The following is a 922746-nucleotide window of genomic DNA, read 5'->3' on the forward strand; positions in this document are numbered from 1 at the left end:
TCGATCAGCAACGGATCCTTGCCGATCAGGTAGTCCGAAAGCTCGTTGACGGCGGCTTCCACGGTCAGGGCGCGGCCTTCGACGACCGGCTCACCCCAGCCGACAATGCCCTCGTCGGTTTCGATCTTCAGAAACAGCCAGCGCGGCGGAACGATGTAGGTGGTGAGCTTGGTGATCTTCATGGTGCGATATCCGCTGGGTCAAACAAGGCGACGACATCGGCCGCCGGGAAGGGGTTTCAGCGCGCCGACGGGGCGGGCCGGTGACGTTCTACGGCAAGCTTGAGGTCGCGGGCGGCAAGATCCAGCATGCGCGTGGAACAGTCGCGCGCCCTCGCCTTGTCGCGCAGGCGCAGTGCCTCGACCAGTTCGCCATGGATGTCGATTGCTTCGTCACGACGTTCGGCAACTTCATTGGAGGCATACAGCGAGAACTTCAGCGCCGCCTGGATGATGCCGACGAGTTGCAGGAAGACCTGGTTGTGGCTGGCCTTGAGCAGGCAGGTATGAAAGGCGACGTCGGCATCGGTGAAGCCGACGACATCGCGCTCGCCGTCACGCATCGCCTGCCAGGCGCGCTCGAGGTCGGCAATTTCCTGGACGGTCGCGCGTTCGGCGGCAAACTCAGCGGCCGCCGGCTCGATCGCACGGCGCGCCTCCAGAACGCAGTTCAAAAGGTCGAATTCAAAGATGCGCTCGCCGATCCATTCGAGCACCTGGGAATCGAGGATGTTCCACTCATCCTTGTTGCAGACGATCGTGCCCACCCGGGAACGGCCGCGGACCATGCCCTTCGATTCCAGCACCTTCAAGGTTTCGCGAATGACTGTCCGGCTGACGCCATAACGTTCGCACAGGTCGTTTTCACGCGGCAGGAAAGAGCCGACCGGAAAGACGTCGGCGCAGATGTCCGAGGCGATGGCGCGCGTCACATTCTTCTGAACGCGAGGGCGACGCTGGCCGCGCTCCTCCGCGCCGTTGCTATAATCCTGCTCTTCCACCGCCACTTTCCTCCCGCTCCCGTCTCCCTGTCGCTCCATAGCGCAGACGCCTGAAGGCGACAACGCAGCGAAGCACGTTATCGTTATACATCACTATCGTATTCATCATACAAAGGCAATTGACGAATATGATGATTCATCATACACAAATGCTCACTGCAGGAGGCAGTTCACCAGGGAGAGACATCATGCGCTTTATCAAGGCAGCCATTCTGGCTGGCACCGTCGCCGTGTTTGCGGCAACCTCGGCGTTTGCTGCCGACGTCAAGATCGGCTTCATCGTCAAGCAGCCGGAAGAGCCGTGGTTCCAGGATGAATGGAAGTTCGCCGACGTCGCCGCCAAGGAAAAGGGCTTCACGCTCGTCAAGATCGGCGCGGAAGACGGCGAGAAGGTCCAGTCGGCGATCGACAACCTCGGCGCCCAGGGCGCCCAGGGCTTCATCGTTTGCACGCCCGACGTCAAGCTCGGACCCGGCATCGTCGCCAAGGCTGCCGCCAACGACCTCAAGCTGATGACCGTCGACGATCGGCTGGTCAACGCCGACGGCAGCCCGATCGAAGACGTTCCCCACATGGGCATTTCGGCGACGAAGATCGGCGAGGCCGTCGGCCAGGCCCTCGTCGACGAAATCAAGAAGCGCGGCTGGGACATGAAGGACGTCGGCGCGATCCGCGTTTCCTACGACCAGCTCCCGACCGCGGTCGACCGCGTCGAGGGCGCACTTTCGGTTCTCAAGGCCAACGGCTTCCCGGAAGCCAACATCTTCGATGCGCCGCAGGCCAAGACCGACACGGAGGCAGCGCTCAACGCCTCGACGATCGTGCTCAACAAGAACGCCGGCATCAAGAAGTGGGTCGCGATCGGCCTCAATGACGAAGCGGTACTCGGCGCGGTACGCGCGACCGAGACGGTGGGCATTGCTCCCGACAGCATGATCGGCGTCGGCATCGGCGGCGCGGATTCGGCGATCAACGAGTTCAAGAAGCCTGCAGCCACCGGCTTCTTCGGCACGGTCATCATCTCGCCGAAGCGTCACGGCTACGAGACCGCGCTCAACATGTACGAGTGGATCGCCAACGGCAAGGAGCCGGAAAAGCTGACGCTCACCGCCGGCCAGCTGGCACTGCGCGATAACTACGAAGCCGTGCGCAAGGACCTCGGCATCGAGTAATCGCGTTCCGCGACACCATCGGCCCGGCGGCTCGACCGCCGGGCAATCTGCTTCGGAGCCGCGCATGCAAGATTTTCTCGAATTCCGGTCCATCTCCAAGGGCTATCCCGGCGTCCAGGCGCTGTCGGACGTCTCGTTCTCCGTCCGGAAAGGCGCCGTCCACGGGCTCATGGGCGAAAACGGGGCGGGCAAGTCGACGCTCATTCGTCTGCTCTCCGGCGACCAGACAGCCGATGAGGGCGAGATCCGTATCGAAGGTGAGGCGCAAGGCTATCGCTCCGTGCGCGATGCCTTCCGCGCCGGCGTCATCGTCATCCACCAGGAACTGCAACTCGTTCCTGAACTGACGGTCGCCGAAAATCTCTGGCTCGGCCACTTCCCGGGTAAGGGCGGCGTCATCGATCGTCGCCAGCTGATCCGCGTCGTCGGCGAGAAACTGGCGGAGATCGGCATCGATGTCGATCCCTCGGCCAAGATCGCCTCGCTGTCGATCGGCGCACGGCAGATGGTCGAAATCGCCAAGGCGGTCATGCTCGATGCGCGCGTCATTGCGCTCGACGAGCCGACCTCGTCGCTGTCGTCCCGCGAAAGCGAAATCCTCTTTGCCCTTATCGATCGTCTGCGCTCGAACGGCACCGTGATCCTCTATGTGTCCCACCGGCTCGACGAGATCTTCCGGCTTTGCGACAGCCTGACGGTGCTGCGCGACGGCAAGCTTGCCGCCCATCATCCTGACATTTCCGAGGTCACGCGCGACCAGATCATCGCCGAAATGGTCGGGCGCGAAATCTCCAACATCTGGGGTTGGCGGGGCCGCGATCTCAGCGTTGAACGTCTGCGCGTCGAAGCGATCTGCGGGCCGAAACTGAAAACACCCTTGAGTTTCTCAGTCCGGCGCGGCGAAATCCTCGGCTTCTTCGGCCTGATCGGCGCCGGCCGCAGCGAGATGACCCGGCTGGTCTATGGTGCAGACAAGCGTCACCAGGGAACCGTGACGATCGACGGCACGATCGTGCCGGCCGACAACCCGCCGCAATCGATCCGCGCCGGTATGGTCCTGTGTCCCGAGGACCGCAAGTTCGACGGCATCGTCCAGGGGCGCAGCATCGAAGAAAACATGGCGATCTCGTCGCGTCGGCACTTTTCCCCCTTCGGCATCCTCGACCTCAAGAAGGAAGCGGAGCTTGCCGATCGTTTCATCGCCAAGCTTCGGGTGCGCACGCCGTCCCGCAGGCAGGACATCATCAATCTTTCCGGCGGCAACCAGCAGAAGGTCATCCTGGGCCGCTGGCTTTCCGAACAGGGTGTGAAAGTCCTGATCATCGACGAACCGACGCGCGGCATCGATGTCGGCGCCAAGTCGGAGATTTACGAAATCCTCTACGAACTCGCCGGTCAGGGCATGGCGATCGTCGTCATCTCCAGCGAATTGCCGGAGGTAATGGGCATCACCGATCGCATCCTCGTCATGTGCCAGGGCCGGATCGCCGCCGACATCGCGCGCGCCGATTTCGACGAGCGCCGCATCCTTGCCGCCGCCCTTCCCGATGTTCCAACCGAGCAGGTTCAGCCGTCATGACTTCCTTGAAAAAACTTCTTCTCGGCGAACAGGGTCTCGTCGTCATCTTCGCCGTCGCCTTCGCCATCGTGGCACTGACGGTTCCGAACTTCCTGACTGAGCGCAATATGCTCGGGCTGCTGCAGTCCGTCGTCACTATCGGCATCGTCGCCTGCACGATGATGTTCTGCCTCGCCTCGCGCGACTTCGATCTTTCCGTCGGCTCGACGGTCGCATTTTCCGGCATGGTCGCCGTCATGGCTTCGAACGCCTCCGGATCGATCCTGATCGGGCTTGCGGCAGCACTTCTGTGCGGCGGCTTCGTCGGGCTCGTCAATGGCGTGGTCATCGCCCATTTCCGCATCAACGCGCTGATCACGACGCTTGCCACCATGCAGATCGTCCGCGGCTTCGCACTGATTGCCTCGGATGGCCGCGCCGTCGGCATCAACGATCCGAGCTTCTACCAACTCGCGCTGTCGAAATTCCTGGGGATCCCGACACCGATCTGGGTCATGGGTTTCTTCTTCCTCGTCTTCGGCTTCGTCTTGAACCGCACGGTCTTCGGCAAGAACACGCTGGCGATCGGCGGCAATCCGGAGGCTTCGCGGCTTGCCGGTGTCAACGTCTCCAACATGCGCATCTGGATCTTTGCGCTGCAGGGCCTCGTCTGTGCCGTTGCCGGCGTGCTTCTCGCCTCACGCATCACATCCGGCCAGCCGAATGCGGCGACCGGGCTTGAACTCTCCGTCATCTCGGCCTGCGTGCTCGGCGGCGTCTCGCTTGCCGGCGGCCGCGCAGCGATGACCGGCGTGATCGTCGGTGTTCTTATCATGGGCATTGCCGAGAACGTCATGAACCTGCTCAACATCCAGGCCTTCTACCAGTATGTCGTGCGCGGCCTGATCCTTCTGCTCGCGGTGCTGCTCGACAATCTGCGCTCGGCTGCCGCCGGTCGTCGCAGTTAGGGCATGACGAAAGACATCGCCCTCCTCGAAAACGAAGAAGGGCTCACCGTGGAGGTGAGCCCGCTAGGCGGGGCGATCCTGTCGGCCCGCTGGTGCGGCGTTCCTGTGTTCGCACCGACGCCGGCACCGGGGCTTGCCTCGCAAGTGTTCGGCGCCGAGGCCTGCTTTCCGTTGGTGCCCTTCGGCAACCGCATCGAGGCCAATGGCTTCCAATTCGACGGTCGCGACTACAGGCTGGCGGCCAACACCAGCGATCCGCTCGTTTTACACGGAGACGGCTGGCTTGGGCGTTGGTCGATCCTGCAGCGCGACCGGCAATCGCTCACCCTTCGCTTTGACCAAGAGGCAAGCTTCGCCACACCTTTTGCCTATGAAGCGGTCGAGACGATCGCCATCGACGGAGCACGCCTGATCCTCTCGCTCTCCATTACCAACCGCGCCGACCAGGCCCTGCCCTACGGACTGGGCTTCCATCCATACTTTCCGCGCACGCCTGAAACGCGCCTCGTCGCCCGTGCCGACCGATGTTGGAGCGAACGGGAAGGTCATCTGCCAGACCGCCCCGTCCCCATTTTTCAGAACATGAACTTTGCCTCCGGCTCCCCCTTGCCGCCGGATTGGCTGAACAATGCCTTCGACGGCTGGGATGGACGAGCCCGCATCGAATGGCCGGAAACGGGGCTCGCCGCTTCGCTGGAAGCCGATGGGCATTTTCGGTTCTTCGTTCTCTACTCGCCGTCGGCGACAAGCAGCTTCTTTTGCTTCGAGCCGATGAGCCACCGGCCGAACGCGCATCGCGATCAACACGATGGCGGTCTGGTAACGGTGGAACCTCACCAGTCCCTGACTGGGACGATCGCGCTGCGCATCGAGGAACTGGCAGCGACATCGATGTTATCTCCGTTCGTGCAAAACATAAGCACATAGGTGTCGCCTGGGGGGATGCTGCTCATGTCGCTCGCTTTGCGAAGGCCTCGGGCTCCAAATCCCTCGAATCGCTTAAACGCAGTGCCAACCATGTGGCAGTCGAACTGGAACGGGAGCAGGGTTTCGTTGCAGTTGCGTAGCGGATGACCCGACCCTCGCGCAAGGACTTGCGCCAAGGTCGCCCTGGTAGTGCCGATTTGGCTTGCAGCCGGAAGTTCCGCGCTGCTGAATGGTTTGGGCTGCAGCACTGGCGCGTGGCGTCGTGAGCCAGACGCTGCCGCTAGAGTCCAGCGATCCTGACGCGGTCGTCGGCTGGGAGTCATCATCGCTCGCCTTGATAGAAATCGAACGGCAGACCCGTAAGTTTTCTCGTCGGCAATGCGAAGACTACTCCAAAGAAGTGTCGTGGCCTGACGCTGCGTTGGTTAGCAAATTCAGGACCGTCGGCAGGATGCCACCAGCTCTAAGTATCCGGATTTCCGCACGCGTCTCGATGGCTGCGGTCGCTTCGAAAGTGAAACTGGTTCCGTCCTCCTTTCGAACTGACACCGGCACGGAACAACGAGGCGCGAGAGCGTCTTCCTCGGCATTCACGCTAATGACATCCCCTGGCTCAAGCCCCAACCGATCGAGGTCGAATCCCGACGGGAGCCGCAAAGGTAAGATTCCCATGCCAATCAGATTGGTGCGGTGGATACGCTCAAAGCTCAACGCCAGCACAGCCCGCGCTCCAAGGAGCGAAACGCCCTTGGCCGCCCAGTCGCGCGACGAGCCCATGCCATAGCGTTCACCCGCGACAATGACGACCGAGTGGCTATCCTTGCGATAGCGAAGAGCGGCGTCCCAGAGGGGTAACACCTCACCAGAGGGAACATGAACGGTCGAGCCCGCCGGAATGTCGGCGCCCCCGAACTGGTTGCGCACCGTCTTGTTTGTGAACAGCCCGCGCACCATCGCCTCCCAGTTGCCGCGCCGGGATGCGAACACGTTGAGATCCGTGGCGCTTTCCCCTCGTTCGACAAGGTACTTCCCCGCAGTCCCACCAACCGGGATGGCACCGGCCGGCGAGATGTGGTCCGTTGTGATGTCATCGCCGAGCACAAGGAGCGGGTGCGCCTGGTAGTGACCGAGCGAGTTACCTTTGCTGAACCCTGCGAAAGGCGGCCTACGGATGTAGGTCGAATGTTCGTCCCACGGGAAGACTACGCTCGTCGGTGCGTCCAGCTTTGCCCATACGACGTTGGCCTCGGCATCATCATAGGCTGGTTTGAAGTCGTCGGCGCTCGATCCTCTTGCCAGGGTCTCGTCAATCTCGGCGCTAGTGGGCCATAACATTGAAAGCGTTATTTCCTTGCCGTCGGCGGTGGTCGCGATCGGGTCGTGGAGGATATCGATCAATACAGTTCCCGCGAGCGCGAACGCGACGACCAGGGGCGGCGATGCAAGGAAACCAGCTTCGAGCCGAGGATGGACACGTCCCGGGAAGTTTCGATTGCCTGACAATACCGCCACCGGAACGATCCCACGCTCGTCCATCGCGCCGGAGACCGGCTCCGTCAGCGGGCCCGAATTGCCAATGCAGGTCGTACAGCCATAGCCGACGATGCCAAATCCAACTGCTTCCAGATCGTCGAGCAGGCCGGCACGACGCAGGTAACGCTCTGCGGTGGGCGATCCTGGTGCCAGTGAGGTCTTGACCCAGTGCGCCGGTTTCAGCCCGAATGCCCGGGCCTTGCGAGCCAGGAGGCCCGCTGCGACGACCAGGCGGGGATCGGACGTATTGGTACAGCTGGTGATCGCCGCAATCGCAACCACCCCGTGCTCGGGCCGATCCGCGCGCGGGATGCCGCCAGTCACACCGATGAGCGGCTCCATCGCTTGACGCGTTGCACCGGCCGAGAGTCGATCCTGTGGGCGCATCGGCCCGGCGAGGCTCGCCTCGACCGTGAAAAGATCAAGTTCGACGACGTCGGTGTAGCGCGGATTGGAATTCGGGTCGAACCATAGACCCGTGCGTTTGGCATAGGCTTCCACCAACGCACGCTGCTCGGTCGATCGCCCCGTCATTTCGAGATAGCGGATCGTCTGATCGTCGATCGGGAAGTAGCCGCTGTTTCCTCCGAACTCGGGCGTCATGTTGGCGACGACGGCCCGGTCCCCCGCTGTCAGCGACGAAACGCCCTCGCCGAAGAATTCCACATAGCGATCCTGCAGATCGATCTTCCGGAGCTGTTCGGTGACAGTGAGCGCAAGGTCGGTCGCGAGTACGCCGCTCTTCAGCTTGCCTGTCAGCTTCACGCCGATAACGTCAGGCACCTTGAGCGTGACCGGCATGCCGAAAATCACGCTCTCCGCCTCGAGGCCGCCTACCCCCCAGGCGAGCACGCCGATACCATTGATCATTGGCGTGTGGCTGTCAGTGCCGATCAGCGTATCCGGCATCACCCAATCGACGCCGTCCACCCGCTTGCCCGTCACGACGGTGGCAAGCCTCTCAAGATTGAGCGTATGCATGATGCCGGTGCCGGGGGGATGCACCGTGAAGTCGTTCAGCGTGTTCATTGCCCACTTCATGAAGCGATAGCGCTCAGCATTACGCTGGAACTCCCGCTCCATGTTCTGCTCCAAAGAACCCGCCTGGCCGAAGAAGTCGACGCCCACCGAATGATCGGTCGAGACATCAACCGGCACAACCGGGTTGAGGAGTGCGGGATCGCCACCGGCCTCAGCTAACGCGGAGCGCAGGGCCGCGATGTCGACAAGCGCCGGACCGCAGGTGGTGTCGTGCATCAGGACGCGATTGGGCAGAAACGGAATCTCGGCCTCGCTCGTCCCGGTCTTGAGCCAATCAAGGATCGCGGCCTTTGCCCTCGCTGCATCTCCGCCGCCGGTGCGCAAAACGTTTTCCAGCAGGACGCGATGAACATAGGGAAGCTGCTTCAGCGCCTCACCCGCCTCCTCGGGCAAGTCGACGATCGTATAGCCAACACCATTGACGTTGAGATCTGCAAGCGTTGCCAATGGACGTCCTTCCCCCGAAATCGATACGCGGATGCTGTAAGCAAATTACATATTGTGATTATAAAATGCAATCATTGTGGAACGTAAAAAGATGTCAGAGCCAGGATGGCGGCAGGATACCAGCTACTAGACCTGCGGGGCCTTAATCCGGCTAGCGCCCATGATGTGGGTGTAGAGGAATGCTGCCGCCTCGGTTCTGCGGCCCGCTTCAAGCAGATCGAGAATGTGGAGATGCTCGGCTGACTGCCTGGGCAAACGGCTGCGGTCAATCGTGATGCGATACTCGATCAACCGGCGCAGGCGGTTGATCCTCTTGATCGAGTCCAGAAAGAACTCGTTCTGCGAACACGCAACGAGCATCTCGTGGAAATCGTTGTTCGCTTTGAAGATTTCGGCGCGAGACCAGGTTTCATACCCGCCCTCCCCAAGTGCTGTTTGAACGGCGCGAGCCTTTTCAAAGGCAGCTTCATCGGCCACGAATGATGGCAGCAGCATCGCCTGCTGCTCGATCACCGCACGAAAGACGTAGCCTTCCTCGTAGCTTCGCCGCGACGTCAGCGTCTCCCGGAATGACCAGCCATTGCCCGGCAGTCGCTCCACCCAGCCCTCTTCGGCAATTCGGTGCAGCGTCTTCAGCAGCCTGGTTCTTGCGACATCGTAGAGACGAATCAGCTCGTTTTCGCTGACCCGCTCTTGCAGTTTTCCGGCCAAGCGATCCTCGGCAATGCGGAAGTAAAGCGGGTCCTCGTCCTCGCCCTGCGGGGGCGCTTCCTGCTTCGCCGTGTCAACGTTCGCCGCATCGACCTTCAGAAAATATCCCCGGTTGGGTTCGCCACGCACGATCCCCATCTGCTCGAGCTTCTTCAGAGCCGTGTTCACCGGCGCCCGGGAAACCCGAAAGGTGTCGGCGAGCATCTGACACGGCAGATGATCGCCAGCGCGCATCTGGTTCGTCTTTACGAACTCAAGGATGTTCGCGGTGATTTGAGGGGATACGCTTTGTCTTGCCATGTTTCGTCGTGTGATCTCGGGTCGAGACGGAAGTCGATTTATGCACGAGACGGTGCGATTGCAAACCTCCAGGAGCCTCAATCCTCATCCTGGCGGAATTTTGCCAGTCCCTTGAACAGGAAGGGAAGGACAAGGGCGATCGCAGCAATTGCGATCATGATCGCCGAGCTTGGATGCTTCAGGAAGACCGTCGGGTCGCCAAGGCTCATCTGCAGCGAACGGCGCAGCGCGTTGTCAGCAAGGGGGCCAAGGATGAGTCCCACAACAGCTGGAGCGACTGGATAGTCGTAGCGGCGCATCAGGAACCCGACGACACCAAAACCGACAAGCAGCAGCAGTTCGACCACGGACGGGTTCGCCGCGATTGTACCCATGGCCGCAAACACCAGGATGCCGCCATAGAGCCAAGGCAACGGTATCGCGAGGAGCCTGACCCAAAGACCGACAAGCGGAAGATTGAGGACGAGAAGCATGACGTTGGCGATGAAGAGGCTGGCAACGAGCCCCCAAACGAGATCGGCGTGCTGCGCGAAAAGCAACGGGCCCGGCTGGATATTGTACTGCTGGAAACCGGCAAGCATGACGGCGGCGGTGGCCGAGGTCGGCAGGCCAAGAGTGAGCAGCGGAACCAGCGTACCTGCCGCAGAGGCATTGTTGGCGGCTTCCGGCCCAGCGACACCTTCGATGGCACCAGAACCGAATTCCTCCGGCTTGCGGCTGAGCTTGCGCTCCATCGTATAGCTCAAGAACGTCGGGATTTCTGCGCCGCCGGCAGGCAACGCCCCGATCGGAAAACCGACGGCAGTGCCCCGCAGCCAGGGTTTCCATGACCGCGACCAGTCTTCTTTCGTCATCCAGATCGAACCTTTGACCGGGATGGGCTTTTCGGGCTTGAACAGATGACGGCCGGCAACATAGAGGGCTTCGCCAATCGCGAAGAGACCAACTGCGAGTGTCGTTACTTCGACCCCGTCGAGTAGCTGCGGCACACCGAATGTCAGTCGTGCCTGGCCCGTCAGCTGGTCCAGCCCCATCAGTCCGAGCCAGAGCCCGAAAGCAAGGCTGGTCAGACCTCGCAGCGGCGAGGACCCGAAGGTTGCCGAGACCGTGACAAAGGCAATCAGCATCAGCCCGAAGTAATCCCAGGGCGCGAATTTTACAGCGACCTTGACGAGAAACGGAGCCACAAAGGCCAGGCCAACGGTCGCGATCAGCGCTGCAACGAAGGATCCGATGGCGGCGGTTGCCAGGGCCGGACCACCGCGCCCTGCCCGCGCCATCTTGTTGCCTTCGAGCGCTGTGACGACGGCCGCGCTCTCACCGGGCGTGTTCAGCAATATCGCGGTCGTCGAGCCACCATACATACCGCCGTAGTAAATCCCGGCGAACATGATCAGCGACCCGCCCGGATCGAGCTTGAAGGTGACGGGCAACAGCAGCGCGACGGTCAAGGCAGGGCCGATGCCGGGCAGCACGCCGACGGCAGTGCCGATGAACACGCCGATCGCCGCGAAGATCAGGTTGGAGGGCTGAATTGCCAGGGCAAAGCCGTGAATGAGGAAATTGATCGCGTCCACTGGGGCCTCCTAGAATAGCGCCCGCTCCAGGGGACCTTGCGGCAAAGCAAGGCTCAGGAGTTTGTTGAAGAGAAGGAAGATGACCAGCCCCATGAGAGCGCCGATCACCAGGTCGACCAAGAGTGCCCTTCGACCGAAAGCGCGTGCCGTGAAGGCGAAGAGCAGCGTCGACCCGAGAACGAATCCAGCTCCCAGCCAGATCGAGCCGATCAGTCCTGCCAGCGCCAGTGCCACCCAGCCGATCGCCTTCATGTCGATGTCTTCGACTTCGATCGAGGCAGCCTGGAACGCGCTGACGACGTGTCCCAACCCCAGCACTACGAAGAAAAGACAGACGAAATATGAGGCGGCGCTGGCGTTCATCCCATAGGTCGCACGTGCGGCCATGCGGCTGGCGTCCCAGTAGGTGACCGCTGCCATGGCGAACAGAGCCAAGGCGATGACGAGCGCCGGACGGTTCGGCGCCTTCATGATTTTCTCAAACATGGGAATTCTCTCGGCAGGCGTGGGAGGGCTGAGCCTCCCACCCGGCAGTCACTATTTGGCGAGACCGATCGACGTCAGGATCGTGCGAACGCGGTCGGTTTCAGACGCGATGAAGCCCTTGAACTCATCGGCCGGAGCATAATAGTCCGACCATCCGCGAGCCTTGATCAGATCCTTCCACTGCTGCGACTTGACCGTGTTGTCGACGGCGGCTTTCAGCGCTTCCAGATCTTTGCCCTCGACATTGGGACCTGCAAAAATGCCGCGCCAGTTCACCAGTTCGATATCCAGCCCCTGAACCTTCAGCGGCTTTGCCTCGATGCCATCGATCGGCTCCGGATAGGAGATCGCAAGTGCCCGCAGATCGCCGGACTTGATCTGCCCTTCCCATTCGCCATAGCCGGAGACCCCGGCCGTCGCCTGGCCACCAAGCATAGCGGCAAGTGCCTCACCGCCCCCCGAATACGCAACGTAGTTGATCTTGCTCGGGTCAGCGCCTGCTGCCTTGGTCACGAGCGCCGCGAGAATATGGTCAGCACCGCCGGCCGATCCGCCAACCCAGATGGTGGTCGCAACGTCCTTCTTGACGGCAGCAAGCAGCTCTTCGATCGACTTTATCGGCGAGTCCTTCGGCACAACGATCACCAGCGGGTCGCCGGTCAGGCGAGCAATGGGCGTCACCTGGGTCAGGTCGACAGGCGAGGCATTCGAGATGCTGGCGCCAACCAGCGTGATGCCGGCGACAAGCAATTGGTCGGAAGAACCTTGAGCACTACCGACAAACTGGGCAAGGCCGACCGTGCCGCCAGCACCGGGCACGTTGACGACCTGGACGCTTCTCGCTTCGCCTGTCGCCATCATGACCTCCTGAAGCGATCGTGCTGCCGAGTCCCAGCCACCGCCGGCGCCCGCCGGAGCCGTGATCGTGAGTTCGAGATCACCGGCGGTCGAAGCGCCTGCCTGAAGGGCCGCACCCGTCAATGCCGCCAAGCCGATCGCGATTTTCAGAAAGTTTCGCATGTGGACAGTTCCTCCCAACAAATTGGAACGGCATCCCTCCGGCGCCGCTGGAAGAAATCTGCATTAAATAATTATAAAAAGCAATCCTGCTTTATGAAGAAGAAATCAGGCGGGCAAAGATACCGTCTCTTCCACGACAATCGAACTGATCGCGATCCGGCAGAATTAGGTCCTACCACCGGATCCTTTGAGGGCCGGCAGGGAGCCGAAGCCCAAAAGCTCGCCGAGCGCCGAACGCTTGCCCACGAGATCGGCGAGCGTGTATTTGTCGAAAACCGCGACAAAGGCGGCTGTGGCTTCCGAAAGCACGCTCGGCAAGGCGCAGGCGGGCGCGATACGGCAGCCGTGGCAATCTATCAGATCCGTCAGGCCTTCAGTATGCCGAAGCAGAGCGCCGAGATTGATCTCGTTCGTCGGCCTCGCGAGGCGTATGCCGCCATTGCGACCGCGCACGGACTCCAGAAACTCAGCGTTCGCAAGGTCTTGAACAACCTTCATCATATGGTTTTGCGAGACAGAGAACGTGTCCGATATCTCCCGGATCGAGCTAAGCCCCGATGGCCGTGATCCCAAATAGATCATCAATCGCATTGCGTAGTCGGTATATTTGGTGAGCTTCATCGGGGTCTGCGTCAAAAAGTCCGATCCAAAAACATGCATTTGATTAGCATCTTTGCTCTCGAATAAATAGATGCATCTGAGATACATGTTTAAGGGCCAATTTGCGATGAGCTCGCAAGCTATAACCGAAACAGACATCCGAACGATCGTTGAACGGTTCTACGTCGAAGTGCGATCCGACCAGGTCTTGAACGCTGCCTTCGCGGCCATAACGGATTGGGACGACCATCTCGAGCGCATGACGGCATTCTGGGGGTCGATGATGATGTCGACCGGCCGTTACAAGGGCAATCCGGTGGCAATGCACTTGATCCACCTTGAACGCATCCACCCGGGCATGTTCGAGCGCTGGTTGACACTTTGGAGGAAGGTCACTTCAGACGCTCTGTCGCCCGAGGTTGCCGCCGAGATCCAGTCACGGGCCGTCAGAATTGCTTCGCGTTTGTCGTCCGCCCTGTTTGGATCGGACCACCCGGTCCCGCCGGCCAGACCGCTTGAGCTTGCCTCACGGCCCTATAGGAGCACACCGGTTTTCAATGAAGACACGGTCCCCAAACCGCTCCTGCAGTTTCACAGGCTGCGGCCGCAGACCTGGGCGAAGCTCACCGTCCTTGAGGGAAGCCTCCACTACCACCTTCATTCTCAGCCGGTGATCGAAGCGGACACCCACTCGCCGGTCATCATCCCCCCGGATGTGCCCCACCACCTCCAGATCGTAGGTCCGGTGAAACTTCAATTGCACTTCTACGATCACCAACCTGCCCCCCACTGATGCACCGCATCGAAAGGAAAGATCATGCCAAAACCACTCTCACCCGAGACCGTTCAGATCGTAAAGGCAAGCATCCCGGCGCTCGCGGCACACGGAGCGGACATCACGAAGAGCATGTATGCCCACCTGTTCCGTGACGATCATATCCGCGAGCTGTTCAACCATGCCAATCAGGGCGAAGGCGGCTCACAGGTTAACGCGCTTGCCGCCGCCATTGTGGCCTACGCGCAAAACATCGATAACCTTGCCGTGCTCGGCCCCGTGGTCGAGCGAATCGCGCACAAGCACATCGGCTATCATATTCTGCCCGAGCACTATCCCTTTGTGGCCGCGGCCCTTCTCGCCGCCATCGAGGATGTGCTCGCAAGTGCAGCGACACCTGAGCTCTTGAATGCATGGGGCGAGGCTTACTGGTTCCTGGCCGATATTCTCAAGGAGCGCGAAGCCGAGATCCGCGGCGAACTGCTGAAGCGCTCGGGCGGCTGGGATGGCTGGAGAGACTTCGTCATCGACGCGAAGCTTCGCGAAAGCGATGTCGTCACCTCGTTTGTCTTGAAGCCCAAGGATGGCGGTCGCGTTGCGCGCCACAAGCCCGGCCAATATCTGACGCTTCGCTTCCAACTGGAGAACGGCCTGGAGATCAAGCGCAACTACTCGATCTCCAGCGGTCCCAGCGATGGTTTCTACCGCATCTCGGTCAAGCGGGAAGCGCAGGGACAGGGTGGATCGCGATACCTCCACGATCAGGCGAGCGTCGGCATGGTGTTGAGTGCGACCCCGCCGGCCGGCGACTTCTTTCTGCCTGAAGCGCCACAGGCACCGGTCGTGCTGCTTTCGGGCGGCGTTGGCCTCACGCCGATGGTCAGCATGCTGGAGACGATCGCCGAGGAGCATCCGAACCTCGAAGCGCATTTCGTCCACGGCGCGCTGAACAGCGGGACGCATGCCATGGATCAGCACGTTCGCCAGCTCGCCGACGCGCATGGCAAGATCAAGATCAGCAGCTTCTACAGCGCACCAACAGCCGAGGACGCAGTCGGACTGTCTCACGATTTCGACGGCTTCATCACCGCAGAGTGGCTTCGCAAGAATACACCCATTGAAGATGCCGAATTCTATCTCTGTGGACCGAAGCCGTTCCTTCGCGCCCTCGTTCCCGCGCTGGCCAGGGAAGGCGTTTCAAGAGAGCGGGTTCACTTCGAGTTCTTTGGCCCGTCCGACGAACTGATTGCCGCCTGAGGCGGCGAACAACGAAACGTGGCATCGCCACTCCGATCCTGCGGCCGGCGCTTTCGGTGCCGGCCGCAGTACAGTGCCTACACGCTTTTCAGACCAGCGCTCGAATATCAGACGCCACCTCACCTTCCCGGCCGCGCCTGCGACCGGGCAATCTTCAGATCGACGCGCCTCTCCGACCGGAGCTCGAAGTTGCGGCCCGGCAGATCCCTCGTCCATTCCGGCACAAACCCAATGCCCGCCATCAGGCGATGCAAGCTTCATGAAGGTGAGCGATCAAATCCGGCGGTCCACGGAGAATGTCGATCCCTGCCCGCAGTTGTATCGGCGCGTTGACGAACTCGGCATTCGCCGCCAAGCCCACAACAGGAAACGGCAGCCTGTCCACGGCCGACGTTTCGTGAGAAAATGGAGAAAGCTAGAAGGACCCGCTCAACGGGTAAGCTGGGTCGGGCCCAGTCACGTTTCTGCCTGTCGAATAGGTGGCCGCGGATCATGGAACTTCTCGTCGCCCTTGGCCTTATCGCCATCAAGGTCGCATTGCTGATCGCAATGCTTTTACTCTTGCCGTTGCCGCTGACCTGGCTGGAACGCAAGATAGCCGGCCACATGCAGCAGCGCATGGGTCCGATGCGCGTGGGGTGGCACGGCCTGCTGCAGCCGGTGGCGGATGGTATCAAGCTCCTGACGAAAGAGGATCATATCCCTGCAGAGGCAGATCGCTTCCTTTTCAAGCTGGCGCCAATCCTGGCGCTCGCTCCGCCCTTTGTGGTGTTTGTCGCGATCCCCTTCGGCGAGACCGTCTCAGTGCTCAATGCAGAGATCACGCTCTACGTTTCCAACCTAAATGTGGCTCTGCTTTTCGTCTTCGCGGTGATCGGTCTGGAGGTCTATGGCGTCATCTTCGGCGGCTGGGCCGCCAACAGCAAATACGCCGTTCTCGGCAGTCTCAGGACCTGCGCGCAGATGATCAGCTACGAAATCCCCATGGGCTTCGCAGTCATCGGCGTCGTCATGCTGGCACAGTCGATGAGCCTCGTGGACATCGTGCGCGCCCAGAGTGATCTCTGGAACATCGTCTATCAGCCGATCGGGTTCTTCGTCTTCTTCGTTGCCGGATTGGCCGAAGCGCAGCGCATTCCCTTCGACCTGGCCGAAGCGGAAGGGGATCTCGGCGCAGGGTTCCATACCGAGTACAGCGGTATCCGTTTCGCGTTCTTCATGGTCAGCGAATACGTCATCGTGCTCCTGGTATCGGTCCTCTCCGTCATCCTGTTTTTCGGCGGCTGGAACGGTATTCTCATTCCGCTGCCGCCGCTTCTCTGGTTTGCGCTCAAAGTGGCATTCTTCATTTATGTGTTTATGTGGTTCCGTTTCACTTTGCCCCGCTATCGTTATGACCAACTGATGGCCATCGGATGGAAAGTCTTGCTTCCTCTGTCAATGGCGAACATAATTATCACTGGTATTGCTTTCACTTAGGAGCCAGGGCGGCTTCTCCACGCGCCTTCTAGGTTCGGTGTCGATCTGACGAAGATGCGTGCAGCAATCGAAGGGACTACAGCGACCCTCCCGCGTCGGAATAGACGCACGCCGCTGTAGAACGGCGCGACGATGTCACGCGTAGTCGACAGAGCTGGAACATGGATCGGCTGGGCGCTTTTTGCGGATCTGGCGAGCGCCTTTACGCTGACCTTTGGCTATATGTTCTCCAAGCCGGTGACCATGCAGTATCCGGACAAGGAGAAGTGGCTCCCCTATTCGCGCTATCGCGGCCATCACTTCCTCAAACGCGACGAAGAGGGCGAGATCAAGTGTGTCGCGTGCGAGCTTTGCGCTCGCATCTGCCCCTGCGACTGCATCGAGGTCGTTCCCTACGAGGACGAAAACGGCAACCGACACCCGGCAAAATTCGAGATCGACACGGCCAGGTGCCTTTTCTGCGGCCTGTGTGAGGACGCCTGCCCTGCGGACGCCATCGCACTTGGCCAGCAGTATGAATTCTCGAGTTTTTCGTCACGTGATCTGGTGATCGGGCGCGACGATCTGCTCGACAAACCTGGAAAGGCAATGACCGGCGGTGGTGTCGTCGCCGCACGCCTGAATACCGATGAGGACGTGCTGGTCGAAACGAGCGAACCGCATGGATACAACTGGTGGCGCAATATCCGGCGAACGTGAGGAGCAGCAAACCGGAGCGCGCAGATAGGAGGCTCAAATGCTTGTCGGTGAAATCGTGAAGGATAAGGGTGCTGGGGTGATCGCAGTCGCTCCCGACCAGACGATGGTGGAGATCCTGCGGCTCTTTCGTGACAACAATATCGGCTTCGTGGTCGTCAGCCACGCGCCCGGAAGGTATCTGGGCTCGCTATCGGAGCGGGATTGCTGCAACGCGCTTGCGGAATACGGGCCTGAGGCAGCGCTGATGCCGGTCGCCGACATCATGAACCGCAACGTGGCGATTTGCGCAGCTGTCGATGGGCTGCCCCTGGTGATGTCGATCATGACCCAGAGACGGACACGTCATGTGCTGGTCATTGAGGAGGAGGCCATTGTCGGCGTCGTCAGCATCGGCGACGTGGTCAAGCACCGGCTCGACGAGGCGCAGCGCACGGAGCGGCACCTGCACGAATACATTGCCGGGGCAGGCTACCACTGAGAGTGGCTTCGCGCCCACTGGTGAGGACACGGGCCTTGCAGGCGCCTCTGGCGCAAATCCTCATGCTCCACGCCAGACCCGGTTCGTGCCCTCGATTGCGTGCGCTGTTTCTGCCTTGTGAACCTCGACCGGACACGGGTATTCACCTCGCATCATCAAGCTGTTGAGGCGAAGAGACCGATAGTTTTCGGGAACAAAGACGAGACCCTTGGGAAACGGCTTTTCGACCTTGAGCTGCGCCGACAGCGCGCCGCGGGTTGATTGAACGACCACCTGTTCGCCGTCCGAAAGGCCAAGCTGGGCCGCATCCTCAGCGCTCATCGCCACATAGGGATCGTTGGCGACCGTGTTCAGGATCTCCGAACGCTCCGTAAAATAGCCATTGTGGAACAGACAGTTGCCGGTGACGAGCATGAGCCCGTCGTGCGTCTTTGAAACGGTCGGCGGTGCATGGAAGGCGCCCGCCGGTGGCGTCGGGCCTTCTTTCGTGAAGGCACCGTCGGCACCAAGTCCGGCCCAGGTGAGCGCCTGATAGGCCGGTATCAGCCGGGCGATCTCATCGAAAAGCTCGACGTGCGTCGAAGGCTGCAATACTTGGCCGCGCTGTGCCGCGACAAAATCGAAGATAGCGAGATTGTCCCGCGCCTCGAAGACAGGTTCCCGGAACTTGCGGACCTGCTGGATGCGGCCCTCGTTGTTGGTAAAGCTGCCGGGCTCTTCACCGTAGCCCGCCGCTGGCAAGACGACCTCGGCCAGTGCGGCCGTCTCGGTAAGGAAACTGTCCTGCACGATCAACAGACCTGCGGCGCCAAGGGCCCGCGCCATGAACTCCCTGTCCGGATAGGCGATCAGGGGGTCGGTTCCGACAAGGTAGAGCGCGCCCATTTGCCCAGCCACGCAGAGATCCAGCATCCCGTCGAGATCAGCACCCGGCTCATGGGGGATATTGGCGCCCCAGTTCCGGGTAAGAGCGCCGCGCGCATTATCGTCGGCGACCGCCTGCAACCCTGGCAACGCGCCCGCCAAGGCACCCATTTCCCAGGCGCCCATCTGGTTGGCGCGGTCGAAGAGCATCTGCAATGCTGGGGTCTTGCCGAGGAGGCGAAGCAGTTGCAGCAGGTTGTTGAGCTGGTGCAATGCCGCCCGCGCTTCGGACGATCTCAGGAGATCGACACTGACAAGCACGGTCACAGTGCCTCCATCGTAGAGAGCTGCGGCCAGACGATCCGGTCCGTCGCTGCCATTGCGAGCCACCAGGCCTCCGATCTCGGCAAGAGCGTCATCCGACAGTTTCTCGCCGGCGGCCGCCACAAGCCTGGCAACCACGGCCGCAAGGCTCGCGGCCTCTCCGCCGGGCGGTACACGGACCACAGCCATAGCGTCGGCGTCGAGACGGGACGGTCGCGTCGCGAGCATGAGCAATTGGGTGCCGCGCCGCCGAGCGGCATCCCTGAGAAGATATTCGGTGACCGGGTTTTCCTCGGTCACGTTGCCACCGATGACAAGCACGCGATCGGCCCCGATCACCTCCTTCAAAGGTGCACGACTGTAGCTCGCCATGAGCGGGGCAAGCGCGTCGAAGGGTGTGGACCAGCGCGACGAGCAGTCGATGTTGTTGGTCCGAAAGACCGTGCGCATGAGTTTCTGGAACTGATAGAGCACCTCGTTGGGCAGGCGCGACGAGACAACTCCGCCAGCAACCTTGCTTTCGACCGCCGCTAGCCGCCGGCGCAGATAGTCTCCGACTTCGTCCCAGGAAACCGCAACCAGGGCGCCATCGCGGCGGATCATCGGTCGCTTGATCCGGTCGTGCCCTTCGATGAAGTCGAGACCGAAGCGGCCGCGCGCGCAGAGCGTCTCGCGGTTGACGCCGTGTTCCTCCTTGGACCGGACACGCATGAATTCGCCCTTGCGCGCGCCGACGGTCAACTGACATCCCGTACCGCAATGCGGGCAGACCGTGTCGGTCTCGGCGAGATCCCAGGGTCTCGCCTTGTAGCGATAGGGGAAGCTCATCAGCGCGCCGACCGGGCAGACTTCGATGCAGTTGCCGCACTGGTCGCAACTGGCAAGACTGCCCTCGAAGCCGGTGACGGCCGTGTCCATGCCTTTCTCGACGGTGCCAAGGGCGACCGCGCCGACGACTTCCTCGCACATGCGCACGCAGCGCTGGCACTGAATACAGCGGTTGACGTTCATGATGACGACGGGGCTGAGGCGAATGTCGCGGGAATGGAAAACCCGCTTGGGATCGTGAAAGCGGCTTCTCCCCGGACCATAGGCCATCACCATGTCCTGGAGTTCACACTCGCCGCCCTTGTCGCAGATTGGGCAATCGAGCGGGTGGTTGGCAAGCAGCATGTCCAGCATGGACGAACGTGTTTCATCAATCAGCGACGTGTTGGTCCGCACCACCATGCCCTCAGTGACCGCAGTGGCGCAGGACGGCTGCAACCGCCGCAGCCCCTCGATTTCGACAAGACACATGCGGCAGGAGGCAAGCGGCGGCAGGCGCTTCAGGTAGCAGAAAGTCGGAACATCAATCCCCAATCGCTGCGCCGCCTGCAACACAGTCGAGCCTGCCTCGACCTCCAGAATTTGCCCATTGATCGTAACGCTCACCATGACCTACTCGCCCGCGCCTGGATGCTCCCTAGTGGAACGGACACCTCCGCTCCTCGATATGGGCGACGAACTCCTCGCGGAAATGCGCCAGCGAAGCGCGCAGTCCCATCGCCGCGCCGTCGCCCAAAGCACAAAACGTGTTGCCGAAAATGCCCTTGCAGAGCATGTCCAGCTGCTCCATGTCGCCGGGCGCGCCCTCACCCGCCTCGATCCTGCGCAGCACCTTCACCACCCAGTTCAACCCCTCGCGGCAAGGCGTGCACTTGCCACAGGACTCGTGGTGAAAGAACTCGATGATGCGGGTGGCGACCTTGACCATGCAGGTCGTGTCGTCGACGACGATCACCCCGGCCGAGCCCAGCATCGTGCCGGCAGCAGCAAGTGAGTCAAAGTCCATCCCGACGTCCAGGCCCGGCTCAGGGATCACCGGCGCGGAAACACCACCTGGGATTACCGCCTTGATCTTGCGACCGGCCGGCGGCCCGCCGGCATGGTCCTCGACGAGTTCGCGAAGTGGGATCCCCATTGGAAGCTCGTAGAGCCCTGGTTTGCGCACCTGCCCGCTGACGCAATAGAGCTTCGGGCCGGGACTCTTTTCAGGTCCGATACCGCGAAACCAATCGGCGCCTCGCGCCACGATCTGCGGGACGCAGACCAGCGTCTCGACATTGTTGATGACGGTCGGGCTGGCATAGAGCCCCGCAACTGCGGGGAAAGGCGGTTTCAGGCGCGGCTGCGCCCTCTTGCCCTCGAGCGAGTCGAGCATCGCGGTCTCCTCGCCACAGATATAGGCACCTGCGCCGCAGTGGACGTGCACGACGAAATTGAAATCAGAGCCCAGTATGCGCGTTCCCAGATACCCTTTGGCCTTGGCCTCGGCGATCGCCTGCTCCAGCCGTCGGATCGCAAGCACGTACTCTCCGCGAATGTAGACATAGGCGACCTCGGCCCCGATTGCATAGGCACTGATCGCCATGCCTTCGATCAGTTGGTGCGGGTCACGCTCCATGACGATACGGTCCTTGAAGGTGCCAGGCTCTCCTTCGTCGGCGTTGCAGCAGAGATACTTCGTCTTGCCGGCCAGTTTCGGCACGAAACTCCACTTCATGCCGGTCGGAAACCCGGCCCCGCCGCGGCCGCGCAGATTCGACCGCTTGACGAGGTCGACGATCTCGTCGGGCGTGAATTCCTTGAGGGCTTTGGCAAGCCCTCGGTAGCCGCCGCCAGCCTCATAGGTGGAGAGGAGATGCCCATCCGGCACGTACACGTTCTTCAGAAGTACCGGTTCGTACATGGCGCTATTCCCCCGGTGGTTCCGCAGCCGCGAGATCGGCGCCGGTCGTCTCGGGCACCGTCGCGCGCAGCCGGCCGAGCAGCGCGTCGATCCGTTCTATGTCGAGATTGCCGTGATAGTCGTCGCCGACCTGCATGACCGGTGCCATTTCACAGGCGCCGAGGCATTCGACGGTCGAGAGCGTGAACAGCCCATCGGGGGTCGTGCCGCCCTTCTTGATCCGCAGGGCCTTCTCCAGATGCGTCAGCAGATCCTCGGAACGCCGCAGCATGCAGGAGACATTGTCGCAGAGCTGCAGGTGGAACTTGCCCACCGGCTCGGTGTGGAAGAGGGTGTAGAAGGTTGCGAGTTCGTAGACCCAGATCCGCTCGACGCCAAGGATTTCAGCGACCTCTTCCAGCACCGGCCCGGGCAGATGGCCATGTTCGCGCTGCGCGATCAGAAGCGCGGGCATGATCGCCGAGCGCTGGTCGGGATACCGCGCTGCCGCCTGTTCGATCTTTTCGCGCATCGTCATCACGTTCAAATCCCTGCTACTTGTCCACCTCCGCCATCACAGGATCGAGGCTGCCGAGTACAGCGATCATGTCCGCCAGGTAGCGGGCGTTCGTCACTCCGAAGACCGCCTGGAGGTTCACGAACGAGGGTGCCCTGACCTTCATGCGGAACGGTTTCGGCGATCCGTCGCTGATGATGTAGAAACCCAGCTCGCCCTTGGGTGCCTCGATTGCCGAATAGACCTCGCCCTTCGGCACGCTGAAGCCGTAGGCCGACAGGTCGAAATGCTGGATCAATGCCTCCATCGAGCAATGCACGCGCTCCTTGTCGACGGGGAAGGCGATCGTCGGCATGTCGACCTGGAACGGCCCCTCGGGCATCTGCTCAATGCATTGTTCGATGATCCGCATGCTTTCGCGCATCTCATCGACCCGGCACCGCCAGCGCGCATAACAATCGCCTTCGTTGCGCGTGATGACATTGAAATCGAGCCGGTCGTAGATCTCGTAAGGCTCGTCACGACGGATGTCCCAGTCGACGCCGGAAGCACGCAGGTTCGGACCGCTCAGGCCGAGATCGATGGCGTCTTCGGCTGAGAGTACCCCAATCCCTTGAGTGCGTTTGAGGAACACCCTGTTGTCTTCGAGCAGTCGCTCATAGTCCCGGATGCGGTTTGGGAAGATGTCGCAGAACTCCCTGATCTTTGGGAAGAACCCATCAGGCAGGTCCTCGCGAATGCCGCCTACCCGGCAGAAGGAGGTGTGCATACGCGCACCGGTGACCATTTCGAGGAGATCCATGATCATTTCGCGCTCGCGCATGACATAAAGCAGCGCGGTCATGGCACCGAGGTCCATCGGCAACGCGCCGGTGATCAAAAGATGGCCGGAGATGCGCGCGAGTTCCGCCATCATCACGCGGATGTATTGCGCCCGGATCGGGGCCTCGATGCCAAGCAGCTTCTCCACCGCGATCGCGAAGGCCAGGTTGTTCGACGGCGGGCAGAGATAGTCGAGCCGATCGGTCAGCGGGAAGATCTGCGTATAGGTGAAGCTTTCCGCCAGTTTTTCGGTGCCGCGATGCAGGTAGCCGATATGGGGATCCACGCGCTCGACATATTCGCCGTCCAGTTGGAGGACGAGCCGGAGGACCCCATGGGTGCTGGGGTGCTGCGGCCCGAGGTTGAGAAGCACTTCCTTGCTGTTGAGAGCTTCTCCTTCCGGCCTCGTGAGCTCAGTGACTTCGGTCATCTCAACTTTCCGGTGTCGATCGGCCTCCGTTGTTCATGTGATTTCGGATCGGTCACAAAGGAAACTGCCCGCACCTCCTCCCTCCCTCCCTACGGAATGTCCCGCGTGGCGAGGTCGGGCTGTGTCGGCGGCGGCCCTTCCGCGCCAAACGGGTTCAGCTTGTCCTTGTACCCCTTAAGCGGAAAATCCTTGCGCTGGGGAAAGCCCTCGAAGCCCTCCCACATATAGATCCGGCGCAAGTCAGGATGCCCCGTGAACCGGATGCCATACATGTCCCAGGCCTCGCGCTCGTGCCAGTTGGCCGTGCGCCAGACCCCGGTGACCGAGGGAACCTCGGGCGGATCGCCAAGTCGACACTTGATGCGGACACGGCAGCGGTTGGGCAGCGAATAGAGATGGTACACCGCCTCGAAGCGCGGCGTTCCGGGATAATGGTCGACCCCGCAGATGTCGGAAAGGAAGTTGAACCTGAACTCGGGCTGGTCCTTCAGGAACCGGCAGAACTCGACGATCTTTTCGGGCGGAACCACAAAGACATCGATGCCATGCGCAGTACCGAGATCCTCGATGGTTTCCCCGAAACGCTCCAGGATCAAAGCGCGATTGAGAAACGGTTCTACACTCATGATGCCGCCACCCGATCGAGAGGCGTTCCGGCCAGCGCGCGGGACTTCTTGATCTTCTCTTGCAATAGCAGGAAGCCATGCATCAGCGCCTCGGGCCGTGGCGGACAGCCGGGCACATGCACATCGACCGGCACAAAGGTTTCAGACCCCTGCACCACCGCATAGGTGTTGTAGACGCCCCCTGAAATGGCGCAGGTACCCATGGCGATCACCCAGCGCGGCTCCGGCATCTGGTCATAGAGCCGGCGCACGACGGGCGCGAACTTCCGGGTCACCGTGCCGGCGATGATCATCACGTCGGACTGCCGCGGCGAAGGGCGGAACACCACGCCGAACCGGTCGAGGTCGTAGCGCGCGCACCCCGCCGAGATCATTTCGATGGCACAGCAGGCGATGCCGAAGGTCTCGGGCCACAAGGCCGACCTTCGGCTCCAATTGATGACGCTCTCGGCCGTTGTGAACAACACGCTGTCCTGGATCGTGTTTCCTACTCCTCCCATTCCAGCGCTCCCTTCAACCAGGCATAGGCGAAACCCACGAGAAGCAGCACGATAAAGACGAACATCTCAAGGTAGCCAACGAGACCGATCTCTTTGAGGACGACTGCCCAGGGGAAGAGAAACATCGCCTCGACATCGAAGACGACCAGCAGGATCGCAAGGATGAAGAACTGCACCCTAAAGCGTCCCCCTGCTGCCTCGCCCGCCGGGTCCATGCCGCACTCATAGGGCATGTTCTTTTCGGGATAAGGATTGGACGGCCGCAACAGCGAGGAAACAAAAAGCGTCGCCCCCACCACCAGAACAATTCCGGCGATCATGAAAAGAACCGGCAGGAATTCCGCTGCAGACATAGTGCGCAGCCCGGTCACCCATCAGGGGGCGTTGCTCAAGCCGCGATCGGCTCCTTCGGGCCGGTAACGCGGTCGCCCCAGGGAAGCGACTAAGGGCATTCCTTTCCTAAACCGCTAGTTTATTCCGTCGTATAGGCCAATGCAAATGCGATCGCTCAGCCGCCGAAGGCCGACTGTTGAGCGAGCCTTAGAAACCACGCGGGAAACAGACCGATGCCAACCGTGCCGGCGGCGGTGACGGCAAGAGTAATGCCAACGAGAGGCGTCAGCGCCGGCTCGAACGCCCGCTCCGGTTCGCGCATGAACATCACCATGACGATGCGGATGTAGAAATAGGCGGCGACGGCACTCAAGAGCACTGCGATCACGGCCAAAACGACGAAACCGCGCTCGACGAGCGCGACCAGCACGTAGAACTTGGCGAAGAAGCCTGCCGTCGGCGGAATGCCCGCCAGCGAGAACAAGTAGAGCAACATCAACAGCGCCAGCCCCGGATGCATCTTGGCAAAACCGGCATAGTCCTCGATAACCTCGCCCGAGAAATTGCCGTTACGCATCATGATGACGGCGCCGAAGATCCCCAGATTCATGAAGGTGTAGATCAAGAGGTAGAGCATCACGCTGGCGACCCCGTCGGCACCGCCGGCCACGATGCCAAAAATGGCAAAGCCGGCATGGGCGATGCTGGAATAGGCCAGCAGACGCTTGAAGTTATCCTGCACCAGCGCCACGAAACTACCGAGCGCCATCGTTACCACCGCAATCACGGCAACTATGATCCAGACGTTCGAGCCCGCGACCAAAGGGTTGAGGAACACCCTGAGGATCACAGCAAAGCCTGCCGCCTTGGGTCCGACAGACATGAAGGCGGTAATCGTCGTCGGGGCACCCTCGTAGACATCCGGCACCCACATGTGGAACGGCACCGCGCCAATCTTGAAGACGAGACCTGCGACGATGAAGACCACCGCCAGAAGCAATGCCGGATCGGGCGGACCACCGGTGACTGCCGTAGCCATCCGATCGAGCTGAGTTGTCCCGGTGAGACCGTAGACCAGCGAGACGCCATAAAGGAATATCCCGGTCGAGACCGCGCCGAGGATCACATATTTCAGCGCCGCCTCGTTCGACCGTTGTTCACGCCGCAGGAAGCCGGTCAGCACGTAGGTGCAAAGCACCATCAGCTCGAGGCCGACATAGATCGACAGAAGATCGGTCGCAGACGCCATGATCATCATGCCGGAAAGCGCAAGGAGCAAAAGGACGTAGTATTCGCTGCCGCCGATCCCTTCGATATCGGCATATTTGCGCGAGAGCAGGAACGTCAGGACGATCGCCAGGTAGAACAGGGACTTGAAGAAGACAGAGAACGGGTCGGCGACGAACATGCCCGCAAAGGCCGGTTGCGCCCCACTCGACACCGTGAATGTTGCCAGGGCGGCCAGCAGCACAATTGCGACCGAGGCCCAAACAAGGACAGCGTCCTGTCCCTTCGGCACGAACTGTCCGGCGATCAGCAGGATGCAGGCTCCCGTAACCACGATGATTTCGGGCAGGCTCGCAAGGATCGACGGAAGGAGCGCTGCAGCGGTCATCGGCCGCTCCCCTTGTCGTGCACCTGCTGCAAGAGATGCGTGACCGAACTATCGATGATGGCGAGAAAAGGCTTGGGGTAGAGCCCGACCCAAAACACAAAGACGGCGAGTGGCAGGATCGCGGCCATCTCACGGCCGTTGACATCACGGACCTTGAACCGTGCGCCGACGCTCGCCGGGCCGAGCGCGACCTTGCGGTACATGCCGAGGAGATAGGCTGCGCCCAGCAAAGCGCCCAAAACCGCAACCGCGCCAAGGGCAAAGTTGGCCGCAAACCCGCCGGACAGCACGAGCAACTCACCCACGAACGCGTTCGTTCCCGGTAGTGCCATCGAGGACAGCACGAACAGTGCCAGAAACCCGGTGTAAACGGGCGCCACCTTCATCAAGCCGCCATAATCGGCGATGCTGCGGGTGTGGGTGCGCTCGTAGATCAGGCCGACGAACAGGAAGAGCGCGCCGGTCGTCACGCCATGATTAAACATCTGCAGGATGCTGCCCTGGAGCCCGAGCGGGTTGAGGGCGAAAATCCCGAGGGTCACGAAACCCATATGGCTGATGCTGGAATAGGCCACCAGCTTCTTCAGGTCGTCCTGCGCCAAGGCTAGCAGGCCGCCATAAACGATCGCGAGCACTGACAACGCCATCATCAGGGTCGAATAGTGGACCGAGGCCTCCGGCAGCATCGGCAGCGAGAACCTCAGGAACCCGTAGGCGCCCATCTTCAGGAGCACACCGGCAAGGATGATGCTGCCTGCCGTTGGAGCCTGCACATGGGCGTCCGGCAGCCAGGTATGGAGCGGAACCATCGGCACCTTGACCGCGAATGCGACGAGGAAGGCAAAAAACAGCCAGGACTGGACGTCGAACGGCAGGTCGAGCGCCATCAAGGTGAGGATGTCGAACGTCTTGCCGCCCTGGAGATACAGCACGATGATGCCGATCAGGAACAGGAGGCTTCCCGCCAGGGTGTAGAGGAAGAACTTGAACGCCGCATAGACCCGGCCGTCGCCGCCCCAGACACCGATGATCAGATACATCGGTATCAGCATCGCCTCCCAGCAGACATAGAACAGGAACAGGTCGAGCGCCGAAAACACACCCAACATCAGGGCCTGCATGGCGAGCAGACTGACCATGAACTGCTTCACCTTGCGATCGATGGCGATCCATGAGGCGAGCACCGAGACCGCGCCCAACAGCGCGGTGAGGAACACAAAGAGCGCGCTGATCCCGTCGACGCCGAGCGCAAAGGTTATGCCGAGCGCCGGCACCCACGGGTGCTTCTCGACGAACTGCATCTCCGAGGTCCCGGTATCGAAGCCGGCAAGCATCACGATTGCGAACGCCAGGTCGAGAACCGTGACGCCGAGCGCCACCCACCGCACTGCATCATCGCTGCGCAGAAGCATCACGACCGCTGCCCCTGCGGCAGGAAGGAAGACGATCAGGCTAAGCAGCGGGAACGCCATCACACTCCCCTACTGCCACACAACGGCAAAAACAGCGATCGCCGCGATCACGCCGGCGATCATCGCCAGCGCATAGTGAGTGACGACGCCGGTCTGCAGGCGCCGCAGAGCGCCGCCGCCATCACGGATGGCGCGGGCGAGGCCATTCACGGCACCATCGACGCCGTTGAGATCGACCCGTAGTCCGGCGCGCGCTGCGCCGTGCAGGAGCGGCAGCGCCACCGAGTCAGACACATCGCTCACCGCCTTTTCGCAGCGTGCCAGCGGCTTCTCGGAGAGCCACAGGAACGCTCGCGCGCCCTTCCGATAGAACCAGTCCGTGTCGATGCTGATCGTGTTTTCCGGATCGAGCGCTTTCAGGAACAGGATGAAGCCCAGCGCGGTAAACATCAGCAAACCGAGGCTCTCGGTGACATGCGCACCCGTATAGGGCTCGAAGGCGACCGGATAGGGAAGGAGCGCATAAAGCGGTCCCGGGACTACACCGATCGCGATGCACAGCGCCGCCGCCATACCCATGGCAACCAGCATGTTGCGGGGCGGCTCGCGGGCTTCCAGTTTTCGATCGTGCCCGAAAAACATGTAGTACGGCAGCTTGAGGCCGGTGTGCAGGAACGTCCCTGACGATGCCATGGTGAGTGCCAGAACCACGAGCGCCCTGTGATCCTGTCCGGCGGCGGCAATCACCATCGACTTGGTGACGAACCCCGAGAAGAACGGAAAGGCCGAGATCGCGAAGGCGCCGACCATATAGAGGGCAACGGTCAGCGGCATGGTCTTGTAGAGCCCACCGAGCTCGGTGAGCTTGCGCCGCCCGGTCACCTCGATCACCGCCCCCGCTCCCATGAAGAGAAGCGCCTTGTAGAGAATGTGGGCGAAGGCGTGGCTGGTCGCTCCGTTCACGGCCATTTCGGTGCCGATCCCGATACCAGCCACCATGTAACCCACCTGGCTGACGATGTGGTAGGCAAGCAGTCGCCGACAGTCGTTCTCAAGGACCGCGTAGATGACGCCGTAGAGCGCCATCGCCGCGCCGAGCCAGACCAGGAGCTCGGTTCCAGGAAATGCGCGCGCCAGCACGTAGACGGCCGTCTTGGTGGTGAAGGCGCTCATGAACACCGCCCCCGTGACGGTCGCTTCAGGATAGGCGTCGGTCAGCCACGCGTTGAGCGGCGGCACGGCAGCATTGAGGAGGAAGCCTGTGAGGATCAGGTAGCCGCCGGCGTCCATTGTTCCCGCGACAGCCCCGCCCGCGATCGGGCCGAAGAGCAGCGAGCCGGCCGCAAGCCCGTGGAGCACGATACCGCCGAGCAGAGCGACGCCACCTGTCACATGCACCATCAGATAGCGGAACGCGGCACGGATTGCCCGTTCGCTCTCCTGCGCGAAGACCAGATAGGCCGAGGCAAACGCCATGCCCTCCCAGAAGAGGTAGAGGGTCAAGTAATCGCCGGCAAACACCACGCCCAACGCGCTGCCAACATAAACGAATGCCGCCACATGCTGGCCGGCCCGCGGCAGGTGCAGCGCGTAGACCATGCCGATCAGCGCCATGATGGTGAAAACGGTGGCAAAGACGATGCTGAGCTTGTCGACCTTCGCAAACAGGACTTCCTGTCCGATGAAGCGCGCAGCGCCATAGCTTCCCGGTTCCATCGTGACGACTGCGACGATCGCCAGGGCAGGAATCAGCACCAGATAAACCTTGCGGATCGATCCCGTCAGGAACGGGATCGGCACGGCGCCGAGAATGAACAACAGGGCGGGATGGACAAAATCAATCATAATAGTCCTCGCGCCGCATGAGCCCGCCCTGATGGCCGAGGAACTTGGAAACGAAAATGATGAGCACGCAGGAGCCGAAGCCGTAGACGGCAGACCATCCAGGCAAGCGGTCCCAGAGATGTTCAGCGTGTTCGCGCGGAACCACGAAATCGGCGACGACGATGACAACCAGCACGAGATAGAACAACCGGCGGCGCTGTCTCGCATAGCCCGCGTCGCCAAAGAAATCGACGATACGCCTGATCATCTAACCACTCCTTCCGCCAAAGCGAGGAAATAGCCGGGAAAGATGCCCATCAGCACGGACAAGGCGGCGGTCGCGACCAGCGGGATCGTGACCAGCGGTATTTCGCGGACAGGTTCTGCCCCTCCCGGCGCCTCTGCCCCGAAGAAGGCGATATAGCTCACCGGCAGGAAGTAGGCGGCGTTGAGGACCGAGCTTGCCAAGAGGACGACAAGGAACGCCATCTCGCCTGCCTCGACTGAGCCGAGCGTCAGATACCACTTGCTGACGAAGCCCGCAGTGGGCGGCACGCCGATCATGCTGAGCGACGCGACGAAAAATGCCCCCATCGTCCAGGGCAGCCGCCGACCGATGCCGGCCATGTCGCTGATGTTTCGTTTTCCCGAGGCGCAGTAGATCGATCCGGCGCAGAAGAAGAGCGTGATCTTGGAAAAGGCGTGCACGGCGATATGAATGATGCCGCCGATCATCGCGACCGGTGAAAGAAGTACGGCGCCCAGCACCACGTAGGAGAGCTGGCTTACCGTCGAATAGGCGAGCCGAGCCTTAAGGTCGTCCCGGGTCAGGGCATAGATCGACGCCATAAGGATGGTGAAGGAGACGAGATAGGCTGTGGCTACACCGAGCCCCAGCCTGCCGACCAGGTCCACGCCGAAGACATGGAACACCACCCGCAGCACACAGAACACACCCATCTTCACCACGGCAACTGCATGCAGGAGGGCACTGACCGGCGTCGGCGCAACCATTGCGGCTGGCAGCCAGGCATGCATGGGCATTACGGCCGCCTTGGCGAAGCCGAAGAGGTAGCAGAAATAGACAACCGTCAGCAGTGGGGCCGAAGCATCGACCTTCGCCAGCAGGCCACCGGGTACAAAATCGAGCGATCCGGCAATCTGGTAGGTCAGCGCCAGCGCGGCCAGAAGTACGCTTTTCGAAGCGCCCATCAAGTAGATGAGGTACTTGCGGCTACCCGCCCATGCCGCTTCGTCCTCGTGGTGATAGACAAGCGGATAAGTCACGAGGCTCAGCACCTCATAGAAGATCACCAGCGTGAACAGATTGGCGGCGAAAGCCCCTCCGACGGCGGCGGCGAGACTGGTGGCGAAACAGGCGAAGAAGCGCGTCTGCGCGTGCTCGTTCAAGTGCCGCATGTAGCCGATGGAATAGACCGCCGCGACGATCCAAAGGAGCGAGGAAACGGTCGCAAACACCATACCGAGCGCATCGACCCGGAACGCGAAGTCGATCCCCGGCAGGATCTCGAACAGGCGCAGTTCGATGGTACCGCCCGCAAGCACGGTAGGCGCCATCGAGATGACGATCGCGAACATGACGACCGCGGCCAGCGGCGACACGGCATCCCGGATTTTCTCGCGCTCGTTCAAAAGGAGAACTGCGAGTGCCGCCAGTCCTGCGACGGCGACGGCAAGTAGCGGCCGGATTGATAACACCGGTTCCAAGCCGCTATCCTTTCATCGTCGTCACGTCGTCGATCTTGAGGGTGGATTTGTTCCTCACGAGGGCGACCAGAATGCCGAGGGCGACGGCAACCTCCGCCGCGGTGATGGCGATGACGAAGATCGCGAAAATCTGTCCGCGAAAGTCGTCGTAGTAACGTCCGAAAGCGATGAAATTGATGTTGACCGAGTTGAGGAGCAGCTCCAGAGACATCAGCACGACCAGGATATTGCGCCTGAGCAGCACACCCGCGGCTCCGATTACGAAGAGGACCACTGCGAGCGAAATGTACCACCAGAGCGGAACCATCACCCGGACTCCTTGCGAGCCAGTACGATGGCGCCGACAAGTGCCGCGAGAAGGATGATCGAGGCGACCTCGAACGGCAGGAGATAATCGGCGAAAAGCGTCGTGCTCAGCTGCCTGACCTGGTCGCCTTCCCGCGACGTGGTCGGCGCAACCGCGGAGAAGCGGCCGCTCCAGAGCACAAGCGCAAGCATCTCGAGCCCCAGCAGGACGAGCAGCGTCAATGCAGGCAGATTTTGCCCGGGCAGAAACCGTTGCAACACCGCTTCACGCACGTCGATCATCATGATCACGAACAGGAAGAGGACCATGATGGCGCCGACGTAGACGAAGATCTGCACGACCGCGAGCAGCGGCGCCTCGAGCAGGACAAAGATTGCCGAGATTTGCAGGAAACATGCCATGAGCGCCAATGCGCTATGAACAGGGTTCCGTGCCAGGACGACTGTCAGGGCGGTAACGACGGCCCCCGCAGCAAACAGAAGGAAGAACCCCTGGCCCATGACGCAGCCTCTCCCGCGCGAACTGTTCCGCGGCGCGTGACGGCCGGATGTCAGGGAGCGCCGCACTTCAGTTGCGTTTATAAATTGTGCCCCAAGGAACGATTTTTCACAAGAATATTGTCGGCAACTCATTGAATGAGTCCGGTGGGCGCCCAAGCCATGGCCCTCTGGCCCCGTTCTTGGTCACCTGGCGGGGCACGAGCGAAGAGGGAGGAGATGAACGAAGCCTGGCTCGAATGGCTCGACGGCGACGATCGACGTTCTTCATGCTCTTGAGCAGTTAGCTGGGATCAAGCGATCCGCCAGGCTGTTGATGAATGGCGAAATCGATACACATCATGAATTTCCGCTGATCAGCTTGTCTTGCGAAGCCGCGGGTCACCACAAGCTTCATCATTTCCAAAAAAGGCGGGTGCGCCCCCTCCGAGCAGGTCGACATCCAAGCCGGCGAGCTCCCTCCAAGCGTGTTCGAGCCTCGAGCTTGCGGACTGCCAGGGTGGCATGGCTTTCCTTGCAGTTACTCGCGCCAGGACGACGCCACCTGCCCTTTCAACCGTTACGACCACGCTACGATATCTGTCGTCTGCCGCGATCTCGTCGGCGACCGACCTTCCGTGGGCGACCGCCCGGCTGTCGGTGGCATGAAAGGCTCCAGTGCGATCGCGACTGATGCTCCCAAGAAGATGGATATGAAAGAGGTATCGGCGCATCTTGCAACTCGAACAACGGGACGGGCTTCTACTTTTTAGCAGTTCTCGCCGCGCATTGCGCGTGACAGTTGCGTGACGCGCCCTGTCACTTCCCCCAACAGACATAGGACGCGGCAATTCTAACGAACGCCGTGGCGTGCACCTGGCATGGGTTCCTCTCGGAACATTGCGCCCCCAGAGCAGCAAATGAGAACTTCTCAACGCCACCTTTGGGAGTCGATGGGGCAAAATAACGCCCCATCGAGTTTGATTTTCAGGCCAACGCGGGCAACAACTGATCGATGCTCTTCTTTGCGTCGCCATAGAACATGCGCGTGTTGTCCTTGTAGAACAGCGGGTTCTCGATGCCCGAGTAACCAGTGCCCTGGCCACGCTTGGAGACGAACACCTGTTTGGCCTTCCAGACTTCGAGCACGGGCATGCCCGCGATCGGCGAATTCGGATCCTCTTGGGCCGCCGGATTGACGATGTCGTTGGAGCCGATGACGATAACGACATCGGTTTCGTGGAAGTCTTCGTTGATCTCGTCCATCTCCAGCACGATGTCGTAGGGCACCTTCGCCTCAGCCAAAAGCACGTTCATGTGGCCCGGCAGACGCCCGGCGACCGGATGAATGGCGAAGCGCACGTTCTTGCCCGCGGCCCGCAGCTTGCGGGTCAGTTCCGAGACCGATTGCTGTGCCTGCGCCACCGCCATGCCGTAGCCCGGCACGATGATGACGCTGTCGGCGTCGTTGAGGGCGGCGGCCACGCCATCGGCATCGATGGCGATCTGCTCGCCGGTGATTTCCATCTGTGGGCCGGTGGTCGCGCCGAAGCCGCCGAGGATGACCGACAGGAAGGAGCGGTTCATCGCCTTGCACATGATGTAGGAGAGGATCGCACCCGAGGAGCCGACCAGCGCGCCGGTGACGATCAACAGGTCGTTGCCGAGCGTGAAGCCGATGGCGGCTGCCGCCCAGCCGGAATAGGAGTTCAGCATCGACACGACCACCGGCATGTCGGCACCGCCGATGCCCATGATCAGGTGATAGCCGATGAAGAAGGCCGCGAGTGTCATCGCGAGCAGCGTCCAGGTGCCGGCGCCGTTGACGTAGAGCACCAGGAGCACGAGCGAAAGAAGGGCCGCACCGGCATTCAGCAGATGGCCGCCCGGCAGCTTCTTCGCCTTGCCGTCGACCTTGCCTGCGAGCTTGCCGAAGGCGATGATGGAGCCGGTGAAGGTGACGGCGCCGATGAAGACGCCGAGGAAGACCTCGACCTTCATGATCGACAGTTCCACCGGTTCCTTGTGGGCGAGGATCGCGGCAAAACCGGTCAGCGTCGAGCGGGCCGCCGCGTCGAGTCCGGCGACGTCAACCGCTTCGATATGGGCGTTGAAGCCGATGAACACGGCGGCAAGACCGACGAAGGAATGGAGTGCAGCAACAAGCTGCGGCATCTCGGTCATCTGGACGCGGGAGGCGACAAAGTGGCCGAGCACGGCGCCGCCCGCAATCATCAGGACGATGACAAGCCAGTTGCCGACCTCAGGTCCGAAGACCGTGGCGACAATGGCAAGGGCCATGCCTGTGATGCCATACCAGACCGCGCGCTTGGCGCTTTCCTGGCCCGAAAGCCCGCCGAGCGAGAGGATGAAGAGAACGGCTGCCGCGATGTAGGCGGCCGATACGATACCGATCATCATGATATTTACCCCTGCCCGATCAGGATTTCTGGAACATGGCGAGCATGCGCCGTGTGACGAGGAAGCCGCCGACGATATTGATCGTGGCGATCAGCACCGAGAGCGCTGCAAGCAGCACCACCAGCCAGTTGCCCGACCCGATCTGCAGCAGCGCGCCGAGAATGACGATGCCGGAGACCGCGTTGGTGACGGCCATCAGCGGCGTGTGCAGCGAATGCGAGACGTTCCAGATGACCTGGAAACCGACGAAGCAGGCAAGCACGAAGACGACGAAGTGGCTCATGAAGGCCGGCGGCGCAAACGCGCCGACGAGAAGCAGCAGCGCCGTGCCGACGGCCAGAAGCGTCAGCTGGTTCTTCGTCTGGGTCTTGAAGGCTGCGGCTTCGGTGGCGCGCTTTTCCTCCGGCGTCGGCTCCTTCACCTTCTCCTTTGGCTTCTGCGCCGCGATCGCCGCGATTTTCGGTGGTGGCGGCGGATAGGTGATGGCGCCCTTGAAGGCGACGGTCGCGCCGCGAATGACGTCGTCCTCCATGTTGTGGACGAGCTTGCCATCCTTGCCCGGCGTCAGGTCGGTCAGCATATGGCGAATGTTGGTGGCATAGAGCGTGGAGGCCTGTGCGGCCATGCGGCTCGGGAAATCGGTATAGCCGATGACGATGACGCCGTTGTCGGAGACGACGCGTTGATCGGTAACGGTCAGGTCGCAGTTGCCGCCGCGCTCAGCGGCAAGGTCGACCACCACCGATCCCGGCTTCATCGCGGCCACCATGTCGGCGAGCCAGAGCTTCGGCGCATCTCGGCCGGGGATCAGCGCCGTGGTGATGACGATGTCGATCTGAGGTGCGAGCTCCCGGAACTTGGCCAGTTGCTTCTCGCGAAACTCCGGCGAGGAAGGAGCCGCATAGCCCCCGGTTGCCGCCCCGTCCTGCTGAGCGCCCCCCTCACCATCGGCAAAGTCGAGATAGACGAACTCGGCGCCCATGCTTTCGATCTGCTCGGCGACCTCAGGGCGAACGTCGAAGGCATAGGTCTGGGCGCCAAGCGAAGTGGCAACGCCGATCGCCGCAAGACCGGCGACGCCCGCACCGATCACCAGGACCTTGGCCGGCGGCACCTTGCCGGCGGCCGTCACCTGGCCGGTAAAGAACCGTCCGAAATTGTTGCCTGCTTCGATCACCGCACGATAGCCGGCGATATTGGCCATCGACGACAGCGCATCCATCTTCTGCGCGCGGCTGATGCGCGGCACCATGTCCATGGCGATGACGTTGGCGCCCTTCGCCTGGGCAAGCTCCAGCAATTCGGCATTCTGGCCTGGATAGAAGAACGAGATCAGCGTCTTTTCCTCAGACAAATGCGCGATCTCGGCATGCTGCGGTGGCCGCACCTTGACGATCACATCGGCAGAAGCCCACAGCGCCTCTGCCGACGGGGCCACTTCAACACCCACGGCCCGATAGGCATCATCGGAAAAACCGGCGGAAACGCCAGCGCCCGTCTCGATGATGCTACTGTAGCCAAGCTTAGAAAGCTGCACGGCGCTGTCAGGTGTCAGCGCGACCCGCGCCTCACCTGCCGCTAATTCCCGCGGAGCCCCAATTTTGATCGCCATGTTCGTCTCTCCTCTCCCGCCGACTACGCAACGCTTATGTCCCTCAACAAATGCAACCGCAGAACATGCAGACCTGGAGAGTACTGTCCAGTACGGCTTGCCGCGAATCCGTCCATTTCTGTCGCTTTTTAGTTTTCCCTAAACGATTTTATTCGGCGGGCGTGCCCGGGAAGTCAGCGGCAGGCCTAGACAACGGCGCGACACGACGGCGACATCCGCCTCGTGCCGCGCCCTGTGAGGAGGGTCTAGTTGCGGCTTTCGTAGCTGCTCAAGTTTGCGGGAGTGACGAGCTCGAACGGGATCCAGACATTCTGTTCGACGGGCTCCTTGGCACAGAGCGCGATCTTGAGGTAGGCGCGCTGTCGCGACCGGAGGCCTCTTAACCGGATGTCGTGTCCAACCAGATCGTTACAGGACCGTCGTTGGCCAATTCCACCCGCATGTCCGCGCCGAAGACGCCATTGGCAACGGCAACGCCCAAGGCCGAGACATTGGCGGAGAAATCCTCATACAGGCGTTTACCCTCCTCCGGTGGTGCCGCCGTAGAAAAGCCCGGGCGGTTTCCCTTCGTCTCGGCGGCCAACGTGAACTGGCTGACGATAAGAGCTGAGCCGCCCACATCCAGAAGCGAACGGTTCATGCGATCCGCATGGTCCCTAAAGACGCGCAGGTTGACGATCTTGCGCGCCAGCCATTCGCTTTCCTTCTCAGTGTCCCCTTTCATCGCACACACGAAGACCACCAAGCCATTGCCGACCTCCCCCGTCACCACATCATTGACGGTGACGCGCGCAGATGAAACGCGCTGGACAAGTGCTCTCATGGCAACAATTCTCCCTATGGCCTCCCGCTCTTATCGGCTCCGAGGCGGTCGCGAGCAAGCTCTGCCCAGAACCGCGCGCCGCAGGCCAGGAAATTGTCGTGGAAATCGTAATCGAAGGCATGAAGGGCAACCGTGCGTGACGCGTCTCTGCCCCGACAGCACCCGTTCCGGACGATAACATTATGCGATCCTAAACGCACAAAGCGGGAACATCAAATGAACAAGCCCTTCGTTGAAGGGGCAGCTGCCGCGGCTTAACGTCTTCTTCGCAGTTTAGGCGCTGACCGCACTGGACTTAAGCGTTCGATCGATCATGAACTCCGGTGGCCTCGGTGAACGTCGAGTGCTCGCGGCCTAGACGCCCGGTCAGGGCCGCTTGCCAAACGCAGGCCTACTCGCGATCCGGAAAACGATATCGGCGAAACGAGCCAAAGCTTCTCGTATACGCCTCCCGTTCGGCATCGGCAGCGGTCTTGCCGATATCCCGCAGAAGATGTTCGCTCTGCCGGTGCCATGGGACAACCGGATTGTTGACAGCAATCCATAGGTCGTGCAGGCGCGTCCACCACCAGGGCCTCTCGGCTGCCGTGCCCATATCCTCTTCGCCTTTACGGATGAAACTCATTGCACTACCCTCCAACCTCGGCGTGCGGCATCGTCCGCAACGATCCTCCGTCCCCGTCAAAAGGGTGTGAGGCCGCGTGTGATGGATTCGTAAAAAGATGGCTTGGCGAATTCGATGAGACGCCCCTTTCTCACCCTGCTGGGCGGTTTCGACTGCGCGGGCCTTGTTGCGGGGTCTCCAGCCTCGACGCGCAAGGCGCGTGCCTTGATGGCCTATCTGGCGCTCCAGGCCGGACACTCCCAATCACGCGAGAAACTTGCCGCCTTGCTATGGGGCGGGTTGAGCGAAGAGCAGGCCCGCACGAACCTGCGGCAAACATTGTCAGTGCTGCGGCGAACGCTGGAGGCGACAGGACGGGAATGGCTCGTGATCAAGGGGGACCGGGTGACACTCGACCTTCGCGATGCCGATCTTGACGTCTGGCAGTTTGAGGCCCTGGCTGCCGGCTCTGCGACGGACGACCTCGAACAGGCAATCGCCCTCTATCCCGGAGAACTCCTCGAAGGCTTCAACCTTGCGGAAGAACCGTTCGAAGACTGGCTTCGCACCGAACGGGAAAGGTTGCGACTGCTTGCCATTGCCGTTCTGGAGAAACTCATCACCCGCCGCATCGCGGGAAACGACTCGGGTGCCTCCGTCCCCGCGGCAACACGCCTGCTCAGCCTCGAGCCGCTACGGGAGGACATACACCGCACGTTAATGCGCGCCTATGCGACGAAGGGGCAATTCAACCTCGCCCTCGCACAATACCAACGCTGCGCCGACACGCTGCGCAAGCAGCTCGGCGTCCAGCCCGAACCAGAAACACAGGCTCTCTACCAGGATCTGCGGGCGCGGCGCACCGCACCGATTGCCGGGCGGCCGCCAGAAGAAGAGGTGCCGTTTGAAGGCCGCCCTCAAACTCTCTACGTGAAATCGGACGGGGTCAGCATCGCCTACCAGGTGACAGGCAACGGCCCCTTCGACCTCGTCTATGTGCAGGGCTGGGTTTCCAATTTGGACTATGCTTGGGAGTCGCCGAGACTGTCACGCGTTTTGCACCGTCTCGGTTCCTTCTGCCGCCTGATCCGCATCGACAAACGCGGCACGGGCCTTTCCGATCGTGGCACCGGCTTTCCGACACTTGAACAGCGCATGCAGGATGTTCGTGCCGTCCTGGACGCGGTCGGATCACAGAAGACGTTCCTGTTCGGGAGTTCGGAAGGCGGCCTCATGTGCATGTTGTTCGCCGCAAGTTATCCTGAACGCACGAGCGCCCTTATCTTGCACGGCGCCTATGCGCGAGGTCTGTGGTCAACGGACTATCCCTGGGGGCGCACTCGGGAGGAACTCGAAGAGGACCTGCTCGCCATCGAACGGGAATGGGGCCGCCCTGCGGACTTCAGCCGGGCGGCCCCGAGCCTCGTCGACAATATGGTGGAACGCGAATGGTTTGCGGCTTACCTGCGAAATTCGGCATCCCCCGCCGATGCGGTCTCCTTGTGGCGGTGGAGCGTCGAAATCGATGCGCGCGAGATCCTTCCGGCGATTCGCGTTCCAACCCTGGTCACCCAGCGAACCGGCGACCGCTGGGTTAAGCCAGAAGAAGGGCGTTATCTGGCAAGCCGCATTCCCGGCGCGACCTATGTGGAGCTGCCCGGTGACGACCATATCATCTGGGGCGCCGATGCCGAACGGCTGATCGACGAAATCCGGCAGTTCCTGGCATCTGCCCAGCCTGTTCCGACCGAAAGCACCTTGCTGACGGTCTTGCACCTGAACATTCAAGCCCTATCCCCGCCCGAGAACAGCTCATCCTCCGGTCGGATGAAAGATTGGCAGGATGACGCCTCTCGACAGCTTCGTGCCGCCGACGGTGAGGCGATCGATCTCCGGGAGTCCAGGCTTGTCGCCGGGTTCCGGCAGCCCAGCCAGGCGATCGCCTGTGCATTCGATCTCCGGGGTCGCCTGAATCATATCGGCCTGAATGTGCGAGCAGCCATTCACATCGGCGAGTGCGAAAAGCACCACGGCCGCTATGCCGGACCGGTCTTGCGGCTTGCCGCGGGACTTGCAGGCTGCGCGGGACCGGGCGATATCATCGCGTCCCGCACCGTGCGGGATCTCGTCATCGGTGCAAACCTCTCGTTTGATCCGCGCGGGCAGTTCGACCTGCCCGGGATCCCCGGCCCATGGCCGTACTTTTCCGTTGGGCCGCTTTCCTAGATCCATGAATTCAGAATGACCTTTCCTTTCCTCTCCTCTGCTCAAGACAAATGGGCGCCTTGAAGGGAATCGAACTACCAATTCCTTGAAAACCGCAACAAAAAGTAATACCTTGGATAAATCATTCCTTACACGGGTCCGGCCATGACGACGACAGTTACATCCAAGGGGCAAATTACAATTCCCAAGCCGGTGCGCGATCTCTTGGGTATCGTGCCTGGAAGTAAGATAGACTTCCGACGCACTTCAGATGGAAGCGTCGTCCTCGTCCATGCTGCGAAAAAGCAGCCACCTAGCCGCTTCGCGAAACTACGAGGGCATGCGGGCAAGGGCCTCGATACCGAGGCGATCATGGCGCTTACGCGTGGCGAACCGTGATACTCGTAGACACGAATGTCCTTCTCGACGTCGTTACCGATGATCCAACTTGGGCCGATTGGTCGATCGGGCAGCTCGAAGCCGCAAGCCTTGCAGGAGCGCTCTGGATTAACGATATCGTCTACGCCGAACTCGCCGTCCGCTACGATCGGATCGAGGATGTCGAGGGCTTCCTTGATCAAGCCGGATTGGAACTGGCGCCGGTACCACGGGAGGCCCTCTTTCTGGCAAGCAAGGTTTTCACACGATATCGCAAAGCAGGGGGAACGCGGACGGGGGTGCTCCCTGATTTCTTCATCGGTGCGCACGCGGCGATCAGCGGATATCCGCTGCTCACACGCGATGTCGGCCGTTATCGCACCTATTTCCCAACGTTGACGCTGATTGCGCCAGACTTGCCAACCTGATGAAGCCGTTCATGGGAGGCGCAGTTCCGGTGGATAACATTATGCGATCCCACGCGAACGAACGTCGAACTGCAGGGATCCCATGGTGCCGCAATTACATAGCGCCCGAGAAACTGCAACTGCCGTGCCCACCGCAGCCTTTCAAGGCGATCCGCACTGTTCCTCCCACATAGCCTGTTGAACTGATCTGCCAGCGGTTCGACGAGGTAGGAAATGAGCGGGCGCGCGCCAGTCTGAATGAATGCTTCTGCTTGCAGCAACCAAATTCCCAGCCGACCAAGTTCTTGCCTGCGAAATTGTTGGATCGTCCTCGGGCCGGGCCTCGACCGGGCGGATGAAGCCGAGATCGATCTGGGCATTCTCAAGCCCGCGACTGCCGTCGTTAGCCGAACCACTTACATTGACGCAGCCTCCAGGCGGGCATCCTTAAGATGCCCGTTCATCGCAAGGATCGATTCTACATCCGGCATCAAGCATGCGGCTGTCGCCAGTGCGTCGGCTATGGCGGCGGATGGTGCCGAGATCGACACAGAGCGCCAGTTTGCTGGCGCGGGCATTCCGGTCACGGGGTCGAGAATATGTCCGTCTCTGGCTCCCTGATCGAAGGTTGTGCCCAGAGGGGCGGAGGTAGCCACCGCGCGCTGGCGCAACGGCAGGCGCTCGCCCGATTCCAATCGCACCGGCCATCCTCCGCCGCCCGGCTGTCCACCGAGCGCACGGAACTCGCCTGTGTCGATCAGAATGTCCGTCAGGCCCTCAGCATCGAGCAATACGGCTACCCGGTCGGCGACATAGCCTTGGCCGATGCCGTTCAACGTCAGCGCCATGCCCGGACGCAGTGTGATCGCCGCTGCTTCAAGCTTGACCTTGCCCCAGCCCACATTGCCGCGCACTCGCGCAACGTCTGCCGGGCCGGGTCGCGTGCCGTTTGCGGCCGATTGAGCCCAGAGCGTCCAGAGCGGCTGGACCGTCGGATCGAAGCGCCCGCCGCTTGCTCGATGGACTGCGTCGGCCAGTGACAGACATTCCAAAAGCTCGAACGGCGGATCTTGAAGATGACCATCGCGGTTCAACCGCGAAAGCGCGCTGTGCGGGCGGTAGAGGCTGAGGACGTTTTCCAGGCGGTCGATCTCGGCCATGACCCGGGCGACGATGGCGTCGGCCCCGGGATGTTCAATCCGGATCGAGGCGCGCGCGCCTAGGGCCTGACCTGTCCAGAAACGGGTTGTCGCGTTGGCGCGGGCGATGGCGGGCGCTGTTGCCAGAACTGCAGATATTGCGATCAGGCGGCGTCGGGTCAGCAGCATGGGGTCAACCTCCGGCTGGATGGGGCAGTGCACGCAGACGGCCGAGATAATCGTCGTCCGCTCCCTGTTCCGAGCCGGTCTCCACCGGGCTCAGAACCATGGCATCGGTAATATCGGCAAGCGCGAGCACCTTACCGCCCTCGGCAAGGACGAAGGCCGCAGCCTCATCGCGAGTTGAAAACGGCACGGCTTCGGGCGCACCCATACCACCCCGCCGGGCAGAGCCGACGACATAGAACGCCTTGTCGGCGACAATCCAGTTGCCGTCACCGGGCTGGTCCCAGGTCGCCCCCGTAGCCCCCATGTCATTGACATAGATAACGAGGATCGGCGCAATCTGCTCCGGCCCGCGAGCATAGGCGATCGCGTCGCGCACCTGACTGAAGAAAAGCGGCGCCGGGCTTCCTTCAAGAAAGATCTGGGCCTTCGGGCCGGGGTGCTCCAGAAGGTTCATCTGGCAATAATGACCGAGGGTCTCGGGCGTCATGTCCTGCGGCACTATGCTTTGGGCTACGTCCTCCTTGCAGGCGGAAAGCAGCGCCAAGCCCGTAACGAGCAGCGCGGAGCGAAGTCGGTTCCTCATGGGGTCACCTTTCGGAAGGCTGCGGCGGCAAGCGCGATGGCAGCGAGTGGCCAGAGGAGAAGGGAGGCCGCCGATTGCCAGAGCGGGATCGTGCCCGCGGCACCACCCAGTCCGCCGGCGGCCGAAACGGCTTGAGCGGCCGAGAGGTTGAAGACGCGAAAGGCGTCGGCCGGGTTGGCGAGCAGCGCGACGGGCAATGCCTGTGTTGTGAAGGCGCCGCCTCCATCCGTCACGATTAGCGCCAACAAAGCGAGGTCGTAGAGCACGACCGCCGCCAGCCAGAGGGCGATCGCCAAGCCCGCCGCCCCCGACGGCCGTCGCGCCAAAGCCGAAAGCGCATAGCCGGTGCCAAGAAAGGTCGCACCCAGCAGCACCGAGGACCAGATCAACCGCCACAACGCACCGAGCCCCTCGGTCGCTCCAGGATCGAACCAGACGGCTGCGAGCGCCGCCGCGCCGTAGCCAAGCGTCACGGCAAGACCGAGGATTGCGAGATGCGCCAGCAGTTTGCCGAGCAGGATCTGCAGGCGCGAGACGGGATAGGTGAGAAGCAGTGGCAACGTGCCGCGTTCCACCTCGCCTGCAACCGCATCGAAACTCATCAGCAATGCCAAAAGCGGAACCAGATAGACAGCAAGCGAAGTGAGCGAGGCGACCGTTACGGAGAGCCGGTCGACGCCGACATCGCCCGTCGGGGCAGATCCGGCGGCGGCCAGCACCAGGGCGAACAGCACCATCATGCCGGTGGCGATCGAGACCCAACGATTGCGGAAAGCAATACGGAATTCGCTGACGGCGGTGGCAAGGATGCGGTTCATTGCCCGTCCCTCCGGCTGAAGTGGCTGTAGATGTCCTCGAGGCTGGGCGGGATGACATCGAGATCGGCAACGGCGCTCCCAAGCGCCGCAATGCGGGCAAGGAGCGGCAGTTTTTCCGACTGCGAACCGCGAAGGCGCAAGAGACCGTCCTCCCCTTGCACACCCTCGGGAAAGGTCGCTGCCAGCGCCGGCGCATGGCCGGGCGCCGGGCGAACGGAAAAGGCGACCGGAAGTGCCGCACGGGTGCGAAGATCGGCAAGCGTACCTTCTGCCACCAGTTCCCCACCGGAAAGGATGAGGATGCGGTCCGTGCGGGCCTCCACCTCGGTCAACACGTGGGAGGAGAGCAGGATGGCGGTTCCTTCTGCGGCCAGCCCGTCGAGCAGGTCATAGAAGTCCCGTCGCGACACCGGGTCGAGGCCCGAGGTCGGTTCGTCCAGCACTAGCAGACGCGGGCGGCCGATCAGCGTCTGCGCCAGGCCTACCCGCTGGCGCATGCCCTTGGAATAGGTACCGATCCGCCGCCGCGCCGCGTGACCAAGCCCGACCCGCGCAAGAAGTTCTATGGCCAGCTTCGGGCTTTCGCCACGCAGTGCAAGATAGTGGCGAAGCTGCTCCTCTCCCGTCAAGGCCGGGTGAAAGGCGACATTCTCCGGCAGATACGCCACCTGCGTCCGCGCGGCGGACGAACCGGGCGCCATGCCGCAGACCGAAACGTCACCACTGTCGAAGGGGATGAGACCAAGCACGATCTTCATCATCGTCGACTTGCCCGCACCGTTATGGCCGAGCAGTGCCGCGCGCCGTCCCGGCTCCAGCGCCAGGGAAACGGACTTCAGCGCTTCCACGGATTGGAAGCGCTTAGTGAGCCTGGAGATTGTCAGCGTCGGTGTCATCGTAATTTCCTTCAGTCCAGCGCCCTTCGGCCTCCGCCTCATAGGCAAGGATTTCGAGCGGGACAGGGATGGTCAGGGGCCGCATCAGCGGCGCGCTGTCGCGCACGCCTCCAGGCAGCGTGGCGGGAAAATCCCGCTGGCTCCAGCGAACGATCTGCACGGCGGGCGAGCCGGTGAGCAGGCTTGCCGCCGGCTGCGACCAGAGGATCTGGTCCATCAGATCGTTGGGGCGGTAGAAACTGTCGGCAATGCCGTCGCCGTTGAGGTCGAAGGCCGGATGATCGGACCAGAAATTCCCCCGGCCTTCATGGCTCCATTCCATATTGCGGGTGCCGACGTATTTGACCTGCTCGCGGTTGGCGATGAAGGCGTTGCCTGTCAGCACATTCTTTTCCGAACCGGCGGTGAAATGTATGCCAATGCCGCAGCTCTCGAAGCGATTTCCCCAGACCAGGTTCTTGTGGGCATTGTAGATGAAGAGGCATTTCTTCGTGCCCCCGCGCACCAGATTGCCTGAGACGTCGGCATTGTTGGCATAGTTCAGCATCAGCCCATGCTCGCGGTCGCCGAGGCTGAGATTGTTCAGGATCTTCGCGCGATTGGAAAACATGATCGCGAAGCCGAGATGGTTCCCGATCGAGATGTTGTCGGAAACCTCGGTGTTGCGGGTGTACATGAAGTGCACGGCAAAGCGCAGGTCGCGCATGATGTTGCGGCGATAGATGCTGTCGGCGCTGGCGTTCGAAAAGATGCCGTCGCGACCGTAGTGGATAATATTGTCTTGAAGCAGCGTACCGGGGCTGTTCCAGACATAGATGCCGTTGCCGCGCTCGTTCATGCGGGCGCTGCGCGTGCCGATGATCTCGTTTCCGGAGACAATCGTGTCGCGGCCGCCATGGACGTCGATGCCGTGCATATTGTCGGTGACGAGCAGTTTTTCGACGCGGGCGCGATCGGCGCCTTGAACGATCTTGACCCCGGCGTCGAGATCCTGGTTGATGCGGCCCGAACCGGTAACGGTGAACCCCGTCAAGGTGACATCCGACGCGGCAATCGTCACCACGCTACCCTGCTTAAGCCCATTCACCACCGCTCCACGCGGACCGGTGACCGTCAGTGGCCGGTCGATGGTGACGGGGCCGTCATAGGCCCCGTCGGTCAACACCAGCACATCGCCGGGTTGAGCCCCGGCGATGGCTGCGGCAAGACTGCCCGCACCCGGCACGACTGCGCGCTCCGCCGCTAAGAGCGGAGAGGCGAGAAGAAAGCCGATCAGGAGAACGGACAGCCGCATCGATCAGGCGCCCTTCGGTTCCACGAACATGCGACCGCGCATTTCCATGTGCAGGGCATGGCAGAACCACTGGCAATAGTACCAGTAGACGCCAGGATTGGCCGCGACGAAGGTGACGGAACTCGTCTGTTGTGGCCCGACCTCCATCGCCACGCCGTGATTGCCCATGGTGAAGCCATGGGTAAGGTCATCGATCTCGTCGAGATTGGTGACGATGACCGTGACTTCGTCGCCCTCCTTCACCGTAAAGCTCGGCTGGCTGAAGCTGGGCGCGACCGAGGTCATGTAGACACGAACTTTGTTGCCGTCGCGGATCACGGCCTCGGTCCATTCGTCGATGTCGACCTCATCGGCCTCAGCCTGCTTGCGCGTTTCGGCCCATAGCGGATCCTTGCGATCCCAGACCGAGCGGATGTTCGGCAGGATCGAGGGGGAGACGGCGATTGCGTCATGCGGCTCGGCGAAGGTCGGGCCGTCATGGACCAGCACCATCTTGTCACCGGAAATGTCGATCAACTGATCGTTTTCCGGCTTCAGCGGCCCGACATTCAGGAACCGGTCCTTCGAGAATTTGCACAGGCAAACGAGCCAGTCGTTGGCGGCATCCAGCGTCTCGCCCATCACCGTCTTCAAGTGGCCGGGCTGATACTGAACGTCGAGTTTGTCCTTGATCGGATTGATCTTTTCACCGGCGTAGGCGCGGATCGCCTCATCGATGTTCCACTTCACTACCTGGCTGTCGAGGAACAGCGAAGTATAGGCGTTGCCGCGTCCGTCGAAGGCCGTGTGCAACGGGCCGAGGCCCAGTTCAGGCTCCGCCACTACCGCGCTGCGCGGCTCGGCATTGTCGTAGAACAGGGCATCGAACTTCGTCACGTCCAGCACGGTGACGGTGGGCGAGAGCTTGCCGGCAACGCACAGATGCTTCCTGTCCGGCGCCATGTTGCATCCGTGCGGATTGTTGGCGATCGGAATGTAGCGCGTGAAAAGCGACTTGGCCTCCTTGCGCCCGTCCACCACCTTGACGCCGTTGATCTCCTCATATTGCCCGGCTGCAATCGCCTTCTCGATCTCGGCGAGATTGAAGACGACGACATGGTCCATCTCGGACTTGGTCATCTCCTCCAGCGTCATGCCCATTTCCGAATTGTAGCTGGTGGAGAACGCCCACTTGCCCTCGTAGTCGGCATCGCAATTGTCGAGGTTGCCCGAGACCTTCACCTGCCAGGCCACATCCCACTTGTCGGCATCAACAGCGGTGAAAATGTTCACGTAAGTCGCCACGTCCGTCATCGTCGAGCCGTCGTTGGCGAGCGGCGCCTCGTCCTCGCCGTTGCAGAACACATAGTTCGAACGCGGCCATTTCTGCGGACGCATGCCGTGGATACCCTTTGCGTTGGGAATCTCCAGGATGGCGTCGGTCTTCATCACGTCGCAGCGCACGCGCGCCACGCGCGTATTGGCCTTGTCGTTCATGAACAGGTAGCGGCCGTCATATTTGCCGTCGGTGAAGGACATATGGACGTGGTGCAGGTCGCCGTTGTCGTGAATTTTCTTGCCGTTGGCGGCAAGCTGCTTCTTCGTCTTCTCCGACATCGTGCGCTGATGGATCCGGATCGATTCATCGGTCTGCCCCCAACCGGTGGCCGAGCAACGGTTGAATACCGGTACGCGCATCAGTTCGCGCATCGAGGGAATGCCGAGAATGCGCATTTCGCCGGTCTGACCGGAGGACCAGAAGCCGTAGTAATCATCCAGCTTGCCCGGTGCGACCGAGCCATCGGCGCCTGTCGCCGCACGGGCCGGTGTCGCCAATCCTGCAGCGCCGAGGCTGAGTGCGGCCGGCCCTACAGTGCCCGCCAGAATGGCGCTGCCTGCAGTCGCGCTGAAAAGTGCTCGCCGGCTTAGTCCCTTGTGTTCCTTTGATTCCATGATCTGGTTCCTTTTTGCTTGAACCTTGGCTTCGATTAAACTTTGGCTGCGGGTTGATGGGTCGGCATGCCGCCGGGGCTTGCCGCAAGCTTCGCCCGCGACTTCATCTTCTTGATCACGACGGGGCAGACGGTTTCGGACTGGTAGAGCACCTGGCAGTGCAGGCAGTTGATGCACTCGTTCGGATTGATCTCGCCGGTCCGGTGGATCGCCTGCACCGGACATTGGTGGGCGCAGGTCTGGCAGGGGTTGCCGCATTCATGGTAGCGCTTGAGCCAGTCGAACATGCGTATGCGCGCAGGGATCGCAAGCGCCGCACCGAGCGGGCAGAGGTAGCGGCAATAGAACCTCTCGACGAAGAGCCCGGCGACGAGAAGTGCTGTGGCATAGGCCACGAATGGCCAGGCGCGGATGAACTTCAGGATGATCGCTGTCTTGAATGGCTCGATCTCGGCCAGATGCTCTGCCTGCTCGACGCTCATCAGAGAGACCCCGAAAAGGCCGAGGAAGATCATGTATTTGATCGGCCAGAGCCGCTCGTGCAGGCCCCATGGCAATGTCCATTGCGGGATACGCAGCTTGCGTGCGATCTGGTTGGTCAGCTCCTGCAGTGCGCCGAAGGGGCAGAGCCATCCGCAATAGGCTCCTCGTCCCCAGAACAGGAGTGCCGCGGCAACGGCAAACCATAGGATGAAGGTGAGCGGATCGAGCAGGAAAGCCTGCCAGCTGAACCCGTTGACGAGACTGCCGAAGAGCGCCATCAGATTGACGACAGAAAGCTGCGCGTTGGCATACCAGCCAAGAAAGACCAGCGTTACCGTCAGGAAGATGATGCGAAAGATGTAGAACGCTCGCGCGTTCCTGACCGCATATGTCTGGAAGAAGAACACGCCCGTCAGCACGACCAACATGGCGCCGAGCACGACGATCTTCAGCTTCGAGTCGTCCCAGATGCGTTTCCACAGGTCGGACTGTGCAGTCCCCTCGTCACGATCAGCAACGGCTGCAACGTCCTTCACCGGTGGTGGCGCGACAGCACGCAGATACTTCTGCGGAAGCTGGTAACCCAGATCGAAGGTATGAAAGACTTTATCGACCGGTCCAACCTCACGTTGGGCCAGGAGCTGTATGCGGAAAGGTTTTGTCGGGTCGAAGCCGAGGCCTGCCTTAATGCGGAACAGGTCCATCTCGTTGTATTCCGGCGCACCGGCAAGCGAGATTGCGCCCAGGCGACGGTGGTCGCGATCACGAAAGCGAACGGAAACATCGTCCTGGATCAGCACGATGCGATCAAAGATGCCGCCGCGCACATAGCCTGATCCCTTGAAGGAATAGAGCCCGCGTCCGACCACGGCGATCGCTTGTTCGCCTTCGCCAAGCCAAGCCTGAAGGTTTTTCTCTTCGGCTGCCCCGAGAAAGGCCTTGCCGATGGAAGGGACCGAGACCAGTGCCGCCTGCATCTCGATGAATGTCGTTTCCGGCGCTTGCGCAATCGAGCGCTCGCGGGCGCGCTCATCGGGATGGCCGGCGAAAGCAGCATTGACCTGCGCAACGTCGAGCGACAGGCGGCGCAGCGTGCCGTCACCTTCTGCCTCGACCCAGTCGGCCGGCGCGGTAGCCGCGGGATCGATTTCGAAGCGCGGGCCGGCATTGTCCGCTTCCGGTGTCAATCCGCCAAGCCCGAGCGCGCGCGCAACCTTTAGCCCGGACCGGACGATCGAATCGTCGATGACCATGACGGTCACCGTCGCGCCCGAGATGATATCCACCTCATGGGTCGTGCCGCCGGATTTCGCTTCCGCGACGAGGTCGAGGCCGGCGTAGCCGGCGACCAGCGCCTTTACCTTGGCGTCGGGAATGCCGATGAGGACGATGGGTTCCGAATGTTTCACCAGCCGGACGCCGACGATCTTCGCATCCTTGTCCACCGCCACGAGGGTATGGATCGGCTTGCCGGAATAGCCGGTCGTTCCGACGAAATCCGAGGTCACGAAAACCCACGCCACCGTCTGGCCGCCCTTCAGCACCGGGGCCGCCGCCACATCATCACGCACAGTGCCAAAACCGTCCGCTCCTGGCACAAGATCCGAGGCTGTGGTGGCCGGCAAAAACTCTTGCAGCACCGATGCAGCGCTAGCGGATACGGCGCCGCACAGGCTGAGGCAGAGCAGAAGGACAAGACGGAAGAGTTTCATTCCAGAGCGTTTTCCCGCAAATCGTTGCCGGAGCATTGGAACGTTGGCGCGGGACATTCGTTGATCTAGCTCAAACAAGGACAGCTTCGTTGATCGCAATCTTTGCGCGGCACAACGCGTGCACGCAGTGATTTGCAGGAGGCGCTGAGGAGCGTCATGCCGTTAGCCGGCGCGAGAACGAAGCCTTCGAAGTCGGATGGGCCGGTCTATGGCATACCTCACCACGAAACCGAGCAGTGGATAGCTAGCGACGACCACGGCACCTGAGCGAGTGCGATCAATTTCAAACCATGCTCGGCTCGTGCTGGGGGATCACCGTCATGCCTGGTGAGGTCACGACGGCGCCACCTTCGAACAGTGAAAGAGTGTCCAGCGGCGAGCCCAGGGTTGCGTGTGCAAACATGTCTGAAGCTCCGCTTCCTCCGGTTGGGCAAAGCGATATCGGACAGATCTGTCGGGGCCTCACCCCACCGAACGCGCTGTTGATGGCACGGCGGCGCCATCGAATGCATCAATGCCGGAGAAACGCGGAAACAGAACGCTGTTTTCCAGATGCATATGCGTGACGAGATCATCGCAGAATTTTTGGACACCGACATAGAGCGCCGTCCAGGACCTGCAGGCCCCTTCCGGAAGCGCAAATCCATGCGTCAAATGCTCGATCACGGCGAGGCTCCGGCTTTCGCACGCATGATCGTCTCGCATGCCGGCAATCAAATGTTCGATATCCGGATCGGGTTCATGGCGCATCATCGGAAAGAGCGCGAGCTCTTCCCGCGCCATGTGGGGAAGAAGGTGATCCTTGAGGTCGACCAGGGCGTCTGCAAGGCCCAGTGGCGCAGAGCGATGCGCGCCGTGGACGTGCTCCACCTTCTGCGCAAGCGGGATCAACCATTCCAGGTCGGTGCGGTGCGTCTGGTGATAACGCTCCAGAATATGAGCGATAAGCTCGCCCGTACCGTCCGGGGCGTCGCGCCTTGCGGCAAGCTCCAGCGCCTGGAGCCGTGCAAGCAGATCAGCGGCCTCCATGCCGACATCCGCAGCCGCTTCCGCAAGCGGTACGTCGCCGCCACAGCAAAATCCGATACCGTGCTGCCTGAAGAGTTCTGCAGCACCAGGAAGCTCGCACGCAATCACTCCGACGGCGGTGTCCAGTTTGTACTCGGTCAATGTGCTCTCCTTGATGCCTGAAAGGTCATGATCGGCAATCGATTTTGAAGCGAGGCCGGTTCTGGCCCGTTGATCAGGGGAGACGCTGGGGCAGTTTTTCCGATCGTTCTTTGTCGCAACGCAACTTCAATGTGGAGAAATCGCACGTTGACGATCTGGGGACCCTCAAGGGCATAGCCGGTATTGCGGGCCGCTCCAGACGGTCACGCGATGCCTCGAGACGAACGGCAAGAAGATCGAGCAGAGATCCGCCATCCGCGCCGCCGGCCGGCATACCGGCAAAGAGTTCGGCAACCTCAATCGTGCAATCGCATAACGTTGGATCTCTCTCTTCCATCTCGATCATTACGCTGGGCCCCCGCTGTGCTCGATCGTCCCGCAGACGGACGCTCTTGGCGAAACCTGTCTGATCCTTGCTAGACGGGCGGGGGCAGGCTCTCGTTGCGCTGCCGCAAGCTTTCGACGTTTGCCTCGCCATCGCTCGGCATCACACCATGCAGCATAGAGACAATTAGCAGCGTCATTCCGTGATCTACGGACTGCCTAATCGGAAGACATCGATGGAAACATCTTGGGTGCGACGCCACTCCGCATCGACGGGCGTGACACACCGATCCACCGCGTGTTGCTTGCAATGAAAAAGCAGGACTAGGCGAAAAGCGTGATGACCGTCAGCTTCCCGCAGCCTCTCGCCCGGTCCCTTCCTTCAGCCAGTCGACGAATGCGCGCACCGGTTCGCGCCCGACGGCGCGAGGCAGCGTGACGGCGTAGTAGGCAAAGGCAGTCGGCCAGGGCAAATCCAATGCAAGAGCCAGACGACCGGCCGCGATGTCGTCGACGGCGTAGACGTCACGAACCAGCGCCAGGCCCTGCCCCGCAATCGCCGCTCGCACCAGCAAGAAGTCGTCCTCGAACGACACGCCCCTGTCGGCTCTGGGGTCGTCGGCCACACCCATTGCGCGAAACCACAATTGCCAATCGGCCCCGTCGGAGTCCTGGAGCAGCGGGTAATGCCGACTTGAACCCGTGACGATCAGCGGAACACGTCCCGTCGGCGGTTTCGGTAGGAAGTCGACGTCAGCCATCGTGCCCAGACTTGAGTAAATGGCCGGGCGTTCAGGGGCGAGCAATTGCCGGAAGTAGCCTACGGCTTCTGCAAACCGTGCGCCGCGTTCGTCCATGTCCAGGCCATAGGCCGGAAATTCGACAGGTCTGCCTCCCGATGCCACCCCATGTACGAGCCGGCCATGCCCTTCAGACACGGCAACAACGCGCCGGCAGGTGCGAAGAGGACAAACCTGTCTGCAGGAAACACCGAACAGGACATGCCTTGCGCGGTTTTGCGTTGACGGATGTTCGTCGCGGTTGCGCGAAAGGACAAATAGCGCGCACAGAGTTGTAGCCTTATATTCATAAGTAGAAATATAGTGCTTGTCCAAGTCCAGTGAAAAGAAGGACGAGAACGTGCACAATCGCAGCGTCGAACATGCCGCAGAGGGCAATTCCCGGGCCGAACTCCAAGACCTTGCGCAAAAGCTTGCGGCTCTGGCCAAACAGATCAAGACGATCGCAGCGACCCCGATCGGCGAGACGGTCTGCCTCGACGAAAATATCGAAGCGCCTCGGCAGATATCGGTCGATTAGTCCCCGCCGCAACGGAAGCTCAACACCCAAGCTCAAGTCACTGTTCTCCCTGTCAGAAGCTGACTTCAGCTTGACCGAGCCGCCGGTGCGATTGCTGTTGGCGGAAAGCTCGCTGTCGGGGTTGAGGCCAAGTGAAAGGCGTTCGGACTCGCGACGACCCCGGCGCTGACGAGCGCGCTCTTGCCGCCGGTTTCGGCTCCCGTCGCTGTGAAACTCGCACCGGGCAGGCCGCTCGAACATAGCCGGTTACTGGGACGCCGCCGAGAACGCTGTCGGCATCGACCTGCACGCCGAGCTCGCTGCGCCTGTCGAGGGCGAGTGCCCCGGCCCCACTCGCCTCGATCACCGCCGGACTGCGTGCCTGCGTCGCCTGGACCGCCGCCAGCGGCGAAAGCGTAACGCCGTTCCAGTCGAGCAACGCAGCACTCGCCTTGTTTCTGATCATGACCTGAAGGGCCGTGAATGACCGGTGCGGTTCGGCGATAGCGGCAGGACGACGCTGCGCTAACCCTGGCTCGGTACCGTCTTCCCTGCTCCGAGAGGCCAGCCGGACCTGAACGGGTTCTCGATGAAGCGATAGGTCAGATGCGAGAAGGCCAGCACGCCGACCAGGGCTACGAGCGTGACGAGCGTCCCGAAGCCTTGCTCAAGCGTCAGCATCGTCGCCCCATCCGGAGCGGTATGCGTTGGAAATTTCAGGCCGAAGCGAAGGAACTGGGTGACACCCCAGCCGACGATCGAGTGGGTCAGATACACACTGTAACTGATGGTTCCCAACCAGACGAAGGAGGGCCATTCGAGGAAACGTCGAAGCGACGCATCTTCGCGCAGGCTGGCAACGGCCACAACCGTCACTGTGAAAAGAGGCGGAAGGAGGATTTCCGCACGGCTTCCACCGAGGCCCCAAATTGCAAGAACGACGAGCACGAGGCTGCAGGCCGCCCAGGGCCCGGTTCTCTTTGCCGAAGGATCGAGCTGGAACGAAGCGGCGAAAACGCCGAGGAAGAAAGAGTATATGCAGCGGACGATGGCAAATATCGGATCAGTTTCGAGCCGCCCACCCTCGAGAGCGAGCAGGCCCGCCGCGGCCACGCCGGCGAGAAGGAGGCAGGACCGCATGCGTAGCCGCAAAACACCCAAGGTCAGCGCGAAGATCAGATAGGTCCAGAACTCGACCGAGATGGACCAGCTTGGGATGTTGAACGTGGGCTGGTTCATAACCACGCCTTGCAGCAGCAGCAGGTTGGCGAGGAACGCGATCGCCCCGGACACTTCAAAGGCCGGACTGTTGGAGACGATGCCGGTCTTCTGTTCAAACCCATATTTGAGGCATTCTATGCCGAGGAAGATCAACAGAGTGAACAGATGCAGGGGATAGAGGCGCCAGAACCGCCGGCGCTGGAAATTTGTAAGATCCCCAGGGCTCGATAGTCTGCCGGCGTAGTTGAGCGCAATCACGAAGCCGCTCAGCACGAAGAAGAAGTCCACCATGAGGTAGCTGTGTCGGATGAAAGCATTTCCGCTGAGCGGGCTGCCATAGCTGAAATGATGGAGGGCAACCGCAAGGGCTGCGAAACCCCGCAAGGATTCGAGCGCCAGGAGTTTCTGTTTCTTGGCCATCGCGGAAGACGTTCCATCCCTGGCAGCGCCGCTACCATTTCATCACGCTACGTCCGACGTTTGGATTCCTGCGTCGAAGGATGCAGGTCTCGCGAGGGCAGCTCCAGCGCAGTTTCACCCGAGAAGGCTTAATATCCGGTATAGGGGCGGATCGAGAACCGCGCCTGGCAATGGGGTTCATCGATCGATTTGCGACCGCGTTCGCCTGTGCCTGGCCCTTGCCGTGTTGCGCGCGAAGGTTGACTATTGTGCTGGAGAGCTAGTGTCCACGCGTCCGGGATTGTCCCACTCCCGCCGACCAGCTCACTCGACATTGGTTCTCCCCGATTTGTGCCTATCGTGACTAACCGGGGGAAATGCCCAAGGGTCGAAGCTGCGCATCAGTGGCGCCAGCATGTCGTCACCGATGCCCATCGCAATCGGGCTGCTTACGGCTAGGTTGCGTCGGCGGCCTCGGGCGTGACCTCCGGCATCGCCGGTAGCAGAAGCAACAACGCCACCGACAGGAAGTGAATTGCGCATACCACGAGCGCGAGGGCTGCGAGCCCGCCAGTGATGATCGGTGCGGCAACCACGGTTCCGAGCGTGGTGATCATGAAGATGAAGAAGACGATCAGCGCGGATCCGCGCGCATTGTTGGCGCCGGACGCAAGGATGCCGCGATAGAAGCCGATGGGGCCGCGCAGGCCCAGGCCGATCGCCATGGGCGTAAACAAGAGGGGCAACATGAGCGTGTTCGTATGGCCCGAAACCCATAGGCCAACAGCGCAAGCGCGCTGACGGCAGCCATGACGGTGCCGAGCAGGATGATGTTTTCGGCGCCGAAGCGTTCGGCAATCCGGGCGGTGAGATTTGCCGCGACGATGAACCCGGAAATGTTGATGACCTGCATGATTATGAAGTCGTTGAGGGAGCCCCCCATCGATGCGACGATGACCGTCGGCGCGCCGAAGACGAAGGTGAGAAGCCCGCCGAGCGTCATGGCTTGGCTCAACGCATAGCGCATGAAGACGCGATCGGTGAGCAATTGACCATAGCTGCCGCGCATGTCGGAGGACTTCTCTTCCTGCGGCAGGCCAAGCACGAGGATGAGGACCGCGGCAAGCGACGTCAGCACGCCGAGCAGCTCGAACGATGATTGCCATCCGAAATGCGAAAGCAACAGCACGCCGAAGATGGGCGCCAGCGCCGGTACCAGCGATTCCACGCTGCCAAGGAACCCGATGGCGCGGACGGCCGCCCTGTCGCTGAACAGCTGCCGGATCAGGCCCGGGCCAAAGACCGGAGCCGCGGCAGATGCCACGCCCTGGACGAACCGCAGCGCGACGAGCACGGCGATGTTGGGCGAAAAGGCGCAAGCGACCGAGGCGGCCGCGAATGCGGCAAGTGAGGACACGAGCAGCATCTTGCGCGAAAAGTGATCAGCGAGGCGTCCATAGAGAAGCAGGCCGAGACCGCCGCCGCCGACATAGGCGGCAAGCACCAGCTGCGCGGTGGCCCTGTCGGTGCCAAAGATTTCGGGCAATTGCGGAACCGCCGGCAAGACAAGGTCTGTCCCCGCCAGCGACAGGGTCGCGCACAGGATGAGAAGGGAAAACGTAATGGCACGACGCGAAGTTGTCATGGTCAGGAGTGCTCTTGGCTGGTGTGTCGAGCCCGAGGGCATGGCGTGGAGATGCCCTGCCAGCCGGGATTTCCGGTGCAGCGCCTTCGGTCAATTGGAGATCACGCCATGCTAGCAAGAGCAGGACAGCCCGGACAACGAATGAAATATTCGCGTCTCACATGAGATCGACGCTGGACACCAGGCGGCCGCCGCGTCCGTCGGAAATCCCGATCCGCTCCCACCTTATGACGCTCGGGGGGATCGGCATCTCGGGATCGTCGCTACCGCCGGTCGGGAACTGGACGGCTCCCGACCACGCCTCTTCGAACCAGCCAAGTTCCGGCAGCGCAAGCTCGCTCTCAATGATTTCCGCTGTCGCATACCGCCACAACGAGACGCCGAAGAAGGAAGAGGCGGAGATCCGCCACTGCGCTTGCCTTGCCGGCGAGGCGCTCAAAAGCGCGTGGGTATCGTCGCAGACAAGGTGGACCGGGAACGGCGCCGCTTCGATAAGACGCCGCAAGGTGCCGTCTATGCCGACATTTTCGTGCCGCTCCAGCAACGTCTCGACGCGGCTCCGGGCTTTCGCCGATGGTTCGTGCAGGCCTGCTTCCCATCGCGACAGCAGACCCTGCGATACGCCGAGATCCGCCGCCAGCGTTTCCTGCTTGATCTGCCGCAGTCTGCGAAAGCGGCGCAGCCGGCATCCGAGCGGCAGAGCGCGATATTTCAGATCGAACACCATAGCCTCCTCGCGACGATAGCCCCTGCCCGCCTTGGATAGCAGACGCGCGCCGGCCTCTGTCAACAGAGCTTGCAATCTCCGGGCAACGGGTTTTCAGCTCAAGGCCGCCCGGACGGTCACTTGCGTCTCACGTCGAGACCCAGGGCCTCGGCGATGATGATGGTCTGGTCGATGGTGATGATCGCGTCCTTGAGGCGGACGTTTTCGGGATCGATGGCAGTGAGGTCGCTGCCCCTCAGATCGCAGGCGGTGAAGTCCGCCCCATGCAGCCAGGCGCCGGAAAGATCGACGTCTCGCAACGAGCCGCCCTTGCAGGAGGCGCCGGTCAGATCCGCTTCCCGCAGACGTGTCTCCTTGAAGGATGCGCGGCCGAGAGCAGCACCTGGCAAGCCGGTAAAGGACCAGTCGCCGCCCGTCACCTGCATCTGGTCGAACTCGCAAGCGTCGAACATGCTGCCGACGAACTTGCACTCGGTGAAGCGGCTGTCGAAGAACTTTGAGGAAACGAACGTGCAATTCACGAAGGCGCTCGCCTGGTGCGACGAGGCGTTGAACCGGGCCCGCCGGAAGGTGCACTCGTGAAAGACCACCCCGATGGTCTGCGCGTCGGTCAGGTCGAGATCGACGAACAGCGTATTGTCGTGCCGCTCGCGCTCGATCTGCCGGCCGTACCAGTCGGCGCCAGCAATCGTCGTGTCGGTCTTCGGCGGCGCTTCGCCATATCGTCGCTCAGCCATCGCTATCCATCTGCAGCGTCCGGAACGAAACGCCTTCTGTTGTCTCCGGGGTTCAGCATTTCCATCTTCGCGATGATTGGCAATGCAAAAAAGGACGGGAGCCATCCTCCCGTGGCTGGCCCTCTTCCCGACCCATCAACCGCGCTATTCGACCAGCCGCACGCCGCCTCCCCCGCCGAAGCCGTTGGGAACGAAATCTTCGCCGCCTGCCGCGGGTTTCTTGAAGAACGCCGTTCCGGACACGTAGAGGTTCAGAACCTTGGCGATCAGTGCCGTAAACTTCGATTCCGAGTTGAGGCTTCCGCTGACGTTCCAGTCGATCACCGCATAGGGCAGGTAGATCGCACCATTGTAGAAGCTTCCCGCTGATGTGTTGATGCGAAACTGGACACTGCTGTCCTTCGCCTTGCGACCCTGGAACATGAGGATGCCGGCATGGGGGCCGGTGGTGGGGGCCGATACCTGCAGGATGGCCGCCCCGTTCAGCATCAGCGGCGACTGTGCGTCCTCGAAATAGAACATTACGTTCTTGCCGCTCACCTTGGCCGAAGTGTTCAAGGTCAAGGCGCCGCCGCGAAACGCATAGATTCCGGGTTTCAGTGTTAGCTCGTCCGTGGCGTTCACGGTCAGCCCGCCGCAATAGACGCCCGGCTCGAGGGATGTCTTGCCCTGGCTGTTTATCGTCTTCAGGCTGTTGGAGGTACAGGCTGCGTTTCGCGCCACAGGTTCGGCCATGGCGGCCAGAGGATCGGGAACAACGGGAGACCCGTCGACGGGCGGCGGCGAAATCACTCGACCGGAAAGCTTCGACTGGCCGTTGACGGCAATCTGCGGTGCGAAAAACTTGCCCTGGTTCTCGGCATAGAATGCACGCTGCGCATGGGACGAGTTCACCTGGAAGCCACATTCGCTGGTGACCGAGTTCGAGTTGATGATCTTCAGCGCGTCGGCCCTGCTCGGATCAAGGATCAGGATACAGGCGGAGCTGCCGGCCCCCCTGGCGGCCTTCGCCAGGACCGAAATCGGAACCGTCCTGAACCCGAACATATGCATGATGGCGGTTTCGTAATCCTCGTCGACAGCGACCGCTACCGTATCACGGTCGACGGTGACCCGATGGTTCCAACCGGGCGGCTCTTTCGGGGCTTTCGGGTCATTTCTGCCAAGATGCGCGCCAAGAAACCCCACGGCTATCTTCTGTTCCGCTCCGACGCCTGCCGCCGCCCCCGCCAAGGCCGCGGCATCGGCGGCGCCTTGCATCACGGCCTTGCGGTTGAGCGCGGCTGCAAAATCGATCGCAACGCCAATGGCGGCGATAAGGGGGATGGCGACAAGCGCTGCCAACAGGCCGAAGTTGCCGGATCTGCATTTCAGCAGGGCCGCGGCGCAACATTTGATCGGTGGCAGGTTCAGTATGTTCATGGCAGTTTCTTTACAACTAGGTGGAGAGTAACTGCCTCTTCCCCCAGGGGGCCTTGCCAACCCTTTAATTTCGAACCGAGTTAACGGTATGCAGTCTCTTGAGCCTCCCGCAGATCCTGACGGAGGAGGCGAACCGAGGCCTTTTTGGCGAATTTTGCGCTCTTGGCGCTTCTCGCGCAGCCATAAACGGCCGACTGCCGCCCCCCTCGATACGGCGCGATACGGCTGCCGCCAACACGCGGAAGCCTGCCTGTTTTCACTCACAGGTTGTTCGTCACGGTGTGAACGCGAAACACTAACCCGTTTGCGCTTTTGCCTAATCCTTGACTGGGCCGTGCGCTGTGAGACGCTTGAGACTTCATGGTTGTAGTGCGTAAGGGGCGGACGATGAAATTTTCCAAGGCGAAGAGGAAACATCCCGGTAAAGCATTCAAAATGAGCGGGGCCGACAGAAGCGCCTATGACGGGTTCGTCGGGGCGGCGCGCGCAGCACCCGGCTTCTCCTATCGGGGGCGATGGACCAGCGAAGGGTGCCCCGGCACCTTCGAAACGTGGCTCGCAAACAAGGGCGTCATGCCCAAACAATTCAGTTCCTGAACCACGATCCGCCGGCGTCAGCGATGACGCCGGCAGCACGGCTCGAAACGGTCTGCCCGCCGAAGCGATTTCGCCTTGGCTCGGGCTTTCAAACCCTGACCGCATGCGCAAAAGGGCTGACTTGCCACGGGCGCTGGCGCGGAGATGTTGGCATCCTTGACGGCAGGGAAGGCGCCAAGCCGTTTGACGCGGTCATTTTTGCCGGGCCGATCGTCCGATCGATATCACGTTCCCCGGTCAGACCTTCCCGGTTTCAATCGCACGTGCCCATGCCGCGGCTTGCCGAGCCGAAGCCGCCAGGACCGGCTTGGGTGCCTTGCACCATTCGTCCTCAGGAATCTCGCGTTTCTCGCGGACGAAGGCGATTGCGCTCTCCAATGTCGGGAACTGGTCAGGCAGCGTCAGGTGCAGGAACAGCGACACGACGACAACCGAGCGCGAGCGGCCGCCGCGACAGTTGACGAGCACGCCGCCGCGCTCGCGCCTGGGATAAGACGGTTTCTCCGGCAGAATCTGCTCCAGCGCAGCGCGCAGGATGTAATGCGCGGCCAGCATCTGCGTGTCCGGATTGCCTTCTCCGTCGATGAGGCCGATCTTGTAGTAGCGGATTTCGCCCGGCCCATGAACGCTGTTGCGGTGATCCGAGACGAGCTTTGGCTGGTCGACGAAATTGAAATCAAGATTGACCGCGCAATTGACGACCGTGGTGATCCCCTTGCTGCGCAGGAGTTCGAGATCGCTCGCCCCTTCCTTTCCGGCAATGAAGATGTCGACGCCATAAGTCGGGTGGCTGGCATAGACGAGGCTGAGCCGCGGCAACTCGCTACTGGCCTTGCCGGAGACGGGTGGGTTGCCGAGACTGTCGGGCATGCTTTCCTCATGTGCGTTCATGGCGCCGGCGCCTGGGCAATGCGGCCAGCCGAGATTGCGGCGGCGACACGGTTCAAGGTTGGATAGTCGCCGCCGCGGCCATAGGCCAGATAGCCGGGGCACAGATAATCGGCGGCGCCTTCCGGAACCTTGCCAAGCGACAACGGCTGGTAGCGGCCACCCGCGTTCTTCAGGATGAGGGTGGCTGCCGCCACGTCCCAGGCATTGACGCCGAAGCCGGCGGCGGCATCGACGAAACCTGCCGCAACATGGGCAATGCTCAAGGCGGCGCTGCCGGGGCGGCGTACCGTCGAGAAGGTCTCGACCAGATCGCCGAAGCGGGCAAGAGCGACAACCCGGCCGTCGAGGCGAAAGTCCCGCGAAACGGGATAGCCGGTGATCAGGGTCGCGCGGGCCTCGTCGGCCACCGCCCTGGAGGCAATGACCTCGCCGTTCAGATAGGAGCGCGCGATGTCAGCCGAAAAAAGCAGATCTGCCACCGGGTCGTATACAACCCCGGCCATGACGGCCCCATCTTCGACCGCAGCGATCGATATGCACCAGAAGGCGAGCCCGCGGGCGAAGTTCGCGGTTCCGTCGATCGGATCGACATACCATTGGATCTCGCCGTCGCCGACCTGACCGCCCTCCTCGCCAAGCATGGCCGAATTCGGTTCGTGCGTGAAGATGTAGTCGCGGATGAGTGCCTCGGCTTGCCGGTCGTGGATGGTCACGACGTCATGGAGATCGCGCTTGTAGTCGACGGCAACTTCCAAGCGGAAGGCGGCAAACAAGGGTGCACCTGCCGCGCGGGCGGCGCCCTCGGCGACTTTCATCAGCCGGCGCGAGCGGTCGAGCGCGCTGTCCCTGTCTGGATGATCTCGGCTCGCAGCCGTATTGGCATCGGTCATGCTCACGTCCTGTTGATGCTGGAACGGCCGGCGCGGCCAGTCCTCGTCATGTCGCGCCGGCCGGGGTTTACTTGCTGTAGTTCACGCGCCAGAAATCCTGCCACTCCTCGCGCCGGTCGAAATCCTCAAGACCGGTGGCGGCGTTGTAGGGGAACAGGCGGTCCGCCACTTCCATGATCCCCGACGGCTCGTCCGCCGGCATCTTGATGTCGGTGTTGGTCGGAAGCTTGCCGTCCTTCATCTGGGGCCCGATGCCCTCCTCCGTCAGCACGTAGTGGATGAAGAGTTTTGCTGAATTCGGGCTTGCCGACTTCGAGGCGATGAGACCGAGCTTGGTGTAGGTCCAGCCGACCCAAGGGGTAAGCTCGGTGCACAGACCGAGCTTGTAGCCCTTGCCTTCGTTGTCGCGGAACTTGGCCGAGCTCAAGAGCCCGAAGAACGGTTCCTTCTGGCCAGCCGCGCCGACCGCCTCGGCGACGGGATCGTCGCCGTCGGTCACGAGCGGCCCGTTTTGTGCCAGAGCCTTGATCCAGGCTGCCGCCGCACTCTTCTCAGCGGTTTCAAGATCCTTGCCGAAGTGGGTCTTGTAGGCCTCGGCCACCTTGGCATCGGCGTGTTTTTCCAACTGATTGAACCAGTCGGTGTAGGTGCTCTTGGTCAGGGGATCGACGAGCGCGATCTTGCCTTTCCATTTCGCTTCCGTCAGTTCCCAGATGTTTGTCACCGGGCACTTGTCGTAGGCCTCGGTGTTATAGGCCCAGACGTTGGCGTTGGTCGAAATCGCCAGGGGTTCCTGGAAGGCGGCCGGTATCTTCTCCTTCATATCGCCAGGCAGGTAGCTTTCGACGAAGCCCTGCGGCAGGAGCTGCGCGAGTGCCGCGGGCGCGTCGGTGATCAGGGCGACGTCCCCCTGGACGTTGCCGGCCTGCGCCTCCCGGATGATCATCTCCAGTTGGCTGTTGGCTGAGACTTTGACGCCCGTCGCCTTGACTCCGTATTTGGTGGTGAAGGCCTCCGCCATTTCGACGATCTTGCCGGTGCTGTCGTAGACGTTGATCGGCTTTTCTTTCTTTGCCGCTTCCACCAGCGCATCGAGATCAAACGTCTCTTCAGCGCGCGCTTCGATGGCTGTTGCGGCCGCAAGGGCGGCGAACGCCGCCCCGATGACCGTAAACCTGTTCTTACCTTTGCTCATGGTTTCCCCTCCCAAGGAGACCGTTTCACAACGTTCGATTACTTCTGGTAGTTGATCCGCCAGAGATCCTGCCAGGTCTCACGTGCATCCCAGTCTTCAAGGCTGGTCGACATCTGATAGGGCAGGACCTGATCGAGCACGGCACCGATGCCCGACGGTTCGTCGGCCGGCAGCGAGACATCGCTGTTGGTCGAGATCTTCCCGTCCTCGGCCTGCGGCGCGATGCCCTCGGCCGTCATCACGTAGTGGATGAAAAGCTTCGAGGCGTTGGGACTGTTGGTGCCCTTGGTGATCAGGCCAACGCCCGGATACATCCAGCCGAGCCAGGGCTTCAAATCCTTGCACAGGCCAAGCTTCATGCCCTTTTCCGCATTGTCGCGGAACTTCGCGGAACTCATCAATCCCATGAACGGCTGCGATTGTCCCGGTGCGCCGACCGCGTCGGCCGCAGCCGCATCGGCGTCGGTCAGGAGCGGCGCGTTGGCGGCGAGCGCCTTTACCCAGGCTGCCGTCGCGCTGCCGTCGTCGGTTTCCAGCGCCTTGCCGTAGAGCTCCTTGTAGGCGGCCGACACCTTGTCGTCGCCGTGTTTGGCCATCTGGTTGAACCAGTCGACATAGGACGGCTTGCCGAGCGGGTCCTGCATCGCGACCTTGCCCTTCCACTCCGGTCCGGTCAGCTGCCAGATGTTGGTGACCGGGCACTTGTCGAAGAGTTCGGTGTTGTAGGCCCAGACATTGGCGCTGGTGACCACCGTCAGCGGATCCTGATACTCCGCCGGAATCTTGGCGGCGAGGTCCGGCGGCAGCCAGCTCTCGGCAAAACCCTGTGGAATGAGCTGCGCCATGGCGGCCGGTGCATCGCTGATGATCGAGACGTCGCCCTGGATGTTGTTGGCGCGGGCCTCGCGAATGATCATTTCGAGCTGGGCGGTCGCCTTGACCTTGGAGCCCTCGGCCGCGACGCCGTACTTTTCGGCAAAGGCCTTGGCCATTTCGACGATCTTGCCAGTGCTGTCATAGACCGTGATCGGCGGCTCCTTGCGCGCTGCCTCGATCAGCGCGTTCAGGTCGAACGCATCCTCGGCCACCGCCGGTCCGGCGATCGCCATGATGGCCGTCGCCAGCAAGGCGCGCCTGATTGCACGTTGCCTCCTGTCAGTCTTCCGAAAATGCATCGTCTGTTCCTCCCTCAGAGCGTGTTTCGTATGTCTTCGGCGACGAAGCGCCTCAGTTCAGCGTGTTCTTGCGCAAAAGTGCGTCCGCCTCGGTGAGGCGCTGGCCGCCCTTGTCGAAGACGTGAAGCGCCTCGGGCGGCGCGAAGAACGAAACTTTGGAGCCGGTCTCGACGCGCGGCAGGGCGTTGGTCGTCAAGAACAGCGTGTCGCTGTCGTTCCTGAGTTCCAGGATCCAGCTGCCGCCGGTCGGCAGCACACCCGTCACGGTCATTTCGCCGGAAAAGCCACCCGCCGGCACGTCCTCACACTTGACCGAGTAACCGATTGCCTCCGGTCGGATGCCGACCGAGCCGATGCCGCGCAGCGACGGATGGCGCGCGCCGAGATAGGCTTCGGCGGCGAGTGAAAGCTGTGAGGCTGCCGACGAGCCAAAGGTCAGGATGTTGATCGGCGGGCTGCCGACGAATTCCGCAACGAAGCGATTGGCGGGGCGATCATAGATGTCGTTGGGCGTGCCCATCTGCTGCAGCGTGCCCTCGTTCATGACGGCAATCGTGGTTGCCAGCGTCATCGCCTCCCATTGATCATGGGTCACGAAGACGATCGTCGTTTTGAACTCCTTGTGGATGCGCTTCAGTTCGGCGCGCATTTCCAGCCGCAGCCGCGCGTCGAGGTTCGACAGCGGCTCGTCGAGCAGAAGCACACCCGGATTGACAGCCAGCATGCGGGCGAGCGCCACGCGCTGCTGCTGGCCGCCGGAGAGCTGCGACGGATAACGGTCGCGATACTTGGCGATGTCGAGGGCCTGCATCACCTTTTCGACCCGTGCCTCGCGCTCGGCCTTCGGCAGCTTGCGCAGCCTGAGGCCGAAATCGGTGTTGCGCTCGATCGTCAGGTGCGGCCAGAGCGCGTAGCTCTGGAAGACGAGGCCCATTTCGCGCTTTTCCGGTGGGATGAACACGCCAGACCGCACCGAATCCACCAGCCGCTCGCCGATGCGGATTTCGCCATCCGACAGGTTTTCGAGCCCGGCGATCATGCGCAGCGTCGTGGTCTTGCCGCAGCCGGAGGGACCGAGAAGACACATGAACTCGCCGTCGCGGATTTCGAGATCGAGGTTGGAAACAGCATTGGCGGAATTGACGCCGTAGTTCTTCTGGGCGCCGCTGAGATTGATGGATGGCATCAGCTTCCGAGTCCTTCTGCGAGATTGGTCTTGGTCAGCTTCTGGGCTGCCAGGGTTCCAAGGTAGGCGATGGCCGCGATGATCAGCACGACGGCGTTGGCTGCCTGTGTGTAGTGGTAATCGACGAGCCGGAGCGAATAGGTGGTCAGAACGTCGGTGCTCGGCACGGCGAGGATGACGAACAGGCTCAAGCCCTTGATCCCCGAAATGAAGGGCAAGAGTACACCGGTGACGAGCGACCCCTTCTGGATGGGAATGACGATCAGGAACATCCGGCGGAACCAGCCGGCGCCGGAGATCTGAGCTGCCTCTTCCGGATCCTTGCCGAGCTGGGTCATGGCGGAGATGCCGGCGCGCGAGGCATAGGGCATCTGATCGGCAATCAGCGCCAGGACGAGGATGGTGACGGTGCCGTAAAGGGCGGGCATCGGGCCGCGCGGCACGGCGAAAAGCGAGAGATAGGCGGCGGCAAAGGCGATGCCCGGCACCAGATAGGGCAGGAAGGTGACCTGCCGCAGATAGACCGACAGCGCCTTGACCGGTGTGCGGATGACCACGTAGCCGACGAGCAATCCGAGAATGCCCGAGGTTAGAGACGCGAGACCGACGATCATGAGGGTGTTTTTCGCGGCCGCCCAGAGATCAGGGCTTAAAAGCACGCCGGTCTGCAGCGCCACCGTGTGCAGGTCACGGCCGATCCAGTAGTCCAGCGTGAAGTTGTCGAGCGTGAACTGGGCCGGCAGCTTCATGATGGTGGACAGGAACAGGGTCAGAAGCGGCAGGCCGACGCTCAAGAGGAAGATGAGTGCGGCGAAGCCGGTCGCCGGCAGGCGATATTTGCCAAGCCGGCTCTGGCGGTTCATCGAGCCCTTGGAGCCGACGGTGACGAAGCGGCGGGCTTCGCGCACCAGCCGCGCGTCGATCATCAGGGTGATGATGCCGATCAGCATGATCGAGGCCGCAACCACGCCGGCAACGCCGGTCTGGCGGGATGCGATGCTGCGAAAGAGCGAGGTGGAAAGCACTTCGAACTTGACCGGCAGGCCGAGCACGTAGGGCACGCCAAACTCGCCGAGGCACTTGGCGAAGATCAACACCATGGAAGACAGCAGCGCCGGCCGCATCAGCGGCAGGATGATCTGCAGCGCCACCTGGTAGCGCTTGGCGCCAAGGATGCGGGCGGAATCTTCGAGCTGGGAATCGAAGCGGCGCAGCGCGGAGCCGAACAGCAGAATGACGAAGGGCGTGTAGTGTAGCGCCAAGATGATGATGATCGGGAAGCGCCCATAGGCGACCCAGTCCGGCGGCGTCAGCCCCATGGCCTCGAACCAGCCCGGCTGTCCGCCGACCGTCCTGTTCTTGAAGAGCGTCGTCCAGGCAAGCGCGAAGGTCCAGGCGGGCAGCATGTAGGGTACGATGAGCGCGGTCGCGAACCATCGCCGTCCGAACATGTCTGTCCGGCTGATCAGCCACGCCAGAACCGTGCCTATGACCAGCGACAGGCTGATCGCTCCGAGCGCGACCGACAACGTGTTGAGAAGCGGCCGCCAGAAAAGGTCGACCGAGACCGGCGACAGAAAGGCACGATCGAGGTAGTAGAGCGTGAGCTCGCCGAAATCCTTGCCGAGCCGCCTCTCGTGACCGAATTGCACCCGCACGGAATCGAGCACGATCGAGATGATCGGCACGACGATGAGATAGGTAAAGAGAAGCGCCGTCAGCACGCCGATCAGCGTCGTCGGCTCCCGGGACGCCACCTTCGCTCGATAACGCCACCGCTGCCATGCCGTCGGCGTCGTTGCCACATCCGGCAATGTCGCCGCCTTGGCTGTTTCACTCAATAAGGCCATGCTCTTCCCCTTGGACCTCAACATGCGCAGCCTGCCGCGGCGATCGATGCCGGACGGACTTTCAGGTGTCGACGGGGAAACAGAGCTCACGCGCGACGGCATGACGCTGCGATACGCAAGAAGCCGCATTTCGACGCGAAATGTCGCGGCTATAGGGTACTCGATCCTCCCCGTTCGCGGGACAGGCAAAAGCACCTGCCCAACGTCGGCGCCAGCTCCTCAACCGCGCCGCCATCACCACGAACATAGACAGAACAAACATTCCAATTTGGCGCCGTCTATGGAACATATGATCCAATGGCAGGGGGCTGTTGTCAACAAAAAAATGCACACGTGCTCAATGCTTTAAGCTGTTGTTTTTTATATACATTTATTGACTCCATGGCGGCATGTTTCGAACACGTGATCATAAGGTCGCGGCTTATGCTCGCGGCGGGGTGAAACAGCCGCTATGGATGGGCCACTCGCGGTCGTTCGCCGGCCTCATTGGTTGGTTTTCAGAGTGTATGCGCTCGAACTTTTTCGTTGGAATGGGGCCGCTTTTGTGGCCCTGATTAGAAGCGTCTGATTCTGCAGGAGAAAGGCATGGCAAGGGGCTTTGTGACGGCCGAAGAGGTTGCAAAACGCGCGGGCGTCTCGCGTTCGGCGGTCTCGCGAACCTTTACGCCTGGAGCCAGCGTATCCCAGGCTGTGCGGCGCAAGGTTTTGAAGGCTGCCCGGGAGCTTGGCTACCGGGTCAACCGGCTGGCGCAGGGGCTGAACAACGACCGCTCAAACCTCATCGGCGTCGTCGGCGCCAATCTCAGTACGCCCTTCCATGCAAAGCAGCTCGATCTCTTGAGCATCGGCCTGTTGCGGCGCGGTTTGCAGTGCCTGTTGCTCAATGCCGCGGACGCACGCAAGGATATCGCGCCACTGATCGAACTTCTCTTCGAATTCCGGGCGCAGGCGATCATCGTGCTGTCCGGAGATCCGCCGGAATCGATCGTCGACCAATGCATCGCCAACGGGGTGCGACTGATCCTGATCAATCAGAAGATCGATCGCACCGACACCAGCATGGTGTTGAGCGACGATTCCCGCGGTGCGGATCTCGCAGCGCTGCGCCTGATCGAGGCGCGTTGCAAGAAGGTCGCGGTGATTTCAAGCGGCAGCCAGACGCCCGCCCAGGTTCGCCGCACTACCGCGTTCAAACAGAAGATGGCGACCGCCGGCGTCGAGGTCGTCGCCTGGTCGGGTGGAACGACGAGCTATGAGAGCGGCTATCAGGCCGGCTGCGAACTGCTCGTCGACGAAGCGATCGACGGCGCCTTCTGCGTTACCGATCTCCTGGCGCTCGGGTTTCTCGATGCGGCCCGCACCGAAATGCACCGCCGCGTCCCGGCTGATCTTTCCGTCGTCGGCTTCGACGATATACCGCAGGCCGGGTGGAAGAGTTACGAACTCACCACGGTCGCGCAGTCCTTCTCCGCCCTGACGGAGCGGGTTCTCGAAGCGCTCGAAGCCGACGAAATGGAAACCCGGCTTCAGGTCGTCCCGGTGGCGATGGTCGAGCGCAAGACGGCCCGCCGCTAGACCTGATTGTTCATGAGGCCGCGTGCCGAATGCGGCTGTCGATCAGCAATCCGCAGCCCGATGCCGACGAGCGCGCCGCCCGCGCCCTTGCGGGCGCTCGAGCTGCCGCGCCCGACAATGACACCGGAAAGCAGCAGAAGCGGAGAAAGCCAGCCAAGCCCCAGGGCCACGATCCATGCCGTCATCGCCGTGCCGACATTCGCCCCGAGCAGTACGACCTGCGCCATGCGCGGCAGGATGAGATCACGCTCGACGAAGGAGGCGACCATGAGCGCGGTCGCAGTGGAGCTTTGAAGAGCGATGGTCGCGACGAGACCGGCGAAAAACGAGCGAACGCCATCATGCGTTCCGGCCGCGAGCCCGGTTTTCAGACGCGCGCCGAAAGCCTGTTGCACGCCGTCGCGGATCTGACCGAGGCCGAACAGGGCCACGGCGCCGAAGAGGTTGATGCTGACGATCGCCGATTCCATGGCCCCTCCCTCCCCGGTGCGATCTATTGCCGACCGCGCAGCAACTCCGCTCGAAAGAGCTGCTGAAAGGATGCATAGGTCTCGAACCCGAGGTCACTGACGAGACGCATGACCGTCGTCGTCGACACGCCGCTGCGCTCCGCAACCTCACGTGCGCTGGCGAAGGCGACGTCATAGGGATGGGCAAGCACGAACTTTGCCACCTCCAGACGGCCGCCTTTCAGCTGGCGTGCACCGATGCGCCAGGATTCGCGCAACTCGATGAAGGTTCGAGGTGGAACGGCGAAAGGGGCTGCGGAGATCGACGGATTCATGGTCAGGCAGCCTCCTCTTTGGCGGATGTGTTGCCGATATCGATTTGAAGGCTGCCCGCCTCTGCACGATCGAGGAAGGCATCGAAGGCGCCGAGGAAGATTGCGAGAAAGCCCGATGTCGACCCGTCCCATCCGCTCTCGGGCGGGCGACCGAGATGCTGCGCCAGCTTGCGGTAGAGCGCGCGGCGCGGTGCAGGAATCTTGTCGAGTGCCAGCATGCCGGCCTGACGCAGGCAATACCAGTCTGCAATCAGCTCGATCATATCGAGGCTAGCAAGGCGCGCCGAGTCCTGTGGAAGCTCGCCCGGGCTTCCCCCGAGAATCTTCGCGGTCACGCCGGCATCGGCCACTAAGTTGCAGGCGGCGCCGATCGTAAGCCCCGATATTTCGTCCACGACATTCCCGGGCCATTCCTTCGGAAAGTAGCGGTGCTCGACCAAGGCGCGCTTGTGCGCCTTCAGGAAGGATCCGTAGTCTGTGGCGGCAAAGGCGAGGTCCGGCCCCTCGCCCGCGCGCTTCGCTTCGCGTCGATAGGCGCGCTGCACACGTTGGTCGACGGCCATAGCCGCCAGTTCGACGGTTTCGATGGACGAACCGGACGCAGACGGCTCGATGATCTTGAAGGCGGGCGGAAAGGCGACCAGCGACGGTACGGCGATATTGATCAGCGAACGCTCGCCGCGGTCGCGGCGCGTGACGCCCTCGACGTGCAGGTGCCCGCTGAAATGCACGCCCATTCCAGCGGTCATCAGTGCGTCCGCGACGGCCTCTTTCGGTGTCCGGCGGCCAATGTTGGTGTCGCCGAAGAGAACGCCTTCTGCTCCTGTTGCGCCATCGAAGGGGTCGAGCACAGGATAGTGCGAGAAGGCAAGCAACGTTTTTCCGAGCTTCGTCGCGCGCGCAGACACATCGGCAATCCAGTCGACGATGAACGGCTTCAGCCTGAGAAGCGCGTTCCAGCCAGCCCCGGTACTGTCGACGAAGGCCGCTTCCTCGCCTTCTTCGAACAGGCCGTCGCGCGGCTCGAACACGTTGGCGTCGATCATCATCAGCCAGAGCCCCGGCTCCGGCTCGACCAGATAGGAGGCGTCCATAAGACGGTAGCGGTTCCGGCCGTCCGGTGACGAGACCTCATAGAGGCGATCTTCGGTGAGGTCGGAGACGCCAAAAGGGGTTTCCCAATGGACGTAGTCCGGCCTTCGGAAGTACCCGCAGGCAGCCATGGGGGCGAGGCCTTTTGGATACCCCTCGCAATACATGCGGGGCGTGGCGTAGCTGCCGGGGCCGGCCCTGGTCGCGTCGCTGGTCACGAAGACCCTGGCGTCGGCCCCGTCGAGAAATTGTTTGGTGTGGTTGCGGCCCTCGGGACCGAAGATGTCGTGGTTGCCCGGAAGCGCATAAAAGCGCGTGCCGCAGGCGCTCTCGTGCCGCTCAAGGATGGTGCGCAAGCGCTCCGTCGTCTGCCTTTGGCCGTCATCCGTGTAATCGCCGAGGAGTACGACGTGGCGGATACCGCGGCGGGAGACCTCCGCCAGGGCCTCGTCCAGCGCTCTGGCGCTTTCGTTGAAGACGCGCGTGGATTCGCGCGTGTCGGTCCAGCTTCTGACGGCCAGTTTCTCGCCGTCGATCTCTATCCTCGGGAACTCGAAGTCACCCTCAAGATCATGGAAATGGGCGTCGGCAATGACGGCGATCCGCGGCAACTCAGACATCGGCTCTCGCCTCCGCGCGTGCGGCTTCGACGAGATCGATCCAGGCTGAGGCGCGCCGCGCCGCTTCATAGAGCATGGGCTTCGGCGTCTCGAACCATTCGTCCGGCCGCAGCTCGCGATGCTCGCGGATATGGGCGACGGCCGCGTCGAGCGTCGGAAACAGATGTGGCTGCTGCTTGTGCAGGAACAGCGCCACCAGCGACACCGAGCGGCTGCGTCCGCCGCGGCAATTGACGAGGATGTTGCCGCCATCGGCAAAGGGATAGGTAACGCGCTTCGGCATCGTCTGGCGCAGTGCCCCGTCGAGAATGTAGTAGGCGCCGAGCATCATCGTATCGGGGCTGCCGTCGCCGTCGATCATGCCGAGCTTGTAGTAGCGGATGTCGGCATAACCGCTGGCGCACAGGTCGTCGTTGACGGCGACTTCCTCCTCCCGCACGAGATTGATGTCCAGGTTGATCGCGCAATTGACGACGATGGTGATCCCGTGCCGCTTGAGCAGGTCCAGGTCCCGCGCGCCGTCGCTGCCGCCGATATAGAGGTCGGCGCCGTGAGGTCCGAGCCCCCTTGCGATCAGACTGATAGCGGGCCGCGGATAAACCGGTGCATCCATGGAATTTCCTCTTCGTATCGAAGCGATGCGCATGGTTACACCATCGCCATTTCGGGCCAACTGGAGCTCGGCGGCCTGTTCCTTGCCCCGGATCGGAATGCCGGAGGCCACGCTCACGCCGGCAGCGATTGCCGGGGTGGATGCGAGGACCGGTCCCCCGCCGAGCAGGCTGCCGATTTCCAGGAACGGGCAGACAATGCCGCCGGCTTCGGCAACGAGCAACAGACCGGCAAGGCAATCCCAGGAGTTCATGTGCAGCTCGACATACGCGTCCGAGCGGCCATCGGCGACATAGGCGAGCGCAAGCGCTCCCGATGCGCCGCGGCGCACATTGGCGCCCTTTTCCAGCATCTGTCGCATCGTCTCCAGATAGGTCTCGTCCGGCACCCGTCGTGACCAGCCCATCTCTACCGAAGCGGCATCGAAGGTTGCCGTCGAAGAAACCGTGATGGCCTTGTCGTTCAGCGTTGCCCCACCTCCCCGGCGGCAGAAATAGAGCTCGTCGAGGGCCGGATTGTAGATCGCTCCGATCTCTGCGCGCTCGTGTTCGACATAGGTTATGGAGATGCAGAAGTGCGGGATTCCGCGCGCGAAGTTCGCCGTGCCGTCGACCGGGTCGACCACCCAGACGCGATCGGCGACCGTGCCGCCACCTTCCTCGCCCAGGAATCCATCGTCTGGGAACTGCGCGGCGATCGCCTCACGGATATGGGCTTCGGAGGCCGCGTCGGTTTCCGTCAGAAAATCCTGCGGACCCTTCAGCGAAAATCCGCGCTCTGCGCTTGCCTTGAAACCGCTCAAGACCAGTGCGCCGGCGGAGCGGATGACCTCCCGACACAGCAAGGCCCGGCCAGACAGGTCGTTCGAATAGCGCGGCTTGTATTCGTCCATCGGCGAAGCTCCATTGCACACGCGTGCATAATTGCACGCGTGTGCACGACGTGCAAGTCGAAATCGCCAGCCAATGCCAAGTGGCCTGCAAGATCGCAACCGATGATCGCGGCTACACGGAGCCCGGCATCTGCGGCATTTCTGCAATATCCAAGCTGGCTCGGCCGACGTAGTGTCCACGCGTCGAATCGCAAGGCGGGCCCAATGACCACGATCACGATACAGGAAGCGCTCGACCGGGCGGGCACAGGTCCTTATCAGCGCCGCCTGATGGGCATATTCGGTCTGGTCTGGACCGCCGACGCCATGCAGGTGCTCGCTGTCGGGTTCACCGCCGCCTCCATTGCCGCAACATTCGGTCTGACGGTTCCGCAGGCGCTGCAGACGGGCACGCTGTTTTTCCTCGGCATGCTGATCGGTGCCGTCGCGTTCGGCAGGCTTGCAGATCGCATCGGCCGGCGGCGGGTCCTGATCGCCACCGTCGCCTGCGACGCGGTCTTTGGCATCCTCTCGATATTCGCTCCCAGTTTCGCGGTCCTGCTTTTCCTGCGCTTCCTCACGGGCGCTGCGGTCGGCGGCACGCTTCCCGTCGATTATGCGATGATGTCGGAGTTCCTGCCGGCCCGCAGTCGCGGGCGATGGCTGGTCATGCTCGAAGGGTTCTGGGCCGTGGGCACCTTGATCGTGGCTCTGGCGGCATGGCTCATCGCCCTCGCCGGTCTTGCCGACGGATGGCGCTACATCTTCGCCGTCACGGCCATTCCGGCCGTCCTCGGCGTCGGACTTCGCTTCCTCGTGCCGGAATCGCCGCTTTACCTGTTGCGCTCGGGAAAGGCGGAGGCGGCCAGGGCCATTGTCGACCGGATGCTGACGGCCAACGGCCGGCCTCAGCTCGAGCCGACAGTGTCGATCGCCCTGCCCGCACCTTTGCCAGGCATCGGCATCTTCTCGAAGGACCTGCGCCGCCGCAGCCTTCTGATCCTGTCGGTCTGGTTCCTCGTGTCGGTCTCCTATTACGGCGTCTTCACCTGGATGCCGCCGCGGCTTGCGGGCGAAGGGTTCGGCTTCGTGCGTGGCTACGGGTTCCTCGTTCTCATCGCTCTGGCGCAGATTCCGGGCTACGCGCTTGCCGCCTACGGTGTCGAGAAGTGGGGACGGCGCCCGACGCTGGTCGGTTTTTGTGCGCTTTCGGCTCTCAGTTGCCTGTTGTTCGTCGTGGCGGATGGGGCACCGGTCGTTGCCGCCGCACTGCTGATCATGAGTTTCGCGCTGCTCGGCACATGGGGCGCACTCTATGCCTATACGCCCGAACTCTATCCGACCGCCTCGCGCGCGACCGGAATGGGGGCGGCCGGAGGCATGGCCCGGCTCGGTGGCCTGCTTGCCCCCTCGCTCATCGGATTGCTGGTGGCGGAGGGTTTCGGGCTGGCGATCGGCACCTTTGCCGGCCTGCTGCTTGTGGCAGCGATCGCCGCCGCGATGGTCGATGCGGAAACCCGCGAGATATCGCTGGCCTGAGGCGGTGCACGCTTTTCAGGGCCTGTAAGTCACAGTTTGGAAAATCCGGTTCCGCTTCAAACGGTTGGTGCTTCCTTAGCCTGTGAACAACCTGTGGACCGGCTGCGGATAACCGAGGAAGTCCGGTCGCGGCCTGTTCGATCGCAAAGGCGGTCGTAAAATGGTTGTGCGGTCAAGCTCACGACCGTTAGTGTAGCAACTATCTCATCGGGGCCGGTGCTTGCCACCGGTCCCGATCGTCCGTCGGGATCGATGTTCTCGACGACCCCCTTCCCCATAGAGCCGTTCGTCGCGGCATAACACGGATAATCCGGGCGGTAACCGCGCGCATGCCCGGCGATTATGCATAGCTGCATTGCACAATAATTGTTTTCCAGCTGGTCAAAAATCAGGCATAAAGCACCCAGCTGATGCACATGGCGGGTCTCCTCCCAGTCCGCCGCAGCAGCTGTTCCCCTCTGGAGGTTTTTGACCTTCACACCTTATGGGCCGCGGTCTTCCGTCGGCCCTTTTTTCTTGCCCGAACGACGCCTCTTGCGCTCCGCCTCAAAGTGCTGCCGCTTCGTGCTGCACCCGACGCAATTGCATTTCGGCAAAAACCTGCTCTGTAATAAAGCCGATCGTCATATGGCTGGAGGCTAGGGCTGGTGGAACCGACACATTTGTTCGAGTTGGTGATCGGCATGTTCGTGGCGATCATTGCGCTGCATTACGTCGCCGACCGGCTGGCTTTGCCGCCCTCGGTGGCACTCCTGACCGGAGGCGCTCTGCTTGCCTTTGTCCCGGGACTGCCGACAATCGAGGTCGATCCAGAGCTCGTGCTCGTGATCTTCCTGCCGCCCTTGCTCATGGACGGCGCCTGGACGATCGCTCTCGGCCGCCTACGGCGTCATTCGATCGGCATCGTTTCGCTGGCGGTTGGGGCCGTGTTTTTCACCTGCGCCGTCGTGGCAATGACGACGCATCTGCTCTTCCCCGCGCTACCGCTCGCCGCCTGCGCCGCACTCGGTGCGATCGTCGCGCCACCGGATGCCGTATCGGCTCGTGCTGTCCTTCAACGCGTGCGGCTGCCGCGGCGGCTACAAATCCTGCTTGAAGGCGAAAGCTTGCTCAACGACGCAAGCGGCCTCGTGCTCTTTCGCTTCGCCGTTGCCGCCGGTGTCACCGGGGCGTTCAGCGCGGGCGAGGCCGTGGGCAACTTCTTCCTGCTGGCGATCGGTGGTGCCCTCGTCGGAATCGTGATCGGTATGGGCTGGGTCCAGCTTGCACGTCGGCTTGGCGACGAATACCTGATCATCGCCGCGACCGTCCTGCTTTCCTGGACCTCCTATCTGGTCGGCGAATTCCTGCACGTCTCCGGCGTCATCGCGACCGTGGCCACGGGCCTCATCGCCAGCTGGCATCAGCACACGGTGCTGTCCGCCGCGACCCGCATGCGCGGAACATCATTCTGGACGGTGATCGTCTTTCTGATGGAAGCCGCCGTCTTCATCCTGATCGGCCTGTCGCTTCGCGGCGTCGTCGAGCGCGGCGGCGGTTTCGAGACCGTTGCGGCAACCCTGGCATGGCCCATCGCCGTCATCCTCCTCGCGCTCACCCTCGCACGCTTCGTCTGGGTGTTCGGGTCGGATCTCGTGATCCGGCTTGGCAATGCGCTCGGGGTCAAGCGCTACGCGCCCGTCGGCGCGCGCGGCGCGACCGTGCTTTCCTGGGCCGGCGTTCGTGGCGTGGTGACGCTCGCGCTTGCGCTGAGCGTGCCAGAGGGCTTTCCGGGCCGGGACTTCATCCTGGTGACGTCCTTTGCCGTGATACTCGGAACGGTGCTGATCCAGGGGACCATACTCGGTCGGGTGATTGCCTGGGCGCAACTCGTCGAGCCTTCGTCGGAAAAGGCGCCCCTCACGCTCAGCCAGGCCGAGGCAGCCATGGCCCAGGCACAACTCGTCACCATTCAGAGCCGGGCCTATGACACCGACGGCAATCTCGTCCATCCGCAATTGCTGGAGCGCTACCAACGCCGGGCAGTGTCGATCGTCGATTACGCTGCGCGCACGGAGCACTACATGCCGATCCTGCACGCCCATTTCGACGTCGTCCTGGAGGCGGTCGCAACCGGGCGGCGCGAACTCATCCGGCTTCATCGTGCCGGCGAAATCGACGACGAAACGCTGCATGAACTGGAGCGGGATCTCGACCTTGAGGAGTTGAGCGCAATTTCTGCCAAGGCATGACCCTCTCGCCCGAACATTTCTTTCTATTTTCTCCTTTGACCTGAGGGTCGGATGTCCTAGATGTCCGGCAGTTGGCGCCAACAGTCGAGGAGCTGAGAGCGATCAAAAAGTCAAAGGCGCCGAAATCACCAAAACCAATGACGCTGTTGCAGAAGCTTGCCGCCTCGCCCGAGAAGCTGTTTTCGGGTTCGTTTCGACAGCAATGCGCAGCACTTTGCTATCGGTATGCGCCTGACGGCGCGATCGAGATCCTTGTGGTGACGTCGCGCGACAGCGGCCGATGGCTCATTCCGAAGGGCTGGCCGATGAAACAGAAGGAGCCGCATGAGGCGGCCGCCATCGAGGCGCTTCAGGAAGCCGGTGTTCGCGGCAAGGTCCGCAAGAAGCCGGTCGGCAGCTACACCTATCTGAAGATGCTCGACGACGGTGACGTCGTCCCTTGTGTCGTCGACGTGTTCCAGATCGAAATCACCAAGCAGGTGGAAAAGTACAAGGAGAAGGGCGAGCGCCTGCTTGCCTGGGTCAGCCCCGATGAGGCTGCGCGGCGGGTTCGCGAGATCGAGCTCAAATCGCTGCTCGTCGACTTCAAGCCACGGTGACGCCGGCTATTCGGTCGAAAGCTGATCGTGACGATCTGATCACCGGAAGGGGCCGCCGCCCAATCGCACCGGGTTCGGTCGGGGAAGGCCCGGATCACCAGCAGAAGGTCGACCTTCTGCCGCCGTCACATCAGCCGTTCGCCGTTTGCGCCGAAAACATGGAGCGCGTCTGCCTTCGCCCCAACCTTCACGGTGTCGCCGATTTCGTAGCGGGCCCTGCCCGATACGCGAAAGATCAGGTCTGCGCCGTTTTCCAGCCTCCCATGGATCAGGCTTTCCGCCCCGACCAGTTCGATCCCGTCGACCCGTACTGTTGCCTCGAACGGCGACGTGGCGTCGTCGGCCGCTAGCGGAGATAGATCCTCCGGTCGCACGCCGAGGGTAAACTCGCCGTTCGGCCTGGAAACGGACGGCGAGAGAGACCATCCGGCAGAAGCGTCCGCACCTTTCAGGAGATTCATGGACGGCGAACCGATAAACGTGGCGACGAAGGTCGTGGCGGGCCGTTCGTAAAGCTCGATCGGGGTGCCAACCTGCTCGATGCGGCCCGCATTGACGACGACCAGTCGGTCGGCAAGGGTCATCGCTTCCATCTGGTCGTGCGTGACATAAACGCTTGTGGTTCCAAGTGAGCGTTGGAGCCGTTTGATTTCAATGCGCATCTGCCCACGCAGCTTCGCGTCGAGATTGGAAAGCGGCTCGTCGAAAAGGAAGGCGGCCGGCTGCCGCACGATCGCCCGACCCATGGCGACACGCTGACGCTGGCCGCCCGAAAGCTGGCGCGGCTTGCGATCGAGATAGGTATCGATCTCCAGCGTTCGGGCAGCAGTGGTGATGCGCCGATCGATCTCGTCAGCCGGCGTGTTCCGGTTCTTCAAGCCATAGGCGAGGTTCTGGCGCACGGTCATGTGCGGGTAGAGCGCGTAGTTCTGGAAAACCATGGCAATATCGCGTTCGGCCGGCTCGACATCGTTAACCCGCCGTCCGCCAATATGAATGTCGCCGCCGGTGATGCCCTCGAGCCCTGCGATCATGCGCAAGAGCGTGGACTTGCCGCAGCCGGACGGACCGACCAGAACGACGAACTCTCCGTCGGCGATGTCAAGCGAGACACCCTTGATCGCGTCGACGGTGCCGTAGGTCTTGCGGATGTCTTTGAGCGTAATCTCAGCCATTACTTTTCTGTCTCCACAAGACCTTTGACGAACCAGCGCTGCATCAGCACCACGACGAGGATGGGCGGAATGATCGCGAGGATCGCGGTCACCATGACGTAGTTCCAGGGGGTCGAGGCGTCGGTGAAGTCGATCATTCGCCTGAGCCCGATGATAATCGTGTTCATCTTGGCGTCGTTGGTGACGAGCAGCGGCCAGAGATACTGGGTCCAGCCATAGATGAAAAGAATGACGAAGAGCGCCGCGATGTTGGTTGCCGACAGCGGCAAGAGGATGTCCCTCATGAAGCGGAACGGACCCGCATTGTCGATACGCGCGGCCTCCACCAGTTCTCCCGGTATCGTCAGGAAAAACTGCCGGAAAAGGAAGGTCGCGGTCGCCGAAGCCATCAGCGGCAATGTCAGGCCGGCATAGGTATCGATCAGGCCGAGATCAACGATCACCTTGTAGGTCGGCAGGATGCGCACCTCGACCGGAAGCATCAGGGTGATGAAGATCATCCAGAAGAACAGCATCTTCAGCGGAAAGCGAAAGAACACGATCGCAAAGGCCGACAGGAAGGAGATGACGATCTTGCCGACGGCGATCGCAAGGGCGACGACCGTGGAATTGAAGAGCAGCCGCTCGAGGCTGACGCCGACAACGCGCTCGACACCGCCACCGACGGCCTCACTATAGTTTTCGACAAGATGATTGCCGACCGTGAGCGACATCGGCGGCCGCACGATTTCGATCGAGCTATGGGTCGAGGCGATGAAGGTGTAGTAGATCGGCAGCGCGACGATGACGATGCCGATCACCAGCACCAGGTGGCTGATCAGGGTTGAAATGGGACGGTTCTCGATCATCGGCCGCTCACGAATAGTGGACCCGCTTCTCGACGAAGCGGAACTGGAAAGCCGTCAGGGCAACGACAATTGCCATCAGGATGACGGATTGGGCGGCCGAACTGCCAAGGTCGAGATTGACGAAGCCGTCGTTGTAGACCTTGTAGACCAGCGTTTCGGTGGCTTTTGCCGGACCACCTCCGGTCACCGCATGAATGATGCCGAACGTGTCGAAAAACGCATAGACGGTGTTGACGACGAGCAGGAAGAACGTCGTCGGCGCAAGCAGCGGGAAGACGATGGTCCAGAAGCGTTTGGTGCCGCGGGCGCCATCAATCGCGGCGGCCTCGATCAGCGATTTCGGGATCGCCTGCAGGCCGGCGACGAAAAAGAGGAAATTGTAGCTGATCTGTTTCCAGGCGGCGGCCACGACAACCAGAAACATCGCCTGGTCGCCGTTCAAGAGCGGATCCCAGGTGAAGCCATTGCGACGCAGGATGTAGGCGAAGGTTCCCATTGCCGGGTTGAACATGAACAGCCACAGCATGCCCGCCACGGCCGGAGCAACCGCATAGGGCCAGATTAGCAGCGTGCGATAGACGTTTCGCCCGCGCACGACCCGGTCGACCGAGGTCGCGAGCAGCAGGGCGAGAGCCATCGACAGAAGTGCGGTTGCAAGGCTGAAGACGACCGTGACCTGCAGCGAATGCAGGTAGTCCGGATTGGCCAGGATGGCGCGGAAATTGGCAAGGCCGACGAAGCCGGATTTCAGGCCAAAGGGATCCTCGCGCAAGACCGACTGGTAGAGCGCCTGGCTTGCCGGCCAGAAGAAAAACACCACGGTAAGCACGATCTGCGGCGCCAGCAGAAGATACGGCAACACCTTGTTGGGAAAGACGACGGACTGCATGGCGTGCCCCTTCCGTGAAAGACGGGGCCCGCGCTTAAGTGGCACGGGCCCCTTGGTTGGGGATTAGTTGCCGACCGCGGCGGCAATTGCCGCATTGGCCTTTTCGACACCTTCGGTCAGGGCAGCCTTTGCGTCCTTCTGCCCGGCAAGCATGGCCTCGAACTGTTCGTTGAGGATGTCGCGAACCTGGGGAAGATTGACGAGCCGAACGCCCTTGGAATTTTCCGTCGGCGCCTTGCCCATCATCTGCCTGATCGGCGTTTCACGACCGGGGTTCTTTTCATAGAAGCCGGACTTCTTGGTTTCTTCATAGGCTGCAAGCGTCACCGGCAGATAGCCCGAGACCTGATGAAGCTTTGCCTGGGTTTCCGTTTTCGACAGGAAATGGAAGAACTCCGCAACGCCCTTGTATTCGGCATCTTCCTTGCCGGCAAAGACCCAGAGACTTGCGCCGCCGGGAATGGTGTTCTGAGGACCGTGGCCTTCATAATAGGGAAGCTGGCCGACGCCGTAGTTGATGCCGGATTTCACGATGTCGCCGAGGCCGCCGGAAGACTCCGTCAGGATGGCGCATTCGCCCGACATGAAGAGCTGCTTTGCTTCCGATGTACGGCCGCCGTAACGGAACGTGCCGTCCTTGGCGAGATCCGCAATCGACTGGAAGTGCTCGACGAAGAGCGGGGCATCGATCTTCAGCTCCACGTCCAGGCCGGCAAGCCCGTTTTCATTGGTGCCATAGGGCACGTTGTTCCAGGCAGAGAAATTCTCGGTCTGGATCCAGGTCAGCCAGGTCGAGGTGAAACCGCAATTCGCCGCGCCACTTGCCTTGATCTTCTTGGCGGCCTCGAAGACTTCGGGCCAGGTTGCCGGTGGCTTCTCGGCATCGAGACCAGCCTTCGAGAAGGCATCCTTGTTGTAGTAGAGGATCGGCGAGGACGAATTGAACGGGAAGGACAGCATCGTGCCGTCGGGCTTGGAGTAATATGCGACGATGCCCGGCAGGTACTGGTCCTTGTTGAATTCGTAGCCACCCTTCTTGAGGACGTCTACAACCGGGACCACGGCGCCTTCGGCACCCAGCATCACGCCGCTGCCGGCGTCAAAGACCTGCAGAATGGCGGGAGCCTGCTTGGAGCGGAAAGCGGCGATGCCCGCGTTCAGCGTCTCGCCATAAGTGCCCTTGAACACAGGGACAATTTTGTACTCCGACTGGCTTTCATTGAACTCCTTGGCAAGCCTTTCGACCGTTTCGTTGTTGGCGCCGGTCATCGCGTGCCACCAGGAAAGCTCCGTTGCTGCCAGAGCGTCCGAGGCGGCAACGATCGAAAGCGCGGATGTGGCCGCAAGGGCCCACTTGGATACTCGCATGAAGGTTCCTCCCATCATTAAGACGAAAATATTTGTCCCCGGGCGCGTCAGCTCTCCTCAATCAGACGCGTCTGGCTTTCGTGGCGAAAGCGCACTGATTAAAAACGAACGAGAACGAACCTGCAAGAGAAAATGGAACGAGAAAATCGAAGATTTTGTGGATCGGAATATTCATTCTGTTTCATATGCGCGGACGCTAAATCAGATAACGGCAACGGGATCGTCATCGCGGCTGATCTACAGCCACCGGTTTGAGGCTTTGAGAGTGCGAGCAAGGGGTCTGAGAGCAGGCGCCCGGCTGCCGCAGTAGCCGGCCTGAACGGCCGATAAATCTGGCGCGGCTACCGCCGCGTTCCGACGATCGGGAGGGCCGCCTCAAGTCGAGGCGAGATCGAGGGATTATTGCAAACACAATGAGCACGCGGGCGGTATCCGCGCCTTCGCTTGCTCCTCAGAACATCGAGAAACAGCGTGACTGCTTCCATTTCGTCGTCAAAGTGATGGGCCATCGATTGTCCTGACGTGCCGATCCGGCCCCAGCGGCGCGTCAGACACGCAGTTCCAAACAGAGTCTGCTCAATCGACATGGCGTAGAAGCGAGCCATGTTTGCGCTCGCATCCGTTCTCTCGACGTAGAGGTGATAGGGGTGGTTAAGCATGGGACGACGATGGGCTAAGGAGGTGCCGCGCGTCCAACGAGAGTTTTGAATCGATCGCAGCCGATCGATTCAAAACATTGATGTGTGCCTGACCGCGCTATTGCACCGCGGTCGTTCCATAGACGAGGTTCGGCAGCCACAGCGACAGTTGCGGGAACATGCTGAGCATCACCAGCAGCACCATCATCATCGCCAGGTAAGGCAGCACCTCGCGTGCATAGGCCATCATCGGCACCTTCAGCACCATCGACGAGATATACATAAGGCCGCCGACCGGCGGTGTAATGCCGGCGATCGTCAGGTTGGTGATGAAGACGACGCCGAAATGCACGCGGTCGATGCCGACACCGTCGATGATCGGGATCAGCATCGGGGTGAGGATGATGAGCGCCGCCGACCCCTCGATTGCCGTGCCGATGACGATCAACAGCACGTTGATGAGAAGCAGCATGAGCAGCGGGTTGTCGGTGGCACCGCCGAGCCAGCCGGACATCGCCTGCGGCACCTGCTCCCAGGCGAGATAGAAGCCAAAAGCGGCGGCGGCACAGATCATGATCATCACCACGGCGGAATCGCGCACCGCCTCGGCCAGCACCTCGGGGATCTGGCGGAAGGTGAATTCGCGATAGCCGAAGACGGCGACGAAGAGCACATAGACGACGACAACCGCGCCCGCCTCTGTGGTGGTGAAGATGCCGTAGCGCGTGCCGGCGAAAATCACGACCGGGATCGACAGCGCCCAGAGGCCGTCGATCAGCGCCCGGCTGGCCTCCGCCCTGCTGGCGCGTTCCTTGCGCAGCGGCTTGTAGCCGCGTTTGCGGGCGATGAAATAGGTGGTGAGCATCAGCCCGGCTGCAAGCACCAGACCGGGAACGACGCCGGCGGCGAACAGCCGGCCGATCGAGGTTTCCGCCAGAAAGCCATAGACGATGAGGCCGATCGAGGGCGGGATCAGGCTGGTGATGATGGAGGCCGACGAGGTGATGACCGCCGCGAAGGCGCGGCTGTAGCCTCGTTCCGTCATCTCGACGCCAAGGGTCTTGGCGAGCATCGCAGCATCGGCGTTGGCCGACGCCGTCAAACCGCCAAGCAAGGTCCCGAGTACCGTACACATCTGCGCCAGAGCGCCGGTCATGTGACCAACCATGACATCGGCCAGCGCCAGCAGGCGGCGCGTGATACCCGATGCGTTCATGATGCAGCCGGCAAGCACGAACAGCGGCAGCGCCAGCAGCGACACGGACTGGCTGCCTTCGGCCATCTCCTGCGCGAAATTGGCAAGCGGAATCATGTCCATGTTGATGAAGAAGAAGGCGAGCGCCCCGATCGCCATCGCCCAGGTGATCGGCATCGACAACAGGAAGAGGATGACGACGAGAAGCGAGGGGCCGGCAAGATGAAAGAAGGTCATATCAGCGATTCCACATTGCGGTGCAGGCGGACGGTCCAGGGTCTTTCGACGATCAGGTGCTGGAGGAACATGCCGGCCGACGCCAGCGCCAGCGGCCCGTAGGAAAGGCTGCGCGACAGGTCCATCGCGATCGTGTGCACGTGCCGCGACGTCCAGGCCTGCCAGCCGAAGAGAACGGTCATGGCGATGAAGAACAGCGCCAACAGCAGGTAGTTGAACCAGGCGATCGCCCGCTGCCAGCTGTCGGGCAAGGCAGCAACAAGGACATCGATCGCCGCGTGGGTGCCGAGACGCACGCCAGCGACCGCACCGAAGAAGACGAGATAGGCGAAAGCCATGATCGCCAGCTCGTAGGTCCAGGCAGCCGGCTGCGGGAAGATATAGCGGCTGACGACACCCCAGAGGATCGAGAAGACAATGACGAGAAGTGCTGCGACGCCGACAGCTTCATCGGCGCGCCGCAGGCTGAAGAGAGGAGCGGTCTCTTCAGGTGAAGGTGAGGTTTCCATGACGGCCTCAATCATTTTGAAAGGCGGAACAGAGCCGGCGCGAAGGCAGGCCGATGGGCTTCCGTCGCGAGCATGGCTTGGGTGAGCGGCCCCCGACGCGATCGCGACGCGGCGTCTTTATGGCCGCGTCGCGCCGTCGTTTGCTTTACTGTGCCATCGCCTTCTGCACCTGGTCGTACATGCCTGGCGTGATGTTCGGCACTTTCTCGTAGGCCGCGCGCGAGGCTTCGATGAAGGCCGGGATATCGATGTCGGTGACGATCTCGACGCCCGAGGCCGAAAGCTGCTTTGCGTAGGCGTCATCCGTTTCGAGCGTCATCGCAGTCAGCTCCTTGGCAATGGTCTGGCCTTCTTCGAGGAGAATTTTCTGCAGATCTTCCGGCAGTCCGTTGAAGAACTGGCTGGAGGCCACCCAGGCCGTGAACATGATCTGATGGCCGGTCTTGGAGATGACATTGCGGGTCTCGTTGAGCTTTGCGCCGGCGATCGAACCGAAGGGGCCTTCGGCCGCATCGACGACACCGGTCTGAAGCGCGTTGTAGACGTCGCCCCAGGGGAGTTCCGTCGGCCGTGCGCCGTAGTTGCCGAAGGTCGCCATCATGATCGGCGACGAAGGCACGCGGATGGTAACGCCGGCGAGATCCGCCGGCGAACGCACCGGCTTGTTGGCGATGATGTGACGGTAGCCGAAGAGACCGTTCGGCATGATGATCTTGATGCCCTGCGCTTCCAGCTTGCCGGACAGCTCCTTGTAGAGGTCCGATGCGAAGAGACGGTCGGTCGCGGCCAGATCGGGGTAGACATAGGGACCGGCCAAAATGGAGAGGTCCGGTACGAACTGGCCGAGCTGACCATAGTCCGTGGCGCTGAGCAGGCTTGCGCCGCTCATGACCATCTCGTTGACCTTCTTCTGCGCGCCCAGCTGATCGCCCGTCATGACCGTGATGGCGATGCGGCCGCCGGAGCGTTCACCGACGCGCTCCGCATAAGTCTTCATGGCTTTGACGATCGGCTCGTTGGGATTCACCTGCGAGGTCGAGAACCGCAGGCTGTATTCCTGCGCCTGAGCGATGCCGCAAAAGGACAGGGCGGCCATGGCAGCAGCCAGAACAAAGGTCTTCATCTTTCCTCCTCCTTCCGGACTCCCCTCCGGATTTCCACAATGAATAAATAGATCATTCATAAATGAACGCAAGCCGTCAAGAGGCGGAATACCGACTTGGGCCAGAGACTGGCTAAAAACGACGAAGCCGGAGCGTTTGTCGCCGCTCCGGCTTCGAATTCTTGAAGATTATATTCTTATATGAAATCTTGATGCGCTACCCGCCGAAGGTGTAATCGGCGATCGATTGCAGCTTCATCTCGATAGAAAACCCCGGTCGCTGCGGCGGCATGTAGGCGGCATTCTCGATGACGCAGGGGTCGAGGAAGTGTTCGTGCAGATGATCGACATATTCGATGACGCGGTCGTCCTTGGTGCCGGAGACGGCCACATAGTCGATCATCGACAGGTGCTGGACGTATTCGCAAAGCCCGACGCCGCCGGCGTGCGGCCAGACCGGCAGTCCGTATTTGGCAGCAACCAGCAACACCGCCAGCACCTCGTTCAGGCCGCCCATACGGCAACTATCGATCTGGACGATGTCGATCGCACCCTCGGCGATGAACTGCTTGAACATGATGCGGTTCTGGCACATCTCGCCGGTCGCCACCTTCACCGGTCCGATCGCCTCGCGGATCTTGCGATGACCGGCGACATCATCGGGACTGGTCGGTTCCTCGATGAAGAACGGCTTGGCAAAAGCGAGCTGCTTGACCCAGTCGATCGCCTCGCCGACCTCCCAGACCTGATTGGCGTCGATCATGAGATAGCGGTCAGGCCCGATCACCTCGCGCGCGATCGTCAGCCGCCTTATGTCGTCGGCAAGGTCGCGGCCGACCTTCATCTTGATGTGGTTGAAACCCTCGTCGATCGCCTCCTGGGCAAGGCGCCTGAGCTTGTCGTCGTCATAACCGAGCCAGCCGGCCGAGGTCGTGTAGCAGGCGTAGCCTTCCTTTTCGAGTGTCGCGATGCGCTGAGCCTTGCCGGGCTCGGCCTTGCGGAGGATCGCAATCGCTTCGTCACGGGTGAGCACGTCGGTCATGTAGCGATAATCGACGATATCGGCGATCTCTTCCGGCGACATGTCGGCAACAAGCCGCCAGACCGGTTTGCCGGCTTCCTTGGCCAGTAGATCCCAGACGGCGTTGACCACGGCACCAGTGGCGAGGTGCATCGCCCCCTTCTCCGGACCGATCCAGCGCAGCTGGCTGTCGCTCGTCAGATGCCGCCAGAACCGGCCGGGGTGAGCAAGGATGTCTGAAGTATCCTGGCCGACGATCAGGTGCCGCATGGCCTTGATCGCCATGCAGCAGATATCGTTGCCCCGGCCGATGGTGAAGGTGAGACCATGGCCCGCAACACCCTCCCTGTCGGTGTCGAGGATGACGTAGGCCGCGGAGTAATCCGGGTCCGGGTTCATCGCATCGGAACCGTCGAGGCTCTGCGAGGTCGGAAAGCGCAGGTCGAAGACGCGCAGGTCAGTGATGCGGGTCATGGTCACTCCAGTCTTTTGATCAATCGTCCGCGCGGACGGACTGCTTCTGGCTGCCGAGGCCCTCGATGCCGAGTTCGACGACATCACCGGCCTTGAGGTAACGCGGCGGCTTCATGCCCATGCCGACGCCGGGCGGCGTGCCGGTGGAGATGATGTCGCCCGGCTGCAGCGACATGAACTGCGACAGGTACGAAACGAGATAGGCGACGCCGTAGACCATGGTCTTCGACGAGCCGTTCTGCATCGTCTCGCCATTGACCTTCAGCCACATCGGCAGGTTCTGCGGATCCGGCACCTCGTCCTTGGTTACGAGCCACGGGCCTGTCGGGCCGAAAGTGTCGCAGGACTTGCCCTTGGTCCACTGGCCCTGTCGCTCGATCTGGAAGGCGCGTTCGGAGACGTCGTGCACGGTGCAATAGCCGGCGACGTAATCGAGGGCTTCCGCTTCCGTGACGTACTTCGCCTTGCGGCCGATGACGACGCCGAGTTCCACTTCCCAGTCGGTCTTCTCCGAGCCGCGCGGGATGATCAGGTCGTCGTTCGGGCCGACGATCGCCGACGTCGCCTTCATGAAGATGATCGGTTCCGATGGAACCGTGGCGCCGGTCTCGGCGGCGTGGTCGGAATAGTTGAGGCCGATGCAGATGAACTTGCCGGTGCCGGCGACGCAGGGGCCTACGCGCTGGTTGCCGTCGACAGCCGGCAGGCCGGCGAGATCGAGCGCCTTGAGCTCGGCGAGCTTGTCAGGGTCGAGCGCCGCGCCGGAGAAATCGGCGACGTGGCCGGAAAGATCGCGCAAGGTGCCGCTCGCATCGAGGATACCCGGCTTTTCCTGACCCGGGAGGCCGTAACGAAGAAGTTTCATGTCTCTGCTTCCTGCTTCTGTGTTTTCAGATGGTCCAGCCGCCATCGATGGCATAGGCCTGGCCGGTCGTATAGGTGGCGCCCGCGAGGTGGACGGCAAGGTCGGCGATCTCTTCCGGGGTGCCGAGGCGTCCCATTGGCTGGCGGGCGATGAAGGCGGCGCGCGCCGTGTCGTAGTCGCCCTGGGCGCGCATGCGGTCCTGAAGGGACGGGCTTTCGACCGTGCCGGGGCATATGGCGTTGCAGCGAATACCCTCCGAGACATAGTCGGCGGCGACGGCCTTCGTGAGACCGATGACGGCCGCCTTGGTGACGCCATAGGCAAACCGGTTCGGCACGCCCTTGATGCTGGAGGCGACCGAAGCCATGTTGATGATGGCGCCATCCTTGCGCTCAAGCATCGCCGGCAGCACGGCCCGGATGGTACGGATCATTGCCTTGACGTTGAGGTCGAGAGCGAATTCGAGATCGCTATCCTTCATCTCCAGGATCGAGCCGGCATGCACGAAGCCGGCGCAGTTGAAGAGGACATCGACCGCTCCAATCTTCGCAACAAGCGCTTCGACTGCTTGTGTATCGAGGACGTCAAGCCGGTGCGTCTCGACATCGGCCTCCTTGGCGAGTGCCGCAAGCGCATCGGTGTTGATATCGGTCGCGTGTACCTTTGCGCCGGCCTTTGCAAAGGCCAAAGCCGAAGCGCGGCCGATGCCTTGAGCGGCAGCCGTAATCAGGACGACCTTGCCTTTAAGATCCGCTGTCATTCTCGATCCCTCATGCTTTGCGTTCGACGACCAGGATATGGTCGGCGGCGAGAACGACCTCGCCACGCTGGTTGATAACTTCTAACCGTTCCACGACGCGCCCCGATGTCGGCCGCTTCAGATCGTCCTCCTTGGCGGCGATCGTCACGCGCGTGCGGATCGTATCGCCGATATGAACCGGACGCACGAACCGCAGACGATCATAGCCATATGAAAAGGCAACCGGGTTGATCAGCGACGCGGTAAGCCCCACGCCGATCGAAAAGATCATGGTGCCGTGGGCGATGCGCTGGCCGCCCGGCAGGGTTTTGGCGAACTCCGCATCCATATGGTGCGGAAAGAAATCGCCGGTGTGGCCGGCATGGACGACAAAGTCGGTCTCGGTAATCGTCCGGCCCGTGGTCAGACGCTGATGCCCGAGTTCATAGTCTTCAAAATGGATGATCTGTTCTGACATGTCAGCGTCCCGGAAGTGGCGCGATCGCCGTTGCCGGCGCGGCACTCGATTGATAGGCGGCCTCGACCAGGGCCATCGTCTGCCAGGCGTCCTCCACGGAGCCGATCAGTTCGTGGTCTTCACCCGCGGCAAAGCGCTGCAGATGGGCCATGCGGTTGACGAAGGCGTCGGGGAACCAGGCGCCTTCGAGCGGAACCGAAACCCACTCGCTGCCACCGGCCGGCCGGATCCAGAGTTCGTCCGGCTCCCCCTTGGGATAGTCGAGATTGACGCCGAGCTTGACGTAGGCCGCACCAGAGGTCCCGGAAATGCGGAACTCGCAGGCCTGGAACTTGCGGCCGAAATCGTGGTCGTGATTGACCGAGAGCACGCAGCGCACCCGATCGCCATAGTCGAGGATCGCCGCCGTGCGCGTCTGGGCGACCTCATGGTTCGGATGGCCGATCGTCTTTGCATGCGCGCCCAAGGGATTGCCGAGCAGGCCGCGCACCAGATCCAGGTAGTGGATCGAGTGCATGGCGATCTCGATGCGCGGCAGCCCCTTGAGGAACGGCCATAGCCCCCACGGGGTCGCGAGTGCCAGCCAGGCGTCGAAGTCCACCACCTCGCCGAGGTACCCCTTGGCGATGGCATCCTTCAGCGCCAGCATCATCGGCGCGAAGCGGAGCTGGAAGTTGACGGCAGCCTTGAGCTTTCGGGTCCGGCAGATATCGAGAATAGCGGTCGCGGCCGCGAGATCTGAACCCATCGGCTTCTGGATGAGGGCAGCCGCGCCGACCGGCAACCGGCCAAGGATGGCGGCATGGGCGGCGGGCGGTGTGGCGAGATCGAAGATGGCGTCCGGCACCGAAAGCGCGTCCACCTCGTTTTCGAAGGCGCGGAGAGCCCATTTGTCTGCAAGGGCGGCCGCCTTGGAATGGTCAGGGTCATAGATCCCGGCAACCGGAAAGCCAGCCTTGCGATAGGCCGGCAGATGCGCGTCACCGACAATGCTGCCAGCGCCAAAGATCACGATCGGGCGTGGATTGCTCGGCTTCGGCCACCATTGCCTGAGCGCGCCGGGATCGAAGCTCTCAGTCATGATGGAACACCTCTTCCATCATGGCCCACCACTCACCGTCCTTGCGTGTCTCAAGGGGCTTCTGGCACGGCATGCAGACCGACCACCATTCCTGGTTCTTCGGGTGCGCAGCCATCTTGGCCATGTCGGCCTCGAAATCGGAGCCGACATATTCCCAGTAGCCGAACAGCAGGTTCTCCGGCTCCTTGAGGAAGATCGAGTAGTTGGTGACGTTGCATTCGGAAATCAGCGCGAGGATCTCCGGCCAGACGGCCGCATGCAACGCCTTGTATTCCGCGATCTTCGATGCGTCGAGGCCGATTACCATTCCCATCCGCTGCATCTTGCTTGTCTCCTAGCCACGAAACTCGCGGGTGAATTCGCCGATCGAGCGGGCACGCACGGCATCCCAGTCCCAGGCAATGCCGATGCCCGGTTCGGACGGCGCTATGGCGCGGCCGTTCCGGATCTCCATGCCCTTGGTCGTGAGATCATCGAGCTGTGGAATGTACTCGACATATTTGCCGTTCGGCACGGCGCAGACGAGGCTGACATGCAGCTCCATCAGAAAGTGCGGGCAAACCGGAATGTCGAAGGCTTCGGCCGCATGCGCGACTTTCAGCCACGGCGTGATGCCGCCGATGCGGGCAACGTCGACCTGGACGATCGAGCAGGCGCCCTTCTGCATATATTCGCGGAAATGGCGGATCGAATACATCGATTCACCGACCGCAATCGGCGTGGGCGTCGAGCGCGTCAGCCGGATATGGCCATCGAGATCGTCGGCCGGCAGCGGCTCCTCGATCCAGGCAAGGTCGAGCTCCTTCAGCCGTGACGCCCGGCGGATCGCCTCGTCGACGGTGAAACCCTGGTTGCAATCGGTCATGATCTCGAAGCCGTCGCCGAGCGCCTTGCGCATGGCCGACAGGCGATCGTAGTCCTCCGACCCGTGCGGCTTGCCGATCTTCACCTTCGAGCCGGAAAAGCCCTTGGCCTTGGCGGCAAGCGCGTCCTCGACCAGCGCTTCCTTTTCGATGTGCAGCCAGCCGCCCTCGGTGGTGTAGAGCGGGCAGCTTTCCTTGGCGCCGCCGGCGAGCTTCCAGAGCGGGAGCTTCTGTTTCCTGGCGCGCAGGTCCCAAAGGGCGGTGTCGACGGCGGCCAGCGCCAACGCGGTGATCGCGCCAATGGTGGTGGCGTGGGTGGCGAACTCCATCTTGTGCCAGATCGCCTCGATGCAATCGGCATCCTCGCCAATCAGGATCGGCACGAGGTGATCGGCGAGAAGCCGCATTACCGAGGAGCCGCCGGTGCCGATCGTGTAGCTGTAGCCCATGCCGGTCGCGCCATCGCTATCGGTGATAGTGACGATGGGTGTTTCCTGGCTGACGAAGCTCTGGATCGCGTCGGTCCGCTTCACCTTCGGCGGCAGGTCGACCATGCGCAGTTCAATTTTCTCGATTCTTGCCATGTCAGCCTTCCAGAGCCTTGCCGGTATCGATGTCGAAGAGATGGGCGCGCGACAAATCGAAGCTCATGCGCACCTTCTCGCCCGAGGCGAGTGGGCGCGGGTTGAGCATGCGCGAGACCCAGTCGCGGCCGTTGAATTGGATGAAGACCAGCGTTTCGTTGCCGAGCGGCTCGGTGATCGACACCGGCAGTTCGATTTCATGCACGGCTGCCGGATCGCCGGCATGCAAGCCATGGCCGCTCGGATAGATGTCGTCGGGCCTCAGGCCGAAGGTGACCTTCTGTCCGGGGCGCAGCGACTTTGCGAAGCGCGGCGGGATCGGCAGCCGTATACCGCTCGCAAAGACCAGCGCGCCGTTCTCGACGATCACCTCGTCCATGTTCATCGGCGGCGAGCCGATGAAGCCGGCAACGAACTTGGTGGCCGGGCGCTGGAACACCTCTTCCGGTGTGCCGACCTGTTCGATGTATCCGTCGCGCATGATGACGATGCGGTCGGACAGCGTCATCGCCTCGACCTGGTCGTGGGTGACGTAGATCATCGTCGCCTGCATGCGGGCGTGCAGCTTCTTGATCTCCGTTCGCACCTGCGTGCGCAGCTTCGCATCGAGGTTCGACAAGGGTTCGTCGAACAGGAAGACGTCTGGCTGGCGCACGATCGCCCGGCCCATGGCCACACGCTGGCGCTGGCCGCCGGAAAGCTGCGACGGCCGGCGCTCCAGGAGATGGCCGAGGTCGAGGATCGCCGCCGCTTCGTCGACACGCGCTTTGATCTCGTCCGGCTTGCGGCCGGCGATCTTCAGCGAAAAGCCCATGTTCTCGGCAACCGTCATGTGCGGATAGAGCGCATAGGACTGGAACACCATGGAGATGTTGCGCGCCCGGGGCGGCAGGTCGTTGACCTTGTGTCCGCCGATCTCGATGGCGCCGTCGCTGACGTCCTCGAGGCCGGCGATCATGCGCAGCGTCGTCGATTTGCCGCAGCCGGACGGGCCGACGAGCGCGATGAACTCACGGTCCTTCACTTCGAGGTCGATGCCGTGGACGACCTCGAGCGCGCCGTAGCGCTTGACCAGTTTCCTGAGGGTGACAGGAGCCATGAACGATTATCCTTTCACCGCGCCGAAGGTGAGGCCCGAGACGAGGTGCTTCTGAATGATGAAGGTAAGGGTCAGCGCCGGAACGATCATGACGACGGCAAGCGCGCACATGCCGCGCCAGTCGATGGTGAATTCGGCGGTATAGTCGAGAAGGCCAACCGGCAGGGTCTTGGAGTTGACCGAGCGGGTGATCTGCGAGGCGAGCGCATATTCGTTCCAGGAGGTGAGGAACGCAAAGATGCCGGCGGACGCAATGCCGGGGCCGGCGAGCGGAAACTCTACCTGCCAGAAGGCCTGCCAGGGCGTGCAACCGTCGATCTGCGCGGCTTCGGCGAGATCCTTCGGCACCTGACGGAAAAAGCCGTCGATCAGCCAGATGGTGAAGGGCACGTTGAGCGCGACATAGGTCAGGATCAGTGAGAAATGCGTGTCGATGATGCCGGTGCGGGCGTAGAGCATGAAGAGCGGCAGCGAGAGCGCGATGCCGGGCACGGCCCGCGTCAGCATGAAGCCGAGAAAGATCGCCGACTTCGCCTTGAAGCGATAACGCGCAAAGGCGTAGCCGCCGGCCATGCCGATCGCGAGCGCAATCACCGTCGAGGTTACCGAGATGATCAGCGAGTTGCGGAAATAGTCCCAGACGGGAACGCCGCCCTGCCCCGCGCCCGAAAACATGGCGCGATAGGCATCGAGCGAAATGCTCTCCGGTATCCAGACCGGGGGCTTTGCCATGATCTCGACGGTCGGGCGCAGCGACGAAAGCACGATCCAGAGGCCGGGCAGGCAGATCACCGCCATTGCGAGAAACAGGCCGACCAGATGCGCGACTTTGAGGACGCGGCGCCGCAGGCGGTGCGAAGCGTTGATATCCATTACCACTCGGCTCCGATCTGCTGGCGCGCCGCGGCGAGCTTGCGGAAGAAATAGACGGTGAAGACGATCGACAAGAGGATCGCCACATAGGCCATAGCGTTGGCGAGCCCCATGCGGGCGTCGGCGTAAGCCGTGCGGCCGACGAGCGTCCAAAGCAGCTCCGTGCGCTTGGCCGGCCCGCCGTCGGTCATGATTTTGACGATGTCATAGGCCCGCGCCACGTCGAGCGAACGGATCGTCATGGCGATGAAGGCGAAGGGCATCAGATAGGGCCAGGTGACGTAGCGGAACGTCTGCCAGGGCGTGCAGCCGTCGACATGGGCGGCCTCGACCGGATCCTTCGGCATCGCAAGCAGACCGGCGAGGATCAGGATGGCAAAGACCGCAGTCGACGACCAGACCTCGGCGATGATGATCGAGAGCAGCGCGAGATTGCCGTCGATCAGCCAGGGGATCGCCTGGTCGGTCAGCCCCAGCGACTGCAGCGCATTGTTGACGAAGCCGATATTGTCGTTGAACAGGAACTTGAACTGGAAGCCGACCAGTACCGGCGAGAACATCATCGGAAACATCATCGCGGTGCGCAGCAGCCGCTGGCCATGGGTCGCCTTGTTGACGAGCAGCGCCAGGCCGAGGCCGAGCAGCATCTCGGCGTTCAGCGCCACCGTCAGCAACAGCACCGTGCGGCCGAAGGCCACCCAGAATTCGGCGTTGCTAAGGACGGTTACGTAATTGCGCAGGCCGACAAAGACCCACAACGTCTCCGGCTTCGTCAGGCGAAAGGGCGTGAAGCTCGAATAGAAGGAAAAGAGGAGCGGCAATACGATCACCGCCGCGAGCACGACAAAGGCCGGAAGCAGAAGCAGGGCCGGTGCTGACAATTTCTTGAGCTTCATCGGGCAGTCCTGAGGATTGCATGAAATGGCTGAGGCGGCGCCGGCGCCGCCTCTTTGGTCACGATCAGAGCTTGCCCGCGTCTTCCAGGATACCGGTCGCCTTTTCGGCGGCGGTATCGAGTGCTTCCTTCGACGTCTTGTCGCCGAGGATGGCGGCCTGGAGTTCCGGATAGACGGCGTTGGAGATTTCGATCCATTCGGCCGTCTTCGGAACCGGGAAGGCATGCTTGGCGGCTTCCTGGAAAGCCTGAAGCACTTCGGTCTTGTAGGCGTCGCCTGCAGCTCCCTTGATGTTGTATTCCCAGACGGCGGTGCGGGTTGGCAGCGGGCCGGCTGCCGATTCCAGCTTCTGGCTGTCTTCGTTGGTCAGCCACCAGACGAGCGAGGCAGCGGCCTCCTTGTTGGCGCAATCCTCGGTCACCGAGAAGCCGTGATGGCCCGACCAGCCAGTGCGCTTGCCGGAGGAGCCGGCCGGCTGCACCTTCACGCCGACATTGCCGGCGACCTTGGAGGACTTCGGGTCGTTGAAGAAGCTCGCCCAGCCAGGCCAGTCGAGATTGAGGGCGATCGAGCCCGAGGCAAAGCCTTGGCCAAGGTCGTCCCAGAGATAGTTGGTCGTGCCCGGCGGCACCGCTTTATCCTTGTAGAGCTTGACGAACCAGTCGAGCGCACGGACACCGGCTTCCGAGTTGAAGGCGGGGCGCCCGTCCTTGTCGAGATATTCGCCGCCTTCGGCGACCAGCATTTCATAGAAGCGGCCGTTGATCGCCTCTTCCTTGCCAGCGAACTGCGTGCCGTAGAAATTCGGCGGTGCTGCGAAGAACTCGGCCTGGTCGCTGACCTGGGCCCAAGTGTCCGGCGGCGCGAGGTCGTAGCCGTACTTGGCCTTGAAGGCGGTCTTCTTGGCTTCGTCCTGATAGAGGCTTTTCTGGTAGTAAAGCGCCGACACGTCGAACTGGGCGCGCGGCAGCATCACCAGCTTGCCGTCGAGGGTCGACGCGTCGATCAGCGCCGGCACGAACTTGGCGATCTCTTCCGGCGGCAGCAACGCGAGCAGGTCGGTGTAGATGTCGGGATACTGCGGCGCAAAGGAGGAATGGTTGGAGCCGACGCACCAGCTGACGCCGCCCGTCGCGATATCCGACTTGATCTCCTTGTCGAGTTCGAAGTGATTCTTCTTCGAAAGGATGTTGACCTTGGCGCCGGTCGCCTTCTCCCATTCGCCGATCCGCTCATAGAGCTTCTCGTACTGCTGACCGCCGATCAGCTTGGCATCGATCGTAACGCCTTCGAACTTGCCGGGCAGGTCCGCGGCACCGGCCGCCCCCACCGCGCAGGCAAGCATAAGGACGCCGGCAGAGACACCGGCAAGCAGCCTTTCCATTTCCACTCCCTCCCTGGTTCACGCCCTCTTCCCGGCGCGACTTTCTCATTTGTGAGAAACTAATTTATATACAAACAACAATTTTATGAGGCGTCAAGGGAGAACTTTCCTTTGTCGGCGGCTTCGTCTGCGTATATGGATATGAATATTCACCAAGGAGGCTTCATGGACACCGAAGAGTCAGATCGCTATCGCGCACCGGCCCTTGATAAGGGGCTCGATATTCTCGAGCTGCTCGCCAGCGTCGACGGCGGACTGACGCAGGCGGAGATTTCCAAGCGCTTGAACCGGAGCCCGAACGAGTTCTATCGGATGCTCGACCGGCTGGTGCGGCGCGGCTATGTCACCCGCATCGACGGGGATCGCTATTCGCTGACGCTGAAGCTGTTCGGGCTTTCGCAGCTGCACGCGCCGGTGCGCCGGCTTGCCTCCTATGCGACGCCGCTGATGCGCGATCTGGCGCAGCGCTCGAAGCAGGCAAACCACCTTGCCGTGTTCGACCGCGGCTCGGCCGTCGTCATCGCCCAGCAGGAAGCGCCTGATTATTGGGGCATATCGATCCGGGTGGGATCGCATATCAGCCTGTTCGATACCGGTTCCGGCCACATCCTGCTCGCCTTCCGTTCGGTCGAAGAGCGCGAGATGATGATCGCCGAACATGCCAGGAGCAAAGACGACGTCCCGCGCGGACCGGAGTTCTACGCCCGCCTCGACCAGATCCGCGAACGCGGCTACGAGATGATGGCAAGCGCCCAGACGGCCGGTGTCTATAACCTCTCGGCGCCGATCCTCGGGCCCGATGGCCGGGGTATTGCCGCGCTGACCGTGCCCTATATCGCGCTCGTCAACGCGCCGTCGGCTCCGGATATCACCGAAACCATCGCCCTGCTCTTAAAAACCGCCGAGCAATTGTCGACGCTTGCGGGTTCGGACGTGGTGCCGGCAACCGATTGACGTCGGTCCGCAACGACCGTACTTCTTATCTGAATAGCTCATTCTTATGTGGGCTGCCATTCGGAGGAGAAGCCCTTGATCATCGACACTCATCTTCACCTCATCGACAGGTCGAAGCTCAGCTATCCGTGGCTCGCCGGCGTACCGGCGCTCGACCACGACTTCCTCTACGCGACCTACGCGCGCGAGGCCCGCCGGCTCGGCATCGAAGCGGCGCTGCACATGGAAGTCGATGTCGACCCGTCGGAGATCGAAAAGGAGACAGCCGAAATCGCGCAGCTCGCAGGCCAGGCGGGCAGCCTGCTCAAGGGCGCCATCGCCGCCTGCCGGCCTGAAGATGAAGGCTTTGCGGCCTATCTCGAGCGCCAGGAGGCAAACGGCTTCGTCAAGGGTTTTCGCCGGGTGCTGCATGTCATGCCCGACGACCTCTCCCAGCAACAGATCTTCCGCGACAACATCCGCAAGCTCGGCGGACGCCGCTTCACCTTCGACCTCTGCGTCCTGCCGCATCAGATCGAAAAGGCGATCGCGCTTGCGGACCTTGCGCCCGACCTTCAGTTCATCCTCGACCATTGCGGCGTTCCCGACATTCGCGCCGGCACTGAACATCCCTGGCGCGAGCACATGAGCGAGATTGCCCGCCGTCCGAACGTGACGGCGAAGATCTCAGGCGTCGTCGCCTATGCCGACGAGACCTGGCAGGTCGAAACGCTGCGTCCCTACGTCGAACACACGATCGGCGTCTTCGGCTGGGACCGGGTGGTCTGGGGAAGCGACTGGCCGGTCTGCACGCTTGGCGGCAATCTTTCGACCTGGGTGGGCGCTACCCATGCGCTTCTCGAAGGCTGCAGCACGGATGAAAAGCGCAAGCTGCTTTCCGGCAATGCGCGGCGGATCTGGAAGCTCGCCTAGCGAAACCGCTGACTATAGGTCCGGGACGCTGAGCGTCCCGGAGAGCAGGCATCATGCGGCGACAAAACTCTCCGCAAACAGGTGGTTGAGATCGTCGACAACCTTTCGCGCCACATCCTTGCGGAGCAGGCCTTCATTGATGCGATCGGAAGCGGCCTGCTGGAAGCCCATGTAGCCATCGTGCCGGGGGCGAACCCAGGCTCCCTCGAGCGTCTTGCGCGTGGCGCGATAAAAGTCCGAGGTTGCGGCATTGACGACAGCGGCGTCCCAGGCGGCCGCGTGGCCGGGCTGTCCGCCTCCTTCGGCGTAGGGGCCGCGCTGAACCTCGCCGCTCGCGATGAAATAGGCGAAATCGATCGCCGCGTCACGCGCTTGCGAGAAGGCGGAGACGGCAATGCCTGTTCCGCCCAGGGCCGAGCCGACGGGACCATTTTTTCCTGCGACCGGGATATCGCCGAACCTGACGAGAGATGGCCGGAATCCAGGCATCGCATAGCTGACATAGCCATAGATCAATGGTGCGCAAACGGCCTTTGAAGCCGGATCGCTCATCGCTTCCAGCACAGCGATCGGGTCCATCGAGAAACAGGTCGGGTCGATGAGATCCGTCAGTTCGCGCAGATGCCCGAAAGCGTCGACCCCCGCGTCCGTATCGATCAGTTGCCCCACCCCGTCGCTGCGGCAGGCATGGCCGAGATTGGCGGCAAGCGTGTAGAAGCACATCAGCGAGTGCGGTGGGCGCATCGGCAGCGCGACCTTGCCCTGGCGCGCGAGCGCCAGCATCTCAGACCAGCTATCGGCGCGCTCCGTCCGATCCGGCCGCCACGCCTGCACCTGGGTCGCCGCATCGATCGGAAAGGCCCATTGCCGGCCCTGCCAGGTATAGCTCGGGTAGGAACGTCCCACACTCGCATCCGCAAGCGCTTTGCGCTCCGCCTCGCGACCTTCGATATCGAGTGGCGCCAGACACTTTTCCTGGGTGATCTGGCCGACATGCGGATGGTCTATGACGATCAGGTCATAGGCGCGCGCCAGCTCTTCCACCGGATAGGTCTCGAAATCCTGCAGCGAGCGCTTGTCCCATTCGACCGTGACACCCGTCCGCTCCAGCCAGAGCCGCGAACAGGCGATCATCGGATCGTAGCCGCGCGGGTGGCTCCAGGTCATGCCCTTCAAGGTGATACTCACAGGCCGAACTCCTCTCGGATCGAAGCGCTGTGCTCGCCGATACGTGGCGCGGCGCGATCCACCTGCGCGCGCTTGCCGTTGACCCTCAGCGGCGATCGCGTCGTCAGGATCGAGACGTCGTCCTCGCGCACCACCGTCTGCAGCATGTCGAGCACCCGGAAGCCTTCGCTTTCGAGCAGTTCGTTCCAGTTGAGAACGCGGGCGCACCAGATGTCTGCCGGCTCAAGCAATGAGAGCCAATGGTCGATGGAGTTCTCGGCGATCCGCTTGGCGATCAGCGCCTTGATCTTGTCCCGCTCGGAAAACCAGGAGGCCGGGTCATCGCGATAGGCGTCGAGCTCGGGCATTTCCAGGAGGTCGGCAAGTTTCGGGATCGGCGTCATGGCGATGGCGAGATAACCGTCCTTGGCCGGATAGACCCCATAGGGCGCCGAGAGATAGGCGTGCGCACTGCGGAAGCCGGACCGGGCCGGCAGCCGCCGGCCGTCGTTCAGGTGCGTGGTCAGCACTTCGAACTGGAAGTCGACGAGCGCCTCGAGCAGGCTGGTCTCGATCAGGCTGCCCTTTCCGGAAATGCCGCGCCGGACGAGCGCCGCGAGGATGCCTTGCGCTGCCGCAGCACCCGCAAGCATGTCGCCGATCGCGAGGCCAAAGGGTACCGGCCCCTGGCCTTCATCGCCGTTCAGCCACATGACGCCCGAGCGCGATTGCGCGAGCAGATCCTGACCCGGCCGCTTCACCCAAGGGCCTTCCTCGCCGTAGCCGCTGATCGAGGCGTAGACGATCTTCGGGTTGATCACCTTCACCGCCTCATAGTCGAGTCCCAAGCGCTGAATGACGCCAGGGCGGAAGTTCTGGATGACGACGTCGGCTTTCGCGAGCAGCGTCTTCAGGGCTGCAAGATCGGCCTCGTTCTTGAGGTCGATCGCCAGGCTCTCCTTGGCGCGGTTGATGGCATGGAAGATCGTCGAATCGCCGCCGATCTCGGTGTCGCTGAGATAGAGCCGCCGCGACAGGTCGCCGCCGTCGGGGCGCTCGATCTTGATGACGCGCGCACCGAGATCCATGAGGCGCAACGAGCAATAGGGGCCGGAGAGGAACTGGCTCATGTCGACGACGACAAGGCCAGAGAGCGGCAGTTCATTTTCTACGGTCATTGCTATCTTACTTCTCGGTCTTGCCTACGAAATCGGCGGGATTCTTGTACTTCACGGTCTGCAGGTGCTCGCAGTAGAGCACCAGCTCCCCCTCGCCCTTGAAGACCTGGTAGCTGGCGCGGATCAGCCCGAGCTCCTTGTAGCGGGGTGTTTTGTCCAGGTTGGTGCGGATTGCGTAGATGGTATCGCCGATGAAGACGGGCTTGATGAAGCGCAGCTTGTCATAGCCGTAGGAAAAGGCGTTGACGCAGTTGGTGGCGACCAGTCCGAGACCGGCGGAAAAAACGAAAGCGCCGGCAACCAGGCGCCTGCCGAAGATACCCTCCCGCTCCGCGAACATCTGATCCTGCACATAAGGGTGGATGTCGACGACCAGCGTGTTGAACAGGTGGCTGTCGCTCTCGGCGATCGTGCGACGCAAGGACCTTATGCGCTGCCCCACGGGCCAATCCTCGTAGAACCAGTTCTCCGCATTCCAGACCGGCAGGTCGGCGTGGTCTTGCGGCATGTCGGTTGGGCGAGTCGAGGACACCCCGACGGTGGGCGTGAAGTCATCCATTGGTCAGTCCCTCATGCAAAAGTCGGCAATCGCGGTCCGCCTGCCGGTTCTCGATGGCGCCGCCACGCGATCACGGTTCGGATCCTTATATGAATAGTATGTTCACATATGGATGACGTTTGCAACCCGCTGTCGGTTGATAAGCGCCCCCTGCGGCGAGCGGCGCTGCAGTGACTGTCGTTTGGGAAGGCGGATGCCGCTGTCGCGCGGATAAGGCGCGACATTCGTCAACGTCGTTGACTTTTGTCAGTACAAATGGAATATGTCAGAACCAATCCGCGAAAGACCAGCCAATGCCCATCAGAGCCACAGACCAGATCATTCACAAGGCCGCCTGGCTCTACTATACGCATGGCCTGCGCCAGGACGAAGTGGCCCAGCGGCTTGAGATTTCCCGCGCATCGATCGCCATGTATCTGCGCAAGGCCCGCGAGATGGGCATCGTCACGATTACCACGTCGACGGAGCTGTTTTCGCAGGACGTTCTTGCCCGCGAGCTGGAGGACGCCACCGGGCTTACGACCGCCTGGCTCGTGCCGGAAGACCGGCAGGCCATGGACCCGGCCGCCGAAATGCCTGTCGTCGCGGCTTCGGTCTTTCTCGAACTAATCAACAAGGGCGACCGGATCGGCGTTGCCTGGGGCCGCACGGTCTATCATATCGCTGACGTCATGCCTTTCGCCGATCTGCGCGGCGTCACCGTCGTGCAGCTTTGCGGCAATCTTGGCGCGCCCTATTCCTATCGCCCCGATCAATGCACGACCGAAATTGCCCGCCGCCTCAATGCCGAGGGCATCAACTTCTATGCGCCCCTCGTCCTTTCGTCCGAGCGGCTTGCCGAGGAACTGCGCGGCGAGCCCGTGATCAAGGAGCAGCTCGCGACCATCTCCGACTGCGGTCTGGCGCTCTATTCGGTCGGCGGCATTGAGGATGACAGCCACCTGGTCAAGTGCGGCGCGCTGTCGGCAAAGGACATGCATGAAATGGGCGAAAAGGGCGCGGCCGGCGTTATCGCCGGACAACTCATCGACCGCGACGGCCAATGGATGGACTGCGCGCACAATCGCCGCTGCATCTCCGCCGATCTCGATTCCATTCGCACGATCAAGAAGCGCATGCTGGTCGTTCAAGAGGACAGCAAGTTCGAACCGCTGATGGCGGCCTTGAAGGGCGGCTTCGCCTCGCATCTCGTCATCACCGAGTCGATGGCACGCAAAGTCCTCGATCGCTGGAACCGCGAAGGGCTTGGCAGAAGCGGCTCAGGCGCCCCCTGAGCCTCGAATTTGGGTCCGCCGATACCGGCCGGGCCGGTTTATCGGGAGGCTAACTTATGGAAAATCTCTGGCGCGACGACCAGGCGGAGAAGGTCGTTGCGGGCTATCTGGCAAAGGGCATCGGTCGCGATCTGGCGCTGCGGACCTATACGACGCGGCTGCTCGGTGGCGAGCCGCGTCTCGTGCTGCATGGCGGCGGCAATACCTCGGTGAAGACGGAGATAACCGATCTCGTCGGCGACACCCATGCGGTGCTTTGCGTCAAGGGCAGCGGCTGGGATATGGGTACGATCGAGCCCGCTGGGCTTCCGGCCGTCAAGATCGCCCCTTTGCTCAAGAGCCGCAAGCTCGAAAGGCTCTCGGACGAGGACATGGTGACGCTATTGCGGGCCAACCTCATCGACCCGGCCTCGCCGAACCCGTCGGTGGAGGCGCTGCTGCACGCCTTCCTGCCGCACAAGTTCGTCGACCACACCCATTCGACGGCCATTCTTGCCATCGCCGACCAGGCCAAGAGCCGGGAGATGTGCGCCGAGCTCTTTGGCAAGAAGATGGGCTTCGTGCCCTACATCATGCCGGGCTTCGCGCTCGCCAAGGCGGCCGCCGAAGTGTTCGACCAGGATCCGACCGTCGAGGGTCTGATCCTCGACAAGCACGGGATCTTTACCTTCGGGGCGACCGCCAAGGAAGCCTACGACCGCATGATCCACTACGTCACACTTGCCGAGGAGCATGTGAAGGCGAAGGGGCGGCATCCGTTCACGCCCGCCACCCTGCCCGCGAAGCTCGCCAGCCCTGCCGATATCGCCCCGATGCTGCGTGGGGCCGTTGCCGTCGACAAGGGCGAGGGTCGCTATAAGCGCATGGTCAGCGTCTTCCGTTCCTCGCCCGAAATCCTCGACTTCGTCAACGCGACGCAGGTCCAGGAGATGGCGGCCAGGGGCGTTTCGACGCCCGACCTTTCCATCCGCATCAAGACAGGTCCGATGGTGCTTTCGGCGCCGGCCAAGGACGATCTTGCTGGTTACCGGGCCGTGATCGACGAGCGCGTTGCCGCCTTTGCCGCCGACTACACCGAGTACTTCCGCAGCAACGATGCCCGCGACGACGTCAAGCGCATCATGCTCGATCCCATGCCGCGGCTGACACTGGTACCGGGGCTTGGCATGTTCGGCCATGGCCGGACCTACAAGGATGCGACGATCGCCGTCGACGTCGGCGAGATGTGGATCGAGGCGGCGCGCGATGCAGAATCCGTTGGCCGCTTCGAGCCGGTAAGCCGGCCGGATCTCTTCGATCTCGAATACTGGTCGCTGGAGCAGGCAAAACTCGCCGGCGCCAAGCCAAAGCCGTTTACCGGCCAGGTCGCGCTCGTCACCGGCGGAGCCGGCGCTATCGGCGCTGCTATCGTCAGGGCGTTCGTCGCCGAGGGCGCCCATGCCGTCGTGCTCGACCTCGACGGCGAAAAAGCGAGCGCGGTGGCGAAAGCCGCCGGCAACAATTCGATCGGCATCGCCTGCGATATCACCGATCCCGCCTCGGTCCGCGCGGCGTTTGACCAGGTGGTCGCGACCTTCGGCGGCGTCGATATCGTCGTCTCCAATGCGGGTGCTGCCTGGGAAAGCCCGATCGCGATGATGGACGACGCGCTGCTGCGCAAGAGCTTCGAGCTCAATTTCTTTGCGCATCAGACCGTTGCCCAGAATGCCGTGCGCATCATGAAAGAGCAGAAGACCGGCGGCGTGCTGCTCTTCAACGCCTCCAAGCAGGCAGTCAACCCGGGCGCCAAGTTCGGCGCCTACGGATTGCCGAAGGCGGCGACGCTGTTCCTGTCGCGGCAATATGCGCTCGAACACGGCGCCGACCATATCCGCGTCAATGCCGTCAACGCCGACCGCATCCGCTCGGGCCTGCTCAACGACGAGATGATCGCCAATCGTGCAGCCGCCCGCGGCCTGTCGGTCAAGGACTACATGGGCGGAAACCTGCTCGGTCTCGAAGTGACGGCCGAGGACGTGGCGCGCGCCTTCGTGCACCACGCGCTCGCGGAACGAACCACCGCGGATGTGACGACTGTCGATGGCGGCAATATCGCGGCCGCCATGCGCTGATGGCCTTCCGTCCAAGCATCAAAGCGTGCCATCATGCATCCTCCCGCTAGAGTTGTTCGGACGGAGATGACATGGCTGATCCCTGGCCCTCGGATGCCGCGTTTCAAATGGGTGACTATGCCGCGAAGAAAGGCCGCGCCTCGTGGCGCGGCAAGATCGTGGGCTGGTACCGAACAGACCTGACCAAGCTCGGCTATGCGATCGAGAGCCACTTCGAGCCTGGCTCCGTGCAGATCTACCCTGAGACGGCGATCGTAGCCTGGGTGCCGCCAACGGCGGAAAGCGAACAAGGGTAATCAGGACAAAAAAGGGGGCGGTCCGATGAACCGCCCCCTTTCGTTTCGTCTTGGGAGATTAAGGCTTCGGCATCCATGCCGGCATGGCGACATCCGCATGGGCGAACTGCGGGAGCTTCACGCCGAGCTCTTCCATGTTCTTGATGTCCTGATCGTTCAGGTCCTTCTGGGTGATCAGCGTCGGCGGCACGACGACCTGGCGGCCCGGGTCCTCGCCGGCAAGCAGCATGGCGAGCGAGCGGACCGAGACCTGGCCGACGACGGCCGGGTTGGTGGCGGCCGTGGCCGTCCAGGCCGAGCCCGTTTCGCGCATGGCGGCGATATCGGACGTCGAAATGTCGGCCGAGTAGATCTTGACGCTGGAAGACAGGCCCGCTTCGTCAACGGCGATCTTCACGCCCTTGGCGAACTCGTCATAGGGCGCGAACATCACGGTAATGTCGGGCTTGGCCGAAATCACCGCGCGGGCCTGGTTGGCGACCGAGTTGGCGATCGGGTTATCCATGGTTCCGAATTGCGCGGCTTCCTCGATACCGGAATACTTCGCCTTGAATTCCTTCCAGGTCTCGTCACGGCGGTCGAGCGGCGCAATGCCGGCGACATAGACATAGCCGGCCTTGAAGCTTTCGCCATTGTCCTTGACGGCCTGCTCGAGCGCGAGGCGGGCGAGGTCGCGGTCGGACTGCTCGATCTGCGGGATCTTCTCGTTTTCGACGTTGACGTCGAAGGCAACGACCTTGATGCCGGCATCGACCGCGCGCTGGGCCGCTTCCTTCATCGATTCCGTCAGGCCGTGCTGGATGATGATGCCCTGCACGCCAAGCGCGATCGCCTGGTCGACCATGTCGGCCTGGAGCGCTGCATCCTGGCGGCTGTCGAAGACCTGCAGCTGCACGCCGAGGGCCTTGGACTGGGCCTCGACGCCGGCGAGATAGGACTGGAAGAAGTCGCCGGTCGAAAGATAGCGCACGAGCGCGATCTTGACGTCGCCGGCCTTGTCGAACGGCTTCGGCATGTCGGCGGCAAAGGAGGGCACGCCGAAGGCGGCTGCCCCCATCAACCCGAGCGTCAAGCGGCCCAGGCTTCTGCGAGTCATGTTCATGTCAGTCTCCTCCACTGGTGAACTTTTGTTTTCCGCTGAAGGACCCCTTCAGCGTTTGCCTCTTTTCGAGAGCGCAAAGGTGAAGATCAGGGCAGCCACGAGCACGGCGCCCTTGATGAAATCCTGGGTGTAATAGGGCGCGTTCATCATTGTCAGGCCCTGCAGCAGAATGCCGACGAAGAGCGCGCCGATCGCCGTGCCGAAAGCGTTCGGCTTGGCGGCGCCGAGCACGGCAAAACCGATGAGCGCGGCGGCAACGGCATCGAGCAGCAGGTTGTTGCCCGACGCGATGTCGCCGCGGCCAAGACGGGCGGCAAGCAGGATGCCGCCGATCGAGGCGAAGACGCCGGAGATGATGTAGGCCGAAATCTTGTAGGCATTGACCGGCGCACCGGCGAGGCCGGCTGCCCGCTCGTTGGAGCCGACGGCATACATCATGCGGCCGAAGCGGGTGTATTCGAGGAAGAACCAGATCACGATCGCGAGCACGATCAGCACCACCACCGACACCGGCACGAGGTTGGGCAGGATGAAATCGAAGCGGTGGCGGCCGAGTGCCAGGAAGGCCGGGCTGAAAGTGCCGCCGGCGACCGAGCCGTCGGGAAGCGTCATGCCTGTGGCAATCGACCGACCCTCCGTCGGGATGCGCTGGAGGCCGAGCAAGAGGAACATCATGCCGAGTGTCGCGAGCAGATCAGGCACGCGCATATAGACGATGATGACGCCGTTGACGAAACCGACCAGCACGCCGATGGCAAGGCACACGAGCGTCGCCGTCAGCGCGTCGCCGCCCATCACCACCATCACATAGGACGATGCCATCATCGCCGTCGTCGCGACCGAGCCGATCGAAAGATCGAAGCCGCCGACAACAAGCGTGGCCGTGACGCCCAGCGCCAGGATGCCGGTGATCGAGACCGATTGCAGGATGAAGACCGCGCTCTGCGGTGAGGCGAAGCCGCCGGTCACGACCGAGAAATAGAGGATCATGCCGGCGAGAAGCACGAGGAAGCCGTATTTGATCGCCGCCTCGCGAATTCCCGATGCGCTCGAAGGGACCGCGACCGGTGCTGCGGAATTGCTCTGTTCACTGCTCATGACGCATGGACCTGTTGATAGAATTGACCGGCGATTTCCGACAGGAGCCGCTCGACATCGATGTCGGCATTGCGGTGCTCGCCGACGATGGTCTGTTCCGACATTACGAGGATGCGGTCGGCGACTTCGAAGGCTTCGTCGAGTTCGGTCAGGAAGAGGATCGTGGCGCGGCCCGCGGCCGAGGCGCGCAGCTTCTCGCCGATGTCGCGGCGTGCGGCGATGTCGACGCCCTGGAACGGTTCGTCGAGGATGAGCAGGCGCGACGGCTCTGAAAGCCAGCGCCCGACCATCACCTTCTGCTGGTTCCCACCCGAAAGCGTCTGCAACTCATCGCGCTCGCTTCGGCAGACGACACCGAGGGCGGCGATCTGCTGGCGTGCCTTGTTCTTTTCCGCCCGCCGGCTCGATATGCCGAAGCGCGAGAGCCGGCTAAGGAACGGCAGGCTGATGTTTTCGTAGATGTTGAAGTCGGGAACGATGCCGCTTTCGGCACGGTCCTTGGCGACGAGGAAGACGCCGCGGGCGATAGCCCTTCCGGTGCTTGCCGGCGCGTAGCGCGCGCCGTCGAGCGTCATCTCACCGGCAAACGGAGTGCGCGCGCCGAAAAGCGTCTCGGCAAGCGCGGTCTTGCCGACGCCGACGAGCCCGGTGACGGCGACGATTTCCCCGTCACGGAGCGTGAAATCGAAGGGACGCGCCTGTTCCGATAGCTTCAGGCCGCGGACTGCAAAGACCGGAGCGCCGCCGTCGCGAAGGTCAACGGCCCCTGCCGAGACCTTGCGGCCGAGCATGGCGTTGACGGCGCCCTCGTAGTCCAGTTCAGGCCCCTCGAAGCGGCCACTGATGCGGCCATCGCGAAGCGCCACGATGCTGTCTGCCAGGCGGCGGATGTCCGACATGCGGTGCGAGATATAGAGAATGGCGACGCCGCGCGCCTTCAGCCGATCGACGAGATCGAAAAGCCGGTCGGCCTCCGCGCTCGACAGCGACGATGTCGGTTCGTCGAGGATCAGGACCTTAGGTTCGTGCGCCATGGCACGGGCGATCGCCACCATCTGGCGGTCGGCAAGCGTCAGGTCGTTGATGTTGGCGCCAAGGTCGATCGCAAGCCCCATGCGCGAGGCGACCGCGGCGGCCTCTCGGCGCACCCGGCGCGGGTTGAAGAACAGCCGCGCACCGCGCCCGTTCAAGCGATCGAGCGTCAGATTGGTGGCGACGTCGAGATCGGCGACCACTCCGTCATTGATGTTCTGATGCACGGTGACGACGCCGGCGCGGATCGCCTCGGCCGGTGTCGTCGGCTCGAAGGGCATGCCGGCGAGCGTGATCGTGCCGGCGTCGCGCGTGTAAACGCCGCTCAGGATCCGCACGAGCGTGGATTTGCCGGCGCCATTGGCGCCCATCAGAACGGTAACCGCCCCAGCCTTGAGATCGAGATCCACCCCTCGAAGAACCGGTACCGGCCCGAAGGATTTGCGCACGCCCTCAATGCGAAACACTGCCTGTTCGCTCATTCTCTCCTCCCGATGAAGGCAGGTTAGGATAGGCTTCCGTCAAATGTCAAGGCCATTGACATTTGCTAGAATGCCGCCTTAGTTGTGACCACACACGGCATGGCTGCGGGCGGCTGAGGCCCACGCCATGCGCTGGAGGAGAAGGATATGGACAAGCAGGTGTTCGAGGCGCTCAGCGCTGCGACGTTGCCGGAAAAACTCGGTGGCAACGCCGTCCTGAGAGAAAAGATCGGGGCGGACTTTTCGCGCTGGAGCGTCAAGGAAGTTGGCGACGGCAATTTGAACCTGGTCTTCATCGTCACCGGCGACAGGGGCGGGGCAATCGTCAAGCAGGCGTTGCCCTATGTGCGCCTTGTCGGCGAAAGCTGGCCGCTGCCGCTGAAGCGCTCCTATTTCGAATATCATGCCCTGAAGCGCCAGGCAGCGCGCGACCCGGGACTCGTGCCGGAGATCTATTTCTTCGACGAGGCCCAGGCGCTCATCGTCATGGAATTCCTGACGCCGCACGTCATTTTGAGGCGCGCTCTGATCGACGGACGGCAACTGCCGAAGATAGGCCGTGATCTCGGCCTCTTCGTCGCCCGCACGCTCTTTCGCGGCTCCGACCTCTCCATGGCCACGCGCGAGAAGAAGGCGGACCTTGCGCTTTTCGCCGACAATATCGAGCTCTGCGACATCACCGAGAACCTGGTGTTTTCCGACCCCTATTTCGAGGCCGAGCTCAATCGTCACACCACGCCCCAGCTCGACCCTGTTGTCGCCGAGCTTCGCGCCGACCGCGACCTCAAGGTCGAAGCACAGCGGCTGAAACATCTGTTCTCGGCAAAAGCCGAAACGCTCTGCCATGGCGATCTGCATACCGGTTCTGTTATGGTGACCGACGACGAGACCCGCGTCATCGACCCGGAGTTCGCGTTCTACGGACCGATCAGCTTCGACGTCGGCATGCTGCTTGCCAATTTCTGGATGAGCTATTTTTCGCAGAGCGGACACGAAAACGCTCCCAGTGCCCGAGATGGCATGCGCACCTATCTGCTCGATACGGTCGAAGTCATCTGGGAAACCTTCCGCACCGAATTCGCCCATCTCTGGCGCACGGAGCGTAACGGCATTCTCTACCAGGCAAGCCTCTTTGAGGCGCGCAACGATCCCTTCGGCGCCGAACAGGCGCTCGACATCGTCATCGACGAGATCTGGCGCGAGATGCTGGGCTTTGCCGGCGTCGAGATGCATCGCCGCATCCTGGGCCTCGCCCACAATGCCGACTTCGAAACCATCGCCGACGCCGATCGCCGTGCCGCCTGCGAAACCAGGGCGCTGAAGCTCGGGCGTCACCTTGCCGTCAACCGGCATCATATCCACAGCCTCAAGGACATCCGCGCACTCGCGGAGCGCCTTCAGAAGGAGACATCAGCGTGAAAGTCGGAGAACGCCACTACCATACGATCTGGCTCAACGAGGACGGACGCTCCGTCGACATCATCGACCAACGCTGGCTGCCGCATGAGTTCCGCGTCGTGACACTGAAGACGGTCGCGGATGTGGCCGTTGCCATCCGCGACATGTGGGTGCGTGGCGCGCCGCTGATCGGCGTCACGGCCGCCTATGGCGTTGCCATTGCCATGGCCAAGGACCCGTCGAACGCCCATCTCGACGCCGTCTGGGAGGAACTCAACGAAACACGCCCGACCGCCATCAACCTGCGTTGGGCGCTGAATGCCATGCGCGATCACCTGCGCCCCTTGCCGGAAGGCGAGCGCGCCAAGGCGGCCTATCAGCGTGCCGCGGAGATTGCCGCGGAAGACGTCGAACTCAATCGCGCCATCGGCGCAAACGGCCTGAAGGTCATCCGCGAGATTGCCGCGAAGAAGGGCCCTGGCGAGCCTGTGCGCATCCTTACCCATTGCAACGCCGGCTGGCTTGCGACCGTCGACTATGGCACTGCGACTGCACCCATCTACATGGCTGTCGAGGAAGGCATTCCGGTGCATGTCTATGTCGACGAGACGCGCCCGCGCAATCAGGGCGCCTATCTCACCGCCTGGGAAATGAACGGCCACGGCGTGCCGCACACGCTGATCGTCGACAATGCCGGCGGGCACCTGATGCAGCACGGCGATGTCGATATGGTCATCGTCGGCACGGACCGGACGACGGCCAACGGCGATGTCTGCAACAAGATCGGCACCTATCTGAAGGCGCTTGCCGCGCGCGACAACGGTGTGCCCTTCTACGTCGCCCTCCCCTCGCCGACGATCGACTGGACGGTCCGCGACGGGGTCAAGGAAATCCCGATCGAAGAGCGCACGGCCGACGAGGTGAGCTTCGTCCAGGGGCGCACGAGCGACGGCACGATTGCCAGTGTGCGCATTTCGCCGGAAGGCAGCCCCGCCGCCAATCCGGCCTTCGACGTCACGCCCGCGCGCCTCATCACCGGCCTGATCACCGAGCGCGGCATCGCAATGCCGTCGCCGGAGGGCCTCAAGGCGCTTTTCCCAGAACGGAGCTGAGACGATGACACTCACGAACCGGGTTTCAACCGAAGAGATCGCGCTCGGCATCCGCCGGCGCGTGTTCTTCCACACGATGAAGAACAACGGCGGCTATCTGAGCCAGGCCTGCTCGGCGGCCGAGAGCCTCGCGCTGCTCTATAACGAGCTCCTGACGCTGGGCGAGCCGACGTTGCCGAAGGTGCCGCTGCCGTTCCGCGGCGTTCCTTCGGCGCACAATCCCGACGCCTTCACCGGCGCCGGGTATCACGGACCGGTCGGGCCGGCGTTCGACCGCTTCTTCATTTCGCCGGCTCACTATGCGCTCGTCATCTATTCGGCGCTGATCGAGATGGGCCGCATGGACGAACATGCGCTCGATCATTTCAACAAGGACGGCGGCTCGGTCGAGATGATCGGGGCCGAACACAGCCCCGGCATGGAAGTGACGACCGGCTCGCTGGCGCAGGGGCTTTCCATGGCATCGGGCGTTGCCTGGGCCCGGCTGCAGAAAAACGAGCCGGGCAAGGTCTGGGTCTACATGTCGGACGGCGAGTTCCAGGAAGGGCAGACCTGGGAGTGCCTTGCGGCGATGAGCTATCACGGCATCGACAACATCCGCGTCGTCGTCGACGTGAACCGCCAGCAATGCGACGGCGCCATGTCGTCGGTGCTCGATCTCGGCGATCTCGCGGCCCGCGTCAGCGCCTTTGGCGTCACCTGCCGGTCGGTGGATGGCCACGATCTGGACGCGCTGAGAAGCGCGGCCGGCAGCGCCGAACCGGGCAAGCCGCTGGTGATCCTCGCCAACACCTCGCCCTACCAGGGCATGGAGTTCCTCAAGAAACGTTTCCCGCGACTTCACTACGTTCGCTTCAAGAGCGCGGAAGAACGGCTTGAAATGCAGGCCGCACTGGCTGCCGAACTCGGCGTCGACGTCGAAGCAATGAAAGGGGCCTGAACATGGTCGAGATCGTCAACCGTCCCTACGCCAAGGCATTCGAAACCTTCGCCACCGCGCGGCCCGAAGTCCTTTGCCTTTCCGCCGATCTGACCTCGTCCTGCGAGGTCGACGGCTTTCGCGACCGGCATCCGAAGCAGTTCCTCTCGCTCGGCATGGCCGAGCAGAACATGTTGTCCTTCGCCGGTGGGCTGGCAATGCAGGGCTACCGACCGTTCATTCACACCTTCTCGGTCTTCCTCTATCGCCGCCCCTACGACCAGTTGATCAACTCCATCGCCTATTCCAATCGCAAGGTGCGGCTGATGGGTTTCCTGCCGGGTATCACCACGCCCGGCGGCATCACCCATCAGGCGATCGAGGACATTGCCGTTCTGCGCGCCGTGCCGAACATGACGATTCTCGAGACCGGTGATGCGACCGAGGTCGAAACCGTGCTAGAAGTGGCCGACAGCATCGACGGGCCTGTCTATGTGCGCGTGCTTCGCGGCGAGGTTCCGCGTCTCTTTTCGACGCCTTTTGCATTCAACAAGCTGCGGATCCTGTCCGAAGGCGACGACATTCTTGTCGTGTCCTCGGGCGTCTGCACCGAAGAAGCGCTGCGCGCCACCCAACCGCTTCAGGCACGCGGCATCGGCATCACCCATCTGCACGCCTCGACCCTGAAACCCTTCGATCGCGAAGGCCTCTTGAAGGCCGCACGGGGCAAGAAGGGGGTCGTCACGCTGGAAAACCACACCATCGTCGGCGGTCTCGGCTCGCTCGTCGCGGAGATCCTGGCCGAAGAAGGCCTCGGCATCCGCCTGAAGCGGCTGGGCCTCAACGACACCTTCGCCCATGGCGCGTCCAAGCCCTACCTCATGAAGAAGTATGGCCTCGACGCCGGCGCGCTCGTTGGCGCCATCAGCGAATTGGTCGGCAAGCCGCTGGAGATTGGCGAGGACGAATTGACGGAGGTCCGCATCGACCACGTGCATTCGGCGCAGAAGGCGGAGGCGCTCTAGTGGCTCCGCGTTTCACCGTCACCTACTACGTGCGTGCCGCTGACGCCGACGAGGCTAAGGCGCGTGCGCTGGATATCGCTCTGGAGCAGACCGTCGAAATTCCGCGCAGCGCCGTTCCCAAGGGCTACGTCGAGGATGAAATCCTCGGCAAGCTGGAGGCCCTGGAGCGTGACCCGGCCGGTCGGCCGGGTTTTCTCGCCTCGATCTCCTATTCCGACGACGATGTCGGCGGCGACTTTCTGCAGCTCTTGAACGTCATCTTCGGCAACAGCTCCATCAAGCCCGGCCTGAAGGTCGAGGATATCGGTCTTTCGCCGGGTATCCTTGCGCTTTGCACAGGACCCCGCCACGGCATCGCCGGCCTTCGCGCCCGCGCCGGCGTGGGCGAAAGCCCTCTTTTGATGTCGGCGATCAAGCCCGTCGGGCTTTCGACATCCGAACTTGCGAGCCGCGCCCACGATTTCGCGCTTGGCGGCATGCACTTCGTCAAGGACGACCATGGTCTCGTCGATCAGGTGACGTCGCCTTTTAATGAACGCCTAAAGGCCTGCATCGAGGCCGTCGGCGAAGCCAATGCAAAAACGGGCGGCAGGACGAGCTTCGTGCCGAATGTCACCGGGCCGGCAGGCGCTGTCATCGAACGGGCGAAGGAGGCGCAGGCCGCCGGTGCCGGCGCCGTGATGCTGGCTCCAGCATTGACCGGCTACGACGTGGTGCGCACGCTTGCGGCCGACCCGGATTTCACCTTGCCGATCGTTTCGCATCCGGCCTTCTCCGGCGCAAATGTGGTTTCTGCCGATTGCGGCTTCTCGCACCGGTCCTTCTTCGGCACGCTGCATCGCCTGATGGGCGCTGATGCCGTGATCTATCCGAACTTCGGTGGCCGCTTCGGTTTCACGCGAGAAGAATGCTTGTCGATTGCTCGGGCCTGCGCGGCCGACATGAGCGGGCCGAAGGCGATCGTCGCTGCACCCGGTGGCGGCATGACCTTCGAACGGGTTCCCGAGATGCGTGAGGCCTACGGCAATGACGTCATGTATCTGATCGGTGGTGCCCTGCTTCAGCAGCCGAACCTAGTCGATGCATGCCGCCGCCTGGTCGCGGCGGTCTATAGCTGAAGATGTCGCGCGAGGGGTGCGCAGCGGCCTTGTGACATCGACGCGCTTTGGGCGCAGGCGCGTCGCTGTCGTGTCATCTCTTGCCGGCGCCGACCAGGATCTCGCGGGCTCTGCCAGCGGGCGATGGCTCGCTGAGCGAGCAACGGTAGCCCGATTTGAGTAAGCGTGTAATCATCGCTCGTCGACGTAGGCCGTGTTGCTATCTGCTTTCAACGAGAGCGCTGCCATGTTTGACGATGAAATCGATGTCCCATGCCCCGAGTGCGGCCACGAAAACGGTACACCGGCCGCTTTGGTGAAGGCCAACGCCGAACTCCCATGTGAAAGATGCGGAACCGCTATCGCCCTAGAAGAGCAGAAGCACATGCTCATTATCGAGCACGTTACAGGTAACATTACGAAACTGAGGCGCTCCCTCGCCAAGTTCCGGAACTACGGTCACGGTGCACGCCGAGGGACTCGAGGTAAAAAGTAACGGGCTTGGACCCGCGGCCACGAACGCCACTCCCCGCTGCGCATGGCTTTGACTTGCTCCGACGCGCCGTCGTAGCTCGATGCGCTCAAAGCATCCAGCGGCTCGTTGTCGCCAGCTTCGATCCGGCGGCGGCGATGCGGTCGCGGTGGCTCCTCATGAAGCGGTCAGCGTTCGCGTGAGCGGATGTCCGGCGTCGGCAAGGCCGTCGATGACGTTGAAGTGATGCTTGTCCGGTTCGACAACGGCCGCGGTGGTTGCCCCAAGCCCGGTCCAGATATTGGCAAGCAGGGCATTCTGGCGCAGGAATTCCGCGCGCTCGCCGCCACCGACCCAGCACGTGACGCGGGCATTTGGCATCGGCCGAAGCAGCGCCGGGCTCTGTGCCATCGCCTCCGCCTCGTCAATCGCAAGCTTCTCGTTCATCGTGGTCGACATGATCGGGCGCAGGTCATGAACGCCCGAGATCGAAACGACGTTGCGGATTCGCGCCTGCACGTCGGGCGCAAGCGGCGTTGTCGCCGTGATCATGCGACTGACCAGATGGCCGCCGGCCGAATGACCGGTCAGCATCAGTGACCCTTCCACCAGTTTCGATGCCTCGCCGATGGCGGCGGCGACTTCTTCGACGATGCCCCCGATACGGATCTGCGGGCAGAGCGTGTAGGACGGCATGGCAACGGCATAGCCGTGGGCGACGGCGCCGGCGGCGAGATGCGACCAGAAGCTCTTGTCGAGCTGCAACCAAAAGCCGCCATGCACGAAGACGACGAGACCCTTGGGCGTGCCATCGGGGAAGAACAGGTCCATGCGGTTTCTGGGCCGCTCTCCGTAGGCGACATCAAGTTTCGCCAGCCCCGATGCCGAAAGCGCGTTGCGGAATGCCTCCGACGGCCCGACCCATGCCTCCGGCCACCGATCGCCGCGCGCAATGTTCACGCCGTTGGCATAGGCGTCGTTCCAGTCGGAAACACGGTGTTCCAGCATCGATGCAATCCTCTCTCTGATGTCTCCCCGAGCATAGAAATCACCTGCTCCTGTAAGAAACGCAATGCCATCTTCCGAAAAAACTTTAGGCTTGAAATAATTTTGGACTGGTGCGATGCTGCCCCATGTTCAGCTGAGAAGTGGAGGTCTCGCTGTGCCAATCATGATCTCTGGGACCGTCAGCTCGACGGCGCGCCCCATCGGCAGCGATGCGGCGATGGCCGCGATCTGTGTGAACGCCAGGGTTCGTCATCACAGCAAGACTTCTATCCGGCTTTGAAAAATGCCTGGGCAACAGGCAGGAACTGAACAAGGGAACAGCCGCCACATGCTTGGACCGACTTCGCACGTCGATACGTTCGCCCGCGATCATCTGCCGCCTCCGGAAGAATGGCCGGAGTTCCTTCTCGAAGGCTTCGACTATCCCGACCACCTCAACGCAGCCGTCGAGCTGACGGACGCTATGGTGGCCAAGGGTTTCGGCGACCACACCGCGTTGATCGGCAATGGACGCCGCCGGACCTACAAGGAACTCTCTGACTGGACCAACCGGCTCGCCCATGCGCTGGTCGAGAACTATGGCGTCAAACCGGGGCATCGGGTGCTGATCCGCTCGGCCAACAATCCGGCCATGGTCGCCTGCTGGCTTGCTGCTACCAAAGCTGGCGCGGTCGTTATCAATACCATGCCGATGCTGAGATCCGGGGAGCTCGCCAAGATCGTCGACAAGGCCGAAATCAGCCTGGCGCTCTGCGACACCCGTCTGATGGATGAGATGATCGCCTGCGCCAAGGACAGCCGTTACCTGAAGCAGGTGGTGAGCTTTGACGGGACGGCCAACCATGACGCCGAGCTCGACCGGATAGCACTCGACAAATCAGTGGTGTTCGAGGCAGTTCATACCGGTCGCGACGACGTGGCACTGCTCGGCTTCACCTCGGGCACGACGGGCATCCCGAAGGCGACGATGCACTTTCACCGCGATCTCCTTGCGATCGCCGACGGCTATGCCCGTGAAGTGCTCGGCGTCACGCCCGACGACATCTTCGTCGGCTCGCCGCCGCTCGCCTTCACCTTCGGCCTCGGCGGGCTTGCGATCTTCCCCTTGCGCTTCGGCGCGGCGGCAACGCTGCTCGAGCATGCGACGCCGGCCAACATGGTGGAGATCATCGAGAAGTACAAAGCGACGATCTCGTTTACCGCCCCCACCGCCTATCGGGCAATGATGAAGGCGATGGATAACGGCGCCGATCTTTCATCACTGCGCGTCGCGATCTCGGCGGGCGAGACCCTGCCCGGTCCGGTCTTCGAGGAGTGGACGGCCAAGACCGGCAAGCCGATCCTCGACGGCATCGGCGCGACCGAGATGCTGCATATCTTCATTTCCAACCGCTTCGAGGACCGCAAGGCCGCCTCGACCGGCAAGCCGGTCCGTGGTTACGAAGCCCGGATCGTCGATAACGACATGCAGGAAGTGCCGCGCGGCACGATCGGCAAGCTTGCGGTGCGCGGCCCGACCGGCTGCCGCTATATGTCGGACGCCCGCCAGCGCGACTACGTCCGCGACGGCTGGAACCTGACCGGCGACGCCTTCTATGAGGACAAGGACGGCTTCTTCCATTTCGCCGCCCGCTCGGACGACATGATCATTACCGCCGGGTACAACATCGCCGGCCCCGAGGTCGAAGCGGCCCTTATCTCCCATCCGGAAGTCGCCGAATGCGCCGTCGTCGGCGCGCCCGATGCGGAACGCGGCCAGATTGTCGAAGCCTATGTCGTTCTGGTATCCGGCGTGTCGGCGGACGACGCAACGATCAAGCGGCTGCAGGATCATGTGAAGGCGACGATCGCACCTTACAAGTATCCGCGATCGGTAAAGTTCCTGGACAGCCTGCCGAAGACAGCCACGGGCAAGATCCAGCGGTTCCGATTGCGGTCGGAGACCTGAAAACATGAGCAAATCATACGACCCTTCGAAAGAAGGCGCCCAAATGTCGTTCAAGGGACGCATGTCCTACAGCGACTACCTGATGCTGGAAAAGGTGTTGGACGCGCAGGAGCCGCTTTCCAAAGCCCATGACGAGATGCTGTTTATCATCCAGCATCAGACGTCGGAGCTCTGGATGAAGCTCGCGCTGCACGAGATCAACGCCGCGGTGCGTTCGATCCGCGACGACCGGCTGGAGCCCGCCTTCAAGATGCTGACCCGCGTGGCCCGCATCTTCGAGCAGCTGAACAGCGCCTGGGACGTGCTGCGCACGATGACCCCCAGCGAATACACCACGTTCCGCGAATCGCTCGGCCAATCCTCCGGCTTCCAGTCGTGGCAATACCGGGCGATCGAGTTCCTGGCCGGCAACCGTAACGTCGCGATGCTCGGGCCGCATGCGCATCGCGCCGACATCATGGAAAAGCTGGAAGCAATCCTCGCGGCGCCGTCGCTCTACGACGAAGCGATCCGGCTTCTTTCGCGCAACGGCTTCGATGTCGGCGAGGAGGCCGAGCGGACCGACTGGCGCGAAACACGCGTCGAAAGCGACAAGGTCTTTGCCGCCTGGCAGACCGTCTACCGTGACCCCGAGCGCTACTGGATGCTTTACGAACTCGCCGAGAAGCTGGTCGATTTCGAGGATTACTTCCGCCGCTGGCGCTTCAACCATGTCACGACCGTCGAGCGCATCATCGGCATGAAACGCGGAACCGGGGGCACATCCGGCGCGTCCTATCTGAAAAAGATGCTCGAAGTGGAACTTTTCCCCGAGCTCTGGCACGTGCGCACGGGTCTCTGATAGAACACAACCCAAAAGGGAACCAACAAAGAGGAGAACAGCATGAACCGCATTCTGGCCGCGAGCCTTCTTGGCCTTTCGCTTGCGACGTCGAGCCTTGCCCATGCCGAGCCGGTGAAGATCGGCGTCATCACCACGCTTTCGGGCGGCGGCGCCGGCCTCGGCATCGATATGCGCGACGCCTTCACGCTGGCGATCAAGCAGTCGGGCAACAAGGACGTGGAACTGGTGATCGAGGACGATGCCCAGAAGCCGGAACTTGCGGTGCAGATCGCCGAGAAGATGATCCAGGGCGACAAGGTCGACCTGATGACGGGCATCATCTGGTCGAACCTTGCGATGGCCGTCGTGCCGAACACGGTGGCGCAGGACGTGATCTATCTGTCGCCGAACGCCGGTCCCTCGGCACTTGCCGGTGCGAACTGCAATGCGAACTATTTCAACGTCGCCTACCAGAACGACAATTTCCATGAGGCGATGGGCCAATACGCCAACAAGGATTATAAGAACGCCTTCATCCTGGCGCCCAACTATCCGGCCGGCAAGGACGCGCTGACCGGCTTCAAGCGCTATTACAAGGGCGCGCTTGCCGGCGAGATCTACACGCAGGTCGGGCAGACGGACTACGCTGCCGAAATCGCCCAGATCCGCGCCTCGGGTGCCGACACCGTCTACTTCTTCCTGCCCGGCGGCATGGGCATCGCCTTCATGAAGCAATATGCCCAGTCGGGCGTGAACATCCCGGTCATGGGCCCGGGCTTCTCCTTTAGCCAGGACGTCCTGCCGGCGATCGGCGACGCGGCGCTTGGCGTCAAGAATTCCGCGACCTGGTCGAAGGACCTCGACAACGAGGCCAACAAGAAGTTCGTCGAAGCCTTCAAAGCCGAGTACAAGCGCCTGCCCTCGATCTACGCGGCGCAGAGCTGGGATACGGCAAACCTGATCCTCGCCGCCCTTTCCAAGGCCAGCGTCAAGGACAAGGACGCCTTCCGCGCAGCACTCAAGGCGGCTGATTTCCAGTCGGTGCGTGGCAAGTTCGTCTTCAACAACAATAACCACCCGATCCAGAACATCTACGTTCGCGAGGTGGTGAAGGAAGCCGACGGCGTGCTCACCAACAAGATTATCGCCACCGCCTTCGAAGACCACAAGGACGCCTACGCCGAGAAGTGCAGCATGTAGTGCCCTGCACCTGTCGTTGCCCGGGTGCGCGGCCTTGATGCCGCCATCCGGTCGATGATCCATGTCCTCCTGACATCAAGCTTGGACCGGTCTCTTGTTCACCGCACTTCTGATCGAACAACTGCTCAACGGGCTCCAGCTCGGTGTGATGCTGTTTCTGATGGCCGCCGGCCTGACCCTGATTTTCGGGGTCATGGGCCTCATCAACCTGGCGCACGGCTCACTGTATATGATCGGCGCGTTTGCCTGCGCCACGGTCGCAGCCGCCACCGGCTCCTTCTGGATCGGCCTCATAGCCAGCCTTGCAGCTGCAGCTGGTGTCGGCGCGATCATCGAGGTCGCCGTCATCCGCAGGCTCTACGACCGCGATCATCTCGATCAGGTCCTTGCGACCTTCGCCCTGATCCTGATCCTGTCGGAAGGCGCCCGCTGGCTCTTCGGCTCCTTCCCGCTCTATCTCGACATTCCCCCCTTGCTCCAGGGTGCCGTACCCCTGCCGGGCGGCGGCCAGTACCAGCTCTACCGCCTGGCGATCATCGGCGTCGGCATCGCCGTGGCCGTCGGCCTCTATCTCTTGATCTCCCGTACCCGTCTCGGCATGCGCATCCGCGCCGGCGAGTCTGACCGCGAGATGATCGGCGCACTCGGCGTCGATATCGGCACGCTCTATACGGTGGTCTTTGCGCTCGGTGCGGCCCTTGCGGGCCTAGCCGGTGCGCTCGTCGGCGCGCTGCAATCGGTGCAGGTCGGCATGGGCGAACCGGTCCTCATCCTCGCCTTCGTCGTCATCGTCATCGGCGGTATCGGCTCGATCAAGGGCGCGCTCGTCGGCGCTGTTATCGTCGGTGTCGTCGACACGATGGGTCGCTTCCTGCTTCCCTCCCTGCTTGCCCTCACCATGCCCGCATCGCAGGCGACCACGATCGGCGCAGCACTTGCTTCGATGCTGATCTACGTCGTCATGGCGCTCATCCTCGCCTTCAGGCCGAGCGGCCTGTTCTCGGCACAGTCGTGAGGCCATCGATGACCCGCGAAACGACAATCAACCTGCTGCTTGCCCTTCTGCTTCTTGGCGCGCCGATCCTTGCCGCAAGTTTGGGCGAACCGTTCTATGTGACGCTCGCGACGCGTATCGCCGTCCTTGCGCTTGCCGCCGTCGGCCTCAACCTGGCGCTCGGGCTTGGTGGACTGCTCTCCTTCGGGCATGCGGCCTTCTTCGGCCTCGGCGGCTATGTCGCGGGCATTATGGCAACGCACGCTTTCAATGCGGAGCCGCTGTTTGCCAACATCGAGGCAACGACCTCGATGCCGCTCATCTGGATCACCGCCATCGCGGTCGCGGGTCTCGTCGCAATGCCGATCGGTGCGATCAGCCTGCGCACCTCAGGCGTCTACTTCATCATGATCACGCTCGCCTTCGCGCAGATGATCTACTACTTCGCGATCTCCTGGCCGGCCTATGGCGGCGAGGACGGCCTGTCGATGTCGATGCGCAACGCCTTTCCCGGCGTCAACACCGCCAAGCCCCTGCCCTACTTCCTGATCTGCTACGCGGCACTGATGGCGGCGCTGCTTCTCTTTCGCGTGGTCGAGGGTTCACGCTTCGGCAGCGCGCTTCAGGCGGCGAGACAGAACGGGACCCGCGTTGCCGCCGTCGGCATCGCGCCCTTCAACATCCGGCTCGTCGCCTTCGCCCTCTCGGCGATGATCACCGGGTTTGCCGGCGCGCTCTATGCCGACCTCAACCGCTTCGTCGGCCCGTCGATGCTCTCCTGGCACATGTCGGGCGAACTGATCGTGCTGATCATCCTCGGCGGCAAGGGGCGGCTCTTCGGTCCGGTCGCCGGCGCGATGATCTTCGTCTTCTTCGAATACGTGCTCGGCGGCATCACCGAGCGCTGGCAATTCTTGCTCGGCCTCATCCTGCTCGGCATCGTGCTGTTTGCCCGCGGCGGTCTGCTGGGGCTCCTCTCCGGAAAGCCGCGCCATGTCTGAGCCCGTTCTCGAAATCCGCGATCTCCGCAAATCCTTCGGCGCCCTCAAGGCGACCGACGGGGTCAGTCTCGATCTTCGACCCGGACAGATCCATGCTCTGATCGGCCCGAACGGCGCCGGAAAGAGCACGTTGATCCACCAGATCGCCGGTTCGCTCAAGGCCGACAGTGGCACGATCCGTTTTCTCGGCCAGGATATCGGCGGCCTCGACATGGCCGCCCGCGCAAGGCTCGGCCTTGCCCGTAGCTTCCAGATCTCGTCGCTCGCGCAGGAGTTTTCGGCCCTCCGCAACGTCATGCTGGCAGTGCAGGCACGCCAGGGCAACAGCTTCCGTTTCTTCCGCCAGGTGACCAGCGACAACGAGCTGACCGAGCCGGCGATGGCGATGCTGGAGCGCGTTGACCTCGCCGCGCGCGCCCATGTGCCGGCGGCCGAACTCTCGCATGGCGAGCGCCGGCAACTCGAAATCGCCATCGCGCTGGCGCTCTCACCAAAGGCCTTCCTCTTCGACGAGCCAATGGCGGGCATGGGACCGGAGGGGTCGAAGCGGCTGACATCGTTCCTCGACGGCCTGCGCCACGAAGCGCCAATGCTCCTGGTCGAGCACGACATGGATGCGGTCTTTGCTTTGGCGGACCGGATATCTGTGCTCGTCTACGGCCGCATCATCGCGTCAGGCACGGTCGATGAAATCCGCAGCGATCCGGACGTTCGCCGCGCCTATCTGGGAGAAGCCGCATGAGCCTCCTCGAGATCAAGGGCCTTGAAACCTTCTACGGCGCCTCGCAGGCACTCTTCGGAGTCGACCTCGACGTGCGCGAGGGCGAGGTGGTCGCGCTCATGGGCCGCAACGGCATGGGCAAGACGACGACGATCAACTCGATCCTCGGCCTCGTGCGTCCGCGCTCGGGCGCTATCAGTTTCTCCGGCAAGGCGATTTCCGGTTTGCGACCACACCGGATCGCTCGGCTCGGCCTTGGCCTCGTGCCCGAGGGGCGGCGCTGTTTTCCCAATCTCACGGTCATGGAAAATCTCGTCGCCACGGCCCGCGGCAGCGCATGGACGTTCGAGAAAGTGACCGCGCTCTTTCCTCGCCTCGGCGAGCGGCGCGATCAATATGCCAACACGCTATCGGGCGGCGAGCAGCAGATGCTTGCGATCGGCCGGGCGTTGATGACCAATCCCAGCCTGCTCATTCTCGACGAGGCAACGGAAGGGCTGGCGCCGGTCATTCGCCAGGATATCTGGTCGGCGATCCGCACTCTGAAGGCGGCAGGGCAGTCGATCCTCGTCGTCGACAAGACGCTTTCGGAACTGTTGCCCGTGGCCGACCGCTGCTTCGTGTTGGAAAAGGGCGCGACCGTGTTCGAGGGAGCGCCGCTTGCGCTGACGCCAGAACTCCAGGATCGCTATCTCGGCGTCTGAGCGCGCCGGTCAGGCTGCCGGAATGCCGCCGCCGAGAACCACGGAATAGGCAGCCGCGTCGATGTTGCCGCCCGAGACGACGCAGACGATGTTACCCTTGAGATCCGGTCGCGCGATTGCGGCGGCAAGCGAGGCAGCACCCGCGCCCTCGGCAACGATCTTCGCCTTCTTGAAGAGAAGCCGCATCGCTTCGGTCACCTGCCCCGGGCTGACCGCAATCGCCCCATCGATCAGGTCTCCAACCACCGGCCAGATCTGAGGCACCAGCGATGGCGCGCCGATGCTCTTGATAAAGGAGGGGCGGGTTTCGATCGTCACGATTTGGCCAGCGGCCAAGGCCGCCGAAACAGGGGCGGCGCTGTCATCTTCAACCGCAAAGACACGGCAGCGGGCGGAAGCGGCCTTGATAGCGCTGGCCACCCCGGTGGTCATGCTGCCGCCGCCAAAGGGGGTGAGCACGACGTCGACATCGGGCAGATCCTCGATGATCTCCATACCGATGGAGCCGTTGCCGGCCAGCACCGCCTGATCGGTCACCGGATTGATCAGCAGTTCCGGCGCATCCGGAAGATCGACGCCGGTGATGTAGTCCCACCAGGTCTCGGCACTGACGAACCGTACTTCTCCGCCGAGCGCACGCACACCGTCGATCTTGGTCTGGGGTGCGCCGCGATACATGTAGGCAACCATCGGCGCACCGATGAGGCGTGCCGCCCGGGCCATGCCATAGGCCATATTGCCGGAACTGGTGACTGCGACGCCGCTTTCGAATTCGGCCGGATCGCGCGACAACACGGCGTTCAAGGCGGGACGGAGCTTGAACGCGCCAATTGGCGATAGCGTCTCCAGTTTTAGGAAGATCTGACGGTCCGGAAACCCAAGATCGAGCCTGACCAGCGGCGTGCGCGCGAAATGCGGCGCGATGCGTTGACGAGCATCGGCGATTTCGTCCGGGGTCGGGCGGTGTGGCGCGATCATTGCTTAAATCCCCCGTTAGCCGTCCTCTCGCCTCCAGGCACAGTGGCTCTGAACGAATCCGCTGCGGGGCGGCAACCTCGGTATGTGTCTGAACAAGAGGCAGCGGGCGAAATACCGCCCGCTGCTCTTGGTGCCATCAATCAGGTCACGGCCGCACGGACCGCGAAGCGCGCATCCTGCCATGCGCCGGTGCTGAGGATGTCTTCCAGGATTTCGACCGCCTGCCAGACGTCGTCATAGCCCACATAGAGCGGCGTGAAGCCGAAGCGCATCGTTGTCGGCGCGCGGAAATCACCGATAACGCCACGGGCAATCAGCGCCTGCATGATTTCGTAAGCGTGCGGGTGGTTGAACGACACCTGGCTTCCGCGCTTGGTTCCGTCGCGCGGGCTTTCGAGCGCCAGACCGTGGGCACCGCATTTCGCCTCAACGAGCGCGATGAAGAGATCCGTGAGCTGGATGCTCTTTTCGCGCAGCGCTTTCATGTCGACCTCGTCCCAGACGTCGAGCGCGCCCTTTAGCGCCCGCAGCGACAGGATCGGCTGCGTGCCGCAGAGGAAACGGCGGATGCCCTCGCCGGCGGCGTACTGCTTTTCGAAGGCGAAGGGACGGGCGTGGCCCCACCAGCCGGTGAGCGGCTGGCGGATATCGCCGTGATGGCGGGTGGCGGCGTAGATGAAGGCGGGAGCTCCGGGGCCACCGTTCAGGTACTTGTAGGTGCAGCCAACGGCGAAATCGACATTGGCGCCATCGAGATCGACAGGTAGCGCGCCGGCCGTGTGGCAGAGGTCCCAGATAACAAGCGCACCATGTTCGTGCGCCTTGCGCGTCAACGCCGCCATGTCGCGCAGTTCGCCGGACTTGTAGTTGACGTGGTTGACGAGAACGACGGCGACGCTGCCATCGATCAGATCCTCGATCTCGGGCGCATCGACCCCTTCAAGGCGCAGCGAGGCACCGGGGCGCGTCGAGACCACGCCTTCGGCCATATAGAGATCGGTCGGGAAACTGCCGCCTTCGCTGACGATCACCGACCGATCGGGCCGCAAGGCCATGGCCGCATGCAGGGCTTTGTAGATATTGATCGACGTGGTGTCGCAGACGACGGTCTGGCCGGCGGCCGCCCCGATCAGCCGCCCGACCCGGTCGCCGAGGGTCAGCGGCATCTCGAACCAGCCGGCGGTATTCCAGCTGCGGATGAGGTCCTGGCCCCATTCCTCGGTCGCAGCCTTGCGAAGCTCGTCGAAGGCAGCGTTCGAGGCGACGCCAAGCGAGTTGCCGTCGAGATAGATGAGGCCTGGCGGCAGGATGAATCGCTCGCGCATTAGGCCGAGCACGTCGGCCGCATCCATGGCCTTTATCGCTGCGAGATCAGGAACTGCATTCATGAAAGGGGTCCTTGTCTATTCGCGAACGGTTTCGCGGGCGGGCGCCGGCCCGCGGCTTCGCTTGAGGCTTGGAAGAGCCAGCATGGCGAGAACGAAGAGGCCGGTCGCCAGTTTCAGGTCCGGCGGCGGCATGCCGGCGGCCAGGCAGAAGGAAACGAGCTGGTAGTAGACGATTGCGCCGACGAAGGGGGCGGCGAGCTGGCGCGCCACGCTCTGCTTGCCGACGATCGCTTCGCCTATCATCAGCGCCGCAAGGCCATTGATCAGGATGCCGAGCCCCATATTGACGTCGGCAAAACCCTGTGACTGCACCATCAGCGCGCCGCCTGCCGCCGAGAACGCCCCGGCAAGCCCGACGCCGCCGATGGTCGCCAGCCACACATTGATCCCTTGCGCTTCAGCCATGTCGGGATTGGCGCCGACGGCGCGAACGGCCGTACCCTTCTCCGTGCGGAAGAAGTGGTAGAGCAGGAAGAAGACGATGAGCGCGATCAGCCCGGCAACGACGATCTTGCTTGCCGGGAAGCCCGGCTGCAGCCCCGGCGCCCAGTCGAACACCGTCGGCGCACCGAAGACCGAGAGGTTCGAGCGACCCATGATCCTGAGGTTGATCGAATAGAGCATCGTCATCATCAGGATGCCGGCCAGCAGCGTGTGGATGCGGAACCTCAGATGAATGAAGGCCGTGCAGCAGCCGGCAAGGAATCCGGCAACAAGAGCGATGGCGATCGCTGCGAGCGGCGACATGCCGGCCGCCATCAGCACGCCGCAGACGCAGCCGCCGAGCGGAAACGCGCCCTCACTGGTCAGATCCGGGAAGCTCAACATGCGGAACGGGATCATGATCCCCAGCACGACGAAGGCGAGAATCAGGCTCTGCGCGAGCGTGACGGGAACGAGCGAGACGAAGCTCGCGAAGGTATTTTGAAGAATATCCATGATCGTCAGCTCGCCAGGAACATGCGGTCGGTTTTGACGGAGAAGTGGCCGATCAGATCCGGCACGGTCGTCTGCGCCTTCTCCTTGCCGTCGATTTCGAGACGGACGCGCCCGGCATCGAGCATGATGACCTTGTGGCCGAAATCCACGGCGTGCTGCATGTTGTGCGTCACCATCAGCGTCGTCAGCTTCAGCGCTTCGACCGCGCGGATCGTCGCCTGCATGACGATATCGGCCGTGCGCGGATCAAGCGCTGCGGTATGCTCGTCCAGCAGCAGCAGCTCCGGCTCGCCGCCGACCGCCATGATCAGGGACAACGATTGCCGTTGTCCGCCGGAAAGCAGCTCCACCCGCGTGTCGAGGCGGTTTTCGAGACCGAGCCCGAGCAGCGACAAGCGCTCCCTGTAAGTGGCAAGCCGCCTGGAGTTCAGCCCGCGACGCAAGGTCCGCTTGTTGCTGCGCAATTCGGCAAGCAGCATGTTTTCGGCCACCGTCATGCTGGCCGCGGTGCCGCGCATCGGGTCCTGGAACACGCGAGCAAGCCGCATGGCGCGCTTGTGGACGGGCGTTGCGGTCACGTCGTCACCGTTGATGACGATCTGGCCGCTATCGAGGACGAGCGCACCGGAGATGGCGTTGAGCATGCTGCTCTTGCCGGCGCCGTTGGAGCCGATGACGACACCGAATTCGCCCGTGGCGAGGCTGAGATTGAGGCCGTCGAGCGCGACCTTTTCGTCCGCCTGCCCCTTGTAGAAGACTTTGCGGGCCGATCTGATTTCCAGCATTGGCTCCCCCTTAACTTATGAAATGACGGCGCTCGGGGCGCCGTCACTGAAGAGACAAGACGGAGATCAATCGACCACGCAGTTGCATTCGGTCGCAAGCGCTGCCGGCACTTCGATGCCGAAGGCAGCGGCAGCCTTCTTCGAGATCAGCGGCGCGTGATCCTCATAAGCCGGGCGCGACGGCGCGATCGTCTTCGGGTCCGCGCCCTTGAGGATCTGAGCAGCGATCTTGCCGGCATTGACGCCGACCTGCTCATAGTTGACCGCAAAGCTTGCCGGTACGACGCCGTCACGCACTGCACCGTCGTCGGAGTTGACGATCGGGATCTGTGCCTGGCGCGCGGCTGCCGACACAGCACCGATCGCCGGCTGCAGCAGGTTCGATGCGGGCGTATAGATCACGTCGGCCTTGCCGGCGAAGGAGGCGATGCGCTGCTGGATGTCGTTGACATTGTCGACACCGACCTCCACGACCTCGAAGCCTGCGTCAGGCGCTGCTTCCTTGATCTTGTCGAGCAGGGCCTGGTCGTTCGCCTCACCCGGATTATAGGGCACGCCAAAGCGCTTCGCGTTCGGCAGCAGCTTGTGCGTGAAGGCCATGACGGCGGCCACGTCCTGAAGGTCGGTCGCACCGGTCATGCCGTCGTCACCGGCCTCCCAGGACGGAACGAGCTTGGCGGCCACCGGATCGGTAACGGCGGAGAAGACGACCGGGATGCCGGAACCGGCAAGCGCCTTCTTAGCGATCTGCGAAACGGGCGTGGTGATCGTATAGACCAGCTTCGGCTGCTCGGCCTGAAGCTTGGCGATCATCTGCGGCACCAGCGAGGCGTCGAAGTTGGTGTGGCTCTCGGTGAAGACCACATCCTTGCCTTCGACGAAGCCGTTTTCGGCCAGCGCCTTCTTGAATCCGGCGATCGACGCGCTCAACTGCGGATGTTCACCGAAATTGGCGATGCCGATGCGGATCGGATCGGCGGCAGCAGTTCCCAGTCCCCATGCCATTGCGCCGGCAACGACCAATCCCGAAAGCCAAGTGCTCTTGCTCATACATCCCTCCCAGAATTTCACGAGCGTTACCGCCCTCCTCGGCGGCCTGCGGGAATGATGGCGAGGGTCGCAGTTCTTGTCAAACAAATATATATATTTTCATCTCCCGCGAGTAACTATATATATTTGTGTCGATCCGATGCGGGCGTTAAGGGAACTTGATGCAGGACAACGAGCAGTCGACCAAAACAGAATCGGCCTACAGGCTGTTGCGGCGCGATATCCTCGCAACGCGCCTGAAGCCCGCTGCGCCGATGAAGCTGAGCGCGCTGCGCGAAAGCTATGGCATTGGCTGGACGCCGCTGCGCGAAGCGTTGTCGCGGCTGGAAGCAGAGGGTCTCGTCACGGCAATCAGCAACCGCGGCTTTGCCGTCGCCCCTGTTTCACGCGAGGAACTGGACGACCTCACCCGTGCGCGCCTTGCCGTGGAAATGCCGCTTCTGATCGAATCGATCGAAAACGGCGACAGCGCGTGGGAATCTGCCGTCGTTACGGCGCACTATCGGCTGTCGCGCTGCAAGGTCTCCGTCGAGCACTTCTCCGAAAACGAAGTCGACGAATGGGATGAAAAGCACGCAGCTTTTCATGCGGCGCTGATCAGCGCCGCTCGATCCAATTGGCTCTTGCGGTTCCAGGCAACGATCTCCGACCAGCTCCGCCGCCACCATCGTTTTCTGAGCCTGGCCCCGACGATGCGGGCCGCCGCAGGCATGAGTGAGGGGTATGAGGAAGCCGTCGCCGCTTTGGAAGACGCCATGGCAATCGAGCATCATACCGAACTGATGGAGGCGGCACTCGATCGCGACATCGACCGCGCGAAGGCGCTGATGGCCGACCACATCGGGTTTACTGTCAACGTCTATGTTCAATCCGAGGACGGCGGGCGCGCCTTCCCTTCCACACGCCAGACGACGCCCGGGCTTGCGTCCAAATGACGACCCATGCCAGCCTGTCCAAGAGCCGCAAAGGCCTTTAAAAGCAAAAGCAGGAAAGAGCCTGCTGATTTGCGGCACAGGACTAGAGGCGGACGTTTGCAATTATGGGTGAAGACAAGTTCGACACCTCGCCGGAATGGGTCGATGGCGAGACCAAGGCGCTCGAGGCTCCGGGCGATCACCGTGCAGAGCTCAGGCTATGGCTGCGTCTCTTGACCTGTTCGACACTTGTCGAAAGCGAAATCCGTCGGCGGTTGCGGGAAGAATTCGATTCGACCTTGCCGCGTTTCGACCTGATGGCCCAGCTCGAGCGTGCGCCTGACGGCATGGTGCTTGGCGAAGTCTCCAAGCGCATGATGGTCTCCCCCGGCAACATCACTGTGCTGGTGGAACGCCTGACCGAGAGCGGCCATCTCAACCGTACGACGCTTCCGACTGACCGGCGCGTGCAGATTATTGCGCTCACCCCGTTCGGCCGCGCCGAATTCGAGAAGATGGCGGCAAGACATGCCGATTGGATCTCCGACCTGTTCGCCGGCCTTTCGGCGAAGGAGGGCGGCGTGCTGATGGACGAACTGGCCAAGCTCAAGCGTTCCGTCATCGCTTCCCTGGCGCGCAACGCCTGAGGCCTCAGGCAGCACTTTCCGGCTTTCCGATGAGGATGCCCACGCCCGCGATGTCGGGCACGTCCCTTCGTGGGCGCTTTCGGGCAACGCCCTCGCCAAAACAATTTTAAGCTTGAAATTTCTCGGAATCGAGTCCACCCTGCGTTCAGCAGTCCAGGATGGCGGCCAACGGCATCAGGGCGGCGACACGCGCAGCCGGAGCTCGGGAGGAGAACCATATGCGGATCGTCTGTATCGGTGGCGGGCCGGCAGGCCTCTATTTTGCGCTGCTGATGAAGCGCCAGCACCCGGAACACCACGTCACCGTCGTCGAGCGGAACCGCGCCTTCGACACCTTTGGCTGGGGCGTCGTCTTCTCCGACGCGACCATGCAGTCGATGCGGCAGTGGGACCCGGAAACCGCCGAGGCGATCGAGGTCTCGTTCAACCATTGGGACGACATCGAGCTGGTGTTCAAGGGCCGCAAGATCCGCACGACTGGCCACGGTTTCGTCGGCATCGGCCGCAAGAAGATGCTCAACATCCTCCAGGAGCGCTGCCTCGAACTCGGCGTCGAACTCGTGTTCGAGCAGGACGTGGAGAGCGACGAGCAGTTTGCCGATGCAGACCTGATCATTGCCTCCGACGGCGTCAATTCGCGCATCCGCAACAGGTACGCCGACGTCTTCCGGCCTGACATGGTCGTCCGGCCGAACCGCTATGTCTGGCTCGGCACGGACAAGAAGTTCGACGCCTTCACCTTCGATTTCCAGCGCACCGAACATGGCTGGTTCCAGGCGCATATCTATCGCTTCGACGAGAACACCTCGACCTTCATCGTGGAGACCACCGACGACGTATTCCGCGCCCATGGCCTCGACCAGATGGACCAGGACCAGTCGATCGCATTTTGTGAGAAGCTCTTCGCCGGGACGCTCGATGGTCACAAGCTGATGACCAATGCGCGCCACCTGCGCGGTTCCGCCTGGCTGAACTTCGGCCGGCTGATTTGCGAGAAATGGAGCCATTTCAACGGGCGCAGCCATGTCGTGCTGATGGGCGACAGCGCCCACACCGCCCATTTCGCCATCGGCTCAGGCACCAAGCTGGCGATCGACGACGCGATCGAGCTCACCCGCCAGTTCGACATTCTGGGCCACGACAAGGCCAACATCCCCGCTGTGCTCTCGGCTTACGAGGAGGTGCGCCGGGTCGATGTCGCCCGCATCCAGAATGCGGCACGCAATGCCATGGAGTGGTTCGAGGTGGTCGGTACGCGTTATGCCGATACGCTGGAGCCCGAGCAGTTCATGTATTCAATGCTGACCCGCTCGCAGCGCATCAGCCACGAGAACCTCCGCCTGCGCGACAAGGACTGGCTCGAGGGTTTCGAGCGCTGGTTTGCTGAGCGCGCCGGCGTCGCGCCGGCGGCAAACGGCACGGTCCCTCCGCCGATGTTCACACCGTTCAAGCTGCGCGGCCTGACGCTGAAGAACCGCATCGTGGTCTCGCCGATGGCGATGTATTCGGCGACCGACGGCGTGCCAAACGACTTTCATCTGGTGCATCTGGGCGCCCGCGCCATGGGCGGCGCCGCGCTCGTGTTCCCGGAAATGACCTGTGTGTCCGCCGATGCCCGGATCACGCCCGGGTGCCTCGGGCTCTGGAACGACGAGCAGGCGCAGGCCTTCAAGCGCATCGTCGATTTCGTGCATCAGCAGACACCCGCCAAAATCGGCATCCAGCTTGGTCATGCCGGCCGCAAGGGCGCGACGAAGATCGCCTGGGAAGGGATCGACCAGCCCCTGGAGGAAGGCGGCTGGCAGCTCATTTCTGCGTCATCCCTGCCTTATCTCAAGCATTCGGACGTGCCGCGCGAAATGACGCGGGCGGATATGGACCGTGTCGTCGCCGATTTCGTGCAGGCGACCGAACGCGCCCGAGATCTGGGCTTCGACATTCTCGAACTGCACGTCGCGCACGGTTACCTGCTGTCGAGCTTCCTGTCGCCGCTTACCAACCTGCGCACCGACGATTATGGCGGCGACCATGCTGCCCGCGCCCGTTTCCCGCTCGAAGTCTTCCACGCCATTCGCAAGGTCTGGCCCGAGGACAGACCGATGTCGGTGCGCCTCTCCACCCACGACTGGCACGAAGGCGGCAACACGCCTGAGGACGCAGCGATTTTCGCCCGCCTGTTCAAGGAGGCCGAAGCCGACATGATCGACTGCTCCTCCGGCCAGGTGGTCAAGGAAGAAAAGCCGGTTTATGGTCGGCTGTTCCAGACGCCGTTCTCCGACAAGATCCGCAACGAGATCCAGGTTCCGACGATTGCCGTCGGCGCGATCTCGGAGGCCGACCACGCCAATTCCATCATCGCCGCCGGTCGTGCCGACCTCTGCGCGATCGCCCGACCGCATCTCGCCGATCCGTCCTTCGTCATACATGAGGCGGCGAAGATCGGCTATGACGGTGAGCCCTGGCCGAAACAGTACCACTCCGCCCGGGCGCAATACGTGAACAACCTGGCGCGCGCCGCAACGACGGCGGGCAAGCCATGAGCAAGAGACACGCCCTCGTCACCGGCGCCGGCAGCGGTATCGGCAGGGCGATCGCAATCGCGCTCGCTGCCGACGGCCATATCGTCAGTCTCGCGGGCCGCCGCGCAGCACCGCTCGAAGCCGTGCGCGACGAAATCGTTGCTTCCGGCGGACAGGCCCTTGTCCGTGACGGCTTCGACGTGACCGATCCCGAGGCAGTCAATCGCGGCATTTCGGGCGCGATCGCTGAAGCCGGTGAGATCGCCGTTCTCGTCAACTGCGCCGGGGAGGCGCCTTCGGCACCGTTCGAAAAGACCGACTTTGCGCTCTGGCAGCGGGTGCTCTCCATCAATCTGACGGGCGTCTATCTGGTGACGCAGGCAGCGCTTGCCTCGGTGCGCCGCGCCGGCAACGGCCGGGTCGTCAATGTCGCGAGCACCGCCGGCCTGACCGGCTATGCCTATGTTTCCGCCTATTGCGCCTCCAAGCACGGCGTCGTCGGCCTGACGCGGGCGCTGGCGCTCGAGCTTGCCCGCACCGACGTCACCGTCAACGCCGTCTGCCCCGGCTTCACCGACACGCCGCTGATCGACGGCGCGCTCGATACGATCAGCGAAAAGACCGGCCGCTCGCGCGAGGAAGCGCGCGCCAGCCTTGCACGCTCCAATCCGCAAGGGCGCCTGGTGACGCCCGACGAGGTTGCCCACACGGTCTGCTGGCTGGTGTCGGAAAGAGCGACCGCGATCACCGGTCAGGCCGTTGCCGTCGCCGGCGGCGAAGTTCTCGGAGGATAGAGATGACGAACCCGATGCAGGCCAAGAAGCGTCCCTTCAAAGACCATAAGGCCAAGCACTTTCTGTTCGAAACGGACGCCGACGGCCGGGTCGCCACGATCACGCTCAATCGTCCGGAAAAGAAGAACCCGCTGACCTTCGAGAGCTACGAGGAGCTTTGCGATCTTTTCCGGTCGCTTGCCCGCGCCAGCGACGTGCGTGTCGTGGTGCTGACCGGCGCCAACGACAACTTTTCCTCCGGCGGCGACGTCTTCGAGATCATCGAGCCGCTGACGCGCATGTCGATGCCGGACCTCCTGGATTTCACCCGCATGACCGGTGAACTGGTGCGCCAGATCCGCGCCTGCCCGCAGCCCGTCATCGCATCGGTCGACGGCATCTGCGCTGGCGCCGGCGCGATCCTGGCGATGGCCTCGGACTTCCGCGTGGCGACGCCGGAGGCAAAGACCGCCTTTCTCTTCACCCGCGTCGGGCTGGCGGGTGCCGACATGGGCGCCTGCGGTATCCTTCCCCGCATCATCGGCCAGGGCCGCGCCGCCGAACTGCTCTTCACCGGCCGCGTCATGACCGCGACGGAGGGCCATGCCTGGGGCTTCTATAACGCCCTGCACGAGCGTGCGTCGCTGCTTGCCGAAGCACAGACGTTCGCACGCTCGATTGCCGACGGACCTTGGTTCGCCCATGCGATGACGAAGAAGATGCTGGACCAGGAATGGGCGATGGGCATCGATCAGTTGATCGAGTCGGAAGCCCAGGCCCAGGCGATCTGCATGGCGACCGGCGACTTCCGTCGCGCCTTCGAGGCGTTTGCCGCCAAGGCAAAGCCGGAATTCAAAGGGAACTGAGCAATGAGTTCCCACAACCAGGCTTCCGGCTCACCGACCCGCGACCATCTCGACTGGCCGTTTTTCGGCGACAGCCACCGTGCACTCGCCGTGGAGCTGGACGCATTCGTCGCCCGTGGTGGCCTCGGAGACATCGATCACGCTGATGTCGACGCCGCGTGCAGAGAGCTGGTCGCAGCGCTCGGCGCCGCAGGCGTGCTTCGCCATTGCGTGCCGAAGACCTTCGGCGGTGCAAACGAAGAGATCGACAGCCGCGCACTCTGCCTCATCCGCGAGACCCTCGCCTATACCGACGGCCTTGCCGACTTCGCCTTCGCGATGCAGGGGCTCGGCACCGGCGCGATCAGCCTTTCCGGTTCCGAGGCGTTAAAGCAGGCCATCTTGCCCAAAGTCGCCCGTGGCGAATGGATCTCCGCCTTTGCCCTTTCCGAACCGGAAGCGGGCTCGGATGTCGCGGCGATGGCCTGTGCCGCCCGGCGCGACGGCGATCACTTCGTTCTCGATGGCGAGAAGACCTGGATCTCGAACGGCGGTATTGCGGATGTCTACACCGTCTTTGCCCGCACCGGCGAGGCACCAGGCACCCGCGGCATCTCCGCCTTCGTCGTCTTTGCCGATACGCCGGGCTTCACGATTGCCGAGCGCATCGAGACAATCGCGCCGCATCCGCTTGCCCGGCTTGCCTTCGACAATTGCCGCATCCCGGCGTCGCAGCTTCTTGGGTCTCCCGGCGAAGGCTTCAAGATCGCCATGCGCACGCTCGACATCTTCCGCCCGTCCGTGGCGGCCGCCGCGATCGGCTTTGCCCGGCGCGCTCTGGATGAAGCGGTCTCTCATGCAAAGAATCGCAGGATGTTCGGTGCGACCCTTTCGGACCTGCCGACGGCACAAAGCACGCTCGGCGAAATGGCGACCGCGATCGACGCCGCCGCACTCCTGACCTGCCGCACGGCGTGGCAGCGCGATGTGCAGAAGCGGCCGACGACGCGGGAAGCGGCAATGGCCAAGATGACGGCGACCGAGAATGCGCAATGGGTGATCGACCAGGCGCTGCAGCTCTTTGGTGGCCGCGGCGTACGCGTCGGCGAAATCACCGAGCGGCTCTATCGCGAAATCCGGGCCCTCAGGATCTACGAGGGCGCGACCGAGGTTCAAAAACTCATCATCGGCCGCGAGCTGATGAAGGGCACGGGACGATAACGAGGGGTATGTCGAACATGCATGGTTCGAAGGCGTCATTCGACTGGCAGGATCCGTTCAACCTGGATGGGCAGTTGAGCGAAGAAGAACGCATGGTGCGGCGCACTGCGCAAAGCTATGCCGAAGACCGGCTGGCGCCTCGCGTGCAGGAGGCCTTCCGTCACGAAAAGACCGATCCGTCGATCTTCGCCGAGATGGGCGAACTTGGCCTGCTCGGTCCGATGGTGTCGGAGGAATACGGGGGCGCCGGCCTCAACTACGTTTCCTACGGCCTGATCGCCCGCGAGGTCGAACGCATCGACAGCGGCTACCGCTCGATGATGAGCGTGCAGTCTTCGCTCGTCATCGTGCCGATCTATACCTTCGGCAGTGAAGCGCAGAAGCGCAAATACCTGCCAGGACTGATTGCCGGCACCAAGATCGGCTGCTTTGGCCTGACCGAGCCAGACCATGGTTCCGATCCCGGATCGATGATCACCAAGGCCGCCAAGGTCGATGGCGGCTATCTGCTTTCCGGCTCCAAGACCTGGATCTCCAATGCGCCGATCGCCGACGTCTTCGTCGTCTGGGCAAAGACATCGGACGGTCTGATCCGCGGCTTTATCCTCGAGAAGGGCTGGAAGGGGCTCAGCGCCCCGGCAATCCACGGCAAGGTGGGCTTGAGGGCCTCGATCACCGGCCAGATCGTCATGGACGAGGTCTTCGTTCCGGACGAAAACATGCTGCCTGAGGTCACCGGACTGAAGGGTCCCTTCACCTGCCTCAACTCGGCGCGCTTCGGTATCGCCTGGGGCGCGCTCGGTGCAGCCGAGTCCTGCTACGAGACCGCGCGGCAATACGTCATCGACCGCAAGCAGTTCGGCCGGCCGCTTGCCGCCAACCAGCTGATCCAGAAGAAGCTGGCGGACATGGCGACGGAAATCGCGCTTGGTCTCCAGGGGTGCTTGCGCCTCGGGCGCATGAAGGACGAAGGCAACCCGCCGGTCGAGCTGACCTCGATCCTCAAGCGCAATTCCTGCGGCAAGGCGCTGGAAATCGCGAGAACCGCCCGCGACATGCTCGGCGGCAATGGGATTTCAGACGAGTTCCCGGTCGCCCGTCATCTCGTCAACCTCGAGGTCGTCAACACCTATGAGGGCACGCACGACATCCATGCGCTGATCCTCGGCCGTGCCATCACCGGCATCGCCGCCTTCGCGAACTGAGGTCCGGCACCGATGTTCAGGACCAGAAGGCCGCTGCGTTTCGGGGACTGCGACCCCTCGGGGATCGCCTATTTCCCCTCCTACCTCAACATCCTCGTCGGGGTGACGGAGGACTTCTTCGCCTCGCTCGGCTTTCCCTGGAAGACCATGAACGACGAGCGGCGGATCGGCGTGCCGACGGTGCGCCTCGATCTCACCTTCTCTCGTCCGGGCTTTCAGGGCGACGAACTCGATTTCGCGCTCAAGGTCGTGGGCATCGGCCGCTCATCGCTCGACATGGAGCATACGGTCTCGGCCAGAGGCACAGTGCTCTGGACCGCGAAACAAAGGGTCGTTGCCACCTCGCTTGACACGCACGCTTCTTCTGCCTGGCCGGACGATATCCGCCTCGCGCTGACACAACATCTGGAGACCACCGATGCACACCATCCTGCAACCTGAAGGCTGGGCGAAGCCCATCGGCTACGCCAACGGCGTCTCGGCCAAGGGCCGCACCGTTTACGTCGGTGGCCAGATCGGCTGGAATGCACAGTCAGAATTCGAGACCGACGATTTCGTCGAGCAGGTGCGCCAGACCCTGAAGAACGTCGTCGCAGTGCTTGCGGCCGGCGGTGCTGCGCCGCAGCACATCACCACGATGACCTGGTATTTCACCGACAAGCAGGAATATGTCGGCAATCTGCGCGGCATCGGCCAGGCCTACCGTGAGATCATCGGCAGGCACTTTCCGGCGATGGCGGCCATGCAGGTGGTCTCGCTTGTCGAAGACCGCGCCAAGATCGAAATCCAGGCCACCGCCGTCATCCCCGATTGAGGCTTGCCGACATGGCCGAGATCCGATTTTCCGAGAGCGTTTTCGCCCGGCTTCAGGGTGGTGTTCTGGTCGTCACCATCGACAATCCGCCCGTCAACGCCCTCTCCGCGCACGTCCGCTCCGGTTTGATGATGGCGCTCGACCATGCTGGGGAGCATCCGGAAATAGCCGGCCTCGTGATTACAGGCGCCGGCAACACCTTCATCGGCGGAGCGGATATCAGGGAATTTGGCAAACCAGCGGTCGAACCGATGCTTCCTGAGGTGATCGAGCGCATCGAGACCTTCAACAAGCCCGTCATCTCCGCCGTCAACGGCGCCGCCCTCGGCGGCGGCTGCGAGCTGTCGCTTGCCTGCCACGGCCGCATCGCCGGCGAAAAGGCGTCGTTCGGATTGCCCGAGGTGAAGCTCGGTCTCGTGCCCGGGGCCGGCGGAACACAGCGCCTGCCGCGCCTCATCGGCATAGTCGCGGCCATCGACCTCATCGGCACCGGCCGTGCCGTCAAGGCCGGCGAGGCGGTGACGCTTGGCCTTGCCGACGCCATTGCGGCCGATGCCGTTGCTGTCGCCACAACGCTCGCGCACGAAAGCGCCGGAAAGCCGCTCCGCCGCACTGGCGCGATGGCGGTTCCGCCGGCGGACGGCTCCGAGATGAACGCGGCGGAGGCACGGGTTCTTGCGAAAGCCCGTGGCCAAACCGCGCCCGCCGAGGCCGTTCGCCTCGTCAAGGCAGCAGGGCAACTCGACCTGAAACAGGGGCTGGCGGAGGAACGCTCCACCTTCCTGCGGCTGCGCGGTTCCACCGAATCAGCCGCCCTCAGGCATGTCTTCTTCGCCGAGCGCGCCGCCGGCAAGGTCGACGGGATCGACCGGGTTTCACCACGGCCGATCGACACCATCGGGGTGGTCGGGGCCGGGCTGATGGGATCCGGCATCGCCGTCTCCGCCCTCGTCAACGGCTACCGCGTCATCGCGCTGGAGCAGACGGAGGAAGCGGCCGCGAGCGGCAGGGCGCGCATAACCGAAACGCTCGACAAGACCGTTCGCGCCGGACGCCTCAGCGCTGAGGCAAGAGACGATTGCCTCGCCCGTTTGCTGACGACGGCGCAAGCCACCGACCTCTCCGCTGCCGATCTCGTGATCGAAGCTGTGTTCGACGACATCAAGGTCAAGTCGGAACTGTTTCAGCGTCTCGACGGGATCGTCGCTCCCGGCGCTATTCTCGCGACCAACACGAGCTATCTCGATCCCGATGCGATTGCTGCGGCGACGGTCGATCCAACTAGGGTGATCGGCCTGCACTTCTTCTCGCCCGCCAATGTCATGCGGCTCGTCGAAGTCGTCGATTGCGCCAGGACGGCGCCCGACGTGCTGGCGACCGCACTCGCCTTCGTCAAACGGCTCGGCAAGCTGCCTGTCGTGTCAGGCGTCACCGAAGGGTTCATCGGCAACCGCATCTTCTCGGCCTATCGCCGCGAGGCGGAGTTCATGCTGGAGGATGGGGCACTGCCGCACGAGATCGATGCCGCCCTCGAAGCCTATGGCTTCCCGATGGGGATCTTTGCCGTCAACGACATGGCCGGGCTCGAGATCGCCTGGGCGCGGCGCAAGCGACAGGCGGCGACCCGTGACCCCGCGGCTCGATATGTCGGGATCGCCGACAGGCTCTGCGAGGCGGGCCGGCTCGGCCGCAAGAGCGGGCGCGGCTGGTACGCGTACCCCAATGGCGAGCGCACCGTCGATCCGGATGTGACGACGCTGATAGAAATAGCGCGTGCTGCCAAAAGCATTACGCCGCGCACCTTCCCTGCCGCGGAAATCATGAGCCGGCTTCTGAACGCCATGCGCGACGAGGGCAACGCGCTGCTGGCCGAGGGCATTGCCGCACGCGCCAGTGACATCGATCTGGTGATGATCAACGGCTACGGCTTCCCGGCCCACAAGGGCGGGCCGATGTTTGCCTCCGAACAAACCGAGGACCAATCCCATGGATGAAGCCTATATCGTCGGCGGCCTTCGCACGCCCATCGGTCGCTACGGCGGTGCGCTTTCCAGCGCGCGTGCGGATGACCTCGCCGCCCATGTGATCCGCGAGGCGCTGGCGCGCGTCGCCTCCATCCCGGCCGAAGCGGTCGACGAGGTTGTGCTCGGTTGCGCCAACCAGGCGGGCGAGGACAACCGCAATGTCGCCCGCATGGCCGCCCTGCTTGCCGGACTGCCGGAGACCGTTGCCGGAACGACGATCAACCGCCTTTGCGGCTCCGGGCTCGACGCTGTCGGCTATGCCGCCCGCGCGATCCGGCTGGGGGAAGCCGACATCATCGTCGCCGGCGGCGTCGAAAGCATGTCGCGCGCACCTTTCGTCATGCCGAAAGCCGAAGGCCCGTTCCAGCGCGGTACCGAGATCCACGACACGACGATCGGCTGGCGCTTCGTCAACCCGGTGATGAAAGACCTCTACGGCATCGACTCCATGCCGGAGACGGCCGAAAACGTCGCCGCCGGATTTTCCGTCGCGCGCGCCGACCAGGATGCTTTTGCGCTGCGCAGCCAGGCGCGCGCGGCGGCGGCACAGAAAAACGGCCGCCTCACCCGCGAGATCGCCCCCTACCCTGTCAAGGGACGAAAGGGCGAGACGACATGGGTCGAACAGGACGAGCACCCGCGCGAGACGACGATCGAAAAGCTTGCCAGCCTGCCGACGCCGTTTCGCGTCAACGGCACGGTGACGGCCGGCAACAGCTCGGGTGTCAACGATGGCGCAGCTGCCCTGATCCTGGCGTCCCGCCGGGCGGTTGACCGCTACCGCCTAAATCCGCTGGCGCGGGTAGAGGGAATGGCAACGGCGGGTGTCGCGCCACGCATCATGGGGATCGGCCCGGTCTTCTCCACGCAAAAAATCCTGAACCGCCTTGGTCTCGCCATCGGCGACATCGACCTGATCGAACTGAACGAGGCCTTCGCAGCACAGGCGCTCGCCTGCCTGCGACAGCTAGGGCTTGCCGACGATGCGCCGCACGTCAATCCCCACGGCGGCGCCATCGCACTCGGGCATCCGCTTGGCATGTCGGGCGCAAGGCTGGCGCTGACGGCGGCAATGGAGCTTGAGGCCCGGAGCGCCAAGCGCGCGATCGCGACCATGTGCATTGGTGTCGGACAGGGCATCTCAATGCTGCTGACCCGACCGTAGTCGCCACTCGATCTTCAGGTCGCCGCCGACGTCGGCCGTTACCGATTTGCCGGTCACGGTCGCGCCCTTGAGGCTGGTGTCGTTGCCGGATTTCAGCGTGACGTCGCCGGTGCCCGTCACATGGCTGGTGACATGCGCGGTGGCGTTGTCGTTGGACGAGCCTTTGCTGCCGCCCGCAAAGGCCATCAAACCCAAATTGTCGCTGACCCCGGACGGACCGATGCCGATACTTCCGCCGATGCCGACGCCGGCGCTGACGCCCGAGTTCTTCTGAGACGAACTGCTGGTTGCGACCGCGCTCTCAAGGTTGATGTCCTTGCCCGCCTTGAGGGTGATGTCGCCAGCCGTCTCGCTGCCGGACAGATTTGGCAGCCCAAGCGCGTCGCGCCCGGCAACAATCTGCGCCCCGGTGCCGTTGATGTTGCCCGACACTGCATCGATGACGACAGACTGCCCTGCCCGCACCGCGGAGACGACCGGAACAGAACTCTCGGCCTTGCTCGAATTCTTCGAGTAACTGAAGCCGGCGGTCAGGGACGCGGAGAGCCCAACCTCGCCGGTCTTCGATATCTCCGACAGATCCTTCAAGGCCTGCAGCCCTGCAAAGGCGGCGTTGGCGACCGAATAGGTGCCACTGCCCGAAGCCACCTGCTCCGCGGCTTCGCCGATGCTCTGCCCGGCACTGACGAGGCTGCTCGACAGCGTCACGCCGGCAAAGAACTACCGTTAACCCGTGCTTAGCTTGTAGATCGAAAGGAGACCCTCTCCGCCGGTGCAGGTCGCGGTGCCTTCAGGTCAGATCTAGAGTGCTATCGGCTTATATGAGAACGCCTTTTCAACTATTTCTTCAGGTGTGAGCTCCGGTCCTTCGGGATAGAAAACGTATTCGGAAATAGCCGGGTCGGGGCTGATCTCTGACAATCTTAAGAAAATCGCATCAACTTGCGATTTGGTCAAAGACTCCGAGTTCGAATAGAACTCCGTCAGCAATCGCAATGCCTCTTGCCTTGGCGTTTCTGTCTCCATCTTTGACTTGTCCGTCGATGCCCCTGACATTGCCGGCCTTGCCCGATGCCCGAATTCGTTAGTATCCTCTCAAGGAGACGAATACTCATCCGCTAATGGCGGTCGAGTTTGCTTTTTCAAACGTTCCTCATGTCGATGTGTTCGCCAGTCCCGCTCACCCAATCCAGGAATGCGCAACAACTCGGGCGAAGACAGGGGGCCATGTCACGATAAAATCTAGCTAGGCGGCCGGACAGCGAAGATCCTGGGCTCAAGAACAACCGAGGCCGCTATGAACCCCTATATGCACCATTTTCATCTCGCCAAATAATACCGGGGATTTCAAAAAATACGTCACCAAGGCAAGATCATCTTTATCCGTCGCTTCCCTTGGCCATTTTTCTTCTAGGTATTCGATTATCTCTTCAATCGAAGCATCCCACTGTGCTTCCGCGTCATTGACGGACCATCGAGGCGTACGATTTTCGGGATTGATGTAAACGTCCGCGCCGGGCGCAAGGAACTTAATGCGCCCATCCTCCAGGAGCCTTTTTAGAATAACAAAGAACGCTCGTCGTTGCTGGTTGAAGTTGAGGCCAGGATAAGCATCGACAATTGAATTGAATAAAGCATTGATCCAGCCAAACTCTGCGCCAGGTACGACGTTATCAATTAGCTCTAAAAATTCACCGGCATCGCTCATGGATCAAACTTCATTCGGTCGCGTCTATAATTTCTCCCAAATCAACCATGATACGATTCATTTCATCAAGGCTCGCACCAATTCTTGTTTCGAACTCAAAAATATCTATCCCATTGCAAATCTCATTTAGTGCAGCATGCAGTATATAGAGTTCCTTTAAACGTGCCCATACTAATATACCGTCTTCATCGACTATTGACGTACGCTTCATTTTTTTACCTCAGGTTATCGAAGTAGGCTCTGCCGTTCTTTGGTTGAAACACCGTACCGGCATCTGCCGCTCGGGGATTGTGAACAACTACGGCTTGGTACTGGTCGTTCCAATAGGCGGTCCTACCTCCGCCGAGGGATTTGACCGCCGCCGGATTCGCCATCGTGTCGTTGATAAATTCTGCAAACTGAGCTCTTGTTCGAAAGCCCATTCCTGCAAACTCGCCTTGTTTAAGGACATGTTTTTCTCAAGGTTGATGTCCTTGCCCGCCTTGAGGGTAATGTCGCCGGCCGTCTCGCCGCCGGATAGGTTCGGCAGCCCAAGCGCGTCGCCACCCGGCGGCGATCTGGGCACCTGTGGCCGTACACGTCAATGAAATGTCATTGCCGCTCGACTACATCTGAATGACACAGCGATGATCTTTCAAATGGCCCGCTTGAATCAAAAACTCCTTTGCCGCGTGAAAATCCGCGCTACCGCGCAAGCCAATAACACCAAACCCCATATCGTCATGCGGATAAAATGCTAAGCCGAGTCTCTCAAGAACCAAAAAGCAGTGTCCGTACACACCGTCGACTCGCATCTTAGCGACGAGAACGTTTTCCAGGCTGGAAAGGTCGAAGGCATCAGCAAAGAAGACCTCGAAATTTGACCATTCTGCTTTCAGCTGCGCTTCGTATTCCTTCGAGCTGTAGTCGCATCCGAACCGCGCATGATAGTTTATCTCTCTGATCAGTCCGGTCTGGACAAGAGTTCTTAAGAGCCGCAAGTCGCCTTTTTCCATGAAATTGGGCGCCTCTATTTCTTTGGCGTCAACGCTCATTGAAGAAACTAAAGCAATATCGTCCAGCGATCTCCCAAAATAGTCCAGAAAGAATCTGGCCGCCGCCTCCGCCAAACCTTTTCTGTATTTTCCGCTCTTCTCGAAATATCCAACGAACCAGCGCGAAGAACCATAGCCCTGCAGATTGATAGTATTCGCAACAAGTTTACTTATGTCCGCCATGAATTCTCCTAAAATTTCAAAATTGTTCCGTCACTCCCGACGGTAATTTTATCCGTCTTCTTGGGAACCTTGCCTGGTCTAGAGCCAACCTTCCACTCACCGTTCTTGTCAGTGTGAGTAGTGTGGCTCTCCTCCCAGATCTCGCCAGTTTTCGTATTTTTGTACTTCGTCTTCTCGATCTTGGTAAAATCTTCCGGATGCGTCTCCGGAGTTCTCACTTTATCCCCAACCTGCGAGGTACTTGCCTTCTTATTTCGTTTTGGCTCTTCCGCTCCGGCTTTGTCATTGTAAACGACCTGCGCTCCGCTCGTCGTCAGTTGCTTGGCGATAGCGCCCAGCATGGGCTCCGACATTGGGCCGCCGAGGACCGTACCGGACAGCAGTTCAAGGCCGCCATCCTCTGTGGTGGACAGGATTAACGTGACCTTTTGACCGTCAGGCAGGGTGACGAGAACGTTGCGGTTTCGCTCCGACTGTTGCCCGGTCATATGGAGTGTCGTGCCGTCTTTGAGCTTAGCGGTTTCGTCAACCTTGCCGCCAGCCGGGGTCGCCGACGCCAGCAGGAACAGCCCGGCAATGCCTGCGGTCATGGCGGCCGTGGCAGCGGAGGCTTGAGAAACGGCAAGACCAGTCTCCGTTGTGAACAACTGAATGCAGGTCATCGCTCCTTGCGGCGAGATGGTGAACGTCCGTCCGCCTGCGGATATGACACAACTTGCCGGGCTCGCGTGCGCGGGCGTGATGAGCCAGTCGAATACATCAAACCGTGTTTCACCGCGTTGTTGGCCGCATTCACCCAACTGCGCCAGCACCTTCGGATCATTGCGGTAGGCCGACAGCTCCGCTGCTGCCCGATGATCGTCTGGCGTCAACTTACCATCGGACGCCATGTGATTCAGGGCGTCACCGATGGCTTGAGAGACGGTTTGCCCAGCCTCGACGGCAGCCTTCAGACTATTGGTCGACAGATACACCTCGACATCGACATGCTTGTCCTTGGTGATCTGGTAGGCCTGGTCGGGATCGCGGTTGATTTCGTCGAGCGGCAACGTCGATGTGCCATCCTGTTCGAGGGCTGCCTGCTTCTCCTCGTTGCGGACCTCGATTTGGCCCGGACCGACCGTTGCGTTGACCTCCTGCCGGGTGTCGTCGAGCTTGTAGTTGCCTTCGAGCGTCGAGTTGCCGATCGGGTTGGCGGATGTGCCCTTGCCGCCGGTCAGATCGATGCCGAGATTGGCGTTGAAGCCTTCATATTGCTTGGCGCCATCGAAGTTCTCATGCGTCAGCGTGTCGGTAGAGAGCTTGAGGTCGCCACTTTCCGAAATGATCTTGCCGGCACCGAGATGGGTGTTGCCGCCAACGGTCACGTCCATCTTGCCGTCGGAGACGAGGCCCGATTGTTCCGAGATCCAGTTGGTCGAACCAGAGCCCTTGCCGCCGCCGACCTGGACACCGGATACCGATGGCGACGAGCCGAGTGCGCCGCCAAACCGAAAGCCGCCGGAGGCGGAGCTGTTCTGGTCTTGGGCGCGGGGACAATGCGAGTTCGCCGCCGGTGACACGGGTGTTGACCGCCGTCGCAGTGTCATACTACGCGTTCAGATGTTTGATTTAGGTTTGTTTGACGGCATCCAAAAAGAAGGTGCCAAAGCTCTCAGCTACGATTGGACCCCGCTGACCGTCAATCGACAATTGAACAATCGGCTCTCCTGAGCTTCGTCAATGGTCCGCTTGTCGATTGCAATGTAACTCCCGTCCCCGCTATCAGCGATAATTATTAGCTTTGGGTCGAGCTTTATGTTCTTCCGCTCCGACAAAGTAAGCCATATTCCATTGGGAATGGACGATGTTTCGAAATTATCGTCAATTAGGCCAAAAATCTCCAGCCCGTTGACGTCACCGCATCCTAACTCGCCTAAAAACTTTCGATAGGAAGGAGGAAAGGACAAGCCTAGCGCGTGCTCAGCCTTGTCAACTAATGTCTCGGGCTTGCTCCCCTCAAAATCACAGGGCAGACTGCGCAGCAAGTTGAGGGCATGCTCAATGTCTTCCGATACGCACAGATTGACCCCTTTCATTTTGTATACGACTGCGAAATAAGCTCCATAGTATTCACATCAAATATTGACGTAAAGCCATCCCAATGCTGAGCAAAAATACCGCCTTCTTCGAGCCATATTGCCGTAACGGCGCTCGTGTTGGGCTCTTGCATGTTTTCCTGATTCTTTACGACGATACGCGTATTCTTTATTGCATCGACGTCAATTCCAAAGATACGCTCATCGCGAGCTCGAATTATAACGTTCATTAGGCCGAGTTGGGTCAGTCTATCTTCCGACGCCCCCAGATAAAGCTCGACAAGCCCAGAAGCCAGCTGAACAGAGGCCCGACAATCTGCCAGATTAACTTGCCTCGCAATTTCATCGCAGCGGCGTAACATCAGCCCATCCATCATTAATCCTATCCAGGAGCTGAAACTGCGTTCCACCACCAGGGCGGCCAAAGTTCTCGTTGACCTTGCCTGTCCGAATTCGGGTTCCAGCTGGTGGTGTAATCGAAGTAATACCAGTCGGCACCTCTGGCAAAGCGAATTTGTCGGCGATCTGACGCGGATCCAGTCCTTCTATATCAGATTTCTTCATGATCCACTGCCCGGCAGGAGTTTGGTCCTGAGACGACACGAACAAAGGTCTGCCGGCCATCCGCCACGTACTCAACCACTTGGGTGGCAGGAGTGTAAGAATAGCCGTTTGGGAACGTGGCGTTAACCTCATCGGCAGTGCGGCGAGTTCCTTTCGAGATGATGTCGTCAAGGCCATTGGAGAGCTGTGTACCTGCAGCCACCTCTTCGAGCGTATTAACGACCTGCTTCGTCGCTGCTCCCCCGCCAACGGCAAGAGTACCACCGCCCAAAGCCTCGCCAGCCAACATTTCACCAACGGCGATGGCCGCCTCGTTGCGGCAGACCAGGTTGGCCATGCAAGCGGCAACCGCAGGCGAGAGTTCGGCAATCGGTCCTGCCGCAAGCGCGAGAGCTGTTGTGATCCGCGCCCGCTCGACCGCACTACCAACGTCCTTGGCATGCATTTCTGCGTAGACGTTCAAGGAATTGATCAGTGCGATGCGGTCATCGAGGCTGAGGATGGCGCTTGCGAGCGTAATTGCTGCCTTAGTGCCATTGGCATTACCGCCACCGATGCCGTTGATACCGGTCATTCCCGTCTGGAACAGCGCCTTCGCCAAGTTGCCTCAGCACTTTCGATGGTTTGCGTTCGCTGTGCTGCCCGGCAATCCTTATTGCTGGCCCAAGATCCAATCTGCCCACAAGGACGCTCTGGGTGTCGACGCTAAATAAGATCCTCACCGTATTCGAGGAATGCATCGTATTTCTCCAAATCAACGGCAACCCCAAATCGTTCAAATATCTTCTTATTTTTCGCTTTATCTATTTTGTAAACGCCATATAGCAGTGGATCCTTGGCCGGTCGACCAAGAATTTCCCGGAAAAATTCAAGATCATCATGCAGAATATCAAACCGGTTCACTAAATTCTCGCCATGCTTTTCATATAGAGCAATCATTCGTGGCATGAACTGCATCCTTATTTGGGAGTGGTCCGGCCCGGCTTGGGCGGTTTAGTCTGCTTGCCCGTCTTTGGGTCATACTCGCCTAGATGCTTCTTTCCATTTTTGTTGTATTTTTCTAATGCACCATGCTGGTAGTCCCATTCATAGATGTTCCCGTCTTTATCCTTCCAACGCTTCCTGTCGGTAGGCGACTTCACCTGAATCAGGCCGGGAATACCAGTAATCTGTTCCGGTTTGGATGGGGCGGGAAAATACTTTTGGTCGGAATCCTTGCCTCCCTGTTTCTCGTTGTACGCAATCTGTACACCGCCGGCCGAAAGCTGGCTGGCCATGTCGCCTAGCATCGATGCGGGCATAGGGGCGTCCGCAATTGTCCCGGACATCAACTCGTAGGAACCGGTTTCCGTGGTGACAAGGACCAGCGCCACATTCTGACCGCCGGGCAAGGTCACAACGACGTTGCGCATGCGTTCGTCCTGCTGGCCGGTCATGCGGATTGTGGTGCCGTCGGCAAGCGTCTGCGTACGGTTGATGGCCGCGCCCGCGGTCGTCGGATCGAGCAGGTAGAAGATCGCACCGGCAATCGTTGGGGCGGCGGCCCGCTTGGCGATCGTCGTGGCGGCCGAAACCATATTGTCGAACGTCGCAAGGCAGGTCAACGCCCCCTCTGGCGTCATGGGGATCGGTCCGTCCGCAGTAGGAATCAAGCATGTGATCGCCGCATGGGCTGGCGTGATCAGCCAATCGAACAAACGGAATTCGGTTTCGCTTCTCTGCTGACCACAACTTGCCAGCGCCGCCCGCACTTTGGGATCGTCCTGATAGGCAAGCAGCTTTTTGCCACCCTCGGAATCGGCAAGCGACATCTTTCCGTCATCTACCATCCGATCGAAGGCCTTGCCCACCGCCTCGGTGAGCGTTTGGCCAGCTTCCATGGCAGCCTTCAGGCTGTTGGTCGACAGATACACCTCAACGTCGACATGCTTGTCCTTGGTGATCTGGTAGGCCTGATCGGGATCGCGGTTGAGCTCGTCGAGCGGCAGGGTCGAGGTGCCGTCCGTTTCGAGGGCCGCCTGCCTTTCCTCGTTGCGAACCTCGATCTCTCCCGGGCCGACGGTCGCGTTGACCTCCTGTCGGGTGTCGTCGAGCTTGTAATTGCCTTCGAGCGTCGAGTTGCCGACCGGATTGGCCGACGTGCCTTCACCACCCGTCAGATCGATGCCGAGATTGGCGTTGAAGCCTTCGTATTGCTTGGCGCCGTCGAAGTTTTCATGGGTGAGCGTATCGGTGGAGAGCTTGAGGTCGCCGCTTTCCGAGACGATCTTGCCGGCGCCGAGGTGGGTGTTGCCGCCAACGGTGACGTCCATCTTGCCGTCGGAGACCAGGCCCGACTGCTCCGAGATCCAGTTGGTCGAACCAGAGCCCTTGCCGCCGCCGATTTGGACACCCGATACCGATGGCGACGAGCCGAGGGCACCGCCGAGGCTGAAGCCGCCGGAGGCGGAGCTGTTCTTGCTCTTGCCGGTGTCAGGTGTGGAGACGATTGCGAGATCGCCGCCGACATCGGCCTTCACCGTGTCGCCGGAAGCCACGGCGCCCTTCAGCGTCGTGTCGTTGCCGGACTTGAGCGTGACATCGCCGCTGCCGGTGACATGTGTGTTGACCGCCGTCGTGCCGTCGGATTTCGACTTGCCGGTCGACGCTCCGACATTGCCGGTCAGGCCAATGCCGGGCACTCCATTGAGACCGATGCCGCCGCCGATGCCGATGCCGGCATTGGCCGACTTGCTGCTCGACGAGGAGTTGTTCGACGCTTCGGCGTTTTCGAGCTTGATGTCCTTGCCGGCGGAAAGCGCGATGTCGCCGGCCTTGTCGTTGTCACTCACAACGGGCAGGCCGTCGGCGTCGTAACCGGCGGCGATCTGGGTGCCACGGCCGGTCAGATCGCCAGACACCGCGTCGATCGTAACCGACTGGCCGGCGCGGATATCGGTGGTGACCGGAACGGAGGCTTCGTTTGCGAACTTGTCCTTGGAATAGTTGAAGCCGACCGTCAGCGATCCCGAGACGACATTGCCCTTGACGATGTTTTCCAGCGCGTCATAGGCCTTCAGCGAGGCAAAGGCGGCATTGAAAGCCGAATAGCCGTCGGAGATGTTGCCGATTTTGTTGGCGGCGTTGCCGACGCTTTCGGCGGCACTGACAAGCCCCGTCGAGACCGACAGGGTCACGCCGGCGAAGAGTTGCTCATGCACTTCCTCATAATTGGAGCCGTCCTGGGCGGACAGTAGGTTGACGTCGCGCTGGGCGGTGATTGCCACATCGCGTTCGGCCTCGACCTTGGCTGCCTGCAGGTTGGCGTCGCGGCCGGCGCTGATGGTGATGTCGCGGCCCGCAGAAAGGTGCGAGCTCGAATTGGTCTCGGCGCTCCGGCGGACTTCGTCCTTCTTCGAGCCATAGCCGATACCGATCGAGGCACCGCCATTGCCGGAGGAATAGGCGATGCCGAAGCCGGAACGCTTTTCCTTTTCCTCGGATGAGGAGCTTTCAGCACCCGGCGTGATGGTGACGTCGCGGGCGGCCTCCAGCCGGATGTCGCGCTCGGCCTCGATGGCCGAGCCGATGACGGCCACGTCGCCTTCGCGCGCCTTGACGGTGACGTCCTCGCCGGCGGTGATCGAAGAGCCGACATTTTCGGTCGAGGTTTTCCGGCTGTCCTTCTGCTCCTTGCCCCAGAGCGAGATGAAGCCATCGCCCGAACCGGCAAAGAGGCCGGACTTCTTCTTCTGTTCGGCGTCGGCGTGTTTTTCCTCCGCGCCGAGGATCGCGACATTGTCGCCCTCGATCGTCACGGACTGACCGGCATCGATGTTCGAGCCGGCGATTGCGACATCGTCGCCGGCGTTCAGCGTGACATTGCCGGATGCGCCGAGCTCAGAGGCGACTGTCGTTTCGTGCTGGCGGTCTTCCGAGGCGCTGGTCTTCGAGAGAAAACCCTTGCGCTCCGACTGCGCGTGTTTTTCGTAAGTGTCCTTGCCTGACGTGACGACCAGATCGCCTCCGGCCGATACGGAGAGATCCGCCTTTTGGTCTTTGGTGCCGGCTTCGAGCGCCGAAGCAGAGACCAGCGTGTCGCCGCCGGAGCGGGTGGACACCCCTCCTCCGCCGGAAACCGACGAACCGACCGAGGTTTGCGCGGCTTCATGCCTCTTCGTCTTGTCGCCGCCGCCGTCCCAGACGTAATTTCCGGTCTCGCTGTTGCGCGCTTCAGCGATCGTCAGGTCGCCTTCGGCCTTGAGGGTGACGCGCTCCTTCGCCTCCAGCTTGCTGCCGACGATGTTGAGATCGTGATCGCCGGTTCCCTCACCGGCATTGGCCGTGATCGAACCCGCCGCCTTGATTTCCGACGACTGGTGCCGTTCGGTCGAAACATGGCTCTTGCCAAAGCGTTCCGACGTCGTCTCCTGGGCTGCGGTGATGTTGATGTCATCGGCCGCCTTGAGGGTGACGTCGGCACCGCTGCGGATCGACGAGCCGGAGATGAGGATGTCGTCGCCGGCCTTGACGGTCGTCGAGCCGCCGGAGACGAGCTGCCCGTCCTGCTGGCGTTTCGCGATCACCGTCTTGTAGCCGTCATCGGTCTTGCCGGTGACGTCTGTACTGACGACGTTGACCGACCCTTGCGAGGTGATCGTGAGGTCCTTGCCGGCTTTCGTGCCACTGCCGATGATCGAGACGTCGGCATTGCCGGCGATCGTCAGGTTGCCGCCGGCCTTGATTGCGCTGCCGGTCGCATTTTGCGAGCCGGCATTGTCGACCTTCAGGGCATCGAGCGTGATGGTATTCGCCGAAAGTCCGACATTGCCGGCAACATCGACCGTGGCCCCCTGCAGTTTCAGTCCATCATTGGCAAGAAGCGTCGCATTTCCACCGGCAACGACTGCCGCATTCGGATTGACAACATTCATGCCGCCGATATCGAGCGATTGCGCGGTAAAGGTGAGGTCGCCTGTCGAGGCCAGCTGAACGTTGCCGCCGGCTTTGATGCTGCCGCCATCGACCTTGATGTCCGTTGCCTTGATCGTGAGATCGGTCTTGGCTGCAATCGCGCCGGAATTGGCGAGCTTGCCGATATCCATGTTCACCGAGTTGCCGGCAATCAGCGCGCCGGCCGCCGTCAGCTTCTCCTTGTCGGCATTGGCGAGATAGACGACCGGGGCGAGAACCTCGACGCCCTGAACGACCTGCTTCTCGTAGAGCACGAACGACTGGGTGAGCCGCGCGATCTGTTCGGGCGAAAGCCGCTCGCCGATCGAAAGCTTGTTCTCCTTGACGTAGGCGATGCCGTTGTCGAGCAACAGCTTCATTTCCTCGATCGCATCCTTGCCGGGATCGAAGGTGCCGCCGAGACCATGACCCGTCTGCTGCCGGATCTGCCGATCGATCAACTGGTTTTCGAAATAGGCGTCGCCGAGGAACGGCACGCGGGTGTCGGGCTGATAGCCGACGCGGTCGAGATAATAGCCCGAGCCGTAGAACTTGCCGACGTCAAGGAACGCTGCCCGCGTTTCGAAAAGGAAGACCTGGCCGGGGATCGTTCCGCCGAAGCCTCCGGACTCCGGTTTGGCAAGGCTTGCGAGCCGGTCGACATCGACCTGCGGCGCCTCCTTGAGGTTGCCGGAAAGGGCGCCCGCGACGGGAACCGTCGCACCGGGCGTGTTGGACTGAACTGCGGCGACAACCGTGGTGCCGGCGGTGGCGGCCGGAGCGCCCCCGGAAACGTTGCCGCCGGCAACTGTAGTGGCCGGCCCGTTGGCAATGCCACCGCCGGTCACGCTTGGCGCAGCCCCCGCACTGACGCGGCCGCCATCTGCCGACAATCCGGAGGTGGCGGAGACTGAACTTCCACTGGCCGAAAGCGCCGGCCCTGTGGTAACCGTCGTGCGTTCTCCCGCAAGCGTCGTGGACGGGGCTACGAGCCCGCTGCCGGCGGTGAGTGTCGTCGTCGTTGCCGAGGGGCCAGCGGCCGCGGTGACGGTCGCGATTGCGGCCGACGGCCCACTGCCTGCTGTCAGCCCGGCGCCTTGCGCGACGCCGAGCAGCGCGGCGTTCGGCGTGAAGAGCGCACCGCCAGCCGTCAGACCGGCAAGAGCGGCAAGCGGATCGCCTGATTTCGTTGTCGGCGCCAGTTTCGCCGAGCCGGCGACAGAGCGGTCGGCAGCGGTGTTGCTAAACGTGGCAAAGCCGCTGATGTCGAGATGCCCGCCTGCCTTTACCGTTCCCGCTTCGACACCGGTCGTCTCCACTTTTGAGATGATAGAGGTGCCGGCGGCGATGTCACGGGACGGGTCGCGATTTCCCTGGGCGTCATAGGCCTCGCAGGCGCCACGCGCGTTGCATGTCGTCTGCACAGTCCGATTGAGTGCCAGCCCCTCGTTGCTGAAGGCCGTGCCCTTGAGTGTCGCATTGCCGTCCGCTTCGATCGCGCTGTAGGAATTCGTCAGATTTGTTGCCGTGACATCGAGGTTACGACCTGCCCGGATCATTGCTTGTGGGCTGCCGGCATCAACGATGCGATCCTCATGGATCGTCTGGCTGATGTTGGCGTCAAAGTCCCAGCTATAGGTCGTGCTGCTGTCGGCGCCGGGGTTGACATATTGCACGATGAAGTGTCGCGACGGGTTGTCCGAACCGTAGATCGGCGCACCGTTCGCATCCCTGGGAACGCGGTCGCGAATCCAGCGGCTGATCTCTCCCACCCATTTCGGTCCATTTCCGGATATCCAGGTCCAGGCCCGATAGGATCCGCCATCGGCCGTCTTGGCCTGGCTCCACAACTGCGGTTCGTAATCCGCCCAGAACTGAGGCCCGATACCGGGATAGAGCTCACGGCCATCGGAGCTGCGCCCGAAGAGGAACGCGTAGGGTTTGCCAGCGACATCGGGATTGAGCTCGAAGCCGGTCTTGACGTCCGATGCGACCGCGACGTCGCGGGTAAAGGTCGGATTGGCGATACGTCTGTTGACGAGACGGTCGGTCCTGATCGAGACGTCGGAGCCGGCCTGGATCAGGCCGGAAATGTTGGTGAGGCTCGCACCGTTGCGGTCTGCCGCAGCACCGGCAATCGTGAGATCGCCGCCGGCCATGATCGCGCCGCGGTCATTGAGGGTATCGCCGCCGACAAGAAGATTGATGTCGTTGCCGGCGTAGATAAGACCGGTCGGCCCGTTGCTCACATTGCCGGCCGAGACCGAAAGATCGCGTCCCGCTGCGATTTGCCCGGCATTGTCCAGCCGGGCAAGCGTCAACGCGATGTCGCGCTCGGCGAGCAGGATCGTCGCTACATTCTGGTCGACGCCCGAGGCCGCGATCTTCATGTCGCCGGAACCACCCGACCGGCGGACCGCGTTGATCGAGGCGCTAGAGAAATCTGCCCTGCCGACCAGCCTGAGGTCGAGGCCGCCGAACGTATAGGAACTGCCGGCAAAGCTGGCATTGTCCGCGGTGATGACAAGCGTGCCCCCGGTCGCGATGCGTCCGCGGTTGCCGCTGAGATCGACGCTGCGGGCAACAAGCGTCATGTCGCCGGCGGATCGGGTCGTCCGGTCCAAGCTGATCGAGCCATTGGCACTTGCCAGGCGCGCGGAGCTGAAACTCTGAAGGCTGCCGTAGGAAACGTTCCGGTTTGCCGAAACGTCCATCTGTCCGGCGCTGACGAGGCTCGAAGCCGTCACTTCGGCGGAGGAAGCCGCAAGCGTCAGCTTACCTTGCCCCTTCAGCGCAAGCGTCCCGTTCGAAGACGCCTCGGTGGCGGCGAAATCGACGCCCGAGACCAGCGTATCGACGGTGACGGCATCGGCCCGTAGCGTAATATCGGAACCGGCAAGTGTCTGGCCGGTCAACCGGATGCTGCCGTTGGCGTCGACCGTAAGGTTGCGGCGGCTTGTCGCCTGTGCCGAAACGTTGTTTGCGGCTGCGACGGTCAAATCGCCGGCCGACAGCAAGGTTCCCGCCGTCACATTGCCCGTGGTCGCCCCAAGCGTCAGCGCGCCATCGGCGCCAAGCACGATATTGCCTGACGGAGAACGCTTCGTGGCCGCAAAGTCGACGCCGGAGACGATTGCGCCGGCGCTGATGCTACCGCCGCGAATGCTCACGGTATTTCGACCGAGAAGCGAACCGTCGATGACGGTGGATCCGTCGATCGATACGGCACCGTGGGCCGTGACGCTGTTGGCTGCAAAGGTGGCGGAACTGCTGGTAAAGTTACCGGCCGTCAGGATCGAGCCGGTTTCGACCGGCCCCGCGATCGCATTGATCGTCAGGTTGCCCCAATTGGAAAGTGCGATCGCGCCGTTGCCGGTTTCGGTTGCCGCAAAATCGACGCCGGCGGCAATGGCGGTTGTCTTCACCCGGTTGCCGGTAATCGCAACATCCCGGCCGCCGAGAATCTGGTTGCTCTCGAGCTCGCCGGTAAGGCGGATGTCATTGCGACCGGTGATGCTTGCGACAGCCACCTTCGATGCGGTCGCGACAAGGTCACCGGCCGACAACAGCGAGCCGGACGTCACATTGCCGGAGGTCGCAACAAGTGTCAGTGCACCGCCGGCGCCAAGGACGATGTTGCCCGAGGCGGAGAGTTTCGTTGCGTCGAAATCGACGCCGGATACGATCGCGCCGGCGCTGATGCTACCGCCACGAACCGTGATGCCGTTTCGAGCAAGCAGCGAACCGTCGATGGCGGTCGATCCTTCGATCGATACGGCGCCATGTGTCGTCACGCTCTTGGCGGCAAAGGTGCCAGAATTGCTCGTAAAGTTGCCAGCCGTCAGGATCGAACCCGTTTCGACCGGCCCAGCGAGCGCGTTGATCGTCAGGTTGCCCCGGTCCGAAAGCGCGATGGCGCCTCTGCCGGCTTCGGTTGCCGCAAAGTCGACGCCGGCGGCGATCGATGTCGCCTTCACCCGGTTGCCGGTTATCGCGATATCGCGTTCCCCGAGGATCTGGCTCGCTTCGGTCTCGCCGGTCAGACGAATGTCCTTGCGCCCGGTGATGTTCGTGACCGCGATCCTTGATGCGGTCGAGGTGAGATCACCGGCCGACAGCAGCGAACCGGATGTCACATTGCCGGAGGTCGCAACGAGGGTCAGCGCACCGTCGGCGCCGAGCACGATGTTGCCGGAAGCCGAACGCCTGGTCGCGGCAAAGTCGACACCCGAGACGATCGCACCGGCACGGATGCTGCCGCCCCGGATCGTCACGTTGCCCTGGCTGAGCAAGGAGCCGTCAATCGCAGCGGAGCCTTCGATCGACACGGGGCCGTTCGCGGTCACGCTCCGGGCGGCAAAGCTACCGGATTTGCTGTCAAGCGAACCGGCCGTCAGCACCGTGCCGGCGTCGACGCTTCCCGAGGGCGCCTGGATCGTCAGGTTGCCGCGCCCGGCAAGCGCGATCGCGCCCGTTCCGGTCGCTGCGAAGTCGATCCCGACTGCGATCGAGCCTGCCTTGACCTTCGAACCGGCAATCGTGATGTCTCGGCCGCCGAGGATCTGGCTGGCCTCGGTCTCGCCGGTCAGGCGGATGTCCTTGCGCCCGGTGATGTTGCTGGCCCCGATTTTAGATGCCGAAACGTCGAGGTCGCCGGCCGACAGCAACATGCCCGTGGTCAGCTCCCCCGAGAGGGCCGTCAGCGTTAGCGCACCATCGTTGGCAAGGACGATATTGCCCGAGCCTGAACGCTTGATCGCTGCGAAGTCGACACCGGAGACGATCGCGCCAGCGCTAATGCTGTCGCCGCGGATCGCGACGTTGCCCTGGCCAAGCAGCGAACCGTCGATGGCCGTCGTCCCGTCGATCGAGACCGCGCCGTGGGCGGTCACGCTCTTGGCGGCGAAACTGCCGGACTTGGCATTGAATGAACCCGCGGCCAGCACCGTGCCGGCCTCGACCCTTGCCGAACCGGCATCGATGGTCAGGTTTCCGCCACTGGAAAGCGCGATCGAGCCGTTTCCGGCTTCGGTGGCGGCAAAGTCGACACCCGAAGCAATCGAGCTTGCCTTGAGCCTGCCGCCGGAAATCGCGATGTTGCCGCCACCGAGGATCTGATTGGTTTCCACCTCGCCGGTGAGCCCTATCGCCTTGCGGCCGGTTATGTTGGCGACGACGATCTTGCCGGCCGCCGCCGTGAGGTCGCCGGCCGACAGCAGGGTCCCTGCCGTTACGTTGCCGGAGGTCGCCGTCAATGTCAGTGCCCCCTTGGACCCAAGCACGATGTTGCCGGAGGCCGACTGTTTCGTTGCCGCAAAATCAACGCCGGAGCCGATTGCGCCGGCCGCGATGGCGCCACCGCGGATCGTCACGTCCCCCTCACCGAGCAGCGAACCGTCAATCGCGGTTGCGCCGTCGATGGATACCGCGCCATTCGCTGTCACGCTCCTGGCGGCGAAACTGGTGGATTTGCTGTCGAGTGCGCCCGCGGTCAGAACAGTACCGGCGTTGACGGTGCCGGACGCCGCATCGATCGTCAGGTTGCCGCGATCAGACAGTACGATCGAGCCGCCTCCGGCTTCGGTCGCTGCAAAGTCGACGCCGGAGGCGATCGACGTTGTCTTCAACTTCGTGCCTGCAATCGCGATGTCGCGGCCACCGAGAACCTGGTTGGCCTCCGTCTCGCCGGTCAGGCGGATGTCCTTGCGGCCAGTGATGTTCGACGCCGCAATCTTCGTTGCCGTCAACGACATGTCGCCGGTCGAAAGCAGCGTTCCTGCCGTGACGTTGCCGGACGTGGCCGTCACCGTCAGTGCACCATCTCCGCCGAGCACAATATTGCCGGCGGCCGACCGCTTCGTCGCCTCGAAATCGACGCCGGCCGCAAATGCGCCGGCAGTGACATTGGCACCCCGGACCGTAACGCCGGCCTTGCCAAGCAGCGAACCGTCGATGGTCGTCGTACCGTCGATCGAGACCGCACCGTGTGCGGTAACGCTTCTGGCGGCAAAGGTTTTCGACCGGTTGTCGAACGCGCCGGCGGTTAGCACAGTGCCGGCATCGACATTGCCGGAAGCCGTGTCGATCGTCAGATTGCCGCGGTCGGAAAGCACAATCGATCCGTTTCCAGCCTCGGTCGCGGCAAAGTCGACGCCCGAAGCGATCGACGTTGCCTTCAAGCCGCCGCCGATCACGATGTCGCGGCCGCCAAGGATTTGCCTGGTCTCGGTCTCGCCAGTCAGGCGGATGTCCTTGCGGCCGGTGACGTTCGAGGCAACGATCTTCCCCGCCGTTGCTGAGAGGTCGCCGGCCGACAACAGAGTTCCGGCTGTTACCTGACCGGAGCTCGCATCAAACGTCAGCGTTCCCTCGGGTCCGAGCACGATGTTGCCCGAAGCGGATTGTTTCGTGGCAGTGAAGTCGACGCCGGAGGCGATCGCCCCGGCACGGATGCTATCACCACGGATTGACACATTGCCCTGACCGAGAAGCGAACCGTCGATCGCGGTGGAGCCGTTAATCGTGACGGCACCGTGGGCGGTGATGCTTGTGGCTGCGAGCGTGCCGGAACGGCTGGCAAAGTCACCCGCGGTCAGGACTGCGCCGGCCTCGACGCTGCCCGAGGCCGCATCGATCGTCAGGCTGCCGCGATCCGAGAGGGTGATCGCTCCACGGCCGGCGTCGGTCGCCGTGAAATCGACACCGGATGCGATCGAGCCGGCCTTTACGCGATTTCCTCCGATCGTGATGTCGCGTCCGGCCAGAAGCTGATTCGTTTCGACCTCGCCGACCAGGCGGATGTCCCTGCGGCCGGTGATCTCACCGGCGTTGATCTTTGCTGCCGTCGCCGAGAGGTCGCCTGCCGACAGCAGCGCTCCGGCCGTGATCGACCCGGATGTCGCTGTCACCGTGAGGACACCGTCCGTGCCGAGGACGACATTGCCGGAAGGCGCGAGCCTCGTTGCGACAAAATCGACGCCCGAGACGATCGCCGCGGCCCTGACGCTGTCGCCGCGGATGGCCACGTTCCCCTTGGCAAGGACCGAGCCGTCGATCACCGCAGATCCGTCGATCGAGACCGCACCATGGGCACTCACACGCCTGGCCGTCAACGCATTGGAGCCGCTTGTGAAATTGCCTGCCGACAGGATCGCGCCGGCCTCGATCTTTCCGGAGGTCGCATCGATCGTCAGGTTGCCGCGGTCGGAAAGCGCGATTGCGCCCGAGCTGGAATTTTCCGTGGCAACAAAGTCCACGCCTGAGGCGATTGTCCCCACCTTGACGTTGCGGCCAGAAATCCGAACGTCGCCGGCGCCGAGAATCTGGTCGGACTCCACGTCACCCGCGAGGTTGACGTTCTTGTGGCCGGTGACCTTCGAGACAGCAACTTTCGCCGCGCTCACGACGAGATCGCCGGCCGAAAGCAGCGTGCCGGCGGCGACATTGCCCGCGGTTGCGATGATCGTGATCATGCCTTGCGGCCCGAGCACGACCTCTCCGTTGCCCGCCCGCGTCCTTGCCAGATCGACGCCGGAGACCAGCGTGCCGGCCGTCAGATAGTCGCCGATAGCATCAATGTTGCCGGCGGCAAGCAGGCGCTCGCGGACCACGGCGTTTCCATGGATCCGGACATCGCCTTGCCCTGTCATCGCGCGTGCGTCGAGGCGAGACGTATCGATTTGAATGCGGCCGGCGCCAAGGACGGTGTCGGCCGAAACATTGTCGCGGGCCGACAGTGTCAGATCTCCGGTCCTGTGGAGAGAAAGAACGCCACCGGCGGCATCCGTCGCGGCGAAATCCACACCGGATGCGACGGTCCCCGCCTTGATCGAGTTGCCGGAAACGGCAACGTTGCCCGACGCCAGCATCTCCCTGGAGACGTCGGCGTTGCCAGACACTTCAATGTTGCCATGGACCTTCACGGTTCCGGCGACGAGCCCGCCGACGGTTGCGGAGAGGTCTGCTGCCGACAGCAGCGTGGTGGCTCTGACCGTGCCCGAAGCGGCGTTGATGGCGATCCCGCCGTCACCGGCAAGCATTGCCTTGCCACCGGCAGCATCAGTGCGATCAAAATCAAGGCCCGCGATCAAGGTCTCGATCGTGAAGTTTCCGCCTGAGATCCCGAGATTTTTGCCGGCGAACAACTGCCCGACCGTTCCGTTGCCGCTCATGACATCGACATTGCTGCGCCCTGCAATGGTGCGAGCCTCAAGCTGCGCCGCATCGACCGTCAACTTGCCGGTGCTTTCGAGCACGTCGGCCTTGATGGATCCGTCGCGCGCGACGAGAGAAAGGTCCGCGGTCTTCGAGGCACTGCCCGCCGCAATGGACGTGGCCGCAATCGAACGGCCATCGATATGCACGTTGCCGGTGCCGGAGATCCTGCCGCTGACGGCCACGTCGCCGCTGAGATCAATATTGCCGCGGCTGCTCAGGTCCTTTGCGGCAATCTGGCCGGCCGTCGCCTTGAGTGTGCCGGCAGCGAGCATGGTCCCGCCACGGATCTCGCCAGACGCCGCGTTGATCGTGATGCTGCCCCGATCTGTCAGTGCGATGCTTCCGCCAGCCGTGGTGCCGGCGAAGTCCACGCCGGACACCAGTGTGTCAACCGCGATACGCTTCCCGGAGACGACGATGTCGCCTCCTCCGAGTATCTGGCCGCCAACGGTCACGTTGCCCTTGATGTCGATTGCGCCTCGTGCGGAGATGCCTTGCGAGGAAAGCTCTCCGGCTGTGACAATCAGCTGCCCTGCGCTCGTAAGGGCGCGAACGTTGACGTTTCCAGTGTCCGCAAGAAGACTGAGAATGCCGCTGGCACTATGAGATATTCCGGCACCGGGCTGCGTGCTGGCCGCGAAATTGACGCCGGAGGCAATCGTGTCGGCGACGATCGTGCGCCCGTCGATCAGGACATCGCCGGCTCCGAGGATTTGGCCGCGAGCATCGACGTCTCCCGCGATCGTGACGGCGCCATGTCCCCGGACCTCGCCGAGCTTGAGGGAATTGGCCGTGGCGTCGAGGTGGCCGGCTGCGAGAAGACTGGCAGACTCGATCGTCTCATTCGCCGAAAATGTCAGGTTGCCCGTGCCGCCGAGAAAGGTTTTGCTGGTTCTGCTGGCGTTCAGGTCGATGCCGCTGACAACGGTGCTGGATCGGATGTTACGCGCCGCTGCGCTGATGTTGCCCTGGGCAAGCAACTCGCCGCTGATGCCGATATCGAGACCGGCGTGCAGCGTAAGATTGCGGAAGCTGACGAGCGATCCTGCCGAAAGGGCGCCCGATGCTGCCGACACGGTGATGTCACCCCCGGCCTTGGCCGAGCCGCGCACCTTGACGTCGCCGGCGTCGCTGCGAACAGACAACGTATCCCGGACATCGAGGTTATCGATCGAAACACCGCCCGACGAATTCAGCACGATGGAGCCGAGCGTGCTTGCGTCGCCCGCGATGCTGAGGAGGCCGAGGCCGCTTGCAAGCTCGATATCGCTGTCGGCCGCGACCGACTGCAGCGTGATCCCGCGATCTGCCTTGGCGACGACACGCTTCTTCGAGGTAACTTTGCCGGCCTCGATCTTCGCTTTGGAATTGAGCTTAACGCCATCGGCGCCCGACGCGTTGCCGATCGAAATCTTGCCATCCGCGGAAAGCGACAACTCGCCGACATTGGCGGCCATGTTGCCGCGCATGCGGACCCCTGCCCCCTTTTCGGTAACGACGATCTTGATCCGGTCCGCCTGCATGGCACCGAGCGCCGAACCATCGATGGCAAATTCGGGCGTGCCCGTCGTTGCCTCCAGCGGGGTTATGTCGCCCGAGGCATAACCGACCTTGTTGCGCCCGGCCGTAAGCCTGAGATCCTTGGCATGAACCGGGCCGTCGATCCTGATGGATCGCGAGACGATGTCGAAGAGATCGACCGCGCCCTGGCCCGCGGCGAAGTTGCCGCCCTTTGCTCCGATGGTAACGTCGCCGTCCCGCACCGTAACGCCGTTCAACCGCCCGTCAGCGCCGATATCGGGCGTTCCCGTCGTCAAGGTCGTCCGGGGCGTGTTGATGAAACCGCAGCCATCGCAGGTAATTCCGTTCGGATTTGCGATGATGACGTCGGCCCTTCCGCCAAAGACCTCGGTCGGACCAAGCAACTGGCTGCGGCTGCCGCTTGTCACCTCATTGAGGATAACGGTGGCCGGACCGCTGTGCCTGAGATTGGCGTTTCCCGGCGTCACGCCACCGAGCAGCGACGTGCCAACCTCGCCATTGTGGTTGTTGAGGATGAGGCCGGGTTCGCCGACATTGAAGCGATCGTATTTGTTGTGCGAGAGCCCCTGGGCGTTGGGCGTCACGATGTCGACCAGTGGCACGCCGTTTGGCGCAGCTCCGATGCCGGGCTGATTGGAGCCCGGTGCCGTCGCGCTCGCAGACACCGACTGGGCGTTGACGAGTACCGGCTGCATGAACAGGACGGCACTGAGCAGGATCGAGATGCAGCGCTTCAAGAACGAGCCTGCCCACGGACGCCGTTGGGGACCGATCTCAATATGCGCAATCATCTTGTCCATTGTGCACCTGCTCATGAAACGTACCGGATCTCGACTGACGCCCGCTACGCGGCCGGCGTCAGCAAGCTTCTGCCGGCTTGCGCCGGGAAGAATGACTGACCTATTTCTGGGTCAGCCATGCCTTGACTTCTTTTGTGAAAGACGTGGCGAGCCGTGATGCCAGGGCATCCTTTTGACCGGAGATGGTCGCCGCATTGACCGCGACGGCGACGATCACGCCCAATCCGCCTCCCTTGACGCCGTTGTCCTGTGCGCGGACCCTGGGTTCCACCGCGATCAACGCGCCCGTGGCAGCGTTCTCCAGGCGCACCGTCCCCTCAATCGAACTGTCACCACCGACGAGGATGCGCTCGCCCTCGCTGCTGACATCAACGAGGTTCAAGGTGACGACCAGACGGCCGCGGACAGGCCCTCCGGGAAGGCCGACGAGTTCCTGACCCAGCTTGCTCTTCAATGCGCTAACGACCGCAGACAGTTGCGGATCGGGCTTCCCCGACTTGAAGAGATTGCTTCTGCGCACATCGGGAGCCGTTTCGACGCGGATCTCGGAGACGGATGTGTCCTTCAGCGCCTCGACCAGGCGTTTGTCCGTGGTCGTGCACGACGCCAGGACAAACGCCATCACGCCGAGGACGCCAGCGCGCAGGACCAGCCGCCGCGCAAGCCCACCCGGCCTCGAAAAAGACCCTCGGGAAACGTCAGGTATCATTGATCACCACCGTACAGATGTGCTGACGAAGAACAGGCCTGCGTCAGCTTTGTTGTCTCCACCCACTTGCGCGTGGGAGTAGCCCATATCGAGATTCATGCGCCCGCCCACGAGGCGGGCGCCGACTGTCCAGCCAAGCATGTCACCGCCCTCGATCCGGTGGCGTGCCTGCTTGAAGATCCGGCCGTAGTCGAGGCCAAGATACGGCCTCAATTCGCCAAGCAATTCAGCAACACCGCGGCTCTCCTGCCAAGGCATGGTGCGCCAGGTGATTTCGTTGCGGATGAAGAAGCCATTGTTGCCGAAGAGCACTCCGTCCCTGGTTCCGCGCACGTTGGAGTAGCCGCCAAGCGACATCTGCTCGGCGCCGAACAGGTTGTCGGGCGAGTACTGGCCATTGACGAGGGAGCTCAATTCGAACTGCTGTCCCTCAAGCTCGACCGGCAGGCTTGCGGTGACCGTAGCGGAGAACTTGGTAAAGCCCGGATCGGCATCGCCGGCGCCAGGTGCACCGGGCTCCACGGCGCCGAAGAGGTCGAGGCCCTGGTCCGCCACGACATCGAACGTCCAGAGCCCGCCGAGCATCCGCTGCGAATGGGATAGCCCGAGAGAGCCGACGGTATAGCGACGGCTTCCGACCTCGATGTGATTGCCGAGGAGGAAGTTGTCCGTCTCCTTGTAGGTCAGCCCGCCATGAAGCTGGGTGAGCGACTCCTTGCCACGATGAATGACGCGCTCGACGGTGGTGCCAAACTGGCCCGATGTGCCCGACGTGTTGACGTTGGAGAAATTGCCGGGAACCGAGCTTTCATATTGGTACCAGGAGCCGTTGGTCGTAAACGTCCAATAGCCGTAGGGAACACTGAAGGATCCGGAGAAGCTGTCGCTCTTGCCCCAGCCATCATCATCGCCCGGATAATCCGGGCCCGTCCGCTCGTAGGTGAACGACGTCAGATCGTTGAGTTCGAACAGATTGTCATTGCGCAGGGAAAAGGCGCTCTTCGAGGTCCCGGTCTGCTTCTGGCCAAGATTGTTGTTGCTCAAGGAAATATGCCAAGGCTGGCCGCTTTCGATGCCGACGTTGAGGATCGAAGCCCCCTCGTCCGCCCCAGGCAGCATTTCCGTCTTGGCCTTGTTCGATGGCAGCCGGTTGATCTGGTCGAGCCCCTGTTCGATGTCGCGAATGTTTGCAGGCCTGCCGAGAACGCCGGGGAAGGCCGATTTCACGATGCGGGAGTCCCGAGCAGGCTTGCCGTTGAGATAGATGTCGGAGAGTGCACCTTCGACCACGACGAGCCGAAGCGTGCGTGTTGCTGCGATATCCTGTTCGGGCACGTAAGCTCTCGACGCAATGAAGCCGCGATCGAGATAAAGGTGCGTGATCTTGCGCAGAAGATCGTTGATTTGCGCAATGCCGACACACTGACCGGCATATTGGCCGGTCAAGGTGGCGATCTTGTCGGAGGGGATGATGCTCGCCCCCTCGACGGCAACACGCTCGACGACGAAGCAGGGTCCTGTCGAACCGGGTATGGGAGGGGCCGGAGCAGCCTCGGCCTTGTCCGCCCCAGGCGTTTGAGCGCCGAGGGCATTGAGCCGTTCCAGCCGGTCCTCCTGAGCCTGCGTGCGCGAGAAGTCATCGGCAGGCGTTTGGGCATAGGCGGTGGATGCGCCAAGCGACAGCGCAGAGCCGATCGAAACCGCGAAGATAATCAGCCCCCTCACGCCGGCGCCTGATCAGTTCGATGCGGTCGGTTCTTTGAGCTTGTTCAAGGCTGCCGTCAGCCCCTTGAGCGAAAAGCGGATCGTGACATTTTGACCGTTCATCAGCCGAAGCCGCGCTGCGCCCGTCTGGCCTTTCTGCAAGGCCGCCAATGTGGTGGGCTCCAGCCGCTGCTGCACCCAGCAACCCGCCTGATTGCAGTTGCGGTAGGCGGTGTCGGTGATAGCCTTGCCGTCGACATCAAGTCCGAAGCCGGCGGGCAGGAAGATGTTGAGTGGAACGAGGGCCGTCAGCAACAGAGCAGCGTCTTGTTGTTTCTTCCCTTTCGTCTCCGCTTCCGGGGCGGTCTTGGCGATCGCAAGGGTCAACAGGCTGACGTCCTCCTCCCCTTGCTTGACCCGTGCAACTTGAACAACCTCGCATTGAGAGACGGATTTCCCATCCTCAAGAGCAACCTCGCCGCAGCGATAGCTCCAATCATCAAATCTTTGGGTGGAAATAGCGGAAGCTGCGTCTGCCGGCTGGGTTGGTGTTTCTTGTGCACCGGCAGCATTTGCCAGCAAAAGAGAAAGCGAAAGAACACCTGCAGACGCGAATTTCATGCCCATCCCTGACTAAGCCATTCCGTGCCGGCCGTGGCCGTACACACCAATTGATTGCGCAATTGTTGCCGCTAATTTCTCCGGGCACCAAAGTCAACGCACTTATGAATGGTTGCAGGGATCATCCTTGGTTAAGTTTCCATGGACTTTACCAAGCCCATAAAAATCAAGTGGATTTGAAGTGATTACCTCGCACCTTCTCTAACCTTGCCATATATATCCGCAGAGCCGACGCCGACTTGTCTCGATCGGACGTTGCGCAGGAACGGGTACGTGGCGCGTCTCAAAACGCGCCCCTGCCCTTTCGAACGCCCCCTGCACTCACCGTCGATCGCCCGTGTCACCGGATTGGGAAAATGCGACCGGTCAATGCCTGCGAAAATACGATCCGGCCATCGACGAGCCGTCATTCAAAGGGATGATCGCGTGTCGATAAGGGCCGCTCCGTGGCAACCTGATTCGAGCATTGGGAGTGCAATGCAAGGGTGATCGCCCTGCGAACGACGGCGTTCATATGAACAAAAGTGTGCGCAACTTCATCTCTTGGCCTATGTGAGGTTCGGCAAAAAGCGATGCGATTCCAACGACTAGCGCCGGTTCAGGTACGAAAGCCTCGCAATCGGCGTTAAAGCTTTGTTAACCCTATAATTCTGGACGGTTCAGGAGAATCGTGTTCTATCTCTTGGCGGATAATGGCCGTCAAACCGGTCTTAGGCCGCCAAGAGGGAAAAATGGCGATAGCTCAACGCGCAGAAAATGACGTTCAACTCAAGGAAGACGCCGCCGCAAAGATCTTGCGGCACGCCGGTCTTTTGTCGAACCAGCTGCAGCAGCTGCGAACACGGATGTACCCGCCGAGGTCGGAGAAGGCCTTGCGGTCGTTTCTCACGAACGAAGTCTCGAAGCTGACATCCATACCGGATTCGACCCTGAAGCTGATGTCATCCGAAGGCCGCGGGCCGACGCCGAGCCGCCTTGAGAACAATCACCGGGTCTACACGCTCGCACAGATCAACGAGCTTCGAGAGCTGTTTGCGAAGCAGAAGCCTGCGGAAGCGCTTCGCTTCCTGCCCCGCCGCCGCCCGGGCGAGCACCTTCAGGTCCTTGCGATTGCGAACTTCAAGGGCGGCAGTGCCAAGACCACGACGTGTGTCCATCTTGCGCACTATCTCGCTCTCCAAGGCTATCGCGTTCTCGCACTCGATCTCGATCCTCAGGCATCGCTGTCTGCAATGTTCGGTGCGCAGCCTGAACTCGATGTCGGCGCCAACGAAACCATCTACGCAGCCCTTCGCTACGATGATGCCGAGCGCCGTCCGATCAGGGACATCATCCGCAAGACCTATTTCGATGGCGTCGATATCGTTCCTGGCAACCTCGAAGTCATGGAATACGAGCACGAAACGCCTCGGGTCCTGGCGAACAAGTCGAGCTCCGGCGCAATCTTCTTCGAGCGTCTGAAGCTTGCATTGGCAGAAGTCGAACAGGACTACGACATCGTCATTCTGGACACCCCACCCTCCCTCGGCTTCCTGACCTTGAGCGCGATCTATGCGGCGACAAGCATGGTCATCACGGTACATCCCGCCATGCTGGATGTGGCCTCCATGAGCCAGTTCCTGCTGATGATGGGCGACCTGATCAGCGTCTTGAATGAAAGTGGTGCCCAGCTCGACCAGGATTTCATCCGTTATCTCGTAACGCGGCATGACCCGAACGATGCGCCGCAGTCGCAGGTCGTTGCGATGTTGCGACATATGTTCGGCACGGACGTTCTCTTGCCGACGGCCATCGAAAGCACGGCCGTGGAAGCCGCTGGCCTGGCAAAGCGCTCGATATACGAGCTCGAGATGGGCCAGATCGGACGCGATACCCATAAGCGCGCCCGGGAAGCCGTCGACGCGGTCAATGAGGCGGTTGTCCGCCTTATCAACGATAGCTGGGGACGGACATGAGCAAGTCTTCTCGCAAGTCGATTGTCGCGAGCTTCGGTCTGTTGTCTCAAGAACTGGAGAACAAGCTCGCAGACGATCCTCAGCCGGCCTCCCCTGCCCCGTCGCCGCGTGTTGGCGCGGGCGTTGTCGGCGCAGCACATCGCGCTATCGATGATATCAGGGCCGAGCGCGACCGTTTGAAGGCGATCGTCGAGGCGGGCGGCGGAGCGATCCTCGATCTCAACCCCGCCCTTATCGATCCCTCCCCCTACCCCGACCGGTTGGGGGATGATGACACCGGCGATTTCGAGACGTTCAAGCGTTCGATCGAGGCAGAAGGGCAGAAGGTGCCGATCCAGGTCCGGCGCCACCCGTCGTCGGCAGGGCGTTATCAGATTGTCTATGGACACCGGCGCTGGCGCGCTGCCAAGGAACTTGGGCGGAACGTTCGCGCGCTCGAGGTCGACATCTCGGACCTCGATCTCGTCGTCGCACAAGGCATCGAGAACGCGAGCCGGCAGGATCTGACCTGGATTGAGCGCACGTTGTTTGCATCGCGAATGGATGATGCCGGCATCAAGGCGCGCAACATCTATGCGGCGCTGTCGATCGCGGATGCAGAGCTCGCTCGAATGCGCGGCGTTTATCGAACGATCCCGGCCGACGTGATCGAAGCGATCGGACGAGCACCCAAAGTCGGTCGTCCGCGCTGGATAGAGTTCGCAAAAACGATAGCAAGCGATCCAGACTCTCTTGCCCTGGTGCGTCAGGTCCTCTCGCAAGGAACCAACGGCGCCTCGGTGTCGGATCAACGCTTCCAGCGGGCATTTGAGGCGATAAGGCCATCGAACCCGCCACGGGAGAACGGCAGTGATCTTTTTGACCCTAAAGGAACGAAACTCGGCGCCTGGAAGATTTCGACCAGGGAGCTTCGGATTTCTGCAGACGGCCCGCTCGGTCAGGATTTCGTGAAGTTCGTCGGCAAGGAATTGCCGGCCCTCATCGAACGTTTCTCTCTCGAGCGCGAAAGTTAGAAATCGCTGACAAGCTGTCAGTTGGTCTCATCGATAAGGAAATACGGAAAGGAATACCGCAAAAGAAAAAGGCCCCCTAAACGTTGCCGTCGTGGAAGCCTCTCTCATATCTGGACAATCTGAGAATCGCATTTCCACGAATCCCCGTCAAGAGTTTTCGGCACCGAATTGGGTGAGCGGACGTCTTTTGCCTTCTGAAAGGTGAAAGAAGATGCAGAGTGGAAGTGTGACGACGCCTTTTGGGCGGCGGCCGATGACGCTTGCGCTGATAAAACGGCAAGTGGCGTCGACAGAGATCAGGCCGAACAAATCAGTCGACAAGTGGAAAGTGTTCCGGGACGCCTGTGAAGCAAGAGCGCGACTTGGGCTACAGGATCGTGCACTTGCGGTTCTGAACGCGCTTTTGAGCTTCTATCCTGAGACCTATCTCCGGCAAGGAGATGCTCTCATCGTTTTTCCGTCGAATGTTCAACTATCAATCCGCGCGCACGGTATTGCCGGCGCTACGTTGCGACGGCACCTGGCAACGCTCGTTAATGCTGGCCTGATCATTCGCAAGGATAGCGCAAATGGGAAGCGCTACGTGCGCAAGGACAGGGTCGGCGTCGTCGAGGATGCGTTCGGCTTCGATCTTTCGCCACTGCTCGTGCGAGCGGAGGAGCTTGCGCAAATGGCCCAGCAGATGGCTGCCGAGCACGCCTTGCTTCGACGGACCAAGGAAGCGCTCACAATCCGCAGGCGCGATGCCCGCAAACTCATCACTGCGGCTATTGAAGAGGGCGCAAGCGGCGACTGGGGCAAGATCCAGGACATCTATCAGGCAATCGTCGCCCGGATACCCCGGTCTCCAACGATCCATGACCTGGCGCCGATCCTTGAAGAGATGGAGCTGCTATGCTCGGAGATCGTCAATCAATTGGATCTTTTGGATATTTCCGAAAATGTGAGCAGCAATGATGTCCAATTTGAGCGCCACATACAGAATTCATATACCGAATCCTTAAATGAAATTGAACCGAGCTCTGGAAACGAGCTGGGAGCGAAAATCGAGCCAGAGATACGCCCCGTGACGGAGCCGCTTAAGGCATTCCCTTTGAGTATGGTGATGCGCGCCTGCCCCGAGATCAGCATGTACGCTCCTGGTGGATTGATATCGAGCTGGCGTGATCTGATGGCCACCTCCATCGTGGTGCGTTCGATGTTGGGCGTGAGCCCGAACGCCTATCAGGATGCTTGCGAGGTGATGGGACCTGAAAATGCCGCGGTGGCGGTCGCCTGCATCCTGGAGCGGGCAGGACACATCAACTCGGCCGGAGGTTACCTGCGCGATTTGACGTCAAAGGCGCGGCGCGGCGAATTTACTCTTGGTCCAATGCTGATGGCCCTGTTGAGAGCGAATGGAAGCTCGGATCGACGGGTTGGGTAAGCTTTCCGGCGGGCTCGCTCTATCACCGTGTTAGATCGAACTCGACCCGGCCATGTGGAGCAAGGAGCCTGATCCGTTCTTAAGCCGAGAGCCTTTCGGCACGGGTCGAGTGGTCCATTGGCATGCGAGAACGAAGCGGGAAGGCATCGCAAGTTGATGCGACCAGTGCCTGGCGCCGGATCGGTCTTCCGGCCGACGGACACAGCGCGCTACTCGTTCGACGACGATTTTGATGTTGGTCCGTAAAGGAGGCGCGTGGCTCACCCTCCCCTCTCCGTTGGAGAGGCGGTCGCTCTTCTGCATTCGGTGCCCCGGCACTTACAGGCAAGGTACCTCGAGCAGGCGTTCCATTCGCCTTCGTGAGATAGGATGGCGATCCGATGGGTACAACGAGTTCGGTACGCAACGCAAAAGTGCGAACTCTTGGTGGCGAGTGACGAGCGGAGTTGGTGAATGAGCAAGCTTTGGTTGAGCAGCAGAACTTGCGTTGCCCGCTAAGAAACCCTGACAGCTGTCAGGGTTTTTAGTCCGAGTGGTCCTCTATCGCAGGAGGGATAGAGGCTGCAAATCGCACCAAACGGCAACTGGAAGCTACCCACGTAGATTCCATCCCTCCCCCGGTCGCTGGCGATCGGCTCCCAGAAAACCCTGACAGCTGTCAGGGTTTCGCCTTCGGCGCTCATGGAAATATTGCTGCAGCAAAAGCGCGCTGATATCCCAATCGTCGGTCCGGCAACCGTCGAACTCAAAATGCCGCCGGCCTGCCCTGGCTTTTCTCCCCGACGGTCGAAGTTCATACGTTCCGGTGCAGCCAAGACCCGACGTCCTACGCCTTTCGGCAGGTTGTGAGGTCGTACCCTGACTCGCCTTCTTCCCGGTCGTCGCCTGCGCGCGCGACCCGAGCTTCTCTCCTCCGTCGAGCTTCGATTTAACCAGCTCAGCCAAGGCAGCGTCATGGCGGAGATCGAACGTGGCTATCCGAGGTTTGTTCCGATGACGCCGGGCGATCGTCGCTTGACGGTCGTAACGACGGTGGCTGCGACTGCAGAAGCCATCGATGGTGATCAGCCCGTAAACTCCCCCGAGCTTTTCAGGACATCTAGCCTTTTGGCTGCGGATCCCATTCGGCAAGGAGATGGGCATCGACCTCGCATATGACGCCTTGAGGATCATAGGCGATATTGACCGTGCCGTTCAGTTCGGCAGCCAATAAGCTTTCAATCAGCCGGGACCCAAATCCTCTGCGGGTAGGTTGCTTCACCAGGGGGCCACCGGTTTCCTCCCACCGCAGGATCAGTCTGGCGGGAGACCCGGCTTCCAGTGTCCAGGTGATCGCGACGCGGCCCTTGTCGACCGAAAGCGCGCCGTACTTGGCTGCATTCGTGGCAAGTTCATGAAGCGCCAGGCAGATGGAAACGACCGCCCTTGGAGGGACCTGGATCGATGGGCCGGAGACCTCAAAGCGGTCCGGTGAATAGGGTGAAATCGACTGTGCGACGATCGCCCGCAATTCGGCCTTCTCCCAGGTCCCGTGGATCAGAAGATCATGGGCGCGCGCCATCGAGGAGATCCGCGCTTCAAACGAGCGCACGTCTGCGGCGTCCAGTTGACCGTGGCCGAGCGTCTGGCGGGAGATGGCAAGCACGGTCGCAAACAGGTTCTTGACCCGATGGTTCAGTTCGCCAACGAGGACACTCTGGAGACGTTCTGCGTCTTTGCGCGCCGTGATGTCGTGTGCGAGCTTCGATGCCCCGACGATTGCGCCGTAGGCGTCATAGATGGGCGAGACGCTAAGAAGGACATCGACGCTTCTACCGTCCTTGTTGCGCCTTACCGTTTCATAGGGTTCGACCTTCAAGCCAGCGCTCACCTGGCGCAAGATGACGGGCTCCTCGCCCTGGCGATCTTCCGGAACCAGTGCCAGGACGGATCGGCCCACCATCTCGTCGGCCGTGTATCCGTAGAGCCGTTCGGCTCCGGCGTTCCAACTCGTGATCTTCATGCCGAGGTCGATGCCAAGAATGGCATCGTTGGACGAAGCGATGATCGCAGCCAGGCGACGCTCGACGTCTTGTGCACGCTTGCGCTCGGTGATGTCGACAATGATCGCTGTGGCTTGCTGTTGACTGCCATGCTTGTTGCGAAGCGCCGAGACTGAGCTTGCCACCCAGACCAACGTGCCATCCTTTCGCAGACACCGGTTTTCCAGTTCGAAACCCTGGCCGCTTTCAGCCATCATTTTGAACAGCCGGTCGCTCTCGGCGACGTCCTGGGGAAGGCAGATATCGCGTATTCGCATCGTCAGGAGCTCGCGCTCGCTATAGCCGACGATTTCGCAAAAGCGATTGTTGACGAGGAGAAAGCGGCCCGTGAGGTCGGTCTGAACGATGCCTGCAGCCGACTGCGAAAAAATCGCCCGCAGTCGCTCTTCGCTCGCCTGCAAAGCAGTCTCGAACTTCACACGGTCCGTCGTTTCGTTGACGATGCAAAGCACGCCCCGAACGCGGCGCTCCTCGTCGCGCACGGGTGAGTAGGAGATGTCGAAGTGGACCGTTTCCGGATACCCGTGGCGTTCGATATAGAAGGGGCGATCTTTCGCGAAGACCGTCTCTCCGTGATCCAGAACGCTTCGAAGCAGGGGTTCCAGATCGCTCCACAGTTCACCCCAGTTTTCTCTGGCGGGACGTCCCAATGCGCGAGGGTGTTTGTCGCCGATCGTGGGGGCGTAGGCTTCGTTGTAGAGGGCGACGAATTCTTCGCCCCAGAACATCACGATCTGGGCGCGCGCAGGCAGCAGAATGTCCAATGCGGCATTGAGACAGTGTGGCCAGCGCGCTCTGGGGCCGAGAGGGCTGTCGTCCCAGTTATAGGCTTCGATCAGGCGCTCGATTGCCCCAGCTTCTGTGAAATCGTTGCTGCTCTTCAGGGCCAGACTCCTCACCGGTGTGCCTGTGCACTTCAGCTTTTTCAGATGGTTGGGTCAACACGCAAAGTGAAAGAGGGTCCTTGGCATTCTGCTTGAGCCGCCTGGGGAGATTTGCACTCGCAACGGCGCAGCAACACGCCGCGCTCCGGGGAAGGAGGGGGCGCATCTATGGCTTCAGGCCGTCCTCCAAAAGCCGGGTTTGAAGCGATACGGCGACGCCAGATGATCAACCGCGCTGCGTTGCTCGCGTTTCTAGACGGTTGTCGCAGCGAGCCGCCTGTGTGACGAACGTACGGTGAGTGCTGCATGGCCTCATCGCGCGTTCTTTTCTTGGCGCGGCCAAGGCGGATCGACAGGCAGGGAGGAGAGGGGGGGAGGGGAGGAAGCTCCGGTAGGTCGGAGTCGGTATGGGTTCCTGATCAATAAGATCGCCGTCTCGCGGGGCGTCCATTTCCGATGTCAGGCGGCTGCGGAGGCAATGCAGGTCAGGAACAATGCCCGATCGCACGTCAGCCAGGCGCTCGCCGCCGCAGCCTCCAGGCGGGAGAATGGCGGCTATGGCGCCTGGTAGATGTGCCTCAGCGGCGGATGAGGCCAAACCGGTGGGCTTCGTCCAGCAGGTCTCGGACGGAGGAGGGCTGCCATTTTCTGCCGCCCCCTTTCGGCGGCTCTCCCATCAGGTCCAGTTCAGTGGCGATATCACGGAGCGACAGATCGGGATCGGCAATGGCGATCGCCGCCACCAGTTGCATCAAATGGTCCTCCGGGGGGCGTCGCGGGGACCGGGCCAGAAGGTCTTTCTCCGCGCGCTTTTCGCGGACCAGGCGATGAACGGCGCGACGAAGGCGCTCGACGGTCCAGTCCTGGCCTCGGCGATTAAGAACCCGCACGACATTCTGCCAGCTGTGCTTGGGCCGGAGTTGCTGCACCAAGGGCAGCCACGTCCGCGACGAGGAGAGAATTTGATCGAGATAGAGTTTCTCGCGCGCCTTTGAAACCGCCGCAATCGCCTCCGGCCGGCGTTCCCGCAGGCCCGGGTTCCCAGGAAGCTTGCCGCGCGCCTTCGCCGCCTTGATGCCGGCCTTGGTGCGCTCGATGATAAGCGAACGCTCAAGCTGGGCGACCGCGCCCAAGACCTCAAGGGAAAACACGCCTTGCGGGGTTGAGGTATCGATCGGATCGCGGATCGATCGGAAATGCACACCGCGGTCGTGGAGATCCTGGATCACTTGCAGCAGGTGGCTCACGGATCTCGCCAGCCGATCGAGGCGGACGACGACGAGGACGTCTCCGGCGGTGAGCTCTCCCAGCAATTTGGTCAGGACCGGGCGAGCGTGCGCGGCCCCGGAACCGTGCTCCTGATAGATGCGATCGCAGCCGGCCGCCCGCAGCTCGTCCAGCTGGGTATCGTGGACGTGATCATCCGTTGATATGCGAGCATAGCCCATCAGCCGCTGCAGAGGTTGGTCGTTAACTGTTTGTCGCTTCGCCATCGCTCTTTGGAATGCCCTGCTCGGAGATGATTTGGTGTTGGATTAAAAGTGCGTGAGAAATAGATCAATTGCAAACATGTTTTATGATGTGAACGGAAGCTCGCCAGGCGCAAAACGGCATCAGGGGTGACCCACGGGCCATATACGGCAAAGAAGGCGCTTTAGCGGGCTTCTGTGACCAAAACTGTGCGAAATCGGCCGACATGAGGGGCAACAAACGCCCGCTTTTCCAGGAAGCCAGAGATTGGAGAAACCTACCGGACGTATGGCCCTCGGGGTGGACCCAAGGATCGGGCCAGGCCATTCTATGAAGCAAGTGATTCTCCCGCGGCGATCCGTGGGATCGAAGTTTTACCCGCCCGGGTCCCATGACAAACGTTACTGATACCTATCGATAGTGATGGGACGTCGGAAGTGGAGTCCGAATGGCGGAAATATGAGCGTTGTTAGCTTCCGTATACAAAATTATTGACGTTAATTCACATGGTTAATGGATGATGAATTCACCATTTGGCGTGCTGCGAACAGTTTTAGACGCCGGTATCGCCCTGGCGCGACTCGACGAGCGAATTGTCCGCTGCCGGTCGGCGATCTGGATCGAGCGATCCCATATTGCCGATGCCTGCGCGTCGCGAGGGGGACGAGCCCAACGGTCGGGATAGTGTTGGGCGCAGTGAGCCAAATGGGCAAGGCTCATCCGTCTCTTGCAGACGTCTACGCGGCCAGTGCTGGAATAGTCTGGCCACGGAGGCCAAGGCAATTACCGACAGGCGAAGAGCGCCCGCCACCCAATTTGCACCGATTGCCCGCTGCGACCACGTTCGACACTGCGGCGTCGATAGCGCGTAGCAGAGGCGGCTTCCAGGACAGCGAAAAGCGCATCCTGGGGCGTGATGAGAGCAACAGCTTTTCTCGTTTCGGGCAGTCAAAGAGAACGTCATTCCTATAATATATAAAAATTATGTATTTAATGTATTTATGTCATCAATCGTGGTGGAACCGCAAACCATGCCCTATCTGCTCAGCCTTCTCGACAAGAGTCCGGTCGATCCAGGAGGCACGCCGACACAGGCGCTGCATGCAACGGCCAACCTTGCTTCCAAGGCTGAAGAATGGGGCTACCATCGCTTCTGGGTCGCGGAGCACCACAACATTGCCGGCCTTGCGAGCTCTGCGCCGGAAATCCTGATCGCCTATCTCCTCGCCAAGACGTCGAAAATCCGCATCGGGTCCGGTGGCGTCATGCTGCAGCACTACAGTGCCTACAAGGTCGCCGAGACCTTCAACCTGCTTGCCAGTCTCGCGCCGTCCCGGGTCGATCTCGGTGTCGGCAAGGCACCCGGTGGTTTTCCGTTCTCGACCAGGGCGTTGCAGGTCGGAGTCGATCCGGCTTTGCGGCCGAGCTTTCCCGAGCAACTAGCCGACCTCAACCGCTATTTGCTGGCAGAAGGCGGCTCGGCTTCGGAGCTGTTGGCGACGCCGCTGCCGCCGGTCGCGCCGGACCGTTTCTTGCTGGGCGCAAGCGTCGACAGCGCATTGCTCGCTGCCGAAAAGGGCTGGAAGCTTGTCTTTGCCGGTCATCTCAACGGCGACCCGGACAATCTGCAACGAACCTTCGACGCCTATGACCGCGCAACGAACGGCGAGCGGCCGCTCCTTGCTCTCGCAGCTTTCGCGGCCGAAAGCGAACAGTGGGCGCGCGAACGCGTGGCAGACCTGAAAATTTTCAAGGTGCTGCTTGCAAATGGCCAGAGCGTCAATGTCGGCAGCGAGGAGCAAGCTGCCGAATTCGCCCACCAGGCCGGAATCGCCGACTACCGCGTCGAGGAGAAGACTCCGAGCGTGCTCACCGGTACTGCGCGGCAGGTTCGCCAGGAACTCGACGATCTGCACCGACGCTACGGCATCAAGGAATTCGTCATCGACACCCCCGCCGTCAGCGCCAGTGAGCGCCTCGCTTCGATCGAACTCCTCGCGCGCGAACGAGTTTCTCTCGCCGCCTGAATTTTCCGGGAAGGATTTGCCATGACCAAGAAGAACGTAACTTTCGGTATCATGCTGCAAGGGCCGGGCGGGCACATGAACGCCTGGAAGCATCCAAGCGGCCCGGCGGACGCAAGCGTCAACTTCGACTTCTTCGTCGAAACGGCGCGAAAGGCGGAGGCCGCCGGCATCGCCTTTGCCTTCGTTGCCGATGGCCTCTACATTAACGAGCAGTCGATCCCGCATTTCCTTAACCGCTTCGAGCCGCTGACCATCCTGTCGGCGCTCGCCGCTTCGACGTCTAAGATCGGCCTGGTCGGCACCGTTTCGACCTCCTACAGCGACCCGTTCACCATCGCCCGCCAGTTTGCCTCGCTCGACCTCATCAGCGGTGGCCGCGCCGGTTGGAATGCGGTGACATCGCCGCTCGAAGGCTCCGGCCGCAACTACGGACGCGAACATCCGGAACATGAGCTGCGCTACGAGATCGCCGACGAGTATCTCGATGCGATCAAGGGGCTGTGGGACAGTTGGGACGACGACGCCTTCGCACGTGACCGGGCAACCGGCGTTTACGCCGACAAGACGAAGCTGCGTCGGCTCAATCACAAGGGACGGTTCTTCCGGATCGAAGGGCCGCTCAACATCGAGCGCTCCAGGCAGGGACAGCCGGTGGTGTTTCAGGCAGGCGCCTCCGATTCCGGCGTCCGGCTTGCGGGCAAGCATGCGGATGCCGTCTTCACCAATGGCGGCCCGATCGAGGACGCCAAGACATTCTACAAGCAGGTCAAGCAAAGTGCTGTGGCGCAGGGACGCAGCGCTGCCGGGATCGGCATCTTCCCGGGCATCGGCCCGATCGTTGGGGCTACGGCCGAGGAGGCGGAGGCGAAGTACCGCGCAATCCGCGATCTCGTGACGATCGAGGAGGCGTTGCTCTATCTCGGTCGCTTCTTCGATCATCACGACTTCAGCGCCTATCCGCTGGATGCGCCGTTTCCGGATATCGGGGATATCGGCAAGAACAGTTTTCGGGCGACGACCGACCGCATCAAGAAGACGGCGCGCGAAGCCGGAGCGACCCTGCGCGAGATCGCGCTCGATGTTGCAACGCCGAGAACGGCCTTCATCGGCACGGCCGAACATATCGCTAAGGAAATCATCCGCTGGATCGACGAGGATGCAGCCGACGGCTTCATCCTCGGCTTCCCGGTGATTGCCGAAGGTCTCGCCGATTTTGCCGCATATGTGCTGCCGATCCTGGAACGTCGTGGCTATTTCAAGCCGAGGCTCGAGGGCGAAACACTGCGCGATCATCTGGGGCTTCCTTATCGCGAGAGCCGCTACGCCGCCCCGGCAGCGGACGCGCGCGGAAGGGCCGTCGGGGCCTGACGGCGTCGGCGGAGACGGGCCCATGAACCTCATCCTCACCGATATCCAGAGATCTGCCGCGGTCGAACGTGGCCTTGCCACCTTCATCGACGAGATCGTCGCGATAAGGCGCGACCTGCACCAGCACCCGGAACTCGCTTTTCAGGAAAAGCGCACCAGCAGCGTGGTCGGCGATCTGCTCGCCTCCTGGGGGTATGAGGTCAGCCGCGGTATCGCCGGAACCGGTATCGTCGCCACGCTCCGGAGCGGACAAGGCGAGAAGGCGATCGGCCTGCGCGCGGACATGGACGCGCTGCCGATCGAGGAAGCGACCGGGCTAGCCTATGCCAGCCGCCACAAGGGGGTCATGCACGCCTGCGGCCATGATGGGCATACGGCGATCCTGCTCGCCGCTGCCCGGTTTCTCGCGACCGAGGGGCGTTTCGACGGCACGTTGAGGCTGATCTTCCAGCCGGCCGAGGAAATCGGCGCGGGCGCCCGCAAGATGCTGTCGGAGGGCCTGTTCGAACGCTTCCCCGTGGACGCGGTTTTCGGCCTGCACAACTGGCCGGGGGTGACGGCCGGCCGTTTCGGCTTCGTCTCCGGGCCGGCCATGGCCTCTGTCGATCAGGCAAACATTACCATCGTCGGCAAGGGGGGACATGGGGCCGAGCCGCATCTGACCGTCGATCCGGTGCTGGCGACGGCATCGCTGATCACTGCGTTGCAAAGCCTGGTGTCGCGCAATGTTGATCCGCAGGACATGGCCGTCGCCACGGTCGGCTCCATTCACGGTGGCCAGGCATCGAACGTCATTCCCGAGAGCGTTTCGCTGAAGCTCACTCTACGCGCCTTCAACGGCGATGTCCGGCGCCTGCTCGGGGAGCGTGTCCAGGCACTGGCGCGGGCACAGGCCGAGAGCTTCGGTGCGAAGGCTGAGGTCGACTACAAGCTGGGCTTTCCGGCGCTGGTCAACCACCCGGACGAAACCGCCTTCGCCCGCAACGTGGCGCTCCAGGCTCTTGGCCCCGAGGCGGTCGTCGCCGACTTCAGGCCGCGCACCGCCAGCGAAGACTTCGCATTCTTCCTGGAGGAGAAGGCCGGCAACTACGCCTTCGTCGGCAACGGCGACAGCGCGTCCCTCCACAGCGCTCAATACGACTTCAACGACGCGATCATCGCACCGGCGGCCCGCTACTGGGTTCGGCTGGTGGAAACCTTCCTCGCATGACGACCATGGGATGGCGAAAGACATGAGCGACACGTTTCTCTACACCACACCCCTCGATCCGCGCGCCAAGCCGCTGATCGACGAACTTATCTTTGAGTATGACAGCCGCTACGGCACCTACTTCAGCGAAGAAGGGGCGGCCGCCGAGATGAACCGCTATCCGCCGGAAGCTTTTGCGCCACCGCACGGCAACTTCGTGCTGTTGATCCGCGACGGGCAAGCGATCGGTGGCGGCGCCTTCAAGCACTACGACGACCGCACCGCCGAGTTCAAGCGCATCTGGACGCGGTCAGATTTGCGCCGCCAGGGCCTGGCGCGAAAGGTGCTGCTCGAGCTCGAAGCGCAGGCGGCGCGCCAAGGCTATTCACGCATCTATCTGACGACCGGATTTCGCCAGCCCGAAGCCGTCGGCCTCTACCTTGCAAACGGTTACACCGCGCTCTTTGACGTCGAGGCCGAGCCCGAGGTCTACAAGACGCTGCCGTTCGAGAAGGACATCACGCATCTCCTCGTGTCGCTCGAGCTCATCGGCGACACGCCGCCGTCAAAGCCCCAAGCCGTGAACCACATCTAGCACCAACGGCCGCCTCAACAGATTTCAGGAGAGGAATCCATCATGGCAGTTCTGACCGATCTCGCCGGCGTGCCCGGCACCAGGCGGAGCAGCGAGCCGAACCCCGGCTACGCCCACTACCGCATCGTGCCGGCGCGCCACCCGGGGCGTGCGCTCGGGACGCTCTTTGCGGCTCTCGTCATTGCCGGCGTGCTTTATTCGGTCTTGACCAATCCGCGCTGGGGATGGCCGGTCTTCGCGCAGTGGTTTTTTGCCGAACCGGTCCTGGCAGGCCTCGGCCGCACCCTGCTTCTGACGGCGCTTGCGACCGTCTCCGGCTCGCTGCTCGGAACGGCGCTGGCGCTCGCCCGCGTATCGCGGTCGCCGCTGCTGTCGGGTCTTTCCTTCGGCTACATCTGGCTTCTTCGTTCCATCCCGCTGATCGTGCTGCTGCTGGTGCTCAACAATCTCGGCTATCTCTACGAGACGATCAGCATCGGCGTGCCATTTACCGACGCCGTGTGGTTCAACTACCCGACGACGCAGCTTCTCACCCCCTTTGCCGCGGCTTTCCTGGGGCTGACCCTTAACCAGGCTGCCTTCTTCGCCGAGATCGTGCGCGGCGGCATACTGGCCGTCGACCAGGGACAGCATGAGGCGGCAGCAGCTCTCGGCCTGCCTCGCCACCGCCAGGCCTTTCGCATCGTGCTCCCGCAGGCCATGCGCTCGATCCTGCCCACGGGCTTCAACGAGATCATCGGTCTGGCGAAGAGTACGTCGATGGTCTACGTCCTGGCGTTGCCCGAGCTCTTCTATACGGTCCAGGTCATCTACCGCCGCAATCTCGAAGTCATTCCGCTGCTGATGGTCGCGACCGTCTGGTACCTGGTTATCATGACCGGGCTGTCGATTGCCCAGCACTACATCGAGCGCTATTTTTCAAAGGGGGCTGTCCGCAATCCGGTGCCCCTGCCGTTCCAGGCGCTGATCGCACGTTTCCGCCGACCGTTGCCGGATGTCGCTCCCCAGACCACTGCCGTGGTCAAGACCGGCTTTCGCGACGCGCAGGCCTTTCGCTCCGGCGGTGCCGTGCATGTGCATGGCATCTCCAAGAGTTTCGGATCTCTCAAGGTTCTGGATGACGTCGAGCTGAACCTTAGGGCAGGCAGCGTCACCGCCATTCTCGGTCCCTCTGGTTCGGGCAAGTCCACGCTGCTTCGAACGATCAATCATCTCGAACGCGTCGACGACGGCTTCATCTCGATCGACGATGAACTCGTCGGCTACAACCAGAAGGGCGACACGCTCTACGAGCTCAAGGAAAAGGACATCCTGAAGCGTCGCGCCGATATCGGCATGGTGTTCCAGAATTTCAATCTTTTCCCCCACTTGACCGTTCTCGAAAACCTGATTGAGGCGCCGCTCTACGTGCGCGGCCTTGGGCGAGACGAGGCGGTACGCATTGCCCAGGAACTGCTCGCTCGCATCGGCTTGAGCGACAAGATCAATGCCTATCCGCGACAGCTCTCGGGCGGGCAGCAACAGCGCGTCGCGATCGCCCGTGCCTTGGCCCTCAAACCGAAGGTGCTGCTCTTCGACGAGCCGACCTCCGCACTTGATCCGGAACTCGTCGGCGAAGTGCTGGATGTGATCAAGGAACTGTCGCGAACCGGCACGACGCTGGTGATTGTCACCCATGAAGTTGGCTTTGCCCGGGAGGTTGCCGACACCGTGGTCTTCATGGAGGCGGGCCGGGTGCTGGAAGCAGGTCCGCCGGCCGAGATCTTCACGCATGCGAAACATCAGCGCACCCGCGAGTTCCTAGCGCGCGTCCTCTGAGGACCCTGGCTGCCTGTCCCATAGGCGAGGTGTGCCGAAATAATCAACCAAGGATTGAAAAGGAGCAGAAAATGAGAATGCTTGACACTGCAAAGTTGCTGCTTGCTGGCGTCGTCACCGCTGCGACGCTCGGTATCGCCACGGCCTATGCCGAGGAAAAGTTCGACCTCAGCCCCGATACCTCCAACCGCATTCGTACCGAAAAGAACGAGGCGGCGGTCAAGGCGATCGCTCCCGACTTCAAGTTCGTGAACCCTGGCAAGTTCACCGTTGCCGTCAACCCGTGGGATCCGCCGATTGCGACCTATGCCTCCGACTCCAAGACCGTGGTCGGTGCCGATCCGGATATCGCTTCGCTTCTCGCCGACTCGTTCGGGCTTGAGCTGGAGCTTGTTCCCGTCGCCTGGGCGGACTGGCCGCTCGGCGTCAGCTCAGGCAAGTACGATGCTGTCATCAGCAACGTCACGGTGACGGAGGAACGCAAGGAGAAGTTCGATTTCTCCACCTACCGCAAGGACGTGCTCGGTTTCTTCGTCAAGTCTGACAGCAAGATCAACGAGATCAAGGAACCGAAGGACGTTGCCGGGCTCAAGGTGATCACCGGTGCCGGTACCAACCAGGAGAAGATCATCCTGGAGTGGGACCGGCAGAACGTCGCCGCCGGGCTGAAGCCGATCGAGGTGCAGTACTACGACGACCGCGCCGCCGGCGACCTGGCGCTTCAATCCGGGCGTGCCGATGTCGAGTTCAATCCCAACGCGACGAGAGCCTATGCCGCTTCGATCAAGAACGACACCAAGGTGGTGGGCATCGCCAGCGGTGGCTGGCCGCTGACAGCCGAAATCGCCGTCACGACGCGAAAAGGGGCGGGCCTTGCCGATGCCGTCACCATCGCGCTCAACGATCTCATCAAGAGCGGCAAATACGGCGAAGTGCTGAAGCGCTGGAGCCTCGGCGCCGAGGCCGTCGACGCGGCTCAGACCAACCCGCCCGGCTTGCCGAAGAGCGGTTCCTGATCCGACCTCAGCGGACCGGTGGCGTCGCCGCCGGTCCGGCTTCTGCACTTCATCCGGAGACCTACAGCATGAACGGCACGTCCCGCCTTCGCACTCTTCTTGCCGCCGCTGCGGCAGCTCTTCTTCATGTCGGCTCGGCGCAGGCCGATGCCGGCTTTGATCTCAGCCCCGAACAGCCCGGTCAAGTCCATGCCGTTCGCAATGAAACCGCGGTCGCGGCCATCCCCGCGGACTTCAAGTTCGTCACGCCAGGCAAGTTCACGGTCGCCGTCAGTCCGGGCGGGCCGCCGCTTGCCACCTATGCGACCGACGCACGCACGGTGATTGGCGCCGATCCGGAATATGCCGGTGCGGTCGCCAACAGCCTGGGCCTCGAGCTTGAGCTTGTCCCCGTCGCCTGGATCGACTGGCCGCTTGGATTGACCTCAGGCAAATACGACGCAGTTATCTCCAATGTCGGCGTCACCGAGCAGCGCAAGGAGAAGTTCGACTTTTCGACCTATCGCCAGGGCCTGCATGGCTTCTTCGTCAGATCCGATAGCGGCATCACTTCGATCAAGGAGCCGAAGGATGCCGCGGGTCTCAGGATCATCGTCGGCGCCGGCACCAACCAGGAGCGCATCCTGCTCAAATGGAGCGACGAGAACGTTGCGGCCGGTCTGAAGCCGCTGGAGTTGCAATACTACGACGACGAGGCGACGAGCCTCGTGGCGCTTGCCTCAGGTCGCGCCGACGTCATCGTTCAGCCGCATGCGCAGCTCGTCTTCATTGCCGCCCGAGACAACAACATCAAGCGTGTCGGGACCTTGAGCGCTGGTTGGCCGGAGCGTTCGGACGTGGCGATCACAACGCGCAAGGGCAGTGGGCTCGCCAGCGCTCTGACGATCGCCACGAACGGTCTGATTGCGGATGGCACCTACGGCAAGATTCTGGAGCGCTGGCACCTCCAGGAGGAAGCTTTGCCGAAATCCGAGACCAATCCACCCGGCCTTCCGAAATTCTAGGGAGCCTTGGCGTGACGCGAAACAAGATATCGATCAGTCATATCGGCTTCCTGAGCCCGGGCAACTACCCGGCGGACGACCCGTTGGATGGGCTGGAGAAGACCTTGGCGCTGCTGCAATATGGCGAGGCGCTCGGTTTTGCCAGCGCCTGGGTGCGCCAGCGACACCTGGAGCCCGGCATATCGTCGGCCGCCGCTTTTCTCGCGGCTGCGACTCAGAGGACCAGCCGCATCGAGCTTGGCACTGCGGTTATTCCGATCGGTTATGAGAGCCCGTACCGGCTGGCAGAGGATCTCTCGACCGTCGATGTGCTCTCTCGCGGTCGTCTGAACATCGGTCTCAGTGCCGGCCGCCCCTTGCATGTCGATCTGATCGGCCGCCTCGTCTTCGACGATGGCTGGGAGAATTTCGACTTTACGCACGGGCGGGTTTTGCGCTTTGTCGATAATCTGCGCAGCCGACCGATCGGCGACGAAGACACCTTCATCAAGACGCCGTTCGGCCTGCAGCGCCCGCGGCTCCAGCCCCACGCCAAGGGACTGACGGACCGGATCTGGTATGGCGGCGGATCGCTGAAGTCTGCCGGATGGGCAGGGCGCCATGATCTCAACCTCCTGATCGGCAATGTCACGACCGGGGAAGGGACCGACGATTTCTTCCTCGCGCAGCGGCGTCAGCTTGAGACCTATCGCGCGGCGGGCGCTACAGAGAGAAGGGTCGCGCTTGGCCGGGTCATTGTTCCTTTGGATGGTGCGGACGAAAAAACGCGCAAGCGCTATCTCGACTACGCGGCCGCGCGCACCGAACGAACGCTGACGCCGCAGGGCGAGCGGCGGACGCTCTATGCCCGCGACCTTGTGGGCACGTCCGACGAGATCCTCGAACGGTTGTTTGCAGACCCGGTCCTGCCGCATGTCCGCGAACTCAGGCTCGAACTTCCCTACGAATTCGAGGACGAGGATTACCGCCAGATCGTCCATGACTTTGTTGCCCGCATCGCTCCGGAGCTCGGATGGTCGCCGGCCGACCAGAAAGCGGCCTAGAAACGGTGGCCTCCGATGCGAGGCCTCGCAAAACAGGAACACATGAGTGCCAAAGACGATCGACTACTTCTTCTCCATTGGCTCGCCCTGGTCCTATATCGGATTCGACACCTTCGTTGGCCTCGCGAGCCGCAATGGCGCAGAGATCAGGCCGTACTTGACCACTGTCGTCGAAGAGAACGGGGGAATTTTCTCGCGAAATCGACCGGATGTCCGCCGCGCCTATGGGACGCGCGACCTCAAACGGTGGGCCCGTGTGCGCGGCAAGCCGTTGCAGCTTGAAGGTCGAGGCGGACTTTCCGACCCGACGCCTTCATCGCTGATCGTGATTTCGGCCTTTCTCGACGGGAACGACTGGATCGGCCTCACAAGCGCGCTGCAGCATGCCTTCTGGGCCGAGGCCAGGGACATCGGCAGTCCGGATGTACGCGAAGAGATTGCGCAGGCCGCGGGCCTTGACGGCGCGGCCCTCGCACGGCGCGAGGCGGATGACGATGTCAAGGCAAAGTGGGCTGAGGATCGTAATCACGCTGTTGCAAGCGGCGTGTTCGGGTTCCCGACCTATCGCTATGATGATGAGCTTTACTGGGGACAGGACAACCTGTCCTTCCTCGAGCGCCATCTGGCCGGGGATCGGCCATAGTATCCAAATCGAGCCTCCTTCCTTCAAAGGCATGCGATCATGAATGACAGAGCAAACGCCGGCGTTAAGCCAGGTCCGCAAACCCAGTTGATCAAGGCCGGATATGACCCGGCCAGCCAGCGCGGCTTTATCAATCCACCTGTCGTCCACGGGTCAACGGTGCTTTTTCCGGACGCACTGACGATGGAAACGCACGGGCAGAAATACACCTATGGCACACGCGGCACGCCGACCACGGACGCGCTGTGCGATGCGATCAACGAACTGGAGGGGGCCGCTGGCACGATCCTCGTGCCATCAGGTCTTGCCGCTGTCACGGTGCCGCTGCTTGCCTATCTCTCTCCCGGCGATCATGCGCTGATCGTCGATTCCGTCTATGGCAATGTCCGCCAGTTCTGCGACGTCATGCTGGCACGCCTGAACATCGAAGTGGATTACTACGACCCCTCGTTAGGAGCGGACATCGAGCCCCTTTTCAAGCCGAACACGCGTCTCGTGCACACTGAGGCGCCGGGCTCCAACACGTTCGAGATCCAGGACATTCCCGCCATCGTCGCCGTGGCCCACCGTCGCGGCGCGCTCGTCACGATGGATAACACCTGGGCGACACCGCTCTATTTCAGGCCGCTCGACTTCGGGGTCGATGTTTCCATCCAGGCCTCCACCAAATATCCGGCTGGCCACGCAGACATCCTGTTCGGAACGGTGTCGGCGAATGCCGAACACTGGCCGCGCTTGAAGGAAGTAAACGGGTTGCTTGGTCTTTGTGCCGCACCCGATGACGCCTACCAGGTGCTTCGAGGCCTGCGGACACTGGGAATCCGACTGCAGCGACACCAGACGAGCGCCTTTGAGATCGCCAACTGGCTTGAAGGTCGCAACGACGTCGCACGCGTACTGCATCCCGGCCTTCCGAGTTTTCCGGGGCACGAGATCTGGAAGCGTGATTTCAAGGGCGCGAGTGGTGTCTTTTCGTTTGTCCTTCGCGCAGAGCATGAAGACAGGTTTAAAGCGAAAGCCCAGGCGGTTTTGGATGCCTTATCGATATTCGGCTTGGGGTATTCCTGGGGCGGATTTGCTTCCCTCGCGCTTCAAGTCAATCTTGACGAGCGCAAAGTGACGCCCGTGCCGACCGACGGGCCGGTCCTGCGCCTTCAAATCGGACTGGAAGATGTCGACGACCTCAAGGCGGATCTGGAGCAGGCACTCGCGGCTGCTCGAACAGCCTAGCTGGAGTGTTTTCATCCGAAATCTGAATCGCCTCCGTTTTTGGTGCGTTCAAAGTCGCACAATGTATCGACCTCGACTTGAACCGCTTCCGCGCGAGCCGGATAGCTCTCCATTTGAACAATTGGGTGACCGCGCTGTTTTGTTATGAGTTTAGTAGAATGGTGGGCCCGGCAGGACACGAACCAGCTCCGTGGCAACGACAGCCGCTTCAACTGCCGTAGAGGTGTTCAGAGGAAAGGTTCAGCCGGTACTCGAAAATCCGATCGCAAGGGTTGTTCTCGGGCCGTTTGCGCCTGTCGCTGTTGCGGTGCTCCGGGCATCGTCAGATCAATTGAGCGGCTTGGCCGGATAGTCGTCCACCGATTTCCGGGCCTCAAGTGATCTAAATTCCCATTCCGCAAAGATCGCCGTGAAGTTATCGATGACTTGGGGGAATGGATGACCCTGACCTCGACATTAAGCCCGGTGAGAACCCGGACTTTGCAGATAGAATCTCCGAAGCCATCTTGCACGCAAAGCCGACCACTTTGTCGCTCCAAGGGCGGGTTACGCTTTCTCGTGTTCCCCAAAGCCGCGAATGTCCGTATTGCGCTCAAATACGACTTCACCTGCGAGGAGTGTCATATCGCAACGCGTGTCTTTCAGAATGTCTTCCGGGGTTGCGATCAACATATTGCGTGAAAACACCGCGATATCCGCAGCTTGCCCGGGGACCAGCTTGCCCTTGACGTTTTCGAGCTTCTGCGAGAACGCGCCGTATTCCGTATACACCTGCAGCGCTTCCTCGATAGTCACACGCTCGCTGGCGTCCATCAGAGTTCCTTCGCAAGTCTTGCGTGTCACCATCGCGTAAATATTCGGATAGGGATTGGGATCGCAAACGGGAGAATCGCTTCCGGTGGCGGGTTTGAAGCCAAGGTTCTTCCACGTTTTCAACGGATAGCTCGACAGAGCCCGGTCCGGGCCGAGAACCGATATGTAGGCATCCCCAAAGTCGTAAATGAACACTTGCTGAGGGCAGGGGTAAATCCCAGCCTTTCTCATCCGCTCGTGCTGTTCAGGCGTGGAGAAACCACAATGCTCGATGCGGTGTCTTCGATCCGGATCAGGATGTGCCGCGAGCGCCTTTTCATAGGCTGTGATCAGTTGGCCAATAGCGGCGTCGCCGATCGCGTGACAGGCAAGTTGATACCCCTTGCTGTGCGCATCCATCACCAACGCCTCCAGTTCGGCATCTGGCAATATCTGGACCCCGACATTGTCATCGTCGCCGAGATACGGCCTGCTCATCCAGGCCGTGCGTCCCCCAGCGGAACCATCGAGGAAGATCTTCACCGCGCCGATCGTGAGCATGTCATCGCCGATGCCCGACACCAATCCGGCCTCGTAGCATTTTTGTACCATTGATTGTCCGTCCTGGAGCAGCACGAGCCAGGTCCGTACCGGAAGGCGCTTTTCCAGTTTGGCAAGTGTATACGCCCGAATTTCCTCAAAGCCCGCAACTTGCCCGACCGCCGCGTCCATGACGCTGGTGATGCCATAGGAAAGCAGTAGTTTGCCCGCGGCCTCGATGGCGGTAATCATCTCTCCCGTCGAGGGCCTTGGGATGGTCTTAAGAACCATTTGCTGGGCATTTTCGGCTACCATGCCAGTCAATTCGCCATTTCTTTGCTCGATCAAGCCACCATCTGGCACCGGCGTTTTTTCATCCACGCCCGCCAGTTCGAAAGCCTTCGAATTGAAGACGGACACGTGACCGCATGCGCGTTCAAGAAGGACAGGATTGTTGGGAGCCGCGGCGTCGAGCTCCGCCTTATGCGGATGACGTCCGACATCAAGCTTGGTCTGGTCGTAGCCCCGGGCTTTGATCCATGCGCCCGGAGGAACGGACGCCGCCTTGTCGCGAATGATATTTAGTAGACGGTCCAATGTTGGAGCGGTCTGTGGCGTCGCATCAAGCCAATCCAGCGTCAAGCCAACCAAAAGCAGATGGAGATGAGCGTCGTTCAGTCCGGGCGTGGCGAAGCGCCCCTGTAGATTGATCAGATGTGTTTCATCTCCCTTCAGAGACCATATTTGTTCCCGCGTGCCAGTCGCCAATACCTTGCCTTGCCATATGGCCAAGGCCTCTACCGTTCCCTCCTCGTACCCGCACCAGATCCGTCCATTGTAGATGATCGTATCGGCACGCACCTGTGGGTTCGCTGTCATAGAGCGGTCTCCAGTCTTGAATTCGCCGTTGCGGATACACGAGGGCGCACGTTGGTTCGTGATGCGCCCTCGGAAAGTTGAGATTTTTCAGGGAGCCGTGTTCGGAACCGCCCGGTAGACTGCTGTTTGATCCGATGAAATTTCTTCCGTCACCGCGAAGGTGGATCCCGCCTTGACGGTGAACTTCCAACTCTTGGATGCCTTTGAGGCGTTGGCGTTGAAAGAGGCTTCGGGAACCGAGTCGAAGTTGTTGTATCGGTACAACGTGTAGGGCACACCCGGCCTCAGGTCAGACACATTGACCGTCAGAATTAACGTCTGCGGTTTGGGACGGGTGTTCGAACCCTCGCGCATGGCGGGTTTTTCGTAGTTTACGTTCGTTGACAAGCGGATTGGCAGCGTCTTGCCATCGCGATCGATAATCCCGGTTACGGCGATCCCGTAATTTCCACCGTTGCGTCGCAAGGAATAGACTGGGCGTGACTTTGAATTTGCTTCCTTGCGACTGGCCTGGAACGAGCCAAACGCATAGCGGTAAAGGTAAGCCGGTTGACCGTCGCCAGAATAGAGGCCGTTGTCGCTGAACGTGATGACGTCGTCGCTGTAGTAGCGTGAGGGCTTTGTGAAAGGTCGGCTTGAAGAAACTCCGATCACGGGGACGATGTGATCGTACTCTTCCTCCCCGGCATCCTCATCGTCGGAGTCCTCGAAGAGATAATGGTTCATGTAGACACCGACTATGACTGGATAGCCGGATGCGACGTTCTCCTTAACCCAGGCCAGAAAATCATCCCCGCTGGGTTTGGCGTCGGTATTCCACTGAACTGCCTTTAGGCGCATGCGCTTAGCGGCATAGGTGTCGTTGACGCCGAGCAGAAGCTGGCTCTCCTGCCTCGATTGGTCGATATTTTTGCTGGCGATCGCCCTGGCGTCGTACTGAGATACATATTGCCCATAATAAAGTCCGGCGCTTATCAGCGCCACCTCACCGCAATATCCGTAGTTCGCCTCCCATTGAAGGCGGGGCGGGATGCCGTTTTCCACGCTAAGGTTTTTCACTTCCGTCGCGGCGACTACATGCTGATCGGCGTTCGCGAGGGCGTTTCGGGGATCAGCGCACAGAGACAAGGCCACGGACAGTGTCACACCAGCAATGCAGGCGTGACGGCGGAGAACCTTGCCATGTCGGAAACTCGAAGGGGCGTTCATCAATTGCCTCAATAGTTGCTTCTATCTCATTGTTAGGTGAGGTTGATGCGATAAGGAAATTTATTTTGTTGCGCTTTGAGATAGAAGAAATTGATCATGGGTAGTCTAGATAAGCGATCCCTGGTCACGCTCCTATGATCGAAGCGGCTTGGCCGGGATTGACGTCCCCTCTCCTCAAATGTCTAGCGCGACTAAGCCATACCCAGTGCTTGGAAGAGCCCTCGGGGTCCGCGAGCTGCGATCCCGGCTCCATGAAAACATGCTCCTTTGATCGCAGCATCTGATGATGCGCGGGCACGGACCGCGTGTGCTCGCGAGGCTCAATTCACACGGAACATGGACGAAGTTTTAAGATAAATGTTTTCTATCATAAATAGCGTTAAAATAAATTTCCCATCGTTCGCAAGTGGCCGTACTGATTTGCCTCATCGACCGACACATTCACCCGGTGAGAATCTGGTCGGTGGGTTGGCGGAGAGCAGGTAAGCGCCGTGCGGGCTGAGGAAGGTCCCGATCGCCCTAGAATTCTGATGCCAGCTTGAATGGGGCGCCCAGGACGACGCGGACCGTGTCGAAACGACACGAGAGGGAGAACGGCATGCTGAAAAGACTGACACTGGCCGTAATGCTCGGCCTCGGGGTTTCTACCGAGGCGCTGGCCGCGGGCGAACGCCATGGCGGGACGCTCGTCTTCACCGCCCCTTACGGTTCGAGCTTCGCCACGCTCGACGTTCAAGCGAGCCCGAACACGCAGGAAGAATTCATCACACAGGCGATCCACCGCGCGCTCTACGACTGGGATTCAATCCAGAACAAGCCGGTGCTGGAGTTGGCAAGCTCCGAAGACGTTTCCGACGACGGCACGGTGCACACCTATCACCTGCGCGACAATGCCGTCTTCCATAGCGGCAAGCCGCTGACGGCCGACGACATCATCTATAGCTACAAGCGCATCGCCAACCCGAAGAACGCCTTCCCGGGCGCGAGCTACATCGCCGTCATCAAGGGTGCGGATGAGTTCATCGCCGGCAAGGCTGAGGAGATTTCCGGTCTCAAGAAGATCGACGACCACACCCTGGAAGTCACGTTTGTTGGCCCGATCAACCCTGGCTTCTCGCTGATGCAGAACACGACGGTCATCTATCCGTCTGATGTGAAGGATGAAGCGAGCTTTGCCAAGACCCCCGTCGGCCTCGGCGCCTTCGTCTTCAAGGAGCACATACCGGGTTCGCAGGTCGTCGTCGAAAAGTTCGACAAGTACTACGAAGAGGGCAAGCCCTATCTCGACCGCATCGACATCACTCTGATGGCAGAGGACGCCGCGCGAGACATCGCTTTCCGCAACAAGGAAATCGACGTCTCTATTCTCGGGCCGACCCAATATCAAGCCTATCAGGGTGAGGACGCCCTGAAGGACCACCTGCTCGAAGTCGCCGAGGTCTATACCCGCACCATCGGCTTCAACCCGACCTTCGAACCCTTCAAGGACAAGCGGGTCCGTCAGGCGATCAATTACGCGATCAACACGCCATTGATCGTCGAACGCCTGGTCAAGAACAAGGCTTATCCGGCCTCCGGGTGGCTGCCGCTGTCCTCGCCGGCCTTCGACAAGGACAAAGCGCCCTATGCTTTCGATCCCGAAAAGGCGAAGGCCCTTCTGGCCGAAGCCGGCTATGCCGATGGCTTCGAATTCGAAGTGACGGCAAGCCCGAACGAAAGCTGGGGCGTGCCGATCGTCGAAGCTATCCTGCCGATGCTGAAGAAGGTGGGCATCACCATGAAGCCGAAGCCGGTCGAAAGCTCGGCGCTTGGCGATGCCGTAACATCAGGCAACTTCAGTGCCTATATCTGGTCTATTCCATCTGGTCCCGACCCCCTCAATGCGTTGCGCTGCTTTCTCTCGACAACGCCTCCGTCCGCTTGCAACTACTCGAGCTATGCGAACCCTGAGTTCGACAAGCTATTTAGGGCTGCAGAACAAGAACGCGACCCGACCAAGCAGAGCAATCTGCTGCGCCAGGCCAATAACCTCGTGCAGGACGATGCCCCGGTCTGGTTCTTCAACTACAACAAGGCGGTCATGGCCTACCAGCCGTGGATCCACGGCCTTGTTCCAAACGCGACGGAACTGGCGGTCCAGCCCTACGACGAAATCTGGATCGACGAAACGGCGCCGGATTCGCGTCGCTAATCTTGAGGCCGCTAGCTACCCCCTATCGCGAGCAATCTGTCGTGCCCGAAAGGGTGTCCAACTCGGAACCGTTTATGCTTCGTTTTACCCTGCGCCGCATTCTGCAGGTTGCCCCGACAGTCGTTGTGGTGGCGCTGCTGATCTTCGTCATCTTCTCCGTCGTTCCCGGCACATTCGCGGTTAGCCTCTTTGCGGATGGTAAGCGTGCCGCAGATCCACAATTGATCGCTCGCCTCAATGAGGAGTTCGGTCTGAACAAGCCGCTGATGGAGCGTTTCGCGACCTATGTCACGGATCTCGCGAGGTTCGATCTTGGCACCAGCTTTCGCACCCGCCAACCGGTCGTCGACCTCATCAACGACCGCATGGGCGCCTCGCTTCAGCTCTCAGTCGCGGCGATGGTTTTTGCGATTGTTGTTGGGGTGCCGTTCGGCTTTCTCGCCGCGTTGCGTCCTGGTTCGATGCTCGATACGACGACAATGATCGGTGCGATTTCAGGACTGTCGTTACCAGATTTCTGGTTCGGCTTGCTCTTGATGTATCTCTTCGCCCTGCAACTGAACTGGTTGCCCAGTTTTGGCTATGGCGACGGCTCGTTGCAAAACCTCATATTGCCTGCCGTGACGCTCGGCGTCACGCCGCTGGCACTGCTGGCGCGTACCACGCGGGCTGGCGTGCTCGACGTGTTGAACGCCGATTTCATCCGCACCGCCCACTCCAAGGGCATGAGCGAGGCCAAGGTGGTTCGCTGGCATGTGGCGCGCAATGCGCTGGTGCTGATCGTCACCACCGTCGGCCTGCAGTTCGGCTCACTGATCGGCCAGGCGGTCGTCATCGAAAAGCTCTTTGCCTGGCCGGGCATCGGCTCGCTGCTCGTCGATAGCGTGGCGATCCGCGACATTCCCGTGGTGCAGGGCACGATCCTCGTCATCGTGCTGTGGTTCCTGATCATCAACACCGCCGTCGATCTGGTCTATGCCGCGATCGACCCGCGCATCAAGCAGGAGTGACGCCCGTGCGCCTCGGCTTCAACTTCTGGCTCGGTGCGACGCTGACTGCGCTCGTCATCTTCGCCGGTGTCCTTGCCCATTGGATCGCGCCCTTCGACCCCGTGCTCGATGCGGACTTGATGAACTCCGAACTGCCCCCGGACGCCACCTTCTGGTTCGGCACGGACGGGCAGGGACGGGACGTCTATACCCGCATTCTTTACGGCGCGCAGATCTCGCTGACCGTCGGCATCGTGTCGCAGGTGATCAATTCGATCATCGGCGTCACGCTCGGCATGACGGCCGGCTATTGGGGCGGCTGGTGGGACGATCTGGTCAACGGCCTGACCAATGTCATGCTCGCCATCCCCTCGTTGATCTTCGCGCTTGCCGTGATGGCGGTAATCGGCCCCGGCCTGCCGTCGCTCTTGATCGCGCTTGGCCTCACCAACTGGAGCTGGACCTGCCGCATCGCCCGGTCTTCGACGCTTTCGCTGAAATCGCAGGGCTACGTGCAGGCGGCGCAGACGCTGGGCTATGGCGACCTGCGCATCATGTTCACGCAGATTCTGCCCAATATGATGGGGCCGATTCTCGTCATGGCGACGCTCGGCATGGGGTCGGCGGTGCTGTCAGAGGCGGCGCTCTCCTTCCTCGGCCTCGGCATCCAGCCGCCATTCCCGAGTTGGGGCTCGATGTTGACCGATGCTCGCCAGCTCATCCAGCTCGCCCCCTGGGCGGCGCTCTTCCCTGGCCTTGCCATCTTTCTTTCGGTGCTCGGCTTCAACCTTCTCGGCGACGGACTGCGTGACAGCCTCGATCCGCATATGAGGACGCGCAAGCCATGACCATGCCGCTACTCGACATCAGGGATTTGCGCCTAAGCGTTCCGCTCGGTCGTTTCGCCCTCCATCCGTTGCTGAAGGGCGTCTCCTTCCAAATCATGCCAGGCGAGGCCTACGGTCTCGTCGGCGAATCCGGTTCCGGAAAGTCGGTCACCTCGCTTGCCGTGATGGGGCTTTTGAAAAAGCCGCTCGCCGTTACCGGCGGACAGATACTGTTCAAGGGTCAGAACCTGTTGGCGCTGCCGATGCGCGAGATGCGGCGCCTGCGCGGCAACCGCATCGCAATGATCTTCCAGGAACCGATGACCGCGCTGAACCCGCTTTCGACGGTCGGCCGGCAGATCGCCGAAATGTTCGTGCTGCATCAGGGAAAGAGCTGGGGGGAAGCTGAAAAGCTTGCCGTCGAGTCGCTCGGGAATGTGCGCGTGCCCAACCCTGATCGTCGCGCCAAGAACTACCCCCATCAGATGTCCGGCGGGCTGCGCCAACGGGTGATGATCGCCATGGCGCTTGCCTGCGGCCCAGATCTCCTCATCGCCGACGAGCCGACGACCGCGCTTGACGTCACCGTGCAGGCCGAAGTGCTGCGCCTCATCAAGGAACTCTGCGCAGCGCGCGGCACGGCCGTCCTTTTCATCAGCCACGACCTTGGCGTCATCGCCAGTATCTGCCAGCGCGTCGGCGTGATGTATTCGGGCTGCCTCGTTGAGGAGAACGAGACGCGGGCGCTCTTTGACAGCCCTCGGCACGAATATACCCGCGGACTGCTCGGCGCCCTGCCGCGCCTTGGCAGTCGCAGCGAACAGGGGCGGCAGCGGCTCGTCGATATCGACAGTATCATTGCCGATCGCTCGAAGCTTACCGAGAGCCGCTTCATCACGCCGCGCGAATTGGAAGGGAGCCAGCCATGACCGCTCCGCTGTTGCAGGTGGACGATCTTCACGTGCGTTTCCCCGTTGCCGGCGGTGGCCTGCTCGGCAAAGGACGGCGTACGCTTCACGCCGTCAACGGCATCAGCTTCGAGCTTGCCAAGGGCGAGTGCCTTTCGATCGTCGGTGAATCCGGCTGCGGGAAATCGACGACGGCGCTTTCCATTCTCGGCCTTCAGGAACCGACCGAGGGCATGATCCGTTATCGCGGAAAGCCCCTGACCGGGGCCGGCGCGCCGAACCGGATCGACAGGGCGAAAGCGGTGCAAATGGTCTTCCAGGATCCTTATGCTTCGCTCAACCCACGCCAGTCGGTGCGCACCTCGCTTGCCGCACCGTTGCGCCTGCACGGCATTTCCAACGGTTCGGAAGTCGAGGGTCGCATCGAGGCGATGCTGAAGAATGTCGGCCTGACGCCCGAACAGGCCCGACGCTACCCCCACGAATTTTCAGGCGGTCAGCGCCAGCGCATCGGCATTGCCCGCGCGCTGATCCTCGAGCCCGAGATCGTCGTGCTCGACGAGCCGGTCTCCGCCCTCGACGTGTCGGTCCGGGCGCAGATCATCAACCTGCTGCTCGATCTTCAGGAGAAGCTCGGTCTCTCCTATCTTATGATCAGCCACGATCTGAGTGTGGTTGAGCATATGAGCGACCGTGTGCTGGTCATGTATTTCGGCGAGATCGTGGAAGAGGGGAGGTGGCAACACATTTTTCAGACGCCGACACATCCGTATACGCGCCGCCTGATCGCTGCAATCCCCGATCCCGATGCCCGTCAGCCTTTGGGGGGATGCCAGGAAAACTCTGCGAACGCCGCGGTGTCCGCAGGTGGCCAGGTCCAGGATGTCTTTTCTCCGCCGACGCGCTCGGAACTCGTTGAAATCGCACCGCAGCACTGGATGAGGTTTGCTGCTGCCGCTCAATGATCCGCGGCAAAGCTTCTGACTGCCGGAATTCGGTCGTGACGGTGGGCACCCAAGGCCGTCCGTCCTCTCAGATGCGCTGACACGGATGCCGGCACATCGAACGATCCCGCCAAGTTATCTCGTAAATCGGCCAACCGGTTTGCGGAGGCAGCGAATTCGCGCGACGTCCCACCGCGTGCTTGCTGCCGCGTGGCATGGCCGGGGGCGGCCCAAACGGCCTCGATAGGTTCCCGATACGAGTTGGCTGGCCAGCTTGAGCGGGTCCCCGGAATCGAGTTTATACAGCCTTTCCTGCGGCAACGCTTTCTTCGCTTCGATCCTGAGAAATCGGTGCCTAGCATGGACATCGAACGGGGGACGCGGCTCATATCGGTACGTGTTGACGCACTGGCCGCAGCGCCTCTCGAACCGATCCGCTTACCGATGTCGAACGACGAGAAAAGGGTAGCCATCGCGATTGGCAACGGATGACTCATGTCGAACGGCTTGCACGCCACGCTCCCAAGCCGCGCGAAACCAGCCAGACGATTTGGTTCATTCAATTGGAATTCTGAAAAAGGCCGACTTGATAAGGCGACAGATTTATTATCGGGTGTAATTCGATCGATAATTTCTATGGTGGCCCATGCTTAAGTACGCTGAAAGTTTCTGTGTCCTAGTTGAGGAATTGCACTTCAGTCGTGCGGCGGCGCGGCTGCACCTAACGCAACCCGCGCTCTCACATCAGATTAAGAAGTTGGAGCAGCAGATCGGATGCGCGTTGCTGCGACGCTCCCCGCAAAGAGTGATTCTCACCGAGGCCGGAAGTATTTTGGCTCGGGAACTGGGGGTTGCCCTAAGTCACGTCAAACGAGCAGTTCAGCAAGCCCAAGATGCTGCGCGGGGCGATGCCGGGGCTCTGGCCATCGGCTATTGCGAACTACCGCAGGCCGGGGGGATGACGGCGATCATTCGCCGATACACCGAGTTGTATCCGGGCGTCGATGTCACTTTGCGAAATCTGCCAACGGTCGAACAGGTGGCCGCACTTGCCGCCGGTTCAATCGACGTGGGTTTTCTGCATCCGCCCTTGAACACGACGCAACTGCTGCTGCGGATGGCAGGAACAGAGCCAGTCGTCGCCGCACTGCCGGCGGACCATCCGTTGGTCGCCAAACCCATTCTGAGATTGGCAGACCTAAGTTCGGAACGCTTGATTGTTTGCGCGGAATCCGTGGGGCCGTTTATGTATCATTCAATACTCGCGGCCTGCGGTCGAGCCGGATTTCAACCTAGATTGCGCGAGGAGAAGGATCGCTGGCACGCGATGCTCGACCAAGCCGCTTCGGGCCTGGGTGTTGCGATCGTGCCGGAAACCTTGACCAAAACGCAGGAGAACTTGGTGTTCCGGCATATTGAAGGCCTCGATGTCACATTGCAGACCGCGATAGCGACAGCCGGTGAACCGACGCGCCCAGCTGTGCTCCGGTTTTTAGCGACGGCTAGTGCGCATCTGGATCCTCCTCGTTCCAAATGAGGACTTCCTACGTTCGAGAGCCGCAGATTCCTCCGCCATGGACAATATCGTACTCTGAAATGAAGAGGGGCGGCCCTGTCCGTCGCCATCGGGCTACGATGATGGCGGCATGCGATCCAGTTCTCGAACATTTTCATCCTATTCACATGTCATCTTTCTCGCTGGTGTCACTCGTCTCAGCCGTCCTCGGCATCCGGTTTTGCTCCGGAATGGACGAAGGATTTGCCGAACGTCGGTTTCGAACTCAAGCGCGGTTCGCGGCGTTGATCTCAAGATCGGGCCTGGTATCGCCTGGAACAAGGAAGATACGGCCGTCCGCGCGGCGGTCCGACGGCTTCGCGCGCGTGCACCTGTGGAGGAAAGGACATTGCTTCAACGAGCAACCCCGAACTCTCCGCTGAAACTGACCAAATGTTGGTGAAGCCGGTCGATGACGGCTGCCCGAGGACTGGCCCGTCGCTCTATAAGGCCGATCTGGCGAAAGATTGGCGGATCGCCAAAGGGCACCGCGACCACCTCGCCAGCAATTTCCCTCAAAGCGCTCCAGGGCGCGATTGAAACTCCGAGCCCATTGACCACGCAGGCGACGACCGCTGTTATCGTGTCAATCTCGGCAATAACGTTCGTGACGATCCCGCTTCTCGCGACTTCCGTCTCAATAATGTTAGCAAGGCGAAACCGGCTGATGAACTTCACATAGGGAAGTTCCGTAAGCATCTCCGCTGCAGGCCTGATACGCGTCCCCTTTGGAGCGATCACAAAGAGGGGCTCCTGGATGAACGGGCTCCACCGCAACGTCGATGGGACGCCGGAATATTCGGCCACCATCGCTGAATCGAGGCGTCCGGTAACGACGTCATTGAGCAGCTCATCGGTGTTGGCAACGTGGAGCTTGATCTTCAAACCGGGGAAGTCGTTCTTGAGTGCTATGATCGCCTTCGGCAGAAGAGAAAGGGCGCTTGAGCGCACCGAGCCGATAGTAAACGTGCCGCTGACCGATTTTCCGGAAATGACGTCAACGATATCATCGGCAGAACGCACGAGACCTTGTGCTGCCTCTAGCATCTGAAGTCCCTGGCTGTTCAGCGTGATCGGCCGCGTCGAGCGGTCGAACAGCTCTGCCCGCACTTCCAATTCCAGTGCCTGGATTTGTTGACTCACAGCAGATGGCGTGAGCCCGACTGCGTCGGCCGCCTTCGCGAACGTGCCGTATTCTGCAATCGCGATGAAGGTTTTCAGCTGACGGATGTCCAAGATTTTCCTCTCAAATTAAGATTTGCTGTTTATCTTTGTCAGAATTATTCGCTTTTTTCAAGAAATGCTTATGTTAACGTCGCGATTAGGAGGTGCCCACGGGAGGTCGGGCACGAGGAGGATCTGGTAGAAAGCACCCTGGTGCTCAGCGTCCTCGCCATTGCCAATCGAGGTATGCATGCCAAGCCAAAACATTCTCGTCACCGGCCCAGCGATCAATGAGCGGGCAGTCAAGCTCGCCGAAGAACGCGGCTACAGCCTGGTCTACGTACCGCCGTACACGAGCGAAGAAGATCTCGTTGGCATCGTGGCGAACGCCGATCCGGTTGGCGTCATTGTTCGCATGGGCCGCTTTGGCGCTTCAGCAATTGATGCAGCCCCCTCACTTCGCGTGATTTCCAAGCATGGGGTAGGCGTCGACAACATCGACCTCGATGCTGCCTCCCGTCGCGAAATCCCTGTCGTCGTTGCAACCGGTGCGAACGCTCAATCTGTCGCCGAACACGCGATTGCTCTTCTACTCACAACCGTGAAGCGCGTCTTGCCGCTCGACGCCGGGCTTCGAGCGGGAAAGTGGGAAAAGCCGGGCTTCTCGGGCAAGGAACTGTCGGGCATGACCCTGGGACTTATCGGCTTCGGCGCAATCGCACGTCATACGGCAGCGCTCGCAAAAGCCTTCGGCATCCACGTCAGCGCCTACGACCCGTTCACGAATGATGCCACGTTCGAAGAGGCCGGCGTCGCCCGGCTGAACACAGTCGAGGACATACTCACTGGTTCGGATGTTGTCAGCCTGCACTGCCCGCTGACGCCCGAGACACGAAACCTCCTCGACGGCAAGCGCCTCGCTCAGATGAAGCCCGGCTCCTACGTGATCAACACCGCGCGCGGCGGCCTCATCGACGAGGACGCCCTGCTGCGTGCGATAGCCAGCGGTCACATCGCGGGCGCCGGACTCGATACCTTCCAGACCGAGCCGCCTGCGCCCGACCACCCGTTCTGGCAGGAGCCGAAGGTTGTCGTCACACCCCACATCGGCGGTGTCACGAAGGAGGCGAATGTCCGTGTCGGTGTCGACGCGATCGAGGGAGTGCTTGCGATCGTCGAAGGGCGTGCTCTTGGCCGCGAGAGGATCGTGAACTTCCGGGCCCCCGCGGCCTCAGCCTGACGATCGAGCCAATTCAACATCATCAATCGCACTTTCAGGAGAGTATCTTGACCATAGGATTCAGAGTTCGCAGCCGGCCTCGGGCCGTCGAGCAAGCGTGGGTCGAGAAGTTTCGGGAACTGCCGGTTGCCAATGTGAGCGACAGCATGCACCGCATGCATGCGGCTGGTGCGCAACTTCGGCCTATGCATCGGTCTGGCAAACTTGCCGGCCGCGCCATCACGGTTAAGGCGCCGCCCGGTGACAACCTCATGCTGCACAAGGCAATCGACATGGCCGTCGAAGGCGATGTCATCGTCATCGATGCGGGCGGCGACGTCACGAATGCCTTAATGGGCGAGATGATGCTTGCGCATGCCCGCGGTCGTGGCGTGGCCGGTTTCGTGCTGAACGGAGCTATTCGTGACGCTGACGCGTTTCTTGAGATCAACGTTCCGTCGTTTGCCGTTGGTGTGACACATCGAGGCCCCTATAAGAACGGCCCTGGCGAAATCAATTGTCCGATTGCCATCGGCGGCATGGTGGTCATGCCGGGCGATCTGGTCCTTGGCGATGCGGATGGGGTGGTCGTGATCCCGATCGATGACGTGGCTGAGGTCTACGAGCGGACCGCTGCCAAGCACGCCGCCGAAAACAAGCAGATGGAAAACATCAGGGCCGGGACACATAAGCCGACCTGGTTCAACGACGCGCTCACGAAGGGTGGCTGCGAACTGCCGCCTGAGCCTTGATCGCGTGAGCGACCGAATTTTGCCGTCACTTCACGGAGGAGTTGAAGCTAACCGGCCAAAGCAAAGATCCTGGCTCGTCACAGCAATTCCGTGTCGGGCCGAATGAAACCTCGAAGCGCGATGTGCGCTCGATAACAGACATCACTGGGAGGATACCATGAAGCATTTGATCCGAAACACCGCGCTGGCGACGACCCTGCTCTTGGGCGCGGGCGCTGCGCATGCCGAATGGCCGACGGATCGGCCGATCGAGTTCATCGTCGCTTTCGCTCCAGGCGGGGGCACGGATGTTATGAACAGAACCCTGGCGCCATACGTCGAGAAGGAACTCGGCGCCAACATCACGGTTCTGAACCGGCCGGGTGCTTCGGGCGAAATCGCCTACACGGCAATGACGGAAGCCCGTCCGGACGGCTATACGGCTTCTTCTCTCAATACGCCCGGCTATCTGACCATGCAAATGGACCGAAAGGTCCGTTTCGACCCCAAGAAGATCTGCCTTGTCGCTCGCATCGTTGAGGATCCGGGTTCGTTCATCGTCCAGGCCAACTCCGAGTTCAATTCGCTCAAGGACCTTGTGGCCTATGCCAAGGCCAATCCCGGCGCAGTGACGGTCGGTACGACGGGTCTCGGCACGGACGAACACCTCGCCATGCTGCAGCTCGAGAAGTCGGCCGGCATCGACTTGACCGCGGTGACGTTCAACGGTGCGAACGAGGCGCGCACGGCGCTCCTTGGCGGCCATGTCATGACGATTGGCATCAATGTCGGCGAATTCGTTGGCAGCGATCATTCAGCCTTCAAGAATCTGGGCCAGTTCGCAGAAGTGCGTGCTGTGATCGCCCCCGATCTGGCGACGGCAAAGGAGCAGGGCTTTGAAGTTCTGGTGAGTTCGGAACGGGGCATTGCGATGGGCTGTGACGTACCGGAAGATATCCGGGTCAAGTTCTCCGACGCTATCCGAAAGGCCCTCGATAATCCTGAATTCCAGGCGAAAGCCAAACAACAGTCGCTTGCCCTTTCCTACCTCTCCTCTGAAGACTGGGGCAAGGAATTGCCGGTTCGGGCAGAGCGGCTGGGCGCCATCTGGAAGCTCGCAAAGGAACAGCAGTAATGTCGGCGCCGCGCAAAGCTGGCGGGGCGGGCGATCGTCCGGACCTCCTGACCGCCGTGCTTTTCGTGGGTTTTGGCGCGCTCGGCCTTTGGGCCGGGCGCGACCTGACCCTTGGGACGGCGTCTGCCATGGGGCCAGGCTATCTTCCCACGATCGTCTGTTGGCTTCTCATCATCGTTGGCGTGACAGTCGGCGGAATTGGTGCCTTTCGTGATCGTCAGGAGATCGCCACACCGAAGCTTTGGCCGGTGGCCATCATTCTCGCTTCGGTCGTCGGCTTTGCCTTCATTGCCGAATACTTCGGGTTCGTCGCAGCGGCCGTGTGGTTGCTGCTCGTCGGCAGCATTGCCGATCGTGACTCGAAACTGCGCGAAGTGATCCTGCTTACGGCAGGACTGACGGCCTTTGGCGCATTGGTCTTCATTGTCGGCTTGGGCGTTCAGATGCCCATCTGGCCATTCTGAGGAGGGACTTATGAACTTTATCGACCTCCTTATGCTGGGATTCAGCGAGGCGCTGACGCCCACAAATCTCGGCTTCTGCCTTTTGGGCGCACTGCTCGGCACCCTGATCGGCGTGCTACCCGGCATTGGTCCCACTGCCACGATCGCCGTCCTGCTGCCGATCACATTCTATCTGCCGCCGCTCGCCGGCCTCATCATGTTGGCCGGCATCTACTACGGTGCTCAGTACGGTGGCTCGACAACGGCCATTCTGGTCAACCTGCCAGGAGAAGCCTCCTCTGTGGTGACGGCGATTGACGGTTATAAAATGGCCCAGAAGGGACAAGCGGGATCGGCGCTCGCTGTCGCGGCTCTCGGTTCCTTCTTTGCCGGTACGGTCGCGACTTTTGGCATCGCCATTGCCGGTCCGACGCTCTCCTCTTTTGCTCTGTCGTTCGGGCCGACCGAATACGTCTCGCTCATGCTGTTCGGCCTGCTCGCGGCAACGGTGCTTGCTCGCGGACCGGTTCTGAAAGCCATTGGCATGATCCTGCTCGGCCTGCTCCTCGGGATGGTGGGCATTGATGCCAGTTCAGGCGAGGAGCGCCTGACATTCAGCGCGGTGGAGTTGTTCGACGGCATCGATTTCGTCGTCATAGCCATTGGTCTCTTTGGCTTTGCAGAGATTATCGAGAACCTCGAAAATCATGAGGCGCGCGCCGTGCTCGTGAGCAAGCTAAGCCGGCTGTGGCCGACGCGTGAGGACTTCCGCCGCGCCTGGCCTGCCGTTCTTCGCGGGACGGGCGTCGGTACATTCCTTGGTGTCCTGCCCGGCGGCGGGGCGACCCTTGCGTCTTTCTGTGCCTATTCGGTGGAGAAGAAGATCTCCAGGAATCCATCCGAATTTGGCGAGGGCGCAGTCGAGGGCGTCGCAGGCCCGGAAGCTGCCAACAATGCCGGCGCGCAGTCGTCGTTTATCCCGTTGCTGACGCTCGGCATCCCGTCCAACAACATGATGGCAATGATGCTGAGCGCCTTCATCATTCACGGCATCACGCCTGGGCCGACCGTGCTCGCGACGCAGCCGGAGATATTCTGGGGTCTCGTTGCCAGCATGTGGATCGGCAATCTTATGCTGGTCGTGATCAACCTGCCGCTGATCGGTGTATGGGTGAAGCTGCTGACGGTGCCCTATCGCCTGCTTTATCCGGCCATCCTGCTGTTTTGTTGCGTTGGCGTCTACAGCATCAACAACCGCATTTTCGATGTCGTCCTCGCTGCAGGGTTCGGTTTGTTGGGATACGCGTTCCGCAAGGCAAAGTGTGAAGCCGGCCCTCTGTTACTCGGTTTCGTTCTCGGCCCACTGCTCGAAACGAACATCCGTCGTGCGATGACCATCTCCCATGGCGATCCGAGCGTCTTCTACGAGCGCCCGATCAGTCTGGTCTTGCTCATCGCAACGGTTGGGATGCTCGTGCTGATGGTGCTGCCGTCCTTCCGTCGGACGCGCGAGGTAGCGTTTCAGGACGAAGAAGGCTGACCACCTGTCGATATCGACACTCCATGACGGCCGCTCCGCGCGGCCGTTTTTTCGCAAGATGATGTAAGGCGTCATTGCCCCGGCAACCTGATCATTGGAAGCTGCGGCCAGCGACCTTGGTGGACAAGCAATGGGCGATCCCCTTCAAAAGTATCTCTGCTTGAATGATTTTGAAACTGCGGCCAGGCGTCGCCTTCCGCGCCCACTGTTCGGCTACATCGCGGGTGCGAGCGAAACCAATGCGTCTCTGCGCTACAATGCAGAGGACTTCGACGCGTATGCGTTTCGGCCGCGTGTGCTTCGAGACGTCTCCGGGCGGAGCACCCAAACGACACTGCTCGGCGAAACATATGACGCGCCGTTTGGGATCGCGCCTATGGGTATCAGTGCGCTGATGGCCTACCGTGGCGACGTCGTGCTGGCAGAGGCGGCCAGAAAGCGTCGAATTCCCATGATCATGAGCGGATCGTCGCTAACACGGCTCGAGGAAGTCGCTGGCGCCGCCCCGGGCTCGTGGTTCCAGGCATATCTTCCAGGAGAGCCCGATCGTATTGACGCACTCGTCGACCGCGTGCAACGCGCCGGTTTTCAGACGCTGGTCCTCACGGTCGACACGGCGACCCTGGCAAATCGCGAGAACAATATTCGCGCCGGCTTCTCGACTCCTCTGCGCCCGAGCCTGCGGTTGGCGTGGCAAGGCATTACCCATCCGCGATGGACGATCGGAACCTTTTTACGAACACTCGCAGTGCATGGTGTTCCGCATTTTGAGAACTCCTATGCGACCCGTGGCGCACCGATCATTTCGTCGAACATCATGCGCGATTTCGGGCGAAGAGATCACCTCAATTGGGTCCATCTTGAGCGCATTCGCGCGCACTGGCCGGGAAAACTCGTCGTCAAAGGTGTTCTGCACCCGGATGACGCTTTGCGGGCTCATGAGGTTGGCGCGGATGGGTTGATCGTGTCGAACCACGGCGGGCGTCAACTCGACGGGACCATGTCGCCCTTAAGTGCGCTTCCTGAGATCGTTGCGCGAGTCGGCAACAAAACCGCCGTCATGGTCGATGGCGGCTTCCGGCGAGGCACCGATGTAATTAAGGCGCTCGCCCTTGGTGCACGCTTCGTTTTTGTCGGGCGGCCCTTCCTCTACGCTGCGGTCGCCGCCGGCGGTTCAGGAATCCTCAAAGCTATCGACATCCTAAAATCCGAAATCCATCAGGACATGGCGCTCCTTGGAGCCGTGGCGCTAGACGATATTGACGACTGTTTCGTCGTTCGCCGTGATCACCGCTAAGCGGAGGAGGATCGTGAGTCGAGGGTTGGGCTGACTCGTTGACAGGGTTTGCGGTTCGATTCCCTTCAAGGCGCTAGGGTTGTCCACGGGCGGTCCGCTGTTGGAATTCTCTCAAGGCGAACCTTGATGCACCAGAGCGGTTCACTGATAATCAAGGTGAACCAAGGAAAGTCAGGTCCTATGACAGCTGCATTTACCGTGCGTGTGAAAGATGAAACCGCGAGCAAGCTGGATCAGCTAGCTGAGAAGCTGGATCGGTCCCGCTCTTATATGGCTGCCGAAGCCATCGAAGCTTTCGTTGAGCAACAGGAATGGCAGCTTGCCGAGATTGAAGCGGGGTTGGCCGAGGCGGACCGGGGGTGAGTTCGCCAGCGATGAAGATGTGGCGAAAGTAGTCGGGAAGTACGTCAAGTCTGCCCGCCAATCATGAGTGGGAAGCGTGTTCGCTGGACACTGCGGGCGTTGCGGCGACTTGGTGAGATCGGCGCGTATATCGAGAAAGACGATCCGGATGCGGCCGCTCGCGTCGTGGCGCGGATTGTCACTGCCGTGGATGCGTTAGCGGAGTTCCCTGCCAGTGGGCGGCCCGGCCGTATCAAGAGCACGCGCGAGCTCGTATTAGCCGACATTCCCTACCGCGTAAGTCGCGACGTCGAGATCCTCACCGTCATGCACGCCCACCAGAAATGGCCGCGGGTTCGCTAGCCGACCAACAAAACGTGTCGGCGCGGATGAGCGATGATCGCATCAGCCTGCCCGCTATAGCAACGTGACGCGTTCCCGGCTCCGTCGTTTGACGGGAAGTGCAGGTTGTCGATAGAGGTCAAAACCAAAGCCGTCAGCCCAATCGTGGTTTTCAGTTGCGAAGGGGTCGCATGACGATTGTGTCTCGTTTGTTCCCGTTCTGTGCGTTGAGGATCGCATATGTATCGTCCGGAACTGCACATTGGCACGGGTTGCTGTGGCGATATCCCTTAGTTGGAGCGACTACTCCAGTGCTCCGCCTGCTGAAGAGAGTCTTGAAACTGTTCGCCGGGAAGATACGAGCCGCCATCCTGCAAAGGACGTGCGTGGCTTTCGCCTTTATTGTCGCGAAGGCTTTGCTCATCGTGGAACTTTCTGCCCTCCGTGTGACCGACGAGAAACAGTGGTTCAAAAAGAGCCGCCGCGGCGGACGGCTCCAACGTTGCTGTGCTGTCTATGCCGTCTGAACCAACCTGAGCAGTTCATCACCAGCGACGGTGAAGATGCCGGCGAGCATTGCCCGCATCACTGTCGCCACAAAGGCTGATATGCGGGCGACGGCCTTGCCATCGCGAATGCCGAGTTCTTCGACGAGACAGCCTCGGGCGTGACCTCGAAAGCCAGGTGCTCGCTCGTGCCATCCACGCCCACATCCACGGACGCGATGCGAATGTCGGTCAAGGCTTAGAGGCTGGTCAACTGGGGTTAAGGCATCGTCGATTGCGGCGTCTCTCAAGGCATTAGAAACGCTGATGTAAAGCTCTCCTTGGCAATTCAAGCCGAGACGATAGACACAATTCCCATGTGATCAGGAGCCCGTCGGAAGGCAACACGGAGCCTGCCTTTTCGCTATTAATTTGTAATTGGCTACCTAAAAACATTGACATTTCAATGCGTCGTGTAGTTATTAAGATAACAACAAATTTTCGGACTTCATCATGTTGGCCATTATCGCTGATGATCTGACGGGAGCGCTCGATGCCGCCGCGCCGTTTGCTGCGCGAGGCATGCATGTCGAGGTCGCTTTGGTGAGCGAGGCGATTGACGGTGCGCTCCGGCAAAAACCTGACGTCCTTTCGATCAACCTCGGCTCACGCGAGTTAAGCGGCGAAGTTGCAAGGCAGCGGGCGGCTGCAGCCCTTTCAAGGCTGCCTTTGGAAACACGCCTCTTCAAAAAGGTAGACTCGCGCCTGAAGGGCCATATCGTTGCCGAACTCGATGTCATGTCCTTTCATTCTGCCTTGGTGGCACCAGCCATTCCGGCGTTTGGCCGATATGTGACGGGTGGGCGCGTTCTTGGATTTGGCGTGGAGACGCCAATTTCGGTTCGTGAAAGGCTCGGTCGTCACGCGGACCGGTCCACGATCCCGGATGTATCCACCGCGATTGAGATGCGCGCCTCGCTCGAGCAGGCGGAGCAGAATGGCGTCGACCTGTTGATAGGGGCGCGTGGCCTTGCAGAAGCACTGGCCGAACGCATGACCGGCAAACCGGCCGCGCAGGCCGCCGAGGTCACTGCCGGTCCGGCCCTGTTCGTCATCGGATCTCGCGACCCCATTACCCTTGCCCAAATCGACGTTCTGCGGGGCTCGATCGCTGGGCGTTATCTTGCGGCACCCAATGGGCGCCTCGTCGATCCGAAAGGCGAAGGGAGCGCGGTCACCCTGGTCCAGGCTGTCCCGGGCGAAGGAGAGATTTCGTCTGAAGAGGTTTCGCAGGCACTTGCCGAAAGCGTCTGTCCTGACCTCGTGCGGTCGGCCCGAACCATGCTTCTTTCCGGCGGCGCCACCGCGGAGGCCGTGTTGAAAAGGATGGATATCCAGCGTTTCCGCCTGCTCGGCGAGTGTCTGCCCGGCTTGGGCTTGGCTGAAGTCGACGGACGTTGCATCATCGCCAAATCCGGTGGATTCGGTTCGCCGGACACGCTGAAGCAGATCGCGGAGGCAGTCCTCCGCAAGATGGGACAATGAATGGGACTGGAGAACGGAACAGCGCGCAGGAGCCTTGGCGATCTCGTCTTCGAGCGCATGCACCGCGCCATCAAGTCCGGCGCCTACAAGCCGGACGAGCGCTTGCCGACCGAGCATGAACTGGCGATCGAATTCGAGGTGTCCCGCCCGATCGTCCGTGAAGCTCTGCGGCGATTGCGCGAACAGGGTTTCATCTATTCGCGCCGCGGCGCCGGCAGCTTTGTACGCGCCTTAGGCATGCGTGAACCACTCGGTTTCGGGCAATTGGAGAATGTTGCCGATCTCCTGAATTGCTACGAGTTCCGGCTGACTGTCGAGCCCGCGGCGGCGGCTGCTGCAGCGGAGCGCCATGACGCCGCGACCCTTTCGGCCATTCGTCAGGCGCTTGAACTCATGCGCGACGCGACAAACAGGCAATCGCACCGCGAGGACGCGGACTTCCAGTTCCATCTCGCTATCTCCCGTGCCGCGCAGAACAGCTATTTCTTTACGGCAATGGAAGCGCTGAAGGACCATATTGCCGTCGGCATGCGGTTCCACGGCGCCTCGGTCAAGCGCGAGACGACGGGTCTGACGCGGGTCTTCGCTGAGCACGAGGCGATCGCCGAGGCCATTGCCGCACGGCAAGCCGAAAAGGCGCGGGAGCTAATGCACCAGCATCTTTCGGGCTCGCGCGAACGCCTGTTCCAGGCGACCAAATAGCCTTCGAAATGCAATAACCCCGGCAGGCGCCGGGGTTTTCTGAAGCGGGCGGTTGGTTAGAGGGCAGCCCTGTAGACGGCGAGCACATCTTCAACGCTCATGTCGATCGGATTGTTGTCCATCAGACGGCGATTGGCATGGGCCTCGCTTGCATAGAGCCGCAGGTCGTCGGCCTTTGCTCCGTGGGCGGCAAGCGACATTTCGATGCCGAGGTTGCGGCAAAAGCCGCAGGCAGCGGCGAGCAGTTCGCGCGTTGGCAGGCTATCGCCAAGGCCGAGCGCCTGAGCGACTTCTGCAGTCTTGTCCGATGCAACGGTCTGGTTGAACGCGAGCACGTGGGGGAAGATGATGGCGTTTGCCAGGCCATGCGGCAGGCGAAGCCTTGTTCCGAGCGGGTAGGCGATGGCATGGCCGGCTGCCGTATTGACCGGCCCAAGGCAGATGCCGCCGTAATAGGACGCGAGCATCATCCCCTCTCGTGCCTCGGTATCGGTGCCGTCCTTGACGGCGCGCGCCAGATACTTGCCAACCAGCCTGAAGCCCATGCGGGCAAAGCCGTCGATCATCGGATGCGCGCGGCGGTTGGTGAAGGCCTCGACGCAGTGCGCCATGGCGTCCACACCCGTCGCTGCCGTTACCGCCGGCGGGACGGAGTAGGTGAGCTCCGGATCCAGGATGGCGACGTCGGCGATCATGTGCGGGCTTTCGACCGCGATCTTGTTGCCCTTTTCCGGATCGGTGATCAGCGAACGGATCCCCGCTTCCGAGCCCGTGCCGGCGGTGGTGGCGACCTGCACGAGGCGCGTGCTGCGACCGGCGACCCTGTTTGGACCGGCGACCTCGGCAAGTGTCTGCTCTGAATTCCAAAGCACGGCAATCAGTTTGGCGACGTCGAGGACCGAGCCGCCACCCAGACCAACGATCAGATCCGGCTTTCGTTGGCGCGCAACCTCAAGCGCGGCATTCAACGTCCCGATGTCGGGTTCGCCGGGAATGGCATCAAACACAGCGATATGCCCCTTAAGCTTCAGTCGATCGATGAAGCCGGCGGTAATCGGCGTCGCGATAACGAGAACCGATGTCGCATCGGCGGCCCAGGTGCCAACCTCTGCGATCGTGCCGGCGCCGACGACGAGGCGGCGAGGCTGGTGAAGGGTGATCGGAGCGATGGTCATGGTGTCATCCTCGCTTGGCGGCGCCAGACACCAACTTGCGGGCGTAGGCGATGGCGGAATTCATGTTGCCGTGATTGGCGATGCCCTTGCCGGCGATGTCGAAGGCGGTGCCGTGGTCGACGGACGTGCGGTCGATCGGAAGATCTACCGATACGTTCACGGCCGTATCGAAAGCGACGAGCTTTACCGGGATATGCCCCTGGTCGTGATACTGGGCGACGACGAGGTCGAAGCCCCCCGAATAGGCGCGATGGAACACGGTGTCGGCGGAGATCGGCCCATAGGCATCGATGCCTTCCGCCCGTGCGGCGGCCACGGCCGGCGCGATCTGGTCGTCGTCCTCCGTGCCGAACAGGCCATTCTCGCCGCAATGCGGGTTGACGCCGGCGACCGCAATTTTCGGCGCCGCGTAGCCGATACGCTTCAGATGCGCATCTCCGGCCCGGATGGTGGCGAGCACCCGCTCGGTCGTCGAGCGCCGGATTGCTTCCTGAAGAGAAACGTGCGTCGAGACGTGGATGACCTTGAGGCGTTCGGACGCCAAAAGCATATAGGCGGCTTTCGAGCCCGTCAGGCTGCGGAGCATTCCGGTGTGTCCGTCATAGTGATGGCCGGCGAGGTTGAGCGCTTCCTTGTTGATCGGTGCGGTAACGATGCAGCCGATGACACCGGCTTCGGCATCCCGCACCGCCTTTTCGATGAAGCGGAATGCGGCATCGCCGGCAACCGGGCTGAGCTTGCCCCAGGGAAGCGGTGCGCCTTCAACCGGCAGGTCCACGACAAAGGGTTTTAGGTCGACGGCAAGGTCCAGCGCCGTACGGGCGGCTTCAAGCGTCGCGAGGTTGCCGTAGATGCGGGTCGTCTCGCGGTCCTGCGGCGACATTTCCGCAAGCGCGCGGACTGAAATCTCCGGTCCGACGCCGCACGGGTCGCCCATGGTGATGCCGATGATGTTGCTCATGAAACTCTCCGTGCGTCGGCGCGGTCCCAGCCAGCGGCCAGGCGGACATATTTGATCGCGCGCCGGTGATAGGTGTAGGCGAGGTGTATGGTCCCGTCCGGGCCCTCAAGCAGCCAGGGATAGGACATTTCCTTGTTGCGGCCGTCGGTCGAGTCGTTGGAAAGGCAGGTTCCGGGACCGTCCTCGATCAGCAGGCGGGCGGGGAAGGTTTTGCCGCCATCCTGCGAAAGGCAGAGGGCGACGGGCGCGCGTGGTACGCCCCAGACCGGCACGCAGCCGCCTTCGGGGTCCGCGTCCGGACGGACGTCCTCCTCGCCGAGTTCGTCGTATAGCGAGGCGCGCCGCTCCGTGAATTCTGCGGCACTGACGGGATTGCAAATCATCGCCATCCGGCCGTCGCTGAGGCGGATGGCAGCGATCGAGGAATTGTTGTTCGGTACGTCGCTCGCCTCCGGCGCCGACCAGGTGCGGCCGCCGTCAAGGCTCTCCGTTCTGTAGACCCAGTCGGCTTGCCGTCTGCGAAAGAGTGCTGCGAGACGTCCTTGGCCAAGGGAAACAGGCGACATGTGCACGCAGCCGATCGACTGGGCGAGATCTTCCAAGCGCCACGTTTCCCCCTGATCGAGTGAAATGCCGACGGCCGCAGTGTCGTGGCTGCCGTTCCATTTCTGGCCCGGGCGCTGGATGCACCGGAAGATCGGTAACAGCCACGCGCCGTCCTCGCGCACTACCAGAGGCGCGCGGACGAAGCAGCCGCGCGGCAGGTCAAGATAGCGACCCTCGCCAGCGATAAGCGTCAATGGGTCGGACGGGTCGCGTCGGACTTCAGCCATCCGGATCCGGCACTCATCCTGATTGCCGGAAGGCTGAGAGGTGTGAAAGAGCCAAAGCTTGCCGTTCGGAGCGGTGAAGAGCACCGGGTTCTGCTCGGAATGAGCAGCGTCGAAACTCAGCCGTTGCGGCGGTCCCCAGCCGGCCGCATCCTTCGGCAGAACCGAGGCGAAGATCGAGATGTCGGACTTGCCTTCGAGTGTGCCGCCAAACCAGGCACATGCCAGCGCACCGTCGGCAAGCAGATGCAGGAACGCAGCGTGGTTCTGGATCATGGGTGAAGGCAGCAAGGCTTCCTGTCGTCCAAGGGATATGGATCGAAGCGCGCCATTCATGCTGCTGGCAATTTCCTCTGGGGTCATCGGCTCCTCCTGCTTGCTCTCGAAAATCGCCGAAATAACAAAGTTGTCAAGTTCTATTATGTAATCTTCTTTCAGATGGGTAACCGATGATAATCATATCTATTTGAAAATGAACAATAAAATGATACGAAAAAACGACATTGGATTTTACATGACAAAACAGTTTGACAAATTTACCTGAAAAAGAGATTGTCATGGTATTCCGGCAGGAGGATGCCGGGGAGGAGGTTCTTATGCCGCAAGCCGGCAGCCCCGAGCGGGCTAAGATGGCTGTGATCTTTGCTGTGGGCGCCGCGGTCCTTGCGGCAGCCGACGCGGTGATCGTGCGGGCGTTGAACGGCGCCGTGCACCCCTTCGTTATCGGCTTCTTTCGTGCCTTCTTCGGCGCTGCCATTCTATTGCCTTGGGTGATGCTGCGCCCGTCCATCCTGCGTTCAAGTCATCCGTTGCGCCAACATGCGGTGCGCGCCGGCTTTAAGCTCCTTGCCATGGTCGCCTTCTTTGCCGCTTTCAGCTGGGGGCCGCTGGCCGATGTGACGGCGATCGCCTTTACGTCGCCGATCTTCGTGCTTTTGGGTGCAGCGTTGACGCTGGGCGAGCGACCGGGCCCCTTGGTGATCGGCGCCGTGGCGCTCGGTTTTGCCGGTGCGATGCTGATCGTCGGGCCGTCCGGAGCCGGTTTCAGCCTGGCCATCTTGCTCGCCCTTGTCGGCGCGGTGCTCCAGTCCGCCATCCAGCTGATCCTCAAGTCGATGTCGAGGGGAGATGCGACTGCGACGCTCGTTGTCTGGAACCTTCTGCTGACCGTTCCGATCGCGCTTCTATTTGCTCTTCCGTTCTGGGCTACGCCCGGGGCGAGGGAGTTGTGGCTCCTGGCGCTCCAAGGTGTCGTGGGCACCGCCTGCATGGGCATGATGACACATGCTTTCTCGCTGGCTCCCGCCACGATCGTCGCACCGGTCGATTTCCTGCGGTTGCCATTGGTGGCGCTCGGGGGCTTTGCGCTCTTTGGCGAACACATCGCCCTCACAACGCTGTGCGGCGGCGGGCTCATCGGCTTTGCGGCGCTGATCGCCGCGCGGTCCGGAAAACCAACATTTCGCTGAACGAATTTCACCAGGGAGGAAATGCCGTGAAGAAACTGTTTGTCTTGAGTGCGCTCATGTTGAGCTCCGCTCTTTCGCCGGCCTTCGCCGGGTCGGGTCCGATCAAGATCGTGCTTGCCGAGGAGGCCGACCTGCTCGAGCCATGCATGGCGACCCGCTCGAATATCGGCCGTGTCATCATGCAGAACGTCAGCGAAACGCTGACCGAACTCGATGTCCGAGGCGACAAGGGCGTCATGCCGCGGCTCGCCGAAAAATGGGAACAGAACGAAGACGGCAGCTGGCGCTTTCACCTGCGTCAGGGCGTCAAGTTTTCGGATGGCACGACCTTCGATGCCAAGGACGTCAAGCACAGTTTCGACCGCATCATGAGTGACAAGAACACCTGCGAGTCGCGCCGCTACTTCGGTGGCATCACGGTCACCCCGACCGTTGTCGACGACTACACGATCGACTTCAGCGCCAATCCTGTTCAGCCGATCCTGCCGCTCTTGATGTCTCTCGTCACGATCGTGCCTGAAGAAACACCGCTCGAATTCATCCGCGAGCCGGTCGGTACCGGCCCCTATAAGCTCACCAACTGGACGCCGGGCCAGCAGATCGTGCTGACGAGCCGCGACGACTATTGGGGGACGAAGCCCGAGGTGACGGAAGCGACCTATCTCTTCCGAGCCGATCCGTCCGTGCGCGCCGCCATGGTGCAGACCGGCGAGGCCGATCTTTCGCCGTCCATCTCGCAGCTCGACGCCACCAATCCGGCAACCGACTTCTCCTATCTCGACAGCGAGACTGTCTATCTGCGCATCGATCACAATATTGCGCCGCTGAACGACGTGCGCGTCCGCCGTGCACTGAATATCGCCATCGACCGCCAGGCCTTCCTCGGTACGCTCGTTCCCGACAGTGCGCTGCTCGCAACCGCGATCGTGCCGCCGCCAACGCTCGGCTGGAACCCGGACGTGAAGGTCTTCCCGTATGATCCGGAGGGCGCAAAGAAACTGCTCGAGGAGGCCAAGGCCGACGGCGTCAAGGTCGAGACACCGATCACCATCGTCGCCCGTTCGGCAAATTTCCCGAATGTCACCGAAATCATGGAGGCCATTCAGGCACAGCTTCAGGAAGTCGGCTTCAAGGTCGAGCTGAAGTTCGTCGAGGTCGCCGAGCACGAACAGTATTACTCGAAGCCCTTCAAGGAAGGCCGCGGTCCGCAGATCGTCGCTGCCATGCACGACAACTCCAAGGGTGACCCGTCGTTCTCGATGTTCTTCAAGTACGCGACCGACGGTACGCAGTCCGGCTTCTCTGATCCGAAGGTCGACGATCTGATCAAGCGGGCGTCGGCTGCGGTGGGCGAAGAACGTGCCAAGCTCTGGTCCGAACTGATCGCCTATGTGCACGACGACGTCGTTGCCGACGTGCTGCTGTTCCATATGGTCGGCTTCTCCCGCGTTTCCGAACGGCTGGATTTCAAGCCGACCATGGCGACGAACGGCACGCTGCAGCTGTCGGAGATCAAGATCAAGTAAACTGGCTCTGGCAAGTAAACTGGTCTGGCGAACGAGGTTCGCCAGACCAACAGCTATCAAGGCGGTGGGATGATCCCACCGTCGGATTTCGAGGGCGCCATGCTGAAATTCGTTCGAACACGCGCCGTGGCCAGTCTGATCTCGCTCGTCGGGCTGCTTGTCATGGTCTTCTTCCTGTCGCGGTTGACGGGTGATCCGGCGGCTCTGTTCCTGCCGGTCGAGGCCTCCGCCGAAATGAAGGAGCAGTTCCGCGAACTGCACGGGCTGAACGATCCGCTGCTGGTGCAGTTCAGCCGCTATGTCGGCGACGTCGTCACCGGTGATTTCGGTGAGTCCCTGCGCAAGGCCCGCCCGGCGCTGGACGTGGTGCTGGAGGCTTTCACCTGGACGCTTTGGCTCGCCGTCATCACCATGACGCTGGTTGCGGGTGCTGCCATCGTCGTCGGCTCCCTTGCCGCCTTCCGCGCCGGCGGCTTCTTCGACCGGCTCGCTTCCGTCGTTTCGCTGATCGGCGCCTCGGTTCCCGATTTCTGGATCGCCATCGTTGCGATCGTCGTCTTCTCGGTCAACCTCGCCTGGCTGCCGACGTCGGGAACGGGATCATTGCTCCACTGGATCCTGCCGATCGCCGTCCTGTTCATCCGGCCCTTCGGCATCATCGTTCAGGTTGTGCGCGGCTCGATGATCGGTGCGCTCTCGTCAGCCTACGTCAAGACGGCCCGCGCCAAGGGCGTCAGATCCGGCCCGATCATCTTCGTGCACGCCTTGCGCAACGCCATGCTGCCGGTCGTCACGGTGCTCGGCGACCAGGCGGCAAGCCTGTTGAATGGCGCGGTCATCGTCGAAACGATCTTCGGCTTTCCCGGCGTTGGCAAGCTGATGATCGATTCCATCCTGCAGCGCGATTTCAATGTCGTTCTCGCCGCCATTCTTGTGACGGCGCTGGCGATCTTCGCCATGAACCTGTTGATCGACCTTGCCTATGCGCTGCTCGATCCACGCATCCGGCATTGAGGAGGCATCCCATGACCCTCGTGACCAACGACAGAGTCATCCTTGAAGAGCCGTCCTTCGCCAGGCGGATGTGGCGCATGCTGCTTGCCGACAAATTTGCCCTTTGCGCGGTTATCTTTCTCATCTTCATCCTGGTGCTTGCCATCATCGGACCGACTTGGCTTGGCGATCTCGCAACCAAGCAGAACCTGCGCGGACGCAACGCCGCGCCCTTCGACTGGGAGCGGGGATGGGTCTGGTGGATGGGGGCGGATGCGCTCGGCCGGCCACTGCTTGCCCGCATCATCGTCGCCACGCAGAACACGCTGATGGTCGCGGCCGGTGCGGTCGCTCTTTCTGCCGTAACCGGCACGTTCCTCGGCCTGATCGCCGGCTTTTCCTCGCCGCGGGTCAACCAGGTGATCATGCGGCTTGCCGATGTCATCATGTCGTTCCCGTCGCTGCTGATCGCGGTGATCGTGCTCTACATTCTCGGCTCCTCGATCCTCAACCTGATGCTGGTTCTGGCGATCACCCGCGTCCCTGTTTATCTCAGGACGACGCGGGCGGAGGTTCTGGAAATCCGCGAGCGCATGTTCGTCCAGGCCGCACGCGTGATGGGCGCATCGAAGAACCGCATCCTCTTTCGTCATATCCTGCCGGTGGTGCTGCCGACCTTGACGACGCTTGCCACGCTCGATTTCGCCTATGTCATGCTCGCCGAAAGCGCGCTGTCCTTCCTCGGCATCGGCATCCAGCCGCCGGAGATCACCTGGGGCCTGATGATCTCGCAAGGGCGACAATACCTCACCAACGCGTGGTGGCTGTCCTTCTGGCCGGGCCTTGCGATCATTCTCACCACCATGTCGCTCAACCTGCTCTCCAACTGGCTGCGCATCGCGCTCGATCCGGTGCAACGTTGGCGTCTTGAAATGAAGGGTCACAAGTATGGCTGACCATCTGCTGGAAGTCCGCAACCTGTCGGTCGAGTTCCACACCGCCGTCGGCGTGGTCAAGGCGGTCCGCAACATCTCCTATCACCTCGATCGCGGCGAGACGCTTGCGATCCTTGGCGAAAGCGGGTCTGGAAAATCGGTCTCCTCGTCGGCGATCATGAACCTGATCGACATGCCGCCAGGGCGCATCAGCTCGGGAGAAATCCTGCTCGATGGCGTCGACCTGCTGACGATGTCGGCGCACGAACGGCGCCGGATCAATGGACGCCGCGTCGCGATGATCTTTCAGGATCCGCTGAGCCATCTCAATCCGGTCTACACGGTCGGCTGGCAAATCCGCGAGGCGCTCACGACCCACGGGACCGATGCCGCAAAGGCTGCCTCGGAGGCGCTTCGCCTTCTGACGCGGGTTGGCATTCCCGACCCCGAAAACGCGCTGAACAAGTATCCGCACGAATTCTCCGGCGGTCAGCGTCAGCGCGTGATGATCGCCATGGCGCTTGCGCTTCGCCCGGATCTGCTGATCGCCGATGAGCCGACGACGGCGCTCGATGTCACCGTGCAGGCCGAGGTCCTGGCGCTTCTCGAGGAACTGCAGCAAGAGACCGGGATGGCGATCCTCATCATCACCCATGATCTCGGCGTCGTCGCCGAGGTCGCCGACCGCGTCGTGGTGATGGAAAAGGGCGTGCTGGTCGAGACCGGTACCGTGCGCGAGGTCTACAAGAACCCACAACATCCCTATACGAAAAAGCTGATTTCTGCCGCACCGGGCAAGGGTGACATGCACGCGCCAGCCGCCCGGGTAGAGCCGGTTCTGTCGGTCCACGACGTGCGCAAGCGTTATGGTTCCTTCGAGGCACTGAAGGGCATTTCCTTTGACCTCATGCCGGGAGAAACGATGGCTGTCGTCGGCGAGAGCGGCTCCGGAAAGTCGACGCTTGCCCGCATCCTGCTGCGTCTCGACGAACCGGATAGTGGCAGAGCCTTGTGGAAGGGTCGCGATCTCTTCACCATGTCTCCTGCCGAACTCTACAAGCTGCGGCGCGACCTGCAGATGGTGTTCCAGGATCCGACGCAGTCGCTCAATCCGCGCATGACCGTCTATCAGCTGATTTCCGAGGCCTGGGTCATCCATCCGGACATCCTTCCCAGGGCCAAGTGGCGCGAGCGCGTGGCCGAGCTTCTGGTGCAGGTGGGCCTTGGCCCGGAACACATGGGGCGCTATCCGCACCAGTTCTCCGGCGGCCAGCGCCAGCGCATCGCAATCGCTCGCGCACTTGCGCTCGAACCGCAACTGATCATCTGCGACGAGGCCGTTTCGGCGCTCGATGTTTCCGTGCAGGCACAGGTGATCGCACTGCTCGACGCGTTGCGCAAGGAAATGGGCATCGCGTTCATCTTCATTGCCCACGACCTGCCGGTGGTCCGCGATTTCGCCGATCACGTGATGGTCATGCAGAAAGGCGATGTCGTCGAACTCGGAACGGTACGCGACGTGTTCGAGACGCCGCGGCAAGACTATACGCGCGCGCTGCTGGCTGCCGGCCTCGACCCAGACCCCGACGTTCAGGCCGCGCACCGTGCCGCCCGTCTCCGGCGCGCCTCCTGAGACACGAGATTATTCAAAGGACGATCGAATGACCAAGCAAGCCTATGTCGCCCTCGTGACCTGCTTCAACGACGACGAAACGATCAACTACAAGGCAACGCGCGCCCAGGTCCGTCGCCAGGTGGAAGCCGGCAACAATATCATGTGCGCCGGCACCAATGGCGACTTCTCCGCACTCACGTTTGAGGAGAAGGTGCGGCTTACCGAGGAAGTTGTCGACGAGGTCGGCGGCCGCGTGAAGGTGATCGTCAATGCCGGCATGCCGGCAACTTTCGAGACTTTGAAGCTCGCGCGCGAATTCGACCGCATCGGCGTCAACGGCATCGCGGTGATTACGCCCTTCTTCATCGCCTGCACGCAGGAGGGCCTCATCCGCCATTTCTCGACAGTCGCCGATTCCGTGAAAACGCCGGTCTACCTCTACGACATTCCTGCCCGCACCCAGAACCACATCGAGCCGGAGACCGCGCGCAAGCTCGCCGGGCACGGCAATATCGCCGGCATCAAAGATTCGGGCGGCGCAAAGGAGACGCTGGAGGCCTATCTGAAGGTCGCCAAAGACGTTGACGGGTTCGAGGTCTATTCCGGTCCCGACCATCTGGTGCTCTGGGCGCTTGAGAACGGAGCCGCCGGCTGTATCTCTGGCCTCGGTAACGCCATGCCGCACGTTCTCGCAGGTATTCTCAAGGCCGTTAACGCCGGCGACCTTGCCGAGGCGGAGAAGCAACAGGCAACGTTTGCCGCCTTTCGCACCGACCTCTATGCGCTGGGATTTGCCCCTGCCATGGTCAAGCGAGCGCTCTACTTGCAGGACGCTTCCGTCGGTGCAAGCCGCCAGCCTGCGCTGCTTCCGAACGAGGAGCAGGACGATCAGATCGCCGAGATCCTTCGACGCTACCGCCTTCTGTAGACGGTCCACCGATGCTCAATCGCTTTCGCCAGGCACAAGCCCCATGGGCCAGAGCAGTCGCGCAGATCGCTCCTCGTAAATGTCGGCAAAAGCCGGCATCGTCGCGAGCAAGGACTCGGCGAGCGCAATCCCGAGATCACGCAGCGACAGGCTGAAGGAGGTCAGGCGGGGGGACAGAAACTGCGAATGCGGACTTTGGCGGCCGATGATCGCCATGTCCCGTCCAGGTCTTACTCCGGCTTCTTCCAGCCCGCGATAGAGGCCGACGGTGATCGCTTCGTTGATGAGAACGATCGCCGTCGGCCGGTTCTCAAGCGCGGTCAGTTCGCGGGCGATCTGATAGCCGCCGGCTTCGTTTGGGGTTGAACGAAAGACGTGCCGATCATCGAGGCGAAGCCCATGACGGGCAAGGGTTGCCCGGCACTGGTCCTCAAACACATAGCCGAGATTCATGTCGTCGTGCGGCCGGGTGACTGCAATGTGCTTGTGACCCCGGGAGACGAGCCGATCGATGGACGCCTCGGCCATGCCCTCGAAATCCAGGTCGAGCCAGGGCTGACCGACATCCGTCAGGCTTCGTCCAAGCGTGATGAAAGGGATCTTGCGCTTGGCCAGCAGTTCGAAGCGGGCGTCGTGGCGCCGGGTTGCCGAAAGAATGATGCCGTCGGCAAAGCCACGCGCAACGACCCGCTTCAGATAGTCGTTCGGATCCTCCTCGGAGGAGCAGAGCAGGGCGACAAGATCGAGCTTGTGACGGGCAAAGACGGTCTGAACTCCATCGAAGACGCTCATGAAGAAGGTATCGCCCTGACCGGTGATCTCGGAGCCGGTCTGCATCATGAAGCCGATGACGCCGGTCGCGCCCTTCCTGAGGGCACGGCCCGATTGATTGGCGACATAGCCAAGGGATTCGGCTGCTTCGAGAACCCTTCTTCTGGTTTCCTCGTTGACGTCGGGCTTGCCGTTCAGCGCGCGCGATACTGTACCGATCGAAATATCCAGGTGTTCGGCAAGTTCGCGAATCCCCTTCATTTTTCCGCGTTCCTCCCCAGACCCGCGACTGGTCATTTTCTCACCTCTTGACATAAAAACCCGTTGCCGCATAGTATCGTAAACGTTTACGGAAGCCAATTGAGGAGTTGCCGCTTCCGTTTCTTGGAGGAAATCACGTGAGACACAGGGCCGTTTTGTGCGGGTGCGGAGCTATGGCCAAAGGCTGGCTGAGGGCGCTGACTGAGGTCAGTGTTCTGGGCGAGAAAGTGGAGATCGTCGGCCTTGTCGATCTTGACCAGGCGACCGCGGAAGCGCTCGCCACCGAGTTCAACCTTGGCAACATCCTGATCGGCACGGACCTGCCAGAGGTTCTGCGCGGAAGCCGGGCCGACCTGCTCTTCGACATCGTCGTTCCTGCGGCGCGACGCGCGGTGGTGGCCGCCGGTCTAGCGCATGGCTGCCACGTTTTGAGCGAGAAGCCGATGGCCGCCACGCTCGATGAGGCGCGCGAATTGCGCCGGCTTGCAACCGCGGCGTCGCGCGTTCATGCCATCGTGCAGAACCGCCGCTTCATCGGCGGTGTCCGTCGTATCCGTCGCCTCATCCAGTCCGGCGCTTTGGGCGACTTGACGGCGTTGCATTGCGACTTCTTCCTCGGTCCGCATTTCGGAGGATTTCGCGAGCAAATGGACAACGTCCTGCTACTGGACATGGCCATCCACACCTTCGACGCAGCGCGCTTCATGTCCGGCAAGGAACCACTCGCGGTCTATTGCCACGAATACAACCCTCAGGGTTCCTGGTATCGCCATGGCGCCGCCGCCAACGCGATCTTCGAGTTTTCCGACAACGTCGCCTTCACCTACCGTGGTTCCTGGTGTGCTGAAGGCGCCAACACCAGCTGGGAAAGCGCGTGGCGCATCACAGGGTCGAAGGGCACGTTGCTTTGGGATGGCGGCGAGCGCTTCGAGGCCAATGTCGTCACCGGTCAGGAAGGTTTCCTGCGGGCCGTCGGGCCGATAGCCGTCCCGGAGGTCAGCGACGATGCCGACACAAATGGTCACGCGAGTGTGATCGAACATTTCATCCGCGCGATCGACGCGGGAACAGTGCCGGAAACCGACGGCAGCGACAACATCAAGAGCCTTGCCATGGTCTTCGGCGCGATCGACAGCGCGCGAGACGGCAGGCGCGTCACCATTGCAGCCTAGGGAGCCAGTCTTGAAGAACCCCAGCAAATCCATCCGCATCGGCACGATGATCTCGGCCACCAAGGGCGGTGCAGACAAACGGATCACCCAGATCGCCGACATGGGCTTTGAGAGTTTCGAGCCCTTCTTCTGGCAGACGACCAACGGTCAGGATCTCGCCGAACTCGGCAAGCGCTGCGTGGCGGCGATCGGCGACCGCGACATCACCATCTCGACCCTTGGCATGTTCGGCAATCCGCTGGAGACGACGGAGATTGACGAACAGACCTTGCAGGGCTGGCGAGACTGCATCGACAACGCCCACCACTTCGGCGCTACCTGCGTCGCCGGTTTCACTGGCCGCCTTCGCGGCAAGCCGCTGACCGACAGTCTGCCGCGCTATCGGAAAATCTGGTCAGAGCTATCAAAGCGCGCAGCCGACAGGGGTGTGAAGATCGCCTTTGAAAACTGCGCCATGGACGGCAACTGGCAGAGCGGTGACTGGAACATCGCACACAATCCGGACGCCTGGGAGCTGATCTTCAATGAGACGCCGGACGATCATATCGGGCTCGAATGGGAACCATGCCATCAGATGGTCTACCTGATCGATCCGCTGCCGCAGATCCGCAAATGGGCAAGCAAGATCTTTCACGTGCACGGCAAGGACGCGACCATCCGTTGGGACGTCATCCGCGAACACGGGATCTTCGGCAAGGAGAAATTCGTCTTCATGCGCACGCCGGGCTTCGGCGACACCAACTGGACCGACGTGATTTCCGAACTTCGGCTGGCCGGCTGGTCCGGTTCGATTGATATCGAAGGCTGGCACGACCCGGTCTATCGCGACGATCTGGAGATGACCGGCCAGGTCCATGGCCTGAATTACCTCAAGACTTGCCGGGGCGGCGACTTCGTCATCGACCCGACCTGAGACGTGCATGTCGGCCGGCATGGAGGATGCCGGCATCGGGATAACCAAAGGAGGAGAAAATGGCTATCCGCGGATCCGCAATCCTGGGCGCTCTCGCCCTTGCAGGTGTCTCTCTGTTTGGACTTTCAGCCAAGGCGGAAGATGTCACGATCAACGTCTGGTCGCTCGATCGCGACATCCAGCCCGCACCGAACCTGATAGCCGACTTCAACAAGCTGAACACCGGCATCAAGGTCGAGTATCGCCAGATCCAGTTCGACGATGTCGTCAGTGAGGCGATGCGCGCCTATTCGACCGGGCAGGCGCCCGATATCATCGCCATCGACAACCCGGAACATGCGCTCTTTTCGTCACGCGGCGCCTTCCTCGACCTGACCGAAATGATCGCAAAGTCGACCGTGGTGAAGACGTCAAACTATTTTCCGGGACCTCTCGCCTCCACCATGTGGGACGGCAAGAACTATGGCCTTCCCAAGGCGACGAACACGATTGCGCTCTACTACAACAAGGACATGTTCAAGGCGAAGGGTCTCGATCCGAACAAGCCGCCGCAGACCTGGGATGAACTGGTCGATGCGGCCCGCAAGCTGACCGATCCTTCGGCGAACGTCTACGGGCTCGCCTTCTCGGCCAAGGCCAATGAAGAGGGCACATTCCAGTTCCTGCCCTGGGTCCAGATGGCCGGCGGCAGCTACGAGCACATCAATTCGGAAGGTGCCGTCAAGGCGCTCGATATCTGGAAAACCATCATAGCCGAGAAACTGGCCTCGCCGGACACGTTGACCCGCGGGCAGTGGGATTCGACCGGCACGTTCAATTCCGGCAATGCCGCCATGGCGATCTCCGGTCCATGGGAACTCGACCGCATGGTGAGTGAGGCGAAGTTCGACTGGGGCGCCGCGCTGCTGCCGGTGCCGGAGGTCGGTGCCGAGCGCTCGTCGGCCATGGGCGATTTCAACTGGGCGATCTTTTCCAACACGCAGCATCCTGCCGAAGCGTTCAAGGTGCTGGAGTATTTCGCCTCCCAGGACGATCGCATGTTCAAGGATTTCGGACAGCTGCCGGCTCGATCCGACATTGCGATCCCTGAGACGGGTGTGCCGTTGAAGGATGCGGCCCTCAAGGTCTTCATCGAGCAGCTCAAATTCGCAAAGCCGCGTGGACCCCATCCGGAATGGCCGAAGATTTCCAAGGCCATCCAGGACGCAATCCAGGCGGCCCTGACCGGACAGATGACGTCGAAGGAAGCCCTCGACCAGGCGGCTGAAAAGATAAAGGCGGTCCTTGGCTAAAGCCTCTGGCAAGGCGGCCTGCAGGCTTCCGGATCGACCGGAACGGCAGGCCGCCTTCCACAAGCGCTAATCCCATTGAGGCGCTCGGGCGGAAAAACCGCAAAACCATGCCGGCGAGGCCGGCGTGCTTCTGGTCGTTCTAGTTTGCAGGCCGGGTTGTGCGAGCGGTGTATGCTGGCGCCTTGGCGGCGGAGGAGCTCATGAAACGCTTTCTATCCAGCATCATCGACGGCCGCGGCTTCGACATCGGCCTTGTCAGTCTGCCGCTTGCCTTCTTGCTCACGCTCTCCGGTCTGCCGCTGCTCTACAACATCGTCATGAGCTTTCAGGAGGTCGACATGTTCAGCCTCGGCAGCTTCTGGCGTCCCTTCGTCGGCTTCAAGAACTACCGTGATCTGTTCGCTCAGCCGGAAACGTGGCCGATACTGGCCAACACCGCGACTTTTGTCGTCGCCTCGATCGTTGGCCAGTTTCTCGTCGGTTTCGGCCTGGCATTGTTCTTCTGGACGAATTTTCCGGGTGCCTCATGGCTACGGGGACTTTTCCTGGTGTCTTGGGTGATGCCCGGGCTTGTAGTCGGTGCGATCTGGAACTGGATCCTCTCGGGCGACTTCGGCGTGCTCAACTTTATCCTGCGCGAAACGGGCCTCATCGACGGCAATATCTTCTGGCGTTCGGACCCCGGCTTTTCGCTCTGGGCCGTCATCATCGCAAATATCTGGCTCGGCACGTCCTTCAACATGATCCTTCTGTCCGTCGGCCTGTCGGCCATCCCACGGGATCTCTACGAGGCATCCGAACTGGACGGCGCCAATGTCTGGCAGCGCTTCTGGACGATCACCCTGCCGATGATGCGCTCGTCCATCGGGGCGATTATCGCACTCGGACTGATTTTCACGCTGCAGCAATTCGATCTTTTCGCCGCCATCACCTCGGGAGGACCGAACAATGCTTCGAACGTCACGCAATACTGGGCCTGGGATTTGTCGTTCCGACAGTACGATTTCGCCAAGGGCGCGACGATTTCCGTGATCATGATCGTCTTCGTGATGATTGCATCGGTCGTCTACGTGCGCTCCACACGGCATGAGGTGCGCGGATGAGCCATCAAACCCGCGACCGTCTGCTGCTCGCAATCGCGATCATTCTCGCCGGCATTTACCTGTTTCCGCTCTACTGGATGTACATCACCACGATCAAATCAGGATCGGAGATGTTTGCGACACCGCCGACCTTCTGGCCGACCGATCCCCAATGGCAGATCTTCGGCAACGTCTGGCAAAGCCGCAACATGGGCCGGTACGTCTGGAATTCTCTGGTCATCGCCTGCGGAGCGGTCAGTGTCATAACCGTTCTCGGTGTCGGCTGCGCCTATGTGCTTGCGCGTTATCGCAACATCTGGGTCGACATCGGGCTCTTCCTCATTCTCATGCTCCAGGTGCTTCCGGCCTCACTGATGGTCACGCCGATCTTCGTCGGTTTCTCTCAGATCGGGCTGCTCAATTATCCGCGCCTTGCGGTGATCCTTGCGATCGCGGCGAAAAGCATGCCGTTCTTCGTCGTTCTGGTGCGCGCGACCTTCATGAGCGTGCCGCAGGAATTGGAGGAGGCAGCCCTTGTCGACGGCAACTCGAGGGTTGGCGCCTTCTTCAACATCGTCCTGCCGCTGGCACGAAACGGTATCCTCGTCAGCGCCATCCTGATTTTCATGCAGGCCTTCGGAGAGTTCGTTTATTCGAAATCGATGATCCAGGCCGTCGAACTGCAACCGGCAAGCGTCGGATTGAATTCCTTCATGGGGCCGAACACCAACGAGTGGAACAATATCATGGCCTATGCGGCGATCTACGTGACTCCCATCCTCGCCATCTTCGTCCTCCTGCAACGCCGCATCGTCTCAGGCCTTACCTCGGGAGCGCTCAAATGACCGCCCAGATCGAACTGACCAACGTCAACAAGTATTATGGCGCCTACCATGCGCTGAAGGACATCGAGCTTTCGATCCGCAAAGGCAGCTTCACCGCCCTTGTCGGCCCTTCCGGCTGCGGGAAGTCGACGCTGCTGCGGTCGCTGGCCGGCCTGGAGAGCATTTCGTCCGGCACGCTGAAAATCGCCAGCGAGGTCATGAACGCGGTGCCCCCGCGCAAGCGCGACGTGGCGATGGTTTTCCAATCCTATGCGCTCTACCCGCACATGACGGTCGAGGAAAACCTGACCTACAGCCTGCGCATCAAGGGCGTTGCCAAGGCTGAACGCAAGAAGGCGGCAAATGAGGTCGCTGCGGTGACCGGGCTTACGCACCTGCTCGGACGCTATCCGCGTGAGCTTTCCGGCGGCCAGCGTCAGCGCGTGGCGATGAGCCGGGCGATCATCCGCCATCCCAAGGCGTTTTTGTTCGACGAGCCGCTTTCCAATCTCGATGCAGCCCTCCGCGTCCACATGCGCAAGGAAATCCGCGCGTTGCACGACCGCTTGGGGGCGACATCGGTCTATGTCACCCACGACCAGGTCGAAGCGATGACGATGGCGGACCATGTCGTCATCATGCGCGATGGCGTCATCGAGCAACAGGGCAGCCCCCTTCAGCTCTACGACCGGCCTGCCAACAAGTTCGTGGCCGGGTTTATCGGCTCCCCGGCCATGAATTTCCTGCCGGCCGTCGGCGGGCAAGATGGGCGATCGATCATTCTCGATCTCGGAATCAAACAGACGATCGCCCTAGATCGGGCCGTGCAGCCAGGGCGGCCCCTGATTGTCGGCCTGCGTCCGGAGCACATCGAACTTGCTGAGGCGGGTGAGGGCGTTCTCTCGGCGCCAGTGGCACTGGTCGAATCGACCGGAGCGACATGTTTTCTGACGATGCAAACGACACCTGAGCTTTCAGTGGTGTTCAACGGGCGATCGGAGGCACGCGCCGGCGACAGGGTCGGGCTGAACTTTGCATCCGCCAGCATTCATCTTTTCGACGCGGACACGGAACGGCGCTTGCCTGACTGAGGGCAGGTGCCAATCAGCGGCAGCGCCTGCGTGCTTCACTCTGCCGTTTCCGGCTCGCGCATGACCGGATTTGGAGCCAGCGCCGCGCTTCATAAGATGCACGTCGGTACTGGCCGAACCTGATCGTCGGGCTATGCGTGAGGATAGTTGCTGTAGATCAAGGAACGGCATAGCTCTTCCCTGTAGCTACCGATTGTCCTAACGGACATTCTGAAATCCCAAGGGGAGAGTGATTGTGGTGAGGATACGCAACGGTTTGGGATTGGCGTTCGTCGCTGCCTGCCTGTTCGTCCTGCAATCGTTCGTCGGCGCATTTGCTGCAAGCGCAATGCAAGCCTCCCCACAAAGCGACGCCTTCGGCAATCCCCTCTGCCTAACTGTAGACCATGCAAACACCGGCGATTCCGACGGCGGCCACGCTATTCTCGCCGATTGCTGCCTGCTTGGATGCGGTCCTTCGGCTCAATTGCTAGCCGCCACGCCAAATCCGGACGGGTATGTTCCAATCCTGGTCTACTCTGGCTCGCTGAAGCTGCCGCTGGCGAGGGATCCAGTTCCTGCTCGCCAGCATCTTCCGGGCTATCCTCGGGCTCCCCCAGCACTGATCGCCTGATCGTTTCCGCCTCAGTACCTTGTCTAATCTTCTCGGGCGCCGGGCAATGTCCCCGTCCGTCTGCATTGCCGGCCTCGATCGGAACGCTCTGGGCGCATCCGCGGGGCGACCCGTGAATGACTGAGTCCGTTCCGGGCAAGAGCGATGTCGAAGAACAGAGAGAGTTCTTGCGCAACGATCACCGTCCGCGATAGCCGCGCCGGTACTTTTCCCGCTCACTGCATCCAACACCCGAGGCGCGGTGCCAGACATTCCCTCGGACCTTGCTGAAACATTCAAACAGGCAACAAGATACCCAACCCTAAGGAGAAAACCAAATGTTGCGGAAATTGATAGCGACTGCTGCTCTCATTGGAATGAGCGCTACGGCAGCCTTTGCCCACTCAACGCTCGAAGTAACAGAGGCGCATGTTGGGGCGTCCTACAAGGCCGTTATCCGCGTCCCGCATGGCTGCGAAGGCAAGCCGACGATTGCCGTGCGCGTTCAGGTTCCGGAGGGGATGATTGCGGCCAAGCCGATGCCAAAGCCGGGTTGGACCGTGGAGAAGATCAAGGGCGCCTACGAGAAGTCCTATGACTACTTTGGCACCCCGATGAAAGACGGCGTGAAGGAGATCGTCTGGAAGGGCGGCAGCCTTGCCGACGACGAGTACGACGAGTTTGTATTCCGTGCGTTTGTGACCGACAGCCTTCCTGTCGGCAACAGCATCTACGTGCCGATCGTGCAGGAATGCACAGACGGTGCGACTGAACGCTGGATTGAGATCCCGGCTGCAGGCAAGTCGAGTGACGACCTGGAATTCCCAGCGCCCGGGATCAAGCTCCTTGAAAAGAAGAGCGGTCACTGATCGAGAGTGGCTCAGACAAAAGGCTAGCCGGAGAGCACGCATGGCGTTTCTGCCACCTAACTTGTCTCGCCTTGCGAGGCTGCTGGCACTTACGCTGTGCGGGCTTCTCCTGCAGATCGCCCTGGCCTATGCGCATGCGTCGCTCAACTCGAGCGACCCCGAAGACGGCGCGGTCCTCACTGCTGCGCCGTCTGAGTTTCTGCTGACATTCAGCGAACCAGTGTCGCGGCTCTCGCTCAAACTTGTTCGGCCCGACGGCACGACGCTCACGCTTGGTCGCCACGAAGTGAAGGACCAGGCCGTCGAGATCGAGGCGCCGACCTCTCTCGGCCGTGGCACGCATGTGCTCAGTTGGCGTGTGACGTCCGCGGACGGGCATCCGATCGGCGGATCCGTCGTGTTTTCGATCGGCGTCACGAGCGCTGCGCCGCCGCCAGTCGCAGAGGAGATCGACTGGGCGGTTCGAATTGGCGTCCTTGCATCAAGGTTTGCGCTCTACGCTGGCCTTTTTATCGGCGTGGGCGGAGTGTTTTCGTTGTGTTGGCTTCTCAGCGGCAATCGAGCTGGACGCCACCTCGTTGCCGCCGCGCTCGCAATTGGCCTCCTCGGCGCCATTGTTGGTGTCGGTTTCCAGGGGCTCGATGCACTGGGCGTTTCCGCGACACAAATTGTCGATCCCGTTGTGTGGTCCACGGCGATGGCGACGACGTTCGGGCCTACGGCAATCGTCGCGTTGATCGCCTTCCTTGCCGCTGCGGTCGCCCTTCTCGACAAAGGCCCGTTTGCCCGCTCGTTGTCGCTCGCTGCCCTGATCCTTTCACCTGCCGCCTTGGCGCTCAGCGGCCATGCCGCCGCGGCCACGCCGCAATGGCTCATGCGTCCCGCGGTCTTCCTGCATGCCATCACAATCAGTTTCTGGGCGGGGGCGCTGGCTCCGCTTGGCCTCGCGCTCCGACGAGGTGATCCGGCAGCTATTGCTGCACTGCGCCGTTTCTCGGCGTCCATCCCTCCCGTGCTCGTTGTGCTGATAGTGGCGGGAGTCGTCTTGGCCGTTGTGCAGGTCGAGAAGCCTCTAGCCCTCGTCGATACGGCCTATGGCCAGGTGTTCCTCGTCAAACTGGTTCTTCTCGCGGGCTTGTTCGTGGTGGCGGCCGTCAATCGTTGGCGCTTGACCGTGCCGGCAGCCGCCAGCGATGGCAGGGCAACCAGCCGGCTGGTTCGTTCGATCGCTGCAGAAACCCTGATCATGCTCTTGATTTTCGCGACGGCCGCTTGCTGGCGTGTCACCCCACCGCCACGGGCCTTAGCTGCCCTGGCCGCTTCGCCCGCGATCGCTCACATTCACGCTGACAGGGCGATGGCCTATGTTCAATTGACACCTGGACGCGCCGGAGACGTTGAGGTTTCAATCGAAATCCTGACTGGCGAGTTCGAAAAGCTCGACGCGAAAGAGGTGACGCTTATTCTTTCCAAACCCGATTCCGGCATCGAGCCGTTCAAGCGAGGAGCGGTGCGACGCGGAGCAACGGAATGGCGCATTGAGCATGTGACCATCCCATTAGCGGGCACCTGGCAGGTGCGTGTCGATATCCTGATCAGTGATTTCGAGAAGGTAAGTCTCGAGGATCAGATCAATCTGGGGCCGTGATCTCAGCTTAAGTCCCGTGGATGGGTACTATGCCCGTAGACGTGGCCGGGCAGTGTGGCGGGCGGCTTCTTCCAGCACCTCTTCTGCCCGCTGGTTGAGACTCTTTCCCGAAAGCTCAGCAGCAACAGCTGCTTGGCGATGGACTTCGAGATCGACACGAAAACATCATCTTCGCGGAACAGGGTCTTTGCGGTTCCTTGCCTATTTTCGTACAGGCTTCGAGGTAGTCATCGACGGCCTCTTGGAAAGCCTTCTTAAGCTCAGCGACGTTGTCGCCGGGAAAGTCGAAAAACACTTCGTCTTCCTCGCCGCCTGCACGGGCACTGTGGTTGCGCAGGCCGAGAGGGACACGCGGATTACGTGGCCCTATGCGCCGAAAAAGCCGGGTAGATCGGGTTTGGCGGCCATCAACGCTATTATCAGAGCGAAAAGCGAAATCGACGCCAGGCGGCCGCCCAAAGCGCGCTTGTTTCCCAGAAGCGTGCGAACTGCCAATTTGTCGATTGTGCCTTGAAGGGCTGGATGCACCTGTGCCTCCCATGGCCGCACGAACCTGCTTTCGACAGCCATCAAGGCGGCGATCAGGGTGAATGACACCAATAACCAAGGTGTCGATAGCGACCATCCACCCAAAACGATGAGCCCGATTCCTCCAGCAATCCCTATGCCAGTGAGTACGCCTGCAATCCTGTTGGCGATCAGGGCCAACTTCGCGGCTCCGATTTGCCCTCGCCAGGCGAAAATGAAAAGGAGCTCCCTTGCTGCAAACAGCAGAAATGCCGTGCCCATGGCTGCGGCATGAATCATCACGACGTTTGCATACATCTTTGTTACCTTGGTCCGGGGCTTCGAGAAGCGGCAGCTTAACCGCTCGTGCGGCAGTTTGATTTCGACGCGAGGCTGGTTCTGGTTGTCAGAATTGCTGCGCTTAGACCCCAATTGTGAGCTATCACTCGCAAAAATCTACTCGCGTTCGAGAAGCCGTCGATGCGACCGCTGCCCTTCAGATTTCGCCCGGTAATTCGCGCCGTTAGCCGCCCTACATTCACGGGGCGAGGTCAAGTCACGAAGGGCCCTGCTCGCATCTTTGATGTCTGCCGCCCGAAGAACGCTACTTCAGGTAGCGCGTGATCAGCGTTGCCACTTCGTTGACGAAGGCCTGAACGTTCCCATCGTTCAGTCTCTCGGGACTATCGATCACGGCTCCGTGCGTCAGCGCTTCCGTGGAACTGACGCAAATGTAGGCGGCCAGGTCCAGATCCATCGGCCGCAGTTCGGCTTTGCGCAATTCGAGGTAAGCCCTGATCAGCGTGTAGAACTCTCTGTCAAAGCCATCGATCGTGCCGATTCGTCCTGCGCGTGGCGTTTCCTCCACCAAAACCCGGTGAAGGTCCGGGTTCACACGATGCGCATCGATCATCGTCTTGACCAGCTCGCGCACCGCACTGTCGATCGGCAGCGCCGCTACCTTGGCGAGGGTACCCCGCAAGACATCCACCATCTCGCTCTTGTGTCGTTCTATGACGGCAATGACGAGCGCTTCCTTGCTCGGAAAATATTGATAAAGAGAGCCGATGCTGACGCCTGCCTCGTCGGCAATCCGATTTGTGTTGGCTCGATCAAATCCTTCTTTGATCAAGACACGAGCCGTCGCCTCGACCAGGACCTCGATCATCGCGCGCGAGCGTTGCTGCGAAGCGGTTTTTCGTGGCGTCAGGAGAGCTTTCTTGTCCATTCGGCACTGATCCGGTCGCGGCGGCCCACCTTCAATTGGCGATCGATAGCGACTGACGTGGCGTTTCCATTGGCGAGAAGCCGAAGCGTTTCTTATAGCAGGTGGCAAAATACTGGCTCGATGAGAAGCCGCAATCAAAGGCGATGTTGGTGACGGATTGTGCGCTGCTTTCGAGAAGTTTTCGTGCGGCATTGAGCCGGAGCGTTTGAAGGTAGCGGACCGGCGTCATGTTGGTCAGCACCTGGCAATGCTGCGAAAATTGCGTTCGGGAAAGATTGCATTCCGCGGCCATGTTCTCCAGCGTCCAGTCCTCGTCGAGCGCATGGCGTAGCCGCTTCAGGAAGATCTCGACCGTGCGCTTGGAACTTGCGAGAGCAAGATCAAGGACCGGCGCCTGGCTTTCCAGCATCTGGCGGAATTGCAGCAGCATCATCGAAATCAAGAGGCGCAGATGCGCTTCCCCGCCCTCGATATCGCCGCCTGCCACCACGTCGTGGATATCGAGGAAGGTGCGGGCGACCTCGCGTGAGGCGTTGTAGGAAATCTGTTCGTTCTTCGACAGAAGTTCGCTTAGCCGTTTTCTGTCGCGCTCCGGCCAGCCGATCCACTCGGGCCAGAGCCAGGTTTCGTGCGGGCGCCGTACGCCCATATCCATGAGCACCCAGATGATGTGGCTGGCGCCGACATTGGGATCGCCGAGTGCGTGCAGCTGCCAGGGCCGCACGACGAACATCTGGCCTTCGTTGATGGTCGTCCTGCGGCCATCCATGGTTATCGTCAGTGAGCCGCGTGCCAGATAGGCGATCTTGACCCCCTCGTTGCAATGTTCGCGCAGCCCCCAGTCCTGTGGGGTCGTCGCATCCCATCCACCGACGGAACAGACCTGCGGCAGCGCCGCGCCGAGGTCGATGCCAGGATAGCCGCGTCGCGTCCAGGCGTTGAGCGACACCTGGCCGGCAAGCGAGGCCTTCATCAGGTCCTGGCAATTGCCCGCATAGAGCAGGGCGCCCGGCTCGCGGAAGACCGCGGGCCGATTGACCGCCCGTTCGTTGCTGCTCCTCGTCATGCTGCTCCCCCGCAGATGTATAAAATTTACCAGTCGTCTATTTCGAACGCAGGCAGCGATTTATTGCGCAATGCTTGGACATCATCAAGCGGCATTTTGGAGACGCTGGTGATTTGCCGTTGAAACTCAATGGCATGGGGGAGAATTGGGAGGATTTTGCCGGTGCGGATAGGCTTCCACACGGACGCGTTCAACTCGGCCTACTGGTCGTTTGAAAAATGCTTGCAATGGGCAAGCGACAACGATTTGCACTTCATCGAGTGTGGTCTGATCGACGGCGTGAGCTGGATCCACGGACCGGGCTACCAACCGCATGTCGCGCTCTATGAGGATCCTGTCCTGTTGCGCCGCAAGATGGACCGCTACGGCGTGCGTTTTTCGCAGGTCGATGCGGCCTATCCGCTGTCTGGCGAGGACGGGCCGCTCAGGGGTGTGCCCTATGTGCTGAAGTCGATTGCCTGGGCCGCGCAGGCCGGCAGTCCCTGCGTCGACACCACCGACGGGCTTCATATGCCGCCTGGCCTTACCGAAGAAGAGTCGATGGCGCTGATGCAGCGCAGTTACGAGAAGATCGTCGAAGTGGCCGAAGCGCACGAGATCGTCGTCAACATCGAGCCCCATGGCCATTTCACGACGCGTCCTGAATTCATGGAGCGCATGCTCGCCTTTGCAGATAGCAAGTGGCTGCGCATGAACATGGACACCGGCAACACCTTCATCGCCGGCCAGGAGCCGACGCAGTTTCTGAAGCGGTTCATCGACAGGGTATCCCATGTCCATCTGAAGGACGTTTCGCTGTCGCTGGCAGCGGCTGCCCGCGGCGGGCAAACCGGGATCGCGGTCAGCCATTGCGCGCTCGGCGATGGCGTCAATGCCGAGAACATCAAGGCTTGCCTCGCCATGCTTCGCGACCATGGCTATGACGGCGTACTCAGCCTCGAATGCGAAGGCGCCGCTGGCCCGATGATCGAAACGTCACTGGCCTGGATCCGCGCGACGTGTCGCGATCTCGGCATTTCGCTGAAGTGAGCGCGTCATGAAGCTTGGTATTAATCTCCTTTGCCTGACCGATTTCGTCGAGGAGAGGCATCTCGACAATATCGGCCGGTTGCGCGATCTCGGCTATGATGGCGTCGAAGTGCCGGTTCTCTCGGGCGAGGTCGGTCACTATGAACGCCTGGGCCGCGAACTGGACGGGCTCGGCCTTGGCCGGTCCACCACATCGATCGTCCCGACGCCCGAGGCAAACCCCATCAGTTGCGATGCCGAAGTGCGGGCGCGCGGGCTCGCCCATCTCGATTGGGCGCTGGACTGCGCAATAGCGCTTGGTGCTGAAAGCATGGGTGGGCCGTTTCATGCACCGATCGGCTTCTTTACCGGCAGGGGGGCCAGCGAAGACGAGTTGAAGTATGGGGCAGACGCCCATCATGCGCTCGCAGAGCGCGCCGCGGCCAACGGCATGCATTTGAGCCTCGAGCCGCTCAATCGCTTCGAGACCTATTATCTCAACACAATGGAGCAGGCGCGTGCCTATGTGGATCGCGTGGCGCATCCTGCCTTCAAGATCATGTACGACACGTTCCATGCCAATGTGGAGGAGCGTCGGCCGGAGGCGGCGATCCGCCTGATTGGCCAGGATATCGGCGTCTTCCATGTCTCCGAGAACGATCGTGGCATACCCGGGCGGGGGCATATCGACTTTGGCGCGATGTTCACGGTGTTGAAGGAGATCGGCTATGACGGTTGGCTGACGCTTGAGGCATTCGGCGCCGGGCTGCCGGCGATCGCGACGGCGACCCGCGTCTGGCGGCCGTTGTTTCCCGACTTCGATACGCTCTTTTCCGAGAGCGCGACATTCATCCGCAAGACATGGGCTGCTGCATGAACACGAAACACCCCGCTATCGAGATGCGCGGCATCACCAAGAGTTTTCCCGGCGTCAAGGCGCTGAAAAACGTCAGCTTCTCCGCGCATTGCGGCGAGGTTCATGCGCTGGCTGGCGAGAACGGCGCGGGCAAATCGACGCTGATGAAGATCCTCTCCGGCATCTATCGGCCGGACGGAGGCTCAGTCGTTGTGAACGGCGAAGAGCGGCATTTCACGCATCCGCTTGCGGCGATCCGCGCGGGCATTGCCGTCATCTACCAGGAATTCTCCCTGCTGCCCGAGCGAACCGTCGCACAGAACATCTTCCTCGGCCGCGAGCCGACGCGTCGCGGTCTGATCGACCACAAGGCGATGAACGACGAAGCGCGGCGCGCACTTGCGCTCTTCGGCTCGGCGCACCGGATCGAGCCGAGCACTGTTGTTGCCGACCTCGACGTCGCCAGCCAGCAACTCGTCGAGATCGCCAAGGCGGTGTCGCTCGAGGCAAAGGTGATCGTGATGGACGAGCCGACGGCAGCGCTGAACGAGGCCGAATGCGAGGTGCTCTTCGGTCTCGTCGACACCTTGAAGAAGAGCGGTGTGGCGATCGTCTACATCACCCACCGCATGCCCGAAATCACGCGGCTGGCCAATCGTGTTACCGTGCTTAAGGATGGCGAGGTGGCGGTGCGCTTTGACCATGTGCCTGAGCCCGAGGCGATCGTACGAGCCATGGTGGGCCGCGACCTTGGCGATTTCTATGCGGAACCGGCAGCACCGCAGGAGATCGGCGACGTCGTGCTCTCAGTCCACAATGCCGGCAACGAACGGCTGAAAAATGTGTCCTTCGAACTGCGCGCAGGCGAGATCGTCGGTTTCTCCGGCTTGCAAGGGGCAGGGCGCGTCGCGCTCGCGCAAGCGATATTCGGCCTTTCTCCCTTCACCGAGGGTGAGATTACCCTTTCCGGCAAGCCGGCGCGGTTCACCAGTCCGCGCGAGGCGATCCGCGCCGGGGTCGGGTTGCTTCCGGGCGATCGCAAGGCCGAAGCGCTGGTGTTGATGCAATCGGTCGTCGACAACGGCATGCTTACGTCTCGCGCACTCTCGGGCCTTTCCGGCAATGCCAATGCGACGCCTTTCGTTTCGGCGGAAGCGATGGAAAAGCTGCTGCGCGAACTCGACGTGCGCGCCGGCAGCTTTGCCCAGGACATCAAGGCGCTGTCGGGCGGCAACCAGCAGAAAGCCATCGTTGCGCGCTGGCTGGCGCTGGCGCCTCGGCTGTTGATCTTCATCGAGCCGACCCGCGGCATCGACGTCAATGCCAAGGCCGGGATCTACCACCTGATGCGCGATCTCGCGCGCAAGGGCACGGCCATCATGATGGTCTCGTCCGATCTCCCGGAGGTTCTCGGCGTATCCGACCGCGTCCTTGTGATGCGGAACGGCGAACTCGTCGCGGCGTTTTCGCGCGGGGCCTCTGAAGCCGATGTGATGTTGGCGGCAACTGGCGAGGAGGCGGTGGCAGCATGAACAAGGCAACTCTCCTCCGCCGTCCGGCGTGGCGCATGGAACAGTGCGCTCCGGCGCTGCTGCTCGGCCTGGCCGTCCTCATCTATGTCGCGATTGCGCTCAGCCTCGGCCTGACACGCTTCCTGACACCGGAGGCAACCGTCTCCATCCTGAACCGGTCCGTCGCGCTCGGCATTACCGCCGTCGGGCAGACCTTCACCATCCTCGTCGGCTCGATCGACTTGTCGGTGGCCCATCTCATCTCGGCCTCGGCCGTGGTTTCCTCCGCGATCATGAACGGCGATCCGGCGATGATGGTGCCGGCCGTTGTTGCGGTGCTCGTGATGGGGGCCGTGGTCGGAACGCTCAACGGGCTTCTCATCACCCGCCTCGACGTCAACCCGCTGATCGCGACGCTCGGTATGGCGCTCATTATCCAGGGCTGTCTTGCCTCCTTTTACGGCCGGTTCGACGGCTCGGTGCCGGATGCGTTCCAGTATTTCGCCTATGGCGAGGTGCTCGGGCTGCCGGTCAGCCTGATCGTTCTGGCGCTGCTGGTTCTTGGCGCATGGATCGTGCTGCGCTTCACGCGCTTCGGCTCCAACATCTATTCGGTTGGTGGCAACCGCGACACGGCGCGCGCGGCCGGCATCAACACGACGCGGGTCGTCATGGCGAGCCATATCATCTGCAGCCTTTGCGCGGCGCTCGCCGGCCTCTATCTGGCCAGCCGCCTGAAATCCGGCTCGCCGTGGATCGGTACGGAGGGCGCCTATGATCTGGAATCGATTGCCGTCGTCGTCATCGGCGGGACGATCCTCTCCGGCGGCAAGGGCGGGATCTGGGGCACGGTTGCCGGCGTGATCATTTTCTCGCTGATCGATTCCATCTTCAATCTCGCCGGCATCGACGCCTTCGCCAAGCAGGTGATGCGCGGCATCATCATCGTCGCCGCCGTCGCCTTCTACGCAGTCCGTTCAAAGAGGATAGTGGCATGATCCAGGAAACCGTCGGCTCCGCAAAGACGCGCGGCGTGGCAAGCATTGGGCGGCTGCCGAAGATCAATCCCGTCTTCTTCGTGCTGGCAGCCCTTCTCGTTGCCATCACGTTTTCGAACCCGAACTTCATCGAGCCCACCGGCTACATGAATTTCCTGAAGCGAGCCGCTCCTCTTGCCATCCTCGCGGCCGGCCAAATCTACGTCATCGTCTCCGGCGGTTTTGACCTTTCCGCAGGCTCGCTCATCACGCTGACGGTCGTCGGCTCGTCGATGCTGCTCGACAACAGTGCCGATGCGACCTGGTGGGTGATTGCGGTCATGTATGCGGTGGGGCTTGCCGTCGGCGTGGTGAACGGCCTGGTCGTTTCCTACCTCCGGGTGCCGTCATTGATCGCCACGCTCGGCATGATGATCACGCTCAATGGTGCAGCCTTCATGTGGTCGAGCGGATCACCGCGCGGCTACCTGCCGGAGACGTTCCGCTTCTTTGGGCGCGCCAGCATTCAGGGCATTCCATTGATCCAGTTCCTGCCGGTGGCATTGCTGGTGCTGTTGGTCGTCGGCTTCATCCTGTTCTGGCTCATGCATCGCACCAATCTCGGGCGCATGCTGCATGCGCTCGGCGACAATCCGCGCGCGGCGCAAATGTCGGGTGTGCCGATCGAGAGGGTGCGCATCATCGCCTTTGTCGCCTCGTCGCTGAGCGCGGTGACGGCCGGCATCCTGCTCGGCGGATTTGCGGGCGTATCAACCGACGTCGGCGTCGGCTACGAGCTGCAGGCGATCACTGCCTGCGTGATCGGCGGAGCGCAGCTTCTCGGCGGCCGCGGCTCCGTGCCGGCCTCGATTGCAGGCGCGCTGACGCTGACCGCCATCTTCACGCTGCTCAATTTCATCGGACTGCCGAAGCCGACGCGCGATGTCGTCCAGGGCCTGATCCTGATCGCGGCAGTCGTGCTTGCCACCTACCGGCGCAATCGCGCCGGCGGGACCTGATTTCGAGGGTCAGAGCGGATGCGGGCGCTTTCCGCATTCCGCTCCAGGCCATCGGGAGGAACTGAAAAATCATGATCAATGGGAGTGAGACATGAAAAGATTGCTGACCGCCGCACTTTCGGCGGCACTCGTCGCCGGCACGGCGCATAGCCAACAGCTGAACTTCGACGATACTGCCGAGTTCGACAGACAGCGGACGCTGCTGACGGCCAAGGCCAATGGTCCGGAAGGGGAGCCTTGGGAGCAGTACTACGGCGACCAGATGGCCGACACCGCAAAGTACAAGAAGCCAGGTCCCTACACGATCTGCTTCTCGAACGCCGGCGTGAACAATGCCTGGCGGGTGACCGGCTGGACGAACATGCAGGCCGAAGTGAAGCTCCATCCGGAAATCAAGGAGCTCATTCACGTCGATGCCGAAGGGTCCGACGACAAACAAATCGCCGACATCGACGACCTCATCAATGGCGGCAAATGCTCGGCTCTGATCGTCTCGCCGAATACGACGGCAGCCCTGACGCCGGCAGTCGAAAAGGCCTGCGCCAAGCTGCCGGTGATCGTCTTCGACCGTGGCGTCAACACCAAATGCCCGGTCACCTTCATCCATCCGGTCGGCGGCTATGGCTTCGGTATCCAGGCAGGCGAGTTCGTGGCGGCCACTGCACCCGCGGGCGCCGACGTCCTGATGCTGCGCATCGTACCGGGTGTCGATGTGCTCGAGACCCGCGCGTCCGCAGCCAAGCGCATTTTCAAGGAGACAGGGCTGAACGTCATCGGCGAGGAATTCACCGAGGGCGACAATGCCAAGACCAAGTCGATCGTCGAAGACTACCTGCAACGCGGCAAAATCGATGCCATCTGGATGGACGCTGGTGCCACAGCGGTTGCAGCCCTCGAAGCCTTCGAGGATGCGGGCCTGCCGCCTCCGATCATTACCGGGGAAGACCAGCAGGACTTCCTGGTCAAGTGGAAGGCGGAAGGCTTCAAGGCGATAGCCCCGACCTATCCGACCTACCAATGGCGCACGCCGATCATCGCGGCGGTGAAGGTGCTGCAGGGCGAGGCGGTGCCGGGTCCGGAATGGGTAATGCCGCAGCCGGCGATCACGGCAGAAACGCTCGATCAATATGTCGATGCCAAGATGCCACCCCTGCATCACGCCATGTGCGGCTGCGAGAAGCTGCCGGACTATCCCGCCGCCTGGGGTGGAAAGTAAGCTTGGAGACCGAGCCGCTTGCGGCTCGGTCTCCATTCAGCAGAGCAGTACCAGTTTCCAAGCCAAGATCTTGGACGGGTGCGGGTCTGCCTTGGCCGGAATGGACGAAGGATCTGCCGAATCGCAACTTCGAGCTTTGACCCGTGCGCGGCGTCGATCTCAAGATCGGGCTTGGGGTCGCCTGGAACAAGGAGGACCCAACGGCATCGCGCGACGACATCGTCGACATTGCCCGGTCGCTCGCGCGGCCGGGCAGGTGAGGGAATGCGATGAAGCGAATTCCCGAGGTGTAGGATACTACGCTCAGGCTGTCCGGACGTTTTCGGCCTTCGATTTTCCTGTCTTGCGGTCCTGGCCAAGTTCGTAGCTGACCTTTTGACCATCACGCAGTGAGGCTGCGCCTTCAAGCGCCGACACATGGACAAAGACGTCCGGTCCGCCGTTGTCGGGCGTGATGAAACCAAAACCCTTGTCCTGGTTGAAGAATTTAACAGTACCGGTTGCCATAGTCGTCCTCGTCAGTTGAGTGTTCTTTCGTATTGCCGCAGGACCTTATCCAGCGCCGGCCTTGGCGGCAACCGCGCATGCACGCGCGTCGCGGTTTTCGCGCTGATATCTATCACCTGTAGTTGGCGAATAACCGGGTAGCGCGGCTTGAAGCCGCAAGAATTCTCTCGAAGGGGAGGGGCCGGGGGGCGCTCCGCCCCTTCAAGCGCCTGCCGCCCGACTTCCGCCACTTCACTGCCGTTCCGTTGCGTGCAGCCGATTCCCCCGCGCAGGCGCTTTACCATCGCCTTGCGCAGATCCGAAACGCTGATGTGCGGTTTGCGGAGAGGGTGGATCTCATTCTAGCGAGCGCAAAATGTCGGATGGGATCGCCGAGCTTGGCCGGAAGAATGGCAATCGGCTGAATGAGAAGGGCGGTGATCGCCGTGGTCTTGGCGACTTCCCGTTCTCGAGCTCAGCACCAGGCTTGAGCTCGGTCCGCTCTTTTCGGGGTGGGGCGGAACGAGTTGAGAGGCACCATTCTTCATGCGGCCAAATCGTCCGTTGTGGCAGTCGACTTGGCGAGGTAAACGCGGTGGCCCGCTTGTCATGCTCACCAAGTGATGGGTGCGGCTACCGCCGTAGAGGCGGTCCGATTTTGAATCCCTGGGCCTTCAAAGTTCAAGACAAGGCCGTTCCAGCAACAGAAGGAGAAGCAACATTAAGAAGTCGGTTCAGGTTGTTATTGTCGTTTTCATTGCAATAACGGTGATGTTTAGCGGACGCTGGTACATGTACGTGGCCTTGGGCGAAAGCCCTTATGATGAAGTAGGGATCGCGCTGAACGGTTACATGCCGGCTTCATTGCGGAGTTGGGGTTGCCACAAGATGCAATTAAGGTTTGAAGGGCAGCTTCCGCCTTACGGATGCAGTGGGCCTGATGGACGTAGCTGGCTCTGAATTGCAGTTTGCAAGCCTAAGCTGCCGCGGTGCGATCCATAGCGTCGCGCCGCATCTCTCTTAGTCGGGCTCAGAAGATCGACGCCCTTTCTGACGATCCCGCCGGCACATCGGACGCCCGACAAAAGCGTTTGCCACGATCGCATCTGGATTTGTGCCCGCGGTAGTCATGTGACTGGTCTCGACGCCAGACATGCTGCCGCTATCAACTCGTCTTCTTCATCGACCGTGTGCGCTTCGTAGGTCTTGAAAAGAACAGCAGTGTCTATACCTCCATCGTCCGGCCTACCCGTCCATCAGCGCCTTGAGAGACTGGAGCGCTTTCCGTTCCCATAGGGTGGCGCCTTGCCGGCAAGCAAAGGCGATGGCGGATCGAATGTACCGCTCCGCCTCATTTGTTCGGCCACATCGAAATTCGACCTCTCCGCGCAGTCGGAGAAGCTCTGCGGTGAAGTAGTTCTCGCCGGTGTGCTCAACGAGTGCGAGGGCTTCATCCAAGGTATCGGCGGCCCGTTTGACGTCACCCGCTTGCAGGTAGCTTTCGCCAAGCAGTCCCAAATAACAGGATTTGTCGATTTCCTGCTCACCCAGGTTGGCGCGAGTTTGCTCCATCCCCACAATGCCAAGCGAATCGTTTCCGCGCGCCATGATCCAACCCTGAAAGAAGGAGGCGACGTTCGTCCACATGCGAAAGCCGTTGGCCTTCGCAAGCGTGTACAATTCATCCAGTTTGTACTGGAGCGGTCGGAATTCGCCGCGAAGCGCATAGAGGATGCAGCAATTGCCCAGACAGGCCGCCAATTGGTAGGAGGACCGGTGGCGTGCGTCGGCCTCCGCCGCGGCATAGAGTTCGATTGCGCTTTCCTCGTGACCGGTCACCTGCAATGTCCATGACAGATAAAGCATGGCCATGCTCGGAAAGTCGCTGCCGATCTCATCGGCACGGTCCACATGAAGCAGGGCCTGCTCCAGACAATCGCGGGCCTGTTCGAAATGCCCTTGTGAAAAAAAGCACATGCCCTTGAATTGCAGCCCGAGGACGAACGCCTTCAGATTGTCGTGGGTTTTGCCGATCGCCAACAATTCGTCGCCGGCCCATTCGGCATCTGCGAAACGCCCCGAGTTGAGCGCAGTACCGAAAAGCCCGTCGAGCGCACGGATCGGTGCTGCTGCATCGCCAAGCTTTTCGCTGAGCCGGATGACATTGCGATAGGCCGCACTGCCCTCGCCAGTAACATAGCCGAACGTGGCATAGAGGACATCGCCCCGCTCCAGTTCGAGCGCAAGCTCCATCCGGTCGCGTTCCACCGAAGGCGGGCATCTGGCGAGGCAGGCGAGACCGTTGGCAAACATATTGGCCGCTTCGACCTTGGTCCAGGTCCTGCCGGTGTTGCGGCCTGCGGCCAGCCACCTGCCGGCCGCCTCTTCGAAAAGCGCCGCCTCGGCCAAATGTTGTGCCAACACCTCAGGGTGTTCCTCCGCAAGCTTCGGATTGATGCTGTCGATGGTTCGAGCAACCTGAGCGTGAAGCTCGCGGCGCCGTTCCTTGAGGAGGCTTTCACGGGCCGCCTCCTGCAAAAGCGCATGGGTGAATGCATAGCGTGGTTCACCGGCCGATGTCTGGCGCATGACCAGCCCTGCCTCCACCAGCCGCCGCAGCGTCGTCTCCACGATATCCGGCGGCTGACCGCACACCTCGGCAACGACAGACAGGTCGAATTCGCGCCCGACGACGGCGGCAATCTGGGCGATCACCTTGCCCGGACCGATCTTGTCGAGACGCGACAAGAGAGACGACTGGATGGAGCTTGGAACGCCGACGGCAAGAGGATGCGAATTTTTCCCCCGCTCTTCAACACAAGGGCCGCTTTCCAGAACGGCCCTTGCCAGTTCCTCGACATATAGCGGCACGCCTTCGCTCTTTTCCAGCAGCTGCGTGGTGATCTCATCTCCGATATCATGCCCCGCCACGAGACTGTGCAGGAGCGTGCGCGCGTCCTCATTTGGCAGGCGATCCAGTACAACGGTGCGAAGATCAGTTCCTGTCGCCGTTCGGCGCCGGGCGTCTCGGGAGGTAATCAGGATCAGGATTGGAAATGGCCCTGCCTCCGAAACAAGCGCCTCAAGCACATCGCTCGATGAGGGGTCGATCCATTGTTCATCCTCGATCGATAGGAGCACCGGTCCGATTTGTGAGAGGTGATGCAGCCAATCGATCAGTATCCTGTGGGCCAGGTCGCGTTGCCGCGCGGAAGGATGCCCGACCACGTGACGGTCGATGGCCAGAAGCTCGACAAAGACCGGCAGAGATCCGGAGACCGGAACGGTGCTCAAGGCGAGGACCGTTTCAAGCTTCGCCGTCGCGATTTCCGGCGGGTCGCCGCCATCGATGCCGGCATAGCGCTTGAGCAACGCCAGAAACGGAAAAAGGGCGCTGTTGGAATAGGTACTGGAGCATTGCAGGGTGAGGTAGGTGCCGCGGAGGATACGCCGCTGGATCTCGAACAGCAGCCGCGATTTTCCAATGCCGGGTTCGCCGACAATCATGGCCGCCTGGCCGCGCTTTCGCTCGATCACCTCCTGCCACAATGCGAGCAGGCCCTCGATTTCCGCTTGCCGTCCAACAAGCTTGGTCAGTTCCCTTCGTTTTGCAAAGCGGTTCTCCAGTATTTTCGGCCTGTCGGCCCGCCAGACATGGACTTCGGCCGGGAAACCTTTCAGCGTTCGCGACCCGCAGTCGGAGAACTCGAAAGCGCCGGCAGCGGCGGCGTAGGTCCGCTGATCCGTCATGATGGTTTGGGGTTCTGCGATGGTTTGCAGGCGTTGGGCCAGATTGGGGATCGATCCCAGAGCGACCGTTGAGACGCCTGCGGGCGCGCCGACAAAGTCTCCGACAACGACAAGGCCGCTGGCAATGCCGATGCGGACACGCAACGGTGGCACCCCGGCCACCTCGATCCTGGGAACCAACTGGAGGATATCGAAGGCAAGTTCAAGCGCGCGCTCGGCGTCGTCTTCCTCAGCGATCGGGTAGCCGAACAAGGCCTGCAATGCATCGCCGGCATAGTTGGCAGTGATCCCGTTGTGGTTGCGCACTGCGGCGGTACATTCCGCAAGATAGGCTTTCGTCAGCCCTGTGAAGTCTTCCGGATCGAGACGCGTCGCATATCCGGTCGAATCGACCAGGTCGCAAAACAGTATTGTCAGTTGCCGCCTTTCAGCCGAGGTCGCAAATGATTTGGCAACCTGATCGGCATTCAGCAGTTTTATCGCGGCTGCAATTTTCTTGCGCGGCCCGACGGGTATCTCCATCTCTCGCAAATCGTCCTCCGACAACATGCGAAGACTGTCGCCGTCGACCTGCGATTGCGTGAATATGTCGGCGAAGTGTGCAAGCCCCAACCCCTCCAGCCATTTCCTCACGTCGTCCATGGAAACCCCCAGTAACCGGTGACGCCCTCGCTCGCTCCCTGGGTTATTCAGGCCCTGCGAAGGATAGCACCTCTCCGCTTGGCCCAGAAGCATTCTTCATCGAAACACGCGCCGGATCAGTCTTCGCGCGTCAGGCTCGGCGCGAGGTTTCGCCCTTGAGGACGGCTTTGCGGCTGCGAGCCGTGCGGCGTGTCAGTGGCATGCCACATCAGCGAAAACGAGTTGTCCGTGCCGCGCATAACGCACATCACTTTGGTCGAAACAGAAGCGTTTCGGCAGGATGCGTACAAGATATCGTCTGTTACACGTGGCCGGCAGATCTACCCTGAATTGACGGGGGGCCGTGGACGGCGTGGGGTCGGTAAATCGCTCGTGGCCGAAATAGGATAGGTTGTCGATGACCATCGCTGCGCCGGAGATACCGACATTCGAGGCGATCATGTCGATATTGCGGCCCTGGGCTTCGCCGACGCTCGGGTAATCGCTGTCCAGCGGCATTTCCCCTAGAGGCGGAATTGCAGTCGATTTAACGGCGATGTTGAACCGGACATCATCCCGCTGGGGAACCTGTCCGTAATCGTTGATGTAGTGCCAGTTCAAACGAAGAACGCGATCTACCCCCAATTGGCGAGTAGGGGCCGGAAGTATCGCGAACGACAGGTCTATCGGCTGTGAGCCGTCGCCACCCGATGGCGTGCCGGGAGCCGGACAGGCCGTGAAGAGCGGTTGATATCCACACTCCTCGCCTCCCGCCTTCCAAAGGCAGTCGCTCAATCGCCGCCAATCGTCTTCGCCGATCTGCGCACTCGTTGCATCCACTTTGCTTCCATCGCGCGGCACCATCCACGGGTGGATCCTGCCCTGCCTGGTCTGGCGAGCCCATTCTGTCCGGTGTGCATCGATGTCGGCGAGCTTCAGCAGCTCCGCCCGGACGCTGACGACCTGTGCCCAGGTCGGGTTCGTGACCACCGGATCTCGCCCCGCAGCATCGGCCGCGATGCGTTGCCCGGTAACCTGCGTCGTCAGCGTATGGCACTCCGTGCAATTTCCTGACGGATCCCGGATCGTCTTTGCGCGAGCAAGATCAGTGGCGTAAATGGACGTGTAGGCGGAGCCGATGACACGAAACGGCAGGCGTTCGTCGCGTATCGTCCTCGGGATGTAGTCGCCGAGGCTGAAAGCCAGGGCTTTCTCGCTTTTCGCTCCGCCAGGATATCCGATCCGCGCTTGGCTGATATGCGGAGTGATGACATATGGACCCTTATTGTCATGGCACGCTGAACATTGAATCTGGAATGTCGGGTCGTACAGCGTGGCCGCTGCCGCGCGTCCCTTGACGTCTCGATAGGATCGGCCGCCGGGAGGGGTGAACGGCCTTGTCCAGTCAAAGTGCGCGTGGTTCTTGCCGCCGTCAAAGAAGACGATTTCCCCGCTCAGCCGATTGTAACCGACAATGCCCAGCCGGGCGAATGTGGGATTGTCCTTCTGCCAGTAGGGTTCGGGATCGATCTCAAGATGCGGGGTGGATTTCCGGCAGAGTGCGACCCATTCAACATTGCCCACCACCTTGCGGCTTATTCGTGAATTCATTCCGCAGTAGGTGACGTTGCCTGCGAGCGAAGGCTTGTCGCATCTCGCGATCTGAGTGCCCCACTTGACGATATTGCCCGCGGTATCGCGATGCTCGAATTGCAGTGGATTTCCCGGAATGCCGGGGTTGGGCTTCAGGTCGACAATGTTGCCGTCGATTTCCAAAGGTATGATCTTCGCATCGGCGCCGCCGCAATCGATGTAGGGGATCGGCCCAAAGACAGATCGCGCCTCATCGCCGAATCTCGTGACGACGTCGGTGCTCGCCGAGGCCGGCTTCCACAGGAAAGCGCCGTTCCAGCGATCGGTAATCTCGGCGAAGGAAAGTGTCTCGGCATCGACACGGGAGCCCGGCGGATGGTCTTGGCGTGCGGCAACCTCCGCTGACGACGCGGTGCCAGCAAACACGAGGGCCACCGCGAAGCAGGCAAGCAGCGATGAAACACCGGTCAGCATGACAGGCGCCGAGCGTTGAGGGCGAGACACCATTTTCAGCGCGCGCGCAGAATAACCTTCGGTCCATCGGGAAGCAGAACGATCATTGCGAACTTCCAGACGCCCGCATCCCTCTTGAACTTCGTCACCATCGTCGCCGTGTAATCGAGCACCGGCGTCTCGATGCCTGTGAATTGTATCGTGACGACGACGGTAGATTTGCCTTCGACCGTATCCGCATCAATAGCGTTGAGCAGAGTGTTGCTTTCGATATGACGCCTCCGGCTCTTGTCTCCCATCTCCCCATTTATGGCGTCCAGATATTCTACGAGCTGCACTTTGCCTGTCTTTTTCTGGAGTTGGATCGTTCCGGCATCGCATAACTCGTAGGACACGTCATCCGTCAGCATGGCCTCCATGCCCTGGTTGTTTGCGTCATCCAGCGCCCAATTATAGCGATGCAAGAGGTCCATGATCTCCTGCCGGTCGGACGGCGGAGGATTTGTAACGGTTCGAAGGTAATCGAAGCTATATGTATAGGTGCATGTCGGGGTTTGCGCTTCTGCCGGACCTACGACAGCAAGTCCGGCGCTGAAGCCGAGCGCCAATGCCAGTTGCCAGCGAGTTGCAGATCTTTCCTTTACGGATGCCATTCTGACCCCCACTCGTGAAAAACGGATGTGTATGAATGTTGCGCGGCGAGATTGGATAGCCGTGAATCTGACTGTGTTTGCCCGCGTTGCGCCAAAATAAATGCAATCGACTACGGCAAATCCTGCAGTTGATGAGGCGCCCCCGAACTTCAGAGTTGGCCCCGCATCCTCATTGCCGTGCAGTACTTTATATTAGAGTACGCTAATTGCGCGATCGTGACAATTTAAAGTTTGCAGGACTCAGGCAACCAGAGCACAACTCTCGCGCGTACGCGCGCCACGGTGAAGCCGTTCAAACAATCAGGGCGGGCAGAATGTTGCGACGGTCAAAGACAGTCTGGAATACTGCCGGGTAGCCGCCGTGATACTTGCCGCTTGCCTCCAGCATTGCTGCAGCGACGCTGGCATAAAACCGGGCATCGACCGACGCTCCCTTAGCGCCGTCCACTAGAATATCGCGCATTTCCCGGCTGATTTGCTGCAAATCTTCGGGTCGAGCTTCGTTGTTGCCGACAACGACGGATAACATGCCGGCGAGCGCTTCAAAGAAGGCGCCGGTAAACACCCTGGAAAACGAGTGGGGGTTGGCCGCGATCGTGTCCGGCGGACCGGAACCGTCTAATCCCACAGGGTCGACATAGAGATGTTCATTCCACGCATTGCGCAAGCAATCGACGTCAGCGTCGTTCGGGTCCTCCATGCGCACTGCCGCACCGAACTGCGCGGCTACTCGCGAAAGGCTCGAACTGCTCCAGAAGTTTCCGCCGGCGGTCTCTTCGAGCAAGGCCGAGCAATAAGAGGGGATTTGCATTGCGCATAATATCGCACTCATGTCGCCGAAAGCTTCGATGAAGGCGTCGGTCTCCAGAAGGCCCCTGTTGGTAAAATCAGGGCGAATGGCATCCAGGATCGCATGACCGAGTTCGTGGCACAGCAAGTCGGGACTTTCGCCGGAATAGACGACGATGGCCGGATGCCCGGCAGGAGAGCCATGGTAAAAACTCAGCGACTGTCCATCGTATGCGGATTGCAGGGCTTTTCCCCTGTCGACGTAAACATCGAGAACCTGCCCGTGGCGCCAGCGGTCCGGCGGCTGGCTGCAGGCTGCCCAGAAGTCCGCCGCTCTCCTCACAGTCGCCGCAGCGGTCCAGTATCGGAATTCCGCGGTTGTCGGATCATCGTTGTGGGGTAAGGCGGCAGGTATGAAGCGGAACCCCAGCGGCAGCTTTGCCACATCGGGCACCGGAACCGTCGTGAGCCGGCCGGCCAGTGCAGGATCTTTTTCCCAGACGGTGATTGTGTCAGGCATCGATGCCTCCCCCCTCAGACCGTACTTAAGGAACGACTTTTATAATGACAGCTTTTCAACCAAGCAGTCAATTGGCGAAAACCGCTTGGTGCAGGCCGGAATATATTCGATTGTCCACCTCCAATGCGCCCAATTCCGGCGCTCCAAGGCAACGAATGTTTGAGAGGGCGATCACAGCGAGCCGCATTCCATTGAGCTATGGCAACGATGACGACGGAATTGCATGAACAACAGGCCCACGAGGCCGCGAAACTCCTGCAAGCCGCGGCGCTTCAAGGACTGGCACCCAGCTTGAGCGTCGGCGGTTTCTAGGACATGTGGACTTGTATGGCGTGCCGCCACCTGCTCTGGCTTGCGACCGCCCTGATTACGGAAGAAGGCTTGAAGGCGAGGTGCGGTGCACCCGCATCGGGGCAGCGTCGATCTCAGTCGCCGCATCGAGCAACCAACGAGTTGTGTCCCCGTCCTCGCTTGCAATCTGCTTGAAGCCCAGCTTCGAATAGTGGTCGCGCACCATGCCGTTGCGGTCCGTTGGTCGATAGATGCCAATGAGCGTGCGAATTCCTGCCTCGCAGGCTTGCCGCAGGATCTCGCGTAGCACCATTTGCTCGGCCCGTCTCCCCAGCACCCGGCAGCTCATCAGCCACGTATCGATCAACCAAGACGCCTCCGGCAGCGTTCGGCAAATGACCACGCTGATCATGCCGTTGTCACCAAACCGGTCGGCAAGGCGGACTTGCAACGTCGTGCATGCCGGATCGCTCTCGAGTGCCGCCACCTCGGCCTCGGTATAGCGCCGGGTGGTTAGATTAAACTGGTTGGACTTGTTGATCAGTTGCGCGATCCGTGATCTGCCAATGCGATCGAATGGGCTGAACGTGATCTCCATGTCGAGCGAGGCGAGATAGGAATCAATGTCGCCCGCCCGCTCCTGCAATTCCACCCGCCGGGCATTGCCCTCGTAGTAGGCGGCGCGCCGCCGATCTTCGTCCGAAAATGTCGTCGCTTCGAAATACCCCGCGGCCGCCAGCGTGCGCGCATAGAGAGCCGGATCATCAGGTAGCTCAGGCACCGCTACTTGCGGCAGGATCTGCCGTACCAGCCCCCGCTCGACAGGATTGTCATCCAGCAACACCATAGATTCCAGCCCAAGCGACAGGGCATCGGCGATCGCCTTGATGTTCGTCGCCTTGTCCTCCCAGTTCGCCTGGAAGACGGCAATCTGATCTTCGCGGATCAGCATTTCGGGGTGCTCGCGAAAGACGCGCCTCGCCACCTCTTCGGTGTTCTTCGACGATACAGCCAGCACGATGCCACGTTCGCGCAAAGCGAGTGCCAAGGCTTGCACGCTCCGATACGCCTCGCCCACGGCGTCGCCCTCGGCAAGCACGATCCCTTGCAGACCGTCGTCGCCAATGACGCCACCCCAAAGCGTGTTGTCGAGATCGAGAATGAGGCATCGCCGGGCCTTGCCCCGCATCGCTGCCAGGAGCCGTGCGACATGGTCGGCATAGAGCGGAATGCAGTTGTCGGCGAACGGCAATTTCGCAAGGTTCCATTGATCCGGCGAATGCCAGTTGGCAAGGCCGACTGTTTCGGCAATGGCGGCGACGTCAAGCAGTAGGTCCGTCGTGCTTTGGAGGTCCGCCGCAAGGCGTCGGTTGAACGCGTCGACAGAGTGGCGCAGCGTGCCTGGCAAGGCGCGATCCAGGCTGCCGAACAACGCCTCGACGGGCGGCGCCAACGTCTGCAAGATGCAGACCGCCCCACTGGCAGAGACACCCGCGCGAATCCGCATCAGCAAGCTGATTGCTTCTTCTACGTTTGCGGTCGCGGCATGTGTGCCTCCAGGCGAGCGACCAAAGGGAAACGCGCGGTAGTCGAGGGCAAGGAGCACGACGTCGCACCGCGCCACATTCATGCTGGAAGCGGGATCAAGCGCTTCTTGGATGAACGTCCCGTAGTCAGCCGTGACGCAGTCAAGAAGGATTCCGTGCCGGGCAGCGGCGACGGCGAGAGCGTTTATCGCCAGATCGATGGTCCCGTTCGCCAGGACGCCGAGCTTTACAGGGATCAAGGGTGACAGCGGACAGTTCTGCTCCTGCCTGGCGCGCATCAAACGGGTCAGGCGCGCCGCATGGCTTGCGTCGAGAGCAAACGAAGCGAGGTGTTGGATCTCGGCACCAGACGCGCCGTCCAAGAGACGCCGGCACATGTCTTTGAACTCGGTGGGTGGCCTGGGCAGCCAAGCAAGGTCTAGGAACAGGTCACAGTTCACCGTCAGATCCTCAAGGCGGTTTTCAGGACATGCGATTGATCAGCGCGGCAAGATCGCCGACCTTGCCAAGGGAGGCGATTTGGCTGGCCGAGAAGTGCACGTTAAAGGCGCGTTCGATACTCAGCATAAGCTGCACGTTCATCATGCTGTCCCAGCCTTCGACATCCCTCGCAGTGAGCTCCGAGGTAACGAGCAGACTGTCGTCGTCGAATACGTCCCGGAAGATCGTCTCCAGCCGCTCATAGATCTCTTCCATAATCTCGACACTCCCTAGAACTGAAAATAGAGGAACTCGGTGGGCGCAGCCGACAGCGCGCGTGTGACCGCCAGAAATCCGATCAGGCCGGTAACAACGGCGAACCCCGGCGTCGGTTGCCAGGCGAAAATCCGGTCACCCAGGCGCTGCTTGTGATCAAGCGACGTCGCCAGCCGCACCTGACCGAGACCTGTCTCGTAACGGCGTAACCATTCCTGAACGTTTGGAAGGAGCCACACGATCGCCAGGAGCAAAAGTTGAACCTGCACGGCGTCCCAATCCAGAAGCTCCGAAGATCGCAGGCCAAGGCCGTGGTGGCCGGACATGCAAAGCAAGAGGTGGAGCGCCGTCGCAAGGTCTGCAGACCGGAAGAACACGAGCCCGACCATGACGCATCCCATAGTCAACAGGACGGAGGGGATGAGGTAGATCGGCCGATCGCTGTCGAGGCGCCACCCCCACCGCATCTTGAGCATCCGCCAGCCGTGATTGATCGTGAGAAACAGCCCGTGCACCAAACCGAAAGCCGCAAACTGCCAGCCGGCACCGTGCCACACGCCGATGATGACCATCGCTAGAATGGTTGGCGAGGCGAGAAGGACGAGGAAGGACGCAAGGCTGGTCTTGCCGCGCCGAAGGCCCGGCCTGCCGCTCGCGACCCAGCGCCGCGTCAGGTACAGGCTCATGGGATTGTAGATATATGCGGTGACGAACCGCGTCAGGGTCATGTGCCAACGCGACCAGAAGTCAATTATGTTGCGCGCCTTGAGCGGTGAATCGAAATTGAAAGGCAAACGAATGCCGAACAGCATGCCGAGGCCGATCGCCATGTCCGAGTAGCCGGAAAAGTCGAAGTAAATCTGCAGCGTATAGGCGAGCGCTCCACTCCACGCCTCGAGCATCTGCAATGGGTCACCGTTGGCGGCGGCCGCGAAGACCGGATTTGCCCACAAGGCCACGGTGTCGGCGATGAACACTTTCTTGAAAAGGCCAACGACAAAGATCGTGCCGCCGAGTGCCAGCATGCGCGATTGTGGCTTGAAAATTCGCGCGTCGTCAAACTGCGGCATCATCTCCTTGTGATGGGTGATAGGACCGGCGATCAGTTGCGGAAAGAAAGTGATGAACAGGCAATAATTGGAGAAGCTCTGCTCCTCCGCAACGCCCTCATAGGCATCGCAAAGAAATGCGATTTGCTGAAACGTGTAGAACGAAATCGCCAAAGGGAGAAGAATCGCTGGGATAGGCAGACCCAGATCGAGCATGCTGTCGATCGTAACTACAAGAAAACCTGCATACTTGTAGTAGCCGAGCAAAAGCAGGTTCAGTGTGACGCCGGCGATCAGGAGCCCTCTCACCTTTCGTCGAGCGAGCACGGCGCCAATCGCGTAGTTGCAAACGATCGACGCCAACAGCAGCGGCACATAGGCCACGTTCCACCAGCCATAAAAGACGAGCGAAACGAGCGAGAGCCAAATGAGCGCGAGCTTGGACAGACCCATGCGGCCAAGAGCAAAAAAGCCGACGAGCGCAATCGGTAGCAGGCCGAGAAGGAATATGGCGGAGTTAAACAGCATCCCCGTTACCCCGCGCTCATTTCACAGCTCCGAAGCCCGTCGCCTCGACGAGTTGGCTCGTGAAGCGCCTGGCACCGGTCCACCGCAGATGAACTGAATCTACGAAGTCACTCGCGACCACCTGAGCCGAGCGCTCGCCGTCCCAGAAGATCGCATTTGTCCCGCTGATGGCGGTCTTAATCTCTCGCACCATGTGGTCGTGGATCGCGGCGATCAGGTCGGACCTCACGGTTTCGGGCTGCAGCAGCGGGAGTGACGCCACGGTCAGCTGCCGTCCACTGGCGGCGATCTCCCGCACCAGCCGCCGCAGCGACGATACGCAGACCGGGTCGATGGTATCGAAGCGGTGCCTGTCGAGCGTGCGACTCATATCCGTGGTCTGCGGACCGTCGCCGTAGGCGGTGAAAACCAGCGGATAGAACGGAAGCGTGTTTTCGCGGGCGGCTTTGACAAAGCTTGCGTTGCGGACGAGTGAGACAGGATCGAAGTACGTGAAGTAATAGGTCCACGTCAGACCGTCACCCGACAAGTAATCATCGACATGCGTGCCGTCGAACACCCGCGCGCTGATGCCAGAGCACGCGGTCATGTCGAACTGAGTGAGCAACAACAAAACGTGTTGTACGCTCGGGTATCGCCTCAACAGATAATCTGCGACGAACGCAGTCTCGTCGACCTGCAAGCCACAAAAGCTGCCGTTGAGTGGTATGGCGGCTGGATGTCGGCGGGCGATCTCCTCGCTCGCGATACCCCGCCAGGCCGCCGATGATCCAAGGATGAGCGCGGTTGGTGCCTGAGGAGGGTTATCCCGAAAAAAGGCCAGCTTCTCGTCTGCGCAAAGGCTGTTCGTGAACGCAGGCGGTGGTAACCGTCCAACGCTGTCGAGGGTCACAAGGGCGAGAAAGTAGAACGCCGCGGCGAGCAGGGCCGTCACCACTGAACCCGCTATGTAGCGTGTCCAATGTCCAAGCCTGCGCCTTTTGAAGGCCGGCCACCGCAGTATCGAAAGCTTTTCCATCACACGTAAAGCCCCGGGGTCGGTTCAATACGGCGCGAAAAGTTGGCTCGGCATTTGGATTTCGACCCCACTGCTCCTATGCCGACGAACCCTGAACCTACTGTCGTCTCGCCTTGGGCAGTGTTTCGACGCATGACGTGAGGAAGGTGAAACAGCTACGCTGAACCGCACGATTTCGATCCTCGATCGATCTCGCCTCAAACGAACTATGCAACGGGCATTTATCCGTTCTGTCCCACGTTCAATTTAGAAAACGACCATCCCGTAAACACGATCTCGCAAACAATGCACGGACAGGCCGTCCGCATACCTCATCGCTTGCTGTGTTCAAGAAGTCGTCGTCACGTCGCAAGGCCGCTGATACGCATTTCGAAAGCGAATTTCGGCCATGCACCCAACCTTCGTCCGTTTCGGCAACCCAAGATGGCTACCCCGGACGAATCCAATACAAAACTAAAGCAAGTACATAGCTTCAAGACCGTAATTCAGCCCTTCCCACGCGAGATTTCGAGCGGGACGGAACCAGAATTTTTTCGTGCTGATGCAGGTATTCTTACAATCATCGCTATTAATTGTTTCTAACGGTACCAATATAGATCGATCATCGGAAATGGGTCAAGTAATACCAAATTAGTACAAGAGCGTGCACCGCCCGCTAATCAAAACGTTCCTCCCGCGGTGCCTAAAAAGATCCGTCTCCGTTTTTCAGATAACTGATCACGGCATCGGCGATCATCGTCCGATGCCTGCCAATCGTCTCTGGCTCAGAGAGGTCGCGGCGGAAGATCGTTCCGAAAGTGTAGCGGTTCGAAACCCGGAAAAAGCAGAAGGCGCTGATCAGCATGTGCACGTCGATCGGGTCGGCCTTTCGCTTGAAGACGCCTGCGGCGATACCGCGCTCAAGGATTTCGGCGATCGTCTCGATGACCGACACATTCAGATCGCGGATCGCTTCCGAACGTAGCATGTGTGCGGCATGATGGATGTTTTCGATGCTGACCAGTCGCACGAAATCGGGGTTGGCCTCGTCGTGGTCGAAAGTACTGGAAATGAGGGTACGCAACGCCTCTTCCGGCGCCAGGCTTGCGAGCTTCAGATCTTCCTCGAGCGTGCGGATCTTGCGATAGGCGCGCTCCAGCACGGAGAGATAAAGTCCCTCCTTGCCTCCGAAGTAGTAGTAGATCATGCGCTTGGAGGTTCGGGTCCGTTCTGCGATCGCGTCAACGCGCCCGCCGGCGAGGCCGTGCGTCGAGAACTCCTCCGTGGCGACGACAAGGATGTCTTCCTTGGTTCGTTCCGGATCGTTCTTCCGACTTGCCTCAGCGCGCCCTGCCATTCTTTCGTCGTCACTCCCCGACACCGGCCGGAATTTTTCCAATGAAACCAAATTGAAACGGGCGAACCGCGAGGCACGCCGCGTGGCCTCCCATGAAACTCATATTGAGGTTAGAGAGCTCTTTCAAGAGAGTCCGCTTGACATACGTACTAGTTCGTACATTTTGTAATGAGCGAAGACGGCTGGAGGAGGTCGCGTTCGCACAGTGCCCCTGACGCCGCCCTCGTCGCCAATGCGACGCTCGGGCGCCAAGACGGCACTCCGCTTTGGGAGGAGCGCATGACCCGCATCATCGATTTCTATTTCTTCGCGCTGAAGGTGGCGATTGCCCTGCTGCTCGCCGGCATGGTTGTGCTCGTTTTCGGCAATGTCGTTCTGCGTTATGCGTTCAACCAAGGCATCACGGTATCGGAGGAGCTGTCGCGCATCTTCTTCGTCTGGCTTACCTTCCTCGGCGCCGTGGTCGCCATGCGCGAGCACGGGCATCTCGGCGTTGATACAGTCATCAAACGACTGCCGCCCCTTGCAGCAAGGATCGCTGTGCTTTCGGGCCATGCGTTGATGCTTTTCGCGACCTGGCTGATGATCAGCGGCAGTTGGGCACAAACGCTGATCAATCTGCACGTCGGTGCGCCAGCAACCGGGCTCTCGATGGGCTTCTTCTACGGCGCCGGTCTCGCCTTCGGTGTTCCTGCGTTCCTAATCATTCTTGCCGACGCCATCGCGATCGCAACGGGCCGTATCGATGTGACAACGGCCGAACTGGTGCGCGACAGCGAGGACGAGATGGCGCTCGAGGATCTTCCCGAGCCGGTTCTCGACCCCGTATCCGCCAAGCGCTGAGGATGTTGCGATGACCGTTACGATCTTCCTCGGCGCCCTTCTTGGCCCCATGGCGCTCGGCGTGCCGATTGCCTTCGCTCTCGTTATCAGCGGCGTCGCCCTGATGCTCTACCTCGGTCTCTTCGACGCGCAGATTGTCGCACAGAACGTCTTGAACGGTGCCGACAGTTTTCCGCTGATGGCCGTGCCCTTCTTCCTGCTCGCCGGCGAAGTCATGAATACCGGAGGACTGTCCCGGCGCATCGTCGCGCTGGCCATGGCGATGGTCGGCCATATTCGCGGCGGTCTCGGTTTCGTCGCGATCTTCGCCGCCTGTATTCTGTCCAGTCTCTCGGGGTCGGCCGTCGCGGACGCTGCGGCGCTTGGGGCGCTGCTTCTGCCAATGATGCTGAAAAGCGGCCACGACGCTGCGCGCGCCGGCGGGCTGCTAGCCTCCGCCTCGGTGATCGGACCGATCATCCCGCCGTCGATCGGCTTTATTCTCTACGGCGTCGTTGGCGGCGTCTCTATCACCAAGCTCTTTCTCGCCGGCATCTTCCCGGGGCTGATGATAGCCGCGGCCCTTTGCATCACCTGGCTAATCGTTGCCCGCAAGGAGCAGTTCGAGTTGCCGCCAAGGCAGAGCGGGGCCGTGCGGCTGAAGGCGCTCGTTGACAGCATCTGGGCCCTCATGCTGCCCATAATCATCATCGTTGGCCTGAAGTTCGGGGTCTTCACGCCAACCGAAGCAGGCGTGGTTGCTGCCGTCTACTCGCTTTTCGTCGCCATGGTCGTCTATCGCGAACTGCCGCCAGCACAGCTCTTTCACGTCTTCGTGTCGGCGGCAAAGATCACCTCGGTCGTCATGTTCCTGGTCGCCTGTGCCGCGGTATCCGCCTGGCTGATCACCGTTGCCGACGTTCCGGGCGCGCTTGCCTCGCTCATCGAACCGCTGATGGACAACCAGACGCTTCTCTTGCTTGCGATCATGGTCCTGATCGTGCTCGTCGGCACGGCGATGGATATGACGCCGACCATCCTCGTGATGACGCCGGTGCTGATGCCCATCATCAAGCAGGCAGGCATTGACCCGGTCTACTTCGGCGTCCTGTTCATCATCAACAATTCGATCGGCCTCATCACCCCGCCGGTCGGCACGGTGCTGAACGTTATCTGCGGCGTCTCCAAACTGTCGATGGAAGACCTGATGAAGGGCGTGCTGCCCTTCCTGATCGCCGAATTGATCGTCCTGTTCCTGCTCGTCCTGTTCCCCGCCCTGGTGACCGTTCCGGTTACCTGGTTCGGGCACTGAGGAAACTTCACGCTTCAACACGGCCGGCGGAAATACCGGCCCAATCTGGGAGGAGAACATGTTGAAACTCACGAAACTGGCCCTGGGGCTTGCTCTGCCGCTCGTCTTGCTGACGGCAGGCCCGACGCTCGCGGAAATACGCGACCAGACGATCAAGTTCGCATCGGCCAACAACAAGGGTCACCCACAGGTGACAGGCATGGAGAAGTTTGCCGAACTCGTGAAGGACAAGAGCGGCGGCAAGATCGAGGTCAAGCTCTTCCCCGGCGGCACGCTCGGCGGCGATGTCCAGACCGTCTCTGCGCTGCAGGGCGGAGTCATCGAAATGACGGTGCTGAACGCCGGCATCCTTGCCAACAACGTCAAGCAGTTCGGCGCCGTCGACCTTCCCTTCCTCTTCGACAGCGGTGCCGAGGCGGACAAGGTGATGGACGGCGCCTTCGGTGACAGCCTCCTCAAGCTGTTGCCTGATACCGGCCTTGTCGGCCTCGGCTACTGGGAGCTCGGCTTCCGTAATCTCACCAACAACCGCCATCCGGTGACGAAGCTTGAGGACATCAAGGGCCTGAAGATCCGCACGATCCAGTCCCCGATCCCGATCGAGCTCTTCAACACGCTCGGCGCGAACGCCGTGCCGCTGCCCTATACCGAACTCTATACGGCGCTCGAGACCGGAACGGTCGACGGCCAGGAAAACCCCGCCGCGAACATCCTGAACGCCAAGTTCTACGAAGTGCAGAAGTACATGACGCTGACCCGCCACCAGTACAATCCGCAGATCGTGCTCGTCAGCAAGAAGTTCTGGGATGGCCTGAACGACGAGGAGAAGACCGTGCTGCAGACGGCGGCGACCGAAGCGCGTGACTATCAGCGCAAGGTTTCGCGCGAAGCGGACGCGGCAGCCCTTGAGGAAATCCGCAAGACCGGCATGGAAGTCAGCGAATTCAGCCCCGAGGAGACACAGAAGCTGCGTGATGCCGTCAAGCCGGTGATCGAGAAGTTCAGCGCCGAGATCGGCACGGAGACGGTGCAGGCGCTGTTTAAGGAGATCGGCGCCGCCCGCGGCCAGTAACAGCGCGAAGACTCGGCCCGCCCGCAAGGCACGGCGGGCCGAAGGCGGCCGCCCGTTGCGGGCTTTGAGGATGGAAACCCAAACCATGACCGAAACGCTTGTAAGACCCTTGAAGGCCGGTCTGATCGGCGCGGGCATTCAGGCGTCGCTGACCCCGGCGATGCACATGACCGAAGGCGCAGCTCAGGGGCTTCGCTATGCGTACGACCTGATCGACCTTCGCGAAATCGACGCGACGGAAAACGACCTGCCGCGCCTGCTTGCCGATGCTGAACGGCAGGGGTTTGCAGGCGTCAACATCACCCATCCGTGCAAGCAGGCAGTCATTGCACATCTCGATGAACTGGCACCTGACGCGCAGCGGCTTGGCGCCGTTAACACTGTCGTGTTCAGGGGAGGGCGGCGCCATGGCCACAACACCGACTGGTGGGGTTTTGCCGAAGGTTTCAGGCTAGGGCTGCCGGATGCCGACCTTTCCTTTGCCGTGCAGCTTGGGGCAGGCGGCGCGGGCGTCGCGACGGCTTATGCAGCACTTTCGCTTGGGCTGAAGCGCCTTGCTGTTTTCGACCGCGAGCCGGAGCGGGCGCAGGCGCTCGCCGAAATGCTGACCGCCCTGTTTCCGAAGGCGGATATCTCGGCCGGCACGGACCTCCCCGATGCAATGCGATCGGCGTCGGGGCTCATCCACGCGACGCCGACCGGTATGGCGAATTATCCGGGGCTGCCGCTTAGCGCCGACCTTCTCGATCCGCGCCACTGGGTCGCCGAGATCGTCTACTTCCCGCTCGAAACGGCCCTGCTTGCGGAAGCGAGGCGACGCGGGTGCCGCACGCTCGACGGTGGAGGAATGGCGGTCTTCCAGGCGGTCGGCGCCTTTCGCTTGTTCACCGGGCTCGAGCCGGATGCGGCGCGGATGCTCGACCATTTCAAGGCGATGACCGGCTGACGCCGAAAACTCCAGCGAGGAACGAACGATGAAGACCTCGATAGCAACGGTTTCTCTCAGCGGCGATCTCAAGGACAAACTGCGTGCCATCGCCAAGGCGGGCTTTGCCGGTGTCGAAATCTTCGAGAACGATTTCCTCGCCTTTGACGAGAGCCCGCGCGAAGTCGGACGGATGGTGCGCGACTTCGGCCTGGAGATCAGTCTCTTCCAACCGTTCCGTGATTTCGAGGGCATGCCGGAGCCGCTGAGAGCCCGGACGTTCGACCGCGCCGAGCGCAAGTTCGACCTGATGCAAGAGCTTGGCACCGACCTGGTCCTTGTCTGCTCCAATGTCTCGCCGGCTGCCGTCGGTGGCATCGACAGGGCGGCCGCCGACTTTCGCGAACTCGGAGAACGGGCCGCGAAGCGGAATTTACGCGTCGGTTACGAGGCGCTCGCCTGGGGGCGTCATATCAGCGATCATCGTGATGCCTGGGAAATCGTCCGGCGTGCCGATCATCCGAACATCGGGCTGATCCTCGACAGCTTTCATACGCTGTCGCGCAAGATCGAGATCAATTCGATCCGCTCGATCCCGAAGGAGAAGATCTTCATCGTGCAGCTGGCCGACGCCCCGCTGATCGATATGGATCTGCTCTACTGGAGCCGGCACTTCCGCAACATGCCGGGCGAGGGTGACCTGCCGGTGACCGACTTTACCCGCGCGGTGGCGGCAACCGGCTATGACGGCTATCTGTCGCTCGAAATCTTCAACGACCAGTTTCGTGGCGGCAATGCCAATGCGATTGCCGTCGACGGATATCGTTCGTTGATCTATCTCGGGGACCAGGTCAAACGCGCCGAACCGGAGATCCGTTTGCCGGTTCCCATGATGCCCCCACGCGTGGACGTGAAGGGGGTAGCGTTCGTGGAGTTCAGTGCCTCGGACGAAGAAGCAGGCGAGCTCGAAGCGCTACTCGTTTCGATCGGGTTCAAAAAGGCCGCGCAGCACCGGACGAAGCAGGTGGTGGTTTACCGCCAGGGTGCAATCAATCTGGTGGTCAACACCGAGCGGGAGGGCTTCGCCAGCGCTTCCTATCTGGTACACGGCACCTCCGCCTATGCCTTCGGCCTCATGGTGGATGATGCGGCCGCGACTGTGGAGAGGGCGCGGGCGCTTGGCGCCGAACCTTTCGAGCAGCCGGTCGGCCCAGGGGAACTCCTGGTTCCGGCGATCCACGGTGTAGGTGGGGGGCTCATCTATTTCCTGGATGAAAAATCCGAACTCTCCAGGATCTGGGAGATCGAATTCGATCCGGTGCGAGACGAAGGTTCGTCCGTGCCGGCTGGATTGTCCGCCATCGATCACATCGCTCAGACCGTCAAATACGAGGAGATGCTGACATGGCTGCTCTTTTACTCATCGCTTCTGGATGTGCATAAAACGCCGATGGTGGACATCATCGATCCAGCCGGCATCGTTCGCAGCCAGGTCGTGGAAAACGACGCGGGTACGCTGCGGCTGACGCTGAACGGGGCGGAGAACCGCAATACGCTGGCCGGCCGCTTCATCACCGAAACCTTCGGCTCCGGCGTACAACATCTGGCTTTTACCACTGAAGATATCTTCGCGACGGCGCAGGCCTTGCGGAAAAACGGCTTCAACGCACTGCCGATCTCACCGAACTACTACGACGACGTCGAAGCGCGCTTCGGTCTCGATGCGGAAGTTCTCGAGCGACTGAAGTCCGAAAATATTCTCTATGACTGCGATGATGGCGGCGAGTATTTCCAGCTCTACAGTCCAACCTTTGGCGAAGGTTTCTTCTTCGAGATCGTCGAAAGACGTGGCTATCGCGGCTATGGAGCCGCCAACGCCATCTTTCGCATCGCTGCGCTGAGAAAGCATTTGAGGCCAGACGGGCTGCCGAAGAGCTAGTCGCCTAGCCGATCGCTTCCACGCCGCGGCTGCTCACGAAATAGGTGCGATGGGCCTCACCCGCACGCCCGCATTTCATCGCACGGGATCGCACGTGTCGTCGATCGGGCGGATCGGAACCATTCGCTCGAGGCCGCATTCTAGAAAGGTATCACAGATGGAGCGGACCAAGCACGCCCCCAGATTGCGCCTAGTGTCGACCAGCACTTAGCTGCTGTGCCGCCTGTCTCGCGTATCCACTTCGCATTGCGGTCGCGTCGCCAGTTGCCGTCGATGGTGGATGGGATGGGAGATGAAGTAGGTGCGACCGTCAAAGTCATGCGCTGGTTGGCGATCGGGATGTTCTGTACGTGCGGCGGCGCCTGCACCACCACATCAACGCCCGACATGAACAGGATGAAGGCGTACTCTCCCGCCACGCTGCATCGCGTCGATGCCAGCGTGAGAGTTGCTTCCGGCAAAAAAGCATCAAGGCGTGCCGGCCAGTATGTCGTCGGTAAGCCCTATGTGGTCAAAGGCAAGCGTTACTATCCGAAGGAGGAGCCGAGCTACGATCGAAGCGGCGTTGCCTCCTGGTACGGTCGGGTGTTTCAAGGGCGTCGGACCGCAAATGGCGAGACTTACGATGCGGGTCGCCTTTCCGCCGCGCATCCGACGCTGCCCTTGCCCAGCTATGTGCGGGTGACCAATCTCGAAAACGGATCGTCGCTCATCTTGCGTGTCAATGATCGTGGCCCTTACCACAAAGGGCGTACGATCGATGTTTCCAGCAAGGCAGCAGACATGCTGGATCTGAAGCGCCGCGGTACAGCTTCCGTCCGTGTGCAATATGTAGGGCGCGCAGCCCTGGGCGGAGATGACATGGCGTTTCTCATGTCCTCACTTCTGCGGAAGGACCAGGGTCTCCCCGGCACCAAGCGGCCAATCGGCGTGCAAGTCGCCGGCAACCCCGCGGACGGCAACTCTGTCGAACGCAACGCCCCGTTCGTCGAGGCGAAGATGACAAATGTGCCCCGGGCTTTCGGGCCACGCGCGTTCGAGTTCGCTGGCACGGCAAGTCTTCCTGGCGGAGTGGCGATTTATCCCGAATGCTGCTTGAACAGGGAGCGCGCCCTGGATGGATATGTCCAGCAGGCGTTTCTCCCGGCAGCTTTCGATCGCAAGAGCCGGATCACCGGGATGACGGGCGGACGCCGCCCTCGGCAAGGCGGCAAGCGGCCGGGAGGCCTTGCTTAAGACGCCTTTTGCCGAAGACGAAAATGGCAACAGCTTTGGATCGATTGTCGCCTACCAGCGCGCGCGAAGGCCACCCGTTGCAGAAAGACCCAAATACAGGCCGATGCAAAATCCGATGAGCCCGGCGGTACTGACGATTGTCGTTGCTGTTCCGGGATTTTCCCGTGCGGCCACTATGGCGCCTTGTCCCTGCTGTCGGACAGTCTGGACTGCGCTCCTGGCAAATTGAGATGCGTCTTCGGCCGCAGAATTGACCTGCGCACCCACAGCTTGCTTCACTTCCGCGATCTGCGATCGCAATTCGGCGATTTGATCTTCAATCGATTGCTGGCTAACGCTGATCATCTTGCACCTATTGGGTTTGTGAACGCAAAACCGCTTCACTGCGAGAATGTTCCTGCAACTGGGATCGCTGCCTGTCCCTGAATTGCTGAAGTGCGGCAAGCACGGTATTGGTCTCGCGTTTGCGCAACGCCTGTTCCCGGGCAGGGGTCACGAAGAGCGAGTGTTGAGAGCGAAGGTGGACACGAGGAGTACGCCCAGAGTTAACCCGTCCTCAATTTCCGGCGGGCAGGAACGCGTCCTGTTATAGCCAGCCAGACCTCTTGAAACGCCAGTAGAGTATCGAGCAAAGCGTCGCAATCACGCCGAGGACGGCGAAATAGCCATAGCGCGTCGCAAGCTCCGGCATGTTTTCGAAGTTCATGCCATAGATACCGGCAATGGCAGTCGGTACCGCGAGAATTGCTGCCCAGGCGGCTAGCTGCCGTGTAATTGTGCCTTGTCGCTGCTGTTCCAGCAGATTGGAGGCTTCAAATACCGACGTCATGATCTCGCGAAGCCCGCCGACCAGACCTTCCACGCGCCTGACGTGGTCGTAAACGTCCTTGAAGAACGGTTTGGCATTATCGTCGATACAGGGGAGTTCAAGGTGGGTGAGTTTTCCCGCCACTTCCCCCATCGGTCCGAGCACGCGCTGGAAGCGGATCACGTGACGACGCATGCGGAAGATGCGTCTGATCTGCTCAGGCTGCAGGAACGACACGAGGACGTGTTTCTCGAGGTCCAGAACCTTGTCCTCGAGCGTTTCGACCACCGGCAGGTAACCGTCGACGACGAAGTCGATAATGCCGTGGAGAACATAATCAGGACCGTGTTCAAGAAGCTTCGGGGATTGTTCGAGCTGCAGGCGCAGTTCCTTGTGCGAGCGGGCAGATCCATGGCGGACGGAAATCAGGTGGTGCTTTCCCACGAATATGCAGGTTTCACCGTATGTAATCTTGTCGCCCTCGAGGTGGGCCGTCTTGACGATGACAAACAACTGGTCGCCGTAAATGTCTACTTTCGGCACCTGATTGCCGTTGAGAGCGTCCTCAACCGCGAGGGAATGCAGGCCGAACATCGCCTGGAGACTAGCCATCTCGTCAGCGGTGGGGTCAGTCAAGCCGATCCACGCGAACTCATCGCCGGAAGCCTCGAACGGCTTGGCAGTGAGCGGTACTTCTTCTGCGCGCTTGCCAGAACGATAGAGATAGGAGGCGACGACTGGCATTATCTGTTTTTCCAAGGTTGCGTTGGCTGCGGGCGAAGCGCGTGAACGGCTCTTAGATCGCGACTTTCTGGCCGAACTCGACGACCCGATTAGCAGGCAGCTTGAAGGAGGACAATGCGTCGATGCCGAGGCGAGGAAACTATATGACGTATCACGGAAAGTCAGGCAGAAGGCACTGGCGAGTATTCCGCGTGATGCGCTTCCACAGCCCCGCCTGGGCGCGTAAGGAAACCTGAGCAACCCATGGAGAGGGGCAATGGGTTGGGAGGTGGCGGCGGCTGTCAACGGCGACCAAAGCCAGAACAGATGCGAGGGTAAGATGATTGTGCGGACACCCTCACACGGCAATGATTTGTCGGCCTCTATGTTATCCACCCCGTGTAGATTAGCTCTACTCATCTAAACGGAGCGATCTGGTCATGACGAAGCTTGAGAAGGTACGCGACCTCGACATTGTTGCGAACTCATCTTTCCGTTCCTCGCATTTGAGCGCCGCAAGTGGGCTCGTATGCCTTGATGCGGCGCTGTATGTGATCGCGGATGATGAGCTGCATCTAGGAGTGTTCCCGGTTCGCGGCTCAGGGCCGGGTCACTTGATCCGCTTGTTCGACGGCGAATTGCCGCAGACGAAAAGCGATCGAAAGAAGCGCAAGCCTGATTTGGAAGCGCTGACCTTTATCCCGTCATGCACCGCTTTTTCATTTGGCGCCCTGTTGGCAATTGGCTCAGGATCACGGCCTACGCGCAAGCGAGGCGTCTTGCTCCGTCTCGATGCGCAAGGCGCGGTCGTCGCGCCTTCGAAAAGCGTCGATCTTTCATTCATTCTCGATCCGCTCGCGAAGGAATTCGGTGAACTCAACATCGAGGGCGCGGCGATTGTCGGTCAAGAACTGCGGTTGCTGCAGCGTGGCAACAAACGTCCTCATGACAACGCCATCGTTTCCTATCCGCTGTCTGCGGTGTTGGACGCGCTTGAAAACAATCGAGGTGATCCACTGGCACCCAGCGCGGTCGATCGATTCGATTTGGGCGCCATTGGCGGAACTCCGTTCGGCTTTACCGATGCCGCATCCCTTCCCAGTGGCGAGATGATTTTCAGTGCTGTCGCCGAGAATACCGAAAATGCCTACCTCGACGGTCCGTGTCTCGGTGCTGGCATTGGCATCATCGGCGAGCGGGGAGAACTCCTTGCCTTTGATCATCTCGAGTACCCGCACAAGATAGAAGGCATACATGCCAGACAGGAAGGCGACGTCGTGAAGCTTCTGCTTGTGACCGATGCCGACAACCCCGATATCCCTGCGGGCTTGTTTTCAGGACATGTCGTCCGGTAGATCGCTGACGGTATTTGGGCGGGCTTCAGGCCGTCAGAGTTCGTGAAAACTCGAACATACAAGGTGATTGGCCCAGCGGCTGCATGACCTGGCGCAACTCCGGCGTTGAGAACCGCATGCTTGCCGGCTGTCTTGACGGAACAACCTGTAGACTGAGGCCAAGCCGGAGATTTTGCATGGCCGTTTTCAGCTTGATCGGCGGTGTCCTCAGGACGCCTGACCATGCCTCCTCTGGGAAAGGTGCGAGGTTCCCGTCGCCGAGATCGAACGGAGCCAACGCCTGTGAAACGAGACCCTCCGGCGCACCGTCTTCCAGAACGAGGGAAATGTCCCTCCAGCTGTCATGTGCGTCGACCTCCAACTCGACACTCGCCTGCACCCAGGCGCCCGCCGGCAACGGATTGACGAAGCCGTCGGCTAGGATATCGACGAAACAGTCTCCGCCGGCCACACGGATTTCCTGCCAGTTCGCCGCTCGATCGGGCCGGGAGATGATCCGGCTTGCAACCGCCAATCCCTGAGGAACGGCCGATCCAGCGGCAAGCGTCCTGTGATCGGCAAGAAGCGGATCGGGCAGGATGTTGCCGAGCGGGTTGTTGACGGCATCGAAACGGTCGTCCTGCGCCCAGGTGCGAAGAGCGGATGGAGCAAGGAAGCCACGTAGGTAAGCTGCCAATGCCTTGCCGACCGCATAGCCGCCGGGCACCGAAAAGTGGGTGCCGTCGTCGGAAAAGCCATCGTAAGGCGCCCCATCGACAGAACGCGGATCCGCCCAGACGGAATTCCAGTCGAAGACGTGGCAGTGCGGTCTTGTGGCTGCGAAGGCGAGGCTCTTCTGGTTGATCCAGTGCGCCTTTGCCCGTACCGATCCGCCGGCGACCCATTTCTGCGTGCCACGCGCCAGGATCGGCAGCAGGATCACAGTCTTTCCGGCCTCAATCAGTCGATCAACGATAGCTTCGCGGATCGACTGGATAACTTCCTTTGTCTCCACCATCATGTCGTTCGTGCCGGCATCGACGACGATCAGGTCAAAATCGAGCTTCAAGACCTCTTCGAGGCGCTCTGCGATGTCCCGGGCCTTCTGGCCCGAGACGCCCGCGTTCAGTCCGCCGAAACCACGGGTGACGCCGAGCCTGCCGCTCGGCTCCCATCCGGGATATACGCGCGGATCGTGAAACACGGTGATGTCGAGCTGGCCGGCGGAGAGAACTTCCGCCCATGTCGCCCAGCCTCGGGCGCAGGAGTGGATGTGCCTGTCGCCTGCATGGTGATTCTGCTGGACAAGCGACGTGCCGATGAGAGCGACGCGCTTGCCATGGATCGGAAATCGCACTGTCATGACCATATCAGGAAAACAGCGTGCCGCCGTTTACATCGTAGCAGGCGCCGGTGATAAACGACGCCTCATCGGAGATCAGGAAGGCGACCAAGTTGGCGACCTCGTCCGCTCGACCTTCGCGCTTGACCGGTGTCGCCGCAGCAACACGTTCCCGCACCTCCGGCTTGGTGAATGTGTCATGGAACGTCGTGGAGATCATGCCAGGGCAAACGGAATTGACGCGGATCCTTGGTCCGAGTTCCTTTGCAAGACCACGCGTGAAGGTCATGACCGCCCCCTTCGAGGTGGCATAGGCCAACGCGCCCGGGCCGCCGCCATCGCGGCCGGCCTGTGAGGCAAAGGTGACGATCGCGCCACCGTCGGCCATCGCCGGAACGGCCGCCTTGGACGCATTGAAGAGCGAAGTGAGATTGACGTCGATTACCTGCCGGAAGAACGCCTCGTCCATGTCCTGCAAGGTCTTGCGCGCCAAAAGCCCGCCGGCGACATGCACCAGCCCATCGAGCCGACCGAACTCCGCCACCGCCCTGTCGACGGCCGCTTGCGCATTGGCGGCCACGGTCATGTCGGCCTTGATGGCGATCGCCTTGCCACCGGAAGCCGCTATCGCCTTCACGCACTCTTCGGCGCCTGCCGCCGAGCCAAAGTAGGTGATTGCGACCTTTGCGCCGTCGCTGGCAAGCCTCTCGGCGCAGGCCTTGCCGATGTCGCGGCCGCCGCCGGTTACCAGGATGACCTTGTCCTTCAGTTCGTTCATGACATTTCCTTTCCAATCAGAAGTTCTTGGGGATGACGATGCGAAGCTGGTTGTCGTCGACATCGGTGAAATAGAGGTCGGCGCTGAAGCCCTGGTCGTCGACGAAGTGAAAGACCCGCCGGGGTTCGGTTAGGGCATAGGGAACGAGAAGCGTCACCAGGGTCTGCTTGGTGGAGGCCGGAAGCGTCGCCTCGATGTGATATTGGGTGGCCAGGCCTTCGATTTCGGCCGGATCGACGCCTTCGAAACCTTCGATCATGCGTATCTGCGGCGGTCCTGCGGTTGAAAAGACGAACTGCCCGTAGAGTCCTGCCCGTTCGCCGGTCAGACGAAAACTGTTGCCGCCCACGTCCAGCGGATGGGCGGAGTGGAACAGCCATTTGAGGGGCTGTGGTTCGGCGCATTCGACGCGATCGACGATGACGAGAAAGTCGCTGCTGGTGAAATGGATGTCTCGCTCGACCCTCAGGACCAGCGGATTGTTCGCCCGATAGGCCGCCGTGGCATCGCCGCTGATGAAGACATGCGTCGGCTCCTCGCGCACCGCCGTGATCCGACCTCCCGCCTTCTTGCCGATCGCCTTGTCGCCTTCGGCGTATTGCCCGCTGGCGCCTATGAGGATGGCGTTCTTGGAAATGGTCTGCCGCCGCCAGCGGCGATGCATGGTCGAGTTGAAGGCGACATAGTAGCCGCTCTGGATCGCCAGATCCTCGCCGAAGGCATAGAGCAGGAATGCGTTCTGGTCGCCGTGACTGTGGCTCAAGGAACCAAAGGGGCTGCTCTTGAACAGGAACTGGATGTGGCGGTCGGGATCGTCCATGTGTTTCTGGATCGCAACCCAGCCGATCTCCCGGAACCACTTGACCGGCGGCAGGTCGGCAGGCGCCTTTGCCTCGACTTGCGGGTAATCGTGCCGGTAGACCAGGTCGTCGAAATTGAGGTCCCACCAGCCGTAGTTATAGAATTCCATGGCGGTACCGGCGGCATCCGCCTTCAGCCGCTCGAAATACCATTGGTAATGGGCGTTGCCGGTGACGCCGGCGAACTGGCGGACGTTGTAGCCAACCTTGAGACCGGGCGGATCGCCGAGTGTGGAGTCGTCTCCGAAGCAGGCTCGCTTCGTACCCGGCGCTTTCGTGTAGAGCGGAAAATCACCTGTCTTCTGGAAGAACGGGCGCCGATAGAGATCGACCTTGAGGAAGTTTCGGATGAGATTGGCGGCTTCCGTCAGATAGGCGATGCCGGTCATCCAGTAGTGTGGACCCTCCGCCCACCCGCCGTCGCTGTCGCCCCAGGGCGAATAGAGGGTGAAAAGAAATTCGACCGTATAGTCCAGCCAGCCCTCGGCTTCCTTTTCCTCACCGGCCAGCGCGATACAAGCCGCCGTGAGGGCCGCCGAAAGCGAGCGCACCGCGTGACTGTCATAGGGGAAAACATGGATGCGCGCACGCCAGATCACGTGGTCTGCGACTTCGCGTGTCCGCGCAAGGAGCACACGACGCACGCGCTCTCGCTCACCGTCATCGAGATGGTCGTATAGCCAATCATAGCCCCAGGCGAGCGCGGTCACGACGCGGAAAGCCGCCTCGTCATTGTAGGAGCGGGCCGTTGCCCCCTGGGGGTCCCATGCCGCGACCGACATCAGCCAGTCCTTGGCCCGCGCAATCATGTCTGCGTCATCCAGGATAACGCCGGCAATCGCCAGGTGCCGGACGGCATAAATCGCTTCCTGGCAGTCGATATACATCTGCCGCCAGAGCTTGGCGGTGCGCACATTATCCGGGTAACGTTGCGGTTCGGCGATCGGGCCCCGCGAGAGCCACGGCTCCACCGAGTTCACGTAGAAGGTCTTCCAGCCGCAGCAATCAGGATCCTCCTGCAACCGGCCGCGGAAGTTGGTGATGCCATCCGGATTGAGCCACAGGCGGGGATGGCGAAGATCCATGGTGTCGCGCCGCGCTGTGACGCGCGGCAGAGCCGTCTCGGGAAGGCCCGGCTTGAGCGTGAATTCACGCACGCTGCTCCAATCGGAGGCGAGACGCTTTGCGGTGTCGTCCCAGAGAGCAAACGACCAGCAGTAGGAACCGGGTTCGAGCACTGTATCCGGGGTGAAGAAGTTCCAGGCGATGTTGTCGAAGACCAGCGTCCGCTCGGGCGCAAAGCCCGCATCGCTGGAGATCCGCACCACGTAGCGCGCATCGTCGTTCAGGGCCGGCAGCCAGCTGAAACGGGGCGGGTTTTCGACAGAGCTTTCGCCGGCCGGCTGATAGCCGATCGTCAGGGTCCCCGGTTTTGGCTCATCGAGATATTGCAGGCGGGGTGCTTCAGCGGTTTTGGGCATCGAAATGACGTCCTTTGAATACGTGATAGAGGCGGGCGCGACCCGGTCGCGCCCGATAATCGGGTCAGTTCTTTCCGTATTGGCGGTCATAGGCCGCCTGCATCACCTCGGTGACCTTGGCGTAGCCGAGTTGGTCGAGGCGGGCGACGTAGCCGTCCCAGGAGGCATCGACATCCTGGGCTCCGAGGACCCAGGTCTGCTGCATTTCCATCATGTAGGTGAGAAGGCTCGGCCAGTACTTGTCGTAAACGGCGCGCTCGTCGCTGTTCATCGAGACGCCGGTAAACTCAGGCTGAAGAAGGTCTGGTTCCTTCTCGTACATGGCGATCCCGTCGAGAGCCATCTTGTTCGTCCATTGCTCCTCGGAGGCATAGGCGGCCCAATAGCCACGCGGCACGCCGGCGCCGATTTCCCACATCTGGGCGTTCACCGGCTTGGAGTTGTGAAGGACGGTCTGCGTGTAGACGGGCTTGCCGTCGACCATGTCGTAGGTCTCGCCCTCGATGCCCCAGTTCGACAGGATCCGGCCCTTTTCGGAGAACCAGAAGTCGAAGTACTTGATCGTCTCGACCGGGTGCTGGTTCGAATAGGAGATCGCCCAGCCTGCCGGCTGAACGGTCGCACGCCGGCTGTCCTCGAAGCGCTTCCCGGACACGGTCTTCGGCGGCAGCATCGGCGCGAAGTCGATGCCTGGAACGCTGTCCTTCAGGGCGTCGGTGTAGTTGGACGTGCTTGCGAACCAGTCGTGCGTCATGCCCCCGATATTGTTGCCGAGCATGTATTCACGTACGCGCGCGCCGCGGGTGAACACCTCCGTGTCGATCAGGCCTTCCTTGAACCATTGCGCAACTTTGGAAATGCCGGTCCGGTAGTTCGGTGTCGTCCAGGGATGTACCACATTGCCGTCTTCGATCATGAAGTCGCCGTAGCGTTCCGAGCCTGACACGCGGGCATCCCACATGTTGATCAGGCGGACTGCTTCGATCGGCTCGCGCGCGAAGTAGGGAACTTCATCCTTCTTGCCGTTCCCGTTCGGGTCCTTCTCGCGGAAAGCCTTGAGAACGGTGTAGAGCTCGTCGACGTTTTCCGGAACCTTCAGGCCCAGCTTGTCGAGCCAGTCCCGGCGGATGAACCAGGCGCGCGAGAATTCGCCCTCGGGCACATAGGGGATGAAGTAGATGTGACCGTCAGGTGCGCTGATTGCCTGGCGCACGATCGGATGCTCGTCAAAGAACTTCCTGAGGTTGGGGGCGTTCTGCTCGATCAGGTCATCCAGCGGCATGAAGGCGCCCTCCATGCCATAGCGAATGAAGTCGTCCTTCAGCCCGCCGGTGACGTCGCCGCCAACGATGTCCGGCAGGTTGCCCGAGGCCATCAGCAAGTTGAACGCATCCCGGCTGCTGCTGGTCGCAAGCGAGGCGACATTCTTCACGTGGATCCCGGTCCATTCGGCCGCCTTCTTCTCGACGGGCCAGTCTTCCGTGTAGACGTATTTGTCACGGAAATGGAAATGGATCGTCAGCTCGAGCGGGTCGTCCGTAATCTTCGTCGAAGCGTCTTGCGCATAGACAGGGCCCGATTGCAGCAACGCACAGGTGGCAAGCAGCGCCAACGTGTCTCGAATATATCTCATTCCATTCTCCTCCTTAAACAGAACTTACTGAGACGGCCGTTATTCCTTCACTCCGCCAAGGGTGATGCCCTTGTTGAAGTATTTCTGGATGCTTGGATAAATGAGCAGCACCGGAATGATCGAAGCGATCATGATCGCCGCAGTGACGGTCTCGAACGAGTAACGAGATGTCAAAAGGCTGCTTGCGAACTCGTCGTTGGCGGTAAGATCGACGATGATCCGCTTGAGGTAGAGCTGAAGCGGGATCTTCTCCTCGCCGCGCAACAGCACCATGGCCCAGAAGTAGCTGTTCCACCTCGAAACGATGCAGAACAGCGCGACCGTGATGATCGCCGGTTTGGACAAGGGAATGAAAACCTTCCAAAGCAGCTGGAACTCGCTGGCGCCATCCATCTTGGCGGCTTCCTCGAAGGACTTTGGTACGGCCTCGAAGAAGTTGCGCAGCAGGATGACGTTGAAGGCATTGCAGGCGAAACCGATGATGATGCCCAACCGCGAGTCGAGCAGCCCGAGATCTCGCATGTTGAGGAAGAACGGGATCATCCCGGCGTTGAACCACAGGGTGAACGCGACCATCATGTTGAGGATCTTGCGCCCCCTTAGCCGGGCACGCGACAAGGCATAGGCGCCGGGGATCATGATCGCGAGGCTGACTGCCGTGCCGCCGAAGGTGTAGATGAAGGTATTGCCGTAGGCGATCCAGAAGAGCCGATCCGAAAGAACGAACTCGTAGGCCGCAAGTGTCAGGTCCTTCGGCAACAGCACGACCTGACCCGAGGTGACCGCAGCACCCGAAGAGATCGATACCGACAGGATGTAGATGAACGGGTAGAGCGTCGAGAGGACGAAGAGCCCGATCAGGGTTGCGTTCGCATATCCGAAGATCCGGTCGCCGCGGGAATAGAGATTGAAGCTGGCCATGACGATCACCAGAGCGAGGTTGTCGAAACCTTCCGGCTGATCCGGTTGGCTGCGAAGACGAGAGCGAAGGCGATGACCGCATTGAAGAGGCCGGCGGCGGTGGCAAGGTCGTACTGCGTACCCTGGAGACCCGTCCGGTAGACGTAGGTCGAGACCACGTCGGCGGTGCGGTAGGTTGCCGGCTGGTAGAGCAGGATGATGTATTCGAACCCGACCTCGACGAGGTTGCCGATGCGGATGATCAGCATGATGATGATTGTCGGAAGGATGCATGGAAGCGTGATGCGCCACATCATCTGCCAGCGCGATGCGCCATCGACCCGGGCCGATTCATAGAGCGTCGGGCTGATGCCGGCGATCGCCGCGAGATAGACGATCGATTCGAAGCCTGCTTCCTTCCAGATGTTCGATCCGATGAAAACGGTGCGGAACCATTCCGGCTGGGTGAGGAAGTAGACCCGCTCGAGGCCGAGGCTCGACAGGATGAGGTTGACCACGCCTGTCGTGGGAGACAGCAGGTTGATCACGATGCCCGCGACGATCACCACCGAGATGAAGTGGGGCAGATAGACGATCGTCTGGGAGAACCTGCGCCCCAATTCGCTCTGAAGCTCGTTGAACATGATGGCGAGTACGATCGGCACCGGGAAGGCGAAGATCAGCCCGAGGCCGCTGATGGTGATCGTATTGAGGAATGCGCGGATGAAGATCTGGTCGCCAAGCAGGGTGCGAAAATTCTCAAGACCCACCCAAGGGCTTCCGGCGATACCGCGGAACGGGCTGAAATCCTTGAACGCAATCTGCAGCCCTTCCATGGGCTTGTAGAGGAAGAGCATAAACCAAAGGAGCATCGGAAGGATAAGCAGGTAAAGCTGCCAGTCTTTCCGGAGGTCCTCGCCAAGACGCTTGAAATATCCAGCGATCATCGATGTCATCCTCGCCTCACGCATGACCGTTGACGGCTTTGCCGCTCTCGGCATCGAAGACATGAAGACGGCCCACCGGTATCTGCAGCCTGCCGATCTGCGAGAGCGCCTCGACATCGGCCGGCGTTTCGATCTTGGCGACGATCGGCTGGCCGGAAATCCTGGTATGCAGCAGAGCCTCCGACCCAAGCGGCTCGACGAGGTCGACCGTCGCGGCGATTTCCTGGACATCCCCGCTCGCTTCCTTGCTGACCGCGACGTGCTCGGGCCGGAGGCCGACTAGGATACGTTGATCGGCGCGCAGGGATGTGCCGATTGCCTTCGGTAATCTGAGGAGGGCGGCTTCCGCGTCGGCAGCGTCTATGCGCGCCTTCGGTTCACCGTCCACGGAGACGACTGTTGCGCGCAGCAGGTTCATGGGTGGTGAACCGAGGAAGCTCGCAACGAAGGCATTGGCCGGCTTGAGGAAAAGCTCCATCGGTGTGCCGACCTGTTCGACGCGGCCGCCGTTCATGACGACGATGCGGTCTGCCAGCGTCATCGCCTCGATCTGGTCGTGGGTGACGTAGATGCTGGTGACGCCCATGCGTTTGTGAAGCCGCTTGATCTCCGCGCGCATCTGGGTGCGAAGCTTGGCATCGAGGTTCGACAAAGGTTCGTCGAACAGAAAGACTTGCGGCTTGCGGACGATCGCCCGTCCCATGGCGACACGCTGCCGCTGGCCACCTGACAAGTCCGCGGGCTTGCGTGCAAGGTAGGGGGTGAGGTCGAGGATAGCCGCCGCTTCCTTGACGGCCGCCTCGATCACGTCCTTCTTCTCTCGCCGCACCCGCAGGCCGAACGCGATGTTTTCAGCGACATTGAGGTGGGGATAGAGTGCATAGTTCTGGAACACCATCGCTACGTCGCGGTCCTTTGGCGCGACCCGGTTGACGAGCCGCCCGCCGATCGAGACCGTTCCGCCGGAAATCTCCTCGAGGCCCGCCACCATCCGCAAGGTCGTTGACTTGCCGCATCCCGACGGCCCGACGAGGACGACGAACTCCCCGCGTTCGACATTCAGGTTTACAGAGTGCACGACTTCGAGTGCGCCGTAGCGTTTCACTACGTCGTTCAATTCCACTGCAGACATTTCAGTTTTCCTCCCGACGGCGCCTTCCTCAGGTCAGGCTGCGCCGTGGTTTCCGTTTTTCTGTTGTGGTTGCATTGATCGATTCGATGTAGCTCCACAGCTTCGGATCGCGTGAAAGCTCTGTGATCTTGGCCTCGAGGGAGCCAAGGTGCCGGGTCATCGCAGCCACCGCTTCATCCGGAGATGCGGCTCTTATCGCATCGATGATGTCGCGGTGTTCGTGGATGACCTCGCCGGTCCTGCGCACGCCGAACACCATCTTCAGATGGCGCATCCGGTCAATCTCGCCCTTGGCCTGATTGACGAAGGCCCAGACGCCGCTGAGCCGTGCCGTCGAAAAGATCGCGCGGTGGAAATCTTCGTCCAGCTCAAAGAAGCGCGTGTAGTCCTCGTTTGCGACAGCCTCGACCTGCTGGTTGAGAGAGAGTTCCAACCGCCCAAGATCTTCCAGCGTATGCCGCTTGGCGGCCTCTGCCGCTGCGCCGGACTCGAGGCGAAAACGAATGAAGCAGGCCTCGATGTAGCGCTGCACCTCGATCGTCGCGACAAAGGTGCCGCCCTGCGGAACGACCTTGACCAAACCCTCCTCGGATAGCCGGATGATCGCTTCACGCACCGGGGTCTTGGAGACGTTGAGGATCGCGGCCACTTCCTTTTCCGGCAACGCCCGTCCGGGTAGAAGCCTGACTTCGACGATCAATTGTCGAAGCAGCCGATAGACCTTGGCCGTGGTGTTGCCCGGCCCCTCCTTCGGAAACGAGCGAAGCAATTCTTCCAGGGGCAAGGCGGGAATTTCGATAGTATGAGACATATCTCTTCACAAACTGATATCTTAGTTGAGAGAGTGATGTCTCATCCCCCGCTTGTCAAGGCGAAATCTGAGTTCAAGATTTTGGCCCGGCTCTTGCGCAATCAGAATTGGCTAGCAGCGCGCTCCTTCAATCGCCTTGCGCGAGTGTGTCTATGTGCGCGATTCAGAGGGAAACGTGCTCGGGCTTGAACAAACACGTCACGGCCGCTGTTGGCGCGGAATTCGCCAGGGTTCTTCGTCCCACCGCAGCCGCTGTCCAACAATCGCTGATGCTTTTCCCGAACAAGGCGCAGGGATAACAATAGTCATTCCAGGCGCTCAAGGCCGCACATCAAGCCAAGTTCGGCCGCCTGGGCGGCTTTCGTCAGTTTGATAGGTGTCGAGGCTTAGCCGGAGAACCAAACGGCTACGCATCACCGGTGGCTTCCAACCGGATCAGCCAATCAAATCCGACCTGGTAGCGCCGTAGAACTGCAGCGGGGTCCTCGGCATCGAGACGAGAGCAAATCCGGTAAACCTCGAGCGTCTCTGCGGTCATCAGGCCCTGCTGGTAGAAGAACACGGCCGCGGCGTAGCGGGCGCGGCCGGACCACTCTGCACCGGCCGGCAGCCTGATCATCTCCCAGTGCCGCTTCGTCTCGTCATCCATGCCGTTTGCCTCAGAAACGGCCCGGCGGGTTGGCCGAGCGGCGATCGAGCTTGACGAAGGGTCGGGCGACGATGCGCGCCCGCTTCATCAGCTTCTGATACTGCAGTTCCCGCAGCGCGTATATCTCGACCCAGAGATCATCGACAATGCGGCTGCCGTAAGGACGCGAAAGGGTGGCGATGGCGATATTCCGCTTGGCAAGCGGCGACCAGATCGCAGCGGTGACGAGCCCGACCTCCTTCTTGCCGCGATGGTAGACGATGGCTCCCTCCGCGGGGATGTTGCCTTCGATCTCGAGGCCGATGAGGATGTGCTTCAAGCTGTTCTTCTCACGGGCGCGGAAGATCGCGTCGCGGCCGTTGAAATAGGGCTTTTCCGCATCCACCAGCCAGTCGAGGCCGATCTCGTCCGGCAAACGCTCGCGGTCTGCCCGAAGGGCCGCCTCCGCCGTGATGAAATCGGCATTGGCGACGATGAAGCCCGCTTCGATCCTGGCGCGGTTGAGCGCGTCGTAGCCGATCGCCTTCAGGCCGAAGCCGGTGCCGGCCGCCCACAGCCGGTCCCAGAGGCTCAGCGCGTGCTTGGCATCGACGAAGAGTTCGTAGCCGAGATCGCCGGTAAAGCCGGTGCGCGAGATGGTAACCGTGCCGTCGAGATGCGGGAAAGCGGAGAGCTGGAAGGGTTTCAAAGCCTCGACGCCGGCAAAGCCTGCGGCTTCGAGAACGGCAAAGGACGTTGGGCCCTGCAAGGCGACCGCTGCGATCTCATCGGTCTCTTCTGCGATCTCGACGGCAAAGCCCGCGGCGCTGTCGACAAGCCACGGCAGGTGCCGCTCCTGGCAGCAGAGGCGAAAGTCGTTTAGCCCCAGTCGAAAGAGCGTGCCGTCATCGAGCACATGGCCGTGGTCGTCGCACCAGGCGGTGTAGTGCACGCGGCCAAGGCCGAGCTTGGCGACATTGCGCAGCGTCAGCCGGTTGAGGTAGCGCTCGGCATCCGCTCCGCGGATACGGTATTTCACCATAGGCGAGATGTCGAAGAGGGCCGCCGTCGAGCGGATCGCGAAATATTCGAGTTCGGTGTCGAAGATCGAGTGCGGCGCCTTGTAGCCGGCCCAACTGTACCAGTCGTTGGTCTCGCTCAGAGCGGCAAGCCGCGCGTGAAAGGGCGTCTCCAGCCGCGGCGTCTGGATATGGCCTTGGGCTGCGCGGCGAAGGGCGGTCAGATGCATCATCATGCGCGTTTCTCCGAAATGACCTTGCGTGCTGCAAGCAGGCCGGGCAGGCCCGAGATGCCACCCCCCGGATGCGAGCCGGCGCTCGCGAGATAAAGGCCGCGGAGTGGCGTCGCGTAGCCGGACGCCGCGTTGACGGGGCGGTTGACGAGAAGCTGGTCCGCCTGGAGTTCGCCGTGATGCCAGTGTCCGCCCGGCAGGTTGTAGCGCTCCTCGATATCGGCGGGTGTCAGCAGGCTGACGGCGACGATGCTGTCGCCAAGACCCGGCGCGTAGCGTTCCAGCGTCTCAAGCACGATTTTCTGGAAGGCCGGTTTGCCTTTCTCCCAACCGTCGGCCAGCGCATAGGGGGCAAACTCGACGAGGGCCGAGAGGGTACAGCCGCCGGAAGGTGCAAGCGATGGATCGCTCAGGCTCGGCAGCGTGATCTCCATCACGGGGTCGTTGGAGAACTGGCCGTATTTCGCCGGATTGAAGGCCTCTTCGACGTGGTCGACCGACCGGGCGATCACCAGACGGCCGCTGAGATCGGCGGCAGCCGCGCCGGGAAACTCCGGCACGCGCTCGAGCGCCAGGTCGAGCTTCGCGACGTTGCCTCTCGAGCGGATGTTGCCGATGGCACGGCGGAAACCCGTGCCGATCTCGGCCGGATCAGTAAGGCTCAGGAAAGTCGACTTCGGATGGATTGCCGAGACGACCGCGCCCGCCTCAAGCGTTTCGCCCGAGGAAAGCACGATGCCGGTTGCGCGACCGCGATCGGCGATGATGCGTGCGACCGGTGTACCGGTCCTGATCGTGACACCCGCGTGGATCGCTGCAGCCTCGAAGGCGGCAGCCGCCGATCGCCCGCCACTGTTGGCGACGACTTGCGCACCGGTGACGCCCCGCATTTCGCCCGTCAGGCGATAGTAGAGGCCGAGCAAAGAGGTCGGCGAACGGGGCCCGAGATGGATGCCGAGCGTGGCGTCGAAGGCAAGCAGCGCCTTCAGCCGGTCGTCGGTCAGATATTCGTCGGCGGTATCGGCGACATTCATCAGGAGCATGCGCAGGAAGTCTCGGCTCTCTTCACGCCCCTTGCGCAGGAGCCCGAGTCCGGCGCCGGCCAGCGTCGCGAAGTCGGCAAGCGCCATCTCGCCGATTTCCGGCGGGCGCCGCCTGAGGAAGCGCTTCAGGATCGTCGCCTGGAAAACCAGCTTGCCGCGCAGCTCTTTGAAACGTTTTGCTTCCTCTTGCGAGACGCCGTCGATCACTTCGCCGTAGCCGCCGCGCAGCACTGCATGGCGACCTGTCGGCGAGAGCACGACGGTCGGCGCCGGCTCGCTGCGCCTGTCATCGAGTGAAAGGGCCGCGGCCACTTCCGGGTCGAGCCGGTTGACGATGTGGGCAAGGCCGGGGCTGGAAAAGCCCGGGTGGAAGTCATAGCCGCGCGCCACGCCGCCGAGCGCGTCGTTCGCTTCGACGAGCAGGACCTTGCGGCCGGAGCGAGCCAGGAAGGTGGCGGCGGTCAGGCCATTGTGGCCGCCGCCGATGACGATGGCATCAAATGACGTCATGGGCGAGGCTCATCTTGTTTGAGGGCGTGTGGCGCAGGTCGCGCAGGATTTCGGCGGCGGCATTGCGGCCGGGTGCTCCCATGACGCCGCCGCCCGGATGAGTCGATGAGCCGCAGATATAAAGTCCGCGCACGGGGCTGCGATACTGCGCGTAGCCGGGAACCGGACGGTTGAAGAGCAACTGGTCGAAGGTGAGTTCGCCCTGGAAGATGTTGCCTTCCGTCAGCCCCACCTCCTGTTCGATCTCGCGCGGCGTGCGCACCTCCATGTGCAGGATGCGCTCGCGGAAGCCCGGCGAATAGTCGCTGATCTGTTTGATCACCGTCTCGGCGAAGGCGTCACGATCGGCGTCGGTCCAGTCCCGGCCCTCCACTTTCGGCGGACAGTACTGCACGAAGCAGGACACGAAGTGTTTGCCGGGCGGTGCCATCGTCGGATCGAGTGTCGTCGGGATCATCATGTCGACGAAGGGGTCGGCCGACCAGCGCCCGGCCTTCCAGTCGTCATAGGCGCGTTCCATCCGTTCGACGCTGTCGGTGAAATGCAGGTCGCCGCGGATGCAGGCAGAACCCGCCGGCAGCGCCGGGAATTCCGGCAGGCTGTCGAGCGCGATGTTGAGCTTGCCGGAGGAGCCGCGCATCTTGAAGTGGCGAACACGGTGGACGAAGCGCTCGGGCAGGGCATCCTCGTCGACGAGCTTCAGGAAGGTGCGTTTGACGTCGGCGTTGGAGACGACGAGATTGCCGAGCACTTCCTCGCCATCGGCAAGCACAGCACCCTGGGCGCGGTCGCCACGGGTCAACACCTTGCTGACATCGGCGCCGGTGCGGATCGTGCCGCCTGAGGCCTGAAACGAGGAGGCGAGCGCCTTGGTGACCGCACCCATGCCGCCGCGGGCATAACCCCAGGCGCCGACCGAGCCGTCGACTTCGCCCATATAGTGATGCAGAAGCACATAGGCCGTGCCCGGCGACATCGGCCCGAGCGCCGTACCGATGATGCCAGAAAGAGCCAGATAGGCCTTGATCACGTCGGTCTCGAAATATTCGTCGAGGAAATTGGCGATCGACATCGTCCAAAAGCGCAGGGTCGCCGCCATCTCGGCGGCCGAGAATTCGCCGAACTTCTTCGCGAGATAGATCAATTCGGAAATGTCACGCGGCTTGAAGCTGAACGGATCAGGCGCGGTGCGCATCAGAAGCGGCTGGATGAACCGGCACTGGCGGGTGACGCCGCGGGCGTAGCGCTCATAGGCCTCGGCATCGCGCTTGGAATAACGCGCGAATTCGCGGCGGTGGGAATCGTGATCGCGATAGGAGGCGAGATAATCGCCGTCGCGGGTAAAGACCGCGCCGCCTTCGTAGGAGATGACCTGCAGTCCGTGTTTGGGCAGTTCGAGATCACGCATGATCTCCGGGCGAAAGAGTGAACAGACGTAGGAACAGTTCGAATAGAGGAAGCCGGGAGTGAGCTCGCGGCTGGTCGCAGCACCCCCAACCCAATCATTCTTTTCAAGCACGACGACATTCAGCCCGGCGCGCTGCAGATAGCAGGCGGCGACCAGGCCGTTATGTCCTCCTCCGATCATCACCACGTCGTATTTTTTCATGTGGCTCCCCTTGTCGTTGATCAAAAAATGACACGGAAAGCAGAATGTTGTCCATCCATTTTGAATGAGCGTTCAGCAAATATGTTGCAATCCTCTGATAATGCGATAGGATTTTTAGCAAGGGTTGATATGGCCAGGAGTTTGGATGTCGTCGGTCGATCAAGAAACGGGACACGCCGTCGAATACGACGATACGGCCATCCGTTTTCTCGAGGTGCTGTGGGGTGAGGGGTACCTCTCGCCGGGCGGTCCCGAAGAGGTCGACCGTGTACTTCTCGGGCTCGATCTTTCGGGCAAGCGCATCCTTGACTTCGGCTGCGGCGCCGGCGGCGTGACATTGCATATCGCCAAAACCTATCGTCCGGCGGCGATCACCGGTTTCGACGTTGAGGCGCCGGTCATCGCACATGCGCGGGAGGCGGCGGAGCGCGCAGGGGCCGTGGGCGTCTCTTTCATCCAGTCGCCACCGGGACCGCTGCCCTTCATGGACGGCAGCTTCGACGTCGTTTTTTCCAAGGACGCGCTCGTTCATGTGCCCGACAAGAGGGCGCTGTTTCGCGAGATCTTTCGCGTGCTTTCGCCCGGCGGCATCTTTGCCGCTTCCGACTGGTTGATTGCGCATGACGACGAGCCCTCGGACGACATGAAGGCCTATCTTGCGGCCGAGGGCCTGAGCTTCGGTATGGCTTCGGCGGCAACCTATCTCGCCGCGATGACGGCGGCCGGCTTCACCGCGACGCACGCGGAAAACCGCAATGCGTGGTATCGCGACGTGGCGCGGGAGGAGTTTTCACGCCTTAAGGGAGCCTTGCATTCAGCCGCCGTGGCAGCGGTCGGAGAAGCCTATGTGGCCAAGAATATCCGGACTTGGACGGCCATGCAGAAGGTGCTTGACAGCGGAGAGCATTGTCCCACTCATCTGCGTGGCATCAAGCCGATGCGGCGTGGGGCATGACATGCATCTGCGCCTGAAGAAGAACGAGACGGCGGTACGGATGAAACTCACCCCTGAAGTGCAGGAAGCGGCGGAAGGCGAAAAGCGCGGCCGCAAGGCCTCGAAGGAAACCCGGCGGCAACAGTTGATCGAAGCGACGATCGATTCGCTGGCAAAACGCGGTTATTCGGAAACGACGCTCGCCGACGTTGCCGATGGCGCCAGCCTGTCGCGTGGCATCGTCAACTTCCATTTCGAGAGCAAGGAAAAGCTCTTGATCGCCACGCTGCAATACATGGCCGACGAATATGCCGCCAATTGGGGGGCAGCGCTCGAAAAGGCCGGCGACAAGGCTGCGGCGCAGCTCTGGGCCCTCGTTGCCTGCGATTTCGATCGCAAGATCTGCACCAAGCGCAAACTTGCGGCCTGGTGTGCCTTCTGGGGCGAGGCGAAGTCGCGGCCGACCTACCAGGCGCTCTGCGGCGCGCGCGACGTGAAGTACCAGGAGATCTTCCTGGCGCTTTGCCACACGCTCAAGGACGAGGGCGGTTACGCCTATGAACCCGAGGGTATGACGCTGGCACTCTGCGCATCGATGGAAGGGCTGTGGCTGCGGCTGATGATGGGCGATGGCCTGACGCGCGAAAAGGCGCACGCGGCAGCTGTCGAATATTTGCTCGTCGCCTTTCCCAGGCATTTCACCCGGGAAGGGCCGAAATAGGGAACGATAACGCCGGAATGGCCGAATGGAGGAGGTTGGCATGACATTGGTGAACGCGTGCAGGCAAATCTTGGGAGGCGCCTTCATCGCCTCGCTCGTCTCAACCACCGCCCTGCCGGCGCTTGCCGCCGAAAATCTCACGATCTTCGATTGGTCCGGCTATGAGGACCCGGCATTCCACCCGTCCTACACCGCCAAGCACGGCGACGAGCCCGACTTCAGCTTCTTTGGCGATGAGGAAGAAGCCTTTCAGAAACTCCGTTCCGGCTTCAAGGCCGACCTTGCCCATCCTTGTTCGCAGAGTGTCGCGAAGTGGCGCGAGGCAGGGCTGATCGAGCCGCTCGATACCTCGAAGCTCACCTTCTGGAACGATATCGACCCGGGTATCGCGGCGATGAAGGGGCTGATGACGACGCCGGATGGCAAGGCCTGGCTGCTTCCCTTCGAGTGGGGCAACACGGTTCTGACCTATCGCACCGACACTGTGAAAGAAGACGAGGTCAAATCGCTCAAGGCCTTTGCCGATCCGAAGTTCAAGGACCGGGTTTCGATCGGCGACAATGTCGATGACGCCTACGCGCTGGCGAGCCTTGCCATCGGCGTCAAGGACTGGACGACGATGACGGACGAGCAGTTCAAGCAGGCCTCTGACTTCCTGCGCGAGGTGCACAAAAACGTGCGTCTCTACTGGACCGACAACACCGACCTGAGCCAGGCGATCGCCAGCGGCGAGGTCGATCTCGCCTGGGCCTGGAACGAGACGGCGACGACGCTTCAGGCCGATGGTGTTCCGGCCGCGATCAAGAAGGATACATCAGAGGGGCTTTCGACCTGGGTCTGCGGCTATGTCCGGCTCAAGGGCGGGCGGGCGCCGGTCGAGGAACAATATGACTACCTGAATTCAATCACCGATCCGGCGATCACGTCCTACATGGTCGAGTCCTGGGGCTACGGTCATGCGAACGCCCGCGGCATGGCGCAGGTCGATCCGAAGATCCTTGCCGACAAGGGTTATGCCGACGTCTCGAAATTCCTCGCCAACACGCTGTTCCAGTCACCGATGCCGATCGAGCTGCGCCAGCGCATGATCGCCGAATTCGAGAAGATCAAGTCGGGCTATTGAGCAGGGAATGGGGCGGGTCGTGGTTCACGGCTCGCCTAAACCTTTGTCAGTCGGCAACGGCGACCAGCGCGTCCGGATCGTAAGCAAGCCGCACCGTATCGCCGACCGGAATGTCGTCGGCGCCGAAATTGTTGGTTTCCGAAACCGAGAGCGGCTGCTCGAGGCCGGGAATGTCGACGATCAAGTGGGTGATTTCTCCGAAATAGTGGCGGTCGACGACCTTGCCGGCGACCTCGAAGTCGGAGTGGGCATCGTCCCAGAGAACGCGCAGCCGCTCCGGCCGGATGCCGATCGTCGCCGCGCCGTTGCGCGCGACGAAGCCGAGCGGCTTGTCGACCGTGACGCCGCCGAAACGCGGGGTCTCGACGGAGATACGGGTCGCCGTCTCGTTGGTGACGCGGGCCTTCATGAAATTCATGCCGCCGAGGAAATCCGCGACCTGCCGCGTGTTCGGGCGCTGGTAGATTTCCTTGGGTGTCGCCACTTGCGCGATCTGGCCGCCGAACATCACGGCGATGCGGTCGGAAAGCGCCAACGCCTCATATTGATCGTGAGTGACGAGGATAAAGGTAATGCCGACGGCGCGCTGCAGCGTGCGCAGCTCCACCTGCATTTCCTCGCGCAGCTTCTTGTCGAGCGCCGACAGCGGCTCATCGAGCAGCAGAACCTTCGGGCGCATCACCAGCGCGCGCGCCAGGGCAACGCGCTGGCGCTGGCCGCCTGAAAGCTCATGCGCCCGGCGCTTGCCGAGATGGCCAAGCCGGACCTGTTCGAGGGCAGCGGCGACGCGCCGGCGCTCCTCGGCGGCATCGAGCTTCAGCCGCTTCAGGCCATAGGCGACATTCTCCTCGACATTAAGATGCGGGAAGATCGCATAGTTCTGGAAGACCATATTGGTCGGCCGGCGGTTCGGCGGCACGCCGATCACCGATTGCCCGTCGATGCGGATGTCGCCTTCGGTTGGCGTGTCGAAGCCGGCGATCGAGCGCAGGAGCGTGGTCTTGCCGCAGCCGGAAGGGCCGAGCAGCGAGAAGAATTCGCCGGCGGCGATGTCGAGCGAGACATTATCGAGCGCCTTGTAGATGCCGTAGAACTTGTTGACGCCTTCAATCGCGATCATCGGTTTATCAGGCATGCTGCGCTCCCTGTGCCCTGAGCCTGTGTTCGGCGCGGCGGCGTATGATTTCCGAAAGTGTAAGAAGCAGGATCGAGATCAGGAGCATCAAGCTGCCGAGTGCGAGCACGCCCGGTAGTTTGGCGGCAAAGCGCAACTGGCCCCAGATGTAGACCGGCAGTGTCGGTTCGGTACCCGACAGGAAGAAGGCGAGGATGAATTCGTCGAGCGACACCGTGAAGGAGACGAGCAGGCTCGAGACGATTGCCGGTGCGACGACCGGCAGCGTCACCCGGCGAAAGGTGCCGATCGCCGTTTCTCCGAGATCGAGCGAGGCTTCCTCCAGCGACCGGTCGAAACCGTCGAAGCCGGATATCAATACCGACATCGCATAGGGCAGGCAGAAGATCACCTGGCCGAGGATGACGGTGACGAGCGAGAGCTCAAGCCCGAGCTGCAAGAGCACCATCAGCAGCGAGACTGCCACGATGATTTCAGGCAGAAACAGCGGCGCCATGATGAGACCCGTGGCCGGCTTCTTGCCGCGGAAGCGATAGCGGGTCAGTGCGCGGGCAGCGCAGATGCCGAGGATCGTGCTGAGAAGTGCTACGGAAATGCCGACGATCAGGCTGTTGCGTGCCGCTTCCAGCATCGCCGAATTGCCCCAGAGCGAGGCGTACCATTTGGTGGTGAAGCCTGCGAGCGGGAAGGTTGTGGTCGAGGCGTTGTTGAACGAGAAGATCGGCAAAAGCAGGATCGGGAAATAGAGGAACAGCAGGTAGAGGCCGACATAGGCGGGCAACCAGCGCGATTTCGGAATACCGTGACGTCCGCTCATTTGGTCACCTTCACCAGCAGCTGGAGTGCCAGAACGACAAGCCCTGCCATCGCCGAGACGACGACCATGGTCGTGACCGAAAGGGCGGCGCCGAGCGGCCAGTTGGCCCCCTTGCCGAACTGCGCCTGGATGGCGGTCGCGATCATCACCCCGTCCTTGCCGCCGACGAGTTTTGGCGTGACGTAGTCGCCGACCGTGGGGATCATGACAATGAGAAAGGCGGAGATGACGCCCGGCAGCGACAGGGGCAGGGTGACGCGCAAGAAGCTCATCAGCTTGTTGTCACCGAGATCGTGCGCCGCCTCGATCAGCGAGCGATCGACCTTTTCCAGCGACACGTAGATCGGCAGGATCGCGAACGCCGCCCAGCTGTGAACCAGCGTGATAACGACGGCGTTGGAGTTATAGAGCAACGTCGTCAACGGCTTGTCGATGAGGCCGATCGACAGCAGTCCCGTATTCATTACACCGCCATAGCCGAGGATGACTTTCCACGACATCACACGCAGCAGGTAGCTTGTCCAGCAGGGCACGGTGATCAGGAATAGCCAGAGGTTCTTGTGCACCCCGCCATGGAAGGAGATGAACCAGGCGATCGGATAGGAGACGGTGACGGTCACCACGCTCACGACCAGCGAGATGACCAGCGAGCGGAGGAGCAGGTCCTGGTAGATCGGCTCGCCAAGCGCAGTGCGGTAATTCTGAAGGGTAAAGGTGCGGTCGATCGTCAGATAATCCTGGGTCCAGAAGCTGTAGGCGATGACGATCAGGACGGGCAGGAAGAGCAGTGCAAGCGCGTAAAGCAATGTCGGTGAGATCAGGGCGAGGCCGCTTGCCTCTTCGCTGGCGATCCAGCGTGTTCGGCTTTTCGGTGGATCTGCGGGCCGATGCTCCACCCCCGTGCCCGACAGAACCGCCATCAGCATGTCCTCGCGCAACGTGTTGAGCGTGGACACTGGAAATGCAGCGATCGCTTCATTCTATCCATCCCGTGGCGGTTTCCGCCTTTTCGTGTTCCCTCAAATTAGCAAAACGCAAATCGGGATTGAACGCAAGCGGAATTTCTGCAATATTGATTGAACAGCCATTCAATAAAATAGTTCTTTGTCAATCTTTATCAATTGGTTGAGTGGCGAAATGGATCGGATTTATGGGAGATTCCGTGATGGCCGCGAAGCTCGATTCAGCAGTTGTGCCCAACCGCGACGCGGATGAAAACGCCAAGCTTGCAGCGCGTCATCTCGTCCAGCCCTGGCCGGTCGCCGGCAGCATCGGCGCCGAATCGCGCGGGGCGATCGAAAGCGGCGACGGGATCTACGTGACCGATGGCGAGGGACGCCGCCTGATCGATGGCCCCGCCGGCATGTGGTGCGTCAATGTCGGGCATCGCCGGGCGGAACTGGCTCAGGTGCTGCATGACCAGGCGCTGGCGCTGTCCTACAATTCTCCCTGGTACACGACGAGCACGCCTTCGGTGCAGCTTGCCGGACGGCTGGCGGCGCATGCGCCCGGCGATCTCGGCCATGTGTTCTACACGACCGGCGGGTCGTCGGCGGTGGAGACGGCGCTGCGCTTCATGCAGTTCATGAACAATGTGCGCGGCCGATCGGAGAAGAAACTGATCGTCTCGCGTCAGGGCGGCTATCACGGTTCCACCTATCTCTCGGCTTCGCTCAACGGACGGCCGCGCGACCACGACTGGATGGACAGCGCTTCGGACCAGGTGATCAAGCTCACCTGTCCCAATCCCTTCCGCCGTCCTGCGGGCCAGAGCGAAGCCGAGTTCTGCGATTTCCTCGTGGCAGAGTTCCGCGCGGTGATCACGGAGCGCGGCGCGGAGAAAATCGGGGCCTTCATTGCCGAGCCGGTCATGGCGTCGGGCGGGGTTATCGTGCCGCCGGCAGGCTATCTCCAGCGCATGCGCACCCTATGCGCTGAGAGCGACATTCTCTTCATCGCCGATGAGGTGGTGACGGCCTTCGGCCGGCTCGGCGAGGTCTTCGCTTCGAAGGCGGTGTTCGGCATCGAGCCCGACATGATCACCTTCGCCAAAGGGGTGACGTCAGGCTATTTCCCGCTCGGCGGCGTGATGATCTCGTCGCGGCTTCTGGAAACATTGCGCCAGTCCAATCATTCCGACGCCATGTTTGCCCACGGCCTCACCTATTCGAGCCACCCGATCGGCTGCGCGGTGGCGCTCAGAAATCTCGACATTCTGGAAGATGGGCTGCTCGATCATGCGCGCGCCATCTCCGGTCATTTCCAGAGCGCGCTGAAGCGGCTCGAGGCGCTGCCGCTCGTCGGCGAGGCCCGCGGCCTGGGGCTGATGGCCTGCGTCGAGTGTGTGGCCGATCGGGTCAGCAACAATCCGCTGATGCTTGATCTCGAAGTGGGCAAGCGCATCGACCGGCACTGCCAGGAACTTGGCCTGCTCGTGCGACCGCTGATCAACATGTGCGTGATGTCGCCGCCACTGACGATCACGACCGGCCAGATCGACGACATGGCCGAGATCCTTGATGTCAGCATTCGCCGGACGATGGACGAACTGGTGCGTGAGGGGCTCTGGAAGGGGTAGGAGCCCCAACATGTTAGAGCGGGATGCGAGCGGAAAACCGCGCACACTTTTCCTCCTCCCGCTCTTAAAAATGCCTCGGCCCCGCCAGCATTCCCCGGCGGGGGCGATTTCAGGGCCGGATGATCTCCGGCCCTTCTTTTTGTCTCTGTTCAGCGCGCCGCCAATGTCGCGTTGACCGTCGCCATTTCTTCCTCGCGCGGCGCCTGCTCAAGCGTCATGACCGGCAGCACAGCGCGCAAGTGATCATGGTGGGTGCGTACGCCATATTCGAGATCCGACAGATAGAACCCACCGAAGGCTTTCGAGGTCATGGATTCATTTGACCAGATCGTCAGTTGCACATCCTCGGCCTGGGTGTCTCGGTCGATGCGGAAGGCGAGGTAGCGGGCGAGCCGCTGCTGGCGCGTTTCATCGGGATAGCGGTAGATCGCGCCGCGCAGTAGCGTCTTGCCGGTCGAAAGCGGGAATTCCTGATAGAACTGTACGCTTTCGGGCGTCACCGCGATGACCGCGTTCGGAAACAGGCCGAAATAGATCCAGGCCTTGCGCAGTCGTTCCGGCAGATGCGTCGCTTCTGGTGCGATCTGTACGTATTGCCTTACGCTCCAGCGCCGCCCGGCATGCGGATTGTAGGTCGCAAAGGAGCGGCAGAGCCCCTTGACGAAGGGTTCGTCGTAATAGGTCGAGCCATAGAGATCCTGCAGCGCCGGGTGGGCCATGGCGACGTGATAACCTTCGTTGTCAACGTCGCGCACGGACTTCCAGTTGACCGGGCTGTCCTGCGTCCAGATGCCATAGGTCGGTACCATGGTCTCGGTCCCGTACTGCCCGAGTTCATCGGCAAAAGGCTGCATGAGCTCGGCGACCGCGGGCTGCGGACCGGGACGAAAGCGGATGAAGACAAATCCCATCCACACCTCGAGCTCCAGCGGGATCAGCCCGAAGGCCTGTTTGTCGAGCGGCGGGAAGGAGCGCGGCCGCGCAGCACCGCGCAGCGTTCCGTCGAGATTGTAGACCCAGCCGTGGAACGGACAGACGAGCGCATTGCGGCAGGTTCCTTTGTCGTCGGCAACGACCCGCGAGCCGCGATGGCGGCAGATGTTGTGAAAGCCGCGGAGCGTACCGTCCTGGCCGCGCAGGATCAGTGCGCGTTCGCCAACGACATCCATGGCGATGTAGTTGCCGGGTTCCGGCACATCGGAGACATGGCAGGCGATCTGCCAATGCTGTCGGAAGACGTGTTCCTTCTCCAGCTCCAGCAGGGCGTCGCTGTGGTAGCACCACCCGGGCAGCCCACGGCGATCCCAGTTGTTTGGAATGGAAATGTCGCGGACCAACTCGTTCATCACGGTCTCCATTTTTGCTGAACGTTCATTCAATATATCCAGCTATTGCGATGAAGGGAAGACCTAAGGGCCTCTTCACCGTCGTCGAAGGAAGACCTGGGAAAGGCCGATGAGATAGAGCACGGTTCCGTTCCATCGATCGAGGGTGAGTAACCAGAACCGGCAGGAATGGAACAAGCGATGGAACCGCAGGATCGGCAAGCGTTGCGGGAATGCTCACTTGTGCGCCTGGCGGTGCGACATGAGGCGGCGATCTTCGTATCTGCCCATGCAGCCGAAGCCCGCCATGCGGGCTTGTCTCACAACATCGTACTTTCGCGGACCTGCAGCTCGAAGCCCAGGTCGACGATCGGCGATGCGATTGGCCGACCGGCAAGTCGATCCAGCACCATTTGCACCGAGTGTCGGCCGATCTCATAGCGCGGTGTGCGCACACTGGTGAGCGACGGATAGGCGACGCGCATCATGTCGAGATCGTTGAAGCCGCAGATTGCCATGCGGTGCGGCACGGCGATACCCGCCCGCTGGCATTCGAAAAGCACGCCCATGGCAAGGTCGTCATTGTTGCAGAAGACCGCGTCAAGATCGGCGACCTTTGCCAGCGCATCGGCAAGCAGCTGCCCACCGAGCGACACGCGCGACGGTGTCAGCGTCGTGGTTACCAGCTTGGGATCAAAGAGCTGTGCGGCTTCCAGAGCCGAGCGGTAACCGGCGAGGCGACGCTGCGAGCGCGGATCCATGCGCGCGCCAATGAAGCCTATCCGCCGATACCCAGCCTCGATCAGATGGCTGGTCGCTACCTTGCCGCCATCGAAGTGAGAAAAGCCAACCAGCATATCGACCGGATCGTCGCCATATTCCATGATCTGCACGATGGGGCAATCCGCGCTCTCGAGCAGTTGGCGGGTCGCCTCGGTCTGGTCGATGCCGGACACGATCAGCGCCGATGGCCGCTGGCTCAAAAACATCCGGATCAACCGTTCCTCTTCCCTCGGCGAATAGTGGGTATTGCCCATCTGTATCTGCAGCGGACCGTCGCCGAGCCCGTCATAGATGCCTCGTAAGGTGTCGGCAAAAACGATGTTCGTCAGCGACGGCACGAGAACGCCGATCACGTCGGCCCGCGCGGACGCGAGCGCGCGCGCATTGGGGTCGGGCGCATAGCCGAGTTGGGCCACCGCCGTATCGATCTCTGCGCGCAGTTCGGCCGAAACCTGCGACGGATAGCGCAGCGCGCGGGAGACAGTGATCGCAGCGACGCCGGCCAGCTTTGCGACGTCGGCGATTGTCGGCCTGCCACTGCCGCGCCGGCTTGCCTTTCGGCCCTGGTCCCTGGAAGTGATATCGTCGGTCACGTCGGCTCCTGCTGGCTGCGTGAGCGAAGAGTTTCGACATCGGTGTTGCCGACATACCAGTTCCTGGCCTCCACCTCATCGAAGACGACGGAGATGTCGCACTCAGGCAATCCTGTTGCCTCGGCAATCGCCGCCACGACCTTGCTGCTGATTTCCGCCTTCTTGGCCGCAGGATCATCGGCGAGGGTCTCGCGCACGATGGCGATCCGCACGAACGGCATGGCTGGCCTCCTGCCTCAGTAGAGTTTTGCGCCGTTGACCATCAGCCGAACCGCATAAAGCGAGCTGGTGGCACAGATGTAGAGGATGTTCCGCTTCGCGCCGCCGAACACGCAGTTGGCGGTATTCTCCGGCACTCTGACCTTGCCGAGCAGAGTGCCGTCCGGGTGGTAGCAATGGATGCCGTCCCGGGCGCTCGTCCAGATCCGCCCCTCGTCGTCCAGGCGGAACCCGTCAAAGAGGCCCGCGGTGCAATCGGCAAAGACCCGCCCGCCCGATACCGCGCCCGCCTCGTTCACATCGAAGACGCGCATCTGCGCCGGGAGGTCGGGTCCGTGCGTCCGGCCGGTGTCGACGACGTAGAGCTTTTTTTCGTCAAGCGAGAATGCGAGCCCATTCGGGCGCACCATGTCGGTGATGACCGCGGCAACCGTGCCCGTAGCCGGGTCGACACGGTAGACGTGGCAGGCGCCGATTTCGCTTTCGGCCCTGTGTCCCTCGTAATCGCTTTCGATGCCGTAGGCCGGATCGGTAAACCAGATCGATCCGTCCGACTGTACGACGACGTCGTTCGGCGAGTTGAGGCGCTTGCCGTTCCAGCGGTCCGCGACAGTGACGATGCTCCCGTCATGTTCGGTGCGGCTGACACGGCGGCCGCCGTGCTCACAGGTCACCAGACGACCATCCCGGTCGGTGGTATTGCCGTTTGCGAAGTTCGACGGTTGGCGAAAGATGCTCACATGCCCGTCGGTCTCGTCATAACGCAGCATCCTGTCATTGGGGATATCCGACCAGACCAGATAGCGCCCGGCTGCGAAATAGGCGGGCCCCTCAGCCCAGCGACACCCCGTATAGAGCTGCTCCACTCGGGCGCTCTGGTTGACCAGGCGGGCAAAGCGCTGGTCCACGATCTCGAAATCCTCGGTCATGGGTATCCTCATGCGGCAACGATCGCACTCTGAACGGGCTCGTATGATAGCGCTATCATAACGGAAGGGAATAGGCTTCCTGCTTCGATGTCGAACCTTTGCCGAATTTCACTTGAAAACCGGGAGATTCGGTTCTCGGTAATCCGCAAATGTTACTTTACAATTATTTGTGGTAGCGCTACCTAATTAAGAGACAACGGTGTTTTCGGGAGGAGACCAGAGCGCCTCGTCAATGGTGAAAGCAGGCATCCAGCGTGCCGGTGCCAGAGAAGTTCGTGCCGTTCCAGAGGGAAGAAGTTCACTCTCGAACCGGAGAACAAAATCAGTGGCGCGCCAATGGGAGGAATGTCGATGGTGAAGTCACTCGCTGGCGGCATCGTTGCTGCCACTGCCTTTTTCATGTTGGGATCGGCCGGCTACGCAGATCCGGAAGTGGTTTCAGGACCTGCGGCGGAACCGGAATGTTTTGCGCCTTGGTCGGCGGACACCAAATTCTTCAAGTTTCCGAAAAAGGACGGCCCATACCGCATCGCTCTTGCGAACGGCTACATCGCCAACACCTGGCGTATCCAGATGGTTCAGACGGCCAAGGCCTATGCCGCTCAGCCCGATGTCGCAGCCAAGCTGAAGGAGTTCAAGGTCGTATCGACAGGTGAGGATGTGCCCGCCCAGATCTCGGCGATCAACAACTTCATCGATTCCGGCTATGACGCCATCGTCGTCAACGCTCAGAACCCGACGGCATTCGCGCCCGTCATCAAGCGGGCGAAGGAGGCGGGCGTGGTGCTCGTTGCCTTCGACAACATCCTCGACACCGAGGACGCGATCAACGTCAACGTCGACCAGAAGGGGCTCGGGCAACTGTGGGGCGACTGGCTCGTCAAACATCTGCCTGATGGCGGCAAGGTACTCGAGGTGCGCGGCGTGGCCGGTACTTCTGTTGACACCGACCGGCACGACGGCATCCATGAGAAACTCAAGGCGTCGGGCAAGAAGTTCGAGGTCGTCGAGGTCATGGGCAAATGGGACGACGGCGTTGCCCAGAAGGTGACCGCGGATGCGATCGCGACCAGCGGTCCGTTCGACGGCGTTACCGGACAGGGCGGCGATACGGGCATCGTCCAGGCGATGATCGACGCCAAGCATCCCTTCGTGCCGTTCGGCGGCGAAACCGAAAACGGGTTTCGCAAGTTCTGCGCAGCACATGCTGCCGACGGCCTGAAATGCTCGTCGGCCGGAACCGGACCGGCCCAGGTGGCCGTTGCCATCAAGACGGCGATCGCCGCGCTCGAGGGACAGGTGGTGCCGCAGTCGGTCAAGTTGCCGTTGGCCATTGTCGAAGATCCGAATTTCAAGGAGGGCCAGGACTACTTCCAGTCCGAATCCGACAATTTCTTCGTCGGCAATTCCTTCCCGACCTGCGGCATCAATTTCTCCGCCCAGGAGATCATGAAGCAGAGCAAGGAAAACCAATAGGTCGATAAGGAACGGGCACCGCAGGCAGCTAGGCGTGCGGTGCCCGTCGTCCGTAACGGTTTCCCGGAGTGCGCAATGGAAAATGGCGGACCGCTCTTTCGCATGGAGGGAATATCGAAGCGCTATGGTGGGGTTCGCGCGCTTGAAAATGCCGGACTGTCGGTCAGGGCAGGGGCCATCCACGCAGTACTCGGCGAGAATGGCGCCGGAAAGTCGACGCTCATCAAGATCATGGCCGGCGTCGTGGCTGCGGACGACGGCCAGATGACGCTCGGCGGGCAGCCGGTGAAATTCGCTTCGCCGGCTGCCGCCAACGCCGCGGGGATTGCCTGCGTCTTCCAGGAGTTGTCCTTGATCCCGGAACTCAGCGTTGCCGACAATATCGTCATCTCCAATCCGCCGACGCGGTTCGGCATGATCGACCGCAAGGCCCAGAGGCGCCTGGCAGAGGAGGCGCTGGCGCGCGCCGGTGCCGCCGACATCCATCCTCTGGCGCTGGTCAAGGATCTGCCGCTGTCGCGCAAGCAGATCGTCGAGATTGCCAAGGCGCTGGCCCGCAAGCCGCGCATCCTCATCCTCGACGAGGCGACATCGGCGCTGACTGCGGCCGATGTTTCGAAGGTTTTTGCAGTGCTGAAGCGATTGCGTGCGGAAGGGCTTGCGCTTGTCTACATCTCGCATCGGATGAACGAGATCGCGGAACTTGCGGACGACTGCACGGTGTTTCGCAACGGCAGCAAGGTCGCGAGCTACGCGGCGGGCTCCAAGAGTGATGGCGAAGTCATCGAGATGATGATCGGCCGTGAATATCACAGCGTCTACCCTGCGAAGCCGAGCCGGCTTGCACAAACCGCGCCAGTGCTTGAAACACGAAATCTGTCCTGGGCGGACCGGCTCCACGACATCTCGTTTTCGCTCCGCTCGGGCGAAATCGTCGGTCTTGGCGGGTTGGACGGGCAGGGGCAGCGGGATCTGCTTCTGGCGCTATTCGGCGTCTTGCGCGGGCTGCGGGGCACGATTCTTATCGACGGCAGCCCTATCAGCATCAGCAGCCCCGCGCAGGCGCGCCGGCGCGGCGTCGGCATGGCGCTCATCCCCGAGGACCGTAAGACCGAGGGGCTGATGCTGCCGATGACGGTGCGCGACAATCTCTCGCTTGCGTCGCTCGACCGGCTGACGCGCGGCGGGATCATCGACAGCGCGAAAGAGGAGAGCGCGGTCAATCAGATGATGACGCTGCTCGCCATCAAGGCGGGGAATATCGATGCGCCCGTCGGTGCGCTCTCCGGCGGCAACCAGCAGAAGGTCGTCATCGCGAAATGGCTGATGCGGCAGCCACGCATCGTCCTCCTTAACGATCCTACACGCGGCATCGACGTGGGAACCAAGCAGGAGATCTATCTGCTCTTGCGGCGCCTGGCTGACGCGGGCGCGGCCATCCTGTTCTATTCGACCGACTACGCCGAGTTGATCGGCTGCTGCGATCGGGTTCTCGTGCTTTATGACGGGGCGGTGAAACGGGAACTGGTGGGAGCTGAGATAACGGAGCGCGCCCTGATCGCGAGCGCGCTAAACATCCCGTCCGCGGAACCAACCCATCAGGAGCCCGCGCAATGAACGACTGGCAGTACCGACTGGCCGAGCACCGGGGTGCGCTGACTGCGGTTGCGGTCTTCGTGGTGATGTTCATCATCTACACGGCAAACCATCCGGCTGGCTTAACAGCCAACGTCATCCAGACGGCCGCCAACAAGGGGGTGCTGCTCGCCTTTGTCGCGATGGCCCAAACCATGGTGGTGATAACCGCGGGCATCGACCTTTCCGTCGGCATGATCTTCCTTCTCACCAACTGCCTGGCCTCATGGCTGGTCGTGGGCTCGCCGCTCGAAACGACCTTCGGCATCGTTGTCGTCCTCGCCGTCGGGGCGCTCTGCGGCGCAATCAATGGAGCCATCGTCATATACGGGCGGCTGCAGCCGATCGTGGCGACGATTGCGACCGGGGCGATCTATTTCGGCTTGGCCCTGCTGCTGCGACCTTTTCCGGGTGGGTCCGTGAACGAGGGCCTGGCGGACGCCCTGACAGGACGTATATTCGGGATCGTCCCGGCGAGCCTTGTGGCACTCGCGGCGGTGGTTGTCTTGATATGGGTGCCCTTCAGCCGGTCGGTCTATGGCCGGGCGGCCTATGCCGCCGGTTCTTCCGAAACTGCGGCTTACATGTCTGGCATGCCGATCCGGCGCGGCAAGCTGCTTGCCTATACGCTCTCGGGCCTGGTCGCCGCCCTCGGCGGGCTGTTCCTCACTTTTTTTACGTATACTGGTGACGCGGCTTTTGCCAGCGGCAACGCCTACACGCTGTTCTCGATCGCCGCCGTGGTGCTGGGAGGCGTTTCACTGTTCGGCGGCAAAGGCAGCGCCATCGGTGCCGTCTTTGGCGCGCTGGCGTTCCGCACGATCGGCGACCTTTTGTTCGTTTTCGATCTCGACCCGCTCTGGCAACCGCTGTTCCAAGGGCTGATCCTGCTTGCGGCCATCAGCCTCGGCGCTCTGGCCCTTTTCCGCGTGCGCAATAGATTGGAGTGGTTCCTGTGAGCGAGACGGCGATGACGCGCGCAAATGGACGCAAGCCGAACTTCCTGCGCAAACTCGATCCGGCGGTGGTCACCGCGTTCGGCTGCATCCTGCTGCTGCTTGTCCTTGGCAGCTTCTATTCGCGCAGCTTCCTGTCACCGGAGTATCTGCTGCAGCAATTGAAGGTGGCATCCTTCCTCGGCATCATCGCCACTGGCATGATGCTTGTGATCCTGCTCGGGCAGATCGACCTTTCCGTGCCGTGGGCCGTTGCAACAGGCGCGATGATGGCCTGCGCGGCCGCCGCCTACGGCCCGGTAGGCACTGCACTTGCGATCCCTTTCGGCATCCTTTGCGGCATCGGTATCGGGCTCGTCAACGGTGTCGGGGTGGCATATCTGCGCATACCCTCGATGATCGTGACGCTGGCGACGAATGCCGTCGCTCAAGGGGTGATGGTGGTCTACACAGGCGGCTTCTCGCCGCAGGATTCGGCCACCGCGGCCATGCGCTACCTCTCCACCGGCGCCTTGATCCCCGGTATCCCAAATGTCGTCTTCATCTGGGCTCTGGTCGGCACGGTGATGGTCTTCCTGCTGCGCCGGACGGGCTTCGGTCGGGCCGTCTACGGCATCGGCAATCGCGAACGGGCGGCCTATCTTTCAGGGATCAATACCCGCCGCATCGTGATGATCGCCTTCGCCGCATCGGGCGGGCTCTCGGCCTTCGGCGGCGTCCTGCTGGCAGGCTATGCCTCCAAGGCCTCGCAATCCATGGGCGATGCCTACCTTCTTCCTGCCATAGCGGCCGTGGTGCTCGGCGGCACCTCGATCCTCGGCGGGCGGGGATCCTATCTCGGCACGGTTGCCGGGGTCATCCTCATCACGCTGCTGCAATCGATCCTTTCCGTCACGCAGATGCCCGAGGCCGGGCGCCAGATCATCTACGGCGTGGTGATCATACTCATGCTCCTGCTCTATGGTCGCGCACCAGCCAGCCGTTAAGCTTGCGGAGAACAGGGACATGCGATGCGGCGAGAGCCCGGCAAGCGCCTTGCCCGGACAATCGGCACGCAGAACCGCACATCTTCCTCGGCCGTTCGCGGGATATCCGGCAGAGCGTGGAAGTTTTGGGTATGGTGACGGTCTCCAGTTTTTAAGACAGTCCGTGAGAGGTGATCCATGCTGTGAAGCTGACGATTCACGCCGCCGCTTTGGCTAGCCTGCGCGCGATGTCGAAGAAGGCGCTGACGAGCTTGCCGTTGCTACGCTCGCGCAGACAGATCAGCGCTTCGTCCATCAGCATTTCCGGTGCATCGATCCGGATGGGAACGAGACGATTGTCCTGGCCGAATTCGGCGGAGGAGACGAAGCCGACCCCGCCGCCGGCCGCCACGATCTCGCGCACGGCCTCGCGGCCTTCGGCTTCGATGAGAGGCGTGAGCGGCACGCCGCATTGTTCGGCCATCGCTTCCAGCTTCTGCCGGGTCTTGGAGCCCTGCTCGCGCATGACGAGCGGGTGCCCTGCGAGCTCGGAGAAAGTAACCGTTTTCCGGCTCGCGAGCGGATAGTCGCGGCTGGCAAAGGCGATGATCGGCGTGGAGTTGAGCTTCAGGACGTCGAAATCGCTTGATTGCGGGATTTCGCCGAGAACGCCGATATCCGCCTCGTAGGCGTGCAGGCTGGTAATGACGGTCTCGGTGTTGCCGGAATCGATCGAGACCTGCACCGTCGGGTAGGTGCGCCGGAACGCGGCCAGGATATGCAGCAGATGGTGTGCGGCGTCCGCCACGATCCGTAGCTTGCCGGCCCGGAGCGCGCGCGATTCCGAAAGAAGGTCCAGCGCCTGCTGTTCGACGTCGAACATCCGGCGGGTCACTTCCAAGAGCTGCTGGCCCGCCTGGGTCAGCGTGACCTGCTTCTTGTTCCGGTTGAAGAGCAGGACGTCATATTCCTCCTCGAGCTTGCGCACCTGATCGGAGACCGCAGGCTGGGTGAGGAACAGTGCTTCCGCGGCGCGTGAAAAACCGCCGTGGATGGCCACGTTGTGGAAGGCGCGAAGCTGGACATAGCGCATCCGTACGACGCCTCCTGATAATAGATTTGATCTATGGTTTTATTAAAACGAACGATTTGATTTATGTAAAGCGGCATCGGATAGTTTTCGGATTCCATCCTTTTTACGGAGTGCGCGCATGAACCTCCCGGCTGTCGCCCTCGAACTTGCCGCTGCCACCGTGCTTCTGCTCTACGCCGTCAGTCTCGTGAAAAAGGGCGTCGAAGCGGCGGCGGGCGACATCGTCGCGCGAACGGTTGGTGGCGCCGGCGGCAGGCCGCGCGCCGCCGCCTGCGGCTGCGCCGTGGCGATTGCCCTGCAGAGTTCGACGGCCGTCGCCATGCTCGCCGCCGGCTTCGCCGTCAGTGGCGCATTGGCGCTCGACATCGGTCTCGCGGTGCTTCTGGGAGCCGATCTTGGTTCGGCCCTCGTCGTCAAGATCCTGTCGTTCGATCTGCACTGGCTGGCGCCGCTGCTGATAGCGGCAGGTGGTCTCGCGCATCTGAAGGCATCGAGCCGCAAGACGGTCGAAGGCGGGCGCGCCGTGCTTGGCATCGGTCTATTGCTTCTGTCGCTGCAGATGATTGGCCATGCAACGCAGCCGCTGGCGCAAAGCCCGCTTTTGCCGTCTGTCGTCGCCTTCATCGGCCAGGACGCGCTGACGGTGATGATCCTCGCGGCGCTCTTCACCTGGGCGCTGCATTCCAGCGTGGCGGCGATCCTCTTGATCTTGACCTTTGCCGCGAAGGGCATTGTGCCTGTCGACGTCGGCATTCCCCTGGTTCTCGGCGTCAATGTCGGCGGCGGGTTGATCGCGTTGTGGCTGACGCGCGGTCTGCCGGTCGAAGGCCGCCGCCTGCCGCTTGGCAATCTTCTCTTTCGAGCCCTGTTCGGCGCAACGATCTTCGGCCTCTTCTCGGTGCATGCCCCGTTTGACTGGCTTCCCGGCGAGACGGTGGCCGCGGAACTTGTCAACCTGCATGTGCTCTTCAATACTGCGCTTGTCGTCGTCGGGACGGTTTTCTGCGGCGCGATGGCGCGCCTCCTTCGCTTGCTTGCGCCCGATGCCGCCGGCGCGGGCGATCACTCGATACATTTCAGCGCTCTTGACCCTGCGCTAATCGACAAGCCTGCGCAGGCGCTCGCGGCGGCAGCGCGCGAAGTGTTGCACATGGGCAATCTCATCGCCCGCATGCTCGAGCCCATCATGGCGGTCATCCAGTCGCCGACCCCACAGGCGGTAAAGACGCTGCGCGGCATCGACGGCGATATCCATCGGGCACATAGCGAGATCAAGCTCTACATCGCCGCCGTCAACCGCGGCATTCTCACCGACGATCAGTCGCGGCGCGGCATCGAGCTTACCGAGGCTGCGATCCACCTGGAGTATGCCGGAGACGTCGTCGCGAAGAGCCTCCTGCAGATGGCGGAGGAAAGACTGGAAGGAGCCGGTGCGTTCTCGCAGGAGGGCTGGCGCGAGCTTACCCTTTTGCATGAGTCGGTGTCTTCCAACGTCCGGCTTGCGGCCAATCTCCTCGTCTCACCCGATCCGGTGATCGCCCGCGAAATGGTGCGGCAGAAGGAACATGTGCGTCGGCTCGTGGAGGAGAGCAGCAAGAGCCATCTGGAGCGGCTTCGCCAAGGGGTGGCCGCCAGCATCCTATCGAGCGACATGCACCTGGAGATCGTGCGGGCGCTGAAGGAGGTCAATTCGCTGGTGACGACGATGGCCTATCCGCGCCTGCGCGAGAGCGGGGACCTCTTGGAAAGCCGGCTGGTGCCGGCCGCCTAGAAGCATAAGTAGAAACGATAGATTGATACAAAAGAACGATTTTACAGATATATGTTTCCGCCCCATTGTCGTTCTCGAACACGCCAACCGCGAGGACGGACAATGCCAAACACCGCTTCTGACAGAACCATCGCGCCCCTGGAAACGCCGAGGCTCGGCGAGCCCTATCTGCTCACGCCCGGCCCGCTGACGACGGCCTACGTGGTCAAGGAAGCCATGCTCAGGGACTGGGGTTCCTGGGATGGCGACTTCCGGGCGATGACGGCCAAGCTCCGAAGCGAACTGCTCGACATCGCCGGTGACACCAAGGGCGAGTTCGATTGCGTGCCGATGCAGGGCAGTGGCTCGTTCTCGGTGGAGGCGATGCTTGGCAGCTTCGTTCCGAAGGACGGCAAGGTACTGGTGCTGATGAACGGCGCCTATGGCAAGCGCATCGCCCAGTCGCTCACCTATCTCGGCCGCGACCACGTGACCATCGACAAGGGCGATTACATGCCGCCGCGCGGACCGGAAGTCGCCGCCGCTCTCGATGCAGACCCGGCCATAAGCCATGTCGTCGTCGTTCATTGCGAGACCAGTTCCGGCATTCTCAATCCGCTGAAGGAAATCTCTGACACCGTCTATTCCCGTGGCCGCAAGTTGCTCGTCGATTCCATGAGCGCGTTTGGGGCCGTGCCCGCCGGCGTCAATGACTTCCGCTACGAGGCGATCGTCTCCTCGGCCAACAAATGCATCGAGGGTGTTCCCGGCTTCGGCTTCGTCATCGCCCGCAAGAGCGAGCTTGAGGCCGCCAAGGGGCGCAGCCATTCGCTCAGCCTCGATGTGCACGCCCAGTGGGACTACATGAACAAGACCGGCCAGTGGCGCTTCACGCCGCCGACCCACGTGGTCGCGGCCTTCCTGGAGGCCTTGCGTCTGCACCGGGAGGAGGGCGGAGTTGCCGGCCGCGGAGCCCGCTATGCCCGCAACCGCGACGTTATGGTGGCCGGCATGCGCGAGGCAGGCTTCGAGACGCTGCTTGCCGACCAATGGCTGTCGCCGATCATCGTCACCTTCTTCAGTCCGGCCCATCCGGCCTTCGCCTTCGATCGCTTCTACGACCTGATGAAGGAGAAGGGATTCATCATCTATCCGGGCAAGCTGACCGTGGTCGACAGTTTCCGCGTCGGCTGCATTGGCCGCATGGACGAGCATGTCATGCGCCGCGTGGTCGAGGCCGCCCGCAGTTCCCTGACTGAAATGGGTGTCGACAGCGCCGCTCCCCCGGCCGTCGCCCTTGAAGAACGCCGCCGTCTCGCTGCCTGAACAAAGGAAATTCCAATGAACCAGATGTCCAAGATCACCGTCACCGCCAACCGCCGCACCTATCCCTGGCCGAAGGTTCCGGCCATCGCCATCTGCCTCGACGGCTGCGAGCCCGCCTATCTCGATGAAGCAATCAAGGCCGGGCTGATGCCGACGCTCGAGCGCATCCGCAAGACCGGGACGGAGCGCACGGCGCTCAGCGTCATCCCGAGCTTCACCAATCCGAACAACCTTTCGATCGCTACCGGCCGGCCGCCGGCGATCCACGGCATCTGCGGCAACTATCTCTACGAACCGCAGACAGGCAACGAAGTGATGATGAACGACCCGCGCTTCCTGCGCGCGCCGACGATCTTCAAGGCATTCTACGATGCCGGCGCGAAGGTGGCCGTGGTTACGGCAAAGGACAAGCTGCGGGCGCTGCTCGGCCACGGCCTCAAGTTCGACGAGGGCAGGGCGGTCTGCTTCTCCTCGGAAAAGTCCGACAAGACGACCAAGGCGGAAAACGGTCTCGACAATGCTTCGGCCTGGCTTGGCCGCCCCGTGCCGGAAGTCTATTCGGCCGATCTCTCCGAGTTCGTCTTTGCCGCCGGCGTCAAACTGCTCAAGGAATTCCGGCCCGATGTCATGTACCTGACGACGACGGATTACGTGCAGCACAAATATGCGCCCGGCGTGCCGCAGGCGAATTCCTTCTATGAGATGTTCGACAAGTATTTGACCGAACTTGACGGACTTGGCGCGGCGATCATCGTTACCGCCGACCACGGCATGAAGCCGAAGCACAAGACGGATGGTTCGCCTGACGTCGTTTACGTCCAGGACCTGCTCGACGAATGGCTCGGCAAGGACGCCGCGCGCGTCATCCTGCCGATCACCGACCCCTATGTCGTGCATCATGGCGCGCTCGGTTCCTTTGCCACCGCCTATCTGCCTGAGGGCGCCGACAAGGAGGAGATCATCGAGCGGCTGCAGGCGATCGAAGGCATCGACGTCGTGCTCTCCCGCCCGGAAGCCTGCGTGCGCTTCGAACTGCCGGACGACCGCATCGGCGACCTCGTGCTGATCTCGACCGAAAACAAGACGCTCGGCACCAGCGAGCATCGCCACGATCTGGCAGCACTCAACGAGCCGCTGCGCTCGCATGGGGGCCTGACGGAACAGGCGGTGCCGTTCATCGCCAATCGCAAGCTTCCCGAACTCCTGACGGCCAGCACACTGCGCAATTTCGACGCGTTCTTCTACGCGCTTGTCGCAGCGGCGCAAGTTGCGCATTGAGGAGGACGCGATGACCAAGGTGGAAACGGCATTTGCAATTCGCCACGAGCCGATGCGGATCGCCGGCAAGGCGGTCGATACCGAGGGGCGCATCGAGGTGCGCTATCCCTTCAACGATGCGGTCATCGGCACGGTGCCTGCGGGCAGCGCCGAGCATGCCCGCAAGGCCTTCGAGATCGCGGCGGCTTATCAGCCGAAGCTGACGCGTTACGAGCGCCAGCGCATCCTGCTGAAGGCCGCGGACCTGCTCGTTGCCCGCAAGGAGGAGATCTCCGATCTGATCACGTTGGAGCTCGGGATCTCCAAGCAGGATTCTCTCTACGAGGTCGGTCGCGCCTTCGACGTGCTGACGCTGTCGGGGCAGATGTGCATCCATGACGATGGCGAGATCTTCTCCTGCGACCTCACTCCACACGGCAAGGCGCGCAAGATCTTCACCATGCGCGAACCGCTCAACGCCATTTCGGCGATCACACCGTTCAACCATCCGCTCAACATGGTGGCGCACAAGGTGGCGCCGGCGGTTGCGACGAACAATTGCGTCGTCCTGAAGCCGACCGAGTTGACGCCGATGACGGCGCTTGTCTTCGCCGACATTCTCTATGAGGCCGGCCTTCCGCCGGAGATGCTCTCCGTCGTCACCGGCTGGCCCGCCGATATCGGCATGGAGATGATCACCAATCCGAACTTCGACCTCATTACCTTTACCGGCAGCGTGCCGGTCGGAAAGCTGATCGCCGCGCATGCTCACTACAAGAGACAGATCCTGGAACTGGGCGGCAATGACCCGCTGATCATCCTCAACGATCTCTCGGACGCCGATCTCGCCAGGGCAGCAGATCTCGCCGTTGCCGGTGCGACGAAGAATTCCGGCCAGCGCTGCACGGCGGTGAAGCGCATCCTTTGCCAGGAGAGCGTCGCCGACCGTTTCGTGCCGCTGGTGCTGGAGCGGGCGAAGAAGCTGAAGTTCGGCGACCCCATGGATCGCGCTACCGAACTCGGTACCGTCGTTCACGCCCGTGCGGCGGAAATCTTCGAGGGTCGTGTGCACAAGGCGGCGGAAGAAGGGGCGGAAATCCTCTACGATCCCGGCCGTAAGGGCGCCCTGTTGCCGCCGATCGTGATCGACCGGGTTGCCCATTCGAGCGAACTGGTGATGGAAGAAACCTTCGCGCCGATCATACCGATCGTGCGCGCCCCCGATGACGATGACGCGCTGATCGCGCTGTCGAATTCGACCGCCTTCGGGCTTTCGTCCGGGGTCTGCACCAACGACTTCCGGCGGATGCAGAAATACATCGCCGGGCTCAAGGTCGGCACCGTCAACATCTGGGAAGTGCCGGGCTACCGCATCGAGATGAGCCCCTTCGGTGGCATCAAGGATTCCGGCAACGGCTACAAGGAAGGCGTCATCGAGGCGATGAAGAGCTTTACCAATGTCAAGACTTTCTCCTTGCCATGGTGATTTGAAGCGTTTCCCCCGCTGATTCACCTCCCTAGGAGCCGCTGTGTCGGCTCCCTTTTTTTGTTGGCGGATGCCAGATCTCCTGGATCCGTCCGCTCGACGGTGAGCCCTTTGCCTTCACACGCGGCAGGTCAATTCCTGTTCGACCAAAAGCGCCGATGCTTTAGCCATGAGACTGCGGATTTGCCCGGTTTTGCGGCAATTGATCCATAGTTTTTATCTTCTGAACGATAAGAATAATAAATTTTACTTACTGGAAACCGCTGCGCAGAATGTTTCCCGAAGCCGATCACAAAAGGGAAACGACAAGATTTTCCGCCGCGCTTCCCCGGTTTTACCAGGTCTTCAGAGGAGAACTTGAACATGAACAGTCGCATGCTCCTTATGCTTGCCGGCGCCGCTTCCGCGTTGTTTCCCGCGATCGCTACCGCTGAAACCCAGCTCACCGTCTACACCGCCGTCGAAGCCGTCGACCTCGACCGCTACAAGGCGACCTTCGAGAAGGCCCATCCGGACATCAAGATCAACTGGGTGCGCGATTCCACCGGCGTCATGACCGCCAAGCTCCTTGCCGAGAAGGACAATCCGCAGGCCGACGTCGTCTGGGGGCTCGCCGCCACCTCGCTGCTTCTGCTCAAGACCGAAGGCATGCTGGAGCCCTACCAGCCGAAGGGCGTCGAGGCGCTCGACCCGAAATTCGTCGACCAGGACACGCCGCCAAGCTGGGTCGGCATGGACGCCTATGTTGCCGCCCTTTGCTACAACACGGTCGAGGGCGAAAAGCTCGGCCTCAAGCCGCCGACGAGCTGGAAAGACCTGACGAACCCCGAATACAAGGGCCACGTGGTGATGCCGAACCCGGCATCCTCGGGCACCGGTTTCCTCGACGTCTCCGGCTGGATGCAGATGTGGGGTGACGAGAAGGCCTGGGACTTCATGGACAAGCTCCACCAGAACATCTCTGCCTACACGCATTCCGGCTCCAAGCCGTGCAAGATGGCGGGCGCCGGCGAAGCCGTCATCGGCGTGTCCTTCGAGTTTCCGGGCGCCAAGGCCAAGAGTGCCGGCGCACCGATCGACATCATCTTCCCCGCGGAAGGCTCGGGCTGGGAGGCTGAAGCCACGGCGATCATCGCCGGCACGGCAAACCTCGAAGCCGCAAAGACGCTCGTCGACTGGTCGGTCACCAAGGAAGCGAACGAAATGTACAATGCCGGCTATGCCGTCGTTGCCTATCCGGGCGTCGCCAAGCAGGTCGAGCACCTGCCCGACGACATCGCCTCCAGGATGATCGTCAACGACTTCGAGTGGGCCGCAAACAACCGCTCTGACATCCTCAAGGAATGGCAGAAGCGTTACGACGCCAAGTCTGAACCGAAGAGCTGAGCCTGATCGGCCGGGCGTAGCGCCTTCGCGCTGCGCCCGATCGCATTTCTCGGAAAGAAAATCCCTCAAGCCAGCGGAGCTTGCAGATGAGGCATGCCCTGTCGATCGAACCGACGCCCACCAGCCGTCAGCACTTCGCCGATGATCCGGCCGCGGAGCCGGCTCCCTATTTGCAGATCTCGGATCTCTGGAAAACCTATGGCGATTTCGTCGCGCTGCGCGACATTTCGCTGTCGATTGCGCGGGGCGAGTTCGTCTGTTTTCTGGGCCCGTCGGGATGCGGCAAGACAACGCTGCTGAGAGCAATCGCTGGCCTCGATCTGCAGACGCAGGGCACCATCCTGCAGGACGGTCGCAACATCTCGACGCTGCCCGCTTCCAGCCGCGACTATGGCATCGTCTTCCAGTCCTACGCGCTCTTTCCCAATCTGACGATCGAGCAGAACATCGCCTTTGGCTTGGAAAACACCGGTCGGTCGAAGGCGGGGGTAGCCTCCCGTGTCGCCGAGCTGCTGGAAATGGTCGGCCTGTCGGCGCATGGCAAGAAGTATCCTGCCCAGCTTTCCGGCGGCCAGCAGCAACGTATCGCGCTTGCACGCGCCATCGCCATCTCCCCGGGGCTGCTGCTGCTCGACGAGCCGCTTTCCGCGCTCGACGCCAAAGTCCGTGTGCATCTCCGCCATGAGATCAAGGCGCTGCAAAGAAAGCTCGGCGTTACCACCATCATGGTGACGCACGACCAGGAGGAGGCGCTCGCCATGGCCGATCGTATTGTCGTCATGAACCACGGCGTCATCGAGCAGGTCGGATCGCCCACCGAAATCTACCGCCATCCAGAAACACTGTTCGTCGCCGACTTCATCGGCGAGACCAACCAATTTCCGGCGCGCGTGCTTGGGGATGGTGAGGTCGAGATCGGCCATTCGGCCTTCTGTTGTTCGACCGAGGAATTTTCCGCCGGGCATGCCGCAACGGCTGTTGTCCGCCCGGTCGACATTATCCCGCACGGCGCCGATGCCCATGCCGCCAACGCCATCGATCGGCCGGCGACGCCGCAGAACCTGATCGACGCCGAAGTGCAGGAGATGGAATTCCTCGGCATGTTCTGGCGCACGCGCCTGACGGCGCCACGCCTTGGCGAGCGCACGCTTGTCGCCGATTTCTCGGTCAACGCCGTCAGGCGTCTCAGGATCGAAACGGGCGGCGCCATCCAGGTGGAAATCCCACGGGATCGTCTTCTGCTCTATCCAAGGGGTGCGTGACGATGAACATGGTCCTCGAAGCGCCGCATCTTCCCCCGATCGGCAAGCGTCTGCGCCAGGAAGCCTCGCGGGACGACCGCATCAAGCTCGGCTTCATGGCGGTCATCGGGCTCTATCTGGTCGTCGCCCTCGGCGCGCCGCTCTTCGTCATGCTGTCGAAGTCGCTTTCGACCTATAGGTTCGAGCTTTCGGCCTTCGAGTTCCAGGTGAGCGACGAAGCGGGGGCGAACTGGGGGGCGATCGTCAATGCCGCGGATCTCAACCGGCAGCTCGAGGCGCTGACGGAAGCCGAGCTTCCGAGCAGTTCCGACGGACGCCTCGCGGTGACCAAGTTCTTTCCGGACTTCAAATTCCGCAGTCCCGTCCACTACCGCATTCGTGGAACGACGGACGACGCGGCCTTCCTGGTCGGCTCCGCCCTGGAAAAGGGGACGGAGTGGCGTGAATACGATTCCGGCACCTTCCGGCGCGTCGTGCTGCGGCCCGCGCGCACTTTGGGCGTTGAGAACTTCACGACTTATTTTGCGACACCGGCCCTGGCGCAGTCGATCTACAATTCCGTGCTGATGGCGGTGATCAGCACGGCGTTCACCATCTCGATCGCCTTTGCGCTCGCCTATGGTCTGACGCGCAGCTGCATGCCGCTCAAGGCTCTGTTCCGCGGCATTCTGGCGATCCCGATCCTTGTGCCGTCGCTGCTGCCGGGCATTGCGCTCGTCTATCTCTTCGGCAACCAGGGCATCTTCAGGGATTGGCTGCTTGGCTATTCGATCTACGGTCCGATCGGCATCGTCATCGGCTCGATCTTCTTCACGCTGCCGCATGCCTTTCTGATCATCCTGACGGCGCTCTCCGTTGCCGACGCGAGGCATTACGAGGCGGCCGCCTCGCTCAAGGCCAGTAAGTGGCGGACTTTCACGACCGTTACGGTGCCCGGCGCGCGCTTTGGCATCGTCTCGGCTGCCTTCGTCGTCTTCACGCTCGTCATCACCGACTTCGGCCTGCCCAAGGTGATCGGCGGGCAATACGGCATGCTGGCCGTCGATATCTACAAGCAGGTGATCGGCCAGCAGAACTTCGAGATGGGCGCGGTCGTTTCCGTCATTCTGCTGGTGCCGGCGGTGCTTGCCTTTTACGTCGACCGGCACATGCAGAAGCGGCAGGTGGCGTTGCTCTCAGCGCGCGCCGTGCCCTATCAGCCGAAGCCCAATGCCCGTATGGACGGGTTGTGCTTCGCCTTCGCCTGCCTCGTCAGTCTCTTCATCCTCGGCATGATCGCGATGTGCCAGATCGCGGCGGTGGTGAAGTTCTGGCCCTACGACCTGACGCTGACGGCCAAGAACTTCGCCTTTGACCTGATGGACGGCGGCGGCTGGGCGGCTTACGGCAATTCGATCCGGCTCGCGCTTCTGACAGCGCTCTTCGGTTCGATAGTCGTCTTCGCCGGCGCTTACATGGTCGAGAAGGCCGACGGCTTTCGCCTCGGTCGCGGCGTCTTCCACTTCCTGGCGATGATGCCGATGGCCGTGCCCGGCATGGTGCTCGGACTTGCCTATATCTTCTTCTTCAACAACCCGGCCAATCCGCTACACCCGATCTACGGCACGATGACGATCCTCGTCGTCTCGACGGTGACGCACTTCTATACCGTCGCGCATCTGACGGCGCTGACGGCACTGAAGCAGATGGACCCGGAATTCGAATCGGTGGCCGCCTCGCTCAAGCAGCCGTTCCACCGGCTGTTCTTCCGGGTCACGGTGCCGGTCTGCCTTCCGGCGATCCTCAACATCGCGATCTATCTCTTCGTCAACGCGATGACGACGGTCTCGGCGGTGGTCTTCCTCTACTCGACGGATACGAAGCTTGCCTCGGTCGCGGTGCTCAACATGGACGATGCGGGTGACATTGCGCCGGCTGCGGCCATGGGCATGATGATCTTCTACACCAATGTCGCGGCGAAGCTCGTCCATGCGCTGATCGCGCGCGGCCTGCTCGCCCGGACCCAGGCCTGGCGCTAACCCGTTTCCAGATGGGCAAATTGTTTCGCCTCCCTTCGCCGCCGAAGGGAGGCGCCGCTTGCTCGACGGCAATCCTAAGCTACCCGAGGCTCTTCCATCGTCGCCCTGCGATCGTTTCCGGCGCGCTGGCGTTCCATCTCGGCAAGACGCGTGCGTTGCGGCGTAAGCCCATAGCGCTCGCGGTAGGTGCGGGAAAAATGCGACGCGGTGGAAAAGCCGCAGGCGACCGCGATCTCGATGACCTGAAGGGATGAGGTGATGAGCAGCAGATGGGCGCGCTCCAGCCTGAGGTCGAGATAATAGCGTGCCGGCGTGCGGCCCATTTCCTTGCGAAACAGGCGCTCGATCTGGCGCCGCGACAGGCCGGTCGAAGGCGACATGTCGGCAAGCTTCACCGGCTCGGTGAGATTGGCCTCCATCTGCTTGATGATCCGGATCAGCAAAGGGTTGTCGATGCCAAGGCGTGCCTGCAGCGGCAGGCGCTGGCGCTCGCCTGTCTCGCGAAGCCGCTCGCAGAGCGCCGCCTCGCAGATGCGGTTGACAACATCAGGGCCGAGGTCCGCTTCGATGATGCGCAGGAACATGTCGAAGGGCGCATTGCCGCCGGCACAGGTGTAAAGGTTGCCGTCGATCTCGAAGGCGGTCTGGCGCGCCCCGGCAATGAAGAACCTTTCGGAGAAATCCGGAAAATGCTCCCAGTGGACCGCGCAGCGACGCTCGTCGAGCAGGCCTGCGCGCGCCAGACAGTAGACGCCGCCAGCAAGCCCTGCGAGGCGCAGCTGATTGCGGGCGCATAACCGAAGCCAGGCCTCCAGAGCCCGGTCGGCGGGCGGTTTCGTGCGGCTGCCGCAGACGACGACGAACCCTGGCTGTTCGCCCCGGTGGTACCGGCCGCGCTCATCCGAAAGAGATCCGGCCGCAGCAAGGCGTGTGCCGCAGGATGAGACGGCGGATGAGGCATTCGCCGTTACAACGTGCCAGTGATAGACCCGGCGCCCGGCCACGTCATTGGCAAGGCGCAGCGCTTCGGTCGCTGCGGAAAAGCCATGCAGCGCAAAACCATCGAGCAGATAGAAGGTGAAGTGGCGGACCCGCGCGGTTGCCTGCTGCATTATCTCTTCCTGATCATGAAAGGTCGTGACGTGTTGCGAGATTGATGGAATAGTTACATTATGCAACATAATGAACCGTTGCCAAGCCGATTTCAGCGGCTGCGGAGGAAAATTCTCTGTATTCTCGCGTGAAATGCCGGTTATTACCAACCGGGCGAGTGGCGAACCTGTGGCGCGGCTTGTCAAATGGACAAAAATGAACACAGTTGGTTCCATGTCTGACTCTCAAAGCACAAGAGCGCTCGCCCCGCGCCGACATGGCGAAATCCTCAGGCGTCTCGCGGCCGACGGCACCGTGGGCATCACCGAGCTTGCGGACTTCTTCGACGTGTCGCGCCAGACGATAAGGCGCGACCTGAAGCTGCTTGCCGATCGCGGCCAGCTTGATCTTGTCCATGGCGGCGCCACCCTGTTCGAGCCGACCGAGGCGGCCTTTGTCGAGCGGCGCGAGGAAAATGCCGCGCCGAAGGCGGCGATCGGGCGGGCGGCGGCCGGCCTGGTGCGCGACGGGATGGTGATTTTCCTGGATTCCGGTACCACGACGCTGGCTGTCGCCCACGCGTTATCAGGGCGGAGAAACCTAACGATTTGTACAACTTCGCTGTCGATCGCTCTGTTAATGTGCCGGCAGCCGCTGGTGCGGGTGCACATGCTCGGCGGCGAGATCGATCCGGACGAGGAGGCGGCTGTCGGCATCGATGCGCTTGAAGCCATCAATCACTTCCGTGTCGATGTCGCGTTCCTCGGCGGCGGCGGCCTGTCGCCGGATGGCGAGGTGACCGATTTTACCCGCAGCGGCGCCGAACAGCGCTCGCGCATGGTGACGACGGCGGCCAAAGCCTATTTCGTGCTCGACAGCTCCAAGTTCGGGCGGCTGACGCCGCTGCGCATCCCGCGCTTCGAAGTGGCCGCCGGGGTGATCGTCGATCGGCATCCGCCCGAGGCAATCCGCGAGGCGCTGGAGCGCAAAGGGCCGGTTCTGATCGTCGCCGAGCATGAAATGTAATATTTTGTAACTTTTTGTCTTGTTCTTTGTCGATGTTTTGGTACCGTGTGGCCTTCCATGGTTTCGGGAGGTCGTTTCATGGCGCAGGAATTTCCAACGCAGGCACAGGTCGTCATCGTCGGTGGCGGCATCATCGGTTGTTCGGTCGCCTATCATCTGACCAAGCTCGGCTGGACCGATGTCGTTCTCCTGGAGCAGGGGCAGCTCAGCGGCGGCACCACCTGGCACGCCGCCGGTCTCGTCGGCCAGTTGCGCAGCCACGCCAACATGACGGGTCTCATCAAGTACTCGACCAAGCTCTACAGCGAGTTGGAGTCTGAGACCGGTCTTGCCACCGGCTGGAAGAATTGCGGTTCGCTTTCGGTTGCGCGCACCGAGGACCGCATGACCGTGCTGAAACGCACGGCGGCCTCGGCCCGCGCTCAAGGTGTCGAGATCGAGGTGATCTCGCCGAAGCAAGCCCAGGATCTCTGGCCGGTGATGGCCATCGACGACCTTGTCGGCGCCGTCTGGCTGCCGGGCGACGGCAAGGCCAATCCGACGGACCTGACGCAATCGCTCGCAAAGGGTGCGCGCAACCGCGGCGCCCGTGTCATCGAACGCGTCCGGGTCACCGGCATTTCGACGAAGAACGGCGCCGTCACCGGGGTGGAAACCGACCGCGGGGTGATTGCCGCCGAGATCGTCGTCAACTGCGCCGGGCAATGGGCACGCAAGGTCGGCCAGATGTGCGGCGTCACCGTGCCGCTGCACTCGGCCGAGCATATGTATATCGTCACCGGCCGGATCGAAGGCGTGCATCCCGACCTGCCGGTCATGCGCGATCCCGACGGCTACATCTATTTCAAGGAGGAAGTCGGCGGTCTGGTCATGGGCGGCTTCGAGCCGGAGGCGAAGCCCTGGGGCATGGCCGGCATTCCCGATGATTTCGAATTCGCCCTGTTGCCTGATGATTGGGACCAGTTCGAGATCCTGATGCACAATGCGCTGCAGCGCGTGCCGCAGCTTGCGACGTCAGAAGTGAAGAAGTTCTACAACGGCCCGGAAAGTTTTACCCCCGACAACAATTTCATTCTCGGCGAGGCGCCTGAACTGAAGAACTTCTTTGTCGGCGCCGGCTTCAATTCCATGGGCATCGCGAGCGCCGGCGGGGCAGGGCGGGCACTGGCCGAGTGGATCGTCAACCGCGCGCCGACCATGGATCTCTGGCCCGTCGATATCCGTCGCTTTGCCGGCTTCAACAACAATCCGCGCTGGCTGCACGACCGCGTCAAGGAAACGCTCGGGCTGCACTATGCCATGCCCTGGCCAAACCGGGAGCTCGACACGGCACGGCCTTTCCGCCGTTCGCCCCTCTACGATCGCCTTGCCGCAAAGGGTGCGTGCTTCGGCTCCAAAATGGGATGGGAGCGCGCCAACTGGTTTGCCGCGGAAGGCCAGAGCCCGGTGACGGAGTACGCCTTCGGCCGGCAGAACTGGTACGACGCGGTCAAGCGCGAGATGAAGGCGACGCGCGAGGCTGCCGGCATCTTCGACCAGACCTCGTTTGCCAAGCTGCTCGTCCAGGGACGGGATGCCGCAGCGGCGCTCAATCGCATCTGCGCTGCGCAGATCGACGTGGCGGTCGGTCGTTCCGTCTATACCGGCCTGCTGAACGAACGGGGCGGCTATGAGACCGATCTGACAGTCATGCGTCTTGCTGCCGACCGTTTCCTGCTCATTACCGGATCGGCGCAGGCCGTGCACGACGCCGATTGGATCCGCAAGAACATTGCAGCCGACACCCATGTGACGCTGACCGACGTAACCTCGGCCTACTCGGTCCTGGCTCTGATGGGGCCACGGTCGCGCGACATTCTCTCCGGGCTCACCTCGGCCGACATATCGAATGACGGGTTTCCCTTCGGGACGATCCGGGAGATCGACGTTGGTTATGCCACAACCTTCGCCAACCGCATGACCTATGTTGGGGAACTCGGCTGGGAACTGATCGTACCGACCGAATTCGCAGTCGGCGTCTACGAAGCGCTGCACGAGGCCGGCCGGGAATTCGGACTGACGGACTGCGGATATTATGCGCTCGAGGCCCTCAGGCTCGAGAAAGGCTACCGTGCCTGGAGCCGTGAGCTGACCCCTGATGTTACGCCCTACGAGGCCGGTCTCGCCTTCGCAGTCGCTCTCGACAAACCTGGCGGCTTCATCGGCCGCCGCGCGCTTGACGAGGCGAAGGCAAAGGGAACGCCGTCGCGCCGCATCGTGCAGTTCACGGTGGACGATCCGGACCCGATGCTCTGGGGCGGCGAGTTGATCCTTCGCGATGGGAAACCTGTCGGAGAAGTACGCTCGGCCGCCTATGGTCATACACTCGGGTGCTCGGTCGCGCTGGCGCTCATCGAACATCCGCCTGGAGTCGACAAGGCCTTCGTGGAGACCGGCCGCTTCGAGGTTGAACTTGCGGGCAAGCGCTTCGCGGTTACTGCACAGTTGAAGGCGGCCTATGATCCGAAGGGCCTGAGGACGAAGGCGTAGCTGAACATTCCGGCGTCGGCGATCCAGTCCCGGCGACGCACGGAATGCCGCCGCAGTTTTACGGCCGATTAGCTCGGTACCATTCTGCCGCTACGCGGGAACGACGGCGATCCAGACAGAACGTTATCGCCGATGTTGTGCTGAACCCACGCGCACCGATGAACAAGTCAGGAAGAACGCCGGTCCGCGTTCTTCCTGCTTTGCGCCGCCATGCGTTCGATGCGGGTGCGAGAAACACTGAGCTTTTTCGCCAGCGCGCCGGCGCTCATCTTCAGAGGGAGTAGATACTCCTCTCGGCGCATTTCGCCCGGATGGACGGGCGGAAGGATGGGTGTCATCTCAAGCTCCCTGTCTGCGGCGAACCCCATCCTGTTCCTGCGCGGGCTTTCGCACCTGCACGCTCATGGAAAAGGCTGGTCGTCACCAGAGAGGAGCCGGCCTACCCATATCGCCGGCTGCCGTTTACGTCTTTGCCGATGATCTCCCGGATGATGGTCAAGGTTTCCTTCGCCGCCTCCTTGGGCGCAAGCGCGGTATCGGCGACGTTGCTGACCAGTTTCGTCATGTCGTGATCGATGTCCTTCTCAGCCCAACGCTTGCCCTTGGCAACAGTAATATAGACCGAGTAGGCGTGATGCATTGTTCCAGGCCGTTCGCCGATGATGTGGAGAATTCCCCGGAAACTGTTGGGATCGGCGTCCCCAAAAAGCATCTCGCCGATCCTGTAGCCGGCCCGCACCCTGCCGCTCGTCACAAGAATATTCTTGTCGCTCATAGTGACGCCGGCGTCGCCGAGCAGACTGCGCATTGCCTCCAGATACGGATGAAGATGGCCTTCGTCCATGATCGCCTTGGCGTTCAGACCGTCTGAAATGACGATCTGGCCCTTGGGCATGGCGCCTTTCCAGGATGCCCTTATCCGCTCGATTTCCTTGACCGAATCGGGGCTCAGCGTTTCGCCGGTGGTAGGGTGGGCGATGTAGTCGTTTCGGTCCTTGGAGAGGGTGCGGACCGGGACGACGCCTGGCACAGTGGCGACAAACTCCGGTGTGAGTTCGGCCCATAGAGACTGCTTGGCGTCGTCATACAGACCCCGCACTTTCGTCGCGAGCGCAGGGTTGAGATCCCAGATCTTCTCTCCGTGGCCCGTCGCCAGGTCGACGCCTCTCGCTTCGACCGCCTTCATCATCTGCCTGCCTTCGGCGTAAACAGCTTCCTTGGCTCGCTTGTCACCTTTGGCGAGGCGGTATTGGTAGTACACCCAGAGGGGATCTCCGTAATTCGATGTATAACTGTTGTCGTTGCCGACGATGCCGATGCGCTTGTAAAACTCCCACATTGCGTCGTTGACCTTGAAGCCAAATTTCTCCCTGATGCGCACGTGGTCCTGAAATGCGGTCGTCAGATAGCTCAACATCGGGTCATTCTTGGTGGGCAAAGCGATCAGATAAGCAGGATTGGCCGGCATGATCTGGTCCTGGCACCAATCGAGATCGTCCAGGCTGACCGTCATGTGCAGAGTTGTGCAGATATCAAGGCCGATGGTCAGCCCATGAAGCTTGCCCATGACCATGTCTTCGAGGCAGCATCGGACGAGCTGTTCGCGGCTCTTGAAGACCTCCGGTCCGATGAAGCCGGCAACGTCGTTGACATGGAGCCATGCTCCCTTGGGCTGCACCTTTGCAAGCTCGATCCCGGTCGCCCTACTGAACCCATATTTTCGAGACTCGAGCACCATCATGTCGACGCCATTGGCCACGCCGTTGGTGAATTCCGAGCCCTGCCCGGTCTCGAAGTAGAGGCCATACCTTTCCCCTGCTTTCGCGCTTGCATACTTCAGGATCTTCTCGTTGGTGATGTCGAAGATCTTGTTGCAGTCATCGGTTCCGGCGAGGCTCTGGAACACGGTCGCAACCGTTCCCGGGAAACGTTCGCTCACCTCGCCCTGGACATCGATATGGGCAAGCACACACCAGGGAATGACGTCGACCAGCTTGAAGGTATCCACGATGTCCTTGAGCGCTCGCTCCACCGTGACGACGCTGTTGACCGTGCTGTCCACCGGGTTGGTACCGATGACGATGTCACCGGTTGCATAGGAAAACGCATCGAAGACCTGCCACATGATGTCCTCGGGGTGATCCGTTGGCGAATTCGGCTGGATGCGTGCGCCCATGTATCCTTTGGCTCCCAGCTTGGTGCCAGGCATGACGTTGAAGATTTTCTGGCTGACGGCGATCAGCTCGTCGTTGCTCATCAGTTTTGGCACACAGCCGATGGTATCGCTCGTCAGGCCGTACATGACGCCTTTGATCTCTTCTTCCGATCGGGTGAGAAGAAATTCCTTCAGCTGACCCATTGTCCAATCTTTCAGCTTTTCTTGCTGCGCCTGGTCGGTCGTCTGCCAGATCAATCGCTGCAGATCGTCCTCAAACAGCGGGTGCCGATCCAGGTCTGCGATCTTTGTGTTCGCCAGAAGTGCCCTCGCATTGCGCCGCGTCGTGTCGTCGTGCGCACCCACTCCGATGGCCTGATCCCCCTCCTTGAAGTCGTTTGCCGCTCCAAGAACCTGCTGATAGGTTTTCTGGTCAAAGCCGCCCTTGACCCTGCTCAGATACGCAAACACGTCTTCCCTTGGCCCGATTTCCTCTATTGTTAGGGCTGCTTCGCCAACCGCCGCTTTCGCCGTTTGACCATAGCTTGCAAGCGCTGCAGTCCCTGCGATTACCAGGAGATCTCGTCTGTAAAGTCCGGCATGCTGGTTGGAGAAGAAGCCTTCACTCATGGCTGAATCCTTTCTCAGAATGTCGATAACGGGCTCCACGCGGGCATGGCTGCGTCATCACCGGCCGCCGAGCCATTCATCTCGAAAAGCCCCCGGCGGTGAACAGCTGCGCGCTATGGGTCCGCAGCAAGCCAGTCGGGCCGTTCTCGATCACGACGAGACGGACGTCATGACCTTGTCCGTCGTCAACGAGCGAAACGCTCCGTTGAGCAATCCTCCTGCCGGCAGGTCTAGGCGAAGAGTAGGTCGTGCACGGGTGAATTAGTGAAATCGCATGACGATACGACCGTCGATCTTTCCCTCAGCCACTCGGCGGAAGATGTCGTACGACGGCCGCATTCATTGACTTTACCATTTCCATGCCCCTTCAATTTGTATGATCGTGAAGAATGCATTTGGTGAATGTTCGACCACGCTTCCAGGATCCAGTCGCGGTCCCTTATGAGACCAACCAACACCCGTCCGTCGTCAACGACAGCAAGGCCGCTGACGCGGTTTGCCGCGCGCTACGTGAGTTGGGATGGACACCGTAGCCGGGCGAAAGCCTTACGATTTTTTCCGTCACTACATCCATGACGCGCATATCGATCCAACTCCCAATGGAGCTCGGTACGGTCATCAGCGACGATAAATTAAACCCGTTGCAACCGTTCGACAATCTTTTCGTTCAATTGAATCTCAGATGAAATGAGCAGTGGCCATGTCGGTTTGCAGCTTCTAGCTGAATACCGATTTCCTCCGTACGGGAGACAGGCACTGACTTGACGCTGACCCCATGGGTCGTGGTTGGTTCAACAGGTTGACGTCAACTCGGATCAGCGTGGATTAAGCACACATTCAACGATGGCGCGCGCCAGCGTCTCAGCGGCGCGCGACGGCTTGTTGCGCGGATGGGCGATGTGGAACAGGTCCTCGAAGGTCATGCGGTCGGGCGCTAGTAGCCGCAGTCGGCCGTTGCGTACCCACTCGTCTGCATAGTGGTCGGGCAGGAAGCCAATGTAAGCGCCGGAGAGCAGAAGCAGTAAGGTGCCTTCCATGTGCGGCGTTGCCGCAGCCCAGTTAAAGGTCACGCCGCAGATCGTCTCGGTGAGCATGTAGGTGCGGCCGGCAAAGGATTGCGCTCCTAGCAGTTCGTCGGTGAGGGATTCGTCGGGCATGTCGAACAGCGGATGACCTTTGGCGCAATAGAGTTTCTGCACCTCGGAAAACACCGGCTGTGTGCGGAAATGCGGGGTGGCGCCGCCGACTGACGGCATCAGAACGATCTGGTAGCCGCCGTTCAACAGACCCTGGTGCAACACCTGCGGCGCGGCGACGTCAATCTCAAGATGGACACGCGGCGCCTGCCGGTGGAACGTGGCAAGCGCGCCCTGCAGATCGAGATCGCGATTGGTGATCATCGCATCCACAGTGCCGAAAGTCAGGCTGCCGGTCAGTTCCCCTTGCGCCTCGCCGACACGGCTCTGGAACTTTTCCAGCGAGCCGAAAAGATCCAGCGTCGCCTCATAAACGAGGCGCCCCTCGTCGGTCAGAAGGAAACCGCTTCGCCCGCGGCTGCAGAGGCGTAAGCCCAGCCGCTCCTCAAGGTGGCGCATATGGGTGGAGATGGTCGCCTGCGTCATCCCGAGTGATGATTGCGCGGCGGAAAACCCCCCATGCTGCACGACGGAGGCAAAGACACGCAACAATCTCAACTCTGCATCGCCGAGCGACAGATTGAGGATGCGATGGCGAACCTTGTTGATCATGCATTGATTAAGTCACAACTAAACATCCAATCATAGATATTTTTAAGCGTATCGACCTTCCACACACTTCCTTCATCCTGAGGAGGAGAGACATGGCGGGTAATTCCTATGAAACCGGGCGGCTGAACCTGCCGTTCGTCGGCATCTGCACCTTCGGCAAATATCCCTACCAGCCGGACTGGGATGCGATCGATGCGGATGTGGCGATTCTCGGCGCGCCGTTTGACTGCGGCACGCAATGGCGCGCCGGCACCCGCTTCGGGCCGCGGGCGATCCGCGAGGCATCGACGCTGTTTTCCTTCGGTCATGGGGGCGCCTACGATCACGAGGACGACGTCACCTACCTGCCGAGCGACAAGGTTTCGATCGTCGATATCGGCGATGCCGACATCATCCACACCGACACGATGAAGAGCCACGCCAACATCGAATTCGGCGTGCGCAAGATCCTGGCCGCCGGTGCACTGCCGGTGGTTCTCGGTGGCGATCACTCCGTCAACATTCCCTGCATCAACGCGTTCGACGAGGACTGCGCCAGGAATGGCCCGATCCATATCGTCCAGATCGACGCGCATCTCGACTTCGTCGACGAGCGGCACGGGGTTCGCTACGGCCACGGCAATCCCATGCGCCGGGCCGCCGAGAAGCCCTATGTCTCCGGGCTCTCGCAATTCGGCATCCGCAACGTTTCCTCGACTGCCAAGGAAGGCTACGAGGATGCGCGGTCAATGGGCTCGGATATCCTGTCCGTGCGCCAGATCCGCGCGCTCGGCACGGAGGCGGTCGCCGCCCGCGTGCCGGCCGGAGCCCGCTACTACGTCACGATCGACATCGACGGCTTCGATCCCTCGATTGCGCCGGGTACCGGCACGCCGTCCCATGGCGGCTTCATCTATTACGAGGTGCTGGAGATCCTCTCGATACTCGCCAGGCGCGGCACCATCGTCGGCATCGACCTGGTCGAGGTTGCGCCGGACTACGACCACTCAGGCTCGACCTCGATCCTCGCCGCCCAGGTGCTGATGAACCTCATCGGCCGCGTCATGCACGCCAAGAGAGGCTGAGACCATGGGTAGTATCGCTTACGATTTTTCCGGCGAACACGTGCTGGTGACGGGCGCCAGCCGCGGCATCGGCCGCGCGGTCGCGGAGGGTTTCGCCGCCGCCGGGGCAGAGGTCACCATTCTTTCCTCCGGCCGTGGAATTCACGAGGCCGCCCGCGAGATGTCTGAACGCTTCGGCCGCAGGATCGCGGCGCTCGAATGCGATATCACCGACAGTGCTGCCGTTAAGGCGACACTCGCGCCGCTTGGTCGCATCGATGTGCTCGTCAACAATGCCGGGCTCGAGCGCATTACGCCGGTGACCGACGAAGACGACAGCGTCGAAGACACGTTCCGACGCATCACCGACATCAACACCAACGGCACCTTCTATGTGACCCGCCATGCGTTGCCGCATATGCGCGCGGGCGCCCGCATCGTCGTCACCGCATCAATCTGGAGCCGGGTCGCCGTGCCCGAGTTCTCCGCCTATATCGCCTCCAAGCACGCCAATCTCGGTTTTACCCGCGTGATGGCCAAGGAACTCGGGGCGAAGGGCATCCGTGTCAACGCCGTCTGCCCCGGTTGGGTGCGCACCGAGGCGGCAATGCTGTCACTCAAGAACATGTCGCTGCGCACCGGCCGCCGCGAACAGGACCTGCTGGACGAGATCGTGGGAGCCCAGGTTCTGCCGGGCCTCTTGGAACCGGAAGACCTCGCTGCACCCTATCTCTTCCTCGCCTCCGATGGTGCCAAGGACATGACGGGACAGGCGCTGATGCTCGACCGCGGCGAGGTGATGGCATGAGCGCGCGCGTTCTTGTCACCGGCGCCTATCGCGGCATCGGCGCGGCCTGCGCACTGGCGTTTGCAGCGACGGGGGCTCGGGTTGCGCTTGCCGATATCCGCCGACCGGACGAGACCGCCGATGCCGCGACACGGGCAGGGGCCGCCGAAACCCTGACGCTTGCCTGCGATGTCTCGGACGAAGGTGCCGTTGCCGCGGTCGGCGAGGCGGTGCGGCAGCGGTTCGGCGGGCTCGACGTCGTGGTCCACTGCGCTGGTGTCATCCATGAAGCGCCGCTGCTGGAAACCCCCGTCGCCGATTTCGACCGGGTGATTGCCATCAATCTGCGCGGCAGCTTCCTTGTCGGCAAGATGGCGCTGGGTTTGATGGAGGGAACGGCCGAGCAGCCGGCGCGGCTGATCATGATCGCCTCCGACATGGCCCATTACGGCCGTGAGACCTTCTCGCCCTATGTCGCCTCCAAGCATGGCGTGCTCGGGCTTGTCCGCTCCTGGGCAAAGGAATTTGCGCCGCGCGTGCTGGTCAATGCGATCTGCCCCGGTCCGATCGATACCGAGATGCTTGGGGCGGCGAACATGAGCGCGGAATGGCGTGCCAGGGAACTGGCGATCCCGCTTGCGCGCTTCGGCAAGCCCGAGGAGATCGGCGAACTCGCACGGTTTCTCGCCGGCTCCGGCGGGCGCTACTTCACCGGCCAGGGGATCGGCAGCAACGGCGGGAGCATCATGCCATGATCGCAAACCTCATTCCCTGGCCAAACGGTGCGAAATGTGCCGCCTCCATCACCTTCGACATGGATGCCGACAGCCTCGTCCATATCGCCCATCCTCAAGACGGTCACAGCCGGGTCTCGGCAATCTCGATGCTGCAATACGGGCCAAAAGTGGCGATCCCCCGCATTGTCGAGAGCTACCGGCAACTCGGCATCAAGCAGACCTTCTTCGTGCCCGCCTGGTGCATCGAGCAATACCCGCAGGCGATCGAAGCAATCCTTGAAGGTGGTCACGAGCTGGCCCATCACGGCTTCCTGCATGAGCACCCGCGCGAACTCTCGGACGAGGACGAGGCGCATTGGCTCGACCGCGGCATCGAGGTGATCATGCGGGCAAGTGGAAAGCGGCCGCGCGGCTGGCGGGCGCCGCTCTACAATTTTTCCCATCGATCCGCGGATCTGCTCGTGTCGCGCGGGTTCGACTACGACGCTTCGCTGATGGGCGACGACATTCCCTATCTGCTCGAATGCGATGCCGGGCGCCTCGTCGAACTGCCCTCGCACTGGGGCCTCGACGACTGGCCGCAATATGTCCAGTCGATGGACCTCGATTACATGATGCCGATCCGCGCGCCGGAACAGGGCTTCGCCGCTTTCGCGCAGGAATTCGAGGCGGCCTATCGCCATGGCGGGCTCTGGGTGCCGGTCGTTCACCCCTTCGCCACCGGCCGGTTGGCGCGCTGGGAGGTGGTGCACCGCTTTCTCGAACAGGTTCTTTCGCGTGGTGACGTCTGGTTCGCGCCGATGGAGGAGATCGCCGCCCATGTGCGGCGCGTTGTCGAAAACGGCAGCTGGTCGCCGAGGATAGACCGGCTGCCCTTCTATTCCGAGCCCGTCACGGTTCGGTAGCCGGCAGCGGGTTTGCCCGCTTCCGAAGATCGGCGGCTGATGGAGCCGCAATGGACTTCGCGGAAAGACGCCAGAAGGCGCGACGCGAAAAGGGGAACGACGATGGAAAACAACGATATCGCCTGGCAACAGGAACTGGCGCGGCGCGCGCGCATCTATGAGGACGTCGAGGCGGGAGACCGTTTCGAGGGCACGATGAGCACGCTCGACTATTGCGGCATGACCGTACTGACGCTGGTGCTCGTCGTCGGCTTCTGGCTCTGGGGGGCTTGAGATGACCGATCATGTCGCACACGAACATCTCTCCACGTTGAAGACCGAGCAGGAAGAGGCCGCCCGCAATCGCGCGGCCGCCGAGCGCGGTGACGCGCCATTGCTGCCTTCAGAAAGGCTGTGGGGTTTCTGGGAATTCACCTATGCCAATTCGGCGCTGGCGATCGCCACCTGGGCCTTTCTGATCGGTGGCTCCGTCGGCCTCTTCGTCGGGCCGAAGGAGGGCATCGCCGCGATCGTCATCGGCAATATCGTCGGCGTGGTGCTGACGGCCCTTGCCACCACCACCATGTCCGGCCGCTACGGGGTCGAGCAGTTCGTCGCGCTGCGCAGCCAGTTCGGCTACAACGGCAGCCGGGTCGTGTATGTGCTCGCCGTGGTCATCCTGACCATGGGCTGGCTTGCAGTCCTTGCGATGATGTTCGGCCGCTCGATCGACGGGCTGATGGCGTTGAGCGCCGGCGAGGCGGCCAATCCGACTGGTGCCAAGATGATCATCGCGGCCATCGGCGCGATCCTGCTCACCTGGTTCATCGTCGCCAAGGGGCCGACCTCGATCAAGTTCTTCAACATGGTCGTGTCGCCGGCGCTGGTGCTCTTGATGGTGGCGATGCTTTACCTCATCCTCAGCCATCACTCGATCGGCGAACTCCTCGCGCTGCCGGCCCTTGCCCCGCCGTTTGAGGACAAGACGCTGAACTTCATCGTCGCGGTCGAGGTCAATCTCGCCGCCGGCTTCTCCTGGTGGCCCTATATCGGCAACCTCGCGCGGCTGACCAAGAACGAGCGCACCGCCTTCTGGCCGAATATCCTCGGCATCTTCGGGGCGGCGGCCCTCGGCGAGATCGTCGGCTTGCTGGCCGCCGTCGCGCTCGGCGAAAGCGATCCGACGATCTGGATGACGAAGATCGCCGGTCCGATGATCGGCATCGTCGCGCTGCTTTTCGTCGCCTTCGCCAACATGACCTCGATGGCAAACATCCTCTACACCTCGATCGTCGGCCTCAGGCAGGTCGGAACCGCATCGGTTCGCGCCATTTCCTGGGGCGCGATCCTGTTCCTCTTCTGCCTCATCCCGTTCGGGCTCGTGGTCTTCTACCCGCAGATGTATGACGGTTTCTTCATCTTTCTCGTCTGGACTTCGGCGCTGAATTCCGCGCTCGCCGGCATCGGCATCGCCGACTACTTCTTCCTGCGTGGCCAGAAGCTCGACATGCGCAGCCTGCACGGGCCGCAGGAAAACGGACCCTATCGGTTCTGGGCGGGCTTCAACCCCATCGGGCTCTTTGCCCTCGCGGTCGGCTTCATCGTCTATGTCGCCGTCTTCAACCCGCAGACGCTCGCAAGCCTGCCGGCTTTCAAATACCTGACCGCCTCCGTGCCGTCCTGCCTTGCTGCAGGCGCCGTCCACTACGTGCTCACGCGGCTTTTTGCCCGTGGCCGTGGCTGGGGCCAATACCCGTAACGCCTGGAGAAGACCGCCATGAGCGATACCTACGACTACATCATCATCGGCGCAGGATCAGCCGGCTGCGTGCTCGCCAACCGCCTGTCCGAGGACCCGTCCATCAGGGTGCTGGTTCTTGAATTCGGCGGCAGCGACAAGTCGATCTTCATCCAGATGCCGACGGCGCTTTCGATCCCGATGAACGGAACGAAGTACAATTGGAAATACATGACCCTGCCGGAGCCCGGTCTCGACGGCCGGCGCGTGCATTGCCCGCGCGGCAAGGTCATCGGCGGCTCGTCCTCGATCAACGGGCTCGTCTACATGCGCGGCCACGCCAGCGATTTCGACGAGTGGGAGGAACTAGGCGCGCGCGGCTGGCGCTACGCCAATTGCCTACCCTATTTCCAGCGCGCCGAAAGCTGGCAGGACGGAGGCGACAGCTATCGCGGCGCCTCAGGTCCGCTTGCGACCAATGCCGGCAACGGGATGAAAAACCCGCTCTACGGTGCTTTTGTCGAAGCCGGCCGCGAGGCGGGCTACATCACCACAGACGACCCGAACGGGCACATGCAGGAGGGCTTCGGGCCGATGCACATGACCGTCAAGGACGGCGTGCGCTGGTCGACGGCCAACGCCTATCTGAAGCCGGCGATGGGGAGGCCGAACCTCACGGTCATCACCCATGCGATGACGCGGCGCGTGCTTGTCGAAGGCAAGCGCGCCGTCGGCGTCGAATACGAACTCGGCGGCGAGCGTCATGTCGCACGCGCCAACCGCGAGGTGCTGATTTCCTCCGGACCGATCGGATCACCGCACCTGTTGCAGCGCTCCGGTATCGGGCCAGCCGCCGTGCTGCAGAATGCCGGTGTTCCCGTGCTGCACGATCTGCCAGGGGTTGGCGAGAACCTGCAGGATCATTCCGAGGTCTACATCCAGTATGCCTGCAAAGAGCCGATCACGCTCAACGGCAAGATGGGGCTCTTCAGCAAGGCTTTGATAGGGGCCGAATGGCTCTTGTTCAAGAAGGGGCTTTCGGTCTCCAATCACTTTGAAAGCGGCGGCTTCATTCGCTCCGACGCTTCGCTCCAATGGCCGGATATCCAGTTCCACTTCCTGCCGGCCGCCATGCGCTACGACGGCAAGAAGCCGCTCGACGGCCACGGTTTCATGGTGCTGACCGGACCGAACAAGCCGAAGAGCCGCGGCTATGTCCGGCTTCGCTCTCCGGAGGCCCATGAACAGCCCGATATCCTTTTCAATTATCTCGACCGCGAGGAGGACCGCGAGGGCTTCCGCCGCTGCCTGCGGCTGACGCGCGAAATCATCGCCCAGCCGGCCTTCGACCGCTTTCGCGGCGAGGAAATGGCGCCGGGCAAGGATGTTCGAAGCAACGACGAGATCGACGCCTGGGTGCGCGAGACAATGGAGAGCACTTACCACCCTTGCGGCTCCTGCCGCATGGGTGAGGACGGAATGGCGGTCGTCGACAGCGAGCTCAAGGTCCACGGCATCAACGGGCTGAGGGTGATCGACAGTTCCGTCTTTCCGTCGGAGCCGAACGCCAACCTCAATGCCCCCACGATCATGCTGGCGGAACGTGCCTCCGACATGGTGCGCGGCAAGCCACTGCTCGCGGCTTCCAACGCCGCAGTCGGCGTCGCTCCCGGCGTCGGCGCAACGCAGCGCAGTGGAAAGCCGCTTCGCGCCGTCCGGCAATGATGAGCCTGGAGAGGGTGGTGCGTCATGTTGCGCGGTATCGGTTACGTGGCCGCCCGGCGGCTTCGCGGCGATGACGAGGACCCGGAGGATTGGGCCATGGCGGTCGAAAGGCTCCTCAACCGCCTGATCGCCCAATGCGGCCTTGCGATCGGGCGATCGCATCGGCCAGCCGGAAAAGAAGAGGCCTCATTCGATCCGCCGGAACGCCGGCATAGCCCAGAATGAGCGCATCCGGCTGAGGCGTGGCGATCGTGTAGTCGGACAGGGGATAGCATTGCAGTCCTGCATCGAGCACGGCACGGTGCGAGGCCTGGTCTTCCCGGCCGCCGTCCAGCCAGGCGAGTGCGTTAAGTCCGCTTTCTGAGCAGTCGATGCGGGCAAGTCCGGCAAGCGCATCCCGCCCGGCTAACATGAAAGCCTCGCGGCGCTCGGCGTAAAGGCCGCGCATCCGGCGCAGATGGCTGGCAAAGTGACCGCCGCCGATGAACTCGGCGAGCGCGAGCTGGGTTTCCACCGGAACGCTGCGGTGGATCAGCCCCGAGAGCGTGCGAAATGTCCCGACGAGTTGAGGTGGCAGGACGAGAAAGCCGACGCGGATGCCCGGATAGAGCGCCTTGCTGAAACTGCCCGCGTAGATCACCCGGTCGTCGCTGTCGATGGAGCGCATCGAAGGCAAAGGCGCGCCGTCGTAGCGGAATTCGCTGTCGTAGTCGTCCTCGATGATCCAGGCGTCGCTCGCCCTCGCCCATTCGAGCAGGGCGAGCCGGCGCGGCAGCGATAGGGTGATGCCGAGCGGGTGGTGACGCGACGGCATGACGAAGGCGAGCCGCGCGTCGGGATAGCGAGCCATCGCGCCGTCGACATCCATGCCGTCGGCATCGGTATTGGCCGGACACAGCCGCAGCCCGAGCGTGCGAAACAGGTTGCTGGTGGTCACGGGTCCCGGATCCTCGAACCATATCCCGTCGCCAGGATCGGCAAGCGCCAAAGCCGAAAGCGTGAAGGCGGCATGGCCTCCGGGCGTGATGACGATCTGATCGGGATCGCACGGATCTCGCCGGTGCAGGGCCAGATATTCGGCGATCCTCTGGCGAAGCACCAGTTCGCCCGCGACGTCGCCATAGCCCATGGCCACGGCCTTGCCGCCGCGCGTCACGGCGTTCCAGCATTTCCTCCAGACAGCGAAGGGAAACCGGTCGAGCGCCGGACGGTTGGGGAGGAAAGGCCTGTCTTCCATTTGGCCGATATCGGCCGACATCCGGCATGACAGGTCGCCAATTCGCGATAGCCGCGGCGGGGCGCGGTCGGCGACATCGTGGCGGGTGGGCATCGACAGCGGCTTTGCCGGTTGGCGCGGCAAGGCGGCCGAGACGAAAGTGCCGGCCCCCTGTCTTGCCTCCAGATAGCCCTCCGCCTTCAAGTTATCGAGCACCCGCACCAGCGTCTGGCGCGACAGCCCCAGTTCCTCGGCAAGGATGCGGCTTGCGGGGAGCCTTGTTCCGGCGCGCAGGTGCCCTTTCAGGATCGCCATGCGCAATTGGTCCTGCACCTGGCGGAATTTCGGCAGGGCGACTGTCGCATCGAGGCGAAGGAAAGGCAGGATTGGCCCTTCAAGCTGTTTGACCACCGGTGCGCCTCCAAAAATTGGTACAGTAGAATGCACCATAATGGACGTTTCTTCGTCGTCCAATTGTTACATCCTGTCCCTACACGAAAACGCACCGATGCAGCCCTTCGCAGGACGCGGACAAGGTGCGGGGGAACCGGGACAGGCGGCGGTGCCGACGACCGGATGCAAGTACAAAAAGCAGCCATCGCCCACGATCCGTCGTCGACGGTCAACAGGAGGAATTCATGAACAAGCTTCTATCGCGCGCAACCAGCCGCGCCTTCGTCTTCACACTCGCCCTGGCGACGGCCCTGCCGGGTCTTGCCCACGCTGAGGCATCGCAAGAGCTGGTCGCTGCCGCAACGAAGGAAGGCATGTTGACCGTCATTGCGCTTCCGCACGACTGGTGCAACTACGGCGAGGTCATCGCCGGCTTCAAGGCGAAGTATCCGGGCATCGAGGTCAACGAGCTGAACCCTGACGCCGGTACCGCCGACGAGTTGGAAGCCATCCGGGCAAACAAGGGCAACACGGGTTCGCAGGCGCCTGACGTCGTCGATCTTGGCCTGGCTTTTGCGCCGGCTGCCGCCAAGGAGGGCCTCCTTCAACCCTACAAGGTGGCGACCTGGGACGAAATTCCTGAAAACATCAAGGACGAGCAAGGCTATTGGTACGGCGACTACTACGGCGTCATGGCCTTCGGTGTGAACAAGGATCTGCTTGAGACCGTACCGGCCGACTGGTCGGATCTGTCGAAGTCGGAGTACGCCGGGGCCGTCGCACTCACCGGCGATCCACGGTCTTCCGCACAGGCGATCCTGGCGCTGATGTCGGCATGCATCTCGCGAGGCGCCAAGCCCGGAGCGGAATCGGGCGGCAAGGGCCTGGAGCTCTTTGCGGAACTGAACAAATCCGGCAATTTCGTGCCTGTGCTCGGCAAGGCCGGCACGATCGCGCAGGGGCAGACGCCGATCGTCGCCGCCTGGGACTACAATCTGCTCGCCTGGCGTGACGCGTTGAAAGGCAACCCGCCGATGGACGTCGTCGTACCGGCAAGCGGTGTCGTCGCCGGGGTCTATGTTCAGGCAATCTCGGCTTACGCGCCGCATCCGAACGCCGCCAAGCTCTGGATGGAGTATCTCTATTCCGACGAAGGCCAGACCGGCTGGCTCAAGGGCTACTGCCATCCGGCGCGCTTCAATGCCATGTTGAAGGCCGGCAAGTTCCCGCAGGAGCTGCTCGACAAGCTGCCGCCTGCCGAAGCCTATGAAAAGGCGATCTTCCCGACGGTCGACGAGCTTTCCGCCAACAAGACGGCGATCGTCGAGGGCTGGGACAAGGTGGTCGGCGCCAACGTGAAGTAATCCTCCGCTTGAGAGAGAGGCTTCACTGGTCGTGACGCCTCTCGCCCCCTTTGGCGCAATTTTCCCAGGGACAAATCCGATGACGACAAGCGTCGCATCCCTGCCGGCCGTCTTCCGGCCACGACAGGTTCTCAGCTGGTTCGGAGTCGCCCCCTTCTTCGTCTTCGCCACGCTGTTCCTCATCCTGCCCACGCTCAACATCGTGCTCGGCGCGTTCCGCAACGCCGAGGGACAGGTGACGCTCGAAAACCTCGGCAAGCTTCTTACGCCCTCGATACGATCGGCCTTCTGGATCTCGATCGAGCTCAGCCTGCTGACAGCGGCGCTCGGGTGTCTGTTCGGCTTCCTCATTGCCGCCGCCATCACGCTCGGAGGCCTTCCGCGACCCCTTCGCAATGCCATCCTGACCTTCTCAGGCGTCGCTTCGAATTTCGCCGGCGTGCCGCTCGCCTTCGCCTTCATCGCAACGCTCGGACGCCTCGGTTTCGTGACGATGCTGCTGCGCCACTGGTTCGGCATCAATCTCTACGGCTCCGGTTTCAACATCGTCTCCTTCCTCGGCCTTGCACTCACCTATCTCTATTTCCAGATCCCGCTGATGGTGTTGATCATCACGCCGGCGCTGGAGGGGTTGCGTCGCGAATGGCGAGAGGCGGCCGAAAGCCTTGGCGCCAACGGCTTTCAATATTGGCGACTGGTGGCGTTGCCAGTGCTCTGGCCCTCGCTTCTCGGCACGCTGGCTTTGCTTTTCGCCAATGCCTTTGGAGCGGTTGCGACCGCCATTGCGCTGACCGGCTCATCGCTCTCGATCGCGCCGATCGTCCTGTTCGCCCAGATCCGCGGTGACGTGCTCAATGATCCGCATCTGGGTTATGCGATCGCCTTTGCCATGATCCTTCTCACCGCCATTGCCAACGCAATCTATATCCTCCTGCGCATGCGCGCGGAAAGGTGGGTCAAATGAGGGAAAGGCGTCTCTGGTCCTGGCTCGCCGTCGCTTTGGGCGGGCTCTATTTCCTCCTTCCGCTCGTCGGCATGTTTGACTTCTCCATGCGCATGCAGCGCGATGGCTACAGCTTCGAAGCTTACCGCGTCGTTCTGGCCGATCCGCAGTTCCAGCAAACCTTCGGCTACTCCGTCGTTCTGGCCTTGCTCACGATCGTTCTTGGAATCCTGCTCATCGTGCCGACGGCCTATTTTGTCCGGCTGCGGTTTCCCGGGTTGCGCCCGGTCGTCGAGTTCCTGACGCTGCTGCCACTGGTCATTCCGCCGATCGTCATCGTCTTCGGCTACATCCGCATCTACAATACATCCTCGGTCCTGCCGCTCACAGGAAGCTGGTGGGGTACCAATCTCCTCATTCTGTTCGGCTATGCGACACTGTCGCTGCCCTACATGTATCGCTCCGTCGACACGGGCCTGCGCACCATCGATGTCGGCAGCCTGACGGAGGCGGCCCAGAGCCTGGGGTCCGGCTGGACGCGGATCCTTACCGTCGTCATCCTGCCAAACGTCTTCGTCTCGGTGCTATCCGGCGCCTTCCTGACCTTCGCGATCGTCATCGGCGAATATGTCTTTGCCGCCTTGCTCAATGTCGGCTCGTTCGGCCCTTACATGGTCTGGATGGGGGGAAACCGCGCCTACGAACCCTCGGCGCTTGCCGTTGTCGCCTTCGCCATCACCTGGGCCTGTATGGCGCTGATCCAGCTTGTCACCCGTTTCTCCAAATTCTCCAGCGTGAGGCGTTGACCATGGCTTTCCTAGATATCCAGCACCTGGAAAAATCCTTTGGCCCGACCCGTGTCGTCAAGGATTTCAACCTCGACATCGAGAAAGGGGAGTTCGTCTCCTTCCTCGGCCCGTCCGGCTGCGGCAAGACCACGGTTTTGCGCATGGTCGCCGGCTTCGCGGCACCGACATCAGGCGCGATCCGCATCGACGGACGGGAGGTGACGGGGCTTCCGGCCAACCGGCGCAATATCGGCATGGTGTTCCAGTCCTATGCACTTTTCCCAAATTTGACGGTGGCGGAAAACATAGGCTTCGGCCTCAAGGTTGCGGGCGAGGGCAAGGCGGCCATTGCACGGCGCGTCGGTGAAATGCTGGATCTGATTGGCCTGCCTCAACTCGGGGGGCGCTATCCCTTCCAGCTCTCCGGCGGCCAGCAGCAGCGCGTGGCGCTTGCGCGCGCACTGGCGCCGCGCCCGCAAGTGCTGCTGCTCGATGAGCCGCTGTCGGCCCTCGATGCGAAGGTTCGCATTAGCCTGCGTGACGAGATCCGTCGGATCCAGCGCGATCTCGGCATCACCGCCATTTTCGTGACGCATGACCAGGAGGAGGCACTGTCCATTTCGGATCGCGTCGTGGTCATGCACCAGGGCATCGCTGATCAGGTCGGAACGCCGTTCGAGATCTACAATCGGCCGGCGACGCGCTTCGTTGCGCAATTCGTCGGTACGCTCAATCTTCTCGACGCCGACGTCTTGGATGCGACCACCGGCAAGGTGCGGCTTGGTGGTGTACCGGTGGCGCTGGATCAGCCGCTTCATGGTCGGCCCGGCGAGCGCATCAGCCTGGCGATGCGCCCGGAATCGGTCGAACTGGGGCGCGGCGACAGCGATCGCGTCGTCCTATCCGGCGAAATTGCCGCAGTGCATTTTCTCGGTTCAGTGATCCGCATCAGAGTGGCGGTCGCGGGCCAGTTCGTTTCGCTCGATACGTTCAACCAGCCCGACAGGCCGCCGCCCTCGGTTGGCACCACCGTAGAGGTCAGCCTGCCGCATCGCGATCTTCTGGTGCTTGCCGCCTGATGTTCCCTCAGCTCTGAAGTCGCCTGTGAAGGAGCCGGCTCTTTGACCGAAACGATGTATGACGATCTGTCGTCGCCGGACTGGCGCGCGAAAATAGCCACCCTTTCCGGCTCGGCCCGCGCCCGGCTGGCGGAGCGGGCGCGCAACGCGCCGCTGTTCGCGCACGCCTATGCTTTTCATCTCAGCATGCGTTTCGGCGGAGTGACACCGCTGCAGCTTGCCGAATTCGCCTATGAGCAGCGGCTCGTCGGCCTCAAGGTCCATGTCGAGGATGGCGAGGCGGCCAGTCTCGCCCGTATGTCAGACGCAGCGCTTTCTGATTATGGCGTGGCGGTAGCACGGTACGGACTGGAACTGCATGTGGAGACCAGCACGACGGAGGCGGCGGGCCTCTCGGATGCGGTGCGTATTGCGCTTGCCACCGGCGCGACGTCGCTGCGTTGCTATCCGCGCTACGAGGGACGCGTCTCGGAAATTGTCTCACAAACGATTGCTGATCTGCGGCGACTGGAGAGCTTCGACCCCGAAGGCCGGCTGCGCTTTACGCTCGAACAGCACGAGGACCTGAAGTCGGAGGAACTGATCGGCATCGTGAAGGCGGTCGCCAATCCGCGCCTCGGCCTGCTGTTCGACTTCGGCAACATGATCAATGCCTATGAGCTGCCGTTGCCGGCGCTTGCCGCACAGGCACCCTATGTGACCGAAGTGCATGTCAAAGACTGCCTCGTCCAGCAAGATCGCGACGGCTGGGCGCACCTCGCCTGCCAAACAGGTACCGGCCATCTGCCGCTGCATGCGATGCTTGTGGACCTGCTTCTGCTCGGCCGGGACCGGCCGCAGGTCTTAAGCTTCGGGCTGGAGGAAGAGGAGGGCTATTTCGCGCCCGCCCTGCGCTTCCCCTCGGAGGGGAGCGACCCGTTCATCGCTGCCCGCTCGGCGAGTTTCACGGACATCGGGACCAGCGACCTTGGCGCGCGGCTGCGCCAAGAGGCCATTGCCGCTCATCGGCAGCTCGAAACTGTAAGAACCATGCTCAATCAGATTGCTGCCGAAGCTGAGAGGATCGAACGATGACCCATGAGCCTGACTGCTCGCCGTCCTTCCTGGCTCTTGCGCACGCCATGGCCGATGCCGCAGCGAGTGTGATCCGTCCGCACTTTCGCAAGCGCGTTATGGTCGACACCAAGGCCGACGCCAGCCCCGTCACCATTGCCGACCGCGACGCCGAGGCCACGATGCGGCGGATGATCGAAGCGCAGTTTCCCGATCACGGGATCAGGGGCGAAGAATTCGGCGCATGCCGAACGGACGCCGAATGGGTCTGGGTGCTGGACCCGATCGACGGCACGAAGTCCTTCATCTCCGGCTCGCTCGCCTTCGGCACGCAGATCGCATTGCTCCATCGCGGCAAACCTGTCCTCGGCATGATCAATCAGCCGATCACGGGCGAACGGTGGCTCGGGATGGGCCCTTCGGCGACCCTCAACGAGGAGCCGATCCGCACCAGCGAAAAGACAGCACTCGGTGAGGCGATCCTTTACACCTCAGCCCTTGAGCAGTTCGACCGGGCAGGCCACGAGCGCTTCGACGCGTTGACTGCCAAAGTGCGTTTCACCCGCATTTCTCACGATTGCTACGCGGCCGGGCTGCTGGCGCTGGGCGGTATCGATCTGCTCATCGAAAGCAACGTTTTCGACTACGACATCCTCCCACAGATGCCCATCATCCTGGCTGCAGGCGGCGTCGTTTCCGACTGGGATGGACAACCTCTTACGGATGCGACGCGGTACGAAACCGTTTTGATGGCTGCAAACGGCGAGCTCCATCGGGCCGCCGTAGAGATCCTTTGCCGACTATGAAGAACAGGCGAACGGACCGCTGTATCAATTCCTGATCGGGCGCATCCGACTGCAGTTGCCGGCCACCGCGCAAGCCATACTGTCCGCCAGCAAACAATACTCGCGTGGGCACGAGCGGCGGTCGGCTCGCAGAACTTCTGGGTGACTTCCTGAGCTTGACGGTCTCGATGTCGTTGAGGACCAGAAGGACAGCTGGCGGCTTCAATCTGCGAGCAGTTCTTTGCAATGATATCGGGCGTGAGCGAAGCTTGCGCATTATAAATTGCATGCCGATGCTTGTCTGGTCCTCGCCGGGAGGAGCCGCGGTTCTATCTGATGATGCGAGGTGAAGTGATCTACTGTGGTGCCGGTGGTTCGACGTGGCCGAAGGACCACCACTGATCATTTCAGATCGACTCGACGGTTCCTGAGCATGGAGGTGCCATTGCCTTTGTTTATTGTGAACCATCAGCATTCGGCGGAAACCTGTCCCGCGGGCGATCCGGCCAGGGGTGTGATGCTGTTGAACCATTTGAGCCTGTCGAGCGCTGCTCGCCACGGGGTGCTGATCAAGGGGGAGGCCGTCGCACAGGGTTCAAATTCACTGTTCTTGATTGTCGAGGCAGCGGATGAGGCTGTCCTTCAGGCTTTTCTGGCGCCTCTCCGACAAATCGGCAACGTCGAAGTGACGGCAGCGATGACCTGCGCTGCGATGGTTTCGAGCGGCGGCGATGGGCGTCCCGTGGACGCTTCTCCAGAGTTTCTCGACCCAGCAGATGCCTGCCAGGATGCCATTGAGGCTGGCATTCTCATCCACAGCGTCAATCCGTTGAACGGCGAGACCTCGGTGCCGGGCCTTGCAGGCGGTGCCGTAATGCCGAACGGTCGGTTTTACCTGCGGAACCACTTCGATATTCCGAAGGTCGGCAGCGACAGCTACCGGCTTTCGATCGGCGGGCTGGTCGAAAGGCCGCTGAACCTGAGCATGAGGGAGCTTCACAATCTTCATGCGGAGAGCCAGGTGGTGACACTGGAATGCGCTGGCAACGGTCGCAGCCTGTTCGATCCGGCCGTGCCCGGAGAACCCTGGGGGCTGGGCGCCGTCAGCACCGCCGAGTGGACCGGTGTTCGCCTGACGGAAGTGCTTGAGCGCGCGGGCCTTAGACCCGGGGCGTCGGAACTCACCTTCCGCGGTGCCGACAGCGGTGTCGTCGGCGGGCACGGCACGCCAGTTCGTTTCGAGCGCGGCCTCAGCCTGGACCAGGTTCGCGAGACGGATGCGCTTCTTGCCTACGAGATGAACGGCGAGCCGCTATCGCGACCTCATGGCTATCCATTGCGGCTGATCGTACCCGGTTGGTATGCGGTGGCATCCGTCAAGTGGCTGACGGAGATCGTCGTTACCGACAAGCCCTGCGGGGCGTACTATCAGGCGGAGAAGTACTGGTACCATTGGGTGCGAAACGGGCAAGCTGAGCGCGCGCCGGTGAAGCTGATGAACGTGCGAGCGCTGATATCTTCGCCTGACGAGGGCGAGAAACTGCCGCGCGGCGAGATTGCGATCCGCGGTGTCGCATGGTCTGGCGCAGGCAGCATATCGAGGGTCGACGTCAGCCTGAACGGCGGCCCGTGGCGGGCGGCGCGCCTCGTTGGCGAACGGCGGCGAGCTGCCTGGCAGTGGTGGGAGCTGATCACGCGACTTGAGCAGACGGGGCCACTCACCGTGCGGGCGCGCGCCACCGACACAGCGGGCCGGACCCAGCCCGAGCACGCTGAGTGGAACCGTCTGGGCTACGGCAACAACTCGATCCACTCGGTCACAGCGCAAGTCATCTGAAGCCGCTGCCGGGGGTATCGAAAGCCACGTCCAGTTTAGGTTGGAATGTTGTCGTCCAAAATCGGGAACGAGGATTCGATTGCTGCGCCAATGAAGGCTTTTCGCGAGAGGCCACGGTCGTCGCCGCGCTCCAGAGCCTCGCGGCAGCGATTTCTAGCCCGTTCAAAGAACCAGCCGCCTTGGGGCACTTCGCTCAGATACTGCAAGGCATCCTGTGGCCCGTTGATGCAGCGCTCGCCGCTCACGCCGAGTCTGACGGGGTGATCCCAGATGATGGTCTGCATTTGCGTCGCCTCCGATTCGGCGAGGAACGTCCAGGCTCAAGGTTTGTTCCAATCACCTTGGGCGCGTTCAGGTAGGATCGCCGAAGGGCGACGAGGCTGGGGTGTCCACGGCAGCGGTTGGCATCCTTTTCGGCGCGGCGCTTGGAGCCACACCATAAGGAGAGGCCGCGCGCTACGCCTTGGCCTTCGTCTCTGGCATGAGCTACAACGCTGCTGCCGCGTTAATCGTCGCGATCCTGCTGGCGCGACTGGCGATCAATGGAAGTCGGACGAATTGACCCGCTGGTCTAACGATGCGGCGGTGGCGTCCGGTACCGAGGCCTTGCCATCGATCGGCATTCCCCGCACATCACCCGAGATGTCGGCTGCTCTGAGCCATGCCAGAAGCGTCGGCCAGCTGCGCCTTCTCCAAATTCAGTATCCAATTCCGGAAAACTGCAATCTTTGGATTGTTCTGGGCGTGCTCGGGACACACCAGGTAATAGGCAAACTCGTCTATGAGAGCCGCATCCAAGAGCTGAACCAATTCTCCGCCGGCGAGTTCGGCTGCGATCATTGCAGCGGGCAACAGCCCTGCGCCCTGACCCGACAGGATAGCCTTCAAAATTAGACTGCTGTCGTCAAATGACGGGCCGCGGGGAGAGCGGAACTCCTCCACGCCGTTTGCCTGGAACCAAAGGCTCCATCCCTTGCGGTCAGCATCATGGACATGTGGCCAGCGGACGAGATCAGCCGCGCATCGAGGGGCGCCGAGGCGATCGACGAGAGCGGGTGCTGCCACGGCAACCATCTCAACGGTCACGACATGGTCACTGCGCAAGCCCGGATAGCGGCCGACACCATGGCGGACGGCGACATCGACGCTGCCGCGGGAGAAATCGGCAAGGGCGCTGCTTGCAACGATTTGGAGATCGATTTCGGGGTTGATTTCCTGAAAGGATTTCATGCGTGGCACAAGCCAGGCCGATGCAAAGAAAGGCGTGACGCTGACGGTCAGCATGCCGTTGTCGTTGGATGCCGTGATGCGTCGCGAGGCTTCGGCAATCTGGCGAAAGGCATTGCGGACGGCAGGCAGGTAGTCCCGGCCCGCATCCGTCAGATAGATGCCGCGTGTCACCCGTTCGAACAGTTTCACCCCGAGATGTGTCTCTAGCGACTTGAGCATCTGGCTGACGGCGCCCGGAGTGACGCAAAGCTCGTCAGCCGCCATCTTGACCGAGAGATGGCGCGCGGCTGCCTCAAATGCCTTCAGTGCATTGAGTGGGGGGAGGTGACGGCTCATGATTTAGATTTTCTAAGTTATGAGGCTGATTAAATCTGGTTTGTGTGGCCCGATTATAGTGTGTTTTATCACGTCACGGTATCGTTATCTTGGTGAGATTTGGGCAAGGGAACGACCGGATAAAGACAGATTTTCTAATGTATTTGCGGTATCCGCAGTCAGGAAAAGATTGAATGGCGATGGTTTCGGGTGATCTCACTTTGCTTAGCCTCACGGACGTCGGAGACAGGATCAGGAGAGGGGACGTTTCCTCGTTTGCGGTCACCGAAGCTCAACTTTCGCGCATTGCGCGCCTGGAGCCGGGTCTCCATGCCTATGCGCAGGTTATGGACGCCAGCGCGCTGGAACAGGCGAAAGTGGCAGATGAGGAAATCGCGGCAGGACGCCATCGTGGCCCGCTGCACGGTGTTCCCATTGCCGTCAAAGACCTGTGCTGGGTCGAAGGCGTGCCAAGCCGGGCCGGGACACTCGTCCATCGCGATTTCATACCGGACGAAGACGCCACCGTCGTCAGGCGTCTCAGGCAAGCAGGCGCAATCATTATTGGCAAGACGCAAATGACCGAGGGCGCCTATTCGGACTACCATCCGGCAATAACCCCTTCTGTCAATCCGTGGAACGCGGACTACTGGACCGGGATTTCCTCGAGCGGTTCAGCTGTCGCTGCGGCGGCGGGCCTTTGTTTCGGTGCGATTGCGTCGGACACCGGCGGATCGATCCGCTGGCCCTCGGCCGCAAACGGCGTCACGGGCCTCAAGCCAACATGGGGACGGGTCAGTCGCCACGGCGTCTTCGATCTCGCACCTTCTCTCGACCACATCGGCACGATTGCGCGAAGCGCCATGGATGCGGGGATCATGCTTGCCGCCATTGCAGGAAGTGATCCGAGGGACCCGACCGCGGCCGCCCAGTCAGTACCGGATCTCGCTTCGGCTTCGCGCGGCGGGATCGGCGGTCTGCGGGTAGGATTTGATCCACGTTGGAACAGCGAGGATGTGGAGCCCCAGACGCAGGCCGCTCTCGCTGCTGCCGCCGCCGTTTTTTTCGATCTCGGCGCGCTCATGGTCGAGATAAGGTTCCCGGACGTGAGCCAGGCCGTTTCCGATTGGGTGCCGAACTGCGCTGTGGAGGCGGCAGCTGTTCACGAGCGAGACTTTGCAGAAAACAGGGAGTTATACGGGCCCATTCTTGCAGGCGTCATCGAAATGGGGAGAGCTGTCTCAGAGGCGGAGTATCAGCAGATCCTCCTGCGACGCGCGATTTTCCGTCATGAAGTCGAAGCTCTGTTTGCGACGGTCGATCTGATCCTGACCCCAGTTCAGCCGTTCGCTCCGCTGACGCTCGCCGCCATCGCAACACTTGGCGAGCAGCCGGATCTGATCGCCAGGCTGCAACGCTACACCTGTCCTCTCGATATGAGCGGCCATCCGGCGCTGACTTTGCCTGCAGGCGTGGCAAAGGACGGAATGCCGATCGGGCTCCAACTCTTGGCGGGGCAGTTCCAGGAACTGAAGCTGGTACGCGCCGGAGCTGCATTCCAGAAGCACACGACTTGGCACCACAGACACCCCGGGCATGGCTGAGGAAAAGGAAACACCATGAACGCTTTCCATCAACGCCAGGGGCTTTTCTACGGATGGGTCGTCGTTGCCGCGACATTTGCAGTGACATTCGTGGGCTTTGGTAGCGCCTATACCTTCAGTGCATTCATTGACGTGTTGCAGCAGGATCTCGGGGCATCGCGTGGCTCCGTTTCGCTTGTTTTTTCGTTGGCAGGTTTCTTGTACTTCTGCCTGGGCGTGATTTCTGGTCCTCTTGCGGATCGGTTCGGAGCAAGATCACTCTGTGTTGTCGGCATGGCGCTTGTCGGTCTCGGCCTTGCCTTGGTCGGCCAGGCGCGCACCCTTGCAGAGGCCTATGCCGCCTACGGGCTCGGCATAGGTCTGGGAGTGGGATGCGCCTATGTGCCTGCCCTTGGGGCAGTGCAGCGCTGGTTTGTCGCCCGCCGTGGCCTGGCATCAGGTCTTGCTGTCAGCGGTATCGGGCTCGGGACGCTTGTCATGCCGCCGCTGGCGACATGGTTGATCACCACATTCGGCTGGAGAGGCGCCTATCTCGTGCTGGGTGGGGCTGCCGCTATAGTTGGCATCAGCGCCTCGCTTCTGCTCGACGATGATCCGGGGCGACGCGGACTGCGGCCGGACGGTGCCACGGTCGAACCAGTCACCGTGAGCTCGGCGGCAAAGGAGGGGGTTTCGGTGCGGGAGGCGGTAAGGACGCCGCAATTTGCCGGCATGTATGTGGCTTGCCTGTTGAGCGCGATCGGCGTGTTCGTTCCGTTTGTTCATCTCGTCCCATTTGCAATCGACCACCAGATTGCTCCCCCAGTCGCCGTCCTCCTCCTGAGCGCGATCGGCGTTGGGAGCACGGCGGGACGTTTCTGCCTCGGGGGCCTTGCCGATCGTCTGGGTCGGGACACCTTTCTGGTCGTGATGTATGCGGGCATCGCGGTTTCGCTTGGGGTCTGGGCTGCCGCAGACGGCCCGTGGGCACTTGCTGGCTTCGCCCTGCTATTCGGGTTGTTCTATGGCGGCTGGGTTGCGGTGCTGCCGGCCGTGGTTGCCGATCATTTCGGTCGCCGCAATGTCGGCGGGATAATTGGCCTTCTTTATACGAGCGTCGCAATCGGCACGCTGATCGGCCCAAGCCTTGCTGGCTTTATCTACGACGCCAGCAACAGTTACTCCCTGGCCATTGCGATCAGTGGCGGTGCCAACGCGGTGGCCGCGCTTGTGGCAATCGTGACGAACGGACTCCAACCCAGGACGTGTTCCGGATGATAGCCAGGCGTTTGGTGTGCATGCCTTTGGGACAGGAAGGTCTTGAAACTTCCGGGGAGCCTCTTCAGGACGAAGGCAAGGCCGCGTCACGGGCCGATATCGTCGGCATTGCCCGGTCGCTGGCGCGGCCGGGCAGGTAAGGGAGGCGTTCTCACACGGTCTTGATAAGTCCCGTCCTTCGGGTTTCCCAGGCTTAGCCGAGGACAGACGCGATCGCGTCCGCGGCCGCCTTGACGACGATATCGGCCTCTTCCTTCGTGAGGCAGAGCGGCGGCGCGAAGCCAAGGATGTCGCCCTGCGGCATGGCGCGACCGATGACGCCGCGTTCGAGCAGGGCAGCGGCGATCTGCGGGCCGACCTTTCTTGCCGGGTCGAAGAAGGCCCGGTCGTCCCTGTCTTCGACGAACTCGATTGCGGCCATCAGCCCGTCGCCGCGAACCTCGCCCACGTGCTTATGGCCGCCAAGGGCTTTCGCAAGTTCGGAACGGAAATAGGCGCCGGTGCTGCCGGCGTTCTCAACCAGGCCCAATTCGTCGATCAGTTCGAGGTTGGCGACACCGGCAGCCGCGCATATCGGATGGGCGGAATAGGTCCAGCCGTGGCCGATGGCGCCCAGTTCGTCGGAGCCTTGAACGAGAACCTGCCAGATCTTGTCCGAGACGATCGTGCCGGAAAGCGGCGCATAGGCCGAAGTGAGGCCCTTTGCAATCGTGATGAGGTCGGGTTTCATTCCGTAGTGGTCAGAGCCGAACATCGTGCCGAGACGGCCGAACCCTGTTACCACTTCGTCGGCGACGAGCAGGATGTCGTATTTTTCAAGTACGCCCTGGATCCTCCGCCAGTAGCCCTTTGGCGGCGGTACGATGCCACCTGTGCCGAGGATCGGCTCGCCGATGAAGGCAGCAATGGTCTCCGGGCCTTCGGCCAGGATCATTTCCTCAAGTTTGTCGGCGCAATATTGCGAGAACTGCTCTTCGTCCATCGAGCGGTCCGGGCGGCGGAAGAAGTAGGGCGCTTCCGTGTGCAGGATCGGCGCACGCGGCAGGTCGAAGGCATTGTGGAAGAGATGCAGACCGGTCAGCGAACCGGTCATGACTCCGGAGCCGTGATAGCCGCGCCAGCGCGAGATGATCTTCTTCTTCTCTGGCCGGCCGAGGATGTTGTTGTAGTACCAGATCAGCTTGATGTTGGTCTCGTTGGCATCCGAGCCTGAAAGACCGAAATAGACGCGGCTCATGCCCTCGGGCGCGCGGTCGATGATCATCTTCGAAAGCGTGATCGACGCTTCCGTGCCATGGCCGACATAGGAATGGTAGTAAGCGAGGTTCTTCGCCTGCTCGGCGATCGCATCGGCGATCTTCTGCCGGCCGTAGCCGACATTGACGCAATAGAGGCCGGCAAAGGCGTCGAGGCTGGTCCTGCCGCTCGTATCGGCGATGTAGACCCCTTCGCCGCCACCGATGACACGGGTCGGCGTCTCGCCGCGGGCATGCATGCCCATATTCGTGGACGGGTGAAAGAAGTGGTCACGGTCCCAGGCGGTCAGTTCGTTGCTTCTGTCGAGCATGGTCTTTCCTTTCACGTATGGATCTGGCGCCTGGGCTCAGGCCGCCGTGTCGATGCAGAGATATTTGAGGTCGGTGAAAGCCTCGATCCCGTGGCGCGAACCTTCCCGGCCGAGACCCGACTGTTTCCACCCGCCGAAGGGGATCGGGCCGCCGGTGATCTTCACGCGATTGATCGCAACCATCCCGTATTCGAGGGCGCGGCCAAGGCGCATCTGGCGCGCGCCATTCTCGGTCACGACATAGGCGACGAGGCCGTAATCGGTGTTGTTGGCCCGCGCGATCACTTCGTCCTCGCTGTCGAAGACGGTGACGGCGGCAACCGGACCGAACGTTTCTTCGCGCATGATAAGCGCATCGTCGGGCACATCCGTCAAAAGGGTCGGCTCGAAGAATAGAGCACCTGCCTTGTGGCGCTTGCCACCGGTCAGGAGCTTTGCCCCGCGCTCCAGCGCATCGGCGACCTGTCCTTCCACCTTGGCGATCGCGCGCTCGTGCATCAGCGGGCCGATCTCGGCGCCCGGTTCAAGGCCAGAGGCAACCTTCAGCGCTTCGATGCGTGCCTGGAAGGCCCGCGTGAAGTCGGCGAGTGCGGAACGCTCGACATAGATCCGGTTCGCCGCGAGGCAATCCTGCCCGGATGTGGCGAATTTCGCCGCCATTGCGATGTCGGCAGCCTTCTCGATGTCGGCATCGGCAAAGACGATCAGTGGCGCATGGCCGCCGAGCTCCATGACCAGCCGCTTCATGGTTTGAGCGCACTGGCCGGCGATCAGCTTGCCGATGTCCGTCGATCCAGTGAAGCTCATGGCGCGCACGCGCGGATCGGCGTTCATGCGGCCGACGATTGTGGCAGCATTCCCGGTCACGATATTGAAGACGCCGGCCGGAATGCCGGCACGTTCGCCGAGTTCGGCAAGGGCGAGTGCTGAAAGCGGGGTTTCGCTGGATGGATGCGCAACCACGGTGCAGCCGGCGGCGAGGGCTGCTGCGGCCTTTCGGGTGATCATGGCGGAGGGGAAATTCCACGGGGTCACGATGCCGACGACACCGAGCGCCTCCCGGCGCACGATCATCTCGGCTCCCTGAAGGTGGCAGGTGACGCCTTCGGCGTTGAGACGTTTCCCTTCCTCCGCGTACCATTCGACGAAGGATGCCGCATAGTCGATCTCGCCGCGGGATTCGGCGAGCGGCTTGCCCTGTTCCAGCGTCATCAAGAGCGCCAGATCCTCGCGCGCCTCCAGCATCAGGTCATGCCACGTGCGGAGGATCTTGGCGCGCTGTTGCGGCAAGAGGCTGCGCCAACCCGGCAGCGCGTCGCTCGCAGCCGAGATGGCCTCTCCGGTCTGCTCGGCGTCAAGGGCCGCGACCCAGGCGAGCGTCGCCGACGAGGCGGGATCGGTCACCTTGAAGCTTGCACCGTCACGGCCGGAGACCCAGCGTCCGCCGACGTAGGCGAGTTCCCGTAGGAGCTGCGGATCTGCAAGGCGGGCAAGCGCGTCGTGAAAGGTCGTGCGGGCAAAAACGGCGGTCATGGCGGCCTCCTCTTGTTGTCTGGAGGAAGTCTGCCAGAGGGTGGGCAACAGATTGTCTATTGCCGAGGGCGGCGCCAGAGACTTTGGCCAAAGGCAGGGCTGACCGTAGACAATCTCTCTATTCGGAGGCGGGAAGCAACGTCTCGAGCGGTAGCACGGTCTCCTCCTTCACCGTCTTGGTGACGATGTAGGTGAAGTAGCGGTCGATCCCGAGCTCGCGGTCGAGCAGGCTGTCGACAAGGCGCTGGTAGGCGTCGATATCGCGCGCCATGATCTTCAGGATGTAATCGACGCCGCCGCCGACCGACCAGCAGGCGACGATTTCAGGCGTTGCGGCAACCGCCCGTTCGAAGCGTTCGAAATCCGCTTGCCGATGGTTGGCGAGCGTCACCTCCATCATCACGCTGGCGACGGGTGCTACGCGTCGCACGGCAACACGCGCATGATATCCCGCGACGATGCCCGCCTTCTCAAGCTTGCGCAGGCGCAGCCAGCAGGGCGTTGGTGAGAGACCCGCCCGTTCCGCCAGCGCCAGCTTGGTGATGCGCCCGTTCTCCTGGATCGCCTCCAGAATGCGCAGGTCGATGGCGTCGAGTTTCATGAGGGCCGCCCTCCGGGCGAGGATCGTGTCAAAGCGGAGGAAAAGACAATGGGAAACCATTTTGGCGTTGTCAATTGAACTGATTTTCAGCACTGTTGAAATCATGACAAATTGGCGACCCGACATATCCCAATTGCGCCGGCCGGCCTATCTCTCCCTCGCCGAGCAGATCGCCCGCGCCATCCAGGAAGGTCATCTGCCGAACGGGACGCGGCTTTTGCCGCATCGCAAGCTCGCCGACGACCTGAAGCTGTCGGTGCAGACCGTCAGCCGCGCCTATGACGAACTGATCCGTCGCGGACTGATTTCCGGAGAGATCGGTCGCGGCTCCTTCGTGCAGACACGGCCGAAGGAGCCTGAACCGCCCTATTTGCCCGAACGTCTTGGCGAGCTGGTCGATCTCTCGATTCTGAAGCCCGTCTGCGAGCAGCTTCATCTGGAGCGCATGCGCGAGGCCTTCGGGTGGCTGGCGGAAAACCTGCCGTCGAGTTCGGCGCTTTCCTTCCGGCCGAACATGGTTTTCCCGCGCCATCGCACTGTCGCGGCCGAGTGGCTGTCGCGGTGCGGTCTCGATGTGTCTCCGCTCAATATCAGCCTGACGAATGGCGCTACCTCGGGCATGACGGTGGCCCTGATGAGCGTCGCTCCGCCCGGTTCCACCATTGCGACGGAGGCGATCAGCCACCACACGCTCGTGCCGCTTTCCAGCTATCTCGGCCTTCATCTCGAGGGTTTGCCGATCGATCGCGAAGGCATGATCCCCGAGGCGCTCGATGAGGCGTGCCGCACCGGCGTTATCCGCGCTGTCTTCCTCCAGCCGTCGGTGATCAACCCGACCGCCGCATTGATGGGGCCTGAGCGCCGGCAGGCGCTGGCCGAGGTCGCACGGCGCCACGATATCGCGATCATCGAGAACGACATTCTGGGGCCGCTGGTGGAAGGTAGGGCGCCGCCGATCGCAGTCTATGCGCCGGAGCGCACCCTCTACGTCACCAGTTTCACCAAGATCACGGTGCCGGGCCTGCGCATCGGCTACCTGGCCGCGCCGGATCGCTATGTCGCGGCTGTTGCCAATCGCCATCTCGTTTCAAACTGGATGGCGACGCCCTCGATCGCGGAGATCGCGACGCTCTGGGTCAGCGACGGCACGGCGATGGAACTCGTCAACTGGCAGCGCCGGGCACTTGGCGTTCGCCACGCCATCGCGCAGGAGGCGCTTGCAGGTTTGCCCTACTGCGCGCATCCGCAGAGTCTGCATGTGTGGCTGCCGCTGCCGGAAGGGCATACGGAAGAAGGCTTCGTTTCTCAGGCGCGTCTGCGCGGGGTTGCGATCGCGCCAGGCTCGTCCTTCCGCACCGCAGATCAGGGCTGGCAGCCGGCTGTGCGCATTTCCTTGGGCTCGACGACCGAGCAGGAATTGCGCACAGGCCTCGGCATCCTCGCCTCGCTGGCCAGCGGAAATCCGGAAGCGCTGCTGCTCGCGATTTGAGTGAAATGCTCGCCAATTGGGCAGCGCAGCAATAATTGTACTGATATTATTATTCGGATTGACATGATTTTGATAGCCGCGCATCGTTGCGCCATCACTTGTCTCAATAGGGAGAGACATGCATGGCAGCGCCGATCATCCGCATCGACAACATCACCAAGCGCTACGGTCCTCTGACCGTACTCGACGGTCTGTCGATGGACGTGCTGCCTGGCGAAAAGCTGGCGCTCATCGGCCCCTCCGGCTCAGGCAAGACGACGATCCTGCGCATTCTCATGACGCTCGAGACGATCAGCGGCGGCCATATCGAGGTCGACGGCGATCAGCTCTACCACATGCCGAAGAATGGCAGCCTCGCGCCCGCCGACGACCGCCATCTGCACAAGATGCGCGAAAAGATCGGCATGGTCTTCCAGCACTTCAACCTCTTCCCGCACAAATGCGTGCTCGACAATGTCACGTTGGCGCCGATGCTGACAAAGGGCGTGGCGAAGGCGACGGCGGAGAAGCGGGCGATGGAGCTTCTCGACATGGTGGGCATGGCCGATAAGGCGAAGAGCATGCCTGCGCAATTGTCCGGCGGACAGAAGCAGCGCGTTGCGATCGCCCGGGCGCTCGCTCTCTCGCCAAAGATCATGCTGTTTGACGAGGTGACTTCGGCACTCGACCCGGAACTGGTCGAAGAAGTGCTGAACGTCATGCGCAAGCTCGCGGTCGAGACCGACATGACCATGCTGCTCGTCACGCATGAGATGGGCTTCGCCCATGATTTTGCCGACCGGGTCCTCTTTTTCGACCGCGGCAAGATCGTCGAGGAAGGCGGGCCGGACGATATTTTCCGCGCGCCCAAGCAGGAGCGCACGCAGACCTTTCTACGCAAGATCATCGCGGCAGGGCACCGCGTCTGAGCGGCCTTGCCGCACGGAAACAAGGCTCCAAACAAAAACCAGGGACAGCCAGAGGAGTTCGGAACAATGAGCATGAGGACCTTTTTGACCATGACCGCCAGTGCAGGCGCCCTGACGGCTATCGTTGCCGCAGCACCAGCATGGGCCGACGGCAAACTTGAGGAACTGAAGGAACAGGGTTTCGCGCGTGTCGCCATCGCCAACGAGCCGCCGTTTACGGCGGTTGCCGCCGACGGCAAGGTTTCCGGTGCCGCACCGGATGTGGCGCGCGAGGTCTTCAAGCGCCTCGGCGTCGAAGACATCGTCGCCTCGATCTCGGAATATGGTGCGATGATCCCGGGTCTTCAGGCCGGTCGGCACGATGTCATCACCGCCGGCCTTTTCATGAAGCCGGAACGTTGCAACGCCGTTGCCTATTCGGAGCCGATCCTTTGTGACGCGGAAGCCTTCGCACTGAAGAAGGGCAACCCGCTCAAGCTCAAGAGCTACAAGGATATCGCCGACAATCCGGACGCCAAGATCGGCGCGCCAGGTGGCGGCACGGAAGAGAAGCTCGCGCTTGAAGCCGGCGTCCCGCGCGATCGGGTCATTGTCGTACCGGATGGCCAGAGCGGCCTGAAGATGCTGCAGGACGGCCGTATCGACGTCTATTCGCTGCCGGTGTTGTCGATCAACGATCTTGTCGCCAAGGCGAACGATCCGAGCGTTGAAGTCGTGGCGCCGGTTGAAGGCGCTCCGGTCTATTGCGACGGCGCGGCCTTCAAGAAGGGTGAGGAAGCCTTACGCGATGCCTTCGACGTGGAACTGGCAAAGCTCAAGCAATCGGGCGAGTTTGCCAAGATCATCGAGCCCTATGGCTTCTCGGCCGCCGCCGCCATGTCGACGACCCGCGAAAAGCTCTGCGCCGCCAAGTAAGCGCCATTGCAATTCAGCCTCTTCCCAAATCGGGGAGAGGCAGTCCGCTCCCTCGTATATGGAAGAACGATGACCGACTGGTCCGGTTACATAGGGCTGATCCTTCAAGGCGCGCTCGTGACGATTGAGCTTACCGTGCTTGGCTCGTTGCTTGCGTTCGTCATGGCGTTCGCCGCGGGTCTTGGACGCGTCAGCCGCTTCCTGGCGGTTCGTGCGCTCGCCACCACCTATATCGAGTTTTTTCGCGGCACGTCGATCTTCGTCCAGCTCTTCTGGGTCTATTTCGTGCTGCCGTTTGCCGGCGTCACGCTGTCGCCGCTTCAGGCCGGCGTGCTGGCGCTGGGGCTGAACGTCGGAGCCTATGGGGCGGAGGTTGTGCGCGGCGCCGTCAAGGCCATCGGCCGCGAGCAGCGCGAGGCCTGCATAGCGCTCAATCTCTCGCGCTACCAGTCGATGCGTCATGTCATCCTGCCCCAGGCCCTGCCGCTCATGCTGCCGACCTTCTGCAACAATGCAATCGAGCTCTTGAAGGCCACAGCCGTCGTATCGCTGATCTCGCTCACCGATATGACGTTCCAGGCGCAAGTGGTTCGCGCGCAGACGGGCAGTACGCTTGTTCCTTTCGCGACGATCCTCGTGCTCTACTTCCTGATGGCGCTTGCCATCTCCAGCGGCATGCGCTGGCTGGAGCGCCGGGTGACCCGCGGCCTTGATGGCGTGAGGACCTGACGATGGAATGGGACTGGAATTTCGTCTGGGAAATCATGCCGACGCTTCTCGAGGGCCTGAAGATCACCATTCTCGCGACGGTGTTCGGCGCGGCACTTGCCGCCGTCATCGGCCTTGTCTTTGCCATTCTGCGCATGACCGCGCCTAAGCCGATTGCGAAGGCCACCAGCTTCATCGTGGAGTTCATCCGCGGCACGCCGCTGCTGGTCCAGCTCTATTTTATCTTCTTCGTGTTGCCGGATATTGGCATCCGTCTGCCGGCGATGCTCGCCGGCATCATCGGGCTTGGGTTGCACTATGGGACCTATGCGGCCGAGGTCTATCGCGCCGGCATCGAGAACGTGCCGCGCGGCCAATGGGAGGCGGCGAAGGCGACGAATCTTACCGGCCGCCAGACCTGGATCCACGTCATCCTGCCGCAGGCGATCCCGCCCATGATCCCGGCGCTCGCCAACTACCTGATCGCCATGTTCAAGGAGACGCCTCTGCTCTCCGCCATCACCGTGCTTGAGCTGATGAACCAGGCGAAAAGCGTGGCCAACAGCAGCTATCGCTATATCGAGCCGATGACGCTGGTCGGGATCTTCTTCCTGATCATGAGCCTGATCTCCGTCGTCTTCCTGCGCTGGCTGGAAGAACGATATGCCCAAGTGGAGGAACGCTGATGCGAGCACTCGATCTTACACTTGCCTCGCGCACGCCGAAGCTGGATGAGCGTCCGCTGGAAAAACGCGTCGGCCTGATTATTCTTGCGACCGACCACACCACGGAAGTGGACTTCCATCGCATGGTGGCAAGCGAGCGGATCGGCGTCTACACGACCCGCATTCCCTACGCCAATCCGGTGACGCCAGAGAACCTGCGCGCCATGCAGCCCTCGCTGACATCGGCGGCCGCGCTGATCCTGCCGGACGAGCCTCTCGACGTCGTCATGTATTCGTGCACCTCTGCCTCGGTCGTCATAGGCGACGCCGAAGTGAAGGCTGCCGTGCGCGTCGCCAAGCCAAGCGCCGCCGTCGTTACGCCGACTGCGGCGGCTGCCTCAGGCCTGAGGGCGTTTGGGGCCAAGCGGATTTCGGTGCTGACGCCCTACACGATCGAGACCAGCGAGCCGATGGCTGACTATTTCCTGTCGCTCGGCTTCGACATCGCCCGCTTCACTTGCCTTGGTCTTAATGACGACCGGGAGATGGCGCGCATTTCTCCGGACGAAATCGTTGCCTTTGCGAAGCAAGCGACGGCGCCAGACAGCGACGCGCTTTTCATCTCGTGCACGGCGGTGCGGGCGGCCGGCGTGGCGGCAGAGATCGAGGCCGCCATCGGCAAGCCCGTCGTCACCAGCAACCTTGCCACCGCCTGGGCCTGCCTGCGCCTCTGCGGCGACGAGAGGGCGCGGCCGGAACTCGGCCGTCTCATGACGCTTGCCTATTCGGATCAGTAGCCCATGTCGAACCTTGCCGTGACCTTGGCAGATATCGAACAGGCGGCTCGGCGCATCGAGGGCCGGGTGCTGCATACGTCTTTCGTGCATTCCGCTGCGCTTTCTGAACACTGTGGCGTGCCCGTCGGCCTCAAGCTCGAACACCACCAGATGACCGGAAGCTTCAAGCTGCGCGGCGCGACGAACGCCGTGCTCTCGCTGACACCGGAAGAGCGGGCGAGGGGGTTCGTCGCCGCCTCGACCGGCAATCACGGCCGGGCGCTTGCTCATGCCGCCAAGGCCGAAGGCTCGGTCGCGACGATCTGCATGTCGAGCCTCGTGCCGGACAACAAGGTGTCGGAAATCCGCCGGCTTGGCGCCAATGTCCGTATCGTCGGCAAGTCGCAGGATGAGGCGCAGGTCGAGGTGGATCGGCTGGTGGCCAAAAACGGGCTCGTGATGGTGCCGCCCTTCGACAATCGAGCGGTTGTCGCCGGGCAGGGCACGCTCGGTCTGGAGATCGTTGAGGCAATGCCTGAAGTGGCGACGGTGCTTGTGCCGCTTTCTGGCGGCGGGCTTGCGGCCGGTGTCGCGGCAGCCGTGAAAGGGCGGTCACCGAAGACCCGTGTCATTGGGCTCACCATGGATCGAGGTGCTGCAATGAAGGCCAGCCTTGACGCAGGGCGGCCGGTGCAAGTCGAGGAGGTGGCGAGCCTTGCCGATTCCCTTGGCGGCGGCATCGGCCTCGACAATGCCGTGACCTTCGAGATGTGCCGGGCGCTGCTCGACGACGTGATCCTGCTTTCCGAAGCCGAGATCGCCGCCGGCATGCGGCACGCCTATGCCGAGGAGCGCGAGGTGATCGAAGGGGCAGGGGCCGTCGGCATCGCGGCCCTGCTTTCCGGCCGCCTTGGCCGGCTGGAGGGGTCCGTGGCGGTGATCCTCTCCGGCCGCAATGTCGACATGGGCCTGCATCGACGGGTCATCAATGGCGGGGTGGATCCGCTTGCGGAGGCAGCGGCATGACGACAATGAGAATCCTGACCGAGGCGGAACTCAGGCACATCGTGCCGCTCGATCTCGACGCCATTGCCTGCGTCGAGAAGGCATTCCACGCGCTTGCCACCAAGGCGGTGGCGATGCCGCCGATCCTCAGGCTCGACATTCCCGAAGCGCGCGGCGAGGTCGATGTGAAGACGGCTTACGTGCCAGGCCTCGACGGTTTCGCCATCAAGATCAGCCCGGGCTTCTTCGACAATCCGAAGATCGGGCTGCCGAGCACCAACGGCCTGATGGTGCTGCTTTCGGCGAAGACCGGCCTGGTCGAGGCCGTGCTGCTCGACAACGGTTACCTGACGGATGTGCGCACGGCGGCCGCCGGCGCCGTTGCCGCTCGACATCTTTCACGGCCGGATGCCGCGGTCGCCGCCATCTTCGGCGCCGGCATGCAGGCAAGGTTGCAGCTTGAGGCCTTAAGCCTGGTGCGGCCGATCCGCGAGGCGCGCATCTGGGCAAGGGATGCCGCAAAGGCTAAGGCCGCGGCAGCGGAGCTGACGGCAAGGCTAGGCTTTCCGGTCCGCGGCGAAGCCGATGGCCGGGCGGCAGTCGACGGCGCCGATATCATCGTCACCACCACTCCCTCCGAGACACCGGTGCTTCGCGCCGAATGGCTCCAGCCCGGCCAGCATGTCACGGCCATGGGTTCGGATGCCGAGCACAAAAATGAGATCGAGCCCGGCGTGATTACCGGCGCCAGCCTCTATGTCGCCGACAGCCTCAAGCAGACGCGCAGGCTCGGCGAACTGCACCATGCCATCGAAGCGGGCCTCGTCGCGGAGGGCACGATCTTCCCCGAACTCGGCGAGATCATCGCCGGGCGAAAACCGGGCCGCAGCGGCCCCGAAGAGATAACCGTGGCGGATCTGACCGGCACGGGCATTCAGGACACGGCCATCGCCACGCTTGCTGCCGCCCGCGCGGCGTCGGCGGGCACCGGCACGATCTTCGAGAGTTGAGACCGGCTTTACGCCGGGCATAGAGGAAAAACCGATGAAACAAGCGAACCTGAAGTTCTCACTTCCGGAGTATGAAACGCGTCTTCAAAAAACGCGAAAAGCGATGGAAGCCAAGGGCATCGACGTGCTGATCGTCAGCGATCCGTCGAACATGAACTGGCTGACCGGCTATGACGGCTGGTCTTTCTACGTGCACCAATGCGTCGTCGTGCCGCCGGCGGGAGAACCGATCTGGTATGGACGCGGCCAGGATGCCAACGGCGCCAAATTCACCGCCTACCTCAAACACGAGAACATCATCGGCTATCCGGACCACTATGTGCAGTCCACCGAGCGGCACCCGATGGATTACCTCTCGGCCAAGCTTGCCGAACGCGGCCTCGACAAGCTGACGATCGGGGTGGAGATGGACAATTACTGGTTCTCCGCGGCCGCCTTCGCCTCGCTCGTGAAGCACCTGCCTAATGCCCGTTTCGTCGATGCGACCGCCCTCGTCAACTGGCAGCGCGCCGTCAAGAGCGAGGCGGAAATCGGCTACATGCGCAAGGCCGCGAGGATCGTCGAAAAGATGCATGAGCGTATCTTCGACAAGATCGAGGTCGGCATGCGCAAATGCGATCTGGTTGCGGAAATCTACGATGCCGGCACCCGTGGCGTCGACGGCATCGGCGGCGACTATCCGGCGATCGTGCCGCTGTTGCCCTCGGGCGTGGAGGCTTCCGCGCCGCACCTGACGTGGGACGACCGGCCGATGAAATCAGGCGAAGGCACGTTCTTCGAGATTGCCGGCTGCTACCACCGCTACCATGTGCCGCTCTCGCGCACTGTCTTCCTCGGCAAGCCGACACAGGCTTTCCTCGATGCCGAGAAGGCGACGCTGGAAGGCATGGAGGCAGGGCTCGAAAAAGCACGTCCCGGCAATACCTGCCAGGACATCGCCAACGCCTTCTTCGCCGTGCTCAAGAAATACGGCATCGTGAAGGACAACCGCACGGGCTACGGCATCGGCGTTTCCTATCCGCCGGACTGGGGCGAACGCACGATGAGCCTGCGTCCCGGTGACCGCAGTGAGCTCAAACCCGGCATGACTTTCCACTTCATGACGGGGCTCTGGCTCGAAGACATGGGTTTTGAGACGACCGAAAGCATCTTGATCACCGGGACCGGCGTCGAGTGCCTTGCCAATGTGCCGCGCAAGCTGCTCGTGAAGGATTGAGCCATGCGGGAGCTCAACCTTCGTCCTTCGCCGATCAGTTCTACGGTCGATTTTTCGACAGATGGCGTTCAGCACGGTTTCCTGCGTCTGCCCTACAGCCGCGACGATTCGGCCTGGGGCTCGGTAATGATTCCGATGACGGTGGTGAAGAACGGGGAGGGCCCGACGGCCCTTCTCACCGGCGGCAACCACGGCGACGAATATGAGGGACCGATCGCGCTCTTCGATCTCGCCAGCACGCTGAAGGCAGAGGACGTGGCCGGCCGTGTCATCATCGTGCCGGCGATGAACTATCCGGCCTTTTTGGCCGGCAGCCGCACCTCGCCGATCGACAAGGGCAACATGAACCGCAGCTTTCCGGGGGCTCCGGACGGCACGGTCACTGAGAAGATCGCCGACTATTTCCGGCGTACGCTGCTGCCGCTCGCCGATTTCGTGCTCGATTTCCATTCGGGCGGAAAGACGCTCGATTTCCTACCCTTCTGCGCGGCACACATTCTGCCCGACAAGGTGCAGGAGGGCAGAGCCTTCGAGCTCGTCAGCGCGTTCGGCGCCCCGTGGTCGATGAAGATGCTGGAGATCGATGCGGTTGGGATGTACGACACGGCCGCCGAAGAGATGGGGAAGATATTCATTACCACCGAGCTCGGGGGTGGCGGTACCGCGACCGCGAAAAGCGCTGCCATTGCCAAGAGTGGCGTTAAGAACGTGCTGCGGGCGGCCGGAATCCTCAGAGGTGCCGTCGAAAACGCGAGAACCACCTGGCTCGACATGCCCGATGGCAACTGCTTCTCCTTCGCCGAAGACGCCGGCCTGATCGAACCGCTTTTCGACCTCGGCGACGAGGTGAAGAACGGAGAAGCAGTCGCCCGGATCTATCCCACTGGCCGCACCGGCGTTCGACCGCTGGATGTCAATGCGAAAATGGACGGCATCCTCACGGCCCGGCATTTCCCCGGCCTCGTGAAGGCCGGTGACTGCGTCAGCGTGCTGGCAAAAATTGTCGGATGATGAGCGCCGGGACGCCGATCAAAGATCGGCGTCCCTTCAAAAAAACCGCTCCGTCGCCCTGCAGCTCCGAAGCCGGGAACCCGCCTATGGTCACCCGCGTGCTGCGGTTCCTCCGCTGCGCAGAGCGGTAATCAGCGCTGTCACGCTGGCACCGGCAAAGCTAACCTTGCTGCAGTTTGACGGGCGTCTGCTTCTCTAAATGATAGCAGTCGGTGCGAGCCCTCGTCCCAAAGGACGAGCTTCACCAAGCCCAGGCTCTGCCTGATGGTGATGCGGCCCAAATCTCCCAGTTCAGGATAATCGCGCAGAACCTCAGGAAGTCTATAGAAGGGAACGCGGCTCGATAGGTGGTGCACATGGTGCATGCCGATATTGCCGGTGATCCAGCGTAGCGGGCGCGGCAGATCGTAGTGCGAGGCGCCATGCAGGGCTGCGTACTGGAATGTCCATTCCGGAGGCCTCGACCAGTGAGTGTCTTCGAACTGGTGCTGAACATAGAACAACCAAACACCTGCCGCCCCAGCAAGAAGCACAATCGGCAAATGGATCAGCAGGAACGGCCCGGCACCAACTGCCCAAACAAGAAGACCGGCGAGTGCGGCAATGGCGGCATTCGTTGCCATGGTGGAGATCCATGGCAGGGCGCCGGAGCGCATCATTCCGAACGGCAACCGCTGCTTGAACAGAAAGAGCCAGGCGGGACCGATGCCGAACATAACGAGAGGGTGCCGGTACAGGCGGTATACGAGCCGCCCTCTGCGCGTGAGCGCTTCGTATTCGGCAACAGTAAGTGTCCTAATGTCACCAACGCCCCGCTCGTCGAGGTTGCCTGCCGAGGCGTGGTGTTCGGCGTGAGCGCGGCGCCAGTAGTCATAGGGTGTCAGTGTCAGCACGCCGATCACCCGGCCGGTCCAGTCATCCAGGCGGCGCCGGCCGAAGAAGGAGCCATGGCCGCAGTCATGTTGCAGCATGAACAAGCGCAGGAGAAAGCCCGCCGCAGGGACGACAAGGACCATGCCGAGCCAGTAACCGAAGTGCAAGGAGGCCCACGCCGCCGCCCACAGCAGGACAAATGGCACAATGGTCACCGCCAGTTCGAACGTGCTGCGGCCAGGATGCGGCTGTCGATAGGCGGATAGGATCTTCAGCCAGGCTTTTTCACGATCGGTGGTTGCTGCCGCGCGGGGGTCGGAGAGCTGGCTGACTCTGGTATTCTTCAAGGCATCTTCCTGGTTGATGGTGTGACATGATCACCTTGGGCCATTGCTACACAGCCCGAGAATTTTGAGCCGACATCCCGCTCAATTTCGAAGCCATCTTTCTGCCTTCGAAGAAATCGCTCCTGTCGGCGCGGTCGCCGGCAGAAATAGGGCAGACGCGTCGGCGCCGCCCTTGTCAGGTTGCCAAGCCCTTATCGGAGGCATTTAACGGTGCCGGTGATCATGACGAGCCCTTCCCGAACAATATTGAGAGCGCCCGCGCGAGACGAAGAGCCCGATAGCGATTTTGAAAGGAAGGTTCGTTCAGAGCGCGGCGCCAATCGCGCAATAACCAAAGCTAGCGAGCAAATTCGATGGATCGTTCTATCGGCATCTTCACCTCGGCGTCAATCGGCCTTCGTCCTGGAAAACGACGCCGGCGTTCGTGCGTCAGCCGCGGGCCTTGGCTATGGCGTTCTTCAGTCCTTCTTCATCCAGAACGCCTGGAACGATCGCCGAACCGATGACAAAAGCCGGCGTCCCGGCGAAATTGAAGGCGAGTGCCTGACTGTAATTGCGGTCGAGCAGTCCGGAAATCTTGGCATTGTGGGTGTTCACGGCTGCGGTCAACTCTTTCATCGAAAGACCCGCCCCGGCCAGTGCTTTCTCGATGTCGTCGTGCGAGAGCCTCGCCTTGGTTTTCATCAGCGCCTCCATCGCCGGCTGATACTTGCCGATCTGGGCGGCTCCGAGCACCGCCTGCGCGGCGAAGACGGAGGCATCGCCCAGGATCGGCCAGTCCTTCAGCACGAGCCGCACATTGCCGTCGGCCTTGACCACCTTCTCGACTGTGGGATGCACTTTCTTGCAGTAGGGGCACTGATAGTCGAAGAATTCGACGACAGTGACATCGCCCTTGGGATTGCCGAGAACGGGCGCGTCCTTGTCGAAGAACACCTCCTCCTTGGTCAACTGCTGGGCGAAGGATGGTCGTCCTCCGACAAGCACTGCGGCAGCGGTGGCGACCGTCGTCGTCAGAACGGTTCTACGGGTGAGCATCAGATTTCTCCTTGTGCGGATGGATTGGGGCCGAAGACTTGGGCATGCGAGCCGATAATGCGGACGGCAGGGATCATGTTGCGCAGGCAAGCGGCGCAAGCCGAAAGGACCGGAGCTGTCATTCCGTCCGTTTCCTGTCCTCGGATGAAAAGTCGGCGAGTCGCTCGGCGATCGTCTCTCGGGAGATTTCGCCGAGATGGGTGGCGGCGAGCGTGCCGTCCGGGTTGATGAAAAGCGTGGCGGGCAGGCCGATTGCGCCGTAGTGGCGGGACAGGTCCGAAAAGGGGTCGAGAAGGATGGTTTCCAGGTCGATGCCGGTTTGGCTGAGATAGGCGGTTATCACCTCGCGGCTTTCGCCCTGGTTGGCGAAGAAAAAGTCGACCTCTGGATTGCTTCCGGCCATCTCCGCCATCATCGGCATTTCCCGACGGCAGGGCGGACACCAGCTCGCCCAGAGATTGAGAACTGCCGGGCGGCCCCTGCGGTTTGCGATGGCAAGGGTCTCGTCCGTTGAGAGAACGGCATAGGAGGTTTCCGGGGCGCGGGGTGCAGCGCCACTATCGGTGAGAGTGGTAACGACGACCCAGACGAAGAGACCGACCGCGAGCGGCAAGATCGCCCAGGGGGCGGCTTTCGGAGCGTTTCGCCAGAGCATAACGGCGGCGAAGAAAACGCCGATGAGGCCGCCCGTCGGGGAAAAGCCGCCCTGCCAGATGGCGAGGACACGCAACGGCTCCTGCAGGAAGCTCTCGGCATGGGCAATCACATGCCCGGCCCGCGCGCCGGCAACGCCGAGAAGCGTCGCGGCCGTCGTGAAGGTGCCAAGCCGGTTGTCGATGCGGGCGGCAAGGAGGGAGCCGACCATCATGAAGACGATCAGGCCGGCGATCACCGAAAAGCGATCGGCAGAAAAGGCGAAGGGACCTATGGCGACCGCATTCATCGCGCGTCGCCTTTCACGAGCGTTGCCGCGTCCGCAAGCGAGGCGGGCGTGATTTCGCCGACGAGGCGCGTGCCGGGCGCCTCGTCCGTGCTGCGATCGAAGAAGATCATGGTCGGCGGGCCGACGACGGCAAGCGAACGCATCAGTGCTCCATTCTCCGCATCGAGGGTGCTGACGTCGAGGCTTGCGAGCCGGACCCCGTCGAGGCCGGCAGCGACATCGGGCGCCGTCAGAACGGATCGCTCGATCGTGCGGCAGGTGACGCACCAGTCCGCGGTGACATAGACGAGGGTGGGTTGGTTGTCGGCAGCTGCGGTGTCGAGGAAGCTGGAGAGTGCGACGATCGAGCTGACCTTGGTGAAATCCGACTTCTGGATGGCGGCTGTCCGGCCAACGCCCACCGCCCCCTTGAGCGGGCCGAGCGGGGTGAGCGGATCGTTGGCGCCCAGGCCGAAGCCCACCAACAGGAGACTGCCCCAAAGCAGGGAGACGACGGCGGTCACGCGCGCCAGCACGCCATAACCGCGTGTGGGCCGCAGCCCGTCGAAAGCACCCGCGTAGACGCCGAAGGCGAGGGTCAGCACGGCCCAGGGCAGGAGGAGGAACCGCTCCGGCACCAGCGGCGTCGCAAGCCACACCGCGGTTCCCAGGAAGGCGAAACCGAAGACGTGCCGAACACGTTCCATCCACTCGCCGGCGCGCGGCAGCGCCTTGCCGCCGATCGTCGCCATGATGATCAGCGGGATGCCCTTGCCAAGGCCAAGGGCGAAGAGGGCGAGTGCGCCGACTGCAATGTCACCGGTCCGGGCAATGTAGAGGAGGGCACCCGCAAGCGGTGCAGTTACGCAGGGGCCGATGAGGAAGGCGGAGGATAGGCCGAGCACGGCGGCGGCGCCGACCGAGCCGCCTTGCTGCCTGCCGCACTTCAGGCGGTTGCCGATCGCTGCCGGAAGCTGAATGTGGAAAAGTCCGAAGCTGGAGAGCGCCAGCAGGACGAAGAGTGCGGCGACCGCGCCGATCGCGACGGGCGATTGCAGCACAATCTGCAGATTCTGCCCCGACCACGCGGCCGCGATGCCAAGGAGCCCGAAGGCGGATGCGAGCGCCAGCACGTAGGCGGATGCGAGCACGAAACCGCGTCCGGCCGTCAGCGCCTCTCCCTCGCGCGTGAGCATGGCCGCGACGATCGGATACATCGGGAAGACGCAGGGCGTGAAGGCGAGCAGCAGGCCGAAGCCGAGGAAGCCGGCAAAAAGCAGCGCATGGCCGCCCCCGCTCATGAGCCGGTCGACTGCCGTTTCGCCGTTGTCAGCCGCGATCGAAAACCCTGTGTCCGGCCTTTCCACCGGGCGTGCGTCCTTGGCCGGCGCAAACGCAAAACCGCTGTCTGGCTTGCTGATGGTCATTGCAATGGTATCGATCGTCCGCGTCGTCGGCGGATAGCACAGCCCGCCATCCTGGCAACCCTGATAGGTAAGGCGGATGGTCTGGGGCGCGTTGGCGATCCAGGCCGAAGCCTTCTGGTAATAGACCTCGGTTGTGCCGAAGCCCGGGTCGTCCTTGACCGTGCCCGGCTTGCTTTGCAGGGTGACCGGTCGGTTGCCGTCATCTTCCGCTGCCAGGAAGTCTCTGTAGAGATAGTAGCCGTCGGCGATCGACCATGTGATCGTCAGCCGGCCGTCGTCTTGCCTGGCGATTGCAGGCACGAAGGCCTCATCCATCGGCAGGGGTGCTTCGAGCGCCCGGGCCGGCAGGATTGCCGCAATCAAAACCCAAACCAGTGCCAGCAGGCTTGCTTTCCGCATCGTTCTTGCGTCCTCGTCTTGCATCGTCGTTCGTTCGATCCGGTCGCCACCTTAAGGCAGCCTTAAAGTGACGGCCCGAGATCGACACGGTGCTGCGCTACGGGCGAAGGTCGGCCGTGGCTTCGCCGGGAATCGATTTCAGCTTTGGGAACTAAGGCGTCGGCGCGGCTCGACGCGGGAGCGATTGCTCTCAGTTACACGTGTCCGGGCGCTTTCGTCCGCTCACGGTTTGAGTTGCAACGACACTGAATGTCACTTCCTATTATCTGCGGATCAAGGCAGTGGTTTATCTCACAGTATTTTACGGTTGCCATGCGACCCAGCTTCGAGAGAACCGGCAACATGAAAAGTCCGATCGCTTTGACGCAGTTCCCACGGACAAACGTCTTCCGCAAAGGTGACGTCTTCGTTCTGTTCGGCGAGCTTTTTGATCGCGGTTACGCCACGCATCTCGTCGATCAGGCCAGGAACGCCGGAATGGAGATTGTGGGGATCACCGTCGGCCGGCGAGACGAAAACAACACACTGCGGCCGCTCAATGATGAGGAACTCGCCGCGGCGGAGGCCCGGATCGGCGGCAAGATCATCAACGTGCCGCTGATGGCCGGCTTCGACCTTGACGCACCGGCGGGTACACCCACGCCAACCGATCTTCTCGCGAAAATGACGCTCGAAAGCTGGGAAGACGACAAGCTTGATTGGGCACACATCGAAAGATGCCGGGAAGTCGGCGTCGAGCGGTTCAGGACGTCCCTGTCTAAGGTCATGCGCATCCTCGATGGCATGATCTCGGATGGCAGGAACGTCTACTTTGCCCACACCATGGCCGGTGGCATCCCCAAGGCCAAGGTGTTCATGGTCATTGCCAATCGCATCTACAAGGGCCGTGGCGCCCGCCACATGTCGTCCCAGACGCTGCTCGACAGTGATTTGGGCAAGCTCATCCTCCAGAACTTCGACGAAGTTTCGGCCAATACGTTTCGTCATCTGATTGATCTGAGCGCCGGGATTCGCGCGCGCGTCGAGGCGTCCGGCGGTCAGGTTCGCTATTCGGCCTTCGGATACCACGGGACAGGCATCCTCGTCTCGGGTGAGTATCGGTGGCAGACCTATACGAACTACACGCAAGGCTACGCCAAGATGCGTCTCGAGCGGGTTGCGCAGGAAGCCTGGGCCTCGGGCATCAAGGCGACGGTTTACAACTGCCCCGAAATCCGCACCAATTCATCCGACGTCTTTGCCGGCATCGAGCTGCCGCTCATTCCGCTGCTGCTCGCCCTGAAGAAAGAGGGCGGCGGTGACTGGGTCGAAGGACAGTGGCAGGCGTGCCGGGATCTTCTGGCGGAGGAATATACGGTCGAAGACGTCCTTCAGAAGATTGCCGATATGCAGACCAGCGACGTGATGCGGCCCTTCTACGACTTTTCGGCCTGGCCGATGCCCAACAGTCCTGGCCAATCCGACCTGGCGATCGGCACGTCCGGCGAGATCACCGCGATGCATAAGGACGGCAAGGCGCTGATCTCCGATCTCTTGAGCCGGCTGGTCGTAGAGGCCGTCGGGCAGCTGATCTTCGGTGAGAGTTCGGAGCCGTCAGGTCCTGTACTTTGGCTCAACCACGACATCGTCGCTCGGACGCTGGTCCGCACGAAGGGCGCGTCGCGTGAGTCGCTCGCGGCCGCGTGAGGCGAAGCGTAGACCAGCTGAAATAGGTCCACTGCCGCTGGAGAACATCGATCGGGCCAGCGAATACGCCAGCCCCGTCGCCTATGCGCAATTGATGGGCCTCCCGCTCGGTTGAAGGTAGTTGCGACCGCACCTTCTCGGCCGTATCGCTGGTATCTGCGGGCCTCGGCGGCGACTTTGGACCGGATGGACAAGGGGCTTACCCAACCGCGGTTTCGAGCTCAAGTCCGTGCGCGGCGTCGACCTGAAACTCGGGCTTGGCGTCGCCTAAAGCCTCAACCCGTCGCGGGACGATAACATCGACACTACCCGGTCTCCGACATGGCCGGGCAGGGGCCTGTCGTATAAGCGCGCGGAGCGCATGCCGCTCCCTCTGCCGATGACCGCGATCCCTCGGTTGCTTTGATGTCACCTTCGGCTGTTCCACCGCTCGTTCCTTTCGGGGCCGACGAGGCGGCGCCGTTCGGCGAGCCATAAAGCTGCCGTTCAATGGTCAGCAAATTGCCCCGGTTGCGCCGCACCGAGCCCTTTCCGGCGTTTCATCGTCACCCCAGCGTTCGGCATCCGGCCGACGTGAGGGGCGATTGAAAGGCAGCGCCGCTGTCGATCACGTCATGCACACCATCGAGGAATGAATATGATCACTCGTCACACACCCGTTGCATCGCTTACGGCGGCTCTTTTCAGTTTCATGTTCTTCAGCCCGGCATCTGCCCTTGAAGTTGCCCAGGCGCAAAATGCACAGCCATCGCAGGGGCAGGTCGACAACAACGGCGCTATGCCCGCCATCAGCGATCAAAAGATCGAGGCCTTTGCTGTTGCCTACCTTCAGGTCGATAAGGTGAGGCAGGAATACTCCACAAAGATAGAAGCAACGTCGGACGCCGCGGCCAAGAAGGAACTGGAGACCGAAGGCAGCAAGAAAATGGTCGAGGCCGTCGAAGCTTCGCCGTCTATGTCGGTCGAAGAGTATTCGGCCATCCTGACGGCGGCACAGAGCGATCCGACCATTGCCAAGAAGGTTCAAGCAGAACTTCAAAAGACCGCTCCGGCACAGCAGTAGCCGGCCTTTACACCAACTCATGTCGGACAATCGCCTGACAACCAGTGCGTGTTGTTGTGTGTGTCTTTTAGTTGCGGTGCCTCGCGAAATTATGAGGCAAACGAACAGACTGAGTTTCGACGGGATTTTCGACGCATCAGTGCGTCGGATCTCGTCGCCCCGCTGCCGGCCAGAGCGCGACAATGGACGTGCAGCAGCCCTCACGCCGGCGCAAGCATACGCACAAACGCTGAAAGCGGGCCTGGCGGCCGGTGTGGATACCAACTCGGACAATCAGCCCGGTCAAATTCTGAGTTTTTGGCGGTGTTTGCGATATCCGCACGAGCTACCCTATTTCGAATATCGAGATTGCCAAGAAGGCCGGTGCGCGTATAGTTGCCATCTCTCCCGGCGGTTCCGTCGTCGCCTCACGCGCCGATGAAAACACCAACCTCAACGCCTACCGCGCCTCGACCCATCCGCTCATCGTGCCGACCGGCCGCGCCCCGATGTATGTGATGCTCGACGTACTTTTTGCACTGCATGCACGTAAGTGCGAGGCAGGGGCCCAATAGACCGGATGCAAGGACGATGGAAATGGAAACGACTTTTTCTCCAGTGTTGACCGTTTGCGGGATCGACGAACTACCGGGCCAAAGCAGCCGGAACGTGACCCATGTCCTGTCGATCGTCGACCCGGAGCTACCGGAACTGGAGGCCTTCGGCACCTATGCTGAGCATTACCGCACGACCTTGCGCTTCCATGACATCATCGCGATGGCACCGAACCGGGTGATGCCCCACCCGGACCATGTCGAGGCGATCTTGCGATTCGGAACCGACTTCCTGGCACGAGAGGACAAGCAGGCGTCGAGCCACGTTCTGGTGCATTGCCATATGGGCGTGTCGCGTTCGACCGCCGCTATGCTGACTTTGATGGCGCAGGCGAACCCGAACGAAACGGGCGAGAGCCTCTTTACCCGTCTTGCGGCCATCCGGCCGCAGGCCTGGCCGAACTCCCAGATGATCGGTTTTGCCGACGAGCAGCTCGGCCGCGGCGGCGACCTTACCGTCGCGCTCCGCCGCCACTATGGTCGCCAGATCAAGAGCCGTCCGGAGTTCACCGAGTGGATGACCTCCCTCGGCCGTCAGGCAGAGTTGAAGATGGCCGTGTTGGATTGACGCCGGCGGCTGAGGCTGGGTCAGTTGGGGGAGGGGCGGTGCCGACACCCGGCGCCAGGCTGTCGATGGCAAAACCGGCGGCAGCGAGTGCTGCCACCTCGCCCATGAAATAGACTTTCACAAGACTGGTTTCGTCGGCCGCGGCCACGGGCGTTCATCGCGGGCGGTTACAAGGTTCATCCCTACGATCCGCCCGCCCGTTCTGGCGCGGGTTAATCCTCAGGCAACCCGGCAGCGATCATCAGGGCCACGAGGCGTTCGGTGGCGTCGAGATAAACCGGACTGGTATTCTTGGTGGGCGGTGGCAGATTGCGCGCTGTCGAACCCGGCCTCAGCTTCATGGCCTGTGCCAGGGCCGCCCTGGCTTCGTCGGTTCGGCCCAACTGCTGATAGGCCGCTGCCAGCAGGAAATGCGTGCGTCCGCTGGCCGGCGTGATCGCGATCGATCGCTTAAGCCAGGGCAGCGCGTCTTCGGCCCGGCCCATCAACATGTGCACCCAGCCTGCTCCGATCGCCCATGTCCAGCGGCCGACCTGGGGCGTATCGAACCGGTCGGCTTGCTCGAACGTCGCGAGGCCCTCGTCAAAACGCCCCAGGAAGACCTGGGAAAGCCCGATGAGATAGAGCACGGTTCCGTTCCATGGATCGAGGGTGAGTGCCTTGCCACCGGCCACCAGGCTTTCGACGAAGCGGTTGGTCGCCGACAGATACCGGCAGTGCATTTCGAGCACCGGGATGTAATTCGGCTGCGCGCGCAAGGCGCGCTCAAGAATCTCGCCGACGCGGTTCTCGACCGTTTCGCGCTCCGCGAAGGGAAACCAGGCCATCTGAATCCCGCGCAGCTGAAATGCCGCGAGCGCCACTTGCAGGTCGATGTTTTCCGGATCGTCAGCGAGCGCTTGTTCGAGCATCGCCTGCGCGGCGCGAAAGCGCTCTGGCGTCGTCTGGTTGATCGAGGCCGTTGCCTGCTCGATGGCCGCCTTGGTGCTGCCCGCCGGCAAGCCGTCGGCCGAGCGCTCCCCAGCGTTCAAGAGCACGTTGATACGTAGCGCCAGTGCGTGGCCCATGCCGGCCGTAAGGCGCGTTTTCTGGAGTTGCTCGTCAGTGCCGGTCAGGTCGATCGACACCGATCCGGTCCACTTGACCGCGCCGGTCGCCGGTTCGGTCATGCGCGCGCGTAGTTTCCACGCTGTTTCGGTTCTCTCCAGTTCGCTGCTCACGACAAGATCGGCCGCCCCCGCAGCGCCGCCAGGCGGAACGACCACCCGGATCGTCTCGATCTTCGCCAGGCCGTCGGTCAGGTCGCGGTTGACGCTTGCCGCCATCCGCAGAGCCAGCGGATCGTTGCCTGCAGCCGTCATGGGGATCACGGCGACAGTTGGAAGCGAACCCGTGACGAAACGGGGAAGCCGCGTCGCAGCGGCCGCCAAGGCCGACAGACCGAGCCCGGTCACAGCCAAAAGTGTGGCGCGGCGGCGCATCTTGACGTCGAACCAGCGTCCTGCCGACCCAGTTCGCGCTTCAGAAACGATCTGCTGCAGAGACTTTTCCGGAACGACCGCGTCCGGTGCTGTCGACACCTCGGCCTCGAACAGATAGCCGCGGCCCGAGACCGCTCTGATCAATTGCCGACTGTCATCGCCGAGGGCTGCGCGAACTTCCCGAACGCACTGGAACAGGCTGTCTTCGCCGACATGGACGTTCGGCCAAACCGCCGCCATCAGCTCGTGCTTGCCGATGACCCTGCCTGGGTTGGCGGCAAGCAGCTGCAGCAAATCGAAAGCCTTGGGCCTGAGCTTGATTGTCTCGCCGCCGGGCCCGCGCAGTTCGGACCGCTGCGGATCGAGTTCATATCCAACAAATCTGAGCACCGGGCCTCCGCCTCCCGCGATGATATCCCCGGAACTCCGGCGTTCTGCCAAAAACAAGAAGATTGATAATTAAGCCATTCGTTTTCCTGCGGGAAAGGCGAAATTCAACAAAATTTCAGAATTTCCCCGACGCCCTTTCAGGACTTTCCCCGGCCCGCGCTGACATACGACGCAAGAACATAGCGAACACGATCGTGGGGAAGCGGAGCATATTCGTGAACACTGCCAGAAATGATGAGGCGCGCGCCAACCGGTCCGCGCTGCGTGTCCCCGCATTGGGCGTCGTCGCCTCGTTGGCCGCGACCCTCGCTAACTCCGTAGCACCACTGGCGCTGATCGTCGCGTCGGGGCCTGCGCTGGCAGACAGCATCGGCCAGAACGGTGCTGCCGGCGGAAACGCACCGAATTACTCGACTGCGGCCGGCGGTGGTGGGGCAGGCGCTGCCGGCGATGGCTCGGCGACCGGCACGGGCGGAGGTGGAGGCTCTACAGGCGGCTCGGGCAATCGCGGCGGATCGGGCGGCGCTTCGGACAGTGGCGGCGGCGGCGGTGGCGGCTACGGACTTGGCGCCGGTGGCGGCGGCGGCGGCGCAGGTGGCGCAGGCATGACGCTGACTACCGGCCTGGTCAATAATGCGACAATCAAGGGAGGCAATGGAGGCAACGGAGGCTACGGGAACGCCAATTGGGCGCAGACCTGGAACTATGCCGGCGGCGGCGGAGGAGGTGGCGGCGGGTCAGGCATTATCGTCACGACGGGAACCAGCCTTACCAATTCAGGCGTGATATCGGGCGGCAATGGCGGCGGCGGCGCGGACGTCAGCGGGCCGGGCATCCCCAACTCATTCGCCAACCCCTCGGGCAACGGCGTGGGGGGCAATGGCGGTAACGGCATCACTGCCACCGCCTCCAGCGGACTGACAATCAGCAATTCTGGTACGATCCAGGGCGGCGGCGGCGGAACAGACTACCACAACGTCCAGCCCTATCGGCCGCAGGCGGGCGGCTACGGCATCATCGGCCAAAACCTGACCATCACGAACAGCGGAACGATAGCCGGCGGTGCGCGCGGCGGGGCGGGCGTCTCGCCCGGTAGTCGCTCATCCGCCATCGTCATCACCGGCGGTACCAACAGCATCACGGCTCTTACCGCCAGCAGTATCGGCGCGATTGAGCTCAATGGCGGTGCAACGACGCTTGCCGGCGCGTTCAACGACACAGTCCAGGTGAGCGGCGGCGCCACTCTCGCCTTGGGCGTAGCCGGCGACGCGACCGGCTTCACGAGCCTCAGCAATGCCGGCGGCACGATCACTATCGGCGACGGCAACACGCTGTCGGCCGGGACAATCGCCAATTTCTCGGGAGGGAGGATCACCCTAGGCGTTGGTTCGGTCCTCTTTGGCACGGGCAACACGTTGAACAACGATGCCACCATCGATGTCGGCACCGACGGTGTCGTCATGGACAATGGCGATATCAACAACAATGCCGCCGGCATCATCAATTTCAATGGCCCGGGCGGTACAGCGCAACTTTCGCCTGGAACCAATAACGTCAACAACAGCGGACAGATCAATGTTGTCGGCGGTGACGTCGATGTGCGGATGAGCAACATCAACAACCAAGGCACTGGCCTGGTGTCGCTCGTCGGCGGCGACATGTTCGGCGTGTCTACACTCACGAACTCCGGCACGGCGACGCTGAACATTACCGCGGGCCGAAAGCTCAGCCTCCAGACGCTCGCCTTCAATGGCGGCACCATTTCCGGCACCGGCACGATCGAGGCTGCGAATGGTTTCAACCTCTGGGGCAACGGTACGGTCGGCGCGACACTCGCAGGTGCGGCAAATCTGACGAGAGGCGGTCCCGGGACGACGATCCTTACGGGCAACCACACCTATACCGGCGGTACCACGGTCACTGCCGGCGAACTGCAGCTCGGCACTGCCGGCACCGCGGGCTCGATCCGGGGCCAGGTCAACGTGCTCGGTGCCGGTACATTTACGCTCACCAACGCCGACGCCACGGGCATTTCCAGTATCACGAATGCCGGAAAGACCTATCTTTACAATGCCTCGAGCGCAGCCAGTGCCACCATCGCCAATACCGGCGAACTCTATTTCTACGATACCAGCAGTGCGGGCAGTGCTATCGTAACCAACAACAACGTGCTCGAATTCCACGACACGAGCACCGCTGGCAACAGCAACATCACCAACAACAGCAACCTTCTCTTCCATGCCAACAGCCGCGCTGGAACTGCCACCATTGGCAACAACAGCGGCAGTGTTCTGAATTTCCACAACACCAGTTCCGCAGACAACGCCCGCATCACCAACGACGCCGTGCTATCATTCTACGATAGCAGCACGGCCGGCAGCGCGGACATAACCAACAATCGCGAGCTTACCTTTTATGATGCGAGCGGGGCGGGCAGCGCCAGGATGACGAACAACGACACCCTGACGTTCCGCTCGACCACCACGGCCGGCAGCGCCAGGATCGCCAACAACGCCAGCCTGGCATTCCTCCACAACAGCAATGCCGGCAATGCCGAGATCGCCAATGGCGCGGCTGGCATTGTCGATTTCTCGGGATCGACGGGTTCCGCCGGCAACAAAAGGCTCACCGCCGGCTCGATCGCCGGCGGTGGCTCCTATCTGCTTGGCGACAACGAGTTGACTGTCGGTTCGAACGGCCTGTCGACCGAAGTCAGCGGGACAATCAGCGGCAACGGCGGCTCGCTGGTCAAGGCTGGTACCGGTACGCTGACCCTCACCGGAGAGAACACCTATAGTGGCGGGACGACGGTCGCGGGCGGGACGCTCCGGATCGGCAATGGCGGCGCGACCGGCTCGATCCTGGGCGATGTGGTCAACGACGGCGCGCTCGCCTTCAACCGCAGCGATGCGTTCACGTTCTCGGGCGCCATCTCGGGCAGCGGCTCTGTCCGGCAGATCGGTTCCGGCACCACCATCCTGACGGGCAACAACAGCTATGGTGGCGGCACGACGATTTCGGGCGGGGTCTTACAACTCGGTAACGGTGGTGTGACCGGCTCGATCACCGGCGATGTCGTCAACGACGGCGTGCTCGCCTTCAACCGCAGCAATGCTGTCACGTTCTCCGGCGCCATCTCGGGCAGCGGCTCTGTCCGGCAGATCGGTTCCGGCACCACTATCCTGACGGGCACCAATACCTACACCGGCGGCACGACGATCTCAGGTGGTGCGCTGCAACTCGGCAATGGCGGCGCGACCGGCTCGATCCTGGGCGACGTCGTCAACGACGGCGTGCTCGCCTTCAACCGCAGCGACGCGGTCACGTTCTCCGGCGCTGTCTCGGGCAACGGCTCTGTCCGGCAGATCGGTTCCGGCACCACCATCCTGACGGGCACCAACACCTATACCGGCGGCACGACGATTTCCGGCGGCACGCTGCAACTCGGCAGTGGCGGCGCGACCGGCTCGATCACCGGCAATGTCGTCAACGACGGCGTGCTCGCCTTCAAACGCAGCGACGCGGTCACGTTCTCCGGCGGGATTTCGGGCAGCGGCGCTGTCCGGCAGATCGGTTCAGGCACCACCATCCTGACTGGCAGCAATAGCTATACCGGCGACACCACGGTCTCCGGCGGCCGGTTGCAGTTCGGCAGCGGCAGCAACACGCTCGGCGGCAATCTGATCGTGACCGGCGGCACGCTGGCGATCCAGGCGCCGGCGGCCGTGAACGTCGCGCAGGCCGTGACCTTTGGCGACAATACTGCGCTATCTATCGTCGCCGGGACGAGCAGCCCCCCGCTATCGGCCGATCGTCTCACGATCGGCAACGGCGTCGGATTCAACATCGGCGGCATCAATGATGCAAGCCAGCTCGACAAGGTGCTGATCGACACCCGATCCGGCATCAGCGGCGACTTCGCCAGTGTCAGTGTGGGCGGCTTCAGCGGCGCGGTGGACTATCTCACCATGTCCACGCGCAAATCGGCCGACAATCTGCAATATCTCGCCAGCTATGGCCTGACCTGGACCGCTGGCAACAATCTCGCCCATGGCACTTTCACGCTGAGCAATGCCACCGACAGCTTCACGGTCGGCGCAGCACTTGCCGACCAGGTGGCGAACCCCGCGACGGGCTGGAACGGCACGTCACTGACCAAGGCCGGCGCGGGTACGCTGACACTGACCGGCGACAATACCTATAGTGGCGGGACGACGATTTCGGGCGGCGTCTTGCAGCTCGGTAACGGCGGTACGAGCGGCTCGATCCTGGGCGATGTCGTCAACGACGGCGTGCTCGCCTTCATCCGCAGCGATGCGCTTACTTTCTCCGGCGCCGTCTCGGGCAACGGCGCGGTGCGGCAGATCGGTCTGGGCACCACGATCCTGACGGGCAGCAACAGCTATACCGGCGGAACGACAGTCGCGGGCGGCACGCTGCAGGTCGGCAATGGCGGCGCGACCGGATCGATCTTGGGTAATGTCATCAACGACGGCGTGCTCGCCTTCAACCGCGCTGACACGCTCACCTTCTCCGGCGCCATCTCGGGCAGCGGTTCAGTACGGCAGATCGGTTCCGGTACGACGGTCCTGACCGGCAACAACAGCTACACCGGCGGCACCACGGCCGCGGGCGGCACGTTGCAACTCGGCAATGGCGGCGCGACCGGATCGATCACCGGCAATGTCGTCAACGACAGCATGCTCGCCTTCAACCGCAGCGATGCGCTCACTTTCTCCGGCGCCGTCTCGGGCAGCGGCGCGGTGCGGCAGATCGGTACGGGCACGACGGCCCTGACCGGCAACAACAGCTATACCGGCGGCACGACGATTTCCGGCGGCACACTGCAACTCGGCAATGGCGGCGCGACCGGATCGGTCACCGGCAATGTCGTCAACAACGGTGTACTTGCCTTCAACCGCTCCGACACGTTCACTTTCGCGGGCGCCGTCTCGGGCAGCGGCGCGGTGCGGCAGATCGGATCCGGTACGACGATCCTGACCGGCAGCAATGCCTATATGGGCGACACCACCGTCTCCGGTGGGCGCTTGCAGTTCGGCGACGGCAGCGCGGGTGTCAGCAACAGTCTGGGCGGAAACCTGACCGTGACCGGCGGCGCGCTGGCGATCCAGACGCCAGCGACGCTGACCGTCGAACGGGCAGTCACTCTCGGCGACAACACCGCGCTCTCCGTCGTCGCCGGCACGACTAGCCCCACGCTGACTGCGAATCGTGTCACGATCGGCAATGGCGTCGCCCTTAGCATCGGCGGCATCAACGATGCGAGCCAACTCGACAAGGTGCTGATCGACACCCGATCTGGAATTGTCGGCGACTTCGCCAGCGTCACTGTCGGCGGCTTCAGCGGCACGGTCGACTATCTCACCGTGTCGGCCCGCAAATCGGCCGACAGCCTGCAGTACCTCGCAAGCTATGGCCTGAGCTGGACCGCGGGCAACAATCTCGCCCATGGCAGCTTTACCCTGACCGATGCCACCGACAGCTTCACGGTAGGAGCAGCACTTGCCGACCAGGTGGCGAACCCGGCGACCGGCTGGAACGGCACGTCACTGACCAAGGCCGGCGCGGGCACGCTCACCCTGACGGGAAGCAACAGCTACACGGGCGGCACCACGATCGTGGGTGGCGTGCTGTCGGTGTCGCGTGACGCCAATCTCGGCGCAGCGACGGGTGGCCTGACCTTGAACGGCGGCACGCTTGCGACCACCGCGAGCTTCGACACCGCCCGGTCGATTGCGCTGATGCAGCCGGGACGCTTCGACATCGCTGCCGCAACCGAAGTCGGCCTGACGGGCACGGCGTCGGGCAGCGGAGATCTGATCAAACAAGGCGCAGGCACGCTGCGGCTCGACAACGGCGCCAACGCCTACGGCAATACGCTGGTTGCGGCCGGCACGCTGATCGGCAATGCCAGCTCGATCTCGGGCAATATCGGTAATGCCGGCATGGTCGTCTTTGATCAGGCGGGCGACGCCGCTTTTGCCGGTGATATAGGAGCGCTCAACGGCTCGGGCGGCCGGATGAACAAGCGCGGCGCAGGTATTCTCAGCCTGACCGGCCTGTCGTCGCTCGATTGGACGGTCGAGGCCGGCAGGCTCGTCGGTGCAGCCGAGCGCTTCGGCGGCAATACTCACCTTTCTTCGGGCGGCTCCCTGACGTTCGATCAAGCCCTCAATGCCAGCTATGGCGGCGTGATTTCGGGCAGCGGCAGCTTCGCCAAGGCTGGCGCAGGACGTCTCACTCTGACCGGCAATTCCTCCGCCTTCTCCGGAACGACCACGGTCGAAAGCGGCACGCTCGCAGTCAATGGCTCACTTGGCGGCACCGTCGACGTGCTGGCCGGCGGTCGTCTGCAAGGCGCCGGCTCGGTGAGCAACGCGAAGGTTTCGGGCGCGATCGCGCCGGGCAACTCGATCGGCACGTTGAACATTGGCGGAAACGTCACCCTTGCGGCAGGCTCCCTCTACGAGGTCGAGGTGAACGCGACCGGCCAGTCGGACAAGATCGTTGCTACTGGCACGGCCACGATTGCCGGCGGCTCGGTCAATGTGCTGGCAGCAACGGGCAGCTATGCGCCGCAAACACAGTACACGATCCTGACGGCCAAGGGCGGTCGCAGCGGCACCTTCAGCGGCGTGAATTCGAACTTCGCCTTCCTCGATCCCTCGCTCAGCTACGACGCCAACAACGTCTATCTGAAGCTCACCCGCAACAACATCGACTTCTCCAGCATCGGTCTGACGCCGAACCAGATCGCCACCGGCGACGGAGTCGAAAGCCTTGGGAGAGGCAATCCGGTCTACAACGCCGTCACGAATCTGTCGGCACCGCAGGCGCGAAATGCCTTCGACCAGCTCTCGGGCGAGATCCACGCATCGGCGAAGTCGGCGCTCACAGAAGACAGTCGCTTCATCCGCAATGCCATGAACGACCGCATCCGTGCCGCTTTCGAAAGTACCGGCGCTTCGAAGGGCCCTGTCACGACCTATGTCGACGGCGAGCCGGTCGCGGTCGACGCGACAACGGATCGTCTGGCTTTCTGGAGCCACGGCTTCGGCTCCTGGGCCCACACCGATGGCGACGGCAATGCCGCGCGCCTCGATCGATCGACGGGTGGATTCTTCGCTGGCGCGGACGTCCCGGCGTTCGACAACTGGCGCTTCGGCGCAATCGCGGGCTACAGCCACACCAGCTTTGACGTGAAGGACCGTTTCTCTTCCGGCTCGAGTGAAAACTATCACGCCGGCCTCTATGGCGGCACCAACTGGGGCGATCTCGCCTTCCGGACCGGTGCCGCCTACACCTGGCACGACGTCTCGACTTCGCGAACCGTGATGTTCCCCGGCTTCAACGACAATCTGAAGGGGGACTACGACGCCGGTACCGCGCAGGTCTTCGGCGAGCTCGGCTACGGCTTCGCCATGGGCGCGGCCCGGTTCGAGCCTTTCGCCAACCTCGCTCATGTGAGTGTTCATACCGATGCCTTCACCGAGAAGGGCGGGGCGGCCGCACTGAACCTTAAAGACGACACGACGGATTCAACCTTGGCGACCCTGGGTCTGCGCGCCTCGACCGCCTTCGACCTCAACGGCGCGGCCGTGACGGTCAAGGGCCTGGCTGGCTGGCGCCACGCCTTCGGCGATGTGCTGCCGCTTTCGACGATGCGCTTTGCCGGCGGCGGCGACGCCTTCTCGATCGCGGGGGTTCCGATCGCGCGCGATGTGGCGGTGGTTGAAGCCGGCCTTGACTACGCCCTCTCGCCAAATGCGACGCTCGGTGTGACCTATGCGGGCCAGTTCGGCTCGGACGTTTCCGATCAGTCCGCCCGCATCAACCTCAACGTTTCATTCTAAAGGCGTTTGCATGACGAGCAGCAATATCCGGTTCCTTGGGTTCTCTTCCGCAGTGGGCGCGGTCGCGGTGGGCGTGGCGCTTTACCTTGTCCCGGAATTCGCGTCTTCGACCCCGACTGAGGCCACACCGGTCACCGACACCCGCGATGATCCTGCGCCGCAGCGTTTCCAGGTGGCTGAGGCGCAGGCTGGCGGCCAAGCGACCGCCGCCGCAACGGCATCGTCCTTGCCGGGCGGCGCATCGTCGCTGAACGAGACCTATAAGGACTGGCGCGTCGCCTGCGAGCAGGATGGCAGCGCTAAACGCTGCGCGCTGTCGCAGGCCCAGACACAGCAGAACGGACAGCGCGTGCTCGCAATCGAGCTGAACGCGCCCTCCGGAAACGCTGTGTCGGGCACGCTGGTTCTGCCGTTCGGTCTGGCGCTCGAGCCCGGCGTCACCTTCCAGATCGACGACAAGCCGGCGATGCAGCCGGTACACTTCCGCACTTGCGTCCCGGTCGGGTGTCTCGTTTCAGTGACCTTCGACGCCCCAACGTTGGGCGCACTGCGCGCCGGCGCGGCGCTCAAGGTCAATGCCGTCGCTGATGGCGGGACAGTGGCTCCGTTCTCGATCTCCTTGCAGGGATTCGGCACAGCGCTTGATCGAGTGGCGACGCTGGCACGTTAGCCTTGGCCGAACCCGCAGTCAGTGATTTCTCGGAAAATCGGTGGCCTCGGGTTTCGAGCCCCATCAAGGCGGCAGTTGGTCCCAAAGCGATCATAGCTTCGGGCAAATCTGATCCAGAGCGACAGATCAGCGTCACGCCAAACCGTACTTACGAATTTTGTCGTGCAGGGTCGCCTTTGGCATCTGCAAATCCTCGCTGGCCCGAGCCAGGCTGTTGCCGTTGCGGCTGAGAGCGTCAGCAATCAGGGCCCGCTCGAAAGCCTCGACGGTTTGCGCCAACGGCCGACGGGCACTGTCCATCGACCCGCCGAAGGGCGGGAAGCCGGCTGCGATGCCAAGCACACAGCGCTCGGCGACATTGCGCAACTCGCGCACGTTGCCTGGCCAATGATAGGCGATGAGCTGCCGCGTTCGCTCGGCATCCGGCGCGAGCACGGGCCGCTCGTGACGTGACGCCGCCTGCAGCGCGAAATGCTCAAAAAGAAGGCTGATGTCCTCGCGCCGTTCGCGCAACGGCGGCAAGGGCAGTGTCGCAACGTTCAGTCGGTAATAGAGGTCGGCGCGAAACTCTCCCTTTTCAGCAAGCGCTGCAAGATCGACCTTGGTGGCGGCGACGACGCGGCAGTCGACGGGGATCGCCGCGTTGGAGCCAAGGCGTTCGAGCGTGCGCTCCTGCAGAACCCGAAGCAGCTTGACCTGCATGGCCATCGGCATGCTTTCGATCTCGTCGAGAAACAGCGTGCCGCCGTTGGCGTGCTCGATCTTGCCGATCCGGCGCTTGCTGGCACCGGTAAAGGCGCCAGGCTCATGTCCGAAGATTTCGCTGTCGAACAGGTTCTCGGGAACGCCGCCACAATTGATGGCGACAAAATTACCGCTCCGCCTGGGGCTCGCATCATGCAGGCAGCGTGCCACGAGCTCCTTGCCGGTCCCCGTCTCGCCCTGGATCAAGACGTCGGCCGCGCTGTTGCCGAGTTCACCGATCAGGTAGCGTACACGCTCGATGGGCGAGGATTGTCCAATGATCCGGCTGGCCGTTGCTTGTCTGTTTTCAAGCTGAGCGCGCAGTTCGCGCACCTCCAATGTGAGCTTGCGCTTCTCAAGCGCCCGGCGGACGACCTCGACGAAATAATCGGGCGAGAACGGTTTTTCGATGAAATCGTGGGCGCCGTCCTTCATCGCCTGAACTGCAAGTGAGACGTCGCCGTGCCCGGTCATCAGCACGACAGGCAGGTCACGGTCTTGCCTTAGGAGATCGTGCATAAGGGCCATGCCGTCATCGCCCGGCAGGCGGATGTCGGTGACGACGACGCCTGGAAAATCCGCGGGAACGAGCCTACGGGCCTTCTCGGCGCTATCGACCGCCTCGACGTCCATACCTTCGAGCTCGAGCGTCTGCTGGCACCCCAAGCGGACATTCGGTTCGTCCTCAACGATCAGGACCTTGAGGGTGTCGCCCATTGCGTTTCTCCGATACCGGCTGCAGGAAGAGTGACGACGAACATCGCGCCGCCGTCGGAGCGGTTCGTACCCGCCAATGTCCCACCGAAATGGTGCACGATTTCCGACGAAATGGCCAAGCCAAGTCCCAGGCCTCTGTTGCTTTCCTTCGTCGAAAAGAAGGGCTCGAAGAGGTGCTCGCGCACATGCTCCGGCAGACCTGGTCCGTTGTCATGAACCTCGATGACGATCCGCGTGTCCTCACGCCGGCCGCACAGGCGCAGCGCGGGCGATGGTACGCCGTCGATCGCATCCAACGCATTGGCAATGAGGTTGACCAAGACCTGCTCCAGGCGGTTGGCATCGCACAGAGCTGTTGCCTGACCTGCCTCGACGGCGATGGACACGGCAACCTTCGCATGGCGCAAACGCTGGTCCAGAAGGAACAACGCATTGTCGAACGCGCGTCGGACATCGACCGGGCCTGCCGTGCCAGGGGATTTTCGGGCGAATGTCTTGAGCTGGTTGGTAAGCGTGCCGAGGCCGTCGACGATACTGCCGATACGATCGAGATTGCCTTCGGCCGTCGCGACATCGCCCCGCCGGAGGAACTTGACTGCATTACCGGAAAGTGTGCGCAGTGCCGCCAGAGGCTGATTGATTTCATGAGCTAGGCCGGCGGAAATTTGGCCGATCGTTGCCAGCTTGGCGGCATGGACGAGCTCATCTTGTGCTGCACGCAACGTTCGTGTCCGCTCTTCGACCTTGCGCTCCAAGTCGTCGTGGGCGCGTTGCAACGCCTCGCGCGCCCGCAACCGGTCATTCAAATGCTGTCGCCGCTGGTTGAGCAGCATCAGCAGGATCCCGATGAATGCGCTGGCAACCGCTGCAAGGGCGGCGCGTGTCCAGGCAATCGCACTGATCTCACTGACTGGGGACAGCACCGTCAGCGACCAGCCGGTGTCTCCCATCGGGGCCGTCTGCGCCAGGAAATTGCCTGACAGCCTGTCGCTGCCACCGGCGCCCGAAGGCGGTGAGAGCCGAACGCGAGCGGCATTGGCGCCGAAAGCCTCCTCGCGCGTCAAGCCGAGCGAGGGAAGCGGACGGGCGTTGTATTGAAGGCTGCGCTCCAGCCGTCGGCGCTCCGCGTCAGGCAACGGACGCAGCGTCGTGAACTTCCAGGACGGCACGGACGCAAGAATGACGACGCCATTCTGGTCGGTAACGATGACGGGCACTTCGACGGTCGCCCAGGACTGCTCCAATTGTTCGAGGCTGACCTTGACCACGGCAACGCCTGCAACCTCGCCGTTTGCAAGCAAGGGCGACGAGAGATAGTAGCCCGGCTCGCCACGGGTGATGCCGATGCCGAAGAGCCGGCCGGGCCGGCCCCGCATGCCATCTGTGAAGTAGGAGCGATAGGAGAGATCCTCTCCGATAAAGCTGTCAGGCCGGTTCCAATTGCTGGCGGCGGTCACTTGTCCGCGACGGTCCAGCAAGTAGATCGACAGCGTGCCGGCTCGCTGGTTGAGCTGCTCGAGGTAGCGGTTGACCGTGCCGGTGATCGGCTTTCCATGGGCAACCAGATCGATCACATCCCTCTCCAAGCCAAGTGTGGCGGGGAAATAGGCATATTTGTCGATCTGCCTGTTCAGGCTGGCCGCGTAGAGTTCGAGACGCTGGGTGCCCGTTCTTTGCAACTCTGCAAGTCCGAGATTCTCGCTGATACGGAAGACGAAGACCCCGACGGTAAGCGCGACCGCGAGGAGGCCGGGCAGCAGCAAACCATATTTGCGAACGAGCGATGCGATAGACATAGGAGCAATGGGTGGCGGACGCCCATGTCCGCGACGGCGTTGTTGATCCGGCTCCCTACCACATCGAGAAAAGACGGGCGAGCATGCGGTTGGTCCGCCCGCCTCCCCAAGGGGAAAGCGGGCGGCCGATCCTGGATGTCCTATTCGGCCGCAACCAGCCGTTCGCGTAGGCGCTTTTCCGCTTCGTCCTCGTCCGGGACTTCAAGTGCATTTTCCCACTTGGCGACGACCGTGGTGGCAATCGCATTGCCGAGCACGTTGGTGGCGGTCCGCCCCATGTCGAGGAAATGGTCGATACCCATGATCAGCAGCACACCTGCCTCAGGCAGGTTGAACATCGGCAGCACGGCGGCAACGACGACCAAGGCGGAACGCGGAACGCCGGCGATACCCTTGCTCGAAACCATGAGGACCAGCAGCATGACGATCTGCTGTTCCATGGTGAGCGGCAAGCCATAGGCCTGGGAGATGAACAGGGCGGCAAAGGCCGTATAGATCATCGAACCGTCGAGGTTGAATGAGTAGCCGAGCGGCAGGACGAAGCCGATGACACGCTCCTTGACGCCAAAGTCTTCCAGCTTCTCCATGACACGCGGATAGGCCGCTTCGCTGGAGGCGGTAGAAAAGCCCACGAGCATCGGCTGGCGCACCTCCCTGACGAGCCGAAACACGGTCGAGCCCAGAACGAGAAAACCGGCACCGATCAGTACGGCCCAGAGCACGACGAGCGTCGCGTAGAAGCTGCCGACGAACTTGCCGTAGACCATCAGGATCCCAAGCCCCTGGACCGTGACGACGTTGGCAACGGCGGCAAAGACGCCGACCGGCGCAAAGCGCATCACATAGTCCGTCACCTTGAGCATCACCGGGACGCCGCTTTCGATAACCTCGATGAGCGCCCGCGCCTTCGTGTCCTTCAGGCTGCCGAGAGCGAGGCCGAAGAATACCGAGAAGACGAGGATCTGGAGGATCTCGTTGTTCGCCATCGCCTCGAAGATATTGCGCGGGAAGACGTGGGTGATGAATTCCTTAAGATTGAGCGACGACGTCTTCAGGTCGGCGATGGCCGAGGTCTCAGGCAACGGCACGCCGACATTGGCGCCGGGTTGGAAAAGGTTCGCAAAGACGAGGCCGATCGCCAGCGAGGCGAGCGACGCCATCAGGAACCAGCCAAGCGCCTTGCCGCCGATGCGCCCGACGGTGCGGGCGTCGCCCATGCCGGCCATGCCGGCAACGAGCGTGGTGAAAATCAGCGGCGCGATGATCATCTTGATCAGCCGCAGGAAAATGTCCGTCACCATCGCAAAATAGGCGGCGATGTCCTTGGCCGCGGCCGGGCTGCCAGACCAAAGGTTGCAGCCATAGCCGACGACGACCCCTAGGATCATTGCGATGACGATCCAGGTCGTCTGCTTGTTTATCTTCATGATAATCTCCTTCCTCCCTCCGCCCGGCTGATCCGGGCGGATTTTCAGTCAATCGTTGCGTGGTTCAGGTGTGCGCTGTGATCGGGCGCGGTTTTGTCAGCGCCTCGGGCCGCAAGGCTTCGACAAGCGCTTCAGCCGTCATCAGACCGCGCGCTTCGACGAGCTCAGCGACACCTTTTCCGGTCCGGTGCGCTTCAGCTGCGACCTCGGTGGCACTGGCATAGCCGATGATCGGGTTGAGCGCCGTGACGATGCCGATCGAACCCAACACGCTTGCTTCCAGGCGCTCGCGGTTAGCGGTGATGCCATCGACGCACTTGTCGGCGAGGATCAGGCACCCCTGGCTGAGATGGCCGATGCTCTTGAAGAGGCTGTGGGCGATGATCGGTTCGAAGGCATTGAGCTGCAGTTGCCCCGCCTCTGCGGCGAATGTCACCGTCAGGTCGTTTCCGATCACCTCGAAGGCGATCTGGTTGACGAGTTCCGGTATAACCGGATTGACCTTGCCCGGCATGATCGAGGAGCCGGCCTGGCGCGGCGGCAGATTGATCTCGCCGAAGCCTGCGCGCGGGCCGCTGGAGAGCAGGCGCAGGTCGTTGCACACCTTGGAGAGCTTGACCGCCACTCGTTTCAGGACGCCTGAAAGCTGGACAAAGCTACCGCAATCCTGCGTGGCTTCGATGAGATTTGGCGCGGTGACCACCGGCACGCCGCTGATCTCCGACAGGAGGCGGCAAACCAGGGAGGCGTAGTCGGGATGGGCTGTGATGCCCGTACCGATGGCGGTGGCGCCAAGGTTGATCTCGCGGATAAGCAGGGCCGCCTCGCGCAACCGCTGCTCGTCCTCGCCGAGCATGACCGCATAGGTCGAAAACTCCTGACCCAGCGTCATCGGCACCGCGTCCTGCAGCTGGGTACGCCCCATCTTGAGGATGTCGTGGAACTCGTCGGCCTTGCGCTCGAACGCCGACCGAAGATGCGCCATGGCATCGATCAACCCAGAAACGCCGTTATAGGTCGCAAGCTTCAGCGCCGTCGGATAGACATCGTTGGTCGACTGGCCGAGGTTGACGTGCTCGTTCGGGTGCAGGCGCCGATAGTCGCCGCGCACGTGGCCCAAAACCTCGAGCGCCCGGTTGGCGATTACCTCATTGGCGTTCATGTTGGTGGAGGTGCCGGCCCCGCCCTGGATGACATCCACGACGAACTGATCGTTGAGCGCACCGACCGCGATTTCCCGACACGCGGCAACAATCGCCTCGGCCCGCTCGGTATCCAGTTGCCTCAGCTGCAAATTGGCTTGCGCGGCGGCCATCTTGATCTGCGCGAGCGCGCGGATCAGGTCCGGATAGTGCGAAATCGGAATGCCGGTCACCGCGAAGTTTTCGACGGCACGCAGGGTGTGAACGCCATAGTAGGCGTCCGCGGGAACCTCGCGGTCGCCAAGTAAGTCATGCTCTATACGGCTCAAGGCTACGGTCATTGGACGTTTTGCTCCTCTCCATCCACCCGCGCCCGAGCGGGTGTAATCTGAAGAGAGCAACGCGCGTGCCAATTCGAACAGGCGCGCTCAGCGCCGTTAACCCATTGAAATCAAACTCCGTTGTTTTCGGCAGTGTTCGATTGCGTTCGGATTTCCGGACGGAGGCCGGCTCGGGCGTCCGGCATTCCGAATGACCCAGACCGTCCGCTGTTGAGCGGGTTCGAACCGGAGTTCGAACTGCCCCCAGTTAAATAAGCAGCGACGCTTGGCAGTACTCGGCCCCACCGAACAGGGGGTGCCCGCAACTGTGGCGGGCTGCGTTGCCATCGGTATTCGCTGCCGAGACCCGCTCGATCAAGCCCACCGAGCATGCATGAGGGATCCGAATGTCCCGTATCCTATTCGGCGACGACGTAGGTATGGAGCCGTATGCGGCCCGATGCATCGGTCTCACGGTAGAGCCCCTGGATCTCGACGTCAAAGCCGGGAAACCTGTTGAAGCAGGCCTCGAACATCTTGAGATAGTCGATCATCGGCTGCGCTCGCTCCGTCAGCCGCTCGCCCGGCACGATGGTGGCGATCCCCGGCGGATAGACGACGAAAGGCGTCGTTGCGATCCGCCCCGCGATGGCGTCGATCGGCAGGTAATCCACATCGTTTCGCACCAGGCAGCGCGCCGCGTCGTGGGGCGAAAGGGCGATTTCCGGCAGGTGCGCCTCGGAAAACTGCTTGGCCTGCAGCGCGCTCACGTTCGCGTCGCGGAAGAAGCGGTGCATGTCGGCGCACAGGTCGCGCAACCGCACGCCGGCGTAGCGGCCGGCACGCCGACGATAGAATTCCGGGATCGCCTCTTCCAGAGGCGCGTTGTCGTCGTGCAGCTTCTTGAAGGCGACGAGGCCGCTGATCAACGTGCCCGCCTTGCTGGCCTCGACGCCGGGCGTGAGCAGGAACAGCAGTGAATTCAGGTCGTTCTTTTCCGCGACGATCCGGTTCTCGCGCAGGTATTGCGCGACGACCGGCGCCGGTATGCCGTGCTCGGCATATTCGCCGGTCGCTCTGTCAAACCCGGGGGTGAGCAGCGTGAGCTTGTTGGGATCGGTCATGGCGAAACCCGGCGCCATATTCGAAAACCCGTGCCACGCGGCGTCCGGGGCGAGATGCCAAAATGCCGGGTTGGTGGCGAGCTGATCGGTAGCGACGCTCTCCCAGGCCACGTCGTGCACCGCTCCAGGGCTTGCCACATCCGGCATCGCTACCCGGTCCGGCACGAAAGGTTCGAAGAACCAGCGGCGTTCGGGCCGGCGCTCCTTCTCCTCGAACTCCCGGCGCACCGCCCGTATCTTCTTGCGCAGTTCGATGCCGAGACGGATCGTATCGTCCCACAGGACTTCGCCAGAGCGGCCTTTCATCATCTGCGCGCCGACGTCGAGGGATGCGAAGAGGGGATAGAAGGGCGAGGTCGAAGCGTGCTGCATGAAACTCTCATTGAAGCGCCGGTGCTCGACCCGGCGCTTCTGGCCGGTTATGTGACGATCCTTCATGTGGATCTGCGAGGCCTGTGAAAAGCTCGCCAGCTGCTTGTGCGTGGATTGCGTGGCGATGATGCCCGGCGCCTCGGGCCCGAGTTCGGCAAGGCCCATGGCGAAGCGGCCGGCATAGAGCGGATGAAACTTCATGAAGCCCGCCCAGGCCTCGTCGAACAGAATGTAGTCGCACAGATGTCCGATCGTCTTCAGGATCATCTCGGCATTGTGGATCGTGCCGTCATAGGTGCACTGCTCGACCACCGCCACCCGAAACGGACGCGGCTTCTGCCAGGCATCGGGGTCCTTGACCAGCGGATGGGTGCGAATGCGGTTGCGCAGCGTCTCCTCGTTCAAGGTGCCAAAATCCATGGGACCGATCAGACCATGCGCGTTTCGGGCCGTCGGCACATAGACCGGGATACCGCCCGAGATCATTAGGGCGCCGTGATGTGCGGCCTTGTGATTGTTGCGGTCGAACAGCACCAGGTCACCATCGGTGACGAGGGCGGAGAGAGCGACCTTGTTGGACGTCGAGGTGCCGTTGAGGACGAAATAGGTCTTCTCTGCGCCAAAAATCTTGGCTGCTTCCTTCTGGGCAGCGAGTGCTGGACCTTCATGGGTCAAGAGATCGCCGAGATCGAGCACGGAATTGTCGAGATCGTCGCGGAAAACCGCTTCGCCCAGGTGCTCCATGAACACGCGGCCGACCGGGCTGCGGCTATAGAACACGCCGCCGTTATGACCGGGGCATGTCCAAAGTTGGTTGCCTTCCTCGGCGTAATCCACCAGTGCACCAAAGAAAGGTGTCTTCATCGTCTCGGCATATTGCTTGAGGCGGCTGATGAGGTTTTTTGCGATGAAGGCAGGGGTTTCCTCGGAGAGGAAGACATAGCCGTCGATAAAGTCGAGCACCTCCACCGGCACGTCTTCGAAGCGCTTGCGCCGGATCAGGAGAATGATCGGGAACTCGAGGCCGCGGCGGCGCATCAGGTTGATGAGGGAGGCCGTCTTGCCCTCCATGCCTTTCTTGCCCCAGTCGACCATCATGCAGCCGATGGCCGCGTCCGTCTGTACGGCGATTTCGGCGTCTTCGAGATTGCGTGCACGCACTACCTCGAAACCGGACCGCTCGATCTCCTCGACGATCTGCTTATAGCGGGCCCCCTCCAGATCCTCGTTGTCGAAGGCGGGTGTCGCGAACAGGAAGGTGAAACGCCTGAAGTAATCCATCTGAGCCTCCGCCATGAACCCGTTGCGAGTTGTTCGTGTGTTTCATGACGATGTTGTGACGGACGGCCCGACTTTACGGGATTTGTGCGCACCGGGGATGGCCACATTGCGGGAAGGTTCGCGCCTGGTGAAGATCGATGCTCGCACAGGCCCGTTCGCCGAGCTCATTAAGACCTTTGCCGCCCGCCATCAGACTGAGGTCCTATGGCGGAACCTCTAGCGCGAACTAAGTTGATCGGCGGGATTCGATCTGTTGATGATCGGCAGCAGAGCCTTTTCGGGCTTGATTGGCATGCACTGGGATGTTTGATGACTGAGAAACTTATGAAAAGAATGGGTGCAGTACTCGTGGCCGCCGGTACGGCGCTGTCGGCGGTCTCGGCCCAGGCCGTGCCCATGTCTCCTGTTTCGGTGGGGCAGTTGGCTTACCAGCCGGTCGAGTTGATCCATCATAAGCCAGGTCATTACGGCGGTCCGCCGCACAAGCGCGGGTATGACGGCTACCGTTACGGCGGCAACCGATACAATGCAGGTCCACGATACGGCTATTACAATGGCTATGAGGGATACCGTTACCGCCGCGACGGGTACCGTCGTCACAGTGATGGATGGTGGTATCCCCTCGCCGCATTCGGGGCAGGAGTGGTCATCGGTGGCGCGATCGCGCAGCCACCCCGCCGGGTTTATTCCGACGCACCGTCAGCGCATGTCGAATGGTGCTATGACCGCTATCGTTCGTACCGAACCTACGACAACAGTTTCCAGCCCTATTATGGGCCGCGCCAGCAATGCGTGTCGCCGTATTACTGACCAGCAGGCCCGGCTCGCTTCCGAGAAGTGGCGGATCCCTTTCAATGCTCTCCGATACACTCGCAAAGCCGAGGACGCGTTGCACGCAACCGAGGTCGGGGTTCCCGGCTGAGCCGGAGCCATCGTCCTCTCCGCATGGACCTTCGCCGGCCGCGATTTCGGGATCCCGTGTCTTGCTTGCATCGATACAGTCGGCGCGCTTCCGAAACGCGGAAGGTCGTCGTCTTCGATCTTTACGCGATCCTTGTTTGCGAACAGATAGGCAAACATCCAGAACTCGCCCGATACCGATGGAGACGTCGCTCAGCAATCGTTTCTTGCGTGTCCCAGGACTGCAGGAAGCCGAACTGCAAGGCGCCCTGCCTTCTCAAAGGGTGAGTGCCTGTGAACGCATCCTCAGACCTTCTGCGCGGCACGCAGGGCGGAGGTCGGATAGCGTAGGGTCGGGTCGAAGGGATTGAGCTTGCGGCTGATCGCCTGCGCCTCCGCCTTCAAGAGGTCGGTGATCGTGCCGCTTCGCGTTTCCGTCAGGCGCGATGCCAGCGTGCCGATGCTCAAGGAGGCGACGGCGATGCCGTTGCGGTCAAGAACCGGCACACCGAGACCCGCCATGCCCTCGATCATCTCGAAATTCATCTGCGCGGCACCGATCCGCCTGACCTCCTCGACCTTGATGCGCAGGTCCACCTCGTCGATCGGCGCTCGGTCCATGATGCGCGGCATATTGAACTTGATGATCGCCTCGCGTTCCTCCTCGGGCAGGTGGGCGAGGATGGCGATGCTGCCCTGGCCGATGCCGAGCGGCACTTTGCCACCGATGTCGCCGGTAAAGGAGCGGATCGGGAAGGGCCCCTCGACGCGGTCGAGGCAGATTGCGTCAAAATTGCTGCGCACCAGCAGAAAGACCGTGTCGTTGAAGGTGGCGGACAGCCTCAAGAGCGACGGCCGGGCGATGTCGAGGATGCCTTCTCGCCGGCGCGCCTGCGAGGCGATCGAGAAGAACTCCAGCGACAGGCGGTAGGATTTCCCCTCTGGCATTTGCTCCACGAGGCCTTCGGCGATCAGGGTCTTCAATAGCCGATGCGCCGATGGCTGGCTGAGATTCAGCCTCCGCGCGAGATCGATGACCCGCACACCCTCGCTCGCGTTATCTGCGAGGTCTTTCAGGATGTGGATCGCCTTGGTGAGGCTGGAGCTTCCGGCGTTCTCTGATTCCGACATTTGCGAAAATCTTTCAAAATCTGCGTGGCATAATTCCGTATATCGGATTTTTCTAACAAAAAATTCCGAAATAGAAAATTGCATTTGTGTTTTTCGTCAATTTCCTGGAGTTAATTCACACAAGCCTTCTTCAAGGGGTGGATGTGCCAGACGTGAATAGCCGAGAGGCTATTCCGAGCGCGAAACCGTGCCTTTATGGGTGCACTCGCGCACGGCGGAGATCTCAACGTCTGAAGGAAGGTTCGATGGTTGACGACGTGTCGCAGCCGCCGGGATCGCCGACAAGAAAAATGGGGCAGGCGATCTCAGGGGTAGCGACCCACGGGAGAATGAGCATGAGTTTCCTGAACCTTGAGAAGGTCTCCAAGTTCTATGGGTCGGTCGCGGCCGTTCATGATTTCGATCTTGCGGTCGAAAAGGGCGAGTTCATCTCGCTGCTCGGGCCCTCGGGCTGCGGCAAGACGACGACCCTGCAGATGATCACCGGGCTCGTGCGGCCCTCCTCAGGCACGATCATCATGGGCGGGCGCGACATCACCCACCTGCCGCCGCCGCAACGCGAACTGGGCGTCGTCTTCCAGAGCTATGCGCTCTTCCCCCATATGACCGTGGCGCAGAATGTTTCCTTCGGCCTCGAAATGCGCAAGGTGGCGAAGACGGAGCGCGACAAACGGATCAAGGAGATCCTGTCGCTGGTCCATCTCTCGGCGCTTGCCGATCGCTACCCGCGCGAGATGTCGGGCGGCCAGCGCCAGCGCGTGGCAATTGCCCGGGCGCTTGTCATCAACCCGCCCGTACTCTTGCTCGACGAGCCGCTGTCGAACCTCGATGCGCAGCTTCGCGAGGAAATGCAGTTCGAATTGCGCCGCATCCAGCAGACCGTCGGCATCACGACGATCATGGTGACCCATGATCAGGCTGAAGCGCTGTCGATCAGCGATCGCGTCGTCGTCATGGAGAAAGGGCGCATCACCCAGGTCGATACGCCTTATGAGCTCTACGAGCATCCGCGCAACGACTTCATCTCGTCCTTCGTCGGCAAGTCCAACTTCCTGCGTGCGACCTCGGCCTTCAACGGCAAGGGCGCGTCGATCAGCATCGACAACACGCCGATCCGTTTCAACACCGACCGCCGCGAGCCGGATGGCAAAGTCTCGATCTTCATCCGCCCGGAAAAGCTGCGGTTGACCGAGCCGGGCGAGGGCCAGATCCAGGGCAAAGTGACGACACGCTATTTCATGGGCAGCCAATGGTTGGTCAGCGCCGAGACGCCGGCGGGCGTTCTTGCCGTTGCTGTTCCCAATCTCGGTGCGCCGCCGCCGCTGGAAGGCGAAACCGTCGGGCTCGCCTGGCAGAATGCCGATTGTCGTGTGCTGGCGGGGGCGGCCAAGTCATGAGCGCCGCTATCTCCGCCATCAAGCCGCGACGGCTCGCACCCTTGGCCCTTTCCGGGCCGACGACCCTGTTCTTCATCGGCCTCGTGCTCTTGCCGCTGCTATTGACGGTCATCCTCTCCTTCAACAGCTATGACTATACCGCCGGTATCCAGAGCGACTTCACCTTTGCCAACTACCTGACGGTGTTGCAGGACGAATATTATCTCTCGACCTTCTGGCGGACATTGCGGCTGGCGCTTCTGACGACGGTCATCACGGTGGCGATCGGTGTGCCGGAGGCCTACGTGCTCTCGAACATGCGCAAGCCCTGGCGGTCGATCTTCCTCCTGGTGATCATCGGCCCATTGCTCGTCTCCGTGGTCGTGCGAACCTTCGGCTGGAGCATGCTGCTCGGTAAGAACGGCTTCGTGAACAGCGCACTTGCCATCGTCGGCCTTGACCCGGTCCAGCTTCTCTACACGGAGACGGCGATCGTCATCGGCCTCGTGCACATCATGCTGCCGTTCATGGTGATCCCCGTCTGGACCGTGCTGCAGAAACTCGACCCCACCGTCGAGGCGGCAGCGCTCACTCTCGGCGCCTCGCGCTTCACGGCCCTTCGTCGCGTCGTCTTTCCGCAGGCGGCTCTCGGCATCCTCTCCGGCAGCCTCATCGTCTTTGCGCTGTCGGCGAGCTCGTTTGCCATCCCCGGCCTGCTTGGCGGCCGGCGGCTGAAAATGGCGGCAACACTTGTCTACGACGAGTTCCTGATCGAGCTGAACTGGCCGCTCGGTGCGACCATCGCGATCATCGTGCTTGTCGCCAATCTCGTGATCATGCTCGCCTATAACCGCCTCATCGAGCGGCAGGCGAAGCGCAAGCTGGGTTGAAGCCATGCAGAGAAACGGACCCATCGCTCTCGCATTCCATAGCCTCGTCGTCGTCTTCATGTTGGCGCCGATGGTGGTCGTCTGCCTCGTCGCCTTCACGCCGGAAAACACCCTGGCGATGCCCTGGAACGGGTTGTCGCTTCGCTGGTTCGAGGCAGTCTTCCATCACGCCGATTTCATGTCGTCTTTCGGAAACAGCGTCCGGCTCGCACTGCTTTCGGCCACCATCTCGACGGTCTTGGCGGTTCCGGCGGCTTTGGCGATTACCCGCTACGAGTTTCGCGGCCGCGAGGCGCTGAATGCGCTGTTCCTGTCGCCGCTGATCATCCCGCACCTGGTTCTCGGCGTCGCCTTCCTGCGTCTCTTCTCGCTGATGGGCATGGGCGGTTCCTTCGGCTGGCTGGTCGCCACCCATGCAATCGTCGTTACCCCCTATACGCTGCGGCTGATCCTGGCGTCGCTGACGAGCATGGATCGCAATGCGGAAAATGCGGCGCGCACGCTGGGTGCTGCGGAGTGGACGGTGTTTCGCCGGATCACCATGCCGCTCATGCTGCCGGGCATCAGCGGCGGCTGGCTGCTCGCCTTCATCAACAGCTTCGACGAACTGACCATGTCGATCTTCGTGACCTCGCCATCGACCGTCACGCTGCCTGTGCGCATGTACATGTATGCGAGCGAATCCATCGACCCGATGATGGCGGCCGTTTCGACGCTGATGATCGTGCTCGCCACCATCACGATGATCATTCTCGATCGCCTGTTCGGTCTCGACCGGCTGCTGGTGGGCAAGGGCTGAGATCCGATGTCGATGAACCCGTTGCTCCGGCGGCGCTACCGCCTGGACGAGACACCCGTGCCATTCGTGCTGAACGGCGTAGCCGAAACCGGTCGCCGCGGCGACACGGTTCTCACGGCGATCCTCTCGGTCAGCGGCAGCCTCCGGCAGAGCGAATTCACCGGTGAGAAACGCGCCGGCTTCTGCCTGATCGGCGCCTGCCAGGACTGCTACGTGATGATGGCCGACGGCCGACGGGTCAGAGCCTGCAGCACGGCCTTGCTTCCGGGCATGGCCTTTATCACCGACGTCGGCGCGATGGCGGAGATCGGCCATGAGTGAGCCGCTGTCGCCCGTTGTCGTCGGTGCAGGACCTGCCGGTATTCGTGCTGCCGAACGCCTGGTTCGCGCCGGTCTCAGGCCGATCGTGCTTGACGAAGGTCAGCGCGCCGGCGGACAGATCTATCGCCGCCCCCTGGTCGAGGACGGCCGGTCCTACCGGGGCCGTTATGGCTCGGAAGCCGGCAAGGCGCAAAGGCTGCATCAAGCCTTTGAGGCATTGCTGCCGCAGATCGACTACCGGCCCGAGACGCTGGTCTGGAACATCTCTCACTCCGAGCGCGGCAATCAGCTCGATATCCTTTCCGCCGGCGTTCACCGCCAGGTCGACTTCTCGCATCTGATCCTGTGCACCGGTGCGACCGATCGCGTGCTGCCGTTTCCGGGATGGACAGTGCCTGGCGCCTACACGCTTGGTGCCTCGCAGACGGCGCTCAAGGCCCAGGGCTGCACGGTCGGTGACCGCGTCGTCTTCATGGGCTCTGGCCCGCTGCTCTACCTGGTCGCCTGGCAATACATGAGAGCCGGCGCCCGCGTGCAGGCGGTCCTCGACACAGCGCCCCTCGCATCGAAGCGGCATTTGCTGGCCCTTGCCGTTCATGCACCCCGGATCGTCGCGCTTGGCGTCTTCTATGGGCTCCAGCTTCAGCTTGCCGGCGTGAAGATCCGCTACGGCGTCAGACCTGAGGCGGTCCTGGGCACGTCACAGGTCGAAGGTCTTCGCTACCGTCGACGCACACCTGCGGGCGAAGTTGTCGAGTCGATCGCCTGCGATGCGCTCGCCTATGGATTTGCCCTTCGTGCGGAAACCCAGCTTGCCGATCTTGCCGGTTGCCGGTTCCATTTCGACGAGCGCGATCGGGTCTGGCTGCCTGAGCGCGATGTCCTGGGCCGCACGAGCCGACCGGATGTCTATATCGCCGGCGACGGCAGCGGTATTGCCGGCGCTGACGCAGCCGAGATTTCGGGCGAGCTTGCAGCCATGGCCCTTCTTGAGGATGCGGGGCGAGCGTCGGCGGATGTCGCGCGCCTTGTAGCGGCACGCAACAGGATCCTGCGCCAGCGCGACATTCTCGAACAGGCATTTCCTTTCCCGGCCGACTGGTTCGAGACTGTTCCGGCCGAAACGACACTTTGCCGTTGCGAAGAAATCACCGTCGCTGAGGTAAGGCGCACCATCGCGTCGGGCTCGATCACCGAGATCAACCGCCTCAAGGCGCTAAGCCGCGTCGGCATGGGCCGCTGTCAGGGGCGTATGTGCTCGGCGGGAGCCGCCGAACTCCTGAGTGGCGCCTGCGGCGTCACTGCCGACAAAGTCGGACGGCTGCGCGCCCAGGCACCGGTCAAGCCCATTCCACTCAATTTTGGCGGCGGAAAACCGGAGGCATGGTCATGACCCGGCGTCTCTCGGTCGACGTCGCGATCATCGGCGGCGGGCTGGTCGGCAGCTCCGCAGCACTTGCCATGCGCAAGGCGGGGCTTTCGGTCGCCCTCATCGACAAAGGGTACTGCGGCGCTCAGGCGAGCGGGGTCAACTATGGCGGCGTGCGCCGGCAGGGTCGGCCTCCTGAACAGTTGCCGTTGTCGCAACGGGCGCATCGAATCTGGTCGCAACTGGGAGCGATGATCGGCATGGAGGCAGAGTATGTCCGTTCCGGCCACCTGAAGCTTGCCCGCACCGAGAAGGATTTCGCCAAGCTCGAAGCCTATGCCGAGACTGTGAGGAACTATGGTCTCGGGCTCGAACTCGTTGCCGGATCGGCCTTGAGCAAGCGGTTTCCCTGGCTTTCGGCCCAGGCGGTCGGCGCCTCTCTCTGCCCTGAAGACGGTCATGCCAATCCGCGGCTGGTGGCGCCCGCGTTTGCCCGGACCGCCGAGCGGGCCGGCGCGACGGTGCTGGAGCTGACGCCGGTACGCGCGGTTGCGGCAACCGGCAGCGGCTTCGCCATCCTGGCCGGCGACGATATCGAGATCCGCTGCCGGCAACTGGTCAACAGCGCCGGCGCCTGGTCCGATCATTTCGCCGCCCAGTTCGGAGAGCCGGCGCCGCTCACACGGATCTATCCGTCGATGGTGGTCACCGAACCGTTGCCGCTGCGCCTGCCAATGAGCATGGGCGAACAGGGCGGCAGCTTCTATGGCCGGCAGGTGGCGCGGGGCAACTATGTGATGGGTGGTGGCCGCGGCCTGCCGCTCGCCGACCCGGACTTTTCACGCCCGTCGGTCAAAGCGGCGTCCTCCGTCATGCAGCGCGCCATCGCCCTCTTTCCGCACCTGGCGGACGCCCAGGTCATCCGCTTCTGGTCTGGAACCGAGGCCGAAATGCCCGATGGCAATCCCGTAATCGGCCCGAGCGAAACGACATCCGGCCTTTTCCATGCCTTCGGCTTCTGCGGCGCCGGGTTTCAGACAGCGCCCGCCGTCGGTGAAGTGCTCGCAGAGCTCGTCACCCTCGGGCGGACGACAACGCCCATCCAAGCCTTTTCCATTGGCCGCTTCCGCAAGGTGGCGGTCGAAACTGCAGCCTCGTTGTAAACAGAAAGGGGAATACCATGATTGACCAACGGCTTACCAAAACCACGGCGCTGGCGCTTCTGGCCTTTGTCCTGCAGCAAAATGCTGCGTCGGCGGAAACCAAGACGCTCTATATCGGCATGAACGGCGGCAACTTCGAGCGCGCCTACACCGAGCACGTGCTGCCGCCGTTCGAGAAGGCGAACGACGTCAAGGTCGTCGTCGTGCCCGGCACCTCCGCCGATATTCTCGCCAAGGCAACCGCTGCCAAGGACAACCCGCAGATGCATGTCATGCTGCTTGACGATGGCGTGATGGTGCGCGCGATCGGCGGCGGTCTCTGCCAGAGGATTGCCGCTGATCCGGTGCTCGACCAGATCCAGCCTGCTGCCCGCCTGAAGGACGACATGGCCATCGGCGTCGACATGGGCATGACCGGTCTTGCCTACAACAAGAAGCTCTTCGACCAGAAGGGCTGGCCGGCGCCGACCTCGTGGATGGACATGGCCGATCCCAAGTTCGAAAACGCCGTCGTCTTCCAGTCGGCTTCCGCATCGAGCTTCGGCCTGCACGCCTTCCTGATGTTCAACCGTATTCAGGGTGGCAGTGAGACCAATGTCGAGCCCGGTTTCGAGAAGTTCTCCGATACGATCGGTAAGAACGTCATCGAGTTCATCCCGAGCTCGGCCAAGATCTCCGAGATGGTGCAGACCGGCGAGGCCGCGATCTTCCCGCTGACCCCGACGGCCGTCAACAATCTCAAGGACAAGGGGATTCCGGTCGAATACGCCCAGCCCAAGGAAGGCTCGGTCGTGCTCGCCGTCACCGAATGCGTGATCGCCAACAACAGCGAACCGGAACTCAGCCAGAAGCTCGCCCACTACCTGCTTTCGGCCGAGGCACAGAGCCTGGCGCTCGACCATGGCAACATCATCCCATCGAACGTCGATGCCAAGGCCGGTACCGACACGGCGAACGCGAAGCTCTCGACCTTTAAGGCCAACATGGAGACCGCCAAGGTGCTCGATTGGGATGCGATCAACCAGAACCGGCAGGAATGGAACAAGCGCTGGAACCGCATGATCGAACGGTAAGCGTCGCGGGTACGCTCATCTGTCCGCCAGGCGCACAGGCGTGCGCCTGGCGGTGCGACATCATCGACGGCATCGTGGGCGCCACCAGCCAGTCGCTAAGCGTGCGGAGAACAGAGCACATGCGATGCCGGATCGCATCGTGCGTTCCGTCGCCTTTGCGGGCTCATTTGGTGGGTGCGTGAAGATATAGGCGGGAGAATCCGGGCTGCCCTGTCATGTGAGCCGTTGCGGCTGGTCAGTCCCCGGCCGTAGCGCCGCTTTAGCGCGGGGCAACCGCGCCCGCATAAAACCCGCCGTCGCCGCCGTAGTAATCCGTTCTGACACTACTCGCGCCGCCGGTGGTCTGAGAACATCCCGCGAGCGCGGCGAGTACGAGCAACAATGTGACAATACGCATTGAGTTTGATCCTTCGTTGGCTGCCGCACACATAGTCATCGGTAAGGGCCCCGACAACCAGGCGACAGCTCGACTTTCGACCTAACCTTGTATTCGAGCGAGTATGTCACTGGCGCGGTGGATGCGCTCGAAGCTGCGTGCGACCACGGCGCGCACGCGCGAGGTGCCCGCACGACAACGTTCGACGGCGACCAGGATGGCCGATCGGATTTCCTGCTGGTCTCGGAAATTCGCGACGGATTGAGGTCGCTGCGCTGAGCGCCGCCGACGACCGGGCGACTGCAGGCGCGCCAACATCACGCGCCTGCAGAGCGCGGGTTAACTGGCGAGCGCTGCTTGCGGCGTATTGCGGAAGCTGATCGCCATGCGGTTGTAAGCGTTCATCAGGCTGATCGCGATCGTGAGGTCCGTGAGTTCGCGCTCGTTGAACTCGGCGCGTGCGGCCTCGTAGGCTTCGTCCGGCACACCCGTCTCGGCGACGCGTGTGACGGTTTCGGCCCAGGCGAGGGCCGCCCGTTCGCGCTCGTCAAAGAGATGACCGGCTTCCCTCCATGCCTGGACCAAGGCGATCTTTTCAATCTGTTGGCCCTTCTTCAGAAGATCGCGCGTGTGCATGTCGAGACAGTAGGCGCAATTGTTGATCTGCGAGATTCTGAGGTAGACCAGTTCAACCAGCACTGGCGGCAGGCCACTTTGCAGGATGTAGCCGTAGACACCGCCAAGGGCCTTGGCGCCAGCCGGTGCGATCTGGTTGTAGTCGAGACGCTTGCTCATTTGTTCGGTTCCTTAAGTCGGGTTACTTGATGGGTGTTGTCAGCGTTTTTTCGTCGCTATCAAGGACGAAGACAGCAAGGAGCCTTGCGGGCTTGGTCTTGCTCGCGTTGCGGCTGACGAGGTGCCTGGAGGCCGGCGGTTCGTACCAGCTCTCGCCGGCGCGGTAGGTTTGTGTCGGGCCGTCATTGACCTTCGATTCGATTTCTCCGGAGAGAACGTGGGCGAAGATGAACGACGAGTCCGCGTGACTGTGCGGGACGGAGGCGCCGCCCGGCGGGTAGTCGACGATGACCACTTTCATCGTCTTGCCCGGAATGTTGGGTATCGCCTTTTCGAAATGCGGCGTGACCGTTTCGGTGGGGCCATGGGCGGCGGCCGGCAGGCCGGTGGCTATGGTGATGGCTAGGGCGGTGGCGGTGTAGCCTGCGCCTACGATGAACCGTGCATTCATGACGACATTTCTCCTTTCATGACGTCGTGTGGGACGGCGCGCCCGCAGCCTTCCAGAGAGGACGAAGGAGCGGGCTCGCTTGTGGCAGCCAACGCGATCAGTGCACTGGTCGCCTGGTTGCCGTTGTCGCAGTTGGGCCTATCGGCCCCTTCCATGATCAGGCAACGACGATACGGAGCGGGTCGGCAGCTTCCAGGGCTGCTGCGCGATCGGCACTCGGCGGATAGATCCAGGTGGTGTTGATCTTCGTCTTGAGCTGCTTTGCCTCGGCGCCGGTCAGCTTTACCTGACGGTCCCACCCTTCGGTGTAGACCGCGCCCCACGGGCCAAGATCGAGACAGGTGACGTACTTCTCCTGGCTGTAGGGGATCGCGTTCACGCCGATGAGATCGGCGGCAACGTTGTGCCCGGCGGAACGCCCGAGGTTCTGGGCGTGCTGGCAACTCATCATCGTCCGGTTGCCGCGATCGTCCGTTGCCGCGCATGCGACGTCGCCGGTCGCAAAGACGTTCGCGTGGCCGATGACCTTGAGGTTCCGGTCGACGTGGAGACGGCCGAACGAGTCCTTGTCCGCGTCGATCTCCCTGGTGATCGGATTGGCGCGGGCGCCCGCCGTCCAGATCACGGTGGCCGCTTCGATGCGCTCTCCGGATGAAAGCGTCACGCCGTTATGGTCGATGGCGATGATCGGGGCGCGCAGACGTGTCTCGACGCCCAGTTCCGACAGCGCCTGCTCGATGACGGGGCGTGGGCCGGGGCCGAGGTCCGGCCCGATCGCATTGCCGCGCTCGACGATCACGACGCGAACGTCTGCGTTTTCTCCAAGTGCTGCGCGAAGGCGATGCGGCAATTCGGCGGCGGTTTCGATGCCGGTAAAGCCGCCACCGGCGACAACAACGGTGTTGCGCGCCGGGGTTTCCGGAAGACGACCCAATTGGGCGATGTGCTCTTCCAGTTCCGCCGCATCGGCAAGCTGGTCGACATTGAAGGCATGGGCGAGCCCCGGGATATCAGGACGGAACAGGACGCTGCCGGTCGCAAGAACAAGCTTGGTGTAGCCGATCGTCTTTTCGTCGCCGTCGTCATCCGCATAGGTAACGGCGTTGTCCGCCGTCGAGATCGACGTCGCATAGCCTTTGATGAAACGCACGCCGGCATTGGCGAAGATCTCGGAGAGGGGCGCCTTCATCTTCGCCGCATGCTTTTCGTAAAGACGGGGGCGAATGTGCAGTTCGGGCTGCGGCGCAATCACGGCCACCTCGACGGAACCGTCGGCCTTTCCTTGCTGGTCCAGTAGTCGCATGGCGCCGAGTGCCGACCACATTCCGGCAAAGCCAGCGCCGATAATCAGAATTCGTTCACGCATTTCTTTTCCTCAGACAAGGCTTCGCCATTGGCTGAGCGAAGGCCAGCCATCGGGCGATTGCCGTTTCGGTAGATGTCTCCGGAGCGGAGACGGTTTTCGCGATGATCCAATATCGTCGCTTAACTACGACTAACTCAGTCGGAGTAAAACGGCAACGCCAAATCCGGCCGATTTCAGAAACGCATTGTCAACGCGGCGAAGACACTCATGGACTTGCGCAGGCGGGGCTTCGATGTTATCTCCGACTGCATTTGTCGGTGTTTTGGTGGTTCCGTGGCTCACATAAGCGCAGGCGTCGAATACGCTCTCCACTGTCTCCTGTTCCTCATAGAGGCGGAGGAGATAGATCAGCCGGCAAGCGCTCGCGATCTCGCCGAATTGCAGAAGATTTCCCCCGAATTCGTAGCCAAGCTTTTCACCAAGCTTCAGAAGGCCGGCATCGTCGTCGCCCGGGAGGGGATCGGTGGCGGTTTCGCGCTTGCCCGCCCCGCCACCGACATTACAGCGCTCGATGTTATCGAGGCCATCGACGGACGCAAGCCGCTGTTCGAATGCAAGGAAATCCGGGGACAGTGCGCGCTGTTCGGTGATCGGACGCCCGCCTGGGCAGAAGACGGTGTCTGTTCCATTCACGCGGTTATGATCGAGGCTGAAAAGCGGGCGAGAGAAGTGATGGCCGGCCATACGCTGGCGAGCATCGCCGGACGCGCAGCCGCTAAGGCACCCAAGGAACACGCGGGCAACATAAAGGATTGGCTCGCCGCCCGGACGCCGCAGCGCCGTCGTCGCGGTTCAGTAGCGAAGGCCAGGTGACACTCAGCGCTGCATACGGCGGATTTTTTCAACGCCGTATGCTCCGATTTCTCCTGTTTGCACACAAATGACCCTGAACCGCCGTGTGATCGGCGCCGTCACGAAATGGCGGCCGTCCCTGATGGCGCCTCAGGTTAAGGCGACGTCGGGCAAGCTGGCGTGCTTGCCCGACGTCTTTCCGGCATAGCCGTCCGCGATCGGCTATTCAGCGGCGGACCGCCGCGGAAGCACCCAGTTCTGGCGCGGGAAGTGGCAGGTGTAACCGTTGGGGTAACGCTCCAGGTAATCCTGGTGCTCGGGCTCCGCCTGCCAGAAATCTCCCACGGGCTCCACTTCGGTCACGACCTTGCCGGGCCACAGGCCTGACGCGTTGACGTCGGCGATGGTGTCCTCGGCGACCCGCTTCTGCCCGTCGTCGACGTAGTAGATTGCCGAGCGATAGGACATGCCGATATCGTTGCCCTGTCGGTTCCTGGTGGTGGGGTCGTGGATCTGGAAGAAGACCTCCAGGATCTGCCTGTAGCTGATGGTCCCTGGATCGAAGGCGATCTCGATGCCCTCGGCATGGGTCCCATGGTTGCGGTAGGTGGCATTGGGTACATCGCCACCGGTATAGCCGACCCTTGTTGCGATGACGCCCGGGAGCCTGCGGATCAAATCCTGCATCCCCCAGAAGCAGCCACCGGCCAAAACGGCTCTTTCAGCTCGATCGGTCATTCAGATATCCTCCACCTGGTTGATGAACGCTCCGTAACCCTCCGCATCCATCTCCTCACGCGGAACGAAGCGCAGGGAGGCGGAATTGATGCAGTAACGCAGGCCGCCACGATCCCGAGGGCCGTCGGGAAAGACATGGCCAAGGTGACTGTCACCATGCTTTGAGCGCACCTCGGTGCGGATCATACCATGGGAACGGTCCTGCAGTTCTTCGACATTGGCGGGCGCGATCGGCTTGGTGAAGCTCGGCCAGCCGCAGCCGGAATCGAATTTGTCGGAAGACGCAAACAGCGGCTCGCCGGATACGATATCGACATAGATTCCAGTCCGCTTGTTGTCATTATACTCGCCCGTGAAGGGACGCTCGGTCCCGCTCTGTTGTGTTACGCGAAACTGCTCGGGCGTCAGTTTGCGGATCGCTTCATCGGTCTTTCTGTAGGTCATTTCCTTGTCTCCAATAGGCGGCGGCTTGCCCGCACCACATCCGCGGCGCGGGGCCGGGCCCAGTCCCGGCCACGACGTTGGCCGATGCACTCTTGCGCAATACCTCGTTGCACCGGCCCCGAGTCATGGCTTCGTCACAGGTTGAACTGCCGGCGTGCGATATCGTCGATTTCAAAGCGATGGATGCCGATGTCGTCCAGTTGCTGATCGCTGTAGCGCCCAAGTTCCAGAGCGGTCTGGCGGTAGCGCTGGTGCGCGCGGATCCTTGATAGAACATAGTGCATGATCATGAGACGTTCCTTTGTTCAGCCGGCCAGATCGCCGGAGATGGTGTCGTGGTAGATTGCCGTGGAGGAGGCGGATCGTTCTTCGTTGATCAGGTCCGTGCCGCACGGAGCGCCGCAAGCGAGTCCACGGCGATCCAAAGGGAGAGGGCGAAGAGCCCGACATCTTTGAGCAGGAACTGCCCGGGGGCGACCGAGATCGCCGGAAAGCCGAGCTCAGGCACGAACACACCGGGTGTCGTCACCATGAAGCTGATGGTCGTTGCGAAGAGCCCGGCCGAAAGCAATCCACCGACGAGCGAATAGATCGGCTTGATGAGCCGGGCCACGACGAGGGCGGCGATGCTCAACTCGAGGATGCCGAGAAGGTTTGAGAAGCCTTCCACGCTGAAGAGCGAATAGGTCCAACTCAGCAAGGGATTGTTGCTGACCAGGCCGACCAGGCCCTCCGCTTCATAGCGGGTGAACTTCATGCCGCCGAACCAGCCGTAAACCACAGCGAGCGAGCCATAGAGGCCAGCTGCAGCGACGGCCTGGCCGTGGCTATCGATCAGCTCGAGCGCGGAGGCGGCGGAACGGGCGTGGACACGCGGACGCGCCGCGCTTTGGTGTGCGAGATCACGAGGCATAGTCTTCTCCTGGTTGGTGGCGTCGGGCCATTCTCCCGATTGGCTATAAACGATACAGGTCTGTATCGATGTGTGCTTAAATATACCGATCTGTATCGTTTGGCAATCCCGCACACGGGAATGTGTAGCCGCGTTACTATGCGCCGTCGCTCGGAAGGTGACCGGCCTGTTGAGCGCGAAGCCTTGGCAGCTGGGCGCCATGGCTTGTATTTCGTGCGCAACGCGATAGAATGATACAAATCTGTTTTGTTTTGAGGAGTGAATATGCGCCGCTCAGAGATCCGCGGACATCTGCTCGATACCGCCCTGCGCCTGTTCAACCTTCACGGCTACCACGCGACCGGGATCGACCTGCTCATCGCCGAAGCCGGGGTGGCCAAGACGACGCTCTATCGACATTTCGAAACCAAAGAGGATCTTATCCTGGCTGCGCTGGAGCGGCGCGACGAACAATCCCGGGCCGAGATGCGCATCTTTGTCGACCAGCGTGCGAGCGAACCCTATGAGCGGCTTCTGGCGACCTTCGACTTCCTGGAAGCCTCGGTCCGCGACAAGCAGTTCCGCGGCTGCATTTTCATGAGCGCGGCGGGGGAACACAAGGAAGCCGTCGATCCGGTGTTCCGCGCTGCCTCGATGCACAAGCGCCTGGTCCTTGCCTATTTCGAGGAGCTCGCTCATGCGGCTCGGTTCTGCGAACCAAAGCGGATCGCCGACACGATCAACCTCCTGCACGAGGGGGCGACCGCGATTGCGCAAATGACGAGAACGGCCGATCCGGTTCGGCAGAGCAAACGCATGGCGGCAAGCCTGCTGGCCGAGGAGGCGCGCGCTGCTAAGGAACCGTCGGCAAGGAGCGAAGGCGCAGAACTGCAGGCAAAGGCTGTGAACGCAGGCGGAGCATAGGACCACAATTTCGTAAGCAACGTCGGAGCGCCCGGGGGATACGATGGATCGCCTTGAAGCCATGAAAATGCTGCTGGCAGTCGTTGATGCCGGCAGCATCTCTGCAGGGAGCAGGAAGCTGAACGCTCCACTGCCCAGCGTCAGCCGCAAGGTCGCCGAACTCGAACGGCACCTGGGCGCGAGCCTGGTCGTGCGTACCAGCCGCAATCTCCAGCTCACCGATGCCGGCCGGGAATATGTCGAGGCGGCCCGCAAGATCATGGCGGACCTCGAGGAGGCGGAACGTCGGGCGTCCGGCGAATACCAGATGCCGCGCGGCATCCTGACGATCACCATGCCGGTCGAATTCGGCGCCCGCTATGTGATGCCGATCGCGCTCAGCTACATGGAGACGTATCCGGAGGTGTCGCTGAACCTGCTCTCGCTCGACAGGACGGTGCATCTCGTGGACGAGCAGGTCGACATCGCCATCCGCCTGGGCGACCTCGCCGATAGCTCTCTCTACGCGGTCAAGGCCGGAGAGTTCCGCCTGCTGACCTGCGCCAGCCCGGCCTATTTGCAGCGCCGCGGTATGCCGGAGCACCCGTGCGAGCTCGTAGACCACGACGGAATACTCTTCAACAAGCGGACTTTCTTCTGGACCTTCGATGTCGACGGCAACCCGGTGGAGGCGGTTCCGCGCACCCGCCTTGAGGTCAACACCGCCGCCAATTGCGTGGCAGCAGCGGTCGGCGGCGCCGGGATCGCCCGCCTGTTCGATTATCAAGTCCCGGACGAGTTGGCTTCAGGCGCTCTCGTGCCGGTTTTGGAGGCTTTCGACCAGGCGCCCCGACCGATCCACATTGTCTATTCCGGACAGGGTCAACTGACGCTGAAGGTTCGGTCCTTCGTCGATTGGGCGCTGCCTCGCCTTCGCGCTGCCTGCAAACGGGGCGAGGCTTCGCAAGCCTAGAGCATCCTGCCTTCAAGTGGAATCACTTGCGGGCGGAAAGATGCTCTAGAATCAAAGTGCTAGAGCGTCCTTTGTGCGTTCGTATGAACGCACAAAGGACGCTCTAGTCTGCGAAGGCGGCCCGCACTTCTTCAACAGTCCGGGCCGGATCCTGCAGGTGGGGGAAGTGGCCGATACCTGTCAGAAGCTCGAACTCCGAACCGGTGCGCTCGGCAAACTCCTTCCCCATCTCCGGCTTGATGTAGATATCGCGGTCGCCCCAGATCACTTTCACTGGCGTCTTGAGCTTGTGAAGATTGGCTTCGAGATAGTCCTCGTCGCGGGTGAAATGGGAATAATAGAAGGCGAAGGCGTCGGCGCTGGTTACCCCGTCGCGCGCCCAGGTCTCCTTCATGTCCGCTTGCGCCTCGGGCGGCAGTTCATACTGGGCCTCCGGCGCAAGGCCGCGGCGATGCACGTTTTGCAGGATCTCGTCGCTGGTCTTGTTCATGTAGGCTCGCGTCGGCGTCGCCGTCGGCTCTGCCTTCAGGTTTTGCAGGCTCTCATACATGAACTGCGGCCGATTGAACGGGGCGAAGTCGCCGACGATGATCTTCCTTGCCACGCTTGGTTCGTCGAGGGCGAGCAGCAGTGCGGGAAGGCCGCCGATATCCGAGGCGTAGATGACCAGGTTCGATCGGTCGACGCCCGCCTTCTCGATATAGGCCTTGAGAACCGTGGCGTAGTCCATCGGCGAATAGGAGAACTGTGGCGTCGAGGGGCGCGAAGACTGGCCGTAACCGGGCCAGTCGAACGCATGCACCTCGTAGTCCCTGCCCAGTGTTTCCGCAATCTGCTTCCAGACGGTCAATGTTTCCGGAAAGCCGTGCAGGAAGAGAACCGTGCCCTTCGGGGAGGCCGGGCCGGTAACCATGCGCCGCAGCGTGATGGTCTCGTCGATCTTGACGAAGTCGATCTTCGGCCCCGCCACGGTGACGACGCCAGCATGTGCTGGTGCCGCCGAAGCCATTGCCATGGAAGCGGTTGCGACGAAGTTCTTGAGCGATGGCATAACCATGTCAGGCGTCCTTGTGGTCGATCTGATCCTGTCCGTGAGGATCAGCTATCCGATGGGCCGCCGGCAGATGGTGTTTCTGAGAGGAAGCCTCTTGAACCGAGCAGAGCCCGTGCGGCGGCAAGTTGCTTGGTCCACTGCCCGTTCTTGTGGTGCCGTGATCTGGCCTTGCTCCCGGCCGTCCCGACCGAGCCAAGCGTCCCGCGTGAGAGGATGGCTCTCAATTCCGCGGGGTGCTGGCCATCGGGCCTCGTTCTTAGATTTCCGGTCATTCGCGGATCGTCGTTTCGACAGCGATCCCAAGCGAAACAGCGAGACGAAATCGCTCGCCTCAAAAGGAAGATCAGAATGAACGATACGACATCCTCTTCGTTAAAAGCGATCCCGGAAAAAGCCAGAGCACTGCCCGGCCACTCGACCGTCGGCACGAACGATCTCGATGCTGCCGCTGCCTATTACGACAAACTCCTCGCCGTCTTCGGTATCGGCCGCGTACTGGTTCAGCCGGGACGGGCCGTCTACTACGGGTACCGTGCGCTCGAGTTCGGCGTGCTGAGGCCGTTCAATGGCGAGACGGCCATTGCCGGCAATGGTACGATGATCGCCTTCGAGGCCCGCTCGCGGGCGCAGGTGGATCTGGCACATGCGACGGCGCTGGAAGCGGGCGGTTCGGACGAGGGCGCGCCTGGTCCGAGAGGACCTGACGGCGGCGACCCTTACTGTGCCTATTTTCGCGATCCGGAAGGAAACAAGTTCCTGATCTACCGCAAAGGTCCCGACGAGGCCTGACAATCAGCTTAGCCCGGAACCTCGCCGCCAGCGGCGAGGCTCCGGCACGACGTCCAACCCCGTTGACGATTGTGCGTGTTTGCAAAGGAAACCCTCAAATGGACTTGGAAAATAGGGCTGGGAAGGTCACGCGGCGCTCGTTTCTGCTTTCGGGCGCTGCGATCGGTGCAGCGGCGGCGGTGCTGCCTTCAACCGGCACTGCCGCCAACGTCACGAATTCGCCGATCAGCAGCGAGAACATCCGTCCTTTTAAGCCCGACATTCCCGAGAGTGCTCTCGTGGATCTGAGGCGGCGTCTCGCGGCGACGCGCTGGCCGGACAGTGCAACCGTCAAGGATCGCTCCCAGGGCGTCGATCAACAGACGCTTCAGGACCTCGTGGCCTATTGGCAGTCCGCCTATGACTGGCGCAGAGCGGAACGAAAGCTCAACGCGTTCCCGCAATACCTGACTGATATCGACGGGCTCGATGTGCATTTCATCCACGTGCGCTCGCGCCACGAGAACGCACTTCCGCTGATCATGACGCATGGCTGGCCCGGCTCGGTCTTTGAGCTGCTGGATGTCATTGCCCCGCTGACCGATCCGACCGCCCATGGGGGCAAGGCGGAAGACGCATTCCATCTCGTCGTTCCTTCAATCCCCGGCTTCGGCTTTTCGCAGAAACCGACCTCGACCGGTTGGGATGCGCAGCGGATCGCCATGGCCTGGGACATGCTGATGAAGCGGCTCGGCTACAGCCACTATGTTTCGCAAGGTGGTGATTGGGGCGCGATCGTCAGCGACGCGCTCGCGCGTCAGGCGCCGGAGGGGCTTCTCGGTATCCACGTCAACCGCATCGAGCGCGGGTCGACGTTTCCTGCCGACGCCGCCCAGGCGCTGAAGAGCGGAGGACCGGCTCCCGACAGCCTGTCGGCCGAAGAAAGGAAGGTCTTCGACGAGGCGCGCGACTTCCTCAACAACGGTTTTGGCTACGCTTCGATCCTCAGCACGCGTCCGGAAACGGTCGGATACGGGCTTGCGGATTCTCCGGTGGGCCTTGCGGCCTGGCTCTACGACAAGATCGCGGATTGGGTCTTTACGCGAGGCAAGCCGGAAGAGGCTCTGAGCCGCGACGATATTCTGGACAACATCACCTTGTATTGGCTGACGAACACCGGCCCGTCGAGCGGACGCATCTACTGGGAGAACCTGAAGGCTGGAGCGAAGCTCACCGCTGCCAAGGTTCCTGTCGCCGTCACGGTGTTTCCGGGGGAAGTCTATCGGCCGCCCAGGAAATGGCTGTCAAAAGCCTATCCCAAGCTCGTCTACTACAATCAGGCTTCGAAGGGCGGGCACTTTGCCGCCTGGGAGGAACCGGAACTCTTTGTCGAAGAGATCAGGGCTGGTTTCAGGGCTATGGGAATTCGGAATTGAGCGCTGTTCGAACTTGGGAACCAACTCGCCGATTGAGGCGGGGCTCGCCCTTGCGGCTTGATGGGAGGAGCCCCCAAGACGGGAAGGCTTTCGGACCGGCACTGCGATCAGCCGCCGCAGCAAGGTTCCGTCGCCGGACGACGGACGGGCTAGGGCTCGGCTTGATAGATTGAGCCTCCACAGGGGCTGGAGGCTCAATCAGGTGCTCGTTCGAAAATTGAGGAAATTGCGCGGCAACAAAGCCGGCATGAAGCTCATTTTCAACGTCTTCTTCGCGGATGGGCGGCGGCCCGAGACAAATGCTTTGGCCTGTTGCCTCGGCACCACGGGGAGGTTCCCCCGTCACAGCGGCCGTCCCAAGCGTTCGTGAAGCTATCTGCTCTTTTTCGGCTTCGACGGGAGCAGGCCTTCGCGCTGCATTTGCTTGCGCGCATTCTTGCGCTGGCGGCTCACCGCTTCGGCTTTCTCGCGCGCGCGCTTAACCGAGGGCTTTTCAAAAGCCTCGCGCATCCGCATTTCACGAAAAATGCCCTCGCGCTGGAGCTTCTTCTTCAGGACGCGGAGCGCCTGATCAACATTGTTATCGCGTACTAGAACCTGCATTGACCGCTCGTAGGTTGGAAAAGGTCGCTCAACTTACAAGTTTTCGAGCCGATTCCAAGTTCACAATGCGCAGAAATTCGATCTTTCAAGAATGTAAAGCGAGGCGACGCTGAAACCGGGACGGCTGCGAAACTCTGATCCTCGAACCATACCTCGAACAGAAGGCTTTCACGCGACCACAATCGGGACTTTGGTCGGCGACGCCTTGACCCGGTTGTAGAGGTCGATGACGTCCTGATTGATCATGCGCACGCAGCCGGAAGAAGCTTGCGTGCCAATGGTCCACCATTCCGGTGAACCGTGCACGCGATAGCCAGTGTCGTGGCCGTCCTTGTAGATATAGTGCGCGCGGGCACCGAGCGGGTTGTCGAGCCCACCCGGCTGACCGCCCGACCATTTCACCAGCTCCGGCTTGCGTGCGATCATCTCCTTGGGCGGCGTCCAGGTCGGCCACTGCTTTGTGTACTGGATCTCGGCTCGGCCGTTCCATTCGAAGCCGGCCTTGCCGATGCCGACGCCGTAACGGACCGCTTCGCCGCCTTCCTGCACCCAATAAAGATGCCGCTCGTTAAGCCGTACCACAATCGTGCCCGGCGCCTCGCCGGTCGGATCGATAACGATCTGACGCCGGAATTCCGGCCTGACCTTCTGGAATGGGATTGCCGGGATCACGAAACCACTATCGACCATCGAAGCATACATCGTGCTGTTGTCGGTGATGTTGCTGTCGACGCTGATCGGTGGGATCGGGCGAATGGACCCGGTCGGCATGCGGTCAACGCCCACAGGCGGCATACCACCAGACGGTTCGATGGGCTCCAGCGACGGGAAATCGAGGGCCTGCGAACAGCCGGAGGCGCCGAGCAGGCTCATAACACCGAGGCCCGAAAGCACGGCGCGGCGGGAGACGGTGTACCTGGTCTCCGGCATGGGGGCGCCGGCGGGCAGCTTCTGATCTTGCGGCTTACGCATGCACTTTTTATCCCAAAGGAACGGTGGGCATCATACCCACCGGATGGGCACATCTTCACAATTCATGGTTAACAAGGCGTGAAACCGGCCTGCCGGCTGGTTTCCGCTCGCAAGTGCAGGGTGGCGACGACATGACGGGCATAACCTAGCCGCCCGTCGGAAGGGCTGCATTTCTGGTCCCGGGCAACGGTATCCGGACAAAGGAAGCATTCCTTCCTCGCCGGCGCGGATAACTACAGGAATCGTCCCGGCAGGGTCGGCCGCCGCATCCCAAGCGTGATTGCCACAGCCAGCAACGTTACGATACCCAGTACGAGGAAGGCATCGGAGTAGCTGAGGACGAATGCCTCACGCTGGAGGCTGCGTCCGATCAGGGTTGTTGCCTGCGCCAGCCCATCCTGCGCGCTTGCACCCTGCAATCGAAACCCAGTGGCGATCGTCTGCAAACGCTGGTCCACCTCTGCGGCGCCGCTTTGCACATGCAAGCCCAGGAGGTTCGAATGGAGCTGTTCTCTGATGCGCACGAGGGTCGTTACGAGCGCCATGCCCACGGCGCTGCCGAGCGTGCGGACAATGTGGACAAGCGAGGCGATCCAGGGGATCTCCTGAAAGGTGATGTCCTCGGTGATCACCACCATCGTCGGGATTGCAATCAGCGGCGCCCCGAGAGCCTGCAGCAAGACCACCACGAGAAAGTCGTCCGCGATCCAGACATTGCTGACATTGACGGCGAACAGGATTCCCGCACCCGTCAGCAGGGCGCCGGCAACCAGCAGGTTCCTGGGGTCGATCCGGTAGCACAGCCACGCGACGAAGGGCGCAAGCAGGAACTGCGGCGCGATCGTCGCCAGGAAAAGCGGTCCGCTTTCCAGCGCGCGATATCCCTGAACCCGCATCAGATATTGCGGGATGACAAAGGCCGAGCTCATGATCGCGATCCGGCTTACGAACATGACGGCAAGCCCGAGGCCGACGTTGCGGCGCAGGAGAAGCTTCGGACCGACGACGGGATCGGGATGAAGCACGGCATGAACGAGAAAGGCCCCGATCAGGAAGATACCGGCTAAGAGAAGCCCGACGATCAGCCCGGAGTTCAACCAGTCCAGGCGGTTCCCCTGGTCGAGTACGGCCACCAGGGCAGCAAGACCGAGAGACAGCGAGAGCAATCCAAACCCGTCGAACCGGCGAAAGCGCAAATATTTCACGGGATCCCTGACGAGGCCGTAGGCGGCCGCCAGAAACGTTGCTGCCCCTGGAAGCGCACTGAGCCAAAAGAGATACTGCCAGGACAGATGGTCGAGGACCCATGCTTCCAGCGACACCGAGAGGCTCGGCGTCGCCACGGATACGAGCGCGTAGAGCGACAGCCCGTAAAGACGCTGGTTTTGCGGCAGGTGCCGCATGATCACGGAATAGGCCATCGGGATCAGGATCCCGGCGCTCAGGCCTCGCAGGGCCTGCAGCGAAAGCAGGAAGAAAAGGTTGGAGCTGAGGGGTGCTGCAAGCGAGAACGCCGTGAACAGCGCCGCACCGATCATGACGCCCCGTGCAGGCGACAGGATTCCGCGCAGCCAGACCGCAGCAGGAATCGCCGCAACCTCTGCCACAACATAGGCGGTCGTGATCCACGACGCCTCGTCGAAGCCGAGGCCGAGCGCGCCCCTGATATCCGCAAGGCCGATCTCGGTCATGCGGGAATTGAGAATGGAGGTGAAGGTGCCGAGCAGAACCGCGGCGATAGCGATCACCGTCGCCAGGGTGGGCAGGTCTGATCGGCCTTGCCGCGCGAACGAAACATTGATCACAGCCAGATCCTCCCGATCAGCGACCAGTAGCGTCAGCCAGCTGGTCGGTGTGGATCGTCGACAGAACGGACATGCCCGGCCGCAACAGATCCTTCAGCCCGTCGGGAATGTCGATAAGCGTGATCCTGACGGCGATGCGTTGGGCCACCTTGGTGAAGTTGCCGGTTGCGTTGTCCGGCGGCAGCAGGGCAAACTCCGAACCGCTTGCCGGCGAGATCTGCTCGACGCGGCCGCGAAGGGTCTCGCCGGGAAACATGTCGACGGCAATGGAGACCGATTGTCCGACCCGGACATTGCCGAGTTGGGTTTCCTTGTAGTTGGCGACGACATAGACGTTCGGAAGCGGGACAACGGAAATGACCCGCATGCCCGGCGAAACATACTGACCCGTGCGAACGCTGCTTGAATTGACGACGCCATCGGACGGAGCGGCGATCCTGGTGTGGGCGAGTTCGATCTCGGCAAGCGCCAACTCCGCCTTGCGGCTCGAAAGGTCCGCTTCCGCCTGTTCGCGTTGGGTCCCGAGGACGCTCACCTCTTCGCGGGTCGCAGCAGCGTCCGCTCGTTTCTCGGTCAGTTGCGCTTCGAAGCGTTTGATCGCCGCGAGCGCCTCCTCGAGCCTTTGATTGGTCGACCAACCGTCGCGCGTCAGCGCCGCCTGCCGGGCGTGTTCGGCCTGCGCACGGTCACGATCCGCTTCGATCGCCGAAATACCGGCCTCCGCCTGTGCGATCAGGCACTGCTGCAATCGAAGCCGACTGTCGACGTTGCGGATGGCCGCTTCACCGGCGGCGACGGCCGCCGAGGCGCGGGTCACTTTCGCCTGATACTCCGACGGATCGATCTCGGCCAGCAGGTCTCCTATGCGCACGCGCTGGAAATCGTGCACGGCGACCCTGCGGATGGTGCCAGCGACTTGTGCGCTGATCGGAGCGATGTCGGCGCGCAGATAGGCATTGTCAGTCGACTGGTTGGTGAAGCCGGCGACCCACTGGCCCCAGCCCAGCGGAACAACCACGGCAAGACCGATCCCGCCGACGATGACTGCGGTTCGGACCAGCGCGAGATAGCTCCTGCGCCGGAATTTTCGGGTGTCTGCGGTGGGTGCCTTGCTGTCGTTGTTCGACCCGCGTGCCGTCACTTCGCGCGGGCTCTTCGGGGGCAATTCGGTAACGATTGCGTTCATTGTCGTCGTCTCTTTCGCCGGAGCGGCAGGATCAAGATTTCAACAATATGGCCCTCAAGTCCTCATGAATGAAATGAACAATCCTCACTTGGTGCATGAACGTGGCTCATGGCTCTTAAGCGAGGATCTGATGCCGGTCGGCAGCATAGCTCCGTGAACTTGCGATGAGCTCCTCGCGAAGCCAGCGCACGGACGGGTGTGCGCCCATCGTGCGGTGGGACAACATGGATACTTCGAGCGGAGGCGTCTCGTAGGGAGGCTCGCGCCAGACAAGATCAAAAGCCCGCGCCGCCCGCTCGGCGAGGCGCAAGGGTGTGAAGGCGATCATGTCGGTCGTCGCCACGAGCGCAGGAACGACGAGAATATGCGAAACGGTGGCGCCGACCCTTCGCACTAGGCCTTGTGCCGCGAGCAGGCCTTCGATGTGGCGTGGATTGCTGGTGATGTGCGCCCGCTCAAGGCCACCCTCATCGATCGTGCCGCCGCCATGCGCCTCGGAACGATCGGAAATCAGGATGTCGACATGCGGCGACATCGACAGTTGCTGCAGATCAAAGTCACCGGTCGCCGCCGGATGGTCCTTGTGCATCAACCAGACGCTGCGATCGGAAAAGAACGGCTCCCTGACAAACCGGGCGGGTGTCTTGCCGAAGACGCCGATCGCCACGTGAATGGAGCCGCGATCGAGTTCTTCTGCGATGTTCGTTTCGCTCAGCGATCGAACACGGCAGCGCGCGTTCGGCGCGCGCTCGCGCAAGCGTGCCATGAAGTCGGCAATCGTCGTGGCGGTTATGTAGTCCGACGTCGCAACGGAGAATTCGATGTCGGAGGAAACGGCGTGAAAAACCGGCTCGCAGATCGCAGTTTCGATCTGCCGCAACGCCGGCTTGAACGCCTGGGACAATTCCATCGCCCGCGGGGTGGGATGCATGCCGTCCGGGCCGCGAATGAAGAGTTCGTCGCCGATGACCTCGCGCAAGCGTGCAAGAGCGTGGCTGATTGCGGACTGCGTCAGATGCAAACGGTCTGCCGCCTTGGTGACACCGCGCTCATCCAGCACGGCGTTGAATATCCGGATCAGGTTCAGATCGAGACTATGAATATCGCGCATGCTTAGGATGCCACCCTTTCATTTGATCCCGGCCGGTTTGTCCACCATATCCGGGCCTGCCCAGCTTATCCTTTAGCCCGGCGCGACAGCCACCCCTCGGGAAGAACGAAATGAACGACAACGAACACGGGTCGACAAGCGCTTTCGCCGCGCACCGCCTGCGCGATCGATTTGCGGCGGATGGACTTGCCTATCTCCTCGCCTTGATGCCCGTGGCTCTCCTGCTCCACTAGAACCGAAGTATCGAGCGGCGCTTCATTGCGTTCGAATGCGGCACGCTTTGTCAGAGGTCGAGAACGAGGCGAACCAGCAATCCACGTTTGTGAAGACCACATGGATCTTGCTCGTCAATGCTCAACGAGAACGGCCGATAGCGTGATCCGGGCCTCTTTTTCCGCCAATGACCTCGCATCAGGTGCCGGTGTCGGCAGATGCTGCCTGGCAGCGGAGTCTGCAAACATGGTCACCTGGCTTCGGCAGGGGTGACGGCTCGCAAAATGCGGGCGGGATCAAACGGCAACGTTGCCGCCGCGCTCGAAAGCACTTCTAATTGCACGCTCGACCGCCGCAATCTCCGAGCCTGTGGTCGAGCTCCAGATCGTGATGACTGATGGCGGCGAAGTGTTCGACTTTCGCTAATTCAAGCGGTTGCCGCTCGTCGGATCGAACAAATGCGCCTTTTGCGCATCGTACCTGAGCAGAATTGGCTGACCCGGAGAGACCGCGACCCGGTCTCTCACCGCGGCGACGATCGATTGCTGACCAGCCTGCAATTGCAGGTGCGTATCGGAGCCAGTCGGCTCAATGATGATGACTTGGGATTGAACCCCTTCCTCGCCGATGACGATGTGTTCCGGACGGACACCCAGCCTTATGGATCGTCCGACATATGACCGAGCCTTTTCGGGCAGCGGCCAACGCGGACCGCGGGCCACATCGAGTTCCAGAGCTCCGCGGTCGTCGACAACAATTCCGTCGATGAAGTTCATGGAGGGCGACCCGATGAAGCCGGCGACGAAGCTGTTGGCGGGCGCATCATAGACTTCGAGCGGCGAACCGATTTGTTCGATATGGCCGCCGCGCATGACGACGATGCGGTCGGCCATGGTCATGGCCTCCATCTGGTCATGGGTGACATAGACCATGGTGGTCCCGAGGCGCTGGTGCAGCGTCTTGATTTCCGTGCGCATCTGCATGCGCAGTTTTGCATCGAGATTGGAAAGCGGCTCGTCGAAGAGGAAAACTGCCGGGTTGCGGACGATAGCGCGTCCCATCGCCACGCGCTGGCGCTGGCCGCCGGACAATTGCCGGGGATAACGATCGAGGAGGGCGGCGAGATCGAGGATGGCGGCGGCATCGTTCACTTTTCGCTCTATCTCCTGCTTGCTTCGGCGGGCAAGCTTCAACGAAAAGGCCATGTTGTCGCGCACGGTCATGTGCGGATAGAGCGCATAGGACTGAAACACCATGGCGATGTCGCGCTCATTGGGCTCGAGATCGTTGACGATCCGCTCGCCGATTTCGATCTCGCCGTCGCTGATGCTTTCCAGCCCGGCGATCATGCGCAGCAAGGTGGATTTGCCGCAGCCTGAAGGTCCCACAAGCACCACGAACTCGCCGTCCTGCGCGGCGACGGAAATGCCATGCAGCACTTCGAGCGCACCATAGCGTTTGACGGCGTTGCGAATGGTCAGTTTCGCCATGGATCTCTCCCGAAATGTCGGCCGGCGCTTCAGCGCCCGCCCATGCCCGCATTGAGGGCGATGCTGTTGTAGATGAGCTTCTGCAGGATGATTGCGAGGAAGATGCCTGGAAGCATGGAAAGGGTGGCGCCCGCCATCAGATAGTTCCACTGCGTGCCCTGTTGCGTCTGGAACAGGGTGAGGCCGACGGGCAGGGTGGCGTTGTCGGCTCCGGTCATGACGATCAGCGGCCAGAGAAAATTGTTCCACTGCCCGATAAAGGTGAAGAGCGACAGCAACCCGATCGCCGGCATCGACAGGGGTACGATAATGCTGACGAGAATGCGCAGGCGGGAAGCGCCGTCGATCCTTGCCGCTTCCTCGAGTTCTATGGGAATGGAGAGAAAGAACTGCCGCATCAGGAAGGCGCCGAAAGTGCCGAAGGAGATCGGCAGGATCACGCCGGGGAAGGTGTTGACGAGGTTCAGCTTGTTGACGATCAGAAACAGCGGAATGATGAGCATCAGCGGCGGCACCATCAGCGTTCCGATGTAGCCGAGCAACAGCGTTTCGCGCCCCCGGAATTTCAGGCGCGCGAAGGCATAGCCGGAGAGGCAGGAGACGACGACGGTGATCACTGTCACGCAGACGGCGATGATGGCGCTGTTGAGGAAGAAGCGACCGAAGGGCAGTTGGGTCCAGGCGGCGGCAAGATTACCCCATTCGAAGACGTTGGGCAGGATGCGCGCAGGTATTGCCGTCACTTCGGCATTCGAACGCACCGCGTTCGAAACCATCCAGAAGAAGGGAAACAGGAAGGCGATCGCGACGAGCCCAAGGGCTGCGTGATTGATGATGTCGAGCACCAGCTTCCGGCGTGCTCTGCTTTCGAATCTAGGCGTCATAGTGCACCCATTTGCGCTGGAACCAGAATTGCAGGGCCGTCAGTGCCATGATCAGCGCGAACATCACCCAGGCGATGGCAGAGGCGTAGCCCATCTGGAAGTTTTGAAAGCCGCGTTGGTAGATGGCGTAGCCGAGCGTCGCGGTCGACGATCCCGGCCCGCCCTTCGTCATGACGTAGATCTGGTCGAAAACCTGCAGCGACGTGATCGCCGTCATGACCGTGCCGAAGAACAGTGTCGGCGAGATCAGCGGCAAGCGGATTTTCCAGAAGCGGTCCCAGGCTGTTGCGCCATCGATCCGCGCCGCTTCCAGGTAGGTGGACGGCACCATGTCGAGAGCGGCGTTGAAGAGAACCGTGTTGTAGCCGACGCCGGCCCAGATCGAGGTAAGCACGACGGCCTGCATGGCGAGCGTGCGATCGTTGAGCACGCCAGCCAATGGCACCGACAGCGAGGCCATCAGGCTGTCGAAAAGCCCGCCGCTCGTAAAGATCAGCATCCAGACCATGGCAACCGCGATCAGCGGGGTAAACGTCGGAAGGAAAAAGATCACCCGGAACCAGCGCTGCCCGAACTTGAGGCTCGAAATCCAGGTTGCCAGCCCGAGCGAGATGATGATGTTCAACACGAGATATTCGACCGTGAAGAAGAGCGTGTTGCGCAAGACCGTCCAGAATTGCGGGTCGGTCGTGAACAGCCGCACATAGTTGGAAATGCCGACGAAACGCGGCGAGCCGAGCAGCTGCCAGTTGGTGAAGCTGAGCACGATCGAAGCCAGGATCGGCAGCACAAGGAACAGGACGATGCCGATCAGGCCCGGCAGCAGGAAGAACAGGGCCGTCCATCCCTCGCCTCTGAACCATTTGTGCGAGCGTGGCCTTGGTCTTGCGATCAGGTCGGTGTGTTTGCCCAGCATCATGGGGCCTCTCCTTTCCTGCGATGGCGCTGCGGTCGGGCGGACGAGCCCGGCCGCAGGCCGACGAGGTGCCCGGGTTACGGTAGCTGGCTCTGAATATCGCTCAACACGACGTCTGGTTTCGTGTCTCCGGTCAGTGCGAGCGGCACATATTGCATCACCAGATTCTCGAACTGGTTCCATTTGTCATTGATGCGGAACGGCGTGGTGTGGGCGAACATGTATTCCAGCGTATCGCGGGTGCCGGCTACATTCTTGGCAGCGCCGTCATACCAGGCTGTTTGCTGCGCAAGCCGCGCCGGCAGCGCGCGCCCGGCGGAGCCGAGGATTTCGGCGGCTTTCGGACCGGTCAGCACTTGCAGCGCCTTGAAGGCGGCATCCTTGTGCTGGCTCGTGGCAGAAATGCCCCAACCAGAACCGGCGGTGATGAAGCGCGACGGACCGCTGCCGCGCGGCAACGGTGCAATGCCGATCTTGAAATTGACGTTGGCCTGCCCGGTAATCAGCGACCACGGACCGTCGATATACATGGCGACATTGCCCGAAGCGAAGCGGCCGCTTGCGGCTGACGCATCGGCTGCGGAGGCAAAGACGGGCGAGAGTTTATCCTGGGCGGTGAGGTCGGCATACTTGCTGAAAGCGCCGACAAAGCCGGCATTGGTGAGGTCGAATTCACTGTCGTCGTTGAAATAGTCCGCGCCGAGCGCGACGGGGCCAGCGATGAAATCGAAGGCCTGGGTGCCGTAACCATAGGTTCCGTCCTTCGTCAGTGCCTTGGCGTTGGCCTTGAAATCGTCGAACGTCCAGTCCTTGGCGGGCTCCTTCAGACCGGCCGCGGCGAACTTGTCGCGATTGTAGAAGACCATCCACGGACCGACATCATAAGGCAGCGCATAGAGGCTGCCGTCTTGTGAAAGGCCGGACATGATCGATGTCTCGAAGTCCGCCACCTTCACGTCACCGCCTTTCACATAATCGTCGAGCGGCGCGAGGATCGAATAGAAGTTCGGCAGTCGCATCGACTGCATCGAGATGATGTCGGCGATCTCTCCCGATGCCGCCAGAACCGGCAGTCGCGTCCAGTAGTCCGCCCATCCCGAAAGCTGCAGCTTGACCCTGATGTCGGGATATTGCTCGGTGACGAGATCAGCCAGTTGCTGCCAGAGCTCCGCATCGTTCGGCTGGCCCCACATCTGCCAGGTCAGGGTGACAGGAGCATCCTGCGCCCTGGCGTCGATGCCGGCGAGTGCGCTTGCCGCAAGCGCGGCGGCAAAGATCAATGAACGCTTCATGATTGTTCCTCCTCCTCGATGACTTTCGATGCAGTTCACTATCCGGACGCTCCCCTCCGGCTTGGTCTGGCGGTACGTTCAAGCCGCAATCAAGGTCTCCAGGTCGGCGATCAGGCCGATCAGTTCGGTTCGCTGGCGCTGCCATGTGTCCGGGCCCTGTCCCGGTTCTAAAAGGGCGGTCATCCGCTGGACGAAATCAGGCGGCAGTTGCTCGAGTTCGGCCACCATGGGCAGGTTCCAGCCGTCGCCCGGGAAATAGACCCGGTTGAACGCGAAGACGGTCTGCAGGATGGCGTTTGCCAGCTTGCCCGTCAGCCCGACGAGGAAGACGAGATCGCGGCGAACGACCTTGCTCTCGTAGTGATAATCCTTGGCCCAATAGCGCAGTACTTCCATGTATTGGCTGAGGACGGAGGCCCTCAGTGCTTCCGGATAATCCGCCAGCTGCCGCTTCCAGCTGAGAAGCAGACCCTGCGGATCGGCGATGATCTGCTGGCTGGCAAGGTCGGTCGGCAGATGATAGCCCCAGATCGTCCATTCGAAGCTTTTGGGCACGATGATGCCGGCGAGCCAGGATTCCAGGTCACGCTGCACGCCGGAGTACCGCCGCATCCAGATGCCATCCATGCGAATGCCCTCGGCTTGCCAGCCCCGCAGCGCAGCATCGAAACGCCGCCACGCTGCGGTTTTCCGCACCTCCGGCCCGCGATAGGCATCGGCATAGACGCGGAAGTCGAAATCCGATTGCGCATCGGATCTGCCCTTGCCGCGCGATCCGGCAAGCGCGACAGCACCATTGCCGTCTTCGGCCAGATCGGCGATCAAGGGTGCCATCACGGCGATGAGTTCGGTTTCTCGGCTCATGGCGGCACCGGGCGGCTGGTCTTGGCTCCCTCCTTAATCCTTGAGGATCAGCTCGATGACCGGCGTCACGACATCCGGCTTCAGAACAGGCAGTTCCAGGGTCAGGATACCTTCACCGACGGCCACACCGATGTTGGAATCGACCTCGGCATCCGGGTCGAGCCAATGAAGTTCGCTGGCGTCGTGCAGGAACTGTGCATATTTGACCTTGCGTCCCAGTCCTTCGATGTGGATGTGGCGGAACGGCCAGGTCTGGATGTGCAGATAGAGCCGGTTTCCTTTCTGAGTGAAGCGGCAACCGCTCGGCGCCTTGTAAGCCGAAGGGCCGGCGCCATAGATCGCGCGGCCGTTCAACCGCATCCATTCGCCGTAGGTGTCGAGCGCCTTGATAGCGCGGGCGTCGAAGGTGCCGCGACCGGTCGGGCCGACATTCATCAAAAGGTTGCCACCGAGCGAGACTGTGTCGACCAGGATGTTGATGAGCTGGCCGGCGTCCTTCCAGCTCGTCTCGTCGCGATAATAGCCCCAGGAGCCGCTGAAGGTGTGGCAGGCTTCCCAGCGCACCGGCAATCCAGCAACCGTTGGAGCGACGCGGGGCGTGTATTGTTCCGGTGTGACGAGATCGGGCATGTGATCGGCATCGCGCGGCAGGTCGAGACGGTCGCCGACGATGATGTCGGGCTGCAACTGGCGCACCAGTTTGATGAGGTCGTCGCTCTCCCATTCGGCGCGGCCCTTGCCGGGCAGGCCTTTGTAGACGCGGCGGGGATAGCTGAAGTCGAACCAGATCACGTCGATCCTGCCGAAGTTCGTGAGAAGCTCGGTCACCTGGTCGCGCATGTATTTGGCATAACGCTTGACGTCGCGGCCCTCGTTGAGCCTGGCGGCATCGGGATGATTGCGCTGCGGATGATGTGCGTCGATCGGGAAATCCGGATGATGCCAGTCAAGCAGCGAATAATAGAAACCGACCTTCAGCCCCTCGGCGCGAAGCGCTTCGACATAAGGCCCGATCAGGTCCTTGCCGTAGGGCGTGTTGGTGACCTTGTAGTCGGTCACCTTGCTGTCCCAAAGGCAGAAGCCTTCGTGATGTTTGGCGGTGAGGACGACGTATTTCATCCCGGCTTCTCGGGCACGGCGCGCCCACTCGCGGGCGTCGTAGAGGTCGGGATCGAAGTTGTCGAAATACTTCTGATAGGCTTCGGTGGTGAATTCCTCCCGGTTCTTCAGCCACTCATGGCGCGCGCCGAGGGCGTAAAGCCCGAAGTGGATGAACATGCCGAAGCGGTCTTGTCCAAACCATGCCTTGCCGTCGGCCACATTCTGACCGCTACTGATCGCTGCGTCGCCCATACTATCCTCCCAGATATCGCGGCTCTATCGAACCGGTTCGATTTGATCATTGAATCTCGTGGCCGATATGTCAAGCACACTGTTGAAATCTCTTTCCGCATATTGCTTCGTGGCCGACAAATGCTAGGGTTGTGGCGGAAACTTATCAAAAAAGCACTTTCGATCGGAAGGTTGAAGGAAATAGAAGCGGTTCGAGAAAGTCATGGCCACGATACGCGACGTCGCCAAGCTTGCTGACGTGTCCGTCTCGACGGTATCGCTGGCCTTAAGCAATCCGGCGCGTGTCAGTCAGAAGACGCTGGAGAAGATCCGTAAGGCGATCGCTGCGGTCGGCTTCGTTGCCGATCCGCTTGCGCAGAGCCTCGCGCGCGGGCGCAGCCGCATGATCGGCTTCGTCGTTGGCAATGTCGGCAATCCGTTCTTCGGGGATATCCGGCGGGAGCTGGAAAACTACGCTCTCGACCACGAGCACTTCGTCGTCGTTACCGATTCTTCCGGAAAGACGGATCGCGAGAGGGCGATGGTCGAGCACTTGATCGGTCTGAAGACCGCCGGCCTGGCGCTTGCGCCATCAGGCTATGATCAGGACTATATCGAATTCATCGCCGGCCTGAACGTGCCGATCGTCTGCTTCGACCAGAAGGTAGCTGGAATCGAACGCGATTTCGTCGGCTCCGACAATTACCTTGCCGGCGCGATGTTGACGGAACATCTTCTGCAGCTCGGCCACAGGCGCATCGCCTTCATCACCGGCCCGAGCCATATGCATACGGCAACCGAGCGTTATCGCGGCTTTGCCGAAACCATGATCAACGCCGGCGTCGATGTAAATCCGAATTTCATCGTCGATGGGCAGTTCACGCGCACCGCCGGGTACGAGGCGGCGATGCGGCTGCTCATCCAGCACGAGCGCCCAACCGCGATCCTCGGCGCCAACAACACCGTGGCGCTCTCGGCACTGCAGGCCATGCAGGAACTGGGCTTCCGCTGTCCAGAGGACATCTCGCTCGCCATGATCGACAATGTGCAATGGAGTTCGGTCATCACGCCGCGCATTACCATGGTGGTTCAGGATACCTTGGCCCTCGGCAGCATCATAGCGCGCCGCCTGATGCACCGCATCCGCAGTCCTCAGGGCGCCGTCGAGCCGCCGGAGGACTTTGTGCTGGCCCCGAAATTCGTCCCTGGCAACTCATGCCGAAGGGTCTAGCCGAGTACAGCCATGAGCGTACAACGCTTTTTGCGGCCCTTCGACGGACCCTTCAACGTTGCAAGAGAAAGCGTCAGAGCGCACGCCGCTTCGCGAGCGGTTCGCCGTTCACTCGAAACTCGCGTACTGTATCGGCCGGTACCGGCCTATTGCGCAGGAGATGGCACGGCGGTGCCGCGGCGCGTTTTGCGGCCGCCAAACCCTCTCCGGAGGGCGTTCTGTCACGAATGCCATCCGGTTGAGTTGCAGAACCCGAAATACAACAACGTTTGCGATGCAAACCTTGCGCAAATACTAAGACCGGGCGCGCGTCAATGTCACGTCCAGAAGCACGTTCGTGCCGGCGGTCACATCAGCGGGCGTCGCGTATTCATTGGGATTGTGGCTGATGCCTCCTCGGCACGGGACGAAAATCATCGTGGTCGGCACGCGCCTTGCGAGATTGAAGGCATCGTGGCCGGCACCCGAGACGATGTCGCGACTGGTCAGGTCACGATCCCCGGCGCTTGCCCTCACGGCCTCGATCAACGCGTCGTCGAAGGCCACCACGGGCGAGTGCCAGCTCAGACGGCACTCGATGTCGATTCCCTCATGGCTTTTCAGGAGGGTGTTCAGCCCGCTCAGGAGCCGCCGGTGCATTCCCTCAAGAACTGTTTCATCCGGATGCCTGAGGTCGACCGTCAGCTCCACCCGGCCAGGAACGACGTTGATCGAATTCGGAGAGAGCTCGATGCAACCGATCGTGCAGCGCGCCAGGTCGTCTGTCCGGCCGATTTCCTGAACCAGGCCAATCACCCGCATGAGGACGGGCACGGGATCCTTGCGCATCGCCATCGGCACCGGCCCGGCATGGGTTTCCTCGCCGACCAGCGAGATCTCGTACCACCGGATGCCCTGGCCGCCGGTGACGACGCCGATGGTTTTGCCCTCCGCCTCGAGGATCGGACCCTGCTCGATATGCAGCTCCAAATAGCAATCAGCATCGGCTAGCTGGGGCAGCGCTTCACGACCGTAGCCGAGCCGGATGAGATCATCGTCGACCGTGACCCCCGCGCTGTCGCGAACAGATAGAACCGTTTCAAGTTCGAGCACGCCGCAGGCGACGCCTGAGCCCATCATCGCCGGTTGGAAACGGCACCCTTCCTCATTGGTCCAGACGCAGAGCTCGATCGGCCTGATGGTTTCCACCGACCTGTCATCCAGTGTCTCCAGAACTTCCAGTCCCGCGAGCACACCCAGCACACCGTCGAAGCGACCGCCGGTCGGCTGGGTATCGAGATGGCTGCCGATCAGAACCGCCGGTGCAGCGGGATCGCGGCCCTCGCGGCGAATGAAGAGGTTGCCGATCCGGTCCCTTCGGATCCGGTAGCCGCGCTGTGCGCACCAGCCAAGAAGCAGCGCACGGCCCGCCTCATCCGCATCCGACAGCGTCTGCCGGCACGAGCCACCTTCCGGCGTGGCGCCAACTTCCGCCATCGCCATCAGCCGTTTCCATAACCTCTCCCCATTGATCGCGTGCTGCATCTCCATCCTCCCTGCGCCTTCTCTTGCCCACTCAACCTTGTTGGCCATGCGCTGCAACGCCAGTCACCCTTGTGGGGGACTGTGATGGGGGCCGTCCTGCTCGCTAAGAAATCCGGATACAGATCAACGTGGAGGCAGGTCATGGACACGACGGCAGACAGACGATGGCACAGCATCGCAGAAGCGGTTCGACCCGAAACGCGCCTGCTGATCGACGGACAGTTCCGTGCAGCCGCAAATGGGCAAACGCTGGCGTCGGTCAATCCGGCAACCGGCGCCCTTGTCGCCAATATCGCCTGCGGTGATGCAGGCGATATCGACGCGGCTTGCGATGTCGCTGCGAAACGGTTCCGGCAGGGCGTCTGGTCGCGCATGCGCCTGCGGCAGCGTGTCGACATTCTCATCCGTTTCTCCGAACTGATCGCCGAGAGCAGCGACATTCTGGCGGTGCTCGACACGCTGGAGATGGGCAAGCCGATCGCGGAAATGTGCGCGATCGACGTGCCCGGTGCGGTTCTGACCATGCGCTTCATGGCCGAAAGCATCGACAAGATCGCAGGCTCCGCTCCGCTCACCAATCCGGATGCACTGCACTACATCCTGCGCCAGCCGCTCGGCGTCGTCGGCTGCATCACGCCGTGGAACTACCCGCTCATGATGGCCGTCTGGAAGATCGCGCCGGCGCTTGCTGCCGGCAACAGCGTCGTACTCAAGCCGGCTGAGGATACATCACTGAGCGCGCTGCTCCTGGGGCGTCTGTTTCTGGAGGCGGGCGGTCCCGATGGCGTCTTCAACGTCGTGCCCGGACGTGGCGCCGTCGCCGGCCAGGCGCTGGCGCGTTCGATGCACGTCGAAAAGATCGCCTTCACCGGCTCGACGGCGATCGGCCGGCAGATGTATCGCTACGCCGCGGATACGAACCTCAAGGCGGTTTCGGCCGAACTCGGCGGCAAGTCGCCGCAGATCGTGCTTGCCGATGTCGAGGATCTCTCGTCGGTCGCAGAGAAGATTGCCGACGGGCTGTTCGGCAATCAGGGCGAGGTCTGCTCGGCAGGATCGCGCATTCTGGTCGACCGGAGCGTTCACGACGACTTCTGCGACCTCGTCGCCGGCCATGCCGCACGCAAGTACCGGCCGGGCGATCCGCTCGATCCAGAGACGACGATGGGGCCGCTGGTCAACAAGATGCATCAGGGTCGCGTGCTCGACTACATCGAGGGCGCGCGGCAGGATGGGGCGACACCGGTGATCGGTGGCGGCGCGATCGACCGGAATGCGGGCGGGGCATGCTTTGTGGAACCGACGCTCTTTGCCGGCGTCGACAACCGCATGAAGATCGCCCAGGAGGAAGTCTTCGGCCCGGTGGGCGCGATCATTCCGCACGCCGGCGTTGAAGATGCCGTAAGGATCGCCAACGATAGCCCCTACGGTCTAGCCGCCGGCGTCTGGACCTGCAACCTCGGTAAGGCGCACCGCGTTGCCCGCGATCTCGAATGCGGCATGGTCTGGATCAACGGCTACATGAACGGCGACATGAGCCAGCCCTGGGGCGGCTGGAAGCTCTCCGGTCACGGCCGTGACAAATGTCTGCAGGCCTTGATCGACAACACCCAGTCTAAGTCGGTCTGGGTCACGCTCGATTGACGGCAAGCGACACTGACAGCCAACAGCATCGCTGTCAGCAACAAGCGCCCGCCATGTTAACGGGAGTAACCTGTATTGATGTCGCGGGCGTGGTAGTGAGAAAGTCCGACAGAAAAGGTACGACTCCATGTCCCGAAACACAAAACCGACGCTGCGATCGCTGACCGGCCTTCTGCTGGCCGCCTCGGCGCTTTGCAGCGCGAGTGCTGCGGCCGCCGAGACGCTTGTCATCACCGATGCCAAGGTGCGCACGATGAACCCGGCCGCTCCGCTCGCGGAGGCCGTCGCGATCGATGAGGATGGCGTGATCCTTGCCGTCGGCGACGAAGGAACGGTCCTGAAGAAGGCAGGCGCAGACGCGCATGTCGTCAAGCTCGGCGGCAAGCTGGTCCTGCCGGGCTTCCAGGATGCGCACGTGCATCTGATCGAAGCAGGCGTCAACGCAAGTCTCTGCGAATTCGAAGCCCTCGCCTCGCTCGAAGAGACAAAAGCCACGGTGCGCGATTGCGTGAAGGAGAGCGAAGGCGATTGGGTTGTCGGCTCGGGCGTCAGCATGACCAACCTGCTCGACGAAACCGACGATCCCGTTGGCGTGCTCGACAAGATTTCCAGCGATCGGCCGATCCTGATCCTCGACGACATTGGCCACGGCGCCTGGGCCAACAGCGTCGCGCTTGAGGCTGCCGGCTACGACAAGATTAAGGGCAACCCGCCCGGCGGCATCATCCTGCGCGATGAAAAGACCGGTGCGCCGAATGGCATCGTCCTTGAGAACGCCCAGCAGAAGCTGCGCAACCTCGCCTTTCCGGACACGCCCGAAAACGTCAAGTTCGCCTATGAAAACATGCTGCCGACGCTGAAGACGATGGCAGAAAACGGCATCACCACCGTCAGCGACGCCGGCGGATTCTGGCCTCAGGGGCACCTGAAGGCCTGGCAAATGGCCGAGAAGAACGACACGCTGACACTCCGGGCGGCCAACGCGCTCTATGTCTATCCCGACCTGCCGTTCGACGAGCAGGTGGAGACACTCTCGAACTTCTACAGCAACGATCCGAACCGGCTTTTGAAGTTCAACCAGGTGAAAATCTATGTCGACGGAATCCTCGAGCAGCGCACCGGCGCCCTGCTTGCGCCCTACAGACAAGGCCCGGGCATCGATCACGGGTTCGACAGCGGCTTCCTCTATTTCGACGAGGCGACGCTCGACCGCTATTCCAAGGTGCTCTCCGAAAAGGGCTTCAAGCTGCACTATCACGTGACCGGCGACCGCGGCGCGCGCCTCGCGCTCGACGCCATCGCGCAATCCGACCCGGAGCCAGGCCCGCATCGGCTCACGCATATCTACCTGCTCGACAAGGCCGATTATGGCCGCTTCAAGGACGAAGGCGTCGTTGCCGACTTCCAGTTGGCCCCGAGTTCGCTCAGCCGCGAGTACGATACCTTCATCCGCAAGTTCATCGGCGAACGCGCCGACACCATGATGCCGGCCGGCAGCATCGAGAAGACGGGCGCAACCATGGTCATGAGCAGCGACTTCGATGCGGACGAGCTGTCCCCGCTGATCAAGATTCAGACCGCACTCCAGCGCAAGAAGGACGGTGCGCCAGACGTGGAAACGGCGGTCAAATGGATGACGGTCAATCCAGCGAAGCTCCTGAACCAGGACGACAAGACGGGCACGATCGAGCCCGGCAAGTTCGCCGACCTCGTCGTCATTGACAAGGATATCTTCGAGATCCCCGTGAAGGAAATCGGCAAGGCCACTGTGGAGGCGACCTTGTTGCAGGGTGATCCGGTCTTTGATGCGGAAGGCCTGTTCTCCGGCAACTGATTGCTACGCGCTAGCGCCTCCGAGCAGGAGCGAGAACAACTCGCCCTGCGAGGAGATCTTGAGCTTGGAATAGATGCGCTTGCGGTGAACCTTCACCGTTTCGGGGCTGTTGCCGAGAATGCGCGCGATGCTCTTGGTCGAGTGCCCTTTGAGCATCAGCCGGATGATTTCCCCCTCGCGCGTGCTCACCTTCAACTGCGACAGGGTGGCAAACACCATGTCGGCCGCGGGCTCGCTTGCGGCCGATCCTGAGACCGGTTGCGGCCAGTGCTTGCGGCAAAGCTCGGAGACCACGGGCAACAGGCCGTCGAGATGGGCGCGGGCCTGCGGTCCGGGACGGCAGTCCGCCGTGCGCTGGCCGAGCGAAAGCGCGATCGCGGTGCCCGCAGCACTGGCGACAAGCATCACGATTTCGTCGTAGAGCCCGGTTTCGGCATAGAACATCCGGTAGTATTCGCTCTCGCGAAAATCGTCCGGCGCACAGTCGTCGAGGCTCACCACCCGGTCGCCGGGGTCAGCCAAATAGAGGCTGTAAAAGGGATCGAGCAGGTAGGCGAAGCTCAGATAAGGCCCGATCGTGCGCCTGGTCGCCTCTGGATCGAGGTCGCTATAAAGCTGCAGCGGCGGCTGGTCGGCGGAAAACACCGAGACGAACAGGCTGTCGAAGCCGTAGACGTCAAGGCAGAGCTGCCTTAGTGCATCCGGAAAGGCCGGGCTGCCAATTGCAGCCACGGCCTTGCCGATCAATGTCATCTGTTCGAACGGAAATCCCGTCATTCCCCGCCTTGTCGTCAAGAATCCTTCGACGATCAAAGCGGTTCCTGCTGGGTAATGCAATGGATGCCGCCGCCGCCGATGGCAATGGCGTCGATCCGGACCTCGCGCACGCGCCGATCGGGGAACAGCGAACGGAACATCTGCCGCACGACCGTGTCGGACTCGATGCCATAGCACGGCATGATCACGCCGCCATTGACGAGGTAGGAGTTGACGTAGGAACGGCAGAATTTCGGATGGTCCGACGGCGCGTCGACCGCTTCCGGAACGGTGACGATCCGGATCGGCCGCCCCTTGGCATCGGTCTGGCCCCGCATCGCCTCCAGGTTCAGGCGAATGTAGTGGTTCCACTCGTCATCCTCCTTGCTGCCCCCCTCGCTCGGGCTCTCCATCAGCACGACGCCGGGCGCAACGAAAACGGCGATGCCGTCCACATGGCCATCGGTCTCTTCCTCTATCGGATTGCCGGGCAGCCAGATCACCTTTTCGCCGCCCAGCATGTCGAGCAGCTCGCGCTCGATGTCGTCGCGGCTCCAGCCGGGATTGCGGTTGCTGTTCGGGAAGCAGGTCTCGGTGGTGATGATCGTGCCTTCGCCATCGACGCTGACGCCACCGCCCTCGGCAATCAGGTTAGACACGAAGCCTGCGACGCCCGCCTTCTCCAGCACCAGCCCGGAAAAGGCAGCATCGCCGTTGAACGGGTGATACTTGCCGCCCCAGGCGTTGAACCTGAAGCGCGCGCCGGCACGCCGGCCGTCAGCCGCTGTCAGGAAGCAGGGGCCGGCATCGCGCGCCCAGCTGTCGTCGATCTCGGCTTCGACGAGATCGATCGACGGGTCGAGGATGGCGCGCGCCTCCTCCATGTCCTCAGGGCGCACAGCCATCGTCACCGCCTCGAACTCGCGGATCGCGTGGGCGACAGCCGCGTAGTCGCGACGGGTCGCGGCGATATCGTCCCAGACCTCGTGGCGGCATGGCCACATCATCCAGGTGCGCCGATGCGGCGCCCATTCGGCCGGCATGCGAAACCCGGCTTCGCGGGGTGTCTGGTTCTTCATGGTACAATTCCTTCCTGCCTGGTCTCGACGCCCGCGATATAGCCGACGCGCCGGGATGCCGGCCTCACTGCAATGTTGCTCGTTCAAGAAAATCCGGTCAGACGATCGCCGTCTGGCCATCAAGGGTGCGGATTGCGACGTAGAGATCGGGCCTGCGGTCCCGGTAGATCCCCCAGCTGCGCCGGAAGACGCGGACCGCGTCGAGATCAAAGCGCGCCGTCAGATAGGTCTCGTCGGTCCGGTTCGCTTCGGCCACGATCGCACCCGTCTGGTCGGCAATGAAGGAGGTGCCATAAAACAGCGCCTCGTTGCCGCCGGCCACTTCACTTCCCACCCGGTTGGAGGCGATGACCGGCACCATGTTGGCGGCCGCATGGCCCTGCATCGTGCGACGCCAGTGGCCGGAACTGTCGATCTCGGCTTTCTGCTCGCTGCCGATCGCCGTCGGGAAGAACAGCAGGTCAGCCCCCTGCAAGGCAAGTGCCCGGGCGGTTTCGGGAAACCACTGGTCCCAGCAGATGCCGCAGCCGATCCGCGCATATTTCGTATCGACCGCCCGAATGCCGGTGTCGCCCGGGCTGAAATAGAACTTCTCCTCGTATCCCGGCGCCTGCGGGATGTGGGACTTGCGATAGTTCCAGAGGATCTCGCCGTCGGCATCGATGATCGCGAGCGAGTTGTACTGCGCCGGCCCGGCCTTCTCGTAGTAGGAAATTGGCAGCACGACGCCGAGCTCCTTCGCGACCGCCCGAAAATGCCTGACAGCACGATCCTCGCCAAGGCTCGCCGCCAGATCGAGGTGATCGATCGTCTGCTCCAGGCAGAAGTAGGGCGTCTGGAATAGCTCCTGCAACAGGATGATCTGAGCGCCATCCTCATGGGCAAGCCGCACCAGCTCCTCGGCCTTTTCGATGTTCTCGTCGATGTTCCAGCTGCAGGCCATCTGCGTCGCTGCGACCGTGACTTCGCTCATCTCAAATGCTCCTCAAGCGCGGGATGCCATGAAGGCGGCGATCGATTCCGAAAGGGCGGAAACGATCGTGTCGCATTCGGCCTCCGTGACGATCAAAGGTGGCGATACGATGAGCCGATTGCCGACCGGACGGACGATAACGCCGCGGGCGACGCAGCCCTGGAAGATCGTTTCGCTCGCCTTCTCGTGCGCTGGCAACGGCTGCTTCGTGACCTTGTCGGCGACGAGATCGATGCCGAGCATCAGGCCGGCCCCGCGCACGTCGCCGACGATATCGTGGGCGAGAAGGGCCTTCGCCCGGCTCTGCAGATGCGCCCCGGTGCGGGCCGCATGCGGCAGCAGCCGCTCCCGCTCCATGATCTCGATGTTGGTGAGCGCCGCGGCACAGGAGACGGGGTGGCCGAAATAGGTGAGCCCCATTGAGAACACGCCGCCTTCGCATTGCGGACGACTGATGACGTCATAGATCTCATCGGAGATCAGCGTCGCGCCGAGCGGGATGTAGCCCGACGTTATACCCTTGGCCGACACGAGGATATCGGGCTGCGTCTGGTAGATCGCGTCGGACGCGAACCACTCTCCGAGGCGGCCGAAGCCGGTCACCACCTCATCGGCGATGTAGAGGATGTCGCTGCGGCGGCAGACCGCCTGCATGCGCTTGTGATAGCCCTTCGGCGCCACCAGCACGCCGCCTGCGCCCATGATCGGCTCGGCGATGAAGGCGGCGACATTCTGAGGACCGAGTTGCTCGACGCGCATTTCGAACTCGCGCACCAGCAGGTCGCAATAGGCCTCCTCGGACATTCCATCCGGGCGTGCGTAACAATCGGCGGCCGAGACGTGGTGGATGAAGTCCTCGCCGACCTGGGCAAAGCCGTATTTGGTGCCGTGGATACCGGTCAGCGCCGCCGCCACATAGGTCGCGCCGTGGTAGGCGTTGTTGCGCGAGATGATCTTGCGCTTGCCCGGCTTGCCGCGCATGGCGAAGTAGTAGTGCACGATGCGGATGGCCGCATCGTTCGCGGTCGAGCCACCGCAGGTGTAATAGACATGGTTGAGGCTGCCGGGCGAAAGTTCCGCAAGCCGCGCGCCGAGTTCGGATGCAGGCACGTTCCCCGATGCACCGAAGGGATTGTAGTAGTCCATGTCCATGACCTGGGCGGCGATGGCGTCGGCCATCTCGCGGCGGCCGTGGCCGATATTGACGCACCAGAGCCCGGCGATGCCGTCGAGCAGGCGCCGTCCGGCGTTGTCGACGACATAGGCGCCCTCGGCCTTCTCGATGATCTGGCTGCCGGTCGCAGCGAAGGTCGAGAAATCGGTATAGGGGTGCAGGACGTGATCGCGGTCCTTCTCGAAGGCGGAACGGTTGTTCGGCCGGTCAGCGGGAACAACGGATTGAACGATGGTCATTTTCTTCTCCAGAATGGCATGAGGCATGGTTTCCGCGGGGTCAGCGCAGAAGCTTGGTCCAGACGCGGTCATAAAGTTTGGTGACGGCGGGCGTGCAGGCGGTCAGGAACTCCGGCGCCGGCGCGCTCTCGGGCGGGCTCAGCTCCGGGGCACCGGCCAGCGCCTTGTCGACAAAGGCTTCGGAGCCCTTGATGCCGTTGGCGTAGCGGGCGTAGTTGGTGATCATCGCCGCGTTTTCCGGATCCATGACGAAGTTGATCCAGAGCTTGGCGTTCTCGATGTCGGGGGCGCCCTTCGGCACCGCGACATTGTCCATCCAGCCGGTGTAGCCTTCATTCGGATAGATGTATTCGATCGATGGCCGCTCATCGCGAGCACGCATGGCGTAGCCGTTCCAGCTCATGGAAACGGCCGCTTCGCCCGAAACCAAGAGCTCCTTGGTCTCGGAGTTGTAGCTCTTGACGAATTGCTTCTGCGTCGACAGCAGGTCGAGCACCGCCTTCAGGTCCTCGGGGTTGTCGTTGCAGCGCGGCTTGCCGAGATAGCGCAGCGCCATGTTGATGACGTCGTTGACGTCGCGCAGCATGTTGATCTTGCCCTTCACCGCGTCATCCGGTTCGAACAGGATCTTCAGCGAGGTGTCATCGCCCTTGACGATATCGCGATCGACGGCAAGGCCGGTCGAACCCCAGGCCCAGGGTGCCGAATAGAGGCGACCCTTGTCCCAGAAAACATCCCGCCACATCTCGTCGACGTGCTGATAGTTGGGCATTGCCGCGACATTGATCGGCTCGAGCAGCTTCTCGCCGATCAGGATCGTCATCGTGTCATGGCCGGGCACGATGATGTCGTAGCCGCCGGCCCCCGATTTCAGCTTGGCAAGCATGGTCTCCATGGAATCGTAGGTGTCGATATGGACCTTGACCCCGTAGGTCTTCTCGAACTTCTCGACCATTTCCGGCGGCGTGTATTCGCCCCAGGTGTAGATGAAGAGGTCGCCCGCCGCGGAGGCAGGGGTGCTCACGGTCGAGGCAAGCAGGGCAGTCACAACGGCAGGCTTTTTCATCTGATGTTCCCTTTCTCTTTTTTGATTTTCGTGTGTTTTCGCCGGCGTCAGTGCTTGCGGCCTGCCTGTCCCAAGAGGCCCGAAATGAGGACCAGCACGGTCGAGGCGGCGAGCATCAGCGTCGAGATCGCATTGACCTCGGGCGTCATGCCGAGCCTGAGCATCCCGTAGATGTGCAGCGGCAGGGTCGTGGCGCCGGGGCCGGCGACGAGCGCGGTGATGATGAAATCGTCGAGCGAGATGATGAAGGCGAGCAGCCAGCCGGAGACGAGGCCGGGCACCAGGAGCGGCAAGGTGATGCGCAGGAAGCCCTTTGCCGGAGAGGCATAGAGGTCGGCGGCGGCCGACGGCAGCGTCGCGTCCATGCTCTCCAGCCGTGCCTTGATCGGCAGATAGGCAAAGGGGATGCAGAAGACGATATGGGCAATGAGGATGGTGGCAAAGCCGAGGCTGATGCCAACCGCGACGAAGAAGACCAGTGAGGCGACGGCAGTGACGATTTCCGGCACCATCAGTGGAAAGGTGAGCACGACGTAGGCGCCTTCGCCGCCGCCCTTCTTGCCGTTGACCGTCGCAATCGCGGCCCCCAGCGCAAAGACCGTGGCGACGGACGCCGCGATGACGGCGATCACCACCGAGTTCATGGCGGCCGTCTGGATGTTCTGGTTGGCAAAGACGGTCTGGTACCAGCGCAACGAAAACCCTGCCCAACGGGTGACTGAGCGGCCATCGTTGAAGGAATAGATCGCGAGCACGACGATCGGCGCATAAAGGAAGACGACGCAGCCGACGGAGAGAAGGCCGAAGCCTGGAAAGACGCGAAGGTCGCGCAAACGAGCGGTGGACATGGCGAATCTTTCTTTAGTTCGATCGCTGCTGCTGGGCCGCGCGCCGGGCAAGCCAGAGAAGGACGATCAAGGTGATGGTGAGCAGGATCATCGAGAGCGCAGCACCGAACGGCCAATTGCGTGCTGCCTGGAACTGCGTGCCAATGAGGTTGCCGATCATCAGCGTCTTGCCGCCGCCGAGAATGTCGGGTGCAAGGTAGGAGCCGACGGAGGGAATGAAGACGAGCAGGCTGCCCGCGATCAGCCCCGGACGCATGACCGGCAGCACGATGCGGAAGAAGGCCACCCTGCGGCTGGCATAGAGGTCGTAGGCCGCCTCCAGAAGCCGGAAATCGAAACGCTCGAAGGCCGAGTAGAGTGGCAGCACCATGAAGGGCAGGAAGGAATAGATCAGCCCGAGCGAAATGGCGAAGCCGTTATAGCTCAGCGCCAGGGGCTGGCCGATCACGCCGACGTCGAGGAGCGCGCTATTGATCGGGCCGTCGTCGCGCAGCACGAAGAGCAGCGCGATGGTGCGGATCAACAGGTTCACCCAGTATGGAATGGTGATCAGGAACAGCCAGATGTTCTTCACCCGGTCGGACCGGGTGGCGATGTAATAGGCGGTTGGCACACTGATCACGAGGCAGAGGAGTGTCGCGACCGTCGCCTGTATGAGCGAGCGGGCGACGATGATCAGATAGTCGGGCGTAAAGGTCAGGCTGTCGTCGAGGAAGTCACGCTCGAACAGGATCTGTTCGTAGGCCGCCGTGGAAAACGTCCACTCGACGCCGCCATAGGCGCCTGGAACGAGGAAGGAATAGGTGAGCATGATCGCGATCGGCGCCACCATGAACACCAGGATGACGCCAAGCGACGGCCACAGCAGGCCGGCATGCGCAAACCCCTGCGGGATGCGCGAGGACAGAGCGAGAGGCCGGGCGCTCATGACAGAAGCACCTTGATGGATCCGGGCTCGAAGCCGAGGCTGACGGCATCCCCCGGCGCGAAATCCTGCCGGCCGCGCAACCCGCCGCGCGGCGAGCGGGCGGTGAGCGCGTGTTTGCCGGCACGCAGGTGATATTCGACTGCATTGCCGAGATAGGTGCGATCGGTGACGGTTGCCTGCGGTCCTTCGCGATGAACGGCGCCGAGCACCAGCCGCTCCGGGCGGATCGAAAGCCAGACCTGCTGCCCGACTTCCACGCGCTGACCGATCGGCGCTTGGACCTGGCCGAACCCCTCGATATCGAAGGCCGCCTCGGAGCCGGCGCTGTCCGCGACCTTTGCCTCGATCAGGTTCGATTCACCGATGAAATCGGCAACGAAGCGGCTCTGGGGCTGCTCGTAGATATCCTCGGGCGTGCCCACCTGCTGCAGGTGGCCATTGCTGATGACGGCAACACGATCGCTCATCGCCAGCGCTTCTTCCTGGTCGTGGGTGACGAAGATGAAGGTGATCCCGGTTTCGCGCTGCAGCGACTTGAGCTCCAACCGCATCTTCTGTCTGAGCTTCAGGTCGAGCGCCGACAGCGGCTCGTCGAGCAGCAGAAGCTTGGGCTGCGGCGCCAGCGCACGGGCAAGTGCCACGCGCTGGCGCTGGCCACCCGACATCGTGTCCGGCCGGCGATCGGCGTATTCGCGCATGTGCACCAGATCAAGCATGCGCTCGACGGTGCGCTCGACCTCCGCTTTCGGCTTGCCGAGCATTTCAAGGCCGAAGGCAATGTTGCGGCGAACCGTCATGTGCGGGAACAGCGCATATTGCTGGAAGACGGTATTGACCGGCCGCGCTTCCGGCGGCAGGCGGCTGACGTCCTCGCCGAAGATCCGGCAGGTGCCCGACGTCAGCATTTCGAAACCGCCGAGGATGCGCAGCAAGGTGGTCTTGCCGCAGCCTGAGGGGCCGAGCAGCGTAAAGAACTCGTTGGCGCGGATGGACAGATTGACGTCCTTCAGCGCTTCGTGGGCCTGCGGCGAGCCGACATTGTAGATCTTGCGCAGGTTTCGAACCTCAGCGGCGACGCTGTTTGGATGCTGCAGAAGGGAACCTGGCTTGCTCGGCGACGCTGCCTTGCTGTCGGCGGGCGGTGTCGGATTGGGTTCTATGATGGCGCGCTGCATGGTTCTCCTCCACTTAAGCCGACGGGAGCGAACTGATACCGTTCGGCATGGAAGGACTATGCGTGGCGCTGGCAGGGGGCGTTAGTCCCCCAGAGGGGGTACCGCCGATGCCCGGTTTCCGACCGCTCTCGACGCGAAAAAGGCGGCCAGTGGGCCGCCTTCGAAGATGCGCGCCGACCGGTGCGAGCAGCCCGCATCGTCAGCATACAGGTCATTGGTTCTGCTATTCGATCGGCAGTCGTCTGCTTCCGGTCTTCATGTTTCGGACTTCCGCAAGAGGATGACTAGCGTCGTCGCCACGATCATGATCACCGAGATGGCGGCAACAGCCGGGTCAAGGTCCAGGCGCAGGTTGTCCCATATGCGCTTCGGCAGCGTGATGACGTTGACGCCGCTCACAAACAGGGTGACCGAGCTTTCCTCCCAGGACATGACGAGGCTGACGAACCAGGCCGCGAAGAGACCGAAGCGGATGTTCGGCAGGATGACCCGGAAGATCGATTGCAGCTGGCTCGCCCCGAGATTTCGGGCAGCGAGTTCCAGGTTCCGGTCCAGCCGGCTCAGCGCGCCGAGGATGGCGATGACCGAAAACGGCACGATCATCACCACATGGGAAAGCACCAGCCCCGGGATCGTGTCGAGTAAGCCGATCTGCGCCAGCAGAAAGTAGAGCGCGACGGCGGATGTGACCGGCGGAACGATGATCGGCAACAGGACGAGGCCGATCAGGAAGCGTCCGCTTGCCGGCCGGCGCAGCCAGATGCCGATGCTGAAGGCCGCGGCAAGCGCGGTTGCGATGACGCTCGAAAGAATAGCGACGAGGGTGCTCGTGCCGATGCTTGCCAGCCATGTGTCCGGATCGAAGATCGCCAGGTAATGCCGCAGCGAATACTCACCGTCGGGCATCGACAGGAAACGCTTGGGCGTAAAGGAAAACGGGATGACGGCGACGAGCGGCAGGAGCAGGAAGAGCCCGGCCAAACCTGCAAAGAATCCGCCAAGACGTGATCTGCCAAACATGAGCACCTACCGCGACATGAGTTGTTCGATGCGCATCACGCGCTGCGACAGCCAGAGGATCGCAAAGACGACGACGAGCAACACGACGCCGAGTGCTGCACCCAGCCCCCAGTTGGCCGTCTGGAACATCTGCACGAACACCGATTCCGCCGTCAGCACCACCCGCCCGCCGCCGAGGATCATCGGCGTGACGAAGAAGCCGAGCGAGAAGATGAAGGTCATCGCCAGCGCCGAAAAGACACCCGGCAACGACATCGGCAGATAGACCCGCCAGAACACGCCGAGCGGCCGGCAACCGAGGCCGAGCGCCGCGAGAAGCACGCGACTGTCGATCTTGCGCATGACGGAGGCCATCGGCAGGATCGCAAAGGGCACCATGAAGTGCACCATGCCGGTAATCACCGACCACACGTTTCGGCCGGTCGAAAGTCCATTCAGGCCGAAGGCCGCCGCAACGTCGCTGGCAAGCCCGTTGTTGCGCAGGATGACCACCCAACCAAAGGCGCGCACGAGCACCGAGATCCAGAACGGAATGAAGATGCAGATCTCGATCAACCGGCTGCGGCGCGCGCTGCCCATCACCCAGTAATAGGCCAAGAGATAGGCGATCGGGATGGTGATCGCCGTGCTCAGCAGACACACCCAAGCAGTCCTTACAAAGATCGCCTGGAAGTCCGCACCGGTGACGATGCGGACATAGTTTTCGAAGCCAGGCTCGGGCCGGGTGACGCTCCAGAGCGTCACGCCGGCAAAGGGCAGCACATAGGCAAGCAGCAGGATCACCGGCAATGCCCAGAGCATTAGGAGCGATCCGCTCGCGCCGAGAGGCCAGCGCAACTGGAAACGCCTCTCGATCATGACGCGGTCATCGCGAGATATTTTTCGAGCGCCTGGTCGCCACGGGCCGAATACCAGTCCATGTCCATCAGCACCTGCTGGGACATGTTTTCGGCCGAACTGCAATCCAGCCGCTTGAGGTCCGCAGGCACGAGATCGTGGGCAAGCGGATTGGTCGGCCCGCAGCCGAGCGTCCGCAGCAGATCGACCTGGCGCGCCGGATCCTGGCAATAGCGGATGAAGTCCATCGCCCGGGCAGATCCGGCCGGATTGCCCTTGATCACGGCCCAGCCCGAGGGCGCCAGAATACCCTCGGCATAGGTCCAGCTGACGGCGCCGCCGGTATCCTTTTCCACGAGGTTGGCACGGGTGTGCCACATCAGCGCCATCGAGGCTTCGCCGTCGCGCATCAGTTGCTGGCTCTCGGCACCGGAATCCCAGAAGCTGACGATGTGCGGCTTGATCTCGTTGAGCTTGCGGATCGCGCGTTCCTCGTCGAGCGGATAGAGCTTGTCGATCGGCACGCCATCGGCCAGAAGCGCTGCCTCCATGCAGCCCGACATCCATTTGTAAAGCGACCGCTTGCCCGGATATTTCTCGACATTCCAGAAATCCGCCCAGGACTTCGGCGGGTTGTCGCCGAACTGCTTGGCGTCATAGGCGATGACATAGCTCAGGAAATAATTGGCGACACTGTACTCGTAGGCAAAGCCCGCCTGAACCTTCTCGCGGTCGACCACCTTGTAGTCGATCGGCTCGATCATGCCGGCTTCGCCGAGCGACTTCGTCGCGCCCGGATCGGCGTCACAGACGTCCCAGGAGACTGCACCGCTTTCGAACTGCGCCTTCATCGCGCCCTTGGTCGGGCCGGAGCCGTCGATCTTGACGGCGATATCCTGCTGCTCGGCATAGCTGCCGGTCAGCGCCGCTTCGAAGGCGCCGACGGCGTCGCCGCCCCAGTTGGTGACGACAAGCTGGCCGTCGGCGGCGCGCGCCGATCGGCTGCCAATATGTGGCGCGACGCCGAGCAGCACGAGGCCCGTCAGAAACGTCCGTCGGTCGATGCGGCCGGCAAGATGGCCGTCTTTCAAGAGTTCAAGGCATTCCGCTTTCAGATCGTTATTCACAGCATTTCCCCTTTTTGTTGTTTGGTTCCCATGCATTCGAAGCGCCGTCAGCCGGAGAGCACTCGCCCGTCCAGGTGGCCCCAGTGCACCCAGAGCTGTTCGCCGCGCGCCGGGGGCAAGCCGAGCGCATCGCGGGCCGTCGTCAGCGTCAGGCTCGTGCCCTCCGGCGCGCTGCCTTTGACGATGGTCGTTCCGCCCTGGAAGATGACGCCATCGATGGTCATCGGCAAAAGGTTGTAGTCGGTATTCGGCCGGTCGCGGCAAAGGGCCAGTTTTTCCGGGCGGATGGCGAGCACGGCGGGTTTGCCCGCCAACTGTTCGGCGTCGGGTAGGATTGCCCGCACGCCGAACTCGCCAACGTGCCCATGAAGTTCCCCGCCGACCGCCCGTTGGCGCGTCATCGGTAGTGAGTTCATGGTGCCGAGAAATTCCGCGACGAAACGGGAGTTGGGCTCGTCGTAGAGCACGTTCGGCCGGTCGAGCTGGACGATCCGGCCGCGGTCGAAGATGGCGATCCGGTCGGACATGGCCATCGCTTCCATCTGGTCGTGGGTGACGAACAGAAAAGTCGTGCCCGTCTTGCGATGGATCGCCACCAGTTCGTCCTGCAGCTGTTCACGCAGATTCTTGTCCAGCGCCGACAGCGGTTCGTCGAGAAGCAAAAGCTCGGGCTCGAACACCAGCGCGCGCGCAAGTGCGACGCGCTGCTGCTGTCCGCCCGATAGCGCCGAGGGACGTTTGTGCTCGTGTCCCCTGAGACCGACGAGGTCGACCATGCGCGCCACCCGCTGCTCCACTTCCGCGCGCGCGACTTTCCGCACGCGCAGGGAAAAGGCGATATTTTCCGCCACGGTCAGGTGCGGGAACAGCGCATAGCCCTGGAACACCATGCCGAAATTGCGCCTGTCAGCCGGCGTCGCACTGATGTCCTCACCGTTCCTTAGGATCGCGCCGGACGACAATGGTTCGAAACCGGCGATCGCGTTCAGAAGCGTGGACTTGCCCGATCCGGACGGGCCGAGAAAGGTGAGGAACTCCCCCTTCTCGATATCGAGCGAGACGTTTCTCAGAGCCTCGAAGGTCCCGAAGGACTTGCAAGCTTTGCGAATGGAAATGTGGGCTGGCATGGCTGCCTCCGATCAATCGACGCTGTCGCGGATTAGCGGACTCGTCGAGCAATGGATACCGCCGCCGTTAAGTTGCACCTTGTCGTAGTCGATCTCGAGCACGGTCACGTTGTTGCGCGCGAGCGCCTCGCGTGTGCGGTCCGAAAGGCCGCGCGGCATGATCACCCGGCCGGGCGCGATGGCCAGGCCATTGACGATCCAGGGGTTGTCATCCTCGTTCATCTCGATGGTGCGGATGCCGAGTTGGCGCAGCTTTTCCAGGAAAACGAAGGAGAGGCCTCGCGGCCAGATCAGCGCGAGATCTACGTCGACCATCAGGAAATGCCCGTCGATATGGATGTCGTAACCGCAGAGGTCGACCACCAGCAATTCGACGCCCTGATAGCGCAGGACATCGGCGATCTGGCTGATGCCATCGTCGTTGATGCGGATGCCGCGGCCGATGACGGCGGTGCGGCTGTTGAGCCAGGCAAAACTTCCGCCTTCGGCCATGGCGGTTCCGTGCAGGGTGCGCAGCACCGGCATGCCGTGCTTTGCCAGCGTCCGCGTCACCGGCAGTTCTTCACCGTGGCGCATGCGCGGCGCCAGCCGCGGGACGATCGCGCCGCCTTTGACGGCGATGCAGGAGTCACGGGTATAGACGGACTTGAACCGGCCGCGATCGACGCCTTCGACATAGATGACCTCGACGCCCTCGGCGCGCAACAGGTCCGCAAGGCCGTCATGCTGGGCCTGCAGTTCTTCGAGTGTGGGAATGCTGTCGCTCTGCCAATACCAGCCAGCCTCGAGATCGCCATAGGTGCCGATCTCCTCGATGCGCTTGCTGCGGTCGATAACGGAAAACTCGTCACCGGGACGATGCATCAGCACGCTGCGCAGCGTCCCGACATCGTTGTCGCAGCCCCAATTGCGGCCCCAAAGGCGGGCGAGTCGCTCCGGTGCTTCGAAGGCCGGCTCGGGAACGGAACCGAAATATTTGATCGTCGCGGAATAGAGATCCTTTTTCTTGGGCGGTGCGGCGTTCACGTCTGGTCCCCTTCTATGCGGGCCGGCAGCGGTGATCGGCCCCGGTCTTGTTTCGATAAAGAAGATGCTAACGTATCGTTTTTTTCCCTCATAACGAATTGATTTCCTCCAATACTTGAGGTTTTCTCAATAACGAGCTCGATCGGGAGGACCAGATGTCGAGATTGCCGCCGCTCAATGCCCTGCGCGCATTTGAGGCCAGCGCCCGCAACAGAAGCCTGACGAAGGCTGCGAACGAACTGCATGTGACACCCGGCGCGGTCAGCAAGCAGTTTCGGCAGTTGGAAGAACATTTCGGCTTCGCGCTGGCGGCGAAATCGCGCGACAGCTTCGTGCTCACGCCGCAGGGCCAGGAACTCTTTTCCAAGCTCACCCAATCTTTCGAAACGCTCAACGACGCGGTGCTCGGGCTGCAGCGAAACCCGATCGCAGGACGGCTTGCCGTGCGCTGCATGCCGGCCTTCGCAACCCGGTGGCTCGTGCCGCGGCTCGGCAAGTTCTATGAGCGCTACGAGGGCGTCGAACTGCAGATTCTGTCCATGCCGGAATGGGGTGAGCCCTTTCCCGACGGCCAGGCGGATCTCGCCATCATGTTCGGCGATCCGCGCATCGCAAAGGGCGAGACGACGCCCCTCAAGCAGATGGAGTTCTTCCCCGTCTGCAGCCCGATCCTCCTCAACCGCGACGGCGACATCAAGCGCACAAGGGACCTGACGCGCCACGTGCTTCTTGACGGTGTCGGCTCCACGCACTGGAACGACTGGTTTAGCCATCACGGCCAGGAGATCCCGGCAACGGTGCGGCGCCTGAGCTTCGAGGATTTCAACCAGAACCTGGCGGCCGCGCGCTGCGGCATCGGAATTGCCATGGGCGACAACATTACGGCGGGCGAAGAACTCGCCCAGGGCGCACTGGTGCGCCCCCTCAAAGGCGGCATCAAGTCGGGGACCAAGGGCTACTACGTCATAACGCAGAGAAACCGCGAACGTTCACCGCTCGCCAAAGTGTTCATCGACTGGGTGGTCAACGAGGCAAAGGCAACCGTCGAATTCGTTTGAGGCAGCGCCGGCGTCAACCGCTTTCCAGCCTGGCTGATCGATGCGCATCTGACGCAGTATGTTCCGCCCGGCGGCCGGCGGTCCGCATCGAAATCATTTCACCACGGATAGGGACCAGATACTCTACCTCAAAATTCTGATCGTCGGGCGCCGAAGGTCAAGTCTTTGCGCTGTGGTCACCAACCCGCGAACTGCGCGATGGCTGTATCGGGAACCGTCAGGACTTCGGCAAAGGCTTGCTCCAGAACGTCCAGTGCCTGGTGGATTTCGGCGTCCGGGATGGTCAAGGGCGGGGTCATTTCCAGGACGTTTGCGTTCATCCCGACATAGTAGAGGACGAGGCCGAGCTCATAGGCTCGATAGATGAGTTTCGCCGCCTCCGCGCGTGCCGGAGCCCGTGTCTGCCGATCGAGGACGAGCTCGACGCCGCAGGCAAGGCCTCGGCCACGGATATCGCCAATAAGTTGATATCGTTCGGCAAGCACTGCCAGACCGTCGCGCAGAAGTTTTCCCTTGCGATCCGCCTCCCGCGCCAGTTCCTCGCGCTCGATCGTTTCGAGAACGGTAAGGCCGGCGGCGGCAGAGATCGGGTTGCCGTGCAACGTCTGCATGGCAAAGGCGCTGGCGCAATCCAGTATGCGCGCCGGACCGATCGCGGCGGAGAGCGGCAGGCCGCCGCCGAGCCCTTTGCCAATCGTCAGGATGTCGGGGACGAAATCCTCGTGCTCGAAACAATGCTGCCGGCCGCTGCGGCCAAGCCCGACCTTCACTTCGTCGCAGACGACGAGCACGCCGTACTCACGGCAGATCTCGGCGAAGGCCTTGAAGAAGCCGGCGGGCGGGACGATTACGCCGCCGTCGGACTGGATAGGCTCGATGAAGGCGGCGGCGAACTGTTCCGGCGCCGCTTCGAGGCGCTGGCGCAGTTCGGCGAGGATCGCGCCGCCGGTCGGGTCCTCGCGGTAGGGCCGGTAGGGATCGGGGTAGGGGAGCAGCAGCAGACCATCGGCCTTGGCAGCACCCGCCTGGACGCTGTGGCCGGAAAAGGCCATGGAGCCGGTGGTGCAGCCGTGATAGGCACCGACGAAGGCGATGACGCCGCTGCGACCCGTCGCCTTGGTGACGGCGCGGAAGACGGCCTCGTTGGCGTCGGAACCGGAATGACCGAACCAGACCTTGTTGTCGCCCGCCCCCGGAAAGGCAGCGAGCAGCTTTTCGGCAAGTTCGGTCGCCGGCCGGTTCGCGGCCGATAGAACGCTCGCACCGGCCGGATTGGCGGCGGCGCGCGAAATCGCCTCAACCAAGGCCGGGTGGCCATAGCCGAGGCTGGCGGCACCCCAGGCACCGGAGAGGTCGACCAGTTCACGGCCGTTTTCCTCTGTGAGCCTCGCGCCACGGCCGCCGGTCACGGCGAGCGGGAAGAAGCGCAGCTTCTGCAGGTTGGCGATCGCCGCCTGGTCTCTCTCGTAGAGCTTGGTCACAGGCCTTCCCCAATGCTCGCTTTTAGACAGCGGGTAAGACGCTCACCCCAGGCAGCGACGCCCGCATCCGTGTCGATCAGATCGTGCCGCACCTCGACCAGTACGCCCGGAAGCCCGCGCGCGTCGGCATGAACAGGCACGGTGTAATCCTCGTCGGGGTGGATGTTGTAGGGCTCGTTGTCGCCGATCGTCAGCTGGCTTTCGCTCGAGAGCTCGCGGATCAACGAACCAGCAAAATCGACCGCGTCGCGATAGAGGATGCCCGCCTGCCACGGGCGTGGCTTGCCGAAATAGACGGGCGTGAAGCTGTGGATGCCGACCACGAAGGTCCGCTTGCCTTCGCTTTGGAGCCGGTCGAGCCGGCGGCTGACAGCCTCGGCGAAGGGCGAAAACAGCGTGTCGATCCGCTGCTGCCGCTCGGCGTCGCTCAAGTTTTGGTTGGCGGGGATCTCCGTCGTCTCGCTGATTTCGGGGATCATCGAGGAGGCCGCCAGCGGCCGGTTGCAGTCGATCACCAGCCGCGAATAGTTGGTGAAGAACAGTGGCGCGTCGAGGCTGAGGCTTAAGCGCTGGGCCAGCGCCATGGCGCCGATGTCCCAGGCGATATGGCGCTGGCGCTCGTGAGGCGGCAACCCCATGTCCCCGAGCGCGCGTGGCATCCGGTTCGACGCGTGCTCGCACAGAAGCAGGATCGGCGAGGCGCCATCCGGATTGAACACCGCATAGGGCGGCAGTTCGTCGATCGCAAGCAGCGGCGCGCTCGGGTCGTGTCGCGCGCCGGGCTCTAGGCTCTTGATGGCCGTTGTCGAGGTCATGGGCTGCCCATCCGTCAATCAGTAGACCGCCGCATAGCGGGCGCAGAGTTCGTCCGGCGAGAGGCCCTCGACGATCTCGATCTCCTTGCGTTTCATCGCCATGTAGCAGTCGAGAAAGTCCTTGGAGAACCAGCCGGTAACAACCGGATCGGCGGCGAGTGTATCCAGCGCTTCCGGCAGGCTCGCGGGCAGGCGGCGGATGCCGAGCTTCTCCTGGTCTCCGTCAGAGAAATCGGAGGGATCGGAATTGATCAGGGGCGGCTGTTCGAGCCCGGCCTTGATGCCTTCGAGGCCGGCTTTGAGTAGGACGGCCAGGGACAGATGCGGGCTGGCGCAGGCGTCGGCGGCGCGATACTCCATGTTGAACTGCCTCGCCGGATTGCTCCCGGGCAGGTCCAGCGTCGGGCAGATCCTGAGCGTCGCCTCGCGGTTCTTTTCACCGAGGCAGGTATAGGCGGCACTCCAATGGTGCGGCACGAGCCGCATGTAGGAGAGCACGGACGGTGCGGTGAAGGCGGTCAGCGCCGGCAGATGCTTGATGACACCGGCGGCAAAGGAACCGGCAACCTTGGAGAGCCTGCCGGGACGCTGTATGTCGAAGGTCACCGGATTGCCGTCGAGGTCGGTGAAGCTCACATGCAGGTGAACGCCGTTGCCGACACCGTTCGGAACCGTCTTCGGGGCAAAGCTCGCATTCCAGCCGAAGAGGGCAGCCACTTCCTTGGTGATCGCGCGGATGGTGGCGCCGCGGTCGGCCGCCGTCAGCGCGTCGGCCGGACGGCAGGTGATCTCGAACTGGTCCTTGCCATATTCCGGCAGGAACATTTCCGGCTCGGCGCCCGCTTCCTTGAGCGCGGTCATCAGCAGCGAGCCGAAGGGCTCGGCGCGACGCTGGGCGCGAAGGCCGAAGGAGGGGGCGTCCGGCCAATCGACGCCGAGAAGCTGGAATTCCTGCTCGACGGCCGAGATCACCTTGAGGCCGATCTCTTCGTATTCCTTCAGCGTCTGTTTGAGGAAGCTGCGCACGCAGCAATCCCAGGCATTGCCCTGAAGATCGGTGATATCGGAATGGTAGAAATGCAGCGGCGTTTCGTCGGGCAGGCAGGTGACGCGCGCCTTGCTGTTCGGGTCCGCCATCAGCCTGAGGTCGCCGGCCGAACCCCAGGGATTGTTCTCCGCAATCAGGTCGAAAGGCGTCAGCGCCAGGTTGGCCGGCACCCAGCCGACGCCCTTGCGCAGGTAGCTGTCGATCTCGGTCGCAGCGAAGCTGCGGCCACGGGTAATACCGGCGATATCAGTCGTGACGAAGGTGGCAAGTTCGGTCAGTTCAGCGGCCGCCTTGCCGTTGTTCGTTTCGGTCATGGATTCCCCTCCAGTTTTGTTCTTTTCAGACGGTCTAGGCCTGGCGCAGGCCGTTCAGGCGGCTGACGACAGTGTCGGTGTCGGTCGTCCAGCAATAGCCCGCGTAGGCGCGAAGGGCCGCGTCATGGCGCTCCTGGCTGTAGGTGGCGCAGGCGTCGTTGACGACAGTGACGAGGTAGCCGCGGTCGGCGGCATCGCGCACGGCCATGTCGACGCACTGGTCGGTGATGACGCCGGCAATGATCAGGTAGCGGGTGTTGAGGTTGCGCAGGATGTAGTCGATGTTGGTCGAGTTGAAGACCCCCGACGAGGTCTTCGGCAGCACGATCTCGTTGTCGATGGGGGCGAGTTCCGGAATGACCTGCCCCTCGGGCGAGCCCTTCGGCACATGCATGTCGGAGAGCTTGTGGTCGAGCGAGCGGTCCCGGCCGTCGAGCGTCAGGCTTTCGATGATCGTGTGCAGCACCTCGCATCCGGCCTTTCGCGCCGCCTCCAGAATGCGCACCTGGTTGGGGATGACCGTCTGGCGCAGGCGCCTGTGATAGTAGCTGCCCGCATCTTGCGGGTGGGTCGGGTCGAGGTTCGGCTCGCACCAGATGCGCTGCATGTCGACGAACAGCAGCGTGGTGCGGCCCGCCTCATAGGCGCTGTCGCGCCTCAAGAGATCGTCGCCAACCTTCACTGTGACTGCACTCATTCGAATTCTCCTCGGTTTGTCTGGTTCGCCGTGACGGCGGAAAAGCTCAGCGGTCGTCCTCGACCTGCGGATTGAAGGCGTCCTCGGTGATCGCGTAGCCGCGGCGCAGTTCCTCCATGCGCTCGATGCGGCCGCGCGACTGGGTGGCGAGGCGGGCGGTCAGCGCCCCGATCAGCGCTTCGGTCTGGGCGATCGCCGGCACCATCGTGTCGTAGGGCGAGACCGTGTCGACCGGCGCCATCAGCGTGACGGTGGCGAACTCGGCGATCGGCGAAACCCAGCGGTCGGTGAACAGCACGATGCGCGCGCCTTGCGCGGCCGCCTGCCGGGCGAAGCGGATCGTGTCGTTCTGGTAGCGGCGGTAATCGTAGACGAAGAGCACGTCGCGCTTGCCGAGATCGACGAGCTGGTCGACCTGGTCGGCCTGGCTTCCGTTGATCCAGCGCGTGTCGCCGCGCAATTGCTTCATATGCGACCAGAGCAGGCCCGCGAGAAAGCCGCTGAAGCGGCCGCCGAGGCAATGGATGCGAGCGCCCATGTCGGCGGCGGCATCGACGGCCGCCTCGAAATCCTCCGAAGGCAGCATCTGCATCGAGGATTCCAGCGCATGAATGCTGGCGCGCAAGAAGTACTGGTAGAAGTTTTCCTGCTCCAGCGACGGCCGTCGCTCGTCAAGCATCGACAGAGGCGAGCTCATGCGCTCCTGCACTTCGCTGAGCAGCGCCTTCTGGAACTCCGGATAACCCTCGAAGCCCAGTGTGTTGGCAAAGCGCACGACGGTCGGATTGCTGACGCCAGCAGCGGCGGCGAGATGCGCGACCGTGTTCAGCCCTGCTGCCGGATAATTCGACAAGAGCTGCCTGACGATCTTCAGTTCAGAGCGCGTGAAAGTAATGGCGCCGTCTGTCAGTCGGTCCCGGATTGCCACGATTTCTGCCTCCCAAAAACGATGGCGTGAACCCCAATTTCTACTTTTTGTTACATAATTGCTAGCAGAGAATGTTTTTTGAAACAAGATTGACATTTGGTCGATCTGCGTTAACGTTCATCTCGGGAACGGGCCCGAGCTAAAAACATGAGGCGGGCCAAAAATCTGGGGGAATGCGGATGGTTCGCGTCAGGCGAGAAACCGTCGTTGGTATCCTTGTGACGTCTCTGCCGCTTCTGGCAGCCGCTGCCGTCGCCTCGCTGTTCTTTCCAGGCAGCGGCGAGCGCCTGGTGACGCTCTACATGATCAACGTGATCGCTGTGCTCGGCATCGGCATCTATGCCGGCAATTCCGGCATCGTTTCCTTCGGTCATGTCGGCTTCATGGCGATCGGCGCCTATGCGTCCGGCCTGCTGACACTCAACCCGATCATCCAGAAGACGGCGCTGCCGCACCTGCCGGAATGGCTGGCGGGTATCGGCATGCCCTTCCTTCCGGCGCTTGCCATCGCCCTTGTCGTCGTGGCTCTCGTGGCCGTGGTTATCGGCATTCCGGTCGCGCGGCTTGGTGGCTCGTCGGCCTCGATCGCGACACTCGGTTTCCTCGTGATCGTGCACGTCGTGCTCGTCGCCTCGACCGACTTCACCCGCGGCAGCCAGACGTTCTTCGGCATCCCGCGCGCCGTCAATCTCTGGGTGGCACTGCCCTTTGCCATCGCAGCGGTGGCGGTCGCGCGCCTCTACCGGGATTCGAGCGCCGGCCTCAAGCTCCGCGCCTCGCGCGAGGACGAGATCGCGTCCACTGCCGTCGGCGTCAATGTCAGGCTGCACCGCTTCTTCGGTTGGGTTCTCGGCGCCGTGCTCGCCGGGGCCGCAGGTGCGCTGCTTGCGCATTTCCTCGGTGCCTTCTCGCCCAAGGATTTCTATTTCAACCTGACCTTCATGCTGCTTGCCATGCTGATTCTCGGCGGCATCACCACGGTCTCGGGCGCGGTCGGCGGTGCAGCCGTTATCATGCTGATCGTCGAACTCCTGCGGAAGCTCGAAGGCGGCGTCGATCTCGGTTTCCTGAAACTGCCGACCGTCTTCGGGCTTACCGATATCGGTATCGGCGTGGCGATCCTCGTTGTCATGTACCGCCTGCAGGACGGCCTCTTCGGGGTGCGCGAACTCGACGAGCGTTTCGGCTGGTTCAAGCGCTTCGCTTCAAAGAGCGCTTCCACCAGCCCAGCGCCGGCGGCCATTGCCGCTGCATCTTCGTCTGGTCAGGGCACGCTTCGGGTCGAAAATCTCGGAAAGAAATTTGCCGGCCTCGTTGCGCTCGAAAATGCCAACTTCGAGATCAAGCCCGGCCTTGTCACCGGCCTCATCGGCCCGAACGGGGCAGGCAAGTCGACGCTGATCAACAGCGTGTCCGGCGTTGTGCCGCCATCGACGGGCCGTGTGCTGATTGATGGCCAGGATGTCGCCGATCTGCCCGTTTACGCTGTTCCGGTTGCGGGGCTTGCCCGCACCTTCCAGAACATTCGCCTGTTCAAGAACCTGACCGTTCTCGAAAACGTCACGGTCGCGGCAAGCGCCTTGAAGGCGGGCGGCGAAGATCCGGCGGCCCGTGCACTGACCGTGTTGGCGGAAGTCGGGCTTGCCGAATTCGCCGACCGGCTGGCCGGCACGCTTTCCTATGGCGCGCAGCGTCGGCTCGAAATCGCTCGCGCGCTGGCGTTGAGGCCGCGCTACCTGCTGCTCGACGAACCGGCCGCCGGGATGAACCCGGCCGAGACCGAGGAACTCATGCGCGTGCTGGACCGCATCCGCGTGAAGTACCGGCTTGGCCTGCTCGTGGTCGAGCATGACCTGAAGCTGATCATGCGGCTCTGCGACGTCGTCGTCGTACTCAACAAGGGCCAGCAGATCGCCATCGGCACGCCGGCAGAGATCCAGGCCAATCCGGATGTCATCGAGGCCTATATCGGCCGACGGCGGTCAACGGCGCAGGCGCGGACTGAAACCGCTACGAGTTCCGATTTTCCGTCCGGTGCGCCGGGCCTTCACAAACCTGCATAATCAAAAGAGGGAGCTTTCCGGATGAACAAGAACGTCAGGGCCCTGTGCCTCACCACCATTTTCTCTGGCATCGCGCTGTCGCCGCTGCCCGCATTTGCCGAAGACCTCGTCATCGGCCTTGCGACCGCGCAGACCGGCGGGCTTGCGCCCTATGACCAGCCGTCGCTGAAGGGCTTGGAAATGGCCGTGGAGGAGATCAACGCGGCCGGCGGTGCGGCCGGCAAGTTCCCGATCAAGCTCGTGGCCAAGGACACCCGCTCGGATGCGGCCCAGACGGCGCTGGTCGCACAGGAGCTGGTCGACGAGGGCGTCAAGATCGTCATCACCCCCTGCGACGCCGATCCGTCGATCGCCGCGGGACAGGTGACCCAGGCAGCGCAGATCCCGGCCTTCTCCTTCTGCGCAACGACGCCGACCATGCCGCTCGCCGTCGGCGATTACATGTTCGGCAACTATCCGGCCGACAACGTCCAGGCTTCGGTGCTTGCCACCTATGCCACCGAGAAGGGTTACAAGAAGGCCTATATCCTGAAGTCGCCGGATAGCGCCTACACGCTGAAGCTCCCTGAATACTTCGCCACGGCCTTCAAGGCCAAGGGCGGCGAACTGCTGGGTGAGGGCACCTACAGCATGGGCCAGCAGGATTTCGGTGCCGAGGTCACCAAGATCAAGGCGATGAACCCGGCACCCGACGTGATCATGACAGCGGCCTACGAGCCGGACTTCCCGGCCTTCATCCGCCAGCTGCGCGGCGCCGGCGTCACCATCCCGATCTTGGGCAGCGACGGCATCGACTCGCCGACGACCTTCGGTCTCGGCGCGACGGTCGACGGCGTCGTCTTCACCACCGCGGGCTTTGCCAGCGAAGGCAGCCCGCTCGCGGACTTCAACGTGAAGTACAAGGAGAAATTCGGGCAAGTGCCGGACACGGTCTACATCGCCAACGGTTATGACCTCGGCAAGGTCATCGATGCGGCGGTGACGGAAGCCAACAGCATCGATCCGGTCGCCATCCGCAACGCCATCGCCTCGCTCGAAAACGTCAAGGGCGTCACCGGCCCGATCACCTATGCCGGCACGCAAGGCATGCCGATGCGCTCGGTTTCGCTGGTGCAGATCGAAGGCGGCAACCGCCAGCTGATCAGCCAGGGCGTTCCGGCCGCCGCCGACATTCCGGCGCCCTGATCGACGTCGTATGGCGGTCCTCGGCTTTGCCCGGGGATCGCTTCTGCGGCCGCTCATTTGCAATCCACGGCAAGGACTTTGCCCCGATGACGATGCGTGAAATTCCCGTTCCGAAACCGCTTCTGGAAGTGAGCGGCCTCAAGGTCGCCTATGGCGCGGTCGAGGCGCTGAAGGGCGTCGATCTCACCGTCGGCAAGGGGCAGATCGTGACCCTGCTCGGCGCCAACGGTGCCGGCAAGAGCTCGACCCTGAATTCGCTTGTCGGTCTTGCGGCGAAGAAGGCGGGACGGGTCGCGTTCAACGGCCAGGATATTTCGGGGCTCGCACCCGAACAGATCGTCCGGCTCGGCATGACCCTGACGCCGGAAGGGCGGCGTATCTTTCCGAGCCTCACCGTAGACGAACACCTGCTGCTCGGCGGCGCGATGCATAAAGCCCGCGGCGCAATCTCCGAGGTGCGCGAAGACATGCTGTCGCGCTTCCCAATCCTGAAGGAGCGGCTGACACAGAAGGCCGGATCGCTCTCCGGCGGCGAACAGCAGATGCTCGCGATTGCCCGCTCGATGATGTCGTCGCCGGACCTGCTGTTGCTGGACGAACCTTCGCTTGGCCTTGCGCCGCAGATCGTCGATCTGATCTTCGACCTGATCGCAGGCCTCAGGCAAAAGGGGCTGACGATCCTGCTCGTCGAGCAGAACGTGTCGCTGTCGCTCGAGATCGCCGATGCCGGCTACGTCATGGCCAATGGCCGGATCGTGCTCTCTGGCACGGCTGCCGAATTGCGCAATTCAACTGAAATCCAGGGCGCTTATCTCGGTGCTTGAGGCCGGGGCGTAGAGGTCAAAACGATGGACATGTTCCTGCAGCAGCTCGTCAACGCGCTCAGCCTCGGCGGCACCTATGCGCTTCTGGCGCTCGGCCTCGCGGTCGTCTTCTCGATCATGGGGCTCATCAACTTCGCCCATGGCGAGCTGATGACGGCGGCCGGTTATGGCCTTTGCTTCGCACTTCTCCTCGGGCTACCGTTTCCGCTCGCCGTCTGTGCCGCGCTGATGATCGCGATCGTGCTCGCCATGCTGATGGAACGCATCGCCTTCCGGCCGGTGCGCGGTGCCAGCGGCACGACGCTGCTTCTGACGAGTTTTGCCGTCAGCGCCATCCTGCGCGTCATCTTCCAGAACTTCATTTCGGCAAGGCCCAAGCCGGTTCCAATGCCCGAGAGTTTCTCCGGCACGATCGAGATCGGCGGTCTGCATCTCGGCCTCATCCAGGGAACCTCGATCCTTGTCACGATCATCATGCTCGTCGGCCTCAACCTCTTCCTGCGCACCACGGTGCTCGGTCGCGCCATGCGTGCGGCCTCGGAAGATTTCGCCATCGTTCGGCTGATGGGCATCCGCGCCAATGCGGTGGTTGCCACAGCCTTCGCGATCTCCGGTCTGCTTGCCGGTGTCGCCGGTATCCTCTGGGTGGCGCAGCGCGGCAGCGTCGATCCGCTGATGGGCTTCTTGCCCGTACTCAAGGCCTTCATCGCCGCGATCATCGGCGGTCTCGGCAGCCTGTCGGGCGCGGTCGCCGGCGGCTTCCTGCTCGGCTTCATCGAGGTGTTCCTGCAGGCCTATCTGCCGGAAAGCCTGCTCAGCTATCGCGACGCCTTCACTATCCTGCTCGTCATCGGCGTGCTGCTGTTTGCGCCGCAGGGCCTGCTTGCAAAGAAGACCGTCATCAAGCTTTGAGAGCGGCGAAGAGCACTGGATGTCGGGACGATTTGCTGTCTTGTCGACTTGGCGGATCATCTCGTCAGATTGACTAATGTGCTACTGAGTAGCAAATTGGGCTCAAAGGAGTTAAACCGATGAGTGTCAAATCCTCGATCTCGCTGACCGACCAGCAGGATGCGTTTGCCCGTTCGCTGGTGGAGAGCGGTCGGTACTCCAGCATGAGTTCCGTTCTCCAGCAGGGCCTGGAACTGCTTCGTCAGAAGACGGAAACTGAGGACGTCGAAACGGCAGCGCTTCGCGAATTGGTTCAGCGGCGATTGAACGGACCGACAATTTCTGCAACCGAGATGGAAAGCCGCGTTGCGGCAATGATTGAGCGGAAGCGACGGGGGGTTCGTGTGGACCCTTGAATACTCTGAGGATGCCGCGCGCGATATCGAGCTGATCTTCGATCATCTGTTCGGCGTCTATGTCGAACTTGGGGACACGCCCGACGAGGCTGTGGAGCGTACCGCCGAGCGGATCCGCAAACTGCATGCCGAAATCGATCGTCTCGTCGATACGCCCTATATCGGGACCCTGCGTCCCGATGTTCACCCCGGAATCCGGTTTCTTCGGCGGGACAAGGCGGCTATCTGGTTTCTGTCGATAGAACATACCCGCACGATCATTGTCGCGGCAATTTTCTACGGCGCGCAGGACCACATCAGAAACATGCTCGCACGGATGCTGGCGGGGTAAGATCTACAGCCCCGGGGCCTTCGTCCCCAGCTTGCGCCTTCGCCTGTACCAGAACCCTGAAACGGACGGGCGGGCACACGAGTTCGCCGACAGCATGGCAGACGGCGCAGTTGACGGTGCTGAGACAGCCTGAAGATGTTGTTGGTTGCCGCCCTCGCAAACCGTCCAGGAACCGGCTGTCGTTCCGGCTCCTGGACCAAGGGGTTAATCCGCGAAATGCGTGAGCCAGTGGCGCGGCTTGTTGTCCGCCAGCTGCGCGACTTTGTCGATCTTGTTGGTCATCACCCAGGCCATGGGCTGCTGGTGCAATGGCAGCATGATCATTTCGTCCTTGACCATCTGGAGCGCCTTGGTCTGCAGCTCTAGCCGCTTCGCGCGATCCATTTCGGTCGATGCCTGGGTGATCAGCTTGTCAATGTCCGGATAGCTCCAGCCACCCCAGTTGAAGACGCCTGCCTTGTCGCTCCGCGTCGCGATCATCTGGAGCAGGATCGAGTAGCTGTCGAGCATGGGCTCGTTGGCCCAGCCGATGATGTAGACGTCAGACAGGCCACCGGTGCGCTTGGGCGCCTGCGCGGCCGTCGGGCCGATGTCGAGCTGCGGCTTGAAACCGGCGCGGCTCAGCATGTTGACGATGCTCTGGCAAAGCTCCTCCTCGTTGACATAGGCCTCGTTCGTGCAGACGAGGGTGAACGGAAGATCGCTTGCGCCGGCTTCGGCGAGCAGCTTCTTCGAGAGTTCGGGATCGAACGGAACCACCGTGTCCAGCGCCTCGACATAGCCCGGAATCTCCGGCGCAATGATCGCGCCCGCCATCCGCGACTTGCCGCGCATGACCCGCTTCTGGATGAGGTCCTTGTCGAGCGCGTGGGCGACCGCCTGGCGGACACGCAGGTCGTTGAACTTGTTGTCGACGCCGTCGGCCAGCTTCGGTTTGCGGTTGAAGCCCATCATGATGGTGCGCAGGTCGGTACGCTCCATGACCTTCAGGTCCGGCTGCGCAAGAAGGCGCGGGAGATCCTGAGCGGGCGCATTCTCGGTGAAGTCGATCTCGCCCGACAACAGGGCGGCCACGCGCGTCGCGGCCGAGACGATCGGCGTGAACTCGATGCGGTCTATGTTGGACTGCGCTTTGTCCCACCACTGGGCGTTCTTGACGAGAATGGTCTTGCTGTCGGGCGTGCGGCTCTCCAGCTTGAACGGGCCCGTGCCGTTGGTGTGGTAGGTCGCGTATCCTTCGATCTTCTTGCCGACGTCCGTCGGCTTCAGCGAGTTGTTGTCGGCAAGCCAGGTCGCGTCGAAAATGTGGATGTTCGTCAGGTCGTTCAGGAGCAGCGGATAGGGGCCGACAAGTTCGATATCGATGGTGTGGTCGTCGACCTTCTTCGCCGACTTGTAGGCCGGAAGATTGCCACGCAGCGGAGACGCCGGATCGCTGACGCGGGTGAGCGAGGCGATCACGTCGTCTGCAGTGAAATCGGCGCCATCGTGGAACTTGACGTCCTTGCGCAGGTGGAAGCGCCAGACCGTATCCGATACGGTTTCCCAGGAGGTTGCCAGCGCCGGCTCGAGCTTCAGTTCGGCGTCGTAGCGCACAAGACCTTCATAGACGTGGTTCAGGAAAGAGAGGGTGTAGCTGTCGCCATAGGAATAGGGGTCAAGCGAATAGATGTCCCGCGAAGCGCCCCATTTGAGCGTTTCGGCATGCCCCGCCGTGGAAAGCGCAGCCGCTATGACGGCCGCGAGGGTCAATTTCTTGAGCATTCTGCAGTTCTCCCTGGTTGAGGTTACCTATCCCGTCGAACGGGAATCTCCTTCTTGTAGGCAAGACGGCTCACAGGCCTTCCGCCTGGTCGTAGATACGGCTGAGCCAGTGGCGCGCTCGGTCGGCGCACACACGACGTGCTCGATTTTTCGTTCAGCGCACCGCTCGTCTGCCGCCGGTGCGGCGGGTTCATGGTCGGCCCGTCTTTGGGCAGCTTCGGCGTGGCGTTCCAATCGCCGGACGCTTCAAGGCGTCAGCGTGGAAACTGCACACGTGCGAAAGCTGACGTCTGTCGCAAACGCCGTCTCGTGTTGCTGCCTGTTGCACGCCCGCGCGGGCTCTGCCTCGAGCTCGCGCGAGGTCAGACGCGGGCGTGGCAACAAAAGATGTCGTGAGAAAATGTCACGCCTGACGGACCGGGGGCCGGCTTGGGTGACCGTCGCCGGAAACCTCGACGATAGGGTCTTTCAAAGACTTGCATCAACACTGCTCCTCCCCAGGTCCGTGTCTGCTGATCGGGAGCATTGCACATCGTCCGGGTTTGTCAACGTCTTTGTCGACAATATTGCATACGATAATTTGTGAGTTTGTTGACAACGCGTTGGAGTAGGGCGGCTGCGGTTCGGCGAGGTGTTCAAGCGACCTTGTCGGCACGGCCGAGAGATGCGCCCCCGGAGGCCGAGTGTGGATGGAAGGCGATGAGGTGATCAGGCGGCGGAGCGTCCGCTTCGCAACGGTCCGTGACCGGCGCTGGACCCGGCTTTGCAGTGTAACTGGCGATCACGCCTTGGGCTCCGAATGTGCAATGAGCTCATCGGTGTTTGCCAGTAGTCGCCGCACCGCATTGCGGGCCGCGTTCGGACGTCGGAGCCGAATGCTCTTCTCGATGTTCTCGTGGAGCTTCAGTGCGTAGACGAAACTATCGTCGTTCCGGGTCACCAGCAGGAAAAGGTGGTTGAGTGCAGATTCGATCAGTGTCCCGAGCGGGACCAGGAGATCGTTTCCGGAAGCATGCAGAATTGCAAGATGAAAGCGGGTGTCAGCCTGGGTACGACCCTGCAGCGTCGTCGCTTGCCCCATATCTCTCAATGCCGCGCTGATTTCGACCATTTGTTCTTCGCTGCGGCGGGCCGCGGCAAGGGCTGTGGCTTCCGGCTCTATGATGTGGCGAAATTCCTGCACGGTCTTCAGAAACTGGAGCCGGTCCGGTGAGAGCGCGTACCAGCTGAGCACGTCGCGATCGAGCAGGTTCCAGCGCTCCTTCGGCTCCACCCAACTGCCGATTTTCGGACGCGAGGCGAGCAACCCCTTGGCCATCAATATCTTGATCGCTTCTCTGACCGCAGTGCGACTGACGTCGAAGATTTCCGTCCATTGCGCCTCGTTCGGCAGGATCGTTCCAGGCGGGTAGTCGCCACGCACGATCCGGAGCCCGATGTCATCGGCAACCGACATGTGAACGCTCGGCCCCGACATGCGCGGTGCATCGAGCCGGCGCGTGGCACGCGCGCCTTCCGCCATGGCTCGCCCGGCGGTTTTTCCTGATCGTTGTTCAGTCATTTCCTCATTTTCTCGCAATCTGTAATGCTCGTCCGCGTCTTACGTCAGCCGATATCGACATACTTCCGCCAGTTGTGTTCCGGCTGAAAACCGAGCATCGCGCGCGCTTTGCGATTGGATAAGAGCGTCTCGTATTCGCCGAGTTGCCCCTTGACCGGAACGCCGGGGTAGAAGCGGTCGATCAGTTCCCGCGTCGGAATGTCGGCGGAGGTATCGTCGCTCGCGGCGTTGAAGACCTGAAACCCGAGGCCGTTCGCCTCCACCGCGCGCAACGTGATCTGGCCGAGGTCGCGCGCATCGATGTAACTCCAGGCGATGCGCTTGCGGAACCCCGGATCGGCAAACCAGCCGGGGAAGAGACGGTATTCACTGGGCTCGATGACATTGCCAATGCGCAAGGCATAGATGTCGGCGCCGCTTCTGAGCGCAAAGGCGCGCGCAGTCTTTTCATTGACGACCTTGGAGAGCGCATAGCTGTCCATGGGGTCGACGTCATAGTCCTCGTCGAGCGGGAAGTAGCTGGGATTGCGCGGCTCATTTGCAAAGACGAGGCCGTAGGTCGTCTCGCTCGATGCGATGACGATCTTGCGGATGTCAAGCTTCACCGCCGCCTCGATGACATTGTAGGTGCCCATCACATTGACGCGGAAGAGTTCGTTATCGGGTGCGATCAGGATGCGGGGGATCGCGGCAAAGTGGACGATCGCATCGATCGGCTGGGGCGCAAGCGACGGGTCGAATTCGTGCAGGCCCGTGTAACTCGACAGCGCGTTGAACACCTGGCCGCTGTCCGTGATGTCGGTAATGAGCGTGCGCACCTTCGGGTTGTCGAGCGGCCTTGTGTCAAGGTTGAGGACCTGGTGGCCGTGCCCGACGAGGTATTCAACGACATGGCGGCCCGCCTTGCCGCTGCCTCCGGTGAAGATGATCCGCTTGGTCATTGCGTTCTCCATGTCTGCAAATTTGGGGACGATTCCTATCGATGATAGTTCGTCGGAGGGATCTTCCAAGCAGGGTCGTCACAGGATGCCGCGGCCAGCCCGCAAAACTGCTTGCTGGCCACGGTCGCTGGGAACAGGGCGGAGCCGCCGGGATACGCGTCAAAGCGCGGCCACTGGCTTACTTCTGGATGCAGGTGTCCGCCGTGTCCTTGGTGCATTCGTCGAGACCCGTAAAGACCGGATCGTCCACCGGCTTTCCGGCGATCAGGTCCAGCATGACCGAAGGCGCCTTGTAGCCCATTTCGAAGGGGCGCTGGCCGACGAGCGCGGTGACCAGACCTTCCTTGGCAATCGCCACCTCTTCGCCGATCGTGTCTGCCGCCCCGATGACGAACTCATTCTTGGCAATCTTGTCCGCCATCGGCTTGAACAGATCGCGGTAGGGTTGCGGTGCGCCGAAGAGCGGCCAACCGCCCATGATACCGAAGGCGTCGAGATCGGGATTGGCGGCGAGAATATCCGTCATAGCCTGCACGCCTTTGGCCCCGTCGTCATTGGTGAAGACCGGGCAGCCCGCAACCTCCGTCCAGCCGCCTTCACCCTTCAGTTCGGCCAGCCCCTCTTTGCCGGTCAGCACGTCGCGCATGCCCTGCGCACGCCTGAGAATGTTGTCAGCACCTGGGTTGCCCTCGATCGTGCAGATCTTGCCGCCGTTTGGCTTGGCCTTCTTGATATAGTCTGCGATCCGCGCGCCCATCGTGTAGTTGTCGGTGCCGAGATAGGTCTTGCGCAGCCCCGCATCTTCCTTGGCGAGGTCGGCATCGAGCGTCATGACCGGAACCGTCGGGTTGGCGGTCTTCAGCGTCTGGGCAATGAGCTTGGCGTTGGATGGCGAAATGGCGATCGCAGCCGTGCTGGGTTTGCCGAGCATGTCCTGGACGATCTGCGCCTCGCCGGCCTCGTCCGAGGTCGATGCCGGGCCGGTGTAGAAGCACTCATACTCCGAGCTGGTGTTTTCCTTGTTCCACTTCTGGCAGCCCTGGTTGATGGCTTCGAAGAACGGGTTGTCGAGGCCCTTGACGACAATGACGAGCTGCTTCTTCTCCTGGGCGTTGGCGGGGCCGGTGGCCAGCGCGAGCGCCGCGACTGCAAGCACCAATGCTTTCCTCATTTTATCCTCCCGTTAGACAAGCGGACAGCCTTTGTCCGCGGCACAAATCAACCGGGGTACCAGACGATGCGAGGATCACTTGGTGGACGCTCGTATTGCCAGGCCTGGTCGATAAGCTTTTCGAGGTCGTATTCTGGCTGCCAATCCAGCAGGTACTTTGCCTTGCTGTTGTCCATCCAGTTTGAGTGGAAATGGCTTGGAACGTCGACGGACGGCAGGCCGCGCGTGCGCTTGAGATAGCTTGCGACCTCGCCATAATCGACCGGGCGATCCATCGAGATGTTGAAACGCTGGCGCTCCGCACGCGGATTGTCGATCGCGTTCAAAATTGCCGACACGAGATCGCTGACATGAACGAAATTACGCTTGATCGGTCTGCCGCCGCCATCGCGCAGCAGAGGCACGGCTTGCGCTTCGGCATAGCGCTTGGCTTCGTCGGGGGCAAAGAACGTTTTCCAGTCGGGCCCGCCGAAGACGTCGTCGCCGAAGGAGAGCGAGTGCTTGAAGTCGTCCTTTTCCATGATCCATGGCGCGCGCAGGCAACAGGCGTTCATCCCGTACTGGACCCCGTACTGCTCGATCAACACCTCTTCGAGCACTTTCGAGAGCGCGTAGCATCCGGGATAGGCGCGATGCGGGGTCGCCTCTGTAATCGGTCCCTCGTGGGGATAAAAGAAATGGCCGACAGCGGCGTCGCCGCCGATCAGAATGAACTGCCGGGCAGTCGGGCTCGCCCTGAACGCTTCGAGCAGCCAGAACAGGCCCTTGACGGTCACATCCATGACGTCGGCCGGCGTTTCCTTGCAGGTCGCGAGGTGCACGACGTGGCTCACGCCGGCAACCGCGCTTTCTGCCACGGCGCGATCGGCGATGGACCCCTTGATGACGGTCAGCCGTTCGGTCGGATCGAGCACACGATTGTGGCAGAGCGCACGTATGCGCGCTTGCGAAAAACGTGACCGGTCAAGCAGCGCTGTCATGAGGTGCCGCCCGACCTTGCCCGTTGCCCCGGTGACAAGGATAAGCATGCTTATCTCCCAGCAATAGCTAATATGCGATCGCGTCTTCCGTCAACGGCTAATTATCATACAAAACAGGTTTATCGGATGAGAGATTGTTGACGCATTCACGGAGATTTGCGTAAATAAGCCTTCGCTCATTCATGCGGGCGGACTTGCGGTATCACGCCTTGGCGAAGGCGGTTGCGCGTCTTGGGAAGGCTTGTCGTGCTGCTAGAGCTCAGCAATGTTTCCAAGCATTTCGGGGCCATACAGGCGGTCAACGATATTTCGCTGTCGTTTGAGGCCGGGCAGGTTGTCGGCCTGATGGGTGACAACGGCGCCGGCAAGTCGACGCTTGTCAAAATGATCGCAGGCAATTTCCGTCCGAGCCACGGAACCATGCGCCTCAACGGCAGCGATATCGTCCTGCACCGCCCCATCGAGGCAAGGCAATTCGGTATCGAGATCGTTCACCAGGATCTTGCCCTTTGCGACAACCTTTCCGCAGCTGCGAACGTCTTCCTCGGTCGCGAATTGAGGCGCGGTATCGGCCCCTTGCGCGTGCTAGATTACAAGGCAATGTACCGCCGCGCCGGCGAGATCTTCAAGGAACTGCGCTCGGAGACCAGACCGCGCGACCTGGTACGGCAGATGTCGGGTGGCCAACGGCAAGCGGTGGCGATTGCGCGAACGATGATTTCGCAGGCGAAGATCGTCTTGATGGACGAGCCGACAGCGGCAATTTCCGTGCGGCAAGTGGCCGAAGTGCTGCATCTGATCCGGCAACTGCGTGATCGTGGCATCCTTGTCGTGCTCATCAGCCACCGCATGCCCGACGTCTTCGATGTCGCCGATCGCGTCGTCGTCATGCGCCGGGGCCGCAAGGTGGCGGACAAACCTATTGCTCAGACCTCGCCGGAGGAGGTGACGGGGCTTATTACTGGTGCCATCGAGGGTGGATGAGGGGCACGCGAACTCAATCTTCTGTACCGGAGGGAATGGGAGGAACGATGGCAACCACGCTGGACCAGACGATCGCCCGCAGGCAGCGTACGCTTGGAGGAGCGATCCTGGGTAGCCAGACCTTCTGGGTTCTGGTCGCCGTCATCCTCGCATGCCTTTTCTTGTCCTTCGCCACTGACAGCTTCGCCACGGCAAAGAACCTTTACAACATTACCCGCAACGTTACCTTCGTCGCGATCATCGCGCTCGGCATGACGCTCGTCATCATCACCGGTGGGATCGACCTCTCGGTGGGTTCGGTACTCTGTCTTTGCAGCATGGTCCTCGCGGTCACGATGCACGCGGGATACGGCATCGAGACCGGAATCGCCGTCTCGGTTGCAACCGCGCTGTTGATCGGTGCGTTCAACGGCATCCTCATTGCCTATCTCGGCTTTCCGCCCTTTGTCGTGACCCTCGGCATGCTCTCGGTTGCCCGAAGTTTGGCCATGGTCGCGTCAAACAATACGGTGGTCTTCGAGTTCGGCCCGGACCACGATAAGCTGCTGGCGCTCGGGGGTGGGTCTGTCTTCGGTATCGCCAACCCGGTGATCTACATGATCGTGCTGGCCCTGCTCACCGGTTTTGTGCTGCGCTGGACGCGCATTGGCCGCTACATCTACGCCATCGGCGGTAACGAGAAGGCGGCGATTGCCACGGGCCTCCCCGTGCGCCCCATCAAGGTCTGCGTCTACATGATTTCGGCGCTTTCGGCTGGCGTTGCCGGCATCATCCAGACCGGCTGGCTTGGTGCGGTGACCACCAACATCGGCGCCGGCATGGAGCTGCAGGTCATCGCCGCGGCAGTGATCGGAGGCGCCAATCTCGCTGGCGGCGCCGGCACGGCCTTCGGCGCGCTCGTCGGTGCGGCGCTGATAGAGGTCATCCGCAACAGCCTCGGCCTTCTGGGCATCAATGCCTTCTGGCAGGGCACTTTTATCGGCAGCGCGACGATTCTCGCGGTCCTTTTTGACCGCATTCGCAACTTCCGCCGAAGCGAATAGCCTCAAGCTCCATGTCCGGTTCGCGCATTGCGGGGCAACAGCGTTGGGCCCGAAGTTTCACCATGCGCGACGATACCGGATCATGTGGCGAAGAACCCCATCGCGCCAGCAATGAAGCAAGTCGTGCAGGATGACGCCGGCCCGCGGCTCGTGATCCAAGTTGGAACGCGATGAAGTGCGCGAAAGGCCCGCAGTCGCGAACCGTTAAGGTTTCGACCATTGCGCCCGGTTCCCCCCTTTTTTGACCTATAGCAAAAGTCGCGCAGCTCTCTCTAATGCAATCATAGAGGGCGTTGTGTCTGGTTGAAAAAGTATCTGACGGTTTAGTGCGTCTAACGGATGGGCAACGCGCAAATTGCTAGTTTCCACTTCTCAACAACGGGGGTCGACTCCCCCTTTGATGCGTGGCGATCCCTTCTGAACGTTCTCTTCGACAGCCTGCCCCCGAAAGCGTCTCCAGCGCGTGAGTTTGAAGCCAATCTTAAAGTCTATCACTTCGACACATTTCTTTTGTGCCGAAGCGTCGCCGTCGGTGGCCGGTATCGACGCACCAAAGAACGTCTTGCCACGGATGATCTCGACCATATCGTTATTTCGTGTCTCCTGCGCGGCGGCATAGCGCTGCCCAGCCCGGCCGCCCGACGATTGCGGGCAGGAGACGTGGCGGTGCTCGATCTGTCGGCCCCGACGGCTTTCGCCATGTCGGCTGCGGACGGCATGCACCTCATCATGCCGCGCACATTGCTGCCGGCCGCGATGGCGCCGGTGCAGCCCATGACGGGTCGCATCCTGGCCCAGGATAGCGCGATGGCAATTTTTATCCGCGGCATTCTCGAGGCGCTGAGCGAAGCGGCGCTGCGCCTCAGCCCAGGCGAGGTGATCGCCCTCGGGTCGTCGGTCCCCGATCTGCTCGCTTCCTGCCTCGGACCGGCGGGTGAGCCTCCCTCGGTAGGGGCCAGGGGCGACCTTGGACGGCGGCTGCGGCGGCATATCGAGGAGAACCTGCATCGCAGCGATTTGACTCCTTCCCGGCTGACACACGATCTCCGCGTTTCTCGCAGCCAGCTCTACCGGCAGTTCGAGAGCAGCGGCGGCGTTGAAGCCTACATTCGTCGTCGCCGTCTCCGGCGCTGCCTGCTCACCCTCTGCGACTCGCGTCACGCCGATCGACGCATCGGTGACATCGCTTACGAGATGGGCTTTTCCGACGAGGCCCACTTCAGCCGATTGTTCCGGCGCGCTTTCGGGGTCTCGCCCAGGGGCGCCCGCGCGGCTGTCCGTCAAGACGGCATCGACCTGGGTGGCCTGTTCCGGCCCTCCGCCGATGGCGCCTCCTTCGGCGACTGGCTAACCGCGCTCGACACCAACTGAGGCCACCATCTTGGGACGGTCGTCCAAGTTTTTGGAACACTGATCCACAGACAACCATAAGGGGTAAATGTATCCTTCCCTACACATCAGGCGAGAAGTTCAAGCCGGACCCCGAAAGGAAAGATGGATGCCGACCTCCACGAAGACCAGTCCCGCCCCCGCGACGAGCAGCCCGCCGCCGGCAGCCGCGGTGCCTTTCGATTTGACAGTCACGAATGGTTCGACCGTCGCCGGGCGCCAGTGTTTCAGTGTCTTCCCTCTTCCGTTGAACAAGCCCTCGCAAAATCTGCAGACAATCACCGCCCTGGTGACCGATCCGATGGAACAGGGCGACACGAAAACGCTGACATGGAATGGCGGAAGCGGCGCGCTGGCCTTGTTTGCGTTCGTCAAGGGCGCAAACCTCGATGCCGCCGAAAAGACCCCGGTCGCGCTGGGAGATACTGTTGTCGTCGCCTGGGCCGACGGTGCGTTCACCGTCAGCCCCGCGGCCGGCGGTCCGGCCGGCGCGATCGAGGCAACCTTCGCAGCAGGCGTCCCGGCGGACAGCCAGATCGGGCTGGTGGTCGGCCCTGCACCGATCCTTGTCCCTGTCCCGGTGGGACTATCGTCGCTAACGCTCGAGCCAGACCTCTCGCAGACCGTGACGGTCGTCTTCGGCACGGCCTTCCAGCTTCCTGAACCCGACGAATGGGACCGCAGTCAGGCGGCAACCGTGACTTTCAAACAGGACACGGCGACGACCAGTCCAACCGCCGTCGCAAAGATCGTAGCCAACCTGGACAACAAGATCGTCCAGATCGGCTGATCCTTCAACAAGCTTGCCCGGCACCCGCCTTCCCTGGCCGGGCATTCCCTCGCCGTTTGCTTCCTCCCATGGACGGCGAGGGCGGCCCGGCACCGTTTCAGCCCCGGAGACGGTGCCGGCCATCATTTCGCAATTCCGGGCGCGATTCCCCAACGAAAGGCACACTAAGATGACGTCGTACTCCCTGACATGCCTCAACAACTCTCAACTGCACGGCAGCTTCGCCGTGTTCCAGAAGGCCCCGCCGATGACCGTTCCCGGAAACGTGTTTTCACTGGCGTGGTTTGCCCGGCCGGCAGCGCCGGGAAGTCGTGTGACCTTCACCTGGAACCTCGACTACAGCTTCGTCTGGTCGGAGACCGGATTGCTTCAGCCGGGCATCAACTTCTCGGCGACGCAGGTGATCGGGGCAGATCCGAACGGCCAGAACCTCGTCCAGCTCACGCAGGACAGCTGGGGTGCCACGACCTTTGCCAATCCGAGCGTCAACGGTGCCCTGGGCTCGCTGACCATCCAGCAACTGTCCAATGTCGTGCCCAACCGTACTTCCGTCGGCATCGGCATGGCCGGTTCAGGCACCTTCGCCGTGCAGGCAGCACCGAACATGACGGCGGTCTTCACGCCACATCCGAACTACTGGGTGCTGTTCGGCAATCTGGAGACGGGTGACGTCATCGACGTCGAGGACGTGACCGGCTCCGTCGAGGTCACCTATGGCGGCGCGCTGACGTCGCGGACCGCAACACTCGGCCTCGACAACCTGATCTCGGTTGCCTGATGTCGCCCGACGGCGGCGGTAGCCGCCGCCGTCCCCCTCTCTCCAACACGACAGGAGAATGCAATGCCGGAGTACAGACTGACCTGCGTCAACAACTCAAAGCTGCATGGCAATTTCGCGCTTTTCCAAGTTCCGCCCCAGGCGCCGACGCCGACGCGCCTGACCAGCGTCGCCTGGCTCGCCCGGCCGGCGGCACCCGGCACACAGGTGCGCTTCTCCTGGTCCACGGAAGTCGGCTTCATCTGGGGTGAACGCGGCACGTTCGGCGGGCGCTCGACGTTCACCGCCTACCAATACGTCGCCGCCGACGCCGATCGCGAAAATCTCATCGACTTCACGGCCGACAGCTTCGGAGCGCCGGCGCTTCAGAATCTGCGTACGGGCGGTGCGCAAGGAACCCTAAGCATCCGTCAGCTCAGCGGCACGTTCGATTTTCCGGTTCATCTCGGTATCGCGATCGGTAGATCACCTGTCTACACCGTTGATTTCACTCCGAATGTCTTGAGTACTTTCATCCCGCATCGTCATCGCTGCTGGGTCGTGTTCGGCAACTACGCCGTCGGCGAGACGATCGACGTGGAAGCGCTCACCAACACGCAGGCCGTTGATTTCAGCACGACCTCGCCCGCGCAACGTGTCGTGCTGACACCGGAAAACATCCTGCAGCAGGCCGCGGGGCAGCAGAGCGATCCGCCTTTCAGTTGAAAGCCGGGCGGTCTGCAGGACGCCCACACCGCACCACAGACATGGCGGGCGGCGTGATTTCGTCCACCGCCAAGACATGTCCGGCGACATGCGTCACCGGTCAGCGCTCCTTGCATGCGCGGGAAAGCGCTCCCCCAATGAGAAAGGAAATCATCATGGAAGAAGACGTTGCCAATCCTCCGGTCTTGGTCGCACAGGAAACCGGCGCGTGGTGTTTCGCCGCCGCCGAGGTCATGGTTCGCGCCTATCGCAACCTCTCGGCGATGTCACAATATGCCATTGCCCGCCGCAACACGCTGTCGCTTGCGGCGCTGGACCCCAACGTGCAGGAAGAATGGGCGTTGGCGCAAACCCTCGACGCCTCGGTGACGCCGCCGCAGCGGGAAGACGACGGAGCCAATCTGGCCAGCCAGGCCGTACAAATGGTGCGAACGCAGTGGAATGCGTTCGACATGGTTTCGACGGGCGGTCGGTTCGTCGAAAATCTCACAGCAGATCTCGTGCGTGGCGAGATCGACCACGACCGGATCTTCGTCATCGGCACGGCGATCCACTACTACGTCGTCTACGGATACTCCGACAATGGCAACACCATGAAGCTCCTCGATCCCTGGCCAGTCGGCAAGGGTGGGCTGACCGGTACGAAGACGTTGCAGAGCTTTCTAGCTCTGGACGGACACGTCACGATTTTCTTCTAGCCGAGACCAGCGCCGGTTGCCGTCGATCGCTCGGATCCTTGCGATATCCCTGAGCGCTGACGACTGCGAAGGCAAGTTCAGACGCAACTGACTTGATCCGCCGCAGGACCGGCCCGGGCGAGACGGCCTGAATGGCCGCGGCGTCCACCTTTCAACACTCCCAACACGGCACACGGCGCGACTACGCCGAGCCACAGCAGGTCCGGCGGCATGCGCCTCCGGTCACCGCTCTCCGCTTGTCGCGAGAGACGTTCCCCCATAGCGAAAGGAAAGCCATCATGCAGTTTCCCAAACTTCACTCAGGCATCCATGCGGCAAAGCTCGCTATCGTTGCGATCTTCGTCGCCATAGGTCCCGCGCATGCTTATTCGGTCTATCGCGCTGTCGACGCGGACCCCAGCGGGGTGGTGGTATGGACCAAAGTCAACTTCGGTGTAAGCGGAAAGCCGATTTCGACCCTCTCTTTCTTCCACTACGCCAGCGACGAAGAGGCAGCCAAGAACGCGAAGACGGGTAAAGGCTTACCCGCACAATGCCTCGTCAAGGTCGACCTCGGCGAAATTGACCCGTCCAAGGGAGACGAGGCGCAAGTTGGCAATGCCGATGTCAAATTCGAGGCTGCTTCCACCGATCTGCCAAAGCCCTTCCCCTGGACGATCGTTTTCGACGACAAGCCGCCAGGCCATTGGAGCATCGCACGGGCAGAGATGACGTCTTCGAGTTCCAACACTGCGGCAAGCAGAGTGGCTGCTGCTGGGTTCAAGGCTCTCGCGATCACGGCCGACACCGGCGTTACCGTCATCAACGGCACGCTCAACAACTGCCGAGCGCAATAGACGGTTGGTAGTAAAGCCCTTAAATTGACGAGCAGAAACAGCTTCCGCCGCCGGTCTCCATGTCCGGCGGCTTTTCGTGGGAGAATGACATGGCGGTGCTTCATCACGCCTTTCGCTGCCCGATCACACCCGCCTTCGAGGAGGCGGTGCAGGATGTGCTGTCAGCCTGGGAGGCAGGCGATCGGGAAACCCTTTCGGCGATAGCGCTTGACCGATATGGGGCGCTCGGTGAGCGGGAAGATCTCCACGCCGCCTTCCACCTCGGGCCCGACGGTGCCGCGCCGTCCTGGCTGCAGCCGCAATTCGTCAGCCCGGGGCTCGCCGCCCTGGTCGTTCTCGCCGAACACTTTGTACCCCTGCCGTCATTGAGTGCCAGCAACGATACGAACCACTACCGGCTCGCCACGCACCTGCCGACACTTGGCTGGACGACCGGCGAGATAGACACCCTGATCCACGGCCAGCCGATCGAGGTGATGCTGCAGGAATATGCAGACCCTGCAGTTCCCCTGACGCAGGGAGGCTTCCGCCACACCGGGGGATGGACCGCCGGGCGGATCGGACGAACACTGGCCCCGCGCCTCGACCAGCTTACCCTCGTTCCTCCTCCTCAAGCCGACGAAGTGGCACACGTAGCGTGGCGCTTGCTCGACGAAACCGATGCAATCAACGATGCACGCGCGATGCTGGCCGCGGTGCGTGACGACGACTGGCTCGTCATGGCTATCACCCATTGACGACGAGGATGCGAAAGCCGGAGGCGCTCCCGGTCTGTGCCTGCAAGGTCGCATAATGCCTCGATCGGAACCTGCTGGAAGGTATTTGTGCAGACTTGGTAAGTAGGCCGATCATGCCGAACTGCCCGGGGCTCACGGCCGCTACGACCATCGCCAAATTCGGCTATGTGGCTACACCGACCTGCGGCTAAACCGTCTTATGCCCCCGTTGGACCGTGTCGACGGACCGCACCGCAGGTGCACCGACATCGCCTTCGCTCTACATCTTACTCATAGTGATAACCCCTGAGCAGCCGCTGCCTGCCCCGGTCCCTCTGAACCTACCGGACCCTTTACCTGCCTTGATCATTCCCGTCACGGTGTTACCTCCTTTCCTTCCCTTATGGATGAAGGTGTGGGCAATGTTGACGGTTCCGTTGCTGGAGATTTTTCCGGAGAAACCAGAGCTCGACGATACGACGCCGTTTCTTACGTAGAGGGTTGTCGAGAGTTCGCGCCAGTCGCCACAATTCGTCTTTGCACGTCGTATCAAATTCCAGGTGCCGTCGAAGGCACTCAGGCCGGGCGCCACGCAGCGGTTGTCGCGAGCCTCCATTCCGTTACCGCAGACGAGCGGGCAGACACGATTGCCGATCGCTTTCAACCCGTTCAAGAGTTCCTCGGACGGGGCGAGCGAGGCAAGCTCGAGCCCCTTGTGTTCGGCATATGCTTGCAGGGCCTTCCGGCTGCTGTCGCCCCATTTGCCGTCGACCCGGGCAAGGCATCCGATGCGCGCTAGTTCCCTTTGGGTGGCGAATGCGAGTTCGCCGGCAGGCATGTTGCCGGCTATCGAACCTGATGTCTGTGCCCTGTTGGCCGGTTCGAGTGCGGCGACGTCGGTCGGGCTGGCGCCGCCTTCGCCGGTTACGGCCTGCTTGGCATCCGGCTTCGCCTGCAGCGCTGACTTGCTTTCCTTTTCGCGCTCCGCGATTGCCGCGATTTTCAATTTCGCAAGCGTTCCGAATGCCCCATTGGGGTATTCCTGGAGGTAGGCCTCAAAGAAGCTACTTGTGGTCAAATCCTTAATCGAGTTCCAATATGCAAGCTCCACGGCTCTGTCCGTATCTGTCGTCGCCGGCGCACTTGCTGCCGTGTCCGCAGCGGGGGATGGATTGAGAACGACGGGGCCCGTCAGGGATGAACTGTCCCAGGGAACCTGTTTGCCATCAGTGGCCTGCAAGACAGTGCGACGCACTGCAATGAGGTCATCCGTTATGCTCTGCCCAGGCGTGCCGAGGTGTTTCAGCAACGCCGTCGTGAACGGCGAGTTCCTGTCGGCTCCGTCAAGCGCAACGTTTCCGGGCTGGGTTGCGAACGCTATCAGCGAGCCCACGCCGGTATCGAGTTTCGCCAAGCCCCGCCCTACGACCACGGATCGGGTTCCCATGGAGCGGGCCAATGTCGCGGCAAGTGGATTGTCGCGACAGGCGTCCAGGAACACCAGGTTGACCCTGGCGTTACGCTCCATGGCGGAGAGCACAAGCTCCACCGGTAACGCCTCGAAATCCAAATCGTTGTTTGAACGAAGCTGCGCGTCGACGGGGATCATGTAGTTGCCGCCGTTTACCTGCAGCCCGTGACCGGCATAGAAAAAGAGCGCCACGTCGACGCCTTCGACTTTGCCGACAAACTCGCGGATCGACCGACGCATTCCCGTCAGGTCGAGGTCCCGGCCGGTCACCACCACGAACCCCAGCCCCGTCAGTTTTGATGCCATGTCGCTGGCGTCATTCTGAGGATTGGCAAGCTGCGGCGCATGCTGATAGGCCGAGTTTCCAATAACCAGCGCGACACGCTTTTCGGCCCAGGCGTAGGAGCTTAGAAAAAGGAGCGAGAGCACAACGGCCGCACGAAGGTAATGCATAGGAACCAGCCCGTTACCGCCATTTCGGTGTGCGCTGCGCATTATTCAGGAGTTCGCGGGCTGTGGCGAACATACCAAACAGGCTTGTAAGGCGACGTTCCTCTTCCTCGCAGAGGCGGTGTCGTTGGCAGAAGTCATGGACGGACCAGACCTTCGTGGCAGCGTCGGTTTCGAGCTTTTCGGCAAAGCGTTCCATGCTTACCTCCCTGCGCACCTCCATTTTACTAAAGTCTAATGTAATTGGAAATAAACTGGGACATAGCCCAATCCGGCTAAAGCGATCCCCGGCGCTCATCCTCGCGACGGTTGGTCCTGGGTAAGGCATGGGGTCGAACTGGCTCGAAACCGCCGTCTAGTTCTCTCGCCTAAGATTTTGGGATGTCTCGACGTCATTCTCATCTGACTCTGGCTGTACGAGGTGGCGCCCGCCAATGCCTTTTTGTGTTTCGCGCGGTTTCGATTTGACAATATACGTACGTATGTATATTTAACAATGGGAACTTGATATCTGACCGCGAGGCGCCATGAAGACGAACGACAAGAGGAAAGAGCGCGGCGACCGCGCCCGGGCGAACATTCTGCATCATGCCACCCAGATTGCCTCGGTCGAAGGGCTGGAAGGGCTGACATTCGGGCGGGTCGCTGCGGATGCCGGGGTGGCAAAAGGCAACGTTCAGGTGCTTTTTGGCGATCGGGAAGCCCTGCAACTGGCGACGATCGAGAACGGTGTCGCGCTCTATTGCGCAACGGTTGTTGGCCCCGCCATGGCACGGCCGGCGGCGATCGAGCGGCTGATCGCTCTGGTTGAGGGATGGTACACATTCGTGGAGCAAAGAACATTGCCCGGCGGTTGCCTGGTTCACGCGCTCAGCAGCGAGTACCGCACTCGTCCGGGCGAGATCCGCGACCGGGTCGAACATCACCGGGCCGAGGCGAGGCAGCGCATCGTCGACTTGGCGAACGAGGCCGCGGGAGCAGGAGACCTGCAAGCCGGCATCGATGTCGAGCTGCTTGCTTTCGAGCTTACCTCCTACCAGGCATCGGCCAATGTGGCAGCGCTCATGGGGGATGAAGCGCAGTTCGAACTGGCGCGCCGTGCGTCGAGGCAGCGCCTTGCCGCGGCGCGGGGTGTGTGATGGTCAGTGACCCTTTTCACGCTGGAGAACAAGAACTCCAGCGCCTGTTTGGCGTTCGTGACCAACTGGCGGGGTCGCGAGCGATACAGGCAAGCTTGCCGCCCGGCTTTGCGGCCTTCCTTGCGGAGCTGCACTATGTCGTGCTGGCCGTGCCCGACCGGAAGGGACGCATCTGGGTTACGATGGTTTTCGGTCGCCCCGGCTTTCTGAGCGCGCCAAGTGCCCTGCAAATGCGCGTAGAGACACTCCCGGACCCCGCAGACCCAGTAGCCTGTGGCGTCGTCGAAGGCGCTCCGATCGCAGTCCTTGCAATCGACCTTTCGACCCGGCGGCGCATCCGGATCAACGGCAGTATAGGTTCCGTGCGCCAAGGCGGCTTCGTCGTCAACGTGCGGCAAGCCTTTGGGAATTGCCCGCAATACATTCGTCCAAGGAATGTCGAAGAGACGACCGCAACAACCGGCGCCACAGTCCGGACGATGGTTGATACGGCTGCTGCCCAGCGCGTCGTCGCTGACGCCGACACGTTTTTCGTCGCCACCCGCTCCTCGTCCGATGCAAGCGGCGACATGGATGTTTCCCACCGCGGCGGTCCGGCGGGCTTTGTCCGGTGGGACGGCGACTGTCTGCTCTGGCCGGAGTACCGAGGAAATCTCTACTTCAACACACTCGGCAACCTTCTCGTGGATCCTGCCTGCGGTCTGTTGTTTCCGGATTTTAGCACCGGCGAATTGCTGTTCCTGACGGGACAGGCCGTGCTCGAAGGTTTCGACGGTAGGCTGAGGCGCTCCCATGAGGGCGCTCCGATGAACGGACTTGTTCGCTTCAAGCCGGACGGTTTGATGAGCCGCGCCGCGTTGTTGCGCCCGTAGGTCGATCCGATCCCAGTTTTTCAATCAATCTTGGCGCCAGTCGTGACACGGCCGCGCCGGAAAGGTCCCGTTATGGTCAATGCCACGCTGCAAACGCCGCATGAGGTCGATCAGCCGCAGGCGACAAATCAATGGCTTTCGGTGTCGATGCTTGCCTTCGGTGTCTTTGTCGTTGGAACCGGCGAGTTCGTTCTGGCGGGTCTGTTGCCGCTCCTCAGCAGTTCCCTGCGCATTTCACCATCCGTCGCAGGGCAAGTCATCACGATCTTCGCTCTGACTTGCGCGATTGCGGGTCCGGCCCTGGTCGCCTTGACCGGCCATTGGCAGCGCCGAACCGTTCTCGTCGTCGCGGCCATTGTCTATCTCGCAGGAAGTGCCTGGACCGCGCTTGCGCCGAGCTACGCGATGGTTTTGATCGGCCAGGTCGTGGCCGCACTTGGCGTCGGCTTGTTCGTGCCGACCGCCACTGTGACAGCGGCCGCGCTGGTCTCGGCCGCGCATAGGGGGCGGGCCATCGCCGTGGTCGTCAGCGGCTTTACTGCCGCGACGGCGCTTGGAGCGCCTCTCGGTACGGCTTTTGGCGGGGTGTTCGGCTGGCGATCGACTCTGTGGCTGGCAACCGGGCTGGCCGCAATCGGCGTCGTCGGCACCTTCGTCGTCATCCCTCGGAAAACCAGCATCGCGGCAACAACGGGAGTACGGCAGCAGTTGCGGCTCCTGTGCGAACCGCCGATCGTCGCCGCCCTGGGCGTGACCCTCCTGGCTTTCACGGCAGTCTACATGCCCTACACTTACATGGGCGTCATCTTTGAGAAGGCCACCGAAGGAAACAGCGCCTATCTTGCTGGCCTCATGACGACGCTCGGCGTGGTCGGCATGATCGGCAACCTGGGCGCCGGCATGCTCGCGGATCGTATTGGCGGCCCCAAGGTCGTGGCAATCGCCTTGCTTTGGTTAATCGTCAGCATGCTGATCCTGCCCCTGACGACCGGGAACATGACCTTAGCGTTCGCAATGATTGCCTTCTACGGGATCGCCGCCTTTGCGATCACCACGCCGCAACAACACCGCTTGATCTCGCTGAAGCCCGACGCCGCCGGTGTTTTGGTCTCGCTCAATCAGGCAATCCTCTACCTTGCCATCGCGCTGTCTGGCTCGATCGGCGGCCTTGGAATCGAGTGGGGAGGCTCGGACAATCTTGGTTTCGTGGCGTCTGCCCTGGCGGCCATGGCGTTGCTGTTGTCGATTTCGATGAAATCGACGCGCGTTTTACACCGCGAGTAGGGCGCTGAGGAACAGGCTCCAATTGTATGGCAGCGAGGCTTTCCCAATCCGGTCGCAAGAGGCCTAGCAAAGCTGATTGCAAAACACAATCAGCTTTGCTAGATGCTGATTGCGTTTTGCAATCGGTATGGGCGTCGACGTGCTCGAAGGATGATCAATGGAGCGAGTAGTGGATTATGAAATCGGGCATAGGACGCTCGTGTTCGAACGGCATTGCGAGGCTCCGGTGAAACGGGTGTTCGCAGCGTTTGCGGATCCGGTTATCCGTGCCAAATGGAGCGCACCGTCCGACGGTGCCGCATTTATCTATGACGCGGCCGACTTTCGCGAGGGCGGGGAAGACCGGTTCCGCTGCGGCTCAAAGGAGAACCCGCAATATACCGGACGCACGACCTACATCTCGATAATTCCGGATACACTCGTGGTCAGCAATGAGGTCGTCGAAGCCGGCGGTCGCAAGCTGATGTCGAGCCTGATTACAACGGAGTTGAAGGCGAATGGTGATGTGACAACGATCAAGATGACTGTGCAGGTGACCTCCCTGTTCGGCGACCGGATGATTGTGGGGACCGATATCGGAAACAATGCCGCCCTCGATAATTTGGTTGAGCATCTGGCCCGACCGGCTGGTTGATAAACTCGCCCTGGCCATCTTCCAGGAATGGCCGTGGTAAACTGCGGCGCGGTTCCGTTGGCGGTTGTTTGGATTAGCTCAAACTCATACTGGACAGTCCGCAATAACTTGACTAGTACACTCATGATATTTCATGGCCATTGCCCCCGGATCGGCGGCGTGGCCGGTCAAAGGAGTGATCTATGTCGAGCCGCCTCGGGACCCCTATTGCCTTGGCATTGTCCCTTTCGATATTCGCGCCAGCAGCGGCGCATGCGGAATCCTCGTTCCTCGACCACCGCGGCAAGAAGATCACTTTTGCCAAACCGCCGGAGCGCGTCGTCACCATCGTCCGATCGGCACCGATCATCTATCGCGCCGTCGATGAGAAGGCCGACAGCATCGTCGGCATGAACAAGGATTCGCTGACGCGCTATTTCACCAAGGGCATTTATGCCGAGATGCTGCCGGAAATGGCCAAGATCAACGCCAGCGCGGCGCAGGACGGCTTCGTGCCGAATGTCGAGGCGATCCTGGCCGAAAAGCCCGATGTAGTGATCCAGTGGGCCCAGGACGAAAAGCTGATCGAGCCGCTGGAGCGCGTCGGCCTGACCGTCGTCGGCTGGCAATGCTGCTCGGAACAGGATCGTCTCGACTACGTTACGCTCAGCGGTTACATGACCGGCCGCAACGATCGCGCCCAGGCGATCCTCAAGGCTCAGTCCGAGACCTTGAAGGCGCTCGACGAAAAGGTCGGCAAGCTCGACAAGTCGACGCTTCCCTCAGTCCTTCACATCGACAAGGTGGGCGACCAGATCCAGGTCATCGCCAACGGCTCGCAGGACCTGTCGCTGAGCGGAGTGACCAATCCGGCGGCCGACAACACCGGCGAGTGGTGGCGAACGGTCGACTTCGAGCAGCTCCTCGTCTGGAACCCGGACATCATCATCATCCCGGCTTACGCCACCGATCTCGAGCCCAAGACCTTCTTCGACAATCCGGTCCTGGCCAGCCTGAAGGCGGTGAAAGAAAAGCGGGTGTACAAGCAGCCGGTGTTCGCTCGTACGCCCGATGCGCCAGAGATCTTCCTGACATCGGAATGGCTCGCCGCAATCGCCCATGGCGCCGACTTTGCGCCGGAATTCCAGAAGCAGATCGTCGGTACCTACAGGCTGATCTACGGCGCCGAGCTGACGGCCGAACAGGTCAAGGCCATCCTCGAAACCGAAAGCAATGCGCCGGCGAACAAATATGTCGAGCTCTTCCGCTAAGGCTTCGGCAGGAAGAACGACGACAGGGGCGGTCGGGCGGAAACTCGGTTCCGGTTTCGTCTTGCCCGCCCTGGTCTGTCTTCTCGTCGCCGTGACCCTCTATTCGGTGACGATCGGGCGCTACGATCTGTCGGTCGCAGACGTCACCTATATCCTGATCGACAACGTCCATCCGATCGTCACGCCCTATTGGGATCCGGTGCAGGAGGTCGTGGTCGAGCAGGTCCGGGTGCCACGTATCCTCGCCGCCATCATCATTGGCTTCGGCCTCTCGATTTCAGGAGCGGCGCTGCAGGGGCTCTTCCGCAATCCCCTCGTGGATCCCGGCATCATCGGGGTTACGTCGGGCGCGGGGTTCGGCGGCACGCTGGCGATCCTTCTGGGATTGCAGGGCTATCTGCTTTTGACGATGGCCTTCCTCTTCGGCATTGGCAGCGTCTTTCTCGTCAAGTTGCTGTCGACGGTACGCGGGCGCACCAGCATGCTGACGCTGGTGCTCGCCGGCGTGGTCATATCGGCGTTTTTCTCTGCCGCCATTTCCATCGCAAAGCTGCTCGCCGATCCCTTTCAGAAACTGCCCGCGATCACCTACTGGCTGATGGGCAGCATCGCCTCCAGCAACTATCTGGACGTGCTGCTCGTGGCGGCGGCGGTGGTCCCCTCGGCGGTCGCGATCTACCTCCTGCGTTTCCAGATCAACATTTTGTCGCTGGGCGAGGAAAAGGCTCGCGCCCTCGGAGCCAGGGTCGTCCTGGTGCAATGGATCGTGCTGGTCGCCTCCGCCCTGATTTCCGCCGGCGTTGTCGCGACCTCGGGCATCATTGGCTGGGTCGGCCTCGTGATCCCACATGTCGCCCGCGCCCTTGTCGGTGCCGATCACCAGCGGCTCCTGCCGGTCTCCGGCGTGATGGGCGCCATCTACCTGCTGCTCGTCGACGACCTGGCACGGACGGTGACCACGGCCGAGATCCCGCTCGGCATCATCACCGCGCTGATCGGCGTTCCGGTCTTTGCCGTCATCCTGCGACGGCTGCATGCGAAAGGAGGCTGGTCCAGTGATTGAGGCAAGCGACCTCACCGTCGAGCGCGGCGGCAAGATCATCCTTGAGAGCTATAGCCTTTGCCTGGAGCGCGCCCGCATCCTTGCGGTGCTCGGGGCAAACGGCGTCGGCAAGACCACGCTGATCAACACATTGATCGGCATCCTCAAGCCGAAATCAGGACGACTTTCGATCGACGGCCCCGTGGGTTTCGTACCCCAACTCTTCGAGGTACCTTTCGCCTACTCCGCCCTCGATATTGCCCTGATGGGACGGGCACGTCACCTCGGGCTTTTTGGTGCACCCGGCCGGAAAGACTATGAGATCGTGCGCCACTACTTCCACCTCCTCGGCATCGAACATTTCGAGCCGCAAGCGTTCAACGCGCTGAGCGGCGGCCAGCGCCAGCTGGTGATGATTGCCCAGGCGCTGGCGTCTGAATGCGAGTTGCTGGTGCTCGACGAGCCCTGTGCGGCCCTCGATTACAAGAACCAGGACAAGGTTCTCGCCCTTCTCGAACACCTCAGGGATGAACACGCCATGACGATCGTGTTTTCAACCCACATGCCGCAGCACGCCGTGGAAATTGCCACCGACGCTCTGCTGATGCTGAGCGGCTCGGATTATGTCTGCGGACCGACGGCCGATGCGCTCAGCGCCGAAAATCTGTCGACACTCTACGATCTGCCGATCGCGCGAGCGGATTTTATGGGGCTATCGAAGCACACCTACGCACCGGTGTTCCGCCACGATGGAGGCAGCCTCAATGGCTGATGCAAAGACGTCCCGAAAGGGCATCGCCTATATTCATTGGGGCAACAGCTGGCAGCTCAGAAGCTTCCAGGATTTCCGCCACTACATCGATGACGTCATCTACATCCACGATCTGCCGAAGGTCGATCTGACGCCTTACGCCGCCGTCGTCATGCCGGATGCGATGGACGCAGCCGCAGTCCTTCCGCATGCGCCGCAGCTGAATGCCTATCTTAAGCAGGGTGGCTTTCTCATCGTCTTCCTGCAGGGGCACGCCGACTGGCTCGACATTCCCGGCCTTGAATGGTCGCCCGGAAACTGCCGTGACTGGTTGTGGTGGACGAAGGGCGAGACGCTGGAGATCAGCCTCTCCGCGCCTGCGCACCCGATTGCGCAGAGCATCCCGCTGTCGCACATGAGCTGGCATTGGGGCGGGTCCTACAATGTTCCGCAAGGGGCGCGCTCCATCGTCGAGATCGATGACGGGGGCGGCAGCTTGTTTCTCGACTTTCCGTCCCTGGCGAACGGTGGGCGGCTGCTGCTCGCAACGCTCGACCCGCATTCGCACAACGGCCAGCGCTTCATGCCGGCGACGACCCGCTTTCTGCGGTCCTTCTATCCCTGGCTCAACCGCGAGCTCGGCATAAAAAGGCCCGAAAGAAACCGCTTCACCTATCTGCAGTGCTCGCATGTGCCGTCGGAGTGGCACCCGGAATGGATCGAGCAGAGCCTTGGCGCGGCAGGCTTCGAAATCGAGTTCGCCCCCCTCTATCAGCTTGGATTCGAGCTGCTTGAGCGGACCGATACGCTCTATATTCCGAGCAGCCACGACGAATTCTTCCTGAAGAGCCGGGCGGAGGATCTGCTCGCCTACCTGGCGCGCGGCGGAAACCTGATCATCTGCGCCGAACCGTGCCAGCCGTGGCTCCCCTTCATGACGCCGTTTCACGCCGTCGCTCCGCGTCCCTTCTCAAACATCAAGGTTCGCATCCGCGACGACCGTTTCCAGATCTTCTCCGATCTCGGCGAAGGCTTCGACGGCTGGCAGGGAATCTTTGGCCAGTACGCGCGGGGATGGAGCGATCCGCCGCCCGGGGCAATCTGGCTGACCGACGTCGGTCCAGAGAACGACCCGAAACCGGCCGACTGGCTCTGGCAATACCCGACGCGCGATGGGCGAGGCGGATACGTCTTCATGCACAATGGCGACAACATGACCCGCTATCCGGATCATGGTCCGAAAAAGGAGGCGCTCATCGCCAACATCGCGACCGCGCTCAGAAAGCTCTCGACCGGCGAGCTGCTGTTCTAAACGGCGGCAGGCCCGGTGGCGCCGGTTCGTCAAGTTCGCTTGTCGCGCTCGGATGCTGCCTGTTCCAGGCGCATCTGGCGCAGCATGTTTCGCCCCGCGATCACCATCTCAAACAGGAACGCCACGAGCGACCCGATGAGCGAAAGGATCGCACTGCCGAAGAACCAGAAGAGATTTTCTTCGCGAAAGCCGAACTCAAGCGCGCCGGCGAGCAGGTTGAGAATGGCGCAGCCCGTGCAGATGGCGGCCAGTGTCCCCAGGGCGACCGCAATCTCCAGCGCGAACGTGCGCCGGCGCAGGTAGTCGAGCTGCATGCGTCTCGCTTCGCTCTGTTCTTCCTTCTCCCCGATCTCGTTCACCCGATCCGAGACCCTGCCGAGACGCGTCGCGTAAACACTGACGAAGCCCGCCGTACCGGCCAGCAGGAAGACAGGCGCCAGGGAAGTCTGGATGATCGAGGCAAGATCAACGACGGTTGACGGCGGCTCCATGGATGCCCTGACCAGCTTCGGTTGCGCGATTGCGGTGGCATTGTAGTAATTTTGGCCGGCGCGGGAACAGAGAATTCGGCGGCGGGTCGCGTTCACCCGCGTCGGCGAGTAGGACGCAAGCCGCCGGTGCCGGAGGCATTTTAGGTTTCGCTCTACGGTTGAGTAAGTTGGTCAACGCCCGGCTCCCGCGAAAGCCATGCCCGCGTGGCAGCAATTGACGGCATAGGACGATGCGCGTGCGAATGTCGCAACCGGTTGGGAACCGCACGCATTTCCGCCCGTTCTAGTATGATGACCGGCATACTCAAAACCCATGAACGGAAGCTGGTCGCAATCCTCCGCGCTTCCGCCAGATTGCATTTTGCGGATGTCGAACAGGCAGACGCCGAAGTTGAGCGGGTGTTGCGTTTGGCAATCAGAGAAGCCGAGGAAGGGCGCTCCCGACTTGATAGGAAACGGTGGCTTCTTCGCATGATGCATGTGCCATCGTGACATCTGCTTGAGCCGTCAGGTCACTGCCACCGTCGCTTCAGCAGGCAGACCTATTGCTTGGCAGTAGCGGCTCTTTGCATCAGAATCTGCATTTCTTCAAACCGGCGCCTGCGTTCGCCATCCTCCTGGTCCGTGGCATAGCAAATTCTTGAGACGCAAAAGCGAAGTATCTTGATCGGCGCTTTGGCCTGGTCGAATTGACAGTCGAACGTATCCGACATCTCAGGTCTCTTCGTGTCGGCCCTCTCGGAGTATTTGAACCGGACACCCGGCGGCTTGATTTCAGGAAAGGACTGCACGACACCGACATTCAAGGTGTCAGTCATGAAGAAGTTCTTTGCGACGGTTACGCAGGCTGACTCAAGATCGGGGCTCTGGGCGAAGGCCGATCCCGCCAGGAGGCATGCGGTAAGTGGAAGCCATTTCATTCGTGCACTCCTTCCCTGAAGGGCCTGCCCCAAAAGGGGCCTCCGTCAACCCGAAAGAGAGGGAAATGTTCCGGTTCGCGCAAGAGATTATGCCGAGTGAACGCGGATCAGGAAGGCTGCAATCAATTTGACCACCTCGTCGAGATGTGTTTCGAGCAGCCAATGCCCTCCCTCAAGCAGGTGGAGTTCGGCGTCCGGGAGATCGCGCAAATAGGCTCTCGCTGAAATTTCCGGCATGTAATGGTCGTTCGGTCCCCATACGATCAAAGTCGGCGGTTGGTGGCTGCGCAGGTACCTGCGATGCTCAGGAAACCAGGGTCTGTTTTCCTTCAGCCCGGCGATCAGGTCGATGGCGATCTCCTTGCGGCGCGGTGTTAGGAGCGACCAATGCAACTGCCACAAGTCCGGTGGGATGGCATCGGCGAGGTCCGCCGGAAGATCGTTGAGAAACTCTTCGCGAAAGCCCTCTTCGGTCACCGCGCTTGCCAGTCTTTGTTTCATTTCGGCTGGAGGTAGCGACCAAAGCGCCTCGATATCGGCATACTTGGGGCCAAGGGCGTCTTCATAGGGAATGTCGCCATTCTGGATAATCAAGCCGACGATGCGATTGGGGTTTCGAATGGCCAATCTTGCTCCGATTGGCGACCCGAAATCGTGCAGGTAGAGGACAAACCGGTCCAGGTTCATCGCGTCGACAAAGGCCTCGAGCCAGGCGGCGTAGCCGTCAAAACTGTAGTCGAAATCATCAGGAGTTGCGCTGTAGCCGGCGCCGGGGAAATCCGGTGCGAGCAATCTCCAGCGGTCGGCAAGACGCGGCATCAGGTTGCGAAATTCATAAGAGGAGCATGGATATCCGTGCGGCAGCAGAACCGCAGGGGCGTCTGCCCGGCCAGCCTCGCGAACAAAAGTATCGATGCCGGCGACTACGGCACGATGATGTCGAACCAGGTTATCCATAGAGAGCCTCGTATCATTTGCGTCCTTCAGGCGGTGTACGAAGCGAAACGGTGCAGAGCAGCGTGAGTTCCACCACGGCGCGTCGGTGACGACCTATCCGGGCGACGCGCTTCAGAGCGAAAATGCGCCTAATCGACAAACTCCACGACGACGCCAGGCTTGACCATTCCTGCCAGTTCCTCGGCGTCCCAGTTCGTCAGCCTGACGCATCCGTGCGAACCGGATTTGTCGATCAGGGAGGGCTCCGGCGTGCCGTGGATGCCATAGGTTGGCTGCGAAAGGTCGATCCAGACGCTGCCGACTGGATTGTTGGGACCGCCGGGCAGTGTCATGATCTTCTTGTTTGCCCCTTGCCGGAAGTTGATCTTGGGATTGTAGGTGTATGGCGGCATGCGAGCGACGCCTTTGACCTTCTGCGTGCCTGAAGGAGAAGGGGTTTCCTCGCTCCCTATGGTGGCGGGATAGGCTGCAACGAGTGTCCCGTCGTCGGCAAATGCGAGTAGGCGTCTCGTTTGCTTGTGCGCCTCGATGCGCTTGACGGACCCCTGCCTCGGAGTGCCGGGGTTCGCTACCCAAACTGTTCTCCCGGGCTCAAATGTTGCGTTCGAGTTGAGCTCCGTAAGGAGATCGGTGTCCATGTGGAAGCGTTCGGCGAGCTTTTCGATGATGCTCGTGTAGCCGAGCCGGTCCATCTTGGCCTGCTTTGCGTAGTCTTTCGGTATAGCTGGGACCAGGCCTTCGGCGTCATCCTCGGAAATGACATAGGGCTCAAGCGCCGGCCGCGGGTCGGAAAGTCGGGCGATCACATCATCATCCAGTTTCCCGTCTATGGGCAGATTCTCCATTGCCTCGAACGCAGCAATCGCTTTAGCGACGTTCTCGCCGTCGTACCCGTCGATAACACCAGGAGACGTGCCCGCCCGATCGAGAAGCACCTGAAGCCGCGCAATCGCGGGGTCCGGGTCGCGGCCGGATGCTTCCGCCGGGACCTTCGGTTGTTGTGCTGGAGTAACCATAATCGCAGCATTGTTGATGTCTTCCGGTCGAAGCGTTTGACCTTGCGCAGCCACTTGGGAGCCGAGAAGCAGAAGGGCGGTAACGGCGATTTCGTTCCTTCGCATCCAGTTGCTCATTCCTGCACCTCGTGCTCGAGCGAACGGGAGCGGTTTGTGTCGAAAGGAAATGACAGCGGGCGACGATTTGCGAGGGGGGCGGGTTTGAAATCGCAACGGAGACGCCGGCATCCAACCTGCATGGACGGGAGGCGTGCGTACTTCGTCGGGGTTGGGAGTTCGTTTTTCGTCGGGCAACGCGTCGGGATCGGGTTCTTCGATCGGCGGTGGTTCCCGGTTTGGCTTTGGTGCTGGCGGATCCTTGCCGTCAGGTCTGGGCGGGTTCGAACTCATGTGGCCAGGCTCCTTCCTCCCTCTTCGATGCCAAACCGCGTGCTCTACCGATTGGTTCCAAGCGGTTAGGACGGGACGGCTCCGCCTGTCCGAACCGCATGTCGCCCAATAAACGAGGAGAAAACGGATGCCCCAGGCTCATTTCTGCACCAGGACAAAGTTGCCGATGGCAGCCTGAGCCGATTTAACAAGCTTGTCGATCACGCCTAGCGTATCGAAATCGGCCCCGAGCGGGGGCCGAAATCGACTTTTCGGGCTGCGTGACGAACGCTTTGCGGCCCTCTTGGTTCGCGTCAAAGCCGATAGCGAAGGCGCTCTTTTTCGATCTCCTCGGGAGTGTAGGGATCGAGCCCTTCGTCGAAGCGTGTCCAACCCTGCTCAACGTAGGACGCGCGACGTTGCTCGGGATCTACCCAGCTGCCCCGGCGTAGAACGGCCTGGGCGTCCGCGTAGAGGCTCTCGTCAACCCGGGCGGTGACGACGGCGCCACCGCGGCGCACGCCCTCGGCATAGACATGGGCATGTGCCTCGGGCACGCCGGAGTCGGTCATCGCGCCGATCAGTCCCCCCGCAGCGCCGCCGGCGACTGCACCGGCTGCAGCACCGGCTGCCGTAGCGGCGAGCCAGCCCGCCGCCACCACGGGTCCGACACCGGGAATGGCCATGACGCCAAGCCCGGTCAATAGACCGCCGATGCCGCCAACGGCAGCGCCCAAACCTGCGCCTGTGCCTGCCCCTTCGGCGGCATCGCTTTCGTTTGCGCTCGCATACCGATCGCCAACATTGTTCGACACGATGCTAATGTCTTTCGACGGAACGCCTCGGTCTTCGAGTGCGCTGACTGCGGCGCGAGCGTCGCCATAATCATCAAAAAGCCCAGTAACGGTCTTCATCGGTGGTCTCCTTGGGTGGGTCAGTTGGCAACAATGTTGCCCTGATAGTCGAGTGCAACCGCAACGGACTTTCCGTCCTTCATCGCGGCCGCGCGCCAGACGCCCTTGTCGTCGAGCTTAAGCCCGGTCACTTCGGTGTAACCGGCTTCGGTGAGGCGATCCTTTACCTGCGCCTCAGTAAAGCTGTTGGCGCCTGCGACCGGTGCCGTTGGGTTGGTCGTGTCCGGCGTCGCGACTGCAGGCGTATCACCATCTGCAGTTGCAGGAGGCGATGAGGTCTGCGCGAGCGCGCCAAGAGTCGATGCGCCGAGGAATACCGCGGCGAGCAGCACATTTTTCATGATGTTCGGTTCCTTGTTCTCAGCCCGTGAAAGGCAGTCGTCCAACTCGGCTTGTCGTTTTTGGTTCCTGAGTTTTGTTGATCAGCGCTTGCCTCCAACGCATCATTCACCGACGCCATTTGACAGCCCCGGAGCGGCGCGCGGCGCGCCTGCTGCGGTGTCGTGCATCTCCGCCGGTAGGTTGAAAGGATCCAGACCGGAAGCTCTTGTCCCGATCATTAGGGTGAAGAAATCCGGTCTGCGATCGTCGGAGGGAGGTCCAGGAACCTGCGCAAGGCAGATTTCAAGGGCTCACCGAAACGCGGTTACATGGCGTCCATACCCTTAATGGCATTGTCGAGATGCGACGTGCACTTTTCCATGTCATTGGCCATCATGGCATCTTTCGCCATCGCCAGTTCCTTCGTCGACTCGACCTTCTTTGCACCGTCGGAGATCTGAGCGACCTGCTGTTCCGCCTTGGCCATGGAGGCTTCATCGCAGACGACTTTCTGCTGTGCGAGGGCTGGGCTGGCAAATGCCGCGACGAGGGCGAGTGTAGCGATCGATTTTAACATTGTGATTGTTCTCCATTGGCCGATACTGCACCGGCCTCCACGGTGATTGAACGGCACAAGCACGGATCTGTTCCCTCGGCCTGCGACCGAAAAGAGAAGTTTTTTCAAGGAACTTCCACAAGTTTTCTGCGTTTGATGCGCGCGCAGCTCCTGGCGAAAGCTGCGCGCGAAGTTGCCTGGCAAAGAGGCTGGTGATCGCAGGCGTGGGCCTCGGCTCCAGTTCTTTCGAGCGGTTGCAAATGGGCGACGGACGACGTGTCCAGACGCTCGGCGCGCCTGAACAGGTTTTTGCCGCCTTGCGCAAAGAGACGGGAGGGAGCTTGAGACATGAAGACACGGCCCGGTCAAAAACGATGGACCCGCGACCAGGACAGCGAGAACTCCAAGGCCAGCTTCCCTGAACTGTTCTTCGATCTGGTCTTCGTGTTCGCCCTCATCCAACTCTCCCATACGCTCGCCGACGATTTCACGTCAGCAACCGTTGGCGAGGCGTTTCTGTTGATCCTTGCGATCTGGTGGCTCTGGATCAACACGACCTGGGTCACGAACCTTCTGGACCCGGACAGCGTTCCGGTTCGCTCCATGCTCTTTGCGCTGATGTTTGCGAGCATTCTCATGGCGATCGCGCTCCCGGAAGCGTTTGGCGAGCACGCTCTTGCCTTCGCAATCATCTATGCCGCCATCCAGGTCGGGCGCTCGGTCTTTGCCTGGCTCGCATTCCGCGGCGAGGACGAAGAGACCGCAATGACCTTTCTTCGCGTAACCCTGTGGGCGCTAGCTACAGGGGGGCTCTGGGTTGCCGGCGCGTTTTTGGGTTTTGAGGCGAGGCTTGTTACCTGGGCGGCGGCGATTGCACTTGAATACGCAGGCCCTCTCGTCCGCTACTGGGTCCCTGGACTTGGAAGCGCGCGCAGGGAAACCCTCATTCTGTCCGGCGAGCATCTGGCCGAACGCTGCGCCCTTTTCGTCATCATCTGTCTTGGCGAAACCATTCTCACAACCGGCCGGAACACCGTCGAGCACATGGACGCCGATCTGACATTCCCGGTCTTCGGCAGCGCTTTCGCGAGCACTGTCGCGATGTGGTGGATCTATTTTCACAAAGGGCAGGAGGAGGCGGCAGAAAAGGCGGAAAGGACGTCGAGGCCGGAGGCGGTCGCTCACAATCTGTTCACCTACGGGCATCTTCCGATCGTCGCCGGGATCATTCTGACGGCCGTGGGTCAGGACTTCTCCCTGTCGCATGCGGAAGAGGACGCCACGTTGAAAACCGCGTCGGTCGTGATCGGTGGTCCGGCTCTTTTTCTCTGCGGCAACATATGGGTGAAGCTCGCCGCTGCGAACCGGTTGCCGTTGTCTCACTTGGCCGGTCTCATCGCGCTTGCGTTGCTGCTGGCTGTGTTCTCGTACGTTTCGACCTACACGCTCAGTTTTGGCGCGACAGCAAGCCTCCTTATCGCTTCGACATGGGACTATGCGGTCGTTCGCTGGCCTTTGAGCCGAAATGCCGGACCCTAGCATTGCCGGGGCTGATGGAGAACCTCAGGATTTTTCCACGTTCTCCTTTTGGCCAACCCAATGGCAGTCGAGCACCTGACCCCTCCGGCCCGCGATCGCCTGGGCGGCACATCCACGGCGCCACCCACCGATGACCTTTTTGCGCATCAAAAGGACAACGGTGCCAATACCATCTGGTGATGGAGGCTGGCCGGCTCAACTGGCAAAGAATATCGGAACAACTGGCAGATTGCGTCGTTCTGGACGTGTATCCGAAACAAACGCAAGGAGCATTTGCCATGGATTGGAATCGCGTCGAAGGCAACTGGAAGCAGATCAAGGGTAAGGTCAAGGAACAGTGGGGCAAGCTCACGGATGATGACCTCGATCAGATCAACGGCAAGCGCGAGCAGCTCGAAGGCAAGATCCAGGAGCGCTATGGTTATGCCAAGGACCAGGCCAAGAAAGACGTCGACGACTGGTACGGAAACCAGCGTTTCCACTAACTGATCGACAGGCCTCTCGCTCCAGGTCGCCGGCAGTCGGCGGGCCTGGAGCGAGAGGCGTCCCTTCTCTCCCGTCAGCGCCGTGCGACAGCAAAAGTGGCACGCCGCTGATGCGGACCTACCAATCCGACATTTGCACTCGTCCTGGCAGGCGGCCATCAGAGAGCGGAGCAACTGGTCGACGACCTGGTCCCGACCAGGCTGCCCTCAACGCCGCCAGCGATCCATCGTGAGCGCGACATTTATCCCTTTGTTCTTTGGCGACCGGGATCGCGAGATTGCTTTTCATCAATCGGCTTTTCACAGAGGCGCGCTGGCAAGGCGAGACCGCCCGAACCGTGGAACGATAAGGCCAGGAGCGCATTGTCTGGGTTAGGTGCGCAATCTAGGTGGCCGGATGGATTTTGGCCGCCATTTGTCATGCTGGACACCCTAAAGGAGAGAAAGATGCGCATAGGATTTTTCGTCAACTCCATCGAGGCGGAGACAGCGACATTCACAACGACGGGATTGGCCTTTGCTGCGGTCGTTCGCGGGCACGATGTCTGCTACGTCACGCCTGATGACTTTGTGCTGCGGCCTGATGATCGTCTCTTTGTCAAACGCCGCGTGCCCCCGTCGAAACGCTTCCGGAAGGCCGAAAGCCTCCACTCGGCATTGCAGGCCGAAGCGGAAGTCGAAGTCGTCGATGTGACGGAGCTGGACGTGATCTTTCTTCGAAACGATCCCTCGCTGGACGCGGCCGATCGGCCCTGGGCCGCCAATGTGGGGGCGATGTTCGGTCGGCTGGCGGCCGAGCGCGGCGTGATCGTGATCAACGATCCTGGCGGCCTCGCACTTGCTCAGAACAAACTTTATTTCCAGGATTTCCCCAGAGCGGTTCGACCAGAAACGCTTATTTCAAAAAGCATCGAGGAGATCCGCGACTTCGTCGATGCCCACTCCGACGGCGTCATCCTCAAGCCGCTCCAGGGGTCGGGTGGAAAGCATGTTTTCAAGATAGGTACACCCGAGGAAGCTAATCTCAACCAGATTTTCGAGGCCGTGAGCGGCGAGGGGTATCTGATTGCGCAGAGCTATCTGCCGGCGGCCACGCAAGGCGATATTCGGCTGTTCCTGATGAATGGGCGCCCGCTGGAGAAGGAAGGCGTTTATGCCGCGATGCGGCGCGTGCCTGCCAAAGGCGAAGTGCGGTCCAACATTCACGCCAGCGGGACCGCTGCTCGTGTAGATATCACACCACAGATCCTTGAGATCGCCGAGATGGTAAGGCCGAAGCTGATTGAGGACGGCATGTTCCTCGTTGGGCTTGATATCGTGGGAGACAAGATTCTGGAGATCAACGTCTTCACGCCAGGCGGTCTCGGCTCGATGCACGAACTTTACAAGGTCGATTTCGCCGCAGCCGTCATCGAGGCGATCGAACGGAAAATTACGCAGCGGACCGTCTACGACGGGCGGATCGGAAACAGTGTTCTGGCCACCCTCTAGTTCCCTGCTTCGGAGGATTGGGGAAACCAATCCTCCGGGGCGCGTGCCACCAATGGCCGACCGAGTGGACTATGAGATCACGCCGATAAGCGTGATGGTGCCTGTTTCATCGCCGTCCCAATAGCTGACTTGCGATGCGCGAACCTTGATCAACAGGATGCCCGGGGTGTCGATCCCTTGCGGAAACCATCGCTCAAGGTCGCTCACCCAATGCGTGGCGAGCGCCTCCTTGTCCTCGACAAGTGATGCTTCGCCTTCGATTGCAATGAACATGCCGGGCTTGCCGAGCAAACTTGGACTAGCGGTATAAGTCAGGCCGACCTGCGGGTCGGCTTTGATGTCGGCAATCTTGCTCGACTGATCGTAACAGAAAAACCACGTATCTCCGTCGTATTCCACCTCGCCGTTGTTGCTCATCGGGCGGCTGCTTATCGTGCCATCCGCTTTCTTCGTCGAGAGCATTCCGAAATCGATGCTCTTCAGTTCCTTGGAGATGTCACTCAGAGTCAGGCTCATTGTCGTGTTTCCTTTTGGCGACTGCTGGTCTTAACCGGGGCCGCTCAAAGAGGTTCCCCGGCTTTCCAAACAATGCCGCTGGCCATGTGCTACGGTTCGCTGAAACCGGTGGCAAAAATCCGGGATCGCCCCTTGGGATCGTTGCGAAAGATCAGACCAGCACGCGTCCTGGAATGCATCGGGACATAGTCGAGCGTAATCTCGACCGTTTCGACGACAGTGTTTCCGGAGATGACCTCGCCGCGCACCACGACATCGGCGGCAGTCTGGTCGGCAGCGTTCTCGACGTCGAACATGACCAGATATCCGCCGTCCCGGTTTGCGCTGCTGATCGTTTGGACCGACAGATCGGGGGCTCCGTCGCTCTGCGTCGCAGCTTCGAAACTGACCCACCCGATCAGCACGATGACACCGATGGCTGATACCGACCCGGTGAGCCATTCGATCCAGTGCCCTCCACCTTTTTCAACCGAGCGGGATTTTGACGATTTCGCCATGGGTCACCTAGAGAATGAGCCGCGCTGCTGCGGCGCCGATCGAGCTTGGAAAAGCAAGCACCACGGTACTCATGATCGCCTGGGTAAGTTCGATGCCGTCGAGCCGATGGAACGTCCAGAGACAGAAGAAGCTGATCGCGAAGGCAACGGCGTAGCCTGGGAGGGTGAAGCGGATCAGGGCATGCCAAACGGGTGTGCCTTCTTCCAGCTCGTGTCCGCCGAGGAAGGAAAGCGCATAGACGAACCCATGCATCAACACGATGGATGCAATGATGAGCGCGATTGCGTGCCAAGGTGACATCTTGAAGGAAATCAGGATCATTTCCTCGGTCGGAGCGACATTCAGTCCAAGAAACAGGGCGCCGACGGCCATCATGAAAAGCTCACTGCCGTAGCCGGTTTGCGTATCATCGTCGACGGGGTCCTGTGCGTCCTCATCATCATTATCATCGTCGCGCCGACCCAGTTCGCTGCGACCAAGCAAGGCACCGATGCTGGCTGGGACCGTCTGGATGGCGATCATGCCTGCCGCCTCTGGCATAGCCTGCTCGACGCTGAGAACGCCTATGGCAGACAGCACGAACGCGCTCGCCAGCAAGCCCAGGAAATAGGCGATGCTGGCATCACGCACGGCTTCGTGCCAGGTCGCGACGTTTTCGAACCCGATGCGGCGCGCTAGGAGGATGAGCAAAGGGATGTTGACCAACAGCAGCAGAAGCAGCCTCGAGCGGTCGATGTAGAGCCCGAGTTCCCACATTTCCATCGTCAGAAACATAGGCAACGCAAAGAGGAGAGCACCGGCCAACCCCCGCGCCAATCCTTTGGTAAAACGACGATGGTCGAAGTCAACGCGCGTCTGGTCGATCGCCATGCCTGGCCCCTTTCGGCTGCCACCTCATAACGTCGACAGGCTCGGCAAGTTCCTGCCCCGAGCGGAACAAGGCGCCGATCACATGGTTGGGGCAGGAAAAGGAGGCTTTCGATGGTCTTGATCCTACCGGAATTCAATCACCGAGGTCGTGAGGGATCTGTCATCTCTGGCCTCATTGCAGCGATTAAGTCTGCCTTGAATGCGCAGACGTCACTGGAGACGAGAAACCTCACATTCAGAGTGCTTGGAAACAGCGTCGTTATTGAAGGAACGGTCGATCTGCCAGGCGCAGCGGACGTTGTTCAAAGCCTTGCGGAGAATCTCGCCGGTCCGGGCCGCATAATTGTCAGGGTCAGTTGTCCGCGCGGTCAAGCCGGATGACAATCGACCGAGGCGCCGTGCCTACCGGTCAAATGCCTGACGATCGTACCAGTCATCCGCCTCCCGGCGAATGCGGTTCTTCTCGATCCCATAGACCTCCTGGATTCTGCCTTCGAGCTGTTTGCGATTGCAGCGTTGGTTCCCACCGCATGGTCTGCGACAGTTCAGCAAGGGGCGCGGCCAGAGTCTGCCGTTGCTGAAACGCTTCGTGGCCGGGTGCAAAAGGCAACCGTGTCTTCCAGTTGAGACGATGCAAAGCTCTGCCTGGCCTGGTCGTCAGAGGCTTATGCTACGCTCCCGCATGTGTTGATCGAGATTGGACCGGGTTGGACCGAACCGGACGAAGATGTCGCGGGCTTCCATGGGCGTAAGGCCGTATCTGGCGATGAACTCCGCCAGGTCATAGTGGCCCCGATAAATGACTTCCGCGGGATCGACGACTCTGGCGCGAACGCGTCTCGGGATAGCCTGTCCATCGCGCTGCTTGGCTTCGCGCGACGCGGGTTGGTTCTCTTTCATTTTGGTCTCCCTTTTGGCGCTATCGCCGCTCCGCCGGAACCAATGCCGAAGCGAAAGCCGCGCGCCTGCAAGCCAAGTCTTCCAAACCGCATTTTGTTCCCGAGCGGAACCTTTGCACCTCGATGAAGTTGGAGCGGCTTCACCAGCCCGCAAAGGAGGTTGTTATGCCAGAAAAGACGCTTGAAACGCTGTTTCATGATGGCCTGAAGGACATCTACTATGCTGAACGGCAGATATTGAAAGCACTGCCGAAAATGGCTCGTGCAGCGCAACTGCCGGACAGCAAGGCTGCGTTCGAAAAGCACCGGGACGAAACGGAAGTCCATGTGGAGCGCTTACTGCAGGTCTTCGAAATTTTCGGCAAGCGCGCCCAGGGAAAGACCTGCGAGGCCATTCAGGGCATTATCGCAGAGGGCGAAGAGATCATGGAGGAGTTCAAGGGGAGCCCGGCACTTGACGCGGGCCTTATTTCGTCGGCCCAAGCGGTCGAGCACTATGAAATTTCTCGCTATGGCACCTTGAAGACCTGGGCCAAACAGCTCGGGCTGCAGGAGGCCGTGTCGCTTCTCGACCAGACCCTTCAGGAAGAAGGCGCCACCGACAAGGCCCTCAGCAAGCTTGCGGTGACGGCTGCGAACATCAAGGCCGCCGCCTGATCGCATTGGACGCTTGAAGGAGGGGTTTCTTCTTCAAGCGTCCATGTCGCCTTCTCGAACGACAGCTTCAATTCTGGAGGGCGCGAGAAAGCAATCGCGTGTGGCCGAGGGCAGATGGTGAGGACCGTGGATGTGGGCTTGCCTCTTGAGCTTAATCGATCCTGCCCATCAGGGCGGTGCCGAGGCTACCCAAGGCAAAGGAGGCGCCGAACGCAAAGCCCTGCAGCGTAAAGGCCAGCGGGTCGATCACACCGGTATGGCCCAGAGCATGCGGATTAAGGACAACGATCACCAATGCTGTCAGGGTGCCGATGATGAACCCTGAAAACATATGCCAAATCACAAATCGCACGAGCTTTGGCACTTCGCCACCTCGTTTCTGATCGCGCTATCCGGCCCTGGTCTTCGGGGCCCGCTGAGGCACTGCCATTTTTCTGGGCCGGATGACGTCGGTTCGATCCAATCCGTTCGCTTCGGACCTGCCGTAGCGAATCCATGTCCAATCGAGCTTTCTCGCGTTTGTTCCGTAATTCCTTGCAAGCGGGGCCGAGGGCCGAAGACCATCGGCCTTCCCTTGCGCTAGGTCTCGAGAAACCGCAGCAGGTGAAGTTCGTCCGCACGCAGTCCTGCGATGGGCCGCGACCTGCCTCGCCGTTTTCTCGTGGATAAGGTCGCGTCTCGATCCGAAAGCGCCAGGATGGCAGGGTGGATATAGCTCTTGCGACAGACCGCTTTCGTATTGTGCAGGACTTCCGAGGCCGCTTCACACATCTGCTTGATCGTGGGCCGGGTACCATTGTTCAACGCCTGGCGTGCAGCGGCGAAGGCCGCGACGCTTCCGGCCCATGTCCTGAAGGTCTTTGCCGAGATCGGGGCTGCGGAGATATCGGCGAGGTAACGGTTGAAGCGGCCGGAATCGATCGGTTGGGGGCGGCCGTCGGCGCCGATGGATACGAAAAGTTCCCGCCCGGGAAGGTCCGAGATTTCCTCTAGAACGCGTTGCAGGCGGGGATTTCTAAGGCGCCGTCTGATACGGCGTCCGCCCTTTCCCTTGAAGTCCAATTCGATGCAATCCGGCCGGATCTTGAGATGGCGCTTCAGAAGCGTTGCGGCACCATAGGTTCCGTTCTCCTTCGCATAGGTCGGATTGCCGATGCGAAGCGGCTCGTGGTCGAGAAGGGCGGCAAGCGCCGCAAGCACCGTTGTTGCGGCCTCGGCATTCCCTTCCATTTGCCGCCGGATCCTTCGACGTATCCGCGGCAGCACCCTGGCGAAGGCTGACAGCTGTTCGAATTTCTCGTGATTGCGCATCTGCTGCCACGCATCGTGATAGCGGTACTGCTTCCTGCCACGGACATCATAACCGGTTGCCTGCAGGTGGCCATTTTCGTTGGTGCAGATCCATACGCGCTCGTAGGCCGGCGGCAATCCGAGCGCCTCGATCCGGGCGATGATCTCGGGATCTTTCAGCACCGAGCCGTCCGGACGCCGATAACGAAAGCCCTTTTGAAGGCGCGTTCGGCTGAAACCCGGCTCCATATCGGAGACATAGACAAGCTCGTCGCCGGCCGATCGCATGGCCTTGGCCGCATCCAATCAGATACGCCCCATCAACAGGAGGACGAGGAGGACGACGACGACCACGCCGAGCAGTCCGGAGGGACCGTAGCCCCATCCCGACGAGTGCGGCCAGGCCGGGAACGCACCGACCAGCAGCAGTATGACGATGATCAACAGTACAGTTCCGAGCATGGACCGCTCCTTTGGTTGCTTTAAGCTATCGCTTTCGACCAAACCTTTGGCGACGAGGAATGTTCCGAAGCGGGCTGAAACGTGAGGAACCATTGTCGTCGATGAGTGTTCTGCCGAAAACCAGAGTTTCTGGGAGTTGGCGATGAGACCCGCGCGCGTTATTGCGGTTCTGGCGATCTTGATACCGCCTCCTGTTACAGTGCAGCGCCGCTGCGGACCGACCCTGCCGGCCGGGGATCGACGGTTTGCGCGGTTCGCCCTGTGCCTTGCTACGGAAGGAGAACCGGTTGGCTTCCACCTGCACAAGGACTATCCTTTCAGTTGTCCCGCCGTCGAAGGCGACGGGAAACGCGCGACGAATGGACGGGCTGGAACGAGGATGGCTTCGGACAAGAAGACGAGCGACGACGAGAGTTTGATGGCGCCCCATGCCACGGGCGATGTCGTTGGTGCCGAAATCGACGATATACCGGATCGTCTGCTGATACTCGCAAACAGGCTGCAAAGAGCGCTCGGTACGCGCCGAGTTGCCGAGACTGCCGAACGCCCAGCGCTTCAGGACGAATCGAGGCGACCAGTGAAGCGGACAGGGGATGAGAAATGACGCGCGGCCTGCAGCATCTGCGGGTATTGGTTGCCGAGGATGAATTCATCGTCGCAAATGACATTGCGCTGTTGCTGGAGGAGGCGGGCGCGACCATCATCGGCCCCACGCCTACTGTTCGAGAGACGCTGAAGAGCCTTTCCATCGCGGATGATATCCAAGTCGCTGTTCTCGACATCAATCTGAACGGCGAGCTTATTTATCCGGTCGCCGACGAGCTTGCGCGCCGTCAGGTACCGCTCATATTCTTCAGCGGATACGATTCTCTAAGTCTTCCAGAGCGTTTCAGTTCTGCCGCGCGCCTCAGCAAATGTCTTGGTTCCGCGGAGCTTGTGAGCGCCGTCTTTGAACAACACCTCCAGAATCTGTCTATTCTGACGCCGGTCGGTTCGCCCTTCCATGAACAGAGTATTGTCGACCTCGTTCCGGGGCTTCGTCTGAGGGCACGGAGGCTGATGGGGGATATGGTAGCTGCCGACGGTCTGGTCGAGCGCACGCTTGAGCGGGCCATTGTTCTGGCACCCCTCAGGTGCAGGTCACAATCGCTTGCGGAATGGCTCCACGCATTGATGGAAGTCATCCATAGCGAAAGCCCGTACGGTCCAAATTGAGCCGGCCGCGACTGGATGCCTTACTTCATCCAGAAACCCACGGGCCGAGGCAACGAAGTGCAAAAGTCCCGATGGCGCTCAGTTCGGCCTCGGTTCTGTAACAGTGGGCTGAACACTTCCGCCGGCAGCCGGCTGTCTATCCTCTCTGTCTTGGCTCCATTCGACAATGCCCCAGACAACGAAAGCAAGCGCCAGACTTGCGGCAAGAACCAGGAAAATGCGCGCACCCATTCCTGCCTGCCGCGCCTCGCTGGCGGAGAAAGTGGTTCGCTCGGAATCGTGGGTCGCAGACAGCGGCTCGCCCCGCTCGTCCAGTCTTTCTGCCATTGCACCTGCTCCATCGCGTGGTTTGTCCCTCCAGCCATTCCGCGGCCTCAGGTCGTAAGATCCAACCTCTACGGAAGGAGTTGGTTCCCAGCTTCGTTGTGGTGTCGGCTGTTGCGATTGCCGCAGAGGCTTGATCGTGCTTGACCGCCGCTCTCTCTCTCTCTCTCTCTCTCTCTCTCTCTCTCTCTCTCTCTCTCTCTCTCTCTCTCTCTCTCTCTGATCGACACGAAATGATCATGCGACGGGCGAGAGCAGCTCTCCTGTCAATCAGGACGGAACAAATCTTGGACTCCTCGGTTTGCAAGGCAAATCCACCACGGAGAGCACATCGTCATGGATGACAAGGAAGAACGTATTCGCCGCCGTGCCCACACCATCTGGGAGAGTGAAGGGCGGCCCTTCGGCGAGGAAAAGCGGCACTGGGAACAGGCTCGCAGAGAGCTTGAGGAAGACGGGTCATCCGGTGCCGGCTCGGGCGAGGGGGAAGGCACTGGAACGATCGTGGCGCCGGCAACTGCTCCGCACGGCAAAGCTTATCGCGGAGCCGACGAAGGCTGAATGGAAGGAATGGATCAATGCGCATTGCCGAAATCATGACCAGAGACGTGCATGTAGCGAGCCCGGACGACCTGGTTCAGGACATCGCACGAGAAATGGCTGACACCGATATCGGGTTCCTGCCCGTGGGCCAAAACGACCGCCTTGTCGGCATGATAACGGACCGCGACATCGTGGTACGTTGCGTGGCGGCCGGTCGTGACGGGAAAACGCGCTTGGGCGACATCATGACGACCGATGTTAGGTACTGCTTCGACGATGATGAATTGTCGGAGGTCGCGCGCCACATGGGAGACGAGCAGATCAGGCGCATGCCGGTCGTCAACCACGACAAGCGCCTGGTCGGCGTCGTGTCTCTCGCAGACGCGGCGCGGGGAGACTCGGACCTTGCCGGCGTTGGGCTCAAAGGAGTGACGATGCCAGGCGGCGCCCACAATCAAAGGCCGCCGCAGTGACCGATACTCGCGATAGCCGGCTCTCGTCGTGGCGTTCCCCTGATCCCTTGTCACCGGCCGAAGAATGCGCATGGGCGCGGGAAGTTGCCGCCCATGCGCACGCTGGTCAGCGTGACAAGGCAGGCGAACCTTACTTCAGCCATTGCCAGAGGGTTGCGGACGCTGTTGTCGGAGAGAAAGCCAAGACTGTCGCTTTCCTTCACGACGTCGTGGAGAAATCTCCGGGCTGGACGCTCGAGAGATTGAAGGATGTTGGCTTTTCCCCGGAAGTTATCATCGCCGTCCAGGCCCTGACACGTCAGCCCGGAGAGACGAAGGACGCCTTGACGCTCCGCGCCGTTCCAAATCCCCTCAGTGTGGTGGTGAAACGTGCGGACCTTCAGGACAATCTCGCACAAGTGAAGCGCTTGGGCAGGAGCGACGCCGAGTATCGACGCAGGCTGAACCTGTTGGACCAAGCCTTACAGGAGAACATTGCCCTTCATGATCCTCGCGACGCAGGCCTGGCTAGGTCACGATCGGCTCTCTCGCCTGGCGACAAGAACGATGCTCGCGTTACCAAGGTTGTCGCGACGGCGGCTTTGGCGGTTGTCTCTGCCATTCTTCTCGGCGCAGCCGCGCTTGCGGTCTGGACCGAGCTGTTTGATGGGCGATAACTGCCGAGCCCAGTTACGGTATCAGGGAACTGGAACTCCGCTCATTTGGCAGGCAAGCTCGTCGCGCGCTCGGCTGAGCCGGCTTTTGATCGTGCCCACCGCGCAGTCGCAGATGTCGGCGGCCTCCTTGTAGCTCAGGCCATATCCGGCAACCAGGATGAGCACCTCCCGGTGATCGGCTGCCAGAGTGTCGAGCGCTCTGCGAAGTTCGGCGTTCAAGACGCACCAATCCTGCGGTGCCGGCATCGGGATCGGCAGCTCGGCGCAGTCAATTGTGCCGGGAGACTCGCGCCGACGCAGCTTGTACTGCGTGCGGAAAGCATTGTGCATGATGGTGAAGAGCCAGGACTTGAGATTGGTTCCGGCCCGGAAACCATCAATCCCGCGCAATGCCCGAAAGAGCGTTTCTTGCACCAGATCGTCGACTTCGAAGCTCGACGAAACGAATGTGCGGGCGAAGGCGCGAAGCGCTGGAATAAGGTCAACAACCTGGGTCTCCAGCGGCGGAGACCGCTGGTCGGTTTCGTGAACAGAAGGCATTGAAACTTGCCTTTCGCAATGGCTGAACGTGCTCTCCTAACAATGCGCCGCCGCCATTTAAGTTCCCGCTACAATGCGGCCTGATGCAACGCATTGATCGCCGGTCCTCATTCGCATCGCTCCCAAAGAACGGTGTGCAACCGGTCATTGACGAAGAGTGGTGCGGACGTCCGCCATGGTTTCGTCTCGCCGGACGGCTACAGCCGGTCTTTGGGAACCGTGAGGCGAATGACAAGTCCGTCCGGGTGCCACTGACGGAGGATCTTTCCACCGAATTGCCTTTCGATGGTCAGCTTGGCGAGCTTGGTGCCGAAGCCTTCGGCTTCGGTTTCCGACACCGACGGGCCGCCACGTTCGGTCCAGATCAGCTCCAGCGCCCCTCCTTGATCGATACACTCAAGATCGAGATAGCCAGTGTCTGTCGACAGGGCGCCATATTTGGCAGCGTTGGTGGCGAACTCGTGCACGACGAGCGAAAAGCCTGTAATAGCAGCGCGGGAGATGTCCAGATCGCTTCCTCGGGTTGTTATCCGGCGCAGGCCCACGCCGGTCTCGCCGTCATACGGAGACAGCAAGGTCGCAAGCAGCGGCTGCAGGCTGGCCCGGCCATCACCGGGGCCGTTTGTACTCTGCGTCGGCAAGGTCAGCACATGGGCCCGTGCCAGTGACCCCAATCGTGCGACAACGGCCGTTGCGAGTTCATCGACCGATGCCGCTGACTTGGCGCTCAGCGACACCACGCTGCTGGATACCATGAACAGGTTCTTGACCCGGTGCGCCATCTCCTGGATCAACAGGTCCTTCTGTTGTTCGGCCTGTTTGCGCTCGCTGATGTCGCGCGCAATCTTCGAGGCGCCGATAACCACGCCGGCGTTGTCACGGATCGGCGAAATTCTGAGCGAGATCGGTATCAGCACTCCGTCCTTGCGCTGGCGCAGCGTTTCAAAATGATCGACTCGGTTGCCGGCGCGTACTTGCTCCAGGAATTCCAGTTCCTCGCCCTGGCGATCGCTGGGGATCAAAAGCGTGACAGGCCTTCCAACGGCTTCCTCGACCGTATAGCCGTAGAGCCGCTCGGCTCCGGCGTTCCAACTGGTGATGACGCCGTCCAGGTCCATCGAAAGAATTGCGTCCTCCGACGACTCGACGATCGCAGCAAGCTGATGAGCCGCATGCTCGGCCTTGCGGCGGACGGTGACCTCGTGCGCGGCTGCCTTGAGCAAATGGGCGTTGTCGATCGCGATTGCGGCATGGGCGGCGATCGAGGTCACTGCGTCCTCCGCGTCGGCGGCAAAGATGCCGGGCTGATCGTGACCGAAGAACAACCCACCATGTACCTCGCCCGAGCGCGAAACCACCGGAACTGCCAGATAGCTGACAACTGGCAGATGTCCTTCCGGCATGCCGAAATGCGGCGCCGATCTGCCATAGCGTGGGTCGGCCCGGATATCATTCGAGCGCACAACGCCCAAACCGCGGAACGTCGGGTCGAACACGGCGGTGTTGCGGGGCAGTTGGAACTTCTCGAAAGCCGCGCGGGACGCCCCCGAAAGAGCGTAAAGGGTGTATCGCTCGCCTTGCGGGTCAACGAGATTATAGAAGAAGGCCCCAAATTTAGCACCGGCGATTTCGGTTGCCGCGTCCGTCACCGCCTGGACGATATGGTCAAGGTCGAGACTGCTCGCGATCGTCTTGGCAATCCGATCGACCGCCTCCAGCCGGCGTTCCGCCGCCTTGCGCTGCGAGATGTCGAGAATGCTGACATAGGCGCGTTCGTGGTGTGCGCCCTCGAACGTGATCGTGAATACCACGTCCAGTCGCCGCCCTCGAAGGGTGCGCAGAACGGTATCGCCCCCGAAACGCCGTCGTCCCTCCCAGATCGTTACCAGCTCCTCAAGGAAAATCGGTGCCGTCTCGGGGAGGAAGACGTTTGAGAGCGAGCGCAGCAACTCGTCTTTCTCGGCGGCCTCGAATAGTTCGACCGTGAACGGGTTGACGTCGACTATACGCACGCTCGCAATCGCTTCGTCCAAACGGTCGGGATATGTCGCCAGGTAGGCGCGCAGATCCTCGACGCCCTCTGATCGAAACGCGTGCAGGAGCTCGGAGACGCCGGAAAAATCCTGCTCCCACACCGCTACACCGGCATACTCAAAGATATCGCGGAACCTCGTTTCGCTCTCGCGGAAGTCCTGTTCAGATGCCTTGGGATCGCTGATTTCAACCAGCATTTTTCACCGCTCCCACGAACTCCGGTTAAACAGCATCGTCGACGCAGGCACAAATCGCGGCAGGGGATCCCTGCGCAACGCAGAGCCTACAAAAGGTACCTCAAGCAAGAACAAATACAATCCACAAGGCTGCCAGGCGTTCGATCAATGACGCAGTCGGTGGACCGCATTGGTCCTGGTAACAAGCAGCGCTGCGGCTTCGATCAATTGCTGCGAGGTAAACGGCTTCATGAGCAGTCTCGCATCGGTAAAGCCCGCAGGCAGCGCTTCACGGCCGTAGCCCGTGACGAAGACGAAAGGAATCTTCTTCTCGGTCAGGGCGGCTGCAATCTCCTCGACCGATTGTCCGTGCAAATTGGCGTCAACCATCGCCCCATCCAGTTGTTCCTGGTCGATGATGCGCAAGGCATCCCCTATCGTCGATGCCGGCCCTGCGACTTGCGCATGCTGTTCCTCAAGTACCGCGGCGATCTCGAAGGCAATCAGGGGCTCATCCTCGATAACCGCGAATGTTTTGCCATCGATGCTCGCAACAGAGGACGCGGCAGTCTGTGGAGAGCCATTCGAAACAGGGTCTGCAAATTCTGCTGCGTTGCTCGCATCAGGTTCCAGGGGAAGGACGATCTCCCAACGCATGCCCTCGGCCTCGACGGAGCGATGCGCGCGGCCCCCTCCGCTGCTTAGAACCTGTTCGATCAGTTTGGTCCCGAATCCCTGGGCGACGGGTGATCTTATGGATGGACCGCCGCGTTCCCGCCAATCAAGGCAAAGCGTACCATCGTTCAGCGTCCAATCGATCGAGACCGTGCCGGCGCGCGTCGACAGCGAACCATATTTGACGGCATTGGTGCCGAGCTCGTGCAACATCATGGCCATGTGCTGCGCCGTTTGCGGATCGAGGCTGATTGGCGGGCCGGATGCTACCACCCGGTCATCGTCGACCGTCCCGGGCAGCAATTGGTCATGAATGATATCGTCAAGATCCGCGCCCTCCCAGCCAGTGCGGGTCAGAAGCGAGTGCATTCTAGACATCGATTGCAGGCGCCCGCTAAAGCTCTCGGCAAAGGTGGCAGGGTCCTTGGCAGAACGCAGCGTTTGTCGCGCGATGGCCTGAACCGACGCAAGCATGTTCTTGACCCGGTGGCTGAGTTCGCTCAGCAGGAGCTGCTGTGTCTCTTCTGAGCGCTTGCGATCGGTAATGTCTCGCGCGGCGCCAAACCACTCCACAACTTCTCCGTCGCTACCCAGAAGCGGTATGGCCCGCGAATGGGTCCAGCCAAGACTTCCGTCAACGAGAATAACCCGGTGGTCTACCTCGAACACGGCCTTGTTCCGAATGGCATCCTCGATGGTCGTCAGGATATGCGCCTGATCGGCGGCAGGGATGTATCTCTCGAGCCAACTGTCGCTTGGATCCTCAGTGTCAGCGACGAAATCCTTGCCTTGCAGATACCGCATCTCGCGCCAATCGGGGCTCATGCGATAGACGATGTCAGAGCTCGCTGTGACGAAGGCCCGGAACCGCTCTTCGCTTGCGCGCAAACGCTCTGCCGCTTTGGTTCGGTGGTGAGACATTTTGAGATGCGCCTCAACACGCGCCAGCAACTCGCGCGCGCTGAAGGGCTTGATCATGTAGTCGTCGGCGCCTGCCTGCATGCCCTCGATTCGGCTTTCCTCACCGGCGCGCGCTGACAGAACGATGATCGGAATGGTGGTTGTCTGCGGCTCCGAACGCAGCCTTTTGAGCAATTCCAGTCCATCAAACCCCGGCATCATGACGTCCGTGAGGATGAGGTCTGGTCTCTGAGACGCGATCGCGGCGAGCGCGGCCTCCCCATGGCCGACTACCGTAAGATCGTACTGGGCACCAAGCAGGCGACGCAGGTAGTCGCGCATGTCGGCGTTGTCATCCACCACCAACAGGGAATGGCGGCGGCCGTTGCGGGCTTGCGTCAGGTGGGCGGCTGGCTCGACCTCGGGCAGTTCGGCGTCCCGGCGGGAATCGGGTAGCCACCGAAGGGCCTCTTCCACAAAGGGAGAAATGCCAATTGCGGTTGACGGGCGACTTTCACTTGTTCCGGTTTGATCGACTGCCAGGTGGCCACTTCCTCTTGGGATGCTGACCCTTAGGGTCGTGCCTTTGCCCAGATGGCTGTCGGCCGAAACCGTCCCACCGTGAAGTTTTACCAGCTCCTGAACGAAAGCCAGTCCGATGCCGGATCCTTCCCGACTGCGTCCTTCGGCGCCTTCGACGCGATGGAACCGCTCGAAAAGGCGGGGCATTTCTTCGGCCGGGATACCGATACCCGTATCGCGGACAGCAAGCACGAAGTTGTCTGCATTGGCGGTCAACTTGACGGCGATCTCTCCTTCCAATGTGAACTTGAATGCATTGGAGAGGAGATTGAGCACGATCTTTTCCCACATCTGGCGATCAACATGGGCCGCTTCGGGAAGCGGTGGTGTATCGACGGTCAAACGCAAGCCGGCTTTTTCCGTTGCAGAGCGAAATGCACTCGCAAGTTCCGCCGTTGCCGCGGCAAGATCTGTCGGCTCAAAATGCGCCTGCAGCCGACCCGCCTCGATGCGTGAGAATTCAAGCAGCGTGTTCACCAGCTTAAGCAGGCGAAGGGAGTTGCGATGCGCGATAAGGAGCCGTTCGCGGTCGTCGGGTGGCTGGTTACCACGGGCCAGGAGGTCTTCGATGTGGCCGAGCATCAGCGTCAGCGGCGTGCGAAACTCATGACTGACATTCGAAAAGAACACGGTCTTTGCTCGGTCGATTTCCGCAAGAGCCTCTGCGCGCTTACGCTCTTCTTCATAGGACTGAGCATTCGTTATCGCACTGGCGACCTGTGCTTTCATGAGCTGCAAGAAATCATAGTAATGTTCGTCAAGTTTTAGCCGTGGATTGATGCCGGCGACTAAGTAACCGGCAGCTTCAGGCGCATTGGCAGCGGCAAGCGGCAGCACGATTGCGGTGTCCGGCAGATCGAGGGGGCGCTCGCCTGCCAATGCCTGGAAACGCGAGCCCAGATCATTGACGACGCGTGGTGCCAACGTCATGTCAAAGTGCCAGCTTTTGCCGCGATCGGCTTGCCCCAAAGAGACCGTTTGCGGGCACAGTGCGTCGTCATGCACCAAACCGGCCACCCCTGAAAGCCGTGCTCGTTTGCGATCGGGGTCGAGAAGATAGAGAAGCGCGAAGGGGACATCCCTTTCGTGTTTCGCCAGTGTCTCGGCTGCGATCATGCAAGCCTCTGCCGGCGTCCGCGCATCGCCTGAGCGAGAGGCCAGATCGCGAAGGACAACGATCCGGCGTTCTCCAATGACCTTTTCGGTAATCTCGGTCACGGTGGCGAGGACGCCGCCGATGCCGTTCTCCGCAACGTCGTCAGGAACGGGGCTGTAGGCGATGGTGAAATGGGTCTCTTCGAGAAAACCGTGCCGGTTGATCTCGAGCTCGATGTCGTCGTTCCAGGTCGGAGGGCCGCCATTGAAGGGGGTATCGATCAACGGTTTCAGAATATGCCAGATCTCGCTCCAGCATTCGCTGACCGGTTTGCCGAGTGCCCAGGAGTGCTTGGCTCCGAGCACCGGCCGATAGGCATCATTATAGATTGAAACATATTGCGGCCCCCACCACAGCAACAGCGGAAAGCGGTTTACCAACAGGAAGCGGATCATAATCCGCAGCGTCGGGGACCATTGCTCCATGGCCCCAAGTGCTGTCCGCGACCAGTCGAAGTCCTGAATCAGCATTTCCATCTCGCCATGGCCGACAGGCCATGACGCTTCGATGGGCAGCAGGTCCCCGTCGGACGTGTTTGTGGCGTCTGACATGGCACGGATCCCCGATAGCTTCGCTCAGGCTTGCTAAACGCTCCGCCTTGAAAACAGTTCCTTTTCGCGATTTTCCAGACCGGATGAAGTTCGGCGCGGGTCGCCGCCTTCGGGTTCTTTCTCAATGCCACCATTTCTTCTAGGACCGAATGGCATCGAGGACGGCCTGTATGAGCCGGCCCGAGGGCAGGTTCTGAGGTCTGATTAGCCCGATCTCGCGGCACGGGGCGTTGCGCAACGGAAGGCGCGCAACCCGCAGGTTGTCGAACAGGGACGAACGCCAGTCCGGCATCAGCGATACGCCCAGCCCAGCCTCGACCATCACCGATATCGCTTCGAGCGCGTCAAGCTCCAGCCATTCGCGCGGAAGGATGCGCTGGGACTGAAGATAGGTATCGGCAAGCCGGCCGCCCCAGTTACTCCTGTCGTATCGAATGAAAGGTTGTTCGCGAAGCAAGCGATCGGCGGGAATGTGCGCGAGATCAATCGGTGCCAGCACTACGAACGGCTCCGATCGGATCAGTTCCCAGCTTAGCGTCTTGGGGATGGGGAAGGGCGGTTTGACCAGGATCGCCGCGTCGATCTTCTCCTCCACGACGCTGTTATAAAGTTCGGCCGATGTGCCTGGCAGCAGGAAGATGTCGACGCCCGGCGTCTTGTCGAAAACCCGCCGCAAGGCATTCGGAAGCAGGCCGGTCAGAACCGTGGAGATGGCGCCGAGCCGGAGTTCTCCGAATGCCTGGTCGTCGTGCGCCAGGCCTTTCAACTGCCTGACTTCGGCCAGAACGCGCCGGCTCTTTTCCAGGATGGCGACGCCCGCTTCGGTTGGCTTCACCCGCCGACCTGATCGCGCGAGCAGAGGCAGTCCGATCTCGTCTTCCAACGCCTGAATACGTTGCGCTACCGCGGCTGGCGTCACGCCCATGCGCCGTGACGCCTCAGCCAGAGAGCCATGCTGAACCACAGCCAGAAAAGTTTCGAGAAAGCGGGTTTCCATCGTTAGTTTTTCTATCGTCTGAAGGGATAAAAAGGAAGGTTTTTCTTCCGTTTTGGCCTTGTCATAGTGGCGCGAATGCAAGAGGAGGAAGAGTTGGATCTTCAGTTGAACAGCAAGACGGCGCTCGTATTCGGCGCCGGTGGTGGGCTTGGCGGCGCAATCGCAAGGTCGCTCGCGGCCGAGGGCGCTTCCGTCGTCGTCGCCGACATCCACGAAGAAAGCGCCAAGGCGACCGCGGACAAAATCAGGGCCGAGGGTGGCAAGGCCATTCCGCTCACCTGGGATATCGGCGACCTGTCCCTGATTGGTCAGAAGCTCGATGCCATAAAGACCGCCTTCGGACCGGTCGACATCCTCGTCAACAACACCGGCGGCCCACCGCCGACGCCCGCCGCGGGACAGTCGCCCGACGATTGGTCGAAATACTTCGACCTCATGGTCCGGTCGGTGATCGCGGTCACCGACGCGGTGCTGCCGGGCATGCGCGCGCGCAAATGGGGGCGCATTATCACCTCCACGTCTTCCGGTGTCGTCGCGCCGATTGCAAATCTCGGGATATCGAACAGCCTGCGCCTGGCTTTGGTCGGCTGGTCGAAAACCTTGGCGCGCGAGGTTGGGCGCGACGGAATCACCGCCAACATCGTCTTGCCGGGGCGCATCGCCACGGGGCGGATCGTCTTTCTGGACGAGCAGAAGGCCAAGCGCGAGAACCGGCCGGTTGCCGATGTCACCGCCGAAAGCACCGGATCGATCCCGGTCGGCCGCTATGGCGAACCGAAGGAATATGGCGACACCGTCACCTTCCTTGCTAGCCCCCGCGCATCCTACATCACCGGCTCCGTCATTCGCGTCGATGGCGGCCTGATCAACAGCATCTGATCTGTGCGAGGTCTCCCATGACACTTGAGCCTCAAGTCGTTGAAATCCTGAAGGGCGTGTCCACTGCGACGCTCACGACCGTTCTCCTGAAAAAAGGACTTCGCAACGTCTGGATCCGTGGCACGAAGCCACTGAAGCCCGGTCAGGGACGCGTTGTCGGCAAGGCATTCACGCTGCGCTTCATCCCCGCTCGCGAGGACCTCGCCACGCCAGCGAGTTGGGCATCGCCGATCTCCACCCGGGCGGCGATCGAAGCGATGCCGGAGGGGTGCGTTGCCGTTGCCGACGCGATGGGCGTCAACGATGCCGGCATCTTCGGCGACATCCTGTGCGCCCGGATGGCGAAACTGAAAGTCGCCGGCCTCGTCACCGACGGCATGATGCGGGACGCCGAAGGCGTGCTGGCGAGCGGCATGAAGGTGTGGTGCAATGGCATCGCGGCCCCGCCTTCCGTCGCAGGCCTGACCTTCGTCGGATGGCAAGAGCCGATCAATTGCGGCGGCGTCGCCGTTCTGCCTGATGATATTGTCGTGGTCGACGACGACGGTGCAGTCCTTGTCCCGGCGGCTTTTCTCGGTGAGGTCCTCGCCGAGGCGCCCGAGCAGGAGCGCATGGAGGCCTGGATCATGAGCGAAGTGGACCGGGGGGTGCCGCTTCCCGGTCTTTACCCGATGAACGCAGAAACGAAGGCCCGCTACGAGGCCTGGAAGGAAAGCCAGAAATGACGTTCAGCACGCAATCCAAGGGCGTCTACGCCATCGCGACGACACCGTTTCACGATGACGGCTCGATCGACTTCACTTCGCTCGACCGGCTGACGGATTTTTACGAGGAGAGTGGTTGCACCGGCGTCACGATCCTCGGGATCATGGGTGAGGCCCCGAAGCTCGAACCGGAGGAAAGCCGGGCTATCGTCAAGCGTGTGGTCTCACGATCCAAGATCCCGGTCATCGTCGGGGTCTCCGCGCCGGGCTTTGCCAGCATGCGCTCGTTGGCGCGTGTGTCGATGGACATGGGTGCTGCCGGCGTGATGATCGCTCCGCCACCTGCCCTGCGCGCGGATGATCAGATCATCAACTATTTCGCCGGCGCGGTCGAAGCCGTCGGCGAAGATGTGCCGTGGGTTCTGCAGGATTACCCGCTGACCCTTACGGTGGTCATGACTCCAGGCGTCATCGCGAAGATCGTCACCAACCACCCGTCCTGCCTGATGTTGAAGCACGAGGACTGGCCCGGCCTGGAGAAGATCTCGAAGCTCAGGGCCATGCAGAAGACGGGAGAACTTCGCGACTTTTCCATCCTCTGCGGCAACGGCGGCCTTTTCCTCGACTTCGAGCCGGAACGAGGTGCTGACGGCGCCATGACCGGCTACGGCTTCCCGGACATGCTCACCGAACTGAATGGGCTGTTTGCCGCCGGGAAGAGGGATGAGGCGCACGATCTCTTCGACGCGCACCTGCCGTTGATCCGTTACGAGCAACAGCTCGGGATCGGCCTTGCCATTCGCAAGCACGTTCTGAAGCGTCGCGGGATCATCACTTCCGACGCACAACGCAAGCCGGCCCAGATGCTGAGCCCGACAGCGCGCGCGGAAGTGGACTATCTGCTTGCCCGCCTCGCGAGATACGACAAGCGCGCGGCTCTCTAGGCGTTTCTTCCGCCTGGTCCCGTCCGTCCCTGATCTACAGCGCCGCGCGTCTTATCAGACGCGCAAAGGTCGCTGTAGAAATTTGAATTGCTGCATGTTTTTGTCCTTTAATCGGCTACGATTAAAGGAAACATGCAGTAGAGCGGCGGACGGGTTTTGAAAGGTCGCCCCGTTCTGCGACTTTTCACTGCGGTCTGTGCTCACGCTCGCGAGCCTGATACTCTGGCATTGCCGATTGTCGAATACACCTGTTGCAGAACGAGGTTTGACGATGCAGGGCCAGGAAACCTTCCTTGAAAGAACTTTGCGTATCGGCGTGATCGTTGCGGTCGCGATCCTGCTGGCGGCGATCCAGTACGTGGTGTCGTCGCGAGGCCTCTATCCCGTTTTCTGAGACCGCATCTAACTCCTGGAGTTGATGAGACGATCGGTCACTGCTGGCGAACCCCGCCGCCCAGCAATGGACGGCGGGTCTCATGCTCACACCTATGCCGACGTGTAGGCCGTCTTGACGGTTGTGTAGAACTCGGCGGCGTAGCGCCCCTGCTCGCGCGAGCCGTGCGACGAGCCCTTGCGGCCGCCGAAGGGCACGTGGAAATCGACGCCCGCGGTCGGCAGGTTGACCATCACCATGCCGGCTTCGGCATTGCGCTTGAAATGGGTCGCGTGCTTGAGGCTGGTGGTGGCGATGCCCGAGGACAGACCGAACGGCGTGTCGTTGGCGACGCTGAGCGCCTCATCGTAGTCCTTGACGCGGATGACGGATGCGACCGGCCCGAAGATCTCTTCCCGGCTGATGCGCATGGCGTTCGTCGCTTCGGTAAACAGCGCCGGCTGCAGATAGAAGCCGGGCGTGTCGCGCTTCAAAAGCTCGCCGCCGAAGGCGAGCTTGGCGCCCTCCTGGCGGCCGATGGCGATATAGTCGGTGTCCTGGTTGAGCTGGCTCTGATCGACCACCGGACCGATCTGGGTGCCGGCCTTCAAGGCATCGTCGATGACAAGCCCCTTCATCCGTTCGCCCATCGCGGCGACGAAGCGATCGTGAATGCCCTCGGTGACGATGAAGCGCGACGACGCGGTGCAGCGCTGGCCGGTGGAGAAGAAGGCGGAGTTGACCGCCGCCTCGACCGCAACCGAAAGATCGGCATCGTCGAGCACGACGAAGGGGTTCTTGCCGCCCATTTCCAGCTGGTATTTGCGATTGTGCTCGACCGAGGCGAGCGCCACGCGTTTGCCGGTGCCGGTCGAGCCGGTGAAGGTGATGGCGTGGATGTCCGGGCTGTCGAGCATCGCCTGGCCGACGACCGAGCCTTTGCCCATGACGAGGTTCAAGACACCCTTCGGCAGACCGGCACGATGGAGAATGTCGACGATGGCCCAGGAACTGCCGGGCACCAGTTCGGCCGGTTTGAAGACGACGGTGTTGCCGTAGCAGAGCGCCGGCGCGATCTTCCAGGCGGGAATGGCGATCGGGAAGTTCCAGGGCGTGATGATACCAACGACGCCGACCGGCTCGCGGGTGATCTCGACGCCGATGTTGGGCCGCGCCGACGGCAGCACTTCGCCCGCCAACCGCAGGCACTCGCCGGCAAAGAAGTCGAAGATCTGGCCGGCGCGCACGGTCTCGCCGATGCCTTCAGCGAGCGTCTTGCCTTCCTCGCGCGACAAGAGCCTTCCGAGTTCGTCCTTGCGCGCAAGGATCTCGTCGGCGGTCTTTCTTAGGATCGCGTGACGCTCGAGGATGCCCGAGCGTGACCACGCCGGAAACGCCGCCTTGGCTGCAGCGATCGCCAGACGCGCATCGTCGGCCGACGCACGGGCATATTCGCCGACCACGTCGTTGGTGTCGGACGGGTTGATGTTGCGGAACGCTTCGCCACCGGCGATCCATTCCCCATCGATCAGGTTTTTCTGCACCATATCTATCCTCCGCGGCGCTCAGACTTTGATGATGCCTTCGCTTATCGGATGCGAGCGAGCCCGCACAAAGAACAATCTTTAGACCCCGCCATTGCCGAAACGGCAAACCTGATTGCCAATCCGAGCGTTGCCGTATCGGCAATACCAACCGCTAAAAATTGTGCTTTATGAGATGCCAAATTCCATCATCATCGCTCCCATAACAAGCAAGGGGAACGATATGTCTCGTTTTATGATGAACCGCCGAGGGTTCCTTTCGAATGCGGCCGCAATGGGCGCGATTGCTGCGACCCATAGCCTTATCAATGTTTCACCCGGCCTGACTGCCGACAGCACCACGATCCGCATGCAGCTCGGTTGGCTGCCTTCCAATGGGCTTCTCGGAGAGCTCGTAGCCCGCAAGAAGGGCTACTACGCCGAGAAGGGCATCGAACTCGAAATCGTGCCCGGCGGACCGAATGTCGATGGTGTGGCGGGCGTTGCCGTCGGCCAGTCGACCATCGGTCAGATTTCCTCAAGCCCCTCGGTGATGCTCGCCCGTTCGGCCGGCGCGCCGATCAAGGCATTCGCGGCCGGCTACCAGAAACATCCCTTCGCCTACTTCTCCCGCAAGGCAAATCCGATCGCCAAGCCACAGGACATGGTCGGCAAGACGATCGCCGCGATCCCGACCTCGGTCATTCTTCTGCGCGCGCTTCTCGCCAAGAACGGGATCTCGGAAGACCAGGTCAAGATCGTCAACATGGGCTCGGACATGAACCAGCTCGTCACCGGCCAGGCCGATGCGGTCTGTGGCTGGCTGACCAACGTCAACGCCCTGAAGGTTCTGGGCGACGACCGGGTCGATCTGACGCTCTGGGACGGCGGTATCCGCCTCTACGCCAACGTCTACTACACCACCGACGACCAGTTGCAAAATCACGCGGACCATCTCGCGGCCTTCGTCTCCGGGTCGGCACGGGGATGGGGTTATGCCCGCGACAACCAGGAAGAGGCCGTCGACATCCTGCTCGAATCCTACCCGAACCTCGACAAGGCGAGCGAGCTTGAGGCCATCGGGCCGCTGATGAAGTTCGTGTTCAACGAGACCACCGCCACCGAGGGGTGGGGCGGTATGGACCGGGCAAACTGGGAAGAGCAGATCAAGACCTATGCGGACCTCGGCCAGTTCACCGGCCCCGTCCCCAAAGCCGACGACGTCTACACGATGGCGATCCTGGATGCGACCGCCGATGTCCGCAAGAGCGTAGGGTAAGGCGATGCTGGAAACGCTTAACAGGGCCAGTCAGGCGCAGGTCGGCAACTCCGCCGTGTCGGTGAAGAACCTTCATATCCGCTTCGGCGCGGACGATTCCGGCTTCACTGCACTCTCCGACGTCTCGGTCGAGATACCGGCCGGCTCGCTCGTGACCATGCTTGGCCCGTCCGGCTGCGGCAAGTCGACCTTGTTGCGAACGGTGGCCGATCTCGTGCACATCACCGACGGTTCGGTGTCCGTGCATGGCCAGACGCCGCGCAAGGCGCGCGAAGGCCGCGATTTCGCTTTCGTCTTCCAGGAAGCGACGCTGCTGCCGTGGCGCAACGTGATCGACAACGTGCGTCTCCCCCTGCTGGTGGGCAAACGCGAGGCGGGCGCGACCTATGCCGACCCGGAAGAGCTTCTGGCCCTCGTGGGCTTGAAGGGGCGCGAGAAGTCGATGCCGCACGAATTGTCGGGCGGCCAGCGCCAGCGCGTGGCGATCGCCCGCGCGCTGGTGACCCGCCCGCGTATTCTGCTGATGGACGAGCCTTTCGGTGCGCTCGACGAGATCACGCGCGACAAGCTGAACGAAGAACTGCTGCGTCTCTGGCAGGAAACCGGCACGACGATCCTTTTCGTCACCCACTCGATCCCCGAGGCCGTCTTCCTCGGTCAACATGTGTTGATGCTCGCCGCCCATCCCGGCCGCGTCAAAGAGTTCATGAAGGTCGACTTGCCCTATCCGCGATCCTTGGCGATGCGCGACACGGTCGAGTTCATCCAGGTTACCGCCCACCTGCGCAAACTTTTGGGAGAATGCTGATGGCGAATGCCCTTCCTTCAGAGGCGGAAGGCCGCGCCTTGACCGACGGCAGCCGGTTCCGGATACTCGATGGCCTTGCCGCTGCGATCCTGCGGCATCTGCCAGCAACGCTCGCGATCCTCGGCTGCATCCTCTTGTGGCAACTCGTTGTCTGGGGCTTTTCGGTGCCAACCTTCATGGCGCCGGGGCCGGTCGACGTCATCAAGGCCTTCGGCGAAAATGCCGGCGTCTTGTGGACGAACTTCTGGCCGACGCTGATGGAGGCGGTTCTCGGCTTCATCTTCGGCAATGTCATCGCTGTCCTTCTGGCGGTCTGGTTCGTCTACAGTCCGCTTGCGGAGCGCGCCTTCTATCCGATCGCCGTCATCATCAAGTCGATCCCGATCATCGCGCTTGCGCCGATCCTGGTGCTGCTCGTCGGCAACGGTATCGCACCGAAGATCATCATTGCAGGCCTGATCTGCTTCTTCCCGACGCTGGTCAACATGGTGCAGGGACTGAAGTCTGCGAGCCCCGCAATGCTCGATCTGATGCGCATCCTGTCTGCCAGCAACTCCGAGATTTTCTGGAAGGTTCGCCTGCCGGGCTCGCTGCCTTTCCTTTTCGCCGCCCTGAAGATTGCGGCAACCAGCAGCGTGATGGGTGCGATCGTCGCCGAGTGGATCGGCTCCAGCTACGGTCTCGGTGCGCTGATCATCGAGGCGACCTACAATTTCCGCTCGCCGCTGCTTTACGCGACGGTGGTGATTGCGGCCTCGCTTGCCGTGGTTCTCTTCTTTGCCGTCTCCTATGCGGAATCGAAGATCGTCCGCTGGAAACCGACGACGGACCACTGACCCCCAAACCCTTTGCTGCCGGACCTGGATAACCGGGTCCGGTCCACCGACGAAGTCACTGGCTGTGAGCTCCTCACATTTCGCCGGACACTTCCCCTATGGAGGAAACAACTATGGAAACAATCAGAGAACCCCTGCGCAATGCCCGGATCGTCGACCGCTCGGACGTCGTCGTCGTCGGCGGTGGACCGGCTGGGATCTCCGCCGCGGTTTCGGCGGCACGCACCGGAGCCAGCGTCACGCTTATCGAACGCTATCCCTATGTCGGTGGCCTTGCCGCAGGCGGTATGGTTCTGGTGCTCGACGACATGGTCAACGGCGTCGAAATCACCGTGCGTGGCATCTGCATGGAAATGATCGAACGGATGAAGACGCTCGGCCTTTGCGTCACGCCGACGGATGGCGACCGCCAGCTCGATATTCGCGATACGCCGGAAGCCTGGCAAAGATGGGCGCGCTGGGGCCTGTTCGACTTCCACACGCCGTCTGCGCCGCACCCGATCTGCTATGCGGCCGCCTTCGATCCGGACGCCTTCAAGCGCGTCTCCTATGACATCCTGCGCGAATCCGGCGTGAAGCTCAGGACCCATAGCTGGTTCTCCTCGGCGATCCTCGAGAACGGCACGATCAAGGGTGTGGTTTGCCAGACGAAATCCGGCCGCGAGGCCATCATGGGCGACGTCGTCATCGACGCCTCGGGCGACCTCGACGTTGCGGCCGATGCCGGCGCCCAGCATACGGACGGCAATTTCATCCTGACGACGGTTTCCCGCTGGGGGGGCATCGACACAGAAGCCGCCGAGCGCTTCGAATTTGAGGAACCCGAAAAGTTCAAGGCAATCGACCACGAGGCCAAGCGTCTGATTGGCGGTTGCTGGTCGTTCTGGTGGTTGAAGACCCCGCTGCCGGGCGTCATCTGGCTCAACTGCCCGCACATGCCGAAGCTCTCTGGCCTCCGTGTCGAAGACTTAACCTATGCGGAACTCGAGGGCCGTGGCCGCATTGCCCGCCTGCTCGACTTCGCCCGCGCCAACCTGCCGGGCTTCGAAAATGCCCATGTGATCGACTTTGCGCCGCAGACGGGCGTGCGCCAGTCGCGACTGCTCCAGGGCGAATATGTCGTCACCAAGGACGACGTGATGAACCGCCAGCACTTCACCGACACAGTGTGCCGTGGCCGCGACTACTACACGCCCTATAGGGCCATGCTACCCAAGGAGGTCGATCAGTTGATCGTCGCAGGCCGGCATTATTCCGCGACCATTCAGGCGCAAAAATCGAGCCGCGAGATCCCGCCCTGCATGGCGATGGGCGAGGCGGCCGGTGTTGCCGCCACCGTCGCGCTCAATGCCGGCGTCAAGGTGCGAGACGCCGACGTCAAGGCGATCCAGAAGCAGCTGCGGGCGCAGGGTGCCGATCCCGGCGACGTACCATCCGAAAATGCAACCTATCTGGAGGCCGCAGAATGACGTCTCTTCCCCTCGACGGTATCCGCGTCGTCGACTTTACCCAGGTCATGCTTGGCCCGTGCTGCACGCAGATGCTGGCCGATTACGGCGCCGAGGTCATCAAGGTCGAAAAGGCCAAGATCGGCGACCTCTCGCGCTGGTCGCTGGGCTCCGACCCGGATGGCCTCAACAATCCGGTTTTCTCCTCGCTCAACCGCAACAAGAAGAGCCTTGCACTCGACCTCAAGCAGGACGAGGCGCGGGCAGCCGTCCGCGCGCTGATCGACACTGCCGACGTGGTCGTCAACAATTTCCGTCCTGACGTCATGGAGCGCATGGGTTTCGGCTATGAAGAGCTGAAGCGGACAAACCCACGGCTGATCTACGCCGTCGGCACGGGCTTCGGCCTCGAAGGCCCCTACCGGCACAAGGGCGGGCAGGACATCTTGGCGCAGGCGCTTTCGGGCGTCATGCGGCGCAAGTCCGATGCGAGCCACCCGCTGTCGATCTACGCGACGCCGCTTGCCGACTACTCAGCCGGCATGCACCTGGTGCAGGGCATCCTGCTTGCCTTGTTGCATCGCGAGAAGACCGGCCACGGCCAGCAGGTGGCGGTCAGCCTCTACAGCTCCATGCTCGCCATGCAGATGCAGGAAGGCACCACGCACATGATGCGGGAAAAGGACCTGAACTGGGGCGCCTTCCCGCTGACGGGCGTGTTCGAAACCACCGATGGCGCCATCGTCATGGTCGGCGCCTTCAAGCAGAATCCGCTGCGCGACATCTGCAATGCCCTTGAGATCGAGGACCTGTCCCTCCAGCCGCAGTTTGCGGATTTCGACGCGCAGATGCAGCGCCGTCCGGAACTGCAGCAGGTCTTCCGCGAGGCGTTCGCAAAGAACAGCAGCGCCCATTGGCTCGGCCGCTTGGAACAGGTGGATATTCTCTGCGCGCCGGTACGCTCGCTTCCCGAAGCGCTGGATGACGAACAGACGACGATCAACGGCATGATCCTGGACGCGGGAGAGACGAAGGCCGGTCCGATCCGGCTGGTCGGTTCGCCAATCGACATGTCGGCGGCGACCGTGACGGTGCGCATCGCCCCGCCGAAGCTCGGCGAGCACAACGACGAGATTCTTTCGGGGCTCTCGGTTCGTCAGGGAGATGCGGCATGAGCGTCACCTTCGTCGTAGAGGATAGGGTCGCAAGCGTCACCCTCAACCGTCCGGAGCGGATGAACGCGGTGGACGCGGCCACCGAACGCGAACTGGAGGCGGTCTGGGAAGAGATCGAAGCGCGCGACGACATCAGTTGCGTCGTCTTGACGGGCGCCGGCGAACGGGCGTTCTGCGCCGGGGCGGATCTGAAGGGGGCTGAAAAGACCGGCCTTGATTACTGGACCGAAAGCCGGCCGAACGGCTTTGGAGGACTGGCCTTTCGCCGCTCGCTGGATGTCCCCGTCATAGCCAGGGTCAATGGCTATGCGCTCGGTGGTGGGTTCGAGATGGTTCTCGGCTGCGATATCGTCATAGCTTCGACGGAGGCGGCCTTCGGCCTGCCTGAGGCTCGCGTCGGGCGTCTGCCGCTCGATGGCGGCATGGTGCTTCTTCAGCGCAGGATCCCGCACAACCTCGCCATGGGTGTGCTGTTGACCGGTCGGCGGTTCTCGGCCGCCGAGATGCACGCCTTCGGCATCGTCAACGAACTGGCCGAACCGGGCGAGCTCGATGCTGCCGTCTCCCGCTGGGTGAAGGAAATCGTCGCCTGTGCGCCGCTCTCGCTCCGCGCCATCAAGCAGACGGTCAATCGCACCGGACATCTGTCTCCGGCGGAGGCCCAGGGATTGCGCACGCCCGCGCTTGTGAAGGCGCTGAACAGTGAGGACGCGCTGGAAGGTGTCCGCGCTTTTCAGGAGAAGCGCGCGCCCGTTTGGAGGGGACGGTGAGCGTGTTATAGGTCGGGGCCCAGGGGAGGAGGGATCCAATCGAATGCACGCCAGCATCCTGAAATACTTCGTCTCGGTCGCGCGATCCGGGTCCATTCGCAAGGCCTCCGAGGAGCTTCATGTCGCATCCTCGGCGGTCAGCCGGCAGATCAAGAAACTGGAGGACGAGCTCGGGATCGCGCTCTTCGAGCGGCTCTCGAATGGCCTGAGGCTGACTGTTGCCGGGGAAAACGTGCTACGCCACGCGCGGGTGACGCTTGAGAATTTCGAACTGCTGCGCAGCGACCTCGGCGCTTTGCAGGGCAAGAAAACCGGTCGTGTGCAGATGTCCTGTCTCGACAGCCTGGCGATCCAGTTCCTGCCGGACATGGTCAATGCGTTCCACCGCATCCATCCCGGCGTGAGCTTTCACATCCACACGGCCGGTCACGGCAACATCAGCAGTCTGGTCGCCGAGGGCGATGTCGATATGGGGCTGACCTTCGATCTGGCCCGGCCTGATGATACCGAGATGCTCTTTCGCGTGCCGATGCCGCTGATGGCCTTCGTCGGCCGGGAACACCCGCTGGCCAGGCAGCGGCAGGTTTCGCTTGCCGAATGCGCCCAGTACGATCTCCTGCTCCAACTCGACACGCAACCGATACGCTCGCTGATCGAGATCGAACTTTCGGTCTTCGAACGGACCGGGCGGCCCTTTGTGCTGTCGAACAGCCAGATGATGCTCAAGCCGTTTATCCTCTCCGGTCAGGGCGTGGCTTTCTTCACGCCGATCGGTTTCCTCGCCGAGATCAGGTCGGGCGATCTCGTCGCCATACCGCTCTCCGGTTCGCGCCTTCAGAACCTCCATATCGGGATCCTGGTGCAGCGACGCCGGCAGCGTACGCATGCGGCGGAAGCCGTCATCGAATTCGTCGGCGCGGAACTGCAGAAGTTCAGCGACCAGATCATGGAGGCAATTCAGCCGTGAGCGCAGCAGCCATTCCAGGCAGACGTCTCTTGCGTCCCGGCCACGAGGCCGCAAGGCGCGAGCCAAACCTCTTGGACCATTTGCCGGAGGGCGCCTCGTGGACGGCGATCCCCGCCGGTGCTCTCCTGATGCCGCCGCCCGTCAACGCGCACGATCACGGCTATGGCATTCGAACGCTCGATTTCGGCAATGTCGACGACGCCCTGGAAGTGTGGATCCCGGGACTTCGGCTCCGGCCGCGAACCGACCCCTATCTGGAAGCGTTGGTGGCGTTCTCAAGGCTGGCCCAAACGGGTGTCGGCGCGACCATGCATTGCCACAATTCTCTCAATGTCGACCGTCTCGTCGACGAGGCTGGCGCCGTCATGCGTGCGGCGCGCGACGTGGGAATACGGCTTGCGATTTCCTGTCCGCTTCTCGACCATGATCCGTGGGCCTATGACGGCGGGCCCGAGCGATTGCGGCCGTATCTCGATCCGGCAGACTGGGACGAACTCAGTGCCTCGATCCCCAGATATGCGTCGCCCTCGGTCCAGATTGCGGCGGCCGACGCGGTCGCTGCAGCCAATGCCAGCCCGTTGATCGACGTACAGTACGGGCCGATCGGGCCGCAATGGTGCTCCAATGCACTGCTCGAAGCGATCGCCGAGGCCTCTCATGCAACCGGCCGGCGGATTCACATGCATCTCCTTGAAAGCCCGAGGCAGAGGCAGTGGCTGGATCGGCGCTTTCCGCAAGGGGTTGTCCGGTATCTCGACGAGATCGGCTTCCTCTCGCCCCGCCTTGCCGTTGCCCATGGCGTCCAACTGCGAGTGGATGAGCTGGAGTTGCTGGCTGCGCGGGGCGTGCAACTCGTGTCGAACCCGTCGGCGAACTTGAGGCTGCTTTCGGGCGTGGCGCCGGTCGCCGCCATACCTGCAAGCGGTCCCGCTTTCGCTTTCGGTCTCGATGGCACGGGGTTTGACGACGACCAGGATCTCTGGCGCGAATTGCGCCTCGCCCATCTGCTGCATGGCGGCCGCGGCTTGTCGCGGACCTTTACGGCAGGACGCGTCTTCGATGCGGCGATCCATGTCGGCGCCAAGGTGGTGAACGCGCCGGCGAACGAAGATCTTGTGCTCGTGGATTACGGTGCGCTGATTGCCGACAGCCTCACGGATGACCTGGATGAAGCAGAGGTACTGCTTACCCGAATGACGGCCGCGCATGCGAAGGCGCTCTATGTCGCAGGACAGGAGGTCATGTGCGATGGGCGGCTGACCCGGGTTGATTTCGAAGCTGCCCGGGCCGAACTCGTGCAGCAGGCGCGCGCTGACCTTCCGCGGCTGACCGCCGAGCGCGGGCGCGTGACCAAGCTGGCCGACGCAACGCGGGCCTATTACTCCAACTGGTGAGCGTGGCGACGAGGCGCTAGACTAGGCGTCGCCCGCCTCGTCTCCTATGGGGCAGGGCTTGCTACGCGATGGCCGCTGCCTTCTCGAAGGCCGCAACGAACGGATGGTCCTGCGTTGTGGAGCACTCCTTGCTCCAGCCGCCCGGCGAGCCCAGCCCAGTGATCTCGCTCCCGAAGAATTCCTTGTTCACAGCGATGAAATGGCGCTGGCCGTCCGATATCTCCTGGTCCCAGACAATGGCATCGACGGGACAGATCGAAAGACAGAGGCCGCAATTGATGCATTCGTCCGGGTGGATGTAGAAGGTGCGCCCACCCTCGTAGATGCAATCCACAGGGCAGGCGGCGGTGCAGTCGCCATCCTTCACGTCGATGCAGGGTTCGGTAATGACATAGGCCATCTTGCGGATCTCTGAAGAGTTGCTTGCACGGCCAATTATTCAGAGTTTCCCTTGCCGAAGAAGCACAGATATTCGCAAGGGCGATTGCCAAAAAGGCAACGTCCGGTGCTCCCTTGAGCCTGTTTGCCGCCGCCGCCCGGCGAAATTTTGCGTTAGCGCCAACCCTGAATGAGCCGGATCACCGGGACTTACGCGCGCTATGCGAACAGGAATGGCGCAAGGGGCTTTGTTCGCCTGTCCGGCTCAGGGCTGCCGGAGGATGCCCCTCAGGATCGTCTCGGTGATCGTGGTCGCCGCCTTTTCATAGTCATCGGCCTTCAAGCGAGGCTTTTTGAGCGCATCGACGGCGACCGGTTCGAAGTCCGAATAAAACTGCGTCGATGCCCAGAGCATGATGAAGAGATGACGCGGATCGACCGGTAGCATCTTGCCGGCGGCGATCCAGCCCTCGACGACGGCGACATGGGCGTCCGTTACCTGGCGGATATGCTCCCGATCCTTCCTGGACAGAAAGCGGGCGCCCTGGATGATCTCACTGGCAAAGAGCCGGGACTCCGCCATGTTCTTGCGCGTGTATTCCAGCTTCGCCTTGATATAGAGCTTGAATGCTTCCGCCGGCTCCCGCTCCGGTGCGATGTATTTCAACGCATCGTCCCAGCTGGCGAGTAGGTGCGCGATGATGGCGGTGTAGATCTCCTCCTTGGACGAGAAATAGTAATAGACATTTGCCTTGGGCAGCCCGGAAGCCTCGGCAATCTCGGCGATGCGCGTGCCGTCGAAGCCCTTGCGGGCGAAGATTTCGATCCCGGCCTTGATGATGAGCCGCATGTTGCGTTCGCGGATGCGCTCTTCGGGATCGCGTGCTGCCCTTACCATATGGTTTCGCCTCCATCTCGCTTCGCACCAGGCAATCATGCGTGGTGGCGGGATTGCTTTCGCAATTGCCGCGTTTTCCAGCGAAATGCAAGCATATCGCTCTTCGCCAGAAAGTTGACGATATAGTCAGAAAAACTTGACCGAGTCGTCATTTTTTGCCGTTTGAAAGTTGACACTTTGGTCAGCTTTTGTCTAGTCTCGACCTCAATGAACGGAAGGGGAGCCGTAATGCCGATGCGCTTGAGGGAGGCAATGGCGGAAACGTTTGCTGGCTGGGAGGGCGACCTCCCGCTCGCCTGGCGTGATGCGCTCGGCCCCGTCGGCGACGATTTTGGCCGTATCGATGCGGACCTCGAGCTGGAGCCGTGGGAGCCGATCTTCCCGGTGCGGCGCGGCAAGCTTTTTCCCGGTCAGCCTCGGGGCGCGCACGCCCTGGCGGCCTTCGACGGAATTGCGCCCGATGGCGTGCGCTGCCTGGTTCTCGGCCAGGATCCCTATCCCGAGCCGGGTTTTGCGACGGGGCGGGCCTTCGAGGCCGGAAATCTGGCCGCGTGGAGCGAGCTGGACAAGATGTTCTCGAAGAGCATCCGCGCCTACATGCAGCTGATCGCGGCAGCGCGCCTTGGCGACGAGGAACTCGCACGCGATTTCAGCCGGTGGCCGGATGTGCGGCATCTGCTTTGCGATCCCGCAGAGTCGTTCGAGGCGCCGAGCCTGATTGCAGATCGTTGGGTCAAGGAGGGCGTTCTCCTGCTCAATGCCTCGCTGACGCTTTCTCGCTTCCGCATCGATATCGACCCGCACCAGTCGCGCGGGCATCTTGCCTTCTGGCGACCGCTGATGCTGCGGGTGGTCGAAGCGCTTGTGGCGCGCGGTAAGCCGGTCGTCTTCCTCGGCTTCGGTGGAGCGGCGGCGGACATCTTTTCGGAAGCCGGCGTTGCCGAGGGGCGCACAGGGCATGTCGCCTATATCCAACGCGAGCATCCCGCCTTTGCCGACAAGGTGCTCGGTCGGGAAAATCCTTTCCTTCTCTGCAACTCCCATCTGGAGGCGATGGGCGACCGGCCCATCGCATGGTGACCCATGGCGCGTAGCCCGGAATATGATTTCATCATCGTTGGTGCGGGCTCGGCCGGCTGTGTTCTCGCGAACCGTCTGTCGAAGAACCCGGAAATCCGTGTGCTTTTGATCGAGGCCGGCGGCAAGGATCGCAACCCGCTGTTTCGCCTGCCGATGCTGATGGGCAAGCTGTTCCATTCCGGCATCTACAACTGGCACTATCACACGGAGCCGGAACCCTATCTCAACGGCCGCTCGCTCTATTGGCCGCGCGGCAAGGTGCTGGGTGGGACCTCCACCATCAACGGCATGATCTACGTGCGCGGCAATCGCCATGATTACGATCGCTGGTCGCAGCTCGGGCTGCCCGGTTGGTCCTACGATGAAGTGCTTCCGGCATTCCGACGCTCGGAGACGCATGTCCAGCGCAAGGACGCTTTCCACAGCGGCGACGGAGAACTCACGGTCTGCCGGGCCCGCGGTAACAATCCGCTGATGGATGTGTTCTGCGAGGCGGGCATCCAGGCCGGCTATCCGGCCAACGATGATTTCAACGGAGAGACGCAGGAAGGCTTTGGCCGCTACGACTTCACCATCCGCAAGGGAAAGCGCTGGTCCACGTCCTGGGCCTTCCTGCGTCCGGCGCTCGGCCGCAAGAACCTCACGGTGCTGACGGGGGCGGAGCTTACGCGCCTGATCATCGAAGGCGACCGCGCATGCGGTGTCGAGTATCTGAACGACGGCGTACTGGGTCGCGCCCGCGCAGCGCGGGAGGTGATCCTTTCGTCAGGGGTGGTCAATTCGCCCAAGGCGCTGCTTCTGTCCGGTATCGGGCCGGCAGACGAGCTTCGGGCGCTCGGCATCGCGCCGGTGCTGGACCTGCCGGGCGTCGGCAAGAACCTCCAGGACCATGTCGACTGCGTCATGAGCTGGGAATGCCGGGAGCCGATCACGCTGTTCAGCGACCTGCGGGCGGACAAGCTCATTCCCGCCGTTGCCCAGGGCATGCTGTTCGGCGAGGGTGTCACCACGACGTTCCCCTATGAGGCCGGTGCCTTCATCCGCTCGAACGATGGCCTGGTCGCCCCCGATATCCAGCTGCACTTCATGCCGGCGCTGGAAAAGACGGCCAACCTGCATTTCCCCAATCCGTTCCGGAAGAAGCAGGCCGTGGAGGCGAACCACGGGTTCACCATCCGCGTCGGCCCCGTCAACCCGGTGAGCCGTGGCGAGATCACGCTGCGCTCGGCGAACGCGATGGACAAGCCGAAGATCCAGGCCAACTACCTCCGTGACGATTTCGACGTCCGCACGATGATCGATGCCATCCGGCTGACCCGTGACATTGTTGGCCAGAAGGCTTTCGACCGCTATCGCGGCAAGGAGCTGGCCCCGGGGCCGGGAGCGCTCGATGATGCGGCCTTGACGAGCTGGTTGCGGGCGACGGCCATGACGACCTTCCATCCGGTCGGGACCGCCAAGATGGGCAACGACCGCATGGCTGTGGTCGACGCGCGGCTCAAGGTGCGCGGCATCGAGGGGCTGCGGGTGGCGGACGCCTCGATCATGCCTGTTATCTCAAGCGGCAACACCAACGCGCCAGCCATCATGATCGGCGAAAAATGCGCCGAATTCATCCTGAACGCATAGGGAGCAAACGGATGATCCTGGAACACCGCACCTACACCTTCAAGCCGGGCACGGTTGACAAGTGGATGAAGAAGTACGAGGCGGACGGCCTTCCCGTGCAGAAGCGCCACCTGAACAAGTTCGTCGGTCTCTATGTCTCTGAGCTGGGGACCCTGCACACCACGGTTTTGATGTGGGCATACGACAGCCTCGCGGATCGCGAGGCGCGCCGCACGGCCATGTATGCCGACCCGGACTGGCAAAAGTTCATCTCCGAAGTCTGGGCGCTGGACGCGATCCAAAAGCAGGAGGTGATGATCATGAACCCCGCCTCCTATTCGCCGCCGCTTTGAGGCGGGAAGCGGCGCGCAGCCTTGCCTGCGCCCTGAGATGCGCATGAGAGACGACAAGACAAGAAGAGGGAACAATCATGACAGACAAGACTGGGAACATTGCACAGCACATGATGCATCGCCGGACATTCCTGCAGGCGGGCGCGGGTGCCGCGGCGCTGGCCTTTGCGGCGAGCGTCGTCCCTGAATTCGCCCGCGCATCCGGAGGGCTGGTCGCGCTGGTGCACACGCAGGCTGCAGGCGACAATGGTCCGGTGGATCAGATGATCGCCAAGCTCAAGCAGCTTTCGGAAGAAAAGGGTTTCGAATACCGCGCCATCTATGCACAGGACCCGGCGACCTACGAGACGGTCTATCGCACGCTCGGCGATGCAGGCGCGGCGATCATCGTCTCGACCTTCAACGAAGTGGCCGAGCCCTTCAAGGCGCTGGCGCCCTCCTATCCCAACACCAAGTGGATCCAGCTCTTCGCCGATCCCTTCGAGCCGGCAATCCCGAATGTGGTGACCGTCTCCTACGACTACTATCTTGGTTGCTATCTCTCGGGGGTTTTCGCGGCCAAGATGACGTCGACCGGCAAGACTGGCTTTATCGGCGGCGTTTCCATTCCTCCGCTCAACGCGGATTTCAACGCGTTCAAGGCCGGCGTGCAATCCATTCGACCGGATGCCACGGTCATCGCCGCCTTCGCAGGCTCATTCCAGGACCCGGCAAAGGGCCAGGAAATCGCGACCCAGATGTACAATGACGGCATCGACTACATCCAGACCGACGCGGCGGCCACCGACGGCGGCATCATCGCTGCGGCGAACGAGAAGGAAGGCCGCATGGTGAGCTGCCTTGCGCCGGGACAGTATGAGCTAGGCCCGAAATCGCTGATCTCGATCGTCAGCCTCGACTTCGGCGTCTCGCTCTACAACGAAGCCGGCAAGGCAGTCGGGCCAGACTGGAAGGGCGGCGTGCACGAGCACACAGGCCTTTGCACCGGCGTCATCGACTTCATTCTTTCGCCGGTCTTTTCCGAACAGGGATCGGCGGATCTGAACGCCAAGGCGAAGGAAGCGCTGGCCGAGGTCGACAAGGTTCGCGCCGGCATCCTGGATGGGTCCATCAAGGTTCCGTTCAACACGACACTCTGAGCCTCCAGCGCTGGCTCGCGCCAGGCCGATGTTTTTCAAGGACGTCGGCGCAGGCCTTCCCTTTCAAGGGGAGGCCCATCGGGGTTTCGCGGATCGTTTCCAGCCCTGTTGACGGCCGCGACGCTCCCGCTCTCGATGGGAACCATAGCATGTCCAACTCCTCGAAATCGGCCCTGGAGTGCCGCAACGTCACCGTCAAGTTCGGAGACGTGACGGCGTTGTCGGAGGTTTCAGCTTCGTTCGCTCCCGGCCAGATCCATGCGGTCGTCGGTCAGAACGGCGCCGGCAAGACCACCTTTGCCCGCGTCGCGGCCGGCCTCGTCCAGCCGACCTCCGGCGCCGTCAACGTGATGGGACAAGATATCCGGACGGGGCAGGTCAGCGAAAGCCGAGCCGCCGGCGTGGAACTCGTCCACCAGAGCTTTGCGATGCCGCCGTCCTTCACAGTTGCCGAAACCATGGAGTTTGGCGCAACGGGCAAGGGCGGCGTCTTCAGCCGCAGGGGTCTCATAGAAAAATGGCGGGCGCATCTTGCGGGTCTTGACGTCCAGGTCGATTTGAACCGGCGGATCCGGGACCTCCCGATCGAGACACAGCAGGGCATTGAAATCGCCCGCGCACTGGTCACGGACGCGCGCGTCCTCATTCTCGACGAACCGACCGCCGTGCTGTCGCCGGCGGGCATCGACATGCTGTTCGCGCGCGTTCGCCGTCTTAAGGAACGTGGGGTCACAGTCATCCTCATCCTGCACAAGATCCGCGAGGTGCTGGGTATCGCAGACACGGTCACGGTCCTGCGGGGCGGCCGGAAGGTCGAAGGACCGCTACCGGTGGCCGAGGTTTCAGGCGAGCGTCTGGCCAACCTCATCGTCGGCGAAGCCGTAGCGAAGACGCTCGATCGGCAAGATCGCGATGCATTGGTCGGAACGAAGGCGCCGGCGCATGAGGACGCAGATCAGCAGGCGCACGCGTCCGGCCCCGCCATCCTTTCGATGAAGGCCATCTCCACCAAACCGGACAGCGGGGGCATCGCCCTCGATGGCGTCGACCTCGAGATCCGCCCGGGCGAGATCGTCGGGATCGCCGGGGTGGAAGGCAACGGACAGAAAACGCTGGTTCGGGCGATTTCTGCGCTCGCAGACCTCGAAGGCGGGACGATAGATCTTTCCGGGCACGACGTGACCCGGCAGCCTCTGGCCATGCGCCGCAAGATCGGCCTCCGGATCATCCCCTTCGAGCGCAACGTGGAAGGTCTCAGCCTCACCAGCTCGCTCTGGCAGAACTGGAGTGCGCGGGAACTGCTGCAGGGGAGCTTGCTCAAGGGCATTCGTCCGGCCGCGATCCGCGAAGCTTGCGACCGGTCGCTGAAGGCCTGGAGCGTGCACTACAACAATTCCGGGCAGCGGGCCGGCTCGCTTTCGGGGGGCAACGCGCAGAAGGTGATCCTTGCCCGGGAAATCGATCCCGATGCGAAGCTTATCATCGCGGCCCAGCCGACCCGCGGTCTCGATATCGGGGCGACCGCCTTCGTTTGGCAGGCCTTGCGGCAAGCGCGCGACCGCGGCGCGGCCATCCTCTTGATCTCGTCGGATCTCGACGAGCTCTTCGACATATCGGATCGTGTCGTGGTGATGCTGTCGGGACGCCTGAATGGCGAGTTCCACGCGCCGTTCGACATAGGATTGGTGGGGGCGGCCATGACCGGTGCCGCGGCGGGAGCAAGCGCATGAAAGACAGTCTCATCACCGTCGTTCGCAGCCTGATCTTCGTGATCTTCGCGCTCATCCTTTGCGCGCTCGTGTTCCAGCTTGCCGGCTACAATGCGCCGGTGTTGCTCTGGGCAGTGCTTGATGGGGCGTTCCTCAGAAGCGGGGCGATCGAGCAAAGCCTCAGATGGGCCCTGCCGCTGTTCATAACGGCCGTCGGCGTCGGCATTTCCTTTCGCGCGGGCTTCTTCAACATCGGCGCCCAGGGCCAGTTCTATGTTGGTGCGATATGCGCCGCCTTCGCCGCCGAAGCGGTGAAAGGCGGGCCTGCCTTCCTGGTCATTCCGACCTTGCTTCTTGCCGGCATGCTCGGCGGCGCTCTCTGGGCGCTCTGGCCGGGATTGCTGCGGCTTCGCTCCGGCACCGACGAGGTCATCACCACGCTGATGGGCAACTTCATGGCCGGCCTGCTGCTCGTCTATGTCACCTCGGGGCCGCTCAAGGATCCCTCAGGCTCCGGCCAGCAGGCGTCGAGCCGTCCGCTGGATCCGGCCTATCGCATCTCGGATTCTCTCGGTCTCTCGCCGACGATCATCGTGATCGCGGTCGTCGTCGGCATTCTCATGTGGCTGCTGGTGAACCGGACGGCCTTCGGTGTTCTGGCAAGCCTTGCCGGCCGCAACGGCACGATGGTGGAGTGGCAGGGCGCGCGCCTCTGGAAGCTCGGCCTCTCGAGTTTCCTTGTTTCAGGCGCGCTTGCCGGCCTTGCCGGCACCATCGAATTCATGGGGCCGAACGGCCGCATCGCCTCGGGTTTCCTGCCGGCCCATGGGTTCACCGCGATCCTGATCGCGCTCGTCGCCAACCTCTCCGTTCTCGGGACGGCGGTTGCCGCCGTGTTCTTCGGCGGTCTTGCCTCGGCAGCCCTCTATCTGCCGATCATGGCCGGACTGCCGTCGGCGGCGATCGACATCATCAATGCGGCGATCGCGCTGTTCATTACTGCGAGGTCGACGTTCATCGACAGGGTGCTGCGTCTCGGAGGGCGCAAGACATGAATGAGATCATCATCTCCATTCTGCGGTCCGGAACGCCGCTCATCTATGTCACGCTCGCAGGCGTCATTGCGCAGCGGGCGGGGGTCTGGAACCTCGGCCTTGAAGGATTGATGATCATTGGCGCCTGCGCGACAATTCTCGGCATCATGCTCACCAAGTCCGTCGGAGCGGCCATCCTGATCGCCATCCTCGCCTGCGTGCTGGCATCGGTGCTTCTCTGGTTCGTCATCGACAGGCTGAAGGCCAATCCGATTATCGCCGGCCTTGGGCTGACCGGTCTCGGCATCGGCGGTACGGCGCTGGCCATCCAGTCGATCTTCGGCAGCCAGGCGACCGTGACGGCTCCTTTCGGCATTCCGAAATTGGGACCGGCCTTTGGTTCCTATGGCGTGCTGTCGGTCGCGGTTGCCGCCATGCCCTTCGTCGTGTTCGCCATGTGGGTGCTGCTGCGGCGAACGCGTTTCGGCCTGCGGCTTGCCGCCTGCGGGGAGCATCCTTTCGCCGCGCGCAGCGTCGGCGCCAACCCCTCGCGCATGCGGCTCGCAGCACTTTCGATCGGTGGCGTTCTATGCGCCATCGGCGGCGCGGAACTTGCCGCGGGCAGCCTGCAGTTCTTTGCCCAGGGCATGACGGCCGGTCGCGGTTTCATGGCGTTTGCCGCGGTCATCTTCGGCGCGGCCCATCCGGTGGGCGCCACCTTCGCCGCCCTGTTCTTCGCCATCGTCGGCGCCATCGGCATCCGGGCGCAGTTGACGTTCGGCGACCGGATTCCGCACGACCTTCTGCAGGCCTTGCCCTATCTGGCGACGGTGTTCGGGGTCTGGCTTTCGGGAAAGCTTCGCGGCGGAGCCAAAGCCGCAAGCTCCTTCGCCGAGCTCAGGGATCAGTAGCTGCGATGTGCGGCGGGTGCCACCATCGGATCGGTCTTTAACTTTCGGGACGCTGTCATGAGCGAAATTCTCATCCGCAATGCGACAACAGTTGCGATGGACCGCACTCACGGCGCAACGCCATTTGTCGCTGACATTCTGATCGAAGACACCGAAATCAGAGCCATCGGCCCGGGCCTTGCCGCGGGGCCGGACGCTCAGATCATTGATGGGCGCGGCAAGCTGGTCATGCCGGGACTGGTCAACGCCCATACGCATTCCAGCGAGACGTTCTTGCGGGGGCGCTATGAGCGCATGCCGCTAGAACTCTGGCTGCTCTATGCCTATCCGCTGCTGATGAACGATCCGATCGGCGAGCGCCTGCTTTACCTGCGCAGCCTGTTGCTGGCGATGGAATCCCTGCGCAACGGCGTCACCACGCTTTGTGACGATTTCTTCGACCCGCCGCGGCACGACCTCGACCGGCTGGCCACCGTCTTTCGTGCCTATGATGATGCCGGCATCCGCGCCAATGTTTCCAGCGCGGCGATGAACGTGCATACGCTCGATGCGCTGCCCTTCGCTCGTGAGGTGATGCCCGCGGCGCTGCAGGATCTGCTCGATTTCGGTCCGCCGATGTCGGCCGGAGCGTATGAGGATTATTGCCGGGCCGCCTTTTCCAGCCTGCACGGCATGTCCGGTCGCCTGCGGTTCATGATCGCCCCGTCGGCGCCGCAGCGCTGCACGCCGGATCTGATGGCGGCCTGCATGGACCTGGCGGTGGAAAACCATGTGCCGTTCCACACGCATGTCCTTGAGACCAAGACGCAGGCGGTGACGGGGCTTGTTCGACACGGCAAGTCGTTGATCGCCTATCTGCACGACCTCGGGCTCTTGAAACGCAACACCACCATCGCGCACTCGGTGTGGGTCAGCGACGAGGACATCGAGCTGATGGGGCAGGCGGGCGTCTCCATCGCCCACAATGCCGTCTCGAACCTGAAGCTTGGGGCCGGGATCGCGCCGATCCGCCGCCTGCTCGATGCCGGTGTCACCGTCGGTCTCGGCACCGATGGCGTTTCGTCGAACGATACATCGCGCATCTTCGACGTCATGCGCGTTGCTGGTCTCGTTCACAGCGCTGCGGGTCCCGACTATGGGAAATGGCTGAGGGCGGACGAGATTCTCGCCATGGCGACCATCGGCGGCGCGAGAACGGCAATGCTGGAGCAGGTGACGGGCTCCCTCGAAGTCGGCAAATCGGCCGATCTCCTGGTCCTGGACATGCGCAACTATCCCTTCCAACCCCTCAACGATATCGCCAAGCATCTTGTCTATTCGGAAAACGGATCTTCGATCGTGACGGTGATGGTTGCCGGACGGATTGTGATGCAGGACGGCCGCCTGGCCACGGTGGACGAACAGGCCGTGCTCGACGAGATTTCCGAGCTCGTACCGGCCTACCTTGCCGAACATGCCGAGCTTGAACGCCGCAACGCGATCTTCGAGCCCGCCATGGCACAAATCCATCGCATGGCGACTGGGATGGATATCTCGCTCAACCGATACCAGGGCGATATGGTGTGAAGTGAAACGACAAAACAGGCGGCGTCCTCCAAGATCGTCGATCGTCTCTCTGTTCTGCGGGAACCAAGTTGCTCCAGTCGTGGGGATCTGACAGGTCCGGGAGCGGTCTCCTGGTTGGCCGTCGACTCCACAGTATCGGTTCCCTATCCGCCGCGTTTCGCTGCAAGGTGGACTCGCCCTTTTTCGAACGATGTTTGCGCGTTGGATTGTGGCTGGCGTCCGCGGCCGCACCCTGGAGACTGGCCGGTCTATCGAGCACCCCTTATGGCTCCCCGATTTGGCCGGACTCGAGCCCGATATTTCGGGCTCGGCGACCCCATTCGAGGCCCGTCGCTTTGGCTGAAGCGCCAGGCCTCTAACCGCCTCCCCCCGTTTGAGGACAGCTGACGCTCGCTACCACATGCCTCCCACCATCTCCATTCGCCTATCCGGGCTATCCCCTGTGGCTTAAGAGGATATCGCGACGAACGGCTGTCAGTAGCGCTATGGTTGGTTGACAAGCGGATGCAATGGGCCGCCTTCGCGACATGATTTGGCGCTGTGAAGCAGCGCACACCCGCGATCAGTGTTCGTGCCTTGATGCGGTCAGGCCACGCTGAAGCCTCCGATCGGGGGCGACTTCGTACCCCGCAGCCGTTTCGGCATTCGCGTTCCATCATGCTTGATCCCGCTGCTGACCCGCCGGACCTATGTCCGATGTGCACATATCTTCGGTTGCAAGTTTAACTTGATTTAAATAGTCATGTTTATAGCGAAGGCAATATGAAAGTTTCCGTGTCGTGCCGGTGAAGAATTCGGCGGGGGAGCTTCGTCGGTACCAGGATGCGAGCGGGCATGGGCGTGGGAAAAAAGAGCGAACGGTACGAAATGTACCTGCGACATCGCAAAGCTCTTATCGACTACGCCAGGCCGCTCGTCGGCTCGCGGCAGGATGCCGAGGATGTCGTGCAGGAAGCGTATCTGCACTTCGTCCCCGAACAGGAATCCAAGCCTTTGCCAGCCAAGGCTTACCTGTATCGCATCGTCAGGAACCTGTCGTTCAACATGCGGTCTCGGCGGAAACGTCATGACCAGATCCATCCGGGAGACATACCCTGGTGGGCCCTTCCGCAGGCGGGTGAAACCCCCGAGGAGGAGTTGCTTGTGCACGAGCAGCTCAAAGGGGCAGCCGACGCCATGGCGGGACTGCCGGAGAGAGCACGCAAGGCACTGCAAATGTATCGCTTCGACGGATTGACACTGACGGAGATCAGCGCCGAACTCGGCGTTTCGGTTGCCACCGCGCATCGATTGGTCAGGGACGCAATTGCCGAAATCAAGGCCAAGGTGGACCCGCGCATATGAGGGGGCGGCCGATCCCGCCGCGGCAGGTTGAAAAATACGCTCCCCTCGTTTGTTTTAGAGTAAGAACCTCGGAACGATCGCTTCCGCAAGCGGCGATAACTTGAAGAGTTGACGGCTATGGCGCGCAATGATGTCCCAACGCTTTCCGACGAAGCGACCGATTGGCTGATGCGGGTGCGGGACAATCCCGAAGACGAGGCGGTGCGGGCCGGCTTCGAGGCCTGGGTGCTGACCTCGCCTCAGCATCGCGCCGAGTGGGAACGAACCTGCCGCGCATGGCAAGCCATGACTGTTCTGTCGCGAGATCCCAAGAGCCGGACAGTCCAGCCGGCACGCGTTGCGACGCCGCGCCGACGCCTGAGGGCGGGGATCGCCGGCGTAGCCGGGGGAGCGCTCACGCTCTGTCTTGCATTCCTTTTCGCGCCCGGCGTGATGATTGCTCTCAAGGCGGACCATCGCACGAGCACCGGCATCAGTCGTGAAGTGGTCCTGAACGACGGCAGCAAGGTGCTGCTTGCTCCAGACAGCGCATTGTCGTTGCAGTTTTCCGATCGCAAGCGTGGCGTCACCCTTTTGAAGGGCGAGGCCTATTTCGACGTGACGCGTGATGTGAACAGGCCGTTTGTGGTCTCGGCCGACGGTCTTGACGTCGAGGTGCTGGGGACGAGCTTCGATGTTCGGATCGGTGACGAAGACAGCGAAGTGGCGCTCGTGAAGGGCGCGGTCGCGGCGATAACGCCTGACGACAAGCGCCTGCTATCGCCCGGCGAAATCCTTTCCTATGATCGCCGCTCCGGCAGGATCACCCAGAATTCGGTGGATCTCGCCGACATCGGCGCGTGGCGCGAGGGCCGGCTTTTCGTTATCGACCAGACGGTTGCAAGCGTTGCGGAGCAGATTCAGCGCTACCATTCGGCGTGGATCTCTATCCCGGACAAGGTCCTTGCCCAACGGCGAGTCACCGGCATCTACGATCTGAGCTCGCCGGACGAAGCGCTCGGCGCGCTCGTCGATCCCTATGGCGGCAAAGTGCGCAAGGTCTCCGATGTCGTACGGATCATCAGCCGCTATTGAAAAAATATGAGTGTAATTATCAGCATTTAGCGGAAAGTCGTCGACGGTACTGAAAAATCGGTTCCGGCCGTTTGTCTATCCGATCGAAGGCACGCGAAAGCGGTGCCAGGGATCAGAGAGACAAGAGCATTATGGCATACCGGGCGGCAGTCGGCAGGAAGACATGGAAGCGAAAGGCGGCGCGCAGGGCCATACCTTTACTCGGCACGGGGGCGGTCGCTCTTCTGTGTGGAATCGCTGCGTCGAACGCGCAGACAGCGCCGCAGACGGAGACGCTCAGAACCGCTCGTCAGTCCGGCCTGCGCAGCTTTGACATCCAATCCCAGTCCCTGGCGCGGGCGCTTGCCGCCTTCAACCGTCAGTCCGGAATCCAGGTGACGCAGGCGGCGGGCGCAGCCGCCGGCGATATCAGGGTCAACGCGGTTCGAGGCGCGTTCACGCCGCAGCAGGCGCTGGAGCAAATGCTTCGGGGGACCGGCATCTCACATCGGTTTACCGGCAATCGTGCCGCCATCATCGGCGCTTCGCCGAACGTGGACTTGGATGTAGTCACCAATGGAGCGACGTCGCTAGCCCCCATTGTCGCGCGAGGCCAGAGCGACCGGGACGCGGACCAAGGGTCCGGTTTTCAGGGTACGCCCGACTGGGTCTATGAGGAGCCGTCGAGCGTCAGCGTCGTCTCGCGCGAGGCGATCGAGAGCAATCCGGCGATCCGCAACGCCGCCGATGCACTCGACACGGTGGCTGGTGTCCTGACCAATCGGTCCGAGGCACAGAAGCCAGGAGTTTCCGTCAACGTTCGCGGCCTCCAGGACATGAACCGCGTGACGACCAGCATCGACGGTGCACGCCAGAATTTCCAGCGCGCAGGACACGGCAGCTACCAGCAGGTGTTCGTCGATACGTCGTTCATCCGCTCGGTGGAGGTGGAGAAAGGAGCGGTGCCGGGCGTCGGCGGCGCCGGCTCCCTCGGCGGCCTTGTGAATTTCCGCACGATCGTCGCCGGCGATGTCATCCCGGAAGGCAAGTCGTGGGGTGGAGAGGTCAAGGCCGGCACCGGCACCAATGCTTTCAACTTCGACGGATCCGCCCTTGCCGGCGTTCGCCTCAACGACGACTTCTCGATCATCGGCGGCGTCAGCCACAAACGCATCGGCGACTACAAGATCGGCAGCAACGGCGACTTGCAACTGACGGAAGGCAATACGATCGTCGATGACCGCATGCTCTACTCGCGCAACGAGGTGCTGAACACGCTCCTCAAGACGGAATGGCAGGTCACTGACGATCTCAATTTCCAACTGTCCTGGCTTCGCTACGAGGCAGACGGCGCGCAGGGTGGCGATCTCAACGGCTCGCCGCGTCGCGACGACGAGCACTACCTCAACAACACGGTGACGTCGGTGCTCGCCTACGATCCCGATTCCGATCTCGTCGATGCGACGCTGCGCTTCTGGTTCAACGACACCAAGAATGACGAGCAGCGCGGTTATGTCGGCGGCAAGGAGCCCGTGTCCTATGGCATGACGAGCTTCGGCGGCAGCATCGAGAACACCAGCCGGGTGGATGTCGCCTTGGGAGAACTGGCGCTGCACTATGGTGTCGAGGCCTTTCGCGATGACGGCCGCACGCGCACGAAGAATCTCGACATTCCCGGCGGCTCCGACAATCACTTTGGATTTGCCGGCGCCAATCCGAGCGGCAAGCGCACCATGGCGAGCGGCTTCCTGAATGCCGAACTCCAGCATGACGATTGGCTGACCTTAAGCGGCGGTCTGCGCTACGACCACTACACCCTGTCGGGCACGACCGTCGTCCAGAACCAGCGCGTCGTCGTCAGCCCGCCGAGAAACTGCCAGTCCTGGCAGGATATCGACGGCGATGGGACACCTGACCCGAACGGCATCTGGGTCGGCGAGGACGGCAATATCTATCACGAGCCCGGCCCGGGCCGGGAGTTCGCCACGCCAAGCTGCGAGCGCTGGGAGTTTCCAGGCGGCCAGGAGACGGTCTACGATCGTTTTCCGGTGACCGTCGACCAGTCAGGAGGCGCCTGGCTGCCTTCGGCGAAGATCGCCGTGCAGCCGTTTGATTGGCTGCAGCCCTTCGTCAGCTACTCGCGGACCTATCGGCCGCCGGCCATAACGGAATCGCTCATTTCCGGCGGTCACCCATTCGTGCCTTTTGAAAACATGCCAAATCCGGGCCTGGGGCCTGAGCGTGGCGAAACCTGGGAGCTGGGCGTCAACATCCTCCAGGATGCCGTCTTCGATCCGGACGATGCCTTTCGGATGAAGGCGGTCTACTTCCGCCGCGATATCGAGGACTACATCTCGATGGGGCGCATGTGGTTCGAACCCGCGCAGCGGGTCTACACGACCTTCGTCAACCTCGACGGCACCACGACGATGAACGGCGTCGAGATCGAAGCGAGCTACGACCGCGGCGACGCTTATATTGGCGGATCCTACACCTATCTCGATACGGACTTCGCCAACAGCTATAAACTCGCCTTGCCTGCAGGCTTCGAAGGTGGCGCCGCGCAGCCGAGCCCTGCCGTCCTGTTCGTGCCTCCGAAAGAAAAAGCAACGCTGGATGCCGGCGTTCGCCTGCTCGACCGGAAACTCGTGCTTGGTGGTCGCGTCACCTACGTGTCGGAGACCACGCCGGAATTCGGCCAACTCGTCGGCAACTACATCAACGGCGCTTACACCATCTACGACCTCTACGGTTCCTGGGACTTTCACGAGAACGCCAAGCTGCGCTTCGGCGTCAGCAACCTGACCGATGAAAAATATGTGCCGGCTCTGGGCACCGACGCCTATCCGGCGCCCGGCCGGACCTACACGGCATCGCTGACGATCAAATTCTAATCGCGCCCGGCTTGCGACCGGCCGCCTGACCTTTTCCGCGGCGATACCGCCGTGGATCCGAGGTTCGCCTGAATGGCGGACAAAGCCCTCTAGTAAGGAGATGACTATGGTAGCGACCATCAACCTGACACTCGCCAATCGCGATCTCGTTGCATACTTCAGCAATTGGACGGCCAATTTCGGCTACAACGGCAATGGCGAATTCAGCCCCTCAACGCCACCGCATAGCCAATGGGCTGCCGGGACCGGCAATGCCTCCAATACCGGTGCCGTGCTCAACGGCAGCTTCAGCTACGCACCGCCCGGCGGCTTCTCCGGCACGGTCAACAACATCCAGTTCGGCACGGACCTGAATGGCTCGACCGCAACCGGCTTCAGCTTGGGCTCGGCCGGGCTGACGGTGGGACTGACCGGCAGCGACATTTCGGCGGCTTCGGGCTTCAACGAGGCCATCTACTCGCTCTCGCACGGCGGCAGCCTCACCGGCATCACCCATTCGAGCGGGCGCCAGTTTGCCGGGTTTTACGACTACTTCGGAAACGTTGGAACGGTCCAGAACGGCACGGCGCTCGCCGACACGCTCTACAGCTTCGACGGCAACGACACGCTCAACGGCGGGGCTGGTCGTGATACCTTCGTCTTCGACCGGGATATCGATGGAGCGCTTTCCGCGACGATCGGCCATGACACGGTGACCGGCTTTACCGCTGGTGCCAGCGGCGATCTTCTGCGCTTCGCGCTGCAGAGCACGGCCTTCGACAGCTTCGCTGAAGTCTATGCCGCGGCCAGCCAGGTCGGATTGGACACGGTCATCAACCTTGGTTCGTTCGGCGATATCACCCTTGCAGGCGTCACCAAGACCAATCTGGTGGCCGGCAATTTCGAATTCGTTGCTTGAACCCACGGATACGAAACTTGTTCGGTCATTCCAAACCGACGCCGTCGCAGCATAAAGCTGCGACGGTTGTCGCAGCCTCCAGATTGGCTATCACCGGGATAGCCCTGATCAGCGGCGTTGTAAACGTGCTCGCGCTGACCTCGCCGCTGTTCATGCTGCAGGTATACGACCGGGTCCTCGCGAGCGGCAGTCTGCCGACGCTCGTGGCGCTCGGCATTCTTGCGGCGGCAATGTTTGCGATCCAATGCGTGCTCGAGGTGCTGCGCAGCCGCATCCTGCTGCGCATCGGCGAGCGCTTCGACAGACGGCTCTCAGGCCGTGTCCATGATGCCATCGTTCGCATGCCCTTGCTGACGCGGATGCCGGGAGACGGCCTGCAGCCGCTGCGCGACCTGGACAATGTGCGCAGCTTCCTCTCGGGCAACGGACCGACGGCCTTCTTCGACTTGCCGTGGATGCCGCTCTATCTCGGCATCTGCTTTCTGTTCCACTTCTGGATCGGCATGACCGCGTTGATTGGTGCCGTCGTGCTTGTGTCGCTGACTGTCGTCACCGACCTGCTGTCGCAGCAGCCGATCCGCGACACCGTGCACCACAACATGGCCCGCAACGGCGTGATGGAGGCCGCGCGCCGCAATGCCGAGGTCATCCGGGCCATGGGGCTCGGCCGGCGCATTGCAGACGATTGGCAGCAGACCAACAACGCATATCTCCGAGCCAATCGCAGGGCAGGAGACATTGCCGGCATCCTCGGTGGGGTGTCGCGGTCGATGCGCCTCGTACTTCAGTCGGCGATGCTGGCGGTCGGTGCCTGGCTCGTCATCCAGCAGGAAGTTACCGCCGGCGTGATGATCGCGAGCTCGATCATGATGGGTCGGGCGCTTGCGCCCGTCGATCTGGCGATCGCGAGCTGGAAGCCCTTTCTGCTCGCGCGCCAAAGCTGGTCCCGCCTGAACGAGTTGTTGGAGAGGGTTCCGAACGCTCCGCCGACGATGGTGCTGCCAAGGCCGCAAAGCGATCTCAGGGTGGAAAATCTGACCATCCTTCCGCCCGGTGAAAAGAAGCCGACCGTCACGGGCGTGAATTTCGCCGTCAGTGCCGGCAGCGCGCTCGGCGTTATCGGGCCTTCGGGCTCGGGCAAGTCGACGCTCGTACGGGCACTCGTGGGGGCATGGGGTCCGGCCGTCGGCAAGGTCCGTATCGACGGCGCCAGCCTCGATCAATGGGCGCCTGAAAACCTGGGACCGCACATCGGCTACCTTCCGCAAGGTGTCGAGCTCTTCGACGGAACGATCGCTCAGAACATCGCACGGTTCGAACAAAACCCGGACGCGGAGGCGGTCGTGGCGGCGGCAAAAGCCGCCGGCGCGCACGACCTGATCCTGCGCTTCGACGAGGGGTATGAAACCAGGATCGGCGAGGCAGGCTCGGCGTTGTCAGCCGGGCAGCGGCAGAGGATTGGTCTTTCCCGCGCGCTCTATCGCGATCCGTTTCTGGTGGTGTTGGACGAGCCGAATGCCAATCTCGACAACGACGGCGAGATTGCCGTTGTCAACGCCATCGCCGCGGTCCGCAAGCGCGGAGGCATTGCCGTGGTCGTCGCCCACCGGCCGAGCGCCATCGGCGTTGTCGACCTGGTGCTCATGATGGACGGCGGCCAGGCGAAAGCCTTCGGTCCGCGCGACGATGTCCTGTCCCGTATCTTGAAGGCGCCGGCTCAGCGGCCGTCTTCCCACAACAGCTACTCCGTCACCGGCCATGCCGTGGCACCGCTGCGAGTGGTGGCCAACACCGCCAGGGCGGAGGTGGATGAAAAGGCGCAACAAGGTGCGGAGGATGCAGATGTCAAACATTGACGAGGACGGCGGCGTGTCCCGCTCGATCAGAAACCATCTTGCCGTCGGTCTCCTGACCGGACTGGTGCTCGTCGGCGGAACCGGCGCCTGGGCGGCGGTGTCGAAACTGGCGGGTGCCGTGGTCGTGCCCGGCCACTTCGTCGTCGACAGCTACGTCAAGAAGGTGCAGCACCCGACGGGTGGTGTCGTTGGCGAAATCCTTGTGCGCGAGGGGCAGGAGGTGAGGGCGGGCGATGTCGTGATGCGGCTCGATGCCACGCAATCGCGGGCAGCACTTGCGATCGTGACCAAGCGTCTCGACGAACTGGCGGCAAGGCTGGCGCGTCTCGAAGCCGAGCGTGACGATCTGGCGACAATCATGTTTCCGGGCTGGCTCCTTGATCGTCGTGACAACGCCGACGTCGCCTCGGCGATCCGCAGTGAAACGCGCCTGTTCGAGTTTCGAAGGGAGTCCAGGGAGGGGCGCAAGGCTCAGCTTGGCGAGCGGATCGTCCAGTTCCAGTATGAAATCGAGGGACTGAAGGCGCAGGAGATTGCATACCAGCGGGGCGGCGAGGTTCTCGAGAAGGAGATCGCCGTACTGACTGGCCTTAGGGAACAGCGCATCGTTTCGGACCAGCGCCTGAACGCGCTCAAGACACAGGTCGCCACCTTTGGCGGCGAGCGTGGCGAGAAGATCGCGTTTCAGGCACAGGCCGCCGGTCGGATCTCCGAAACGAGATTGCAGATCCTGCAGATTGATCAGGACCTCAAGACCGAAGTCGGTCGCGAACTGAGGGAGGTGCAGGCGCAACTCGGGGAGGCCGTCGAGCGCAGGATCGCCGCAGAAGACCAACTGAAACGCGTCGACATCGTGGCGCCGCAAACGGGTATGGTTCACCAACTGTCGGTGCATACGGTCGGCGGCGTCATCAACCCGGTGGATCCGGTCATGCTGATCGTGCCGGAGGGCGAAGACCTGGCGCTCGAAGTGCAGGTGCTGCCAAAGGATATCGACCAGATTCGCCTCGGCCAAAGAGCACTGCTGCGCCTATCGGCCTTCAATCTGCGGACGACACCGGAACTGAGTGGTATCGTCAGCCGCATTCCCGCCGATCTGACGACGGATCCAAGGTCGGGCCTGTCCCACTATGTTGTCCGCCTCGCTGTCTCGCGAGAAGAACTGAACAGGCTGGACAACCTGACGCTCGTCCCAGGCATGCCGGCCGAAGCACTCATCCAGACCGGTGATCGAACAGCGCTTTCCTACCTGCTGAAGCCTCTCTCCGATCAGATCAGCCGAGCCTTCCGGGAGGAATAACAGCAGACGCCGACCGGTGGCGGATTGCCGGGACGGGAGATCTTCTCAGCGCGAAATGCCCAATACCGTTGGCAAGAAAGGAATAAACGGTCGCCAGTCGCGTTCTTCCAGGAGTATCAACCTGGAGGTTTTCTCGATGCTGTCCCTGATCCGCCGGCCGGCGCGCACCATCTCTTTCGTTTGCGAACCTCAGGACTACGGCGTGATCGCCGCGCCGCAACCGGCGAAGTCCGTTCTGCCGGATTGGTTTCGCAAGCTGCCGCCCGTCGACAGGCAGCACCTCACGGTCGCCAACAACGGGCTGACCGTGAAGCGTTGCATGCCTTTTCTCGACGCCATGACGACCGGCTGGATCCTGCCGCTCGCTGCCACCGTTCGCCTGGAGATCAAGGACGACGGCCGGACCGTCACTGCCGGCTGGGAGTTCGATCGCGTGATGGTCAGCAACCACGGCGCTCATCAGGTCGCCGGCAACCCGAAGGAACCGAGCCCGCCGTGCAAGTTCCACAATTACTGGTCGCTGCGTACCCCACCAGGCTGGAGCTGCCTGTTCGTCCCGCCGCTCAATCGGCCGGCACAGCCCTTCGAATGCGTCGCGGGCGTCGTCGACACCGACACTTACTCGGCCCACATCCATTTTCCATTTTTTGCGACACAGTCAGACGGCATCTATGTCATTGAGAAGGGAACGCCGCTCGTTCAGGTCATTCCATTTCGGCGCGACGATGCAGCAATTCCGGCGGAGATCCGGCCGGAGACCGGCAAGGAAGCGGCGGAGCGGGAGACGGTCTACAGAAACACCATTGCCGGGCAGGGCTGGTACCGCAAATGGGCACGCGCCGCTCGCTGACCCATTTGAGGTCGAGAAAAATGAGGGCGGGGGCCGGATGATCCGGCCCTCGCCCTTGTTGCGCGATGTCAGCTGTTGCGTGACGTCAGCGGCGTGCCCGCCAACCGACGCCCCGATAATACGACCGGTCGGAACCGTTCGAGCTCGAGTTGGAGGAACTGTTCGACGAGGAGTTCGAGCTCGAATTGCTCGACGAATTCGAACTCGAGTTGGAGGAACTGTTCGATGACGAGTTCGAGCTCGAGTTGCTCGACGAGTTCGAACTCGAATTGGATGAGCTGTTGCCGGCGACAATGATGACGCCGTCACCAGCGCCCGTCGTCGCCTGCGATGACCGATTGACGTCGGGTGCTGCAACCGGATGTTCCCTGGCGTGTGCCGCGGTGCTGACGAGTGCGGCCATGCCTGCGACGAAGGCCGACTTGAGAGTCCAGTGTCTTGTCATGGTGTTACTCCTTTTCCCAGATTGGACCGACTGTCCCGGTCCGCGGGAGTAACGGGTGACCCACGGCTTTATTCCATGCCGCGCCGATCCCGATTACCGGAAGTCGCCGAACGCCTGCAAACAAGCAACAGTATCGCATTCGTCGCTCGGCGGCTTCCTACGACGTTTGAAGGGGCTTACCCACGCCCGCAACAGGGGCGTCCTAGACCTTCGCATCGGCTGACCGACGCTTCCGTTTAATGGCCGAGTGGGTCGATTCGGCGCAATCTCTTCAGCAGCCGCCGGGCAACCGTTCATGGAGGCACCGGCCGGTCCATGGGCCGGCGGCACAAACGGTCGAGACAGCCGCGGCAAATCAAGCAGGAGATCGACATGTCCCTGAACAAGATTGAACACCCCTCGGTTAAGCACTGCGCCGATGCGGTGGACGCGAGGTACACGCACGGTCGGCCGGAGCACGAGTTGGTTCCGTCGCGCTATGTGCTGAATGTAGGCACGATCGAAGTGACAGTCGTCAGCGACGGGGTGCTTTCGCTGCCCGGAGCGATGCTCGGTCACAACGCCGACCCGGCTGCCCGGGCCGCGTGGCTGGAGAACCGGTTCCTGCCAGCGGACGTGCTCGAGTGGGCGCTGAACGTGGTGGTGGTACGTAGCGGCGGGCAAACCATACTGGTCGACGCTGGGATCGGGGCGGAGTTCCCGGACTTGAAGCGAGCCGGGCGGTTGGTCCAGCGGTTGGCTGACGCTGAGATTGATCTCTCATCCGTGACCGATGTGGTGCTGACCCATCTGCACATGGACCACATTGGCGGGCTACTCATTGATGGGGTGAAGGAAGTGCTGCGTCCGGATCTGCGGATCCATGTGGCGGCCGCCGAGATCAAGTTCTGGGAGGAGCCGGACTTCTCCCACGTTTCCATGCCGCCGGGCTTCCCTGACGCGCTTCGGGAGTCGGCAAAGCGGTTCCTGAAGCAATATCGCAGCCAGCTGCGGCCATTCGAGGACGAATACGAGGTGGCGCCGGGTGTGCGCGTCCAACGCACCGGCGGCCATACCCCCGGGCACAGCGTTGTCCGCCTGGCCTCCGGCGGCGACCGCCTGATGTTCGCCGGTGATGCCGTGTTCCAGGTCGGGTTCGACCATCCTGATTGGTACAACGGCTTCGAACACGACCCGGAGGAGGCCGCCCGCGTCCGCGTCCGCCTTCTGCGGGAACTGGCGGCAAACCGCGAGTCGCTGCTGGCCACGCACCTGTCGTTTCCGTCCGTCTGCCACGTGGCCATCGAAGGCGACCGCTTTGTCTGGGTGCCGGGCCCTTGGGAGTACTGACGGTTCGTCATCAGCGCAGTGAGCCCGGATAAGATCGCCGTCGACAAGGAAGCGCCATGATCGTCTGTTCGTGCAATGTATTGAGCGATCGGGATGTTCGCTCCGCCATCGAGGCGGGGCGGCCGAGCTCGGTCAGCCAGGTCTATGGCTGCCTCGGTTGCCGCGCCAGGTGCGGTCGCTGCGCACAAGCCATCCGCCGCCTTGTCGACGAGACGCTTGCGAATGCCCGTGCGGCGTCCTGTAACGGCTGCACCCGGTCTTGCAATCTTGACCACCGTCCGTCCCATCTTGCGGAACCAAATTGTCACGTGGGCAGAGCGGCGCCAAGGCCATCCATTGGCTGCCCTCAGGCCGCAACGTGAGCGCATCCTCACTTTGCCGAAGGGGGAAAACCGAATGGCAAGTCAGCGATTGCCTGCTAAAGTGCCCGTGGTCGCAAAGTCACGCGCTATATGGGACAGGTCGGATAAGCTATCTTTATCGGGCAATCGCGGGGTTCTTCCTCCTCGTCTTCCTCGCTGGTTGCGTCGCCCAGCGCGAGGTTGCCGCGGATTCCGCGCTTGTGCCGGCGCCGTTGAATGGCACCCGGGCAGTTCTGTCCCACCAGAGTCCTGATGCCTTCGACCTGCTCTACGTTACCGACCGGGCGCCCGTAACCGCTTCGGACGGCGCGTTGTCCTACGGTGCCGAAAGATCCATGTTCCTGGGCTTCGGAAATGTATCGATCACGCCGACAGACAACCCTTCCGCTGGTAAAAATGAACTTCGTGTCGGTACGGTATCAGAGGTCGGGCGGTTCCCGGCGACACCCTACGGCGTCGTTGTGACGGAGACCGGGCTACGCCGCACGCCGGCGGCCGTCGCGGCTCACGCGCAGGCGGCCGCCTCGCTTCAGGCCGAAGTCGCTCGTCGTCTCGCGACGGCCAGTCGCAAGGAAGTCGTGGTGTTCATTCACGGCTACAACAATGGCTTTGACGATGCCGCGCGCGCCACAGCCGAGATTTGCAGGGCGCTGCAGAACCAGTTTGCCTGCATTGTCATGACATGGCCTGCCGGAGGCACAGGCGGCTCGTTCTTTGGCTACAACATTGACCGTGAGTCGAGCGAGTTTGCCGTTGCCGACTTCAAGAAGGCCATTCGCATCATCGCTGAAACCAGGGGGGTCGAGCGGCTTCACCTCTTGGCCCACAGCCGCGGAACGGATGTGCTCGCGAGCGTGGTTCAGCAACTCGCCATCGAAGCTTATGTCGTCCGGTCTTCGCTTTGGCAACGCTACAAGATCGCGAACGCGGTGTTTTTCGCTCCTGATATTGATCTTGATGTTGCTTCCTCCAAGTTGTTCGCATGGGTATCCGACCCGGACCTTGCCTTCGGCGGCAAATCAAGTCCAAGCGGGTTGCCGCCTCAAGGCGCCATGCATCTCACGATTTATTCATCCCCCGGAGACAAAGCTTTGAGCGCATCGACGCTGCTTTCCGGCAGCGTCTTGCGGCTGGGCCAGCTCGACGTCGACCGGCTTCCCAAGGTCAGACGCGAAGCGGCGTCCAGGTGGGGAGGATCTCACATGGGTAGACTGGTCGATTTCATCGAGGTCCCAGGGGGTGGCAGCTTCATCGGCCACAGCTACTTCTCCGACCCGGCTGTCAAGGTTGACCTGGTCGCACTCATCCGCGACAGAGCGAAAGCTGGCGATCTCCGTCGCCAGCTCGTCGAAGTCAAACGCCCTTTCTGGCGGCTATCGGATGTCCGGCAGGCCTCGCGGTCCTTGTCCCCCAATTGACCCATCGACGCGCGCCTTCACCAACCAGCTGGCGTTCTTCGAGCGAAGCATGCTTCAAGAGCCGCGCTCAGCGCCAAGGCGGGAACCCCGGACAACTGCACCCGGTCTAATTTCGGCGGGTCGTGCGCAGCAATGGTGCCGGCGCGGGTCGAGCCGCGCCAATTTGTGCTAAGCTGCGCCAAAGTGCACCCCGACGGCGAGCCGAGACAACGATGGTAGATGCCATACCAAGCGCTGCCAGCCTGAGACTGTCGTTGCTCGACAGGAGAAGCCAATGACGCGCGTCTTGTCGCATCACCCCCAGTTCTGGCACTTCGCGGCGTTCTTTGCCGCCTACGTTTTGGGATGTGGCTTCGCGCAGGCGCTCGCAATCGTACCTGGAACAGGTATTTCGATTTGGCCTCCGAGCGGGCTTTTCATGGCCACGCTTGTCTTCGCCCCCAGGCGTAGCTGGCCATGGTGGGTGCTGGGTGGCCTCCTGTCGGAGCTGTTCGCCAACGTCGTATGGTTCCACAATCCGTTGCCCGTCGCCATCCTGATCAATGCCGGCAACGCGCTTGAAGCCATGGTCGGCGCATGGCTCATAACCCGGATCTGCGGGCAGACGGTCCGACTGGAATCCTTGCAGGACGTGCTGGGGCTCGTCATACTTGGCGCCGGCGTTGCGCCGGTCGCAAGCGCGACGGTTGGAAGCGCGACACTTGCATGGTTCGGCGTGCAATCCTTCACCGCGGCTTGGCCACTATTTTGGCTTGGGGATGCCACCGGGGTTCTGATCGTCATGCCGCTTGCGCTGGTCGTGTTCCAGAACTGGCGCGTCGGGCCTCGTCTTCCCGACGCGCGCTGGATCGAGGCATGCGTCCTGGGGCTGATCTTTCTTGGCGTCTCCGCCCTTTCGCTGAGCGGTCACCTGGCTTCCGCCTACGTCGTCATGCCGCCGCTGCTCTGGGCTGCGGTGCGCTTTGAGTTCAGAGGCGCCGCCGTAGCCTTGGCCCTCCTCGCTCTGATCACGGTGGTATTCACCCTATCCGGCGCCAGCCAATTCGTCGGCGATCTGGAGACACAGCGGCAAGAGCAGGTGATGCTGCAACTGTTTCTGGTCATCTCGGCATTCTCCGTGCTCATCGTGGCCGCCATCTCGAGGCAGCATCAGCAGGCGTTGCTCGCCTTGGGCCAGCGTGAACGACAGCTTCATCAGATGATCGACACGCTTCCGGTCCGGATCTGGAGCGCAACGGCCACGGGTGAATCGTTGTATTTCAACAAGCGATACCAGGACCAGTTCCGGGCCATACCGAATTTCGAACCTGCCCAGGCCAAACGCATCGAGCGATTGGTGCAGGAGCTTGCCTACCCGGACGACGCTCCTGGACTTCTGAAGGCTTTGCGGCACAGTTTCGAAACCGGCGATCCATCGGTTTTGCGATTTCGCTGGCGCGAGAGGGAAGATGACTATCGTTGGGCGGAGTGCCGGGTGGAGCCCCGGCATGACGAAGATGGAACGATTGCCGAATGGTATGGCGTTTCCATCGACATCGATGACGAGATGCGCGCGCAGCAGGCCCTGCGCGATCGGGAGCGCGAGTTGTCGACACTCGTCGACATGATCCCCAGCCATCTCTGGCGCGTGACCCCGGAAGGCGAGACGACGCTCGCCAACAAACACATGGCGGATTTTTTTGGCTTGGATATGGAGGACAAGCAACGGCTGGATGACGTGTTCAGCACGATGTTTCATCCGGATGAAGCGGACGAGGTGTGGGATGTCTTCGAACGCTGCCTGCGCACGGGCGAACCATTTTCCATGAACTACCGAATGCGTCGGTACGATGGCGTCTATCGCTGGATGTCCGGTCGTGCGGTGCCAATGCGGGATGAGGATGGACGTATCGTGCAATGGTTCGGCCTTTGCCACGACATCGATGATCAGGTCCATGCGGAAGAGGGGCTGCGCCGGGCGTCCGACAAGCTTGCGCGCGCAACGCAGGCAGCGAGCCTGGCTGAGCTTTCCGCATCCATCGCGCACGAAGTGAACCAGCCGCTGGCTGCTATCGTTGCGAACTCACAGGCCTGCCACCGCTGGCTTTCGGCCGAACCTCCAAACGTCGAGCGCGCAAAGATCACGACCGAGCGCATTACCCGCGACGCCAATTCAGCCTCCGACGTCGTAAGGCACATCCGGGCTCTCTTCAGTCAGACGGAGCACGTGAGGTTGCCTGATGATATCAACCGGCTGATCAATGAAGTCTGCCGCTTGATGGCCGACGAGACCGCGGCGAAAGGCACGCGCATTAAGGTGAAGCTCGAGCCTGACCTGCCGCCCGTCGTCCTCGACAGAATCCAGGTGCAGCAGGTGCTCGTGAACCTGATACGGAACGGGATCGAGGCAATGGACACCGTTACGCACGCCCCGAAGGAGCTTCAGATTCGCTCGTTCCGCGACGGTCCCGGCGCCATCCGCATCGAGGTTCGCGATGCCGGAATGGGTTTTGCTGATACCGAGCGCGCGTTCGAGCCGTTCTTCACGACCAAGCGGAATGGGATGGGCATGGGACTTGCGATCTGCCGTTCGATTGTCGAGTCACATGGCGGACGCCTCTGGACTGCCAACAACGAGACACGGGGGGCGGCCGTGGCCTTCACGCTTCCATTGGCTATTGCCGAAGCAGCGCAAGCGCATGATGCCGACGGCCCTGACGGTTCCCGAGCGGAAGTGCGGCTCTCGGCAGTGCAGGGGGCCGAATCGGCCGGTTCACGCCAGGGCGTCGTCGGCGCGCGCGATTTGTAGCCTTCCTTGAAGCCCGCGAATGACAGAGATGGCAAGCCCCCAGGCTGCGACCGTGAGCAAGATGCACACCGCGGCGAGCGCCCCGTATCCTGCCACATCGATCACGGCGCCGCCGACGATCGGACCGGCGGCAAAGCCGATCAGAAAGGCCGATCCCGCCGCGGCCGCCCAACGTCCGTTTCGGTCGAGCGCCGCGGCAATGCCGAACAGGTATGGGATCGAGAAATAGTACACGGCGCCCGACCCGACGAGGGCTGCGACATAGGCGATCGGATGGCGGGAGAGGCATAGCGTTAGCAAGACGAGAATGAAGGCGACGCAGAAGCCCGTGATGGGGATTGTCCGTCCCCAGCGAATGTTGAGCGTCGTGGCGGCGCCCGCGCCGATGAGGCCTACCAGCGTCATGATCGTCAGGGCATAGCCGACCGCACTTGCGTCGAGCCCCGCCCGTTCGCCAAGCGGCGCGCTAAACGCGTAGATCGCGGCGGATGCGGTGAGGTAGAGGACAATTGCCGCGAAGGTCATGACGCCGAGCAGCGGAGGGGCGTCAGCCATTGCCGCTGCAGCTCTATCGCAGCCCTCGGTGCGGACACGCGGAAGCAACATCAGCAGGGGGGCAAGTGCGAGCGTCAGACCTGCAGCCAGCGAGAGGATGCCGCGATGCCCGAAGGCGACGGTGAGTTCGCCGGCGATCGGGAACAGCGCAACACTGCCCAATGCCCAGACGATCTGGAAGTAGCCGTAAAGCCTGTCCGGATTGCGGAAATGGGCAGCGACGATGGAAAGTGACACTGCGTAAAGTACGCCTTCGCCGACGCCGGCCAGGCAGCGCAGAAAAACGAGCGATGTCCACGATGTACTGAAGATCGATGCGCCTTGGGCAAAAAGTGCCAGCCCCACGGCAAGGAAGCCGGTCCGCCTATAGCCAAGCCGGGGCAGGATGGGCGCGACCATGATCGCCGTGACAGCGAGCATGAGGAACTCGAAGGAAACGACAAAGCCGGCGTCGCGCTCGGAAAGCGACAGCCCGTCCATGATGCCGCCTATCATGAATGGCGACAGTTGCAGAACGAGCCCGCCGATGACCTGAGCCGCAATCGCACCGATCGCGAGAGACGCGCCATTGCGCGACGTTGCAGGATCGTGCGGGGCTTCGCCCATAGCCTGACGCTCCTTGTCGACCACCCTGTCGCGTCAGGCATCCATGAATTGAGACCTGCCAGCATTGTCGGTTTGATGGGTTCTGCGGTTCCTTTTGCGCACAAGCAGCTTGTTTCTTGCCCCAGGGCGTTGCCCAGATCGCAGTTCTGCAAGACCGATGGCACACCGTGATCTTATCACCGCATTGTTCGGCGAGTCGACCGCATCAAAGCTGGAGACCTCGCGCGGCTTTCGCTGCAGTGCCATTGCAGGGGACGCCATAGTCTTGTTGCCCCCCGGTCCGGCCGGGCCGGGGGCTTTCGAAGACGTGAACCGTAATGCGTTCAGTAGTCCCACCAGGCCGGCACCCAGCGAAAGAGGTCGCCGGCGACCGCCACACGGCCGACGGAAGGGAACGGCATGTGCGTCGATACCAGCCACGCTCCGGTATCTGCCAGTTCCCGCATCAGGCGGAGCCGAACGCGGGTTGCCTCCTCGGGATCGTGCTCGAAGCCGTTGTGCCACTCGGGGTGGTCGAACGACACCGGGAAAATCGCGTCGCCGCCGAACATCAGACGTTCGCCGCCTGACGTGATCCGGACGACGCTGTGTCCGGGGGTGTGGCCGCCCGTGCGTGCGACAACCACACCTGGCGCGACCTCCTGTTCCGTTTCGAAGGTGTGCAGCTGGCTGCGGTACTCCTTCAGGAAACGCGTGGAGGCGTTACGAGCCACTTCCGCGAGTGCCGGCGGCATGCCGGTGCGGGAGAAGTCGGGCGCCTCCCAGAACTTGGCCTCTGCGGCGGACACATGGATCCGCAGGTCTGGACGCAGCCGTTCCTTCACCCCGTCGACAAGCAGCCCGCCAACGTGGTCGAAGTGCATGTGGGTCAGCACCACGTCGGTCACGGATCCGAGGTCCACGCCGGCGGCGGCCAGTCGATGGCCGAATTGCCCGGCCCGCGGGAAATCCGGGACTTCACCGCCTATGCCGCTATCGATCAGGATGGTTTGGCTGCCACTTTGCACCACGACTGCATTCAGCGCCCAATCGAACGCATCGTGCGCCAGGAACATGTCGTCCAGCCACGCCGTCCGGACGGCCGGATCGGCATTCGTGGCCATCGACTCGGCCGGCGGGGTCAGTACCCCGTCACTGATCACCAGGACGTCGATCTCGCCGACCCGCACTGCGTAGCGCGAAGGCACCAGTTCGTCTGGCCTCGGCTGCCCGGCGCGCGAGGTGTTGGCAAAGCTTGTCATCGTCTGTTCCTGTCCCATGCCTGCCGCTCCTTTGATCGTGATGTCTGTCGGTTCCGCTGCGCCTCCCGTGGATCGGCTCCCGCCTCCATGGTTGACAGCCAGCGTTCACAAAGAAGAGTGCGTCGCCGCGGCCTCCACCGCCATTGAACGGAGGCGTCGGCCGGGCACTCCCCGATGGCTAGGCCAGACTGGTCGCGGGCATAGGTGCGCGCGCGAGATCTCCGGAGGCGACGTATCCGTAAAGGAGCAGGATCCGCCGGCGAATGCGCGGCAGCCCGGCACCCCGTTGCATCGAAGCGGGAGCCCTCCATGTTTCCCCGCCAGGCCGAAACGCCGATGTCTTCCCTCAATGGCCGACCTCATTCACTGGGCGTGGAAACCCTATGCGACGGTGTAATGGCGGATCGGCGAGGCCGAGCCTAGAGTCGGGCGCAGATCGCAAGCAATCGGGTGATGGCCGTGACAGCGGCAACAAGCCGGGTCAAGTGGACATGTCGATCTTGCGCCTTAACCGCGAGACAATATTCGAGGCCACATGGCAACCGACCGGAAATCCAAGCCGAACATTCCTTCCGCTGATGGCGGAACAGCGCCGCTTGGCCGGCAAGCCAGGGGAGCTGAGACGATAGACCCCCTGCAGGACAAGATTGTTGTCGCCGCCACCCCGGCTGCGAAGCCGAAGAGGGCGAAGAAGATCGCCGGCCTGCTTTTGTGCCTCGCCGCGGTGGTCACCGCAACCGGCGGATGGGTCTGGGCCCGGTCGGGCGATGCGGTGTCGACCGACAATGCCTATGTGCGCGGCGATGTCACCGGACTTGCGCCGAAGATTTCCGGCTATGTGACGCACGTTGAGGTTCGCGACAACCAGGCGGTTGAGGCGGGCGACGTGCTGCTGCGGATCGACGATCGGGATTATCGTGCGCGGCTCGCCCAGGCGGTGGCCAATGTCGAGGCGGCTGATGCCCGTCTTGCCAATGTCGATGCGGAGGTGCTGCTGCAGGGCAGCCTCATCCGGCAAGCCGAGGCTCAGCGTCTGGCGGCGATCGCTGAACTGGACCTTGCGAACAAGGCGTCCGAGCGGCAACGCCGCCTCATCCGCAGCAATACCGTGAGCCAGGCCAATGTCGACGAGAGCGATTCCGTGCGGGCGCGCGCCGAGGCGAGCCTTTCTGCGGCTTCCGCAACCGTTGAGGCGCAACAGCAGCGCACAGCCGTGCTCGCCGCCCAGCGTGAGGCGGCGGCCGCCGCCGTGGCACAAGCCGAAGCCGCCCGCGATCTCGCCGAAATCGACCTCGAAAGCACCGTTGTTCGTGCGCCGGTCGGGGGCGTCGTCGGCAACCGGCAGGTTCGCGTCGGCCGGTTCGTTGCGCCCGGTGTTTCGCTGCTCGACATCGTTCCCGTCCATGACGTCTGGCTGGTGGCGAACTTCAAGGAAACCCAGCTTCAACACATCCGGCAGGGCCAGCGCGTCCGCGTCACCGTCGACGGGTATCCGGACGAGGTGCTGGATGGCGTGGTCGACAGTTTTGCGCCCGGCAGCGGAGCCGCCTTCAGCCTGCTTCCTGCCGACAATGCGACCGGCAACTTCGTTCGTGTTGTTCAGCGCGTTCCCGTCAAGATTCACTTTACCGGCAATCCGCTGCCCGGCCGCCTCGTGCCCGGGCTTTCTGCCCGAGTCGAAGTCGATCTCGGAAGCAGGCCATGACCGTCGCGCTTGCCGGTGTGCCGCACCGCGATCGTTCGACGGCAGGACCGCTCCTTGTCGGCGGCATCGTCCTGGCGGCGCTGACCGAGGCGATCGCCAGCACAATCCTCGCGCTCGGGCGCGCCGACATGATCGGCGACACCTATGCGACGCCCGATGAGTTCGCCTGGCTGGATATCGGCTATACCGGGCTCAAGTTGATCGGGTTCATGGCGGCAGCCGGGTTGATGCAACGGTTTAGCCCGCGCGGCCTGATACTTGGCGCGACGGTCGTTATGGGTGCGGCCTGTGCCATCGCCACCGTTACGACACGCCTGGACCTGCTGATTGCGCTTCGGCTCGTGCAGGGCTTTTCCGGCGGCGTCCTGCTCGTGACAGGTCAGGCGGCGATCTTCCTCGCCTATCCGGCGTCCCGCCAGCCGTTCCTGCAATGCCTGTTCGCCATCGGTTCCGTCGTCGCGCCAGCGACGATCGCGCCCGCGCTGGAGGGCTGGCTGCTCGACAATCATTCCTGGACATGGATCTTCTTCTGCGTCGTTCCCGTCGCACTGGCGGCGGTGGGGCTCCTGATCGCCGCGGACGGCCCGATACCCGCAAGAACCGCACACCGTCCCTTCGACTGGATCGGCTTCGCTCTGCTCGCCGTCACTCTTTTCTGCCTCACCTATGTCTTCAGCCAAGGCAGCCGATGGGACTGGTTCGAGGAGCCGCACGTCCTGTGGCTGGCGGTGACCGCCGCTGCCTCTTTGCTGGCGTTTTTCGGTCGCCAGGTGCTGGCAGGCGGCGGGGGCCTCATCGATGTCACCCTGTTCGCATCGGCGGATTTTTCCTTCGCCTTCATCGTGAGTTTCGTGGCCGGCGCCGCGCTCTTCGGCAGCGCCTTCCTGATCCCATCCTTCGCCGTTTCCGTGCTCGCCCTGACACCGACCGAAGCCGGCCAGCTCCTGCTGCCGAGCAGCGCGCTGTTCGTCACGGCGCTGCTCATGACTGCATTTCTGGTACGGGTCTGCGGCTTCCAGCCCTTCGCCACCGTGCCTTTCGGCATCCTGATGATCATGGCAGCGATGTGGATGCTGTCGGGCTCGAGCGGCGAGAGCGGCCCGCAGGACATGATGACGGCGACCCTGTTGCGCGGGGCAGGCCTCGGCTTCCTGTTTCTTTCGATTACCCTGATCGCCTTCGGCAGGCTCGACGAGCGGAACCTCGCCGCCGGGATCGGTCTCTTCAACAGCGGCCGCCAGCTTGGCGGGCTCATGGGGGTCGCAGGGCTCCAGACACTGATCGACCACGCGATGGTGTCAAACACCGCAGTCCTTGGAGCGGGCATCACGGCAGGAACGCCGGCCGTCGTCGAGCGGCTGGCAGCCACGACGGCCATGTTCATGGCGAAGGGCCTGGACGCTGCCGCCGCCAGCCGGGCGGCGACAAGTCTTCTCGGCCGAACCGTGACCGGCCAGTCGACGGTCATTGCCTTCGACACGGCCTTCGCCGCCGTTGCCCTTCTTTTCCTTGTTGCCGCGCCCATCCTGGTGGCGATCAAGATCGGTCTTGCCAAACGCGCCTACAGGGGCGCTGCGAAAGGCGGTTCACAGTGCGGTCAAATCCGAACATGAAATGGCGAAGGGGCCGTCGTCACGGATCATCTCAACCTGGTCGCGTGCGGTTGACCATGCGTTTGGGTGTTCCTCTCGTTTCCGGCGCGCTCGCGCGCGAGCGCCTTGTCGGCGATTGAGCAACCTTCACGAGGCCGCGTCTCATGGATTTCCATAGGATGCGGCGATGAAATGCCGTTGCTAAGGTATGGCAATGGTCACCAGCCCGGAGATCGATGGTGATGATGCAGGACTAGGCGCCAACAATCACAGGCTGTCGACGTCCCGGTAGGAGAAAACCATGCGCGTTTGGTCGGATCGCCCCGAACTCCTCCACCTGGCGATCTTTTTTGCCGCTTACGTCCTGGGCTGCGGTTTCGCCCAGGCGCTGGCAATCATACCTGAAACGGGGATCTCGATCTGGCTTCCAAGCGGGCTTTTCATAGCGACGCTTGCCCTGGCCTCCAGGCGCAGTTGGCCACAATGGGTCGTGGCCGGTCTCCTCGCGGAACTGGTCGGCAACGTCTTGTGGTTCCACAATCCGCTCCCTGTCGCCCTGTTGATCTTTGCCGGCAATGCTCTCGAGGCAGTGGTCGGCGCATGGCTCGTCACCCGTTTCGGCCGGCCGGTCCGGCTGGACTCCTTGCCCGAAGTGCTCGCACTGATGGTGTTGGGCGCCGGGATCGCGCCGATTGTCGGTGCAACGGTTGCCAGCGCGACGCTTGCGTGGTTCGACATGCAATCCTTTTCAGCGGCTTGGCCCCTGTTTTGGCTCGGAAACGCCTCCGGGGTCTTGATCGCTGCGCCGCTTGCGCTCGCCCTGTTCCAGGATTGGCGAAGCGGAACCGCTCTTTCGGAACCCCGTTGGCTGGAGGCCGCCGCCATAGGGCTGATTTTGTTGGGTGCCGCGGTGCTGTCCCTCAGCGCTTATCTGCCCTTTGCCTACCTGATCATGCCACCGCTCCTGTGGGCAGCAGTCCGGTTCGAATTCAGGGGCGCAGCGGTCAGCCTCGCTCTGATCGCCATCATTGCCGCTGTGTTCACGATATCCGGCGACAGCCAGTTTGCCGGCGAGCCGGGATCCCAGACGCTCAAGCAGATCATGCTCCATCTCTTTCTGGCAGTCTCCGCGATCTCGGCCGTCATTGTCGCTGCTATATCCCGACAACACCAGGCGGCGTTGTTCGCATTGAGCGAACGCGAACGGGAGCTCTCGCAGCTTGTAGACCTGCTTCCCGCCTACATCAGGCGTCTGACGCCTGAAGGAAGACCTTTCTTCTTCAACAAGAGACTGACCGACTACATCGGCGCCAGCCTGGAGGAGATAAACGCCATCGATGGGGATCGCCTCGAACCGGCCGTGAAGGATTATGTCCACCCGGATGAGGCCGGGGACGTCGAGGCGGCGATCCGCAGCGCCGTCGCCACAGGCCAGGCCTACTCCTTGAAGTATCGCATGCGCGGCATAGACGGGGTGTACCGGTGGATTGAGACGCGCGCCGAGCCGCTGCGCAATCAGGATGGAACGATCGCGCAGTGGTACTCGGTGTCGATCGACATCGATGAGCAGGTGCGCCTTTACCGCGAGCTCGAGGAGCGGGAAGGCAAGATCCGACGATTGATCGATTCCGATATTATCGGGATCGTATTCTGGGATCTGGACGGGCGGATTCTCGAGGCCAACGATGCGTTTCTCAGAATGGTCCAGTACGAGCGGGAGGATCTGCGGGCAGGACTTCGCTGGTTTGATATGTCCCCGCCGGAATGGCAGGAAAAGCACGCCCGCTACGAGGCTGAGGAACTGATGGCGACGGGCAAGATGCAGGCGCGCGAGAAGGAGTTCTTCAGGAAGGACGGCAGCCGGGTGCCTGTGCTGATCGGAGCTGCCTGCTTCGAGGGGCAGTCCACGCAGGGGGTAGCCTACATTCTCGACCTGACCGCGCGAAGACAGGCGGAAGCTGCGCTCAGCGAGAGGGAGCGCTTCCTGTGGCAAGTCGTCGAGACGCTGCCGGTGATGGTCGATTGCGCAGCACCCGATGGAGAGCCCATTTATCGCAACCAGCAACTCCGGGAATTTTTGGGATACGACCTCGAGGCATTGGACGGAACCGGAAAGTCCCGGTTGGCCGGCACGCTCGACGCCGGTGTTCATCCCGACGATCTCGAGGGCGTCAAGACGAACTATGCCCATTCGCTGGCGACCGGCGAACCCTATGCGCGCAGACATCGTTTGCGGCGTTTCGACGGTGAATATCGCTGGGTGGAAACGCGCGCCGCCCCCATGTACGACCCGAAGGGGGAGACGGTGCAGTGGAACGTCATCTGTCTCGACATCGACGGGGAGGTCCAGACGCAGGAAAAACTGCGTCTGGCGCAGGAGCGCCTGTCGCGTGCGAGCCAGGCGGCAAGCCTTGCGGAACTTTCGGCTTCGATTGCGCACGAAGTGAACCAGCCCTTGGCCGCGATCGTCGCCAATTCGCATGCATGTCATCGCTGGCTGATGGATAGTCCTCCGAACCTCGCGCGTGCGAAAGTCACGGCTGAGCGCATCATCCGCGACGCAAACTCGGCCGCCGATGTCGTGAGCCGCATCCGGGCGCTGTTCAAGCGCTCGACAGCGACGAGAAGCCCCACGGAACTGGGCAGTGTCGTGGCCGAGGGACTGGGTCTCATGGCCGACGAAGTGGTGCGGCTCCGCGTTCGCATCGATACGGACATCGAGAGCGATCTCCCCCTCGTCTCGATCGACAGGGTTCAGATCCTGCAGGTGCTCGTCAACCTGATGCGCAATGGCATCGAGGCGATGGATGTCACGAAGGGGGCCGGGGTGCTTGGCCTGCGCGTGCGGCTGATGGGAGATACGATCCAGACCGAGATCAGTGATCGTGGCCCGGGCATCGCGTTTCCCGAGAAGATATTCGAGCCGTTCTTCACAACCAAGGAGCATGGCATGGGCATGGGGCTGGCCGTATGCCGTTCAATCGTCGAAGCACATGATGGACGGCTGTGGGCGGAGAGGAACGAACCGCATGGCGCGACGTTTATCTTCACCCTGCCTGCAGAAGCGAAGGCCGCGAAATGACAGAAGATCATATCGTCTTCATCGTCGACGACGATCACCGAATTTGCGAGGCGCTGAGCGAGTTGCTTTCCTCGCACGGCATACGCGCCAAAGTGTTTGAATCGGCGGGCGACTACATCGGCTTCGAGAAGCCGGACGTGCCCGCCTGCCTGATCCTTGATGTCGAACTGCCGGATATCAACGGGCTCGATCTCCAGCGGCAGATTGCCGAAGGAGACCATCCGCCGATCGTTTTCATAACGGGCCATGGCGACATTCCGTCAACTGTGAGGGCAATCAAGCGCGGCGCCGTGGACTTCCTGACCAAGCCTTTCAGCGATGCGCACCTCATGGCCGCTATTCAGACCGCACTGGAGCAGGACCGGAAGTCGAGAGCGGATCGCGCCGACCTCAACGCGGTCAGACGGCGATACCTCGAACTGACGCAACGTGAACGTGAGGTGCTGCCTCTGGTCGTGAGCGGCCTGCTCAACAAGCAGGCTGCCGCCGAGCTGGGGATCAGCGAAGTTACAGTCGAAATTCACAGAAGAAACGTGATGCAGAAAATGGCAGCCGCGTCGTTCGCTGATCTCGTGCGGTTGGCAGAGCGACTGGAAATACCGATCACCCATTCGCGCAGGACGGGAGGGAGCGGATCGTGAGCAAGAAAAGCCCCGTGGTGGCCGTTGTCGACGACGATCCGCGGCTGCTTGAGTCGCTGGAGGATCTTCTGGAATCGGCTGGACATGTAGTGCGCAGTTTTCCCTCGGCGGAAGCGCTGCTGGTCAACGGCCTGTCAGATCTCGACGTCCTCATCACCGACATCGGCATGCCTGGGCTAAGTGGCCTTGAACTTCGTGATCTGGTCGAGAAGGATCGCCCGGACCTCCCAGTCATTCTGATCACCGGCCGGCATGAGATCGCGGATCGACTCCGCGCCGGCGGTGTCAGCAGGCTTTTCTGCAAACCTTTCGACGGACCGGCGCTTCTTGAAGCCATCGGCAGCGCTTTGCCGGATGTAGAAACAGGAGAACGATGATGAAAGCCGAACAGCCGCTCATGCGAACGCCAATGCCCTTGTCGCCGCAATGGGGAAGTGAACTGGAACTCCCTCTCGTCACCATCGTCGATGACGACGCCTCTGTTCGCGAGGCGCTTGCCGAACTGATCCTGTCAGCGGGCCTGCGACCGGTCTGCTTCGCCTCGATCCGTGAACTGCTCGATGCCGACGTCCTGGACCGTCCGGGCTGCCTGATCCTCGACGTGCGCATGCCGGGAGCGAGCGGTCTCGATCTGCAGCATCACCTGGCTCGAACCGGCAACCCCAAGCCGATCATCTTCCTCACCGGGCATGGCGATATTCCGATGTCTGTTCAGGCCATGAAGGCTGGCGCCGTCGATTTTCTCACTAAGCCGGCGCGTGATCAGACGTTGCTCGACGCTGTCGCCGCGGGCATTGCGATCGACGCTGAGCAATGCGCGAAGGCTGCGGTGGTCAAGCGTAACGTCGAGTTGTTTTCTGCGTTGACGCAGCGGGAGCGTCAGGTCCTGCGCGAAGTCGCGCGCGGGCGTTTCAACAAGCAGATCGCCTACGACCTCGGCATCAGCGAAGTTACGGTCAAGCTGCATCGCGGCAATGCCATGCGCAAGATGGAGGTGGCCTCGATCGGCGAGTTGATCCGCTCATGGGAAACGCTGCCCGTCACTGTTCGCGAGGGTGGAGCGACCCAGTAGGCGAGGCAGGGCAGCAAGAACGGCCGCCGCTTCAAATATCGGTTGAGGCACTCCTTCACGGCTCTTTCGCGACGCTTGCGACCAGCTTCTCCCTCCTCATGGTCCATTTCATCGAGGATGATCGCCGGGCGAGGGGCACGACCGGCGATCGGGCTCGGGGAACGGCGTGAGCCTAGGACCTGATGAAGGCAAGCAGGTCAGGATTGAGCGTTTCGGCATGCGTGGTGCACATGCCATGCGGAAGTTTCTCGTAGATCTTGAGTGTTGCGTTCGTGAGAATCTTTGCAGCGAGGAGTGCAGAATCGGCGATCGGAACGATCTGATCGTCGTCGCCGTGCATCACGAGCGTCGGCACGCTGATCGCCTTCAGGTCTTCGCTGAAGTCGGTCTCTGAGAAGGCTTTGATGCCGTCGTACTGTGCCTTGGCGCTGCCCATCATGCCCTGCCGCCACCAGTTGTGAACGACGGCTGAGATCGGCTTTGTGTCCGGGCGATTGAAACCGTAGAAGGGGCCGCTTGCGAAATCGAGATAGAATTGCGCCCGATTGGCGGCAAGCGCCTTGCGCAACCCGTCGAAAACTTCGATCGGCAGTCCGCCGGGATTGGCCGGTGTCTTGACCATGATCGGAGGTACGGCGCCGATCAGCACGAGCTTGGCTGCACGGCCCTGCGGCTGCCCGTACCGCGCAACATAGCGGGCGGCTTCGCCGCCGCCGGTGGAATGGCCGACATGGACCGTATTTCGCAGGTCGAGATGCTCGATCACGGCGGCGACATCGGCTGCGTAGTGATCCATATCGTGGCCCTCGCTCACCTGCGCCGAACGGCCATGGCCGCGTCGGTCGTGGGCGATCACACGGTAGCCCTTGTCGAGAAAATAGAGCATCTGCGTATCCCAATCGTCACCGCTCAGGGGCCATCCATGGTGAAAGACGATCGGTTGGGCATTTTTGGAACCCCAGTCCTTGTAGTAGATTTCCGTACCGTCCTTGGTGGTTACGATGGTCATAGTCGTGGCTCCTTTGAGAGGGGATGATCATGCTCTACGGCTGCCGGCGGAGTTCTGCCTCTGGCAGACCGCCGCAGCCAGGGTGCCCAGCAAGTCGTCGCGGTGCGCCCGGGAGGATGCCCTTCATCGTTTCGTTTATTGGCGTTCACGCGGGCGGCTTCGGCGCTGCCCGACGTCGCGGCATGCATCATGGTGCCTTTCTCCGCAGGTCCCGCTGAGCATGCAGTTCACAATGCGGCGGAATCGCCTGCTAGACTATCGAACCGAGGTGTGCGTCGGGCGATGCGATGGTTTAGGGCAAATGCGCCGACCGATAGGGGAGACTGCGAGGACACTGGGCAAGATTGCGACAGCAAGCCACGCGGCCCACTCTCACGGGCCGATCTGAGGATGCCGAGTAACATCGCGCATCGCTGACCGGAGCAGAAACGATCCGGGCTGAAGCAAGCTGGAATAATCGCGAGGCATGTTGCGTCCGCCCAATCGGGGGCCGGCGCAATCCTGGAGGTGTAACCATCTGAAGCTTATCGAAGTGGGCGCAAAGCCGCCCGCAAGGCAAGCCTGTGATGCGCCTGCAAAGGAGGAGATGTCTGGCCGCCAACCCGGATTTCACCCGATCAGGGGCATGCGACAGACTTGCTTTGCTGTGCTAGCGGATTCGCAAAGGCGGGCAGACGTTCATCTGCAGCTCGTGCCAGGTGGCATAGCGACCGAGCAACGTGATCAAGCGCCGCTCTTCCGCCTCCCCGACGCCGGTTCGCCTGCAGTACTCCGATATCTCCAACACGGGTCGCGCGTCGGGCTGGGAAGATAGTCTGGCTTCATGTGATGACATCGCGAGGACCCCGTCTGCATCGCCGTGCGCAGGACACAAGCGCCACGATGTTAAGGATTGAGATCGCGAGCGAAACTGTATGGAGGTCTATTGCGAGCAATACGGGGAGACGATCGACGTCCCTGCGGCCGAACGCGTCGGTGCGGCTCCCGGATCAGATTTCGCTCGAACTCGGCAAGCGTGCGACCGTTCGGCACTCGACGGTTGCGACGTGTGCTGCCGTGCTCAGCATATTCTCAGCCTCTGGATTGCCAATTGATCCTGGATGTCGAGGGCCGATCCTCCAGGTCGAGCGCTCGCCCTATGCTTTGGCATTGCCGAACCGACCCCACCGTTTGATGGCCCCGCACGCTGGATCGGAGCATTCTCGATCAGAACCAGCAGAGCGATCGCTCCAGGGATGAAGGCGGATCGCCCGCCTCGTCATGATCCCTGAACGGGGAGTGCATACAGATGGAAGACGTACCACGCGTAACTGTCCCGATCGCCAGTTGCGGAGGCCAGCGATGAGCATCGTCTCGTTCCTCAATATCGGCATGCACGGCTACGTCAATCCGACGCTGCCGATCGTGGCAGAACTCGTGCGGCGCGGCCACACGGTCACCTACCACACCTTCCCCGCATTCGCGGGGAAGATCGAGGCGGCCGGTGCGAAGGTTTACCTCTACTCCGGTGAGGACATGCCCCTGCCGGATCCACCGATCCCTCTCGCATTGCTTGAAGAACTCGCACGTACCACCCTCGGCCTTTTGCCCGGCTTGCTCTCGGATCTTCGCCGCGTCGGGCCCGACCTGATCGTTCACGGAGCCGCCTGCCCATGGGGCGCGGTGGCGGCGCGTGAACTCGATGTGCCGGCGGCGGCCACGTTCACGACGTTCGCGTTCAACAGGCAGGTGCCGAGCCCCACCGGCCTCTCCCGCGCGCTGGTGGCCGCCGCGACTGCCCGTCCTCGCCTCGGCTGGGGCTACGCCCGCGCGCGCTGGGCGCTGCGCCGAAGCTACGACACCGGCGGGTTGCCTCTGATCGACCTGATGAACGCGTGCGAGCCACTCAATCTCGTCTTCACCTCCAGCGCATTTCAGCCCGGAGCCGAGGAATTCGACCCATCATACCGGTTCGTCGGGGCGAGCGTCGGTTCCCGGCCGTCCGATCCGGGGTTCGACGCCGTCCGGCTGGAGGATCCGGTGCTATACGCATCGCTGGGCACGGTGTTTGATGCAGGACCGGCCCTGTTGCGGACCTTCGCGATCGCACTGGCGCCGCTGGGTGGCACCGTTGTCGTCTCGACAGGGCAGGAGGAGCCGGCAGACCTGGGTCCGCTCCCGCCCAACGTGCTGGCCCGCCGATCCGTACCCCAACTGCAGGTGCTGGACCGGGCGGCACTTTTCGTGACGCATGGCGGCATGAACAGCGTCAACGAGGCGATGCGCGCCGGGGTGCCAACGCTCGTGGTGCCACAGGGTGCAGACCAACCGCTCGTGGCCCGGCGGGTCGTCGAACTCGGTGCAGGTCTCGCGCTCCGCACGGACGATGCCAGCGCCGAGACCGTGCAGGCGCTCGCCCGGCGTCTGTTGGACGAGCCGCGCTTCCGCGAGGCGGCGGCCGCACAGCGCGCCGCACAGGAGCAGGCCGGCGGCGCGCGGCGTGCCGCCGACGAGATCGAACGATACCTCGGCGAAGCGCGCCAAAGCGTCTTGATCGATCGCGCATGGGGGAGTGCTGAACCATGTCGATAACCGTCGCCGCCCTCCTGGTCCTCTGCGGGCTGTCCGAGAGTGCCGGGCGCGTACTGCCCCTCGTGGCAAGCAGGCCCAACGTGTCCCCGCGGCTCGTGGCCGGGCTGATGATGACCGGAACGGTCGTCGAGGCTACGGTGATGGCGCTGTGGCCCGTTGGCGCGTGGGCCGTCGCCGACCTGTTGCAACCTCTTGTCGCGCCGAACGCGGCGCCGCTGCCCGGCGCGGTCGGGCTGGCCTGGACACCCGCGTCGGTGGCCCCGCTGCTCCTGGCCGCCGTCCTCGCGTTCCCGCTGCTCGGGCCGTTCCTGCACCTCCTGCTCGTGGCGGGTGTCGGGGCTGGGTTGGCCGGCTCGCTTGCCGCGGCGTCGGGACTGGGCTGGTGGACCGCGGCCGGGTGCATCGCCGTCGCGGGCATCGGGCTTGCCGCTACCGTCGAGGTGGTCCGGCGGCTGATCGCGAGGATCATCGCCGGCGCGCGAAAGCGGGAGGCGATCGTGTGAGCGAGCCTCTCCTGCTGGTCGCCCTCCTTGTGCTCGGACCGCTCCTGCTCGTCGAAGGGTTGCTCGCCCGCCACGAGCTGATGGCCTACACCATTGGCCGACGCGCATCGGCGGCCCCACTGCCGCCGGAGGTGCCCTACGCCAGGGGGGCCGATCCAGGGCGACCGCCGGACGCCTATGTGGTCTACCTCGACGGGATCGGCAAGCGCCGGTTCACCGATACGCGCGACGGTGGCCAGCTCGTCAAGGCCGTCATTGCCGGCGCACCGGAGTTGCGTGTGCTGGGCCAGGTCCAACCCTATTCGCCGCTCGCGGCCCCGCTCGTCGGGCGCCCGGTGTGGGACTGGTTGCGGCGGCATGCCGGCATCACGCTGTTCCTGCACAACGTCATGCAGACCCTAGTCGCCGCCGACGGCCGCTACCGCCCGCTCTATAACCAGGCGGTGGGCGGCCAGATCGCCGATCAGCTCCGGCTTGCGGGCTATCAGCCCTCAAGCGGCACACCGGTCGTCCTGCTCTGCTACAGCGGTGGCGCCCAGGTGGCTACCGGTGCGGTGGGAGAGCTCTTCGATCAGCTGGGCGCTCCACTCGTCCTGATCACGCTCGGTGGTTTCCACAATGGTGCCAACGACCTTACGCATGCGCGTCACCTGTACCGGCTCACCAGCGCGAACGACTGGATCGAGCGGGTCGGCGTCTGGCTCTTCGCCCCGCGTTGGCGCTTGTGGCGGCGCAGCGGCTGGAACCGGGCCCTGGCTGCCGGGAAGGTTACGGTGCACGCGCTCGACCCCGCAACCCACGTCGGTCCCCAGAGTTACATCAGCCCGACGGCGCGGCTCGCCGACGGACGCAGCTATCTCGATCGCACCACCGCGACCGTGATCGAAATCATCCGGCGTAACTGCACCGGGACGGCGCGCGGAGCAGGTCAAGCGGCGGATCGAGGCTGACATTTTCCGATTTGCAACGGCTGCATTGGACCACGATCGTTTGCGCCTGACGCAATCAGGTCAATGCCCGTCAAGGACGGATCCTGCGATTGAACAGCGACCTCGCGGGCGCCGCGAGAGGGTTTGAAGAAAAACCGGAGACCATTGAGCCGATACGCCGCCGCGCAAACGGCCCGTCGGATTGCCAGGACATCGGCGTGATTGCGTGGAAGGATCTTGCTCTTCCAACCAAAATGGCAGCGGGGGCAAGGCACCCCGCTGCCATGTTGCATTGCCCTACATCGTCCGCGCTAAAAGTCGACGGTACGTGCGTAGAGCACATTCTCGTAGGCGGCCGTGCGCTCGGCGGCCGGGGGATAGATCCAGACCTCGTTGATCTCCTTCTTGACCTCCTTGGCTTTCGCGCCGGTGATCTCGACCTTGGAGTCCCAGCCACGTGTGAAAATCGCGTTGTCGGGGCCAAGGTCGAGGCAGGTCACGTAGACCGGCTGATCGTAGGGGAGGGTCGCTTCTGCGAGCAGGTCCGCCGCGGCATTGTGTCCGGCGAAGGCACCCAGGCGGCGGGCATGCTGGCAGGACATGACGGCATAGTTGCCCAAGGCGTCGCTCCGCGCCTTGGCCGTATCGCCGGTTGCAAAGATGCGGCTGCCTCCCGATACGCGCAGGTCGGGTTCGACGATGACCCGGCCCAGCTTGTCCCGCTCGGCGGGTAGCTGCTCGGTCAGCGGCGAGGCGCGCATGCCGGCGGACCAGATCACCGTGGAGGTTTCGATCCGCTCGCCGTTTCCAAGCGTCACACCGTTTTCGTCGAGTGCCGCGATGCCGACATTCAATCGGGTCTCCACGCCGAGCGCGCGCAGCCGCTCCTCGATGAAGGGCCGGGGCTCGCTTCCCATCGCCGGCGCGACATGCTCCGACCGATCGACGATGATGACGCGGATATCTGCATCCTTGCCAAGGATCTCGCGCAGGCGTCCTGGTATTTCGGTGGCAAACTCCAGCCCGGTGAAACCGGCGCCACCGACCACCACCGTGTTGCGCGCCTTGGATGACGGCTTCCTCGCCAGGGCATGCAGGTGGCGGTCGAGCGCCACAGCCTCCGCCAGCTGTGTTGCGGCGAAGCCGAACTCGGCGAGACCGGGGATCGGCGGAGTGAAGCCATCGCTGCCCGCCGCCAGAACCAGCCGGTCATAGGGGAGCGTCGCCGACGTACCGTCCGCCGCGACGACCGTGACCGTCGATGCCGCGCTGTCGATCGTTTCGACACTGCCCTGATGATAGTTGATGTCGGTCGCGGCGAACAAATCGCTGAGAGGCGCGACCATCTGCTCGGGATTGCGCTCATAAAGTCGCGGGCGGATGACCAATTGCGGCGCAGGCGACACCACGGTGATCGCCAATTCGTCCGGCGAGACGCCCTTTTCATGGCGCAGCCGGGAGGCGCCGAGCGCCGCCATCGTCCCCGCGAAACCGGAGCCAATGATCACGATGTTCCTAGACAAGACACTTCTCCTCGTCCCTGTTGAAGACAGCAGTAAAACAGAGGCGGCCGTTCCCGCCGTCACGCAAATTCGCGCCCGCAAGCGAGCGAGCGCGTATGGTGCGCCGGGGGGAATCCGATCGGCAAACGGTATTGATGTCCGTTGCCAGATGCCGCCGCAGATCAGGTATCCGTCCGGCGGCTGCCGAGGGAATGATGGCTCTCGTCGCCTCGAACAGTCGGCACATCCTCTTGATGCTTCATTTACAGGGAAAGCGGCCCGAAGGCATCTATGCGAAGGTTCAGGAAATTCTGTCGGGAGAATAGGCCGGTGACGGCCGGCACGGCGGTCCCATGGGATCGCGCGATCATCGCCGGGCTCTTTCGTTGGCCGCGCGGCGAGGAGCCGTCGGGAGAGGAGGGCATCGCCTCCGGCCATATTCCCTGCCTCGCATAGATCGACGACGGGCATGGGGCATAGCTGATCTTAGCCGAGCGACGTGGCGTCCTACGAGAAGTTTGATCGGGAACCTGTCCCCGCGGGGGATCCGACCTCGACGTTCGCAGTATCCGACCGGCGCTTCTGTCTGGTGGCCGGGCCGACCGAGACAGCGCAATCTTCTCCACCGACGATGTAGGTGCCATGGGCACGCGCACCGATCCACAGCGGCCAGGAAACCCGGCCGGACGGCGATCACAGGAGGAGAGAATGTATCAGGAGCAGATGAAGATGCGCAGCGGCGACGCCCCCGGTTCCAGCGTGGCGAGGCGCGAAGAACTGGTTCCGTCGCGCTATGCGGTACAGGTCGGCGAGATCGAGGTGCTGATAATCAGCGATGGCGTGCTGCCGCTGCCAACCAAGATGTTGGGGCACAACGCCGACCCGGCCCTGCGGTCGGAATGGTTGACCGACATGTTCCTCCCGCAGGACGCCTTCGACTGGGCGCTGAACGTCGTCGTGGTGAGTAGCGGCGACCAGACGATACTCATCGACGCCGGGCTAGGCTTGGACCCGGACCTGAACCTGCCGCGGGCTGGACAGTTGATCAAGCGCCTGGAGGCGGCCGGCATCGACCTTGGCTCTGTAACCGATGTGGTGCTGACCCACATGCACATGGATCACATCGGCGGCCTTCTTGTCGACGGGGTGAAGGACCAGCTGAGGCCGGATTTGCGGATCCACGTCGCGGCGGCCGAAGTCGAATTCTGGCAGTCGCCCGACTTCTCACACGTCTCCATGCCGCCTGGTTTTCCGGACGCGCTCCGGTCTGCCGCCAAGCGGTTTGCGAAGGAATATGGCAATCACCTGCGGCTGTTCGAAGACGAGTACGCCGTGGCGCCGGGCGTAATGGTCCAGCGCACCGGGGGGCACACGCCCGGTCACTGCGTGGTGCGCGTGGCGTCCGGCGGAGACCGGCTGATGTTTGCCGGCGACGCCGTATTTGCGGTCGGCTTCGACCATCCCGACTGGTACAACGGTTTCGAACACGATCCCGAGGAGGCGGCTCGTGTTCGGGTCCGCCTTCTGACGGAACTGGCAGAGACCGGAGCGTCGCTTGTGGCCACACATCTGCCGTTCCCGTCCGTCGGCCACGTGGCGGTCGACGGCGACCATTTTCGTTGGGTGCCGGTCTTCTGGGACTACTGACCGCGGACAAGCGATGGTGGCGACGACCGCCCCATGGGGCGGTCGAGGCAGCGGCTCAGCTGAGTACGGATGCCATCGCGCGAAGGACGACGACGGCCGATGCCGCGCCGGGGTCGACATGGCCGAGCGAACGCTCGCGCACGCGGGCCGCCCGGCCCTTGGCCGCCACCATCGATCGGGTCGCGTTGGCGCCAGCTTCCGCGGCAGCGACGACTTCGCTCCAGAACTCCGTGCTCGCCTTGTTGTCGGTGAGCGCGGCGCCGGCGGCGTCGGCTGCGGGCAGCCAGGCATCCAGCATTGTCTTGTCGCCGCGCTGGCCCTTGCCACGCTCACGGATGCCGGAGCCGATGGCATCGATCATGGCCGCCGTGGTGCCGAGGTCCAGATCGTTCGCGCCCGCGAGCGCCTGTGCGGCACGCCGAAAGGCCGTCGCATAGAGCGGGCCCGTCGAGGCACCGACGGCATTGAGGAAAGCGCCAGCCGCCGTTGCCATCACGTCGGCGGGCTGCGCCCGGTCGACGTCGATCTTTGCGAGCTCCGCTTTCACCGCCAGGAAACCCAACGACATTGTCGTGCCGTGGTCGGCGTCGCCGATCGCCCCGTCCAGTTCGGAAAGATGATCCTTCTCGGTCTCAACGGCGGCAGAAATCGCCTCGAACATAGCGATCAGGCGGCGCACCGCATTTTCCGACATCATTATCCTCCCAGAACGTCGCGGGGATGGTGTTTGTATCACGGACCCCGTGACGGCATATTAACTGATACGCAGGAAAGCCGTTTCGCAAGGATGGTGCAAGAGTTCGGTCAGTTCCTGGTCGAGATGCAGAATGGAGATGGAAGCCCCCACCATGTCGAGTGAGGTGCAATAGTGCCCAATCCAGTTCGCTTCAATTCCAATATTCTTGGCATCGAGCCTTTGGGCTACGCGCCGGAAGAGAAGGTAGAGCTCCATCATCGGTGTGCCGCCGAAGGAGTTGATGAGAACGGCAACGCGGTCGCCGGAGACGGCCTTCATCTCCTTGAAGATGTTGTCCATGATGCTGTCGGTGATTTCGTCCGCGGACTTGATCCGCTCGCGCGTGACACCCGGCTCGCCATGGATGCCCATGCCGATCTCCATGTCATCGGGTCCGATCTCGAAATTGTGCCGCCGGGTCTGCGGCATCGAGCAGGGTTCGAGCGCCACGCCGACGGTGTAGGTGCGCAGGTTTGCCTTTCGCGTCACCGCTTCGCAGGCTTCAAGCGGCAGGCCGCGATCACAGGCAGCACCGGCAATCTTGAAGATGAAGAAGTTTCCGGCGACCCCACGGCGCCCCTCCCGGTCTTCGACCGGCGACGACGCGATGTCATCCGTGGTAAGCACGGTACGGACCTTGATGCCCTTCTCTTCGGCGATCTCCGCCGCCATCTCGAAATTCATCACGTCGCCGGCATAGTTGCCGTAGACGAAGAGCACGCCTTCGCCGCCGGAGGCAGCGGCTGCGCATTGCACGATCGGGTCGGGCGGCGGCGAGGAAAAGATGTTGCCGACGGCAACGGCATCGGCAAGCCCCTTGCCGACATAGCCAAGGAAGCAGGGCTCGTGGCCGGTTCCGCCCCCGATCACCAGTCCGACCTTGCCGGACCTTGGGCCGTTGCGGGCGACCAGAGCACGGTTGGAACCGTTGATCGGCTGGAGGTAACCGGCATGTGCGCGAACGACGCCGTCGAGCATCTCCTCAACGACCTGGTTCGGGTTGTTCAGGAACTTCTTGACGTGGGTGCGATAAGAGCTCGGCGTCTGCGTCACCTTTGGCTTCTGCGATAGCCGCCCGTCGAGACTTGTAACGCCGTCTGCGCGCAGGATGCCATGCCCCGTGGCCGCATCGGTGATCAGCACGTTGGCGTAGCCGCCGCGCAGCGCCGCCAGCAAGGCGGGTACCTTGTCGAAACCGCCCGCAACGAGAATGCGTGTGTCGATCCTGCGCAACATGTCGAGCGAGATGCCGATGGTTCGGTCGTCGAGGGGACCCGCGACCGGCCGGCCACGCTCGTCGATGAAGCGTCCCGCGACGACGCCGATAGCGCCGGCAGCAAGATAATGCTGCAGTGATACGGATTCAAAGAAGCCGCTGGCATGGATCGTCGAATTCGGTCGCAGGGAAGAAATGCCGAACAGAACGCGATTGGCGCGCCCAAGCGTTTCGAACTGCTCCTGCAGCAGCGGCTCGTCCAAGAGCATCTCGCGCATCGCCGACGATTTGACGATTGCCGGAGCGGTGATGTTGACGCAGCGGGCGGAGACCGACTGAGCGATTGCGGCCGCGCAGAGTTCGGGCGTGTAGGAGAAGGTTGCGGTGGTGCCGCCGGTTGCCTGCACGACGGTCATGTCCTGCAGCGAAGCGATGTCGGTATGCTCTCCGACGGAAAGCACCGTGCGTCCCCAGGCGACCGCGAGCGTGTCGCCGGATTTCAAGAGCTTCGGAAGCGCCTGCGCGGCGGCCACGCCGAGGCGGTCGATCAGCGGCCGCGTATTGTCGTCGCTCGGGACGACCAGACAGTCCGTCAGACCGAAGTGCCGCTTCAGCTCCTGGGCGATCGTCAGCGAAGCCAGCCGAGCCGGTTCCAGCGAAATCTGGACAATACCCTTCTCCCGGGCCTCCGCGAGATAGCTGTTGACCGTTGCACGGGACACGCCCATCGCATCGGCGATCTCGCCCTGGGTCATGCCATCTTCGTAGTAGAGCCAGCAGGCCCAGACATAGGGATCATCGCCATAGCGCAGCGGGATTGCGTCCGACGTATCGATCGCGGCGCCGCGGTTGGCGCCGCCTTTTCGCGATGAGGATGCCCTGGTTGTCATCTGGTCTTTTTCTTCCCCGGTTTGGTTCGCGAGGATGGAAGCAACGTCGTGCTTTTGCAACCTCATAACCGTGTCGAGCGCCACGCAACCCCAAGCAATTCGTCGGGATCGTGCGGGGCTCTGGGAGAAGGCTACCGGCCGCAACAAGCTTCTCGTCGCGGCCAAGGGGCGTCAGGCAAGGCGCGAGCGGGCGCCAAGCGAAAGCTCCTTGAGGATGATAGCGCAGGATGTTGCACCCGCATCGAGTACCCCAAGGGAGCGTTCTCCGAGCCGGCTCGCGCGGCCGATCTTGGCGACGAGGTCGCGCGTCGAATCGCGGCCGGCTTCGGCGGCTGCAATCAGGGCGTCGAGCGCCGCGGAGAAACTCTTGCCCGACGAGATAGCCCCATCGAAGGCCTCGATGGCCGGAGCGAGCGTATCGATCAGCGTCTTGTCGCCGACCTTGGCGGATCCGATCGACTGGATGCCCTCGAGCCCGGCGTGCAGCATGCGGCTGTAGGCTGTCGCATCGATGGCGGGAACACCGTCGAGCTTTTCCGCGAACTCGGTGAACATCATCCCGTAGAGCGGACCCATGGAACCGCCGATCTCGGTCATCAGCACGGTGCCGAGCGTGTCCAGCGCCTCGGACAGGGTCGTTTCCTTGTCCTTCAAGCGATCCGCCGCCATGCCGAAGCCTTTGGCCATGTTGACCCCATGATCGCCGTCGCCGATCTTGCCGTCGATCTCGCTGAGATAGGCGCGGTTTTCGATGATGCGTTCTGCGAGCGACAGCACGATCGCGCCGGCATTGGCATTGCTAAACGTCTGCATCTTGCCTTCCTTCATCACAGAATGGTGGTGCAGCGGACCTCGACGTCGAGGAGCGCCTTGAGTTCGTCGTCGAGTGCCAGCACGGTGAGCGTCGCGCCAACCATCTCCAGCGATGTGAAGTAGTTGCCGATATAGGTGCGGTAGATGCTGAGACCGCGTGCGGTGATTTCCTTCTCGATGGTGTCGTTCAGGATATAGAGCTCGTTGAGCGGCGTGGCGCCGAGGCCGGAAACCAGGACCGCGACCTCGGTTCCGGACGCCAGCTTGTGATCGTCGAGCACGATCTGGCACATGTCCTTGGCGACTTCGTCGGCGGTCTTGAGCGCTTCGACGCGCACACCCGGTTCGCCATGATGGCCGATACCGACTTCCATGGTGCCGGGCTCGATCTGGAAGTTCGGATGGCCGACTGCCGGAAGCGTGCAGGGGCCGAGACCGACGCCGATCGAGCGGCAATTGTCGATCGCTTTCTGCGCCGTCGCGCGGACTTCCTCGAGGCTGGCGCCTTGCGCGGCCCTGGCGCCGCCGATCTTCCACATGAAGATCTCGCCGGCCACGCCGCGGCGCTTCTCCCGTTCTTCCGGCGGCGCCGAGCAGACGTCGTCGTTGGCAACGACGGTCAGCACCTCGATGCCGTCCTTGGCGGCAAGCTTGGTCGCCATCTTCACATTCATGTTGTCGCCGGCATAGTTTCCGTAGAGGCAGACAACACCCTTGCCGCCATTGGCTTCGCGAATGGCGTCATGAAAGCTTTTCGCGGTCGGCGACGAAAAAAGCTCACCGACGGCGACGGCGTCCAGCATGTTGCGGCCGGTGTAGCCGATGAAGGCCGGCTCGTGGCCCGAGCCGCCGCCGGTGACGACGCCGACCTTGCCGGCGACCGGTGCGTCCTTGGCGACGACGACGCGAGGATTGTCAGCCAGGCGGACGATATCGGAATGCGCCTTGACGAAGCCCTTGACGGTGTCCTCGACCACTTCGTCGGGGTTGTTGATGAACCTTTGCATGGTTTCTCCTGTGGGTAGGCTTGCGTCGTCAGAGGATGGTGTAGCCGCCGTCGATCAGAAGATCGGCGCCGTTGATCATGTCGGCTCCGGCCGATGCGAGGAAAACTGCGGCGGCGGCGATTTCCTCCGGATAGGCGAAGCGGCCTGAAGGGATCCGCTTCCTGGCGGCTTCGCCCTTCTCGCCGCTCCAGGCTTTCTTGCCGAGCTCGGTGAGCACGATGGTGGGGGAGATCGTGTTGACCTGGATACCGTGCTTGCCCCATTCGGCGGCAAAAGTCTTCGACATGCCGATGACGCCGAATTTGGATGCGCAGTAGGCGACATGTTCCTCGATCGCCACCGTGCCGGCCTGTGATGCGAGGTTGACGATCTTGCCGCCCTTGCCGGCGGCGATCATGGCGCGGCCGACCGCCTGGGTGACGAGGAAGCTGCCCTTGAGGTTGATGGCGATGGTCTTGTCCCAATGGTCGAGCGACAGCTCTTCGGCCGGAGCCAGGAACACGACGCCCGCGCTGTTGACCGCAATATCGATGCCGCCAAAGGCCGCGACCACGGCCGAAACGGCGGCATTGACCGACGCCGGATCCGAAACGTCGCAGACGAAGGGCTTGGCATCACCGCCGAGCGTCTCGGCCTTGGCTCGTGCCACATCCTCGTTGATGTCGAGAACGGCAACCTTGGCGCCCTTGGCGGCAAAGGCGGCGGCGATGGCCGCGCCGATGCCCGAGGCGCCGCCGGTTACGAGCGCCACCTTGCCGGTCAGCGGGAAATTGAGGTCGATCTGAGGGGTGGTGTCGCTCATGTCTTCTGGTTCCTCGGCGTTGCGAAGGCGGGGCGGGCATGCCGCCCCGCGTTGACGTGTCTTACTTGCGTGCTTCGAGCAGCTTATCGACGTTCTCGGTCGTGACCGGCGTCCACGGAACGTTGTATTCCTTGTCCTTGCCGTCGTTGAACGGCATGTCCGGATACTGCGCCCAGATGTCGGACTGCGGCTTGTAGTCGCCCTTCCTCGCCTGGAAGATCGCGAGGTCGAGCGCGCCCTGCGCCTGGGCGCGGGCATCCTGCAGGATCGACGTCATCGTGCCTTCCTTGACGGCCGTCAAAGCATCGGTCACGCCATCGATGCCGGCAATGGCGAAGTCATTGACGTTGAGGCCGGCCGACTTGATCGCTTCGATTGCGCCGAGCGCCATCTCGTCGTTCTGGCCGATGACGCCGTTGATCTGGCCCTTGTGCGCGGTCAGCCAGTTTTCCATCAGGGTCTGCGCTTCGGCGCGCGACCAGTTGGCGGTCTGCTGTTCCAGCACCTTCACGTCCGGGCACTCGGCGAGCGCCTTCTTGTTGCCTTCGAGACGCGAGATCTGCGCGGACTGGCCGATCGGGCCTTCGATGATGACGACGTTGCCCTTGCAGCCGATCTTGTCGAGCACGGTCTTGGCTTCCATGTAGCCGGAGACCGTGTCGTCGGAGCCGACATAGGCGGTCAGGAGATCGGAGTTGACGCGCGTGTTGGAGCCGACGACCGGAATGCCGGCGTCGTGGGCGGCCTGCACGGCGGTCGCGCCGGCCTCGATGTCGATCGGCACGAAGATGATCGCGTTGAACTGCTGCGTGATCATCGTGTTGAACTGTTCCTGCTGGACAAGTGCATCGTAGCGGCCGTCGAAGACGGTCAACTCGACTTCACCGCTCTTGACGGCGGGATGATCCTCGAGGGCCGCCGACCAGATCTGCATGAACTCGGCGTTGAGGCCGTAAGGCGCCGCGCCGATCTTGATCTTTTCCTGCGCAAGGGCCGACGAGGCGAAGAGAGCCGTGGCGGAAGCCAGGGCGATCACGAGTTTCTTCATGCTACTCCTCCATTTTTTTGGTTCCGCCGCCGTCATGACGCACGGACTGGTTGACGGCCGCCGTTTGGTGGCCGTTTTCTTGCGGGTCAGAGACCCTGATTGCGTTTCTAGTCGAGCATCACGGCGCCGACGATCAGCGCGCCCTTCAAGACCTGCTGGTAGTAGGACTGGATGCCCATCAGATCGAGGCCGTTGTTCATTACGCCGATGATGAGCGCGCCGATCAGCGTTCCCGTCACCCGGCCGACACCGCCGGAAAGGCTGGTGCCGCCGATTACAACGGCTGCGATGGCGTCGAGTTCGTAGGCGATGCCGGCCTGCGGCAGGGCGGAGCCGGTGCGCGCCGAGAGCATCATGCCTGCCAGTCCCGAAAGAGCTCCGGAGATCACGTATACGAGAAAGCGGATGCGCGTGACGTTGATGCCCGACGTCTTGGCCGCATGCGGGTTGCCGCCGACGGCATAGACATAGCGGCCGAAGCGGGTGCGCGTGAGGATCCACCAAGAGGCGGCAAAGACAACGGCCAGCAGGATGACGGGCATCGGTATGCCGAGGATGTTGCCCGTTCCGATCCAGCGGAACTCAGGTGTCAGCGCCGGTACCGGCTTGCCGCCGCCATAGATCAGCGTCATGCCGCGGGCCGCAGAAAGCATGCCGAGCGTCGCGACGAAGGCCGGAACCGAGAACCGGGAAACGATGACGCCAACGAGCGTGCCGCAGGCGACGCCGACGAGGATGCCGATCGCCAGCGCCAGAAGGAAGGGGTAGGGCGCGCCGGCGATGCCCGCGCTCGCCGAAGTGGTGGCGAAACTCGCGCTGACCATGCCGGCAAGCGCCACCACCGAGCCGACCGAAAGATCGATGCCGCGCGTGAGGATGACGAAGGTCATGCCGATCGCGAGCACGCCGTTGATAGACGTTTGCAGGAGCACGTTGGATATGTTGCCCGGCGTCAGAAAATACGGGTTCGAGACAGAAAGAATGACGGCGAGCAGTAGGAAGGCGAGGAAGATGCCGTATTCCTGGATCAGCGTGCTGCGGTTTTCGGCGGCAAACCACGGCCGGGACTGTTTGTTCTCGATGTTGGACACGGTTCAGAAGCCTCTCTTGTGTCGGGCAATCGCTGGCGGCGCGGGATTTTGGGCGCGCTCAGGTCGACAGGTGGACGAGCGCTTGCGCGTCCGTTGCGCGGCGATCGTAGATGCCGGCGGATTTTCCTTGCCGCATGACGAGGATGCGGTCGGACATGCCGAGCACTTCATCGATTTCGGACGAAATCATCACCACCGTGCCGCCGGAGGCGGTGAAGTCACAGATGATGCGGTAGATTTCCCGTTTGGCGCCGACGTCGACGCCGCGGGTCGGCTCGTCGAGCAGCAGCAGCCGCGGATTGCGCAGGAACCACTTGCCGAGCACCACCTTTTGCTGATTGCCGCCCGAGAGCCCCGAGACCGGCATGGTGTCGCGGGCGGCCTTGATGCCGAAGCGCGCTATCATCTCGGCGCTGGCGGCTGCCTCTTCGCGGCGTTTCATGACGAAGTTCGGGCTCATTTCCGGCAGGCTTGCAAGGCTGATGTTGCCGCGCACGCTGTCGCTGAGATTAAGGCCGGTCAGCTTGCGGTCTTCGGTGACGAAGGCGATGCCGCTCGCCATCGCGTTGACGGGCTTGCTCACGTCGACGCGTTCACCTTCGAGGCGAATTTCGCCTTGGCTCGGTCGATCGAGGCCGAAGATGCAGTTGAATATCTCGGTGCGGCCCGATCCCATAAGGCCGTAGATGCCGAAGATCTCACCCTTGCGGACGGAGAAGGAAATGTCGTCGATCTTGCCGGGCAGGGAGAGCCCGGAAACCTCCAGGCCGATGGTGCCCTGAGGCTCGTTCGTCTTGATGTATTCTTCGCCCAGTTCGCGGCCGACAATCATGCGGATGAGGCCGGGGCGGTCGATATCCGCCAGCAGGCCGCTATCGACATAGCCGCCATCGCGGAAAACCGTATAGGAATCGGCGATCTGAAAGATCTCCGATAGCCGGTGCGAAACATAGACGACGCCTTTGCCCTCGGCCTTCAGGCGGGCAACGGCGGCAAACAGATGCTGCGCCTCTTTTTCGCCAATGGCCGACGTCGGCTCGTCCATGAAGATCACTTCGGCTTCATGGCTGAATGCCTTCGCGATTTCGACGAGCTGCATCTGCGCGACCGAGAGATTCATCATCGTCTGCGTTGCGCGGATATTGAATTCGAGCCGGTCGAGCAGGTGCTGCGCGTCGCGGTTCATCTTCTTGAAGTCGATGCCGCCGAAACGCGCCGACGGCTCGCGCCCGAGATAGATGTTCTCGGCGACCGTCATATGCGGAACCGGGCTTAGTTCCTGCTCGATGATGGCAATGCCGGAGGCCAGCGCCTCGGCGGGGTTGCCGTAGAGAACCTCCTTGCCGCGTCGCCAGATCGTGCCGCCGTCGCGTTGCTGGATGCCCATGAGGATCGAGAGGAATGTGGATTTGCCGGCGCCGTTGCCGCCGCAAAGGGCGTGGACGGAGCCCGCCTGTAGTTCGAGCTGGCCGTTGCGTAGCGCGGCAACGCCGCCGAACGACTTCTTCAGCCCCTCAACTTTCAGCAAAGACTGCATGGCTTCCTCCCACGCTTCATTCAATTAGACAAAAATCACTGATAGATCGACATATGTCAATACAGCATTTTTACTTTTGACAACCGCGAGCCGTCTTTTGTCAATTTGGCATCGCACGCTCCCGTCAGACGAGCGGAGATACTGTTTCGCGCCTACGCGTGTCAGTTGGGCGTGCTTCGAAGGCACAGCATGAGAGATGAGTTCGTGCGTGTCGGCGCGTTCGTTGGTCACCATTGCTCGACGCTGCGGCAGCTGCAGCTGGCGGCAAGTGCGGCTGGCACCGCTTGGCGGGAAGGCACCTCGAGATCGGGGCGGGCTGAGCGCCTGACGACCACAAAGGCGCATCGCCGCGTGAAGCGAATACGTTCGGAGCCGCCGCCGATACTATGCGAACCTACTTGGGCGAACGCCTGTCCGGGTCCGTCTTCTTACCGTAGCGTTCCTGCAGCAACTTCACATATCTGCGCCTGATATCATCGACGGAAACGTCACCGTTGATCCAAAGCTTCAAGAGGGCCTGGAATTCCGCATGGTCGTCGATCGGAAAGCCGAGATCGCGCCATTTGGCGATGACGCGATCGGCTATGTCTTTACGGGTCGTCATCTCGCTTCCATCGTCTTGGGCCGTGCGGCTGTAAAGAACGTCTGTTCAAAAGACGGCCTCACGCAATGTAGCACCGATATCGACAGAGTTCCGATCGCGTTGCCGGAGTAATCATTGACACCAAGCTTCGCTCATCGGAAAAGTTCTTTAGAGCTGGAGAGGGAAAACCCATGGCAGATGAAATCAAACCGGTTGAGACCACCGCAGCCGTCGAAGCGACCACGCCGGCAGACGTGGCTGCGCCCAAGAAGCGCGGGCCGCGGGCAAAGAAGGTCGCTGCGGATGCAGCGACGGCAGAGGCAAGTGTTGCGCCGGGCGCCAAGAGGGGCCGCAAGCGCAAGGAAACCTCGACTGAGGTGAAGGCGGCAAGTCAGCCGACGCCTGCCGTCAAGGCAAGGGCAAAGGCTGCCGCCAAGGCCACCGGAAAAAGGACCGCGCCGAAGCCGTCGGCACAAGCGCCGGCTCCGGTCCTCGACGAGATTGCGGATCTTCTTCAGCTGGAGGAAGAGAATGCCCGGCTGCGCAAGGCGCTCGCCGACAAACTTCGGGCGGAGAATGCCGATCTGCGCAAGCGGCTCGGGCTCAACTGATCACTCGGTGAAAGGCCGATCGCTGATGCGGTCGGTCTTCGTCATAGCGTCTTTTCGAGATGGGCCTGGCATAAGTCCGGGGTGACGGGACATCATGAAATCACCATGGAAGTTCTTGGCTGATCTGGCGTCGAGAGGCAGAGCCGTCGAGCAGCCGGAGCGCGCGCCTGAAGCCGGGCCCGAAAAACATCATGCGCCGCCGATGGCGGCGGAAGCCCCTATTGTCGTTCCAACGCCTGTTGAGGCGACCGCGACTGTAGAGGCGGCGGCGGTCGAGGTCGAAAGCGATCCGGGTGCCGAAGGAACGGGTAGCGCTGTTGTCGAAACGGTCAGCGACAAAACACGCTCGGCCATCGCGCCCGAGCAGGCACGAGCCGCCGAGCCGGTAGCCCCGCCCAGACGAAAACCTTCCAAACAGCAGGCACGGGGCAAGAAACCGAACGCACGAAACGTTGCAGTGGCTGCCGGTGTCGAGTATGGAGTTGCAAATTCCGACGCCCGCGTGCCGCCGATCGCCTTTGCCGATGAGGTTGCCGCATTGGACGAGGACATCAGACAACTGAGGCGGCAGCTGGCAAAAAAACTGTCTTTGCAGAACGCCCAACTCAAGAAGATGCTCGAGCGATTTTGATGCGCCTGGCGCGCGCCAGCCTGCTGCTCGGGCCCCCTGGATATCGATGAAACCACAGCAGCGAAAGTTTATCGTCGAAGTGAAGTCGGCTCGCCGGCGTTCGGCAACCCGACCCGCCTCGATCTGGGGCGATACCGATCTGAAGGCGCTGGCGCGCGCGGCTGAGAGCGAAGCGCCGCATCTCTTCGCGACGGTCGGTCAAGCCGCGGACCTTGCTCCGCCTCAGAGCACCGAGGGCTCTGATCAGGATGGGGGTACGGTCGGTGGCGCTCCGCCAATCGCCGGTTCTTCAGCTTTGCCGGAAGAGGCTGTTGTCCTCCCGGCTCGCTCCGAAGACGCTTTAGCCGCGCACGTAAACGCGGATCTTCCAGTTAAGGTCTCTCAGACTCCGAAGCCTCCTCGTCCAACGCGTGTCGCACGCCGTCCGCAAAACAAGACGATGGCGACTGCCGCTCCAGTCGCCGTCGACGCGCTCGCTGCGCTCGAGGATGAAAACCGCGGACTGAAAGCTCTTCTGGCTCAGCGGCTCCGACAGGAGAATGCTCTGCTTCGACAGATGCTTGAGCGGTTTGGAGCAAACTAGGACGCCGTGAGCCGGGCTTGGTTCTCCTTTGTGTCGCCGGCGCTCCACCCATCATCCAGGGAAACCGCAAGGCCTCGAGCGCTTGTGGCGCCAAGATCGGTTCCGGTAGACGCGGTTGTTCGACGGCGGCGGTGTCGGAAGCGCGGTCAAAGTGTCCAGGAGAGTGTCTGAGTTTTGTCGCGGTGCACTTCAACATATCGTTTCCAGCGAGAAATTCCATCTTTGGTAGTGTATCTGGCTTGAGGCTTGCTTCTTCGGCCTTCGACATTGATCCGTGTTGACGATCTTTGGATCAGGGCCTTCTGTGATGGATCAGGATGAAGTGGTGTTGCACGTCCCGACGGCGGTTGCGGTCTTGAGGTGGCAGGTTTTCGGCCTACATTTCCATGGTGCTATGGAGGCTGACATGCGCATCGCAACCCGCCTTGCCCTTATCGCAATCGTCGCGGTGCTCTCCGGGGGAACCGCGAATGCGTCGGTATCCGTCAACTTCGTGCGTCCGGAGACGTCCGGGATCCCGATTTCCGCAGCGTCAGCGAGCGCAATCGGTTGATCGCGGAGTTTCGCACCTATTTCGAGAAGCTCGGTACGCGCTACTTGAAGAAAGGGCAGGCGCTTCAGATCGACGTCCTGGACGTACGGCTTGCCGGTCAATACGAACCCTGGCGACCGGACTTCGATGACGTGCGCATCCTTCGCGATTCGACGCCGCCGAGGTTCAAGCTTCGGTATGTGCTCAGAGAGAATGGGCGGGTGCTGGTCCAAGGGGAGGAGAGCGTCCGCGATTTGAACTACCTCTGGAACTCGTCGGGCCGCGCCGCGATGGAGCCGCACCCCTATGAAAAGGCGATGCTGCGCGATTGGTTCCGAAAGCGCTTCGTCAGGCTTCAGCCCGCCAGACCCTGATGGTCACACGCTCCGATTTCGGCCTTGTGCTGCCCGCGCGGCGAGCCGTCGGCCGATCCAGGAAAGGTAGGAGCAGGAGATGAGGAACCAGACGCCGACGAAGGCATAGGCCTCCAGCGCCTGATTGCCCCAAGCGACGTCGCTGAAGGCCATGCGCGCGGTGGCGCTGAGGTCGTGCAGGCCGAGGATCACGACAAGGGACGTATCCTTGTAGGCGCCGATGGTGCTGTTGACCAAAGCGGGCATGGCCCGCTCGATCGCCTGTGGCAAGAGCACCAGGCGGGCACTCTGCCAGAAGCCGAGACCGAGCGAAGAGGCTGCCTCCTGTTGGCCGACCGGCAGGGCAATGAGACCGCTGCGCACATCCTCGGCGAAATAGGCGGCATGGAAGAAGACGAGGGCAATGGGGACCGCCACGATCGGATCGATGGCCATGCCCTTGGGGAGCGTCAGTGGCAGCACGAAGACCCCGACGAAGAGCAGCGTCACCATCGGTACGCCACGCATGATCTCCACATAAGCGCCTGCGGCACGGTGCAGCAACCGATGGCGCGTCTGGTAACGGGCGAGCGCGAGGAGTACCCCGACCGGCAGCGCCAGGGCGAGCGCGATGGTGGAAAGGATGAGGAGGATCGGCAGGCCGTTCCATCTGGTGGCATCAACGGTAACGAGACCGAGGATGCCGCCGCCCATGAGTGCGAAGGACGCGGCCATGCCCGCCAGCCAGAGCCCGGCAAAGAGCCTCATGTCCGGCCAGCGCCCGCTGACAGCCATCTGGCCGGTGGCGATGGAAAGGCCGAGCAGCAGGAGCGAGACGAGCATCGGCCGCCACTGCTCGTCGAACGGATAGGTGCCGAACAGGATGAAGCGGGATTTCTCCATCCAGAAGGGCCAGCAGGCGCCCGCAGCCTCGGCGCAGGCGGCCGGATCGGCGAGGGGCGGCACGGCCGACAGGACGAGCCAATCGGCAACGGTCCAAAGGATGGCGAGCACGAGGCCACCACTTGCCAGCGACAGGAAGCTAGCCCCCGGTCGGGAAAGCTGCCTCAGCAGCCAGGCGGAAAACCGGCCGGAGCCAATCGATTGCGTCACGCCGCTCATCGCTCGCCCCTTCCTTCCCGGGCGCGAGTGCCCGCGCTCCAATGGTTCAGCACGCCCGTGAGCACAAGGCAGAGCAGCAGGTAGATCGACATGGTGATCAGCATGGTTTCCAGCGGCCGGAAGGTCTGGTTGATCGCGGTTCCGGCAACCGACATGAGGTCCGAATAACCGACCGCAATCGAGATCGAGGTGTTCTTCAGGAGATTGGCGAACTGGTTGTTGAGAGGCGGAACGACCGTGCGCAGCACCTGGGGCATGATGACGAGCCGGTTGGTCTGGCCGCCCTTGAGGCCGAGCGCCGCCGCGGCCTCGATCTGGCCCTTCGGAACGGCCTCGATGCCGCCGCGTAGCACCTCGGCGATCTGCGCGCCGTGATAAAGGCCAAGTGCCACGGCCACGGTGCAGAACTGGATGGAAAGGGCGGCGCCGCCCTCCACCGAAAATCCTGCAAGGGCGGGCCAGGAGAGCCCGAGCGGCGCGCTGAGCGCGATGGCAAGTACCGTCGGGACAGCGACGCAAAGGGCAAGCGCAACGGGCAGAACGGCCATGCGACGGCCGGTCAGGGCCTGGCGGCGGGTGGCATGGCGCGCCCACAGCCAGATGAGCGCGCAAACGAGAAAGAGGCTTGCGAGGAGCCAGAGCGTATTGCGCGGATCTTGCGAAAGCCAGGGCAGGTAGATCGCCCGGTTGGAGATCGTGAAGGGGCCGAGCACCAGCGCCTGCCGGATGGCAGGCAGTCCGTTCACCGCAGTGACGAAGATGATCAAGAGAACCAAGATCTTCGGCAGGTTGCGGAAGAGTTCGACATAGGCGAGCGCGAAGAAGCGCGCGGCCGGCGATGCGCTGACGCTGAGAAGGCCGAGCAGCAGGCCGGCAAGCGATGCGATGACGAGGCTCGCGGCCGCGACGACGACGGTGTTGGCAAGGCCGGCGAGGATCGCCCGCAGATAGCTGTCATTCGCCCCATAGGGGATGAGCGTTTCGCTGAGATCGAAGCCGGCCTGCTGGGTGAGAAAGGCAAAGCCCGGCCGGATGCCGGCCGCGAGCATGTTGGAATGGACGTTGAACGCGATGACGGCGACGGCCGCGAGGATCGCAAGGCCGACACCGATGTCGGCCAGGGAAACAGCAGGTCCTGCCTTGGGCGGACCGTCCTGCGGGACGCGAGGAATTTGCAGTTTTCGGTCCATGGGTGCGCTCAGGGATTGATTTCGGCGGGTAGGGCAAAGCGGGCGGCCAGCGCCTTCTGCGCCTCGGTCTCCGGCCCGGACCCGGCGCTTGCGACAAGGGCGGTCGCCTCAGCCAGATCATGGCCGAAAGCACGCAGAATGCAGATGGCGAAGGTGCCGGTGCGGCCTATGCCGGCCGCGCAATGGACGAAGACGCGGTCGCCCGCAGAAATCGCCCGCGCCGTCTCGCCGGCAAGCGCGAAGAGGCCGGCCTCGTCCCCGGGCACGCCAAAATCCGCGATCGGGAACCGCACGACGGGAACATCCATCCCGCCGCCAAGGGCAGCAGCGTAGCCGGGCGCCTTCGCCTCGATCTCCGCAGGCGGGGTGAGGCAGACGATGCGGGTGATCTTTTGCGCGCGCAGGTCGTCCATGTCGTCGCCGAACGGGCGCAGACGACCGGGCATCGGCCCGAGCCAGAGTGTGCCGGCAATGCCTGACGGCAGCCGGAGGGGGCGCAGGAAATGTGTATCGCTCATCAGATTTCCGCCGCGACGCCCGAGAGAAGGTCGGCCGGCGTCTGCGCCGTCGACACCGCTGCCACGGTCGTGCGCAGCGCCGAGAATGCCGCCTCGATATCCGCATTCACTGCCTGCATGCGCCAGCGGATCACCCGCCAGTGCAGGGCGGCATGGGCCTCGGCGGCGATGGGGTCGAGAACCAGGCCGGAGACCAGTTCGAGAAACCGGGCGCGGATGGCAAAGTAGCTTTCGACACGCGCCTCGCCGGGGTTGGCGGCAAGTTCGCCGATCGTGGCGATCTGGATGCGGGCGGGCATGGCAAAATTCGGCACGCAGCATCGCGTGCACAGGGTCAGCATGTCCGACAGCATGGAAAAATGCAGGTTGCGCTGGGCGGGATCGAGCGTGCTCACCACCGTGCCCACGCCCGAGCGCGTTTCGAGCAGATGCTCGAAGGCAAGCCGCTGCAGGACCTGGCGGATCGGCGTGCGGCTGACGCCGAACTCCTGCGCCAGCTTGCCCTCGTGCAGCATCATCGGCGTATCGGGATCGGTCGTGCAGATGCGGAAGCGCAACTCCTGAAGCATATCCTCCGAACGGGGCGGACCGGATCTCGATGTTTGCGGCAAGCTCACGCTTTCCCCTTTCCTGTGCTTTGGCGCGCATGCGCGCGGCCGTTGTCCCGGTTGTGCAGCCAGTCTTCCTGAAGCGGGCTTTCGACCGATTCCGGAAAGGCCCGGCGCACCGTCGACAGGGCCTCCTCGACCGAAAGGCCCCGCGCGTTGAGAATGTGCGCGGCGATCATGCCGCTGCGACCGGCGCCGTAGCTGCAGCAGAGGGCAATGGCGCGGTCCCTGACCAGCAGAGCCGAAGCCCGCCCCTCCAGCCGTCGCCACGCCCGCATCCACGCCGCGCCGGGTGCGGAAAAATCGTCGATCGGCAAGGCGGTAAACGCCATGCCCCACCGCCTGACGTGCCTGCGCAGCAGGGTTCGGTAGCCGGGCGGGCAGTCGCCGTCGCGCGCCAAGAACAGGAAGAGATCGGTCCCGCAGGCGGCAAGTGCTGCGAGCGTCTCGTCGATGCCCTCGGGATCGACCCAGAGCTCGCCGCGAGGATCGATCGTCACGCCGGGCGCGCCGAGGGTCACGAGGCGTCCCCCGCCGGGGCAGTCGACGGTGGCGCGGATGGATATGGGTTCGTCTCTATCCGCCACGCCGCCGTGCCTCCTTCTGGCCGCTCGCCTCACCGTATCGGATAGGCGTACATCAGGCCACCATTGCTGGTCGAGGCGTTCTGGCTGCCTTCGCGCGTGAGCTTGAAGGGCGTCGCGGGACCGAGATGGCGGTCGAACACTTCACCATAGGAGCCGACCTGCTTGATCACCTGGTAGGCCCAGTCGGCGGGCAGCTTCATCTTGGCGGCCATGTCCGCGGCCGCGCCGTCCTTGGCGAAGAGACGCTGCACGGCCTTCGGCTGCTTGTCGAGATCGGCGATGGTCGCATCGACATTGGTCGAGTTGATGCCAAGCTCGTCGGCATTCAACATGACCTGGAAGGCCCAGCGCACGGCCTTTTCCAGGGTCTCATCCGGCTGGGTCACCAGCGTCAGCGGCTCGGCGGAGATGATTTCCGGCAGGAGTTCGTAGTCGTCTGGGTTCTTGGCGAGACGGCGGTCGGCGGCAAGCGCCGTCATGTCGGAGGCGTAGGCGTCGCACTTGCCGGCGAAGAAGGCCTGCAGGCGCGCGGTCTTGTCGGCAATGTTCTCGACCTTGTAGCTAAGCCCCTGGGCAGCGAACCAGTCGGCGATGTTGAGCAGCGTCGTCGAGCCGTCCTCGGCGCAGATCGTCGCGCCCTTCAATTCTGCGGCGGATTTCACGCCCAGCGCCTTCGGGACCATAAAGCCCTGGCCGTCATAGAATGTGGTCGCGACGAAGGCGAGGCCGGGATCGGCCGAGCGCGTGCCGGTTTCCGTGACCGAGCGGGAGGCCATGTGCGCCTGGCGGGAGACCAGGCTCTTCAGCGAGTCGGAAAAGCCGATGCCGCGGATGTCCGCCTTGCTCGCATCGCCGAGGATCGCGGCTGCCGCCATGCGGCAGAAATCGGCATTGAAGCCCTGGAAGATGCCGGCGCTGTCAGGCACGGAGAAGCCGGGCGCACTGGGGCTGACGAGGCAGACGAGCTTGCCGCCGGAGACCACATCATCGAAAACCGGACCGGCCTGAGCATGGGACGTAATGGCAAGACTGGCGGCGCAGGCGAGCGCTGCCGCGAGATAAGACCGAAGCATGATGTTTTCCCCCTCTTTGTCAGGTAAAGACAGCTATACCTGTATACATGTGTAACGTATGAGCGGTTTTTCCTGCTGTCAACGGGGTAGTAGCGGGACAAAACCGAATGCCGACGGCCGTCAACGCTTGCCGGCGCCGGAGGCGATGGAGACCGTGCGCGAGGGTTCAGGTTCGCGCCCTGCGGTATGCCGGGCACGGCCGAGCATGTGCAGGCCGTGGCCCATGAGGGACTTCACCAAAGATCCCAACGAAGGCCGCCAACCATCTGAAAAATATGGACACGATGCGTGTTCTTGGAGGCCAATTAGCTAGGCTTCAACCACTGAGTTCAAGCGCAAAACGGTCATCCGATGCGCCGCTGGCGATGATCGACAGCGGGGCAGGACGCCTGGGTTCAGGCTTTGCGGCGAAAAGACAGAAAAGATCAGGATGTGCCGCAGCGGCCCCGGAGTGTTGCGGAGCCGATCGACGTCTTGGCCCCCACGGTCAGGTCGCGGGGCTGTAAATGTCGAGATCAGATGCGGAGTCGATCTCGCCCCAGCTTCCCCGTAGGCGACCGTCTTTACCGCCATCCTGCCGGCCTCGATCACCCTCTAGTCGAGCATGACCATATGCGCGGGCAGTTGTTCCTCGAAGAATTTCGAGAACGTTGCGATGCGGGGCGGCAGGGCCTGGTAGGGCGGATAGTAGAGTGTCAGCCAGAGGTCCGGTGGCGACCAGCCACGCAAGACATGGACGAGCCGGCCGCTGCGGATATGCTCGGCGATATCAAACCCGGGCAGCATCGCCACGCCGGCGCCATCTGCGGCCATGTCGGCAAGCACTTCGCCATTGTTGGCGCTGAATGCCCTTCCAGCAACGATGGTGATGCTTGAGCCACTGTCGGAAAGCAGCCAGTTCTCCCGTCGGCTTTCGCCGCTGTAAGCGAGGCAATCGTCCGGGCTCAGTTCACTCGGGTGCTGCATCTCCGTAAACCGGCTGCCGGGCGCTGCCACCAGTATCCTCGGGACCACCTTGATCTTGCGCCAGATCGTAAATTTGTCCGACGGCGCCGACGAAATGCGGATCGCGAGATCGTAGTCGTCATCGACGATGTCGATCAGGCCGTCCGAGAGCGAGATCTCGAAGCACATTTTCGGGTAGAGTTCCCGAAAGCCGGAAAGGATCGGCGGCAGCACCCTCTTGCCGAGCCAGGTCGGTGCGCTGATCCTCAAACGCCCCTGGTCGGCCTTGTGGGCGTTCTTGACGTCGCGCCGCGCGTTTTCGAGCGTTTCGACTGCCGGCTGGATCTGGGCGGCGAAAACGGCGCCGTCCGTCGTCAGGGACACCTGGCGCGTTGTGCGAACGAACAACTGCACTCCGAGATCATCTTCAAGCGCCGCGATCGCCCGCGTGACGGCGGCGGGGGTCATGTCGAGCTCGCGGGCAACCTGAGCGAAGTTGCGCTTCTCGGCGGCCATCAGGAAGATCTTCAGGGCTTTGTGGTCGTTCATCTTCTATTGTTTCAAAAATCGCAATTCAATCGAGAGAAATATTGCAATTCCGCGAGGTAATCAAGCCGCGTACATCTCTTCCCATCAACGAACAACGTCAATGAGAAAGGCACGGCCATGATCAAGGATATCAGGGGACTGCACCACGTCACTTCCATGGCGTCGGATGCGCGAGAGAATAACAGGTTCTTCACCGACACGCTCGGTCTTCGCCGGGTGAAGAAGACGGTCAACTTCGATGATCCGAGTGTGTACCACCTCTATTATGGCGACGAGAAGGGTACGGCCGGTACCGTCATGACGTACTTTCCGTTCCCGCACATGATGATCGGGCGGCCGGGCGTCGGCGAAGTCGGCGAAACGCAGTTCTCCATTCCCAAGGGGGCGCTGTCCTTCTGGAAAGACCGGCTCGTTGCGCAAGGTGTGGCCGGTATTCAGGCCGACACGGTGTTCGGTGCCCAACGCCTGCGCTTCACCGGCCCCGATGGTGACGGCCTTGCCCTGATCGAATCGGCCGAGGATGCCCGCGCCCCCTGGCTTGCCGAGGGCATTTCCGAAGCCAATGCCATCCGCGGCTTCAGCGGTGCGCGTTTCAACCTTCACGACACGGCGGCGACCGAGGAGCTCCTGCGTTTCATGGGCTATGAGCGGTCAGAAGTCGAAGGAGATGTCACGCGGTTCGTCATTCCCGGCGGCAACGGTGCAGACACGATCGACCTGGCCGCGCTGCCGAAGACACCGTTTGCGCGTCAGGGTGCGGGTTCGGTCCATCACATCGCCTTTGCGGTCGAGAACCGTGAAAAGCAACTCGAAGTGCGCAAGGCCCTGATGGACACCGGCTACCAGGTCACGCCCGTCATCGATCGCGACTATTTCTGGGCGATCTACTTCCGCACACCGGGCGGGATCCTGTTTGAGATCGCAACCAACGAACCCGGCTTCGACCACGACGAGGACACCGCCCATCTCGGCGAGGCTCTGAAGCTGCCGAACCGCTACGAGCCCTTCCGCAACCAGATCGAGGCGAACCTCGTTCCGCTTGCTGCATGAGATCGGCGCCTGACCGGTGCCATCCGCACGCAGCGCAGCCTCCCTGGGAAACGCATCGGCCCCCATGCGGCCGATGAAGCGACAGGCAATGCCACTCTGACCCGCTGGATCGGAGTGGCAACCACACCAATCAAGGATCACCGTCATGAAACTCTATCTGATGTCACTCGGCGCCGGACTTCTGGTCGGTGTTGTCTACAGCCTCCTCAACGTTCGCTCGCCGGCGCCGCCGGTCATCGCGCTCGTCGGCCTTCTTGGAATTCTCGTCGGCGAACAGATCGTTCCTTTTGCCAAAACTCTCTGGGGCAAGGAGCCGGCGGTGATTTCCTGGATCAACCAGATCAAACCTCACATGTTCGGTCACATGCCAAGGGGAGAAGACCGCAGCGACGTGGCAGCAACGCGACGGGTTCGCGTCACGTCCGACAGTTGAGCCCGCGCCGGGAGCCGGCGCTTACGGGCAAGTCTGCTCGACACCGGCATTGCAACCTCACAGGCAAACAGCGAAACTTTGACGGGCTGCCCGAGCGGCCCCGTCGATCTCTGGAGAACGATCATGAGCGGAACCAGGCTCTTTTCACCCTTCGACATAGGGTCGCTTACGCTGCGAAACCGCATCGTCATCGCGCCAATGTGCCAATATTCGGCGACCGACGGGCAGATGAACGACTGGCATCTTATTCATCTCGGTAATCTGGCCCTGTCGGGAGCGGCGGTCCTCACCATCGAGGCGACCGCAGTCCTGCCGGAGGGCCGCATTTCCTATGGTGATGTCGGGCTTTATTCGGATGCCTGCGAGCGCGCCATGGGCCAGGTTCTGGACGGCGTGCGACGGTGGTCCGACATGCCGATCGCGATCCAGCTCGGCCATGCCGGACGCAAAGCTTCCAGCGAAGTCCCGTGGAAAGGCGGGGGCCAGATCAATCCGAAGGACGAGGGTGGGTGGAAGACCGTCGCGCCGAGCCCCGTCCCCTTCCGCGAGGACTATGACCATCCGGCAGCGCTCGATCGCAGTGACCTGGCGCAGATCCGTGCGGCCTTCGCCGATGCCGCCAGGCGCGCCGCGGCTCTAGGGTTGGACGCTGTCCAGATACACGGAGCGCACGGCTATCTCCTGCATCAGTTCCTGTCGCCGCTCTCCAATCAGCGTACGGATGATTATGGTGGGACGTTGGAAAACCGCATGCGTTTTCCTCTCGAAGTCTTCGAGGCCGTTCGCGAGGCATTTCCCGCGGACCGACCGGTAACGATGCGCGTCTCGGCGACCGACTGGGCGCACGATGGTTGGGATTTAGAGCAAACGGTCGCCTTTTGCCGGGCGCTTGAAGCCCGCGCCTGCTCGGCCATTCATGTCTCGTCGGGCGGCCTCGCATCCCACCAGAAAATCGCCACCGGCCCAAGCTATCAGGTCCCCTTTGCGCGCGCCGTCAAAGAAAACGTTGCGATGCCGGTCATCGCCGTCGGCCTCATCACCGAGTTCGAGCAGGCCGAAGCAATCCTGACGATGGGCGATGCCGACCTCGTCGCGATTGCCCGCGCCATCCTCTACGATCCCCGCTGGCCCTGGCATGCGGCGGCGCATTTCGGCGAGCGGGTGTGGGCGCCCGATCAGTATCTGCGATCGCAGCCCCGGCAGCTTCGTCATCTCTTCGACCTTTAGGCCGAGGTACGGACCGACGCGCGCCAGGTCGACGTCAGATCGCATCCTGACCTTTCTCCGATCACACCGGCGAAAGAAGACCGCCTCCTGCGGCAGGAGGCGGTCTTAGCGGGCCGGGGCGGCCCGGGGCTTCGGGGAGGGGATACCGAAGCCGAGACTGGAGGATACGGTCTGTCGCCGGGAAGCGAGGCGACGGTCGAAGCGTAGACCTGCGCCGCGTCCGACGTAACTACACTTGGGTATCGATACGCCTGGATAAGCAGGTCGTCTTCTCCGGCCGCAACTTCGACGGGCCAAGGAGGCGTCAACCCCGGCTCGCATGTGCGCCAGGTTTCGAGAAGCGAGCGTGTTGCCCAACCCGGAGCGTCTTTTGCCAATGGTTCCGCCCAAACAGCAATGGGTGCTTCAAGATCAGTGACACGGTATCGTCTAGATCTCATCTGGACGCGAGAGGCCGGCCAGCCATCGAGATCGAGCTACGAGGCCCATAGCTAAGTTTTTGCAACAGGCCGGCTGACGCCCGGCCGGAGAAGAGAGAGGCACTCCGTGAACCAGTCCGAGAACAACATCGTCATAGAGCGGCCAGAGTTGCATCGCTTTGAGCTTGTGGTCGACGGAGGCATCGCCGCCGTCTACTACCGCGTGGAGGAGGGGCGCCTGGTATTGATCCATACGGAAGTCCCCGAAGAGCTGTCCGGTCGCGGGATCGGGTCGCGGCTGGTGACCGGCGTTTTCGATCTCGTGCGGGCCAGCCACCGGAAGGTCGTCATCCGTTGCCCCTTTGTCGCCGCCTGGTATGCCCGTCATCTGGATTATGGCGACGTCGTCGACGGTTGACCGGCGCGACCGGGCCGGAGCCTGCCGTCAGACCTTCGCGTCACCGCGCGCCGCATCGACACTGACGGGTCCTCCGCCTGCGGCAGCGAGGTAGAGGAACACGAAACAGAAAATGATGGCGGCCGTACCGCCGTTTTGTGCGGGATAGAAACCCTGCGGGGCATGGCGGAGAAAATAGGCCGACGCCATGACGCCGGAGAGGACGAAGGCGGATAGCCGACTTTTGAAGCCGACCAGCAGTGCGAAGCCGAGGACGAGTTCGAACAGTCCGGCAATCCAGGGCAGGGAGCCAATGGGCGGTCCGCCATCGCTTGCCGGAAAACCGAGCACCTTCTGCGTTCCGTAGCTGAAGAGCACGAGGGCGGAGACGACCCGCAACAGGCTGAGCAGATAGGGGGCTAGCTGGTTGGACGAAGCGCGCATGAGTTTTCCTTTGCAGTCGACCGGGCAGGTCAGTGTGAACGTGATCCGGAGCACTCAAAAAATTGACCGGCCTCATGCGAGGCCGGTCGTATCGTTGTAGGGCGGGGGGAAATGCCCCCTTACTTCGCCGGGTTGGGTCCGATTGTCTTGCCGTGGGTGACGCGTTCGCCAGCCTTGTGGACCATGGTGTAGGCGTAATCGATGCCCATGCCATAGGCGCCGGAATGTTCCTTCACCACCGCGGTGACGGCATTGTAGGTTTCCTTGCGGGCCCAGTCGCGCTGCCATTCAAGCAGCACCTGCTGCCAGGTGACCGGGATGACGCCGGCCTGGACCATGCGGTCCATGGCGTACTTGTGGGCGTCGGCCGACGTGCCGCCGGAAGCGTCGGCGACCATGTAGATCTCGTAGTCCGGCATGTCATGAAGGGCCGAGAGCGCAAAGGTGGTGTTGCAGACTTCGGTCCAAAGCCCCGAGACGACGATCTTCTTGCGGCCGTTGGCGGCATTCCTGGCGAGCGCATCGCGCACGTTCTGGTCGTCCCATGAGTTCATCGAGGTGCGCTCGAGAATGTCGTTCTCCGGGAAGACGGCGAGCAGTTCGGGATAGGTGTGGCCGGAGAAGGATTCCGTCTCGACGGTGGTGATGGTCGTCGGAATGTTGAAGACCTTTGCGGCCTTGGCGAGGCCGACGACGTTGTTCTTGAGAGCCTGGCGATCGATCGACTGGACGCCGAAGGCCATCTGCGGCTGCTGGTCGATGAAGATCAGCTGGCTGTTCTGCGGGGTCAGGACTTCGAGTTTGGACATGGTCTCTCTCCTCTTTGAGCTGGTTGGGAAGGCGGGCGCTAGTGCCTGGTCTTCGCCGGTCTGTGGTGAACTTGTTTGGTGAGAACAGGTGTAGCGGAGTGGTTTGCGTCGCTGAATTGCAATAATAATTGCGAATGAATTGCTCGTGTTGCAATAATCGTGATCTCGTGAATCCGGCGCTGACGGTGATTGCCGGATCCCGCGCCGAAGGCTTTTCCGAGCTGCTGGTGAGCGACGAGAATCAATGGCTCGTCGGTCGTCGGAAGGCGAGGAATGGAGATCATTCTTGTGCTCCATGGAATGGCTGGCGGCCGAAAAGATAGTGGCCCGGCGTGTCCGCGGCTTGAATGTAAAGTCGGCTTTTTGTCGAAAGCGCTTAGAATGGTCGCCCGTGATCATCCACGGCGATCGGGCAGCGCTTGCGGCTGCACGTCGGCTCCCGGCTTCGTGGGAGAAGATCGAAGAAGCGTCGAACGTCAGCCAGGATTGCGCTGCTCGGCCGCTTGCACCGGCGTGAGCGGGGGCTGCTTTCGCCACCGCCCAAGACGGCCTTCCTCGTGGCCGGCGGCAAAAAGCTGTTGCATGTAGCTTCGATCAAATTCGGATTTCGGTTCCAGCGCGAACCGATCCGGGATCGATGCGTAATAGAGCTGACCGCGGGCAACCGTCGTCTGAAGCTGTAGACGCATCAGATCGGAAATCGCCTGATACTTGATCAGTGTATCGATCGAGCGGCGGGCGATTCCGAGCGCCGTCTCCTTGGTCGTGGCGTATTCGGGCGTCAATCGCCCGTTACGGATCAGATAGAGCGTTCGCGAGCGGGCATGACCAAAGTAGCGCTTCTCATATCCCGAGAGCTCAATATCGGGAGGAGCAAAGAAGATCTGCGCTACCGTTCCGCCGTCCACATGCAGTTCCTGTCTGGCTTGGCCATCCAGGCTCACATCGATCCGAACCGGCGGAAACACTGCAGGTATGGCCGCAGACGCGAGCAGGATGTCGATCATGTGGTCTCGACGATCGGTGCGCGCGCTAGCGGCGATCGCGGACAGGTCCCAGACAACGGGGCGCTGGGCGTCGATGTTGGTGGTCTGGATCAGCAGACGCCGGCCGATGCGGTACTCGTCCGCGATTTCCTCGACCATGTCCTCGGTGAGATAGCGGCCGATCAATTGCCGCAACGGCCCATTGTCGTAGAGGCCTCGGCCCATCACGCCAAGCAAGCCGAGGTTTCGATAGATATCGCGGTCGCCATACTGCGTAAAAACCTCACGCAGCTCCCTGTCATGACCCGGGCCAAGGAAGGCAAAGGGGGCGGCCAAGGCGCCCGTGCTGATGCCGGTCACGACCTCGAATTGCGGCCGGTTGCCCCTCTCGGTCCAGCCCGTCAGGTATCCGGCGGCAAAGGCACCGTCAGCACCTCCGCCCGAAATGGCGAGAAAATCGACATGGTCGACGGCGGCGGACGGGCGCCGCCTCGAGCGAACCGCGTCCCGCGTCTGCATATACTGCCGTGTAATGAGCGAGCGCAAAGTGGGGGTGACCTCGTCCCCCCAGAAACGGGCAAGGTCCACCTGCTCGATCTGCGCCACTGACGCCTGTTCTGCGGGAACGGAGACACGCTCGGGACCCGCGACACATGCCGTCAGCAGAGATGCAAACAGCAGCGCCATGATTTTGGACCGCAATTCCGGATAGCGCGCAAAAATGCTTGCTCGTAGCGACATCGCCCTCTGCTCCTCCATCACGATCTCCTGCCGATCCTCGATTTTTCAGTCGCGTTCGCCGCCCTCGCGCGGGCTTGCCGGATACAGTCGGCGGCGTATCGTTACAGCGACCGCCAGCAAAGTTGCGTTCACTTCCAGAGCGTGCGAGGCGAACACGGTGCTTGCGAGCACGAGCGCCGCCACCGCCAGGAGAAGCCAGTGCATCGAGCCGTGTTTGGACGCCCGGTCGCGAACGAGCCAAAGGGCGCTCAGGTAGACCGCGATCGGTATGCCGACGGCAAGCGCGGCAAGCTCTTGCGAAACGGTCGTATTCTCGGCGACGCTGAGAAAAACGGCAAAACCGGCGGCCGTCGCCGCTCCGGCGGCGAAAAGAAGACAGTGTCCGTAGGCCCAGGTCAGAACGGTGCGCGCTTTGCGGCTGAGCAGTTGTTCGTTGCGGTCAAAATAGAGTCCCCACAGCGAGAACGCGATGATGGCGCACAGGGTCGCCCACCAGAAGTGCCTGAGTTCCGGCGTCGCCGGATCCGAGATGATCAGGGCGATGGCGGCAAAACACTCGCCAAGGACAATGATGTTGAATGAGTTGTAGCGATCGATGATGTGTCCGTGATGCCAGTTGATGGCGGCCCCGCGCTCGGCCAGCAACGGCACAGCCAGCTCGCCGGCGGCGCCGAGCGCAAAGAGTGGAAAGTAGAGCGGCGCTTCAGGCGAAACGGTGATGATCAGGGTGTTCCAGTAGACCTGCATGGCGCCGATGCCGGCCGCGTAGCGCAGGGCTGCCGGACGGGCATGCCGATCCCCGTTGGCCGCGCCGAGCCAGAGGACGATCATGCCCAGCCGCATGATGCTGAAACCGATGAGGACGAGCCAATGGGGTTGATCGCCAAGGCCGCTTCGGATCCCACCGGCAAGGGTAAGCGATCCGAACATGATGACCATCGTCAACACCCGGAAGGCAGCCGACTTGTTGTCATAGCCCGAGGCGAACCATGTGTAGTTCGCCCAGGCCAGCCAGGCCATGAAGAAGCTGCACGCAAACCGGACGATGCCGGGCGCCAGTTCGCCGGCTTCAATGTCCTTTGTCAGGCCGTGGGCGGCGGCGGCCACCGCGACGACGGTGGCAAGATCGAACATCAGTTCGAGCGAGGTCGAACTGCGGTTGGCCTCGTCGCGATCGCGCGGGGCGAGGCTGAAGACGGCGATCGCGGACAAGGTGGGTTCCCTCACGAGATTACGCTTGGAGGCGGCAAAACGGGGGCGGCCATCGTTCAGCTCGGTTTCTTCGTGCTTTGCGGTGAATAGAAGAGGCCGACCAGCAGCAGCAGGAGAGCAGGCAGGAGCATTCCCGCAACGCCTACCGTGACTTGCGCAAGCGCGCCAGCGGCACACCCGAGCACAAAGCCGAGCACCAGGATAATCGACGTCAGCGACTGGCCCCACTCTTCCGGCTTTTCGGCATAGCCGACGACGCGGCGGGCCGCCGCGACCGCAAGGCCGGCGATGTTACCGGTCATCAGCGAAAACGGTGGGCCGAGCCTTGGGTCGAGCCGCTCGATTGCCGTCAGCATTCCCATCGCCGTGACGGCCAGAAGCGCGCAGGCGGATACCGGCCCGGCATCGAAGATCGCAAGAAGGGCGGAGGTCGCGAAGGCGACTGCGGCAACAATGAGCGTCCAGAATGTTGCACGCTCGAGAGGCTTGATCCAGGCGACCATGATTGCGGCCAATCCTGCGCCCACCATGAACAGAGGAAACGACATGATCTGAAGACCGCGCAAACCACCTTTCTCGTGGCCGACGAGACCCAGCCCGAGAAGCACCACATTGCCGGTGACCAGCCCAACGAAAAGACCGCCCAAGTGAATGAAGAAGAGCGCGTCGGCGAACCCGGAAATGAACGCCAGCGCCAGCGAATTGCTTTTGCCGCGAAGTATCGTCAGCATCCTGTGCCGCTCCCCTGTTGATTTGGGTAACCTTGTCGATTTCAGTGAAACCGTCGACGCCAGGTGTTGCCTGGCCTTTGTTCCCTGGCCTTGCGTGAAGCGGGCGACGATTGCGCCTCAAACCTCGGCAGGACGGTGTGTGTCCTCCGGCGCGTCTGGCCGACTAACCGGAGGACACAACGATGCTTACTTCGCCGGGTTGGGTCCGATTGTCTTGCCGTGGGTGACGCGTTCGCCAGCCTTGTGGACCATGGTGTAGGCGTAATCGATGCCCATGCCATAGGCGCCGGAATGTTCCTTCACCACCGCGGTGACGGCATTGTAGGTTTCCTTGCGGGCCCAGTCGCGCTGCCATTCAAGCAGCACCTGCTGCCAGGTGACCGGGATGACGCCGGCCTGGACCATGCGGTCCATGGCGTATTTGTGGGCGTCGGCCGACGTGCCGCCGGAGGCATCGGCGACCATGTAGATTTCGTAGTCCGGCACGTCATGAAGGGCCGAGAGCGCAAAGGTGGTGTTGCAGACTTCGGTCCACAGGCCCGAGACGACGATCTTCTTGCGGCCGTTGGCGGCATTCCTGGCGAGCGCATCGCGCACGTTCTGGTCGTCCCATGAGTTCATCGAGGTGCGCTCGAGAATGTCGTTTTCCGGAAAGACGGCGAGCAGTTCGGGATAGGTGTGGCCGGAGAAGGATTCCGTCTCGACGGTGGTGATGGTCGTCGGAATGTTGAAGACCTTTGCGGCCTTGGCGAGGCCGACGACGTTGTTCTTGAGAGCCTGGCGATCGATCGACTGGACGCCGAAGGCCATCTGCGGCTGCTGGTCGATGAAGATCAGCTGGCTGTTCTGCGGGGTCAGGACTTCGAGTTTGGACATGGTCTCTCTCCTCTTTGAGCTGGTTGGGAAGGCGGGCGCTAGTGCCTGGTCTTCGCCGGTCTGTGGTGAACTTGTTTGGTGAGAACAGGTGTAGCGGAGTGGTTTGCGTCGCTGAATTGCAATAATAATTGCGAATGAATTGCTCGTGTTGCAATAATCGGCAGAGGTTCCACTCCAAGGTCCGTCATGGCAAGAGCTCCGGGCAAAGCATCGGAACGGGCCGACCGTGCGGAAACCTGCAGCGCCGGGCGTTCAGATGAGGGCGACGTTGCCCGAGCGCCTTGTTTCAAGAACATCCGCTGAATGCGGATGCTCTGGTTTCCTCAGCGGGGCTGCGGCCATCTGAGGTTGCTGAACGCCATCCGAGAAACGCCCTTGTAATAGGCGCCTGCCTTCGGCGGCGGCTGGTTCACAACCACCTTTGCCCCGGAGGAGCGGACTTTGGCTTTTGACGGGGCACGGTCATCGCCGAAGGCGGCCGACGAGGCAATCAGGATCGAGACCGCCGCTATGGCGGCTGTGCCGGCTACGTTTTTCATTCCTCGTTCCTCCGGGAGAGTTGCCATTGAAGGTGCCGCTGACCTCACACTGCCCAGCAGGAGCAGCCGAGAGCGCCGAAGAAGCCCTTGAGATCGGCGATCGGCAGTTTCGACGTCCAGGCGCCGGCGTGGTCGTGGCCGTGTACGCCGCAATTGCTGGCGCAGCCGCAGGAGGTGATCGCGGTGCGCCGGAGCGAGTTCTTGCCGGCACCCTCCGGTTCGCCCCAGGCGGCATAGCCGCCGAAGGTCCGGACCGGCGACCAGTCGGGCATTGCCGGCGGCACCTTGTTCTCGTCATGGGAGGCGAAGTCGCCGGCGGCATAGACGATCTTGCCTCCGACCATGGTCAGCTCCGATGTCAGGAACGAGATCTCATCCTCGGCGCAGGAGAAGAAGTCCTTGTTCGGCACGATCAGGTCGGCAAACTGTCCCTTCTCGATCCGCCCCTTCTTGCCCTCCTCGTTGGAGAACCACTGCACCTTCTCTGTCCACATCCGAAGCGCCGTCTCGCGGTCGAGGCAATTGGCGCGCGGATAGAGCTGCAGTCCTCCGACGGTCTTGCCGGTCACCATCCACGACAACGAGACCCAAGGGTTGTAGGAGGCGACGCGGGTGGCATCGGTGCCGGCCGACACGTTGACGCCCTTCTCCAGCATGCGCCTGATCGGCGGTGTGGCTTCCGCCACCCCGTGGCCGTAGCGCTCGACGAAATATTCGCCCTGGTAGGCCATGCGGTGCTGGGTGGCGATGCCGCCGCCAAGGGCAGCGATCCGGTCGATCGACCGGTCGGAGATCGTCTCGGCGTGGTCGAAGAACCAGTTCAAGCCTTCGAGCGGGATATCCCTGTTGACCTTTTCGAACACGTCGAGCGCGCGGCTGATGGTTTCGTCATAGGTGGCGTGCAGCCGCCAGGGCCAGCGGTTCTCGGCCAGCACCCGAACGACCTCTTCGAGCTCGCCCTCCATCTCCGGCGCCATCTCAGGGCGCGGCTGGCGGAAGTCCTCGAAGTCGGCGGCGGAAAACACCAGCATCTCGCCGGCACCGTTGTGGCGGAAGTAGTCGTTGCCCTGCTTGTATTTGACCGACGAGGTCCACTTCAAAAAGTCGTCCTTCTCTTCCTTCGGCTTCTGGGTGAAGAGGTTGTAGGCGAGCCGCACCGTCATCTGGCCTTCGTCGGCGAGCTTCTGGATGACGGCATAGTCGTCGGGATAGTTCTGGAAGCCGCCGCCGGCGTCGATGACGCTGGTGACGCCCAGCCGGTTGAGCTCACGCATGAAGTGACGGGTCGAGTTGACCTGGTAGTCGAAGGGCAGCTTCGGCCCCTTGGCGAGCGTCGAATAGAGGATGCCGGCATTGGGCTTGGCAAGCAGCAGACCCGTCGGGTTGCCGTTGGCGTCACGGGTGATCTCGCCGCCCGGCGGGTTGGGCGTGTCCCTGCCATAACCGACGGCGCGCAGCGCTGCGGCATTGAGTAGGGCGCGATCATAGAGATGCAGCAGGAACACCGGCGTATCCGGCGCCACCGCATTGATCTCGTCGATCGTCGGCAGGCGTTTTTCCGCGAATTGGTGTTCGGTGAACCCGCCGACGACGCGCACCCATTGCGGCGCCGGCGTGATCGCCACCTGGCGCTTCAGCATCTCCATCGCATCGGCGAGCGAGCGCACGCCGTCCCAGCGCAGTTCCATGTTGAAGTTCAGTCCACCGCGAACCACGTGGGTGTGGTTGTCGTTGAGCCCCGGCAGCACGCGTTTGCCCTTGAGGTCGATGACTTTTGTGCCGGAGCCGGCCAGCGCCATGATCGTCCTGTCGTCGCCGACGGCCAGAATCAGGCCGTCCTTGACGGCAATGGCGGTCGCAGCCGGATTGGCGCGGTCAAGCGTCGTCACAAGGCCGTTGGTGAGGATCAGGTCGGGCGTCATCGTGGGGTCTCCGGTCTGTTGGGCGTGGGCCGCGGTTGCTCTGCCCAAGGTTAAGGCGGCGGCGGTTGCGCCGAGAAAATTGCGCCGTGTGGGCATTATGCAGGTTTCCTATCTTTGAAACTGTTGCCGGGCGCCCGGCGCCAGCGCTTGATGTGTCGCGGGGGCCAGGGGTGGATGGCAGGATCAATCTGCCGCCACGCGGCAGATGACGGTGCCATTGTTGGGAAAGAGGCGCAGAAGAAGGGGGTGCCAATTGCCCTTGAGGTCACCGGCTTGGCGAACGGATTGTCGGCGCCAGCATGGGTGAGACGAGAAGGCTGGAGGATGGTGGCGTGGTTGCCAGGATCATCGGCTTCTCCCTGATCAGTTGCCGGTTGCGGGACTGTTTCCCGAATATTGCGTCCATTCCGCTGCCGTTTCTTGTCGGGAATGTCTGCTTTTTGAAAATTCTCACCTCTATGCAGCGAAAATCGGCTCTGGGACGTCCGCTGTTTTTCGCTGATCTTGCCGCCCGTTGCGCCGCCAATGGGTCGGCGTGGCGCCGACCACGCGTGATGGCTTTGGTCAAAACCCGCTGTTACCGCCTTCGACGGACTCAGGTGCGCCTGTCACGCCGGAAGCGAGCGGGCGTGGTGCCCGCGATCAGCGAAAAGCTTCTGGTCAGATGGCTCTGATCGGCAAAGCCGCAGCGAATGGCGATCTCGGCGATGGGTACATCTTGGAGCAACAATTCCTTGGCGCGGGCTATGCGGTACTCCGTGAGCCAACGCACCGGTGTCTGGCCGAAGCTCGCCTTGAAGGCCTGGATGAAATAGCTTCGAGAGAGTTCGCAACTTTTCGCGAGATCCATCATCGATAGGTGCCCGTCGAGCCGCGCGGCCAAGTACTCCAACGCACGCTTTTCCTGCCAGGGAGCCAGCGTTCCCTTGCGATCGCCCGGAATATACAAGCCGCCGTATTTCTGCGCGAGATGCGTCATGATCGCGAGCGCCACCTGATCGATGAAGAGCCGGCTGGCCTGCTTCGGTCGCTCCAGCGCCGGCAGCAGCGCGTGCGCCAGGCCGAGGATTACGGGGTCGATCGTACCGGGCGGACATTCCAGCCCCATCAGGTCGGGCCGCCCGATTTCAGCGGCGAAGTCGCGCACATGCTGAAAGGGTATCCGGAAGCGTACATTGTCGAAGGCCGATAGATGATGGCAACGCCATTCCTCGCGCAGGTCGGTGATGGCAAGTGCCCCCTCCCGGTGGCCGCCTTCGAAGATCAGCGACTTGCCACGCCAAAGTCGATGTAGCCGAAAATCGCGCAATTGCGTGATGATGCCGAAGGCGTCCTCGCGCGCGTTCGCCGGGCTTGGCGCCAGGTCTTCCCGATCGGACTTCAACCGCATAATGGAGATCGGGGACGCATCGACGAACGATCGGCGTATGGCGTCCGGCTCCTGGCTTTTTTCTTGGGCGGACTGCCTGTACATCGCGCACTCCCAACTCACGGGCGAATGAAAGACTGCCCAACATTCTTCGTTGAAGCAATTGGACTAATGGAGGCCCCGTCGCCGCCAAGCTGAGGGCATGACGCCTGTTTCCCCGACAAAGACCTTCTCAAGGTGTGCGAGGCTGTCAAAACCGCAGACGCGTGCAATGTCCTCCAGCGAGAGAGCATGGTTGGCGAGATGTGACTTCGCGCTTTCGATTTGTGCGGCAATTGGCTGAAGCGTGGCTTTGGATCCTTCCCGCATCAAGCCTCCTTGCGCCGGTCGATCGCGTCCCCCGAACGGCTCGCCATACCGGTGCAGGAGGTGGGCGCAGATGGCGACCGCCACAGGGCGCAGCGGTGCGGGGGCTGTTCCGGTACCGGAAAAGAACGCAAGGAGCGCCGTACCGAGATTGCAAAGCACCGGATCCGCTTCGCCGCGACGGCATATCAGTCTGCGTGGTCCGGTTTCCGGCGACAATTCCGCGGTCTCGCTGAACAGGGTCCTCGGCAACACGAAGGCCAGCGAGCGCAGCCGACGGTGGAGACGGATGGTCGCCCCATCCGCGAGATCGACGAGACAGATCGTACCGCGTGCGAAATGGCGACGCTCGGTGCAGGAACCATCCGCTCGGATGTCGGCATGTTCGGCGTCCTCAAGATAGAGCATGAGGAAATAGCATTCGGAGGCGGGGAGCCGGACATCGTTTTCGCCGTCGGCCCTCAGTTCCCGGCAAATGCTGGTCACGGAAAAGGTCGCGGCGCGAATTGGAACGGTGGTCAGGCAGGGGGCCTCCGGCGTCCCGAAGCAGACGCCAACGCATGCCATGTCTTTGCTAACTAGGTTCAACGCGCATTCCTTGGCGACATCTCTGGAACGATCTTGCCGAAGGTTCGGCGTCCAGACTGTATTTCAGGCCGTGTCGACGTGCAACGCGACGGCGCACCGACCTCGCCGCTCCGCGAAAAGGCGGCCTCAAAGGCGGCGAACGCTTTCAATTCGGGATTCGAACATTGCGCTTTCGCTGCGGCATGGCCACGACCTGGGCAGATCGTGAGCCCTCTTCCTTCGCATCAGCGGGGTTCCCGCCGAAATTTTCTCCGGCCGCCGTGTCATCCATTCGCTCGGCCTCTGACCAGGTCCATGACGGCGTGAAAGCCCTGCGCAGTTCTGGACGCAGCCCGTCACCACGCTGAGCGGCAATGGAATGCAACCGTTGCAGCAATGTCATCATGGCTTGTCTATCCGTCGCGACTTACGGCTCCAGCGTCAGACCGCATTGATGTTCTTCAGCGCCGTCAGATAACCCCAGATGTGACGGCGTGGCGGACCGCCGTTCGAATCATCGAGGGGGTGGGGCTCAGGAAAGAGTTCTCGCTCTCGCAATAACTCGGAGATCCGCTCCGAACTGAGCGCGCATTCGAGGCTTGGGCCCGGCTCTATGCGCTCTATCCCTGCTGGTAGCTGCAATGGCCGGCTCTCGGCTGCCGCCAAACGCGCTCCTCGATCGGGAGCTGCCGGATTACCTCGATCCGACACCCAAAGGACACCGGCGCTGCGAAGCCGCAGCGCCGGCGTCGCATGTTCATCGCGCGTCGTGGAAAATGATGCCGAGGGTGTGGCGCATGCCCGACCGGACGCGGCTGACACCATGACGCAGGTTGACGCGGTACGTTCCCTTCGTTCCCTGGACCGGACGGTTGTGGACGGCGAAGGCGACGGCGTCGCCCTGCCTGAGCGGCACGACCTCGACGCGGCTCTGCATGCGCGGACGCTGTTCGGTCAGTGCAAATTCGCCGCCTGTGAAGTCACGGCCCGGCTCGGAGAGCAGGATCGCCACCTGGATCGGAAATGCGATATCGCCGTAAAGATCCTGGTGAAGGCAGTTGAAGTCGCCCGGTACATACTGCAGCAGCAGCGGCGTCGGCCGGGTCTGGCCGGCCTCGTGGCATTGCTCCAGGAACGCGGCATGCTCGCCGGGAAACCGCTCGCCAAGTCCCATCCGCTCGTTCCAGGCGTTGGCGACGTGAGCAAGGCGCGGGTAGAGCGCGGTACGGATTCCGTCGATGAGATCGGGCAGCGGATACTTGAAATAGCGATATTCGCCTTTTCCGAAGCCGTGCCTCGCCATGATGATGTGGCTGCGGAAATGGGTCTCGTCGGCATAGAGCGACGCGATACTGCTGCATTCTGCGGGCGTGAGAAGTTCAGGAAGGACAGCGCAGCCGAAGCCGTCGAGCTCACCGGCGAGCGCCTTCCAGTCGTAGGTGGCTATTCGGGCCTCCGCGGACGCATCCGCAGGGGCCATGTTGTTCGCAATCTTGTTCATACCGTGGCTTCCTTCTAGAACCCACTTGCGCTCCGATCGTGCGCGAAGCCCGGTCTGATGCAAGCAAGCGCGAGGCACTACCTTCTCGCTGCCTGAAGCTACGCAAGCGCGCAGGGTGAAGAACTCCGTTTCTTATCCTCTAATCGACTTGTCCGGTTGGCCGAGGGGCGCACGCACATCGCAGCACGGGAAAAAAAGGGCGCGGGGTCCAGAGGCGTAGCGCTCCATCAGTCGTCGTCATGGCTGGAAAGAAATGCAACGGATTCATCATAGCGACAGAGCAAGTTCATGCGGAGGCCTTGCGTTCGTCGGCGACCGCGCGGCGCCGCCGTTTGCAGATGGTAGAATGTGATTGCCGTAAAGCAGCATCGGCGGCGCAATCGAGCTTTCCGGCAGGCCGGGGAACATGGCGGTCACGGCCATTGCCGCCCACTGAGCGCGGTCGAAGATCAGCCTCATCGTCGTCCTGTCCCGCCTCGGAGCGATTGGTTCCCGCCCGTGGCGTCATGCGGTCTGTGGAGCCTCCCGATCGAGCAGCGCGCGCTTGCGGTCGACGCCCCAGGCATAGCCGGACAGCGCGCCGTCGTTGCGCACGACCCGGTGGCAGGGAATGGCGACCGCGATATTATTTGCAGTGCATGCTCCGGCGACTGCCCGCGTGGCGCTCGGTGCGCCGATACGTCGAGCGATCTCCGAATAGGACACGCACTCGCCGACGGGGATCTCCTGCAAGACCTGCCATACCCGCCGCTGGAACGCCGTGCCACGGACGTTGAGTGGCAGGTCGAGGCCGATGCCGGGGTTTTCGACGAAGCCACAAACGCGCGCGATCAGAGCCTCGTATTCGCGGTCCATGCCGATCAGTCGCGCTTTCGGAAAACGATCCTGGAGATCGCGCACAAGTTCGTCCGGATCGTCTCCGAGCAGGATTGAGGCCGCGCCTTTCGTGCTCGAGGCCACGAGGATCGCGCCGAGCGTGGTCTGGCCGACCGCAAACTTGATCTCCTCGTTGGCGCCACCTGCACGGTATTGCGTCGGTGTCATGCCGAGCATGCCGGTCGATTTCTCATAGAAGCGGCCGCTGGAATTGAAGCCGGCGTCGTAGATCGCCTCCGTGACGCTCGTGCCGGTTTCCAGGCCCTCTCGCACCTTCTTGGCGCGATGGCCGGCGGCATAGGCCTTCGGGGTCAGCCCGATCGATGTCTTGAACACACGGTGGAAGTAGCTTGGACTGCGGCCGACAGTCGCCGCCAGCTCTTCCAGTGACGGCTCCTCTTCGCTCTCCTCGATGAGGCGGCAGGCCTTGGCGATCAGCGCGGCATTTTCGCATTCGAGCGAAGGGCCGTCCGGATTGCAGCGTCGGCACGGGCGAAAACCAGTTGCCCGTGCGCTTTCGAGCGTAGCGTGCAAGGCGACGTTCTTCGGGTTCGCCGTGCGGGAAGGGCACGAGGGCCGGCAATAGATGCCGGTTGTCGAGACGGAGTACCAAAACTGACCGTCGGCAGACTTGGCGCGGGTAACGATTAGCGGCCAGCGAGGATCGTCTGCCACGGATGGATGCGCGGTGTGAAGGGTGGGTGCGGGCCGAATGTTCATGTCCATGGTCTTCCACTCGAATTTGTCGTTGATCGATCGTGCCTCCGATCAGGTGCTGGTCACACTCCGATCCTTGCTCTCGAATTGAACAAGTTCCCACCCGGATCTTGCGCAGGCCATCGATGGTCGTGCGGGTTTCCGACGCTCCCTCGTGCTGATTGTGACCGCCAGCAACGGGGCAGCACTTGTTGCCTATGAACGCGGCGGGTATCGCGTTCTCGACCACCGTCTGCTTGCGGTGATGGGTGATCCGCCACCCGAATAATGCCGCAAGCATGCATGGTTAGGCCAATTCTCCTCAATCCAATTCCGTTTGAAGCCCATCGCTATTCAATCGATGCGCCCTGGCACAGAGGACCGCCGACGGCGCCGTAACCGCCTGCGACGCGCAAGCGGATCAACGAGCCGGCCCGCGCAACAGGGAGATCGTATTGAGCGCCGCAACGATGGCCAGCGGCAATTGGGCAAGTCCCGTCAGTTCGAAGATCACGTCGTCCGGAAGCCGGTAGATGGGCGCTGGAAACAACAGGCGCGTCGTATCTTCTCCGAAGCCGAAATAGAGAACGTTCTTCAGCACATGGTTCCAGCCGCCCTCCCAGATGCCGATCATCGCGACGGGGAAGGCGAGGATGATAATGGCCGCCAGCCAGGATGCTGCCCGTCCAAGCGCTGTTGTCGCCTTCGACCAGCCGACGATCAGCGCGCCGATGATCAGGATCGCTGCCGGCACGGCCAGATGGACGATGTGGAGACGCCATGGCGTCTCATAGATGTAGGCGCCGTAGGCGTGGTGCACGCTTGTCAAGGCAAGTAAGAGAAGCGCCGATGCCCCGGCTCGTCGAAAGGGAGACACAGGGACGCGCGTTGCAGAAAGTTCAGCCATGACTGTTCCTCGATGTTGACCGACGAACGATCGGCTAACACGATCCGGAACATGGTGTTCGGAAAGTTGTCGAACACAGGGGCGCCCGTTGTGCAGAACCGGACCGGATTGCGCGCATGTCCGGAAAAAGGACGACAGGTATGATCCGGCAGGTGTCGCACGCACGGCGCTCTTCATCTTGAGGCGCCGCAAGCGCTACGGTCTCGCGAGGATCGGCGGGGCAAATCGGCATCGCTTATGCCTCTGGCGTGCCGGATGGGCCTGCCCGAGACAAAAGAACGGTTCTATCAACGGTTTGCTAGAACCGTCTCGTAAAGCTTGCGCGGAAGGTTCTTCCCGGCGACGGGACGAGGCCTGTCGACAGCGGATCCAGATAGTATTTGTCGCCAAGATTTTCGACGCTGAAGTCGAGAGAGGAGTGCTCATCGACCTTGTAGCTGCCGAACAGGTCGACGATCTGATCGGCGTGATAGGCCGGCGCTTTCGTGTGGGAACCGGTGTAGTGCGCGTATCCGCCGACCCGCTCCCCGAAGAAATAGGCGCGTGCGCCGAGCGTCAGCTTCTGATCGAGCAGGCGGGTTCCCACCGTGAGGCTGCCGGAGTATTTCGGCGGCACATTCATCATTCCGTAGTCGAACGGCAGCTTTTCAAGGCCGCAGCCGGCTGGAATGACGAGTGTGATCAGATTGGCTTCCTTGTCGCGGCAGAACTTCACGTCGGAATAATAGGTTACCGCCGCTTCGAGGAAGAAGACTTCCGCGTCATAGGATGCAGAGAGTTCATATCCCCGGAACGTGGCGTCGGCGATATTGTCCCAACGATAGAGCCAAAATCCTTCGGGCGTGACGTAACGCTCCCGCCCGATGAAATTGTCGTAGCTGCTGTCGAAATACGCGGCCTTGAGTTTCAACGAGTCGCCGGCACGGAAGACATCGTCGTGCTTGACGTTGAGGCCGAACTCCATGTTCGCCGACGTTTCAGGCTTCAGGTAGGGGTTCGGTGTGAAGCCGATCGAGACCGCGGTTTCGCGCAGGCTGAGCGGCCGCCATCCTTGAGAATAAGTGCCAAAGAACTGCAGGCCCTCGACAGGCTCCAGAGTTACCCCGACCGAGGGGTTCAATCGGCTGGCCGATGCGTAATCGAAGTCTTTCAGCGAATCCTGATCGCCTTGATTGTCAAAGTAATCCAAGCGCAGCCCGGCCATCAGCGAAAGCCAGTCGTTGACCTCGAGCTTCGATTGGTTGAAGGCACTGGCGAGAACCCGGGAGCCGTTGGGGTTGGCGCCGACATAGGCGCCGGTGATGCCGAACTCTCCATTTTCCTTGGCAGTTTCGTGGACGAACTCGACGCCGTTGGTCATCGTCAGCGTCCCGACGCCGGTCTCGAATTCCCAATCGGTGGCGATATCGCCGCCGAGCGTCCTTATGGAACTCTCTACCGATTTGAGGACGCGGCCGCCCGCAGTCGTGCCGCCACTGTAGTAATTGACGATGCCGCCCTTGGTTGCGACATCCGTCAGCCAGACGTTCGCCTTCAGGCCGATAAGGTTTTCGTGGGCGAACTGATACTCGTAGCTGGCTTTTGCCGTATGCGTCTGGGTCTTCGAAAGTTCGGTTTGCGCGAGGCGATAGTAGGACGTCGGACCGCTTATGTATGGCAGGAAGTTCTCGTCGATGTTTCCATACTTGTTGGCATAGTAGATGTAGCTCAGCGAGAGCGAGTGACCATCGCCCCATTGCATGCTGCCCTTGCCGAGGAAGGATTCCATGTCTTGGGAGGTATTGAAGACCTCCTTGCCTGGGCCGATGGGAGAAAGCGCCTTGCCCGCATAGGTCGATTGACCATTCGAACCGGCGAAATAGTTGCCGGACTTGCGCCGGGAAAAGCCGGCCAGCAGTTCGTATTCGTCACCGGCCACCGCGCCGACCATGCTTCCGGACCAGCTATCCCCGTTGAAGATGTCCGAACCCGCTTCACGAGGGCGCGTTATGGGATCGTAGCCGAAACTGAGCGCCGGTGATGGCGGGGCGATCGTGTTGCCTCCCACGCCTCCCTTGACCCGCAGCGCCCAGTCCTTGCCGGGCTCCAACAAATCTGTGCCCTCCAGCGTGCGCATGTTGATGACGCCGCCCATTGCGCCGACGCCACCGGCACCGGCGCCGGGGCCCTTGGCGATATCCACGCCGCCCAGGAAGTCCGGATCGATAAAGACCTCGTTCCGGCTGCCGCGATAGCCTCGGTAGGAATGACTGCTCTGGCGCGTCCCATCAACCATCAGATTGACGCGATTCTGGCCTTGAAGGCCGCGAACATTGACATCGACCGAGGCGCCGACGCGGTTCCCCGAGGCGATGACGCCGGGCGCGTTCTTGAAGATGTCTCCAGCGGACGTCGGCGGCACGCGGGCGATCTGATCGGCGCTGATATGGCTATTCGAGCCTGCCGTCTCGTAGGGGATGTCGGCGGGATTTCGGCTGTCCTTGGCGATGGCGATGATTGGACTGAGCGTCGTCGCACCACCCTCAGCCGAAGCGGCGTGACCGGCAATGCTGCGGTCAGTGATCGACACCGTGCGCGGGCCACTGAAATGGTATGTCAGCCCGGTTCCCGACAGAAGTGCGGCGACCGCCTGCTCCGCGCTCATTGTTCCGCGAACAGGTCGACCGGCCAGTGAAGCGTTGGGGGTTTCCGCGAAAGTGACGTCGATGCCGGTTTCCCGCACGATATCGTTGAGGGCCTGGCGGACGGGCTTTGGGGGAATATTGAACTCATATGTTTGAGAAGCAGCCTGGGCGACGGCGGGGGAAACGCTCAAACTCCCGTTTCCGGCCACTGCGAAAACCGTGGTCGCCAGCAGGGCGAACGCCCTACGCTTCATATGTCTGCCCGTCATCTTGACACTCATCCTTCAATGCTCAGGTGAAGGCATGGTCTTGCTGACGTCGTCTGCCTTCTCATAAGCTCAGTCGCCGGAGAAAGGCGCAGACCCTCACGAAAAAACATCTGATGCGCAAAGAACGTTTGATCCGGCGGGGCGTTAGGGTCCGACGAGGACCAACCGTTCGCCGACATGGGTGACACGCATGCCGACTGAGGCTTGCACCGCAGCGAGCGCAGCGTTCGGGTCGGCCAGGGAAACGTTGCCGCTGACGCGCCGCTCGCTGAGTTCCGATCCGAGCAAGACGATCCTGCCCTTGCGATAGCGTCCGATCTTGTCGAGGACGTTGTCCAGCCGTTCGTTGGTAAAGATGTAGCGCCCCTCGTGCCATGCCGTGCTCGCCTCGAGATCGACCTTGCGCGCAGTTCCCAGTCCCGTTCCGCCGTAGCTGACCTCTTCGCCAAGGTTGAGGCGAACCTCGTGTGGTTGTCCGTCCACCGACACCACGACGCTGCCGCTGGAAAGCGTCACCGCGACAGTCCCGTTTCTGTCGAGCGCAACGTCGAACTCGGTGCCGAGAACACGCGCCGTGCCGTCGCCGGCCTCGACGACGAATGGGACGGATGATGGCCGAACCTTCAGCGACACCGCGCCCCGAAGCACACGGATCCGACGTTCGGCACCGGAGATGATGCTGTCGATCGCCGTGTCGGCGTCCAAGAGCACCGACGAACCGTCGGAAAGAGTGATCGTCCGGCGCTCGCCTCTCGCGGCGACATAGTCGGCGGAAAAGTCCTGGACAAAGTTCGGATGGTCGAGCCAGAGCCATGCTCCCAGCACGGCGGCAAGGATCGAACTCACCACGGTTCCGGCCTCCACGCGGCGCCTTCGCCGCTGCCGTTCGATCCTCTGGAGTGGACCGGCAAGGTCGCCGCATTCCTGCTCGACAGGACGGCCGGCCGATCCGATCCGTACCCACAGGGATCCCACGTCTTCGAACGCCGCACGATGCGCCTGCGATGCGCTGAGCCAGCGTTCGAAATCTTGCGCATCCTCTTGCGTGGGTTTGCCGTTCATGCGCGTGAACCAGGCCACAGCCTCTTTTTCGATCTGCGACTTGTCTCGCGGCAAAAAAAGTCGACGGATCTGACATGGACGGTTTCTCGCGCTTCGCGTCAATCGCAGGAATTCGGTCGTGCCGAAGGCGCCCGATGCTCTTCTCGCGCGGATCTGCAGGCCATGATCGCCTTGGCTATTTCACGCTCCACAGTGCTGTAGGACACGCCAAGACCGTGCGCGATTTCATCATAGGTGCAGTGGTGAAACCTGTTGAGCATGAATACCTGGCGGGTTCGAAGCGGGAGGCTTGCCAGCGCAAACTCAAGGCGCCGAAGCTCTTCTCGCGCCGCCGCAATGTCGTCCGGCCCGACGACTGGCGGCGCATATTGCTCTTCGGTGATCCGGTCGAAAAAAGCCTTCCGTCTTGTCTCCGCTCGAAAATGACTGATGGCGACGTATCGCGTCGCCTTGGCCAGATAGGAGGGAGTAAGCGTGACATGCTCCCGGGCCTTTGCAAGAAGAGCGGCGAACACATCCTGCACGATGTCCGGGGCGGCGGTCGGGCCGATCCTTCGGGAAGCGATCCGCTGCAGGTGGCCGCGTTCGGCCACATAGAGCCTGGCCAATTCTTTTCTCTTCGCGTCCACCGTCGTACGCTTTCTGGGTTGTCGACGGACTACGCGTCAGTGTTTAAACATGATGATAATAATCATGTTTTCTATCAGGCGCGCGAAAGATTTGCAACGCAGCGTTCATGCCAATTCCAGGCATCGATCAATTTGTTTGGCTTCCTGCAATTCAGCTGCGTGATTTCGAACGGCACCCTGTTGGCAGGGGAGGCGCCGCGATTTTCAAATCGCCGGGCGCTACAAATCGAAGGATGCAAGAAGCGGACAAGGGCCGGACGTGCCGGTCGCGCATTCGGCGACCAGCCGCTTCAACGCTTCACGCGCGCGCTGGAGTTCAGCGATCTTGGCGTCCAGGGCATCGATGCGGCGCTTGGCAAGATGGCGCGCCCGCTCTCTGTCTCCCCCGGAATCCAGCTCGAGAAGTTCCTTGATTTCCTCAAGCGTGAAGCCGGCCGTCTGGGCCTGCCTTATGAAAAGCAGACGCCGTAGGTCCTCGTCGCCATAACGCCGGGCACCCTGCGATCCCCGTGGCGTGTCCAGCAATCCCCGCCGCTGATAATAGCGGATGGTTTCCACGCCGACGCCTCCGGCCGCTGCAAATTTTCCGATCGTCGTTTCCATGGCTTGACTCCGTACCATGGTACGGAACGTATTGTCCTGCCAACGGTTTCGCAAGAGTGAAGGGAGACGTGAAATGTTGGACAGGACGAACCAGGGACACCCGCCCAAGAAGGCCGTTCTCTATCGAATGGTGACGGCGGAGCACACCTGCCCGTACGGATTGAAGGCGAAGGACTTGCTCAAGCGGTCGGGCTATGACGTGGACGATCGCCATTTGACCACGCGCGAAGTGACTGACGCCTTCAAGGCGCAACATGGCGTGGCGACGACGCCGCAGGTGTTCATGGGAGACGACAGGGTCGGGGGGATACGACGACCTTCGAAGGTTCCTTGGCAAGCGCGTCGCGGACCCAAAGGCAACGAGCTATCGCCCGGTGATCGTCTTGTTCACGATGACCGCGCTTATGGCGATGGCCGCGAGTTTCGCGATCGACGGCAATCCGTTTTCGCAGCGGGCGGCGGAATGGTTCATTGCCTTTTCCATGGTCGTGCTTGGTTTGCTGAAGCTTCAGAACGTCGAGAGCTTTTCGACGATGTTCCTGAACTACGACCTGCTGGCGAAGCGCTGGGTGCCGTACGGCTACATCTATCCCTATGCTGAAGCATTGGCCGGGGTGCTGATGATCGCGGGCGCGCTGAACTGGTTGTCGGTTCCTGTTGCCCTCTTCATAGGCACCGTGGGAGCCATATCGGTCTTCAAGGCGGTTTACGTCGACAAGCGAGAGTTGAAGTGCGCGTGCGTCGGCGGATCGAGCAACGTCCCGCTCGGCTTTATCTCCCTTACGGAAAACCTGATGATGATCGCCATGGCCGTCTGGATGGCCGCCGCCTCGTTCGGCATCGCCGGGCACGCCATGTAGTCGCGCTTGCTGCCGATCGGGTGCTCCTCGTCCACATGGGAAGAGGTGGGCTCGATCGGTAATCGCCTTCCGTCGTTCCGATCGCACAGGGATCGGAAACGGAATCAGGACGGCCGATCGCGCAATCGCGATCCCGTTACGCCAACCGGGCTCGGGTGCCTCGCAAACTTGGCGTCGTCAGGGCCTTGTCGCGCGAATGGCGTAGCGGTGCTGGTTCTGCCGTGCCAGGCCCTTGAAGACATTCCAGTTCCTGGCCTGGGTGCGATGGATCTCGCGAAGGTCCCTGTCGATGACGAGGTCGGCGAAGCCGGCTTCGCGCAAGAGTTCGACCACGGCCTCGGCGCGGGCGCCTCCGGAGAAATGCACGCGGGAGAGAATGCTGCGATGCGTCGCCATCATCTGCGGTGAACCGGTTGGCGTTTCCGCCTTGAACAGGCCGACACGCTGCCCCCAGGCGCTGAGTTTGGAGAACAATCGCTCCACTGCGGTCGTGTTCACGAAATCGCCGTCGACGATCAGCAATGTTCCGCCCGGCTTCAACACGCGCGACCATTCGGCGAAGGCCGCGCCCGGATCGACGAGCGTCCAGACGAGATGCCTATTGACGATCACATCGTAGTGGCCGTCGGGCTCCATCGTGTTTTCGGCGTCGCCGAGCGCGAAACGGATCGGGCGCCCGCGCTTGCGGGCCTTCTCGCGGGCGCGTTCGAGCATCGGCTCAGCCCAGTCAAGCCCTTGCACCTTGAAGCCGAGGTCATCGAGCAGATGCGAGATGACGCCGGTGCCGCTGGCAAGATCGAGTGCAGAGCGACCGTCGCCTGGGCCGAGATGCTTGAGAAACAGCCCATGCCAGGCGGCACGCTCCTCGTCGGAGAAGATCTCGTGCCCCGGTGATAGATCGAAAGTTGCAGCGCGTTCCGACCAGTAGGCCTTTATTTCATCCCGCAGGTTGTAGTTTTGTCGATCCGCTACGTCGCTCATGTCGGTACCGCTTGCTCTGTTTGGAGGCGTTCTAAAAGATAATTGTTGACTAATAAAGTCATGAAACATTAGATCGCGCCAATTTTCCAGCGGAGCAAAAAACAATGCGGTTTTTCAACAGGGTGGCTGCGGCCGCCACGGGCTTTTGCGTACTTTTTTCCACCGCCGCCTTCGCTGATGTCGTCAAGGTGAAGGACGTCACCGGCCGTGATGTCGAGGTCAATGTGCCGGTCGAGCATGTGATTCTCGGGGAAGGCCGTCAGATCTATTTCCTCGGTGCGCTCGACCGCGACGAGCCGTTCAAGCGCGTCGTCGGCTGGCGCGACGACCTTTCCAAGGCCGACCCGGAAAGCTACGCTGCCTATCTGGCGAAATACCCTGATATCGCCAAGCTGCCGACCTTCGGCGGCATGAAGGACGGTACCTTCGACATCGAGCAGGCGGTGGCCTTGAAGCCCGACGTGGTGTTGATGAACGTCGACGCAAAGACGGCGACGGAAGAAGCCGGCTACATCGAGAAGCTCGCAAAGGTCGGCATTCCGCTCGTCTATGTCGACTTCCGCGAAAAGCCGATGGAAAACACCGAACCAAGCATGCGGGTGATGGGCAAGCTGCTCGGCAAGGAAGAAAAGGCCGAGCAATTCATCAAGTTCCGCGCCGAGAGCATCGCCAAGGTGACCGACGTTCTCGCCAAGGCCAACCCGAAAAAGCCGCTCGTCTTCGTCGAGCGCGCTGGCGGCTATTCCGACGACTGCTGCATGTCCTTCGGCAACGAGAATTTCGGCAAGATGGTCGAGTTCGCCGGCGGCGTGAACATGGCAAAGGACATCATCCCCGGCACCTTCGGTACGGTCAATCCGGAACAGATCATCGCCTCCAACCCCGACCAGATCATCATCACCGGCGGCAACTGGCAGGGTTACGTACCTGGCGGCAACTGGGTGGGCGTCGGCTATGGTGCCGACGAGAAGGAAGCGGCGCGCAAGCTCGAAAACCTGACCGAGCGCCCGGCCTTCACCGGCGTCAAGGCGGTCAAGGACGGTCAGGTTCATGCGATCTGGCATCAGTTCTACAACAACCCCTACCAGTTCGTCGCCATCCAGCAGATCGCCAAGTGGCTGCATCCGGATCTCTTCGCCGACCTCGATCCGGAAGCGACGTTCAAGGAATTGCATGAGCGGTTCCTGCCGCTTCCCTACAAGAGCGGCTACTTCGTCTCGCTGACAACCGGCAAGTAAGCGTACCGGCAGCCGGAGGAGGGGGGTCTCCGGCGTCGCGATCGAAAGGAATTGAGAATGTCGATCTTCAGAAAAATCGCCGCGGCGGTGATGTTCGCAGCCATCGTGTTCGCAGCCTTGCCGGCAGGTGCTGCGGAAATCGTCGACGTCACCGGCCGCCGCGTCGAAATCGCGCTTCCCGCCAAGCGCATACTGCTCGGCGAGGCGCGGCAGATCCATGTGGCGGCGGCGCTGAAGGGCGAGCATGTCTTCGACACGATCGTCGGGTGGCGCGATGATCTCCTGAAGAAGGACCCGGACTCCTACGCGGCCTATGCCGAGCGTTTCCCCGACATCGAGAAACTGCCGCGTTTCGGCTACATCCCATCAGGCGATTTCAGCCTCGAAGCGGCAATCGCGCTGAAGCCGGATGTGCTGACGCTGAACCTCGAGGCTGAGAAGGCGGTCGAGGAATCGGGCTTCATCGAAAAGGCAGCCGCCGCCGGCATCGCCGTCGTCTATCTCGATTTCCGTGTCGATCCGGTCGCCAACAGCGAGAAATCGGTCGAAATCCTCGGCCAGCTTTTCGGGGCAGAGGCGAAGGCGCGCGAATTCATCGAGTATCGCAATGCCCAGATCGCGCTGGTAACGGACCACCTCAAGAATGCAGGGGAAATCGCGCGCCCGAAGGTCTTCATCGAGCGCTCTCCCGGCATAACCGGCGACGTCGTCTGCTGCCGAACCTTCGGCCCCGCCAACTTCGGCAAGATGGTAGAGCAGGCCGGGGGCCACAACATCGGCTCGGACGTTATCAAGGGCACCTTCGGCGATCTCAATCCGGAACAACTGATCGTCAGCGATCCGGACCACGTCATCATCACCGGCAGCAACTGGTCGGCGGAATCCGATCTCAACCAGTTCGTCAGCGTCGGTCGCGGCGCCGATGCGGCCTCTGCCCAAGAACGGCTGCGCGGTCTGATGCAGCGTCCGGGCTTCCCCGGCCTGAAGGCGGTGAAGCAAGGCAACGTGCATGCCGTCTGGCACCAGTTCTACGGCGCGCCCTACGAGTTCATCCCGATCCAGCAATTTGCGAAGTGGTTCCATCCGCAGCTCTTTGCCGATATCGACCCGGATAGAACCTTCCGCGAATTCCACGAAAAATTCCTGCCGGTAACCTATCGCCCGGGCTACTTCGTTTCGCTGCCGAAAGGTGGGGAATGATGGTCGCGGTGACTGAAACCATCGCCGGGCCGGAAGGGCGGGGGCGCTATCGCGCCCTCGTTCTGCGCCGCCTGATCCTGATCTTCTGTCTCGTCGCCGCGCTCTTTGCGTCGATTGCGGTCGACATGGCGCTCGGACCGGCGAACTACCCGTTGTCGGACGTGCTGACGGCGCTCTTTCGTGCCGACACGGTGAGCGACCAACTGCGGGTGGTGATTTGGGACATCCGCATGCCGATCGCGCTGATGGCCGTGACGGTCGGCGCCTCCCTGTCGGTTGCCGGCGCGCAGATGCAGACGATCCTTGCCAATCCGCTGGCAAGCCCGTTCACGCTTGGTATTTCAGCGGCCGCCAGCTTCGGTGCGGCGCTCGGTCTCGTCGCCGGCATCGCGGTCTTTCCGGTCGCGGTGCAATATATGGTGCCGATCAACGCCTTCCTGATGGCGATGCTGGCGGCGCTCTTCATTCACTTTGCCTCCACCATGCGTGGCGTCACCGTCGAAACCATCGTGCTGCTTGGCATCGCCCTCGTCTTCACCTTCAATGCTGCGCTGTCGCTGCTCGAGTATCTCGCCTCCGAGCAGGCGCTGGCAGCCGTCGTCTTCTGGACGATGGGCAGCCTCACCAAGGCAACCTGGCCCAAGGTCTGGATCACCGGCGCCGTGCTTCTCTTCGCGCTACCGCTCTTTGCACGGCACGCCTGGGCGCTGACCGCGCTTCGGCTGGGTGACGACAAGGCGGCAAGCTTCGGCATCAATGTTCGCCGCTTACGGCTCGAAGCGATGCTGACGGTAAGCCTGCTCGCGGCGATCCCGGTCTCCTTCGTCGGCACGATCGGCTTTGTCGGTCTCGTCGGGCCGCATATCGCCCGCATGCTGGTCGGCGAAGACCAGCGTTTCTTCCTGCCGGCTTCCGTGCTCTGCGGCGCGCTGCTTTTGTCGGTCACCTCGGTCGTCAGCAAGATGCTGATCCCGGGCGCGGTGCTGCCGATCGGGGTGATCACTGCGCTCGTCGGCGTGCCCTTCTTCTTCGTGCTGATTTTCACCAATAGGAGGCGCGCATGGTAAGCCTGTCCTTGGAAAAGGTCGGCGCGAACTACGGCCGGCGTGTCGTGCTTACCGACGTCGACACCGGCGTGTTGCGCGGTGGCGGTCTGACGGCGGTGATCGGTCCGAATGCGGCCGGCAAGTCGACGTTGTTCAAGCGCATCGCCGGCCTCACGTCAGGGCCCGGTACCGTGCACCTGTCGAACTCGGCCAAGGGATCGCAGGGCATCTGCTACATGCCGCAGGATACCGGCGCCAACGCCGTCCTGACGGTCTACGAGTCCGTGCTTCTCTCGGCCAAGCAAGGTTCGAGCTGGAAGGTGAAGGACGCCGAGCTCGCCGAGATCGACCGGGTGCTTGCCGAATTGCGGATCGCCGATCTCGCCTTTCGCGGTCTCGGCGAACTCTCCGGTGGCCAAAGGCAGCTGGTGTCGATCGCCCAGGCCCTGGTGCGAAAGCCCGAAGTGCTGCTGATGGACGAACCGACGTCGGCGCTCGATCTCTTTCGCCAGATCGAAGTGCTCGGCTTCATGAAGCGTTTGTCGGCAGAGGCGGGAATGGCGGTCCTGATCGCGCTGCACGACCTCAACCATGCGCTGCGCTACTGCACGGATACGATCGTCATCAGTGGTGGCTCGGTCGTGGCAAGCGGTGCGACCAGCGATGTCATCACGGCGGACATGCTGCGCGCGGTCTATCGTGTCGAGGCCCGCGTCGAGGCCTGTTCCATGGGCCGCCCGGTCGTCATCGTCGACGAGTCCCTCTGACGAAAAGAGCCGGTCGGCCGCACCACGCCTTACGCTCTCTTGGCGAGACGGCCGCTCCTTGGTGCTGCGAGCGTGGCGCGTTCCACCAGGCGGACGCCGAGGTTGACCCGGCGCACGTTGATTTCGGGACCGTTGATCCGCTCCAGCAGGAGCTGGATGCCGGCGCGGCCAAGCTCGCCCCGGTCGATCCGCATCGTCGTCAGCGGTGGGCGGCTGTGCCGGGCGATGGCGATATCATCGACACCGATAATCGAAAAGTCATCGGGAACCGAATGGTTGCCGGCCTCGAGGGCCTGCATGACGTTGATCGCGATCAGATCGGTGCTGCAGAAGAATGCGGTCGTGTCGACGAAGCGTCCCTGCTGCAGCGCCTGTCGTATCGCGGGCGTCGTGTCGGGCTCCTGTAAACCCAGGCGGCCGAGATCGAAGACGTGCCTGTCTTCGTCGAAAATCATCCCGGCCTCCTCCAGCGCGATCCGGAAGCCTTCGAGGCGCCGGCGCAGCGAGAGGCGATGGGGGATCGTCACGTGCACGATCTCGCGGTGGCCGGCCGCAAGCAGCCTTTGTGCGGCGAGCCAACCGGCGGACCAGTTGTCCGGCAGCACGCAGGAGAGCCGCATCGTCCGGTCCATGCCGTTGATGATGACGGCTGGAATTCCGCTGTCGACGATCCTGTCGATCATGACCGGATGATCCATGCCCAGCAGGACCAGCGCCCCCGGCCGGATATCGCGCAGAATGTCGGTGATCTCGCCGATCGCAATCTCGGCATCGAGGGAGACGAGCCGGACGTCGATCCGAAGCGAGCTCGTGTTGGCCTCCGAGAGGACGCCTTGAATGACGTCCTCGTAGAAGGCCGAACTCGCATAGAACTGCGCCGGCATCACGAGCACCGTGCTCTCGACGCCGGCGCGGATCAGCGAGCGTGCGGCCCGAACCTGGTAGCCCAGCCGCTCCGCATGATCGAGAATCTTGCGCCGGCTCTCGTCGCCGACGCCGCCGCGATTGTTGAGCACCTTCGATACGGACGCGACCGAAACGCCCGCGGCGTCGGCGATGTCCTTGAGTGTCGGGGCGTTCGATTCGTCATCCATATCGACGAGGGTCCTATCTGGCCGAAGTGGGCGAGACTGATTGCGGCTGCAGGGTCATGATCGTCCACTACCAGAAGAAGCGCGTATGCCCAAGCGAGCGCATCAACGCCTCCATGAAATAATAGTCGCCATAGGGCAGCATGGCGTCGGAATAGCCGGCACTGGCATGGGCTGCCCCATGAGCGAGCAGGCCTTCGGCCTTGGGATCGTTCGTCAGGTCGCAACTGTCGAGCAGGCCGGCGATCAGGCGATCACCGAAGCCGTACCAGCGCGACGCCTCGTCCGGTTCGCAGAGCCCTGCGAGAATGAAGACCCCGGCGGCCATGATCGCGCCGGCCGAACTGTCGCGCGGCGCGGTCTTCGCATCGGGAACGGAATAGTCCCAAACCGGAACGGCATCATCGCCCATCAGCGCTTCCGCCTTCGCCGCCAGCCGCCTGGCCGCGTCGAAGAAGGCCGGGTTGCCCGTCGTTGCGGCACATTGCGCGTAGCCGTGGATCAGCCAGGCCTGGCCCCGCGACCAGCAGGAATCGTCCGCATAACCCTGGTGGGTCTCGCCGCGCAGCGGCTTGCCGCTTGCCGGGTCGAACAGGAATGTGTGGAAGCTCGTATCGTCGGCGCGAACGAGGTGCTTCAGGGTCGTTGTGGCGTGACCATTGGCGGCCTCTGCAAAATCGTGACGGCCGGTTTCGCCGTGCGCCCAGTGTAGCAGCGCCAGGTTCTGCATCGTGTCGACGATGACGCGCCCGTTCACGAATTCGGAGCGAATGCCGCCGTGGATCGAGCGGGCATTCCAGGCCTGAATGTACTGTGCGTCCGGCCGGTAGCGCTCGAGCAGCCGGGACGCGGCCTCAAGAGCGAGCTCGCGGGCCTCGCGGTCGCCGGTCAGCAGCCATTCGGCGACGCAGCTCAGCGAAAACTGGAAACCGAGATCGTGGTCTTGAGCGTCGCGATGGCGCAAGATGTCGCGAAACACCGAGCGACGCGCACGGGCGGCGTTCAGGAAGCGCTGGTCGCCAGTGAGCTGCAGCGCAAGCCAGAGCTGGCCGGCTTGGAAGCTCACGACCCAGTCAAAGGGTCCGCAGTAGCTCCACGTCTGATCCGGAAGCCCGATCTTCGGATTGCGCAGCCCGATCGCCGGCATCGTCTGGAGCAGTTTGGCGACGCAGCGTTCCAGAGCTTGCTGGTGGCGTTCGCGATTGGGGCGCTGGCCGAGCATCTCGACCGCGTTGAAGTAACTGTTTCGTTCTATGCGCATAATGAGCCTCACGTTGGTTTCGTGAAGTTTCGCACTATTACGATAATTTCGTCAACTGCGAAACTTTCTGTTGACGGGAAAATTTCTAGCCGCTAGGAATCGGATGCTCGGGAGGAGCCGGGCATCGTTGGAGAGGTACCATGTCCATATCAGGGACAACTGAAAGGCCGGTTGCCGGAGGCCGATTGCGGTTCGGGGACGGTTGGGCCGGATACGGCTTTCTGGCCCCTTGGCTTGTCGGCTTTTTTCTGCTGACGCTCGGGCCCGCGATCGCCTCGTTCTATTTGTCCTTGACGGACTACAGCGGCCTTGGAGCCGCCAACTGGGTTGGCGCGGAAAACTACGTGCGCATTGCCACCGACGATCCGCGCTTCTGGACCGCGATGAACGTGACCTTCACGTTCGTGCTGTTGTCCGTGCCCCTGAAGCTGATCTTCGCGCTCGCCGTTGCCGTGGCCCTGAACCGGGGGCTCGCAGGTCTCTCGTTCTTTCGGGCGATCTTCTATCTGCCGTCGCTGGTCGGCGGCAGCGTCGCCGTTGCGGTGCTGTGGCGGCAGGTGTTCGCCGGTGACGGCCTGCTCAATCAGGCGCTCAATGCCCTGTTCGGTTTCGAAGGGCCAAGCTGGATCTCGAACCCTTCGACGTCGCTCTATACGCTCATTCTCCTGGCGGTCTGGCAGTTCGGATCGTCGATGATCATCTTTCTTGCCGGTCTGCGCCAGATCCCGCAGGACATGTATGAAGCGGCAAGCATCGATGGTGCCGGCAAGGCACGACAGTTCTTCCGGATCACGTTGCCGCTGCTGACGCCGGTCATCTTCTTCAATGCCGTGATCCTGACGATCGATGCCTTCAAGGCTTTCACCTCGGCCTTCGTCATCAGCGACGGAACCGGCGGGCCGATCGACTCCACGCTGTTCTACACGCTCTATCTCTACCAGGAGGCCTTCACCAATTTCCGCTTCGGCTATGCCTCGGCGCTCGCCTGGGTCCTGGTGCTGATCATCGCTTTCTTCACCGCCATGTCATTCCTGACGGCCAGGTTCTGGGTTCACTACGATGACTGATGCCGCTCTTTCGACGACCACCATCGCATCGCGCACCGACGCGGCCGAGCCCAGCGTATCGCCGTGGAAGCGGGCTCTGCTTTACGCGCTGCTGGTCGCGGTCAGCTTCCTGATGCTCTATCCGCTGCTGTGGATGGTCGCGAGCTCCTTCAAGCCGGACAGCGAGATCTTCACCTCGACGGGGTTGATCCCGACCGATCCAACGGTCGATGCCTATCGCCGCGGTTGGAGTGGCCTTAGCGTCAGCTTTGGCTGGATGTTCTTCAATTCGCTGGTGATTTCGCTGCTGGTCGTCGTCGGCAATCTCTTTTCCTGCTCGATGGCGGCCTATGCCTTCACGCGCCTTCGTTTCAAGGGACGCGGCTTCTGGTTCACGCTGATGCTCGGCACCTTGATGATGCCGCAGCACGCGGTGCTGATCCCGCAATACGTCCTGTTCCTCAAGCTTGGCTGGGTGAACTCCATCCTGCCGCTGGTCGTGCCGAAATTCCTGGCGATCGACGCCTTCTTCATCTTCCTGATGGTGCAGTTCTTCCGGGGCATTCCGCGCGAGCTCGACGAGGCGGCGATCATGGATGGTTGCGGGCCGCTACGCATCTTCCTGAAGGTGATCCTGCCGCTCTCCACGCCGGTGCTCGCCACGGCAGCGGTCTTCTCGTTCATCTGGACCTGGGACGACTTCTTCGCGCCGCTGATCTACCTGAACGACATCGAGAAATACACCGCGCAACTTGGCCTTCGCACCTTCGTCGACTCCACCGGCACGTCCGATTGGGGCTCGTTGTTCGCCATGTCGACGCTGACGGTGCTGCCAATCTTCATTCTCTTCATCCTGTTCCAGCGATTGCTGATCGAAGGCATCGCGACAACCGGCATGAAGCGCTGACACAAACGGAAATTGAGAGATAGGGACGGAAGAGATGACGACGCTGGCTTTGAACAGGATCAAGAAGAGCTTTGGCAATCTCGATATCATCCGTGGCGTCGACCTGGCGATCGGCTCCGGAGAGTTCGTGGTTTTCGTCGGCCCGTCCGGCTGCGGCAAGTCGACGCTTCTGCGCATGATCGCGGGGCTTGAACCGATCAGCGGCGGCGAACTCTCGATCGGCGGCGAGCGCATGAACGAAAGGGCCGCGAGCGAGCGGGGCATCGCCATGGTCTTCCAGTCCTACGCGCTTTACCCGCATATGAGCGTCTATAAGAACATGTCCTTCGGCCTCGAAACGGCAAAGATGCCGAAGCCGGAGATCGACAAGCGCGTGCGCAAGGCCGCCGACATCCTGCAGATCACCCATCTGCTCGAGCGCAAGCCGAAACAGCTTTCCGGCGGTCAGCGGCAGCGTGTCGCGATCGGCCGGGCGATCGTGCGTGATCCGAAGATCTTCCTGTTCGACGAGCCGCTCTCCAACCTCGATGCGGAACTGCGGGTCCAGACGCGCGTCGAGATTGCCAAGCTGCACAGGGACATCGGGGCGACGATGATCTACGTCACCCATGACCAGGTCGAGGCGATGACCCTTGCCGACCGCATCGTCGTCCTGCGTGCCGGCGTCATCGAGCAACACGGCACGCCGCTCGAGATCTACAACCGGCCCGCCAATCGTTTCGTGGCCGGCTTCATCGGCTCGCCCAAGATGAACTTTCTCGATGTGGTCGCAAGTGACGTCCGTGACGGCGGCGTTGCGATCGACATTGCCGGCAAGCGGGCGCGCCTGCCGATCGAGGGGCATGTCGCTGAAGGCGCGAAACTAAGCCTCGGCCTGCGGCCTGAACACATCGGAACTGAGGGAACCGGCGGGCTCGAACTCGGCGCGCTGACGGTTGTGCATGTCGAGCATCTCGGCGGCCAGACTATCGTCTACGGCCGTCTTGTCGACGGGCAGTCGCTGACGGTCGCGCTCGATGGCCAACGCGCAATCAGTGCCGGCTCGACGCTGGCGGTCCGGATCGCCGCGGAGAACTGCCACCTTTTCGACGAGGCCGGCGACCGCATCGGTCACTGATCTCGGAACGGGATCTCAAAACACAATCATGGAGGAGGAGAACATGATCAACAGACGCCATTTCTTGCGCAACGCAGCACTGTTCGGTGCCGGTGCCACGCTTGCGACAATGCCGGCCTTCCGCGCCTTCGCAGAGGAATCCATGCGACTCTACTGGTGGGGTACACCCAGCCGCGCAGAACGCACGCTCGGCGCAGCCAAGCTCTTTGAGGCGGCTCACTCCGGCGTGAAGATCGTCGGCGAGGTGGGCGGCAGCGACTACTGGGCGAAGCTCACGACGATGATTGCCGGGGGAAACGCGCCAGACATCTTCCAGCTCGAGCCGAGCCGCTTTGCCGACTATAGCCGGCGAGGCACCAACCTGCCGCTCAACGACTATCTCGGCAAGGTGATCCGCACGGACAAGCTGGTGCCAGGCGTGCTCGATCTCGGAACGGTCGACGGCAAGGTTACCGGCATGCCGCTGTCGCTGAACGCCTTTGCCATGATCTACGACGCCGATGCGGTGACGAAAGCCGGGCTTGCGGCGCCTTCTGCCAAAACCACCTGGGACGACTTCGCCAAGTTCTCGATCGACCTCACCAAGGCGATGGGCAAGAAGAACGTCTGGGCGGTCGGAAACGCGTCGCGCTACACCTATGCCTTCGAGGCGTTTCTGCATCAACGCGGCAAGAAGCTCTACAACGAGGCGGGAAAGCTCGGATACGAGGCCAGCGATGCGGCCGATTGGTTCGGCTATTGGGAAAGCCTCACCAAGAACGGCGGCTGCGTCTCCGCCGAGATTCAGGCACTCGACAAGGTGCTGGTCGACAGCAATCCGCTGGCAACCGGCAACGCAGTCATCGCGATTGCCTTCTCCAACCAGCTGCCGGCCTTCCAGAAGATCTCCAAGAGCACGCTCGACATCACGTCGCTGCCGGTCAGCAGCGCCGATGGTCCCTCCGGTCTCTTCTATCGTCCCGGCCTGCACTGGTCGATCGCCAGCACGGCGAAGAACCCGGAGCTTGCAGCGCAATTCATCGACTTCTTCGTCAACGATCTGGAGGCCGGCAAGATTCTTCAGGTCGAACGGGGCGTGCCCGTCAATACCGACGTGCAGGCTGCCGTTCTTCCGTCTATCGACGCGACGGCGAAAAAGACCGTCGACTATGTCAACGGCATCGCCGACCGCGTCGGGGCCTACCCGCCGGCCGTGCCGCTCGGGGCTGGCGAACTCGACGAGCGCGTCTTCCGGCCGCTCGCCGACAAGGTCGCCTTTGGCCAGTTGACGCCGGCCGAAGCGGGCAGCGAACTCGTTTCGTCCGCCGACCGCATTCTCAAGGCCTGAGCATCCGCTCTGCTTTGCTGAGCCGCGCGGGAAGTCATCTTTCCCGCGCAGCAATGTTCGAACGGAAGCCTTAGATGACCGATACGATCTTCCCCGAAACCCTGTTCAAGCCCTGGGCAGGCAATCCACTGACAAGCCGCGCCGATGTCGAGGCCGCACTGAGGGCGCTGGTGGAGCCGGTCGAGAAGTACCGGTCTCCCGGCGGTGCGCGTATCCGGCTGGATGCGCATGCGGCGCATTTCGACCAGGAATCCGCCGACATGGAGGGCTATTCCCGCCTGCTCTGGGGCCTGGCGCCGGCTGAGGTCGGCGGCGCGACATGGATCGACTGGACGCCGATCGCACGCGGTCTTGCCAATGGCTGCGATCCGGCGCATCCGGAATACTGGGGCGACCCTTTCGACCGCAGCCAGCGCCTGGTGGAACTGGCGGCGATCGGCTTCGCACTGAGGCTCGTGCCGGACAAGCTCTGGGCGCCCCTGTCAGAGGTGGAACGGCGTAATGTTGCGGCCTATCTGCTGAAGGGTCATGCTTGCGAATACAGCGACAACAACTGGAAGTTCTTCCGGTTGCTCGTCAGCATGGGGCTGAAACACGTCGGCGTCGACTGTGATCGCGGGCTCGACGAACAGTACCGGCAGGAACTCGATGGTTTCTATCTCGGCGACGGCTGGTATCAGGATGGCGATACGCGCCGCGCCGATCACTACATTCCCTTCGCCTTCCACTTCTACGGCCTGATCCTGGCGGCGCTCGACGGCGCCGACTGGACGGACAGATATCGTGAGCGAGCTCGATTGATCGCCGGCGACATGTCGAGATGGTTTGCCGATGACGGGCCGGCGCTCTGCTTCGGCCGTTCGATGACCTATCGCTTTGCCATTGCCGGTCTCTTCGGCGCCATGGCGCTCGTCGGTGATGAGACGATCCCCTTCGGCGAGCAGAAGGGCTATTTCCTGCGTCATCTGCGCTGGTGGGCGATGCAGCCCTTTGCCGCGCGCGACGGCGTGATGCCCGTCGGTTATGCCTATCCCAACCTGATCATGTCGGAACCCTACAATTCCGCGCAATCGCCCTATTGGGCGCTGAAAGCCTTCCTTCCGCTGATGCTGCCCGAGGACCATCCGTTCTGGACGAGCGACGAGGAGATCTCTCCACCGCGGCCGGCCGTCTCTGCCCAGCGTCACATTGGTTTCCTGATCGCCAACCCGCCGGGGGATGCCATTGCGCTCTCCTGTGGCCAGCACACGAGCGCCGAAAACACCTTCATCCGCTTCGCGCCGGAGAAATACGCGAAGTTCGCCTATTCGGCACGCTACGGCTTCAGCATCGAAAACGATCTCTGGCGGTTCGACAATTCCGTGCTCGAATCCATGATCGGTTTCAGCGACGACGGCGTGCATTTCCGCGTGCGCGAAACCAATGAAGAGGCGCTGATCGCCGACAACGTTCTCTACGCACGCTGGCGGCCCTTTGCCGATGTTTCGGTCGAGACCTGGCTCTACTGGGACGGCGATTTTCACGTCCGGCGCCACCGCATCGACACGCCGCGGCCGCTTGCCACCATCGAAGGCGGCTTTGCGGTCGGGCGTGATGCCGGCGAAATCCGGGAACAGGGCACTGGCCGCGCTATTGTCACCACGGCGGACGACCTGTCGGCCATGATCGACATCGGCTCGTCGGTTGCGCGCACGGGGCGGTGCCACATCGCGGCCCCTAACACCAACCTGGTGTCCGCAAAGACGGTCATTCCTCAACTGCTCGGCACCATCCCGGCCGGTGTCAGCACCCTGGCAGTGGCGGTGCTTGCGCAGGCCGGCCCGACAGAGGGCAGAACGAAACTTGTTCGTTTGCCCGCGGCACCCGATCTCGAGAAACTTCGGCGTGTCCTGTCGGAGGAGGGGACGGCCGTTACCCTGATGCGCGGTGTGCCGCTCTGACCCCTTCACCGATCTTCCCGCAAAGACCGAAAGACCTGATATGACGATTACCGATTTCACTTCCCGCCATGCCATCGACCCGCTCGCCGCCGCCGCGATGGGGACGGACGAATTGCGCCACAACTTCCAGATTGCCGGTCTCTTCGAGAGCGATCGCGTCAATCTCACCTACACCCATTACGATCGCATGGTGGTCGGCGGGGCGATGCCGGTCGAGACCGAATTGACGCTCGAAGCCATCAAGCCGATGGGCACGAAGACGTTTCTCGAGCGCCGCGAGTTGATCGCCGTCAACATCGGCGGGCCGGGGCGCGCCGTCGTTTCAGGCAAGAGCCATCCGCTCGCTGCGCGCGACATGATCTATGTCGGCATGGGCGAGGAGGTGACGTTCGTATCGGACAGTCGGGCAGCGCCGGCAAAGTTCTACCTGTTGTCCGCCCCGGCGCACCGTGCCTTCCCGACGGCACTTTTGACCATTGCCGGGGCCAAGCGCCTCGATCTCGGCAGTCTGGAGACGTCGAACGAGCGCTCGATCTTCCAGTTCACCAATGGGATCGAGACCTGCCAGCTGGTCGTCGGCATGACGGAACTCAAGAAGGGGTCGGTGTGGAACACCATGCCGGCGCATATCCATGACCGGCGCATGGAGGTGTATCTCTATTTCGATCTTCCCGAGCCGGCGCGGGTCTTCCATTTCCTCGGCGAGCCGTCCGAGACGCGCCATATTGTCATGGCCAGCGAGGAGGCCGTGTTGTCACCGGTCTGGTCGATCCACTCTGGCTGCGGCACCTCCAACTACGCCTTCATCTGGGCAATGGCCGGCGACAATGTCGATTACACCGACGCCGACCCGGTGCCGATGGAGACGCTGCGATGAGTGATCTCTCCGCTTTTAGCCTTGACGGAAAGCGTGTGCTGGTCACCGGCGCCAACACAGGCATCGGCCAGGGCATAGCAGTGTCGATCGGCCGTGCCGGCGGTGAGGTGGTCGCGGTCGGGCGCTCGTCGATGGCCGAGACGGTGGGAAAGGTCGAAGCGGTGGGCGGCCGGGTCGTACCGGTCGCTTGCGATCTTGCCGATGGAGACGCGGTCAAGAGGTTGATCGACCGGGTCTCGGACGAATGCGGACCGCTGAGCGGATTGGTCAACAATGCCGGCATCATCCGCCGCGCCGCCTCGGTCGAACTTTCGGAGGCGGACTGGGACGAGGTGCTCGACCTGAACCTGAAGGCGGCGTTTCTCCTGAGCCAGGCCTATGGCCGCAGGCTTCTTGCCGAAAAGCGGGAAGGGCGGATCGTCAACATCGCCTCGCTGTTATCCTTCCAGGGCGGCATTCGCGTCGCCTCCTACACGGCATCAAAACACGGAGTACTCGGTATCACCCGCATTCTCGCCAATGAATGGGCAAGTCAGAATATCAACGTCAACGCGATCGCGCCCGGATACATCGTCTCCAACAACACCGAGGCGCTGCGCGCGGACATCGATCGCAATGCTGCGATCCTTGAGCGCATCCCCGCCGGACGCTGGGGAACGCCCGACGATATCGGCGACGCTGCCGTTTTCCTGCTCGCGCCGGCGTCGCGCTACATGCATGGCGCCGTCATCCCCGTGGATGGAGGGTGGCTAGCGCGATGAACGGAGGGTGCGCTCAGGCGCCGGCGCCTGAGCGGCATGCCCATCAGAACGCGACCTTGAGGCCGAGCTTGCCGTTTAGATTCTGGCCTCGCCCTCAAGGCTGATTTCAGATCGGACGCTGCCATAGAGGGACACATAGCGCTCGAGCTCGACATCAACGCCGAGATTGATCTGAGCCGACAGACCCTTCATGTCGGTATGGAACGGAACGTAACCGTCCTGCGACGAGAACTCGGCGAGGAACTCGTTGACGAGGCTTGCCCGCAGCCAGGTCGTGGCAAAACGTTTGTCGCCTTGATCCTCGTCCAGTTCGACGGTTCGGGCAAGACGAACGCCGAGGCGCCCCGTCAGGCTGTCGATGTCGCTGTAGCGGATAGTGGTGGCGCCCTGGCGGCATCTCCGGATCGGCAGCATCCAGCTGCGCAAAGGACGCCGGCCGTGAGCCGGCGTCCAGGCTCTGACCTTCCTTAGTGGGTTGCGCCCGATCCCCCGGCTGCGACGATGGCGAAGGGTTGGCCTTCGACCGCGATCGAGCGGGTTTCCTTCAGCGTTTCCGTATCGATCAGGCGCACCAGGCTTTGGCGCGGGTCGGTGACGGCGAGATGGTTGCCGGCAACGGCCAGGCGCGGCCTCGCGTCGCGCCAGTGGCCATCCTTGCTGTAGGGCTCCGTCACCGTCTCCGATTTGGTTATCACCCCATCCACGACGTCGAGGAGATGAAGCTTGCCGTCCTCCGTCAGCACGTATGCGTTGCGTGACTTTGCTGGGTCGAGGATGAAGTCCACGCGCCGCAATGGCAGTTCTACGAGGCGGTAGGGCTCCTTCGCATCGGCATCGATCAGGACAACCTTGTCTTCTCCGTAGTTTCCAAGGAAGAACTGCATGGAGGTACCGCCAAGCAGCGTCGATACCTTGCCTTCCGGCAGCTTGTCGCCATAGGCGAGCATCTCGAGCTTGGGGCCGCCGAGCCCGCCCGGACGTGCGACCAGGACACCTTCCGCGCAGCCGAAGGCGACCAGGCGCGCGGACGTCGCTTCACCATGCAGCCCCGTGCAGGTCGCGACATCGCCGACCTGCTTGCCCTCCTTGTCGAGGACACGCAGACCCAAGCGGGGCGGAAGCTCACCTTCCTTTACCGTCGCCTCCAGGTTCGGGACCGAAACGAGAAGATGGTTGCCGGTCGAAACCGCGACGCCATGATGCGCGGCGGTCGTGTCATAAGCCTTGAGTTCCGCCTTGTCGTCCAACAGTGCACTCTCGCGAAGCAGATCGAACTTACCGCCGCGGTCGTAGAAAATGGCGAGATCGTCGCCATGGGCAACGACGTGACCCGGCTTTTCCCCCCGGATGGTCGTCTTGAGAAGCCTGGGGTCCTTGACGTCGATATCGCGGTGCTCGCCGTGATCGGAAAATGCGATGCCCGTGTCGATGGCATGGATCAGGTTCTGTTCGCCCTGGACGGCAAAGACCGTGCGCCCGGTCTCGCTCAAGGAAAGGGCGGCGTAGCCTTCGAGATCAAAACGGCTGATTTCCTTGCCCGTTTCCAGATCGATGGCGCGGACCACCGGCTTGCTGTGGTCGGCAACAAACAGCCGCCAGGTTGCGCGCTCTTCTTCTTCGGCATGAGACGTCAATGGAAAGGCGAGGGGTGCCAAAATGGTGGTCGCGAATAGGACGGACAAACCGAAGCGGGACATGAAATCTCCTATAATGTAATAACGTAACATCGTTGTGTTATAGCGTTACATTTCCCTTGTCCAGCGGCAACGATCTGACATTTGCAGTTGCGTCAGCGAAGATGTCACTGCCGCCTCTGCGGCGGTCCATGCGGGGCTCAAGTCTGGCCATTGGCACTCGGGATCGGCATCTCCTCTCTTGCCAAGTCATAAAAGTTCATGGTAACGTTCCCACGAGCTTAAGGGCCATCGCTGTAGGCGGCTTTCGGCCCGGGAGGAAGCATGAAGAACGGACCCAGGCAACGGGCCACCATCATCGATGTTGCAGAGCGGGCAGGGGTCTCGAAGAGCACGGTTGCGCGCGTTCTCGCCGGGTCCGCCAGCATTTCCGACGAGGCCCGTGATCGGGTGCTGAAAGCCGTTGCGGCCACCGGTTATGAACGCAACCATCTGGCCGTCGGTATGCGCTCGGGGCGCAGCGGCCTGCTCGGCCTGGTCATTCCCGATATCACCAACCCCTTCTGGGCCGAAGTCGCCCGCGGCGCCCAGGATCGTGCGGCGAAGGACGACATTTCGCTTCTCGTCTTCTCGTCTGACTGGGATGCCGGCAAGGAGGCGACGCATCTTCGCGCCCTGCGGCGAGCCCGCGTCGATGGCGCGATCATCAATCCGGTCGCCGACAATTTCGATGATCTCGATCGCTTCGGCTTGCCCTTCGTTTTCATCGGGTCGAGCGCCGAGCGCTTCCCCGATACCTTGAGCGTCGGCTCGGATATCGCCCAGGCGGTCCGTCTCGGCATGGACATCCTTGTCGAGCGCGGGCATCCGGCGCCGGCCCTGATGCTCGGTCCGCGGTCGCGTCTCGCACGTGCCCGGTTCCTGCGCGCCGTGCACGAGCACTGCGTCGCGCGCGACATCGATCCGGAAATCTTGCCGGTCGAGGAATCCGACTACACGGTCGAGGGCGGCCGAAAGGCCATGGGGCGCTTGCTCGCCGGGCCGTGGAGAGGCAGTCGCGCCGTGTTCGTCGCCAACGATCTGATGGCGCTCGGCGCGATGATCGCCGTTCGCGAGGCGGGGCTCCGGTGCCCGGAGGATATTTCCATCCTCGGCTTCGACGGCATTCCGGCGGGAGCTTTCTCGTGGCCGGGGCTGACGACGATCGAAAAGCCAGGCCGGCAGATCGGTATTCGTGCGGTCGAATGCCTGCTCGATCAGATTGCAGGCCGCCCGGAACAGGGACGGATTTTTCTGCCGTGCCGACTGGTCGAGCGCGGCTCGCTTGCCGACGTTTCGGCCGCGGCACCCGCACGCGCGGCGGCAGGGAGGTAGACAATGACGGTAAGCAACGAACTTGTGACAGAGGCAGCCATACCACGAGATGGGAACGTTCCCAACATTCGGCGGCGGAGCGTCACCAAAGGCGTGCGGCAATGGTGGCCCTATTACCTGATGATGGCGCCCGGCCTGATCTTCTTCGTGATCTTCCACTATTTCCCGATCTGGGAAGCCAAGATCGCCTTTGAACAACTGCGCATCATCCCGCCGAACATCTGGGTCGGGATCAAGCATTTCCAAACGCTGTTCTCCTCGCCGATCTTCTGGCAGGTGCTTGTCAACACGCTGATCATCTCGACGATGAAGATCGTCTTCGTCTTCCCGATCCCGATCATCGTTGCGCTCCTGCTCAACGAGATCCGGGGCGGCGCTTTCCGGAAATTTATCCAGTCGGCGATCTACTTGCCGCATTTTCTTTCTTGGGTGGTTATTGCAGGCGTGTTCATCGCAGTGCTTTCGCCAAGCGACGGCGCGGTCAATGACATCATCGGCTTCTTCGGACTGCAGCCGGTCTCCTTCATGACCGACACCGGCTCGATCCGCTGGGTGCTGGTCTTCTCGGAGATCTGGCGCTCCGCCGGTTGGGACAGTCTGCTTTATCTCGCCGCCATCATCGCCATTGACCAGGAGCTCTATGACGCAGCCGAGATCGACGGCGCCAACCGCTGGCAGAAGATCCGTTACGTCACCATTCCCGGCATCGTGCCGACGATCGCGACGCTGTTCATCCTGAATGCCGGCATGTTCCTGAACGCCGACCTCAACCAGGTGATCAACTTCTCCAACGACGTGGTGCGCAGCAAGATCGATATCATCGACACCTATGTCTACCGCATCGGCCTGCAGACCGGCGAGTATTCCCTGGCAACGGCCGCCGGCCTCTTCAAGGCGGTGCTCGGCATGCTGATGATCGTCGCCGCCCACCTTCTTTCCAAACGTCTTACCGGCAAGGGGGTATGGTGATGGCCGCCCACAACGTCCGCAGAACGCCGCTCGAGCGGCTTGAATATGCGATCATCGTCTCGACGCTCATGTTCCTCGTCGTGCTGACGGTCCAGCCGCTGCTCAATCTGCTCGCCATCTCATTTTCGGATCCGGGCAAGGTTGCCGGCATGAGCGGCCTGACGGTCGTCCCCAACGGGTTTTCGACAGAGGTCTGGAACCTGCTGATCAACAATTCGGCCGTCCAGCGCGGCCTCCTGAACTCGATCTTCATTACCCTGGTCAGCACCGTCCTTGGCGTCGTGCTGACGGCCTTGATGGCCTGGGCGCTCTCGCGCCCGGGACTGCCGGGTCGGCGCGCCATCTTCGTATTCGTGCTGGTGACGATCGTGTTCGAGCCCGGCATCATCCCGGACTATTTCATCAACAAGCGTCTCGGCCTCATCGACAGCTACTGGTCGCTGATCCTCTTCAAGGTCGTCAACGCCTGGTACCTGATCATCCTCGTTCGCTTCTTCGAGGAAGTACCGAAGGAACTGATCGAGGCATCCGAACTCGATGGCGCCAATCCGTTCCAGATCTTCTGGTACGTGGCGCTGCCGCTTGCCAAATCGGCGCTTGCGACCATCGCGCTCTTCTATTTCGTCTTCCACTGGAACGAGTTTTTCCGCGCGATGATCTACCTCAACGACCAGTCCAAGTGGCCGCTGCAGGTGGTGCTGCGCCAGTTCGTGGTCGAGGGCGACAAGCTTGCCATGGTCGGGGTGGTCGACAGCAACAATTACACCGGTGCCAGCCAGATCAACATTCGGGCGCTCAAGGCCGGCATGATCCTGCTCACCATCGCACCGATCCTCGCGATCTACCCACTCATTCTGAAGTTCTTCACCAAGGGCACCATGAGCGGTGCGCTGAAGGGCTGACGATGTTGAACCGAACCATAAAAGCCAAAGCACTCTGGGAGGAACAAACATGCTTGGAAAACTGATCCTTGGCGCAACCACCGCCATGGCATTGATGGCGAGCGTCGCCATGCCCGCCTTCGCCGATCCGGTGACGATCCGCGTCGTCTCGAAGGATCTCACGACGAGCAATCCTGACGACGTGAAGCTGATGAAGGCCTATGAGGAGGCGCTGAAGGCCAAGGGCACCGACATCCATATCCAGGTCGTCGACCTGCCGTCCTCTGGCTATGCCGACAAGCTCAGCGCCATGCTTCTGTCCGGTGATATCCCCGATCTCATCTATTTCCAGGGCGGCGACGCCAAGATGGCCGAACAGGGCGTGCTGGAGGACTGGAACACCTGGCTGCCGAAGACGACCTATCTCAAGGACGCGCTCTTCCCGCACAATGTCGAGCGTCTGAAGAACTATCCCTACCTGCTCTATGTCTATCCGCCGCGCATTCCGCAGCCGGTCATCCGCACGGACTGGCTGGAGAAATCGGGTGTTGCGGCGCCGAAGACGACCGACGACTACGTCTCCCTCTTCAAGGCGATCAAGGACGGTGACTTCGACGGCAACGGCAAGGCCGACAGCTACGGCGTTACCACAGCCGACAACACCCAGGAGCTCGATGCCATCTTCAACCAGGCCTTCGGCGTGACCGGCACCTGGCTGAAGAACGAAGCCGGCGAATGGGTCCATGCCCGCGTTTCCTCAGCGGAAAAGGCGAAGATCGCCTTCTACGCATCGCTGCGCGAGCAGGGCCTTTATGATCCGGAATTCATCACCACCAAGTGGGACGTGAAGGAGGACAAGTTCTATTCCGGCCGTGCCGGCGTGATCTTCGGTTCCTCCGCAGAGGTCCTCGACATCTATGGCGGCAAGATGCGTCAGGCCCATGCGGACGTGAGCTTGAGCCTGTTGTCGCCGCCCAAGGGGCCGGCCGGCCAGGGCCTGATGGCGCTCGACGTTTCCAAGGAAGCACGCGGGCTCGCGATCGCGACGACGTCCGAGCACAAGGAAGAGGTGGTCAAGCTGCTCGACTTCATCGCCAGCCCCGAGGGCCAGGCGATCGAACGCCTCGGCTTCGAGGGCGAGCAGTACACCAAGGACGGCGAGACGATCAAACCGACCGACAAGCTCGCAACCTGGTATGCCCGCTTCCTGGTTGCCGCCAACTGGCAGCCGCCGGTTCAATGGCTGAGCGAGGCGGCACAGCAATCGCTGAAGACGATCTCGGCCGACTTCAAGCCGGACAATGCTTTCGTCTGGCCTGCCGAATACGCCACCGACATCGATGCCACCGAAAACGTCTACCGGGCCTGGGTCTACAAGTTCGTCTCCGGCGAAGCCAAGATGGACCAATGGGACCAGTTCGTTTCCGAATGGAACGCTGCCGGCGGCGAGAAAATGACCGAATATGCAAGGACGGTTCTCAATGACAAATGATGCTGCAGGGCTCTCCCTTCGGGGAAGGGTTCGGGCGCTTCTCTTTGGCGTCGCCTACGGCGACGCCATCGGGGCGCCGGTCGAAAAACTCTCCGCCGCGGAAATCCGCGAGCGCTATGGCCGGGTGACGTCGCTCGATACCGAGTGGCACCGCATGAAGCAGAACGACGCGGCCCGCAACGGCCGCGTCCGAGGCGGCGGCATCGTCACCGACGATACGCTGATGACCCTTTGCGTCATGTCGATCTACGACGACGTCAAGCGCCACCTCGATGCCTGGGACATGGCCTCGGGCATGGTGCGGGAGATCGCGTGGACGCCACGCTGGGTGCCGGAGCTGCAGCGCGAGACGATGCTGATCGAGCGCCTGTTCTATCCGGAGAAGTGGATCTTCCAGCGCCATCAGCTTTCCGGCTGTGACCCGCGCCAGGGCGGCGTCGGCAACATGGTGAACTGCGGTGCGGCGATGTATATCGCGCCGATCGGCGTCGCCAACGCCTGTGATCCGAAGGCGGCCTATGACGAGGCGATTGCCTTTGCTTCCGGCCACCAGCAGAGCTTCGGCCTGGAGGCCGCCGGCGTGCTCGCCGCTGCCGTGGCCGCCGCTTTCGTGCCGGGGACCACGCTTGACACCGTCATCGAAGAGGCGCTTGCCGTCGCCAAGGACGGAACGCGTGATGCGATCGCCGATATCGTCGAGGCTGCGCGCACCCTGAAGGGTGCCGACCATCCGACGGTCGTCGCCGAATTTCACCGGATCATCGCCCGCTATTCGCCGATGGGCAACGACGTCCAGCACACGCCGCAGAAGGCTGGCATTGCCACCGACGCCTACCAGCCGTCGCGTCTGCACGCGATCGAGGAATTGCCGCTGGCGCTCGGCTTTGCCGTCGTCAATGACGGCGATTTCTACAAGACGATCGTCGACGGCATCAATTCCGGCCGCGACACGGATTCGATCGGCGTCATGGCCGGCGCGATCCTCGGCGCCATGCAGGGCGAAAGCATCATCGACCGGTCGATGGCCTCCCAGCTCGACCGCGTCAACAGGCTCGATCTCTTCGGCGCCGCCGATGCCTTCACCGAAACGGTGACCGCAATCCAATCGGCTGACCGCAAACGCGAAACGGCGCGCGCGCAGGCGCGCGCAGGGCTCTTTTCAACGCCCGAACTCACCCAGGTTTCCAGTCTCTAGAATTCGAAAGTATCCGATGCTCAGCACCACAGAAATCTTCGAGCGCATCTATTCCGGCTTCATCGGCAAGGCGATCGGCGTGCGCTTGGGCGCACCCGTCGAGCCGACGATCTGGAGCTATGAACGCATCCGGGACACCTATGGCGAGGTGACGGAATATCTGCGCGATTTCAAGAATTTCGCCGCTGATGACGACACCAACGGTCCGGTCTACTTCATCCGGGCGCTGCGCGATTACGGCCTCGGCGCGACGGCCGAGGAGGTCGGCAAGACCTGGCTGAACTATGCGGCCGAGGAACACGGCATGTATTGGTGGGGCGGCTTCGGCAACTCGACCGAACATACCGCCTACCAGAACCTGCGCGCCGGCATCCCGGCGCCGCAATCCGGCTCGATCGCCCAGAACGGCACCACCGTCGCCGAGCAGATCGGCGGTCAGATCTTTATCGACAGCTGGGGCTGGGTGCATCCGGCCGACCCGAAGAAGGCTGCCGAAGCCTCAGCCCGTGCGGCAAGTGTCGCCCATGACGGCGAGGGCCTACACGGCGCCCGCTTCTGCGCCGCGGCCATCGCCCAAGCCTTTGTTGCCAAGAACATCGAGGACGTGATCGAGACGGGCCTCGCGACGATCCCGACCGACTCCCTTTATGCCAAGGTTTCGCGCGCGGTACTCCGCTTCCACGACGGCAACCGGAACGACTGGCGTGCCTGCCGCGACATGCTGACGGCGGATTGGGGCTACGACCGCTATCCCGGCGTCTGCCACATCATTCCGAATGCCGGCGTCTTGATCATGAGCCTGATCTACGGCCAGGGTGATCTGCCGCGCACCGTCGAGATCGCCACCATGGCCGGCTGGGACACGGACTGCAACGCCGGCAATGCCGGTGCGATCGTCGGCACCCTCCAGCAGGTGCAGCCGGGCTGGGACAAGTACCGCAAGCCGATCAACGATTTCGTCGTCGCTTCCGGCGTAACCGGTACGGTCAACGTCGTCGACATCCCCTCCTTTGCGCGCGAACTGACCGTGCTGGCGCTCCGTCTGCAGGAGCGGGAAGCACCGGCCCTCTGGGTCGAGGATTTCGAGCGGCGCGGCGTTCGCTTCGATTTTGACGCGCCCGGCGCCACCCATGGGTTCCGCACCGAGCCGTTCAACCAGATCGCCGTCAAGGCATCGGCGGAGCGCCACACGGAGAACGCCAAGGGATCGCTGGAAATCCTGCTCGACCGGCTCGAGCGCGGCCACGGCGGGCGCATCTTCTGGAAGCCCTTCTATCGCCGCTCCGACTTCGACGACGAGCGCTATCGCCCGATGTTCACGCCGCTTGCCGACGACGGCCAGACGGTGACGTTCAAGCTGTGGCTCGACCCTTGGAACGGTGACGGAAATCTGCGTGTGGCGCCTTACGTCCGTCGCGCCATGAGCGGCACCATCCAGGAAACCGGCGCCTGGCACGTGCCTTCGGCCAGCGGCTGGCAGGACTACGCGTTCACTATCCCCGACGGCAATGGCGAGGCGGTCGACGAGATCGGCATTCTGGTCGAATATTTCGGGCGCCTGAAATTCCTCGGTCGGCTGTTCCTTGCCGACTTCTCCGTTTCCGGCAAGGGCCGCGCCGTCATCGACCCGGCGAAAGAAGCGCATGAATGGGGCGGCATCACCCGCTTCACCTGGAACCGCGGCCATTGGAGCCTGCAGCAGGGTCGTATTCATGCCCATACTGCCACTGACGCGGATGCCTGGACCGGCAACGCCTATCTCCGCGACGTCAGTGTCAAGGCCGAGCTTCAGCCGCACTCGGGTGCCTCGCACCTGGTGGTGGCCCGGGCTCAGGGCACGAGCCGCTTTTATGCCGCCGGTTTCGAGAACGGCGAAGCCGTGATCCTTCTTGAAGACCACGGCACGAAGATCCTCGCGCGCAGCCCGTTCCGTATCGAATACGGCCGGAGCTACGCGGTCGATCTCACTGTCGAAGGCGGCAAGCTGACGCTTTCCGTCGATGGCGAGCGGGTGCTTCAGGCGGACGATGCGACGCTGCGCTACGGCATGGCTGGCCTTCGCATGGCCTCTGCCGGGCGCATGTCGATCGGCCGGCTTGAGGTCGCCGAGCGCTAACTGGGCGAGGCGGAAAGAAAGGGAGGAAACATGTCCGAGATAGAGCTTAGAAGCGTTGGCAAGAGCTATGGCAGTGTAGCCGTGCTCAACGACATTTCGCTGGAAATGGGCAATGGTGAATTCGTCGTGCTTGTCGGCCCTTCGGGCTGCGGCAAGTCCACGCTGTTGCGCATGATCGCCGGGCTGGAGGACATCTCCGCCGGCGAGATCACCATCGGCGGCAAGGTCGTCAACGACATGCCGGCAAAGGAGCGTGACATCGCCATGGTCTTCCAGTCTTACGCGCTCTATCCGCACATGAAGGTCTCGGAAAACATGAGCTTCGCGCTGAAGCTTGCCGGCGCGCCGAAGGCGGAGATCCAGAAACGCGTGAGTGAGGCGGCCGAGATCCTCGGCTTGGAAAAGCTGCTCGACCGCCTGCCGCGGGAGCTCTCCGGCGGCCAACGCCAGCGTGTCGCCATGGGGCGTGCCATCGTGCGCGACCCGCGCGCCTTCCTGTTCGACGAGCCGCTGTCGAACCTCGACGCCAAGCTGCGCGTGAAGATGCGCGGTGAAATCAAGAAGCTGCACCAGCGGCTGCGCCGGACGATGGTCTATGTCACGCACGATCAGACCGAGGCCATGACAATGGCCGACAAGATCGTGGTGATGAACGGCGGCAGGATAGAACAGGCGGGGGCGCCGCTCGACCTCTACAACGATCCCGCCAACCTCTTCGTTGCCGGCTTCATCGGTTCGCCGGAGATCAACCTCATCGAGACGATCGCCGAGGGCGAGACGGCGTTGACGCGCGGCGGGGTCTCGCTGCCGCTTGGCAGGCGGGTGCAGCCGGGAACGCGGGTCGTCTGCGGCATCCGCCCGCAACACATCACGCTCGGCACAACCGGCGTGCCGGGCCGCATCAGCCTGGTCGAGCCGACCGGCGAGGATCAGGAAATCGTCGTCGATATGGGCGGGGAGGACATCTCGGTCGTCGTCCATGGCGGCAAGCTGCTATCGGCCGGGCAGGACGTGATGCTTGATATCGACGCCGACAAGGTTCTGCTCTTCGACAAGGACACCGGGGAGCGCCTTCGATGAGTGGATTTGCGAAGCGACAGTTCGATCCCGACGCCAAGGGGCCGCTTGTCGGCACAAGGGTTCTGGATCTTTCCCGTCTCGTTGCCGGCAACATGCTGTCGCTGCAGCTTGCGGATGCCGGCGCCGACGTCATCAAGATCGAGCCGCCGGCCGGCGATCCGCTCAGGGACTGGAAGGACGACGGCCATTCGCTCTATTGGAAGACCTATAGCCGCAACAAGCGCTCCGTCGTCCTGAACCTCAGGCATGAGCCGGCCATGGCAGCGCTCTGGGCGCTGATCGAAACGGCCGACGTCTTTATCGAGAATTTCCGGCCGGGAACGCTGGAGCGCATGGGGCTTTCGCCGGAAGCGCTGCACGCCCGCAATCCCAATCTCATCATTGTGCGCATCTCCGGTTTCGGCCAGACCGGCCCCTATGCACAGTTCCCCGGCTTCGGCACGATCGTCGAAGGCATGAGCGGCTTTGCCTTCAGAACGGGCTTTCCCGACCGGGAACCGGTTCTGCCGCCGCTGGCGCTCGCCGACATGATTGCCGGCGTCTATGGCAGCTCGGCCACCGTGACAGCGTTGCTTGCGCGCGATCGCGGCTACGCAAAAGGACAGGTCATCGACCTGTCGCTGCTGGAACCGATGTTCTCGGTGCTTGGCCCCGAAGCGGCGATCTATCAGACGACCGGCAAGATCAAGGAGCGCGTGGGCAGCGCCTCCAATACGGCCGCGCCCCGCAATGTCTACCGCTGCCGCGACGGAAAGTACGTGGCGCTGTCCGGATCGACGCCACAGGTCGCACGGAGGATCTTCGAGATCATCGGCCGTGCCGACATGAACGCGGATCCACGCTTCGCCACCAATTCGGAGCGCGTCAGGAACCGCGAACTTGTCGACGAGGCCGTTGGCGGCTGGTTTGCCCGGCACGACCATGACGAGGCGCTGAAGATCATGCGTGACGCCGGCGCGACGGTCGGACCGATCTACAATATCGCAGATGCCGCGTCGGACCCGCATTTCGCCGAGCGCGAAATCATCGTCGATGTCGAGGATGACGAGTTCGGCAGCCTGCCGATGCACAACATCGTGCCGCGGCTTTCCCAGACGCCGGGCGTCTGGCGGCGGCCGGCACCAGCGCTTGGGGAACACACGGCGGAAGTTCTGGCCGAAGCGGGACTGGATCGCGGCGCGATCGAGACGATACTCCAGGGTAAAGCCGCATGAGGCTTCGCTCCCTACTCTACGTCCCGGCCTCGTCCGCAAAATTCATCGCCAAGGCGCACGAACGCGGAGCGGATGCGATCATCCTCGACCTGGAAGATTCAGTCGCCCCGGATCAGAAACAGGCCGCAAGGGATGGGTTGAAGGACGCCGTGGCGCAGGTGGCACGCGGTGGTGCGACCGTCTTTGTCCGCATCAATTCGGCGCCGGATCTGCGGATGGCGGATGCAGAGGCCGCCTGCCGTGCCGGCGCGTTCGGTCTCTATGTCGCGAAAACCCGGTCGCCGCAGGAGCTAGAGGATATTGCAGCGCATCTCGCACCAGTTGAGCGGCAGATCGGCAGGCCGCCGGTCGCCTTCGTGCCACTCCTCGAAGATGCCGGGGCAGTTCTCGATGCGCGCGCGATTGCCCGCGTCAGCCGCGTGGTCGGCCTTGCCGCTGGCGGCGAAGACATCGCGACCAGCATGGGCGCAGAACCGCTGCCAGACGTATTGCGACTTCCGAAACTGATGGTCCACCTTGCCGCCAAGGCGGAAGGCAAGCTGTCCTTCGGCATGCTTTTGACGGTTGCGGACTATAGGCGACTGGATGCCTTGAAGGCAGCCGCTCGTGAGGCGAAGGCCCATGGGTTCGATGGCGCGAGCTGCGTCCACCCGTCCGTGGTTCCGGTGCTGAACGCGTCCTATTCCCCGAGCGCAGAGCAGATTGCCTGGGCAAGGACCGTGATCGATGCAGCGCTGGCCGCTGAAGCGGAGGGGCAGGGCGCCTTCGCGCTGAACGGCACGATGGTCGACACGCCGATCATCGAACGCGCGCGCCATGTTCTCGAACAGGCAGGCGACCTTCGCTGACGCATGTCCGTAAGCGGGCTTTGGCTGCACGCCGGTCGGTAGATGCGGGATCGACTTGAGCCGATGCGACCGCGTTCCCGCATTCAGCCGGATCAGAAACGTTCCGTGTCGAAGGTCTTCTTTTCCTTGCCGACCTGGGAGACACCTTTTTGAACGCGCCGCGTATCCTCGGCGCTTGCCACGGAGAGTTCCAGATTTGCCGGAAGAGCCAACCGCTCGAGATCCTTGGCCGGCGCCAGCGCCCATTTGAACAGCGCGGCATCGCGAATAGTCCATTCGGCTTTCGTGGGCGTCGGGCCGGTGAGGCTGGTTTCGTGCGCAGCCGGCGGCCGCATCATGCCCACGCCAAGCGCGACCTTGAACGACGAGGAGGGAATGAACGCGGAGACATTTGTGGGGAGACCACGCTCGGCAGCAACAGGAGCAGTACCGAGCGCGGCGGTGGCCGTGGCCGTGGCGCGGAGCGTCGGCAGCGGCACGGTGATCGCCGCAAGGTCGAAGAAGGGCGGTTTTTCGGCGGCCACCTTCCTTATGGTCTGAAGCTCGAGGGCTTCTTCTCCACGGCTCTTGCGCGTCGGAAGCATCGCAGTCAGCAGCGTGTTGCCGGAGGATTCGCCGTTCTTGAGTTTGGCCGTGCCGGCGCTGTTTGCAGCCACGATCGAGGTGGCCTTGACCCGTCGCTTGTAGTCGGCCATCGCCTGGTCATAACCCGGCAAAGCCCCGCCGCTGGCAGGAAGGTGGAGCGTCTGCCCCTTCGGGAAGATGCGGGCGAGCTCCTGGCGCGACATGCGCGGCCACGCCCGCACGTTTCCGACGTCGAGATGCACGAAGGGAGATCCAGACGTGGGGTAATAACCCACGCCGCCGACCTGCATCTGCATGGCGATCTCCCGCAGTCGGGTGAGCTTCACGCCGGGGATGTAGAAGTCCATTGCCTTGCCCAGCATATGCTGGCTGTTCTTGGCGACCCCGGTGCTGCGCGAGCGGCCGCGCAGCATGCTGTTGGTGGCTGGCGAACGGTAGGCCGAGACGACGTTGATATAGTCCTTCGCACCGGCGCGCTGGTAGACCTCCCAGACGAGGTCGAGAAGGCGCGGGTCCATGCGGGCAGGCTCGTTCCTTCGCCAGTCGCGCAGGAAACGGTTGATCTGCGTGAGCCCCTTCTGGTCGTATTTGCCGTCGCGCTTGTAGGTGATCGTCGCGCGTTCGCCGGTATGCGTGAAGAACAGCTTCAGTGACCGGACTTCTGCCGAAGACGCGGTGCTGGTGAAGGTGATCGTGGACGCTGCTATGGCCGCGGTCGCGGCGACTCTCGCAGCCCACCGGGCGATACGCTTCGCGGCCCTGCCGATAGCAGGCGAGGCAGGCTCTGGATACGCGGTTACAAGATACTCAGACACGGCGGTTTCCGATTCAAACGAGGTACAATCCACCGGCGGCAACGGCCGGCGGCTCGGCTCTTCGACGGAGATTATGGTCAACAAAGGATTAAGAAGCGGTTGATGCCGCCAGCCGCACGTCCTGATGTCGGATTGTTTCCCTCGCCGGAAACGGAATTGCTGCCAAACCGTGCCCAAATTGCATCGCTGCGCCGGCCGGGTGGCGAGGCATGCGGCGGCAACGCCGTCATGCGTCGATCTTGCGGCGCGGCCTCTTCGCAGCCGGTCCGCTGGCTACTTCACGCCGCCATGGGCAAGCCCGCTCACGAGATAGCGTTGCATGAACAGCGCAACCAGATAGACCGGCGCGATACCGGCCAGGGAGGCGGCTGCCATCTGGCCGAAATTCACCAGCCGGTCGCCCTGAAAAAGCGAGATGCCGACCGGCAAGGTCCGCGTGGCGTCGGAGAAGGTGAAGGCGGAAGCAAACAGGAACTCGTTGTAGGACAAGACAGTGACGATGATGAAGGTCGCGACGATGCCGGGCGCGATGATCGGCACGACGATCTGCAGCAGCGTGCGAAACGGTCCGGCGCCGTCCATCGCCGCTGCCTGCTCGATTTCGATCGGCATGCGGCGCAGGAACGGCATCAGCAGCCAGAAGGCGACGGGTACATTGGCGAAACTGTAGATCAGCACCAACCCGGCGCGCGTATCGAGCAGGCCGATCGTCTTCAGCAGGAAAAACAGCGGGATGAGCGCCACGATCGGCGGCGCCATGTAGCTCGAGAGCGTCACGTCCGACAGCCACTTGCCACCGATCTTCAGCCGCAGCACGGCATAGGCCGACGGCAGTGCCAGCGCGATGGTGACGAGGCCCGAGAGCAGCGACACGATCACGGAATTCAGGATGAAGCCGAGGATGTTGGCCGCTTCGAAGGCTGCCGGCCAATTGGCAAGGGTCGGCGTCGTCGGCCAGAAGCGACCGTTGAGCACGTCGTCCTTCGTCTTCAGCGAAACGGCGATCAGATAAAGGAATGGCAGGGCAAAGAAGCCGACGATCGGCGCTGCCGCAAGGCCAAGCCACAGATGTCGTCCGCTAGGTCTCATAGCTCGCGCCTCTCGAAGTGCTGGTGGAGCCGCACGACGGGCAAGGTCACAAGCCCGATGACCAACGCATAGACCATCGTTTCGGCTGCGGCGCGACCGACGTCGAACTGCTCGATCGCGCGTCGATAGATGGCAAAGCCGGCCGATGTCGTCGCAAAGCCCGGTCCGCCGAAGGTCAGGATGTAGACGAGGTCGAAGAGTTTGAACGACAGGATGAGCTTCAGCAGATAGATCGACGATAGCGGCGCGGCGACCAGCGGCAGCGTGATGTGCCAGAAGCGTTGCCAGCCGTTGGCCCCGTCCACCAGCGCCGCCTCGTGAACACCCTCGGGAATGGTAGAAAGGGCCGCAAAGCAGAGAATGACGATGAAGGGCGTCCACTGCCAGAGATCGGCGACGCCGATCGCCAGCCAGGCAAGGGTCGGATGGCCGAGAAAGGAAATCGGCTCGGAGACCACGCCATAGGTGATCAAGGCGCCGTTCAGGAGCCCGCCAGCCGGCGCGAAGATCAGCTTCCAGGCGATGCCGACCATGACTGGCGGCGTCATCAGCGGCAGAAGCACAAGGCTCATCAGGAAGCGGCCCGCCTTCAACAACGAGGTGAACAGCAGCGCGATCAGGAAGCCGAGCGCGAGCTGTACCATGGAGGTCGCAAGCGCATAGGCGACGCTCCTGCCGATGGCCGAAAGGAAGACCGGATCCTGGAGCGCCGTTGCGAAGTGCTTGATGCCGACGAAACCGCGGAACGGCTTTCCGAGCGTGCTCTTGCTGAAGGCGAGGGCCAGCAGAAATACGGTCGGGTAGAGCGTCGTGACGGCAAGCGCGACGAGGACCGGCGCGATCCAGGTGAGCCGACCGAGACGCGCCCAAAAGGCGTGCCGGCGCGCGGCAACGCCCGCCGTGTCAGGCTCCAGGACTTCGACGGCAAACGCAGTCATGCGGCCTGTGCCAGATTCGGGCGCGTCGGCCCGCTGCCGGCCCGGGTCGCCAGCAGCATGTCCTCGATATCGTCGAGATCACGAGGCGTAAGCGCGATGGTTGCAGCATCGATCCAGCCGTCGATCTGCAGCGGTTCGCGCGCGCCGATGATGGCGCCGGTAACGCCGGGCCAGGAGATCGCCCAGGCGGCAGCGATCGCTGCGACGGTCGTCTCGTGCCGCGCGGCAATCGGCCTCAAGCCTTCGGCGAAGGCCAGGTTGCGGTGAAGCGCTTCGCCCGAGAATTCCTCGTCACGCGATCGCCAGTCGTCCTTCGGGAGGGCCCGGGCGCGCGCCGGAGTGAAGGCGCCGGTGAGCAGGCCCGATTGCAACGGACTGTAGGCGATGACGCCGCTGCCATGCGCCTGCACCCAAGGCAGGTCCGCTTCGGCGAACTGGCGCTTGATGGCCGAAAAGGGCGGTTGCACGACATCGACGGGCGCGACCTTTGCCGCGCGCTCCAGAAGCGCCCGGTCGTGGTTCGAAAGCCCGATCGCCCGCACCTTGCCCTCTTTCTTGAGCTCGGCGAAAGTCGCCCAGTAGTCCTCGACCGGCGTGCCGTCATTGGTCGGCCAGTGAACCTGGTAGAGGTCGATGACGTCGACGCCGAGCCGCTTCAGGGAAGCCTCCAGCTCGCGACGGATGGATTGGGCATTGCCGATGCGGGCGGGAAGGGCATTGCGGTTGTGCGGGTCCCATATCAGCCCGGCCTTGGTGAAGATCAGCGGACGTTCGGATCGCGGGATGATGGAGAGCGCCTCGCGGACGACCTCTTCGGAATGGCCGAGGCCATAGACGGGTGCCGTGTCGATCCAGTTGACGCCGCGTTCAACCGCATGACGGATGGCGGCGATCGACCGGGTATCGTCCTGGCTTCCCCATCCCCAGCCCCAATCGGGGCCGCCGATGGCCCAGGCGCCGAAACCGACGGGCGTGATGTCGAATTCGGTTCGGCCGAGCCTGCGCTTCGGCAAGGATCTTGCGCTCATGGTCTTTTGCCTCGTTGAGAAAAATGGCGGGGCGGAGCCGGGAGGAAGCGCCGCCCCGCAAGCAATCAGCCGTTGGTCTCGATGATCTCGGTCCAGGCCTGGTGGGCATCGGCGATCGCCTGTTCCGCGCTCTTGGTGCCGGCGAGCGCCAGGGCGAGCTCGTCAGTCAGCGCATTTTCGAGTTTTGGCGCATAGACCGCAGTCGGCCAGGCCAGGCTGTTTTCCAGTGCGCCATCATCGAGCAATGGCTGAACGAGCGGCTGGAAGTCCTTGAATTTTTGTGATTTCAAGCCTGACTGGCGGTCCGGGTCGATGCCCGAGCCGGTGAGCGCCAGAAGCTGTTCGTGATAGTCCCTGCTGGTCGCAAACTTGATCAACTCCCAGGCGACGTCCTTGTTCTTCGATCCGCTGGTGATGGCAAAACCGAAACCGGCATTGAAGGCGAGACGCGGCGTCCTGTTGCTGCCGCCGACGGGGATGCGTGCCACGCCCCATTTGTCGACGATTTTCGAACCCTTCGGATCCTGCGCATAGCCGCCGAGATCGGTCCAGAAGTCGATCTGCGCCGCCTTGCCGTTGAGAAAGGCAGGCAGGCCTTCCTCGAAGCGCGTTTCGAGCGGGGTCGGCAGCGCGTGAGGTGCCGACGCAAGCAGCGACTTCAGCGCCTCGACCGCCTCCGCGCTGTCGAGCGCGGACGTGCCATCCGGTTTCAGGAAGTTGCCGCCGAAACCGGTGAGGCGGTTGGCATAGGTGGAGAGGATGATGACCGGGATCTTGGCTCCGAGCACAGCTGCGCCATAGATGCCGTTCTTCTTTTCCGCCTCGGTGATCACCCTGGCGTTCTCGTTGTATTCGTCCCAGGTGCCCGGCGCCTTCAGACCGTAGCGGTCAAAGAGTTCTCGGTTATAGAACAAGAGATGGCTGTCGCCGTCATAGGGCAGGCCGTAGCGACGGTCGTCATGCAGCGTGTACTGGTCGTAGATCGTCTGGATGAAATCTTCCGGCTGGATCTCGGCCTTGTCGCGCGCGATGAGATCCGTGACATCTTCGATCACGCCGTCTTCAGCAAGCTGCCCCTTGTAAGTGTAGAAATAGTCGATGACATCGAACTGGTTGGCGCCCGACTGCACGTCGAGCGTTGCCTTGACGCTGACCTGGTCGTATGGCACCGCGGTGACGTTGACCTTGGCGCCGGTTAGCTTCTCGAAGTCTTCGGCAATCTTCTTGCCGGTGACGACGTGCGGCTGGATGATCAAGAGATTGACCGAGCGCCCGGCGTATCTGTTGCCGGACGCGCGGGCCGTCGAGGCGGCAAGCGGCGCGATGAAGGGAAGGGTGCCCGCGGCGGCGAACGATTTCAGCACGCTGCGACGGCGATAGGCCTGGCCGAAAATGGAACTGGACATGGGATCCTCCGTCGAAATCTGGGCTTGGCCAGCGTTGTCATCCGTCGCGGCCGGAGCGGGTCCGGCTCACGCATTGTTGGCAGCATCATGCGCGAGAAACCTGGATACATACACATACAGTCTATGTATTTTATATACTATTGCGGAATGATTTTCCTGCTCTCTCCCCGCCACCGGAGTAGGAATTTCTTCGAGAGATCGTTTCCGGCCCGCCGGAGCCGAGATGAAAGCCATCCCGGTCCATCCCGTTGAGCGAAGATTGTGAGTACTATCCGATCGCCACGCGTTCGGTCGTCGATCAGCCTCAGCCGGTAGCCGGGCGTTGAGCTTTCAGCGCGAGCAGAAATCCGAGGGACGGCAGGATCCCCGCCAAAAGCACGTTCGTGCCAAGATCGAATTGATCGACAACCCGACCGCCGGCAAGGGATCCGACGGCAATACCGATGTTGAAGATTGCGACGAACAGCGCCGTCGCCACTTCGACGTCCGAAGGGGCTGACTTCATCATCCAGGTTTGCAGTGAGACCGAGACGCCGCCATAGGCGAAACCCCACAAAATGAGGAGGATCGCCCCGCCGAGAGGCGAGTTTCCGAAGAAGGCAAAGGCGAACAGGACGGCGGCAAGAGCGGCCGCAATGGTGAGCAGGGCAACGCCGACGCGTCTGGCGGCGACGGGGCCCGAAATGAAGTTTCCGCCTATGCCTGCTGCTCCGTAGGCAAAAAGCAGGAGACCCACCCATTCCGCGCCGACGCCCGAAACAATCTGCAGAAGCGGACGTACGAATGTGTAGGCCATGAAATGGCCCGCCACCAACAGGAACGTGATGACCAGACCGAATTGAATCCGGCGGCTCAAGAGTTGATCGCCGAACTGGCTCAAGCGGACGGACTGGTGGACAGGCAGTGCAGGCAATGTCCCGAGGTTGACCACCAGCACGATGCCACAAAAGAGCGCCATGGCGACAAACGCCATGCGCCAGCCCGCCGCGTCGCCGATGATGGCGCCGAGCGGAACGCCGAGAACCGAAGCTGCCGCGACGCCGCCGAAAATGATCGCCGTCGCGACGCCAATCGATCGGCTCGACACCAGCCGCGGTGCAAGGCCTCCGGCAACGGCCCAAATGCCGCCCATGCAAAATCCGACAATGATGCGCGCTGTCAGAAGCAAACCGATCGAACTGGCGAGTGCCGAAATGACGTTCGCGACGACCAGCAGCAAAAGAAGGGTGGTCAGGATGCGCCTTCTGTCGATCCTGCCGGCCACGAGCACCACTGCGGGCGCAAAGATTGCGGCCAGCAGCGCAGGCAACGAGAGCGTCAGGCCGGCGGTTCCCATCGACGTTTGAAGATCTTCCGCGATCGGCGTCATCAGGCCGACGGGCAGCATTTCGGTCGTGACGACACAGAAGGTCGACAGGCCGGCGGCATAGACGGCGCGCCAATTTTCCCTGTCAGCGCCCTCCATCGTCTGGAGACCCACGGTTTCTTCCTGAAGTTTCATTCACTTGCCTCTTTCTTTCCTGGGCGAGGCCAGCATGGGCGCCTGCCAAGTTGTCCTGTCCTCATGCGGGACAGCGCGAGGCATTCTTTACTGTTGCTGAAATCCGGATAAATTGGCTTTAGATGGACACAAAGGGGACGAAGCGTCCCCAATCGGATGGTGTGATGCTTGATCACCTCGGCGACGTGCGCGCCTTTGTTCGTGTCGCAGATGACCAGAGTTTCACCCTGGCAGCGGAGCGGCTCGGCCTCTCGCGCTCCGCGGTCGGCAAATGTGTCGCGCGTCTCGAAGACAATATGGCAACACGGCTGATCCATAGAACGACGCGCAGCGTCAGCCTCACCGCGGAGGGTCAGCTTTTCTACGAGTATGCCGTCAGGATCCTGTCGGAAGTGGAGGATGCGGAGTCCGCCTTGGCACAACGGCATCAGGCACCAAGAGGGCGCCTTCGCGTCGACTTGCCGATCGCCATCGGCAGGCTGCACATTCTTCCGGTTCTCCAGCGGTTCCTGAAACAGTGGCCCGACGTAGAGGCGGACGTCTCGTTCTCGGACGAGTATCGCGACATCGTCGGCGACGGCATCGAGGTTGCCGTTCGTATTGGCGGGCCCACCGACAATCGCCTGATCCAGCGGGTACTGGCTTCCCATCGGCTGATAACCTGCGCCGCGCCCGATTACCTGCAGCAACGAGGAACGCCGCGCTCCATAGAGGAACTGGCGCGCCATGACCGGATCGGGTTCAAACACGCAGGCGTACCTGTCCCTTGGCGCTACAGGATCGGCGGAGAGGAACGGGACGTCGGTATTCGGGGAAACTTGCGCCTCGGAAACACCGAGGCAATTCGCGACGCCTGTCTCTCGGGGATGGGGCTTGCGCAGCTCAGCGCGTTTCTGGTGGGCCGCGACATCAAGGAAGGCAGGCTTGTCCCTGTGCTTGAGGAGTTCGAGCGCGATGAACCTCCCGTTTGCGTCGTCTACCCGACCCGGAAGCACGTTTCTCCCAAGGTCCGGCTTTTTATCGAGGCCATTCGAACGGAGTGGGCGAACGGTGCGCCTTGGGCATAGCGCTGTTGGTTCGACGGTCCCTGACATGCATTGCCTTTGGGCTGGCGGGACCACGCCTAAGCCCCATGCCTTCGCCCAGTGGTTTGCTGCCATCGCCTGGAAACTTGCGGGCCGCGGACATGCGCACTACCTGTGGTGCGTAAAGAGCGGTGGCCGCAACGGCACGTCCTTGAGGTGATGATGAAGCTGCCCCCGCAAACCAGTACGCAGGCTGCGAGCAATCCCGACGTGTTCGACGCATCCTGCTCGGCGCGGCATGCGCTTGAACTGATATCGACGAAATGGGCGATCCTCATCATGTCTGCGCTCGCGACAGGTTCGATGCGCAATGGCGCCTTGCTGCGCAAGGTCGACGGCATCTCGCAGAAGATGCTGACCCAGACACTCAAGGACCTCGAACGCAACGGGCTGGTGCAGCGTCACGACCAGCAGACAGTTCCGCCCCATGTGGAATACAGCCTGAGCGCGATCGGCTTATCCCTCAGCGAAACGCTCATCAACCTCGACCGGTGGGCGGAGCGGAACTTTCCGGAGCTGGACCGCTTCAGAGCCCAGTTTGATGCCGCTTCCGGCGCGGCGAACGCGGCCAGGCGACTGAAGATCCGCGCGCCGTAGCAAACGATATAGCTTGCCGTGCGGGTTTTCCTACGCCCAGACGCGCCCTGATCGCGGCGTGTCGATCTGGTAGTCGGAGGCATGAGCGCTGAAGAAACTCCGGCCGAAAAGGCGCGCGCGCCCGATTGGATCGCTCGGATCGCGATGTATGTCGCTGCGCGCATTGCCATGGCCATGAACGACGCCGACGAACGTCGAGCGCGTATACCGGCAGAATTCCTGGAGCTGATGCTCCGGTCCGGCCGAAACGGTGGGGTAGGTCTCTTCGGAGCTGAGGACGAGGCCGATCCGTTTTCCGGTCATCTGCGCGACCACGGACGCCGATTGCGGATGCGACGCGGCAACGTAGCAGAACATTCTGTCGAAGAACGCCTTCAACTGCGCCGAGACGCCATACCAGTAGATCGGGCTTGCGGCCACGAAACCGTCGGCGGGAAGATATGAACCGAAGAACGCCTGCCGGAAGCCGTCATCGATCGCGCATCCGCCATCGGGCGTCCGGCATTGGCGACAGTCTCGCAGCATTGCCGACAGGATGTCGTCGACGTGAACGGTCTCGACCTCGTGGCCTGCGTCGAGCAAGCCCTCGGCCACGGCAATTGCCATCGCCGTGGAGTTTCCGTCGCGTCGCGGGCTGGAACAGAGAACCATTGCCTTCATCGATACCATCCTCATGCAGCGGGCACCCTGGAGGGACTTAGGATCCCAGGGCCTCGATGCATGCGTATTCGGCTGGGGGCTCTGCTGACAAGTACGCACCTCGGGGTGCCTATCTCGCACCGCATTCGCGTGATCGAAGCACTAGATCTTGCCGTCCGGCGTCCGCCACCGGGCCGAACTCAGCGATGGCCGGTTCGACACGTGCCGGGCCGGGCGCTGGGATGCGTCGGAAACAAGCTGGGCAGCGATTGAATGAGAATGTGATCCTGAACGTCGGACACGACTGGGATGGCTCGCCAGCCCCCATGTTCGGGATCGTCAATGCAGGCCAAGGATCTCGCGCAGATTGACATTCTCGCCATCGGACTGGGTATCCAGCGAGCCTCTCAGCTGGCCTATCCGGTCGCGGACAAGTGCAAGCGCGCCCGCCGCATCCCCGTTGGTCAAGCGCGCGAGCATCTGGCTTGTGTAATCCGACTGCCTGCCTGCGGGCTGGACTGTCTGGTGAAGCGAAAGCGCGAGCGCGAGGCAGGATGCGTTTCGTTCCCATTCCCTGGCGAGAGTCCCGTTGCCATGGACCAGGCAGAGCAGGCTCCCGAACTCGATGTCGAAACGGCGCAGAAGCCGGAAGTCATGCGCCGTCTCTGCCTTCTCTTCCGCCTTGCCGTGTTGCGCGATCCGGTCGAACTGGGAGGAGGAGATAGACGCCTGGTTTGCCGCAATGCGCTGGACGACGAACGTTTGCAGCGCCTCGCTCACTTCGAGCATCTCCAAAGCCGATTGCAGCGAGGGGGATGCGACGTAGGCGCCCTTATTGGGCGGGAGGAAAACCAACCCATCCTGTTCCATGACCATCAGAACCTTGCGCATGACCGTGCGGCTAATGCCGTAGATGTCACACATCACGAGCTCTTCCAGTTTGACGCCCGGCTTCAGCTTGCGGTCGATGATGGCGTTCCAGAGGTCAACGTGAATCTTCGCCTCGATGCCGCTCAAGGACGCGCTCTGCATCGACGCGGCATCTTCGCTCTGCAAGGCGGGAGAGAGATAGTTGAACTTTGGCATCCGGGACCCGATTTTTCGTAAGGCGTTTGATAAGCTTTACATGGTTCAGCAGTAGCAAATCAATCGGTGCCGGCTTTATTGCGCTAAACTGTATCGACAGGTTGCGATACCGGATGAGCCCGAAGGGCATCCAGACGATTCGGTGGTGGATTGAGTGAGCCCGGCCACCCCCTAAATTTTTGCCGATCTTCTCACGCAAAAATGCCCGCAATCAATACAGATTGCGGGCACAGTGCCTTCATATCGGCAGCTTGTTCAGAAACTGCGCTGCAGGCGGACGAAGCCCGTCACGTAGTCGTCGTCCTTGAACTTCTTGTCGTAGTCGACCTTGACGTAATTCACGGTTGCACGGGCATCAAGACCTTCGGTGATCTTGTAGTCCGCCGTGACGCCGACCTTCCAGGCATTGCCGTTTCCGAAGCCTTCGTTGGGCGATGCAGCGCCCCTCCAGGCTGCGTTGAACAAAACGTCCCTGCGCAGATCGCCGAAATACTGCGCTCCGGGCGTGATTGCCAGCCTGTCCGTGACGTTGAGGCGATAGGATGCCGCAACGCTCCACTTGGACGTGGACCAGTAAGCGTTCGGATCCGACGACCAGACGGCAAAGCCCTGGAGTACGCCCGGACCGAGATCCGCCGAAACCAGGCCGCGGATAGCGCCTTGTTTCACCTCGGTGTCATAACCACCGAGCAGGTCGAAGGAGGCGCCGCCGAGCGAGACGGAAGCGATGGCTTCAACACCAACTCCGTTGTTCTTCGAGGTCACGCCTTCGAGTTCGTCGACCGCGATACCAGCCTGGAACGCGCCCGCATCGTAGGTGTAGGAGAGCGAGTTGAAGACGGTCGTATCGTTGCCAGCGATGTCGGTTTCGCCGTTCAGGCCCTTGTCCCACCAGCTGGCGAAGTGGCCGGCGCGCAAGCCCGCGAGCTGGATGTACGCTTCATCGAGCTTGAAGTTGTTGTGGGCATCGTTGTCGGTATCCGCCTGGATGGCGATGTAGCTGGTGAGCGCGCCGTATTCCGTATCGTTCTTGGCTTCGAGGATCAGCTGAGCGCGGGCGAACGCATCCCAATCGGATGTCGATGGCTTGCCTTCCCAGCGGCCAGCGCTTTCGCGCGGACCGAAGTTCGTCTGGAAGCGAACGTAGCCGCCGATACGCAGGCAAGTTTCCGTTCCGGGGATGTAGAAGAAGCCGGTGCCGAATGCGTCGCAGACGCGGACATATTCCGTCGGCTCCGGTTCGGCCGCGATGATGGCGTCCGCCGCCTGGACGCTGGATGTTGCTGCGATCGCAGCGGTCGAGCCCAAAAGTATGCTTTTTATCGTCATGGGAAAATCCCTCTCGTTGGTCCTTCGATCAGGCAAGATGGCTGCGTCACCTATCGAGGCGGATCCGCGACATGCTTGCTTCGCGCCGTGGTTGTTGATGCCAACCGATCTCCGGCTGGCCAGCGCATGCAATCGGGTATCACGATTTTATCGAAAGTGAATTCATAAAATTTAGAATCTCAATTCAATTTTTCGGGTTGTGCGATCCATATTGTAAAATAGATACACTTTTGATGGTCCGCGTCTGCTGAAATTCACTTGGCACCGCCTGTTGCGCTTGTCTCAGCATTATCAATTGAGATTATATAGATTCTGTATTGACAATAGGCGACACAGTGTTAGAAAGACGCTGCCTTGAGAAGAAGGCGATCTCCAAGTGGTCAACGCCGCCAGTCCATCCCTGCGACTGGCGGCGTTTGCTTTTGGCGCGCGAGCAGCAACGCGAATCGACCGGCACTTGTCCCTCACGCGTGAAGGCGCCGGCTGCGGGTCGGGCGATCGGGTCGGGAACGCTCGGCTTGCCGCGCAGGCGCAGGGCTACGCTCGCCGACGCCCTTTTCCGCAGTTGGCGCGGGCAATTATCCGGGAACTTTGGGATTCGGCAGGCATCGCCCGATGCCACCGCACACCTGGAGGTGTGCGGGCAAAGTGCGAGCGCGGCAGTGTGTGCGGGCAGCCTATGTTTGGATCAGTCGGTCCACGGCCGCCCGGGCATGCTCATAGGGGCTATAGCATTCGGATCTCTGGAGGCGTGCCACGACGGCTGCGGGATCCCAAATCGGGTTCGTTTGAACCGTGAAAAGATCAGTAGATTGACGGTGATCCTGTGCCTTGAAGTGGCTGTCGCGGATTCCGCTCTCGATCACCCCTGCAACAATGCCGTTCAGTCGCCCGAGAGACTTGCGCAAGACCGGGCACTGCCGATCGATGGCGAGGAACAGAACGTCCCGGCGTGGCAGTTGCACGGTGAGGAAATGCAGGCTGAGGCGGTATTGGTCCAGAAGATGGTCGACAAGCTTCTCGGGCGCTTCGACGGATCGACGCGCATTCGCGGTCGCGATGACAATTCGTTCTTTCAGCACCCTGACGGCGATCGCATCAAGTTGCTGTCCGGCGGTCAAGGAGTTGGTGGAGAGCACGCTCGAATTCCCGAAATTGGCGGCTCTTCGTGAGAGCCGCTGCCGCAAGCGTTCAGGGTCGAAGCCGGAACGTCTGCATGCCATGAACCTACGGCTATGGAGAGTTGCCGTGCCAATTGCCAACACTTGGCGAAGCGCGCTCCCAATCGGGTTGAGCCCTGCCGATCAGGTGGAACCAGCGGTTTACCCTTGACCAACAAATAGCCAAATGGCTATGTATTCGCGTATCGCCATCAGGGTATGGCTTCCGCGCCGGCGTCCCGCGAATCGGCCCGGCAGCGGGACCAAGGCGAACCGGCGTGCCAGTCGAAATCCAATCGAGGTGCAAGCGTGTCTGAGAAAAAAGCCGGAAAGAACGCATCAAAAACGGCATCCGATACGCCAGAGGCGCGGAAGTGGCGCAAGACGTCGCCGACAAAATCGGCTGACGGCATCGTCCTGCTTTCCGGCGGCAATCCGCAGATCGCAAAGGGCTACGGCGACGCGCCGGTACAGCAGTACATTGCCGCAATGCCGGAATGGAAAAGTGGCCTGGGCAAGCGGCTCGACCGGTTGATCGTCAAGGCCGTTCCTGATGTCGAAAAGGCGGTCAAATGGAACTCTCCCTTCTATGGCATGGAGAAGGGTGTCTGGTTCCTCAGCTTTCATTGCATGACGAAGTACGTGAAGGTCGCCTTTTTCCGCGGGGCGCAGTTCAGCCCGATGCCGCCCGGCGCTTCGAAACAGCCGGACGTGCGTTATCTAGACATCTACGAGGCGGATGAGTTCGACGAGGCACAGTTCCTGGATTGGGTGAAACAGGCCAGCGAGCTGCCGGGAGAGCGGATGTGAAGTCCTGGCCGGCAGACATCAGAAGCCTTGCTCGGTCCCATACTCGTCGTGCCGCCGGTTCCACACGTAGGGCTCGGTCTGCGGCCATCCCGCAGGCGAGACTTCCCATGTTTCCTGTCGACCGTATGGCGTCAGGTCCAGATACGTCCACAGGCTGCCGAGATACTCGACGCCTCGTGCGCCGTTAAAGTAGGTGCGGTAGATACGATCGCCGTCCTTTAGGAAGACGCTGACGCCATGGCGTTCGCTCGTTTTGCTCGGATCATCCGGATCGGCGATCGTGGCCCCCATGTCATGGTTGAAGTCGCTGGCCATGGAGGAGTACCAGATCGGGTGCTGCCACTGCATCCGGGCCTGGTATTTCTGCAGCTTGTCCAGCGGTGCGCGCGAAATCAGAACGATAGAAGTATCACGCGCATTGAGATGGGCCGGATGGGTCATCGCGTCCACGACCCAGGAACAGCCGTCGCAGCCCGCCTGCCATCCGGGTGCAAACATGAAGTGATAAACGATCAGCTGCCGGCGGCCGTCGAAAAGGTCGGCGAGGCTTACCGTGCCCGTGGGCCCCTCGAACGTATATTCCTTGTCGATCCTTACCATCGGCAAGCGACGGCGCTGGGCGCTCAAGTCATCCCGTGCGCGGGTGAAAGCCTTCTCCCTGGCAATCTGTTGCTGGAGTGCCGATTGCCACTCATCCATTGAAACGATCTTAGGCAGCATTCTCAATCCTCCCTTGTTGTGCGGGTTGCTGGCCCGCGTCGGTGCAACGCGTGTCGGCGGCAGCGCGCATTCGCATCACAGCGGCGGCGGCCCGGCTTGGTCGCCGTGCGAGACTTCAAGACCGGCCTCATGGGCACGCCTTCTCCGCTGCATCCACTTCCAATATGTTGTAAAAACATAACATGTCAAGCGAGAACGAAGAAGACATGATTTTCAAGGCCTTGGCACACCTGCGCCGACGGGCCATGCTTGATCGCCTGAGGGGCGAGGCGCTCACCACGGGCATACTCTGCGCCCGCCTTCGCAGACATGGATCGCTGCACCGTGATACAGCATCTGAAAGTGCTGGAAGACGCCGACTTGATCATCGTCAGGCGGGCAGGGCGGGAGCGCTGGAATTATCTCAATGCCCTGCGATCAAGCGTATTCACGACCGCTGGATCAGCGAGTATGCCGCGCATGCGCTCAACATCCTCGACAGGCTCAAGGCCGACGTGGAAGAATAGCGGGCGAGTTTCGGGCGGCAGTCTCAATACCTTATGTTCACGCAGAATTTAGCCTTGCCGCCCAGCCGATCGCCGGTGCCGGATCTATCCGGTTGCCAAAAAGCCATAATTGCTTCACCTAGATCCTGTTTCGACACTCGGCATTAAGAATTGGATCAACGCTGAATGCGCATTTCATACGTCTTCCTTGGTGCATTTCTTGCAATCGTACCGCCCGCCCATGCTGACGTTGCCTCGCCTCCCGTTCTGGAGCCGCTGAAGCAGCAGGCGCAGGCCGCTCAGTTGAGCGCAAAGTTTCTGACCCGCTACAGCTACAAGCCCGTTCCGCTCGACGACGCCCTGTCGGCCAAGATCATGGACAGCTTCATCGACTCCCTCGATCCGGATCGGGGACTCTTCCTGCAGGCGGACATCGACAGCTTCAAGTCCGATCGCAACGAGATCGACGACGCCATCAAGCACAAGGACCTGAAGATCCCGTTTACGATCTTCAACGTCTATGGAAAGCGCGTTGTCGACCGCATGAACTACGCGCGCGAACTGCTGAAGCAGGACTTCGATTTCACCGCTCGGGAGGACTACTCCCTCTTGCGCGAGAAGGCGCCCTGGCCGCAGACGGAAGCCGAGAGCAACGAACTGTGGCGCAAACGCGTGAAAAGCGACTGGCTGCGGTTGAGACTGAGCGGCAAGACCGATGCGGCCATTCGCGAAACGCTCGACAAGCGCTATGCGAACGCGCTGGAGCGCGCTTCCAAATACAAGAGTGACGATGTCTTCCAGTCGTTCATGAACGCCTACACGACGTCGGTCGATCCGCACACGGATTATTTTGGCGCACGCGCTTCGGCCGATTTCGATATCGCGATGAAGCTGTCGCTGGTTGGAATCGGCGCGGTGCTGCAGGAACGCGACGACTACACGACGATCCGCGAGCTCGTGCCCGGCGGGCCGGCGCAACTGTCCGGCAAGCTCTCGGTCGGAGACCGCATCACCGGCGTCGGGCAGGGCCACGATGGCCCGATAAAGGAAGTCGTCGGCACACGCATCGATGAAGTCGTGCAGTTGATCCGGGGGAAAAAGGGATCGGTCGTGCGCCTCGATGTCCTGCCGGCGGATGCCGGAGCAGACGCCGCCCATCGCATCGTCACGCTGGTGCGCGACAAGATCAGCCTCGAAAAGCAGGCGGCGCAGAAGACCGTTCTGTCCGTGAAGGCGGGCGATGCCACGCGCAAGATCGGGGTGATCACGCTGCCGGCATTCTACGAGGATTTCGAAGCCCGGCGCAAAAGAGAGAAGGATTATCGCAGCGCCAGCCGCGATGTCGCAAAGCTCCTCGAAGAGTTGAAGCAGGAGCAGGTCGATAGCGTTCTCATCGATGTGCGCAACAATGGCGGCGGTTCGCTGGACCAGGCGATCGCCCTGACCGGCCTGTTTATCGGCTCTGGACCGGTCGTTCAGCAGCGCAGCGGCGACGGCAAGGTCGTGGTCACGAGCTCGGAGTTTCCCGAGCCTCTCTGGTCAGGCCCCGTCGGTGTTCTGATCAATCGCGGGTCGGCGTCGGCCTCCGAGATTTTTGCTGCGGCAATCCAGGATTACGGCCGGGGTGTCGTCATCGGCGAACCCAGCTTCGGCAAGGGCACCGTTCAAACCGTTGTCGATCTCGACCAGATGGTCCGCAACAGCAAACCGGAATTCGGCGAACTCAAGGTGACGATCGCCCAGTTCTTCCGGATCAATGGCGGCACGACGCAGCTGCACGGCGTAACGCCCGATATCAGCTTGCCGGGGCTTTCCGACCCGACGCGCTTTGGCGAGACGAGCTATGACAACGCCCTGCCGTGGTCAGAGATCAAGCCCGCAGACTATGCGCCGGCCGATACGGTCACCGCGCTGCTGCCGGCATTGCAGGGCCGCCATGATGCGCGCGTTGCAAGCGACCCGGACTTCCAGCGCCTGCTCGAAGACATCGCCGACATCAAGGCACAACGCGAGAAAGGCGTCGTCTCCCTCAATGAAGCCGAACGTCGCCAGGAATTGAAGGACCGCGAAAATCGCCTCAAGGCTCGGGCGCAGGGAAGCGATGGCGAGGATACCGGTGAAGATGATGGGCTGAACGCAGACGAACGCAGCCTGAGTGCCGATATCGCCATGGAGAAAGCCCGCAAGAACGCAAAGGACGTTCTGCTTGCGGAAGCGACCGCCATTCTCGCCGACGAGGCGGATTTGAGGGACGGCGAGCTGAAGGCAGCCACGCAACAGCCGGCAAACGCCAACGGACAGTAGTCCGCCCGGCCAACGGCCGCGGCGATGCGCTCCGCCCCGAGAAAAGGTCGACAAAGCGTCTGTTTTGTCGACCTTCTTGTTTCCTGCGCTCGAGGCCAATAACCCAATCTATAAAATATTGTCGCTGTCGCTGAGCTGCGAGTACATCGAGTATGCGCTCAAGAATAGAATGCTGCTCACAATTATCGCGATAAAGAACATAAAAAGGTACATGCATACGCTCCAGGTAAAGTCGTTGTGCATCTATGTCCTATTGTTCTCTTGCAGGGACATTACGGTGCCTGAAACCGGATCGTTCTGATTTCCCGGATATCGAATTCAAGCAAGCGCCGCCGGCAAAGAGCCCCGGAAATTTCGTCCTTCATACATCGCTCGGCGAGAACTTCGGTCGCGCTCCTGGTGTCGTCGGCATGATCGGTGCTTCGCTCGGAGCGTCGCCGTCATGGACGGACAAGGGAGCAGAGCTCCCGTCAGTTGCGCCTGACGCGACCATTTCCAATGGAAAAACAAACTCTTCCATTGGCAGCCGTTAGTGCGGGCGGCGCGCCGCTCGTAACATTGTCGCAAGGTCGCAATGCGATCTGAGCGCCAGAAAAACTGGAAACGTGCCGAGGTAATATTATGCGACTTTTTATTGCGACGGGCCTGCTGATTGCGCTGGCGGGATGCGAAACCGCAGAATACAGAAACCGTTGTGCAGAGTACGGATTCGTGCCGGGAACCGATGGCTATGCCAATTGCCTGCAACGTCTTGATATGTCCGATGAACGGCGTGGAGGGCGCTATTATGATCCTCCGGTATATGCTTACGACTGACGCCGGAAATGCGGGTGGTTTAGACAAACCTGTTTCAATTGGGTGATTTCGACCTGACCAATTGCGCGTTATTTAGAATTTCCTTCGAACCGCTTCGAAGAAACTTCGAATCTTTAGAATTTAATCATATTCAACATCGGCAGGTACATGCGAATTCTGATCGTAGAAGATGATCGTGAACTGGCGTCTTCGCTGAAGTCCATGATGGAAGCCGCGATCGGCGTCGCGGATGTATTTGAAACGGTTGCGGATGCCGAGGCCGCATTGCTCGCCTTCAAGTTCGACCTCGTCATCATCGATCGCAACCTTCCTGATGGTGACGGCCTGTCGCTCTTGCCGACGCTGCGACAACTCCGTCCGCGGCCGGCAACGGTCGTTCTGACGGCATTGGATGATCCGATCGATATCGTGTCGGCGCTTGACAAGGGTGCTGACGAATATGTCGGCAAACCGTTCGAGCCCATGGAACTGATTGCACGGGCGCGGGCGGTTCTTCGTCGCTACAGCCTGGACGAGACCGGCTGTACGCAATTCGGCAATCTGTCGTTTGATCTCACCAACCGCTCCGCCATGATCGGCGAGAATGCAATGAGCATTCCAAGACGCGAACTCGCCGTCCTGGAAGCGTTGATCCGGCGAGCGGGACGCGTCGTCCAGCGCGACAACCTGGAGGCAGCCGTCTACAATATCGACGAGGAGATCGAGTCCAACGTGCTCGATTCTCATGTCTCGCGGCTGCGCAAGCGGCTACGCGAGGGCAATTGCAACGCAACGATCCGGACCATTCGCGGCATCGGCTACATGCTGGTGCAAGAGTAATGGAGCGTCCGAATTCGATCGCCTTTCCGGTGGCCATCGTGCTCATTTTGGGCATGGCGCTGATGATGGTGATAAGCACCGTGCTCACCGTCGCGGTGTTCCTGTTGACGGATGGGCAGAGCAGGAAAAAAATCGCAGTCGAAAGTGTCGTCGAACTTCTCCAGGACGGTGTGGGCTATGACCATACCGGCAAGTTTGTTCTTGAGGTGGAAGGCGTAATCGCGGAAAAGATTATCAGGCTTTCCGAAGAGCAGTCCGACTTCTGGTACTTTATCAGTGATGGAACCCAATCCATCATACACGGTGCCGTGCCGGCATCGGTTCAAGGCATCATTGATACGACCTCTCCCCAGGTATTTTCCTCTGAGTTTTCTTACGTCAAGGGCCATCAGCGATTTCTCGGGCTGCGAAAACTGAATGCGGAGGATCCACCCAAACTGGTTGTGGTCGGCGGAGTGTCGTTTTCGAATGCTGAAACGCTGCTCGTGGTCCTGCGCGAAATTTGGCCCCAGGGGCTCTACCACCTTCTGGGAATTGTTCTCGTCGCCACGGCCACGATTGCTGTCGTTGCGGTCAAGCGCACCATCGCAACCCCGGTAAGAAGGGTCGTAGATTCGGCCGAACAGATCGACGGGCTTCCCAATGGGCGCCGGATATCGGACCGGGACACGCCCATAGAACTGAAGCCGATGGTGGCTGCGTTCAATTCCGCGCTCAGTTGCATCGACAACGCGTTTGAAGCGCAGCGTAATTTTCTCGCCAATGCATCCCACGAACTGCGGACGCCGCTGACCAAACTGCGACTAAAGCTTGACCTGGTGAAGGATCCGGACGTGCGGGACGTCCTGGTTCGCGATGCGGCGCGTCTGGCATCGATCGTAACGACATCATTGCAACTGGCTCGCTTGTCGGGTCAGTCGCTGACGTTCGCCGCGATCGATCTCGCAGTCGTGGCACGTGCGATCATTGCCGAGCATGTGCCGTCCGCGATGAATCAGGGCATGGACATCGAGTTCAAAGCATCGGAGGGGCGGGTCATGATCTCCGGATCGGAACCGGCCATCCGGGTCGCCCTGGACAACTTGATCATCAATGCGATGCGACACGCACGCGGAACGGAAGTGCTCGTGGTCGAGGTTCTTCAAGCCCGCATCGTGCGCGTCACCGATGAAGGCCCGGGAATCCCAGCCGCTGAACGCGAAAAGATGCTGAGGCCGTTTGTGCGCGGCAGCTCGAGCGCGAGCGAGGGAACAGGCATGGGCCTGGCCATCGTCAGCCAGATCATGATGGCTCACAACGGTTCCGTGACGCTCGGAGAAGCAGCGGACGGCGGTTTGGTCGTCGATCTGGCGTTTCCGAAAATTGCGAAGGAACCCGCGCCTTCGTGATAGCCGTGCCGCTGTTTCCTGAAACCGCTCGCGCAGGGTCTCTTCGGCCCGTTCACCCCGCCAAATATTCGCGCAACAGCAGGCGTGCGCGGTGCAGCCGCGCCTTCACCGCCTGCCGCGAAAGATCAAGCGCGGCGGCGATCTCGTCAATGGTCATCTCCTCGAGGTCGCGCATCAGAGCCACATCGCGATAGTGCGGTGGCAGCGCCTCAAACGCGGCGGCCAGATCGAGCCGCAACACGTGTTCTGGCCGCTGCACCAGGCTTGTCTCAAGCGCGTCCTCGTCGAGGGTGGCGACGAGACCGCTGCGTCGTGCCAGCCGCAGGCACTCCCGCCGAACCACGCTGAACAACCAGTTTGACAGGGTCGCCAGCGCGCGGATCGCGCCGACGTGGCGCGACAGAAGCCAAAGCGTTTCTTGTGTCGCATCGTCGACATCGGCGGTGCGGCAGGTTGCTCGGGCATATCGGCGGATATCCGGCTGCGTCCGCTCGAGCAGCCGGACGATCGCATTGCGATCGCCGTGCCGGGCGGCTTGGAAGGTTTCGGTCGTCACCGCCTTGGTGTTCATGGCTTGCTCCGATCATGGATCCCGGCAACGGCGCAGGCCGGGCAATAGCCGATGATGCCGGTGAGGACAAAGGTGAGGGCCGATACGCCCACCAACAATGCGATCCACCCGCTCAGAAAACTGTATGCCAGCACCGCGGCGCCAATCCCGAGACCAATCCGCACTGCCTGCTGCCCTATACCGATATTCTTGCGAAAAAATGCCATGCAACATCTCCGATGCAAACCGAGACCGGTCGTCTCGGTCATAAGAGGCGCGGAGCATGGAAAAGGATTCGCGGCGGCACGATTTTTTCTCAGCTTCCGATACATCGGCAAGGGTAACGAAGGCGCTTGCCCGTACAACCGTGTCATTCCTGGTCTCAGGCGGAGGGCCTCAAGGTTTTTTCGAAGTGGTGGGTCCGGACCGAAAATCTGTGTTCGACCCCGCCTGGAACCCACAAGGTATCTTCGAAGGAAGACGCGAGGTGCCATCCCGCGCGCTGATAGAACCTTTCCGCGCGGCTATTGCCGGCGGTGCAGAAGAGCTCTGCTTTCTGCTCTCCGTTTTTCAACAGCAGATTTTCCGCGAAGGATAGCAAGGTCCGGGCCGTTCCGGCGTCGCGGGCACTTCTGCTGACATAGAGCTTGACCACTTCCGCCCCCTTCAGCGAAACGAACCCTATTGGTGCGATGTCAACGGCCACGTAAAAGGAGTCCAGCGCCTCCTCCAGCCATAGCGAAAAGTGCTCGGGTGTCCGAAACGCAAGGATGCCTTGGGGAACGAGATCGGCGTGACTATCGTGCCAGCCCTCGTGCCACAACCGCAAGATTTCCGGCTTGTCGTCCGCCCGCATCGGCCGAATATCGCACATCGCAAACTCCTCCCATTGGAAAACTGGCCTGACGATCACAGCCGTAAGTCGTGGCCTTTCCCATGCTCGTGGGAGGTCCGCTTGTGGTCCGCTGAGGTATCCAGATTGCCTGCCATCCCCAACGGCAGAACCTCACGGTAGCAGGGGCAGGGACCGACGCCAATCTCGGCAGTCGTGTCCCCGCCACGTCGTCGGTCAAATACCGTTCGGCCGCTGGCCGTCTCTCGACGCGCCCCGACGAACGTTTCCGTGCCCTCGATCCGGATCGCTTCGCTGCCGGCGCGATCCGGATTCCCAACGGAGATTCCTGTTCGATGAAACGAATACTGGTGGCCCTGGTTGCAATGATTTCGCCGATTGCCATGGGGCAGGCGCATGCCGAGCCGCTTTCAAGCGCTTTGGCGAAGGCCTACCGCAACAACCCGACGCTCAACGCATCGAGAGCCGGGGTGCGCGCAAGCGCGTACGATATCGATATCGCAAGGTCGGCGATGCAGCCGAAGATCGCCTGGCGCAGCGGGATCGGCTACGACACCAATGCAGCCAGCAATCGCGGCACGTTTGGCATCGTTCTCGATCAGACCCTCTTCGACGGACTGCAGACGACAAACAATGTCGAGGTCAACAAGGTACGGCTGCGCGCAGCCGAGGAAAACACCCGCAACACCGAACAGAATATCCTGTTCGAGGCGACGGAAGCCTACATGGACGTCGTGCTGGCGCGCCGCATCGCCGCGTTGCGCAAGCAGGATCTCGATTTCCTCAAGGAACTCACGCGATCCGAGACCGCCCGCCATACTGCGGGAGAACGGACACGAACGAACATCGCCCAGGCCGAGGCCCGCCGCGCCGCAGCGCAGGCGGAGCTGAGCCTCGCCCACGCCGAGGTCAAACGCGCCCAGGCCACCTACAGGCAGATCATCGGCGACGAGCCCGGGAAGCTTATCGGCGGAAAGGTTCCGTTGAAAATGCTGCCTGCCAATCTCGACCGGGCGCTGGCGATAGCGGCGAAGCAGCATCCCGCCCTTCTTGCAAAACGGCACCTTGCGGAAGGAGCCATGTTCGATGTTGCCGTCAGCGAGGGAAAACTCCTGCCTCGCGTCAATGGTGCGATTGGAATCGGGAGAGGACACGATGACGCCGGCGTGATCAACGCGATGAGGTTCGACGGATCGGGGACAGAGCGCAAGGTCGGCATCGAGATAAAGGTGCCCGTCTACCATGGCGGGAAGGCGGCGGCGGAAGTGCGTCGGTCGAAAGAGAGCCTCGGGAACGCGCACTTCACTGTCGATGTTCAGCACGCTGAAGTTCAGGCGAAGGCGGCCTCTGCCTGGGCGCAATACCAGGGAGCCCTCGCGACCGCGTCCGCCAGCCGGGCGGCGGTCAAGGCGGCAACAATGGCCAAGGACGGCATGATGGAAGAACAGGCGATCGGCCAGCGCACCCTCCTCGACGTTCTCCAAGCCCAGGCCGATGTGGTGAAAGCGCAGGTGAAACTTGCCAACGCCGAGCGCGACACAGTGGTCGGCGGGTACCGAATCCTCTCCGCCATCGGCAGGCTGGGCGCCAGGGACCTGGGCATAGTGGCGAAACGGACGGATGCCGAAGGGCGCTGAGCGGACGCGCCTTTCATTCTTGCGCCGCGGCCTTGGCCGCGGCGGCTCGGTTACACGCCTCTCGAGACTCTGACGGATGCACACAATCTTCCGGTCGGACGACCGCATTCGACCTGGAGACGCTGAGCGATTCGGCCTGCCCGTAGTGCGCCGAGCGCTGGTCTTGGCGGGTGTCTGAAGGCTGGCCGCAACAGCGATCCTATCCGAATGTCTCGATCCCCTCCGTCAGGTCATACCATGTGTGCCGGCGCGAGGCCCAGAAGACGGCGGCCGGCGGCGGAAACTCTGGGTCCGCAAAACACCCGACCGAGACCACCACCGCATCCGAAAGGGCTTCCGCCTCCATGTAGACGAGCGTCCCACATGTCGGGCAGAAGGTCTGGTCCACCCAGCGTCCCGAGCTGCCGTTGCGTCGCCATACCCGGCGTTCGCCTTCTATGTTGGCGATGGCTTGCTTGGAAAATCGGGCGCGGTAACCGAAACCGGATCCCGTTGCCCGCTGGCATTCCAGGCACGCGCAGGCATAGACGCGCGCGGGAGGACCGGTAACCGTCATCTTCAGACCACCGCACGCACAGCGTGCCGTTCTCTTGCCGGTGTCTTCCGCATCCTGCGGTCGTCCATGTTCTTGCAGGCGATCGCTCGTGCTCATCGCATGCACCTTCCAGGAGCCGCGAAGTCGCCCCGCAGATGGCCTGCGGTGACGGCTTCCAGCCTGTTCGAAAATACCCGGGCGACTGCAGGCCCCATGCGCCCCGCGCCGACAGCACCTATATTGATCATGAACGATAACTCCGATTGGCTGGGGAGCACGGTCATCGCGCGCCCGACAAAGCTGCCGTCCAATAGGAGCGGTTTTCGGAGCCTGTAAATTACGCACTTTAAAGTAAGCGGTAACTCGGACGTAAGGAGCATTGCGAGTGAAACGGTTGCAGCAGGACGATTGCGGCTTTGCTTCGGCGCTGAACGCAATAGGCGGCAAATGGAAGACGCTCATTTTGTGGGAGGTCAACATCGAACCACGCCGCTTCGGTGAATTGCGGCGGCTCCTTCCGGGCATCAGTGAAAAGGTCCTCACTCAGCAGCTTCGCGAAATGGAAGCTGATTGCCTTGTTCGCCGTGAGGTCTTCCCGGGCGCTGTACAAAAGGTCGAGTATTCGGCGACGGAGTTTGGGAAGTCCCTGAACGCTGCGGTCACGGTCTTGTCGACGTGGGGCAAGGAGCATCAGGCGAGGCTGGCCTCGAAGGGCGGCGGACATGGCGAGGTCGGTGCGCCCGTGCTGGCCGAGGCCTGATATCTCATTTTTCGCCGGAGACTGTCGCGCCGGCCGCGTTCCAGCGCCGTCTTGTCGGATGCGGCGGCCAAGGACGCTGCCACCGCAATCCGACTGCAGTCATTGTGCAGGCACGCAGGAAATTTCAAGCCTGCGGGTCATCGTGGCCCCGCCTACGGGTCACGATGCTCGGGCATTTCCTTGAGCTGATCCTTGGTCCATGTCGTCACGGCGTGGACGTCGCCGTCCTCGTCCCGCATGAAGTCGAGATCGGCAAGGGGGACGGCGACCGGTTTTGCACCGATGCCGAGGAAACCGCCGACGTCGATGATGACGGTGCTCGCCACACCCACGCCATGGACATGATCAACCGTGCCGACCTTGTCGTCATCTGCTCCGTAAACGGTTGCGCCTTCCAGAACAGCCGGCGTCAGTTCCGTGGCTGGCAGGCGTACGTGACCAGTGTGATCCATCTTGGTTCTCCTTTGATATCACACGGGGAGAACCGGGATGAGAACCAACGGTTCCATACGATCGCTTATGAGGTCGACAAAAAGGATGACTGCCTGGAGGGACCCGCGGCTTTCCGGCCCGCCCAACATTGCTCTATCGTCGTGGCGGCGGCGGCCCGACGGAGTTGCGGATCACCAGGTCTGGCCTCAACAGGATTTCGGTTTCGGAAGGGGCCCGGTCAGAAAGCAGTTCCAATAGCAGCGCCATCGCGTGCTTGCCGATGGCGGTGCGGGGCTGGCGGATGGTCGTCAGCGACGGGGACATGAAACCCGCCTGCGGGACATCGTCGAAGCCAGTGACGGAAAAGTCCTGCGGTATGTCATAGCCACGCGCCTTGAGGCCGAGTGTCACGCCCAGCGCAGTCTGGTCGTTGACGCACATGAAGGCGGTCGGAAGGTCGTCACGCATGAAGAGCTGTTCCAGCGCCAGCCTGCCGCTTTCCACCGTCCCATCGCCTTCCAGGATCAGCTGGCGGTTTACGGGAAGCCCGGCCGCGGCGAGACCGGCTTCGTATCCGGATCGACGCCGGCCATAGGCGAGGCGGGTATGGGAATCCCCGATGAAGGCGATACGCCGGTGCCCTTCGGATATCAGGAGGTCGACAACTTTGCGGGCGCCCTCGACATCATCGACCCCGACATAGGGAATGCCGCCGTTGAAGACCGGCTCGAAGACGCCGACGGTCGGCGGCAGGCGCGCCGTCAGCGTCTGATGGCCGAAGGGGAGGATGCCCGTAAACAGGATCATGCCCGCCGCCTGGTTGGAATTGAAGAATTTCAGATACTCCAGGCCACGCTGGGCGTCGTTCTGCGTATGGCCGATCAAGACGCCGTAGCCGTGTGCGCGCGCTTCGTTTTCGAGACCGACGAGGATGCTGGAGAAGTTCGGGTCGCCGATATCGGGCGCGACCACGAGGATCATGTTCGAGCGGCCGAGCCTCAGGCTGCGCGCCATCGCGTTGGGCGTGTAGCCGGTGATCGCGATCGCCTGGTTGACCTTGAGCCGGGTCGATTTGGCAACCTTCTCCGGCATGTGAATGGCCCGCGAAACGGTCGCGATCGACACTTCGGCGATCCGTGCGACGTCTTCAATGGTTGCGGGCTGGGAATTGGACACGCTTGGCCTCGGAATCTGCTGCGAGGACGTTACACAGGTTCGCCCGACGGTCAAACGAAGATGCCAAAAAAAATGTCGGGCAACCATGATGTAAACCTTTACATCGGCGAGTGTAAAGGTTTACATCATTGAAATAGCGGTGGAGGCCGCCGGGAGGGGATAATGACAACGGAGCATGTCGACGGGGCTCCCGTCGTTTTGTCCGCGCGCCGGATCAGCAAATCGTTCAGCGGCGTGCAGGTCCTGTTCAGTGTCGATTTCGAGCTGCGTCAGGGCGAAATTCATGCGCTCATGGGCGAGAACGGGGCAGGCAAATCCACGCTGGTGAAGATCCTGTCAGGCTTCGAGCAGCCGACGTCGGGCGAGATCCTGCTTGACGGCAAGTCGGCAAAGCTGCCGGCCAATGGCGCCGCGGAAGCGCTCGGCATCGTCATCATCCACCAGGAATTCAATCTCGCCGAACATCTGACCGTCACCGAAAGCCTGTTTCTCGGCCGCGAGGTAACCCGTTTCGGCGTGCTCGACCGCAAGTTCATGCGCGCCGAGACCCGTCGTGTGCTCGATCTGCTGGGCTCGCATGTCGACGAGAACGCAATGATCGGCTCACTGTCGATTGCCGAAAAACAGATGGTCGAGATCGCCAAGGCCATCAGCCGCGATGCGCGTGTCGTCTTCATGGACGAGCCGACGGCGGTGCTGTCGCGCGAGGAAACGAACTTCCTGTTCCGGCTGGTGCGCAAGCTGCGCGACAAGGGAACGAGTTTCGTCTTCGTGTCGCACAAGCTCGACGAGGTGATGGAACTGACCGACCGCGTGACGGTGCTGCGTGACGGCCAGTGGATCAAGACGTCGCCGACATCCGTGCTCGACGGTGAGGCGATCGCCCAGCTGATGGTTGGCCGTGAACTCTCGAGCCTCTATGCCGCAAAGACGGAACCCGACATTGACGAGGAGGTCGTGCTCAGGGTCGCTTCCGTGTCGACGGGCTATGTCCGCGACGCAAGCTTCGAGGTTCGTCGCGGCGAAATCCTCGGCTTTTCCGGAATGATCGGTTCCGGCCGCACGGAGTTGATGGAGGCGGTCGTCGGGTTGCGTTCGCGCCTTGCGGGGGAGGTGTTGGTTCGTGGCCAGCCCGTCGCGGCTGGTGACGTGCATGCGGCCAACAAGGCCGGTCTTGCTTATATGACCAAGGACCGCAAAGCCAAGGGACTGTTGCTCAATTCCGGCATGATGGCGAACCTGACGCTGCAGTCGCTCGGCCGGCACAGCCGTCTTGGCTATCTCGATCCCGCAAGCGAGGAGGCGGCTCTGGCGAAGGCCCGCCGCCGCTTCGATATCCGCGTCCGCGACGAAAAGATCGTGGCCGGGCGCATGTCCGGGGGCAATCAGCAGAAGCTGCTTCTCGCCAAGGTCATGGAAACCGATCCCAGCATCATCATCATCGACGAGCCCACCCGCGGCATCGACGTCGGCACCAAGCAACAAATCTATCACTTCATCTCGGCGCTCGCCCGGGACGGCCGCTCGATCATCGTCGTCTCCTCCGAAATGCCCGAGGTCATCGGCCTTTGCAGTCGCGTGGCGGTCATGCGGGAAGGCCAGATCGCCGGAGTTCTCGAAGGGGACGAGATCTCCGAGCAGGAGATCATGCGCTACGCCGCAGGGCTGAAGAAGAAAACGGCGGCCTGAGCCGCGCCAATTGGCGCGAGCCCTGGCAACAACAACAAGATTCCCGACAGGTGGGACGGAGGTTCGATTGGATATGAGCGTGAACCAGGAAGGCAGCCAGGAGGCCATACGCCGTCGCAGCTGGCGTGACATCGATCTGAGGGCCGTGGCGCCGTTCGTTGCGCTGGCGTTGCTGCTCCTGGTCGGCGCGCTGGTCAATCCCAACTTCATCAGCATCAACAACCTCGCCAATGTCGCGACCCGAAGCGCCTTCATCGCCATCATCGCCGTCGGCGCGACTTTCGTGATCTCCTCGGGCGATCTCGACCTGTCGGTTGGTGCGATGGTCGCCTTCATCGCCAGCCTGATGATCCTCTTCATGAATTCCGGCGTCATCGCTGATCCGGTGCTGATGCTCCTGGCGGCAATCCTTTTTGCCATCGTTGCCGGCACGCTCTGTGGTCTCACCAACGGCCTGATCACGACGGTCGGCAGGATCGAACCCTTCATCGCGACGCTTGGCACGATGGGCATCTATCGCGGGCTGACGACCTGGCTGTCGCAGGGCGGAGCGATCACGCTCAAGGAGCCTGAGCTTCAGGAGATGTATCGGCCCGCCTATTTCGGCACGATCGCCGGCGTGCCGGTCCCGATCGTCGTCATCCTTGCGGTGACCGCCGTGGCCGCCTTCATCCTCTACCGGACGCGCTACGGGCGCCACGTCGTCGCCGTCGGCTCCAATCGCGACGTCGCGCGCTATTCGGGCATTTCCGTCAACCGCGTGCGCACGGTCGCCTTCGTCATCCAGGGCCTCTGCGTGGCGGTCGCCGTTCTCCTCTATGTGCCGCGCCTGGGCTCGACCTCGGCGACGACGGGCATCCTGTGGGAGTTGCAGGCAATCACCGCCGTCGTCGTCGGCGGAACGGCATTGAAAGGCGGCGCGGGGCGCGTCTGGGGAACGATCTGCGGGGCCTTCATCCTCGAACTGGTCGGCAACATCATGCTGCTGTCCAATTTCATCAGCGAATACCTGATCGGGGCCATCCAGGGCGCGATCATCATCATTGCGATGCTCGTCCAGCGCTCGCTGGTGCGGAAATCGTGAGACGGCCGGGTCCACAGGTCTCCCGGCCTGCAACAGGCTGACCTGATATTTGGGAGGAACTTAATGCGTAACAAGCTATTCGGCCTGACGCTCGCAGCCATGACCGCGCTTTCTGGCGTGTCGCATGCGCAGGAGGAAAAGAAAGTGACGATCGGTGTGTCGATCCCGGCCGCCGATCACGGCTGGACGGCCGGTGTGGTTTTCCATGCCGAGCGCGTCGCCAAGCTCCTGATGGAGCGCAATCCGGGCCTCAACGTCATCGTCAAGACCTCGCCCGATCCGGCAAGCCAGGCCAACGCCGTTCAGGATCTGGAGACGCAAGGCATCGACGCGCTCGTCATTTTGCCGACCGATCCCGATCCGCTGGTCAACGCCATCAAGGAAGTGAAGGGCAAGGGGACCTTCGTGGCGCTTGTCGACCGGGCTCCGAGCGTCAACGACAACTCCGTGCGCGATCTCTACGTTGCCGGCAACAACCCGGCGCTCGGCCAGGTCGCCGGTGAATACATCAAGGCGACCACGCCGGAAGCCGAAGTCGTCGTCATCCGTGGCCTGCCGATCCCGATCGACCAGCAGCGCCAGGACGGCTTCGACAAGGGTATCGAAGGCTCCAAGGTCAAGATTCTCGACCGCCAGTACGGCAACTGGAACCGCGACGATGCCTTCAAGGTCATGCAGGACTACCTGACCAAGTATCCGAAGATCGACGTCGTCTGGTGCCAGGACGATGACATGGCCGTCGGCGTGCTGCAGGCGATCGAGCAGGCAAAGCGCACCGACATTCAGTATGTCGTTGCCGGCGCCGGCTCGAAGGAAATGATCAAGAAGGTCATGGACGGCGACAAGATGATCCCGGTCGACGTGCTCTATCCTCCGGCAATGGTCGGTACGGCGCTCGAAATGACCGTGGCCAACTTCTACGGCCAGGTTCCGGTTCGTGGCGTCTACACCATCGACGCAACGCTGGTGACCAAGGACAACGCCAAGGACTTCTACTTCCCGGATTCTCCGTTCTGATCCAGGTCTGATGCGATGGCGGCCCACCGTTTTCGGGCCGTCATCAACCGTCGTGGGACCGCCGGCGGACCGTTCGATTCCTTCTGCAGCGGGGATCCGCCGGGGCGGAGACGGTGCCAAGAGGAACGGTGTCTTGTCGGGTTTTCGATTGCGTTAGCATCCTGTTGAATTTCGCCGCCACTCGTCATAAAACTGTCACATAGCCGCCTGGCCTTCCCTTGGCTTCCAGTCAGATCAACATGTGAGCGATGATGCAAACATCCGCTGTGTCACGTCTGTCATCTGATGCGATTGCCGTATCCGACGCAGAGCCGGTCGTCGTCGACCAGGCCGGTGCGATCTGCTTTCGCAGGGAAAGCGGCGGGGAACGTTTCGAGGTGCTGCTGATTTCCGGCCGCACCACCGGGCTCTGGGGTATCCCAAAGGGGCACCTGGAACATGGTGAGGACACTGCCGCCGCCGCCGCTCGAGAAGCGTTCGAAGAGGCCGGCGTGATCGGAACGGCGCTGAAGGACGAAGTCGGCGGGTTCACCTACAGCAAGATCGGCAACGCCGCCGTTTATCAGGTCCAGGTTCACCTTATCGCCGTTGCTTCGATGGCGTCCGATTATCCGGAAAAGGGTGCGCGGACGATACAGTGGGTGCCGGCATCCCTCGCAGCGGCGCTCGTCGGGCAGCCTGGTCTGCGGACGCTTCTCGCGGAGCGCCTGGGTGGGCTTGGAGACTGCGATCTCGAGAGCTCCGCCTGCCTCGCGCGTTCCTAGAGCCTGTCCCGTCTGCGGCGCAGCTCGGCGGCGATCATGGCCTCGTCCCGCCGCAGGCTGAGGTGTTGCGCGGCCGCCATGCCATCTTTCCAGACGGACATCGCGTTTGTTTCCTTTTCCTCCAGCCAGAGCGATACGCCCGACCACAGTGCAAGTTGTGGCACGCCGATCGGAAAGACCCGGGCATAACGTTTGAGTTCGTGCAGCGCCTAGCCCTCCCAGCGCGGCCATTCCTCATAGGCGGTGGCGAGGCCGGCCTCGCGGCCGCGCAGGAAGACTTCGGCGGCGCCGGAGATGCCGACCAAGGTGCTGTGGGACGAGGGTCGTCGCATCAATTTTACCAGTTGCAAGGTTTCGGCGGCGGCCTGGACGCTCTCGGCATGCCGCCCGGTACGCGCCAGGGCGAGCGCCAGCGCGCCCTTCGCCGAGATCTGCGCGGCAAGATCGACCGATCCGAGCATCGCCGAGCCGATCAGCCGGAGAATGTCGACGGCCTCGCGCGGTTGATCCGTGTGCAGCACGCACAAGGCCTTGCACCGCAAAGCCCAGATCTCCTGCTGGATGTTGCCGGCATTCTGGGCACGGGAGAGAAGGGCGATTGTCGTCGGTTCGACGGTTGGGATGGCTATCCGAACGGCTTGCGCGATGTTCTCGGCGTCATCGCCGCCGGAAAGATCAGGCATGTCGTGTTCCTCTCCGGTGACGAGCATCGCGGCTGCGTCGCGACCGCGCAGTTGACGGAACTGAACGGCACACCGATCACAACCGTTCATTCGATCCATACCGCCGCGATGTACGCGCCCTATCCCTTCGCAAACGGGATCGACGAGGACATCGTCAAGCAGGAAACTTTCGAGTTCGACTACATGGCCAAGCGCTATCGCTGCATCGTCGGAGCGGCCCGGCCGGCTCCCAGAGATGGCGCGACGTTCCTCCGCGTCTGGCAGGACGGCAGCGATTGGAAGCTCGACTGCGAGTATGCGGGGGCCGTGCAGACGCTCGTGCTCTGATCCCGTCGTCGCACGCGCGGCGGTCAAGGCATTGCCGTTCCCGCATGGCTCGTCGACGCGCCCGTTGCTTGCGGTCTTGCAGGCTACGAACTCCACGCAAAGGCACATTTCAGGCCGCTCGTCGCGGCCGTTCAGGGTGCCGAACCCACGCAGTTTCACAGTCCGGCGTCGTCGCTTGACAGTCGGTTCAAAATAAACTTAACATGTTAATGGATTGAAGCTTCCCGATGAGGAGCAAAGGGAAGCTTCAAGCGACCGGGGAGGTCTGCCCGCCGGATAACCTTCATTTGATGTGAAGGCCCTGGCGCGTGCATGCGATGCTCGCCGCGTGTGAACATGGGGTCGACAGGGAGGAACCAATGAAACTGAGCAGACGGAACTTGATGAAGACCGGCGGTGCATTTCTTGCCGCACCCTTCGTTCTGAAAATGGGCGTGGCGCGTGCTCAGGAAACAGTCACGCTGAAGCTGCACCATTTCCTGCCGCCGGCATCCAACGTCCACCAGCGACTGTTGACGCCATGGGCGGAAGCGCTGGCGGAGCAGAGCGGTGGTGCACTGAAAATCGACATCTTCCCGGCCATGCAGCTCGGCGGAAAGCCGCCGCAGCTTTACGATCAGGCCTCCAACGGCGTCGTCGATATCGTCTGGACCTTGCCCGGCAACACGCCCGGGCGTTTCCCATCCACGGAAGTGTTCGAACTTCCGTTCGTGGCGGCAAAAGAGGCCACCATCAATGCGCAGGCCTGCCAGGAATACGGCCAGACGCATGTGCTCAAGGAAACCGGCGATACGCAGCTCCTCTGCTTCTGGGCGCACGATCAGGGCCTGATCCACACCAACAGGGAAGTGAAGACCGCTGAGGACCTCGCCGGCCTGAAGCTTCGCAATCCGACCCGCCTTGCCGGTGAAGCGCTGGCGGCGCTGGGGGCGACGGCGGTCGGAATGCCCATTCCGCAGGTTCCGGAGGCGCTGGCCCAACGGTCGATCGACGGCTGCGTCATCCCCTGGGAAGTGGTTCCCTCGATCAAGGTGAACGAGCTCACCAAGTTCCATACCGAGATCCCAGGCTCGCCGACGCTCTACACCGCGACCTTCTTCCTGGCGATGAACAAGAGCAAGTATGACGGCTTGCCGGCCGGCCTGAAGGCCGTGCTGGATGCCAACAGCGGCATGACTTTCGCCAAGAAGGCCGGCGAAATGTGGGACAGCGTCGGTGCCGAGGTGCGCGCCGCGATCGAAGCGGCCGGAACCGGAACAATCAGCACGATCAGCGAAGACGAGAAGGCCAAGTGGGTGGAGGCGACCAGGCCCGTCCATGACAAGTGGATCGAGGACATGAAGGCCAAGGGTCTCGATGGTAAGGCGCTGATCGCTGCAGCGCAGGAGCTTGTCCAGAAATATTCGAGCACTTGAAACCTCAGCCGGTTTTATCCGCCTGAACGCGCCGCTGCATGATCAACAGCTCGAGGCCTCAATGATGGAAGATGTTGGATACGAGGAAGCGGTCAAGTTGCCGCGCCGCCGCGAGGTCGAACGCCTCGCCTCCGGGTTGGCACTGATCGGCGGCACGCTTCTCTGCCTTGCGGCGGGACTGGTCACCGTCAGCGTGCTCGGCCGTTGGCTGTTCAACCGGCCGGTGCCGGCCGACTACGAGCTGGTGGAGGTGGCGGTCGGGGTCGCCGCCTTCTCCTTCCTCGGATACACGCAGGCGCGCAACGGTCACATTGCGGTCGACACCTTCACGCTGGCTCTTCCCGATCGCGTCACAAGGGTCATCGATGGCCTATGGGACCTGCTGCTGGCCGGTTGCCTGGCGTTTTTCGCCTGGGGCCTGTTCACCGGTGGCCTGGAGGCGAGGGGATACGGGACGACGCTCATCCAGCTGCCTTGGCCGATCTGGCCGGTCTATCTCATCTGCGCCGTGCTGGCGGCGCTGGCGTCCCTTATCGGACTGTGCGTTTCCCTGCTGAAAATCGGAGGCGGCCGATGAGCGGTTTTGCCATTGCCTTCCTGGGCTTCGCAGCCATGCTGCTCCTGATCGCCATCCGGATGCCGATCGCCCTTGCGATGCTTGCAGTGGGTGCTGCCGGCTATGCCTTTCTCTCCGGTCCGCATGCGCTGGTCTACTACCTGCAGACCAACACCTACAGCCAGTTTGCGAGCTATACGCTTTCCGTCATACCGCTCTTCATCCTGATGGGCGCGCTTGCCGAGCAGTCGGGCATCGCGGCAACGCTGTTTCGCGTCGCCGAACGGGGCTTCGGACGGTTCAAGGGCGGAATGCCGATGGCGGTGATCGCCGCCTGCACGGGCTTCGGCGCGATCTGTGGCTCGTCGGTCGCGACCACCGCGACCTTCGGCCGTGCGGCCCTGCCGGAACTGCGCCGGGCGCGGGTCGATGCCGGCCTCGGTACGGGGACGATTGCCGCCGGAGGTACGCTCGGCATCCTCATTCCCCCGTCGGTCATCCTGGTGATCTACGCGATCACTGCCGAACAGAACATCGCCAAGTTGTTTCAGGCCGCCTTGGTGCCGGGATTGCTCGCGGCGGCCTTCTATCTCATCGCGATCGCGGTCGTCGTCCGGCGCAGACCCGATCTCGCGCCGCCGGTGACGGCGACCGAAGTTGCACCGACACCCCGTCCGTTCTGGGCAAGACCCGCGGGATTGGCCATTCTTGCCGGTGGCGCCGCCGGCTGGCTGATGGGTTCGCTCGGGACCGTCGGCGGGGTATTGCTGGTGATTTTCGGCCTGCTTCTGCTGGCGGCGGATTTCGCCATCGTCTCGGCCGCGGCGGTCGCGGTCACGGTTGTCGGCGGTATCTATGGCGAGGTGTTCACGCCGACGGAAGGTGCTGCGGTCGGCGCCGCGGTAACGCTGGCAATAGGACTTTTGCAGAGGACGCTGAGCCTCTCGGCGCTGAAGAACGCCCTGCTGCAGACGGCTGAAACGAGCGGAATGATCTTCCTGATCCTGCTCGGCGCGGAGGTCTTCGGCGCGTTTCTGGCGCTGACCCAGATGCCGGCGACGCTGGCCTCGATGGTCGGACAGTCGGGCTTGCCGCCCTATGTCGTCATCTGCGGCATGCTCGTCACCTACCTCGTGCTCGGCGCCGTCATGGATGAACTGGCGATGATCCTGCTGACGTTGCCCGTTTTCATTCCGATCATCCTGACGCTGGACCTGGGCATGCCGACCGAGGACGTTGCCATCTGGTTCGGCATTCTTGTCCTCATCGTCGTCGGCATCGGCCTTTCCGCCCCGCCGATCGGCCTCAACGTCTTCATCATCAACAAGCTGGCTTCCGACGTTCCGATCATGCAGACCTATCGCGGCGTGATGCCGTTCGTGGTCGCCGACCTGATCAGGCTGGTTATCGTCACGCTGTTGCCTGGCGTCGCGCTGGCGCTCGTCCGGTTGCTGAATTGAGGTTCGAGAGCCCTGTCGGCCCGGCGCGGATTATTGGTCCTTCCAGCTATGGAACATGGCGGCCTGGCCGGCATGTTCGCCGTTGGCGCGGGTGAGTTGCCAGACCGTCGCACCCTCGATCCAGAAACGGCGGCCGGACTTTGCGATCCGCAGGCCGCGATAATTGGCGATGAACCCCTTGGCGGCGACGCCGTCGAGAAGGCACTGACGTTCCGCGCGGTCCGGCGCCTCGGCCGAAAGGCGCGACGGCATGCCGACGAACTCCCGCCAATCATAGCCGAAACACGCCTGGGCGGTTCTGTTCGCGTAGAAGAAACGCGGATCTTCCGACCTGTCGTGCGCAAGCAGCGCAAAGGGTGCGCTCTCGTAGAGCCACCTGCTGTCGATCGGATGATCGACCAGGTCTCTGCCCGTCACCTGGCGGAAACTTGTGACCATCAGGGTGAAGGCGTCCTCGCCATCATACTCGGTTGTCATCGCCCCTCGTCTCCGTGCCCTGTCGTCGAGGTGCGCCTCAGGCGCTGAGGGCCGGGATGAATTTTCCGTCATAGCGTACGCGAAAATTCCGGCGCTGGGCATCTTCCTGGAAGCAGACGAACACCAGTTCGAGGTCGTTTGCGCTGCTGCGCCTTCCGAGCAGGCTAAGCGTGATCACGATCACGCCGCCATAGGTGCGGGTCAGGCTGATCGCGGCTCTTCGAATTTCGTTGGTGCCGGCGTCGTCCCGGTCTTCGCGCCGTTCATAAACCTGCCAGAAGGGCGAGGATTCCCAGGCCGAACGCAGCGCTTCGGTGATCTGGTCCTTGAACTCCTCGACCGATCTGCCCTTGCTCCACGAGACGGTCTTTTCGGTGTGGTCGGCAAAGATATCGAGATAGCCGTCATAGTCGTTCGCATCGGAAAAACAGCGCTCGATCATCCCGAGTGCCACTTCGTCGGAAACTGCTGCCTTGAAGAATATCGTCATCGAATCGCCAACCTTGCCTTGAACGCCTATCTAGTCAAAGCGCCAAGGATGTATCTAGTCCCCAGAATGCCGGATCAGTGCCGCCGGAACGACTTTCCCGTCCCGAGCGCGAGCGACAGAAGGCCCACAAAGCCGTCATTCTTGCCAAATTTTGCCATCGACGCTAATCTTCTCCCATGAGCACGATGAACATATCCCTCCCGGACTATCTGAAAAGCTTCGTCGATGAGCAGGTCGCCGGGCGAGGCTATGGGACGAGCAGCGAGTATATCCGGGAGCTGATCCGTCGGGATCAGGACCGGCTCAATCTGCGCCGGCTGTTGCTCGACGGCGCCGCATCCGCGCAGGCCGAGCCAGCCGACGCCGACTATTTTGCCGGCTTGCGCCAGCGGGTTGGCGGCCGACAGCCGAAGTGAGTGGCAGGCCGATCATTCCGCGCGAGCTGGCCCGCAACGATGTTGAAACAGCAATCGATTTTTACGCAACGGAGGCGGGGCCGGACGTCGCTCTCGGATTTATCGACGCGCTTCAGGGCGCCTTCGACCTGATCGGCGCCCATCCAGAGTCCGGATCGTTGCGATCTGCGTACGAATTGACACTCCCTGATCTGCGCAGCGTCGGGTTGAAGAAGTATCCCTACATCGTCTTTTATCGCCCGCAGGCGGACCATATCGACGTGTGGCGCGTGCTGCATGCCAAGCGGGATATCCCGCAATGGATGCAGGGCTCGAACGAGCTCTGACGCTTCGGTCCCTGGCTGTAAACTATTGGTTGCCTTGGGAAAGCTGAGGCAAAAACGTTGCGAAACCTCGTCGAAACGAGACGAAATTTCTAAGGCTTGGCACAACCAGGGTCCGCGTTCCCTCGCGCTCCCACACGCCGGCCGATAGGTTCTGAGGGAGCATCAACACCGGAGACCCGCATGAAACGCCTCCTCATTCTCGGCGCCACCCTTGTCGCGCATTTTGTGACCCCTGCGCTGGCACAGGAACCGACGAAGCTTCTCAACGCCTCCTATGACGTTTCGCGCGAACTCTTCGTTGCTGAGAACGAGGCCTTCATCAAGCAGCATCCGGGCGTGACGATCGACCAGTCGCATGCCGGCACGTCGAAGCAGGCCCGCTCGATCCTCGAGGGTCTCGAGGCCGATGTCGTGACCTTCAACCAGACCACCGATATCGAGTTCCTGGCGAAGAACGGCTTTGTCGGCAAGGATTGGGCGAAGGCGTTCCCGAACAATGCTTCGCCGTTCTATTCCTTCCCGTCCTTCCTGGTGCGCAAGGGCAACCCGAAGAACATCAAGGACTGGTCCGATCTTGCCCGTGACGATGTCCACGCCGTCTTTCCCAATCCGAAAACGTCGGGCAATGCGCGCTACACCTATCTCGCAGCCTATGCCTGGGCCAAGGAGGCCTATGAAGGCGACGAGGCGAAGATCGAGGCCTACATCACCAAGATCTTCGACAACGTTCCGGTCTTCGACACCGGCGGCCGCGCCTCCACGACCACCTTCGTCGAGCGCGAGACCGGCGACGTGCTGATCACGTTCGAGGCAGAGACGCGCAGCATCGCCAAGCAGTACGGCGCCGACAAGGTCGAGGCTGTCATTCCCTCGGTCAGCCTGCTTGCGGAGTTCCCGGTCGCGGTCGTTGACAAGGTCGCCGAGAAACATGGCACGCAAGCGCTCGCCAAGACCTATCTCGACTTCCTCTATACCGAGGAAGGCCAGCGCATCGCCGCCGAGTTCGGCCATCGCGTGCGCAACGAAAAGGTCGCCGGCGAGTTCAAGGATCAGTTTCCGGCCATTCGCCTCGTCAATGTCGACGATGTCTATGGCGGATGGAGCAAGATCCAGAGCGAGCACTTTGCCTCCGGCGGCATCCTGGACAAGCTCTACGGCAGCCGCTGATCGCCACACGACTCGCAATCAGTCAGCCCGGCAGACGAATCGTCTGCCGGGTTTCACCATGACATGACAAGGAAATGAACGCTTGAGACGCAATGTCCTGCCCGGGTTACGCCTGTCGCTGGGGGTGACGCTGCTGTATGTGAGCCTGATCGTCGTTCTGCCGCTGGCAGCCCTCGTGTTCAAGGCCGCAAGCCTCGGCCCTCTCGACTACTGGCAGATCGTCTCGTCGCCGCGGGCACTCGCCAGCTATCGCGTCACCGTGACGGCCGCCCTTGGCGCGACGCTCTTCAATCTCTTCTTCGGCTTGGCGCTCGCCTGGGTGCTGGTGCGTTATCGCTTTCCGGGGCGCCGCATCGTCGATGCCATGGTCGACCTGCCGTTCGCATTGCCGACGGCGGTGGCCGGCATTTCGCTGACGGCGCTCTTCACCAGCAACGGCGTGTTCGGCTCGATCCTCGACGACTACGGTATCAAGGTCGCCTATACGCCGCTCGGCATCATGATCGCCATGTGCTTCACCTCGCTGCCCTTCATCGTGCGCACGGTGCAGCCAGTGCTGGAGGACCTCGATCCGGCGCTGGAGGAGGCCGCCCAGTCGCTCGGCGGCTCGGATGTCGCGATCTTCCGCAAGGTCATTCTGCCGCTGCTGACGCCGGTGCTGCTCGCCGGCGTGTCGCTCTCGTTTGCCCGTTGCCTCGGTGAATTCGGCGCGATCATCTTCATCGCCGGCAACCAGCCGATGTCGACCGAGATCACCGCGCTGCTGATTTTCATCCGGCTGGAGGAATACGATTATCAGGCAGCCGCCGCGATCGCGTCCGTCCTGCTGCTTACAGCCTTCCTCATGCTGGCGGTAACCAACTGGCTGCAGGCGCGGGCGCTGCGCTATACGCAGAGGTCCTGACCATGAGTTTCAAGAAAACCGTACGCACGCTGCCGCGGGTCGGCGACGGCCCCGTCTTCCGCCGCGCCTTGATTGGCATCGTGCTCACGCTCGGCGCACTCCTGATCCTCGCGCCGCTACTGATCATCGGGGTCGAAGCCTTCTCCAAGGGCTGGCAGGTCTATCGCGACACGATCCTGCATCCCGACACGCGCCACGCGATCATGCTGACCGTACTGGCGGCTCTGATCGCCGTACCCGTCAACACCGCCTTCGGCGTTGCCGCCGCCTGGGCGATTACCAAGTTCGATTTCCGCGGCAAGGGCTTCCTGCTGGTCGTGATCGAGATCCCGTTCTCGGTTTCTCCCATCGTCGCTGGCGTCGCCTACCTTTTTGTTTACGGTTTGCAGGGCCTGTTCGGTCCGACGCTGGACGCTTATGGCATAAAGATCCTGTTTGCCATCCCCGGGATCATCCTTGCCTCGATGTTCGTCACCGCGCCGTTCGTCGCCCGCGAGCTCATTCCGCTGATGCAGGCCCAGGGGCGCGACCTCGAAGAGGCGGCGGCCTCGCTCGGAGCCTCGGGCTGGCGCACCTTCTTCTCTGTCACGCTGCCGAACATCAAGTGGGCGCTGCTCTACGGCGTCATCCTTTGCAACGCGCGCGTGATGGGCGAGTTCGGCGCGGTTTCGGTCGTCTCTGGTAACATCCGTGGCCAGACCAACACCCTACCGCTGCATATCGAGCTGCTCTATCACGATTATCAGGCGGCGGGCGCTTTTGCGTCGGCCTCCATCCTCGCGGTCATCGCCGTTTTCACCATCATCGCCAAGGTCGCTCTGGAGCGCCAGGGGGCGGGCCGCGTCCGCCCAGTCGCCAATCCCGCGGAGAATGCATCATGAAGATCCGGCTTGACCACGTCGTCAAGACTTTCCAAACCTTCCGTGCCGTCAAGGACGTTTCGCTCGAGATCGAAAGCGGCGAACTCGTCGCCTTGCTCGGCCCATCCGGTTCCGGCAAGACGACCATATTGCGCATGGTTGCCGGCCTCGAGTTTGCCGATGGCGGTCACATCTATTTCGGCGACCAGGATGCGACCGACATCCCGGTGCGCGATCGCGGCGTCGGCTTCGTGTTCCAGCACTATGCGCTTTTCCCGCATATGACCGTGGCGCAAAACATCGCCTTCGGCATGGAAGTTTCGAAAACAAAGCGCGACAAGGCGGCCATTCATGCGCGGGTCGCCGAACTCTTGCGCCTGGTGCGCCTCGAAGGGCTCGGCGAACGGTTTCCGGCGCAGATCTCCGGTGGCCAGCGCCAGCGCGTCGCGCTTGCCCGCGCGCTTGCTGTCGATCCCAAAGTGCTTTTGCTCGACGAGCCCTTCGGCGCGCTTGACGCCAATGTTCGGCGCGAGCTTCGCCGCTGGCTGCGCGAGATCCATAGTGAGCTCGGCATTACCACGCTCTTCGTCACCCACGACCAGGAGGAGGCGCTCGATCTCGCCGATCGCGTCGTGATCCTGAAGGATGGCCACATCGTCCAGCAGGGAACGCCGGAAGAAGTCTGCCGCGAGCCAAAGTCGGCCTTCGTCATGAAGTTCCTCGGCGATGCCAACATGCTTTCCGCCGAGGTGCGTGATGGTCGGGCCTATGCCGATGGCGCGGTCATCGAGGTCTCCGGGATCGCGGACGGCAAGGCTGAGCTCTACGCTCGCCCCGTCGATCTCGACTGGGCGGTCGGCGGCCCTGGAGTTGCAGCCAGTATCAGCCGGGTGATGGACCGTCCGGGCGGCCGCCGGGTGATCGCGACGACCGGAAGCGGCGTGCCACTGGAACTGGACCTGGAACCGGAACGGGCCGTGAAGGCCGGCGACGCGGGCTATGTGACGCTGCGCCGCGCAACTGTGTTTGCAGTCTGAGGTCCGCTCGCTCGGACCGATGGCGCTTCACACCAGGCGCAGCGAGCTCGGCTTGAATTCGAGATATGCTGCATTGCGAAAAAGCCGGCGCGGCAATACAGTCGCGCTCTTCTCACTGCGGTCGCGAAGATGAAGCCGAGCGGACTGAACGTACTGGTTATCGACGAGAATCGCATCCGCGCCGCCATCATCGAAGAGGGGCTGCGGGACGCGGGCTATGACCAGCTCACCGTCATCGACAACATGCACGGCCTCGCGCGTCGCATCGCCGATCTCAATCCTGACGTCATCGTCATCGATCTCGAAAACCCCAACCGCGACATGCTGGAAAGCATGTTCCAGCTTTCGCGCGCGGTGAAGCGCCCGATCGCCATGTTCGTCGACAAGTCCGATGAGGCGTCGATCGAAGCGGCCGTCGAGGCGGGCGTTTCGGCCTATATCGTCGACGGGCTGAAACAGGAGCGGGTACGCCCGATCCTGAAGATGGCGATCAGCCGCTTCAACGCCTTTTCCCGCCTCAACCGCGAGCTCGAGGAGACGCGAGGCGAACTGGAAAACCGCAAGGTGATCGATCGCGCCAAGGGGCTGCTGATGCGCTCTCGCGGGCTCAGCGAAGACGAGGCCTATGCGTTGCTGCGCCGCACCGCGATGAACCAGAACCGCAAGATCGTCGAAATCGCCCAAAGCCTCGTCACGGCGGCGAGCCTGCTCGATCCGGGAGGAAAGGAATGACGACGCGCCACGCCATCACCGCCGGTTTCGTGCCGCTGCTCGACAGCGCCTTGCTCGTCGTCGCCCGCGAGATGGGCTTTGCGGAAGAGCAGGGGATCGACCTTACCCTCCTGCGCGAACGCTCCTGGGCCAGCATCCGTGACCGGCTTGCGGTTCGCCATGTCGATGTCGCGCATATCCTCGGTCCCATGCCGATCGCCGGCAATCTCGGCCTTAACGTTCCGGCGCCGGAGATGATCGTGCCGATGTCGCTCGGGCTCGGCGGCAATGCCGTGACTGTGTCCCAGGCACTTTGGCAGCGGATGGCGGATAACGGCGCGACCGCCGATCTCGACGCACGCGCAAACGGCGCGGCTCTGCGCAAGGCCATCGAAGCGCAGGCGGGCGCGGCCCTGCGCTTCGCGGTCGTGCATCCCTATTCCGGGCACAATTACGAATTGCGCTACTGGCTGGCCGCGAGCGGCATCGATCCGGATCGCGACATCGAGATCGTCGTGCTGCCGCCGCCCGACATGGGCGATGCGCTCGCCGAAGGCGTGATCGATGGCTATTGCGCGGGCGAGCCCTGGAACACCTTTGGCGTGCTTCGCCGCGGCGGGCACCTGGCGACCGTCAAGGCTGCGATCTGGCGGTCGAGCCCGGAAAAAGTGCTCGGCGTCAACGCGCGATGGGGGGCGACCAATCCGGAGGCGATGGCCGCCTTGCTCGCAGCGCTCCACCAGGCCTCGCTTTGGTGCGCGCGATCGGAAAACCACGAGGCGCTGGCAGCACTTCTGGCAAAGCCCACCTATGTCGGCCGCGACGCCGAGCTGCTTCTTCCCGCCCTCAAGGGCGCACTGCCGGTCGGCGGTGGTGAAGTCAGGGCGATCAACGACTTCTTCGTTCCGAATGCCAAGGCGGCGACCTTCCCCTGGAAGAGCCACGCGCTGTGGTTCTACACCCAGATGGTGCGCTGGCGGCAGATCGAGCACACCGCCGAGCGCCAGCGCATCGCCGCGGAAACCTATCGGCCGGACATCTATCGCGCCGCATTGAAACACCTCGGAATTGCCATGCCGTCGGCAAGCGCCAAGGTGGAGGGTGCCTTGACCGTCGAGACGCCAGTCGGCTCGTCGGGCGCGCTGACGCTTGGCCCGGACGGGTTCTTCGATGGCGGACGCTTCGATCCCGATGACCTCGACGCCTACATTGCCGCGCAATCTGCCCGCTGAAAGCGCAACGCCTAATTTATGCGCACTGCACAAAAAATGGCTTCGCACTGCACCAGGGAGCATCACATATCTGGTTGCATCAGAATATCTGTTTTAAGTTTTTCTTTTAGATCAATAGCTTGCTGAAACTGGCACGCTGATTGCTTATATATTCGTAGGCCTTCGGGCCACGAGATCGGTGTCCAACGACGGGCGCCCACCAGCAAAGCCGCTGATCGGGAACTGCGCGCACGGATCTGCCCGTGTCGCGGCACGCCCGGCCAGCGGTTTTTTTGTTTTCAACCCCAAGATGGAGCGGCACGACCTTGTCGGGCCACGGAGAAGCCATGTCTGAGAACAAGCAACCACGATTGGCCAGTGAACCCGCCACCGCGTTGTGGATGTCCACTTTCGCCTTCACCATCTGTTTCGCCGTCTGGACGATCTTTGCGATCATCGGCATCCGGATCAAGCAGGACCTTGGCTTGAGCGAAGCGCAGTTCGGCCTGCTCGTCGGCACGCCGATCCTCACCGGTTCGCTGGTGCGCATCCTGCTTGGTGTCTGGACCGGACGCTACGGCGGGCGTCTTGTTTACACGCTCACCATGCTGGCCGCTGCGCTCGCGACCTTTCTGCTCACCTATGCGACGACCTATCCGCAGATGCTGCTTGCCGGACTTGGCGTCGGTCTCGCCGGTGGGTCCTTTGCAGTTGGAGTTGCCTATATCTCGCCCTTCTTCCCGCCAGAAAAGCAGGGCACAGCACTCGGCATCTTCGGTGCCGGAAATGTCGGGGCAGCGGTGACGAAGTTCCTCGCGCCCTTCATTCTTTTGGCCTGGGGTTGGCAGGCCGTCGCTGAGATCTGGGCGGCCGCGCTTGTTGTCACAGCGGTCGTCTTCTGGTTCACGACCAGCGATGATCCGGCCTTCCGCAGCCGCCGCGAGCGCCAGTCGCCGCAGCGCAGCCTGCTCCAGGAGTTCGCACCGCTGAAGAACGCCCAGGTCTGGCGCTTCTCGCTCTATTACTTCTTCGCCTTCGGTGGCTTTGTCGCCCTTTCGCTCTGGCTGCCGCGTTACCTTGTCGGCGTCTACGGCTTCGATATTGCCGTAGCCGGCATGGTCGCCGCCGCCTATTCCATCCCCGGCAGCATCTTCCGCGCCTTCGGCGGCATGCTTTCGGACCGCAAGGGCGCCCGCAGCGTGATGTATTGGATGCTCGGCGTCTCGGCGGTGGCAACGCTGATCCTGTCGCTGCCGGCCGCGGGCGAGGGTCATGCCTTCGGCGTCTCGCCTGCCGTTTTCATCGTCGTCGTCTTCGTGCTCGGCTTCGTCATGAGCCTCGGCAAGGCCGCCGTCTACAAGCATATTCCGGCCTACTACCCGGACAACGTCGGTGCGGTCGGCGGCATCGTCGGCATGGTCGGCGGTCTCGGCGGCTTCGTCCTGCCGATCGCCTTCGGGCTTCTCAAGGATGCAACCGGCCTCTGGTCGAGCTGCTTCCTGCTTCTCTTTGCCGTCGTCGCCGTGTCGCTCATCTGGATGCACTTCTCGATCCGCCAGATGGAGCGCCGCGCGCTCTCCCTTCCGACGGCTGCGGCCGCCTGACCAGATAAGGATAGAGACAGATCATGACCGAGAAACTCGTCATCGTCGGTAATGGCATGGCGCCCGGGCGCATGCTGGAGCATCTCCTCGAAAAGGCGCCTGGCCACTACGAGGTCACCATTTTCAACGCCGAGCCGCGCGTCAACTACGACCGCATCATGCTCTCGCCGGTGCTGTCCGGCGAGAAGGAGTATGAAGAGATCATCATCCATGGTGATGGCTGGTACATCAAACACGGCATCACGCTCTACAAGGGCCACCGCATCGTTGCCATCGATCGCGACAAGAGAACGGTGACCTCCGACCACGGCGTGACGACAAGTTACGACAAGCTGGTGATCGCCACCGGCTCCGTACCCTTCATCCTGCCCGTGCCGGGTCATGACATGCGCGGGGTGATCACCTACCGCGATCTCGACGACGTGCAGGCCATGCTGCTTGCCGCCCAGTCGCGCGAAAAAGCCGTCGTCATCGGCGGCGGTCTGCTCGGCCTCGAAGCTGCCGCCGGCCTTGCCGGTCGCGGCATGGATGTCACGGTTCTTCACGTGATGCCGACACTGATGGACCGCCAGCTCGACCCGGCCGCCGGGTACCTGCTGCAGAAGGAGCTCGAAGGCCGCGGCATCAAGATCATCTGCAAGGCCAATACCAAGGCGATCATCGGCGACGGCAAGGTCGAGGGCATCGAGCTCGACGACGGCCGCGTCATTCCGGCGACGCTCGTCGTCATGGCCGTCGGCATCCGGCCAAGCGTCGGGCTTGCCAAGGAGGCCGGCCTTGCGGTCAACCGCGGCATTGTTGTCGATCAGGGCATGCAGACTTCGGATGGCCACATCTGGGCGCTGGGCGAATGCGCGGAAGTGGACGGCATGGTCTATGGTCTGGTCGCGCCGCTTTACGAGATGGCCCGCGTTGCTGCCTCCCATCTTGCCGGCGACCGCTCTGCCACCTTTGTGCATTCCGATACGCCCACCAAGCTCAAGGTCACCGGCATCGAGCTCTTCTCCCTTGGCGACTTCGCCGACGGCGACGACCGGGAGGAGATCGTGCTGCGCGATGCGTCGGCCGGCGTCTACAAACGAGTGGTGCTGAAGGGCAACCGCATCATCGGCACGGTGCTATACGGCGAGACGGCTGATGGAGCCTGGTTCAACGATCTGAAGAAGAAGGAGACCGATGTCTCCGAGATGCGCCAGACCCTGATCTTCGGCCAGGCCTTCCAGGGAGGTGCTCCGCTGGACCCTATGGCGGCCGTTGCAGCCTTGCCGGATGATGCGGAAATCTGCGGCTGCAACGGCGTTTGCAAGGGCAAGATCGTTTCGGCGATTGCCGACAAGGGCCTGACGTCGCTCGACGACGTGCGCGCCCACACCAAGGCGTCCGCCTCCTGCGGTTCCTGCACCGGCCTTGTCGAGCAGTTGATGACGCTGACACTCGGCGAAGACTACAGTCCCGCTGCTGTTCAGCCGATGTGCGGCTGCACCGACCTCGGTCACGACGACGTGCGCCGGCTGATCAAGGCCAAGGGGCTGAAGACCATTCCGGCGGTCATGCAGGAACTGGAATGGAAAACCTCCTGCGGTTGCGCCAAGTGCCGCCCGGCGCTCAACTACTACCTCGTCTGCGACTTCCCGGATGAATACGCCGACGACTATCAGTCGCGCTTCATCAACGAGCGCGTCCACGCCAACATCCAGAAGGACGGCACCTACTCCGTCGTGCCGCGCATGTGGGGCGGGGTCACCAATTCCGGGGAACTGCGAGCGATTGCCGACGTGGTCGACAAGTTCGACATCCCGCTGGTGAAGGTGACCGGCGGCCAGCGCATCGACCTGCTCGGCATCGAAAAGGAGGATCTGCCCGCCGTCTGGGCCGATCTCGGCAAGGCCGGTTTCATCTCAGGCCAGGCCTATGCCAAGGGCTTGCGCACGGTGAAGACCTGCGTCGGCTCCGACTGGTGCCGCTTCGGCACGCAGGATTCGACCGGTCTCGGCATTCGCATCGAAAAGTTCATGTGGGGCTCCTGGACCCCGGCCAAGCTGAAAATGGCGGTCTCCGGCTGTCCACGCAATTGCGCGGAAGCGACCTGCAAGGACATCGGCGTCATCTGCGTCGACAGTGGCTTCGAGATCCATTTCGCCGGCGCCGCCGGCCTCGACATCAAGGGCACCGAAGTCCTGGGCCTGGTGAAGACCGAAGACGAGGCGCTGGAGCATATCGTGGCGCTGACGCAGATGTACCGCGAACAGGCGCGTTATCTCGAGCGCATCTACAAATGGGCAAAGCGCGTCGGGCTCGACGAGATCCGTCGCCAGATCATGGACGATACGGACAAGCGCAAGGCCTACTACGACCGCTTCGTCTTCAGCCAGAAATTCGCCCAGGTCGACCCCTGGTCGGAGCGCGTCTCCGGCAAGGACAAACACGAGTTCCGGCCGATGGCAACGGTCGGCTTCCCTCAAGCTGCGGAGTGAGATGATGAACATGACCTGGCACCCGATCGGCGACATCTCGGACATTCCGCTGAGGGGCGCGCGCTGCGTGAAGACGCCCCAGGGCAAGATCGCCGTCTTCCGCACGGCCGAAAACGAGGTCTTCGCCATCGAGGACCATTGCCCGCACAAGGGTGGGCCGCTCTCGCAAGGCATCGTCCACGCGAAGGCCGTGACCTGCCCCTTGCACAATTGGGCGATCTCGCTCGAAACCGGCAAGGCGCTCGGCGCCGACGAAGGCGCGGTGCGCACCGTTCCGGTGCGCATCGACGGCGGCGCGCTGTTCATTGCGCTCGAAAGCCTGCTGATTGCGGCGGAATGACCATGGAAAGGGAGGTCAAAACCACCTGTCCCTATTGCGGCGTCGGCTGCGGTGTCATCGCGACGGTCGATGGCGACGGCGCCGTCGCGGTTCGCGGCGACGCCGATCACCCCGCCAATTTCGGCCGGCTCTGCTCCAAGGGTTCGGCGCTCGCCGAAACGCTCGATCTCGACGGCCGCATCCTTTATCCGGAAATCGGTGGGCGCCGGGCCGGTTGGGACGAGGCACTCGATCTGGTGGCCGAGCGCTTCGGCCAAACGATCGCCGAACACGGGCCGGATTCGGTGGCCTTCTATGTCTCCGGCCAGTTGCTGACCGAGGACTACTACGTCGCCAACAAGCTGATGAAAGGCTTCGTCGGCTCGGCCAATATCGACACCAATTCACGGCTCTGCATGTCGTCGTCGGTCGCCGGCCATCGCCGCGCCTTCGGTTCGGACACGGTGCCGGGGACCTATGAGGACCTGGAACTCGCCGATCTCGTCGTGCTTACCGGTTCCAACCTTGCCTGGTGCCATCCGGTCCTCTACCAGCGCCTCGCCGCCGCCAAGGCAATGCGACCGGGCATGAAAGTCGTCCTCATCGACCCGCGCCGCACCATGACGGCGGACATCGCCGACCTGCATCTGGCGATCCGGCCGGATACTGACGTGGCGCTGTTCGTGGGGTTGTTCTCGCATCTGGTCGTGCGCAATGCCGTCGACCAGAACTATGTCTCAGCGCATACGGCCGGTTTCGCGGAAGCTTTCGCGGCAGCCGACGCCATCTCCTTCAACGAAGTGCTAGAGCGGACCGGGCTCGCCGCCATGCAACTGCGCGAATTCTACCGGCTGTCTGCTACGACCGAAAAGGTCGTGACCTGCTACAGCCAGGGCGTCAACCAGTCGTCCTCGGGCACGGACAAGGTCAATGCGATCCTCAACTGTCACCTCGCGACCGGCCGCATCGGCCGGCCGGGCATGGGTCCGTTCTCGCTGACAGGGCAACCCAATGCCATGGGCGGCCGCGAGGTCGGTGGTCTCGCCAATATGCTCGCCGCCCATATGGCGATCGAGAATGCCGGCGACCGCGATCGCGTGCAGCGCTTCTGGCGCTCGCCGGCCATCGCCGAAAAGCCCGGGCTCAAGGCCGTCGATCTCTTCCAGGCGGTGGCAAAAGGCCACGTCAAGGCGCTCTGGATCATGGCGACGAACCCCGTCGTCTCGATGCCCGACGCTGACGCCGTCGAGGCTGCGATCAGGGCCTGCCCGTTCGTCGTCGTTTCGGACATCCTGAAGCAGACGGACACAGCCCGCCATGCGCATGTGCTGCTGCCGTCGCTCGGCTGGGGGGAAAAGAGCGGCACTGTTACCAATTCCGAGCGCCGTATCTCCCGCCAGCGGGCGTTCCTGGATGCGCCGGGGGAGGCGCGGGCGGACTGGTGGCAGCTGGCCGAGGTCGGCCGGCGCATGGGTTTTGCCGACGCCTTCGCCTACCATTCCCCGATCGGGATCTTTCGCGAACATGCCGCGCTCTCGGGTTTCGAAAATGCCGGCAGCCGCGATTTTGATATCGGCGCCTATGGCGATCTAACGCTAGAGGATTACGAGGCGCTTACCCCCTTCCAATGGCCGCAGCCGGAGGGACAAAGGCCCGCCGACAGCCGCTTCTTTGCGGAAGGCAACTTCTATCACGCGGACCGCAGAGCCCGGTTCGTGGCGGTTCGACCGGCGGACGCCGATCGCACAAATGCCGACTACCCCTTTACCCTCAACACAGGGCGCATCCGCGACCAGTGGCACACGATGACGCGATCAGGCAAAAGCGCGCGCCTGTCTTCCCATATAGCGGAGCCTTTCGCGGAGCTGCATCCGCGCGACGCGATGGAGATCGGCGTCGGCAATGCTGACCTTGTCGAGATTGAAAGCCCGCAGGGCAAGGCGATCGTGCGGGCGCTGATCACCGAGCGCCAGGCGCGGGGCAGCATCTTCGCCCCCATGCACTGGAACGACCAGTTTGCGGCGAGGGCGCGCATCGATGTCCTCGTGCCGCCGGTCACCGATCGCCTGTCCGGCCAGCCGGCTTCGAAGAACATTGCTGTCGCCGCGCGCAAGTTCAAGGCGACGCACTATGCCTTCGCCGTGTCGCAGGCAAAACCGGTCGATCCGGACGCGGCCTACTGGGCGCTGGCGAAAGCTGCAGGTGGCTGGCGGCTGGAACTGGCTTTTGCCGGGCCGGTGGACGACTGGGCCAATTGGTGCCGGCGCGTCTTCGTCATCCCGCAAGGGATAGAGCCGCTCGGTTATGCCGACGCGCAGACCGGCGACATCAGGCTCGCCTTCTTCGATGGCGCGCGGCTTCTCGCCGCCTTCTTCCTGGCGCGCGAACCGGTCGCCGTCGCCCGCAACTGGGCAATCGCGCAACTTGGCGCTGACCACGCCAATCTGCGCAAGCGTTTTGCGCTCGTCGCTGGCCGGCCGGGGGCGGACAAGCCGGATCCCGGCGCCACCGTCTGCTCCTGCTTCAGTGTTGGCGTCAACCAGATCGTCGCGGCCGTGCGCGGCGGTTGCCACAGCGTCGAGGCGGTCGGCAAGACACTCAATGCCGGAACCAATTGCGGCTCTTGCCGCGCCGAGATCAGGGGGATCATCGATGGATGCCTTGCAACCGCCGCTGAATAATGGGCCCGCCCGGATGGAGCCGCTCGCCAAGCTACCGGTCTTCTGGGCGCTGGAGGGCAAGCGCGTCGTCGTTGCCGGTGCAACGGATGGCGCGATGTGGAAGGCCGAGCTGCTCGCTGCCTGCGGCGCCTGCGTCGACGTCTACGCCGAAGATCACAACGAGGCCTTCACGACGTTCCTCGGCCGCACGCCGGAACATCCGGCCGCCAGCATCACGCTTTACCGCCGGCGCTGGGCGCCCGGCGATCTTGAGGGCGCAGCGCTCGCCGTCGGCGATTGCGAAGACATGGCGGAGGCGCGGGCGTTCGTCGCCGCAGCCGGCGCGATGGGCGTACCGGTCAACGTTATCGACAGGCCGGAATTCTGCGAATTCCAGTTCGGCTCGATCGTCAACCGCTCGCCCGTCATCGTTGCGATCTCGACGGACGGTGCTGCCCCGATCCTGGCTCAGACGATCCGCCGCAAGATCGAGACGCTGTTGCCGAGGAGCCTGAAGGGCTGGGCCGCGCTGGCGCAGTCTCTTCGCGCACCCGTGAACCGGCGTCTTGAGCCCGGTCCCCGGCGCCGCGCCTTCTGGGAGCGGTTTGCCGATCGGGTCTTTTCAACAATGGGTACGCCGGAGGAGGGCGTAGGCGGGGTGCTTCTTGCTGATGCCGAAAGGCTCGCGGAAGCCCCCGCCATCGGTCGCGTGACCTTGGTCGGCGCGGGGCCGGGCGATGCCGAACTCTTGACGCTGAAGGCCGTGCGCGCGCTCCAGGCGGCCGACGTCATCCTCTTCGACGACCTCGTTTCGTCGGATGTGCTCGAACTCGCGCGGCGGGAGGCAAAGCGCATGCTGGTCGGAAAACGCGGCGGCCGCGAAAGCTGCCGGCAGGACGACATCAATGCCATGATGGTCAAGCTCGCCAAGGCGGGGAAACGCGTGGTGCGGTTGAAATCCGGCGACCCCATGGTCTTCGGCCGGGCCGGCGAGGAAATCGCCCATCTCGACCGCGAGAACATCCCCGTGGATGTGATCCCCGGCATCACGGCCGCAAGCGCGATGGCCTCCCGCCTCGGCCTGTCGCTCACCCATCGCGACCACGCCCAGTCGCTCCGGCTCGTGACCGGCCATTCCCGCCATGGCGGTCTGCCCGACGATGTCGACTGGGCAGGTGTTGCCGACCGCCGCTCTACGACGGTCTTCTACATGGGTGGCCGAACGGCGGGACTGATCGCTGCAAAGCTCGCCGATGAGGGCCTTCCGCCCGAAACGCCTGTCGTCATCATGAGCGATGTCAGCCGGCCGGCCGAACGCAGCTGGCGCGGCACGCTCGCAACCATCCCCGAGGGCATCATGGAGATCGGCTACGACAACCCGGTGCTCATCGCCGTCGGCGATGTGCTTGCCGCCCGACAGACGACCGCCGGTTCGATTGTTGGAAGCGATCTCGTCGCCTATGCGGGGTAACGGCGCCTGACCTTTAGCTGAGCCCTTTGAGGTGCTTTCCTGCCTTCGACCTGGCTTCATCGGCTGAGGCGGTCGATGCCGGCGCGAACACGGGCAACGCCCTCCGGGATGCTCGCGCCCGGAATGGATGAGTAGCCCATGCGGAAATAGCGGCAGGGCTGATCACTCCGCGGGAAGAAGGGCGAGCCGGACTCGACCAGCACGCCATCCTCGCGCAACTGGCTCACCAGCCGGTCGGCATCCAGTCCCTCCGGCCCCTCCATCCAGAAGGACGTGCCGCCGAAGGACGACGACCCGGCGACGGTCAAATTCTCCCGACGCAGCGCCTCGGCCATCAGCACATGGCGCTTGTGATATTCGGTCCGCATGCGGTGGAGCACGGCGTCATAGTGGCCGAGTGCCAGGAAATAGGCTGCGGTGCGCTGAAGATGCCCGGGCGGATGGCGCAGCATCAGCGAGCGGAGCGCGCGCGCTTCGCGAATGAAGGGTGCGGGCGCGACGAGGTAGCCGAGCCGCAGTCCCGGAAACAGGGATTTGGAAAAACTCCCGATGTAGAGCACGCGGCCGGAGGGATCCAAGGCCTTCAGCGCCGGGGAAGGCGGGGCGAGGTAGCTGATCTCGAACTCGTAATCGTCCTCGACAATGACGAAGTCCCGCTCTTCGGCCGCTTCAAGCAGCTGCGTGCGCCGGTCGACCGGCATGGTCGCGCCTGTTGGTGAATGGTGGCTTGGGGTGACGAAGACGGCGTCGACGTTCTCCGGCAGGGCATCCGGCGACAGGCCCTCGCGATCCACGTCGACGGTCGTAACATTTGCGCCGCTGAGCAGAAGCGAGGCGCTGATATCGGGGTGGCAGGGATTTTCGCAGACAGCCGCAGAGCCCTTGTCCAGGATCAGGCGGGTGACGATCCAGAGCGCATTCTGCGCGCCGACGGTGACGAGGATTTCGTCGGGCGTGGCGTGGATGCCTCGGCGCGGCAGCGTGCGTGAGCAGATGTAGTTGACGAGCCGCACGTCGTCGGCCGCGGCAAAGTCGCTCGCCATCAGCACGAAGTCCTCGCGGGCGAGCGCCCGGCGGGCGCAGTCGCGCCAGGCATTGAGATCAAACAGCGTCGGATCCATCTGGCCGTAGAGGAAAGGGAACGGGTAGCGCCGCCAGTCCAGCGGTTTGTGGACCTGGCGCACGACGCCAAAGCTCATCTTGATCTTGCGGCTCCAATCGACCGGGTTGGAGCCGCCGGATGGGCGCTCTCCCTCGACATCCATGCCCGGTGGATTGCCGGAAATCCGGTAGGAGCTGCGGTTGACGGCCTCGACATAGCCCTGGTTGATCAGTTCCTGATAGGCGAGCGTCACCGTGATGCGCGAAATCCGCAGATAGTCGGCGAGCTTGCGCGTGGAAGGCAGGTGCGCGCGCGGCTGCACGCGCCCGGCAAGCACGGCGGAAACAACCGTTTCACGCAATTGCGCCTGCAGGCCGATCCCGCTGTCGCGGTCGATGAAGAAGATGGTTTCGGAAACGTTCATCTGCACGACGCCTGCTCCCCCCTGGCGACGTTAAACTGGATCTATTCAACTTCCAGACTGGATATAACGCAAGCCGGATCTCGGCCTTATCGTCATCAGCAAGACCGGAAAAACGGCCAGGGAATAAACAAAGAGGAGGAAGAAGAATGCTACATGGACATTTCAGACGATTGGCCGCGGCGGCCAGTATTGTCGCGAGCCTGGCCGCATCGGGCGTCGCTTACGCGGAAACGAAGCTCGTCGTCGGCTATCAGCAGATCGTTGGCCCGTTCGTAGCTGCGATCGCCGATGGCCGCTTCGATGCAGCCGCCAAGGAAGCCGGCTATACGATCGACTGGCGCCAGTTCAGTTCCGCCGGCGACATCACGACGGCGCTCGCCTCCGGTGACGTGCCGATCGGGGTGCTCGGTTCGACCGGCACGGCGTCGGCCGCAACGCGCGGCGTCGAGCTGCAGCTCTTCTGGATCCTCGACAATATCGGCCAGTCGGAGGCGCTCGTCGCCCGCGAGGGCTCGGGCATCGAGACGCCGGCCGACCTCAAGGGCAAGAAGGTTGCCGTACCTTTCGTCTCGACTTCGCATTTCCATCTGCTCGTCGGCATGAACAAGGTCTGGAACGTCGACCCGCGCGAGGTGGAAATCCTCAACCTGAAGCCGCCGCAGATCGTCGCCGCCTGGCAGCGCGGCGATATCGATGCGGCCTATGTCTGGCCGCCGGCGCTTTCCGAAATCCAGAAGACCGGCAAGACGATTTCCGATTCCGAGGTGATCGGTGCGGCGAGCGTACCGACTTTCGACGGGCTGGTGGTTGACAAGGCGTGGGCTGCGGAAAATCCGAAGCTGATGGAGGCCTTCACCAAGGTCCTGGCGGACGCCTATGCCGACTACAACGCCAACAAGGCGGCTTGGACGGAGGAATCGCCGCAAGTGGAAGGCATCGTCAAGCTGATCGGCGGCGATGGCCCGAGCACGGTGGAGGCATTGCGTCTCCTCTCGTTCCCGAACGCGGACGAACAGGCGTCCGAAGTCTGGCTTGGCGGCGGCGCTACGCGGGCGCTCACCGAAAGCGCTAAGTTCCTCGTCGAGCAGAAGCAGATCAGCAACGCACTCGACGACTACGGCCCTTACGTGAATGCCGACTTTGCCAAGGCGGCTGCGCAATAGGCTAATCTGTCGATTGCGCCGGCCGTGAGGAGTGGCCGGCGCACCATCATAGACCGTGACCGAGGTGCAGGGAGGCATTTCTCATGGAAACATTGAGCGTCAGGAACATCAGTCTGACCTACCCGGGCCTGTACTCGGACCAGGCGATCATCGCCTTGAAAGGCGTCAATCTTACCATCAACAGCGGCGACTTCGTCGTCGCGCTGGGCGCATCAGGCTGCGGGAAGACGACGCTGCTTAACCTGATGGCCGGCTTCATGGCCCCGTCGGAAGGCGACATCACCCTTGGCAACCACCAGGTGAACGGTCCCGGCGCCGAGCGCGGCGTGGTCTTCCAGAAGCACGCGCTTCTGCCGTGGCTGAACGTCATCGAGAATACCGAATTCGGCCTCAAACTGCGCGGCGTCGACAAGGCGACGCGGCGGGAGCTTGCGACCAAGAACCTTGCGCTGGTCGGCCTGCAGGACTTCCACCGCCACATGATCTATCACCTCTCGGGTGGCATGCAGCAGCGCGTCGGCATCGCAAGGGCGCTCACCTGTGATCCTGCCATGCTGTTGATGGACGAGCCGATGGCGGCCCTCGACGCGTTGACGCGCGAGACGATCCAGGAGCTGCTTCTGAAGGTCTGGCAGCTCACCAACAAGATGTTCTTCTTCATCACCCACAGTGTGGAGGAAGCGTTGTTCCTCGGCTCGCGGCTGATCGTCATGTCGCCGCGCCCGGGCCGCATCACCCATACCTACGAACTCAACTTCAACAAGCGCTTCCTCGCCGAGGGCAATGCGCGCGCGATCAAATCCAGCCCGGAATTCATCCGCATGCGCGAAGAAGTGCTCGGCATCATCTATGGCGACGAACGTGCGTCCGGCAACCCGGAGGTGGCCCATGCTTGACAGAGTGACACGCGCCAAGCCCGTAAAGGCCGGCAAGATCTTCGGTGCTCCGGGTGAAGGCAGCAGCGGTCTGATCAGTTTTTCGACGACGGTCGTCATCGTCGCCCTCTGGTTCCTCGTGACCGAAGGCGGCTGGGTCAAGCCTCTTTTCCTGCCGTCGCCGCTGGCGGTCTGGGACAAGTTCATGCTGGCAATGACCGACGGTGTTTCGAACTCGACGCTGATGCAGCACACGCTGGCCAGTATCGGCCGCGTCTTCGGGGCCTTCCTGCTGGCGCTGCTGACGGCAGTGCCGATCGGCGTGCTCATGGGCGTCAATCGCTTCGTGCGCGGCCTGTTCGACCCGATCATCGAATTCTACCGGCCTCTTCCGCCGCTTGCCTACCTGCCGCTGGTCATCATCTGGCTCGGCATCGGCGAGTTCCCGAAGGTGTTCCTGATCTATCTGGCGATCTTCGCGCCGATGGCGATTGCCGCAAGGGCAGGGGTGCGTTCGGTCTCCACCGAGCAGATCCACGCGGCCTATGCGATGGGCGCCACCCGCGGGCAGGTCATCAGCCAGGTGATCATGAAGGCGGCCTTGCCGGAGATCTTCACCGGCATGCGTATCGGCATCGGCGTCGGCTGGACCACGCTTGTGGCAGCGGAAATGGTGGCCGCGAACCGGGGCCTCGGCTTCATGGTTCTGAACGCCGCCGAAAACCTCGAAAGCGACACGGTGATCATGGGCATCTTCATTATCGGCATCTTCGCCTTCGCCTTCGATCTTCTGATCCGCTACCTCGAAAAGGCGCTGATCCCCTGGAAGGGTCGCCTCTAACCGGCGACCACCTCCGACACTTCAACTGAATACGGCCTGGCGGCCTTTTGAAGACGGCCTTTCCCGTCTCTGGCGAAGCCATGCCTGACGACCAAGCCAAAGGACAGGACCATGACACTGACGGCAACCGATCTCAAAACCTTGTTCGATGCCTTCAACCGGCATGACATCGATGGGGTCATGCACTTCTTCGCCGAGGATTGCGTGTTCAACGCGGTCGCAGGCCCGGAGGTCTACGGCAACCGTTTCGTCGGTACGGGTCCGATCGCCGACGCCTTCAGCGGCGTCTGGAAATCGATGCCGGATGCCGAATGGGGCAACCACAGCCATTTCGTCGAGGGCGATCGCGGCGTGTCCGAATGGACCTTCTCCGGCACGGCCGCCGATGGCAGCCGCATCGAGGCGGAGGGCTGCGACCTCTTCACCTTCCGAGACGGCAAGATCGTGCGCAAGCAGGCGTTCCGCAAGAACCGCCCGGTCCTGCAACCCCGCTACTGACGGCTGGAGCGAAAGCCATGCAACTGCGCGCCACACCCTTGAAGCCGGCAAGAGAGCCGTTTGATCCGGCCTATGACCCCAACCATGCCCGCAGCCCCGGCACGGGCAAGGACTACGCGCCGACCTACTGGATCGGCACTGCCGGTCCGGAACCGGAGGATGACGGTCCGGTCACGCGCGATATCGATGTCGACGTCGCCATCATCGGTTCCGGCTATACCGGCCTCTCCTGCGCCATTCATCTGGCGCGCGAGCACGGCATCAAGGCAACCGTGCTGGAGGCGAACGGCGTTGCCTGGGGCTGCAGCACCCGCAATGGCGGGCAGGCGCAGATTTCCGCCGGTCGCCTGAAGCGCTCGCAATGGATCGCCCGCTGGGGCGTGGATGTCGCGCGCAAGATGCATGCCGAGATTTCCGAGGGGTTCGATTTGTTTCGGGCCCTGGTCAAGGAACCGGAGATCGACTGCGACCCGCAGGACGGCGGCCACCTCTACATTGCCCATCGCGACAAGATGCTGCCGGCGCTCGAAAACGAGGTCCGCGTTCTCAACGATACTTTCGGCTATCGCGCCCGCATGATCTCGCGCGATGAGATCCACCGTGATTTCGTCCGCGACGAGGAAGCACGCGGGGCGATGTACGAGCCCGATGGCATGGGCATCCACGCAGCAAAACTCGCCTTCGGTTACCTCAGACTTGCTCGCAAGCTGGGCGCAAGGGTGCATACGTCGAGCCCCGTGCTCTCCTGCATCGCCAAGGGCGGCATGCATTACCTGACGACGCCTGGCGGAACGGTGCGGGCGCGTGCCGTCTGCATCGCGACGGCCGGCTACACGTCACCCGGCATGAACGCGCTCACCCGCCATCGGCTGATGCCGATCCTGTCGAACTCGATTGTCACCCGGCCGCTGACGGAGAGCGAGCAGAAGGCGCTGAACTTCAAGGCGCGCATTCCGCTCACCGACACGCGCACCCTGCGCCACTACTACCGCATGCTGCCGGACGGACGCGTGCAGATTGGCAGCCGCAGTGCGATTACCGGGCGCGACGCCGGAAACCCGAAGCATCTCGAACTGCTTCTGGCAGGTCTCTACCGCAAGTTCCCGGCGCTGCGCGACATCGACATCGACTACTCCTGGTGGGGTTGGGTGGACGTCAGCCACGACATGATGCCGCGCATCTTCCAGCCGGATCCGGCCCAGAGGCTGTTCTACGCCATGGGTTATGGCGGCAATGGCGTCATGTATTCCGCCCAGGCCGGCCGGCGCATGGCGCAGATGGTCGCCGGCAAGGGCGGCGATCTCGACCTTCCGATCTTCACCTCGTCCCTGCCGGGCCACGGGCTGCTGACGCCGTTCCGGCGGCTTGGGCAATGGGGAATGTACCGCTGGTACTACCTCCGCGACGAGATCCTCTAACGCTTTGAAATAATACCAGGAAAGGAACCACCCCATGAAAATGACCACCGAGGAAGCCTTCGTCAAAGTTCTTCAGATGCATGGCCTCGAACATGCCTTCGGCATCATCGGCTCGGCCATGATGCCGGTGTCGGACCTGTTCCCGAAGGCCGGCATCAAATTCTGGGACTGCGCCCATGAGACCAATGCCGGCATGATGGCCGACGGCTTCAGCCGCGCCACGGGCACGATGTCGGTTGCGATCGGCCAGAACGGCCCCGGCGTCACCGGCTTCATCACCGCGATCAAGACCGCCTACTGGAACCACACGCCGCTTCTGATGGTCACGCCGCAGGCGGCCAACAAGACGATCGGGCAGGGCGGTTTCCAGGAGGTCGACCAGATGGCGATGTTCGAGGAAATGGTCTGCTACCAGGAAGAAGTACGCGATCCCTCGCGTATCCCTGAAGTCCTCAACCGCGTCATCGAAAAGGCCTGGCGCGGCTGTGCGCCGGCGCAGATCAACATTCCGCGCGACTACTGGACCCAGGTGATCGACGTCGACCTGCCGGCGATCGTTCGCTTCGAGCGCCCGGCCGGCGGCCCGCAGGCGATCGCGGAAGCGGCCAAGCTGCTGTCTGAGGCGAAATTCCCGGTCATCCTCAACGGCGCCGGCGTCGTCATCGGCAATGCCATTTCCGATTCCATGAAGCTTGCCGAGCGTCTCGACGCGCCGGTCTGCTGCGGCTACCAGCACAACGACGCCTTCCCAGGCAGCCATCGCCTGTCGGTCGGCCCGCTCGGCTACAACGGCTCGAAGGCGGCGATGGAGCTGATCTCGAAGGCTGATGTCGTGCTGGCACTCGGCACAAGGCTCAATCCGTTCTCGACGCTTCCGGGCTACGGCATCGACTACTGGCCGAAGAACGCCTCGATCATCCAGGTCGACATCAACGCCGACCGGATCGGTCTTACCAAGAAGGTGTCGGTCGGCATCTGCGGCGATGCCAAGCAGGTCGCCCGCCAGATCCTGGAGTTGCTGTCGCCGTCTGCCGGCGACGCCGGCCGCGAGGAGCGCAAGGCGACGATCCACCAGACCCGCTCGGCCTGGCAGCAGCAACTATCCTCGATGGACCACGAGGACGACGATCCGGGCACGGAATGGAACGAAAGCGCACGCTCGCGCGAGCCGAACCGTATGTCGCCGCGCCAGGCATGGCGGGCGATCCAGGCGGCCCTGCCGAAGGAAGCGATCATCTCCACCGATATCGGCAACAATTGCGCGATCGGCAACGCCTATCCGACCTTCGAAGCCGGCCGCAAATATCTGGCACCGGGCATGTTCGGCCCCTGCGGTTATGGCTTCCCGTCGATCGTCGGCGCCAAGATCGGTTGCCCTGATGTGCCAGTGGTCGGTTTTGCCGGTGACGGTGCCTTCGGCATCTCGATGAACGAGATGGGCTCGATCGGCCGCGAGGGATGGCCGGCGATCACGATGGTGATCTTCCGCAACTACCAATGGGGCGCTGAGAAGCGCAACACGACGCTCTGGTACGCCAACAACTTCGTCGGCACGGAACTCAACCCCAACCTCTCCTACGCGAAAGTGGCCGAAGGCTGCGGCCTGAAGGGTGTTGCCGTTAATACGACGGCAGCGCTGACTGAGGCGCTGTCTACTGCGATCGCCGACCAGAAGAAGGGCGTGACAACCTTCATCGAAGTCATCCTCAACCAGGAGCTCGGCGAACCCTTCCGCCGCGACGCGATGAAGAAGCCGGTGCCGGTTGCCGGCATCGATCGTGCCGACATGCGTCCGCAGAAGCGGGCGTGATCCCTCTTACCAACCATGCCCCGCCCGGCGCGTCCGGGCGGGAGTGAACATCCCGCAAGTGACCGGATTAAAACCATGACCTTCGTCACCTCCGTCCACGAACGCTTCCGGAGCGTACCCTCCGGCTTTGCGGCCTATTGGCCCGGCTTCGCCGTCACTGCGGCGGTTGCCGTCGCCGCCCAGTTTCTCTCCGATCACTACGGCGCGCCGGCCATGCTGATGGCGCTGCTGCTCGGCATCGCCTTTCACTTTCTGTCCGAGGAAGGGCGCTGCGTCGCCGGGATCGATTTCTGCGCCAAGAAAGTGTTGCGCATCGGCGTGGCGCTGCTCGGCATGCGCATCAGCGTCGACCTGCTCATCGGGCTCGGCGCAAGCACGATCCTCCTCCTGGTTTCAGCCATCGCTGCGACCATCGGTTTCGGCCTGCTCGCCGCAAAACTGCTCGGCCGCGGCTGGCGATTGGCACTCCTGACCAGTGGATCCGTCGCCATCTGCGGCGCCTCGGCGGCGATGGCGATCGCCGCCGTGCTGCCGAAAAACGAGTTTGCCGAGCGCAATCTGATCTTCACCGTGCTCTCGGTCACGGTGCTCTCCACCCTGGCGATGATCGCCTATCCGATCATCGCCCAAACCATGGGGCTGGATGCGCGTGCGACCGGCATATTCTTCGGCGGCACCATCCACGACGTCGCCCAGGTTGTCGGCGCCGGCTTCTCGGTCTCACCGGAAGCGGGCGAGACGGCGACGCTGGTCAAGCTGATCCGCGTCACTATGCTGGCGCCGGTCGTGCTCATCTTCTCGCTGTCGCTGCGCAAGGTGCCACAGCCCGAAGGCGAAACAGGCAAGCGCCCGCCGTTGCTCCCGGGTTTCGTCGTCGCCTTCCTGATCTTTGCGGCGCTGAATTCCTTCGGCTTCGTTCCGGAAATGGTCGCAAAGGCCGGGATGGAGACCTCGCGCTGGGCGCTGCTTGCCGGCATCGTCGCCGTCGGCATGCGCACCTCGCTTCGCCGCGTTCTCGACGTTGGCGGCGACGCGGTCGCGCTGATCATCGCCGAAACCGTCTTCATCGCCCTCTTCATCCTCGTCGGCATTCACTATCTGGGGCACGCCTGATGAAACCGCTCGACCGCATTCTCGAAGCCGCGAAAGCCGCCCCCCGCCATATCGTTCTCGCCGAGGGCGAGGACCCGCGCATCGTCGAAGGCGCCTTGCGGGCCGTGCGCGCTGGCATTGCCGAGATCACGCTCGTCGGCAACCGGGAGATCGTCGGAGGGCAACTGGCGGTCGCTGGTGGCAATCGGGACGCTATCCGTATCGAGGATCCGGCCTCGTCCGCGTTGACGCAGCGCCTTGCTGCGGCCTATCACGCGCTGCGGCGAAACAAGGGCGTCGACGAGGTGGCTGCGGCGGCAGCCGTGCGTTCGCCGCTCGTCTTTGCCGCCATGATGGTGCGCGAGGATCACGCCGACGGCACGGTCGGAGGCGCGGTCGCCACCACCGCCGATACGGTGCGTGCCGCACTCCAGACCATCGGCCGGGCACCGGATGTCGGGCTGGTATCAAGCTTCTTCCTGATGATGCTCTGCGCGCCGCACCATGTGAAGAAGGGCGCCTTCGTCTTTGCCGATTGCGGGCTGGTGGTGGATCCGGACGCCGCGGGCCTTGCCGATATCGCCGTGACCTCCGCGCGCTCGTTCGAGGCGCTCGCCGGCAAGCCGGCGAAGGTGGCGATGCTCTCGTTCTCGACGGCCGGCAGCGCCGCGCACGAGCGGGTTTCCAAGGTGGTTGAGGCGACACGGCTTGCCCATACCGCAGCGCCGGGTCTCGTGATCGACGGGGAGTTGCAGTTCGACAGCGCCTTCGTCGAGGCCGTCAGCGCCGCCAAGGCACCGGATTCGGCTCTTCATGGCGAGGCCAATGTCTTCGTCTTTCCGAATCTCGACGCGGCCAATATCGGCTACAAGATCGCGCAGCGGATCGGCGGCGCCGCTGCCATCGGCCCCATTCTGCAGGGGCTTGCCAAGCCCGCCAACGATCTCTCGCGTGGCTGCAATGCCGATGACGTCTTCCACATGATCGCCGTCACCGTCGTTCAGGCTTCGGGCGGGCAGGGCTAGGTCCTCGGAGGTCCTTGTCGCTTGATTGCGTAGGCCGCTCTTGTGGCGTCGCGGTCGTCAGGCGAACCGGACGGCGGCCCGTGCGCGCGCCTTGGCAGCTTCTTCTTCGCGGTTGCGCGGGGGCTGCGACGTCTCGAGTGCGTCGATCAGTTCCTGCGCGCAGGCCGCGATCGAACTGACCGCGCGCTCGAACGCCGCTTCATTGCGTTTGGATGGTTTGTTCGTTCCGCTCAGTTTGCGCACGAACTGCAACGCGGCGTCATGGATCTCCGCGTCCGTCGCCGGCGGCTCGAAATTGAACAGGGGTTTGATGTTTCGGCACATGACGGGCTCCCGGTCCTCTTCGTTCTCGCTCCTGTCGAGGTCGGGATCTTAGTGCCCGTTCCTCGTCGGCGGAAGACCTTTGCCGTCTCCTAATACAAATCCGACGGTCGGACGCCTCCGGTCAGGAATTCCTGCCGTTCTGAGCCAGGCGCATGCCGGCCGCGCGCCCGCCGCTCGGCACCACGACGATCTGCTTGACCTTGCCCTGCTTGAAGGCGGTCAGAAACCGCGGATAGTCGGCGAAGGCGACGCAGCCATGGGATTCCGCGCGCTTGCCGCGCAGCAGGTAGCTGTGGGTCAGGAAACCGTCGCGACCGTGCTTGTTCCTTCCATCGACGGGCAGCATGCGGATCGCCTCGACGCCGTGGAAGCGCGTTTCGCGCATCCTGAGATTATAGGTATGCGGCGGGGTCGGCCCGGTCATCCTGACATTCACATAGCGCGGATTGTCGGCCATCTTGCCGATGCCGGAATGGGCCTCGAGCACGCTGCCGTCGGGCATGTAGACCTTGGCGGCAGTGATGTCGTAGACGGCAACGCCATTGCCGGCCTTGGCTCCACCACCAAACATGTTGCGGAGCGCCTGGCCGAAACCGGTGCCGGCACTGTTCTCGGTCGGGTCTTCCGGCCGTGCATAAGCAAGCTTCTGCTTCTTCGGCGCTTCGTCCTCGTCCGCCTTGGCGGTCTCCTCGGCCTTTTTCGCCGCCGTGTCTTCGGCCTGCCTTGTCAGTGGGTTTTCGTCTTCGGCAGCCGGCTTTTCCGCTTGCGTGGCGCGCGGGCGGAACTGCGGCATGGGTCCGACGGAGGGGGTGTCCTCATGGCTCGGCAGGGCGGCGGTGTCCTCGGCGGCATCCTGGTCCGGCTCCTCGGCGAGATCGTCCTCGGAGGGCGCGGTCAAAAGTGCGGAAAAGGCGCTGCCTTCCACGTGGCTCTGAGAGGGCGTGGCGTAGGCGAGCTGGACCGGCTTCTCGTCGGCGGTAACGGTCGCCACCGGCGCGAAGCGTTCCGGTGCCGGCAGGCCGATCGTCGCGGTCTGATGGTGCGCCTGAGGAGGGAGAACGGAGTTGCTCGCGACTTTCTCGGACGACAGAACGGCTTTCTTCACCGCAGCTACAATCCGGGCGCTCTTGCCGATCGTTTCCGCATCCCTCGGGAGCTCGCGATTGTCCGCGAATCTCGCTTCGCTGGGGGCAAGGCTTGCGACCATGACCGGCTGCGCCGCAGCGGCGGCCACGAGCCGCGTCGCCTGGTTGGTTCTGGCGTGTTTGTCCCAGGCGCGGTCTTTTACCTTCTCGGCCAAATGCAACTGCGGCTTGGGCAGCAGGCGGCCCGAACCATGCGCGTATGAACTGCCTATCGCGGCCATGCCGACAAGCGACCACGCAGCCGCGCCGACGAGGGCGGTGCCGCAGCAAGTGATCAACAATGGGCGCAACAGACGGCGCAAAGACTGTGAGCGAATGATCTTACTCAACTACGCAAATCAAGCCAGAAAATCCCGCAAAAGCCCCCGGGCCGGCGAGCGACCGCGGCTGCGCGACATCTGGATTGTCCCCTTCTTGACGACTGATGGACAAAAGATGGAGAAGTATGGTTAAATTTTGCTTTCCAACGGCCGAAATAGATCTCGAATCGAATTTCTTGCGCTTCGCAGCGCCATTCGGTCCATTTCCCCGATGATCGGCAGTCGCGCCCAAGGCTACGACCGCTCCTGCGACCCTATCCCGACCCCGGGAACTCCTGCCGCGCGGCGTCGATATCCGCGGCCTGTGGCGTCATTGTGGCATTCAGATGCGCGCTTCGCCAAAGGCCAGGCGAAAGCATGCGCCTCCGCTTGGCGAGGTCAGGACCGTCACGCGACCATTGTGTCGCTCCGCGATCTGAAGGACGAGGTTCAGTCCGAGGCCCGCCCCGCGGTCGCGTGGCTTCAGACGGTAGAACGCCTCGAAGACGCGCTCGCGCTCCGCCTCGGGAATGCCGGGGCCGTCGTCGCTGATTTCTATAACGCCATCCGGCTCGACCCGCACGACGATCACGCCCTGGTTTCCCGCATGCTCGATCGCATTCTGGACGAGATTGGTGATCGCGCGTTCGAGAGAAACGGGATCTCCCTGTATCAGCGACTGCTCGGTGTTCTGTTCGAAGGACAGGTCGTATCCCTCGTCGATCGCGAGCGGCGCGAGGTCCGCTGCGACGGTGCGGCACAGGGCGACGAGGTCGACGGATGTGAACGGCCGGGCATTGGCCTCGAGCCGCTGAAGGTCGAGCAGTTGCTCGGCAAGCGCCGATATCCTCTCGCAGTCGCAGACCAGCCGATCGCGCTCCGGTCCGGCGGCGAGCAAATCGAGCCGCGCCTGGAGAATTGCCACAGGGGTTCGCAACTCATGGGCGGCGTCGAGGATGAAGCGCTGGTGTTGGCCATAGGATTGATCGAGCCGGTGCAGCGCACTGTTGATGCCGCGCACGAGCGGGCGGACTTCGCTCGGAACCGCCGTTTCGGCCAGCCGGTGGCTTCGATGGGTGATGTCGATCTCATCCGTCTTGCGGGCGAGATCGGAGATGCCCCGGATCGCCCGGTTGACGATGCGAGGTACGCCGAAGATCGTGACGAGCGCGAGCAACACCAGCATCGGCGCGACGAACAGCCGCGAAAACGAAAAGATGAGGGAGGGCTGGCTGAGAAGCGTTCCCTGTCCGAACACGGTGAAGGTGCCTTCCTCGCTTGTCATGCGCCGGATGACGGCGAGATAGGTCGATGGCTCGCCATCGTCGCGAATGTCCGAGTAGGTCATTCGGCCGAGGACCCCGCTCATGCCGCGGTAGATCTCCGGTACGTCGCCGGCCTGGACGATCTCGCCCCTGTCGTTGCGGGCGATGAACCAGAAATTGGGTTGCTGAATACGAACGCGCGTCAGGTCCGCGGTGTCAGCGAGTTCGAGCTTGCCGCTCGCGTTTCTCTTGATCGCGCGGAACGCCGTCTCGACCGGGGCCGGGCTGACGAGCGCGCCGCCTTCGTCCGCGACGACAAGGAGCGTGACGAAGGACAGGCCGAACGCCAAGAGAACCGCCAGTTGCAGAACCAGGAGGTGGGCGATGAGACGTTGCTTGAGAGACCTTGGCCAAAGCTTCCACACTATCCGCACCATGTTGTTGGATTGCCAACGCCGCCGAGCCTGGCTGACGTTGTTTTGACGCGGTAAGAACCCGTGTCAGTAAAACCTTGACGAGACGATTGTAAACACCAGGTTGCGCGGACATTACGCGTGCTTGCCAGGGCAGGGCGCGGCTCCCCTCAAAGCGGTGACTTGTCCCAGGCTCTCGCAAAATCGACGAAGGCCCTCAGTGCCGCCGGCATCTGTCGCCGGCTCGGATAATAGAGATAGAGGCCGCCATAGTAAGGGCACCAGTCTTCAAGGACGCGGACCAGCTTGCCCTCGTCAATGAGCGAGCGCACCTGATCCTCGAAGGTAAAGGCAACCCCTGCGCCGAGAAGGGCGGCATCGATCATCAGATCCTGGTCATCGACGACCAGGGGACCGGTTACTTCGACCTGAACCTCGACGCCCCCGCGCTCGAACTCCCATGCATAGAGCCGCCCGCTTCCGAAGCGCAGTCCGATACAAGGCAGCGCCTTCAAATGGTCGGGGGAGGTTGGCCTGGCGTGGCGCTCGAAGAAGGCCGGGGTTGCCACTATCGCGGTGCGCTGGCGCGGTCCGACGGGGACGGCGATCATGTCCTGGGCGATGATCTCGCCAAAGCGAATGCCGGCATCGAAGCCCTCCGACACCATGTCGACGACATCGTTGTCGACGACGATCTCGATATTGACCTTCGGATGGCTCTCGAGAAACCGGGCGACCAGGGGCAGCAGCACCATCCTTGCCGACGTGCGTGCCGCATTGAGCCTCAACCGCCCGACCGGCGCTCCCCGGAAATTGTTGAGGTCATCGAGCGCGTCTTCGATGTCACGAAAGGCCGGCGCGACGCGGGCAAGCAGGCGCTCTCCGGCCTCGGTCAGGGCGACGCTGCGGGTCGTTCGGTTGAAGAGCCTGAGGTCCAGCCGCTCCTCAAGCGCCTTCAGCGCATGGCTGAGTGCGGACGGCGTGCAGCCGATCTCGTCGGCGGCGCGGCGGAAGCTGCGATGGCGGGCGAGTGCCAGGAAAGAGGAAAGGTCGGACGGGGATATGGTTCGCATTCGTGAGATTTTCTCATCAACTCAACAAGAATCCAGTCGATTATCTCAGCAGACGTCTCGCAGTACAACCTCCTCAGCCGCCGACGATGAGCGGCGAAACAAATCGGAGGTTCACATGCATACGTGGTTCATCACCGGCGCATCCCGTGGATTTGGTGCCCTTATCGTAGAAAAGGCCCTGGCGAAGGGCGATCAGGTGGTCGCGACGGCGCGCAATCCCAAGGCGATCGCGGACCGCTTCGCAGATCATCCCAACCTACTGGCCGTGGCTCTCGACGTCACCGACGAGGCCCAGGCACATCAGGCGGTGGGCGAGGCGATCGCCCGTTTCGGGCGCATCGACATTCTGGTCAACAATGCCGGCTATGGCCTGCTTGGCGCGGTCGAGGAGGCGACAGGTCCCGAGATCGAGGCGCTCTACCGTACCAATGTCTTCGGGCTTCTTGCCGTGACCCGCGCGGTGCTGCCGCATATGCGTCGCCAGCGCTCAGGGCGGATCCTCAACTTCTCTTCCATCGGCGGCTACCGCAGCGGACCTGGCTTCGGCGTCTATTGCTCGACGAAATTTGCCGTCGAGGGATTGACGGAGGCCCTGGCGGCGGAGCTCGCGCCGCTTGGCATCTACGCGACGGCGATCGAGCCCGGCTACTTCCGCACGGACTTTCTCGACTCGACGTCGTTGAGCGTCAGCCCGATCGAGATCAGCGACTATGCCGAGACCGCAGGCGCCGTCCGCTGCAAGGCGAAGGAGATCAGCCACAACCAGCCGGGCAATCCCGACAGGCTCGCTGATGTACTGATCTCGTTCGTCGATGCGGACCAACCGCCGGTTCGGCTTCCGCTTGGCAGCGATACGGTCGCAACGATCGAGGCGAAGCACGCCTCGGATCGAGACCTTCTCGCCCAGTGGCGCACGGTTTCCGTTTCGACGGACTTCGAGCCGGCTGTTTGAACGGAGCCTGAACCGATCTTCTTCTGATCAGCAATGGAATGCCGCCGGTACCGACGGCCCGGAACCATCCGGGGATTGGTGCCGGCGAATCCAATCTAGACGTTTTCGCGCAAAGGCGCTTGTCGGACTCTAAAACATGAGTATAAGAGACAAGTATTAGCCTGCGGCGACGGTAAGCCGCAGGTTGTCCCGCGAAGTTTGCATCATGCCTGTCGAATTCCACTCCCACGACCATCGCGTCGCGCTTCGCTAGGAAGGGCGGCAGGATGGCAAGCTCTCTCAATCACTGGCTCGGCCTGCTCTTCCGGCGCCACCACAAGGAGGTGGTGCGCTATGCATCGCGCCTGATCGGCAACCGGGACGACGGCGAGGAAGTCGTGCAGAACGCCTATCTGCGCATGGTGAGGGTAGACCGCCGCAGCGTCGAGCATCCACGTTCCTACCTGTTCAAGGCAGCGAGAAATGCTGCGATCGACTTTCGCATCAAGCTGGAGCGGGAGTGGTCGCGCCGGGTCGAGCTGGACCAGGCAGACCGCCTGTCGTCGCCGGACGATTTCGCGCAGCGGCTGGAGTTTCGCGACAAGGTCGCGGCGCTTTCGGTTCTTTTGAACGAACTGCCGGCCGCCTGCCGAACGGCCTTCATCATGAACAAGGTCGAGGGCCATTCGCACCGCGAAATAGCCGAAACGCTGGGCATCTCGGTCAGCATGGTCGAAAAGCACATGCTGCGTGCCCTGAGCCATTGCCGCGACGTGCGGCGCGAGATGGACCATGTCTGATAAGGCGCCGGCCGTGAAACCGGCATCGACCCCCTTGCAATGTCCCGCCAGGGACATCTCCGACGCGGCGCTCGCCTGGGTCGTCCGCCTGCACTCCGGCGAGGCCACCGGCGAGGATCGACGCGCCTACGAGGCGTGGCGCGGACAAAGCGCCGAGCACGAGGCGGCAGCGGTCGAAGCCGAAACCTTGTGGAACGACGCGGCACATCTCAGGCGCGATCGCAGGACCGGGCTCGTCTATCCCGGCCGCGCCACGGCACTCCTTTCGCGCCGCCGCCTTCTCACCGGTACGGTGGGCATTGCGGTCCTTGGAGGCGGGCTTGCCGCTTCACGCCCCTGGCTGCGCAGCCTCGGCTCCGACTATGCGACCGCCACGGCAGAGACGCGCTCGATCGACCTGCCCGACGGATCGCGGGTGGTTCTCAACGCCCGCTCGGCGATGGACGTGCATTTCGACGAACGGGCGCGCCGGATCGTTCTGAAGGAAGGCCAGGCATTTTTTGACGTGGCGGCAGAGGCGCGGCCCTTTCGCGTTGCGACAGGCGGCGTCGTGGTCACCGCCCTTGGCACCGCCTTTGACGTCGACGCCAACGCGGCGGACGGCTCGCTCGGCGTTGCCGTCACCCGTCATTCGGTGCGCGTGCAGCCAACGGCCGGAGGGCTTGCCGGTGTTACGGTCGCCGGGGGAGAGCGCGTGTCGGTCGCCCGCGACGGTGCCGTCGGCGCGCCCGTCTTGCAGGATCCGGCAATCGCGCTCGCCTGGCAATCCGGCATGTACGTGGCCGAAAACCGCAGGCTCGGTGATGTCGTCGCCGCGCTCAGCCGCTATCACGGGGGCTGGATCGTCTTCAGCAACGACAGCCTGAAGTCGACGCTGGTCAGCGCCGTCCTGGACTTAAGAACGCCCGACGCCTCGCTTGCAGCACTTGCGTCCGGCCTGCCGATCCGGGTCACGCGCATGACGCGCTACGTGACGTTGATCTCGGCAGCCTAGCCGTTCTGATTTTTTTTCGAACATCGTTGTGGGTTTTTGCGTGGTGCCTCGTCTCGGCTTTTGAGGGATATGTCCTGCCACCAGGAGCACCGATCCCTCGCTCACAGGCATGGGAATAGGGATCAGATGTCCAGACAAACGGGGCGAAACAAACTTCTTGGCGCGGTCGTGGTCGCAACCACGACGGTCGGTTCACTTCAAACGGCAATGCCGGCTTTGGCACAACAGGAACGGTCAGCCCGTTCGGGTGCCATGACCTTCGACATTCCGGCGCAAGCCCTGACCGCGGCACTGACGGCGTTCGCGCGGCAGTCCGGGCTGAAACTCGCCTATTCGGCATCGCTGACCCAGGGGAAATTCGCACCGGCCGTCAGCGGGCCGATCGCCCCGACACAGGCGCTCTCGCAGCTGCTCTCCGGAAGCGGCCTTTCCTATAGCCTGAACGGCGGGACCGTCACGATTACCGAGCGGGTCTCCGGCGCGCATGCCGTCGGTGCAGCCGGCGGCGAAACGATGCTCGCGCCGATTGTCGCCGGCTCCGGGATCATCAATCCCGTGGACGCGCCCTATGAAACGGCCGCGCCGACCGCCTACATCTCGGGAGAAAACATCGACCGTTTCCGCGGCTCGAGCCCGGCCGATATCTTCCGCGGCACGCCCGGCGTCCTGTCCGGGGAGGCGCGCAACGGCGCCGGCGCCGTCGACGTCAACATCCGCGGCATGCAGGGCATGGGCCGCGTCGCCGTCACCGTCGATGGCGCCAGCAATTCGGCCACGGTCTATCAGGGCTACCAGGGCATCTCCAACCGGACCTTCGTCGATCCGGATTTCCTCGGCGGCGTCGAAATCACCAAGGGTTCGGACGTCGCGTCGAGCGGCATTGCCGGCACGGTGGCGATGCGCACGCTCGATGCCGGCGACATCGTGAAGGAGGGGCGGACATTCGGCCTCAGGGTCAAAGGCGGCTTCGGCACCAACACCTCCACGCCACCGCCGGCCGGCACCACGGCCGGCTATGCCTGGCCGGGTGGAACCTGGGCGCCCCCCGTGGCAACGGCAAAAAGCGACGGAATGGATCGCCCCTCGTTCTTCGACCCGACCAGCGGCTCGGGCAGCATCGTCGGTGCGATGCAGGAGGAAAACGTCGATCTCGTTGCCGGCTACGCCTATCGCCGGCAGGGCAACTATCACGCGGGCACCAACGGACCCGCGGCAAGACCGGTCAGCATGGGGCCGCGACCCTTCTGCTATGAGAGTGGCGTGTGCCTTCCGCCGTCCCGGGGCTGGAAGGACTATATCGACAATATCGGCATCGCCAATTATCGCGCCGGCGAGGAGGTGCTCAACACCCAGCTCCAGACAAAATCCTATCTTGCCAAGGGTACCGTCCGCTTCGAGAACGGTCACAGCCTGCAGTTCGGCTACAACGGCTTCCGCAGCGAGGCCGGCGACCTCCTGGCGTCGCGCCTGACCTCCGATCGCGGCCAGGCCGTGCAGCAGGGCCAGACGGCGGGAACGAAGGTCCATGCCGGCACGCTTCGCTACGGCTGGAAGCCTGACGATAACGACCTCATCGATCTCAAGGCCAATCTCTGGGCGACGCGGCTGGAGCTGCGCAATCCCCGGCGGAGCGGCGTGCTCTACCCGCAGCCCGGAGATTTCGGCCTGCCGGCCGACTTCCGCACCGGATCCGACACCTTCATGTGGGGCGCCGATGTCTCGAATACGTCGGCATTGACCACCGCCTACGGCGCGCTCGACCTGACCTACGGCCTGTCGTTCCAGAGCGAGGACACGCGACCGAGCAAGTTCACGCCTGAACTCGAGACCTGGCTCGACCTTCGCGACGGCACGCGGCAGGAGGCGGCGGCCTTCACCAAGGCCGCATGGAAGGCGACCGATTGGCTGACGATCAATGGCGGCCTGCGCTATCAGCACTACTGGACCGAGGATCGAAACGCCCCGGAACAGGTCCGCCCCGGCTACACCTACGACACGGCCCTCAGCGACGGCGGGTTCAGCCCATCCGTGGGCGTGACGCTGGAGCCCTTCGACGGCACCCAGTTCTATGTGAACTACTCGAGCGCACTGCGCTCGCCGAGCATCTTCGAGGGCGTTTCGGCCTTCACCATGAACGTCAATTCCGACGTCAGGCCCGAGCGATCCAACAACTGGGAAGTGGGCACCAATCTCAGGCGCGAGGGCGTGTTTTCAGCCGACGACCAGGCAATGATGAAGCTCGGTTTCTTCGACTGGAACGTCGACAACTACATCTCGCGCGAATGGTATACCGACCCGCGCGGGATCTCCGGCATGCGCATCCACAACATCGCCGGCGCGCATTTCCAGGGTATCGAACTCTCCGGTCGCTATGAACGCGGCGGCTTCACCGCCGAGCTTGCTGCCAACTACTACACCGATGTCGAGTTTTGCCGAACGGCCACCACCTGCGGGAACAAGTCGCTCTATGCCGACTACGCCACCAACCAGGTGCCGCCGGAATACACGGTCGCGCTGACCCTTTCGCAGACGTTCCTCGACGACGCCTTGACGGTGGGCGGGCGCGTTTCGCGCACCGGATCGCGCGCGATCGGCCACGGCGACGTGACCGCCCAGGGTGCCTCGCAGTTCATCTCGCTGATCGACTGGAAGCCCTATACGCTGGTGGACGCGTTCGCCGAGTACCGCATCAACGAGAGCCTGACCGCGAGCTTCCGCATCGAGAACCTGACCGATGCCTACTATGTCGACCCCTTGAGCCTGGTGCAGCAGCCCGGCCCGGGACGCACCTTCTACGCGTCGCTGAAGGCGGAGTTCTAAGCCCTGCGATCAAAATGCCGTCAGCGGTCCTGCTATTCGACGGGAGCAACTACGGCACTCGGCCCTGCAATGGTTTTTCCGGCATGAGATGAAAAAAGACCAGCGCCGCCGCCATCGCGCCGGCGCTCGCGATGAAAATGTAGGTGAAGGGCAGGGTCGAGGTCGCCGCCGTGCCTGACGCCTCCATGCCTTCGCCAGCGAGCGGCAGGCCGTTGCCAAGGGCGATCGCGCCGAATGCCGCGACGCCGAGGGCGCCACCCAGTGATCGCAGAAAGGTCAGAACGCCGGTTGCGACGCCGAGATGCTCCTGGTCGACGGAATTCTGAACCGAAATCGTCGCCACCGGAAAGGTCATGCCCGAGCCAAAGCCGGCGGCGAATGTCAAAAGCTCAAGGACGAGCAGCGAAGTCCGTCCGGCGAGAGCGGCAAGGGCCGCCAGGCAGAGGAAGGCAAGCGCACCGCCGACCAGGGCCATCCTCTTGTAATGCACCATGCGCGGTATCGTCCGCCCGCTGGTTGTCGCCCCGCACACGGTCCCAAGCAGCAGGCCGAGCATAACGACACCCGAACTGCTGGCCGACAGCCCATGGAACGATTGCGCGTAGACGGGGATATAGACCGCGAGCCCGACATTGGCGCCCTGCGCCAGGAACATGGCAAGCGTTCCGTAGCGGACGACGGGATTGCCGAGCACTTCCAGTGAAATGAGCGGCTCCTTCGCCTTGCGCAGCCGCAGGGCGAAAGCGAGCCAGAGGACGGCGGAAGAGCCGAGCAAGCCGAGTATGACGGTGGAAAGCCAGGGATAGCGGCTGCCGCCCCAGTTGAGCGCAAGCAGCAAAAGCGCGGTCGCAGCAACGAGCAAGAGAGCACCTGCCCCGTCGATCCGGTGCGCACGGGCGACAGTTGGCAGCTTCCGTAACGGCCTGTTGATGATCGCCATCGCCACCAGTCCGAGCGGAATATTGATCCAGAAAATCAGGGACCAGTGCAGGTGTTCGGCGAAGGTGCCGCCCAGAAGCGGTCCGGCGATGCTCGCAACCGCCCATGTTCCGGATATCCAGGCGGCGTAGCGCGCCCGTTCGCGGGGCGGAACGAGATCGCCGATGACGGTCTGCGCCAGCGCGAACAGGCCGCCGCCACCCAGGCCCTGAACGGCGCGGCCGATAATCAGCGTCAGCATGTTGGGCGCGAGCGCGCTTATCAGCGATCCTGCAAGGAAGATGATGATGGCGGCAAAGATCGTCGGCCGCCTTCCGTAGATATCCGAGATCTTGCCGTAGAGCGGCGCCATGGCCGTCGCGGTCAGGAGGTAGCCGGTCACGACCCACGGCAGGTAGTCGCTATGTCCGAGCGCCTTGCCGATGGTCGGCATCGCCGGCGCCACGATCGTCTGGTCGAGCGCCGCCAGAAGCATGGAGAGAAGAACGCCGCCGATGATGATGTTCTTTTCCGGCTCGGAAAGCGTGGACCCCGTTGCTGCCATGCCATGTCGTTGAAGCGTCTCTGTCATTCCTAAGGTCCGATTGCAATCCGTCGTTCACCTGTGCCGATGGCATTCAGAAAGGCTGGCACTCCGATAGTCAACCGGCGCGGCGACCAGACCGCGGCCTTGGAGGAGCGGCAGGGAGCGAGGCCATCGGGGAAGGGCCGTAGCTGATCCCCGCCAGTTTGACAAACTTTGCTAAAATATGCCAATCTCCCTGCAGCAATGGAGGCCGACATGGCGACGATGAACGTATCCTTGCCCGACCCGATGAAGGATTGGGTGGAAGCGCAGACGCGCACGGGCCGTTATGCCAACGCCAGCGACTATGTCCGCGACCTCATCCGCAGGGACCAGGAGCGGAACGACAAGGTTGCGGTGATGCAGCGCTTTGTCGATGACGGTCTGAAGAGCGGCGTCGGGTCCCGTTCCAAGGACGAGCTCTTTTCCGCGGCGCTGGCGCGCGCTGACGCGCCGCGCGGATAATGGCATTCCGGCTATCCGTCGCGGCAGAAGAAGACATCATCGCGATCGCCGAGGATGGGGTGCGCCTTTTCGGCTTCGCCCAGGCGCGACTATATCACGATGAGCTCTTCAACGTTTTCGCCCTGATTGCCGCCAATCCGCGCATGGCGCGAGAGCGCACGGAACTGTCGCCGCCGATGCGCATCCATCCGTTCAAGGCGCATCTGGTCGTCTACCGGATCGAGGCGGACGGCACCATCCTCGTCGTTCGCGTCCGCCATGGGCACGAGGACTGGACGAGCAACGCGTTGTAGCCGAAGGGCGGTAGCCCGGGGACGACGTCGGCGGCGCCGTCCCCTGTTGCTTCTCGGTCGAGCAGGCGGTTGCCTGCCGCCGGTGTCAGACGCTCTTTCGCGTGACGAAGCGCGTTTCCAGATAGGCCTCGATCGCTTCGGAACCGCCCTCGGTGCCGTAACCGGAATCCTTGATGCCGCCGAAGGGGACCTCGGGCAGCGCCAGGCCCAGATGGTTGATCGTAATCATGCCGCTTTCGACCTCGCTTGCGAGGCGATGGGCGCTGCGCTCCGATCCGGTGAAGGCGTAGGCCGCAAGGCCGAAGGGCAGGCGATTGGCCTCATCGATCGCCTCGTCCAGATCCTGGAACCGGTTGATGATCGAGACGGGGCCGAAAGGCTCGTCGTTCATGATGCGCGCGGAAAGCGGCACGTCCGCCAGCACCGTCGGCTCGAAGAAATAGCCGCGGTTGCCGATGCGATGGCCACCGGTTGCCAGCCGGGCGCCATGTTCGACCGCGTCGGCAACCAGGCTCTCGATCGCCGGGATGCGCCGCTCGTTGGCAAGCGGCCCCATGTCGACGCCGGCTTCGAGACCGTTTCCGACCTTGATCTTCTTCGATGCGGCGACGAAGCCGTCGAGGAACTGGTCCGCCACGCGCTCCTGCACGAGGAAGCGGGTCGGCGACACGCAGACCTGGCCGGCATTGCGGTACTTGCTGCCGGACATGATGGCGACGGCGCGCTCGACATCGGCATCATCGGTGACGATAACCGGCGCATGCCCGCCCAGTTCCATCGTCGCGCGCTTCATGTGCTGGCCGGCAAGGGCGGCGAGCAGCTTGCCGACCGGGGTCGAGCCGGTGAACGACATCTTGCGGATCACCGGATGGGCGATCAGATATTCCGAGATGACCGAGGGCACACCGTAGACGAGATTGACGACGCCGGCCGGAAGCCCGGCGTCGACGAAGCAGCGGATCAGTTCTGCCGGCGACGCCGGCGTCTCCTCCGGCGCCTTGACGATGATCGAGCATCCGGTGGCCAGCGCCGCCGACAGCTTGCGCACCACCTGGTTGATCGGGAAGTTCCAGGGTGTGAAGGCGGCAACGGGACCGACCGGCAGCTTGACGGTCATCTGGGTGACGTCGGGCGAACGCGGCGGAATGATCTGGCCGTAGGCGCGCTTTCCTTCCTCGGCGAACCACTCGATGATTTCGGCCGCAGCCAGTATCTCGCCCTTCGATTGGGCAAGGGGCTTGCCCTGTTCGCGGGTCATCAGCCAGGCGATGTCGCCGGCCCGTTCGCGAAGCAGGGCGGCTGCCGACCGCATCACCTGGGCGCGATCGAAGGCGGACGTGGCCCGCCACGTCTTGAACCCCTTCTCGGCGGACGCAAGCGCCTCGTCCAGATCCTCCACTTCGGCCCAGGCCACCTGACCGATCGTTTCCTCGTTGGCAGGGTCGATGACGGGAATGGTCTTGCCTGACCGCGCCGGCCGCCAGGCGCCGTCGATATGAAGCAGAATGTCTGGATAGTGAGCCATAGGAAACCCTTTACTGAATGAAGTTCGTCGCCTTGCTTGCGACGCCGTAGGATCAGGTCGATGGGGGATGGGCTGCCCGGCCAGGCAACCCTGAGATCTGGAAATGGGGACGTGGCCGCCGCGTTGCAAGGCGGCGGCCCTGTTCGGGACGAACTCAAGACGCTCAGGCCTCGGACGTCAACCCCCTGGCTGCTTGCCCGCTGTTGCTCGACTGCTGTTGCCTACGTAGCGGCAGATCAGGCAAGCGCCGATGTCGCCTGCGACTGGCCCCTGAAATGGGCAATCATGAGCCTGCACAGGCTTTCCATTGCGGGCCCGCGAACCCGATCGATCCGGCGGATCGCATAGAAGGGGAGAAGCGGGCCAGGGAGACCGTTGCGGGTCGTAAGCGGCACCTCGCAGAGGCGCCCTTCATCGAGATCCGCCTTTACCAGCCAGAGGGGCAGATGCCCCCATCCGGCTCCGGCAAGTATGAGCGCGTGTTTGGTGGCAAGGTCGCTGACCCGCAGCGTTTGCTGGGAGAACACCGCGTAGCTCACCCCTTGCTGCTCGGCAGAAGGATCCGCGACGACGATCTGCAGATGGTCGGCAAGGTCGACCGTCGTCAGGCCTGCGGATCCTTCGACGGCGGCGGCGAGAGGATGGTCGCGTGCACATACCGGCACCATGCCCGGAAAGACTGCGACCGCCTCGCCGGCGATATGCGCGTCCGTCTCCTGCGCAGCGGTCAGGCCGAGGTCGCAGTCTCCATCGAGCACCAGGCTCAGCGCCATGGTCATCGGCGCCGTCACGAGCTCCACCCGCACGCCGGGATGGGAGAGGGTGAAGTCGCTGACAACCCGGGCGACATCCGGCAACGGAAGCAGCGGGTCGAGCGCGACGCGCAGCGCCGACTCCATGCCCTGATTGAAGCCGTTCGCCTTGGCGCGCAGCGCATCTGCATTGATCAGCAAGGTTCTCGCTTCCGCGAGCAATGTCGCTCCCGCCTTCGTCAATTCGGGGCGGTGCTGGGAGCGGTCGAACAGCGGCAGGCGCAGTTCCGTTTCGAGGTTGAGGATCGCGCTGCTGAGGCCGGATTGGGCACGCCCGAGGACGCGGGCCGCCGCCCGGAACGAGCCGTGGTCGACGATGGCGACGAATATGCGCAGCTGGTCGAGCGTCAGGGCATCCAGCATGATCGGCCATCCTGATCAAAGTGATCGATATTCGAGCAATTACATTGATCAATGAATTGGGGCAATGCTCCGCCTATGGGTCTGAGGGAGCAGGAATGAAACGGGCGATCACCGATCACGCTGGCACGCACGAGGGTTGCGACGGTAATTGCATCATCCTTGGCTTTGACGCTCGTTCCGCCCCGCACAACTTCGGTGAAGCCTCTATCGCCGGCCGGCCGCCGGACGAGGCTTTCCTGCTGCTAGAGCCTGGGGCAGATCCGGTATTCCGCACCCACGTTGCCGGATCTGTCACCCAGGCTCTAGTGGTCGGCAATCGCCCGCCAGGTTCGGCCCTTCCGCCCCGGGATCAGCGTGCCGGCAGCTTTGGCCGCCAAACGAGATGAGCGACACCGAAGATGAACAATTTTTAATTGTTTTTCAGGGTGTTGCGCCATTGAAGCGGCCACATTTAGGCCCAGCTTCCGATGGTCGGCGCTACCTATCGCCGCGTGCCGACAGCAAGGACTGCGGAGGCGCCGATGGTCAGCCGATCAGGTATCACGTTTCGTATCGCCGTCGTTCTTCTCGCAATCGCCGCGGTCGGGTTCGTGGTGGCGCGCAAGCCCGTGCCGAGCGAAGCGAAATTGTCGGCCAATGCGGCCGCCAGTGCCAAGCGTGGCAGCGCCGTGTCCGTGCAGACGGCGACAGTGACGCTTAAAGATGTTCCCGTTGTCGTCCATGCCCTGGGCAACGTGCAGGCCCCCGATACCGTGGAGGTGGGCGCGCGCGTTGCGAGCCAGATCACGGCCATCCACGTCAAGGACGGGCAGATGGTCAAGGCGGGCGACCTGCTGTTCACGCTCGACGACCGCGCGATAAAGGCCGAGCTCACGCGTGACCAGGCGATCGTCGCCAAGGACACCGCACAGCTTTCCGACGCCAATACGGAACTCGCGCGTGCAAGAACGTTGCGCGACGACAAGACCGGCACCCAGCAAAGCTATGACACCGCTCTCTCGCTGCAGCAGGCGGCGCAGGGGACCCTGGATGCCGATCGCGCCACCGTGGATGCCGATCAGGTCGCGCTGAGCTTGACTGTGATCTCCGCCCCGATCGGTGGACGCCTCGGGGCCGTTCAGGTCGCGCTCGGAGATCTTGTCGGCCAATCGGGCGCGACATCGAACAATCTCGTGACAATCACTGCGATCGACCCGATCGGCGTTACGTTTCGCCTGCCGGAAGACCGGCTGCAGACGTTCAAGGATCTCATCGATCGCGGGACGCCCCCACGGGTTCGCGCGAGGTCGAGCGGCACGCAAACTGTGATCGGCGAAGGTGTGCTCGATTTCATCGATTCCGCCGTTGATACCGCGTCCGGCACCATCGCCATGCGCGCGACCTTCCCCAATGGAGCACAAAAACTCTGGCCGGGCCAGTTCGTGGATGTGGATATCGATCAGGAGCAACTGCATCAGGCGCCTGTTGTCCCGAGCGTTGCGGTGCAGCCGGGACAGGACGGTCCCTTCGTTTTCCATGTGAAGGATGACAACACCGTGGAAGCCCGCGCGGTTTCGGTGCTGATCGACGACGGCAAGAAGGCCACGATCGGCACGGGCCTCGCCGCCGGCGACAGGGTCGTCATCGAAGGGCAGGCGCGGCTGAAGCCGGGTGATGTCGTCGTCGCTGCAGGCGCGGCCGATCAGGCCGCGGATTAGGATTTGCCATCATTCGGGAGTGCGTGAAATGCCGCTGTCCGAGTTCAGTATCCGCCGCCCGATCGCTACCGTATTGTTATCGGTCGCCCTCATCCTTGCAGGCACTTTCAGCTATCTCGTCTTGCCGATCGCCGCACTTCCGCGCACGGATTTCCCTGTTATCAACGTCTCCGCCGCGCTGCCTGGCGCCTCACCCGAGACCATGTCGACTTCGGTCGCCATTCCGCTGATCAAGCAGTTCGCCACGATCGCCGGGATCGACACGATCTCCACGACGAACGCGCTTGGCTCGACCTCGATATCGATCGAGTTCGTGCTCGGGCGTAACATCGATGCCGCTGCCGCCGACGTGCAGGCAGCCATCACCAGGACGCTCAGGCTGCTGCCCCAAGACATGCCTGCGCCGCCAAGTCACCGCAAGGTCAACCCGGCGGATGCGCCGGTTTTGCTCCTGGCGCTGAAGAGCAGCACCGTGCCGCTCACCGACCTCGACGCCATCGCGCAACAGGTGATTTCGCCGACGCTTTCGGTGCTCGACGGGGTGGCGGAAGTGTCCATCTTCGGCAGCCAGCAATATGCCGTGCGCATTCAGATGCATCCTGACGCGCTTGCCGCGCGCGGCATTTCCGTCAACCAGTTGAGGACGGCGGTTGCGGCGGCGAACGACAATTCGCCGCTCGGCACCGCGCAGACCAGCGATCGTCAGGCGGCGATCGTTGCGGATACGCAGCGCATGAACGCTGCAAGCTTTGCAGACATCATCGTCAAGAGCGTCGACGGCAAGCCCGTGCGGCTTGGTGACGTCGCGACGGTGATCGATTCCGTTGCCAACAACCAGACGGCAAGCTGGCACGACGGTTCGCGGGCGATCATCCTGGCCATCCAGCGGCAGCCGGATGCAAATACTGTTGAAGTCGTCGACCGGGTGCAGGCGCTGCTGCCGTCGCTTCGTCAGTCGCTTCCGGCCGCAGCCTCGATCGAAACGCTCAGCGACCGGTCGATGTCGATCCGCGGGGCGGTGCACGACGTCCAGTTCACCCTGATCCTCACCGTCGGCCTCGTGATCCTCGTCATCTTCGCCTTTGTTCGCCGCCTCTGGGCGACGCTTATCCCGGCGCTCGCCGTTCCCATCTCGATCATCGCCACCTTCGCGGCGATGTATCCGCTTGGCTTTTCGATCGACAACATCTCGCTGATGGCCCTCACGCTCTCCGTCGGGCTGGTGGTGGACGACGCCATCGTCATGCTGGAAAATATCGTGCGGCATATGGAAGAAGACGGCATCGATGCCTTCTCGGCGGCGCTCATCGGTTCGCGTGAGATCGGCTTTACGATCATCGCGATTTCGCTGTCGCTCGTCGCGGTCTTCATTCCCGTCTTGCTGATGGGCGGCGTGATCGGCCGCATTCTCAACGAGTTTGCGATCGTCGTCACCGTTGCCATCCTCGCTTCCGCCTTCGTTTCGCTCACCCTGACGCCGATGCTTGCGGCGCGGCTTCCGGCGAGGGCGGACCGGGCAGAGAAAGCCCGCTGGCTGCAGCAGCTGGATCTCGTCTTCGAACGAGGCTTCGACAGGCTCCTACGCGCCTATGAGCGGCTGCTGAAGATCTGCATCAAGGAGCGCGCACTGGTGCTTCTGGTTTTCCTGTTTACCGTCGCGATCACGGCCTACCAGATAGCCACGATCCCCAAAGGTTTTTTTCCGCAGGAGGACATCGGGCAATTGCTGGTTACGACCCAAGCGCGCCAGGACATTTCCTTCGCCGCCATGTCGAAGCTCGAGTCCAATGTGGAGGCGGTGTTTGCCAGTTCGCCCTACGTGGCCCATGTGGCCAGCACGATCGGCTCGGGCGGAGCGTCGAGCGCGCTCAACTCCGGTCGGCTGTTCGTCGAGCTAAAGCCCAAGAGCGAGCGTCCGCCGCTTGAAACCGTCCTTGCGGATTTGCGCCGGAAGCTGGCGGCGATCCCCGGTATCCAGGCCTTCATGTCGCCGGTCCAGAACCTCTCGGTCGGATCGCGCGCGTCGGCCAGCCAGTACCAGCTGGTGCTCCAGAGCCTCGATCAGCCGTTGATGAACGAATGGGCGCAGAAGCTCCATGATGCGATGAGCGCGGATCGGACCTTCTTTACCGACGTCAACAGCGACCTTCAGATCAACGCTCCACAAACACGGCTGGTGGTCGACCTCGACAAGGCGGCAACGCTCGGGGTCAACGCGAGCGAACTGCGCACCACGCTCTATGGCAGTTTCGGTACCGAGCAGATCTCGACGATCTACACGGCGGGCGACAGCTACGAAGTGATCCTGGAACTCGATCCCTCGATGCAATGGTCAGCCGACAAGTTCGACGAACTGCGTGTCGGCAGTGCCAATGGCGGCCTTGTTCCGCTCGGGGCCTTCGCCCGGGTCGAGACCGTATCCGGACCGCTCACCATCAACCAGCTCGGCCAGCTGCCAGCGGTCACGCTTTCCTTCAACCTGCCGGCTAAGGTCGCCTTCGGCGATGCCCTTGCGGAGGTCGACCGCCTCAAGGCAGAAATCGGCATGCCGTCTGAGGTGACGACGCGCAATTACGGCACCACGCAGTTATTCGAAGACGCCGCCGCCAACCAGGGTCTGCCGGTGCTGGCGGCGATCGTCACGATCTACCTCGTGCTCGGTATTCTCTATGAAAGCCTTATCCATCCGCTGACGGTGCTATCCGGCCTGCCGTCAGCCATATCCGGGGCGTTGCTTGCCATCTATTTCGGCGGTTTCGACCTCTCGATCATCGCTATTGTCGGCGTGCTAATGCTGATCGGTATCGTCAAGAAGAACGCCATCATGATGATCGACGTTGCGCTGACGCTGCAGCGCGCCGGTTCGCCGGCCGCCGAGGCCATCCATAAGGCTTGTGTCATGCGCTTCCGCCCGATCATGATGACCTCGGTTGCTGCGATCATGAGCACGCTGCCGATTGCGATCGGCAGCGGCGCAAGTGCTGAACTGCGCCAGCCGCTCGGTGTCGCCGTCGTCGGCGGCCTGCTGGTATCGCAGCTCGTGACCCTCTTCGTGACGCCGGTCATCTATCTGTACATGGACGATTTCATGCGGGTTGTTTTCCGCCTGTTTCGCCAGGGGCTGCAGATCAAAAGGCGCAAGCGAGCGACCGCGGTCGACGATCCGCCGGGACACAGGCAAAGCCCGCCCGCTCCGGGATCACGCCGTCTGTCAGGCGGATGAGGCCGAAGTGAAAACCGCAAGCTGCGCATCGAAGGCACGTTTGTAGGCCGGCCGTGCCTTGCCGCGGGCGACGTAGGCGGAAAGGTTGGGATATTCGTCGAGCAAGCTTGAGCTCTCCAGCCTGCGGAGCACCGTCACCATGATGAGGTCGCCGGCACTGAAGGCGCCATCGAGCCAGTCGGCCTCCGCGAGCCGCCTCGACAATTGGGTCAGCCGAACGCGGATGCGATCTTCGAGCATCAGAAGGCGCTCCTGATACCAGGCCTTGTCCCGCTCCAGATAGGTGGTCGCTTCGCGCTCGATGATCGGCGGTTCGACCGTGTTGAGCGCGGCAAACATCCAGGCGATTGCGCGTGCCCGGGCACCGGGGTCACGTGGAAGCAGGCCGGCATGACACTCCGCGATATGCAAAACGATGGCGCCCGTTTCGAACAAAGCGAGGTCGCCTTCCTCATAGGTCGGGATTTGCCCGAAGGGCTGGAGCGCGATGTGCTCGGGTTCCTTCATCGTCTTGAAGGTAACAAGGCGGACCTCATAAGGCTGCCCCACTTCTTCGAGCGCCCAGCGAACGCGCATGTCGCGTGCGAGACCTCGGCCACGATCGGGCGATTTTTCAAAGGCGGTAATGGTAATCGTCATCTTGTCCTCCACAGCTTGCCTGTCCTGAAGACGATCGGCCGACCGGGGTCCCGACATCTGTATTTGCCGTCCTTCGGTACAAATGGGATTCACTGTGGCGGCCGTATGCATGATGACCTCTGCCGAGGAAGGAGAACAGGCTTTTTGATTGAAGAAAACATATCCCCCCTCGAGACCAGGCAGATGCATAGCCCAAATGGACAGCTTGTCCCGACAAGATGGCCGTAGTATAAATATGTCATAAACGTTACTGTCGCGCGCGATTGAAGTTGATGGCGACAATAACGTGCCGCTTTCGACTTTTGACCATGGATGTACTGGCAGAAGCCTTGAGGGCGAAAAAGAAAAGAAGGCCGGAGCCAGCGCGCTCCGGCCTTTTTTACTGTTCGCCCGCCGCGGCGTCATTTCGGACCCATTGGTGCCTGTGCGTTCCCGCCGCGGTCACGCATTGTTCCTGCTCCACCGGGGTTAATCCAGGAGTAGGTTTCCACGTTTCGTCCTGTGGATGTTCGCGTCTCGTTCGGGCGCGTTTGCTAAAAATGTCCGCGTCGGGTTCCGAAATGCGCCGTCTAGGTGCTGCGATGCCGTGCCATCAGCTTGGCCTGCAGCACGACCACGACGAGCAGGAAGGAGCCGCGGATGACGGACTGCCAATAGGCGGAAAGCGATATCCAGCCAAGGCCGTTTTCGAAGTTCAGGATGTTGAACACCATGGCGAGCAGCAATGCGCCTGCCAAGGTCGCTCCGATCGACCCGGAGCCGCCCGATAGCAGCGTGCCACCGACGACCACCGAGGCGATCGCGAAGAGCTCCCAGCCGACGCCTTCGGTGGGTTGTCCCGCACCGAATTGCGAGGCGAGAGTGACGCCGGCGAGCCCGGCGAGCGTGCCCGAGGCGAGGTAAACGCCGGCAAGGGCGCGCTCGACCTTCAGGCCCATCAGCCCGGCCGTCGCCTCGCCATCGCCAATCGCCAGAATGTGGCGGCCGATCGGAAGCTTTTCGAGCACGAGCCAGCCAAGGACATAGGCCGCGAGCGCGATCCAGGCGGGGATCGGAAAGCCGAGGAAATCGTCCTGGCCGATCACGGTGAAACCGCTGTCATAGGAAACGGAGACGGACTGGTTATCGGCGAGCAGCAGGCCGGTGCCATAGGCCGCCAGCATCGTTGCGAGCGTGGCGATGAAGGGCTGGATGCGCATCCTCGTGATGATGAAGCCGTTGAGCGCGCCGACGGCAAGGCCCGCCGCCATGCCGCAGACAAGCCCGGCTGCCCAGTGATACGGGGAGAGCAGGGCCGCGACAACGCTTGCCATCGCCGCCGTGCCGCCGACCGACAGATCGATGCCGCCCGTCATGATAACGAAGGCCATGCCGAGTGCGATCAGCGCGAACATCGAGTTGTAGCGCAGGAAACTCAGGATGTTGTAGGGCGACAGGAAGTTGTCGTAGCGCAGCGCCCCGAAGAGAATGAGGCCGGCAAGCGCCAGGATGACGCCAAGCCGGGCAAGGTCGCCGGCGTTCTTGACCAGGAAGAGGCGGAGGATCGTTTGCATCGCGGTTGTTCCCCCTAATGCCTGCCGGCGCGTTGCTGGATGAAGACGGCGGTGACGATCAGCCCGGCCTTGACGATGAGCGCTGCCGCATCGGGCACGCCGTTTGCCAGCAGCGTGTAACGCACCAGCTGGATCACGAAGGCGCCGAGCACGGTGCCGACGATGTTGGCTCGCCCGCCCGACAGGAGCGTGCCGCCGACCGCAACCGCGGCGATCGCATCGAGTTCCATGCCGAGGCCGACGAGGTTCGCGTCGCTTGCGGAGTTGCGGGCAACGACGATAAGGCCGGCGACGCCGGCCAGCGCGCCGCTGATCATGTAGACGAAAAGCTTGACCCGTTTCACCGGGATGCCGGTCAGGTGGGCCGCTTTCTCGTTGCCGCCGACGGCGATGATCTGCCGGCCGATGACGGTGTAGCGGATCATTGCCCAGGCAGCCGCGCCGATGACGATCATCAGCACGACCTGCGCCGGTATGCCGGCGATGCGGCCGAGTGCGATGAACTGAAAGCCCTCGTTCTTGAAAACCTGCAGATTGCCGTTGGTCATGACCTGGGCGATGCCGCGGCCGGCGATGAAAAGCACCAGCGTCGCGATGATCGGCTGGATCGAAAAGCGCGTGACGAGGAAACCGTTGAAGAGGCCGAAAAGGGCGGCGACAACGACCGGCAGCAGGAAGGCGAGGGCAACCGCAAGCGCCATGCTTTCCACCGGGAAGAACTGGCCCATGAAGATCATCGGTGCCAGCGCGCCGGCAATCGCCATCAGCGAGCCGACGGATAGGTCGATGCCGCCGGTGGCAATGACGAGCGTCATGCCGGTTGCGACGATGACGATGGTCGCCACCTGCGTCAGGTTGACGTTCAGCGTCTGCAGCGACAGGAAGTTCGGCGTGACGGCGACGTTGAAGAGGATCAGCGCCAGGAAGGCGACGAAGGTGCCGTAGCGGCTGGCGAGCGTCAAAAGCCTGTTGCCGGACGAAAGGGCTCCCGAAGGCTGCGGGGCAGGGGTCTCGATCGTCGTCATGTCATTCTTCCTGGTGGGCTTCCTGGTGGGCCATGGCGGCAAGCAGCGCCGTCTCGCTCAAGTCCTTGCGCGGCAGGGTCGCGACCGACATGCCGTCGCTTAAGACCGTCACGCGGTCGGCGGCTGCGAGAAGTTCCTCGAGTTCCGACGAAATCATCAGCACGCTCAGACCTTCGTCGGCGAGGTTGCGCAGGAGCTTCAGGATCTCCGATTTGGCGCCGATGTCGATGCCGCGCGTCGGCTCGTCGACGATCAACACCCGTGGGTCGGTGGCAAGCCAGCGGGCGAGCAGCACCTTCTGCTGGTTGCCGCCGGAGAGCTCCTTGATCGGCTGATCGGGCGAGGCGCATTTGACCCCGAGGGCGCGGATATAGCGGGTGACAATCTCGTCCTGCCGCGCGCGGTCGACGATGCCCGCCTTCTTCAGCTTCGGCAGCAAGGCGAGCGTCATATTCTCGCGAATGCTCATGTCGGGCACGATGCCGTCGATCTTGCGGTCCTCGGAGACGAGACCGATGCCGTCGGCAATCGCGTCCGCCGGTTCGCGAAAACTGCGATCCTGCCCCTGCATGCGGATCGCGCCGCGCTCCATCCTGTCGGCGCCGAAGATCAGGCGCGCCGTTTCGGTGCGGCCGGACCCGAGCAGACCGGCAAGGCCGGAGATCTCACCCTCGCGCACGGCGAGGCTGACGTCGCGCACGCGCACGCCGGCACCTGCCTTGTCGAGTTCGAGGCGGACAGGCCGCATCGGCGCGTCCGCCTCGGGTGCCATCGCCTGAAAGGCGGCAAGTTCCTTGCCGAGCATGTGGCGCACCAGCGCCATCTTCGGCATGTCCGCCATCGGGCTTTTCGCCACCGTCTGGCCGTCGCGCATAATCGTCACGCGGTCGCAGATTTCATAGAGCTCATCGAGCCGGTGGCCGATGAAGATGACGGCGACGCCGGAGCGTTTCAGTGTGCGGATCGTCTCGAACAGGATCGCGACCTCGCGCTCGTCGAGCGAGGAGGTCGGCTCGTCCATGATGACCAGGCGCGCGTTCTGCGTCACCGCACGGGCGATCGCCACCATCTGCCGTGTCGCCGCATCGAAGTGCGCGACGGGACGGTCGACGTCGATCGTCAGGTTGAAGGTTTTGAGCACGGCCTCGGCACCGCGCCGCATGGCGCCATGGTCGATCATGCCGAAGCGTTTCGGCTCGCGCGAAAGGTAGATGTTCTCCGCCACCGAACGCTGCGGGGCGAGGTTGATTTCCTGGTAGATCGTGGCGATCCCGGCGGCCTGCGCCATAGCGGGCATCGAGAAATCCACATCCCGGCCATCGAAGGTGATGCTGCCTTCGTCCCGGCGATAGACGCCGGTCAGGATCTTGATGAGTGTCGATTTGCCGGCCCCGTTCTGGCCGACGAGCGCCATGACTTCAGCCGCCTCGACATCGAGCGAGGCGGTTTTCAGCGCCGGCACTCCGGCGAACGCCTTGGAAATGCCCTGCATGGACAGAAGCATGGGTCTCCTCCCTATCTCCGCCGTCCGCCGCTCCTGAAAAAGGTGGGCGTCATCAGCCTACACGTGAACGGGCCGAAGGTCATGCCTGGCGCTGTCGCGGTCAAGAAACCGGCCGATACGGTTGTTCCGATCGGCCGGCAAAGGCTCGGGAGATGGTATCAATAGGCGTTGGCAAGTTCCGCGGCTGCATTGGATGCATCGTAGAACTTGTCTTCGTTGATGAGCTTCGGCTCGATCGTTTCGCCCTTGGCATAACGCATCATCGTCTCGAATGCCTTCGGCCCGAAGCGCGGGTTGCATTCGACGACCGCGGCGATCTTGCCGTCGACCACAGCCTGGACCGCTTCCTTGCCGCCGTCGATCGACAGCACCAGAACGTCCTTGCCGGGCACCTTGCCGGCCGCTTCGAGTGCTGCGATGGCGCCGATCGCCATTTCGTCGTTGTGCGCATAGATCACGTCCGCGTCCGGATGCGCCTGAAGCAGGGCTTCGGCCACCTGGCGGCCCTTGTCGCGGGCAAAGTCGCCGGTCTGCGATGCGACGATCTCGAAGCCGCCGGCCGCCTTGATCGCGTCGTCAAAGCCCTTCTTGCGGTCGTTGGCGGGTGACGATCCGGTCGTGCCTTCGAGCTCGATGATCTTCGACTTGCCGTTGGCGTTCTTGACCAGCCATTCGGCGACGCGTTTGCCTTCCTCGACGAAGTTCGAGCCGATGAAGGTCAGGTAATCCTCGCCGGCCTTGGCAAGCGACGGATCGACCGAACGGTCGAGCAGGATCACCGGAATGCCCGCTTTCTTCGCGGCCATCACGGCGGGAATCAGCGGTTTTTCTTCGCGCGGCGCAAGGAAGATCACGTCGACCCCTTGAGCGATCATCGAGTTGACGTCGGCGACCTGCTTGGCGGCGGAGCCGGCCGCATCCGTGTAGACGAGCTGGATGCCGTGCTTTTCAGCTTCGGCCTTCATGCTGTTCGTCTGGGCGATGCGCCAGGGATTGTTGGATTCGGTCTGCGCAAAGCCGACCTTGTACTTGTCCTTCTGCGCAAGCTTCGGCACTTCGGCTATCGCGATGCCTGCCATGGCGAGCGCGCCGACGGCGGTTGCCGCAAGCATGAAGGTGCGACGGGAAATCATCGTCATATCGGGTTCTCCTCCCAGATTGGCCGGTGCTCCTCTACCGGACATGAGCGTTTTTGCGCTTCACATCTCCAAATCTTGCGCTAATAATATTAGCAGTCAAGGCCAAAATTATGAGCACTTGCAAAAGCCCGCGTGCAGTGCAATGCACGCTTGAGGGCGAGGAGCACGCATGGCCAAGGGAAACGGGCGGAATCTGGATAAAAGAGGCGGAGGACGCCCGACAATGACGGATGTCGCCAGGATAGCCGGCGTTTCCCAGTCGAGCGTCTCCCTGGTGCTGAACGAGATGTCCGGCTCGCGCATCTCGCCCGAAACGCAGCAGAAGGTGCGAGAGGCTGCTCATAAAATCGGTTATAAATTGCCGGCCACCCGAGGCCCGGTTGCCGCCGCGCCGACGGTAGAGAAGGACACGATCGCCTTCATCGTCGATGAAATCTCGACCAGCCCGCATCCGGTCGTCAGCCTTGACGGCATTCGCGACTATGCCTTCGAGCAGGGCATGCTGGTTTCGGCGCACGTCACCCGCTCCAATCCGGAGCTCGAAGAGGCGGTGCTGCGCTCTGTCTTGAGGGATCCCTCGATTGCCGGCGTCATCTACGCGACGATCTTCACCCGCAAGGTTGCCGTGCCCGAGGCCCTGGCGCCGCTTCCGACCGTGCTTTTGAATTGCTACTGCGAGCCGCGCCAGCATGTGGCCGTCGTACCGGGCGAGGTTGCCGGCGGTTTTGCCGCGACCGCGCATCTGACGGCGCTCGGCCACAGGCGCATCGGCTTCATCAACGGCGAAAGCTGGATGGATGCCGCCGCCGACCGGCTCAAAGGCTACAAGCAGGCGCTTGCCTCCGCCGACATCGCCTTCGACGCGACGCTCGTGCGCGATGGCGACTGGCTGCCGCTTCGCGGCTATGAGGCGGGGCTCGACCTGCTCTCCATGCCGAACCCGCCGACTGCGATCTTCTGCGGCAACGACCTGATGGCGATCGGCGTCATGGAGGCGGCGCAGGAGAAGGGGTTGCGTGTTCCGACCGATCTTTCGGTCATGGGCTATGACGACCAGGAACTGGCCCGCTACACCCATCCGCCGCTCTCGACGCTGGTGCTGCCCAACTACGAAATGGGGCAAAAGGCGGCCGAACTCCTGATCGACATGGCGATCCACGGAAAGCACATGCGGCCGATGACGATAAAGGTCGACGGACCGCTGGTGGTCAGGGATACGACCGCGCTATGGGCTGCCGCCCGAGCGTCCAAAAACGCTTCATAGGGGGCCTTTCCAAAGATCTTGTTGCCCTTCCTGCTTGGCTCCGGGGCAAGCCTGCCATGGGCTGTGGCAAGCTGGTCACCGAGCAATCTGCACGTGGCAACACCCACCGAGGGAAGGGCGTGACTTCTGAGCGTGGGCGCCCAGCATCGCCGTGGGTGCCGAAGGCGGGCCGCGGGAAATCAGCGTTGCCTGAAATTTCGTCCAAGCGGTGATGACGGGAGGTCTATTCCTTCCGGACGGCGTCGAAAACGAGAGTGACATTTTAACTTTGCAGGATCAGGACACTTTAACTTTGCGGCTACAAACACGCCGTCCGTTGGCGATTTCGGGCGAGGGCCCCTGCTCTTTCGCAGCAACCCGACGAATATAGGCTTCGGTCACATCGAGGAGCTGAGCGACCTCGGTCGACGTGAACTTGCGCATGCTGCGCCGTGCGTCGGGCGGAAACTGCGCCATGCTCAAGTTGCTCAACGCCAGCTCGAGCTTGCTGGAGAAATTCTCCATGAAGGAGAGGCTGCTGAGATGTCGCGTCATGAATAAGAATCCTCGGTGGTCACTGTCGCTTATTAACCGGCGTTGTGGTTAACGATCTGCTAACAACCACGTAACTACTCAAAAACCCGAAGTTTCGGATTTTCTTCTCAACTAAGGGGTACTCCGATTCGGGCAGCCGCAGCAATTATGGCACGCCAGCTCGATCGACGTGTGAACAGCCTTGTCGAAAAGTTCCCCCGCGGGGAACTTCGGGAACGGTCACTTTGTAGAGCTGCCCCTACTCATCGGTCACCAGACGAGCGGTGGATAGCGCTCGCTCCACAGTAGGCGCTCAACTTCAATCCGATGCGAATGCGGACCGGTCCATCGTGAGGGTTCCCCGCGGGGAACTCCGCGACTGAGAGCTACTCATTCCGGTAACCCGTGCAGAAGTGACTGAACGCAGGCCACCCTGCAGCAGGCGATCGAGACTAACTGGAGCCGCATGCGCACTGACGCTGTCGGGAACTTCGGAAATAGTACACCTTCCCCTTTTCCCATAAACGCCGCGCAGCCGCGAGCGGCCCACACACGGCCGAGACCAAAGCCGAACTGCAAGCGGGCAGATGCCAACGAAAAGTTCCCCGCGTGGAACCTTTCGTTCTCAAGCGGGAGGAGAAGATAAACGCCAACATGCACCGTCCTTCGGGAGCTTCTGGAACAACAGCGATGGCGAGCCGTCAGCTATCTCATGAACCGCACGCAAGAGATCGACCGCGAAGCGCCCGAAGCAGGCGTTCACACCAACCCGAAGCGTTTGGTTACTGTTGCGGCGGAAAACGTTCCCCGCGAGTAACTTGTGAAAGATCGAGATGACGGCGTCTATCCCCGCAAGAGGCGAAACCCACATGCCCTTCAGCCGACCAAGAACAATCCGAGCCATTTCCGAACAGGGATAGCCGGAGTTCCCCGCGGGGAACTACATGAAAAGGTCGGCGTAGGACCGCCCCATTCCCCATAAGCCCTGCGCGAGATGTTGAATGCAGATGACGCTGCAGCAGTCGATCGCGACTAGCAGGAGCCGCATGCGAGCAGACAAAATATCAAAAAGTTCCCCGCGGGGAACTTTCAGGTCCAGAGGGTGGCGTAGATCATAGGACCACGAAGCGCATCGAGCATCGCGGACCAGTATTCCCTGCGGGAAGCTCCACGACGAGCAAGAAAAAGAGTGCCTCCTGTCCCCATAAGTCGCGGTACCAGAGGGTGACTGCAGGCGTCCATATGTTAGGCGGTCAAGACTGGCACCAGCCGCATGCGAACAGGCATCGTCGAAAAGTTCCCCGCGGGGAACTCCGCGCCGATATCGACCAAGACCTGTCCCCCTCGTGCCACAAACGACCAAGAAAGAGGATGACCCCTAGCCCCCCTTCGGCAGCCGATCGATGCTGGTCGCGGCCGCATTCAAACAGAGGCCGCCAAAAAAGTTCCCCGCGGGGAACTTTCTGTTTTTGCCGGCGACACGGCCGGCCCGCCATTCGCAATGGCTCCAACCACGCATCAAGTTTGCCCCCTACAATCGCGGTGGCGAAATTTCAGGAGCATTTTTGCCCCTCGCAATGGTGTCCACAGTCGTAGCACTTCTCCTCCAACAAAAAGAGGAGGACGACCGATGATGGTGGTGGCCATTGAGAATGGCAGTTCGAGCGACTCCCCGCACTTCCTCGAGCAGATGTTTGCGCTGCGCGCAAGGGTCTTCGATGAACGCCTGGGTTGGCAGGTCGCCGCGCGTGACGGCCGGGAGCGCGACCAGTTCGACGATCTTAATCCCGCCTATATTCTCGCTGTCACTGCAAAGAATGACGTGGTCGGCTGTGCTCGCCTTCTCCCAGCCATGGGGCAGACGATGCTCATGTCCGTGTTCCCGCAACTCGTCTCGCAAGAGACGTTTCACCCGCACGAGCAGATGGTCGAAAGCTCGCGCTTCTGCGTCGATACAACGATTCAAAGCATGGGCCGCAGCGGGCTGCACCATGTTACCCACATCATGTTCGCCGGCATCCTCGAATGGTGCCTTTCGCGCGGGCACACCGAGGTCGTCACGGTCACCGACATTGCCGTCGAGCGTATCCTCGGGCGCGCAGGATGGTCACTTCGTCGGCTCGGACCGCCGCAAACGGTAGGCCAGACAACCGCCTTGGCTGGTGTTCTCTCGGTTGACACCGACATCTTCCGGCAAGTCAGGCCTGTCGGATACGTCTCAACCATCGGCCGCCCCAGCGCACCAACTTCCTCGGCGACGTCATGACCCCCAGCCGCTCCCTGCCCCGCCTTGTCCGCAAGCTCGAAGAAGCCCTTGGCCCAGCCATACTGGCTGCACTCGATGACCCGAACGTCGTCGAGATCATGCTGAACGCGGACGGCAATCTCTACGTGGAGCGCCTCGGGCAGTCGATCGCGCGGCTTGGACAAATGGATCCCGCCGCCGCAGAGATCGCAATCGGCAGCATCGCACACGCGACCGGCACGGCGGTCGACGAACACAGACCAATCGTCTCGGCCGAGTTGCCGGTCAGTGGACACCGCTTCGAGGGTTTGGTGCCACCGATCGTCGGCGCGCCGTCCTTCTCCATACGCAAGCGGGCTTCGCGTCTCATTCCCCTGGCGCAATATGTGGACGACGGGATCATGACCACGAAGCAGGCACGGCTCCTGGCACGGGCTGTCGCCGATCGCCTAAACATCCTCGTCTCAGGCGGGACCGGCTCCGGCAAAACGACACTGGCAAATGCTCTCATTTGCGAGGTCGCGACGGTCGCACCGGACGACCGCCTCATCATCCTGGAGGACACCGTCGAAATACGTTGCGGTTCGCACAACGTCCTTTCGCTGCGCACCAGCGATGAGATCGACATGTCGCGCCTCCTGAAGAGCACACTCCGGCTGCGACCCGACCGCATCATCGTCGGCGAAGTCAGGGACGCGGCCGCCCTGTCTCTTCTCAAGGCATGGAACACGGGGCACCCGGGAGGCATCGCGACGGTGCACGCCAATTCCGCGCGTTCGGCACTTCGCAGACTTGAACAACTCACCGCGGAGAAAAGCCGGCAACCGATGCAGGACGTCATCGCGGAGGCAGTCGATCTCGTCGTTTCAATCGAACGAACGGCGACCGGGCGGCAGCTCGGAGAACCTTTGCGCGTCCTTGGGTACGACGGGACTGCTTATCAACTGGAGCCTTATGAAAGAGGGGAACGGCATGCAGCGTGAAACACGAATTGAGATGGTAGCTCTGGCGGGACTGCTGACGGTCTTCATCGGGGAACCAGCGTTCGCCGGCTCGGGGGGCGGCCTGCCGTGGGAGGGTCCGCTCGAACAAATCCAGCAGTCGATCACGGGCCCCGTCGCCGGCTTCATCGCGCTTGCCGCAGTTGCCGTCGCCGGCGGCATGCTCATCTTCGGCGGCGAGCTCAACGATTTTGCCAGACGGTTGATGTACATCGTGCTTGTCGCCGGCCTCCTGCTCGGAGCGACACAGATCGTCCAGCTGTTTGGCGCAACCGGCGCATCGATCAGCGACCATGCTTCGTTCAATGCCTTCCACTCCGAAACCAAGCGTGGTGGGGACAATGCCTGAGGCCTTCTCCCTACTTGAGAGAAACCGTATCCATCGTGCCCTCTCACGCCCGAACCTGCTCCTGGGCGCCGATCGTGAGCTCGTTCTCGTCACGGGGCTTGCGACGGTCATCCTGATCTTTGTCGTCCTGACCGTCTATTCGGCGCTGATAGGCCTTACCCTCTGGACACTGGCGATCGGCGTCTTGAGGCGGATGGCAAAAGCAGATCCTCTCATGCGCAAGATCTACATCCGCCACGTGCGTTATCGGCGGACATACCGTCCGACCTCGACGCCTTGGCGCAAGGACTGACGGTGTCGCGATGGTCAATCTAGCGCGCTTCCGCTCGACCGATCCTTCCTTTGCCGACCTCGTGCCCTATGCGGCACTTGTCGACAATGGCGTCATCCTTTTGAAAGACGGCTCGTTGATGGCCGGGTGGTACTTCGCAGGGCCCGACAGCGAGAGTGCTACGGACCTTGAGCGCAACGAAATATCCCGCCAGATCAACACGGTTCTCGCGCGGTTGGGATCCGGCTGGATGATCCAGATAGAAGCTGTCCGGTTAGGCGCAGCCAGCTATCCGGGTCTTGACCGCTCGCACTTTCCCGATCCGGTAACGCGCGCAATCGATGCCGAACGCCGGGTGCACTTTGAAAGGGAAGGGGCGCATTTCGAGAGCCGCCACGCCCTGATCCTTACGCAACGTCCGCTCGAAGCAAATCGACGCGGGCTGGCGCGATATGTCTACGCCGACCCTGAAAGTCGCAAAAAAGGCTTCGCCGACGCAGCACTTGATCTTTTCCGGACCCGCGCCCGCGAGGTCGAACAGTATCTCGCAAACTGGATCTCGCTTCGCCGCATGGCAACGCGCGAGCTCGATCCAGGCAACGGAGCACGACGGCACCGCTTCGACGAGCTTTTCCAGTTCATCCGCTTTTGCATCACCGGGGAGAACCATCCGGTCAGATTGCCCGACATACCGATGTACCTCGACTGGCTGGCAACAGCCGAGCTCCACCATGGGCTCGACCCGATCGTCGACAGTCGCCACGTGGGCGTGGTGGCGATCGACGGGCTGCCATCGGAAAGCTGGCCCGGAATTCTGAACAATCTCGATCGCCTGCCGCTCAGCTATCGTTGGTCGTCACGGTTCATATTCCTGGATCCCGAGGAAGCGCGTGACCGCCTCGAACGCACCCGCAAGAAATGGCAGCAAAAGGTTCGCCCATTCCTCGATCAGCTTTTTCAGACGGACAGTCGATCGATCGACCAGGATGCAATCGCCATGGTCGCCGAGGTGGAAGACGCGATCGCCCAGGCCTCGTCCGAACTGGTTTCCTACGGCTATTACACGCCCGTCGTCATTGTCTTTGGGGGCGATAACGCAACCGTCCGAGACAAATGCGAGTTGATCAGGCAAGCCGTCCAGGCGGAAGGTTTCGGCGCGCGGATCGAAACGCTCAATGCAACGGAAGGTTATCTCGGCAGCCTCCCTGGCGTCTGGTACTGCAATCTGCGCGAGCCGCTGATCAATACACGCAACCTTGCCGATCTCATGCCCCTCAACACGGTCTGGGCCGGGAACCCAACGGCCCCGTGCCCCTATCTGCCGCAGCACTCACCGCCTTTGATGCAGGTCGCTTCCGGCTCGACACCCTTCAGGCTCAACCTTCATGTCGATGACGTCGGCCATACGCTTGTATTCGGCCCGACGGGATCGGGGAAATCGACTTTGCTTGCACTGATTGCTGCGCAGTTTCGCCGCTACCTCGAAGCGCAGGTATTCGCTTTCGACAAGGGAAACTCGATGCTGCCCCTGACGCTTGGCGTCGGCGGCAATCACTACGATATCGGAGGGGAAGGGGAGGGGGCTGCTCTCTGCTTCTGCCCGCTTCTCGATCTGGAAGGGGAGGGGGACCGAGCATGGGCGAGCCAGTGGATCGAGACACTCGTAGAACTGCAGGGCGCATCAATCGGGCCGGATGAACGCAATGCGATCTCCCGGCAAATCGAATTGATGGCCGGGTCCACCGGTCGGTCATTGTCCGATTTCGTGAGCGGCGTTCAGCTCAAGGCAATCAAGGACGCCCTTCGGCATTATACGCTCGACGGCCCGTTGGGCAGTCTGTTCGACGCCGAGGCCGATACACTGTCTTTTGGTGCGTTTCAGACCTTTGAGATCGAGCAACTGATGAGCCTCGGCGAGCGGACCCTCGTTCCGGTACTCACATACCTCTTTCGCCGCATCGAGAAGCGACTGACCGGCGCCCCGAGCCTCATCATCCTCGACGAGGCGTGGCTGATGCTCGGTCATCCGGTCTTTCGCGATCGCATCCGCGAATGGCTGAAGGTATTGCGTAAGGCAAATTGCGCCGTGGTGCTCGCAACCCAATCGATCTCGGACGCCGAACGTTCCGGCATCATCGACGTGCTGAGGGAAAGCTGCCCGACGAAGATATGCCTTCCAAACGCCGCTGCCCGCCAACCGGGCGCCCGAGAATTCTATCAGCGAATGGGTTTCAACGAACGCCAGATCGAAATCATCGCGGCGGCGACGCCGAAGCGAGAATACTACGTGACCTCTCCGGAGGGGCGGCGCCTCTTCAATATGGCCCTCGGCCCGGTCGCGCTCGCCTTTACCGGAGCAACCGGCAAGGACGATCTCAAGCGCATTCGCGGGTTTCATCACGATCACGGCCTGAACTGGCCCACCCAATGGCTCAAATCAAGAGGAATTGCCGATGCGGAAACGCTTCTTGCAGATGACTGAGCTCGCGGTCCTGTCGCTCCTTGCGATGGCGGCAAGCAACGACGCCGCACGCGCCGGCGGAGCCACCGGTGCGGCCACCGAATGGACCCAGCTTGCCAATAATGCCGAGCTCATCAACCTGCTCGAAAGGTCCGGCGTCCAGATCGAGAACCAGGTCAAGCAAATCGGCCAGCTTGCCGAGCAGATCCAGAACCAGCTGAAGATCTACGACAACATGCTGCAGAACACCGCTCGCCTTCCGCAACACGCGTGGGGCAAGATCGAAGCGGATCTACGTCGCCTGCAACAAGTCGTCGATAGCGGCCGGGGAATATCCTTCTCCATGGGCAACGCCGATGACGTCCTGCGCCAGCGCTTCGCAAGCTACGCCGACTTCAAGACCGGATTGCCTGACGGGGAAACGTTCTCCTCGCACTATCAGACATGGTCTGACACCAATCGCGATACCATCACCGGCACACTGAAGGCTGCAAACCTGACCGCGGCGCAGTTTTCAGGCGAAGAGGCGACGATGCGCTCGCTTCGTTCGCTGTCGGAAACCTCTGACGGGCAAATGAAGGCGGTTCAGGTCGGACACCAGATAGCGGCCGAGCAAGTCGGACAGATCCAGAAGCTTCGAGGCCTTGTGTCCCAGCAGATGACGATGATGGCGACGTGGTACCAAAGCAACCAGACGGACAAGGATCTCGCTCAAGCCAGGCGCGAGCGCTTCTTCGACGGGCCGGCCCAACTCGGTCCTGGAGGGCAGAAGTTGGAGCTTCGCTGGTGAGCAAGTTCGACCTCAACGCCTCTCCATTCAGCAACAATTCCGCCCAGCTAGCTCGTCCATTCGTCGTGGTGTCCTGCCTACTGCTCGGCTCTGCCCTTGAGGTCCAGGCACAGGATGGAAGCGTACTGACCGAACTCGAGAACCAGGTCGCCGCCGCCGCCAAGGGTTGGGAATCGCGGGTGCTGGCGGCAGCGCGCTCCCTGTTCTGGATCCTCGCGGGTATCGAAGTGGCGATCGCTGCCGTCTGGCTCGCCCTACAGGCAGCGTCACTTGACGGCTGGTTTGCCGAACTCGTGCGCAGGATTATGTTCATAGGCCTCTTCGCCTTCGCGCTCGAGGAAGGGCCTGATTTCGCGAAGAGCGTGGTCGACAGCCTCTTTCAGATCGGTGCCAGTGGCGGATCGGCCTCGCCGGCAGACATATTTGACGCGGGCATCAGGGTCGCTTCGCACATGTCGAAGCAGATCCAGTTCGGGCTCTTCGAGGACAATGCGCTGGCGATTGCGGCGGTCCTTGCAATGGTTGTGGTGGTGATTTCCTTCTCGCTCGTCGCGGCAATCTTCGTCGCAATCATGGTCGAGGCGTATGTCGGCCTCCTGGCGGGGATGATCATGCTGGGGCTCGGAGGCTCTTCCCATACGAAGGACTTTGCCGTGCGCTATCTCGTTTACGCGTTCAGCGTCGGGCTGAAACTTATGGCGCTCGTGATGATTGCCCGGATCGGTTCGGAAGTGCTTTTGGGTCTCGCCAGCGCACCGACTGGAGAAACACAGCAATTCGTCACGACGCTCGCAATCGCCGGCATCTCGGTCGTTGTCTTCATCATTGCGATCTACGTTCCAAACATTCTGCAGGGCGTCGTCCAGGGCGCATCCGTTGCCGGCGGAATGGAGGCAATTCGGCACGGCGGCCAGGCGGCATCCTTTGCGACCGGCGCTGCGTTTCTCGCGGCCGGAGGGACGGCTGCCGGCATTGCGGCGGCAAAGTCCGCCCGCGCGGCCGGAGCATCGGCCACGGCGTCAGCTCTTCACGGCATGAGGCATGGTGCCGCCTTAAGCGCGCAAGCGGCAGGTTCAGCGGCAAAGGATAAGGCAATCGGCGCGCCGGGCGCTCACGCCGCCTCCTTGATGGGCCTTGCAAACGACAAGCTCGCCAACAAGGCCTCGACACAAACCACAGGCCGGCAATCGCCGCCCGACCTTGCGGACAACTGAAGCGCTCAATGAGGAACATGATCAATGGTTGCCCGAGATGTCCCCGAGAACCCCTACATCGCCGCGCGCCAGGAGTGGAACGAACGCTACGGCTCCTATGTTCGATCAGCGATAGCCTGGCGCATCATCGGGACGACCGCCATGGCAATCGCGATCATCGGTTTTGGCTATGGGCTCTACCAGAGTTCGAAGGTCAAGCTCGTGCCCTACATCGTCGAGGTCGACAAACTCGGAGCGGCCGTCAGCGCAGGCTTTCCCGAGCAGATCGACTACGCCGACCAGCGCGTTGTGCGTGCCTCGCTGGCAGGCTTCTTTGCAAGTTTCCGATCGGTGACGCCCGACGCGGTCGTCCAGAAGAAATACATCGACAGAACCTATGCTCTGCTTCAAAACGCCGATCCGGCGACCGGCAAGGTGAACGCCTGGTTCCGGGACAATTCGCCATTCGAAAGAGCGCGCCGCGCAACCGTTGCGATCGAGGTGAACAACGTCGTGGCGCTTTCGGACCAGACCTACCAGGTCGACTGGACCGAGTTCGAACGCGACCGGGCCGGAAAAGAGACCGGCGTGCGGCGGTTCCGCGGGATCGCGACGGTCACCCTGACAGCGCCACAGGATGAGGCGGTGATCCGTCTCAATCCAATCGGCCTCTACCTCAGGGATCTCGACTGGACGGCGCAGCTTTGACGGGGAGAGGAGATGTCGTGAGCTATAGTAAAACAGGCATACTGGCACTGATTTTGGGTTCGCTTTTGCCGAGCGGAGCCGTTTACGGCGAAGCGATCACCACGAAGGAAGCGAATGCGGCCCGGCTGTCGGCAAAATGGCGGGCAGCTTCGGGCGTCACCACGAACGGACCCGATGGCAAGGTCATCTTCCTTTACGGCGCAAGCCAGCCATCGGTCGTCTGCTCGCCCCTCCAGGTGTGTGACATCGAGCTTCAGGCGGGCGAGATCGTGCGTGACGTGCTGGTTGGCGATACCGTTCGCTGGAAGATCGAGGCTGCGACGTCTGGTGCTGCCGGCGGGCAGGCAATTCACCTGGTGATCAAGCCGTCCGAACCTTCGATAACAACGTCCATGGTGGTGACGACGTCGAGGCGCACCTACCACATCCAGCTGAAGTCTCATCCGACCCACTACATGGCGCGTGTCGGCTTTGCCTATCAGGAGGACAGATCCACGAGCATCGCCGACGCCAACGCCCGACTGGAGGCAGGCGCCGGTAGCGTCCCCTCCGAGCGGCTCGATTTCACCTATACGATCAGCGGTCGAGCCCGCTGGAAACCGACACAAGTCTATTCGGATGGACAGAAAACCTACATCCAGTTCCCGAAGTCCATCGCGAGCCAGGACGCGCCGGTCCTATTCGTTGTTTCCGGTGGCCAGAACAGGATCGTCAATTACCGAATGAAGAACGGGGTGATGATCGTCGATTTCGATGTTGAGCGCGCAGTTCTGGTCTCGGGCGTCGGATGGCGCCAGGAGAAAGTCACGATCGGAAGGGGAGGATAGGGGATGAGGGGTCTTGCTGCGCTCATTCTTATCGCCGTCCTTGTGAGTGGCTGCAAAGGTGGCGCGCCTTTGCCGACGATTGACGCGCTTCCTCAAGAAATCTCGATGAGTGCCGAAACTGCAATTGCCGGCGATATGGCAAGCCGCTTCGTCGAAGCAATGGGCAACGAGAAACCGCTTTCGGTCCATGTGTCCCCAGCCACCGATCGATCGGGCGAAGCGCTTCAAACTGCACTCAAGCTCTGGGGGTTCCCGGTGCTCACCGAAGACGAAAAGGCGGGTGCGAAAAAGCCGGTAACCGAGGTCGCCTACGGCACCACGGCGTTCGAAGATATCATTCTCGTGCGGCTATCGACACCTGTGATTACCCTGACGCGCGCCTACCGGACGAACTTGGAAGGTGCCCAGCCCGCGACACCGCTCGCCGTCGCGCGTCATCGATAGGAACCTGTCATGGCTCAATCGCTGCAGCTTTCTCACACCCCGAAGAACATTCGCAGGGTCAATCGGGTACCGCTCCTTGTCGCGGGCGCGATGATGATCATCTTTCTCGCCGTCCTCGTCGCAGGCCTTGCCTCGCGAGGAATTGGCCAGCGATCCGACAGTGGGGCGGGCGAGCCCTCAAACGGTTCGGCATCATCCTTTGCCGAAAACATCAAGCGGGGCGTCGCCGACGGCATCATTGCCGAACCGCTTGAGGCTCGCACTGCAGGCATTGCGGCCGAGCCTTCAACCGAGGTGCCACTGTCGGACATCCAAACGCCCCCCGATAAGACGTCGCTTCCGGGAAGCACTGCTGAAACCAGGAGCCAGGGGAATGAAGATGATTGGTTGAACCAGTTCGAGCGCGAGCGAAAGGAACAGCTTCTTCGTGAGCGCCATCGGCAGGACATGGCGAGACTTCAGGCAAGAGACGCAGCCCTCGACTCTCCTCTCGCCGTCGAGATCAAAAACGGAGATGAACCCGCCAAGTTGGAGAGCAGTTCCAGCGGCAACACGCCCACATCTCGTAATCCCGCAGACGTGCTTTCAAGAGCGCTCGAGGGCGCAGGGGGAGACCCCAATCTCCAAGCTTCCAAGGAGGCCTTCTTCAACTCTGACATCAAGGAGCTTGGATATTTGCCAAAGGGGGTCGTTCCCGCACAGTCGCCTTTCGAGCTGAAGCGCGGCTCGGTCATCCCCGCAACCTTGATTACCGGCATCAACTCCGACCTGCCTGGTCGTATCTCAGCCCAGGTCAATCATCCGATCTATGACAGCGCCACCGGCCGCCATCTCATCATTCCCCAAGGCACCAAGCTCTTCGGCCGTTATGACGCCGAGGTCGCGTTCGGGCAGTCACGTGTGCTGGTGATCTGGACCGACCTCATCTTTCCGAACGGCTCGACCTTGCAGATCGGCGGCATGGCCGGCACCGACGCCAAAGGATACGGCGGCTTTAAGGACAAGGTCGATCGACACCTCCTTAGAACCTTTGGCTCCGCAGCGCTCGTCGCCTTGATAGGCGCGGGTATCGATATGTCCCTTCCAACCGACGAGCGCGACAGAGGACGCGATACGGCCTCGGACGCCGCCCGTCGCAGTTTTGCCGAGACTTTCGGCCGGGTGGCCGAGCGGACCATTGTAAAAAACCTCGATGTGCAGCCCACGCTCCGCATCAGGCCAGGCTACATCTTCAACGTCCTCGTTGACCAGGACATTGTCTTTCCCAGCGCCTATCGATAAGGTGGCCCGAAGACGGGCACGCTCTGCGATAGTAGCATTCCCCACACGCTGAACGTCAGATGAGCAGGCGACGGGTGGCGGACGCGGTCGCTTGGGGCAGCTTGCAGACGCCGAGCTTATCCATGGCCCGCTTGAGATTGCGACGCACACACGTGTAGGTAATCTCAAGTATCTCGGCGGTCTCACGCATCGACTTTCCCTCGGCCGACCACTTGAGGCAGAAGAGTTCACGGGCGCTCAGAGCTGGCGAGCCGTTGTTTTCCAGATGTTCCATGTTTCTCATCCTTGAGTGTAGGAAGGCCGCGGCAGTGATGCCGAGACCTGATATTTCGCCCGCAACGCCACCGTGCGCACGGCTTAGAGAGGACGAAGTGAAGGTGAGGATTGCGAACCGTCCGAAACCGGCCGATACCGATACAGAAAGCCCCGTCTTCAACCCGAAATCGGCAGCCTCCGTGTAGAAGCCCCGCAATTCCCGGCAAAGCCTTGGTCGTACATCATCGACCGACCAGCGGAAGACCTGTGTTCCGCGCTTGGCCATCGTCACCACCGGGTCGAGTGTCATATAGGAACGCGCAAAGTAGCGGCGCTGCCATTCGAGCGGATAGTTGGTAGCCACAAAATTGTCGTTCGGATGGGCTCTGAAATAGGCGTAGTGGTCAAACCCCGCAGCTCCTGCCAAGCGCGCAAGAGACGCGTTGAGCGCGTTTGACGATAAGTGGATCTGGCAAAGATCGATCACTCGCTCAAAAATGTGTCGTTCGTTCATGCAATTTCACCTCCGGCGCGTGTTGGTCGGATCGAGCCTTTCGCAGGCGGCAACGACACACGGTCTAGATGCAGGCTCCATCGACTGCAATCAATTGTAACGCTGCCGCAACAAAACTTAACAATACGCAAGGAGGCAAACGGGACTAAGTCATTCAATTTCCACGGTATATGCCAGCAGATAACCGCCAAGTCGCACCGTCTTCACATAAGTCGGCTCACCCGGATCAGGCTCTATCTTTTGCCTCAGACGCCGGACATGCACGTCAATGCTGCGCTCCGAAGGACCGGCAAGCCCGAACCGCGTCGCCTCCAACAATTCCTCTCGCGACAGGACCTTTCCTGGGTTGCGAGCAAGAGCAAGCAGGATATCGAATTCACCGGCAGTCAGTGTCCTCGTCTGCCCATCGCGGTCGTGGAGTGTGCGTTTGCCCGGATCTATGCGCCAGCCGTCAAACAACAATATTCGCGTATCCTCGACACGAGCCCGGCCGGAGTTGGCTCGTCGCAGGATGCTGCGCAACCTCGCAAGCGTCGCGTCTTCTTCGCCAATCCTCAAGACACAGGCATCAGCACCAGCGTTCAGTCCTTCTACAACGATGCTGTCATCGTGCCTGTCCACGATAAGAACGAGCGCAATGTCGCTCACTGTGCGAACCTGTCGGCAAAACTGGAGGGTTGCGGCAGATGGCAGCTTTCCCTCAGCGACAACGAGGTCGATGCTGCGAATTTTCAAAAGCCGAAGGGCCAGTGTGGCGCTGGTGAGGTGGACGTCGTAGCCGTGGCTGATGAGAAGGGAGGCAAACCGACGACGCGTTTCTTCATCTTCGATCACTGCCAGAACGACTTTTGAATGGCCGGTGATCCGCTTGTCTTTGCGCAACGAAGTTCCCTGCGATGTCGGCATTGGCAGTGATTGCCATGCAACCTCTTGGGGAGCTAACGCCCCCACCGGCCCTGCTCAATGCACAGAAGTGCCCCTTAACGGTATCGCCCTTTTGAAACACGGGCTCGATTGATGCGCATCGCAGGCCCGTGGCGGAAGTCGACGCGCATTGCCCCTAGCCAGTTATAATGTTTTCGCGAGAACCTTATAACTCTCCAATTCTTCCGGCGAGCCACCGCTGCCTAGCTCTTCGCGACGCACAAATGGCATCGAACCACACGCCCGCGAAACGAAACGAGGGCAAATGAGACACCCCGACCGTTCTCCTGGCGTTCGACATTTGGGGTGCTCCGTCATGCGTTCATCGTTCTGCCTATCAATAGCTCCGTGTTCCGCGTTCGGCATCGCGCTCCTCCTCCAAGATAGCCGGATGATGAACCTGCCGGAGGCAAGCCTCCAATTGACCACGTGATGCATTCATATGGCCTGACGATCAGTCTTCCCGTCGGGAAAATCCCGTCGGAGCCACCCGCAACAATTCTTAATAGAACTTCGAGCCGCAGACCATTGAGAGCAAAACCCTTGCGTGCAATCATTCGACATTGCGTCAAGCACCGCGACCGGGAGGCAAGCGATGCCTACCGCCGAAAACGGACCGTTGATCGTCGTCAGCTCTCGCGACGCGGGCTTCAACCTGACGCATCGCCATATCCTCACGGCGGCGGGCTACTCGACCGACCTCGCGCTCGGGCTGGACGACTTTGCATCGATCACAGGCGAACGATCCGTTGAGGCGATTCTGCTCGACGCCCCGGACGCCGCTGCCGCTGGCTTCTGCCAGGGATTGAAGCAGGATAACTCGACGAGATCGGCGGCTATCGTCGCACTGTTGCGGGCTAAGGCGGCCGTAGCACTTCCGGCGCTGGTCCGTGCGGGTGCTGACGAGGTGTTCGTCTGCCCGGTCGAACCGCAGCGCTACCTGGACGCACTCAAGCACCATCTAACCTCGACGAACGACACCAAGACCCATGCGGCTTTACACCTCGGCAGCCTTGAGATCGACGTCCAAAGCCACCGCGCCTCCTGGCGTGGAGAGCCTTTCCATCTTGGCCTTCTCGAGTTTCGATTGCTTGAGACATTGATCCGGGGAACGGACAAGGTTCACACACGGGGCGAACTCATCGAACGGGTTTGGCCGAGCGGCATTTTTGTCGACCCTCGAACGGTCAACGTCCATGTCGCGAGACTTCGAAAGGCACTCATCGCGACCACCGGATACGACTGGATCCGCACCGTGCGGGGTGTCGGCTACGGTTTGGCGCCGCTTGCTACCGGCCTCGATCACCCCACGAACTTTTACCCACTCCCCGATTTTCGACTGGAGGCGTGATATGGATACGCTCATCGTCAATGGCAGCTTGATCACCGGAGACGGGATCACCTTTCTAGAAAAGGCGAGCGTTCGAATCCGAGGAACGATGATCGTCGATGTTACCCCATACCAGGAGGCATCGAACGAGGGCGACCGGATTATCGATGCCGGCGGGTCCGTTGTCCTTCCGGGCATGGTCAACGCCCACGCACATGGCTGCATCGTCGGCCCTTCGATGCCATCCGGTTCATTGCCGCTTTCGACGGAAGACGTCTCCTATCAGCGCAACAGGCATCTGCTGAGCGGTACGACCACACTCCTGAATGTCTGCGGCCTCGCCACCCCTGATGAAATCGGATCCGGAGTTCTCGGCCCCCACGCGTTGGACATCCATGTTTCGACGGCCCACACGCCGAGCAGCCTGGCGGCTGCCGGTATCTCGGACGGAGCAGGGCTTTCAGCACAGCACCTCGCAGCCACGATCGACGACATGCTTGCACGCGGCGCCAAGGCGCTTGGAGAAGCCGGCGGCGGTCAGACCCTCGGCGGTGGCGCCCAGGACTATCGATATCTGCCGCTTGCCATTGAAAAGGTAACAGGTGTTGCCATCCATCCCAAGATCGCCCGGCAGTTCAAGGAAGCGGTCCTGGGCCGCAGGCTGGATGGCGCAGCGGCCGCATCGGATGATGAGCTCGAAGGCCTTCTTGACCGTCATGCCCTTGATGGCCATCTGACGGCCGAACAACTTCGCAGGATCGTCGTTGAGACCGTAATGCCGCCAGTGCACCTGGCGATGAGGGGGCTTGCAGAGATCGCCGCCCAATCCGAGCGCGTCGGAATGGCTGCTATTTTCCATAATGCCGCACCGACCGCTGCAACGATTGTGCAACTGGCGGAGACCTATCCCCGGGCCCGGATGATCGCCGGGCATTCGAACCATCCGATGTTCCTGCCCGAAGAAGCGGTGACAACGGCCACGCTGCTGAAAGACAGAGGAGTGACGATCGACGTGTCGACGCTCGACTGCATCGCGACCAGGTGGCGCAATGGCCCCGAGAATCTTGATCATCTGGCGACCGAAGGGTTGATCGACACTTTATCGACGGACTATGCCGGCGGTGACTGGGACACGATCCTTTCGGCAATCCAACGCATGATCGCGAAGAAACAGATGCCGGCACCGCGGGCCGTGGCGCTTGCGGCGGGTAACGTCGCCAAGGCTATTCCGGAACTTGCCGGCGACCGTGGATTGATCGAGCGGAACAAGCAGGCGGACATCATCATTTGCGACGCCCATAACTTCGCACGCGTGCGTCATGTCATCGCGAAGGGCCGCCTCGTCGTTAAGGATGCCCGCATTGTTTGAAGACCGGCATGCTAACGAAGGGCCAAAAGCAGCCCGGAGCCGTGGTCATCGGGCAGATCGAGAACACCACCGACGATCTCGCGCTGGCGCTCGGGCAAAAGTACACGACGTGTCACGCGGAGGAACTTCTCTTCGATTGCTTCGAACGACATCGGCCTCTTCGGGTCGCCAAGCGGCCCCAGGATTTCAGAGCGCAGTGCCCCTGAAGGCGTCGATACGGTGACCCGCGCAAGTGTCTCGCCCGGGAAGAGCGCATCTATCTCGTCGTTGATCGAGAGGCGCACCTTGTCGGAGAACGCCGAAAGGTCGTCGCGCCCAAGGAGATCGCCCCCTAAAGGCGCCAATGCATCAAGCCCTTCGACTGCGGCGATCGCGATGCAGTAGGGCAGGCTGTATTGCATGTCGACCAGCGTGCCTGGCCGCCGCTTGTTGCCGAGCTTCATTGCCCAGCCAAATGTCTCCACATCGACACCGGTGATATCCTCAGCACTAATGCCGTTTCCTTTGGCAAGTAGCAGGAACGCGTCTAGCGCGGCATGGATATAGCGGCAGCAGGCGTAAGGCTTGAAATAGGTACCGACCAGATGGGACCTTTCGCTGAGGCCGGCCAGAATAGCTTGCCGATCGTAGTAGTCAGGGTGATCGAAAACGTCGGCGGGGCCAGTATGCCCGTCGAGCGCGAGGTGTACGGCCATGACACCCAGGACGGCGCTCCATCCAATCCCTTCCTTGACGTCGTTGCCCGTCAAACGGGAGTAACCCGAACTGCCGTTTGCCTGCTGATTGGGCGCAAGCACCGCTGCGATCGCCAGCGCCTGGGTGACATGATCCTCGCGGAGACGCAACAGTCGCGCTCCTGCAGCCGCCGCGGCGACCGACGCCCACCGCCCGGTCTGGCGGGTCGCGATCATTTTCGGCATCTGTGCCGATGCGATACGCACGCCGATGTCGTAACCAACGGAAATCGCCGAGATAAGATCACTTGCCCCGGCATTGGTCTCCGGTAGCAATGCCAGAACCGTCGGAATGACTGCCGCGCCCGGATGCCCGCGGGCCAGCCGATGTCCGTCGTCAAGGTCGAGAGCAGAGGCTGCGGATGCGTTTGCGAACAGGGCGCCGGCCAGGGAGGCCGTGTGCCCCGTCGCCCAGATAGAGCTTGAACCGGCACCCATGAGTGAACGGGTAGAAGCTCTAGCGGCTGTCGGCCCCGGCATGTCACGGCCAGCGATCGCGGCGCCCATGAGATCGAGCACGCATTTCAGCGCCACGTTTCGTTCTTCGCAGGTCGGCGCAATTTGCGAGGTCGCCAAAATCTGTTCGGCAAGAACTTCGGTGATCAGGGGCACAGTGACCTCCGACTACGGTTTCAGTTGAGACCTCTGATTTCTAACCGCGCGCCTTCACGAGCTTCTCCCAGGTCGCTTCGGCGACATAGAGATCGAGCATGGGGAGCCCGACGCAGGTCACGCAAACTGGTCCGGGACGCGAATCTTGCCATCCCGCCGGCGCGGACAATTCACCTATTCCCAGCAAAGGACCTGCCGTCTCGAGGCTCAGGCCTCTGCGTGAAAAATAGAGGGAAACACTTTGGGAGTTTCGACGCGAAACGGTCTTCAAGTCGTCGCAAATGACAACGCCCGTGCGAAGAGCACGTTTCAAGTAGGCCTCAGGGATCTCGTCGCCACCGAGATGAAGGGTCGCGGCGTCCCTCGCAAGCTCATGATCATCGAAGACCGGGTCACGCGAATTCGTTGCCGTGATGACGAGGGCACAGTCGGCAAGCGCCGCATTGTCCTCAACGGGAACCAACGCAATCGGCGTGGACGACGCTGCCGCATCTGCCAGCCGGGTTGCGTTTTCTGGAAAACGGCTTCGGATGAAGATCCGCTCTATACGCTTTGAACCCGTGAAAGAAAGGCAGTCGATGACACTTCTCGCGACTGGCCCGGCGCCGACGAGAAAGACCGATATCTTCATCGGCGTCTCGACGAAAGTTTCCAGCACCAGCGAGGCGTAGGTTCCCGTACGCGCGGCCGAAAGCGCGGTTCCGTCGAAGATGGCAAGGGGCCTCAATGTCATCTTGTCGAGGAGAAGGTAGGTCGAGGTCGACCGAGGCAGGCCGCGCCGGCGATTGAACGCGTTGGCGCCGATGATCTTGACGCCACCAAAGCGGGGATTGACGCTGTAGAGCGACGAGAGCTTCCACCCGAGCCGCTCGGAGGCGAAAGACTCACGTTCAGCCTCAAATTCCGGCATGGCCCAAAAATCATCTTCGCACAGCGAAAGGACCGCCTTTCCGCCGATCGCGGATCCGCTCCGGATGTCACGCCACGCGTCGTCGACCGCATCATGCGTCTCAGACACTGTGAGGACCGCATCGAGACGACGAAGCTCTTCGCTTGAAACGACACTGAGAACCGGGTTGTGCAAAGTCATGCTCGCCTCCCACAGATGAGTGAGCTGAGCATACGGGGAAGGCCGTGCTGGCGAGGCTAAAGTTTGGAGAAGAGTTGGACCCGCAGGTGATGTCATGGCCAAGGTACGAGCAAGGCTCGGAGGCAATGGGACCTAGGCTAGCGGGCCGGCGTGGTTCACGGAGTGCGTGGCGCAAAGTAAGACCGTCACCTTCGGTGACGTCGGCGCCCGCCTATGAGGCGAGCGCGTATTCAAGATCGATCTCGGGAATTCCCATAAGATCCTTCTCCAATGCCGCAGCGTCAATCTTGAGATCATAACTGGCTTGCAGGTTCATCCAGAATTCGGGACTCGTGCGGAAAAATTTGGCTAAGCGGAGGGCTGTATCGGTGGTAACCGCAGTCTGTCCATTGGCCAGGCGTTCAATGCGGGTGCGAGGAACGTTCAGCTTCTTGGCGAGCGCTCCAGCGCTCATGTGGTAAGGAATGAGGTACTCCTCGCGAAGGATTTCGCCGGGATGGACCGGGGGGAGTATACTGCTCATCGTTCGGTTTCCTTCATGCCATTCCTAGTGGTAGTCGACGATTTCGACATTATCGACCCCACCATCGTTCCAGACGAAACAGATGCGCCATTGATCATTGATGCGGATCGAGTGTTGTCCGGCGCGATCACCTTTTAGCGCCTCAAGGCGGTTACCTGGTGGAGAGCGAAGATCGTCCAACACATGGGCAGCATCGAGCATCGTAAGCTTGCGGATTGCGACTTTCAGGATGTCTGCCGGGAACCCTTTGGGAGCTTTGCCACTCGCAACGATCCCGGTCGTGGCATCCTTGTATGACCGAATCACCGATTGCCTCACTGCTGCTTTGTATCATACCGCGATACACGGAAAGGTCAAGTCAAACGTATCATCCGATGATACATTGTCGATCTCAAAAAATAGGATTTGCGCCGGCGCCCTCAAAACGATTGGCTATACGCTCTGACGAGAGCGAGTAATGAACGACGCACTTGAACCGACTTAATACGTTGAAAGGCCATGTTCAGGGCGGTCCCTTCATTCGTCGCAAGAAAAGCAGAAAGCTCCGCCAACTCCCGACTTGCCACACTTTCGTATTTCCATCCGTCGTGATCGACAAGTGCCGCGATCGGGACGTCAAGGACGGAGGCTATGGCGGCGAGGCGGCTGGAACCGACCCTGATCCGACCGCATTCGTACTTCCGCACCAACTGGACAGAAACGTTGAGGTGTACCGCGAGATCCAGCTGTCGCATGCCGGCCTTCCGTCGAAGCCTGGCGATCTCTCGCCCGACCCTCAAGTCGACCTCTTCTACCCTTTGCGGCCGCCTGCCCATTCGCTTTCAGACACCCCTCGAGCGAAGTGAACCTGCTGATCTCAAACAGCTACGCGCCTCCGCATAGCGTTCATTTACATACTATAGTTGATAAACTCAAAGTTTCGGTCCTGCCATCAGTGGCGCATGGATATGCGCAAGTTGGTTGGCCGGAATTTTGCGCGCCTGCGTCGGGAAAAGGGGCTGACGCAGGAAGAAATCGCCGCGTCAGCGGACATCAGCCAGCAGTATGTGAGCGGTCTTGAACGAGGCGGACGCAATCCGACGGTCCAATCGCTTTACAAGATCGCTCAAGCGCTTGGGGTCAGCCACATGGAGCTTGTTAGGCCCGATCGCGAAGACGAGCGGTGACGCTTTCTCAGGATTCTCTGCGGTGAATGAACCCCAGGTTCTGCACATCTACCCTGTGAGCCGCCATAGGGATCAAGCGGCGCACGGCCTCAACTCGATTCCAATCAAGCTCAGCCTCCAACACGCCGACATCCTCGCCTGCCTCGGCCACGACCTTCCCCCAGGGATCACACACCATCGAGTGTCCATGCATGTAGCGCCGCTCGCCAGCGGGCGTTTCATAGTGACCGCATTGGCCGCAGGCGACGACATAGGCCTGAAACTCGATCGCGCGCGCTCGACATAGGACCTCCCAGTGGTCCTTTCCGGTCTGTTGCGTGAAGGCTGCCGGCAGGATGAACGCATCGACATTCTCTTCTGCAAGACGATCGAATAGCCGGGAGAAGCGCAGATCGTAGCAGATGCAGCAGGCCAACCTCATTCCACCGATCTCATAGACCAACAGGCTGTTTCCCGGTCGGACGGTCTCGGACTCGCTGTAGACCTTGCCGTCGGGCGCAACGATATCGAAGAGGTGGATCTTTCTGTAAGCGCCGATCTCCAAGCCTTGCGCATCGAACACGACGCTGGTGTTGAAAATGCGCTCGGATGTGCCGGTCGTTTCGAGGAGACTCCCGGCATGGATCGCGACCCGATTTCGGGCAGCGAAGCTCTGGACCAGATTGTAGGCCGCGCCTCCTGGCACATGATCGGCCGCCGATCGCTTCTCGGCCGGCGTGCCACCGGTCCAATCGAAATGCTCGGGCAAGACAATGAGGTCCGGTCTGCCGGCAACCGCTTGGCGCATGAGCGCTTCGGCCCGCCGCAGATTGGCGGCACGATCCGGCTGAGAGTTCATCTGGACGAGCGCAATTTTCATGATGTGGTTTCCGGTTGGAAATCGAAGATGGAACGGCCGGCCGCAAGGTGCCGGCGTATGGCGATCGAATTCTGCTGCCGCGCGATCGCAGCGTGCGCCAGCGTGAGCATTTGGTCGCGCGGGGCAACGAATACGCCTTCCCGGTCGGCAAGAACCGCATAGCCGGGCAGCACTGCTGCTCCGCCGCAAGCAATGGGTTCGTTGATCGAACCGCCGATGGAGACCCGCCGGTTGGTGGTCTTTGAGGAGACGCCTCGGCACCAGACAGGCAGACCCGTTGCGGCAATCTCCTCGGCGTCCGTGCAGGGGCCGTCGATGACGATGCCGACGGCACCCCTTGCCTTCACCGCGGTTGCGACCCCACCTCCGACACAGGCGATATCGTCACCATCAACCCGCGCGATGACGAGAAAGTCACCGGGCATCAGGAGGTCGACAGCCCTATAGATCACGGTGCCATCCCGGCCGGCTGCCGCGACTGTCACGGCCGAACCGGCCGCCTTTGCCGGAAACACCGGCAGCACCCCGTGGCTGACGAAACCGACATGTTCGACATGGCCGATCGTGGCCGTTTCGGTCTTTCCCATCAATGCGATGAGTTCCTCGGAAAGAGGAGGGTGCCTGTCATTGATCCGGTAGGGCTGCATAGTCTGACCTCCTGTCGTTTTCGGTCAGACCGGGCGCTCGCCTGATGTGGTGGTGCGATGCATGATCCGGATGGAGTTCGGATCGAAGCCGTCGCGGCGGTGCATGGTGCAACGGTTGTCCCACATCATGATGTCGCCGACATCCCATTGCTGGACGAAGACCTCGCTGGTCGAGGTGGTGTGCTCCCAAAGTTCGGCGAGAAGGGACTCGCTTTCGTCGAGCGGCATGCCGACGATCCAGGCGCCTTCGGCCGTGCCCCCGAGATAAAGCGCCTTGCGCCCGGTCTCGCCATGCAGACGAACGAGCGGATGAACCATGCCGCTCCATTCGCGGAAATCGCGGGTCTTCGGAGCAGATTTGCCCAGGCGAAGCTTGCCGGTCTTGTCGTAGACGTTCTGGAAGAAGATCTGCCGGCCGTCGACGGCCTTCTTCAAGGCTTCGGGCAAGGTCTCATAGGCGTGGTACGACGAGAGGAAGTAGGTGTCGCCGCCGCTCGGCGGCACGGCGACCGCCCGCAGGATGGCGCCGGCCGGCGGCCGCTCGTAAAACCAGGTGTCCGTGTGCCATGTGGCCTCGCTGTTGCCCATGGCGCCGCTCGGCTTGCCGTCGGTCATGACATTGCTGATGACCAGAATTTCCTTGTGGGTCGGATGCCCGCCCTCCTGGAGCTGCTTCGGATGAATGACGAACTCCCCGAAATGCCTGGAGAAGGCAACCTGCTGGGCGTCGGTCATGGACGTCTTCTTGAAGCGCAGCACACCGTACTGGAGCCAATAGCGGCGGACCTCGTCGATATCCTGCTGGGTGTAGTTGTCGAAGTCGAAACCTTCGATGTCGGCGCAGACATTCGATTCATGCTGAACGGCACGAAGCCTCTGTTTATCAAGCATTTTCATCTCCTTTGAAGTGACCTCTTGAGGTCAAGGTCATGGTAGGCGGGAGGCATCGGGTGGTTCCAATAGCGATGCCTTCGGATTGATCGTTCCACCCTATCGGTCCGCCTCAAGCGCACAGCGGCTGGATGTCGGCGTCGTCGATGCCGAGACGAATGGCGTCACCCACTTTCGGCGGGACACTCGCGCGGGTCGCTCGAAGAAGCACATGGAGACGCACGTCAGAACCGAGATCGGCATCGATCTCGAAGGCGGCACCGAGGTTGACGACCCGTCGCACGGTGGCATCGAGAAGGTTGGCGCACCCGCTGCCGCCGGCGGCAGGCGGCAGGACCGCGATGCTTTCCGGACGGATCGAGCAGTACCGGATCTCGCCAGCGAGTTCGGCCTTGTGCGCCTTCAGGATTAAGTCATCTCCAACCGCCAGTTCGAGATGGGCCGCTTTCGTTGCCGCAGATGTCACCGAAAGGATGTTCGACTTGCCGATGAAATCTGCCACGAAGCGCGAGTTCGGCTCGCGGTAGAGGGCGGCGGGCTGCCCCTCTTGCGCAATCGCCCCTTGCCACATGACCACCACCCGATCGGACATCGCCATGGCCTCCTCCTGATCGTGAGTGACGTAGACGAAGGTCATTCCGAGTTGCTGCTGGATTTCCTTCAGTTCGATCCGCATCGCCTCTCGGAGCTTCAGGTCGAGATTGGAAAGCGGCTCATCGAGCAGCAGGACCGATGGCCTCGGCGCGATCGCCCGGGCAAGTGCTACCCGCTGCTGTTGGCCACCGGATAGTTCCCGCGGGTAACGCTCTCCCATTCCTTCGAGGTGAACGCTGCGGAGCGCGCTTTTGACGGTCGTTTCGGCTTCGTCCCGGCGAACGCCCTTCATCTTGAGGCCGAAGGCCACGTTCTCCGTTACCGTCATGTGTGGAAAGAGCGCATAGTTCTGGAACACCAGGCCGATGTTGCGGCGTTCCGGCGGCACTCGCACCTGACTTCGTCCCTTGATACGAATGTCGCCGTGGGAAGGGGCGGTGAAGCCGGCGATCATGTTGAGCGTGGTCGTCTTGCCGCAGCCGGATGGGCCGAGGATGCTGACGAACTCGCCTTGAGGAATTGCGAGGTCGATATCCTTGACGACCGCCATGCTGGCGTAGGATTTGCTGACCGAGACGAGTTCGATGTCGAGTGCGTTCATTTGCTGCCACCATGGAGTTGGGCGGAAAAACCGCCGATCTTTTCGAAGAGGAAGATGACCGTGAGGATGAAGGCCATCGAGGCGACGTTGACTGCCGCGAGCACCGGATCGAGGCTGTATTCGAGGTAGTTGATCACGGTGATCGGCAAGGTGCTGTCGCCGGGCCGGACGAGGAAAACCGAAAGCGGGATGTTGTTGAACGAGATGATGAAGGCGAAGGTCACGCCCGAAAGAACCCCGGGCTTGATCATCGGCAGCACCACCAGCCGGATGCGTTGAAGCTTGCCGGCTCCAAGAATCTGAGCTGCTCGATCGAGGTTGGCGTCGAAATTCGCAAGCGAGGTCGCCACCATGCGGGTCACGAAGGGGAGGGCGAGCACCACGTGCGCAGCAATCAGCGCCGGCGTGCCGAGGAACCCCTGGAGCCCGATCATCGAGAGGAAGAGCACGATGGCGACGCCCTTGACGATCTGCGGCACCGAAAGCGGTGATAGAAGGCACGACATCAGGGCGTCGCTGCCCGGAATACGCTCATAGACGACCGCATACGCCGCAAACAATCCAAGCACCCCGCTGATCGCTGCGACGACCGTCGCGATTTTTACGCTCGCCAGGAACGGGTCGAGCCAGCGGCTGGACCAGAGATCCGCATACCAGCGCCCCGTCCACTCCCAGGGCTGAAGCGTGACAGCCGATGTCGGGCTCAAGGAGGCTGCGACGACGACGATGAGCGGCAGGGTGATGAAGCAGAGGACCGTGCCGAGCGAAATCCAGTAGAGTATCGAGATAAGCCTGTTCATCTTTCACCTCCCGATGAAACAGAGGCGCGCGATCTGCGGCGGCTTTCGTAGCGGACGCCGACGAACGAGATCCCCAGCATCATGAGGAGCAGTGCCATCGCCATGACGGATGCGAACGGCCAATCGATGTAGAAAAGCACTTGCTCGTAGATCATCGTCGCCAGCACCTTGAAGCCGGCGCCGCCCAGAAGTGCCGGGGTGGCATAGGCGCTCGCGGCCATTGTGAAGGCGATCAACATCGAGCTGACGATCCCGGGCACGGAGAGGGGCAGGACGATCGTGCGGATCACCGCCAGCCTCGAGGCACCGAGCATCTGTGCCGCCCGCTCCAGATTCGGATCGATGCCCTGAATGCTCGTCATCAGGGAAAGGATGCCGAATGGGAGCACGACATGCGTCAGGCCGACGACGACGGCAAAGAGGTTCTTCGACAAGGGGAGGGGCGAACTGATGACGCCGAGATGGAGGAGCAGATCGTTGATGAACCCCCTATCTTCCAGAATGATCAGCCAGCCATAGGTTCGAAGAACAACGCCGGCGAGTTCTGGCGCAAGCGCAAGCGCGAACACCACCGCACGCCAGCGCGTGGTTGCCCGCGCCAGGAAATAGGCGACCGGATAGCCGAGGACGGTTACGCTGACCGCAACCAGCAAGGACATCAAGGCAGTGCGACAGAACCCGGCGATCGAAAGGCCGTCGGTGAAGAAGCGCTGATAGTGCTCAAGGGTCGGTGAGAACGTTTCGGTCTGAGTAAAACTCATTCCGATCATCATCCCCATCGGCAGTGCAAAGAAGGCCGAGAGCACCATAAGCGACGGCGAGAGAGCGGCAAGCGGAAACCAGGCGAGGGTACGCCGGCGTCGCGCCGGCGGGTGCAAGTCGAGAGCAAGGCTGTTCATCAGTGCTCTCCTCAGCGGGCGTTCGGAACGACGTCACGTTCCCAGCGCTCCGCCCATTCCGGCAGCTTTTCCTGAAGTCGGAGGAGATCGGGCAGGTGCAGACGATCGCCGTCCGGTCCAGCTGTGAGCTGCCGGTCCTTCAGCTCATCAGGTACGGTGATGTCGCCGCGCGCGCTTCCGACACGGTAACCCGCCACCCACGCCTCCTGGCTCGATTTCTCGAGGAAGAAATCGATGAACTTCCGGGCGGCATCCTTGTTTGCGGCACCGACTGGAATGTTGAGGGTTGCGACAAGCGGAATGGTCCCTTCCTTCGGGCTGATATAGTCGACCGGCAGGCCTTCATCGACCATCAGCTGCGCACGCCCGTTCCAGAAGGGCATCGCCCAGACGGAGCCCTCGCGCAGATAGCTTTCAAGAATTGCGGAGGATTGCTCGAAACCCACCGACTGCGCCGATATCTTGGCCATGGCATCGAAGCCCGGGTCGACGTTGTCGATCAGGTCCCCGCCATTCGTGACCGACATCATCTCAAGCAGATAGACGGCCATGATGTTCTGGAAGGTGGGAAGAATGACCCTCTTGTTGAGCTCAGGCTCGAGCAAAGCGGACCAGGAGCTGGGCTGAGAGGCCAGCTTGTCGGTCCGGTAGAGGAGAGAAAGGTACTGGACCTCGTGCACAGCGCCGCAGGCGCCGGCGACCGCTGCAAGTTCGCCTTGAAGGGCGTTGAGGTTCGGGATCGACGATGGCGTCAGTTGCTCGAGCAGGCCATCTTTGCATCCTTGCAGCGACTGCGATGCCGTCATGACGACCAGATCGAACCCCGGCCGACCTTGGGTGGCCTTGATCTTGGCATAGTCCTGCTGGGCGGATCCCACGGCATCGTAGACGACGTCGATACCAAAGCGCTTCTCGAACGGTCCGATGATCCGCTCTCGGATGATGTCCTCGTAAGGTCCTCCATAGCTGTTGATGATAAGCGTTTCGGCCCCCGCCGTTCCGCTGCCAAAGCCCGAAAATGCCAGGCACAAAGACGCAAGCAAGCATTTCGCTCCCACGGTGTCTCTCCCATTCGTTGTAACCAGAACGAATGGTGGCGCCCGGGAGTCCGTGGGTCTAATCGGCGATCCCTAGGATTAATGTCCTAGGGCTATCAATTCGGCTGAGAGCGGGACTATCTCGCGCCGGGCGACCCGTAGAGATACAGTCCTCGCCGGCCATATGAAGCTAACTATCTACGGGGAGGTGCGAGATGGGCGTAACGACTCTTTCCAGCCGAGAGTTTAATCGCGACGTGAGAAGCGCCAAGAAGGCCGCGAACAACGGCCCTGTCATCATCACGAACCGCGGCAAGCCATCGCACGTCCTCATTTCCTACGATGAGTTCGAACGCTTGAGCGGCAGGCACCGGAGCCTCGTCGAAGCGCTCGCCATGCCCGGCCTTTCGTCAATCGACTTCGACCCGCAGCGGGCTCAAATCATGCCTCGCGAAGTGGATCCGTGTCTATCGGACAGGAACAATGGGCGCATTCGACCCGATCCCCGATAGATCGATCCGCATATCGGCCGACGTGATGTCGCCCGGTTGGGCTTCGTCGACGGATGGCAAAAAGGGTTCAGCGCTGTTGCGCCTGTCCTTCGGCCGAACAGCGGGTTGTTCGGCTGCCAGCCCGCCCGGGTCCTCCGCCCGGAATACGTCTTTACCCTCGAACTCACCCGAGACCCAGGCATGGAGGCTGTCGGACAGGACATAGGGTAGCGCTTCGCTGCTGGCGTTTCGGCCATACCAGGCGGCGACGATCCGCATGACTTTTGCAAACATTGCCGTCCCCATGCGAAGGTTCTCGCAGGCATCGAAGAGGGTAGGGCTCAATACCGTGCCACTCTCTATCCCAATGTGCGCGGGGTACGACGTCATTCCAACCCGCACGGTCGCCTGACCGACATAGCGGCGGGCGATTGCGAGCGCTTGTTCTGGGGTCTCAGCCTTTTCCACCAGGATCTTCTTTCGGCCGACCTTGACCGTCACAGCCAGTGGATCGCCGTTCCCAACAGCGCGGACGAACTCCTCGACCACGTTTAAGTCCAGGGACGGATCTGCGCATTTCTCGATAAGCGCCGCCTCAAGCACGAGAGCCTCCCGATCATGTGTTGAAAGAAATCACGAGCGGGATGCCAAAGAGACTGGCCCAAGCTGCCACGTTGGCGCGTTGGATATCGACGATCGAACTGCCGGTGGTCCACCAGCCGTTCCCAACGGCAACGATGACGTCCGCACCTGCGAGCATCGACTGTAGAACCGGCCAAACCAACAATTGCTCGTAGCAGATCAGGGGTGCAATTCGGCGCTTGCCCACGTCGACCACCGGGTTGGCAAAGAAGTGCGCACGCGCCCCGCCGCGTTCACCGAAAAAAGGACCCCACGGACGCCACATCGAAACCGGAACTGGCATCCGTTCCCGATAAAGAATGTCACTGCCGTCGCCATCGATCATGAGGAGCACGTTGTCGTATCCGCTGGGATCGAGCACCGCGGCGCCGGCAATGACCGTGACCCCGCGCCCATGCAAGTTCTCCTTCCAGTACGAGCCAAGCGTCGGCGTCCAGAACCCCAGGGCACTCTCGGGCAAGACGATGAAACCTGCGCCTTGGCTCGCGATCTCATGGACCGTTGCGATCAAGTCACGCTGCCTCTTTAGAGTTGCGTCTCGACCAAGCGAAGACCCCATTTGGAGATCGACGCCGCGCCATGCCGCAGGTAGCTTTGGGTCGGTCCAAGAAGCGGCGGACCAGAGCCAAAAGCCTGTCAAGGCAACGGCGACAGCCGGTCCCATGCGGGTTGCGAGGCCCATGAGGCCGGCTGTCATGGCAACCAATCCCCACCATCGCCAGCCGGGAAACAGAACGCCCGAGGCGGTGAGCGGATGTGCCCATCCGGTTATCCCTAGGGGTGGAACCGCCATGAGAAACATCGCAACAAGAAAGCCGAACGGTCTCCAGGCTGAGCGCTTGCTCCAGACCAAGAGATGGACCAGGACGAAGCTCGCTGAGGCGGCGAGCCAGAAGATGAGACCCGGCCAGACGTCGGTGGAATAGAACTGCTGAACGCCGAGCGGCAACCCGCGAGAAGCCGTCAGAAAGTATGCGGCCGAGACGACCAGAACCGCCGTCCGGTTAGGCGCCTTCGACCAAATCAGCGCAAACGCGCAAGATGCCGGCAACAGCATCAGATTTCCGCTCCAGCCGATCCATCCGGCAAGGACGGCCGCGACCGCCAGCACGGCCGTCAGCACGAGATCACGGCGCATAGGTCAGCACCGCATCGGCCAAGCCGAGAATTCCTTCTGCGGGAATCGGACCGAAGTAACGGGAGTCCCAGGAGGCTGGAAAATCGGAGTGCAGGAACACGTGGCCGATCGGAACGACCCCGCCCTTGAAAGACGGAAGCGGTCGACCACGACCATCGCTTTTCCGAACGTCGGCGTGAGCAATCACGCGTCCGTCGATCTCAAGTTTGTGGCCGACCCCGACACGTTGTCCTTCAAGTGCGATCACCGTCTTTATGAGCGGGCCGTATCCGCCGGGGCAAAGACCGGCCCGCAAATAGCCGCGCATGTGCGCCTCGCGAAACCGGGGCGTGTCCGGCGGGCAGACAAAGACAAGATCACCAGTGGCGACCGCGCCTGCCACCGGACGGATCCGCCAAAGACCGAGCGATTGGCTCGGCGTCCAGTTGAGGCGATAGCCGTAAGCCAATCCGCAAGAGACAATCGCGAACGATGGCAGCAATCCGACCAACACCAGAAGGAGCAGCCGTTGACGCCATCGGCGCGTTGTTCTGGAACGAGCGGGTCCGTTTTTCATTTGAGCCGGAGTTCCTTGCCTTGTGATTGACGCTGCGTTTCGGTCAGCTTGAGGCCGGTCGAGACACGATCGCGCGCGGAAAGCAGCTGGATCGTCCGCATCGCGTCCCAGGCCAGGCGCACGTCTTTCTTCTGTTGAGGGGTCATTCCCGCCGTGACGGCCGTAAAGACCTCGCCATCCGGGGCTTTCGCCGCAATCTGCAGGAAGATGCGCTCGCCGAACCTTTGGCTGACCGCCGCTGAAAATCGCTCGAGCTCCATTCTGACTGACGGGTGGAAGTGTGACGGTTCAAGGCGTGCCTGATCATCTCGCCCGAGCCCTTCGCGCAATTGTTTGAGCGCTTGTATGGCGTCAGGTGAAAGCGTGGGGATCTCGACCGCCAACCTCGAACGAAGAGCATTCTCTTCAGCCAAGTACCTCCGTTCGACTTCGGCGCGTGCGCGCATGTAATCCGCGAGATTTCGGGCGAGCGCCGGCACATTGAGAAGTGCCGTTTCCCGATCATGCTTGTCGGACCGGCTCGCAAACATCCCGGTTCTGCCACCGAGCGCGCCGAAATGCTGTGGCTCGGCGGCAAGCTTTTGAAGGACGGTTGCGGCGAGCGACGCATCGTTCAGCATCGCATCGATCTTGACTGCGGCAAACGCGACCTCCGGCTGGGCGTAAACGAGCTGGAAGCGCATCGAGATGTCCTGCCAAATTCCGTTCAGGTTGAGATCGGCCCCGAGCCTGTCAGCGACAGCTTGCTCAACAGACCTGGCAAAAACCGTTATCGCGGAAACCATGGGTCTTACAGCTCCGATTGCTGGGGCCGCGTGCTCAAGCTTGCCGCGTGCAAGCCCGATTGAAGACGCCAGATCGGCCAATCGCGCGCCCAGCGTTGCGAGGTTTTGCTTCTGCCTGATGATCCAGTGAAGTCGGTCGCGCACAACCGTGCGGGCAACGCTCATGAGGAGTAGTCCGCGTGCTTCGGCAAATCGCAGCGCCTGGCGATAGAGCGGTCGCGCCTCGTAATCGAGCGTCGTTTCCTTGGCGTTTCGACGCGACAGGATCGGTATCAAGCCGCCCGACTTAGCGAAGGAGCGGCGACCGTAATAGACGACAAGTTCGTCGCGGTGGCGGGTCATCGCGACATAGGTGAGATGGCGGTCCAATGACAGCGACGCGAGCACTTTCACCTGATCGACGGTCGCACCTTGCGACTTATGGATGGTCGTCGCATAGCCGTGGTCGACATTATTGTAGAAGCGTTGCTCAACGGTCACCTCGCGTTGATCTGCCCCTTCGCCGACACTTGCGATGAAGCGCCCGGGACCCGCTTCCATCACGCGCCCAAGCATGCCGTTCTTGACGCCCAGGATGGCATCGTTCTTCAGGAACACGATCTGGTCGCCGGCGGAAAAGTTGCGGTTTCCGTCTGCTGTGCGGAACGTATCCCCTTCACCAACAACCCCACGCTCGACGAGCTTGCCGCGCGCTAGCCGATTGAGCAGGCGCACATCCCTCCGCAGATGCGTGAGGATCAAGCTCGTCTTTGTCGGCTCATACTCCCGGTCCCAATCGGTGATGAGGCGTTCGACGGCCTCGGATTTGAGCTCCGCACTCACTATCCTGCCATTGGCGCCGTAGGCGTCGATCGCTTCGCCAATCTTGCCGCGCGCCAGATCAAGCGAAGCGCTACGCATCCAGGGCGCACGCTGGCGATAAATGGTCTCAAGTTCAGCATAGCCGGCGCGGTCGACGATCGCACGGAACGCCGCACCCGCCTCGATCGGCTGAAGCTGTTCGGGATCGCCGACGAGAACGAGTTTCGCACCGGCCCTTACAACGGCTTCGACGAAGAATGCCATCTGCCTCGACGAGACCATGCCGGCCTCGTCGAGGACAAACACCGTCTTTTCGTCGAGATGGTCATTGCCTTGCGTCCAGCGACGCTCCCACGACGAGAGCGTGCGCGAGGTGATCCCCGCCTCCTTCTCCAATCCCTCGGCCGCCTTGCCGGCGAGAGCGCCACCGAGAACGCGATACCCCGCAACCTGCCAGGCTTGCCGCGCGGCTTTCATCATCGTTGTCTTGCCAGCGCCTGCACGACCAACGACGGCGGTAAGGGCGGCACCTGACGTCACATGTTCAATAGCCGCCTGTTGCTCATCCGAAAGACCTCGATTTCGGGAAAAGATGGTCTCCAACAAAGCGCTGGGGATGCCGTGTGACATTCGCCTCGCGAGTGAGAGCGCGCGGTTCACCATCTCCGCTTCGAGCCGGATGAGTTCCCGCGTCGTGTACCGTGCAGGGGTGTAGATCCCCGTTCCAAAGTCGGTACCTTCTACAGTCAGGCGCAATGCGCTCGGGTCTCGAAGCACGCGCAACATCAACGAGCCGAAGAGATCCGCATCGTCGATATAGCGATGAAGGATCTTCGCGACGTCCCGTTCGTCGAAGACGCTTTTTTCGCGCGTTATCATCTCCAGCACGATGTCAGGACGATGCTCGATGCGGCGCGCGTTTTCCTGACGAAGAGCCTCCTGAAGTTCAAGACGTTCCAGAGAAGCGGGCTCTTGCGATGCGGAAGACTTTCGCTCAATCGCCTTGGCGCCAACGCCCAGATGGATCGTCGGCACAACCGAGATCCCCTGGCTCTCGTAGGAATGTCCATCGACGCGAATGTCGAGGCCGGCGAGTGCCAGATGCCTGTTCTGGCATGCGAACCATCCGTCTCGAACAGCATTGAAATCGTCGAGACCGCCCGCCCAGAGTTCGTAAACGATCTTGCCCATGTCGTTGCGCAACGGCCGGCCGTCGGGTGCAAGCAATGGCACCTTCTTCGCTCCGAACCCTTCGGCCGTGAGAGGACGAAGCGTCGTCATCAGATGAACATGCGGATTGCCGGGCGCGTCATGATAAACCCAATCGGCGACCATGCCTTTTGAAAGGATGTGTCTCTCCACGAACTCGCGCACAAGCGCGATGTTCTGCTGGGGCGTGAGTTCGATCGGCAAGGCGATCGTGACATCCTTGGCAAGCTGGGCATCGGAGCGTTTTTCAAACTCTTCGACCCTGTTCCAGAAAGCTTCCGACGCGCCGGACACGGACCGATCGGCAATCATTGAGGAAAGCCAGGCCGGCGCATCTGCTGGCACTAGGAACTCTTCATGGAGCAGCCCCTGCTTGGCGCGATAATCGACCACACGCGCTTCGCGTTCGAAGTCCATCTTCGCGCAGTGGCGATAGGCAGCCGACATGACGGCACTGCGACCCGCGCCACGGGCAACGATGCTGACGGAAAAATGCGGGACGGCCACGGCGATATCACTCCCGGATGAAAACGAGATCAACACGTTCCTGGAAGGGGCGGTGACGCCGGGCAAGCAAACCGAGACGTCGCGCCAGCGACGTATAATTGCGCCCTTTGATGCCGCTCCTTCGGAACGGCCGGGATGATCGTCAAAGGCGTTGGCCAAGCCAACGGACACTTTTGTCCCTGGATGGACAGGCCCATCTGCTCGAATTTCGTGCCGTTCCAACAACGCACGAAAGGACGATCGGAATGAAAAAGCCTTCTTCGAGGATCCGCGAAGAAATCGCCAAGCTTCAGGAACAATTGAGGCAGGCCGAAACCCGCGAAGCCGAACGGATCGGCCGTATCGCACTGAAGGCCGGTCTCGGGGAGATCGAGGTCGATGAACTCGAACTGCAATCCGCCTTCGAAACGCTCGTGGCACGGTTTCGGGAAGGGGGCAGAGCGGCCGTCCAAGGGAGCAAGGCCCCGTCGCTCACGCCTGGCGCTGCTCAGGGCGGCGCTGAAGGGGTTTGAGAGGATGGCACGCGCAACCACAATCGCCGCCCGGCGGAAGGACACCCGGGAGAAGATCGAACTCGGCGGTCTCTTTGTCAAAGCGGGCTTGCGCTACGAGACGCGCGCGCTCCTCCTTGGCGCCTTGATCGATATTGGCGAGCGCCTGAAGTTCGATGATGGCGAGCGTAGTCGGCTGACGAAAATCGGTACGGAGGCCTTTCGAAATGGGCGTGAGTAGGATCGCGCTTGCGGCCTCGCCACTTGCCTTGATGATCCTTGCTCTTGTCGCAACGCAGGGCGCCGGCGACTGGCTGTCGTCTTTCGCAGGACGGGAGGCCGGACGGCTGGCGTTGATCCAGGCGGGCATCGCGATCCCCTCTGTTTCAGCGGCGCTCGTCGGCGTCATTTATCTGTTGGCGGCAGCCGGATCCGCAAACATCCGCTTTGCAGGATGGGGCGTGCTCGGGGGAGGGATGACCGCTGCGGCTGTCGTCCTCATGGATGGCTTTACAGACACGAGCCGGGCTCAGTCCTGGCAGTTCCACACGCTGGACCCCGAACCGGCAGCGCTCGTCGGGGCCTTAGCATCGCTTCTATCATCGGCCTTCGCATTGCGGGTCGCAATGATCGGAAATGCCGCCTTCCCCAAACCCACGCCGAAGCGCGTTCGCGGCAAGCGCGCCATCTACGGCGAGGCCGAATGGATGAAGCTCTCCAGCGCGAAAAGGCTCTTTCCGGAGGTGGCGGGCATCGTGATCGGAGAGGACTACCGTGTCGATGAAGACAGCGTCGCAGCCATTCCGTTTCGCGCAGACAAGCGCGAGACCTGGGGCGCTGCCGGCCGATCGCCGCTGCTATGCTTCGACGGCTCTTTCGGCTCGTCGCATGGGATCGTCTTTGCGGGGTCAGGCGGGTTCAAGACCACTTCGGTAACGGTACCGACGGCGCTCAAGTGGGGAAGTACGCTCGTCGTACTCGACCCCTCCAACGAAGTGGCCCCGATGGTGATCGACCATCGAAAAGCCGCTGGCCGGGACGTTCGAATTCTCGATCCGAGGAAACCCGACGCAGGCTTCAATGCCCTGGACTGGATCGGCCGCTACGGCCGAAGCAAAGAGGAGGACATTGCCGCGGTTGCCTCCTGGATCATGAGCGACAGCGGTCGCGCGGTCGGGGTGCGTGACGATTTCTTCAGGGCGTCCGGACTGCAACTGCTGACCGCACTCATTGCCGATGTCTGCCTCTCCGGTCATACGCGCAAGGAAGACCAGACGCTTAGGCAAGTTCGCCGAAATCTCGCCGAGCCTGAGCCGAAGCTGCGCGAACGCCTGCAGGCCATTCACGCGAGCTCGGGTTCGGACTTCGTGAGGGAAAATGTCGCTGCATTCGTCAACATGACGCCGGAGACCTTTTCGGGCGTCTACGCGAACGCGGTGAAGGAAACCCATTGGCTCTCCTATGAGAACTATGCGGGTCTGGTGTCATCTAAGAGTTTTTCGACCGAGCAACTCCTGGCCGGATCGCTTGATGTCTTTATCAACATCGATCTGAAGACGCTGGAAACGCATTCGGGCCTTGCTCGCGTCATCATCGGATCCTTCGTGAACGCGATCTACAATCGCCATCGCTCAGGCGACGACCTTGCTCTATTTCTCCTCGATGAAGTTGCTCGCCTCGGCTACCTACGCATTCTTGAGACGGCACGAGACACCGGCCGCAAGTACGGGATATCGCTCACGTTGATCTTTCAGTCGATCGGCCAGATGCGCGAGACCTTCGGCGGCCGCGACGCGACCAGCAAATGGTTCGAGAGCGCAAGCTGGGTCTCCTTTGCCGCCATCAACGATCCCGAGACGGCCGAATATGTTTCAAGGCGCTGCGGCACGACGACCGTCGAAGTCGATCAGATCAGCCGCAGCTTCCAATCACGTGGGTCGTCACGCACCCGCTCAAAGCAACTTGCTGCCCGGCCTCTCATCCAACCGGACGAAGTGCTGCGCATGCGCGCTGACGAACAGATCGTGTTTACCGCGGGAAACGCGCCACTTAGATGCGGTCGCGCCATATGGTTCAGACGCAACGACATGCGAGGCTGCGTCAGAGGGAACGGGTTTCATGCAACGTCGGAGCCCACCTGAACTTCCAGGCGACCCATCACGAACATGAATCGATCAGCCGGGATCGATTCAAAACTCTCGTTGGACGAGATTCTGAGCATCGGCGATTCTCATCCCATGCTCACTCAGCCCTACCACCTATATGCCGAACGCAAGGATCCGGCGCAGAACATGGCCAGGTATTACGCCATGGACATTTCGCTGGACCTGTTCGGTCAAACATGTCTCACGAGGCGGTGGGGTCGTATCGGCTCGGCGGGGCAGCGCATGGCCCATCACTTCACCGACGAGAGCGACGCGGTGAAGCTGTTCCTGGATATCGCGCGGCTCAAGCGAGCACGTGGGTATCGACCAGCAGCAACTGACCATCTAGCTAAGACAAGTCCAGCAATCACAACTATCCTGTAATTGCTGTATGGAATGAGGCCCCGCCCGAAGGCGGGGCCCGTTCGGCTTAATCCCTGTTGGGCCGCGACCAGATCAGCTGGTAGCCATCCTCACCTTCGACTTCCGCAAGCGTCGCGTAGATCGGAGCGGGAAAGCTTGGATCATCGAGCTTGACCGAGAGGTAGTCGCGACCGGTCTGCTCGGAGCTCTTCTGCCAGGCCGCCCCGAACTCGACGTTGCCGGCGTAGATGCGGAAGTGTGGGCCCTTGTCGGAGGGAGATTCGATCCGGGCGATGCGGGCCTTGACGTTAAGGGCCAGGGTGCGGATCGAGCCGTTGAAGCCGTTTTCGGTCGAGGTGAAAGTGCCGATGGTTGCCATGTCGAAGTTCCTTTCTGGTGTTTCGGGCCGCGCCCTTCGCGGCCTCGATGGCTGTCGAAAGGACCGGGGACGATCGGACCGCACCCATTGGGCCGCAATGAAATGGAGGACGGCAAGGAGCACTTTTGTTGGCTGGTGGGAATGGCGGCTGAGTTGCCAGGGGCAAGAAAAGTGCGCCTGCCGTTGCGGGCAAACGAGAGAGGCTTCAGCCGTTTTCCGGTCAGACACGCCTCATCGAGCCCGCGCTGGGAGCGCCGAAGCACGGAGGAAACATCTCGTTGGCAGCGAACCCAATCACTGGTCCGGAACCTTCGGCAGCTCTCCACTACCGGCGAATGTCGTCGGCGCCGACTTTCACCATGATTGTCTCCATCCTCGATCAAGGCACAGTTGCGACTGCATTGCCGCGCCAGATCGTCTTGACAGCGATTCGTGGCCTGGAGGAGATATGCGTCAGCACACAAGACCGTTCATCGTCGAAATCAAACAGTCCAGAAAACCGCAGAATAAGGCGCAAAAGACGTCGATCTGGGGAAGTATGGATCTCAGCATATCTGACGAACCACGAGTAGCCATGCCGGCAGAGGGTCCGTCGGCCGCCACCGAAGTCGTCAGTCAGCTTCCTAGTGTGCGTCCTTCCGTTACCTGATGGATGCCGTAAGCCTCCCTCCAATCGGAAGCTTCTGCACTTGCGGTCCGGCCAGCCGGTCGAACGTTTTCGTTCGCCACAGGCCGCCTCCAGGACGATCAGGGGTGGGCAGGGGAGTTTGAGGGGCGGGGCTTTGGGGCGCCCCTCAAGACACAGGATGGCCTCGCGTCCAGTTGGATTACCGGACGCAAGGCGATCAATCGGCCGCGAGATCAATCGGCCGCGAGAAAATCAGCGGCGGAGCAATGCGGCCATCCTTTCGCCAATAAGCCAAAGAGCTTTGTTGAGCTTGATGTCCTGATCGATGCCGTTGATCGGTCGAGACGTCGATCGACGCGCTCTGCCGAATTCGTCACGCTTTAAGCCGCGCAATCCGCCCTTGATGCTATTCTCCTGAACGACATTCCACACAGTCCAAAGATCTTCTGCCCGATCCTCGACGCGGCGAGGCGCCAGCAATTGTTCTGGCTTTATCGGGCTCGTTGCCAAGCCTTCGGCGTCACCAAACCGGACGACGTGCGCAGCCTCAGCCAAGACTTCCCTTGCTTCGCGCCCCATTTTCAAGCCCGACCAGTCCTGCGGCGCCGCGAGCGTGCGTTCCGCCTCCCCAAGCACACGATAGGTGCCTTCGATCACCTTGCCTTGAACATCACCGGAGTGTCGGACCTTGATCGCGTCGATCGTTCCCGTTTGCGCAACGAGCGAATTCAGGCAGCACACGCGGAAAAGCCCTGCGAGCAATTCGTATGCACTCGTTCCGTCGTTCGCGTTCTTGAGAAGGATTTCGCAGACCGTATCGCCGACGTGATAGACGTTGCCGTCATCGAGACGGCGAAGCCGGATGAGATGCTTGGTAAAGTTCGCCTTCCCCTCTGTGCGGCTGACAGACTGGCGCGCTCCGACCGGCATGAAGCCTTCTTTCATAAGGCCGCGCAGGATCTCAATTGTGGGGATCGGCTTAAAGCGCTCGGAGCGGCTCTCGTGCGCCGAAGTGGCAAATATCGAGGGCGCGATGCCACGCATCTCGTCTTCGGTGAGTGCGCGACCTGTGTCGAAGCGGGCGGTTTTAGCATAGATGCTCATTGTCATTTCTCCTTTTCCTTAGGACCGCGAAGCAGGGCCGCGTCCTGCTTCCCGGGGCCGCGCGAGCGGTGGGGACGGAGGGGAAAACAGCCTTTGCGGGGAACCGCCTGCACGAAAGCGAAGCGAAGGAAGGTGGGCGAAAGACTGTTTGGGGGAGAGAAGGGGCAAAGACCCTCGGCCCCCTCAGCCGATCGGCCCGATCGGTCAATTATCAATGAAGCGTATCGGAGCTTTCAGCATAGCGCCGCTTCAGCGGGAAAGCGGGAATTCGCGTCACGCGAAGGAGGGAAAAAGGGCCGCCGCAGGAGCTTCAACATAGTGGCCCGGAGGGGAAGCGGGATCGACTGCCCCCGTCCGTCGCGTTCCGTGTACACTCTTTGCTTCGAGCGACTGGCCTCGCGATAAAGCAAGTTACATTTTAAATTGGACGGACTCCCGCTTTAAATTGGACGCCAATGGAGATAACATTGGCCGCATGACCGATACAAATCGCCCGAGCACACTCATCCAACGCAAGGCCCGCTCCATGGTCGAGACGGCGCTGTCGGACACGCGCGTCGTTCTGGTCGCCGGACCAAGGCAGGCAGGAAAGACCACCCTTGCGCGACAGTTCTCTGGAACAGAGCGGCCGTATTACACCCTTGATGACGCCGGCACACTCAGCGCCGCCAAATCCGACCCCGTAGGCTTCGTTCGCGGCCTCGACCGAGCGGTAATTGATGAAGTTCAGCGGGCGCCTGAGTTAATGCTTGCGATAAAGGAAAGCGTAGATCGTAGCGATGAGCCGGGCCGCTTCCTGCTCACAGGTTCAGCAAACCTCGCTACCGTGCCGGCGGTGGCAGACTCTCTTGCCGGCCGCATGGCCCTAATTTCGTTGCTGCCGTTTGCACAGGCTGAAATACGATCGACCCCAGGCCGCTTTCTCGATCGCATTTTTGCGGGAGAGGTGCCCGTGATCGCGGACGGACTTGTGCTCGGCGACGACCTTGTGGAGACGGTTATACGTGGAGGGTACCCTGAGGTCGTACGCAGGACGCAGCCCAACCGGCGCACCGCGTGGCTTGAAGACTATGTGGCGCTTATCCTTGACAGAGACGTGCGCGACATTGCCAATATCGATCAGTTGGGCAGGTTGCCGCGCCTCCTTAATGTTCTTGCAGAGCATGCGGGACAGTTGGTCAATCATAGCGGATTCGGCTCGGCCCTCGGACTATCCAGTGTCACCGCTCAAAAGTATGTCGCAATCCTTGAACGACTCTTCCTTGTCCGAACCCTCGCGCCATGGTCCAACAACCGGCTTAGTCGTCTGGTGAAAACACCAAAGTTGCATTTTCTCGACACTGGCCTGCTCGCAGCCTTGCGCGAAGACGATGTCAACAGCATCCGTGAAAACAGGGCGCGTTTCGGTCCTTTGCTTGAGAGTTTCGTCGCATCAGAACTCATGAAGCTTGCATCTTGGTCCGAACGCCGACTTTCGTTCTCTCACTATCGGACAAAGGATCAGACCGAGGTCGATGTTGTTGTCGAGGACCGGCGCGGTCGCGTCGTCGGCATCGAGGTCAAGGCATCGTCGACGGTCAAGGCTGAGGACTTCAAAGGACTTCGTCAGTTACAGGAGGCGGTAGGCGACCGCTTCCTGCACGGCATCGTTTTGCACGATCACGACCGCGTGACGCCATTCGGCGAAAAATTGCACGCCGCACCGCTTTCGGTCCTGTGGACGATGTAAGATCACGTAAGATTTATTATGGAACTTATCTTTGTTGATGATCAGCGGGAATTTAACGTAGCGTCGCATGGGGCAACAGCAATCAAACTGCCACTTGAAATTGCGGCCCCGACGGCTAGGCTGCCGATGGACGATTGAGGGGGCAGACATGCATGCACATCGCATACCCGCAACCGCACAAATGGCGACCCACATTGCCGTCGCGCTTTCCGTGACGCTTTTGTGTCCGACGGTGTCGAACGCCGCCGATTTCGACCAGACGCGCATGGCGCCGCAAAGCGACTGGACGGTGATCGTCAGCCCCTATGTCTGGGCGGCGAGCCTCAAGGGGGACGCATCGCTTGCCGGCTTCGACACCGATGTCGACGTGCCCTTCAAAGACACGCTTGACCATCTCGACCTGGCGCTGATGGGAAACATCGAGCTGACCAACGGCCAATGGGGCGTCTATTTCGACGGCCAGTACGTCCGTACCAGCCAGGATGAAGAGCTGGCCAGCCATGAGATCGGCCTCGACATCAAGATGACGACACTGGCGGTCGGCGCGTTCTATCAGGTCTATGAGCAGGAACTCGGCGGCAACACGGTCTTCGGCAAGCCCCGGACGCTTTCGATCGAGCCGACGATCGGCCTGCGCTGGACGAAGCTCGAAGCGGACGTGTCCGTGGCCGGCTTCAACAAGAGCAAGAGCGCCGACTGGACCGACCCTTTCGTCGGCCTGCGGCTCAATGCCGATCTCAGCGAACGCTGGAACCTCGTCGCCGAGGCCGACGTCGGCGGCTTTGATGTCGGCTCGAAGCTCAGCGTCAACGCCCAGGCCTATCTCGGTTACCGCACCGAAATGTTTGGCCAGCCGACAATTTTGCGCGCCGGCTACCGGCTGCTCTACCAGGACTACGAAAACGACGACTTCACCGGAGCGAACAAGTTCCGCTGGGACGTGAACCAGCATGGCCCGGTCATCGGCTTTTCCATGCTGTTCTAGTCCGCCGCACCTTCATCTGGACACACGACTTGGATGCTCCGGACACGCTTAACCCGCAAAGGAGATTGGTATGATGTTCATCGGAAAGTCCGCTGCCCGATCGATGACTTCAGCACTTGCCGCCCTTCTCATGCTTGGCCACACCACTGCCGAAGCCTGCACTCGGCTCGTCTATCTCGGCCCGAACGACAGCGTCATCACCGCCCGCTCCATGGATTGGAAAAGCGACGTCGCGACCAATCTCTGGGTCTTGCCGCGCGGCATCGAGCGAACCGGCCAGGCAGGGCCGAATTCGTTCAAGTGGACGGCGAAATACGGCAGCGTGGTCGCGACCGGATACGACGTCTCCACCACCGACGGCGTCAACGAGGCGGGTCTCAATGCCAATCTGCTCTGGCTGGTCGAATCCGAGTATCCCAAGTTCGATGACAAATCGAAGCCGGGCCTGACGATCGCCGCCTGGGCGCAATATGTGCTGGACAGTTTCGCAACCGTCGAAGAGGCGGTCGCGGCGCTCGAAAAAGAACCCTTCACCATCGTCACCGACAACGTGCCGGGCGAGAACCGGTTGACGACACTGCATCTGTCGATCTCGGACAAGACCGGCGACAGCGCCATTGTCGAATACATCGGCGGCAAGCAGGTCATCCACCACGACCGCAAGTACCAGGTGATGACCAATTCACCGGTCTTCGACCAGCAACTGGCGCTCAACGCCTACTGGAAGCAGATCGGCGGCACGGTGATGTTGCCCGGCACCAACCGCGCGTCGGACCGCTTTGCCCGGGCCTCGTTCTACGTCAACGCCATTCCCAAGGACGAGAACCCCGACCGGGCGCTGGCCAGCGTCTTCAGCGTCATTCGCAACGTCTCGGTTCCCTACGGCCTCAATACGCCGGAGGAACCGAACATCTCCTCGACCCGCTGGCGCACCGTCGTCGATCACAAGCGCAAGCTCTATTTCTTCGAGTCGGCGCTGACGCCGAACACCTTCTGGGTCGACCTCAAGAAGATCGACTTTGCCAAGGAGACCGGCAAGGTGATGAAGCTCGACCTCGGTGACAACCAGGATCACACCTATTCGGGCGATGCCACCGGCGACTTCAAGCCCGCCGAACCGTTCAAGTTCCTCGGCCTGCAGATGTGAGCGTTTGGCCCAAGCACGTTTGAAGGCTTGCTTCGGTATCCGGCTTCAATAGTATCCTGCACGATGGGGTGGCGGTATACGTGACGAGAGGCAGGACGTTGAGACTCTCCACTGCAGCGAACTCGATCATCGTTGCTATGTTCGGAGCGCTTGTCGCTCTACTAGGCCTCTGGATCTACGAAAGCTACCAGACTTCGATGCGACGCGCGGAAGAGCGCGTTGTTGCTGCTTCCAAGATCGTATCAACGAACGCGTCGTGGATTAACGCGCTTGCAGTGCAGACGCTCCAGCGTATTGATGATTCTCTGGGACCAACCCTCGGCCTTGCTTCAGACGAAGTAAAGAACCTCAACGAGGCAGTGTCAAACCTCCCGGGCAAAGTCCAAGCATATGTGGTCGATCGCAACGGACGCACACTTTTTTCGACGGATCCAAACATAAGGCCGATTGACATCAGGGATCGTGAGTACTTCTCGGCCGTTGCGAAGGGCGAACCTTTTCACGTCTCGGGACTACTTGTGAGCAGGCTCAACAACAAGCAGATATTTGTGTTCAGCAAACGCCTTGAACGAGACGGTGTATTCTCGGGGGCTGCGATGGTTTCGTTCGAGGCGGAATTGCTTCGGGATGTCTGGGAAGCGGTATCGCTCGGCGAAAATTCGACGGTAAGCATGATCAGAAAGGATGGGGAACTCGTCGCACGATTTCCCGCTTCTGATGGTCCGATGAATATGAGCAGTTACGTGCTCTTCACTGATTATTTGCCCAAGGCTTCGAGTGGGACATATGTGGCGAACTCCCCGGCGGACGGCGCTCGGCGCGTCGTTGCATACCGCCTCGTGGAGGGAACTGGAATAGTCGCGCTCGCGTCCGCAGACTACGAAGCTGGCTTGACACCTTTTCGGAGTGACCTCTTCATTGCAGCAGCCGTTTTGGTCTTGGCTTCAATCTCGTCGCTCGCTGCATGGGGCTGGATTCGATACGTGGGGAAGCGCGACGCAGAAAAATCGGCACGTTTGGAGGACGCTCTGGAAGACAACAGATTGTTGCTTCGAGAAATCCTCCATCGTGTCAAAAACAACTTTCAAGGCGTCCAGAGCGTTATTCGCATGCATCAACTACCAGCGGACGCTCAAAAATTATTGTTTGACCGCATCGGCGCCATGATAGCCGTCCACGAGCAGATCTACGGACGCGACCAGTTCAGCGCCATAGGTGCAAACGATCTCATCCCCTCAATCATCGACAAGCTGATCAGCGCCTATGGCGACAACGTGGCCGCACGCTACGACATAGAGGACTTCTATCTGGATCCGGATCAGGCCACGCCCGTAGCACTACTGGTGACTGAAGTGGTCACCAATAGCCTCAAATACGCCTATCCAGACGGACGACAGGGGACCTTGACGATCAGCCTTCGGAGGCATGGCGATCTCGGGGCCACTTTAGTGATTGCCGACGACGGCGTGGGGTTCAACCCTGATGATGTGCGCAGAGGTATGGGAAGCCGACTCATTCGCGGTGTGATGGGCCAGTTGCGCGGCTCGTTCGAGTACAAGTTTCAAGGGGGCACCGTGTTCACCGCTCAACTCGCGCTTATCCCGCGCAAATAGCGCCGGCTCGAGTCGGGCCCGAGAACAACGCTCGAGAAAAGAATCTGCACAAGCCTGGGTACTCCAGAGCCCGTTCGCCACATGGTCTTATGCGAGCGATCTTGAAAGCTGAGGGCTCGCGGCTAGATTTTGTCTTGCCAATGACGAGCCCAGAGGATCGGCCAGTGAGGGCCGACTTGAAGAAACATTATGGTCGATGAAAACCAACTTCGCGACGCGCGTGATGCTGGAGAACGGTTGCTGTCGTCGCATCCATCCGAAGATCCTTTCGCGGCAGCCTTCAAGGCCACGCGCATGCCTATGTTGATCACCGATCCACGCCAGCACGACAATCCGATTATTTTTTCAAACCGCGCCTTCTCTCAACTCACGGGGTATAGTCAGTTCGAGTTGACTAGTCGAGTGGGGACCGACCAAGCCGTTTCGCCGGCAGCGCTGATAGCCGTCCTCGTCAGGCGCAGTCCGATCACCTGTTCCCCGTGGGCTCCGCCGGAAGCAGCCGAAAAATGTCGATCGGGCTTGCCAGCAGGCGGTCGATCTGACTCAGCATCGGCTTCAGGTGCTGCATTTCCATGTGCGCGTCGAGATCCGCCTGGCTCTTCCAATTCTCATAGAACACGAAGACGTGGGGATCCATGGCATCGACGTGAAGGATGTAGTCAATGCAGCCATTTTCGGCCCGGGTTGGCTCGACCTGATCGACGAGAAGGCGGAAAAGCTCTTCTCGCGTTTCCGGGCCGCCTGTCAGCGTTGCAATGAGCGAAACGATCATGGCATCAGCTCCGCTTCTGGCTGAGCGCGACGGCAAGAATGATGATGCCGCCGCGGGCGATCAGTTGCTGGCTGAATTCGAGTCCCATCAGAATGAGACCGTTGTTGATGAGGCCGATCATCAGGGCGCCGACGATGGTGCCGATCACCGTTCCCTTGCCGCCGAAGAGGCTCGTGCCACCGAGCACCGCAGCCGCAATGACCGAGAGTTCGTCGCCCTCGCCAAGCTGGAAGCGGCCGGATTGCAGACGCCCCGCATAGAGCATGCCGGCGAGCGCTGCCGCAAGCGAAGAGATGACCAGCACCTTGAACTTGATTGCCTTCGTGTCTATGCCGGAATAGTGCGCCGCCGTCTCGCCGCCCCCGGTCGCCAGCACCCGCCGGCCGAAGCCCGAGCGCCGTAGCGCGATATGGCCGATGCCGCCGAGCACCGCCATCCAGAAAAGCAACACCGGCACCGGCCCGAGATTGCCACCGCCGAAGAGCCAGGAATAACCGGGCGACAGGATCGGTACCGCCGCCGTCGCGGATATCCACATGGCGACGCCCTTGGCGATACCCATCATGGCAAGCGTGGTGAGAAACGAGGGAATGCCAATGCGGGTGGTCAGCCATCCGTTGAACATGCCGACCGCAAGACCCGTGGCGATGCCGGCCCCGACGCCGACGATCGGCCCGCCTGCCGCGATTGCCATGGCCACGGTGACGGTCGAAAGGCCCGCGACTGCGCCGACCGAAAGGTCGATCTCACCCGCCGAGAGCACGAAGGTCATGGCGATCGCCATGACGGCGATCATCGCCGTCTGCCGCACGATGTTGAGCAGGTTGTTGGGATTGAGAAACCCCTTGTCGGCCAAAGTCACTGCGAAGACGAGGAAGACTGCGACGAAGCCGATATAGATAATGTTCTGGCGCCAGTTGGCGAAGAAGGCGTTAGCCATTGGATACCTCTTGAACCGCAAGGGCTTTCTGGATTTCGATTTGCAGCCGCTGTTCGGCCGCCTGGAGACGGTGGGCAAGGTCATCAGCGGGCACCGACGGGTCTTCCAGCGCCTCGCGCACCAGATCCTGGTGCACGCGTCCCTCGGACATGACGAGAATGCGATCGCAGGCGGTCAGAAGCTCTGAGAGTTCGGATGAGATCATGATGATGCCCTTGCCGGCAGCGGCAAGCTCGCGAACCAGACGGATGATCTCGGACTTCGAACCGATATCGATGCCTGCCGTCGGCTCGTCGAGGATGAGGATGTCCGGATTGGTGGCTAGCCACTTACCTATAACCACCTTCTGCTGGTTGCCGCCCGAAAGCGTCGAGACGGCGTGGTCGCGGCCCGCCGTTTTCACCCGCAGGCGCTCGATTTGCGCGTCGGTCAGGTCGTTTGCCGCCTTCGCATCAACGAGGCCGACCGTGGAAAGCCGATCGATGACGGCGAGGACCATGTTGGAGGCAACCGAATGGGCGGGGATGATGCCCTGCGTGGCACGCGCTTCCGGCACCAGCGCGACGCCCGCGGCAATGGCGTCCCCCGGCCTACGGATCGAGACGACGCGGCCCTTGATGCGTATCTCGCCCTTGACGACCGGTTCGATGCCGGCGATCACCCGCGCAAGCGACGAACGGCCCGAGCCGAGCAGTCCCGCCAGCCCCAGGATTTCGCCGCGATGCAGCGTCAAGGAAATGTTCTCCGGCTTTTGAAGGCCGCTGACATTCGCGAGTTCCAGCAGCACTTCGCCCTTGACGGCCTCGCCGCGCTCCACGTCCGACAGCCCTTTCGAGCGCCGGCCGACGATATGCTCGATCATCGTGTCGATCGGCAATTCACTCAGCGGCGCGGTGATGACGTGGCGACCGTCGCGCAGGATCGTCGCGCGATCGGCGATGCGAGCGATCTCGTCCATGCGGTGGCTGACATAGATGATCGCCACCCCCTTCGCCTTCAGCTTGCGCAGGAAGATGAAGAGCCGCTCGACATCGGAAACGGCAAGCGCCGTCGATGGTTCGTCCAAAACCAGCACCTTGGCATCCTGCGAGATCGCCTTGGCGATCTCCGTCAACTGTTTCTGGCCGGCGCCAAGATCGCCGACCACGGCCTTCGGATCGACGAAGACGTCGAGCATCGCGAAAATGTCCGCCGCGCGCCGCTCGGCTTCCCGGTCATCGATGAAGCCCTTGCCATCACGGCATTCGCGCGTCAGGAAGATGTTCTGGGCGACCGTCAAGGTCGGGATCAGGCTCATTTCCTGGTAGTTCATCGCGATGCCGGCCGCGCGGGACGCCTCCGGCGTATGCGTCGTCAGGGGCACGCCGGCGACCTCGATTGCGCCCTGATCGGGGCGATGCACCCCGTTCAGCACCTTGAGGATCGTCGACTTGCCGGCGCCATTGCCGCCAAGCAGCGCATGCACCTCGCCGGGCAGGACCTCGAAGGATACGCCGTCGAGCGCGCGCACCCCTCCGAAAGCCTTGGAAATGCCGGTCATGCGGACGGCAGTGGCGCTCGCAGTCATCCCACCTTCTCCCATTGGCCCGTCTCACCGGAGCGGATAAGGGCGTCGGCGACGAGTTCGGTCAGAAAGCCATCTTCGAAGTTAGGGCTCGGCTGCCGGTTCTTCGCGATGGCCGAGAAGAAATCGTAGCACTCGACGATCTTCGTCTCCGAATAACCGATGCCGAGACCCGGGATCGGCCAGAGGCCCTCGCCATAGGGGTGCGCCGGGCCGGTGTAGACGGTGCGGAAGCCACGCGCATCTGCCGGATCGTCGGCAAACATCACCTGCAGCTCGTCGCGGCGCTCGTAGTTGAAGTGGATCGAGCCCTTGGTGCCGTGAATTTCCAGGGTGATGAAGTTGTTGCGACCATAGGCGTTGCGGGTTGCTTCAAGGCTTCCGATCGCGCCGCCCTCGAATTTCAGCATCGAGACGACCTCGTCGTCGACATCCACCTCGCCGCGCTCGGCATCCGTCGCTTTTTCCGCCGCGCCAAGTTTGTCGACGCCTCCCTGCTGGAGCGGCCGCGTCTTGTTGTAGGTCGTGGTCAGGGCGTTTACCTCGGCGATCGGGCCGACGAGATAGTGCGCAAGATCGACCACATGCGTAGCGATGTCGCCAACCGAGCCGGACCCGGCGATCTTCTTCTGGAAGCGCCATGACAGCGGTGAATCCGGGTCTGCCGACCAGTCCTGCAGATAGGTGCCGCGGAAATTCAGGATCCGGCCGATGCGTCCCTCTTCGATGTACTTCCTGGCAAGCGCCACCGCCGGCGTGCGGCGATAGTTGAAGGCGACCATGTGGATGACGCCCGCGGCCTTCACCGCGTCGCGCATCGCCCTCGCTTCTTCGACGGTGCGGGCAAGCGGCTTCTCGCAGATGATGTGCTTGCCAGCCTTCGCCGCCTCGATGGCAATCTCGGCATGCACATTGTTCGGCGTGCAGATATCGACGACGTCGATGTCCGGCCGATTGACGACGGCCCGCCAGTCCGAGGACGCTTCCTCAAAGCCGTAGCGCCGGCGCGCTTCCTCCGCCATGCCGTCTGTCACGTCGACGACGACCTTGCGATTGGGAATGGCCGGTGCGGGCCAGAAGAACATCGGCATGGAGGCATAGGCCATGGCATGCGCCTTGCCCATGAAGCCGCCGCCGATCATGGCGACGTTCATCACTTTGGTCATCAGTTGTCTCCTGAAAGAGGTCGGCTGCAGCGAGCCGCGTTCCATCTGCCGGCAGAAGCCGGATCATGTCGTTCGGCGCGGAGCACGGGGGTCGCGCCCCGCGCCTGTTCGGTCACTGTGAGAGGCTTGACTTGATGTTGTCCGTCGCCTCGGTGGAATAGACCGCTTTCCAGCCGTCGAGCAGCGTCTCTCGCGTCACCGGTAGAGCCGGCAGTGCGACGAAGGCGGGCGCCTGCTTACCAAGCAGCGCATAACCGGCAAGCTTGGCTTCGACCACACCGGCATCGTAAGGCCGCTGCGCGCCGAGCCCCTTGACGAAACCGCCCTGCGCCATCGAGATCGCCACGTTCTCGCCGAGGTCGATCGTGGTAATGGCAAGATCGTCGCGGCCGGCAACGCGCGCTGCCGAGATCACGCCTTCGGCTGGCACGTCCCAGACCGCCCAGATGCCGTTGATGGCCGGGTTGGAGGTGAGGATGGCGGACGCCGCCTTTTCCGCGTCACCCGAGAAGTCCGGTCCGCCGATACCCTGCTCGGCCACAATCTTGATATTGGGGTAGTCGGACGCGATCGTTGCCTTGAACCCGTCGTAGCGCTGCCTGGTTACGAAGAAGTCGGCAGCATGGAAGACCAGTCCTATATCGCCCTTCCCGTTCAGCGCCTTCGCCATGAGATGCGCCGCGGCGACGCCATTGCCGTAGTTGTCCGCCGACACGACTGAAACGTAGTCCTTCCCGGCCACAAAACCGCTCGGAACGTTGTCCATGAAGACGAGCTTGGTGCCAGCCTCTGCCGCTGCCCTATAGGCACCGGCGGTCGCTGTCGGGTCGGTCGGGATGGACACGATTATGCTCGGCTTCTGGGCCATGATGGTCTCGATGTCGGAGACCTGCTTTTCCGGCTTGAAGCCAGCGTCGGTCACAGCCAGGACCTTGATGCCCATCGCGGCAAACTGCGTTTGCAGGCCGTTGATCTGAGCGCGCGACCAGTCGTTGCCGCCGTAGTGCATGACGATCGCAGCCGTTGCGTTCATCGCCTTGATCTTCGCCAACTCCTCCTCGGTCAGCGTCACATCGGAGGCGGGCGACGGGTCTTCACCTGAGGGCCCTTTGGACAGAACGGTCTTTTGAAGGTCAGCCAGAGCGGTGTCCGGATCGGCCAGCGCCGATCCGGCATGGGCAAGGGCGAACGCCAGTACGGCGGCCGTGCCCAACAGAGTTCGTCTTTTCATCATCACTTTCTCCTCCCGAAAGTGGGGCTCCCGCCCCGGTGCCGGCCGTCAGGCCGATTTAAGATAGGCCATGCTCGCCTTTGCTCCCTCAAGCGGATCAGGCCAGGAATCGAGTTCGGTACAAACCCAGCCGGAAAAGCCGGCCTCCCGAAGGGCCGCGATGATGCCGTCCGTTGGAACGTCGCCACGGTCTATCGGTGTGAAGGCGAAGGGCTCTTTCTGGAACCCCTTCAGATGGACATAGGAGATGCGCGCCGCATGCTCGCGGACAAGCGCCGCCGGATCGCCGCCAGCAGCCGCGAGATGGGCCGTGTCCGGACAGAAATCGATACCGGTAAGCGCGAAAATCTTGCGCACTTCCGCCGGTCCCTCGACAATCGTCGAAAGATGGGGGTGGTAGTGGGCGGTAAGGCCCCGCGCTTCGGCGATCTCCTTCACCCGGTCGAGCGCTGCCGCCAGCTTGTGATAGTCCGCCTCGCGGATGCCGTCGAAGCGCTTTGCACCCCCGCCGACGACGAGATGCGGCGCGCCCAGTTCGGCGGCGCGATCGGCAGCACGGACGACCCGGGCAAGCTCCTCCGGCAGAATATCGTCGAAGATGAAATTGCCACCGGCATAGGTCGCGACAAGCGCGAGACCGTTGTCGGCAAGCAGGGAACGCATGTCCTCGATGCTGAAATCGAGAAGGTTGCCGTCGAAAAGCTCGACACCGTCGTAGCCCGCCTCCGCTATGTCGGCAAAGGCGCAGCTCATGTCGCCAAACGTCCGGTAGGCGAGATTGGTGATCGACGTGACGCCGACCGCGTCCCCGCCCAGGCTGCCCCAGCAATTCGCATGATAGGCGAGCTTGAAATCCGACATCGGCGCTTCCTCCCAGTGACCGTCGTTGCAGCTGGTCTTACGCCGAAGAAAATTCGATGTCAATCATTTACCGGCATAACTGCAATCTCTTTTGCTGATTTAATGCAAAAGTATGATGTTGCCAGTCGAAACAAGCCGCTTTATCAAGGGATGGAAGGCAAATTTGCCAGAAAGGAAGAGCCATGCCGACGACGGCGAGCGTGCAAACTGATGGGCATCCGCGCCGCAAAGGGCGTCCGCGCGTCTCCGAAACCGCTGCACCCAGCCTTGTCGATATCCTCAACCTCGTCCGCACCGAACAGGCCACCACCCGCCAGGAGATCGAGCGGCGCAGCGAGCTTGGACGCGCCGTCGTCGCTGATCGGCTCGGAACGCTGCTGGAGCTCGGCCTCGTCGATGAAAGCGAGCTCGGTACCGCCACGGGTGGCCGGGCGCCGCGCCTTGTGCGGTTTTCGGCGGACCGCGGACGCATTCTTGTCGCCACGCTCGATCAGACCGCACTTGGCGTGGGCGTTGCCGATCTTGCCGGATCGCTGCTCATGGAACATCACGAAGCGACCGAACTCACCCAGCCGGTCTCAGCCCTTGCCGAACGGTTGGTGACACTCTTCCGCTGGATTCTAGAGCGGCAGTCAAATCCTCAACTTTACGGGATTTCCATTTCCGTCCCCGGCGCCGTGTCCGACGGCGGCGAGACACTCTTCCAGCGCGCCACACCTGGTGTCCTACCGGGTTGGGAGAGCTTTCCGCTGGTCGAGACACTGGTGGCTGCCTTCAATGCTCCAGTCTGGCTTCGCTCCAGCGTCGAAACGATGACGATGGGCGAACTTCACGCCGGCGCCGGACGCAATCAGCGCACGATGCTGCTGGTGAAGGTCGGCAAACGCATCGGCGCCGGGCTGGCAAGCGACGGGACGCTGTTTCGCGGCGCTCAAGGTACCGTCGGCCTCATCGGCTCCATACCGGTGACGATAGGCGACAGGACCGGCACGCTGGAAGCAATGGCGGGATCGGACCACATCGCCCAGGATGGCAGGCTTGCGGCGGAGAACGGAGCGAGCCCGGTCCTCGCCGAGCTTTTGCGGCGCGGCGGCGACATCACGGCGCTGGAAGTCGCCCAGGCCGCACAGATGGGTGATGCCGCGGCAATCGAGATCCTGTCGCAGAGTGGCCGGCTGATCGGCCAGGTGGTCGCGACGCTCGCCAACATGCTCAATCCGGCGCTGATCGTTCTGTGTGGCTCGATCGCCCAGACCAACGACATTCTTCTCGCCTCGGCGCGCGAGGCAATTTACGGCGCCTGCCATCCGCTCGTCAGCCGCGATCTGCAGATCATCCGCTCCCAGATGGGCAGCTCATCGGGGCTCGTCGGGGCCGCCATCGTCGCGACCGAAGGCCTGTTCGCAGCCCCCATGCTGCGAGACTGGATTATGTCGGGACATCCCCAGGCGCATCCGCTGTTCCAGCAGATGAAAAACGAAATCGCCCGACGGACGGTCATCAAGGGAGACAGTGTCCGGCCGCCGGACATGTGAGGAGGATGGAATGGCGATTACTGGTCTTGGCCCTCACGGCGAGCGCGCAGCAGCACCCGAACGGGTTCTGCTTCTGCCCGAGGACATGGAGCGGGCGCGCGCCGGCGGCTTCCGCGTCGCGATCGTGCTCCACACGCTTGAGAGCGACTGGGCCAAGCAGCAGCTTTCGGGCATCGTCGGCACGCTCGGCAATTGCGGGATCGCCGTCATCGACGTGGTCGATTGCGCCTTCGACCCGCAGGCGCAGATCGAAGCCCTTGAGCGCCTGATCCTCGAGGCGCCGGATGCAATCATATCGCTGCCCGTCGCCAACTCGAAAGTCGCGGGCTCGCATGCGCGCGTGTCGTCGGCCGGCATCAAGCTCGTCCTGCTCGACAACGTGCCGACCGGCCTGCTTCCGGGCAAGGACTATATCTCGCTGGTCTCGGCGGACAATTTCGGCCTCGGAAAGATCGCGGCCGAAGGATTGTCGCCGCATCTGCGCGAGGGTGCCGAGGTCGGCGTGCTCGGCTATGACGCCGATTTCTTCGCGACCAACGAACGCGAGATCGCTTTCGTGAAATGGATGCAGGTCAATCGCCCAGACGTTTCGCTGCGCGTACAGCGTTTTCCGGCGCTGTCGGCGGTCGCAGCAACCACGCGGACGCTTGCCGAAGCCCATCCGGAACTTGCCGGCCTCTTTGTCGTCTGGGATACGCCGGCAATGACCGCAGCCCGCGTCCTCGAAACAATGGGCCGCAAAATTTCGATGGCGACCGTGGATCTTGGCCAGGAGGCCACAATCGGGCTTGCGGCCAACGAGCCGCTTGTGGCCATTGCCGCCCAGCAGCCGTTCCGCCAGGGCGAAACCGCCGCGTCCATCACCGTCACCGCCCTCCTCGGCCGGCTTGCCCCGGCCTGGGTCGCCCTTCCAGGCCTCGCCGTGACCGCGCGCAATGTCGTGGAGTGCTTTCAGACCGTATGGCGCATGCCTGCGCCGCATGAAGTTCTCCGCACGCTCAGTCTCGTCGGCCGGAAGCGATCGGACCGGCATCGACCTTGAGAGCTTGCCCCTTGAAGGGTTGCAGTTTCCGGGAAAGGAACAATATTTAAGCGATGTCGAATGCTCTGCGCATCGCACGTGGCCGCTTCGGGAGAGTGGCGCTGCTGGATATGGATCGGCCCCTGGTGCGGCACGCGCACCCGCATTGCCATGTCCTGCTGAAGGTCGAGGGGGCCGACACGCAGTTTTCGGTGCGCGATCGGCTCGTCCCGCTGACAGACGAAAGTGCGGTTCTCATCAACGCCTGGGAACCGCACGCCTATGCGCACGACCAGATGCGGCCGAAGACGGTGATCCTTGCGCTTTACATCGAACCGCAGTGGCTCGGCCATTTCCGGCCGAATTGGGCGACGAGCCATGCCCCCGACTTCTTCGCCTCCAATGTGGGTTCGATCAGCCCCAATATCCGTTCGCGCACGCATGCGCTTTGGCAATCCATGGTGCACGAGCCCAACAGCGCCGAGGTCCACGAGGTGCTTCTGGGCGAACTGATGATCGCCGTTATCGAGCGTTTCGCCGACTGGCGCGCACTACCGAATTCGATCCGTGACCTCGCTTGGCGCCCGATGCTCGATTTCCGCATCCGCAAGGCCGTCGAGCGCATGAAGGCGACACCGGGCGAGATCTCCGATCTAGACCGTCTGGCGATCGACGTCGGCCTGTCGCGGGCGCATTTCTTCCGGCTCTTCGAAACATCGATGGGGGTGACGCCGCGCGTGTTCCTCAACGTGCAGCGGCTCGAGCGGGCGGTTACGGCCGTCGCCGACGGACCGCAGAGCTTCGCGGCGCTCGGCGACCAGCTCGGCTTTTCCGTGCCGGCGCATTTTTCACGCTTCTTCCACGATCACGCCGGGTCGTCGCCCAGCATCTTTCGCAATGTCACCCGCCTCTCGGCCCCAGAATTTGAGACTCCTCGGTAAGACCTGATACGCCTCGGTATCGCCTGATCGCGCACCCACCTCCACTCTTTGCTCCACGGCACCTTCCACCAACGGGTGCGGGAGGAGAAAATGACGAGATTGGAAACGACGGGAGGCCTGATCGGCCGGACCGTCGAACGTGTCGAGGATGCCGGACTTCTGACCGGCCGCGGCCGCTACATCGACGACCTGCCGGTCCGGCGTGACACCGCGCATCTGGCGATCCTGCGCTCGCCCCATGGCCATGCCGGGATCAGTGCCATCAATACGCATGCCGCCCGCGCCCTGCCAGGCGTCATTGCCGTCATGACCGGCGCGGACGTGGCAAGGCTCACCCGCAGCATGACGGTCGGAGTAAAGGCCAATGTCGAATGCTGGCCGATTGCCCGCGATCGGGTGCGCTATGTCGGGGAGCCCGTTGCCCTTGTCGTCGCCGAAAACCGCTATGTCGCCGAAGACGCGCTCGACCTGATCGAGGTCGATTACGAGACGCTGGCCGCCGTCATCGATCCCGAGAAGGCGCTAGCGGCGGACGCACCGGTGCTGCATCCGTCGCTCGGCACCAACCTTATCAACGAGCGCGCCTTTCGTTATGGCGACCCGGAAAAAGCGTTCGCCGCGGCCGCCCACCGCGTTTCCATCCGCATCGCCTATCCGCGCAATTCCTGCACGCCGATCGAGACCTACGGCGTCATCGCGGAATATGATCCAGGCGAGGACGCCTATGACGTCACGGCGAATTTTCAGGGTCCGTTCTCGATCCATGCGGTGATTTCCCGTGCCCTGAACGTGCCCGGCAACCGTATGCGACTGCGCACGCCGCCCGATTCCGGCGGCTCTTTCGGCATCAAGCAGGGCGTGTTTCCCTATGTCATCCTCGCGGCCGTTGCCGCACGCGTCTCAGCGCGGCCGGTAAAATGGATCGAGGACCGGCTCGAACACCTGACGGCATCCGTATCGGCGACCAACCGCGTCACGACGCTGGAGGCGGCCGTTACCGCCGATGGCCGCATCACCGCGCTTTCCTGGGATCAACTCGAAGACTGCGGCGCCCATCTGCGCGCGCCGGAGCCGGCAACACTCTACCGCATGCACGGCAATATGACCGGCGCCTATGCGATCGAAAACGTCGCCATTCGCAACCGCGTCGTGCTCACCAACAAGACGCCGACCGGGCTGAACCGTGGTTTCGGCGGGCCGCAGATCTATTTCGCGCTTGAACGGCTGGTGCACAAGATCGGCGACGAACTACTCCTTGACCCGCTCGACGTCATTCGCCGCAACCTCGTACCGGCGGACGCCTTCCCTTACCGCACCGCGACCGGCGGGCTGCTCGATTCGGGCGACTACCGGGCAGCGCTCGATCGCGCCACGACGGAAGGCCGCCTCGATGCGCTGCGGCGTCAGCGGGACGCAGCGCGCGCCCAAGGGCGGCTCTACGGCATCGGCTATGCGGCGGTGGTCGAGCCGAGCGTCTCCAACATGGGTTACATCACGACCGTGCTGACGCCTGAGGAACGGGCAAAGGCCGGGCCGAAGAACGGCGCGCAGGCCGTCGCGACGGTGGCCATCGATCCGCTCGGCTCCGTCACCGTCAAGGTGGCCTCCGTGCCACAGGGACAGGGTCATCGCACCGTTCTGGCACAGGTGGTTGCCGAGCGGCTCGGGCTTGCCATGGATAAGGTCCGCGTCAATACCGAACTCGACACCGAGCGCGACGCCTGGTCGATCGCGTCCGGCAATTATGCAAGCCGCTTCGCTCCCGCCGTCGCGGGCGCTGCGGCACTTGCGGCCGACCGCATCCGTGCCCGGCTTGCAACGATCGCCGCTCGCCAGCTCAACGTCACGCCTGACCGCGTGGACTTCAGGGCCGGAACGCTGCTGGACCGCGACAATCCGGACAACGCCGTCTCCTTCGGACGCGTCGCAGCCGCAAGCCACTGGGCGCCCGGCACCCTGCCCGAAGGTACCGACCAGACGATCCGCGAGACGGTCTTCTGGACACCGGACGAGCTTCAGGCCCCGACGGCTGCGGACGGCATCAACTCGTCGCTCTGTCACGGCTTCATCTTCGACTTCTGCGGCGTGGAAATCGACCGGAAGACCGGCCAGGTGCGTATCGACCGCTATGTGACGATGCACGACTGCGGCCGCATCCTGCATCCCGGGATGGTCGACGGCCAGGTTCGCGGCGGCTTTGCGCAGGCAGTCGGCGCCGCGCTCTACGAGGAGTATGCCTATGGCGGCGACGGAAGCTTCCTGACCGGAACGCTCGCCGACTACCTGATCCCGACCGTCATGGAGACGCCGGAACCGCTGATCCTCCATTACGAGACGCCCTCGCCCTTCACACCGCTCGGGGCCAAAGGCGTCGGCGAGGGCAATTGCATGTCGACGCCCGTCTGCATCGCCAACGCCGTAGCCGATGCGCTCGGCGTCGAGGACATCCGGCTGCCACTGTCACCAAGCCGGGTCAGCGAATGGCTCTATGGCGAGGAGCGACCGCCGTCGAAGCCGCTAGATCAGACCCCGGTCGCCACCGGCGCCTCAGGCGAGCGGATGCTGACCGGTTCGGGTTCGGCTGAGGTTACCGCCACCCGCGAATCGGTCTGGGCGATGCTGCTCGACCCGAACACGCTGAAGGCGATCATCCCCGGTGCGCACGAGGTCCGGAAAGTTTCCGACACGCATTTCCGCGCCGAGGTCACACTCGGCATCGGGCCGGTCAAGGGCCGCTACCGCGCCGACATCCGCCTGTCGGACATGGTCGAGCCGGAAACCGTTACGCTCTCCGGCGGCACGGAAGGCGCACTCGGCTCCGGCCGCGGTACGGGCCGCGTCACGCTGACCGAAACCACCACCGGCACCCGCATCGACTATCGCTACGAGGCGGCGATCGGCGGCAAGGTCGCCTCGGTCGGCGGGCGCCTACTCGACGGCGCGGCGCGTGTGGTGATCGGCCAGTTCTTCCAGGCGCTCGCCCGTCATGCCGGCGGGGGCGCGCCTCCCAGCGCCGCCGCCGGCTTCATCCAGCGGCTTCTCCACCTGTTCGGGAGGCACCGATGAAACCCGCATCCTTCGATTTCCTCTGCCCGGAAACAACAGAGGAAGCGCTGGCCGCGCTCGCCGAGGGCGGCGGCGAAGCGCGCGTGATCGCCGGCGGACAGTCGCTGGTGCCGATGCTCAACATGAGGCTCGCCCGCCCTGCCCTGCTCGTCGACATCATGCGGCTTGAAGCGCTGCGCCGGATCGAGACATCGGGCGACGAGATCGTCGTCGGCGCGGGCGTGCGGCAGGCGGAACTGGAAGCTTGGCCCACCCTTTTGCGCGACCTGCCGCTTCTGGCCGCCGCCTTCCCGTGCCTCGGGCATGTGCAGACGCGGGCTCGCGGCACGGTCTGCGGCTCGATCGCCCATGCCGACCCGAGCGCGGAGCTGCCGCTTTCCCTGGTGACGCTCGGCGGCGCGGTCAGCCTGCGCAATCGCAAGCAGAAGCGCAGGGTCAAGGCGGACGACTTCTTCGTCGGTATGATGGCCACCGACCTCGCCGAGGGCGAGATGATCGAAGCCGTACATTTCCCGAAGGCCCGGCACGGCAGCGGTTATGCCTTTCGAGAGGTCGGCCGCCGGCATGGCGATTTCGCCATCGTCGCCTGCGCCGCCGTCGCCGATGACAGAGGCCTGCGCCTCGGCATTGCCGGCGTCGACGACCGGCCTCGCGTCTTCCCGCTGCCGGCGCTCGACGACGACCAGTTCGACGATACCATCAACGACATCGCCTGGTCGCTGAACGCCCGCGACGACATTCACGCAAGCGCGCGCTACCGGCGCGAACTGGTCCGCAGCCTTGGCCGCGAGACCCTGAAGGAGGCAAGCCGATGCCGCGCATGAACGCTGCCCGGAAGCACCCGGTCGACTTCACCCTGAATGGCCGAACGGTCCGTGCAGAGGCTGAAAATCGCATGCTGCTCTCGGACCTGCTGCGCCACGAGATCGGGCTGACCGGCACCCACGTCGGCTGCGAACACGGCGTCTGCGGAGCCTGCACCGTGCAGATCGACGGAAGGCCGGCCCGCGCCTGCCTGACGCTCGCCCAGCAGGTGCGCGGCGGCGATGTGCGGACTGTGGAAGCGCTTTCGCGCGACCCGGCCGAACTCTCGCCGCTTCAGGCGGCCTTTCGCCGCCACCACGGCCTGCAATGCGGCTTCTGCACGCCGGGCATCCTGATGTCGCTCGACGTCCTTTTGCGTGAGCGTCCCGACGCGGGCCGGGAAGACATTCGCGAGCACCTCTCCGGCCATCTCTGCCGGTGCACGGGCTACGCGACCATCGTCGAGGCGGCGCTCGCCGCCGCGGAGGAACAACGGAAGGAGGAGAAACCGAATGTTTGATCTTGGAACGAGCTTCCTCGCAAGCGTCGAGCGCGACCCGGACCGGCTCGCGATCGTCGACGGGGCGATGCGATTGAGCTATCGCGACTGGTACGGTAAGGTCTCGGCGCTTGCCGCAGCCCTCGACGAGACCGGCCTGAAGCGGGGCGACCATGTGCTCACCGTCATGCAGAACCGTTGGGAGAATGCGTCGCTGCACTGGGCCTGCCAATTCCTCGGCCTGATCGTCACGCCGCTCAACTGGCGGGCCAAGGCCGACGAGATCGACTTCGGCATCGCGGATGCCAGCGCAAAGGCCGTGTTCTACGAGGCCGCGACGGAAGAGGCCGTGCGCCTGTCGCGCCTCGCGCGGGACCTGCCGCAATTCTCCACCGATGCGCTCGCTGGCATCATGGATGGCAGCGCCCGCGATGCTGTGCCGATGGCGGACGCCGCGGACTGGTCGCTGATGCTCTATACGTCCGGCACGACGTCGAAGCCCAAGGGGGTGCCTCGGCGGCATCGGGCCGAGCGCGCCGGCGCCCTGGCCCACGTCGCGCAGAACCTCTACCGGCATGGCGAGCGCACACTTGGCGTCATGCCGCTGTATCACACGATGGGCGTGCGTTCGCTGATCGCGTCCGCGCTGATCGGCGGGACCTTCGTCTGCCTTCCGCGCTTCGACGTGGGAAAGGCGCTCGATCTCATCGATCGCGAGAAGATCACCAACCTCTATCTGGTGCCGACGCTCTACCACGATCTCGTGCATCACGAAGCCTTTTCGCCCGAGCGCGTCGCCTCCGTCCGCAAGCTCGGTTATGCCGGCGCTTCGATGACCGACGGGCTCCTGAAGAGACTTGATCAGACTTTCAAGCCCGAACTTTTCGTCAATCATTACGGCTCGTCGGAGATCTACACCTTCACGATCGAGCAGATGGCGGCCGGCAAGCCCGGCTCGGCCGGTCGCGCCGGCATCAACCAGATGATCCGCGTCGTCAAACTGGGCAGCCGCAACCCGGACGAGCGGGCGGCCGTTGGCGAAGAAGGTGAAATCATTGCGCTGATGAAGAGCGACGAGGCCTTCGAAGGCTACTGGAACCGGCCGGACGCGGATGCCAAGGCGCTTCACGGTGGCTGGTATTTCACCGGCGACACCGGCTTTGTCGACCCGGATGGCGATCTCTTCGTCACCGGGCGGGCGGACGACATGATCATCACCGGCGGCGAGAACGTTTCGCCGGTCGAGGTCGAAAGCTGTCTGTCGCTGCATGAGGGCGTCGCCGAAGTCGCCGTCGTCGGCCTGCCGGACGAGCGTTGGGGCAAGATCGTCGTCGCCTTCGTCAAGCGGCGCGGCACTGTTACGGCTGAGGAACTCGATCGCCATTGCCGCGAATCCGGCCTTGCCAACTTCCGCCGGCCACGCCGGTTCGTCTTCGTCGAGGCTATCCCGAAATCCCCTGTCGGCAAGCTGCTGCGCCGCCTTCTGGTGGCCGGTGAGTACACCGAAGAACGCATTCCCGAACATCAGTGAGCGGCCAGAACGCCCCCAGACCCACGAAAGGAAAATCCATGACTGAACAAGCCGCATTCCAGGACCCACGCCTCGCAGAGCTCGACGGATTCACCGTCACGATCGATGCGGCGCGCCAGCGCGCCGACATCACACTCGACCGCCCGCCCTACAACGTCGTCTCCATGGTGGCGCGCGATCAGTTGCGCCTGGTCTTCGAGGCTCTCGACGAGGACGATCGCGTACGCATTATCGTCGTTGCCGGCAAGGGCGAGCACTTCTCGTCCGGCGGCAACATCAAGGGCTTCCTCGAGGCAAGCCCGGAGCACGTCTCGCACCTCGCCTGGAATATCGCAGCACCTGCCCGCTGCTCCAAGCCGGTGATCGCTGCAAACCGCGGCTATTGCTTCGGCGTCGGCTTCGAACTGTCGCTTGCCTGCGACTTCCGCATTGCGACGGATACCACGCGCTACGCGCTGCCTGAGCAGAAGCTCGGCCAGATTCCGGGTTCCGGCGGCTCGGCCCGCTTGCAGAAGATGGTAGGCGTCACCCGCACCAAGAACATCGTGATGCGTTCGAAGCGGATCACCGGCCAGGAGGCTTACGACTGGGGCATCGCCTCGGAGATCGTTGCGGATGCCGATCTTGAAAAAGCCGTCGATGCGCTGGTCGAGGAACTGATCGGCTTTTCGCCGCTTGCCCAGCGCACCGCCAAGAAGCTCCTGAACGACACGGACGACGCGCTGCTGTCGACGGCCATCGAACTCGAGGGCCACTGCTACAGCCGGCTTCGCACATCGGAGGATTTCCGCGAAGGTGTGCTCGCCTTCCACGAAAAGCGCGCGCCGGCCTTCGTCGGCCGCTGAGGTATCGGCCGGGCGGGAACCCGGCCGCATTTTCCACGAGGAGGGAGCGGCCTCGGATCCGCTTCGGGAGGATAGAAAATGGACACGATAGAGCAGACCACGCAGGAAAAACGCCTTGTCGAACGGGGACCCGGCCTTACGTCGGGTCTGCGCGACCTGCCGAAGCATCTCGGCATCAAGACGATGAGCGCAGGCCTCGTCGCCGCCATCTTCGGCTGCTCCGGCCCGGCTCTCATCGTCATCGGCGCGGCCGAGGCTGGCCATCTGACCAACGGGCAGACCGTCGCCTGGCTCTTTGCGATCTACGTGCTCGGCGGGCTCATCAGCCTGCTGCTCGCGCTCTACTACAAGCAGCCGGTCAACGGCGCCTATTCGATCCCGGGGGCAGCCCTCGTCGCCGGATCGCTTGCGACCATTCCGTTCAACGAAGCTGTCGGCGCCTTCATCCTGGCGGGCGCGCTTGTCCTGCTGCTCGGCGTCACCGGGCTCATCGGCAAGGTGATGCGTTGGCTGCCGATGCCGATCGTCATGGCGATGATCGCCGGCGCCTTGATCCGCTTTGCGACAGGCGCCGTGACCGCGCTCGGCACAGCACCGCTGATTGCCGGCTCAGCGATCCTCGCTTTCTTCGTCTCCATGCGGTTGTCCAGGACCATCCCGCCGGTGCTGGCCGCCCTCGTCGCCGGCCTGATCGCGGCGCTCGCGACCGGTGCGGTCGGAGGTGGCGCGGCCAACATCGCCTTCGCAGCGCCTGAATTCACGATGCCGGTGTTTTCGATCGATGCCTTCTTCGCGATCGCCATCCCGCTTGCCCTTCTCGTGATCGGTGCCGAAAACGCGCAGGCGACCGGCGTGCTCATGGCCGAAGGCTACCGGCCGCCAGTCAATGCGATGACGATCATTTCGGGCATCGGCGGTGTGGCGGCTGGCTTCCTCGGCGGACACAATGCCAATATCGCAGGCCCGATGACAGCGATATGCTCATCCGAGCAGGCCGGCGAGAACAAGGAGGGGCGCTATGCCGCGACGGTCGTCAACGGCGTGCTCTTCGCCGCCTTCGGCCTCCTCGCCGGCGCCGCCGTTCCAATCGTGCTCAGCCTGCCGTCGGCCCTCATCGGCACGGTCGCCGGCCTTGCGATGATCGGTGTGCTCCTGTCCGCATTCCAGAACGCCTTCGGCAAGTCACTCGGCAACCAGACCGGCGCGTTCGTGGCGCTTGCAGTCGCCATGTCGAACGTCTCGCTTCTCGGCATCAGCGCGCCCTTCTGGGCACTCGTCGCCGGCGTCATCGTATCGGCCCTGGTCGAGGCCGGAACGTTCAAGGCAAAACAGGCTGCGTGACACCCATAGGTGAGCGGTCGCGCGGAAAACACTGCCCCGGTGCATCCGTACCGGACCTTCCGGGGCAGTCCAATCTCGGCCATTGAGTGGGTTCTGACTGTTCAGTCCCGAGAGGACATCGACGGACGCGCCGCGCCGGCAGCAGCTCGCACGCCTAGGGGTCCAAGTCGCTTGAGCCTGTCCATTATGACGCCAAGGATTGCTGACCGCATCCCCAAGGGTTACGTTGGGCGTTGCTGGAACCATCGGACGATGATCGGGTCGGCAGTAGAACTGCAGGGTCAATGCGGTAGTTCCAACCGCCGACATGATCGATGGCCCTGTGCGCAGCAGCGCCGTTCGAAACACTCAGGCGTCCCTATGTGCAACGAGTACGAGCAACAGATCGGCTACACCGAATACTGCAAGGTGATGCAGGATCTCGCACTTGGCATCCCAACGCATCAAACACAACTGGATATGCCGTCGGCCAACGGAATCAAGCCGGGCGATATGGCGCCCGTTATCAGAGCTGCGGGCGATCATATAGTGGAGCTGACGCAGATGAAATTCGGGCTTCCCCGAACCCGGACCGGCGGCCCCTTATTCAACCTTCGATCGAAGGGAAAGCATTTCGGCGACAGCCATCGGTGTCTCGTTCCAGCCAGCGCGTTCTTTGAACATGCGGGGAGGAAAAACCCGACGGCCAAACACCGTTTCACGCTCGTGAGCGCGCCGTTCATGGCGATTGCCGCGATCTGGAAGCCCAGCCAGAAGGGCCAGCCCGCAGCGTTCACGATGTTGACAACGCAGCCGGGGCCGGATGTGGAGCCTTTTCACAATCGCCAGGTCGTTGTTCTTCATCCGATCGATTGGCAGGCATGGATCAACCTCACGAAACCTGAGGAAGAATTGTTGTGCCCACTCCCCGTCGGCTCGCTAAGGATGGAGACCCGAGGGAACGGGTCGACTGGCTAGCTGCGCTCGAAGGAAATGAGCCGTGTGTCAGTACCGGAACGATACTCCCCTCTTAGGGCCGTTCAAATCTCCCCGGTTTGCGCGTTCTAGCCAGTCTTTCGGGGCGCAGCCCGGGAGACCGGCGGACTGAGGGAGACGCTCACGGTATGACCCATGACTTTGGCCGTGCGCCAGGCTTTCGAAGCCTTGAAATTCGCTCCGGTGGCGCCAATATCAAACGCACTTCTTTTTCATCCGGTTTGAATGCAAAAGGAGGACATCATGATCAACCCGGAACTCGTTTGGATGACGCCGGTTACCGTCCAGTTGAAGGACGGAACGCGGCAAATCTTCGCTTGTGTCAATGACGCACTAGATTTCCTCGAAGGCGATTGGACCATTGACCGAGGCAGAAAATTTAACCGAGCCGCTCAATCTTGCCGTCGCGCGCTCAACCGTGCAACACCGGTAGCAATCGCGCGCGACGCCTTCATAGACGCTTGTCGAGATGCGGGCATGTCTGCGGATACCGCCGACCTGTTTGATAAGCAGGCCGGTACTGGCGGTCAACGCTCACTTGCCTAGATGGTTTTGGCCGGGGCAAACCCTGCCCCGGCCTTGGCACCGCGCCGCGCAACTGCAATCCGTAACCGCGGTTTGAAGGGTAGAAACTGCAAGAGTGGCCCGCACTGGTTCTTGCCGTGGCCCTTTTGTCGCCGAAACCGTGGCTAGCCTTGTTCTGGGTTTATGGCTGGCGGTCTCGCCTTAGATTTCGCTATCACGGCGAACATCAGTCCATATGGCCCCACGGTGTCCTCGGCCCGCCGGCGGGCATACTGGGACAACCAGAAAAATCCGCAACCGCATATAAGGTCAATAGCAGGCAGGCACTGCCCGCCGCGCCGGCGGCGGGCAGGTCACCAATCTGCCAGGGGGATTCCGCTCGGTCCCGACGCTTCGGTGCAAGGCGATGTCGGCTCCTGGCATAGGAAGTCGGTTTGAATTTTATCGGCCCATCATCCCGCTAAGACCCTCTCGCGAACGTCAGCGGTCAAGGCCGCAGCATGAACGCGATCCGACATTCCTCGCGGAGAACAAAAGGTCCGCTTCACGAAACGCCGGTCCTTGTCGCCGGTTTCCGGTTTGCTACCCTCCTTTCTTCTCTTTCGCTCTGGATTAGGCCGCTTTGCCGCCTTCGATCTGCTTCGAAGCCGGTTTCGTCGTCTCCGGCTGGATAGCGATCCGCCGCGGCTTCATCTGCTCGGGAACTTCCTTCTTGAGATCGATGACGAGCAGCCCGTTCTCGAGCTTTGCGCTTTCGACGAGGACATGATCTGCGAGTTCAAAGCGGCGCACAAACGGCCTCAGAGCAACGCCTTGATGGAGGTACTGAGCCTCCCCGTTTTCCGTTTTCGCACCGTTGATCACCAGCTTGTTCGTCTCATGCGTGACCGTTAGCTCGTCCTCGGCAAAACCGGCGACCACGATTGCGATGCGGTACGCAGCCTCACCAAGCTTGACGATGTTGTAGGGCGGCCAATTGTCCGTATTCAGGCTGCTGTTTTCGAGCAGGTCGAAGATACGGTCGAATCCGATGCTCGACCTAGCGAAGGGGGAAAAGTTCGTTCTCATAGCTACATCCTCAATAGAGCAACATAGGTACGAGGGAGCGCCAAGAAGCTTGGGCTCCCTGACTGGGATCGACCCACTGGGCGTCGACGATGATGAATTGGTGTTCACGGCGCGGCGCGTCAAGAGGCGGCCAGCTCCGTGAGGTTTAAATAGTTCTATCAATTCATGCCGATAGCAATCGTAGGTGAAAGCGCCAGAAAACGGCGCTCCGCCTACGAAAACCTAAAAAAAAGAAACCCAGTCGTTTCGCGCGGGACGCCCGCCACAAGCAGGCACGATCCAGCGATCCGAATATGGGGCGGAGGATTTCTGGAAGAACTGCTTGCCAGACGAATAGAGGCAATGCAGGCGGGCGCGGAGGACTTTAAGATCAAGCAATTCAGCGCCGCGCGTCTACGCGCGTGGAGGCGCGGCTGGCCCAGCGCATGATCAGTGCAGTCGAACCGCCATCTTCCCCGCATTCACGCCAAAGATGGCCCAGTAAAATCGGTGTAATCAACGAAAAAGGCCGGGCGGACCCGACCTTCTTACATAGTACCGCCTCAATGGCCACTGCCAGTACATCCGTGGTCAACGGCCAGAAGCGAGTTACGCAGTTGCGAGGTTATCGGCAGCGTTCTTACCTGAACGCGCATCCCGAACGATGTCGAAGCTAACCTTCTGGCCTTCCACGAGCGAACGCAAGCCAGCCCGCTCGACTGCAGACGCGTGGACGAATACGTCCGAACCGCCGTTCTCCAGTTCGATAAAACCAAAGCCCTTGATGCTGTTGAAAAACTTTACTGTTCCGGTGTTCATTACAATTCCTTTTCAAAATCTCGGATTGAGTTCACCTGCCGACAAAATGACAACTGAGGCAGATAGGTCGATTTTGAGAGGAAAGGTCGGCTTGAACGCAGAACGCGAGAAAACAAAGCTCAACAAGCAAAGATCGATGCAGCGATACCTATGGACCGAATGTGTCCTAAACAAGTCGTCTCCCTGCGGTTGGCAAAGGGCGAGGATCGACCTGAGTTTAAATGGATCCCGAAATCGGCAGAGCATCATAGCCAGCACCCGCCTCGGAAAAGTCGCCGGGTTATGCGGTTGCCGTCGCGCCGATTCAATCTCGGTGCCGGCACATCGTCGCGCCGCACCATACGACAGCAAACTGTCGCACGACGTTGCGGACCTGCAGCTGGTTCGCCTTTCTAACACCGAGCGGCGCATCCAGCACGACAAGCCTGGCGGAGCCATACCGAAAATCGAAGCTGTTACCCAGCCTGTGGAGGAACGGCATCTTGCCGATTTGACGTGCCTCCCTGCTAAGTTTGACGGGCCGCCTGATATCGAGACCGCCCGTCGTAACGCCAGCAAGGCGTGAGAGAGGAGGATACAGCCCCCTCAGGTATCGTACCGCGAATCGAGCTCTCCCAGGGCAGACCGAACCTCATCGATCGAAACCGGCTCCGGCGTTCCCGGAACATGACGGAGAGCCGGCTTCGAATCTATCGCGTAGAAGTCCGAAGCCCATGCGGCGAGGATCGTTCTTTTGTCATCGACAGAAAGTGCAGGATCCTTCACCACATCCATTGGACGTCGAAACGGCGACCAGTGAGAGGCGAGAACGTTCGGTCCGTTGCTCACGGCAGATGGGGCAATCTGCTCAAACATGTTATCCATGCTCGGTCACCTCAGCTCACGTGTGGATCCCGACTCCACCGCGGCTTAATCGCGATGATGGGGTCGGTTTCCGGCGCCAGCAGGTCGTGCCTTTCCGCGAAGGCAGCAAACAACCCACGCGCGGTCTCAGCTTCGATCTCGCCGCTCAGAGCAGCGCGACACGCCTTGAGCGCAACCGAATGCGGACCATCCCTCAGCGATATCGGCCACTCGACCAGATGTCGGTAAGCGTCCATCACGCTTCGAACCTCCGTCGGAAATCCAAGACCGACGAGAATACGAACAGGTTTCTCGAACATATCGGGTTTCATAATGCTCTCCTTTCCAACCCGGTGTGCTCATGGGCGCCATCGAAACGGCGCCCATCTCCAATGTTCCGCTTAGGCGGCGCTCTGGTCTTCGATCTGCGGCGCTGTGTGCGGGCGTCCAAGCGCGGAACCGTCAATGCTGACCTTGCGCGGCTTCAATGCCTCCGGGATTTCCCGAACGAGATCGATCGTCAGCAGGCCATTGCTTAATCCCGCTCCACTCACCCTGACATGGTCGGCAAGCTCGAAACGATGCTCGAACGGGCGCCCGGCGATACCGCGGTGCAGATAGGTTTCGGACGGAGAATCCTGCTTCTTGCCAATCACGGTGAGAAGATTGGTCTGGAACGTTATGTCGAGGTCGCCCTCCGCGAAGCCAGCAACCGCAATCGAGATGCGGTAGCTGTCGTCACCCGTCTTGACAATGTCATAGGGCGGCCAGTCGCTGGTCGAACGGTCGCGCTGGGCGTTTTCCAGAAGATTGAAGAGCCGGTCGAAGCCTACGCTCGATCGAAAGAGAGGCGTGTAGTCGTAAGATGTTGCCATAGCCATATCCTCCTGAAAGCAACATGGGTATGGAGCGCCGAAAGACGGCGCTCTCAGCATTGCCAGCCCTGTTGGTCAGCCGCTGGCGGCACAAGATCTGGTATCTGAAAAATCCGGCTTCAAGTGCTGCCCTGAAGATTTTTTTGCAAATCTCAGTTCAGCTTGAACTCACCTTCAATGCGCCGCCATTCGTTCGGCCGGATCAGGTGCTGATGCGTATAGCGAACGGAATGCAGCGGTCCATCGAGATTGGCCTGCCAGAAATCGAGGAATTTCTGCATTTCAGGAAAGTCGGGAGCGAGATCGTAATCCTGCCAGACATAGGTCTGCAACACGGATTCGAAATCGGGAATTCGGTAGAGAATATGCGCGGTGGTCAGTCCGTAGCCGCTTATTTGACGCTCGAAATCCGGTGAATATCGCATGCTTCATCTCCGTTTCTCAACAAGCGCCAAGGTGGCGCAATTGTTCACGATCAGCAACGAAATTCTAAACGTCAGGAAGACTTTGTTGTTCCTTTACAGCACGTTAGCAGCCATTCGGAGCGAGTGCTGATTTTTTTTGAACCGCCCTCTTGAAATCAAAAAATCGCAAAACCAGATGAGTTCGCGCAAGGCGCTCGTATGAGGTCTTGTACCCGTCCGGACTGGTCATCCGGTCCGGTGATGGGGAACAACGCCAATAGTGTTTGTCCATGGAGGAAAACATGTCTTTCCGACCGCTGCATGATCGCATTCTCGTCCGCCGGGTCGACTCGGAAGAAAAGACCAGGGGTGGGATCATCATTCCCGATACAGCGAAAGAGAAACCGCAAGAGGGCGAAGTCGTTGCCGTCGGCGCTGGCGCCCGCAACGAAGTGGGCCAGGTCCAGCCGCTCGACGTCAAAGCAGGCGACCGCATCCTGTTCGGCAAGTGGTCCGGCACCGAGATCAAGATCGAGGGGGAAGATCTGCTGATCATGAAAGAAAGCGAAGTCCTCGGTGTCCTCCAAACCAAGGTTGAGAGCAAGCAGGCAGCCTGAGCCAGCCTGCCATAATTCCATCAGTCAGATAGCTGCCTATTGAGGAGTTACAGAAATGGCTGCGAAAGAAGTCAAATTCAACCTCGACGCCCGGGAACGCATGTTGCGTGGGGTCGATGTCCTTGCAAACGCCGTCAAGGTCACGCTCGGGCCAAAGGGGCGCAATGTCGTCATCGACAAGTCTTTTGGCGCCCCGCGCATCACCAAGGATGGCGTGTCAGTTGCCAAGGAAATCGAACTGGAAGACAAGTTCGAAAACATGGGCGCGCAGATGCTGCGCGAAGTCGCCTCCAAAACCAACGATCTCGCCGGTGACGGGACAACCACGGCCACCGTGCTTGCCCAGGCGATCGTCAAGGAAGGTGCCAAGGCGGTTGCGTCTGGAATGAACCCGATGGATCTGAAGCGGGGCATTGATCTTGGTGTTGACGCGATCGTGGAGGAACTGAAGAAGAACGCCCGCAAGATTTCCAACAATTCCGAGATTGCCCAGGTCGGCACCATCTCGGCCAACGGCGACGAAGAAATCGGCCGATATCTCGCCGAGGCGATGCAGAAGGTCGGCAATGAAGGCGTCATTACCGTCGAGGAGGCCAAGACGGCAGAGACCGAACTCGAGGTCGTCGAAGGCATGCAGTTCGACCGGGGGTATCTTAGCCCCTATTTCGTGACGAATGCCGACAAGATGCGGACCGAGTTTGACGATCCTTACATCCTCATTCACGAGAAGAAGCTTTCCAACCTTCAGGCGATGCTGCCAGTGCTCGAAGCGGTGGTGCAGTCCAGCAAGCCGCTCCTCATCATCGCTGAAGATGTGGAGGGCGAAGCGCTCGCCACCCTCGTCGTCAACAAGCTGCGTGGCGGTCTGAAGGTCGCTGCGGTCAAGGCACCAGGCTTCGGTGATCGGCGCAAGGCCATGCTGGAAGACATCGCCATTCTCACCGGCGGCACGGTTGTGTCCGACGACGTCGGCATCAAGCTCGAGAATGTCACGCTCGACATGCTCGGCCGGGCAAAGAAGGTCGCCATCGAGAAGGAGAACACCACGATCATCGACGGCGTCGGCGCCAAAGCTGATATCGACGGCCGTGTCGCACAGATCCGCGCCCAGATCGAGGAAACCACGTCTGACTACGATCGCGAGAAGCTGCAGGAACGACTTGCCAAGCTCGCCGGCGGCGTTGCGGTCATTCGCGTGGGCGGGTCGACTGAAGTGGAGGTGAAGGAGAAGAAGGACCGCGTCGACGACGCACTGCATGCCACGCGGGCAGCGGTAGAAGAAGGCATTCTTCCGGGCGGCGGCGTCGCACTGCTCAGGGCGGTCAAGGCGCTCGACAATCTCCCTTCGGCCAATCCGGATCAAAAGGTCGGCATCGAGATCGTCCGGCGCGCCGTCGAAGCGCCGGTTCGACAGATTGCCGAGAATGCTGGTGCCGAAGGCTCGATCATTGTCGGCAAACTTCGCGAGAAGTCGGACTTCTCCTACGGCTGGAACGCCCAGACGGGAGAATACGGTGACCTCTATGCTCAAGGGGTCATCGACCCGGCAAAGGTCGTGCGCACCGCACTTCAGGATGCGGCCTCTGTCGCAGGTCTCCTGGTGACCACCGAGGCGATGATCGCAGAAAAGCCGAAGAAGGATACGGCTCCGCCTCTGCCCGCCGGACCGGGTATGGACTTCTAACGCGATTGTTCAGGCCCGTTCTCCCAAGGACGGGCCTGACGGACTCCACCGATCGGCCACGCCGGCTGGCAGGCTATCTCGCCCCCAGGCTGGTGTTGGTGCCGCAGCTATTGAGTGAGGTAGAAATGCACCCGAAGATGTTTGACCGGCCAGTTTACCTGCGTGAAAGGAAGGATCTGGTCCTCGAAATCACGAACCTGGACGATGCGATCGATTTCCTTGAGGAGTGGTCTAAAGGAGATCGCGACATCATCCACGACGCAACCCTGAAGACGTGCTATCTGGCACATGACGGTCACAAGCCAGTCGCAGTTGCGCGAGACGCGCTTCACGCCTTTGCGAAAAAGAAGGGCATACTGGTGAAGCCTCCGGCGGTGCTCCCATGGATGATCAAGGCAAGGTCCGGTGGCGGTCGGATCTCACCGTGAGCGGTCGGATCTCACCGTGACCTGATCCCGCGAGAGGCCGCGATTGTGGCCTCTCCTTTCGCACCTTTCCGGATGATAAAGTTTCGACCCAGCCGCGTAATCCAGAACCCGGCCACTATCGATAGATCGTCAGATCCGGCGCAATGCGTCTACGATCGCGAGTTCTCCGACTGTAATGGAATACTTCCCAACGGTTGGTGACGTTATCTGTAGCAGCGGCAGCCTCTGAGGAAACGTGCGCGCACGCCCATCTCGCGAACTGGTGATTAAGCCACAACAGATCCCCAAGCCCGGCGGAATGGCGGTAATTCCGCATGCCATTCAGGACGCGCCGGTCATCGACACGGCGGACACCTCGTGACTTGTTGGGAAAAAGCGGCTTGATCACGCGCCACTCGAAGTCGGTTCGGTCGGATCCGTGAAACCCTGCCGAAAATTGGGCAATGCTGGCGTCCACTCAAATTTCGCGGACTCAGTCCCTTACTGCACCACCAGAACGATCAGCCGGCCGAACAGGCCCGCGGTGCGCCCGGACGTAGCGGTAATCGGAAAACGTCAAGCGCGATATGCCTAAGGCGCGAGACATTCCTCGCATATGCCACAACCGTCGACGTCCATACGTGAGGCTGGAAACTGCTTTTGACAACACAGGCACGTCGCAGTGCTCCGTTCGTAACGCTTTATGGGCTTAGGCGGAATGATTTCGATTAGACGATCGGTAGGGGGGTTCAGTGCCACCTGTTCCATCTCGAGGCTCCATGTCGAGGATCAAATCTGAGATAGGAAGCGCTGAGGCTTGTGCAAGAGACTCCTCTCAAAGAGTCTTCACTGACGCTTTCATCGTTCATCCATCAGTTGACGGCTGATGACTTCGACAACCAATCACTCGTCCACAAGCGGCTGTTTCCCTTGGTCGTTCGTTCAATTTCCGCCGCGGTCCACTAAAAGCCCCGGCTCGTGGGAGGGCACGCCCACGAGCCGGGGCTTTCAACGACTACACCGCCCGCCCAACCCCATCCATGCGGCAGGCTTGGCATGGATCATGCTCGGAGGCGGACGACGGCCCAGCCAACATCAGAGGCTTACGCTCGGAGGGCTATTCAACTGCCTTGACGCAGATCAAAGCCGAGGCACGCCCGAGAGACTAACACCTGTTTAGGCACGTGGCAGCCCAGGGGCTGCCTGCTGGTTTGCGCTCAACGCCGTCGATGAAACTGGGCTTCGGCATGCGATGATTCTTCAGAAGTTCCTCCGGCGGATTCTGACGGCCTTCGGCGGGCACGGACCGTTGGGGACCAACGTACGACGTTTCCCAGTTCTCGCGCGTTTTCAAGACTACAAGCCAGACTGGCTCGGGAGCGACATCTCCGCGGGCCTGGCGATTGCGGCGGTTGGGTTGCCTAGCGCCATCGCCTACCCTGCGATCGCCGGCCTGCCGCCCGAGACGGGTCTCTACGCTAGCATAGCGCCGCTTGTGGCCTATGCGGTCTTTGGCCCGTCGCGACAGTTGGGCGACGATGACGGTACTGGCGGCGGTGCTGGCGACAATCTACGAGGCGCCAGGGGTGACGGCCGACCGCGTCGCAGTAGCCGCGTTGCTGGCGCTCGCCGTGGGAGTGTTCTGCCTCAGCGCCCGCGCGCTACGGCTGGGGGTACTCGCGACCCTCCTGTCTCGGCCGATCCTGACCGGCTTTCTCGCCGGCATTTCGCTCTCTATCATGATCGGCCAGATCGGGCGGCTCACCGGCGTGAAGTTCGAATCCGCGGGCCTGATGGGGCCGATACTCGAGATCGTCGACAAGGCCAATTTCATCCACTGGCCCTCACTCGCGCTCGGGGCGGCGATGTTCCTCGTCCTCCAGGCGGTCCGGATCTGCAAACTGCCGCTCCCCGGGCCGGTGATCATCGTGGTGCTCGCGGTCGTGCTATCCGCGCTCTTGGACTTCGAGGCGCTCGGGATCGCCGTGGTCGGCGACATTCCGAGCGGCCTGCCGCAGTTTGCCCTGCCGGCCCATTCCGGCGTGCCCGTCGATATCATTCTGCTAGGTGCCGCCTCGATCTTCCTCGTCAGCTTTGGCTCGGGCATCGTAACGGCCCGCAGCTTCGCTACTCGCGGCAGCTATGAGGTTGACCCCAACCTCGAGTTGACCGGCTTCGGCGCTGCCAATGTCGCGGCCGGGTTCTTCGGCGCCTTTCCGGTCACGGCGTCAGACTCGCGTACCGCAGTGAACATGAGCGTAGGTGGCCGCACCCAAGTCGCCTCTATCGTCGCTGCCGTCACCCTCATCGCAACGCTTCTCTTTCTCGGGCCAGCTCTGCGGATCCTTCCGATCCCAGCGCTCGGCGCCATCCTGGTGGCGGCGGCGCTAAGTTTGATCGACGTCGAGGCTCTGGCCGAAATCAGGCGCATCAGCCGCATAGAGTTCCTGTTCGCGATCATTGCACTGATGGGGCCGCTCAGCCTCGGCGTGTTGCAGGGGATCGTCATCGCGGTCGGGGCGACCCTTGTCTACCTCCTCTACAAGGCGGCGCATCCCCGCGACGCGATGCTCGGGCGCATTTCGGGTCGCGACGGCTTCTATAAGCTGCACCGCTCGCCAGAGGCCCGACCCGAGCCCGGCCTCGCACTCTGCATCGTTCAGGGCAACCTGCTGTTCTTCGACACCGACTATGTCAGGGCGCGGCTGCGCACCATCGCGTCCGAACTCCCGCGGGGTACCGAGTGGTTTGTGCTGGACGCAAGCGCGATCGCCCAGATCGACTGCACTGCCGCCGCGATGCTCGCGGGGCTCGCCAACGAGTTCGCCGCGCGCGGCCTCGCTCTCGGTTTTGCCGAGGTCCACAGCGAAGCTCTCGAACTGCTGCAACGCGCCGGCGTGATAGACCAAATTGGCACCCGGATGGTGTTCGACGATCTCGACGACGCTCTGCGTGCCTTTAGAGCACGCTCGTCCCTTTCACACATTGCCTCGCCAAATTGAGCAACTCTCGAGTTAGGAGGAAGCCATGACCAAAAAGCACAAGAACGACAATCACCCGGGCGACGTTGCGGCCGGGTCCGCCGAGGCAAAAAAGGAACGCAAGAGGGCCTACGAGAAGGAGATCGCCCGCTTGCAGGTCGAGATCGCGTACCTCCAATCCTGGGTGCAGGCGTCGGGGGCGCGGATCGTCATCATCTTCGAAGGCCGCGACGCCGCAGGCAAGGGCGGGGTCATTAGGCGTTTCGTCGAGCGAGTGAGCCCGCGGGTGTTTCGAGTGGTGGCGCTGCCAGCACCGAGTGACCGCGAGAAGAGCCAGATGTACTTCCAGCGGTACATGGCGCAACTGCCAGCGGCCGGCGAGGTGGTGATTTTGACCGTTCCTGGTATAACCGCACCGGTGTGGAGCGGTTGATGGGCTTCACCACTGAGGACCAGGTCAAGCGTTTCATGCAGGTGGTACCGCACCTTGAGGGGCTGATCATCGAGAGCGGCGTCATCCTCCTGAAATACTTCCTCGATGTCAGCGAGAATGAACAGGAGCGGCGTTTCCGCCAGCGCATCAACGACCCGGTCCGTCAGTGGAAGTTGAGCGCGATGGACCTCGAGAGCTATCGTCGCTGGTGGGACTACACCAAGGCCTACGACGAGATGATCCGCGCGACCGACTCGCCACACACGCCCTGGTGGATCGTGGACTCGAACGACAAGAAGTCGGCGCGCATCAACTGCATTACCCACCTTCTGAAGTCTATCCCCTACGAGCGGGTGGAGTTCGATGAGCCGAAGCTCGGGAAACGGCAGAAGCGTCCTGACGACTACGTCGCGGACGGCATCGCCCGAAACTTCGTGCCACGTGTGTTCTGAATGGCGGCTGGGCGATATCGGCGGCAGCTCGAGCGTTCTCGACGGTCGTTTAGAGGCAGCCGTAACCGCCGCTTTCTGGCCCGAGAGACCGATCCTTGCCAGATTCCACCGTCGCCGGCATCGTCTCTAGCTAAATGCAGAAAAGATCACGTCAGGTTTGACTTCCATCCTGGTCGACACCCTGGTTTTTTCGTTCGCTCATCATGGCCGGGAACACTGACCACGCCGCCAGGAACAAAGCTGCGATCATCGGACCGACGACGAAGCCGTTGGGCCCGAAGGTGGCGATGCCACCCAAGGTCGAAACAAGGATCAGATAGTCCGGGATTTTGGTTTCCTTACCGATAAGGATTGGTCGCAAGAGGTTGTCTACAAGCCCAATCACAAGGACTCCGAAAGCAAGTAGAACTGTGCCGTCCCAGATGTCTCCTGACGCCAGTAGATAGATGGCGGTTGGTCCCCAAATAAGACCCGTGCCCACCATTGGAAGAAGCGCAAAGATAGCCATGACGGCGCCCCAAAGCGCGGGAGCACGGATATCAAGCACCCAGAAGATCAGCCCACCGAGTGTTCCCTGCGCGAGCGCCACCACGATGCCGCCCTTCACGATTGCATTAACGGTTAGCACGAATCGCCCGAACAGTGCCTGGCGTAGGCTGCCGCTGAGCGGCAGAGCATCACCGATCAGTCGCGCCAGCTCGCGCCCGTCGCGCAGCAAGAAGAACAGGAGGTAGAGCATTACGCATGCGCTTAGCACCAGGTGGAAGGTCGACTGCCCGATGTTGATCGCTTGGCCAGCCAAAAACTGGCCACTTTCCGCAAGCGCATTCAACAGCCGCCCCCGAAGCACACCGGTATCGGGCAGTCCAACGCTGTCGACCAGCGCCTTGAGCCAGTCGGGCAGCATCTCGCGAAGCGTCTGAACCTCGATGCCGGGGGCAAATTGGCCCGTCGCTATACTATTGTAAACCGTGGCCGCCTCGCGGAGGACAAAGCTCGCAATCAGCACAAATGGCAGGATGACCATCACGAGAACGATGGCCAATGTGAACAGAGCTGCGAGGTTGCGTCGGCCCGCGATGCTCTTGAGGATCGCGTTATTGACCGGGGCAAACAGCACGGCGAGCACGGTCGCCCAGAGGATCGCGCCAGACATGGGCCACAGCATCCACGCGAAGGCCAGCGATACAACTACGGTCAGCCAGATGAAAGTGTTGTCTCTACGTTGCCGCACTCTTCGCTCCCCGGTTGCGTCAGACAAGCCCCCGTAATCAAACTCGCAAACACCTGTGGCATTTCCGCCGCCGCACCTTGCCGGAACTCTCCTGATTTCACCCCTTCAGCGCGAGGCTTGGGAGGTTCGAATCGCCCGGCGGAGGGCCTATCCATACGCCTGGCGGTATCACAGGGATGCTGTTTGCCAGTCCATTGAGCATGCCTTGCAAGACGCTCTCGCTCAGCTCGTCCATCTTTTCGCGGGGGCCGACGAGGCGGTCTACCAGCAGCAAAGTCAGACCATGCATCTGCGACCAGAAAATTAGAATAGCACCATCAATCTCACGGGAGTTTGCCGCGGCGGTCGGAATGAGGCGCCCAAGAGCGCCGTCGCTTATCGCGTCTACCAGAAGCGCTTTCATGTTCTCAGCCGCAGTTCTTTCGATTGCAGGGCGTCCATCGTCCTGACCGGTAAGATAACCGCCAAACATCAATCGGTAGAGCGCAGGATTGTTGACGCCGCCGCGCACATAAGCACGCGCCATGGCTGCCAGCCGCTCGCGCGGACTGTCGTGTTCCTTCGTCGCATCGGTCATCTGCTTTGCCAGGAGCTCGAACCCAACGGCCGAGACGGCCGCCAACAAATCACGCTTGTCGGCGAAGTGTTTGTAAGGGGCGTTATGACTGACGCCGGCTCGGCGGGCGAGCTCCCGAAGCGAGAACTCTATGCTCTGCGATTCGCTGAGGACATCGAGTGCGGCGCCTACGATCGCCCTGTGCAGGTCACCATGGTGGTAGGGGCGCGGATCTGCGGTGGTGGTGGCTTTGGTCATACTCGTCCGTCTAGGCCCTTATGTTGCGCGCGTCAACATTTTCGCCGAAGCGATGTTGACGTCGTCCACTTTAGCCTCTAAGTGGGCGCTGTCAACATCTGGCCATAGCCCTTAAAGCCATCAGATTTGAAATTTGCAGGCGAACCGCCGGCTGTCTGATGGTTGCAAATGGCAACGGAGAAAAAAATGCAGCCCCTTCGAATTCTGGGAATTGGTCTCGCCTGCGCCTATCTCGCCGCCTGCGACGACAAAACTGAAGTCGCGTCGTCGTCGCCGCAGCAGGTTCGGGCCATCAGCGCCTCACAGGCCGAGTATCAGCCCAGCGCCGCGATCACCGGGGAGGTGAAGGCGGGAATTCAGTCCGAACTATCCTTCCGCGTCAGCGGCAGGGTGATCGAGCGTCTTGTCGACGTCGGAGCGCATGTGCGCGCCGGCGAGGTCCTCGCCCGCCTCAACGACACCGAACAACGGGCAGATGTGGAGGTCGCGCGAGCCGGGCTTGAGTCGGCACAGGCGATCGTCAAGCAGAAGATGCTGACCTTTGAGCGGTACGAGGCGCTCTTGCGCTCGCGCTCTATCTCGCAGTCGACCTTCGATCAGACAGACAAGGAGCTGCGGACGGCGCAAGCGGCGCTGGAGGCCGCCGAAGCGGCGCTGGCGACGGCCAAGGACGCCTTGTCGCACACCGAACTGAAGGCCGACGCGGCCGGCATCATCACTGCACGCGACATAGAGGTCGGTCGCGTGGTTTCGGCGGCGCAACCCACCTTCACACTCGCCCATGACGGCCCACGAGATGCGGTCTTCAACGTCTTCGAGGCCTTCTTCATGGACGGGCGACCGCTGAGCGAAGTCGATGTTGCGCCGGTCGCGGATCGGTCGCTCGGAGCGCAAGCCACCGTTAGGGAAATCGCTCCCTTCATCGACACGAAAACCGGAACGATCCGCATCAAGGTGGCGCTGCCGGAAGACGCACAATGGCCGCTTGGCACGCCCGTGGTCGGGGAGTTCCGTTCCCCGGCGCGCATGGGGATCGTCCTGCCAGCGAGCGCAATTGCCTCCGCCCTGGGCGAGCCCGCCGTGTGGCGCATCGACCCCGCAAACCGCTCCGTCGCCCTGCGGAAGATCGCGGTCGCCAGGTACCGTCAACGTGATCTGATCGTCGCCGGCGGGGTCGCCCCGCACGACCTGATCGTCGCCGAAGGCGGCAAGTTCCTCAGGGAAGGCCAGGCCGTGGCCTGGGAGGGCAACTAACATGCTTCACTCCCGTACCCACCTCTCGTTTTCACTTCTGGCAGCACTCGCGGTTCTCGTCGGCTGCGATCAGGACGCCGGTACTGGTGAGGCCACAAGGCCGCGCCCCGTCAAGTCCGTCGCGGCAAGTGCAGCGCCGGCGGAACTGTTGCGCCTGCCTGGTATCGTCCAGGCCAGGGTCGAGACCGATCTTGCATTCCGAACATTGGGGCGTGTGGTATCGCGCAAGGTGAATGTCGGGGATCTTGTGCGCGCCGGCGACATCGTGGCCGAAATCGACCCAATCGCTCTTGAGCTTGCGGTCCGGAGCGCCGAAGCCGATCTGCGCAACGCTGAAGCGCAGTTCGAGAACGCCTTGTTGACGCAGGACCGCAAGCGGAGGCTTGCCTCGACGAGCGCCGCGAGCATCGCCGATCTGGACCTTGCCGATCAGGCGCTGAAATCGGCGTGGGCGAGCGTCGGAAAGGCAAATGCTGGCCTCGACAAGGCGCGCGAGCAGCTTGGTTATGCCGTATTGAAAGCCGAGTTCGATGGTGTCGTCACCGCCACCTCTGCCGAAGTCGGACAAACGGTGACCGCCGGTCAGCCGGTCCTGAGACTCGCGCGCCTCGATCAGCGCGACGTGGTCGTCGATGTTCCGGAAGCCTATCTCAGATCCTTGCACCTGGGGGATCGGTTCGACGTTGCCCTGCAGCTCGACGAGTCGCTGCGGACCTCCGGCGTCCTGCGCGAGATCGGCCCGCAGGCCGATGCGAATACCCGCACCCACAGGCTGAAAATCGCCATCGATCAGGCGCCGGAGGTCTTCCGGCTTGGAGCGGTGGTGACCGCGGCGCCACCAGACGTCCAGCAAGGGGCGCCGATCGGCGTGCCTGCAACGGCCGTCGTCAAGAAGGACGGCGCCGACCATGTCTGGGTGGTCGATCCGGCGACCCATGCCGTTTCGTTCAGATCCGTGCGGCTCGACACCTCCTCCACTGACATCCGTACCGTCCGAATCCTCTCCGGGCTCAAGGAGGGGGAAAAGGTCGTCGTCGCCGGCGTCAATGAACTTGCCGAGGGGCAGAGCGTGAGAAGCGAACAGGAGCACCGCCCGTGAAAAACTTCAATCTTTCGGACTGGGCGCTCGAGCACCGCTCGCTCGTCTGGTATTTCATGATCATTTTCGCAGTGGCGGGAGCCTTTGCCTATCTGAGCCTCGGCCGCGAAGAGGATCCATCCTTCACGATCAAGACGATGGTGATCCAGGCGCAATGGCCCGGCGCTACCGCGCAGGAAGTGACGCAGCAGGTTACCGACCGCATCGAAAAGAAGCTGCAGGAACTCAATAATCTCGAGCACACCCGCAGTATCACGACCGCCGGCCAGACGATCGTTTTCGTCGATCTGTTGCCGGAGACGAATGCGCAGGATGTAAAGCCCACCTGGTCGCGAGTGCGCAACCTGATCGATGACATCAAGCACGAGTTCCCTCAGGGCGTCATTGGTCCGTTCTTCGATGACCAGTTCGGGGACGTCTACGGCAATATCTTTGCCTTCACGAGCGACGGGCTCAGTCACCGGGAGTTACGGGACTTCGCGGAAGACGCCCGGACCCAGATCCTCAAGATCGCCGACGTCGGCAAAGTCGAGATCGTCGGGGCGCCGGACGAGGTCATCTATCTCGAATTCTCCACCCGCAAGATCGCTGCCCTCGGCCTCAACCGCGCGGACATCATTGCCACGCTGCAGGCGCAGAACGCCGTTACCCAGTCGGGTTTTGTCCAGACGGGACCGGAACGCGTCGCATTGCGGGTCGGTGGGCGCTTCATCTCTGAAGACACCTTGCGGGGCATCAATCTGAGGGTAAACGACCGGTTCTTCCCGCTGACGGACGTCGCCACGATCACCCGCGGCTATGTGGATCCGCCGACCTCGCTCTTCCGCTTCAACGGCAAGCCGGCCATCGGGCTCGCGATTGGTATGAAGACCGGCGGTAACCTGCTTGCCTTTGGCGAGGCGCTCGAAAAGACGATGACCGGGATCGTTCAGGATCTTCCGGTCGGCGTCTCGGTCGAACAGGTATCCGACCAGCCGACAGTCGTTCACGAGGCCGTGGGTGGTTTCACGAAGGCCCTGTTCGAGGCGGTCGCCATCGTGCTCGCGATCAGCTTTATCAGTCTCGGTTTCCGGGCAGGCCTGGTCGTGGCGATCGCGATCCCGCTGGTTCTCGCCATCACCTTTATGGTGATGCTCTATTCGGGCATTTCACTGCAACGAATCTCGCTCGGTGCGCTCATTATCGCACTCGGTCTTCTCGTCGACGACGCCATGATCGCGGTCGAAATGATGGTGGCACGGCTGGAAATGGGTGACAGTCTCAGGAAGGCCGCCACCTACGTCTACACGTCCACTGCCTTTCCGATGCTGACCGGCACGCTCGTGACCGTCGCGGGCTTCATACCGGTCGCCTTCAACAAGAGCAGCGCCGGCGAATTCACCTTCACCCTCTTCGTCGTGATCGCGGTATCGCTCGTCGTCTCCTGGATCGTTGCCGTCCTGTTCACGCCTCTCATCGGCGTTACCTTGCTGCCGAAGACCATGAAGAAGCATGCCGAACACAAGGGCCGGTTCGCGAGGGCATTCTCGAGCATGCTGCAATTCTGCCTGCGCTGGCGCTGGATGACGATCCTCGCGACCGTTCTTCTCTTCGCAGGTTCGCTCGCGGGTCTGACATTGGTGCCGCAGCAGTTCTTCCCAAGCTCTGACAGGCCGGAACTGATCGTCGACTGGAACCTGCCGCAGAACAGCTCGATTGCCGAAACGAGCCGTCAAATGGCTCAGTTCGAGCGCGAGATGCTGGCCGGAAACCCTGCGGTCGATCACTGGTCGACATATGTCGGAAGGGGCGCGCCGCGCTTCATCCTTTCCTTCGACGTGCAGCCGGCAGACGTTTCCTTCGGTCAGACCGTTATCGTCGCCAAGGAGCTCGACGCCCGCGACAAGCTGAAACAAGAAGCAGAAGCTTACCTCCAGAAGACCTTTCCCGGCACGGACGCCTATGTGAAGCTGCTGGAAATCGGACCGCCGGTCGGCAAGCCAATTCAGTACCGCGTGTCGGGCGAAGACCTCCAGACGGTGCGCGACCTGGCACTGAAGCTGGGGTCTGTCATCGGTGCCCATCCTTCCCTCAAGAATCTCGCCTTCAACTGGAATGAACCGGCACGCGTCGTAAAGATCGACGTGCTGCAAGACAAGGCGCGGCAGCTCGGTGTCTCGTCCCAAGACATCGCGATGGCGCTCAACGCCGTCGTACAAGGTGACGCCGCAACGCAGGTCCGCGACGACATCTATCTGGTCGATGTCGTCGGTCGCGCCTCGGAAAAGGAGCGCGGCTCGATCGACACGCTGCTCGACCTGCAACTGCAGAGCAGCAGCGGTCGGTCGGTTCCGCTCTCATCGGTCGCAACGTTCCGTTACGAGCTCGAACAGCCGACGATCTGGCGGCGCGACAGGGTCCCGACCATCACGATCAAGGCCGGAATCAGTGGTACCACGCAGCCGGCGACCATCGTGAAGGCGCTCGCCGACAAGGTTGCTGCGTTCGAAAAGACGCTGCCGGCTGGCTATTCCGTTGCAGTCGGCGGCGCGGTCGAAGAAAGCGCCAAGTCGCAGGGTCCGATCGCCACGGTGGCGCCCGCTATGCTCCTTATCATGGCGACCCTGCTGATGATCCAGCTTCAGAGCTTCCACAGGCTCTTCCTCGTCTTCTCGGTTGCCCCGCTGGCCCTCATCGGTGTCGTGGCGGCTCTGCTCTTCAGCCATGCCCCGCTGGGCTTCGTCGCGCTCCTCGGCGTGCTCGCGCTGGTGGGCATCCTCATCCGTAACTCCGTGATCCTGATCGTGGAGATTGAAGAATTGCGGGCGGCTGGAAAGTCCCCATGGAAGGCGGTGGTGGAGGCGACCGAACACCGTATGCGGCCGATCATGCTTACGGCCGCCGCCGCCACATTGGCATTGATCCCCATCTCGCACGAAATCTTCTGGGGCCCGATGGCCTACGCGATGATGGGGGGCATTGTCGTGGGAACGGCGTTGACACTTCTCTTCCTGCCGGCACTCTATGTCGCCTGGTTCCGGATCCCGCGTGAAGTCGAGCAACACTGACATGACAATTTCCAGCTTCTCTTTCCCCGGGCGAAACGACGCCCGGGGACCGCAACGGACTGCCCGGCCATACCGGATCGCTGCAAGATATGTGTTCCGGCGGAGGACGCTTGCTTCCCTGCTGGTGCTTTGCCTCCTCGCACCCGGCTGCGCGACGCGGGTGGAGAATGTCCTTCAGCCTCCCGAAGTGGCCGCCCGCGACGCCAGCAGGGTGAACATGCTGGTGGCTACCACACGCAAGCCTTCGGACAACCCCGGTAAACTCTATACAGGCGAGCGCGGAACGGCAATCTCGCTCAACAGCGTCGCCGTCTCCGTTCCTCCAGATCGGGACCGCAAGATCGGCGAGGTGCAGTGGCCTTCGCGCGTGCCTCCGAATCCGGAAAGAGAATTCGCGGTACTCGACGTTACCAAGGCCGACTCCGAACGTCAGGCGCTCGAGTGGTTTCAAAAAAATCGAAACGCCAAGCGTCAGGTGCTCATCTTTGTACACGGCTTCAACAACACCTATGCCGATGCCGTCTTCCGCCTGGCGCAAATCGTTCACGACTCGGGAACGGATGCCGCACCAATCCTGTTCACTTGGCCGTCGCGAGGGCGCGCGTTCGATTATCTCTATGACAAGGAGAGCGCCAACTATTCGCGTCGCGCCTTGGAGGATCTGATCCTTCAGGTCGCAAAAAGTCCCGATGTTCAAGACGTGACGGTTCTTGCTCATTCCATGGGAGGTTGGCTCGCAGCAGAGGCGCTGCGGGGCGTCGCAATGCGCGAAAAATCAATCCCGGCGAAGGTCAGGAATGTCATTCTGGCATCGCCGGACATCGACATCGACGTGTTTCGTCGTCAGTTCGTCGAAATGGGGCCAAAGCGACCGCACTTTGCGATCTTGACATCTACACGCGACAAGGCGCTCGAGGCCTCTCGCTGGCTCTCGGGCGGGGTGGACCGTGTCGGTGGATCCGATCTTAGGCCCTATGCCTCCGTTCTTGAAGAACTGGGGGTCTCGGTCATCGACACCAGTGGCATCGCGACCAAAGATCCGCTCGGCCACAATACCTTCGCCGACAGCCCTGAGATCGTACGCATGCTCGGGCGTCGGCTGGCCGGTCAGACGCTGGTGGGTGGAGAGGCGACGTTGGCGGATCGTGTGGGGGTCGCTGCCGCCAATTTCGCCGGGTCGGCAGCGCGCGTGGCCGTAGCCGCTCCAGTCGCTGTCATCAGCGGCGAAGCTCGCGAAGTCTTGAAGCGCGAGCTAACCCCGTCAACCGGCCAGATGGTGGACGGACAGATCGCGTACTAAAGTCAGGAATGTCCAGGCGGGCGGTCAATGTGGTTGGCCCTCGCTGTCGCGGGCCTTTTGCTTCACGGGGCAACGCCGTGACCCGTAGGGTCACACACCCCGTGCTGGCTGTCCCCTGCGTCCCAAGCGCCTGACACCCCCGGCAGCACTTCGCATGGTCATGAGCATGGGCCAGGGGTGGCGCGCGGACCGCGCCGGCGTTACGTCTCCGTGGGAACTTCGCTTCTTACGAAGATATGCCGCCGCACAGGGATGTCTGTTGCGCAATGCGTTGCGTCCCGCCTCGTCGGTCCACGCGGATGCATCAACCGGCGCACACCCCATAGTGGGGTTGAGTGCGAGCGCAAGAACGGGCATCGTTTCACCGTCGATGGCCGAAATTTTTACAATCAGCCTCGTTGATGACGCGCAGTTCATTTCTCACGCCACCGATACCGCATACTGCTTCGGCTGCAACACGAGGCCGGATGTTTCAGAGGCCCGAGACCCACACATTGTCGCCCCCCCTCACCTCACCTGCCCGGCCTCGCCAGCGACCGGGCAATGTCGATGATGTCGTCCCGAGACGCTGTCGGGTCCTCCTTGTTCCAGGCGACCCCAAGCCCGATCTTCAGATCGACCCCGCGCACGGGCCGAAGTTCGAAACCACGGTTCGGCAAGTCCTTCGTCCATTCCGGCGCAAAGCCGATGCCGAGGCCGGCGGAAACGAGCGAGACCAGCGAGAAGGTATCGTCACAGCTGTAGGCGATGTTGCCGGTCAGCCCATGGGTCTCGAACATCTCGGAGAAGTACCGCTCGGAGTAGGAGAGGTTCTGACGGGAGAAGGCGATGATTTTCTCTCCCGTCAGGTCCTCGATATCGATCTCGCTTCGAAGGGCGAGCGGGCTGGTCTTTTCGACCGCCAGCAGATAGCGCTCATGCGCGATCGAGAAGAAGCGCAAGGAGCCGATGTTTTCGACCGGGCGGATGAAACCGAGATTGATCTGGCCGTTTTCCAGTCCCCGGATGATGTCGCTCGTCGAGCCGCTCGTTACGTGCAGCGCCACATCCGGAAACTTCCGGCCAATACGCGATAGAAACGCCGGCAACACCCCTATCGTCGCAGGATAGACGGTTCCGATCTTGATTGTCCGCGCCGCCCTGCCGGCAACAGACCGCGCCACGTCCATCGACAACCCGACATCGCCGATAATCCGGACGGCTCGATCGTAGAAAGCCTCTCCTGCCCGCGTCAGCTCGACCCGGCGCGTCGATCGCTCGAGCAACCTTACACCTAGCTCCTTCTCCAGTGCCTGGATGTGGGCACTCAACGCCGGCTGGGCAATGCACATCCGAGCAGCCGCTCGGTTGAAATGCAGTTCCTCGGCCACCGCGACGAAGAACGAGAGTTGGCGAAGTTCCATGAATGCTCCGACTCCAGTCCAGTTTCCGCATACGCGCGGAGGGCGAATTCATAACCAGCTGAACACAACTTTTATCATCTTTCCGTATAGAATAGCCAGTTATTTAATTCGACACGCAATGGTCATGTGAATGCCATGACACCGCGTGATCTACTAGCTTGGAATGTTAGAAAATTGAGGGTCAAGCGCGGCCTCTCACAAGAACGGCTTGCGCTTGAAGCTCAATTAGAGCGGGTGTCCATTTCTCAGCTTGAGCGGAAGCAGGTGAATCTCGGAATAGATTCACTCGGAAAAATCGCCGCGGTTCTCGAATGCAAAATCTTCGAGCTGTTGATCGAACCGCAAAACGGCGAAGAAGCGCCGGTGAATCTTCCTAGAGGTCGGAAAAGATAAATCTTAGCGCTGTCTGCCGGACGGGCTAGAGTACGGCGCATTCATCCAGCCGGACTATCCGAAAAGTTCGGACATTGCCCGGCGATCATTCCAGACACTCCTTATCGGTGGATGGCATCAATAGAAGTTGCGCGAAAGAAGGACACGCAACTGTCTTGTGATGTACTTTCCTGCACACGTTTCACGGCACAGCCTAGGCAGAGAAATGCCACACCCGATACTCACGGTCAGTACAAATGAAATCCAGTCCCTCAACGATGAACGCGCCAGAGAACTCGTGGCACGGCTCGTTCGCGCAGAAGCAAACCGACTTGGTGCAACGAGTCCCGATGTAACATGGGGTGGCGACCAGAGGGCGAAAGACGGTGGTATCGACGTAAGGTTTTCGGCGGAAGCCCTGGGCGCAACTTCAGTGTTTCTGCCGGCCAGCACCGTCGGCTATCAAGTTAAGGCAGAGAATTTTCCGCCATCCAAGATCCAAAAAGAACTTCTACCTAAGGGTAGCCTTAGTGCGTCGATTGCGGAGATCCTTCGCCACGATGGCTCCTACATCATCGTATCAACGCGCGACAGCGTCTCAGATTCATCCTTGGCGGCTCGGCGGGCGAAGATGGCCGAGTGCTGCGGGCAATTGGAGCCAGGCACGGGAACCCTCGACTTCCTAGATGCTCGGCGCATCGCAGACTGGGCAGAGCGCTTTCCCTCAATCGTTGCATGGGTAAAGCACAGCTCTGGCGGCCCTTTGAAAGGTTGGAAACCCTACGGGCCATGGGCGTATCGTGAAAGCGACTCCAAGGCTGAATACCTGCTCGACGACAGAGTGAAGGTTTTCACGCCCGACGCAAAGGTTGGTTCGGGGGCAATTGACGCGATTGATGCCATCCGAAGCGACATGCTCGCGGGACGAAGCGTGCGCGTAGTGGGCCTGTCGGGCGTTGGAAAGACACGTTTGGTTCAAGCACTCTTCGATCCAAGAGTGCTTACAAAGTCGCTCCCGTTGCCTCAGGATGGCGTTATCTATGCCGACTTGTCAGATCATTTGGAGCCTCAACCCACGTCCATGGCAGAGGCGCTAATCGATGCTGATGCTCCTTCCTTCTTCGTTATCGACAACTGCGGCCAGGACCTACACAAGCGGCTGGCCGAAATAGTCGACCGGGGGCCACAAAAGGTGGCACTGCTTACCGTCGAGTATGACATTCAGGACGACCTTCCAGAGGGTACACGCTGCTATCGCTTGGAGAGCTCTTCAGACGAGCTCATAAAGGCGTTACTCAGCCGACGTTACAGCCACTTGTCTGAACCTGACATAAGTCGGGTCGCCTCCTTTTCGGACGGGAATGCGCGCGTGGCGTTCGCGCTAGCGAGCGCGTCGGAACGCAGCGGAGATCTGGCCCAGCTGGGCGATGACGCGCTTTTCAGGCGCTTGTTTCATCAAAAACGAAGCGAGAACGAAGAGCTGTTGCGATGCGCCGAGGCCGCCACGCTCTTGTACTCGTTTGAGGGAATTGAGACCGACCAAGGGTCGGAACTCGCACTTTTGGCTCAAACCGTTGGCTTGTCGGTTACCACTCTCTACCGCGGCATTGCTGAACTGCAACGAAGGGGATTAGTTCAACAGCGAGGTAAGTGGCGAGCAGTATTACCGCACGCGATCGCCAACAGGCTCGCCTCTCGCGCTCTCGAAAACAACCCCGCGTCGAGTGTCGTCGACACACTGCTGGTCAAGGCCGACGACAGGGTTGCCAAGTCCTTCTCTAGGAGACTTGGTTATTTGCATAATTCAACCCACGCACGGCAAATCGTCGCCTCGCTTTTAAACCCGGGTGGGAGTTTTGAGTTTATTGAAGATCTTACGGACGTCGGTAGACAGGCACTCAAGAATGTAATGCCCACCGACCCAATCGGTAGTTTGTCGGCATTTAAGAGGATGGTTGAGCGCAAGGACGTTAAGGAGTTGGATGCATATGTTGCATCCGATCTCGTCGCTATGGCAAGGTCGCTTGCCTACGATGAGTCTATGTTTGACGATGCACTCGACGTCCTCATGGCTTTTGCCGAGAGGGAGGACACGACAGCCCGCAGTTCCGCGCCTGATGCGATTGCATCACTCTTCACTTGCTATCTCTCTGGTACAAACGCCTCGCCGGAAAAGAGAGCGGCCGTCGTTCTCGATCTCCTACAAAGCAAGCAGGAGCTGCACCAGGCATTGGGAAGGGCTGCATTGAAGCAAGCCCTCCAGACCAGCCACTTTGTCGGCCACCTGGAAGCGGACTTTGGCTCTCGCCCGCGTGACTACGGTTGGAAGCCCGAGACCCGGTTAGAGATCGTCCGGTGGTACGGAGGGTTTATTGAAGTTGCGTCACAAATAGCACTCGGGACGGAAAAGCAGGCAATCAAAGTTCGCCAGATACTTGGCCAAGCCGTGCGAGACCTCTGTGAGGAGGCCGGGATGCTTGACGCAATTGAAGCAGTGGGGCGAGCCCTTGCCGAAAAGGGAGGTTGGCCGGACGGATGGGTTGGTGTTCGCGAAACGATCTACTGGAATAGGTCGTCAGCACCTCCCGAGATTCTATCGAGGCTAATTGCTTTAGAACGTGCCCTTGCACCGAGAGATCTTCTTGGTGAGATACGGGCGTCTATTCTAACGCAGGACGCTGCGTTGTTCGGTTTGCTCGACGGCGAGGGTTACGGCGCGGACTACGGTACACGTCGCGAGAAGGTTCAGGAGCGAGCAACTGAGCTCGGCAGGATGGCCGCGGAATCCCTATCCGTGCTTTCCCTGATCACGCCGGATCTACTGCGGACCCGAGGGAGTGAAACCATCTTCTCGTTCGGCGTCGGCGTTGGCTCATCGCTCAAAGACCATTCACAGTACCTGGCCGAAGCAAGTCGCATTGTCGCGACTTTGGACGGATCAGACGCAAATTTTCTTTTTGTGCGAGGGCTGTTGGCAGGTTGGCATGGGACTGACGCCGCGGCTGCAGACTTATTCTTAGACGCTGCAGTATCAGATCCTGTGTGGGGACAGTCGTTCCCGGAGCTCCAATGCGTTGTTGGTCTAGAGAACAGGGGCATCGAGCGCGTCTTCGAAGCGTTAAACGCAAAACTCGCCCCCATTTGGCAGTATCGCTACCTGGCGATGGGCGGGCTGACGGACGCTCTTGATGTGCGAACGATCGGCAAGCTCGTGCAGGCTTTGTCAGGCCTCTCCGGCGGACCTACAGTTGCCATCGATTTGTTGGGAATGGTCATCCATTCAGGCAGGGTCAAGAACGACGACTTCCGACAGGAAGTCGCACTGCAGATTGGTTACTTTCTGATCGATACAGATCTCACGGAGATCGACACTCAGGACACGATGGTTGAGTACCACTTCGACCAGATCCTTGCATTCGCGCTCACTCACGCACCTCCTTCAGCCATGGATGAGGATATCATCAACAAGCTGCTATCATGGGAGCGCTCAGAAGGCAGAAAGTATGCCTTTAGGCGCGGGCGGTTCCTGCAACCCTTCTTCCGGCTCAGGCCAAGGTTGGCCCTCAATGCAGTGTATCAACCCGATGCGGACGGAAGATTTCGCACAGCTCGTTCACTAGCTTCAAACTATGACAACGAAAGGGGGAGACGTCCGATGGAAGCAGTCCCCACACCCGAAGCAATGGAATGGTGTGCGGAATCGCCTACGGACCGGTATCCCTTCATTGCGGAAACTTGCGCCCTGTTTGTTCCAAAGACCTCCGAGGATCAGCCACAAGAGCGTTTGTCTGAACTTGCGGGAGAGGTATTCAGGCGTGCACCGGACCAAGAGCACATCCTTGAGATATATCTTCAGCGACTAATGCCAATGAGCTGGTCTGGTTTGCGCGCCGCCAAGCTCCAACGAAGACTTGGTATTCTGGATGACCTGCTTGCCCAAGCACATCCGGATCAAAAGCAAATGCTTTCCGAGGCCCGAGCCCGCATGCTGCGGGTCGTAGCCGAAATGGGACAACGCGAAGATGAAATAGAGAGCACGAGGAACGAGACCTTCGAGTAAGCCTTCGCAAGTGAACGCTCGCTCGCCTCACCGAAAATCCCGCGTCTTCACCTTGATCTGGTCGAGATGCAGATAGGGATCGACGATATCTCGCGGACGCGGCCCCTTCGGCAGCCCGCGCGGATCGGGCGCCGGCACCCCATGATGAAACTCGTCGCCCCGACCGTGCGGAAGCGGGAAACCGGCGTCCCGATCGCCGACGCTGGCGAGCTCGGCTGACAGGTCGGTCAGCCTATGGGCAACGAGGTGCACAACCTCGCCTTCCTTCTGAATTCGGCCATAGACGCCGAGCATGCCGGCACCCAAGACCACGCGACGAAACGTCTCGAAGGTCTTCGCCCAGACAACCAGATTGGCAATGCCGGTTTCGTCCTCGATGGTGATGAACATCACGCCCTTGGCCGAACCCGGCCGCTGACGCACGAGCACCAGGCCCGCGGCTTCGAGCCATTTTCCATCGCGGGTTTGCATCGCCTCCCGGCAGGAAACGATGCGGAGTTTGATCAGATCCGCGCGCAGGAACGAAAGGGGATGGTTGCGCAGCGTCAGCCCGACATGGCCGTAGTCCTCGACCACCTCGCCGCCTGATGTCATGGGCGTCAGCGCCACAGAGGGCTCGTCGAGTTCGGCAACTGTCCGACTTTCACGCTCAGAGGCCGCGGTAAAGAGCGGCAGCGGCTCGTCGCGCAGCGCCTTGATCGCCCAGAGTGCCTCGCGCCGCGCAAGGCTCAGCGATGGCTGAAACGCATCGGCTTCGGCAAGCTGGACCAAAGAGGCGGCCGGAACGCCCGCCCGGCGCCAGAGATCGTCGACCGTCTCGAAAGCACGTTCATCGCGCGCAGCAACGATCGCCGCAGCATCGACATTCGCCAGCCCCTTGACCATGCGAAGACCAAGGCGGACGGCAAAGCGGCTTTCATCCCCCGTTGCCTCGAGCGTGCAATCCCAGCGGCTGGCGTTCACACAGACCGGCCGGACCGCAACACCATGATCGCGTGCGTCCCGCACGATCTGGGCTGGCGCATAGAAGCCCATCGGCTGGGCATTCAGAAGCGCCGCGCAGAAGACATCCGGATGCCAGCATTTGAGCCAGGCGGAGGCGTAGGCTATCAGCGCGAAGGATGCCGCGTGGCTTTCGGGGAAACCGTAGCTGCCGAAGCCTTCCAGCTGACGGAACGTCTTTTCCGCAAAGTCCGCCTCGTAACCGTTTGCAACCATGCCATCGATCAGCTTCTTCCCGAACTTCGAGACCCCTCCGGTGTGCTTGAAGGTCGCCATGGCGCGGCGCAATTGATCGGCCTCGCCCGGCGTGAACCCGGCGCATTCGATGGCGACGCGCATTGCCTGTTCCTGGAAGAGCGGCACGCCAAGCGTCTTTCCAAGCACCTGCTCCAGTTCCGGCTTCGGATAGACAACCGCCTCCTTGCCCTCGCGCCGCCTGAGATAAGGATGGACCATGTCGCCCTGGATCGGGCCGGGGCGCACGATCGCCACTTCGATGACGAGGTCGTAGAAGGTGCGCGGCTTGATCCTCGGCAGCATCGACATCTGCGCGCGGCTTTCGATCTGGAACGTGCCGAGCGTGTCTGCCCGCCGGATCATGGCGTAGGTGCGCGGATCTTCGGCCGGGATGCTCGCAAGATCGAGATTGATGCCCTTGTGTTCGGCCAGCAGATCAAAGCCGCGCTTCATGCACGAGAGCATGCCGAGCGCCAGGCAGTCGACCTTCATGAACTTCAGGATATCGATATCGTCCTTGTCCCATTCGATCACCTGCCGGTCGGCCATGGCCGCCGGTTCGATCGGGACGAGCTCGTCGAGGCGATCGTTCGTCAGGACAAAGCCGCCCGGATGCTGCGACAGGTGGCGAGGTGCCCCCATCAACTGCCGGGCCAGATCGAGCGTCAGGCGCAGGCGCCGATCGGACAGGTTGAGATTGAGCTCCTCGGCATGTTTTTCGCCAATGTCCTCGCCCCAGCCCCAGACCTGTGACGACAGCATCTTCGTCATGTCCTCGGGCAATCCCAGCGCCTTGCCGACATCGCGGATGGCGCCTTTCGACCGATAGCGGATGACCGTGGAGCAAAGGGCCGCATGATCACGTCCATAGGTCTCGAAGACCCATTGCATGACGATCTCGCGACGCTCGTGCTCAAAGTCGACGTCGATATCCGGCGGCTCGCGCCGCTCCTCGGAAACAAAGCGCTCGAAGAGAAGGTCGTTGATTTCGGGGTCGATCGAGGTGATGCCGAGCACATAGCAGACCGACGAATTGGCAGCCGACCCCCTGCCCTGACACAGAATGTCTCGTGAGCGGGCAAAACGGACGATCGAATTCACCGTCAGGAAGTAGGGCGCATATTGCAGCTTCTCGATCAGCCTCAGCTCGTGCTCGAGGTTCTTTCGAACCTTTGCCGGCAACCCTTCTGGGTAGCGCCAGGCTGCCCCCTCCCAGGTCAGCTGCGCCAGCGTCTGTTGCGCCGTCAGCTCCGGATGGGAGCGCTCCTCCGGATATTGATAGGCAAGCTCGTCGAGCGAAAACCGGCACCGCTCCATGATCTCGACGGTGCGGGCAAGCGCTTCGGGGTAACGCGCAAAGAGACGGGCCATTTCTTCAGGCGGCTTCAGGTAGCGGTCGGCGTGCCGTTCACGCCGGAACCCAGCCTCGTCGATGGTGATGTTGTGGCGAATGCAGGTGACGACATCCTGCAGGATCCGCCGCTCCGGTACATGAAACAGGACGTCGTTGGTGACGACCGTCGGCACGCCGATCAAAGCTGCCAGGTTGGAAAGCTGGTGAAGACGCAGCTGGTCGTTCGGCCGGCGGCGGAGCGTCAGTGCTAGGTAGGCCCGATCGCCAAACGCTTGCTTTAGGTGGCGCTGCTGACGGGCGCAGTCCTCATCAGCGGCATCGGGAAGGAGGATCGCGATCAGTCCCTCGCCGTAGGTGACCAGATCGTCCCAACCGAACCGGCATTTCGCCTTGCCGCCACGCTTCTTGCCAAGCGACAATAACCGGCAAAGCCGCGCGTAAGCCGGCCGGTCGGTCGGATAGACGAGGACCGAGAGATCGCCTTCAAGATCGAGACGGCAGCCGACGACCAGCCGCACGCCGACATCCTTGGCCGCCTGATGGGCACGCACGATGCCGGCGAGGCTGTTGCGGTCGACAACCGCCAGCGCCTCAAGCCTAAGCTCCGCGGCACGCTGAAACAGTTCCTCACAGGAGGAGGCGCCGCGCAGGAAGGAAAAATGCGAAGTGACCTGCAACTCGGCATAGCGCGGCGGCGTCATCCGAAGATCCCGTGCAGGAACCATTGGTGACTGCCGGTCTCGCTGTGTTCGCCGTCGCCCGCACGGAAGATCCAGTAGCGCTCACCAGCGTCGTCTTCGACCTGGAAATAGTCGCGCACGGCTACGAGCTCGGCGTGGCGCTTCCACCACTCTCCAAAAACCCGTTCGGGTCCATCGGCCCGTTTCACCCGCCGGCGCACCCCGCGCCAGGTGAAACTGACCGGCGGATGATCGGGCAGAAGCGCCATCGTCTCGATCGGTTCGGGATGGAGAAGCAAGCGCACCGGTCGTGGCCAATGGCCGGGCCATGACTGACCTTCATCCGCCGCCATCGGCGCGATGCGAATTACCGAGCGCTCGGGCACATCACTCGCAACCGGTGCCAAGCGGAAAAGCCGCCGCGCGCCAATGCGATTTCCGAGGATGTCGATCAGGCCGGAAACATCGGCCTCCGGCTCATCGACCAGCGAGGAAATGATCTGGCTTGCGACAAGCGGCTCGGCATGGGTTGCCGTCAGCGACATGATCTCGATCCCGAAGCCCGGATCAATCGTCTCTATCCGATCGGTGATGAGCCGGGTCAGGCGCCTGGCGTCGCGAACAGGGGTCGCAGTGCCGGCCCGAATCGCCTGGTAGGTGTTGTCGACGCGATGGAAGAGAAGATCGACGCGCCGCGCACCAAGGCCCCTTTCTTCCAAAACCCGACAGAGCATGAGCACCAGCTCGGCGGCATAGCGCGCAATCGTCTCGGCCGCCGCGATCGGTTCACCAAAGGAGCGGCGAACCCCAACGAGATCGGGCGTGCGCACAGGATCGATCGGCTCGGCGACCTTTCCCATGGCCTGGTCGATGCGACGGCCAAGCTCGGGTCCAAATCTGAGAGCAAGCGGTGCCCGCGGCACGCCGACGACTTCGCCGATCGTATTGAAGCCTAGCACGCGAAGGCCATGGACGATTGCGGGATCGAGACGGAGGGCGGCGATCGGCAGTTTGCGGATCGTATCCTGCTGCCCGCTCGGCGCGGTGACGTGCGTCGGTCGCGCAAGAAACCGGGCGGCGGCATGGGCCGCCCCCCAGGTATCGGCGACCGCCGCACGGGCCTCGATGCCGGATCCGAAGAACCGGTTGACCATGCCCGACAACATCAAGTCTTCGCCGCCGTGCAAGTGGTCGGCACCCGTCGTGTCGATGACAAGGCCATCGGGTGGATCGGTGGAAACGATCGGCGCGTAGCGCTGCAGGGCCCAGAGCGCCAGGCGTTCGAGCGCTTCTTGATCGGCGGCCGAATCGGCGTCCATGACGACAAGACCTGTGACGAGCGCCTGGGCCTTCGTGGCGGCCATGCCGGGTCTCAGGCCTGCGGCAATCGCCGCGGCATTTACCGAGAGCACCACACGCCTTTGCTTTTCGCGGCCCACAAGGACGAGAGGCGTTTCAGCCGGCGGCGCTGCGTCGCCGAGTTTGCGCCTCAGGCGATCCGTGGACCAGCTCGGAAGGAAGAGCGATACGACCCTTGGCATCTGGGGCCTCCACTTCGAAATCTGCACTTTCGCCAGCGCGGCAGCGGATGAGTTCGACGAGCCAACGCGCGCGGCCGACGCCTGGAACCGGCAAGGGGGCGGATGGAAGGACGGAAACCCGCCAGCGCGTGACCGATGCCGTCGGCTGCCCGAAATCCGAGGCTTCGGCCTGGCGTCGCCAACGGCGGATCGCAAGGCCTATGGTTCCGGAACGCTCGGCCGCAAGCTGCAATCGGCGTGAGGCGGCCATCGGAAGGCGCGCGAGTTCGCCGACGACGGCACCGAGACCACCGTGTCGAAGCCCCTCCTCCATGCAGGATAGAAGCGCTTTTTCGTCGCCGGCCTCCACATAGATGACGCGGCTCGGCGAAAGACCTACTTGAGCCAGCGCCGGAGCGAAGAGATCCGGTCGTGTCACGCACCAGAGCACCTTGCCCTTGGTACGGGCGGCAATGCCCGCCGAGAACAACGCCGCCGCCGCGCCGTCGATCGCACCGTTGCCGCCGCCGGCGACCTCATGCAACGAGCCGAGTGCGAGCCCCTCACCCGGCAGTCGCCGATCGATCTCGGCAACGCCAAACGGCAGGACCTTCCGCCCGCGTCCGCTCGTACCTTCGAGGCGCTGGATGCGCTCGCGAAGTTCTGAGACGACGGTATTGTCGACTGGACGGGGCATTTTGGAAGGAACAACTCCTCAGGGCTATGCATTAGCGCTTCCTGTTGATATGTTCTCTATTTGTTCCTATTTGGGTTGCGAGTCAACGAAGTTCAGAAAAGAGACTGTTGATTGCGATAGAGACATCAGCGCGGACACGCCGCTTGGTGCAATGAATGGATCGGGCGCCGAGGAACGGCGACAGACCTAAGCAGTCGCTGATATGAAGCAAGGTGAGAAAGGGAGACTGAACTTTGTGCAATCTCTACAACATCACGACGACACGCGATGCCGTGATTGCATTCACCAAGGCATTCCGCGACAAGGCCGGCTGGAACCAGCCATCCTATGACGTCTACCCCGGCTATCAGGCGCCCGTAGTCCGCGTCGGCGAAGACGGAGAGCGAGAGATCGCGCGCGTCACCTGGGGCATGCCCTCGCCGCCGGCTTTCGTGAAGAACTACGATTCAGGCGTCACCAACATTCGAAACGTCGCCTCAGCGCACTGGAGACGCTGGCTTGGGCCGACCAGTCGCTGCGTCGTCCCCTTCACCTCCTTCGCCGAGCCGGACCCGGCAAGCCAAGTTCCCGGCGGCAAGATCCCCAATGCCTGGTTTGCCGGGACCAAGGAGCGGCCGCTGATGTTCTTCGCCGGCTTCTGGACGCCATGGAAGGGTGTCCGGCGCGTGCGCGACGGCGAGCGCGAATACGAGCTCTTCGGCTTCCTCACTACATCACCGAACGAGATCGTCTCGCCCGTCCATCAAAAGGCCATGCCGGTGATCCTGACCACACCTGACGAGGTCGATCTGTGGCTCACCGGATCCTGGGACGACGTGAAGCACCTGCAGCGGCCGCTTCCGGGCAACATGCTTGTTGTCGTCGAGCCTCCTGCCGCCCTGCCCGAAGAAGACCTGCTGCTATGACCAGTCGTTGGGTCGCGTGATCGGTGATGGAAACGCTCTGAGCGCACGCGAAAGATCATCCATGTCGACATGGATGCCTTCTACGCCTCGGTGGAGCAGCGGGACAACCCCGCACTTCGCGGGCTTCCGATTGCCGTTGGCTTCGGCGAGGCGCGCGGCGTCGTGGCTGCCGCAAGCTACGAGGCGCGCAAATACGGCGTCCATTCGGCCATGCCGTCGGTCACCGCCAAGCGGAAATGCCCGGAGCTGATTTTTGTGACGCCGCGCTTCGATGCTTACCGCGCAGTCTCACAGCAGATCCACGCGATCTTTGCCGAATACACGCCGCTCATCGAACCGCTCTCGCTCGACGAGGCCTATCTTGATGTCACCGAGAACCTCAAGGGAATGGAACTTGCGACGGAGATCGCCGAGGAGATCCGCGCCAAGATCAAGGCAAGGACAGGCCTGACCGCTTCGGCCGGCGTCTCCTATAACAAGTTCCTCGCCAAGATGGCGTCCGACCAGAGGAAACCGGATGGCCTCTTCGTCATCACGCCAAAGAACGGTCCGGCCTTCGTCGAGGCGCTGCCCGTCAAGAAATTCCATGGCGTCGGCCCGGCGACGGCCGAGCGCATGCACAAGCTCGGCATTGAAACGGGCGCCGATCTGAAGGCTCACGATATCGCCTTCTTGCAGCAACACTTCGGAAAATCGGGACCTTACTTCTACTGGATCGCCCGCGGCGTCGACGAACGTCAAGTGAAGGCCGACCGGGTGCGCAAGTCCATCGGCGCGGAAGACACGTTCTCCGTAGACGTCCATGATTTCGAGACCGCCAGGGCTGGCCTCGAACCGCTGATCGAAAAGGTCTGGCGCTACTGCGAAGCGAACGATATTCGCGCCAAGACCGCGACGCTCAAGGTGAAATGGGCGGATTTCACGCAGATCACTAGGAGCAAGACAACAGCGGTACCGATCGCAAGTGCCGCAGAGCTTGCCGCGGTCATAACGATGCTGTTATCTCCACTCTTCCCTGCCCCAAAAGGCATTCGGTTGCTGGGCGTGACACTGTCGTCACTCGATGAAACGACGATCGAAAGCAAGCCACAGCTTGCCTTCGCGCTCTAAAACACCTTGCTCGTCCGTCAGGACACCGATCGACCGAATGAGTGTTGGCGATCAACTATGCGCCGGCTACTAAAAGTGGATGGTTCTTGCGGCCAGCTTCGCCTCGCCGTGATAGACCGAGTTGCAAATGACGGCACGTCCGTGCAGCCCTTTGAGAATGCAGCAGCGCGAGCCGCACCCACCGAGGATCGCTCCATTCACTCGAACAAATCATGGAAATCGTGATCACCGAACGGGCGGCCTTTTCGGGGAGCCTTATTCAGTAAACTCTTAATTAACCATAACCTTGCAGACTTTGTTCAGTCGCCAATCACATTCCAGCGTACAGCGGCAACTCAGAACCGTAACCCCGCCCCCAGGTTACGGTTTTGCCCATAAAACCAGGCACCTCTCAACCACGAGCGCAAGGTTAAGCGATGAGTTATGACTGGAGCGGCGCGCGGCATCGCCGGATGAAGGTTGCACGTCTTGGCGCCGCGCTCACTGTGGCGGCCACGGTCGTTGCTGTTGTAGTCCAGGTCATGGGAAGTGCGCTCTAGAGCGACGCAATTGCCGTGAACGGATGAGGTTCGGCTCATCGATACGATGACCAACTCTGCGTCCTTGTTTCCCGAAGAGGAAAGGTTCGCATATGGTTGATTGGAATACGGACGGTCACGGCAACATAAGGGCATCAACGGTCGTCGGATGGAACACTGCAATCGACGAGACGGGCGAGCTTTTCCTTAGGATCGAATTCTGCGCCGATCCGGATCTCGAAAACGTGTCGGCGCTGCAGTTCAGATTGACCGCGCAGCAAGCAATGCAAATAGCGGAAAGGCTGACGAACACTTATCGGCAGTCCTCGACGGCGCGCGAGCGCACAGACCAATCCTTGCTACTGACGTCGCAGGGGCGCCCCGCGCCATAATGAATGGGCAGACCAGGAAGGGGAAAGGACGTGGCCACACGCAAAGAAATCGCCGAACGTGTGATTGCCAAGTGGCAAGCCAGGGGCATTGCAATTGACCACGCCGGCGAGTTCCAGGCTCTGCTCAGGCTCTGGATTGCGGGTGACATTTCCATCGATGACATCCGGCGGAGGTACCTGAAATTGCTGCGCGAACGTTACCGAACGGCAAAGCGCAATTAAGCGACGAGACACGTCTTGTGGCACCGCCGGCTACTATTGAGCCCAACGACGCATCGCCACGGCAAACCGGCTTCCGTTTATTTCACTGATAGGACGACCAGGCCTGCAATTGGGTCGGTTACGCCGAGCCCTCCTCCGAGGTCCTCGAGCGTCTCACGAAAGCTGTCAAGCGTGGCGACCATCTGCGGCCGGCTGGCCGCCAATGCCTCCATGCTCTCCCATTCCGCGATAATGCAGTATCGTCCCTCGCCAGCCTCGATGATGTTGGCATGACGCAGACCCGACCAGCTTTGAGCTATGTCCCGGTGAGCACCGAGAAAAGCCTCAGCCATCCCTGGCTTGACCTTGAAGCGGACAACATTGAATGCGGTCATGAGCGCCTCCCTGAGCCATGTTCTGCCTCTGATAATCTGCTGCCCAAATTGCGCTTTTGGCTAGAGCCTGCACCCGACCGAGAAAGCCTTAAGTACGAACTCGCCAATCGGAGATATATTGCCGGAGTTCGAGGAAACTAGTCCGGGATAGAAAGGTTCTGAGTGAGTGCGAACGCCGTCTCGGCGCGCCGACTAGTTGCTCCAAACCGCTCAAGCATAGCTCGTAGTTGTGTATTTTCTTGCCGACGGCAATATGCCGGCAGTCTGCGGTTTTCTTCTTCCAGTGCGGCAAAGTCGTCGGCAACTGTTCAGCAACAACGAACGCCGTGTTGCTGGCGAGGTGGCGACCGCTGCGTTTTTGTCCTTGGCGACGACACAGCGTCAGGTTTGCCTGTTGGCCAAATTCAATCAGCTGCCGGACACCATGAGCGGTATCGGCAACGCCTTCTCAGACTCATCGAGGATCTCGAAGGTGTATTTGCCAGACGCATCGACCCCAACCGAGTAGCTGAGGCGATCTAGCACGCGGTTGTTCTCGTCGAAGGTCAGCACCTTCGGCTTCAAGGAAGTGAGCCGGCTTTCATCGAGATACACCGAGTTGCATATGATGATCTGGTCGCCGGGCTGGCATGTGCGTGCGGCCGCACCATTGAGGATGCAGCACCTGGAACCGCGTTCACCGAGGATGACGTAGGTGGAGATGCGCGCCCCGGAATTCTTGTTCCAGATCTCGACGAACTCCATCGGCAAGATGCCGGCCTCCTCACAGTGGTCCGGGTCAAGAGTGATCGACCCATGATAATTGAGGTTCGCCTCGGTGACATAAATACCATGGAGCTTCCCTGCGACCAGCTTTCTCATGCTTTTTCACACCTCGCGGTTGATCAGGTTTCGTCGCGCCCTGGCGCTGCCGACCGAGGCAGAAATCTTCGCGCACGGACAATCGCCAAGCGGAGAGAAAGCCCCGCCGGGGAAGGCGGGGCAAGGTTCGCACCCAGATGGCTCTCTGAACGCGGGGAAGAAAAACTCCATCGGCCAGGCCGACGCGTTCAGATACGAGCAAAGTCCCCCCGCAAGGAAGGTCGCTTTCGGCAATTCCGGTACGGCTTTGCTAATATATCAACTTGCTCAAAGTGCCCTTGAATCTGGACCGGCACCAGCTTCCCTTCTCGCGTTGTCGCAATCCGTACGGCGAATGTACTAGCCCGGCCCCCCGAGATGACTACTGTATCAACGTTGAAGGGCGGAGCTTCTCACTGTATAGTTTCCTTATAATTTAATTCATTTTTTTCAATCCGTTAGCCTGCGGAAGGAGGACATTATGCGCCTTCCTGAGATACCTTGGACGGTTCCGTTATCTGTCCGCCTACAGTCAGGAACAAACCGCATTTTCGCATCGGTCTACGACGCGCTGGATTTTCTCGAACACGAATGGCCGATACGGCACGGACAAGGCTATGAGCGAGCCATCATGACGTGTCGAGGTGCGTTGAACCACTCGGTCCCATCTGCAGTCGCCCGCGAGGCCTTCATCGGCGCGTGCCTGGAGGCTGGCATGGCGACGTCAGCAGTTGCTGCCCACTATCATGCGCGTTCGGGACCTCATGGCAACAAGCCACTGTCCTGATCACAAGAACCGCGTCGGCCTCAATGCCGCGGCCGAGCGAAGAATGCTCCAAGCTCCCCCGAACCGCATGGCCGGTTGTGGTCCAAGGCAAAAAGCGCTCGGGACGTGGTGGCATTATATTCGAACTTGGAAATATACCTGGCACCCAAGTCCAATCGGAAGGAACAGCCCCTATCCCGTAGAGCCTAGGTAACGAATTCTAAAGATTTTGCCTTGGACGATCCATTGCGAAGAGGTCGAACCACTGGGCGTAGGTGCCGGCCATCATCTGCGACACGATGCGCGAGGCGAGATAAGAGAATGTGATGCCGTTGCCGCCGTATCCGTAGGCGGCATAGACATTTCTGGCACCCGGAACCTTCCCGATAAAAGGCAGGCCGTCGGCCGTTTCGCCAAATGCACCGCACCACCCATATGCAATATCGAGCTTGGCATCGGGTAGCAATCGATGAAGCTTGTCTTTCAGCATCTTGAGCTTTTCGGGCAGCATGCGGTCACGCTCGACCGGATCTGATATCCGCTCGTCCTCGCCGCCGATGACGATCCGGTTGTCAGCCGTCGCTCTCAGATAAAGGTACGGGTCTGTTGCCTCCCATATGAGGTGTTCGTGCGGCCAAAGACCGGTTTCGTCTTGAGGCATGGTTGCCAGTGCGAAACTTGAACTGACGACGTGGCTTTCAGGCATCACGAAATGCGGCATGACATAGCCGGTAGCGAGCACCACATGCTTCGCTTCGATAACGTATGGGCCGCCCGTTTCAACGACGACGTGGCCGCCCTCGTCGTGAAAGTCTTTGGCATCAGCCGTAAAAAGACGAACACCACAAGTGACTGCGTTCGCCAGGAGCGACCAGCAAAGCAGGAGAGGATCGGCTTGCGCCGAGCCGGGGGACAGGATGGCAGCTTCGCGATCAAAACCAAACTCTTCAGAAAGTTCGCGATGTGTGAGCAGCCGCCCCTTAAGGCCAGCGCGATGGCGCAGGTTCAATTCCTCGCGCAACTCCCGCAACCCGGACTGTCCCCCCGCGAGGTACAGGCTACCCCGACGTTCAAAATTGCATGCAACTCTGTTTCCGACGACCAGATTGGCAAGCCCTTCGACCGATGCCAGACTTCGCTGATAGATCAGCGATGCCTGAGAAAACCCATAGGCATGGGTCAAATCAGTCATCGATGCGTCGATCTCCCATTGCAACATCGCTGTGCTGGCACGCGTGCTGCCGAGGCCTGCCTTTTCGCGGTCCATCGCCACGACATCGTAGCCAAGGGCGCCCAAGTGTTCTGCAACCAAGGCCCCGGTAACGCCACAGCCCACCACGACCACATCGGTCTTGAAGCTCTCGGTGAGGGGAAATTGATGAGGGGCATTCCATTGCATGCCCCAAGGAGACGAGCCGCTAAGAAGGTCGTCATGGTCGGTATCCTCAAAACCCAACTCCGGTCCGATCACTTCGCCCCCTTCCAGCACTCGACATCGCCGACACGTACAGGAACACGCCGGGGCCGGTCTGGTTCCAGGCGGTGGATTGGCCGGACCGCTTGCGGCGATGAAGTCGTCCCGCATCGCGAAGCCTATAGCAGCCCTGGCCGAATTGTGCCCCGCCCCGACCATGGTCCGAAGGCGGGCGGGACCAATGGCGGTTTCCTATCCGACTGAGGTCCAATCAACGGAACGGAATTGTCGAAACCGGGTTGAATTGCCGTTGCCCCACTGAGGGGTGAGACCTCAACAATCGAACTGGAGAAGATCATGAAAAAGCTTGTCAACTCCCTTCTTGCGGGGCTGTTTCTGCTCGGCGCTTCCAGCGTCGCCGTCGCACAGACGGTCGTTATCACGCCGGAACAAGAAACGGTCGTTCGCGAATACGTGAAGAAGAAGCCAATTGCTTCCATCAACTTGCCTGGAGTGGAGCTAAACGTCGGCTCGGCCATTCCGGAAAAAGTGGAGCTGCACACGATCGATGCGCCGGACATCACCTACCGCTATGTGGTCGTCGACAACCGCACCGTGCTCGTCGATCCCGGCACCCGCAAGATCATTCGGGTTATCAACTGACCATTCATACCCGGTGTCCCTTCCTCTCGGGGAAGGGACGGCCATGTATGCTTGGTGCCTCAACGACATCTCACCTTGGCCATCTCCACCTGCAGTGGCGGTATCGGCTATCTCACGGAGACCTGGATCGCGATTGTTCATCGGCAGGAGAGCGCATAGAGACACCCGCTGTTGATTGTGCGCGCACTCGTTATGGCTTCCCCTCCTCCTCGATGAAAGCGGGATCGCTTTATGTCTGGGCACCCCAAGAGTGCTGATCACCCCGCACGGGCCCAAGCCCGAAGGTGCATCGGGCGCGACTCCACGGCCGGATGCCGAGCCCGGGCGGAGACCAGCCGGTGCGGTCACGCAGATAGTCGATGTCGTCGGACGGGCCCGGGGCCAGGCCAGTCACATGGGATCATTGCCCTTCATCGCGTTCGACATGTGCGTCTTGCATTTGTCGCTCTCGTTGGATGCAAGCGCTTCTTTTGCCATCGCCAATTCCTTGTTGGCGTAGTCCTTCTTCATCTCGTCGGTGATGGCCTTGACGTCATTTTCGAGCTTGGTCATGTTCGCTTGATCACACGCGATATCGGACAGGGCAAAGGCAGAAGAGCCAGCAAGCGCAACGAGTACAGCCGCGGTCGTCAGTGTTTTCAGCATGGTTCAGTCCTCCATAATCTGATTGAACGACGGGCCAACTCTTTAACAAATCTGACGTTCCTCTCGCCCAGAACACATCGTCGTGATCTGCCGTCAGACCATTCTGAGCAAGGCAGGGGCCGGCTCGGCGGCAGGTATCGGCAGGTATCCCGCCCGAGTTTGGGACGCTCCGCTTCGTGGACGCCGGGCTACGAAAGGAATGGCCCCGCCGGTACCGACGAGGCCATAGGGCACTTATGGAGAAGGCTTCACTTCCGGAGGGGTCATGAAGGTGTCGCCCTGTCGGGGTTCAGGGTTCCCACAAAGCGTGAAACACCACCACGGTAAAAGAGTTCCCGAAAAAATGGCCCCTGATGTCTTCGGTTGACACACGATCACACCGCTAATGCCACCGGTTGTCGTTCGTCGAGGTTGAGCTTTCCAGGACAACAATACCGGAATAGAGCACTGGCGTTCCGCCGCGATCGCGAAAACAGCGGCCAAAAGCGACGACCGCAACGTAGAAGCCGCCCCGCGTTTTCACACGATAGAAAGACTGGTGCGCGCGACCGGCAACGATCGTTTCCGTGATCGTCCTTGCCAAAGATGACCGATCCTCTGGGTGGACACGATCTAGGTAGAGCTTAAGGGGTAAGCCCTGGTTGGTCTCCTCGGCCACAAGACCGAAGAGTTCCGCCAGGGCCGAATCTCCATAGACGAGGTCCCGGATTATATCCCAGGTAAAGATCCCTGAGTCTGCCGTATCCGTATCGCAGAGTTCGACAACGAAGGCGCGTTCGCTATTGTCGGTCATTGCCACTCCCCTCATGCTTTAGCGTACCCTAACAAGCCCTCATCGCAGACGGAAGAGAGCTAGCTTGATCTCCCGGGCCGAGCCGTTTTACGCCCCGCTACCTATCCGAGGGGTGCGACACGCCACACTTTGTTGCCAACGTCATCGGCGACCAGCAACGCACCATCGCGGGCAATGGCGACGCCGACCGGCCGACCCAGGGCCTTGCCGTCGACGCTGAGGAAACCCGTGAGGATATCGCGCGGCGGGCCGGACGGTCTACCGGCGGTGAACGGCACGAAAATGACCTTGTAGCCACTGCGCGGGATGCGATTCCATGAGCCGTGCTGACCGACAAAGGCGCCATTTTTCATCTCAGGCCCGAACAGATCGCGGGTATTAAAGGTCAATCCCAGAGATGCGGTATGGGGCCCGAGCGCATAGTCCGGTTTGGCCGCGACCGCGACGAGCTCTTCGTTCTGCGGCTGGACGCGATCATCGACATGTTGACCATACCAACTGTAGGGCCACCCGTAGAATGCACCGTCGCCTACGGACGTCATGTAGTCAGGAACCAGATCGGGGCCGATCTCGTCGCGCTCATTGACGACAACCCAGAGCTCACCGCTATCAGGCTGCCAGGAAAGCCCATTGGGGTTGCGAAGTCCGGAGGCGAACAGTCGCATCTTGCGCGTGAGGAGATCGATCTCATGCACGGCGGCTCGCCCATTTTCTTCCTCCATGCCGTTCTCGCCAATGTTCGAATTAGACCCGACAGTGGCATAGAGCTTGGTTCCGTCCTGGCTCGCGATGACGTCCTTCGTCCAGTGATGATTACGACCGGAAGGCAGGTCGACGATCTTTTCAGGTGCTGCGGTGATCTGCGTTGCTCCTTCCTGATAGGCAAAGGCCACGATCGCGTCGGCATTGGCGACATAGAGTGTGCCGTCGAGCAATGACATTCCGAAGGGGGAATAGAGCCCGGTGATGAACGGTGTCTTGGTTTCCGCCACGCCGTCACCATCTGAATCACGCAGAAGCGATATGCGATTGGCGCTCTTCGTCTCGGCACCGGCCCTGGCCTGGAAGAGGCCCATCAAGAAGGCCCGGACGGAAAAGCCCGCGTCGGGCTTCGGCGGCGCGTTGCTTTCGGCTACCAGAACATCGCCGTTCGGTAGCACATGAAGCCAGCGTGGATGCTCAAGGCCGCCGGCAAATTCCGTGACGACAAACCCTTGAGCCGCGACGGGCATTTGCCCATTGGGCCAGGGCGTCGCCTCGGCGACGTTCACGGAAGGTATCCACTCCGCTTTCGGTTCGACGAGTACCGGATCCGGCCCATAGGTCTGTTCGATCGGAACCGTGGCTTCATGCCGGGACAGAGCAACGAGGCCCCCACCCGCCGTAACCGCAAGCGCAGCGACAACAAGAATCGCGATCAGCAGTTTTTTCATGACCAGCTCCTCGATAACGGAGCCAAACGATTTCGGGACGAAGGTGTTTCAATCCTCAGGAGGCAAACTCGAAAAATATGCCGAAACATTCTCGATATCTGTGTCGGACAGGTGTTCTGCCGCATTCTCCATCAAATGGCTGAACGGAGTTCCCGATCGCGAGCCTTCGCGAAACAGCTTCAGTTGCGCCGCAAGAAAAGCCTCGGGCTGACCATCAAGCCTTGGGTAGGACGGGTTACGTTCCGAATTTTGATGACAGCCCAAGCACGCCGGCACTTTTTGGGCGGGACGGCCGTGCTGCGCAATCTGTTCGCCCTGCCCCACCCGATCGTCTTTTAGTGGTTGCACCACGGCATGCCGCTTCAAAACCGCGAAATGGCTGGCAAGAGCGGGAAGATGTCTCCGATCCACCGCCTGCACGGGAAGTTGCATCATGCCACTTGGTCTACGTCCCTCGATATAGGCGTTCAGGCTTTCGAGCAGATAGGCCTCCTTCTGTCCCGCAAGAACAGGCGTGAGCGGGCTGAAGCCCATCCCATCGCCGCCATGACAGCGGGTACATTCGGCCAATGCATCTTCAAATCGGGACGCATGCATGGGTGGCTGCGGTCTATTTCGATAGGCGAGTAAACGATAGGTGGCCGGATCCATGGCTGGAAGCTTTCGCAGGAACGCAACCATGCTCCAGATTTCGTCGTCGCGCGCCTGGGTCGGCCACGCCGGCATGCCGGTGAAGCGAACGCCGTGCTTCACGATGCGAAACAGTTCTGCGTCCTCCCATTGCTCGACCACGGCGGAAAGATCCGGCGGTTGCGGCAACATCGCAAGTGCTGCGGGGGACCGCGGTTCGCCCGGCGCGCCGTGGCAGATAGCGCAGCCACGGGCAAAGTGAGCTGCGGCCGGTGGGATGCCGTTGTCAGGTAGCCTCTCCGGGGCATCGACGGCGAGCGCATAGGTGCGAACAGCCGAACGCATGGCAAAATGCAAAAACCACTCGGTTATCTTAAAGTGGCCGGAAGACGCACCGACGTTGAAGAAGCCGATCCAGGTGGCAAAAAGGGCGACGATCGGCAGGATGGCGAGCCCGACGGCCAGGTGCTTCCATCGAACATGCATCAGGCGACCCTCCGGTTTGACTCCGCAAGCAGACCGGAAAGCAAGGCGACCCCGCCTGCGAGATAGGCTGCGGCGCCAACCATCAGCATGACGACGGCCCCGAGTTGCTGATCCTGAGCCGCCGTCAAGGTCGTGCCAAAACAGGTGACATCGCCAAATCGATAGAGCGGGCGCGGGCTGAGCGCCAAGAGCGCGCCGAGCAACGTCATATGAACGGTCGTCAGCAGCAAGCCGAAGGCGCCTGCCGCATTGCTTGAAGGCCTGTTCGTGCTGCCGGCCGCAAGACACGTGGACCATAGAAACACTCCGGCGCCGAGAAAGCACGCCTGCTCCAAGGCGGAGCCCAAGAACGAACCCTCGGCCAATCGACGTGCGGCCGGTGCATGCCAACCCCAGACGACGACAAGCTCGGCGAGCGAGGCAATGATCGGCAACCCGACGAGGAAGGATGACCGATTGCTCGTCAGACGGGGAGCAAGGCCAAGAGCGAGCAGAGGTGCTGCGACGGCTACGACCCCCATATGCGCAAGCATATGAGCGGTCACCGAGCTGCGCCACGCAGTCAAGAGCGGCCCGAGCCAGATCGCGGCCAAAAGGAGTGCACCAACTGCGAGGCACAGCACCCTCATCGCAGGCACTCCGAAACAAAGATCACCGGCAATGCTGTCATGAGGACGGCGACAAAACTCAAGCCGGCAAGCAGCAAGGTTGCAAAACCCTGGAACAGAAGTCGATCGTGGCGTGTCGGATCGTCATGAGGAGGGTCGTGGGCGCCGAAGCCCCACTGGCGCCATGCAAGGAAAGCCGAAAGCGCGATCGCCACCAGCGCTACCACCGTGACGAAGGCAATGCCAAGGCGCAAGGAGTTGAACTCCATGCCGAGCAGCGCGGGCTTGGCACAGAAAATCGCCGCGCTGGCGTAGCATATCAGGAAGTGCCCGGCCCAGATGGCAGGCCCCGTGAACAGTGTCCAGAACGTTTCGATTTCCCTTGGCAACAGACGCATCAAAGTGCCTCCGGGAAAAGACCGATCACGAAGAAGGTGATGAGCGCCGTAATTGCCAGGAAATGCCAGTAGAGGGCCACGTTGCGCAGGTCCATGTCGTGGGTTTTCGTCAGGCGCCCGGCAAGGCTTCGCGCAAGACAATAGGCAATCATGGCAGCTCCGACAGCTGCATGAACGACTGTCCAGCAGACAAGCACCCAGACAATTGCCGGATAGACATGGGCGGTGGGGTTCATGGCGTGCAACCAGGGACCCGCGATCCCAGCTGCCGATGCAACGGCCGTCAGGGCGAGGGCCATGATCAAAGCGGCACGCACGAACGCCGTACGCTCAAGGGCGTTGAAATGTCTTGCAGCCAAGGTGGCGAGCCACGCAAAGACAAAGAGCGCTGCCGAAACCAGTGGCCACATCATTCCGGGACCGGCTGAGCTCGCCGTGAAGTCTTCGTGTATCGTCCAATAGAAAAAATAGCCGAAGATCAGGCTCGCAAAGGCGGTACTGTCGCCCACCATCGTGATGAACATGGCCCACCAGCCGACTGACGACGGCCCGGATGCGTAGAGCGGCAAGGCGAGCCCGACGCCGACGTCCTTCTCCGGCTTCTCGGGAATTTCCGCAGTCCCGGTCCAAAGCCAATAGAGGATCGCGCAGAAACAGGTGAAGGCAGCGATCGCCCCTGCGATCCACCACTTAAACGTCAAGGCAATGAACACGGCCCCGAGCGAGAAGGCCGAGACGATGGTGACCTTTGAGGTGCCGCCAACGCGCAAGACCTGTTCCGGCCGTGCATCGAGCACGGAGGTGACCAGTCCCTCGCGGCGCCCTTCCTTGGCGTCGGGAAGATACCATCGCCCCTCGCTGATCTCCCGGGCAAGCGTCGGCTGTTCCCAAAGTGGATAGCGGCTCGAAACGAAGGGAACGGAGCGTACACCCCAGTTTTCCTCAGGCTCGCTGATCCATTCAAGCGTTCCGGCATTCCACGGGTTTTGTTCGGCGCGAGGCTCCCGGTGCTTGGGGCGCAGGACATCCCACACCACAATCAAAACACCGAAGGCAAATACGTAGGCGCCGACGGACGACACCAGGTTCAGGAAATTCCACCCAAGGTCGGCCGGATAGGTGAAAACCCGACGCGGCATGCCGAGAAGGCCGGTCAAATGCATTGGAAAGAAGGTGACATTGAAACCGACAAACATCAGCCAGAAGGCGATGCGTCCGAGCGTATCGGACAGGCGTTTTGCATCGATGAGGGGGTAATAATAGTAGATCCCCGCAGCGACCGGGAACAGCATCCCTCCAATCAGGACATAGTGGAGGTGGGCAACCACGAAATAAGTGTCGTGCGCTTGCCAGTCGAAGGGCGCAATTGCCACCATGACGCCGGTTAGCCCGCCAATGACGAAAATGGCGATGCCGCCTGCCCCAAACAGCATTGGAGTAGAAAGGATGACGCGGCCGGCAAGCATGGTGGCAATGAAGACGAAGATTTGAACCGCCGTTGGGATCGCCACCGCCTCGGAAGCAGCCGAAAAGAAGGCAAGCGATATCTGAGGCAGTCCTGTCGCGAACATGTGGTGGACCCACAAGCCGAATGACAGGAAGCCGGTGCCGACCGCGGCAAGCACGATCCAGGAGTAACCCACGATCGGACGCCGCGAAAAAGTCGGAACGATCATCGCCAACAAGGCAATCGCCGGCAGGAAGATGATGTAGACCTCGGGATGGCCGAAGATCCAGAAGAGGTGCTGCCAGAGCAGCGGATCGCCGCCGCGTGCCGGATCGAAGAAGGGCCAGTCGAACATGCGCTGCATTTCAAAGAGAATGTCGCCGGCAATCAGCGGCGGAAATGCAAAGAGGATCATGCCGGCGACAATCAGCAGATACCAGGCGAACAGCGGCATCAGGTTGATGCGCATGCCGGGTGCGCGACATTTCATGATCCCGACGATCAGCTCCACCGCCGCTGCAATCGAAGCCACCTCGATGAAAGAAAGGCCTAGCAGCCAGATGTCGGCGCCGATGCCGGAAAGCTTTTCGTCGGTCGCCAATGGCGGATACATGAACCAACCGGAGGAAGGCGCTGCATCAAAGAAAATCGAGCCGCATACAAAGATGCCTCCGAGAAAAAAGCTCCAGAACCCGAACGCGCCCAGTCGCGGAAACGGCAACTCTCGAGCCCCGATCATAGGTGGCAACAGAAAAATCGCCACTGCCTCGAAGATTGGCACGGCAAACAGGAACATCATAACGGTCCCGTGCAGCGTGAATAGCTGATTGTAAAAGTCCGCCGAAACCAGGTCACTATCGGGCCAGGCCAATTGCGCCCGCATAATCAATGCCAGCGCGCCGGCAAAAAGCAGAAAGATGAAGGCGGTGGACGCATACCACAGCCCAACCTGCGTGTTGTTGACGCTCGTCCAGTAGCGCCAGCCGCGCGGATTCTCCCAGACTTTGCGCAGCCGCTCGCTTTGCGCTGCGCGCTCCTCGTCACTCGCGCGGGGGCCTGGCACCGTCATCTCAGGCCTTTCAGCCAGGCGGCGATTGCGCGGATATCTTGCGGCGCCAGCATGGAGAAAGCCGGCATGGCTGCACCGGGCTTGATCGCACCCGGGTTCGCGATGAAGCCAGCAATGTTGTCCTCGGTGTTGGCGACGATCCCGGCTGCCAGCATCTGCCGGGACCCTAGGTGAGAAAGATCGGGTCCAGCCGCGCCCGTGGCCTGCGTGCCCGCAACGCGGTGACAGGAGCCGCAGCCATGGCGCAAGAAGAGAGCGCGCCCCTCTCCGGCGACGTTAATCGAGGCTTTCGCCTGGCTGGCAAGCCATGCGTCGAACGCTTCGGGCTCCATCGTCACTGCGGTGAGCGACATGAATGCGTGAGACGTCCCGCAAAATTCGGTGCAAGCGCCGCGAAAAACCCCGGTTCTTTGCGCCATCAGCGAAAGGCGGTTTTCGCGACCCGGGATCATATCCATCTTGCCCCCAAGAGAGGGTATCCAGAAGGAATGGATCACGTCATCGCTCTTCAGTGAAAATTCTATTCGCCGGCCGACCGGCAAGCGGATCTCGTTTGCCGCTGCGATCTTCAGGCCGCGATGGAAATAGACCACCTGCCACCAATATTGCCTGCCGGTGACTTCGACCCGCAAATCCGTAGCATCGCGAAACGTCGGCGAAGGTCTAAGCGTCGGCATCAACCAGAATGCATATGTCAGAAGGGCAAAGAGCGTCACAGTTGGGAACACGGCGCCGCCCCACAGGATGATGCGGCTTGCGGCAGGCTCTGCGACAACTCGTCTTTGACTGCGCACGGCAACGCAGACGACTGTAACCACCGCGAGCCAGATCGCGGCTGCGCCGAAGGACATGACGACAAACAGGGTCAACGTCGCCTCTGCTTCCGAACCCGCAGGGCTCAACGCGGATTGCGTGCCCTGACAGCCGGGCAGAGCAACCACGACCAAGGGCAGCCTTGGGAGCAAACTTCGTCTTTGAGATCGGAGGCGTAGCGTTTTACTGTCCTTTCCAGAAGAGTTGATCGCTTAACCCGAGCCACCCCGCAAAGTTCCAGAAACCGTTCCCGGGCCAATTTCAGCTCCGCAGGCGTGGTGCGTGTTGAACGGTGAGCTACGCACCGCGCTCGACAGGCTCACTCCGGACCACAGGGAGCCTCTGGTGCTCGTTGCCACCACTCCCAAGAGCAGAGCAGGTCGCTTCTTCGCGACGCGATCGGCATTCTCCTGGATGCCAAGATCGCCACTCTTCAGCGCGCGGGAAGTCTTGCTGCGGCTTGTCGGAGAGTGCGCCAAGGGTAATTCGGGACCCCTGTCCGATCCCGACGTCCTTCGACTTATAGGCCGCACAGTATCGTGCACGCCCAATCTCCGCGGTCTTTCGGAACCTTCGGGGTCGTTAGCGGTTCGTCTTGCGTTGCCTCGGCAACGGATGATCGCCCGTAGGGCTCGCGATGGGCCTCGACGGGATGGCAAGGGAGAGACCCGATGGCTGAGCAGCTGGACGAACGAGGCGAACCCAAGACAGCAACGCACGGCGCGGGCCGAACTACGTTCTCCGCGCGGGAATCCCGTCAGGCCGGAATGGGCGCCCGTGTCTTCCTGGTGCTTGCGAGCAGTCTCTTCCTGGCACTGCTTGTCTGGGGCTTTGTGGAATGGGGTCAGCCTGGCGGCCAGCCGACGCAACCGGCTCCTTCGCAACAGCAACCGGGCGCTGAACAGCGTCCAAGCACCGAAAGCCCGCAAGGCATGGCACCCACGGACCGTCACCCCACCCCGTAATCACGCTCGGGCGCCCCGAGCGGCAAGCCGGCCAGAATACCAACAGGTAACCGAGCGCCAGGCAGCTGCAATACGGCCTTCGGGCCTAACCCGGAAATATGGGCTGCACCATGGCCTCATCGCGGCTCGAACTAGTGGACCTGCCCAGACGGGCGATGCCGCCATGCGTGGCCCGACCAGCGCCCGGCTCTTGAATTGAGATCAAAGGCTCAAAGAGAGCGTGTGGTGCGGATTGGGCAACTGCAGGCGGCAACTCTCGAAGCGAGCCCGCTAAGATCGGTCGACAAACTTGTTGAAGCGGCTCGGCCTACCGTCTGCAATCGTATCCTGATGGAGAAAGAGCAGCTTGTTGTGGTCGAAAATACGGAAGAACTCCTTCCAGGAGATCGGCTCCAGACCTTCCTCGTGCTCACCGAAATCGATCCTTAGGATGCCGCCGTTGAGCGCACCCTTGACCCTTGCAGGTCGCCCTTTTCTTGTCTCGGCCCAATGTTGAATTTCCTTGTGATTGTCGGTGGTTTTTGCGTCGCTCATTGAATTACTCCTTGCGATCTGTTGCGTAAGATCGATTGATTATCGCGTTGCCAGATGGGCGGGCGCTAGGTCCATGTGACCAGAGTGCGGTTTCCAGCTTGCCGTCTCGGCCCGCTCTACGGATGCCCCTCCGGCACCAAGCGGCGCGTTCGCGAGGTTGTGATCAGTAGCGCTTGCCAGCCGTCAGCCCGAAGGGGTTTTGTTTTCAGGCATGTTGGCCTCTCCAAGGGCGCTTTTGGCACCCTCGATCGCGCCCTCGGCCGCTGCATCAGCCGTTGCTTGAAGCTGGCCGCGAACGCGATCCGAAACCTCGCCGGCGGTCTCATCCTCAAAGTCCGTTGCGGGGAGCGCCGCTCCAATCGCCGCACCGATCGCAAACGCCAGCGCTCCGCCAACCAGAGGCTGATCTCGAAACGTCTTGAGCATGGCGGCATTCAGCTGCGCCCCGTGATCCTGAGCACTCTGACGGACGTCCCGAATGCTGCTGGCTGCTGACCGGCCGGCATCCGAAACTGCACCGGAAACACCGCTGGCGACCCCCTTCACCTCGCGCCATGTCGCTGATGCCCAGCCGGTTGTTTCATCGAACAAACTGCCTTCCTCATCCCGGATATCCGCAATCGCCTGGCCCGATGTATCAGCGAAACCGCGATAGACGGTTCCGCTTGGATCGACGAAGTGACCGGCCCTTCGGCCGGCGGCATCGGTCCTCGCGCGAAAACGACTGCCCTCTTGGTCCTCAAAATGGCTGTAGCGCTCGCCAAAATTTGCCTCGATCGGTCCAACCCGTCGCAAATTGCCCTTCACTCGCGCAAGCGGATAATCATCCACTCCCTTGTCGACGCCCGACGCTTGAGGCGCTCGCGAGGCGGGATCGGCAAGGAGCCATGCAAGACCGATACCTGTCAGTGCGACCGGGATCGGGTTCGCCTTCATTGCCCCACCCAGATTGTTGAGAAAGTCGGCCCCTCCACTTCTTCTGGCATAGGCGATGAACTCGTCCATCCATTCGCCAGGCGACATTCGTTCTTGAATGGCATGCAGTTTTTCTTCAATCCTTTGGCGGTCAGTCTCGATTTCCCGTTGAAGGTCAGCGGACGAATGCGTGTCGGCGTTCATTTCACGGTCTCCTTGGCCACGTCGAGGTCGCGCTGGAGCGACGCCGTCGTTTTTTCGAAGCGAATGCTGCGGTTTCCGAGCTTGGCAAGGCTGCGCGAAATCATAACCCACGCCAGGACTCCGACGACAAGACCAACGACGACCGCTGAGAGCGCATGGGCATTTGCCTCTTGCATTCCCTGCTGTATCAGCAAGCCCCCGAGACCCTCGACCACAGCGCTCAGAAGCACGCCGATCGCGGCAATCGCAAAGATAAGGCCCACCATGAGCGTCTCGATGCTGCCGATCGCCCGGTCAAGGCTCTCGCTCGCCTCGGCCTTGGCGAGGTCGATCTCCTTGCGAAACAGTCCGGCTATATCGGTCACCAGTCCCGTCATCAGGTCGGGTAAAGAGCGGTCGTCACGGGGGTTAAGCATCGCGGAAGTCCTTTTCAAATGCCCAATCGTCGCCTACGCGTGGGGATGACGAGGAGTTCGATGTCTTGCCGGTCGTTCGCTTTGCCGAAGCGGTCAGAAATCGGCTCGCTGCCAGTCCCGCAATCGCTGCTATGCCAAGAAAGGCAAGGGGCTGCTTTCGCCCATAGTTTTCTGCAATCGACGCGATTTCACCGAGATCCCGGTCTTCGCATTCGCTGGCCAGCCGTCCGATCGAGTTTCCAAGGTTCTGAGTATAGCGGCCAAGCCCTGGTTGATCGGATTTGCGAAGTTCAGAACCCACCTTCTCCATGGCGCCAGCAAGGCCACGCAATTGGCGCGCCAATGCCCCCTTTTCGTCATCCACGACTTTGGCTGCCGCCGCTTTTGCCTGCCCCGAACGATCGTCGCTCGCGACGTTCTGGTCGACGCGGGGCTCGCCGACCTCGCTCTCGCGCCCCCCATAAGGGCCGCCTTCTTGTGAGGGCGAGATAGGTTGCTGTTGTTGCGCTCTACGGTTCTCCGGGTTTTCGATCATCACAAACCTCCTGGTTCTCTGACGCAGGCCCTTCGTTGCGCTCCAACCAGCGGATCGCTATCTTGTTCCCTGCCTCACACGGCCACTCGGCCAGGCGTTGACCGACCTGATCCCGCCGCTTGAAAACTCGATGAGCAACACAAAAATAAAAAAGAAGTTTCGGGAACTGACCCGCTGTTGCAACGTCCAGCCTCGGCCTCCTTGATTGCTAAAAGCAGCACCCGCTCGACTTCGGCATCTGCCTTGTCGACGTCAGGAAAATGCAATCTTGCCGAAGCGCGCAGAATTGCGACCAGCCTCCGCTCATCGTTTCCGAGTGCGCCGGTCATAAGACCGAAACGATTGGGACAGCGCTTCGGCCAGTGGAAAAGACCCGAATGCTTAGGAACCAAAAGCGGTTCGCCGAGTTTGATCATTGCCTTTGACGGGCTGAGAACAAGGAACCGAACATCATGAAGAACGTACTGCTCGCCGCGGTATTCCTCGGCGTATCGACCTTTGGCGCGCTCGCGCAGACCGCAACGCCTCCCGCCACGACCGATGGTGACACGCCCGCCGTCGCGACGCCGGATAAGACCAACCCGACGGCCCCCGTTGCCGGCGCCAACAGCTTTACCGAAGCCCAGGCAAAGGATCGCCTCGCTGAAGCCGGCTATACCGATTTAACGGGGCTGAAGCTTGATGACACAGGCGTCTGGCGCGCCACCGCGATGAAGGACGGCAAATCCTTGCAAGTCGCGCTCGACTACCAGGGCAACATTGTCGCCAACTAATTCCAGCAGCGAGGAACTCCAATGAAAACCGTAAGTGGACTTTTTGACGATTATGCCGACGCCCGCGCCGCAGTGACGGCCCTTGAAGACCGCGGCGTTCCGTCGGGCGACATCAGCATCGTTTCCAACAATATTGGCGATCGTTATCGCAGCGCAAACGAAAACAACGCGGCTGAAGGCGCCGGCACGGGCGCCGGTGTCGGCGCTGCGGTCGGGGGCATTGGCGGCCTTTTGACTGGTCTCGGGGTCATGGCCATTCCGGGTGTCGGGCCGGTGGTCGCGGCCGGTTGGCTTGCCGCGACCGCAGCGGGTGCTGCCGCCGGCGCGGTAGCAGGTGGTGCCGCCGGCGGGATTATCGGAGCGATGACAGAATCTGGTGTTCCGGAAGAACATGCCCATGTCTATGCCGAAGGCGTACGGCGCGGCGGCGCGGTCGTCACAGCGCGTGTTGACGACGCGCTCCAAGCAGATGCCGAAGCGATCTTGCGCCGAGGTACGTGGGTCGACCCTGTCCAGCGTCGCGCTGCCTACACGGAACAGGGCTGGACACGCTTTGACGAGACGCTCGATCCCTACACGGCCGACGAAGTCGAGAAGGAACGTCTGCGTCTCGAGAGCATGCGCTGATTGAAACCCAAGAAGCCATGATGCGTTGAGATCACAGCCCTCAATCGTAAACTGGGCCTCCGCACGGGCGGCCCTTTTTCCTGATGTTGGCAGCCTCGTGATTGCCGCATCCTTCATCGTCCCGGCGCAAGCGCGCCCTCAGGCGCAGCAATGGCACCTGACAAAGCGCTTAGAGGTTTCGTGGATTTTGACGAAATTGAAGGTGGAACGATTTGCGTGCCGACCAGGTTACCCCAATCCCGGGTGTCGAAAGGAATGCAGCCATGGTTGCCCCGCGAGCGAACTGGAAAGGTTACATCAAGTTCGGAGAGGTCACCTGTCCGGTGGCTCTTTACACGGCCGCGTCCTCGTCCGAACGCATCAGCTTCCATACGCTCAATCGAAAAACAGGCAACCGGGTAAAGCGCGAGTTCGTTGACAGCGAGTCGGGAGAGCCCGTTGAGACCGACGACCAGGTAAAAGGCTATGAAATCGAGGGTGGACGATACGTCGTGCTTGAACCCGAAGAAGTCACAGCGGCGGTCCCGAACAGCGACAAGACCCTGAACATCGAAGCCTTCATCCCCTGCTCGCAGGTCGATACCACCTATTTCGACAAACCCTACTATCTTGCACCCGACAAGATGGCCGGCGAGGCTTTCGCACTCCTTCGTGATGGGATGGCGAAGGCCAAGGTCGCCGCGATCGCCAGGACCGTGCTTTTTCGCCGGATGCGAACCGTACTCATCCGCGCACACGGCAAGGGTCTGGTGGCTGCCACCCTCAACTTTGACTATGAAGTGCGATCATCGAAAGAGGCATTCAAGGAGCTTCCCGACCTCAAGATCGAGGGCGAGATGCTGGAACTTGCAGAGCACATTATCCGCACAAAGAAAGGCAGTTTTGACCCCGGCGACTTCGACGATCGGTACGAAGCGGCCGTCGCCGACCTGGTCAAGGCCAAAATCGAGGGGCGTTCCCTGCCGAAGAAAAAGCTGCCCGTAGCATCCAAGCCCGGCGATCTGCTGAAGGCGCTTCGCGAGAGCGCAGGCGTCAATGCGAGGAAGTCGAAGTCCAAGCGCCAGGCGGCCAACGCAAACAAAGGCGCTCCTCGGCAAAAGGCGTCGAACACGTCTACCAAGTCGAAGCAGGCGGCAACGTCGCGTCGCACCGGCTGACGGGAGATTGAGCCATGGCTGTCCGCCCCTACTGGAAAGGCTATCTGAAACTCTCGCTGGTGACGTGCCCGGTTGAGATGATACCGGCGACGTCCGATAGCGAGAAGGTTCGCTTTCATACGCTTAATCGCGAGACCGAGAACCGCGTCGTCAGTCATTTCGTCGATGCGGTAACCGGGAAAGAGGTCAAGGAAGACGACGAGGTCAAGGGTTACCAGCGCGGGGAAAACGAGTATGTCGTGCTCGAGGACGAGGAGCTTGAGACCGTCGCGCTCGAAAGCACCAAAACCATCGATATCTCGACGTTCACCCCGCTCGACAGCATCGAGTGGATATGGCTCGATACGCCATACTACCTTTCAGCGAGCGAACCGGTCGGCCAGGAGGCCTTTTCTGTTATCCGAGATGCGATGGAAGCCCAGAAAATGGTCGGTATTTCACGACTGGTCATATCGCGTCGGGAACGAGCCGTCATGCTCGAGCCGCGTGGCAAGGGGATCGTGCTCTGGACGTTGCGCTACGGCGACGAGGTTCGTGGCGAAGAAACGTACTTCACCGCGGCGAGCGACGCCAAGGCGGACCCTGAGATGATGCCGCTTGTGCAGCGATTGATAAAGAAGCTGACGAAGGACTGGAGCCCCAGCATGGTGGAGGACCCCGTGCAGGAACGCCTGGTCGACATTATCGCTGCCAAGAAGAAGGCGATGAAAAGACCGTCCAGGGCCAAGTCCAAATCGTCAACCACGCCATCGGCACCCAGCAACGTCGTCAACATCATGGACGCCTTGAAAAAGTCGGTCGCAGCGGAAAGTCGTCGCCGGAAATGAACCATCCGCGACCCTTGGATCTTGAGATGTGCGACGGCACGGCTGGCTCTCGTCAGCCGGCGGGCAGGTTCGGCGGTAGCGCGACGGGTTCGATCACCCTCTCAAGTTCAAAGACATAAAACCGATCGTCATCTCGCATGGCCATCAGTCCCATCAACCTGTCGTCGTTGATCCGTCGAAAATGGTCGACGATCGGCTGGTCGTCATAGATCATGGCCGCGCTCTCCACGCCTTCAAAGGCAACCGTCTTGATCGAGGCGACGGGACCCTTTGCCTGAAAGCAGCGTTGAAGACGGGCAAAAAGCGCGGCTGCAAGGGGCGTTCTTCCAAACGCATGAAAGCGAAGTGCGAGTGGAAGCGGAACCCACTTCGGATCGATGGCTCGCAGTTTTCGCCCACCGGCGTGAAAAAGCAGGGCATCGGCCCGCAGATCCGGATTGAACCGCTTGCCGAACCAGCCGAGGTTCTCCAAGACCCCATCGAAAGGATGACCAGTTGGAACTCCCCGACCTTGCCAGAGGCCGGAAAGCTCGCATGGGTGGAGCGGAGGAAGCCGCAGAAACTGTTCCAGCACCCGTTGCTGATCATTCACCGGATTGCCTCTCCTCACCTCTACGCCTTCCGGCTTCTCGTTTCGATCGGGCCTGGCGACGCGCCTGCCGCAAATCTTCCAATGTCGGAAACCACCAGCCCCGCTTGAGTTCAGAATGTGTCGGCGGCGTTTTTTCGGGCCAGGTCCTTACCAGTTCATCGAGCGAGCCCCGCCGCCAGGTGACCCAGACAAATTCATCGCCACCATGGGCAGGAAAATAGAAATCGCTGATCGTTTTGATATCCGCCAGTTCGCCGTCAGACCCGGTCAAGAAGACTACTCCAATATGCGTGGCGATCGCGCGCTCGTAGGGCGGCCTCTCATCGAGGAGTATCGGATAGCGCTGCCTGCGCTTTTCCCTTGCCCTTGCCTTTATATCCTGCTCCTCGTCGCTACCTTTGAGCGCCTCTCGACGTGCCTTTCTTGCCTCCGGTTCGCTTCGCTCGGCTTCCGCTTCGATCTCTGGCCAGCGTTGACGAAGTTCTAAGAGCGAACGATAGGGTACGGTCCAAAGTCGGCGGTCGACGTCCCAACGCGCGAAAGGTATCTCGCGGATCTGATCGATAATTGACCGTGAAAAAGGCGTGCGGATTTCCAACGCCGCGGCGGCGGCCTCAAGATAGCGGCTCACAATCGGCTCGAACGCAAAGGCGTCCCTGCCCTTCTCGTCGGCAAACACGCCCTGTTCCGCTTCCATTTCGGCGCGCCAACGCGCGATGCGTCTCTCGGCGGTGCGGCCCGGCACAAACCAGGCCTTCAGCCCGTCGCTCCAGCGAGCACGCGGAAACGCATCGCGAAACCGATCGACCGTGACGCGATCGTGTGGCAGGTCAGCGGTCGCACCCGGCCGCGGGCCTGGCGACACTTTACCCTTCGTATCCTGTTCGGTCTTCATGACAGATCACGCTGCCCGATTGGTATTCCCGAGACGCTTGATTGCTTGTTCGAGAGAGTGCTCGCTGTCGCAGTAATCTTCCCAGGCAGTGGTTTTGGCAAGGAGCGCCGGGACCGTGCGCACTGTGAACCGCTTCGGGTCGAGATCGGATTTCACTTGCGCCCAGTTGAGAGGCATCGAGACAGTCGCCCCTGACCGGGCCCGCGGCGATAGTGGAGCGACGGCCGTTGCCATTCGATCATTGCGCAGATAGTCGAGGAAGATACGGCCGTTTCGAAGGTTCTTCGTCATCTTGATCAGATAAAGATCGGGACTGTCGTGAGCCATTTGCTCGCAGACATCATGGGCGAACCCCTTGGCCCCGGCCCATGAAAGCGGCTTTCGAGATTTCCCCGCAAGTGGCGTGACGACGTGGAGCCCCTTGCCGCCCGTTGTTTTGCAGAAGCTGACAAGGCCGAGATCGTCGAGCCGGTCGCGCATTTCCTTTGCCGCGGCGACGACATCGGCGAAAGGCACGTCGGGCCCAGGATCGAGATCGAACACCAGGCGCCCGGGAACTTCGGGTCTGCCCGGCTCGCAGTTCCAGGGATGAAGTTCGAGGCCACCCATCTGTGCGACCGCGACCAGACCCTCCACGCGATCGACCTGCAGGTACGGTTTCCTGTCGCCAAAGACGGTGACAAGTTCAAGGAGGTTCGAAGTGCCGGGCATTGCATGGCGCTGGAAGAACTGTTCACCGGCAATACCGTCCGGGGCGCGGATGACGGAACAGGGCCTGCCCCGGACGTGATCGATCAGCCAGGCTCCAACGGCCTCATAGTAGCGGGCAAGCTGCTCCTTGGTGACCGGCTCACCGTCGCCGGCATCCGGCCATAGGGGTTTGTCGGGGCTGGATACCAGGACGCCCAGGACTTCTGCCTTTTGGCCCACGCGAGACGGGGCCACCTTGACCCCTGCCCTCGGCTCCGGCGTCGGAGTCTTTGCAGGCGGGGCCGGCTTTTCTGCCTTAACTTCGGCAGCTGGCTTATCCTCGCGAAGCCCCTTGAAGGCGGCTTGCCGCACCAACCCGTCGGCCGTCCAACCCGCGAACTCAATCTCCGCAACAAGTTCCGGCTTCAGCCAAACGACCTCGCCTTGCTTTTTCGGAGCACCGATGCCGGTGAAGGGTGATTTTGCGTTTTCGACCTCTTTCAGTCTCGGCGACAAGCTTGCAACCTTCGCTGCGCCAAAACCAGTCCCAACCCGTCCGACATAGACGAAATGGTCGCCTCTGTAGACCCCGACCAAAAGAGATCTGAACCTGCCATTGGTTTTGGCGTAGCCGCCGATCACCACTTCATGGCCTGCCCGGCACTTGGATTTCAACCATGTATCTGTTCTGCCTGACTGGTAGGGAGCATCTGCCCTTTTTGACACAATACCCTCGAGGGAAAGCTTGCATGCGGATCGAAGTACCGCCTCTCCGCCCCGCTCAAAATGCTCGACGAAACGAAGTCGAGCATCGTCGCCAATTTCGCTGAGCATAATCTGCAAACGCTCTTTGCGTTCAACCAGCGGAATGGCTCGCAGATCCTCTCCCGCATGGAACACCAGGTCAAAGGCGAAATAGACGAGATTGCCTGTCTTGCCTTCCGAAAGCGCCGCCTGGAGAGCAGCGAAGTCCGGGGCGCCATGCTCATCAAGCGCGCAGATTTCCCCGTCGATGATGCAATCCGGCAAGGAGGACGCATCTTCAGAGATCTCGCGATATTTGGCCGTCCAATCAAGCCCTTTCCGGGTTTTCAAGGTTGCCACGCCGCCAACCACGCGCAACTGCATTCGATAGCCGTCAAACTTGATTTCGTGTAGCCATTTATCGCCGGCCGGTGGACGTTCGACCGTTTCGCAAAGCTGCGGCGCAATAAAATCAGGCAGGGTTTCGCGCCCTGATTTTGTGCGCCCCGTTTGTGATTTCTTGCGTTCTGCCGCCGCCAGCCCCTGTCTGCTGTCCCATATTGCGTCGGCCTCAACCGCGCCCCTTGTCATCATGAAGGCGGCCGGTTTGCGGCCCTTCCCATTGGCGATGTCGTCCATCTTGCGACCGGAAGCCACGGAAGTGGCATTTTCCAGGACTTTCGCACCGTCCTTGGCCACGGAATAGTCGTCGCGGTGCTTGATCAGGAGCCAGTTCGGCCGGGATCCTCCAAACCGGTCATTGCGCATTCGAACCAGCACAAAACTGCCATGGAGGCGCGTTCCCTCCAGCGAGAACTTGAAGTCACCTTTCTTCAGCGCTGCCTCCGGGGATTTTTCCCCTTCGAACTCCCAATAACCTCGATCCCACAACATGACTGTTCCGCCGCCATACTGACCCTTTGGGATCGTCCCTTCGAAGTCGCCATAGTCGAGAGGGTGGTCTTCCACCTCGATCGCGAGCCTCTTGTCGTGGGGATCAAGCGAAGGTCCCTTGGCAACGGCCCAAGATTTGAAGACGCCGTCCAATTCAAGTCTCAAATCGTAGTGCAAGCGCGTGGCGTCGTGCTTCTGGATGACGAAGCGCCGACGGTTCGACGGTGAGACGCGAGCCTTCCCGCTCGGTTCCTGCGTTTGCTGGAAATCGCGTTTTTTCTTGTAAGTCGACAGTCTGTCTTCGTTCATTGAAGCCCACCGCCTTTTGCGTCCAATACCGCCTTGATTAGGTCCGACAGCCCATTCAGACGCGGCAACGGCCGCGCCGACATCGTCCGGCATCAATCAACGCCTTTCCCGCCGGTCGCACCGTAAACTTCGCCATTGACGAAACTTGCCTCCTGCGAGGCGAGGAAGACGTAAATGGGGGCCAGCTCAACCGGCTGGCCGGGTCGACCGAAATCGCTGTCCTTCCCGAAGTTCTTCACCTTCTCGTCAGGCTGGCCGCCGCTTGGCTGCAAGACCGTCCAGAATGGACCCGGTGCCACGACGTTGGCCCGCACACCCTTCTCGATCAGTTGTTTTGCAAGTGCCTTGGTATAGGCGACGATCCCAGCTTTGGTCGTCGCGTAATCGAGAAGAATTGGCGATGGCTGATATGCCTGGATGGACGCGGTCGTGATGACGGACGCGCCTGGGGGCAAATGCGGCTCGGCGGCCTGAGCAATCCAGTGCAAGGCGTAGAGGTTGGTCTTCATCGTGGCGTCAAAATCCTCCGACGTTACAAGCGAGACGTCCTTGCGAAACTGTTGTCGGGCCGCGTTGATCACCAGAATATCTATGCCACCAAGCTCGGACAGTGCCCGCGACACCAACGCGCGGCACCATTCTTCATCCTTCACGTCACCCGGCAAGGCGAGCGCCTTGCGGCCCTCGGCCTCGATCAACTCGATAACCTCTTTCGCGTCCGGTTCTTCCTCCGGTAGGAACGATATGGCGACGTCGGCACCCTCACGCGCAAACGCAATCGCTGCGGCCCGCCCAATGCCAGAATCTCCCCCGGTGATCAGGGCTTTGCGCCCTATCAGCCGACCTGCCCCTTTGTAGGTCCTCTCGCCGTGATCGGGCTTTGGGTGCAACTTGCCAACAAGACCCGGCATGGGTTGTGGTTGCGGGGCGAACGGCGGCGAGGGGTATTGCGTTCGGGGATCTTGCATCGTCAGACGATCGGTCATTGGTAAGTCCTCATGTGGCGATTATCCGTTAAACTCGTCGATTGGTTTCGGGTTCCGGTCCAGCAATTCGCAGGAACCAAACGCCGGGCTCCACCGTTCATTTGACGTTCTCTTCAAACCCTTTTCGCGCCAAGGGAGAAAACGTCCCATGCAATTGCTGCACAGGGTCCTTGCCGACGTGCCGTTGATGCTCCGCCGTCCGCCGAGGTTGCAGTATGCGGCCTTGTGCTATCGTGTCCGCACGGGGCATCCGCTCGAAATACTTCTCATCACAAGCCGCGATACCGGTCGCTGGGTTATCCCGAAGGGTTGGCCCATGAAAGGAAAGCGTGCTCATGAGGTAGCGGCAAGGGAGGCGTTCGAGGAGGCCGGCGTAAAAGGCAGCTGTCAGAGGGCTCCGATCGCCCACTACGTCTACAGGAAGAAGCTGGACGGTGGCCTGAAGATTTCCTGCAAGGTCCATGTTTTTGCGATGAAAGTTGCTCGCCTGCGTGGAAACTTTCCGGAGAGGGGCGAGCGCAAACGTGCCTGGTTTGCATATCGGGAGGCCTCCCGTCGCGTCGCTGAACCATCCCTGCGCGAGCAGATTTTACGCTTCGGGCGTGCGACTTTGCCCTGAAGGCGGAAACTGCGACGACGCCATTCTCATACATTTCTGAAGTCTGGATCGCCGGCTGGCGGTATCTGCGAGCGCCGGCGGGACGATGGCCGGCCGGATGGATGGAGTGGCGCACACACCGGGGTTGCCTGAAAGTACCCCTTACCCTTGCGGAGCCAAGCTCGTTCTGATTCCGGCCTCAGCAAACCGCGTCAGCTGCATTTGAGTTGCGTCTTCGGTATAAAGGACATGAACCGCCAGGCCGCTTGCGGTGCGCCTTTGAGCTTCCTCATAGGCCTCTTCGAAGCCAACCGGAACCGCGTCTGTTGGCGCGGAGGGATCGTCCTCAGTCAACACATAGAACGTGGAGTTTCGATCATCTGGGGTCATCGGCGCTCTCCTTCTCGCACACCACCAACTGCCTGAGGACGCGATAGTTCCTAGGTACTGTTCGGGCGACTTCCGTGCGTCTTGTGCTTTGCTTGGTGCCGTTGAAGCTTACTCCGCGTCCTCCGCGCTTTTGCTCGTCCCAGTCAATCGAACGGCTGTCCGGGACGCAGTGTTGAAACCGGCCTTTATTCCGCCCCCTTCTTGATCCTCTTTTAAGGAATACATTCCTTCTTCGGAGACTGGCCCATGGCGACCGGCGCATCCCAGCGATTGCACGACGGGGTCGCTGCCGTCGAAACGATGACGCGGTTTGCCATTGCCGTGCTAGCGCTTGCCTCCGGCGTGTACACTTATCTCGGCGTGCGCAGCATCCTGGACGGTTCGCCAACAGCGATCTTCTTCGCGGCGATCATCTACTCGGCCTCCGTCTCGGTCGGCATCTACGCATTCTGGTCCTATATGGCGCGCTTCTTTCCGCATATCACCACCCATACGGGCCGCGCCGCCATGCTGGGTGTGATGGCCATCGGCGCGGTCATGATCATGGCCATGTCAAGCTGGCTCAATGCTGCTGCACTAGCCGGCTCTGCGGCACTCGAGCAGCACCTGGCCGAGACGGTCGAAGACTATACCGCCGACCTCGACCAGGCGCACCAGAACGCACTTGCTGCCCAGAGTCTTCTGCCCGATATCCAGCGCGCCTCCGAGCGCTTTGCTCAGCTGGCGCTTTCGGAGCGGCAATCGGGCGCTCTGACCGGTACGACCGGCTCAGGAAGCGTCGTCCAGTTGCTGTCGCAGATGTCAGCGCAGATGAAAGATCTAGAGAACGGCATCAACGCCTCGCGCGAACAGGTAACGACGTTGTTCGAACAAGGACACAAGCGGCTTGAGACCATGCGTACGCTGGTATCGGCACCCGGCGCCATTGAACCGCGTGCCGACCAGTTCTCCTCGGAAGTCGTGGCACTCACCGGGGTCATAGCCTCGCTCGGACAGACCTCAATTGCCCCTTCGATCCGTCGCGCGGCCGATGATCTTTCACTCGGCTTTATTGCACCTGTCGCCGACGGTGGCGATGCCGACCTGGTTGACCGCCAGGACAGGGTAATGGCGACAGTGCGCGCTTCAGTGGCGGCCCAGTCAAAGGTTCTGTCCGACGCAGCTGACGAGATCCTTGCACGCACACCGGTAAAGGAGCGAAGGTTCGTTCCACTATCGTCCGCCGAAGCGGTCTTGCTCTACGCTTCGGACTTTATTCCAGCATGGGCTGGCGCCATCTCCATCGATCTCCTGCCCGGTGTACTCGTGTTCATTCTTGCAGTCGTGCACGGCGCGATCCGAAAACAGGAAGAGAGGATGCCTTTTGCCGAACGCATCACGGCAGCCGAACTCGTGCAGGCAATAGAATTGAAGCGTGCGCTAACGGAAAGCGGCTCGGATCTGCTGGAGGTCGCCGGCGAGCTTGAATCGCAGAAAACCACGGAAGAGGCAAACAACATCACAAACCTCGACCCAAGAATACGTCCCAAGGATCGCTCACATGAGGATCGATGAACCGATCAAGGCCTTGAAGCGCCTCGACGATGGCACCGCGATGCGAGGCGCGTTTTATCTATTGCTGTCATTGACTGCGATTTTTCTCGTGATCGATGTTCGCAACATGGAATCCAGCCCCAAGCTGTCAACCGCCGACCCGGACTACCAGGTCCCGTTCCTGCCGCCTGAAGGAACCAAGGGCGATCCGAGCGATGCTGCGCAAAACCCATCGAGCCCGGTCGAAGTGCTGAACAAGCCGATGACGTTGGAGCTTGTCCCAGGCGGCGTCCTGCTTGTCGAAGGTACCTTCGATCCAGGCGCGTCTTTGCGCTTTGCCCGAGAGATCGAAGTTCGCGGGGAGTACGTAAGAACCGTCGCACTCAACTCGCCTGGCGGCTCAGTGGACGACGCGCTGGCAATTTCCAAGCTGATACGCGAAAAATCGCTGACGACGAAAGTTGGGTCGGGAGCACTTTGCGCATCCTCATGTCCAATCGTGCTTGCAGGCGGCGTTGAACGCCTCGCGGAAAAAGATGCGGTGGTTGGAGTGCACCAGCTATTTAACGTCAGCAACGTCGTACCCACCGCAGACGAGGTCATGTCGACCACCCAGTCCGCCACCGCACGTGTCGCCCGCCATCTCGAGGCTATGGGCATTGCTGCCGAACTCTGGTTCAACGCCTTGGAAACGCCTGCGGACCGCCTTTATTATTTGACGGCGAAGGAAATGGCCGATTTTCGACTGACGACAACGGCAGCCGCGAGTTCCAAGAAGAGAAGTTAGGTCTCCACGTGGCGGACAACGGCAAGGCTAGAGGGTGGAACAACGGCAGGCCTGTTTCGTTGGGTACGATCGAGCGCAGGAGAGCGGCAGCGATGTCCAATCAGTCAGGTTACCAATGCGATGATGGCTCGGGCGTAGCGCCGACGCGCCCGTCCGCAGATGCGAGGCGCAAGGTTATCGCTCGGCCGGACGAATTGGCGACCATCCTCAACCGACGCGAGAAGCTGAAGGCCTTGCGCGCCGAAGCGACCCGGCTTCGCATTGAACTGGCGGCCATCGCAGCCACGGCGTCGAGGATTGCTGTGCTTGAGGCAAACGCCATCGTCGCAACGGCGGAAAATGGTATCAGGCGCCACTTTGCACCAGCGCTGATTGCCGCGGGACTTGTCGGCTACATTTGGAGCGTTTGCAGGCGGGATCGGTAGCACACCGCCCGGCAGCGCGATGGGGAAGCAGCGGCATAGTGCAAGCGCGCACTCGGCACCCGAGTGGTGGGACGAAATCGGAGATGATCGTGGGGAAGGATGCATCCATTTAGCGTCGCCGATCGTTAGGAATCGAGCAACCGGATGTTTGGTGATGACCTCGAGATACCCACACTCGAAAAGCCACGCGACGGCCTACGTCGTCTGCGCAGCGGCGTTGTTTGCGCTTTACCTGCTTGATCCCAATCGGCGCGCTCCTGGGCGAAACGAGGCAAACAGCACTCCCACGCGCGCGCAAGAGGATGATGATCATGGCCGCTATGCCGATGTTCCCGAGGACATCCCTCCAAAAGGGCTTTACGACGTTCTTTGGCGCGTTATGCACGAAGTTTCCAACGACCGTGTAGCGTTCGTCGCCGCCGGAGTGACGTTTTACCTGCTCCTTGCACTGTTCCCGGCATTGGGTGCTACTGTCTCGCTGTACGGATTGCTCGCTGATCCCATCGACATTGCCGAGCATCTGAAGGCTCTGTCCTACGCGCTGCCCCCGGGGGCATTCGATGTTTTTGAACCGCAGGTCCAAGCGCTCGTGCATATGCGCGAGACGACGTTGAGCGTCACCTTCCTGGTCAGTCTCTCCATCACGCTTTGGAGCGCCAGAAACGGCACGCTCGCGCTCTTCGACGCAATGAATGTTGCCTATCAGGAAGTTGAGAAGCGTGGATTTCTCAAGCTCAATGTTATCGCAATCCTTTTCACACTTTGCGCGATGATTGTCCTCATCATCATGATAGGCGTCACCGCCGCTCTGCCCGCGGTCTTTCGGCTCGTCTCCCTCGATCCGGCAAATGAAGCTTTGATCCTGCTTACAGGCTGGGCACTAGTGATTGCGGCTGCGTTGACAGGAGCGGCAGTCGTTTACCGCATTGGCCCCAGTCGCGAGCCGCCAAAGGTTCGTTGGTTAACCTGGGGATCGCTCTTTGCAACGTCCGCTTGGATCGTGATGTCTTCGGCCTATGCCTGGTATCTGGGCAATCTGGCCGACTACAATGCCAGCTACGGCGCGCTCGGTGGCCTTGTCGGTTTCCTCATTTGGCTCTGGTTATCGGTGACCCTGCTGATTGTGGGCGCTGAGTTGAATGCGGAACTTGAGCATCAGACCGTGAAGGATTCGACCACTGGCAGACCCCTGCCTATGGGCTTTCGGGGTGCGTACATGGCCGACACGATCGGCCGAGCTGCAAAGTAGCCGTTGGGGACCAAGCACCAAACGAACGCCAGCAACAGAAATCCACGTTTTGAGCAAGAGATGGAATAATGCGAATGGACATCGCGTCTTACGTTCGCAGATACTGGCCGTTGCGGGGGAAACCTCATGAATATTGCTTTTCCGCGAATACTGGCCCTCACATTCGGCATAAGCGCTGTTGTTGCGAGTTGTGCCGGCGTACCCGCGAGACAGCCGGCTCGCGGCGAGGATGCGGTTGGCTACGGATTTAATCCGGCGCTGCCGAAACCGCGCCCCACCGTGATACCCATCGTCAACATTGCCGATGCAACCGGCTGGCCGAAGAGGCGCGCTCCGACGCCAGCCAGAGGATTGAAGGTCACCGCGTTTGCGACGCGCCTCGATCATCCGCGCTGGCTGCTTGTCTTGCCGAACGGCGATGTCCTGGTGGCGGAAAGCAATGCGCCAGCCAAACATGATGAAGGATTCAGCCTGAAGAAGGTGTTCATCGGGCAGGCGATGAAGCGGGCGGGCGCCGCCACTGAAAGCGCAAATCGCATCACGCTTCTGCGTGACAAAAATGGCGACGGCGTAGCAGACCTTCGCAGCACCTTCGCTGAAGGCCTGAACTCTCCCTTCGGCATGGCGCTGTCCGGCGGCCAACTCTTCGTCGCCAACACCGACGCTCTTGTCGCGTTTCCCTATTCCGATGGTCAGACTCGGGTGAAGGCGAAACCGCAGAAGATCACCGATCTGCCGGCTGGAGACCTCAACCATCATTGGACCAAGGATGTGATCGCAAGCCGAGACGGCCGCAAGCTCTACGTCACCGTCGGGTCTAACAGCAACGTCGCGGAAAACGGCATGGCCGTGGAAGAGAACCGCGCCGCGGTGCTCGAGGTCGACAAGGCAAGTGGTCGTACCCGCGTTTTTGCCTCAGGCCTTCGAAATCCCAATGGCCTCTCCTGGAACCCTCAGAGCGGGGCGCTCTGGGTGGCCGTCAATGAACGCGACGAACTCGGCGACGACCTCGTGCCCGACTACATGACGTCAGTGCGCGACGGGGCGTTCTACGGCTGGCCCTACAGCTATTTTGGTCAGAACGTCGATACCCGGGTCAAACCATCTCGGCCGGACCTTGTAGCGAGGGCCGTGAAGCCCGACTACGCGCTCGGCGCACATACCGCCTCACTTGGATTGACCTTCTCCAAGGGCACATCGCTCGGCTCCCCCTTCGCAAATGGCGCCTTTATCGGCCAACACGGGTCCTGGAACCGTAGCATCCCGAGCGGCTACAAAGTGATCTTTGTCCCCTTCAAAAATGGAAAACCAAACGGACGCCCCCGGGATGTTCTCACGGGTTTCATCGCCAAAGGCAAAGCCATGGGTCGCCCTGTGGGAGTTGCGATCGACAGAAAGGGGGCGCTGCTTGTCGCAGACGACGTCGGCAACGTGATCTGGCGTGTGAGCCGGGATTAGCTTTCTGTAATCGCGGTGCACGTCCTCCTTCACCTTTGATGGCGGACCGACCATTGCCTTTGTGCTTCCAACGCCAGTCCCATCCATGCCAAAGTGGCCTCTCCCTCGCAGTTCCGGCTCGCCTCCTGCGTGCGTTTCAATCCGAGACGTGCTGACGACTGCGCCGGCGAAATCTGCCCCACCAGTGGACGGGCTCAAAAAGTAGCTCGTCTCTTGGAACGAAAACGTGCGCCGGCAGCTTCTTCTGGAGCATTCATTCAAGAAGGAGAGCCACCATGAACTCGCTTGCCGAACTATTCGAACATACACTCCAAGACGTCTATTACGCCGAAAACGCAATCACGAAGGCACTCCCTAAGATTGCCAAGGCCGCCAAGAGCGCGGAGTTGAAAAAGGCAGCTGAGGAGCACCTTTCGGAAACGAAGGACCAGATCAAGAAGCTCGATCAGGTATTCAAATCGATCGGAAAGAAGCCCGCCGGCGATAAGTGCGACGCTATCGAGGGGTTGATCAAGGAAGCCGACGGACTGATGTCAGACGCGAAAGGGACCGCGCTCGACGCGGGTCTTCTGGCCGCGTGCCAGGCTGTGGAACATTATGAAATCGCCCGTTACGGGTCGCTTCGGGAGTGGGCGAAGGGCCTTGGGTACGACGAGGCGCACACTCTCCTTTCCGAGATCCTTGACCAGGAAAAGGCAACGAACAACAAACTCACCAATCTGGCGGTTACATCCATTAACAAGGGAACGCCGGCCAGAAAGGCCGCGTAGGCCGAATATCGTTCCCATTCGCCGGTTTCGAAGGCCCAGGGCACCACACCGACATCAGACCCGTCGCCAGTCTCAATCGCCGCGGCGGGTCAAGGGGTCAAACAGCCCTCACTTTAGATGGACCAACAACATAGGCGCCAATGAGGACCGCGAAGTTGACAACTCCGATCGTCGCTCCAGTTCATGAAGATGAGTTTGCGTGAAGTCGTCCGCAGCAACGCACCACGGGCAAAAGCACTGATAAAGCGGCCTCTCCGAAAGAGACGGCGGCGCCCATCCAGCCCTGTTTCATCCATGCGCAGTTTCTGGGGACTGCTGTTTGCCTACTGGCTCTCCAAACGGTGGCGCGAGGCCTGGAGCCTAACGTTTCTCATCCTGCTACTCACGGGTCTTTCGGCACAGGCAAGTGTCTGGTTCGCGTTGACTTCCGGCGAACTCGTCAACCGGATCGCCAATTTTCACCATCCAACGGTTCCCACCACGCCATCATCGCTCCTGACCACCGCCGCAACCCTTGCGGCAATCGCAATCACAAGAGACGCGGGCTTTACTGCGGTTCGCCACTTTTTCTCGACCACACTTCATCGAAAATGGCGCCAGTGGCTAGACGAACGTTTCAACCAAGCGCTGCTCGATGCCAACCACACCCATTTCCATCTTCAGCAAAACGGGCTTGGCGAAATGGTCGGGAAGGAAGGTCCAACGCCCGACAACATCGATCAAAGGGTGCAGGAAGCGATAAAGGGTATGACGGGCGGTGCAATCGGCCTTGGCATCGGCATCGCCGGCGTCGTCCTTTCGCTCGTCTTCGTTGGGCGAAAGCTGATCGAGACCTCGAGTTCAGTCAGAGGACTCGAGCTTCTGGGCAGCTACGGGTCCGCGTTCCTCACGCTCCTGGCGATCGCAGTCTATGTACCGCTCAATACGTTCGTTGCAGCCAAGCTCGGCAGCATTCTCCAAGGCCTGTCGGTGCGCATCCAGTCGGCGGAGGGTAGCTATCGCAGCGAATTGAACCAGTTGTTGCATCGTAGTTTCCACGTCGCGGTCATCAAGGGCGAACCGGCTCAAAAGACCATCAACGAGCGCAGATACCGCGAGATTGACGCCACCTGGGCGAGCCTCAACCGCGTTACCGCCGGCTATATGGGTTTTGAGCTGGTGCATAATTTCCTCGGCTCGCGAATTGTCGCCTATGCGCCAGGCCTCCTCCCCTACGTCGACAAGACAATCAGCCTACAGGATTATGTCACCGGCGCCGAGCTAGCGACGGCCCTCATCAATGAGTGCTCGTGGTTCATCCATGCGATGCCCGACATTGCGACATTAAGGGCCGATGCGCGCCGGATAACAGAACTCGCGCAAGCAATCGAAACGGTGCAACAGCCTGAGGATTATTATTCTCGCAGCGGACCATCCGTCTTCGAGTACACGACCCAGGATGCAAAACGAGGCTTTTCCATCAAAGCAGTCGAACTCTTTCACACTGGCGAGGAAAAACCGTTCTTGGCCGTCGATACACTCAACTTTGCTCCTGGAGAGTGGACGTTGGTGATCGGTGAATCGGGCAGTGGCAAGACTTCGCTTTTCAAAGCAATAAATGGTCTTTGGCCGCATGGCCGCGGGACCATCACTATGCCGGATGCTGTTCGAAGCCTCTACGCCGCCCAGGAAGTTAAGCTCCAAGATGTTTGCCTGAAGGATCTCGTTTGCTTGCCAGATGAGGCAAACGCGCATACCGACGCCAGCGTCGCGACTGCGTTGGAAACGGCCGGGCTCGAAGAGTTTGCAAGGGAGCTTTCGAGTGAGGGGCGCGAGGGACAGAACTTCGACAGGTTGCTGTCCGGGGGCGAGAAGCAGAAACTCGTGCTTGCGAAGATCCTGTTGCTGAAGCCGGTCCTGATCTTCCTCGACGAGGCGACCAGCGCCTTGGACAGCCAGTCCGTTCGGTCGTTTCACCAATCGATCAAAGATCATTGCCCAAACTCTACGGTAATTGCGGTCATGCACGATGTCTCCTCGATACAATCAGAGCGTGGGGTCGATTTTTTCGACAGCGTGCTCGTGGTCGAAAAGGGCTTCGCCGAAAAGAAGCCACTAGCAGAATGGCGCTCGGCGGGGCGGAGCGACCCGTGATCTGACCGTCGCGGCCGGGAACAAATCTTGAGACCAGACGTTTTTTGCCGAACCGGAGGCAACGCACATGCAAACGATCATCTGGGATCGTCCCGTAAAGATCGGCGTAAGGGGCGAGCGCTCGATCAAGGGTCCGCAGGATGCCTTGCAATATCTGAGCGAGATGCCGCAGGGCGGTTGGTTCTACGAGCGGGCAAGAAACCGCTGCCAAGCTGCTCTGGAGCGCGGCGACGCGCTTGGGCTTTCGCGGAGAGCCTTCGTTGGCGCGGCGCTCGAATCTTCGTTTCCCATCGCGGAAGAGGACGTCCAAGACAACCTCGATTGAGGCATAGGTTACTCGCGGGCCTCAATCCAGGTCATTCCCCACCGTATACTGTCGCATTCTCCCCCCGCCCGGGATTTGTGCCGAAAGGCCTACAATACAAAAAGGCGCGACCACGAGGGAACTCTTGTAACACACGCAGGTTTTGGCGGGTGTACTCCCTCCCGGCCCCTTGGAACCTCGCAGATGTCGAGCGCCCTTCGCCAGTGCCGGTGCGCTAGAGAAGAGGATCGATCGATGGCCAACAAGACCACGTTTGACAGCGAGCCCGGTCACGGCGGAGAAACGCATCAGCACGCCTCGGATGAGACCGCTGGAGCACATCTCACCACCAATCAGGGTATCCGCGTCTCCGATAATCAAAACAGCCTGAAATCAGGCGAGCGAGGGCCGGTTCTTCTCGAAGACTTCGTTTTGCGCGAGAAGATTTTTCACTTCGACCACGAACGGATTCCGGAGCGGATCGTGCACGCTCGCGGCTCGGCTGCGCACGGTTACTTCGAACTAACCCAATCGCTGAGCGACGTGACCGTGGCGGATCTTTTCCAGCGGGTTGGCGAAAAGGTGCCGGTGTTCGTGCGGTTTTCGACCGTCGCCGGTGGTGCCGGCTCAGTCGATACACCTCGCGATGTCCGCGGATTTGCAGTCAAATTCTACACCGAGCAAGGCAACTGGGATCTCGTTGGCAACAACATTCCCGTCTTCTTCATTCAGGATGCGATCAAGTTCCCGGATCTTATCCACGCGGTCAAAATGGAAGCCGACCGTGCTTACCCGCAGGCCGGCAGCGCTCATGATACATTTTGGGACTTCGCCTCGCTGATGCCCGAGAGCACGCACATGTTGATGTGGGCAATGTCCGATCGGGCGATTCCGCGCTCCTACCGCATGATGCAGGGCTTTGGGATTCATACATTTCGTTTCGTCGATGCCACCGGCAAATCGACCTTCGTCAAGTTCCATTGGAGGCCGAAGCTCGGGGTTCAATCGACAATTTGGGATGAGGCACTGAAGCTACAGGCCGCCGACAACGACTATCATCGCCGCGATCTCTACGAAGCGATCGAGAACGGCAGCTTTCCGGAATGGGAACTCGGCGTTCAACTGTTCGACGAAGCGTTCGCCAACAAACTCCCCTATGACGTTCTCGATGCCACCAAGATCATCCCGGAGGAAACTCTGCCGCTTAAAATCGTCGGTCGGCTCGTTCTCGACCGCAATCCCGACAACTTCTTTGCGGAAACCGAGCAAGTCGCGTACTGCCCGGCAAACATTGTTCCCGGAATAGACTTCACCAACGACCCGCTCCTTCAGGGACGGTTGTTCTCGTATCTCGATACGCAGAAGTCGCGCCTCGGCTCGGCAAATTTTCACCAGTTGCCGATCAATGCTCCGAAGTGCCCGATGATGAATTTTCAGCGCGACGGCATGATGCAGATGGCCGTGCCCAAGGGCCGGGCAAACTACGAGCCGAACAGCCTGGCAATGTCAGGCGAGGACGGCGGTTCACGCGAATGTCCGATCACAGGTTTTAGGACCTTGGAAGCACAGTCGGGCGCAAAGGAACAGGGTGAGAAGCTTCGCGTACGCTCCGATCTATTTGCCGATCACTATAGCCAGGCGCGCCTGTTCTGGGTCTCCCAGACGGACTCGGAGCGGGCGCACATAGCCTCATCTTTCGTTTTCGAGTTGTCCAAAGTTGCGCTCGAGCACGTGCCGCCGCGGATGATCGGCAATCTCCTGAATGTCGACAGGGATCTTGCACAACGGGTCGCCGTCGGTCTTGGCATCGATCTTCCCAGGGCCAATCCGGCGGCACGGGAACCGGTCGATCTTGAGCCCTCGCCTGCCCTGTCCATTCAGAAGAACATGCTGGAGACGGTCGAGGGCCGCAAGATCGGTATCCTCATCGGCGACGGCTCTGACGTGACGGCCTTGAAAAAGCTGAAGGACGCGATCGCCAAAGCCGGCGCCGTGCCTTTTGTCGTAGCCCCGAAGATCGGCAACACAACGCTCTCCGACGGCAAGCCCGTGAAAGCCGATGGCCAGCTCGCCGGCTCCCCGTCTCAGATTTTCGACGCGGTTGCCGTGCTGCTTTCAAAGGATGGCGCCGAAATTCTCGTCAACGAAGCGGCCGCCATCCAGTGGATCATGGATGCCTTCGGCCATCTGAAGGCAATCGGACACAGCGAGGATGCGCTACCGATCTTGAAGAAGGCGGGTGTGGAGATCGGCGCAGGTGTCGTACCTCTAGACGCCCATTTCCTGGAAGCCGCCTCAATGCGTTTCTGGGATCGCGAACCCAAATTGCGTCTCCTTGCATAAACGCAAGTGGCCTTGTTCTTGGCACAGGCAGCAGATGGGGTAGACGTGACGTTGGGGCATCGATCGTGGCTGGAACGCTGAAAGAACTGCTGGCCACCCGTGCCCCGGCGCCAAGCCTTTGACGGGCAAAGAAAATCGTAGGGCTGATTGGCTCTTGGGAACAATGGCTTCCTTCCCGACTTCTCTATCCGAGCGGAGGCTGGAAAGTTGATGACGCGCTATTTCTTCGATCTCAAGAATGGTGACGGGCAGACGCGGGATGACCTAGGGCTTGAGCTCCATTCTCGCGCGGCGGTCATGCAGGAAATCACGCGCATCCTCGTTGACGTCGCACGCGACGAATTGCCCGAGGGCCATGGCACAGAGATTTCGGTTTCGGTGCGTAGCGAGGAAGGCAAACCGATCTCGGTTGCCAGTCTTACGTTTCGCAACCGTTGGCTCGATTGACGTGTGAACTGCTGGCGAAGCCGGTATCGGTGCTCGGCGCGACGCGATGACACCGTCTTTTCGACGGGGCCATTGGCTGTGAGGATACGCTTTTGCCACGCAGCGCTTTGTCGCCAATTCGGTTGTTTACACAAGTGCCATCACGAGGGTCCGTCTGTGTTGATGATCAGACGGCATGCCGAACCGATAGCGGTTTGAACGAGGCGAGGAAAAAGGGATCGCGACGACTGGTCGTGGAAGTTCGAGACCATATGCGCGCCCTACCCGGTACGCAGTGTCTCGGTCGCGATCGCATTCAAGAGTATGTCCGGGCGGCAGGGTTTCGTCAGAAAGATGCCCTTGCTGAAGACACTCGAAGTCTCGTCGTCGGGCGCAGGCGCCTGTCCCGAATAGACGATAAATGGCACGGATCGTTCCAGAAGGGTCTGTGCAATTGATGTGCAAAAACCGTCTCTGACACGGGGGTCGAGAATTCCGAGCTGGGGGGTATTAGCCTCTAGCCAGGCTGCGGCATCCGCGCATGCACTGAAAACCTGAACAATTTCAAATCCCGCTTCTGCCAACAGTTCTTCCAGGTCGAGTGCAATGATCGGCTCATCTTCAAGAACAAGAACGGATCGCCCCTCAGTCACGAACATTCTCCAACCCCATGTCTCGGCAGCGGCAAGCCACAGAAATTAAAGGGGTAAACTAGGGTGCCACCGGCATTCGTCAACGAGCCGCAGGCAACGATTATTACCGCTCCACGCTCGGCCGGCTGACCAGTTCCCGTGCGATGGCAACCAGAGAGGGGAGGCAATCATCGGGCACGCGCGTGGTCCTCCCGGTTTCGCAATTGGTGTCACAATGGGCTTTAGAACGGGTTCGACCCTCGCGCGAAATTGCGGTGCGGGCACGCCTTATGACGATGGACAGGCAGCTCCCGTATTCACCCACGCCTGGATGAGCTTGCCGAACTCTTCCTGAGTGCCTGGAACCGGCTCACGGCCATCTCCGGGTTGCCATCCCCATCCGACCAGATCGTCATGCGCCATGTGCTCGACTATCTCTTCCATGGTTTTGTCGCCGTTTCGTTTGGGATCTTTCAATTGCACGCAGATCTGCCCAAGTGTCTTACCCTCCCAGGCCATCTCGATCGGCGCGAGATGCCAGGCGGGATTACCCGGGATGCTTTTCAGCGTATCGGCCTGGCCAATCACCGGCGTGTTCTGTTCACTGTGGCAGGTGTTGCACTGCATGCCCACCAAACCCATACCGCCCTCGCCCCGGAAAACGGGCGGCTGATGCAGATGCATGGCCATGCCCTGCAGCGGTCGTTCTGTGGCCGGATGACAATTGACGCATCGGGGATGCTGGATCACTTTTCCGGCCTCTTCGAAGAGCGCAACGGACCGCGCCCGCTCGTCGGAAATCGACTGAAACGATTCCGCTGAACGGAGCGAGTTGCTGGTCTGCGCTTCGGACGCCGGCGTCAGCATGGCGCCCGCTGCGACGACAAGACAGTTTGCGGCAATTCCTGAGAACAGGAGTTTGATCTTCATCTTGACGGTGTCCTCAGGACGAAATGACGCTGACGATAGGGAGTTGGCGCACCGGCGCACCGGTCAGTTTTCTCCATGCGTTGGCTACTGCCGGACCGATGGGCGGCACGCCGGGCTCGCCGACACCGGTCGGCTTTTCCGCAGACTTGATGATTTCCACCACGACATCGGGCATTTCGTTTATCCGGATCGAACGGTAATCATGAAAGTTTGATTGCGTGATCTTGCCGCCCTTTCCCAGAGTGATCGCGTCGAAAAGCACGGCACCCAACCCGTAACCGATACCGCCCTCCATCTGCGCCTTGATGATGTTGGGATTGACGGCAACGCCGCAATCAACCGCGCACCAGACCTTATGCACTCGCGGCGCACCATCGGAGCCGACGGAAATCTCCGCGACCTGCGAGACGAACGAGCCGAAGCTTTCGACGACCGCCACGCCTCGGGCCCGCCCCTCGGGTGGCGTTACTCCCCAGTTCGACATCTCAGCGGCCTTGCGCAGGACACCGGCATGACGCGAGGACGCGTCAATGAGTGCAAGCCGACCTTCCACGGGGTCACGGCCGACGCGGGTCAAAAGCTCGTCGACGAAGGTCTCGACTGCAAAGCCCGTGTGGGTATGCCCAACCGACCGCCACCAGAGCGGCGGGATCGGCAACGTGATGTTGTGAGAGATCACCTTGAGGTTGGGGATTTTGTAGGGCAGGTTCGACGCGCCTTCGACCGAGGTCGAATCCAGATCCGCCTTGGCCATGATCGACTGGCCGACGATGATCTGCTCCCATGCCGTAATCTGGCCGGTGGCATCTATCGCGCCACGCATCTTATGGGCGTACATGGGGCGGTAGAAACCGCCCCGAATGTCGTCCTCGCGCGTCCACATGTGCTTGAGCGGGCGGTCGCCGCCGATTGCTGCATAGACGGACGCTGCCTCCTGCATGTAGGGCGAACCGAACTGTGCCTTGCGCCCGAAGCTGCCCCCTGCCAACTGCGTGTTGACGCGAACTTTCTCTTCGTCGAGCGCCAGGATCTTTGCCGCCACCTGCTGATCAAAGCCCGGAAACTGCGCGCCGTTGTAAATGTCGACCGACCCGTCGGCGGCCTTGATGAACACCGCGTCGAGCGGCTCCATCGGCGCATGCGCCAGGAAGGGGAAAACGATCTGGGCTTCAACGGTTTGCAGCCCCTGCTGCCGCAACGCCTCATCGACATTGCCGGTGTTCGTCGCCTCAAGACCGGGCTCATCGAAGTGCCGGACGTATTCGACAGTCAGTTCCTCCGACGAACGGGTTTCCGCTTTCGAGAGATCCCATTCGATCGTCAGGGCATCACGGCCCTTCAACGCGGAAAAGGTATTGTCCGCGTAAACCGCGACGCCCTGCGGCACCAGCTTGATATCGACCACGCCCCGAACCTTGCGGGCATTGCCGTCGTCGAAAGACTTCACGATAGCGCCGAAATGCTTGGGATGGGCAACCACGGCGGTTAAGAGGCCCTCGGGCATGATGTCGAGCGTAAAGACCGCGGTGCCATCGGTCTTGCCCTGGGTATCAAGTTTTGGCAGCTCCGTGCCGATCAGCACGAAATCCTTGGGATCTTTCAGCTTCGGGTCCGCAGGCGCGACCTGTCGCGCTGCCTTGTCGGCGAACGCACCGAAGCCACTTTCCTTTCCCGAGCCTGCATGTTTTATCCGCCCCTTCTCGACGGTAATTTCCGCTGCCGGAACATTCCATTCTTCAGCGGCCGCGGCGACCAGCATGGCACGCGCCGTGGCGCCGGCCTTGCGCATCTGCTCATAGGCATTGGCAATCGAGCTCGATCCGCCGGTGCCCTGCAAGCCGAAGGAGAGATTGGCGTAAACCTTGTTGTCGGTCGGAGAGTGGACCGCCCGCATCTGGCTCCAGTCGGCGTCGAGCTCTTCGGCGACCAGCGTTGCAAGGCCCGTGAAGGGCCCTTGGCCAAATTCAATATGTTTTGACAGCACGGTGACGGTGTCGTCGGGTCCAATCTTGACGAAAGCGTTCATCGCCTTGAGTTCGCCCGAACCGCCGGCCGGAATACCTGTTGACGCAGCCGAAAGAAACCTTGGCGCGATTGCCACACCGATGACGAGCCCAGCACCGGCGAGAAAGGCACGGCGGGTGGGTGTTATGTCGTGAATGGTCATCGCTCAGCCCTCCATCGACTTGGCGGCATTATGGATCGCTGCTCGAATGCGATGGTAGGTGGCGCATCGACAGAGATTGCCGGCCATGGCGCCATCAATCTCGTCGTCCGTGGGCTTGGGCAGGATCTGCAAGAGCGCCACCGCCGACATGATTTGCCCGGATTGACAGTAGCCGCATTGCGGAACGTCCAACCCTTTCCACGCTGCCTGCACGGCTTCGGCCTCCTTGCCCGAAATGCCCTCGATCGTGACCACGTCCGAGCCGTCGATCATGGCAATTGGCGTGATGCATGAGCGTCGGGGCATGCCGTCGAGATGCACCGTGCAAGCGCCGCATTGGGCCACGCCGCACCCGTACTTCGTGCCAGTCAGTTTTTCGAAGTCCCTGATAACCCAAAGAAGAGGCGTGTCGGGATCGCCATCAAACGTGCGTTGTTCCCCGTTGAGCGTGAACGTCACCATGGCTGAGTGTCCTCTAGGCGGAGCCGGCAGGACCGGCTGATGTTCAAAGAATATGCCGGCCAAAGCCCTCGGCCAGGAGATGCTAACTAAGACAAACCCCATGCGTTTTCCGGATCAATTCAAGTGTACGTGATCGCGACTGGGAGCTAGCGCGCCGAAACCTCGGTTGAACGCACGGCGTCCGGGGTTTGTTCCTGGCGATCCCACGCGGGTGCAACGGATGGCGCAGACCGACCCATCTAGATCAGATGCCTCGCCGGGAAACCCAACGACGCCTGAAGCGTTAAACCATTCAGACGGTGTTTAAGGAGGAAGCAAATGGGACGTCCAACCTCGCAAACTGCCAAGGGACGGGAATCGTCGCAAGCACTGAAGAGGAATGCTGCTGCCGAGGAGCGTAAGGTCGAGAGAACCAAAGGTTCGCCGTTGAAGAAGGGTGCGGATCGTTTCGAAGAGCGCTCGGAAAGTTCCGACGGCAAGAGTGCTGGGCAAAAGCAGGTCGAGCGCAAGACGGATTGATCGGCAAAAATTGGCTAGCCTTTACGTTCTGCGTCTAAGGCCCAATTTTCGCCCTATGGAATGGCACGGAAACAGCACTGAGGAAGAGGCCGATCTCGCAGAGACCGCTCAGGATGCCGCCCCAATCCGCCTACGTGCCATTCATTCGCTCCGTCTGTGATACGCTTCTAAAATGGCGGCTGGCCCTAATCGTTCCCGTCGATCCAGAACAGCGAATCCAGATCAGGGGCGGTGGAACACGTAAGGCATGCGCCATCGCCCGGTCGGGCCACCTCGGTTGATCCCGGCTCTATCTTCAATGAACCACCTTGGCGAGAGGACATCCGCGCTTCCTTCCTCCGCCCGCTATGCGATGGACGCCGAAGTTGAGATATCGGGGCATGGAACATCTGCTGAACGGAACAAGAGATGCCGGGTGGAGTTTAAGCGTCTACCGATGCTCCTTCTAACCCAAAGGAAAGGCCATGACCAAGCCAGCCTCGGTCCGCGCCATTGGCGATCCATCCGCCACAACTTCGACGATGAGCAGGCCACCGACCTCGCGCTAACCGCGATCGCGACCTCCGTCGTGAACCAGCAGATGCCTGAACGGGCATATATGACAGAAGAGGAGAAGCACATGGCAAGCACTGCACTTAAAGCCCTGCTAAGTGTCCTTGCGGTGGCAGGATACCAGAATAGGGAGAAGATCGGGGAGCTTCTGAAAGGTCTGACCCAGAACCGACAAGACCAAGGGCCAACCGGTCAGCAGGAGGCGGGAGGAGGTTTGGGTGACCTGCTTGGCGGTCTGACTGGAGGCTCCGGTGGTCTCGGCGGACTTGGCGGCTTGCTCGGCGGTTCATCGACGGGCGGCGTGTTGACGGGCGGTCTAGGCGATCTCCTCAAGCAGTTCGAGCAGAACGGGCACGGGGAGACCGCAAAATCCTGGGTGCAGACCGGTCCAAACAGCGAAATTAATGATAGGCAGTTATCCGAAGCGCTCGGGCCGGAAGTCCTGGAGGATCTTTCCGCGCGGACGGGTCTTTCCCCTGAGGAGATTTTGAGCCGCCTCAGCCGAGATCTGCCAAAGGCGGTTGACGATCTGACACCCAACGGCGTCGTGCCTCAAGAGGACGACCCTTTCGAAGGGCAGATCACTCCTCCACCCAAAACCCAAATCATATAGTCGCAAGAACGCTGAAGAGGCCGTCGCAAGGCGGCCCTTCAGCGCGCCCAGAATGTGAAGGCAAGCCTTTGGCGTTTCTCAAGGGAGGGGTTGCACAGGATCACACGCGCTACCCTAGCGGCACTTCGACAATCGCTTTGCATTCTTGCTGAACATCCCACGCGTCCCGGCCGCAGCCGGCGCTAACCCATCTGCTTTGCAATCCATTTGGCGTTGACGCAGTCATGACGAGGATCGTTGTGTGTTTATTTGGCGTGAATGTCTGCCAACAAGATCTTGGCGAGATCGACGAACTGGCCCGTCGGATACTTTGACAAATACGCTTCAATCATCTCGGCGTTACCGGTGTCTCGCACCGTTTCCCAGAATGAAACCTCGATACCGGGATCGCCCTCCCCAGACCCGCCTTGAGCAACGCGCGCGGCTGCGAGTTCGGCGAACTCGCCCGCAGGGTATCGCTTCAGGTACAGGAGATATTCGGCCGGGTCATCGCTCTCCTGTACCGCTTCCCAGAAAGCCACCTCAACCCGGCGCGCTTCATCTTTGTCTTGGTCTTCCGACAAGGTCTGTTCGACCGAGGAGGATCGTTCCGGGTGTTCGACGGACGTTAGCTCCACATTGGGGCTTGGTTCGGACTGCGGGTCAAACAGGACACGGAACACCCGGAGCGGGCGCGCAATGTTCTTGACCTGATGCTCACCCAAATCCTCAAAGGCGGTATCAACGCGATCACGCAGATGATCTCGTACTCCTCGCGTCACACAGATGCCGCCGGCATCGGCGAGGCCTTCAAGCCGGGCGGCGATGTTGACCCCATCCCCAAAGATATCGCCGTCTTTCACCAGAACATCGCCGACGTTGATCCCGATGCGGAAGTTCATCTTGTGTTTGTCGGCAAGCGGCCGGTTGGCACGCCACATGGCTTGCTGAATGGCTATCGCGCAGTTGAAGGCATGGACGATTGAGGGAAATTCCGCCAACACGCTGTCCCCCGCGGTCCCGAAGATCTCACCATGAGCACTTTCGATAAGGCCGTCGACGATAGTGCGATGCGATGTCAAGGTCGCCAGGGTCTGTTCTTCGTCGGCATTCATCAACCGGGAGTAACCTTCGATATCGGCAGCCAGGATCGCTGCAAGCTTTCTTTCAAGTGGCGGCGCCTCCATGTGAACGATCCAATCCAACGCCTTCGTTTCGATGTGCAGTCGATCATCAACCAATGAGCACGCGGCTTTGTTCCTTCCGGGAGTGGTTGAGTTCGTCCGCGGGCGTATCACCCAAGCGCCGAAATTTTCTCGGCCGAGATCAGCCTTGAGCGCGGGTGCCGCAAGGGTTCACACACGGTACGTTCCCGCTGCGCTTGCCCTCGCACCAAGGCATCGGCCAGAGGTGAAAGGCTTCAAAGTTGAAGTCCTGCAAGCCTTAGCGCAGAACTCCTGCGTCACGGGCAGCTTCTTCAAAGGCCAATCGGGCCATGTAACCAGGCAGGTGACCATTCATGGCTTCGAGACAGGTGGTCAAAGCAACCTGATATGCTGGACCTGACCTAGATCCAGACCAATTGTTTCGCAAAACCGCTATCGCTTCACTGGCTGATCCAACCAACACCTCGTGATCCACATTGGGCAGGCTGATCACAACGCTTTCGTTCCAGGGCGCCGGTTGTTTTGCCTTCTCTGGATCGCGTCCGTAGCGTTCCTCGTGTTCCCACCGATCCTCTGCCATGGCGTTCTCCTTCTCGAACACCCTCAAACCGGAAAAACAGGAATGCGTTCCCAGTTCTTTTAACGATCGAGGGCACTGATCCGGCCCCTTCTTATCGCCGATCCGCCTTCGTCCCGTTGTCGATGGGTGCCCCGGTTAGGCTCCTTACAAATGAGCTTCTTGCCAAGGGCGCGCCGGGGAGAGGGCATTGATGGTCGAGATCGGCGTCTAACCATGGTGTAGGTATCGGTGCTCTCCACATGGAGGTCCGGCCGCCTAACCGTCGGTCCGGATCGTTGATCAGGGGATTCTGCCTGCCACCAGACCTTCGGCGCGCGATCCGCTTCAGGAGCTGTGGAACCGTGCGCGTGGGATGAAGGTTGAAGAGGCGATTGCCGTAGGAGATTTTGCAACATGGCCAACGAACCACCAGGAATTCCCGCACCTTCATCGATTGCCAAACATATCGAGTGGCCCAAAGTCGTAGCGAAAGAAGAGTGGGAGACTGCCCGAAACGCGCTTCTCGCCAAAGAGAAGGCGTTGATGAAACAAAACGACGTGTTGGCGGCGGAGCGGCGGCGGCTGCCGATGATGGAGGTAGCTACCGACTACAGGTTTTTGACAGCCGACGGAGAAACGGATCTGCTCGGCCTTTTCGCAGGCAAGCGCCAACTTATAATCTACCGCTTTTTCTATGCTCCCGACGTAGAGAATTGGCCGGACGGCGCGTGCTCGGGCTGCTCCATGTTTGCAGACAGTGTCACCCATTCCGAGCACTTGGCCGCGCGCGACGTCTCCCTCGTCTTCGCATCAACCGCATCTCAGGAAAGGATCGCTGTCTATAAGACGCGAATGGGCTGGTCGACGCCCTGGGTGACATTGCCAGACGCTCGCTTCTCCAGCGATTTCGATGTCAAGGAAACGTTCGGCATCAACGTCTTCGTCCGCGAGGGGAACCATGCCTATCGCAGCTACTTCACGAACGGCCGCGGCGTGGAAGCGATTGGTCCGATCTTTACGTTTCTCGACCTGACACCTCTTGGTCGACAGGAAACCTGGCAGGACGCACCGTCTGGCAGGCCGCAGGGAGATCCATACACGTGGTGGCGCCTCCACGATCACTACGGTCTCGCAAGCAAAACCTGATGGCTTGAGCCGGGCGGCCAGTGTCCGCAGATTGGAGGCTGAAGGCGCGTCCGGCAACGGCTTCCGCCCTCTCGGATTCGCAGGCATGTCGACTTTGTTGCCTGCATGCGGAACCTATCTGCGTGGCATCGGTTGATTGGATGAAAGGAGGTTGACATGAACCAGATTATCTATCTCGTCGGCCTTGTCGTTATTGTGGTCGCAATCCTAGCCTTTTTCGGGATTGGTTAGAATTGTTCATAAGTCTCCGCTCGGCGAGCAGGAGCTTTTCGATTTTCTAAGGTTCTTGCCCCAAGGTGACAGATCCCTCGCCTTGAGAGGACACGAACCGGCGACGCACATCCGCAGCCGTTCACACCGGGAACAGGCGGCATGAAAAGCGGGTGTCCTGAACAAAGGAGCCAACCGTGTCGCATTCAACAGACTTGCCTCTTTTTGAAGATGACCTCGAAGCCGGGCTCGCGGCCTACATGACCGATCCGGACCATTCACCGCCGCCGCCGGCCGAGCCGCCGCGATCGAGAATATTTTGCGCGACTGGCTTGTCGCTCATCGGTACATGGCCGACGTGCCGGAGCCCACTCCGGTTCGGCTGGATTCCAAGGGAGTGAACCGAGAAGAAGTACAGTATCCGGGTTTTATCAAGTAGCATCCCTGACACATGACCGGCTCTGCCGACAAACCGACAACGCCACCACTCGTTCGCGGGAACACTGAAGCTCAAGACATGTCGCAAAAGTGTCTCACTCGCCGGGTCGATGGCGTTGTCGTCGAAGTCAAATTGAACCAGGACATGGCAACGACCCTCGCGAGGCTTCCGGATGATCCTTCGCTTTCTTCGGCGAACCACACGTACTCATTCCGCTCGAATGTGAACTCTACTTTGCTGATGCTCGCCTTTCCAATTGGCGAGCGATACCGTGCCGCACGAAATGACCGCCGGCCAGGGCTCCGCTCACCCTTTGCCATCCCCCCACTTGAATTGTATCGAGGAGATTACGATCACGCTCCCCCGGGCTCCTTCGCGGGTAGGCTGGCTTTGAACAAATGCGTAGCCAAGGCGTTTAGCTTCTATCCACATTCATAGGAGGAAATGACATGGATTGGGACCGTGTTGAAGGTAACTGGAAGCAATTCAAGGGAAAGATCAAGGAACAGTGGGGCAAACTGACCGACGACGACTTGGACCAAATCGCCGGCAAACGCGACCAGCTCGAAGGCAAGATTCAGGAACGTTATGGCCTCGAAAAAGATCGGGCACGACAAGACATCGATGACTGGTTCGGCCGGCAAACCTGGTAAATTCCAGAGCCCCGCCCCAGGCGGGGCATCTGATTGCGCCCCAAGCGGCCCGACGGCCACAGCGCGTCGGTCCCCAGCGTGCCCTCCCTCGCCCTTCGCCTCACCGTTCGGGAAAAGTTGCCGCGGACGTACCGGCGCTGATCGACATTGCTGATAGATACTACTGCTCGCCGCGAAAGAGCATCCACTTTGTTGGCTTGAAGGCGATACGGCTCTCGCGGGGAAAGAGCGCTCGATCGGGCGGCAGTTCGAGCTCCACGACTGAAGCGGATTTTTCCAACTTCACCTCAAGGTGCCGAGTGCCTGCCACGCGCCGGCTTCCGGTGATAGACCCCAAAAGACCGTGTTCGGAATCCATGACGAGTTGTATATCGTGGGGCCGAAAGTAAAGGTCCGCCTGACCATCGTGCTCATTTGTCGCCGGTAGTCCCGTAGATCGGCCCTCGAGCCAGATCTCACCGCCGGAAACAGTGACGCTTAGGCAGTTCGACTGGCCAATAAACCCGTAAACGAACTGAGACACCGGGTTATCGTAGATCTCGTCCGGCGTGCCCGTCTGCTCGATTGAGCCATTGTTCAGCACGACAATACGGTCGGCCAGCTCAAGCGCCTCCTCCTGGTCGTGCGTGACAAAAACGGTCGTGTATCCAGTTCGATCGTGGATGTCGCGCAGCCACCGTCGCAATTCCTTGCGCACTTGGGCGTCCAGCGCGCCGAAAGGCTCGTCAAGCAACAATATCGTCGGGTTGACCGCCATTGCGCGTGCGAGCGCTACGCGTTGTCTCTGGCCGCCCGAAAGTTGAGCGGGATAGCGCATTTCGAGGCCAGAAAGCTGCACAAGTTCGAGCAGATCAAGCGCGCGATTGCGGATCTCTTCTGGTGGTGGCCGCTTGTCTGAAACGCGAACCTTCAGCCCAAAAGCCACATTGTCGAGCACCGTCATGTGCCGAAAGAGCGCGTAATGTTGGAAAACAAAGCCTATGTTTCTTTCCTGCACGGTCTTTTGCGAAGCGTCTTCGGCGCCAAAGAAAACCATGCCCTCGGTCGGGTTCTCCAGGCCGGCTATCAGACGGAGTAACGTCGTCTTTCCTGAGCCGGAGGGACCAAGCAAAGCAACCAGTTCGCCCGAGCGAATGTCGAGAGAAACTTCGTCGAGCACGCGAACGCGGTCGAACTCTTTGCTCAGGCCTTCAATTCGCACGTCCATATGAGTCGCCGCGCTTCATGAATTTGTCAAATCGGAACGCGCGGGAAGAGATTTTGTTCGTCGTGCAAGTCATATGGATCTCTTGCCAGTGAAGCGTTCATCGCCTGCAAGGCGGGAGGAGGAGGCATTGGCCGGCCGATGGCGCGCGCAATTCCCCCTAAACCTGTGGCCGACAGCGGCATGCCTCCGAACGTTTCACTCGTGCTTCGGGGTGAGTTCTCTCACTTCGATTTTCGCGGCCGGATCGCATGCCGCTCCCTATTCGAACCGTCCTCTGGCTGAAGCATCCTGCGAAACTCATCCCGCCGTTCATGGATGGATGCTATTACCGGACCCATCGGAATGCCGATGCCAACGAGCACCGCCTGCGACAGCTGGAGGCTGGCTTCGATGGTCTCTGGCCCGCATCCGTCAGGCAGCTTTCACAGATCAATTCCGCGTTCGGAGTCGTGCCAAACCTGTTCAGGGCGGTCGCAAACTGGCCGGCGGGGGGCACCAAGCTCGGCGAGCAGATCGCAGTGGCAATCGCCGACCGCAACAATTGCAACTACTGCCTCGCAGCGCACACCGGTCTCGGCCGCAAAGCCGGCGCGACCGCGCAAGAGATGGCAGAGGCGCAGGCCGGCCGTTCCGAAGATCCACGCGCGGCCGCAGCCCTTCAGTTCGCCGTCAAGGTAGTCGATCGGCGGGCGGGAATAGAGACGGCCGACGTGGACGCGCTGAAGGCAGCAGGGTTACCAACCACGGTTCACGAACGACCGCTGCGCGCGCCATGTCGGTCGTCAAAGCTACATCGTCCACTTCTAGAAGCGGACATCGCCGATAACCAGACCAGGCGCTCGTATGCCACAAACGATGTGATCGAGCTGAAGCTCAACGCGGCCGCCGCAGCATCGGGACGAGCGTCGGCGACGAACCGGCCTGGATCGCGCCGAGCGGTTCGAAGCCGTAGCGTCGGTAAAACGGAATGTTGCGCGGGTTCGACGATTCCAAATAGGCTGGCACATGATCGCGATCGCACCGTGCGAGTGCGTACGCCATCAAGGCGTCGCCGTGACCTTCGCCTTGGTGCGCCGGGTCGACGCCGATCAGCGGCAGGTACCAATGTGGTTCGGTCGGGTGGTATGTGGCCATCTGCTCGAATATGGCCGTGGTTTCGGGGGTAAGAGAGCGCGCAACCGTGCTCTCGAGCACCGCAGCGAGGGCTTCCTCGTCGGAATGCACCCCAGGCGGTAGCCACAGCGCCGTCCCGGCGTAGCCGTCGGTGCAAAAGGCGCTTCCGTTGGAGAATGCGCTGCTCCCGAACGCCCGGATCATTCGCGGCATGGCCGCAAGATACTGGTCTGCACGCGGCCAGGTCCATCGCGCCATAGGATCCGCTGCAAACGCCAGCACGACCGTTTCGATCGCCAGATCTTCCTCGGCCGCGGCCATAACTCTCACTGTTAGCGATTTCACACTGCCCTCCTGACGTAGGTGGTCCGACGTGGCGCCCGCGCCCGTTCTCAGTTGCACATCATAACCCGGATGGCGTGGAGCGATGTCGATTGCATGATTGCGCCCGGAACGGGAGTGATAGGCGGCGCCTCGTCGGGGCCGACGTCGGGCTCTGGCTCTTCGATCGGCGGCTCAGGCAGATCTGGCGGAACGTCCGGCGGCAGGTCCGGCGGGAATTCGGGGTCTGGTGCGTCCGGTATCGGTGTCCTCGGCATGTTAGCCTCCTATTTCAAGGTGCAACCGCGACCAGGCGTTGTTTGTTCCACGCGGGGCGCCGGCTCGCGACTGCCATCGAAGCCCGGCCGACACAGCGCTCAGTAGCCGGCCGCGATCGCAGTGGGCTAGGGCAACGACATCAGAGCTCTTGAAACCTAACCACGAAGTAAGTCCTTTGAAAAATCATTCCTTACAACGGTTCGACAATGACGACGACGGTTACAGCCGCTTCGCACAGCTGCGGGGGCATGCCGGCAAAGGGCTGGATACTGACGCAATCATGGCCCTCACGCGTGGCAACCGTGATATTCGTAGACACGAATGTTCTTCTCGACATCGTAACCGATGATCCGACATGGGCCGATTGGTCCATTGCGCAACTCGAAAACGCAAGTCTTGGGGGACACTATGGATCAACGATATCGTCCATGCAGAACTGGCCGTTCGCTACGATCGGATCGAAGAAGTCGACGCGCTCCTTGATGAAGCCGGGTTAGAATTCGCGCCCGTTCCGCGGGAGGCTCTCTTTCTGGCCAGCAAGGTTTTCACGCGATATCGCAAAGCGGAGGGAACAAGAACCGGCGTTCTCCCAGATTTCTTTATTGGTGCACATGCGGCCGTCATCGGGCTGCCGTTGCTCACGCGTGATGTTGCTCGCTATCGAACCTATTTTCCGACACTGACATTGATTGCGCCAGATTTGCGAACCTAATCGCACTTGAACGAAACAACGGCCGCACCGGCATCCATTCCGCTTGCGCCTCGCGGCGAACGAGCCTGACATGCGTTGGCGCGCACTGGGACTCCCTGCGGCGTTCAGTAGACGTGTTGGATGAAACGCGGGTTCCCCTGAAGCACTGTTGGTCGGCCGTTTCATTTAAGTGCGACCAGTCCTATAATCCGGTGGCTTTAGGCTGAACCAATGGAACGCAAGCTTTCCGCCATCCTCGCTGCTGATGTCGTGGGCTATTCCGCGCTGATGGAACGCGACGAGGCTGGCACATTCGAGCGCCTTCGTGCCGGACGCAAGGAACTCTTTGAGCCGGAGATTGCCCGCCATCACGGCGAGATTTTCAAGCTCATGGGTGACGGGATGCTCGCCGAATTTGGCAGCGTGGTGGACGCCGTCGAATGCGCCGTCTCGCTGCAGCGCGGTCTGGCGGAACGGAATGCCGCCGTCCCCGGGGACCAGCGGATCCAGGTCAGGATTGGGATCAATCTCGGCGAGGTCATCGTCGAGGGCGAGGACCGGTATGGCGAGGGCGTCAATGTCGCGGCCAGGCTTCAGCAACTGGCAGACCCGGGGGGCATCTGTGTCTCGGGAAAGGTCGCCAGGGAAGTTGAGAAGAAGCTGGCTTTTGGCTTCGAGCCGATGGGCGAGCAGAAGGTGAAGAACATCGCCGAACCGGTGCAGGCCTTCCGCGTCATCCTTGAGGGACAAGCCCCCCGCCGACCAGCGCGATCATCGCCGCCGCGCTGGGTTTGGGCAGCAGCAGCCGTGCCGCTCCTTATTCTGGTTTCGGCCGGGGCGGTCTGGCAATTCTGGCCGACAGCAACAGAAAGCGGCAAACCGTCGGTAGCGGTGCTGCCGTTCGACAACTACGGCGGTGACGAGGCGACCGGACGCCTCGCCGATGGCCTCACTGAGGACATAATCACCGATCTGGCGGGGTTCCCTGAATTCCAGGTGATCGCCCGTAACTCGATCGAACAATACCGGGACAAACCAGCCGGACCGAGTGAAGTGGGTAAGGCGCTTGGCGCCGGATTTGTGGTCGAGGGCTCCATCCAGCGTCAGTCTGACCGCGTAAGAATTACGGCGCAGCTCATCGACGCCAAAACGGGCAAACATCTTTGGTCGCAGCGCTGGGACCGGCCGGACGAGGACTTGTTCGCGATCCAGATCGAAATTTCCGAACAGATTTCGAACCGCCTCGGCGGCGGCGCGGGTTTGGTCCAGGAGGCGGGCCGCATCACTGCCCACCGAAAGCCGCCCGAGAATCTCAATGCCTACGAACTTTATCTGCTCGGAACCGAAAAACTCGAGCAAGTCAATCAGGCGGATGTCGAGGAGGCCGTCAGGCTGCTCAACCGCGCAGTCGAACTGGACCCCGGCCTTGCCCGCGCCTGGGTCGAACTTAGCCATTCCCATGGTGTCTTGACCGGTTTTGGGGTTGAACCCGAAAAGAACCGGGCTCTGTCTGCCGAGGCTGCCGAGCGTGCCGTCCAGCTCGACCCGAGCGATGCCGAGGCGCATGCTGTTTATGCCATCATTTTAGGTGACAGAGGCGAATTCGAACGCGCCAAGGCAGAGTTCGACACCGCGCTGCGCCTCGCACCCGGTCAATTCGAAGTTTTGACGTTCTATATCGATTGGGCCTCGACCTTCGGCGAGCCTGAGCGCACCGCGGAACTGGTCGACAAGGCGATCAGTCTCAACCCCGGTTTCCCGATGTGGAGTGCGAGGATTTTCACTCATGCCTACTTCATGGCTGGCCGGTATGAGGATGCCCTGCGGATGCTTGACCGCTTGACGCCGGAAAACTATGGCAGGAAACACTGGGTGATGCGTTCTGGCGCGCTTGCGGCTCTTGGCCGAACTGAAGAAGCGAAGGTCTCAGTAACGGACGGACTCAAACGGTTTCCCAATTTGACCGTCGAGGGATTTGTCAACATTCCCGGATTCAACGAAGCGGAGCGCCAGCGGTTGATCGAAACCATGCGGCTGGTCGGCTTTCCTGATTGCGCCAAGGCGGAAGAGCTCGCGAAGATAGAGAAGCCGTTGCGCCTGCCGGAGTGTGCTTCGCCGCAACCACATTGAAGGGCAGCCGCGGATGACAAACATCTCGAAGGGGCCGAAACGCGACCTTCGTTTCACTGACCGAAAGCCCAGATGTCTTTCTCGATAAGTGCCTCTGGCATCGTCGTCCCCGACGGGGCCACTTCTCTTGTGTGCTCCCTTAGTCGCCTTCGCGGCAATCTTTCTTCATACGGACCCCTAGTCGATGAACATCTGCGCCTTACATAAGACATTGCGCATGTAATACCCGCCCTCCGGGTATTGAGAGCGCAACCGGGCTTCATCATTAATGAAGCCAACCTGGCCTCGTCGCGACCCCCACGACGGGGCCTTCATTTTTCACCTCCCCCGAAATCTAGTGTCGAATTCTGCGTGCGTCAGCCATTCGCAAAAAGACAGCCCCATCGCTGGGGCTGTGAGGTGAAAAAACTGAGGGCTGCTGTGATTGTCCGGTGGCCACCCGCGCTCGATAGGCCCCATCTGCGGAGTTGAGAATGTAGGTGGGGCCCAGAGGCGCTTTCGGTCACCAACGGCGGACCGAAGCAGCACGTTAGAACGTAGGAAAGCGCCAAAGGTTCCACCATGGGACTTCAGTCCCATGGCCCCGGCGCAAAGGTCCTAGTCCAGTGGAGGACTGGCCGCGATACGCTATTTTTAACCTCAGCCTATGGCCAACTGTGCGGCGTGGGCCGACAAAGACACCAGGGCAGATTGCCCGTCCCTTCGGTTCGCTCTGGTGTCGTTGCCGACCGGAGGAATGGACTATGTACGAGCAATACCGCTACGGCGAGCCACCGCGAAAATTCTCTACAGGGTTTCCTATCGGAGGGATTCTCTTGGCGATGCTCGTCATCGGCGGGTACCTCTTCGTGGGCAGCGCGCTCTTGAACGAACCTCAACAATCCGTCGCCATCGTCCTTCCGACACCTGTAGCACCATCGAAGTAGTCTTCGCTGAAACAGGGAAGCAGCCATGAGATTGATGCACTTGGGGCGAGCCCGTCTTGGCATGGCCCTGCCACGATATCGCCCTCAGCTCCGCCAAGCCAGAGAGCGCTGCCTGCTCGATCTCTTCGAGGCTTATGCGCTCGCCTCATCAACGCTCGAGGAGCTTCAGCGGGAATACCCGGCGCGCAAAGAGCTGATTGCCGAATACCAGCAGACCTGCGCCGACATGCAGGCAGAGGTCGTCGCCCTACTCACGCTAACCGATGAGCGACTATTTCCATGAGCAGCGCCAAGTACATGCGTTTTCCCGGCATCCCCGACAAAGCCGGAGATCGTTTTGCGCCCGATAGCGCAGTCGATCGCAGGATAGCTTCACGGCCTCAATGGATCACCGGCAAGACTGAACACAATCAACGTCAGATGGACCCCGGTGAAATCCCGGCATTCGTCGTCGACGTTCTCGAGGCTGGCTGCGACATTTGTGCCGTGGGGCATGACAGCTACGTGATTAGCGAAATTGTGGAGCAGACCGCAACAAAGGAAAAGCTCGACAGAATAATAGGGAAGTACGGCAATCGCGATGCCCTGAGATGGGAGATCGTCGGCTACCTTTGGTCGATCGGCCGGTTCCTAGAGCTCACGTCCGAAATCACCCGTCACTAGTTTCGCAAGCCCTGCGGGCAGACATAGTGCCGAGCTACGGGTAGAAAAAAGCCTCTGCCAGGATCGGCAGAGGCCAAAGCAGGCTGGTACACGCCGCCAGGGTCGTCTGGACTGACGGAGCGCACGCTTCAAAGGCTACAGATGGAGCGCGGGACCACAATTCACCCAATGGAAGTGCATGCACCGCCGATATGATTAAGTTTCGCTTCTTGAACTAGGATTGGGAAAGCATCAGACGGCAACTCTAGGCGCGCACGCCTCGGGCTTTTGATCGCCTTGGCAGCATGCCTGATCGCCCTCGCCCTGGCGCCATAATTTCGTGTGTCGTTTATCTTCTCAACTAGCCGCCCTCGTCCCGCGAAACTCATGGATCAGTTACACCGAGTAGCCCGAAATGGGTATTCCCCCCGGTGGAACCAGGCAAGTCCTACCGACGTTTTGTGGACCAAAGTGGTGTTGCGCGGCCCATCCTCGCGTGCAAGCACTCGCCGACCGCGAACGCTGGTGCCGCCCCTTCATTGGGAGGTCCCAAATGTATTTTCATTCGGATGATCTGGACTGCACTCTCGGCCCAAAAGACGTAGAAATGCTGCATCGTGTATTTGAACGGACCTGCTTTTTAGCAGGAATTCCCAAACGTTCTGATCGAGGCAATCAACTGGCAAGATTCCTGATCGACGAGTTCCGTTTCGGCCACACCGACGAGGCTTGCCTCCTGGAGTGCGCTCTCTGGTTCACAAAGCGGCATGCGCGACAATCGGAGTTCTCCACGACTCATCCTGGGCGGGTTGAAGTATCGGGTGTTCGTAGACCCGCAAACGAGTAATCTAGAGGTGATATGGGTTTGGTGCATCTCGGAAGGGCGCGCTTGGCAATGGCGCTGCCCCGTCATCGAGAACGATTGCGCTCGGTCAAAGATCATGGATTGTACAACCTCTTCGAAAAGTATGCGTTGGCGGCAAAGACACTCGATGCCCTTCAGCGAGAGGCGCCCCGGCGGGAGGAGCAAATCCATGATTTTCAGCAGCTTTGTCTGGATTTGCAGGCTGAGGTCGTCGCTGTGCTCGACCGGCCGCACGAGGAGAGCTGGTAGTCACATGCACAGACTGCCCTCGGAGTTTGTTATCCCTTCCCGACGATCACAAAAACGATCAGCCTGATCGCCTCGGCGAAGCTCACGCCGAGTGCCATCGCCGCTATTCCGGTCACCCGTGGGCGCCGATCCCCGTCGGCTTCCAGCGCTGTACGTCTTCGGCAACTGGCTTCATCTCCGAGACGTCCTCGCCGATTGTGGCAACCGATGCCTCGCCGTGTCCGTGCTAGTCGCCGGGATGTTCTGGCCGGCTAGAACAGCTCTGGGTGAAGGCCTCAAACGCGAGATCGACGGAAAGCAAGACCCTCCCGTCAAGCACCTCGCTGTGGTGACGATGCCGCCGAGCGACGTCATGCGTCGTTGATTGACATATGAGGGGCAGCCCATAAGCTGGGTCAACGCCTTTGAGATCGACACCGTTTTCCGGAGATAGGGATCATGCAGGTGCCCCCTCAGACAAGTATGGCCAAGTGCATGAGACGGTTTCTGCTCGTGAGCCTCGCCCTTTGCTTTTCGGCTTTGGCGTCCGGCGCCGCAACGCTGGACACCATTTCGGAGCGTGGAACCGTGCGTATCGGTTACATCTCCGATCAAGCGCCGTTTTCCTCCAGCAAGTCAGGGGCCGAACCGGTGGGATATGCCATCGACGTGCCGCAAGATTGCTGACGAGCTCGAACATCAAGTTCCGCAACTAAAGCAAGAATTTGTTGAGGTGACGCTCGCCGACGGCTTCGATCCAGTAGAGAATGAAGATATCGACTTGCTTTGCGGTTCCATCACCGTGAACTTGAAGAGGCGGGAAATCGTCGATTTCTCACAACCGATCTTCCTCACCGGGGCGAGCGCGCTGCTACGCAAGGATTCGCCCAGCTACCTGCAGTCGCTCTTTCTCAACGGACCGGCCGTTCGCGCCGTCAGCGAGCGCGTTGCCACGAACGTCATCGGTATGCGCGCAAACACGACGACGGCAGCGACACTTCGCGACGCACTCGCAATCCAAGAATCGAAGACAAAGCTTGCCGATTTCAAGACGCATGAGGACGGGCTCAAGGCGCTGGAGGACCGCAGGATCGATGCCTACATCGCCGATCAGGTGCTGCTCATCAGCTTGGCCAAGCGGGCGCGCGATCCATCCTCGCTGGAGGTCGGCGATCGCCTGATCACGCATGAACCCTATGCGATCGCGTTGCGTCGCGACGACGCCGACTTCCGCCTGCTGGCAGACCGCGCGCTGACAGATTTCTATCTGTCGGACGATTTTCTACCGCTGCTGGTAACCTATTTCGGAGGCGAAGCGCCAATGCTGCACACTCAAATCATCATGCAACACGTGCCATAGGTCGTGTGCGGCGGGATATTGAACTAGGAGTTATTATGCGAGACGAGCAGAACGCGCTTGCCTCCTATGGCGCTGAGCCAGGCCCAGGCGCCCCTTCCATGCGGCACTGCACAAATCTATTTTATCCAGGCCGTTTATCGCCTCACGCGCGAGCTACGTGTGTTTTCTCGCCCATTCGATGGTTCGCGCGATACCATCGCGCCAAGGTACGCGCGCTTTCCAACCCAACACCGCCTCTGCTAAGGCTGGTGAAGGACAGAGATCAACGTCGTCGGATGCGCTCGTCTGCGGAAACTCGACCAGAGTAGGATTCACTCCGACTTTCTCAACGATGAGGGTCGCGACCTCTCGCATTGTCGGTGCGTACCCCGAGGCTATGTTGATGAGTGGTGTCTTATGCTGACAAATGTTGGCCATCTGATAGAGCCCTTCCACGGCGTCTCGCACAAACAAGAGATCACGGCGTTCGTTGGGTCGGCGCACGATTGAAGGTTCTCCGACTAGGCATTTTCGGATCAAGGACGGGATGAGGAAATCGCCCGACTGGCCAGGCCCGAAGACAAGCGAAAGCCGTGCCTTCAAGACCGGAAACGCCAGGCGCGGCTGCAGCGCTTCAACATAATGCTGACCCGCGACAAGGGCAGCGGCATAGGTTGTACAAGGCATCTCGCGCTGCGTTTCTAGATGAGGCATTGGCGCTTTGCCATAAGCGGCCAAGGTTCCCGCTCGCACGAAGGCGATCGGAGACACAGGCGCCTCTGCCACGGCAGCGATGGTTTGCAATAGACCTAGCAGATCCTGCTGGACGCTTCCGAAAGCGTCTGCGAGACTCGGTTCCGGCTTACGTCGGGTGGCAGCGGCAAGATAAAAGATGTAACGCGCCTTGGCAGCCGCAAGACAACGCTTAAGGGCTCTGGTGTCAGCAAGCTCCAAAATATGAAGGCGAAAAGTCCCGTCGATGTGCTTTAAGCGGTGCAGATCTGTACCGGGTCGAGCGAGCACGTGGACTGCGTGCCCTTCCATACAACACCGTGCCACGAGGTGCGATCCGATGAAACCTGCACCTCCAACGATCAATACGTTGGACATTGGAATGTCTTTCAGCTTCGCTGTTTTGCCAGCATTAGTTTAGCGCAATCGCACCTAGGGCATACCTCGCGATCCGTCACGTTACAGCCACCGCAGCGACATGCAACTTACCCGATGGGATGCCGAGATACTCAAAAAGGCTGAAGCCAGCTCAAAAAGACAGTAAATGAAAGCGTCGTCTGCTTTCGCCGATCGTGCAACTTGTGCGTCGGATGCTGCACTCCTGTCCCATGCTTGAGGCTGTTGCAAAGCAAAGGTCACAGCTTTTATCGCTCGAAGCGCAGCACCTTCCGTCCACAGGGCAGGCTATCGCACAACAGCAGACTTGCGCGCTTGGTCTGCCACCGAACTCGGTTTATTGTCGGTCCATTGGGGTGGCGCGCCGTACTTGGCTGCGATCGCGCCGAGCAGGCCCGGTGCCCGCCCGAAGGCGTCGCATGCAGCATATTTGGGTTTTCCACCCAACCAGGATTGCATGCGTTGCCGGGTGGGCAGCGAGATATCCAATGCCTTCGGCTCCTTGCCGGAGATCAGGACCCGAGAAAACTCGTTGGCAAATTTCGTCGCAAAGCTGTAGGCGTCGCCGACTTGCGAAACACGGGGCTTGTCGAGGATCGAATTCGCACCGCGGGCCCAAAGCATCGCAGCGCTTTGCAGACCGCCGGCATCGACAGCTTCGGCCTCCACGGCCAAGCCTCCCAAGCCAACAGGCAATCGCGGCACACTGACGGGCAAGACGAAACCGGTACCAACCGTCACCGCCGTCGAGACCCCGGCGAGCGCCTTGTCTGTGGGAACGATATCGGCGACCACGGAGCGAACCGTGAGATCAGCAGGCTGATCGGCAGAGACCATCTGGTACCTGTCGCTGAGCGCGACGCAGAGCGCCCGATCGAGAGCGTTCGAGACCAAATCGCGATCGGCGCCGGACTTGATCTTGGAGGCGGCGGAAAAGGAAAACATCGTCGGCGCGATGCGGACGGTCTTCACGCCGGCCAGACGTTGCCCGTCGACGTAGAGGCGTTTCTTGGCCATCATGCCTTTCGACGGACCAAGGTTGCTATAGGAGGTCAAAGTCCCCGCCTCCTTCAATGGAACCGATTGGCATCCGGCCAGGGCTGCTGAGAGTAGTCCTGCCAGCGCCACCGCACGGACCGGGACGGGCAATGAGAAAACCCAGGCAAGCGATTGAATTGAATATTCTTTTAGCACGTTTCATGATCTCCGTTGGCATGCAACGGCGACCTTGGGGATGGACAATTGCTACAGAATTACAAGCTGGTCCGCGTTGTGACCGGGGAAGCTGTTATGGCAAATCGCGCCTTCATGCATCGGCGCAGCGGCAACGGCGACACAGTATCCCATGCCTTGCGGATCAGAGGTGGACGGAAACTGTGGTTCCGCTCGCTGAACTCGTGAGGCTGACGTGCCCCCCGTGGTTTGAGGCCACCTGCTTCACGAGGCACAAACCAAGACCCGCACCCGTATCCTTGGGAGAAACTCTGTAGAAGGGTTCAAAGACGAGTTCCTGATGCTCGGCAGGTATGCCGGGTCCTTCGTCGGAAACCTCCACGCGCCCATCGCTTGAGACCGAGACGGCTATCATGCCGGCATTGCCACCGTGATCGATTGCATTTCGGACAAGGTTCGTGACCGCGCGCAACACGGCGGGCGGGTTGCCCTTTCGCACAAGCGTCTCCACGTCACTGTGGAAGGACACCTGATAGCCACCCCCTATCGCCAGCGGAGCGAGATCGGCAACCGCCGATCGCGCGATGTCAACCAAATCCATCGGCTCGTCGAGAACGAGCGCCTGGTCGTTGCGCTCGAAGTCCAGAAGCTGCTCTGCGGTTTCTGCGAGCCGGGCGACATCATCCATCAGGCGCGTCCTCTCCCGCCCATCGGGCATGCCATCGATGCGCGTCTGCATGATCGCAATGGGGGTTCGCAGTTCGTGGGCCGCATCGATCAGGAAGCGACGCCGCTTTTTGGACTCGCCCTCAAGGCGGTCAAGTGCGCCGTTGAATGCGATCAGAACCGGGGCGACCTCGTTCGGGATTCCAGCGAGCGGAAGACGTGTCCCGTGGCGGCGCGGATCGATCCGCGATGCTTCGTTGGCAACCTCGCTCACCGTCGCGAGAGCACGCCCGACGATGTGAGGAACGGCAAGAAAAATCGCTGGGAGAGCACTGGCGATCAACGACAGGTAGATCGGATAGGCCTTCGCCAAGAGAGCCAGGGCGCCCCAGCCCTTGTCCGCCACGCCGCCAAACAGAATCCGCACTTCGCCAGCCGGCGTCTTCGCGTTTTCGATCGTCGCAATCTCGCCGGTGGTTGCGGCCCCCCTGATGTCCGCTTCGTCGAACAGGTGGATTACCGAGGGCAGCCCGGCATAGGCGGCCGGAATAGATCCGTAGGACGCCAAGGTACCGCTGGTGGTGGCGACCACGAACCACAACGCGCTGTTTTGCGCCTTGAGCGTCGTCAGCTCATGGGTCTCGGAAAGCTGCAGCTGACCGTCGTTTCCCCGGCCTACGGCGGAGGACACGACCGAGATGACCGTCCCCTCCATGGCCGTGTTCGGCGACATGATGGTGGTTGCCCAGATGGAGAGCCCAATCATCACCGAGGCGACGACGGCGATGATGACAAGGCTCAATTGCCAGCTGAGGCGCCACCAGAGCGACGGATTGCGTCTTGCCACCTGCCCCATCACTCTTCCTTCAGCCCCATCACTCTTCCTTCAGGAGGTAACCGACCCCACGGATGTTGTGGATCGAAACGCCGGCCCCAGCATCCGCCAGCCGCTTGCGGAGCCTTGAAATGTGGGCATCGATCGCGTTCGACTGGATCTCTTCTTCGTAGTTGTAGACCGCAGCTTCGAGTGTCGAGCGAAGAACGGTTTTGTCCCGCCGCCTGGCAAGGGCCTGGAGGACGAAGAGTTCGCGCCTTGGGACGTCGAGCTTCACGTCATCGACGGTCACAGTGAGGTTCAGCGGATCGAGCGCCATGCGTCCCACCTTGATTAGAAGCTCGGCAAGCGCAGCCGGACGGCGCAACACGGCGCGCAGGCGCGCCATCAGTTCTTCGACAAGAAAGGGCTTGCCGAGATAGTCGTCCGCCCCGGTGTCGAGACCTTCAACCCGTTCCATTGGCTCGTTGCGTGCCGTCAGGACGATGATCGGCGCGTCCTGGCCAATGCGGCGCAATTGCGGGATGAAGCTCAGCCCTTCGCCGTCGGGCAGGCGTCGGTCGAGAAGAATCGCGCCGTATTCGTTCTGACGCGCAAGTTCGGCCGCGTCGGCGAGATGGGTCGTATGGTCGATGACGATACCATATTTGCTGAGCGCCACAGCCAGCGCGGCCGCCAGCTCTCTCTCGTCTTCGATCAGCAGTATCCGCATCGGCACCCCATGGTTTCAGCGTCCCGAATCTGCCGGGAGAATTGCAGCAGCATTACGGAGCTCATGCTTCCTGCAGAAGGCAGCAACTCTGACGCGGTTCAAAATGACAATCGCGGTACGCACTGAAAGTCGCGCTTCGAGAGAGTTTTCCGAACAAATTTCATCAGGTAGGCTGAAATTTGTGTCCTTGACCACGCGGGGGTACGGGGCCGGAGTGCGGCGCAGTGCCAATCGCCTCCATTCCGGGGACTAACGATGGAGCTCGACCCAGATCCGCGGGGGTTGGATCGTAGGCGGCCAATAAACGCACAGGGGCCAGCGCTGGTGACCGAGGCCGGCCGCCGAGCCTTCCTAAGCGGCAGGTCTGCCGCTTCTTCCTCTGCGAATTTCCCGTCGACATTGTGCGGTCGATGTACAAAGCACCGCAGAGTGTTGCCAAGCGGGGGCGACGAAATGTAGAGGAAATGATCGTCCCTTTCGCGGACTTTGCAGGGTTTTTTCGCGATGAATGAAACTGAAACCTCGTCCGCGCCCGTTCACGCATTTTCGTTGCAGAATGTCGGCGTGGCAATCGAGGGCCGGGCGCTACTGCGGTCGATTTCGCTGAACGTTGCGAAAGGCAGGTCGGTCGCACTGGTCGGCCACAATGGATCGGGCAAATCAACGCTGCTGAAACTTCTCGGCCGGCTTGCCACGCCGACCACCGGCCAGATCCACTTCGAAGGCGCACCTCTTGAAAACTGGGATCGCCGGAAGTTGGCGCGCCGGCTGGCCCACCTACCTCAAAACCTCCCGCTTGCTCCAAACCTACAGGTCAAGGAACTGGTGGCTCTCGGACGCTATCCCTGGCACGGCGCTTTGGGCCGCTTCTCCCAAACGGATCGCGATAAGGTGGACGAAGCGATCGAGCTTACCCAGCTCGGTCCGTTCGCCGACCGCATGGTCGACAGCCTTTCCGGCGGCGAACGGCAGCGCGCCTGGATCGCGATGCTCGTCGCGCAAGACGCCACTTGCATGCTGCTCGACGAACCGATCTCCGCACTGGACATCGCCCACCAAATCGAAGTCCTTTCGCTCGTGCGGCGACTGACAACCCAAAAAGGCGTGACAGTCATCTCGGTGCTGCATGACGTCAACATGGCGGCACGTTTTTGTGATGAAACGATCGCTCTTCGGGGCGGCGAGGTCGTCGCTATCGGAACACCCGAAAGCATCATGAGGCCCGCGGAACTCGGTCGCATCTTCGGTGTGGAAATGGGCGTTTTTAGCGAACCGTTCTCCGGCCGACCGCTCGCCTTCGCTCGGTAGTATCGCCTGTGCTACCATTGCAACACCATTCGCACTGAAATATGATATTTATAATCAAGTATTGAGAAACGTCGTTGCCGCCCTTATGAATGCTGCAGTGAACGACGGGATAGGGCGGTGGCGGAGAAAGACGACGATCTGCTGGATGTGTTTCTGCGTTTGCAGCCGCATCTCATCCGCTACTTTTCAACGCGCACCCGCTCTCGCGAGGATTCTGAGGACCTCGCCCAAGAGGCCTGGATCAAGCTCTCACGCAACGGAGCCGCAGCCCTTGCCGCTCCGGCGCCGTACCTGCGGCGTATCGCCCGCAGTCTGGCCATCGACCACTCACGCAGTCCGTCGCGCTACCTGACGTCGACCGAAGTCGGAGTTCTGCTCAATGTTGCAGATCAGCGCCCAACGCCCGAGAGGATGCTGGAACATCGCGACACGCTGGATCATCTGCGTCGGGCAATGGATGAACTGACGCCCCGCCAGCGCGCCATGCTAATAGCCTCACGCTTTGAAAAGCAGCGTCATCGCGATATAGCAGAGGCCTTCGGTGTCTCGATCCGCACGGTAGAAATGGAGATCCGCAAGGCGATCGACCATTGCGGCGAGCGGCTTGCCAAACTAAACCGCAAATAACGATTTCGCTTTTTCGCATTTGGTTCGTTAAGTCAATCGAGCCCGTCGAGAGTGCATGTGCGGGGAGCTGAGAGCGTGTCGTTGAAGGATTTTGAATCTCTGAAGAGCGAAGCGTCAGCCTGGGTCGTGCGCTTGACGTCCGGCGAGGCCACGGTGCGCGATGCCGAGGCCCTGAAGCACTGGAGGGAGCTGAGCCCGGAGCATGAACGCGCGTTTCGCGAGGCGGCCCTCCTTTGGCAAACGCTGGAACAAACCGCAACGCCACGCGTGCAACAATCGCGTATCACGCGTCGTGCCATGCTTTCGGGGAGCATTGCCGCCGGCGGGTTGCTCGCAGCTGCCGGTCTGTCAGAACTTGGATACTTGCCCTCTTTAAACACGCTGACGGCTGACCACGCCACGGCGGTGGGCGAGCAGAAAATTGTCAACCTGCCGGACGGTTCCATCGCCACCCTCGACGGAGGAACGGCCATTGATCTTGATTTTTCGGAGAAGCACCGTCGGCTTTTGCTGCGGACTGGGGCCGCCATGTTCGAGGCCCGTGCGGAGCCTGAGCGTCCCTTTGTCGTTGCAGCAGCTACGGGCACCAGCGCAACCACGGGCGGTTCATTCGCAGTCGAACTTGGCCCCGCCGAGGTCTCCGTCGACTGCCTGGAGGGAAGCATCTCGGTCGAGTGCGTGAACACGGTCCATCTCGCCTCCAGCGAGGCCGTGCGCTACTCCGAGCATGGCGTCAGCGACGTCACTTTCTCGGATGCCGCCACGACCGCGTCCTGGCGCAGAGGCTTTCTGACGTTTCGCGATCGCAAGGTGACAGATGTGGTCTCGGACCTGAACCGACATCGCAAGGGTCGCGTGGTGGTCGCCGACCGTGCGGCCGGTGCCCGCCGCATCACCGGTGTCTTCCATCTCAAGCGGCCAGAGGAGATTCTCTCTCATCTCGAGTCGATGCTGCACCTGCGACGCCTGGATGCGCCTGGCGGCATCGTGCTCCTCATCTAGATCCACATTTGTGCGCTCCAGCCCGGCACTTCGGCGCCAATCCGACACATGAACAGATAAGTAGAAAGTCCCGCCCAAAGAAAATTTGCGGGTTTTCCATTCTCCATCGTTTTGGCCTGTGAGACGCGCGCTCAGCGCGCGCCGGAAACAGCAAGACGGGGCTAAACCATGCACAATTCGAAGCGGCAAAAGCAGAGCGGGATCCGCCGCCCGCGAACAAAGGCCGTCCTTTATGCCAGCGTAACCCTGGCGATCGGGCTTGCCGGCGTTTCCTTGTCGGCTTCTCCGGTTTTAGCCCAGGCAGCGACGGTCTATTCGGTCCCCGCCGGCGCTCTTGACACCGCGCTTACCCGATTTGGTGTGGCGAGTGGCATTCAGGTGCTCTCTGACAGCGGGACGACCAGTCGTCTGAAGAGCCCGGGCGTCAGCGGCGCGCGTACCCCAAACGAGGCTCTGTCGGCACTTCTTTCCGGTACGGGCCTTACCTATCGTTTCGCGGGCCAGAAGAGTGTGACCATCGTCAATCCCGCGGCCGACGTTGGCATCCATACGGGCGCCACCCAGCTTCAGGCGATCGTCGCCCACGGCGAACGGGCTGGCTGGGGACCGGTCGACGGCTTTGTTGCCAAGAACAGCCTGACTGGTACCAAGACCGACACACCGCTCATGGAAACGCCGCAGTCCGTTTCCGTCGTCAGTGCCGAGCAGATTGAAGCGCAGAATGCCTCATCGATTGGCGCAACATTGCGCTACACGGCCGGTGTCGTGGGGGAGACGACCGGCGCAGCCGACACGCGTTACGGTGGGCTCCTGATCCGCGGCTTCGATATGACGGGCGAGGCATTTTACCGCGACGGCCTCAAGCTGCCGGGAACCAGCTACGGTGACTTCCAGGCGCTTGACCCCTATGGTGCCGAACGCATCGAAGTCTTGAAAGGACCGGCGTCAGTGCTCTATGGCCAGAACGGCCCGGGAGGTATCGTCAACTATGTCAGCAAGCGCCCGACCGATACGACCTTCAATGAAATTTCGCTGGGCGCCGGCAATTTTGACACGTTCGAAACCCAGTTCGATTTCTCCGGGCCCTTCAGCGAAGAGAGCGATTGGAGTTATCGCCTGACAGGCGTCGGCCGCAACGCCAAATCCCAGGTTGATTTCGTTGACGACGATCGCATTTTCGTTGCCCCGGCGCTGACCTACAGCCCCGACGAGGACACAACGCTGACAATCCTGGGCAACTACCAGCGCGACAGGGCAGGCTGGGGACTTCAGTTCATGCCGGCGCTTGGCACAGTTTTCGATAACGACGGTCGCAGCATCCCGACGAACCGATTCCTCGGCGAACCGGATTTCGATTACTACAACACGGATCAGGGATCGCTCGGCTATATGTTCGAGCACAAGTTTTCCGAGGATCTGACGGTCCGCCAGAACGTTCGTTATTCGCATCTCGCAAACGACCAGGCGATCATCTATGGCGGTGGTTATCTGGACTCAGCGACCGGCGAGCTATCCCGGTGGTCAGACAAGGGCAGTTCGCGGCTCAATACGATCGCGGTCGACAATCAGGTCCAGTACGAAGTCGATACCGGACCGCTCTCGCACACCCTGCTCGGTGGTCTTGACTATCGTTGGACACGGTTTCAGGACATCTCGGATGCCTATACCGTCGACCCGATCAACGTCTTCGACCCCGTCTATGGCAGCGATCCGGTCTTCTCCCGCCATTCCAACAACACGGTCACGTCGCAGAACCAGGTCGGTCTCTATGCCCAGGACCAGATAAAGATCGACAATTGGTCCTTTGCGTTGGGCGGTCGCTACGACTGGGCATCGACCGACCTCGACAACCGGCTTGCCGGAACAGAGGTCGACAAGTCTGTTTCCGCGTTCACCGGCCGCGCCGGTGCGCTCTATACGTTCGACAATGGTATCGCCCCCTATGTCAGCTATTCAGAATCCTTCCTGCCGCCGCTCGACGTTTCTGCCACCGGTGCCCTTTTTGAACCGGAACGCGGTCGGCAATGGGAAGCCGGGGTAAAGTACCAGCCGCCGGGCTTTGACAGCTACCTTACGGCCTCGGTGTTCGAACTGGTGCGCGAAAACGCAATCCGCTGGGATGCAGTGGGCGGCACTTGGGAGCCGCGGCAGACGGGCGAGATCACCTCGCGCGGCGTCGAGATCGAGGCGGTGGCAAGCCTCGAGCACAATTTCAACCTGCGCGCCAGCTATACCTATCTTGATGTCGAGATCACCAAGGATCCCGACGGTGGCAACAAGGGGCGCTGGCCGACGGCCGTTCCTCAGCATACGGCCGCCCTTTGGGCGGACTATCGCGTGGAAAGTGATGGGTTTCTCGATGGCCTCGGACTTGGCGCGGGCGTGCGTTACGTCGGCGCCAGTTACGGAAACGACGCGAATTCGTTCAAGGTGCCGGCCAGCACCGTTGTCGACGCCTCGCTCAGCTATAAGATCGAAGACGTCATTCTCTCTGTGAACGCGACCAATCTCTTTGACAAAAAATACGTAGCCTCGTGCTTCAATGAGACATTCGGCTGCTTCTACGGCGAACGACGTCGCGTCATGGCGAAGGCGACGCTTCGTTGGTAGTCACTCAGGAGCTCCGGCGGCGTGCCTTCCTGTTCGGGATCGCCGCCGGCGCAACGGGACTCGCATCCCGGATGCCACCGGCTCGCGCGGCCGATGCTCCTTCCGCCGTCTGCCTGGAGTGGACGTCTGCGGAAATGCTTCTGAGCCTTGGCATCACGCCACGCGCTGTTGCGGACATTGCCGGTTATCGTGTCTGGGCCGTCTCCCCACCCCTTCCGGAGAGCGTGCTTGATCTCGGCTCGCGGGGCGAGCCGAGCATGGAGCGCATAGCGACAATCAAGCCCGATCTCATCGTCACCGCCTCAGGCTACGGCCTCGACGCGAACCGCCTTCAGCGCTTCGCTCCGGTCGAGACACTGAAACTCTACGAAGGGTCCGCCACCGCGCTTTCCGACACGGCGCGCGAGTTCGTTCGACTTGCCGCGCACCTCGGGAGACGCCCGCAGGCCGAAGAGAGGATCGCAAAGCTCTCAACCGACCTTGCGGCCATGCGGGCCGAGCTCGCAACCAGGAAGCTTCCCCGCGTCGCCGTCGTCAGTCTCTTCGACGACCGGCACGCCCGCGTTTACGGTCGCAACGGCCTGTTCCAGGATGTCCTGGACCAGCTCGGCGTGGAAAACGCCTGGACCGGAGCAACCTCCGCCTGGGGTTTCGCGACCGTGAGCTTCGAAAAGCTCGTGACCCTTGGCGATTGCATCATCGTTTCGCTTCAGCCCGTGCCGGCCAATGTGAAGATTCGCATTCAACAAAGCCGTCTCTGGGCGGCACTGCCGGCCGTCCGGCGACAACAGGTAATAAATATTCCGGCAGTCTGGCCGTTTGGCGGAATCGCCGCGGCCGACCGCTTCGCTGGTTTCCTAAGAGGGAGCCTGCTTCGCCTATGAGCTCCCTCGTCGCCATTCGTGAACCCTTTCGCCTCACTATCCTGCTTCTTGGCGCTGTCGCAGGCGCCCTGACACTCCGCGATGCACTCGGCATGCTCCCGGCGGAAGACTGGTTTGCACTTCTGTGGAAGGAGCCAGTTACGCCGACTGAATTGCTGGCCCGGTTTGCCTTTGCACCGCAAATCGCCATGGCCCTTCTTTCCGGGGCAGCACTGGCACTGTGCGGCGTCCTCTTGCAGCAGGCGATGCGCAATCCCCTTGCCGAGCCGACGACGCTTGGCACCTCCGCCGGCTCTGCGCTGGCGCTGACGGCTGCGACGATCTTTGCCCCCTCCTGGCTCGAGCACGGCCGCGAGCTGATCGCGCTCGGTGGAGGGGCCCTAGCTACTGCGGCCGTCATGCTCATCGCGGCGCGGGGGCGATATTCGGCTTCAGCCATAATACTCGGTGGCGTCGTGGTCGCCATGACGGCCGGCGCTGCGACGGGAATGCTGCTTGCTTTGTTCACCGACTATCTGGCCGAAATCTTCGTCTGGCAAAGCGGATCACTTGTTCAAAACGGCGACAGCGTTGCGCTCGCCCTTGCCGCCCGCCTTGCCGTCACCACGCTCCTCATCCTCGTCTTCCTTCGACCGCTCGGGCTTCTCTCACTCCCTGATTCATCAATGGCGTCCCTTGGCGTCCGACCCTGGCTGGTGCGGCTGATGACCGTCCTCCTGGGTGTCGCATTGGCCGCAAGCGTCGCCGCCGCAGTCGGGGTTATAGCGTTCGTCGGGCTTGCGGCTCCGGCTTTCGCGCGATTGACCGGGGCGCGCACCTTCGGCCGGCTTCTCATGCACTCCACCCTGCTGGGTGCACTTGGGCTACTCCTCGTCGATCGCCTGTCGGCAGCCTTGTTCGACGGCTTCCTCCCGATTGGAGCAATGACCGCGGTCATTGGCGCGCCGGTGCTGATCATGCTCATTCGAGCCTTGCCGCCCGACCGGCCGGATCAGACGGTCGGCTGGGTCAGCGGCCGAGACGCGTCCCGCCTCAATCTCCCCCTGCTCGCACTTATCTTCATCCTTGCAGTCGGCGCGAGCCTCGCCATCGGTCGTTCGCAGCATGGGGGGTTGTCCGTCACGCCAGTGGAGTTGCACTATCTCATCGAGTTCCGCGGCGCGCGCGTGCTGGCGTCTGCCGCTGCTGGGGCCTTGCTCGCTATCGCCGGCGGAATTCTCCAGCGCATGACCTCCAATCCGCTCGCCGCACCGGAGGCGCTGGGCGTATCGGGCGGAGCAATCATGGCCGTCCTGCTCGTGATCGTTTCGACCCAGGCTGTCGATCCTGTCTTGCTATCGATCGGCGCGGCCGCTGGTGCCCTCGCCGTCTCTGCCGCACTTGGCGCCGCCCTGGTGCGAGGTCGCGCGAGGCCGGAGCGCACCCTGCTCGGCGGTCTTGCCGTTACGATGATGGCGACGGGGTGGGCCTCGGTTTTCCTCGCCAGTGGCGACCCGCGCACGATTTGGGCGATGAGCTGGCTTTCCGGCTCAACCTACCGGGTGACCGAGGAGCAAGCACTGTTTTCTGCCGGCGCCACAGTCCTCGCCCTGGCGATTGTTCCTCTCCTGCGTCGGCCGATGACCTTGTTGCCGCTTGGGATAGAGACGGCTGCTGGTCTCGGCATGCGCGTGCCGAGAGCGTGGAGCGTCAGCTTCTTGGTCGCCGCATCGTGTACCGCTGTCGCCACGATGGTTGTCGGTCCCTTGAGTTTCATCGGTCTGAGCGCCCCCCATGTCGCGCGCCTACTCGGCTTTCGCCACGCAACGCAACAACTTTGGGCAGCAGCTTCTGTGGGGGCGACCATCATGGTGCTGGCCGACTGGCTCGGGCGAATCACCATCTACCCTTGGGAGATCCCCGCCGGAATCATCGCTGCCGTGGTGGGGGGACTTCATCTGGGACTGCTTCTTTGTAAGGGCCGACGATCCGTTTAGCCGGTTCTGGTCGATACATTATGATCATTTCGGGCGAGATCGTGAACATCCTGGCAACAAGCCCTGCACTACGAAGGACGCGTCACGTGCGCGCGCAAGTCGAGATGGATCTGTGCTAGACCTCTCCGCTCCTCATCCGCCCGTTCCCCTCCCGCCGGACGATAGTACACGCCTCAGTTTAGTAGAAACCAAATAAGCCTTGCGGGGGAGCCGATGAGCGTCGATAGGATGAGGCATACACCACTGGAGCGGGATTGTAGGCCGAGCGCATGGTGGCTGAGCCGCTTTGCTGAAGAAGAGCGTGCGGCCGAACTGAAGCACTGCGACCATGCCATTAAACTGCGAGAGGAAGCCTCAGAAGCATGTGAGCGCCGGACATTGCCTGGTGTTGCCGGCAGGCACCGGCCACATGAGCTTGAACCATAGCGATGATTTTCTGGTGGTGGAGGCTATCATCCTGGCCAGCACGCCGACATTCAAACCGCGGCGGCTACTTTGCAGGAGAAGAAAGCCATCGCCACTTTGCCAATTCCTGGCACCGATCCAGTCTATGGCGCCGGGGGGGCCGTTGCTAACGCTTTGGCAGTTCCCGCAGAACATGTAGCGGAGACTTTCGTTAACGCCGTGCCCCCAGGTAAGCTGCCGCCCAATAAAGGAACGGGACGAAGCAGGCATCTGATCCAGGCAAGAGGACGGTGCCGCGCTATCTTGTAACGAGAGCGCTAAAATCCCGAAGAAGTCTTTGAACGGTAGAAAAATGCCACGGCTTTCCAAATCCTCTCCTCCCAAGGCCAGTGGCATCAAAGCCAAGCAGATGGAGCGTTCCATTTCGCACGTGAGTGACGAGCCCAATTCCTTTGCTCAAGGCGATCAGCCATCCGCTTCCAGACGCTTCAGTCAAAGCAGACAGGCCCTACTCGACCTTCGGCGTGCGCTGCGCCATGATTTGCATGCATTCTTCTCATCAACCAAATTCAGCACCAAGGCGGGAGTTTCGGCTCTTAGAGCGAAAACGAGGGATTGGAAGAGACCATCCGTCACATCAATCGCCCCCGGTATAGGGCGTTGGTTGTCGAGCGCATTTCTTGAGAAAGCGAGCCGAACTCGTCAGTTCTGGATGCGATTTTTTGAAAGCCGGCGGCAACGATGGAAGACTGCCAGCAAATGGAGGGCGATTGGCGAGTTCAGCGTTCTTCTGTTTGTGCTGCTTGCAGGCAGCATATCGGTTTGGGCGTTGAAGGACGTTCCCTGGAGCGAGATACGCGACGGCACACTGAAGCCCATCGTGGTGCTTGAGACTTCAGACGGAGAGCCGCTGGTCAGACAGGGGCCATATCAAGGGCCCTACGCGCAATACGAAGCGTTCCCACCACATCTGGTCGATGCCGTCCTATCGATAGAGGACCGTCGGTTCATGGATCATTTCGGTATCGACGTTCGAGGTATTGGAAGGGCGCTGGTGAGAAACTTTGCGGCTGGCTCGGTCGTAGAAGGAGGCAGCACGATCACGCAGCAACTGATCAAGCTGCAGTATCTCGACAGTGATAGGACGATAAAGCGAAAGATCCAGGAGTTTGTAATCGCGCTTTGGCTGGAGTGGAGACTCGGCAAGAAAGAGATCCTGACGCGGTATCTCAACAGCGCCTATCTTGGCGCCGGCGCCACCGGAATGCCTGCGGCCGCGAGAATCTACTTCGACAAGGAAGTCGGCGCACTCGACCTGGTCGAATCGGCAATGCTCGCGGGATTGCTGCGCGCCCCAAGCCAATGGAATCCGATCGATAATTTCGAAGGCGCTCGACAACGGACCTCCGTCGTCCTCGACACGATGGTGGCCAACGACAAGATTGCCCTCTCCCAAGCAGAGCAAGTCAAAGCGAGCTTTGCCAAGGTGCATCCAACAGCACCTCCCCCGCGCGCTGGGAGCTGGTTTGCCGATTGGATCTCACCACAGGCGGGCGAAATCGCCGGTGCATCGCCGGGCTCGACGACTGTGCGCACCACGCTGGTGCCGCACCTGCAGCAGATCGCAGAGAAGGTCGTCAGAAGAGCCTTGGACACCGAAGGAAAGAAAGCGGGTGCATCTCAAGCCGCATTGGTTGCGATGACACCGGACGGAGCGGTCGTTGCCATGGTAGGTGGTCGCGATTACAAACAAAGCCAGTTCAACCGCGCGGTCACAGCCATGCGGCAACCAGGCTCGACTTTCAAGCTATTCGTATATTATGCAGCCCTGAAAGCCGGTTTCAGCCTCACTGACCAGGTCCTGGACGCGCCAATCGATGTCAACGGGTGGTCGCCGGAGAACTCCGGTGGTCGGTATCGCGGCTGGGTGACGCTCGCCGAAGCTTTCGCGCGGTCGCTCAACGCGCCCACGGTAGCGCTCGCCCAAGAGGTTGGCTTGGACAACGTGATCGCCGCTGCGCGGGAGCTTGGTATCAACGCACCGCTCGTGAACACTCCCTCTTTGGCTCTTGGCACATCCGAGACCAGCCTTCTTGATCTCACGAGCGCCTATGCTTCCGTTCGCCTCGGCAAGGCGCCCGTTGAACCCTGGGGTATCATCGACTTTCAGGCGGCAGGCCAGCCCAATGCATTCCGGGTTGGCCCACCGACCGCACCGGCCGACGATCTTTCGCAGTATCAGCCTGATCTGCTTCGCCTCCTTCAGCTGGTTGTTCAACGCGGAACAGGACGCGAAGCCAGTCCCGGCGCATTTGCGGCCGGCAAGACTGGTACCAGCCAAAATAATCGCGACGCCTGGTTCGTCGGCTTCACCGAGCCCCTCGTTGCTGGCGTATGGGTTGGTAACGACGACGAGACACCGATGAAGGACGTCACGGGCGGCGATCTTCCAGCGCGTATCTGGCGAGATTTCATGCGAGAAGGGATGGCAGCCCTCGGTGCAAACACACTCGACGGACAAGCTGCGCCCAAGTCGTGCAATATCACGGCTTGCTCCCGCACCTATCGTTCATTCCGATCGTCGGACTGCACCTATCAGCCCTACTATGGCGGACGGCGGCTTTGCGAAAAGTGATCCCGGGATTTTGGGACGGGAATTTCCAGTTCAGTGGCTTCCGCCGAACCGACTTGATTGAACGAACAGGAAATCGGTGGCGGAGGAGAGCTGATTTTGTCAACCAGTGCAGCCGGGAGGTTTCGACGCAGACATCGGGCTTGCCCCAGGGCGCCGATCCCAACGGTTGAGCCTCCGCTCCCCTGTGGAGGCTAAAGCATTTGAGGCTAAACAACCTACTCCATTTGTTCCGCCCTCGAAGCCACAGCATCCAGGTGCGTTAAATCGGCATTTTCAAGCATTGGGCCTGATGTCCTAGTTTGCTCCAAACCGCTCAAGCATCTGTCGAAGCAGAGCATTCTCCTGTCGAAGCCGCTGAGCCAGAAGGACTTTCAGTCCGCGGTTTTCATCCTCGAGCGCAGCGAGCGCGTCGACGGCGACTGGAGCGGCAGTCGCCATCGTCTTGTTTTGCGGGCGGCGCACGACAGGCGCCGGCCGTGTCAACGTCTCCGGCAACGCGGTCGGAACTCCGTCGATATGGGTGCTACATTGCGTGAAGCCGTCTTTTTGCCTAGCCCTGGTTAAGAAACGAACTATCGAGTGAATTGTATGCTCATGACGACCCGCAAAGACATAGCCGATCGCATCATTATCAAATGGCGCGATCTCGGTTTTCCGATGGACGACCATGCGGAATTTCAGGCCCTCTTGAAGCTCTGGATCAAGGGAGACATTTCCGTCGATGACATCAGGCGCAGATATGTGAAGCTGCTGCAGGAACGCTACAGCAAGAGGAAGCCCGATTGACAAGAGAGCACGCTGGTCGCTTGCTTAAAGAGGTGGCGAGCGCTCAACCCTCCTCACCTACCCGGCCGCGCCAGCGAGCGGGCAATGTCGATGATCTCGTCGCGCGACGCAGTTGGATCCTCTCTATTCCAGGCAACACCAAGCCCGATCTTGAGATCGACACCGCGCACGGGTCGGAGCTCGAAGTTGCGGTCCGGCAGGTCCCTCGTCCATTCCGGCGCAAAGCCGATGCCAAGGCTGGCGGAAACCAGCGATACCAGCGAGAACGTGTCGTCACAGCTATAGGCGATGTTGCCGCTCAGACCATGGGTCTCGAACATCTCGGAGAAGTAGCGCTCCGAGTAGGAAAGGTTCTGACGGGAAAAGGCGATGATCTTCTCTTCCCTCAGATCCTCGATGGCGAACTCACTTCGAAGTGCTAGCGGGCTCGTCTTTTCAACCGCCAGCAGATAGCGCTCATGGGCGATCGAGAAGAAGCGCAAGGAACCGATGTTTTCGACCGGACGGATGAAGCCGAGACTGATCTGGCCATTTTCCAGTCCGCGGATGATGTCTGAGGTCGAGCCGCTCGTTACGTGCAGCGCGACATCGGGGAACTTCCGGCCAATGCGGGCGAGAAACCCCAGCAGCACGCCGGTCGTTGCCGGATAGACGGTTCCGATCTTGATCGTGCGCGCCGCCTTGCCGGCAACGGACCGCGCCACCTCGGCCGACAATCCGACATCGCCGATGATCCGGACCGCCCGATCGTAGAACACCTCTCAAGCCCGCCGATTCTCAACGATAGACGACGCCAAAGCGCCTTTGCCGCGTCACGCCGACGGGATCACTGAACCGGCTCGGCGTCTTTCTATATCTTAGCGGGTCGGGAAAGGCACTCGCATAGATCCGTCCAAAACTAAGACCAGCGGGAATGATCTCGATGTCGAGCACGGAAGTCTCGAACCTCGCTGGCGGTTTGGTTCCGGCCATTCAGCGAAAATCACCGCGAGGCGGTGCAGACCCAAGATCTGTCGTGCGATCCTCTCCTCTACAGGTTCTCGTTAGTGATCATTGACGACGAGCTTCTGTGAAGGGGATGACGCAGGTCGTCATGCGGCCTGAAGAAGTAGCGGCGCGCCACGTCGAGATAGCCGTTATAGACGAGCCCGCCGTTGATCAACACAAGCGTCTGCTTGTGCCGTTGGTAAAGCGCCGGGATCCGGTACCAGGGAACACCCGGCCGCTGGTGGTGGAGGACATGCAGGTTGTTGTAGAGAAACAACAAACCAAAGAGCGTGCTGTTTTCGACGATCGCTGTGCGCTCGTCGTGATGATCGGCGTAACGGTGCTCCGCATAGGAGCGCAACCGGGTTAGGGCGGCGCCAACATAGACAAAGCCGAAGAGGTAGAGCCACAGAGGCATGCCGCAGACGGCGATGACCCAGACCAGAACGGCGGCTACGCCGATCGCGTGACGGATCCAGAAGTTCCTGCGGGCTCGGTCCCCCTTAAGGACGACTGCTGCCTCCTGCGCCAAGAAGCTGACGATCATCACCAGCGGACCCAGGGTCAGCCGCCCGAACAAGGTGCTGTTCCACCTGGCCAGAGACCGCCCGACGCGGCCCAGCCGATCCCAGGCTGCCTGGGTGAGATAGGATGACTCCGGGTCCTCTATGGGATCCGTCAGATGTTCGTCGCGGTGATGGGTCAAGTGGCCTTCGCGGTAGATCGCATAGGGCAGCCAAAGCGACAGCGGCGGCCAGCCGATGGCGTCGTTGATGCTCCGATTTCGGGTTGGATGGCCATGGATGATCTCATGCTGCAGCGATCCATGCCAGGCAATCAGCCATCCGCCGAGCGCGATGCCAACTGCAAGGGGGAGCGATTGCCAAAACCAGGTAACCCCAAGAAAGCCGCCATAAATGACAAGCGCGAGCACGACGGTCTGCCACTCAATACGGGTGATGCTGGAGAGGGACGATTGCGACGGAAGGTCTTCTGAAGACCGAGAATTGGACATGTCGTGTTACCCGGAGAGCGAAAAAAGCAATAGAATTCAACCCCGAATATAATTGGGCTACACCGGAACCCGCGCCGCATGTCTTTGCAAGACGGCGCTGAAAAACGGAAAACTGGTTACGCCAGAAGGCCGAAACGTAAAATATTTATTCTATGTAATTTATATATTATTGGCTCTAATGCGTCCATCGAATTGACGCGCTATCCCTGCCCTGGAGAGCGCCAATCCTGGAGGACATGCCATGACATTCAACCCCACGCGCCGGCAGGTACTTGTCGGCGGCGCTTCCCTCGCGACGATCGTTGCGCTTGGCGGCGTCCATCCGGCCTTTGCTGGCGCCGATCGCGCCAAGATCACCGTGCGCGTCGAAAAGGATCTCTCGAACCTCGATCCGGCCAATCGATCCGGTCCGATCGACCTTAACGTCATCTGGTCGGTGCAGCAGGGACTGATCTCCTTCAAGCCCGGCTCGACCGAATGGGAATTGGATGCGGCCGAAGAACTGGAACAGGTGAGTGATACCGAAATCCGCTTCAAGCTGCGCAGTGGCCTCGCCTTCACCGGCGGCTACGGGGACCTGACGGCAGAGGACGTGAAATTCTCCTTTGAACGCTTCATCAAGCCGGATGCGGAAGGCAAGCCCGTCACCTACGCGAAGGACTGGTCGTCGCTCGATCGCGTCGAGGTGACTGCTCCGCTCGAGGGACGGATCATCCTCAAGAATCCGGCGCCGGCGCTCTATACGATCGCGCTTGCCGACGGTTCCGGCCGCATCGTCTCGAAGAAGGCTTTCGAAGCACTCGGCAAGGATATCGCCACGAAGCTCATCGGCAGCGGACCCTACGTGCTCAAGGAATGGACGCCGCGTGAACAGTTCGTGCTTGAGATCAACCCGGACTACAAGGGACCGATCAAGGCGCATTTCCATCAGATCGTCGGCAAGCCGATCGGTGAGCAGAAGACCGCCGAAATCGCCTTCAAGTCCGGCGAGATCGACTTCACCGCGATCGATCCCGAAAACGGAAAGTCGCTCGCGGCGCTGCCGGATGCGAGCATCACCGAGATCCCGGCGATCGACTATGTCTGGTTCGGCCCGAACATCGAGAAGGCGCCGTTCGACGATATCCGCGTGCGTCAGGCCATCCGCTATGCCGTCGATATCGATGCCATCCTGCAGGGCGCCTATTCCGGCCTTTATCCGCGCGCCGACGCTCTGCTTGCTCCGAGCCTGCTCGGCCACTGGAAGGACGCGCCGGTCCATGCCCGTGACCTCGAAAAGGCGCAGGCGCTGCTTGCTGAGGCGGGTCACGCCGACGGCTTCAAGACGAAGCTCACCATCGAAGCCAATGCCCGCTATGAGGCGATCGCCCAGATCATCCAGGCAAACCTTGCCGAAGTGGGTATCGAGGTCGAGATCGAAGCGTTGGAATCGGCCGCCTACTGGGCACTCGGCGAAAACGACGCCAGCAAGGACCTCGAACTTTCGCTCATCAAGTTCAACGGCAAGTTCGACCCGGGCTTCCAGACACAATGGTTCACCTCGGCGCAAGTCGGCCAGTGGAACTGGCAACGCTGGAAGAATGCCGATTTCGATGCCTTGCACGAAAAAGGCGGCGTGACCGTCGATCCGGCCGAGCGCGAGAAGATCTACATCGAAGCGCAGAAGCTGCTCGACGAATCGGCTGCCTTCATCTGGATCACCCACAACCTCAACGCGTTCGCTTCGCGAAAGTGGCTGAAACCCGGCGTCCTGCCGAACGGCAACAACTGGCTTTACACCGCCTTTACGCAAGCGACGGCTTGATCCGGTGGCTGCTTGCGTTGCGACAGAAGGGGATGCGCTACGATGAGGAGCGCGTCCCTGCAAATCCACCTCGGCTTCAAGCTGGCGACGGCGGCACTTGCCGTTGCCGGTTCCGTCGTGCTCCTGATGGCCCTGACGCGGCTGATCCCCGGGGATCCCGCAACCGTGATCCTCGGGTCGCGCGCAACGCCTGAAGCGGTCGCGGCACTCAATGCCCGCATCGGCCTCGACAAGCCGCTGATCGAACAGGTTTTCAGCTTCTTCGGCAAGGTCGCCTCCGGCGATCTCGGAGAGGACGTCTTCAACGGGCGGCCGGTCCTCAGCCTAGTTCTGAATGCGCTGCCGAACACGGCTGCGGTTGCGGTCGCAGCAATGCTGTGCGCCGTAGCACTCGGCGTGCCGTTGGCGCTCTTCAGCGCCCGCTGGCCGGGCGGCAAGACAGATCGAATGGTCGCGTTCCTGAGTGTCGGCTTCATTTCGACGCCGAGTTTCGTCGTATCGGTCTTCCTGCTGATGGTGTTTTCCGTGCACCTGCGCTGGTTTCCAGTGCTGGGCGCCGGCGAAAGCGGCGACCTCGGCGACCAGCTTTGGCATCTCGTATTGCCGACGGCAGCGCTCGCGGCCGGATGGGTCGGTTACATCGCCCGGCTCCTGCGCTCGTCGCTGCTCGAGATCCTCGGGGAAAACCACGTTCGTACGTTGCGTGCCTATGGTGTCAGCGAAACCAAGATCCTGATGAAATATGCACTCAAGCCGGCGATCCTGCCGACCCTGGCGGTGCTAGGCATGGGTTTCGGCGAACTCCTCGGCGGCGCGGTGTTTGCCGAGGTGATCTTCAACCGCCCGGGCCTCGGCTCGCTGATCTACGACGCCATTCGCACCCGCAACTATCCGGTCGTCCAGGGCGGCGTCTTCGTCATCGTCATGCTCTATGTGCTGACCAATCTGGTCGCCGACCTCTCCCAGAGCCTGATCGATCCACGCGAACGCGCCCGCCTTACCTCTGGTCGGGGACACTGAGATGCAGGCCTTCATCGCTCTTTCCCGTCGCCCGGGCGGCACGTTTGCAATGCTTGCGGTGACGCTTCTCTGTCTGGTTGCGATCGCCGCACCGTTGATTGCGCCCTATGCCCCGAACGCAATTGCGCCGGCGAACCGGCTGATGGAGCCGTCGTGGCAGCACTTGCTTGGAACGGACCATCTCGGTCGCGACATCCTCAGCCGTCTGATTTATGGCGCACGGGTGGCGCTCGGCATTTCGCTCTCGGTCATTGCCATTTCCCTGAGCACCGGCGTCGCTCTCGGCATTGCGGCCGCCCTTTCGCCGCGTGCAATCGATCTCGCCGTGGTCGGCGTCTTCGACATCGTGACTTCGTTTCCCAGCATTATCCTGGCCTTGGCATTGGTGGCCGTGTTCGGCCCTGGCCTCGGCAATGTCGTGCTGCTTGTCAGCATCGTTTTCATTCCCCATTTCGGCCGGGTTGCCCGCGCCCAGACGATCGCCATTCGCAACAGTCCCTTCATCGAGGCCGAAAAAGTGCTCGGGGCAGAGACCTGGCGGGTCGTGCTGCATCACGTAACACCGAACATCATCGGTCCGATCTTCGTGCTGGCCTGCATGGATATCCCTGTCGTCATCACCATCGAGGCGGGCCTAAGTTTTCTCGGGCTTGGCGTGCGCCCGCCGCTTGCAAGCTGGGGCAACCTCTTGAATGACGGCTATACCTATCTCGACCAGTCGGTGTGGCTCGCGACCTTTTCCGGGCTGGCGCTTGTGCTTGCGACCCTTGGCTTCGCGCTTCTCGGCGAGGCCTTGCGCGACACGCTCGACCCGAAGCTGAGGAAAGCGCTTTGACCCAGGCCCTTCTCGCAATCGAAGACCTGCACGTGTCTTACCGCGGCCATGACAGCACGGCGCACATCCTCGACGGCGTCGATATCACCATCGGCCGCGGGCAGTCCGTCGGCCTCGTCGGCGAAAGCGGCAGCGGCAAATCGACGGTCGCATTCGCCCTGCTCGGGCTGCTTGGAGACAACGCGGAGGTTTCCACGCGTCGAGCCGCCTTCGATGGACGCGAAACGAGCCTCGGCATGGACGAGGCCACGGCGCTCCGCGGCACCGACATCGCGATGATCTTCCAGGATCCGATGACCGCGCTCAATCCGATGTTCACCATCGGAACACAGCTCGTCGATATCCAGCGCCGGCGCTTCCCCCGCCAAAGCCGCCGCAGCCTCTGGGCCCGTGCGGAAACAATGCTTGCCGATGTCGGCGTGCCGGATGTGGCAGCGCGCATGCACCGCTACCCGCACGAGTTCTCGGGCGGCATGCGCCAGCGCGTGGTGATCGCCATGGCACTCCTGGTCGAACCGAAGCTGTTGATTGCCGACGAGCCGACGACCGCGCTCGATGCGACGATCGAAGCGCAAGTGGTCGAGGTGCTGGACCGGCTGCGACAGCGCACATCCGCCTCGATGCTGGTGGTCAGCCACAGCATGGGCCTGATCGCCGAACTCTGCGACAGCGTGATCGTCATGTATGCGGGCACGGTTGTGGAACACGGGCCCGTGCATGTCGTCTTCAGCCGCCCGCGCCATCCTTACACCCGTGCCCTGCTCGCCTGCGAGATCGATCCCTATGCGGCCTTCGATCTCTCGCAGGATCTGGCAACAATTCCCGGCACCGTGCCCGATCCTGCTTTCCGTCCCCAGGGCTGCATTTTTGCCAGCCGTTGTCCTGCCCGACACGACCGCTGCAGTGAAAGGCCGCCTCGGCGGCAGACGGGAGAGGGGCGAACCTATTCCTGCTGGCAGGAGGCTGCGTAATGGCCCACCCCGTCCTAACCCTCGACAACGCGGTGGTGCGCTACGATCGGCTCACCGCCGTCGACAACATCTCGCTCGAACTGCGGCGAGGCGAAACCCTTGGGCTCATCGGTGAAAGCGGTTGCGGCAAGTCCTCGATCGCCCGCGCCATCGTCGGGCTGCAGCCGCTTGCCGAAGGTACGCTCGCCGTGGAGGGCGAGACACTGAAGGATGCTTCCAGGCAACGCCGCCTCATCCTGCAGCGTCGGATCCAGCTCCTGTTTCAGGATCCCGTCGCATCCCTTTCGCCTCGACTGACGGTCCGAGCCTTGCTCAGCGAGCCCCTGAAGATCCGCAACGCCTTCACGGCCGAGAACTGGGGGCGGATCGTGGCCCTGGCCGAGAGCATTGGGCTTGGCGAGCAGCTTCTCTCTCGCTATCCCCATCAACTCAGTGGCGGGCAGGCGCGGCGGGTGGCTCTGATCCGCGTGCTTGCGGCCGAACCGTCCATCATCGTCGCCGACGAACCGACCGCCGGCCTCGACATCTCGGTGCAAGGCGATCTTTTGAACCTTCTGCGAGCGCTCAAGGATCACCTGGGCCTCAGCTATCTGCTGATCTCCCACAATCTCAACGTCATCGGGCGGGTCGCGGATCGGGTCGCCGTCATGTATCTCGGACGGATCGTCGAGAGCGGGCCGACCGCCGCTTTGTTTCGCGGCCCCGCGCATCCCTATACCCAAGCGCTTCTTTCGGCCAATCTGACGCTCGATCCCAGCCGCCGACACGAACGAATCGTGCTTTCCGGAGAATTGCCGAGCCCCGCCCATCCACCGGCCGGATGCCGGTTCCACAGCCGCTGTCCCCTGGTGCAGCCGAAATGCGCCACGGAAGCCCCTGCCCTTCGGACCGACGAAGACGGACGCGCTGTCGCCTGTCACTTTCCGCTGGCCGCAAGGCCGGCCGTCATCCCTCAGGCGATAGCAGGGTAGCCATGGCGTGCAGCGTCTCGATCAAGCTCGGCCAACGTCTCGTAGTCGGAATCGCCGAGGAGGCTGATGCCTCTGAGCGAGAGCGTGTCGCAGACACCGCCGAATTCAGGATCGGCGATCGTCTCGGCCAGTGCGCGCCGCAGGATCATGAGGTCTTTGGCCGAGGTCGAGGCGGATGTGATGAAGGGCAGTCCGGGTCCCTTCGTCGTCTCCGCGAGAACACGGACCCCGGCCACGCGGTCGGGATCGAAGCGCAGCGTGTTGCCGAACGTAACGCAGTCGATTGCCGCGACGTCGGCCGCGCCGCTCGCTACGGCATCGATGCTTGCCCGGTGCCCGCCGGTCTCGATGACCGACGAGAAGAAGCGGCCGCCGATCGCATGCGGCGCCACCGCGGCCCGAAACAGGTTGTAGCCGGAATTGCTGCCCGGCTCGTTGATCGCCGCGCGCATGCCGCGCAGATCGCCGAGCGAGCCGGCCGACGACCGGGCATTGACGATGATGAAGCTGCATTTGAGCGGGCCGTCGCAGCCAGGCAAGCCGTAAACGGGCGTCGCCACCAGTTGCACCTTCCCGCGCAGGTGCTGGACATAGGGATATCCGCAGGTCTGGCCGAACAGCAGGTCCGGACGGAACCACGCCTCGTTGTAGGCGACGGTTTCGTCGAGCGCCCGGGGCGCATCAACCCCGTATTCACGCAACCGTTCCCCCAGTGCTTCCCAAAACAGCCGCGTCGCCTCCTCGACCGGCGGCGGGCTGACATACATGGCGAGGCTGGCGAGAAGCATGGATGGGCTCCGGGAGAAAACAACTCGAAAACTCTATGCATTGCATAGATTTAAATCGCAATGAGATTTCTTCGTCGAAAAGGTTGCCTGTCATGAACGTGCCATTGCAAGGGTTAGATGAGACAACCGTCGCTGCCGTCGAAATCGCGTGCGACGTGCTCGTCATTGGAGGTGGTCCGGCAGGATGCTGGGCCGCCCTTGAAGCCGCATCCATCGGCGCGAAAGTCGTGCTGGTCGACAAAGGGTATTGCGGCAGCTCCGGCGCCACCGCCTCGGCCGGCACCCAGATCTGGTATGTGCCGCCGGATCCGGCGGAACGGGAGGTGGCCATGGCAAGCCGCGAGGCCATGGGCGGTTATCTGTCCGAGCGCTCCTGGATGGTCCCCGTGCTCGACAAGACCTTCGAGAGTGTCAATCGGTTGGCGGACTGGGGCTACCCCTTCCCCCGCAACGACAACGGCGAAGAGCAGCGTATCTCGGTACAGGGCCCGGAATACATGCGGCTGATGCGGCGTCGGGTGAAAAATGCCGGGATCACCATCCTCGATCATCATCCGGCGACGCAACTGCTGACCTTGGAAGGGCGCGTCGTCGGCGCAGGCGGCCTGCGCCGCCAGGCGGGCGGGCATTGGCTGGTGAAAGCCGGTGCAGTCGTGCTCGCCGCCGGCGGCTGCGCCTTCATGAGCAAGGCGCTCGGCTGCGACGTCTTGACCGGAGACGGCTATCTGATGGGCGCGGAGGTCGGCGCCGAACTCTCGGGTATGGAATTTTCGTCGGCCTACGCGATTTCGCCCGCCTTCGCCTCGGTCACCAAGACCGCGCTTTACCGCTTCGCTCAGTTCTATCGGAAGGACCACAGCCTAATCGAGGGAGCGGGTTCGGCCCGTGGGCGCTCGATTATCGCCCGCACCTTGCTTTCGGAGCCGGTGTTTGCGCGGCTGGACCTTGCCGGGACTGACGAGGTCAAGGCGATCCTCAGGCGCGCGCAACCGAACTTCTTCGTTCCGTTCGATAGGCGCGACATAGATCCCTTTACCGATTTCTTCGAAGTCAAGCTGAGGCTTGAAGGTACGGTCCGTGGTACAGGTGGATTGAGGCTGACTGGCCTCGACTGTTCAACGACTGTTCCGGGGCTTTACGCCGCTGGCGACAACGCCACCCGCGAGCCGATCTGCGGCGGGTTCACCGGCGGTGGCAGCCACAACGCGGCCTGGGCGATCGCGACCGGTGCCTTCGCTGGCGCGGCTGCCGCGGCCTATTCGTTGCAGCGGGTAAGCGCTACCGATTTCGGCCCGGCATGCATCGCGCTCCCTGATACGAAGGGCATCGACCCGGCAGAGATCATCAAAGCTGTTCAGGACGAGGTGTTCCCCCTCGACATCAATTACTTCCGCACGCATTCGGCCCTTTTGGCGTCTCTGAAGCGGCTGGACGCGCTTTGGGAAAACGTCGGACGGGCAACCGCTCTCAACGAGGATCATTCCCTCAACCTGCGGCAGGCGCAGGCCATGTTGGCAACGGCGCGTTTCATGTATCGCGCCGCACTTTCTCGTACCGAAACGCGCGGTATGCACAGACGGGAGGATTATCCGACACAGAACCCCGACCAACACCACAGGCTCATCCTGAGCGGCCTCGACCACATCGCCGTCCGGCAGGAAGCGGTCGATCCCGGCGCATACAAGGAAGCAGCAGAATGATGATTGAAGTTCTAGACACCGACACATGCACCGACTGCAACCTTTGCGTACAGGTCTGCCCCACCAACGTGTTCCAAGCACAGCCGGAAGGACCGCCGCTCATCAAGCGCCAGGATGCGTGTCAGACATGCTTCATGTGCGAACTCTACTGCCCCGTCGATGCGCTGTATGTTGAACCGGATGCTGACGCTGTCCACGGCCTGACCGTTGAAGGCGTGCATGAAAGGCAGCTGTTCGGCAGCTACCGAAAGGCAATCGGCTGGCACAAGGACACGCGCCATCGCCGTCTCATCGACGACCATTTCCGACTACCACAATAGCGTGCGTGACCTGACCGCTCGGTTGGGTCCTCGCCTCTTACATAAATGAGCGTACCAGGCGATGGCCGCCACATGCGGCCAGAGCCCGTTCGCGCGCGACTTGACCGGTTAAAAGGGTCGCCGCAGGAGGTTCAGCATAGCGCCGGCCGGCGGCCGGGAACCGGGACCGACTACCCCCGGCAAGCCGCACCGCTCGCTTGAGGGGTGCCACCAGTCGCGATCAAGCCTCCCCCTCCCCTCACCTGCCCGGCCGCGCAAGCGACCGGGCAATGTCGATGATGTCGTCGCGCGATGCCGTTGGGTCATCCTTCTTCCAGGCGACCCCAAGCGCGATCTTGAGATCGACGCCGCGCACCGGTCGAAGATCGAAGTTGCGATTCGACAGATCCTTCGTCCATTCCGGCGCAAAGCCGATGCCAAGGCCTGCCGAAACCAGCGACACCAAGGAGAAGGTGTCGTCGCAGCTATAGGCGATGTTGCCGGTCAGGCCATGGGTCTCGAACATCTCGGAGAAGTAGCGCTCCGAGTAAGAGAGATCCAAGTTCTCCCAGGTGAACCGGGCGATGGCGACACTCGACGAAGTCTCGCAAAAGGTGCGAAGCATGTTGCGGCCCGTCTCGTGATCAAAGGCTGGGTGCGGTTGGCTCGCCGCGACCAAATCGGACAAATAATCGCGATGCGTCTGACCGCTGCCTAACTCGAATTGATTAGTCAAATCCCCTAAAAATTCATTGCTTTCAGTCGTCGCACTTGCGACAATACACTTGTAATTGCGCAACCGAAAAGCACACGTAAGAGAAGAGATTCGTGCTGGTTCTATTGCCGCGCAGTTCCGCAATTTCAAGAGAAGCGCGCCTCGATTGAGCCTCCGCCCCCTGCGGAGGCTCAATCATTTTGCGGGTGTCCGAATTCTCGGACAGGACCGGGCTCCCTCACCTTCCTGGCCGCGACAACGACCGGGCGATATCGATAACATCATCCCTCGCCGCCGTCGGGTCGTCCTTATTCCAGGCAACCCCAAGGCCGATCTTCAAATCGACGCCGCGCACCGGCCGAAGTTCGAAGTTGCGGTTCGGAAGATCCTTCGTTCATTCCGGCGCAAAGCCGATGCCAAGGCCAGCGGAGACGAGCGATACCAGCGAGAAGGTATCATCACAGCTGAGGCGATGTTACCGGTGAGACCATGGGTCTCGAACATTTCCGAGAAGTACCGCTCCGAATAGGAAAGGTTCTGGCGGGAAAAGACGATGATCTTCTCTGAGCGAAGATCATCGATATCGATCTCGCTTCGAAGGGCCAGCGAGCTGGTTCTTTCGACGGCGAGCAGATAGCGCTCATGCGCAATTGAGAAAAAGCGCAACGAGCCAATGTTTTCGACCGGACGGATGAAGCCGAGATTGATCTGGCCATTTTCCAGTCCGCGGATGATGTCTGAGGTCGAGCCACTCGTGACATGCAGCGCGACCTCCGGAAACTTCCGACCGATGCGAGCAAGAAATGCCGGCAACACGCCAATGGTCGCAGGATAGACGGTCCCGATCTTGATCATGCGCGCCGCCTTGCCGGCGGCCGAGCGCGCCACTTCCGCCGACAGACCGACATCGCCGATGATCCGCACCGCCCGATCGTAGAAGACTTCTCCTGCCCCCGTCAGTGAGACTCTGCGCGTCGATCGTTCGAGCAACCGGACGCCCAGCTCCTTCTCCAGCGCCTGGATATGCGCACTCAACGCCGGCTGGGCGATGCACATCCGCGCCGCGGCACGATTGAAGTGGAGCTCTTCGGCCACCGCTACGAAATAGGAAAGCTGGCGTAGTTCCATGCCGTGCTCCACACCTACCGACAACAGAGTTGTTCCGGTGCTTCAGCGAGCCCTTACGTTGCGAAACAAGCACACAACACGCGATCGGCCGCACGCTCGCGCGCGCACCATTAGGTCGCTATAGTCCGGATAGAATCACCTGGAGCCACACTACGCTCCGAGGTTGTAAATAGGCTGCCAAATTCGCCACGTAAAGGCGAAATCGATACGGAGAGGCGATATTGTTGCCGGTGCAATGCAGAATGGCTCGAATTGCTCTTCAAATGAGCGTCAAGGAGCTGGCAGAAGCGGCGACGGTCTCCACCAATACGATCGTGCGTTTCGAGCGCGGTGAAGACCTCAAACCGCGCACGGTCGCTGACATTCGTTCCGTCTTCGAAAACGCCGGCATAACCTTCCTTGACGGCGACTACACAGGTAGCGGCGGGCCCGGAGTGCGACTTAACAAGTAGCGATCTCCCTCAGCGGCCGATGGGCCGTGATTGTCCAGTGACCAGTTTACAGCGGTCAGGCGCCGGCCGCGCGTACATGCTGCAACGCTTGCGGCCGAATTTTTATGCATGGGCGTACCGGAATCAGAAAAACAGACCTTCTCTCCGCTGAGCTATGCACTTAGCGTACATGAGCAGTTTCTGTTGGACTGCAATCCTCCCCGCGCCCAGTGAGCCATGGGGGCGATACTCGCCCCGACTACCGGCGGGGCCTTTCTTTTCAGCACGAGAGTTCTTGTCGCTCGAGCCAGGCATCAGAAATCTTCGCGAGGCACTGCATGAAAGCTGAAGAAATGTCGCCGAGGTACCTCACTCTTGGACCTGAGGGCGCAATCGCGCAGATTGAATTAACCCGGGAAATTGCTGCGTTGCTCTCGCGGCTTCCGGATGACCCTGCGCTCTACTTCAACCTTGACGAACCACACGTCATGATTCCGCTTTATCAACTGGTCAACGCGCGTGCGCGCGAACGCGGCATCATCAATGCGCACCGCCACATGCTGTCGGCGGCGAAGGGCAAGCAGAAACGAAGCCCCCTCACGGTTCGCCCCCTGGGCGACGAGCTATGGCTGGTGGTGGATGGGAATTCGACTTTGCTCAACGCGCGTCATTCGAAATGGCAGGCGATACCTTGCTGCATAGAATGAGCGGACACATGTCAGTGTCTTCCGCCGTCGTTCGAACAAGCACCCAACAGGCCGCAAGCCACTGTCGGACGGGTCGCGAAAGTATCCGCAGCGATACGACTTCAGATGGACCAGCTTGGCAGAAACAGGGCAGCTTGAGACAAGCGACGGTGGTGACGGAACCGTAGAGCCAAGTTCGAAGTTATCGTCGACCAATTGGGACAACGCGACCGTGCACCTGCTCAAATCGCTTCGCTTCTAACTCGGCGCTGATGCTTCGCCGACCGCCACGTCTGCAGCATGCGGCACTGTGCTACCGTGTCCGCATGGACGGTTCCTTGGAGATCCTTCTCATCACCAGCCGCGATACCGGGCGATGGGTTGTTCCAAAGGGCTGGCCCATGAAAGGAAAGCGCGCGTCCGAAGTCGCAGCGCGTGAAGCTTTCGAGGAGGCCGGCGTCAGGGGTTCGTGTCAAAGGCGACCGCTCGGGCACTATTTTTACAGGAAGCGAATGGATGGTGGCTTCACGATCCCCTGCAACACGCTCGAGGTCACCCGCCTTTTGCGAGACTTCCCCGAGAAAGACGAGCGCAAGCGTGTCTGGTTTGGGTACCGGGAAGCTGCTCGGCGTGTTGTCGAGCCATCACTTCGTGAGCAAATTCTTCATTTTGGCACTTTGTGCCTCGTGCGATAATCAGCAAGCAACTGCGCCGACCGACGACAAAGCCGGGCAGTCCGACGGCTTTTATGCGTGATCTCATGGTCACGGCGGGCGACAGTCGACCTCTCCCGCGTTGACGTTGCGGAACCATTTCATGACGTGAAAACAAAAGGGGCGGTCGAAACTCCCGCAACCACCCCACTCGCTAAACTTGCTCTCTACTCAGCGATCAGGCCGCAGTCGCGGCCGTGACAGAAGCGGACGCCTTGGCATCGGCGCTTCGTAAGGCCCGTCGGCATACTTAGCGAGATCAGCATACATTTCGCCGATCGTCGTCGCTTCGGCGAAGAAGCCCTCAAAGCTCGCCTTCACGTAGTTGGTTTGGAGCTCGAACGCAGCCTCGGCGCTGCGAACGCCCGATAGTTTTTGAACGAGCGCGATGCTCTCTTCAAACGACGTCTTCGAATATTCAGTAGCCTCAGTGGCGATCGCCTGGAGACCCTTCGTCGAAGCAGAGTGGCCCTTCACAGCCGCCTCGAGGGCCTCTTTGCTCGTTTTGTTTGCATCGGCGCAGTTGAACAGCTCAGGTCGCAAGTGATGCGTTTTAGCATTGCGGCACGACGTCCAGATTGCAACGGAAGCGTGACTGAAACACGTATGGCGGGTTTTCACTACCCTGACCCGGAGGAGGTGCGCCCGTCTTGGAGGAACGGCGACCAGCGAAGGCTTTTCAGTGATCAACGATAGACCTCGAACGAGGCCAGAACATCCACAGGACCAAACGAAAAACTCTAGCCTGTGATTAGCCCGCGCTAAGCAGGAACGTTTGGTGACTTCCTCGCAAAAGCCTGTTGCCTCTGTCGACATCGTTACTACGTGGGCAATCTGAACGAAGAGGGCCAACTGCGTGGTTCAAAGCGGATGGGCAACCTCGTTGGCGGCGGATACGAGCATGCCCAACAGCCAATTCAAGCCGGCATCCATCGTCGCGACCCGAGGAGTAACAGCATTCAGCTTGAACCGCGGCAATGGTAAGGGGGCTTCGACGGTCACGAGGCTGAAGCGCTGAGCGTAGATTGCGGCAAAGCGCTGAGGGATGGCGACGAGCAGGTCGCTTTCGGAAGCTATCGCGAGCGCGAACATGAAGTTCGGGACCGTTATGGCCGTCCGTCTCGTCTGCCCCTGCTGCTCAAGCGCCCTATCGACGAAACCGTGTGGATCCCCGGTCAACGAAACCATCAGATGCCGCATTTCCACATAGCGATCGAGTGTCGCATTCTTTGCGAAAGGGTGGTTTGCGTGCATGGCGATGACGAAATCTTCGTCGTAGAGAGGCACCGTATGGAAGCGAGCGGGAATCTCGTCGACGGGAACGACCGCGATGTCCATCACTCGATCCTCAAGGTCTAGGAACGCATTACGCCACGCCTGTGTGGGCAAGCTTTCCCGCTGCTCCGGCAACAACTGCCTTATGCTGACATCGACCAGCGGCGCCGTCTTTTTCAAACCGGCAAGGAGAGGAGGCAGGAACACAGCCGAGACGCCGTCCGGAGCCCCGATGATGAAGCGCCGCCTCGACGTCGCTGCTTCGAATGGCTCGGCCATCGCGATGACGTTTCGCGCGCGAGCAAGGATCTCCGCGATCGGTTGTGCCAGCTCTTGCGCGCGGGCCGTCGCTACCACGCCTTTCGGCGTTCGCAGGAAAAGCGGATCGTTCAGCATCCGCCGCAGTCGTGCGAGCCCATGGCTGACTGCAGACGGCGAAACATTCAACCGCTCGGCGGCTCGGCCGACATGACGCTCCTCGTAGACCACTTCGAAAAGCACGAGGAGATTGAGGTCGGCGCGCGAGAGCTCAATTTGGTTCAGCATATTGCTGAAATCATATCATTAGCTTCAGCAACAACAACCTGACATTTCTGGAGTGCCCTCAGCCCTTCGCTCGGCCTCGGAAAGGAACTCCTCATGTCAAATTCACCAGAGCCGGTTTTGGCCAAAGCTGCGATCGATCACGCGCCGAACACGGGAATCATCGACAGCCAAACAACTACGGAAACGTCCCGCCTCGTGTGCATATCGCAAGAGGCCAACGCCGCACTAATGCGTGGCGACGTGACGACCTACCGGCGGCTCGTCCCGCTTACGGAGGACTTTACACTGATGTCGCCCTTCGGCGGCAGGCCGTCGCGGGAGCCCGACATTACCGGAGAAACTTGGGCGGAAATCAGCCGCTTTTTCCGCAATGGAACGCTGAAGCAGGACGTCGTTCAGACCTATTCTGGCACCGACATGATCGTACTGGCCGTGATCGAGCATGCTCATGTCGAAGTCGGCGGGCTGCCCGCTCAGGATTGGGCGTTGCGAGTGACACTTGTTTACCGGCGGGAGCGCGGGCAGTGGTGCCTGGCGCATCGCCATGCCGACCCGCTCCATCACCGCATCTCCCTCGAGCAATCGGCAGCGCTTGGACGCGGCTCAAAGGTCCGCTGACAGAACTTGGAGCAGCCTCGCGGATGAAGGCCGTCGTGCACCAGCACTATCCCAAGCCGACTCGGTTGAAGTCGACGTGAATGCGCGGACCCACGGGCCCGGGCGAGGCGCTGACCCCCTGCAGGATGCGATCCTTGCAGGGCAGCGCCTTTATCTTGAAAGAGCCGTCCATCCGCTTGAAGGCGTTCGCACGGAAAGCATGCTTTGGGATGAGGGGTTTAGTTGATCTTGGACGGGCGCGCTTGGCAATGGCGCTGCCCCGTCATCGCGAACAATTGCGTTCTGTCAAAGATGATGGATTGTACGACCTCTTCGAAAAGTCCGCTTTGGCGGCAACGACACTCGATGCTCTTCAGAGAGTGGCACCCCGACGGGAGGAGAGAAGGTGCCGGGCGAGGAACAATGTCCCAGCCGAAATCAATTCTTCGCGACGCACCTGCGAGGCGATGGCCCTCCTCGGCGCCAAACACGATGCCAATCCCAACACAAGGTTAGTGTTCTTGCCCGGAACCTTCCGGCAATGGATCGCTCCGATGATTGCGCCAGCAGGTAGCCGCAGGGGAACCGCCTCACTGCTGCGTCGTTATGCGCTGATGCGTTGATGCGCTATCACATCACGTGCAATTGAGGACTGAACAATGCGCGTCTTAAGGGATAACGGGCTCTCCATTGTCTTGATCGCTCTGTCGCTCGTCACGATCGCGGGGATGCTGTTGACCGGATGGTATACCAACGAACAACAGCTAGCGGATCACGGCGCAAGCCAGCTTGGGTTGGTCGCCTACGCAAAAACCGGGCACTTTCTGTCAGCCCTTTTTGAGAACTGGGAATCCGAGTTCCTACAGATGTCGGCTTACGTGATGCTGACAGCATTCCTGTTTCAGCGTGGCTCGGCCGAGTCAAAGGATCCCGACAAGCCGGCGGAGCAGGAAGAAGACCCAAAAATGAAACGGGATGACCGCGAAGCGCCAGCCCGGATACGCCTCGGTCGTTTCGCGCGCTGGCTCTATTCCTACTCATTGGGTCTTGCTCTGGGACTGCTCTTCCTAGTGACCTTCGTCCTTCATCTCTATTACAGCAGCCAGGCGGAGAACGCGGAAGCCTTACTACATGGGGATCCCTCTGTTTCAGTGACCGAGCACCTCGTCAGCTCTCAGTTCTGGTTCGAGTCCTTGCAGAACTGGCAAAGTGAGTTTCTGTCGACCGCCGTTCTCGTCATCCTCTCGATCTTCCTCAGGTTTCGAGGTTCTCCCGAATCCAAACCCGTCGCCGCCCCCCACACCCAAACTGGGGGATAAGGCACCATGGAGATGGCGACCAGCGCGGTGGTCGATCGGGGTGCAAGCCAGCGGCTCTACATCGTCGCCGCCGCCACGCGGAAATCGGTCCTAAGGACTTGAGGTTAGGGATGCCTTGCCCCCTGCCGAATGGCTTGCCACCTTGCCGCTGGTGAGCGAGACTTCTTTCGAACAGTGCTTGAGAGAGCAACTATGGATTTCCAGAAGGCCGGCAGGGCCCGCATCATGATGCGTTTCCCACAGCATCGCGGACAGATATCCTGCGCGAACTTTCTGGCGATGACCGATTTGCTAGAGGCGTATGGCATCGCCGCAATCAAGCGGGATGAGTTGCGCGGAAAAGCGTTCTCCAGCTCAGAACTTCTCGCGGAATATGAGGATCTTTGTCAGCGGCTGGAGGACGATGTTCTGGCAATGCTATCGAACGTCAGCCCCCGTATGATCCGGTAGGATCGTTTGAGCTCCGATGACTGCGGCCGCCGCCGCCGGCCTGCTTCGCGTCGACCCGCAATGCCCCAGGGATCCACGTCGGAGTTTAAACGCAGCCCGCGATCAACGAGCTATTTTGATCGGAACAACAATGGTTTATGTTGAGGTAGTGGGTTTGGCTATCGCGTTTCTCTGACAAATTCGAGGTGAAGTTTATGCCGCTGGATGATCGTGCGTCAAAGGTTGATGCCCAGACCGCCGATGACGCAGCGGCCTTCCTCGCAGCCATCGTCGAATCTTCCGATGATGCCATCGTCAGCAAGAGCTTGGCCGGAGTGATCACGACGTGGAACCGGGGCGCCGAGAGAATTTTCGGCTACACACCCGAGGAAGCAATCGGCCAGCCCATTACAATCGTCATTCCAGCGGATCGTCTGCAGGAGGAGCCAGCCATCTTGGCGCGCATTCAAGCGGGGGAACGCGTCGATCACTTTGAAACGGTGAGGCGCCGCAAAGACGGAACGTTGATCGACATCTCCTTGACCATCTCTCCGATAAGGAACCGCCGCGGCGAAATTATCGGCGCTTCCAAGATTGCCCGGGACATCTCTGAGCGAAGGCGTGTCGCTGAACATCGCGAATTGCTCCTTCGCGAAATGCATCACCGGGTAAAAAACCTGTTTGCCGTCACCGGTAGCCTTATCACACTTGCAGCTCGAAGTGCGGCAACGCCCGGGGAACTCGCCGCCGACATGAAGGATCGGCTGATGGCGCTCTCGCGCGCGCACGAAATAACGTTGCCAGGCCTGGTTCAATCCGCTGAGGATCAGGATACGACACTGTTTCAACTCCTTTTCCGTATCCTGGCGCCCTACAGCCGACACGACACCAGGTTGTGGAGGATCGCTGGAGAAGATGTCGGGATACGTCGTGAGAAGATCACCGATTTGGCGCTGCTGTTTCATGAGTTCGCAACGAACGCCACGAAATACGGAGCACTTTCGATCGAGGGCGGAACCATCGACATTACGACGGCCCTCTCACCGGACGCCATCGAGCTGGTTTGGCTTGAGGCGAATGGGCCACTGACGAGTGATCCGGCTGAAACGGCATTTTCCGGTTTTGGAAAGGTTCTGGAAGAGAGAATGTCGCACGGCCTCAACGCTCATATCGAGCGCACATGGACGCAGAGCGGGTTGGCGATCCGCCTTTCCATTCCCCGCAAGGCGATCACGTAGATACAAAACGCGCTGCCGACAGTTTCCCGCACGGTTTCGGGCCTGCTCCCGCTTTCTGCCGCGGTCCGCGCTTCCGCGAGCATGCCTCGCGCCCTCGCCTGCCGCCGGGCGAAGAAAGTAGAGCTTCGGCGAGGGAGTGCGCGGTAGGAGCCGCTCCTCGTTGCGCGAACTCGGTTGGCAACGCGTTCTGGGGCGCTCAACACCAAGCGCGCTTCAAGGAACAATGTCGGCACCTCGGACTTCTTTGCTAAAACAGAGGCTCGACCTTCGGATGACGCGCTACTATTTCGATCTCAGCAATGGTGACAGGGAGACGGGACTGAGATTTCCGTTTCTGTGCGAAGTGAGTTCGGGAAGCCTATCTCCGTTGCCACTCTGACGTTCCGCAACCGCTGGCTGACTTGACTCCGCATCCAGCGTGCGAGGCGTTATCTGAATCTGCCCTCGAGTCGATTCGTCAGCATGGGTACGATCGCTGCTCCCGCCGTGCCCAACCGGAGATGCTGCAACAAACGGGCGAGAGCAAACGTGGTCGCCGCCGTTATGACGATCCTTAGCCAAGGGTGAACATCGGTTCGTGGCGGAGGGAGATACACCCCCTCGGTCTGTTCCCGTATGGCCGCCAGTCGCTCCTGCAGGTCAATGACCTGCCGGCGCAAATCTGCGATCTGCTCTTCCGCAGAAAGCGTAGCGACGGATGGGGGATCTTCCGCGGGGCTTTCCTCTTCGAGCTCGGCAAAATGCTCTCGTAGTTCCTCTGACCCGCCGATAGTCTTGCTAGGGGACTTCGCCATCATACCCTCTCTGGCTGTAGTATGTTTTGCCGCCGCTGGGCCTTTGGTAAACTCACGCACGAAGGGGTAGTTCCGTCTCGAAGCGAAAAAGACCAGCGGGCTTCCGATAGGAGAACTCGGGCGCCGGCCTATCAAGTGGCCAGCATGTTTCCGACTCCGCGCTGTCCGTGACAGCAAGCCTCACTGGCAGCGCCCCGACAATCCTCAATGAAATCAGGAACCAAAGCCGGCCTTATTGAGTTTGTTAGGCAGCTTTACTGGCTGTGAATAAGGAACCAAATCATGAAAAATCTGCTGCTCGCCGGGGTATTCCTCGGCGCAACAACCTTCGGCGCGCTGGCGCAGACTGCAACTCCTCCTGCGACCACGGAGGGCGACACACCGGCCGTCGCGACCCCCGACACGACCAATCCCACTGCACCGGTTGCCGGCTCCAACAGCTTTACAGAAGCGCAAGCCAAGGACCGCATCACCGAGGCCGGCTACACCGAGATTACTGGGCTAAAGCTCGACGAGACCGGCGTCTGGCGCGCCACCGCGATGAAGGACGGAAAGTCTGTTGCGGTTGCGCTCGATTACCAGGGCAACATCGTTGCCAACTAATGCACGCAAGGAGATCCCCGATGAAAACCGTTACCGGACTTTTTGATGATTATGCCGACGCACGCGAAGCAGTCAGCGCTCTCGAAGATCGCGGCGTGCCTTCGGACGATATCAGCATCGTTTCCAATAATGCTTCCGCGCGTTATGGGACCGCGCATGACAGCAATGCCGCTGAGGGTGCAGGGACCGGCGCGGGCGTCGGTGCGGCAATCGGCGGCGTCGGCGGGCTGTTGACGGGCCTCGGCGTCATGGCAATTCCGGGGGTCGGACCGGTGGTGGCAGCGGGTTGGCTTGCCGCCACGGCAGCAGGTGCAGCCGCAGGGGCTGTCGCCGGCGGAGCCGCCGGCGGAATCATTGGTGCGATGACGGAATCTGGCGTTCCGGAAGAACATGCCCATGTCTATGCTGAGGGCGTGCGCCGCGGCGGCGCGGTCGTCACGGCTCGTGTGGATAACGCGCTCTACGCGGATGCGGAAGCCATCCTGCGCCGGGGCAGCTGGGTTGATCCGGTCCAGCGCCGCGCCGCTTACGCCGAGCAGGGCTGGACGCAATTTGACGAGGCGCGCGATCCCTATACGGCCGAGGAGATCGAGAAGGAGCGTTTGCGCCTCGAAAGCATGCGCTGACACGACCCACCATCGTTAGACGCGGCCCCGATGGGGCCGCGTCTTTTGGCGATTGCCGCGGGACCTTAGTTCTGGTCACCCGGATATGCAGATTTTTTCAGCAGCCCGGCAAGATGGGATGCGTTGCGGGCGAGCATTGCGATCATCGTTTTTACCGGCTCAGGGGTCTTTCTCAGATCGGCGAAGTTGGTAGAGCCCATCGCTTCGCCAACCCAGTAAGCGACCGCATTGGCCGGAATGGTGAAACCGACATCGTTGAGTGCCTGAAAGACCTCAGCCGAAACGTGATGGGCGCCATCTTCGTTGCCGACGACGGCAACGGCGGCAATCTTGCCGTAGGAAACCATGCGTCCTTTGTCGTCGGTTTCATCAAGGAATGCATCCATCCGCTCCAGCGCACGCTTGCAAACACTCGATGGCTGCCCGAGCCAGATGGGCGTGCCCATGAGCAGGATGTCGGCATCGAGTATCTTCTTGCGTATGTCGGGCCAATCATCTCCCTCGCCCTCGTCGGACGTCACGCCTGGTTTGACGTTGTGATCCGCCAGCCGGATTGTCTCGGTGTCGACACCATGCTTCTTAAATTCCGCCGCGATAAGTCTCAGGAGTTTATCGGTGGACGACGCCTCGGTGGCGGCGGAGGATTTCAGAGTGCAATTGAAGGCAAGCGCTTTCAGGGGCATCGACTGAACCTTTCGCTGGAGACGGGCTCACCGGGTTGAAAAAGCGACCAGACGACTTCTGGATGCCGCCGTTAACGCTCCGAACTGCATTACGGTTCACGGCGAGGGATCGCCGATAGGAATTCTTCGGTCTTTACGAGCTTGAGCTGGACCGAAAACCGCTCGCTGAGCAGATCGATGGCGGCATCGTGCGTTTCATCGGCGCCGCTATAGATCGCATCGCGAAGGACGGTGACGGAAAACCCGAGATCGATCGCGCCGAGAACGGTCGCCAGAACGCACATATCCGTCTCGCCGCCAGTCACGACAACAGTTTCTACGCCCTCCTGTCGCAGCTGAGAAAACAGCCTGCCATCGACCCAGGGCGAATAGGTCGCTTTGTCAAAGAGGCGGGCCGGCGGCACAAGGTTCTGAAGCACGGGCGCCAGCTCGAGCAATTCTTTGGGCAGGTGTTCGCCAGTCATCATCCACCATTTTTGATAGTAATCCCTCCAACTTCCCGCCGCGTCAGCCGGGTGTTGAGGTGGCATAAATCGGGTAAAGATTGTCTGGCTCGCATGGCGTTCCGATACTTCGGCAAGCTGCGGCAGCACCTTTGTCATCCACGGCACGTGCCAGGGCGTCTGCTCCAAAAACATCCGCTGGGCATCGACGCAAATATGCCGCCAATTGCCGAGTGGTTTCATGCGCGGTTGCCTCCTTGAAGATTGACCGAACCCGCAAACCGCCTGACAAGTTCCCAGATGCCGGCTTTTTTGGCCATAGGCCAATCACCACCGGGCATCCGGCGAACCTTCTTGCAGGCTTCGCGTTCTCTCGTGAGATAGGAGAGCGTCAATGGCCTCACATGCGGACACGCCCGATTTCGACCCGATCCTCACCCCGCGAAAGGGCATGCCCAGTCCGAGGCTCAACAAGCGCGAATTCACGCGACGATATCTCATGCAATTTGAAGACCCAGCGTTTGAACCCTTGAAATCGCAGCTCACTGACGTCGCCAATGCGGCATGGGATGCCTACAAGCACTCGAGAAAGAGCCCCCACACCCGCCGCGCGGGATCCGGCTTCAACGATCCGACCTACGAACTCTCTGTTGACTGGATTGCCGCGAAAAAAGCGATCGATGACGCGAACGCACATCATGACGACAAGACACGGGCGCCTAGAATTCTGTTGATCAACGCCTCGGCGCGAAGCGAGCACACCTGTCCGGGCGAAGAATCGAAATCCTACCGCATGGTGGAACTGGCCAAGGCGTCAATCGAGGAAAAGGGCGGTGTCGATGTCGATATCCTGTCGCTCGACCGGCTCGCCTCTGAGTACGGTCGGAACATCCACCCCTGCAAGGCTTGCTTCTCGACCTCGCCGGCACTCTGTCACTGGCCATGCTCCTGCTATCCGAACCACAGCCTCGGCCAAGTGCAGGACTGGATGAACGAGATCTATCCGCTCTGGGTCGCGGCGCATGGCGTCATGATCATCACCCCGGTTAACTGGTATAGTCCGACCTCACCGCTCAAGCTGATGATGGATAGGTTGGTATGCGCCGACGGCGGCAACCCCGATCCCACGAGCACGCAGGGAAAGGACGCGGCGATTGCCAAGAAAATGGAGATGGACGGTTGGGCTTACCCGCGTCATCTCAAGGGCCGGATTTTCTCCGTCGTTGTGCATGGCGACACCGAAGGCGCGGAAAACACGCGGCGCGGCCTTGTCGACTGGCTTCGGTCGATGGAACTGGAATCGGCTGGCGCCCTCGCTGAGCTCGATCGCTATATCGGCTATTGGAAGAACTACGCCGAGGGCCATGCCGAATTCGACAAGGACGACAATCTCAAGGACGAGGTCAGGAACGCGTCCTTGACATTGAGAGAGGCCGTCTTGGCGAGGCGAAGCGGACGGACGATCTCTGCTGGAGCGCGCCTCAAACAGCCCCGCGAGAAGTAGAAGCTGCGAGCGGCTTGTCCGGGCAACCCCGTCGCGTCGCTTGGAAACTGGTTCTCTTGAGATAGGCGGCTGCATGAGCACCTCGACGATTTGGAACCCTGACGCGGACTGAACGTTTGCGACAAAATTCGGGAGGCTACGATGAACAAGAGGCCAAAAACCGACACTTCATCCAACACCGAGAAAAATCCGGACGACTGGGTGAGCGGCGACGAACCAATGACCGGCGCACAGCGGTCCTATCTGAAGACACTGTCGGAACAAGCGCATCGACCTGATGCCTACGCCGAAGACTTGACGAAGGCCGAGGCATCGAAACGGATCGATCGACTGAAGCAAAAACTCGATCTGGAGTGAGCGTGTGCCATTCGAGCAACCGCGGCTGTGGCCGGCCCGCCCAACGGCTTTGCGGCGATTCATCTTGCGCGGATCGAGGAAGGCGGGCTGCTGAAACCCGCCTGGTTCAGATCTTGCGTTCGCACCGGCTTCGAGGTGGTCACTGCAGCAGCAGCAATCTTGATCTGGCTGATGACAGTGCCGTGGCTGTTGGAGTATTCCCCGCCCCCTGGCCGAATTCTTGCTTGAGATCACGCCAAAGGCGACGCTCCTAGCCGTCGCGTTCAAACGAGTCCCACCCGTGAAATGACCTGACGACTGGCACACCGGCCACTTCGGTGCTGTCTGCAACATGCCTGGCGATATTCAATGGGTCGCGTGATACGTCAACGGGAACCGGTCTGCCCCCAGTCCGTTGTACGAGAACTCGGTCGCTCGGTGGGTGGTGCGCTTCCCGTGAAGCAAAGCCGGCACCTGAGTTCACGTGTTGGGAGGACTATCCTCTTTCGTCGGCGGACGATCGCCGTACGGAAAAGACTTCACAGGGACGTGCACATGACCTTGAAGATCTCAAAGCCGCTGTCGAAATTACTGCGAGCGCAGAAGAAGTTTCGTCGCCTCGTCGAAGCGTCGCTGCACTTCAAACAAAAGTCCAGGTCCACACAGCGCCCGCGCACCATAGCTCCCCGCCCCGCCCTGATGGCTGTTGCAGATTTCGGCAGCAATCCCGGGCGCCTCTCAATGAAGCTCTTCGTGCCGCCTCGGGTAGGCGCGACCCCTGCACTGGTCGTCATTCTTCACGGGTGTCGTCAGACGCCTGAAAGCTTCGAAGACGCCAGCGGCTTTTCCAGGCTCGCGTCGGAAAGAGGGTTTGTCCTTTTGTACCCGCAGCAACGGGAGACGAACAACACGCAGCGCTGTTTCAACTGGTTTCGCCCGAGCGCAGTCGCACGCGACCGGGGTGAAGTTATGTCGATCCGGCAAATGATTGAGCACACATGCAGGAACCGCGGCGTGGATCGCTCCCGGGTCTATATTGCCGGACTGTCCGCCGGCGGCGCGCTCACTGCGGCTTTGCTGGTGAGCTATCCTAAGCTTTTTGCCGGCGTGGCGATATTTGCTGGTATGCCGTATGGCGCGGCCAGAGACGCGGTATCGGCCATGCGTCTGATGAAATCGGGCAGTTCCCGATCGCCGGCTGAATGGGGTGACTTCGTGCGGGCCGTGTCGCCGACCCAGAAAATCTGGCCGCCCATTTCCATTTGGCAGGGTACCGGTGACAGGGTCGTTGCCCCTCAGAACGCAGAAGCCTGCGTTTCACAATGGCTGAACGTTCTCAAGATCGAGGCCGCGACCGGTCGACCACAGCAAAAGCCGTGGGGCACCCTTACGCGTTGGGACGGGTCGAGCAAAACCCAAGTATCACTCTATCAGCTGAAACACTTCGGACACGGCCTGCCGGTGAGTGCTGCGCGGAGCAATTCGAGCCGCGCCGCCGATCCCTACGTCATCGACGCCGGCATTTCAGGTCCGAGGGAACTCATGCGCATCTGGGCGCTGAAGCGCTTACCCGAATGATCGATGTAACGGAGGGTCGAAGGCGCCACTCTGGTGGTCGAGCCCAGCAGCCGGACACCGAGCTCCTTCTCCGGCGCCTGGATGTGCGCATCATCGCCGGCTGCGCAAGATGCGCATCTGGCGACCCTGGTCGAGCGATGGCATGACGAACAAGAAATCGCGCGAAGCTCAAAGTAAGCTTCCACGACCAACGCGCGGCCGCGTATTCCAGTCGATACATTACGCGATCGTCCGCAGAGAGCGTGAACATCTATTGAGCGACAGAAGCTCGGCATGCGCCTTAATTGGTGCGAGCTATCCGGCACGAATCGTCGCTGGCATTGTCCCCGATGTCCTTTTGGAGGTGCCGCGGAGCGTGCACTCCGCGGCCTTAAGCATGGAAATCTCTCATCGTCAGAGAGGTTCCAGGACTGAGTGTTGCTCAGATTTACGATTCTTGAACCTCAAAACTCGAACTTTAGGCCGAGCTTGCCGTTGAGGCTCTGCCCGTCGCCCTCGAGACCGATGTCGGATCCGACGCTGCCATAGAGGGACACATTGCGCTCAAGCTCGACATCGACCCCGAGATTGAGTTGAGCCGACGAACGGCCAAAGCGACGGGTCGCGGAATGCGCAGTGCGGCCGACGGTCCGGCTGACCGGAGCGAGGATGGCAAGGTCTTAATCCCGAACGGTCCGATTATTTATCCTATCCATGCGAGTCCGGGTGCCCTAAAGAATAGCGGCAACACAAGCGCACCGGAGACTGCCATGAGCGACGACCAAAAGACGATCACCACCTGGTACGTCGACCCCGACGCAGAAGACCGGATGTCGGATGGTCACGCTCCCATCTGGCGGCATCTTTTCGATTTGATCGTTGAGCGCGACCTGTCCGAGAAAGACGTGCTTGATTTCGGTTGCAATCAGGGCGGGCTGCTGCGGCATCTCTACGCGATCCGGCCATTTCGCAAGGGCCTCGGCATCGATATCGCCGAACACTCGGTCGCCAAGGCCGAGGCCTTCAAGGGCAACATCCCCGTGCAGCACACGGTAGGTGGGACGCTCGAACATTGGGCCGCGGCATTCGACCTCGCCATCAGCCATGAGGTGATTTACCTGGTCGAGGATATCGACGCCCATGCTGCCGACATCTTCAAGGCGCTGAAGCCGGGCGGCGTCTACTACGCGGTCACCGGGTGCCATACCGACAACCCACTCTGGCCGAAGTGGCGCGACCTTGTCGCCAAACGCACGAACACGATCGTCCAGGATCGATCAATCACTGACTACGCAAATGCCTTCGCCCGAGCCGGCTTCGAGGTATCTGGGCGCAAGCTCGAATTTGAAGGATTTATTCCTTACGTCGCGGATGGCTGGACGCCCGATTTCGCTGACGCGCTTGACTATTACACACAGACCAAGATTGTCTTCCGGCTCGTCAAGCGATCTAACGAAGCAGCTTCGTAAGCTCGACGTCGAAATGGGGCGGCTTGCCAGGTGCGACCTCGACGAACTTGCCCCTCACCCGAAAGGTCTTTTCGATCAGACCGCTTTGCGCGAGGGCTGTCGGTTCACCGTCAAACTGCAAGTCGCCCTTGTCCAAAAGTGAAATGCGATCGCTGATAGCAATCGCCTGGTTGATGTCGTGGATCGCCATGACGATGGTCACGCCCCGATCGCGGCTGAGACGATGGACGAGGTCCAGGACCTCGACCTGGTAACCGATATCCAGAAAGGATGTCGGCTCATCGAGAAGGAGAATGCTTGCCTCCTGCGCCAACGCCGCCGATATCCAGGCCCTTTGCCGCTCGCCGCCGGAAAGTTCCGCAAGCGTACGATCCGCAAGGCTTGTGAGCCCCGTGCTTTCCAATGCCCATTCTATGGCCTGTTCGTCCTTGCGATTATACGATCGAAACAGGCCGACATGCGGGTAACGCCCCTGGCGAACGAGCTGTTCTATCGTCATCTCGTCTGGCGCGGACGGCTGTTGCGGCAGGAACGCAAGTTTCTTTGCGATGGCGCGTCGCGACAGTGAGGCGACCGCGACACCTTCGATTGCGGCCTGACCATCAGCTGGTCTGATCAGCCCGGCAAGCGCTTGCAAAGCCGTGCTTTTTCCCGATCCATTCGGTCCGATCAGCGCGCGAATTTCTCCCTTCTCCATCGAAAGGGAAAATCCGTCGAGTGCCTTTCGATGGCCGTATCGGACAGTCAGTTGCGAGCAGGATAACGGCATGATCGGTCTCAAGGAACTTTGCGCAGCAATGCGAGCAACACTGGTACACCGATGATGGCAGTGACGACACCAATCGGGACTTCTTCCGCCCCTCCGATCAACCGGCCGATCAGATCGCCAAGCGTGACTATGATCGCGCCCAGGACGACGGTTAGGGCCACGACAAGCGGAAAGTGCCTGCCGGCTAGAAAACGGGCCAGGTGTGGCACGACGAGGCCAACGAATATGATCGGTCCGACCGTGCCGACGGCGCTCGCCGCCATCACACAGGATATGAACAGGACGAGCGAAAACTGCCGCCGATAGGAAAGTCCGAACGACCGGGCGACGGCCGCATCGAACTGCAGCATGACGAGGGGGCGATGGATTACCGGCAGCATGACCAGACCCGCGACTGTGAATGGGAGCAGGAACACCGCGTGATCCCAGGTCCGCGCGTAGAGGCTGCCGGACAGCCACTCCAAAATGATCTCGATCCGGGCCGAGCCCCAACCGGCGATCAAACCAATGGCGATCGCATGGAAGACGGCGCCGACGGCAATTCCGCAAAGCGTAATGCGAAGGGGACTGAGCTCGAGCCGGAAAGCAAGAAGATAGATGATGCCGCCGGCGATCATACCGCCGGCCGTTCCGGCGACCGGCAACCAACCGATGGGCAGCTCGGCGACGGTGTGAGAGCCGGGCGTGAAGATGTAGACCGTGAACAGAAGAAACAGCGTCACTGTGAGCGTGGCACCCTGCGAAACGCCTATGAGCGAAGGATCGGCGAGCGGATTGCGCGTGATGGTCTGAAGGAGAAGGCCTGCGAGCGCGAACTGTATGCCGGCAAGCATCCCGGTGATAATCCGCGGCAGCCTGATGTCGAGGATGATGGAACGCGCTTCCTCTGATCCGGCCCCGCCCAGAGCCGAGATGACATCGTTGGCCGGTACATCGACAATGCCCATGAACACCGCCGCCGCCAAGGACAACGGGACGAGAGCCATAGCGATCGGCAGGACCCAGCGATTGGATTGGCGGGCAGCTGAAGAGTTTGGGATCATGCGCCCTTCCCCTTGACGCCCAGACCGCCACGCTGGATCAAATAGATGAAGATCGGCCCGCCGATCAGCGCGGTGATGATGCCGACGGGCAGTTCTTTGGGTATGGCGACCGTTCGAGCGATCAGGTCGGCCGATGTCACGATGAATGAACCGATAGCGGCGGTCAGCCCGATTTCCAACGCTGCCCCACTGGGTCTGAACAGCCGCGCGATATGGGGTGCCGCCAAGCCAACGAACGCAACTGGACCGGCAACCGGCGCTACGCCCGCGACGGGAAAAATCCCAAGCACGAGGAGCACCGGCTTCCACAGATTAAGCTGCACGCCCATGCCGGCGGCGGCGTGGTCGCTGAGCGAGAGCAGCAAGATCACGCGATGGAGCGCCAGAGCACCAGCGATGCCGATTGAGACCCAAGGAAGCATCTGCCAGAGGTGCGACCAGCTCCTTCCGGCAAAACCCCCGGATATCCAGAACAGAAGAGCGGTCGACTGCGGCCCGGCCAAAAGAAGGACGTAGATGGTGACCGCCCCCAGGAACAGCGAAACGCTGATCCCGCCGAGCGCCAGATGCAGTGGCCGACCGTTGCCACCACGCGCCACCCAGAAGGTCACGGAGGCAGCCGCAAGTCCTCCAATGAGACCAACGAAGCCGTAGTAGCTACCTGAAACCCAGGGGAGCAACACGAAGCAGGTGACGATCGGCGCGATCGCGCCGGCTGTGACGCCCGTAATGCCGGGGTCGGCGAGCGGATTTCTTGTGAGCGTTTGGAGCAGATAACCGGAGACGGCAAGACCTGCGCCTGCGGTGGCCGCGATCAAGCTCCTCGGCAGCCTCAGGGTCCACACAAGGATCGACTCGATCCTGCCGTCCGGCACGAAAAGCGCTTCCAGCGCCACCGGGAGTGAAAGTGTCTTCGCACCGGGCATGAGCCCAATGGCGCTGATCAGCAGTGTCGCAACGACGACAAGGGCGATCGCTATCAAGGATTTTCGCGCGTCCATCGTCGCCGAGGCTGATCGCTATTGCTGGACTTCGGCCGGAATGATCTTTGCCGCTTCGGCTTTGACGTCCACTTTCGGGAACACATCCGGATAAAGATAATGGGCGGCCTCACGCAACACGATTTCGCGCGCGATGGGACCATTCGTCTCCACCCAGTGGTCGCCGACGTAAAAGACCCGGTTGTTCTTGACGGCGGTCAGCTGGCTCCAGATCGGATTGTTCTCGTGCGGCCGATCCGGACCGTAGTCGTAGATGAAGAGGACTTCGGGATCCTTTTCCAGCATCGTCTCAAGGCTGAGGTCGATGCCGAACTCACCGCCTGGTGTCATGGCGCCAGCGATGTTCTCACCACCGATCGCCTTTACGATCGAGGCGGATGTGTTCTCGTTATGGAAGGCAAACGGCACTTCTCCGCCCCACATGATCGCAAAGCGCGGATGAGTGTCTTTCGGAGCCTTTTGCGCGATCTCGCTCAGATGCGTGCGAAATGCCTTGTTGAGTTCGAGCCCACGTTCCGGCTTGCCGAGGATTTTCGACACCTGTTCGATTTCCTTTTCGCTGCCGTCGAGCAGTTCCATGTTGTAGGCGACATAGGGTGCGATCTTTTCAAGCTGCGGAGCATTGCCGACGGTGTAGCGGCGGATCGCGATGATGAGGTCCGGCTTTGCGTCCGAAAGGAGCTCGAGGTTCGGCTTGGCCCGCTGGCCGATCTGCGTCATGTCCTTGGTGAGGCCAAGAAGGAATTCCGGCGGACGGCCTTCGACCATGTAGGTGCTGGCAACCGGCTTGATGCCAAGCGCGAGAGCGAGGTCGTCGCCGAAAAACGAAATCGACGCAATACGCTTGGGCTCGGCCGGAACCTGAACCTCAACGCCGCGGTCGTCCGTCACTTTTTGGGTAGCGTCGCCGGCAAGCACCGATCCCGCCGAGAGTGCAAGGCAAGCCCCGATGATACCCGACACCACTGTGCGCTTGCTCGACAAGGCAAAATTCCAATTCATTGCATCCCCCAGATGACGATCAAAAAAGACAGTGGTGGCCTGTGGTCAGTGGGTGCTTGTGAATTGAATGCATGCCACCCCCTCGCGACCCATAACAACCAACGGCCGCACTGACTTCTATATTCCCGCTCCAGATGCCTGAGGCACCAGGTTTTTTCTTGTCGTTCCGCCGGATTGTGGATAAATGCAGTCAAGTTATTTGCAAGCGAAAGATTCTCACGCCAGCATGAGAAATCCTCAAACCGGTCGCGTCAAACTTCCACCGTTGTCGACCCTCCCGGCGTTTTCGATCGCTGCCCGGACCGGCAGCCTCACCTTGACTGCGCGGGAACTCAACCTCACGCCGGGCGCCATAAGCCGACAGATCAAGGCGCTCGAGGAGACGCTGGGTGTCCAACTCTTCCATCGGGGGCACAATTGCATTTCGCTCACCGATGCCGGCCGGCAGTATCTGACGCACGTCAACGCGGCCCTTGCGACCATCGACAACGGCACACGCGCCCTTCTACCGGATCGGGTGCGCCTGGTGATACAGGCTCCGATCACCATCGCACGACGGTGGCTTATCCCCAGGCTCGGTTCCTATCTGCAGGGCAACCCGAATGTCGACCTCAACGTCCAATCGCTGGCGCTCGGCGCAGGCGACGTACCCGATGTTACCGTAAGCTACAGGCGAGGCTCAGACGAAGAGCGATTTTCGGCGGCCTTCCTGATCGATAGAACGGTCGCCGTCTGTTCGCCCCTCCTCCTCGGCAACAGAGCCAAGTCGATGGAATCGGAAGCGCTGCTTGATCTGCCGGTTCTGCTCGACACCGCGGATGCATGGTCCTGGCGGCGCTGGTGCGAGGCCGCGGACGTTCCCTTTCACCCGAGCGGAGGCAGCATCACCTTCGACACCGACGAAGCATCGATCGATGCCTGTATGAGCGGGCTTGGCATAGGCCAGGCGAGCCTGTCCCTGATAGAGCGGGAGTTGCGCGAGGGACATCTGATCGTGCTTTGCCCACACATCAATCCGGTCGTCGGCGGCTACGAGATTGCCGAGCCAATGCCGAGCGGCATGGCGCTCGGATTTACGCAGTGGCTCCTGGCGTGGCGGGACAGGTGACTTCGGCGGCCTGGGCAAGCAGCGCCGCTGATTTGCCGACAGCAGACCGGTATGTACAAGTATTGCTAGCGCAAGCGCTGGTGCACAGTAACGCGCACGCTTACCCCGACCTCGCTGTATGACGCTCCACTGGTCCCTGACGCAAATGCTGCGTAAGCCGAAGTGATTACGCAAACTCTCCCTTCGGATTAATTGCGACCACTCAGCAATTCTGCAACTATGCAACCGTGGCTGCACACCACATAAGCAGGCAAGTGTGATCTGCGGTTGTGGATGTATTGCGTGCTGTCACCAAATTATGACTGTTTATTGCGCTTTATGGTTTGACGACCTTCCAGAATGAAGCCCCGCCATGCTCGGCGGGGCTTTACTCTTTTGACGGCCAGATCAACTGCGCAGCCGTTCTCGACGTGATCACAATAGTTCCTGTGGCCGACCAACAACCGATTGAATTCCGCCAAAGCAAATTCGGCATGCGCTGTTGGCACTCCCGCTAATCGCAGCCGTGCCAGTCGGAGTTCTCGGGTGCGTCAAGGTTCGCCTTGAGAGAATTCCAACAGCGGACCGCCTGTAGACAACCCTAGCGCCTTGATAAGATTCGAACCGCCGTTCCGTTCGAAATGGTGGCCACGAAATCCCACTGTGTGCATATAGTCTCCATGAGCATCTACGGGAGGCCCCATTGTTCGGAACACACGGTATGGATCCAGAAACCGAGGGCCTTATCCGCCTTTCCATGCTCGAGCGTATCCGGAAAGAGCGAGACCCTCACGTGGCTGAGGCCATCAAGCGCGAGGTGCTGATTAATGAAGCACGCACCAGCAAATTGCCTATTGTCCTTACCGACGACCAGATCGAGCTTCGGAACGAAGCAGCTCAACGGCCGGTGTCCATTACACCGGAGGTCGTTCAACAGTTCGAGCAGGAGAAGGCCCGACAGACCGGTCCCAACGCACCTGAATGGGTAAAGCGCTTCTGGAATGCGCTCGAAATCAAGCCAGGGTTCTTGGGGAATACGCCTCGATGTAAAGAAAGCTCTCGGCTGGGGTGAATGGAAATAACGACAGGAAACGGCGCGTGATCCGCCGATCTCCATCGTTTAAATGCCAGACGATCTCGTCCGACAAGGTGGCGTTGCGGTTCCGTGGCTACTGGTTGAGCCATTCTTATATGCCAAGGGGTGTAAGACTTCCTCGCCATCAGCATTTCAGTCACACGACGATTGTGCGGTAGCGATGATTGCGCCGCCAGGCCCAGTCGTCGATGCCAATCACCGAGGGCGGGGTCGACGTTGGTAGTTGTTGCCGGCGGATACTTGTCCGCTTCACCGAGCAGTGCCCCGGCGTTTGCAGTCAGATTGTGAGTTTCGTTGTTCGTTCCCACTCACTTCGTGTCCTAAAAGCCACAGGTAGCGCGGGCGTCGATAGAATCGCGTCGCTGGCTCGTCTAACCTATCACGGCGACTGCATTAGTAGTCCATGGCGATAGTCGGCCGCAGCCCCGGCCCCGCGTCAATCGCGTTAAATCGGAATATCGATATAATCCGCACCAGCCGTGATGTTTTCGAAATCGGTGCGCGGAGGTTGGCTGCGACTGAACCAAGCCTCCTCGTAATCCTTGAACTTGTTCAGCGTCTTGGGATCTATCCCCCCCTTCTTAAAAATAGGGCCATAGCTCTTTGCGTTGGCAATCCGGGTAGCCACCTGATTCAATAGCAGGGACCTTGGAATGGTCTTATAGTTGCTGCGCTTGGTCGAGACAGCCGCTTGGGCAACCAGTGGCGAGACCTTTGGTAGTATAGCGTCCAAGATTACAGCGGGTTCAAATGGCTTATCCGGATCGCGCTCGATACCGTCGTCCCATGGTGTGGCATTTTCGCTGCCGTGGTGGCCGACCTTGAGGAAGTCTAACGGCCCCTTCAGTTGGTCCCGGCGAAGGTTCCACATCGTGTTCCATGCACTGTTTGCGGCTCCTTCCTTAAACCGGGCCTCCCACTCTGCGTCTCCGACGAACAGCAGTCTTTTTTCCCTCCAGGTCACCAGAAGCACCACGCTGGTGTTATTCACGACCGCGCCGTCCGCGTCAGACAACGCAAGCCCAGTGGCGAGCATCCGGCTTTGAAGGTTGCGAAAATCGATCGCCGCGATGTTGGTCGGTGTTCTGCCGCCTTTCAAAGGCAGCGGCAATGCGCTCTTCAGCACTCCCTTTTCAGCCAACGCTAAAAGGTGACTGACGTGGGATTCCTTCGGCGTGCCGAGATACCACCTATCAATCTCCTGCTCGGGGCCAAGAATTTCGAAGACTGCATCCTTGAGCGGCAGGCTCAACTCACCGCTCGTGGACTGCCCAGCTGAAACATATACGGGTTGGATTCCATTCCCTTTGGGAAGCAGTTCGGTCAGTGTTCGCACCGACGTATCGTTGTTCGCAGCATACGCAGCGAACAGGTCTCCGAACTCAGAACCCAAGTTGAATGCCGCCGCCTGTTCCATAGCGGCCCCTGCAAGCTCGTGCAGCTTTTTTGCCCGTTTCGCATGATCGTTATCGGGCTTCATTGCCGCGCTCATCCAAATCGCGCCAATTGAGATGTCATCCCACAAAGGCAGGCCAAAGCCCGACATGTGATCCTTGTGCTGGTGCGAAACGATCAGGAGATCGAGGCGTTTCTTGCCGTCCACGAGCGGGAGCATCTCTTTCATGAGGGGTACAGCATTCCGTATGAGTGCGTCACCGCTCAGAGAGCCGCAATCAATGACCATATGGAAATCGCGGCCAGACTCGTGGGCCCCGGGGATGGCGCAGTAGATGAAATCGCCAAGTCCAACGTCGAACATTCGCACTAAGAGCTTATCTGCCACTGGCGGCCTCCGAGGTCATGTTCGTCTTCGTGATCCAAAGAAAAGTGGGGAGCAATGTTGAACGAAAGGAGCCCGTCTTGCTCAGCAACTTCGAAGGGCGGGACGATACGGGCCAGAACACCCAAGGGTGTCGATTGCCGCTCGCCGAACATCCCGCGGTTTACACGTATCGCGACGGTGTCCAGAAGTTCGTCGCGTCGGGCGGCTCCCGCCTTCGCCTCGGCCTTCTGATCCGGCTTTGAGCCCAAATTCTGAATGCCTGGCTTGCGAGACCAGTGAATGAAATTTGCATTCTGGTCGAGGACGATCGTCCCGCCGCACCACATTGAAGTCCGCTGCCCATCAAATTGACCGAACCGCTCCCCGGAAAGGAGCACTTCCTCGCGCCACAGATACTGAAGAACGATTTGATCGGCTTGCTGCCGCCCCTCCGTCGTCAGCTTCTTTGCCCTTGCGAGATCCGCGATAATCAGATCCGCTGTCAGAGGGATGAATAATTGCTCACGGTTATCATCGAGGAAGCGATACGCGCTGCCGCGTGACGCGCCGATATCATCGATGCTGTGAAAAACGGCCAACGGCGTTCGCGAGAAGACAGGTCCCGGCTCCAGTAGTTTCCGATCATCCTCCTGAAGAATTTCCCGCCCTAAAAAGACTTCGAACATCGTGGCCCGGAAGCCCTCAGGATCGACTGGGTTGGTAATCTGTTCTGCGCGGAGGACTGCGATAGCGTAATCTCGGAACTTGACATCGCATGGTGGCAAGAAGTCCAGGGGTTGAATTGCCGAGCGCTGCATGTGCTCTATGGTGTACCAGAACAACCGCTCCAGTGACTCTGGGCGTGCGGAGGGATCGTCTTGCGTCCGCCTTGTCTGGCGCTTCTTCCGCAGCTCCAATAGCTCAGCCATTATTTCAAACATGGCCCCGGTGAGCACCTCTGAAGTCTCATGTGGGCCCTTTCCACGGACATCGCTCATCGTCTTCTTATTCAGCGCCGTCCGGAGATACGGCTGGCCGGTGACAGCTTCCCCAAACTGATGAGCGAGAGACGCGAGCAACGACGCATCATCCAGGTCCCCCTCGCTATCCCTCACGACCTCTTTCCGGAACCCATTGTTCCTGAAAGCCATCAACAGTGCCGTCAGATCTCCCATAAACTCGTGAAAGGCGGCTGTTTCGGTCAGAACGGTCTCGAAATAATAGGGGCGGAGGCCATCGAGTACCGCATGGCCGAATTCGTGATTCACAATATCGCTGGACTCGCAGGTGTTTACCCGACCACCTTCACTGTTGAACCAATAGAACTGCAGCGATTTGCTCTGCCGGTCATAATAGGCGTTCTGCCCATATCCGGCTGTCGGGACGAGGATCAGCCTGTTTCCATCGAAACCCCACTCGATACGGCGGCCGAGACCGGCTCCCCCTTCGAAGAACTCCAATGTGTTCTGGACTGTTGCCCATACGCTGATCTGTCGGAACTGGGGAAGCTTGCGTCCCATCGAGGAGTTCAGATCTTCTCCCTTGGGCCCTCGAAAGGATACGGTTTTACCGTCCCACCGAGCGGGCTCTTCCAGCACCCCTGAACTGGCATCATAATCGACCACTGCGAAACGTGCGCTTGTCGGCCCGTCAGAAATTCCCGGCTCCCAGGGCACATCGAAATCGGTGTCTATAGCAGCCGCCGGGTTGTTCTTCGCGACGAGCGGATCCTTGAAATAGACATCCACGTTGAACCGCAAACCAGTCTCTTCCTGCACAGACAGCGGCAAGGTCCGTCTGGTGGCGTACAGCCGAGTGCGTGTCCCGACGCTCAGAAGCTCTCTGCGAGTTTTGCGAGCCATTCGTGCCCCCTTAGAAGCCGGTCATTCGTCACGGACAGGACACGGGCTCGTTCAGCAGCCTTGCAAGGCGCAAACCTGCGCGTCCGAGCTGCTGATCGATAACCGGGATCTGTTTGTCGAAGTATGCGTCGTCGAGGAAGTTGTTCGCTGGCGTGTCTGGAAACACCGTCTGCGCGATCTTGTGAGTTTCAACCGCCCACGACGCCGGATCTCCGGCCTGCTCGGCAGCAACATTCGCTGTCTTGAGCCAGCTCGCTTCAAGCTGATCCACATAAGCCCCCCAAGAGTAGACCTGCTTCTTGATCAGCGTGCTGTCCCACACCGTATGTAAGTTCTCGTCTTCCGACTTAAGCCGGTGAAAATCGCAGGCGTTGCCGCAGGTCTCGCCGCCGATCCGGGTCGTAACAGCATGACGGTTCATGCCGAAGTCTTCGAGCACGGTATGGAACGGCTGGTGTAAGTCGCCGACGAAATGGACCAGGAACTTTAATGCCTCGGTGCGGGCAAGAACCTCTGACTCGCAGTGCATTTCCTTTTGCGCACGCATGATCTCAGCGACCGCGCAGTCACCCTTGTCAGGAACGAGTTTGCAATCCCTTTGAGGATCGTAGTTCGATTGTCCGATCGGCATCGGCACAAAATGCCAGTTGTAGGTATTCTGCCTTTCTTCGCGAACGTCATCGGCCCAGGTGGAGATCGAACCCAAAGAGACGCCGGGTCCCAGCAGGGTTGAAACCATCTCTTCCGCTGATGCGTTCAATCGACGTTGCGCGATCTCGGCGACGATCGAGTGCCCCTCCTGCCCCCACGCGAAGGCGCTTACAGGCATGATGCCGATGGCTAGCAGAGATGCAAAAGCGATGCGCATGGTCGTATCCCCTCAACCAAAGCATGGCGCGAGTATCACATCGAAGCCTAACAATCTCAAGACGTAACGCTCGCAGTTAACAACTGAGGGCGATTGCTTCTGAAGCGATTACCCTTGCAAGGTGGCAGTCGTGCGAACCGCAGAGGTGTAACCTATTGGCCCCACTTTCGGAGTTTAGGCCCGCGGCCGTGCCAGTTCGTCTGGTCGCCGTATTCGGCCTCTCGACCGTAGCACCAGCCAACCGCCTCGAACTTTGCGCCGATAGCTTCGCGGCGATCATACGCACGCAAGGTCTCGTCAGAGTTACCAGACCCGCCCCGGCATTCGCGGTTCTGATCTTGCCACTGCGGGATCATGCGGAAGAGGGCGAATCCAATACCCATGCCCGGATCCCCTAAGATCGTTCCCCTTATGAGAGAGGTGTCGCTTTGCATTTAACCGCAACACTCCGACGACAATAAACAGGGAAGGCACGTTCGGACCTGGCTGTCGGAACGGTGCCCGCAATCGATCGCGAAGCTCACCTTTGATCTCGGCCGCCCGGCGCTTCCTTGCGAAATGCTCGAACCTCGTCTCGCCATTTCGGCTGGTCATCGTCGACAAGTGATAGGAGAGCAACTCCCTGGTCAGGGTCGATTCCACGCTGGCCAAAAGTCACGAGCGCAGGATCGTCGCTGCGCCACGGGTGCACGGGTACGCAAGTAGCGATCGGATCCATCGAGCGATCCGCACCCAGGGCTCAAAACACGCGGATCGTATCTGCAAGAGAATTAACGCTTGCAGAAATAGCAAGCACCACTATATTCGCTAGCATGAACAGCAAGCAGAAAAAGACTCTCTTAGCGGTTTTCAAAGATCCGGTCTCAGGAACCATCGAGTGGGCCGCGCCATAGAAAACCTGCTTGTCGCTGCCGGCGCGAACGTCATCGAAGGAAACGGCTCTCGCATTAAGTTCGAAAAGGACGGCATAATCGCGAGCTTCCATCGTCCTCATCCCGACAAGGAGGCAAAGCGTTATCAGGTTCGCGATGCTCGCGAGTTCCTGACGCAAATTGGAGTAGAACCATGAACACCATGACTTATAACGGTTATCACGCTCGCATAGAATTCGACGCGGAGGACGAACTGTTCTTCGGTAAGATTGCTGGCATTTCTGACGTAGTCGGGTTTCACGGGGACAGCGTTGGTGAGCTGAAAAAGGCGTTCCATGAGGCTGTCGATGATTACCTTGAGACCTGCAAGAGCGTCGGCAAAGATCCTCAAAGACCGTATTCCGGAAGGATGATGTTTCGAGTCGCTCCTGAAGTGCACCGTCGGGCTGCTTTGGCGGCCGAACTTTCGGGAAAAAGCCTCAATCAGTGGGCCGAGGAGGCACTGGAAGAAGCCGCGGCGCACTTCCCAGAAGCACGTCTTTCAGCGTAGCGCGTTCATTGGGCGCCGGATGGCCGCATCATTCGGCCATTCTCTTCCTCACACCACCCGACCCAATCACATTGGTATAGTTTTGACCGACATGGGCGCGCGCAGCGGTCGTTCGTGAACCGTTCCTTTGAGGCCAGTTGGAGGAATCTCGCGTGGTGGGGCGTCTTTCGCCTTTCCACGGGAAGAAAATCAACCCCGCTGCAACCTCGTCTGAGCAATATCGGCGACAACAGAAAGGGCAAGCGCATGCGCATCCCTCGCTTTGTCAAAGATGCCTATTGGGGCCTTGATGCGGGCAAGCGCGTCCTCTTTTTGCCCATGACGGCGAAGGGCCTCGCAACGTTTGACATGGGTGCGTCGGCTGCCGAGGGCGCCGATGTAGAAGGCCATTGACGCGAGCGCCGCCTCAAGCACCGGCGACTCACGGTCAATATCGTGGAAGAGCAGTGCGACGGCCGTGTCAGCGTCGAGCTCGTCCGGCGACGGCACCTGGCCATACTCCAGCGCGACCGTCTCGTAGCCGGCAGCAACGGCAACGCGGGCGACCGCTCCAACCTCTAACGGCGTGCCTGCAACGACGATCCGTGGCTTGGCCCTATATGCCCGCACGAACCACTCGCCATCCCACCCACTTGCTCCGTCGCCCTTTCGCAAAGTGAGCGAGTGTTTGCCCGGATGATAGCGCAGACACACCGGCGTTCGGCGAGCGAGGGCGGCCAGCGCCTGCCGCAAGATTGCGGCCTCCGCCAACACGTGGATCGCAAGCGTAATGCCGCCGCCACAGGGCAGGACGATGTCGAAGAAGGGCGACCCTTCACCAAGACGAAGCTGGCGATCCATGCCCTTGCCAAGGGCCATCATCGCCTCGGCGGCGACGGCAGCTTCCGTGCAGCCACCGGAAACAAAGCCGCAATAAAGACCGTCATCGCGCACGACCATTTGCGCGCCGAGAGCGCGCGCGGCTCCGCCGCGGATTTCGACAAGCGTGATGATGGCGGCAGCGCGCTTCTCTTCGAGAGACTGAACGGCAAAGGCAAGGATATCAATCGCATCATCAGAGATGAAAGCGGCGCGGGGTTCTGGCGCAGGCACCTCCGGATCGGCAGCGATACGGGCCGTCAAGTCATTCCACTCCCTGCGTTCCCGGCCAGCGGCGCACGATACCCGGGTCGAGATCAAAGAGATCAAGCACGCGACCGACGGTGTGATCGACCATGTCTTCGATGCTCTGGGGTTTCGCGTAGAAAGCCGGGACAGGCGGATAGATGATGCCGCCCATCTCGGTCACATGCGCCATGTTACGGATATGACCGAGATGAAGCGGCGTTTCTCTGAGCATCAGGACGAGGCGACGACGTTCTTTCAGCACCACGTCGGCCGCACGGGAAATGAGGTTGTCCGTCGTGCCCGTGGCGATCTCGGCCAGCGTCTTGACCGAACAGGGGGCGACGATCATGCCGAGCGTCTTATAGGAGCCAGAGGAACAGACGGCGCCTATATCCTTGTTGGAATGGGTGGTCGTCGCCAGCGTTTCGAGGTCCTGTCTGGAAAACGTCGCCTCGGCCGCAAGCGTGATGCAGGCCGCACGCGACATGATCAGATGTGTCTCGATCTCGAGGTCACGCAGCAGTTCGAGGATGCGCTTGCCGTAGACCACGCCCGACGCGCCCGAGATGCCAACGATCATGCGTCTTGGATACGTCATCGCCCTATCCCGCGCTTTTCAGGAGTGCTGCGGCGCGCGCGCAGGCCTCGTCGCTGATGCGGGCGCGCACGCCATGGAAATTCGGGCCGCGCGTCGCATCGAGCCCCATCCGCGAGGTCGTACCGATGCCGCTGGCGGAGGGGTCGAGCGCGTTGCCGGGCAGGCCTTCGATGATGACGACGTCCTTGTGCGGCTGGAAATGAGTGGCAAGCGCCCAGAGCACTTCACTGTCTCGGGTGATATCGACATCTGCATCCATCACGACCACGGTTTTCAGGTACTGGTCCCAGCCGAGAAGTCCGAGCATGACCTGCCGCGCCTCCCCCTCGCGCGTCTGGTTCATGGCGATATAGGCGTGAAAATGCGTGCCCGACGAGGGGTAGTGTACCGCAGTGATCGAGGGAAAGCGCGCCTTCAGCTTCTCCACCACCTCGGCCTCGCGCGGCACGCGGCCGAGATTGAGGTGTTCGGCCGAATTGCCGCCGGCCACGCTGACGAGGATGGCATTGCGCCGGCGCATGACGGTTTCGACGGTGAAAAGATTGTTGGTCGAGCGGTCGGAGGAATAGCCGGTGAACTCGCCGAACGGCCCTTCCTCCACGTGCGCCTCGGGATCCAGCACGCCTTCGAGCACGATCTCGGCATGGGCGGGAACGCGAATGCCGTATTTCGGCGTGCGCACGACCTGAAGCGGCTCGCCCATCAGGCCGCCGGCGACATCGCGTTCGTCTTCACCGAAGGCAAGGCGGGCGGAGGCGGCGATCATGAAGAGCGGATGGCCGCCGATGACCATCGCGACCGGCATCGGCCTGCCATTTTCCTTGGCCATGTTCATCAGCCGCCAGAGATGGCCGCGCGAATGCAGCGACGTCGCGAGCGAATTCTTCGAATGGATCATCGCGCGGTGGTAGCTGAGATTGCCGGCGCCGGTTTCCGGATGCTCACCGATGATGATGCCGCTGGTGATGTATTTCGCCCGGTCCGTGTCGAAGTGTTTCAGCATCGGCAGCGCGTCGAGATCGACGGCATCGCCCGAGATGATCTCCTCGGTGATCGGCCCCTCCTTGAGAACCTCTGGCGCGAACGGCCGGTTGGCGCGGGCCTGGTAGGCCTCGTGCAGCCTTTCGGCGGTCGAACCGAGCAGACGGGCGATACGGTCGCGCGAGGCGAAGATGTTGCAGAGCACTTCGCTGCTGATGCCGCTGACGTTCTTCAGGTGCAGCATGGGGTGTTGCCCCCGCTCGGCCAGGTTCCAGATCAGCGCTGTCGCATCCTGATCGTCTGAGACCGGCCGGTCGATGGTGATGACATCGTCAGGATGCTTCGCCCGGTAGTCGGCGAGGAAGCTGCGGACATCTTGCTTGTGGTACTGGGTCATGGCTCGGCCTCGGCGCAGCGGTTGGGCGACGGCGCCCGGAATGGGCACCGTCGTCTTCGATCAGGCAAATTCCTTGTGCTTGCCCGTGGCCCGGTCGACGCCGGCGTAGCTATCCTTCAGGCGCGCCTGGGCGTCCTTGAGGTCGCGCGGCGGCGGCGACGGGTCGATACCGACGAGCTTTGCGATATTGTTGCCGAGATAGCCTTCGAGATCGTCCTCGGAGAGGTTGATGCCGTGCGGCGGATCCTTGCAGAGCACTTCCAGTTCGCGCAGCCACATTCCCGGATCGTTCGGCGGGCTGTCGGTACCGAAGACGATCTTGTTCTTCGGCAATTGCTGGGCGAACTCCACGATACGCGACTGGAAGCACCATCCGGATTCGCAATAGACGTTCGGCGTATCCATCGCCATCCAGAAGGATTCGAACGAGTAGTTGCCGCCGGTCTGGATGCCGAAATGACCGATGATGAAGTTCACCATCGGAAACTCGCGAATGATCGGATAGAACATCGTCGGGATGGTGTACGGTCCGTCGCCGGTGTGGATGAGAACTACGACGCCGAGTTCTGCGCACTTCTTCATCGCCGGACGCAGCCAGTCGAGCGCGCGGTCAGGACGATAACCGTGCATGTTGGCGTGCAGCTTCAGCATCTTGAAGCCGTATTCCTTGACGTGGAATTCCAGCTCCGCCGCGCCGTTTTCCGGTCCCCAGCGCGGGTTGTAGTTGAAGTTGCCGATGAAGCGGTCCGGGTACTTCTGGCAAAGCTCGGCGCAATAGGCCATGTAGTCGCGAATGCCGTCGCGGCCCTTGCGGTTGCCGTCGCGGTAGCCGGTGTTTCCGGGCGGCGGCTGAATAAAG

General features: G+C 61.6%; 818 protein-coding genes and 26 pseudogenes (2 of these 844 running past the window's edge). 435 read left to right on the top strand and 409 right to left on the bottom strand.

Features of this window, described 5'->3' with window-relative positions; genetic code table 11:
- Positions 1–182, bottom strand: partial view of a galactonate dehydratase gene (dgoD, locus tag XB14_RS25175; protein WP_077965550.1) — the 5' portion only. Its footprint begins 967 nt before the window's first position; the window shows 182 of its 1149 coding nt (coding positions 1–182); its start codon is at positions 180–182; its stop codon lies off the left edge, out of view.
- A gap of 56 nt (positions 183–238) precedes the next feature.
- A complete protein-coding gene (locus XB14_RS25180) occupies positions 239–1039 on the bottom strand; it encodes a FadR/GntR family transcriptional regulator (protein ID WP_143348540.1) in 801 nt (266 codons plus the stop codon).
- Positions 1040–1188: 149 nt separating this feature from the next.
- Here XB14_RS25180 and XB14_RS25185 point away from each other — a divergent pair, with 149 nt between their 5' ends.
- From XB14_RS25185 to XB14_RS25200, 4 genes are all read left to right on the top strand, one after another.
- A complete protein-coding gene (locus tag XB14_RS25185) occupies positions 1189–2172 on the top strand; it encodes an arabinose ABC transporter substrate-binding protein (RefSeq protein ID WP_029742701.1) in 984 nt (327 codons plus the stop codon).
- Between the two features lie 64 nt (positions 2173–2236).
- Positions 2237–3751 (top strand): L-arabinose ABC transporter ATP-binding protein AraG, encoded by a 1515-nt coding sequence (gene araG, locus XB14_RS25190; RefSeq protein ID WP_077965554.1) that lies wholly within the window; start codon positions 2237–2239, stop codon positions 3749–3751.
- Complete coding sequence (gene araH, locus XB14_RS25195; protein ID WP_077965555.1) at positions 3748–4698, top strand: L-arabinose ABC transporter permease AraH; 951 nt, start codon at positions 3748–3750, stop codon at positions 4696–4698. Before araG ends, araH begins: the two co-directional genes overlap by 4 nt.
- A 3-nt stretch (positions 4699–4701) precedes the next feature.
- Positions 4702–5625: an aldose 1-epimerase gene (locus XB14_RS25200; RefSeq protein ID WP_077965556.1), complete on the top strand. Its 924-nt coding sequence runs from the start codon at positions 4702–4704 to the stop codon at positions 5623–5625.
- A gap of 387 nt (positions 5626–6012) precedes the next feature.
- Here XB14_RS25200 and acnA read toward each other — a convergent pair whose 3' ends face one another.
- The 6 genes from acnA to XB14_RS25230 form a co-directional block, all read right to left on the bottom strand.
- Positions 6013–8646, bottom strand: a complete 2634-nt coding sequence (acnA, locus tag XB14_RS25205; protein ID WP_077965558.1) for an aconitate hydratase AcnA — start codon at positions 8644–8646, stop codon at positions 6013–6015.
- A 126-nt stretch (positions 8647–8772) separates the two neighbouring features.
- Positions 8773–9657, bottom strand: a complete 885-nt coding sequence (locus XB14_RS25210; RefSeq protein WP_077965560.1) for a GntR family transcriptional regulator — start codon at positions 9655–9657, stop codon at positions 8773–8775.
- A gap of 77 nt (positions 9658–9734) precedes the next feature.
- Positions 9735–11234 carry a tripartite tricarboxylate transporter permease gene (locus XB14_RS25215; RefSeq protein ID WP_077965563.1) on the bottom strand — a complete coding sequence of 500 codons (1500 nt, stop codon included), beginning with the start codon at positions 11232–11234 and terminating at the stop codon, positions 9735–9737.
- Between the two features lie 9 nt (positions 11235–11243).
- A complete protein-coding gene (locus XB14_RS25220; protein WP_077965565.1) occupies positions 11244–11720 on the bottom strand; it encodes a tripartite tricarboxylate transporter TctB family protein in 477 nt (158 codons plus the stop codon).
- Positions 11721–11771: 51 nt separating this feature from the next.
- Complete coding sequence (locus XB14_RS25225) at positions 11772–12740, bottom strand: Bug family tripartite tricarboxylate transporter substrate binding protein (RefSeq protein WP_077965572.1); 969 nt, start codon at positions 12738–12740, stop codon at positions 11772–11774.
- 165 nt (positions 12741–12905) lie between these two features.
- Positions 12906–13361 carry an Rrf2 family transcriptional regulator gene (locus XB14_RS25230; protein WP_077967693.1) on the bottom strand — a complete coding sequence of 152 codons (456 nt, stop codon included), beginning with the start codon at positions 13359–13361 and terminating at the stop codon, positions 12906–12908.
- Between the two features lie 70 nt (positions 13362–13431).
- On the opposite strand from XB14_RS25230, the gene XB14_RS33360 reads away from it, so the two are divergent.
- The 5 genes from XB14_RS33360 to XB14_RS25255 all read left to right on the top strand — a co-directional run bounded on the left by XB14_RS33360 (position 13432) and on the right by XB14_RS25255 (position 18028).
- A complete protein-coding gene (locus tag XB14_RS33360) occupies positions 13432–14133 on the top strand; it encodes a DUF1971 domain-containing protein (protein ID WP_077965573.1) in 702 nt (233 codons plus the stop codon).
- A 24-nt stretch (positions 14134–14157) separates the two neighbouring features.
- On the top strand, positions 14158–15372 hold the full coding sequence (gene hmpA / locus XB14_RS25240) for an NO-inducible flavohemoprotein (RefSeq protein ID WP_077965574.1): 1215 nt from the start codon (positions 14158–14160) through the stop codon (positions 15370–15372).
- Positions 15373–15864: 492 nt separating this feature from the next.
- Positions 15865–16851: an NADH-quinone oxidoreductase subunit NuoH gene (gene nuoH / locus XB14_RS25245; protein ID WP_077965575.1), complete on the top strand. Its 987-nt coding sequence runs from the start codon at positions 15865–15867 to the stop codon at positions 16849–16851.
- A 132-nt stretch (positions 16852–16983) separates the two neighbouring features.
- Positions 16984–17550, top strand: coding sequence for an NADH-quinone oxidoreductase subunit I (locus XB14_RS25250; RefSeq protein ID WP_077965576.1), 567 nt, complete (start codon positions 16984–16986; stop codon positions 17548–17550).
- A 37-nt stretch (positions 17551–17587) separates the two neighbouring features.
- A complete protein-coding gene (locus tag XB14_RS25255; RefSeq protein ID WP_077965577.1) occupies positions 17588–18028 on the top strand; it encodes a CBS domain-containing protein in 441 nt (146 codons plus the stop codon).
- A gap of 60 nt (positions 18029–18088) precedes the next feature.
- On the opposite strand, the gene nuoG is transcribed toward XB14_RS25255, so the two are convergent.
- The 18 genes from nuoG to XB14_RS25345 form a co-directional block, all read right to left on the bottom strand.
- A complete protein-coding gene (nuoG, locus tag XB14_RS25260; RefSeq protein ID WP_077965578.1) occupies positions 18089–20653 on the bottom strand; it encodes an NADH-quinone oxidoreductase subunit NuoG in 2565 nt (854 codons plus the stop codon).
- A 28-nt stretch (positions 20654–20681) separates the two neighbouring features.
- Positions 20682–21947 carry an NADH-quinone oxidoreductase subunit NuoF gene (gene nuoF, locus XB14_RS25265; protein ID WP_077965580.1) on the bottom strand — a complete coding sequence of 422 codons (1266 nt, stop codon included), beginning with the start codon at positions 21945–21947 and terminating at the stop codon, positions 20682–20684.
- A 4-nt stretch (positions 21948–21951) separates the two neighbouring features.
- Positions 21952–22464, bottom strand: coding sequence for an NADH-quinone oxidoreductase subunit NuoE (gene nuoE / locus XB14_RS25270; RefSeq protein WP_077965583.1), 513 nt, complete (start codon positions 22462–22464; stop codon positions 21952–21954).
- Between the two features lie 16 nt (positions 22465–22480).
- Complete coding sequence (nuoD, locus tag XB14_RS25275) at positions 22481–23695, bottom strand: NADH dehydrogenase (quinone) subunit D (RefSeq protein WP_077965587.1); 1215 nt, start codon at positions 23693–23695, stop codon at positions 22481–22483.
- A gap of 89 nt (positions 23696–23784) precedes the next feature.
- The gene (locus XB14_RS25280) at positions 23785–24321 is read right to left on the bottom strand and encodes an NADH-quinone oxidoreductase subunit C (RefSeq protein WP_077965589.1); all 537 of its coding nucleotides are present in this window, start codon (positions 24319–24321) and stop codon (positions 23785–23787) included.
- Entirely contained in the window at positions 24318–24821 is a 504-nt protein-coding gene (locus tag XB14_RS25285) for a NuoB/complex I 20 kDa subunit family protein (RefSeq protein ID WP_060517302.1), read from the bottom strand. The genes XB14_RS25280 and XB14_RS25285 overlap by 4 nt, the downstream gene beginning before the upstream one ends.
- Entirely contained in the window at positions 24809–25174 is a 366-nt protein-coding gene (locus tag XB14_RS25290; protein ID WP_077965591.1) for an NADH-quinone oxidoreductase subunit A, read from the bottom strand. Before XB14_RS25290 ends, XB14_RS25285 begins: the two co-directional genes overlap by 13 nt.
- 155 nt (positions 25175–25329) lie before the next feature.
- Positions 25330–26769: an NADH-quinone oxidoreductase subunit N gene (locus XB14_RS25295; protein ID WP_077965593.1), complete on the bottom strand. Its 1440-nt coding sequence runs from the start codon at positions 26767–26769 to the stop codon at positions 25330–25332.
- A complete protein-coding gene (locus XB14_RS25300; protein ID WP_077965599.1) occupies positions 26766–28241 on the bottom strand; it encodes an NADH-quinone oxidoreductase subunit M in 1476 nt (491 codons plus the stop codon). The genes XB14_RS25295 and XB14_RS25300 overlap by 4 nt, the downstream gene beginning before the upstream one ends.
- A gap of 9 nt (positions 28242–28250) precedes the next feature.
- Positions 28251–30026 (bottom strand): Na(+)/H(+) antiporter subunit D, encoded by a 1776-nt coding sequence (locus tag XB14_RS25305; protein WP_077965601.1) that lies wholly within the window; start codon positions 30024–30026, stop codon positions 28251–28253.
- Positions 30019–30273, bottom strand: a complete 255-nt coding sequence (locus tag XB14_RS25310) for a hypothetical protein (protein ID WP_077965607.1) — start codon at positions 30271–30273, stop codon at positions 30019–30021. Before XB14_RS25310 ends, XB14_RS25305 begins: the two co-directional genes overlap by 8 nt.
- Positions 30270–31733 carry a monovalent cation/H+ antiporter subunit D family protein gene (locus XB14_RS25315; protein WP_077965612.1) on the bottom strand — a complete coding sequence of 488 codons (1464 nt, stop codon included), beginning with the start codon at positions 31731–31733 and terminating at the stop codon, positions 30270–30272. The genes XB14_RS25310 and XB14_RS25315 overlap by 4 nt, the downstream gene beginning before the upstream one ends.
- Positions 31734–31737: 4 nt before the next feature.
- Positions 31738–32040, bottom strand: coding sequence for an NADH-quinone oxidoreductase subunit NuoK (gene nuoK, locus XB14_RS25320; protein WP_077965613.1), 303 nt, complete (start codon positions 32038–32040; stop codon positions 31738–31740).
- Entirely contained in the window at positions 32040–32540 is a 501-nt protein-coding gene (locus XB14_RS25325; protein WP_077965614.1) for an NADH-quinone oxidoreductase subunit J, read from the bottom strand. The genes nuoK and XB14_RS25325 overlap by 1 nt, the downstream gene beginning before the upstream one ends.
- A gap of 963 nt (positions 32541–33503) precedes the next feature.
- On the bottom strand, positions 33504–34937 hold the full coding sequence (locus tag XB14_RS25330) for an NAD(P)(+) transhydrogenase (Re/Si-specific) subunit beta (RefSeq protein WP_077965623.1): 1434 nt from the start codon (positions 34935–34937) through the stop codon (positions 33504–33506).
- 19 nt (positions 34938–34956) lie between these two features.
- Positions 34957–36543 carry a Re/Si-specific NAD(P)(+) transhydrogenase subunit alpha gene (locus XB14_RS25335; protein ID WP_077967696.1) on the bottom strand — a complete coding sequence of 529 codons (1587 nt, stop codon included), beginning with the start codon at positions 36541–36543 and terminating at the stop codon, positions 34957–34959.
- A 385-nt stretch (positions 36544–36928) separates the two neighbouring features.
- Complete coding sequence (gene dtd / locus XB14_RS25340; protein ID WP_077965626.1) at positions 36929–37372, bottom strand: D-aminoacyl-tRNA deacylase; 444 nt, start codon at positions 37370–37372, stop codon at positions 36929–36931.
- A gap of 391 nt (positions 37373–37763) precedes the next feature.
- On the bottom strand, positions 37764–37997 hold the full coding sequence (locus XB14_RS25345; RefSeq protein ID WP_077965629.1) for a hypothetical protein: 234 nt from the start codon (positions 37995–37997) through the stop codon (positions 37764–37766).
- A gap of 114 nt (positions 37998–38111) precedes the next feature.
- Between XB14_RS25345 and XB14_RS25350 the strand changes: the two genes are divergently transcribed.
- The 3 genes from XB14_RS25350 (at position 38112) to XB14_RS25360 (ending at position 40987) form a co-directional block, all read left to right on the top strand.
- The gene (locus XB14_RS25350) at positions 38112–40202 is read left to right on the top strand and encodes an alpha/beta fold hydrolase (protein WP_077965630.1); all 2091 of its coding nucleotides are present in this window, start codon (positions 38112–38114) and stop codon (positions 40200–40202) included.
- Positions 40203–40346: 144 nt separating this feature from the next.
- Positions 40347–40580, top strand: a complete 234-nt coding sequence (locus XB14_RS25355) for an AbrB/MazE/SpoVT family DNA-binding domain-containing protein (RefSeq protein ID WP_077965634.1) — start codon at positions 40347–40349, stop codon at positions 40578–40580.
- Positions 40577–40987 (top strand): type II toxin-antitoxin system VapC family toxin, encoded by a 411-nt coding sequence (locus XB14_RS25360; RefSeq protein WP_077965639.1) that lies wholly within the window; start codon positions 40577–40579, stop codon positions 40985–40987. Before XB14_RS25355 ends, XB14_RS25360 begins: the two co-directional genes overlap by 4 nt.
- 395 nt (positions 40988–41382) lie before the next feature.
- Here XB14_RS25360 and XB14_RS25365 read toward each other — a convergent pair whose 3' ends face one another.
- The 9 genes from XB14_RS25365 to XB14_RS25405 all read right to left on the bottom strand — a co-directional run bounded on the left by XB14_RS25365 (position 41383) and on the right by XB14_RS25405 (position 52444).
- Positions 41383–42294 (bottom strand): FAD:protein FMN transferase, encoded by a 912-nt coding sequence (locus tag XB14_RS25365; protein WP_077965640.1) that lies wholly within the window; start codon positions 42292–42294, stop codon positions 41383–41385.
- Positions 42295–42298: 4 nt separating this feature from the next.
- Positions 42299–42877 carry a nitrous oxide reductase accessory protein NosL gene (locus XB14_RS25370; RefSeq protein WP_077965643.1) on the bottom strand — a complete coding sequence of 193 codons (579 nt, stop codon included), beginning with the start codon at positions 42875–42877 and terminating at the stop codon, positions 42299–42301.
- Positions 42874–43695: an ABC transporter permease gene (locus XB14_RS25375; RefSeq protein ID WP_077965645.1), complete on the bottom strand. Its 822-nt coding sequence runs from the start codon at positions 43693–43695 to the stop codon at positions 42874–42876. Before XB14_RS25375 ends, XB14_RS25370 begins: the two co-directional genes overlap by 4 nt.
- A complete protein-coding gene (locus XB14_RS25380) occupies positions 43692–44591 on the bottom strand; it encodes an ABC transporter ATP-binding protein (protein WP_077965647.1) in 900 nt (299 codons plus the stop codon). Before XB14_RS25380 ends, XB14_RS25375 begins: the two co-directional genes overlap by 4 nt.
- Complete coding sequence (locus XB14_RS25385; protein WP_077965650.1) at positions 44557–45885, bottom strand: nitrous oxide reductase family maturation protein NosD; 1329 nt, start codon at positions 45883–45885, stop codon at positions 44557–44559. Before XB14_RS25385 ends, XB14_RS25380 begins: the two co-directional genes overlap by 35 nt.
- 3 nt (positions 45886–45888) lie before the next feature.
- Positions 45889–47817 (bottom strand): TAT-dependent nitrous-oxide reductase, encoded by a 1929-nt coding sequence (gene nosZ, locus XB14_RS25390; protein ID WP_077965652.1) that lies wholly within the window; start codon positions 47815–47817, stop codon positions 45889–45891.
- A 35-nt stretch (positions 47818–47852) separates the two neighbouring features.
- On the bottom strand, positions 47853–50012 hold the full coding sequence (locus XB14_RS25395; protein ID WP_077965653.1) for a NosR/NirI family protein: 2160 nt from the start codon (positions 50010–50012) through the stop codon (positions 47853–47855).
- A gap of 462 nt (positions 50013–50474) precedes the next feature.
- Positions 50475–51182, bottom strand: a complete 708-nt coding sequence (locus XB14_RS25400; protein ID WP_077965654.1) for a DUF542 domain-containing protein — start codon at positions 51180–51182, stop codon at positions 50475–50477.
- Between the two features lie 671 nt (positions 51183–51853).
- Positions 51854–52444 carry an LLM class flavin-dependent oxidoreductase gene (locus XB14_RS25405; RefSeq protein ID WP_268802322.1) on the bottom strand — a complete coding sequence of 197 codons (591 nt, stop codon included), beginning with the start codon at positions 52442–52444 and terminating at the stop codon, positions 51854–51856.
- A 169-nt stretch (positions 52445–52613) separates the two neighbouring features.
- Between XB14_RS25405 and XB14_RS32845 the strand changes: the two genes are divergently transcribed.
- Positions 52614–52826, top strand: coding sequence for a hypothetical protein (locus XB14_RS32845; RefSeq protein ID WP_234804144.1), 213 nt, complete (start codon positions 52614–52616; stop codon positions 52824–52826).
- 504 nt (positions 52827–53330) lie between these two features.
- On the opposite strand, the gene XB14_RS25410 is transcribed toward XB14_RS32845, so the two are convergent.
- The 6 genes from XB14_RS25410 to XB14_RS25435 all read right to left on the bottom strand — a co-directional run bounded on the left by XB14_RS25410 (position 53331) and on the right by XB14_RS25435 (position 59220).
- Positions 53331–54446: an acyltransferase family protein gene (locus XB14_RS25410; RefSeq protein WP_077965655.1), complete on the bottom strand. Its 1116-nt coding sequence runs from the start codon at positions 54444–54446 to the stop codon at positions 53331–53333.
- A 434-nt stretch (positions 54447–54880) separates the two neighbouring features.
- Entirely contained in the window at positions 54881–55150 is a 270-nt protein-coding gene (locus XB14_RS25415; protein ID WP_077965666.1) for a hypothetical protein, read from the bottom strand.
- A complete protein-coding gene (locus XB14_RS25420) occupies positions 55060–56070 on the bottom strand; it encodes an MFS transporter (protein ID WP_179119667.1) in 1011 nt (336 codons plus the stop codon). The genes XB14_RS25415 and XB14_RS25420 overlap by 91 nt, the downstream gene beginning before the upstream one ends.
- A 157-nt stretch (positions 56071–56227) precedes the next feature.
- Positions 56228–56794: a helix-turn-helix domain-containing protein gene (locus XB14_RS25425; RefSeq protein WP_179119668.1), complete on the bottom strand. Its 567-nt coding sequence runs from the start codon at positions 56792–56794 to the stop codon at positions 56228–56230.
- Positions 56795–56913: 119 nt separating this feature from the next.
- Complete coding sequence (locus tag XB14_RS25430) at positions 56914–57534, bottom strand: pentapeptide repeat-containing protein (RefSeq protein ID WP_077965678.1); 621 nt, start codon at positions 57532–57534, stop codon at positions 56914–56916.
- Positions 57535–57678: 144 nt separating this feature from the next.
- Positions 57679–59220: a TadE/TadG family type IV pilus assembly protein gene (locus XB14_RS25435; protein WP_179119669.1), complete on the bottom strand. Its 1542-nt coding sequence runs from the start codon at positions 59218–59220 to the stop codon at positions 57679–57681.
- Between the two features lie 123 nt (positions 59221–59343).
- Between XB14_RS25435 and XB14_RS33365 the strand changes: the two genes are divergently transcribed.
- Positions 59344–59553 (top strand): hypothetical protein, encoded by a 210-nt coding sequence (locus XB14_RS33365; RefSeq protein WP_179119670.1) that lies wholly within the window; start codon positions 59344–59346, stop codon positions 59551–59553.
- 237 nt (positions 59554–59790) lie between these two features.
- Here the strand turns inward: XB14_RS33365 and XB14_RS25440 are convergent, their stop codons facing one another.
- The 6 genes from XB14_RS25440 to XB14_RS25465 form a co-directional block, all read right to left on the bottom strand.
- Positions 59791–60423, bottom strand: a complete 633-nt coding sequence (locus tag XB14_RS25440; RefSeq protein WP_077965685.1) for a dual specificity protein phosphatase family protein — start codon at positions 60421–60423, stop codon at positions 59791–59793.
- Between the two features lie 17 nt (positions 60424–60440).
- Positions 60441–61334 (bottom strand): inositol monophosphatase family protein, encoded by an 894-nt coding sequence (locus tag XB14_RS25445; RefSeq protein WP_077965686.1) that lies wholly within the window; start codon positions 61332–61334, stop codon positions 60441–60443.
- Positions 61335–61401: 67 nt separating this feature from the next.
- Positions 61402–62529 (bottom strand): ABC transporter substrate-binding protein, encoded by a 1128-nt coding sequence (locus tag XB14_RS25450; protein WP_077965688.1) that lies wholly within the window; start codon positions 62527–62529, stop codon positions 61402–61404.
- A 38-nt stretch (positions 62530–62567) separates the two neighbouring features.
- Positions 62568–63704, bottom strand: coding sequence for an ABC transporter substrate-binding protein (locus XB14_RS25455; protein WP_077965689.1), 1137 nt, complete (start codon positions 63702–63704; stop codon positions 62568–62570).
- Positions 63705–63756: 52 nt separating this feature from the next.
- Positions 63757–64890: an ABC transporter ATP-binding protein gene (locus tag XB14_RS25460; RefSeq protein ID WP_077965695.1), complete on the bottom strand. Its 1134-nt coding sequence runs from the start codon at positions 64888–64890 to the stop codon at positions 63757–63759.
- The gene (locus XB14_RS25465; protein ID WP_077965696.1) at positions 64890–66740 is read right to left on the bottom strand and encodes an ABC transporter permease; all 1851 of its coding nucleotides are present in this window, start codon (positions 66738–66740) and stop codon (positions 64890–64892) included. The genes XB14_RS25460 and XB14_RS25465 overlap by 1 nt, the downstream gene beginning before the upstream one ends.
- A 585-nt stretch (positions 66741–67325) precedes the next feature.
- On the opposite strand from XB14_RS25465, the gene XB14_RS25470 reads away from it, so the two are divergent.
- A complete protein-coding gene (locus XB14_RS25470; RefSeq protein ID WP_077965697.1) occupies positions 67326–68315 on the top strand; it encodes a LacI family DNA-binding transcriptional regulator in 990 nt (329 codons plus the stop codon).
- A 47-nt stretch (positions 68316–68362) separates the two neighbouring features.
- Here XB14_RS25470 and XB14_RS25475 read toward each other — a convergent pair.
- The 5 genes and pseudogenes from XB14_RS25475 to XB14_RS32855 form a co-directional block, all read right to left on the bottom strand.
- Positions 68363–68785, bottom strand: a pseudogene (locus XB14_RS25475) (Na/Pi symporter); the annotation flags it as partial.
- Between the two features lie 23 nt (positions 68786–68808).
- Positions 68809–69099, bottom strand: coding sequence for a MurR/RpiR family transcriptional regulator (locus XB14_RS25480; protein ID WP_077965699.1), 291 nt, complete (start codon positions 69097–69099; stop codon positions 68809–68811).
- 2 nt (positions 69100–69101) lie between these two features.
- The gene (locus tag XB14_RS25485; RefSeq protein ID WP_077965700.1) at positions 69102–70811 is read right to left on the bottom strand and encodes a metallophosphoesterase family protein; all 1710 of its coding nucleotides are present in this window, start codon (positions 70809–70811) and stop codon (positions 69102–69104) included.
- Positions 70804–71424 (bottom strand): dual specificity protein phosphatase family protein, encoded by a 621-nt coding sequence (locus XB14_RS32850; protein WP_143348608.1) that lies wholly within the window; start codon positions 71422–71424, stop codon positions 70804–70806. Before XB14_RS32850 ends, XB14_RS25485 begins: the two co-directional genes overlap by 8 nt.
- Positions 71425–71502: 78 nt before the next feature.
- Positions 71503–72315: pseudogene (locus XB14_RS32855) on the bottom strand (inositol monophosphatase family protein); the annotation flags it as partial.
- Between the two features lie 204 nt (positions 72316–72519).
- On the opposite strand from XB14_RS32855, the gene XB14_RS25495 reads away from it, so the two are divergent.
- From XB14_RS25495 to XB14_RS25505, 3 genes are all read left to right on the top strand, one after another.
- Positions 72520–73833, top strand: a complete 1314-nt coding sequence (locus tag XB14_RS25495; RefSeq protein ID WP_077965714.1) for an MFS transporter — start codon at positions 72520–72522, stop codon at positions 73831–73833.
- A 647-nt stretch (positions 73834–74480) separates the two neighbouring features.
- A complete protein-coding gene (locus XB14_RS25500) occupies positions 74481–76064 on the top strand; it encodes a Na+/H+ antiporter (RefSeq protein ID WP_077965715.1) in 1584 nt (527 codons plus the stop codon).
- A gap of 137 nt (positions 76065–76201) precedes the next feature.
- Positions 76202–76663, top strand: coding sequence for an NUDIX hydrolase (locus tag XB14_RS25505; protein WP_179119671.1), 462 nt, complete (start codon positions 76202–76204; stop codon positions 76661–76663).
- 125 nt (positions 76664–76788) lie between these two features.
- On the opposite strand, the gene XB14_RS25510 is transcribed toward XB14_RS25505, so the two are convergent.
- The 19 genes from XB14_RS25510 to XB14_RS25600 all read right to left on the bottom strand — a co-directional run bounded on the left by XB14_RS25510 (position 76789) and on the right by XB14_RS25600 (position 94981).
- A complete protein-coding gene (locus XB14_RS25510) occupies positions 76789–77838 on the bottom strand; it encodes a sn-glycerol-3-phosphate import ATP-binding protein UgpC (protein WP_077965717.1) in 1050 nt (349 codons plus the stop codon).
- Positions 77838–78686, bottom strand: coding sequence for a sn-glycerol-3-phosphate ABC transporter permease UgpE (ugpE, locus tag XB14_RS25515; RefSeq protein WP_077965718.1), 849 nt, complete (start codon positions 78684–78686; stop codon positions 77838–77840). The genes XB14_RS25510 and ugpE overlap by 1 nt, the downstream gene beginning before the upstream one ends.
- Before the next feature lie 7 nt (positions 78687–78693).
- Positions 78694–79575: a sn-glycerol-3-phosphate ABC transporter permease UgpA gene (ugpA, locus tag XB14_RS25520; protein ID WP_077965720.1), complete on the bottom strand. Its 882-nt coding sequence runs from the start codon at positions 79573–79575 to the stop codon at positions 78694–78696.
- Between the two features lie 63 nt (positions 79576–79638).
- Positions 79639–80943 (bottom strand): sn-glycerol-3-phosphate ABC transporter substrate-binding protein UgpB, encoded by a 1305-nt coding sequence (gene ugpB / locus XB14_RS25525; RefSeq protein ID WP_077965722.1) that lies wholly within the window; start codon positions 80941–80943, stop codon positions 79639–79641.
- Between the two features lie 341 nt (positions 80944–81284).
- Positions 81285–81602 (bottom strand): WGR domain-containing protein, encoded by a 318-nt coding sequence (locus XB14_RS25530; RefSeq protein WP_077965723.1) that lies wholly within the window; start codon positions 81600–81602, stop codon positions 81285–81287.
- A 97-nt stretch (positions 81603–81699) separates the two neighbouring features.
- Positions 81700–83013 carry a TRAP transporter large permease gene (locus tag XB14_RS25535; protein ID WP_077965725.1) on the bottom strand — a complete coding sequence of 438 codons (1314 nt, stop codon included), beginning with the start codon at positions 83011–83013 and terminating at the stop codon, positions 81700–81702.
- Positions 83010–83522 carry a TRAP transporter small permease gene (locus tag XB14_RS25540; RefSeq protein WP_077965727.1) on the bottom strand — a complete coding sequence of 171 codons (513 nt, stop codon included), beginning with the start codon at positions 83520–83522 and terminating at the stop codon, positions 83010–83012. Before XB14_RS25540 ends, XB14_RS25535 begins: the two co-directional genes overlap by 4 nt.
- Positions 83523–83667: 145 nt before the next feature.
- A complete protein-coding gene (locus XB14_RS25545; protein ID WP_077965729.1) occupies positions 83668–84645 on the bottom strand; it encodes a C4-dicarboxylate TRAP transporter substrate-binding protein in 978 nt (325 codons plus the stop codon).
- Between the two features lie 196 nt (positions 84646–84841).
- Complete coding sequence (locus tag XB14_RS25550; RefSeq protein ID WP_077965732.1) at positions 84842–86119, bottom strand: L-fuconate dehydratase; 1278 nt, start codon at positions 86117–86119, stop codon at positions 84842–84844.
- A 19-nt stretch (positions 86120–86138) separates the two neighbouring features.
- Entirely contained in the window at positions 86139–86984 is an 846-nt protein-coding gene (locus XB14_RS25555; protein WP_077965734.1) for a fumarylacetoacetate hydrolase family protein, read from the bottom strand.
- Between the two features lie 25 nt (positions 86985–87009).
- Positions 87010–87744, bottom strand: a complete 735-nt coding sequence (locus XB14_RS25560; RefSeq protein WP_077965736.1) for an SDR family oxidoreductase — start codon at positions 87742–87744, stop codon at positions 87010–87012.
- Positions 87745–87754: 10 nt separating this feature from the next.
- Positions 87755–88201, bottom strand: a complete 447-nt coding sequence (locus XB14_RS25565; RefSeq protein WP_077965738.1) for a MaoC/PaaZ C-terminal domain-containing protein — start codon at positions 88199–88201, stop codon at positions 87755–87757.
- Between the two features lies 1 nt (position 88202).
- Positions 88203–89282 carry a Gfo/Idh/MocA family protein gene (locus tag XB14_RS25570; RefSeq protein WP_077965740.1) on the bottom strand — a complete coding sequence of 360 codons (1080 nt, stop codon included), beginning with the start codon at positions 89280–89282 and terminating at the stop codon, positions 88203–88205.
- A complete protein-coding gene (locus tag XB14_RS25575) occupies positions 89275–89604 on the bottom strand; it encodes an L-rhamnose mutarotase (protein ID WP_077965748.1) in 330 nt (109 codons plus the stop codon). The genes XB14_RS25570 and XB14_RS25575 overlap by 8 nt, the downstream gene beginning before the upstream one ends.
- Before the next feature lie 12 nt (positions 89605–89616).
- Positions 89617–90729, bottom strand: coding sequence for a mandelate racemase/muconate lactonizing enzyme family protein (locus XB14_RS25580; protein WP_077965750.1), 1113 nt, complete (start codon positions 90727–90729; stop codon positions 89617–89619).
- A 1-nt stretch (position 90730) separates the two neighbouring features.
- Positions 90731–91828, bottom strand: coding sequence for an ABC transporter ATP-binding protein (locus XB14_RS25585; protein WP_077965752.1), 1098 nt, complete (start codon positions 91826–91828; stop codon positions 90731–90733).
- Positions 91829–91834: 6 nt separating this feature from the next.
- On the bottom strand, positions 91835–92701 hold the full coding sequence (locus XB14_RS25590) for a carbohydrate ABC transporter permease (protein WP_077965763.1): 867 nt from the start codon (positions 92699–92701) through the stop codon (positions 91835–91837).
- Positions 92701–93597, bottom strand: coding sequence for a carbohydrate ABC transporter permease (locus tag XB14_RS25595; protein WP_077965765.1), 897 nt, complete (start codon positions 93595–93597; stop codon positions 92701–92703). Before XB14_RS25595 ends, XB14_RS25590 begins: the two co-directional genes overlap by 1 nt.
- Positions 93598–93661: 64 nt before the next feature.
- Positions 93662–94981, bottom strand: coding sequence for an ABC transporter substrate-binding protein (locus XB14_RS25600; protein WP_077965766.1), 1320 nt, complete (start codon positions 94979–94981; stop codon positions 93662–93664).
- A gap of 165 nt (positions 94982–95146) precedes the next feature.
- Between XB14_RS25600 and XB14_RS25605 the strand changes: the two genes are divergently transcribed.
- Complete coding sequence (locus XB14_RS25605) at positions 95147–95935, top strand: IclR family transcriptional regulator (protein ID WP_077967701.1); 789 nt, start codon at positions 95147–95149, stop codon at positions 95933–95935.
- A 75-nt stretch (positions 95936–96010) separates the two neighbouring features.
- On the top strand, positions 96011–96847 hold the full coding sequence (locus tag XB14_RS25610) for an amidohydrolase family protein (RefSeq protein WP_077965768.1): 837 nt from the start codon (positions 96011–96013) through the stop codon (positions 96845–96847).
- A 51-nt stretch (positions 96848–96898) separates the two neighbouring features.
- Here XB14_RS25610 and XB14_RS25615 read toward each other — a convergent pair whose 3' ends face one another.
- Genes XB14_RS25615 through XB14_RS25625 form a run of 3 tightly spaced genes read right to left on the bottom strand, consistent with a single transcriptional unit; the run spans position 96899 to position 99751 of the window.
- Entirely contained in the window at positions 96899–98035 is a 1137-nt protein-coding gene (locus tag XB14_RS25615) for an ABC transporter substrate-binding protein (protein WP_143348543.1), read from the bottom strand.
- Complete coding sequence (locus XB14_RS25620; RefSeq protein WP_077965771.1) at positions 98032–99192, bottom strand: CaiB/BaiF CoA transferase family protein; 1161 nt, start codon at positions 99190–99192, stop codon at positions 98032–98034. Before XB14_RS25620 ends, XB14_RS25615 begins: the two co-directional genes overlap by 4 nt.
- Positions 99193–99199: 7 nt before the next feature.
- Positions 99200–99751 (bottom strand): MaoC family dehydratase, encoded by a 552-nt coding sequence (locus tag XB14_RS25625; RefSeq protein ID WP_077965773.1) that lies wholly within the window; start codon positions 99749–99751, stop codon positions 99200–99202.
- Positions 99752–100044: 293 nt separating this feature from the next.
- Here XB14_RS25625 and XB14_RS25630 point away from each other — a divergent pair, with 293 nt between their 5' ends.
- From XB14_RS25630 to XB14_RS25640, 3 genes are all read left to right on the top strand, one after another.
- On the top strand, positions 100045–101025 hold the full coding sequence (locus tag XB14_RS25630) for a sugar-binding transcriptional regulator (protein WP_077965774.1): 981 nt from the start codon (positions 100045–100047) through the stop codon (positions 101023–101025).
- 56 nt (positions 101026–101081) lie between these two features.
- The gene (locus XB14_RS25635; protein ID WP_077965775.1) at positions 101082–103136 is read left to right on the top strand and encodes a bifunctional aldolase/short-chain dehydrogenase; all 2055 of its coding nucleotides are present in this window, start codon (positions 101082–101084) and stop codon (positions 103134–103136) included.
- Between the two features lie 71 nt (positions 103137–103207).
- Positions 103208–103432, top strand: a complete 225-nt coding sequence (locus XB14_RS25640; RefSeq protein ID WP_077965776.1) for a hypothetical protein — start codon at positions 103208–103210, stop codon at positions 103430–103432.
- 58 nt (positions 103433–103490) lie between these two features.
- Here the strand turns inward: XB14_RS25640 and XB14_RS25645 are convergent, their stop codons facing one another.
- The 3 genes from XB14_RS25645 to XB14_RS25655 are packed head-to-tail and all read right to left on the bottom strand — an operon-like array spanning position 103491 to position 107146.
- On the bottom strand, positions 103491–104534 hold the full coding sequence (locus XB14_RS25645) for a substrate-binding domain-containing protein (protein WP_060517939.1): 1044 nt from the start codon (positions 104532–104534) through the stop codon (positions 103491–103493).
- 48 nt (positions 104535–104582) lie between these two features.
- Positions 104583–105632: an ABC transporter permease gene (locus XB14_RS25650; RefSeq protein ID WP_077965777.1), complete on the bottom strand. Its 1050-nt coding sequence runs from the start codon at positions 105630–105632 to the stop codon at positions 104583–104585.
- Positions 105629–107146 (bottom strand): sugar ABC transporter ATP-binding protein, encoded by a 1518-nt coding sequence (locus XB14_RS25655; protein ID WP_077965778.1) that lies wholly within the window; start codon positions 107144–107146, stop codon positions 105629–105631. Before XB14_RS25655 ends, XB14_RS25650 begins: the two co-directional genes overlap by 4 nt.
- 147 nt (positions 107147–107293) lie before the next feature.
- Here XB14_RS25655 and mtnK point away from each other — a divergent pair, with 147 nt between their 5' ends.
- Genes mtnK through XB14_RS25680 form a run of 5 tightly spaced genes read left to right on the top strand, consistent with a single transcriptional unit; the run spans position 107294 to position 112718 of the window.
- Entirely contained in the window at positions 107294–108565 is a 1272-nt protein-coding gene (gene mtnK / locus XB14_RS25660; RefSeq protein WP_077965779.1) for an S-methyl-5-thioribose kinase, read from the top strand.
- Complete coding sequence (gene mtnA, locus XB14_RS25665; protein WP_077965780.1) at positions 108562–109656, top strand: S-methyl-5-thioribose-1-phosphate isomerase; 1095 nt, start codon at positions 108562–108564, stop codon at positions 109654–109656. The genes mtnK and mtnA overlap by 4 nt, the downstream gene beginning before the upstream one ends.
- Before the next feature lie 4 nt (positions 109657–109660).
- A complete protein-coding gene (locus XB14_RS25670; RefSeq protein ID WP_077965781.1) occupies positions 109661–110596 on the top strand; it encodes a transketolase in 936 nt (311 codons plus the stop codon).
- Positions 110597–110598: 2 nt separating this feature from the next.
- Positions 110599–111600 carry a transketolase family protein gene (locus XB14_RS25675; RefSeq protein ID WP_077965793.1) on the top strand — a complete coding sequence of 334 codons (1002 nt, stop codon included), beginning with the start codon at positions 110599–110601 and terminating at the stop codon, positions 111598–111600.
- Positions 111600–112718, top strand: a complete 1119-nt coding sequence (locus XB14_RS25680) for a RuBisCO large subunit C-terminal-like domain-containing protein (protein ID WP_077965795.1) — start codon at positions 111600–111602, stop codon at positions 112716–112718. Before XB14_RS25675 ends, XB14_RS25680 begins: the two co-directional genes overlap by 1 nt.
- A gap of 628 nt (positions 112719–113346) precedes the next feature.
- Here the strand turns inward: XB14_RS25680 and XB14_RS25690 are convergent.
- The gene (locus tag XB14_RS25690) at positions 113347–114177 is read right to left on the bottom strand and encodes an alpha/beta hydrolase (protein WP_077965799.1); all 831 of its coding nucleotides are present in this window, start codon (positions 114175–114177) and stop codon (positions 113347–113349) included.
- A 328-nt stretch (positions 114178–114505) separates the two neighbouring features.
- Between XB14_RS25690 and XB14_RS25695 the strand changes: the two genes are divergently transcribed.
- The 7 genes from XB14_RS25695 to XB14_RS25725 all read left to right on the top strand — a co-directional run bounded on the left by XB14_RS25695 (position 114506) and on the right by XB14_RS25725 (position 121568).
- Complete coding sequence (locus XB14_RS25695; RefSeq protein WP_077965801.1) at positions 114506–116125, top strand: benzoate-CoA ligase family protein; 1620 nt, start codon at positions 114506–114508, stop codon at positions 116123–116125.
- A gap of 4 nt (positions 116126–116129) precedes the next feature.
- Positions 116130–116966 carry a tryptophan 2,3-dioxygenase gene (kynA, locus tag XB14_RS25700; protein WP_077965803.1) on the top strand — a complete coding sequence of 279 codons (837 nt, stop codon included), beginning with the start codon at positions 116130–116132 and terminating at the stop codon, positions 116964–116966.
- Between the two features lie 42 nt (positions 116967–117008).
- Positions 117009–118148, top strand: coding sequence for an ABC transporter substrate-binding protein (locus tag XB14_RS25705; RefSeq protein ID WP_077965805.1), 1140 nt, complete (start codon positions 117009–117011; stop codon positions 118146–118148).
- A gap of 94 nt (positions 118149–118242) precedes the next feature.
- Positions 118243–119163 (top strand): branched-chain amino acid ABC transporter permease, encoded by a 921-nt coding sequence (locus tag XB14_RS25710; RefSeq protein ID WP_077965807.1) that lies wholly within the window; start codon positions 118243–118245, stop codon positions 119161–119163.
- Positions 119164–119171: 8 nt separating this feature from the next.
- Complete coding sequence (locus XB14_RS25715) at positions 119172–120143, top strand: branched-chain amino acid ABC transporter permease (RefSeq protein WP_077965809.1); 972 nt, start codon at positions 119172–119174, stop codon at positions 120141–120143.
- A complete protein-coding gene (locus XB14_RS25720) occupies positions 120136–120885 on the top strand; it encodes an ABC transporter ATP-binding protein (protein ID WP_077965811.1) in 750 nt (249 codons plus the stop codon). The genes XB14_RS25715 and XB14_RS25720 overlap by 8 nt, the downstream gene beginning before the upstream one ends.
- Entirely contained in the window at positions 120882–121568 is a 687-nt protein-coding gene (locus tag XB14_RS25725) for an ABC transporter ATP-binding protein (protein ID WP_077965812.1), read from the top strand. Before XB14_RS25720 ends, XB14_RS25725 begins: the two co-directional genes overlap by 4 nt.
- A 9-nt stretch (positions 121569–121577) precedes the next feature.
- On the opposite strand, the gene XB14_RS25730 is transcribed toward XB14_RS25725, so the two are convergent.
- The 5 genes from XB14_RS25730 to XB14_RS25750 form a co-directional block, all read right to left on the bottom strand.
- The gene (locus XB14_RS25730) at positions 121578–122546 is read right to left on the bottom strand and encodes a threonine ammonia-lyase (RefSeq protein ID WP_077965813.1); all 969 of its coding nucleotides are present in this window, start codon (positions 122544–122546) and stop codon (positions 121578–121580) included.
- Between the two features lie 140 nt (positions 122547–122686).
- Positions 122687–123934, bottom strand: a complete 1248-nt coding sequence (gene kynU / locus XB14_RS25735; RefSeq protein ID WP_077965814.1) for a kynureninase — start codon at positions 123932–123934, stop codon at positions 122687–122689.
- 15 nt (positions 123935–123949) lie between these two features.
- A complete protein-coding gene (locus XB14_RS25740; RefSeq protein WP_077965815.1) occupies positions 123950–124873 on the bottom strand; it encodes an ABC transporter permease in 924 nt (307 codons plus the stop codon).
- A gap of 5 nt (positions 124874–124878) precedes the next feature.
- Positions 124879–125658 carry an ABC transporter ATP-binding protein gene (locus XB14_RS25745; protein WP_077965816.1) on the bottom strand — a complete coding sequence of 260 codons (780 nt, stop codon included), beginning with the start codon at positions 125656–125658 and terminating at the stop codon, positions 124879–124881.
- Positions 125659–125724: 66 nt separating this feature from the next.
- Positions 125725–126708 carry an ABC transporter substrate-binding protein gene (locus tag XB14_RS25750; protein ID WP_077965817.1) on the bottom strand — a complete coding sequence of 328 codons (984 nt, stop codon included), beginning with the start codon at positions 126706–126708 and terminating at the stop codon, positions 125725–125727.
- Between the two features lie 161 nt (positions 126709–126869).
- Here XB14_RS25750 and XB14_RS25755 point away from each other — a divergent pair, with 161 nt between their 5' ends.
- From XB14_RS25755 to pcaF, 11 genes are all read left to right on the top strand, one after another.
- Positions 126870–127643 carry a GntR family transcriptional regulator gene (locus tag XB14_RS25755; protein ID WP_077965818.1) on the top strand — a complete coding sequence of 258 codons (774 nt, stop codon included), beginning with the start codon at positions 126870–126872 and terminating at the stop codon, positions 127641–127643.
- Positions 127644–127747: 104 nt separating this feature from the next.
- A complete protein-coding gene (locus XB14_RS25760; protein ID WP_077965819.1) occupies positions 127748–128269 on the top strand; it encodes a MarR family winged helix-turn-helix transcriptional regulator in 522 nt (173 codons plus the stop codon).
- Positions 128270–128487: 218 nt separating this feature from the next.
- The gene (locus XB14_RS25765) at positions 128488–130809 is read left to right on the top strand and encodes a bifunctional salicylyl-CoA 5-hydroxylase/oxidoreductase (RefSeq protein WP_077965820.1); all 2322 of its coding nucleotides are present in this window, start codon (positions 128488–128490) and stop codon (positions 130807–130809) included.
- Entirely contained in the window at positions 130806–131582 is a 777-nt protein-coding gene (locus XB14_RS25770) for an SDR family NAD(P)-dependent oxidoreductase (RefSeq protein WP_077965821.1), read from the top strand. The genes XB14_RS25765 and XB14_RS25770 overlap by 4 nt, the downstream gene beginning before the upstream one ends.
- A 2-nt stretch (positions 131583–131584) precedes the next feature.
- Positions 131585–132427, top strand: coding sequence for an enoyl-CoA hydratase family protein (locus XB14_RS25775; protein WP_077965822.1), 843 nt, complete (start codon positions 131585–131587; stop codon positions 132425–132427).
- A 3-nt stretch (positions 132428–132430) separates the two neighbouring features.
- Complete coding sequence (locus XB14_RS25780; RefSeq protein WP_077965836.1) at positions 132431–133627, top strand: acyl-CoA dehydrogenase family protein; 1197 nt, start codon at positions 132431–132433, stop codon at positions 133625–133627.
- Between the two features lie 17 nt (positions 133628–133644).
- Positions 133645–134832, top strand: a complete 1188-nt coding sequence (locus XB14_RS25785; RefSeq protein WP_077967705.1) for an acyl-CoA dehydrogenase — start codon at positions 133645–133647, stop codon at positions 134830–134832.
- Positions 134833–134844: 12 nt separating this feature from the next.
- On the top strand, positions 134845–135273 hold the full coding sequence (locus tag XB14_RS25790; protein WP_077965838.1) for an acyl-CoA thioesterase: 429 nt from the start codon (positions 134845–134847) through the stop codon (positions 135271–135273).
- On the top strand, positions 135251–135646 hold the full coding sequence (locus XB14_RS25795; protein WP_077965840.1) for a RidA family protein: 396 nt from the start codon (positions 135251–135253) through the stop codon (positions 135644–135646). Before XB14_RS25790 ends, XB14_RS25795 begins: the two co-directional genes overlap by 23 nt.
- Before the next feature lie 11 nt (positions 135647–135657).
- On the top strand, positions 135658–137640 hold the full coding sequence (locus XB14_RS25800; RefSeq protein ID WP_077965842.1) for a 3-hydroxyacyl-CoA dehydrogenase NAD-binding domain-containing protein: 1983 nt from the start codon (positions 135658–135660) through the stop codon (positions 137638–137640).
- Positions 137633–138835, top strand: a complete 1203-nt coding sequence (gene pcaF, locus XB14_RS25805; protein WP_077965851.1) for a 3-oxoadipyl-CoA thiolase — start codon at positions 137633–137635, stop codon at positions 138833–138835. Before XB14_RS25800 ends, pcaF begins: the two co-directional genes overlap by 8 nt.
- Here the strand turns inward: pcaF and XB14_RS25810 are convergent.
- The 14 genes from XB14_RS25810 to XB14_RS25880 all read right to left on the bottom strand — a co-directional run bounded on the left by XB14_RS25810 (position 138812) and on the right by XB14_RS25880 (position 162927).
- Positions 138812–139543 (bottom strand): hemagglutinin repeat-containing protein, encoded by a 732-nt coding sequence (locus XB14_RS25810; protein WP_077965853.1) that lies wholly within the window; start codon positions 139541–139543, stop codon positions 138812–138814. The two genes, pcaF and XB14_RS25810, sit on opposite strands and share 24 nt — an antisense overlap.
- Before the next feature lie 568 nt (positions 139544–140111).
- Positions 140112–140543: a hypothetical protein gene (locus XB14_RS25820; RefSeq protein WP_077965857.1), complete on the bottom strand. Its 432-nt coding sequence runs from the start codon at positions 140541–140543 to the stop codon at positions 140112–140114.
- Positions 140544–140553: 10 nt separating this feature from the next.
- The gene (locus XB14_RS25825; RefSeq protein WP_077965865.1) at positions 140554–140754 is read right to left on the bottom strand and encodes a hypothetical protein; all 201 of its coding nucleotides are present in this window, start codon (positions 140752–140754) and stop codon (positions 140554–140556) included.
- Between the two features lie 394 nt (positions 140755–141148).
- Positions 141149–141760 carry a hypothetical protein gene (locus tag XB14_RS25835; protein ID WP_077965867.1) on the bottom strand — a complete coding sequence of 204 codons (612 nt, stop codon included), beginning with the start codon at positions 141758–141760 and terminating at the stop codon, positions 141149–141151.
- An 8-nt stretch (positions 141761–141768) separates the two neighbouring features.
- Positions 141769–143322 carry a hypothetical protein gene (locus XB14_RS25840; RefSeq protein WP_077965868.1) on the bottom strand — a complete coding sequence of 518 codons (1554 nt, stop codon included), beginning with the start codon at positions 143320–143322 and terminating at the stop codon, positions 141769–141771.
- A 96-nt stretch (positions 143323–143418) separates the two neighbouring features.
- The gene (locus tag XB14_RS33970) at positions 143419–143838 is read right to left on the bottom strand and encodes an SMI1/KNR4 family protein (RefSeq protein ID WP_077965869.1); all 420 of its coding nucleotides are present in this window, start codon (positions 143836–143838) and stop codon (positions 143419–143421) included.
- A complete protein-coding gene (locus XB14_RS25850; RefSeq protein WP_077965870.1) occupies positions 143835–144215 on the bottom strand; it encodes a hypothetical protein in 381 nt (126 codons plus the stop codon). Before XB14_RS25850 ends, XB14_RS33970 begins: the two co-directional genes overlap by 4 nt.
- Positions 144181–144402, bottom strand: coding sequence for a hypothetical protein (locus XB14_RS33370; RefSeq protein WP_179119672.1), 222 nt, complete (start codon positions 144400–144402; stop codon positions 144181–144183). Before XB14_RS33370 ends, XB14_RS25850 begins: the two co-directional genes overlap by 35 nt.
- Positions 144389–145003, bottom strand: a complete 615-nt coding sequence (locus XB14_RS25855; protein WP_077965871.1) for a hypothetical protein — start codon at positions 145001–145003, stop codon at positions 144389–144391. The genes XB14_RS33370 and XB14_RS25855 overlap by 14 nt, the downstream gene beginning before the upstream one ends.
- A 104-nt stretch (positions 145004–145107) precedes the next feature.
- A complete protein-coding gene (locus XB14_RS25860; RefSeq protein ID WP_143348545.1) occupies positions 145108–145350 on the bottom strand; it encodes a DUF7683 domain-containing protein in 243 nt (80 codons plus the stop codon).
- A gap of 11 nt (positions 145351–145361) precedes the next feature.
- On the bottom strand, positions 145362–159893 hold the full coding sequence (locus XB14_RS25865; RefSeq protein ID WP_179119673.1) for a hemagglutinin repeat-containing protein: 14532 nt from the start codon (positions 159891–159893) through the stop codon (positions 145362–145364).
- Between the two features lie 100 nt (positions 159894–159993).
- Positions 159994–160515 (bottom strand): hypothetical protein, encoded by a 522-nt coding sequence (locus XB14_RS25870; RefSeq protein WP_179119674.1) that lies wholly within the window; start codon positions 160513–160515, stop codon positions 159994–159996.
- Between the two features lie 90 nt (positions 160516–160605).
- Positions 160606–162327: a ShlB/FhaC/HecB family hemolysin secretion/activation protein gene (locus tag XB14_RS25875; protein ID WP_077965883.1), complete on the bottom strand. Its 1722-nt coding sequence runs from the start codon at positions 162325–162327 to the stop codon at positions 160606–160608.
- Between the two features lie 12 nt (positions 162328–162339).
- On the bottom strand, positions 162340–162927 hold the full coding sequence (locus XB14_RS25880) for an invasion associated locus B family protein (RefSeq protein ID WP_077967707.1): 588 nt from the start codon (positions 162925–162927) through the stop codon (positions 162340–162342).
- A gap of 692 nt (positions 162928–163619) precedes the next feature.
- On the opposite strand from XB14_RS25880, the gene repA reads away from it, so the two are divergent.
- From repA to repC, 3 genes are all read left to right on the top strand, one after another.
- Positions 163620–164882 (top strand): plasmid partitioning protein RepA, encoded by a 1263-nt coding sequence (gene repA, locus XB14_RS25885; protein WP_143348546.1) that lies wholly within the window; start codon positions 163620–163622, stop codon positions 164880–164882.
- Complete coding sequence (gene repB / locus XB14_RS25890) at positions 164879–165895, top strand: plasmid partitioning protein RepB (RefSeq protein ID WP_077965887.1); 1017 nt, start codon at positions 164879–164881, stop codon at positions 165893–165895. The genes repA and repB overlap by 4 nt, the downstream gene beginning before the upstream one ends.
- A gap of 211 nt (positions 165896–166106) precedes the next feature.
- Positions 166107–167321 (top strand): plasmid replication protein RepC, encoded by a 1215-nt coding sequence (gene repC, locus XB14_RS25895; RefSeq protein ID WP_077965889.1) that lies wholly within the window; start codon positions 166107–166109, stop codon positions 167319–167321.
- 494 nt (positions 167322–167815) lie between these two features.
- Here repC and XB14_RS32860 read toward each other — a convergent pair whose 3' ends face one another.
- The 3 genes from XB14_RS32860 to XB14_RS25905 all read right to left on the bottom strand — a co-directional run bounded on the left by XB14_RS32860 (position 167816) and on the right by XB14_RS25905 (position 171740).
- Positions 167816–168136: a hypothetical protein gene (locus XB14_RS32860; protein WP_143348547.1), complete on the bottom strand. Its 321-nt coding sequence runs from the start codon at positions 168134–168136 to the stop codon at positions 167816–167818.
- A gap of 284 nt (positions 168137–168420) precedes the next feature.
- Positions 168421–170262, bottom strand: a complete 1842-nt coding sequence (locus XB14_RS25900; RefSeq protein ID WP_419178624.1) for a PAS domain S-box protein — start codon at positions 170260–170262, stop codon at positions 168421–168423.
- Positions 170263–170825: 563 nt separating this feature from the next.
- On the bottom strand, positions 170826–171740 hold the full coding sequence (locus tag XB14_RS25905; RefSeq protein WP_077965891.1) for a recombinase family protein: 915 nt from the start codon (positions 171738–171740) through the stop codon (positions 170826–170828).
- A gap of 1008 nt (positions 171741–172748) precedes the next feature.
- On the opposite strand from XB14_RS25905, the gene XB14_RS25910 reads away from it, so the two are divergent.
- The 10 genes from XB14_RS25910 (at position 172749) to XB14_RS25955 (ending at position 183650) form a co-directional block, all read left to right on the top strand.
- Positions 172749–173744, top strand: coding sequence for an MsnO8 family LLM class oxidoreductase (locus tag XB14_RS25910; protein WP_077965892.1), 996 nt, complete (start codon positions 172749–172751; stop codon positions 173742–173744).
- Between the two features lie 21 nt (positions 173745–173765).
- The gene (locus XB14_RS25915) at positions 173766–175112 is read left to right on the top strand and encodes an LLM class flavin-dependent oxidoreductase (protein WP_077965894.1); all 1347 of its coding nucleotides are present in this window, start codon (positions 173766–173768) and stop codon (positions 175110–175112) included.
- A 22-nt stretch (positions 175113–175134) separates the two neighbouring features.
- Positions 175135–176322 carry a M20 aminoacylase family protein gene (locus XB14_RS25920; RefSeq protein ID WP_077965896.1) on the top strand — a complete coding sequence of 396 codons (1188 nt, stop codon included), beginning with the start codon at positions 175135–175137 and terminating at the stop codon, positions 176320–176322.
- Between the two features lie 22 nt (positions 176323–176344).
- Positions 176345–176896, top strand: coding sequence for a GNAT family N-acetyltransferase (locus XB14_RS25925; protein ID WP_077967711.1), 552 nt, complete (start codon positions 176345–176347; stop codon positions 176894–176896).
- Between the two features lie 42 nt (positions 176897–176938).
- Complete coding sequence (locus tag XB14_RS33870; RefSeq protein WP_077965898.1) at positions 176939–178714, top strand: amino acid ABC transporter permease/ATP-binding protein; 1776 nt, start codon at positions 176939–176941, stop codon at positions 178712–178714.
- Positions 178715–178785: 71 nt separating this feature from the next.
- Positions 178786–179730: an ABC transporter substrate-binding protein gene (locus XB14_RS25935; protein ID WP_060608619.1), complete on the top strand. Its 945-nt coding sequence runs from the start codon at positions 178786–178788 to the stop codon at positions 179728–179730.
- Between the two features lie 68 nt (positions 179731–179798).
- Positions 179799–180734 carry an ABC transporter substrate-binding protein gene (locus XB14_RS25940; protein WP_077965900.1) on the top strand — a complete coding sequence of 312 codons (936 nt, stop codon included), beginning with the start codon at positions 179799–179801 and terminating at the stop codon, positions 180732–180734.
- 11 nt (positions 180735–180745) lie between these two features.
- The gene (locus XB14_RS25945) at positions 180746–181777 is read left to right on the top strand and encodes an LLM class flavin-dependent oxidoreductase (RefSeq protein WP_077965902.1); all 1032 of its coding nucleotides are present in this window, start codon (positions 180746–180748) and stop codon (positions 181775–181777) included.
- 46 nt (positions 181778–181823) lie between these two features.
- Positions 181824–182420 (top strand): 2-hydroxychromene-2-carboxylate isomerase, encoded by a 597-nt coding sequence (locus tag XB14_RS25950; RefSeq protein WP_077965904.1) that lies wholly within the window; start codon positions 181824–181826, stop codon positions 182418–182420.
- Positions 182421–182459: 39 nt separating this feature from the next.
- Positions 182460–183650 carry a cystathionine beta-lyase gene (locus XB14_RS25955; RefSeq protein WP_077965905.1) on the top strand — a complete coding sequence of 397 codons (1191 nt, stop codon included), beginning with the start codon at positions 182460–182462 and terminating at the stop codon, positions 183648–183650.
- A gap of 546 nt (positions 183651–184196) precedes the next feature.
- On the opposite strand, the gene XB14_RS25960 is transcribed toward XB14_RS25955, so the two are convergent.
- Both XB14_RS25960 and XB14_RS25965 read right to left on the bottom strand, forming a co-directional pair.
- A complete protein-coding gene (locus tag XB14_RS25960) occupies positions 184197–185861 on the bottom strand; it encodes an amidohydrolase (protein WP_077965906.1) in 1665 nt (554 codons plus the stop codon).
- Between the two features lie 87 nt (positions 185862–185948).
- Positions 185949–187070, bottom strand: a complete 1122-nt coding sequence (locus tag XB14_RS25965) for a hypothetical protein (protein ID WP_210190049.1) — start codon at positions 187068–187070, stop codon at positions 185949–185951.
- Positions 187071–187668: 598 nt separating this feature from the next.
- Between XB14_RS25965 and XB14_RS25970 the strand changes: the two genes are divergently transcribed.
- The 6 genes from XB14_RS25970 to XB14_RS26000 all read left to right on the top strand — a co-directional run bounded on the left by XB14_RS25970 (position 187669) and on the right by XB14_RS26000 (position 194466).
- A complete protein-coding gene (locus XB14_RS25970; protein WP_077965907.1) occupies positions 187669–189261 on the top strand; it encodes an ABC transporter substrate-binding protein in 1593 nt (530 codons plus the stop codon).
- 74 nt (positions 189262–189335) lie between these two features.
- Complete coding sequence (locus XB14_RS25975) at positions 189336–190271, top strand: ABC transporter permease (RefSeq protein WP_077965908.1); 936 nt, start codon at positions 189336–189338, stop codon at positions 190269–190271.
- 5 nt (positions 190272–190276) lie between these two features.
- Entirely contained in the window at positions 190277–191098 is an 822-nt protein-coding gene (locus tag XB14_RS25980) for an ABC transporter permease (RefSeq protein ID WP_077965909.1), read from the top strand.
- The gene (locus XB14_RS25985; protein WP_077965910.1) at positions 191095–192006 is read left to right on the top strand and encodes an ABC transporter ATP-binding protein; all 912 of its coding nucleotides are present in this window, start codon (positions 191095–191097) and stop codon (positions 192004–192006) included. Before XB14_RS25980 ends, XB14_RS25985 begins: the two co-directional genes overlap by 4 nt.
- Positions 192003–192950, top strand: coding sequence for an ATP-binding cassette domain-containing protein (locus tag XB14_RS25990; protein WP_077965911.1), 948 nt, complete (start codon positions 192003–192005; stop codon positions 192948–192950). Before XB14_RS25985 ends, XB14_RS25990 begins: the two co-directional genes overlap by 4 nt.
- A 625-nt stretch (positions 192951–193575) precedes the next feature.
- A complete protein-coding gene (locus tag XB14_RS26000) occupies positions 193576–194466 on the top strand; it encodes a LysR family transcriptional regulator (protein WP_077965919.1) in 891 nt (296 codons plus the stop codon).
- Positions 194467–194838: 372 nt separating this feature from the next.
- On the opposite strand, the gene XB14_RS26005 is transcribed toward XB14_RS26000, so the two are convergent.
- A complete protein-coding gene (locus XB14_RS26005) occupies positions 194839–195720 on the bottom strand; it encodes a LysR family transcriptional regulator (protein WP_077965932.1) in 882 nt (293 codons plus the stop codon).
- Between the two features lie 178 nt (positions 195721–195898).
- On the opposite strand from XB14_RS26005, the gene XB14_RS26010 reads away from it, so the two are divergent.
- The 11 genes and pseudogenes from XB14_RS26010 (at position 195899) to XB14_RS26060 (ending at position 205429) form a co-directional block, all read left to right on the top strand.
- On the top strand, positions 195899–196888 hold the full coding sequence (locus XB14_RS26010) for a hydroxyacid dehydrogenase (RefSeq protein WP_077965934.1): 990 nt from the start codon (positions 195899–195901) through the stop codon (positions 196886–196888).
- A gap of 47 nt (positions 196889–196935) precedes the next feature.
- Positions 196936–197619, top strand: coding sequence for an RraA family protein (locus tag XB14_RS26015; protein WP_077965937.1), 684 nt, complete (start codon positions 196936–196938; stop codon positions 197617–197619).
- A gap of 157 nt (positions 197620–197776) precedes the next feature.
- The gene (locus tag XB14_RS26020) at positions 197777–198733 is read left to right on the top strand and encodes a tripartite tricarboxylate transporter substrate binding protein (protein ID WP_077965939.1); all 957 of its coding nucleotides are present in this window, start codon (positions 197777–197779) and stop codon (positions 198731–198733) included.
- Positions 198733–199197, top strand: coding sequence for a tripartite tricarboxylate transporter TctB family protein (locus XB14_RS26025; protein WP_077965940.1), 465 nt, complete (start codon positions 198733–198735; stop codon positions 199195–199197). The genes XB14_RS26020 and XB14_RS26025 overlap by 1 nt, the downstream gene beginning before the upstream one ends.
- Positions 199198–199207: 10 nt before the next feature.
- Positions 199208–200716 carry a tripartite tricarboxylate transporter permease gene (locus tag XB14_RS26030; protein ID WP_077965942.1) on the top strand — a complete coding sequence of 503 codons (1509 nt, stop codon included), beginning with the start codon at positions 199208–199210 and terminating at the stop codon, positions 200714–200716.
- 130 nt (positions 200717–200846) lie between these two features.
- The gene (locus tag XB14_RS26035) at positions 200847–202013 is read left to right on the top strand and encodes an alpha-hydroxy acid oxidase (protein ID WP_077965944.1); all 1167 of its coding nucleotides are present in this window, start codon (positions 200847–200849) and stop codon (positions 202011–202013) included.
- Positions 202014–202193: 180 nt separating this feature from the next.
- Positions 202194–202443, top strand: a pseudogene (locus tag XB14_RS26040) (CopG family ribbon-helix-helix protein).
- Positions 202440–202718 carry a type II toxin-antitoxin system RelE/ParE family toxin gene (locus tag XB14_RS26045; protein WP_077965946.1) on the top strand — a complete coding sequence of 93 codons (279 nt, stop codon included), beginning with the start codon at positions 202440–202442 and terminating at the stop codon, positions 202716–202718. Before XB14_RS26040 ends, XB14_RS26045 begins: the two are co-directional and overlap by 4 nt.
- A gap of 314 nt (positions 202719–203032) precedes the next feature.
- Positions 203033–203224 carry a hypothetical protein gene (locus tag XB14_RS26050; RefSeq protein WP_143348548.1) on the top strand — a complete coding sequence of 64 codons (192 nt, stop codon included), beginning with the start codon at positions 203033–203035 and terminating at the stop codon, positions 203222–203224.
- A gap of 471 nt (positions 203225–203695) precedes the next feature.
- Positions 203696–204727 (top strand): four-carbon acid sugar kinase family protein, encoded by a 1032-nt coding sequence (locus XB14_RS26055; protein ID WP_077965952.1) that lies wholly within the window; start codon positions 203696–203698, stop codon positions 204725–204727.
- Positions 204728–205429 carry a FadR/GntR family transcriptional regulator gene (locus tag XB14_RS26060; RefSeq protein ID WP_077965953.1) on the top strand — a complete coding sequence of 234 codons (702 nt, stop codon included), beginning with the start codon at positions 204728–204730 and terminating at the stop codon, positions 205427–205429. It abuts the gene before it with no gap.
- Positions 205430–205485: 56 nt separating this feature from the next.
- On the opposite strand, the gene XB14_RS26065 is transcribed toward XB14_RS26060, so the two are convergent.
- Genes XB14_RS26065 through XB14_RS26075 form a run of 3 tightly spaced genes read right to left on the bottom strand, consistent with a single transcriptional unit; the run spans position 205486 to position 208758 of the window.
- Positions 205486–206604 carry an iron-containing alcohol dehydrogenase gene (locus XB14_RS26065; protein WP_077965954.1) on the bottom strand — a complete coding sequence of 373 codons (1119 nt, stop codon included), beginning with the start codon at positions 206602–206604 and terminating at the stop codon, positions 205486–205488.
- Positions 206605–206608: 4 nt separating this feature from the next.
- Positions 206609–207565 carry a 4-hydroxythreonine-4-phosphate dehydrogenase PdxA gene (gene pdxA / locus XB14_RS26070; protein ID WP_077965955.1) on the bottom strand — a complete coding sequence of 319 codons (957 nt, stop codon included), beginning with the start codon at positions 207563–207565 and terminating at the stop codon, positions 206609–206611.
- Positions 207562–208758, bottom strand: a complete 1197-nt coding sequence (locus tag XB14_RS26075) for a sialidase family protein (protein ID WP_077965956.1) — start codon at positions 208756–208758, stop codon at positions 207562–207564. Before XB14_RS26075 ends, pdxA begins: the two co-directional genes overlap by 4 nt.
- A 194-nt stretch (positions 208759–208952) precedes the next feature.
- Between XB14_RS26075 and XB14_RS26080 the strand changes: the two genes are divergently transcribed.
- The 6 genes from XB14_RS26080 (at position 208953) to XB14_RS26105 (ending at position 215861) form a co-directional block, all read left to right on the top strand.
- The gene (locus XB14_RS26080; RefSeq protein ID WP_234804146.1) at positions 208953–209864 is read left to right on the top strand and encodes a DMT family transporter; all 912 of its coding nucleotides are present in this window, start codon (positions 208953–208955) and stop codon (positions 209862–209864) included.
- A gap of 56 nt (positions 209865–209920) precedes the next feature.
- Complete coding sequence (locus tag XB14_RS26085) at positions 209921–211390, top strand: ABC transporter substrate-binding protein (protein WP_419178640.1); 1470 nt, start codon at positions 209921–209923, stop codon at positions 211388–211390.
- Between the two features lie 99 nt (positions 211391–211489).
- Entirely contained in the window at positions 211490–212404 is a 915-nt protein-coding gene (locus XB14_RS26090) for an ABC transporter permease (RefSeq protein ID WP_077967717.1), read from the top strand.
- Between the two features lie 11 nt (positions 212405–212415).
- Positions 212416–213339 carry an ABC transporter permease gene (locus XB14_RS26095; RefSeq protein ID WP_077965959.1) on the top strand — a complete coding sequence of 308 codons (924 nt, stop codon included), beginning with the start codon at positions 212416–212418 and terminating at the stop codon, positions 213337–213339.
- Positions 213332–214951: an ABC transporter ATP-binding protein gene (locus XB14_RS26100; RefSeq protein ID WP_077965964.1), complete on the top strand. Its 1620-nt coding sequence runs from the start codon at positions 213332–213334 to the stop codon at positions 214949–214951. Before XB14_RS26095 ends, XB14_RS26100 begins: the two co-directional genes overlap by 8 nt.
- A gap of 28 nt (positions 214952–214979) precedes the next feature.
- Complete coding sequence (locus tag XB14_RS26105) at positions 214980–215861, top strand: dihydrodipicolinate synthase family protein (RefSeq protein WP_077965972.1); 882 nt, start codon at positions 214980–214982, stop codon at positions 215859–215861.
- A 15-nt stretch (positions 215862–215876) separates the two neighbouring features.
- Here XB14_RS26105 and XB14_RS26110 read toward each other — a convergent pair whose 3' ends face one another.
- The gene (locus XB14_RS26110; RefSeq protein WP_077965974.1) at positions 215877–216893 is read right to left on the bottom strand and encodes a LacI family DNA-binding transcriptional regulator; all 1017 of its coding nucleotides are present in this window, start codon (positions 216891–216893) and stop codon (positions 215877–215879) included.
- A gap of 137 nt (positions 216894–217030) precedes the next feature.
- Here XB14_RS26110 and XB14_RS26115 point away from each other — a divergent pair, with 137 nt between their 5' ends.
- From XB14_RS26115 to XB14_RS26155, 9 genes are all read left to right on the top strand, one after another.
- Entirely contained in the window at positions 217031–218065 is a 1035-nt protein-coding gene (locus tag XB14_RS26115) for a Gfo/Idh/MocA family protein (protein ID WP_077965976.1), read from the top strand.
- A 10-nt stretch (positions 218066–218075) separates the two neighbouring features.
- Positions 218076–218978 carry a sugar phosphate isomerase/epimerase family protein gene (locus XB14_RS26120; protein WP_077965978.1) on the top strand — a complete coding sequence of 301 codons (903 nt, stop codon included), beginning with the start codon at positions 218076–218078 and terminating at the stop codon, positions 218976–218978.
- A 59-nt stretch (positions 218979–219037) separates the two neighbouring features.
- Positions 219038–220270, top strand: coding sequence for an ABC transporter substrate-binding protein (locus tag XB14_RS26125; protein WP_077965980.1), 1233 nt, complete (start codon positions 219038–219040; stop codon positions 220268–220270).
- A 200-nt stretch (positions 220271–220470) separates the two neighbouring features.
- Complete coding sequence (locus XB14_RS26130; protein WP_077965982.1) at positions 220471–221373, top strand: carbohydrate ABC transporter permease; 903 nt, start codon at positions 220471–220473, stop codon at positions 221371–221373.
- Positions 221370–222197: a carbohydrate ABC transporter permease gene (locus XB14_RS26135; RefSeq protein ID WP_077965984.1), complete on the top strand. Its 828-nt coding sequence runs from the start codon at positions 221370–221372 to the stop codon at positions 222195–222197. The genes XB14_RS26130 and XB14_RS26135 overlap by 4 nt, the downstream gene beginning before the upstream one ends.
- Positions 222194–223267: an ABC transporter ATP-binding protein gene (locus XB14_RS26140; RefSeq protein WP_077965986.1), complete on the top strand. Its 1074-nt coding sequence runs from the start codon at positions 222194–222196 to the stop codon at positions 223265–223267. The genes XB14_RS26135 and XB14_RS26140 overlap by 4 nt, the downstream gene beginning before the upstream one ends.
- 238 nt (positions 223268–223505) lie before the next feature.
- Entirely contained in the window at positions 223506–223880 is a 375-nt protein-coding gene (locus XB14_RS33375) for a hypothetical protein (RefSeq protein WP_179119675.1), read from the top strand.
- 317 nt (positions 223881–224197) lie between these two features.
- A complete protein-coding gene (locus tag XB14_RS26150; RefSeq protein ID WP_077965988.1) occupies positions 224198–224728 on the top strand; it encodes a YcnI family protein in 531 nt (176 codons plus the stop codon).
- Positions 224729–224768: 40 nt separating this feature from the next.
- On the top strand, positions 224769–226376 hold the full coding sequence (locus XB14_RS26155) for a copper resistance CopC/CopD family protein (RefSeq protein WP_077965990.1): 1608 nt from the start codon (positions 224769–224771) through the stop codon (positions 226374–226376).
- A 27-nt stretch (positions 226377–226403) separates the two neighbouring features.
- Here the strand turns inward: XB14_RS26155 and XB14_RS26160 are convergent.
- The 4 genes and pseudogenes from XB14_RS26160 to XB14_RS26170 form a co-directional block, all read right to left on the bottom strand.
- Positions 226404–226713, bottom strand: a pseudogene (locus tag XB14_RS26160) (type II toxin-antitoxin system HicB family antitoxin).
- Positions 226714–226742: 29 nt separating this feature from the next.
- Entirely contained in the window at positions 226743–227201 is a 459-nt protein-coding gene (locus XB14_RS33380; protein ID WP_179119664.1) for a hypothetical protein, read from the bottom strand.
- A gap of 286 nt (positions 227202–227487) precedes the next feature.
- Positions 227488–228111 carry a TetR/AcrR family transcriptional regulator gene (locus XB14_RS26165; RefSeq protein WP_077965992.1) on the bottom strand — a complete coding sequence of 208 codons (624 nt, stop codon included), beginning with the start codon at positions 228109–228111 and terminating at the stop codon, positions 227488–227490.
- A gap of 31 nt (positions 228112–228142) precedes the next feature.
- Positions 228143–229177, bottom strand: a complete 1035-nt coding sequence (locus XB14_RS26170) for an AraC family transcriptional regulator (protein ID WP_077965994.1) — start codon at positions 229175–229177, stop codon at positions 228143–228145.
- A gap of 162 nt (positions 229178–229339) precedes the next feature.
- Here XB14_RS26170 and XB14_RS26175 point away from each other — a divergent pair, with 162 nt between their 5' ends.
- The 7 genes and pseudogenes from XB14_RS26175 to XB14_RS26205 form a co-directional block, all read left to right on the top strand.
- Positions 229340–230206, top strand: a complete 867-nt coding sequence (locus tag XB14_RS26175) for a sugar phosphate isomerase/epimerase family protein (protein ID WP_179119676.1) — start codon at positions 229340–229342, stop codon at positions 230204–230206.
- A 7-nt stretch (positions 230207–230213) separates the two neighbouring features.
- On the top strand, positions 230214–231062 hold the full coding sequence (locus tag XB14_RS26180) for a sugar phosphate isomerase/epimerase family protein (RefSeq protein ID WP_077966005.1): 849 nt from the start codon (positions 230214–230216) through the stop codon (positions 231060–231062).
- The gene (locus XB14_RS26185) at positions 231059–232573 is read left to right on the top strand and encodes a sugar ABC transporter ATP-binding protein (RefSeq protein ID WP_077966007.1); all 1515 of its coding nucleotides are present in this window, start codon (positions 231059–231061) and stop codon (positions 232571–232573) included. The genes XB14_RS26180 and XB14_RS26185 overlap by 4 nt, the downstream gene beginning before the upstream one ends.
- Positions 232570–233550 (top strand): ABC transporter permease, encoded by a 981-nt coding sequence (locus tag XB14_RS26190; RefSeq protein ID WP_077966009.1) that lies wholly within the window; start codon positions 232570–232572, stop codon positions 233548–233550. The genes XB14_RS26185 and XB14_RS26190 overlap by 4 nt, the downstream gene beginning before the upstream one ends.
- On the top strand, positions 233547–234548 hold the full coding sequence (locus XB14_RS26195) for an ABC transporter permease (protein ID WP_077966010.1): 1002 nt from the start codon (positions 233547–233549) through the stop codon (positions 234546–234548). Before XB14_RS26190 ends, XB14_RS26195 begins: the two co-directional genes overlap by 4 nt.
- Before the next feature lie 91 nt (positions 234549–234639).
- Positions 234640–235764, top strand: coding sequence for a substrate-binding domain-containing protein (locus XB14_RS26200; RefSeq protein ID WP_077966012.1), 1125 nt, complete (start codon positions 234640–234642; stop codon positions 235762–235764).
- A 95-nt stretch (positions 235765–235859) separates the two neighbouring features.
- A pseudogene (locus tag XB14_RS26205) lies at positions 235860–236024 on the top strand (LysR family transcriptional regulator); the annotation flags it as partial.
- 43 nt (positions 236025–236067) lie between these two features.
- Here XB14_RS26205 and XB14_RS26210 read toward each other — a convergent pair.
- The 10 genes from XB14_RS26210 to XB14_RS26260 form a co-directional block, all read right to left on the bottom strand.
- A complete protein-coding gene (locus XB14_RS26210; protein ID WP_077966014.1) occupies positions 236068–236271 on the bottom strand; it encodes a cold-shock protein in 204 nt (67 codons plus the stop codon).
- Between the two features lie 1224 nt (positions 236272–237495).
- On the bottom strand, positions 237496–240642 hold the full coding sequence (locus XB14_RS26220; protein WP_077966018.1) for an AAA family ATPase: 3147 nt from the start codon (positions 240640–240642) through the stop codon (positions 237496–237498).
- Between the two features lie 192 nt (positions 240643–240834).
- Positions 240835–242688 (bottom strand): hypothetical protein, encoded by a 1854-nt coding sequence (locus XB14_RS26225; protein ID WP_077966020.1) that lies wholly within the window; start codon positions 242686–242688, stop codon positions 240835–240837.
- 35 nt (positions 242689–242723) lie between these two features.
- Positions 242724–243320 carry a nuclear transport factor 2 family protein gene (locus tag XB14_RS26230; RefSeq protein WP_077966025.1) on the bottom strand — a complete coding sequence of 199 codons (597 nt, stop codon included), beginning with the start codon at positions 243318–243320 and terminating at the stop codon, positions 242724–242726.
- 292 nt (positions 243321–243612) lie between these two features.
- Positions 243613–244629, bottom strand: a complete 1017-nt coding sequence (locus XB14_RS26235) for a hypothetical protein (RefSeq protein ID WP_077966032.1) — start codon at positions 244627–244629, stop codon at positions 243613–243615.
- 367 nt (positions 244630–244996) lie between these two features.
- The gene (locus XB14_RS26240) at positions 244997–246907 is read right to left on the bottom strand and encodes an HAD-IIIC family phosphatase (RefSeq protein ID WP_077966033.1); all 1911 of its coding nucleotides are present in this window, start codon (positions 246905–246907) and stop codon (positions 244997–244999) included.
- A gap of 22 nt (positions 246908–246929) precedes the next feature.
- Positions 246930–247163, bottom strand: a complete 234-nt coding sequence (locus tag XB14_RS26245) for an acyl carrier protein (protein WP_077966034.1) — start codon at positions 247161–247163, stop codon at positions 246930–246932.
- Positions 247164–247177: 14 nt separating this feature from the next.
- A complete protein-coding gene (locus XB14_RS26250; protein ID WP_077966035.1) occupies positions 247178–248740 on the bottom strand; it encodes an MBOAT family O-acyltransferase in 1563 nt (520 codons plus the stop codon).
- 16 nt (positions 248741–248756) lie between these two features.
- Complete coding sequence (locus XB14_RS26255) at positions 248757–249674, bottom strand: hypothetical protein (RefSeq protein ID WP_143348550.1); 918 nt, start codon at positions 249672–249674, stop codon at positions 248757–248759.
- Between the two features lie 766 nt (positions 249675–250440).
- A complete protein-coding gene (locus tag XB14_RS26260) occupies positions 250441–251094 on the bottom strand; it encodes a TetR/AcrR family transcriptional regulator (RefSeq protein ID WP_077966039.1) in 654 nt (217 codons plus the stop codon).
- Positions 251095–251373: 279 nt separating this feature from the next.
- Here XB14_RS26260 and XB14_RS26265 point away from each other — a divergent pair, with 279 nt between their 5' ends.
- From XB14_RS26265 to XB14_RS26290, 6 genes are all read left to right on the top strand, one after another.
- Positions 251374–251937, top strand: a complete 564-nt coding sequence (locus XB14_RS26265; RefSeq protein WP_077966041.1) for a TRAP transporter small permease — start codon at positions 251374–251376, stop codon at positions 251935–251937.
- 10 nt (positions 251938–251947) lie between these two features.
- The gene (locus XB14_RS26270) at positions 251948–253228 is read left to right on the top strand and encodes a TRAP transporter large permease (RefSeq protein WP_077966043.1); all 1281 of its coding nucleotides are present in this window, start codon (positions 251948–251950) and stop codon (positions 253226–253228) included.
- Positions 253229–253286: 58 nt separating this feature from the next.
- Positions 253287–254300 carry a TRAP transporter substrate-binding protein gene (locus tag XB14_RS26275; RefSeq protein WP_077966045.1) on the top strand — a complete coding sequence of 338 codons (1014 nt, stop codon included), beginning with the start codon at positions 253287–253289 and terminating at the stop codon, positions 254298–254300.
- 85 nt (positions 254301–254385) lie between these two features.
- Positions 254386–255246, top strand: a complete 861-nt coding sequence (locus XB14_RS26280; protein ID WP_077966066.1) for a shikimate dehydrogenase — start codon at positions 254386–254388, stop codon at positions 255244–255246.
- A 28-nt stretch (positions 255247–255274) separates the two neighbouring features.
- The gene (locus tag XB14_RS26285; RefSeq protein WP_077966069.1) at positions 255275–257164 is read left to right on the top strand and encodes a bifunctional sugar phosphate isomerase/epimerase/4-hydroxyphenylpyruvate dioxygenase family protein; all 1890 of its coding nucleotides are present in this window, start codon (positions 255275–255277) and stop codon (positions 257162–257164) included.
- 285 nt (positions 257165–257449) lie between these two features.
- On the top strand, positions 257450–258400 hold the full coding sequence (locus XB14_RS26290; RefSeq protein ID WP_179119677.1) for a septal ring lytic transglycosylase RlpA family protein: 951 nt from the start codon (positions 257450–257452) through the stop codon (positions 258398–258400).
- A gap of 51 nt (positions 258401–258451) precedes the next feature.
- Here XB14_RS26290 and XB14_RS26295 read toward each other — a convergent pair whose 3' ends face one another.
- Both XB14_RS26295 and XB14_RS26300 read right to left on the bottom strand, forming a co-directional pair.
- Positions 258452–258745 (bottom strand): hypothetical protein, encoded by a 294-nt coding sequence (locus XB14_RS26295; protein ID WP_077966071.1) that lies wholly within the window; start codon positions 258743–258745, stop codon positions 258452–258454.
- Positions 258746–258986: 241 nt separating this feature from the next.
- The gene (locus XB14_RS26300; RefSeq protein WP_077966073.1) at positions 258987–259952 is read right to left on the bottom strand and encodes a magnesium and cobalt transport protein CorA; all 966 of its coding nucleotides are present in this window, start codon (positions 259950–259952) and stop codon (positions 258987–258989) included.
- 419 nt (positions 259953–260371) lie between these two features.
- Between XB14_RS26300 and XB14_RS26305 the strand changes: the two genes are divergently transcribed.
- Entirely contained in the window at positions 260372–261286 is a 915-nt protein-coding gene (locus XB14_RS26305; RefSeq protein ID WP_077966075.1) for a DUF6929 family protein, read from the top strand.
- A gap of 25 nt (positions 261287–261311) precedes the next feature.
- Here XB14_RS26305 and XB14_RS26310 read toward each other — a convergent pair whose 3' ends face one another.
- The 13 genes and pseudogenes from XB14_RS26310 to XB14_RS26370 all read right to left on the bottom strand — a co-directional run bounded on the left by XB14_RS26310 (position 261312) and on the right by XB14_RS26370 (position 276191).
- Positions 261312–262628, bottom strand: coding sequence for an SGNH/GDSL hydrolase family protein (locus XB14_RS26310; RefSeq protein ID WP_077967739.1), 1317 nt, complete (start codon positions 262626–262628; stop codon positions 261312–261314).
- Between the two features lie 7 nt (positions 262629–262635).
- Positions 262636–263385, bottom strand: coding sequence for an SDR family NAD(P)-dependent oxidoreductase (locus tag XB14_RS26315; protein WP_077966077.1), 750 nt, complete (start codon positions 263383–263385; stop codon positions 262636–262638).
- A gap of 16 nt (positions 263386–263401) precedes the next feature.
- Positions 263402–265726: a DUF4962 domain-containing protein gene (locus XB14_RS26320; RefSeq protein WP_077967741.1), complete on the bottom strand. Its 2325-nt coding sequence runs from the start codon at positions 265724–265726 to the stop codon at positions 263402–263404.
- A 64-nt stretch (positions 265727–265790) separates the two neighbouring features.
- Positions 265791–267359, bottom strand: coding sequence for an extracellular solute-binding protein (locus XB14_RS26325; RefSeq protein ID WP_077966079.1), 1569 nt, complete (start codon positions 267357–267359; stop codon positions 265791–265793).
- A 39-nt stretch (positions 267360–267398) separates the two neighbouring features.
- The gene (locus tag XB14_RS26330) at positions 267399–268280 is read right to left on the bottom strand and encodes a carbohydrate ABC transporter permease (RefSeq protein ID WP_060520845.1); all 882 of its coding nucleotides are present in this window, start codon (positions 268278–268280) and stop codon (positions 267399–267401) included.
- A 5-nt stretch (positions 268281–268285) separates the two neighbouring features.
- Positions 268286–269215, bottom strand: coding sequence for an ABC transporter permease (locus tag XB14_RS26335; protein WP_419178625.1), 930 nt, complete (start codon positions 269213–269215; stop codon positions 268286–268288).
- Positions 269216–269222: 7 nt separating this feature from the next.
- A complete protein-coding gene (locus XB14_RS26340; RefSeq protein ID WP_077966081.1) occupies positions 269223–270338 on the bottom strand; it encodes an ABC transporter ATP-binding protein in 1116 nt (371 codons plus the stop codon).
- Positions 270339–270366: 28 nt separating this feature from the next.
- Positions 270367–271149: a GntR family transcriptional regulator gene (locus XB14_RS26345; protein ID WP_077966090.1), complete on the bottom strand. Its 783-nt coding sequence runs from the start codon at positions 271147–271149 to the stop codon at positions 270367–270369.
- Positions 271150–271358: 209 nt separating this feature from the next.
- Positions 271359–271484, bottom strand: a pseudogene (locus XB14_RS33630) (Fic family protein); the annotation flags it as partial.
- 71 nt (positions 271485–271555) lie between these two features.
- Positions 271556–271798 carry a hypothetical protein gene (locus XB14_RS26355; RefSeq protein ID WP_077966093.1) on the bottom strand — a complete coding sequence of 81 codons (243 nt, stop codon included), beginning with the start codon at positions 271796–271798 and terminating at the stop codon, positions 271556–271558.
- Positions 271799–271808: 10 nt separating this feature from the next.
- Entirely contained in the window at positions 271809–273032 is a 1224-nt protein-coding gene (locus XB14_RS26360; protein ID WP_419178627.1) for an aminomethyltransferase family protein, read from the bottom strand.
- A complete protein-coding gene (locus XB14_RS26365; RefSeq protein WP_077966095.1) occupies positions 273029–274582 on the bottom strand; it encodes a phytoene desaturase family protein in 1554 nt (517 codons plus the stop codon). The genes XB14_RS26360 and XB14_RS26365 overlap by 4 nt, the downstream gene beginning before the upstream one ends.
- The gene (locus tag XB14_RS26370; RefSeq protein WP_077967747.1) at positions 274569–276191 is read right to left on the bottom strand and encodes a phytoene desaturase family protein; all 1623 of its coding nucleotides are present in this window, start codon (positions 276189–276191) and stop codon (positions 274569–274571) included. The genes XB14_RS26365 and XB14_RS26370 overlap by 14 nt, the downstream gene beginning before the upstream one ends.
- Before the next feature lie 145 nt (positions 276192–276336).
- Between XB14_RS26370 and XB14_RS26375 the strand changes: the two genes are divergently transcribed.
- From XB14_RS26375 to XB14_RS26385, 3 genes are read left to right on the top strand one after another with little or no spacing between them, the layout of a single operon-like run.
- A complete protein-coding gene (locus tag XB14_RS26375) occupies positions 276337–277146 on the top strand; it encodes a class I SAM-dependent methyltransferase (RefSeq protein WP_077966096.1) in 810 nt (269 codons plus the stop codon).
- A 40-nt stretch (positions 277147–277186) separates the two neighbouring features.
- Positions 277187–277846, top strand: coding sequence for a TetR/AcrR family transcriptional regulator (locus tag XB14_RS26380; RefSeq protein ID WP_077967749.1), 660 nt, complete (start codon positions 277187–277189; stop codon positions 277844–277846).
- A 40-nt stretch (positions 277847–277886) separates the two neighbouring features.
- Complete coding sequence (locus XB14_RS26385; protein ID WP_077967751.1) at positions 277887–278969, top strand: extracellular solute-binding protein; 1083 nt, start codon at positions 277887–277889, stop codon at positions 278967–278969.
- Between the two features lie 46 nt (positions 278970–279015).
- Here XB14_RS26385 and XB14_RS26390 read toward each other — a convergent pair whose 3' ends face one another.
- Genes XB14_RS26390 through XB14_RS26400 form a run of 3 tightly spaced genes read right to left on the bottom strand, consistent with a single transcriptional unit; the run spans position 279016 to position 281841 of the window.
- Complete coding sequence (locus XB14_RS26390) at positions 279016–280089, bottom strand: ABC transporter ATP-binding protein (RefSeq protein WP_077966097.1); 1074 nt, start codon at positions 280087–280089, stop codon at positions 279016–279018.
- Between the two features lie 7 nt (positions 280090–280096).
- Positions 280097–280921, bottom strand: a complete 825-nt coding sequence (locus tag XB14_RS26395; protein WP_077966098.1) for an ABC transporter permease — start codon at positions 280919–280921, stop codon at positions 280097–280099.
- Entirely contained in the window at positions 280918–281841 is a 924-nt protein-coding gene (locus tag XB14_RS26400) for an ABC transporter permease (RefSeq protein WP_143348552.1), read from the bottom strand. The genes XB14_RS26395 and XB14_RS26400 overlap by 4 nt, the downstream gene beginning before the upstream one ends.
- 245 nt (positions 281842–282086) lie before the next feature.
- Between XB14_RS26400 and XB14_RS26405 the strand changes: the two genes are divergently transcribed.
- Complete coding sequence (locus XB14_RS26405; RefSeq protein ID WP_077966099.1) at positions 282087–283499, top strand: aminotransferase; 1413 nt, start codon at positions 282087–282089, stop codon at positions 283497–283499.
- A gap of 149 nt (positions 283500–283648) precedes the next feature.
- On the opposite strand, the gene XB14_RS26410 is transcribed toward XB14_RS26405, so the two are convergent.
- The 4 genes from XB14_RS26410 to XB14_RS26425 form a co-directional block, all read right to left on the bottom strand.
- Positions 283649–284845, bottom strand: coding sequence for an aromatic ring-hydroxylating oxygenase subunit alpha (locus tag XB14_RS26410; protein WP_077966100.1), 1197 nt, complete (start codon positions 284843–284845; stop codon positions 283649–283651).
- Between the two features lie 299 nt (positions 284846–285144).
- A complete protein-coding gene (locus XB14_RS26415; RefSeq protein WP_234804147.1) occupies positions 285145–286200 on the bottom strand; it encodes a LacI family DNA-binding transcriptional regulator in 1056 nt (351 codons plus the stop codon).
- Positions 286197–286421: a tautomerase family protein gene (locus tag XB14_RS26420; protein ID WP_077966101.1), complete on the bottom strand. Its 225-nt coding sequence runs from the start codon at positions 286419–286421 to the stop codon at positions 286197–286199. The genes XB14_RS26415 and XB14_RS26420 overlap by 4 nt, the downstream gene beginning before the upstream one ends.
- A gap of 15 nt (positions 286422–286436) precedes the next feature.
- Positions 286437–287348 carry an SMP-30/gluconolactonase/LRE family protein gene (locus XB14_RS26425; RefSeq protein WP_077966102.1) on the bottom strand — a complete coding sequence of 304 codons (912 nt, stop codon included), beginning with the start codon at positions 287346–287348 and terminating at the stop codon, positions 286437–286439.
- A 351-nt stretch (positions 287349–287699) separates the two neighbouring features.
- Between XB14_RS26425 and XB14_RS26430 the strand changes: the two genes are divergently transcribed.
- The 4 genes from XB14_RS26430 (at position 287700) to XB14_RS26445 (ending at position 292401) form a co-directional block, all read left to right on the top strand.
- Positions 287700–288824, top strand: a complete 1125-nt coding sequence (locus XB14_RS26430; protein ID WP_077967755.1) for a sugar ABC transporter substrate-binding protein — start codon at positions 287700–287702, stop codon at positions 288822–288824.
- Between the two features lie 75 nt (positions 288825–288899).
- Positions 288900–290441 (top strand): sugar ABC transporter ATP-binding protein, encoded by a 1542-nt coding sequence (locus XB14_RS26435; protein WP_077966105.1) that lies wholly within the window; start codon positions 288900–288902, stop codon positions 290439–290441.
- On the top strand, positions 290438–291418 hold the full coding sequence (locus tag XB14_RS26440; RefSeq protein ID WP_077966107.1) for an ABC transporter permease: 981 nt from the start codon (positions 290438–290440) through the stop codon (positions 291416–291418). Before XB14_RS26435 ends, XB14_RS26440 begins: the two co-directional genes overlap by 4 nt.
- A gap of 11 nt (positions 291419–291429) precedes the next feature.
- Complete coding sequence (locus tag XB14_RS26445; protein ID WP_179119678.1) at positions 291430–292401, top strand: ABC transporter permease; 972 nt, start codon at positions 291430–291432, stop codon at positions 292399–292401.
- Between the two features lie 196 nt (positions 292402–292597).
- Here XB14_RS26445 and XB14_RS26450 read toward each other — a convergent pair whose 3' ends face one another.
- The gene (locus tag XB14_RS26450; protein ID WP_077966109.1) at positions 292598–293473 is read right to left on the bottom strand and encodes a LysR substrate-binding domain-containing protein; all 876 of its coding nucleotides are present in this window, start codon (positions 293471–293473) and stop codon (positions 292598–292600) included.
- Positions 293474–293591: 118 nt separating this feature from the next.
- On the opposite strand from XB14_RS26450, the gene XB14_RS26455 reads away from it, so the two are divergent.
- The 4 genes from XB14_RS26455 to phnY all read left to right on the top strand — a co-directional run bounded on the left by XB14_RS26455 (position 293592) and on the right by phnY (position 299292).
- Positions 293592–295244, top strand: a complete 1653-nt coding sequence (locus tag XB14_RS26455) for a Na/Pi cotransporter family protein (RefSeq protein ID WP_077966110.1) — start codon at positions 293592–293594, stop codon at positions 295242–295244.
- 102 nt (positions 295245–295346) lie between these two features.
- Positions 295347–296549: a 2-aminoethylphosphonate--pyruvate transaminase gene (locus XB14_RS26460; RefSeq protein ID WP_077966111.1), complete on the top strand. Its 1203-nt coding sequence runs from the start codon at positions 295347–295349 to the stop codon at positions 296547–296549.
- A 15-nt stretch (positions 296550–296564) separates the two neighbouring features.
- The gene (gene phnA, locus XB14_RS26465) at positions 296565–297827 is read left to right on the top strand and encodes a phosphonoacetate hydrolase (RefSeq protein WP_077966112.1); all 1263 of its coding nucleotides are present in this window, start codon (positions 296565–296567) and stop codon (positions 297825–297827) included.
- 10 nt (positions 297828–297837) lie between these two features.
- Entirely contained in the window at positions 297838–299292 is a 1455-nt protein-coding gene (gene phnY, locus XB14_RS26470) for a phosphonoacetaldehyde dehydrogenase (protein WP_077966113.1), read from the top strand.
- A gap of 131 nt (positions 299293–299423) precedes the next feature.
- Here the strand turns inward: phnY and XB14_RS32880 are convergent, their stop codons facing one another.
- A complete protein-coding gene (locus tag XB14_RS32880; RefSeq protein ID WP_143348553.1) occupies positions 299424–299657 on the bottom strand; it encodes a hypothetical protein in 234 nt (77 codons plus the stop codon).
- Here XB14_RS32880 and XB14_RS26475 point away from each other — a divergent pair.
- The 3 genes from XB14_RS26475 (at position 299656) to XB14_RS26485 (ending at position 303958) form a co-directional block, all read left to right on the top strand.
- Positions 299656–300678 carry a putative 2-aminoethylphosphonate ABC transporter substrate-binding protein gene (locus XB14_RS26475; RefSeq protein ID WP_077966114.1) on the top strand — a complete coding sequence of 341 codons (1023 nt, stop codon included), beginning with the start codon at positions 299656–299658 and terminating at the stop codon, positions 300676–300678. The two genes, XB14_RS32880 and XB14_RS26475, sit on opposite strands and share 2 nt — an antisense overlap.
- An 86-nt stretch (positions 300679–300764) precedes the next feature.
- Positions 300765–301940 carry a putative 2-aminoethylphosphonate ABC transporter ATP-binding protein gene (locus XB14_RS26480; protein ID WP_077966115.1) on the top strand — a complete coding sequence of 392 codons (1176 nt, stop codon included), beginning with the start codon at positions 300765–300767 and terminating at the stop codon, positions 301938–301940.
- An 8-nt stretch (positions 301941–301948) separates the two neighbouring features.
- Positions 301949–303958 (top strand): putative 2-aminoethylphosphonate ABC transporter permease subunit, encoded by a 2010-nt coding sequence (locus XB14_RS26485; RefSeq protein ID WP_077967757.1) that lies wholly within the window; start codon positions 301949–301951, stop codon positions 303956–303958.
- A 74-nt stretch (positions 303959–304032) separates the two neighbouring features.
- On the opposite strand, the gene XB14_RS26490 is transcribed toward XB14_RS26485, so the two are convergent.
- The gene (locus XB14_RS26490) at positions 304033–305070 is read right to left on the bottom strand and encodes a GlxA family transcriptional regulator (RefSeq protein ID WP_077966117.1); all 1038 of its coding nucleotides are present in this window, start codon (positions 305068–305070) and stop codon (positions 304033–304035) included.
- A gap of 214 nt (positions 305071–305284) precedes the next feature.
- Here XB14_RS26490 and XB14_RS26495 point away from each other — a divergent pair, with 214 nt between their 5' ends.
- Together XB14_RS26495 and XB14_RS26500 are read left to right on the top strand one after the other, a co-directional pair.
- The gene (locus XB14_RS26495; RefSeq protein ID WP_143348554.1) at positions 305285–306076 is read left to right on the top strand and encodes a DeoR/GlpR family DNA-binding transcription regulator; all 792 of its coding nucleotides are present in this window, start codon (positions 305285–305287) and stop codon (positions 306074–306076) included.
- 78 nt (positions 306077–306154) lie between these two features.
- Entirely contained in the window at positions 306155–308605 is a 2451-nt protein-coding gene (locus tag XB14_RS26500) for a GcvT family protein (RefSeq protein ID WP_077966119.1), read from the top strand.
- 200 nt (positions 308606–308805) lie between these two features.
- Here XB14_RS26500 and XB14_RS26505 read toward each other — a convergent pair.
- The 3 genes and pseudogenes from XB14_RS26505 to XB14_RS26515 form a co-directional block, all read right to left on the bottom strand.
- Positions 308806–308943, bottom strand: a pseudogene (locus XB14_RS26505) (addiction module antidote protein, HigA family); the annotation flags it as partial.
- 101 nt (positions 308944–309044) lie between these two features.
- Positions 309045–311390, bottom strand: a complete 2346-nt coding sequence (locus XB14_RS26510) for an ethanolamine ammonia-lyase (protein WP_077966120.1) — start codon at positions 311388–311390, stop codon at positions 309045–309047.
- Positions 311391–312205: 815 nt separating this feature from the next.
- Positions 312206–313138, bottom strand: a complete 933-nt coding sequence (locus XB14_RS26515) for a LysR family transcriptional regulator (RefSeq protein ID WP_077966121.1) — start codon at positions 313136–313138, stop codon at positions 312206–312208.
- 92 nt (positions 313139–313230) lie between these two features.
- Between XB14_RS26515 and speB the strand changes: the two genes are divergently transcribed.
- The 7 genes from speB (at position 313231) to betA (ending at position 320052) form a co-directional block, all read left to right on the top strand.
- A complete protein-coding gene (gene speB, locus XB14_RS26520; protein WP_077966122.1) occupies positions 313231–314202 on the top strand; it encodes an agmatinase in 972 nt (323 codons plus the stop codon).
- Between the two features lie 4 nt (positions 314203–314206).
- The gene (locus XB14_RS26525) at positions 314207–314989 is read left to right on the top strand and encodes an SDR family NAD(P)-dependent oxidoreductase (RefSeq protein WP_077966124.1); all 783 of its coding nucleotides are present in this window, start codon (positions 314207–314209) and stop codon (positions 314987–314989) included.
- Positions 314986–315723 carry an SDR family NAD(P)-dependent oxidoreductase gene (locus XB14_RS26530; protein ID WP_077966126.1) on the top strand — a complete coding sequence of 246 codons (738 nt, stop codon included), beginning with the start codon at positions 314986–314988 and terminating at the stop codon, positions 315721–315723. Before XB14_RS26525 ends, XB14_RS26530 begins: the two co-directional genes overlap by 4 nt.
- Complete coding sequence (locus XB14_RS26535) at positions 315720–316610, top strand: polysaccharide deacetylase family protein (RefSeq protein WP_077966128.1); 891 nt, start codon at positions 315720–315722, stop codon at positions 316608–316610. The genes XB14_RS26530 and XB14_RS26535 overlap by 4 nt, the downstream gene beginning before the upstream one ends.
- A 102-nt stretch (positions 316611–316712) precedes the next feature.
- On the top strand, positions 316713–316883 hold the full coding sequence (locus tag XB14_RS32885; protein ID WP_143348555.1) for a hypothetical protein: 171 nt from the start codon (positions 316713–316715) through the stop codon (positions 316881–316883).
- Between the two features lies 1 nt (position 316884).
- The gene (locus XB14_RS26540) at positions 316885–318348 is read left to right on the top strand and encodes a purine-cytosine permease family protein (RefSeq protein ID WP_077966130.1); all 1464 of its coding nucleotides are present in this window, start codon (positions 316885–316887) and stop codon (positions 318346–318348) included.
- An 18-nt stretch (positions 318349–318366) separates the two neighbouring features.
- The gene (betA, locus tag XB14_RS26545) at positions 318367–320052 is read left to right on the top strand and encodes a choline dehydrogenase (RefSeq protein ID WP_077966132.1); all 1686 of its coding nucleotides are present in this window, start codon (positions 318367–318369) and stop codon (positions 320050–320052) included.
- Between the two features lie 115 nt (positions 320053–320167).
- Here the strand turns inward: betA and XB14_RS26550 are convergent, their stop codons facing one another.
- A complete protein-coding gene (locus XB14_RS26550; protein WP_179119680.1) occupies positions 320168–321679 on the bottom strand; it encodes a PLP-dependent aminotransferase family protein in 1512 nt (503 codons plus the stop codon).
- Between the two features lie 227 nt (positions 321680–321906).
- Between XB14_RS26550 and XB14_RS26555 the strand changes: the two genes are divergently transcribed.
- The 7 genes from XB14_RS26555 (at position 321907) to XB14_RS26585 (ending at position 329510) form a co-directional block, all read left to right on the top strand.
- Entirely contained in the window at positions 321907–323025 is a 1119-nt protein-coding gene (locus XB14_RS26555) for an ABC transporter substrate-binding protein (protein WP_077966136.1), read from the top strand.
- Between the two features lie 79 nt (positions 323026–323104).
- Entirely contained in the window at positions 323105–323989 is an 885-nt protein-coding gene (locus tag XB14_RS26560; RefSeq protein WP_077966138.1) for an ABC transporter permease, read from the top strand.
- The gene (locus tag XB14_RS26565; protein WP_077966140.1) at positions 323986–324774 is read left to right on the top strand and encodes an ABC transporter permease; all 789 of its coding nucleotides are present in this window, start codon (positions 323986–323988) and stop codon (positions 324772–324774) included. The genes XB14_RS26560 and XB14_RS26565 overlap by 4 nt, the downstream gene beginning before the upstream one ends.
- Before the next feature lie 2 nt (positions 324775–324776).
- Positions 324777–325835 (top strand): ABC transporter ATP-binding protein, encoded by a 1059-nt coding sequence (locus tag XB14_RS26570; protein ID WP_077966142.1) that lies wholly within the window; start codon positions 324777–324779, stop codon positions 325833–325835.
- Between the two features lie 42 nt (positions 325836–325877).
- Entirely contained in the window at positions 325878–326909 is a 1032-nt protein-coding gene (locus XB14_RS26575; protein WP_077966144.1) for a sugar phosphate isomerase/epimerase family protein, read from the top strand.
- A complete protein-coding gene (locus XB14_RS26580; protein ID WP_077966146.1) occupies positions 326906–327694 on the top strand; it encodes an inositol monophosphatase family protein in 789 nt (262 codons plus the stop codon). Before XB14_RS26575 ends, XB14_RS26580 begins: the two co-directional genes overlap by 4 nt.
- A 424-nt stretch (positions 327695–328118) precedes the next feature.
- Positions 328119–329510, top strand: coding sequence for a molybdopterin-dependent oxidoreductase (locus tag XB14_RS26585; protein WP_077966148.1), 1392 nt, complete (start codon positions 328119–328121; stop codon positions 329508–329510).
- Positions 329511–329545: 35 nt separating this feature from the next.
- On the opposite strand, the gene XB14_RS26590 is transcribed toward XB14_RS26585, so the two are convergent.
- Both XB14_RS26590 and gcvA read right to left on the bottom strand, forming a co-directional pair.
- Positions 329546–329794 carry a DUF982 domain-containing protein gene (locus XB14_RS26590; protein ID WP_077966150.1) on the bottom strand — a complete coding sequence of 83 codons (249 nt, stop codon included), beginning with the start codon at positions 329792–329794 and terminating at the stop codon, positions 329546–329548.
- Between the two features lie 349 nt (positions 329795–330143).
- Positions 330144–331076 carry a transcriptional regulator GcvA gene (gene gcvA / locus XB14_RS26595; RefSeq protein WP_077966152.1) on the bottom strand — a complete coding sequence of 311 codons (933 nt, stop codon included), beginning with the start codon at positions 331074–331076 and terminating at the stop codon, positions 330144–330146.
- Between the two features lie 173 nt (positions 331077–331249).
- On the opposite strand from gcvA, the gene XB14_RS26600 reads away from it, so the two are divergent.
- Positions 331250–332659: an amidase gene (locus tag XB14_RS26600; RefSeq protein ID WP_327327407.1), complete on the top strand. Its 1410-nt coding sequence runs from the start codon at positions 331250–331252 to the stop codon at positions 332657–332659.
- 15 nt (positions 332660–332674) lie between these two features.
- Positions 332675–333916 (top strand): MFS transporter, encoded by a 1242-nt coding sequence (locus XB14_RS26605; protein ID WP_077966154.1) that lies wholly within the window; start codon positions 332675–332677, stop codon positions 333914–333916.
- Positions 333917–334109: 193 nt separating this feature from the next.
- On the opposite strand, the gene XB14_RS26610 is transcribed toward XB14_RS26605, so the two are convergent.
- From XB14_RS26610 to XB14_RS26620, 3 genes are all read right to left on the bottom strand, one after another.
- Entirely contained in the window at positions 334110–335483 is a 1374-nt protein-coding gene (locus XB14_RS26610) for an aspartate aminotransferase family protein (RefSeq protein ID WP_077966156.1), read from the bottom strand.
- Between the two features lie 36 nt (positions 335484–335519).
- Positions 335520–337016 carry an NAD-dependent succinate-semialdehyde dehydrogenase gene (locus tag XB14_RS26615; protein ID WP_077966158.1) on the bottom strand — a complete coding sequence of 499 codons (1497 nt, stop codon included), beginning with the start codon at positions 337014–337016 and terminating at the stop codon, positions 335520–335522.
- A gap of 118 nt (positions 337017–337134) precedes the next feature.
- A complete protein-coding gene (locus tag XB14_RS26620) occupies positions 337135–337617 on the bottom strand; it encodes an Lrp/AsnC family transcriptional regulator (protein ID WP_077967759.1) in 483 nt (160 codons plus the stop codon).
- A 67-nt stretch (positions 337618–337684) separates the two neighbouring features.
- Between XB14_RS26620 and XB14_RS26625 the strand changes: the two genes are divergently transcribed.
- The 10 genes from XB14_RS26625 to doeB all read left to right on the top strand — a co-directional run bounded on the left by XB14_RS26625 (position 337685) and on the right by doeB (position 347320).
- Positions 337685–339106 carry a PLP-dependent aminotransferase family protein gene (locus XB14_RS26625; RefSeq protein ID WP_234804191.1) on the top strand — a complete coding sequence of 474 codons (1422 nt, stop codon included), beginning with the start codon at positions 337685–337687 and terminating at the stop codon, positions 339104–339106.
- A 122-nt stretch (positions 339107–339228) separates the two neighbouring features.
- A complete protein-coding gene (gene ehuA, locus XB14_RS26630; RefSeq protein ID WP_077966160.1) occupies positions 339229–340014 on the top strand; it encodes an ectoine/hydroxyectoine ABC transporter ATP-binding protein EhuA in 786 nt (261 codons plus the stop codon).
- A 72-nt stretch (positions 340015–340086) separates the two neighbouring features.
- Complete coding sequence (gene ehuB, locus XB14_RS26635; RefSeq protein WP_077966170.1) at positions 340087–340929, top strand: ectoine/hydroxyectoine ABC transporter substrate-binding protein EhuB; 843 nt, start codon at positions 340087–340089, stop codon at positions 340927–340929.
- Positions 340930–340998: 69 nt separating this feature from the next.
- Positions 340999–341658, top strand: a complete 660-nt coding sequence (gene ehuC, locus XB14_RS26640) for an ectoine/hydroxyectoine ABC transporter permease subunit EhuC (RefSeq protein WP_077966172.1) — start codon at positions 340999–341001, stop codon at positions 341656–341658.
- Between the two features lie 2 nt (positions 341659–341660).
- The gene (ehuD, locus tag XB14_RS26645; protein ID WP_077966174.1) at positions 341661–342323 is read left to right on the top strand and encodes an ectoine/hydroxyectoine ABC transporter permease subunit EhuD; all 663 of its coding nucleotides are present in this window, start codon (positions 341661–341663) and stop codon (positions 342321–342323) included.
- Positions 342323–343099, top strand: coding sequence for an ectoine utilization protein EutA (gene eutA / locus XB14_RS26650; protein WP_077966175.1), 777 nt, complete (start codon positions 342323–342325; stop codon positions 343097–343099). The genes ehuD and eutA overlap by 1 nt, the downstream gene beginning before the upstream one ends.
- 3 nt (positions 343100–343102) lie before the next feature.
- Positions 343103–344104: a hydroxyectoine utilization dehydratase EutB gene (gene eutB / locus XB14_RS26655; RefSeq protein WP_077966177.1), complete on the top strand. Its 1002-nt coding sequence runs from the start codon at positions 343103–343105 to the stop codon at positions 344102–344104.
- Complete coding sequence (gene eutC, locus XB14_RS26660) at positions 344101–345093, top strand: ectoine utilization protein EutC (protein ID WP_077966179.1); 993 nt, start codon at positions 344101–344103, stop codon at positions 345091–345093. Before eutB ends, eutC begins: the two co-directional genes overlap by 4 nt.
- 34 nt (positions 345094–345127) lie before the next feature.
- Entirely contained in the window at positions 345128–346309 is a 1182-nt protein-coding gene (doeA, locus tag XB14_RS26665) for an ectoine hydrolase DoeA (protein ID WP_077966181.1), read from the top strand.
- Positions 346310–346312: 3 nt separating this feature from the next.
- The gene (gene doeB / locus XB14_RS26670; RefSeq protein ID WP_077966183.1) at positions 346313–347320 is read left to right on the top strand and encodes a N(2)-acetyl-L-2,4-diaminobutanoate deacetylase DoeB; all 1008 of its coding nucleotides are present in this window, start codon (positions 346313–346315) and stop codon (positions 347318–347320) included.
- A 140-nt stretch (positions 347321–347460) separates the two neighbouring features.
- Here the strand turns inward: doeB and XB14_RS26675 are convergent, their stop codons facing one another.
- The 4 genes from XB14_RS26675 to dsbD all read right to left on the bottom strand — a co-directional run bounded on the left by XB14_RS26675 (position 347461) and on the right by dsbD (position 352326).
- On the bottom strand, positions 347461–348540 hold the full coding sequence (locus XB14_RS26675; protein WP_077966185.1) for a fatty acid desaturase: 1080 nt from the start codon (positions 348538–348540) through the stop codon (positions 347461–347463).
- Positions 348541–348969: 429 nt separating this feature from the next.
- Positions 348970–349578 carry a DsbA family protein gene (locus XB14_RS26680; protein WP_077966187.1) on the bottom strand — a complete coding sequence of 203 codons (609 nt, stop codon included), beginning with the start codon at positions 349576–349578 and terminating at the stop codon, positions 348970–348972.
- Between the two features lie 118 nt (positions 349579–349696).
- Complete coding sequence (locus tag XB14_RS26685; RefSeq protein WP_077966189.1) at positions 349697–350521, bottom strand: TlpA disulfide reductase family protein; 825 nt, start codon at positions 350519–350521, stop codon at positions 349697–349699.
- Positions 350518–352326 carry a protein-disulfide reductase DsbD gene (gene dsbD, locus XB14_RS26690; protein WP_077966193.1) on the bottom strand — a complete coding sequence of 603 codons (1809 nt, stop codon included), beginning with the start codon at positions 352324–352326 and terminating at the stop codon, positions 350518–350520. Before dsbD ends, XB14_RS26685 begins: the two co-directional genes overlap by 4 nt.
- Before the next feature lie 342 nt (positions 352327–352668).
- On the opposite strand from dsbD, the gene XB14_RS26695 reads away from it, so the two are divergent.
- The 4 genes and pseudogenes from XB14_RS26695 (at position 352669) to XB14_RS26710 (ending at position 356236) form a co-directional block, all read left to right on the top strand.
- Positions 352669–354012, top strand: a complete 1344-nt coding sequence (locus tag XB14_RS26695; protein ID WP_077966195.1) for an enoyl ACP reductase FabMG family protein — start codon at positions 352669–352671, stop codon at positions 354010–354012.
- Between the two features lie 101 nt (positions 354013–354113).
- Positions 354114–354418 (top strand): annotated as a pseudogene (locus XB14_RS33875) (transcriptional regulator); the annotation flags it as partial.
- A 231-nt stretch (positions 354419–354649) separates the two neighbouring features.
- Positions 354650–355075: a DUF4168 domain-containing protein gene (locus tag XB14_RS26700; RefSeq protein ID WP_077966197.1), complete on the top strand. Its 426-nt coding sequence runs from the start codon at positions 354650–354652 to the stop codon at positions 355073–355075.
- A 576-nt stretch (positions 355076–355651) separates the two neighbouring features.
- Complete coding sequence (locus XB14_RS26710; RefSeq protein ID WP_077966199.1) at positions 355652–356236, top strand: tyrosine phosphatase family protein; 585 nt, start codon at positions 355652–355654, stop codon at positions 356234–356236.
- Positions 356237–356448: 212 nt separating this feature from the next.
- On the opposite strand, the gene XB14_RS26715 is transcribed toward XB14_RS26710, so the two are convergent.
- Positions 356449–357717: a tetratricopeptide repeat protein gene (locus XB14_RS26715; RefSeq protein ID WP_234804192.1), complete on the bottom strand. Its 1269-nt coding sequence runs from the start codon at positions 357715–357717 to the stop codon at positions 356449–356451.
- 168 nt (positions 357718–357885) lie between these two features.
- Positions 357886–358107, bottom strand: a pseudogene (locus XB14_RS33640) (winged helix-turn-helix domain-containing protein); the annotation flags it as partial.
- A gap of 215 nt (positions 358108–358322) precedes the next feature.
- Between XB14_RS33640 and XB14_RS26735 the strand changes: the two are divergent.
- Together XB14_RS26735 and XB14_RS26740 are read left to right on the top strand one after the other, a co-directional pair.
- Entirely contained in the window at positions 358323–365981 is a 7659-nt protein-coding gene (locus XB14_RS26735; protein WP_179119682.1) for an autotransporter-associated beta strand repeat-containing protein, read from the top strand.
- A 10-nt stretch (positions 365982–365991) separates the two neighbouring features.
- Positions 365992–366651 (top strand): invasion associated locus B family protein, encoded by a 660-nt coding sequence (locus XB14_RS26740; protein ID WP_077966205.1) that lies wholly within the window; start codon positions 365992–365994, stop codon positions 366649–366651.
- Positions 366652–366783: 132 nt separating this feature from the next.
- Here XB14_RS26740 and XB14_RS26745 read toward each other — a convergent pair whose 3' ends face one another.
- The 5 genes from XB14_RS26745 to XB14_RS26765 all read right to left on the bottom strand — a co-directional run bounded on the left by XB14_RS26745 (position 366784) and on the right by XB14_RS26765 (position 375574).
- The gene (locus XB14_RS26745) at positions 366784–368112 is read right to left on the bottom strand and encodes a sigma-54-dependent transcriptional regulator (protein WP_077966212.1); all 1329 of its coding nucleotides are present in this window, start codon (positions 368110–368112) and stop codon (positions 366784–366786) included.
- Positions 368088–369908 (bottom strand): sensor histidine kinase, encoded by a 1821-nt coding sequence (locus XB14_RS26750; protein ID WP_077966214.1) that lies wholly within the window; start codon positions 369906–369908, stop codon positions 368088–368090. Before XB14_RS26750 ends, XB14_RS26745 begins: the two co-directional genes overlap by 25 nt.
- Positions 369909–370048: 140 nt before the next feature.
- Positions 370049–371335 carry a dicarboxylate/amino acid:cation symporter gene (locus tag XB14_RS26755; protein WP_077966216.1) on the bottom strand — a complete coding sequence of 429 codons (1287 nt, stop codon included), beginning with the start codon at positions 371333–371335 and terminating at the stop codon, positions 370049–370051.
- Between the two features lie 64 nt (positions 371336–371399).
- Positions 371400–372818 carry an aspartate ammonia-lyase gene (aspA, locus tag XB14_RS26760; RefSeq protein ID WP_077966218.1) on the bottom strand — a complete coding sequence of 473 codons (1419 nt, stop codon included), beginning with the start codon at positions 372816–372818 and terminating at the stop codon, positions 371400–371402.
- 398 nt (positions 372819–373216) lie between these two features.
- Positions 373217–375574: an Orn/Lys/Arg decarboxylase N-terminal domain-containing protein gene (locus XB14_RS26765; RefSeq protein WP_077966220.1), complete on the bottom strand. Its 2358-nt coding sequence runs from the start codon at positions 375572–375574 to the stop codon at positions 373217–373219.
- Positions 375575–375883: 309 nt separating this feature from the next.
- On the opposite strand from XB14_RS26765, the gene XB14_RS26775 reads away from it, so the two are divergent.
- On the top strand, positions 375884–376384 hold the full coding sequence (locus XB14_RS26775) for a BA14K family protein (RefSeq protein ID WP_077967761.1): 501 nt from the start codon (positions 375884–375886) through the stop codon (positions 376382–376384).
- Between the two features lie 396 nt (positions 376385–376780).
- Here the strand turns inward: XB14_RS26775 and XB14_RS26780 are convergent, their stop codons facing one another.
- Positions 376781–377605: an IclR family transcriptional regulator gene (locus XB14_RS26780; protein ID WP_077966224.1), complete on the bottom strand. Its 825-nt coding sequence runs from the start codon at positions 377603–377605 to the stop codon at positions 376781–376783.
- Positions 377606–377940: 335 nt separating this feature from the next.
- Between XB14_RS26780 and XB14_RS26785 the strand changes: the two genes are divergently transcribed.
- Genes XB14_RS26785 through XB14_RS26815 form a run of 7 tightly spaced genes read left to right on the top strand, consistent with a single transcriptional unit; the run spans position 377941 to position 384596 of the window.
- Entirely contained in the window at positions 377941–379002 is a 1062-nt protein-coding gene (locus tag XB14_RS26785) for an ABC transporter ATP-binding protein (RefSeq protein WP_077966226.1), read from the top strand.
- Complete coding sequence (locus tag XB14_RS26790; protein WP_077966228.1) at positions 378999–379871, top strand: ABC transporter permease; 873 nt, start codon at positions 378999–379001, stop codon at positions 379869–379871. The genes XB14_RS26785 and XB14_RS26790 overlap by 4 nt, the downstream gene beginning before the upstream one ends.
- A 4-nt stretch (positions 379872–379875) precedes the next feature.
- Positions 379876–380670, top strand: coding sequence for an ABC transporter permease (locus XB14_RS26795; protein WP_077966230.1), 795 nt, complete (start codon positions 379876–379878; stop codon positions 380668–380670).
- Between the two features lie 12 nt (positions 380671–380682).
- On the top strand, positions 380683–380991 hold the full coding sequence (locus XB14_RS26800; protein WP_179119683.1) for a 2Fe-2S iron-sulfur cluster-binding protein: 309 nt from the start codon (positions 380683–380685) through the stop codon (positions 380989–380991).
- Positions 380984–382384, top strand: a complete 1401-nt coding sequence (locus tag XB14_RS26805; protein ID WP_077966234.1) for an NAD(P)/FAD-dependent oxidoreductase — start codon at positions 380984–380986, stop codon at positions 382382–382384. Before XB14_RS26800 ends, XB14_RS26805 begins: the two co-directional genes overlap by 8 nt.
- A complete protein-coding gene (locus XB14_RS26810) occupies positions 382381–383523 on the top strand; it encodes an NAD(P)/FAD-dependent oxidoreductase (RefSeq protein WP_077967762.1) in 1143 nt (380 codons plus the stop codon). Before XB14_RS26805 ends, XB14_RS26810 begins: the two co-directional genes overlap by 4 nt.
- A 17-nt stretch (positions 383524–383540) precedes the next feature.
- The gene (locus tag XB14_RS26815) at positions 383541–384596 is read left to right on the top strand and encodes an ABC transporter substrate-binding protein (protein ID WP_077966236.1); all 1056 of its coding nucleotides are present in this window, start codon (positions 383541–383543) and stop codon (positions 384594–384596) included.
- Between the two features lie 715 nt (positions 384597–385311).
- On the opposite strand, the gene XB14_RS26820 is transcribed toward XB14_RS26815, so the two are convergent.
- The 3 genes from XB14_RS26820 to XB14_RS26830 form a co-directional block, all read right to left on the bottom strand.
- Positions 385312–385767, bottom strand: coding sequence for a carboxymuconolactone decarboxylase family protein (locus XB14_RS26820; RefSeq protein ID WP_077966238.1), 456 nt, complete (start codon positions 385765–385767; stop codon positions 385312–385314).
- Positions 385768–385789: 22 nt separating this feature from the next.
- Positions 385790–386218, bottom strand: coding sequence for a cupin domain-containing protein (locus XB14_RS26825; RefSeq protein ID WP_077966240.1), 429 nt, complete (start codon positions 386216–386218; stop codon positions 385790–385792).
- A 157-nt stretch (positions 386219–386375) separates the two neighbouring features.
- Positions 386376–387584, bottom strand: a complete 1209-nt coding sequence (locus tag XB14_RS26830; RefSeq protein WP_077966242.1) for an NAD(P)/FAD-dependent oxidoreductase — start codon at positions 387582–387584, stop codon at positions 386376–386378.
- Between the two features lie 207 nt (positions 387585–387791).
- Here XB14_RS26830 and XB14_RS26835 point away from each other — a divergent pair, with 207 nt between their 5' ends.
- A complete protein-coding gene (locus tag XB14_RS26835) occupies positions 387792–388397 on the top strand; it encodes an RrF2 family transcriptional regulator (RefSeq protein WP_234804148.1) in 606 nt (201 codons plus the stop codon).
- 201 nt (positions 388398–388598) lie between these two features.
- On the opposite strand, the gene msrA is transcribed toward XB14_RS26835, so the two are convergent.
- The 4 genes from msrA to XB14_RS26855 all read right to left on the bottom strand — a co-directional run bounded on the left by msrA (position 388599) and on the right by XB14_RS26855 (position 390471).
- Complete coding sequence (msrA, locus tag XB14_RS26840) at positions 388599–389114, bottom strand: peptide-methionine (S)-S-oxide reductase MsrA (protein WP_077966244.1); 516 nt, start codon at positions 389112–389114, stop codon at positions 388599–388601.
- Entirely contained in the window at positions 389115–389558 is a 444-nt protein-coding gene (gene msrB / locus XB14_RS26845; protein ID WP_077966247.1) for a peptide-methionine (R)-S-oxide reductase MsrB, read from the bottom strand.
- Between the two features lie 134 nt (positions 389559–389692).
- Positions 389693–389848: a DUF1127 domain-containing protein gene (locus XB14_RS26850; RefSeq protein ID WP_077966249.1), complete on the bottom strand. Its 156-nt coding sequence runs from the start codon at positions 389846–389848 to the stop codon at positions 389693–389695.
- 86 nt (positions 389849–389934) lie between these two features.
- A complete protein-coding gene (locus tag XB14_RS26855) occupies positions 389935–390471 on the bottom strand; it encodes a YkgB family protein (protein WP_077966251.1) in 537 nt (178 codons plus the stop codon).
- 264 nt (positions 390472–390735) lie between these two features.
- Here XB14_RS26855 and XB14_RS26860 point away from each other — a divergent pair, with 264 nt between their 5' ends.
- Positions 390736–391374: a TetR/AcrR family transcriptional regulator gene (locus XB14_RS26860; RefSeq protein WP_077966253.1), complete on the top strand. Its 639-nt coding sequence runs from the start codon at positions 390736–390738 to the stop codon at positions 391372–391374.
- Positions 391375–391417: 43 nt separating this feature from the next.
- Complete coding sequence (locus tag XB14_RS26865) at positions 391418–392326, top strand: LysR substrate-binding domain-containing protein (RefSeq protein WP_077966255.1); 909 nt, start codon at positions 391418–391420, stop codon at positions 392324–392326.
- Positions 392327–392429: 103 nt separating this feature from the next.
- On the opposite strand, the gene XB14_RS26870 is transcribed toward XB14_RS26865, so the two are convergent.
- Complete coding sequence (locus tag XB14_RS26870; protein WP_419178628.1) at positions 392430–393383, bottom strand: alpha/beta fold hydrolase; 954 nt, start codon at positions 393381–393383, stop codon at positions 392430–392432.
- Between the two features lie 345 nt (positions 393384–393728).
- Between XB14_RS26870 and XB14_RS26875 the strand changes: the two genes are divergently transcribed.
- On the top strand, positions 393729–394169 hold the full coding sequence (locus XB14_RS26875; protein WP_077966257.1) for a VOC family protein: 441 nt from the start codon (positions 393729–393731) through the stop codon (positions 394167–394169).
- Positions 394170–394267: 98 nt separating this feature from the next.
- The gene (locus XB14_RS26880; protein WP_077966259.1) at positions 394268–395584 is read left to right on the top strand and encodes an epoxide hydrolase family protein; all 1317 of its coding nucleotides are present in this window, start codon (positions 394268–394270) and stop codon (positions 395582–395584) included.
- Positions 395585–395956: 372 nt separating this feature from the next.
- Here the strand turns inward: XB14_RS26880 and rpsU are convergent, their stop codons facing one another.
- The 5 genes from rpsU to XB14_RS26905 all read right to left on the bottom strand — a co-directional run bounded on the left by rpsU (position 395957) and on the right by XB14_RS26905 (position 401261).
- Complete coding sequence (gene rpsU, locus XB14_RS26885; protein ID WP_057249963.1) at positions 395957–396187, bottom strand: 30S ribosomal protein S21; 231 nt, start codon at positions 396185–396187, stop codon at positions 395957–395959.
- A 168-nt stretch (positions 396188–396355) separates the two neighbouring features.
- Positions 396356–397159, bottom strand: coding sequence for a L,D-transpeptidase (locus XB14_RS26890; RefSeq protein WP_077966262.1), 804 nt, complete (start codon positions 397157–397159; stop codon positions 396356–396358).
- Positions 397160–397392: 233 nt separating this feature from the next.
- Positions 397393–398964: an MFS transporter gene (locus XB14_RS26895; RefSeq protein ID WP_077966264.1), complete on the bottom strand. Its 1572-nt coding sequence runs from the start codon at positions 398962–398964 to the stop codon at positions 397393–397395.
- A gap of 16 nt (positions 398965–398980) precedes the next feature.
- Positions 398981–400150 (bottom strand): HlyD family secretion protein, encoded by a 1170-nt coding sequence (locus XB14_RS26900; RefSeq protein ID WP_077966266.1) that lies wholly within the window; start codon positions 400148–400150, stop codon positions 398981–398983.
- Positions 400151–400265: 115 nt separating this feature from the next.
- Positions 400266–401261 (bottom strand): LysR family transcriptional regulator, encoded by a 996-nt coding sequence (locus XB14_RS26905; protein WP_077966268.1) that lies wholly within the window; start codon positions 401259–401261, stop codon positions 400266–400268.
- Between the two features lie 110 nt (positions 401262–401371).
- Here XB14_RS26905 and XB14_RS33800 point away from each other — a divergent pair, with 110 nt between their 5' ends.
- On the top strand, positions 401372–401494 hold the full coding sequence (locus XB14_RS33800; RefSeq protein WP_268802316.1) for a hypothetical protein: 123 nt from the start codon (positions 401372–401374) through the stop codon (positions 401492–401494).
- A 402-nt stretch (positions 401495–401896) separates the two neighbouring features.
- Here the strand turns inward: XB14_RS33800 and XB14_RS26910 are convergent, their stop codons facing one another.
- The 6 genes from XB14_RS26910 to XB14_RS26935 all read right to left on the bottom strand — a co-directional run bounded on the left by XB14_RS26910 (position 401897) and on the right by XB14_RS26935 (position 408273).
- Positions 401897–402964 (bottom strand): ABC transporter ATP-binding protein, encoded by a 1068-nt coding sequence (locus XB14_RS26910; RefSeq protein ID WP_077966270.1) that lies wholly within the window; start codon positions 402962–402964, stop codon positions 401897–401899.
- Positions 402965–402993: 29 nt separating this feature from the next.
- Positions 402994–403848, bottom strand: a complete 855-nt coding sequence (locus XB14_RS26915; protein ID WP_077966272.1) for a carbohydrate ABC transporter permease — start codon at positions 403846–403848, stop codon at positions 402994–402996.
- Positions 403838–404764 carry a carbohydrate ABC transporter permease gene (locus XB14_RS26920; protein WP_077967766.1) on the bottom strand — a complete coding sequence of 309 codons (927 nt, stop codon included), beginning with the start codon at positions 404762–404764 and terminating at the stop codon, positions 403838–403840. Before XB14_RS26920 ends, XB14_RS26915 begins: the two co-directional genes overlap by 11 nt.
- 77 nt (positions 404765–404841) lie before the next feature.
- Complete coding sequence (locus XB14_RS26925; RefSeq protein ID WP_077966274.1) at positions 404842–406056, bottom strand: ABC transporter substrate-binding protein; 1215 nt, start codon at positions 406054–406056, stop codon at positions 404842–404844.
- Positions 406057–406134: 78 nt separating this feature from the next.
- Complete coding sequence (locus XB14_RS26930) at positions 406135–406920, bottom strand: DUF4037 domain-containing protein (protein ID WP_077966276.1); 786 nt, start codon at positions 406918–406920, stop codon at positions 406135–406137.
- A gap of 33 nt (positions 406921–406953) precedes the next feature.
- A complete protein-coding gene (locus XB14_RS26935) occupies positions 406954–408273 on the bottom strand; it encodes an alpha-L-fucosidase (protein WP_077966292.1) in 1320 nt (439 codons plus the stop codon).
- 202 nt (positions 408274–408475) lie between these two features.
- On the opposite strand from XB14_RS26935, the gene XB14_RS26940 reads away from it, so the two are divergent.
- Positions 408476–409483, top strand: coding sequence for a LacI family DNA-binding transcriptional regulator (locus XB14_RS26940; protein WP_077966294.1), 1008 nt, complete (start codon positions 408476–408478; stop codon positions 409481–409483).
- A gap of 294 nt (positions 409484–409777) precedes the next feature.
- On the opposite strand, the gene XB14_RS26945 is transcribed toward XB14_RS26940, so the two are convergent.
- Complete coding sequence (locus tag XB14_RS26945; RefSeq protein WP_077966296.1) at positions 409778–411007, bottom strand: Zn-dependent hydrolase; 1230 nt, start codon at positions 411005–411007, stop codon at positions 409778–409780.
- Positions 411008–411148: 141 nt separating this feature from the next.
- Here XB14_RS26945 and XB14_RS26950 point away from each other — a divergent pair, with 141 nt between their 5' ends.
- The gene (locus XB14_RS26950) at positions 411149–412651 is read left to right on the top strand and encodes an aldehyde dehydrogenase family protein (protein ID WP_077966298.1); all 1503 of its coding nucleotides are present in this window, start codon (positions 411149–411151) and stop codon (positions 412649–412651) included.
- Positions 412652–412778: 127 nt separating this feature from the next.
- Positions 412779–414485 carry an amidohydrolase gene (locus XB14_RS26955; protein ID WP_077966300.1) on the top strand — a complete coding sequence of 569 codons (1707 nt, stop codon included), beginning with the start codon at positions 412779–412781 and terminating at the stop codon, positions 414483–414485.
- A gap of 3 nt (positions 414486–414488) precedes the next feature.
- On the opposite strand, the gene XB14_RS26960 is transcribed toward XB14_RS26955, so the two are convergent.
- The 13 genes from XB14_RS26960 to XB14_RS27020 all read right to left on the bottom strand — a co-directional run bounded on the left by XB14_RS26960 (position 414489) and on the right by XB14_RS27020 (position 427860).
- On the bottom strand, positions 414489–415262 hold the full coding sequence (locus XB14_RS26960) for a helix-turn-helix transcriptional regulator (RefSeq protein WP_077966302.1): 774 nt from the start codon (positions 415260–415262) through the stop codon (positions 414489–414491).
- A 32-nt stretch (positions 415263–415294) separates the two neighbouring features.
- Complete coding sequence (locus tag XB14_RS26965) at positions 415295–416320, bottom strand: agmatine deiminase family protein (RefSeq protein WP_077966303.1); 1026 nt, start codon at positions 416318–416320, stop codon at positions 415295–415297.
- A gap of 97 nt (positions 416321–416417) precedes the next feature.
- Positions 416418–417293 carry an N-carbamoylputrescine amidase gene (gene aguB / locus XB14_RS26970; RefSeq protein WP_077966304.1) on the bottom strand — a complete coding sequence of 292 codons (876 nt, stop codon included), beginning with the start codon at positions 417291–417293 and terminating at the stop codon, positions 416418–416420.
- Between the two features lie 12 nt (positions 417294–417305).
- Positions 417306–418706 carry an aminotransferase gene (locus XB14_RS26975; protein WP_077966305.1) on the bottom strand — a complete coding sequence of 467 codons (1401 nt, stop codon included), beginning with the start codon at positions 418704–418706 and terminating at the stop codon, positions 417306–417308.
- A 40-nt stretch (positions 418707–418746) separates the two neighbouring features.
- The gene (locus tag XB14_RS26980) at positions 418747–419772 is read right to left on the bottom strand and encodes an extracellular solute-binding protein (RefSeq protein ID WP_077966306.1); all 1026 of its coding nucleotides are present in this window, start codon (positions 419770–419772) and stop codon (positions 418747–418749) included.
- Between the two features lie 47 nt (positions 419773–419819).
- Entirely contained in the window at positions 419820–420620 is an 801-nt protein-coding gene (locus XB14_RS26985) for an ABC transporter permease (RefSeq protein WP_077966307.1), read from the bottom strand.
- A 13-nt stretch (positions 420621–420633) separates the two neighbouring features.
- Complete coding sequence (locus tag XB14_RS26990) at positions 420634–421548, bottom strand: ABC transporter permease (RefSeq protein WP_077966308.1); 915 nt, start codon at positions 421546–421548, stop codon at positions 420634–420636.
- Positions 421545–422723, bottom strand: coding sequence for an ABC transporter ATP-binding protein (locus tag XB14_RS26995; protein ID WP_077966309.1), 1179 nt, complete (start codon positions 422721–422723; stop codon positions 421545–421547). Before XB14_RS26995 ends, XB14_RS26990 begins: the two co-directional genes overlap by 4 nt.
- 255 nt (positions 422724–422978) lie before the next feature.
- Complete coding sequence (locus XB14_RS27000; RefSeq protein WP_077966310.1) at positions 422979–423743, bottom strand: ABC transporter permease; 765 nt, start codon at positions 423741–423743, stop codon at positions 422979–422981.
- Between the two features lie 6 nt (positions 423744–423749).
- Positions 423750–424601, bottom strand: a complete 852-nt coding sequence (locus XB14_RS27005) for an ABC transporter permease (protein ID WP_077966311.1) — start codon at positions 424599–424601, stop codon at positions 423750–423752.
- Positions 424598–425707 carry an ABC transporter substrate-binding protein gene (locus XB14_RS27010; protein ID WP_210190050.1) on the bottom strand — a complete coding sequence of 370 codons (1110 nt, stop codon included), beginning with the start codon at positions 425705–425707 and terminating at the stop codon, positions 424598–424600. The genes XB14_RS27005 and XB14_RS27010 overlap by 4 nt, the downstream gene beginning before the upstream one ends.
- A gap of 47 nt (positions 425708–425754) precedes the next feature.
- Entirely contained in the window at positions 425755–426834 is a 1080-nt protein-coding gene (locus XB14_RS27015) for an ABC transporter ATP-binding protein (RefSeq protein ID WP_077966313.1), read from the bottom strand.
- A 12-nt stretch (positions 426835–426846) separates the two neighbouring features.
- Positions 426847–427860, bottom strand: a complete 1014-nt coding sequence (locus tag XB14_RS27020) for a dimethylarginine dimethylaminohydrolase family protein (RefSeq protein ID WP_077966316.1) — start codon at positions 427858–427860, stop codon at positions 426847–426849.
- A gap of 155 nt (positions 427861–428015) precedes the next feature.
- Here XB14_RS27020 and XB14_RS27025 point away from each other — a divergent pair, with 155 nt between their 5' ends.
- On the top strand, positions 428016–428918 hold the full coding sequence (locus XB14_RS27025; RefSeq protein WP_077966318.1) for a LysR substrate-binding domain-containing protein: 903 nt from the start codon (positions 428016–428018) through the stop codon (positions 428916–428918).
- Positions 428919–429094: 176 nt separating this feature from the next.
- Here the strand turns inward: XB14_RS27025 and XB14_RS27030 are convergent, their stop codons facing one another.
- Genes XB14_RS27030 through XB14_RS27050 form a run of 5 tightly spaced genes read right to left on the bottom strand, consistent with a single transcriptional unit; the run spans position 429095 to position 434201 of the window.
- The gene (locus tag XB14_RS27030) at positions 429095–430399 is read right to left on the bottom strand and encodes an aspartate aminotransferase family protein (protein ID WP_077966320.1); all 1305 of its coding nucleotides are present in this window, start codon (positions 430397–430399) and stop codon (positions 429095–429097) included.
- Positions 430396–431214, bottom strand: coding sequence for an N-formylglutamate amidohydrolase (locus tag XB14_RS27035; protein ID WP_077966333.1), 819 nt, complete (start codon positions 431212–431214; stop codon positions 430396–430398). Before XB14_RS27035 ends, XB14_RS27030 begins: the two co-directional genes overlap by 4 nt.
- 18 nt (positions 431215–431232) lie before the next feature.
- Positions 431233–432576, bottom strand: coding sequence for a glutamine synthetase family protein (locus XB14_RS27040; protein ID WP_077966335.1), 1344 nt, complete (start codon positions 432574–432576; stop codon positions 431233–431235).
- A gap of 34 nt (positions 432577–432610) precedes the next feature.
- Positions 432611–433273, bottom strand: coding sequence for an isochorismatase family cysteine hydrolase (locus XB14_RS27045; RefSeq protein ID WP_077966337.1), 663 nt, complete (start codon positions 433271–433273; stop codon positions 432611–432613).
- Positions 433274–433319: 46 nt separating this feature from the next.
- The gene (locus tag XB14_RS27050; protein WP_077966339.1) at positions 433320–434201 is read right to left on the bottom strand and encodes a MurR/RpiR family transcriptional regulator; all 882 of its coding nucleotides are present in this window, start codon (positions 434199–434201) and stop codon (positions 433320–433322) included.
- 179 nt (positions 434202–434380) lie between these two features.
- Between XB14_RS27050 and XB14_RS27055 the strand changes: the two genes are divergently transcribed.
- The 6 genes from XB14_RS27055 (at position 434381) to XB14_RS27080 (ending at position 439911) form a co-directional block, all read left to right on the top strand.
- Positions 434381–436264, top strand: a complete 1884-nt coding sequence (locus tag XB14_RS27055; protein ID WP_077966341.1) for an ABC transporter permease subunit — start codon at positions 434381–434383, stop codon at positions 436262–436264.
- Between the two features lie 21 nt (positions 436265–436285).
- A complete protein-coding gene (locus XB14_RS27060) occupies positions 436286–437449 on the top strand; it encodes an ABC transporter substrate-binding protein (RefSeq protein ID WP_077966343.1) in 1164 nt (387 codons plus the stop codon).
- Positions 437450–437535: 86 nt separating this feature from the next.
- A complete protein-coding gene (locus XB14_RS27065; RefSeq protein WP_234804149.1) occupies positions 437536–438273 on the top strand; it encodes an ABC transporter ATP-binding protein in 738 nt (245 codons plus the stop codon).
- 24 nt (positions 438274–438297) lie between these two features.
- On the top strand, positions 438298–439185 hold the full coding sequence (locus XB14_RS27070) for a branched-chain amino acid ABC transporter permease (protein ID WP_179119684.1): 888 nt from the start codon (positions 438298–438300) through the stop codon (positions 439183–439185).
- A 119-nt stretch (positions 439186–439304) separates the two neighbouring features.
- Positions 439305–439580 carry a type II toxin-antitoxin system ParD family antitoxin gene (locus tag XB14_RS27075; protein ID WP_077966345.1) on the top strand — a complete coding sequence of 92 codons (276 nt, stop codon included), beginning with the start codon at positions 439305–439307 and terminating at the stop codon, positions 439578–439580.
- Positions 439567–439911, top strand: a complete 345-nt coding sequence (locus XB14_RS27080) for a type II toxin-antitoxin system RelE/ParE family toxin (protein ID WP_077966347.1) — start codon at positions 439567–439569, stop codon at positions 439909–439911. The genes XB14_RS27075 and XB14_RS27080 overlap by 14 nt, the downstream gene beginning before the upstream one ends.
- Before the next feature lie 204 nt (positions 439912–440115).
- On the opposite strand, the gene XB14_RS27085 is transcribed toward XB14_RS27080, so the two are convergent.
- The 5 genes from XB14_RS27085 to XB14_RS27105 form a co-directional block, all read right to left on the bottom strand.
- Entirely contained in the window at positions 440116–441675 is a 1560-nt protein-coding gene (locus tag XB14_RS27085) for an ABC transporter substrate-binding protein (RefSeq protein ID WP_077966352.1), read from the bottom strand.
- 781 nt (positions 441676–442456) lie between these two features.
- On the bottom strand, positions 442457–443197 hold the full coding sequence (locus tag XB14_RS27090) for a FadR/GntR family transcriptional regulator (protein WP_419178641.1): 741 nt from the start codon (positions 443195–443197) through the stop codon (positions 442457–442459).
- A gap of 83 nt (positions 443198–443280) precedes the next feature.
- Positions 443281–444177 (bottom strand): NAD-dependent epimerase/dehydratase family protein, encoded by an 897-nt coding sequence (locus XB14_RS27095; protein WP_077966364.1) that lies wholly within the window; start codon positions 444175–444177, stop codon positions 443281–443283.
- 178 nt (positions 444178–444355) lie between these two features.
- On the bottom strand, positions 444356–445348 hold the full coding sequence (locus XB14_RS27100) for a sugar-binding protein (protein ID WP_077966367.1): 993 nt from the start codon (positions 445346–445348) through the stop codon (positions 444356–444358).
- Between the two features lie 47 nt (positions 445349–445395).
- Positions 445396–446376 (bottom strand): NAD-dependent epimerase/dehydratase family protein, encoded by a 981-nt coding sequence (locus XB14_RS27105; protein WP_077966370.1) that lies wholly within the window; start codon positions 446374–446376, stop codon positions 445396–445398.
- Positions 446377–446529: 153 nt separating this feature from the next.
- On the opposite strand from XB14_RS27105, the gene XB14_RS27110 reads away from it, so the two are divergent.
- From XB14_RS27110 to XB14_RS27150, 9 genes are all read left to right on the top strand, one after another.
- Positions 446530–447312 carry an ATP-binding cassette domain-containing protein gene (locus tag XB14_RS27110; protein WP_077966372.1) on the top strand — a complete coding sequence of 261 codons (783 nt, stop codon included), beginning with the start codon at positions 446530–446532 and terminating at the stop codon, positions 447310–447312.
- 47 nt (positions 447313–447359) lie between these two features.
- Positions 447360–448355: an ABC transporter permease gene (locus XB14_RS27115; RefSeq protein WP_077966373.1), complete on the top strand. Its 996-nt coding sequence runs from the start codon at positions 447360–447362 to the stop codon at positions 448353–448355.
- A 339-nt stretch (positions 448356–448694) separates the two neighbouring features.
- Positions 448695–449726 carry a helix-turn-helix domain-containing protein gene (locus tag XB14_RS27120; protein ID WP_077966375.1) on the top strand — a complete coding sequence of 344 codons (1032 nt, stop codon included), beginning with the start codon at positions 448695–448697 and terminating at the stop codon, positions 449724–449726.
- A 127-nt stretch (positions 449727–449853) separates the two neighbouring features.
- A complete protein-coding gene (locus XB14_RS27125) occupies positions 449854–450534 on the top strand; it encodes a hypothetical protein (RefSeq protein ID WP_077966377.1) in 681 nt (226 codons plus the stop codon).
- 169 nt (positions 450535–450703) lie between these two features.
- Positions 450704–451312, top strand: a complete 609-nt coding sequence (locus XB14_RS27130; RefSeq protein ID WP_077966379.1) for a hypothetical protein — start codon at positions 450704–450706, stop codon at positions 451310–451312.
- A 63-nt stretch (positions 451313–451375) separates the two neighbouring features.
- Entirely contained in the window at positions 451376–452017 is a 642-nt protein-coding gene (locus XB14_RS27135; RefSeq protein ID WP_077966396.1) for a hypothetical protein, read from the top strand.
- A 155-nt stretch (positions 452018–452172) separates the two neighbouring features.
- Complete coding sequence (locus XB14_RS27140) at positions 452173–452715, top strand: hypothetical protein (protein WP_234804150.1); 543 nt, start codon at positions 452173–452175, stop codon at positions 452713–452715.
- Positions 452716–452993: 278 nt separating this feature from the next.
- Positions 452994–453551 carry a hypothetical protein gene (locus XB14_RS27145; RefSeq protein ID WP_077966398.1) on the top strand — a complete coding sequence of 186 codons (558 nt, stop codon included), beginning with the start codon at positions 452994–452996 and terminating at the stop codon, positions 453549–453551.
- Positions 453552–453640: 89 nt separating this feature from the next.
- Entirely contained in the window at positions 453641–454288 is a 648-nt protein-coding gene (locus XB14_RS27150) for a hypothetical protein (protein ID WP_077966400.1), read from the top strand.
- Between the two features lie 259 nt (positions 454289–454547).
- On the opposite strand, the gene XB14_RS27155 is transcribed toward XB14_RS27150, so the two are convergent.
- Together XB14_RS27155 and XB14_RS27160 are read right to left on the bottom strand one after the other, a co-directional pair.
- Complete coding sequence (locus XB14_RS27155; RefSeq protein ID WP_179119685.1) at positions 454548–456191, bottom strand: caspase family protein; 1644 nt, start codon at positions 456189–456191, stop codon at positions 454548–454550.
- 13 nt (positions 456192–456204) lie between these two features.
- Positions 456205–456387 carry a hypothetical protein gene (locus XB14_RS27160; RefSeq protein ID WP_077966403.1) on the bottom strand — a complete coding sequence of 61 codons (183 nt, stop codon included), beginning with the start codon at positions 456385–456387 and terminating at the stop codon, positions 456205–456207.
- Positions 456388–456715: 328 nt separating this feature from the next.
- On the opposite strand from XB14_RS27160, the gene XB14_RS27165 reads away from it, so the two are divergent.
- The 8 genes from XB14_RS27165 (at position 456716) to XB14_RS27200 (ending at position 464472) form a co-directional block, all read left to right on the top strand.
- On the top strand, positions 456716–457327 hold the full coding sequence (locus tag XB14_RS27165; protein ID WP_077966404.1) for a TetR/AcrR family transcriptional regulator: 612 nt from the start codon (positions 456716–456718) through the stop codon (positions 457325–457327).
- A complete protein-coding gene (locus XB14_RS27170; protein ID WP_077966405.1) occupies positions 457327–458199 on the top strand; it encodes a pyridoxamine 5'-phosphate oxidase family protein in 873 nt (290 codons plus the stop codon). The genes XB14_RS27165 and XB14_RS27170 overlap by 1 nt, the downstream gene beginning before the upstream one ends.
- Before the next feature lie 72 nt (positions 458200–458271).
- A complete protein-coding gene (locus XB14_RS27175) occupies positions 458272–459483 on the top strand; it encodes an MFS transporter (protein ID WP_077966406.1) in 1212 nt (403 codons plus the stop codon).
- 169 nt (positions 459484–459652) lie between these two features.
- Positions 459653–460117: an SRPBCC domain-containing protein gene (locus XB14_RS27180; RefSeq protein WP_179119686.1), complete on the top strand. Its 465-nt coding sequence runs from the start codon at positions 459653–459655 to the stop codon at positions 460115–460117.
- Positions 460118–460299: 182 nt separating this feature from the next.
- Entirely contained in the window at positions 460300–461367 is a 1068-nt protein-coding gene (locus XB14_RS27185) for an ABC transporter substrate-binding protein (protein WP_077966412.1), read from the top strand.
- Positions 461348–462430: a FecCD family ABC transporter permease gene (locus XB14_RS27190; RefSeq protein ID WP_077966413.1), complete on the top strand. Its 1083-nt coding sequence runs from the start codon at positions 461348–461350 to the stop codon at positions 462428–462430. The genes XB14_RS27185 and XB14_RS27190 overlap by 20 nt, the downstream gene beginning before the upstream one ends.
- Positions 462423–463181 (top strand): ABC transporter ATP-binding protein, encoded by a 759-nt coding sequence (locus XB14_RS27195; protein ID WP_077966414.1) that lies wholly within the window; start codon positions 462423–462425, stop codon positions 463179–463181. Before XB14_RS27190 ends, XB14_RS27195 begins: the two co-directional genes overlap by 8 nt.
- Positions 463174–464472: a hypothetical protein gene (locus XB14_RS27200; protein WP_077966415.1), complete on the top strand. Its 1299-nt coding sequence runs from the start codon at positions 463174–463176 to the stop codon at positions 464470–464472. Before XB14_RS27195 ends, XB14_RS27200 begins: the two co-directional genes overlap by 8 nt.
- 29 nt (positions 464473–464501) lie before the next feature.
- Here the strand turns inward: XB14_RS27200 and XB14_RS27205 are convergent, their stop codons facing one another.
- From XB14_RS27205 to XB14_RS27240, 7 genes are all read right to left on the bottom strand, one after another.
- A complete protein-coding gene (locus XB14_RS27205; RefSeq protein ID WP_077966416.1) occupies positions 464502–464963 on the bottom strand; it encodes a DUF2721 domain-containing protein in 462 nt (153 codons plus the stop codon).
- A gap of 542 nt (positions 464964–465505) precedes the next feature.
- Positions 465506–465883: a hypothetical protein gene (locus XB14_RS27215; protein ID WP_077966418.1), complete on the bottom strand. Its 378-nt coding sequence runs from the start codon at positions 465881–465883 to the stop codon at positions 465506–465508.
- An 87-nt stretch (positions 465884–465970) separates the two neighbouring features.
- Positions 465971–466840 (bottom strand): alpha/beta fold hydrolase, encoded by an 870-nt coding sequence (locus tag XB14_RS27220; RefSeq protein ID WP_077966420.1) that lies wholly within the window; start codon positions 466838–466840, stop codon positions 465971–465973.
- 128 nt (positions 466841–466968) lie between these two features.
- Positions 466969–467973 (bottom strand): L,D-transpeptidase family protein, encoded by a 1005-nt coding sequence (locus XB14_RS27225; protein WP_077966422.1) that lies wholly within the window; start codon positions 467971–467973, stop codon positions 466969–466971.
- A 566-nt stretch (positions 467974–468539) separates the two neighbouring features.
- On the bottom strand, positions 468540–469139 hold the full coding sequence (locus tag XB14_RS27230; protein WP_077966424.1) for a general stress protein: 600 nt from the start codon (positions 469137–469139) through the stop codon (positions 468540–468542).
- A 20-nt stretch (positions 469140–469159) separates the two neighbouring features.
- Positions 469160–469480, bottom strand: a complete 321-nt coding sequence (locus tag XB14_RS27235) for a PepSY domain-containing protein (RefSeq protein WP_077966426.1) — start codon at positions 469478–469480, stop codon at positions 469160–469162.
- Between the two features lie 305 nt (positions 469481–469785).
- Positions 469786–470037 carry a hypothetical protein gene (locus tag XB14_RS27240; protein ID WP_077966428.1) on the bottom strand — a complete coding sequence of 84 codons (252 nt, stop codon included), beginning with the start codon at positions 470035–470037 and terminating at the stop codon, positions 469786–469788.
- 327 nt (positions 470038–470364) lie between these two features.
- Here XB14_RS27240 and XB14_RS27245 point away from each other — a divergent pair, with 327 nt between their 5' ends.
- The 3 genes from XB14_RS27245 (at position 470365) to XB14_RS27255 (ending at position 473531) form a co-directional block, all read left to right on the top strand.
- Positions 470365–471555, top strand: coding sequence for a low temperature requirement protein A (locus XB14_RS27245; RefSeq protein WP_077966430.1), 1191 nt, complete (start codon positions 470365–470367; stop codon positions 471553–471555).
- A 278-nt stretch (positions 471556–471833) separates the two neighbouring features.
- Positions 471834–472040 carry a CsbD family protein gene (locus XB14_RS27250; protein WP_077966432.1) on the top strand — a complete coding sequence of 69 codons (207 nt, stop codon included), beginning with the start codon at positions 471834–471836 and terminating at the stop codon, positions 472038–472040.
- Positions 472041–472487: 447 nt separating this feature from the next.
- Entirely contained in the window at positions 472488–473531 is a 1044-nt protein-coding gene (locus XB14_RS27255; RefSeq protein WP_077966434.1) for a glutathione synthetase, read from the top strand.
- A gap of 69 nt (positions 473532–473600) precedes the next feature.
- Here the strand turns inward: XB14_RS27255 and XB14_RS27260 are convergent, their stop codons facing one another.
- The 5 genes and pseudogenes from XB14_RS27260 to XB14_RS27280 form a co-directional block, all read right to left on the bottom strand.
- Positions 473601–474047: a pyridoxamine 5'-phosphate oxidase family protein gene (locus tag XB14_RS27260; RefSeq protein ID WP_077966436.1), complete on the bottom strand. Its 447-nt coding sequence runs from the start codon at positions 474045–474047 to the stop codon at positions 473601–473603.
- An 89-nt stretch (positions 474048–474136) separates the two neighbouring features.
- Positions 474137–474544, bottom strand: a complete 408-nt coding sequence (locus tag XB14_RS27265; RefSeq protein ID WP_077966438.1) for a hypothetical protein — start codon at positions 474542–474544, stop codon at positions 474137–474139.
- Between the two features lie 7 nt (positions 474545–474551).
- On the bottom strand, positions 474552–475415 hold the full coding sequence (locus tag XB14_RS27270; protein ID WP_077966440.1) for a TIGR02587 family membrane protein: 864 nt from the start codon (positions 475413–475415) through the stop codon (positions 474552–474554).
- A gap of 402 nt (positions 475416–475817) precedes the next feature.
- Positions 475818–475925 (bottom strand): annotated as a pseudogene (locus tag XB14_RS33645) (CsbD family protein); the annotation flags it as partial.
- A gap of 147 nt (positions 475926–476072) precedes the next feature.
- Entirely contained in the window at positions 476073–476315 is a 243-nt protein-coding gene (locus tag XB14_RS27280) for a hypothetical protein (RefSeq protein ID WP_077966453.1), read from the bottom strand.
- A 164-nt stretch (positions 476316–476479) separates the two neighbouring features.
- On the opposite strand from XB14_RS27280, the gene XB14_RS27285 reads away from it, so the two are divergent.
- On the top strand, positions 476480–476971 hold the full coding sequence (locus XB14_RS27285) for a ferritin-like domain-containing protein (RefSeq protein WP_077966454.1): 492 nt from the start codon (positions 476480–476482) through the stop codon (positions 476969–476971).
- Positions 476972–477122: 151 nt separating this feature from the next.
- Here the strand turns inward: XB14_RS27285 and XB14_RS27290 are convergent, their stop codons facing one another.
- The 3 genes from XB14_RS27290 to XB14_RS27300 all read right to left on the bottom strand — a co-directional run bounded on the left by XB14_RS27290 (position 477123) and on the right by XB14_RS27300 (position 478723).
- Positions 477123–477335, bottom strand: coding sequence for a hypothetical protein (locus XB14_RS27290; protein WP_143348560.1), 213 nt, complete (start codon positions 477333–477335; stop codon positions 477123–477125).
- 215 nt (positions 477336–477550) lie between these two features.
- Positions 477551–478549: a DNA topoisomerase IB gene (locus XB14_RS27295; RefSeq protein ID WP_077967770.1), complete on the bottom strand. Its 999-nt coding sequence runs from the start codon at positions 478547–478549 to the stop codon at positions 477551–477553.
- 18 nt (positions 478550–478567) lie between these two features.
- Entirely contained in the window at positions 478568–478723 is a 156-nt protein-coding gene (locus XB14_RS27300; protein WP_077966456.1) for a DUF3309 family protein, read from the bottom strand.
- 600 nt (positions 478724–479323) lie between these two features.
- Between XB14_RS27300 and XB14_RS27310 the strand changes: the two genes are divergently transcribed.
- Complete coding sequence (locus tag XB14_RS27310; protein WP_077966458.1) at positions 479324–479938, top strand: response regulator; 615 nt, start codon at positions 479324–479326, stop codon at positions 479936–479938.
- A 136-nt stretch (positions 479939–480074) separates the two neighbouring features.
- Here XB14_RS27310 and XB14_RS33975 read toward each other — a convergent pair whose 3' ends face one another.
- A complete protein-coding gene (locus XB14_RS33975) occupies positions 480075–480503 on the bottom strand; it encodes a DUF3915 family protein (protein ID WP_419178642.1) in 429 nt (142 codons plus the stop codon).
- A 95-nt stretch (positions 480504–480598) separates the two neighbouring features.
- Between XB14_RS33975 and XB14_RS27320 the strand changes: the two genes are divergently transcribed.
- The 3 genes from XB14_RS27320 to XB14_RS33880 are packed head-to-tail and all read left to right on the top strand — an operon-like array spanning position 480599 to position 481934.
- Positions 480599–480823 (top strand): DUF2934 domain-containing protein, encoded by a 225-nt coding sequence (locus XB14_RS27320; RefSeq protein ID WP_077966460.1) that lies wholly within the window; start codon positions 480599–480601, stop codon positions 480821–480823.
- 17 nt (positions 480824–480840) lie between these two features.
- Positions 480841–481278, top strand: coding sequence for a CBS domain-containing protein (locus XB14_RS27325; RefSeq protein WP_077966461.1), 438 nt, complete (start codon positions 480841–480843; stop codon positions 481276–481278).
- The gene (locus tag XB14_RS33880) at positions 481275–481934 is read left to right on the top strand and encodes an HD domain-containing protein (RefSeq protein WP_327327460.1); all 660 of its coding nucleotides are present in this window, start codon (positions 481275–481277) and stop codon (positions 481932–481934) included. The genes XB14_RS27325 and XB14_RS33880 overlap by 4 nt, the downstream gene beginning before the upstream one ends.
- A gap of 21 nt (positions 481935–481955) precedes the next feature.
- Here XB14_RS33880 and XB14_RS27335 read toward each other — a convergent pair whose 3' ends face one another.
- The 4 genes from XB14_RS27335 to XB14_RS27350 all read right to left on the bottom strand — a co-directional run bounded on the left by XB14_RS27335 (position 481956) and on the right by XB14_RS27350 (position 489545).
- Positions 481956–482474 (bottom strand): sigma-70 family RNA polymerase sigma factor, encoded by a 519-nt coding sequence (locus XB14_RS27335; protein ID WP_077966463.1) that lies wholly within the window; start codon positions 482472–482474, stop codon positions 481956–481958.
- Between the two features lie 197 nt (positions 482475–482671).
- Entirely contained in the window at positions 482672–484705 is a 2034-nt protein-coding gene (locus tag XB14_RS33650) for a PAS domain S-box protein (protein ID WP_077966472.1), read from the bottom strand.
- Positions 484706–484849: 144 nt separating this feature from the next.
- On the bottom strand, positions 484850–488548 hold the full coding sequence (locus XB14_RS27345; RefSeq protein ID WP_077966474.1) for a response regulator: 3699 nt from the start codon (positions 488546–488548) through the stop codon (positions 484850–484852).
- Between the two features lie 139 nt (positions 488549–488687).
- A complete protein-coding gene (locus tag XB14_RS27350; protein WP_077966476.1) occupies positions 488688–489545 on the bottom strand; it encodes a LysR family transcriptional regulator in 858 nt (285 codons plus the stop codon).
- A 75-nt stretch (positions 489546–489620) separates the two neighbouring features.
- Between XB14_RS27350 and XB14_RS27355 the strand changes: the two genes are divergently transcribed.
- From XB14_RS27355 to XB14_RS33805, 4 genes are all read left to right on the top strand, one after another.
- Complete coding sequence (locus XB14_RS27355) at positions 489621–490424, top strand: SDR family oxidoreductase (protein WP_179119687.1); 804 nt, start codon at positions 489621–489623, stop codon at positions 490422–490424.
- A gap of 17 nt (positions 490425–490441) precedes the next feature.
- Positions 490442–491149, top strand: a complete 708-nt coding sequence (locus XB14_RS27360; RefSeq protein ID WP_077966480.1) for a ribonuclease activity regulator RraA — start codon at positions 490442–490444, stop codon at positions 491147–491149.
- Positions 491146–492072 (top strand): dihydrodipicolinate synthase family protein, encoded by a 927-nt coding sequence (locus XB14_RS27365; RefSeq protein WP_077966482.1) that lies wholly within the window; start codon positions 491146–491148, stop codon positions 492070–492072. Before XB14_RS27360 ends, XB14_RS27365 begins: the two co-directional genes overlap by 4 nt.
- Positions 492073–492343: 271 nt before the next feature.
- Positions 492344–492466 carry a hypothetical protein gene (locus tag XB14_RS33805; protein ID WP_268802317.1) on the top strand — a complete coding sequence of 41 codons (123 nt, stop codon included), beginning with the start codon at positions 492344–492346 and terminating at the stop codon, positions 492464–492466.
- A gap of 92 nt (positions 492467–492558) precedes the next feature.
- Here XB14_RS33805 and XB14_RS27375 read toward each other — a convergent pair whose 3' ends face one another.
- The gene (locus tag XB14_RS27375; RefSeq protein WP_077966487.1) at positions 492559–493992 is read right to left on the bottom strand and encodes an aldehyde dehydrogenase family protein; all 1434 of its coding nucleotides are present in this window, start codon (positions 493990–493992) and stop codon (positions 492559–492561) included.
- 220 nt (positions 493993–494212) lie between these two features.
- On the opposite strand from XB14_RS27375, the gene XB14_RS27380 reads away from it, so the two are divergent.
- The 8 genes from XB14_RS27380 to XB14_RS27415 all read left to right on the top strand — a co-directional run bounded on the left by XB14_RS27380 (position 494213) and on the right by XB14_RS27415 (position 502645).
- Entirely contained in the window at positions 494213–495247 is a 1035-nt protein-coding gene (locus XB14_RS27380; RefSeq protein WP_077966489.1) for an ABC transporter substrate-binding protein, read from the top strand.
- 4 nt (positions 495248–495251) lie between these two features.
- The gene (locus tag XB14_RS27385) at positions 495252–496055 is read left to right on the top strand and encodes an ABC transporter ATP-binding protein (protein WP_077966491.1); all 804 of its coding nucleotides are present in this window, start codon (positions 495252–495254) and stop codon (positions 496053–496055) included.
- A complete protein-coding gene (locus XB14_RS27390; protein ID WP_077966493.1) occupies positions 496055–496891 on the top strand; it encodes an ABC transporter permease in 837 nt (278 codons plus the stop codon). The genes XB14_RS27385 and XB14_RS27390 overlap by 1 nt, the downstream gene beginning before the upstream one ends.
- Positions 496892–497004: 113 nt before the next feature.
- Positions 497005–498360 carry an FAD-dependent oxidoreductase gene (locus XB14_RS27395; RefSeq protein WP_060644542.1) on the top strand — a complete coding sequence of 452 codons (1356 nt, stop codon included), beginning with the start codon at positions 497005–497007 and terminating at the stop codon, positions 498358–498360.
- On the top strand, positions 498357–499514 hold the full coding sequence (locus XB14_RS27400; RefSeq protein ID WP_077966496.1) for a CaiB/BaiF CoA transferase family protein: 1158 nt from the start codon (positions 498357–498359) through the stop codon (positions 499512–499514). The genes XB14_RS27395 and XB14_RS27400 overlap by 4 nt, the downstream gene beginning before the upstream one ends.
- Positions 499511–500284: an enoyl-CoA hydratase-related protein gene (locus XB14_RS27405; RefSeq protein WP_077966498.1), complete on the top strand. Its 774-nt coding sequence runs from the start codon at positions 499511–499513 to the stop codon at positions 500282–500284. Before XB14_RS27400 ends, XB14_RS27405 begins: the two co-directional genes overlap by 4 nt.
- 43 nt (positions 500285–500327) lie before the next feature.
- Positions 500328–501251 (top strand): LysR family transcriptional regulator, encoded by a 924-nt coding sequence (locus tag XB14_RS27410; RefSeq protein WP_077966499.1) that lies wholly within the window; start codon positions 500328–500330, stop codon positions 501249–501251.
- A 71-nt stretch (positions 501252–501322) separates the two neighbouring features.
- Positions 501323–502645, top strand: a complete 1323-nt coding sequence (locus XB14_RS27415; protein WP_327327677.1) for an amidohydrolase family protein — start codon at positions 501323–501325, stop codon at positions 502643–502645.
- Positions 502646–502706: 61 nt separating this feature from the next.
- Here XB14_RS27415 and fdxA read toward each other — a convergent pair whose 3' ends face one another.
- On the bottom strand, positions 502707–503045 hold the full coding sequence (gene fdxA / locus XB14_RS27420; RefSeq protein ID WP_077966500.1) for a ferredoxin: 339 nt from the start codon (positions 503043–503045) through the stop codon (positions 502707–502709).
- Between the two features lie 243 nt (positions 503046–503288).
- Positions 503289–503921 (bottom strand): TetR family transcriptional regulator C-terminal domain-containing protein, encoded by a 633-nt coding sequence (locus XB14_RS27425; protein ID WP_077966501.1) that lies wholly within the window; start codon positions 503919–503921, stop codon positions 503289–503291.
- A 252-nt stretch (positions 503922–504173) separates the two neighbouring features.
- On the opposite strand from XB14_RS27425, the gene XB14_RS27430 reads away from it, so the two are divergent.
- From XB14_RS27430 to XB14_RS27525, 20 genes are all read left to right on the top strand, one after another.
- Positions 504174–505001 carry a uracil-DNA glycosylase gene (locus XB14_RS27430; RefSeq protein WP_077966502.1) on the top strand — a complete coding sequence of 276 codons (828 nt, stop codon included), beginning with the start codon at positions 504174–504176 and terminating at the stop codon, positions 504999–505001.
- Between the two features lie 3 nt (positions 505002–505004).
- Positions 505005–506630 (top strand): GMC family oxidoreductase, encoded by a 1626-nt coding sequence (locus XB14_RS27435; protein ID WP_077966504.1) that lies wholly within the window; start codon positions 505005–505007, stop codon positions 506628–506630.
- An 11-nt stretch (positions 506631–506641) separates the two neighbouring features.
- On the top strand, positions 506642–506962 hold the full coding sequence (locus XB14_RS27440) for an NIPSNAP family protein (RefSeq protein ID WP_077966506.1): 321 nt from the start codon (positions 506642–506644) through the stop codon (positions 506960–506962).
- A 113-nt stretch (positions 506963–507075) separates the two neighbouring features.
- Positions 507076–508101: a BMP family ABC transporter substrate-binding protein gene (locus XB14_RS27445; protein WP_077967773.1), complete on the top strand. Its 1026-nt coding sequence runs from the start codon at positions 507076–507078 to the stop codon at positions 508099–508101.
- 149 nt (positions 508102–508250) lie between these two features.
- Positions 508251–509831, top strand: a complete 1581-nt coding sequence (locus tag XB14_RS27450) for an ABC transporter ATP-binding protein (protein ID WP_077966508.1) — start codon at positions 508251–508253, stop codon at positions 509829–509831.
- Complete coding sequence (locus XB14_RS27455) at positions 509828–510865, top strand: ABC transporter permease (protein ID WP_077966511.1); 1038 nt, start codon at positions 509828–509830, stop codon at positions 510863–510865. The genes XB14_RS27450 and XB14_RS27455 overlap by 4 nt, the downstream gene beginning before the upstream one ends.
- Positions 510862–511755: an ABC transporter permease gene (locus XB14_RS27460; protein WP_077966513.1), complete on the top strand. Its 894-nt coding sequence runs from the start codon at positions 510862–510864 to the stop codon at positions 511753–511755. The genes XB14_RS27455 and XB14_RS27460 overlap by 4 nt, the downstream gene beginning before the upstream one ends.
- Before the next feature lie 57 nt (positions 511756–511812).
- The gene (locus XB14_RS27465) at positions 511813–513321 is read left to right on the top strand and encodes an amidohydrolase family protein (protein ID WP_077966519.1); all 1509 of its coding nucleotides are present in this window, start codon (positions 511813–511815) and stop codon (positions 513319–513321) included.
- A gap of 834 nt (positions 513322–514155) precedes the next feature.
- The gene (locus tag XB14_RS27470) at positions 514156–514665 is read left to right on the top strand and encodes an RNA polymerase sigma factor (RefSeq protein WP_077967775.1); all 510 of its coding nucleotides are present in this window, start codon (positions 514156–514158) and stop codon (positions 514663–514665) included.
- Positions 514666–514782: 117 nt separating this feature from the next.
- Entirely contained in the window at positions 514783–515739 is a 957-nt protein-coding gene (locus XB14_RS27475) for a FecR family protein (protein WP_077966520.1), read from the top strand.
- Positions 515740–516113: 374 nt separating this feature from the next.
- The gene (locus XB14_RS27480; protein ID WP_234804153.1) at positions 516114–518612 is read left to right on the top strand and encodes a TonB-dependent receptor; all 2499 of its coding nucleotides are present in this window, start codon (positions 516114–516116) and stop codon (positions 518610–518612) included.
- Between the two features lie 106 nt (positions 518613–518718).
- Complete coding sequence (locus tag XB14_RS27485; RefSeq protein WP_077966522.1) at positions 518719–519510, top strand: hemolysin; 792 nt, start codon at positions 518719–518721, stop codon at positions 519508–519510.
- Positions 519511–519527: 17 nt separating this feature from the next.
- On the top strand, positions 519528–521366 hold the full coding sequence (locus XB14_RS27490) for a type I secretion system permease/ATPase (protein ID WP_077966523.1): 1839 nt from the start codon (positions 519528–519530) through the stop codon (positions 521364–521366).
- A complete protein-coding gene (locus XB14_RS27495) occupies positions 521353–522666 on the top strand; it encodes an HlyD family type I secretion periplasmic adaptor subunit (protein WP_077966524.1) in 1314 nt (437 codons plus the stop codon). Before XB14_RS27490 ends, XB14_RS27495 begins: the two co-directional genes overlap by 14 nt.
- A gap of 136 nt (positions 522667–522802) precedes the next feature.
- A complete protein-coding gene (locus tag XB14_RS27500; protein ID WP_077966525.1) occupies positions 522803–523516 on the top strand; it encodes a DUF6065 family protein in 714 nt (237 codons plus the stop codon).
- Between the two features lie 149 nt (positions 523517–523665).
- A complete protein-coding gene (locus XB14_RS33390) occupies positions 523666–524013 on the top strand; it encodes a hypothetical protein (protein WP_179119689.1) in 348 nt (115 codons plus the stop codon).
- 263 nt (positions 524014–524276) lie between these two features.
- Entirely contained in the window at positions 524277–525290 is a 1014-nt protein-coding gene (locus tag XB14_RS27510) for an MBL fold metallo-hydrolase (protein ID WP_419178629.1), read from the top strand.
- A gap of 56 nt (positions 525291–525346) precedes the next feature.
- On the top strand, positions 525347–525652 hold the full coding sequence (locus XB14_RS27515; protein WP_077966532.1) for a (2Fe-2S)-binding protein: 306 nt from the start codon (positions 525347–525349) through the stop codon (positions 525650–525652).
- Entirely contained in the window at positions 525592–527070 is a 1479-nt protein-coding gene (locus XB14_RS27520) for an alpha/beta hydrolase (RefSeq protein ID WP_234804154.1), read from the top strand. Before XB14_RS27515 ends, XB14_RS27520 begins: the two co-directional genes overlap by 61 nt.
- 274 nt (positions 527071–527344) lie before the next feature.
- The gene (locus XB14_RS27525) at positions 527345–529858 is read left to right on the top strand and encodes an MASE1 domain-containing protein (protein WP_077966534.1); all 2514 of its coding nucleotides are present in this window, start codon (positions 527345–527347) and stop codon (positions 529856–529858) included.
- Here the strand turns inward: XB14_RS27525 and XB14_RS27530 are convergent.
- Positions 529823–531019, bottom strand: coding sequence for an MFS transporter (locus tag XB14_RS27530; protein ID WP_077966536.1), 1197 nt, complete (start codon positions 531017–531019; stop codon positions 529823–529825). The genes XB14_RS27525 and XB14_RS27530 overlap by 36 nt on opposite strands.
- A 323-nt stretch (positions 531020–531342) precedes the next feature.
- Positions 531343–532278, bottom strand: coding sequence for an MBL fold metallo-hydrolase (locus XB14_RS27535; RefSeq protein WP_077966538.1), 936 nt, complete (start codon positions 532276–532278; stop codon positions 531343–531345).
- 607 nt (positions 532279–532885) lie between these two features.
- Between XB14_RS27535 and XB14_RS27540 the strand changes: the two genes are divergently transcribed.
- The 6 genes from XB14_RS27540 (at position 532886) to XB14_RS27565 (ending at position 540352) form a co-directional block, all read left to right on the top strand.
- The gene (locus XB14_RS27540; protein ID WP_419178643.1) at positions 532886–533965 is read left to right on the top strand and encodes an HlyD family secretion protein; all 1080 of its coding nucleotides are present in this window, start codon (positions 532886–532888) and stop codon (positions 533963–533965) included.
- Complete coding sequence (locus XB14_RS27545) at positions 533962–535578, top strand: MFS transporter (protein ID WP_077966544.1); 1617 nt, start codon at positions 533962–533964, stop codon at positions 535576–535578. Before XB14_RS27540 ends, XB14_RS27545 begins: the two co-directional genes overlap by 4 nt.
- A 280-nt stretch (positions 535579–535858) precedes the next feature.
- Entirely contained in the window at positions 535859–538639 is a 2781-nt protein-coding gene (locus tag XB14_RS27550; RefSeq protein ID WP_077966550.1) for an MASE1 domain-containing protein, read from the top strand.
- Positions 538636–539280, top strand: a complete 645-nt coding sequence (locus tag XB14_RS27555; protein WP_077966551.1) for a response regulator transcription factor — start codon at positions 538636–538638, stop codon at positions 539278–539280. Before XB14_RS27550 ends, XB14_RS27555 begins: the two co-directional genes overlap by 4 nt.
- A complete protein-coding gene (locus tag XB14_RS27560; protein ID WP_077966552.1) occupies positions 539277–539657 on the top strand; it encodes a response regulator in 381 nt (126 codons plus the stop codon). The genes XB14_RS27555 and XB14_RS27560 overlap by 4 nt, the downstream gene beginning before the upstream one ends.
- A complete protein-coding gene (locus XB14_RS27565) occupies positions 539657–540352 on the top strand; it encodes a response regulator transcription factor (protein WP_077966553.1) in 696 nt (231 codons plus the stop codon). The genes XB14_RS27560 and XB14_RS27565 overlap by 1 nt, the downstream gene beginning before the upstream one ends.
- A gap of 172 nt (positions 540353–540524) precedes the next feature.
- On the opposite strand, the gene XB14_RS27570 is transcribed toward XB14_RS27565, so the two are convergent.
- Complete coding sequence (locus XB14_RS27570) at positions 540525–541361, bottom strand: alpha/beta fold hydrolase (RefSeq protein WP_077966554.1); 837 nt, start codon at positions 541359–541361, stop codon at positions 540525–540527.
- Between the two features lie 1341 nt (positions 541362–542702).
- On the opposite strand from XB14_RS27570, the gene XB14_RS27580 reads away from it, so the two are divergent.
- The 3 genes from XB14_RS27580 to XB14_RS27590 are packed head-to-tail and all read left to right on the top strand — an operon-like array spanning position 542703 to position 545385.
- Positions 542703–543932 carry a macrolide family glycosyltransferase gene (locus XB14_RS27580; protein ID WP_077966556.1) on the top strand — a complete coding sequence of 410 codons (1230 nt, stop codon included), beginning with the start codon at positions 542703–542705 and terminating at the stop codon, positions 543930–543932.
- Entirely contained in the window at positions 543923–544435 is a 513-nt protein-coding gene (locus tag XB14_RS27585) for a hypothetical protein (RefSeq protein ID WP_077966557.1), read from the top strand. The genes XB14_RS27580 and XB14_RS27585 overlap by 10 nt, the downstream gene beginning before the upstream one ends.
- The gene (locus tag XB14_RS27590; protein ID WP_077966558.1) at positions 544432–545385 is read left to right on the top strand and encodes a hypothetical protein; all 954 of its coding nucleotides are present in this window, start codon (positions 544432–544434) and stop codon (positions 545383–545385) included. The genes XB14_RS27585 and XB14_RS27590 overlap by 4 nt, the downstream gene beginning before the upstream one ends.
- Before the next feature lie 290 nt (positions 545386–545675).
- Here the strand turns inward: XB14_RS27590 and XB14_RS27595 are convergent, their stop codons facing one another.
- Complete coding sequence (locus XB14_RS27595) at positions 545676–546887, bottom strand: NAD(P)/FAD-dependent oxidoreductase (protein WP_077966559.1); 1212 nt, start codon at positions 546885–546887, stop codon at positions 545676–545678.
- 702 nt (positions 546888–547589) lie between these two features.
- On the opposite strand from XB14_RS27595, the gene XB14_RS27600 reads away from it, so the two are divergent.
- The gene (locus tag XB14_RS27600) at positions 547590–548513 is read left to right on the top strand and encodes an MBL fold metallo-hydrolase (RefSeq protein ID WP_179119709.1); all 924 of its coding nucleotides are present in this window, start codon (positions 547590–547592) and stop codon (positions 548511–548513) included.
- A gap of 55 nt (positions 548514–548568) precedes the next feature.
- On the opposite strand, the gene dhaL (XB14_RS27605) is transcribed toward XB14_RS27600, so the two are convergent.
- From dhaL (XB14_RS27605) to XB14_RS27645, 9 genes are all read right to left on the bottom strand, one after another.
- The gene (dhaL, locus tag XB14_RS27605) at positions 548569–549207 is read right to left on the bottom strand and encodes a dihydroxyacetone kinase subunit DhaL (protein ID WP_077966563.1); all 639 of its coding nucleotides are present in this window, start codon (positions 549205–549207) and stop codon (positions 548569–548571) included.
- A 60-nt stretch (positions 549208–549267) separates the two neighbouring features.
- Positions 549268–551355, bottom strand: coding sequence for a bifunctional sugar-binding transcriptional regulator/dihydroxyacetone kinase subunit DhaK (locus XB14_RS27610; protein ID WP_077966566.1), 2088 nt, complete (start codon positions 551353–551355; stop codon positions 549268–549270).
- Positions 551356–551526: 171 nt separating this feature from the next.
- The gene (dhaL, locus tag XB14_RS27615) at positions 551527–552168 is read right to left on the bottom strand and encodes a dihydroxyacetone kinase subunit DhaL (protein ID WP_077967781.1); all 642 of its coding nucleotides are present in this window, start codon (positions 552166–552168) and stop codon (positions 551527–551529) included.
- A gap of 14 nt (positions 552169–552182) precedes the next feature.
- Entirely contained in the window at positions 552183–553175 is a 993-nt protein-coding gene (locus XB14_RS27620; protein ID WP_077966584.1) for a dihydroxyacetone kinase subunit DhaK, read from the bottom strand.
- Between the two features lie 28 nt (positions 553176–553203).
- Positions 553204–553977 carry a GolD/DthD family dehydrogenase gene (locus XB14_RS27625; RefSeq protein WP_077966586.1) on the bottom strand — a complete coding sequence of 258 codons (774 nt, stop codon included), beginning with the start codon at positions 553975–553977 and terminating at the stop codon, positions 553204–553206.
- A 61-nt stretch (positions 553978–554038) separates the two neighbouring features.
- On the bottom strand, positions 554039–555025 hold the full coding sequence (locus tag XB14_RS27630) for a substrate-binding domain-containing protein (RefSeq protein WP_077966588.1): 987 nt from the start codon (positions 555023–555025) through the stop codon (positions 554039–554041).
- A gap of 107 nt (positions 555026–555132) precedes the next feature.
- A complete protein-coding gene (locus XB14_RS27635) occupies positions 555133–556116 on the bottom strand; it encodes an ABC transporter permease (RefSeq protein ID WP_077966590.1) in 984 nt (327 codons plus the stop codon).
- 58 nt (positions 556117–556174) lie between these two features.
- Complete coding sequence (locus tag XB14_RS27640) at positions 556175–557653, bottom strand: sugar ABC transporter ATP-binding protein (protein ID WP_077966592.1); 1479 nt, start codon at positions 557651–557653, stop codon at positions 556175–556177.
- 394 nt (positions 557654–558047) lie between these two features.
- Entirely contained in the window at positions 558048–558257 is a 210-nt protein-coding gene (locus XB14_RS27645; RefSeq protein WP_077966594.1) for a hypothetical protein, read from the bottom strand.
- Between the two features lie 170 nt (positions 558258–558427).
- Between XB14_RS27645 and XB14_RS27650 the strand changes: the two genes are divergently transcribed.
- From XB14_RS27650 to XB14_RS27670, 5 genes are all read left to right on the top strand, one after another.
- The gene (locus XB14_RS27650) at positions 558428–558847 is read left to right on the top strand and encodes a hypothetical protein (RefSeq protein WP_077966596.1); all 420 of its coding nucleotides are present in this window, start codon (positions 558428–558430) and stop codon (positions 558845–558847) included.
- A 94-nt stretch (positions 558848–558941) separates the two neighbouring features.
- A complete protein-coding gene (locus tag XB14_RS27655) occupies positions 558942–559478 on the top strand; it encodes a hypothetical protein (RefSeq protein ID WP_143348562.1) in 537 nt (178 codons plus the stop codon).
- A 46-nt stretch (positions 559479–559524) separates the two neighbouring features.
- A complete protein-coding gene (locus tag XB14_RS27660) occupies positions 559525–560061 on the top strand; it encodes a hypothetical protein (protein ID WP_077966600.1) in 537 nt (178 codons plus the stop codon).
- 406 nt (positions 560062–560467) lie between these two features.
- Positions 560468–560614 carry a hypothetical protein gene (locus XB14_RS33395; RefSeq protein WP_179119690.1) on the top strand — a complete coding sequence of 49 codons (147 nt, stop codon included), beginning with the start codon at positions 560468–560470 and terminating at the stop codon, positions 560612–560614.
- Complete coding sequence (locus XB14_RS27670; RefSeq protein WP_234804156.1) at positions 560611–560967, top strand: DUF3016 domain-containing protein; 357 nt, start codon at positions 560611–560613, stop codon at positions 560965–560967. Before XB14_RS33395 ends, XB14_RS27670 begins: the two co-directional genes overlap by 4 nt.
- A 3-nt stretch (positions 560968–560970) precedes the next feature.
- Here XB14_RS27670 and XB14_RS27675 read toward each other — a convergent pair whose 3' ends face one another.
- The 7 genes from XB14_RS27675 to XB14_RS27705 all read right to left on the bottom strand — a co-directional run bounded on the left by XB14_RS27675 (position 560971) and on the right by XB14_RS27705 (position 567538).
- The gene (locus tag XB14_RS27675; RefSeq protein WP_077966606.1) at positions 560971–562068 is read right to left on the bottom strand and encodes an amino acid ABC transporter permease; all 1098 of its coding nucleotides are present in this window, start codon (positions 562066–562068) and stop codon (positions 560971–560973) included.
- A complete protein-coding gene (locus XB14_RS27680) occupies positions 562065–563258 on the bottom strand; it encodes an ABC transporter permease subunit (protein WP_077966608.1) in 1194 nt (397 codons plus the stop codon). The genes XB14_RS27675 and XB14_RS27680 overlap by 4 nt, the downstream gene beginning before the upstream one ends.
- Positions 563259–563266: 8 nt before the next feature.
- Entirely contained in the window at positions 563267–563776 is a 510-nt protein-coding gene (locus tag XB14_RS33400) for a protein-tyrosine phosphatase family protein (protein ID WP_077966611.1), read from the bottom strand.
- The gene (locus XB14_RS27690) at positions 563776–564345 is read right to left on the bottom strand and encodes a GntR family transcriptional regulator (RefSeq protein WP_077966617.1); all 570 of its coding nucleotides are present in this window, start codon (positions 564343–564345) and stop codon (positions 563776–563778) included. Before XB14_RS27690 ends, XB14_RS33400 begins: the two co-directional genes overlap by 1 nt.
- Positions 564346–564389: 44 nt before the next feature.
- Positions 564390–564971, bottom strand: a complete 582-nt coding sequence (locus XB14_RS27695) for a protein-tyrosine phosphatase family protein (protein WP_143348564.1) — start codon at positions 564969–564971, stop codon at positions 564390–564392.
- Positions 564972–565000: 29 nt separating this feature from the next.
- Positions 565001–566044, bottom strand: coding sequence for a transporter substrate-binding domain-containing protein (locus XB14_RS27700; protein ID WP_077966619.1), 1044 nt, complete (start codon positions 566042–566044; stop codon positions 565001–565003).
- A 594-nt stretch (positions 566045–566638) separates the two neighbouring features.
- On the bottom strand, positions 566639–567538 hold the full coding sequence (locus XB14_RS27705) for a LysR family transcriptional regulator (protein ID WP_077966620.1): 900 nt from the start codon (positions 567536–567538) through the stop codon (positions 566639–566641).
- 117 nt (positions 567539–567655) lie between these two features.
- Here XB14_RS27705 and XB14_RS27710 point away from each other — a divergent pair, with 117 nt between their 5' ends.
- From XB14_RS27710 to XB14_RS27725, 4 genes are all read left to right on the top strand, one after another.
- A complete protein-coding gene (locus tag XB14_RS27710; RefSeq protein WP_077966621.1) occupies positions 567656–568588 on the top strand; it encodes a VOC family protein in 933 nt (310 codons plus the stop codon).
- Between the two features lie 145 nt (positions 568589–568733).
- Complete coding sequence (locus XB14_RS27715) at positions 568734–569021, top strand: XapX domain-containing protein (protein ID WP_077966622.1); 288 nt, start codon at positions 568734–568736, stop codon at positions 569019–569021.
- A gap of 123 nt (positions 569022–569144) precedes the next feature.
- A complete protein-coding gene (locus XB14_RS27720) occupies positions 569145–570248 on the top strand; it encodes an NADH:flavin oxidoreductase/NADH oxidase (RefSeq protein ID WP_077966628.1) in 1104 nt (367 codons plus the stop codon).
- Positions 570249–570794: 546 nt separating this feature from the next.
- The gene (locus XB14_RS27725; protein WP_143348565.1) at positions 570795–571085 is read left to right on the top strand and encodes a GNAT family N-acetyltransferase; all 291 of its coding nucleotides are present in this window, start codon (positions 570795–570797) and stop codon (positions 571083–571085) included.
- A 27-nt stretch (positions 571086–571112) separates the two neighbouring features.
- Here the strand turns inward: XB14_RS27725 and XB14_RS27730 are convergent, their stop codons facing one another.
- The 20 genes from XB14_RS27730 to XB14_RS27815 form a co-directional block, all read right to left on the bottom strand.
- Complete coding sequence (locus tag XB14_RS27730) at positions 571113–571508, bottom strand: DoxX family protein (protein ID WP_077966640.1); 396 nt, start codon at positions 571506–571508, stop codon at positions 571113–571115.
- Between the two features lie 119 nt (positions 571509–571627).
- Entirely contained in the window at positions 571628–572317 is a 690-nt protein-coding gene (locus XB14_RS27735) for a hydrolase (protein ID WP_077966642.1), read from the bottom strand.
- A 38-nt stretch (positions 572318–572355) separates the two neighbouring features.
- Positions 572356–572601 carry a hypothetical protein gene (locus XB14_RS32915; protein ID WP_143348566.1) on the bottom strand — a complete coding sequence of 82 codons (246 nt, stop codon included), beginning with the start codon at positions 572599–572601 and terminating at the stop codon, positions 572356–572358.
- Between the two features lie 192 nt (positions 572602–572793).
- Entirely contained in the window at positions 572794–574062 is a 1269-nt protein-coding gene (locus tag XB14_RS27740) for a patatin-like phospholipase family protein (protein WP_077966644.1), read from the bottom strand.
- 27 nt (positions 574063–574089) lie between these two features.
- On the bottom strand, positions 574090–575256 hold the full coding sequence (locus XB14_RS27745) for a low temperature requirement protein A (RefSeq protein ID WP_077966646.1): 1167 nt from the start codon (positions 575254–575256) through the stop codon (positions 574090–574092).
- 56 nt (positions 575257–575312) lie between these two features.
- A complete protein-coding gene (locus XB14_RS27750) occupies positions 575313–575987 on the bottom strand; it encodes a DUF1275 family protein (RefSeq protein ID WP_077966654.1) in 675 nt (224 codons plus the stop codon).
- Between the two features lie 186 nt (positions 575988–576173).
- Positions 576174–576863: a hydrolase gene (locus XB14_RS27755; RefSeq protein WP_077966656.1), complete on the bottom strand. Its 690-nt coding sequence runs from the start codon at positions 576861–576863 to the stop codon at positions 576174–576176.
- A gap of 323 nt (positions 576864–577186) precedes the next feature.
- Positions 577187–577402: a hypothetical protein gene (locus XB14_RS27760; RefSeq protein ID WP_077966658.1), complete on the bottom strand. Its 216-nt coding sequence runs from the start codon at positions 577400–577402 to the stop codon at positions 577187–577189.
- Between the two features lie 44 nt (positions 577403–577446).
- Positions 577447–579420 (bottom strand): amidohydrolase, encoded by a 1974-nt coding sequence (locus tag XB14_RS27765; RefSeq protein ID WP_143348567.1) that lies wholly within the window; start codon positions 579418–579420, stop codon positions 577447–577449.
- A 499-nt stretch (positions 579421–579919) separates the two neighbouring features.
- Positions 579920–580798, bottom strand: coding sequence for a helix-turn-helix domain-containing protein (locus XB14_RS27770; protein WP_143348568.1), 879 nt, complete (start codon positions 580796–580798; stop codon positions 579920–579922).
- 63 nt (positions 580799–580861) lie between these two features.
- Positions 580862–581467 carry a helix-turn-helix domain-containing protein gene (locus tag XB14_RS27775; RefSeq protein WP_143348569.1) on the bottom strand — a complete coding sequence of 202 codons (606 nt, stop codon included), beginning with the start codon at positions 581465–581467 and terminating at the stop codon, positions 580862–580864.
- 325 nt (positions 581468–581792) lie between these two features.
- Positions 581793–582032, bottom strand: a complete 240-nt coding sequence (locus XB14_RS32920; protein ID WP_143348570.1) for a hypothetical protein — start codon at positions 582030–582032, stop codon at positions 581793–581795.
- Between the two features lie 351 nt (positions 582033–582383).
- A complete protein-coding gene (locus tag XB14_RS27780; protein WP_077966670.1) occupies positions 582384–583127 on the bottom strand; it encodes a 2OG-Fe(II) oxygenase in 744 nt (247 codons plus the stop codon).
- A 267-nt stretch (positions 583128–583394) separates the two neighbouring features.
- Positions 583395–583586 (bottom strand): hypothetical protein, encoded by a 192-nt coding sequence (locus XB14_RS27785; protein ID WP_077966672.1) that lies wholly within the window; start codon positions 583584–583586, stop codon positions 583395–583397.
- Between the two features lie 45 nt (positions 583587–583631).
- Entirely contained in the window at positions 583632–584723 is a 1092-nt protein-coding gene (ada, locus tag XB14_RS27790) for a bifunctional DNA-binding transcriptional regulator/O6-methylguanine-DNA methyltransferase Ada (protein WP_077967784.1), read from the bottom strand.
- Positions 584724–585120: 397 nt separating this feature from the next.
- A complete protein-coding gene (locus XB14_RS27795; RefSeq protein WP_143348572.1) occupies positions 585121–585606 on the bottom strand; it encodes a hypothetical protein in 486 nt (161 codons plus the stop codon).
- A 298-nt stretch (positions 585607–585904) separates the two neighbouring features.
- Positions 585905–588421, bottom strand: coding sequence for a TonB-dependent receptor (locus XB14_RS27800; protein WP_210190051.1), 2517 nt, complete (start codon positions 588419–588421; stop codon positions 585905–585907).
- 222 nt (positions 588422–588643) lie between these two features.
- Positions 588644–589579, bottom strand: coding sequence for a FecR family protein (locus tag XB14_RS27805; RefSeq protein ID WP_268802319.1), 936 nt, complete (start codon positions 589577–589579; stop codon positions 588644–588646).
- 80 nt (positions 589580–589659) lie between these two features.
- On the bottom strand, positions 589660–590190 hold the full coding sequence (locus XB14_RS27810; protein ID WP_077966677.1) for an RNA polymerase sigma factor: 531 nt from the start codon (positions 590188–590190) through the stop codon (positions 589660–589662).
- 219 nt (positions 590191–590409) lie between these two features.
- Positions 590410–590811 (bottom strand): MerR family transcriptional regulator, encoded by a 402-nt coding sequence (locus tag XB14_RS27815; protein WP_077966678.1) that lies wholly within the window; start codon positions 590809–590811, stop codon positions 590410–590412.
- 55 nt (positions 590812–590866) lie between these two features.
- Between XB14_RS27815 and XB14_RS27820 the strand changes: the two are divergent.
- Positions 590867–591653 (top strand): annotated as a pseudogene (locus XB14_RS27820) (MauE/DoxX family redox-associated membrane protein).
- Between the two features lie 177 nt (positions 591654–591830).
- On the opposite strand, the gene XB14_RS27825 reads toward XB14_RS27820, so the two are convergent.
- Positions 591831–592634, bottom strand: coding sequence for a class I SAM-dependent methyltransferase (locus XB14_RS27825; protein ID WP_077966683.1), 804 nt, complete (start codon positions 592632–592634; stop codon positions 591831–591833).
- Positions 592635–592738: 104 nt separating this feature from the next.
- Between XB14_RS27825 and XB14_RS27830 the strand changes: the two genes are divergently transcribed.
- The 4 genes from XB14_RS27830 to XB14_RS27845 all read left to right on the top strand — a co-directional run bounded on the left by XB14_RS27830 (position 592739) and on the right by XB14_RS27845 (position 596885).
- The gene (locus tag XB14_RS27830; protein WP_077966692.1) at positions 592739–593872 is read left to right on the top strand and encodes an ABC transporter substrate-binding protein; all 1134 of its coding nucleotides are present in this window, start codon (positions 592739–592741) and stop codon (positions 593870–593872) included.
- 90 nt (positions 593873–593962) lie between these two features.
- Positions 593963–595072 (top strand): ABC transporter substrate-binding protein, encoded by a 1110-nt coding sequence (locus XB14_RS27835; protein WP_419178644.1) that lies wholly within the window; start codon positions 593963–593965, stop codon positions 595070–595072.
- Positions 595072–596139, top strand: a complete 1068-nt coding sequence (locus XB14_RS27840; RefSeq protein WP_419178630.1) for a FecCD family ABC transporter permease — start codon at positions 595072–595074, stop codon at positions 596137–596139. Before XB14_RS27835 ends, XB14_RS27840 begins: the two co-directional genes overlap by 1 nt.
- On the top strand, positions 596133–596885 hold the full coding sequence (locus tag XB14_RS27845; protein ID WP_077966695.1) for an ABC transporter ATP-binding protein: 753 nt from the start codon (positions 596133–596135) through the stop codon (positions 596883–596885). The genes XB14_RS27840 and XB14_RS27845 overlap by 7 nt, the downstream gene beginning before the upstream one ends.
- Positions 596886–596914: 29 nt before the next feature.
- Here XB14_RS27845 and XB14_RS27850 read toward each other — a convergent pair whose 3' ends face one another.
- Positions 596915–597979 carry a LacI family DNA-binding transcriptional regulator gene (locus tag XB14_RS27850; RefSeq protein ID WP_077966696.1) on the bottom strand — a complete coding sequence of 355 codons (1065 nt, stop codon included), beginning with the start codon at positions 597977–597979 and terminating at the stop codon, positions 596915–596917.
- Between the two features lie 67 nt (positions 597980–598046).
- Complete coding sequence (locus XB14_RS27855) at positions 598047–599237, bottom strand: glycoside hydrolase family 88 protein (RefSeq protein WP_210190052.1); 1191 nt, start codon at positions 599235–599237, stop codon at positions 598047–598049.
- 140 nt (positions 599238–599377) lie between these two features.
- Between XB14_RS27855 and XB14_RS27860 the strand changes: the two genes are divergently transcribed.
- The 7 genes from XB14_RS27860 to kduD all read left to right on the top strand — a co-directional run bounded on the left by XB14_RS27860 (position 599378) and on the right by kduD (position 607212).
- Positions 599378–600304 (top strand): carbohydrate ABC transporter permease, encoded by a 927-nt coding sequence (locus XB14_RS27860; protein ID WP_077966697.1) that lies wholly within the window; start codon positions 599378–599380, stop codon positions 600302–600304.
- The gene (locus XB14_RS27865; RefSeq protein WP_077966709.1) at positions 600297–601190 is read left to right on the top strand and encodes a carbohydrate ABC transporter permease; all 894 of its coding nucleotides are present in this window, start codon (positions 600297–600299) and stop codon (positions 601188–601190) included. Before XB14_RS27860 ends, XB14_RS27865 begins: the two co-directional genes overlap by 8 nt.
- Positions 601191–601224: 34 nt before the next feature.
- A complete protein-coding gene (locus tag XB14_RS27870; protein ID WP_077966710.1) occupies positions 601225–602307 on the top strand; it encodes an ABC transporter ATP-binding protein in 1083 nt (360 codons plus the stop codon).
- A 43-nt stretch (positions 602308–602350) separates the two neighbouring features.
- Positions 602351–603634, top strand: a complete 1284-nt coding sequence (locus tag XB14_RS27875) for an ABC transporter substrate-binding protein (RefSeq protein ID WP_179119693.1) — start codon at positions 602351–602353, stop codon at positions 603632–603634.
- A gap of 74 nt (positions 603635–603708) precedes the next feature.
- A complete protein-coding gene (locus XB14_RS27880) occupies positions 603709–605574 on the top strand; it encodes a DUF2264 domain-containing protein (protein ID WP_077966712.1) in 1866 nt (621 codons plus the stop codon).
- A gap of 40 nt (positions 605575–605614) precedes the next feature.
- Positions 605615–606451: a 5-dehydro-4-deoxy-D-glucuronate isomerase gene (kduI, locus tag XB14_RS27885; protein ID WP_077966713.1), complete on the top strand. Its 837-nt coding sequence runs from the start codon at positions 605615–605617 to the stop codon at positions 606449–606451.
- Positions 606448–607212, top strand: coding sequence for a 2-dehydro-3-deoxy-D-gluconate 5-dehydrogenase KduD (kduD, locus tag XB14_RS27890; RefSeq protein WP_077966714.1), 765 nt, complete (start codon positions 606448–606450; stop codon positions 607210–607212). Before kduI ends, kduD begins: the two co-directional genes overlap by 4 nt.
- A 75-nt stretch (positions 607213–607287) precedes the next feature.
- Here kduD and XB14_RS27895 read toward each other — a convergent pair whose 3' ends face one another.
- On the bottom strand, positions 607288–607626 hold the full coding sequence (locus tag XB14_RS27895) for an autotransporter domain-containing protein (RefSeq protein ID WP_077966715.1): 339 nt from the start codon (positions 607624–607626) through the stop codon (positions 607288–607290).
- A 53-nt stretch (positions 607627–607679) separates the two neighbouring features.
- The gene (gene aztD, locus XB14_RS27900) at positions 607680–608909 is read right to left on the bottom strand and encodes a zinc metallochaperone AztD (protein ID WP_077966716.1); all 1230 of its coding nucleotides are present in this window, start codon (positions 608907–608909) and stop codon (positions 607680–607682) included.
- A 261-nt stretch (positions 608910–609170) separates the two neighbouring features.
- Between aztD and XB14_RS27905 the strand changes: the two genes are divergently transcribed.
- The 9 genes from XB14_RS27905 to XB14_RS27945 are packed head-to-tail and all read left to right on the top strand — an operon-like array spanning position 609171 to position 620015.
- Positions 609171–610220 (top strand): LacI family DNA-binding transcriptional regulator, encoded by a 1050-nt coding sequence (locus XB14_RS27905; protein ID WP_077966717.1) that lies wholly within the window; start codon positions 609171–609173, stop codon positions 610218–610220.
- A 3-nt stretch (positions 610221–610223) separates the two neighbouring features.
- Complete coding sequence (locus XB14_RS27910; protein WP_077966731.1) at positions 610224–611189, top strand: ABC transporter permease; 966 nt, start codon at positions 610224–610226, stop codon at positions 611187–611189.
- On the top strand, positions 611189–612091 hold the full coding sequence (locus tag XB14_RS27915) for a carbohydrate ABC transporter permease (protein WP_077967786.1): 903 nt from the start codon (positions 611189–611191) through the stop codon (positions 612089–612091). Before XB14_RS27910 ends, XB14_RS27915 begins: the two co-directional genes overlap by 1 nt.
- Positions 612092–612140: 49 nt before the next feature.
- Positions 612141–613562, top strand: coding sequence for an extracellular solute-binding protein (locus XB14_RS27920; RefSeq protein WP_143348576.1), 1422 nt, complete (start codon positions 612141–612143; stop codon positions 613560–613562).
- Positions 613552–614757 carry an ADP-ribosylglycohydrolase family protein gene (locus XB14_RS27925; protein WP_077966732.1) on the top strand — a complete coding sequence of 402 codons (1206 nt, stop codon included), beginning with the start codon at positions 613552–613554 and terminating at the stop codon, positions 614755–614757. Before XB14_RS27920 ends, XB14_RS27925 begins: the two co-directional genes overlap by 11 nt.
- A gap of 16 nt (positions 614758–614773) precedes the next feature.
- Positions 614774–616873 carry an ADP-ribosylglycohydrolase family protein gene (locus XB14_RS27930; protein ID WP_077966733.1) on the top strand — a complete coding sequence of 700 codons (2100 nt, stop codon included), beginning with the start codon at positions 614774–614776 and terminating at the stop codon, positions 616871–616873.
- Positions 616874–616903: 30 nt separating this feature from the next.
- Positions 616904–617953: an ABC transporter ATP-binding protein gene (locus XB14_RS27935; protein WP_077966734.1), complete on the top strand. Its 1050-nt coding sequence runs from the start codon at positions 616904–616906 to the stop codon at positions 617951–617953.
- Positions 617950–619167 carry a CaiB/BaiF CoA transferase family protein gene (locus tag XB14_RS27940; protein ID WP_077966735.1) on the top strand — a complete coding sequence of 406 codons (1218 nt, stop codon included), beginning with the start codon at positions 617950–617952 and terminating at the stop codon, positions 619165–619167. The genes XB14_RS27935 and XB14_RS27940 overlap by 4 nt, the downstream gene beginning before the upstream one ends.
- The gene (locus XB14_RS27945; RefSeq protein WP_077966736.1) at positions 619164–620015 is read left to right on the top strand and encodes an HpcH/HpaI aldolase/citrate lyase family protein; all 852 of its coding nucleotides are present in this window, start codon (positions 619164–619166) and stop codon (positions 620013–620015) included. The genes XB14_RS27940 and XB14_RS27945 overlap by 4 nt, the downstream gene beginning before the upstream one ends.
- Positions 620016–620107: 92 nt before the next feature.
- On the opposite strand, the gene XB14_RS27950 is transcribed toward XB14_RS27945, so the two are convergent.
- The 6 genes from XB14_RS27950 to XB14_RS27975 all read right to left on the bottom strand — a co-directional run bounded on the left by XB14_RS27950 (position 620108) and on the right by XB14_RS27975 (position 627377).
- Positions 620108–621307, bottom strand: a complete 1200-nt coding sequence (locus XB14_RS27950; protein WP_419178645.1) for a DUF882 domain-containing protein — start codon at positions 621305–621307, stop codon at positions 620108–620110.
- Positions 621308–621688: 381 nt separating this feature from the next.
- Positions 621689–622504 carry a carbohydrate ABC transporter permease gene (locus XB14_RS27955; RefSeq protein WP_077966738.1) on the bottom strand — a complete coding sequence of 272 codons (816 nt, stop codon included), beginning with the start codon at positions 622502–622504 and terminating at the stop codon, positions 621689–621691.
- Positions 622501–623442 carry a carbohydrate ABC transporter permease gene (locus XB14_RS27960; protein WP_077966739.1) on the bottom strand — a complete coding sequence of 314 codons (942 nt, stop codon included), beginning with the start codon at positions 623440–623442 and terminating at the stop codon, positions 622501–622503. Before XB14_RS27960 ends, XB14_RS27955 begins: the two co-directional genes overlap by 4 nt.
- Complete coding sequence (locus tag XB14_RS27965; protein ID WP_077966742.1) at positions 623439–624470, bottom strand: aldo/keto reductase; 1032 nt, start codon at positions 624468–624470, stop codon at positions 623439–623441. The genes XB14_RS27960 and XB14_RS27965 overlap by 4 nt, the downstream gene beginning before the upstream one ends.
- Before the next feature lie 65 nt (positions 624471–624535).
- Positions 624536–625876 (bottom strand): ABC transporter substrate-binding protein, encoded by a 1341-nt coding sequence (locus XB14_RS27970; RefSeq protein ID WP_077966743.1) that lies wholly within the window; start codon positions 625874–625876, stop codon positions 624536–624538.
- Between the two features lie 304 nt (positions 625877–626180).
- Positions 626181–627377 (bottom strand): MFS transporter, encoded by a 1197-nt coding sequence (locus XB14_RS27975; RefSeq protein ID WP_234804159.1) that lies wholly within the window; start codon positions 627375–627377, stop codon positions 626181–626183.
- Positions 627378–627541: 164 nt separating this feature from the next.
- Here XB14_RS27975 and XB14_RS27980 point away from each other — a divergent pair, with 164 nt between their 5' ends.
- Positions 627542–628444, top strand: coding sequence for a LysR family transcriptional regulator (locus XB14_RS27980; RefSeq protein WP_077967798.1), 903 nt, complete (start codon positions 627542–627544; stop codon positions 628442–628444).
- A 180-nt stretch (positions 628445–628624) separates the two neighbouring features.
- On the top strand, positions 628625–629059 hold the full coding sequence (locus XB14_RS27985; RefSeq protein WP_077966745.1) for a winged helix-turn-helix transcriptional regulator: 435 nt from the start codon (positions 628625–628627) through the stop codon (positions 629057–629059).
- A gap of 30 nt (positions 629060–629089) precedes the next feature.
- On the opposite strand, the gene XB14_RS27990 is transcribed toward XB14_RS27985, so the two are convergent.
- The 4 genes from XB14_RS27990 to XB14_RS32925 form a co-directional block, all read right to left on the bottom strand.
- Positions 629090–629719: a flavodoxin family protein gene (locus XB14_RS27990; protein WP_143348577.1), complete on the bottom strand. Its 630-nt coding sequence runs from the start codon at positions 629717–629719 to the stop codon at positions 629090–629092.
- Positions 629720–630037: 318 nt separating this feature from the next.
- Complete coding sequence (locus XB14_RS27995) at positions 630038–630715, bottom strand: GntR family transcriptional regulator (protein WP_179119694.1); 678 nt, start codon at positions 630713–630715, stop codon at positions 630038–630040.
- 324 nt (positions 630716–631039) lie between these two features.
- Complete coding sequence (locus tag XB14_RS28000; RefSeq protein WP_077966751.1) at positions 631040–632113, bottom strand: porin; 1074 nt, start codon at positions 632111–632113, stop codon at positions 631040–631042.
- A 677-nt stretch (positions 632114–632790) separates the two neighbouring features.
- Entirely contained in the window at positions 632791–633252 is a 462-nt protein-coding gene (locus XB14_RS32925; protein WP_143348578.1) for a hypothetical protein, read from the bottom strand.
- A gap of 330 nt (positions 633253–633582) precedes the next feature.
- On the opposite strand from XB14_RS32925, the gene XB14_RS28010 reads away from it, so the two are divergent.
- Positions 633583–634083, top strand: coding sequence for a DUF1801 domain-containing protein (locus XB14_RS28010; RefSeq protein WP_419178631.1), 501 nt, complete (start codon positions 633583–633585; stop codon positions 634081–634083).
- An 18-nt stretch (positions 634084–634101) separates the two neighbouring features.
- On the opposite strand, the gene XB14_RS28015 is transcribed toward XB14_RS28010, so the two are convergent.
- Positions 634102–634803: a DUF899 domain-containing protein gene (locus XB14_RS28015; protein ID WP_077966756.1), complete on the bottom strand. Its 702-nt coding sequence runs from the start codon at positions 634801–634803 to the stop codon at positions 634102–634104.
- A 182-nt stretch (positions 634804–634985) separates the two neighbouring features.
- Here XB14_RS28015 and XB14_RS28020 point away from each other — a divergent pair.
- The 4 genes and pseudogenes from XB14_RS28020 (at position 634986) to XB14_RS28040 (ending at position 640615) form a co-directional block, all read left to right on the top strand.
- Positions 634986–635309, top strand: a pseudogene (locus tag XB14_RS28020) (ArsR/SmtB family transcription factor).
- Positions 635310–635474: 165 nt separating this feature from the next.
- Positions 635475–637592: a carboxy terminal-processing peptidase gene (locus XB14_RS28025; protein WP_077966758.1), complete on the top strand. Its 2118-nt coding sequence runs from the start codon at positions 635475–635477 to the stop codon at positions 637590–637592.
- A 963-nt stretch (positions 637593–638555) separates the two neighbouring features.
- On the top strand, positions 638556–639227 hold the full coding sequence (locus XB14_RS28035) for a response regulator transcription factor (protein WP_077966779.1): 672 nt from the start codon (positions 638556–638558) through the stop codon (positions 639225–639227).
- Complete coding sequence (locus XB14_RS28040; protein ID WP_077966780.1) at positions 639227–640615, top strand: sensor histidine kinase; 1389 nt, start codon at positions 639227–639229, stop codon at positions 640613–640615. The genes XB14_RS28035 and XB14_RS28040 overlap by 1 nt, the downstream gene beginning before the upstream one ends.
- Positions 640616–640667: 52 nt before the next feature.
- Here XB14_RS28040 and XB14_RS28045 read toward each other — a convergent pair whose 3' ends face one another.
- The 3 genes from XB14_RS28045 to XB14_RS28055 all read right to left on the bottom strand — a co-directional run bounded on the left by XB14_RS28045 (position 640668) and on the right by XB14_RS28055 (position 642039).
- Positions 640668–641186: an RNA polymerase sigma factor gene (locus tag XB14_RS28045; protein ID WP_077966781.1), complete on the bottom strand. Its 519-nt coding sequence runs from the start codon at positions 641184–641186 to the stop codon at positions 640668–640670.
- Entirely contained in the window at positions 641183–641392 is a 210-nt protein-coding gene (locus tag XB14_RS28050) for a YgaP family membrane protein (protein ID WP_077966782.1), read from the bottom strand. Before XB14_RS28050 ends, XB14_RS28045 begins: the two co-directional genes overlap by 4 nt.
- 155 nt (positions 641393–641547) lie before the next feature.
- Complete coding sequence (locus XB14_RS28055; RefSeq protein WP_077966783.1) at positions 641548–642039, bottom strand: GNAT family N-acetyltransferase; 492 nt, start codon at positions 642037–642039, stop codon at positions 641548–641550.
- A 362-nt stretch (positions 642040–642401) separates the two neighbouring features.
- Between XB14_RS28055 and XB14_RS28060 the strand changes: the two genes are divergently transcribed.
- Entirely contained in the window at positions 642402–643655 is a 1254-nt protein-coding gene (locus XB14_RS28060; RefSeq protein WP_268802324.1) for a TolC family outer membrane protein, read from the top strand.
- 199 nt (positions 643656–643854) lie between these two features.
- Here XB14_RS28060 and XB14_RS28065 read toward each other — a convergent pair whose 3' ends face one another.
- Positions 643855–644307 carry a GFA family protein gene (locus XB14_RS28065; RefSeq protein WP_077966785.1) on the bottom strand — a complete coding sequence of 151 codons (453 nt, stop codon included), beginning with the start codon at positions 644305–644307 and terminating at the stop codon, positions 643855–643857.
- 268 nt (positions 644308–644575) lie between these two features.
- Between XB14_RS28065 and XB14_RS28075 the strand changes: the two genes are divergently transcribed.
- Positions 644576–644950: a winged helix-turn-helix transcriptional regulator gene (locus XB14_RS28075; RefSeq protein ID WP_077966788.1), complete on the top strand. Its 375-nt coding sequence runs from the start codon at positions 644576–644578 to the stop codon at positions 644948–644950.
- A 152-nt stretch (positions 644951–645102) separates the two neighbouring features.
- Here XB14_RS28075 and XB14_RS28080 read toward each other — a convergent pair whose 3' ends face one another.
- Both XB14_RS28080 and XB14_RS28085 read right to left on the bottom strand, forming a co-directional pair.
- A complete protein-coding gene (locus XB14_RS28080) occupies positions 645103–645402 on the bottom strand; it encodes a PRC-barrel domain-containing protein (RefSeq protein ID WP_077966790.1) in 300 nt (99 codons plus the stop codon).
- Positions 645403–645535: 133 nt separating this feature from the next.
- Entirely contained in the window at positions 645536–646558 is a 1023-nt protein-coding gene (locus XB14_RS28085; RefSeq protein ID WP_077966792.1) for a LacI family DNA-binding transcriptional regulator, read from the bottom strand.
- A 162-nt stretch (positions 646559–646720) separates the two neighbouring features.
- On the opposite strand from XB14_RS28085, the gene XB14_RS28090 reads away from it, so the two are divergent.
- The 4 genes from XB14_RS28090 (at position 646721) to XB14_RS28105 (ending at position 651112) form a co-directional block, all read left to right on the top strand.
- The gene (locus XB14_RS28090; protein ID WP_077966801.1) at positions 646721–648247 is read left to right on the top strand and encodes a sugar ABC transporter ATP-binding protein; all 1527 of its coding nucleotides are present in this window, start codon (positions 646721–646723) and stop codon (positions 648245–648247) included.
- 73 nt (positions 648248–648320) lie between these two features.
- Positions 648321–649331 (top strand): ABC transporter permease, encoded by a 1011-nt coding sequence (locus XB14_RS28095; RefSeq protein ID WP_077966802.1) that lies wholly within the window; start codon positions 648321–648323, stop codon positions 649329–649331.
- A 63-nt stretch (positions 649332–649394) separates the two neighbouring features.
- Positions 649395–650348 (top strand): substrate-binding domain-containing protein, encoded by a 954-nt coding sequence (locus tag XB14_RS28100; RefSeq protein ID WP_077966803.1) that lies wholly within the window; start codon positions 649395–649397, stop codon positions 650346–650348.
- Positions 650349–650599: 251 nt separating this feature from the next.
- On the top strand, positions 650600–651112 hold the full coding sequence (locus XB14_RS28105; RefSeq protein WP_143348579.1) for an NUDIX hydrolase: 513 nt from the start codon (positions 650600–650602) through the stop codon (positions 651110–651112).
- Between the two features lie 209 nt (positions 651113–651321).
- Here the strand turns inward: XB14_RS28105 and XB14_RS33405 are convergent, their stop codons facing one another.
- Positions 651322–651795 (bottom strand): hypothetical protein, encoded by a 474-nt coding sequence (locus XB14_RS33405; RefSeq protein WP_077966805.1) that lies wholly within the window; start codon positions 651793–651795, stop codon positions 651322–651324.
- Between the two features lie 3 nt (positions 651796–651798).
- Between XB14_RS33405 and XB14_RS33410 the strand changes: the two genes are divergently transcribed.
- The 4 genes from XB14_RS33410 (at position 651799) to XB14_RS28130 (ending at position 655553) form a co-directional block, all read left to right on the top strand.
- Positions 651799–652122 carry a hypothetical protein gene (locus XB14_RS33410; RefSeq protein WP_077966806.1) on the top strand — a complete coding sequence of 108 codons (324 nt, stop codon included), beginning with the start codon at positions 651799–651801 and terminating at the stop codon, positions 652120–652122.
- 359 nt (positions 652123–652481) lie between these two features.
- Complete coding sequence (locus XB14_RS28120; protein ID WP_077966807.1) at positions 652482–653537, top strand: TRAP transporter substrate-binding protein; 1056 nt, start codon at positions 652482–652484, stop codon at positions 653535–653537.
- A 61-nt stretch (positions 653538–653598) separates the two neighbouring features.
- Positions 653599–654114 (top strand): TRAP transporter small permease, encoded by a 516-nt coding sequence (locus tag XB14_RS28125; protein WP_077966808.1) that lies wholly within the window; start codon positions 653599–653601, stop codon positions 654112–654114.
- Positions 654111–655553 (top strand): TRAP transporter large permease, encoded by a 1443-nt coding sequence (locus tag XB14_RS28130; RefSeq protein ID WP_077966810.1) that lies wholly within the window; start codon positions 654111–654113, stop codon positions 655551–655553. Before XB14_RS28125 ends, XB14_RS28130 begins: the two co-directional genes overlap by 4 nt.
- A gap of 30 nt (positions 655554–655583) precedes the next feature.
- Here XB14_RS28130 and XB14_RS28135 read toward each other — a convergent pair whose 3' ends face one another.
- Together XB14_RS28135 and XB14_RS28140 are read right to left on the bottom strand one after the other, a co-directional pair.
- A complete protein-coding gene (locus XB14_RS28135) occupies positions 655584–656030 on the bottom strand; it encodes an MEKHLA domain-containing protein (protein ID WP_077966812.1) in 447 nt (148 codons plus the stop codon).
- A gap of 37 nt (positions 656031–656067) precedes the next feature.
- Entirely contained in the window at positions 656068–656520 is a 453-nt protein-coding gene (locus XB14_RS28140; RefSeq protein WP_077966814.1) for a hypothetical protein, read from the bottom strand.
- A gap of 176 nt (positions 656521–656696) precedes the next feature.
- Here XB14_RS28140 and XB14_RS28145 point away from each other — a divergent pair, with 176 nt between their 5' ends.
- From XB14_RS28145 to cysG, 13 genes are all read left to right on the top strand, one after another.
- Positions 656697–656936 (top strand): type II toxin-antitoxin system ParD family antitoxin, encoded by a 240-nt coding sequence (locus tag XB14_RS28145; protein ID WP_077966816.1) that lies wholly within the window; start codon positions 656697–656699, stop codon positions 656934–656936.
- Positions 656933–657262: a type II toxin-antitoxin system RelE/ParE family toxin gene (locus tag XB14_RS28150; protein WP_077966827.1), complete on the top strand. Its 330-nt coding sequence runs from the start codon at positions 656933–656935 to the stop codon at positions 657260–657262. Before XB14_RS28145 ends, XB14_RS28150 begins: the two co-directional genes overlap by 4 nt.
- Before the next feature lie 180 nt (positions 657263–657442).
- On the top strand, positions 657443–658429 hold the full coding sequence (locus tag XB14_RS28155; protein WP_077966828.1) for a sulfate ABC transporter substrate-binding protein: 987 nt from the start codon (positions 657443–657445) through the stop codon (positions 658427–658429).
- An 82-nt stretch (positions 658430–658511) separates the two neighbouring features.
- Entirely contained in the window at positions 658512–659333 is an 822-nt protein-coding gene (gene cysT / locus XB14_RS28160) for a sulfate ABC transporter permease subunit CysT (protein WP_077966829.1), read from the top strand.
- A gap of 2 nt (positions 659334–659335) precedes the next feature.
- Positions 659336–660214, top strand: a complete 879-nt coding sequence (gene cysW / locus XB14_RS28165; RefSeq protein WP_077966830.1) for a sulfate ABC transporter permease subunit CysW — start codon at positions 659336–659338, stop codon at positions 660212–660214.
- Positions 660211–661230: a sulfate/molybdate ABC transporter ATP-binding protein gene (locus XB14_RS28170; RefSeq protein ID WP_077966831.1), complete on the top strand. Its 1020-nt coding sequence runs from the start codon at positions 660211–660213 to the stop codon at positions 661228–661230. The genes cysW and XB14_RS28170 overlap by 4 nt, the downstream gene beginning before the upstream one ends.
- Positions 661231–661359: 129 nt before the next feature.
- Positions 661360–661962, top strand: coding sequence for an ANTAR domain-containing response regulator (locus tag XB14_RS28175; protein ID WP_077966832.1), 603 nt, complete (start codon positions 661360–661362; stop codon positions 661960–661962).
- A complete protein-coding gene (locus XB14_RS28180) occupies positions 661959–663173 on the top strand; it encodes a CmpA/NrtA family ABC transporter substrate-binding protein (protein ID WP_077966833.1) in 1215 nt (404 codons plus the stop codon). The genes XB14_RS28175 and XB14_RS28180 overlap by 4 nt, the downstream gene beginning before the upstream one ends.
- Positions 663174–663499: 326 nt before the next feature.
- Entirely contained in the window at positions 663500–664756 is a 1257-nt protein-coding gene (locus XB14_RS28185; protein ID WP_077966834.1) for an MFS transporter, read from the top strand.
- A 23-nt stretch (positions 664757–664779) separates the two neighbouring features.
- A complete protein-coding gene (gene nirB, locus XB14_RS28190; RefSeq protein ID WP_077966835.1) occupies positions 664780–667230 on the top strand; it encodes a nitrite reductase large subunit NirB in 2451 nt (816 codons plus the stop codon).
- A 4-nt stretch (positions 667231–667234) separates the two neighbouring features.
- The gene (gene nirD / locus XB14_RS28195) at positions 667235–667570 is read left to right on the top strand and encodes a nitrite reductase small subunit NirD (protein ID WP_419178632.1); all 336 of its coding nucleotides are present in this window, start codon (positions 667235–667237) and stop codon (positions 667568–667570) included.
- A gap of 2 nt (positions 667571–667572) precedes the next feature.
- Positions 667573–670230 carry a nitrate reductase gene (locus XB14_RS28200; protein WP_077966837.1) on the top strand — a complete coding sequence of 886 codons (2658 nt, stop codon included), beginning with the start codon at positions 667573–667575 and terminating at the stop codon, positions 670228–670230.
- Positions 670202–671680, top strand: a complete 1479-nt coding sequence (gene cysG / locus XB14_RS28205) for a siroheme synthase CysG (protein WP_077967802.1) — start codon at positions 670202–670204, stop codon at positions 671678–671680. The genes XB14_RS28200 and cysG overlap by 29 nt, the downstream gene beginning before the upstream one ends.
- 56 nt (positions 671681–671736) lie before the next feature.
- On the opposite strand, the gene XB14_RS28210 is transcribed toward cysG, so the two are convergent.
- On the bottom strand, positions 671737–673206 hold the full coding sequence (locus XB14_RS28210; protein ID WP_077966839.1) for a PLP-dependent aminotransferase family protein: 1470 nt from the start codon (positions 673204–673206) through the stop codon (positions 671737–671739).
- A 146-nt stretch (positions 673207–673352) separates the two neighbouring features.
- Here XB14_RS28210 and tauA point away from each other — a divergent pair, with 146 nt between their 5' ends.
- The 8 genes from tauA (at position 673353) to pta (ending at position 681928) form a co-directional block, all read left to right on the top strand.
- Positions 673353–674369 carry a taurine ABC transporter substrate-binding protein gene (gene tauA / locus XB14_RS28215; protein WP_077966842.1) on the top strand — a complete coding sequence of 339 codons (1017 nt, stop codon included), beginning with the start codon at positions 673353–673355 and terminating at the stop codon, positions 674367–674369.
- An 83-nt stretch (positions 674370–674452) separates the two neighbouring features.
- Positions 674453–675265 (top strand): taurine ABC transporter ATP-binding protein, encoded by an 813-nt coding sequence (locus XB14_RS28220; RefSeq protein WP_065375984.1) that lies wholly within the window; start codon positions 674453–674455, stop codon positions 675263–675265.
- Positions 675258–676085 carry an ABC transporter permease subunit gene (locus XB14_RS28225; protein ID WP_034790428.1) on the top strand — a complete coding sequence of 276 codons (828 nt, stop codon included), beginning with the start codon at positions 675258–675260 and terminating at the stop codon, positions 676083–676085. The genes XB14_RS28220 and XB14_RS28225 overlap by 8 nt, the downstream gene beginning before the upstream one ends.
- Positions 676086–676202: 117 nt before the next feature.
- Positions 676203–676583, top strand: a complete 381-nt coding sequence (locus XB14_RS28230; protein WP_143348618.1) for a nuclear transport factor 2 family protein — start codon at positions 676203–676205, stop codon at positions 676581–676583.
- Positions 676584–676600: 17 nt separating this feature from the next.
- Complete coding sequence (locus XB14_RS28235) at positions 676601–678001, top strand: NAD(P)/FAD-dependent oxidoreductase (protein ID WP_077966846.1); 1401 nt, start codon at positions 676601–676603, stop codon at positions 677999–678001.
- Positions 678002–678035: 34 nt separating this feature from the next.
- Positions 678036–679811: a sulfoacetaldehyde acetyltransferase gene (gene xsc, locus XB14_RS28240; protein WP_077966848.1), complete on the top strand. Its 1776-nt coding sequence runs from the start codon at positions 678036–678038 to the stop codon at positions 679809–679811.
- Positions 679812–679886: 75 nt separating this feature from the next.
- A complete protein-coding gene (locus XB14_RS28245; RefSeq protein ID WP_077966865.1) occupies positions 679887–680924 on the top strand; it encodes a YeiH family protein in 1038 nt (345 codons plus the stop codon).
- On the top strand, positions 680924–681928 hold the full coding sequence (gene pta / locus XB14_RS28250) for a phosphate acetyltransferase (RefSeq protein WP_077966877.1): 1005 nt from the start codon (positions 680924–680926) through the stop codon (positions 681926–681928). Before XB14_RS28245 ends, pta begins: the two co-directional genes overlap by 1 nt.
- Positions 681929–681985: 57 nt before the next feature.
- Here the strand turns inward: pta and XB14_RS28255 are convergent, their stop codons facing one another.
- The 4 genes from XB14_RS28255 to XB14_RS28270 all read right to left on the bottom strand — a co-directional run bounded on the left by XB14_RS28255 (position 681986) and on the right by XB14_RS28270 (position 686447).
- Positions 681986–682252: a DUF2277 domain-containing protein gene (locus tag XB14_RS28255; protein ID WP_077966879.1), complete on the bottom strand. Its 267-nt coding sequence runs from the start codon at positions 682250–682252 to the stop codon at positions 681986–681988.
- 121 nt (positions 682253–682373) lie between these two features.
- Positions 682374–683552, bottom strand: coding sequence for a DUF2778 domain-containing protein (locus tag XB14_RS28260; RefSeq protein ID WP_234804160.1), 1179 nt, complete (start codon positions 683550–683552; stop codon positions 682374–682376).
- 487 nt (positions 683553–684039) lie between these two features.
- A complete protein-coding gene (locus XB14_RS28265) occupies positions 684040–685311 on the bottom strand; it encodes a sensor histidine kinase (protein ID WP_234804161.1) in 1272 nt (423 codons plus the stop codon).
- A 233-nt stretch (positions 685312–685544) separates the two neighbouring features.
- Positions 685545–686447, bottom strand: a complete 903-nt coding sequence (locus XB14_RS28270) for a LysR family transcriptional regulator (protein ID WP_077966884.1) — start codon at positions 686445–686447, stop codon at positions 685545–685547.
- A gap of 115 nt (positions 686448–686562) precedes the next feature.
- Here XB14_RS28270 and XB14_RS28275 point away from each other — a divergent pair, with 115 nt between their 5' ends.
- The 4 genes from XB14_RS28275 (at position 686563) to XB14_RS28290 (ending at position 691992) form a co-directional block, all read left to right on the top strand.
- Complete coding sequence (locus XB14_RS28275) at positions 686563–687399, top strand: oxidoreductase (protein WP_077966886.1); 837 nt, start codon at positions 686563–686565, stop codon at positions 687397–687399.
- A gap of 266 nt (positions 687400–687665) precedes the next feature.
- A complete protein-coding gene (locus XB14_RS28280) occupies positions 687666–688178 on the top strand; it encodes a sigma-70 family RNA polymerase sigma factor (RefSeq protein WP_077966888.1) in 513 nt (170 codons plus the stop codon).
- Positions 688171–689172: a FecR family protein gene (locus XB14_RS28285; protein WP_077966890.1), complete on the top strand. Its 1002-nt coding sequence runs from the start codon at positions 688171–688173 to the stop codon at positions 689170–689172. Before XB14_RS28280 ends, XB14_RS28285 begins: the two co-directional genes overlap by 8 nt.
- Positions 689173–689298: 126 nt before the next feature.
- Entirely contained in the window at positions 689299–691992 is a 2694-nt protein-coding gene (locus XB14_RS28290) for a TonB-dependent receptor (protein ID WP_077966892.1), read from the top strand.
- Positions 691993–692041: 49 nt separating this feature from the next.
- On the opposite strand, the gene XB14_RS28295 is transcribed toward XB14_RS28290, so the two are convergent.
- Entirely contained in the window at positions 692042–693502 is a 1461-nt protein-coding gene (locus tag XB14_RS28295; RefSeq protein ID WP_077966894.1) for an MDR family MFS transporter, read from the bottom strand.
- Between the two features lie 210 nt (positions 693503–693712).
- On the opposite strand from XB14_RS28295, the gene XB14_RS28300 reads away from it, so the two are divergent.
- Positions 693713–693961 carry a type II toxin-antitoxin system ParD family antitoxin gene (locus XB14_RS28300; RefSeq protein ID WP_077967807.1) on the top strand — a complete coding sequence of 83 codons (249 nt, stop codon included), beginning with the start codon at positions 693713–693715 and terminating at the stop codon, positions 693959–693961.
- Positions 693961–694254: a type II toxin-antitoxin system RelE/ParE family toxin gene (locus XB14_RS28305; RefSeq protein ID WP_077966895.1), complete on the top strand. Its 294-nt coding sequence runs from the start codon at positions 693961–693963 to the stop codon at positions 694252–694254. Before XB14_RS28300 ends, XB14_RS28305 begins: the two co-directional genes overlap by 1 nt.
- 85 nt (positions 694255–694339) lie before the next feature.
- Here the strand turns inward: XB14_RS28305 and XB14_RS28310 are convergent, their stop codons facing one another.
- Together XB14_RS28310 and XB14_RS28315 are read right to left on the bottom strand one after the other, a co-directional pair.
- Positions 694340–695779: an NAD-dependent succinate-semialdehyde dehydrogenase gene (locus XB14_RS28310; RefSeq protein WP_077966897.1), complete on the bottom strand. Its 1440-nt coding sequence runs from the start codon at positions 695777–695779 to the stop codon at positions 694340–694342.
- A 236-nt stretch (positions 695780–696015) separates the two neighbouring features.
- Positions 696016–696954 (bottom strand): LysR family transcriptional regulator, encoded by a 939-nt coding sequence (locus tag XB14_RS28315; protein WP_077966899.1) that lies wholly within the window; start codon positions 696952–696954, stop codon positions 696016–696018.
- Positions 696955–697544: 590 nt separating this feature from the next.
- Here XB14_RS28315 and XB14_RS28320 point away from each other — a divergent pair.
- Positions 697545–698651, top strand: a complete 1107-nt coding sequence (locus XB14_RS28320) for an efflux RND transporter periplasmic adaptor subunit (RefSeq protein WP_234804162.1) — start codon at positions 697545–697547, stop codon at positions 698649–698651.
- A gap of 28 nt (positions 698652–698679) precedes the next feature.
- A complete protein-coding gene (locus XB14_RS28325) occupies positions 698680–701874 on the top strand; it encodes an efflux RND transporter permease subunit (RefSeq protein ID WP_077966903.1) in 3195 nt (1064 codons plus the stop codon).
- Here the strand turns inward: XB14_RS28325 and XB14_RS28330 are convergent.
- The 5 genes from XB14_RS28330 to XB14_RS28350 form a co-directional block, all read right to left on the bottom strand.
- Entirely contained in the window at positions 701863–702513 is a 651-nt protein-coding gene (locus XB14_RS28330; protein WP_077966905.1) for a glutathione S-transferase family protein, read from the bottom strand. The two genes, XB14_RS28325 and XB14_RS28330, sit on opposite strands and share 12 nt — an antisense overlap.
- Before the next feature lie 569 nt (positions 702514–703082).
- A complete protein-coding gene (locus XB14_RS28335) occupies positions 703083–704066 on the bottom strand; it encodes an ABC transporter permease (protein WP_077966907.1) in 984 nt (327 codons plus the stop codon).
- Positions 704067–704080: 14 nt separating this feature from the next.
- Entirely contained in the window at positions 704081–705091 is a 1011-nt protein-coding gene (locus XB14_RS28340) for an ABC transporter permease (protein ID WP_077966908.1), read from the bottom strand.
- 1 nt (position 705092) lies between these two features.
- Complete coding sequence (locus XB14_RS28345; RefSeq protein ID WP_077966910.1) at positions 705093–706595, bottom strand: sugar ABC transporter ATP-binding protein; 1503 nt, start codon at positions 706593–706595, stop codon at positions 705093–705095.
- A gap of 158 nt (positions 706596–706753) precedes the next feature.
- Positions 706754–707734 (bottom strand): ABC transporter substrate-binding protein, encoded by a 981-nt coding sequence (locus tag XB14_RS28350; RefSeq protein WP_077966912.1) that lies wholly within the window; start codon positions 707732–707734, stop codon positions 706754–706756.
- Between the two features lie 169 nt (positions 707735–707903).
- On the opposite strand from XB14_RS28350, the gene XB14_RS28355 reads away from it, so the two are divergent.
- Positions 707904–708998, top strand: a complete 1095-nt coding sequence (locus XB14_RS28355; RefSeq protein ID WP_077966914.1) for a LacI family DNA-binding transcriptional regulator — start codon at positions 707904–707906, stop codon at positions 708996–708998.
- Between the two features lie 306 nt (positions 708999–709304).
- Here XB14_RS28355 and XB14_RS28360 read toward each other — a convergent pair.
- Positions 709305–709532, bottom strand: a pseudogene (locus XB14_RS28360) (plasmid partitioning protein RepA); the annotation flags it as partial.
- 1609 nt (positions 709533–711141) lie between these two features.
- Between XB14_RS28360 and XB14_RS28365 the strand changes: the two are divergent.
- The 11 genes from XB14_RS28365 (at position 711142) to trbI (ending at position 721081) form a co-directional block, all read left to right on the top strand.
- Positions 711142–711777, top strand: coding sequence for an acyl-homoserine-lactone synthase (locus XB14_RS28365; RefSeq protein WP_077966917.1), 636 nt, complete (start codon positions 711142–711144; stop codon positions 711775–711777).
- Positions 711774–712739, top strand: a complete 966-nt coding sequence (trbB, locus tag XB14_RS28370) for a P-type conjugative transfer ATPase TrbB (RefSeq protein ID WP_077966918.1) — start codon at positions 711774–711776, stop codon at positions 712737–712739. The genes XB14_RS28365 and trbB overlap by 4 nt, the downstream gene beginning before the upstream one ends.
- A complete protein-coding gene (locus XB14_RS28375; RefSeq protein ID WP_077966919.1) occupies positions 712729–713106 on the top strand; it encodes a TrbC/VirB2 family protein in 378 nt (125 codons plus the stop codon). The genes trbB and XB14_RS28375 overlap by 11 nt, the downstream gene beginning before the upstream one ends.
- Positions 713099–713398, top strand: a complete 300-nt coding sequence (locus tag XB14_RS28380) for a conjugal transfer protein TrbD (protein ID WP_077966920.1) — start codon at positions 713099–713101, stop codon at positions 713396–713398. Before XB14_RS28375 ends, XB14_RS28380 begins: the two co-directional genes overlap by 8 nt.
- A gap of 10 nt (positions 713399–713408) precedes the next feature.
- Positions 713409–715859: a conjugal transfer protein TrbE gene (locus XB14_RS28385; RefSeq protein ID WP_077966923.1), complete on the top strand. Its 2451-nt coding sequence runs from the start codon at positions 713409–713411 to the stop codon at positions 715857–715859.
- On the top strand, positions 715852–716628 hold the full coding sequence (gene trbJ / locus XB14_RS28390; protein ID WP_234804198.1) for a P-type conjugative transfer protein TrbJ: 777 nt from the start codon (positions 715852–715854) through the stop codon (positions 716626–716628). The genes XB14_RS28385 and trbJ overlap by 8 nt, the downstream gene beginning before the upstream one ends.
- Positions 716625–717842 (top strand): P-type conjugative transfer protein TrbL, encoded by a 1218-nt coding sequence (gene trbL / locus XB14_RS28395; RefSeq protein WP_077966925.1) that lies wholly within the window; start codon positions 716625–716627, stop codon positions 717840–717842. Before trbJ ends, trbL begins: the two co-directional genes overlap by 4 nt.
- A gap of 24 nt (positions 717843–717866) precedes the next feature.
- Positions 717867–718529 (top strand): conjugal transfer protein TrbF, encoded by a 663-nt coding sequence (gene trbF, locus XB14_RS28400; RefSeq protein ID WP_077966927.1) that lies wholly within the window; start codon positions 717867–717869, stop codon positions 718527–718529.
- Positions 718530–718546: 17 nt separating this feature from the next.
- Positions 718547–719356 (top strand): P-type conjugative transfer protein TrbG, encoded by an 810-nt coding sequence (gene trbG, locus XB14_RS28405; protein ID WP_419178633.1) that lies wholly within the window; start codon positions 718547–718549, stop codon positions 719354–719356.
- Positions 719357–719461: 105 nt separating this feature from the next.
- Positions 719462–719800, top strand: a complete 339-nt coding sequence (locus XB14_RS28410) for a conjugal transfer protein TrbH (protein WP_179119697.1) — start codon at positions 719462–719464, stop codon at positions 719798–719800.
- A gap of 9 nt (positions 719801–719809) precedes the next feature.
- On the top strand, positions 719810–721081 hold the full coding sequence (gene trbI / locus XB14_RS28415) for an IncP-type conjugal transfer protein TrbI (RefSeq protein WP_077966940.1): 1272 nt from the start codon (positions 719810–719812) through the stop codon (positions 721079–721081).
- A gap of 55 nt (positions 721082–721136) precedes the next feature.
- Here the strand turns inward: trbI and XB14_RS28420 are convergent, their stop codons facing one another.
- Together XB14_RS28420 and XB14_RS28425 are read right to left on the bottom strand one after the other, a co-directional pair.
- Positions 721137–721850 carry an autoinducer binding domain-containing protein gene (locus tag XB14_RS28420; protein ID WP_077966942.1) on the bottom strand — a complete coding sequence of 238 codons (714 nt, stop codon included), beginning with the start codon at positions 721848–721850 and terminating at the stop codon, positions 721137–721139.
- 150 nt (positions 721851–722000) lie between these two features.
- Entirely contained in the window at positions 722001–722732 is a 732-nt protein-coding gene (locus tag XB14_RS28425; RefSeq protein WP_179119698.1) for a response regulator transcription factor, read from the bottom strand.
- 637 nt (positions 722733–723369) lie between these two features.
- On the opposite strand from XB14_RS28425, the gene XB14_RS28430 reads away from it, so the two are divergent.
- Positions 723370–724125 (top strand): winged helix-turn-helix domain-containing protein, encoded by a 756-nt coding sequence (locus XB14_RS28430; RefSeq protein WP_077966946.1) that lies wholly within the window; start codon positions 723370–723372, stop codon positions 724123–724125.
- Between the two features lies 1 nt (position 724126).
- Complete coding sequence (locus XB14_RS28435; protein ID WP_077966948.1) at positions 724127–725473, top strand: amidohydrolase family protein; 1347 nt, start codon at positions 724127–724129, stop codon at positions 725471–725473.
- An 11-nt stretch (positions 725474–725484) separates the two neighbouring features.
- On the opposite strand, the gene XB14_RS28440 is transcribed toward XB14_RS28435, so the two are convergent.
- The 5 genes from XB14_RS28440 to XB14_RS28460 all read right to left on the bottom strand — a co-directional run bounded on the left by XB14_RS28440 (position 725485) and on the right by XB14_RS28460 (position 729247).
- Positions 725485–726819, bottom strand: coding sequence for an MmgE/PrpD family protein (locus XB14_RS28440; protein WP_077966950.1), 1335 nt, complete (start codon positions 726817–726819; stop codon positions 725485–725487).
- A 40-nt stretch (positions 726820–726859) separates the two neighbouring features.
- On the bottom strand, positions 726860–727903 hold the full coding sequence (locus tag XB14_RS28445; RefSeq protein WP_234804163.1) for an ornithine cyclodeaminase: 1044 nt from the start codon (positions 727901–727903) through the stop codon (positions 726860–726862).
- A 217-nt stretch (positions 727904–728120) separates the two neighbouring features.
- Positions 728121–728432 (bottom strand): HigA family addiction module antitoxin, encoded by a 312-nt coding sequence (locus XB14_RS28450; RefSeq protein ID WP_077966954.1) that lies wholly within the window; start codon positions 728430–728432, stop codon positions 728121–728123.
- 24 nt (positions 728433–728456) lie between these two features.
- Positions 728457–728738, bottom strand: coding sequence for a type II toxin-antitoxin system RelE/ParE family toxin (locus tag XB14_RS28455; protein WP_077966956.1), 282 nt, complete (start codon positions 728736–728738; stop codon positions 728457–728459).
- A gap of 113 nt (positions 728739–728851) precedes the next feature.
- Positions 728852–729247 carry a helix-turn-helix domain-containing protein gene (locus XB14_RS28460; RefSeq protein WP_077966958.1) on the bottom strand — a complete coding sequence of 132 codons (396 nt, stop codon included), beginning with the start codon at positions 729245–729247 and terminating at the stop codon, positions 728852–728854.
- Between the two features lie 126 nt (positions 729248–729373).
- Here XB14_RS28460 and XB14_RS28465 point away from each other — a divergent pair, with 126 nt between their 5' ends.
- On the top strand, positions 729374–729598 hold the full coding sequence (locus XB14_RS28465; RefSeq protein WP_077966960.1) for a helix-turn-helix domain-containing protein: 225 nt from the start codon (positions 729374–729376) through the stop codon (positions 729596–729598).
- A gap of 7 nt (positions 729599–729605) precedes the next feature.
- Here XB14_RS28465 and XB14_RS28470 read toward each other — a convergent pair whose 3' ends face one another.
- The 7 genes from XB14_RS28470 to XB14_RS28500 form a co-directional block, all read right to left on the bottom strand.
- Positions 729606–730457: a carbon-nitrogen hydrolase family protein gene (locus tag XB14_RS28470; RefSeq protein WP_077966962.1), complete on the bottom strand. Its 852-nt coding sequence runs from the start codon at positions 730455–730457 to the stop codon at positions 729606–729608.
- The gene (locus XB14_RS28475) at positions 730454–731104 is read right to left on the bottom strand and encodes an RraA family protein (RefSeq protein ID WP_077966970.1); all 651 of its coding nucleotides are present in this window, start codon (positions 731102–731104) and stop codon (positions 730454–730456) included. The genes XB14_RS28470 and XB14_RS28475 overlap by 4 nt, the downstream gene beginning before the upstream one ends.
- Before the next feature lie 24 nt (positions 731105–731128).
- A complete protein-coding gene (locus tag XB14_RS28480) occupies positions 731129–731995 on the bottom strand; it encodes a TauD/TfdA dioxygenase family protein (RefSeq protein ID WP_077966971.1) in 867 nt (288 codons plus the stop codon).
- 112 nt (positions 731996–732107) lie between these two features.
- The gene (locus XB14_RS28485; RefSeq protein ID WP_077966972.1) at positions 732108–733190 is read right to left on the bottom strand and encodes an ABC transporter ATP-binding protein; all 1083 of its coding nucleotides are present in this window, start codon (positions 733188–733190) and stop codon (positions 732108–732110) included.
- Positions 733187–733990, bottom strand: coding sequence for an ABC transporter permease (locus tag XB14_RS28490; RefSeq protein WP_077966973.1), 804 nt, complete (start codon positions 733988–733990; stop codon positions 733187–733189). The genes XB14_RS28485 and XB14_RS28490 overlap by 4 nt, the downstream gene beginning before the upstream one ends.
- Positions 733987–734889 carry an ABC transporter permease gene (locus XB14_RS28495; protein ID WP_077966974.1) on the bottom strand — a complete coding sequence of 301 codons (903 nt, stop codon included), beginning with the start codon at positions 734887–734889 and terminating at the stop codon, positions 733987–733989. Before XB14_RS28495 ends, XB14_RS28490 begins: the two co-directional genes overlap by 4 nt.
- An 11-nt stretch (positions 734890–734900) precedes the next feature.
- On the bottom strand, positions 734901–735932 hold the full coding sequence (locus XB14_RS28500) for an ABC transporter substrate-binding protein (RefSeq protein ID WP_234804164.1): 1032 nt from the start codon (positions 735930–735932) through the stop codon (positions 734901–734903).
- 209 nt (positions 735933–736141) lie between these two features.
- On the opposite strand from XB14_RS28500, the gene XB14_RS28505 reads away from it, so the two are divergent.
- Positions 736142–736438, top strand: coding sequence for a type II toxin-antitoxin system Phd/YefM family antitoxin (locus tag XB14_RS28505; protein ID WP_077966976.1), 297 nt, complete (start codon positions 736142–736144; stop codon positions 736436–736438).
- Here XB14_RS28505 and XB14_RS28510 read toward each other — a convergent pair.
- Genes XB14_RS28510 through traA form a run of 4 tightly spaced genes read right to left on the bottom strand, consistent with a single transcriptional unit; the run spans position 736394 to position 742055 of the window.
- Positions 736394–737020: a conjugal transfer protein TraH gene (locus tag XB14_RS28510; RefSeq protein ID WP_077966977.1), complete on the bottom strand. Its 627-nt coding sequence runs from the start codon at positions 737018–737020 to the stop codon at positions 736394–736396. The two genes, XB14_RS28505 and XB14_RS28510, sit on opposite strands and share 45 nt — an antisense overlap.
- 13 nt (positions 737021–737033) lie before the next feature.
- Entirely contained in the window at positions 737034–738197 is a 1164-nt protein-coding gene (locus XB14_RS28515) for a conjugal transfer protein TraB (protein ID WP_077966986.1), read from the bottom strand.
- A complete protein-coding gene (gene traF, locus XB14_RS28520) occupies positions 738187–738753 on the bottom strand; it encodes a conjugative transfer signal peptidase TraF (protein WP_077966988.1) in 567 nt (188 codons plus the stop codon). Before traF ends, XB14_RS28515 begins: the two co-directional genes overlap by 11 nt.
- Positions 738750–742055, bottom strand: coding sequence for a Ti-type conjugative transfer relaxase TraA (gene traA, locus XB14_RS28525; protein WP_077966991.1), 3306 nt, complete (start codon positions 742053–742055; stop codon positions 738750–738752). The genes traF and traA overlap by 4 nt, the downstream gene beginning before the upstream one ends.
- 245 nt (positions 742056–742300) lie before the next feature.
- Here traA and traC point away from each other — a divergent pair, with 245 nt between their 5' ends.
- The 4 genes from traC to XB14_RS28545 are packed head-to-tail and all read left to right on the top strand — an operon-like array spanning position 742301 to position 745074.
- The gene (gene traC / locus XB14_RS28530) at positions 742301–742567 is read left to right on the top strand and encodes a conjugal transfer protein TraC (RefSeq protein WP_077966997.1); all 267 of its coding nucleotides are present in this window, start codon (positions 742301–742303) and stop codon (positions 742565–742567) included.
- Between the two features lie 4 nt (positions 742568–742571).
- Complete coding sequence (traD, locus tag XB14_RS28535; protein ID WP_077967008.1) at positions 742572–742787, top strand: conjugal transfer protein TraD; 216 nt, start codon at positions 742572–742574, stop codon at positions 742785–742787.
- The gene (gene traG, locus XB14_RS28540; protein WP_077967009.1) at positions 742774–744687 is read left to right on the top strand and encodes a Ti-type conjugative transfer system protein TraG; all 1914 of its coding nucleotides are present in this window, start codon (positions 742774–742776) and stop codon (positions 744685–744687) included. The genes traD and traG overlap by 14 nt, the downstream gene beginning before the upstream one ends.
- A gap of 24 nt (positions 744688–744711) precedes the next feature.
- Entirely contained in the window at positions 744712–745074 is a 363-nt protein-coding gene (locus tag XB14_RS28545; RefSeq protein ID WP_143348583.1) for a WGR domain-containing protein, read from the top strand.
- 46 nt (positions 745075–745120) lie between these two features.
- Here the strand turns inward: XB14_RS28545 and XB14_RS28550 are convergent, their stop codons facing one another.
- Both XB14_RS28550 and XB14_RS28560 read right to left on the bottom strand, forming a co-directional pair.
- Positions 745121–745432: a DUF736 domain-containing protein gene (locus XB14_RS28550; RefSeq protein ID WP_077967010.1), complete on the bottom strand. Its 312-nt coding sequence runs from the start codon at positions 745430–745432 to the stop codon at positions 745121–745123.
- Positions 745433–746312: 880 nt separating this feature from the next.
- Positions 746313–747164, bottom strand: a complete 852-nt coding sequence (locus tag XB14_RS28560; protein ID WP_077967011.1) for a DUF932 domain-containing protein — start codon at positions 747162–747164, stop codon at positions 746313–746315.
- A gap of 475 nt (positions 747165–747639) precedes the next feature.
- Here XB14_RS28560 and XB14_RS28565 point away from each other — a divergent pair, with 475 nt between their 5' ends.
- The 5 genes and pseudogenes from XB14_RS28565 to XB14_RS33660 all read left to right on the top strand — a co-directional run.
- Positions 747640–748893 (top strand): ATP-binding protein, encoded by a 1254-nt coding sequence (locus XB14_RS28565; protein WP_077967012.1) that lies wholly within the window; start codon positions 747640–747642, stop codon positions 748891–748893.
- A 148-nt stretch (positions 748894–749041) separates the two neighbouring features.
- A complete protein-coding gene (locus XB14_RS28570; RefSeq protein ID WP_234804165.1) occupies positions 749042–749878 on the top strand; it encodes a hypothetical protein in 837 nt (278 codons plus the stop codon).
- 103 nt (positions 749879–749981) lie between these two features.
- Positions 749982–751025 carry a linear amide C-N hydrolase gene (locus tag XB14_RS28575; RefSeq protein WP_419178646.1) on the top strand — a complete coding sequence of 348 codons (1044 nt, stop codon included), beginning with the start codon at positions 749982–749984 and terminating at the stop codon, positions 751023–751025.
- Positions 751026–751123: 98 nt separating this feature from the next.
- Positions 751124–752638: a sensor histidine kinase gene (locus XB14_RS28580; protein WP_143348584.1), complete on the top strand. Its 1515-nt coding sequence runs from the start codon at positions 751124–751126 to the stop codon at positions 752636–752638.
- 189 nt (positions 752639–752827) lie between these two features.
- A pseudogene (locus XB14_RS33660) lies at positions 752828–753040 on the top strand (histidine kinase); the annotation flags it as partial.
- 64 nt (positions 753041–753104) lie between these two features.
- On the opposite strand, the gene XB14_RS28590 reads toward XB14_RS33660, so the two are convergent.
- The 6 genes from XB14_RS28590 to XB14_RS28615 form a co-directional block, all read right to left on the bottom strand.
- A complete protein-coding gene (locus XB14_RS28590; RefSeq protein WP_077967016.1) occupies positions 753105–753410 on the bottom strand; it encodes a putative quinol monooxygenase in 306 nt (101 codons plus the stop codon).
- 4 nt (positions 753411–753414) lie between these two features.
- Complete coding sequence (locus XB14_RS28595; RefSeq protein WP_077967017.1) at positions 753415–754350, bottom strand: ABC transporter permease; 936 nt, start codon at positions 754348–754350, stop codon at positions 753415–753417.
- Positions 754343–755917, bottom strand: coding sequence for a sugar ABC transporter ATP-binding protein (locus XB14_RS28600; protein WP_077967018.1), 1575 nt, complete (start codon positions 755915–755917; stop codon positions 754343–754345). Before XB14_RS28600 ends, XB14_RS28595 begins: the two co-directional genes overlap by 8 nt.
- On the bottom strand, positions 755914–757080 hold the full coding sequence (locus XB14_RS28605) for a Gfo/Idh/MocA family protein (RefSeq protein WP_077967020.1): 1167 nt from the start codon (positions 757078–757080) through the stop codon (positions 755914–755916). The genes XB14_RS28600 and XB14_RS28605 overlap by 4 nt, the downstream gene beginning before the upstream one ends.
- 112 nt (positions 757081–757192) lie before the next feature.
- The gene (locus tag XB14_RS28610) at positions 757193–758311 is read right to left on the bottom strand and encodes a substrate-binding domain-containing protein (RefSeq protein ID WP_419178647.1); all 1119 of its coding nucleotides are present in this window, start codon (positions 758309–758311) and stop codon (positions 757193–757195) included.
- A gap of 48 nt (positions 758312–758359) precedes the next feature.
- Positions 758360–759172, bottom strand: coding sequence for a sugar phosphate isomerase/epimerase family protein (locus tag XB14_RS28615; protein WP_077967026.1), 813 nt, complete (start codon positions 759170–759172; stop codon positions 758360–758362).
- A 182-nt stretch (positions 759173–759354) separates the two neighbouring features.
- Between XB14_RS28615 and XB14_RS28620 the strand changes: the two genes are divergently transcribed.
- From XB14_RS28620 to XB14_RS28670, 11 genes are all read left to right on the top strand, one after another.
- Positions 759355–760707: an ROK family protein gene (locus XB14_RS28620; protein ID WP_077967030.1), complete on the top strand. Its 1353-nt coding sequence runs from the start codon at positions 759355–759357 to the stop codon at positions 760705–760707.
- Positions 760708–760717: 10 nt separating this feature from the next.
- Positions 760718–761749, top strand: a complete 1032-nt coding sequence (locus XB14_RS28625) for a substrate-binding domain-containing protein (RefSeq protein ID WP_077967033.1) — start codon at positions 760718–760720, stop codon at positions 761747–761749.
- A 53-nt stretch (positions 761750–761802) separates the two neighbouring features.
- A complete protein-coding gene (locus tag XB14_RS28630; RefSeq protein ID WP_077967042.1) occupies positions 761803–762669 on the top strand; it encodes a helix-turn-helix transcriptional regulator in 867 nt (288 codons plus the stop codon).
- 90 nt (positions 762670–762759) lie between these two features.
- Positions 762760–765735: a xanthine dehydrogenase family protein molybdopterin-binding subunit gene (locus XB14_RS28635; protein ID WP_077967043.1), complete on the top strand. Its 2976-nt coding sequence runs from the start codon at positions 762760–762762 to the stop codon at positions 765733–765735.
- Complete coding sequence (locus XB14_RS28640; protein ID WP_077967044.1) at positions 765732–766559, top strand: FAD binding domain-containing protein; 828 nt, start codon at positions 765732–765734, stop codon at positions 766557–766559. Before XB14_RS28635 ends, XB14_RS28640 begins: the two co-directional genes overlap by 4 nt.
- Positions 766547–767059: a (2Fe-2S)-binding protein gene (locus XB14_RS28645; protein WP_077967045.1), complete on the top strand. Its 513-nt coding sequence runs from the start codon at positions 766547–766549 to the stop codon at positions 767057–767059. The genes XB14_RS28640 and XB14_RS28645 overlap by 13 nt, the downstream gene beginning before the upstream one ends.
- The gene (locus tag XB14_RS28650; protein WP_077967046.1) at positions 767052–768569 is read left to right on the top strand and encodes an AMP-binding protein; all 1518 of its coding nucleotides are present in this window, start codon (positions 767052–767054) and stop codon (positions 768567–768569) included. The genes XB14_RS28645 and XB14_RS28650 overlap by 8 nt, the downstream gene beginning before the upstream one ends.
- A 38-nt stretch (positions 768570–768607) precedes the next feature.
- Positions 768608–769414: an enoyl-CoA hydratase/isomerase family protein gene (locus XB14_RS28655; protein WP_077967047.1), complete on the top strand. Its 807-nt coding sequence runs from the start codon at positions 768608–768610 to the stop codon at positions 769412–769414.
- 78 nt (positions 769415–769492) lie between these two features.
- Positions 769493–770755 (top strand): benzoate/H(+) symporter BenE family transporter, encoded by a 1263-nt coding sequence (locus XB14_RS28660; RefSeq protein WP_077967048.1) that lies wholly within the window; start codon positions 769493–769495, stop codon positions 770753–770755.
- A gap of 360 nt (positions 770756–771115) precedes the next feature.
- Entirely contained in the window at positions 771116–771712 is a 597-nt protein-coding gene (locus XB14_RS28665; protein ID WP_077967049.1) for an SOS response-associated peptidase family protein, read from the top strand.
- Positions 771713–771973: 261 nt separating this feature from the next.
- On the top strand, positions 771974–772276 hold the full coding sequence (locus tag XB14_RS28670; protein ID WP_226020812.1) for a DUF982 domain-containing protein: 303 nt from the start codon (positions 771974–771976) through the stop codon (positions 772274–772276).
- Between the two features lie 591 nt (positions 772277–772867).
- Here the strand turns inward: XB14_RS28670 and XB14_RS28675 are convergent.
- Together XB14_RS28675 and XB14_RS28680 are read right to left on the bottom strand one after the other, a co-directional pair.
- On the bottom strand, positions 772868–773323 hold the full coding sequence (locus XB14_RS28675; protein WP_077967051.1) for an Hsp20 family protein: 456 nt from the start codon (positions 773321–773323) through the stop codon (positions 772868–772870).
- A 588-nt stretch (positions 773324–773911) separates the two neighbouring features.
- Positions 773912–774121: a cold-shock protein gene (locus XB14_RS28680; protein WP_077967052.1), complete on the bottom strand. Its 210-nt coding sequence runs from the start codon at positions 774119–774121 to the stop codon at positions 773912–773914.
- A gap of 91 nt (positions 774122–774212) precedes the next feature.
- Here XB14_RS28680 and XB14_RS32935 point away from each other — a divergent pair, with 91 nt between their 5' ends.
- A complete protein-coding gene (locus XB14_RS32935) occupies positions 774213–774686 on the top strand; it encodes a hypothetical protein (protein WP_143348585.1) in 474 nt (157 codons plus the stop codon).
- Positions 774687–774706: 20 nt separating this feature from the next.
- Here the strand turns inward: XB14_RS32935 and XB14_RS28685 are convergent, their stop codons facing one another.
- The 4 genes from XB14_RS28685 to XB14_RS28700 form a co-directional block, all read right to left on the bottom strand.
- Positions 774707–774985 carry a hypothetical protein gene (locus tag XB14_RS28685; RefSeq protein ID WP_077967053.1) on the bottom strand — a complete coding sequence of 93 codons (279 nt, stop codon included), beginning with the start codon at positions 774983–774985 and terminating at the stop codon, positions 774707–774709.
- An 11-nt stretch (positions 774986–774996) separates the two neighbouring features.
- Positions 774997–775296: a DUF982 domain-containing protein gene (locus XB14_RS28690; RefSeq protein WP_077967054.1), complete on the bottom strand. Its 300-nt coding sequence runs from the start codon at positions 775294–775296 to the stop codon at positions 774997–774999.
- A gap of 69 nt (positions 775297–775365) precedes the next feature.
- Complete coding sequence (locus tag XB14_RS28695) at positions 775366–775839, bottom strand: Hsp20 family protein (RefSeq protein ID WP_077967055.1); 474 nt, start codon at positions 775837–775839, stop codon at positions 775366–775368.
- A 152-nt stretch (positions 775840–775991) separates the two neighbouring features.
- Positions 775992–776264 carry an usg protein gene (locus XB14_RS28700; RefSeq protein WP_077967056.1) on the bottom strand — a complete coding sequence of 91 codons (273 nt, stop codon included), beginning with the start codon at positions 776262–776264 and terminating at the stop codon, positions 775992–775994.
- Positions 776265–776545: 281 nt separating this feature from the next.
- Between XB14_RS28700 and XB14_RS28705 the strand changes: the two genes are divergently transcribed.
- The 5 genes and pseudogenes from XB14_RS28705 to ppk2 all read left to right on the top strand — a co-directional run bounded on the left by XB14_RS28705 (position 776546) and on the right by ppk2 (position 782817).
- Entirely contained in the window at positions 776546–776860 is a 315-nt protein-coding gene (locus XB14_RS28705) for a co-chaperone GroES (protein ID WP_077967822.1), read from the top strand.
- Between the two features lie 55 nt (positions 776861–776915).
- Positions 776916–778544: a chaperonin GroEL gene (groL, locus tag XB14_RS28710; RefSeq protein ID WP_077967057.1), complete on the top strand. Its 1629-nt coding sequence runs from the start codon at positions 776916–776918 to the stop codon at positions 778542–778544.
- Between the two features lie 125 nt (positions 778545–778669).
- Positions 778670–778972 (top strand): DUF982 domain-containing protein, encoded by a 303-nt coding sequence (locus XB14_RS28715; RefSeq protein WP_077967059.1) that lies wholly within the window; start codon positions 778670–778672, stop codon positions 778970–778972.
- Between the two features lie 1231 nt (positions 778973–780203).
- Positions 780204–781953, top strand: a pseudogene (locus XB14_RS28725) (SulP family inorganic anion transporter).
- A 25-nt stretch (positions 781954–781978) separates the two neighbouring features.
- A pseudogene (gene ppk2 / locus XB14_RS28730) lies at positions 781979–782817 on the top strand (polyphosphate kinase 2).
- Positions 782818–782968: 151 nt separating this feature from the next.
- Here the strand turns inward: ppk2 and XB14_RS28735 are convergent.
- Positions 782969–784051: an AI-2E family transporter gene (locus XB14_RS28735; protein ID WP_234804166.1), complete on the bottom strand. Its 1083-nt coding sequence runs from the start codon at positions 784049–784051 to the stop codon at positions 782969–782971.
- Positions 784052–784148: 97 nt separating this feature from the next.
- On the bottom strand, positions 784149–784865 hold the full coding sequence (locus tag XB14_RS28740) for a TetR/AcrR family transcriptional regulator (RefSeq protein ID WP_077967067.1): 717 nt from the start codon (positions 784863–784865) through the stop codon (positions 784149–784151).
- A gap of 186 nt (positions 784866–785051) precedes the next feature.
- Between XB14_RS28740 and XB14_RS28745 the strand changes: the two genes are divergently transcribed.
- Genes XB14_RS28745 through XB14_RS28760 form a run of 4 tightly spaced genes read left to right on the top strand, consistent with a single transcriptional unit; the run spans position 785052 to position 791565 of the window.
- Positions 785052–786119, top strand: a complete 1068-nt coding sequence (locus XB14_RS28745) for an efflux RND transporter periplasmic adaptor subunit (RefSeq protein WP_077967071.1) — start codon at positions 785052–785054, stop codon at positions 786117–786119.
- Position 786120: 1 nt separating this feature from the next.
- Entirely contained in the window at positions 786121–787218 is a 1098-nt protein-coding gene (locus XB14_RS28750; RefSeq protein WP_077967075.1) for an efflux RND transporter periplasmic adaptor subunit, read from the top strand.
- The gene (locus XB14_RS28755; protein WP_077967077.1) at positions 787215–790265 is read left to right on the top strand and encodes an efflux RND transporter permease subunit; all 3051 of its coding nucleotides are present in this window, start codon (positions 787215–787217) and stop codon (positions 790263–790265) included. The genes XB14_RS28750 and XB14_RS28755 overlap by 4 nt, the downstream gene beginning before the upstream one ends.
- Position 790266: 1 nt before the next feature.
- Positions 790267–791565 (top strand): alpha/beta hydrolase, encoded by a 1299-nt coding sequence (locus XB14_RS28760; protein ID WP_077967080.1) that lies wholly within the window; start codon positions 790267–790269, stop codon positions 791563–791565.
- Positions 791566–792077: 512 nt separating this feature from the next.
- Here XB14_RS28760 and XB14_RS28765 read toward each other — a convergent pair.
- Entirely contained in the window at positions 792078–792968 is an 891-nt protein-coding gene (locus tag XB14_RS28765) for a LysR family transcriptional regulator (RefSeq protein WP_077967082.1), read from the bottom strand.
- A 135-nt stretch (positions 792969–793103) separates the two neighbouring features.
- On the opposite strand from XB14_RS28765, the gene XB14_RS28770 reads away from it, so the two are divergent.
- Both XB14_RS28770 and XB14_RS28775 read left to right on the top strand, forming a co-directional pair.
- Positions 793104–793361 (top strand): helix-turn-helix domain-containing protein, encoded by a 258-nt coding sequence (locus XB14_RS28770; protein ID WP_077967085.1) that lies wholly within the window; start codon positions 793104–793106, stop codon positions 793359–793361.
- A 205-nt stretch (positions 793362–793566) separates the two neighbouring features.
- Entirely contained in the window at positions 793567–797400 is a 3834-nt protein-coding gene (locus tag XB14_RS28775) for a hypothetical protein (protein ID WP_077967087.1), read from the top strand.
- A gap of 27 nt (positions 797401–797427) precedes the next feature.
- Here the strand turns inward: XB14_RS28775 and XB14_RS28780 are convergent, their stop codons facing one another.
- Genes XB14_RS28780 through XB14_RS28790 form a run of 3 tightly spaced genes read right to left on the bottom strand, consistent with a single transcriptional unit; the run spans position 797428 to position 802890 of the window.
- Complete coding sequence (locus XB14_RS28780; RefSeq protein WP_077967088.1) at positions 797428–800694, bottom strand: error-prone DNA polymerase; 3267 nt, start codon at positions 800692–800694, stop codon at positions 797428–797430.
- Positions 800691–802214, bottom strand: coding sequence for a Y-family DNA polymerase (locus tag XB14_RS28785; protein ID WP_077967090.1), 1524 nt, complete (start codon positions 802212–802214; stop codon positions 800691–800693). The genes XB14_RS28780 and XB14_RS28785 overlap by 4 nt, the downstream gene beginning before the upstream one ends.
- Positions 802129–802890, bottom strand: a complete 762-nt coding sequence (locus XB14_RS28790) for an ImuA family protein (RefSeq protein WP_077967091.1) — start codon at positions 802888–802890, stop codon at positions 802129–802131. The genes XB14_RS28785 and XB14_RS28790 overlap by 86 nt, the downstream gene beginning before the upstream one ends.
- Positions 802891–803123: 233 nt before the next feature.
- Between XB14_RS28790 and XB14_RS28795 the strand changes: the two genes are divergently transcribed.
- The 4 genes and pseudogenes from XB14_RS28795 (at position 803124) to XB14_RS28810 (ending at position 806037) form a co-directional block, all read left to right on the top strand.
- Positions 803124–803795 carry an SOS response-associated peptidase gene (locus XB14_RS28795; RefSeq protein WP_077967092.1) on the top strand — a complete coding sequence of 224 codons (672 nt, stop codon included), beginning with the start codon at positions 803124–803126 and terminating at the stop codon, positions 803793–803795.
- A gap of 42 nt (positions 803796–803837) precedes the next feature.
- A pseudogene (gene dinB / locus XB14_RS28800) lies at positions 803838–804905 on the top strand (DNA polymerase IV); the annotation flags it as partial.
- A gap of 631 nt (positions 804906–805536) precedes the next feature.
- The gene (locus XB14_RS28805; protein WP_077967097.1) at positions 805537–805815 is read left to right on the top strand and encodes a hypothetical protein; all 279 of its coding nucleotides are present in this window, start codon (positions 805537–805539) and stop codon (positions 805813–805815) included.
- Between the two features lie 30 nt (positions 805816–805845).
- On the top strand, positions 805846–806037 hold the full coding sequence (locus tag XB14_RS28810; protein ID WP_077967105.1) for a hypothetical protein: 192 nt from the start codon (positions 805846–805848) through the stop codon (positions 806035–806037).
- A 77-nt stretch (positions 806038–806114) separates the two neighbouring features.
- Here XB14_RS28810 and XB14_RS28815 read toward each other — a convergent pair whose 3' ends face one another.
- Both XB14_RS28815 and panD read right to left on the bottom strand, forming a co-directional pair.
- Positions 806115–806411 carry an antibiotic biosynthesis monooxygenase gene (locus XB14_RS28815; RefSeq protein ID WP_060581446.1) on the bottom strand — a complete coding sequence of 99 codons (297 nt, stop codon included), beginning with the start codon at positions 806409–806411 and terminating at the stop codon, positions 806115–806117.
- Positions 806412–806819: 408 nt separating this feature from the next.
- Positions 806820–807272: an aspartate 1-decarboxylase gene (gene panD / locus XB14_RS28820; protein WP_077967106.1), complete on the bottom strand. Its 453-nt coding sequence runs from the start codon at positions 807270–807272 to the stop codon at positions 806820–806822.
- Positions 807273–807732: 460 nt separating this feature from the next.
- On the opposite strand from panD, the gene XB14_RS28825 reads away from it, so the two are divergent.
- Positions 807733–808038 (top strand): DUF982 domain-containing protein, encoded by a 306-nt coding sequence (locus tag XB14_RS28825; RefSeq protein WP_077967107.1) that lies wholly within the window; start codon positions 807733–807735, stop codon positions 808036–808038.
- A 199-nt stretch (positions 808039–808237) separates the two neighbouring features.
- Here the strand turns inward: XB14_RS28825 and XB14_RS28830 are convergent, their stop codons facing one another.
- Positions 808238–809488 carry an NAD(P)/FAD-dependent oxidoreductase gene (locus XB14_RS28830; protein WP_234804167.1) on the bottom strand — a complete coding sequence of 417 codons (1251 nt, stop codon included), beginning with the start codon at positions 809486–809488 and terminating at the stop codon, positions 808238–808240.
- Between the two features lie 300 nt (positions 809489–809788).
- On the opposite strand from XB14_RS28830, the gene XB14_RS28835 reads away from it, so the two are divergent.
- Positions 809789–810094: a DUF1236 domain-containing protein gene (locus XB14_RS28835; protein ID WP_077967108.1), complete on the top strand. Its 306-nt coding sequence runs from the start codon at positions 809789–809791 to the stop codon at positions 810092–810094.
- A 390-nt stretch (positions 810095–810484) separates the two neighbouring features.
- Here XB14_RS28835 and XB14_RS28840 read toward each other — a convergent pair whose 3' ends face one another.
- The 8 genes from XB14_RS28840 to coxB all read right to left on the bottom strand — a co-directional run bounded on the left by XB14_RS28840 (position 810485) and on the right by coxB (position 818544).
- Positions 810485–810739, bottom strand: a complete 255-nt coding sequence (locus XB14_RS28840) for a hypothetical protein (RefSeq protein ID WP_077967109.1) — start codon at positions 810737–810739, stop codon at positions 810485–810487.
- Positions 810740–811121: 382 nt separating this feature from the next.
- Complete coding sequence (locus XB14_RS28845; RefSeq protein ID WP_143348586.1) at positions 811122–811532, bottom strand: PAS domain-containing protein; 411 nt, start codon at positions 811530–811532, stop codon at positions 811122–811124.
- 101 nt (positions 811533–811633) lie between these two features.
- Positions 811634–812965, bottom strand: a complete 1332-nt coding sequence (locus XB14_RS28850; RefSeq protein ID WP_077967111.1) for a PQQ-dependent sugar dehydrogenase — start codon at positions 812963–812965, stop codon at positions 811634–811636.
- Positions 812966–813013: 48 nt separating this feature from the next.
- Positions 813014–814081: a c-type cytochrome gene (locus XB14_RS28855; protein WP_234804168.1), complete on the bottom strand. Its 1068-nt coding sequence runs from the start codon at positions 814079–814081 to the stop codon at positions 813014–813016.
- Positions 814081–814710, bottom strand: a complete 630-nt coding sequence (locus XB14_RS28860) for a cytochrome c oxidase assembly protein (protein ID WP_077967112.1) — start codon at positions 814708–814710, stop codon at positions 814081–814083. Before XB14_RS28860 ends, XB14_RS28855 begins: the two co-directional genes overlap by 1 nt.
- Positions 814707–815087, bottom strand: coding sequence for a hypothetical protein (locus XB14_RS28865; protein WP_077967127.1), 381 nt, complete (start codon positions 815085–815087; stop codon positions 814707–814709). Before XB14_RS28865 ends, XB14_RS28860 begins: the two co-directional genes overlap by 4 nt.
- Entirely contained in the window at positions 815087–817603 is a 2517-nt protein-coding gene (gene ctaD / locus XB14_RS28870; protein ID WP_077967128.1) for a cytochrome c oxidase subunit I, read from the bottom strand. The genes XB14_RS28865 and ctaD overlap by 1 nt, the downstream gene beginning before the upstream one ends.
- On the bottom strand, positions 817600–818544 hold the full coding sequence (gene coxB, locus XB14_RS28875) for a cytochrome c oxidase subunit II (RefSeq protein WP_143348587.1): 945 nt from the start codon (positions 818542–818544) through the stop codon (positions 817600–817602). The genes ctaD and coxB overlap by 4 nt, the downstream gene beginning before the upstream one ends.
- A 543-nt stretch (positions 818545–819087) precedes the next feature.
- Here coxB and XB14_RS28880 point away from each other — a divergent pair.
- Complete coding sequence (locus XB14_RS28880; protein ID WP_077967129.1) at positions 819088–819381, top strand: hypothetical protein; 294 nt, start codon at positions 819088–819090, stop codon at positions 819379–819381.
- 270 nt (positions 819382–819651) lie between these two features.
- On the opposite strand, the gene XB14_RS28885 is transcribed toward XB14_RS28880, so the two are convergent.
- The 5 genes from XB14_RS28885 to XB14_RS32945 all read right to left on the bottom strand — a co-directional run bounded on the left by XB14_RS28885 (position 819652) and on the right by XB14_RS32945 (position 822401).
- Positions 819652–819915: a hypothetical protein gene (locus XB14_RS28885; protein WP_077967130.1), complete on the bottom strand. Its 264-nt coding sequence runs from the start codon at positions 819913–819915 to the stop codon at positions 819652–819654.
- Between the two features lie 183 nt (positions 819916–820098).
- Complete coding sequence (locus XB14_RS28890; RefSeq protein WP_077967131.1) at positions 820099–821034, bottom strand: DUF3618 domain-containing protein; 936 nt, start codon at positions 821032–821034, stop codon at positions 820099–820101.
- Complete coding sequence (locus tag XB14_RS28895; RefSeq protein WP_077967134.1) at positions 821031–821450, bottom strand: phage holin family protein; 420 nt, start codon at positions 821448–821450, stop codon at positions 821031–821033. Before XB14_RS28895 ends, XB14_RS28890 begins: the two co-directional genes overlap by 4 nt.
- A complete protein-coding gene (locus XB14_RS28900; RefSeq protein ID WP_077967141.1) occupies positions 821443–821985 on the bottom strand; it encodes a hypothetical protein in 543 nt (180 codons plus the stop codon). Before XB14_RS28900 ends, XB14_RS28895 begins: the two co-directional genes overlap by 8 nt.
- A gap of 74 nt (positions 821986–822059) precedes the next feature.
- Complete coding sequence (locus XB14_RS32945; RefSeq protein WP_143348588.1) at positions 822060–822401, bottom strand: hypothetical protein; 342 nt, start codon at positions 822399–822401, stop codon at positions 822060–822062.
- 36 nt (positions 822402–822437) lie between these two features.
- Between XB14_RS32945 and XB14_RS28905 the strand changes: the two genes are divergently transcribed.
- From XB14_RS28905 to XB14_RS28920, 4 genes are all read left to right on the top strand, one after another.
- Positions 822438–822758, top strand: a complete 321-nt coding sequence (locus tag XB14_RS28905; protein WP_077967143.1) for a PepSY domain-containing protein — start codon at positions 822438–822440, stop codon at positions 822756–822758.
- Positions 822759–822779: 21 nt separating this feature from the next.
- On the top strand, positions 822780–823385 hold the full coding sequence (locus tag XB14_RS28910) for a general stress protein (protein ID WP_077967145.1): 606 nt from the start codon (positions 822780–822782) through the stop codon (positions 823383–823385).
- A gap of 263 nt (positions 823386–823648) precedes the next feature.
- Positions 823649–824542 carry a Ku protein gene (locus tag XB14_RS28915; protein ID WP_077967147.1) on the top strand — a complete coding sequence of 298 codons (894 nt, stop codon included), beginning with the start codon at positions 823649–823651 and terminating at the stop codon, positions 824540–824542.
- A 14-nt stretch (positions 824543–824556) separates the two neighbouring features.
- Positions 824557–825369 carry a Ku protein gene (locus XB14_RS28920; protein ID WP_077967148.1) on the top strand — a complete coding sequence of 271 codons (813 nt, stop codon included), beginning with the start codon at positions 824557–824559 and terminating at the stop codon, positions 825367–825369.
- Between the two features lie 52 nt (positions 825370–825421).
- Here XB14_RS28920 and XB14_RS28925 read toward each other — a convergent pair whose 3' ends face one another.
- The 4 genes from XB14_RS28925 to XB14_RS28940 form a co-directional block, all read right to left on the bottom strand.
- The gene (locus XB14_RS28925) at positions 825422–825979 is read right to left on the bottom strand and encodes a DUF4334 domain-containing protein (protein ID WP_077967149.1); all 558 of its coding nucleotides are present in this window, start codon (positions 825977–825979) and stop codon (positions 825422–825424) included.
- Entirely contained in the window at positions 825954–826856 is a 903-nt protein-coding gene (locus XB14_RS28930) for a hypothetical protein (protein WP_077967150.1), read from the bottom strand. Before XB14_RS28930 ends, XB14_RS28925 begins: the two co-directional genes overlap by 26 nt.
- A gap of 6 nt (positions 826857–826862) precedes the next feature.
- Complete coding sequence (ligD, locus tag XB14_RS28935; RefSeq protein ID WP_077967152.1) at positions 826863–829493, bottom strand: DNA ligase D; 2631 nt, start codon at positions 829491–829493, stop codon at positions 826863–826865.
- Positions 829494–829585: 92 nt separating this feature from the next.
- Positions 829586–830479: an SDR family oxidoreductase gene (locus XB14_RS28940; protein ID WP_077967154.1), complete on the bottom strand. Its 894-nt coding sequence runs from the start codon at positions 830477–830479 to the stop codon at positions 829586–829588.
- 148 nt (positions 830480–830627) lie between these two features.
- On the opposite strand from XB14_RS28940, the gene XB14_RS28945 reads away from it, so the two are divergent.
- Positions 830628–831098 carry an NUDIX hydrolase gene (locus tag XB14_RS28945; RefSeq protein WP_077967156.1) on the top strand — a complete coding sequence of 157 codons (471 nt, stop codon included), beginning with the start codon at positions 830628–830630 and terminating at the stop codon, positions 831096–831098.
- Between the two features lie 141 nt (positions 831099–831239).
- On the opposite strand, the gene XB14_RS28950 is transcribed toward XB14_RS28945, so the two are convergent.
- Positions 831240–831467, bottom strand: coding sequence for a hypothetical protein (locus XB14_RS28950; protein WP_077967158.1), 228 nt, complete (start codon positions 831465–831467; stop codon positions 831240–831242).
- A 246-nt stretch (positions 831468–831713) separates the two neighbouring features.
- On the opposite strand from XB14_RS28950, the gene XB14_RS28955 reads away from it, so the two are divergent.
- The 10 genes from XB14_RS28955 (at position 831714) to XB14_RS29000 (ending at position 842916) form a co-directional block, all read left to right on the top strand.
- Complete coding sequence (locus tag XB14_RS28955) at positions 831714–833021, top strand: hypothetical protein (RefSeq protein WP_077967160.1); 1308 nt, start codon at positions 831714–831716, stop codon at positions 833019–833021.
- On the top strand, positions 833008–833787 hold the full coding sequence (locus XB14_RS28960) for an ATP-dependent Clp protease proteolytic subunit (protein WP_077967162.1): 780 nt from the start codon (positions 833008–833010) through the stop codon (positions 833785–833787). The genes XB14_RS28955 and XB14_RS28960 overlap by 14 nt, the downstream gene beginning before the upstream one ends.
- Positions 833788–833879: 92 nt before the next feature.
- Positions 833880–834212, top strand: coding sequence for a hypothetical protein (locus XB14_RS28965; RefSeq protein ID WP_077967164.1), 333 nt, complete (start codon positions 833880–833882; stop codon positions 834210–834212).
- Positions 834213–834366: 154 nt separating this feature from the next.
- Positions 834367–835461: a YihY/virulence factor BrkB family protein gene (locus XB14_RS28970; protein WP_077967166.1), complete on the top strand. Its 1095-nt coding sequence runs from the start codon at positions 834367–834369 to the stop codon at positions 835459–835461.
- A 126-nt stretch (positions 835462–835587) separates the two neighbouring features.
- Positions 835588–836919, top strand: a complete 1332-nt coding sequence (locus XB14_RS28975) for a PQQ-dependent sugar dehydrogenase (RefSeq protein WP_077967168.1) — start codon at positions 835588–835590, stop codon at positions 836917–836919.
- A gap of 275 nt (positions 836920–837194) precedes the next feature.
- Positions 837195–837689 carry a ferritin-like domain-containing protein gene (locus XB14_RS28980; protein ID WP_077967180.1) on the top strand — a complete coding sequence of 165 codons (495 nt, stop codon included), beginning with the start codon at positions 837195–837197 and terminating at the stop codon, positions 837687–837689.
- Between the two features lie 294 nt (positions 837690–837983).
- Positions 837984–839822, top strand: coding sequence for an ABC transporter ATP-binding protein/permease (locus XB14_RS28985; RefSeq protein WP_234804169.1), 1839 nt, complete (start codon positions 837984–837986; stop codon positions 839820–839822).
- 67 nt (positions 839823–839889) lie between these two features.
- Positions 839890–840147, top strand: a complete 258-nt coding sequence (locus tag XB14_RS28990; protein ID WP_077967184.1) for a DUF982 domain-containing protein — start codon at positions 839890–839892, stop codon at positions 840145–840147.
- 234 nt (positions 840148–840381) lie between these two features.
- Positions 840382–842469, top strand: coding sequence for a catalase (locus tag XB14_RS28995; RefSeq protein ID WP_077967185.1), 2088 nt, complete (start codon positions 840382–840384; stop codon positions 842467–842469).
- Positions 842470–842679: 210 nt separating this feature from the next.
- A complete protein-coding gene (locus XB14_RS29000; protein WP_077967187.1) occupies positions 842680–842916 on the top strand; it encodes a DUF6894 family protein in 237 nt (78 codons plus the stop codon).
- A 260-nt stretch (positions 842917–843176) separates the two neighbouring features.
- On the opposite strand, the gene XB14_RS29005 is transcribed toward XB14_RS29000, so the two are convergent.
- The 4 genes from XB14_RS29005 to XB14_RS29020 form a co-directional block, all read right to left on the bottom strand.
- Entirely contained in the window at positions 843177–843554 is a 378-nt protein-coding gene (locus XB14_RS29005) for a response regulator (protein ID WP_077967189.1), read from the bottom strand.
- A 261-nt stretch (positions 843555–843815) separates the two neighbouring features.
- Positions 843816–844457, bottom strand: a complete 642-nt coding sequence (locus XB14_RS29010) for an Isoquinoline 1-oxidoreductase subunit (protein WP_077967191.1) — start codon at positions 844455–844457, stop codon at positions 843816–843818.
- Between the two features lie 13 nt (positions 844458–844470).
- Complete coding sequence (locus tag XB14_RS29015; RefSeq protein ID WP_077967193.1) at positions 844471–846624, bottom strand: xanthine dehydrogenase family protein molybdopterin-binding subunit; 2154 nt, start codon at positions 846622–846624, stop codon at positions 844471–844473.
- A 3-nt stretch (positions 846625–846627) separates the two neighbouring features.
- Positions 846628–847086, bottom strand: a complete 459-nt coding sequence (locus XB14_RS29020) for a (2Fe-2S)-binding protein (protein ID WP_077967830.1) — start codon at positions 847084–847086, stop codon at positions 846628–846630.
- A 318-nt stretch (positions 847087–847404) separates the two neighbouring features.
- Between XB14_RS29020 and XB14_RS29025 the strand changes: the two genes are divergently transcribed.
- Together XB14_RS29025 and XB14_RS29030 are read left to right on the top strand one after the other, a co-directional pair.
- Positions 847405–847605, top strand: coding sequence for a hypothetical protein (locus XB14_RS29025; protein ID WP_077967195.1), 201 nt, complete (start codon positions 847405–847407; stop codon positions 847603–847605).
- Positions 847606–848224: 619 nt separating this feature from the next.
- On the top strand, positions 848225–848770 hold the full coding sequence (locus tag XB14_RS29030) for a YidB family protein (RefSeq protein WP_077967831.1): 546 nt from the start codon (positions 848225–848227) through the stop codon (positions 848768–848770).
- A 245-nt stretch (positions 848771–849015) separates the two neighbouring features.
- Here XB14_RS29030 and XB14_RS29035 read toward each other — a convergent pair whose 3' ends face one another.
- Positions 849016–849936, bottom strand: a complete 921-nt coding sequence (locus XB14_RS29035; RefSeq protein WP_077967832.1) for an adenylate/guanylate cyclase domain-containing protein — start codon at positions 849934–849936, stop codon at positions 849016–849018.
- A 256-nt stretch (positions 849937–850192) separates the two neighbouring features.
- Positions 850193–850495, bottom strand: a complete 303-nt coding sequence (locus XB14_RS29040; protein WP_077967197.1) for a DUF982 domain-containing protein — start codon at positions 850493–850495, stop codon at positions 850193–850195.
- A 393-nt stretch (positions 850496–850888) separates the two neighbouring features.
- Between XB14_RS29040 and XB14_RS29045 the strand changes: the two genes are divergently transcribed.
- A complete protein-coding gene (locus XB14_RS29045; RefSeq protein ID WP_234804170.1) occupies positions 850889–851620 on the top strand; it encodes a DUF899 domain-containing protein in 732 nt (243 codons plus the stop codon).
- 1098 nt (positions 851621–852718) lie between these two features.
- Positions 852719–852922 (top strand): CsbD family protein, encoded by a 204-nt coding sequence (locus tag XB14_RS29050; protein ID WP_077967199.1) that lies wholly within the window; start codon positions 852719–852721, stop codon positions 852920–852922.
- Positions 852923–853082: 160 nt separating this feature from the next.
- Here XB14_RS29050 and XB14_RS29055 read toward each other — a convergent pair whose 3' ends face one another.
- Positions 853083–854129, bottom strand: a complete 1047-nt coding sequence (locus tag XB14_RS29055; protein ID WP_077967201.1) for a sulfate/molybdate ABC transporter ATP-binding protein — start codon at positions 854127–854129, stop codon at positions 853083–853085.
- Positions 854130–854350: 221 nt separating this feature from the next.
- Positions 854351–854542, bottom strand: a pseudogene (locus XB14_RS33665) (hypothetical protein); the annotation flags it as partial.
- Between the two features lie 36 nt (positions 854543–854578).
- Here XB14_RS33665 and XB14_RS33810 point away from each other — a divergent pair.
- A pseudogene (locus XB14_RS33810) lies at positions 854579–854785 on the top strand (carboxymuconolactone decarboxylase family protein); the annotation flags it as partial.
- 217 nt (positions 854786–855002) lie between these two features.
- Here the strand turns inward: XB14_RS33810 and XB14_RS29070 are convergent.
- From XB14_RS29070 to XB14_RS33815, 3 genes are all read right to left on the bottom strand, one after another.
- On the bottom strand, positions 855003–855563 hold the full coding sequence (locus XB14_RS29070; RefSeq protein ID WP_077967203.1) for a GNAT family N-acetyltransferase: 561 nt from the start codon (positions 855561–855563) through the stop codon (positions 855003–855005).
- A gap of 71 nt (positions 855564–855634) precedes the next feature.
- Positions 855635–855841, bottom strand: coding sequence for a hypothetical protein (locus tag XB14_RS33415; RefSeq protein WP_077967205.1), 207 nt, complete (start codon positions 855839–855841; stop codon positions 855635–855637).
- Between the two features lie 191 nt (positions 855842–856032).
- Positions 856033–856161, bottom strand: coding sequence for a hypothetical protein (locus tag XB14_RS33815; protein ID WP_268802325.1), 129 nt, complete (start codon positions 856159–856161; stop codon positions 856033–856035).
- Here XB14_RS33815 and XB14_RS29080 point away from each other — a divergent pair.
- The 5 genes and pseudogenes from XB14_RS29080 to XB14_RS29105 all read left to right on the top strand — a co-directional run bounded on the left by XB14_RS29080 (position 856145) and on the right by XB14_RS29105 (position 861345).
- A pseudogene (locus XB14_RS29080) lies at positions 856145–856554 on the top strand (type II toxin-antitoxin system VapC family toxin). The gene XB14_RS33815 and the pseudogene XB14_RS29080 sit on opposite strands and share 17 nt — an antisense overlap.
- A gap of 210 nt (positions 856555–856764) precedes the next feature.
- Positions 856765–858663, top strand: a complete 1899-nt coding sequence (locus tag XB14_RS29085; RefSeq protein ID WP_077967209.1) for an adenylate/guanylate cyclase domain-containing protein — start codon at positions 856765–856767, stop codon at positions 858661–858663.
- Positions 858664–859614: 951 nt separating this feature from the next.
- Positions 859615–859872, top strand: coding sequence for a hypothetical protein (locus tag XB14_RS29095; protein ID WP_077967214.1), 258 nt, complete (start codon positions 859615–859617; stop codon positions 859870–859872).
- Positions 859869–860252, top strand: a complete 384-nt coding sequence (locus XB14_RS33675; protein WP_234804171.1) for a hypothetical protein — start codon at positions 859869–859871, stop codon at positions 860250–860252. Before XB14_RS29095 ends, XB14_RS33675 begins: the two co-directional genes overlap by 4 nt.
- Before the next feature lie 874 nt (positions 860253–861126).
- Positions 861127–861345, top strand: a complete 219-nt coding sequence (locus XB14_RS29105) for a hypothetical protein (RefSeq protein ID WP_234804201.1) — start codon at positions 861127–861129, stop codon at positions 861343–861345.
- Between the two features lie 112 nt (positions 861346–861457).
- Here XB14_RS29105 and XB14_RS33980 read toward each other — a convergent pair.
- Positions 861458–861547 (bottom strand): annotated as a pseudogene (locus XB14_RS33980) (DUF1515 family protein); the annotation flags it as partial.
- A gap of 260 nt (positions 861548–861807) precedes the next feature.
- On the opposite strand from XB14_RS33980, the pseudogene XB14_RS29115 reads away from it, so the two are divergent.
- A pseudogene (locus tag XB14_RS29115) lies at positions 861808–862684 on the top strand (amino acid ABC transporter substrate-binding protein).
- A 153-nt stretch (positions 862685–862837) separates the two neighbouring features.
- On the opposite strand, the gene XB14_RS29120 reads toward XB14_RS29115, so the two are convergent.
- The 4 genes from XB14_RS29120 to XB14_RS29135 all read right to left on the bottom strand — a co-directional run bounded on the left by XB14_RS29120 (position 862838) and on the right by XB14_RS29135 (position 867177).
- The gene (locus XB14_RS29120) at positions 862838–863773 is read right to left on the bottom strand and encodes an NAD-dependent epimerase/dehydratase family protein (protein WP_077967218.1); all 936 of its coding nucleotides are present in this window, start codon (positions 863771–863773) and stop codon (positions 862838–862840) included.
- A 306-nt stretch (positions 863774–864079) separates the two neighbouring features.
- Positions 864080–864940, bottom strand: coding sequence for a DUF3313 domain-containing protein (locus tag XB14_RS29125; RefSeq protein WP_234804202.1), 861 nt, complete (start codon positions 864938–864940; stop codon positions 864080–864082).
- Positions 864941–865148: 208 nt separating this feature from the next.
- Positions 865149–866486 (bottom strand): sensor histidine kinase, encoded by a 1338-nt coding sequence (locus XB14_RS29130; RefSeq protein ID WP_077967220.1) that lies wholly within the window; start codon positions 866484–866486, stop codon positions 865149–865151.
- Between the two features lie 19 nt (positions 866487–866505).
- Entirely contained in the window at positions 866506–867177 is a 672-nt protein-coding gene (locus tag XB14_RS29135; RefSeq protein WP_077967221.1) for a response regulator transcription factor, read from the bottom strand.
- A gap of 504 nt (positions 867178–867681) precedes the next feature.
- Here XB14_RS29135 and XB14_RS29140 point away from each other — a divergent pair.
- The 8 genes from XB14_RS29140 (at position 867682) to XB14_RS29180 (ending at position 879410) form a co-directional block, all read left to right on the top strand.
- On the top strand, positions 867682–868485 hold the full coding sequence (locus tag XB14_RS29140; RefSeq protein WP_077967837.1) for an ATP-binding cassette domain-containing protein: 804 nt from the start codon (positions 867682–867684) through the stop codon (positions 868483–868485).
- 117 nt (positions 868486–868602) lie between these two features.
- A complete protein-coding gene (locus XB14_RS29145) occupies positions 868603–869112 on the top strand; it encodes an RNA polymerase sigma factor (protein WP_077967222.1) in 510 nt (169 codons plus the stop codon).
- 75 nt (positions 869113–869187) lie between these two features.
- The gene (locus XB14_RS29150; RefSeq protein WP_143348590.1) at positions 869188–870114 is read left to right on the top strand and encodes a FecR family protein; all 927 of its coding nucleotides are present in this window, start codon (positions 869188–869190) and stop codon (positions 870112–870114) included.
- Between the two features lie 168 nt (positions 870115–870282).
- Positions 870283–872724 carry a TonB-dependent siderophore receptor gene (locus XB14_RS29155; RefSeq protein ID WP_077967226.1) on the top strand — a complete coding sequence of 814 codons (2442 nt, stop codon included), beginning with the start codon at positions 870283–870285 and terminating at the stop codon, positions 872722–872724.
- Positions 872718–873608: an ABC transporter substrate-binding protein gene (locus XB14_RS29160; protein WP_268802320.1), complete on the top strand. Its 891-nt coding sequence runs from the start codon at positions 872718–872720 to the stop codon at positions 873606–873608. Before XB14_RS29155 ends, XB14_RS29160 begins: the two co-directional genes overlap by 7 nt.
- Positions 873605–875584, top strand: a complete 1980-nt coding sequence (gene fhuB / locus XB14_RS29165; RefSeq protein ID WP_077967228.1) for a Fe(3+)-hydroxamate ABC transporter permease FhuB — start codon at positions 873605–873607, stop codon at positions 875582–875584. The genes XB14_RS29160 and fhuB overlap by 4 nt, the downstream gene beginning before the upstream one ends.
- Before the next feature lie 757 nt (positions 875585–876341).
- Complete coding sequence (locus XB14_RS29175) at positions 876342–878624, top strand: PBP1A family penicillin-binding protein (RefSeq protein ID WP_077967232.1); 2283 nt, start codon at positions 876342–876344, stop codon at positions 878622–878624.
- A gap of 594 nt (positions 878625–879218) precedes the next feature.
- Positions 879219–879410, top strand: a complete 192-nt coding sequence (locus tag XB14_RS29180; protein ID WP_143348591.1) for a hypothetical protein — start codon at positions 879219–879221, stop codon at positions 879408–879410.
- Between the two features lie 53 nt (positions 879411–879463).
- On the opposite strand, the pseudogene XB14_RS29185 reads toward XB14_RS29180, so the two are convergent.
- Both XB14_RS29185 and XB14_RS29190 read right to left on the bottom strand, forming a co-directional pair.
- Positions 879464–880171 (bottom strand): annotated as a pseudogene (locus XB14_RS29185) (LysR family substrate-binding domain-containing protein); the annotation flags it as partial.
- 269 nt (positions 880172–880440) lie between these two features.
- Positions 880441–881412 carry a fatty acid desaturase gene (locus XB14_RS29190; protein WP_077967236.1) on the bottom strand — a complete coding sequence of 324 codons (972 nt, stop codon included), beginning with the start codon at positions 881410–881412 and terminating at the stop codon, positions 880441–880443.
- Positions 881413–881653: 241 nt separating this feature from the next.
- Here XB14_RS29190 and XB14_RS29195 point away from each other — a divergent pair, with 241 nt between their 5' ends.
- From XB14_RS29195 to XB14_RS29215, 5 genes are read left to right on the top strand one after another with little or no spacing between them, the layout of a single operon-like run.
- Positions 881654–883216: an ABC transporter substrate-binding protein gene (locus XB14_RS29195; protein WP_077967238.1), complete on the top strand. Its 1563-nt coding sequence runs from the start codon at positions 881654–881656 to the stop codon at positions 883214–883216.
- A 42-nt stretch (positions 883217–883258) separates the two neighbouring features.
- A complete protein-coding gene (locus XB14_RS29200; RefSeq protein ID WP_077967239.1) occupies positions 883259–884236 on the top strand; it encodes an ABC transporter permease in 978 nt (325 codons plus the stop codon).
- Between the two features lies 1 nt (position 884237).
- Positions 884238–885071: an ABC transporter permease gene (locus XB14_RS29205; protein ID WP_077967240.1), complete on the top strand. Its 834-nt coding sequence runs from the start codon at positions 884238–884240 to the stop codon at positions 885069–885071.
- A complete protein-coding gene (locus XB14_RS29210) occupies positions 885068–886042 on the top strand; it encodes an ABC transporter ATP-binding protein (protein ID WP_077967241.1) in 975 nt (324 codons plus the stop codon). The genes XB14_RS29205 and XB14_RS29210 overlap by 4 nt, the downstream gene beginning before the upstream one ends.
- Positions 886042–887013: an oligopeptide/dipeptide ABC transporter ATP-binding protein gene (locus tag XB14_RS29215; RefSeq protein ID WP_077967249.1), complete on the top strand. Its 972-nt coding sequence runs from the start codon at positions 886042–886044 to the stop codon at positions 887011–887013. The genes XB14_RS29210 and XB14_RS29215 overlap by 1 nt, the downstream gene beginning before the upstream one ends.
- On the opposite strand, the gene XB14_RS29220 is transcribed toward XB14_RS29215, so the two are convergent.
- Positions 886995–887801 (bottom strand): phosphate/phosphite/phosphonate ABC transporter substrate-binding protein, encoded by an 807-nt coding sequence (locus tag XB14_RS29220; RefSeq protein ID WP_077967250.1) that lies wholly within the window; start codon positions 887799–887801, stop codon positions 886995–886997. The two genes, XB14_RS29215 and XB14_RS29220, sit on opposite strands and share 19 nt — an antisense overlap.
- Positions 887802–887893: 92 nt before the next feature.
- Between XB14_RS29220 and XB14_RS29225 the strand changes: the two genes are divergently transcribed.
- Both XB14_RS29225 and XB14_RS29230 read left to right on the top strand, forming a co-directional pair.
- Positions 887894–889501, top strand: a complete 1608-nt coding sequence (locus tag XB14_RS29225; RefSeq protein WP_077967251.1) for an FAD-dependent oxidoreductase — start codon at positions 887894–887896, stop codon at positions 889499–889501.
- On the top strand, positions 889498–889821 hold the full coding sequence (locus tag XB14_RS29230; protein ID WP_419178634.1) for a 4Fe-4S binding protein: 324 nt from the start codon (positions 889498–889500) through the stop codon (positions 889819–889821). Before XB14_RS29225 ends, XB14_RS29230 begins: the two co-directional genes overlap by 4 nt.
- 238 nt (positions 889822–890059) lie before the next feature.
- Here XB14_RS29230 and XB14_RS29235 read toward each other — a convergent pair.
- Positions 890060–890359 (bottom strand): annotated as a pseudogene (locus tag XB14_RS29235) (LysR substrate-binding domain-containing protein); the annotation flags it as partial.
- Positions 890360–890753: 394 nt separating this feature from the next.
- Positions 890754–891643: pseudogene (locus tag XB14_RS29240) on the bottom strand (LysR family transcriptional regulator).
- Between the two features lie 242 nt (positions 891644–891885).
- Here XB14_RS29240 and XB14_RS29245 point away from each other — a divergent pair.
- From XB14_RS29245 to XB14_RS29255, 3 genes are all read left to right on the top strand, one after another.
- Positions 891886–892095, top strand: coding sequence for a helix-turn-helix domain-containing protein (locus tag XB14_RS29245; protein WP_179119700.1), 210 nt, complete (start codon positions 891886–891888; stop codon positions 892093–892095).
- Positions 892096–892412: 317 nt separating this feature from the next.
- Positions 892413–892781: a hypothetical protein gene (locus XB14_RS29250; RefSeq protein ID WP_143348593.1), complete on the top strand. Its 369-nt coding sequence runs from the start codon at positions 892413–892415 to the stop codon at positions 892779–892781.
- 251 nt (positions 892782–893032) lie between these two features.
- Positions 893033–893455, top strand: coding sequence for an NUDIX hydrolase (locus XB14_RS29255; RefSeq protein WP_077967255.1), 423 nt, complete (start codon positions 893033–893035; stop codon positions 893453–893455).
- A gap of 189 nt (positions 893456–893644) precedes the next feature.
- On the opposite strand, the gene XB14_RS29260 is transcribed toward XB14_RS29255, so the two are convergent.
- Both XB14_RS29260 and XB14_RS29265 read right to left on the bottom strand, forming a co-directional pair.
- Positions 893645–894004, bottom strand: coding sequence for a phasin family protein (locus tag XB14_RS29260; RefSeq protein ID WP_077967848.1), 360 nt, complete (start codon positions 894002–894004; stop codon positions 893645–893647).
- A 330-nt stretch (positions 894005–894334) separates the two neighbouring features.
- On the bottom strand, positions 894335–895294 hold the full coding sequence (locus XB14_RS29265) for a LysR family transcriptional regulator (protein WP_077967256.1): 960 nt from the start codon (positions 895292–895294) through the stop codon (positions 894335–894337).
- A 93-nt stretch (positions 895295–895387) separates the two neighbouring features.
- Here XB14_RS29265 and XB14_RS29270 point away from each other — a divergent pair, with 93 nt between their 5' ends.
- From XB14_RS29270 to XB14_RS29305, 7 genes are all read left to right on the top strand, one after another.
- Positions 895388–895912 carry a YybH family protein gene (locus XB14_RS29270; RefSeq protein ID WP_143348594.1) on the top strand — a complete coding sequence of 175 codons (525 nt, stop codon included), beginning with the start codon at positions 895388–895390 and terminating at the stop codon, positions 895910–895912.
- Between the two features lie 134 nt (positions 895913–896046).
- On the top strand, positions 896047–896514 hold the full coding sequence (locus XB14_RS29275) for a hypothetical protein (protein WP_143348595.1): 468 nt from the start codon (positions 896047–896049) through the stop codon (positions 896512–896514).
- Positions 896515–896550: 36 nt separating this feature from the next.
- Positions 896551–897210 carry a DUF6766 family protein gene (locus XB14_RS29280; RefSeq protein ID WP_077967258.1) on the top strand — a complete coding sequence of 220 codons (660 nt, stop codon included), beginning with the start codon at positions 896551–896553 and terminating at the stop codon, positions 897208–897210.
- Between the two features lie 192 nt (positions 897211–897402).
- Positions 897403–897660 (top strand): hypothetical protein, encoded by a 258-nt coding sequence (locus XB14_RS29285; RefSeq protein WP_077967260.1) that lies wholly within the window; start codon positions 897403–897405, stop codon positions 897658–897660.
- 194 nt (positions 897661–897854) lie between these two features.
- Entirely contained in the window at positions 897855–898877 is a 1023-nt protein-coding gene (locus tag XB14_RS29290) for a PAS domain S-box protein (RefSeq protein WP_077967262.1), read from the top strand.
- Between the two features lie 1076 nt (positions 898878–899953).
- Positions 899954–900274: a hypothetical protein gene (locus XB14_RS29300; protein ID WP_077967266.1), complete on the top strand. Its 321-nt coding sequence runs from the start codon at positions 899954–899956 to the stop codon at positions 900272–900274.
- 20 nt (positions 900275–900294) lie between these two features.
- Complete coding sequence (locus XB14_RS29305) at positions 900295–900900, top strand: general stress protein (RefSeq protein WP_077967268.1); 606 nt, start codon at positions 900295–900297, stop codon at positions 900898–900900.
- 65 nt (positions 900901–900965) lie between these two features.
- Here XB14_RS29305 and XB14_RS29310 read toward each other — a convergent pair whose 3' ends face one another.
- Positions 900966–901583: a flavodoxin family protein gene (locus tag XB14_RS29310; protein ID WP_077967269.1), complete on the bottom strand. Its 618-nt coding sequence runs from the start codon at positions 901581–901583 to the stop codon at positions 900966–900968.
- 89 nt (positions 901584–901672) lie between these two features.
- Positions 901673–902269 carry a cysteine hydrolase family protein gene (locus XB14_RS29315; protein ID WP_077967278.1) on the bottom strand — a complete coding sequence of 199 codons (597 nt, stop codon included), beginning with the start codon at positions 902267–902269 and terminating at the stop codon, positions 901673–901675.
- Positions 902270–902420: 151 nt separating this feature from the next.
- Here XB14_RS29315 and XB14_RS29320 point away from each other — a divergent pair, with 151 nt between their 5' ends.
- The 4 genes from XB14_RS29320 (at position 902421) to XB14_RS29335 (ending at position 906892) form a co-directional block, all read left to right on the top strand.
- Complete coding sequence (locus tag XB14_RS29320) at positions 902421–903530, top strand: flavodoxin family protein (protein WP_077967279.1); 1110 nt, start codon at positions 902421–902423, stop codon at positions 903528–903530.
- A 141-nt stretch (positions 903531–903671) separates the two neighbouring features.
- The gene (locus tag XB14_RS29325) at positions 903672–903887 is read left to right on the top strand and encodes a DUF3072 domain-containing protein (RefSeq protein WP_077967280.1); all 216 of its coding nucleotides are present in this window, start codon (positions 903672–903674) and stop codon (positions 903885–903887) included.
- 534 nt (positions 903888–904421) lie between these two features.
- Positions 904422–905444: an alpha/beta hydrolase family esterase gene (locus tag XB14_RS29330; protein ID WP_077967281.1), complete on the top strand. Its 1023-nt coding sequence runs from the start codon at positions 904422–904424 to the stop codon at positions 905442–905444.
- Positions 905445–906193: 749 nt separating this feature from the next.
- Entirely contained in the window at positions 906194–906892 is a 699-nt protein-coding gene (locus XB14_RS29335) for a class I SAM-dependent methyltransferase (RefSeq protein WP_077967282.1), read from the top strand.
- Here the strand turns inward: XB14_RS29335 and XB14_RS29340 are convergent.
- The 4 genes from XB14_RS29340 to XB14_RS29355 are packed head-to-tail and all read right to left on the bottom strand — an operon-like array spanning position 906873 to position 910707.
- Positions 906873–907661, bottom strand: a complete 789-nt coding sequence (locus XB14_RS29340) for an ABC transporter ATP-binding protein (protein WP_077967283.1) — start codon at positions 907659–907661, stop codon at positions 906873–906875. The genes XB14_RS29335 and XB14_RS29340 overlap by 20 nt on opposite strands.
- Before the next feature lie 8 nt (positions 907662–907669).
- Positions 907670–908704: a FecCD family ABC transporter permease gene (locus XB14_RS29345; protein WP_077967284.1), complete on the bottom strand. Its 1035-nt coding sequence runs from the start codon at positions 908702–908704 to the stop codon at positions 907670–907672.
- Positions 908701–909705, bottom strand: a complete 1005-nt coding sequence (locus XB14_RS29350; RefSeq protein WP_077967285.1) for a FecCD family ABC transporter permease — start codon at positions 909703–909705, stop codon at positions 908701–908703. The genes XB14_RS29345 and XB14_RS29350 overlap by 4 nt, the downstream gene beginning before the upstream one ends.
- Before the next feature lie 18 nt (positions 909706–909723).
- Complete coding sequence (locus tag XB14_RS29355; RefSeq protein WP_077967287.1) at positions 909724–910707, bottom strand: ABC transporter substrate-binding protein; 984 nt, start codon at positions 910705–910707, stop codon at positions 909724–909726.
- A gap of 226 nt (positions 910708–910933) precedes the next feature.
- Between XB14_RS29355 and XB14_RS29360 the strand changes: the two genes are divergently transcribed.
- Positions 910934–911815, top strand: a complete 882-nt coding sequence (locus tag XB14_RS29360; RefSeq protein ID WP_077967296.1) for a LysR family transcriptional regulator — start codon at positions 910934–910936, stop codon at positions 911813–911815.
- Between the two features lie 700 nt (positions 911816–912515).
- On the top strand, positions 912516–912866 hold the full coding sequence (locus tag XB14_RS29365) for a hypothetical protein (protein ID WP_077967297.1): 351 nt from the start codon (positions 912516–912518) through the stop codon (positions 912864–912866).
- Positions 912867–913335: 469 nt separating this feature from the next.
- Here XB14_RS29365 and XB14_RS29370 read toward each other — a convergent pair whose 3' ends face one another.
- From XB14_RS29370 to XB14_RS29380, 3 genes are read right to left on the bottom strand one after another with little or no spacing between them, the layout of a single operon-like run.
- Positions 913336–914673 (bottom strand): ComEC/Rec2 family competence protein, encoded by a 1338-nt coding sequence (locus tag XB14_RS29370; protein ID WP_143348597.1) that lies wholly within the window; start codon positions 914671–914673, stop codon positions 913336–913338.
- Positions 914655–916514 carry a serine protease gene (locus XB14_RS29375; RefSeq protein WP_143348598.1) on the bottom strand — a complete coding sequence of 620 codons (1860 nt, stop codon included), beginning with the start codon at positions 916512–916514 and terminating at the stop codon, positions 914655–914657. Before XB14_RS29375 ends, XB14_RS29370 begins: the two co-directional genes overlap by 19 nt.
- 28 nt (positions 916515–916542) lie before the next feature.
- Positions 916543–917382 (bottom strand): S1/P1 nuclease, encoded by an 840-nt coding sequence (locus XB14_RS29380; protein ID WP_077967309.1) that lies wholly within the window; start codon positions 917380–917382, stop codon positions 916543–916545.
- Between the two features lie 812 nt (positions 917383–918194).
- On the opposite strand from XB14_RS29380, the pseudogene XB14_RS33890 reads away from it, so the two are divergent.
- Together XB14_RS33890 and XB14_RS29395 are read left to right on the top strand one after the other, a co-directional pair.
- Positions 918195–918451 (top strand): annotated as a pseudogene (locus XB14_RS33890) (type II toxin-antitoxin system HicA family toxin).
- Complete coding sequence (locus XB14_RS29395; RefSeq protein ID WP_077967311.1) at positions 918448–918804, top strand: type II toxin-antitoxin system HicB family antitoxin; 357 nt, start codon at positions 918448–918450, stop codon at positions 918802–918804. The pseudogene XB14_RS33890 and the gene XB14_RS29395 overlap by 4 nt, the downstream one beginning before the upstream one ends.
- 189 nt (positions 918805–918993) lie before the next feature.
- On the opposite strand, the gene XB14_RS29400 is transcribed toward XB14_RS29395, so the two are convergent.
- The 4 genes in view from XB14_RS29400 to XB14_RS29415 are tightly spaced (at most 60 nt apart) and all read right to left on the bottom strand, a layout consistent with a single transcriptional unit that may run on beyond the window.
- A complete protein-coding gene (locus XB14_RS29400) occupies positions 918994–919926 on the bottom strand; it encodes an XdhC family protein (protein WP_234804173.1) in 933 nt (310 codons plus the stop codon).
- A 1-nt stretch (position 919927) separates the two neighbouring features.
- Positions 919928–920509, bottom strand: a complete 582-nt coding sequence (locus XB14_RS29405) for a UbiX family flavin prenyltransferase (protein WP_077967313.1) — start codon at positions 920507–920509, stop codon at positions 919928–919930.
- Between the two features lie 4 nt (positions 920510–920513).
- On the bottom strand, positions 920514–921887 hold the full coding sequence (locus XB14_RS29410) for a UbiD family decarboxylase (protein WP_077967315.1): 1374 nt from the start codon (positions 921885–921887) through the stop codon (positions 920514–920516).
- A gap of 60 nt (positions 921888–921947) precedes the next feature.
- On the bottom strand, positions 921948–922746 hold the 3' portion of the coding sequence (locus XB14_RS29415) for an amidohydrolase family protein (protein WP_077967318.1). It continues 146 nt past the right edge of the window; 799 of the gene's 945 nt are visible here — the last part of the coding sequence; its start codon lies off the right edge, out of view; its stop codon occupies positions 921948–921950.

Origin of the sequence: Ensifer adhaerens, assembly GCF_002007205.1 — a bacterium.
In the GTDB taxonomy this organism is placed as follows: Bacteria; Pseudomonadota; Alphaproteobacteria; order Rhizobiales; family Rhizobiaceae; genus Ensifer; species Ensifer adhaerens_D.

What these genes read in the sequence shown, in the direction of transcription:
- XB14_RS25180 (WP_143348540.1), bottom strand. Translation starts at nt 1,039, where the DNA reads ATGGAGCGACAGGGAGACGGGAGCGGGAGGAAAGTGGCGGTGGAAGAG.
- XB14_RS25185 (WP_029742701.1), top strand. Translation starts at nt 1,189, where the DNA reads ATGCGCTTTATCAAGGCAGCCATTCTGGCTGGCACCGTCGCCGTGTTT.
- araG (WP_077965554.1), top strand. Translation starts at nt 2,237, where the DNA reads ATGCAAGATTTTCTCGAATTCCGGTCCATCTCCAAGGGCTATCCCGGC.
- araH (WP_077965555.1), top strand. Translation starts at nt 3,748, where the DNA reads ATGACTTCCTTGAAAAAACTTCTTCTCGGCGAACAGGGTCTCGTCGTC.
- XB14_RS25200 (WP_077965556.1), top strand. Translation starts at nt 4,702, where the DNA reads ATGACGAAAGACATCGCCCTCCTCGAAAACGAAGAAGGGCTCACCGTG.
- XB14_RS25210 (WP_077965560.1), bottom strand. Translation starts at nt 9,657, where the DNA reads ATGGCAAGACAAAGCGTATCCCCTCAAATCACCGCGAACATCCTTGAG.
- XB14_RS25220 (WP_077965565.1), bottom strand. Translation starts at nt 11,720, where the DNA reads ATGTTTGAGAAAATCATGAAGGCGCCGAACCGTCCGGCGCTCGTCATC.
- XB14_RS25225 (WP_077965572.1), bottom strand. Translation starts at nt 12,740, where the DNA reads ATGCGAAACTTTCTGAAAATCGCGATCGGCTTGGCGGCATTGACGGGT.
- XB14_RS25230 (WP_077967693.1), bottom strand. Translation starts at nt 13,361, where the DNA reads ATGAAGCTCACCAAATATACCGACTACGCAATGCGATTGATGATCTAT.
- XB14_RS33360 (WP_077965573.1), top strand. Translation starts at nt 13,432, where the DNA reads ATGCATCTGAGATACATGTTTAAGGGCCAATTTGCGATGAGCTCGCAA.
- hmpA (WP_077965574.1), top strand. Translation starts at nt 14,158, where the DNA reads ATGCCAAAACCACTCTCACCCGAGACCGTTCAGATCGTAAAGGCAAGC.
- nuoH (WP_077965575.1), top strand. Translation starts at nt 15,865, where the DNA reads ATGGAACTTCTCGTCGCCCTTGGCCTTATCGCCATCAAGGTCGCATTG.
- XB14_RS25250 (WP_077965576.1), top strand. Translation starts at nt 16,984, where the DNA reads ATGTCACGCGTAGTCGACAGAGCTGGAACATGGATCGGCTGGGCGCTT.
- XB14_RS25255 (WP_077965577.1), top strand. Translation starts at nt 17,588, where the DNA reads ATGCTTGTCGGTGAAATCGTGAAGGATAAGGGTGCTGGGGTGATCGCA.
- nuoG (WP_077965578.1), bottom strand. Translation starts at nt 20,653, where the DNA reads ATGGTGAGCGTTACGATCAATGGGCAAATTCTGGAGGTCGAGGCAGGC.
- nuoF (WP_077965580.1), bottom strand. Translation starts at nt 21,947, where the DNA reads ATGTACGAACCGGTACTTCTGAAGAACGTGTACGTGCCGGATGGGCAT.
- nuoE (WP_077965583.1), bottom strand. Translation starts at nt 22,464, where the DNA reads ATGACGATGCGCGAAAAGATCGAACAGGCGGCAGCGCGGTATCCCGAC.
- nuoD (WP_077965587.1), bottom strand. Translation starts at nt 23,695, where the DNA reads ATGACCGAAGTCACTGAGCTCACGAGGCCGGAAGGAGAAGCTCTCAAC.
- XB14_RS25280 (WP_077965589.1), bottom strand. Translation starts at nt 24,321, where the DNA reads ATGAGTGTAGAACCGTTTCTCAATCGCGCTTTGATCCTGGAGCGTTTC.
- XB14_RS25285 (WP_060517302.1), bottom strand. Translation starts at nt 24,821, where the DNA reads ATGGGAGGAGTAGGAAACACGATCCAGGACAGCGTGTTGTTCACAACG.
- XB14_RS25290 (WP_077965591.1), bottom strand. Translation starts at nt 25,174, where the DNA reads ATGTCTGCAGCGGAATTCCTGCCGGTTCTTTTCATGATCGCCGGAATT.
- XB14_RS25295 (WP_077965593.1), bottom strand. Translation starts at nt 26,769, where the DNA reads ATGACCGCTGCAGCGCTCCTTCCGTCGATCCTTGCGAGCCTGCCCGAA.
- XB14_RS25300 (WP_077965599.1), bottom strand. Translation starts at nt 28,241, where the DNA reads ATGGCGTTCCCGCTGCTTAGCCTGATCGTCTTCCTTCCTGCCGCAGGG.
- XB14_RS25305 (WP_077965601.1), bottom strand. Translation starts at nt 30,026, where the DNA reads ATGATTGATTTTGTCCATCCCGCCCTGTTGTTCATTCTCGGCGCCGTG.
- XB14_RS25310 (WP_077965607.1), bottom strand. Translation starts at nt 30,273, where the DNA reads ATGATCAGGCGTATCGTCGATTTCTTTGGCGACGCGGGCTATGCGAGA.
- nuoK (WP_077965613.1), bottom strand. Translation starts at nt 32,040, where the DNA reads ATGGTTCCGCTCTGGTGGTACATTTCGCTCGCAGTGGTCCTCTTCGTA.
- XB14_RS25325 (WP_077965614.1), bottom strand. Translation starts at nt 32,540, where the DNA reads ATGGGCCAGGGGTTCTTCCTTCTGTTTGCTGCGGGGGCCGTCGTTACC.
- XB14_RS25330 (WP_077965623.1), bottom strand. Translation starts at nt 34,937, where the DNA reads ATGATGATCGGTATCGTATCGGCCGCCTACATCGCGGCAGCCGTTCTC.
- dtd (WP_077965626.1), bottom strand. Translation starts at nt 37,372, where the DNA reads ATGAGAGCACTTGTCCAGCGCGTTTCATCTGCGCGCGTCACCGTCAAT.
- XB14_RS25345 (WP_077965629.1), bottom strand. Translation starts at nt 37,997, where the DNA reads ATGAGTTTCATCCGTAAAGGCGAAGAGGATATGGGCACGGCAGCCGAG.
- XB14_RS25350 (WP_077965630.1), top strand. Translation starts at nt 38,112, where the DNA reads ATGAGACGCCCCTTTCTCACCCTGCTGGGCGGTTTCGACTGCGCGGGC.
- XB14_RS25355 (WP_077965634.1), top strand. Translation starts at nt 40,347, where the DNA reads ATGACGACGACAGTTACATCCAAGGGGCAAATTACAATTCCCAAGCCG.
- XB14_RS25365 (WP_077965640.1), bottom strand. Translation starts at nt 42,294, where the DNA reads ATGCTGCTGACCCGACGCCGCCTGATCGCAATATCTGCAGTTCTGGCA.
- XB14_RS25370 (WP_077965643.1), bottom strand. Translation starts at nt 42,877, where the DNA reads ATGAGGAACCGACTTCGCTCCGCGCTGCTCGTTACGGGCTTGGCGCTG.
- XB14_RS25375 (WP_077965645.1), bottom strand. Translation starts at nt 43,695, where the DNA reads ATGAACCGCATCCTTGCCACCGCCGTCAGCGAATTCCGTATTGCTTTC.
- XB14_RS25380 (WP_077965647.1), bottom strand. Translation starts at nt 44,591, where the DNA reads ATGACACCGACGCTGACAATCTCCAGGCTCACTAAGCGCTTCCAATCC.
- XB14_RS25385 (WP_077965650.1), bottom strand. Translation starts at nt 45,885, where the DNA reads ATGCGGCTGTCCGTTCTCCTGATCGGCTTTCTTCTCGCCTCTCCGCTC.
- nosZ (WP_077965652.1), bottom strand. Translation starts at nt 47,817, where the DNA reads ATGGAATCAAAGGAACACAAGGGACTAAGCCGGCGAGCACTTTTCAGC.
- XB14_RS25395 (WP_077965653.1), bottom strand. Translation starts at nt 50,012, where the DNA reads ATGAAACTCTTCCGTCTTGTCCTTCTGCTCTGCCTCAGCCTGTGCGGC.
- XB14_RS25410 (WP_077965655.1), bottom strand. Translation starts at nt 54,446, where the DNA reads ATGGCCAAGAAACAGAAACTCCTGGCGCTCGAATCCTTGCGGGGTTTC.
- XB14_RS25415 (WP_077965666.1), bottom strand. Translation starts at nt 55,150, where the DNA reads ATGGCGATCGGCCTGGGCCTGCGCGGCCCCATCGGCTTCTATCGCGGC.
- XB14_RS25420 (WP_179119667.1), bottom strand. Translation starts at nt 56,070, where the DNA reads ATGACAACTTCGCGTCGTGCCATTACGTTTTCCCTTCTCATCCTGTGC.
- XB14_RS25430 (WP_077965678.1), bottom strand. Translation starts at nt 57,534, where the DNA reads ATGGCTGAGCGACGATATGGCGAAGCGCCGCCGAAGACCGACACGACG.
- XB14_RS33365 (WP_179119670.1), top strand. Translation starts at nt 59,344, where the DNA reads ATGAAATTTTCCAAGGCGAAGAGGAAACATCCCGGTAAAGCATTCAAA.
- XB14_RS25440 (WP_077965685.1), bottom strand. Translation starts at nt 60,423, where the DNA reads ATGCCCGACAGTCTCGGCAACCCACCCGTCTCCGGCAAGGCCAGTAGC.
- XB14_RS25445 (WP_077965686.1), bottom strand. Translation starts at nt 61,334, where the DNA reads ATGACCGATGCCAATACGGCTGCGAGCCGAGATCATCCAGACAGGGAC.
- XB14_RS25450 (WP_077965688.1), bottom strand. Translation starts at nt 62,529, where the DNA reads ATGAGCAAAGGTAAGAACAGGTTTACGGTCATCGGGGCGGCGTTCGCC.
- XB14_RS25455 (WP_077965689.1), bottom strand. Translation starts at nt 63,704, where the DNA reads ATGCATTTTCGGAAGACTGACAGGAGGCAACGTGCAATCAGGCGCGCC.
- XB14_RS25460 (WP_077965695.1), bottom strand. Translation starts at nt 64,890, where the DNA reads ATGCCATCCATCAATCTCAGCGGCGCCCAGAAGAACTACGGCGTCAAT.
- XB14_RS25465 (WP_077965696.1), bottom strand. Translation starts at nt 66,740, where the DNA reads ATGGCCTTATTGAGTGAAACAGCCAAGGCGGCGACATTGCCGGATGTG.
- XB14_RS25470 (WP_077965697.1), top strand. Translation starts at nt 67,326, where the DNA reads ATGGCAAGGGGCTTTGTGACGGCCGAAGAGGTTGCAAAACGCGCGGGC.
- XB14_RS25480 (WP_077965699.1), bottom strand. Translation starts at nt 69,099, where the DNA reads ATGAATCCGTCGATCTCCGCAGCCCCTTTCGCCGTTCCACCTCGAACC.
- XB14_RS25485 (WP_077965700.1), bottom strand. Translation starts at nt 70,811, where the DNA reads ATGTCTGAGTTGCCGCGGATCGCCGTCATTGCCGACGCCCATTTCCAT.
- XB14_RS32850 (WP_143348608.1), bottom strand. Translation starts at nt 71,424, where the DNA reads ATGGATGCACCGGTTTATCCGCGGCCCGCTATCAGTCTGATCGCAAGG.
- XB14_RS25495 (WP_077965714.1), top strand. Translation starts at nt 72,520, where the DNA reads ATGACCACGATCACGATACAGGAAGCGCTCGACCGGGCGGGCACAGGT.
- XB14_RS25505 (WP_179119671.1), top strand. Translation starts at nt 76,202, where the DNA reads ATGACGCTGTTGCAGAAGCTTGCCGCCTCGCCCGAGAAGCTGTTTTCG.
- XB14_RS25510 (WP_077965717.1), bottom strand. Translation starts at nt 77,838, where the DNA reads ATGGCTGAGATTACGCTCAAAGACATCCGCAAGACCTACGGCACCGTC.
- ugpE (WP_077965718.1), bottom strand. Translation starts at nt 78,686, where the DNA reads ATGATCGAGAACCGTCCCATTTCAACCCTGATCAGCCACCTGGTGCTG.
- ugpA (WP_077965720.1), bottom strand. Translation starts at nt 79,575, where the DNA reads ATGCAGTCCGTCGTCTTTCCCAACAAGGTGTTGCCGTATCTTCTGCTG.
- ugpB (WP_077965722.1), bottom strand. Translation starts at nt 80,943, where the DNA reads ATGCGAGTATCCAAGTGGGCCCTTGCGGCCACATCCGCGCTTTCGATC.
- XB14_RS25530 (WP_077965723.1), bottom strand. Translation starts at nt 81,602, where the DNA reads ATGCTTAACCACCCCTATCACCTCTACGTCGAGAGAACGGATGCGAGC.
- XB14_RS25535 (WP_077965725.1), bottom strand. Translation starts at nt 83,013, where the DNA reads ATGACCTTCTTTCATCTTGCCGGCCCCTCGCTTCTCGTCGTCATCCTC.
- XB14_RS25540 (WP_077965727.1), bottom strand. Translation starts at nt 83,522, where the DNA reads ATGGAAACCTCACCTTCACCTGAAGAGACCGCTCCTCTCTTCAGCCTG.
- XB14_RS25545 (WP_077965729.1), bottom strand. Translation starts at nt 84,645, where the DNA reads ATGAAGACCTTTGTTCTGGCTGCTGCCATGGCCGCCCTGTCCTTTTGC.
- XB14_RS25550 (WP_077965732.1), bottom strand. Translation starts at nt 86,119, where the DNA reads ATGACCCGCATCACTGACCTGCGCGTCTTCGACCTGCGCTTTCCGACC.
- XB14_RS25555 (WP_077965734.1), bottom strand. Translation starts at nt 86,984, where the DNA reads ATGAAACTTCTTCGTTACGGCCTCCCGGGTCAGGAAAAGCCGGGTATC.
- XB14_RS25560 (WP_077965736.1), bottom strand. Translation starts at nt 87,744, where the DNA reads ATGACAGCGGATCTTAAAGGCAAGGTCGTCCTGATTACGGCTGCCGCT.
- XB14_RS25565 (WP_077965738.1), bottom strand. Translation starts at nt 88,201, where the DNA reads ATGTCAGAACAGATCATCCATTTTGAAGACTATGAACTCGGGCATCAG.
- XB14_RS25570 (WP_077965740.1), bottom strand. Translation starts at nt 89,282, where the DNA reads ATGACTGAGAGCTTCGATCCCGGCGCGCTCAGGCAATGGTGGCCGAAG.
- XB14_RS25575 (WP_077965748.1), bottom strand. Translation starts at nt 89,604, where the DNA reads ATGCAGCGGATGGGAATGGTAATCGGCCTCGACGCATCGAAGATCGCG.
- XB14_RS25580 (WP_077965750.1), bottom strand. Translation starts at nt 90,729, where the DNA reads ATGGCAAGAATCGAGAAAATTGAACTGCGCATGGTCGACCTGCCGCCG.
- XB14_RS25585 (WP_077965752.1), bottom strand. Translation starts at nt 91,828, where the DNA reads ATGGCTCCTGTCACCCTCAGGAAACTGGTCAAGCGCTACGGCGCGCTC.
- XB14_RS25590 (WP_077965763.1), bottom strand. Translation starts at nt 92,701, where the DNA reads ATGGATATCAACGCTTCGCACCGCCTGCGGCGCCGCGTCCTCAAAGTC.
- XB14_RS25595 (WP_077965765.1), bottom strand. Translation starts at nt 93,597, where the DNA reads ATGAAGCTCAAGAAATTGTCAGCACCGGCCCTGCTTCTGCTTCCGGCC.
- XB14_RS25600 (WP_077965766.1), bottom strand. Translation starts at nt 94,981, where the DNA reads ATGGAAAGGCTGCTTGCCGGTGTCTCTGCCGGCGTCCTTATGCTTGCC.
- XB14_RS25605 (WP_077967701.1), top strand. Translation starts at nt 95,147, where the DNA reads ATGGACACCGAAGAGTCAGATCGCTATCGCGCACCGGCCCTTGATAAG.
- XB14_RS25620 (WP_077965771.1), bottom strand. Translation starts at nt 99,192, where the DNA reads ATGACCGTAGAAAATGAACTGCCGCTCTCTGGCCTTGTCGTCGTCGAC.
- XB14_RS25625 (WP_077965773.1), bottom strand. Translation starts at nt 99,751, where the DNA reads ATGGATGACTTCACGCCCACCGTCGGGGTGTCCTCGACTCGCCCAACC.
- XB14_RS25630 (WP_077965774.1), top strand. Translation starts at nt 100,045, where the DNA reads ATGCCCATCAGAGCCACAGACCAGATCATTCACAAGGCCGCCTGGCTC.
- XB14_RS25635 (WP_077965775.1), top strand. Translation starts at nt 101,082, where the DNA reads ATGGAAAATCTCTGGCGCGACGACCAGGCGGAGAAGGTCGTTGCGGGC.
- XB14_RS25640 (WP_077965776.1), top strand. Translation starts at nt 103,208, where the DNA reads ATGGCTGATCCCTGGCCCTCGGATGCCGCGTTTCAAATGGGTGACTAT.
- XB14_RS25645 (WP_060517939.1), bottom strand. Translation starts at nt 104,534, where the DNA reads ATGAACATGACTCGCAGAAGCCTGGGCCGCTTGACGCTCGGGTTGATG.
- XB14_RS25650 (WP_077965777.1), bottom strand. Translation starts at nt 105,632, where the DNA reads ATGAGCAGTGAACAGAGCAATTCCGCAGCACCGGTCGCGGTCCCTTCG.
- XB14_RS25655 (WP_077965778.1), bottom strand. Translation starts at nt 107,146, where the DNA reads ATGAGCGAACAGGCAGTGTTTCGCATTGAGGGCGTGCGCAAATCCTTC.
- mtnK (WP_077965779.1), top strand. Translation starts at nt 107,294, where the DNA reads ATGGACAAGCAGGTGTTCGAGGCGCTCAGCGCTGCGACGTTGCCGGAA.
- XB14_RS25670 (WP_077965781.1), top strand. Translation starts at nt 109,661, where the DNA reads ATGACACTCACGAACCGGGTTTCAACCGAAGAGATCGCGCTCGGCATC.
- XB14_RS25675 (WP_077965793.1), top strand. Translation starts at nt 110,599, where the DNA reads ATGGTCGAGATCGTCAACCGTCCCTACGCCAAGGCATTCGAAACCTTC.
- XB14_RS25690 (WP_077965799.1), bottom strand. Translation starts at nt 114,177, where the DNA reads ATGCTGGAACACCGTGTTTCCGACTGGAACGACGCCTATGCCAACGGC.
- XB14_RS25695 (WP_077965801.1), top strand. Translation starts at nt 114,506, where the DNA reads ATGCTTGGACCGACTTCGCACGTCGATACGTTCGCCCGCGATCATCTG.
- kynA (WP_077965803.1), top strand. Translation starts at nt 116,130, where the DNA reads ATGAGCAAATCATACGACCCTTCGAAAGAAGGCGCCCAAATGTCGTTC.
- XB14_RS25705 (WP_077965805.1), top strand. Translation starts at nt 117,009, where the DNA reads ATGAACCGCATTCTGGCCGCGAGCCTTCTTGGCCTTTCGCTTGCGACG.
- XB14_RS25715 (WP_077965809.1), top strand. Translation starts at nt 119,172, where the DNA reads ATGACCCGCGAAACGACAATCAACCTGCTGCTTGCCCTTCTGCTTCTT.
- XB14_RS25720 (WP_077965811.1), top strand. Translation starts at nt 120,136, where the DNA reads ATGTCTGAGCCCGTTCTCGAAATCCGCGATCTCCGCAAATCCTTCGGC.
- XB14_RS25725 (WP_077965812.1), top strand. Translation starts at nt 120,882, where the DNA reads ATGAGCCTCCTCGAGATCAAGGGCCTTGAAACCTTCTACGGCGCCTCG.
- XB14_RS25730 (WP_077965813.1), bottom strand. Translation starts at nt 122,546, where the DNA reads ATGATCGCGCCACACCGCCCGACCCCGGACGAAATCGCCGATGCTCGT.
- kynU (WP_077965814.1), bottom strand. Translation starts at nt 123,934, where the DNA reads ATGAATGCAGTTCCTGATCTCGCAGCGATAAAGGCCATGGATGCGGCC.
- XB14_RS25740 (WP_077965815.1), bottom strand. Translation starts at nt 124,873, where the DNA reads ATGGATATTCTTCAAAATACCTTCGCGAGCTTCGTCTCGCTCGTTCCC.
- XB14_RS25745 (WP_077965816.1), bottom strand. Translation starts at nt 125,658, where the DNA reads ATGCTGGAAATCAGATCGGCCCGCAAAGTCTTCTACAAGGGGCAGGCG.
- XB14_RS25750 (WP_077965817.1), bottom strand. Translation starts at nt 126,708, where the DNA reads ATGAGCAAGAGCACTTGGCTTTCGGGATTGGTCGTTGCCGGCGCAATG.
- XB14_RS25755 (WP_077965818.1), top strand. Translation starts at nt 126,870, where the DNA reads ATGCAGGACAACGAGCAGTCGACCAAAACAGAATCGGCCTACAGGCTG.
- XB14_RS25760 (WP_077965819.1), top strand. Translation starts at nt 127,748, where the DNA reads ATGGGTGAAGACAAGTTCGACACCTCGCCGGAATGGGTCGATGGCGAG.
- XB14_RS25765 (WP_077965820.1), top strand. Translation starts at nt 128,488, where the DNA reads ATGCGGATCGTCTGTATCGGTGGCGGGCCGGCAGGCCTCTATTTTGCG.
- XB14_RS25770 (WP_077965821.1), top strand. Translation starts at nt 130,806, where the DNA reads ATGAGCAAGAGACACGCCCTCGTCACCGGCGCCGGCAGCGGTATCGGC.
- XB14_RS25775 (WP_077965822.1), top strand. Translation starts at nt 131,585, where the DNA reads ATGACGAACCCGATGCAGGCCAAGAAGCGTCCCTTCAAAGACCATAAG.
- XB14_RS25780 (WP_077965836.1), top strand. Translation starts at nt 132,431, where the DNA reads ATGAGTTCCCACAACCAGGCTTCCGGCTCACCGACCCGCGACCATCTC.
- XB14_RS25785 (WP_077967705.1), top strand. Translation starts at nt 133,645, where the DNA reads ATGCATGGTTCGAAGGCGTCATTCGACTGGCAGGATCCGTTCAACCTG.
- XB14_RS25790 (WP_077965838.1), top strand. Translation starts at nt 134,845, where the DNA reads ATGTTCAGGACCAGAAGGCCGCTGCGTTTCGGGGACTGCGACCCCTCG.
- XB14_RS25795 (WP_077965840.1), top strand. Translation starts at nt 135,251, where the DNA reads ATGCACACCATCCTGCAACCTGAAGGCTGGGCGAAGCCCATCGGCTAC.
- XB14_RS25800 (WP_077965842.1), top strand. Translation starts at nt 135,658, where the DNA reads ATGGCCGAGATCCGATTTTCCGAGAGCGTTTTCGCCCGGCTTCAGGGT.
- pcaF (WP_077965851.1), top strand. Translation starts at nt 137,633, where the DNA reads ATGGATGAAGCCTATATCGTCGGCGGCCTTCGCACGCCCATCGGTCGC.
- XB14_RS25820 (WP_077965857.1), bottom strand. Translation starts at nt 140,543, where the DNA reads ATGAGCGATGCCGGTGAATTTTTAGAGCTAATTGATAACGTCGTACCT.
- XB14_RS25825 (WP_077965865.1), bottom strand. Translation starts at nt 140,754, where the DNA reads ATGAAGCGTACGTCAATAGTCGATGAAGACGGTATATTAGTATGGGCA.
- XB14_RS25835 (WP_077965867.1), bottom strand. Translation starts at nt 141,760, where the DNA reads ATGGCGGACATAAGTAAACTTGTTGCGAATACTATCAATCTGCAGGGC.
- XB14_RS33970 (WP_077965869.1), bottom strand. Translation starts at nt 143,838, where the DNA reads ATGAAAGGGGTCAATCTGTGCGTATCGGAAGACATTGAGCATGCCCTC.
- XB14_RS25850 (WP_077965870.1), bottom strand. Translation starts at nt 144,215, where the DNA reads ATGATGGATGGGCTGATGTTACGCCGCTGCGATGAAATTGCGAGGCAA.
- XB14_RS33370 (WP_179119672.1), bottom strand. Translation starts at nt 144,402, where the DNA reads ATGAAGAAATCTGATATAGAAGGACTGGATCCGCGTCAGATCGCCGAC.
- XB14_RS25860 (WP_143348545.1), bottom strand. Translation starts at nt 145,350, where the DNA reads ATGCCACGAATGATTGCTCTATATGAAAAGCATGGCGAGAATTTAGTG.
- XB14_RS25865 (WP_179119673.1), bottom strand. Translation starts at nt 159,893, where the DNA reads ATGGACAAGATGATTGCGCATATTGAGATCGGTCCCCAACGGCGTCCG.
- XB14_RS25870 (WP_179119674.1), bottom strand. Translation starts at nt 160,515, where the DNA reads ATGGCGTTTGTCCTGGCGTCGTGCACGACCACGGACAAACGCCTGGTC.
- XB14_RS25880 (WP_077967707.1), bottom strand. Translation starts at nt 162,927, where the DNA reads ATGAAATTCGCGTCTGCAGGTGTTCTTTCGCTTTCTCTTTTGCTGGCA.
- repA (WP_143348546.1), top strand. Translation starts at nt 163,620, where the DNA reads ATGGCCGTCAAACCGGTCTTAGGCCGCCAAGAGGGAAAAATGGCGATA.
- repB (WP_077965887.1), top strand. Translation starts at nt 164,879, where the DNA reads ATGAGCAAGTCTTCTCGCAAGTCGATTGTCGCGAGCTTCGGTCTGTTG.
- repC (WP_077965889.1), top strand. Translation starts at nt 166,107, where the DNA reads ATGCAGAGTGGAAGTGTGACGACGCCTTTTGGGCGGCGGCCGATGACG.
- XB14_RS25905 (WP_077965891.1), bottom strand. Translation starts at nt 171,740, where the DNA reads ATGGCGAAGCGACAAACAGTTAACGACCAACCTCTGCAGCGGCTGATG.
- XB14_RS25910 (WP_077965892.1), top strand. Translation starts at nt 172,749, where the DNA reads ATGCCCTATCTGCTCAGCCTTCTCGACAAGAGTCCGGTCGATCCAGGA.
- XB14_RS25915 (WP_077965894.1), top strand. Translation starts at nt 173,766, where the DNA reads ATGACCAAGAAGAACGTAACTTTCGGTATCATGCTGCAAGGGCCGGGC.
- XB14_RS25920 (WP_077965896.1), top strand. Translation starts at nt 175,135, where the DNA reads ATGAACCTCATCCTCACCGATATCCAGAGATCTGCCGCGGTCGAACGT.
- XB14_RS25925 (WP_077967711.1), top strand. Translation starts at nt 176,345, where the DNA reads ATGAGCGACACGTTTCTCTACACCACACCCCTCGATCCGCGCGCCAAG.
- XB14_RS33870 (WP_077965898.1), top strand. Translation starts at nt 176,939, where the DNA reads ATGGCAGTTCTGACCGATCTCGCCGGCGTGCCCGGCACCAGGCGGAGC.
- XB14_RS25935 (WP_060608619.1), top strand. Translation starts at nt 178,786, where the DNA reads ATGAGAATGCTTGACACTGCAAAGTTGCTGCTTGCTGGCGTCGTCACC.
- XB14_RS25940 (WP_077965900.1), top strand. Translation starts at nt 179,799, where the DNA reads ATGAACGGCACGTCCCGCCTTCGCACTCTTCTTGCCGCCGCTGCGGCA.
- XB14_RS25955 (WP_077965905.1), top strand. Translation starts at nt 182,460, where the DNA reads ATGAATGACAGAGCAAACGCCGGCGTTAAGCCAGGTCCGCAAACCCAG.
- XB14_RS25960 (WP_077965906.1), bottom strand. Translation starts at nt 185,861, where the DNA reads ATGACAGCGAACCCACAGGTGCGTGCCGATACGATCATCTACAATGGA.
- XB14_RS25965 (WP_210190049.1), bottom strand. Translation starts at nt 187,070, where the DNA reads ATGAACGCCCCTTCGAGTTTCCGACATGGCAAGGTTCTCCGCCGTCAC.
- XB14_RS25970 (WP_077965907.1), top strand. Translation starts at nt 187,669, where the DNA reads ATGCTGAAAAGACTGACACTGGCCGTAATGCTCGGCCTCGGGGTTTCT.
- XB14_RS25975 (WP_077965908.1), top strand. Translation starts at nt 189,336, where the DNA reads ATGCTTCGTTTTACCCTGCGCCGCATTCTGCAGGTTGCCCCGACAGTC.
- XB14_RS25985 (WP_077965910.1), top strand. Translation starts at nt 191,095, where the DNA reads ATGACCATGCCGCTACTCGACATCAGGGATTTGCGCCTAAGCGTTCCG.
- XB14_RS25990 (WP_077965911.1), top strand. Translation starts at nt 192,003, where the DNA reads ATGACCGCTCCGCTGTTGCAGGTGGACGATCTTCACGTGCGTTTCCCC.
- XB14_RS26000 (WP_077965919.1), top strand. Translation starts at nt 193,576, where the DNA reads ATGCTTAAGTACGCTGAAAGTTTCTGTGTCCTAGTTGAGGAATTGCAC.
- XB14_RS26010 (WP_077965934.1), top strand. Translation starts at nt 195,899, where the DNA reads ATGCCAAGCCAAAACATTCTCGTCACCGGCCCAGCGATCAATGAGCGG.
- XB14_RS26020 (WP_077965939.1), top strand. Translation starts at nt 197,777, where the DNA reads ATGAAGCATTTGATCCGAAACACCGCGCTGGCGACGACCCTGCTCTTG.
- XB14_RS26025 (WP_077965940.1), top strand. Translation starts at nt 198,733, where the DNA reads ATGTCGGCGCCGCGCAAAGCTGGCGGGGCGGGCGATCGTCCGGACCTC.
- XB14_RS26030 (WP_077965942.1), top strand. Translation starts at nt 199,208, where the DNA reads ATGAACTTTATCGACCTCCTTATGCTGGGATTCAGCGAGGCGCTGACG.
- XB14_RS26035 (WP_077965944.1), top strand. Translation starts at nt 200,847, where the DNA reads ATGGGCGATCCCCTTCAAAAGTATCTCTGCTTGAATGATTTTGAAACT.
- XB14_RS26045 (WP_077965946.1), top strand. Translation starts at nt 202,440, where the DNA reads ATGAGTGGGAAGCGTGTTCGCTGGACACTGCGGGCGTTGCGGCGACTT.
- XB14_RS26055 (WP_077965952.1), top strand. Translation starts at nt 203,696, where the DNA reads ATGTTGGCCATTATCGCTGATGATCTGACGGGAGCGCTCGATGCCGCC.
- XB14_RS26060 (WP_077965953.1), top strand. Translation starts at nt 204,728, where the DNA reads ATGGGACTGGAGAACGGAACAGCGCGCAGGAGCCTTGGCGATCTCGTC.
- XB14_RS26065 (WP_077965954.1), bottom strand. Translation starts at nt 206,604, where the DNA reads ATGACCATCGCTCCGATCACCCTTCACCAGCCTCGCCGCCTCGTCGTC.
- pdxA (WP_077965955.1), bottom strand. Translation starts at nt 207,565, where the DNA reads ATGAGCAACATCATCGGCATCACCATGGGCGACCCGTGCGGCGTCGGA.
- XB14_RS26075 (WP_077965956.1), bottom strand. Translation starts at nt 208,758, where the DNA reads ATGACCCCAGAGGAAATTGCCAGCAGCATGAATGGCGCGCTTCGATCC.
- XB14_RS26080 (WP_234804146.1), top strand. Translation starts at nt 208,953, where the DNA reads ATGGTATTCCGGCAGGAGGATGCCGGGGAGGAGGTTCTTATGCCGCAA.
- XB14_RS26085 (WP_419178640.1), top strand. Translation starts at nt 209,921, where the DNA reads ATGTTGAGCTCCGCTCTTTCGCCGGCCTTCGCCGGGTCGGGTCCGATC.
- XB14_RS26090 (WP_077967717.1), top strand. Translation starts at nt 211,490, where the DNA reads ATGCTGAAATTCGTTCGAACACGCGCCGTGGCCAGTCTGATCTCGCTC.
- XB14_RS26095 (WP_077965959.1), top strand. Translation starts at nt 212,416, where the DNA reads ATGACCCTCGTGACCAACGACAGAGTCATCCTTGAAGAGCCGTCCTTC.
- XB14_RS26100 (WP_077965964.1), top strand. Translation starts at nt 213,332, where the DNA reads ATGGCTGACCATCTGCTGGAAGTCCGCAACCTGTCGGTCGAGTTCCAC.
- XB14_RS26105 (WP_077965972.1), top strand. Translation starts at nt 214,980, where the DNA reads ATGACCAAGCAAGCCTATGTCGCCCTCGTGACCTGCTTCAACGACGAC.
- XB14_RS26110 (WP_077965974.1), bottom strand. Translation starts at nt 216,893, where the DNA reads ATGAAGGGGATTCGCGAACTTGCCGAACACCTGGATATTTCGATCGGT.
- XB14_RS26125 (WP_077965980.1), top strand. Translation starts at nt 219,038, where the DNA reads ATGGCTATCCGCGGATCCGCAATCCTGGGCGCTCTCGCCCTTGCAGGT.
- XB14_RS26130 (WP_077965982.1), top strand. Translation starts at nt 220,471, where the DNA reads ATGAAACGCTTTCTATCCAGCATCATCGACGGCCGCGGCTTCGACATC.
- XB14_RS26135 (WP_077965984.1), top strand. Translation starts at nt 221,370, where the DNA reads ATGAGCCATCAAACCCGCGACCGTCTGCTGCTCGCAATCGCGATCATT.
- XB14_RS26140 (WP_077965986.1), top strand. Translation starts at nt 222,194, where the DNA reads ATGACCGCCCAGATCGAACTGACCAACGTCAACAAGTATTATGGCGCC.
- XB14_RS26150 (WP_077965988.1), top strand. Translation starts at nt 224,198, where the DNA reads ATGTTGCGGAAATTGATAGCGACTGCTGCTCTCATTGGAATGAGCGCT.
- XB14_RS26155 (WP_077965990.1), top strand. Translation starts at nt 224,769, where the DNA reads ATGGCGTTTCTGCCACCTAACTTGTCTCGCCTTGCGAGGCTGCTGGCA.
- XB14_RS33380 (WP_179119664.1), bottom strand. Translation starts at nt 227,201, where the DNA reads ATGTATGCAAACGTCGTGATGATTCATGCCGCAGCCATGGGCACGGCA.
- XB14_RS26165 (WP_077965992.1), bottom strand. Translation starts at nt 228,111, where the DNA reads ATGGACAAGAAAGCTCTCCTGACGCCACGAAAAACCGCTTCGCAGCAA.
- XB14_RS26170 (WP_077965994.1), bottom strand. Translation starts at nt 229,177, where the DNA reads ATGACGAGGAGCAGCAACGAACGGGCGGTCAATCGGCCCGCGGTCTTC.
- XB14_RS26180 (WP_077966005.1), top strand. Translation starts at nt 230,214, where the DNA reads ATGAAGCTTGGTATTAATCTCCTTTGCCTGACCGATTTCGTCGAGGAG.
- XB14_RS26185 (WP_077966007.1), top strand. Translation starts at nt 231,059, where the DNA reads ATGAACACGAAACACCCCGCTATCGAGATGCGCGGCATCACCAAGAGT.
- XB14_RS26190 (WP_077966009.1), top strand. Translation starts at nt 232,570, where the DNA reads ATGAACAAGGCAACTCTCCTCCGCCGTCCGGCGTGGCGCATGGAACAG.
- XB14_RS26195 (WP_077966010.1), top strand. Translation starts at nt 233,547, where the DNA reads ATGATCCAGGAAACCGTCGGCTCCGCAAAGACGCGCGGCGTGGCAAGC.
- XB14_RS26200 (WP_077966012.1), top strand. Translation starts at nt 234,640, where the DNA reads ATGAAAAGATTGCTGACCGCCGCACTTTCGGCGGCACTCGTCGCCGGC.
- XB14_RS26210 (WP_077966014.1), bottom strand. Translation starts at nt 236,271, where the DNA reads ATGGCAACCGGTACTGTTAAATTCTTCAACCAGGACAAGGGTTTTGGT.
- XB14_RS26220 (WP_077966018.1), bottom strand. Translation starts at nt 240,642, where the DNA reads ATGGACGACGTGAGGAAATGGCTGGAGGGGTTGGGGCTTGCACACTTC.
- XB14_RS26225 (WP_077966020.1), bottom strand. Translation starts at nt 242,688, where the DNA reads ATGCTGACCGGTGTTTCATCGCTGCTTGCCTGCTTCGCGGTGGCCCTC.
- XB14_RS26230 (WP_077966025.1), bottom strand. Translation starts at nt 243,320, where the DNA reads ATGGCATCCGTAAAGGAAAGATCTGCAACTCGCTGGCAACTGGCATTG.
- XB14_RS26235 (WP_077966032.1), bottom strand. Translation starts at nt 244,629, where the DNA reads ATGCCTGACACAATCACCGTCTGGGAAAAAGATCCTGCACTGGCCGGC.
- XB14_RS26245 (WP_077966034.1), bottom strand. Translation starts at nt 247,163, where the DNA reads ATGGAAGAGATCTATGAGCGGCTGGAGACGATCTTCCGGGACGTATTC.
- XB14_RS26250 (WP_077966035.1), bottom strand. Translation starts at nt 248,740, where the DNA reads ATGCTGTTTAACTCCGCCATATTCCTTCTCGGCCTGCTACCGATTGCG.
- XB14_RS26260 (WP_077966039.1), bottom strand. Translation starts at nt 251,094, where the DNA reads ATGGCAGGGCGCGCTGAGGCAAGTCGGAAGAACGATCCGGAACGAACC.
- XB14_RS26265 (WP_077966041.1), top strand. Translation starts at nt 251,374, where the DNA reads ATGACCCGCATCATCGATTTCTATTTCTTCGCGCTGAAGGTGGCGATT.
- XB14_RS26270 (WP_077966043.1), top strand. Translation starts at nt 251,948, where the DNA reads ATGACCGTTACGATCTTCCTCGGCGCCCTTCTTGGCCCCATGGCGCTC.
- XB14_RS26275 (WP_077966045.1), top strand. Translation starts at nt 253,287, where the DNA reads ATGTTGAAACTCACGAAACTGGCCCTGGGGCTTGCTCTGCCGCTCGTC.
- XB14_RS26280 (WP_077966066.1), top strand. Translation starts at nt 254,386, where the DNA reads ATGACCGAAACGCTTGTAAGACCCTTGAAGGCCGGTCTGATCGGCGCG.
- XB14_RS26285 (WP_077966069.1), top strand. Translation starts at nt 255,275, where the DNA reads ATGAAGACCTCGATAGCAACGGTTTCTCTCAGCGGCGATCTCAAGGAC.
- XB14_RS26290 (WP_179119677.1), top strand. Translation starts at nt 257,450, where the DNA reads ATGGGAGATGAAGTAGGTGCGACCGTCAAAGTCATGCGCTGGTTGGCG.
- XB14_RS26295 (WP_077966071.1), bottom strand. Translation starts at nt 258,745, where the DNA reads ATGATCAGCGTTAGCCAGCAATCGATTGAAGATCAAATCGCCGAATTG.
- XB14_RS26300 (WP_077966073.1), bottom strand. Translation starts at nt 259,952, where the DNA reads ATGCCAGTCGTCGCCTCCTATCTCTATCGTTCTGGCAAGCGCGCAGAA.
- XB14_RS26305 (WP_077966075.1), top strand. Translation starts at nt 260,372, where the DNA reads ATGACGAAGCTTGAGAAGGTACGCGACCTCGACATTGTTGCGAACTCA.
- XB14_RS26310 (WP_077967739.1), bottom strand. Translation starts at nt 262,628, where the DNA reads ATGACAGTGCGATTTCCGATCCATGGCAAGCGCGTCGCTCTCATCGGC.
- XB14_RS26315 (WP_077966077.1), bottom strand. Translation starts at nt 263,385, where the DNA reads ATGAACGAACTGAAGGACAAGGTCATCCTGGTAACCGGCGGCGGCCGC.
- XB14_RS26320 (WP_077967741.1), bottom strand. Translation starts at nt 265,726, where the DNA reads ATGCCCAAAACCGCTGAAGCACCCCGCCTGCAATATCTCGATGAGCCA.
- XB14_RS26325 (WP_077966079.1), bottom strand. Translation starts at nt 267,359, where the DNA reads ATGAGATATATTCGAGACACGTTGGCGCTGCTTGCCACCTGTGCGTTG.
- XB14_RS26330 (WP_060520845.1), bottom strand. Translation starts at nt 268,280, where the DNA reads ATGGCCAGCTTCAATCTCTATTCCCGCGGCGACCGGATCTTCGGATAT.
- XB14_RS26335 (WP_419178625.1), bottom strand. Translation starts at nt 269,215, where the DNA reads ATGACATCGATGATCGCTGGATATTTCAAGCGTCTTGGCGAGGACCTC.
- XB14_RS26340 (WP_077966081.1), bottom strand. Translation starts at nt 270,338, where the DNA reads ATGTCTGCAGTGGAATTGAACGACGTAGTGAAACGCTACGGCGCACTC.
- XB14_RS26345 (WP_077966090.1), bottom strand. Translation starts at nt 271,149, where the DNA reads ATGTCTCATACTATCGAAATTCCCGCCTTGCCCCTGGAAGAATTGCTT.
- XB14_RS26355 (WP_077966093.1), bottom strand. Translation starts at nt 271,798, where the DNA reads ATGGATGACGAGACGAAGCGGCACTGGGAGATGATCAGGCTGCCGGCC.
- XB14_RS26360 (WP_419178627.1), bottom strand. Translation starts at nt 273,032, where the DNA reads ATGATGATGCATCTGACCGCCCTTCGCCGCGCAGCCCAAGGCCATATC.
- XB14_RS26365 (WP_077966095.1), bottom strand. Translation starts at nt 274,582, where the DNA reads ATGACGTCATTTGATGCCATCGTCATCGGCGGCGGCCACAATGGCCTG.
- XB14_RS26370 (WP_077967747.1), bottom strand. Translation starts at nt 276,191, where the DNA reads ATGAAAAAATACGACGTGGTGATGATCGGAGGAGGACATAACGGCCTG.
- XB14_RS26375 (WP_077966096.1), top strand. Translation starts at nt 276,337, where the DNA reads ATGTCGTCGGTCGATCAAGAAACGGGACACGCCGTCGAATACGACGAT.
- XB14_RS26380 (WP_077967749.1), top strand. Translation starts at nt 277,187, where the DNA reads ATGAAACTCACCCCTGAAGTGCAGGAAGCGGCGGAAGGCGAAAAGCGC.
- XB14_RS26385 (WP_077967751.1), top strand. Translation starts at nt 277,887, where the DNA reads ATGACATTGGTGAACGCGTGCAGGCAAATCTTGGGAGGCGCCTTCATC.
- XB14_RS26390 (WP_077966097.1), bottom strand. Translation starts at nt 280,089, where the DNA reads ATGATCGCGATTGAAGGCGTCAACAAGTTCTACGGCATCTACAAGGCG.
- XB14_RS26395 (WP_077966098.1), bottom strand. Translation starts at nt 280,921, where the DNA reads ATGAGCGGACGTCACGGTATTCCGAAATCGCGCTGGTTGCCCGCCTAT.
- XB14_RS26400 (WP_143348552.1), bottom strand. Translation starts at nt 281,841, where the DNA reads ATGGCGGTTCTGTCGGGCACGGGGGTGGAGCATCGGCCCGCAGATCCA.
- XB14_RS26405 (WP_077966099.1), top strand. Translation starts at nt 282,087, where the DNA reads ATGGCCGCGAAGCTCGATTCAGCAGTTGTGCCCAACCGCGACGCGGAT.
- XB14_RS26410 (WP_077966100.1), bottom strand. Translation starts at nt 284,845, where the DNA reads ATGAACGAGTTGGTCCGCGACATTTCCATTCCAAACAACTGGGATCGC.
- XB14_RS26420 (WP_077966101.1), bottom strand. Translation starts at nt 286,421, where the DNA reads ATGCCGTTCGTGCGGATCGCCATCGTGCGCGAGACCCTCGCCGATGAT.
- XB14_RS26425 (WP_077966102.1), bottom strand. Translation starts at nt 287,348, where the DNA reads ATGACCGAGGATTTCGAGATCGTGGACCAGCGCTTTGCCCGCCTGGTC.
- XB14_RS26430 (WP_077967755.1), top strand. Translation starts at nt 287,700, where the DNA reads ATGGTGAAGTCACTCGCTGGCGGCATCGTTGCTGCCACTGCCTTTTTC.
- XB14_RS26435 (WP_077966105.1), top strand. Translation starts at nt 288,900, where the DNA reads ATGGAAAATGGCGGACCGCTCTTTCGCATGGAGGGAATATCGAAGCGC.
- XB14_RS26440 (WP_077966107.1), top strand. Translation starts at nt 290,438, where the DNA reads ATGAACGACTGGCAGTACCGACTGGCCGAGCACCGGGGTGCGCTGACT.
- XB14_RS26445 (WP_179119678.1), top strand. Translation starts at nt 291,430, where the DNA reads ATGACGCGCGCAAATGGACGCAAGCCGAACTTCCTGCGCAAACTCGAT.
- XB14_RS26450 (WP_077966109.1), bottom strand. Translation starts at nt 293,473, where the DNA reads ATGCGCTATGTCCAGCTTCGCGCCTTCCACAACGTGGCCATCCACGGC.
- XB14_RS26455 (WP_077966110.1), top strand. Translation starts at nt 293,592, where the DNA reads ATGAACCTCCCGGCTGTCGCCCTCGAACTTGCCGCTGCCACCGTGCTT.
- XB14_RS26460 (WP_077966111.1), top strand. Translation starts at nt 295,347, where the DNA reads ATGCCAAACACCGCTTCTGACAGAACCATCGCGCCCCTGGAAACGCCG.
- phnA (WP_077966112.1), top strand. Translation starts at nt 296,565, where the DNA reads ATGAACCAGATGTCCAAGATCACCGTCACCGCCAACCGCCGCACCTAT.
- phnY (WP_077966113.1), top strand. Translation starts at nt 297,838, where the DNA reads ATGACCAAGGTGGAAACGGCATTTGCAATTCGCCACGAGCCGATGCGG.
- XB14_RS26475 (WP_077966114.1), top strand. Translation starts at nt 299,656, where the DNA reads ATGAACAGTCGCATGCTCCTTATGCTTGCCGGCGCCGCTTCCGCGTTG.
- XB14_RS32880 (WP_143348553.1), bottom strand. Translation starts at nt 299,657, where the DNA reads ATGTTCAAGTTCTCCTCTGAAGACCTGGTAAAACCGGGGAAGCGCGGC.
- XB14_RS26480 (WP_077966115.1), top strand. Translation starts at nt 300,765, where the DNA reads ATGAGGCATGCCCTGTCGATCGAACCGACGCCCACCAGCCGTCAGCAC.
- XB14_RS26485 (WP_077967757.1), top strand. Translation starts at nt 301,949, where the DNA reads ATGGTCCTCGAAGCGCCGCATCTTCCCCCGATCGGCAAGCGTCTGCGC.
- XB14_RS26490 (WP_077966117.1), bottom strand. Translation starts at nt 305,070, where the DNA reads ATGCAGCAGGCAACCGCGCGGGTCCGCCACTTCACCTTCTATCTGCTC.
- XB14_RS26495 (WP_143348554.1), top strand. Translation starts at nt 305,285, where the DNA reads ATGTCTGACTCTCAAAGCACAAGAGCGCTCGCCCCGCGCCGACATGGC.
- XB14_RS26500 (WP_077966119.1), top strand. Translation starts at nt 306,155, where the DNA reads ATGGCGCAGGAATTTCCAACGCAGGCACAGGTCGTCATCGTCGGTGGC.
- XB14_RS26510 (WP_077966120.1), bottom strand. Translation starts at nt 311,390, where the DNA reads ATGAGTGAAGGCTTCTTCTCCAACCAGCATGCCGGACTTTACAGACGA.
- XB14_RS26515 (WP_077966121.1), bottom strand. Translation starts at nt 313,138, where the DNA reads ATGATCAACAAGGTTCGCCATCGCATCCTCAATCTGTCGCTCGGCGAT.
- speB (WP_077966122.1), top strand. Translation starts at nt 313,231, where the DNA reads ATGGCGGGTAATTCCTATGAAACCGGGCGGCTGAACCTGCCGTTCGTC.
- XB14_RS26525 (WP_077966124.1), top strand. Translation starts at nt 314,207, where the DNA reads ATGGGTAGTATCGCTTACGATTTTTCCGGCGAACACGTGCTGGTGACG.
- XB14_RS26530 (WP_077966126.1), top strand. Translation starts at nt 314,986, where the DNA reads ATGAGCGCGCGCGTTCTTGTCACCGGCGCCTATCGCGGCATCGGCGCG.
- XB14_RS26535 (WP_077966128.1), top strand. Translation starts at nt 315,720, where the DNA reads ATGATCGCAAACCTCATTCCCTGGCCAAACGGTGCGAAATGTGCCGCC.
- XB14_RS32885 (WP_143348555.1), top strand. Translation starts at nt 316,713, where the DNA reads ATGGAAAACAACGATATCGCCTGGCAACAGGAACTGGCGCGGCGCGCG.
- XB14_RS26540 (WP_077966130.1), top strand. Translation starts at nt 316,885, where the DNA reads ATGACCGATCATGTCGCACACGAACATCTCTCCACGTTGAAGACCGAG.
- betA (WP_077966132.1), top strand. Translation starts at nt 318,367, where the DNA reads ATGAGCGATACCTACGACTACATCATCATCGGCGCAGGATCAGCCGGC.
- XB14_RS26555 (WP_077966136.1), top strand. Translation starts at nt 321,907, where the DNA reads ATGAACAAGCTTCTATCGCGCGCAACCAGCCGCGCCTTCGTCTTCACA.
- XB14_RS26560 (WP_077966138.1), top strand. Translation starts at nt 323,105, where the DNA reads ATGACGACAAGCGTCGCATCCCTGCCGGCCGTCTTCCGGCCACGACAG.
- XB14_RS26565 (WP_077966140.1), top strand. Translation starts at nt 323,986, where the DNA reads ATGAGGGAAAGGCGTCTCTGGTCCTGGCTCGCCGTCGCTTTGGGCGGG.
- XB14_RS26570 (WP_077966142.1), top strand. Translation starts at nt 324,777, where the DNA reads ATGGCTTTCCTAGATATCCAGCACCTGGAAAAATCCTTTGGCCCGACC.
- XB14_RS26580 (WP_077966146.1), top strand. Translation starts at nt 326,906, where the DNA reads ATGACCCATGAGCCTGACTGCTCGCCGTCCTTCCTGGCTCTTGCGCAC.
- XB14_RS26590 (WP_077966150.1), bottom strand. Translation starts at nt 329,794, where the DNA reads ATGCAGACCATCATCTGGGATCACCCCGTCAGACTCGGCGTGAGCGGC.
- gcvA (WP_077966152.1), bottom strand. Translation starts at nt 331,076, where the DNA reads ATGAGCCGTCACCTCCCCCCACTCAATGCACTGAAGGCATTTGAGGCA.
- XB14_RS26600 (WP_327327407.1), top strand. Translation starts at nt 331,250, where the DNA reads ATGGCGATGGTTTCGGGTGATCTCACTTTGCTTAGCCTCACGGACGTC.
- XB14_RS26605 (WP_077966154.1), top strand. Translation starts at nt 332,675, where the DNA reads ATGAACGCTTTCCATCAACGCCAGGGGCTTTTCTACGGATGGGTCGTC.
- XB14_RS26610 (WP_077966156.1), bottom strand. Translation starts at nt 335,483, where the DNA reads ATGCTCGACAGAAGCAACGAACTGACCGCCTGGGACCGTGACCACTTC.
- XB14_RS26615 (WP_077966158.1), bottom strand. Translation starts at nt 337,016, where the DNA reads ATGACCGCCGTTTTTGCCCGCACGACCTTTCACGACGCGCTTGCCCGC.
- XB14_RS26620 (WP_077967759.1), bottom strand. Translation starts at nt 337,617, where the DNA reads ATGAAACTCGACGCCATCGACCTGCGCATTCTGGAGGCGATCCAGGAG.
- ehuA (WP_077966160.1), top strand. Translation starts at nt 339,229, where the DNA reads ATGGCAGCGCCGATCATCCGCATCGACAACATCACCAAGCGCTACGGT.
- ehuB (WP_077966170.1), top strand. Translation starts at nt 340,087, where the DNA reads ATGAGGACCTTTTTGACCATGACCGCCAGTGCAGGCGCCCTGACGGCT.
- ehuC (WP_077966172.1), top strand. Translation starts at nt 340,999, where the DNA reads ATGACCGACTGGTCCGGTTACATAGGGCTGATCCTTCAAGGCGCGCTC.
- ehuD (WP_077966174.1), top strand. Translation starts at nt 341,661, where the DNA reads ATGGAATGGGACTGGAATTTCGTCTGGGAAATCATGCCGACGCTTCTC.
- eutA (WP_077966175.1), top strand. Translation starts at nt 342,323, where the DNA reads ATGCGAGCACTCGATCTTACACTTGCCTCGCGCACGCCGAAGCTGGAT.
- eutB (WP_077966177.1), top strand. Translation starts at nt 343,103, where the DNA reads ATGTCGAACCTTGCCGTGACCTTGGCAGATATCGAACAGGCGGCTCGG.
- eutC (WP_077966179.1), top strand. Translation starts at nt 344,101, where the DNA reads ATGACGACAATGAGAATCCTGACCGAGGCGGAACTCAGGCACATCGTG.
- doeA (WP_077966181.1), top strand. Translation starts at nt 345,128, where the DNA reads ATGAAACAAGCGAACCTGAAGTTCTCACTTCCGGAGTATGAAACGCGT.
- doeB (WP_077966183.1), top strand. Translation starts at nt 346,313, where the DNA reads ATGCGGGAGCTCAACCTTCGTCCTTCGCCGATCAGTTCTACGGTCGAT.
- XB14_RS26680 (WP_077966187.1), bottom strand. Translation starts at nt 349,578, where the DNA reads ATGCTCACCCGTAGAACCGTTCTGACGACGACGGTCGCCACCGCTGCC.
- XB14_RS26685 (WP_077966189.1), bottom strand. Translation starts at nt 350,521, where the DNA reads ATGAATGCGGTCGCCATAGGTCCCTTCGCCTTTTCTGCCGATCGCTTT.
- dsbD (WP_077966193.1), bottom strand. Translation starts at nt 352,326, where the DNA reads ATGCGGAAAGCAAGCCTGCTGGCACTGGTTTGGGTTTTGATTGCGGCA.
- XB14_RS26695 (WP_077966195.1), top strand. Translation starts at nt 352,669, where the DNA reads ATGAAAAGTCCGATCGCTTTGACGCAGTTCCCACGGACAAACGTCTTC.
- XB14_RS26700 (WP_077966197.1), top strand. Translation starts at nt 354,650, where the DNA reads ATGATCACTCGTCACACACCCGTTGCATCGCTTACGGCGGCTCTTTTC.
- XB14_RS26710 (WP_077966199.1), top strand. Translation starts at nt 355,652, where the DNA reads ATGGAAACGACTTTTTCTCCAGTGTTGACCGTTTGCGGGATCGACGAA.
- XB14_RS26715 (WP_234804192.1), bottom strand. Translation starts at nt 357,717, where the DNA reads ATGCGCCGCCGCGCCACACTTTTGGCTGTGACCGGGCTCGGTCTGTCG.
- XB14_RS26740 (WP_077966205.1), top strand. Translation starts at nt 365,992, where the DNA reads ATGACGAGCAGCAATATCCGGTTCCTTGGGTTCTCTTCCGCAGTGGGC.
- XB14_RS26745 (WP_077966212.1), bottom strand. Translation starts at nt 368,112, where the DNA reads ATGGGCGACACCCTCAAGGTCCTGATCGTTGAGGACGAACCGAATGTC.
- XB14_RS26750 (WP_077966214.1), bottom strand. Translation starts at nt 369,908, where the DNA reads ATGTCTATCGCATCGCTCGTTCGCAAATATGGTTTGCTGCTGCCCGGC.
- XB14_RS26755 (WP_077966216.1), bottom strand. Translation starts at nt 371,335, where the DNA reads ATGAAGATAAACAAGCAGACGACCTGGATCGTCATCGCAATGATCCTA.
- aspA (WP_077966218.1), bottom strand. Translation starts at nt 372,818, where the DNA reads ATGACCGTAGCCTTGAGCCGTATAGAGCATGACTTACTTGGCGACCGC.
- XB14_RS26765 (WP_077966220.1), bottom strand. Translation starts at nt 375,574, where the DNA reads ATGGATTACTTCAGGCGTTTCACCTTCCTGTTCGCGACACCCGCCTTC.
- XB14_RS26775 (WP_077967761.1), top strand. Translation starts at nt 375,884, where the DNA reads ATGACTGAGAAACTTATGAAAAGAATGGGTGCAGTACTCGTGGCCGCC.
- XB14_RS26780 (WP_077966224.1), bottom strand. Translation starts at nt 377,605, where the DNA reads ATGTCGGAATCAGAGAACGCCGGAAGCTCCAGCCTCACCAAGGCGATC.
- XB14_RS26785 (WP_077966226.1), top strand. Translation starts at nt 377,941, where the DNA reads ATGAGTTTCCTGAACCTTGAGAAGGTCTCCAAGTTCTATGGGTCGGTC.
- XB14_RS26790 (WP_077966228.1), top strand. Translation starts at nt 378,999, where the DNA reads ATGAGCGCCGCTATCTCCGCCATCAAGCCGCGACGGCTCGCACCCTTG.
- XB14_RS26795 (WP_077966230.1), top strand. Translation starts at nt 379,876, where the DNA reads ATGCAGAGAAACGGACCCATCGCTCTCGCATTCCATAGCCTCGTCGTC.
- XB14_RS26800 (WP_179119683.1), top strand. Translation starts at nt 380,683, where the DNA reads ATGAACCCGTTGCTCCGGCGGCGCTACCGCCTGGACGAGACACCCGTG.
- XB14_RS26805 (WP_077966234.1), top strand. Translation starts at nt 380,984, where the DNA reads ATGAGTGAGCCGCTGTCGCCCGTTGTCGTCGGTGCAGGACCTGCCGGT.
- XB14_RS26810 (WP_077967762.1), top strand. Translation starts at nt 382,381, where the DNA reads ATGACCCGGCGTCTCTCGGTCGACGTCGCGATCATCGGCGGCGGGCTG.
- XB14_RS26815 (WP_077966236.1), top strand. Translation starts at nt 383,541, where the DNA reads ATGATTGACCAACGGCTTACCAAAACCACGGCGCTGGCGCTTCTGGCC.
- XB14_RS26820 (WP_077966238.1), bottom strand. Translation starts at nt 385,767, where the DNA reads ATGAGCAAGCGTCTCGACTACAACCAGATCGCACCGGCTGGCGCCAAG.
- XB14_RS26825 (WP_077966240.1), bottom strand. Translation starts at nt 386,218, where the DNA reads ATGAATGCACGGTTCATCGTAGGCGCAGGCTACACCGCCACCGCCCTA.
- XB14_RS26830 (WP_077966242.1), bottom strand. Translation starts at nt 387,584, where the DNA reads ATGCGTGAACGAATTCTGATTATCGGCGCTGGCTTTGCCGGAATGTGG.
- XB14_RS26835 (WP_234804148.1), top strand. Translation starts at nt 387,792, where the DNA reads ATGGACTTGCGCAGGCGGGGCTTCGATGTTATCTCCGACTGCATTTGT.
- msrA (WP_077966244.1), bottom strand. Translation starts at nt 389,114, where the DNA reads ATGACCGATCGAGCTGAAAGAGCCGTTTTGGCCGGTGGCTGCTTCTGG.
- msrB (WP_077966247.1), bottom strand. Translation starts at nt 389,558, where the DNA reads ATGACCTACAGAAAGACCGATGAAGCGATCCGCAAACTGACGCCCGAG.
- XB14_RS26850 (WP_077966249.1), bottom strand. Translation starts at nt 389,848, where the DNA reads ATGATCATGCACTATGTTCTATCAAGGATCCGCGCGCACCAGCGCTAC.
- XB14_RS26855 (WP_077966251.1), bottom strand. Translation starts at nt 390,471, where the DNA reads ATGCCTCGTGATCTCGCACACCAAAGCGCGGCGCGTCCGCGTGTCCAC.
- XB14_RS26860 (WP_077966253.1), top strand. Translation starts at nt 390,736, where the DNA reads ATGCGCCGCTCAGAGATCCGCGGACATCTGCTCGATACCGCCCTGCGC.
- XB14_RS26865 (WP_077966255.1), top strand. Translation starts at nt 391,418, where the DNA reads ATGGATCGCCTTGAAGCCATGAAAATGCTGCTGGCAGTCGTTGATGCC.
- XB14_RS26870 (WP_419178628.1), bottom strand. Translation starts at nt 393,383, where the DNA reads ATGGTTATGCCATCGCTCAAGAACTTCGTCGCAACCGCTTCCATGGCA.
- XB14_RS26875 (WP_077966257.1), top strand. Translation starts at nt 393,729, where the DNA reads ATGAACGATACGACATCCTCTTCGTTAAAAGCGATCCCGGAAAAAGCC.
- XB14_RS26880 (WP_077966259.1), top strand. Translation starts at nt 394,268, where the DNA reads ATGGACTTGGAAAATAGGGCTGGGAAGGTCACGCGGCGCTCGTTTCTG.
- rpsU (WP_057249963.1), bottom strand. Translation starts at nt 396,187, where the DNA reads ATGCAGGTTCTAGTACGCGATAACAATGTTGATCAGGCGCTCCGCGTC.
- XB14_RS26890 (WP_077966262.1), bottom strand. Translation starts at nt 397,159, where the DNA reads ATGCGTAAGCCGCAAGATCAGAAGCTGCCCGCCGGCGCCCCCATGCCG.
- XB14_RS26900 (WP_077966266.1), bottom strand. Translation starts at nt 400,150, where the DNA reads ATGAACGCAATCGTTACCGAATTGCCCCCGAAGAGCCCGCGCGAAGTG.
- XB14_RS26905 (WP_077966268.1), bottom strand. Translation starts at nt 401,261, where the DNA reads ATGCGCGATATTCATAGTCTCGATCTGAACCTGATCCGGATATTCAAC.
- XB14_RS33800 (WP_268802316.1), top strand. Translation starts at nt 401,372, where the DNA reads ATGAACGACAACGAACACGGGTCGACAAGCGCTTTCGCCGCGCACCGC.
- XB14_RS26910 (WP_077966270.1), bottom strand. Translation starts at nt 402,964, where the DNA reads ATGGCGAAACTGACCATTCGCAACGCCGTCAAACGCTATGGTGCGCTC.
- XB14_RS26915 (WP_077966272.1), bottom strand. Translation starts at nt 403,848, where the DNA reads ATGACGCCTAGATTCGAAAGCAGAGCACGCCGGAAGCTGGTGCTCGAC.
- XB14_RS26920 (WP_077967766.1), bottom strand. Translation starts at nt 404,764, where the DNA reads ATGCTGGGCAAACACACCGACCTGATCGCAAGACCAAGGCCACGCTCG.
- XB14_RS26925 (WP_077966274.1), bottom strand. Translation starts at nt 406,056, where the DNA reads ATGAAGCGTTCATTGATCTTTGCCGCCGCGCTTGCGGCAAGCGCACTC.
- XB14_RS26930 (WP_077966276.1), bottom strand. Translation starts at nt 406,920, where the DNA reads ATGAGCCGAGAAACCGAACTCATCGCCGTGATGGCACCCTTGATCGCC.
- XB14_RS26935 (WP_077966292.1), bottom strand. Translation starts at nt 408,273, where the DNA reads ATGGGCGACGCAGCGATCAGTAGCGGTCAGAATGTGGCCGACGGCAAG.
- XB14_RS26940 (WP_077966294.1), top strand. Translation starts at nt 408,476, where the DNA reads ATGGCCACGATACGCGACGTCGCCAAGCTTGCTGACGTGTCCGTCTCG.
- XB14_RS26945 (WP_077966296.1), bottom strand. Translation starts at nt 411,007, where the DNA reads ATGCAGCACGCGATCAATGGGGAGAGGTTATGGAAACGGCTGATGGCG.
- XB14_RS26950 (WP_077966298.1), top strand. Translation starts at nt 411,149, where the DNA reads ATGGACACGACGGCAGACAGACGATGGCACAGCATCGCAGAAGCGGTT.
- XB14_RS26955 (WP_077966300.1), top strand. Translation starts at nt 412,779, where the DNA reads ATGTCCCGAAACACAAAACCGACGCTGCGATCGCTGACCGGCCTTCTG.
- XB14_RS26960 (WP_077966302.1), bottom strand. Translation starts at nt 415,262, where the DNA reads ATGACGGGATTTCCGTTCGAACAGATGACATTGATCGGCAAGGCCGTG.
- XB14_RS26965 (WP_077966303.1), bottom strand. Translation starts at nt 416,320, where the DNA reads ATGAAGAACCAGACACCCCGCGAAGCCGGGTTTCGCATGCCGGCCGAA.
- aguB (WP_077966304.1), bottom strand. Translation starts at nt 417,293, where the DNA reads ATGAGCGAAGTCACGGTCGCAGCGACGCAGATGGCCTGCAGCTGGAAC.
- XB14_RS26975 (WP_077966305.1), bottom strand. Translation starts at nt 418,706, where the DNA reads ATGACCATCGTTCAATCCGTTGTTCCCGCTGACCGGCCGAACAACCGT.
- XB14_RS26980 (WP_077966306.1), bottom strand. Translation starts at nt 419,772, where the DNA reads ATGAAAAAGCCTGCCGTTGTGACTGCCCTGCTTGCCTCGACCGTGAGC.
- XB14_RS26985 (WP_077966307.1), bottom strand. Translation starts at nt 420,620, where the DNA reads ATGTCCACCGCTCGTTTGCGCGACCTTCGCGTCTTTCCAGGCTTCGGC.
- XB14_RS26990 (WP_077966308.1), bottom strand. Translation starts at nt 421,548, where the DNA reads ATGAGCGCCCGGCCTCTCGCTCTGTCCTCGCGCATCCCGCAGGGGTTT.
- XB14_RS26995 (WP_077966309.1), bottom strand. Translation starts at nt 422,723, where the DNA reads ATGCAGCGCGCCATCATAGAACCCAATCCGACACCGCCCGCCGACAGC.
- XB14_RS27000 (WP_077966310.1), bottom strand. Translation starts at nt 423,743, where the DNA reads ATGTTTGGCAGATCACGTCTTGGCGGATTCTTTGCAGGTTTGGCCGGG.
- XB14_RS27005 (WP_077966311.1), bottom strand. Translation starts at nt 424,601, where the DNA reads ATGATCGAGAGGCGTTTCCAGTTGCGCTGGCCTCTCGGCGCGAGCGGA.
- XB14_RS27015 (WP_077966313.1), bottom strand. Translation starts at nt 426,834, where the DNA reads ATGCCAGCCCACATTTCCATTCGCAAAGCTTGCAAGTCCTTCGGGACC.
- XB14_RS27025 (WP_077966318.1), top strand. Translation starts at nt 428,016, where the DNA reads ATGTCGAGATTGCCGCCGCTCAATGCCCTGCGCGCATTTGAGGCCAGC.
- XB14_RS27035 (WP_077966333.1), bottom strand. Translation starts at nt 431,214, where the DNA reads ATGACCTCGACAACGGCCATCAAGAGCCTAGAGCCCGGCGCGCGACAC.
- XB14_RS27040 (WP_077966335.1), bottom strand. Translation starts at nt 432,576, where the DNA reads ATGACCGAAACGAACAACGGCAAGGCGGCCGCTGAACTGACCGAACTT.
- XB14_RS27045 (WP_077966337.1), bottom strand. Translation starts at nt 433,273, where the DNA reads ATGAGTGCAGTCACAGTGAAGGTTGGCGACGATCTCTTGAGGCGCGAC.
- XB14_RS27055 (WP_077966341.1), top strand. Translation starts at nt 434,381, where the DNA reads ATGGTTCGCGTCAGGCGAGAAACCGTCGTTGGTATCCTTGTGACGTCT.
- XB14_RS27060 (WP_077966343.1), top strand. Translation starts at nt 436,286, where the DNA reads ATGAACAAGAACGTCAGGGCCCTGTGCCTCACCACCATTTTCTCTGGC.
- XB14_RS27065 (WP_234804149.1), top strand. Translation starts at nt 437,536, where the DNA reads ATGACGATGCGTGAAATTCCCGTTCCGAAACCGCTTCTGGAAGTGAGC.
- XB14_RS27070 (WP_179119684.1), top strand. Translation starts at nt 438,298, where the DNA reads ATGGACATGTTCCTGCAGCAGCTCGTCAACGCGCTCAGCCTCGGCGGC.
- XB14_RS27075 (WP_077966345.1), top strand. Translation starts at nt 439,305, where the DNA reads ATGAGTGTCAAATCCTCGATCTCGCTGACCGACCAGCAGGATGCGTTT.
- XB14_RS27085 (WP_077966352.1), bottom strand. Translation starts at nt 441,675, where the DNA reads ATGCTCAAGAAATTGACCCTCGCGGCCGTCATAGCGGCTGCGCTTTCC.
- XB14_RS27090 (WP_419178641.1), bottom strand. Translation starts at nt 443,197, where the DNA reads ATGGCGGAAGGCGCGCGTGCCACGCGCCGGCTCGATGCACCGCGCATG.
- XB14_RS27095 (WP_077966364.1), bottom strand. Translation starts at nt 444,177, where the DNA reads ATGACCAAGCGGATCATCTTCACCGGAGGCAGCGGCAAGGCGGGCCGC.
- XB14_RS27100 (WP_077966367.1), bottom strand. Translation starts at nt 445,348, where the DNA reads ATGAGGAAAGCATTGGTGCTTGCAGTCGCGGCGCTCGCGCTGGCCACC.
- XB14_RS27105 (WP_077966370.1), bottom strand. Translation starts at nt 446,376, where the DNA reads ATGCTTATCCTTGTCACCGGGGCAACGGGCAAGGTCGGGCGGCACCTC.
- XB14_RS27115 (WP_077966373.1), top strand. Translation starts at nt 447,360, where the DNA reads ATGGCAACCACGCTGGACCAGACGATCGCCCGCAGGCAGCGTACGCTT.
- XB14_RS27120 (WP_077966375.1), top strand. Translation starts at nt 448,695, where the DNA reads ATGGGCAACGCGCAAATTGCTAGTTTCCACTTCTCAACAACGGGGGTC.
- XB14_RS27125 (WP_077966377.1), top strand. Translation starts at nt 449,854, where the DNA reads ATGCCGACCTCCACGAAGACCAGTCCCGCCCCCGCGACGAGCAGCCCG.
- XB14_RS27130 (WP_077966379.1), top strand. Translation starts at nt 450,704, where the DNA reads ATGACGTCGTACTCCCTGACATGCCTCAACAACTCTCAACTGCACGGC.
- XB14_RS27135 (WP_077966396.1), top strand. Translation starts at nt 451,376, where the DNA reads ATGCCGGAGTACAGACTGACCTGCGTCAACAACTCAAAGCTGCATGGC.
- XB14_RS27140 (WP_234804150.1), top strand. Translation starts at nt 452,173, where the DNA reads ATGGAAGAAGACGTTGCCAATCCTCCGGTCTTGGTCGCACAGGAAACC.
- XB14_RS27145 (WP_077966398.1), top strand. Translation starts at nt 452,994, where the DNA reads ATGCAGTTTCCCAAACTTCACTCAGGCATCCATGCGGCAAAGCTCGCT.
- XB14_RS27150 (WP_077966400.1), top strand. Translation starts at nt 453,641, where the DNA reads ATGGCGGTGCTTCATCACGCCTTTCGCTGCCCGATCACACCCGCCTTC.
- XB14_RS27155 (WP_179119685.1), bottom strand. Translation starts at nt 456,191, where the DNA reads ATGCATTACCTTCGTGCGGCCGTTGTGCTCTCGCTCCTTTTTCTAAGC.
- XB14_RS27160 (WP_077966403.1), bottom strand. Translation starts at nt 456,387, where the DNA reads ATGGAACGCTTTGCCGAAAAGCTCGAAACCGACGCTGCCACGAAGGTC.
- XB14_RS27165 (WP_077966404.1), top strand. Translation starts at nt 456,716, where the DNA reads ATGAAGACGAACGACAAGAGGAAAGAGCGCGGCGACCGCGCCCGGGCG.
- XB14_RS27170 (WP_077966405.1), top strand. Translation starts at nt 457,327, where the DNA reads ATGGTCAGTGACCCTTTTCACGCTGGAGAACAAGAACTCCAGCGCCTG.
- XB14_RS27175 (WP_077966406.1), top strand. Translation starts at nt 458,272, where the DNA reads ATGGTCAATGCCACGCTGCAAACGCCGCATGAGGTCGATCAGCCGCAG.
- XB14_RS27185 (WP_077966412.1), top strand. Translation starts at nt 460,300, where the DNA reads ATGTCGAGCCGCCTCGGGACCCCTATTGCCTTGGCATTGTCCCTTTCG.
- XB14_RS27190 (WP_077966413.1), top strand. Translation starts at nt 461,348, where the DNA reads ATGTCGAGCTCTTCCGCTAAGGCTTCGGCAGGAAGAACGACGACAGGG.
- XB14_RS27200 (WP_077966415.1), top strand. Translation starts at nt 463,174, where the DNA reads ATGGCTGATGCAAAGACGTCCCGAAAGGGCATCGCCTATATTCATTGG.
- XB14_RS27205 (WP_077966416.1), bottom strand. Translation starts at nt 464,963, where the DNA reads ATGGAGCCGCCGTCAACCGTCGTTGATCTTGCCTCGATCATCCAGACT.
- XB14_RS27215 (WP_077966418.1), bottom strand. Translation starts at nt 465,883, where the DNA reads ATGAAATGGCTTCCACTTACCGCATGCCTCCTGGCGGGATCGGCCTTC.
- XB14_RS27220 (WP_077966420.1), bottom strand. Translation starts at nt 466,840, where the DNA reads ATGGATAACCTGGTTCGACATCATCGTGCCGTAGTCGCCGGCATCGAT.
- XB14_RS27225 (WP_077966422.1), bottom strand. Translation starts at nt 467,973, where the DNA reads ATGAGCAACTGGATGCGAAGGAACGAAATCGCCGTTACCGCCCTTCTG.
- XB14_RS27230 (WP_077966424.1), bottom strand. Translation starts at nt 469,139, where the DNA reads ATGAAGACCGTTACTGGGCTTTTTGATGATTATGGCGACGCTCGCGCC.
- XB14_RS27235 (WP_077966426.1), bottom strand. Translation starts at nt 469,480, where the DNA reads ATGAAAAATGTGCTGCTCGCCGCGGTATTCCTCGGCGCATCGACTCTT.
- XB14_RS27240 (WP_077966428.1), bottom strand. Translation starts at nt 470,037, where the DNA reads ATGTTAAAATCGATCGCTACACTCGCCCTCGTCGCGGCATTTGCCAGC.
- XB14_RS27245 (WP_077966430.1), top strand. Translation starts at nt 470,365, where the DNA reads ATGAAGACACGGCCCGGTCAAAAACGATGGACCCGCGACCAGGACAGC.
- XB14_RS27250 (WP_077966432.1), top strand. Translation starts at nt 471,834, where the DNA reads ATGGATTGGAATCGCGTCGAAGGCAACTGGAAGCAGATCAAGGGTAAG.
- XB14_RS27255 (WP_077966434.1), top strand. Translation starts at nt 472,488, where the DNA reads ATGCGCATAGGATTTTTCGTCAACTCCATCGAGGCGGAGACAGCGACA.
- XB14_RS27260 (WP_077966436.1), bottom strand. Translation starts at nt 474,047, where the DNA reads ATGAGCCTGACTCTGAGTGACATCTCCAAGGAACTGAAGAGCATCGAT.
- XB14_RS27265 (WP_077966438.1), bottom strand. Translation starts at nt 474,544, where the DNA reads ATGGCGAAATCGTCAAAATCCCGCTCGGTTGAAAAAGGTGGAGGGCAC.
- XB14_RS27270 (WP_077966440.1), bottom strand. Translation starts at nt 475,415, where the DNA reads ATGGCGATCGACCAGACGCGCGTTGACTTCGACCATCGTCGTTTTACC.
- XB14_RS27280 (WP_077966453.1), bottom strand. Translation starts at nt 476,315, where the DNA reads ATGAAAGAGAACCAACCCGCGTCGCGCGAAGCCAAGCAGCGCGATGGA.
- XB14_RS27285 (WP_077966454.1), top strand. Translation starts at nt 476,480, where the DNA reads ATGCCAGAAAAGACGCTTGAAACGCTGTTTCATGATGGCCTGAAGGAC.
- XB14_RS27295 (WP_077967770.1), bottom strand. Translation starts at nt 478,549, where the DNA reads ATGCGATCGGCCGGCGACGAGCTTGTCTATGTCTCCGATATGGAGCCG.
- XB14_RS27300 (WP_077966456.1), bottom strand. Translation starts at nt 478,723, where the DNA reads ATGCTCGGAACTGTACTGTTGATCATCGTCATACTGCTGCTGGTCGGT.
- XB14_RS27310 (WP_077966458.1), top strand. Translation starts at nt 479,324, where the DNA reads ATGACGCGCGGCCTGCAGCATCTGCGGGTATTGGTTGCCGAGGATGAA.
- XB14_RS33975 (WP_419178642.1), bottom strand. Translation starts at nt 480,503, where the DNA reads ATGATCATTTCGTGTCGATCAGAGAGAGAGAGAGAGAGAGAGAGAGAG.
- XB14_RS27320 (WP_077966460.1), top strand. Translation starts at nt 480,599, where the DNA reads ATGGATGACAAGGAAGAACGTATTCGCCGCCGTGCCCACACCATCTGG.
- XB14_RS27325 (WP_077966461.1), top strand. Translation starts at nt 480,841, where the DNA reads ATGCGCATTGCCGAAATCATGACCAGAGACGTGCATGTAGCGAGCCCG.
- XB14_RS27335 (WP_077966463.1), bottom strand. Translation starts at nt 482,474, where the DNA reads ATGCCTTCTGTTCACGAAACCGACCAGCGGTCTCCGCCGCTGGAGACC.
- XB14_RS33650 (WP_077966472.1), bottom strand. Translation starts at nt 484,705, where the DNA reads ATGCTGGTTGAAATCAGCGATCCCAAGGCATCTGAACAGGACTTCCGC.
- XB14_RS27345 (WP_077966474.1), bottom strand. Translation starts at nt 488,548, where the DNA reads ATGTCAGACGCCACAAACACGTCCGACGGGGACCTGCTGCCCATCGAA.
- XB14_RS27350 (WP_077966476.1), bottom strand. Translation starts at nt 489,545, where the DNA reads ATGGAAACCCGCTTTCTCGAAACTTTTCTGGCTGTGGTTCAGCATGGC.
- XB14_RS27355 (WP_179119687.1), top strand. Translation starts at nt 489,621, where the DNA reads ATGCAAGAGGAGGAAGAGTTGGATCTTCAGTTGAACAGCAAGACGGCG.
- XB14_RS27360 (WP_077966480.1), top strand. Translation starts at nt 490,442, where the DNA reads ATGACACTTGAGCCTCAAGTCGTTGAAATCCTGAAGGGCGTGTCCACT.
- XB14_RS27365 (WP_077966482.1), top strand. Translation starts at nt 491,146, where the DNA reads ATGACGTTCAGCACGCAATCCAAGGGCGTCTACGCCATCGCGACGACA.
- XB14_RS33805 (WP_268802317.1), top strand. Translation starts at nt 492,344, where the DNA reads ATGCAGGGCCAGGAAACCTTCCTTGAAAGAACTTTGCGTATCGGCGTG.
- XB14_RS27375 (WP_077966487.1), bottom strand. Translation starts at nt 493,992, where the DNA reads ATGGTGCAGAAAAACCTGATCGATGGGGAATGGATCGCCGGTGGCGAA.
- XB14_RS27380 (WP_077966489.1), top strand. Translation starts at nt 494,213, where the DNA reads ATGTCTCGTTTTATGATGAACCGCCGAGGGTTCCTTTCGAATGCGGCC.
- XB14_RS27385 (WP_077966491.1), top strand. Translation starts at nt 495,252, where the DNA reads ATGCTGGAAACGCTTAACAGGGCCAGTCAGGCGCAGGTCGGCAACTCC.
- XB14_RS27390 (WP_077966493.1), top strand. Translation starts at nt 496,055, where the DNA reads ATGGCGAATGCCCTTCCTTCAGAGGCGGAAGGCCGCGCCTTGACCGAC.
- XB14_RS27395 (WP_060644542.1), top strand. Translation starts at nt 497,005, where the DNA reads ATGGAAACAATCAGAGAACCCCTGCGCAATGCCCGGATCGTCGACCGC.
- XB14_RS27400 (WP_077966496.1), top strand. Translation starts at nt 498,357, where the DNA reads ATGACGTCTCTTCCCCTCGACGGTATCCGCGTCGTCGACTTTACCCAG.
- XB14_RS27405 (WP_077966498.1), top strand. Translation starts at nt 499,511, where the DNA reads ATGAGCGTCACCTTCGTCGTAGAGGATAGGGTCGCAAGCGTCACCCTC.
- XB14_RS27410 (WP_077966499.1), top strand. Translation starts at nt 500,328, where the DNA reads ATGCACGCCAGCATCCTGAAATACTTCGTCTCGGTCGCGCGATCCGGG.
- fdxA (WP_077966500.1), bottom strand. Translation starts at nt 503,045, where the DNA reads ATGGCCTATGTCATTACCGAACCCTGCATCGACGTGAAGGATGGCGAC.
- XB14_RS27425 (WP_077966501.1), bottom strand. Translation starts at nt 503,921, where the DNA reads ATGGTAAGGGCAGCACGCGATCCCGAAGAGCGCATCCGCGAACGCAAC.
- XB14_RS27430 (WP_077966502.1), top strand. Translation starts at nt 504,174, where the DNA reads ATGGCGGAAACGTTTGCTGGCTGGGAGGGCGACCTCCCGCTCGCCTGG.
- XB14_RS27435 (WP_077966504.1), top strand. Translation starts at nt 505,005, where the DNA reads ATGGCGCGTAGCCCGGAATATGATTTCATCATCGTTGGTGCGGGCTCG.
- XB14_RS27440 (WP_077966506.1), top strand. Translation starts at nt 506,642, where the DNA reads ATGATCCTGGAACACCGCACCTACACCTTCAAGCCGGGCACGGTTGAC.
- XB14_RS27445 (WP_077967773.1), top strand. Translation starts at nt 507,076, where the DNA reads ATGCATCGCCGGACATTCCTGCAGGCGGGCGCGGGTGCCGCGGCGCTG.
- XB14_RS27450 (WP_077966508.1), top strand. Translation starts at nt 508,251, where the DNA reads ATGTCCAACTCCTCGAAATCGGCCCTGGAGTGCCGCAACGTCACCGTC.
- XB14_RS27455 (WP_077966511.1), top strand. Translation starts at nt 509,828, where the DNA reads ATGAAAGACAGTCTCATCACCGTCGTTCGCAGCCTGATCTTCGTGATC.
- XB14_RS27460 (WP_077966513.1), top strand. Translation starts at nt 510,862, where the DNA reads ATGAATGAGATCATCATCTCCATTCTGCGGTCCGGAACGCCGCTCATC.
- XB14_RS27465 (WP_077966519.1), top strand. Translation starts at nt 511,813, where the DNA reads ATGAGCGAAATTCTCATCCGCAATGCGACAACAGTTGCGATGGACCGC.
- XB14_RS27470 (WP_077967775.1), top strand. Translation starts at nt 514,156, where the DNA reads ATGGGCGTGGGAAAAAAGAGCGAACGGTACGAAATGTACCTGCGACAT.
- XB14_RS27475 (WP_077966520.1), top strand. Translation starts at nt 514,783, where the DNA reads ATGGCGCGCAATGATGTCCCAACGCTTTCCGACGAAGCGACCGATTGG.
- XB14_RS27485 (WP_077966522.1), top strand. Translation starts at nt 518,719, where the DNA reads ATGGTAGCGACCATCAACCTGACACTCGCCAATCGCGATCTCGTTGCA.
- XB14_RS27495 (WP_077966524.1), top strand. Translation starts at nt 521,353, where the DNA reads ATGTCAAACATTGACGAGGACGGCGGCGTGTCCCGCTCGATCAGAAAC.
- XB14_RS27500 (WP_077966525.1), top strand. Translation starts at nt 522,803, where the DNA reads ATGCTGTCCCTGATCCGCCGGCCGGCGCGCACCATCTCTTTCGTTTGC.
- XB14_RS27510 (WP_419178629.1), top strand. Translation starts at nt 524,277, where the DNA reads ATGGGCCGGCGGCACAAACGGTCGAGACAGCCGCGGCAAATCAAGCAG.
- XB14_RS27515 (WP_077966532.1), top strand. Translation starts at nt 525,347, where the DNA reads ATGATCGTCTGTTCGTGCAATGTATTGAGCGATCGGGATGTTCGCTCC.
- XB14_RS27525 (WP_077966534.1), top strand. Translation starts at nt 527,345, where the DNA reads ATGACGCGCGTCTTGTCGCATCACCCCCAGTTCTGGCACTTCGCGGCG.
- XB14_RS27530 (WP_077966536.1), bottom strand. Translation starts at nt 531,019, where the DNA reads ATGGGCGAAGCCCCGCACGATCCTGCAACGTCGCGCAATGGCGCGTCT.
- XB14_RS27535 (WP_077966538.1), bottom strand. Translation starts at nt 532,278, where the DNA reads ATGGGACAGGAACAGACGATGACAAGCTTTGCCAACACCTCGCGCGCC.
- XB14_RS27545 (WP_077966544.1), top strand. Translation starts at nt 533,962, where the DNA reads ATGACCGTCGCGCTTGCCGGTGTGCCGCACCGCGATCGTTCGACGGCA.
- XB14_RS27550 (WP_077966550.1), top strand. Translation starts at nt 535,859, where the DNA reads ATGCGCGTTTGGTCGGATCGCCCCGAACTCCTCCACCTGGCGATCTTT.
- XB14_RS27555 (WP_077966551.1), top strand. Translation starts at nt 538,636, where the DNA reads ATGACAGAAGATCATATCGTCTTCATCGTCGACGACGATCACCGAATT.
- XB14_RS27565 (WP_077966553.1), top strand. Translation starts at nt 539,657, where the DNA reads ATGAAAGCCGAACAGCCGCTCATGCGAACGCCAATGCCCTTGTCGCCG.
- XB14_RS27570 (WP_077966554.1), bottom strand. Translation starts at nt 541,361, where the DNA reads ATGACCATCGTAACCACCAAGGACGGTACGGAAATCTACTACAAGGAC.
- XB14_RS27580 (WP_077966556.1), top strand. Translation starts at nt 542,703, where the DNA reads ATGAGCATCGTCTCGTTCCTCAATATCGGCATGCACGGCTACGTCAAT.
- XB14_RS27585 (WP_077966557.1), top strand. Translation starts at nt 543,923, where the DNA reads ATGTCGATAACCGTCGCCGCCCTCCTGGTCCTCTGCGGGCTGTCCGAG.
- XB14_RS27600 (WP_179119709.1), top strand. Translation starts at nt 547,590, where the DNA reads ATGAAGATGCGCAGCGGCGACGCCCCCGGTTCCAGCGTGGCGAGGCGC.
- dhaL (WP_077966563.1), bottom strand. Translation starts at nt 549,207, where the DNA reads ATGTCGGAAAATGCGGTGCGCCGCCTGATCGCTATGTTCGAGGCGATT.
- XB14_RS27610 (WP_077966566.1), bottom strand. Translation starts at nt 551,355, where the DNA reads ATGACAACCAGGGCATCCTCATCGCGAAAAGGCGGCGCCAACCGCGGC.
- dhaL (WP_077967781.1), bottom strand. Translation starts at nt 552,168, where the DNA reads ATGCAGACGTTTAGCAATGCCAATGCCGGCGCGATCGTGCTGTCGCTC.
- XB14_RS27620 (WP_077966584.1), bottom strand. Translation starts at nt 553,175, where the DNA reads ATGCAAAGGTTCATCAACAACCCCGACGAAGTGGTCGAGGACACCGTC.
- XB14_RS27625 (WP_077966586.1), bottom strand. Translation starts at nt 553,977, where the DNA reads ATGAGCGACACCACCCCTCAGATCGACCTCAATTTCCCGCTGACCGGC.
- XB14_RS27630 (WP_077966588.1), bottom strand. Translation starts at nt 555,025, where the DNA reads ATGAAGAAACTCGTGATCGCCCTGGCTTCCGCCACGGCTCTCTTCGCC.
- XB14_RS27640 (WP_077966592.1), bottom strand. Translation starts at nt 557,653, where the DNA reads ATGCAGTCTTTGCTGAAAGTTGAGGGGCTGAAGAAGTCGTTCGGCGGC.
- XB14_RS27645 (WP_077966594.1), bottom strand. Translation starts at nt 558,257, where the DNA reads ATGACGACCCGTAAAGACATAGCCGATCGCGTCATCGCCAAATGGCGC.
- XB14_RS27650 (WP_077966596.1), top strand. Translation starts at nt 558,428, where the DNA reads ATGGCAGATGAAATCAAACCGGTTGAGACCACCGCAGCCGTCGAAGCG.
- XB14_RS27655 (WP_143348562.1), top strand. Translation starts at nt 558,942, where the DNA reads ATGAAATCACCATGGAAGTTCTTGGCTGATCTGGCGTCGAGAGGCAGA.
- XB14_RS27660 (WP_077966600.1), top strand. Translation starts at nt 559,525, where the DNA reads ATGAAACCACAGCAGCGAAAGTTTATCGTCGAAGTGAAGTCGGCTCGC.
- XB14_RS33395 (WP_179119690.1), top strand. Translation starts at nt 560,468, where the DNA reads ATGCGCATCGCAACCCGCCTTGCCCTTATCGCAATCGTCGCGGTGCTC.
- XB14_RS27675 (WP_077966606.1), bottom strand. Translation starts at nt 562,068, where the DNA reads ATGAGCGGCGTGACGCAATCGATTGGCTCCGGCCGGTTTTCCGCCTGG.
- XB14_RS27680 (WP_077966608.1), bottom strand. Translation starts at nt 563,258, where the DNA reads ATGGACCGAAAACTGCAAATTCCTCGCGTCCCGCAGGACGGTCCGCCC.
- XB14_RS33400 (WP_077966611.1), bottom strand. Translation starts at nt 563,776, where the DNA reads ATGAGCGATACACATTTCCTGCGCCCCCTCCGGCTGCCGTCAGGCATT.
- XB14_RS27690 (WP_077966617.1), bottom strand. Translation starts at nt 564,345, where the DNA reads ATGCTTCAGGAGTTGCGCTTCCGCATCTGCACGACCGATCCCGATACG.
- XB14_RS27700 (WP_077966619.1), bottom strand. Translation starts at nt 566,044, where the DNA reads ATGCTTCGGTCTTATCTCGCGGCAGCGCTCGCCTGCGCCGCCAGTCTT.
- XB14_RS27705 (WP_077966620.1), bottom strand. Translation starts at nt 567,538, where the DNA reads ATGAACGACCACAAAGCCCTGAAGATCTTCCTGATGGCCGCCGAGAAG.
- XB14_RS27710 (WP_077966621.1), top strand. Translation starts at nt 567,656, where the DNA reads ATGATCAAGGATATCAGGGGACTGCACCACGTCACTTCCATGGCGTCG.
- XB14_RS27715 (WP_077966622.1), top strand. Translation starts at nt 568,734, where the DNA reads ATGAAACTCTATCTGATGTCACTCGGCGCCGGACTTCTGGTCGGTGTT.
- XB14_RS27720 (WP_077966628.1), top strand. Translation starts at nt 569,145, where the DNA reads ATGAGCGGAACCAGGCTCTTTTCACCCTTCGACATAGGGTCGCTTACG.
- XB14_RS27730 (WP_077966640.1), bottom strand. Translation starts at nt 571,508, where the DNA reads ATGCGCGCTTCGTCCAACCAGCTAGCCCCCTATCTGCTCAGCCTGTTG.
- XB14_RS27735 (WP_077966642.1), bottom strand. Translation starts at nt 572,317, where the DNA reads ATGTCCAAACTCGAAGTCCTGACCCCGCAGAACAGCCAGCTGATCTTC.
- XB14_RS32915 (WP_143348566.1), bottom strand. Translation starts at nt 572,601, where the DNA reads ATGATCTCCATTCCTCGCCTTCCGACGACCGACGAGCCATTGATTCTC.
- XB14_RS27740 (WP_077966644.1), bottom strand. Translation starts at nt 574,062, where the DNA reads ATGGAGGAGCAGAGGGCGATGTCGCTACGAGCAAGCATTTTTGCGCGC.
- XB14_RS27750 (WP_077966654.1), bottom strand. Translation starts at nt 575,987, where the DNA reads ATGCTGACGATACTTCGCGGCAAAAGCAATTCGCTGGCGCTGGCGTTC.
- XB14_RS27755 (WP_077966656.1), bottom strand. Translation starts at nt 576,863, where the DNA reads ATGTCCAAACTCGAAGTCCTGACCCCGCAGAACAGCCAGCTGATCTTC.
- XB14_RS27760 (WP_077966658.1), bottom strand. Translation starts at nt 577,402, where the DNA reads ATGAAAAACGTAGCCGGCACAGCCGCCATAGCGGCGGTCTCGATCCTG.
- XB14_RS27765 (WP_143348567.1), bottom strand. Translation starts at nt 579,420, where the DNA reads ATGCCCACACGGCGCAATTTTCTCGGCGCAACCGCCGCCGCCTTAACC.
- XB14_RS27770 (WP_143348568.1), bottom strand. Translation starts at nt 580,798, where the DNA reads ATGTACAGGCAGTCCGCCCAAGAAAAAAGCCAGGAGCCGGACGCCATA.
- XB14_RS27775 (WP_143348569.1), bottom strand. Translation starts at nt 581,467, where the DNA reads ATGCTCTATCTTGAGGACGCCGAACATGCCGACATCCGAGCGGATGGT.
- XB14_RS32920 (WP_143348570.1), bottom strand. Translation starts at nt 582,032, where the DNA reads ATGATGACATTGCTGCAACGGTTGCATTCCATTGCCGCTCAGCGTGGT.
- XB14_RS27780 (WP_077966670.1), bottom strand. Translation starts at nt 583,127, where the DNA reads ATGAACAAGATTGCGAACAACATGGCCCCTGCGGATGCGTCCGCGGAG.
- XB14_RS27785 (WP_077966672.1), bottom strand. Translation starts at nt 583,586, where the DNA reads ATGAGGCTGATCTTCGACCGCGCTCAGTGGGCGGCAATGGCCGTGACC.
- ada (WP_077967784.1), bottom strand. Translation starts at nt 584,723, where the DNA reads ATGAACATTCGGCCCGCACCCACCCTTCACACCGCGCATCCATCCGTG.
- XB14_RS27795 (WP_143348572.1), bottom strand. Translation starts at nt 585,606, where the DNA reads ATGGCTGAACTTTCTGCAACGCGCGTCCCTGTGTCTCCCTTTCGACGA.
- XB14_RS27815 (WP_077966678.1), bottom strand. Translation starts at nt 590,811, where the DNA reads ATGGTACGGAGTCAAGCCATGGAAACGACGATCGGAAAATTTGCAGCG.
- XB14_RS27825 (WP_077966683.1), bottom strand. Translation starts at nt 592,634, where the DNA reads ATGAGCGACGTAGCGGATCGACAAAACTACAACCTGCGGGATGAAATA.
- XB14_RS27830 (WP_077966692.1), top strand. Translation starts at nt 592,739, where the DNA reads ATGCGGTTTTTCAACAGGGTGGCTGCGGCCGCCACGGGCTTTTGCGTA.
- XB14_RS27835 (WP_419178644.1), top strand. Translation starts at nt 593,963, where the DNA reads ATGTTCGCAGCCATCGTGTTCGCAGCCTTGCCGGCAGGTGCTGCGGAA.
- XB14_RS27840 (WP_419178630.1), top strand. Translation starts at nt 595,072, where the DNA reads ATGGTCGCGGTGACTGAAACCATCGCCGGGCCGGAAGGGCGGGGGCGC.
- XB14_RS27845 (WP_077966695.1), top strand. Translation starts at nt 596,133, where the DNA reads ATGGTAAGCCTGTCCTTGGAAAAGGTCGGCGCGAACTACGGCCGGCGT.
- XB14_RS27850 (WP_077966696.1), bottom strand. Translation starts at nt 597,979, where the DNA reads ATGGATGACGAATCGAACGCCCCGACACTCAAGGACATCGCCGACGCC.
- XB14_RS27855 (WP_210190052.1), bottom strand. Translation starts at nt 599,237, where the DNA reads ATGCGCATAGAACGAAACAGTTACTTCAACGCGGTCGAGATGCTCGGC.
- XB14_RS27860 (WP_077966697.1), top strand. Translation starts at nt 599,378, where the DNA reads ATGTCCATATCAGGGACAACTGAAAGGCCGGTTGCCGGAGGCCGATTG.
- XB14_RS27865 (WP_077966709.1), top strand. Translation starts at nt 600,297, where the DNA reads ATGACTGATGCCGCTCTTTCGACGACCACCATCGCATCGCGCACCGAC.
- XB14_RS27870 (WP_077966710.1), top strand. Translation starts at nt 601,225, where the DNA reads ATGACGACGCTGGCTTTGAACAGGATCAAGAAGAGCTTTGGCAATCTC.
- XB14_RS27875 (WP_179119693.1), top strand. Translation starts at nt 602,351, where the DNA reads ATGATCAACAGACGCCATTTCTTGCGCAACGCAGCACTGTTCGGTGCC.
- XB14_RS27880 (WP_077966712.1), top strand. Translation starts at nt 603,709, where the DNA reads ATGACCGATACGATCTTCCCCGAAACCCTGTTCAAGCCCTGGGCAGGC.
- kduI (WP_077966713.1), top strand. Translation starts at nt 605,615, where the DNA reads ATGACGATTACCGATTTCACTTCCCGCCATGCCATCGACCCGCTCGCC.
- kduD (WP_077966714.1), top strand. Translation starts at nt 606,448, where the DNA reads ATGAGTGATCTCTCCGCTTTTAGCCTTGACGGAAAGCGTGTGCTGGTC.
- XB14_RS27895 (WP_077966715.1), bottom strand. Translation starts at nt 607,626, where the DNA reads ATGCTGCCGATCCGGAGATGCCGCCAGGGCGCCACCACTATCCGCTAC.
- aztD (WP_077966716.1), bottom strand. Translation starts at nt 608,909, where the DNA reads ATGTCCCGCTTCGGTTTGTCCGTCCTATTCGCGACCACCATTTTGGCA.
- XB14_RS27905 (WP_077966717.1), top strand. Translation starts at nt 609,171, where the DNA reads ATGAAGAACGGACCCAGGCAACGGGCCACCATCATCGATGTTGCAGAG.
- XB14_RS27910 (WP_077966731.1), top strand. Translation starts at nt 610,224, where the DNA reads ATGACGGTAAGCAACGAACTTGTGACAGAGGCAGCCATACCACGAGAT.
- XB14_RS27915 (WP_077967786.1), top strand. Translation starts at nt 611,189, where the DNA reads ATGGCCGCCCACAACGTCCGCAGAACGCCGCTCGAGCGGCTTGAATAT.
- XB14_RS27920 (WP_143348576.1), top strand. Translation starts at nt 612,141, where the DNA reads ATGCTTGGAAAACTGATCCTTGGCGCAACCACCGCCATGGCATTGATG.
- XB14_RS27925 (WP_077966732.1), top strand. Translation starts at nt 613,552, where the DNA reads ATGACAAATGATGCTGCAGGGCTCTCCCTTCGGGGAAGGGTTCGGGCG.
- XB14_RS27930 (WP_077966733.1), top strand. Translation starts at nt 614,774, where the DNA reads ATGCTCAGCACCACAGAAATCTTCGAGCGCATCTATTCCGGCTTCATC.
- XB14_RS27935 (WP_077966734.1), top strand. Translation starts at nt 616,904, where the DNA reads ATGTCCGAGATAGAGCTTAGAAGCGTTGGCAAGAGCTATGGCAGTGTA.
- XB14_RS27940 (WP_077966735.1), top strand. Translation starts at nt 617,950, where the DNA reads ATGAGTGGATTTGCGAAGCGACAGTTCGATCCCGACGCCAAGGGGCCG.
- XB14_RS27945 (WP_077966736.1), top strand. Translation starts at nt 619,164, where the DNA reads ATGAGGCTTCGCTCCCTACTCTACGTCCCGGCCTCGTCCGCAAAATTC.
- XB14_RS27955 (WP_077966738.1), bottom strand. Translation starts at nt 622,504, where the DNA reads ATGAGACCTAGCGGACGACATCTGTGGCTTGGCCTTGCGGCAGCGCCG.
- XB14_RS27960 (WP_077966739.1), bottom strand. Translation starts at nt 623,442, where the DNA reads ATGACTGCGTTTGCCGTCGAAGTCCTGGAGCCTGACACGGCGGGCGTT.
- XB14_RS27965 (WP_077966742.1), bottom strand. Translation starts at nt 624,470, where the DNA reads ATGAGCGCAAGATCCTTGCCGAAGCGCAGGCTCGGCCGAACCGAATTC.
- XB14_RS27970 (WP_077966743.1), bottom strand. Translation starts at nt 625,876, where the DNA reads ATGTCCAGTTCCATTTTCGGCCAGGCCTATCGCCGTCGCAGCGTGCTG.
- XB14_RS27975 (WP_234804159.1), bottom strand. Translation starts at nt 627,377, where the DNA reads ATGAAACTTCAGGAAGAAACCGTGGGTCTCCAGACGATGGAGGGCGCT.
- XB14_RS27980 (WP_077967798.1), top strand. Translation starts at nt 627,542, where the DNA reads ATGCTTGATCACCTCGGCGACGTGCGCGCCTTTGTTCGTGTCGCAGAT.
- XB14_RS27985 (WP_077966745.1), top strand. Translation starts at nt 628,625, where the DNA reads ATGAAGCTGCCCCCGCAAACCAGTACGCAGGCTGCGAGCAATCCCGAC.
- XB14_RS27990 (WP_143348577.1), bottom strand. Translation starts at nt 629,719, where the DNA reads ATGAAGGCAATGGTTCTCTGTTCCAGCCCGCGACGCGACGGAAACTCC.
- XB14_RS28000 (WP_077966751.1), bottom strand. Translation starts at nt 632,113, where the DNA reads ATGACGATAAAAAGCATACTTTTGGGCTCGACCGCTGCGATCGCAGCA.
- XB14_RS28015 (WP_077966756.1), bottom strand. Translation starts at nt 634,803, where the DNA reads ATGCTGCCTAAGATCGTTTCAATGGATGAGTGGCAATCGGCACTCCAG.
- XB14_RS28025 (WP_077966758.1), top strand. Translation starts at nt 635,475, where the DNA reads ATGCGCATTTCATACGTCTTCCTTGGTGCATTTCTTGCAATCGTACCG.
- XB14_RS28035 (WP_077966779.1), top strand. Translation starts at nt 638,556, where the DNA reads ATGCGAATTCTGATCGTAGAAGATGATCGTGAACTGGCGTCTTCGCTG.
- XB14_RS28040 (WP_077966780.1), top strand. Translation starts at nt 639,227, where the DNA reads ATGGAGCGTCCGAATTCGATCGCCTTTCCGGTGGCCATCGTGCTCATT.
- XB14_RS28045 (WP_077966781.1), bottom strand. Translation starts at nt 641,186, where the DNA reads ATGAACACCAAGGCGGTGACGACCGAAACCTTCCAAGCCGCCCGGCAC.
- XB14_RS28050 (WP_077966782.1), bottom strand. Translation starts at nt 641,392, where the DNA reads ATGGCATTTTTTCGCAAGAATATCGGTATAGGGCAGCAGGCAGTGCGG.
- XB14_RS28055 (WP_077966783.1), bottom strand. Translation starts at nt 642,039, where the DNA reads ATGTGCGATATTCGGCCGATGCGGGCGGACGACAAGCCGGAAATCTTG.
- XB14_RS28060 (WP_268802324.1), top strand. Translation starts at nt 642,402, where the DNA reads ATGGGGCAGGCGCATGCCGAGCCGCTTTCAAGCGCTTTGGCGAAGGCC.
- XB14_RS28065 (WP_077966785.1), bottom strand. Translation starts at nt 644,307, where the DNA reads ATGAGCACGAGCGATCGCCTGCAAGAACATGGACGACCGCAGGATGCG.
- XB14_RS28080 (WP_077966790.1), bottom strand. Translation starts at nt 645,402, where the DNA reads ATGGATCACACTGGTCACGTACGCCTGCCAGCCACGGAACTGACGCCG.
- XB14_RS28090 (WP_077966801.1), top strand. Translation starts at nt 646,721, where the DNA reads ATGACAACGGAGCATGTCGACGGGGCTCCCGTCGTTTTGTCCGCGCGC.
- XB14_RS28095 (WP_077966802.1), top strand. Translation starts at nt 648,321, where the DNA reads ATGAGCGTGAACCAGGAAGGCAGCCAGGAGGCCATACGCCGTCGCAGC.
- XB14_RS28100 (WP_077966803.1), top strand. Translation starts at nt 649,395, where the DNA reads ATGCGTAACAAGCTATTCGGCCTGACGCTCGCAGCCATGACCGCGCTT.
- XB14_RS28105 (WP_143348579.1), top strand. Translation starts at nt 650,600, where the DNA reads ATGCAAACATCCGCTGTGTCACGTCTGTCATCTGATGCGATTGCCGTA.
- XB14_RS33405 (WP_077966805.1), bottom strand. Translation starts at nt 651,795, where the DNA reads ATGCCTGATCTTTCCGGCGGCGATGACGCCGAGAACATCGCGCAAGCC.
- XB14_RS28120 (WP_077966807.1), top strand. Translation starts at nt 652,482, where the DNA reads ATGAAACTGAGCAGACGGAACTTGATGAAGACCGGCGGTGCATTTCTT.
- XB14_RS28125 (WP_077966808.1), top strand. Translation starts at nt 653,599, where the DNA reads ATGATGGAAGATGTTGGATACGAGGAAGCGGTCAAGTTGCCGCGCCGC.
- XB14_RS28130 (WP_077966810.1), top strand. Translation starts at nt 654,111, where the DNA reads ATGAGCGGTTTTGCCATTGCCTTCCTGGGCTTCGCAGCCATGCTGCTC.
- XB14_RS28135 (WP_077966812.1), bottom strand. Translation starts at nt 656,030, where the DNA reads ATGACAACCGAGTATGATGGCGAGGACGCCTTCACCCTGATGGTCACA.
- XB14_RS28140 (WP_077966814.1), bottom strand. Translation starts at nt 656,520, where the DNA reads ATGACGATATTCTTCAAGGCAGCAGTTTCCGACGAAGTGGCACTCGGG.
- XB14_RS28145 (WP_077966816.1), top strand. Translation starts at nt 656,697, where the DNA reads ATGAGCACGATGAACATATCCCTCCCGGACTATCTGAAAAGCTTCGTC.
- XB14_RS28155 (WP_077966828.1), top strand. Translation starts at nt 657,443, where the DNA reads ATGAAACGCCTCCTCATTCTCGGCGCCACCCTTGTCGCGCATTTTGTG.
- cysW (WP_077966830.1), top strand. Translation starts at nt 659,336, where the DNA reads ATGAGTTTCAAGAAAACCGTACGCACGCTGCCGCGGGTCGGCGACGGC.
- XB14_RS28170 (WP_077966831.1), top strand. Translation starts at nt 660,211, where the DNA reads ATGAAGATCCGGCTTGACCACGTCGTCAAGACTTTCCAAACCTTCCGT.
- XB14_RS28175 (WP_077966832.1), top strand. Translation starts at nt 661,360, where the DNA reads ATGAAGCCGAGCGGACTGAACGTACTGGTTATCGACGAGAATCGCATC.
- XB14_RS28180 (WP_077966833.1), top strand. Translation starts at nt 661,959, where the DNA reads ATGACGACGCGCCACGCCATCACCGCCGGTTTCGTGCCGCTGCTCGAC.
- XB14_RS28185 (WP_077966834.1), top strand. Translation starts at nt 663,500, where the DNA reads ATGTCTGAGAACAAGCAACCACGATTGGCCAGTGAACCCGCCACCGCG.
- nirB (WP_077966835.1), top strand. Translation starts at nt 664,780, where the DNA reads ATGACCGAGAAACTCGTCATCGTCGGTAATGGCATGGCGCCCGGGCGC.
- nirD (WP_419178632.1), top strand. Translation starts at nt 667,235, where the DNA reads ATGAACATGACCTGGCACCCGATCGGCGACATCTCGGACATTCCGCTG.
- XB14_RS28200 (WP_077966837.1), top strand. Translation starts at nt 667,573, where the DNA reads ATGGAAAGGGAGGTCAAAACCACCTGTCCCTATTGCGGCGTCGGCTGC.
- cysG (WP_077967802.1), top strand. Translation starts at nt 670,202, where the DNA reads ATGGATGCCTTGCAACCGCCGCTGAATAATGGGCCCGCCCGGATGGAG.
- XB14_RS28210 (WP_077966839.1), bottom strand. Translation starts at nt 673,206, where the DNA reads ATGAACGTTTCCGAAACCATCTTCTTCATCGACCGCGACAGCGGGATC.
- tauA (WP_077966842.1), top strand. Translation starts at nt 673,353, where the DNA reads ATGCTACATGGACATTTCAGACGATTGGCCGCGGCGGCCAGTATTGTC.
- XB14_RS28220 (WP_065375984.1), top strand. Translation starts at nt 674,453, where the DNA reads ATGGAAACATTGAGCGTCAGGAACATCAGTCTGACCTACCCGGGCCTG.
- XB14_RS28225 (WP_034790428.1), top strand. Translation starts at nt 675,258, where the DNA reads ATGCTTGACAGAGTGACACGCGCCAAGCCCGTAAAGGCCGGCAAGATC.
- XB14_RS28235 (WP_077966846.1), top strand. Translation starts at nt 676,601, where the DNA reads ATGCAACTGCGCGCCACACCCTTGAAGCCGGCAAGAGAGCCGTTTGAT.
- xsc (WP_077966848.1), top strand. Translation starts at nt 678,036, where the DNA reads ATGAAAATGACCACCGAGGAAGCCTTCGTCAAAGTTCTTCAGATGCAT.
- XB14_RS28245 (WP_077966865.1), top strand. Translation starts at nt 679,887, where the DNA reads ATGACCTTCGTCACCTCCGTCCACGAACGCTTCCGGAGCGTACCCTCC.
- pta (WP_077966877.1), top strand. Translation starts at nt 680,924, where the DNA reads ATGAAACCGCTCGACCGCATTCTCGAAGCCGCGAAAGCCGCCCCCCGC.
- XB14_RS28255 (WP_077966879.1), bottom strand. Translation starts at nt 682,252, where the DNA reads ATGTGCCGAAACATCAAACCCCTGTTCAATTTCGAGCCGCCGGCGACG.
- XB14_RS28270 (WP_077966884.1), bottom strand. Translation starts at nt 686,447, where the DNA reads ATGCGAACCATATCCCCGTCCGACCTTTCCTCTTTCCTGGCACTCGCC.
- XB14_RS28275 (WP_077966886.1), top strand. Translation starts at nt 686,563, where the DNA reads ATGCATACGTGGTTCATCACCGGCGCATCCCGTGGATTTGGTGCCCTT.
- XB14_RS28280 (WP_077966888.1), top strand. Translation starts at nt 687,666, where the DNA reads ATGGCAAGCTCTCTCAATCACTGGCTCGGCCTGCTCTTCCGGCGCCAC.
- XB14_RS28285 (WP_077966890.1), top strand. Translation starts at nt 688,171, where the DNA reads ATGTCTGATAAGGCGCCGGCCGTGAAACCGGCATCGACCCCCTTGCAA.
- XB14_RS28290 (WP_077966892.1), top strand. Translation starts at nt 689,299, where the DNA reads ATGTCCAGACAAACGGGGCGAAACAAACTTCTTGGCGCGGTCGTGGTC.
- XB14_RS28295 (WP_077966894.1), bottom strand. Translation starts at nt 693,502, where the DNA reads ATGACAGAGACGCTTCAACGACATGGCATGGCAGCAACGGGGTCCACG.
- XB14_RS28300 (WP_077967807.1), top strand. Translation starts at nt 693,713, where the DNA reads ATGGCGACGATGAACGTATCCTTGCCCGACCCGATGAAGGATTGGGTG.
- XB14_RS28305 (WP_077966895.1), top strand. Translation starts at nt 693,961, where the DNA reads ATGGCATTCCGGCTATCCGTCGCGGCAGAAGAAGACATCATCGCGATC.
- XB14_RS28310 (WP_077966897.1), bottom strand. Translation starts at nt 695,779, where the DNA reads ATGGCTCACTATCCAGACATTCTGCTTCATATCGACGGCGCCTGGCGG.
- XB14_RS28315 (WP_077966899.1), bottom strand. Translation starts at nt 696,954, where the DNA reads ATGCTGGATGCCCTGACGCTCGACCAGCTGCGCATATTCGTCGCCATC.
- XB14_RS28325 (WP_077966903.1), top strand. Translation starts at nt 698,680, where the DNA reads ATGCCGCTGTCCGAGTTCAGTATCCGCCGCCCGATCGCTACCGTATTG.
- XB14_RS28330 (WP_077966905.1), bottom strand. Translation starts at nt 702,513, where the DNA reads ATGACGATTACCATTACCGCCTTTGAAAAATCGCCCGATCGTGGCCGA.
- XB14_RS28335 (WP_077966907.1), bottom strand. Translation starts at nt 704,066, where the DNA reads ATGCAAACGATCCTCCGCCTCTTCCTGGTCAAGAACGCCGGCGACCTT.
- XB14_RS28340 (WP_077966908.1), bottom strand. Translation starts at nt 705,091, where the DNA reads ATGACGACGATCGAGACCCCTGCCCCGCAGCCTTCGGGAGCCCTTTCG.
- XB14_RS28345 (WP_077966910.1), bottom strand. Translation starts at nt 706,595, where the DNA reads ATGCTTCTGTCCATGCAGGGCATTTCCAAGGCGTTCGCCGGAGTGCCG.
- XB14_RS28350 (WP_077966912.1), bottom strand. Translation starts at nt 707,734, where the DNA reads ATGACGATGATTTCCCGTCGCACCTTCATGCTTGCGGCAACCGCCGTC.
- XB14_RS28355 (WP_077966914.1), top strand. Translation starts at nt 707,904, where the DNA reads ATGGCCAAGGGAAACGGGCGGAATCTGGATAAAAGAGGCGGAGGACGC.
- XB14_RS28365 (WP_077966917.1), top strand. Translation starts at nt 711,142, where the DNA reads ATGATGGTGGTGGCCATTGAGAATGGCAGTTCGAGCGACTCCCCGCAC.
- trbB (WP_077966918.1), top strand. Translation starts at nt 711,774, where the DNA reads ATGACCCCCAGCCGCTCCCTGCCCCGCCTTGTCCGCAAGCTCGAAGAA.
- XB14_RS28375 (WP_077966919.1), top strand. Translation starts at nt 712,729, where the DNA reads ATGCAGCGTGAAACACGAATTGAGATGGTAGCTCTGGCGGGACTGCTG.
- XB14_RS28380 (WP_077966920.1), top strand. Translation starts at nt 713,099, where the DNA reads ATGCCTGAGGCCTTCTCCCTACTTGAGAGAAACCGTATCCATCGTGCC.
- XB14_RS28385 (WP_077966923.1), top strand. Translation starts at nt 713,409, where the DNA reads ATGGTCAATCTAGCGCGCTTCCGCTCGACCGATCCTTCCTTTGCCGAC.
- trbJ (WP_234804198.1), top strand. Translation starts at nt 715,852, where the DNA reads ATGACTGAGCTCGCGGTCCTGTCGCTCCTTGCGATGGCGGCAAGCAAC.
- trbF (WP_077966927.1), top strand. Translation starts at nt 717,867, where the DNA reads ATGGTTGCCCGAGATGTCCCCGAGAACCCCTACATCGCCGCGCGCCAG.
- XB14_RS28410 (WP_179119697.1), top strand. Translation starts at nt 719,462, where the DNA reads ATGAGTGCCGAAACTGCAATTGCCGGCGATATGGCAAGCCGCTTCGTC.
- trbI (WP_077966940.1), top strand. Translation starts at nt 719,810, where the DNA reads ATGGCTCAATCGCTGCAGCTTTCTCACACCCCGAAGAACATTCGCAGG.
- XB14_RS28420 (WP_077966942.1), bottom strand. Translation starts at nt 721,850, where the DNA reads ATGAACGAACGACACATTTTTGAGCGAGTGATCGATCTTTGCCAGATC.
- XB14_RS28430 (WP_077966946.1), top strand. Translation starts at nt 723,370, where the DNA reads ATGCCTACCGCCGAAAACGGACCGTTGATCGTCGTCAGCTCTCGCGAC.
- XB14_RS28435 (WP_077966948.1), top strand. Translation starts at nt 724,127, where the DNA reads ATGGATACGCTCATCGTCAATGGCAGCTTGATCACCGGAGACGGGATC.
- XB14_RS28450 (WP_077966954.1), bottom strand. Translation starts at nt 728,432, where the DNA reads ATGAGCAGTATACTCCCCCCGGTCCATCCCGGCGAAATCCTTCGCGAG.
- XB14_RS28460 (WP_077966958.1), bottom strand. Translation starts at nt 729,247, where the DNA reads ATGGGCAGGCGGCCGCAAAGGGTAGAAGAGGTCGACTTGAGGGTCGGG.
- XB14_RS28465 (WP_077966960.1), top strand. Translation starts at nt 729,374, where the DNA reads ATGGATATGCGCAAGTTGGTTGGCCGGAATTTTGCGCGCCTGCGTCGG.
- XB14_RS28470 (WP_077966962.1), bottom strand. Translation starts at nt 730,457, where the DNA reads ATGAAAATTGCGCTCGTCCAGATGAACTCTCAGCCGGATCGTGCCGCC.
- XB14_RS28475 (WP_077966970.1), bottom strand. Translation starts at nt 731,104, where the DNA reads ATGCAGCCCTACCGGATCAATGACAGGCACCCTCCTCTTTCCGAGGAA.
- XB14_RS28480 (WP_077966971.1), bottom strand. Translation starts at nt 731,995, where the DNA reads ATGCTTGATAAACAGAGGCTTCGTGCCGTTCAGCATGAATCGAATGTC.
- XB14_RS28485 (WP_077966972.1), bottom strand. Translation starts at nt 733,190, where the DNA reads ATGAACGCACTCGACATCGAACTCGTCTCGGTCAGCAAATCCTACGCC.
- XB14_RS28490 (WP_077966973.1), bottom strand. Translation starts at nt 733,990, where the DNA reads ATGAACAGGCTTATCTCGATACTCTACTGGATTTCGCTCGGCACGGTC.
- XB14_RS28495 (WP_077966974.1), bottom strand. Translation starts at nt 734,889, where the DNA reads ATGAACAGCCTTGCTCTCGACTTGCACCCGCCGGCGCGACGCCGGCGT.
- XB14_RS28505 (WP_077966976.1), top strand. Translation starts at nt 736,142, where the DNA reads ATGGGCGTAACGACTCTTTCCAGCCGAGAGTTTAATCGCGACGTGAGA.
- XB14_RS28515 (WP_077966986.1), bottom strand. Translation starts at nt 738,197, where the DNA reads ATGCGCCGTGATCTCGTGCTGACGGCCGTGCTGGCGGTCGCGGCCGTC.
- traF (WP_077966988.1), bottom strand. Translation starts at nt 738,753, where the DNA reads ATGAAAAACGGACCCGCTCGTTCCAGAACAACGCGCCGATGGCGTCAA.
- traC (WP_077966997.1), top strand. Translation starts at nt 742,301, where the DNA reads ATGAAAAAGCCTTCTTCGAGGATCCGCGAAGAAATCGCCAAGCTTCAG.
- traD (WP_077967008.1), top strand. Translation starts at nt 742,572, where the DNA reads ATGGCACGCGCAACCACAATCGCCGCCCGGCGGAAGGACACCCGGGAG.
- traG (WP_077967009.1), top strand. Translation starts at nt 742,774, where the DNA reads ATGGGCGTGAGTAGGATCGCGCTTGCGGCCTCGCCACTTGCCTTGATG.
- XB14_RS28545 (WP_143348583.1), top strand. Translation starts at nt 744,712, where the DNA reads ATGAATCGATCAGCCGGGATCGATTCAAAACTCTCGTTGGACGAGATT.
- XB14_RS28550 (WP_077967010.1), bottom strand. Translation starts at nt 745,432, where the DNA reads ATGGCAACCATCGGCACTTTCACCTCGACCGAAAACGGCTTCAACGGC.
- XB14_RS28560 (WP_077967011.1), bottom strand. Translation starts at nt 747,164, where the DNA reads ATGAGCATCTATGCTAAAACCGCCCGCTTCGACACAGGTCGCGCACTC.
- XB14_RS28565 (WP_077967012.1), top strand. Translation starts at nt 747,640, where the DNA reads ATGACCGATACAAATCGCCCGAGCACACTCATCCAACGCAAGGCCCGC.
- XB14_RS28570 (WP_234804165.1), top strand. Translation starts at nt 749,042, where the DNA reads ATGCATGCACATCGCATACCCGCAACCGCACAAATGGCGACCCACATT.
- XB14_RS28575 (WP_419178646.1), top strand. Translation starts at nt 749,982, where the DNA reads ATGACTTCAGCACTTGCCGCCCTTCTCATGCTTGGCCACACCACTGCC.
- XB14_RS28590 (WP_077967016.1), bottom strand. Translation starts at nt 753,410, where the DNA reads ATGATCGTTTCGCTCATTGCAACGCTGACAGGCGGCCCGGAAACGCGA.
- XB14_RS28595 (WP_077967017.1), bottom strand. Translation starts at nt 754,350, where the DNA reads ATGGCTAACGCCTTCTTCGCCAACTGGCGCCAGAACATTATCTATATC.
- XB14_RS28600 (WP_077967018.1), bottom strand. Translation starts at nt 755,917, where the DNA reads ATGACTGCGAGCGCCACTGCCGTCCGCATGACCGGCATTTCCAAGGCT.
- XB14_RS28605 (WP_077967020.1), bottom strand. Translation starts at nt 757,080, where the DNA reads ATGACCAAAGTGATGAACGTCGCCATGATCGGCGGCGGCTTCATGGGC.
- XB14_RS28610 (WP_419178647.1), bottom strand. Translation starts at nt 758,311, where the DNA reads ATGAAAAGACGAACTCTGTTGGGCACGGCCGCCGTACTGGCGTTCGCC.
- XB14_RS28615 (WP_077967026.1), bottom strand. Translation starts at nt 759,172, where the DNA reads ATGTCGGATTTCAAGCTCGCCTATCATGCGAATTGCTGGGGCAGCCTG.
- XB14_RS28620 (WP_077967030.1), top strand. Translation starts at nt 759,355, where the DNA reads ATGCCGACGACGGCGAGCGTGCAAACTGATGGGCATCCGCGCCGCAAA.
- XB14_RS28625 (WP_077967033.1), top strand. Translation starts at nt 760,718, where the DNA reads ATGGCGATTACTGGTCTTGGCCCTCACGGCGAGCGCGCAGCAGCACCC.
- XB14_RS28630 (WP_077967042.1), top strand. Translation starts at nt 761,803, where the DNA reads ATGTCGAATGCTCTGCGCATCGCACGTGGCCGCTTCGGGAGAGTGGCG.
- XB14_RS28635 (WP_077967043.1), top strand. Translation starts at nt 762,760, where the DNA reads ATGACGAGATTGGAAACGACGGGAGGCCTGATCGGCCGGACCGTCGAA.
- XB14_RS28640 (WP_077967044.1), top strand. Translation starts at nt 765,732, where the DNA reads ATGAAACCCGCATCCTTCGATTTCCTCTGCCCGGAAACAACAGAGGAA.
- XB14_RS28645 (WP_077967045.1), top strand. Translation starts at nt 766,547, where the DNA reads ATGCCGCGCATGAACGCTGCCCGGAAGCACCCGGTCGACTTCACCCTG.
- XB14_RS28650 (WP_077967046.1), top strand. Translation starts at nt 767,052, where the DNA reads ATGTTTGATCTTGGAACGAGCTTCCTCGCAAGCGTCGAGCGCGACCCG.
- XB14_RS28655 (WP_077967047.1), top strand. Translation starts at nt 768,608, where the DNA reads ATGACTGAACAAGCCGCATTCCAGGACCCACGCCTCGCAGAGCTCGAC.
- XB14_RS28660 (WP_077967048.1), top strand. Translation starts at nt 769,493, where the DNA reads ATGGACACGATAGAGCAGACCACGCAGGAAAAACGCCTTGTCGAACGG.
- XB14_RS28665 (WP_077967049.1), top strand. Translation starts at nt 771,116, where the DNA reads ATGTGCAACGAGTACGAGCAACAGATCGGCTACACCGAATACTGCAAG.
- XB14_RS28670 (WP_226020812.1), top strand. Translation starts at nt 771,974, where the DNA reads ATGATCAACCCGGAACTCGTTTGGATGACGCCGGTTACCGTCCAGTTG.
- XB14_RS28675 (WP_077967051.1), bottom strand. Translation starts at nt 773,323, where the DNA reads ATGAGAACGAACTTTTCCCCCTTCGCTAGGTCGAGCATCGGATTCGAC.
- XB14_RS28680 (WP_077967052.1), bottom strand. Translation starts at nt 774,121, where the DNA reads ATGAACACCGGAACAGTAAAGTTTTTCAACAGCATCAAGGGCTTTGGT.
- XB14_RS28685 (WP_077967053.1), bottom strand. Translation starts at nt 774,985, where the DNA reads ATGGATAACATGTTTGAGCAGATTGCCCCATCTGCCGTGAGCAACGGA.
- XB14_RS28690 (WP_077967054.1), bottom strand. Translation starts at nt 775,296, where the DNA reads ATGAAACCCGATATGTTCGAGAAACCTGTTCGTATTCTCGTCGGTCTT.
- XB14_RS28695 (WP_077967055.1), bottom strand. Translation starts at nt 775,839, where the DNA reads ATGGCAACATCTTACGACTACACGCCTCTCTTTCGATCGAGCGTAGGC.
- XB14_RS28700 (WP_077967056.1), bottom strand. Translation starts at nt 776,264, where the DNA reads ATGCGATATTCACCGGATTTCGAGCGTCAAATAAGCGGCTACGGACTG.
- XB14_RS28705 (WP_077967822.1), top strand. Translation starts at nt 776,546, where the DNA reads ATGTCTTTCCGACCGCTGCATGATCGCATTCTCGTCCGCCGGGTCGAC.
- groL (WP_077967057.1), top strand. Translation starts at nt 776,916, where the DNA reads ATGGCTGCGAAAGAAGTCAAATTCAACCTCGACGCCCGGGAACGCATG.
- XB14_RS28715 (WP_077967059.1), top strand. Translation starts at nt 778,670, where the DNA reads ATGCACCCGAAGATGTTTGACCGGCCAGTTTACCTGCGTGAAAGGAAG.
- XB14_RS28740 (WP_077967067.1), bottom strand. Translation starts at nt 784,865, where the DNA reads ATGACCAAAGCCACCACCACCGCAGATCCGCGCCCCTACCACCATGGT.
- XB14_RS28745 (WP_077967071.1), top strand. Translation starts at nt 785,052, where the DNA reads ATGCAGCCCCTTCGAATTCTGGGAATTGGTCTCGCCTGCGCCTATCTC.
- XB14_RS28750 (WP_077967075.1), top strand. Translation starts at nt 786,121, where the DNA reads ATGCTTCACTCCCGTACCCACCTCTCGTTTTCACTTCTGGCAGCACTC.
- XB14_RS28760 (WP_077967080.1), top strand. Translation starts at nt 790,267, where the DNA reads ATGACAATTTCCAGCTTCTCTTTCCCCGGGCGAAACGACGCCCGGGGA.
- XB14_RS28765 (WP_077967082.1), bottom strand. Translation starts at nt 792,968, where the DNA reads ATGGAACTTCGCCAACTCTCGTTCTTCGTCGCGGTGGCCGAGGAACTG.
- XB14_RS28770 (WP_077967085.1), top strand. Translation starts at nt 793,104, where the DNA reads ATGACACCGCGTGATCTACTAGCTTGGAATGTTAGAAAATTGAGGGTC.
- XB14_RS28775 (WP_077967087.1), top strand. Translation starts at nt 793,567, where the DNA reads ATGCCACACCCGATACTCACGGTCAGTACAAATGAAATCCAGTCCCTC.
- XB14_RS28780 (WP_077967088.1), bottom strand. Translation starts at nt 800,694, where the DNA reads ATGACGCCGCCGCGCTATGCCGAGTTGCAGGTCACTTCGCATTTTTCC.
- XB14_RS28785 (WP_077967090.1), bottom strand. Translation starts at nt 802,214, where the DNA reads ATGCCAAGGGTCGTATCGCTCTTCCTTCCGAGCTGGTCCACGGATCGC.
- XB14_RS28790 (WP_077967091.1), bottom strand. Translation starts at nt 802,890, where the DNA reads ATGCCCCGTCCAGTCGACAATACCGTCGTCTCAGAACTTCGCGAGCGC.
- XB14_RS28805 (WP_077967097.1), top strand. Translation starts at nt 805,537, where the DNA reads ATGGTTGATTGGAATACGGACGGTCACGGCAACATAAGGGCATCAACG.
- XB14_RS28815 (WP_060581446.1), bottom strand. Translation starts at nt 806,411, where the DNA reads ATGACCGCATTCAATGTTGTCCGCTTCAAGGTCAAGCCAGGGATGGCT.
- panD (WP_077967106.1), bottom strand. Translation starts at nt 807,272, where the DNA reads ATGAGAAAGCTGGTCGCAGGGAAGCTCCATGGTATTTATGTCACCGAG.
- XB14_RS28825 (WP_077967107.1), top strand. Translation starts at nt 807,733, where the DNA reads ATGCGCCTTCCTGAGATACCTTGGACGGTTCCGTTATCTGTCCGCCTA.
- XB14_RS28835 (WP_077967108.1), top strand. Translation starts at nt 809,789, where the DNA reads ATGAAAAAGCTTGTCAACTCCCTTCTTGCGGGGCTGTTTCTGCTCGGC.
- XB14_RS28840 (WP_077967109.1), bottom strand. Translation starts at nt 810,739, where the DNA reads ATGCTGAAAACACTGACGACCGCGGCTGTACTCGTTGCGCTTGCTGGC.
- XB14_RS28845 (WP_143348586.1), bottom strand. Translation starts at nt 811,532, where the DNA reads ATGACCGACAATAGCGAACGCGCCTTCGTTGTCGAACTCTGCGATACG.
- XB14_RS28850 (WP_077967111.1), bottom strand. Translation starts at nt 812,965, where the DNA reads ATGAAAAAACTGCTGATCGCGATTCTTGTTGTCGCTGCGCTTGCGGTT.
- XB14_RS28855 (WP_234804168.1), bottom strand. Translation starts at nt 814,081, where the DNA reads ATGCATGTTCGATGGAAGCACCTGGCCGTCGGGCTCGCCATCCTGCCG.
- XB14_RS28860 (WP_077967112.1), bottom strand. Translation starts at nt 814,710, where the DNA reads ATGAGGGTGCTGTGCCTCGCAGTTGGTGCACTCCTTTTGGCCGCGATC.
- XB14_RS28865 (WP_077967127.1), bottom strand. Translation starts at nt 815,087, where the DNA reads ATGCGTCTGTTGCCAAGGGAAATCGAAACGTTCTGGACACTGTTCACG.
- ctaD (WP_077967128.1), bottom strand. Translation starts at nt 817,603, where the DNA reads ATGACGGTGCCAGGCCCCCGCGCGAGTGACGAGGAGCGCGCAGCGCAA.
- XB14_RS28880 (WP_077967129.1), top strand. Translation starts at nt 819,088, where the DNA reads ATGGCTGAGCAGCTGGACGAACGAGGCGAACCCAAGACAGCAACGCAC.
- XB14_RS28885 (WP_077967130.1), bottom strand. Translation starts at nt 819,915, where the DNA reads ATGAGCGACGCAAAAACCACCGACAATCACAAGGAAATTCAACATTGG.
- XB14_RS28890 (WP_077967131.1), bottom strand. Translation starts at nt 821,034, where the DNA reads ATGAACGCCGACACGCATTCGTCCGCTGACCTTCAACGGGAAATCGAG.
- XB14_RS28895 (WP_077967134.1), bottom strand. Translation starts at nt 821,450, where the DNA reads ATGCTTAACCCCCGTGACGACCGCTCTTTACCCGACCTGATGACGGGA.
- XB14_RS28900 (WP_077967141.1), bottom strand. Translation starts at nt 821,985, where the DNA reads ATGATCGAAAACCCGGAGAACCGTAGAGCGCAACAACAGCAACCTATC.
- XB14_RS32945 (WP_143348588.1), bottom strand. Translation starts at nt 822,401, where the DNA reads ATGATCAAACTCGGCGAACCGCTTTTGGTTCCTAAGCATTCGGGTCTT.
- XB14_RS28905 (WP_077967143.1), top strand. Translation starts at nt 822,438, where the DNA reads ATGAAGAACGTACTGCTCGCCGCGGTATTCCTCGGCGTATCGACCTTT.
- XB14_RS28910 (WP_077967145.1), top strand. Translation starts at nt 822,780, where the DNA reads ATGAAAACCGTAAGTGGACTTTTTGACGATTATGCCGACGCCCGCGCC.
- XB14_RS28915 (WP_077967147.1), top strand. Translation starts at nt 823,649, where the DNA reads ATGGTTGCCCCGCGAGCGAACTGGAAAGGTTACATCAAGTTCGGAGAG.
- XB14_RS28920 (WP_077967148.1), top strand. Translation starts at nt 824,557, where the DNA reads ATGGCTGTCCGCCCCTACTGGAAAGGCTATCTGAAACTCTCGCTGGTG.
- XB14_RS28930 (WP_077967150.1), bottom strand. Translation starts at nt 826,856, where the DNA reads ATGAAGACCGAACAGGATACGAAGGGTAAAGTGTCGCCAGGCCCGCGG.
- ligD (WP_077967152.1), bottom strand. Translation starts at nt 829,493, where the DNA reads ATGAACGAAGACAGACTGTCGACTTACAAGAAAAAACGCGATTTCCAG.
- XB14_RS28940 (WP_077967154.1), bottom strand. Translation starts at nt 830,479, where the DNA reads ATGACCGATCGTCTGACGATGCAAGATCCCCGAACGCAATACCCCTCG.
- XB14_RS28945 (WP_077967156.1), top strand. Translation starts at nt 830,628, where the DNA reads ATGCAATTGCTGCACAGGGTCCTTGCCGACGTGCCGTTGATGCTCCGC.
- XB14_RS28950 (WP_077967158.1), bottom strand. Translation starts at nt 831,467, where the DNA reads ATGACCCCAGATGATCGAAACTCCACGTTCTATGTGTTGACTGAGGAC.
- XB14_RS28955 (WP_077967160.1), top strand. Translation starts at nt 831,714, where the DNA reads ATGGCGACCGGCGCATCCCAGCGATTGCACGACGGGGTCGCTGCCGTC.
- XB14_RS28960 (WP_077967162.1), top strand. Translation starts at nt 833,008, where the DNA reads ATGAGGATCGATGAACCGATCAAGGCCTTGAAGCGCCTCGACGATGGC.
- XB14_RS28965 (WP_077967164.1), top strand. Translation starts at nt 833,880, where the DNA reads ATGTCCAATCAGTCAGGTTACCAATGCGATGATGGCTCGGGCGTAGCG.
- XB14_RS28970 (WP_077967166.1), top strand. Translation starts at nt 834,367, where the DNA reads ATGACCTCGAGATACCCACACTCGAAAAGCCACGCGACGGCCTACGTC.
- XB14_RS28975 (WP_077967168.1), top strand. Translation starts at nt 835,588, where the DNA reads ATGAATATTGCTTTTCCGCGAATACTGGCCCTCACATTCGGCATAAGC.
- XB14_RS28980 (WP_077967180.1), top strand. Translation starts at nt 837,195, where the DNA reads ATGAACTCGCTTGCCGAACTATTCGAACATACACTCCAAGACGTCTAT.
- XB14_RS28985 (WP_234804169.1), top strand. Translation starts at nt 837,984, where the DNA reads ATGCGCAGTTTCTGGGGACTGCTGTTTGCCTACTGGCTCTCCAAACGG.
- XB14_RS28990 (WP_077967184.1), top strand. Translation starts at nt 839,890, where the DNA reads ATGCAAACGATCATCTGGGATCGTCCCGTAAAGATCGGCGTAAGGGGC.
- XB14_RS28995 (WP_077967185.1), top strand. Translation starts at nt 840,382, where the DNA reads ATGGCCAACAAGACCACGTTTGACAGCGAGCCCGGTCACGGCGGAGAA.
- XB14_RS29000 (WP_077967187.1), top strand. Translation starts at nt 842,680, where the DNA reads ATGACGCGCTATTTCTTCGATCTCAAGAATGGTGACGGGCAGACGCGG.
- XB14_RS29005 (WP_077967189.1), bottom strand. Translation starts at nt 843,554, where the DNA reads ATGTTCGTGACTGAGGGGCGATCCGTTCTTGTTCTTGAAGATGAGCCG.
- XB14_RS29010 (WP_077967191.1), bottom strand. Translation starts at nt 844,457, where the DNA reads ATGAAGATCAAACTCCTGTTCTCAGGAATTGCCGCAAACTGTCTTGTC.
- XB14_RS29015 (WP_077967193.1), bottom strand. Translation starts at nt 846,624, where the DNA reads ATGACCATTCACGACATAACACCCACCCGCCGTGCCTTTCTCGCCGGT.
- XB14_RS29020 (WP_077967830.1), bottom strand. Translation starts at nt 847,086, where the DNA reads ATGGTGACGTTCACGCTCAACGGGGAACAACGCACGTTTGATGGCGAT.
- XB14_RS29025 (WP_077967195.1), top strand. Translation starts at nt 847,405, where the DNA reads ATGGGACGTCCAACCTCGCAAACTGCCAAGGGACGGGAATCGTCGCAA.
- XB14_RS29030 (WP_077967831.1), top strand. Translation starts at nt 848,225, where the DNA reads ATGGCAAGCACTGCACTTAAAGCCCTGCTAAGTGTCCTTGCGGTGGCA.
- XB14_RS29035 (WP_077967832.1), bottom strand. Translation starts at nt 849,936, where the DNA reads ATGGAGGCGCCGCCACTTGAAAGAAAGCTTGCAGCGATCCTGGCTGCC.
- XB14_RS29040 (WP_077967197.1), bottom strand. Translation starts at nt 850,495, where the DNA reads ATGGCAGAGGATCGGTGGGAACACGAGGAACGCTACGGACGCGATCCA.
- XB14_RS29045 (WP_234804170.1), top strand. Translation starts at nt 850,889, where the DNA reads ATGGCCAACGAACCACCAGGAATTCCCGCACCTTCATCGATTGCCAAA.
- XB14_RS29050 (WP_077967199.1), top strand. Translation starts at nt 852,719, where the DNA reads ATGGATTGGGACCGTGTTGAAGGTAACTGGAAGCAATTCAAGGGAAAG.
- XB14_RS29055 (WP_077967201.1), bottom strand. Translation starts at nt 854,129, where the DNA reads ATGGACGTGCGAATTGAAGGCCTGAGCAAAGAGTTCGACCGCGTTCGC.
- XB14_RS29070 (WP_077967203.1), bottom strand. Translation starts at nt 855,563, where the DNA reads ATGGCCGCGGCCGAGGAAGATCTGGCGATCGAAACGGTCGTGCTGGCG.
- XB14_RS33415 (WP_077967205.1), bottom strand. Translation starts at nt 855,841, where the DNA reads ATGCCGAGGACACCGATACCGGACGCACCAGACCCCGAATTCCCGCCG.
- XB14_RS29085 (WP_077967209.1), top strand. Translation starts at nt 856,765, where the DNA reads ATGGAACGCAAGCTTTCCGCCATCCTCGCTGCTGATGTCGTGGGCTAT.
- XB14_RS29095 (WP_077967214.1), top strand. Translation starts at nt 859,615, where the DNA reads ATGAGATTGATGCACTTGGGGCGAGCCCGTCTTGGCATGGCCCTGCCA.
- XB14_RS33675 (WP_234804171.1), top strand. Translation starts at nt 859,869, where the DNA reads ATGAGCAGCGCCAAGTACATGCGTTTTCCCGGCATCCCCGACAAAGCC.
- XB14_RS29105 (WP_234804201.1), top strand. Translation starts at nt 861,127, where the DNA reads ATGGCGCTGCCCCGTCATCGAGAACGATTGCGCTCGGTCAAAGATCAT.
- XB14_RS29120 (WP_077967218.1), bottom strand. Translation starts at nt 863,773, where the DNA reads ATGTCCAACGTATTGATCGTTGGAGGTGCAGGTTTCATCGGATCGCAC.
- XB14_RS29130 (WP_077967220.1), bottom strand. Translation starts at nt 866,486, where the DNA reads ATGGGGCAGGTGGCAAGACGCAATCCGTCGCTCTGGTGGCGCCTCAGC.
- XB14_RS29135 (WP_077967221.1), bottom strand. Translation starts at nt 867,177, where the DNA reads ATGCGGATACTGCTGATCGAAGACGAGAGAGAGCTGGCGGCCGCGCTG.
- XB14_RS29140 (WP_077967837.1), top strand. Translation starts at nt 867,682, where the DNA reads ATGAATGAAACTGAAACCTCGTCCGCGCCCGTTCACGCATTTTCGTTG.
- XB14_RS29155 (WP_077967226.1), top strand. Translation starts at nt 870,283, where the DNA reads ATGCACAATTCGAAGCGGCAAAAGCAGAGCGGGATCCGCCGCCCGCGA.
- fhuB (WP_077967228.1), top strand. Translation starts at nt 873,605, where the DNA reads ATGAGCTCCCTCGTCGCCATTCGTGAACCCTTTCGCCTCACTATCCTG.
- XB14_RS29175 (WP_077967232.1), top strand. Translation starts at nt 876,342, where the DNA reads ATGCCACGGCTTTCCAAATCCTCTCCTCCCAAGGCCAGTGGCATCAAA.
- XB14_RS29180 (WP_143348591.1), top strand. Translation starts at nt 879,219, where the DNA reads ATGACGACCCGCAAAGACATAGCCGATCGCATCATTATCAAATGGCGC.
- XB14_RS29190 (WP_077967236.1), bottom strand. Translation starts at nt 881,412, where the DNA reads ATGTCCAATTCTCGGTCTTCAGAAGACCTTCCGTCGCAATCGTCCCTC.
- XB14_RS29195 (WP_077967238.1), top strand. Translation starts at nt 881,654, where the DNA reads ATGACATTCAACCCCACGCGCCGGCAGGTACTTGTCGGCGGCGCTTCC.
- XB14_RS29200 (WP_077967239.1), top strand. Translation starts at nt 883,259, where the DNA reads ATGAGGAGCGCGTCCCTGCAAATCCACCTCGGCTTCAAGCTGGCGACG.
- XB14_RS29205 (WP_077967240.1), top strand. Translation starts at nt 884,238, where the DNA reads ATGCAGGCCTTCATCGCTCTTTCCCGTCGCCCGGGCGGCACGTTTGCA.
- XB14_RS29215 (WP_077967249.1), top strand. Translation starts at nt 886,042, where the DNA reads ATGGCCCACCCCGTCCTAACCCTCGACAACGCGGTGGTGCGCTACGAT.
- XB14_RS29220 (WP_077967250.1), bottom strand. Translation starts at nt 887,801, where the DNA reads ATGCTTCTCGCCAGCCTCGCCATGTATGTCAGCCCGCCGCCGGTCGAG.
- XB14_RS29225 (WP_077967251.1), top strand. Translation starts at nt 887,894, where the DNA reads ATGAACGTGCCATTGCAAGGGTTAGATGAGACAACCGTCGCTGCCGTC.
- XB14_RS29230 (WP_419178634.1), top strand. Translation starts at nt 889,498, where the DNA reads ATGATGATTGAAGTTCTAGACACCGACACATGCACCGACTGCAACCTT.
- XB14_RS29245 (WP_179119700.1), top strand. Translation starts at nt 891,886, where the DNA reads ATGGCTCGAATTGCTCTTCAAATGAGCGTCAAGGAGCTGGCAGAAGCG.
- XB14_RS29250 (WP_143348593.1), top strand. Translation starts at nt 892,413, where the DNA reads ATGAAAGCTGAAGAAATGTCGCCGAGGTACCTCACTCTTGGACCTGAG.
- XB14_RS29255 (WP_077967255.1), top strand. Translation starts at nt 893,033, where the DNA reads ATGCTTCGCCGACCGCCACGTCTGCAGCATGCGGCACTGTGCTACCGT.
- XB14_RS29265 (WP_077967256.1), bottom strand. Translation starts at nt 895,294, where the DNA reads ATGCTGAACCAAATTGAGCTCTCGCGCGCCGACCTCAATCTCCTCGTG.
- XB14_RS29270 (WP_143348594.1), top strand. Translation starts at nt 895,388, where the DNA reads ATGTCAAATTCACCAGAGCCGGTTTTGGCCAAAGCTGCGATCGATCAC.
- XB14_RS29280 (WP_077967258.1), top strand. Translation starts at nt 896,551, where the DNA reads ATGCGCGTCTTAAGGGATAACGGGCTCTCCATTGTCTTGATCGCTCTG.
- XB14_RS29285 (WP_077967260.1), top strand. Translation starts at nt 897,403, where the DNA reads ATGGATTTCCAGAAGGCCGGCAGGGCCCGCATCATGATGCGTTTCCCA.
- XB14_RS29290 (WP_077967262.1), top strand. Translation starts at nt 897,855, where the DNA reads ATGCCGCTGGATGATCGTGCGTCAAAGGTTGATGCCCAGACCGCCGAT.
- XB14_RS29300 (WP_077967266.1), top strand. Translation starts at nt 899,954, where the DNA reads ATGAAAAATCTGCTGCTCGCCGGGGTATTCCTCGGCGCAACAACCTTC.
- XB14_RS29305 (WP_077967268.1), top strand. Translation starts at nt 900,295, where the DNA reads ATGAAAACCGTTACCGGACTTTTTGATGATTATGCCGACGCACGCGAA.
- XB14_RS29310 (WP_077967269.1), bottom strand. Translation starts at nt 901,583, where the DNA reads ATGCCCCTGAAAGCGCTTGCCTTCAATTGCACTCTGAAATCCTCCGCC.
- XB14_RS29315 (WP_077967278.1), bottom strand. Translation starts at nt 902,269, where the DNA reads ATGAAACCACTCGGCAATTGGCGGCATATTTGCGTCGATGCCCAGCGG.
- XB14_RS29320 (WP_077967279.1), top strand. Translation starts at nt 902,421, where the DNA reads ATGGCCTCACATGCGGACACGCCCGATTTCGACCCGATCCTCACCCCG.
- XB14_RS29325 (WP_077967280.1), top strand. Translation starts at nt 903,672, where the DNA reads ATGAACAAGAGGCCAAAAACCGACACTTCATCCAACACCGAGAAAAAT.
- XB14_RS29330 (WP_077967281.1), top strand. Translation starts at nt 904,422, where the DNA reads ATGACCTTGAAGATCTCAAAGCCGCTGTCGAAATTACTGCGAGCGCAG.
- XB14_RS29335 (WP_077967282.1), top strand. Translation starts at nt 906,194, where the DNA reads ATGAGCGACGACCAAAAGACGATCACCACCTGGTACGTCGACCCCGAC.
- XB14_RS29340 (WP_077967283.1), bottom strand. Translation starts at nt 907,661, where the DNA reads ATGCCGTTATCCTGCTCGCAACTGACTGTCCGATACGGCCATCGAAAG.
- XB14_RS29345 (WP_077967284.1), bottom strand. Translation starts at nt 908,704, where the DNA reads ATGATCCCAAACTCTTCAGCTGCCCGCCAATCCAATCGCTGGGTCCTG.
- XB14_RS29350 (WP_077967285.1), bottom strand. Translation starts at nt 909,705, where the DNA reads ATGGACGCGCGAAAATCCTTGATAGCGATCGCCCTTGTCGTCGTTGCG.
- XB14_RS29355 (WP_077967287.1), bottom strand. Translation starts at nt 910,707, where the DNA reads ATGAATTGGAATTTTGCCTTGTCGAGCAAGCGCACAGTGGTGTCGGGT.
- XB14_RS29360 (WP_077967296.1), top strand. Translation starts at nt 910,934, where the DNA reads ATGAGAAATCCTCAAACCGGTCGCGTCAAACTTCCACCGTTGTCGACC.
- XB14_RS29365 (WP_077967297.1), top strand. Translation starts at nt 912,516, where the DNA reads ATGGATCCAGAAACCGAGGGCCTTATCCGCCTTTCCATGCTCGAGCGT.
- XB14_RS29375 (WP_143348598.1), bottom strand. Translation starts at nt 916,514, where the DNA reads ATGGCTCGCAAAACTCGCAGAGAGCTTCTGAGCGTCGGGACACGCACT.
- XB14_RS29380 (WP_077967309.1), bottom strand. Translation starts at nt 917,382, where the DNA reads ATGCGCATCGCTTTTGCATCTCTGCTAGCCATCGGCATCATGCCTGTA.
- XB14_RS29395 (WP_077967311.1), top strand. Translation starts at nt 918,448, where the DNA reads ATGAACACCATGACTTATAACGGTTATCACGCTCGCATAGAATTCGAC.
- XB14_RS29405 (WP_077967313.1), bottom strand. Translation starts at nt 920,509, where the DNA reads ATGACGTATCCAAGACGCATGATCGTTGGCATCTCGGGCGCGTCGGGC.
- XB14_RS29410 (WP_077967315.1), bottom strand. Translation starts at nt 921,887, where the DNA reads ATGACCCAGTACCACAAGCAAGATGTCCGCAGCTTCCTCGCCGACTAC.